Raw genomic sequence first — 897,264 nt, forward strand, 5'->3', positions numbered from 1 at the left:
GCTATGTGTCGGGTAATCATGGCATCTCCTTCGCCCGACCGCGAAGGCAGCGGGCTTCATCTGGGTTGACGCGTATTGGATGCGGGATGGGAAGAAACGTTCCCGAGGCATCAGCGAAGAACGAAGATCAGCTTTGCAGGCCGAGCCGCTTCATCACCGCTTCGGTCAATCGGTCGCAACGCCGGCCCGCGAAGGGAAATGCATCGAGCAGCACCGGGCCGATTTCGTCATCCAGCGCCTTGCGCACGAGCGCTCGCGCCCGGTGCAATCTGGTCTTGACGGTCTCGGGCCGCACACCAAGCAGATCAGCCGTTTCCTCGATGTTCAGGCCTTCGATAACGCGGGCGATGAAGACTGTCCGATAGACGTCTGGAAGGTTGTCGGTCGCTCGCTCGACCAGCCTGAGGATCTGCCGCTGCGCCATCGTCCGCTCCGGATCGTCACTTGGGTTCAAGGGGAACTGGATGATTTGTGCTTCTGGGTTCGCAGGCATCGCCACGGTGCGCCGCCTCTTGCGCAAGCGGCCGAGGGCTTCGTTGATGACGATGCGCGACAGCCAGGTCGCCAGGGAAGCATCGCCACGAAACGTCGCCAGAGCGGCAAAGGCCCGGACATAGGCCTCCTGGACGATGTCCTCGGCCTCGCTGTCGTTGCGCACGACGCCGCGCGCGATGCGGTAGAGCCGCTGGTTGTGCGTCTTGATGATGGCGCGGAAGGCATCCGCCTCGTGCGCCATTGCGCGGTGGACAAGCAGCATGTCGCCGGACGCGGAAACCGCGGCAGTTTGCATTGCTGACTTCCTGATCACGACCGCACTCCCTGGACAGACGCTTGCTCGGGACATTGGACGCGGCCGCGGGCAAAAGGTTCCCGACGTTTCTCCACCTGGAGCGGTCTATCCTACAGCTTCTGGCCGCGCCTTGTCTGCCGACTGTATCCGCGCGGCGGCAGCTAGAAGATCGGTCTGCGTGATCAGGCCGAGGATGCGCCGCTCGCTGTCGACAATGACCACGGCATGGCTGCGCCCGTCGGTGAGTATGGGTAACAGGCTCATTGCCGGCGTGTCGGGGGAGGCGGTGCCGGCGTTCGACATCACGCCTTTCACCGTATCGGTGGCTTTCGTCAATTCGCGCAGGCCGACGGCGCCGACCAGCCTTGTCTCCGCGTCGACCACCGGCAAGGTGCGGATGTTGTGGTCGAGGAGTTGCTGTCGCGCCTGATCGGGCAAGGCGTGTTCAGGCACCGACACCACGTCGCGGGACATTATGTCCGCGCACAGCAACGTCCGGTGCGATCGGACCATGGCCTGCAATTCGACCTGGCGTAGCAGCAATTCGAGATCGCTGCGGTCGATGTCGAAGGTCTCGTCCAATGCACCGAGTGCGGCATCTATATCCTCGGGCCGGAAGCCGACGCGCTGCACCGCCGGCGGGTCGGCCGTTCCGTGGCTGTTGGCGGCAGGGGCGGGCCGGTGCGGGTAGCTGCGTCGCGACAGCCTGTGGAAAGCGTAGCCGAGTGCGACCAGAATGATGGAGTTCAGCGCCACCGGCACGAAGGGAAACAGAAAGCCGGCGCTGGTCACCGCCGGTCCGCCGAGCACGGCGGTCAGCGCGGCGGCGCCGCCCGGCGGATGCAGGCAGCGCGTGAACGACATGGCGGCGATCGCCAGCGCCACGGCCATGCCCGTGGCGAGAGCCGGCTCATGCACGAAATGCGCAACGATCACGCCGATCAGCGCGGATATGGTGTTGCCGCCGATGATTGACCATGGCTGCGCCAGCGGGCTCGCAGGCACCGCAAACAGCAGCACCGCCGACGCGCCCATCGGCGCCACCAGCAGGGGCACATGCGGGCCGTTGCCGAGCGCCAGCGCGCCGATCGCCCCGGTCAGCGCAATGCCGATCATCGCGCCGATACAGGCGATGAGGCGCTCACGCAGCGTCGCGCCGGCGAGAATGGGGACAAAGAGGCGAAAGGCCATGGCAAGCTCAGTCTGGCTGGAATCTGCGGCTCGAAGCGCCTGCAATGACGCCGGACCGCCGACTTTGAAAGTCAAACCAATCCGGAAAAGTGCGCGTTGGGGAAAATAACATTGCGCGCGATCGGGCAATGAGCGGCTTTGCGACGCCGATCATCCTGCGAAAGCCGCCTGGCAAGTCCTTTCAACACGTTGGGCGGGTTTGCGGAATCAGCATCGCAGGTCTGCTTGTGTCACACCGCAGCGGCTGCAGCGGCCAGTCCGCGCAGAATATCGGCTTTGAGGTCCTCGACGTCCTCGAGTCCGATCTGCAGGCGCAGCAGCGGGCCGTCATAGGGGCCCTTGGCGACGGTGCGATCACCGAGGAAGACCGGCACGGCAAGGCTCTCATAGCCACCCCAGGAGTAGCCGAGGCCGAAGATCTTCAGCGCATCGAGGAAGGCGTGCTGCTGTTTCTGGCCGCCGCCCTTGAGCACAATGGAAAAGATGCCGCTCGAGCCGCAAAAATCGCGCTTCCACAGCGCGTGGTCGGGGTGGCTGGGAAGCGCGGGATGCAGCACGCGCGCCACGCCAGGCTGGCTCTCCAGCCAGCTGGCAATGGCAAGCGCGCTCTTTTGATGATGATCGAGCCGCACGCCCATGGTGCGCAAGCCGCGCAGCACCTGGTAGACGACATCGGGGCCGGCGCAGCAGCCCATTGTGTAGAACGTCTCGCAAAGCTGTTTCCAGCACTCGGCATTGGCCGACACCGTGCCCAAAAGCACGTCGGAATGGCCGGCGGGATATTTCGTCGCCGCATGGATCGAGATGTCGACGCCGTGGTCGAGCGGGCGGAAATAGAGCGGCGTCGCCCAGGTGTTGTCCATCATGACGATGGCGCCGGCCGCGTGCGCCGCCTTGGCGATGGCCGGGACATCCTGCACCTCGAAGGTGTTGGAGGCCGGCGATTCCGTGAACACGACCTTGGTGTTGGGCCTGATCAGCTTGGCGATGCCGGCGCCGGCATGCGGATCGTAATATTCGACCTCGACACCCAGCCGCTTCAGCATTGTATCGGCGAAATTGCGGGTCGGATGATAGACGGAATCGACGATCAAAATGTGATCGCCTGCCGAGAGAAACGCCAGCAGCGGGATCGTTACCGCCGCCAGGCCCGAGGGCACAATTATCGTGCCTGCCGAGCCTTCCAGCGCGTCGATCGCATGCGCCAGCGCGTCGGTGGTCGGCGTGCCGCGCGTGCCGTAGGTGTATTTCTGGCTGCGCGCCGCCATCGTCGCCGCATTGGGATAGAGCACGGTCGAGGCATGCACGATCGGCGGATTGACGAAGCCGAAATAGTCGTGCGGATCGTTGCCCGAATGGGCAAGCCGCGTGTTGATGCCCAGTTCGGTGCCGTCTGTAGCCATGGTTCGCCGCCTGTCAAAGGATGTCAGGAGATCAGCCATAAAGCGGCGGCAAAGCCCGCGCAACAGCCGTGGATCCGCCAAGCGGTAGGGTTTACATGGGCCAATCCATCGGTTCGGGACTTCCAGCAAAGCATAGCTGTAGTGACGGCGGAGTCTGCCGGGAGCTATGGACTTGTGCGGCTGCTTCTTTGACTGATTTGTTTGCACGGGTTGCCGATTTCCTGGTGCTCTTGTGCGCATTTCAGGCATTCGCGGCAATTGGTTTTCAAAGCTGTCGTGAATCGGTCATTTCCCTTGACCTCACAGGAATAATCGCCTTCGATGCAGTTCGTGAATGGGAGGGGCCGGGCGTCGGTTACGACGCGGGGTTCCGGAATGCACCGGATGGGAGCCGGGTTCACGCGGAAAAAAGATCAGGATTTGCCTGAGGATCAGGGTTTACCTGAAAACAGAAAAGGGTCTGTGGGTTATGAAACACATTGCAATTGGCATTCTCGGCGCCGCTGCGCTTGGATGGATGGCTTCGTCTGCGTCGGCGACCACGCTCGATGACGTCAAGGCGAAGGGCTTCATCCAGTGCGGTGTCTCGACTGGTCTGGCCGGGTTCTCGGCGCCTGACGACAAGGGCGACTGGAAAGGCATCGATGCTGATTTCTGCCGCGCTGTCGCGGCTGCCGTCTTCGGTGACGGCACCAAGGTCAAGTTCACCCCGCTTAGCGCCAAGGAGCGCTTCACTGCGCTGCAGTCGGGCGAAATCGATATCCTGTCGCGCAACACCACCTGGACCATCAATCGCGATACCGCGCTCGGCCTGAACTTCATCGGCGTCACCTACTATGACGGCCAGGGCTTCATGATCAACGCCAAGAAGCTGCCGGGCGTCAATTCGGCGCTGCAGCTTTCGGGTGCGGCGGTCTGCGTGCAGAGCGGCACCACGACCGAGCTCAACCTCGCCGACTACTTCAAGGCGAACAAGATGGAGTACAATCCGGTCGTCTTCGAAAAACTGGAAGAGGTCAACGCCGCCTATGACGCTGGCCGTTGCGACGTCTACACCACCGACCAGTCGGGTCTCTATGGCATCCGTCTGACGCTCAGCGCGCCGGCCGATCATGTCGTGCTGCCCGAAATCATCTCTAAGGAGCCGCTCGGCCCGGCCGTGCGCCAGGGTGACGACCAGTGGTACCACATCGTCAAGTGGACCTACTTCGCACTGCTGCAGGCCGAGGAACTGGGCATCACCCAGGCCAATGTCGACGAGATGAAGGCCTCTGACAGCCCTGAGATCAAGCGTGTGCTCGGTCAGGAAGCCGAAACCAAGATCGGCACCGATCTCGGCGTGAGCAATGACTGGGTCGTCAACATCGTCAAGGCCGTCGGCAATTATGGCGAAATGTTTGAACGCAACGTCGGTTCGGGCAGCCCGCTGAAGATCGCGCGCGGCATCAACGCGCTGTGGACGAAGGGCGGTCTGCAATACGCACCACCGATCCGCTGATCGAAATGTGATCCGGAAGGCAGATCGTCTGCCTTCCGGTTTCTCTTTCCAGGGGATAGCGCAATGGCGTCGCAGGAAGTTCTTCGCGAGGAACCGAGCCGGGGTTCTCTCATCAATGATCCAAAAGTCCGCGGGATTGTTTTCCAGGCGGTGGTGGTAATCCTGCTGGTTGGATCCGTTTGGTGGATCGTCCACAACGTTGTTGTAAATCTGCACCGTCTCCACATCACTTCCGGGTTCCAGTTTCTGAACGCCAGGGCCGGCTTCGATATCTCCGATACGCCGATTGCCTACACGTCGGACTCGACCTACGGACGCGCCCTCCTGGTTGGACTGCTCAACACAATCATCGTTGCCGTGGCCGGGGTGATCACAGCAACCATCATCGGCTTTGTCATCGGCATCGGCCGGCTATCGCAGAACTGGCTGATCCAGAAGATCTGCACGGTCTATGTCGAGATTTTCCGCAACATCCCGCCGCTGCTGGTTATCTTCTTCTGGTATTCAGGTGTGCTGGCCGTGCTGCCGGCGCCACGTGACAGCTACAACCTGCCGTTCGGCTCCTTCCTGAACCAGCGCGGCTTCTATTTTCCGCGCGCCGTATGGGCCGATGGCTCCTGGCTGATCTTCGTCGCTTTTCTCGTCGGCATCGCCATGGCATGGTTCGTCGCGCGCACGGCACGCCAGCGGCAGATGGCGACCGGTCAGCAATTCCCGGTGTTCTGGACCTCGATCGCGCTGATCGTCGGCTTGCCGCTACTGGCCTATGCGCTGAGCGGCTTTCCCCTGAGCTTTGATTTTCCAAAGCAGTCGACCTTCAATCTGACCGGCGGCTTTCAGGTCAAACCGGAGTTTCTGTCGCTCTATCTGGCATTGTCCTTCTACACCGCGGCCTTCATTGCCGAGATCGTGCGTGCCGGGATCAGGGGCGTGAACAGGGGCCAGACCGAGGCATCTGCCGCGCTTGGCTTGCGGCCGGGCTCGATTTTGCGACTGGTTGTCGTGCCTCAGGCCATGCGCATCGTCATCCCGCCGCTGACCAGCCAGTATCTGAATTTGACCAAGAATTCGTCGCTGGCCATCGCCATCGGCTATCCCGACCTGACGGCGACCGCCGGAACAGTGCTCAACCAGACTGGCCAGGCTGTGGAGGGCGTGCTGATCATGATGATCGCCTATCTTATACTGAGCCTCGTGACCTCTGCGGTCATGAACGTGGTCAACGCCAGAATGGCTCTGGTGGAAAGGTAAGACCATGCAGGAACACGACATGTCCTGGGTCCGCACCGAAATGGCGCTGGCGCAACCTGCGCCATCGAGCGTGCGCGGCCCGATGGCCTGGGTGCGCAAGAATCTGATCGGGTCGGTCGGCGACGCCATCTTGACCATCATCGGTCTGGCACTGGTGATCATGATCCTGCCGCAAGTCATCAACTGGGCGTTCATCAACGCTGTATGGACTGGGCCGGACCGTTCGGTCTGCGCGACGGTCGCGCAGGGCGGTATCCAGCCGGACGGCTGGACTGGCGCGTGCTGGGCCTTCGTCAATGCCAAGTTCGGCCAGTTCATGTTCGGCACCTATCCGATCGAGGAGCGCTGGCGGCCGATCCTGGTCGCCATCCTGTTCGTCGTGCTGCTTGTCCCGATGCTGATGCCGCGCGTGCCGCGCAAGGGGTTGAACGCCATCCTGCTGTTTCTGGCGCTTCCGGTTGTCGCCTTCTTCCTGTTGCTGGGCGGCGTGTTCGGCCTGCCGCATGTCGAGACCGCGCGCTGGGGTGGACTGCTGGTGACGCTCAGCCTCGCTTTCGTCGGCATCGCCGTGTCACTGCCCTTGGGTACGGTGCTGGCGCTCGGCCGGCGCTCGAAGATGCCGATCGTCAAAATGCTCTGCGTGATCTTCATCGAGGCGGTGCGTGGCATTCCTTTGATCACGGTGCTGTTCTTCGTCAGCGTCATGTTGCCGCTGTTCCTGCCGGCCGGCGTCACCTTCGACAAGTACCTGCGGGCGCTGATCGGCTTCTCGTTGTTTGCCGCCGCCTATATGGCGGAAGTGGTGCGCGGCGGTCTGCAGGCAATCCCGAAGGGCCAGTATGAGGGTGCCGATTCGCTTGGTCTCGGCTACTGGCAGAAGATGAATCTCATCGTGCTGCCGCAGGCGCTGAAGCTGGTCATTCCCGGCATCGTCAATACGTTCATCGGCATGTTGAAGGACACCAGCCTGGTCATCATCATCTCGATGTTTGACCTGCTTGGCGTCGTCAAACAGAACTTCTCGGATGCCACCTGGGCGACGCCACAGACCGCGCGCTCCGGGCTCATCTTCGCAGCTTTCATCTTCTGGATGCTCTGCTTCGGCATGTCGCGCTATTCGATGTACACGGAACGCCGGCTCGACACCGGCCACAAACGCTAAGAACAAAAAGGGGAACCTGCCATGGTCATAGAAAACGCCGTCAGCGCCGAAGAGATCAAGGTCGATGCCAAGAAGATGCACATCTCGACCACCGATGTCGCCATCGACATCATCGGCATGCACAAATGGTATGGCGAGTTCCACGTGCTGAAGGACATCAACCTCAAGGTGATGCGCGGCGAGCGGATCGTCATTTGCGGTCCTTCGGGCTCCGGCAAATCAACGATGATCCGCTGCATCAACCGGCTGGAAGAACACCAGAAGGGCAAGATCATCGTCGACGGCAAGGAACTGACCAACGATCTGAAAAAGATCGACGAGGTGCGCCGCGAGGTCGGCATGGTGTTCCAGCACTTCAACCTGTTCCCGCATCTGACTATCCTGGAGAACTGCACGCTGGCGCCGATCTGGGTGCGCAAGACACCGAAGAAACAGGCCGAGGAAATCGCCATGCATTTCCTCAAGCGCGTGAAAATCCCGGAACAGGCCAACAAATATCCGGGCCAGCTGTCGGGCGGTCAGCAGCAGCGCGTGGCGATCGCCCGCTCGCTGTGCATGAACCCTCGCATCATGCTGTTCGACGAGCCGACCTCGGCGCTCGATCCCGAAATGATCAAGGAAGTGCTGGAGACCATGGTGGGTCTGGCCGAGGAAGGCATGACCATGCTGTGCGTCACCCACGAAATGGGCTTTGCCCGCAAGGTCGCCAACCGGGTGATCTTCATGGATCAGGGCCAGATCGTGGAACAGAACACGCCGGCCGAGTTCTTCGACCATCCGCGCCACGAGCGCACCAAGCTCTTCCTGTCTCAGATCCTGCACTGAAGCATTTTCATGCAAACCGGAAGAGCCCGGCCGCAATGCGGCCAGGCTCTTTTGTGTTTCCGCCGCCAGTGCGTACCCGCCGCCAGTTCACGACTCGAAAACTGCAAGGCGGTGCCGTAGACGGACCAACCGATGCGCATATTGCTCGCTGAAGACAATCGCGAATTGTCGACGTGGCTTGCTCGCCTGCTGCGGCGCGACAACTATGTGATCGATTGCGTCTTTCGCGGCGATGATGCCGATGCGGCACTTGCCAGCCAGGACTACGCCTTGGTGATCCTCGATCTGGCTTTGCCGCATCTTGACGGCATCGAAGTGCTGCGGCGGCTGCGTGGCCGCGGCAGCACGACTCCGGTCATCATTCTCACCGCCAATGACGCTGTATCGAGCCGGGTTCGAGGCCTCGATAGTGGCGCCGACGACTACCTGGTCAAACCGTTCAACGTCGATGAATTCGAAGCGCGCGTCCGTGCGCAGCTCAGGCGTGGGCGGGTGAATTTCGATCCAATGGTGCGCTTCGGCAGGCTCGCCTTCGACACACAAGGGCGAACCTTCGTGCTCGGTGAAACACCACTTCATCTGACGGCCAGGGAACACGCCGTACTTGAAACGCTGATTATGCGCGCCGGACGGCCGGTGCAGAAGACCGTGTTGGCCGAGAACACCTTCGGCTTCGACGACGAGACGAACCCGAACGCCTTGGAAATTTGCATCCACCGCGTCAGGAAGAAGCTCGAGGGCAGCGGCATGGCCATCACCACGCTTCGCGGTCTCGGCTACGCCCTCAGAATCGACGATGGCCAATAGACGATGGCCAACAGAAGCCTCCAGCGTGAACTGCTCGGCTGGCTGGTAGTGCCGCTGACGGCGGTCGTCTCGTTCAACGTGTGGACGACTTACAAAAACGCGGAGGAGACTGCCAATCTGATCACCGATCGAACTCTTCTGGCATCGGCTCGGGTGATCGCGGAAAACATTCGCGAAAACGACGGTGTGCTGGAAGCGCCGATCCCCCCCGCGGCGCTGGAAATGTTCGCCTCCGATCAGCCCGACCGCGTCGTCTATCGCGTGACGACACCACGTGGCCAGGTCATTGCCGGCTATCCCGATGTCATCGCACCGCCTGGTCAACCCGTCGATCTCAATCCGGTCTATTTCGAAACGACGTTTCGCGAGCAGCCTGTCCACGCGGTTGCGATTGCTCAGCCCATCGTCAGCAAGCAGAACCCGGGCAATGCAATGGTGGCGGTCGGTCAAACGCTGAGGGGGCACGACAAGCTGATGACCAGCCTATGGCTCAAGGCGCTGCGTGACCAGGTGCTGCTCGTCGCGGCTGCTGGCCTGCTCGGCGTTTTCGGGCTGCGCCGTGGCCTGGCGCCGATCCTGCGGCTTCGCAACGATGTGATGGAGCGCGATCCGACGGAGCTGAAACCTTTCGCCGCCGCCGCCGTCCAGAGCGAATTACGGCCGCTTGTCGAGGCGCTGAACGAGGCCTTCGACCGCATCCAGCGCCAGATAGCCACGCAGAGGCGGTTCGTCGCCAACGCCGCGCACCAGTTACGGACGCCGCTGGCGCTGTTGAAGACGCAGGTCAGCGTCGGCCTGCGCGAACACGATATCGCCACCAAGGATGAAGTTCTGGCCGCGGTCGACATGTCGGTCGATGGCATGGCGAGGCTGTCCAACCAACTGCTGTCGCTCGCCCGCGCCGAACAGGGCAGTGTTTCGCTGATGAAATCCGACGTCGATTTCGGCGCCGTGGCCAGGGATGCCCTCGAGGGGCTGGCGCAGGCGGCACTGTCGCGCAACATCGATCTCGGCTTCGAGTCCGAGGAAGATGGCCTCGTCGTGTGGGGGCATCCGACTTTGCTTCGCGAACTGGTCGTCAACCTGGTCGACAACGCCCTGCGCTACACACCGCAAGGCGGTTCGGTCACAGCAAGGATTGGCCACGAGGCGGGCTGGATCGTGCTGCAGGTGGAAGACACTGGACCGGGCATTCCTGACGGGGACCGGGAAAAGGTCTTCGAGCGCTTTTTCCGTGGCTCCGAGGCCGGTAGCGAAGGCACCGGTCTCGGTCTTGCCATCGTGCGCGAGATCGTCTCCTCGCACGACGGCCAGATCGAACTCGCCAATCGCCGGCCGCCGCCTGGATTGAGCGCGCAAGTCAGGCTGCCGGCCCACCCGCCAGCCCGGACTTGATTCAGCCCTGAACTCGACGCAGCCTTACTGCGTCTCGTGCAGGGGCTGCGGTCGCCACTTCGCCAGCCGGTCCTCGACCAGCGTCATCAGATATTCAGCGCCGAGCGCCACCACCATGACGATGACGATGGCCGCATACATGCCGGCGGCGTCGAAGGACCCTTTGGCGATGTTGATCAGCAGGCCGATGCCGTAGCGCGAGCCGACGAACTCGCCGACGATGGCGCCGATGATGGCAAAGCCGAAGCTGACATGCAGGCTGGCGAAGATCCAGCTCATCGCCGACGGTACGATCACCGAGCGGGTCAATTGCCAATTGGAAGCACCGAGGATGCGGGCATTGGCGATCATCGCCCGGTCGGCTTCGCGCACACCCTGGAAGGCGTTGTGGAAGACGACGAAGAAGACCATGACGAAGGCCAGCGCCACTTTCGAAGCCAGGCCAAGACCAAGGATCATGATGAAGATCGGCGCCAGCACCACACGAGGAATGGAATTGATCACCTTGATATAGATGGAAAAGATGTCGGCGGCCATGCGGTTACGGCCAAGCGCGACGCCTATGATGATGCCAGCGACCGACCCGGTCACGAAGCCGATAGTGGCTTCCTCCATGGTCACGTAGAGATGGTACCAGAGCGGTCCTTCGGACGTGCCCTCGGTTGTCCATTCGTAGAGCCTTTCGGCGATCGTGCTCGGCATCGCGTAGAAGAACGGATCAATCCAGGCGAGGCGGGCGGCGATCTCCCACAAGGCGAGGAAGACGACGAGGATGGCGATCCGCCAGAAGATCACCGTGCGGCGCCGCTGCTTCGCAGCCTTGGCGGCGGCGGCCTCGATTTCAGCGTCTGAGGTTCCCGGCCTGAAGCTTCCGGTGCTGATGTCGATGGCAGCATCAGTCATGATGTTCTCCTCAGGCCGCGGCGCGTGCATAGCTGGTCTCGACCTCTTCCTTGAGGTCGGCCCAGATCGTGCGCGAATAATCGACGAAGCTCTGCTCGTAGCGGATATCGGCGACGACGCGCGGCCGCGGCAGATCGATGGTGTAGACCGACTTTACCGTCGCCGGACCGGCGGTCAGCACGTAGACCTTGTCGGCCAACGCGATCGCCTCCTCCAGATCGTGGGTGACGAAGACAACGGAGGCCTTGGCCTCGGACCAGAGGCGCAGCAGCTCTTCATGCATGAGCACGCGCGTCTGCACGTCGAGCGCGGAGAACGGCTCGTCCATGAGAAGAATCTCGGGGCCGTTGATGAAGGTCTGGGCGAGCGCCACGCGCTTGCGCATGCCGCCCGAAAGCTGGTGCGGATAGTGCTGCTCGAACCGCGACAGGCCGACGCGCGAAAGCCAGTCGTGCGCCGCGGCCATGGCTGCCGACTTCGCCTTGCCGCGAAACAGCGGACCCGCCATGACGTTCTCGATCACCGTGCGCCAGGGAAACAGCGCGTCGCTCTGGAACACGAATCCAATGCGCGGGTCTATTCCCTTGACGGGGGCGCCCATGACGCGAACCTCGCCGGCGCTTGGGCTTGCCAGCCCGGTGATCAGGTTGAGAGTCGTGGACTTTCCGCAACCTGTTGGGCCGACGACAGCGACGAACTCGCCACGCTCGACCGTCATGGTGAAGTCACGCAGCGCCGTCAGCGATTTGCCGGTCGGGGAGAGGAAGCGGCGGCTAACATTGGTCAGCTCAATCGCCGGGACAGTTTTTTCGACAGCCATGGCCAAACACACTCCAAGGTCGAGCGACCGCCTGCATCCAGGCGTCGCCAGACGTGAAAAACGGACGGTGCCGGCGCGATCCAGTCGCGCCGGCATGGGTCGGCTACTTGGCGTTTTTGACGAATTCCGAGGTGTAGGTCTTGGAGAGGTCGATCTGCTTGCCCTGCAGTTCCTTCTTGAAGGCTGAAAGAACCGCCAGCACCGTCTCCGGGCCGCCTTCGGGCATTATCCCGTCGGCAGTGAACATTGCCTTGCCTGCGTCCAGCGCCTTCACATAGCCGTCCTTGTCGCCGACATAGTAGTCCTTCGGCATCTTGTCGGCGATTTCAGCACCGCTATGGGTGTTGATGAACTTCAGTGTCTTGACGAAGGCATTCGCCAGTTTCTGCACGGTCTCCTTGTGAGCGTCGACCCAGTCCGTCTGCATATAGAGGGAGGCCGCTGGGTAGGTGCCGCCAAGCGCGGCCTTGGTGCCTTCAATGGTGCGCATATCGACAAGAACGGCAGCTTCGCCGGTCTTCAGAAGCCGAGTGATTGTCGGTTCGGTGGTCATGCCTGCCTGGATCTTGTCCTGCTGCATGGCGGCGATGAAGGTATTGCCGGCGCCGACCGGAACCGAGGTGAACTCGCCGAGCTTCAGCCCGTTCTTGACGGCAAGATATTCCGTCAGGAAGTTTGTCGAGGAGCCCAGACCGGTTACGCCCAGGCTCATGCCCTTGAAGTCGGCAGGTGACTTGATCTCTGGATGCTTGGTCGAGACAAGCTCGACTTCGCCGGGCGCCTGGCTGAACTGGACGACGGATTCGACGAATTTACCTTTCGCCTGCAAATCGATGCTGTGGTCATAGAAACCGACTACCCCTTGCACGGCCCCGGCAAGCATCTCATTCTCCGCATCGACGCCCGCCGGCTCGTTCAGCAGCTCGACATCGAGACCTTCGTCCTTGAAGTAGCCGAGAGCTTCCGCCAGCTTGGCGGGCAGGTAGATTTGCTTTTCGTAGCCGCCCACCATGATCGAGATCTTTTCATCGGCGTGAGCCGACGGCGCTGACAGGGCCATGGTGGCGACGAGTGCGATTGTAGCGGCTGATTCAAGCAGTGTGCGCGTAAGCGACATGGCCTCTTCCCTTCGTTCGTTTCCCTCGTCCTCTCTTCTCTCGCTGCTTTGCAGTGATGCGGGGACGCCTGCCAATGTCTATGGCAGCAACCTTTCACCAACCTTTCAAGCGGCATCGACGCGATCAGGTGGACGATACGACCGATATCCGCCGTCCGACACGTGCTATGAGGGCATTCGATTGGTGGCGATTAGGTTCATGAAAAAGTTTGGGCGCGTTCTCAGTATCATCGTGCTGGCGGCGATGCTTGCAGTAGCACTGGGCACGTTGGTGCCGCGGCCACTGTGGCGGGTGGCCAAAGCAAGTACCGTCACCACGCGCCATATTCTGGTGCTGAAGAACCCGATCCACACCGACATCGCCATTCCGGTCGACGATGCCGTGCGCCAGCGCTTTCATTTCCTGGTCGATGCCGGCATCCCTGCCGACGCTCCCGAGGTGCGCTACATCGTCTTCGGCTGGGGCGGCCGTGCTTTCTATCTGGAGACGCCGACCTGGTCCGAGCTGAAAGCGGTGCCGGTGCTCAAGGCGCTGACGCTGGACGCCTCGGTCATGCATGTCGATATCGCCGGGAACATCGCCGAGCCGGATCCCGCCGTCACCGGCTTCGACATCGATGAGCAGCGTTTTGCAGCACTGCTCGATTACATCGATGCGAGTTTCCAGCAGGGGCCGAACGGTCCGGTTGTCATCGAGAATGCCGCCTATTCCCGCTTCGACCGCTTCTTCGAGGCGAACGGCCATTTCAACGCGCTGGTCGGCTGCAACACCTGGACGGCTTCAGGCCTGCGCACCGCCGGTCTGCGCACCGGCTGGTGGAACCCGCTACCGGCCTCGCTCGGCCTGTCGATGCGGCTGTATAACTAGCTGAAAACGGCATCCCGGCGCCGTTCAGCGCCGGATAACTTTCTGCGCCTCCCATCCGTAAAGCCAGTCGAGATCGGCGGCGAGCTTTTCGGGTGGGCGCATGGACAGGAACAGGTTGCGGGCGACAGCCACCGGGCCGGCAGCGTGCCAGGCAAGGCGGTTGACGGCGCCGCGGCGTGCGGCCTTGGCGACACGCGGCCGCCGCAGGTTTTCCCAGATTTGAAGACTTCCGGCCTGATCGGCTGGGAAATCGGCGATGACGCCAGCCAGGGTCACGGCGTCCTCGATTGCCATGGCTGCACCTTGCGCCGCAAACGGCGTCATCGCGTGCGCGGCGTCGCCGATCAGGGCGATGCCTTGCGGGCTCGTCCACCGCTGTTGCACAACCGTATGGATCGGAAAGGCTGTCCACTGGCCGGCCAGCGCCACAAGCTTCGCCAGGCCGGGCGCAGTGCTGCGGGTGGCGCCGACGAGGATGGTTGGGTCGGCATGGCCCGACCAGCCTTCGGCAATACGCTCGCCCTTGGTGAAGGCGGCGAGATTGAAGTCGCGGCCCTTGCTGACGGGATAGGCGACCATGTGGAAGCCGGGATGCAGGAACGTGGTGACGCAGTCGACGGCGCCGATAGCGGCAAAGGCTTCGCCGGCGGCGCTCTCGGCTGCGATCGTTGCCCGCCAGGCGAGTTCGCCCGAGAAGCGGCTTTTGCCGAAGCCTGCGAGCTGCGCCCGAACCGACGACCAGACGCCGTCCGCGCCGACCAGGAGCTGGCCGCTTGCCTCCATCGCGCGGCCATCCGCTTCGGCGGTCACGGCAACATCTTGCGGGTTGATGGCGATGCCGGACACGCGTGCGCCGGTGATGAGCTCAATCCCCGGCCGTTCGGCCATTTGCGCCAGCAGGGCCGCCTGCAGGTCGGCGCGGTGGGCGACGAGATAGGGCGCCTGCCAGCGCGCTTCGGCGGCTTGCCTCAGCGGCACCCGGGCCAGTTCGCGCAGCGTCGCCGCATCCTTCAGCACCACCGCTTCCGGCCGCAAGGCCGCCGGCAGCAGCCGGTCGAGCACGCCGAGTTTTCGAAGGATGCGCGTTGCGTTGGGCGAAAGCTGGATGCCGGCGCCGGCCGCTTCGAGGCGCGACGCTTGTTCCAACAGCTTTACGGGATAGCCGCGTTCGGCGAAGGCAAGCGCCGCGGTCAGCCCGGCGATGCCAGCCCCGGCGATAATGACCTGCCGGGCCTGTGCGTCCTGCATCGGGCTTGTCGCGAAAGGCTCAGGCGGCCTGGTCGATATAGAGGCAGCCGGGCGGCTGCGTTTCCGTCGCCTTCAGCTTCGCCGAATAGCGGTAGAGCGTCGAGCAATAGGGGCAGACCTTTTCATTGTCGTCGCCCATGTCGAGGAAGACGTGCGGATGATCGAAGGGCGGGTTGGCGCCGGTGCACATGAATTCCCTGACACCGATGTCGATCGCCGGATGGCCGGCATCGTTCTGGAAATGGGGAATGGAACCGCCTGCCATCGTCGTCTCCTTAACGCAGTCTCATCTGCATCTGGATCATAACAGCTCTCTTTGCAAGATCGATGAAATGAAACTGTCGCAAAAGGCTGGCAGAGGATAAGTTGAGCCGGTTAAGCGCATGACCCCGGAAGCCGAGCGATTCCGCGACGGATCGTGCGTCACAAAGACATGCTAGAGCGTCCATGGCCATCTCGGCATATGGGCGCTCCAAAAGGAACGGTTGCGGGCAGGAAACCATGAATGAACTGAAGCCGGTGCAGAGCGAATTCATCAATGTCGAGGTGGCAAGCCCCGAAGGCGGCAATCCTGACCGTTTCGTCAACCGCGAATTCTCCTGGCTGCAGTTCAACCGGCGCGTGCTCGAGGAATCGCAGAACGCGCACCACCCGCTGCTCGAACGGGTTCGTTTCCTGTCGATCTCCGCCGCCAATCTCGATGAGTTCTTCATGGTCCGCGTTGCCGGCCTTGCCGGCCAGGTGCGCGAAGGCATTGCGCTCAAGAGCCCGGACGGGCGCACGCCCGAGCAGCAGCTCGAACAGCTTTTGCGTGAGGTCGAGCGGCTGCAGGAGGACCAGCAGAACAGCCTGTCGGCACTGATGTTGCTGCTCAACAAGGAAGGCATTGAGAGCATCACACGCGATGCACTGACCAAGGATGAGAAGGTCTGGCTCGAAGACCATTTCCAGGACCAGGTGTTCCCGGTGCTGACCCCGCTGTCGATCGATCCGGCGCATCCATTCCCGTTCATTCCCAATCTCGGCTTCTCGATGGCGCTGCAATTGCGCCATCGCAAAAATGGCGAGGAGATGAGCGCGCTTCTGCGCCTGCCGGTGGCGCTGAAGCGCTTCATCCGTTTGCCCGACCGCAAGCAGCATGTTCGCTTCATTCCGCTCGAGGAGGCGGTCGGCCTCTATATCGGCAAGCTTTTCCCCGGCTACGAGGTCAAGGGATCCGGCACCTTCCGCATCATCCGGGACAGCGATATCGAGGTCGAGGAGGAGTCGGAAGACCTCGTGCGCCTGTTCGAGACGGCGCTGAAGCGCCGCCGCCGCGGCTCGGTCATCCGCATCGAATTCGACAAGCTGATGCCTGGCGAATTGCGCGAGTTCGTTGCCGGCGAACTTGGCGTCTCGGCGAGCCGCATCAGCGTTCTGACCGGCCCGCTGGCGCTCAGCCAGATTTCCGAGATCGTTGCCGTGCCGCGCGATGACCTCAAGTTCACCCCTTACAATCCGCGCTTTCCCGAGCGCATCCGCGAGCATGGCGGCGATTGCTTCGCGGCCATCCGCGAGAAGGACATCGTCGTCCATCACCCCTATGAATCCTTCGACGTCGTGGTCCAGTTCCTGCGCCAGGCGATGGCCGACCCGGAAGTGGTGGCGATCAAGCAGACGCTCTATCGCACCTCCAATGACAGCCCGATCGTGCGCGCGCTGGTCGACGCCGCCGAGGCCGGCAAGTCGGTGACGGCGCTTGTCGAGCTCAAGGCGCGCTTCGACGAGGAAGCCAACATTCGCTGGGCGCGCGACCTGGAGCGCGCCGGCGTTCAGGTCGTGTTCGGCTTCCTCGAACTGAAGACCCACGCGAAAATGTCGCTGGTGGTGCGGCGCGAGGACGGCAAGCTGCGCAACTACGTGCATCTGGGCACCGGCAATTACCATCCGGTCACCGCGCGCATCTACACCGACCTGTCCTTCTTCACCACCGATCCGACGATCGCGCGCGATGTCGCGCAGCTGTTCAACTTCATCACCGGCTATGCCGAGCCGACCGATGAGATGCGGATCGCCATCTCGCCGTTTACGCTGCGCAGCCGCATTCTGAAGCATATTGCCGACGAGATCGCCCATGCGCTGGCGGGCCGGCCGGCGCGCATCTGGATGAAGATGAACGCGCTCGTCGACCCGAACATCATCGACGCGCTCTATGATGCCAGCCGCGCCGGCGTCGAAATCGACCTTGTCGTACGCGGCATTTGCTGCCTGCGGCCGCAGGTGCCGGGCCTGTCGGAAAACATCAGGGTCAAATCGATTGTCGGCCGCTTCCTCGAACACAGCCGCATCTATTGCTTCGGCAACGGTTACGGCCTGCCGTCCGACGAGGCGATCGTCTACATCTCCTCGGCCGACCTGATGCCGCGCAACCTCGACCGCCGCGTCGAGACCATGGTGCCGATCACCAATCCAACTGTGCATGAACAGATACTGGGGCAGATCATGCTGGGCAACATCATGGACAACCAGCAAAGTTTCGACGTATTGGCTGACGGGACCTCCCGGCGCGTGGCGCTGGAGGAGGGTGAAGAGCCGTTCAACGCGCAGGAATATTTCATGACCAATCCGAGCCTGTCCGGACGGGGTGACGCGCTGAAGTCGCATGCGCCCAAGCGCATCGCACAGTTCAAGCGTCGCAAGAAGCTGAACGCCGGCGTATGATTTCATCATCCCAGGGCCGGCTGCAGGATCGCCGACCGCTGTCCATCATCGACATCGGCTCGAACTCGATCCGCCTTGTCATCTATGAAGGGCTGGCGCGCTCGCCGACCGTGCTGTTCAACGAAAAGATGCTGGCCGGCCTTGGCCGCGGCATCGTTTCGACCGGCAAGCTCGATCCCGAGGCGGTGACACGCTCGATGGAAGAGTTCCGCCGCTTCCGCGCGTTGTCCAACCAGGCCGGCGCGGAGCACATGTATGTGCTGGCAACGGCCGCGGCCCGCGAGGCGATCAACGGCCCCGATTTCATCCATCGCGCCGAGGATGTGCTCAAGACCGAGATCCGCGTTCTCTCCGGGCGTCAGGAGGCGCATTATTCGGCGCTCGGCGTCATCTCCGGCTTCCACCCGGCCAACGGCATTGCCGGCGACCTTGGCGGCGGCAGCCTGGAACTCATCGACATCAATGGCGAGGCGATCGGCGACGGCATCACGCTGCCGCTGGGCGGCCTGCGGCTGCAGGACATGGCGAAGAATTCGCTCGCCCAGGCGGCCAAGATCGCCCGCGAGCAACTGGCGCGGGCAAAGCTGTTGAAGGGTGGACAGGGCAGGCCCTTCTATTCCGTCGGCGGCACCTGGCGAAACCTCGCCCGGTTGCACATGGAAATGACCAACTACCCGCTTGGCGTGATGCACCACTACGAGATCGGTGTCGAAAGCGCCGCCAACTTCCTCCGTCAGGTTGCGAAAGGCGAGATCGAGAAGGTCAAGGGTATCGAAGGCGTCTCCAAGAACCGCCGCTCATTGCTGCCCTATGGCGCGGTCGTGCTGCAGGAGATCATGGCGGCGATGCAACCGTCGAAGATCATCGTTTCCGCGCTGGGCGTGCGCGAAGGTTTCCTCTATTCGCTGCTCGACCAGGCCGAGCAGAAGGCCGATCCGCTGGTCTCCGCTTCAGAGGAACTTGCCCGGCTGCGCTCGCGTTCGGTCACCCATGCGCATGAGCTTGTCGAATGGACGGGCAAGACCTTTGCCGCCTTCGGCATCGACGAGACCGAGGATGAGGCGCGCTATCGTCATGCCGCCTGTCTGCTCGCCGATATAGGCTGGCGCGCGCACCCGGAATATCGGGGCAAGCAGTCGCTCAACATCATCGCTCACGCCTCCTTCATCGGCGTCGATCATCCCGGCCGCGCTTTTCTGGCGCTGGTCGGCCTGTTTCGCCATGAAGGTGTACTCAACGATGCCGCGCCGGAAATCCGCGGCCTGGCGACGCCGCGCTATCTCGAGCGCGCCCGCATCCTGGCGGCGGTGCTGCGCGTCGTCTATCTGCTGACGGCGGCTATGCCCGACGTCATGCCAAGGCTGAAATGGGAAAATCGCGGCAATGGCACGCTGGCGCTGGTGCTGCCGGCGGCACTTTCCGACCTTTATGGCGAGCGCCCGGCCGGACGCTTGGCGCAACTGGCGCGGATTACCAACCGCCGGCTGGTGCTGGCGGTCGAAGGCGGGCAGAGCGTCTCTGTGAAGTAGGACTCTTCGTCAGGTAGACGCCTCGGTGAAACAATCTGGAACTTCGTGACGGTGGGCAAACGCGGAGCGGAAAATCTATGACCAGCGCAGAACCATCGTCTTCGTCAGTATCCACGGCCGAAGCGCTCGGTTTCGATCCGGCGATCAAGCGCAAATTGCTTGCCGGCATCGAGTCCGGCCTGCTGCGCGACCTGCATGTCGTTCTCGCCGCCCGTTCCGGGAGCGCTTTCCTCGAGCACTATATGCAGGGCAACGACGAGGAATGGGGTCGCCCGCTTGGGCAGGTAGCCTTCGACGCTGGCGCATTGCACGATCTGCGCTCGGTGACCAAGAGCATCGTCAGCCTGATTTATGGCATCGCGCTCGATAGGGGACTGGTGCCGCCACTCGAAGCAACGCTGTTGGCGCAGTTTCCGGAGTATGCCGATCTCGCCGTGGATCCGGCTCGCGCCAGGATCACCATCGGTCACGCGTTGACGATGACGCTCGGTATGGAGTGGGATGAAAACCGCCCTTACAGCGATCCGCTGAACAGCGAGATCGCCATGGAACTCGCCCCCGACCGCTATCGCTTCGTCCTCGATCGCCCGATCATTGCCGAGCCCGGAAGCCGCTGGATCTATTCCGGCGGCAGCGTTGCGCTCATCGGCGCGATTATCGCGAGAGGCACGGGTCAGACGCTGCCGGACTTTGCACGCGACGCGTTGTTTACGCCGCTCGGCATCGAGCACTTCCATTGGCCAGGCGGCAATGACGGCGTCGCTTCGGCGGCATCCGGGCTCCGATTGACCGCGCCGGATCTTCTGAAGATCGGCCAGCTGCTTCTTCGCAAAGGCATTTGGAACGGACAAAGGATCGTGTCCGAGGGCTGGATAGCGGCGTCGTTCACGCCCGCAATCTCGACGCCGGACGGCCTGGGCTATGGCCGGCTGTGGTTCATCGGCGATGCGCCGGCGCCTGCATTCGAGGCTCCAAAACCCTGGTATGCCGGCTTCGGCAATGGTGGCCAGCGGCTTTGGCTGATGCCGGAGGCCGACATCGCCGCCGTGATCTATGCCGGAAAATACAATGCCTGGGATGCCTGGGTGACTCCGACCCGTGTCTGGCGCGAGATCATTCTGGCAAACCTCCAGCGCGCCTGACGCAGTCAGGCTGCGGCGCGGCGCCCGTCGATCGACCATGCGCCGGCGCCAGCCATGGCCAGTGCCAGGAAGCCTCCGGCGATGGCAATGTCCTTCATCAGCATCTGCTGGTGCAGGAAGGCGAGCATTGGGTCGTCGCCGCCCTGGCCATAATGGCCGATGGCGCCTGCGGCGATGCAGAAGGCGGCAAGCAGCAACGCGACCACCGGCGTCTGAAAGCCGACCAGGATCAACAGCCCGGCGATCAGCTCGAACAGCCCTGTGCCCCAGGCGGCAAGCGTCGGCAGCGGCAGGCCGAGATCGGCGAAATAGCCAGTCGTGCCGGCAATGTCGGCAAGCGCATGATAGCCGGACGGGATGAACAGGGCGGCGAGCAGCAGCCGGGAAAGCAGAAGCAGTGCGTCGCGGGGCATGGTCATCTCCGTTGTCTGTCCGCCCGCTGTTCTGAGCCGATCCTAGCAGGGATGGGACGCGGACGCTCTTAGACGGACAACGAAAAAGCGGCGCGGAAAATTCCGCGCCGCTTTTTTCAGGCTTGGGAGGAAATTCAGCCGCGCCTGGCGTCGATCGAGTAGGCGCCGGGGCCCGAGGAAGCCAGCACAAGGAAACCGCCGGTGATGGCGACGTTCTTCAGGAAGTGGATCATCTGGTTCTGGTCGGCCCAGCCGGTATGGGCCACAAGAGCCGTTGCGATGGTGAAGATAGCGAGCACCCAGGCGGTGATGCGGGTCTGGAAACCAACGAGGATGGCAATGCCGCCGACCAACTCGATCAGGCCGACGACAATGGCCGTTACGGTCGGCACCGGCAGGCCCATGGCGCCAAAGTAGCCGGCGGTGCCGGCAATGGCCGTGAGCTTGCCGAAGCCGGAAAGCAGGAAGATGGCGGCGAGCAGGATGCGGCCGAGCAGGATGGTGGTGGAACTGTTGGACGCTGTGCCGGCGCCGGCGGTGGAAGTGTTGATGGACATGGTGGCTCTCCGAAAAGGGTTGATGCCCTGTCAGATAGACCAAGCCGACTGTTCACCAAAGCCGTCAGTTCGGCGACGCATTGTTCACAGAGTGTACATTTCCGTGATCGGTCGAAAGGCGCAAAATTCCTGTCGGATCAGCCTTCAACGGCAGTACATTTTCCCACCGCCAAATTCCTGACGGCTGGTCGACGCAATTCCCCAGGGAATCGCGACGCGCCGGACCTGCTTATCCCGGATGCGTCATGTCCTCGGGCCGCACCAGCCGGTCATAATCGGCCGCGCTGACCAGCCCGGTCGCCAAGGCTTCCTCGCGCAAGGTCGTGCCTTTCTTGTGCGCGGTCTTGGCGATCTTGGCGGCATTGTCGTAGCCGATGGTCGGGGCGAGGGCGGTCACCAGCATCAGCGAACGGTCGAGCGCTGCCTTGATGTTGTCCTCGCGCGCCTCAATGCCGACGACGCAATTGTCGGTGAAGGAGATCGAGGCGTCGGCGAGCAGCTGCACCGACTGCAGGAAATTATAGGCCATCAGCGGGTTGTAGACGTTGAGCTCGAAATGGCCCTGGCTGCCGGCGAAGGTCAGCGAGGCATTGTTGCCGAACACCTGCACACAGACCTGCGTCATCGCCTCGCACTGTGTCGGGTTGACCTTGCCCGGCATGATCGAGGAGCCCGGCTCGTTTTCCGGCAGCGACAGTTCGCCAAGGCCCGAGCGCGGGCCTGAGCCGAGGAAGCGGATGTCGTTGGCGATCTTGAACAGCGCCGCGGCGGCCGCGTTGATAGCGCCGTGCGAGAACACCATGGAATCATGCGCGGCAAGCGCCTCGAATTTGTTTGGCGCGGTGACGAAGGCGATGCCGGTGATGTCAGCAATACGCGCCGCCACCTTTTCGGCAAAGCCGACCGGCGCGTTGAGGCCGGTGCCGACGGCGGTGCCGCCCTGCGCCAGCTCCTGCAGGCCGGGCAGCGTCATCTCGATGCGCTTGATCGAGGACGCCACCTGCGCGGCATAGCCCGAAAATTCCTGGCCGAGGGTGAGGGGGGTGGCATCCTGCGTGTGGGTGCGGCCGATCTTGATGATGTGGGCGAAGGCCTTGGTCTTGGCTTCGAGCGCGGCATGCAGATGCTTCAGCGCCGGCAACAGGTCATGAACGATACGCTCGGCGCAGGCGATGTGCATGGCCGTCGGATAGGTGTCGTTCGACGACTGGCTCATATTGACGTGGTCGTTGGGGTGCACCGGCTTCTTCGAGCCCATGACGCCGCCCAACAATTCGATCGCCCGGTTGGAGATCACCTCGTTGGCGTTCATGTTGGACTGCGTGCCCGAGCCGGTCTGCCAGACCACCAGCGGGAAATGGTCGTTGAGCTTGCCGTCGATGACCTCTTGCGCCGCCTCGACGACCACCTTGCCGATGGCCGGATCGAGCCGCTTCAACTCCATATTGGCTTCGGCCGCCGCCCGCTTGACGATGCCGAGCGCCCGCACGATCGAGGCCGGCTGCTTTTCCCAGCCGATCTTGAAATTGCCAAGGGAACGCTGCGCTTGCGCGCCCCAATAACGGTCGGCGGCGACCTCGATGGGGCCGAACGTGTCGGTTTCGGTTCTGGTCTTGGCAGCGGTCACTTGTCTCTCCGACGATCGAATTCGGCAACGGCGTATCGCGTTGCACAATGGCCTTCAAGCAGAGATTGCAGTGGTCAAGGATACAAATCGGTTGAAGCGCTCTGAACGCCGCGCTGGCGGCTGTCAGCTCGGAATCTTTTTCCGCCAACGGCGCAGCTTGGTTCGCAGATAGGACATATGGCCGAATGGAAGTGTCCGCCGTCCGGACGGCTGATACGACCGCTCCTCCAGCCGTCTGTGCACGAGACCCATCAGTCTGCAACGGGCCGGAGTTTCGAGCATTCGCATGCGTTTGACGAGGCTGTCGGGCAATGGCTTTGAGCGCCAGGCGAAGTAGGCCTCGTACTCTTGCGGCGTTTCGATCAGGTGCTGGAGATAGGCTGCGAGTTCCCTGGCGCTGGCAAAAGCACTGGCGTCGATATAGGAATTCGCCGGCACGAACTCGCCCACATTCGGAGCGCCGAGGTAGACCGGCACCGTGCCGGCCAGGAACGCGTCATAAATTTTTTCGGTGACATAGTCGGCTTCGATCGCGTTCTCCATGGCGAAGCAGAATTTGTGCCGCGCAATGGTCTCGATCTTGGTTTGCGGCCCGAGATCGGGGCCTGCGACAGATCGATTGTTGAGATAGCGGCCATAGGAATCGATCTTGATGTGGCGTGCCAGTGCGGTCGCCAGATCGACCCGTCTGCTGGAATTCGTGCCGGCCGATTGGAACAGTGCTACAGGTGCTTCTTCCATTTTGGGCATGATTGGTTTCGTCAGCACGCCCTTCCACCACGGAGCGGGCGGAAGATAGGGCGTCCAGACATCGGACCGCGATTCATGCGTCATCGTGATGTCGAAGTGCTGCAAGAACTTCGGATCGGTGACGCGTTTATAGTTCTGACCGCATTCCATCGACCAGGCCACCCAGTATTGGCCGGGATATTTGCAGGCATCGCCGATTTCGCGATAGTCCGGAAGATGGAAGACAACCGCCGCTGCCTCGGATGCCAGGCGTTTGTCCAGCGTCCACCTCCCGGGCATTTCGCACTGTATCGACGCTATGTCGACGGGTTTGCCGAAGACCGTCGTGTAGAAAAGAATGAGGGGATCGTTTGACGGCATGGCGCCATGAGTGTCTGAAATATTGCTCGATGCCTAGACAGACGCGGGATTGAGAGGCTGGTCAAGCGCTGCTTGGTTGAGAAGCTATTAGGGTCAACCCGCCGTATACCCGCCATCGATTGCAAAAATGCCACCGCTTGTCCACGCCGCCTCATCGCTGGCGAGATACACCGCGATGCCGGCAAGATCCCTTGTCTGGCCGATGCGGCCGAGCGGGTAGCTGCGTTCGACATAGGCCTTGAGGTCCGCTTGCGCAGCCGCCGGCAGGTTTTCGATCGACTTGCGCCGCATGGCGGTGTCGACCGTGCCGGGCGCGATCGCATTGACCCTGATGCCGCGCGGGCCGAGCTCGAAGGCCAGCGACTTGGTCAGCGAGTTCAGCGCGCCCTTGGACAGGGAATAGAGGCTCGACGGCCGCTTCGGGATCATCTTGTTGGCGAAGTAGGACGAGATGTTGATGACCGAGGGTTTGTTCCCGAAATGCGGCAGCAGCCGCTGGGTCAGGAAGAACGCCGCCGTCACATTGAGCGCGAAGGATTGCTGGAACTGGTCTTCGGTGACGGTCTCGAACGGCACCAGATAGGCCACTCCGGCATTGTTGACGAGGATGTCGAGCGCGCCGGTTGCTTTCACGCGGGAAACCACCGCATCGATGCCGGCCTCGGTGGCGAGATCGGCCGACAGTGTCTCGATTGCAGCGCCATCCTTCGCCTCCCTGGCCAGCATGTCGCGTGCCGCCTCCAGCTTGTTGCCGTCGCGGCCGACGATAAGCACGTCGGCGCCTTCGCGCGAAAACGCCTCCGCTATCGCCAGGCCGATCCCGTCCGACCCGCCCGTCACCAGCGCCCGTTTGCCATGAAGTCTCATGGTATGCTCCCGTGATTTTGGTGCAACGAGTGCAGCGCTGACGGGCAAGCGCGGTCAAGCCGAAGGCGTATCGCACAGTATGAACTTCGGCTGGCTCGGGCAGGCTGCGCCTAAGCGCCGGCTAGTACAGGCTCACGCATGGCCAGTCGCCCCCCGACATAGTTCTTCACCTGGCGGATCGCCTGTTCGCGCGACACACTTCCCGGCTGCAGGCCGAGCCTCAGCCACAGCCCGTCGATCAGCGCCGTGACGCCGAGCGCGATCTCGTCGGCCTCTTGCGGCGACGCAAGGCCGTGCAGGCCGGACAAAAGATTCGAGCGCATGCGGGCGTGGATTACCCTTTGGATACGCGCCAGCTTTTCGTCATGTGGCACCTCGGCGCACAGCGAAAGCCAGGCGTGGCAAAGGGCCGGCCGGAACTGATCCGGTTCGAAATTGCCCTCGATCACGGCGTCCAGCCGTTCGAGCGGTGTCCGCGCCCGCTTCAGTCTTGCGATCACGGCGTCGCGCAGGACGGCGTTGCCCTCGCGCATCGCATGCTCGAACAGTTCCCGCTTGTTGCGGAAATAGTGCAGCACGATGCCCTTGGAGGCGCCGGCTTGGGCCGCGACCTTTTCCAACGTGGCTCCGGCAATGCCTTCGCGCTCAAGCAATGTGAGAGCAGCTTGCCGCAACTCCTTCCGGCGTATGTCGCTGAGACGCGTGAGCTTCAATGGATCGATCCCTGGTAGCGAATCCATGTTGACATCTTCGCCCGCTCAGATCAATGATTGACCAATGGGACAATAATATGACCAATGGGTCAATTTAAGAGGAGAACCTGGATGTTGCGCGTGCTTGCAAATGGCGTTTGCCTCGCCACCCTCATACTGGCCCCACCGGTGGCCTGGGCCGCCGAGGCTGAACAGTGCAGGGCGGTGCGGATGGCGGAGCCAGGCTGGAACGACCTGGCGTTTACGACGGGGATAGCTGGCGTGTTGCTGGAATCCCTCGGCTACGAGACGAAAAGCGATGTGCTCGGCATCAACGTCATTTACGAGGGCATGAAGAACAAGGATTTGGACGCGTTTCTGGGCTACTGGGATCCCGCCGGGGTCACCTATTTCGAACCCTACAAGAAAGACGGTTTAATCGAGAACGTGCGCCTTAATCTTACCGGCGCCAAGTTCACTTTCGCGGTGCCCACCTATGTCTGGGAAGCCGGCGTCAAGGACTTCTCCGACCTGCACAAGTTCGCCGACAAGTTCGGTAAGAAGATGTACGGCATCGAGCCGGGATCCAACAAACTGATGATGGACGCCATCGCCGACCCGTCGCTCGGCCTCGACGGCTGGCAGGTGGTCGAGTCCAGCGAGGCAGGCATGCTCTCGGAGGTCGGTTACGAGATCAAGGAAAAACACTTCATCGTCTTCCTCGGCTGGGCGCCCCATCCGATGAACACGATGTACGACATCAAGTACCTGACCGGCGGCGATAAGTTCTATGGCCCCAATTTCGGCGCCGCGACGGTGACGACCCAGGTGCGCAAGGGCTACCTGCAGGAATGCCCGAACGTCGGCCAGTTCCTGAAGAACCTCACCTTCGACGTGGATCTCGAAAATGTCGGCATAGGCTACCTCATCAATGACGGCATGCCGCCGAAAGAGGCTGCGCTGAAGGCGATCACGCTGAACAAGGGACGCCTGGACGCATGGCTCGCCGACGTCACCACGTTCGATGGCAAGCCAGGTCTCGCCGCTGTCAAGGAGAAGCTCGGACTATGAGGCCTGCGGTTCCGGGAGCCTCGCCCGAGAACGAGGCGCTCGCGGCTGAGCAGGACGCCTGGGCCGGCCGCAAGAAGGTCATCGATGTCGGTGGGCTCGACCTTGCATATGTCGAGATTGCCGGCGTGGAGCCGCCGCTGCTCTTGCTGCACGGTTTCACCGACACCAGCCGCAGCTTTTCGCTGCTGGCGCCGCATCTTTCCGGCCGCCGGCTGATCATGCCGGACCTGCGCGGCCACGGCGCCTCGCAGGCAGGCAGGGGGTGCAGCGTCGCAGATTTCGCCGAAGACATTGCCGGGCTGATCCGGCGCCTGCGGCTCGAGCGGCCAGTCGTCGTCGGCCATTCGCTTGGTGCTATGGTGGCCATCGCATTGGCCGCGCGGCATGGTGAGCTTGTCGATGGGCTGGTTGTCGTGGCCAGTACGTTGAAGCCCGAACAACCGCCTGATCATCCCCTGGTTGTCGGCGTGGCGGCGCTCCACGACCCGATTTCGCCCTCCGATCCATTTTTCGACTGGTGGCATGCCTGCGGGCCAGGAGTGCCTCAGGCTTTTCTCTCCAGCATGGCCAGGGACGCCTCGGCGATGCCTGCTGCGCGTTGGCGGGCGATCCTCGAGGACGTCCGCCGCACCGATCTGGCCGCCACCGCGCGGACCATCCACGCTCGGACGCTGATCATAGCCGGCGCTTGCGATCCGCTTTTTGGCGCGGCGCACCAACAGGCTCTGGCCGAGGCGCTGGCCGGGTCACGTCTTATCTGGGCACCGGGCTGTGGCCACAATCCGCACTGGGAGGACCCGGCGCTCGTCGCCGCAGCCATTGCCGGCAAATTCAGGGCAGGGGCCTGATACGAGGGGCTACCTCAGCAGCGATTGCGAGGTCGCCGACAGGCGCAACGTTTCGCTTGGTTTGGCGATGGCCGACTGCGCCGCCTGCAGGAACGCCTGCCACTGCGGCGCGTTCGCCGGGGCTGCCTCGTGGCGACCATGCGCTTCGACACTGTCGAAACCCGTCACGGCGATGAAGACGTTTTCGCCCAGGCGCACGGGCAGGCGGGGAAAGCTGTTTTCGGCGTGTTCGGTGATGAAGGCCCCGAGCAATCTCTCGCCGGCGGCCGCAAGGATCGGACCTGCATCCGTTTCAAAGCGGCCGGCGAAATCGGCCCCGGCGCCAGGCCGCAGATGATGAATCCGGATGACAACAACACCGGTCAAGCGATTGTCTGTGCTCGGCTTTCCTTCCTTTGGCAAAGCACCTCGCTGCGCGCCAGACAGGTCGAAATCGGCGCCTTGCCATGCCGGCTTCAAGAGCAGCACATCGTCGGAATCGATCATCGTCGCATTGGCGGCGTCGCGGTGCGTCGTCCACACCGGCCCGTCATAGAAGGCGGTGAGCGCCTCCTTGCGCGCTTCCATGTCGTCAAAACCGCGCAGCCAGACGAACATGTCGGGCCGGTCGAGGTCGCGAAACTGGCCGATGATGGTCATCCCGGCGTCTTCCTGGCCTTCGATGAACCGACCGTCGAAGATGTCGATCAGCGTCTCGCGCTGGCCGGGCTTCAGCGTGTATTGCCGCAACTCGACGACCCGCGAAGCGAGCAGACTGGTCGTTGCAGGCACATTCAGGGGCACGGTCATTGGTGTCGTCTCCAAAACAGGATGATCATCCGGTTTATAAAACAGACCGGTTGTCCTGTTTTGTCAATCTGCTATCGTTTGCAAATGTCAGCAGAGATTGCTCAGGTCCCAAACGGGCCGCCGCGAAAACGCACCAACGATCCCGAAGGCCTGCGCAACAAGGTGCTCGATGTCGCCGAAGCGTCGTTCCAGGCGCGCGGCTACAATGCCTCCAGCTTCGCTGACCTGATGGCGGCAGCCGGCGTCACCGGCGGCGCGCTGCATCATCATTTCCCGACCAAGAAGGCGCTCGCTTTGGCGGTGATCGAGGAGCGGGTGGCTGCCGCCCTCGACGAGACCTGGATCAGCCCGGTAAGGGCGGCTGATACGGCGCGCGAGGGCGTGCGCGTGGTCTTCGAAGCGGTGGCGTCAGAGCTCGAGCAGCAGGGTTTCGTGCGCGGCTGTCCGCTCAACAATCTGGCGCATGAATTGTCGCTCGCCGACCCGGATTTCCGCGCCGCTTTGGCCGGCATCTTTGCCGGATGGCGCCAGGCGGTCGCCGACAAGATCAGGGCCGATCAGCAGGCGGGGAGGGAGCAGGGCACCAACCCCGAACGCTTTGCGGCACTCGCCATCGCTGCCTATTCCGGCGCCATGTCGATGGCCAAGACGACGCAGGACGCCAGCGTGTTGCGCGATTGCCTGGCCGAGCTTGAGCCAAGCCCAACGCCGCCATTCCCGAGCCTGGCGAAGCGACGTCGCAGGATCCTGTTGCTGCCGGGAAAACCTTGAGGCCAGTACAGCGCTGTCCTAATTGGAAAGCGGTTTGATCGTCTCGTAACCGTTCACCGATTCCGAGCTAGTGCCTTCGTCGTAGCGCCGGGCGAGAGCCGCTTGCAGATCGGGCGCATAGAGCGCGGTGAATGTGTCCAGCGTTTCGCCGGCGCCGTTCTTGAAGGTCTCCTGGACAGCCAGCACATTGTATTTGCAGCCGCCGACGCTGAACGTCTCCTTGCCTTTGACGACCAGGCTCAGTGTCTTGGTGCTCTTCGGCTGCTTGTTCGGCGACAGCTCGACGAATTCCATCGTGCTTTTTGCCCCGGTCTTCAGCGGAAACAGTTTTCGCAGATCCGAAAACGGGATCGACGCCACCCGACCGGTATCGCTGTCGCGAAGCACTTCGACCAGGCCGCGGAACAGGTATTGCGTCTGCGGGGATTGCGATTCGTAGGCGTTGGTGACGGAGACCATGTCGCCGGCCACCGGCCGAAATTCGCTGCGGACGCCGGGCATTTCCAGCACGAATCCGGCTTTGGCGGATTTTGCGTCGACGCAATCGGCGGCATGCACCGCGCTCGCCGACAGCAACACAACCAAAATCGTACCGATCGATGCGGTTTTCATGCTTCCCCTCTGCTCAGTCTGCCAGCGGCTAATATTAGCAAGAAATGCCGGAACTATGGTGCACTATTGATTGCCAATCGTGGCAACTGGACGGCGGGGCACCGGCTGTGCTGAAACTCAGACCATGAACCGCATCTCGACCCGGCGCAATTTCCTCGCACAGGCAGCTGGCCTCGCCATGGCTGGCCTGCTGCCGCGCGCCGCCTTTTGCCAGACCGGAAAGCGCATCCAGCCTATCGACGCCACCTTCCTGTTCATCGCCGATGTCCACGCCTGTCGCATGGCGAGCGGCTTGAGCCCCAATTGCCTGCAGGAAGGCAAGACGGACGCCGCCCTGTTGCGCAATGTCGCGGCCCTCAATGGTTTGGCCGACCGGCAATGGCCGGCCGAGATCGGCGGCGTTGCCACCGGTCTGCGTTCGGCCGGCGGCCGCATCGGCGCGCCGCTCGGCCTCGTCGTCGGCGGCGACATCACCGACGATGGCGGCGGCCAGATCACCGAACCCAGCGAAGGCACGCAGCTTTTGCAGTTCAGCCAGCGCTATCAACAGGGCGTCGGCCAGGACCGTGTGCACATGCCGGTCTATGTCGGGCTCGGCAATCACGATCTCGACCAGAACGGCTCGCCGCCGCACGTCGACTGGTACCGGCGTGAATTGCGCGACTATGTCGAGGTCAACCACCGCCCCGGCGTGTTCTTCAAGCCGCCGGTGCCAGCAACCGAATATGATGTCGACACCGACTGCTACTCCTGGGACTGGGGCGGCCTGCATCTCGTCCAGACGCATCGATTTGCCGGCGACACCGGCCACGGCGCGGTGAGCAGCCTGCCATGGCTGAAGCAGGATCTGGCGACCTACGCCGCGGACGGCCGACCCGTCATCCTGTTCCAGCACTATGGCTGGGATACTTTTTCGGTCGAGCGCTGGGATCCTGCCAAGCGCACCTATGACGACGAGGGCTCAGGCGCGCCGCATTGGTGGAGCGAGGCCGACCGGCAGGCGCTGCTGGCGGCGCTGAAGGGCTACAATGTCATCGCCATCTTCCATGGCCACCAGCATGAAGTGCCGATGATCTACAACGGCGATGGCCTCGACCTGTTCAAACCCAAGGCCGCCTTTATGGGTGGCTTCGCGCTGGCCAGGGTAACCGGCGATGCAATGGATGTAGTGCTGGGCGAGGCGACCGATGATCATGGCGAGGTCAAGTTCACCAACGCCTTCAGCAAGAAACTGACCTTCTGACGAAAAAGGCGGCCTTAAGCCGCCTTCTTCATTGCCTGCAAAGATCGGATCAGAACGCCTTCTTGACCTTTTCCTTCACGTCGCCATAGGCCTTCTGCACCTTGCCGGCGATCTTGTCGGCCGTGCCTTCGGCCTCGGTCTGCCTGTTGCCAGTCGCCTTGCCGGCAGCCTGCTTGACGGAGCCTTTGACCTGTTTGACCACGCCGGCAACCTGATCCTTGTTCACCATCTTTGCATCTCCTGGGATTTCATCTGCAGGAGGCAAACGGATAGGCGTGGCTTAGGTTCCGTGTGCAGCCGTTCATCGTCGCATTGGTCGCTTATCTGGTCGCCGAAGCGCTTTGCCGCCGTCTCCTCGAGTGGCTAGTGTGACGAAAATTTTGGGGAGACCGTCTTGGCCGAATTCACGCTCATCATCGCCAACAAATGTTTTTCGTCCTGGTCGCTGAGGCCATGGGTGGCGATGAAGCATCTGGAGATACCGTTCGAGGAAGGTTTTGTACGCCTGCGCACGCCCGAAACCTTTGCCAATCTGGCGAAAGTGTCGCCGACCGGCCTCGTGCCGGTGCTGAATCACAATGGCAGGATCGTCTGGGAAACCCTTGCCATCCTTGAATATCTGGCCGACCTGTTTCCCGAGAAAAAACTCTGGCCCGATGATGTTGGCGCTCGTGCCTTGGCGCGCTCGGTGGCGACCGAGATGCATTCCGGCTTTCGCGAGGTGCGCTATGGCTGGCCGATGAATTTGCGCCGGCCAAAGGGGCACAAGCCGCTCGACGCCGAAGGCGAACTGCAGCGCGCGCGGATCGAAACGATCTGGCGCCAGTGCCGGGAACAACACGGCAAGGGCGGCCCGTTCCTGTTCGGCCATTTCACCGCGGCAGATGCCATGTACGCACCGGTCGTCACCCGCTTCGACACCTATGGCGGCGAACTGGCGCCGGATACACGCGCCTATGTCGACGCGGTGCTGGCAACGCCGGCGATGCGGCACTGGTATGCGGAGGCGGCTAAGGAGACGTGGCCGGAGCCCGGCCCGGACGAATAGGGCTGCACTTCGGGAGCAACCGATGGCCAGCAAGGCAGAGACCAAGGTGCCCAAAATCTTCCATTGCCGGCTGATCCCGCCCCGGCCGGACTTCGCCTTCACCATGACGGGGGAGGAGAGGGAGCTGATGGGCAGGCATGCCGACTATCTCAGAGGCAAGCTGCGCGAAGGCACCATGATTTTGGCCGGCCCGGTCGCTGACCCGGCTGGCCCCTGGGGGCTGCTGATCCTGCGTGTCGGCAGCGAAGCCGAGGCGAGGGCGGTGACCGACGGCGATCCAGTGTCGAGTTCGGGCCGCGGTTTCCACTACGAGATCCTGCCGCTGATCAGCGCGATCCTGTAGGCTGCTCCGGCCACAATATGTCCAGCATCTGCGGCAACAGGTCGTCTAGCAGATGCTGGGACTTCGCCTCCGGTGTGAGCTTCGAAAACTTGCCGCTCAGCGCCAGATGGGCAAAGCCGTGCACGGTTGACCAGGCTGCCAGCATCGTGGCGCTCGTTGGTGCGTCAAGCTCGGCATCCTCGGGCAGCCCGCGCAAGGCAAGAATCGTGCGGGCGATCGGTACCTTGGCCAGTTCGGACGCCGCCGCCAGCCGTGCGTCGTCCGGCAGCAGAAGATCATATCGGAACATCAGCTGGAAGCGGCCGGGATAGGCCAGCGCAAAACGCACATAGCCGGCCGCCTGCTGTTTCAGCCGCGCGGTCGCGCTCTCGGCCGACCCCTCAACCTCGATATGGCGGGCGAGTTCCTCAAAACCGAGAATGGCAACTTCGGTCAGCAGCCCGGCGGAACTGCCGAAATGGTGCGCGGGGGCTGCAGGCGATACATGGGCGCGCCGCGCCGCCTCGCGCAGCGTAAAACCTTCGAGGCCGCGCTCGGCGAGTATGGCGTCCGTCGCCTTGATCAAGGCATCCCTGAGGTCGCCATGGTGATAGGCGTCACGCGCTGTTTCGACGGCCATTTCATTTCTCCCGCAGCCCCAATCTTTACAATGTACAGATTCTACGCTATTTGTCACTTAACACTGTTAAGATGGCCGCACATCAACCCCAGGAGACATCCCCCAATGTCTACCCAGTTCGTATCCACTTACAGCTTAGCTACCCAGCCCTCGTCTGCAGCCTTGTCGGCAATCCCGCATGCCGCCGTCAATGATCCTCCTGCACCAAGTCGCTGGACAGCCGCCGATATTCCCGACCAGTCCGGGCGCACGGTCATCGTCACCGGCGCCAACAGCGGTCTCGGCTTCCAGACGGCGCTCGAACTTGCGCGCCACGGCGCCCATGTCGTGATGACCGCGCGTGACGAGGAAAAAGGCCGAGCCGCAAAAGCCCGTATCGAAGCCGAGCGTGTCCCCGGCTCACTCGAATTGCGCAAGCTTGATCTTGCCGATCTTGACGATGTGAAGCGCTTTGCCGCCGGCATCATCGCAGACGGATTGGCCATCGATGTGCTGGTCAACAATGCCGGCGTCATGATGCCGCCGCGCAGTCTGACCCGCCAGGGGTATGAGCTGCAGTTCGGCGTCAATCATCTCGCCCATTTCGTGCTGACGGCGCTTCTCATCGATCGTCTGGCGCAAAGTAGCGACGGGCGGGTTGTCACCGTCAGCTCCGACCTGCACAAGCGCGGAAATATCCATTTCGACGACCTTGTCGGCGCTCGGAACTACGGCCGCATGTCGTTTTATGCCCAGTCGAAATTCGCCAATGTGCTGTTTGCCCTGGAGCTCGACCGTCGCCTGAAGGCCGTGGGCTTGCCGGTGCGCAGCCTGCTCGCCCATCCCGGCTATTCCGCCACCAATCTGCAGCTGAGCGGCCCGACCGGCATCCTCAAACTGTTCATGCGCTTCGGCAACCGCTTCTTCGCGCAGGACGTCACGATGGGCGCACTCAACCAGCTTTACGCGGCAACCGCACCGACCGCATCAAGCGGGCAGTTTATCGGGCCGGACGGCAGGCGCGAAATGAGCGGCTATCCCTCGGTTGTCCAGCCGATCGACGCGGCCCGCGACCCTGATCTCGCCAAAAGACTGTGGCAGCTGTCCGAGGATTTGACCGGGGTCCGCTTCAACCTCGCAAACCTGGGGTCCACCCATGCCGTCTGACATCCTTCGCTTCTTCCGCGCCTGGATGTTCGATCCGCTGCGTGTTGCTTCGATCACGCCGTCAAGTGCTGCGCTGGCAAGGCTGATGGTTTCCGAGATCGGTGCCGCGACCGGATCGGTGATCGAACTCGGGCCGGGGACGGGCGTCTTCACTCAGGCTCTGATCCGGCGAGGCGTCAGTGAGGACAGACTGATCCTGGTCGAAAAGGGCGCCGAGTTCGCTGCGATGCTCGGCCAGCGTTTTCCGCGAGCGCGCCTGCTGCGCATAGACGCGGCCGACATCGGCGACGCGATCGGGACGCAGTCCGCGCAGGCCGGCGCGGTGGTCAGCGGCTTGCCGCTATTGTCCATGCCGGCCAGGACGGTGGCGGCCATTGTGGCCGGATCGTTCGCGCATCTGCGCGATGACGGCTCTCTCTACCAGTTCACCTACGGTCCGCGCTGCCCGGTCCCCGGCGAGCTGCTGGAAGGGCTCGGCCTCGAAGCGACACGGATGGGACGCACGCTGAGGAACATTCCGCCGGCGACGGTCTACCGCATCGCGCGCCGCCCGGTTGCGCTGCAAGCGAACCCCGCCCGGCCGCCGGGCATCACAATGAAGCGGGAAAGAGCTTAGGGCACATACAAGAACGCCTCTCGCACCATTTAATGTGCGGGAGGCGTCCTTTTGCCAGCATTCTGAGATTGCTCTCTGTACTGCTGACACCATAAAAATGCGCCGGCTTAGGATTGGTTCCGGCCTTGGGCATTTTTTTTAGCCTGCCTTATCCTGCGCCGGCTCGCCAGTTGAGGCGTCATCCCTTGACATCTCCAGGTTGAATTCTGGTCGCAGGAAAACCAGAAATTGACTCGGCGCCAAAAGAAGTCTACAAGACATATGTCGATATTTGTTTGACCGACTTTTGTTATCCGCGCACACCAAGCGCGCCTTTGACGAACTTCCCCATCAAAAATCGAGACAAACGCTGTTGTGCAGTCGCGCAATGGTGAACGAATATTTGCCAGGGAAAGGGTTCTTCATGGCCACCGGCACAGTGAAATGGTTCAACGCCACCAAAGGTTTTGGTTTTATTCAGCCTGACGACGGCTCCGCCGACGTTTTCGTCCACATCTCGGCCGTAGAGCGCGCCGGCATGCGTGACATCGTCGAGGGTCAGAAGCTCGGCTACGAGATGACCCGCGACAACAAGTCGGGCAAGATGTCCGCCGACCAGCTGAAGGCGGCCTGATCAAGAAATTCAGCCTTCCGGTGACCACGGATGTACTGGCACCGATGAAAGGCTGAAAGGAGTGCCTTGCGCATCCAACTGGATGCGCGGCGCTTCCATGGAAGGTCAGGCGGTGCCTGGCCTTTTTCATTTTGCGTGTCATGCCGCTAAAAGTGCGCTGCACGCAGGCCGGAACGTGCTAAGGGACGCTCCAGCAATCTGAACCGCCCATATTGCCCCGATGCCGTATTGCCTTTGGTCGTGAGCAACGACCGGTCTCGTTCTATCGGCACCAGGCTCCCGACAGGAGAAAGTTTTTGACCACTCAATCGAAGACCGCCGACCAGGCCGGCTCGCTGTTCAGCAAGACGCAGACCCAGTCGATGTCACTCAACCGCATCCTGTCCGAGCGTGATGCCGTCAGCGAGGCACGGGAAGCCAAGACCGCGCGCTTGCGCGAATTGCGCAAAGAAAAGGAAGCCGACGAGATGGCGGCGGCCGCAGCACTTGTGGCGTTGCCGAAGCGGGCAGGCAAACGTTGATGGCCACCAAGCGCGTACCGCCTAAACTGATCGACGCCGATTCGACCATCGCGTCCATGGTCGAAGGCCTGGACAAGCCGGTCGAATATGTCCGCCGCGTGCTGGAAAAGCTCGAGCGCTGCAAGCGCGCGCATGGCGATGCCCAGGTGCGCGTCGGCGTGCGCGGCCGCGCCGAAGCTCCGAACTACCTGATTGAATATATTCGCGAGGACAAAAAGACCCAGGAGCGGGTGACCTACCAGGACGCCGCCTATAGCGGCAGCACCCATCGCGAGCTGGCAGCGCACCACATTGCGGAAGCCAGGAACTGGTCGCCCGAGGAAATGAACATCACGGCGGTCTCGGCGCTGATCGGCCGCTTGCGCAATCCGCGCGCACCATCATCGCGTTTTTCCGACGAGGACTGACATGGCCATAAAGTTTTCCGCCAAGGACCAGCCGGCAGTGCCGGCTGCCGCTGCAAAGCCGGCCAAGCCCGCTGCCGCGCCGAAGGCCGCTGAACCGTCCGCGACCGATCTGTTCGAGGCGCCAGCCGCCACGCCATCGCGCAAGGCAGGCAAGAAGAAATAGCGCCTTGCCGCCCCAGGCCGATCGCAATCTCGCTGGGCTGGCCGCTTTGGCCGCCAGGGACGTTTTGTCACTGGAACAGAGCGCTGAGCCGGTTTTCGACTGCCAGAGCTGCGGCGCCTGCTGTTCCTATTCGGCCGAATGGCCACGCTTCTCGATGGAAGACGATGCGCAACTCGACCGGATTCCGGAAAAGTTCGTGGCGGCCGACCTGTCCGGCATGCGGTGCGAGGGCGTTCGCTGCACGGCGCTGACCGGCGAGGTCGGCAAGCACACAGCCTGCGGCATTTACGAGATCCGCCCCGACGTCTGCCGCGCCTGCATGCCCGGCGGCGACGATTGCCTGATGGCGCGCAAGGCGCACGGGATGGTGCTCACTATTCTCCCCCCTTGAGGGGGAGATGTCGCCGAAGGCGACAGAGGGGGTCGTTGCGCGTGGAGCGCCGACGCCTTCGTAACGAAAGAGGGCGTTGGCGCTCCAAGCGAGACGACCCCCTCTGGCCTGCCGGCCATCTCCCCCTCCAGGGGGGAGATCAAGCTCACGGGCGCTTGCCTCATCCCACATCCCCCGATAGCTTCCGCCACGGGCAGGGCGTTGGAGGATCCATGAGCATCGAATTCCTGTTGACGTCGCTGATCGTCGTGGCTTCGCCTGGCACCGGCGTCCTCTATACGCTGAGCGCTGGGCTTTCGCGCGGGGTGCGCGCCTCGATCATTGCCGCTTTCGGCTGCACGCTCGGCATCATCCCGCATATGGCGGCCGCCATCACCGGCCTGGCGGCGCTGCTGCACACCAGCGCTGTCGCCTTCGAGACGCTAAAATATCTCGGCGTCGCCTATCTGCTGTACATGGCCTGGAACACGCTGAAGGAGAAGGGCGGCTTGAGCGTCGACGAAAACGCAGCACCCCGTTCCGCTGCCAAGGTCATCACCTCCGGCATTCTGATCAACATCCTCAACCCGAAACTGTCGATCTTCTTCTTTGCCTTCCTGCCGCAATTTGTCAGCACCACCGAAACCAACGCCTTCGCCAAGATGCTCGAACTCTCGAGCGTCTTCATGCTGCTGACCTTCGTCGTCTTCGTCGCGTACGGCATCTTTGCCGCCTCGATCCGCAGCCACGTCGTGTCGCGGCCGATGGTGCTGACCTGGATGCGCCGCACCTTCGCCGGCGCCTTCGTCATGCTCGGCGCCAAGCTGGCGCTGGCCGACCGGTAGAATTGCCAGCCCTCGGCCTAAAGCACCTCGTCGCTGCCGGACCCCGTCCGGATGCCGAGGCGCCAGGCCGAGGGTGGAACACCGATCATTTTCTTGAAGGCGCGGCTGAACGCCGCCTCGGACTCGTAGCCGATTTCGGCCGCGATACTGGCCATGTTGCTGTTGCCGGCGCTGAGCAGTTCCGAGGCAATCTGCATGCGCCATTTGGCGAGATAGTGCATCGGCGGCATACCGACGAGCCTGGTGAAGCGTTCGGCAAGCACCGTGCGCGACAAGGCGCAGTCCTTCGCCAGCGCCTCCACCGTCCAGTTGTACGCCGGGCGGTCGTGGATCAGCGCCAGCGCCTTTGCCAGATGCGGATCGCGCAGGCCCGCCAGCCAGCCCGTGTGCTGCGGCGGCAGCGATTCCACGTATCGGCGCAGCACGTCGACGAACATCAGTTCGCTGAGCTTGGTCAGCATCGTTTCACTGCCGGCGCGTTTTTCCGCCACTTCCGTGACAGCCAGCTTGATGAACTGGCCGAGCCAGCTGCCATCGCCTTTCGCGTCTCCGGCCTTGATCACCGGCGGCAATGCCTCAAGCAGGGGATTGAACGGCTGGGCGTCGCAGGCGAGGTAGCCGCAGACCAGCCTGGCCGACATTGCCCCGTCGCCGGCGCAGTTGATGTAAAACGGCATCCGGCCGGCGGTCGCGATGTCGAGCACGTCGGCTGTCGGCGGATCGGCACGCAGCGCCGGATTGCTCGACATGATGTGCGGGTCGCTCCGGGTGAAAACCACGACCTCGCCGGCCTCCAGCGCGATCGCTTCCTGGCCGACGATGCGCGCGAAGCAGCGGCCGGCCGTCACCACATGGTAGGAAATCAGATGATCCGCGCCGGGCAGAATCTTCGGCAAGATCGATGATGGCGCTGGCGAGCAGACGGCCCACGGCTCGTGGCCCTCAATGTCGAAAAACGTCGCGCCGGTAAGACGTACCGTCTTCAACAGGTCAGACAGAGCATCCCCGGCCATTCCGTTTGTCCCGCACCCAACCGGCAAGCCGGTCGGACATCCCTTTCCAGTTCCGGACGCGCTGTCAAGCAAGGCGGACGCCGCATCATTCAGTTTGCGGCCGCAACGCTTAAACCCCCACCAGTGCCCAGCGCTGCCGAAAGCAGGCGCTGGGGCGCAGTCGAAACCAACCAAGGACAAAAGTCATGACGGTACATAGAGGCGGGTGTTTTTGCGGCGCCGTGGAGATCGAAGTGCAAGGAACGGCTGAGGCAATGGGCTATTGCCACTGCAGCTCCTGCCGATCCTGGTCGGCATCTCCGGTGAATGCCTTCACGCTGTGGAAGCCGGAGAACGTCAAGCTCACAAAGGGCGTGGAGTTCCTGTCCGGCTTCGAGAAAACCGAAATGAGCGATCGCCAGTTCTGCACGAAATGCGGTGGTCATCTGATGACCGCCCATCCGCCGCTCGGCCTCGTCGACGTTTATGCGGCGACGATTCCCGGCGTGAAATTTACACCTGGGCTTCACGTCAACTATGCCGAAACGGTGCTGCCGATGAAGGACGGTTTGCCCAAGCTGCGAGATTTCCCGGCGGAACTCGGCGGCTCCGGCATCGCCGTGCCGGAGTAAGGCCACCGCGGTTCGCCATTTTGACAACGACTATTCAAGACAGGAGATAATCCATGGAAATCGCAACATTTCGCGCCACGCAGGAGCCGATCAAGGATCTCTACCGCAGGGATGCGCAGGCCGCGTTTCTCACGTTGAAGGCCAAAGGAGTCGCCGACGCATCGACCGTGACCTGCAAGGTCGAGACCGGACGCGGGCTGGCGCTTGCCGGCATTCATCCGATGGCTGGTGGCAGCGGCCGGGAACTCTGCTCCGGCGACATGCTGCTGGAGGCGCTGATCGCATGCGCCGGCGTCTCGATGCGGGCGGCCGCAGCCGTGCTCGACATTCCGATCAGGTCGGTTGAGGTCTCCGCGGAAGGCGACGTCGATTTTCGCGGCACGCTGGGTGTCACCGAAGGCGTGCCGGTCGGCTTCAAGGAAATCCGCCTGCGGTTCGATATCGACACCGAGGCTTCGCAGCACCAGCTTGACCAGTTGCTTGAACTTACCGACCGCTACTGCGTGATCTTCCAGACCATCCAGAACAGCCCCAAGACCACGGTGAAGCTGCAAAAGGTCGTGCAATAACGAAACAGCAGCCTGGAATCTCTACCCTGCCGGGCGAGATTCCGGGTTGATCCCGCATCGTGCCAAGGCCTATCCCTTCACGTAGCCCATCGCCTCGACGATCCGCCCGTCCGCGACGCGCATCAGATTGACGCCGCGGATGGAGTTGCCGTCGGGCATGAAATAGCGCCAGCGGATGGTTGCCCTTTCACCGGCAACGAAGGTCTCCTCGAGGTCGAAGCGCGTGCCGGGCTGGATGGCGATTGCCGACCATAGGGCAACGCATGCTTCTTTGCCGGCATGGCGGGCGCCGTCCGGTGCATGCACCGTGTTTTCGATGACGCAGTCCTCGGCGACCAGTTCGCCGAGCGCCGTTGGATCGTGCAACTGGAACACATCGTTGAAGCGCTGCATGATTTCGGCCGTCTGCCCGGAGCGTTCATCCGGATGAATGTTCGTGATGCTGTTCTGGTCCATCTCATATCTCCTGGTTTTCATTGTTTCGTGGCAGTGGTGGCGACGAGCTCGGCCTTAAGCGCGATGTTCGCAACGCCGGCCAAAGCGCGAGAGACGAGGCAGGTCGTCTTCGCCGTCTCCGCCATGCGCTGGAATTCGGCAGGCTCTAGGCCCGGGATGTCGGCTTGCGTTTCGAGATCGATGCGCGTGATCGTCGGTCCCGCGGCGGTCGCACCGAGATGGACCTTGGCGGTGGTGTGGATGGTGCTGGCAAAGTGGCCGTCCTGGCCGAGGATGAAGGTCAGCGCCATCGAGAAGCAGCCGGCATGGGCCGCGGCTATCAGTTCTTCCGGATTCGTGCCTGGGCCGTTTTCAAAGCGCGACGGAAAGGAATAGGCGCCTTCAAAGACGCCGCTGCCCAGCCGCAGCCGGCCGGCACCTTCCTTCAGCGTCCCTTGCCACTCTGCCTGGGCTTCACGGATTGTCATGGTCGTTCTCCTGGGATCGAGGTTGAAAATGATGAGCGGGCAAACGGGTCAGGCGCCGTCGATGACGACCTTCCCGAAGATGTCGCCCTGCTGGAAATAGCGATAGGCATCGGCGGCTTCGGCGAAGGGGAAGACCTTGTCGATGACGGGCTTCAGGCGATGCTGCGAGACGGCGCGCAGCATCGTCTCGAGGTTCGTCCGGCTGCCGACGAACAAGCGGCTGATGGTGACGAGGCTGCGCTGGTAAAGTGCTGCCGGCATCTCGATCGATCTGCCTTTGGCATCCTGCAGCGTCAGCAGCACGATGTGCCCGTAAAGCGTGCTGGCGATCAGCGACTGTGCGAAGGTGGCCGGGCCGCCGGTTTCAACGACGAGGTCGATGCCGCCGGTCTGTTCGCGCACCCAGCCGCCCCATTCCGGCGTGTCGGTGCTGGAGACAACCAGGTCGGCGCCCAGCGCTCGCAGCCTGTCGGCCTTCTCGGCGCGCGACGTGACAGCCACGACGCGGCAGCCTGCGAGTTTGGCGAACTGCAGCGCAAACAGCGCTACGCCACCCGAACCGATGACCAGAACCCATTGACCTGGTTTGAGAATTCCAGGTCCCGTCACCGCATTCCAGGCCGTCACGCCGGCGCAGGTCAGCGTCGCCGCCTCGTGCCAGCTCAGATGATCGGGCAGGCGCGCCGCCCATTGCTCGTCGAGCACGGCATATTCGGCCAGCATGCCGTCCAGCGTGCAACCGAGCTGGTCGATCAGCCCGGCATTGATGCGGCCGTCGATCCAGCGGGCGAAGTAGCTGCCGGTGACGCGGTCGCCGACGGCAAAGCGGCTGACCTGATCGCCAATCGCGACGACCTCACCGGCGCCGTCGCTCAACGGAATGACACCCTGGCGCGGCGGCAGCGGATAGGTACCGCCAAGGATCATGGTGTCGCGGCGATTGAGCGAGGTGGCGCGAACGCGGATCACAATCTCATGCGGTTTTGGTTCTGGCCGCGCCGCGTCTCGCATCGCCAGGGATTCGGCCCCGCCGGATCCTTCGAGACGGTAGCTGCGCATATCGTTTCTCCCCAAAGTATGTAGACTGATCTACATATTATGTAGACCGGTTGTCATATTTTCTGCAAGGCCTATAATGGCCGCTGCTGACAGAGGCTGACATGGCAAACGACACCCGCACCCGCATACTCGAGACGACGGCGCTGCTGCTGCGGCAGCGCGGCTATCACGGCACTTCGCTCAACGATATCTTGAGCGCCAGTGCTGCACCGCGGGGCTCGCTCTACTTCCATTTTCCCGGCGGCAAGGACCAGCTGGTCATCGAGGTGACGCGCGACAGCGTCGCCGACGTGACGAAAAGGCTTGGCGAGGCGCTCGCCGCCGAGAGCGACCCGGCGGTGGCCGTCCATCACATCTATCAGTCGGTCGGGCGCATGCTGGAGGACAACCAGTTTTCGCTGGGCTGCCCGATCGCGCCGGTGGTGCTGGATTCGCCGACCGACCTGCCGGAACTGGCGGAACTCTGCCGATCGGCTTTCGAGCAATGGATCGGTCTTCTGCGGGAGGCCTTCGTCAGGGCAGGGGTGCCCGAGCGTCGCGCGCATGCCTTGGCGCTACTGGTCGAATCCTCGCTGGAAGGGCTGATGGTGATCGCGCGGGCCACCCGCGACCGCGCCCCGCTGCAGGCAGTGGCCGACGAAGTGGCGGCGCTGATCGAGGCCGCCGTGCCGGCTGGAGGAGAAACGCAGCGACGTGCGGATGCCGCCGTGTGAGTCCTCGGCAGCAAAAACAAAAAGGGCGCCTTTCGGCGCCCTTTCGTATGCACAAGCCAGATGGCTTGGATTAGAAATCCATGCCGCCCATGCCGCCCATGCCGCCGCCGCCCATGCCGCCAGGCATGCCGCCGCCAGCCGACTCCTTCTTCGGAGCCTCCGCGATCATGGCTTCGGTGGTGACGAGCAGGCCGGCGACCGAGGCCGCGTCCTGGAGAGCCGTGCGAACGACCTTGACCGGGTCGACGATGCCCATGGCGATCATGTCGCCATACTCGCCGGTCTGGGCGTTGTAGCCGTAGGTCGCGCCCTTGTTGTCGAGGATCTTGCCGGCAACGATCGAAGCTTCAGCACCGGCGTTCGAGGCGATCTGGCGGGCCGGAGCCTGCAGCGCACGACGCACGATGTTGATGCCAGCGGCCTGGTCGGCATTGGCGCCGGCAGCCTTGATGTTGGCCGAAGCGCGCAGCAGGGCGACGCCGCCGCCTGCAACGATGCCTTCTTCCACGGCCGCGCGGGTCGCGTTGAGGGCGTCATCGACGCGGTCCTTCTTTTCCTTGACTTCGACTTCCGTCGCGCCGCCGACGCGGATCACCGCAACGCCGCCCGCGAGCTTGGCCAGACGCTCCTGCAGCTTCTCCTTGTCGTAGTCCGACGTGGTCTCTTCGATCTGCTGCTTGATCTGGGCAACGCGGCCCTGGATCTCGGCCTTCTTGCCGGCGCCGTCGACGATGGTGGTGTTCTCCTTGGAGATCGACACCTTCTTGGCGCGGCCGAGCATGTTGAGGCCGACGTTCTCGAGCTTGATGCCGAGGTCTTCCGAGATGACCTGGCCACCGGTGAGGATGGCGATGTCTTCCAGCATGGCCTTGCGGCGATCACCGAAGCCCGGCGCCTTGACGGCGGCGATCTTCAGGCCACCACGCAGCTTGTTGACGACCAGCGTGGCCAGAGCCTCGCCTTCGACGTCTTCCGAGATGATGAGCAGCGGCTTGGAGGTCTGCACGACGGCTTCGAGAACCGGCAGCATCGCCTGGAGGTTGGAGAGCTTCTTCTCGTGCAGGAGGATGTAGACGTCCTCGAGCTCGGCAACCATCTTGTCGGCGTTGGTGACGAAGTACGGCGAGAGGTAGCCGCGGTCGAACTGCATGCCTTCGACGACTTCCAGCTCGGTCTCGGCGGTCTTGGCTTCTTCAACCGTGATGACGCCTTCGTTGCCGACCTTCTGCATCGCTTCCGCGATCATGGCGCCGACCGACTCGTCGCCATTGGCCGAGATCGTGCCGACCTGGGCAACTTCCTCGGAGGTCTTGATCTTCTTGGCAGCCTTGCCGAGAGCCGCGACGACTTCGGTCACGGCCAGATCGATGCCACGCTTCAGGTCCATCGGGTTCATGCCGGCGGCAACCGCCTTGTGGCCTTCCTGGACGATCGACTGCGCCAGAACGGTCGCGGTCGTGGTGCCGTCGCCGGCGATGTCGTTGGTCTTCGAAGCAACTTCGCGGACCATCTGCGCGCCCATGTTCTCGAACTTGTCCTCAAGCTCGATTTCCTTGGCGACGGTGACGCCGTCCTTGGTGATGCGCGGTGCGCCGAACGACTTGTCGATGACGACGTTGCGGCCCTTGGGGCCGAGGGTCACCTTCACCGCGTCGGCGAGGATGTTGACGCCGCGCAGCATGCGCTCACGGGCGTCGCGGGAGAATTTTACGTCTTTAGCAGCCATTTTCAGCTCCTGGCAGGGGCTTGCGATCAAGCCCGGAATTCAGTTGACGGTGAGGCCGATGATCAGCCGATGATGCCCATGATGTCGGATTCCTTCATGATCAGAAGGTCTTCGCCATTGAGCTTGACTTCGGTGCCCGACCACTTGCCGAACAGGATGCGGTCGCCAGCCTTGACGTCCAGCGGGACCAGCTTGCCAGCTTCGTCACGAGCGCCGGAGCCGACGGCGATGATCTCGCCTTCCTGCGGCTTTTCCTTTGCCGTATCCGGGATGATGATCCCGCCGGCGGTCTTGGATTCGGATTCGACCCGGCGTACGACCACGCGGTCATGAAGCGGGCGGAACTTCGACTTTGCCATTTTTTCTTCCTCGAATGAGAACGGTGAGAACAGTTCCTCCATCCGGCGATGCCGGACATCAGTTAGCACTCACCAAGGGAGAGTGCTAACGTGGCGGTGAGATAGGCCTGTGGCTTGCGAGAGTCAAGGCGCGCGGGAAGGGGCAATCGCGCGAAATTTTTCCAATGCTGCCACGCTATAGTGGAAAATCCGGGTCGCCGCCCAAATCGAGCAGCAGGCTGTCCACTTCGATACGCTGGGGTGCTCGCCCACCAGGTGTCATCCGACCAAAGCAGTCCTGCAAACCCTACCGGCGTCGCGGCGATTCAAGCACCAGCAGAGGGCATCGTTCCGCCAGCCCATAGGTCCCTGTCGGGGCGAGGCGGACATTGTCAAAAAACCGGCTCGCCTCTTCGAGCAGCGTTGCCGCCGGGGCGAAGCTGTAGACCGTCTGCGAATTCGCGTAGACGTCGATGGTGCCGATGACCGGCATATCCCATCCGGTCGTGGCGGCAAGGACGTCCCGGTCGGCAAACATCGCATCGAAGGCGTCAAGGATCACCCGCACCGGAATGGCCCGGTCGGGATCGCTGCCGGCACATGCCATGGCAATGCGCCATTTGAGTTCGTGGAAGGTCGCGACGCCACCGGAAAGCGCCAGCGCCCGGACCTCTTGCGGATCGTCCGGCGCCTGCGGGCTTGCATAGGTCCGCAATGCCGCCCGAGCGCCGGGCCGCAGCACACGCGCGATCTCGGCAAGCAGGGCTTGGCGTGCGACCGCGGACCCCAGCGCCGACAGGCAGCCGTCGCCGATCACCGCGCCGGCACTGTCGTCGCCCAGCGGCAGCTCCAGCCAGTTGCCGATCACCGCCTTGCGCGAGGCGGTATCGCCCGGCCAGATGCCCGCTATCATGGCAGGGGACTCGTCGACCGCGAGCATGGTCCGGCCGAGACCGGCAAGTTCCGGCGTGACCCCGAGCAACACCACATCGACCGATTGCAGGCCGAGTTCGCGCTCATAGGCGGCGACGGCTTCCGGCGGCGGACACAGCGGCGACCCGAGAAGCCGCCAGTGACGGCGAATTGCGTCCCAATGGCCAGTCATGCGGAACGGCTTGGGGAATGGCTGGACATATTTCCTTCCAAGCTGTTGGTTGCCTTGCGAATTACCTTTTGCATGGAGAGGTCGTGGCCCGCATTGCCGTCATAACGCATGAATATGACCCCTTCCAGAGCCGGCATGGCCTGCTGTTGCGCCAGGACAGCCCCTACATGCTGTTCGACATCCTTGCGGAGCTTAAACGGCGCGGTCACTCCGTGCGGATCCAGCGTGGACCTTCGGCAAAGCATGACGCCGATATTGCCGTCCTGCATGTCGACGCGACCGTGACGCCATCGGACTATGTCGAGTACGCGCGCGGATTTCCCTTTTGTCTCAACCTCGGTGCAACCGACATTTCCAAGCGCTGCATCAGCGGTGCGATCCTCGAGCAGGGAGCCGGCTGGGGCGGCGAGGTCATCGTCAAGAGCAACCTCAATCATTGGGGGATGCCTGAGGAGCAGATCAATCGAAAGTCCGTTCGCGCCGGCAAGGCCGCACCTTTTCCGAGCGCGCAGACTTTCGATCGCTATCAGGTCCATGCCTCGCTGGCCGATGTGGCGCCGGAGATTTTCGGGCGTACCGACCTCATTGTGGAAAAGTTCATTCCCGAAATCGAGCCCGACGGTTTTGCGGCGCGGTTCTGGATATTCTGCGGCGATCGGGAGCGCTGCACCCGCTACGTCTCGCCGCAGCGTCTGGTCAAGGGCGACGATACCATTCGCCGCGAGCCGGTTCCGGTTCCCGACGAGCTGCGCGCCCTGCGTCGGAAGCTCGGCTTCGACTACGGCAAGTTCGACTTTGTCGTGCATGAGGGCAGGGCGGTGCTGCTCGATGCCAACAAGACCCCCGGCCGCGCCAGGAACCTGTCGAAGATCGTCGCCGCCGGCACCGCCAACCTGGCCAACGGCTTCGAAAACCTTATCCGCCGGGCCGTACAGCGCTCAATCGGGCGCTAGACGAACAGCCGCAACTGCGTGTGGATGATCGAGCGATAGTCCTCGATGGTGTGGCGGCTTTCGGTTTCGTCCTGGGTCAGCGCCATGCGCACGACGCCGCCGGCAAGCTGGAAGATCAGAAACACCATGCGCCCGAACTCTTGGCGCCGCTCCGGCGCCAGAAACGGCCCGACATGGTCACAGAACATCGCCGCCTGGCGCCGGGTTTCGGCGATGTCGAGATTTTGCAGCGCCTTGTCGGCCTGGATGGCGTTCTGCAGGTCCTGGATGGCCGGGTCGCCGGCAACGCGTTCATAGTAATCGTCGAGCAGCCGGTCGGCGGCGGCAATGACGTCGCCCAGCCCGCCAATATCGGCAACGATAACGGCAAGGCGGGCGCGGCTCACTTCGGAGAAGCGTTCGTAGAGCATCGCCAGGATCGCCGACTTGTTGGGGAAGTAGTGATAGACGGTGGCGATCGGCCCGCCGGCCAGTGCGCCGACTTCCTTCATGGTGACGGCGTCGATGCCCTTTTCGCCGATCAGCCGCATGGTCGTCGCCAGAATGGCGTCGATGCGCTCGCGGCTGCGCTCCTGCTTCGGCCTGCGCCTCGGTTCGGTCGCCGTTCTCACTGCTTCGCTCATGCCGCCACCCTCTCGATCGTCAAGACCATTCGATCCCCAGCCTTGCTGATGCCGAGTCCCACTAATGATTGACAAACGAATATGATCGAGTATCAGTTTCTAAATACTGACAGATTGTCAGTTTTTTTGTCGTCAGGCAAGGACGTTGGGAGGCGCCCGTGACTTCTGTTCGCAACGTCAATGCCGGAAACGGCGACTGGCTGGTCGGCAACCCGACCGCGTCGCAGCTGGCCTCGGCGCTATGGGTCGGTTCGGTCGGCCTGCTCATTCTCGGGCTGCAGCCAGTGCTGCTTGGCGCGCTCTACACCGAAGGACATGTCAGCGGCGATGAACTCGCGCTGGTGGCCACGGCCGAAATGATCGCCATCGGCATCGGCTCGGCGGTCATCGCGATGCTGCTGTCCGCTCACAATATGCGCTGGAAAAGTGCAATCCTTCTGGTCCTGCTGGCGTTGGCGAACTGGGCAACCGCTTATGCGGTCAGCTCGAACGCGCTGATTGGCGCCCGCGCCGTGGCCGGTGTTGCCGAAGGCGGCCTTGTAGCGGTCGCCACCGAGCTGATTGCCCGCTCGCGCCGGGCCGAGCGCATCGGCGGCTTCTTCGTCACTTTACAAACCCTGGCGCAATGCGCGCTTGCGCTGCTGCTGGCGCTTTACGTGATTCCGGCCGCCGGATCGGCTGGAGGCTTCATCGTCCTTGCCGTCGTCTGCATCGCTTCGGTGGCGGTTGCCTTCCTGGTCCCTGATAACTATGCCGACCTGCCCAAGGAGGAACAGTTCAGCAATGTGCTGACCGTTCCTTCGCTCACCGCTTTGCTGTGCGTCTTCTGCTACTTCATGTTCTTCGGCTCGGTCTGGGCTTTTCTCGAGCCGCTCGGCGCTCAATACGGCATCGATGGCCGCACCGTCGGCCTGATCGTATCGGCCAGCCTCGCGGTCCAGGTCCTGGGAGCGATGACGGCAACTGTTTTCGAGGCGCGCATCGACTACCGCATCGCCATCGTGGCGATCGGCGTGGTCGCCGTGGCTGGTTCCGCGGTGCTCGCCGGCAACCCCGGCTTGGCGATTTTCTGGGCCGCCGCCCTGGTCATGGGCTTCATCCTTCTGTTCATCGTGCCCTATCAGATCCGCTTGGCGATCACCGCCGACGAGACGCGCACGGCCGTGCTTCTGGTGCCGGCTGCCCAGCTCTTCGGCCTGGCGATCGGGCCGATCGCGGCATCGCTGCTGATCGACGGCAAGGATTTTAGGCCGGTGCCGGAGTTCGCCGCCGTGAGTGCCGCGGCCAGCGTCGTACTGCTCGGCCTGTTCATCCTGGTCGCGCGCCGCCGCGCCATCGCCTGACCGAACCACTCTTCCCGAAGACGCGATGGCGTGAGCGTCCAGCCGGTCGTTGCAAGGATACTTGACTAAGTCAAATAAATGATTGATCGTTCTCGGGCAGGAGGCTGGCCCATGACGATCCATCATCAACCCGGCAAGGAGCGCATCGACGCGGTGCGAGCCTTCAACCGCTTCTACACCCGCCAGATCGGCCTGCTCGACGAAGGCCTGCTGAAAAGCGCCTTCTCGCTGACCGAGGCGCGGGTGCTTTACGAACTGGCGCATCGCGATGGCCTGACCGCCACCGATCTCATTCGCGATCTCGGCCTCGACGCCGGCTATGTCAGCCGGCTCCTGAAGAAGTTCGAGCACTTGCAGCTGATTTCGCGAACGGCGCTGGCATCCGATGCGCGGCAATCGTCGATCACGCTGACGCCGGCGGGGCGAGAGGCCTTCGCGCCGCTGAACCGCGGTTCGCACGACCAGGTCGCGGCCTTGCTGGAGCGGCTTCCCGCTGCCGAACAGGACCGGCTGGTCAAGGCCATGCAGACGGTGCAGCAGCTCCTGGGCGAAAGCCCGGAGCCCAGAGTCCCCTACATGCTGCGGCCGTTGCAGGTCGGCGACATCGGCTGGATCGTGCGTCGCCAGGGACAGATCTACGCACAGGACTATGGCTGGGACGAAACCTATGAGGCGCTGGTCGCCGAAATCCTCGGCGCGTTCGTCAAATCCTTCGATGCAAAATGGGAGCGCAGCTGGATCGCCGAGCGGCAAGGCGAGGTGGTCGGCTCGGTCTTCGTCGTGCGCAAGTCGGACGAGGTAGCAAAACTGCGCCTGCTCTATGTCGAGCCTTCGGCGCGTGGCCTCGGTATCGGCAAGCGGCTGGTCGAAGAGTGCATCGGCTTTGCCCGCGCCAAGGGCTACAAGACGTTGACCCTATGGACCAACGACATCCTGACCGCCGCCCGTCACATCTATGAAAATGCCGGCTTCAAGCTGGCCGACGAAGAGCGCCACCATGCCTTCGGCAAGGATCTGGTGGGCCAGAACTGGAACCTGGAGCTGTAGCGCTTCAAACTTTGATCGGTATCCAGATCTCCAGCCCGCCATTGCCACTGCGTGGATCGAACTCCGGGCCGTAGCGCTCGAATTCCGGGCCGTCGGCTATCTCATGGCCGGAGGCCGGCAGCCATTTGTTCCAGATCGTGTTGACGGTCCGGCGGATGGTCGAGATGTGCTCGGAATGGTTGAAGACGGCGTATTTCTGCGCCGGCACCCGCACGCGGGAAAGCTCCTTCGGCAGGTCGGAGAAATCCAGCACTTCGACGCCGGCGATGTAATCGAAATTGCCGGCATCGTCGCCGTTGACGCAGACGCCATAGGCGACGTCGCCGGTCTCGCCCGGGATGTTGCCGATATAGGGACCGAAGCGTTGCCACTGCATCGGAATGGCGGCGCTGGATTCGCAACTGTAGCGCTCGCCGAGGCCGGCGATGAGGAACGGCCGGCCGGCCTCGAAGCGCGGCGGCGGCAGTGAGGCGAGGAAGGACTGGTCCATCAGGATCGGCTCCACGAGGTCGAGGTTTTTGAGGCTGCCCTGCGCACGCACCAGTTCCGGCGTGGTGCCGAACTGGTCGCGGAAGGCGCGGGTGAAGGCCTCATGCGAAGCGTAGCCGGCATCGAGCGCGACCGCGAGAATGTCGGGCGCGCCGGCGGCCAGCTTGCGCGCCGCTTCGGTCAGCCGGCGCGCGCGCATATAGCCCATCACCGAACGGCCGGTGGCGGCGCCAAACGCCCGCGTCACATGAAAGCGCGACACGCCGCTGCTGTGCGCGACATCGTCGAGCGAGATCGCTTCCGGCAGATGGCTTTCGACAAACCACAGCGCTTTCTCGGTCGGGTTCATGGCTCTCCTTCTCGCATCGGCGGGCTGACACTATCCATCGCGCCGCCCGACAGTTTGATCGAAATTGCGCACTGGGCAACAATGCAGCATGCCGTGTCGATGTGGGAATCGAAACGGCACGATCCGGGGAGGGGTGTCCCGATGACAGCGACGGCTGCCGATGGCCTGAACCGATCCGGCTTTGCGTGGTGCGGCGCCTTGACAGGGCGACGGGATACCCTTTAGTTGTTATGATATTACATAACTTACCAATGCAAAGTGGAGCAACCGTCACAGAAATTCATTGCGGCGCGACCGATGGAAAACTACGCTGCGCCTCGTGATGGTCCCCGCGCCGAAAGGTCAGGGGTGAAAAGGGAACACGGTGAAATCCGCAAGGGTCGAAGCCGTGGCTGCCCCCGCAACTGTAAGCGGCGAGCAAAATCCGACAAGCCACTGGCCGGCAAGGCTGGGAAGGCAGGATGGCGCAACGACCCGCGAGCCAGGAGACCTGCCATCTCAATGAGTTGACCGGACGGGGTGTGCCGGGAGGAGACGTGGACGTCGGTCTTGTCGGCCGGCTGCCCGAACTGCCTTCCGTCGCCTATCGAGAAAGTGACGGAACGTTGGACGCCGACATCCACCGCATCATCGTGTGCACGCTCTGCCGCGATCTCGTGACCGGGATCAGGTCGGGCGAGGGCCTCTGCGCTGATCTGCGCGCCGGGCTCGCGGCTCACCATGAACCGGCTGTTGCCCAGGGCTTTTCGGTCGAGGGCGTGGCCTGCATGGCGGGTTGCTCGCGGCCGCTGACGGTCGGCTTCCAGGCACCCCGCAAGGCCGCCTACCTCTTCGGCTCCATCGATGCGCGGGCCGACGCCGGCGACCTCGTGCGATTTGCGAAACTCTACGCCTCACTTGCCGATGGCTGGTGCAATTCCGGGCAGCGTCCGGCCGGGCTGGCGGGCAAGACACTCGCCCGCATTCCGGGTTGTCCGACAACAGGTGAGCGATGAACGCGCCGCTTCTCGAAGCCAGCAAGCTGACCGCGACCGCCAACGACCGGTTGCTGGTGGATGGCGTCAGCCTGTCGATGGCCGATGGCGATCGCCTCGCCATCATCGGCCCCAATGGCGCCGGCAAGACGACGCTGTTGCGCATGCTCAGCGGCACGCTGCGGCCAAGCACGGGCGATGTGACATTTCTCGGCCGCCGGCTGGACCGGATCTCGACCGCCGAGCGCGCTCTCCACATGGCCGTCGTCGGCCAGACCGACCAGCCGGATCCCCGGCTCGGCGTGATCGATTATGTCGAACTCGGCCGGGTTCCGCATGCCGGCTTGAGGCGCCGGCACGAAGACCGCGACATCGTTGTCGACGCACTGGGCCGGACCGGGCTCTTGCCGCTCGCCGGCCGTACCATCGGCTCGCTGTCAGGCGGCGAACGCCAGCGCGCGCAATTGGCGCGCGCCATGGCCCAGCAGCCGCGCATCCTGTTCTTGGACGAACCGACCAATCACCTCGATCCGCGCGCCCGCGGCGAACTGCTCGACCTGGTCGCAGGCTTCGGCATGACTGTGGTTGCCGTGCTGCACGATCTGTCTCTGGTCGCGCCCTTCGCCACCCGGGTCGCGGTGATGAATGAGGCGCGCCTGCACGCCCTGGCCGGACCGCGCGAGGCGCTGACCCAGCACCTCATCCGCGACATCTTCGGTATCGACGTCCTGCGGCTGCGCCATCCGACCGAAGACCGCGAGCTCACCGTCTTCGAAGTTCCCAACCGTGTCTCGTCGCCATTCTGATCCAACCCATTCCAAACTCATCCAAGGAGCACCGCCCCGTGAAACGCCTCGTTCTGTCGCTTGCCGCCTCGCTGTTTGCCTCCGCCGCCTTTGCCTTCCCGGTGACCGTGGACAGTTGCGGCAAGCCGCTGACCTTCGATGCGCCGCCCAAGCGCGCCGTCATTCACGATCTCAACATGGCCGAGATGGCGTTTGCGCTGAAACTGCAGCCCTCGATCGTCGGCCTGACCGGCATTACCGGTTGGTACAAAGTCGGCCCGGAATTCAAGGCCGAGCAGGGGTCGATCCCGGAACTGGCGCCGAAATATCCGACGATGGAAAACCTCGTCGCGGTCCAGCCCGATTTCTTTTTCGCCGGCTGGTATTACGGCATGGACCCGGGCGGCGCGGTGACGCCCGACACGCTGGCGCCGCACGGTATCAAGACGCTGGTGCTGACCGAAAGCTGCGTCCACCTCGACAAGAACCGCCCCGCCGCCTCGATGGACCTGCTCTATGGCGACATCGAAAAGCTCGGCAAGATTTTTGGCAAGGAGGCTGACGCCGAGAAACTGGTCACCGACTGGAAGGCACAGCTCGCCGCCATCACCGCCAAGGTCGGCGACCGCAAGGGCACGCGCGTGTTTCTCTATGACTCGGGCGAAGACAAGCCGTTCACCGCCGGCAAGTTCGCCATCCCCAGCGCCATGATATCGGCCGCCGGCGGCGAAAACATCATGGCCGACATGAACACCAGCTGGGGCAACACCGATTGGGAAACAGTGGCGTCGCGCAACCCTGAATTTCTCATCCTGCTCGATTACCAGGATGGCGGCGGCTACAAGAAGCTGCTCGATTTCCTGAAAGCGCACCCGGCGATGAAGGAAACCGATGCGGTCAAGAACGAGCGCTTCGTGGCGCTGCGTTATGCCGAGCTGACGCCCGGGCCGGCCAACATCGAGGCCATCGAAAAGATCGCCAAGGCAATGCATCCGGAAGCGTTCTGAGCATGTCGCCCAAAAGTGCGCAGCGGTTTTGGGGCAACGACATGCTTCAACCGGGAATCTGAGCTTGCCGCACAAGGCATTTTTCCCGGTGATGATGGTGGGAGCGGTGGCAATCGCCGCTTTCGCATTGTTGTCGATCGCCTATGGCTCGACGCTGATCCCGCCGAGCGATGTCGTTGCAGCGCTTGGCCGTGCTATCGGGCTCGGCGGTCACGACGTGTCCGGCCCGGTCGGCAAGATCGTCGTCGATCTCCGTCTGCCGCGCACCATCCTGGCGATCTGCGTCGGCGCCGGTCTCGGCATCGTCGGCGCGCTGCTGCAGACGGTGACCCGCAACGACCTGGCGGATCCGTTCCTGTTCGGCCTGTCGTCGGGAGCCGCCGCCGGTGCGGTTTCCGTCATCACCGTCTTCGGCGACAGTTTTGGCATCTGGACCTTGCCGGTCGCGGCCTTCACCGGCGGCATCCTCGCCACCGGCGTCGTGCTGGTGTTGGTGGCGCGGGTCAAGGGGCAGGGGCCCGAACGGCTGATCCTTGCCGGCCTCGCCGTCTCCTTCCTGTTCACCGCGCTTACCAACTATCTGGTCTTTGCCGGCGACCAGCGCGCAGCCCATTCCGTGCTGTTCTGGACGATGGGCGGCCTTGGCCTGGCGCGCTGGGACAACATCTGGCTCGGCGCGCTGGGCGCAGGCACCATCCTTGCCTATGCGCTGTGGAACCACCGCCGGCTCGATGCATTCCTGGCCGGCGAAAATGCCGCGGAAAGCCTTGGCGTGCCGGTGGCGCGGATGCGCAGGACCACCTTTCTCGTCGCGGCGTTCTCGACGGCAATTCTTGTCTCGGTCGCCGGCGTCATCGGTTTCGTCGGCCTGATGATCCCGCATCTGTCGCGGCCTTTTGCCGGTCCCCTGCATTTGCGCCTGGTCGCCAGCTGCGCTGTGCTTGGCGCCGTGCTGCTTCTGGCAAGCGACCTGCTGGCGCGCACCTTGCTGCCGCCGCAGGAACTGCCGATCGGCATCATCACAAGTTCGGTCGGCGCCTTCTTCGTGGTCGCGATGGTCATTCGCAATCGTCATTGATGCCCGTCGGCATCACTGACAGCGATCGTATTTTCTGGCTGCCATCCCTGTTTGCCGGCTCTGGCGCAATGCGGCATCTTGAATAGTAAGCACGCTTATAATATGTATCACTAATGGTTTCCGACGGAATAGATAGACTGGGCTTTTTGATCCACGACGTGCAGCGGCTGCTGCGCAAGCGCTTCGAGACGCGCGCCAGCGGGCTTGGCCTGTCCTCGGCGCAGTGGCGGCTGATGGTGCGCGTCGCCAAGGAAGAGGGCATCAGCCAGGCGCGGCTTGCCGAACTGCTCGAAATCGAGCCAATCAGCGTTTCGCGCCTGGTCGACCGCATGGAGGAGGGCGGCTGGATCGAACGCCGCTCCGATGCCGCCGATCGCCGCGTGCGCATGATCTTCCCGACCGCCAAGGCGAGCGCCGCCTATGCCGAGGTCAAGAGCCTGGCCGGCGAAGTCTATGAGGAATCGCTGGTTGGCGTTTCGCCGGAAGATCGCCGCGTGCTGATCCGGGCGCTGGACACCATCGTGCAGAACCTTGCGGATGGCGAGACGTCGTCGCTGAAGAGTACGGAAGGGGCAGCGGCATGAATGCGGCAGCCAAGATAGACGAGAATGTGACCAAGCTCGAAGCGCAGGCCCAGCCGGTTGCCGAAGCGCCGGCACAGCCGGCCGCCGCTCCTGTCGCGGTGGCTCCGCCGGTGCAGCCCGCGCCGGTTCCGAAAAAGCCGCGCCGCCTCGGCCGCTTGCTGTTGATGGTCGTCCTGCCGGCGGCATTGGCCATTGGCGGCGGCTACGTCTGGGTGACCGGGGGCCGCTATCAGGAGACCGAAAACGCCAATTTGCAGCAGGCCAAGGTGTCGATTGCCTCGGATACGGCCGGCCGCATCGTTCAAGTCGACATTGCAGACAACCAGCTGGTCAAGCAGGGTGATGTGCTGTTTGCCATCGACCCCGAGCCCTACCGGATCGCGCTGGCGCAGGCCGACGCGGCCGTTGCGGTCGCACGCGTCGGCATCGAACAGTTGCGCGCGGCCTACAGCCAGGCGCTGGCGCAGCAAAAGTCCGACGCCAGCCAAGTCGACTACGCGCAATCGCAATATGACCGCGCCGCCGACCTTGCCCAGAAGGGCATCAACGCCAAATCCTCGCTGGACCAGGCCAAGAACGATCTCGACAAGGCAAAGCAGCAGCTGACCGTTGCCGAGCAAGGCATCATCAGCGCCAAGGCCGCTCTCGCCGGCAATCCCGATATCGAGACCGACAAGCATCCGACGGTGATGGCCGCGCTCGCCGCGCGCGACAAGGCCGCCTACGATCTGGCGCAGACCACGGTCGAGGCGCCGGCCGATGGCGTCGTCAGCCAGGCCTCGTCCTTCAAGGTTGGTCAGTATGTCGGTTCCGGCACGCCGTTGTTTGCGCTGGTCGAAACCGGCGACACCTGGATCGACGCCAATTTCAAGGAAACCCAGCTCACCCACATGAAAACAGGCCAGAAGGCCGAGATTGTGGTCGACACCTATCCGGGCCGCACGTTCGAAGCCACCGTCAAGGCGATCGGCGCCGGCACCGGCGCGGAATTCTCGCTGCTGCCGGCCCAGAACGCCACCGGCAACTGGGTGAAAGTCACGCAGCGCATTCCCGTTCGCCTGGAGCTCACCGATGCCGACGCCAAAATGGCGCTGCGCACCGGCATGAGCGCCTCGGTCACGGTGGACACCGGCGTTGCCCGCGGGTTGCCGGCCATCTTCGGTCACGCCGCCGCGGGCGAGGCACAATAGACTGTGAATGGACCGTGATCCTGAAAAGCGGGATCACGGCCGGGATGCTCGCTCAGGCGAGATGTGATGACAGGATTGGTCCGATGGCAGGTTGCGCGACGGGTAGGGTTGGACCGGGCCGCATGCCGGCCTGACCACAGCCTGGCCATCGCGACGCCGATCCTTGGGTCCTTGGATTTCCGGGCGGCAAGCGCCTGATGTGTTGAGACCTTCGGTCGATGTAACCCCCACATCGATAGATCGCGTCCCACCGCGATGAGGGTCTCTTCACCAGAGAAGGCCTCGCCGCCCGGAAGCCTAGTGTACACGTTTTTGTTACCTGTCGGAAGTTCCGCATCATGAGCACGCCAGAACCTTTCAAGGAAGTGCCGCATCGCGGCCTGATCACCGTGGCGTTGATGCTGGCGACGATCATGCAGGCGCTCGACACCACCATCGCCAATGTCGCGCTGCCGACCATGACCGGCGATCTTGGCGCCTCGCCCGACAACATCAACTGGGTGCTGACCTCCTACATCGTTGCCGCCGCCATCATGACGCCGGTGACCGGCTGGCTGGCCGACCGCTTCGGCCGCAAGGAACTGTTCCTGGCGGCGGTGGTCGGCTTCACCGTGTTCTCGATGCTGTGCGGCATCGCCTGGAGCCTGGAGTCAATTGTGTTCTTCCGGCTGATGCAGGGCGTGTTCGGCGCTGCCATCGTGCCGCTGTCGCAGACCTTCCTGCTCGACATCAACCCAAGGGAACGCCACGGCCAGGCGATGGCCATCTGGGGTGCCGGCATCATGCTGGGGCCGATCCTAGGCCCGACGCTCGGCGGCTGGCTGACCGAGAATTTCAACTGGCGTTGGGTTTTCTTCATTAACTTGCCGGTCGGCATCATCGCCTTTCTCGGCATGGCCGCCTATCTGCCGGTCGTTGCCCGGCGCGTGCGCAGCTTCGATTTCTTCGGCTTCGCCATGATCTCGCTCGGTGTCGGCGCGCTGCAACTGCTGCTCGACCGCGGCGGTGAGGTCGACTGGTTTTCCTCGGTCGAAATCTGGATCGAGCTTGCTCTTTCGATCACCGGCTTCTGGGTGTTCATCATCCACACGGTGACGGCGGAACGTCCTTTCATCGACCCCAAGATTTTCCTCGACCAAAATTTCGTCACCGGGCTGGCGTTCATCTTCGTAATGGGCGTGCTGATCCTGGCTTCGATGTCGCTGTTGCCGCCGATGCTGTCGACCATCTTCGGCTATCCGACCATCACCATCGGTATCGTCTTGGGGCCGCGCGGTGTCGGCACGATGATTTCGATGCTTGTCGTCGGGCGGCTCATGAGCAAAATCGACGCCAGGATTCTCGTCGTCATCGGCTTTCTGCTCACGGCACAGTCGCTCTACACCATGGCCGGGTTCACGCCGCAGATGGACAATTGGCTGATCCTCAGCTCCGGCGTCATCCAGGGGCTGGGCATGGGCATGGTGTTCGTGCCGCTCTCGACGGTGGCCTTCGCCACGCTCGACGTGCGTTTCCGCACCGATGCTACGGCGCTGTTCAGCCTGGTGCGCAATCTCGGATCCTCGATCGGCGTGTCGGTGGTGACGGTTCTCCTGGTGCGCAACACGCAGGTCAATCACACCGAGCTGTCGGCTTTCATCAACCCGTTCAACCCAAATCTGTGGGCGGCCTCGCCAGCCGCGGCAAGCGGCGATCCCATGGCGCTTTCGCAGATGGATCGCATGGTCAACATCCAGGCGATGATGATCTCCTACGTCAACGACTTCAAAATACTGATGATGATGACGCTGATTGCCATCCCGTTTGTGTTTCTGCTGCGCAAGCCGAAGACGGCCTCGGCCGCAGGCGCGCCGGCGGCGCATATGGATTGAGACGCGCGTCGATAGTCGCTGGTATCAGATGACGTAGTCGCGGACGTGTCGCGAAATATGTAAGGTCGGGCGGTCGTCGAGATGATCGCAAAATTCTCCATATATCAAATAATGTCGATTCTATTGCGCCAATAGCGATTTGAAAACGGCGGTTGGTTTCAGGTAACCCGGAACCTTCGCCTCTGATTTTGGTTCAGCTTATCTGCTATTAGTACATAAGTAACACTATCAACCGACTGTCGCGTGGCACAAAAGTGTTTTTTGCGTTGTTTCAGACCCAGCCGGGAGAAGGTCTGTTTGGCTACGAAATCATCCGGGAAATCCGTGGAAACGACTCAGTCTGTCAGTTTGGCCGCATTGGCAAAACTGGCCGACGTTTCCTATGGGTCGCTGGAGCACGAGCTGCGGGCGACGATCACCGCACTTGAGCAGCAGGCGCTGCGCTTCGAGACGGTGATCGAAAACGTTTCGCAAGGCATCTGCTTTTTCGACCGCGATGAGCGGCTGATCCTGAGCAATCGCCGTTATGCGGAAATCTACCGCCTCGCACCCGAGCAGTTGCGGCCTGGCCTGACGCTGAGCAAAATCGTCGAGCGCCGCGCCGCTGCCGGCACGGCGGCGCTGGCCACCGACGCCTATCTGGCGATGGCGAGATCGGTCAATTCAGGCAAGGCGCCAAGGACCTGGACCGCCAAACTCCCCGACGGCCGGACCATCCAGATTTACAACCAGTCAATGCCCGACGGCGGCTGGGTAGCCACGCATGAGGACATTACCGATCTCATCGCCAATCGACAGATCGTCGACGAGCGCATCTCGTTGCAGGCACTGATCGACTGGGTGCCCAACTATCTCTGGGTCAAGGATACGCAAAGCCGCTTCATCGTCGTCAACAGCGCCCTTGCGACGGACAGTGGCCACGACAAGACCGCCGATATGATCGGCTTGACCGATTTCGATATCCATCCCCCGGAGGTTGCGCAGAAATTTCGGCGGATCGAACAGTCGGTGCTCGAAAGCGGACAACCCTTGGTCGACGAGGAAGAGTTCGTCGTCAACGCGTCGGGCGCCGGAAAATGGCTCTCCTCGACCAAGGTGCCGTTGCGCAATGTTCAAAACGAAATATTCGGCCTGGTTGGCATCGCCCGCGACATCACGGCCCGCAAGCAGGCGGATGTGCTGCGCAGCGGACAGGCAAACATCCTGGAGATGATTGCGACGAGCGCTCCGCTCGAGAATGTGCTCGACAGCCTCATGCGCCTGGTCGAGTCACAACTGAAGGGGATATTCGGTTCCGTCCTGCTGCTCGACAAGGACGGCATGCATTTGCGGCACGGTGCTGCGCCGAGCCTGGCCAAAGCCTATATGAGCGCCATCGATGGGGCTGCCATCGGCCCCAAGACAGGGTCGTGCGGCACCGCCGCCTATCGGCGCGAACCGGTCATCGTCGCCGACATACTGCAGGATCCGCTCTGGGAGGACTACCGCGAACTCGCGGCGCCCTATGGCTACCGTTCGTGCTGGTCGACCCCGATCCTGTCGCATCAGGGCGTCGTGCTGGGCGTCTTTGCCATGTATTCGATGAGCGTGCGCGAGCCGACCGACGTCGAGACCCGCCTGATCGAATTCACCACCCACATTGCCGGTATCGCGATCGAGCGCAAACGGGCTGAAGACCAGATCCACTTCATGGCCAACCATGACGCGCTGACCGGCCTGCCCAATCGCGCTTTGCTGGAAGATCGGCTTTCCCAGGCGGTCCTCTACGCCCAGCGATACAATCGCTGGGTGACGGTGGTGGTCATCGATCTCGACAATTTCAAACTGGTGAACGATACGTTCGGCCACAATGACGGCGACGAGCTCCTCAAGACTGTCGCGAGCCGCTTGGTTGGATGTGTGAAGGCGACCGACACCGTCGTGCGGCTTGGCGGCGATGAATTCGTCATCGTCCTGTTCGACCAACCCACCAATGTCGATGTCATCTCGGAAATCCTGCAGACGATCACGGATGCGATTGCAAAGCCGGTTCCTGTCGCGGAGCATCGCCTGCGCATAACGGCCAGCATCGGCATCGCAAGTTACCCGAAGGACGGGGCGGACCCGGATACGCTGCTGGCCAATGCCGATGCCGCCATGTATCGCGCGAAGGAATTCGGCCGCGACAATTTCCAGTTCTATGCTCCCGAGTTCAACTCCAGGGCGCATGAAAAATTCCTGCTTCAGGAGGAATTGCGAAACGCGCTCACCCGTTCGGAATTCGCTCTGCACTATCAGCCGCAGGTGGATGTGCGATCGGGACAGATCTTTGCGGTCGAAGCATTGATACGCTGGAACCATCCGACGCGTGGCCTGGTTTCGCCGCTGACGTTCATCCCTTCCGCCGAGGAGACCGGGCTGATCGTGCCGATCGGCGACTGGATCCTGCATGAAGCCTGCCGGCAAAACAAAGCCTGGCAGCGCGCCGGTCTGCCGCCCGTCACCGTCTGCGTCAACGTGTCGGCGCGGCAATTCAGGGAGAAGAACCTGATCGACCGCGTCGTCGACGCATTGAAGGAAAGCGGCCTGGAGGCCAGGTATCTTGAAATGGAAGTGACCGAAAGCCTGATCATGCAGGATTTCGAGCTGGCGGTCGCGACGATGAACGGACTGCAAGAGCTCGGCGTGCAGATCTCGATCGACGATTTCGGGACCGGCTATTCCAGCCTTAGCGCGCTCAAGACCTTTCCGGTGCAGCGGCTGAAGATCGACAAGTCCTTTGTCGACGACCTTGCGACCGACGAGAACGATCAGGCGGTTACCAGCGCCGTCATCTCATTGGGTCAAAAGCTGAACCTGAGGGTCCTTGCCGAAGGCGTCGAGACAGAAGACCAGGTCGCCTTCCTGCGCCAGAACAATTGCAACGAAATGCAGGGCAATTATTTCAGCAAACCGCTGTCGGCCGAGGATATCGGCGAGCTCATCGCGCGCAAACGTTGAGCGCCCGCTGGCTCCTATTTCTGGCCCCTATTTTCCGAGCACCAGGCTCCAGTAACGGATAGCGCTGTCGCGTCCGTCGCGCACATAGGCAAGACCGAAGCGGCTGAAATCCGGGTCGAGCATGTTGCGGCGGTGGCCGGCCGAATGCATCCAGATGTCGAACAGTTTCTGCTGGTCGAACCGGCCCTCGGCGATGTTCTCGGCGGCGGCGCCCCGCACGCCATTGTCCTTCATCCGCGACGCGAAATCCTTGCCCCAGCCTGTCGTGTGGCTCATGCGTTCGCGCGAGGCCATATAGCCGGCCTGCTGGAGAGCGGCCTGCTCGAGCTGTTCGTCCGGCACCAGCACCGGCAGCCCGGCCGAGGCGCGGATGCCGGCCAGCGTTGCGGTGGCGGAGGATGAGACACCGGCGCCTTCGCCGGTCGGCACCGAGACCGTGCTGCAAGCGGCGAGCCCGGCCATGGCTGCAAGGCCGATCAGCAGCAGGCGCCGGTTTAGGTTCGGAATCTGGTGGTTTTCGATTTTTTCAATGGTCATACCCGCCTGAGATAATGGCGATCATGGCTTTTGCCGGGCAGGGCGATGAAAATTTCGCTCGCGGTTCAAAGCGCATAGGCGTTCGGGGTCACCTTCGCGTTTCCTCCTTCAGTAGGTGACTGTGACCACCACCGTGTCGGTATAGACACCGGCCGATGGCGTAACCTGCGGCGGCACGCGACCGTACACGGTGAGGGTCTGTGTCGCACCGTTTCCCGTTCCGGCCACCGTGCTGCCAGGCGTCGACGCATCGCCCCAAGGTTGGGTTCGATCGGTGTCCTTGTAGAGGCCGTAAGTCACGGTTTCCGCACCCTTCGACATTTTGCGCGACGTCGGCGGCGCGCCGGTGGTGCCGCCGTTCAGCGAGACGGTATATGCCAATGCCGGCGTGCAGGTGACCGAAACCTGCCCAGTGGCATCGACATTTGCACCCAGAATTCCTTTTGATCCGAAATCGATATTCTGCGTCGACACGAGACAATTGGCGGCGACTGTCGCATTGATGGTGAAGGTTGGATCTGCAGCGGTGGTTCCAGAAGCGGTACTGCAGCTGCTGCTGGAGGTGTAGCGATAACGAAACTCGACCTGCGCGCCAGAAAACGTTGAGAGATAGGTCCCAGGCGGAACCGTGCCTTGGCTACCAAATGCTCCGCCATAGATGGTCGCACTGCCCGTGGCGTTCCCCGAAGCATTCGGCGTCAACGCAAGGGCCGGCGGTCGGGAGGCATAGGCCCAGGCATAAGAGCCCCAAACCACGCTGCGCGCCGAATCCGAATAGAGCTGGTAGTTAAGGCTGTTGGCTCCGCTCAGCATCTGTCGCGCAGTCGCCGAAGATGCACCTCCAGTGCCGGCCGCAAGATGCGCACATATCAGGATGCGCTGGCCGGCAATGCCGCTGCAATTCATGTTGATCGTAGCGGTCGAGTTGGTTTGGCTGCTGGACAGTGTGTCGACCGAGCCAAAGTTCATGTTGGAAACGCCAAAGCTGCAGCTTTGCGCCCAGGCGAATGATGGAAACAAAGCGACGGTTAAGAGGATTGCAGCACGGAGCATTCTTTCTCCCAAATTCATCGGCATGCCACGTCCTTGATCGCCACTTGCTGGCCGGGCTCGGGTTTGTAGGGAAATTCGGCTCGGCAGGAGCTTCCATCCGAGCGGTCGATCACAACCGCGTTCTCAGAGGCAAGACCGCGAATGTAGGCCTGACCGTCGTAGCCGATGACGAACACATCCGAGCTACCGTCGATGCGCCCCTTTAGACCAGCCTCCAGCGGAGTGCCGCTGGTGTCGACCAAGGTGACGAGCGCTGCCTTCGGAGCCTCCGATACTCCAAACTTCACCACAACACCGCTGCGGTCGGCTGGCACAACGACCTCCTTGGTTGCCGGGACATCCGCATCGACCGCTAGGTTCTTGGGGTCGATTGAAACCGTGTTCGGCTCATAGGAGTTGAGGCCCGGGACGAGAATACGTCCCTTACGATCGGTCTTGCCGACTGGTCGGTTCTGGAATTGGACATCCACATCTGGCGCACCAACATCGACGACAGCGAAAGCGTCATCAATGCGATTGGTGGCAAAGACCCCGCCGCCGGCCACGGCAATCGCGCCATCCATTTGCGCGGTCGCCCTAAAATCATTGTCGTATTGTTGGACACCGGCCTCGAAGCGAGCGAACGGCGCCCGATAGCTAACAGCGGCCGACCGACTGGGCGTTTCTCCTTCGGAGGTCCGTGCCCGCCAGCCCACGCTGCCGTCCTGCAGCCGCTCCGACTTGGCGACGTCAGCTACGACATTCAGGCCATCCGGACCACTCTCCACGCCGGTCGAGGCAGTGATATCGTCGCCGAACGGGAGGGAGATTCCAGCGAAAACACCAAAACTGTCGCGGTCCTCAAGGTCGACAAAGGCGGTGGCGTAAAGGCTGCTTCGCCTGAAGATCTGCTGGCTGTAGGAGAGGCCGACAATCTGGCTCTTCTGGCCCTCGGCACTTTCGAGATGCGTGTAGGAGAGATTGAGGCTGGAAAAATCGAGCGGCGTTGGAATGCTCAAGGTTACCTGGCCGATCGCGCGGGGAACGCCTGCGCTGAAGATCGGAAAGTCGCCCGGATCGGAAAACGACGGTTCGGCGGTTATTGAGGCGATGTCTTCGTAGTCGCCGAAGGCGCGTTGGATTCGACCGTAAATCGACCAGCCTTCGTGGCTCATCTCCAGCGAGGCGTTCACAAGCGAGCCGGTTCGCCCGTCATGGTGGCTGCCCGCAACAGCGACCGATAGGGCGCCATAAGGTCCGAGCGGAAATGCGGCGCCCACTCCGCCATTAATCAAATCCTCGCCACCCTCGGCATGACTTTCCAGCGTCAGCCAGTTGGTGAGACCGTAACGTGCCGTTGCAAAGCCAAACATGCGTTGGTCGTAGTCGTCGGATTGGGTGCCGAAATTGCGCCGTGGAAATCCGACCTCAGTCGAGAAGTCGAGCAATCCCTGACCCAGCATGTCGCTGGAGGTATAGAAGGGGAGTCTGGTCGTCGTCTCACGACCGAGGCTATCTCTCAGGATGACCTGCGCTTCGCCGGCTCCTGCAAACACCGGCAGGTTGGTGATCTGAAAAGGCCCAGCGGGAATGTTGCCGGTATAGGTGCGAACGTTCTGGGTGTAGACTTCGAGCGTCGAAGGGACGGCGGCAGTTCCTCCGAACGATGGCAGCGGCAGAGTAACCAGATCAGATCGTAGCGCGAAATTGCGCTGCGCCTGGATGCCGCCGAGATAAACTGGCCGGGTCCAGGAGAGCCCGCCGGAGATAAAGTCGCCGCCCGGTAGGTCATCAGGCGCTTGGGGTCTGAGTAACTCCAGGTCGTGTTGAGCCGAGTAAACCCGCCGAATTCACCATCGGAGTAGCCGGCGATAAAACCTTGACTGAGGGTGCCGAAGGGACTGAACACGCGCGCGTCGAAGCCGCCGGAGATGCCCTGAAACAGGTCGACGTCCTTTTCGAACAATCGGTTGGAGCTAGCGAAAAGCGAATAGTTGAGTACTCCGCCGTAGCCGGCCTGCGGTTCTATACGATCCTCATTCCTGCTCCCGGCAACATCGACGACGCGGGCCGCGCGGCCGTCGTTCGTGGTCGTGACATAGAGGCGCTGACTTGGTCCATCGATACGAAAGGCAACGTTCGGCAATCGGTCAAGTCGGACCAAGCCATCACCGCCCACCGCATCATCCACCGGCTTCAGGCCGACCTGCTTCAGCTCATCCGCTGTTGCCGCCAAGCCACCGTCCGGGAATTGCGTGAAGGTGCCGACCAGTTGCGTCGAGACGTCGTTGATGAACACCTCGAGATAAAGATCGCGGCGTTCGGTTTGGGCGGGAGCGGGTTCCGCAATTTGAGATTGCGAATCCTGCGCGTTCGACGGCAGGAGAGGAAAAAAGAAACCTGCAACGACGATCGCGAATCTACTGCCCTTTGATCGCAACTGGGGCATCGAATGGTCCAAAGTCGCTCTGTGCCTTCAGTGTGACAGAGCTTCCGGCCAGCGATTTGCTGCTGCCGATCGGCCATTGCATGGTGGCGCCACCCAGAACGTAGCCGACCAGTCCGCTACGGCTTCCGAGCTTCTTGCCGCCTTGCGTCAGATTGAGATTGGATAGTCTCAGGCGGCTTTCACCATTGTTGCGCGCCGTGAGAAGAAGGCTGCGGCCCTTCCGCGACAGGCTGAACGAGACGTCCGGTGCCTTAGCGTCGGGATTGCGAAAGAAGACAGGCACGGAATATCGAAGCACCAGGGTGACGGTGCCTGCCTTCCTGCGCGAGGGATCGGGCAACTCGTCCACCAGCAGGCGGTAGCCCTCCTCGGTGCCCACCGGCGTCTTGCTTACGCGCAGCACGCGAACGGAATAATCGGCATTTGGCCCGACCTCAGTCGAGGGCGGGCTGGCGACAACGTCCGTGGTCGGCTCCAGTTGCTCCACCCCGTCGACCTGTCGCCATCGGAATACGCGAATCTGGACGTTAATCGGCCGCTTGGCGTCATTGTGCAGATTTAGAACTGCCGCGCTGTCGGGAGCAATCAGTTCCAGGCTGGTTGGGGCTACTCTAAGGGAAGCGGCTGCTGAATGGCTCACACACAGCAAAAGGAGCGCTGCCGCCCCTATGCATGACTGCATGGGTCGCATGTCGTGTCCTCCGGTTTGGGAAAGATCAATACGTCACTGTAATCGCAACAGTGTCCGTATAGGCGCCTGCGGCTGGTGTCGTCTGTGGTGGAACCCGCCCATAGACGGTCAGGTTCTGGACGCTACCGTTGCCGGTTCCTGCAACAGTGTCGGTGCCGATCGTCACTCCCCAAAGTTGGGTGCGCCCGGTGTCACGGTAAAGCGTATAGTTGACGGTGGCGGCACCCGGGCCGGTCATCTTGCGAACCGCAACGGTCGCGCCACTGCCAGCCCCGGCGCTCAGGCCAACATTGTAGGTCTGACCAGAGGTGCATTGAACGCCGATGGTGCTGGTTTGATCAACATTGGCATCGATGACGCCCTTTGATCCAAAATCAAGATCGCTGGCGGTCTGCACTTTGCATTCGGCCGTAATCGTGATGCGAACATTCATGTTGCCGGTTGCGACGGCGGCAAGGGCCGAATTCGTCAGTAATGAGGCTGCAGAAAGGATCGCCAGAAAGGCGGAGGACAAAGCTCGCATGCGGTGCTCCCGTATGGTTCGGTTCGTCGCACATGGCGAAAAACCGTCGAAAAGCTCCCAAGCCCCAATACATCTGACATATTTTCCGTTTAGATACAACTAATGTCGAGAATTCTCCCCATCGAAGCCCATTCGACATATTTTAGGTTGCTGGTAGGTTCTGTTCTATGTTGCAATAAGTACTTGAAGCAGTATGATTGGAAGCAGCTGTAGTATGCAACAAGTCCGAATTGATTCAGTTTGATATCTCGTCAAAGCCATAAAGCAACACTTTCCGTTCCCCAAATTGAAGCTAGATCTGTCCTTTTGCGTTCAATTGTGCGTGCAAGCATTAGATGTAACGCATGTGCCATAGGTTGCAAAATTCGACAGCGGCCAACAAAAGCTGGCCGGCGAACCGCAACCTACCGAAACAAGATATGGGTTGCCTGAAGGGTTGGCGAAGTGCTTCTCCTACGGGTGCCTCAGACGGCTCTGATGCAGCTAGTAGTAGACAGAACGGTGCAAGGCACGTACCAGTTTAGGAGGACTCGACCCTGAGCGCCTTCGCCCAATTCCGCAATATTCGAAAACCCTATTTCGATCAGAATTTTGCTCGGCCCTGATCCAGGTTTCCGTCAGTCTTATCCGACTGGCCTCCTCTGCCCGTACTTGGCCACGCCACCTGGCATCTCTGTCGCAAGGTGGTTGCGCCGGAACGGGCACAGCAGATCAGGCGGCCGATGTAGCTGCGTCCGCAGGCGGCTCAGCGTTGCGCGTCGGTCGCCATTTTCAGCGCCAGCGCGGCGAGCACCGTGCCCATCATCCAGCGCTGGATGACCATCCATAGCGGTCGTCCGGCGAGGAAGGTGGCGATTGAACCGGCCGTCACCGCGATGATGGCATTGACGGTCAGGCTGATGGAAATCTGCGTGGCGCCGAGCACCAGAAGCTGCGACAGCACATGACCTTTGCCGAGCGAGATGAACTGCGGCAGCAGCGACAGATAGAGAACCGCCACCTTGGGGTTGAGCAGATTGGTCATCAGGCCCATGGCGAACAGCTTGCGCGGCCTGTCCTTCGGCAGTTCGCGCACCTGGAACGGCGAGCGCCCGCCGGGCCGCACCGCTTGCCAGGCGAGCCACAGCAGATAGAGCGCGCCGGCAATGCGCAGCGCGTCATAGGCGAATGGCACGGCAAGCAGCAGCGCGGTGATGCCGAGCGCGGCCGATACGACATAGAACAGAAAGCCGACTGCCACGCCGCCGAGCGAGATCAGCCCGGCCTTCGGTCCTTGCGACAGCGAACGCGAGATCAGGTAGATCATGTTCGGCCCGGGCGTCAGCACCATGCCGAGGCAGACCAGCGCGAAGGCGAGGTGGTTGGCGGTTTCGGGCACGGGCAATCTCCGGGAAGCGGTGACGTTACTCACCATGCGCTTTGACTCGCCGCAAGAGCATGATGGCGGGAGCCTTTGCGCCAGCGTCGAAAATTGCAGAGGGCGGCGACGCTGTTGATCTCCCTCCTTGAGGGGGAGATGGCCGGCAGGCCAGAGGGGGTCGTCTCGCGTGGAGAACCAGCCTCGTCTGTCGACGAAGGGGTGTTGCGTCCCGTCGAACCGACCCCCTCTGTCGCCTTTGGCGACATCTCCCCCTCGAGGGGGGAGATGAGCAGCTTCTGCCTCAGCTCACCACGCGCAGGTTCGACAGCTCGTTGGCGATTTCCTTGAAATTGTCCGACAGCGTGGCGCCCGTGGCATTCCAGAACAGTTTCGCAGGCTTGCTCGGGTCGATCGGATCCTTGCGGAAGCGCGAGTCGGACGAACACGTCTTCAGCGCGTCCATCGCGCTCTTGTCGCCGGCGTCGGTCGTCGACATGTCGAGCGCCACCGTCATCACCATGATGTTGGCCGCCTTGGCGTTGTTGCACAACGTCGCCATCTGCTCGTTGAGCGCGGCGGTGTAGTTGCTCGACGAATAGTTGAGCTGGCCGATGGCGCTCGACGTGCCGCCGAACAGGCGGGTGACCGCGGTGCCGTTGTAGCCGACGCCGGTATAGCCATAGCCGGCATAGGTCGACTTGTTGCCGGCGGGGTCGGAGCTCACCGTCGAATAGGTGTTCTCGCCGTCGGTCAGCACGATGACCACCTTGTCGTTGCCGCGTTCGGTCTCCGGGCGTCCCTCGGTGAAGGGCTCGGTGCTGGAGACGGTGCGCCAGCCCCACGCCATGCCTTCCGGCACATTGGTGTTGCCGTTGGGTGCCATCAGGTCGATCGCAGCCTTGATCTTGGCCAGCCCGTCGGCGTTGGTGACATCGGTCAGCGGCGTGATCGGCGTCGTGGTGCAGCTGTAATTAGGCCCGGCGCCTTTCGACAGCACCGGCGCATTGATCGGCCGCGGCTGGAAATACTTGGCCATGTTGGACTGTCTGGTCTTGCCGGTGGTGCTCGACGGATCGTCGTTCCACCAGCTGTTGACCGCGCCATAGGTCACCGGCTTCGGCTCATCCGGATCCTGCGTGATATACCAGTGGTTGCCCGGCTCGTCGGGCGCAAACATCGGCACGAACATGGTCGCGGGGTCGCCGACGCCAGTGCCGGTGTTGTTCGGTCCGCCGGAGGCCGGCGCATCGTTGACATTATAGGGATAGGGACGGACTTCGACGCAGCCCTGCCAGCTGGCGAACGGTCCGTATGTGTCGGTGTAGTCGTATTCGTCGTGGCTGTCCGAGCATGTATGATTGGCACGGTATTTGTCGCAGACCACGCGTTTGCTGCCGACGATGCGCTCGTGGCTGGTGACCACCTTCATGTCGCGGTAAAGCGAGAAGCGGGTCAGCATCTGCCCCTCCTGCTCACCCCAGCCGGTGCCTTTCTTGTACCAGATGCCACCGATCTTCTGGGCATATTTGTCAGCGGCGTTCAGCGTCGACCAGTCGAAGTTCTCATTATGGATGGGCGACAGACCATACGCGTCGATCCATGACGCATTGTCGTTGCTGGCGCCGACATTGACCGAGGCGGCGAACGGCACCAGGCTGAACTGCACCGGCTTGTCGATCTGCTTGATCATTGCGGCCTGCGAGGCAAGCGTGTCGACCAGCTGCTTGGCGGCCTGCTTGAGAAGGTCGATGCGCTTTTGTCCGGAGCCGGTGCCGGGCGTCGACATCGAGCCCGAATTGTCGAGCACCATGGCCACTTCCAGCGTGTTCTTCAACCGCACCTGCGAGCACACGGAGTAGTCGATGTCGCCTGACGTCTTGCCGATCAACATCGAAGCTGCCGGCAGGAAATAGGGCTTGTAGACCAGGCTTGCGCAAAGCTTGACGATGCCGCCGCCGGCTGTGCTGCTGGGCAGCGTAACGTCGAGCGTCGTGTTGGCCGGATCGACGTCGTTGAGGTTTGCCTTGAAGAAGTCGAGTGCATAGGCCCGCAACTGGTCGTCGGTGGCGCCTTCCACCAGCCGGCGCGCGGTGGCGAAGTTGGCGGCGTCGAGCGCGTTGACCACCTTCTGCTTCTCGCTGACCATGCCGCTGAAGTCGACGGCCAACGCCACGCCGCCCATCAGCGGCACCATGGCCAGAACAGTCATGAGAGCATAATTGCCGCGCCGGTCGCGCCAGAAGTCACGCCAGAATGTGCGCATGTGATGTAAGCGGCCCCGCCTGCGGATTCTTCAATGCCGCCACACTTTCACAAAACGCTGAAGGACGGGTTTGGGAAACCGCTCGATTGCGCGCTGAGCGCTTCACCAAGCGCTAACCAAAGGTGGCGGCCGGTGGATGACCGCTGCTCGAAGAAACGCCCCGCCGGGGAGACGGGGCGCCTCGTTCCAAAGGATTTCGTTGGCTCAACCGACGATGCGCAGGTTTGACAGCTCGTTGGCGATTTCCTTGAAATTGTCGGACAGCGTGGCGCCGGTGGCGTTCCAGTAGAGCTTCGCGGCCTTGGTCGGATCTTTGGGGTCCTTGCGGAAGCGCGAATCCGAGGAACATTCCTTCAGCGCGTCCATTGCCTTCTTTTCATCCGTCTTGGTGTCGACGAGGTCGAGCGAGACGGTCATGACCAGGACGTTGTTGGCCTTGGCATTTGCGCAAAGCGTTTTCATCTGCTGGTCGAGCGCGGCGGTGTAGTTGGTGGAGGTATAGGTGGTGCTGGGGACGTCCGTATTCATGAACAGGCGGGTCACGCTTCCCGATCCCGGATAGGTCAGGCCGGTATAGCCATAGGCGGCATAGGTCGATCTGTTGTTGGAACTGCTGCCGTCACTGACGGCGCTATAGGTGTTGGCGCCGTCGGTCAGCACGATGACCACCTTGTCGTTACCTTTTTCGCTGTTCGGCCGGCCGTCGGTGAAGGGCTCATTGCTCGACACCGTACGCCAGCCCCAGGCCATGCCTTCCGGAACGTTGGTGTTGCCGGTCGGCGCCATGTCGTCGATGGCATCGTCCAGTTCTTGTTTCTCGGCCTCGTTGGTCACGTCCTTCAGCGGCGTGATCGGATTGGTCGTGCAGCCAGCGTTCGGACCGTCGCCTGCAGCGGCCGAACTCGAGTTGTAGGGTTTGATCATGAAGTACTTGCGCATGTCCGACTGACGCTCCTTGGCGGTCGTAGAGCTCGGCCAGTCGGCCCACCAATTGTTGTCGGACTTCGGGATGTTAGCCCAAATATTGACATCGTCGATGCCGTCGCGATTGAAGTCGCGCCAGAGGGTGCCAGACTCGTCCGGTGCAAACATAGGCACGAACAGCGTAGCCGGGTTGGCGGTATCGGGCGTCGTGTCGTCGTCATTATAGGGATAGGGCCTCGCCTCCACGCAGCCTTGCCAACTCGCATAGCGGCTCGTGGTGTAGACATATGTCGGCGGTGGGTAGAACCAATGGCCCTTGTCACAAGTGCCATTCTTCTTGAAAACGTCACAGACATATTGCCTCGGGGTGGTAACCGTTTCGCGGCCGGATTCGACGGTCATGTCGGAATAGAGGCTGAAGCGGGTCAGCTTCTCACCCTCGGTATCCCCCCAGCCGCTGCCTTTCTTGTACCAAACGTCGCCCACCTTCAGGGCATACTTGTTGGGGTCGTTGGCCGCGGTCATCTTCGTCCAGTCGAAATTCTCGTGGTGGATCGGCGAGATGCCTTGCAGGTCCATCCAAGAGTCCTGGTCGTGGCCGGGGCCGACGTTGACCGACGCCGAAAACGGAACCAGGGAAAACTGCACCGGTTTGGAGATCTGCTTCATCTGCTGCGCCTGAAGCGCCAGCGTGTCGACCAACTGCTTGGCTGCCTCCTTGAGAAGATCGATGCGCTTCTCACCAGTACCGGAGCCGAGGTAGGCCATCGACCCCGAATTGTCGAGCACCAGCGCAACCTCGAGCGTGTTCTTGAGGCGAACTTCGGAGGTTGCGGTCATCTGGACATCGGTGCTGCCTGACGATTTGCCAAGCATCCAGGCCGCGACCGGCAGAAAGTATGGCTTGAACGTCAGCGTCGCCTGAAGTTTCAGCGTGCCGCCGCCGGTATTGTTGTTTGGCAATGTCACGGTCAGCAACGTATTGGCGGGCTGGACGTGGCCGAGATTGGCCTCGAAGAAGTTCTTGGCATAGGCCTTGATCGCATCGTCGGTCGCGCCGGAAACGATCTGCCGGGCAGTGGCGATGCCTGCGGCATCGAGCGCATTCAGCGTTTGTTGGCGCTGGCGGACCAGCTCGGTGTAGTCGATGGCGAGCGCCAGCGCGCCCATCAACGGCACCAAGGTTATCACTGTCATCAAGGCATAGTTGCCGCGTCTGTCGCCTAGAAATCTGCGGATCATGCCTACAGCACCCCTGCCAGGACCCAAATGTCGACTATCGGCGTGAACATGCCCACAAATCGTTAAATTTCAGGTTGCTGAAATACGTCCAAGGTCGGCCCATCTTTTCAAGGCTCGTTAACCATTGGGCCTGGTGATCGGCGATGCGACATTTCCTGATCGGCCGAAGCTTGGGGAAAGGCGCCTTCTGCGAGATGCAACCGCCATCAGCCCATGGCTCGACGGCGTCGAAACGCCGAAAGCTGGTGACAGGATGAAACGCTTCGGTTAATGCGGGACCGGTTGCGGCGGACCGTCGGCCGCAGCTCCAGCAACGATCGTCACATCAGGAAAACGGCATGGCGGATTCGCCTGACATCATCGGCTCGCTCGCGGATTTGTCGGGTGCCTACTCGGCCATCCTGTGCGATGTCTGGGGCGTGATCCACAATGGCGAATGGCATTTCCCGGCTGCGACGCTGGCGCTGGAAACCGCGCGCGCGGCCAAGCTTCCGGTTGTCCTGATCACCAATTCACCGCGCCGCAGTGCCGATGTGGTGGCGCAGATGAATGCGATCGGCGTTCCCGCCGCTGCCTACGACCGTGTCGTCACGTCGGGCGACGTGACCCGCGACCTCATCGCCGAAGGCCCGCGAAAGATCTTCCATATCGGCGCCGATCGCGACTTCACCCTCTATGACGGTCTCGACGTCGATCTCGTCGAGGAGTTCGAGGCTTCCGGCGTCGTCTGCACCGGGCTGTTCGACGACGAGGTGGAAACACCTGAGGATTACGCCGAACTGCTGCGCCGGCTGCGCGCCAGGAACCTGCCTTTCATCTGCGCCAATCCCGACATCGTCGTCGAGCGCGGCGAGCGCATGATCTGGTGCGCCGGGGCCTTGGCCCGCGACTATGCCCAGCTCGGCGGCCGCACGCTGATTGCCGGAAAACCCTATGCGCCGGTGTATGACGCAGCAATGCGGGAAGTCGCCTCGCTTGTCGGCCGTGACGTCGGGCGCTCCGAGGTGCTGGCCATCGGCGATGGCATGATGACCGACGTCAAGGGCGCCGCCGACAATGGCATCGACGTGCTCTACGTGTCGGGCGGCATTCACGCGCGCGACTATGGCGATCCCATGCAGCCGGACCCCGCCAGGCTTGCAGCCTTTCTGCAAAAGCACGGCTACCGGCCGGTCGCCGTCATTCCGAGACTGCGGTAGGGTCGTTTCCATGAGCGCAGCCTTCGATCATATTTCCGCGACCGCGCCGCTGCCAGCGCACTTGCGTGGCGGCGTCGTGGCGATCGGCAATTTCGACGGCGTTCACCGCGGCCACCAGGCCGTGCTCGAACGCGCGCTGGCCGAGGCCGGGCGGCGCGGCGTGCCGGCACTGGTGCTGACCTTCGAGCCGCATCCGCGCAAGGTGTTCAGGCCCGATATGCCGCTGTTCGTGCTGACGCCGCCTCCGATGAAGGCGCGGCTGTTGTCGCATCTGGGCTTTGCGGCACTCGTCGAACAGCCATTCACGCGCGCCTTTGCCGGCCTGTCGGCCGAGGCATTCGTGACCGATGTGCTGGAAAGCAATCTCGGCATCACCCATGCCGTCACCGGCTTCGATTTCCACTTCGGCAAGGACCGGCAAGGCGGCCCGGCCTTTCTGATGGCGGCAGGCGAGCGCCACGGTTTCGGCGTCACTTTGGTCGACGCTTTTCGCGACGAAGGCGCCGAGGTGGTGTCGTCGAGCCGCATCCGCGCATTGTTGTGCGAAGGCGAAGTCGCCGAGGCCGCCGGTCTGCTCGGCTACCGCTTCACCGTCGAAAGCGAAGTCATCGGTGGCCAGCAGCTCGGCCGCACACTCGGCTTCCCGACAGCCAACATGAGTCTTTCGCCGGAAGCGACTCTGAAGGAAGGGATTTATGCCGTCCGCTTCCGCCGCGCCGACGGCACGCTTTATGACGGTGTCGCCAGCTTTGGCCGCCGCCCGACCGTCGACGACAATGGCGCGCCGCTGCTCGAAACCTATGTTTTCGACTTTTCCGGCGATCTCTATGGCGAGATCTGCGAGGTCTCGTTCTTCGGCTTCCTGCGCCCCGAGGTGAAGTTCGATGGGCTCGACGCCCTGGTGGCGCAGATCAAGCGCGACGAGACGGAGGCGCGCGCGCTGCTGGCCGGGGTCAGGCCGCTATCGCAGCTGGACAGCGCGATCGCTTTTTGAGCTTCCGGCCGCTTACCGCTTCAAGGCAAGTCCGAGAGCAATGAAGCTCCAGCCCTGGAAGATCAGGTCGATGGCGAGGAACAGGCCGAGCACCCACAGGCTGTTGACGGGCCAGCCCATGGCGATGGTCAGGCCGGCCAGCACACTGATCAGGCCGGCCGCAACGACCCAGCCCCAACCGCTTTCCGGCCGGTGGCTGTAGCCGACCCAGGCCCTGAGCGCGCCCGAGGCGACAAGCGCCACCGCAAGCAGCAAGGTCAGCACCGTTGACGCCAGCAGCGGATTGTCGAAGGCAAAGAAGCCGGCAACAGCATAGAGCAGGCCGCTGAGCAGCCAATAGAAGAAGCGGCTCCAGCTTTTCACGCCAAAGGCATGAATTATCTCGATGATGCCGGCCATCAGCATCAGCCAGCCGACGACGTAGACAGAGGCGACGGTCGCGATGAACAGATTGCCGAAGGCAATGCCGCCGAAGATGAGCAGCAGCACGCCGAGCGCGACGAACCACCCCCATTTGTCTCGTGTCCGGCCGATCGCGTCTTTCAGGGTGTCGCCGTGCAGGGTCATAGCCGCATCTCCTCAAAGTCACTGTGCATCAAAGATTGCCTGGCTTGTCGCCGTCCCTGAAGTTAGTCCCGGCGTCGGCACCCGTCCAGCGATGGCGGCAGCTGCAAACCGCGATCTCTGTCTCGGATTTAAATCAAATTTTACCAAACGGTCGTCAAAGCTGTGGCCGGGGTGCGGCTGTGTTGTGTTAGTGGAGTGACCATGAGTCCGGTCAGGAAAATGTCTGCGGTTGTGGCGGCGATCATGCTGGGTGCGCCGGCGATGGCAAACGCGGGCGAGGGGACCTTCGGCTGGTTCCACGGCGACTGGTATCTGATGCTTGGCGCCACCGGCATGGTCGCGCCGAAATTCGAGGGCTCCAACAGCCTTCTGCTCAGCGCCACGCCGATCATCTCGCTGGGCAAGGTCGGACCATCTGCCCGCTTCACCTCGCGCAATGACAACATCTCGCTGGCATTGGTCGACGATGGCGGCGTCCGCGCCGGCCTGACCGGAAAGTTCCTGTTTTCGCGCAGCAGCAAGGATGAGCTGAAAGGGCTCGACCCGGTGCGCTGGGGCGGCGAGGTTGGCGGTTTCTTCGAATTCTACCCGACGGACTGGCTGCGCGCCCGCGCCGAATTGCGCCACGGCATCCGTGCCCATGACGGCTTTGTCGCCGACATCGCCGCCGATGCGTTCTACGATGTGACGCCGACGGTCAGGATTTCGGGCGGCCCGCGCGTGTCGTTCGCCTCGTCGGCCTATTTCGACTCCTACTACGGCGTCAACGCCAAGGAGGCCGCAGCCTCGGGCCTCAGCGAATACCACCCCGGCGGCGGCCTGAAATCCACCGGCCTCGGCGGCGCCATCACCTGGAAGGTCACCGAGCCGATGACCGCCAGCCTGTTCGGCGAATATGCCCGCCTGATGGGCCCGGCCGCCGATTCCAGCCTGGTCAAGGAGCGCGGCCAGCGCGACCAGTTCACGGTTGGCGTCTCGACCACCTACCGTTTCAACTTTTCAATGTAGGCGATTTCGGCGCTTTATTCCTGCCGTGGCTTCGGCTAAAAGCCCTGCCATGACCAGCTTTTCGCGCCTTTTCGCGATTGCGATACGAATTACGAGCCCGGTGTTCCAGGCAGCTTGAAGGCTGCCGGAGCCGCCGGGAATCTTGGCGTGCGCTCTCGCACTTTTTCCAGATATTGATAATTCAACGCCCGAGCCTCTACGCCCGCCGGGCAATGCACATGGCAGACCAATGACCGACACTGTTGAAACGATCGACTATTCCAAGACGCTTTATCTGCCGCGGACGGATTTCCCGATGCGCGCCGGCTTGCCGGAGAAGGAGCCGCTGCTGGTCAAGCGCTGGCAGGACATGGATCTTTATCGCAAGCTGCGCGAGAAGGCTGCCGGCCGCGAGAAATACGTGCTGCATGACGGCCCGCCCTACGCCAACGGCAACATCCACATCGGCCATGCGCTGAACAAGATCCTCAAGGATGTCATCACCCGCTCGTTCCAAATGCGCGGCTATGACTCCAACTATGTGCCGGGCTGGGACTGCCACGGCCTGCCGATCGAATGGAAGATCGAGGAACAGTATCGCGCCAAGGGCAAGAACAAGGACGAGGTGCCGGTCAACGAGTTCCGCAAGGAATGCCGCGACTTCGCCGCGCACTGGATCTCGGTGCAGGGCGGCGAGTTCCAGCGCCTCGGCGTCGTCGGTGACTTCGAGAACCCCTATACGACGATGGCTTTCCACGCGGAGTCGCGCATCGCCGGCGAGCTGTTGAAGTTCGCCATGTCGGGCCAGCTCTATCGCGGCTCCAAGCCGGTGATGTGGAGCGTGGTCGAGCGCACCGCTCTGGCCGAGGCCGAGGTCGAATACCAGGATTATGAGAGCGACACGATCTGGGTGAAGTTCCCGGTCGTGCCCAAGTCGCCGATCGTCGGGAAGGATGGGCTTGGACGCACCGAAGCAGAATGGGAGTTGCGGGATGCTCATGTCGTCATCTGGACGACCACACCCTGGACTATCCCCGGCAACCGTGCAGTCAGCTATTCTCCGCGCGTCGCTTATGGCCTCTACGAGGTCACGGCGGCCGAGAACGCGTTCGGCCCGCAGCCGGGTGAAAAGCTGATCTTTGCCGACGCACTTGCCGAAGATTCGGCGACCAAGGCGAAGGTCACCTTGAATCGGCTCCGCAGCGTTTCCGCCGAAGAGCTTGGAAGCCTTACGCTTTCGCACCCTTTCAAGGGCCTCGGTGGTGGCTACGAATACCCCGTGCCGATGATTGCCGGCGACCACGTTACCGACGATGCCGGCACCGGGTTCGTCCACACCGCACCGAGCCACGGCCGCGAAGACTTTGATGCCTGGATGGACGCGGTGTCCGATCTGCAGGCGCGTGGCATCGACACGGCGATCCCGTTCCCGGTCGACGATGCCGGCTTCTTCACCAGGGACGCGCCTGGCCTCGGGCCGGACCGCGAAGGTGGCGCCGCGCGCGTCATCGACGACAATGGCAAGAAAGGCAACGCCAACCAGGCGGTCATCGACGAACTGATCAAGCGCAACGCGCTGTTCGCGCGGGGCCGGCTGAAGCACAGCTATCCGCACTCCTGGCGCTCGAAGAAGCCGATCATCTTCCGCAACACGCCGCAATGGTTCGTCTATATGGACAAGGATCTCGGCGACGGCACGACGCTGCGCAGCCGCGCGCTGAAGGCCATCGACGACACGCGTTTCGTGCCGGCGGCCGGCCAGAACCGCATCCGCGCCATGATCGAGGAGCGCCCCGACTGGGTGCTGTCGCGCCAGCGCGCCTGGGGCGTGCCGATCGCCGTGTTTGCCGACGAGGACGGCAATGTGCTGAAGGACGAAGCGGTCAACCAGCGCATCATGGATGCTTTCGAACAGGAAGGCGCAGACGCCTGGTTCGCAACCGGCGCCAAGGAGCGTTTCCTCGGCAATCACGACGCTTCGAAGTGGAAGCAGGTGATGGACATCCTCGACGTCTGGTTCGATTCGGGTTCGACGCATGTCTTCACGCTGGAGGACCGTCCCGATCTGAAATGGCCGGCCGATGTCTATATGGAAGGTTCCGACCAGCATCGCGGCTGGTTCCATTCCTCGCTGCTCGAAAGCTGCGGCACCCGGGGCAGGGCGCCCTACGACACCGTCGTCACCCATGGCTTCACCATGGATGAGGAGGGGCGCAAGATGTCGAAGTCGCTCGGCAACACCGTCGTGCCGCAGGACGTCATCAAGCAGTCCGGCGCCGATATCCTGCGGCTATGGGTGGTGACGACAGACTATTGGGAAGACCAGCGGCTCGGCAAGAACGTGCTGCAGACCAACATCGACGCCTACCGCAAGCTGCGCAACACCATCCGCTGGATGCTGGGTACACTCGCCCATGACGATGGCGAGGAGGTGCCGCTGGACAAGATGCCGGAGCTGGAACGGCTGATGCTGCATCGGCTTTCCGAGCTCGATGAGGTCGTGCGCTCGGGCTATGACGCGTTCGAGTTCAAGCGCATCACCCGCACCTTGCTCGACTTCATGGTGGTCGAGCTGTCGGCCTTCTATTTCGATATCAGGAAGGACGCACTCTATTGCGATGGGCCTGCCAGCGTGAAGCGCAAGGCATCCGTGCAGGTGGTGCGCCATCTCTTCGACTGCCTGGTGAAATGGCTGGCGCCGATGCTGCCCTTCACCACGGAAGAAGCCTGGCTCGACCGTCATCCCGATGCGGTCTCGCTGCATCTCGACCAGTTCCCTGAAATCCCGGCCGACTGGAAAAACGAGGCGCTGGCCGAGAAATGGCGCAAGGTGCGGCAGGTCCGCCGCGTCGTTACCGGCGCCCTTGAGATCGCACGGGCGCAGAAGGTCATCGGCTCATCGCTGGAAGCCGTGCCGGTCGTGACGCTCGACGATGCCGCACTTGAAGCCGCGATCGCCGACGTCGACATGGCCGAAATGGCGATCACCAGCGATCTTGTCATCGCCCATGGCAAGGCGCCGGAAGGCGCCTTTGCGCTCGACGATGTCAAAGGTGTCGCCGTCGTGGTCGAAAAGGCCGAGGACCGCGGCCTGGTCAAATGCGCCCGCTCGTGGCGCTATACGGCCGATGTCGGGCAGGACGCTGAATTCCCAGACGTATCGGCCCGCGATGCCGCGGTCCTGCATGAGCTGCAGGCTCTGGGACGTTTGTAAGGCCATAAGCCGGTGCACAAAAGCCACGCCGCGTGGGCGAAAACCGCCCGCGCGTTGCCCTTAACGAGTGGTTGAGGTAAACACGCGAAACTCCGGAAGACAAATTGTCGCCGGATTTCCGTCGCAAGAGCGTGGACGATGGGGACCGGACCTTTGGCCGGTGACGATCGAGAGGCTGTCTACAGTGGGACTTTTTTGCATGACCGACAGAACTTCCGTGCGCGTTGCGCTGCTGGCGCCGCTTGTCGCGTCCGGCCTCGCTCTGTCCGGCTGCATGGGTTCGCCCACCTACGGCACCGACAAGACGGCTGGCGAGCAGCTTGCCGGCGACCTGTCCGGCGCCTTTTCAATTTCGCCGAAGCGTAAGCAACAGATCGACTACAAGCCGCGTCCGGAGCTGGTGAAGCCCGCGCCAGGGCAAAAGGAAGCGCTGCCGGCGCCGCAGGAAAGCATCGAGACGGCGAGCACCGATTGGCCCGAATCGCCCGAGCAGCGACGCGCCCGTCTGCGTGCCGACGCCACCGCTCACCAGGACGATCCGTCCTACCAGTCGCAGATCGTCGACGACGTGCAGACCGATCCCGCTTCGGTGAAGAAGGCGCTGGCGGATTCGGCATCGAGCCACCCGCCGCGCTGGTCGCCGGCGGATTCGGACAAGGGCCGCGCCGCCGAGATCCAGCGCCGCACGGCTGAGGGCAAGCAGGGCGATCCCACTACCCGCAAATATCTGAGCGAGCCGCCTCTGGCCTATCGCGCCGCCGCAGACACCGCGCCGCAGGGCGAACTCGGCGAGGACGAATACAAGAAGGAACGCCGCCTCAAGAAGGAGGCGGCCGCCAAGTCCAAGAGCGGCGGTCTCTTCGACTGGCTGCCTTCCTGGTAGGAAGCGTCGCCTTCCCAGCTGAAGGCTCTACGGCTCGCGTCTTTCCCGAAAAAACTCCTTGAGCAGCAAGGCCGCATCGGCTTCGGCCATGCCCGGATAGATATCGGGCGTATGGTGGCAGGTCGGTGAGGCGAAGAAGCGCACGCCATTGATCACCGCGCCGCCTTTCTCGTCGGCCGCCCCGAAATAGAGCCGGCGCAGCCTGGCGAAGGAAATGGCGCCGGCGCACATGGCGCAGGGCTCCAGCGTCACATAGAGGTCGTGCCCGGTCAGCCGCTCGCTTGAGAGCTTCTGGCAGGCCGCGCGGATCGCCAGCATTTCGGCATGCGCCGTTGGATCGGCAAGCTCGCGGGTGCGGTTGCCGGCGGATGCCACCACGGTATCGCCGCTGGCGATGACGGCGCCGACGGGAACTTCGCCACGCAAGGCGGCGGCTTGCGCCTCTTTCAGCGCCAGCGCCATGAAATCCGGCCGCTTCACGCGGTTTCCATTCCGATTATCTCCTCGCCACTTGGCGGTGATCCTGTTATGGAGCGCGTCAACCCGAACATCGGAACAGATTTTCGGAAATGATCATGCGCCAAATCAAAGTGCTATAGCGTTCGTTGCGCGCCGTCTCTAGATCGAGAGATAGAGCATGACGCCGAAAACCGCTTTTCGGCATCATGCTTAGGGATGCGCCACGCTGTAGCAGCGCAAACGGACAAAGGCCACATGGACGACAACGACAAGAAATCTCCGCGCCACAAAGGCCCGGGCAAAAGCGGCCCGAGAGCCGCAGGGCCGCGCCGTGATGGCGCCGCCGGCAAAGGCGGCAAGCCTTCCTTCGGGGCCAAGAAACCCTATGCGCCGCGTGGCGCCAGGCCGGAAGCGGCTGACGGCGAGCGGCCGAAGCGCGACTTCAAGAGCGGCGATCGGCCGTTCAGCAAGGGGCCGCGTTCCGAAGGCAAGCCTTTCGAAAAGCGCGAAGGTCCGCGCAAGCCCTATGCGCCGCGCGGCGACCGGCCGATTGCCGCCGATGGCGAGCGACCGAAGCGCGATTTCAAAAGCGGCGACCGGCCGTTCAGCAGAGAAGGCAAGCCTTTCGAGAAGCGCGAAGGGCCGCGCAAGCCCTACGCACCGCGCGGCGACCGGCCTATGGCGGCCGATGGCGAGCGGCCGAAGCGGGATTTCAAGAGCGGCGACCGACCGTTCAGCAAGGGGCCACGCCCCGAGGGCAAGCCCTATGAGAAGCGCGAAGGTCCGCGCAAGCCCTATACACCGCGCGGTGACCGGCCTGCGGCCGCCGAAGGTGAAAAGCGTTTCGACCGGCCAAAGCGCGATTTCGGCGATCGCCCGCAGCGCGACGCCGGCGATCGTCCGAAACGCGACTTCAGCGATCGCCCCAAGCGCGATTTCGGTGGCGACCGGCCGCAAGGCGCTTCTGGCAGCGGTTTCAAGCCGCGCGCGCGTCCGACCGACGGAGCGGAAGAAGCCGGCGAGCGTATCGCCAAGCGGCTGGCCCGCGCCGGCCTGGCTTCGCGCAGAGACGCCGAGGACCTGATCGCGGCGGGCCGCGTCAAGGTCAACAACCGGGCTTTGACCTCGCCGGCCTTCAACGTCATGCCTGGCGACATCATTCATCTCGACGGCATGGAGATCCCGCCGATCGAGCGCACAAGGCTGTTCCTGTTCCACAAACCGGCTGGGGTCGTTACCACCAACCGCGACCCCGAGGGACGCAAGACCGTGTTCGACGTGCTGCCGGGCGAATTGCCGCGGCTGATGACGATCGGCCGCCTCGACATCAACACCGAAGGCCTGCTGCTGCTCACCAATGATGGCGGGCTGTCGCGCGTGCTCGAACTGCCTGCCACTGGCTGGCTGCGCCGTTACCGCGTGCGCGTTCATGGCAAGGTCGAGGAAAGCATGCTCGCAGGCCTGCGCGAAGGCATTGCCGTCGACGGCGTCTTCTACGGCGCCATCGAGGCGACGCTCGACCGTGAGCAAGGCACCAACGCCTGGCTGACGATCGGCCTGCGCGAAGGCAAGAACCGCGAAGTGAAGAACATCCTTGGTTCGCTCGGCCTCGACGTGACGCGGCTGATCCGCATCTCCTACGGTCCGTTCCAGCTCGACGACCTTGCCGAAGGCCATGTGCTGGAGATCAAGGGCCGCGTTTTGCGCGACCAGCTCGGCGAACGCCTGATCGAGGAGTCCGGCGCCAATTTCGACGCCGAGATCACCAAGCCGTTCTCCAACCATCCGGTGCGGCGTGAGCGCGAAGTGGAGCCTGAACGGCCGAAATTCACCCGCGAGGGCGACCGCCGGCCGATCGGCGAGGGCGGTCTGATCAAGAACCGCAAGCGCCGCGAAGGCAGTCGCGACGAAGCGCTGGGCAAGCTGTCGACCAGTCCCGAAAGAGGCGCTGCGCCGGCAAAGAGCTTTGGCGAACGTGGCGCGCGGCCCGAGCGCAGCGAGTTTCGCGACAAGCCGCGCGGCGATTTCGGCGACAAACCCCGCGGTGGTTTTGGCGATAAACCCCGTGGCGCCTTTGGTGACAAACCGCGTGGCGGCAAGAAACCCGAACGCGAGCAGCGGCCGATCGAGCCGCCGGGCCAGCGCAAGGCCAATGTCTGGATGGCGCCAGGCGCGCGTCCGATCGGCAAGGGCAGGGCGGAAGCCGATGCCGCCAAGGCGGCCGACGCCAAGGCGCGCAAGGCCTCGTTCAAGCCGGTCTATGGCAAGCCGGCCTATGGCAAGCCTGGCGGCGCCAAGCCGTTCGGCAAGCCGCGCGGCGAACGTCCGGATGGCGGTCGCGGCGGTGAGCGGCCGCGCAATGGTCCCAAGGGTCCCCGGACCAGATGAGAGCTGTTTAGATGAGAATCGTCGGCGGCCAATTTCGCGGGCGTCCGCTGGCGACGCCGCGCGACCACGCCATCCGCCCGACCACAGATCGCGCCCGCGAGGCCGTCTTCAACGTGCTGGCGCACCGCTTCGCCGACAAGCTCGAGGGCGCGCGCGTGCTCGACCTGTTCGCCGGCACCGGCGCGCTCGGCCTCGAAGCGCTGTCGCGCGGCGCTTCCTATGGCGTCTTCATCGAAGAATCGGCGGAAGGGCGCGGCCTGATCCGCACCAATGTCGAAGCCTTTGGCCTCACCGGCCGCACCAAGATCTTTCGCCGCGACGCGACGGCCTTGGGCGAGGCCGGCACGCTTGCGGCCTTTGGCCTGATCTTCGCCGATCCGCCCTATGGCAAGGGCCTCGGCGAGCGCGCGCTGCGTTCGGCCAAGGCAGGCGGCTGGCTGCTGTCCGGCGCGCTTTGCGTGGTCGAGGAAGCCGCCTCGGCCGCCTTCGAGGTTGGGCCTGAATTCTCGGTGGTCGATGAGCGCAACTACGGTGAGACGGTGATCCGGTTCATCGAGGCTGCGTGAGGGCGGCGCGGTTTGCGCCTTCAAAATGACGCACAATTCACTTTGCCTCGGTGGCTAACCTTGCCTATCGTCGCGCGATAACAACCGGAGCCATTAATGACACTTCATACTGAATGGCTGCGGAGAGCGTTGCTCGCCACCGCGCTGACCGTGGCCGGCCCGGCTCTTGCCGCGGACGACGGCAAGGTGGCAAATTTCCTGCTGGACAACGGTATGGAGGTGGTGGTCATCCCCGATCATCGTGCCCCCATCGTCACCCATATGGTGTGGTACAAGATCGGCAGCGCCGACGAGCCGCCAGGCAAATCCGGCATCGCGCATTTCTTCGAACACCTGATGTTCAAGGCCACGACCAACCACGCCGCGGGCGAGTTCGACCGCGCCATTTCGGACATAGGCGGCTCCAACAACGCCTTCACGTCCTATGACTACACCGCCTTTCACGAGACGGTGACGCCCTCGGCGCTCGAACAGATGATGAGCTTCGAGGCCGACCGCATGCGCAATCTCATCTTGACCGACGAGGTCATCAAGACCGAGCGCGACGTGATCCTGGAAGAACGGCGCTCGCGCATCGACAGCAACCCCGAGGCCGTGCTCGACGAAGAGGTCGATGCGACGCTCTGGCAGAACCAGCCCTACCGCATTCCGGTGATCGGCTGGATGCAGGAGATGGAGCAGCTGAACCGCACCGATGCGGTTGCCTTCTATGACAAGTACTACCGCCCCAACAATGCCGTGCTGATCGTTGCCGGCGATGTCGAGCCGGATGCGGTGAAGGCGTTGGCGCAAAAGACCTATGGCAAGGTCGCACGCGGCCCGGATCTGCCGCCGCGCATCCGCCCGGTCGAGCCGGAGCAGAACACCAAGCGCACGGTGACGCTCACTGACGCGCGCGTTTCGGTGCCGAGCTTTTCGACGCAATGGGTGGTTCCGTCCTACCACACCGCAAAACCCGGCGAGGCCGAGGCGCTCGACCTGTTGGGAGAGATCCTTGGCGGCGGCAGCCGCAGCCGCCTCTACCAGCAGCTGGTGGTCAAGCAAGGCATCGCATCGGGGACCGGCGCCTTCTTCCAGGGTACCATGCTCGACGCCACCAATTTCACCGTCTATGGCGCGCCGCGCGGCGACGCCAAGCTGAGCGACGTCGAGGCGGCCGTCGACGCCGAGATCGCCCGCATCATCAAGGACGGTGTCACCGCCGACGAGCTGGAGAAGGCCAAGGCCCGCTATATCAGGGCCATGATCTTCGCCCGCGACAAGCAGGACGAGATGGCCAATCTCTACGGCGCCGAACTCGCCACCGGCGGCAATGTCAGGGATATCGAGGAGTGGCCGGACCGCATTCGCAAGGTCACCGCCGATGATATCAAGGCGGTCGCCGCACGCTATTTGCTGCTCGACCGTTCGACCACCGGCTATCTCTTGCCGCAGCAACAGGCGGGGAATTGATTTGATGAGCCCGGTTTCCATGGACGTGTCGCTTTCTTCTCCCCGCCAGGCTCCCCCTTCTCCCCTTGTGGGAGAAGGTGGCCGAGCGAAGCTCGGTCGGATGAGGGGTGCTCCAGCTTGGCAAAGACGGCGATCCTTCCAACACCCCTCAACCGTCTCGGCGCTGCGCGCCGATCCACCTTCTCCCACAAGGGGAGAAGGGAAGATCGTCCGCGCCTTCACCACGCTGTTCCTTTCCATCTTCTTCCTCGTCCTGCCGGCGCTTTCGGCGCGCGCGATGGACATCCAGCAGGTGACCTCGTCAAAGGGCATCAATGCCTGGCTGGTCGAGGACCACTCGATTCCGATCATCGCCATTCGCTTCGTCTTCGACGGCGGCTCGACGCAGGATCCCGCCGGCAAGGAAGGGCTGGTCAATCTGATGACCGGCCTGTTCGATGAGGGCGCCGGCGATCTCGACAGCGACGCCTTCCAGACCAGGCTCGACGATGCCGGCGCCGAAATGGGCTTCGACGCGGCGCGCGACGGCACCTATGGCGCCATGCGCATGCTGGCCGAGCAGAAAGATGCCGCCTTCGACCTGCTCCGGCTGGCGGTCACCAGCCCGCGCTTCGACCAGGCGCCGATCGACCGCATCCGCTCCCAGATCCTGTCCGGCATCCTCGCCAGTGAGCGCGACCCCAACACCGTCGCCCAGACCAAATGGCTGCGCGCCATCTATGGCGACCATCCCTATTCCAGGCCCGACCAGGGCACCAAGGACAGTATCGCCACCATCACCGCGGCGGATTTGGCGGCCTTCCACAAGGCCAATTTCGCCCGCAACGGCCTGCATGTCGCGGTGGTCGGCGACATCGACGCCGCGACGCTGAAACAGAAGCTCGACCAGGTGTTCGGCGATCTGCCGGAGAAGCAAATTCTGCAGCCCGTGGCCGACACCGAGCTGAAGCTCGACCAGCAGCTGGAGGTCGATTACGACCTGCCGCAGACCTCGCTGCAGTTCGCCTATCCCGGCGTGAAGCGCGATGCGCCGGATTTCTTCGCCGCGGTGCTGATGAACCAGATTCTCGGTGGCGGCACCTTCACCTCGCGCCTCTATGACGAGGTGCGCGAAAAGCGCGGCCTGGCCTATAGTGTCGATTCCAACCTGGTCGATCACCAGCATTCCAACGCGCTGATCATCACCACGGCGACGCGTTCGGACCGTGCCGCCGAGACGCTCGCCATCGTCAAGGACGTGGTCAAGAAAATGGCCGAGGAAGGCCCGACCGAAGCCGAACTGGACGCGACCAAGAAATACATGGTCGGCTCCTATGCCATCAGCAATCTGGATTCTTCCAGCGGTATCGCCGCCACGCTGGTGGAGTTGCAGCTCGACAATCTCGGCATCGACTACGTGCAGCGCCGTGCGGCGCTCATCAACGGCGTGACGCTCGATCAGGTCAAGGCGGCGGCGAAGAAGCTGCTGACGCCGGCCCCCGCGATCATGAGCATCGGCCCGAGGCTGGAGGCCAAATGACAGGGCCCACGTTCGGCATCGCCTTTGGCGGCGGCGGCGCACGCGGTCTGGCACACATCCATATCGTCGAGGCGCTGGATGAGCTCGGCATCAAGCCGGTGGCCATCGCCGGCTCCTCGATCGGCGCCATCATGGGCGCCGGCATGGCCTCCGGCATGAGCGGCAAGGACATCGAGGACTATGCCCGTTCGATCCTGGGCCGTCGCGCCGAGGTCGCCGCGCGCATGTGGCGCTCGCGGCCCGGCACCATCGCCGAGGCCATGCAGGGTGGCATCCGCGTCAGCCAGTTCAACATCGAGCGCATCCTCAAGGCCTTCCTGCCCGACGCCATCCCCGAAACCTTCGCAGAGCTGAAGATCCCGCTCAAGGTCACGGCAACCGACTATTTCGGTCACAAGCTGGCCGTCTTCGACGATGGCGACCTGCATTCGGCCTTGGCTGCCTCGGCCGCCATTCCCGCCGTGTTCCGCCCGGTGACGCGCGACGACCGCGTGCTGATCGACGGCGGCATCTACAATCCGGTGCCGTTCGACCTCATCGAAAACGCCGCCGACATCATCATCGCCATCGACGTCGTCGGCGCGCCGAGCGAAGCCGAGCGCAAGCATCCGACCACCGTCGACCTGATGTACGGCGCCACGCAATTGATGATGCAGTCGATCATCGCCCACAAATTGAAGCAGCAACCGCCCGACATCCTGATCCGCCCCAACGTCTCGAAATACCGCGTGCTCGATTTCATGAAGATCGACACGCTGATGGCCGAGACGGAAGCGATCAAGGACGAGTTGAAGCGCGAGATCGAGAAGGCGGTGGAATCGCGCGCCGGCAAGAGCAAACGCGGCAAGGGAGCTGCCGGGTGAGGCGAAGCTGACCGCTGTTGCCATTGGGCGCCGGCCGGTCCCACTGGCGCCTACAGCGACGAGCCTCGGCCACCGTCGACGAACGCCAGAGCGACCACACGCGGAGCAACGCAGTAGACAACTCTCGCCCGGCGGCCTGTCTTCGTCATCGCGGCGCCGGTGGTCAGGTCGACGACGATATCCTCATAGCCCAGCACTTCGCGATCGAGCGGATACACCGCCTTGTAGACGGCTTCCTTGGCTGAAAAGAGAATGCGACCGGCGAGGTGTCGATTGACCGGGTCTGCCCGGTCCGCTCCAGTTGCAACAAGCGCGAAGATGTCGTCGGGCAAGGGCAGGGCGGGCTCGACATCGATGCCGAGCGCGACGATGTCGGAGACCGGCGCGACTGCCGCCACGGCCATTTCGTCGTCATGAGCCAGCGAACCAATTATCCCCGGCGGCCATACCGGCGCGCCGGATGATGCACGCAAGACAGCCACGCCGTTCAAGCCCATATCCGCCAGCAGCCCGCGTGCGATCCATCGCGCCGCGCCGCTCGCCCGGCGCATCAGCGGCTGGCGTGAAGGGATGGAGCGTGCTTCCTGCGGCAGCAAATGGTTCTCATCGCCTTCGCGTATCGTGCGGCAGCCGACCCGAACGCCGGGCGGCGCCATGGCGGCCATCGCCGCAAGCAGGATTGCCTGCGGCGACAGGCTCGCGCCAGCGTCTGGCGGCGGTGTCATGGCTGGTCGATCCGTCTAGGCAAAGCGAGGTCGGCGATCATTTCCCCGTCCTCGTCCAGCCCTTCCTCGACGAAGCCGGCGGCGCGATAGAGCTGCCGTGCCGCTTCATTTTCCGGTTCGTAGCAGATCGAAACGTGCCTGATGTGGCCGAGCCCCTGGATTTCGCCAAGCACTTCACGCAAAGCGGCCTTGCCGTAGCCTCTGCCTTGCCAGGCGCGGTCGATCATGAAGCGGTAGATCCGAGCCTCGTCTTCGTCGCGTGGCGCCTCATACATCAGGAACCCGATGACGCGATCCCCGGCCATGATTGCGCGCGGGCGCGCGTCCCTGTCGGATCTGGCCTCGCGCAGCGAGGCCTCGTTGCTGGCGACGAAGTCCATCTGCTCAGGCACCAGCTGCAGTGCCGTGACCAGGGCGCGATTGGCCGGGGTTACCGGGGCGATCCGGATGTCGAGTTTGCTTCCGGATCGCTCTGTCACGTTGCCTCCGACCGTAATCGGGATCGAGCGTCAAACTCTGGAGCCGTCATCCGAAATCGGCTCGACGAACCGATGAAGCTTGGCCGGGTTGCCGCGCCAGATCGAATTGGGCTCGAGCTCCTCGCCCTTCATCACGAAGGAATCGGCATCGACCATCGATCCCTTGCCCATCACGACGCCGTAATGGATAAACGCCGACGGCCCAAGCGTGCAGCCATCGCCGATCCGGATGTAATCGGACTTGAAGGCGCCTTCTTCCAGCGAATGGGCCTGGATGACCGACCCCTCGTTCAGCGTGACGTCGTCGCCGATCTCCACCAGCGAACGCTCGGTCAGGTTGGCGCCACCGTCATAGACCCTGCTGCCGACCTTGACGCCCAGCAGGCGCAGGATCATCGGCCGGAACGGCGTGCCGGCGAACAGGCGCACGATCGGTGAATCCGCCAGCTTCCAGTGGCGTTCGTGGCGCCAGAAGTCGACGTCGTAGATCGTTGTTATCCGTGGCTTCAGTCTCCTGAAACCAAGGCTTGCCCGCTCGACGAAGATGTAGAACGGAATGGTGATGATGGAGGTCAGGATCACCGCCACGAAGAGCGCGACCTCGGCCCATTCGGTATAGTAGTTCAACGCACGGTCCCAGATCGCCAGCGTGACGAACAGCATGACCCATTGCGTGGCCATGAACAGAAGGATGGTCACCAGATTGTGCCGGTTCTTGAACGGGATGCGCTTGCGCCGGTCCGCCTCGTCGACGCCGGCGATCAGCTCCTTGTCGCGGTTCACCATGCGCGGAATTTCAAAGGATGGCGAACCGAGTAGCCCGACATTCTCGCGCACCGGCCCATCGATGGGGACCATCACCTTGGTGCCGAGCAGGACGTTGTCGCCTGTCCGGCCATCCGGCGGATAGTAGATGTTGTTGCCGAGATAGTTGCGCTCGCCGATGCGCGTCGGCTCGAGCCGGAAGGCCGAGGCGGACTTTTGCATGTTGATCATGAACAACCCGTCCGACACCATGGTCTCGGTGCCGATCTCGCACAGAAGCGGGTTTTCGTGCTGCTGGTTGGAGCCGAAATTGGAACCGGTCTGCACCACCTTGTTGAGGTTCCAGCCGATGGCGCGCATGTAGTGCACGATCGCCGAGCTGTCGCCGAACAACAGCCCCAGCACGCGAGAGTTGCTGGAGAACTCGGACACGGTCTGCAGCCAGTAGCGGAAGCCATAGAGCGTATAGGTGCGGCCAGGCTTCAGCATCAGGCTCAAAACGCGCGGCACGACGGTGGCGGCGAAAAAGGCCACCGCGATATAGCCGAAAAGCGTCACCGTGGTGCCGATCGCGACAAGACCGATCGTCTCCTGATAGTCGTCGCCGACATATTCCCAGTAGCTGTGGAACAGGAGCGGCAGCGGGGTGACAAGGCCAAACAGGCCGACCAGCTGCAGGGCTTCATAGAGGAAGCGCCGGACCTGGTAGGGATTGACATTGCGCACCTTGCAATAGTCCGCGCTGGTCGGCACGGCGGGCGATCCATGCCAGTGCTCACCGTCCGGAATGCTCTGCCCGCGCTGCAGCGAGGATGAATGGCCGAGCTGGCCGCCGTCGCCGATCGAGGTGTCGATGTCGAGCGTGGAGCCGACGCCGACGAAAGCATCGCGGCCGATGGTCAGCGGCCCGGTGTGGATGTAGCCGGCCTGCGCGCGATAGCCGAGGATCATCGATTCCTTGCGCAGGATGGTGTTGGCGCCGACCGAGATGAGATCCGTGCAGACGGGCACGGATTTCGATTCGATGACGGCGTTGTGCCCGAGCTTGGTGCCGAGCAGCCTGAGATACATGCTGTAGAGCGGGCTGCCGCGGAACAGCACGACAGGTGCGGTGCGGACCAGCGTCTTGACGACCCAGAAGCGATAGTAGCGCCATCCCCAGATCGGAAACGCCTCGGCCTTCCAGCGGCCGATGAGCACCCATTTGGCCAAGACGGCAAAGCCCGACATGCCGAAGAACACGGCGGCCGAAAGCGCCACGCACCTGACATAGAGCTGCAGCGGCTCGTCGAGCGCGTCATAGACCCAGTTGAGGCCGGTGTTGATCGCCCACAGCGCGACATAGCTGTAGCCGAGGTAGAACGAAAGCTGGGCCATGCCGCAGGTCCAGTAGACAAGGTTCGAGGCCCGGCGGGTCAGCACTGGCTCGAAGGTGGCCGTCGTCATCTCTTCCGCTACGCCCAGATGCCGCGCCAGGCGCGCCACTGTGGGATAGAGATAGATGTCGCGCATGGACGTCGTCGCCCATTCCTTGCGGGTGCGAACGCGGGCGCAGAAATGCGCCATCAGCAGCGAGTTGGCGCCGAGGTCGTCGAAGAAATTGTCCTCGACCGACACCTCTTCGACTTTCAGCACCGCGGCCAGGGCGTCGGCCAGGAAACGCTCGTCGTCATTGCCGGGCGCCACCATGGCACGGTCTGCCGAAAGCCTGGTGCTTGTCGGCTTCGGCAGCTGGCGCAGGTCCACCTTGTTGGAGACCGTCATCGGGATCGCCGGCAGTTCCTCCAGATAGGCGGGCACCATGTAGTCAGGCAGCCGCCGCTTCATCGTCTGGGCGAGATCGGCGCGGGAAATCGCCGCTACGCCGGTCTTAAGCGCGTAGTAGGCAACGAGTTCGACGCGGCCGGGCTCGATCTCCCAGGTGGTGACGGCCGCCTGCGCGATCTCGGGCTGGTCGAGCAGCACCGCCTCGATCTCGCCGAGCTCGATGCGATATCCGCGGATCTTCACCTGAGTGTCGATGCGCCCGGCATACTCGATCTCGCCCTTGGCGCTGATCCGGCCAAGGTCGCCGGTGCGGTAGATGCGCCGCGACGGGTTGTTCGGCAGGCCGACGAAATCGGCAATGAATTTCTGGTCGGTCAGGTCGGGACGGTTGAGATAGCCGACGGCGAGCCCGATGCCGGCGATACCGATCTCGCCCAGTTCACCTGGCTCGGCAAGCTGCGGCAGCGAGGCGTCGAGAATGACGATCGAGTAGGTCGGCAACGGCGCACCGATGGTCACCGGACTGTCCGGCGTCAGCGCCCCCATCGTCGCGGTAACGGTCGCTTCGGTGGGGCCATAGGTGTTGAGGATCTGCCGTCCCGGCTTCGACCAGCGCACCACCAGATTGTGCGGGCAGGCCTCGCCGCCGACCAGCAGCGTGCGCAGGCTAGGCACGTCCGATGTCATCGACGACAGCAAGGTCGGGCTGCAGGCCATGCAGGTGATGTCGTGGTGGCGCAGGAAATCAGCCAGCTCTTCGCCCACCAGCGGCATCTGGCCAGGTGCGGGCACGACCGTCGCACCGGCGACGAACGGCACCCAGATCTCTTCGGAGGAGAAGTCGAAGGCAATGGTCATGCCCTGATAGACCCGGTCGCCCGGCCGGTATCCGTAGGAGGCGGCGGCGACCCGGATGAAGTTGACAAAACTCTGGTGCGTGATGACCACGCCCTTGGGCTTGCCGGTGGTGCCCGAGGTGTAGAGGATGTAGCAGGTGTCGTCGGCGGTCTTCGCATGCGGCTTCAGCGGCGCGGGCGACTGTGCGGAAATCTCGGCGGCGGCGCTGTCGATCAACACATGCGGAACGGCCAGTTGACCGGCGCGCGACGCATAGGCGGCGATGGTGACGATCATGCTCACGCCGGCGTCTTCGATGATGAGCGCCATCCGCTCCTGCGGAAACGCGGTGGCCAACGGCACGAAGGCAGCTCCCGCCTTCATCACCGCCAGCAACGCGACATAAGTCTCCGCCGACCGGTCGAGAATGAGCCCGACCCGGTGGCCCGGCCGCACGCCGTGCTTGATCAGCATGCGGGCAAACTGGTTGGCACGGCCGTTCAGCTCCTGATACGTCCAGACACGCCCGTCGGAGATCACCGCCGGCAACGTGGCGAACGCTTCTGCGAGTTGCTCGAACACCGTATCGAGCCGCTCACCGGGCAGGCCATGCCGGTCAAAGTCGGCGCCCGTCAGGATCTGGCCATGGGCGGCCGTTGCCGGGCCGTGAGCGATCCTTGCCAGCGCATCGATGCTTGCCAGTTGGCTGATCGGCGTTGCCGCGTCGCTGTCCAGTTCGGCGATATCGAGACCGTGGTCCATTTCCATACCTTCTCGTCCTGGCCGGGCATCGCCCGGCTGTTCATGCCGCCGCTGGAGCAGGCATTTTGCCGCCGCTGCGATTTGTTGATGGAGGACCGACACTTCCAAAAAGGAAGAACCCGGAATCCCGACCGGGAAGCTTATGCCACCCGATCTTTTCGCCGGTTTTTCCGAACTGTTGAATTTTGTTTCTGGAGTGTGTCTGGGCGGGGCTGTTGCGTGGCCGCTTGTTGGTACTTGGGGAATGCTGCAGCGCGCCTTACTGGCTCTCAAGCAGGAGAACGGCTTTGCGCCTCATGTTTGTCATTGCGGACTGTTATGCAGGTTCCCAAAAGCAGACGTCACAATTCCCTCGAACTGTCCGAGAGTGTGAAATGGGACTTTCACACTGAATCCAGGGAGATCGATCCGATCCAAGGACATCGCGTCGTCGCGCCAGGTCCACGCATTCATCCATGTACTTGTGTGTGCGGTGCTGGGCAGCCCCGTCGTACTTCTCGGAAAATGCAGGGCAATTTGACAGCCAGGTGTAGATCGTATCCTCGCAGGGCATCTCCTCCATCATGCCGATCTTGCGCATTGAGGCGCCCTTGATGATCTCCAGGCAGATGGATTCGGCTGGTGAGTAGACTATGGTCGCCCACGCGGCAGCGGTTCAGGCGTAGCTAATGCCGCGTTTTTCACGTTAGGGGATTTTGGCTTTGCCACCTTGGATTATAGGGGCAGCCCGATTCCACTGGCAAGGATTAAGCTTCGAGCTTATTCCTGAACACCCAGTCCTGCGAGTTCAAGCTAGGCGTATTGACAACCGGCCAGGCCTCCCCTGTCTTCGCGTGCGAGATCTTCCATTTCGTCCCGTTTTTCTGCTGAACGATCGCTTCGTCGCCCGACGCCTCAAGCACGTCCAGACCGTCGCGCCTGCCGTTGGCATACTCGACCGGGATCGTATCGCCGACCTTCAGCGGCGTTGCCGGTTCACCCTCTATGGTCGGTGACTCGACCACGTGCATTGGCACCCGTTCGCGGATTTCGTTGGTAGAAAGGGAACCAAACCAACCCATATTCTTGTCTCCTGCAGAAGGCCGGCGAGATAACCGCCATTAAGCTCAGAAATCATCAGGTGGGGGAGGCGCGATAAGCTGCGGCTTGCCTTTTCTGGGTATGTGATAGGCCTGTATGCTTTGGACGATCGCGTGTCCAAAGCGTTTACGCAGCACCTCGATGAACTGGGGCTCCACGCTGTTGGCGAAGCCGAGCATGCCTTTTAGGTAGGCAAACTCGTCAGCATTAAGTTTCCCCTTGGAGGCGCGATAAACAGCAGTATGGAGCGCGCGCTTCCGCTTATTGCCCAGGGAAACCTTGCCGTCATTCGTCAGCGTCAGTCCAGTGACCTTTCGGCCGAACTTTCGGGTGACGCGAGTGGTTTTGTCGTAATTGACTGTCAGCCGGGGATATTCGAGCGCCCGTAGTGTGCGGCGGACAATCTTCTCCACGTTGATCAGGTGACCCGCTCTCGGTCCCGAAAAGGTGAGGTCGTCGGCGTACCTGGTATAGGTAACTTTGTCCTCCGCCACTGCCTCTGTGATCGTCTGGTCGAAATCATAAAGCAAGGCGTTGGACACAAACGGTGATGAAGGCGCTCCGATAGCGAGACGGAGAACGGTGCTACCCTTAGGCCGTTGAAACAGCAGTAGGCTCGTCAGCCGAATGTCTGTGTCGTCATTTAGCACGCCCTTTTGTTTGCAGTAGGCAACCCAATCATGCGGCTTTATGGAGGGGAAGAAATCCTTGAAATCCATCTTCAGGATAGGGCCGTCGCCAACATGGCGCTCGGCATTGTCCTTTATAGACATCCCGACCCGATAGGCTGTTGCAGCCTCATGCACCTGGAGATGCCGAAGTAGGATCTCGATCAAACCCCGTTGGAGCACTTTCACTTCCACGGCGGGTTGCGATATCTCACGCGTGCCCGTCGTTCGTTTCGGGATGCGATACGTTTTGTACCTGATTGGTGCGGTTCGCATAATTCGCTCGACCAGGCCAGTGTCCATGCCCGTTTCCACAGCCAAGGCCTCCACGATCACGCCCATTATAGTGCCCTCGACACTGCGGCTTGGATGCTGCTGAACCTGTTAGGTTCCTTGACCCGCCAGTGCTCTATAACGCGGGCTCGCCACCGGTCCTTATCCCTCTCTTCGACAGGAACGTCTTTTCGAAGCCTGTATTCGACGGCCTGGGCCATATTTGGCAGCGCGCAGTAGTATTCCTCGACTCCGCGCTTATCTTTCACGATCCAGTTGGCATTGATGGCGCACAGCAGGTAGTCGGGAAGCTTTTCAGGCCGCACCTTCAACTCCATGGCGTACAGCAGCACCTCAATCTCGGTCTCTGTTAAAGCGCCATAGTGCTGGATGAGCCCGACAATCAGCTTGATGAGATGGCCAGGCCGGTCAGGAATGAACGTGGAATGCTCTCTGGCGTCGTTTTTCCGCTTGGCAATCGCCGCGACGAGCGTGGCCGCGAAGTTGTCCAGGTCCACATCCGCCACCTTGGTGATGTCGGGAATTTTTATATCCTTGCGGTTAAGGACACAGACGGCCGATTTCCCGTATTTTCCCTCTAGCTTGCGGACCGGGCCGAGTTTCACAAACGAAGAGTCGCCATAGTTTTTGTCATCCATGACCACGAGCAGTCGCCGGGCTATTTCCTCGACCATCGCGAAAGCGCCGAGTTCTGCGACGCTCCCGTAGCTTTCCGAGAACAAGACGATAATGTCTACAATCTGCGCAAATTCGCTCTCGAAGCTTAGCCAGTCCTGATAGTTGCCGAACGGAGCAAATATCTGGAAGTCTTCTGGTGTTACGGTCGTATAGTCTTTGAGGGCTTCGCGGCCGTACACCAGAGTGTAGGCCTCGCGCAGAGATTCAGGCTTTGGTGTCGTAACATCGATCTTCCCGCCGCAAAGCAGGATTATTGGACTTGGCGCGCGAACGTGAAGAGACTTCGCATCAAAGCGGTCGACCAAGTCAGTTATGTCACCCCCGGCTATCACTTACCCTTGGAGGTGTGGGATAAGGTGGGGTTTTACCGAGCAGCGCGTCCACTTGTGGCGGTAGAACCACGCGTTATTCCACACCGGATAAAACCTATCAATCGACTGAGGTCTGACGAAACGCCGGACCAAGCACACAAGGTGCTTTTCGCGTAAGCTGGGCACTGTTTCTCACCCCCCTCAGATTCTGTCAAGAACAGTGCCCGCAGTTGTTGTGGAGAGCAAGAGCCCGAAGTCCAATGTTCACCATTGCAACTATCAGCGGCCAAATATCAGGCCTCCGGTGATGAAGTCGATATAGGTGAGCAGTGCGGCGATGGCGAACAGGCCGATACCGACGAGGAAGCCTTGTCCAAGCCTAGGCTCGTGTTGCGTCGTCATTTCACACCTCGACGTACCTTCGCGCGTCGTTCTCCCGGCCGCTTAACCGTCCAGTAGTGCATCCGAAAGCAGCTTTGACCGGAGCGGTTGGGTACCAGTAAGTGCCCCGCGAATTATCGGCCCGGTAGAGGTAGCCTTGGCACCGGAGCCGGGTAAACATCTTGTGCGCGTCGGTGGTACCCGTGTGCAACACGGTGCGGGCGTCAATGGTTCCGTACTTCACTAGATGGCCATAATCCCCCCTTGCCATCCCCAAATTCTCATCCTAGTCTCCCTCTGAGAAAACCTTTTCCCAAACCCGCAGCGCCCGTCGATCCCCCAATTCGACACGCCACAGGCCAGCAAGAGAAAACCTTTTCCCAAACCGAGGACCGACACCCGCAAAATGGCATCCGATACGTCGCCACCGCCCGCCAAACAACCCGTCACCCTGCGTCAGGTGGCGGCGATGGCTGGCGTCAGTGTGGCCACGGCGTCAAAAGCGCTGAACGGGCAGGGGCGGATGACGGCCGAGACGCGGCAGCGTATTCGCGAGACGGCGCAGCGGCTTGGCTTTCGCCCCAACAGCCTGGCGCAGAGCCTGCTGCGGCGGCGCTCCTTTACCGTCGGCCTGTTGACCAACGACACCTATGGCCGCTTTTCGCTGCCGGTCATGTCGGGCATTTCGGATGCGCTGGTCGATGCCGGCGTCTCGGTGTTCATGTGCAATGTCGAGGACGATCCGCGGCTGGCGCAGCTGCATGTCGAGGCGATGCTGGACAAGCGCATCGATGGCATCATCGCGAGCGGCAAGCGCATCGACCGCCATCTGCCGGTCGACCTCGCCAATCTCGGCGTGCCGGTGATCTACGCCTTCAGCCAGCCCGATCCCGGCGCCATCGCTTTTGTCTCGGACGACGCCGGCGGCGCGCGGCTGGCGGTCGAGCATTTTTGCCGGCTCGGGCGCCGCCGCATCGCCCATGTCAGCGGTCCCGCGAGCTTCGCCGTCGTGCATGAGCGGGCGCGGGCCTATCGCGAGGTGCTGACCGAGCATGGCCTGCCGGTTGCCGAGCCGCTGCTCGGCGCCTGGTCGGAAGCCTGGGGGCATGAGGCGGTCGGCAAACTTTTCGACGGCAGAGCGGGCAGGGCGGAGAAACCCGACGCCATCTTTTGCGGCAACGACCAGATCGCGCGCGGCGTCATCGATGCGCTGCGCGAGCGCGGCATCAGCGTGCCCGGCGATGTCGGTGTCATCGGCTTCGACAATTGGGAGATCGTGGCCGAGGCGACGCGGCCGCCGCTGACCTCGGTCGACATGAACCTGTCAACCCTTGGCCGCGAGGCCGGGCTGGCGCTGCTTTCGCTCGTCGGCGGCCAACCAGCCGCGCCGGGCATCCGAAAACTGCCGTGCCGGCTGGTGGTGCGTCAGTCATGCGGCCGTCCACCTGGCGGCTAGGAGAATGCACGGCGCGATCTGCGCCGCAATAGGGAGGAGAACAGAACCATGAGGAGGAGAACCATGAAGACCATGATTGCCGGGCTCGCGCTCGCCGCGAGCATCTTTGCTCTGCCCGCCTTTGCCGCCGACACGGCCAATATCTGGGTCCGCGCCGACGGCTCGAATTTCATGCCGCGCATCGTCGATGCCTTTAACAAGGCGCATGAGAACCAGATCAAGCTCGACATCATCCCCAATGCCGAGATCATTCCGAAATATGGCGCCGCGGCCGCCGGCGGCACCGCCCCCGACGCGCTATCGCTCGACCTGATCTACACGCCGGCCTTTTCCGCCGCCGGCCAGTTGGAAGACATCACCGACTGGGCGAAGTCGCTGCCCTATTTCGCCAGCCTGTCGCCGGCGCACGTCAAGACCGGCACCTACAAGGGCCGCATCTACGGCCTGCCGTTCTCGGCCGATAGCTCGGTGCTGATCTGGAACAAGAAGCTGTTCAAGCAGGCCGGGCTCGACCCTGAAAAGGGCCCGACCAACTGGGCCGAAATCGAAGCCGACGCCGAGAAGGTCAACGCGCTCGGAGGCGACATCAAGGGTTTCTACTTCTCCGGCAATTGCGGCGGCTGCAACATCTTCACCTTCACGCCGCTGGTCTGGGCCTCGGGCGGCGACATCCTCTCCGAGGACGGCTCCAAGGCGACGCTGGACAGCCCGCAACTGCGCGGCGCCATCGACCTGTACCGGTCGATGGTCAAGAAGGATCTGGTGCCGGCCGGCGCGCAAACCGATACCGGTTCCAACTTCTTTGCTGCCTTTGCCGCCGGCAATATCGGCATTTCGCCGTCCGGCGCCTTCGCCATCGGCGCCCTCAACACGCAGTATCCCAATGTCGATTACGGCGTCACCTTTCTGCCGGGCAAGGATGCCGGCTGGTCATCCTTCGCCGGCGGCGACAATTTCGTCGTCACCAAGGGCACCAAGAAGCTCGCCGTGGTGAAGGAGTTTCTCGACTTCGCGTATTCGCTGGAGGGCCAGACCATCCTGGCGAAATACGGCAGCCTGCCGGTGCGCGGCGACATCGCCAAGGAGGCGCTGAAGAATCTCGACCCGCGCTACCAGATCGCCGCCGAGGCGATGGCCAAGGGCCGCACGCCCTATTCGGTGGTGTTCAACGATTTGATCAACTCCGCCAACGGCCCGTGGACGCAAATGGTCAACGAGGTCTTTTTCGGCGACGATGTCGACGGTGCGATCGCGAACGCCCAGGAGACCATGCAGTCGATCATCGACCAGGCGCCGCAGAAATAAGGGCTGACGAGACGGCAGCGGTGGTGCAACGCCCTGCCGTCCGAGGTCCTGATCCGGCCGCCCGTCCGTCTCCCTGGACGGGCGGCCGGACATCGCATCTGTCCAGCTTGGGTTCCTCGCCCCCACGAAGTGGGGGAGAGGTGGCTCGGCGAAGCCGAGACGGAGAGGGGGCTGCGCCCTACGATCGCCCCCTCTCCGGCCGCTTCGCGGCCACCTCTCCCCCGCCTCTGGCGGGGGCGAGGAACCCAAGCTGAAATTCCCTCCCCACAAGGGGAGAGCAAAGCAAGAGCATCGCCTATGACCGCCATCGCAACCATCACCCCGCCACGTGCCAGAAAACTGGTCGGCGCCGGGCGCCGGCAGTGGATCGGCCTGCTCTATGTCGCGCCGGCCGTGGCGCTGGTGGTTGTCTTTTTCATCATCCCGCTCGGCATGACGGCGTGGATGTCGTTGCACAACTGGCCGCTGATGGGTGAGCACAGCTACATCGGCCTCGATAATTATTGGGCGATCCTGCGCGACACCAGGTTCTGGAACGCGCTGCGCTTCACCGGCCTCTACACGGTGGTGGTGACGATCGCGATCTTCGCCGTCGCCTTTCCGCTGGCGCTGTTCATCGAGCGTCCCCGGCGGCTCACCGGCTTCTACCGCACGTCCTTCTTCATGCCGGCTGTCATCGGCTTTGCTTCGGCCAGCCTGCTCTGGTCGTGGCTGCTCAATGTCGATTCCGGCCTGTTCAGCCCGGCCGCCTTCGACCTCGGCCTGACCGGGAAGAAATTCAACCTTCTGGCCACCTTCCAGCCGGCCTTCTGGTCGATCATTGCCATGGTCGTGTGGAAGGTGGCGGGCTTCACCATGATCATCCTGATGACCGGCCTGCAGTCGATCCCGACCGATCTGCAGGAGGCGGCGATGATCGATGGGGCAGGGCCGTTCGCGCGCTTTCGCGCCATCACGCTGCCGCTGATGCGCCGCACCCTGGCGCTGGCGCTGATCCTGTCGGTGGCGGGCTCCATCCTCGCCTTCGACCAGTTCTACATCATCCTGCGCGGCGGCCCGCGCAATCAGACGCTGACCGCCGTCTACTGGATCTTCAACCAGTCCTTCGTGTCGTTCAAGCTGGGCTATGGCGCCGCATTGTCGATGATCCTGCTCGCCATCCTGGTCGCGCTCAGCACGTTCCAGCTCTGGCTGCTGCGCAAGCCCGAGGGGGTCGACTGATGGCGCAGGCAAGAAGCCGCAACAGCCGCTTGCGCCTCGGCATCGCCGAGCACGCGACCGGCATGATCGCCTCGGTGCTGTTCCTGGCGCCAATCGTCTGGACGGTGCTGTCGGCCTTCAAGCCGTCGCAGGAGGCGCGCCTGCCGCCGCTGCCGCCCTGGCCGACCACCGGCTTCTCGGTCGAGAACTACGGCACGCTCAACACTTTCGGCGACGGGCTGTGGCTGCCGGCGCAAAACAGCATCTATGTCTCGGTCATGACGGTGGTGTTTTCCGTGATCGTCAGCGTGCTTGCCGGCTACGGCTTCTCGCGCTTCCGCTTTCCGTTCAAGGACCTGCTCTTTGTCGTCATCCTGTCGACGATCATGATCCCGTTCCAGTCGATCCTGACGCCGATCTTCCTGGTGCTGACCAAGGTCGGCCTGCACAACACGCTGACCGGGCTGGTCTTCGTCTATGTCACGCTGCAGCTGCCGTTCTCGATCTTCATGATGCGCAACGCCTTCGACGCGGTGCCGCGCGAGATCGAGGAGGCCGCCCGCATGGACGGCGCCAACAATCTCACCATGCTGCTGAAGGTGATGCTGCCTTTGGTCTGGCCCGGCATCGTCACCATCGCGCTGTTCGCCTTCCTCGGCGCCTGGAACGAGTTCCTGGCCGCCCTGGTGCTGATGACCGACCAGTCCAAGTTCACGCTGCCGATCATGATGACCGCACTTCAGTCCGGCCGCTTCGGCGCCATCGACTGGGGCGCCGTGCAGGCCGGCGTCACCGTGATGATGGTGCCTTGCCTCATCCTCTTCCTGTTGCTGCAGCGCTTCTACATACGCGGCCTGATGGCCGGCGCCGTGAAATGACCCGCAGTGAAATGACAATGACGAAATCGAACGGAGCCAGCCGATGACCGCACACAAATCCGCCGCCCGGAAGACCGGCAAACTGAGCCTCGCCTTCCGCCCGCTGCCGGTGCCGCAGGTCGACGTGCGCGGCTTCTGGGGCGACCGCGTCGATGCGGTGGCGTCGCGCACCGCCGACATCCTCTACGAGCGCTGCGTCGAAGCCCGCATGCTGGAGCAGATCGATCCGGACCGGCCGTCGCCCGGGCTCGTCATCCCCTTCCATTCGCCGTCGCCCGACGAGGCGGCCACGCCTGGCTTCACCGGCTCGACGGTGACGACGCAGATGTTCTGGGATTCCGACTGGGGCAAGACCATCGAGACCGCCGCCTATTCGCTCTACCGCCGCCGCAACGAGCGGCTGGAGAAAAACATCGACGCCGTCATCGACATGTACGAAAAGCTGCAGCAGCCCGACGGCTATCTGTCCTCCTGGTACCAGCGCATCCAGCCCGGCCTGCGCTGGACCAATCTGCGCGACTGCCACGAGCTCTACTGCGCCGGTCACCTGATCGAGGGCGCGGTCGCCTATTTCCAGGCCACCGGCAAGCGCAAGCTGCTCGACATCCTATGCCGCTATGCCGACCATATTGCCGACAGGTTCGGGCCGGAGCCCGGCAAGCAGAAGGGCTATTGCGGCCATGAGGAGATCGAGCTGGCGCTGGTCAAGCTGGCGCGGGCGACTGGCGAGCAGAAATATATGGACCTGGCGAAATACTTCATCGACCAGCGCGGCCAGCAGCCGCACTACTTCGACGAGGAGGCGCGCGCCCGCGGCGCCGACCCGAAGGCCTATCATTTCAAGACCTACGAATACAATCAGTCGCACAGGCCGGTGCGCGAGCAGGACAAGGTCGTCGGTCATGCGGTCAGGGCGATGTACCTCTATTCCGGCATGGCCGACATCGCCACGGAATATGGTGACGATACGCTACGGGTAGCACTCGACCGGCTCTGGGACGATCTCACCACCAAAAGCCTCTACGTCACCGGCGGCCTCGGCCCCTCGGCCCACAATGAAGGTTTTACCAGCGACTATGACCTGCCCAACGAGACCGCCTATGCCGAAACCTGCGCCTCGGTAGGGCTGGTGTTCTGGGCCAGCCGCATGCTCGGCATGGGTCCCAACGCCCGCTACGCCGACATGATGGAGCGCGCGCTTTACAACGGCTCGATCTCCGGCCTGTCGCTCGACGGCTCGCTGTTCTTCTACGAAAACCCGCTGGAAAGCCGGGGCAAGCACAATCGCTGGAAATGGCACCGCTGCCCCTGCTGCCCGCCCAATATCGGCCGCATGGTGGCGTCGATCGGCAGCTATTTCTACAGCCTGGCCGACGATGCGCTGGCTGTCCACCTCTATGGCGACTCGACGGCGCGTTTCGACATCGCGGGCACGCCGGTCAGCCTCGTCCAGACCAGCAATTATCCCTGGGATGGCGCGGTCTCGATCCGGGTCGAGCCGGATGCCCCCGTGGAGTTCACGCTGCATCTGCGCGTGCCGTCCTGGTGCCGTAAGGCGACGCTGAAGGTCAACAGTGCGCCTGTCGACCTCGATGCCGCGTCGAACGATGGCTACGCAGCGATCCGGCGCGAGTGGCAAAACGGCGACCGCGTCGAACTCGACCTCGACATGTCGATCTCGCGCCTGTTCGCCAATCCGCAGGTGCGCCAGGATATCGGCCGTGTCGCGCTGTCGCGCGGCCCGCTGATCTATTGCGTTGAGGAAACAGACAATCCTGGCCAACTGCACCGCATCAGCTTGCCGCGCACGGCCAGGATAGAAGCACACCCGGAACCGAACCTGCTCGGCGGCGTCGTCACGCTTTCGGCCACGGTCGACCGCGAGGCGGCGGAAGGTTGGGAGAACGGTCTCTATAGAAGCGAGCCGCCGGCCCAGGAGGAGATCAGGCTCACGGCGGTTCCCTACTATGCCTGGGACAATCGTGACCCCGGCGAGATGGTGGTATGGCTGCGGGACGGGTGAGTTACAAACTCACAAACGCCGTCAGCGGCAGGTGATCGGACGCAACCCGCGACAGCGGTGTGTCGTGGGCTTCCACGGACGACACCATGCCGTGCCGGTTGGCCATGATGCGGTCGAGCGCCAGCACCGGCAGGCCTGAGGGAAAAGTCGGTACGGCCGGCGGCGTGGCAAAGGTTGTGTGCAGCGTCTTCAGCGCCGAGCGGTTGCCCAGTCGCCATTCGTTGAGGTCGCCGAGCAGCAGGGTCGGCCGTTCATCCTGGCTGCTCATAATGTCGAGCACGACGCGGGCCTGCTCGGAGCGCGAGCGGCGCAACAGGCCGAGATGCGCGGCAATGACCCGCAGCGTGCGGGTTTCGTCGAGGTCGATCTCGGCCACCAGCGCGCCGCGTGGCTCCAGGCCCGGCAGCTTGATCTGGTGGACGTCGCGCACCGTGCCGCGCTTGAACAAAAGCACATTGCCGCGCCAGCCATGGCCCTTGCCGTTTCCCGAAACCGGCACCGGCACCAGCCCGGTTTCGTGTTCGATCCGGGCAAGGTCGAGCAGCCCGGCGCGGTCGCCGAAGCGGTTGTCGGCTTCCTGCAAAGCAATGACGTCGGGGCCGATCTCGCGAATGACGCGCGCTGTCCGCTCGGGGTCGAACCTGCGGTCGGTGCCGATGCATTTGTGGACATTGTAGGAAGCGACCACCATCTGGGCGCCGTCGACGCGCTTGCGCGGCGTCGCGTTCGCCTTGCGCGCTTTCCTGCCGCGGATCGACAGGAGCACGGTCTCAGGAAGGCTGCGTCCGTTTATGTCCATGGGCCTGCGTTCAATCTGTCCTGATTCCTTGTTTAATGCATATCGTTCTCTCAAAACCGGGACCACTTTTGAGCGATATGCATTAGAGATAGGGCGATCCCAGCCATAGCAACCGGTCAAAGACACGGATGACAAATGGCCGCGCTTTCAGCGTTGCGAGTGTGACGGGTTTGGCCGATGCGATTGCCGCTCCGATGCGCGCTTCGATCTCGGCGGCAAAACCTGCATCCAGCACCTCCAGGTCGATCTCGAAATTCAACCTGAGCGACCGGGCGTCGAGGTTGGAGGAGCCGACATAGGCCCAGACGCCATCGACTGACAGCAGCTTCGAATGGTCGAATGACCCTTCGTGGCGCCACACCCGGCAATAATGCTTCAACACCTGGTCGTATTGTGCCGTCATGGCGCGGCCGACCAGGAAGAGATTGTTGACCGCCGGCACGACGATGTCGATTTCGACGCCGCGCCGCGCCGCCGTGGTCAGCGCGCTGATGAATTCCCGGTCCGGCAGGAAATAGGGCGACATGATGCGGATCGATTTGCGGGCGACCGAAAATGCCCCCATCAGCAATTTGTGGTTGGTTTCGATGCTGGAATCCGGCCCCGACGCCACGGCTCGCACCAGGATTGGCTGACCGGGAGGCGGCAAGGGTTTTTCGACCTGCCAGACCGCGTCCTTCAGGGCTTCGTTGCCGGCAAAGCGCCAGTCTTCGGCGGCAACCGCAAACAGGTCGGCCACGACCGGTCCGGTGACCTGAAAATGCGTATCCGCCGAGGTGTCGGCGCCAGCGAATTCGGCCGAGAATCCCTTGCGGATGTTCATGCCCCCCGTGAATGCCACCGCGCCGTCGACGATCAGGATTTTTCTGTGGGTTCTCAAATTCGCATAAGGAAGTCTCAGGCCCATGACGATGTTGCCGTTGAAGAGATCGACGGTGACGCCGGCTTCCCGCAGAATCGCGAGGATGCTGGGCACTGAATAGCGCACGCCGACGGCATCGATCAGCACGCGTACGGTGACGCCGCGCCGGACCGCGCCGGCCAGCGATTCGACGAAACGCTGCCCGATTTCGTCATTGTCGAAGATGTAGGTCTCGAGCAGGACGCTGCGCTGTGCGCCGTCGATCGCCTTGCGCATGGCCGCGTAGGCGTCGTCGCCCGTCCTCAGCATGGCGATTGCGTTGCCCGAAAGCAGGCCACGCCGCGCCACCCTGTCGCCCAAGGTCTTCAGGCCGGCAAAGCGCTGACCGAATTCGGCTGAGATGAGCGCTTCGAGCGCAATGTCGCGATCATGTTTGGCTGTCTCGGCTTCACCGGCGACGGGCCGCATGGCGCTGATCGTGGCGCGGCGGATGCGGTTGATGCCGGCAATGGCATAGATGATGGCGCCAAGGAACGGCGACAAGATCATCACGCCCACCCAGCCGGTGGCGGCGCGGACGTCTTCCTTGGTCATGATGGCGTGGACGATGCCGATAGCGGCCATCAGCATCGGAATGATCACGAGGATCAGAGGCCAGTAGGTCACAAAAGTCTGCCACATCGGCAGGACTATCGAGCCAGCGGCGGCAGAAGGCAATGCAAGGGACTAACTAGGACTGACGCGCTCGCCTCAGTCCTTCGCCCGCTCCACATAGGAGCCGTCGGCCGTCATCACCACCACGCGGGTGCCGGGGGCGATGTGCGGGGGAACTGCGGTGCGCACACCATTGGACAGCACCGCCGGCTTGTAGGACGACGATGCCGTCTGGCCCTTGGTCGTCGGCTCGGTCTCGACCACTTCGAAGGTGGCGCGCTGCGGCAGCACCAGGGCAATCGCGATGCCGTTGAACTGCGATATCTGCACCGCCATGCCTTCGAGCAGGTAGGGCGCCATGTCACCGACCACGCTTTCCGATACCGCGACCTGGTCGTAGCTCTCCGGATTCATGAAGTGATAGCCTTCGCCATCGGCGTAGAGGAAGGTGTGCTCGCGGTCCTCGACATAGGCGCGCTCGACCTGTTCGGTGGTGCGGTAACGCTCCGAAACCTTCACCCCGTCGGAGATGCGGCGCATGTCGAGCTGGGTGACCGGCGTGCCCTTGCCAGGGTGGATGTTTTCGGCAAAGAGGATCACGTAAAGCTTGCCGTCCTTGTCGACGACGTTGCCTTTACGCAGGGAACTGGCGATGACCTTCACCACGGTTTTCAATCCTAGACTTCGTTGGCCTGAAACGATTGTTCGGCGCAAATCGGCTGCGAGAGCCGTCGCCGTAGCGCATCTTGGCGCGAACCGCCAGCCCTGTCAGCAATTCCGTTGCCCGGCAAAGCCATGACCGAGGCCTCACCCTGGTGGACGCCGGACGTTCACGCCGACCGCCGGCCGCGGCTGGTCGCGCGCAACGGTATTGCGGCTGCCATGCGCAACTGGTTCGGCGAGCGCGATTTCATCGAGGTCGAGACGGCGGCTCTACAGATCTCGCCCGGCAATGAGGCGCATCTTTCAGCCTTCGCCACCGAGGCGATCGGTTCTGATGGCGAGCGCCGGCGGCTTTATCTACACACCTCGCCGGAATTCGCTTGCAAGAAGCTGCTCGCCGCCGGCGAAAGGCGCATCTTCAGCCTGGGAGCGGTCTGGCGCAATCGCGAGCGCGGTCCCTTGCACCATCCCGAATTCACCATGCTCGAATGGTACCGGGTCGGCGAAACCTATGAGAGCCTGATGGAGGATTGCGGTGCACTGCTGGCGCTGGCGGCCGAGCGGGCGGGAAACAAGCGCTTCAGCTTTCGCGGCCGCGAGGCCGATCCGTTTGCTGAGCCCGAGCGGCTGAGCGTGGCGGACGCCTTCCAACGCCATGCCGGCATCGACCTGCTCGCCACGGTGGCCGCCGATGGTACCACCGACCGCGAGGCGCTCCATGAGGCGCTGGTGAGGGCTGGCCTGCGCACCGCCGAGGATGACAACTGGGCCGATTTGTTCAGCCGCGTGATGGTCGAAAAGGTCGAACCGGTATTGGGGCAGGGGCGCGCCACCATTCTCTATGGTTATCCGATCTCGGAGGCAGCACTTGCCCGGCCGAGCGCCGATGACCCGCGCGTCGCCGAACGCTTTGAGCTCTATTGCTGCGGCGTCGAGCTCGCCAACGCTTTCGGTGAACTCACCGACGCGGCCGAGCAGCGCCGGCGCTTCGCCGCCGAGATGGACGAGAAAGAGCGCGTCTATGGCGAGCGCTATCCGCTCGACGAGGATTTTCTCGCCGCGCTTGCACTCATGCCGCAAGCCAGCGGCTCGGCGCTCGGCTTCGACCGGCTGGTAATGCTGGCGACGGGCGCGGCCCGGATCGACGACGTGATCTGGACGCCGGTGGCCTGAGGGCGGGCGAGGGCCGGCTATCCGCCCTTGCGCGGCTGCTTCTGGCTGCGCCGCGCGCCAGTAGATTGGCGGTGGAAAGCGGGACTATCGGAACCCCACAGTTCGTTGTGAAATGATGCCGATCATGCCCGGTAGGATTCCATGCGCCATAAATTAAATCAACTTGATTTTCTAAAGTGGTATTCTATGATTATGGAGCCCGGTAACAAGACATATGACATCCAGAAAAGCCATCTCCGGCACCAATCTCGAACAGGCCAAGTCGCACAACAGGCGCGTGGTGATCGAGGCGATCCGAACCAACGGCGCCCTGTCGCGGGCGTCGATCGCGCGGTTGACGGCGCTGTCGTCGCAGACCATTTCCAACATCGTCGAGGAGCTTGAGCGGACCGAATTGCTGCGCCCGGAGGCGACGCTGAAGGGCGCGCGCGGCCAGCCGGCGGTGCCCTATTCGATCAATCCCGATGGCGGCTATTCGATCGGCCTGCAGCTTGACCATCAGCTTGCCGTCGGCGTCGTCACCGATCTCTCCGGCACGACGCGCGCGCGCGTCGAAAGACCGGTCGACCGGCCGACGCCTGCCGAGGCCATGCCATTGCTGGCGGCCATCGCCGCCGAACTGATCGCCACCTCGCGACTGGACCGGACACGGCTGCTCGGCATCGGCATGAGCATGCCCGGTCCGTTCGGCGTCGAGGGCCTGACCTCTGTCGGCCCGACGGCGCTGCCGGGCTGGCACGATTTTCCGGTGGCCGAAGAATTGCAGCGGCTGACCGGCATTCCGGTGATGGTCGAAAACGACGCCACTGCCGCGGCCATCGGCGAACGCCTCTACGGCGTTGCCAAGAACCTCGACAGTTTCGTCTATCTGTTCATCGGTACCGGTCTCGGCGCCGGGCTGTTCCTCAACGGCCATCTCTACAAGGGCAGCCGGCACAATGCCGGCGAGATCGGCCACATCATCGTGCGGCCGGGCGGCCTTGCCTGTGGTTGCGGCAAGCGCGGCTGCCTGGAGCGCTATATATCGCTGCGTGCCGCCTACGAGGCGCTCGATTTGCCCGACCCCGATCATGCTTCGCCCGAACTGCTCGAGGAATTGCTGGCCAAGGGCGACAGCCGCCTCGACGCCTGGATCACGGACGCCGTCGAGCCGCTGCGCCAGGCGATCGATGTGCTGGAACTGGCGCTCGACCCCGAAACCGTGGTGCTCGGCGGCTTCATGCCGCTGCCGGTGATCGAGGCGCTGGCCAGCCGGCTGGAGCCGCTTCACCTCTCCGTCAGCGCGACCAGCGCCCGCGCCACGCCGCGCGTGCTCGTGGGTGCGGCCGGCAAGGACACGTCTGTCCTCGGTGCCGCCGCCTTGCCGATTTTTTCGGAAACCAACCCGCAATTCGACGTGCTGCAGAAACCGTTCGGCTAAGGTCTTATGGCGGTTCGATCGATCATAAGATTTCCCAATCCGCTCCTGCGTGCTGTCGCGGAGCCAATACGGGTGTTCGACGGTGAATTGTCGAGCCTGGCGGACGACCTCATCGACACCATGCACGCGGCGCCCGGTATCGGCATCACCGGCCCGCATATCGGCATTTTGAAACGCCTGGTCGTGATCCAGCTGCCTGATGCGCCAAAGCCGGGAATCTATGTCAATCCGTCTGTCATCCAGGCCTCGCCAGAAATGATCCGTCATACCGAAGGCAGTGTTTCGATGCCCGGCGTCACCGAAGAGATCGAGCGACACGCAAGCGTGCGTATTCGCTATCAGGATCTCGACGGCAATGAGCGTTTCGAGGATGCCGATGGACTGTTGGCGGTCTGCCACCAGCACGAGATCGATCAGCTCGACGGCATCTTCTGGACGCAAAAGCTGTCGCGCCTGAAGCGCGACCGCCTGATCAAGCGCTACGACAAGCGGATGAGAGCTTCCTGAGCTGACGTCCGGCGCTAGGACAACCCGTAAAGAACCGGCATCAGCCCGGCGAGCGCACTGAACCGCTCCCATGATTTTCGCTCCGGCGTGGTCCAGCCGGTTTCGGCAAGGGCTGAAAGACGGGGGAAGACCAGCCGGTCGAAGACGGCACGGTCGGTCATCGGCTCCGACCAGATGCAGCACTGCACGCCGAGGAAATGCATCTTCTGTGCTTCGCTCCAGCCTCCGACGGGATTGAAGCCGTAAAGCTTTTCGGGCGACGACCAGCCGGCCCAAGCGGCACCCGGTTCCGACCATTCCTGGCTGTTGGCCATGTCGAGGTAGTACACCTGTCCCGGATTGACGACGATGTCGTAGCCTTCGCCAGCCAGTGCCGCGCAAACCTCAACGTTGCGCCAGCCATTGAGGTAGCACTTCGTCTTGTCGATGACATTGCCATGCGCAGCTTCCTCCCAACCGCCGGTGATGCAGCCTCGCGATGCCAGGAAGGTCTGGATGCGCTTGAGGAACTGGGCTTGCAGCACCGCTGCGCCCGAGCCATCGATCTCGTCGGCGCCATGCGTGTTGGTCACCACGCCGAGCCGCTTGGCGTGCGACTGCGCCAGCGCCTCGCCGCCGAGTTCGCCAAGTCGTTTCAACGCCTGCGGCGAGCCCGACCACGCACCGATCGGCACTTCGTCGGCGCCGACATGGATCGCCTTGAACGGGAACAGCTCGATCATCTCGTCGAAGATCGTTTCGAGCACTTGATATGTTTCCTCGCGCGCCGGGTTGAGGCAGTTGTTGGGAAACCCTTGCACGGAAAAATACTCGCCGTGTTCGCCGGGGTCGCGCAGCTCCGGCAAAGCCTTGAGCATGGCGTAGCAATGGCCGGGCACATCGATCTCAGGCACCACTTCTATGCCGAACCGGCCGGCCAGCGTGACGATCTCGCGGATCACCGCCTTGGTGTAGTAGCCGCCGGTCTTGCCGGGGCCCGATCCCAGCAGCGAAGGGATCGGCAGACCATGGCCGCGCCAGGCACCGATGCTGGTGAGTTGCGGATAGGCCGATATTTCGACCCGCCAGGCCTCGTCGTCGGACAGATGCCAATGGAAGCGGTTGAGCTTGTTCCAGGCGAAAATGGCAAGGAATTGCTCGATCTCGGCCGAGGCGTAGAATTGACGTGCCGTATCGAGATGGCAGCCGCGCCAACCCATCGACGGCTCGTCGCGGATTTCTCCCTGCGCGGGGAAGACAAAGGTTGCTGGATGCTGCCTGGCGCCACGCAAGATCTGGCCGAGCGTGATCAGCGCGTAGAGGAAGCCCGTGCGTGTCGACGCGGAAACCGTCGCCGCATCGGCCGTGAAATCAATTGCGTAGGCTTCGGGCCCAAAGCCCTCCTTGCGGGAGAGAAGGACAGGAAAGCCGCCTTCCGCCGCCGGGCGCACAAGACCTTCGACCGGAAACAGCCTGGCGCTCAGCTCGGCGAAAGCGGCTGTCGCGGCCTTGGCTTCTTCGCCATCATGCCTCGGGTCGACGCCGGCCGGCACGGGCAGGGCGCCGGACACCTCAACCTGGCGCGGCCAGGGGATTACTGAGATCGGAACGGGCGCCACTGCCGGCACCGGATAGGGCTCGGCGCCGCGCTTCAGCGGGGCGTTGTCGCCTTTGGCCTTGGTCGGCTCGACGGAAAGGCGCTGGACGCTGCCGTCGGCCAGCACGACGTACGCGCCGGTCGCGCCGTCCGTCCAGTGGCGCAACGGGTAGCTCAGGCCCCGCGCGGTCAATGTCCAGGCCGCACCTGGTTCGAGCACGAAGCCGGCGGGCGGCGCGAATTCGGCGTGGTTCGATAGCCGCTCGACCAGCGTTGCGCCTTCGACGGCCGCTGCAGGGTCGATCCGTGCCGGGCCGCTGATGCAGAGCCGGAAATTCTTGAGCGCCTGCTTCGAGGCGTTCGTGAGTTTCAGCGAATAGGCCAGCGCCTGGTTGTCGGATGCGGGCGTCCAAAAACTCTCCAGCCGCAGGGCAAGTCTCTCGGTCATGGCAATCTCATGTGTAAGCGTGAAAGGTCAGTCGGCCGACTTCAAGAGGCCGGCATAAATGCCGGGCTCCGAATTGGGGATTTGCGTCGCGCCGACGGTGCGTTCGTAGAATTCGGACGGACCGACATCGCCGATAATGGCGTAGGCGTAGCCCATGGTTTTGAGATCGAGCAGAGAGGCCAGCAGCAGCGCATGGCCGATGCCCTGGCCGCGCACCGCCTCGTCGACGCCGGTGGGGCCAAAAAAACCGCGGGCGATCGATTCATGGCAGGCAAAGCCGACCAGCTTTTGGTCGTGGGTCGCCAGAAAACAGGTCGGCGGCTGGCGCATCATCGAAACAGCCGTCTCGCCGGCCCAGCCGGAACTGAACTTGCGTCGGACCCAGTCGGTGACCAACTCGTATTCCGGGGCGAGCGCGCGTCGGATGATGACGCCGCCCTTGGCCACGCGCGCGTCGAGGGGGGGGTCAGGTCCAAGCAAGGAGAGGTTGACCAGATAGTCCATCTTGAAATCCGTCTACGAAGCCGCGCCGAGCGCGCGCACGAAATGGTCGGGGCCGACCTGGTCCACGACTGTGGATGCCGGTCGCGAGCGCTGCCGCACCTCTTCGGCATGGCCAAGGAAACGCGCGCTGTCGCCGGGCACGAAGGGACGGTCGGGGTCAGGCACGGCCGACAGCAGAAGCTGCGTATAGGGATGGCGCGGATCGCCGATGACGGCATTCGTTGCGCCCCATTCGACCATCTGTCCGGCGAACATCACGATGACGTCCTCCGCGACATGGGCGGCGGTGGCGATATCATGCGTGATGTAGAGCATTGCCAGGCTCTTTTCGCGTTTGATGCGGGCAAGCAGGTCGAGAACGCCGAGCCGGATCGAGACGTCGAGCATCGAGGTCGGCTCGTCGGCGACCAGCACTTCCGGCTGCACGGCGAGCGCCCTGGCGATGTTGACGCGCTGGCGTTGTCCGCCCGACAGCTCGTGCGGGAATTTGTGTGCCGTCAACTCGGGATCGAGGCCGACGCCGGCGAGCAGCTCCGATACGCCTTTTACCAGTGCCGCCTTGCCCTTGGCATGGCCATGCAGCGCCAACGGCCGTGATAGGTGGTGATAGACGGTGAACACCGGGTTGAGTGAAGCGAACGGGTCCTGAAACACCATCTGTACGGCGCGGCGATAGGCGCGCTCTTCCTCGGCGGTGCCGGCTTTGGTCGCGTCGCGGCCGCGAAAGGAGAGCGTGCCCGCGGTCGGATGGTCCATGCGAGCGATGATGCGGGCGCAAGTGGTCTTGCCGCAGCCGGATTCGCCAACCAGCGCCAGCGCCCGGCCAGGCCGCAGCGACAGCGTGATTCCGCGCAGCGCTTGCACAAGGCCGAAGCTGCGTTTGATCCCGTCGAGGGTAATCAGGGGTTCGGCGTTGACCACTGCCGAGAGCGAGGAGGGGAGTGCGTTCATACGGCTACTCGCGCCCGCGCCGGCAGTTGCGGGATCGCGCTCCACAGCTTGCGCGTATACTCATGTTTGGGTGCGTGGCTGACCTGTTGCACGTCGCCGACTTCCACCAGTTCGCCTTTCAACATCACTCCGATACGGTTGCACAGTTGCGACATCAGATGCAGGTCGTGGGTGATGAACAGCACGGAAAAGCCGAGGCTGCGCTGCAGGTCGATCACCTGTTCGAGGATTTCGCGCTGCACCACCACGTCGAGCGCCGTCGTCGGCTCGTCCATGATGATCAGTTCCGGTTCCAACGCCAGGCAAATGGCAATGACGATGCGCTGGCGCATGCCGCCGCTGAACTGGTGCGGATAGTCGCGCAGCCGGTTGGCGGCAATGCCGACCAGCTTGAACATCGCCTCGGCGCGTGCCCGCGACTGCGCGCGGCTGAAGCTGTTGTGCCGGCGCAGCACGTCATGAAACTGGTCCTCGACTCGCATCAGCGGATTGAGTGAATTCATCGCACTCTGGAACACCATGCCGATGCGGCTCCAGCGCACCTTCTGAAGTGCTGCTTCGGTCAGTTTCAAAAGGTCCTGGCCGTCGAGCAGGATCTCGCCGCCCGCCACCCAGGCCGGCGATTTGGCCAGCCTCGTAATGGCGTAGGCGATGGTGCTCTTGCCGCAGCCGGATTCGCCGGCGAGCCCAAACAGCTCGCCGCGGCCGATGTCGAACGACACGTTCTTCACCGCGCGGAAGGCGCCCTTTTCGAGCAGATAGTCGACGCTGAGGTCGCGGACTTGCAGCAGGGGCCCGCTCACCGTGCCGCCTCCAGTTCGCGCTTGCGCAGGCGCGTCAGGCGCAGCCAGCGCGACAGCGCCGGGCCTGAACGCAGCTGCGGGTTGGCGATCTCGTCGAAGGTGAAATTGAGCAGCGCTAGCCCTAGCCCGACGAGCGCGATGCCGAGGGCCGGCGCGCCGATGTCCCACCAGGCGCCGACGATGATCGCCGACGAATTCTGCGCGTTGTAGAGCATGGTGCCCCAGGTGACATTGAGCGGATCGCCGAAGCCGAGATATTCGAGCGTGGTCTGCGCAACGATGGCGTAGATGATCGAGCCGACGATGTTGATGCCGATCAGCGGCACAAGATTGGGCAGGATCTCGACGAAGATGATGCGCCATGAAGGCTCGCCGACCATGCGTGCGGCGGTGACGAATTCACGGTTGCGCAGCCCCATCATCTGCGCTCGCGTCATGCGCGCGCCCCATGGCCAGGAGGTCAGCGTGATGATCGTCATGATGGTGATCGGCCCGACTGTCCCGGCAAAGGACGCCAGCAGAATAAGCAACGGGATGTTGGGAATGACCAGCACCGCATTGGTGGCAAGGTCGAGCGTTGCGTCGATACGACCGCCGAAATAGCCGGCGATGAGGCCGATCACCGTGCCAAGGGCTGTAATGGCCAGGCCTGTGGCGAAGCCGACAGCGAGCGAGGAGCGGGCGCCCCAGACGAACTGGCTGTAGACATCGCGGCCCATCTTGGTGGTGCCGAAATAATGCTCGACCGTCGGCGGCTGATGCGAGCGGCCGACGCGCGCGCCGGGATCGTTCGGCGCCAGGATGGGTGCTGCCAGCGCCATCAGGCAAAGTGCTGCGACGATGATGAAGCCGGCGACCGCCTTCTTTTGCCGGAGCAGGAGTTGCAGCCCGAACCTCATGCCCGCTCCTCGCTGACGCGCGGGTCGACCACGCCATAGATGATGTCGACCAGGAGATTGGCCCCGAGCGTCGCCAACGTCATCAACAGAAGCTGGCCCTGGATGACCGGATAGTCGCGCGCCACGCTCGCTGTGAACAACGTCAGGCCGAGGCCGGGATAGTTGAAGACGATCTCGGTGACGATCGAGCCGCCGAACACCGCGCCCAGCATCAGCGCCAGATTGGTCAGAACCGGGAGCATGGCGTTGCGCGCGGCGTAGGAGAACATCACCGCCGTCTCCGACAGGCCTTTGGCGCGGCCCATGGTGACATAGTCCTCGCCGAGCACCGAGATCATCGAGGAGCGCATCGTCGTCTGGAACTCGCCGATCATCAGAGGCGACAGAGTCAGCACCGGCAGGACGGCGTGCCAGAACACGCTGCCGAAGAAGGTGAAGTTGAGCCCCGGATCGAGATCAGGATTATAGGCATAGCCGACCGGAAACCAACGCAACGCCACGCCGAAGGTGAACAGCGCCGCAAGCGCGAAGATGACGGGCGGAATGGCTTTCAAAACGACAGAGAACGGCGAGACGAACGCATCGAAACGTCCGCCCCGCCGCCAGGCTGCCACTGCACCGAGGGAGACGCCGACGCAGAGGGAAAAAATGATGGCACAGGTGATCAGCAGCGCCGTCCAGCCGGCGGACCTCGCCAGCACCTGGGTGACCGTCTGCGGATAGTATTTCACCGAGACGCCGAGATCGAAGGTGGCCAGCCCTTTGATGTAGTCGACGAACTGCAGCCAGACGGGCTGCTGCACGGCGCCGAACCGGGCCTTGATCGCCTCGATGGCCGCGGGCGTGGCGCGCGGCCCAAGCTGCGCGATCATCGAGTCCACCGGGCTGCCAGGCATCAGCCTGGGAAGCGTGAAGTTTACGACGACGGCAAACAGGAAGGCGGCGAAATAAACGCCCAGCCGCCGAAGAGGTATCCGCATCGTCATTCCCCGTTGGTCTCCGTTTCGACCGGTGTGACAAGCAGTGCGAACAGGAGAGTATCCTGATCCGCTTCGCCTGCCCGTGCAAATCGCGCCACCTTCCCCTCACAATCGAGAGGGGAAGGGCGGCTTTGCTGTTTATTGCAACGGCTTCAGCCGCAGGAGATGCATCAACCGCATGCGGTTGTTGTCGTGGTTCTCGGGGTTCATCACCGGCTCGTCTTTGGTCACCCAGCCGGTGAAGCGCTTGGTCGAATACTGGTACCATGTCGGGCCGTTGAACACCGGCACCACAGGGAAGTCGTCGGCCATGATCAACTGCACCTGGTCGAACAGCTTCTTGCGCTCCTCATCCGTGGTTGCCTTGCGGTAGGCGTCGAACACCTTGTCGAGTTCGGGATTGGAGTAGCGCGAGTCGGCGTGGACGATGCGTCCGGCGAACGCCGTCGACAGCGTCTGGTAGTAGCCGCGGAACGGTGTCGGGCCGTCGGGACGGGAGTTCATGACGGCGTCGAAAGACCCGTCCAGGAGTTGCTTCTGCCACTGCTCGTATTCCGGCGTGGCGACAGATGCATTGATGCCGATCTTGCGCAGGCCCTCGGTCGCGATTTGCACGGCGTCGATCCAGTCGGTCCAGCCATTCGGAACGATGATGACGAAGGCGATCGGCTGGCCCTTCGGCGTGGTGCGCATGCCGTCGGCGCCCTTCTTGTAGCCGGCGTCGTCAAGCACCTTGTTGGCCTTGTCGACATCATAGGCCATCCACACATCCTTGTCGCCTTCGGCCGCCTTGTTGCGCCAGGCGTCGAAGCGCGGCGGCAGGCCACTGGCGTGCAGGTTGACGACGGGATAGCCAAAGCCCGCAATGTCGACCATCGCCGTGCGATCCATCGCCAGGCTGAAGGCATGGCGGAAATTGATGTCGCCGAAGGCTTCGGCCAGGCCCGGATTGGCGGTCTTGAAGTTCATCTCGAAGGCGATGGTTTCCGCCGGCGGCTGCCAGTAGCCATTGTGGTCCTTGTCGAGCGCGACGTAGGTCTTGTCGATCTCGGGCAGGAAGGAGCCGATCCAGTCCATCGTGCCTTCCGGCAACAGCGCCAGCATCTGGTCGTTGCCGGCAATCTGCGGCAGCTTCAGGCAGTCCACATGCAGCGAGGCTGCGTCCCAATAATTCGGGTTGCGGCATTGCTCATAGACCTGCGGCGTGAAGCGGCGGATCTCGGTCATCGGGCCGGAGCCGACCGGCTTCTCGTTCTTGAAGGTGAGCGGGTCGGCGATATCTTTCCAGATGTGCTCCGGCACGATGGAGAAATCGGCCATCGATTCGGGGAAATGCGTGTCGACGTCCTTCAGCGTGATCTTCACTTCCGTCGGCGAGGGCGCCTCAACCGAAGCCACGCTTTCGCTGACGCCGACGATATCGACGGCCTTGTTCTTGAGCATCAGGTCGAGCGTGTATTTCATGTCGGCCGAGGTCAGCGGCTGGCCGTCGGACCATTTGACGCCGTCGCGCAGCGTGTAGGTGATCGACTTCAGGTCATCGGAGAATTTGTAGCCCGTCGCCAGCCGGAAGATCGGCTTGCCGCCATCATAGTCGTTGAAGATGACCAGCGGCTCGTAGACGAAATCCATCGTGCTTTGGCGGCGGCCGCCAAGATCGAACGGATTGAAGTTCTGAACCCAGCTCGTCTGCTCCTCAATATGCATGGCGAGCACGGATTCGGCCGCTGCCGGCTTCATGCCCGAGGCGAGGGCGATCGAGGCAAGAGCCGCGCCGCCCAAAGCCAAAAGTCGGCGCCGGCTGAACCGCTTACGCCCTGATATCAAGTGGTTGAACGATTGCACACGACCGAGCATCTTTTCTCCTCCCTGAGCAGACTGGTGTATGATGTAAATCAAATTGATTTAATGGTAGGCGAAAGCGGGCGTCAACCCTGCGTCCTGTGGAAAGGGCTGCGGTTTCGAGAAAGTTGGCAGCCTTGCCTGCGCGCATCACCATCGCCTTGGCCCGGGCTGCGAGCGCGGCGATGAAGATGGGTTTTGCGTTCTGCTCGGGCGCTATGCCGCAGCGGCGCAATTACCCGTGCGCCATTGCACAAGCCGCAGCGGGACAATAGATGGTGCAGCAGCCGCCACCGCCCGGCGCGGCTTGAAGCCAGGACCATGCGCATGACCGATACATCAGAGGCAGCGAAATTGACCGACCGCGTCTCGGCACTGGTCGAGGCTGCAAAACGGGCCGGCGCCGATGCCGCCGACGCGGTTGCCGTGCGCGGCCGTTCGACTGGCGTGTCGGTGCGGCTGGGCAAGGTCGAGAACACCGAATCCTCCGAAGGCGACGATGTCTCGCTGCGCGTCTTCGTCGGCAACCGGGTGGCGAGCGTCTCGGCGACGGCGGCGTCGGACCCCAAGGCACTGGCCGAGCGTGCCGTGGCGATGGCGAAAGTCTCGCCCGAGGATCCCTATCAGGGTCTTGCCGATCCGGCTTTGCTGGTCGGCAAGGTGCGCGACCTCGATCTGTTCGACGCCACCGAAATTTCGGCCGACCAGCTGAAGGAAGCGGCCCTGGCCGCCGAAGAGGCAGCGCTTGCCGTTAAGGGAGTCACCAATTCGGCAGGCAGCGGCGCCAGCGCCGGGTTGGGTGGGCTGGTGCTCGCGACGTCGAACGGCTTCGTCGGTCACTATGTCGCCTCGCGCTTTTCGCGCTCGGCCAGCGTGATTGCCGGCGAGGGCACCGGCATGGAGCGCGACTACGAATATTCGTCGCACCAGCATTTTTCCGATCTCGACGCGCCGGAACTGATCGGCCGCAAGGCCGGCGAGCGCGCCGTGCGCCGCCTCGGCGCCCGCAAGGCGGCGACCGGCCCGGTCAATGTGGTGTTCGATCCGCGCGTCGCACGTGGCATTGCCGGCCATCTCGCAGGCGCTATCAATGGTGCTTCCGTGGCGCGCAAGACCAGTTTTCTGCGCGAGATGATGGGTAAGCAGGTTGCATCGGCTGCCATCACCGTGACCGACGAGCCGCTTCGGCGTCGCGGCCAGGCCTCGCGGCCCTTCGATGGCGAAGGCGTTGAGGGCGAAAAGCTGCTGATGGTCGAAAACGGGGTGCTGAAGCACTGGTTCCTGTCGACCTCGGCTGCCCGTGAATTGGGGCTGACCACCAACGGACGCGGTGCGCGCGGCGGCTCCTCGGTGTCGCCGTCATCGACCAATCTCGCCATCGAGCCGGGCGAAAGGACGCCGGAAGATCTGATCAAGTCGCTGAAATCAGGCTTTTATGTCACCGAAGTGTTCGGCCAGGGCGTCGACATGGTTACAGGCGAATACAGCCGCGGCGCATCCGGCTTCTGGATCGACAATGGCGAGCTTGCCTATCCGGTGGCAGAGGTGACCATCGCCTCCAATCTGAAGACGATGTTCCTCAACATGGTGCCGGCGAACGACCTCGACCGCAATTTCGGCACCGCCTCACCGACGCTGCTGATCGAAGGCATGACCCTTGCCGGCGCCTGACCCGGTCATATCGGCTGCGGAAGACCTCGAGCTTTTGCGCAATGCCGCCCGCGAAGCCGGCGCCATCGCCATGCGCTATTTCGGTAAAAACCCGCAAGTCTGGATGAAGGGCGGCACCTCGCCGGTCAGCGAGGCCGACCACGCGGCGGACGCCTATCTGCGGCAGACCTTGCTTGCGGCGCGGCCGGATTATGGCTGGCTGTCGGAGGAAACGACCGACAACCCGGCGCGGCTCTCGGCACGCCGCACCTTTGTCGTCGATCCTATCGACGGCACCCGCGGCTTCCTTGAAGGCCTGCGCTCCTGGTGCGTCAGCGTCGCCGTGGTCGAAAATGGCCGCACACTCACCGGCGTGCTCGAATGCCCGGCCAAGGACGAAACCTATTGGGCGCTGCCCGGCCATGGCGCATTCCGCAACGGCCAGCCGATTGCCGTACGCCGTCCGGCCGAGACGGTCGAGATCGGCGGGCTGAAGCAGCTGATCGACCTGATGCCGGCGGAATGGCAGGGCCGGGTGCAGCGCGCGGCTCATATTCCCTCGCTCGCCTACCGGCTGGCGATGGTCGCCAACGGCACGCTCGATGCCACCTTCGTCAAGCCCAACGCGCATGACTGGGATATTGCCGCCGCCGATCTTATCTTGCGCGAAGCCGGCGGCGCCGTGCTCGACGGGCATGGCCGTGCGCCGCTTTATGCCGGCGAGGTGATCCGTCACGGAGCCCTGGTCGCCGGCAGCGGCGAGCTGCTCACCGTGCTTGCCGGCGTCATTGCCGGTACGGAAGCGTGATCGAAGGTTCCAAAGTCGACAGCTTTGGTCTAGACCTGTCACAAACTCACAATATGTGAAGGACCGAAATGGCCGCGGAAGACGGAAAGAAACAGCTTTTGCACCTGGTGTTCGGCGGCGAGCTGAAAAAGCTGGGCGGCACCGAGTTCCGCGATCTCGACGCGCTCGACATTGTCGGCGTCTATCCGGACTACCAGACCGCGCACAGCGCGTGGAAAGCCAAGGCGCAAGCCAGCGTGGACAATGCCCATATGCGCTATTTCGTCGTTCATCTGCACCGGCTGCTCGACCCTGAAAATAAGGCGGTCGGTTGACTTCGATGGATCATGATCTGGCGAAAGGGCCAGCGAATGAAGCCGCGCCCACGGCTAGGGGCCGCAGTCGTACGACCAAGGCGTTCTGGCGCAAGATACGCGAACCGCTTGCACAGTCGCGATTCGTCAAAAACGCCATTGCCAGTCTGCTCGCCCAGTACGTGCGGCTGGTTCGCATGACCAGCCCGCTGGTCACCGGATCGGCACGCTTTTCGGCCGGTGGCTATTCGGAGTTCGAACCCGGTATCATCGCGCTTTGGCACGGCCAGCACCTGCTGACGCCGGCCTATTATCCCAAGCGCAAGCCGCTGGTCGCCATGGTGTCGCGCAGCGCTGATGCAGAGCTCAATGCGCTGATGCTGGAGAAGTTCGGCATCGAGGCCGTGCGCGGTTCCGGTGGGCGTGAAAGCACGAAGCATCTCGACAAGGGCGGCGCCAAGGCGCTCATCGCCCTTAAAAAGTCGCTCGTCGCCGGCAAGAACGTCGCCATGATCGCAGACATTCCCCATGGTACGCCGCGCGACGCAGGGCTTGGGATCGTTCTTCTGGCGCGCCTCTCGGGCCGGCCGCTCCTGCCGGTCGCTATCGCCACCAGCCGCCGCAAGGTGCTGGAAAAGAGCTGGGACAAAACCACCATCAACCTGCCATTCGGCCGTTCCGCGGTGACCATCGGCACGCCGATCTTCGTGGCGGCGGATGCCGATGAGTCTGAAATGGAGCGCAAGCGCCAGGAAGTCACGACCGCCCTCAATGCCGCAACCGCCGAGGCCTATCGCCTCGTGGACGGCATCCATGAGTGAGCGCTGGGCGCGTGCCTTCCTGACGGCGTATCGCTTCGCTGGCGCGGCCGCCTATCCGCTGATCGGGCCTTACGTTGCCTGGCGCACGTCGCAGGGCAAGGAAGACCGCAGCCGCAGCCGCGAGCGCTATGGCGTTGCCGGGCGGCCGCGTCCCGAAGGCCCGGTGATCTGGATCCATGCCGCGAGCGTCGGCGAAACCCTCGCCGTGGTGCCGCTGGTGCAAAGCATCCTCGACTACGGCGTCAACATCGTGCTGACGACTGGCACGGTGACGTCCGCGCAGGTCGCCGACGAGCGGCTCGGCGACCGCATCATCCACCAATATGTGCCGCTCGACCTCAAACCGGCGGTCAGCCGCTTCCTCGATCACTGGCGACCGGACCTGGCGATCATCGCCGAATCCGAGATCTGGCCGATGACCATCCTGGAACTAGGCGCCCGTCGCGTGCCGCAGGTCCTGGTCAACGGCCGGCTGTCCGACCGTTCGTTCAAATCCTGGAAGAAGCGCGCCAACATCGCCGAGGCGTTGTTCGAGAACCTGGCCCATGTCGTTGCCCAGTCGGATGTCGACGGCGAACGGTTTCGCGCGCTCGGCGCCCGGCCGGTCACCGTGTCCGGCAACCTCAAGGTCGACACCTTGCCGCCGCCGGTTGACGAAAGGGCGCTGGCGACGCTGAAGCGCCAGATCGCCGGCCGCCCGACCTGGGCAGCTATCTCGACGCATGACGGCGAGGAAGTGGTCGCGGCGGAAGTTCACGCCATGCTCTACAAGCGCCACCATGGCCTGCTGACGATCATCGTCCCGCGTCATCCCGACCGCGCCGAAGCGCTGGCCGCGCAGATTTCCGGCATGGGGCTGAAGCTGGCGCGGCGCAGCAAGGGCGACCGGATCACCGCCGACACCGATATCCTGCTTGGCGATACGATCGGCGAGATGGGGCTTTATCTCCGGCTGACGGAAATCGCCTTTGTCGGCCGCTCGCTGACGTCGGAAGGCGGCCAGAACCCGCTGGAGCCGGCGATGCTCGACACAGCGGTGCTTGCCGGCCGCAACGTCCAGAATTTCCGCGAAGCCTATCAGCGCCTGCTCGACAGCGGTGGCGCCAAGCTGGTGCGCGACCGCGACATGCTGGCCGGCGCCGTCAATTTCCTGTTGAGCAATGAAGTCGCCCGCCATGAGATGATGGCGGCCGGTGCCGCCACCGTCGACCAGATGCGCGGTGCGTTGGCGCACACGCTGAAGTCGCTCGAGCCTTACATCCAGCCATTGATCGTCAAGTCGCGCCTGAAGGGCGCCGACGGGCGCTAGGGTGGCGTCCGAAGCACCACCTTTCTGGTGGGAAGCGCCGGACTGGCGGGTCTTCGCGCTGTCGCCGCTGTCAGCAGTCTATGGCATGGTCGCCGGCCGCCGCATGCGCCGGGCGGTCCGCGAAAAGATCGACGCGCCAGTGCTTTGCGTCGGCAATTTCACCGTCGGCGGCAGCGGCAAGACACCGGTTGCCATCGCTTTGGCAAAACAGGCCAGGCGCATGCAGCTCAATCCCGGCTTTCTGTCGCGCGGCCATGGCGGCTCGTTCGCGCAGCCGCATGTCGTTGATGCCGGTCACGACGCCGCCAAGCATGTCGGCGACGAGCCGCTGCTGTTGGCCGAACACGCGCCGGTTGCGGTCAGCCCCAACCGCGCCGCCGGCGCCAAGCTGCTCATGGAAGCCCATGGCTGCGATTTCCTGATCATGGATGACGGTTTTCAGAGCGCGCGCATCCATATCGATTATGCGCTGGTCGTCGTCGACGCCCGCTACGGCATCGGCAATGGCCGTGTCATTCCGGGCGGACCGCTCAGAGCCAACGTTGTCGACCAGCTGGTCTTCACCGACGGGCTGTTGAAGATGGGCGAGGGCACCGCCGCCGACCAGGTCGTGCGCCAGGCCGCGCGCGCCGGCCGGCCGATCTTCGAGGCGCATGCCGAGCCCGCCGGCAAGGATCGGTTCGCCGGTCGGCGTTTCCTCGCCTTTGCCGGCATAGGTCATCCCGAAAAATTCTTCGACACGCTGCGCGACACAGGTGCTGAGGTGGCGCTGAGCCGGTCGTTCCCGGACCATCACTTCTATGCCCCTGATGAGCTCACTGAACTGGCGGCAACCGCGCGCCGCGAGGGACTGGGCCTCGTCACCACCGCCAAGGACGCGGCCCGACTGCGCCATGACGCAGCCTCAGCCGAATTCCTTGGCCAACTCGACGTGCTGGAGATCGACGCCACGTTCGACCTCGACAATGTTCCCGAACGCATCATCGACGAGACGCTGGACGCCTGGCGCCAGCGCAAGCTGCGGGGCTGATTGAGCAGCCGCTTCCAGTGCAGGACTATTCTCGCCGCTTTTCTCGATTACAACCTCGGTCGGGTTTTCATGCGGAGGGTGGAATGATCGGCTTGCGGGCGCTGCTTGTCTCTTGTGCCGTTGTGGCGATGGCAAATCCATCGTTGGCGCAAACGTCCACTCCGAGCGACAGCGACTTTCTGGTCTCGGTCACCGATGCCGACGGTGTTGCCCACGTCGAGGCCTCCAACGTGGTTCCGCTTATTCCTGATCGCGCCTGCTATGAATGGCGTGTCAGACTGGGGCAGGGCGACAAGCTGGTATCGGTTACGGAGGTGTTCACGCTTCCCGCGGAGCCGAAACAGTGGGGCGGCATCGACGGAAACGAATACAGCTTGAGCAAGCTATCGGGCGACCGGAAAGTCTCCGAGACCACCATGTTCTACAAGCCGCTGGATGGATGGATCTCGCATGGCTGGTGCGTGGCCGACGGTGACCCGACCGGGCCGTATTCCATCAAGGTGCTCGTCGAGGATCGACTGATCCACGAATTCGAGTTCAAGGTCGTGCCTGAATCCTCAACTCCATAGCCGGTCTAGCGCCGGCTGCGCATCTCCGGATGCGTTTCGATCTCGCGGCGCAGCGAGGCGGCGGCGCTGATATAGGGCTCCTGCCTGGCGACGCTCCAGTATTTCAGCTCGTCCAGCGGAATGCTCTCGCCGGTCACCGCGCAGCGCACGAATGCGCCGGGGCTGGTGACCTGGAAGTCGCCGTCGAGATAGCGGATCCGGGCTTCCTTGCCGCCAGGGCCTTCGAAGCGGTTCATCATGGGGTGGTGCCTGACTTCATGCTGATTTCATCGCCATAAATTGCCGCCAAGGTCAAGCTTGACGCAATGCTGAGGCCCTATTGTCGGCTGAAACCATCCTATGGGACCGGCATGGACATCTCATCCGCCCGCCTGACCGCGCTGCTGCGCGAAGCCATGATATTGGCGACGGCCCCGTCGGCGAAGGCCGATCCGGCGAAAGCAGCACTGATCAAGGCGCTGGCGCAGCCGCCGGCGCCGTCCGGCACGCCTTTGCCGCCGGCAGCGGCGCCGGCGCTGCAGGCACTGTTGTCCGGCACATCTGCCAAGGCGCAGCAGACAGGATCCGCTGAAATCCTGCAGGCCTATCTGGCAATTGCCGAGCCGGGCGCCGAGGTTCCAGATGGTGCCCCGACAAAGGCCGCCGCACCTGCACCGGCGAACGACGACGCACAGCGCGGTCTGCCCGTGCCGCCGGCAAGGGTCGACGATGGCAGCGCCACAAAACCCGCAGGCCTGCCATGGCTTGCCTTTCTCGTCCCTGACGCTTCGCCGCAACGCCGCGCCTCCGGCATCGACACGGCAACAAAACGAGGGCAGGCGACGTCTCGGCCGCATGACGCGGTTCAGCCCGAAGACAGGCAGCAGATGCGTGTCGGCCTGATGGCGATGGCGGCCGGGTTTTTGGCCGTAGCGATTTTCGGACTCACCCTGCTGGTGCTTCGCTGAGCACAGAACCGTAGATTTTAGCTTTCGGCTTCGAGGAACTTTTCCATCTTGTCCATCGCCAGCCCCGCCTCGACCGCGATGCGGCGCGAAAGTTCGGCGGCAGCGGTGCGTGGCCGGCCCAGCGGCCGGTCGAGCCAGTAGGATACCGGGTTGAGCGCGGTGCGCTCATCGACGGCGACGATGCGGCCCGCCTCCAGCTGTTGCCCGGTTAATGGCGGCCGCGCCAGCGCAATGCCCAACCCATAGGCGGCGGCGTCCAGCACCAGATTGTAGTCCTCGAAGCGGCGGTCCTGCGGGCGCGGGCGGTAGTCCATACCTTGCGCGGCAAACCAGGCGCGCCAGCCCGAAGCGTCGGAATCGTTGATCAGCGGAAATTTGAGCAGCCGGGCAGGGTCGCCGCGGCCGATCTCGCGGGCAAGGCCAGGTGCGGCGACGGGAAACACATACTCCTCGAACAGTTTCACCGAGATCCGGCCCGGAATGCCGCCGCGGCCGCAGCGGATCGACAGATCGATGCCTTCGTCGGCAAGGTCGGCCTGGCGGATGTCGACGTCGAGCACGATGCGCAGCTTGCTGGGATTGTTCTCCAGCGCAGCCATGCGCGGCATCAGCCACAGCCCGCTGACCGAGGGGATCGAGGTCAGCCGCACCACGGCGGTGCCGCGCGGTTCGACCCAGCGGTCGGAATGGGTGGAAATCAGCGCAAAGGCTTCCGCCGTGCGCAGATGCAGGCGGTTGCCCTCGATGGTCAGCGAGACGCCGCGCGCGCCGCGGTCGAACACTTTCAGGCCCAGCCAGTCCTCCAGCTTGGCGATCTGCCGGCTGACTGCGCCATGGGTGATGTTGAGCTTCTCGGCCGCAGCCGAAAAGCTCCCGGTGCGTGCCGCCGCATCGAAGGCGCGCAGTGTCTCGAGCGGTACCATTGTGTCTGAGCTGTGATCCATAGTCACAGGTGATCCTCGATTTGATCGTTTGTCAACGGCACCGAAAAGGCGCTTTCTGCCTTTCAACACCCAGGAGCCCGAGGAACAGCAAGATGAGCGTAACGACCAGCACGTCGAATCCGACACAGCGGATGGACACCACGGCAGCCATCGCGGTGGCGCTGACGGTGGTCGGCTGGGCCTCGGCCTTTCCCGCGATCCGCGCCGGCCTCGCCGCCTTCGGGCCGCTGGAACTCGGTGCGCTGCGCTTTGCCATCGCCGCGGTGCCGGCGGCGATCTTTCTTGCCGTCAAGCGCCCGGCGCTGCCGAGGCTCGACGAATTGTGGCGCCTCGCCTTTGGCGGCGCCATCTTCGTCGCGCTCTACACTGTCATGCTCAACTATGGCGAACTGACAGTGTCGGCGGGTGCCGCCGGTTTCATCATCAATGTCAGCCCGATCTTCACCGCCATCATGGCAATGGCATTGCTCGGCGAACGCTTCTCAGGCTGGGCCTGGTTTGGCACGGGCATTTCCTTTGCCGGCATCGGCATCATCGCCGTGGCCGACGGGAATGGCCTGCATTTCGACACCGGCGCGCTGTTGGTTCTTGGCTCCGCGCTATGCTCGGCGGTCAACACCATCGTCCAGAAGCCGCTCTTTGCCCGCCACCATCCGCTGACCATCTCGGCCTCGAACATGATCCTTGGCGCACTTTGCCTGGCACCCTTTCTGCCGAGCGGCTTTGCGCAGGCAGCGGTCGCCAACACAGCCGGGATCGGCGCCGTCATCTTTCTCGGCATCGTGCCCAGCCTGATCGCCTATGCCGCCTGGGCAACCGCTCTGTCGCGTCTGCCTGCGGCGCGCGCTTCAAACTTCCTCTATCTGGTCTCGCCGATGTCGGCCCTGATCGGCTTCTTCTGGCTGGGCGAAGTGCCGACGCTGCTTGGTATCCTCGGCGGTGCGCTGGCGCTCGGCGGTGTCATCGTGGTCAATTTGAAACGCTAGATCAGCGGGTTGGACGCCTTTCCCGAATCAAACTGAGAGCCGTACCGGAATTCTCTCCGATCGCCCCATTTGGCTGCCGCCGCGGTGCAGACATGACCCCACCGGGTGGCTATGGTGCGTTGAAAATCACCGGGGGGTGGGATGGTCAGGCAGTTCGTATCAGCGGTTTTCTGCTTGTTGCTGCTCAGCAGCCAGGCCACTGCGGGTTGGTATCACGTGGAAAACTACGAAGGCTCCATCGGTCCCGATCCCGTCCATCTCTCCTTGCAAACCTATACGTTCGGCAGCGGCATCACTGTCCAGGGCAGCTACTTCTATGACGCGAAGCAAAGTCCGATCGCGCTCTATGGCAAAGCCAACGGCACCAGCCTTGCGCTTTGCGCGATTGCCGATGACGAGGAGTTCGAGCGCGTCATCGTCATGGGCAAGAAAACGGGCCTCGACACCTCCGGATGCCCGTTTTCCCTGGAGCTTGGCGACGGTGTCTTGACGGGAAGCTGGAGCAAGGGCGCGGACAAATTTGCGGTCAGTCTCAGGAAGGTCGCCGGCCTGGACGACACTGGGGAGGGCAAGGTCGAAGGTACCGTCGAGATCCCCTTCTGGGCGCAGACGGCCACCGACCGGTTTGCCGGGATTTACACCAAAACGGACAACGGAATCTGCATGACGAGGATGCAGATCATCAACAAGAAGCGGAAGAAGGCCGTACAGACCATCAAATTCGGCGGCGACCTCTGCAATGCGGGTATGCTGATGACACCCATCTATTGGAACGTGCAGAAGAGTGTCGAGCGAGGCAAGGACATCATATCCGTAAATTTCTACGATGGCCGCGCCGGCTATGAGGAGGAGTATGTCTTTGACCGCAAAGCCAAGAAGTATCGCCTGAGGAAGTGAAACGACGCCTGCCCACGCAGTCGCCCACGGGCGTCGTTCTCGTCAGCGAAAGCGTATCGCAATAGACGCAGAAATCGGATCGCCAGCCGTCAGATTGCATTTGCGCCGGACGGCATCCTTCAGGGGCAGAAGGTAGCTCCCGTCCTTGGGAAACAGCGATGTGCCGAAGATGAAGCCGCCAATCGTCGCCTCGACAGGTATCACCCCCCAGCCATAGGTCGCGAACTTCGCGATCCTTTTGATCTCTTCGCCATGCTGCTCGGGGATTGGCGCGAAGAAGTATGGCGAAGGGCCCCGCCAGTGGATCACTTCGGCTTCGAATTGGAACCGGACCGTCGTCTCGTCGCTCAAAGGCTTATCGCCACTGGGAAACCGCTCACCCGGGAACTCCGAAGTAAGCACGATAATGCTCCAGGTGAGCTATCGGGGAGAATTCCTCGAAGTCGCCGGCAGCTTCGCACTCTTTCAGATTGGCAAGCGCCTTTGCTGCAGCCTCGCTAGGCTGCTTCTTCAGGAAATCCTTGCTGTTTTGCAGGCCATTGCCGCAAAGAAATTGGACGTCCAGAGAACTGAACAGATCGAACCCGGATGACTTGGCGTCCCAAATTCGCAGCACGTCTTCATCCATTGCTCTGCTGAAGAGCTGAACACAGCAGAGCAATGCCAGGTCATCTTGCCGTCCATCGCCTTTGCGCTCGCAATCGGCTTCATGCGCCAAGAGATCACGGATGCGAGGCAGATCCTCGTCTTTCGGTACGAGGCCAAACTGCTGCAGGGAGTCCCCGGCGTTCATCACCGCCGCCCGAACAGCCGCTCGATATCGGCGAGCTTCAGCTCGATATAGGTCGGGCGGCCATGGTTGCAGGTGCCGGATCCGGGCGTCGCTTCCATCTGGCGCAGCAATGCGTTCATCTCCTCGGGCTTGAGCAGGCGGCCGGAACGCACCGAGCCGTGGCATGCCATGGTCGCGGCGATCTTGTCCAGCCGCTCCTTCAGCGTCTCGACCGTGTCGTTGTCGGCGATCTCGTCGGCGAGGTCACGCACCAGTTGCTGGACATTGGTTTCGCCCAGCATGGACGGCGTCTCGCGCACCGCCACCGCACCGGGGCCGAAGCGCTCGATGCCGAGACCGAAGCGGGCCAGCGTCTCGGAATGCATGGCCAGCCGCTCGGCATCCTCTTCCGGCAGGTCGACGATCTCCGGCAAGAGCAGCATCTGCGAGGGCACGGTGCGCGAATGCAGCGCATTCTTCAGCGCTTCGTAGACCAGCCGCTCATGCGCCGCGTGTTGGTCAACGATAACAAGTGAATCCCTGGTTTGCGCTACGATATAATTCTCGTGCACTTGCGCGCGGGCAGCGCCCAGTGCCGTGCCAAGCAGCGTCTCGGCCGGTTCGGCTGTACCGGCACGCGCGTCGGCGCTGGCGAGCGGCCCGGCATCGAATGCCGCCTGGTCGTTGTCGGCAAAGCCGTTTCGCTGCGCCCTTGCTTCGCTGTAACCCATATCCAGCGGTCGTTGTGACGAGCGCGATGGGTCGAAGCCGCCGGAGCCAGACGGCCGGTAGGCCGCGTCATAGCTGCGGTGGCCATTGGCAGGGCCGGCATGGGCATAAGGAGAAGCACCCGGCCGGAACGCCGCCATCATGCCGGCGGCACCGCTGGTGGCGGCGCGGATGCCGGCATTGGCCAGCGCCTCGCGAATGGCGCCGACGATCAGGCCGCGCACCAGGCCGGGGTCGCGGAAGCGCACATCGGCCTTGGCCGGGTGGACGTTGACGTCGACGGTCGCCGGGTCGAGCGTCAGGAACAGCACCGTGACAGCATGGCGGTCGCGCGGCAGCACATCGGCGAAGGCGCCGCGGATGGCGCCGGCAATCAGCTTGTCGCGCACCGGCCGGCCGTTGACATAGGCATATTGCTGCAGCGCGTTGGCGCGCGTGAAGGACGGGATCGAGACATGGCCGGTCAGATGCACGCCGTCACGGCTGGCATCGATGGCAATGGAATTGTCGGGGAATTCGGCCCCCATCACTTGCGCAACGCGGCGCAGGCTGCCTTCCGCGCTGTCGTCGGTGGCTGGCAATTCCAGCGTCGAACGGTCGGAGCCGGCGAGCGTGAAGCGCACCGCGGGGAAGGCGATGGCGATGCGCTTGACGACATCGCTGGTCGCCGAGCTTTCCGCCCGCTCGCCCTTCATGAATTTGAGCCGCGCCGGCGTCGCGAAGAACAGGTCGCGCACCTCGACCGTGGTGCCGCGATTGGCTGCCGCCGGTTTGACGGCGGAAACGCGGCCGCCCTCGATGCCGATCTCGGCCGCGCTGTCGCCGGCAGCCGTGCGCGAGCGGATCGACAGTCGCGACACCGAACCGATCGACGGCAGCGCCTCGCCACGGAAGCCGAGCGAGCGGATGTCGTGGATGTTGTCGGCAAGCTTGGACGTGCAGTGGCGCGCAATCGCCAGCGAAAGTTCCGGTTCGGGGATGCCGGAGCCGTCATCGGTGACGCGGATCAGGTTCAGTCCGCCACCGGCGGTGACAACCTCGACACGGGAAGCCCCGGCATCGAGTGCGTTCTCGACCAACTCCTTCACCACGCTCGCCGGACGCTCGATGACTTCGCCGGCGGCGATCTGATTGATCATCGTTTCGGAAAGCTGGCGAATGGGCATGCGGGTACTATAGGCGGATTCGACGTCGATGCGGATAGGCCATTTTGCATCAGACCATCTGCTATCATCCGAATCAGCCAGGTTTAATCACTTGGCGCAGATCCACGCCATCCGGCAGTCGAACTTGCCGTGTCAGCTTTGGGATATCCTTCCAGCCTGTCTTGCTTAGAATCTGAACCTTCTGGGTGAGAAGTTGTGTTTTGCAATGCGTACAACCGAGAAGGTCCGACCCGACCAAAACCGTATCCAAAGCGGGTTTGCGGATTTTCGGATTAGCTCTCATCAAATCCGCAAAAGGCTTACTGCCGACAGGGTGCTGAAAAAGGCTGTCGTAATGTTTGGCGAACAGATCGTGGTCTGAAAACATCTGACCTGTTTTGCTTATTTTCCGCAGGTATCGACTGCATTTCCAGCAGCTCGGATAAGTCTGCAGCATGAAAAAGACGAACAACCCACCAAGGACGAAACCGATGAAATCTATCACCGCCAACCAGTAGCCAAAATCGCCAACCTCGCCTGTGTCGATATGGCCGCCATGCCCAGCGCTAAGATGCATCGATCGCAGATAGATATCGAGGTAGTCCCAAAAGCCGATGGCGTCAGAAGCCATTGTGCCATCATCGAGGACCAGCGAGCGGTATTCCCCATAGTAGATGACTAATTGTGCCGCTGCGGTCACTATGAGAATTTGGACAAGAAGAAACCAGGTGGGCCGAGTGTGTAAAAATAGGCTGGCAAAATAGTATCCCGACGCTGCGGCCACACCCGTGAGCAACGCCCCTGCCGGAACGAAAACCCAAAAGCTGAACGAAAAAACGTTGAAGCCGGTTAGACGGTTGACGGCGATCACAGCCAGGGCAACCAGTACGAAAGAGATCAAGCCGAATACGGCAACGCCCAGATGGCCGCCAAGTTTGGCAATCATTGTCCCCCCAAATAAAGTAGTTAGCCACGAAATCGCAACTGCTACTTATGGTAGAAGATATCTCTGATTGCAACCGACTTCAAGCCTGCGCCGCTAGCCAATCCCTCACTTTCCGCGCATTCTCGCTCAGCTCGCGGTTCTTCGGCCACACGACGTAGAACGCCTTGCCGGTCTTCAGCACATGGTCTGTCACCGGCACCAGCAGCCCCGTTGCCAGCAGCCGTTCGGCGAGATGCCGCCAGCCGAGCGCGATGCCTTGGCCTTCCATGACGCCCTGGATCACCAGGCCGTAATCGTTGATGCGCAGTCCGCGTGCGGTGTCGCCGAGGCTGCCGCCCGCCGACTGGAACCATTCGTCCCAGCTCGCCGCCTCACGGTAGGGCTCCTCAAGATGGATCAGCCGGTGTGTGGCCAGGTCCTCGACGCTTTTCGGCATGCCGAACTTTGCGAGATAGCTGGCGCCAACGACGGGGAAAATCTCCTCATCGGCGAGCGGCAGCGAATGATAGTCGGCCCAGTCGCGCGGTTCGCCGCCGCGCACGGCGAGCGGAATGCCTTCGGCGATGATGTCGAGGTCGCGGTCGGCGGTCTGGATTCTGAGATCGATACCCGGCAGTTCGTCGCGGAACTGCTGCAGGCGCGGCATCATCCAGAACGAGCCGAATGCGGTTGACGCCGCAAGCGTCACATGGCCGCCGGTCGCTTGCAGGCGAAGATCCTCGGCTGACTTGCGGATGTGCGACAGTCCGAGCGAGACATCGGCGTGGAAGCGCTCGCCGGCCTCGGTCAAAATCACCTGGCGGTGGCGGCGCTGGAACAGCTGGGCGCCAAGCTGTTCCTCCAGCCCGCGCACCGCATAGGAGACGGCCGCCTGCGTCATGCCGAGCTCGCGTCCGGCGGCGGTGAAGCTCGACAGCCGGCCCGCCGCCTCGAAGACGATCAGGCTACCGGCCGAGGGCAGGAGATGGCGCAGGCTTCGCATAAGCTCAGCTTATACAAGAGATCAGGATTTTCCAGCGTCACATCCATATTTCGTCTCGCTAACTTGGCTGGAGAAGACACGAAGGGAGGCACCATGAACGCACCGGCCGTCGAAGTGACCGAACCTGCCAGCCGTCGAGCGGGTGGCCGCCTGGGGCGCAAGGTGCTGCGGGGAATTCCCATGGCGTCGTTTCCGACCCTGGTCCGCAAGATCCCCGTGTATCACATGGTCCCGGATGAGGCGGTGGAACTGATCCACCAGGAGTCGATGTCGATCCTCGAAGAGGTGGGATGCGAGTTCCGCGACGACGAGGCCATTGCACTGTGGAAGGCTGCGGGAGCCGATGTGTCGGAAACTCGTGTCCGGATAGATCGTGCGCTCCTGATGGAGCTCATAGCGAAGGTCCCGTCGGAGTTTACACTCAATGCGAGAAATCCGCAGCGTACGGTGCGCGTTGGCGGCGACAACTCCATCTTCGTACCGATGTACGGCGCGCCTTACGTGCGCGACCTCGACAACAACAGGCGCTATGGCACGCTCGCCGACCTGCAGAATTTCCACAAGCTCGCCTACATGGCGCCGGCGCTGCACTCGTCGAGCTCGGTCATCTGCGAGCCGATGGAAATCGCGGTGCCCAAGCGCCACCTCCACATCATCCATTCGGCGCTGAAGCACTCCGACAAGCCGTTCATGGGCATCGTGACGTCCAAGGAACGAGCCGAGGACACGATGGCGATGGCAGGCATCGTCTTCGGCGAGGACTATGTCCGCGACAATCCGGTGCTGGTGTCGATCACCAATTGCAATTCGCCGCTGGTGTGGGACGCCACAATGCTGGACGCCATGAAGGTCTATGCGCGCAGCAACCAGCCGCTGATCCTGGCGCCCTTCGCACTGTGCGGCGCCTCGACTTCAGCCTCAGCCGTCGGCGCGGTCGCGCAGGTCAATGCCGAAGCGCTGGCGGGCGTCGCGTTTACCCAGTTGCTGCGTCCGGGTTCGCCGCAGCTCTACGGACAGTTCATGGTTACGGTGGACATGAAGACCGGCGCTCCGATGGGCGGCACGCCGGAGGCCGCCCAGATGATGTATCTGATGGGGGCACTGGCGCGCAAATACCGCCTGCCGTGGCGCACGTCGGGCTTCCATGTCGGGTCGAAGCTGAACGATGCCCAAGCGGGCTACGAGGCGAACATGCTGATGCATGCCGCAATCCTCTCCGGTGCCAACTACATCTGGCATTCCGCCGGATGGCTCGAGGCCGGCTTGAGCTGTGGCTATTCGAAATTCGCCACCGACTGCGAACAGCTCGTTGGCTGGTACAAGTATGCGGGCGGGCTGCCATTCGACGATTTCAAGGAAGCGATGGCGGCGATCCGCGAGGTCGGGCCTCAGGGCCATTTCCTCGGAACACAGCATACGCTCGAACATTTCGAGTCGGCCTTCTTCATACCCTCGATCATGGACTTCAATTCATACGAACAGTGGAAGGCCGAAGGGGCCAAGGATCACGACACGCGCGGCCGCGAGAAAGCTCGCAACATGCTCGCGGATTACCAGGAGCCGAAGCTCGACGAGGGTGTCGCTGAGGGGCTGGCGGATTTCATCGCGCGGCGCGAGGAGGCGCTGCCAAACAGCGTCAGTTGACGCGACGGACGAACAACTAGCGGGAACAAAAAAAGGGAGAAAAAAATGACATTCTTCAGAAGCAATGGCGACCGCGTGCCTGATACCATCGAGGCAATGGCGAAAGAGACGCGTGCAGGCCATATGGACCGCCGCGAATTCCTCGCGCTAGCCAGCGCATTCGGCGCATCGACGGCTTTCGCCTACAGCATGATCGGCCTTGCCGCGCCGACTAAAGCCCTGGCCGATGAACCGAAAAAGGGCGGAACGCTGCGTGTTGCAATGTCGGTCAAGGCGCAGAAGGATCCGCGCACCTATGACTGGACCGAGATGGCAAACGTCACCCGTTGCTGGCTGGAGCCGCTCGTCCGCTACACGCACGAGTTCACTTTCGAGCCCGTCCTGCTCGAAAGCTGGGACGTCAATGACGACGCCACCGAATACACACTGCATCTGCGCAAAGGCATCACCTGGAACAATGGCGATGCTTTCAACGCCGATGACGTGGTCGCCAATCTGAACCGCTGGTGTGAGAAGGGTGCTTCAGGCAATTCCATGGCGGCACGCGTCGGCGCGCTGATCGACACCAAGACCGGCAAGGCCAAGGATGGCGCCATCACCAAGGTCGATGACCTCACGGTCAAGCTGAAGCTGTCCGAACCCGACGTCGCGATCATACCGGGCTTCACCGACTATCCGGCGCTGGTCGTGCATCGCGACTTCGACAAGGATGGCGCCGACCCGATCAAGAAGCCGATCGGCACCGGACCTTTCGAACTGGTGTCCTATGCGGTGGGTACGAAGGCGGTCGTCAAGCGTCGCGAGAGCGGCAAGTGGTGGGGTGGCGAAACGCCGCTCGACGGTGTCGAGTTCATCGACTACGGCACCGACTTCAACGCCACGCTGAATGCCTTCGAGTCCGGCGAGATCGACCTCGATTTCGAAACGCCGGCCGACTTCATCGATGCCCTCGACAAGATGGATCTGGTGAAATCGGAGGTGGCAACGGCGACCACGCTCGTTGCCCGCACCAACATCACCCACAAGCCCTACGACGACCAGCGGGTGCGCAATGCGCTGCAGATGGCCGTCGACAACAACGCCGTCATGCAACTCGGCTACGCCGGGCTCGGCACCGTCGGCGAGAACCACCACGTCGCCCCGATCCATCCCGAATACTATCCGCTGCCCAAGAAGACGCGCGATGCCGCCGCCGCCAAAAAGCTGATGGCGGATGCCGGGCAGGCCGACTTCGAGCACGAACTGATCACCGTCGAGGACGAATGGCAGAAGAACACCGGCGATGCGATCGCTGGCCAATTGCGAGATGCCGGCATCAAGGTGAAGCGCACGGTGCTGCCGGGCTCGACCTTCTGGAACGACTGGACGAAATATCCATACTCGATGACCATCTGGTACATGCGGCCGCTCGGCGTCCAGGTGCTGGCGCTCGGCTATCGCTCGGGCGAGGCCTGGAATGAGACGGCCTATGCCAACCCGGATTTCGACGCCAAGCTGAAGCAGGCGCTTTCGCTGGCCGATCCTGCCAAGCGCAAGGAGGTGATGAAGGACGTCGAGCAGATCCTGCAGGATTCCGGCGTCATCATCCAGCCGTTCTGGCAGAAGCTCTACTGCCACATGAGCAAGAAGGTAAAGAACTACGGAATGCACCAGACCTACGAAATGGACTTCCAGAACGTCTGGCTGGACGGCTAGCTCACGACGCTGGCCGCAAGCTGCGCCGGCGCCATCTGCGGTGCCGGCGGGTCTTTCTGAAAAACGGTGCAACAGACAGCACCCGGGTCTGTTCGAAGTCTAGCTTGGCATGGAATGAAAAGTATCGACACACCCGCCAAAATTGCAGGGAGTACGCGAATGTCTGGGCGGGTCTTCAAGCGACTGTTCGAGCCCGCAACATTGCGCGGCAAGACATTGCGCAACCGCATCGTTTTTGGCGCCCATACGGCTAACATGGCCGAGGATGGCCTGCCGACTGCCCGCCATGTCGGCTACTACGCCGAACGCGCGATCGGCGGAGCGGGCATGATCGTGATCGAGCCGATGCCGGTGCATCAGGCCGCGGTGCTTACGCGCGGCAATTTCCGCCCCTCGGACGACAGCGTCATCCCCCATTTCCGCAAGGTGACGGATGCCATCCGCGGCAACGATGCCATCGCCATCCAACAACTCTACCACGTTGGCCAGCATGCCGATGCGGACAACTCGTTCCACTCCGGTTGGTCGCCGTCCGGCCTGCCGAGCTATCATGATTCAGACGGATCGCACCGTATGTCCGAGCGCCAGATCGAAGAGACGATCGACGGCTTCGTCCAGGCGGCGCGCCGCTGCCGCGAGGCAGGTTTCGACGGCGTCGAGGTCTGGGCCGCCTATCATTCCATGCTCGATCAGTTCTGGACGCCCTGGTCGAACCGTCGCGACGACCAATGGGGCGGCAGCCTGCAAAACCGCACCCGCATGAGCCGTGAGGTGATGAGCCGCATCCGCAAGGTTTGTGGTGATGACTTCATCGTCGGTCTCGCGATCAATGATGAACCGGAAGTCGAGGTAGCGCTCAAGCGCGAGGCGTTGGCCGAGATTATCGAATTGCACGACCGTGACAATCTGATGGACTACGTCACCTGCGGAACGGGGTCGTATTTCGATTTCTACAAGATCATGCCGACCTTCCTTTATCCGGAAAAGCTTGGGGCGGACCTTGCCGCCGTGTTGAAATCGACGGTGAGGCACGCGCTGATCACGGCGGAAAGCCACATCCGCACTCCGGAAAACGCCGAGAGCGTGTTGAGCGAAGGCCGCGCCGATCTTGTCTCGATCGTACGCGGGCAGATCGCCGATCCGCATCTGGCTGCAAAGGCTGCGGCTGGCCGGCATGAGGACATTCGCGGCTGTCTGTCCTGCAATCAGATGTGTTGGGGCCGGCGCGGTCGCGACTACTGGATCAGCTGCGTGATCAATCCATCGGCGGGGCGGGAATGGGAATGGGGAGGCGATCGCTTCACCCCGGCCACCCAGCCGAAACATGTGTTTGTCGTTGGGGGTGGGCCAGCCGGTCTCGAAGCCGCGCGCGTGGCGGCCGAGCGCGGCCATCGCGTGACGCTCGCCGAGGCGTCGGACCGTCTCGGCGGGCAATTCCGGCTCGCCGGCCTGCAGCCGCGCCGGGCGCAGATTCTCGACCTCATCGACTGGTATCAGCGCCAGCTTGGCCGGCTTCAGGTCGATGTGCGCTATGGCCAGTATGTCGAGGCCGAGGACATCGAGCGCGAGGGCGCCGATCACGTCATCGTCGCGACCGGCGCCATGCCCCAGGACGGCGCTTTCCAAAGGGCGCTGCCGCAATGGGAAACCGTTCCGGGCGGCGGCGCGGTCTTCTCGGCCGAAGCCGTGATGTCCAGGGAGGCGAGGCCGGGCAAGCGCGTGCTGGTCCTCGACGATGGTGGCAACTGGAAAGGATGCGGCACCGCCTGGAAACTCGCCGAGGACGGTCATGAAGTGACGATCGTCACGCCTGACGCCCTCGTTGGCAAGGAACTTCAGCGGATGGCCGTGGATGCGCCGCTGCGCCGAGCACTGGCTGCGCTGAAGGTCAGGTTTGTGACCGAAAGCGCCGTGGTGCATTGGGACGGCACGAAGGCCAAAATAGCATCGTTGCTCGATGGCGCCGAGCAGGAAGTCGAGGCGGACGCATTGGTCTTTGCCAGCACCAGCATGGCCCTGGACAGCCTGTCGGTCGAACTCGACAGGATCGGCATCGCCCACACCTCGATTGGCGATTGCACGGCTTCGAGGCAGGCAGCCTTTGCCATTCATGATGGACGCAAGGTGGCGCTTGGCCTTTGATCCCTAGCCGACTGAGCGCACCGCGCGATGCGATCTTCGGGCAACGAGCCTTGGAGGCTTCATGAGCCGCAAAAAAGCCGATATGCAGGATGTGTGGTATTGCCACCTTGCCGCCGAACAGCCGGAGATTCCTGCATGAGACCGATAGTGCTGGCCGCTGCCCTTTCGATTGCCTTGCCCGCCGCGGCACTTGCCGGGCCGGCTTCGAACGCCGTGAAGTTTTTTTATGTGCCTGAGGTCAAATTCGAAGGGGACGCCAAATACCGCGACCGCTTCACCGAGCCGGTGACGAAACTCTTCGATCTCAACGACCAGGCGCAGAAGAACAAGCCCGACGAGGTCGCCTGCCTCGACTTCGATCCCGGCCTCGACGCCCAGGATTTCGACCAGAAGACGATTGCCAAGACATTGAAGCTGGCCGAGACCGTCAACGGCGATACGGCCGATGTGACGGCCACGTTCAGCCTGTTTGCGGAAGGCGAGGAGTCCAAGCGTGAGATGCTGTGGTCGCTGAAGAAGATCGACGGCAAATGGAAGGTCGCTGACATCACCTCCAAGACCAGCAACTGGACGCTGAGCGCGCTCGAATGCATGCCGGATAAAGCGCCGGAGTGATGCCGTCGCGCCGTTCCGGCGTTATGGGTCGCCAGTCTACTGCAGGCGACCTGCAGGGGCTTTTGCAATCGGATATAGCGGCCCGCCGCCGGGTCCAGGCGAGCGCGTAGCCGGTCCCATGACAGCCGGAATTGCCGCGGCCTGCCGAATCGTGCAACGCCCGCGCGGTAGCGATATTGTTCCCTGGATTGCCCTAACGCGGTCTCTCAGCGCGACAGCCATAAAATTGTTAAGGAAATATCGTAACGTCCATTCGGACGGTCGCTATATTTTACGGCGATGCAGCAATTATTTCGCTGGCGCAGCAAAGCCGACTTTAAAACGGTTGCATCGCCAAAGTCTCTCACATCAGTAGTTGCTTTTTTAGGCGTAGCGGGGTACGTTTCCTTGCTTGGTTGTAAGTATTAACTTGTTCAAATTTAGAGGGTGGGCATATGAAATCGATCACATATCTATTGTCTTCAGTTCTAGTTGCGTTTGTCATGGCTTGTCTTGCCACGCCGGCGTCCGCGCAGGCAACCCGGACATGGGTTTCCGGTGTTGGCGACGACGCCAATCCCTGCAGCCGCACCGCGCCTTGCAAGACCTTCGCCGGTGCTATCTCGAAAACCGCAGCCGGCGGCGAAATCAACTGCATCGATCCAGGCGGCTTCGGCGGAGTGACGATCACCAAATCGATGACGATCGCCTGCGAGGACGTTGAGGCGGGCGTGTTGAATGCGTCGACGAACGGCGTGATCATCAACGCGCTGGCGACGGACATCATCGTTCTTCGCGGTCTCGATATCGACAGCGCGACGGCTGGACCCGGTCTCAATGGTATCCGGTTTCTTGCCGGCGCCGCTCTGCATGTCGAAGATTGTGTTATTCGCGACAACACGGCTGCCGCGCCGAACGGCAACGGCATCTTGTTCGCACCGTCGGGCACAGCCGAACTTTATGTCAGTGCCTCGTTCATCACCGGCAACAATGACGGCATTCATATCCAGCCGACCGGAGCTGGTGTTGCCAAGGTGATCATCGATGGTTCGACCATCGAAAACAACAATTTGGCCGGTGTGAAGGCTGACGGCACGAGCAACACGGGCGGCTCCAACACGACGATCGTAAATAGCAACGTGTCGGGCAATACCAACGCCGGCATCAGCATATTCAATCCAGTCGGCGGGCCGGTGATCAGCATGATGGTTGATGGCGTTGCTGTTGCCAACAACGGCGCGGTCGGCGGCCTGCGTGCCGACGGCGCCAATGCGACCATCCGCGTCGGCCGCTCGACGATCTCTGGCAACGGCACCGGCACGGTCATCCTCAATGGCGGTGTGATCTCGTCCTACGGTACCAACCAGCTCAACGGCAACACCGCTGACGGTCCCAATCCGCCGACCATTGCCGAGAAATAGCTGCTGAAACAGCTCCCGATAGCAACGCTTGGCGCGGTCAAACCGCGCCAAGCGCGTTTGTAGCGGCTGCACGCCCAGCCGGCTTGAATGCATCACCGGCCGGGTCCCGGAGTGGATGCTATCCGCGTGGATGCTATCCGCTGTCGTTGCAGGGTTGCCGATCGCCAGCCTGTTGACCGCGATCCGCGAGGCAGGGGCACGCCAGGTCTCCCCGGCATGGCGTGAATGACCGCCTGACAAAACCGACCAAAAGCGATGTCTTGCCGAGCGCCGGAATTGTCGGCTCGCTCCGCCGTGCTGCCGCTATGGCCATTGCAATCCGCCTCGTGGATCGCGTTGCCGCTCGAGAAACATTTCATGTAAAACATCTTGGTCTAGTTGCCTTTTTGCGGGCAGAAAGATAAAGGCCAATTGCCTATTCGCAAAATAATTACTTGTTTCTAAATGGGGGTACGAAGATGAAAATTCTTGGATACATAATCTATTCTGTTTTACTCAGCATAGTAGTGACTTGTCTCGTCACGCCTGCTTTCGCGCAAGCGGACCGCACATGGGTTTCCGGCGTTGGCAATGACGCCAATCCGTGCAGCCGAACGGCACCTTGCAAGACCTTCGCCGGTGCGATCTCGAAAACTGACGCCGGCGGCGAAATCAACTGCATCGATCCAGGTAACTTCGGCACGGTGCAAATCAAGAAATCACTCACGATCGCTTGCGAGGACTTCGAGGCAGGCACCTTGGAGAGTGCTACGACGACTGGGCTGATCGTCAATGCAGCGGCGACCGACATCATCGTTCTTCGCGGCCTGCATTTCGACAGCACGCCGGCTGCACCCACTCTTCATGGAATTCAGTTTCTTGCGGGCGCTGCGTTGCATATCGAGGATTGTGTCGTTCGTGACAGCACCAGCGCGGGGAAGGGCAACGGCATTTTGTTCGCACCGTCGGGAACGTCCGAACTTTATGTCAGCAACTCCGTCATCACCGGCAACAATGACGGCATTCACGTCCAGCCGACCGGAACCGGGATTGCCAAGGTTGTCATCGAGCACTCTTCGATCGAGAACAACAACCTTGCCGGGGTGAAGGCAGACGGAACCAACAACACCGGTGGCAGCAACATAACCATTGTGAACAGCAATGTTTCGGGCAACACCAACGCCGGCATCAGCATTCTTGATCCGGTCGGGGGGCCGGCCATCAACATCATGGTTGACGGCGTTGCGGTGGCCAACAATGGAGCAAGCGGCGGCCTGCGGGTCGACGGCGCCAATGCGACCATCCGCGTCGGCCGCTCGACGATCTCGGGCAATGGCACCGGCACGGTCATCGTCAACGGCGGTGTCATTTCGTCCTATGGCACCAACCAGCTCAACGGCAACACTGCTGACGGTCCCAATCTGCCGACCATTGCGCAGAAATAGGTGCAGAGACAGCTCCGGATAACAACGCTTGGCGCGGTAAAACCGCGCCAAGCGCGTTTGTAGTGGCTGGACGCCCAGCCAGCATGATTGCATGCTGGTCCGGTCCCGCAGCGATGCTGCGGCCCCGCGGTCATTGTCGATTGCCTGCCCTGATGACCGCGATCTCGAGCCAAGCAGGGCGTGGTAGACGGCCAGACTATAAGTGGCTGACAGCCAGATTATAAAACAACCAAAAGCGATGTCTTGCCAAGAGCGCACGATTGTCGGCTCGCGCCGCCGTGCCGCCGGTATGGCCATCGCGATCCCCCCATGGATCGCCCTGTCGCCCGAGGAACAGAAATGACTTCGGGCAAAAATACCATGGTCTAGTTGCGTTTTAAGCGTGGCATGCTAGATTTGTACTGTTTCATTGCAAATAATCATCTGTTCACCATTGAGGGGTAAGAAGATGAGTAAAATTGTATACATGATATCTTCGATTTTAGTCGCCTTAGTAATGACTTGTCTCGCCACGCCTGCCTCCGCGCAAGCGACCCGAACATGGGTTTCCGGCGTTGGCGATGACGTCAATCCCTGCAGCCGAACGGCGCCTTGCAAGACCTTTGCCGGCGCGATCTCGAAAACTGCCGCCGGCGGTGAAATCAACTGCCTCGATCCAGGTGGGTTCGGCGCTGTGACAATCACCAAATCAATGACCATCGGTTGTGAGGATGTCGAGGGAGGCATAACGAATGGGACGACGAATGGCGTGGTCGTCAACGCGGCGGCGACCGACGTCGTCGTTCTTCGCGGTCTTGATATCGACAGCGGGATACCTTCGCCTGGTCCCGGTCTCAACGGCATTCGGTTTATTGCGGGCGCTGCGTTGATTGTCGAGGAGTGTGTCATTCGTGACAACACCCTCGCCGCGCCGAACGGCAACGGCATCTTGTTCGCACCGTCTGGAACGTCCGAGCTTTATGTCAGCAACTCGTCCATCACCGGCAACAATGACGGCATTCACATCCAGCCGACCGGATCCGGCGTTGCCAAGGTCGTCATCGACAATTCTTCGATCGAGAACAACAACCTTGCGGGGCTGAAGGCGGACGGAACGAGCAACACCGGTGGCAGCAACATAACCGTTGTGAACAGCAATGTTTCTGGTAACACCAATGCCGGCATCAGCATATTTAATCCGGCTGCCGGACCGGCCATCAACATCATGGTCGACGGCACTGCCGTGGCCAACAACGGAGCGGCGGGCGGCCTGCGCGCCGACGGCGCCAACGCCACCATCCGGGTCGGCAGATCGACGATCTCCGGCAATACGACGGGTACGGCCATCGTCAATGGTGGTGTCATTTCGTCCTATGGCACCAATCAGCTCAACGGCAACACGGCCGACGGTCCGAACCCGCCAACCATCGCGCAGAAATAGGTTCGCACATTGCAGCGCTTCGCGCGGGACCACCCGCGCGAAGCAAGCAATCGAGGGCTTGTTAGCGTCTTCAAATTCTGCATCTTTGCCACCAGGCGCCGATGACAATGGCTGGACGTTTCAGCCAAAGCATGCCCGTCGGGGCCTGGAGTGATGCGATGGCCCGAAGCCGTCTTCCAACTTTGCTGACCGTGTGCCTGCTGGCAGGATTGAACACAGCCGCCGCTCAAGGGCTGCTGGGTCCGCCGCCCGCAAACGCCCCGGCAGAGACAGCGCCGGGCGGCCCACCGCCCGCAAATCCACCCGGTAATGCGGTGGAGCCGGCGAAGCCACCCCTGGCATGGCCACCATCCGAGCCGGCCGCGCCCGTGTTGCCGGGCTCGCCCACGGCTGTGGTGAAGCCGTTCTATGAACATCTCGGGCTGGAGCTCGATCCGACCCAGCGCAAGAACTTCGTCGATCCGGCCAAGACCGTGCTCGACAAGAGCGATGCGCTGCGGGCGTCGGGGCAGGGCGAATGCCTCGACCCCAACATGGCGCTCGACAATGCCGATTACGACAAGCTGGCAATTGACAAGAGCCTGAAGAGCATCGAGGCCGTCAACGGCGACCAGGCCAAGGTGGTGGTGGCCTTCGTCGTCGAAGGCAATCAGCACCGGCTGGAGTGGAAACTGAAGAAGGTGGACGGCGCCTGGAAGATATCCGACCTGCTCTCGGTGACGGGCGAATGGGCGCTCAGCCAGTATCAGTGCGAATGAGCCGCCGATCGCGTCCGGGTGAGCGGCAATGAAGCTTCGCGTTTTGCTCGCGATCGTGCTGGTCGGGCTCGCCGCTGCCGGTGGCGCCTTCTACTGGCACATCGGCACCATGCTGATCGCGCGCGAGCCCCGGCAAGCTCTGGCGCCGCCGGGTGACCTGCCGGTCGAGCGCGTCGTGCTCAACCAGGCCGGCGCGCCCCAGCTTGTCGGCTGGGTGGCAGATCGAATAGGCGGTTGCGGCGCGATCGTCCTGCTGCACGGGCGCGGCGCCAACAGGCTCGCTTTGGTGCAAAGAGCGAAACTCTTGTTCGATGCCGGCTACTCCATCGTCCTGTTCGATCTGTCCGGGCATGGTGAGAGCGGCGGCAGTGTCCAAGGCTTCGGCTACAGCGAAAGCCAGGATGCAGTGCGCATCATGGCCTTTGCGCGGCAACGTTTCCCTGGCGAGAGGCTTGGCGCTGTCGGCTCGTCGCTGGGCGCCGCTGCCTTCGTCTTTGCAGCACAGCAAGCGCCTGCCGATGCCTATGTGCTGGAGCAGCTTTACGCCAGTTTGCGCGAGACAACGGCATGGCGCATGCCTTTCCATTTCTGGCGCGGGGTCCAGGCCGATGTGCTTTTGACACAGATGCCGCTTCGTCTCGGGGTGAGCGCCGACGACGTCAGGCCGGTTGATCGCCTCGGCAAGATCGGCGCGCCGCTGATGCTGCTGGCGGGCAGCATCGATCCCTTCATCGATCGCGGCCAGGTGCTGGCGCTACACAACGCTGCCGCCGGCTCGCAACTGGTCTGGTTCGAAGGGGCAGGCCATGTCGACCTTTTGCGCTACGATCAGCCGCGCTACCGGGATGCAGTGCTTCCCTTCCTGGCGGCAAAGCTCTGTCGGACCGGTGCCGCCAATGGCTGACGCCCGTTCAGCCGCGGCCGCGATAGGGGGCAACGCCGGTGTCGGGCAGCCAGGCGCCTTCCGGCGGCGCGCCGGTTTGCCAGAACACATCGATCGGAATGCCGCCGCGCGGATACCAATAGCCGCCTATGCGCAACCATAGCGGCTTGGTCGCGGCCACAATGCGCCGGCCGATCATCACGGTACAGTCTTCATGGAAAGCGCCATGGTTGCGAAACGAGGTCATGAACAGCTTGAGCGACTTCGATTCCACAAGCGCGGCATCGGGGGCGTAATCGATGACGATATGGGCGAAATCCGGCTGGCCGGTGACCGGGCAGAGCGAGGTGAATTCCGGGCAGGTGAAGCGCACGATGGCAGGCGGCCCGTCGCCGCGCTGGAACGGCACGGTCTCCAGGACCGCAGTTTCGGGGCTCTGTGGCGCCTCGACGTGAGCGCCGAGCTGGGTGAGGGTTTTGGTATCGATCATAAGCGGTTGTCCTTGGATTTTCCGCGCTCATTAGCATCGGACCGAAAAGTGTGCAGCGGTTTTCGGACAAATCCGATGCTTAATATAAGAACTGGAGCAGCGCATGCTGCCCCAACACAAAATGAAAAAGCAGGAAGACGATGACCTCCAACGATCCGCTTCTCCAGCCCTATCAGCTCAAGCACTTGACGCTGAAGAACCGGGTGATGTCGACCAGCCATGAGCCGGCCTATTCCGAGGACGGCATGCCGAAACAGCGCTATCGGCTCTACCATGCCGAAAAGGCGAGGGGCGGCATGGCGCTGACCATGACCGCCGGCTCGGCGATCGTCTCGCGCGACAGTCCGGCCGCGTTCGGCAATCTTCATGTCTATGACGACCGCATCGTGCCGTGGTTGGCCGAGCTTGCCGACGCCTGCCACGAGCATGACTGCAAGGTGATGATCCAGATCACCCACCTTGGCCGCCGCACCGGCTGGAACAAGGCCGACTGGCTGCCGGTTTTGTCGGCCTCGCCGGTGCGTGAGCCGGCGCATCGCGCTTTCCCAAAAGCCATTGAGGATTGGGACATCGAGCGCATCGTCGCCGACTATGCGTCGGCTGCGCAGCGCTGCCAGGCGGCCGGCCTCGACGGCATCGAGTTCGAATCCTACGGCCATTTGATGGACGGCTTCTGGTCTCCGGCGACAAACCAGCGCGATGACGAGTTCGGCGGTTCGCTCGACAACCGGCTGCGCTTCACCGACATGGTGCTGGATGCGGTACGGGCGGCGGTCGGCGAAAAATTCGTCGTCGGCATCCGTATGGTCGCCGACGAGGATTTTGAAAAGGGCCTGTCGAAAGCGGAGGGCGTCGAGATCGCCAAGCGGCTGGCGGCCTCCGGCAAGGTCGACTTCCTCAACATCATCCGAGGCTCGATCGAGACGGACGCGGCACTGACCAAGGTCATCCCGGTGACCGGCATGCGCTCTTCGCCGCATCTCGATTTCGCCGGCGAGGTGAGGGCGGCGACGAAGTTCCCGACCTTCCATGCGGCGCGCATTTCCGACGTCGCCACCGCGCGCCATGCCATCGCCACCGGCAAGCTCGACATGGTCGGCATGACCCGCGCCCACATCGCCGATCCGCATATCATCAAGAAGATTATGGAAGGCCGCGAGCACGAGATCCGCCCCTGCGTCGGCGCCACCTATTGCCTCGACCGCATCTATGAAGGCGGCGAAGCGTTGTGCGTCCACAATGCGGCGACCGGTCGCGAGGCCGAAATTCCGCACATCATCGCCAGGACCGAAGGGCCGAAGCGGAAAGTCGTCGTCGTTGGCGCCGGCGCCGGTGGGCTGGAGGCAGCCCGTGTCATGGCCGAACGCGGCCATGACGTCACGGTGCTCGAGGCCTCTGGTCAGGCCGGCGGACAGGTTCGGCTGGCAACGCAGAACCCGCGCCGCAAGGAGCTGATCGGCATCATCGACTGGCGGCTGGCCGAACTCGACCGGCTCGGCGTCGAGATCCGCTACGACACCTGGGCCGAGCAGGACGATGTGCTGGCGCTGGCGCCTGATGTGGTGGTGATCGCCACCGGTGGCCTGCCGCAGAACCCGCCGCTGACATCGGGCGACAATCTCGTGACTTCGAGCTGGGACATCATGGCCGGCAGCGTCAAGCCGGCGGAGAACGTGCTGCTCTTCGACGACAATGGCGGCCACCAGGGCATGGGCGCAGCCGAGCTGATCGCCAATGCCGGGTCAAAACTGGAGCTGGTTTCGCCGGAACGCTTCTTCGCCCCGGAAATGGGCGGCATGAACCACGTGCCCTATATGCGCGCCTTCCAGGAAAAGGGCGTCACCATCACCATCAACACCAGGCTGCGTTCGGTGCGGCGCGAGGGCAATCAGCTGGTCGCCGAATTGGCCTCCGACTTCGCCGATGGCTGGCGCGGCGAAAGGCGGGTCGACCAGGTGGTGGTCGAGCATGGCACGGCGCCGCTCGACGACCTCTATCTCGCGCTGAAGCCGCTGTCGAAAAACCGTGGCGCGGTCGACTATGAGCGGCTGGTCGGCGGCGGCGATATTTTTCCTCTACGCAACCCCGAAGGCGGATTCGTGCTGTTGCGCATCGGCGACGCCGTCGCCTCGCGCAACATCCACGCCGCCATCTATGACGGCATCAGGTTCGGCTTGCGGGTTTAGGCCTTACAAGCCGTCCTACGGCTTGTTCCAAAGGTCGATCTCACCCTTCCGGCGGTTCTTCAACCCTGCCAGAACCTTGCCCTTGGACTTGACCCATTTCATGAATTCGGCGGGCACCTGATCGAACTTGTTCTCATTGATGCGGTTCAATAGACCGGTCCCTGCCAGCCTGCCGGTGTTGAACTTGAATGAAACCAGGGCGTCGAACTGGTGCTGCGTCAATGGCACCTTGACCGCCGCGTTCACCGCGTCCACGGCCGGACCGAGATCGTTTGCCAGAATGCTTGTGGCCTTGGCTTCGGTGATCTTCAGGCCCAGCACCATCTTGATCGGGTCCGCGGCCGCCTTGGTGTGTCCATAGCCGATGGTAAGCGTACCTTTGACCGGCCCGCCGTTCCATTCCTTGGTCGGCTTTACCAGGTCGTCATAGATGAAGGCGACAAAAGCCTCCCACTTCTTGATGAAGTCCACGCCCACAGTGCTGATTTTCTTTGCCATGATATCCCCCTTTGATTCTGGTGCCATGCAAGCACCGTCGCCCGTTTACTGCACATTGCTGAGAAGGGTTCTGCTCTTCCAGGCCAAATCAGGGATTTTCGACCGCGAACCAAGTAGGCCGTTGCATTGCAGATCAATTGCCTGAAAAGACCAATTGAAAATCTACACCGAAATTGTCGGCCGTAAAGTATTAGGCTGAGATTGAGTGTGATTTTCTACCAGCACTCTTCGGCTACCTCGGGTGGGTGCGAGTTCGATGGCAGTCGGCGCCCGATGGGTGGCGCGCAGCCAAACCTCTGTGCGGAGAGCCACCTTGCACATCCGTCCGAGCTGCGCGCCGCGTACGCCGCCGGCTCGAGCCAAGCGACGTACGATGCAGGATGCTTCAACCGGGAGATAACGCGGCAGAGCTCAAATCATCCTGGCGGTCGCCATGCAAAGTACGGTGAGCACCAGGAGCCAGGCGGAAATGCGTTCACCGCCGGCCATTTTGGCGCGCAAAGCCCTCTCTGTGGCGGCGTCCGCGCCCGCGAGCTGCCGGCTGGTCTTGCGAACCACGACGCTGAGAACGCCGGCAGCTGCGAAGGCGGCCAGGATGCCCAGCGCCAGCACCATTTCCATCGAGCCGAAATAGGCGCCATGGAAGAAATACCAGAGCAGCGCGCCGGTCACGAACACCACGCCGGCCGAGCCCATTTGCGGCTGGATGAAGCGCTCCGCCTTGATCTCGGGATCGCGGGCAAGCGTTATTGTGGTGCCGGCCCAGAACACGCCGGCCATGACATGAAGGCCGATAACGACGATGTAGACATATTGCATGGTTCCTCCTTGCCCCGCCCCGCATGTCATTCGATGCTGTGCATTCAGTTAGATATCGAATGATTTGATGTCAATGCGTAATGCCTCGTTCCCTCGCTCGGTGCCTTGTTCTACTGTCGACTCATGACTCCCTTTGACCGCCCGCCCGTCGGCATGAATCTCGCGCGTACATCCAAGCTGGTGGCGCAGGCCTTCGAGGCCGCAATGGTCGAGGCCGGCGGCACACTGCCGGTGTGGCTGACCCTGCTTTCGGTCAAGTCAAGCGAACTCGCCAATCAGCGCGAGCTTGCCGGCATGATCGGCATCCAGGGCGCGACGCTGACCCATCATCTCAACGCCATGGAGGCGCAAGGCCTGCTGACGCGCCGCCGCGATCCCGACAACCGCCGGGTTCACGTCGTCGAGCTGACTGAGGCTGGCGAAGCAATGTTCCTGAAACTGCGCGCGGCGGCCCTTGTCTTCGACAAGCGGCTGCGCGCCGGGCTGCCGGACGACAGGCTGGCGGAGTTCGCCGAGGTGCTGGCGGCGCTGCGGGCCAATGTCAAGGCGTAAGGCCGGTCAGGTACTATGCGGCGCAGATCGCGACCGCGATCTGGCTGCTCCCAATCGGCCACTCGAATCGGCAGCCGGGTTTCGCATGCCGATCAATTTGCGGGAATGTTGCGGTTTGCCATGCAATCTCGCAGCCGAGCGTCGCCTCCCCATTGGGCATAAGCACTCGCGGCGTCGGCGATGACCTTGTTCGCATCAAAAGGCCTGGAAATCTGTCCTTTCCCGAAGAAAATCCACAAGGCGCTTCTACCGTCGATGATGCCGGTAAACCGCTCTGCGCGCGTTATTGGGTCCTTGATCGCCAGGCCTGCAGCCAGCCGCGCCAGTGCCGGTGTCCCTTCGCCGATCCTCGGTCCATTGTCGCCGACGACGAAAGGAACCGCCGGCGCACCGGCTCTTCGTGTGTCAACCAAAACACCGAAGCTGCCGAGTTTCACCCCCATACGCTCCAGATTGGTGCCGCCTGGAATTACCCCAGCCGGAATCTGCAAGGCATTAATGTAACGACGCTGGTCGTTCGCGGAAAAGGCGGGATCCTCAAGACTTGTCGGCGACACAAAGAAACCTGAGCCGTCTGACTGTTCTACCGGCACGACACCCTTTACGCGATGTCCGCCGACGGTCACCGAACCCGTACCCAGAATGCCAAACCATCTTACCGCGCCAACAGATGGATCATTCCAGCCGGCTGCCTTGATCCTGCGGACATCGTCCATAAAGGCGCCCGTGCAGGTGGCGTTATCCTTGGAGCCCGAGTACGAACTGCCATCAGGAAGATAGACTGAGCCCGCGTTGCAGAGATGGATCAGCGCGCCTGCACTTGCGTTGCCCAGGTGATACGCCTTTCCGTAGCCATCGATATTGATGTTGAGCTTCGATTTGATCGCGACGGCGCCGTCGGTGAGGTGAAGGACCCTCTGCGAATTGACCCTTTCGATTTCGCCGCTACATTCTGCGAATGCAGATGCTCCGGATAGAAACCAGATCGTCACGAACAAACTTAGGGCGTATCGCATTTCAGAGCCTCCGGATGTTATCGACGTTGGGTGCTGGAAAGTGCACAGAGCAGCCGCTGAACCAGAGCAGAGAGTTCACCGGCACCGAATAGCGTGAGCAACGGTTGCGCCAGCTTGATGCCGTTCTTGAGGTTCGACTTGGTTTCGGCAAGCACAGATGATGCTGTCATCGAGACGACAAGCGTCATCAATATCAGAAATGAATTATACAAATCACCCCCACAAGACTTCTTGCAGCCCTATCCCCAATTCCCGACGCTACTCCCGTCTGCAAATGGAATCGAGTCATCTTGTTCGGAAGGTGAAAAAAATATTGGTCGTGCTATCCAAGTGCTGGTTGAGCGGCCGCCATTCCAGCGTGGCTGCATCCTGGTGTGGCTTGTCACGGTTGGCTGAAAGCCGCGCCTTCGGAACGACCCTTCAACATCTGAAATGCAAATGTGGTTCTACGCCAGATTGCCCTGCAGCACCTTGAGCTTGGCTTTCTTCGGGCTGCGCGCCAGGAGCCATTCGCGCGCCTTGTCCTGCGGCATCGGGAAGGCGATGGAATAGCCCTGCACCTGGTCGCAGCCGATCGCCATCAGCGAATCGAGTTCGGCTTCGGTTTCCGCACCCTCGGCGACGATCGAGATGCCGAGGCCACGCGCCAGCTCGGTGATGGCGCGCACGATCTTGCTGTTGTCGCCATTCTCGTTGATGTTCTGGACGAAGCGGCGGTCGATCTTCAGGCGGTCGATCTCGTTCGGATTGACGTGGCTGAGCGACGCATAGCCGGTGCCGAAATCGTCGAGCTCGAGATGCACGCCGGCAGCGCGGATGTGGCGCAGCTTGGCCGCGATGCCGGTCTTCTCGTCGTCGAGAATGACGGATTCGACGATTTCCAGCGACAGTTTCTCCGGCTTCAGGCCAGCCTTTTCCAGCGTGGCGAACAGGAAGCGGTCGAAGTCCGGCTCGCGCAACTCGGTGCCGGATACGTTGACGGCAAGCCGCCCGAAGGCAATGCCGGCGCGATCCCATTCGGCTGCCTGCTCGATCGCCTTGGCAAAGACGATGCGGCCGATCTCGGGCATGAAGCCGCATTTTTCGGCGACGGGAATGAACTCGCCCGGCGAGATCATGCCGCGTTCGGCGTGCTTCCAGCGCACCAGCGCCTCGATGCCGCTGATGGCGCCATTGGTCAGCGACACCTGTGGCTGGAAATAGACCTGGAAGGCTTTCTCCGAAATGGCGACCTTGATGTCGTGCTCGAGCTGCTTGCGGTAATCGAGCTCGCGCCTGAGCTCCTCGGAGAAGAACGAGAAGCTGCCGCCGCCGAGCTTCTTGGCGGAATAGAGCGCGAGGTCGGCGTGGACGAGCAGATCCGCCGCATTGTCGGCGTCGATCGGATAGACGGCAATGCCGGCGCTGGCGCCAGGAAGAATGGTCGTGCCCTGGAACATGATCGGTTCGTTGATCTGCTCGAGGATACGCCTGGCCAGCATGTTGATGTCCTCGGTGCCACCAGCGCCGTTGAGGATCATGACGAATTCGTCGCCGCCAAGGCGTGCGCACAGATCCGACGCGCGGCAGGAATCGCGCATGCGTTGCGCGGTGACGACCAGCACATAGTCGCCGGCGGCGTGGCCGAGCGTGTCGTTGATCTGCTTGAACCGGTCGAGATCGAGCTGGATCACCGCCAGCCTTTCACGCCGGCGATGCGCGCCCTTGATCAGCGTTTCGAAGTGATCGGTGAGGAAGGTGCGGTTGTGCAGGCCGGTCAGCCCGTCATGCACGGCGATGAAGGCCATTGAATTGCGGGCGTCGATAAGCTCATGCGTTTTGCGCAGGATCGCCTTCGACATCGGCCGGAAGATGAAAAGCGCGACCAGCACGATGACGCCGATGGTGGCGTAAAACAAGGTGCGGTGGAGATCGAGCAGCTTTTCCGACCGCTCGTCGGCGAAGGCGCTGATGCGCTGGCCAAGGGCGGCATAGCCCGACAGCGTCGCGTTGGCGACCGAGGCGTCAAGATTGACGCGCTCGCCGCCACCCTTGTAGGCGGCATTGCCGGCGAGCTGAGATTCAAAGGAAGAGATCAGCCTTTGGCCGTTGGCGATAAGCCCGACCGAGAAATAGTCGAGGTGGAACGGCTTGGCGAACAGCACGTTTTCGATCGATTTTGGATCGGACCGTGCCGGCGACTTGGGATCGGCCCCGGTCTGCTCGAGCAGCAGATCGTAATTCGTCTCGAACTCGGTGGTCGCTTGCTTCAGCGCAGAAACCAGGGCCGGCTGCTTGTCGCGCGAGGCGGAGCCGGTTGCACTTGCCAGGAAGACGATGCGCTGCGACAGCGCCTTCTGGGTGCTGACGATATCGAGCAGAGTGTGGTTGTGCTGTTGCGCCGCCATCATCTGCTGCAGCAGGATGAAGGAGGCCATCACCATGGCCGCGATGATGAACAGCGCCAGCCAGTAGCCGGTCTTGATCAGCAGGATGAGTTTGCCCGAGACGGTTTGCGCCGGCTGCTGCGACATATTCTAGGTGACCCCTCGGTCGAACGGACTTCCGCCACGGATTTATGGCGAGAAGACCATTGGCTTGAAAGGGTTAACAGGTCTCGAAACCGGCGGAATTGTTGCTTCAGCAGTAAACGAAAGCTGCCGAAATGGTTATCATGTTCTTTCACGGCATGGCCATATTCGTGCCCCTGCTACTCCAGCATGCTGGCCATGCGATCGGATCGCGCCAGGGTTGAGGCTGCGGCGCCACCGAAGCGGTCGCTTTTGCGGTGGATTTTTCACTCGGGGGGCGCGACAGTCGCCGCCAACCTCAATAGGACCTGATCATGAGCGCGGCATTCCTCTCCCACATCGACAACGAACTGCAAGGACTGAAATCCGCCGGGCTCTACAAATCCGAGCGGGTGATCACCTCGACGCAGTCGGCCGAGATCGAGGTCGGTGGCGACAAGGTGCTGAACTTCTGCGCCAACAACTATCTTGGCCTCGCCGACAGCGCCGAATTGCGCACCGCCGCCAAAGGCGCGCTCGACCGCTATGGCTACGGCATGGCTTCGGTGCGCTTCATCTGCGGCACGCAGGAAGAGCACAAGCAGCTTGAGGCCACGATTTCTTCCTTCCTCGACCTGGATGACACCATTCTTTATGGCTCCTGCTTCGACGCCAATGGCGGCCTGTTCGAAACGCTGCTCGGCGAGGAGGATGCGGTCATCTCCGATGCGCTGAACCACGCCTCGATCATCGACGGCGTGCGGCTGTCGAAGGCAAAGCGCTTCCGCTACGCCAACAACGACATGGCCGACCTCGAAGCAAGGCTGAAGGAAGCCAAGGATTGCCGCTTCCGGCTGATCGCCACCGATGGCGTGTTTTCCATGGACGGCATCATCGCCAATCTCAGGGGCGTCTGCGATCTCGCGGAAAAGTACGACGCCATGGTGATGGTCGACGACAGCCACGCCGTCGGCTTCGTCGGCAAAAACGGCCGCGGCTCGGCCGAGCATTGCGGCGTCGAGGGCAGGGTGGACATCATCACCGGTACGCTTGGCAAGGCGCTGGGCGGCGCGTCCGGCGGCTACACCTCGGGCAAAAGCCAGGTGGTCGACTGGCTGCGCCAGCGCTCGCGCCCCTACCTCTTTTCCAACACGCTGATGCCGGCGATCGCCGGCGCTTCGATCAAGGTGTTCGAGCTGATCCGCAATGGCGATGCCTTGCGCGAGCGCCTATATGCCAATGCGGCGCGATTCAGGTCCGAAATGGGCAAGCTCGGCTTCACGCTTGCCGGAGCCGATCATCCGATCATCCCGGTGATGCTGGGCGACGCCAGCCTGGCGCAGGAGATGGCGGCGCGGATGCTGAAGCGCGGCATCTATGTCATCGGCTTTTCCTTCCCGGTGGTGCCGAAAGGCCAGGCGCGCATCCGCACGCAAATGTCGGCGGCGCACTCCAGCGCCGACATCGACCGCGCCGTGGCGGCATTCGCGACGGTTGGCAAGGAACTGGGCGTCATTTCCTGAGCCGCCAAAAAGCGATTCCGGATCAAAGGATTCAAGGGACAAAAGCATGTCGAACATGATGAAGGCGCTCGTCAAAGCCAAGGCCGAACCGGGCATCTGGATGGAAGAGGTGCCGGTGCCGGAGATCGGCCCCAACGATGTGCTGATCAAGGTCAAGAAAACCGCGATCTGCGGTACCGACGTGCACATCTACAATTGGGATCAGTGGGCGCAGAAGACCGTGCCGGTGCCGATGGTGACCGGCCATGAATTCGTCGGCACGGTTGCCGATTTCGGCGCCGCGGTCACCGAATACAAGGTCGGCCAGCGCGTTTCGGGCGAGGGCCACATCGTCTGCGGCCATTGCCGCAACTGCCGCGCCGGGCGAGGGCATCTCTGCCGCAATACGCTCGGCGTCGGCGTCAACCGTCCCGGCGCCTTCGGCGAATATCTGGCGATCCCGCAGCACAATGTCGTGCCGATCCCCGACGATGTGCCCGACGAGATCGCCGCGATCTTCGATCCCCTGGGCAATGCCGTTCACACCGCTTTGTCCTTCGATCTGGTCGGCGAGGACGTGCTGGTCACCGGCGCCGGGCCGATCGGCATCATGGGCGCGCTGGTGGCGCAATGTGTCGGCGCGCGCAAGGTCGTCATCACCGACATCAATCCGGTGCGGCTGGCGCTGGCCAAGAAACTCGGCGTCCAGCATGTCGTCGATGCCTCGAAGGAAAAGCTTAGGGATGTCATGCCGGCGCTCGGCATGACCGAGGGTTTTGACGTCGGCCTCGAAATGTCGGGCGCCGCGCCCGCCTTCCGCGACATGATCGACACCATGAACAATGGCGGCAAGATCGCCATTCTCGGCATCGCGCCGACCGGCTTCGAGATCGACTGGAACAAGGTCATCTTCAAGATGCTGCATCTCAAGGGCATCTACGGCCGCGAGATGTTCGAGACCTGGTACAAGATGATCGCCCTGGTGCAGGGCCCGCTGGATGTGTCGGGCCTGATCACGCATCGCATTGGGATCGACGATTTCCAGACGGGGTTTGATGCGATGAGGAGCGGCAGTTCGGGCAAGGTTGTGATGGACTGGTAGGCGGGCCGAGTCGCGCCTCCTATTGGAGACGAGGGAGGGGACAGCACCCCCCTCTGGCCGGCAGGACAGGTGCGAAGGATCGCTACGGAACGGACAACGCCACTTCCAGTGCCGTCACACCGCTGACAATCGCCGCCCGCTCTTCCGCGCTCAGCCTCGCGAGCAATTCCCTCTCAAACGCCTTCGCCAGCGGCACCATCTCCCGATAGGCGGCGAGCCCCGCCTTCGTCAGCGCCAAGTGCTCCACACGCCGGTCGTTCTCATCAGGCGTGCGCGTCAGCCAGCGCCTTCGCTCGAGCTCGGCCACCGCCCGCGAAACCTTAGTCTTGTGCATAGCCGATTGTTCGCCGAGCGCCGTCGCCGTCATCGTGCCGCGCTGGCCCAGTCCTGAAAGCGTGCGCCATTCCGGCCGCGTCAGGCCGTGACGGTCGCGGTAGATTTTTGAAAATTCTCGGCTGACGGCGTCGGCAAACCGGTAGAGGCGGTAGGGCAAGAAGCTTTCGAGTTCGAGAACTTCAGGTTCCATCTGCGCACCTTGGATGCGTTCGCCGTTGATAGTTACATTTTCAATGGTTACAAATGAAACCAGTTTGGTCAATATCGCCGGCAGCCGCTCTTTCAAGGGGGCCGGGATCAGGGAGGATCGGATGACCTTTTCCTACATGCCGGGCTTCGGCAACGATTTTGAAACCGAAACCTTGCCCGGCTCGCTGCCGCAAGGGCGCAACTCGCCGCAACGGCCGGCCTACGGGCTCTATGCCGAGCAGCTTTCCGGCTCGCCCTTCACGGCCCCGCGCGGCACCAATGAGCGCTCCTGGCTCTACCGCATCCGGCCGAGCGTCAAGCACACCGGGCGGTTCAAGGCGGTGAACTATCCCTTATGGAAGACCGCCCCCAATGTCGGTGACCACGAGCTGGCGCTCGGCCAATACCGCTGGAACCCTGTGCCGATGCCGAAGGAGCCGACCGACTTCATCGCCGGCATGCGCACGATCACCACTGCCGGCGACGTGCTGGGCCAAAGCGGCATGGCGGCGCATGTCTATGTCGCCAACCGTTCAATGGTCGACGACCATTTCTTCAACGCTGATGGCGAGTTGCTTGTTGTGCCGCAGGTCGGCGCCTTGCGCTTCGTCACGGAGATGGGCGTCATTGAGCTTCGCCCTGGCGAGATCGCCGTCCTGCCGCGCGGTCTGGTCTTCAAGGTCGAACTCGTCGATGCCGAAGTGCGCGGCTATGTTTGCGAGAACTATGGCGCCAAGCTCACCATGCCCGACCGTGGCCCGATCGGCGCCAATTGCCTGGCAAATCCGCGCGACTTCAAGACACCGTGCGCCTGGTTCGAGGAGAAGGAGACGCCGTGCCGGCTGACGGTGAAATGGTGCGGGAATTTTCATGTCACCGAGATCGGCCATTCGCCGCTCGATGTCGTCGCCTGGCACGGCAACTATGCGCCCTATAAATATGATCTGGCGACGTTTTCGCCGGTCGGCGCCATCCTGTTCGACCACCCGGATCCGTCGATCTTCACCGTGCTGACGGCGCCGAGCGGCGAGGAAGGCACTGCCAACATCGACTTCGTCATCTTTCCGCCGCGCTGGCTGGTGGCGGAGGACACGTTCCGGCCGCCCTGGTACCACCGCAACATCATGAGCGAGTTCATGGGCCTGATCCATGGCCAGTACGACGCCAAGGAGGAAGGTTTTGTGCCCGGCGGCATCAGCCTGCACAATCTGATGCTGGCCCACGGCCCCGACGCACCCGGCTTCGAAAAGGCCTCGCGTGTCGAACTGAAACCGGTCAAGCTCGACAACACCATGGCCTTCATGTTCGAGACCCGATTCCCGCAAATGCTGACCCGCTACGGCGCCGAGCTTGAAACAAGGCAGGACAATTACATCGACTGCTGGGCCGATCTGAAGAAGCGTTTCAACGGCACGCCGGAGGGCGACTGGTCTTGAGGCTCGCCCTATGAGCGACCGGCTGGTGTGTCTCGGCTCCAAGGGCGGCCCGGCGCTGCGGCCGGGCGGACCGTGGCCGAGTTCGTCGCTGCTGGAGCTAGGCGGCCGAACCATTGTCGTCGATTGCGGGCTGGGCGTCACGCGCGGCCTGGTCGATGCCGGCATCAGCCTGAAGGCGCTCGACCTGATCTTCATCACCCATCTGCATTCCGACCATGTGCTGGAACTGGGGCCGCTGCTGCACACCGCCTGGACGGCCGGTCTCGCTAGTCCGGTGACGCTGTTCGGCCCGCCCGGCACCGGCCATTACTGGCGACGCTTCTGCCAGGCGATGGAGTTCGACATGGAAATCCGCATCGTCGACGAAGGCAGGCCGGATATCCGTGAACTGGTTTCGATCGTCGAATTCGGCGAAGGCGAGATTCTTGTACAAAGCGGCCTGAAAGTTTCGGCGCTGCGCGTCGACCATCCGCCGGTGACCGATTGTTTCGCGCTGCGCTTCGAGCATGGCGCAAAGAGCATCGTGTTCTCCGCCGACACCGCCTTCTTCCCGCCGCTCGCCGGTTTCGCCAGAGATGCCGACATTCTCGTTCATGAGGCCATGCTGGAAGAAGGCATCGAGCGTCTCGTCACCAGGACCGGCAATGGCGCGCGGCTGAAAGAGCATCTGCTCGCCAGCCACAGCTTTGCCGAGGAAGCCGGGCGTATTGCCAGCCATGCCGGGGTGAAGAGGCTGGTGCTCAACCACCTTATTCCGGCTGACGATGCCGAGATCGGTGAGGCCGATTGGGAGGCTGCCGTCAGGAAATCGTGGGCCGGTGACTTGACGATTGCCCGCGACGGCCTTGTTGTGGGGTTTCGGGAGTAGCGATGGCCGACGACGAGCTTTGGGAAGAGGTGCGCAAATCCGGGGAGGCATCCTGGGCGCAGCTCTCTCTGTTTCTCGAACCAGTGGAGGACTTGCCGTCCTTTGTCCGCTTCATCGATGCGCTGCGAAAGGACCGCGAGGACGCCGACCGCAAGGAGGACGCGAGGCCCGGACCATCCGACCCGGGCTGGAATGGCTGGTACAACGGGTCGGTAGCTGCTTTTCTTGAAGCGGCGGTCGCCTGCGTCCAAGACAATGGGCCGGAATTTCTAGCTGACGAAAACCCCTGGAAAGCCGCAGCCAGAATTCTCTATGCCGGCAAATGTTACGAATAACCGCAAAACTACGAATAATCATTGGGAGGACGCATGAAGCTTGCCACATTGAAGGACGGGACGCGCGACGGAAAACTCGTCGTTGTCTCGCGTGACCTGACGCGCTTCACCGACGCCTCGTTCCTGGCGCGAACGCTACAGGCCGCGCTTGACGACTGGCAGCGGATTTCGCCGCATCTGGCGACCATCGCTGAATCGCTGGAGAACAATGCTGTGCCTTCGGCGCGTTTCCATGAGCATGACGCCCATTCGCCGTTGCCGCGCGCCTATCAATGGGCCGACGGTTCGGCCTATGTGAACCATGTCGAACTGGTGCGCAAAGCCCGCGGCGCCGATATGCCGGCCAGTTTCTGGACCGATCCGCTGATCTATCAGGGCGGCTCGGATTCCTTCATCGCGCCGCGTGAGCCGATCCGCATGGCCGACGAAGCCTATGGCATCGACATGGAGGCGGAGGTCGCCGTCATCGTCGACGATGTGCCGATGGGCGCCAGTATCGACCAGGCGCGCGCCGCGATCCGCCTGGTCATGCTGGTCAATGACGTGACGCTGCGTGCGCTGACCGGTCCCGAACTTGCCAAGGGGTTCGGCTTCTTCCAGTCAAAGCCGTCTTCGGCATTCTCGCCGGTGGCGGTAACGCCGGACGAACTCGGCGACGCCTGGGATGGCGGCAAGGTCAGCCTGCCGCTGCTCGCCGACCTCAACGGCAAGCCGTTCGGCCGCGCCAATGCCGGCGTCGACATGACCTTCGATTTCCCGGCTCTGATTGCCCATGCCGCCAGGACAAGGCCGCTGATCGCCGGCACCATCATCGGCTCCGGCACCGTCTCCAACAAGCTGGATGGCGGGCCGGGCAAGCCGGTGTCGGCGGGCGGCGCCGGCTATTCCTGCATCGCCGAACTGCGCATGATCGAGACCATCGAATCGGGCGAACCCAAGACGCCATTCCTGCGCTTTGGCGATACGGTGCGTATCGAGATGAAGAATAAGAGTGGAAACTCGATCTTCGGCGCCATCGAGCAGAAGGTCGAGAAGTACCAGCCATAACAGGGGAACCATGCAATGACGGGCGAGGCGTTCTATCTGTTGGCCGGCGTCTGGGCGCTTGGCATTCTGGTGGTGTTCATCCAGGCTATCCGGCTGAGCTACCGCATCGAGGCGCGCTCGCCCGATCTGACCAACCGCAGCGGCTACCCGCGCAAGGCGATGATGTTCCACACCATCACCAACACCAATGTGGCGCGGGATGAGGAGACGCAGGCCATGCGCCGGCGCATGAACCGGCTTTTGCTGATCGTTGTCGCCGGTTTCGCGATCATGGCGGCAGGCATTGGCCTGGTCAGGCGAATGAACTCGTGACCCTGCTCGAGCATCTGCGCCGCATGGCCGGCAACAATCTCTGGTCGAACGATCGGCTCTACCGCGCCGTGCTGCAGCTCAAGCCCGGCGAATTCGAGGCCGAGCGCACCAGCTTCTTCCCGTCGATCAAGGCGACGCTCAACCACATCCTTGCGGTCGACCATCTCTATCTCGATTTCCTGGAAGAGGGCGGCGTTGGCGCTGCCGCCCATGACGACTACGTGCCGTTCGATGAGCCGCAGGCGCTGTTTGCCGCCCAGATCGCGGCCGACCGGCGTCTGATCGCCTTTTGCGAGAAGCTGTCGGAGGATGATCTCGACCGCCGCGTCATCACCGACCGGCGTGAGGACGGCATGATCCCCGAAAGGATCGGCGACATCCTTGCCCACGTCTTCCTGCACGACATCCATCATCGCGGCCAGGTGCACGCCATGCTCTCCAGCACCTCGGTCGCACCACCGCAGTTGGACGAGTTTCTGCTCGACTATGATTTGAAGGTGAGGAAGGAAGAGGTCATGCGGCTGGGATTGTGATCGACATTCCGATATTCGCGCCGCCCCTCATTGCCCGGCAGGCAGGTGAGGGGCAGCTCGGCGTTGGCAATTTTTGGCGTTACGCCGCCTTGCCGTCCACCTTGATCACGCCGCGCTTGATCTGGTCCTGTTCGATCGATTCGAACAGAGCGCGGAAGTTGCCTTCGCCAAAACCTTCGTCGCCCTTGCGCTGGATGAATTCGAAGAAGATCGGGCCGATCACGGTTTTGGAGAAGATCTGCAGCAGGATCTTGGTCATGCCGCCGTCGACCACGCCTTCGCCGTCGATCAGGATGCCGTGCTTCTTCATCCGCTCGATCGGCTCGTCATGGCCGTTCACCCTGTTGTACGACATGTCGTAATAGGTCTCCGGCGGACCGGGCATGAATTTCAGCCCGTTGTCGGCAAGCTTGTCGGTGGCTGCGTAGATCTCGTCGGTGCCGACGGCGATGTGCTGGATGCCTTCGCCATTGTACTTCTTCAGATACTCGGCGATCTGGCTGGTCTCGTCCTTGGATTCGTTCAGCGGAATGCGGATCTTGCCGCAGGGCGAGGTGATGGCGCGGCTGACCAGGCCGGTGATCTTGCCGTCAATGTCGAAGAAATGGATCTGCTTGAAGCCGAACAGCTCGCGATAAAAGTCCCACCATTTGTCCATCTGGCCGCGATAGACATTGTGGGTGAGGTGGTCGAGGAAATAGAAGCCGACGCCTTGCGGCCGCGGGTCGCGTTCGCCCAGCCATTCGAACTCGGCATCATAGGCCGAGCCCTTCTTGCCATAGGCGTCGATGAAATAGAGCAGCGAGCCGCCAATGCCGACGATCGCCGGCACATCGAGCGCCTTGTCATTGCCTTCGTAAGGCGTGGCGCCTTTCGACACCGCATGGTCGAAGGCATGTTTTGCGTCGACAACACGCCAGGCCATCGAGGCCGCACAGGGGCCATGCTTGTCGACGAACTTCATCGCATGCGAGCCCGGCTCGGCATTGACGACATAGTTGATGTCGCCCTGGCGCCAGACGGTGATGTCCTTTGTGCGGTGCTTGGCCACCGCGACATAGCCCATGCGGGTGAACAGTTCGGCAAGCTTCTGCGGCTCCGGATGCGCGAACTCGACGAACTCGAAACCGTCGGTGCCGGCCGGGTTTTCCTTGCTGATTTTTGCGGGCGGGGCGTCGTGCGGGAAGGGACCCATGGCATTCCTCCAAACGGATGGTGGCCGCATCGGACCACGAGATGACAGATGATAGCGCGAAGTGGCCGCACGGTGCTTGCATTCAAACGCTTGAAATGATCATCTCATGCGTAATTTATGCATGATTGGAGACAAATCCATGGATGACGCGCGCATCGACCAATTCGACCGCAAGATAATGGCTCTTTTGCAGGGCGACGCGCGGCTCACTAACAACGACCTCTCGGAACGAGTGAACCTGTCGGCATCGCAATGCTCGCGCCGCCGCCAGCGCCTGGAGGAAGACGGCTACATCAAGGGCTATCGCGCCGTGCTCGACCGCGACAAGCTCGGCTTCTCGCTGGTCAACGTCATCTCGGTGACATTGGCCACCCACAACCGCGACAATGCCAGGCGCTTCGGCGAACTCTTGGCGCGGTTGCCCGAAGTGCAGGAGGCGCATGCGCTGACCGGCGAGATGGATTATATATTGAAAGTGGTGACGCCCGATCTCAAATCCCTCTCGGAGTTCGTCAACGGTGTACTCCTGCCGCACGAATCCGTGCAGCATGTGAAGACGGCAATCGTGCTGGAGACATTGAAGGAAACCGGCGCGCTGCCGATTTGAGTTTCTTAGATTCCATTGGATGCGCTGGCGGGACAGCACCCCCCTCTGGCCTGCCGGCCATCTCCCCCGCAAGGAGGGAGATCAGCAGCGTTGCCGACGACACTCATTCTACAAAGTCGGCGATTGGCGAAAGCGAAGGCGACATCCAATCTCCCCCCTTGCGGGGGAGATGTCCGGCAGGACAGAGGGGGGTGTGGCGGATCGCCAGCCCCGGTAATCCTTCAGCTCTTCGACTGCTGGATCAGCCCATAAAGATTGGTGCACCGCGCTCCAGATCGGCAATAAGCAAACACCGGGCCTTCGAGCGCGTCGAGCGCCTCGGCCTGGTCCTCGACATTCTCGGCCGTGATCTGGCCGCTGATCACCGGGATGTAGCGGAAGGCAAGGCCGGCGGCTTCGACTGCGGCCTTGACGCTGTCGGCTGAGGGTTGGCCGGGCTGCTCGTCGTCCGGCCGGTTGCAGATCACGCTCTTGAAGCCGGCCTCCTTGATGGCGGCGGCATCTTCGGGCTGGATCTGGCCCGATACCGAATAATCCTCGCTGATTTCGCGATATTCCATGGCTCTAATCCTCGCAATCTGATTTGGCGCAGAGTCTTGCCACTCTCGAGCGAGGTCGGCAATCCGCGCCGGAAAGAAATCCCTCGACGCAGATAGACATTTGCGGCCCAAGATCCAACCCAGGCTCAAGAGGTTTCGCGCTGTTGGCCTTGCCCGCAGCCGGCGCCAACTCTAAACAGGCGCCACCGACAACAGGAAGGAACCTCCCATGAGCATTCGTCGCATCGATGTTGGCCCGCGCATGAGCCAGATCGTCATCCACGGCAACACCGTCTACCTGGCCGGCCAGGTCGGGACGCCCGGCGCCAGCGTTGGCGAACAGACCAAGTCGATCCTGGCCACCATCGACGAACTGCTGGCCAAGGCCGGCACGGACAAGACCAAGATCCTGCAGGCGATCATCTGGCTGGCCGACATGGGCACTTTCGCCGAGATGAACAAGGAATGGGACAAGTGGGTGCCGCAGGGCAACACGCCGGCCCGCGCTACGGGTGAGGCCAAGCTCGCCGGCCCGGAATATGTGGTCGAGATCATTATTACGGCTGCGATTTAAGGCGCTGCGCCGACCTTTCCTTCTCCCCTTGTGGGAGAAGGTGGCCGAGCGAAGCTCGGTCGGATGAGGGGTGTTGGAAGGATCGCTGCTTCAGGTACCTAAGCGCTTAACATCGTTCGATTTTTTAAACCCCTCATTCCTTCGCGCACCCCTCATCCGTCTCGGCGCTATCGCGCCGATCCACCTTCTCCCACAAGGGGAGAAGGGGGCATTGCGCTAGCCCTGCGAAGGCCTGAACCTTGCCACCAGCGTGTGGCTCTCCGCGGCATAGGTGAAGCGCACCTGCGTCACCGGGTGTTCCGCGCTCCAGGTCCTGCGTTCGACCACTAAGCACGGTGCGCCGATTGCAATATCGAGCGCTTCGGCAATGTGCCGGTCAGCCGCCACCGCGCGAATGCGGTGCTCGGCTTCGCTCCACGGCACGCGGCCGATCAGCCAGGGGCCGGGGGCGATATCTAGAAACTCCTCCTCGCCGGCTTCCGCGACAGCGGCGAGATTGATCAGCCGCTGTTCGTGGGCGAACGGGCGCTTGCCGGCGAAATGCCGGCATTCCAGCGCCAGCACCTGTCCGGCGGCGCCGAGTTCCAGCAAGCCACGATCCTCGGCACTGCTGCGCCTTTTCTGCCGCGCCACGCGCTCGTAGCGATAAGGTAGCCCGAGCGCCTCGACCTCGATTCTGATGTCGTGGATTTCCAACACCGCGGCTTGCGACTGCGGCTGGCGGACAAAACTGCCGGAACGGCGGCGGCGCTCGATCAGCCCGGCCTTGGCCAGTTGCGAAAGCGCCTTGTTCACCGTCATGCGCGAGCAGTTGTATTCGGCCGTCAGTTCGTGCTCGAACGGGATGCGAAAGCCCGGCGCCCAGACACCGGACAGGATTTTTTCACTGATGTCGGACAGGATGCGCTGGTGCAGCGAGCCGCCACCTTCCACCGCCGCTGTCTCCGTCATGTTCATGCCGAAAGCGCCGTCATCACCTGGCAAAAACGCTCGGCGATTACCTCGCGCCTGGCATGCCGCCCACCGCTGACCTGCTTTTTGCCATGCACCCAGACGCAGTCGACCTTGCCGCCATTGGCAAAGATCCAGGCGTCGAGGATCGCGTCACCTTTCTTGCCAGTCAGCGAGGGATGGTTCTGGTCGAGCGAGACGAAATCAGCTGGGCCACCGGCGGCGATCCGCGACGGACCGGCGCCAAGTGCCGTGCTGCCGCCGTCAAGCGCGGCGTCGAACAGAGCGCGCCCGGTCGAGCCGCCGGCCACCGCCAGCACATTGCGGGCGCGGTGGGCCAGGCGCTGCGAATATTCGAGCTGGCGCAATTCGTCCGGCAGGCCGATCAGCACATTGGAATCCGAGCCGACGCCGAAGCGTCCGCCATGGTCGATGAACAGCGGCGCGGCAAAGGTGCCGTCGCCGAGATTGGCCTCGGTGATTGGGCATAGGCCGGCAATGGCGCCGCTTTTGGCCATGCCGATGGTCTCAGTCTCGGTCATGTGGGTGGCATGGATCAGGCACCAGCTTTTGTCGATCCCGGCATTGGCGAGCAGCCATTCGACCGGCCGCGCCCCGGACCAGGCCAGACAGTCCTCGACTTCCTTCACCTGCTCGGCGACATGGATGTGGATCGGGCCGTCCGGCACCATCGCCGCAACTGCACCGAGTTCATCCGGAGTTGCGGCGCGCAGACTGTGCGGGGCGACGCCGACGACAGCCTGATTCAACGCGCGAACGGATTCGCGGCTTTTCTCAAGCAAGCGTCCGAAGCGATTCACATCATTGATGAATCGCCGCTGGCCTTCATTGGGCGCAGCGCCGCCAAAAGAAGAATGTGCGTAAAACACCGGCAGCAGCGTCAGGCCGATACCTGTTTCGCCGGCGGCGGCGGCAATGCGCTCGGCCATCTCGGCAAGGTTGGCATAGGGTTTGCCGTCGCGGTCATGGTGGAGATAGTGGAACTCGCCGACACGCGAAAACCCGGCTTCCAGCATCTCGACATAGAGCTGTGCGGCGACCGCCTCGACCTGGTCCGGCGTCATCGACAGCGCGAAGCGATACATCACCTCGCGCCAGCTCCAGAAGCTGTCGGCCGAAGGGCCACGCAATTCGGCAAGGCCGGCCATGCCGCGCTGGAAGGCGTGGCTGTGCAGGTTCGGCATGCCGGGGACAACAATGGCGTGCCGCTCGTCGTAGGCTTGCGGCGAGGAGCCCGGCTCGACGGCCGCGATGCGACCGTCGGTCAACGAAATCCGCACCTTGTCATGCCAGCCATCGGCCAGCAGCGCCTGTTCCGCAAAGATCGACGTCACGTTTTTCTCCGAGTTTCCTGAACATAGCACTTGCAGTGCATTTCAATATGTATATACATAATCGCCATCCAATCAAACGGAAAAAGATGATGGCGGCACAAGACAAAAGCCGGGCAGGGGGCCTTCACCTTTGGCGCAATGCGCGCCTGGCGACGATGGCTGAAGGCGAAGCCGGACTGGGCATCGTCGAGAAGGGCGCGATCGTCGCTCGCGACGGTGTCATCGTCTATGCCGGGCCGGAAGCGGACATGCCGTCAGCCCTTGCTCAGGGCGCCGGGACCACCAATTGCGAAGGCCGCTGGATCACGCCCGGCCTCATCGACTGCCACACCCATCTCGTCCATGCCGGCAACCGCGCCAACGAGTTCGAGATGCGGCTGGCCGGCGCCACCTATGAAGAGGTCGCCCGCGCCGGCGGCGGCATCGTGTCCTCCGTCAAATCCTTGCGTGCCGCCAGCGAAGACGAGCTTGTTGCGCAGACGCTGCCGCGCCTCGATGCGCTGATGGCCGAGGGCGTCACCACAGTAGAGGTAAAGTCGGGTTACGGGCTCGATCTCGAAAATGAACAAAAGTCGCTGCGCGCTGCCCGCCGTCTTGACAAGCAGCGTCCGGTGACGGTCCGCACCACCTTCCTCGGCGCGCATGCGCTGCCGCCGGAAGCCAAGGGCGACAAGGACGCGTTTGTCGATCTGGTCGCCAACACCATCCTGCCGGCTATCGCTGATGAAGGTCTCGCGGACGCCGTCGACGGTTTCTGCGAAGGCATCGCCTTTTCGCCGGAGCAGATTGCGCGCGTCTTCGACAAGGCCGCTGCACTTGGCCTTCCGGTAAAACTCCATGCCGACCAGTTGTCCAATTTGCATGGCGCCGAACTCGCCGCCCGCTATGGCGCGCTGTCGGCCGACCATCTCGAATACACCGACGAGGCCGGCGCCGTGGCGATGGCCAAGGCCGGCACCGTGGCGACCATTCTGCCTGGCGCTTATTACTTCATCCGCGAAACCAAGAAGCCGCCGATCGGCCTGTTTCGCCAGCACGGCGTGAAGATGGCGGTCGCCACCGACAACAATCCCGGCACTTCGCCGCTGACCTCGCTGCTTCTGACCATGAACATGGCCGCGACGTTGTTCGGTCTGACCGTCGAGGAATGCCTGGCCGGCACGACCCGCGAGGCCGCCCGCGCGCTTGGCCTGCTTGGTCAGGCCGGCACACTGGAAGCTGGCAAATCCGCCGACCTGGCGATCTGGGACATCGAGCGCCCGGCCGAACTCGTCTACCGCATGGGCTTCAACCCGCTTCATGCCCGCATCTGGAGAGGACAATGACCGAACTCAACCTGAAGCCCGGCAATGCAACGCTGGCCGACTGGCGTGCAATCTACCGTGGCGCCGTGCCGAAGCTCGACGCCGCTTGCCGTCCCAAGATCAAGGCCAGTGCCGAGGCCGTCGCCCGCATCGTCGCCAAGGGTGAGCCGGTCTATGGCATCAACACCGGCTTCGGCAAACTGGCCAGCGTCCGCATCCCGGCCGCCGATCTGGAAACCCTGCAGCGCAACATCGTTTTGTCGCACGCTGCCGGTGTCGGCGAGCCGATGCCGGTCGCCGTTGTTCGGCTGATGATGGCGCTAAAACTCGCCAGCCTGGCGCAGGGCGCCTCGGGCGTGCGGCCGCAAACCATCGAACTGCTGGAAGCCATGCTCGCCAATGACGTCATTCCCGTGGTGCCTGCGCAAGGCTCGGTCGGCGCTTCCGGCGATCTCGCGCCGCTGTCGCATATGACGGCGGTTATGATCGGCGTCGGCGAATGCTTTACCCCGCATGGCCGTTTCCCGGCCAAGGTCGCCTTCGTTTCGCACGGGCTGGAGCCGGTGACGCTCGGCGCCAAGGAAGGGCTGGCGCTGCTCAACGGCACGCAGTTCTCCACCGCCTATGCGCTGGCCGCTCTGTTCGAGGCCGAAGTGCTTTACCAGTCGGCGCTGGTCGTCGGCGCGCTGTCGACGGATGCCGCCAAGGGTTCCGACGCCCCGTTCGATCCGCGCATTCATCTCCTGAGAAAGCACCCCGGCCAGATCGAGACGGCGGCAGCTTTGCGCAATCTGATGGCCGGCAGCGCCATCCGTGAATCGCACCGCGTCGGCGACGAACGTGTGCAGGACCCGTACTGCCTGCGCTGCCAGCCGCAGGTGATGGGCGCGGCCCTCAGCGTGTTGCGCCAGGCTGCCGATACGCTCGGCACCGAGGCCAATGGCGTCACCGACAATCCGCTGATCTTCGCCGAGGACGATACCGCGCTCTCCGGCGGCAATTTCCACGCCGAGCCGGTGGCGTTCGCCGCCGACATGATCGCGCTCGCGGTCTGCGAGATCGGCTCGCTGTCGGAACGCCGCATCGCCATGCTGGTCGATCCGGCACTGTCCGGCATGCCGGCGTTTTTGACGCCGAAGCCTGGCCTGAACTCCGGCTTCATGATCCCGCAGGTGACCGCGGCAGCACTCGTTTCCGAAAACAAGCAGAAGGCCTATCCGGCATCAGTCGATTCCATCCCGACCTCGGCCAACCAGGAAGACCATGTTTCGATGGCCGCACATGGCGCGCGCCGGCTGATCGGCATGGTGGAGAATGCGACGGCCGTCATCGGCATCGAACTGTTGGCTGCCGCACAGGGCTGCGATTTCCATGCCCCGCTGGCGTCGAGCGCAGCACTTGAAGCGGTGCGCAAACTGGTCCGCGCCGAGGTGCCGCATCTCGACACCGACCGCCATTTCCACCCGGACATGGAAAAGGCAATCGCCATGGTGCGCAGCGGCGCCACCATCAAGGCAGCCGGCGCGGTAACACTGCCTTCGATCTCGGGAGCCTGACATGACCGACTGGCTGACAGTGACGGAAGGCACCGCACCCCTTTTGGTGTCGATCCCGCACACCGGCATCGATCTGGCCGGCCTCGACAACCGGCTGGTGTCGCCCTGGCTTGGCCGCCGCGATTGCGACTGGTGGATCGACAATCTCTATGATTTCGCCACCGGCCTCGGCGCGACGGTCGTGCACACATCGATCTCGCGCACCGTCATTGACGTCAACCGCGATCCGTCCGGTGCTTCGCTCTATCCCGGCCAGACGACGACGACGCTATGCCCGACCGAGACCTTCGACGGCGATCCGCTCTATCTGCCCGGCGCGGAACCGATGCCGTCGGAGATCGACCAGCGCCGCATCGCCTATTTCGTGCCCTACCATGAAATGCTGGCGGCTCAGGCCGTCAGGCTGCGTGGCCTGCATGAAAAGGTCGTCATCTACGATTGCCACTCGATCCGTTCGGTGCTGCCGCGTCTGTTCTATGGCACGCTGCCGGTGTTCAATCTCGGCACCAATGACGGCCAGACCGCCGATCCGACACTGCAGGCGCTGGTCGGCCAGATCATGGCCGAAAGCGGTGAGAGCAATGTCATCAACGGCCGTTTCAAGGGCGGCTGGATCACGCGCTACTTCGGCAATCCGCAAGGCGGCTACCATGCGCTGCAGATGGAACTTGCCGATCGCGGCTATTTGCGCGAGCCCGAGGGCAAGGGCGAACCGGACAATTGGCCGGTGCCTTACGATGCCGCGTTTGCCGCGCCGATGCGCGCCACACTGACCAAAATCCTCCAATCCGCCATTGACTGGGCCGGGCGCTGAGACGCCGCCTTACTCGAAAGGGACAATGATGAACAATCCTCGCCACAACATCCGCGAAGTGCGTGCGCCGCGCGGCGACAAGCTCAACGCGAAATACTGGACCACAGAAGCGCCGCTGCGCATGCTGATGAACAACCTCGATCCCGATGTCGCCGAAAACCCCAACGAACTGGTCGTCTATGGCGGCATCGGCCGTGCCGCGCGCACCTGGAACGATTTCGACAGCATCGTCGCCTCGCTGAAGACCCTCAATGAGGACGAGACGCTGCTGGTGCAATCCGGCAAGCCGGTCGGCGTCTTCCGCACCCATGCCGATGCGCCGCGCGTGCTCATCGCCAACTCCAACATCGTGCCGCACTGGGCGACCTGGGACAAATTCAACGAGCTCGATAAGAAGGGCCTGATGATGTACGGCCAGATGACGGCCGGCTCGTGGATCTATATCGGCACCCAAGGCATTGTGCAGGGCACTTACGAGACCTTCGTCGAAGCCGGCCGCCAGCACTACAATGGCAATCTCAAGGGCAAGTGGATACTGACCGCCGGTCTCGGTGGCATGGGCGGCGCCCAGCCTCTGGCCGCCGTCATGGCCGGCGCCTGCTGCCTGGCCATCGAATGCAATCCGGACTCCATCGATTTCCGCCTGCGCACCCGCTATGTCGACGAGAAGGCGGAGACGCTCGACGAAGCCATGGAAATGATCGAGCGCTGGACCAAGGCCGGCGAGGCGAAGTCGGTCGGCCTGCTCGGCAATGCGGCCGAGATCGTGCCGGAAATTTTCCGCCGCGGCATTCGCCCCGACATGGTCACCGACCAGACCTCGGCACATGACCCGATCAACGGCTATCTGCCCAAGGGCTGGACGATGGCCGAATGGCGCGAGAAGCGCGTCAGCGACCCCAAGGCGGTCGAAAAGGCGGCGCGCGCTTCGATGCGCGAGCATGTCGAGGCGATGGTCGCCTTCTGGAACGCCGGCGTGCCGACGCTCGACTATGGCAACAACATCCGCCAGGTCGCCAAGGACGAAGGGTTCGAGAACGCTTTCGCCTTCCCGGGCTTCGTGCCGGCCTATATCAGACCGCTGTTCTGCCGGGGCATCGGTCCGTTCCGCTGGGCAGCCCTTTCGGGCGATCCCGAGGATATCTACAAGACCGACGCCAAGGTGCGCGAACTCACCCCCGGCAACACCCATCTGCACAATTGGCTGGACATGGCGCGCGAGCGCATCGCCTTCCAGGGTCTGCCGGCGCGCATCTGCTGGGTCGGCCTCGGCGACCGCCACAGGTTGGGCCTCGCCTTCAACGAGATGGTGGCCAAGGGCGAACTCAAGGCGCCGGTCGTGATCGGCCGCGACCACCTCGATTCCGGCTCGGTCGCTTCGCCGAACCGCGAGACGGAAGCGATGAAGGACGGCTCCGACGCCGTCTCCGACTGGCCGCTGCTCAACGCGCTGCTCAACACCGCGTCGGGCGCCACCTGGGTGTCGCTGCATCATGGCGGCGGCGTCGGCATGGGCTTTTCGCAGCATTCCGGCATGGTCATCGTTGCCGACGGCACGCCGGACGCCGCAAGGCGCCTGGAGCGCGTGTTGTGGAACGATCCGGCGACCGGCGTCATGCGCCACGCCGACGCCGGCTACGACATCGCCATTGAATGCGCCAAGGAGCACCAGCTCAATCTGCCCGGCATTCTCGGCTGATTGGCGATGCGCATCCTTCGTGCCGCCGACTACCGCACCATGCCGTGGAAGAATGGCGGCGGCACGACAACCGAGATCGCCGTTTCACCTGACGGCGCCGGGCTCGACGATTTCGACTGGCGCGTCTCGATGGCGCGCGTCGAAGGCGGCGGCCCGTTCTCCGGCTTTGCCGGCGTCGACCGCACGCTGGCCGTGCTGGAAGGCGAGGGGATCGTGCTCGACATAGCTGGTCGGGAGCCGGCGCGGCTGACAGGAGCCTCAGCGCCGCCTTCCTTCCCGGCCGATGTGGCGACCACAGCCGCACTGATCGCCGGCCCGATCACCGACCTCAACGTCATGACCCGCCGCGGGCGGGCCACGCACACGGTCGAGCGCCTCATGGTTTCAGCCCCGACCGATATCCGTCCGACCACCGCAACGACCCTTATCCTGCCGCTCGACGGCGAGGTCGGCGTGAGCGGCCTGACACCTTCCCGGCTTGGACCCCGCGATACGCTCCTGATCGGCACGGACGTCGCGAAATTGCGCCTGGAGCCAGCACGGCCGACGACCGTGTTCGTGATCCGGATCGCCAGCCTGGCCTAGCCGCGCCGCCAGCAACGATTAACGCCTGTTGCCAAACATGATCGCACGCCGGAGAAATCTGGCGTAAGCTGTTGCCTGGATCACGAAAAAGCCTGAATCCTTCCGTCGTTCCAAGGCGGACGGGAGGGTAGGGGTGCTCGTCCTTGTTTGTCGAAAACCCCTCCTTGAAATGTCGAAGGGATAACGCCCCTGGCGTGGTGCGAAGCAAAACTTTCGGCCAGTGTAATCATGCAACCAATTGCATTTGAAACGGTTTTAGGGACATTGCCGTGGCGGTGACGCCGCATCGCGTCCCCCATGCGGAATTTTCAATGAATATCCAGACAAATCCTGCCCATATCGAAAAGACCAGCGCCAGCTTCCCGGTGATCACCGAAGAGCCGATACGCTCCAATTTCCTGCCCGAAGAGCGGCTGCGCGCGCTGGGCGAAGGCCTTGCCAAGGGCGACATCAAGGACCTGTTCGGCCTGACGCCGTTCGAGTTCCAGGCCCGCATCCGCGACAGCGCCAAGAAAATCCTCGAGGTCTACCGTTCGACCAATGCCGCCCAGGCCAGGGGCGAAACCATCACGCCAGCCGCGCAATGGCTGCTCGACAACAATTATCTGGTCGAGGAGACCATCTTCCAGGTCAAGCGCGACCTGCCGCGCCGCTTCTACCGGCAGTTGCCGACCCTGAAACTGTCCGATGGCGCCACCGTTCCGCGCGCGCTGGCCCTCGCCTGGAGCTACGTCGCCCATTCCGACAGCTCCGTTTCAGCGACCATGTTCAAATCCATCGTCGAGGGTTTTCAGTCGGTCGAGCCGCTGAAGATCGGTGAACTCTGGGCGCTGCCGTCGCTGCTGCGCTTCGTGCTGATCGAAAACCTGCGCCGCATCGCCGTGCGCGTCGACCGCACCAGGCAGATGCGCCATATCGCCAACGAGGTCGCCGACCGCGTGCTGGCGACCGACGACAATGCCGACCGCCAGAAGATCCTGTCGAGCTACGGCGCGCATGCCCAGGACACCACCTTTGCCACCCAGTTGCTCTACCGCCTGCGCGACGGCTCGCAAAATGCCGGCAGGGCGCTCGAATGGCTGGAGGTCGAGCTTGAGAAGACCGGCTCCGACGCCGAGGAAATCATCATTTCCGAACATCGCACGCTGTCCAGCGGCAATGTCACCACCGGCAACATCATCCGCGGCCTGCGCCTCATCAACGACGTCGACTGGACGGTGTGGTTCGAAGGCGTCAGCCGCATCGACACGCTGCTGCGCGAGCGCACCGATTTCGCCGCGCTCGATTTCTTTTCGCGCGACCAGTACCGCACGTCGATCGAGCAACTGGCGCGCCGCTCCGACCTTTCCGAATTCCGCGTCGCCGAAAAGGCGATCGAGTTGGCCAGCCATGTCCCCGGCGTCACCGATGCCTCAGGCGTGCCGGATGCAGCAGCCGATCCGGCCATGCATACCGATGTCGGCTTCTTCCTCGTCGGGCCGCGCCGGCCGGAGCTGGAAAAGGCGATCGGCTACCGGCCGCCTTTCTATGTCACCTTCAAGCGCGCCTTCACCGCCACCGGCTGGCTCGGCATCGTCGTGCCGGTCTTCCTGTTGACGGTGCTGCTGCTCGTTCTCTCCGGCAACGCACTGGCCCATCTCGGCCTGTCTGTGGCATCGATCACGCTGATGCTGGCGCTGTTTGCGGTGCCGGCCAGCGAAGGCGCGCTCGCCTTCTTCAACACCGTCGTTTCGCTGTTCCTGAAGCCGACCAGGCTTGTCGGCTATGATTACAAGCACGGCATCCCGGCCGCCTCACGCACGCTGGTCGTGGTTCCCTCGCTGATCGGTTCGCGCGACGATGTCGAGGAAAACATCCGCAACATCGAGGTCCATCATCTCGCCAATACGGCCGAAGAGATCCATTTCGCGCTGCTCTCAGACTGGCCGGATTCCAAGACCGAGATCGACGCCGCCGACATCGAAATCCTGCAATACGCCCGCGACGAGATCGCCAGGCTCAATGCGCGCTACCCCTCGGAAGGCGCGCCGCGCTTTTATATCCTGCACCGCCGCCGGCTCTACAACCAGGCGCAGGGCGCCTGGATGGGTTGGGAACGCAAGCGCGGCAAGCTGCATGAGCTGAACCTTTTGCTGCGTGGCGACAGCGACACCACCTTCCTGCCGCTCGACGTGCCGCTGCCGGAAAAGGTCGTCTATGTCATGACGCTCGACGCCGACACGCGCACCACGCGCGACGCGGTGTCGTCGCTGGTCGGCAAGCTCGCCCATCCGCTCAACCGTCCGCATTTCGACACGGCCAAGCGTGTCGTCACCGCCGGCTACACTATCCTGCAGCCGCGCATCACAGCCTCGCTCACCAGCGGCGACGACGCCTCTTTCTTCCAGCGCGTCTTCTCGTCCAACAGCGGTCTCGACCCTTACGTCTTTGCGGTGTCCGATCTCTACCAGGACGTCTTCAGCGACGGCTCCTTCACCGGCAAGGGCCTCTATCACGTCGACGCTTTCGAGGCGGCGCTGAAGGGCCGCATCGAGGAAAACACCATCCTCAGCCACGATCTGCTCGAAGGCGCGCTGGCGCGTGCCGCACTCGTCACCGACGTTGAACTGGTCGAGGATTATCCGACCCGCTATTCCGTCGATGCCTCGCGCCACCACCGCTGGGCGCGTGGTGACTGGCAGCTGCTCAGCTTCATCTTCTCACCGCGTTCGGGCGTGCCGGCGCTGTCGCGCTGGAAGATGGTCGACAATCTGCGCCGCTCGCTGACCCCGATCTTCTGGGTGATGGCGGCGATCGCCGGCTGGACGCTGCTGCCGTTCACGCAGGCTGCGCAATGGCAGGCACTGCTGATCCTCTCGCTGTTCATGGCGCCGACTTTCGATGTCATCAACGCCATCTTGCCCAAGAGCGGCGACCAGACGCCGCGCGGCCATTTCTCCGCTCTGGCGCGCGACACGGTCTTTGGCACAGCACTTGTGGCGCTGAAAGTGCTGCTGATGGCGCACAACGCCTGGATGATGGGCGATGCTATTGTGCGCACGCTCTACCGCCTGTTCGTCAGCCGCCAGAACCTTCTGGAATGGCGCACGGCGTCGCAGGCGCACAAGGGCGGCGACAACGACCTCGGCTCCTATTACAGCATGATGTATGGCGCCGTGATCATCGGCGTCGTCGGTCTCGCCATTCCCGTGCTGGCCGATTCCACCGGCGCCTTCGTTGCCTTCTTCTTCGCCTTGTTCTGGATCGGCTCGCCGGCGGTCGCCTGCTGGATCAGCCGCTCGGCTGAGACCGAGGATCGCCTGCGCATATCGCAGGCCGATATCCATGCGCTGCGCACCGTGGCGCGCCGCACCTGGCATTATTTCGAAACCTTCGTTACGGCCGAGCATCACAACCTGCCGCCCGACAATTTCCAGGAAAGCCCGGCGCCGGTGGTGGCGCCGCGCACATCGCCGACCAATATCGGCGTCTACCTCCTGTCGGTGGTTTCGGCGCGCGACTTCGGCTGGATAGCGCTCTCCGACGCCATCACCCGCATCGACGCGACGATGACCACCATCGAGAGCATGCCGCGCAATCGTGGCCATCTCTTCAACTGGTACGACACCACGACGCTGAAGCCGCTCTATCCACTCTATATCTCGGCGGTCGACAGCGGTAACCTTGCCGGGCATCTTGTGGCCGTCGCGGCTGCCTGCGCCGAATGGGCGGAAGCGCCGTCCGTCCATCTGCAGGGCGATTTCGAAGGCGTCCTCGACACGGTGACTATCCTCGACGAGAGCCTCGAGGAATTGCCCGACGACCGCCGGCAACTGCGGCCACTGCGCCAGCGGCTCGCCGACCGTCTCGACGGCATGCGGCGGGCTGTCATGACCATCAAAGCGCAGCCGGAGATGGCCTCGATCCGCACCATCAATCTGGCCGTGCTGGCCGGCGAGATCCGCAAGCTCGCCACCGCCATCCACACCGAGGCGGCATCGCAGCGCAGTGATGTCATAGCCGATTGGGCGGCGCGCCTGGAAGCGACCTGCGAGGCGCATGTGCACGACTCGCACAGCGACGAGAATGCTATCGAAGCCTTGCGCGCCAAGCTGCTCGCGCTGCGCGAGCGCTGCCGCCGCTATGCCTTCGAAATGGATTTCTCCTTCCTGATGCGCCAGGAGCGCAAGCTGCTGTCGATCGGCTACCGGGTCGAGGAACACCAACTCGACGAGAGCTGCTACGATCTGCTCGCCTCCGAAGCACGGTTGACCAGCCTGTTTGCCATCGCCAAGGGCGACCTGCCGACCGAGCACTGGTTCCGGCTCGGACGACCCATTGTCGAGATCGGCTTCCAGGGCGCGCTGATGTCCTGGTCGGGCTCGATGTTCGAGTATCTGATGCCGCCGCTGGTGATGAAGGAGCCGCAGGGCTCGATTCTCAACCAGACCAGCAAGCTGATCATCAAGCGCCAGATCCAGTATGCCCGCTCGAAGAACGTGCCGTGGGGTATTTCGGAAGCGGCCTACAACGCCCGCGACCGCGAACTCACCTACCAGTACACCAATTTCGGCGTGCCCGGACTTGGCCTGAAGCGCGGCCTTGGCCAGAACACGGTGATCGCGCCTTACGCCACGATCCTCGCCGCGCAGTTCACGCCGCGCGAATCCGTGCAGAATCTGGTCAGGCTGCGTTCGATCGGCGCGCTGGGAAGGCACGGCTTTTATGACGCTGTCGATTTCACGCCGCAGCGCGTGCCGGAAGGCACCGACCATGCCGTGGTGCTGAACTACATGGCCCACCACTCCGGCATGTCGATCGCCGCCGTTGCCGACGCCATCTTCGAAGGCCGGCTGCGCGACCGTTTCCACAGCGATCCGGTGATCGAGTCTGCCGAACTCCTGCTGCAGGAGAGGGCGCCGCGAGACATCCCGACCGCCACCGTCAGGACCGAAGCCGACGAGCGCTCGAAGGACGAGACCGAGGTCGAAAGCCCGGACTCGCGCATCATCCTCGATCCGCTTAAAGCGCTGCGCGCCACCAGCGTCATGTCCAACGGCCGCTACTCCGTCATGGTCTCGGCGACCGGCTCCGGCTACAGCCGCTGGGGCGAACTCGCCGTCACCCGCTGGCAGCCGGATCCGACCGAGGACCGGCTCGGCTCCTACATCTTCCTCAGGGATGCCGGCAGCGGCGACTGGTGGTCGGCGACCGCCGAGCCGAGGCAGGCGATCGGCGAGCGCGTGCAGACGCTGTTTTCCGACGACAAGGCGAGCTTCGTCAAAACGGTGGGCTCGCTGCGTTCCGAGGTCGAGTGTATCGTCATCTCGGAAGGCAATGGCGAGGGACGGCGCGTCACGCTCTACAATGACGGCGCCACTGATCGGCACATCGAGGTGACCTCATTCGCCGAGCTGGTGCTGGGCAACGAGGCCTCGGACAATGCCCATCCGGCGTTCTCGAAAATGTTCATCGAGACCGAGATATCAGCCAACAACGGCGCCATCTTCGCCACAAGGCGCAAGCGCGACAAGAACGAGCCGGACCTCACCATGGTGCATTTCGTCACCGATCCCTCGGGATCGGCGCGCGATGCCGAGGCCGAAACCGACCGCCGCGTCTTCATCGGCCGCGGCCGCACCATCGCCGAGGCCGCAGCTTTCGACCCCGGCGCCAAGCTTGGCGGCCATCACGGCTTCACGCTCGATCCGGTCGCGGCACTTCGCCGCCAGGTGCGGGTGCCGGCCAACAAGAAGATCTCATTGACCTTCTGGACCGCCGTCGGCGCCAACCGCGCCGAGCTGGACGAGGCCATCGCCAGGCTCGACCATCCCGAAAGCTTTGCTCGCCAGGCGATGCTCGCCTGGACCCGCAGCCAGGTGCAGACCCGCCATCTTGGTCTGAGCCTGACCGACGCCGCCAATGTACAGAAGCTGGCGCGCTATCTGATCTATCCCGATCCGTTCCTGCGCCTGCCGGCCGAATCTATCGCTTCGGGGCTGGGCAAGCAGTCCAGCCTGTGGCCGACCAGCATTTCGGGCGACTTCCCGATCTTCCTGGTCCGCATAGGCGACGTCGCCGACCTCGAGATCGTCGCCCAGGCGCTGCGCTTCCAGGAGTATATGCGCGCCCGCGGCATGATGATCGACTTCGTCGTCGTCAACGAGCAGGCCTCGTCCTATGTGCAGGACCTGCAACGCGCGGTCGAGACGCTGTGCGAAAACAGCCGCCTGCGCGGCAAGGAACTCGGGCCGCGCCAGCACATTTTTGCCGTGCGCCGCGACCTGATGGACGAGGCGACCTACAAAACGCTGCTGGCAGTTGCCCGTGTGGTTCTGCACACCCGCAACGGCACCATCTTCGACCAGATCGAGCGCGCCGAGGCGGCAGCCCTGCAGGCCCGCGATGCCTTGCAGCCGGCGGGTGCCGTGACCCTTCGCGAAACGGCTCTGCCAGTGCCGGTGGCGCCTGCTTACCATGCTGCGTCAGACACCAGTGCCGACGGCAGCGGGCTTAGCCAATGGAACGGCTTCGGCGGTTTCGAAGGCGATGGCCGCCACTACGTGACCCGTCTCGCCGGCCGGCGCACGACGCCGCAGCCCTGGATCAACGTCGTTTCCAACGCCTCGTTCGGCTTCCATGTTTCGGCCGAAGGCGCCGCCTTCACCTGGAGCCGCAACAGCCGCGACTACCAGCTGACGCCATGGTCCAACGATCCGGTCACCAACCGGCCAGGTGAGGGCGTCTATATCTACGACCACGCCAGCGGCAAGGCGTTTTCGCCGCTCGCTGCCGTGGTGCGCGATCCCGCCATGACTTACGAGACATGGCACGGCCAGGGCTTCTCGACTTTCCGGTCGAAGCGCGGTCCGCTGTCGATGGATCTGACCCATGTCGTCGATCCCGCCGATCCGGTGAAGATCACGCGCCTGCGTATCCAGAATTCGGGCTCGGCACCGGCGCGGCTGCGTGTCTATGCCTATGCCGAATGGGTTCTCGGCAGCCATCGCTCAAGCACGGCGGCGACCATCATTCCGTCGAGGGATTCAGTGACCGGCGCGCTTCTGGCGCAAAATCCGTACGGGCTCGATTTCGGCGACCGGGTGGCCTTCCTGGCCGCCACCGGTCCGGTGCACTCGGTGACCGCCGATCGTGGCGAATTCATCGGCAGGCAAGGCACCAGCACCTTCCCGCACGCCGTCGTCAGCGGCGCCGGCCTGTCGGGCCGCGTCGAAGCCGGCGACGATCCATGCGCCGCTGTCGCCAGCGACATCGACATCCCCGCCGGCGGCGACGTCACGCTCGTCTGGCTGCTCGGCGACGCAGCCACGCCCGCCGAGGCGAGCGCGCTGGTGCAGACCCATTCGGGCAAGGATTTCGACCAGCGGCTGGCCGATAATGAACGCGTCTGGCGCGGCTTCCTGGACACCATTCAGGTCGAGACGCCGGACAAGGCGCTCGACGCCATGGTCAACCACTGGCTACCCTATCAGAGCCTGGCATGCCGCATCCGCGCCCGCTCGGCCTTCTATCAGGCCAGCGGCGCCTTCGGCTTCCGCGACCAGTTGCAGGATACGCTGGCCTTGCTGGCGCACGATCCGAAACTGGCGCGCGACCAGATCCTCAACGCGGCGCGCCGGCAGTTTCCCGAAGGCGACGTGCAGCATTGGTGGCTGCCGCGCACCGACGCCGGCGTCCGTACCTTGATCTCGGACGACGTGGTTTGGCTGGCGCACGCCACGAACCGCTACATCGAGGTCACCGGCGACAACTCTATCCTCAAGGAGCAACTGCCTTTCATCGACGGGCAGGTGCTGGGCGAGGGCGAGCACGACGCCTTCTTCACGCCGGAAATCTCCAAGACGCATGCCTCGCTCTATGACCATTGCGCGCGGGCGCTCGACCTCGCCGTCAAGCGCAGCAGCCCGGCCGGGCTGCCGCTGATCCTCGGCGGCGACTGGAACGACGGCATGAACCGCGTCGGCGAAGCCGGCAAGGGCGAGAGCGTATGGCTCGGCTGGTTCCTGCTAAAGACGCTGGGCGACTTTGCCGCTGTCGCCAAGGGGCAAAGCGACACCAAGCGGGCGCAGGCCTGGCTGAAGCACGCCGACGTGCTGAAGCGGGCGCTGGAAAGCACCGCCTGGGACGGCCAGTGGTACCGGCGCGGCAGCTATGATGACGGCACGCCGCTCGGCTCGCACAATTCGGACGAGTGCAAGATCGACTCCATCGCCCAGTCGTGGAGCGTGCTCTCCGGCGAGGGCGACCCGGCGCGCTCGACCACGGCGATGCAGCAGGCGACGAACCTGCTCGTCGACGACAAGCTCAAGATCGTCAAGCTTTTCACCCCGGCCTTCCAGAACACGGAAAAGGACCCCGGATACATAAAGAGCTACCCGCCGGGTGTGCGCGAGAACGGTGGCCAGTACACCCACGCGGCGACCTGGTTCGTCATCGCGCTCGCCGAAATGGGCCGCACCGACGATGCCTATCGCTGCTTCTCGATGCTGAACCCCGTCAACCATGCGCTCGACGATGCATCGGCCGAACACTATCGGGTCGAGCCTTACGTCGTCGCCGCCGACATCTATTCGGGTGAAGGCAAGGGCGGCAGGGGAGGCTGGACCTGGTATACGGGCTCGGCAGGATGGCTTTACCGTGCTGCGGTCGAGGGCATTCTGGGCATCGAGCGGCGCGGCAAGCAGATCACGTTCCGGCCCAAACTGCCCACCCACTGGGACGGTTACTCGGCAACGCTCAAGATGCTGGGGGCCGAGGTCAAGGTTCGCGTCATCCGCGACAAAAAGGCCAAGACCATCTCGCTCGAAGTCAATGGAACCAAGACAAAGTCTTCCGGCTTTGAGCCGAAAGCCGGCGACAAGACCGAGGTGGTCGTCAAGATCCCTGCATAAAATCAATGACTTGAAGCTATTCGCGCGCGCCTTTCGGGGCGCGCGTTTCTATTTGGTCATGCGTATGGCGCAAAGCAGCCCTGCTTCTTATGTATTGGCGCTGTCGGCTGTGGGTGATTAAAAATGTGGCAGCCTTGGGCACATGCCATGATTTTGCCGCAAGACTGACATTTCACCTTTTATCTCAAACCGTTAGGTGATCACGACAGATTTCGCAACGTCGTCATCTTTTGTTCGCAGAATGGGAACGGAAGAGCTAGACGGGCATTGTTTTGCGACCCGTTAACCGGTACGTGTCAAGAAATGGTGCAGTGCACAATGAATGTTTGGGCGGAGTAGCTGAAGTGTCACTTCTGCAAATCTACTGGAGAGCGCTGGGTTATCTCGCAGCCGACAGGAAACGCGTTGCGTTGATCTGCGGTGCGAACGTTGCGCTCGCCATCATCGCCATCCTCGAACCGATCATGTTCGGCCGGGTGATCGACGCCATCTCCGATAAGGGTTCGGTGTTTACGACGCTGGCGTTGTGGGCCGGCCTCGGCGCCTTCAACATCATTGCCTTTGTGCTGGTGGCGCGTGGCGCCGACCGTTTTGCCCACAAGCGCCGCAGCGAAGTGCTATGCCAGTCATTCGAGCGCGTGATCACCATGCCGCTCGCCTGGCACCATCAGCGCGGCACCTCCAACGCGCTGCACACGCTGCTGCGCGCTGTCGAGACGCTGTTCAGCCTGTGGCTTGAATTCATGCGCCAGCATCTGTCGACGGCCGTGGCGCTGGCTCTGCTCATTCCGACCGCGATCAGCATGGATCTGCGCATGTCGCTGGTGCTGATGGGGCTTGGCGTTCTCTATATCGGCATCGGCCGCCTGGTGATGAAGCGCACCAAGGCAGGCCAGGCCGCCGTCGAGCGCCACTATCACAAGGTGTTCGCGCATGTGACCGACTCGGTCAGCAACGTCGCCGTGCTGCAGAGCTACAACCGTCTCGGCCACGAGGCCGATACGCTGCGCCGCTATGTCAAGAACCTGCTCGATGCGCAGAACCCGGTGCTCGACTGGTGGGCAATGGCCAATGCGCTGCACCGCCTTTCGTCGACCATTTCGATGATGGTCGTGCTGCTGATCGGCGCCTATCTCGTCACCCATGGCCAGCTCAAGATCGGCGACGTCATCGCCTTCACCGGCTTTGCCACGCTGCTGATCGCCCGCCTCGACCAGATGTCGGCTTTCGCCAACCAGATTTCGGAAGCCCGCGCCAAGCTGGAGGACTTCTATCATCTCGAGGATTCGGCCGCCGACGCCGCCGAGCCGGACGGCTTGCGCGATCTCACCAACGTCACCGGCCATGTCCGCTTCGAGAATGTCGGCTTCGAGTTCGGCAATTCGGGGCAGGGCATCGACGACGTGTCGTTCGAAGTCCAGGCCGGCCAGACCGTTGCCATCGTCGGCCCGACCGGCGCCGGCAAGACGACGCTGATCAACCTGTTGCAGCGCGTCTTCTCGCCGTCCCATGGTCGTATCCTGATCGACGGCATCGACACCCGCTCGGTGACCCGCAAGTCGCTGCGCCACTCGATCGCCACCGTGTTCCAGGATGCCGGCCTGCTCAACCGTTCGATCGAGGACAACATCCGCGTTGGCCGTGCCGAGGCGACCTATGACGAAGTGCATGCCGCAGCCGACGCTGCCGCGGCGCAGGACTTCATCCTGGCCAAGAGCGAAGGCTACGACACCGTCGTCGGCGAACGCGGCGGCCAGCTTTCGGGCGGCGAGCGCCAGCGTATCGCGATTGCCCGCGCCGTGCTCAAGGACGCGCCGATCCTGGTGCTCGACGAAGCGACCAGCGCGCTCGACGTCGAGACCGAGGACCGCGTCAAGGAAGCCATCGACGAATTGCGGCGCAACCGCACCACGTTCATCATCGCCCACCGCCTGACCACCGTTCGCGACGCCGACCTGGTCGTGTTCATGGACAAGGGCAAGGTGATCGAGATGGGCGGCTTCGCCGAACTGTCGCTGCGCAACGGCCGTTTCGCCAGCCTGCTGCGCGCCGGCGGCCTGCTCAACGACGAGGAAGTCCGCCGCCTCAGCCGCACGGTGAATGTCGAAGCGGCTTGAGCGCGACTCTTTCCCTTCTCCCCCTGTGGGAGAAGGTGGCCTCGCGAAGCGAGGTCGGATGAGGGGTGTTCCAGGGAACGCCGACCTCTCACTCCGCTGGAACACCCCTCAACCGTCTCGGCGCTATCGCGCCGATCCACCTTCTCCCACAAGGGAGAAGGGAAGACCTCCGCCTGCGACAACCGCTCGATTGCCCTAGGCGCGCCGCCGGTCTATCTAGGTCCGCATGAGCGACACCTCCTCACGCCTCACCGGCTGGACCGACCTTGCCAACCCGACGCGCTTTGTCGGACTGGCGGACAGGCTGGTGCCGTGGCTGGCGTCGATTGCCGCGATCCTGCTCGCCGTCGGCCTCTATATGAGCTTTGCCGCGCCCGAGGATTATCAGCAGGGCAGCACCGTGCGCATCATGTACATCCACGTGCCTTTCGCCTGGCTCGCCATGATGTGCTACACGGTGATGGCGGTCGCAGCACTCGGCACGCTGGTCTGGCGCCATCCGCTGGCCGACGTCGCGCTGAAATCGGCAGCCCCCATCGGCGCCACCTTCACAGCCCTCGCGCTCGTCACCGGCTCGATCTGGGGCAAGCCGACCTGGGGCACGTTTTGGGCCTGGGATGCCCGGATGACCTCGGTTCTCATCCTGTTTCTGATGTATCTCGGCATCATCGCGCTGACCCGGGCGCTGGATGACGCCAGCCGCGCCGCCTGGGCTGCCGCCATCATCACGCTGGTCGGCTTCATCAACATCCCGATCATCAAGTTTTCGGTCGACTGGTGGAACACGCTGCACCAGCCGGCTTCGGTGTTCCGCATGAGCGGCTCGACCATCGATCCCAGCCTGCTGTGGCCGCTGCTGGTGATGGCGCTCGGCTTCACCGTGCTGTTCTTCGCCCTGCATCTGACAGCGATGCGCACGGAAATCTATCGTCGCCGGGTGATTGCCATGCGCAGGGTAGCGGCGCGGCAGGCTAACTGACGCGCTTCATCCCATCCGCCCCCGCGCCACGACCGGCAGCGTCTCCAGCACCTTGTCGCCGTCGATCAGATGCACCTGATCGAACAGGTTCGTCACCACGCAGCAATGGTCAGGCACGACGCGCACGCGTTCGCCGATGCGAAGGCTGGCGCCATTTCCAAGCGTTACCGTGCCGTGCTCTTCGCTAAGGCCCGTGACGCGGGCGCCGGGCATGCCGAGCAGCTCGCCAAACTCGGGCAATCCGAGCGTGTCGCTCGACAGCGCCTTGCTGCCGCTGTCGAGGATGGCGCGGGCCGGCGTCGGGTGGCTCACCACCGTGGCGAGCACCGTCAGCGCGCAATCGTCGAGCGTGCCGACGCCTTTGGCGACCTGGTAGCGGTCAAGATAGATATAGGTGCCGGGCCGGTATTCGGTGACCACGCTGTCCTCGCCCGAACGCCACATGTCGGGCGTGCCGCCGCTGGAGATGCGCAGGCATTCGAGACCCGACCCCGCGAGTGCCTGTTTGGCGTCTCTCAGCCATGCTTCGGCCGCGGCGGCGCGGCCGGCCGCCGGATAGGTCATCAGTCCGCCAAAGGTGAGCCCCTTGGCCTGATCGATCACTTTCGCCAGCGCCAGTGCCTCGGCGGCGCTCTGCACGCCGCAACGGCCCATGCCGGTGTCGCATTCGACCAGAACGGGCAAGGGGTGCCCGGCATCGGTGAAGGTGGCGGCAAGCCCTTCCAGCGTCTCATGGCTGTCGGCCGTCACTGACAGCGTCACACGGCCATGCAGCGCCTTGAGCCGTTCCAGCTTGGCGCGGCCTAGAATATTGTAGGGCAGGAAAATGTTGGAGAGCCCGGCATCGGCCATCACTTCGGCCTCGCCGATCTTCTGGCAGGTGATGCCGACCGCGCCCGCCGCTATCTGCTTCTTGGCCCAATAAGGCAGCTTGTGCGTCTTGATGTGCGGCCGGAGCTTCAGCCCGTGGCGGTCGGCATGCGCCTGCGCTCGTGCGATGTTGGCTTCGGCGCGGGCCGCATCGATCAGGATCGCCGGCGTGTCGAGGTCGTCTATGCCTTGCATGAATGTCACCTTGGGAAATTGGACTGGACTTATGGCCCCGATCGGCCCGGATGTCATGGGGCCAGCGTGCAGTTTGCGTCGACACCGCGGCGCTGTTCGGCTATGCGCTTTGGGCAGGAATGCGACGCCAAGGGATCACGACCATGAAACGCTCCACCGTCAACGACATCATCCGCGATGCCGACGCCTTCATCCGCTCGTTCGGCTACATCATGCCGCCCTTCGCCTACTGGTCGCCGGAGGAGATGAAGGCGCGCAAGGCTGACTCCGCAGCCATTTTCACCTCACGGCTCGGCTGGGACATCACCGACTACGGCCAGGAGAAATTCGACGAACTCGGCCTGTTCCTGTTTACCGTGCGCAACGGCGTCTATGCCGACATGAAGAAGGGCATGGGCATGCTCTATGCCGAAAAAATCATGATCTCGCGCAAGGATCAGCTGTCGCCGATGCACCGCCACAACATCAAGGCCGAGGACATCATCAACCGCGGCGGCGGCAAGCTGGTGCTGGAACTGTTCATGCACGATCGCGACGGCGGCATCGATCCGAAGGCCGAAGTGTCGGTGCCGGTCGACGGCACCATCCACAGGTTGCCGGCGGGCGGGCTCTTGAAGCTCGACCCGGGCCAGAGCGTGACGCTGATGCCCGGCGTGTGGCACGCCTTCTGGGCCGAGGGCAAGGACGTGCTGATCGGCGAAGTTTCGACCGTCAATGACGATTTGACCGACAACGTCTTCCGCGAACCGATCGGCCGCTTCTCCAACATCGACGAGGACGTCGCGCCGGTGCACCTGCTGGTGTCCGACTATGAGAAGTGGGTGGGGTAGGCGAGGGCTACTCCATATCATCGGCTGGTGCTGCCCCTCATTGCCCTGCCGGGCATTTCTCCCCGTATGGTGACGGGGAGAAAGATGCTGTCGCGGATGGTTTCGCCAATTCCAAGCTTTGCAGAACAAGCGCGGCGTTGCGGCCAGCCTTCTTCTCCCCGTCTCTATACGGGGAGAAGGTGCCGGCAGGCGGATGAGGGGCGGCGCTGGCGTTCCATGATTGCTACCACGCGCTTATATGATCCCCATCATTTCTACCGCTGATACTTGTCCGCCTTGCGGGTGCCCAGCAGAAGCTTGCGTTCGAGCTGTGCCCGCAGCTCGCCGTAATAAGCAGTGAGGAAGGCCCTGGAATCGACCGGCTCGATGGTCATGCCGATCTTGCGCCCGATCGTCTCGGCCACCGCTTTCAGCGCGAAATAGTCGTCGCGGCGCAGCACCTCTTCCAGCTTGTGCAGTTCGGCGATGCCATAGGCATCGAGCTGGGCCTGGGTGAAGCGGAAGGCGCGGGCGGTGGTGTTCTGGCGTTGCGACAGGTCCTCGACCAGCGCCAGTTTCGGCGCTTCGACCACCCAGGTTCCGGCCAATAGGTCGCCGATGCGCATGCGGTCGCGGTTGAACAGCGGGAAGAGCGCAAACAGCAGCGCCCAGACCAGGCCGAAGATCGTCGACAGCGTGTCGGCGAGCCCCATCTCGCTGCGGCCGAGGATGATCGACAGCGGCAGGAAGATCTCGATCTCGCGCATCAGATTGCGGGCGATGACCTGATCGACCGACAGGCCGGCGCCGCTGCGCGACGCCACCCGGATGCCGAGCATCCGCTTGCCGGGCGTGGCGGCACGGCGGCCGGCCTCGAAGACGATGAAATAGGCGTTGCGCAGGAAGAAGATCAGGATGATCCAGACGATGAACAGCGGCTGCGCCCCTTCGCCCTGGAGGCCGGCCAGCCCGAACAGCGCGACGACCGTGATCACGATGGCGGTGACGATGATGATGACGAAGTCGAGCAGGAAGGCGGCGGCGCGAGTGCCGGCATCGGCGAGCTTGATCCGGAGATCGACGCCTTCCGGCGTGATCAGCGGCCGTATCGTCGAAACGGCAGCGCGCCTAGCGGTCGCCACGGCGAACCACCCTGAACAAATAGAAATAGCAAAGCCACAGCGTCAGCATGCCGCCGCCGATGGCGTAGCGCGTTCCGTCGCTGGTGATGACCTGCCTGCCGATGCCTTCGAGCAGGCCGGCACACAAAAGCATGATCGTCACCCCGACCATCGTGGTGGCCGCTACGCGCCCGGCATCGGCCGCGGCCGTCATCCGGGTCAATTCGCCGGGGAAGGCGATGCGTGTGCCGATGCGCATGCCGGCAGCACCCGCGAGCGCGATCGCAAACATCTCGGTGGTGCCATGGATGGACAGCCATCCGCCGAGCTCCAGCCCGAGCCCCTTGGCGACGTAGATCTGGAACATCGCGCCGAGCAGGCAGCCATTCATCAGGATCAGGAGCACGCTCGGCACCGCAAAGGCGAAGCCGAGCGCGAAGGCCAGGATCGCAACCTGGACATTGTGCGTGAACAGAAAGGCGGCGAAGCCCGACAGGAAATTGCTGTCGGCGCCGTCATAAAGCACCTGTCGCAGCACTTCGGCCGATGCGTCCGGGTTGCGCCCGCCGGCCAGGCTCGGCGGGATGATGGCGTCGTACCAGCCCTTGTCTTTCGCCACCAGCCAGTAGCCGGCGCCGACGCCGACAAAGGTCAGGACGACCGACAGCACCGTCTCGCGCCACAGATTGCGGATGGCGTGCGGCCAGTCATGCAGGAAGAAATCGCCGATGCGTTGGCGCAAGCTGCGGCGTGCGCCATAGAGATAGAAATAGCCGCGCAGGCAGAGCGCTTCGAGATAGCCGACCAGCGCATTGTCGAGCGAGGTCGCCCGCGCCACCGAGAGCGACGACAGCGCCGAACGGTAAAGCAGGGGCAGCGACAGCAACTCGTCTTCCGAGAGCGTGCGCGGCGCGCGTTTCTCGACCCGGGCGAGCAGCGCCTCGAACGCCTTCCAGTCGGCCTCGCGCTCCGAACGGAAGCTCGCCAGCGACTGGCGCACGGCGTCCTTGCCGACCAGCGCGTTCACAACAGATCCTCCCGCTTGAGCTCGAGATAGCGCTCGACCAGCGCCGGCCCCAGCCTCTGGTGGTCGGCCTCGATGACATGGGCGCCGAGCAGCCGCAGCCGCCCGATGACGACCTGCCTTTCGCGCAGCAGCCCGCCGGCGACGACCGAGCGCGCCACATCCTCCGGCGTGTCCGGCGGCATGTCGGCCAGTGTCTCCAGCTCGACATCCTTCATCATCATGAACAGCACCAGATGCCGTTCGGTGAGCCGGCCGACCGTGCGCAGCATCAGTTCGGCGCTGATCGGATCGACGAAGTCGGTGAAGATGATCACCAGCGAGCGCCGGTCGAGCCGCGCCGCAAGCGTCGTCAGCGCCAGGGTGAAATTGGTCTCTTCGGTCGAATAGTCGATCTCGGCCGCCCGCTTCTGGATCATGGCGAAGCTGGCCGAGCCGCGCACGGCGCCGCTGGAAACGCGCGGCCGCGCATCGAAGCCGAACAGGCTGACCATGTCGCCGCCCTTCAGCGCAATGAAGGCCGACAGCAAGGCGGCGGTGACGGCGCGGTCGACCTTCGGCACGCCGTCGACGGGCTCGCACATCAGCCGGCCGCTATCAATGGCCAGCACGATGTTGTTGTTCTCCTCGATGCGGAACTCGCGCGCCAGAAGCCTGCCATGGCGGGCGCTGCGCTTCCAGTCGATCATGCGCCGGCCCATGCCGGGCTGGTAGTCCTTCAGCGCCTCGAATTCGCGGCCCTGGCCGGCGCGGCGCTGTGCATGGCCATCGGGCAGCGACTGGCGCTGCAGAAGCGTGATCGCCTCGTCGCGGGCGCTGCTGACGTTGGGCAGCACCGCGACCTTGCTGTCCATCGGCAGCACGACCTGGTTCCAGACCAGCCCGAACGGCCCGCGCCAGCGCACCCACAAGCGGTCGAATCTGGCCATACCGCGCCGCAGCGCCTGAAATTTGAGGTCGAGCGATGCGCTGCCGGCCTCGGCAGCCAATGCACCGCCGGTGCCGCCCAGTGGCGCCAGCCGCTCATCATGGCCGAGACGTGCCTGCACGGCGCGGGGGCGTCCGCCGAGCCTGGCGGTGACATTGACGGCAAACTGGCCGCCGACGCTGACCTGCGGCGGGGCATGGATGGTGGCCTGCAGCGACGAGCGCCCGCGTCCGGCGGCGGCGTCCACCGCCAGGAAGGCAAGCAGCACGCAGATCCAGAGCAGTCCGAGGTACCACAGCGACGGCAGCGCGAGCGCGATCAGGAAGGCCGGTATTGCCCCTGCCGCACCTGCCCAGACTGCCCGGCCGCTCGGATAGATCAACGTGGCGCTTCCGTCTGGTCGACAAGGTCGGTGACGATCTGCTCGACCAGGCGGCCGTCGATCTGCGCCGCCGGCGACAGGATCACGCGATGGCGCAGCGCCGGCACGGCAAGCGCCTTGACGTCGTCGGGGATGACATAGGCACGCCCGTCGAGCGCTGCCCGGGCGCGTGCGGCTCTCGCCAGCATGGCGCCGGCGCGCGGGCTGGCGCCAACCTCCAGGTCGGGGCTGGCGCGCGTGGCCCGCACCAGCCTTGCGATATAGTCGACGACGTCGTCGACAAGCGTGACCTCGCCAACGGTCGCCAGCGCCTTTTCCAGCGTCGTGCGGTCGGCCTGGGCGGTAATGCCGTATTGCTTGATATCGTGCGAAGCGGTGCCGCCGCCGTGGTGGATGATGATTGCCTTTTCCTCTTGCGCGTCGGGGTAGCTCACCCGGTGCTTGAACAGGAAGCGGTCGAGCTGGGCCTCGGGCAGGGGATAGACGCCCTGGTGTTCGATCGGGTTCTGCGTCGCCACCACCATGAAGTTTTGGCCAAGCGAATGGGTGGTGCCGTCGAAGGTGACGGCATGCTCCTGCATCGCCTCGAGAAGGGCGGCCTGGGTCTTTGGCGGTGTGCGGTTGATTTCGTCGGCGAGCAGCAGATCGCAGAAGATCGGGCCATGCGTGAGCGTGAATTGCCCGGTCTGGAAATTGTAGATGTTGGAGCCGACGATGTCGCCGGGCATCAGGTCGGGCGTGAACTGGATGCGGCCATAGGCGACGCCCAGCGCCTGGGCGAAGCAGCGCGCCGTCATCGTCTTGGCCGTGCCCGGTGGTCCCTCGAGCAATATATGCCCGCCGGCGAACAATGCCGTCAGCATCAGATCGACCGTATCGTGTTGCCCGGTGATGGCCTTGGCCACCTCTTCCCTGATCTGTGTCGCCAGGGCCTTCACATCATCGACGTTCACCGAGCCTCCTTGCCGTCCAGTCGTGCAGCTTTTCAGCTGCCTCATGCATTTGTGTCAGGGTCTTTGCCGCGTCGGCGGCCTGCAGGCGGGTCGTGAATCCGCCGGGTTCGTCCTTATCGCGGGAATCGAGCCAGCGGTCGAGCGCTTCGCCCTGCAAACCATGCGGCGCGCCGAGCAGTGCGCCGGCGCGCACCCGCGCCAGCGCGCCATAGCGATCGCCCAGTTCCTCCAGCCGGCCGGCGCGGCGCAACAGCATCGCCGTGGTGTCGACCAGCGCCCGCTTGCCGAAGGCGATGGCGCGCTGATCGGCGCGCGGCGGGCCGAACCGGCCAAGGCCGTGCAGGAACGCCAGCGCCGCCGCCGCCAGGATGGTCAGCGTCAGCGCCAGGAATGGCGGCTCGACCAGAAGCTTGGCGAGATCGTATTTTCGTCCCACGCCATGCAGCGTCAGGTCGAACATGACGGGATCGTCTCCCGGTTGCAGGAAAGCGATCAGCTTGTGCGCCGCCGCCGCCATGTCAGGGTCCTTTAACCCGGCATTGTTGATCAGGTCAGGGTCGGTCAGGATATAGAACGGCTCGTTTTCAACCTGCGTCAGCACCGCCTTGCCGTCGCCGGCGGCAATGAGCGGATGCTTGTCGGCCACCCATTGCAGCTGGTCGGGAGCGTTGACGACGAGGCCATAGACGTCGATCTGCGTTGCCGTGGCGCTGCCTTCGCCGAGCGTCGCCTTGGCGATGCGGCCGAGCCAGTCGTTGACCACCACATTGGGCAGGCGCTGGATCTTCATCTCCCAGCCCTCGTGCTGGAACAGCGGCAGCGTCGCCCATTTGGGCAGCACGAACAGCGTGTCCAGGCCCTTGCGAAGCTGGATGATGTTGGCGAGCGCATCCGGGTCGCTGTCGGGCGAAATGGTGACGATCAGCAGCGTCGTGTCGGTCTCGAGATCGCTGTCGGACCGCGCCATATCGGGGGTTTCGCCGGTCAGCTCCAGCCATTCCGCCAGGCCCGCATAGCCAATGCCGCTCTTCGACAGCGGCGTCGCGCCGCCGACATGCGGCTGGCGAAAGTCGGGGGCATAAGTGGACAGTAGGAAGAAGCCCGCCGCCGCGAGCAGGCTGGCAAAAATGCCCCAGAACAGCGTCCTTCGGCTGAACGGTTCCTGTTGGGCGACGTCGGCGGTCGAAGCGCTCACACCCAGGCATCCCTGAAGACGAATCGCTCATAGGCGCCGCGCGCCTCCTGCCAGCCCTCGGGGCCGACCGGCCGGCGCGCGAACAGCGCCGCCTCGACGATGCGCGCGATCTGGGTGAAGGCGCTGCGCGCCCGGGTCGGGATCGACGCCGCGCCGGCGATGTCGCGCGCCGTCAGCGACGGACGCAGGAAGTCGGGCAGGCGACCGGCAATGTCCGCGACGCTGCGGCGAAGCAGGAGATGCACCGCCTCGTCATACTCGCCGCGGGCAGCCAGTGCGTCGGCCTCCGACAAAAGGATCTGCGCCGCGCCGACGTCGGGACGCCATGTCGCTTCCGCCTCGGCCACGCTCTTCTTGCGCCGCCAGGGCAGGCGCCAGGCAATGCCTTGCACCTCAAGGAAAATCAGCAGCAGGATGATCGCGGCGCCTGTGATCACCGCGCCCCAGAACAGGTAGATCATGTAGGGGCCAAGCCAGTTCAGGAACTCGCCGAAAGGCTTCAGCCACTCCGGCGGTTCGGGTTGCTTGAAGGCCGGCAGGTCGAACTGGATCGAATCGTCCGACACCAACTGCTTGTGCAGTTTGGCCAGCCATTCGGCTTGCGCAGCGTCCGGCTGTGCAGCAGTCACCTTTTCGCCCCCATGCAACCTGCAGTTCGCGGGCCGACACTGACAATGCAGCGCAACATTTGCAAGTGGGGTAGACGCCGCTCGCCAATCTTGGCAAATTTACTACTGCGGTCGCCGGACAATATTCGGCGGTGAAACAGGGGGCGCATCATGACTTCGGCAACATTTGCACGGCCTGAGAAATTTCAGATCGGCAGGGTCTTCAACAACAGCTTCGCCGTCATCGGCCGAAATATCGTCCTGACGGTGGGAATGGCCGTGCTGTTTTCAGGACTGCCTACAATCATCATCCAGCTCTGGACCAACTCGCGGATGGAGGCGCTTCTTCAAGCCGATCCGGGCGCCGCGGCCGATCCCACATTCGCCCTGCGCAATTCCTGGGTTACGTTTGTCGCCATTTTCATAAGCGCCATTTTCGGACTGCTGCTTCAGTCAGCGCTTGTTCGCGCCACCATCGAGGATCTTAACGGCAAGCGCCCGAACATTGGCGACTGTCTGCAGATCGCGATTCGCTTTCTGCTGCCGACCTTGGGTTTGGGTTTCCTCGTCTCGCTCGCGTCGGGCTTGGCGATGATTGCCCTTGTCGTGCCTGGCATCATCTTATGGCTTGGCTGGTCGGTATCGGTACCAGTTCTGATCCAGGAGCGGCTTGGCGTGTTCGGCTCGATGTCGCGCAGCCGCGCCCTGACCAAGGGCAGCCGCTGGTCACTGTTCGGCCTGTTCCTTGTCCTGATCATCATCGCCATGGTCATTCAGGGCGCGGCCGGCGTGCTCGTCTATCTCTTCCACGGTATCGCCGCCGTTATCGTGGCTGGCCTGGTGCAGAGTGTTATGGCGATGCTGCTGTCGGTCGCCGCCGCGGTCAGCTATGTCGAGCTGCGGCAGGTCAAGGAAGGCACCAGCGTCGACGAGCTGGCGGAGATCTTCTCGTAAGCCGGAAGGTTTGAACCGCCTTGGCCCGGCCGGGCCAAGGCATGTGCCAGGGCAGGGAGGCACCGTGACGTCACTGGCGCAGCAACGACCGGAAAAATTCCGCATCGGCAGGGTCTTCAGCAACAGCTTTGCGGTCATCGGCCGCAATCTGGGTTTCCTTGCTGTGGTTGTCGGACTTTTTTCGACCCTGCCCGCACTGCTGTACAACCTCTGGAACCTGTCCCGGGTCGCGACGATGGTGGGCGCAGGTGGCGCCGGCAACGCCGCCGCTTTCGAAACGTCAGCCATGGAGGACTACTCGGCCCTATCGATAGTCGCTTCTTTGATCATCTTCGGGCTGGCTTTGCTGGTGCAGGCTGCACTGGTGAGGGCGGCGATCGAGGATCTGAACGGAAAGCGGCCCGTCATCGGCGACTGCATCCAGATTGCATTGCGCAGCTTCTTCCCCACGCTCGGCATAGGCATCCTGGTCATCCTCGTCCTGGTGGTGGGGGTTTTTGTGATGGTTTTCATGGCCTGGGCCATTCCCCTTCTCGGGTGGCTGATCGGGCTCGCCCTGGCGTTGATCCCCGCTTTCATCTGGCTGATTTCCGTATCGGTTTCCGTGCCCATTGCGGTTCAAGAGAGGCTTGGCGTATTCGGCTCGATATCGCGCAGCCGAGCCCTGACCAAGGGCAGCCGATGGTCGATATTCTGGCTGCTGCTGATCATCGGCGTGGCGGCGATGCTCATCCAGGCGGTGTTCTCTTTGTTTTTTGGACTGGCTGTTGCCACCACCGGCGGCATCACCGGTGTCGGGGTGCTGGTCGGAGCGATTGGCAGCAGTCTGGTATCGACGATCTTTTCAACGATGCTGTCGGTGACGATTGCCGTCGCCTATGTCGAACTGCGCCAGGTCAAGGAAGGCACCAGCGTCGACGAACTGGCGGAGATATTCTCGTAAATTCGCGACATTGCATCTTCGAACGGATCGCGACGGTTCGCGATTTCGGCGCGGCAGGCTGCTCCCTCGCTCTGCGGGGCATCGGCCACAAGCGGATAAGGACCTAAAGCTTCGATGGTGCTTGCAGACAAATTCCGCCTCGGCAGTGTTCTCGGCGACACGTTCGCCGTCATCCGGCGCAATCCGATGCTTTGCATTGGGCTGGCATTGATCATCTATGCATTGCCGAGATTCGGGCTGTCGCTCTGGTACTGGAAAACCATGACCGCGGTCGCGTCTGGCACCCCGGAATTTTCGGCACAACGGATCGCGATCACTGTCATCGAACTGTTTGGCAATATTGTACTCGGCGCCATCCTTCAGGCGGCATTGACGCGGGCAACCATCGAGGATCTGAGCGGCAAACGGCCTTCGTTCCGGGATTGCATCAAGACGGCTTTCCCGGTCCTGTTGCCGACAATAGTCATTTCGTTGCTGGTCGCACTGGGCGTCTGGATAGGTCTTTTGCTCCTCATCGTTCCGGGACTGTTCTTGCTGGCCCGCTGGTCTGTCGCAATACCGGTCGTGGTCCAGGAGAGACTGGGTGTATTCGCCGCCATGAGGCGCAGCCGCGACCTTGCCAAAGGCAGCCTCTGGCCGCTGATGGCGTTCTGGCTGGTCATACTTGTCGCTTCAATCGCAATGGGCCTCGGGCTGGACCAATTCGCATCCTTGTCCGACGCAACGCCGGGCTTCTTCCTCAATGCGCTGGCCGACACGGCTTCGGGCGTGGTGACGTCGATCGCACCTGTGGCCATGTACATCGAATTGCGGCGGGTCAGGGAAGGCACCAGCATCGAGGACCTTGCGGAGATATTCTCTTGAGCGCGCGGCGGTCGATTTCATGGCGGTGGTAACCCAGGGGCAGTCGGAGAAGTTGCGGCTGGGGAAGGTGATCAACAGCACCGTCTCTTTCATCGGGCGGAATTTGATCTTCTCGCTCGTTGTGGGCGCTCTGTTCTTCGTTCTGCCCGCCTTGTTGGCCAGTCTGGGGGTCTTTTCGTATTTGTCCAGACTGCCTTCTATTGCCTGTGGCGGCCAATGGGCGCCAGAGGCCTTCATGCTGGCTTCCGGACTGTTGGCCGCGGCGCTGAATTTCGTAGGATATGCGGTCCTGTCGAGGGCGACGATAGACGGGATCAAGGGCGATCGCCCGTCGGTTGGCGGCTCTATTCAGGCAGCCCTGCGGTACTCTCTCCCGATCGTGGGGATAGGTTTTGCAATCTATCTCGCCGTCTTTTTCGCGAGCTACGCGATGCTTCGCACCGGAGTGCTCACTCCCTCTGAAGCCCTCGCTGCGCTCGCTGTTTTGATCGCGCCCTTTATTCCTTGGGGGCTGCGAACCTCTGTCGCCGTTCCCGTGGCGATACTGGAGAGGCTCGGGGTGAGAGCTTCAATGTTGCGCAGCCGCGCTCTGACCAAGGGGCATCGCTGGCCGATATTCGGGCTGTTTTTGATCGTCATTACGCTTTTTGTCATCAGGCAAGTGGGCTTGGCTTTGGCAGTTGTATTTGTCTTGACGGCGCTTACTCCCGTCTCTGCCTTCATCGTCGGGTCGCTCCTGGACGCACTCGTCTGGGCGATGATCTGGATGCTGGCCTCAATCGCCATCACCGTCACCTACGTGGAACTGCGACGGATCAAGGAAGGCGCCAGCGTCGGTGAACTGGCGGAGATTTTCTCTTGAGCGAACGGCGGCAGATTTAATGGCGTGGGAAACGCAGGGGCAGTCGGAGAAGTTGCGACTGGGAAAGGTGATCAGCAACACCGTCGCTTTCATCGGGCGGAATCTGATCCTCTCGCTGGCGGTTGGCGTAGCGTTCTTCGTCCTCCCCTTGGTCCTGGTTGATCTGTGGACCTTTTGGTATTGGCCGAAGCTGGCATATCTGGCCGATGCATATGGCAACAGCCCATGGGCGATCGTGCTCAATATGGGCTCGGCCCTGGTTTCCGGCTTCCTGGGCGTCGCGCTGAATCTCCTGGGTCTCGCGATGCTGTCGAAGGCGACCATTGACAACATTAACGGCAATCGTGCGTCGATCGGCGGCTGTATTCGGACAGCTCTGCGCCATTTTCTGCCGATCGTGGGCATAGGCCTGGTGATCTATCTTGTCTATTTTGTCGCGCGTTTCGCGATGCTTGCTGCCAGTTTGATCATCCCTTACGGGGGGCCAATCGCGTTCGTTATCTTGATCGCGCCCTGTGTCATGTGGGGGCTGGGAATTTCGATTGCTGTTCCCGCCGCGGTACAGGAGAGCCTTGGGATAGACGCTTCGATGTCGCGCAGCCGCGCCCTGACCAGGGGATACCGCTGGCCGATATTTGGGCTGGTTTCGATCGTTTTTGGGCTGGTTGTCGCCCTGCGGTTGGGATTGTTCTTCGGGACTGGATTTGCGCCAGTTGCGATTGCTTCATCGTCTGATGCGATCACTGGCGCAATCCCACGCGCCGTCGTCTCGGCAATCGTTTGGCTGGTCGCATCGGTTGGTGTCGCAGTCACTTACGTCGAGTTGCGCCGGGTCAAGGAAGGTACCAGCGTTGAAGATCTGGCAGAAATTTTCTCCTGAAGACGAAACTGCTCGTTTGGTCGGGCGGCCCGGATTCAGTGACAGCAGTTATGGTCCGCTTGCACGCTCGTCCGGCAGAGACACGACGAGGTGATCGCTACATCCGCCTTGGCCAGTGCTGCTGTGAGTTTCGCCTGCAAACCCGGCAGTTCCACGCTCTCGCCGCGCCGCTTCAGGCATTCGACCAGCCCGTGCAGCGCCCAGACATTGTCGGGATGCTGGGCGCAGCGTTGCACCTTGCCGCTGAGGCCGAGATCGTCGCGATAGACCTGCTCGGCCTCCTCAGCGTGGCCCTGGTCGAGTAGCAGGGCGGCCAGTGCGTGGCGGGGTGGGTGCATCCAGGCCCATGGCTCGGTGTAGGACAGATTGTCGTCGAGCTCGACCGCTTGGCGCAGGTGCGCATAGGCCTCGTCATGCCGGCCTTGGTGATAGGCTAGCTCGCCGTCGAGAAGAGCCGCGCCGACGGCCAGCGAAGCCCGCGTCGGATTGCTAAGGAAGCGCCGCTCCGGCGGAATGCTCGCGACATGCCTGCGGAAGTTTTCGCGCTCACGCTCGGCCGCCGGAAACTGCCGGAGCGTCGCATGCGCGACGCCCTTGGCGTAGTGCTGCATGGCTGATGTCAGCACATAGAGTTCCGGCTCCGCCACGATCGGCTCATCGATGATCTCCTGCCAGCGGCCGAAGCGCACCTGCACATGCGATTTCATCGCGTGATAGCCTTCGACCGTCTGGGTGAGCTTCGGCCGGTCCTGGATGGCGACCACGTCGCGCGTCACCAGGTCGCGCACCTTGTCGGCCGCCCAAATTGCCGGCTGGTACTGGCCAAGGAACATGCAGGTGAACATCATCAGATGCAGGTCGTGGCAGCAGCCGAGCAGGTAGTAGGTCGGCTCGGCTGCATAGGCGAGGTAGAGGTCGTTGGCGCGCACCGCCTTTTCGCTGGCGAGCTTCGCCTTTTCGTAGTCGCCGCACAGCACATGGATATGCCCCGGCATGTGGTTCATGTGGCCGGCATCGGGGCACATGGTGCCGAGCAAATCCGCCGAACGAACACCACGCTCCGGCTGCGTCGACATTTCGAGCAGATGGATATGCAGATGCAGGATCGCCGGATGCGGTGCTGTGCCGGCTTCGTCCGACAGCCGGACCGAGCGCTCGCAAACGTCCAGCGCCTCCAGCACATCCGAGTTCGGCGCCGGTCTGCCGGTCTTCAAATCCCACAGCCGCCGCACGGTGCGCATCATCAGCGCCTCGACGGTCAGCGCCATCACATCATGGTCGTCGGGGAAGTCGCGAAAAACCTGCCGCATCGCGGCGGCATAGGCATTGTCCCATTGTTCGAATTCCGCAGGCTCGACGCCGTGCGGCTTCTGGAAGCGGACAGCCAACGCCTCGATCAGCCGCTGTTCGACGGGGCTGGCGTTGGCCGCATGGGTGCGTGCCAACTGTACATGCTCGAAGCAGCGCTTGGCTGCACGGTTCGCCTCATCCTTGCCGTGCTCCTTCCAGGTGAGGTTATAAAAAGGCCCGGCGGCATAGGCGATGCCCCAATGCACAAAGGCGCAATCAGGGTCGGTCTCCAGCGCCTTCTCGAAGCACTTTATGCCTTCCTCATGGTTGAAGCCGTAGCACCAGTTTAGCCCGATATCGAACCAGCGCTGCGTCTCGGCCGAGGCGGTGGAGATGGGGCGGCGATAGGTGCCGAGGTCGAAATGGTCCATGCTTGATTCGCTCTGAGCCGAAAGTCGGTCAGGCGCAATCTGTGCCAAAAATCATGCGCATGGCAAACGGCATTCGGCCGGCGCGGCTCATTCGAACCGCGCCGGCCCAACAGTCCCGGGAGGGATCAGCTTTCCAGCCACACCGTCTCAAAATGCTGCTCCAGTGACTGGTGCTGTTCGCAGCCTTGCACGCCCTTGCGGTAGGTGCGGTAGACCGAGCGCCAGTAGGGCTGGATGATGATGCCGGCATCGCGCAAATTCTGCTCGATCTTGGCCATGATCTCCTTGCGCTGGGCGGCATCCGGCGTTGCCAGCGCCTTGTCGAGAAGTTCGTCGAACTCCTTGTTGGCATAGGCGCTTTCGTTCCAGGCAGCGCCCGATTTATAGGCAAGCGCCAGCACCTGGACGCCGAGCGGCCGGCCCAGCCATTCGGTGGTGGAGAAGGGATATTTGCTCCAGTCGTTCCAGAAGGTCGCGGCCGGCAGCACGGTGCGCTTGATCTTCAGGCCGGCCTCGCGCATCTGCGCGGCGATCGCGTCGCCGGTGCTTTTTTGCCATTCGACGTCGACCGAGATCAGATCGAATTCGTGGTCGGCCTTGCCGGCCTCGGCGAGCAGTTTCTTCGCCTGGTCCATGTCGCGCTTGGCGGGGCCGATATCGGCGAATTCCGGGTGCATCGGGCCGACATGGTGGTTGTCCGCGGGCTTGCCGCGACCGCCGAGACCAAGCGTCAGCACGGCCGAATTGTCGACGGCAAGCTGCGCGGCGCGGCGCACCTTGACGTCGTCATAGGGCGCATTGCCGACATTGAAGCGGGCAACGATGGTCGAGCCGGTGGCGATCTCGGAATTTAGCAAGCCCATCTGCTCTGTCTGCGAGACGGCGTCGGAGGCGGTTTCGTGGTCGGTGTCGATTTCGCCGGATTCGAACGCCGACAGCATGGCGTTGGGATCAGAGCCATAATCGACCCATTTGATGCCATCGAGATAGAAGTCGCCTTTCCACCAGGGCTTGTCCTTGCGCTTTACCTCGGCACTTGTCTCGGCATTCCAGCTGACCAGTTCGCAGGGGCCGGTGGTGATCGCCAGCGCCTTCATCGGGTCGTCGCCGCCCTCATAGGAGCGATGCATGATCAGCGCCGGATAATCGGCCATCCCGGCGATCAGCGAAATGTCGGGCTTCGGCAGATTGAGTTTGACGGTGAAGTCGTCGACCTTTTCGATGCCGCCATCGACCGGCTTCTTGGTGTCTGCATTGACCAGCGCGCCCATGCGCGCGGCGACCGAATTGCCGGCCACACCTGCATCGCACCAGCGGTTGAGATTGTGGATCACGTCGTCGGCATTGAAGGCATCGCCGTTCGACCAGGCGATGCCTTTGCGTACATGCAGCGTGATAGTTTTGGCGTCATCACTGGTTTCCCAGCTTTCGAGCAGCCACGGTTCGAAGGTGAAGTCGCGGTTCCAGCGCACCAGATATTCGTTGCAGTGGCGCGCGACATTGGACATTTCCACGCCGTCGAAAGTGCGCGGATCCTTGAACCCCTTGACGTTCATGGCGACGCGCAAGGTGCCGCCGCGCTTCGGCTCCTCGGCCCGGGCGGGCGAAGGGGCAAGACCGCCCAGCGCCAGCGCGCCGGCAGCACTCACGCCGAAGCCGGCCATGATGGCGAGATATTCGCGGCGGTTTATCCCGCCTTTCCTGAAGTCGTCGGCAACGGGTTTCGCCTTCGGATGCAATCTTCTGTCGGTCAGCATGAATTTCATCGTCGTTCCCTCTCGTTGGGCGCCCCGACAAACCGCTTCTGTTTGGGAAGGAGATGCGATCGCCGGGGCGCCGTTGCCTGAGCAGACAATGATAGGGCGGGCTGACGCAGGGAAATGTTCGAATTTCCGCAGTTCTTGTGCGTTGCTCCGCAGAGCGGCAGCGAGATCAGCCAAAGAAATACGGATGAAGCAGGCTCAATATGGCCAGTCGTTCTTGCCGAGCACGGCGACGGCGGCGATGGCGGCGAGCGTGCACAAAAACGCCTCGCCGGCGCGCGGAACGCTTTTGCGGGCACGCAAAAAACTGTGCACCAGGCGCGGCTCCTCATACCACCAGGCGCGGCCGCCGGCGGCAACGATGCGGTCGCGATAGGTCTCGCCGTCCGATGACAGCGGATCGCACTGGGCAGTGACGATGACCGTCGGCGGCAGGCCGGAGAAATCGCTGTCTCGCAGCGGCGAGAATGTCGGGTCGTCGGGCGACTGCTCCGGGCCGCAGCGGATGGTGCCATAGGTTTCGATGTCGCGCAGGGTCAGCAGCGGCGCCTGCGCGTGCTCGACATAGGAGCCGGCGTTTTCATCGCCGCCGAGGCCGGGATAGATCAGCACCTGGCCGACCGCATGGCGCGGGTGGCGGCGCGACGCATGCGCGACCGCGGCCGCAAGGTTGCCGCCGGCGCTTTCGCCGACGAGCACGATTGGAAGGGCCGTTGTCACCGCCGCCCATTTGAAGACAATCAGCGCGTCGTCGAAGGCGGCCGGGTGCCGATGTTCCGGCGCCAGCCGGTAGTCGGCCGAAACGACGTCGAAGCCGGTGCCGGCGCAGATCTCGGCGCAGATGTCGTCATGACTGTCGAGCCCGCCAAGCACAAAGCCGCCGCCATGATAGTAGACGACGATTGCGCGCACCGGCTTGCCCGCCATGCGGTAGTAGCGGATGGGGATGGCATGCCCTTCATCGGCGGCAATGATGCCGTCGCTGGCCGAGACCCCGGCGGGATAACCCTGATGGAAAGCGCGGCACATCGCGTCATAGACCGACCTCTGCTCGGCGATCGGCAGTTCGGCGATTTCGGGCGGGAACCAGTCGTTGACGCGGTCGATGTAGTCCCACAGCGCCGGGTCGAGCAGGGTGGCGTATTTTCCCCGCCTGGCTGTCTTGAGCTTGTGGACCGTGCCCATTGTCTCTTGCCCGCTCAGAGTTCGCCGTAGAGCCGGCCGGCGTTTTCAAAGGTGAAACGCAGCGGCACCGAGCCCTCGACCTGCCATGCATCAACCGTGTCGCCCGCCATCAGCCGGCAGGCGTCGATGGTGTTGGTGACGGCGCCGCCATAGAGCCGGTTGGCGAGGTTGAGGATGGCGGTCTGGTGCATCGCGGCACTACCGCTGCCGCAGGCATCCTTGACCAGCAGAACGCGAAAGCCGGATGCGACCGCGTCCTTCACGGTGGCGTCGACGCAGGCCTCGGTCCACACGCCGGCGACGATCAGCCATTCGATGCCGCCGGATTTGAGGTCGCGCGCCGCCGGCCCCGAACGGAAGGCGCTGGCCTCCGCCTTGATCAGCAATGCCTCGCCATTGGCCGGCGCCACCTCATGACAAATCTCTGTCAGCGGATCGCTCTTGTCGGAAAAGGCCGACTTGCCGTCGGCGTCGAGCGGATGGAACGGCCGCGCCTTGGCCGTGTCGACGATATAGGCCCAGTGGTAGAGCGGCACGAAGTTGCGCCGCGCCGCCGCCTGCAGGCGCTGGACGTTGGCCAGCACCTCGCCATAGCCTTCGACCAGGTAGCGCTTGTCCTGCCGATGCTCCTCCTGCAGGTCGATGAACACCGCAGCCACCGTGCCGCGTTTGATCGAGATGGGGCTTTTCATGTGGCTGCGCCTTTGGCTGCCGACGCCGCTCTGTTCAGCAAATTGGCGCAAGCCTTGGAGATTGGCTCAGAAGCCCTCGCGACTTCGTCATCCACGGGCGAGGCAGGAGCGCAGCTCCGTCGCGGAGACCCGAGGATCCATGCCGTGACGTTGGCCGAGAAACACAGCGGAGCAGAACTCTGCACCGTTGCGGTGCTCGGGAGTCCCGGCATGGATCCTAGGGTCTGCGCCGCGTCGCTGCGCTCCTTGCTTCGCCCTAGGATGACGAAGGCATGGGTGCCGCGGCTATTCCCGAAGGTTTGCGATATCGCATAGAGGTCGATGGGGGACGTTGGCGTCAAACCTGTTTCTCCAGAAACTCATCCTCATAGGGGAAACGCGACAGCAATTCGGTGCCGGTGTCGGTGATCAGGATCTCGTCCTCCAGTTTGACGCCCTCGCGGCCGCCTTTCTCGCCGATATAGCTTTCCACGCTGACCACCATGCCGGGCACGATGACGCCGTCGCGGCCATAAGTCTCGTAGTCCATGGCATGGGCAATGAACGGCGTTTCGCCATGCATGCCGACGCCGTGCATGACTGAGGTATAGCGCTGATCGACGAAACGGTCGGGGATTTTCCACGCTCTTTCGGCGATCTCGCGAAACGCCATGCCCGGCTTGACGATCGAAATATTGTGCTGAACCTGGTCGTGCGCCATGCGGTAGAGCGATTTCTGGTAGTCGGTCGGCTTGCCCGGACCGCAGCGGAAGGTGCGCGAAAAATCGGAATAGTAGCCGTAGCAGCCGATCGTGTCGGTATCGAGCGCCAGGAGTTCGCCTGGCCTGATCTTGCGGCCGCTGGCCTCGTTGAACCACGGATTGGTGCGCTGGCCCGAGGTGAGCAACCGCGTCTCGATGAACTCGCCGCCCTGGCGGATGACCTCGCCATACATGATGGCGAACAGGTCGTTTTCGGAAACGCCGGGCTTGATCGCTTCGCGCACGGCATAGACGGCGGCTTCCGCGCCGGCCATGGACACCTGCAGGCATTTGACTTCCTCAGGCGTCTTCACGGCGCGCACCGCCAGTATCTCGCCCTGGCAATCCCTAACCTCGCAGCCGCGCTTTTCCAATGCCAGCGCCTGCAGATGGCTGCACCGGTCGAGCCCGAGCTTCATCGAGCCGCCGCCATGCTTCTTCAAAAGCTCGGTGATCTCGTCGGCGAACGGGCCGGCGGTCTCGTCGTCGCGGCCCGACACCGAGGACCATACCAGCTTGGACGGGCGCGCCTCGTCGATCGTGTCGAGCACCATCGAGACATGGTAGCTCTGCGGATATTCGAACAGCACGATCGGCCCTTCGGAAGGGATAAAGAAATAGCGCGTCGAGTTGCGCAGGAAATAGCCGAACATGTTGCGCGAGCCGGTGGCGTAGCGCTGGTTGTAAGGGTCGAACAGCACGACGCCGCCATAACCCGCCTCGCGCATCCAGGCCCGCAGTTTCGCAAGCCGGCCTTTTCGCAAAGCGTCGGCATCGATGAAGGACGGCTCGGTGTCCGACAGCCACATGCCGCCGGCGGAGTCGGCCGCGACCGGGTGGCGCATGCGATCCCTAAAGTCCACATCCTCGGTGCTGTCGGGATCGAATACAACGATGCTCATGGGTAAGGCCTTGGCTGGGTTGCGACGTTTGAACATTGCGTATTAGGGGCGAAACGGTTGTGCGGAAAACCGCGAATGTTGTGCGAGATACCGCCGAAATCTAGGTCAAGACCCATCAACACGAACGACCAAGTTTCGACCAAAAGCGGAAGTCTAGCAGGCGACGAGGGTGTATTGGCCGACGGACACGCGACGTGCCGCAAGTCTTGTTGCAAACGAATTCAAAACATTGAAAAAGTGGTGAAGCAGACGGAGATTGGCGGATGGACCGGCGAAGCGAAGAACAGATGAGAGAACTGAGAAAAGAATGGGTCGGCGGCGGTCGCATCGCGATGAGAGACGACAAGTATAGGGAAGATCATATAGAGATCAGTAGATGGATATTACGATTGCTTGACAAGAAAGTTAGATCTGACGAAGAAGAATATATCGTTTCATGCGTCGATCATAGCTTGAATTTTGATATCCCATTTCAAGCAACAAAGGAAGTGAGGGACAATCTATTGCATATGGTTAGGATGAAGATGAAGGATCCGAACTGGACCCGTTTCCCGCGCTGATGGATTGGGCATCGAACTAAAACAGATAGGGAAGTCGCGTCAGGGAAACTTACGTCCGCCCTCCACCCGTTTCAGCCGTTGGCTGCAATCAGCCAATTCTGGTCCTAATGCCGCCGCATCGCCTTCGGCGCGTGCCCATGCTCTTCGCGAAACGCCCTCGCAAAGCTCGACATCGACGCAAAGCCGCAGGCCAGCGCCACATCTCGCACCATCAGCGTCGAATGCGCGAGCAGGTCGGCGGCGCGCCGCAGCCTGAGGCGCCGGTAGTAGCCGTTGGGGGAAATGCTGAGCTCGGTGCGGAAATTGCGCTCGAGCTTGTCGGAGGAGACGCCGAGCCTTGCCGCCAGCTCGGTCATGCCCAGCCGCTCCTCGACCGCATCCTCCATGATGGCGATGGCCGACAGCACTAGCTCGTTCTGGACACCGGTGCGCAGCCTGAGTGGCATCAGCTTGCGATCGACACTCGAGCGCAAGGGGCTGTGCACGAACCATTCGGCGACACCGGCTGCGAGCTCGCCGCCATAATCGTTGGTGATGATCTCCAGCATCATGTCGAGGCTGCCGACACCGCCGGCCGAGGTGAAGCGCTTGCGGTCGATGACATAGAGGTCGCGCCGAAGCTCGATGTCGGGGAATGCCTCGGTGAAGGCCGCTTGGCTGGTCCAGTGCAAGGTGCAGGCATGGCCGTCAAGCAAGCCGGCCCTGGCGAGGAAGAACGCCGCATCGGCCACCGCGCCGATATGGGCGCCGCCCCGCAGGCTCTTGCGCATCCAGGCAACCGCATCATCGGCGACAAGCAAGTCGGCATTGCCGCCCGAGCAGACGACGATGCGGTCGACCTTCGGCGCGCCGGAGGCTGAGAATCCCGGTTGTATGACAACCCCATTGGATGCCTCGACCGTGCCCTGGTCGGCGCCGACGATCACCCAGCGATAACAATCCCGTTTGGCCAGAACATTGGCGGCGCGCAGCGGCTCGATCACCGAACTGAACGCCATCATCGGAAAGCCGGGAAAGACCAGCACGGCGAAGGTGAGGGGGCTTTCGCTGGCTGCCGGCTGCACCCGATCCTGTCTTCTGCTGGCATGGACGGTATTCACAATTGTGTATTTCCCGGGCGCGTCATTGGTGGCAGACAGGGATATAGCGGGCATCCTGGCTCGCCGGCAACGGAGACGAACCATGTTTGCGGCCCAGACCATCGACAGCACCGACAAGCCAGCCTTCTACCGCGAACTGGCAGCCCAGTTGAAGGCGCTGCTCGAGGGCGAGAGCGATTCGGTCGCCAATGCCGCCAACACATCGGCGCTGATCTTCCAGATTGTGCCCGACCTCAACTGGGCCGGTTTCTACTTCCTGGCCTCCGACGAGGAGCTGGTGCTCGGACCGTTCCAGGGCAAGCCGGCCTGCGTGCGCATTGCGGTCGGCAAGGGTGTGTGCGGCACCGCCGTCGATCTCGAAATGTCGATGCTGGTCAAGGACGTGCACGAGTTTGCCGGCCATATCGCCTGCGACGCCGCCTCGCGCTCGGAGCTGGTCGTGCTGCTCAGGGACAATGACGGCGTCTTCGGCCTGATCGACCTCGACAGCCCGACGCCCGGCCGCTTCGACAAGGACGACCAGGCCGGCATCGAGGCGTTGGCCGCGATCTATGTCGCGGCAAGCTCGTTCGAGGACTGAGCTAGCCCACCTTCGCCTGGATCGGGACCACGGTCATCCGTGCTTCCCCCTGCACAAGATGGCGGCGCGGTTTCGCGACCATGACGACCGCGAGCAATTCCTTGCCGGCATCGACCTCATCCTGGCCGGCGCTGAGACTTCCGGAAGGAATTAGGCGAACTTCACCAGCATCAGGCTGAAGCAGCCGATGAACAGAAAGGCCGAGAAGGCGAGGGCCAGCGGCCGAAGGCCGCGCGAGCGCAGCTGCGAAATGTTGGCCTGCAGGCCCATGGCGGCGAGCCCCATGGTCAGCATCATTGTGGTGCCGAGCGCCATGGCCGACTTCACTTCGGCCGGCACGGTGACCAAGCTGTTCAGTGCCACGACAGCGACGAAAGCGGCGACGAACCACGGCATGGGCGGCCGGGCCGCCGATTGGTCGCTTGACCGGTCGCTGCTCGTCTTGCGGCGCCCCATCAGGCCGAGCGCAATGACCATCGGCGCCAGCATCGCGACGCGGGTGAGTTTGGCGACGGTGGCGATCTCGCCGGACTGGGCGCCGTTCTGGAAGCCTGCGCCAATGACCTGCGCCACCTCATGGATCGAGGCCCCGGCCCACAGGCCGAACGCATGCTGGTCGAGGCCGAGCACCGGTGCCAGCAGCGGGAAGCCGAGCATGGCGACAGTGCCGAACAGCGTGATCGAGGCGACGGCGTAGGTGACGTCCTCGTCGCGCGCATCGGTGACGATGTTGGTGGCAACGATCGCCGAGGCGCCGCAGATCGAGGTGCCGGCGGCAATCAATTGCGCCAGCTTGCGGTCGACGCCGAGCAACCGGCCGAGCGTGATGGTGAAGACGAAGGTCGCGCCAAGGGTAGCCGCAACAATGCCGACGCCACTGACCCCGATGGAGACGACCTGGCCGAGCGTCAGCTGGAAGCCGAGCAGCACGATGGCAAAGCGCAGCAGGCGCTTTTGCGAGAAGGCGATGCCGGCCTTGGCGTGAGTGGGTGTACCGAGCACATTGGAATAGATCATGCCGGCGACGACGGCGAGGATCATCGGGCTGAACAAAGCGAAGCCGGAGACATTGTGGGCCGAGAAGGCCACGGCAGTAATCATCGCCACCAGCACGATGCCGGGGATAACGCCGTTCCACGCCGAATCGAGCCGCTTGCGGCCCGCCGCCAGATCGGCCGGTATCAGTGTTTTCGGAATATCGTTCGCGATGTGGGTGGCGGAAGACAATGCAATGCTCCAAGCGACTAGGCCGGAGGAATGCCATTCCTGAACCAATCTTTCCAACGAATTGTTTTGGTTAGAATGATCTGTTTTTACGAACGATCGGTTCTGACCTGACGATGGAGCATCCCTGAATTCGACAGGCTGGGCCAATCTCAAAATCTTGACGGGCTGCGCTTCCTGTTCCAGCGTGGCGCCATGTCCGTTTTCTCGCTCGCCATCACCAAGCGACGTCGCCTCTGCACAGTGGGGAGCGGCAAGGCGCGACGACAAAGACCGGCCCAATAATTCCGGTTCGTTCGTTTCCAACCCCGCCGCAACATCTGCCGGCGGGGTTTTCATGTCTGGAGTCTTGCTATGACCAATTCTTCCATCGAATTTCGGCCGGCCGAAGTCGCCGACGCCGCCACCATCAAGGACATCGTGCGCGCCGCCTATGCCAAATGGGTGCCGATGATTGGCCGCGAGCCGATGCCGATGCGCGCCGACTATGACAAGGCGGTTGCCGAACATCCCTTCGATCTCGCTGTCGAGGACGGCCGCATCGTCGGTATGCTCGAAACCATGCTGGAGGACGATCACCTCTGGCTCGAGAATGTCTGCGTCGCACCGCAGGCACAGGGCAGGGGGATCGGACGGCTGTTGCTGGAGCGGGCCGAAGAGAAGGCACGCGCCGCTGGGCGCCGCGAATTGCGCCTGCTGACAAACGGCGCGTTCGAAGCCAATGTGTCGCTCTACAGGAAGCACGGCTACACGATCGACCGCGAAGAGCCATTCATGAACGGCACGACGGTCTATATGAGCAAGAGGCTGGCGTGATGGCCAACAAACGGGGAGGATCGGATGGCAGTCAGGGTCCGGTTGAAGCCGCTCTCGGGGCGGTACGCAGTTTCGCGCCTCGAAGCAAAAGACAGCATTCCCGGCTGGGCCGATGGACCCGGCTTCGTCAGCATCACCCGGACCGAGGACGAGCTTTCGGTCGTCTGCCTGCAGGATCGGGTCCCGGATGGCGTGAAGCACGACAGGGACTGGGTCGCCCTGAAGCTCCAGGGTCCCTTTGCCTTCGACGAAACAGGCATCGTGCTGTCGGTGATAAAGCCGTTGTCGGAAAACGAACTCGGCATTTTTCTCGTGTCCACCTTCGATGGCGACCATCTGCTCGTCAAAGCCAAGGATGAAGCCGCGGCAAGGGGGCTTCTGGTCGCGGCGGGGCACACGCTTCTGTAGCCGGCTGGCTCAATCGCCAGCCCTTGCGTTTGACATCGCTCTTGCCGCATCGTTATCTCTGACGCGATACGACGATCGGACGATCGCTCCCCAAATCACACACCAGATATCCCGCCCGAGGAGAAACCGATGTCTCACAATCTGCAGTTCTATATCGATGGCGCCTGGGTCGATCCTGTTGTGCCCAACGCACTCGACGTCATCGACCCGTCCAACGAAGACGCCTTCGCGCAGATTTCGCTCGGCTCCAAGGCCGATGTCGACAAGGCGGTGGCCGCGGCAAAACGTGCCTTCGACACATTCGGCTTCACCTCGGTCGAGGAACGCCTCGACATCCTCAACCGCATCATCGAGGTCTACAAGAAACGCAGCGCCGATCTGGCGCTGGCCGTGTCGCGCGAGATGGGCGCGCCGCGCCGGATGGCGCTCGACAGCCAGGTCGGCATCGGCCTGGCGCATCTGCAGAAGATCGCGCAAGTGCTGAAGTCGTTCGAGTTCCGCCATGTCAAGGGCTCGTCCCTGATCGTCAAGGAACCGATCGGCGTCGTCGGCCTGATCACGCCGTGGAACTGGCCGCTGAACCAGATCACCTGCAAGGTCGGTCCCGCGCTCGCCGCCGGCTGCACCATGGTGCTGAAGCCGTCCGAGATCGCGCCGCTCGACGCCATCATCTTTGCCGAGATCATCGACGAGGCCGGCGTGCCGAAGGGGGTCTTCAACCTCGTCAACGGCGATGGCCCCGGCGTCGGCCAGGCACTTTCCAGCCATCCCGATATCGACATGATGTCGTTCACCGGGTCGACCCGCGCCGGCATCCTGGTCGCCAAGGCGGCCGCCGACACGGTCAAGCGCGTGCATCAGGAGCTCGGCGGCAAGTCGGCCAACATCCTGTTTCCCGATGTCGACCTGGAAAAGGCCGTCAGCAAGGGCGTCGCCGGCTGCTTCAGCAACTCAGGCCAGTCCTGCAATGCGCCGACCCGCATGTTCGTGCCGCGCGACCGCCACGACGAGGCCACCGGCTATGCCAGGACGGCGGCTGAAAAGTTCACCGTCGGTCCGGCCGATGCGGCCGGCACCAAGCTTGGGCCCGTGGTCAGCCAGCTCCAGTTCGACAAGATCCAGGACCTGATCCAGGCCGGCATTGACGAAGGGGCGACGCTGGTTGCCGGTGGACCGGGGCGTCCGGCCGAGCTCAACCGCGGCTACTATGTCCGCCCGACCGTGTTCGCCGACGTCACTCCCGACATGCGCATCGCCAAGGAAGAGATCTTCGGGCCAGTGCTGGCGATCTTGCCGTACGACACGATCGAGCAGGCGGTCGAGCAGGCCAACGACACCGTCTTCGGTCTGGCCTCCTACATCCAGGCCAAGGACATCCAGAAGGCCCGCGACGTCGCCGCCCGCATGCGCACCGGCAATGTCTACATCAATTACCCCACCTGGGACGCCAGCCTGCCGTTCGGCGGCTACAAGCAATCCGGCAACGGCCGTGAATATGCCGAGTATGGGCTCGAGGATTTCCTCGAGATCAAGGGCATCGCCGGCTACGAGGCGGCGGAGTAGGGCAGGGAGACAAGGCCCTCGCTAGCTCCAATCCAATCGAAGGGGCGCGGTCTCGGCCGCACCCTCGCTGGTCTCGTCAACCGGGTCACCGCCCGGAGACGGACCGCCGCTTGTCATAGCCGCGGTTTGTCTCGATGATCCCAACCATGGCGCGGGTGAATTCGACCATGCTGTTTGCCGTGATAGCTGCATCGTCGGGACTCTGGCCGACATGCTCGGCGGCTCCGCAACATGACCGGCGGATGCTGTCGTAGTGCGTAACTCTCTCATCATCAGGCAACGCCGCCAGATTGAGGGCGCGACCGTGGATCATGCGCAATAGCTGCGCCAGCGCGGTTTCGACACTCATGCGTTTTGCTCCGCATCGGTCGAGCGTCGCGGCACACCAATAGTGCCGGATCGTCGATCGGGAAATGGTCCCGATACGCAAAGGTCGATCATACTTATTAATATATCATTGAATGCTAATATGTATGGCCGTACCCGATTGAGCGCGGAGACGTTGCGAGCAGATCGGCACCGCCAACGACACCCTCTATGGCCTCGCCTCCTACATCCAAGGCCAAGGACATCCAGAAGGCCCGCGAAGTCGCCGCCCGCATGCGCACCGGCAATGTCTACATCAACTATCCCCAGTGGGACGCCGGCCTGCCCTTCGGCGGCTACAAGCAATCCGGCAACGGCCGCGAATATGCCGAATACGGGCTCGAGGATTTTCTCGAGATCAAGGGCATCGCGGGCTATGAGGCGGCGGAGTAGGGCATCTCCCATCGGGACCGGCTACCAGCCGGTCCCGATGCTTCAACTCTCAAAGGTACGACTTCATTCTTCCCGGAAAGCTTTCTGGATCTGATCCGAGAGCGGCTTCACCAGATAGGACAGCATCGTCCGATCGCCGGTCGGGAAGAACACTTCAGCCGGCATGCCCGGCGCCAGCGCCAGCCCGTGCAGCTTGGCGACCTCGGTTTTCGGCAGCGTCACCCGCGCAACATAGAAGGCTGCTCCGGTGCGCTCCTCGGTGGTGAGATCCGCCGAGATCCGCGACAGGGTCCCGGTCAGTTCCGGCGTGGTTTGCCGATTGAAGGCCGACAGGCGCAAAATCGCATTCTGGCCCATCGTCACCTGGTCGATATCCTGCGGCGCAATATGCGCTTCAACGGTCAGGTCGTCCGTCACCGGTACGATCTGCATCACCTGTTCGCCGGGCGTGATGACCCCGCCGATCGTATGCACGGCCAACTGCAGCACCACGCCATCCTGCGGGCTGCGCAGATCGATGCGCTTCAACTGGTCTTCGGCCGCTACCTTGCGTTCGACGAACTCGGAGATCTTTCCTTGCGTTTCGCGTAAATCGGTCGCGACCTCGCTGCGAAGATCCTGGTCGATCTGGATGATCTGCAGTTCGATCTCGGACGCCTTGCCTTTCACCTGGGCTATTCCCGCGGTCAACTGCCCGTGCTCGCCTTCGAGCCGCACCGCGTCCCGTTCGAGCGACGTCATACGCTCGATTCCTATCAGCTTGCGATGCCAGAGCGACCGCACGCCTTCCAGCTCGATCTGGATCAGCTCGATCTCGCGGCGTTTGGCCTGCAGCTGCTCGGTCAGGCCGGCAGTCTCCTGCGTCAACTGTGCGATTCGTTCGCGCAATTGCGATCGCTGGCCAGATCGCGCCTGGCGCCGGAAATCGAACAGCGATTGTTCTCCGGCCATCGATGCGGCGACACCGGCCTCGTCGCGCCGCGATATCAAAACCTCGGGGAAGCTGATCGTGTCCTTGCCGTCACGCTCCGCCTCCAGGCGCGCCAACCGCGCATAAAACTCATCCAGACCTTTTGAGACGATCGCCAAATTGGCGCGCGTTGTCGTCTCATCCAGGCGCACCAGAATATCGCCCGCCTTGACACGGTCGCCTTCACGCACCCTGATCTCGCCGACCACGCCGCCGGTCGGATGCTGAACCTTCTTTACGTTGGAATCGACCACCAGCCGGCCAGCCGCGATCACCGCACCCGACATTTTGGTCACTGCCGCCAGGCCGCCGACACCGCCGACAAGCAGCAGACAGGTAGCAACCCCGGCCACGAGATAGCGGTGGACCTGTTTGTGATGCAAAGCGCTCCTGTCCTCGTTCATGCCGGAACGCCTCTCTCCGTGGCGGCGACGACCTTGAGCGGTGCTGCCGTTCGGAAAACCTTGTTCAGCACCTCATCCTTCGGACCGAAGGCCTGCACATGCCCATTGGCCATCACCAGCACGGTATCGACATTGGCGAGCACAGTGGAGCGGTGTGCGACGACGATAACGATGCCGCCGCGGTCCCTAATGCCCTGGATCGCGGCGGACAAGGCCACTTCACCGTCTGCATCGAGATTGGAGTTCGGCTCGTCCAGGATGACCATGAACGGATCGCCATAGAGAGAGCGCGCAAGGGCAATGCGCTGCCGTTGTCCCGCCGACAGCGACGCGCCGGCTTCGCCAACCCTGGTGTCGTAGCCGTCGGCCAGATGCACGACAAGATCATGCACGCCGGCGGACTTGGCCGCCGCAAGCACCATGTCGGATGACGCATCCGGGTCGAAGCGGGCGATGTTCTGCGCAATGGTTCCGTCGAACAACTGCACATCCTGCGGCAGATAGCCGATATGCTTGCCCAGCTCGTCGGTCGGCCATTGGTCAAGCGTCGCGCCGTCCAGCCGCACGGCGCCCCGCGCCGGCAGCCAGACACCCGCAAGCGCACGCACCAGCGACGATTTACCGGAAGCGCTCGGGCCGATGACCCCCAGGCCCGATCCCCTGGCTAGTGAGAAAGTTGCATCCCACACCACGGGCGTGCGCTCGCCCGGCGGCGCGACGCTGATATTCTCAACCGCCAACGCGCTGACAGGCGCAGGCAGGGTTACGCCGGTTGCGCCTTCCGGCAGATCGGACAACAGCTGCTTCAGGCGCGCCCAGCTCTGCCGCGCCGCAATGAAACCCTTCCAATGCGCTATCGCCAGTTCGATTGGAGCCAGCGCCCTGCCCATCATGATCGAGCTTGCGATCATGATGCCGCCTGTCGCCTCTTGCTGGATGACCAGATAAGCGCCGATCGCCAGCATGGCCGATTGCAGCATCAACCGCAGGATCTTGGAAATCGTGCCAAGCGTTCCCGCCACATCGCTGGCGGCCGCATGGGCATTCAGGTACTCGGCATTGACGGCATGCCATCGCTCGGCGATACGCCCGCCAAAACCCATGGCCTGCATGGCTTCGGCATTGCGCCTTGTCGCCTCGGCCAACGTGCTGCGGACGGCTGCGTGCTGTCCGGCGGTCCTTGTCGGGCCGCGGGTCCTGAATTCGGCCAGAAGCGTCAGCGCAAACAGCACGACGGCGCCGGCAAGCGCGGTAACGCCGATCCAGAAATGAAAGATGAAACAGATGCCGATATAGAGCGGCATCCATGGCAGGTCGAACAGCGCGGTCGGTCCGGCACTGCCGATAAAGGCGCGAACCTGATCCAGGTCCCGCAACGGCTGCAGTCCGTCACCCGAAGCCTTGGCGCGCAGCGGCAGGCGCATCAGCGCCGAATAGACCGACGGGCTCAGCTTTGCGTCCAACCCCTGTCCCAGACGCACCATGAGGCGGGAGCGGATCAGCTCCAGCACCCCCTGGAACACGAACAGCGTTGCCGCCAGCACCGCCAGGCCGACCAGCGTCGGCACGCTGCGACCCGGAACGACCCGGTCATAGACCTGCAACATGAAGAATGAGCCGGTCAGGGTCAGCACGTTGACGACCCCGCTCATCAAGACAATGCCCGAGAAAGCCCGTCGAAAGGACGACAGAATTCCGACCAGCGTAAGCGGCGGCGACGGAGTCAGCTGCATGCAGGCTCGCAATCAGGATGTGGCATCTCGCCCCTTAATATGTAACGGCCTTGAGTGTGATATGGACGGGCAAGCCCGCCTCGAACTGGGCGCTGCCTCGCGCCACCAGCCAGCCGTCCGCACGCTCCAGGCGTGCAACGATCTGCAGCGTCGGTGAAGCAGTCGAGCTTGCGGGCAGGGGCAAGGAAAATTCTATCGTCTTTGCGCCGCCCTCGCTTTTGAGGCTGGTTTTGGCGGCGCGACGGCGCGCACTGTCCTGAATGGCGGGGTCCTCGAGATAGATCTCGAGATGACCTTCCGGGATAGCCTTGCCGCCGACGAAGGTGACTGCGCCGTGAATATCAGTCGATTGCGCAGCCGCTGCCCCGGTGGCGGCGGCGACAGCCGCAACTCCGGCAGCCATCAACACTGTACGGCGGTCGGTCATCGCCTGCTCTCCCTTTTTCGCTGCGGCACCCTGCCGGATCTGAGGCAGGAGGGGAGCCTGAAAGCCCCCCTCCCGGTAGCGCGTTAGATGACAATGAAGTCTGCAGCCGAAAGATCCAGATTTGTGTTCAGGTGCGCAAATTGAATGGCTGCGCCCTGACCGGAACCATCGGCGTCGTAAGACAATATTCCATTGTCAGTATCGTATATGATGCGGTCGTCGGCATCATGAGCAGCACCGGCTGCGCTCTTGTAGAATGAGCCCAGGGCAAGAGCGCCGTCGCCGCCAACGCTGGCAAAGATGAGGTTGTCCAGCAGGATCGTATCGTCGGCGACCTTGAAGTCCTTGATCCAGTCGATATTGCCGTTCCCGAGTTCTGTCGAGAAGCGGAAATAGTCCTGGCCGGCGCCGCCGGTCAGCGTGTCGGCAGCGAGCCCGCCATCCAAAAGGTCGTTGCCGCCGCCGCCGTTGAGCGTATCGGCGCCCGCGACGCCGGGCTGAGCGGGTGCTGGCGGAAATTCGACCGATACGTTCAGCTTGTATGTCGAGCCCTCCGGCACGGATTCCACCCAGCCATCGCCGGGAGCCGAGGCCGACCATTCGCCTTCCAGAATATAGTAGGTTCCGGTTTCCTGAACGATGAAGCTCGTGCTCGAATCCCGACCGTTTGTGGAGCCGGGGTCGTCGCCGCCATCGTCGTTCTGGGCGACGATATTGCCATCGCTGTCCAGCAGCCTGACGATGCTGTCATGGACATTGGGGTCGGCAATGCCATCGATGTCGATGGTGATGATCGTGCCGGCAGCCAGGTTGACGCTGTAATATCCGCCGAGGCCGTTTCCGGTGGCGTTGACGGTGGTGTGAAGGGTGGTCGTCGAATCGAAGATGTCGGGGTCGGCGGCCAGCGAGAAGTTGTTCGAGATGTCGAAGGCGGTCGAGATCGAATTGTTCGTCGCATCGGGTCCGAGCGTGGCGTAGCCGGTGCCCATGCCCGGGCGCGGCGGAGCATCGCCCTGATAGGCGAAATCGCCGAGCAAGGTGTCATCGCCGCCGCCGCCGTCGATCTTGTCGGCGCCGCCCTGGCCGGTCAGCACATTGGCCGAGCCGTCGCCCGTGAGGTGATCGTTGAAGCCCGAACCGGCCAGATTTTCGATCGAGATATAGGTGTCGCCGCCGGATTTGCCGCCACCCAGTTTGAGGCTGAGCCCGCTGGTCGCGTCGGCATAGTCGGCCGTATCGCTCCCGGCACCGCCATTCAATATGTCGGCGCCGCCGCCGCCGGTCAGCGTGTCGTTACCGGCGCCGCCGGAAAGTTTGTTGGCCTGGGCATTGCCGATGAGATGGTCATCAAAGAAGGAGCCGACGGCGTTTTCGAAACCGACGAGGATGTCGTGCCGGATAACGGTGCCGCGCCCGACGATCTGCACCGGGCCATCGCCGTCGCCGCCATTGGCCGTGCCATTGGCGAGGTCGATCGTTACACCGGCGGAGCTGCCGTCGTAGACGACCGTATCGATACCGGCGCCGCCATCCAGATAGTCCTGGCCGGCGCCGCCGATGATGGTGTCGTTGCCGGCTTCACCGTAAAGGATGTCGCCGTCATTGCCGCCATCCAGTATGTCGTTGCCGCCGCCGCCGTTGAAATAGTCGCCGCCGCCGCGGCCCCAGAAATGATTGGCCGCCGACGTACCGATGAAGCGGTCGATGCGGTCATCGGACCCGATCAGGTTCTCGATGCTGTAGAAAGTGTCGCCCGTGGCGGTGCCGCCATTGGCAACGTTCGTCTCCAGGTTGACGAGCAGCTGGAAGGGGCTTTCCTTGCTGTAGTCGACCGTGTCGATGCCCGCGCCGCCCCTGAATATATCGATGCCATCCTGGCCGCTCAGCGTATCGTCGCCGGCGCCGCCGTCGAGAATATCGTTGCCCTGGCCGCCGAGGATCGTGTCGTTGCCGCCGCCGCCATAGAGCGTGTCATTGCCGTCGTCGCTCTCGGTCTGGTCTGGAAGATCGGCGACATCGATGGTGTTGTTGATGTCGCGGCTGGCGAGCGAGTCGCGGCCGCCGATGATGAGGTCATCGCCGCCCTGACCGAAGATCGTGTCGTTGCCGGCGCCGCCGTCGAGCGTATTGTTCCCATTGTCGCCGAAGATGATGCTGCTCATCGTGTTGTCGCCGATGATCGGTGGTGGGGTTTCGGTACCACCGCCTCCAGGCTGGAGTGTCGATTCGTCGGCGTAGATGATGTGTTCGACGTTGGCGATATTCCGGATATGTAGGTTCCGGTTCAGCAGAACGACCGTGTCATTGCCGCCATTGGCTTCTTCGCGGACGATGTCGTCGAGGGAGTCGACGAAATAGATGTCGTCGCCGCCATTGCCAGCCATGCGGTCGCCGCCGCCGCGGCCATCCAGCACGTTGTTTCCGTCATTGCCGATCAGGATGTCGTTGTAGCTGCTGCCGATGCCGTTCTCGATGTAATAATCGGTCCCATCTGCGTTGTGCCCGGCGAAGATCGCAACGTTGTTGCTATGGCCGTTGACGCTGGAGAATTGTCCGGCGCGCAGGTCGAGGATCGTGCCCGCTGTCGAGCCGGAGAAGTCGATCGTGTCGGTTCCGCCAGTGTCATGGATCACAAAACCGATGTCGTGCTGCATGCCCGAGGCGCTGAGCCGGTAGCCATCCACAGTACTGCCGAAGCCGTAGACATTGTCGCCCGTGTTGAGGTCGATATGCTGATAGGTGCGATCACCATTCGCGTCGACGGTCGAGAAAAAGCGGCGGATGACCGCTTCGATGTCGGCCATCATCGGCGTTGATGCCGACCAGCGGGTGGGTTCACCGACATCGATCCCGTCGAAATAGGACATGACGCTGTATTGCTGACGGTCGTACGTCCAGGTCGCGTTGTTCAGATAGTTGATCTGGACGCCGCCGGGACCGCTGTAATTGTACAGGCCAGGATGGTTCAGGCCGAACTCGTGGCCGAATTCATGGATGAAGGAATCGAAGACATAACCGCCAATGGCCGTCTTGTTGTGCTCGGTGTCGTGGAAGCGCTGACCTATGCTGACATAGCGGTCGTTGGAGTAGGCGCTGCCGTCGTCCTGCTCGCCCAGTTCTGGGCTGACAACCTGCATCCAGTCCGTTGCGCTGTTGTAGGGTGCATTGTCGACGATTTCGAACTTCAAAGGCGTGACAAGAGCCCACATCTGCAAGGCGCCGATCGCGGCGGCCTTGTACTCGGGATGGTCGTTGAGTTCGGAGACATTGATCCTTAGCGTTCCCGCCGCGATCGCCGGCGTCAGCGAGCGGTCCAGCGCCCCAAGGTAGTCGAGGTAGGACTCGTAATCTTCGCTTTTGCCGTAAGGGTTATCCGGCGTCTGGTCGTTGACCCACCATTGATCGCTGGTCTGGTTCGGGTTCGGCATCCTTGGGACTCCTTGTCTCGCAACCGCGGCAATTGCGGCTGTACGGTTTAGCTGTTGCCAACCACCGACAAGCATCGTTAGCGCTTGTCGGTCGAGCCCCGTCCCAACGCCAACAATGCAATTGGAATCTTCGCTTGTCTACCCGCTATTCGCGCTCGTTACATGAGAGATGCTTGCGCGCGCTTGTCCGCCGGTTTTTGAGATACTCGTTTGGTGTTGATTAAGCTAACGCTAATCTATGGTCGTACCTCGCCGACCTCAGCCAGCTTGCAAGCCCAAGGTGCTGGGACACCAGATGCCCGGCTGATACCGGAGGCTGGAATCAAATGCGCAGGCGTGCTTCAGGAACTCGTCCGGCGCGCGAAATGTTCATAGGTCACCCGCCAGGGGTCGCTTGCGGCCGCTCGCTCCTCGCCGATCCAGTGAAAGCTGTCGGCGGTGATCTCGGTGAACCGCCACCGGGCCTGCAGGCCGCGCGAGTCGGCGCCGATCTGGACAATGTCCTTGCCCTCGGCCCGGCCGATCTGGCGCGAATAGTCCTGGTTGAGCGGATCGCTCCAGATGATGTGCCAGCCACCGATCCCGGGATCGAAGACGCGCAAGGTCGTGCCATACATGGTAGACGGGGCAGGGCGCCTGGGCCTGATCCAGATGTCCTGAATGGCGCGGCCTTCGAGCACCCAGCCGAAGTGACACTCACCATCCCACTTCTGACTTGTGCCGTCGTCGCGGTGGTGGACCGTCTCCATGTCCCAACTGCCAATCAACCATCTATAGAGGTCCATGTCTTTCGCCCGGTCGGCCGGGGGACCTTCAGATCCGAGAGCGGTGAGAAAAGTCGTCATCATGGTCTCCAGGGGCAGGCCGCGCAAACGCTCGAACATTGGCCCACAACCCATGGCAGCGTTGCGGATCCCCGGTCTTGGGAAAAATTGCTGTAGTGCCGCGGCTGCCTGCCTTCCGCGTTCGCGCCATTTCAGATCCATGCGCTGGTGCTAATGTAGCGTCGGCGGGTACCCCAATGCCCGCCTGGCCGGCGCCTACTCGGGCAATCTCTTGATGAGCGGCGCCGGCCGCCCGACTTGGGCCGGTGACCAAATTCCTGCGGCAGGGAAATCAGGCTAGGCGGTTATTGCTGGGCGGTTTTGACAGGCATGCCGATGTCGGTCTGTATCCCCAGAACATCCGCTGCCCAATCACGCAGTTCCGGTGAAGCATCGCCCGATTTCATGATCGACACAGCCAAAGCCGCCATGTCCGCGGGCGGTTTTTTGCTGGCAGTCGCAAAGGCGAAATAGCCGGCCACGATGGCGCATCCCACCGAAATGACCGGCGGGACGATATGCAGTGTCGTCAAAGCTATTGCGCGCCAGCGGCCGGATCGGCTGGGCGCCGGAGGCTCATCCTCATCCACAAGGTCGGTCATTCCACTCTGCCCATCAGTCGGGAGAACACCGCCTGTGAGCATTGCCTACATTAGTTAAAATGCGGATAAATCTTTATTGACTGTCATCGCCTTGGTCTGTCCGTCGGGAGGGCGCTTCATCTTGCCACCCGGCCAGCTCCGGCAGGTCGTCAAGCCAGCTCTTCTCTGTCAACGTGGCTTCGCCGGCCACAGGAACTGCCTCGGTGGCGTTTTGAATGAGCCAGTCCATCCACTTGCGGTAGGCAGCCGGGGCCAACTCGGGCGGCAGCACCTTGGCCTTGGCCAGCATGCGTTTGCGAAAACTGAGCTGCCGGCGCAGTTTGGTCGTTGTGAACTTGATGGCCTTGCCCTGGTATTCAACCGTCCAGCGCCCATCGCCGTGGCTGGTGAGCCTGTCGATGGAAAAACCGGCATCGACCGGCCTGTCGCGCCAGGGAAGCTCGATTGCGTTCCTCCGGAGATCAAGCGCCCATCGCCTGTAGTCCGCCCCGGCACGCTGCGGCGGCAGCACACCGGCCTGTTCGAGAATTTTCCTGCGGAAGGTCGGCTGCTTCTTGATCTGGCCGGTCGTCAGCTCGATGCGATGTCCACGCAATTCGACATGCCACCGTATCCTGCCATTGCCGACATACTTCACCAGCCGGTCGATGACGAACTCGTCCTCGGAAAGCGTCACGCAGCCTTGGCGGATGCTTTCGAGAATGAACTGGCTATCGGTGGGCATGACGCGGCATTGTTCAGGAACCTTTGACGAAGCTTAGCCAGTAGCACAAACCAGCCGTCATCAATCTTTTTCGCTCCGGGAATCTCGCACGAGCGGCCGGTTTGTGGCTGCTCGTTCTGTGACACACCTCATTGACGCAGCATTTCGCCCGGTGCTGTAGTATCGGGCAGGAACAGCCTTGATGGCGACCATGAACGACGCCAGCGCGAACAGCAAAGAGGTCGACGCCACCGCGACGCGGGTCTTCGGCATCGAAAAATATCTGTTCAAGAAGATCCCCTGGGCGCTGGGGTTCATGGCTCTTGCCATCCTGGTCCTGTTTCTTGCGCGCGGCGGCGACAGCAGCGACGACAACCAGGCGAGGGTGATCGCCTCGTTCGTGATGTTTGCCAGCCTCGTCTACATCGGTTTTGCCTTTCATCGTCGCAACAGCCCGCGAAAGCCTATGCTCGAGCTGTCTCCCGCCGGCATCCTCTTGCGTATCGCGAAGAACAAGGAACTCCGCATTCCGTGGAGCGAGATCCACGGTCTCGAACTGATCGACATCAGGGGGGCGAAGGGTCATGTCTTCCGTGACGTGACGGCCGCGCTTGTGTCGCGGGAATTTTTCGACGCCAACAATCCGGTCAAATCGTGGTGGGGGCGGGGTCCCGGATGGGACGTCCACTTCGTTCCCAGGGGCGAGATGGTGCAAGTCGCCTTCCACCACGACCTGCTGTCCGTAGCCGCCGACGAGTTGTGGCGGGAAATAGAAACGCGCTGGCGCGTGTTCAGCCACAACCCGTCCGCGCCGCTGCTGGCGACACCGCGTGTGGTCGGCGAGCGCGGCTGGATTTTCGGCTGGAAGCCGACACGGTCGCAGCAGCGCGCCGGTGCCGCCGCGCTGACCGTCGCAGCCGTGACCATGGTCTATTTCTGGCAATATCTGCACGCCTGGATCACCTTTCCCGATTTCAACGGGGATACCGGCAGTTATTATCTGAGCCAGGCGTTCGACCAGACGGGCGTCTATGCACGCCTCCCCGGCAAGGGCGTGGTTATCCTGCGCCGTGGCGATTTTTCCGGGATCGGCGTGACGCGCTGCCGCAGCGATGTCGAGCGCGATGCGGCCCGCAGCGGGCTGACGCCGGCCTACACCGCGTTCGCCATCTGCTCGACGGACATGCCGCACGTGTCAGGCGTAGCGGTTCGAGCCATCTTCAAGCTCGCCGGACGGACGTTCACGTCGAAGGACTGGCAGGACAAGCCGGTCGAATACAGGGCGATCTGGCCGGTGGAAATGAGCGTCGAGGAGGCCGACGCCAGGCTTTGCGATCTCGGCGTATGCGCGGACGCATAATAGCCACCAAACGCGCTGGCGTCAGGGTTTTGAGAGTCGCACCTGCAAGTAGCCCAGGTCACGGCTCAGTGTCCCAGGAGCCGAACGCTGGTATCGCGACGCAGTTCGGAATCGGCGCGGTCGACGCCCTCAACCGTGATCGCGATTGTCCCGTTCTCAATTCTTGCGATCCACCCCTTCGCCTTCATGTACCAGAGATGGAATTCGAGATGCTCTCGCGGACAGCCTAACAAGCGTTCGATTTCGACGTCGCCAATGCCGGGGTTGCTGACATCCTGGCGGCGCTTCACATAGAGCAGAGCGAGCAGTTTCGCCTGGACCACAGCGTCCTTCTGAACGCCTTTGGCGTCACTTGCTTCCGCGACCAATTGAAGGTGCGCACCGGCATGCTCTCGATAGGAGATGTCGTATTGCGCGCGCTTGACCGGATCTTTCAGGACGTTGTGTGCTTCGACGACTTCACTGAAGCGGGCTTCATTTCCGGTTTGCTGATTGTCGGGATGATAGCGCATCGCAAAATAGCGAAATATTCGCTCCAGCGTCTCCGAGTTGGCGTTTGGGCTGATCTCCAAGAGTTCGTAGTAATCGACGAACAATGCGCTGCTCCCTCAAACATCGCCCCCGAAAAACCGAGAGCCTGGGCCGCCCTTATCTGTTGCGATCCAGGCCCTCAACCGTCGGATTTCCACCAATGTTGCCAATGTTGCGCTTGCTTGAGCCCAGTCACAAGCCGGACTTTGGTCCGCCCTGCCGAATACCGGAAAGCAACAAACGCTGCGGGCATCCGATGTGCTGCAAGTCGACAAACCTCGACACTCAGGCGCTGATCGACCGGCTCGGGCCTAACCACGGGTTCGATGCATCAGAATCGGGTCGGGCTGTTCGGCTGCTCGGATTGCAAGACTGAGGGCAGGGATCGCCGGCGGTGGTTTTCGCGGTGGTTCCTGATTACGAGGGCATCGAGGCCAAGAGCAATCGCGAGTGGACGCCGACCTTCGAGAGAGGGTTTAGGGGACTTCAGTCTTAGTTGAGCTATCGCTAATACGCCTGTAGCTTGGGCGTTGCGGGAAACCCGAATACCAAATGTCCACGGTAGCATCGGGGCTGTTCGCCGCATCGTTGGAAGGCTATCCTAAGTGCTCTCAACTGTATTGCGGGAAAAGCTGGTTTGCGAATGCGGTCGCACCGGATATCTGAAACTACGAGAAGACAATCAGCCCCTCAGCGGCACCTGGGAATCCTACAGCTTGGAGGGTTTCGAGGGCGTCAGCCTGACGATCACCAGTTCGGGAAATATTCCGGGCGACAAGTTGGCCTATCTCCATCCTTTGTGTCCCCAATGCAGTCAGTGGGGCAAGGTGAAGTATGCCAGCCGAGCCTGAGCCGGCGCGAACCATCTACATGGTCAGCGTCTTCGACAAACCGCATTGGCGCACGATCCTGACGACCAAAGAAGACAAGGCCTAAGCCGACGCGCTGGAACAGGCGGTGGTCCAGGATGGCTATTCGCAGCCTCCGACTCGTTACCACGCCTTACATATCAAAGGCTTATGTTGCTACGCATTTCGGGGGCCAACAACATGGTTGGAGCGGATTTGGTATCTAAGTGATTGATTGCGTTTGGCTGGGGAACCTGGATTCGAACCAGGACTAACGGAGTCAGAGTCCGTGGGTCTACCGTTAACCTATTCCCCAGCAGGCGCTGTCGCGCTGGTGGGCCGCCGAAGCAGCCGCGCGTGCCTTGTAGCCGCCGCCGGAAAATAGTCAAGCCTGCGTTGCGTTTCAATCGTGGCCTTTGTTTTGTTCCGTCGATGCACGCGGGCAGGACTCTATGTCTCGCCGCGGCTGTATTGCGAATGCTCGAAAAACAGCACCACGCCCAGCGCGATCAGCAGCGGGATGATCAGGTAGAACAGGCGAAACACCAGAAGTGCCGCCAGCACGCCGACCGGGTCCATTTGCGACAGGCCGGCGAGGAACACCACCTCGAACACGCCGAGCCCGCCCGGCGCATGCGAAATCTGCGCCACCGAGAACGACACCAGGAACACGCCCAGGATGACGAAGTAGCCGGGATTGCCGGCCACGGGCAGGGCAAAGAAGATGATCGCCGCCGCCGCCAGAAGTTCGATCGGGCCGATCAGCAATTGCCGCGCCACGATCGGCAGCGCCGGATAGTGCAGCTGAAAGCCGGCGATTTTCAGCGGTTTCAGATGCAGCCAGCTGCCGAAGATGTAGGCGCCGACCAGAATGAGCAAAGCGAGGCCGGCGGCGATCGCCAGACCGTGGTGGGGTGCGCCGGAGAAGCGGTCGATGATTTCTGGTTCGAACACCAGCACCAGGCCGCCGACCAGAATGCTGGAGAGCACGAAGGTGATCCAGCAGATCGCCACCAGGATGCCGACATCCTGGCCGGTGAGCCCCCTGGTGCCATAGGCGCGGTAGCGGATGACGGCACCCGAAAACACCGAACCGCCGATGTTGTGCGACAGCGCGTAGGTGGTGAAGGAGCAGAAGGTGACGAACAGCCACGACACTTTTTTGCCGATATGCAGCAGCGCGATGTGGTCGTAGCCGGCGAGCGAAGCGTAGGCGACGACCGAACTCAGCGCCGCCAGCACCCAGCCGCGGGTGGGGATGGCGACGATGCCGTCCCAGACATCGTCGAGCGAGATGCCGCGCAGCTCATGCCACAGCAACAGCAGCGAAACGATGACCGCCGCAATGCCGATGACCGGCCACAGATAGCGCCTCCAGTTCATGGAGTTCTCGTCATGCGTTGCTGCCCATCGCCCAGGCCGGTGCGAAAAAATCCGCGATTCACCAACATTATTTCAGAAATGCCTCATTGAAGCCGGCTATTCAACCGGACATACCCCGCTATTCCAACCGACAAGCATTGCCGCTGCATGATGGCGGCAAAATTTGCCGCTCTGCTCTTGGTGATCCGGTCCCGCACTGCTACTCTGGTGGCAACTTAAAACATTTAGGTGCCTGCTGCGTCCGGTTTCCGGTTCGCGCGGCGCCGGAAGGACCCGAAGTGGAAGACCACGACACCGGCGCAGGCGCGCCGGAAGTGGGCGTGTCCAGGGCTTCGCCGCCATCAGGCGGGCCAAGCCCATCCGCCGGGCGGCCCCGCCAGGCGGGGCCTCAGTCCGGTGACGGACAGGCCGGCGACGCCCAGCATCAGCGCGGCAAAGCGAGAAAGCGGCGCAAGCGCCGACGCGGACGCAAGGTTTTTGCACGCGATGAGCTGGCGGTATCAGCCCATCTCGTTGCAGCCGGCCCGCCGCCCATCAACACCGCTGCCCCGAGCCCCGTAGTCGCCCCTCCGGTTCCGCAGCCAAGGCTGGAACAGCCAATGCATCGGCCGCCGCCGATGCAGGAACTGCCGGTGTTTGCCGCGCTCGATCTCGGCACCAACAACTGCCGTCTCCTGGTCGCGGTGCCGCAGCGCCATGGCCAGTTCCGCGTCATCGACGCCTTCTCGCGCATCGTCAGGCTGGGCGAGGGGCTGACCGCCAATGGCCGCCTGAGCCAGGCGGCGATGGACCGCGCCGTCGAGGCGCTGAAAATCTGTGGCGACAAATTGCGCAACCGCAAGATCAGGAAGGCCCGACTGATCGCCACAGAGGCCTGCCGCACCGCCGACAATGGCGTCGAATTCCTTGAGCGTGTCGAGCGCGAGGCGGGACTGAAACTCGAGATCATCGACCGCCAGACCGAGGCCCGCCTTGCGGTGTCGGGCTGCGGCTCGCTGGTCGAGCGTGACACCCAAGGCGTGGTGCTGTTCGACATTGGCGGCGGCTCGTCCGAAATCGCGCTGATCGACCTCACCGGCCAGCGCTCGCCGCGGCTGGCCAACCACATCGTGTCGTGGACCTCGCTGCCGGTTGGCGTCGTCTCGCTCGCCGAGCGTTTTGGCGGCCGCACGGTGACGCGCGAAATCTTTGCCGCCATGGTCGAGGACGTCGCGGTGCGGCTGAGGTCCTTCGACGGCCGCGACCGGCTGAGCCATGTGCTCGCCAGCCCAAAATTCCACCTGCTCGGAACCTCCGGAACGGTGACGACGCTGGCCGGCGTCCATCTCGACCTCGAACGATACGACCGCCGCCGTGTCGACGGTTTGTGGATGGACCGCGACAGCGTCGACCGCATGGTCGAAAGGCTGGTCGGCTGGGATTTCCAGCAGCGCTGCGCCAACCCGTGCATCGGCGCGGACCGCGCCGACCTGGTGCTGGCAGGCTGTGCTATCCTCGAAGCCATCCGCGCGGTATGGCCGTCGGAGCGGCTGCGCGTCGCCGACCGCGGCCTGCGCGAAGGTATTTTGAGCGAGCTGATGGCCGATGACGGCGTCTGGCGCAACAGCGGGCGAGGCCGACAGTGACTAAGAAACCGGAAAAGCCGGGCTCGGCAAGCATCCGCGTGCTGAAGACGCGGATCAAGAAAAAGAGCGGCCTGAAGGAATCGTCGCGCCGCTGGCTGCAGCGCCACATCAACGACCCCTACGTCCAGCGCTCCAAGGCCGACGGCTACCGCTCGCGCGCGGCCTACAAGCTGATCGAGATCGACGACAAGCATCATCTTCTGAAGCCCGGCATGAAGGTCATCGACCTCGGCGCGGCTCCCGGCGGCTGGTGCCAGGTTGCGGCGGCCCGGACCAAGTCCACCGCGGAAAACCCGCATGTCATCGGCATCGACTATCTCGAAATGGATGCGGTGCCTGGGGCGCCGGTGCTGCTGATGGATTTCCTCGATCCCGAGGCGCCGCAAAAGCTCGCCGAAGCGTTGGGTGGCGACCCCGATGTCGTGCTGTCCGACATGGCCGCGCCAACCACCGGCCACAAGCGAACCGACCATATCCGCACCATGCATCTGTGCGAAGTGGCCGCCGATTTCGCGCTGTCGGTCCTGAAGCCGGGCGGGCACTTCTTGGCCAAGACCTTTCAAGGCGGCGCGGAAAACGAGCTGCTCTCCATGCTCAAGAAGAATTTCCGCTCGGTGCATCACGTCAAACCGCCGGCGTCGCGGGATGAGTCGGTGGAGCTGTATCTGCTGGCGAAGGATTTTAAAGGCAGAGAGACGGGCGGCGAGTAGCGCCTTTCCTTCTCCCCTTGTGGGAGAAGGTGGCCTCGCGAAGCGAGGTCGGATGAGGGGTGTTCCAGCTTGGCGATACGTTTGAATCGCCACCGCCTCATTTCTTCCAGCACCCCTCATCCGTCTCGGCGCTGCGCGCCGATCCACCTTCTCCCACAAGGGGAGAAGGGAAGGCCGCCCCTACTTCCCAGCTGTACTCACCGGCTCCAGCGTCTTCGGCGTCGTCAGCCGGCCATGTCCCGACACCGCGTTGCCGGCATCCGGCGCCAGCCGCATGAACGATATTGACGCCGCTGCGGAGACCGCCGCGACGATGAAAAACGCGATGTGGAAATCGCCGAGCACCAGCGGGCCGCCATGGATCGAGGTCGAGACTTCCAGGATGCCGCCGGCCAGCGCCACGCCGAGCGCGATCGACAGCTGCTGGAATACCGCCGTGATCGGCGTTGCCTTGCTGGTGTCTTCAGCCGACACCTCGGCATAGGACAGCGCGTTGACGCCGGTGAAGAACATTGAGCGGATGAAGCCGCCGACCAGCAATATGGCCAACATCAGCGCATAGGGCGTCTCCGGCGTGAACAGGCCGTAGATGGCGATCGATGCGGCGGCGATCAGCGAGCCCCAGATCAGCACCCGGCGGAAGCCGGCGAGGCGGAAGATCAGCGCGGTCACGAACTTCATGCCGATGGCGCCGATGGCCGAGACGAAGGTGATCATGCCCGACTGGAACGGCGTCAGCCCGAAGCCGATCTGGAACATCAGCGGCAACAGGAACGGCACCGCGCCGATGCCGATGCGAAACAGCGAACCACCGAGCACCGAGGAGCGGAACACCTGGTTGCGGAACAGTTCCAGCGCCAGCAGCGGATTTTTGGCGCGCCGCGCATGCAGGAGGTAGAGCACGCCTGAGAGCAGGCCGACCGCCACGGTGATGAAGCCGATCGCCGGCGGCAGATAGGGCAGCGAGACCACCGACAGGCCGAAGACGACGCCGGAGGCCGCCAGCCCGCTTAGCACGAAGCCGACGAAATCGAGTGGCGGTGTTTCCATCGAGTCCGTCTGCGGCAGGAAGCGCGTCGCCAGCCAGATCCCGATCAGGCCGATCGGCACGTTGATCAGGAAAATCCAGTGCCAGGTGAAATAGGTGGTGATGAAACCGCCGATCGGTGGCCCCACAAGCGGCCCGACCAGCGCCGGCACCGTCAGCCAGGACATGGCGGCGACGAGCTCGCTCTTCGGCGTCGCGCGCACCAGCACCAGCCGGCCGACCGGCGTCATCATGGCGCCGCCTATGCCTTGCAGGAAGCGCGAGACGACAAAGGCCGGCAGCGAATTGGAGATGGCGCAGGCGACCGAGCCCAGGATGAAGACGCCGATCGCGGCGCGAAACACGTTCTTGGCGCCGAACCGGTCGGCCATCCAGCCGCTGATCGGGATGAAGATCGCCAGCGACACCAGATAGGCGGTCAGCGCCAGCTTTAGCGCGATCGGGCTGGTGTGGATGTCGACGGCGATCGCCGGCAGCGATGTCGCAATGACGGTCGAATCCATGTTTTCCATGAACAAAGCGACCGCCAGGATGAGCGGAATGATGCGGTTCAACGAACGCGTCCGAACTGGTCAAAAATCGTGCGTCGCCCGGGGGGCAAGCGATACGAAAGGGCGGTTATCACGCCTTCGGCCGGATGTCGCATTAATTTGCTGTCACTTTTGTGCGACCGCAACCCTTGGTGGCGGCTGTCGGGGCAACCCCAACACTTTGCGGTGACATGCAATCATCGTCTTTTCAACGTCACCGTGACGTGTTACCAGCCAGCGCCAATCCTGAAAGGGAAGAAACGAGTCGGCGCTGTCCATTGCGGTCCAGCGCTTTTTTGTATTCTCCCAGCGCTTTTTCGTATTCGAAGGACTGGCCATGGCAAAAATCATCGAAACGTCCACCGGCGCGCTGGCGCTGACCTTTGACGACGTGCTGTTGCAGCCCGGTCATTCCGAGGTCATGCCCGGCGAGACCGACATCCGAACTCGCATCGCCACCGACATCGACCTCAACGTGCCGATCCTCTCGGCCGCCATGGACACCGTCACGGAGGCACGGCTTGCCATCGCCATGGCGCAGGCCGGCGGCATCGGCGTCATCCACCGCAATTTCTCGCCGGCAGAACAGGCCGAGCAGGTGCGCCAGGTCAAGAAATTCGAATCCGGCATGGTCATCAACCCGGTCACCATCGGTCCCGACGCCACGCTGGCCGACGCACTGGCGCTGATGCGCACCTATTCCATTTCGGGCATTCCGGTGGTCGAGAATGGCGGCACCGGCGGCCAGAAGATCGGCCGCCTGGTCGGCATCCTGACCAACCGCGACGTCCGCTTCGCCTCGGATCCTTCGCAGAAGGTTTATGAGTTGATGACCCGTGAGAACCTGATCACGGTCAAGGAGAATGTCGATCAGGACGAGGCCAAGCGGCTGCTGCACCAGCACCGCATCGAAAAGCTCGTCGTCGTCGACAAGAAGGGCAATTGCGTCGGCCTGATCACCGTCAAGGACATCGAGAAGTCGCAGCTCAACCCGCACGCCACCAAGGATGCGCAGGGCCGGCTGCGCGCCGCCGCCGCCACCAGCGTCGGCGATGACGGCTTCGAGCGCGCCGAGCGGCTGATCGACGCCGGCGTCGATCTCCTGGTCATCGACACCGCGCATGGCCATTCACAGCGTGTGCTCGATGCCGTGACCCGGGCCAAGAAGCTTTCCAACTCCGTGCGCATCCTGGCCGGCAACGTCGCCACCGCCGAAGGCACGCAGGCGCTGATCGATGCCGGCGCCGACGCCGTGAAGGTCGGCATCGGCCCGGGTTCGATCTGCACCACCCGCATTGTCGCCGGCGTCGGCGTGCCGCAGCTTTCGGCGATCATGTCGGCGGTCGAGACGGCGCACAAATCCGGTGTGTCGGTCATCGCCGATGGCGGCATCAAATATTCGGGCGACCTGGCCAAGGCGCTCGCCGCCGGCGCCAGTGCGGCCATGATCGGCTCGCTGCTCGCCGGCACCGACGAAAGCCCGGGCGAGGTCTATTTGCACCAGGGCCGCTCCTTCAAGGCCTATCGCGGCATGGGTTCGGTCGGCGCCATGGCGCGCGGTTCGGCCGATCGCTACTTCCAGGCCGAAGTGCGCGACACGCTGAAACTGGTCCCGGAAGGCATTGAAGGGCAGGTGCCCTACAAAGGACCTGTGTCTGGCGTGTTGCACCAGCTTGCAGGCGGGCTAAAAGCCGCTATGGGTTATGTCGGTGGCCGCGATCTTGCCGATTTCCGCGAGCGCGCCACCTTTGTGCGCATATCCAACGCCGGACTTCGTGAAAGCCACGCCCATGACGTCACGATTACCCGCGAAAGCCCGAACTATCCCGGCGGAGCCTGACCAGCAGCCGGAGCGGCACATGCTCTGGCGCAACCAGGCGGCGATCGTGCTGCGGCTGTCGCGTCATGCCGGCGCGCTATGCGTTGCATCGGTGGCGGTTTTCATCGCCATGACGTTGCTGGAGTTTTTCTATTTCCGCCAGTTGAGCGGCGGCCTGCCGTCGCTCGATGTGCGCTTAGGCGGTTTCACGCCGGATGAGGGCATGGCCTGGCTGACAGCACTCGGCCGACGCGGCAGCGAGATCATCCTGGTCTGGCACTATTTGACCTTCGACCTTCTGTTCCCGGCGCTGCTGTCAGTGACCATGGTCAGCCTGATCCTCGCCACAGGGCGGCGGCTAAAACCCTTTCGCGCCCTGCCGGTGCAGGTTCAGTCGCTGTTGGCGCTGGTTGTCGTGCTGCCCTACACCTGCGCCGACTATGCCCAGAACATTGCCGTGGCGCGGCTTTTGTCCGATGCGCTGTCGGCCAATCCGGATTCGCTGTCTTTCGCCTCGTCGCTGATCGTCACCAAATTCGCGCTTCTGGCGCTACCTGTGGCCGTCATCGTTGCTTTCGTCGTCGCCAGCCAGCGGCGTCCACAGGCATGAACAACAAGGCAGGGGCAACGCCATGAGCCAGACAGCAATCTTCTGGCCGATGCTGGCGCAGGTGCTGCTGGTCTATGTCGTCTATGTGGTGATGGGCCGGCGCCGCTACGGTGCGGTCAAATCGGGCGAGGCCAAGGTCGGTCAATACAAGATACGCACGACCGAGCCTGCGTCCAGCGTCACAGTCGCCAACAATCTCATCAACCAGTTCGAACTGCCGGTGCTTTTCTACGTGCTGTGCCTGGCGTTGCACGCGACCAATGGCGTCAATTACCTGACCCTGGCCTTGACGTGGGTTTTCGTGATTTCCCGCTATGCCCATGCCTGGGTTCACCTGACCAGCAACAATCTGCGGTTTCGCAGCCGCGCCTTCTACGTGGGCGCGATCATTCTCTTGCTGGCATGGATCTGGTTCGCGCTGCACCTGCTCGGAGCCGTATAGGGCTCAAAGAAGGTTACAGATCGAACACCGCGATCTTGCGCTTGTCGAATTTGATGCCGATTTCGCCGCGCACCAGCTTCAACGCGGCCTCGCCGAACACGGCACGCCGCCACCCCTGCAGCGCCGGCACGTCGGCGGCTTCGCCTTCGGCGGCGATGCGGTCGATGTCGTCACTGGACGCCAGCACTTTCGAGGCAACGCCCTCCTTCTCGGCGACGATCCGCAACAGCACTTTCAGCAGCTCTGCAGCCGCGCTCGAACCCTCGGGGGGCTGAAAGCTCTTGGGCAGCTTCGGCATCTCTTCCCGCGGCAAGGCGAGCGCCGTGTTGACCGCGCCGAGCAACGCGGTTGCCGTCGATGAACGTTCCCAGCCCTTCGGCGTGGTGCGCAGCTTGGCCAACGCGGCCGCATCGCGCGGCGCCTGCTGGGCGACCTCGTATATGGCGTCATCCTTGAGCACCCGGCCGCGCGGCACGTCGCGCTCACGCGCCTCGCGCTCGCGCCATGCCGCCACCGTCTGCACGATCGCCAGCTCCTGCGGCTTGCGCAACCGCATCTTCAGCCGCTTCCAGGCATCTTCGGGGTGCGGATCATAGGTCTCGCGCGAAGTAAGCACCTCCATTTCCTCGTTCAGCCAATGGGCGCGGTTTTCCCGCGCCAGCTCGGCGCTGAGGTGCTTGTAGACATCGATCAGATGGGTGACGTCGGCCAGCGCGTAGTCGAGCTGCTTGTCGGACAGCGGCCGGTGGCGCCAGTCGGTGAAACGCGAGGATTTGTCGAGCCGGGCGCCGGTGATGCGCTGCACCAGCTGATCGTAGGAGACGCTGTCGCCGAAGCCGCAGACCATGGCCGCAACCTGGGTGTCGAAGACGGGATGCGGCACCAGATCGCCGAGATGGACAATGATTTCGATGTCCTGGCGCGCGGCGTGGAAGACCTTGACCACAGCCTCATTGGCCATCAGCCGGAAGAACGGGGCGAGGTTGATGTCGGGCGCCAGCGGATCGATCAGCGCGGTGACGCCGGGCGCCGCCATCTGGATCAGGCACAGGATCGGCCAGAACGTCGTTTCGCGGATGAATTCGGTGTCGACGGTGACGAAATCCGACTTTTCAAAAGCGGCGAGAACGGACTCGAGCTCATTTTGGGTGGTGATGACGTGCATCAAATCGCTTTTTAGTAACGGGTAAGGTTCTCTTTCAATTTCAGCCGTGGGCGCTTTCGTCAAGCCGCCCTTCAGTCAAGTATCCGTCGATCCGTCGGAATCGCCGTTCCTGCGCGCCAGCCGCGCGAAGATAGTCGATGTGCGCAGCAGCGCCGTGAAGCGGCTGCGCTTGCCCGCCGGCACGCTGCCGCGCACCTGCATGCGGTAGAGAATGACGGCGATGAGGATGGCGTAGACCATAGCACTGAAGACAAACAGGGCGCCCGGTCCGAAATACTGCATCACCGTCGACGCCGCGAAGGGGCCGCCAATGGCGCCGAAGGAATAGAACAGCATCAAAGCGGCGTTGATCAGCACGAACTCGCCCTTGTCGGCGCGGTCGTTGGAATGCGCCGCCGACAGCGAATAGAGCGGCATGGCGAAGCTGCCGAAGATGAAGACGATGATCAGATTGAGGGTCGGATTGGAGCCGGCAATAAACGCCAGTGCCAGCGCCGCCAGCAGGGCGCCGCATGTCGTTGCCAACAGCACCGCGCGTCGGTCCCAGCGGTCGGAGAGATAGCCCACCGGATACTGGATGAGGGCGCCGCCGAAGATGCCGACGCTGACGAAGGTGACGACATCGGCCACCGACATGCCGATCTGTTCGGCATAGACCGGCGACAGCGTGCGGAAGGCGCTGTTGGTGACGCCGACGCAGATGCAGCCGAAGCAGCCGAGAGGCGAGATTCGCCAGACGCGGGCGAGATCCAGCTTGACGTCCTCCGGTGGCGTCGGGTTGGAGCGGTCGCCGAGCGACACCGGCACCAGCGACAGCGTGATCATCATCGACATGATGGCGAAGATGGCAAAGCCGCCGGGGCCGAAGATCGGGATCAGGAACTGTGCGCCGGTCACCGAGCCGATATCGACCATGCGGTAGATGGCCAGCACCCGCGCGCGATCCTTGTTCTCGACGCCGGAGTTCAACCAGGCTTCCATGACGGTGAACAGGCCGGCAAAGCAGAAGCCGCCGGCAAAGCGCACCGCGCACCACATCACCGGATCGATAACCAGCACCAGCAACAGCGTGCCGGCCGAGGCGGTGGCGGCCAGCGCCGAAAAGGTCCTGACATGGCCGACCGCCTTGAGGATGCGGGTGACGGCGAGGCAGCCGAGCAGAAAACCGGCGAAATAGAACGTGCCCATCAGGCCGATGTCGGAGGCGGAAAATCCCTCCTGCGCGCCGCGCAGCGCAATCAGCGTACCCTGCAGCCCGTTGCCGCCAAGCAGAATGCCGGCGGCGATGAGGAGCGGGATCAGCGGGCGGATGGAGGACATGCGGAACCGATGTTTAGAGCATGATCCCGAAAAGTGGGAACCGGTTTTCGGAAAAGATCATGCTTCGACAAAGAGCTAGATGAGTATGACGATTCAACGAAACGTCATAATCATCTAGATGGCTCTGCAGTTCTGAACCATTGGTGCGGCCATTGCCAGCTTCATATCCGACCGCCAACAGTGTGTAGGCGTCAGGTCGCGGCTGTTGTCCAGCCGCCCGCCTCAGGAGGCCGGTCGACAGCCGCTCAGGCTTCGTGGGCTCTCGCCAACGCTTCGCCCGCCGATGCGGCAGGGCTGCTTGGGGCGGCCCTTCGGCCAAGCGAGCCGGCGGTCAGCAGGCTGAGGATGATAAACGGGATGCCGATGCCGAAAGCCGAGCGGATGCCCCAGTGGTCGGAGACGAAGCCGAGCAGCGGCGGGCCGAGCAGGAAGGCGACGAACGAGATTTGCGACAGCGCCGCGACGTTGATTGCCGCGGAGCGGTCCGTCCGCTGGGCCGCCGCCGAAATCGCCAGTGGAAAGATCGCACTGCTGCCGATTCCGAGCAGGGCAAAGCCCAGCATCGATACGAGCGGGGCAGGCGAGAAGAAGACGAGCAGCACGCCCATCGCCATCGTCGCCAGCAGCACCCGCGCCACGCCGCTCGGCGAATGGCGCTCGACAAAGCTGTCGGCGAAAAAGCGCGTGCTCGCTTGCGAGAAGGCAAACAGCGCCACCGTGAAGCCGGCGACGAACGGGCCTGCGTCGAACACGGTGCGCATGTAGATCGCCGACCAGTCGATGCTGGCGCCTTCCATCAGCATCGCCGAAAGCGTCACCGCAACCAGCAGGAGGATCGGCAGCGTCGGCCGCGCCAGCCTGGGCGCTGTCTCGTCATTGTCGGCAAAGCGGCTCGGCGCCGGTTCGTAACCGCCGAGAAACAGCGCCATTCCTACCGCCACCATCGGCACGACGATGGCCAGGTGCAGTTGCGGCGATATGCCGAGATGCGCAAGTGCGGCTCCAAACAGGCCGGCGCCGAAAAAGCCAATGCTCCAGAACGAATGCGCCCGGTTCATGATCCGGCGCTTGAGCAGGAATTCGGTCCTGTCGGCCTCGACATTGAGGATGATCTCGACGCTGCCGATCATCAGGCCGACTGGAATGAGCATCAGGAACAGCGCAAGCGGCCCAGGCGCATGCACGGCAAGGGCATAGGCTACCGACAAAAGCGGAACCAGCCCGAGCAAGGCGCGGCGGAAGCCGACGCGCTCCAGGATCGGCGCCGCGAGCGTCAGCGCGGTCAAGGTGCCGATCGGCGTCCCGATCAGGCTGAGCCCGAGCGTGCCATCCTCGATGCCCATGGCATGCTTGATGTCGGGAAGCCGCGGAAAGATGTTGCCCATGCCGAACGAGTAGATTGCAAACCCGGCATAGACCCGGTGTTGCGGAGCGAGGCTGAGGCCAAAGGTCATGACGATGCTTTCAAGGAAGAGAGGCTTTCAAGAGAGAAGAGCAGGGTTGCCGCCGACTGATATGTCCAACATCTTGCACAAACGTGCAAATCATGCAAGAACGTGCACAACGAAAACAGGATCATGCAATGCTGACCGATGAGCGGCATCAAATCATCCGCGACCGCCTTGCCGTCGAGGGAAGGGTGCTGGCCGGCGAGCTGGCGAGCCGCTTCGGCGTTTCGGAAGACACGGTTCGTCGCGACCTCAGGGAGCTGGCGAAGGCCGGCCAATGCCGCCGCGTCTATGGCGGAGCGGTCGCGGTCGCGGCCGCACCGTTCGCCGCCACGCCGGTCGTCCTGCGCGCCGGCCATGCTGTCGAAGAAAAGACGCGGCTGGCCCGCGCCGCCGTGGCGTTGCTCGGCCGCGGACAGACCCTGTTCATCGACAGCGGCTCGACCAATGCCGCGATCGCCAGGGCCATCCCGCGCGACCTCGATCTGACCGTCGCCACCAATTCGCTCGAAGTCGCCACGGCGCTGTCAGAGCATACCCTGATCGAGTTGATTGTGCTGGGGGGCCGGTTCGACCGCCACCTCGGCGCCTGCGTTGGCGCCGACACGCTTGCCGCCGTCGCCCAGCTTGGCGCGGACCTGTTTATTCTCGGCTCCTGCGGTCTCGATGCCTCGCGCGGCGTGACGGCCTTCGATTCGGCGGAGGCCGAGGTGAAGCGGGCCATGGCCAAGAACAGCGCCGGCATCGTCATCGCCGTCACCAATGACAAGCTGGCCACCGCCGCGCCGTACCGGGTCGCCAGGCCCGAGGCGATCCGCCACCTTGTGGTCGAAAAGACCGCGCCGGCTGCGATCCTCGCCGACTTCGAACGCCAGGGCGCCGAAATCCACTTTGCTTGAACAACAGGCCTGCGCCCGATCGCCCGGCTTGCCTTGACAAATCCGGCCTCCCATGCGCTTTTCGCGCAAATTTTGGACCGGGCTTTGATGCTCGGCCCGCAACCCAGCACCCCGGACTTTTGATATGACCATGCATCGTTACCGCAGCCACACCTGTGCCCAGTTGAGAAAGAGCGATGTCGGCTCTTCCGTTCGCCTGTCGGGCTGGGTGCATCGCGTGCGCGACCATGGCGGCCTGCTGTTCATCGATTTGCGCGACCATTACGGCCTGACCCAGATCGTCGCCGATCCGGATTCGCCCGCCTTCAAGGTCGCCGAGACGGTGCGTGGCGAATGGGTGATCCGCGTCGACGGCGAGGTCAAGGCGCGCTTGCCTGACACCACCAACGCCAATCTGCCGACCGGTGAGATCGAAATCTTTGCCCGCGAAATCGAGGTGCTGTCGGCGGCCAAGGAATTGCCGCTGCCGGTGTTCGGCGAGCCGGACTATCCCGAGGATATCCGCCTGAAATACCGCTTCCTCGACCTGCGTCGCGAGACGCTGCACAAGAACATCGTGGCGCGCACGAAAATCATCGCCGAGATGCGCAAGCGTATGGGCGAGGTCGGGTTCACCGAATTCTCGACGCCGATCCTGACGGCCTCTTCGCCGGAGGGCGCGCGCGACTTCCTGGTGCCGTCGCGCATTCATCCCGGCACTTTCTACGCGCTGCCGCAGGCGCCGCAGCAGTACAAGCAGCTGATCATGGTCTCCGGCTTCGACCGCTATTTCCAGATCGCGCCATGCTTCCGCGACGAGGATCCGCGCGCTGACCGTCTGCCCGGCGAATTCTACCAGCTCGACCTCGAAATGAGCTTCGTCGAGCAGGACGACGTGCTGTCGACCATGGAACCGGTTATGCGCGGGGTCTTCGAGACTTTTGCGAACGGCAAGCCGGTGACGCAGAAGTTCCAGCGCATTCCCTATGACGTCGCGATGCGCAAATACGGCTCCGACAAGCCGGACCTGCGCAACCCGATCGAGATGCAGGCCGTCTCCGAGCATTTCCGCGAGTCCGGCTTCAAGGTCTTCGCCAACATCCTGGCCAATGATCCGAAGGCCGAAGTGTGGGGCATTCCTGCCAAGACCGGCGGCAGCCGCGCGTTCTGCGATCGGATGAATTCCTGGGCGCAGGGCGAGGGCCAGCCGGGGCTGGGGTACATCTTCTGGCGCAAGGAAGGCGACAAGCTCGAAGGCGCCGGTCCGCTGGCCAAGAACATCGGCGAGGAGCGCACCGAGGCGATCCGTCAGCAGCTCGGCCTGGCTGATGGCGACGCCGCCTTCTTCGTCGCCGGCGACCCCAAGAAATTCGTCACCTTCGCGGGCGCTGCACGCACGCGGGCCGGCGAGGAGCTGAACCTTGTCGACCGCGAGCGCTTCGAGTTGTGCTGGATCGTCGACTTCCCGTTCTTCGAATGGAACGAGGAGGAGAAGAAGATCGATTTCGCCCACAATCCGTTCTCGATGCCGCAGGGCGGTATCGAGGCGCTGGGTGGCGACGACCTGCTCGGCATCAAGGCCTTCCAGTACGATATGGTCTGCAACGGCTTCGAGATCGCTTCAGGCGGTATCCGCAACCATCTGCCGGAGACGATGGTCAAGGCGTTCGAGACGGTCGGGCTGGATCGCGCCACGGTCGAGGAGCGCTTTGGCGGCCTCTACCGCGCCTTCCAGTATGGCGCGCCGCCGCATGGCGGCATGGCGGCCGGCGTCGACCGTGTCGTCATGCTGCTGGTCGGCGCCAAGAACCTGCGCGAGATCACCATGTTCCCGATGAACCAGCAGGCCTACGACCTGTTGATGAACGCGCCTTCAGAAGCCACGCCGCAGCAACTGCGCGAGCTGTCGCTGCGTGTAGCTGCGGTGAAGAAGGACGCCTGATCGCAACTTCGGGCGATACTTCAAGGAATCGTCCGAACCAATTCTTTCGATTCGACAATCCAACAAAAAAGCCCGGCATCGCTGCCGGGCTTTTGCTTTTCGAGCTTTTCGCCCGATCAGTCTTCGTTAGCCTTGACGTGGACGCCGAGCGTCTTCGGCAGGTCGAGCGGGTTGGACATCGCGCCCGCCATGATCAGCGCGAACGGCACCGCTGCCGGCGGCTCAGCCGAAATCTCGAGGCTCTTCGGATCGTCGAGGTATTTGCCCACAGCTGCCGTCACTTCGGCCGTCAGTTCGGGATTGTTGAGCTGCGCCATGCCGAACGGCACGATCGCCTTGGCCTGGTTGGCGATGTCCTTGGCCGACATGCCCTGCTGCTTGCCGACATATTCCAGCACCTTGCCGGTCAGCGAATCGTCGTCGAAGCGGATCGAGGCGCTGTTGAAGGAAAGCTGCTGCAACAGGCCGAGCATGGCCATGCCTTGCGCCGAATTGTCGGCGCCTTCGGGCTGCGCCGCCAGCTTCTTCTGCATCTCCTGCATCGACTTGACGAAGTCGACCGTGTAGCCGCCGAGGCCGAAGGTCATGCCGAGCGTGCCGGCATTCTCGACCGAGATGTCGTATTTCGACAGGTCCATCTTGCCGTCGCTCGGCTGCCAGGTGCCGCCGATGTCGATATTGCCCGATATGTTCTGGTAGCCGAGGGCGTTGATGGCTTCCTTGGACTTCGGATCGTCGACCAGGGTCAGATCGGCGTTGAACTTTTCCGTGGTGGCGGAAAATTCCATCGCCTTGCCGTCGGCCGGCGGCGTGATCTGGACGGCAACGCCGTCCACCGAGAAGGCGGTCTTGTCGGCAACCTTGACCGTCAGGTTTTCGAGTTCGGCCGACTTGTACATCATCATCGAGCCGAGCAGGCCCGTGGCGCCTTCGGCCGGGATGTTGGCGTCATGGATGACGAAGGGCGTGAGGTTGAGCGTGACGCCGTCCTTGCTGTGCTCGAATGCCGACGTCGAGATGGTTGCGATATCGAAGCCGCCATTGGCTTCGGTCACGCCTTCAAGCTTGACGTCGCCGATCGGCAGCGCTTCCTTTTCGGCCGCCGGCTTAACCGACACGCCCTGCAGCACCATGCTGGAATTGTCGCCGGTAACCCCGGTCCAGGAGATATCGACGCCCTGGGCGCCAAGTGCGGCCTTCAGCCGGTCGGCAACCGCAGCGTCCTGCGCAAAGGCGGCATTCAGCGGCAGGGTCAGCAAAAAGGTCGAAAAAGCGAGTGTCTTGAGTGTCGAGCGTTGGATTGTCATCGCGAGTTCCCTGAGAGAGTCCTGAAAAGTGTTTTCTGAATTCTACGCCGTCACCATTCCGTGACGAACTGGACGGGAAAAAGGCACTTTCCCCCAGATTTGTCGAAAATCACGGCGAAAGGCAAATCGGAGCGGGAGCCTTCGCTCGATGCGGTGAATATGTCATGAAGGTCGGGCTCCCCTGCGTACCATCTCCTGCCTTAGAGAGGGCGTGTAACAGATTGATGTTGGTTGGCAACAGCACTGCTACCGGTGCTGTTGCACAGGGACGGCACGTTGGACATGAAATCCATCACACCGCGCGATGGACTGGTCACCTTTTACAGCCAAGACCGAGCAAATTGCGGATACTGACACCGGCGCCTTGCCGCGAATCACCCGCTCGGCTAGTCCAGCCGCATGGGAAAAAGGCTTTTGCCGCCTGAAGATGGCGGCGGTGACCACATCGAACCGGTCGATCTGAAGAAGGCGCTGGAAGAGCGCTATCTCGCCTATGCGCTGTCGACCATCATGCACCGGGCTTTGCCGGATGTGCGCGACGGGCTGAAGCCTGTGCATCGCCGCATCATGCATGCCATGCGGCTGCTCAGGCTCAACCCCGACCAGGGCTTTGCCAAATGCGCCCGCATCGTCGGCGACGTGATGGGCAAGTTCCATCCGCACGGCGACCAGTCGATCTACGACGCGCTGGTGCGCCTGGCGCAGGATTTCTCCATGCGCTATCCCCTCGTCGACGGGCAGGGCAATTTCGGCAATATCGACGGCGATAACGCAGCCGCCATGCGCTATACCGAAGCGCGCATGACCGAGGTGGCGAGCGATTTGCTTGCCGGCATCACCGAGAATGCCGTCGATTTCCGGCCGACCTATAATGAGGAGGACGAGGAGCCCGTGGTGCTCCCCGGCGCCTTCCCGAATCTGCTCGCCAACGGCTCTTCCGGCATTGCGGTCGGCATGGCGACGTCCATCCCGCCGCATAACGCCGCCGAGCTTTGCAACGCAGCGCTTCATCTGATCGAGCAACCCGACGCACCGGTGGCCAAGTTGATGGAGTTCGTCCAGGGACCGGATTTCCCGACCGGCGGCATCATCGTCGACAGCCGTGCTTCCATCCTGGAGGCCTATGAGACCGGCCGCGGCGGTTTTCGCGTGCGCGCCAAATGGGGCCAGGAGGATCAGGGCAGGGGCACCTGGAGCATCGTCGTCACTGAAATTCCTTACGGTATCCAGAAGGCCAGGCTGATCGAAAAGATCGCCGAGCTTTTGATCGCGCGCAAATTGCCGCTGCTCGAGGATGTCAGAGACGAAAGTGCGGAGGACGTCCGCATCGTGCTGGTGCCGAAGAGCCGTACTGTGGATCCCGGCATTCTGATGGAATCGCTGTTCAAGCTGACCGAGCTCGAAAGCCGATTTCCCCTCAACATGAACGTGCTGTCGCGCGGCAAGGTGCCCAACGTCCTGTCGCTCAAGGGCGTACTGAAGGAGTGGCTCGACCATCGGCGCGATGTGCTGATCCGCCGCTCGAAGCATCGGCTTGGCGAAATCGAGAAGCGGCTGGAAATCCTTGCCGGCTACCTGATCGCCTATCTCAACATCGACGAGGTCATCAGGATCATCCGCGAGGAGGATGAGCCCAAGCAAGTGATGATGGCCCGCTGGTCGCTCACCGACACCCAGGCCGAAGCGATCCTCAACATGCGGCTGCGCGCCTTGCGCAAGCTGGAAGAGTTCGAGATCCGCAAGGAATTCGACGGTCTCACCACCGAAAAGAAGCAGATCGAGGCATTGCTCGCATCCGATGCCAAGCAATGGTCGACGATCAAATGGGAAGTCACCCAGGTTCGCGATAAGTTCGGCCCGGACACCGAGCTCGGCAAGCGCCGCACCCAGTTCGCCGACGCGCCGGAACATGATCTGACCGACATTGCGCACGCCATGATCGAGCGCGAGCCGGTCACCGTGGTGGTCTCGGAGAAGGGGTGGCTCAGGGCCATGAAAGGCCATCTGGCCGACCATTCCACGCTCACCTTCAAGGAAGGCGACAGCCTCAAGCTTGCCTTCCATGCCCAGACCACCGACAAGATCTTGGTCTTCACCACCGGCGGCAAATTCTACACCATCGGCGCCGACCGGCTGCCGGGCGGCCGTGGCCATGGCGAGCCGATCCGCATCATTGTCGACATGGACAACGACCAGGACATCGTCACCGCTTTCGTCCACGACCCGAAGCGCAAGCTGCTCTTGGTTTCCTACGACGCCAACGGCTTCATCGTGCCGGAGGAGGAGGTCGTCGCCAACACCCGCAAGGGCAAGCAGGTGATGAACGTCAAGGCGCCCGACGAGGCCAAGGCCTGCGTCCCGGTTTCCGGCGATCACCTCGCCATCGTCGGCGAGAACCGCAAGATGCTGGTGTTTGCGCTCTCCGAAATCCCCGAAATGGGCCGCGGCAAGGGCGTTCGCCTGCAGAAATACAAGGATGGCGGTCTGCTCGACCTCAAGCCTTTCACGCTGGCGAGCGGTCTGTCATGGCAGGATTCGGCCGACCGTACGTTTATCAGGTCGCGCGAGGAGCTGGCGGAGTGGATCGGCGCCAGAGCATCGGCGGGCCGGATGGTACCGAAGGGATTTCCGCGGACGGGGAAGTTTGGGTAGCGGCGCTTCTTCCTTCTCCCCTTGTGGGAGAAGGTGTCGCCGAAGGCGACGGATGAGGGGTGTTCCAGGGAACGCTAACGCCTCACTCCGCTGGAACACCCCTCATCCGTCTCGGCGCTGCGCGCCGATCCACCTTCTCCCACAAGGGGAGAAGGGAAGGCGCTTCACCAACCATTTGGACTATCGTCACGATTGCGGCACTATAACAGTGCATAAACGCTTGATTGGCCGGGGAGAGATGGGCGTTTGAAGGAAGCCAAGATCCAGAAGCCGGAGCGTCAGCAGCGGCTGTTCGGCCTGTCGACGCCGTTGAGGGCCGCCGTCATCCCCCCGATATCGGCCGCACGCTGGCTGCTGGTGCTGATCGTCGCCGCCGGTGTCTATTTCTTCCACGGCTTCCTGTTTCCGGTGCTGGCAGCGCTCGTCATTGCCTTCGCCAGCTGGCCGCTCTACCGCCGGCTGCTTGCCGGCGTCGGCGGCAACCGCACGATTGCCGCGACCCTTGCCATCCTGTTCATCCTGACCTTCCTGGTGGTGCCGATCGCGCTTGCCGGCACCTATGCCATCAACGAAGTCCGTGAATGGGTCGGCTGGGCGATCGAGACCAACCGGCACGGCGCGGTCACCCCGCACTGGATCGCCACGCTGCCGGTGATCGGCGAGTGGCTGAACGAGCAGTGGGTCGACAATTTCGGCCATCCCGGCGGCATCGGCGAACTGATCCAGCTGGTCAGCGGCGCCAATATAGGCAGCATCTATCGCGGTGTGCTGGCCGCCGGCGGCAGCGCCTTCGGCCTGTTGCTGACGCTGCTGTTCATGATGATCGCGCTGTTCTTCGCCTATCGCGACGGCGAGCATTTCGCCGGTCAGATCGACCGGCTCGGCGAACGCATCTTGCCGACGCGGTGGGAGCGGATTTCGCGCGTCGTGCCGGCAACCATTTCCTCGACCGTCACCGGCATGACCGTGATCGCCATCGGCGAGGGGCTGGTGCTCGGCGTCGCCTACTGGCTGGCCGGCGTGCCGTCGCCGGTGACGCTGGGCGCGCTCACCGGCGTGATGGCGCTGATCCCCGGCGGCGCGCCGCTGTCCTTTACGCTGGTGTCGATCTACCTCGCCGCAAGCGGCTCGCCGATGGCAGGACTGGCGCTGTTCATCTGGGGTGCGGTGGAACTCTTCATCGTCGACAAGACCTTGCGCCCGAAACTGGTTGGCGGGCCGATCAAATTGCCCTTCCTGCCGACCTTTTTCGGCCTGATCGGCGGCGTCAAGACGATGGGCTTTCTCGGCTTGTTCATCGGCCCCGTTCTGATGGCGCTCTTGGTCGCGATCTGGCGCGAATGGCTGCGCGAGGTGGAACTGGCCGAGGAAATCCAGCCCGGTTCGCCGGTCGAAATCGAAGCCGACCCACAGGTCGAGGTTCTGCCAGCACCCGGCGTAGCGAAGAAAGCCAGCGCCTGATCCGCAGTCCCGGTCGCGTTAAGGTTCCTCGAGGTCAGATCACTCCCAGCCAAGAAAGTACCAGCCGAGCGTCCACGCAGCCGAGGCACATAGTGTGATCGAAATCGGCAGCACGAGGAAAACGATCCAAAAGAATCCGTCCAACGTATTTCGCATTTGAAAGCGAGTATATTGCAATACCAGCGCCGATGTCGCGCCGATCGCGGCAGCGGCCGAAGTCAGCGCCAGGACGACAAACCACGCTACGGAAAGTCCGTCCATGGGGCGGGAGAAGATCGCTGGGCCAGTAAAGCAAAGCGCTAGACCAACAACTACGAAAATTATTGCCGCGATGCGCTTCATTGAATGCAGGCCCAATTAAATTTGGACCTATCTTGAAGGATAGCTGTTACTTGCGGACTAACGCGACGATAGGATTACGAAGATCGAGATTGTCGAAGAACCCGATCCGGGGAAATAGCGGGCTCGCGCCTTACGTAGACTCAGTCGAGCGTCTCGCCATCCAGCACACGCTTGTAAAGCTCGATATAGCCGAGCGTGGCCTTTCTCATGGGGAAGCGCGTTGCCGCAGACTCGCGGCATTGCTCAGGCGTAAGGGACGCAACGGCATCCAGAGCCTTGCCGAATTCTTCGTCGGTCTCGAACAGCCGGCCGCTATCGGCGTCAACCGTCTCCGGTAGAGCGCCCCTCGGAGTGCTGAGGACCGGCGTGCCGCAAAGCATGGCCTCGACAGGTGCGTTGCCGAACGGCTCTTCCCAGGCGATGGGATTGAGGAAGGCTCTCGCTTCGCCCAGCAGGCGCAGCTTTACCTCGCCATCGACGATACCGTGAAAGCGATAACGACTGCCGAGGGTTTTGAAGAACACGCCATCGCGGCGTGTTTGGCTGCGTCCGAGCAGCTTCCATCGTGCCCCGCCGGCGATGTCGAGTTGGAAATCGAATTTCCTGGCAAGATCGACCGCCCGGTTGAGCCCCTTGCTGGAGCGCGCAATGCCGGCGAGGAAAAGCACGTTGCGGCCCTTTGACGGCGACAGCCGGTATTCGTCCACCGGGAAGCCGTTGTAGACGAAGGTTTTGTAGCCGTAGAAGCGGGCATGATTGGCGCTGATGAAACTCCAGTTGGGCATAGCGGGCAAGCCCGGCAGGATCTCGCGCATGGTGTTCACGGTCGGAATACCGAGATCGAACGGCCAGCTATGTGTGTGGAGGATCTGGGTGTCGGCGGGGATGGCTTTTCTGACCTCGTCTTCGGTCGATGCGTGCCGGACCTCGCAAAGTGGATGGCTTGAACCCGGCGCCGCAATGACCACGACGCGGTGGCCCAGCTTGGCAAGGTCGGTCGCCAGCCAGTTGACCTGACGCTGGATACCGCCATAGCCGACGCAGGGAATGGCTCCCTTCAAGACAAGCGTGATATGCATTCCGCCCCCGGATTGCCCATTAGAAAAAACTAAATAGGGGCAATGATGGGGATCGGCAACCGCGACGTTCGAATAAGTCTAGGCCGGGTAGGCAACCGCGAGCGCCGCGCGGCGCTTGCGTCCCTCATGCAATTGCCACAGCGAATGCGCGACCAGCGTGACGATCAAGATCGCGCCGCCAATCAGGCTGTTGCGTGACGGCGTCTCGGCAAAGATCATCCAGATCCAGACCGGCGCCAGCACCGTTTCCAGCAGATAGAACATCGCCACTTCGGGGCCCGAAATGTATTTTGGTCCGTTGGCCAGGCAGAAGAACGAGATCGGCATGATGACGGCGCCGTTGAAGATGATCCACCAGGGCGCTTCGACCTGAAAGCCGGTCCTGGAGACCATGAACACCGCCAGCACCAAGGGCAAGATGACGCCGATCAGCGCGGTAAAACCCATATCCTTGCCGCTGGCGCGCGAGATGGTGATGGCGCAGGCGACGCAGAGCGACGAGCACAAGGCCATGATGTCGCCGAACAGATAGCCATTGCCGATGGAGTCGCCGACGATGATGGCGATCCCGATGATCATCAATGCCAGCGCCGCCAGCGTCAGCGGCTGTGGCCTTTCCCTAAGGAACACCCAGGACAGCAGCGCCGAGAACATGGTGGTGAAGGCAAGGATGAAGACGAGGTCGGCGGTAGAGGTGTTGTAGACGGCGGTGATGAAAGCGATCGAGCCGAGCCCGTAGAGCGTTGCCACCGCCAGCCCCAGCCGTCCCGGAACGAGCTGTGGCGCCTTGTTGCTCAACGAGCGCCACACCGCCCAGATGAGAAGCCCGGCGATGAGGGTGCACCCGGCGCGCAGCAGCAGGATCGTCCATGGCTCGCCATGAGCGAGCCGGATCAGCGGAATATCGACGGTCAGCGTCATACCGCCAAGCGCGGTGAGCAGAAGTCCTTTGGTGTGAGCATCGTGGGATGACATGAAGCGACTTTCGCAATGAATTCGATGGCCGGCCCGGCGCGATCGCACACTCTCCGCCAACAGGCGGAAAGACCAGCATCATCTCAGTTGAAAATGTTTAGGCCCAGACTTGGGGAAAGAGCAGTTAGCGCGTGACCGCTTCGTGGTCGTAGCGTTCCCAGCCCTTCGGGCCGAGATGCTCCTGCGGCATGAAACGCATCTTATAGTTCATCTTGCGCGAGCCGTTGACCCAGTAGCCGAGATAGACATGGGGCAAGCCCATGGCCCTGGCGCGGGCGATATGGTCGAGGATCATGAAGGTGCCGAGCGAGCGGTCCTCGAACTCGGGATTGAAGTAGGAATAGACCATCGACAGGCCGTCGGCCATCTTGTCGGTCAGCGCCACGGCGATCAGCTCGCCCTGGCCCTTGCCGGTGATGAAAGTGTCGGGGCCGCGGCGCCGGTATTCGATGACCTTGGTGTCGACATGGGTGTCCTCGACCATCATGGCGTAGTCGAGCACCGTCATGTCGGACATGCCGCCGCGGCGGTGGCGGGCGTCGAGATAGCCGCGGAACAGCGAATACTGCTCGGTTGACGGCTGCGCGTCGTGCATTGCGCCGATGAGATCGGAATTGCGCTGGATCACCCGCTTCATGTTGCGGCTGGCGGTGAATTCCTGCGCCAGGATGCGCACGGAGACGCAGGCGCGGCAGGTCTCGCAGGCCGGCCGGTAGGCGATGTTCTGCGAGCGCCGGAAGCCGCCTTGCGTCAGCAGGTCGTTCATCTCCGGAGCCTTGTCGCCGACAAGATGCGTAAACACCTTGCGTTCGAACTGGCCCTCAAGATACGGGCACGGCGATGGCGCGGTCAGAAAGAACTGCGGCGACTGGGTCGGATGCTGCGTCATCGAACCTTGGGAACACTCCTTCGAATCGCTCTACCTTTGGCTCGGCTGGCGAAAAATTCAACAGGATTGTGAAGGCTCAGGTGAACGGACGCCTTCACATTTGCGCACAAATGCCTTTTGGGACCGGTTGAGCGCCGGTTCAACGGTCGCTGCGGCTGACAACCGTGCCAAGCAGCAGGTCGTGCAGCGTGCGCTTGCGATCGGAAAACAGCGTCACCAGGAGAACGAGCGGCGTCAGGATGACGGTGCTCGCCCAGAACAGCACCGAATGGACGACGGCGGTGAGCCCGTCGATACGGCTGCCGTCGAGGCGATCGAGCCGAATGCCCATCATCTTCATGCCTGAAGTGGCCTGGTTGCGACCGCCCAGCGTGTTCCAGATGTAGAGAATGGCGACCGCCGGTACGAGGATGGAGTATAGCGCCCAGCCGAGACCGAATGTCAAAAGCCCGAGCACGGCCACCAGGATCGCGAACGGAATGGTGAGCAGCGCCACGATGCAATAGTCGATGATGAAGGCGAGGATGCGCCGCGTGCGCACACCGTCATAGGCCCTGACGTCGTCGAGCCTGGTGGTGATGATTTCGCCGTCAAGTACGCGCGCGTTCATGTCATGTCCCCGCCATGGCATCCCGATGGGAATGCCCGTCGCCCTTTCAAATGGTGAGGGCGACGGCGAATTCAAGAAACGGACACTTCGGCGTCCGGCGCAACTTCCCTAGAAGATGCCGCGGAAAAGACGGTAGCGGACCCTGTCCATATACTCCCGGTATTCCTCCGTCCTTGCCAGGATAGCTTCCTCCCGCAGGATGCGATGGATCTGGAAGAGCGTGATGATGGCATAGACGGTGAAGTTGTAGATCGAGAAGCTCGACAGCAGGAACAGAATGTGCCCGATCAAATAGCCGGCGTAGATTGGATGCCGCACGAACCGGTAGGCGCCGCCGGTTACCACGCCGCGATTGGCGGGCAGGATGGCGAAGGAGCGGCCAAGCGAAATCTTGCCCCAGATGACGATCCAAAGCCCAATGAACTGGATCGGCGCCGCGATATAGAGCGGGATGATTGGAACGCCGGCCTCCATCGAGATGAAACCGGCGCCGAAGCCGGCCGCCAGTGCGATGAAGACGGTGAAGGGGTTCCAGTCGCGCACCAAGGGTCGCCGCGCCGTCAGCAACCAGATGAAAGTCAATGAGTCCGAAATCATCAGCAGCAACACGTTGAGACGCGCTGGATCGACAACCAGATGGCTCACCCCGCGATAGACAAAGAGCGCGGCGACAGCCAGGGCTATGAATCGGAACAGTCCCTCGCGCAGATCGGCGAGGATTTCGCGGTTGCGCGGACTGGACCAGAAACGCGCCTCTGCGCCAGGCAGCGTCTCACTCTTGAAAATGCTCAAATCAGTCACCCCGATGATCCCCTCGAGGGTGACCATTGCACGCAAGCCGTTGCCGTGGGGTTAAGCTTTCTTGAGCACTTGTCACATTACGCCGGGAGAATCATCACAGTTGCGCCGAACCGCACGAGTTTGCGGTCTGGGCAGTTGAACATGACACTCTTCCCAGTTTAGCTTGCTGCGGCGCAGCAAGACGCTGAGGGGACGGGGTTACATGGATTACGACATGCTGGTCATCGGCAGCGGCCCTTCCGGCCGCCGCGCCGCGGTGCAATCGGCCAAGCTCGGCAAATCGGTGCTGGTGGTCGACAGGGGCCGGCGCCTCGGCGGCGTCTCGGTGCACACCGGCACCATCCCTTCGAAGACGCTGCGCGAGACGGTGCTCAACCTCTCCGGCTGGCGCGAGCGCGGCTTTTACGGCCGCGGTTACCGGGTCAAGCAGGACATTTCGATCGCCGACCTGGTTGACCGCCTGCACAAGACGCTCGACCACGAGGTCGAGGTGCTGCAGCACCAGTTCATGCGCAATGCGGTCAAAAGCGCACGCGCCACGGCGAAATTCCTCGGCCCCAACAAGATCAGCCTGACGGCGGACAATGGCGACTACTCGGAAGTCGGTTTTGCCAATGCGCTGATTGCGGTCGGCACCAGGCCGCATCGGCCGCGCGACGTGCCCTTCGACAAGGTCCGCGTCTTCGACAGCGACGAGATGCTGGAACTCGACCGCCTGCCGCGCACGCTGACGGTGATCGGCGCCGGCGTCATCGGCGTCGAATATGCCACCATCTTTTCGGCCCTCGACGTGCCGGTGACGCTGGTCGAGCCGCGCAACACCATTCTCGATTTCGTCGACCGCGAGATCGTCGACGACTTCATCCACCAGATGCGCGACCGCGGCATGACCATTCGTCTCGGCAGCACGGTCAAGGAAATCGTCTCAAAACCCGACTATGCCGAAGTGACACTCGCCGACGGCCGCACCATCCGCTCCGAGGTTGTGCTCTATGCCGCCGGCCGCAGCGGCAATCTCGGCAGCCTCGGCCTCGACGTGGTGGGCATCGAGGCCGACTCCAGAGGCCGCATCAAGGTCGATCCGCAGACGTTCCAGACCGCCGTGCCCAACATCTATGCCACCGGCGACGTCATCGGCTTTCCCAGCCTCGCCTCGACCTCGATGGAGCAGGGCAGGGTGGCCGCTTGTCATGCCTTCGGCGTGCAACTGCCGCCGCCGCCGGAAACCTTTCCCTATGGCATTTACGCCGTGCCGGAAATCTCCACAGTCGGCCAGTCGGAGGAACAGGTGCGCGAGAGTGGCGCTGCCTATGAGGTCGGCGTGGCCCGCTTCCGCGAAACCTCGCGCGGCCACATCATGGGCGTCAACACCGGCTTCCTGAAGCTGCTGTTCTCGGTCGAGACCCGCCGCCTGCTCGGCGCCCACATCGTCGGCGAGGGCGCCACCGAACTGATCCATATCGGCCAGGCGGTGATCAACCTCGGCGGCACGGTCGACTTCTTCGTCAACAACACCTTCAACTACCCGACGCTGGCCGAAGCCTACAAGATCGCCGGCCTCGATGCCTGGAACCGGATGGGGCAGGGGTAGGCAGGTTTTTGGCTCAGCCTTCCATCTGGGCGAGCAGTGCCAGCATGACATCGGCCGAGGGCATCGGCAGAACCGCCTCGATTTCCGCCGGCCGCACGCCGGCAATCGCGTCGGCGCCGGCGGCGCCGGTGCCCAGAGGTCCGCGGAAACCGTGTTTGGACCAGGCACGCTCCTGCAGCTTCGGACTGGTCAGCCCTCGACTCGCCAGACGCCGCTGCGATGGCCCGCATCCACATCTTTCAGCCGGCTTACTGTTTTCAGTGGCTCGCTGGGGCGTTATGTGAGTTGATGGGGTGGACGGGCGCGACGGGAGATCGAGATGCTGGGCTGGTTCCGCAAGCTGCTGCCGCGCGAAGATCGCTTCTTCGACCTGTTTGAGCGGCATTCCCGCACCGTGGTCGGCGGTGCCGAGGCGCTGGAACAGCTTTTGCAGGGCAAAGACATCGATCGATGGTGTCAGAAGATCATCGATCTCGAGGATGAGGCCGATCACATCACCGCCGAAGTCCTGCTGGCGGTGCGACGCTCCTTCATCACGCCTTTCGATCGCGGCGATATCAAGGATTTGATCCAGTCGATGGATGATGCCATCGACATGATGCACAAGACCGTCAAGACGGTGAAGCTTTTCGAGAGGAAGGAATTCGACCCGCTGATGCAGGAAATGGGTGGCGTCATCGTTGCCGCCGCCAAGCTGGTTGCCGAAGCGATCCCGCTGCTCAGCAAAGTCGGCACGCACACGGTGCGCCTCAACGCCATCGCGGAAGAAGTCATGCGCGTCGAAAGCCGCGCCGACGATTTGCATGAGCAAGGATTGAAGGACCTATTCCAGCGGCATGGCCGCAGCGATCCGATGGCCTACCTGATCGGCAGCGAGATTTATGGCCAACTGGAGAAAGTGGTCGACCGCTTCGAGGACGTCGCCAACGAGATCAGCGGCATCGTCATCGAGAACGTTTAGGCAATGGAAGCCACCATCGCTTTTCCCGTGCTGGCCGGCCTTGTCGCCGTCGCGCTGTTCTTCGATTTTCTCAATGGCCTGCATGACGCCGCCAACTCCATTGCCACCATCGTCTCCACCCGCGTGCTGAGGCCCCAATATGCGGTGCTATGGGCGGCCTTCTTCAATTTCATCGCCTTCATGTTCTTCGGTCTCCATGTCGCCGAGACCGTGGGAAAAGGCATAGTCGACGTCGCCATTGTCACGCCGGCGGTGATCTTTTCGGCACTAGTCGGCGCCATTGTCTGGAACATCGTCACCTGGATTGCCGGTATCCCATCGAGCAGCTCGCATGCCCTGATCGGTGGGTTGGTTGGCGCGGGTATTGCGAAGGCCGGCGTCGGCGCCATCGTCTGGACGGGGCTTGGCAAGACAGTCGCCGCGATTGTCCTGTCACCGGCGACCGGCTTTGTCCTCGCGCTGGTCCTGGTTCTTCTTGTCTCGTGGCTGTTCGTGCGCCAGACGCCGTTCGCCGTCGACAGCACCTTCCGAGTCCTGCAGTTCTTCTCCGCCTCGCTCTATTCGCTAGGCCACGGCGGCAATGACGCGCAGAAGACCATGGGCATCATCGCGGTGTTGCTTTACTCGCAAGGCATGCTCGGCGAAAAATTCTACGTGCCGCTTTGGGTCGTCCTCACCTGCCAGTCGGCGCTGGCGCTGGGCACCTTGTTCGGCGGGTGGCGGATCGTTCACACAATGGGCTCGAAAATCACACGGCTGAACCCGATGCAGGGCTTCTGCGCCGAGACCGGTGGCGCCATCACCCTGTTCGCGGCTACCTGGCTTGGCATTCCCGTTTCGACCACCCACACCATCACCGGAGCCATCATCGGCGTCGGCGCTGCCCGCCGCGTCTCGGCCGTGCGCTGGGGCATTGCCGGTAACATCGTCATCGCCTGGATTGTCACCTTGCCGGCCACGGCGGCAATTTCGGCGCTCACCTATTTTGTCACGCGCCTGGGCGGCTGACCAAAATCTGAGTATGGGCGATAAAGCGTCCATGCAGATCTGACCGCGATGAAGTGTCACCCGCGCTTTTGCGGTCTTATGTAAGGTGGTCGGGGGCTACCTGGCCTTGTCCTTGCGGACTATGGAAAGCTTCGGCCCGTGAGCTTCCCGGATGATCGTGAGAGCCTCGTCTCTGGTGATGCCGACCTTGCGGGCATAGTAGGCGGCTTCCGCTTCAAGCCTGCCGTCTATTGGTTCTGCAATCGCCTGCTTGGCCTTCTGCTTCGCCTTCTTCCCCATGTGTCGAATCATAGCACATTGCGCGACTTGGCTGAATGTCCTTGTCTGAAGTGGTTAAAATTTCAAACTGACCTACTACCGAAGCTAGGAGCGGCGCGGTGATCGCGCGGGCGGCGCTGCTCGCTGTCTTAGTCGGCGTCGTTGCCTATCTGATGGTATCTGGCCTTATCGGAGAAGAGGATATGCCGGGTTTCGGTCGGAGGGGGATTTCCCGCATTCTCTTCGTCAAATTCTAGATTGCGGCTATCGATAGCGTATCTATGGCAAAATCGAGTGAAACGACGCTCGTCGAAGCCGTCAAAGTAATAGACCGCCCCCCAAACGGAGACGTATCCTGGCCACTTTCGGACAGATGGCCACGATTGCCTGCTCGATGCGGCAAGTGATGATTTGCTATGCAGCAGCTGGCGCCGCCATCCACTGCCGGACGATGGCGACATCAGGGCCGCCAATGTCATGACCCGAAGCGACGATGCGGGCATCGACCTCGGCGCCGCGTCCATGAAGCAGCGTCACCAGCGCCGGCGCAAACGGCCCGTAGGTCTCGTCGGCGGCGCCGGCGATGATCAGCACGCGCGTTCCCTCGAGGTCGGTTGACGGCATATCGTCGATTACCGGCATCGCTCTCAGCAGCGCCGCTTTTCGGACGAGGTGCGGGTGGAGCAGCATCAGGCTCGAGACCAGATTGGCGCCATTGGAATAGCCAAGGAAAGTCGCACGGGCGAGATCGAGCCGGTGCCGACTTGCCGCCTCGCTGGCAAAAGCGGCAAAGGCTGATGTCTCAGCGCGGATGCTTGCCTGCCCGAAGCGGGTCGGGGTGATCCGCTCGAACCAGCGGAAGCCGTCCTCCTGGGGAATGCGGCCGCGCACCGCGACCAGCGTGGCGTCGGGTGCGATCTGCGTCGCAATCGGCAGCATCGTCGTTTCGTCGACGCCCGATCCATGCAGCAGAAACAGGCATTCGCGGCTTGCATTTTCCGGCTTGAGCAGGCGGTACGGGAAGGCCAGGTCCTGGTGCAGAACGCCATGCTTTTCGGTATATTCGGGCACGCTCATATCTCTTTGATTTCGTATATATATTGGTCATTTGCCGGCTTCAAAACGGAATATTTTCATGCTCCGCGAAATGTGATTGAACCAGGCCCATTTCAGACCGTTTCTGCGCCGATATGCTTCCTGCGGGAGGAATCGAAGCGGTGTGCGCCGATGGTCGCATCCCGGCATGAACAACACGAGCATCCTTGCTCTCGCTTTGAGGCCTTTTGTCGATGACTACGCAACTCCCGCCGGATCGCGCCGAACGCGATACCCGTATCGATGTGTTCCGCGCGCTCGCTCTCCTGACCATCTATGTCGACCACGTGCCGGGCACCGTCTTCGAAACGCTGACCTACAAGAATTTCGGATTCTCGGACGCGGCGGAAGCGTTCGTGCTGATCTCGGGCATGTCCGTGGCGCTCGCCTATGGCAACAAGTTCCAGACCGGTGGCCGGCTGTTGGCGACGTTGAAGATGTGGCGCCGCGCCGGCGTCCTCTACACCGCCCACATCGTCACCACCATGGCGGTGATGGCGATGTTTTGCGCGGCCGCGGTCTTCGCCCACCGGCCTGAGCTGCTGAAGCTGATCAACATCGAACCGCTGATGAAGAACACGCCAGAGGTGATGGTCGGCATCGTCACGCTCGGCCACCAGCTCGGCTACAACAACATCCTGCCGGTCTATGCGGCGCTGCTGTTGATGGCGCCGCTCTTCCTGCTCTTCGTCAGCTACCGGCCGCTGCCGGCACTGGTCTTTTCCGGTGCCCTGTGGCTCGTCGCCGGCATCTGGCAGATCGCGCCGCCGAACTATCCGGAGCCCGGCTTCTGGTTCCTCAACCCGCTGTCCTGGCAGTTCCTGTTCAACATCGGCCTGGCCGGAATGCTGCATGTCCGGCGCGGCGGCACGATTCCCGTCAATCGCTGGCTGGTGGGCGCCGCGGCGGCCTATGTCGCGGTAGCGCTGGTCTGGGTGCACAGCCCGCTCTGGGGCCAGATCACCTGGTTCGATCTGCCTGTGGTGATCGGCGGCTTCGACAAGACCTTCCTGTCGCTGCCGCGCCTGCTGCACATTCTGGCGGTGAGCTATCTGATCGTCGCCTTGCCGGCCGTGTCGAATCTGTTCCGTCTCAGCCGCGACCATCCGCTCGCTTTGCTCGGCAAGCGATCGCTGCCGGTCTTCCTTGCCGGCACGGTGATCGCCATGGTGGCGCAGGTGATGAGGCTGATCAATCCTGGCGGCTTTGCCTATGACGCCTTGCTGATATCGGCCGGCATCGCCATGCAGTTCGCGCTCGCCTTCTATCTCGAATGGCTGTCTGGGGTCGGTTGGTCGGGCAAGAAAACGGTCCGCACCGAAGCGCCGGCCGCTCGCCAGCCTTTCGGCATGTCGCCCGTGGTGGCAAGGCTGAGGCGGTGATCCCGGCTCGGCTGCTCTAGCTGGGGGAGGGACCGGACGACGCCCGCACCACAAGATCGACCGGCAGCAACAACCGTTGGTGCGAGCCGTCATTGTCCAGGATCGCCTTGACGGCAAGGCGGCCCATCTCGACGATCGGTTGCGCGATTGTGGTCAGCGGTGGCTTGGAAACAGCGCCTTCCGGTACGCCGTCGAAGCCGACGATGGAAACGTCGCCCGGCACGGCTATGTCGTGTTCGCGCAGCCAGTCGAGCGCGTGCAGCGCCATCCTGTCCGACATCGCCAGGATCGCCGTCGGCCGCTGTGGCAGCGCGAAAATATGCTCGAGGCCGGCGCGCACGCTCTCTTCGTCGTTCAGGGTCTCGTAGATAGGCACTTGCGAGACGTCGATGCCGAAGCGGGAGAGTTCGCCCAAGTAGCCACGCAGACGGTCGCGCGTGCCGGAATAGAGGGCGGACGTCTCGACCTGCTCTTGCGTGACCGGACCAAAGCCGGCGTCGGCAGATTCCAGGGCCAGAACGGCAAAGCGACGATGGCCAAGCTCGGCCAGATGGCGCGCGGCAAGGCTGGCGCCGGCGACGTTGTCGATGCCGATCGCCGCGATCGACTCATTCTCCGAATCGAGGTCGAGCGCCACGAAAGGCAGTTTGCGTTCGCGCGCCAGTTCGACCAGCCGCGAACTGCCTTCGATGCAGAACACGATGAAACCGTCGACCAGCGCGCTCTGGATGTTCCAGGCGAGCTGTTCGTTGTTGGCGGCAGAGACCAGCGAAATCCCGGCGCCAGTCGCATCGCAGGCTTGCGAGATACTGGCCATCATGACGCGGGCGAAGGGATCGTCGAAGAAATAGGAGAGGGGCTCGTCGGTCGCCACACCGATGGCGTTGACCTTGCCGGCGCGCAGCAGCCGGCCCTTGGGATCCGGCCCGGCATAGCCCATTGCCTCCGCTGCCGCCTTGACCCGCTCGCGCACCTCTTCGCGCACGATCTCGGGCCGGGCGAAGACGTTGGACGCGGTGCCGTGCGAGACGCCGGCTGCCTTGGCAATGTCGGCCAGCCGCACTGGTCTCGTCTTCCCGGAGGTCAATCCCGTCATCTTCGTCTCCTGCGCCAACCTCCATCTAGCACTTTCGTTGGATCGGTTCAAATTTTCCCTTGATCAAAGGCCGGTGAAGGCTTATGTTTGAATCGATCCAAGGAGATTTGGCCATCTGTCCATTGGATCGGTTCAAGAGGAGGGTGCCATGCATCCCATGAATTACCTGTTCGAAGATATCTACGGCAATGACTGGGGCATCGCCTCGAATGCCGCCACCCGCAAGCGCCGTGGCCGGACTGGCCCGTGGCAGCGCGACCCGCATTTCCTCGTGGAACGCAAGCGGAACTGATCGGCCCGCATTTTCGTGTCGGTCGATTGGATCGATTCAAATTCTTTAAGAGGAGACCGAACATGCATCCCGTGAAGCATCTGTTCGAAGACATCTATCGCAATTACTGGGGCATCTCGCCGGCTGCGGAACGCCCGGAACGGCAGCGGCTGAAGCCTGCAAAGCGCAAGCGGGAACTGCTGCCGGAACGCCAGCAGGACTGAGCCTCGTATGAAAACACCAGGCGGGGCAGGGTTCTTGCCCTGCCTGTTCAACGCTGACGCACCAGCGCCGAGGCCGCGATCGCCAGCCAGCCTGCAATCAGCAAGCTGCCGCCGATCGGCGCCGACATCGGGAACAGCCGCGACCCGACGAAATCCCTGGCCAGCAGATCGCCGCAGAACAGCACAAGCCCGACGAGCAGCACCAGGCTGCCGATCCGCAGGATTCGGTTTGCGCCGGCGAGGCCGACGGCCAGAAACACCGGCGCATGCATGAGCAGGAAGGATGCGGCGGTGCCGACGAAAGCGCCGCCCAGATGCGCGGCCGCCGCAGACAGTGCCACGCCGGCTGCGCCACACAGGCCGCCGGCGAGGACCAGAATGCGGGCGCTGCCTTCTGCCGGATGGTCGGCGATGCTCATGTCTTAGGCTCCTGTGATTGGCGATAGGCGGCGCAACCTGTCAGGATTTTCCGGATACCGCCAGCATGTCGCGCGTGCGGCGTGACTGGACCAGCCAGTTGTAGACAGCGCCGCCAGCCATCAGCACGGATGTGCCGAGAAACACCGCCCGCATGCCGAAATGGCCGCCAACGAAGCCGCCGAGCAACGGGCCCGCGACCTGGCCGACATATTGCGCCGAGATCGCCAGGCCCAGCACATTGCCGCCGACGCCGTCGGGAACATTGTGCCGGATGACGCTGGTGATGCAGGGCAACAGCCCGCCCAGCACCAGACCCATCAGGAACCGCAGGCCGACCAGCTGCCAGCTTTCGGTGACGAAGGCTTGCGGTATCAGCAGCAGTGCCGAGACGGCAAGCGACGCCACGATGACGTTCCAGTGGCCGATGCGGTCGGCGAGCTTGCCCAGCCGTGACGCCGAGAGGATGGCGCCGAGCGCGGCCGCCGACATGACGACGCCCGAGATCAGCGTCACCCGGCTGGCGTCCACGACCAGTTGCTGGACATAGACGGTGATGATCGGCTCGATCGACATATTGGCGAAGGTGAACAGCATGCCGGTCGCCAGCATGGCGGCGACAGGCCGCTTGTCGGGGATCTGCGCCCAGCCGCCCTTCGGCTTCTCCTTGGGTTTGGCCAGTGCTGGCGGGCGAGGCATCTCCTTGATCAGGAATGTCGTCGCCAGTGCCGCCAGGAAAATGACGCCGCCGGCGATCAGGAAGGTGGCGCGGATGCCGATCAGCGGCGGCAGCGCGCCGCCGAGCAGCGGGCCGACCAGCGAGCCTGCGGTGATACCGGCCGACAGCACGCCGAGCGCCCAGCCCGAGCGCTCCTTCGGCGTCTGCATGGCGACCAGTATGGTCGAGCCCGAGGAATAGCCGCCGGCAAAACCGATCAGCAGGCGCAAAAGCACCAATTGCCAGACCGTCTGCACCATGCCGGTCAGCGACATGCAGATCGCCATGCCGAAACTGGCGCGCACCAGCATCACCTTGCGGCCGTAGCGGTCGCCCAGTCGGCCCCACAGCGGCGCGACGAGGGCGGCGGCAAAGAAGGTGGCGCCGAAAGCAACGCCCGACCATTGCACGATCGCCGCGTGGCCGACGGCGCCCAACTGCTCGACATAGAGCGGCAGGAACGGCAGGAGCAGCGTCATAGCCACCAGCGTGCTGAACGATCCGGCAAAACACACGAACAGATTGCGCCGCCAGTGCACATTGTAGGCAGAAGGCGCCTCGATCGCCTGTTTTTCGCTGTCTTGCGGCATGTCATGTCCTGTCCGCTTGCTGCGGATACCGTTTTGGGATACCAAGCTGGTATCCTCATGGACGCAAAGCCCGGTTGCTGTCAATCCGGCGCTCTCAAACGTGATAGGCCAGACCTCAATGCGAGGCCGATCGCCAGCAAGGGAAGCAAAGATGTCACAGATGCAGACCGTCGAAAAAGCGCTTCGCGAAATGATCCTCGGCCTTGAGGTCGGTCCCGGCGAGCGACTGACGGAACGCTGGATCGAGAGCCGCTTCGGGGCCTCGCGCACGCCGGTCAGGGCAGCGCTGCTGCGACTTGAGACGGAAGGGTTGATCTGCCGCGACGGACGCGGCTGGACGGTATCGCCGATCAACCTTGCCGAACTGGAACAGATCGCAGTCTATCGCGAGGCGGTCGAGGTTGCGGCCGTCAGGCTGACTTCGGCGCTGGGCGACAGGAGCGCGGTCGATGTCATAGAGGCGATGCTGGACTCCTGCGACACCGCCACGCCGCGCGAGGAATGGCACCGCGTTGGCATGGATTTCCACATTGAACTGGCACGGCTCTCCGGCAACGAGTTCCTGTTCAGGGCGGTGCGCGATGCCATGACGCGGCTGTCGCGGGCGCGCTGGCTGGAGGTGCGTGACGAGGCTGCACTCGGCCGCGCCTGGAGCGAGCATCACGCCATCCTGGCGGCGGTGCGGGCGGGTGAAGCCGACGCGGCGGCAGCGCGGCTTTCCGCCCATATTGTCGGCAGCCGCGACCGCCTGGTGACGTCGCTGCACAATGACCGGCGCGGTCTGCGCGCCAGGGGATTTGCCGTCGTCGCCGCTTGATATCGGTCACGAAAGCGACACAACGCCCGGCGCCATCTGCTTTCGGCCTCGCTTCATGGGCGCCGATGGCGTAAGGAGCGGCCATGGAAAACAACCGATTTGAAACACCCGTGACCGTCAGGGCAGCTGCGGGGGGAGAAAACCAGCTCCTGCGCACGGCCCGCGAGGCCTCCGACTACCTGCTCAACAGCTGGCCGGGCAAGCGCAGCCCCAAGCACCGCGAAGCGCTGCAGGCCTGCCATGATGCGCTGGCCGGCGACAAGCCGGCGATGATTGCAAGGCGCGCCTTCATTGCCGCGGCGCGCGAAGTCAACGTCTTCGTCAGCGACAAGGCGGCCTGATCGCAGCCACACCGGCCCGTAGCGGGCCGGTTGTCTGCCATTCTTCCTGGCTATTCTTCAGTCTCTGTATGGGTTTCGGAATCGGCCTCGTTCTCAGGCTTGGAACGCTCCTTGGCTGCAACCTTGGCGGCCAGCTTCTCCGCCTTCTTGGCAGCCTTCTGCCGGTCGCGGTCCTTGCGTTCCTGGCCGTAGTTCGGTGGTCGCGCCATATTGTTTCCTTTCGCTGTACCTGATCCTGCCTAGAAGCATTGGCCGGCAAACACAACAGCGCCGGGAGGGCAGACGCCAGCGGTTCGGGACTTGCGTGACGGCTAACACAATGGTTTAGAAAAGGCTGCGGGACAGTTGCTGGAGCCGCCGCCGACCGATTTCGAATCAAAACGACCGATGGCCACGCTTCAAAGAAACGCACAGAAGCTGATCTATTATGCGCGCAACGCCATGCGCGACATCGCGCCGCCGGTCCTGTTCCGGCGCCGGCTCGGCCGTCTGCTCGATCAGGCCAGGCTTTCCGACGCATCGGTCCGCGAGCGGCTCAACTACTACAACACGCTGCGGGAGCCCTTTACACCCAGCCCCGAGGCCGTGCCGATCAATCGGCTGCCATCGGACCGCAGCATGTACTATTACGACCTGAAGGAGTTCACCCGCTATTTCGATCCGGGCCTGCGCATCGACCTGGAATTCGGCGACGTCATCGAAGTGCCGAAGATGCCGTCGATCGTCAAGGACCGGCCGATCGTCGGCGACAATGGCAACGGCGTCCTGTTCAAGCTGAACAAGTTTCGTCATTTCCACATGCCGGCCGACGATGTCGCCTTCGCCGACAAGCATCCGCTCGTCGTCTGGCGCGGCGAACTCAACAATCCGATCCGCACCTTGCTGCTCGAGGCCGCCCGCGACCTGCCGATCTGCGATGTCGGCACGCCAAGGGCAACGGCACCGGCGGAATACCGAAAACCCTACCTCACCATCGATCAGCAGCGACGCTATCGCTATATCATCTCGCTCGAAGGCAACGATGTCGCGACCAATCTGAAATGGATCATGAGCTCGAATTCGCTCTGCCTGATGCCGCCGCCAACCTATGAGACATGGTTCGCGGAGGGGCAGCTCGAGCCCGACGTCCACTATGTGCCGCTGGCGCCCGATTTCAGCGATCTGGCCGAGCGGGTGCATCATCTCGAGCGGCATCCGGCCGAGGCCCAGCGTATCGTTGCTGCGGCCAACGCCTATTGCCGCAAATTCGCCGACGAGCGGGCCGAGCAGGCGATCAGCCTGCTCGTGCTCTACAAATATTTCGTGCTCAGCGGCCAGATCGAACCCGATCCGGAGGTCTGGCGGTTTATCGCGGGCTAGCTGTTTGCCTCAGATATCGCTGCGGTCGAGAACCAGATCAGCCGGACCGAAACGGTCCTTCGCCGTGAACTGCTGGTGCCAGTAGGGGTAGAGCACAGGCGGGCGGCTGACGGCATCGAGGCGGTCGCGTTCCTCGGCGGTGAGGGCGAGGGCTGCGGCGGCAAGATTGTCCTTCAACTGGGTCTCGTTGCGCGCGCCGATCACCAGCGAACTGACCGCCGGCCGGCCGAGCAGCCAGGCAAGCGCGACCTGCGCTGCCGAGACGCCGCGTGCCGCACCGATGTCAACCAGCACATCGACGATCCGCCACAGCCGGTCTTCATCGCGGATCGGCGGTTCCGACCAGCCGGCAAGCTGGCGCGCGGTCGGGCTGTCGCGGCGGTATTTGCCCGACAAGAGGCCGCCGGCGAGCGGGCTCCACACCAGCACGCCGAGGCCCTGGTCGACCGAGATCGGCAAGAGTTCGTATTCAGCTTCGCGCGCTTCCAGCGTGTAATGGATCTGCTGGGTGACGAAGCGCGGCTGGTGCTGGCTGCCGCTGATGCCGAGCGCCTTCATCACGTGCCAGCCGGAATAGTTGGAGCAGCCGACATAGCGGATCTTGCCCTGGGCAACCAGCGTGTCGAGCGCCGCCATGGTCTCCTCGAGCGGCGTCGTGCCATCCCATTCGTGCAGGAAATAGATGTCGATGACATCGGTCCTGAGGCGCTTCAGGCTCTTCTCGCATTCACGGATCAGATGATGGCGCGACAGGCCTTCGTCATTGGGACCTTTGCCGATCCGCATGCGTGCCTTGGAGGCGATCAGCACATCGTTCTTGCGCTTGCCGCCGAGCGCCTCGCCGATGATCTCTTCCGACAGGCCGTTCGAATAGACATTGGCGGTGTCGATGAGATTGATGCCGGCATCGATGCAGGTATCGATGATGCGTGATGCCTCAGCGAGGTCGGAATTGCCGACGGCGGCGAACGGTCCGCTGCCGCCGAAGGTCATGGTGCCCAGCGTCAGCGTCGAAACTTTCAAGCCGGAACGGCCAAGCGTGCGGTATTCCATGTCAGATCCTCGCAATTTTGGTGGGGTCGGGCGGTTTTAGTCGACAAGGGCGGGGGCAGCCCGAAAGGGTCAGCCATTTGTAGGACAATTTAAGCGGTTTGTCGCCATGCCACGGCAATCGATCGACCATGCCTCGCCGATTTGGAGTGATGATCGGCGGGCCGGCGGCTTGCAATAAAACCGTCATTGCCGGCCTATATCAAGTCGGCTCAGGGTTTCATGACAGCCGGCAAGCGGAGCAGCAGAAATGACCGAGTTAAAGCAGAATTCTCCGGCCAGGGATTGGCTTGAGGCCGAACTCGCCGACACGCTCGACGAAGACTATGAGCTTGAAATGTCGGAGCCGGCGCTGTCGCTGGAGATCGCCAAGATCTACAAGAACGCGCATCCGCCATCGATCGACCGGATGCAGTATTTTCGCGATCTGATCAGCTTGCAGTCGGAACTGATCAAGCTGCAGTCCTGGGTTGCCTACCACAAGAAAAAGCTGGTGGTGATTTTCGAGGGCCGTGACTCCGCCGGCAAGGGCGGCGTCATCAAGCGCATCACCCAGCGCCTCAACCCGCGCATTGCTCGTGTCGTGGCGCTGCCTGCGCCGACCGAACGCGAAAAGTCGCAATGGTATTTCCAGCGCTACGTGCCGCATCTGCCGGCCGGTGGCGAGATCGTGCTGTTCGACCGCTCCTGGTACAACCGCTCCGGCGTCGAGCGCGTGATGGGCTTTGCCGACCAGGATCAGGTCGAGCAATTCTTCCACGACGTGCCGGAGTTCGAGCGCATGCTGGTTCGCTCCGGCGTCACCCTGGTCAAATACTGGTTCTCGATCACCGACGAGGAACAGCAGATGCGCTTCCTGATGCGCATTCACGATCCGATGAAGCAGTGGAAACTGTCGCCGATGGATCTGCAGTCGCGCGTGCGCTGGGAGCAGTACACAAAGGCCAAGGAAGAGACGTTTGCCCGTACCAACATTCCCGAGGCACCGTGGTACATCGTCGAAGGCAACGACAAGAAGCGGGCGCGGCTGAACTGCATCGACCACCTGCTTAAGCAGATGCCTTACGAGGAAGTGCCGCACGAAGAGATCACGCTGCCCGAGCGGGTGTTCAATCCTGAATATGAGCGCCAGGTCCTGCCGCGTGAGCTTTACGTGCCGGAGAAGTATTGAAATGATCCTTCCCTTCTCCCCTTGTGGGAGAAGGTGGATCGGCGCGCAGCGCCGAGACGGATGAGGGGTGCTGGAAGAAATGAGGCGGTGGCGATTTCAAACATATTGCCAAGCTGGAACACCCCTCATCCGACCTCGCTTCGCGAGGCCACCTTCTCCCACAGGGGGAGAAGGGGGAGCTTAGCTTACCCGCTTGATCGTCACATGCGTGGCAAGCGCCGTCGCCACCTGCTCGGTGCACTGATAGCCGAGCTTCAGCATATCCAGGCCGGCAAACAGGTTCTCACCCTTGCCCAGCAGCACCGGCGACACCGCCAGATGCAACTCGTCGATAAGCTTCTCCTGGAGATATTGCCGGATGGTGGAGACGCCGCCGCCGACGCGGACATCCTTGCCGCCGGCCGCGGCTTTCGCCTGGTCGAGCGCATCATGGATGCCGCCTGTGACGAAATGGAAAATGGTGCCGCCTTCCATTTCGGTCGGATCGCGCTTGTAGTGCGTCAGCACGAAGACCGGCACGTGGTAGGGCGGATTGGCTCCCCACCAGCCCTTCCAGTTGTCATCCGGCCACTCGCCGCGGATGGGTCCGAACATGTTGCGGCCGAGGATCCAGGCGCCGACATTGTCGAAGCTGCGGACGGTGAACCGGTCGTCCACATCGGTGGTGCCGCCATCCTTGCCGACCATCTTGTGGAAGCTGCGGGTGCTGGTCATCCATTTGTGCAGATCTTCGCCACCGACCCCGAGCGGGTTTTGCAGGGTCTGGTCAGGACCGGCGCCGAAACCGTCGAGCGACAGGGTGAATGCATTGACACGAAGCTTGGACATGAAGGCCTCCGAGATGACCGGTTGTGATTTGCAAGTGGTTGCTTTGTAGCAAACCGATTGCGGATTGCAAGTGGTTTTTTAAAATCACGAAGATTTAGCGCTTGCTAATACTTGACGGAAAAAGCCGCTGCGTTACCCTTCGGAAGGCCCGGAGTCGGGGAGGCGGAAGAGATGAAGGTATTTCGCGTCGAGAGGATGGACGGCGACGTCGTCCAGGAAAGCAAGGAAACGCACGCCAGTACGCCGTTTGGGGCAGCCGAAAAGGTGATCGGCCGAAAGGTCACCTTGCGCGGCGACGCCTGTAAATGGATCCGCGTGGTGGACCTGACGGCCAAGGCCCCGACGCGGCGTCGCCCCGGCACCTACGAGTATAGAGCGCTGGCGGGATAGGTCGGCAATTTGCGGCGCCTATGACGGCTGGCCTCAGGCCGCCGCGCGCTTGGGCACAACCGCAAACGGGCTGAGGCCGAGCCATGCCTGCATCTTGCCGGCGACATCGAGATCGCCGGTCAGGCTGATCTTGTCGCGTTCCTTGTGCACCGTCGTCAGCCCCATCCAGATCGACGTCATGGTGCAGAGGTCCGTCGAGACGTAGAGATCGACGTCGAAGCCCGGATCGTACCAGCACAGATCGACATCACCCTGCTTCTCGACGATCAGCCACCACGAGCGTTTTGACGCCGGCAGGTCATGGTACAGGAATTGTATCACGGTGCGCCCGTCCGGCAGCGGAGAGGGGTTCAGATTGCGCCGCATGTCCCACATCAGCAGCGACGGATCGAGATTCCTGAGGGAAAGCCTTGCCTCCACCCATTTCTGCCCCCAGAAGCCCATCGCCTCGACCACCGGGCGCAAATCCCGGCCCGCCTCGGTCAGCCGGTATTCGAACACGCCCTTCTCGGATTCGATCTCGATGCGTTCGACAATGCCGCCCGCTTCGAGATCCCTAAGCCGTTGCGACAGAAGGGTTGGCGACATTTTCGGCACGCCGCGGCGCAGGTCGTTGAAGCGGGTTGAGCCCGCCACCAGTTCGCGCAGCAGCACCATGGTCCAGCGTGTGCACAACAGCTCCGCCGCCATCGAGAGCGGGCAGAACTGCTTGTATCCGGCTTGTGTCATGTGGTGACCTCCAAAAGATGTTGCCGAACCTTATTCAGAAAACCTGAGATCAGCCAGTACAGAAGCTGTACTGCCCCCCTGGTACAGTTTGGTGACTGGAACGGTCCGGCGGCATCATGCGAGGCAGCGGTCACGTCGCCGGGCAGTCCGGCGCCGATCCATGAGGAGTTAGACAATGACCGCTTACGTGATCGCAGACATCAAGGTGAAGGACGACAAATGGGTGCCGGCTTACGCCGCTTCGGTGCACGACCTCGTGCACAAGCATGGCGGCAAGTATCTCGCCCGCAGCGGCAATGTGAAGACGCTCGAGGGCAAGCCGCTCGACACCAGCCTGATCGCCATCATGGCGTTTCCGTCGGCAAAAGCAGCCGAAGCCTTCACCAACGATCCGCAATACGCCCCGTTTGTGGCGGAGCGCCAGAAGGGCAGCGACAGCCGCTTCCAGCTGATCGACGATACCGATCTGGCGGGAACGATCCCTTATTTGCCGAAGGCGTGAGGAAAAGCCGGAACCCGGAAGTCCGGGTTCCGGCTAGCCCTTCAGAGTCTCTACCCCTGTCGAGCAAAAACTATTCCATCGACAGGATGAGGTTGCGCACGACCGGATAGATCTCGCGCTCCCAGCGCTTGCCGTTGAAGACGCCGTAATGGCCGACATTGGCTTGCAAATGATGGCGCTTCAGATGCGGACGCAGCGAGCGGCACAATTCATGGGCGGCCGAGGTCTGGCCGAGGGCGCAGATGTCGTCGCGCCCGCCCTCGACGGTGAGCAACGCCGTGTTGCGGATCGCGCCCGGATCGACCGGGCTGCCGCGGAACGTGAACGTACCGGTGGCGAGCTCCGCCTTCTGGAACACGCGGTCGATCGTTTCGAGATAGAATTCTTCGGTGAGGTCGAGCACAGCCAGATACTCGTCGTAAAAGGTTTTTATCTTCTCGGCCTCGGCGGTCTCGCCGGTCGCCAGATGGTCATGCAGTTTTTGGTGGGCCTTGTTATGGCGGTCCATGTTCATGCCCTGAACGCGGCAAGCTGCAGAAAGCCCGGATAGACGCGGCGTCCGCCGCCCGCATGGCGCCACGGCACGCGCGAAATGACGGAACTCTGGAACCACGCCAGCGACTTGCTGACGGCGAACTCGTTGACCTTGGTCGGACTCTCGCGCGGATCGATCGGCCCCGCCATCAGCGTCATCGAGCGCGGTGTCGCAGGATGCTTGTCCTCGGACATCACGGCGACTGCGGCAAGCGCCTGGACGCAGGGCTGGCAGACCGCCAGCAAGTGCGCGCCCGGGCCAATCGCTTCGAGAAAGCGGATGATGTAGTCGACATGGTCATCCACGCCGAAGCGGCCGGCGACGAGCGGTACGTCACGGGCATTGGCCCAGTCGGTAATGTAGACCTCGTGGTCTGCCAGCAGCGTCTCCACCGTACCGCGCAGCAGCGTCGAGAAATGACCCGACAAAGGGGCGATCACCATCACCTTGGGCTGGCGCGTATCCATGTCCTTGGTGAAGCGCAGCAACGTCCCGAACGGCAGCTCGAGTGCTGTCTCGACGGTGACCGGTACGTCGCGATTGCCGACCCTGACGGATCTGATGTCGAAATCCGGTCGCGTATGGGTGAGCTTGAAGCGGCCGATCATCTCCAGCCCGGCGGCAAGGCGCTGCTTTACGCTGTCGCCTGAAACCATGCTGCTCATCGCCGAGCGCAAGAGATCGGCGAAAAAACGCGACGGGGCGATGAGGTCGTCCTGAAGCTGGTAGGCCTGGTACAGCATCGAGATGCATCCCGTTCCGAAGCCGCCATGTGGCAGTGCAAAAAATCTAGTGCAAAATTTTGTGCATTGCGAGAGGATTGTTGCCGGCAAAGGGCTCGGAGGGCCGACGGCATGACCAAGGCGACGTTGACGATCTCGTCGAAGAACTATTCCTCCTGGTCCTTGCGTGGCTGGCTACTCTGCCGCATGGCCCAGCTGGAGTTCGAGGAGAAGCGCATCGACATCGATGACCCCGAACAACGGCAGGAATTGCTGCTCCTGTCGCCATCGATGCTGGTGCCGCGGCTGACCCATGACGGGGTGACGGTGTGGGACACGCTGGCGATCGCCGAATATCTGGCCGAGACCATGCCGGATGCCGGTCTGCTACCTGCCGACCGCGTGGCGCGCGCGCATTGCCGTGCGGTATCAGGCGAGATGCATTCAGGCTTTCACAATTTGCGCTCGGCGCTGCCGATGAGCCTGAAAGCCCGGCACAAGAGCTTCAAGATCTTTTCCGGCGCGCGCCCGGACGTGGAGCGGATCAAGACGATCTGGTCCGAATGCCTGGCAGCCTATGGCGGGCCGTTTATGTTCGGTTCCTCGCCGACCGTGGCCGATGCGATGTATGCGCCGGTCTGCACCCGTTTCCGCACCTATGCGGTTGAGCTCGAAGCGCCACACGCGGGCTATTGCGAGCTGATCCTCGACTGGTCGCTGATGCAGGAGTGGACGCAGGACGCGCTTGCCGAGCCCGAGGACATTATCGAACTCGACGTGGAATTTTAGACTAGGAAGGTGAGCAGGATGGCCGCGGCGCGGCTAGCCCTTCAGCATCTGCGCCACCTCGGGCGCGAAGCAGGTGGACGGGTATTCTCACGCGATCTAGTCTTGAGCTAGAAGTCGGTAAACTGAGCAGGCGCGCACGTGACCATTATTTCACTCATTGCAAAACTGTTTGCCAACCGGAACCGTCCGCAGCCTAGGCCAGCTCAAGTCCCAGAGCGGGTTTTCCGCAAAGAGGCGAAATTCAAGAAACATGGAAAATTCTTCCAGATCGGACCGACATATCGCGGCGGGTCCCATTGTCTTCAGCTGGAAAACGCCCAAGTTTTGGTGCCGCCACCCCGCATACTGCTTGGGCCGACGGAGTTTGGGGGATACGGCTTCCCTGAGTACCCGGAGACGCCCAGGCTGCGGCCTGAAGCGACGGACTATTGCAGGCCACCAAAAGACTTGGAAGATTTTCATTGTTACTGGCTTGTATCCGAGCGCCTGAAGGACGTTCTGCAGTCAGTCGACCCCGATGGGGTCGTATTTAACGACTGCGACGTATTCTATTTGAGCGGAAAGCCGATCGAACCTAAGCACTACCTTTGCGACATCGTTCGCAAGATTGATGCCGTGGATCTCGAATCGTCGAAGTTTAGGCTTTTGATCGGCGAGAATGGAGGCGTGTACTACGACAGTGCCGGAGGCGCCTGCTTCTATTTCAAGGAGGAGATTGTTGGCGATGCACACATCTTCAAACAGAAGAATATGGGCATCGTCATTTGCACCGCCAAATTGAGAGAAGCCTGTGTCGAAGCGGGCATCAAGAATCCCGACTTGTTCGAAGATATGTCGGTTTACGGGAGCGGTCGGCTGGATTTCGAAACAAGACATGTCGAAGAGAGTTTTGTGCTGGAGTGAAATTTATCCCTTCAGCATCTGCGCCACTTCGGGCGCGAAATAGGTGAGGATGCCGTCGCAGCCGGCGCGCTTGAAGGCGAGCAGGCTTTCCAGCATCGCCTTTTCACCATCGATCCAGCCATTGGCGGCGGCCGCCTTGATCATCGAATATTCGCCCGATACCTGGTAGGCGAAGGTCGGCATCTGGAACTCGTCCTTCAGCCGCCGGATGATGTCGAGATAGGGCAGGCCGGGTTTGACCATCAGCATGTCGGCGCCCTCGGCGATGTCCTGCTCTGCCTCGCGCACCGCTTCGTCGGAATTGGCGTGGTCGAGATAGTAGGTCTTCTTGTCGCCCTTGAGCAGGCCGGCGGTGCCGACTGCCTCGCGATAGGGGCCGTAGAAGGCGGATGCGAATTTCGTCGCGTAGGACATGATCGCCACGTCGGAAAACCCGTTGGCATCGAGCGCGTCGCGGATGGCCCCGATGCGGCCGTCCATCATGTCCGACGGCGCGATGATGTCGGCGCCCACCGCCGCCTGGATCACGGCTGCCGCCGCCACCTGTTCCACCGTCTCGTCGTTGACGATGATGCCGTCGCGCAAAATGCCGTCATGACCATGGCTGGTGAAAGGGTCGAGCGCGGCATCGGTGATGATGCCGATCTCCGGCACCGCGTCCTTGATGGCACGGGTGGCGCGGTTGATGATGTTTTCGGGGTCGAGGATGTGTGATCCCGTCTGGTCGCGCAGTGCAAGCTCGACATTGGGGAAGGTGGCGATCGCCGGAATGCCGAGCTTGGCAGCGCGCTCGGCCTCCTTGACGGCGAGGTCGAGCGACAGGCGAAAGACGCCGGGCATGGCGGCGATCGGCTCGCGCGTGTTCTTGCCGTCGATGATGAAGATCGGCCAGATCAGATCGTCGACCGATAGCCGGTTCTCCTGCACCAGGCGGCGCGACCAGTCTGCCTTGCGCATGCGCCGCAGGCGCCGGCTGCCGGTAATCTCATCGACGCTGCGTGCGCCGGCTGGTTTTGCCGGCGCGAACTTGTTCGTCGCGGGGGTGAATTTGTTCATCGCCAAAACTCGCTGCTCGTGCGGCTTTGCCCGGCCGCTATGTCGAGGCGGCTTTTACCACGGGCCTCTGTCGCTGACCAATGCGACACGATTGTGCCAGCCGTCATCACTTCGGCGGCCAGGCCAGTTCGGGGCCGGTTTTGAAGAACGACACATTGTTGGTGAAGATGCTCTCCGGCACGAGCCGGATCAGGCGGCCGTTCGGATGGTCGATGTCGGCCACGGTGTCGATGAACCAGCGGTTCCAGTTTACCTCGGGACCCAGATATTTGTGCAGCAGTCGTTTGAAGCGTTCCGGGTCCATCGGCTCGACGGTGGCGGCGCCACGCAGGCCGAGATGCAGCAGGATGCCGGCCTCATTGTCGAAATGCACGATCTCCACCGCGCAGCGCGGGTCGCGTTCGAGGTGCTTGACAGCACTTGCCTCGGTTGAGCCGAGCAGCCAGAGCGCATCATCCTCCCAGATGAACCACATCGGCGCGTTGCGCGGCGCGCCATCCGCGGTCACGGTCGCCAGATTGGCCATCAGCGGGCGGTTGAGCACATCGTCCGGGTCGAACTTTTTCGGCATTTCCCAGCCCGGCGCTGCGGTTTCAAGCGTCATGCGTTTGTCCTTGGATCACAAGACAGGCTCAGGTGGTGTTTCGCCGGCAGTTTTGCCCGCATTTTGCTCGACGATAAAGCACGGTCGCATTCCGCAGCGAAGATCGAAACCACCTCCGCCGGTTGACGCACCCATGCGCCACCTTTAGCACTTCAGTCCCGCAGGCGCGGGGAGGGAATCTCTGACGATGGATTTTGGCGGCGGCGACGAGATCCGCTTCGAACGGTTGGGCAAGGCAGGCGTCGTCACGTTGACGCGGCCGCAGGCGCTCAATGCGCTGACGCACCGCATGATCAAGGCGCTGGACAAGGCGCTCGACGCTTTTGAGCACGATGCCGGCGTGGATGTCGTGGTCGTCAAGGCCGAGGGCAGGGCGTTTTCAGCCGGCGGCGACATCATGCACGTCTATGAGGCTCGGGCCGGAAAGCCGCCGGTCGACTTCTTCGCCGACGAATACCGGCTCAACGCCCGCATCAACAGTTACAAAAAGCCCTATGTCGCGCTGATCGACGGTATCGTCATGGGCGGCGGCATCGGCATCTCGTTCCATGGCTCGCAGCGCGTGCTGACAGAAAATGCCCAGTTCGCAATGCCCGAAGTCGGTATCGGCTTTTTCCCCGATGTCGGCGGCAGCCATCTGCTGCCGGATCTCGGCGGCAGTTTCGGTATGTATCTGGCGCTGACCGGCAACCGCATCCGCTACGGCGACGCGCTGTGGTCGGGCCTGGCCACCCACACCATCAAGGCTGCCGACCAATCCGCCTTCCTCGACCGGCTCTGCGCCAATGGCGACCCGGAATCGGTGTTGCGCAGCTTTTTCGTGTCAGCCAGGCGCGAGACCGCCCAGCCGGTGCTGGAAGCGATCGCCCACCATTTTGCCCAACCTTCGCTCGCCGAAATCCTCGCCAGCCTGGAACGGGCGGCCGATGCCGACGAATTCGCCGCCAAGACGCTGGCCACGATCCGCTCTCGCTCGCCGACCAGCCTCAATGTCGCGTGGCGCCAGATCAGCGCCGGGCTGACTTTGTCGATGGAGGCCTGCATGAAGATGGAGTTCCGGATCCTCAACCGCATGCTCACCGGCCATGACTTCTACGAAGGCATCCGCGCCGTCATCGTCGACAAGGGCTCGACGCCGCAATGGCGGCCGGCAAACCTGGCCGAGGTCGATGCAGCTTCCATAGACGCCTATTTCGCGCCGCTCGAACGGGAGCTCGAGCTGTGAGCGAAGTCACGTCGCGGCGCATCGTGCTGCAGCCCTCGGGCGTCGAAATCATCTTCGCCTGGTTCCAGCGCGTCATCGCCGGCTACTGCCTTCTGTTCGGCATCCTGTACTGGATCCGGCTGATCGGCTTTTATCCTGGCCCGCTGTGGCGCTTCGACCTGATGCCGGTGCACTGGCAGGTCGCGGCGGTGATGCTGGCCGTGTTCTTTCCCTTCGCCGCGGCCGGCCTGTGGATGCTGGCGTCCTGGGGCCCGGTGATCTGGTTCATCTGCGCCGTCACCGAGATCATCATGTATGCCGGCTTTCCCGATCTGTTCGGCCACCGGCCGTTGATCTTGTTTTCGCACTTCGCGGTCGCGCTGCTCTACATCGTCTTTCGCGTCGTGATCTGGATGCAGAAACGCCCCGCGCGCGCCTGAAGAAGCCGCCCTGCGGCCATTGGCTAAATCTTTAGGTTAATTATCCTTGCTCGGGTGACCGTTCGTTAAGCGTCTTCCGAAACCTATTACCGGTAAGCTCTTGTTAGCCCTAGCGTTTAAGTCGAATTTTATGAGTATTCGATAGTGTCGCGATCAAGGTGAAAAACAAAAAATCACCAGGCGACAAACGAGAGGCAAAGACAATGATCAATTCGCGTCCGGCGGCGAAGACCGCCAACGTATCCGACGATCGCCGCGAGGCTATCCGTACGCTTTACATGGAATCGCTGCAGCTGGTGGAGCGTCTGCATCGCCGTCTGCTTGACGTGATCAAGGACGAGTTCGACCGCAACGGCCGTTCCGACATCAATGCCATCCAGGCGCTGCTTCTGTTCAACATCGGCAATTCCGAGCTGACCGCCGGCGAGCTGCGCTCGCGTGGCTACTATCTCGGCTCGAACGTCTCCTACAATCTGAAGAAGCTGGTCGACCTCGGCTTCATCAACCACCAGCGCTCGCGCATCGACCGCCGTTCGGTCCGCGTCTCGCTGACGCCGAAGGGCAATGAAGTGGCCGACGTCGTTGCCGGTCTCTATGAGCGCCACGTCGGCTCAATCGAACAGGTCGGCGGCATCAACAGCGAAGAGTTCAAGCAGATGAACCGCGCGCTGCAGCGCCTCGACCGCTTCTGGAACGACACCATCGCCTACCGGATGTAATCCGCCGGCATCTAATCGCAAGCCGCGCCAAAAGAAGCGCGGCCGGGGGAAAAGCAAATGAAGGACCGACGCCGGGGGGCGCCGGTCCTTTTTTGCGACCAAGGCTATGATCGCCAACTGGCGATGCTGCCGCACTGGCTGCGGTTTGCTTTCGCTTCCGCAATGCCTAATGTCGACGGCCTGGGGGAACGACATGCTCTTGGGCGGCAATCTCAAAATCTATCCGGTCGCAATGATGCTCCTGGCTGTGCCGCAAATGGCGTTTGCGCAGGAGTGGTGGCAAGGCGCCTTCGCCAGTGAAGGCTCGAGCCCCTGCGACAACAATGACTCGATCGTCACGTTCACAAACAAATCGGCCGACATGTGGGAAGTCGCTTGCAGCGTCCAAAAAGTCCAGAAACTGAAGGGCCTGGACGCCATCATTCTCGATATGACCTGCTCGGACGATGAGCAGAGCGTCGACAAAAGACGAACGCTCTTGCTCAAGCTCGATGACAACAAGCTGCTGCGCTATCCGGAGAACCAGGTGTTGCAACGCTGTTCGGAGCTGGAAGGCAACCCCAGGAACTGAGCCGGACCAGCGAGACTTGGGGCTTTGAGGGAACAGTCAGGGAACGGTGCCGAAAAGCACCGGTCATTCCATTTCACATCGCCGGTGGGTCCAAATTCAACGCGAAGCCACGTTGCCGCCATATTCGCGGTGGAAGCGAGGGTGCGGGTGATGCGTGGCGAAAGCCATCAGCGCGCCCCGCAATCTCGCATCGCGGTCCGCTTTTCACGGCCAAGTGATGCAGGTCATGGTTGGCTAATTGTTAACAGTGCCAACTTTAGAGTGCGGGCGATATCGCCCAAATGATCGTGCAAGTAGCCGAAACGCTACAAGCCAAAACGCTACAAGAATGTCTGGAACGTCCATGAGAACCAGCCGCCGCTTTTTCCTTTCCGGAGCCTCCGCGCTCGCCGTCGCCATGGTCACTAGCGCCGCCAGCGCGCAGGACGTCATCGACGATATCCTGAAATCCTCGGGCCGCGGCAATTGGGACGACCAGTTCGACGCCCGCGCCTCGGAAGGCGGCAAGGTTGCCTCGACGCTGCCTATCTTCAGCCTGCAGACGGTCGCTTTCACCGAACAGGCGGTGGCACAGTACCAGAACATTGTCGCCCAGGGCGGTTGGCAAGACGTTCCTGCGACAAAGAAACTGGAGCTCGGCGTCGACGATCCGGATGTGGTGCCGCTGCGCAAGCGGCTGATGATTTCGGGTGACCTGGCGCAGAGCGCCGGCATTTCGACGTCGTTCGATTCCTATGTCGACGCGGCGGTCAAACGCTTCCAGACCCGCCACGGCCTGCCGGCAGACGGCTCCATGGGCAAATACACCTATGCGGCGATGAACGTTTCGGCGCAGATCCGCCTCGGCCAGCTTGAGACCAATCTGCAGCGTCTGCGCGAAAAGGCCGGCACGCTGGGCAGCCGTTATGTGCTGGTCGACATTCCGGCGGCACAGATCGAGGCTGTCGAGAACGACCGCGTCGTGCTGCGCCACACTGCAATCGTCGGCAAGATCGACCGCCAGACGCCGGTGGTCAATTCCAAGATCAACGAGATCATCGTCAATCCCTACTGGAATGCGCCGGTCTCGATCGTGCGCAAGGACATCATTCCGCTGATGCGGAAGAACCCCGACTATCTCAAGGACAGCCATATCCGCCTGTTCGCGCCGGATGGCAGCGAAGTCGATCCGATGAATGTCGACTGGTCGACCGACGATGCAGAAAAGTACCGCTTCCGCCAGGATCCGGGCTCCGGCAACGCCATGGCCTCGGTCAAGATCAACTTCCCGAGCCCGGACGGCGTCTACATGCACGACACGCCGCAGCAGAGCCTGTTCGGCAAGATGATGCGCTTCGATTCCTCGGGCTGCGTGCGCGTCCAGAACGTCCGCGACCTCGTCACCTGGATCCTGCGCGACACCCCCGGTTGGGACCGCCAGCATTTCGAGGCGACCATCAAGACCGGTGAAAACACGCCTGTGCAGGTCGTCAACCCGGTGCCGGTCCACTTCCTCTATCTGTCGGCATGGTCGACGGGTCCGGGCGTCGTGCAGTTCCGCGACGATGTCTACGCACTCGATGGCGCCAGCGAACTGCAGATCACATCTTCGCTGTAAGTGTTTGATGTTTTTAACAAAAGGCCGCCTTCGAGGCGGCCTTTTCTTTTGCGGAAGAGCTTTTAGATCAGTCGCTGATTCACCAGCCTCGCCACTGCCTGCGCGCGGTTGACGGCACCCAGCTTGCGCCGCGCATTGTCGACATGGAAGCGCACCGTCGCCTGGGCAATGCCGAGGATCACCGAGATTTCCCAGTCGGTCTTGCCCTCGGCGACGAGCGCCAGGCTGTCGCGTTCGCGCTCCGTCAGCCGGATCGCCGATGTCGGCGGCGGCGTGGTCAGCTCCATCAGCCTTTCGGTCAGAACAAGGCCCGCCATCTGGATGGCGAAGCGTTCGTCCTGTGAAAAATCCCGCTCGTGGAAGCCGAGATGCAGCGAGGCGATGACGCCGTCGGCGCCGTAGGAAGTGGCGCAGAGCGCATCATGGATGTCGGCCTCGCTGAGCGCATCCCAATAGGCGCCGAATTCCTTGTCGTCGCGCGGCGCGAAATCGCTGAAGCTGTAGCGCGTCCGGCTTTCGCGGATCGCCGTCAGCAGCGGGTTGCACTCCAGGCAGACATAGTCGAAGGCCGGGCTTCCCGGCCAATTCTCCGGCGCCAGCCGCGCGATGAAGCCGCCGGCCGCCCAATGGCTGGCCGAGGTCAGCGTCGCGGTCGGGCGCCGGTAGAGCCGCGTCTGCAGATAAGAGGCGCCGAGATCCTTCATCACCGTGAAGAATCTGACGCTGGCATCTTCAGCCGTCTGCGCCGCAAAGGCCGCTTCGGCATGCGCCATGATCTGTGACAGCATCGATCGAACCCCCGTCCGCTAGCCGCCCTGCAAGGTGACATGGCAGAGCAGCGCCGACAAGGCGGCTTGCGGTGCAGAGAGCCTGTCAACCCCACGTTTTCGAGAGGTTACCACGGCCGCCTGCTCGCTTATCAGAAAGGGCACGGCACAGCCTTACCCCTGCGGCAGGGAGGCTGAGGCCGGCATGATGTTTCTGCCCTTGCCACGCCGGTTCCTGAGCCTCGGCGTGGGGCCGGCCACTCGGTGCCCCAAAGTCAGCCTTGCGCTGACGCCGGGTGCCGGCCGTTTTCATTCTGTTTGGCTGGCGTTCATGGGGTCGCGAGCCGCCGCCGGATGCGCCCCGATTTGGGGCTGACCGACGCCACCACTGCGGCCAAGGAACCAGCCCGGGTGTGGGGGCCCTCGGGGCGCATTTCCGGCTTTCTTGACGCCGAACGACTGCACAGCTGATCGCACTCCATTGTTCGGCGGCAGGAGGCACGCTCGCCTGATCCCTGGCCCGGCTGGACGGATCGGCGGCAATTGCGCATGGTCCGAAAAACAGCCGGAATCGCGCCATGCAGGTCGCCGTCTTCATCCTGACCGTGCTCCTCTTCGTCGCCTTTTCCGGCGCGCTGGTGCGGCTGGTTCGGGTGCCGTTGCCGGTGCTTCAGATCGCCATCGGCGCGGCTCTCGCCTGGCCGGTGAAGGGCATCCATGTCGAGATCGATCCCGAACTGTTCCTGCTGGTGTTTATCCCACCGCTTTTGTTCGGCGACGCCTATGGCGCGCCCAAGCGTGAGCTGATCGCGCTACGCGGGCCGATCCTCGATCTGGCCATCGGGCTGGTCTTCTTCACCATTGTCGGCTTCGGCTATGCCTTGCACTGGATGGTGCCGAGCATCCCGCTGGTCGTCGCTTTCGCGCTCGCTGCCGTGCTGTCGCCGACCGACGCGGTGGCCGTGTCCTCGATCGTCGACCGGAGCCTGGTGCCGGCGCGGCTGATGCATATCCTGGAAGGCGAGGCGCTGCTCAACGATGCATCTGGCCTGGTCATGTTCCGCTTCGCCGTTGCGGCCGCCCTGACCGGCAGCTTTTCCTTCGTTGGCGCGTCGCTGTCTTTCCTCTATGCCGTCGCCATCGGCATCCTGGCCGGGGTGGCGGCCTTGTTCATCGCCGCCCGGCTGCTGCAGCTGTTGAACCGCATCGGCGGCGTACCGGCCGAGGTGCAGGTTCTGGTCATGATCCTGCTGCCCTTCATCGCCTATCTCATCGCCGAGCATCTGCATGCCTCGGGTATCCTTGCGGCGGTCACCGCCGGCCTGCTGACCGGCGGCTCCGGCGTGTTCCGCTTCCTTGGCGTTTCGGCCCGTATACAGACGATATCGCTGTGGGCCACTTTGTCCTTCACCTACAACGGCGCGCTGTTCATTGTGCTCGGCTTGCAGCTTCCCGACATCATTCGCCGCGTACCACCCGAGCTTACCGGCCAGTACCCGATCCTCCAGCCGATCATGACGGTGATTGCGCTGACGCTGTGCCTGATCGCGCTGCGCTTTCTCTGGATATGGGTCGGCGATATTGCGGCCGGCCTCAAGGCGCGCCTGCGCAAGCGCAAGGCCGAGCCGTTCGGCATGCGCGTGCGGCTTGCCGGCTCCGTGGCCGGCGTGCGCGGCGCCATCACGCTGGCCGGCATACTGTCGCTGCCGCTTGCCATGCCGGACGGCTCACCCTTTCCGGCGCGCGACCTGGTGATCTTCCTCGCCGCCGGCGTCATCATCTGCTCGCTCGCCATCGCCAGCGTGGCGTTGCCCAAGATAGGGCGCGGGCTGGTCGAACCGGGCGAGGATGAGGGCGCCATCGAGGAGCGTCTGGCCCGTGTCGGCGCCGCCAAGGCGGCGATCGCCCGCATCGAGAGCATGGCGGGCGCCAGCGACGACGACCAGGGCGAGGTGCCCGGCGCCCGGCTTGCCGCCGCGGAAAACATCGTTGCCGGCTATCGGCGCCGCATCGCCACCTCGGACGAGGCCGACGACGCCCGGGCCGAGGCGCGCGAGGCCGGGCGGCTGGAACTCGAAATGCGGCTTGCCGGCATCGAAGCCGAGCGCACCGCCGTGCGCGACATGTTCCGCAGCGGCGCGATCAACGACCATACGGCACGATCGCTGTTTACCGAGATCACGCTCACTGAAGCCTTGCTGCAGGGGCGGCAGGAGCGCAAATAACGGGTTCAGGGCCGCTCTGCCGCAAACCGGCCAGCAAATTTCGCGCCGCAAACGTGGCGAGGCCAAAACAACTGTGTTAATGGCGCGGCAATGCATGTCGCCTGGGGCTGCGCAGCGGTTTTGGGTGAAAGATATGCATAGGTAAATTGCCCCGAACCGGAGGATTTCAGGCCATGGCAACTGCAGCGGCAGCGTCGAACAAATTCGAATCCTTCTTCGAGACCACGCTTGCTGATGCCGATCCGGAGATTTTCGGCGCCATCCGCAACGAACTCGGCCGCCAGCGCCATGAGATCGAGCTGATCGCCTCGGAAAACATCGTTTCGCGGGCCGTGCTCGAGGCGCAAGGCTCGATCATGACCAACAAATACGCCGAGGGCTATCCGGGCAAGCGCTACTATGGCGGCTGCCAGTTCGTCGACGTCGCGGAAGAACTCGCCATCGAGCGCGCCAAAAAGCTGTTCGGCTGCAATTTTGCCAACGTCCAGCCGAACTCCGGCAGCCAGATGAACCAGGCCGTGTTCCTGGCGCTCTTGCAGCCCGGCGACACCTTCATGGGCCTCGACCTGAATTCCGGCGGCCATTTGACCCACGGCTCGCCCGTCAACATGAGCGGTAAATGGTTCAAGGTCGTCTCCTACGGCGTGCGCAAGGAAGACCATCTGCTCGACATGGATGCCATCGAGAAGACCGCGCATGAGACCAAGCCGAAGCTGATCCTGGCCGGCGGCACCGCCTATTCGCGTATTTGGGACTGGAAGCGCTTTCGCGAGATCGCCGATGCGGTCGGCGCCTATCTGATGGTCGACATGGCCCACATCGCAGGCCTCGTCGCTGGTGGCGTGCATCCCTCGCCATTGCCGCATGCCCATGTCGTCACGACAACCACGCACAAGTCACTGCGCGGCCCGCGCGGCGGCATGATCCTGTGCAATGACGAGGACATCGCCAAGAAGATGAACTCCGCGGTCTTCCCCGGCCTGCAGGGCGGCCCGCTGATGCATGTCATCGCCGCCAAGGCAGTGGCCTTCGGCGAGGCGCTGAAGCCGAGCTTCAAGCTCTATGCCGAGAGCGTTGCGGCCAATGCCAAGGCGCTGGCGTCGAGCCTCCAGGAAACCGGCCTCGACATCGTTTCCGGCGGCACCGACAACCACTTGATGCTGGTCGATCTCAGGCCCAAGAACGCCACCGGCAAGCGCGCCGAGGCAGCGCTCGGCCGCGCCAACATCACCTGCAACAAGAACGGCATCCCGTTCGACCCGGAAAAGCCCTTCGTCACCTCCGGCGTTCGTCTTGGCACGCCGGCCGGCACGACGCGCGGCTTCGGCCAGGCCGAATTCCGCGAGATCGGCAAGCTGATCGCCGAAGTGCTAGATGGGCTGAAGGTCGCCAATTCCGACGAGGGCAATGCCGCGGTCGAGGCGGCGGTGAAGGCCAAGGTCGTGGCGCTCACCGATCGGTTCCCGCTCTATCCCTATCTCGGTTGACCGCACGCCCCGCGTCGTCTTTTATCCCGCGCTCTGCGCCGCTCCTGTTCGGGCGGTGCGGTCTACTGGAGATTTGATGATGCGTATGTACCGTCCTGCCATTCTGGCGCTCTTCGGCTCGCTTGCGGCCTTCACTGTGTCGGGCGCCGTTGCCCAGGAGCAGACGCAGCCAAGCACGGATATTCCGGCCACCACCACCTTTGGCAGGTGGACCACCATCATCGATGCGCTCGACACCGGCCAGGATTCGCACAAGACCTGTGCGGCCTCGACGGCCTTCCTCGATGGCAGCGGCAATGCGGGCACGCTGACGCTTTCGATCTCGACCGGCGATGCTCTGCCGCCCGATGCCTATCCAGCCATCATGTTCTCGGTCGCCAACAAGGACCTGCCGACCGGCAAGAAGATCGCGGCCACCTTCGGCGACCCTGGCGTCAAGGTTTCGGCGACGGTCTATTCCAACGATGCCGTCGGCGGCCACCCGAGCTGGACGGTCGACAACCAGGCCAAGAGCAGCCTCGCTCTGCTGCGCGCCATGCGCCAGGTCATCTCGCTTGACGTGGCGTTCGGGAAGCAAGCTGTCGCCAGCATTCCGATGGATGGCTTCACCAAAGCCTACCGCAACCTCGGAACGTCCTGCGGCTTCTCGACCAAGGACGTCGCGCCCTGATGTATCTGGCGGCGCTGGCAATTTTCCTCGCGCCTCGCTATCTCTGAGGCACGAGCGGTCGTTGCCGAGCCTTTGCCCGCCCCGGCAAAAACCTCTAAGCCTCTCGTTCCGCCAGATTCGCCAACCCGAAGGCTCTCCATGCGCTGTCCCTATTGCCAATCCGAAGATACGCAGGTGAAGGATTCGCGCCCGGCCGAGGATGGCGCCGCGATCCGCCGGCGGCGCGTCTGCCCCGATTGCGGTGGCCGCTTCACCACCTTCGAGCGCGTCCAGTTGCGCGACCTCGTGGTGGTGAAGAAGTCCGGCCGCAAAGTGCCGTTCGACCGCGACAAACTGCTGCGTTCGGTCGAGATCGCGGTCCGCAAGCGCAATGTCGATCCCGAGCGCATCGACCGCGCCGTCACCGGCATCGTTCGCCAGCTCGAAAGCTCCGGCGAGACGGAAATCGCCTCGGGCGAAGTCGGCCGTCTGGTCATGGAGGCGCTGAAGTCGCTCGACGACGTCGCCTATGTCCGCTTCGCCTCGGTCTATCGCAATTTCCGCGAGGCCAAGGATTTCCATGACGTGCTGGGAGAGCTCAAAGGTGACGAGCTCAAGGGCGACGAGCTGAAGAGCGAAGAGGACGCCGGCTGAGCATGGCAGCGCCTGGCAAAGCCGAGCAGGAAGCTCTCGATCGCCGTTTCATGGCGGCAGCACTTCGGCTGTCGCGCCGCAATGCCGGCCGCACCTCGACCAACCCTTCGGTCGGCACCATCATCGTTCGCGATGACGGCGCTGGGCCGATGATCGTCGGCACCGGCGTCACCGCCGTCGGCGGCCGCCCGCATGCCGAGACCGAGGCGCTGGCCGAAGCCGGAGAGCTCGCGCGCGGCGCCACCGCTTATGTCACGCTGGAGCCCTGCGCCCACCATGGCCGCACCCCGCCTTGCGCCAATGCGCTGGTCAATGCCGGTGTGGCTCGCGTCGTGGGCGCCGCCAGCGATCCCGATCCGCGCGTTTCCGGCAAGGGCTACGCCATCCTGCGCGCTGCCGGTATCGAGGTGGTCGAAAGGGTGTTGGCCGCCGAAGCCGCCGATCAGATGGCCGGCTACCTGATTCGATCCCTGAAGAAGCGCCCGGAAGTGATTCTGAAGCTTGCGCTTTCCAGCGACGGCAAGATCGGCAGGCATGGCGCCGGCCAGGTCGCAATCACTGGCGAGGTCGCCCGGCGCGAAGTCTATCTGATGCGGGCCGAAGCCGACGGCATACTGGTCGGCATCGGCACGGCGCTGGAGGACGATCCGGCGCTCACCGTGCGGCTGCCGGGGTTGGAGAACCGCTCGCCGGCGCGCATCGTGCTCGACCGCCAGATCAGGCTGCCGGAAGCCTCGAAGCTGGTCTCCGGCATCGACCGGGTGCCGCTTTACGTCGCCGCTTGCCTGGAGGCCGACCCGCTGCGCCGCTCGGTGCTGGAGCGCGCCGGCGTGCGCTTCATCGGCACCGAAACCCATGAGGGCGGCGTCGCCCTGCCAGAACTGCTTGAGGATCTCGGCGCGCTCGGCATGGCCAGCGTTCTGGTCGAAGGCGGCGCCAAGGTGGCCAGCGCCTTCCTTGCCGAGGCGCTGGTCGACCGCATCGTGCTGTTCCAGGGGCCGGAAGCGATCGGCGAGGACGGCATTGCATCGCCCATCGACGCCAACCATATCCCGGCAGGCTTCCGCAAATTGCGCGACATGCGCTTCGGCGAAGACGGATACGCCGAATGGATAAGGGATTTCTGATGTTTACGGGAATTGTTACGGATGTCGGTACTGTCGCGGCCGTCAAGCCGTTGAGCGAAGGCGTCGGCCTGCGCATCGATACCGCCTATGACCCCGCGACCATCGCCATCGGCGCCTCGATCTCCTGCGGCGGTGTCTGCCTGACGGTCACGGCGCTACCGGATGGCGGCTCCAACGCCCGCTGGTTCGAGGTCGAGGCCTGGGAAGAGGCCTTGCGCCTGACGACGGCGTCAGGCTGGAAGTCAGGGACCAAGGTCAATCTGGAGCGGGCGCTGAAGATCGGCGACGAGCTCGGCGGGCACATCGTGTCCGGCCATGTCGATGGCATGGCCGAAATCGTAGAACGCAAGGACGAAGGCGATGCCGTGCGCTTCACTTTGGAGGCGCCGCGTCATCTGGCCAAGTTCATCGCGCCAAAAGGCTCCGTCGCGCTCGACGGCACCTCGCTGACCGTCAACAAGGTTGAGGGCATCCGCTTCGACGTGCTGCTGATCCACCATTCGCTGACCGTCACCACCTGGGGCGAACGCAAGGTTGGCGACAAGGTCAACCTCGAGATCGACACCATGGCCCGTTACGCGGCACGATTGGCGGAGGCGGCGAAAGAGGGGCTTTGAGCCACCCGGGGAAATTAGACCGGGCCTGAGCGTCGGACAAAGCTTGCGAATGCGGCCGCTTCGGCCTAAGTCACCGGCGACCCCCGGAGACATTTATGGCTGGCACATCCCAACACGGCAAAGCGTTCATCCGCCCGAAGAAGAAGGCCCACCTTCTGATCATCGAGGCACGTTTCCATGACGATCTTGCCGACGCGCTGCTCGACGGCGCGACGAACGCACTCGACGAAGCCGGCGCGACCTATGACGTCGTCACCGTTCCCGGTTCGCTGGAAATTCCGGCCGTGATCACTTTTGCGCTCGACGGCATGGGCGAAGGCGGCAAGGACTATGACGGTTTTGTCGCGCTCGGCGCCATCATCCGTGGCGACACCTATCACTTCGATATCGTCGCCAATGAATCGAGCCGTGCGCTGATGGATCTGTCGGTGCAGGAAGCGATCGCGGTCGGCAACGGCATCCTGACGACCGAGAATGATGCGCAGGCCTGGACGCGCGCCAAGCGCACGGAAGGCGACAAGGGCGGCTTTGCCGCGCGCGCGGCACTCACCATGATCGCGCTCAAAGAGCAACTGGGAGCGCAATCGTGAGCGAACCCGCTTCGCCCGGTCCGCGCCACGCCAACAAGCGTGGTGCTGCCCGTCTGGCCGCCGTGCAGGCGCTATACCAGATGGATGTGGCCGGCAGCGGCGTCTTCGAAATCACGGCGGAATACGAGGCGTTCCGGCTCGGCAAGGAAGTCGACGGCGCACTTTATCGCGAGGCCGACGCGCAGTGGTTTCGCGCCATCCTGACCGGCGTCGTCGAGAACCAGAAGACCATCGATCCGGTCATCCGCCAGGCGTTGACCGAGGACTGGCCGCTGTCCAGGCTGGATTCGACACTGCGCGCCATCCTGCGCGCCGGCGTCTATGAACTGATGAAGCGCGACGATGTGCCGGTGGCCGTTATCGTTTCGGAATATGTCGACATCGCCAAGGCTTTTTACGAGGACGAGGAGCCGAAGCTGACCAACGCCGTGCTTGATCGCGTGTCGCGCCGCGTGCGCGGCGAGGGGCGCGGCAAGGACGCATCGTGACCGATACCGGCGCGGCAGGGGACGCGCGCCGCACGGCGATCATCCTGGCGGCCTCGCAGGCGATCATCGGCTCTGCCGCGCCGATCGCCATATCCATGGGCGGGTTGGCCGGGCAATATCTGCTCGGCCCCGACAAATCATTGGCCACCGCACCCATCACCGGCTTCAACATCGGCGTGGCGCTCGGCGCGCTGCCGGCTGCCGCCATCATCCGCTGGCTCGGCCAGCGCGGCGGCTTCATGACCGGCACCATTGTCACCGCGCTTGGCGGCGTCATCTCGACGCTGGCGCTGTATCAGGCAAGCTTCTGGCTGTTCGCTTTCGCTCTGCTGGTGATCGGCGTCGGTGGCGCTTTCGTCCAGCAGTTCCGCTTCGCCGCTGCCGACAATGCGCCGCCCGAATTCAAGGCGCGCGCCATTTCCTTCGTGCTGGCCGGCGGCATCATCACCGCCATACTCGGGCCGCAGATCGTCATCTTCACCCGCGAATTGCTGGCGCCGGTGATGTTTGCCGGGTCGTTCGCGGCCATTCCCGTCCTGGCTGCCGTCGGGGCGGCCATTCTCTGGATGCTGCGCATCCCGGCCAAGGCTGCCGGCCACGCGGAAGTGGCGTCCAGCGACGCCCGGCCGCTCGCCGATATCGTCACCCGGCCGCGTTTCGTCGCGGCGCTGTTTTGTGCCGTCGGCAGCTATGCGCTGATGAGCTTCGTCATGACCGGTGCGCCTCTGGCCATGGTCGGCTGCGGCCTGTCGACGGACGACGCCACGCTTGGCATTTCCTGGCATGTGATGGCGATGTTTGCGCCGAGCTTCTTCACCGGATCGCTGATCCACCGCTTCGGCGCCGAGCGTATCGTCGCCGTTGGCCTGGTGCTGCTTGTCGGCTGCGCCGCGGTGGCGCTGTCGGGCCTGCATCTCTGGCAGTTCTGGACGTCGCTGATCCTGCTTGGCCTCGGCTGGAATTTCGCCTTCATCGGCGCCACCGCAATGGTCGCCGACAGCTACCTTCCGTCCGAAAAGAGCAAGGTGCAGGGCTTCCACGATTTCGTCCTGTTCGGCTCCGTCGCCTTCGCCTCGCTGATGTCGGGCGCCATCTACAATGCCTGGGGCTGGGAGATGCTGAACTGGCTGGTCTTCCCGGTCGTCGCCCTCTGCTTCGTCGCGCTGGGCGCGCTCAAGATGACGGGTATGCGCAAAGCCCGCGCCTGATCCTTGGACACCGCCTGTCAACATGGCGCCGGCCGAAATCGTGGCGACGGCACAAAATTATTGCGTCTGTGCCACTTGTTATGAAACCGTGTGCCCCGACGGGGCGTTGAAGCCATGCTCATATGCGGCCGCCGCATTCCGGTTCAAAGCAAGAGGTTTTCATAATGTTTTCAGTCAAGGTTCTGGCCAGCGCGGCATTGGCGCTCGGCATCACCGCGGCTACCGCCAATGCCCAGGTCGTCGTCTCCTCGAAGATCGACACCGAGGGCGGCGTGCTCGGCAACATCATCCAGCTTGTGCTGAACGCCAACAACATCAAGACCACCGACCGCATCCAACTGGGCGGCACGCCGGTGGTGCGCAAGGCGATCACCGCCGGCGAGATCGACATCTATCCCGAATACACCGGCAATGCCGCCTTCTTCTTCGAGAAGGCCGACGATCCGGTCTGGAAGGATGCCGCCAAAGCCTATGAGACCGCCAAGAAGCTCGACTACGACGCCAACAAGATCGTCTGGCTGTCGCCGTCGCCGGCCAACAACACCTGGGCGATCGCGCTGCGCAAGGAAGTTGCCGAAACCAACAAGCTGGCGACGCTCTCCGACTTCGGCAAATACGTTGCCGGCGGCGGCACGGTGGTTTTGGCCGCCTCCGCCGAGTTCGTCAATTCGGCGGCCGCCCTGCCGGCCTTCCAGACCACCTACGGCTTCGCGCTGAAGCCTGACCAGTTGATCACGCTCTCGGGCGGCGACACCGCGGCGACCATCGGCGCGGCCGCCAACCAGACCAACGGCGCCAACGCCGCCATGGTCTACGGCACCGATGGCGGCATTGCGCCGTCCGGCCTGGTCGTGCTTAACGACGACAAAGGCGTGCAGCCGGTCTACCAGCCGGCGCCGATTATCCGTGAAGCCGTGCTCAAGGAGCATCCCGAGATCGAGACGCTGCTGAAGCCGGTCTTCGCCAAGCTCGACCTCGTCACGCTGCAGGACCTCAACGGCCGCGTCCAGGTCGGCGGCGAGCCGGTCAAGGGTGTGGCTGAGGACTTTCTGAAGAAGAACGGGTTTTTGAAGTAGTCAGCGCACCGAAAGGTGACGTTGGTGCCAAGCACCCCCCTCTGTCCTGCCGGACATCTCCCCCTCAAGGGGGGAGATTGGCAGTTGCTGCGTCCCACTTCTTTCTGCACCGCTGGAGATTGGCGAAAGCCGACGCGAAATCTGATCTCCCCCCTTGAGGGGGAGATGGCCGGCAGGCCAGAGGGGGGTGCCTCGCGCGGAGCTTTCCATCCTGCATCCCGCTCAGAGCACACCGCTCCGCACGAGTGGGCCTCATGACCCTCCGGTTCGACAAGCTCGGCGTCGTCATCGCGGCGATCGTTGCCTATGCCGCGTTCTTCGCTTCCTTCGCCACTTTCCGCGCCAACCGCATCGTGCCCGGCGAGGCGCGTTCGATCCTGGAGGCATTGCCCCCCACGATAGGGCCGCTGCTGCTGGCGATTGTCGTCGTGGCCGCAATTGTTGCGTTGCTGAAAACGCCGCTTGTCCTGCGCCTGGCGGCAAGCGTCGTGGCACTTGCCGCCCTTGCCATTTTGATCGGCGTTGCCGGCACCTTCCTGACGCCGGCGGGCAACACCTTTGCCCGAATCTCGCCGGCCTCCGGCTTCTGGCTGTTGATCTTCGCTTTCACGCTGCTTTTGGCCGATGTGCTGACCAGGCTGAACCTGTCGCCTCTGGCTCGCGTCGGCGTGCTTGTCGCTGCGGCCATCGCGATCGGCCTGCTGTTGGTCTCCGGGCAATGGGACAGCCTGTCGATCCTCAAGGAATATGCCAACCGCGCCGACAGTTTCTGGGCCGAAGGCTCCAAGCACATCACGCTGGCGCTGGGTTCGCTGGCGGCCGCCGTGATCGTCGGCCTGCCGCTCGGCATACTGTGCCATCGCGTCGAGCGATTGCGCGCCGGCGTGCTCAATGTGCTCAACATCGTCCAGACCATTCCCTCGATCGCGCTGTTCGGCCTGCTGATCGCGCCGCTCGGCTGGGTCGCAGCCCACGTGCCGGGCGCTGCAGCGCTCGGTATCAGAGGCATCGGCACCGCACCCGCCTTCGTCGCGCTGTTCCTCTATTCGCTGCTGCCGGTGGTGGCCAACACCGTGGTCGGGCTTGCCGGTGTACCGCGGGCGGCCAATGATGCCGCGCGCGGCATGGGCATGACCGATCGCCAGCGCCTGTTCGGTGTCGAGTTTCCGTTGGCCTTTCCGGTCGTCCTGACCGGCATCCGCATCGTGCTGGTCCAGAACATCGGCCTCGCCACCATCGCAGCACTCATCGGCGGCGGCGGCTTTGGTGTGTTCGTGTTCCAGGGCGTCGGCCAGACCGCGATGGACCTGGTGTTGCTCGGCGCCGTGCCGACAGTGGCGCTGGCCTTCGCCGCGGCCATCATCCTCGACGCCATCATCGAAATGACCGCCACCAAGCGCAGGGTTGAAACGGCATGATCGAGATCGAAGGCATTACCAAGCGCTATGACGCAACGACCGTGGTGGACGACGTGTCGATGGTCATCGAGCCGCGCACGGTCTGCGTCATCGTCGGCACCTCCGGGTCGGGCAAAACGACACTGCTCAGAATGATCAACCGGCTGGTCGAGCCGACCGCCGGCGTGATCAAGCTCGACGGCAACGACAACCGCTCGCTTCCCGGCTACGAGCTGCGCCGCAGCATCGGCTACGCCATCCAGGGCCACGGCCTGTTCCCGCACCGCACGGTGGCGCAGAACATCGCCACCGTGCCGGTGCTGCTCGGCTGGGACAGCGCGCGCATCAAGTCCCGTGTCGCCGAGCTGATGACGCTCTACCAGCTTGACCCCGAGGCGTACGGACCGCGCTACCCCCACGAATTGTCCGGCGGCCAGCAGCAGCGAGTCGGCGTCGCCCGCGCGCTCGCCGCCGAGCCCAACGTGCTTCTGATGGACGAGCCGTTCGGCGCGCTCGACCCGATCATCCGCACCAAGGCCCAGGAGGATTTGCTGGCGATCCAGAAGCGCTTCGGCACCACTATCATCCTTGTCACCCACGACATGGAAGAGGCGGTGCACATGGGCGACAAGATCGCGGTCATGGATGCCGGAAAGCTGGTGCAATATGCCAAGCCGGAAGAGATCCTGGCGCGGCCTGCCAACGCTTTCGTCGAAACCCTGGTCGGCGCCAGCGAAAAGCCGTTCCGGCTTCTGTCACTCGGCCGCGTGCGCGACGCCGTGGAGAAGGGCACCGCCGAAGGCGAGGCGATCCCCGGCGAGGCCAGCCAGCGCGATGCGCTGGCGGAGCTCTTGTGGTCGGGCCGGCCGGCACTGCCGGTCAAGGGCGAAGACGGCAAGCCGCTCGGTCGCGTTACCGTCGACGGGCTGGTCAAGCGCGCGGCGAGGCCGGCATGAAAGCCTGGTTGCCTTCGCTGCTCAGGCTGGCCCTGGTGGTGCTGCTCATTGCCTTCGTCAGCAATCCCGGCTGGTTCGAGCCGCTGTTGAAGCCGCTGACCGAAAACAATGCGCCGGCGATCTACAATCAGGGCAGCCTGCTGACGCTGACGCTGCTGCATCTCAGAACTGTGCTGATCGCCACTGTGGCCGCCACCATCGTCGCCGTTGCGCTTGCCATCCTCGTCACCCGGCCGGCCGGCGCCGAATTCCTGCCGCTGTCACGCAGTCTGGTCAACATCGGCCAGACCTTTCCGCCGGTTGCGGTGCTGGCGCTGGCTGTGCCCGCCGTCGGCTTCGGCGAGAAGCCGACGCTGATCGCACTGTTCCTCTACGGCCTGCTGCCGATCTTCGAGAACGCGCTGACCGGGCTGACGACGCTGCCGGGCAATGTCATGGAGGCTGCGCGCGGCGCCGGCATGACCGGCTGGCAAAGACTGATCAAGGTCGAACTGCCGCTCAGCGCTCCGATCATTCTGGGTGGTATCAGGCTGTCGGTGGTGATCAGCCTGGCCACCGCGACGATCGGCTCGACGGTTGCCGCCAAGACGCTGGGCGAGGTGATCATCGCCGGCCTGTTGTCCAACAACCTCGCCTTCGTCCTGCAAGGCGGCCTGATCGTCGCGGCGCTGGCGGTGCTGATCTATGATGGCCTATCGGCGGTCGAACGCTACACCGCGGGCCGCATGGGGCAGGGGACCGGCGACTGACCTTCCGCCGGATTGCACGTCATGACTGACTGACGCAACGTCATTTCAATCGATCTAATAGCAGGGCGGCGGCGACCGGACTGTTCTGGTCTAACCCTTTTGGCTGAAAGCCGGGCAAAAACCGAACAATATCTTGACGTTCCGAGCCCTGTTTCGCATACACCGCTGCGAAGGACGGATTCCGCCTAGGCTTTATCCGCTCCCCGCACCAACGGCCCAGGGAGGGGTTCTTTTGGGCCACCAATCGAGGAAAATTCGGCAATGACCATCCTATACGCCGTCATCGCCTGCGGCTTGCTTTCAATCCTTTACGCCATTTGGGCGACACGATCGGTTCTTGCGGCCGATCAGGGCAATGCACGCATGCAGGAAATCTCCGCCGCCATCCGCGAGGGTGCGCAGGCCTATCTGGCGCGCCAGTACACCACCATCGCCATGGTCGGCGTGGTCGTGCTCATTCTCGCCTGGTGGCTGCTTTCCATCACCGCAGCGGTCGGCTTCCTGATCGGCGCCGTGCTGTCGGGCGCCGCCGGCTTTATCGGCATGCACGTCTCGGTTCGCGCCAATGTGCGCACCGCGCAGGCTGCGTCCAACAGCCTTGCCGCCGGCCTCGACATCGCCTTCAAGTCGGGCGCCATCACCGGCATGTTGGTGGCGGGCCTGGCGCTGCTCGGCGTCTCGATCTACTACCTGATCCTGACCGGCCCGATGGGCCTGCAGCCCAATGACCGCATCGTCATCGACTCGCTGGTCTCGCTCGGCTTCGGCGCTTCGCTGATCTCGATCTTCGCCCGTCTCGGCGGCGGCATCTTCACCAAGGGCGCCGACGTCGGCGGCGATCTCGTCGGCAAGGTCGAAGCCGGTATTCCCGAAGACGATCCGCGCAACCCGGCCACCATCGCCGACAATGTCGGCGACAATGTCGGTGACTGCGCCGGCATGGCCGCCGACCTGTTCGAAACCTACGCGGTGACCGTTGTCGCCACCATGGTTCTCGGCGCCATCTTCTTCGGCGGCACCGCCGTCCTGGGCGCTGCGATGCTCTATCCCCTGGCCATCTGCGGCGCCTGCATCCTGACCTCGATCGTCGGCACCTTCTTCGTCAAGCTCGGTTCCAACGGCTCGATCATGGGCGCGCTCTACAAGGGCCTGATCGTCACCGGCCTGCTGTCGATCGCCGGCCTCGCCGTCGCCACTTCGGTATGCCTCGGCTGGGGTGAAATCGGCACCGTCGCCGGCATGGCCATTACCGGCAAGAATCTGTTCATCTGCGGCCTGATCGGCCTCTTGGTGACCGGCCTCATCGTGGTGATCACCGAATACTACACCGGTACCAACAAGCGCCCGGTGAACTCGATTGCCCAGGCTTCGGTGACCGGCCACGGCACCAACGTCATCCAGGGTCTCGCGGTCTCGCTGGAATCGACCGCGCTGCCGGCCATCGTCATCGTCGGCGGCATCATCTCGACCTACCAGCTTGCCGGCCTCTACGGCACGGCGATCGCGGTCACCACCATGCTCGGCCTTGCCGGCATGATTGTCGCGCTCGACGCTTTCGGCCCGGTCACCGACAATGCCGGCGGCATTGCCGAAATGGCCGGCCTGCCCAAGGAAGTACGCCACTCCACCGACGCGCTCGACGCGGTCGGCAACACCACCAAGGCGGTGACCAAGGGATATGCCATCGGCTCGGCCGGCCTCGGCGCGCTGGTGCTGTTTGCCGCCTATTCGAACGATTTGAAGTTCTTTGCCGCCAATGGCGACAAATATCCCTACTTCCAGGGCATGGGCGACATCTCCTTCGATCTCTCCAACCCTTACGTCGTCGCCGGCCTGATCTTCGGCGGCCTCATCCCGTACCTGTTCGGCGGCATCGCCATGACGGCCGTCGGCCGCGCGGCGGGCGCCATCGTCGAGGAAGTGCGCAAGCAGTTCCGCGAGGACCCGGGCATCATGGCCGGCACCTCCAAGCCGAACTATGCGCGCGCCGTCGACCTTCTGACCAAGGCGGCGATCCGGGAAATGATCATTCCCTCGCTGCTGCCGGTGCTGGCGCCGCTCGTCGTCTATTTCGGCGTGCTGCTCATCTCTGGCTCGAAGGCGTCCGCCTTTGCAGCGCTTGGCGCCTCGCTGCTTGGCGTCATCGTCAACGGCCTGTTCGTCGCCATCTCGATGACCTCGGGCGGCGGCGCCTGGGACAACGCGAAAAAATCGTTCGAGGACGGTTTTGTCGACAAGGACGGCGTCAAGCACCTCAAGGGTTCCGAAGCGCACAAGGCTTCGGTCACCGGCGACACCGTCGGCGATCCCTACAAGGATACCGCCGGTCCGGCGGTCAACCCGGCGATCAAGATCACCAACATCGTAGCGCTTCTGCTGCTGGCCGTGCTCGCGCACGGCTGAGGCAAAACAACTGCTCCAGGAAAACCCGCGGGAGCGATCCCGCGGTTTTTTTGTTTGAGAGTGCTGGACGGAGGCGGGAAAGCCTTCCTAGTTCTCATCCGGCTCGGCGCCGGCATCGCCGCGCTTGCGGTAGCGATCGAGCAATTCGCTTACGCCAGGCTCGCGCTCAGGCATCGGCGCCAGGCCACGCAGGTGCCGCAGCTGGGCAACGAAGGCGCCTTGCTTGTGCTTGCGGCGGAAGGCGCGGGCGCGGGGATGGATGCCAAGAGCCGCCATCAGCCTGCGCCTGAAATAGCTCGACGCCGCCAGCTGAATGGGTTCTCGCGCGTGGCCAAGGATGTTCACGCGCAAGGCGTCCGGCGCCTGCATGGCGTCCAGAAGGTCCTTCTGTTCCTGCGCATTGTCGTCGAGATAGGAACCTTGGCGGATGCCGGAATGCAGCTTGATTACGGTGAGGTGCGGCATCGTCGCGATCACCGCGCCCTTTCGCCATGCCTGAAACAGCCAGTCCTGCGAACTTTCGCAAAAGCACTGGCTGGCCGGTCGCCAAGGCCCTGTGATGCCTAGCGAGGTCCGGCGCACCATCTGTGCCGAGCCAAATGCTTCCGTCGTGACGGGATCGTAAAAGCCGTCTTTGCCGAATCCGAAGATCGAATTGACGGGATCGCCGGCCGCCGATGCCGGCCGAATGACGGCGCCGCGCGCCAGCACCACGTCGGCGCCCGTCGCGTCGATCCAGCCGGTCATCGCCGCCAGATGGTCGGGAAACCACAGATCGTCGTGGTTGAGCAAAGCGACGAAGCGGCCACGCGCCCTGGCAAAGCCGATATTGTTGGGTCCCGACTGTTCGCCGAAATTGACGGGGAGGTCGATATAGACGATGCGGGCATCGCGAAATTCTGCGGCGACGGCCGCCGTATCCGGCTTGCAGCCATCGCCGATGACCAGGGCCTCCCAGTCCTGCAGCGTCTGGCGCATGACGCTGGTCAGCGCCTGCCGCAGTGCTGCCGGCCGGTTGTGCGTCGCGATGAGGACCGAGACCATCGGCGTGCCGCCAGCCCCATCAGGTTGCCCGGATGCCCCCACGCTACACCAGTTTGTAGGGAATATGGTCGGTGTCCGGCGGCAGGCGCCAGTGATCAGGCTGATCGTAGGCATAAGCCTTGTCGACGAGATTGAGCAGCACCGCCGTTTCCGCTCCAATCGAAGCAACGCCGTGCCATATGCCGGGCGGAATGATGACCACCGCAGGGCGCAACGGGCCGAGGATCTTGTGCCAGACGGCGCCAAAGGTCGGCGAGGCCTTGCGCCCATCGAAAAGCGAAATGCGAACGCTGCCGACGCAGCAGAACAGCCGGTCGATGGTCTCTGCATGGGCATGCCAGCCTGTCACCGCGCCGGGATACAAGGTGCGCTGGAATACCTGGCCGACCGGTTCGGAATCGAGCTCCCACTCCTCGCGGAAAATCTCGGTCAGATAGCCGGTGGAGGTTGCGACCGGCCTGATCTCCTTGACCCTTACGCCATCGATCGCCACCGGCTCGATGGGCATCCAGTCCGGCGTCACCACTTGGCCATCGGCCGTCCCGGTCGCCATCCAGCCGGTTGGTTTTGTCCGGTTTTTGTCTTGCACGGGTGCTCCCCCAATTCAGCGTGATACTGCCATTGGCCAGCACGGTCTGATACGAATTTGCCCCGTCGCTGGCAAGTATGCGTCCAGGTTTGCAGATGGGTTTCGACCTCGCTGCATTTGACGTTTCTGACAGAGTCGAAGGGCCGCATTGCCCAAAACATCGTTCCGTCCAGCCCAAGCAACCATGCTTTTCGCCGGCAATTTGGCACGACACCGTCCGAAGCGCGGCGGGGCGCGACGGACGAGCAGGCCTCATGACATCAAAACAAAAGCCCGCAGGATTGCTCCTACGGGCTTTTGGTCGCCTGAGATGGTGTTGCCTCCGGGGAAGCAAGGAAAGAATGTCGAGTGAGTTCCTAGGCGCCGCCGCCAGGAACGGGGGGCGTGAACTTGCTGGCGCCGTTGATGATCTGGCTGAGGAAGTTCTGGTCTTTGCCGCCGGTTGGCGTGGTGCGCGAGATGAAGTCGAACATCTTGCCGTCCTTCAGGCCGTAATTGGCGATCTGGGTGACGCGCCCGTCCTCGCCGAAATAGACCGCCAGCACTTTCTGGTCGACCAGGCGCGGCTTGTCGAAGGCGACATAGCGCTTGCGCGTCTGCGAGATGTAATAGAAGGCCTCATTGTCGAAGGTCGCCGTCGTCGACGGCGTGCCGAGCGCCAGAAGCACCTGTTCGCGGCTGGAGCCCACCGGCACCGAGTCGACCGCCTGCTGGTCGATGACATAGCCCTGCGTCAGCGTCTCGCTCGGGCTAAGGTCGCCGAACATCTTGGACGAATTGCAGCCTGACAGCGCGGAAGCCACCAACACCAGCGAAACCGCCGCGGTAGCCCCGGGCAGAAAAGTCGACTTGAATTTCAGCGCGCGCAACAACAACTCCATTAGCTGGCCGCAACTTGCGCTGGGCGGCAAAACCGGTAAACCAGCTTGCTTGCCGATGCAACAAGGCCCATTCAAACTATCGGTCCCCAGGAGACCACCCTCAATGTTCCAGCGCCTTTTTGGCCGCGAACGCAACGCCAACCGCGCTATCACCGAGGCGCTTTACGCACAAATCGTGGCAGCGGCGCGGCAGACTGTGTTTTATTCCCACTGGAATGTACCGGACACGCCACTCGGCCGTTTCGAGATGCTGTCGCTGCACATGTTCCTGTTTCAGCACCGGCTGCGCGGCCAAGAGGGCGTCGCGCAAGAGGTCGCGCAGGTGCTGATCGACGAGTTCTTTCTCGATGTCGAGCATTCGTTGCGGGAACTGGGTGTTGGCGATGTCGGCGTGCCGAAACGCATGAAGAAGCTGGCGAAAATGTTCTACGGCCGTACCGCTGCCTATGATGACGCGCTTGAACGCGGTGACGGCGATGCGCTGGCTACCGCCCTGGCGCGCAATGTCAGGCCCGACGCCGGCGCCTGGCCGCAAGCCCTGCCGCTAGCATCCTATGTGATCGATGCAGCAAAGCAGCTTGAGGCACAGACGTCCGAATCGATCCTCTCCGGCACGGTGGCGTTTCCCGTCGCCAAGGTACAATGAAGGCGGGCGCAATGATGAGGGAAGGCAGGGAGGCTGAGATGAAACATGCAGACACGCCGAGCCCAGTGTCATTCAAGGCCAATGTCGGTCGCCTGCCGCACAAAGGCCTGCCTGTGGTGATCGACGCCAACGCCGAGCAGCGCGCCGCCCTTGCCGCCGAGCACGAGCTGCTCTCGGTCGAAAACTACCGCGCCGAGCTGCTGGTGGCGCCGTGGAAGCGCAACGGCGTCAAGGTCAGCGGCCGTGTCGAGGCTGATATCACCCAGGCCTGCATCGTCACTCTCGAGCCGATCGCGGCCCATATCGACGAGGAGGTCGAGGCGCTGTTCCTGCCGGAGCAATCCAAGCTCGGACGGGAAGGCTTCGAAGGCGGCGGCGAAATTCTGCTCGACGCCGACGGGCCGGACGGCCCGGAAACCTTTTCCGGCGACACGATCGATGTCGGCGCGCTCGCCGAACAGTTCTTCGGGCTGGCGATCGATCCCTATCCGCGCAAGTCCGGCGCCTCGCTCGAGGCCGCCGGCCCGGATGAGCCCGTCGAGAACGAATTCCAGCAAAAGCTGCGATCCTTGCTTAGAAAATCCTAAAACACGATGCGATCGGAGAAAAGTCGGTTGTGCGGCAGCCCAAAACCGCTATTTTCGCCGAACCTTCGCGAGCCCCCTTATTTCGCGAGTTTCGTATTTCGCGGGCCGTGTGCCCTGGCCCAAGCTAGTGAGATAAAGACCGCGTGATCAGGATTTCCATCGATGCCATGGGTGGCGATCACGGGCCAAACGTGGTCATCCCGGCACTCATGACGGTCGCTGTCAGGCGTCCCGACATCCGCTTCATCATCTATGGCCGCGAAGAGGTGGTGCGCCCCGAGCTCGCCAAATTCCCCAAACTGGCCGAGGTCAGCGAGTTCCACCATTGCGAGATCGCGGTCAGGATGGACGACAAGCCGAGCCAGGCACTGCGCCATGGCCGCTGGAAGTCGTCGATGTGGAAGGCGGTCGAAGCGGTCAAATCAGGCAGCGCGCAAGCGTGCATTTCGGCCGGCAATACCGGCGCGCTGATGGCGATGTCGAAATTTTGCCTGCGCACCATGGCCACCATCGACCGCCCGGCGATTGCGGCGATCTGGCCGACGCTGCGCGGCGAGAGCGTGGTGCTGGACGTCGGCGCCACGATCGGCGCCGATGCGCACCAGCTGATCGATTTCGCCATTCTCGGCACCGGCATGGCGCGTTCGGTGTTCGGCATCGACCGGCCGAAAGTCGGCCTGCTCAATGTCGGCGTCGAGGAGATCAAGGGCCAGGAAGAGGTCAAGGAAGCCGGGCGCATGCTGCGCGAGGCCAATATGGCTTCGATGAATTATCACGGCTTCGTCGAGGGTGACGACATCGGCAAAGGCACGGTCGATGTGGTGGTCACCGAAGGATTTGCCGGCAACATCGCGCTGAAGACGGCGGAAGGCACGGTGCGCCAGATCTCAGGCTATCTGCGCGCCGCCATGAGCCGCACGCTGATGGCCAGGATCGGCTATGTCTTCGCCAAGGGCGCCTTTGACCGCTTGCGCGAAAAGCTCGATCCGGGCCGCTCCAATGGCGGTGTCTTCCTGGGTCTGAACGGCATCGTGGTGAAAAGCCATGGCGGCGCCGATTCGGATGGTTTTGCGGCAGCGATCGAGCTTGGCTACGATATGGTGCGCAACAATCTGATCGACCGCATCGAGGCCGATCTCGATCTGTTTCATGCGCGCAATCCGCATGCCCAGGCAAACAGGAAAGCCGACGCCGCCGTCGACGCAAAGGAATAGGAAAGACACTTTGATCAGATCAGTCGTGCGCGGCACCGGTGCCRTATCGCCGCCGATGACGAGACGACGGCATCGCTCGGCGAGGCGGCCGCGCGCGCTGCGCTCGACAGCGCCGGCCTGACGCCCGCTGACATCGACCTGATCGTGCTGGCGACGTCGACGCCCAACAACACCTTTCCGGCGACCGCCGTCGAGATCCAGAACCGGCTCGGCATGCATCACGGCTTTGCCTTCGACATGCAGGCGGTGTGCTCGGGCTTCGTCTATGCGGTGACCACCGCCGACCTCTACATCAGAGGCGGCCTCGCCAAGCGCGTGCTGGTGATCGGCGCGGAGACGTTTTCGCGCATCCTCGACTGGAGTGACCGCTCGACCTGCGTTCTGTTCGGTGACGGCGCCGGTGCGCTGGTGCTGGAAGCGGATGAAGGCACCGGCGGCATTGCCGACCGTGGCGTGCTGGCGATGAGCCTGCGCTCCGACGGCGTCCACAAGGACAAGCTGTTCGTCGATGGCGGCCCGTCGACCACCGGCACGGTCGGGCATCTCAGGATGGAAGGCCGCGAAGTGTTCAAGCACGCTGTCGGCATGATCACCGACGTCATCGAGGCAACGTTTTCGCAGGCCGGTATCACCGCCGCCGACCTCGACTGGTTCGTGCCGCACCAGGCCAATAAACGCATTATTGACGCTTCGGCCAAGAAGCTCGGGATTGCCGAACAAAAGGTGGTGGTCACCGTCGATTTGCACGGTAACACGTCGGCTGCTTCCGTGCCGCTGGCTCTCTCAGTGGCGGTCGCCGACGGCCGCATCAAGAAGGGTGATCTGGTGCTGCTCGAGGCGATGGGCGGAGGTTTCACCTGGGGCGCGGTTCTGGTCCGCTGGTAAGTGCCGAACTGGCTGGTTCGGTCCTTGACCTTGCCGGATCAATTACTTAGGCTCTGCCTTTGCTTGTATCGATTTATGTTTTTGAGCTGATGGGACGGTCGCATGGGGGGAAAGACACTTACGCGCGCCGACCTTGCCGAAGCTGTTTACCGCAAGGTCGGTTTGTCGCGCACGGAATCGGCTGAGCTTGTCGAAGCGGTTCTGGATGAGATTTGCGAAGCGATCGTTCGCGGCGAGACGGTGAAGTTATCGTCCTTTGCGACGTTCCACGTCCGCTCGAAGAATGAGCGCATCGGGCGCAACCCGAAGACCGGCGAGGAAGTGCCGATCCTGCCGCGCCGGGTGATGACCTTCAAGTCGTCGAACGTGCTGAAGAGCCGCATCTTACGCTCACACCAGAACAGCAAGGCCAAGGGCAGCAAATAGGCTCCGGAGCAATTCCAGGAAAAGTGTGAAGCGGTTTTCCGTCCGGGATTGCGTGAAGGATGCACGAAGCTGGTTGAAAACGGTGGTCCTCTTTGACGCCGGGCTTGAATGTTGTCTCATAAACCGCTGAAATAAAGCTCGATTCGGCACAATGAGCCGGATCGCCGTCCAGCGTGAGGATTTCGCCCATGGACAAGAGCCCCGACGCTTTCCGCACCATCAGCGAGGTTGCGGAGGATCTCGATCTGCCGCAGCACGTGCTGCGCTTCTGGGAAACCCGTTTCAACCAGATCAAGCCGATGAAGCGCGGCGGCGGCCGTCGCTATTACCGGCCACAGGATGTCGAACTGATCAAGGGCATCCGCCACATGCTCTACGACCAGGGCTACACGATCAAGGGCGTGCAAAAACTGCTGCGCGAGAACGGCAACCATTTCCTCGTCGCCATCGGCAATGGCGACATGGCTGCCGTCGAGGCGATCTCGCAGCGCAAGCAGGCCGATCAGGTGCCGCTGACGCCGGCAGCGCAGCCGCGCGGCATGGATGACGAGATGCTGGTCGGCCAGCCCAAGGTAAAACCCAGCCGCCGTTTTTTCGGCCTGGGCAAGACCGAGGAGGAAGGTCCGGTCCAGCCCGGCGCATCCAAACTGTCACGCGACAACCGCGCCTTGCTGCAGGAGGCGCTGTTCGACCTCCTGGAGTGCAAGCGCCTGCTCGACCAGGTGCGCTAGACCTCTAGGCGATTGACAGGCCCAAGCAAAATCGGAACCGGTTCTGCGGCCATGCGTTTGGCCTTCTCTGAAAAGAAGGAAAACAATCATGGTTTCGTTTTCGACCCTCTCCGATCTTGATCTCGAAAAGCAGGTCGCGACCCTTTCCAAGGAGCTTGCCGCCTTGCGCAAAGTCGTGGCCAAACGCGGCGGCGCTTACTACGAGGACGGGCGCGATGCCGCGTCGGACTATTATGGGCAGCTTGCCGACCGCATCAGCGACGCGCTGCCGGCAATCAGGAAGCAGAGCAGGGCGGTCGAAAAGACGGCGCGCGATCATCCGGCGACGGCGGCTGCTGTCGGGTTGGTGGTGGTAGGTCTGGTCGCCAGCCTGTTGCTCAGCCGGCGCTAAAACAATTCCACGAAAATAACAGATAATGGCGGCCGTCACGTGGACGGCCGCCATTTCCTTGATCTGCGCCCGACTACTTGGCGAGCTTGATCTTGCCCTGCGGCGAAACCTGCGCGGTCTGGCTGCACTTGCCATAGACCGTGCCATTCTTGTCGGTGGCGTCGGTATAGGTGCCCTTGCACTCGATCGAGAGCACCAGGCAATGGCCGGCGCCCTTGCAAACCGCGCCGCCGTCGCCCGTGGGATGCGTGCCGCCGGCAAAAGCCGAGGTCGAAACCGAAGCCGAGCCGAAGGCCGAGACGACGAAAGCCGCGGCGAGCGTGATGCGCTTGAAGTTGGTCATTTGAGCATTTCCTTCTCTGGATCGAGGATCGCCATCATGGCGTCCTTCTGGGTTGGGGATCGCCTTCTTGGCGCCCATGCCGGGTTAGTGCGGCGCCCAGAACAAAGGTTCATGCGTGGTTCGAATTTTCTTCGCGTTTTTTCGCAGCGTCGATTTTTAGCCTTCGCCAACAGCCGGCGCCTAACGCATGTCGCTCAAAAGTGGCCCCGGTTTTGAGAGAACGACATGCATAAAAACAAAGATCTAAAGCGCATCGCCTGAATCCGTTCAAACGCGACGCGCTTTAGCGCGAACGGCCGGCATCGGACCTGCATTTGGCGTGAAGCGCGCTGGCATAGATGTGCGCCAGGCCGCTGTGCCGCCGCTGCAGATAATGCGACCGGTCGAGCCGCCACAGCCGCTCGATTTCGCCGGCGAACGCCGGGTTGGTCGTGGTGCCATAGCCGGCGCCGGGATAGACGACGATCTCGCCGGCATAGAGCCGATGATCGGTCACCAGAAAGTCGATGCGGATGTAGTCGAGGTCGCCGGCGATGACAGGGGCGATCGATACCGCCTGACGGACATAGTCGAGAAGCTGCGCATTGACCGGCACCGCCTGATCCTCGCGCGGATAATCCGGATCGCGCCCGGGTACCGGATTGGAGTGCCGATCGAGAAGCAGTGAGCGCTTCGCGACCTTGTCCTCGACCCAGGCATGCGTCACCGCGCCGCCGCAGACATGCACCTTGATGTCGGTCGCGATCCTGGCGCCGGCGAGCGCCAGCCGCTCTTCCACGAACACGGTGCGAACGACAGGCCAATAGGCCCACTCGCCATCGCGACGGCCATAGTGCTTTCTCAGCCAGTGCCTCGCCTTGGCGACGATGAAGCCGCGACCGGGGTCGCCACCGGCAACGAATATGTTCATCGCGCAGCCGTGGTTGGTCTTGACGACAATATCGCCGGCCAGCAGGTCGAGAGGAATGTCTATGGCGTCGCGCCCGGACCAGAGCGTCCGTGGCAAGGCCAGTTCGGGGCAAGCGCTGCTTATATGAGCCTTGGCGGCGAGCTTGTCGGTCAGGGTCACGAACAGCGGATTGCGGTCGAAGATTTTTCGCCAGAGCACCCGCTCGTGATAGCTCTCAGGCGCGGCCGGATTGGGCACATAGCCCAGTTTCATGACGAATCGAACGACCAGGGCCGGGTGGCGAAGCGTGATGAGCAGGCGCGCAACAGCCAAAACGAGACGGTGTCTGGCCGCAATGTTGGCCTTCATAAGGGATACCTCTCGGGAAAATCCCTGTCAGGCCGGCAAGCGGGCCGATCGACCCGCGCTTATCCCCATAGCATAAATTATCCAGGCGGTATCATGCCCCCGTAGATCCCAGGTTCCACGGCCTGCCGCCGAATAGACGGCGACCTCACTGGAGGTTTTGCACCTCGGTCATGGGCAATCTCATTGTTAAATTTGCCAGAATCCTTGGAAAATGGCCGGCCAAGACCGAGTCCGGCTCTTGTCAGGTGGCGGCAGCAGTCATTGTCGCCGCCTTGGCACCGCACTTACTGCCCCATCCGGCTGCGGCTATAACGCCAATCCAAAGATATCGGCGCAGGAGGCGGGGCGTGATCGCAAACTACATCGACGAGTTCATCATGTTCTGCGTTGGGCTATGGATGACAGGCGTTGGCTTTGGACTGCTCCAAAGTCCTTTTCAGGCTCAGCCGGGTCAGCAGCCGTGGTGGCTGCAAGTGGCGAAGCATTTCAAATGGATGGGACCGCTGTTGATTTTGATCGCGATCGTGCTCGCGTTCGCGGCGCCATCCTAGCGGGTTCCGGCGACACTGAGACACCCGCGGCGTCCTCTAGGTTGCAACCGCTGTGCTGCCTCGGCTGTGCCCCTGGTCAATTCGTTGGGCTGCGCTGTGTTTCAAGCCTGCTGGTGCATGGAAGCCATCGAATCCTGCCTCCACCTTGCCACGTCCCGCATGGGAGAAGCCAATGGGAAGGCGGCCTTGGCGAGGACTCCAAGACCAGCCTTCCCATCGCGCAAGTCAGCCGGCTCAGGCCTTCTTGGCTTCCACCTTCTTGTGGTGATGGTGGTGGTGGTGATGATGGCGGTGATGCCTCTTGTGATGCTTGTAGTGATGATGATGGTGGTGGTGATGCTTCTTCGCCATCGGAGCTGCGTCCGCGCTGCTGGCGCCGATAATCGGCAGCGAGACAGCCAGGGCGAAAGCGAGCCCGAGAGCCGACAGGAGGGACTTCTTCATGACTTCGTTTCCTTTTCTGCGCGGGCTGAATTTGACCGCCACCGGGCAAGATCGGTGACGTGAACCCCGCAGCCATGACTATCGCCTCCGAATTTTTCGACAGTTTTTCCCGACTGTAGAATTTTGTTTCTGGATTGTGTCTGGCGCCTTCGCAGGCGCAGCAACCGCTCACATCGGCGGAACGACACCGTTGTTGCCAACCACGACCCGGCCGGAAGTCAGCGTGCCGTCGCTGCCACGCTCGGCGTTGACGAACACCACGGCGCCGGGCTGAAGGTCGGCCGGTGTGGCCGGAGCGAAGGTCACCACCGGTGTCGTCTGCGGGATCGCAATCTGCTTTTTCTGACCATTGTCGTAGGTCAGCGTCACCGAGCGGCCCGCAATCTCGGTGACATCGGCAACCGTGCCGTTGGTCATCCGGCTGTTGGGCTCGAGATCCCACGGACGGTCGCCTTCGCCGGTGCCTTTGAGCGCAGCCGGGAAGATTACCACCTCCAGCGCGCCGCTGCCGCCATCGGCCTTTGAAACCGAGGCGATTCCGAGGAAATCGCCTTGCTTGATATCCCCGGCGTCCGCCTGGGCGACACCGAAGATCTTCCAACCGTCAGCCAGCGCGATGGCGTCGGTGGCGCCTTCTCGGGTCTTCACCGTCAGCGTCGATCCGGCAAAGGCGGTAACGGTGCCACGAATGCGCACGGCGTCGGCGGCTTGCGCCTCGACCAGACTGGCGCCGGCGAGGCCTGAGATCGTGGCGAGCACAATGGCTGATGTCTTCAATGTCATGGGTATGATCCTTTTGGGGAAAGCTGGCCCGATGCGGTTGCCAGCGACATCAGGCTAACGCGCGAGCAGCCTGAAACCGCTGAACACTTCGGCGTGCAACCCTTCAAAAGAACTTGATTAGGAGGATCGGGGCGGAGATCCCATATGCCTGGCGCCAGCGATTTTGACGCCGGTTCACGATGCCGTGACGGTCGGTTTGGGTCTTGGCAAATCGCCCTTGAGCGGGCATTGTCCCGGCTCTCAGGCAACACCCTATGATTTGATCCAAAACTCTTTAGCCCCATGGAGTTGCCAATGCCCCAAAATGCGAAACACGAACCCTTCTCCAGGCTGGCGGCCGATGTTGCGCTTGAGCACCCCGGCCTTAAAGCCATCCGGGAAACAAAGGGATACAGTATTGAAGAGCTTTCCCTGACCTGCGGTCTGTCGACCAGCGAGATTGCCGACATAGAGAGCGGCAAGGACATCGATCCGTCGAAACTTCGCCGGATCGCCGCAGCATTGCAATTGCCGGAAACGGCCCTGATCGATGCCCCGGCGCCAACAGCGCCTGTGGAAAATCGGTCCGTTTCGTAAACAGCGACGCCAAGGCGTCTCTCAACAAGCTCGCCATGGTTTGCCCTGGCGAGCTTTTTCATGTTCGAGTGGCCCAGAGCAATTCCAGGAAAAGTATGAGCGGTTTTCCCCGGAAAAGCGCGTAGCTCTTCCCTTGGGAATTGCGAAAAACAAGTGTCTGTTGCCCGCCGGATCGAATGGAGGAGAAGAATGAGCCTTGAGACCGTGCGTGCCTTTCTGGCTGCCCATGCCCCCGATGTCGAAGTCCTGGTGACCGAAGCGAGTTCTGCGACAGTAGCGCTGGCAGCGGCGGCGCATGGCGTGGAGCCGGCGCAGATCGCCAAGACCATCTGCCTGCGCGTCGGCGAGCAGACCATGCTGATCGTGGCCGGCGGCCTATCGAGGCTCGACAATCGCAAATTCAAGGACCGCTTCGGCGGCAAGCCGCGCATGCTTGACGCCGATGAGGTTGTCGCCACCACAAGCCATCCTGTCGGCGGCGTCTGTCCGTTCGGCCTGCCGGCGCCGCTGCCGGTCTATTGCGACGTCTCGCTGCGTGCCTTCGATGAAGTCGTCCCCGCCGCCGGCGCCACCAACGCCGCCGTACGACTCAGCCCGCAGCGCATGGCCGAGATCGTCAACGCAGAGTGGGTGGATGTGTGCCAGTAGCGAGCTGAGCGGCTGGCAGAAGATTGGGCGACGCACTATACGTGTTGAAATGAACGACGTTTTTGGTTACATCGCCTATGGTGAGAACGAGCTTTACCATCGCGGCGCCCTACTCAGCGCCCTCAAGCTTTTGCACCATTGCCCGACCGCCAGAATAGTCGTCGCAACGGACAGGACTGAACTCCTTCACGCTTATCCTGTTGAGACAATGCTCATAACGGCCGAACAGAAAGACCAGTGGTCTTTCGGCGGAAGCTACCATTTCGGCATCAAGGCCGGGGCTATGCGTGAGCTTTTGCAGAGAGCAGATCGGCTCCTTTTCATGGACACCGACATGTACCCGGTGGGTGACCCGTCGAAGGTCTTCCGCTCGATCTCTGCGACCCATTCCTTTATGCGCCTGTGCGAAGGGCCGCACCGTATCTATCAGAGCGCGCTGCCGGGCAAGGACATCAGCATCGGCGGCCAGGTCCTGACCGGCCAGGAACCGATGTGGAACAGCGGAATCGTAGGAATCCACCGGGATAACCTCAGTGCCATGGTGGACGCCTTCGCAGCTATCAAGGCCGTTTATGAGGTGACCGACACGTGGGCGCCAGAACAGTTCTGCCTCGGGGTAGCCCTTTCTCAAAACGGCAGAACTATCAGCCCTCATGGCCTGCCGATCCGACACTACAACACCCGAGGTAAAAAGCAGTTTGCTGAGCCGCGTGTTCATGCGTTCTTTAACGCTTATGGCAAGGTGCCAGTCGTCCAGCAGGTTGCAAAGGCCAGTCGATATCGTCTGTGGCGAACTCCCGCGGATCTCTTGCGCCAGAAGCTCAGGAGATCACCGTGACGGGGTGGCTCCGCATGAAAAATCCGTTTCGATCCAAGCTGCCCTCAAGCGTGACCCTCGGACGTCACACCTATGGCGTGAGCCGGAAGAAGGTGCTTGGAGCGTCTGCCACCACTCCGCTGACCATCGGGGCGTTCTGTTCAGTCGCCGGCAACGTCAGCTTTGAATGTTCCGGGGGAAGTCACGTGCCTTGGGCTGCAACCACATTTCCGATCCATAGCCGCATGATGGACTCCGTTGACCCCACTGAGCGCGGTGGCAAACCCGTCGGCATTACCATCGCCAACGATGTCTGGATCGGCCGTCATGCGATGATCATGCCAGGCGTCCACATTGCCGATGGCGCCATCGTTGCGGCCGGCGCCGTTGTCACCAAGGATGTGCCGCCATATGCAATCGTCGGCGGGGTTCCGGCCAGGCTTATCCGCTATCGGTTTTCGGAGGACGTCATTGCGAAATTGCTGGCGATCCGGTGGTGGGCATGGAGCGACGAGAAGATCAAGCAGGAGGCTGCTTTTCTCACAGGGCCCATCGAGCCTTTCCTGGAGCGACACGCCGGCGTGACGCCGTAGGAAACGCATTTTGCTAGTGGCTGTAATGCGGCTGAGAAATCACGTGGCCACTTTGGGGGAAGCAGCTAACAGCCTGTGTTGTTTGGTCGGAGTGGCCGGATTCGAACCGACGACCCCTTGACCCCCAGTCAAGTGCGCTACCGGGCTGCGCTACACTCCGGACCGCGCAAAGCCATATATTTTCAAGGGTTATGGTGCAAGCGCTAAAACGGCGCATGTGAACGAACTGGGCGAATATTGCGTGACCAGGCAACGAGGTCCGTCCGAGCTCACCGGCCGATTTCTGGATAGCCGTGAGATAAACGCCAGAATCCCTTGGACAGATGCGAGGTCCGAGAGCCATCCGGTCTTGTCGGCGCAACACCAAGACGATATGGCTCGCCAACCTCGATCAGGGAAGGCCGAGTTTGTCAGGTTCCTGCTTTTTTCTCGCTGCGGATGGCGGCTATTTCCCGTATGCCTGCCTTACAGCGCGGAGAATAATGGATGTTTCCGCCGGGGCCACCCCCGGCTTCATTCTTCACGTCGGCGTAAACGACGATGATATGCAGGCGGGCCGGCGTCTCCTCAAGGACCAGGTCGAACTGGTCGACGTTTCCTCATTCATGGAAGAAGTAAGGTCCGGGTTTCGTAACAGCAGCATCGCGGCGTTTGTTCGACTCTTCGCCGATCAGATGCCTGACTTCGAGGCTTACGACCGCATCGCCTATACCGACTGCGACGTGCTGTTCAATCGAGACATCCGGGATCTGACAAGCCAGCAGCTTCAAGCCCCGCTGCTGGCAGCGCACGACGACTATATGTACTTCCTGCCGACCTATAGACAAAAGCTCTCCATGCAGCCGGGAGCACCGTACTTCAATTCAGGCGTGCTGCTGTTTGATATGACGGCTGTGCGCGCTCAGGGCCTTTTGGAACGCACCCGCCAAGTCGCCATCGAAAAAAAGCTGAACGACCAGAACGCGCTGAACATCGCTTTCGAGGGCAAGTGGCAGACGATGCACCCAAACTGGAATTTGATGTCCAACTACACCAAGGACTACCGATTCTCTCAGGCATATGCTCGGCACTTTTCCGGCAGCAAACCATGGGGAGGCCAGGTTGGCGTAGAACTCGACGCCCTGGCGGTCTACCGCGACCTCGCGAAGGACACGCCATGGCTTCCACGCTTTCAGCAACACATTCCGTTCGAGCGGGGCGTGCTGAAAAGGCTTGGCCGCCGCATCGACGCTGCTCGAGGTCTTCTGCTGAACGACGAGCGGAAAAAACGGCGTGCTTACTACGATGGCGGCAAGACACATAGGCTGTATGTGGAGCATGCCAACGCCTGTGCTATGGCCGCGCAGTTTCCAGAAGCGCTGGGCGGTTTCGGCTGAGAGGCCCGACGGACCCTTAAGCCCCGGAGGATTCAGGCAGATGGAGAGTTGGGCTATGTCGCATAGGGCGTGTTTCTTTTTCGCTACCGACCAAAACTTTTTCCCGTATGCCTGTTTGGCGGCCCGCCGCGTGCTGGATGTCTCCGCCCCCGTCGACGGCTTTATTCTGCACACCGGTATTATCCCCGCCGAAGACCGGTCTGCCGGCGAACGTTTGCTCGGTGGGAGGATCGGCATCATCGACGTAACGAAGTTCATGGAGGCGACGAACTTCAATCGTGGAACGCATCCCACCCTTGCGACCTACATCAGGCTGTTCGCGGATAAATTGCCTGAATTCGAGCCATATGACCGCATCGCCTATTCCGACGCCGACGTGCTCTTCAACCGATCGATAGCCGATCTCTGCAACACACCGCTCAACGCGCCGCTGCTGGCCGCTCACGATGAGCAGACCTACTTCGACGCGAAGTACAGGCAACATCTGCCGATGCAGCCCGGTGCGCCGAAATTCAATGCTGGCGTTCTTCTCTTCAACATGCCGCTACTCAGGGCTGAGGGGCTCCTGGAGCGTACGCGGCAACTGGCGTCGGAACATGTCTACGGAATGGATCAAGGCGCGTTGAACGTGGCCTTCGAAGGCCGGTGGCAGACGATGCATCCGTTCTGGAACGTGATGACCAACTACAGCAGCCAGATCCCGTTCAGCAGGTCCTACGCCCGTCACTTCGCCTGGGGCAAACCTTGGGAGCCTCGCCCGGTCGGTGTCGAGATCGACGCCATGGCGATCTACCGCGATCTGGCGAAAGGCACGCCCTGGGCCGGCCGCTTCAGCCGCAGCTGGCCGGTCAAGAGAGGCCTGTTGAAGAACCTCGGACGCAAGTTCGACGCCATCAGCGGCATTTTGCTGAACGACGAGAAGCGCAAACGCAGGGCGAGGTTCGACGCGGAAAAGGTCAGTGCAATCTTTGCCAGCCATGCCGACAATTCGATGCTGGCCGTGCAATACCCCGAACGGGTCGCCGGCATCGCGCGATAGATGAAATATCTCTGCAATCAGTCGGCAGGGCGGAGTCATCCGAACTCGGCGGCTTTCCCACCGATTCGGATTGCCACCGCCCGCAATCCCCGCTGATGCCTGTATTCCAGCGCAATCGCGCCCCAGATCAGGCCGAGCAGCAGGTAGAGATGGCGCCAGTGGTCGATGTCGATGAAGGTGCCGAGCCCGATATTGCCGATGAAAGCGACGTAGGCGCACAAGAGATAAGGCTGCCATGGCCGATCGCGCAAAAGGATACGGAAGCCGGCAGCGATCGTCCACAGCGTCAGCGACAGGAACGAGACGAAGCCGAGCCAGCCATAGTCCATCAGCGTCTTCAGCCAAATGTCGTGCGTGTCTTCGCCAAAAATGGTGCCGAACACCAGCGGACCGATGCCAAGCGGATGCTCGAGCGCCATCTGGAAGCCGATCGTGTAGCGGGCGAAACGGCCAAGGCGCGCCGTGTCGTAGCTCTGTTCCAGCTGGGCGCGGCTGGAGAACATCTCGCTGACGCCCGGCAGCTGCAGGATGACGATCATGGCGACCACCAGCAGCGCGACAGCCGCGATGGTCATGATGACGACGCGCAGCCGGAACTTGCCACTGTTGCTCTGCAGGAACAGCGCGCCGGTGAGAAGGATCGCCGAGACGGCGAACATGCCCCAGGCGCCGCGCGAGAAGGAAAAGAAGATGCCGGCGGTGATGATCAAAAGCGGCACCGCCAGAAGCGGCATGCGCGCGATCGATCCGGTCAGCATGAGGTAGAGCAGGTAGATGCCGGGCAGAACCAGGAACGGCCCGAACACATTCGGGTCCTGGAAGGCGCCCTGGGCACGGTCGTATCTGGTGAAGATCTCGGCGCCGGGGAAGACGTGGAAATAGCCGGCAATGCCGAGCAGCGCCGTGGCCACCGCGGAGAAGACATAGGCGATGAAGATCAGCCGGTAGAGGCCGGGCTGCACCGCCGTCACCGACGAGAAAAACACCGCGGTGAAGGCGAGGAATAGCGACACAGCGAGATAGAGCGGCGTGTTGGCGAGATCGGCCATCTGCGTCATGGCAATCATGCCGCCGATGTTCATCGTGATCAGCAGCACCAGCAGCGGCACGGCCGCGCGCGATATGCGCAGGCCAAACAGCGCCCACACGCCGATCAGCCCGACCATGAAGAGATCGTAAGGCGCCGGTTCGTCGATGACGAAGCCCGAGAGGAAGACGCCAAGAAACACTGCGCCTGAAGATATCAGTGCGATCAGCTTGGTGTTGACCGCCGAAGGCGGCAACGTGCTGACCGCGGCCCGCGGCACCTCATGGGAAATCGCGCTCAATAGGCGTTTTCCGTATTGAGCAGCCGCAGCGGCGTCAGGATCAGGATGCGCAAATCGAACAGCATCGACCAGTTCTCGATGTAGTAGAGGTCGTACTCCGTGCGCATGCGGATCTTTTCATTGGTGTCCATCTCGCCGCGCCAGCCGTTGATCTGCGCCCAGCCGGTGACGCCGGGCTTGACCTTGTGGCGGGCGAAATAGCCGTCGACCACCTCGTTGTAGAGAAGGTTGTGCGACTGCGCGGCAATCGCATGCGGGCGCGGACCGACCAGCGACAGCGAGCCGAACAGCGAGTTGAAGAACTGCGGCAGTTCGTCGATCGAGCTCTTGCGGATGAAGCGGCCGACGCGGGTGACGCGCGGATCGTTCTTGGTCACCGTCTGCTTGGCGCTCGGGTCCGAGCGGTCGGTGTACATGGAGCGGAATTTATAGACTTCGACGATCTCGTTGTTGAAGCCGTGCCGCTTCTGCTTGAACAGCACCGGCCCCTTGCTGTCGAGCTTGATGGCAATCGCGGTCACCAGCATCACCGGTGAAAACAGGATGATGCCGATCAGCGAGAAGACGATGTCGAAAGCGCGCTTGGCGACCGAATCCCAGTCGTTGATCGGCCTGTCGAAGATGTCGAGCATCGGCACCGAGCCGATGTAGGAATAGGCGCGCGGGCGAAACTGCAGCGCGTTCGAATGCGCCGACAGCCGGATGTCGACCGGCAGCACCCAGAGCTTCTTCAGCAACTGCAGCACGCGCGTTTCGGCAGTCAGCGGCAACGACACGATCAGCATGTCGATGCGCGCGATGCGGGCGAATTCCATCAGTTCCGAAATGGTGCCGAGCTTGGGATAGCCGGCCACGATCGGCGGTGAGCGCTTGTCGCCGCGGTCATCGAAGATGCCGCAGATGCGGATGTCGTTGTAGGGCTGTTTTTCAACCGAGCGGATCAGCATCTCGGCCGCCTTGCCGCCGCCGACGATGACGGCGCGGCGTTCCATGCGGCCGTCGCGCGCCCAGCGCCGGATCAGCTTCGACATAACCAGCCTGAGGCCGAACAGCAGAAGCAGGCCGACAACGAACCATGTGCCGAACAGCAGGCGTGAATAATCCTCCGACATCTTCATGATGAAGGCCGTCAGCGCCATCAGCGCGAACGTGCCGGCCCAGACCATCAGCACGCGGCCGAGGTTGGAGATCGGCCGCATCAAGGCGGAGATCTGGTAGCAGTCGGAGACGTCGAGCAGCACCACGGCCACGAACGAGGCGGCGGCGATGGTCAGCGGATATTGCCAGGCGAGGTAAGTGAAGAAGCCGACAAAATCAAAGTAGAGCACGAGCCCCGACAGGAACAGCAAGGCGAATTCAACGATGCGCAGCACGCCGCTGACCATGACCGGCGACATCGTATCGCGCCTGTACTGCGAGGCGACCTGGCGGGCGACACTGTTCATGCCGCCGGGCGAAGGGGGCTCGGCAGGACCGTCGAATTTGCGCACCGCATCGGCTGAGAAGCGGCGCGTGGGGTCGGTCTCGTTCATCGGGTTTCCCACAAGCTTCCGCCATGACCATAGCAGAAAGAGAGCTAAAAAAACCTTGAGACAACCTGTGGTTTCGGGAAGTAGCTATTTGCTAAGCGCGGCGAAATAGGCCTTTTCGATGGCAGCGGCCATCACATCGACGCCGAAGCGCGCCTTGAGGCTGGCGGTATCGGGCATGACGCGTCGATAGGCGTCGAAGTCGCCCAGCGCCTCACGCATCTTGTCGCCGAGTTGGCGCGGATCAGGACGGATCAGGGCAGGGGAGTCTTCACCAAAAATTTCGGGGATACCGCCGACAGCGGTCGCAATCATCGGCCTACCGGCTGCCAGCGTCTCCAGCACGATGTAGGGCATGGCTTCCGCACGCGACGGCACGACGACCAGCTCGGCCATCGCAAAGGCTTCCCGGGCCGGCATTGGTGGCAGGAAGCGGACCTGTTTTTCCAGCCCCAGTCGCTTCACCTGCGCGTGGTAGCGCGGCAGGTCGTCGCCATCGCCGACCATGACCGCGGTCAGGCGACGCTCAAGCTGGGGGCCTGCCAGCGCCAGTGCCTCGATGAAAATGTCGGGTCCTTTGAGGTCGCGCATCATGCCGATGTAGAGCAGGTCGGCAGCGTCAGGCGCGGTCACCACCGGCTCGAATTCGGCGGCGCGCAGGCCGTTGTAGACCAGCGTGTTCGGGATCGGCGGCTCACCGACCTTCCTGCGATAGGTGCGCCGCTCATAGTCGGAGACGAACAACAGGCAGTCGGTGAAGCGCGCCATGAAGCGCTCCAGCGCGAAGAACAGCTTTCCGGTCGTCGTCGTTTCGTCATAGTGGAGGGAGCCACCATGCGGCGAATAAAGGCGGGCTACGCGAGACCTTGATACCCGCAACAATGAGCCGAACAGACGGGCATAGGCGCCACCCTTGGCGCCGTGTCCGTGCAACACGTCCGGCCGCAATTCCTTGATGATTCTGTAGGTGCGCCAGGCCGAGGCGAGGTCGCCCGGCCCGACATGGCGCTGCATCGGTGTGCGATGGATGCCCAGCGCCAGGCTGTCCTTCATCTGGTCGAACAGGCGTTCCTCGTATTCGCCGCCTGTGGTCGAATCGCAGACGATACCGACAATATGTCCGGCGGCGAGCTGCGCTTCCGTCAGGTCGCGCACATGCCGGAAGATCCCGCCGACGGGTGAGCGAAAGCAGTGGACGATCCTGAGTTGGTCCGCCACGTTGATGTCAGAACAGGCGTTCGCGAACGTAAACGGTATCGCCAGGCAGCAAGGGGTCGGAGGTGACCACCCTGCCGGTCATCACCTTGCCGTTGATGTCGCGGGTGATGTCGACGCTTTCCTGGTTGGCGCGCGGCGAGAAACCGCCGGCAATCGCAATCGCCTTCTGCACGGTCAGGCCCGGAACATAGGAATACTGGCCGGCCGCGCCCACTTCGCCCATGACGAAGATCGGCCGGTAGCGGTCGATCTCGACCGACACGTCGGGGTCGCGCAGATAGCCCTGGCGCAGTTTGTCGGCGATCTCTTTTTCCAGCTGCTGGGCCGTGTGGCCACGTGCCGGCACGGCGCCGACCAGCGGGAAGGACATGTAGCCGGACTGGTCGACGCTGTAGGTGTTGGTCAGCCCGTCCTGCTCGAACACGGTGACGCGGACACGGTCGCCGGCGCCGAGCCGGTAGGGCTGGTCGAGCACTTCGTGGAAGGCCGCCGGCGTCGGCCGGTAGCTGGAGCAGCCGGCGAGCATCGACACGGCCAGCAGAGCGCGAAACAGACCAGCAGCGCTTTTCATAATCGGACACATACCTTCGTCGCTGTGGCCGCCATGACGCGGCGGCAAACCTTAAGGATCTGAGTTCGTTATCATCCTGTTAGGGTTAATGGCCGGTAAAGGGACGCGGCCGATTTGGCGGCAATCGACAAAAAGCCGAGTAGTTTCACGGCCTTTGTTTACTCGCTGGCAGCAAACCCTAACGGCTGCTTACCGCCATCTTAACGCCTGAGTTACCATAGTTGTTTACGGTACTTCCTAGACTCATGTTCCGGAGCAGGAATGCATGTCCGTTCAGTCCGCGGCCGCAGATGTCGATGTCGACCTGAGACAGCTCTTCGCCAGCCTGGCGAGGAACTGGCTGCGCATCCTCGTGGTCACGCTCATCGTCACCGGTCTTGCCTTCGCCTTCGCCTGGCTTGCCACGCCGCACTACAAGGCGACGACGCAGCTGAAAATCCAGTTGAGCGAATCGGCCTATACGCGGCCTGCCGGCACCAATGACGACGACAAACCCGTGCTCGATGCCGAAGGTGTAGCCACCGAGGTCCAGGTCATTTCCTCGTCCGACATTCTCAACAAGGTGGCTGGCGAACTGAATCTGGGCGACAAGCCCGAATTCAACGATGCGCTCGACATGTCGCCGGTGAGCTGGCTTCTGGTCACTGCTGGCCTGAAAAGCGATCCGCAAGAGATTCCGCTCGACGAGCGCGTGCTGATGAAGATGCGCGACAAGCTCAATATTTATGGCGTGGAAAAGACGCGTGCCATCGCCGTCGAATTTTCCTCGGAAGATCCCAAGCTTGCCGCCGACGTTCCGAATGCCATTGCAGCCGCATACCTGGCCTACCAGGCGGATGCCAAGACCAAGTCGAACGCCGCCGCGACCGCCTTCCTGGGGCCGGAGATCGACGATCTGCAGAAGCAGGTGAGGGACGCAGAGGCCAAGGTCGCGGCCTTCCGTTCCGCGCAGTCGGACCTGTTGATGGGTGGCAACAATTCGGTGCTGGCGACACAGCAATTGTCCGAACTGTCGAGTGAACTGTCGCGTGTGCGCGCCAACCGCGCCTCGACCGAGGCAACGGCCGAAAGGGTGCGGCAGGCGTTGCAGAATGGCGGCTCGCTGGACGCTGTACCCGAAGTGCTTTCTTCTGATCTGATCCAGCGGCTGCGTGAGCGTCAGATCGAGCTCAGGACCAACATCGCCGATCTCTCCACCACCTTGCTCGACAACCATCCGCGCTTGCGGGCGCTGAGGTCGCAGCTTGCCGATCTCGACGGCCAGATCCGCAACGAGGCGCAAAAAATCATGCGCGGGTTGCTGACGCAGGCGCAGACCGCCCAGGCGCGTGAAAACCAGCTGATATCGGACGTCAACAAGCTGAAGGCGGCGTCGTCGCGCGCCGGCGAGGAGCAGGTCCAACTGGATGCACTGCAGCGTGAGGCGAACGTTCGGCGCCAGCAGCTTGAATCCTATATGACAAGTTTCCGCGAAGTGTCCTCGCGCAAGAACTATCTGCCGGTCGATGCCAGCGTGTTTTCCGCGGCCCGCGTGCCTTCGGAGCCCTATTTCCCCAAACTGGTCCCGATCGTCGGCGCCGCTTTCGTCGGCTCGCTGCTGCTGATGTCGATCATCACGCTTCTGCAGGAGCTGTTTTCGGGCCGCGCCATGCGTCCGGCCCCCGGCGCCCGATACGAGCGCATCGAACAGGTCGCAATGCCTGTCGCATCGGCGCCGGTCGTCGAGCCGGAACCGGTGGCGGCTGTGACCGAGGAGGCGGAAGACCGGCCGGCGGACATGGAGCATGAACTGGAGCCGAAGCCGGTTCCCGAGCCGGCCCCAACAGCGCTGGAAGAACCAGCGGTCGCAGACCCCGAACCCGAACCGGTACGCTCCAGCCTTGGCGAGATCGATGTCGAGAAGGCCGCGGAAAAGCTGATCGCCAGTGGTGCTGCGCGCGCTATCTTCGTCTCGCCAGAGGGCGATGAGGCTGCGGCCTCGGCCGTGCTGGTGGCTCGCGAAGTCTCCGACGCCGGCCTGCGCGTGCTGCTGCTCGACCTGACTGCATCGGGCGCTGCTTCGCGACCGATGCTGGACAGCGGGCTGTTCCCCGGCATCACCAATCTGCTGGCATCGGAAGCGCAGTTCAGCGACGTCATCCACGCCGACCTCTATTCCGACTGCCATGTCGTTCCCGTCGGCACCGCCGATCCGGTCCGCGCCATGCGCGCCGCCGACCGGCTGCCGATCATCATGCAGTCGCTGACCACCGCTTATGATCTGGTCATTGTCGAATGCGGACCGGCCGACGCGCACGGCATCAGCCGACTGGTCGGCGACAGCACCGAGGTCTTTCTCTCCATGCTGCAAGCCGACGATGAGGTGGCGCAGGCTGCCGTCAAGCTGATCGAAAGCGGCTATCCCGATCTCACTCTGGTGACGCCGATTGGCCATGAGACGCCGGGAAACCCCGTGCCGGGACGACGTAGCGCCGCCTGAGTCATCCGACACTTCCACTTAGGCGGCGCCTGCCAGTTTCTTGCCCCACCGATTTCTTGCAAAGCCGGTCGTCCGTTGCTCGCCGGTTTCCAAAAACCAAAGCTCTCAGCTGCGCGGTATGAAGAAGCGCACGCGCCTGGCCAGGCCTGTCAGGCTGCGTGGGGATCTAGCCTAACTCCAGGGTCGTCACGCCAAATATTCGGCGCGAGGCCACCTTCGGAGGCGGGCCTTTGTACATGCGGGTGGTAGAAAAGGTCGGCGTGAAACCGATCGCTGTAAGCGCCGCAGTGAAATCGCTATTGCCGGCTGGAACGTCGATATGCAGGTCGCCGCCTTGGCATGCGCCAGCCAGACTGCCCAACAGTTGCATCGCCGTCTCGGTGTCGTCGGCAAACAGCGGGCCGATCTTGTAACCCGAACGGCAGGGACGAGCCACGGCGTAACCGATGGTGCCGAGTGAACTGATCGCGGCGAACCCGACATGCGGTGGTTGCGACCAACGGTGCAGGAAGGCTCGCCGAGGTGCGGGGAAGCATTTGGCGTCATAGGCGATGATGTCAGGCACGAGTTGCGTGCTTATCACCCGCACCCCTTCGCTTCGGACCGAGGGGATTGCGGTACGGCCGCTGAAGCGGATGGTCTCGTAAGCCGGCCTGAATCCCTTGCGCCGGTAGTTGGCCAACTGTGCTGCGACGCCGTCGAGGCCAACTGTTCGGCCGGCCAGCCTGGCCATCCCGGCGCTCCAGACCGCTTTGCCATGGCCTTGGCCGCGCATATCTGGTCGGCAGATGTAAAGACCGATGAAACCGAAACTGCTGCCATAGGCGACAGACGAGATGGCGGCGACCAACTCGTTGCCGACGAAGGCGCCGATGAAGCCTTCAGGGTCGGTTGGCTGAAACGCGGCGGCATCGTCAAGGCCGGGGTTCCAGCCTTCGGCGGCAGCCCAATCGATAAGAACAGCCAGTTCTTGCAGCGACAGTGCACGGATGGTCGGCTTCATGGCTCACTCCGCGGCGATCGTTCCGGGCGAGAAGGATTTCAGCACGCCGCGATAGGGCTTGGCCAGCGGGCTGGCATAGGCGCCGCGCTTCGAGGTTGAGAGCCCCAGTGCGATCAGCGCCTCGGCCTGCTTGACCGCCGCGCCGACGCCGTCGATGACCGGCAGGTCGAACTCTTCCTGCAACTGATGGGCCAGGTCGGCCATACCGGCGCAGCCGAGCACGATGGCTTCGGCGCGGTCTTCCTCGATTGCGCGGGCGATCTCGGCGCGCAGTTTCTCGACGGCGCCCGACGCCGGATCTTCGAGGGAGAGCACCGGAATGTCGGCGGCGCGCACGCGGGCACGCCCGGCCATGCCGTAGCGCTGTACCAGCCCCTCGACAGGGACACGCGAGCGTTCGGTGGTCGTCACCACGGTGAAGCGCTGGGCGATGAATGACGCGACACTGAGTGCGGCTTCGCAAATGCCGACAACGGGGATGGCAGCCATGGCGCGCGCAGCATCCAGTCCCGTATCGTCGAAACAGGCAATGATGGCCGCCTGCGCGCCTGCACGCTCACCGGCAGCGATTTCCATCAGCAGGCCGGGCACGGCGAGCGCCTCATCGTAGTAGCCCTCGATCGACGCCGGACCCATGGAGGAGGTGACGGCCACCACCTCTGTCCAGGCGCCAGCGACGCCGCGCGCGGCCGCCGCGATCGTCTCGGTCATGCTCGCCGTCGTGTTGGGGTTCACCACCAGTATCTGCACAATCAAACCCTAGCCCGCCTGCGGCCGACATAGAGGATGGCGCCCAGCGTCGCCAGGATCACCAGGAAGGAGAACACGGTGGTCACTGTGCCGAGCGCGTAGAGCACCGGCGTCGTGACATTGGTGGTCATGCCGTAGATCTCGAGCGGCAGCGTGTTGAAGGTGCCTGACGTCATCAGCGTGCGGGCGAACTCGTCATAGGACAGCGTGAAACCGAACAGGCCGACGCCGATCAGGCTCGGCGCAATCATCGGCAGCACGACATGGGCAAAGGTCTGCCAGGACGAGGCGCCCAGGTCGCGCGCGGCTTCCTCATAGGCTGGCGAGAAGCGGTTGAAGACGGCGAACATGATGAGCACGCCGAACGGCAAGGTCCAGGTCAGGTGCGCGCCGAAGGCCGATGTGTACCACGCCGGGCGGAGGCCGATCTGCTGGAAGACGACGCCAATGCCCAGCGAAATGATGATCGAGGGTACGACGAGGCTGGCGACCGCCAGATAGAACAATGCGGTGGCGCCGCGAAATTTCTGCCGGAAAGCAAGCCCCGCCAGCAGCGACACCACGACGGTGACGACCATCACCATCAGGCCGAGCACCAGTGAGCGCTTGAAGCTGCCGCCGAAATCACCGACCGCCTGGCGCTCGAACAGATTGGCGAACCAGTGCAGCGACACGCCATTGAGCGGGAAGGTGAGGCCGCCGGTCTCGCCCTGGAAGGAGAGGATCAGGATCGCCGACAGCGGGCCGTAGAGGAACAGCACGAACAGCGCGAAGAAGGCCGCCAGCACGTAGAATTCGAGGGTGCGTTTTTCGTAGCTCACCTCAAAGCTCCCGGCGGATATCGACGATGCGCAGAATGCCGGCGACCATCAGCAGCACCAACACCAGCAGCACCACGGCGTTGGCGGCGGCGGCCGGATATTGCAGCAGCGACATCTGGTTTTTCATCATCAGCGCCACCGATGCGCTCTGGCCGCCTGACATCACCTGCACGGTGGAGAAATCGGCCATCACCAAAGTGACGACGAAGATGGTGCCGATCGCCATGCCGGGCTTGGCCAGCGGGATGACGACGTTCCACAGCACCTGCCAGCCGGACGCGCCGGCATCGCGCGCGGCCTCGAACAGCGAACGGTCGATACGCATCAGCGTGTTGAAGATCGGCGTCACCATGAACAGCGTGTAGAGATGCACCATGGCGAGCACGACCGCGAATTCGGAATAGAGCAGCCATTCGATGGGTTTCGGCACCAGCCCGAGCTGTACCAGCGTCGAGTTGATCAAGCCGTTGCGGCCGAGCACCGGGATCCACGAGATCATGCGGATGATGTTGGAGGTCAGGAACGGCACGGTACAGACCAGAAACAGCACCATCTGCATGGCCGTGGTGCGGATGTGGAAGGCAAGGAAATAGGCCACCCAGAAGCCGATGACCAAGGTCAGCGCCCAGACGATGGCAGCGAATTTGATGGTGTTGAGATAGGTCTTCCACGTCACCCAGGAGCCAAGCACGTCGGAATAGTTCGTCGTCAGGAAATCCGGATACATGGCGGCGAAGTCGTAATCCCAGAAGGACACGACGGCGATCATGATGATGGGCAGAAGCAGGAACGCGCCGAGGATGAGTGCCAGCGGTGCCGATTGGAGATAGGGCGCGACGGCACTGAGTGACAAGCGGCGCCGCTTGCCGGGTGTGGTGGCCGCGATTGCAGGGCGTTCGAGCGCGACGGTCATCAATGCTCTCGTTGCAGGTTTGCGGAGCGGCCTTTCCTTCTCCCCTTGTGGGAGAAGGTGGCCGAGCGAAGCTCGGTCGGATGAGGGGTGTTCCAGCTTGGCAATGACGGTACTCCGTCACGCACCCCTCATCCGTCTCGGCGCTACGCGCCGATCCACCTTCTCCCACAAGGGGAGAAGGCGAAGAGGAGGGAGCGGCTTGTTCCCTTACGCCGCGATGAACTCGTTCCAGCGCTTCACCATGTAGCGGTCCTCGTCCATGACCGAGTTCCAGCAGGCGACCTTGCCCATGCGTTCCTCGAAGGAGCCGCCGTCGCGCACGGCGCCGGCCTTTTCCATGACGGTGCCGTCGGGCGCCTTGATCTCGCCCTTGGCCGGCTTGCCCTCGATCCAGTAGCCCCACTCGTCCTCGGACATGAACTTCTTGGCCGAGACCATGTTGGCGGAATAGTAGCCTTGGCGGTTGAGATAGCCGCCGACCCAGCCTGATGTGTACCAGTTGATGTATTCGTAGGCCGCGTCGAGCTCGGCGCCTTTGAGATGGGCGGCGAGGCCAAGGCCACCGCCCCAGGAGCGGTAGCCTTCCTTGAGCGGCTGGAAGCGGCAGGCGATGCCCTTGGAGCGCACCGCGGCGACGGCCGGTGACCACATGGACTGGATGACCACTTCGCCCGATGCCATCAGGTTGACGCTCTCGTCGAACGACTTCCAGAAGGCGCGGAACTGGCCGGCCTGCTTGGCCTTGATCAGGAAGTCGATCGTCTTGTCGATCTCTTCCTTGGTCATGTTGCCCTTGTCGGCATATTTGATGTTGCCCGTGGCCTCCATGATCATGGCCGCATCCATGATGCCGATGGACGGGATGTTGAGAATCGCGGTCTTGCCTTTGAAGGCCGGGTCCATGATGTCGGCCCAGGTGGTGATGTCGCGGCCGACGAGGTCGGGGCGGATGCCCAGCGTGTCGGCGTTGTAGATCGTCGGCACCATGGTGAACCAGTTGGTGGGCGCCTTGGCGAAGGTCTTTGAGTCCTGCGCCTCGACATAGCCGACCGTGTGCGGCGCGGTGCCCTGGGCAATGACGCTGTCGGGGGTCAGTTTGCCGGTTTTGAACAGCGGCACCAGCTCGTCGTAGTATTTCAGCTTGCTGACATCCATCGGCTGCAGCACGCCGCTCGGGAATACCTTTTTGCAGATCCAGTATTCGATGTCGGCGATGTCGTAGCTGTCCGGTTGGGTCACGGCGCGCTGGGCGGCCGCGTCCGAATCGGTCGCCGTCATCTCAAGCGTGATGCCGAGGTCGGCCTTGCACTTGTCGGCGATGGCGTTGAGGTTCGAGACGCCGGTGCCGAACTGGCGCAGCGTGATGTTGGACTGCGCCCAGATGGTCGGGAAACCGGTGATGACGCCGGAGCCGGCGGCGAGGCCGACGGCGGCGGCGCCAGTCTTGAGCAGCGAGCGGCGCGAAATGCCAGTCTTGGTTTGCGGTGTGTTTGTCATGCTTATTCCCCTGTTTTGTTTTGCTTCGTTGAATTCATGAATGAAGGCGCCCGAGGACAATCGCATCCTCGGAATCCCAGGCGAGCGGTACGGCGTCGCCAATGGCGACGGGTTTGGCGAAGAAGTCGGAATCGTCGAGAATGACCGTGAAATCGTCGATGCCGGCGCCGGTCACCGACAGCTTCACCGTGGCGCCGCGATATTCGATGTTGGAGACGATGCCGGTGAAGCCGAGGCCGGGCGAGGGCGCTTCACCCATGCGCACATGGTCGGTGCGGATGGCGATATCGATTGGCGTCCCCACGTCCTGACCCTGACCGCAGGCGGCGAGCGAGGCGCCGCCATTGACGTCGAAAACGACCATGCCGTCGCGCGCGCCGCTGACCCGGCCGGAGATGACATTGTGGTCACCCATGAAGCGCGCGACAAAGGCCGTGGCCGGCCTTTCGAACACATCGCGTGGGGGTGCCGCCTGTTCGATGCGGCCGTCATTCATCACCACGATCAGATCCGCCAGAGCCATGGCCTCCTCCTGGCTGTGGGTGACGTGGACGAAAGTGATGCCGAGCGAAGTCTGCAGCTTCTTCAACTCGGCGCGCATACGGATTTTCAGGAACGGGTCGAGCGCCGACAGCGGCTCGTCGAGCAACAGCGCCTCCGGGTCGGTGATCAACGCGCGGGCGAGTGCGACGCGCTGCTGCTGGCCGCCGGAAAGCTGCGCGGGGCGGCGCGTCGCATAGGCTTCCATCTGCATCAGCTTGAGCATGTCGAGCGCCTTGGCGCGGCGCTTTTCCTTGTCGACGCCCTTCATCTTCAAGCTGAACGCGACATTGTCGATGAGGTCGAGATGCGGGAACAGTGCATAGGACTGGAACATCATCGCCGTGCCGCGCTTGGCGGGCGGCAGGTCGGTGACGACAGTGTTGCCAAGCCGGACATCGCCCGACGAAATGCTTTCATGGCCGGCGATCATGCGCAGCGTCGAGGTCTTGCCGCAGCCGGAGGGACCCAGCAGGCAGCAATAGGTGCCTGCCGGTATTTTCAGGCTGATGGCCTCGACGGCAGTCGTCGTTCCGTACACTTTCGAAACGGACACGATGTCGATCTCGGCGGCTTTGGACATTCAGGCTTTCCCGTTTGGTCGCATTAACCAAAGCATCATGCGTGCCAATTTGCGGGTCAGCGGCCAAGCGGTTGAATTGTCTGAAAAATCAGGCTTCGGCAGCGCTGCCTATCTGGCGAGCTGCCTTGTGCGTTGCACAAATTATGGGCGATTGTTCGCGATTTGCACAAGAATCGTATGCAATCTTTTTTAGCTTCGTGTCCACTTTGCCACTCGTGCGCAGCCGACGAGTCGCGCTAGAAGGGGGCGGGAACCATCATCGCCATGAATATCGCCGATCAGATCTATTCCGCAGCCGACAGCGCCAATCAGGATCGCGCCCAGGCGATCCGCGACAATCTGCGGGACGCCATCGTCGACCGTCGGCTGGCGCCAGGCACCAAGCTGTCGGAAGGCGAGGTCGGCACGCTGTTCGACGTCTCGCGCACCGTCGCGCGCGCGGCGCTGCAGATGCTGTCCTTCGAGGGGCTGGTGCGCACCGAGCGCAACCGCGGCGCCTTCGTCGCCAATCCGTCACCCGAGGAAGCGCGCCAGGTGTTCGCCTCCCGCCGGCTGATCGAGCCGGGCATCGCCATCGCTGCTTGCGGGCGCGTAACCGCGGCCAACCTTGCTGCGTTCAGGGCGCAGCTCGACGAGGAAGGCCGCTTCATCGCCGAACGCGGCCCAACCGCTCGGCGCTCCGAAATCAAGGCGTCGGGTGATTTCCACCTGCTGCTTGCCTCCGTCGCCGGCAATGCCATCCTGCAGCGCTTCATGGAGGAGCTGGTGGCCCGTTCGTCGCTGGTCATCGCCCTTTACGGACGGTCTGGCGTATCGGCCTGCGGGCACAGTGAGCACACGGAAATGGTCGGTGCGCTGGAAAGCGGTGATTGCGGGTTGGTGAGCCGGCTGATGCTGCACCATATCGACCACATCGAGGCAGATCTCGACCTGCGGGTCAGGGCCGGACCAGCGCTCCGCGAAGCTCTCAATTTTTGAGGAAATGCAGGCTACTCGGGCGACGATTGGAATAACAGCGTCGAACTCAGCGCAGTTTATATTTAAGTATGGCTAATCCTGTTCAGTGGGTTGTGAGTCTGCCGGCGTATAAACAGTCTTTCCAAAGAGTTTTGATGATATCGCGCCTAGATAAGAGCCGAACATAGTCTCGACTCCACCCAGGCTAACCTTCATGTTGTCTGGACCGAAGCCGGGAATTTGAACATAGACAAAATAAAAGATGGCGAAGACCGCGCTCAGCAAGCAAATTGGGAACAGTAAAACTACGAACGTGAACCCTGCGCTAACTTTGTAGGCGCGAGCCACCCCTTTTTCGTTCTCAAGAACATAATTTAGCGCTGCGAAAGCAGTCGCACCAAGAACCGGAAGAGTCATAACGATGATCTGGATAACGTCCGTTCCGGCTAGAGGTCCAAAGATCCCTAGCATGAGTCCGGCTAAGAAAACGGCCAAATGACCTAGTAGGATGACTAGTGCCACCAACGTCCTAATCTGATTTTGATACACCACTATAACCCCGTAGACATAACTATCTAGTTCCAGCAGTGCAACTTGTTCTCAACTATTTTTTCAATGCTCTGGTTCTCGATTTCATCAGGAAACCCCTCCCTCGCGAACACACAATTTCCGTCGCCAAGTCCGTAAGCAATCGAAGTGGCAGCAATGGCCTCGAAATAATATTCCGTATCCCTAGTGAAGTACGATCGGTCCGGTGGGCTATCGTTCCCTCGACCGCGGTTAATGGATTTCATTCTCTCGACCCAAGTCACCACAGAATATGCTCCCGCAGCTTCGGTATTGTTATCGAATGGCTCAAAAAAAACCTGAAACTGATCCCATTGACCTACGTCATTTCGTGAAACTTCAGAAGCTATTCTTACTTCGTAGCTTGCATCTATCTGATATGGCGGGACATTTACCTTTGTTATTTTTGGTTTAGAAATATCATACTTATACTTGCCGCCATCAGAGAAGAATGAGCTCATTTTAATCGACAAAAAAGAAAGAAATTTAGATTCAGAAAATTTGTCTCCATCAAATAGATTGCTTTTCTTTGTGGTAAAATAACTTCGATCAGCACCTCCGCAGCCACCAATGTCAAAATCTACCGTAAATAGTCCCGTTTTACGGAGCTTAACTGCATAGTAGGTTTCTGTTCCAATTGGAACCAACATGTACCGACTTTTGTCTGGCATTTTCTTGGTCAAGAAAGTCAACAAAGATACGCTAGGAAAAAGTTGCGGATAGATTGTCTTTAGCTCCTGCTGAGACACCTCGTGACCAATCTTCGCAATTAGATCAAATTGATCGACGCCGTCTTGCTGATATTGGACTGTTGAATCAGATAATTCTTTGTCTTTCGATATAGATGCTAAGATCGTCTTTTCATTTGCGGTATCTAGAAATGTGACATCAAGGGCACCATATGCGTCACCGCAGTCTCGGATCGACAGCGTTTTTGCGGCGTCGGAAGGCTCCCCATTTAAAGGGCGAGATAGTGAAATCTCACCTGATTCGTTTCTCCAAGTAATTTGTTCTCCTTCAACACTTTTCTTGAAACGTTCTGTAAAACCACCAAAGCCTATTGCCTTATTAGCTTCGAATTTGAGGTTGAGAGTACCGGAGGTAGCATTGTCACCGGCGACCTTGATTGGAGGGGTGCTATCGCCGCGCAACGGCACCATTGCCCCTGTGACGTCCGTGCCATTGAAGGCTAGGGTTAACACCGCTTGAGGATAGGGAGAATAGCCGCTGCCAAAGATGATGTAAGTCCTGGAGTCACCTGCTCCGGCGGCAACGCTCAGGCATATAAATTCGACGCAGCATATGGTCAAAGCGACGATGAGTTTCATTCATCCCCCCAAGCATCTGGAGGATAAGGCTATGCGGTATTCGTAGATGAATCAACCATCGATAGAACTGAAACGTCCTCTCATACACTGGCGTATGGGCGTCAAGGTTGATTTCCAGGTCTGATATTTCTATTGAATGTAGGATTTTTTCGTTGAATAAGATGAAACCTGTTGGACCGCCTGCCAAACTGAGACGCCCAGCATTGCCGAGGCGATCTGCGCTTGGCTGGCGCCCGGCACCAAGCCGCCAGAAAGCAAGGCGGATACGCTTTTCGACATCTCGCGCACCGTGACGTTTCAGCCTGCGGGCATAGCGAGCACACGGGGATTGTCGGCGCGCTGGAGAGCGGCGATTGCGGGTTGGTGAGCCGGCTGATGCTGCACCATATCGACCACATCGAGGCAGATCTCGACCTGCGGGTCAGGGCCGGTCCAGCGCTCCGCGAAGCGCTCAATTTCTGATGGCTAGTTTTCGTCTTCCGTGGCGGCTGGCGCCGCCTGTCCGGCCGCCTTGCGGCGCAGCATCTTGGTCAGCTTCCAGATCGTCGGGCTGTTCTTGATGAAGGCTTTCGCCCGCACGCCTTGTCGCAGCGCCGATGCGAGGGCTCGTCCCTTCAGCGTCAAGGGCACCAGCACCTCGAAATGCCGGGTCTCGATATCGCACCAGAGCCGCTTGTAGGGCTCGTCGCCGACCGAGAAATCATAGACTTCAAAACCTGTCTCGCAGGCTTCCTGGATGTTGTCGAAGAACAGGAAATCGCCGGGGCTGGTGTGGCCGAGATCGTCCTCGGCAATGGCTCCGAATTCGCAGATCAGCCGTTTGCCCGAGCGGCTCGAGCCGGTGATCGCGCGCAGCTTGCCGGCGACCTCAAGCCCATGCAGCACGAAGGCCGGTTTCTCCTCGGTGAGCGCGCCGGCAAACAGTGTGCGGAAGAAAGCGCGCACCTCCGGCTCGCCGAACACATTGGCGATGCCCATCTTGGCGAAGCGGAACTCCTTCATCTCGAAGAAAGCATCGAGCAGCCTGTTCACCTCATCCGGTGTCCGCGCTTCGATGCGGCGATGACTGCCGACCGCCTCGAACTTGCGCGTCTGCGACCGGTGCTTCTTGCGTTTGCGCTTGCCGCTCGCGCGGGAGAGCAAGGCATCGAAACCACCATCGAGGTCGACGGCAAGCGACAGGTTTGGGCTTGGAAAATTGGAGAACGTCGCGAGCGGATTGGCAACGCCTTCGAGATCGGGCAGCAGCCTTTCCAGCGCTATCAGGTCGACATCGGGACGCGCCTTGCCGATCGCCGTCACCAGCCTGCGGATCGCCCCAGCATCGGTCTTTGCCAGCCAGGTCGGATCGGCGGCGGCGAAATTGCCGTTGGCATGACGTCCGCCCATGAAGCGGGCGACGCAAAATGGACCAGTTCGCGTGATTTCCAGTGCCAGCGAGAACACCGGCCTGTCCTCGATTTTCAGCGTGGCGACGATGGCATCGGGATTGGCCTGCGCTGTCCAGGCACAGGCCCAGGCCGCGCTCTGCGCCGGCGCAAACAAGGCCGAACGGCAGAATTCCCCGTAAGAGGCGAGTGCGGCAGCGTCGGCGATCGACGCCGACAGGCTGGTCTGGTCGGCAGCGGTTGCGCGCGCAGACGCCTTGCTTGCGGCGAGCCGATTGCCGTCAAATGACGCGGTGGCGTCAACCATACCTCAATCCTTAAGGCGTATTCGTCGCGATCAGGGAGTTCGCGTCGGCGCGTTCCGTGCTTGGATTGAGCCTAGGCGCAAAAGGTGAATGAATGATCGACGGCGGGGAGGCAGTTCGGAAACTGGCGCTTAACATCGCCCGCTTTACCGGCCTCGCACCGCTGGCCAAGCCCTTCGTCGGCGGCATCGGCGCCATCCTGATGTTGCACCGGGTCACCGCCACGCCGGAAAAGCCCGACGGCGTCAACCGCCACCTCAACATCGCCCCACGTTTCCTCGACGCTCTCGTCGCCGATATGAAGGCGAGGGGTTATGCCTTCGTCACGCTTGACGAGGCGATCGAGCGCATCAAGGCCGGCGGCAAGGACGGCCAGTTCGCCACCATCACCGCTGACGACGCCTATCGCGACAACATGACCGAGGCGCTGCCGGTGCTGGAAAAGCACGACGCGCCGATCACCATCTATGTCGCGCCGGGCCTGATCGACGGCAGTGCCGATTTGTGGTGGGACGTCGTCGAGGACATCGTCAACGCACGCGACCGGTTGACGCTGGCGACACCGAAGGGGCCGGTGACGATCGATTGCTCGACCCACGGCAAGAAACTCCAGGCCAATGCGCGCCTGCACGCCTATCTGACGCTCGAGGTGCGCGAGGAAGATCAGCGCGCCGTGCTGCGCGAACTCGCTCGCTCGAACGGCATCGAACTCGATGGCTTGCGCTCAAGTACGCTGATGACCTGGGACGATATACGCGCCATGGCCGGGCACAGGCTGGTGACGATCGGCGCGCATACGGTCAACCATCGCAATCTGAAGCGGCTCGACGAAGCCGATGCGCGCCACGAGATCGGCGACGTCAGGCGCCAGTTGCAGGCGCAACTCGGCGAAGAACCGCGCCATCTCGCTTATCCCTATGGCTATGCCAGCGCCGTCGGCTGCCGTGAAGTCGGCTTTGCCCGCGATGCCGGCTACGCCTCGGCGGTGACGACCCGCCATGGCGTGCTGCATGCCGAGCACGCCGGCTTCCTGCATGCGCTGCCGCGCATCTCGGTCAATGGCCGCTACCAGAGCGTCGCCCATATCCGCACCATGCTGTCGGGCGTGACGACACCGCTGGCCAATGCCGGCAAGATGGTGGTGACGATTTAGGGTGTGGACTCATATGCGCATAGCCAAATGCGGATCGAAGCCAGTTTAGACGTATCAGAGACTGGCCAAACCGACCTGAATGGACCCAGAGCGGCAAATCAGGCCAATAGACTCCTCCTGGGGATGCAAATACAATTTGCTGCACCGAGAGCACCCCTGCGATGTCCGAGGAACGCGTTCAACGCCGCCTTGCTGCCATTCTGGCCATCGACGTGGTTGGCTATAGCCGCCTCACGGAGCGCGACGAGGTAGGTACCTTGGCTACGCTCAAATCTCGGCGTCGAGAGATCCTTCAGCCAATGATCTCCAAACATCACGGTCGCATCATCAAACTGATCGGGGATGGCGCGCTGATAGAGTTCGGAAGCGCAGTCAACGCCGTAGACTGCGCTGTCGAATTGCAGAAAGCTATGGATATCGCGAATGCAGATTTGGCTGGGGATCGACGCATCGTATTGCGTGCTGGAATTAATCTCGGCGATGTGATGGTGGAGGGCAACGATCTCTACGGCGACGGAGTCAACGTCGCGGCTCGACTCGAGAGTCTGTCGGAGCCCGGGGGATTGTGCATCTCGGGAAGTGTCTTCGAGCAGATTAACGGCAAGCTGCCACATTCATTCGTTTCGTTGGGCCCGCAGACTCTCAAAAACATCGATCGACCGATCCAAACCTATCGGCTCGCGGGCAAGGATGGAGCCGCGGCGGTCACCTCGACCGTTGAACTTTCTCTTCCCGTCAAGCCGTCAATAGTCGTCCTCCCCTTTGTGAATATAAGTGCTGACGCCGAGCAGGCGTATTTCGTCGATGGATTGACGGAGGATCTGATTACCGACCTCTCCAAAGTGCCCGAGCTCTTCGTTATCGCCCGGAACTCATCCTTTGCCTATAAGGGCAAATCGGTAGACACCCGCCAGATCGCTCGCGAACTTGGCGTGAAATATGTACTGGAGGGTAGCGCCCGACGGGTGGCGGATCGTGTTCGGATCAATGCCCAGCTCATCGATGCACCCGCCGGTGGGCACATCTGGGCGGATCGCTTCGACAGGGACCTTGCCGATATCTTCGCGGCACAAGACGAAGTCGTCGGCAAGATTGTGGAGGGGCTCGCCGGCAAGTTGGCCGCGGCAAACCTGAAGGAGCGATATCGGCCAACGAACCTGGGGGCCTATGATCTCTATCTACGGGGGCGGGCTGAATGGGCACACTCCACGGAGGCGGGCGTTGCGGCCATTCCCTTATTCGAGCGGGCCATCGCGCTCGATCCTAACTACGCGGATGCCTATCGCTGGTTGGCGATCAGTCAGTGCGAGGCCTGGGTCTTCAGGAACCATCCGATGAATCCCTTTCGTCGACAGTCTATGGCGTCGGCAAGAAAGGCGATTGAACTCGATCCCGAAAATTCTGGCACGCATTGGGTACTCGCGTTCATACTCCTCCTCGAGCGCCAGTGGGACGAGTCAGCCAAAGAGTACGAGATTTCGCTGCGGCTCAACCCGAACGATGCCGATGCTTGGGCAAACTTCGGGGATCTGAAGACCTATGAAGGTCGCGGAGTAGAGGCCATAGCCTGCATCGAGAAGGCATTGCGCCTGAATCCGCGCCCGCCGAGCTGGTATTTCTGGTTACTCGGAGGTGCCCAATCCGCTGCCGGCAAGTATGAGGAAGCAGTGAAGACGCTGAGGAATGATGCAACATATCGAACCGAATCCAGGGTTAATTTGGCGTCGATCCTAGCGCGGCTCGGCAGGTTCGAGGAAGCGCGTGAAGAGGCTACGCTATATCTGGCAACAAACCCCCATTTCAAGATTAGCCATTGGGTCGAATCCCAGCCCTATCGCGACCTGGCGTTGCGAGACATGTACGTCGAAGGCCTTCATAAGGCCGGCTTTCCGGAATGACTAACTTTTTAGTCGCCGGAGCCACCCTGCTGGAGTCGGCTTGGCCCTTCGGCCACAAGGCAATGGCAACCGATAATGGCCGCTTTCGTCTCAAAACCAGACATTCGCCCATGATCTAACCATGCGCGCTTATGAGTTTACGCGCTAGGCCGAGCTCCTCAGCCCTTCGGCCGCGGCTCCAGGATCAGCCATTTGATGATGCCCATCGCCGGCAGTATCCAGAACAGGCCGCTGAACAGGAAGAACAGGAAATGCACCAGCGGGCCGGATTCCGACAGCTGCGCCACGGCTATGATCGACGCGACCAGCGCGTAGATGATGACCAATGCCACCAGCAGGAAGGTTCCGATCAGCTTTTTTAGGCGGATGGGCATGAGGCGTTCTCGTTGATCGCCTTCGCTTAGGCCCAACCGGGCGCCTGTGCAACCCGGCAGTTGCGGCGCGACGGCGTGCCGCGCCGCCCGGTCTTGTCAGCCGGGTTGCGATGGTTCACCAATCCGCCAGTTGCAACTGCCGGGACAAATCCATGGCCGCCATCTCAGCTGCCGCGCCTTACACGACCCGCGACCGCGACCTCAACAACCGGGCGCTGGTGCGCGGCTGGCTCTATGTCGTGCTTCTGGTGCTGTTTGCGCTGGTGTTGGTCGGTGGCGCCACCAGGCTCACCAATTCGGGCCTGTCGATCACCGAGTGGAAGCCGATCCACGGCGTGATACCGCCGCTCAACGATGCCGAGTGGCAGGAGGAATTCCAGCTCTACCAAAAGATCCCGCAATATGCCGAGCTCAACAAGGGCATGAGCCTCGACGCCTTCAAGTCGATCTTCTGGTGGGAATGGGCGCACCGCATCCTGGCGCGCAGTGTCGGCCTGGTCTTCGGCCTGCCGCTGCTGGTCTTATGGGCGACGCGGCGCATCGAGCGCGGCCTTGGGCCAAAACTGCTCGGCATTCTTCTGCTCGGCGGCCTGCAAGGTGCCATTGGCTGGTGGATGGTGGCCTCCGGCCTGGTAGACCGTGTCTCCGTCAGCCAGTACCGGCTGGCGACGCATCTGACGCTTGCCGCGCTGATCTTCACCGCGACCATGGTGGTCGCGCGTGGGCTGGCGCCGCACTCAGAACCTGCCGCCGACCGGTCGACGCAGAGACTGGCCGGTTTCATCGTGTTTCTGGCGCTCGTCCAGATCTATCTCGGCGGGCTGGTCGCCGGGCTCGACGCTGGCCTGAGCTACAACACCTGGCCGCTGATGGACGGCAAGATCATCCCCAGCGACCTGCTGCTGCTCGAACCGGCCTGGCGCAATTTCTTCGAGAACCCGAAGACGGTGCAGTTCGTTCACCGGCTGGGCGCCTATACGGTCTTCGTCGTGGCGCTCTGGCACATGATCGCAACACGCCGGCGTCAGCCGGGAACGACACATGCGCGGCGCGCGACGCTGCTGTTCCTGCTCGTTGTGGTGCAGGCCTCGATCGGCATCGGCACGCTATTGATGCAGGTGCCGCTGCACATGGCGCTGACGCATCAGGCCTTCGCCCTTATCCTGCTGGGTTTTGCTGCCGCACACTGGCGCGGCACCAAGGGCGCCTATCCGCTGCCGCACCAGATATCAGTCAGAAGCTGAGCCGCACCTTTCGGATCGCTTCGGCGACCGATAGTTCGCGGTTCTCGTCGACCGCATTCTTGTCCTCATAATGCCAGGCGGCTGACAGGCAGCCCCAGGCGATGGCATGGTCGAGAATGGCGGCCGGCGTCTGGCCGAGTGTTTTGCCAAAGATGTCAGCCATATGCGTGATCCGTTCCGGATCGAGGCAAAGGTCGTCGCACTCGAGCGGGTTGTAGAACATGTTGGCGGCGTCGAAGCCGGGATCGCCGAGCACACCCTTGGGGTCGATCGCCAGCCAGCCGCGCGCGCCCTGCAGGATGTTGTCATGGTGCAGGTCGCCATGCAGCGGCTTGACCGCGTGCCGGGTATCGAGCAGCCGGTGCGCGATTTCAGCGGCCTCGACATAGAGGCTCGGCTTCCCGGCGTCGCGATCGGCTTTGGCTTTTTTGAACAGGCTGGCAAACCGCGTTCGCAGCAGCTGCAGGTCTGGCGGGGCAGGGTGTTTTGATGGCGAAAACAGCCTCGCCATCACCGCCGCCGCGATAGCCGTGGCGGCGTTGTCGCCGTCTTTGTCCAGAACCTCGGAAAGCAGGGTGTCGCCGGCATATTCGAGCAGCATGCGGTGGCCGTCGCGGCCCAGCAGCCGCACCGCGCCTTCGCCGCGCCGCCAGGCGAGATAATGCTCGCCGCGCAACTCGTCCTCGACATCGTCGAAAGGTTTGAGCGCCTTGACGATGGCCGGCGAGCCGTCTTCGCGGACAACCTTCCAGATGCGGCTGGAGAAGGTCTCGGCAATAAGTTCGTGAGCGCTGACCTTCCAGCGCTTTGGAAATGCCGGCATGTCTGTTCCTACAGACCGAGCATCAGGTCCATGTTCTGCACGGCCGCACCCGAGGCGCCCTTGCCGAGATTGTCATAGACGGCGATCAGCAGCGCCTGTGCCCTGTCGTCATTGGCGAAGACATAGACCTTCATGCGGTTGGTGCCGTTGTAGACCTCCGGATTGATCTCCGGCATGCGCTCCATATGCGCATAGGGCGCAACCTCGACCACGCCGCCTTGGATGGCGGCAAAATGATCAGCGATCGCAGCGTGCAGTTCGGCGCCGGTCGGCACATGGTCGAGGCCGCCGAGTTGCAGCGGCACCACCGTGATCATGCCTTGGGCGAAATTGCCGACCGCCGGCTGCATGATCGGGTCATGCGACAGCTTCGCATAGGTCCTGAGCTCCGGCACGTGCTTGTGCTGCAGGGTCAGCCCGTAGGGCAGGAACTCCGAGGCATCCTCGCCCTGGGCGACATACTCCTCGATCATCGGCCGGCCGCCGCCCGAATAGCCCGAAATGCCGTTGACCGTGACCGGGAAATCCGGCGGCAGCAGGCCCGCCGCCACCAGCGGCCGCAGCGTTGCGATCGGTCCTTGCGGCCAGCAGCCGGGATTGGCGACGCGCCTGGCGTTGGCGATGGTCTTCGCCTGTCCCTTGTCCAGTTCGGCAAAGCCATATTCCCAGCCCTCGGCGACGCGATGCGCCGTCGAGGCGTCGATCACCTTGGTGGTGTCGTTGGCAATCAGCGACACGCTTTCCTTGGCGGCGGCATCCGGCAGGCACAGGATGGCGACATCGGCGGCATTGAGGAACTCTGCACGCGCCGCCGTTTCCTTGCGGCGCTCGATCGGGATCGAGATGATCTCAAGGTCGCCGCGCTCGGCCAGCAGCGCCCGGATCTGCAGGCCGGTGGTGCCGTGTTCGCCATCGATGAAGATTTTCGGTTTCATATCCCTGCCAAATTCCCTGCTAGTTCAAACCTATATGCCTTGGCCGTGGTTCGCGGCGCCATGATTGCCGTTGTTCAACTCTTCGGCCCGCGCCCTGCGTTCCGCCACCAGTCCGAGATAGTGCATCGCCACCATCGAACCGGCGATCGCCGTTATATCGGCGTGATCATAGGCCGGCGCAACCTCGACGACGTCGGCGCCGACAATATCGACCTGGCCGAGTTGGCGCAGCGTCGACAGAATCTTTGCCGAGGACGGTCCGCCGGCGACCGGCGTGCCGGTGCCGGGCGCGAAGGCCGGGTCGAGGCAGTCGATGTCGAAGGTGAGATAGGTCTTCCTGCCGCCGGTGCGGTCGACAATGGCATAGGCTATGTCGGACGCTCGCATCTCCTCGATCTCGTGGCCGTAGAGGATCTTGATGCCGAACGTGTCGGGCGCATGGGTGCGGATGCCGATCTGGATCGAGCGGTCGGGATCGATGATGCCTTCATTGACGGCGCGGCCGACGAAGGAGCCGTGGTCGATGCGCTTGCCGTCATCCGGCCAGGTGTCCTGATGGGCGTCGAACTGCACCAGCGCCAGCGGCCCATGGATGGCGGCATGCGCCTTGAGCAACGGCCAGGTGACGAAATGGTCGCCGCCGAGCGACAGCAGGAAGGCGCCTGATTTCAGGATTTTCGCCGCCTCGCGCTCGATCGTGCCGGGTGTCTTCTGGTGGTTGCCCGAATCGAGCAGGCAATCGCCATAGTCGACGACCGAGAGATGCTCGAACAGGTCGCGCGAGAACGGGTATTGCGGGTCGTTGTCGAGGATCGCCGAGGCGCGGCGGATCGCCTGCGGCCCAAAGCGCGCGCCCGGCCGGTTGGTGACGGCGGCGTCGAAGGGAATGCCCCATACGACCGCGTCCGCGCCCTTTACGTCCTTGGTGTATTTGCGCCGCATGAACGACAGCGCGCCGGCATAGGTCGGCTCGAAGGATGCCCCCGTTTTGGAGCGGGCGGTGAAGGCGTTGTCGATGGTCTGGTTCGCCATTACGGGTCCTCTTTGTTCATCGGGCTGCCACAACTACAGAACCGGCACGCAAGATGCCAGTCACAGCTTGGCGAAACGCCGTAGCGTTCTACAGGCTGCCTTTCTCAATCCTGCTCCGGCGCTCTGCTGGCATGGTTTCAGCACGACTTTGTTGCAGCGGCGCGACAATCCACTAGCCGGCTTCGTTCACCGGCCTGTCACTGACGTCGCTTATCCCCGGTCCGATCCGGCAAGGAGCGATTCTCGATGCGGACCATCTGCCTTCTGCTTTGCGCAGCACTTGGCGCTTTCACCGGCCAGGCCTCGGCAGGGGAAACCCGCGCCAGGCAGATTCTCGACCGCTTCGAACATGCCAACCAGTGGCGCGACCATGTCATGGTCGCCGCGCACCGCGCCGGCAGCATGCAAGCCGGCAAGACGCTCTATGCCGAAAACTCGCTCGCCGCCGTCGAGGGCGCGATCGCGATGGGCGCCGAAATCGTCGAGGTCGACATCAGGCGCTCGAAGGATGGCGAATTCGTCGTCATGCACGACAGCTGGCTCGACCGCACCACGAATTGCAACGGCGAGGTGGTCAACTACACGCTGGCCGAACTCAAGCACTGCAGGCTGGTGGTCGAAGGCACCGGTGCCGTCACCAATGAGGCGGTTTCCACGCTGCGCGAAATGCTGCTGGCGACCAGGGATCGCATCCTCATCAACCTCGACAACAAGCTCGATGTTCAGGCTCTGCCCGGCATGATCGCCATTGCCCGCGAGCTCGGCATGGCCGAACAGGTGATCGTCAAGGAGAACCTGTGGAACCAGCAGCGGATCGCCACGGTCAAGACGGCGCTCGATGCTGCCGGCGGCGGCTTCCAGTTCATGCCAATCATCGCCGACGACGCGGTGCATGATGCTGCCTTTGCCGAGCAGGTCGGCAAGGCTTTTGCGCCCGGCGCCATCGAGCTGATCAACTGGCGGGCAGGGGCGCAAACGCTGACTGAGACCGGCGGGCCGCTGTTCAGCACCCGCATGCGGGCGGTGTCGGTGCGGGGCGGCTGGCACATCTGGGCCAACACCTACGCCATCGTCAACAAGCCGGGCGGCTTCCTCTCCGGCGGCCGCGGCGACGAACTGGCGGTGGCGGCCAGCCTGCCGGCCGAGACCTACGGCTTCTGGGCCGACCGCGGCGCCACCATCATCCAGACCGACGAACCGAAAGCCGCGATTGACTGGCTGGCGGCGAATGGGTTTCGGGTGCCTTATGCGGATGAGGCAAAGCCGGCCGAGCCGGCGAGCACGGCGAGTATCAACTAGAAATTCAAAGCCGGCGCTTCTCCCCACCCGGCGCTGCGCGCCGACCTCCCCATCGAGGGGAGGTAGGGCGTTGGCGCTTATGTCCTGACCATTGCAACGATCGCAGGGCAGGGAAGCTGCCGCAGCCTCCTACCTCCCCTCGATGGGGAGGTAGCGCCGAAGGCGCGGGTGGGGTGATAGCGCAACCCGCGAAGGTCTCACGCTGCCTTCGCCACCCCATCCAGTTCGGCCAGCACATCAACCGACAGCTCCAGCTCCGCCGCCGCCAAATTCTCCCTGAGATGCCCGACCGACGATGTCCCCGGGATGAGCAGGATGTTCGGCGAGCGCTTGAGCAGCCAGGCCAGCGCGACCTGCATCGGCGTGGCGCGGAGGCGCGCGGCGACATTTGACAAAGTCGACGATTGCAGCAGGCTGAAACCGCCCAGCGGGAAGAACGGCGTGTAGGCGATACCGGCGCGCGCCAACTCGTCGATCAATCCGTCGTCGTACCTGTGCGCCAGATTGTACATGTTCTGCACGCAGACGATCTCGGCAATCCCCCGGCCTTCCGCGACCTGCGCAGGAGTGACGTTGCTCAGGCCGATATGGCGCACCAGACCCTTGCGCTGCAGTTCGGCAAGCGCTGTCAGCTGCCCTTCGATCGAGCCTTCGGACGGCCCCATCGTCCCGAACATGATGCGCAGATTGACGACGTCCAGAACCTCAAGTCCGAGGTTCCTCAGATTGTCGTGCACAGCTTGCTCAAGCTCCTTGGGCGAATTGGCAGGCAGCCAGGAGGCATCGCTGCCGCGCCGCGCGCCGATTTTGGTGACGATGACGAGGTCTTCAGGATAGGGCGTCAGCGCCTCACGGATCAGCTGATTGGTGACATACGGGCCGTAGTAGTCGCTTGTGTCGATGTGGTTGACCCCGGACGCCACCGCTTCACGCAACACGGCAATGGCCGCGTCATGATCCTTCGGCGGGCCGAACACGTGGGGGCCGGCAAGCTGCATGGCGCCATAACCGAGTCGCTTTACGGTGCGGCTGCCGAGGGTGAATGTGCCGGACTTTTGGACAGTGGACATGATGGATCTCCTTTGAGGAGGCGAAGATAGGCGCTGCTCAACCTCGGGATAATCAGGTACAATCCGTACAGCTTGTGCGGATTGGCGAACAATGATGGACCTTGGCGATCTGAACGCCTTCGTGGCGGTGGCGCGTGCCGGCGGTTTTCGCGAAGGGGCTCGCGCCAGCGGCGGCAGCGCGTCTGGCTTGAGCGAGGCGGTGCGCCGCCTGGAGACGCAGCTCGGCGTCAGGCTGTTCAACCGCACGACGCGCAGCGTTGTGCCGACCGAGGCCGGCCTCAGCCTCTTGGGAAGGCTCGGTCCGGCGCTGTCTGAGGTGGAGGCGGCGCTCGACGTGGTCAATGGCTTTCGCGATCGGCCGGCGGGCTCGTTGCGTCTCAATGTGCCGGTCAGCGCCGCGCGGCTGATCTTGCCCGACATCATTCCGGGCTTCCTCGCCGCTTATCCCGGCATCCGGCTCGAGGTGATCGCCGATGAGAACTTTGTCGACGTTCTGGCGGCCGGCTGCGATGCCGGCATCCGCTACGACGAGCGGCTGGAACAGGACATGATCGCGGTGCCGATCGGACCGCGCGTGCAGCATTTCGCCACGGCTGCCAGCCCTGCCTATCTGGATCTTCATGGACGACCGCAACATCCGAGCGACCTGCTTGGCCATTCTTGCCTGCGCGGCCGCTTTGCCAGCGGTGCGATGCTGCCGTGGGAATTTGAGCGCGACGGCGAAGTGGTGCGGGTCGACACGACGGGGCCGTTGATCGTGCGGATCGGCGGCGCGAGCGACCTTGCCGTCCATGCGGCGATCGCCGGCAGCGGCATAGTCGCTCTCTTTGAAGGCTGGCTTCGCCCACACTTCGACAGCGGCGCCCTCGAGCCCGTCCTCGAACCGTGGTGGCAGAGCTTTTCCGGGCCGTTTCTCTACTATCCCGGGCGGCGCCTGGTGCCGGCGCCGCTGCGGGCGTTCATCGATTTCGTCAAAGCCGGCAAATACTGAGACCTGCTGCCGGGTGAACGACAGTCGGCGCCATCACCCCACCCGGCGCTTCGCGCCGACCTCCCCATCGCGGGGAGGTAGGGCGTCGCGCCTTACATCTGAGACTGTCGTCCTGACGCCTCGCCGCACGGGCGAAACTGCCGTGACCCCCTACCTCCCCTTGATGGGGAGGTCGCGCCGAAGGCGCGGGGTGACTGCCGAGACCCAAAACAAAAAGGCCGCCCGAAGGCGGCCTTTCCGATTGTCTGTACTGAGCAGCGCTTAGCGCTTCGAGAACTGGAAGGAACGACGGGCCTTCGCCTTGCCGTACTTCTTGCGCTCGACGACGCGGCTGTCGCGGGTCAGGAAGCCGCCCTTCTTGAGCACGGCGCGCAGTGCCGGCTCGTAGTAGGTCAGCGCCTTGGAGATGCCGTGACGAACAGCACCCGCCTGGCCGGACAGGCCGCCGCCGATGACGGTGGCGACGATGTCGTACTGGCCGGCGCGGTTGGAGGCGATGATCGGCTGGTTGAGGATCATCTGCAGGACCGGACGCGCGAAATAGGTCGCGAATTCCTTGTCGTTGACGACGATCTTGCCGGAACCCGGCTTCACCCAGACGCGCGCAATGGCGTTCTTGCGCTTGCCGGTGGCATAGGCGCGGCCCGACTTGTCGAGCTTCTGGACATGGACGGGTGCTGCCGGCTGGGTATTGGTGTTGCCGGTGGCAGCGCCCAATTCTGCGAGCGAGGAAAGCTCAGCCATCTTATGCAACCTTCTTGTTCTTGGCGTTCAGCTTGGCCACGTCGAGGGTGACGGGCTGCTGGGCGACATGCGGATGTTCCGTGCCTGCATAGACGCGGAGGTTCTTCATCTGGCGACGGCCGAGCGGGCCGCGCGGGATCATGCGTTCGACGGCCTTCTCGACGACACGCTCGGGGAAACGACCCTCGAGCAGCTGGCGCGCGGTGCGCTCCTTGATGCCGCCGGGGTGACCGGTGTGCCAGTAGTAGACCTTGTCGGTGAACTTCTTGCCGGTGAACACCACCTTGTCGGCATTGATGACGATGACGTTGTCACCATCGTCGACATGCGGGGTGAAGGTGGGCTTATGCTTGCCGCGAAGATGATTGGCGATGACAGTGGCGAGACGACCAACGACGAGACCCTCGGCGTCGATCAGCACCCACTTCTTCACCACATCCGCAGGCTTCTGCGAAAAGGTTGCCATGGATTTCTGCTTTCGGTTAGGACCTACCCCAATGATGGAGAAGGCGTTTCTTGTTGCTTGGATTGGTGACAAGGCACTTGCCCGCCGCCAATAACAAAACGGCGGCCTTTGCGGGCCGCTGCTTCGGGAGGGCTTATAGGCGAGGTGCGTGTGTGCGTCAAGGCATAGGAAAAGCACGTGAGCGCACAAAGGTCAATAAAAACAAAGGCTTGATAAAAAGGTATTATTTTACCACATCAATTCGCGCGCTTGCGCTCGGCTAATTGCGGCACTGATACAAGATAGCCCCCTTCGGCGAGAGACTTGCGTATGTCAGGAAGTACGACGAGCGTTTCGTAGCTGGACGGTTGGGGAGCCGACATGTCCTCCGCCCAAAACTGCAATGCTTCGATTGCATTTGGCATAACGCCTTCCGCGTCGTCCGCAGCTGAAAAGCAGCCGGGGATATCGGGAAAGCGGATGCCGAACGAGCTGTCCGGGTCTTTGTCGACCAAAGCGAAATAGGTTTTCATTGCGAGTTCCAGGGTTGCCTGTCCACTATAGCACCCGCGTCGGCGGGATCGAATAGGTGCCCGTGGCATGCGCCACCGTGTGTCCCTCCGGTCCGGCGACGATGTCGATGTCGAACACCATCAAACTCTTGCCCAGCTTCAGGATGCGGCAATGGCCGTCGATCGGCCCGGCCTCGGCCTTGCGCATGAAATTGATGTTGAGATTGATGGTGACCGAGAGTGCGTCCGGCCCGGCGTGGCTGAGCACGCAGACGTAGCCGCCAATGTCGGCCAGTGTGAACAGCGAGGGACCGGACACCGTGCCGCCGGGGCGCAAATGCCGTTCGTCGGCATTGAGCCGCACCGTGCAGCCGCCAGGGAAAACATCTAGCGCCTCGTATGAAGCGAATTCGTCGTTGAGCTGCGGGTAGACGCTGGCCATCAGCGCATTGACTTCAGCCGCATTCAGCACCGGCTTGAGATTGTCCTGGGCGGGCATGTCGGTCTCTCGTTCTATGCTGGGCCTGTATGAACGCAATGGCGCGTTTCTGGCAACACCTTCAGCCCACTGGCGCAAGCGATGGGTGTTGATGAAACCCAATCCGATATTAGATAGTCTGGCGGCGCCCAGCGGAATCGCGGAGACCTTATCGTGGCCGAAATCCTTGCCATCAAACCTGCTGCCATAGATGGGCCGGTCACTGCCAGGCTGGACAAGGGCGTGCTGCGCCTGACCCTCGCCAATCCGCCCGCCAACGCTTTGTCGCTTGCCGTCGTGGCGGCGCTGAGCGCCGAGCTCGATCAGGCCAAGGCCAACAAATCCGTCCGGGTCATCGTCCTGGCGGCGGCCGGAAAGGTCTTTTGCGCCGGCCACGACCTCAAGGAGATGACCGCGCGCCGCGCCGACGCTGACAAAGGCAAGGCGTTCTTCGAGCAGACATTTTCGGCTTGCGCGGCGTTGATGCAGGCAATTGTTCGCCATCCCCTGCCGATAATCGCTGAAGTTGACGGGCTCGCCACCGCGGCAGGGCTGCAACTGGTTGCCAGCTGCGATCTCGCCATTGCCTCGCATGAGGCCACCTTCTGCACGCCGGGCGTCAATATAGGCCTGTTCTGTTCGACGCCGATGGTGGCGCTGTCGCGCAACGTCTCGCGCAAGCAGGCGATGGAAATGCTGCTGACCGGCGAGACCATCGATGCCGCGACGGCCAAGGAATTCGGCCTCATCAACCGCGTCGTGCCGCGCGAATACCTGAATCAGATCGTCACCAAATACGCACAAACCATTGCTTCCAAATCATCTTTGGTGATCAAGACAGGCAAGGAGGCCTTTTACGCGCAGGCCGAAATGGGGCTGGCCGACGCGTACGCCTATACCGGCCGCGTCATGGTCGAGAACATGCTGGCGCGTGATGCGGAAGAAGGCATTGGTGCGTTCATCGGCAAACGCAAACCGGAATGGACGGACGAATAGGTTTTTCGACCCATGGAACCGCGCATCTCCATCATAACCGTAGCCACCGACGATCTCGACCGCGCCGTGCGCTTTTATGAGGGCATGGGCCTCAAGCGCCATGCCGGCATCACCGACGGCGTCGCCTTCTTCCAGATGGGTGGCGCCATTCTCGGCCTGTTTCCGCGGCCAAGCGCCGAGGAGGATTCCGGCATCAGCTTCGCCAAGGCGCCGTCGGCGGTCTATCTCGCCTACAACACCCGCTCCGACGCCGAGGTCGACGAGGTGCTCGCCATGGCAGAGAAGGCCGGCGGCAGGATCGTCAAGCCGGCCGGCCGCGCCTTCTGGGGCGGTTGGTATGGCTATTTCGCTGATGCCGACGGTCATGTCTGGGAAGTCGCCCACAATCCGGCCTTCCCGATCGCGGAAGACGGTACTATCTCGCTGCCCGACTGATCCCGCATGGCGTACCGCAAGCAACTGACGCGGCTAAAGGCGCCCTATCTCAAACGCATCCTGATTGATCCGGCGCGGGTCGAGGATTGGGAACAATATCCCCGGAACCTGCCGCTGTTTCGCGGCCGCGAATTCGAACTTGAATTCACCACGCCGATCACCATCATTGTCGGCGAGAACGGCACCAGCAAATCCACCCTGCTCGAAGCCATCGGCGCTTTGGCCGGCTACGACGAAGCCGGCGGCGGCAAGGGCTACAGGCCGGTCGACCATTCCATTGCCATCGACAAGAGCGGTGCCGCACTGGCCAACACCTTTCGCGGCCACTGGCTGCCAAAAGTCACCGCGGGCTGGTTCTTTCGTGCCGAGTCTTTTTACTCCGTTGCCCGCTATCTCGACAAAGCGGCGTTGGAAGACCCGTTCAAGCCACCGCCGCCGGATTTCCTGTCCTGGTCGCATGGCGAGGGCTTTATCCGCTTCTTCGAGGAGCGCTGCCGCCGGCAAGGCATCTACATCCTCGACGAGCCCGAAAGCGCGCTATCGCCGTCGCGGCAGATCGAACTCTTGAAGATGCTGCGGCGCATGGACCAGTCGGGGACAGCGCAAGTGATCATGGCCACGCATTCGCCGCTGTTGATGGCCTGTCCGGGGGCTAGGCTGTTCCGCATCAGCCGTTTCGGCCTCGACCCGACCGATTTCAGCGATACCGACCATTTTCGCATGATGCGCGACTTCTGCACCGACCCGCAGGCGTTTATGGAAGAGGCGCTGCGGGAAGACGACGAGTGACGGTGCGGGCATGAGCGACGATCTCAACTGGCAGAGCGAACAGGCTTGCCGCGAAGCCTGGCCGGCAGCGGTGGAGACGGTTTTCGACGGCTGGCTTCTCAGGCGCTCCGGCGGCCGGATCCGGCGCAGCAATTCGGTAAATCCCTTGCGGGGCAAGCGCGGCACGCCTGAGAGCGTGCTCGATGTTGGCGAGGCATTCTATCTCGATCATGGCCAGACGCCGCTGTTCCGGGTTCCCGACATCGCCGCCGAAATGGACACGCTGCTCGGCCGCCGCGGCTACGATTTCGAAGGCGGAACCATCCACCTCTATGGCGGGATTGATGAGTTGGTGGATATCAGCGACGAGCACGTCACCGTGTCGCCGACGCCCAGCGAGGACTGGTTCGCGGCGCGGTTCCGCATGGGTGCTTATGACGAGGCTGATCGCCGCGTCTTTCGCGAAATGCCCGGTCTGATCATCGGCGACAAGGCGTTCGTATCCTGCGAGCGTGACAGCGAAATTGCCGCTTTGGCCTATGGCGTCATCCGTGATGGCCTGCTTGTGGTGGAGTCGGTCGAGACCGACAGCCGGTTCAGGCAGCAAGGCCTCGGCCGCAAGACGGTCGGCAGCCTGATCGGCTGGGCCCGGCGGGCAGGGGCCTCGGCGGCCTGCCTGCAGGTCGTCGCCGACAATGCGCCGGGCCGCGCGCTCTATGCTTCGCTTGGGTTCACCAAAGAACTCTACCGCTATCACTACCGCAGGAAGGCAATTGCCGGATGAACCACGACGCGTACGACAATGTCTATATCGGCGGCATCCTCAATTCGGTGAAGACCATCGCCATGGTCGGCGCGTCGGCCAATGACGTCAGGCCGAGCTTTTTCGTGCTGAAATACCTGCTGGCCAAGGGTTTTTTGGTCTTCCCGATCAATCCCGGACAGGCCGGCAAGGAAATCCTTGGCCGCACAGTCTATGCTAGCCTGGCCGATCTGCCGGGTCCGGTCGATATGGTCGACATTTTTCGGGCCTCCGCTGCAGTGCCCGGCATTCTCGATCAGGTGCTGAAGCTCAATCCCTTGCCGAAGGTGATCTGGATGCAGCTTGGCGTGCGCAATGACGAGGCGGCGGCGCGCGCCGAAGCGGCCGGCATCAAGGTGGTGATGAACCGCTGCCCCAAGATCGAATATGGCAAGCTGTCGGGCGAGATCGGCTGGACCGGTGTCAACTCGGGTGTGCTGTCATCGAAGAAGCCGCTGATGCGGCCGGGATTCCAGAGTTTTGGCGTGCGCCAGAAATAGACCGCGACCCCGAAAGGTATGCTCGGTTCCCAGGCGAGCAAAATTATTCCGGGAAGCGATGAAGTTCCCCGCGCGTTCATCGTAGATCGCTTGCCGAAAGGTATTTTCTTCTTTGCATTCGTGGCTGCGGTTCGCCAAGAATGCCCACGATTTTCAGAAGGTTCAGGAGAGGGAGGTTTCGATGACCCGTACGCCCGGTTTCAACACGCTCGCCGTCCATGCCGGCGCCAAGCCCGACCCGGCGACCGGCGCACGCGCCACGCCGATCTACCAGACGACCTCCTTCGTCTTTGACGATGCCGACCACGCCGCCTCGCTGTTCGGGCTGAAGGCGTTCGGCAACATCTACACCCGCATCATGAACCCGACCCAGGCGGTGCTGGAAGAGCGGATCGCAGCACTTGAAGGCGGCACGGCAGCACTTGCCGTCGCCTCCGGCCATGCCGCTCAGGTGCTGGTGTTCCACAATCTCCTGACGCCCGGCGACAATTTCGTCGCTGCGACAAGGCTTTACGGCGGCTCGATCAACCAGTTCGGCCACGCCTTCAAGAACTACGGCTGGGAGGTGCGCTGGGCCGACACCAATGACATCTCGACCTTCGAGAGCCAGATCGACGACAAGACCAAGGCGATCTTCATCGAGAGCCTGGCCAATCCGGGCGGCACTTTCGTCGATATCGAAAAGATCGGCGACATCGCCCGCAAGCACGGCCTGCCGCTGATCGTCGACAACACGCTGGCCTCACCCTATCTGGTGCGGCCGATCGAGCATGGCGCCGACATCGTCGTCCATTCGCTGACGAAATTCATCGGTGGCCACGGCAATTCGATCGGCGGCGCCATTGTCGACGGCGGCACTTTCGACTGGTCGAAATCGGGCAAGTACCCGATGCTGTCGGAGCCGCGGCCCGAATATGGCGGCCTCGTTCTGCACGAAACCTTCGGCAATTTCGCTTTCGCCATTGCCGCCCGCGTGCTTGGCCTGCGCGACCTTGGCCCGGCGATCTCGCCCTTCAACGCCTTCCTGATCCTGACTGGGCTGGAGACCTTGCCGCTCAGGATGCAGCGCCATTGCGACAATGCGGTCACCGTCGCCGGCTGGCTGTCCAACCACCCCAAGGTCGCCTGGGTGAACTATCCCGGCCTGCCCGGCGACAAGAACAACGCGCTGCAGAAGAAATACTCGCCGCTCGGCGCCGGCGCAGTCTTCACCTTCGGCCTGAAGGGTGGGTACGAGGCCGGCGTCAAATTCGTCGAGGCGCTCGAACTGTTTTCGCATCTGGCCAATGTCGGCGACACCAAGTCGCTGGTCATCCACCCGGCCTCGACCACGCACCGCCAGTTGTCCGACGAGCAGAAGGTCAAGGCCGGTGCGGGTCCGGACACGGTCCGGCTTTCCGTCGGCATCGAGGATGTCAACGACATCGTCGCCGATCTCGAACAGGCCCTGGCCAAGGTTTGATCATGGCCGATCCAAAATTCCTGTCCGTTGGTGTCGACAGTGTCGACGCCGAGCATGGCGCGCCGGCGCCGGATCGCCTGATTGCGGGCGATCCAAAATTCCGCACCTGGAATGTCGAGGAGCGCGATGGCGGCCTCTATGCCGGGATATGGGAAGCCACACCCGGCAAATGGCGCATCGTCTATGATGAGTGGGAGTTCTGCCACATCCTGTCAGGTGTCTCGGTGGTGACCGAGGACGGTGGCGACGCCCGCACCGTGCGTGCCGGCGATAGTTTTGTGCTGAGGCCCGGCTTCAAGGGCAGCTGGGAAGTGCTTGAAACGACTCGCAAGGAGTATGTGATCAAGCTCTAGCCAGCGGTCGAATTCACAGAAGGCGATCGATCTCGGCGCCTGAAAATCCGTGCTCGCTCATCATCTCGCGGTGCCAGGAACTGCCCAGCACATCGTCGAGGCAGGAATCGATACGCCGGCGCAACGCCGCATTGCCCTTTGCCAGCGCAAAGGCACCAGCAGCCGGCTGTTTTTCCGCCGCGGGAACGTCGATGACGGTGAGCGGCGCATCGGGGTGCCTGCCGACATAGCCGCGATGCGCCATGGCGACGCTGGCATAGGCATGCACCGCACCGGCAGCGACTGCGGCAGCCGCTTCACCCTGCGTGGCGAAGACCTTGATGCGCTCGGGCGGAACACCGTTTTGCAGGGCTGTCTGGTGTTGGATCTGGCCTGATATTATGCCGATCAAGGCTGTCTGATCCTCGGCAACGGACCGGTAGCCGTCGAAGGCACGCGGGTTGCCCTTGGCGACCAGAAGCCCGTCAGCCAGCATCCAGATCGGCCGGGTGAAGTCGACAAGCATCCTGCGCTCTTCCGACACGAACAGGCCCGTCGTCATGTCCCATCGACCATCGACCAGCCCGGGGAGCAATTCGGCAAACTCAGTCTCGGCCGGTGAAAATGCCTCCGCCAGCAGTGCGCAGACTTTCTCCGCCAGCTTGGCGTCGCAACCGTTAAGTGCCTCGGAGGGATCGGTAAAGCAGAAGGGAGGTTCTTGCAGGAACGCGAATCTCATCGGCTCGACCCTATCATTCCGGCGCTTGTAGCTGGCGGTCGACTATTTCGCCGGAAATTGGCTGAGACATGCGTCGGAGGCCTTGTCGTGCTCGGCCAAAAGGTCGGCGTTTCCGGCATCGACATCACTATCGGATATCTCATCGCGATAATATTGCGTCAGCAGGTCCAGCCCTTCCTGCTTCACGCCTTGTGTCGGCATTTCGCGGGCAAGGCAGCCACAGAGGCCAAGCGCCCGGTCGGGCGTCCCGACCTTGCGGTTGCCCAGGATGAAATCCTGCGTAGGGCAGGCACTGATGAACTCATTGAATTCGAGTTTCTCTTGCGTCTGGTCGCCATGGTTGAAGTAAGCCGGCTGCCACTGGCTCTTGCCGCCGATGATATCGCAGCCGGTTGCGGTGTCGCTTGCGCTGGTGGCGATGGCCTGCCAGGCCTTCTCCTTGTCGCCCGTCGGATAGTCGAACTTCTCGCCCAGAGAGGCGGCATACTGATCGAGGTCGGCCTGTGCGAAACCGATCGCCTGAAAGCGATTGAACTGGCACTGACATTCGCCGGCGACCCTTTCGGCCTCGCCCTCTTCGGGCTGCTCGTTTGACCTGCTTTTCTGGCAGGCAGCGATGAAGCCGGCACCGTCGAGCGAGGTGGCAGGGAAGGTCGAGACATCAGCATAGCGATCGCCCGTCCAGCCAAACTGCTTCCGGTTGAGCTGCAGGTCGATGAAGCCGTTGCGCTTGAAAGCGCCGAGCCCGACCCTGTCCGGGGGCGTCAGCCTGGCACCCGGAATGTCGCCGAGAACCTCACGATAGCTGTCGCCTTCCAGCACGAACAGGAACAGTCCGCACTTCACCCCGTCGTAGGCGGGATCCGAGACATAGACATAGAGTTCGGAGAACCCGTCGAGATTGAAATCGACCTCATAGGCCCAGAACTTGTCCGCGGGCACTGCAGCACCCGTCTGGCGTTGAAGCAGGGGCCCTGCCAGGGCACGGGCGATGGCGTCGCTGTTTTCCTGCGGAATGTTTTGTTGTTGCGCCCATGCGCTGGCGATGCTGGCGCACAGCAGCGCGAGGGCGAACGCCACCGCCCGTGTCGAAAACAAGTTCATACCGCCACCCCGGCCTCGCGTCAGAACCCGACGGCGAGCCTTTCCAGCCCATGGAAGTGGTAAGTGTCGCGGAAGCGCGGCTCCTCCGCAAGATGGAGGTGCGGCTGCCGTTCGAACAGGGTTTTTAGCGACACCTGCAATTCCAGCCGCGCCAGCGGCGCGCCGATGCAGAAATGAATGCCTGCCCCGAACGACACATTTTTTTGATCCGCCCGGCCGGGCCGGAAGGCGCCAGGTTCGGCAAAGGCAAGCGGGTCATGGTTGGCCATGCCGAGCAGCAGGCCGATCGTCTCGCCCGGTTGTACGACAACCCCTGATGTCACCTCGATCTCCTGGTAGGCGTAGCGGGTGAACATATGCAGCGGCGCGTCGAAGCGCAGGCATTCCTCGACCGTGGCCGCAGTCGCCTCCGGCGAGGTGAAGAAGCGGCTGGGGTCGCCGCCTTGCGCTAAGAGCGTGTGCACGGCGTTGCCTGTCTGGTGGACCGTCGCCTCATGCCCGGCATTGAGCAAAAGAATGGCGGACGAGACCAGTTCGTCCTCCGACAGTTTCTGGCCATCCTCCTGCGCCGCGATCAGCAGCGACAACAGATCGTCGCCCGGCTTTTTGCGCCGCTCGGCGACATAGCCGCGCAAGAAGTCGGAAAAATCGCGCGCCGCGCGATTGGCCGTTTCCTCGATCTCGCGCGTGCGGCTGTGCATGTACATGGCCACCATCTGGTGCGACCAGTCGAGCAACTGCGGCCCCATCTCGACCGGCACGCCGAGCATTTCGGCGATGATGGTGATCGGCAATGGCGAGGCGAAGGCAGGCAGCAGATCGATCTTGTCCGGTTCGAAGCGGTCGATAAGCTCATTGGCGAGCGCTTCGACGCGGGGTCTCAACCGTTCGACCTGCCGCGAGACGAAGGCGCGGTTGACCAGCGTCCGCAGCCTGGTGTGCACGGGTGGTTCCAACTCCAGCATCGAATTGGTCTCGATGCCATCGAAGGCGGCAAGATGCGAGCGATCCATGCCGACGCCGCGTCTGTCGGGAACACCGGTCGGGCTCTGCCGGCCGAAGCGGCGGTCGCGCAACAGCCGGTTGACGTCGTCGAAGCCGCCAAAACACCAGAAGCCGAATTCTTCCCAGAAGAAGGCGTTCGATCGGCCATGCAGGAAGGCGTAGGCGTCGTAAGGGTTCTGGAAAAACGCCGGCTCGTGCGGATCGAGCCGAAGGCGGCGCGCGGCTGGATCAAAGGAGAGGTAGGGCGGCATGGATTTGGTCATGCCAGACCATTAGCGCGGCTTGCCAGCCTGGTGCCAGACCGTATGTTGCCCACCCGAAGCCAATGGATTGAGCCAGCCGAACGGGCTGCGGAAAGACGGTGCGATGAATGTGATCGTGGTCGGTGCAGGCATTGCCGGGCTTTCGACGGCATGGTCGCTCGTCAAGGCAGGCCATAGCGTTTCCATCGTCGAACAAGGGCCGATTCCCAATCCGCTCGCCGCCTCGGGCGACCATCACCGCATCATCCGCCGCGCCTACCTGCCCGGGGCAGGCTATGGCAGGCTGATCACCGAGGCGTATGCGGCCTGGGACGAGATGTGGGCCGATCTCGGCGAAAGCCATCTCGATGTCAGGGGCTTCCTCTGCGTTTCGCGCGAGCCGGGCGACAAGGCCGAGCAATACCGCGAACAGGCGAATTTCGCGTTCGACCTGCTTGAACCCGAGGCAGCCGTCGAACGCTGGCCGTTCCTCGAACCGGGTTCGATCCGCTACGCCTATGTCTCGCCCGAAGGCGGCGCGCTGCATTGCCGCAAGATCGCGTCCGGCCTGGCCGAATGGCTGCGGACAAACGGCGCCAATGTCTATGAAAACGCCAGGGTTGTGAAAGTCGACGCCGAGGCGGGTCACATCGTGCTTGCCACAGGCGAAACCATGCAGGCCGACCGTATCGTCGTCACCGCCGGCGCCTGGGTGCTGAAACTGTTTCCGGAACTCGGCGGCGACTTGAAAACCTTTCGCAACGCGCTTGCCTATGTCGAACCGCCGGCGGACCTCAAGGCGGCGTGGGAAGCGGCCCCAATCTTCTTCGATGTCGGTGGCGGCACCAACGGCTACATGATCCCGCTGTCGCGCGGCGCTGGCATGAAATTCGGCTCAGCCCTGCACAAGGTGCCGACCAGCGACGCCGACTGGAACCGCGAGCCGGTGCCGGGCGAGGGGGAGGCGATCCGCAACCTGTTTTCGCCGCCACTTGCCCGCATCGGAGAGTACAGGGTGACCGACGTCGTCACTTGCGCCTACACCTTCACGGCGGACGAGAAGTTTTTTGCACACGAGAAAGGCAGGTGCCTGGTCGTCTCCGCCTGTTCCGGCCATGGCTACAAATTCGGCGCTGCGGTCGGTAGGCGCGTCGCCGCCGCGCTTGGAGATGGCGATATTGTCGGTCTTAAGAAATGGCTGCGGGCAGAAGTGGCCTAAGCTAATCCTGGCAGTGCCTCGCAATATGCACGCGACGCCAACTGGTTGAGCCTTCCTGCACCACCACACGGCGCGCCACCCTTTGGTACGACGGCGCAATCTCGGTGACGTCCCGCCGCTCGGGCCGCACCAGCACTTCGTGCGCAACGCTCTCATATTCGGCCGGCAGCACGACCCGGCGCGTACGCGCGGGTTCAACCACCACCGTTTCGGCAACACGTGCGTAGCGGGCCTTGCGCCAGACCTTGCACAGCACCCGGCGGCCGTGGATGACGCGCCATTCCCAGGCATAGCCGCCATCGTCTACCTGGACCGTCCGGTAAACGGTGCGGGTTCTGGCCGGCACGACCTCATAGGTGACGCGAGGCGGTGCGATCTGCTCGACGCGCTCGTACGTGCCATAGATCGGCGGGTCGTAGTCGACCAGCTGCCCGCCGGGGCTGACCATGACATCTTCATAGACCGTGTCATAGAGCGCCGGCCTGTGCACCGGCTCGTAGCACTCGACGGCCCGGCCGCCGGCGACCGCTTCGGACACCATGCCGAGACCGGCAAGGCCGGCGATGGCCAAGGAAGCTGTTTTCCTGATCATGACACTCCCCCTGTTTGAACGCGAAAACGTGAGGTTCAACGTTGAATTGTAGGGTATGGTTCTCCTGGGGAAAGCGGTTTCACCGCATTTCGTTAAGCAATGCGGTTAAGGAATTGCTACACCCGAAAACACGGCCGGCCGCGTTCGGGCTCCCTTGCGCGGAAACCTTGATTCGACTTAACCAGATGGCTAGGAGAAGGCGGCCTTGCGCTAGGGTGAGCCGGCATCCTATTTACATCCTAACCGTCCAGAACCGATTCTGCCCGATTGCTCATATTCCCGGCGCCGGAATCCCCATCTCCAAAAAGGGATAGTCATGAAGAACCCCGTCGAAACCTACATGAACCTCGTTCCGATGGTGGTCGAGCAGACCAATCGCGGCGAGCGGGCCTACGACATTTTCTCGCGCCTGCTGAAAGAGCGCATCATTTTCATCACCGGCCCGGTCGAAGACGGCATGGCGACGCTGGTTTGTGCGCAGCTTTTGTTCCTCGAGGCCGAAAATCCGAAGAAAGAGATCAACCTCTACATCAACTCGCCGGGCGGCGTGGTGACCTCGGGCATGGCGATCTACGACACCATGCAGTTCATCAAGCCGGCGGTGTCGACGCTGTGCATCGGCCAGGCGGCGTCGATGGGTTCGCTGCTTCTGACCGCCGGCCACAAGGACATGCGTTTTGCCACGCCGAACGCCCGCATCATGGTGCACCAGCCTTCCGGCGGCTTCCAGGGGCAGGCTTCCGACATCGAGCGCCACGCCCAGGACATCATCAAGCTGAAGCGCCGCCTCAACGAGGTTTACGTCAAGCACACCGGCAAGAGCTACGAAGAGATCGAAAAGACGCTCGACCGCGACCATTTCATGACCGCCGACGAAGCCAGGGATTTCGGCCTCATCGACAAGGTCATTTCGTCGCGCGAGCCGGTCGAAGGCGCTGCCGCATAAGGCTGCATGGCAGTTGGATGGCGGTATAACGCGCTTTTGCTGGGATTTGCGGCATTTCGGCCACAATTGGCTGTTCCCTCGGCGGATGGGATTGCCTACGTTAATGCTATGTTGATTTTCGACGGCTTAGCTTTGTGCGGGGTTGGCGCGAATCATTGCTACGTTTTCTGATTTGTGTTTCGTACGGATTGCGTTGCGGGAGCCGGGACACTGGCGGCGGCGAATTCCCGCGATAGATAGAATATGCGCCGTTCCGGCCAGACGATCGGCGGGCGGCGATGAAAGGACAGGAAAATGAGCAAGGTCGGCAACAACAGCGGTGATTCCAAGAACACGCTTTATTGCTCGTTTTGCGGCAAAAGCCAGCACGAGGTGCGCAAGCTGATCGCCGGCCCGACGGTGTTCATCTGCGACGAGTGCGTCGAGCTCTGCATGGACATCATCCGCGAGGAAAACAAAACCTCGATGGTGAAGTCGCGCGAGGGCGTGCCCACCCCGCAGGAGATCCTGAAGGTTCTCGACGACTATGTCATCGGCCAGCCCTACGCCAAGCGCGTGCTGTCGGTGGCCGTGCACAACCACTACAAGCGCCTGGCGCATGCCGGCAAGAACAACGACGTCGAACTGGCGAAGTCCAACATCCTGCTGATCGGCCCGACCGGCTGCGGCAAGACGCTGCTGGCCCAGACGCTGGCCCGCATCATCGACGTTCCCTTCACCATGGCCGACGCCACGACCCTGACCGAAGCCGGTTATGTCGGTGAGGACGTCGAAAACATCATTCTGAAGCTCTTGCAGTCGGCCGACTACAATGTCGAGCGCGCCCAGCGCGGCATCGTCTACATCGACGAAATCGACAAGATTTCGCGCAAGTCCGACAATCCCTCGATCACCCGCGATGTGTCGGGCGAGGGCGTGCAGCAGGCGCTGCTGAAGATCATGGAAGGCACCGTCGCCTCCGTGCCACCGCAGGGCGGCAGGAAGCATCCGCAGCAGGAATTCCTGCAGGTCGACACCGCCAACATCCTGTTCATCTGCGGCGGCGCCTTCGCCGGGCTGGACAAGATCATCTCGGATCGCGGCAGGAAGACTTCCATCGGCTTCGGCGCCATCGTCGCTTCGCCCGAGGACCGTCGCACCGGCGACGTGTTCCGCCTGGTCGAGCCCGAGGATCTCCTGAAGTTCGGCCTGATCCCTGAGTTTGTCGGCCGTCTGCCGGTTCTGGCGACGCTGGAAGACCTCGACGAGCCGGCGCTGATCCAGATCCTGACCGAGCCGAAGAACGCGTTGGTCAAGCAGTACCAGCGGCTGTTCGAGATGGAGAGTGTCGACCTGACCTTCCACGAGAATGCGCTGTCGGCGATCGCCAAGCGCGCCATCGAGCGCAAGACCGGCGCCCGCGGCCTGCGCTCGATCATGGAAGCGATCCTGCTCGACACCATGTTCGAACTGCCCGCGCTGGAAGGCGTGCGCGAAGTGGTGATTTCGGAAGAGGTGGTGACCGGCAGCGCCCGGCCGCTCTACATCTATTCCGAGCAGAAGGAAAAGAAGGGCAACGTCAGCGCGTAAGCTGTTTGAGGCCTGAAGCCTTTGATTTTGAACGGCGCCTGCGGGCGCCGTTTGCTTTTGGCGGATTGAAAGGGCTGGCGCCTGCAACGTTGGGTCGCATTTGAATTAGCAAATTTGTGAGATGTTATTCCGACGCCACTAAGCTCTCGGCGGGCAGTGGGGTAGCGGATGGCAATCCTTGACGTTGATTTCCGACCGGTTGCGGACGACGACACATCGTCTGAAGTAACGCGGCTAAGGACAGAGGCTGAAGCGCGGGCTGGCTCGCTGGACGATATGGCTTTGCGCGCCGCATCCTACTACGAGCTGTACACCGGCAGCGGCCGCAGCTTCCCCTTTACCATCATCGCCGCACATGGCGCCTTGTGGGCGCGCTGGTATCTCAAGCTGGCCGATGCCGCGGCGAGGGTGCTTGCGGTGATCGATGTCACCTCGACCTTGCCCCGTGCGGAACGGATCGCCTCCTACGACAGGTTCGTCGACAAGTTTCGCGACATCAACCGCGTGGTGTTCATGGAAACCTGGGTGACGCTGCATTTGCTGCGGCTCGACCCTGACCATCCGCATCTGGCCGATCGCATGCCAAAGCCGCTCAGGCATGCGATAGCCGACGCCCAGAAGCAGGCTCTGGCGGGCCGCGAACCTGATAACGACGACAAGCGTCGTGTCTACCAGGACTATTTCAGGTGGGAGCAGGTGGTGGTCGTCGGGCCGCTGGTCCAGGCTGCAATCGACGAATTTCATTGGGAATTGGCATGCTGGTTCTGCCGCCGTCCCTGGGTATGGTTCTCCTACTTCCGCGTCGGCAAGGCGCTGGTGTTCCGGGATTTCACCGATGCCGAGGAGCGCACTGAAAAGGGTTTGGCGGCGTTCGATTGGGCGGCACGGAAGGGCTGGGACAAGATCGAGGCCAACCTGCTCAGCAATCCGCTCTTTCCAAAGCCCCGTGTTTGACCGGCAAATCAGCCCTTCCAGGGCGGATTTTTACCGTGTTGCCGCAACGCTGCCTTGATGTTGCGCCCCTTTGCTGTTTTGGACGGGGCGCGTTGCAGGCAAACGAGCCGCAATACAGAGGAAGCGCCGGTGTTAACCCTTGATCTTTGCCCCTTGTGCATCCAACTAACACTGGAAGGCCGTGGTGCCGAATTCTGTGCTGTAAAACTCCCGTCACAAACGGTGGTAGGCGGAACGACCCACGGTCGTTAATATGAGATTCGCGGTTGGCTCAATTAGCGGCCGCGACATGAAAGGTTGGACAATGGCCAAAATATCCAAGGCTCCCAGCGACGGCGTCTTCGCAGTCCTCCCACTGCGCGACATCGTGGTGTTCCCGCACATGATCGTTCCGCTATTTGTCGGGCGTGAAAAGTCGATCAAGGCGCTGGAAGAGGTTATGGGTCAGGAAAAGCAGATCCTGCTTGCCACCCAGATGAATGCCGCCGATGACGATCCCGAGCCCGATGCGATCTTCGACATCGGCACGCTCGCCAATGTGCTGCAATTGCTGAAGCTGCCCGACGGCACCGTCAAGGTGCTGGTCGAAGGCGCTTCGCGCGCCAAAATCGTCTCGTTCACCGACCGTCCGGACTTCCACGAAGCCCGCGCTGCCGCGCTGGTCGAGCCGGAAGAGGAAGAGGTTGAGGTCGAGGCGCTCGCCCGTTCGGTCGTCACCGACTTCGAGAACTACGTCAAGCTGAACAAGAAGATCTCGCCCGAAGTGGTGGGCGCTGCCAGCCAGATCGACGACTATTCCAAGCTCGCCGACACGGTTGCTTCGCACCTCGCCATCAAGATCCCCGAGAAGCAGGAGATGCTGGCCACGCTTTCCGTCAAGGAGCGGCTGGAAAAGGCGATGGGCTTCATGGAAGCCGAAATCTCCGTCCTGCAGGTGGAGAAGCGCATCCGCTCGCGCGTCAAGCGCCAGATGGAGAAGACGCAGCGCGAATACTACCTCAACGAGCAGATGAAGGCGATCCAGAAGGAGCTCGGCGAAGGCGAGGACGGCCGCGACGAGGCCGCCGAGATCGAGGCGCGCATCAAGAAGACCAAGCTCTCCAAGGAGGCCCGCGAAAAAGCGGAAGCCGAATTGAAGAAGCTCAGGACGATGTCCCCGATGTCAGCTGAATCGACCGTCGTGCGCAACTATCTCGACTGGATCCTGTCGATCCCGTGGGGCAGGAACTCCAAGGTCAAGCAGGACCTGGCGTTTGCGCAGAACGTGCTCGACACCGATCATTTCGGCCTCGACAAGGTCAAGGACCGCATCGTCGAGTATCTCGCCGTGCAAAGCCGCCAAAAGAAGCTGAAGGGGCCGATCCTGTGCCTCGTCGGCCCTCCCGGCGTCGGCAAGACCTCGCTCGGCAAGTCGATCGCCAAGGCGACCGGCCGCGAATTCATCCGCATGGCGCTGGGCGGCGTGCGTGACGAGGCCGAGATCCGTGGTCACCGCCGCACCTATATCGGTTCGATGCCCGGCAAGGTCATCCAGTCGATGAAGAAGGCCAAGAAGTCCAATCCGCTCTTCCTGCTCGACGAGATCGACAAGATGGGCCAGGACTTCCGCGGCGATCCGTCATCGGCCTTGCTCGAGGTGCTCGATCCCGAGCAGAACTCGACGTTCATGGACCATTATCTCGAGGTCGAATACGACCTGTCGAGCGTGATGTTCGTGACGACGGCGAACACGCTGAATATCCCTGCGCCTTTGATGGACCGCATGGAGATCATCCGTATCGCCGGCTACACCGAGGACGAGAAGATCGAGATCGCCAAGCGTCACCTGATGCCCAAGGTGGTTCGCGATCACGCCCTGCAGCCGAAGGAGTTTTCGGTCAGCGAGGACGCGATCCGCGGCATCATCCAGACCTACACCCGTGAAGCGGGCGTCAGAAGCCTGGAGCGCGAGCTGATGAAGCTCGGGCGCAAGGCGGTGACCGAGATCCTGAAGACGAAGAAGAAGACGGTGAGCATCACGGCGGCGAACCTCGCCGACTACCTCGGTGTTCAGCGCTTCCGCTTCGGTCAGGTCGAGGCTGACGATCAGGTCGGTGTCGTCACTGGTCTTGCCTGGACGGAAGTCGGCGGCGAGCTGCTGACGGTCGAAGGCGTCATGATGCCCGGCAAGGGCCGCATGACGGTGACCGGCAATCTGCGCGACGTGATGAAGGAATCGATCTCGGCGGCGGCCTCCTATGTCCGCTCGAGAGCCGTCGATTTCGGCATCGAGCCGCCGCTGTTCGACAAGCGCGACATCCACGTCCACTTGCCGGAGGGCGCCACGCCGAAGGACGGACCGTCCGCAGGCGCCGCTATGGCGACAGCCATTGTGTCGATACTGACGGGTATTCCGGTCAGAGCCGATGTGGCAATGACTGGTGAGATAACGCTTCGCGGCCGCATCTTGCCGATCGGCGGCCTCAAGGAGAAGCTGCTCGCCGCACTGCGCGGCGGCATCAAGAAGGTGCTGATCCCGGAAGACAACGCCAAGGATCTGGCGGAGATTCCGGACAATGTGAAGAACGGCATGGAGATCATTCCGGTCTCACGCGTCGGCGAGGTTCTGAGGCATGCGCTGGTGCGTATGCCGGAGCCGATCGAGTGGGTCGAGCCGGTCAATCCGCCGGCCACGACCGACAGCGCCGACGATGCTGGAAAGCCGCTTGCACATTAGAATTCTCTAAAGTTGCAGCGCACAAAGAGAGAGCCGGGCCTTGAGCCCGGCTTTTTCATGTGAAAAACCCACCTTTTCCGGGCTTTTTCCAACTTTTTCCGCGCTTTTCGACTTGGTTGCGGGAACGCTTCTTTCTAAAGTCCGTTTCCTGCCGGATGAGTCGAAGAGTTCCGGTTTTTCTCATGGAAGGGAATTTTTATGAACAAGAACGAACTGGTTTCCGCTGTCGCTGAATCCGCGAGCATTTCGAAGGGTGACGCACAGTCGGCGGTCGATGCGGTGTTCTCCGTCATCACTGGCGAACTGAAGAAGGGCGGCGATGTACGGCTCGTCGGCTTCGGAAATTTCACCGTCTCCAAGCGCGCGGCGTCGACTGGCCGCAACCCGCAGACTGGCGCGGAAGTGAAGATTCCGGCGCGTACCGTGCCAAAGTTCTCGGCCGGCAAGGGCCTCAAGGACGCGGTCAACTAAGACCATTTTTTCTTTTCAGAGAATGTTGAAAAGCCGGGTTCGCCCGGCTTTTCTTTTGGCTCAATGGCAACGCGACACGGCCGGCCGTCAGCCCGCTGGGGCGAGCCTTCAGCCCACCGGCGCGTCGGCGCGCATCAGACCTTCCTGCTTGAGATCGGCCCACAGCGCTGCCGGCAGCCTGGCGTCGAGCAGCGCGCGGTTGCTCTCGACCTCGGCCGGCCGCTGGCCGCCGGGAATGACCGACACCACGGACGGGTGCAGCAGCGGGAATTGCAGCGCCGCCTCGATCAGCTTGACGCCATAGCGCTTGCAGACCGCTTCGATGCGCCCGACGCGATCCATGATGTCCTGTGGCGCCTCGGAGTAATTGTAGTAGGCGCCTGGCTTCGGCCCGGTCGCCAGTATGCCGGAATTGTAGGGGCCGCCGAGCACGATGCCGATGCCGCGTTTTTCACAGAGCGGGAGGAACGATTGCAGCGCCTCCTGTTCCAGCAGCGTGTAGCGCCCGGCCAGCAGGAACAGATCGAAATCGCCGCGCTCGGCAAGCGTCTGGCAGACCTCCCATTCGTTGATGCCGCCGCCGAACGCCTTGATCACACCCTGGTCGCGCAGCGCCAGCAGGCCGGAATAGCCCGAGGCCATGAACTCCTCGATGCGCCGGTCGGATGCTTCCTTGCTGCTATGGGTGAAGATGTCGAGGTCATGGACGAAAAGGATGTCGATGCGGTCGACGCCGAGCCGTTCCAGGGAGGCCTCGAACGAGCGCATGACGCCGTCATAGCTGTAGTCGTAGACCTCGCGGCGCGTCGGCGTGTCGAAGAATTTGCCGATGCCGGTACGCTCCTCCGGCGGGCAGGCGCGCAGCAGGCGGCCGACCTTGCTAGACAGCACATAGTCGTCTCGGCTTTTGCCGCGCAGAAAGGCATTGAGCCGCGTTTCGGCGAGGCCTAAGCCATAGAGCGGCGCGGTGTCGTAGTAGCGGCAGCCGGTCGCCCATGCGGCCTCCAGAGTGGCATTGGCTTCCTCGTCGGGCACGGCGCGATAAAGGTTGCCGAGCGGCGCGCTTCCGAAGCCAAGTTCGGTGAAGTCGATGCCGCCATTGCCGATGCGGTCGAAATGCCGTGTCTTCATGTCGCGTAAGATGTCCTGGATTGATTTGTCTGACATGACACTATCACGCCGCTGGCACAGCAAAAGCCGCGGCGACTGTTGGACACGCATTTTCGCGGTGATAGCATGAACAAAAACAAGCCTTTCCCCGCAAAAGCGCAACCGGAAATCCTGGCCACAACCCTGGCGGAACGCTGATGACGAATGCCGGCCCGGATATGTTTGCGACCGCCCTGCAAGAGCTGGGCGCCGTGCTGGCACGGGTCGACGAAGCCGGCATCGACACCGCTTGCCAAACGCTCGCCCGCGCACAAAAGATCGTCGTCTATGGCTGCGGCCGCGAAGCCTTGCAGCTCAAGGGCTTCGCCATGCGGCTCTATCACCTCGGGCTCGAGGTCTCGGTGGTCGGCGACATGAACACGCCGCCTGTTGGCCCGGGCGATGTCTTCCTGGTCAGTTCCGGCCCTGGCGAGACCACGACGGTGCTGACCCTTATGCAGGTCGCCCGTGACGCCGGCGCCACCGTGCTGCTGCTCACCGCCGAGGCTGGGGGCAGTGCGACCGCACTCGCCGACTTCACCTTGCTCATCCCGGCGCAGACCATGGCGCGCGACCAGGGTCCGCAAAAGACATCGCTGCTGCCGATGGGCTCTGTCTTCGAAGGCGCGCTGTTCCTGCTGTTCGAGGTGATGGTGCTGAAGCTCAAGGGGCTGACCGGCCAGTCGTCCGAGGCCATGCGCGCCCGCCACACCAACATGGAGTAGGCGCGATGCGCTATGAATTGATGCTGCCGCACCAGATTCGCAAGGCGATTGCCGAGAACTGGCCGGTGGTGCTGCCGCTCGGCGTGCTCGAATATCACGGCGAGCACATGGCTGTCGGCATGGACACGCTGGCCGTCATCAAGACGCTGGAACTCTACGAGAAGGAGAGCGACATCGTCATTCTGCCGCCTTTCTACTACGGCGCGGCGAGCTATGCGGTGGCGGCGCCCGAAGGCAGCGGCTCGGTGCAGGTCGGCGGCAATCAGCTGGCGCCGTTTGGCGAAGAGCTGTTCTACAGCCTGCTGCGCATCGGCTTCCGCAACATCCACGCCATCATCCACCACCAGACCGAGAATTTCGTCGCCGGAATGCCGACCGACCTCGCCTTCAAGACCGCCGGCCGCCAGGCGATCTTCCGCTTCCTGGAGAAGCAGCGCGGCGAGGGCTGGTGGGGCTCAAACGAGATGGCCGACTATTATGCCGGACACGCCGCCGGCGAGAATTTCTTCAACTGGGTGCAGGTGCATCCGCTGATGTCGGCCGAAATGAACGGCAAGTACCCGTTCGATCATGCCGGCATCGGCGAGACGTCGCTGATGCTGGCGCTATGTCCTGAGGCTGTCGATGCCGGTCGCTTTGGCGAGAATACCGGGTGGTACACGGCGAATGCCAAGGAGGCCTCGGCGGAACTGGGGCAGAAGGGCGTTGCCATGATCATGGATCATCTCAAGGCGATACTGGGGCACTAGAGCGAAAGGTGCTCTAATTCAATATCGGCGAACTACGAGACCGATGGTTGAAGCCGTCGTCATTATGAAAATGAAAACAAAAAAAATTATGAAAAACCAATATCTTACAGGTTCTGTTGACCTGCCATAGGTCCTTCCTCTAGCCGGGAAAACTCCGGCCAATACGGCCGGATAGACGACCTTGGCAAGGAAGCCAAGCAGCCAGAAATCCGCCCATATCAATGCGGCGATTGCCAGAATTTCATGTATCTTCAAAAAAAATCCGTGCAAAACCGAAGCAGTTTACAGGGCTCTATTACTTCACCGCGCCCGCCGTCATGCCCATGATGAGATAGCGTTCAAGCGCAATCCCGATCACTGCCAGCGGGGCGATTGCGGCGGTGGCAAGGGCCGCCATCGACCACCAGTTGATGCCTTGCGAGCCGGTCTGGCTCGCCACCATGACCGGAATGGTCTTGGCATCGGTCGAGGTCAGCAGCGCGGCGAAAAAATACTCGTTCCAGCACAGCACCATCGCCAGGATGAAGGCGGCGACCATGCCGGGGAGCGCGATCGGCATGACTATGCGGAAAAAGGCGCCCCAGATCGACAGGCCGTCGACAAGGGCTGCCTCCTCAAGCTCGACAGGGATCGAATTGAACTGGTCGCGCATGATCCAGATGACGATCGGCAGCACCATCAGCGTGTAGAGCAGGATCAGCCCAATGCGGGTGTCGAGCAGGCCGACCTCGCGGTAGAGCACTAGGAACGGCAGGGCCAGCACCACCGGCGGCAGGATCAACTGCGACAGGAAGAAGAAGGAGATGTCCTCGTTCTTGAACCAGGCGAAGTGATAGCGGTAGCGGGTCAGCCCATAGGCGGCGAGGCTGCCGATGATGATGGCAAGGCTCGACGCGCCGACCGAGGTGATGACCGAATTCATGAAGCGCTTGAGGAACTCGTCGCGCACCGTCGAGGTCCGGAAGATCGAGTCCGGCGACAGGCCGAGCGAGCGCCAACCCTTCCAGTCCGGCTGGAAGTCGACGAAGGGAATGAGGTGCCCCTGGGTGACGTCGACCGCGGTCTTGAACGAAGTGGTGATCGTCCAGTAGATCGGGAGCAGGCAGATGAAGGCCCAGAAGGCCAGCGCGCCATAGATGAAGACGCGATTGGCCAAAAAGCCCACCGGCGAGCGGATTTCCGAAGCGACATAGTCGGTGGTCTGGACGCTCATTGTCCCCCGTCAGTTCACGTTGCGCACGAAGCGGTTGGCGAATTTCAACAGCCAGGTCACGAACACCACGATGATGACGAGATAGGCCATCGCCAGCATGGTGCCGTAGCCGACATTCGAACGGTCGCGATATTCGCGGTAGATGAAGCTCGACACCGAATCCGTGGCGCCGCCGGGGCCGCCGGAGGTGACGGTGATGATGATGTCGGCGAGCTTCAGCTTGAAGATGATGCGCAGGATCACCGCCGTCACCGACACCGGCAGCATCAGCGGGAAAGTGACCTGCCAGAAGGTCTGCCAGGTGGTGGCGCCATCGACGCGCGCCGCTTCCAGAACGTCGCGCGACATCGCCTGCAGGCCGGCAAGCAGCATGATCATCATGAACGGGATGAAGGTCCAGGCATCGAGCACCATGATCGAGATGCGGGCGGTGATCGGGTCGGAGAAGAAGGCGGGGTTTTCCCAGCCGAGATGGCGCGCCAGCGTCGCCGCCGGCCCGAAGCGGTATTCCATCAGCGATTTGCCGATCATCCATGACACCGCGACCGGCGACAGCATCAAGGGCATCAGGAAGACGACGCGGAAGAATTTGCGCGCCCGGATCTGCGCGTTGAGCAGCAGCGCCAGGCCGAAGGCGATAGCATATTCGACCAGCACGGCGAGCACATAGAGCACCATGTTGAACAGCGCGTTGCGGTAGTACGGGTCGGCCAGCATCTGCCAGAAATTGTCGAGCCCGTTGAATTTCCGGCCGGTGACGGAACTGAGGTTCCAGTCGGTCAACGCTATGTAGAAGCCGAACAGTGTCGGAAAGATCACCATGGCAATGGTGAACAAGAGCGCCGGCAGCAGGAACAGCGCGCGCTGGCCATCTTCGCCGCGCGTCAGCACCTGGCCGGCGCCGAGCGCCACACCCCACAGCACATAGGCGTAGACGATGGGGCGCCAGGTCTCGAAACCGAGCGTAGTGATTTCACTCTTGTAGAGGATTTCCAGCGCGATCACCGCCAGCAGGCTAAGCGTGGCGGCGGCCATCAGGGCAAAACCCGCCCGCTTGCGGCTTGGCGAGATCAGATCGGCTGGCCCGGCGTTTGCCGGCCATGCATTGGTGGTCTGGTCAGCCACGCGTCCCGTCCGTTCAAAACTATGCCTGTGACCGGCCCGAGCCGGCCAGATCCGGCGGTTTGCACCGCCGGACCTGTTGTCACGATAGGATAGCCTACACGCCAAGCGACGCCTTGTAGAGCTTGATCTGGTTCTCGCGGCCGAGCTGATCGGTCAGCTTCTCCCAGGCGGCGGCGATGGCGTCGGCGCCTTCCTGCGCCTTCATCTTGCCGGCGAATGTGTTGGCCAAAATGTCCTCGGCAGCGCTGTAATACTGGAAGATGCCGGGGATGCGCGGCTCAATCGCCGCGTTCGGATGGTTGTAGCTGTCAGCCTCCGACTTGAGATACGAGGTGATGAACGCCTCGTCATAGCCGGCAGCCACCCATTCCGGAATGTTGAAATGGCTGTTGCGGTAGGGCTGGAAGCCCGACGGATACGCCGCGCACCAGAGGGACAGGTCCTTGCCGCCGAGATGGGCAGCCGCCGACCAGGCGGCCTTCTTCTTCTTTTCGTCGCTATCGACGCGGGCCATGACATAGACGCCCCAGCCGAGATAGGCGCAGTTCGGCGAAAAGTTCGGGCCGCTCGCAAGCGTGTCCCACTTGCCGGTCTTGGAATTATAGACATCGTCCGAGCCAGGCAGGATCGAGAAGCCGGTGACGTCGCCGACGACCGAGGAGTCGCTGGTCTTTGCATTCGAGCCAGCGTCTCCCCACCAGGCCAGCATCGAACCAGTGCCGCCCAGGAATTGCGAGAAGCAGGTCTGGTTCGGGTCGGCGTTGATCTGATCCGGGGGCTCGGACGGTAGCGCATCGATCACGTCCTGGATCGCCCGCACCCAGGCCGGATTGTTGATGCGCGGCTTCATCGTGTCGGCGTCGAACAGCCAGGCCTTGTCGTCCGGATGCTTGGCATAGGCGGTAGCGCGGCTGCCGAGGAAGTAGAAGCCGAAGCCACCCCAAGCCTTGGGCGCGTCGAGATAACCGTAGACGTCCTGGCCGTTGAACTTCTTGCCCTTGAGGAACTTGGTCACGGCCTGCACCTGCTGCCAGGTGGTCGGCACGCCCCAGGGTGTTGTATTGCCGGCGGCCTTCCACTCATCGGCGAGGCCCTTGTCGGCGAAGACATCGGTGCGATAGTTGAAATTGTGCGCGTCGCCGTCGACGGTCACGCGATATTGTTTGCCATCCCAGGTGCCCACAGGCGGCTGCAGATAGGCCACGACATCCTTCATGTCGATCTGTTCTTTGACCCAGTCGGGCATGACCGAAGCCAGCCCCTTGCCGCAGACGTCGCCTTCGAAGGGCGCACCCATCTCGATGACGTCGAAGTCGACGGTTCCGGTGGCGATCGACTGTTGCAGACGAGCGCCGTAATCGGCCTGTGCCAGGTCGATCCAGGTGAACTTGGCCCCGGTATAGTCTTCCCACGCCTTCAAGAAGCCGCGGTACAGCACATTGTGCAGGTTCTGGTTGTTGAGGCCCATGAAGGTGAGTTCGACACCGGCGAACTCGCCTTGCTTGACACTGGCCTTGGTGGCGCCAAGGCACATCTCGCCGACCTTCTGGAAGTCGGCGTCGGTTGGTTGACCCTTGCCGACGCCAGGGACCTGCAGGATCTGCGCGCGCAGATCATCAGCAGCGAAAGCTGGACGCGTCAATGCGCCCAGACCCGCGCCGGACGCAGCAGAGAGCGCGGCCATGCCGGCCGCCCCCTTAAGGATATCACGCCGGGTCGCACCCGCGCGGACGAGTTTTTCGTACAGACCGACTCTCATCTACCATTCCTCCCAGAACAACAGTCGTGAATTGACCAATCTTGAATTTGATATGCCAATCTCTCTGACGCCGAAACGTCGGCAGTTCTCCTTTAGCATACGGGGACGTGGGACCCCACCCTGCGTCGCCTGGAGCTCCGATTTTCGGGAAAAAATCCGACTGTCGGATTGGCACTCGCCACTATTCGCGTAATCGATTACCTTGTCAACACGAATGACTTTTTATCTATAAGATACTGACTTGCCCTTGCCGTTGGCAATGGCTAGCTTCACCGCGAGGAAAGGGGGGACGATGGCTCAAGTCGCGATCACCAATGTGGCCAAGGCGTTCGGAACCGTCAAGGTCCTGCACGACGTCAGCGTCGAAATCGCCGATGGCCAGTTCGTGGTGCTGGTCGGCCCGTCGGGCTGCGGCAAGTCCACGCTGCTCAGAATGGTGGCCGGGCTGGAAACCGTCTCCGGCGGCACGATCGCCATCGGCGAGCGGATCGTCAACAATCTGCCGCCGGCCAAGCGCGACATCGCCATGGTGTTCCAGAACTATGCGCTCTATCCGCACAAGACGGTGGAGCAGAACATGGCCTTCGCTTTGAAGCTGCGCGGCACCGACCCGGCCGTGGTCGCCGAACGGGTCAAGCGCGCCGCCGACATCCTCGACCTCAACCCCTACCTGAAGCGCTATCCGCGCCAGCTCTCCGGCGGCCAGCGCCAGCGCGTCGCCATGGGCCGCGCCATTGTGCGCAACCCGCAAGTGTTCCTGTTCGACGAGCCGCTCTCCAATCTCGACGCGAAGCTGCGCGTACAGATGCGCACCGAGATCAAGGAGCTTCACCAGCGGCTGAAGACCACCACCATCTACGTCACCCACGACCAGATCGAGGCCATGACCATGGCCGACAAGATCGTCGTCATGCGCGATGGCCGCATCGAGCAGGTCGGCGCGCCGCTGGAATTGTTCGACCGGCCGGCCAATCTGTTTGTCGCCGGCTTCATCGGCTCGCCATCGATGAACCTGCTCAAGGGCGTGGTGCGCAAGGGCGACAAGGTCGAGATAGCGGGCACGCTGTTCCCGATCGCTGCCGGCAGCGCCGCCAAGGAGGGCCAGGCGGTGGTCTACGGCGTGCGGCCGGAGCATCTCGAAATCCACCCCGACGGCGTGCCGGCGAAGATCTCGGTGGTCGAACCGACCGGCTCCGAAACGCTGGTCTTCGTGCGCTTCGGCGACGGCGAGATGGTGGCGCTGTTTCGCGAGCGGCACGACTTCAAGCCCGGCGACACGCTCAATCTCAAGCCGCGCCTCGACCAGGTCCATCTCTTCGACGCCGAGACCGGCAACCGGCTCTGATTTTCCAATCGACTTTGACCAAACCTGTTTGACGAGGACTGCCATGCTCAAAGGGATCAACCCATTGCTGAACGCCGATGTGCTTCAGGCGCTGCGGGCAATGGGGCACGGTGACGACCTGATCATCGCCGACACCAATTTCCCCGCCGATTCGGTGGCGCGCCAGACCGTGCTCGGCAGACTGCTGCGCATCGATGCGCCGGCGGCCGATGTGGTCAAGGCGGTGCTGTCGCTCTATCCGCTGGACACCTTTGTCGACGACGCTGCCGCCCGCATGGAGATCGTTGGCAAGCCGGCCGAAATTCCGCCGGTGCAAAAAGAGGTGCAGAAACAGATCGACAAGGCCGAGGGCAAGGCCTGGCCGATGATTTCGGTCGAGCGCTACGCTTTCTACGAACGCGCCAAGAAAGCCTATTGCGTCATCCAGACCGGCGAGCGCCGCTTCTACGGCTGCTTCGCCTTCCGCAAAGGCGTCGTGCCGCCGGATGCGGAGTAAACCATGGCATCCGGCAAACCTGTCGTCATACTGGGCGTCTTCGTCGCCGACACTGCCTATCGTGCCGATCGCCAGCCGCGCATGGGCGAGACCATTCTTGGCAATTCCTTCAAGCTGGGGCCGGGCGGCAAGGGCTCGAACCAGACGGTGGCGGCCGGCAAACTCGGCGCCGACGTCACCTTCCTGACCCGGCTTGGCGTCGATGCTTTCGCCGACATGGCCAAGGCGACTTGGAAACATGCCGGCGTGAAGAGCGCCGTCATCGACACGCCGCAAAGCTATACGGGTGCCGCCTATATCTTCATCGAGGAGACAACCGGCAACAACGCCATCATCGTCAGTCCGGGCGCTGCCATGCTGATTACGCCTGATGACATCGAGGCCAATGCCGGCTTGATCGGTTCGGCCGGCGTCTTCGTCACCCAACTCGAACAGCCGATCGACGCAGCACTGCGCGCACTCGAGATCGCGCGCGGGGCAGGGGTGACCACCATCCTCAACCCGGCGCCGGCGGCAAAACTGCCGGACCGCATCTACACGCTTTGCGACTATGTCACCCCCAACGAGACCGAGGCCGAGGAACTGACCGGCATCAAGGTCGCCTCCATCGACGATGCCCGCCGCGCCGCCGACAGCCTGCTCCAAAAGGGCGTCGGCTCGGTCATCATCACGCTTGGCGAAAAGGGCGCGCTGCTGCACACCGCGAACCGTTCCGACCATGTCCCCGTGGTCAGCGCCGGCCCGGTGGTCGAAACCACCGGTGCGGGCGATGCCTTCAATGGCGGCCTGGCCGCAGCCCTCGCCAAAGGCGTGGAGCCGCTGCAAGCGGTGCGCTTCGCCTGCGCCGTCGCCGGCATTTCCGTGACGCGGCCAGGGACGGCGCCGTCCATGCCAACGCTGCAGGAGGTCGAGGCGCTGCTGGCCAATGGGTGACTGCGGACTGCGCGCAAGGGGGTCTTCGATGCTCTGGGTTGCACTGGTCATCGGCGCCTTGCTCGCGGGCAAGTGCCTGTCATTCGTCGCGACGCTTGCCGACACGGCGGCGAAAATGGCCGGCTCCGCGCCCGAGCCCAATTCCTATGTAGTCACGCCGCCTTGTGCAGCACAGTGAAGTTGGTGAACACTTCCATCTTGGCAATGGCATATTTCGTGTAGCCGCCGGCAGCCGTCGGTGCTTGGATGTGGTCCATCAGTTGCTTGACCAATCCGACCATTCCATGGGCGTGCGATGGGAAGATCATCGGCATGCCAGGGACGCCGATGACGGGAGGCGAATAGGGTGCGGCATCGTATTCCCCGTTTTTGCCGAATGCAGTGCAGATGTCTTCGATGATGTAGACACCGCCGGGTTTAACCGCCTTCGGAAACAGATGCGCGAACGACATGCCTGTGCGGAACCCGACGTGCGAGGCGTCGTCAATGATGATGTCGAACTGTTCGCCAGCAAATTCTAAGGCGGCGTCAAGTAGTGCTGGATCTGCTTGCTCGCCATGCGCGAAGTGGAAGCGCTCGCTTGTCGGAAAGGCTTCGGGCTTCATGGCGCCGTCCAGCCCGGCAATACGAGCATTGGGATGAGGAAAATATTCGTCCCACATCTGCATTGAGGCGCCCTTGTGGACGCCAAGTTCCAGCAGACGGACAGGCAAGTCGCGCATCGGCGAAAACAGCCGCTCATACTCTCGCAGGTAAATGGCTGGCTTTTTGTACGGGTCGGCACCGTAAAGATTGTCGGCAAGTTGCTGCAAAGTCGGCTGATCAGCCATTTTGTTCTTTCCTCCCCGATTTAGCACTCTGCCACCAGCGGCCAAGAAACAACATCCTCATCTTCAAAAATGTATTCTAACCACTGCTCGCGAGGGCGGAAAGGAACTACTACGGACCGCAACTTCGCGAGAGCCCTTCAGCTCGTGCTGGTGAACGAGGGCGGTTGGTCGGACAATCCGGATGACCCCGGTGGTGCAACCATGACGGGGGTGACGCTGGCCAACTTCCGCCGCTACGTGAAACGCTGCTGGCGAAGGTTTGATCTCGACCACGTCTCTTGCCGCCTTACCAGTCAGGATTGTCGTCGAGCCAATAGGCATCAAGGCAACCGAATTGGCGCGGCATGCCAAGACGCCGTTTGGCGTCAAAAGCCATCTCCGAACGAGTCCACTGTGAATTGCTCTCTGTCACATCGGGCACGATCGTGTACCCATCCGCGATCAACGCAGCCTCATTTCCTCGAAGTGCCTTTTGAAACCATTCTCGATGCGGCTTTGCGGGTAGCGGCGTCCCTGCATGCATTTCCTGGCTCAGGATGCCGGAATACATCTGGGCGCTGATCGTTCTCAGTGCGTCTTCGGAGATTTGCCTGGAGGTGTCGTTGGACCAGCATCGGCCTGCCGACGCCACTAGCGTCGCTGCCAACAAGCCTGCCAGAAACCGCGCCACCTTGGTCCCTTCCGGTCAGGGTGGCATATTAGCAACAGATAATGTTAATCGGCAATCCGGTCTTGCGCCGTTGGCATAGGTGTCCCGTAATGGGGCGACGGTTTGGCACCGCATTTGCACTGTCAGCAATGCCGGGAGCATCCATCGCTCCAGGCAGCCGGGGGGCGATTGGGGCCCGCCGCTTCTGAAAATGAAGCTGCGGGCTCTTTATCTGCCAATTTGAAAGCAGCCTGAATCGCCGAAACATTGGGTGCTGGGCCATTATGTATTTTCCGCAATTTCTGGTGGGCATGTTCGCAACGTCGTTCGTCGTTGCGATCTGGGCCGACATGGCAACTGGATCCGTCTGGAAGGCGCTCGGCTGGGCTGTCCTTGCAATGGTCATTCTTCAGCTTGGATACGTCGGCCTCGTCGTCCGCCTGATCTACAGGCGGGAATCGGAAGGCATCGAGGGAAATGCTGCGAGCGGGGCTCGAGCCCGCGACCTCCGGCGTGACAGGCCGGCACTCTGAGCCACACCGCGCGCAGCTATTGATCGCTGCAAGGCGATCAATCTGAATTAATGCATCCAAGGAGACATTTTTGACATCAACGTCGACATTTCTCCGGCACCAAGGATCGTGACCCTTGAAGAGAAATGGCGCGAGTGACGGGGCTCGAACCCGCGACCTCCGGCGTGACAGGCCGGCACTCTAACCAACTGAGCTACACCCGCGCATTTGACGAGCACGTGTCAGCCGTGTTCGTCGTTGGGGCGGTGGATAAGGGGTTCGCCACCGGGTGTCAAGCGCAGCTGGGCAGCATAAACGCAAACAGGAGAAGGTTTTTTGACAGGCGGCGTTTTGCCCGGGAAAACCGCTATGCGGCTAAGCTCACGCCTGCTCATTTGGCCTTGCGAAGCCCGTTGCGACCGCTTAAAGGTCCGGCCCGGAGCGGGCGATTAGCTCAGTTGGTAGAGCGCTTCGTTTACACCGAAGATGTCGGCGGTTCGAGCCCGTCATCGCCCACCATTGTCCCGGACACCAGTCCAGTCGTCGGCTTCAATCGCCTTTCACGCCCGCAAGTCAGCCGCGTATGATCGGTGGCGCGGGCGCGGCCACAACCAGCCACGCCCGCCTTTCTGCTGCTGACAGACTACTGCTTGACGTAGCAGGCCTTCTTCACGCGGCGGATGGGGTCCTCGCCAAAGGTGTCGAGGTTGCACATAACGCCATTCCTGAAAACGCCTTGGACGTATTGGCCGCGCGCGCCGTAGCGGACCAGTTTGCGGCCACGGAAATCACAGTACTGATTCTCCCTGGCGCAGGCCACCCAACGGCCACGGCCCTGGCCGTAGTCGTCGTCGCCGTAATTGTCGTCGTCATTGTCGCTATAATCGTCACCGCCGCGGCGCGTCACGATATAGCAAGCCTTGTCGCGGCCGGGCGCGGGATCGCCAAAGACGCGGTTTGAACAGGGCACGGCGCGACGGTCGAAAAAGCGGGAGGTGGTCTGGCCGCGCGCGCCATAGACCACTTCGGCTGGATAGGGCAGGCGGCAGATGCCACCCTCGTCAGCGCATCGCTGCATCCGCTGGGCCGACGCTGTAGCCGGGAAAAGAACAGAAGCGGCCGAGGCCAACCCGACCAGGCAAATGAATGTGAACACCATCCGGATCAGGGTGCTGGAGGTTTTTGACACGACTTGTCTCCCTTATTGATTCACGCGCCATCTTACAGCAGCCTAGCCAAACGCAAGATGAACGAAAGCCATTGCCAACAATCGGGATGAGCTGAATTCCTGTTTTCGGGCCAGGGAGGTGCCGCCGTCGACCCAGATTTGATAAGGGGTCTTGGGCATCGATTGGCTCTCCGGAGAAGCAGGACAATGATCGACCATCCCAAGCGCCTGCTGTTTCGGCTGATGTTCGTCTTCGCAATCTGTGGCATCGGGCGCCTCGCATATGCAGCGAATGCGGGCGATGGCGTGGACCAGCCGGCCGCCAAAGCGGCCTTGCTCAAGGCCTATCCCGGACTTTTCACCATCTCGGGCAATGTCCTGACCTGGACCGACGGCACCACCATGGTGTGGGACGACGGCAAGGCGCGCGACGCCGAGGCGCTGCTGGAGAGCCCCGACATCGAAGACATGTTTCGCTACGTCTATCCGACGGCAGCGGAGGGCGCGCTGGTCCCGGCGGAGGATTTCGACCCCGGTCGTATCCGCAACGAAGCTTTCTTCGAGAAGCTTTATGGGGCAAGTGCCGCGGAAGTGGGCAAGCACATCGCCAACGTCAAATGGCTGCCGAAACTCGGCAAGAAGACCGTGCAGGTGACCAAAATTTTCGCCATCAACGACCGGCTGGGCAAGATCTCCGATGCGATGGAGGCCATGCCGGCGGAGCTGAGCCGTTACGGGCTCAAGCCCGGCGGCGGCTTTGTCTGGCGGCCCATCGCCGGAACCAACCGTCTGAGCGTCCACTCCTTCGGCGCGGCCTTCGACATCAATGTCGGTTTCTCCGACTATTGGTATAACAACAGAAACAAGACTGACCCCAAGGCACACATCCCGTTCAAGAACCGGATTCCGCTGGAAATCGTGGAATTGTTTGAGAAAAACGGCTTCATCTGGGGCGGGCGCTGGTATCATTACGACACCATGCATTTCGAGTACCGGCCTGAGCTGCTGCTTTACAAGAAACCCGGCTGATCGCTGGCAGTCAGCCGTAAGGCACATGCGCAGGGGCGAACCCCGCCGATATTGCCTTTATGCGCGTCAATATCGAAGCCCCAGATTCTTGGCGACTTGCCGCCCGTTGGCGGTCGCGGCACTACAAAGCCGGCGAAGATCGGCACGGATGTTTTCGGAGTTCAGCAGCTCGGTTGCTTCCGGAAAGCCCTCGGCCAGCAACGTGGCAACAATCTCGGCCGGCGACTGATGGAAACCGTCTTCTGCCAAAGCATGCGCCCGCTGGAAGATGTAGCTGGCTCTGATTTTGTCTGGCATTCACAAGTACCTCCCTTGATCGGCACTTGATGAACAACTTTCGAGAAGTATTCGGGTTCCATGCAACTTATAGGGGAAGTCGGATCGCCGACGCAGCAAGCGCTGTATCTTTCGCTGGAATGACCTCTCGTCGCCAGGGAGCGCAGCCCGTTCCGTTGCCGATTAATGCAAAGATCAAGGCGGCAGCAGCCTAAAATCCTTGCCTTCCGGCAGCAATTGGCCGCCGTCGACGACAATGGTCGTACCCGTGATGTAGCTGGCGTCGTCGGAGGCGAGGAACAGGAAAGCGTTGGCGACATCGCGCGGGCTGCCGAGGCGTCCCAACGGGATGGAATCCTCCATGTTCCTGATATAGGCGGCGCCGCGGTGCAGCTCGATCGCTTCGGTCAGGATGTTGCCCGGCTCGACGCCGTTGACGGTGATTCCGTAGCCGGAAAATTCCAGCGCCGCCGAACGAATGAAGCCGTTGATGCCGGCCTTACTGGCGCCGTAGTGGCCGTGGCCGGGGCTGGTGACGTGCGGGCCGGTGATCGACGAGGTGTAGAGCATGCGCCCGTAACGCTGCGCCTTCATCGGCGGCAGGGCCGCCAGCGTGGCGTTGAACGTGCCGCGCAGATTGACCGCCATCACCCGGTCCCAGTCGTCCGGACTGGTGTTTTCGATCAGCTGCCAAGGGTAGATGCCGGCATTTTGCACGACAATGTCGAGACGGCCGTGGCGGCTCAACGCCAGCGCCACCGCAGCCTCGGCGTCGGTCATTTGCGAGATGTCGGTGCGAACGAAGGCAGCGCCGAGCTCGTCTGCTGTCGCCTGACCTGCCTCGGCCTCGCTGTCGGCCAGCACCAGCCTTGCGCCTTCTTCGGCAAAGCGCTGCGCGATGCCCTTGCCGATGCCGCGCGCGCTGCCGATGATCAGCGCGACCTTGTCTTGCAGCCGTCCGGTCATGCGAGCCGTCCTCTTACGCGAGTCGTTGGCGAATGGTTTGCTTGAAGGCGTCGAGCAGCACGGCGGCGAGCACCAGCAGGCCGTGGATCACCTGGGTGAAATTGGCCGGCAAGCCCATCAGGTTGATCGCCGTGTTGATGGATGAGAGCAGCAGCACGCCGGCATAGACACCGGGCAGAGTGCCGACGCCGCCCTTCAGGCTGACGCCGCCGATGACGACGGCGGCAAAGGCGTTGAACAGCAGTCCGGTGCCGAGATTGGCGGTGGCACCGGAGGTGCGGATGGCGAGCAGCCAGCCGGCAAGGCCGGCAATGGCGCCTGCAAGCACGAAGGCAATGATCAGATTGCGGTTGACGCGGATGCCGGCGCGGAAGGTTGCGGTCTCATTGCCGCCGATCATGATCAGGTGGCGGCCGAACGGCGTCTTGGCCATGATCAGCGAGAAAAGAACGAAACAGGCGACCGCGATCCAGGCGGTCAGCGGCAGGCCGATCAGGCGCTGGATGCCGAACCAGCGGATGGCCGGCGCCAGGTCCTGCGCCGAGCGGCCACCGGAGATGACCAGCACCAGGCCGCGCACCCAGATGTAGGACGCCAGCGTGATGATGAAGGCGCTCATCTTCACCTTGACCACGAGGTAACCGTTGAAGGCGCCGATGATGCCGCCGACGATCAGCGCAATCAGCAGCGAGACCGGAACCATCAGCCATTGCGGGCTGAGCTGTATGCCCATGCCGATGCCCGACGAGCAGAACAGAATGCCGACCGTCATGGCGCTGAGTGCGGCCACCGATTCCACCGACAGGTCCATATGGCCGGCAATGATGACCAGCGACAGACCGATCGACATCACGCCGAGCACGCTCGATGCCTCGATGATGTTTGCGAAGATGCCGAGCTGGAAATAGTTGGGAACGAAGATGGAAAAGACGATCAACACAAAGACCAGCATGAACCAGACGAGATTGTCGAGGACGAGCTCGAGCGTTTGGCGGGTGTGAGGGTTCATGGGCTGATCCGGTTGACGCGCTGGTTTCAGGGTGTTGTTCCGTCGCGCGATGCGTGTACGCGGCGCTTTTGAGGGCGCTCCGGGCCCGGTGTGGCCCGGAGCGGTCCTCGCGATCTTATTCGATTGGCTTCACGGTTTCCGTCGGAGGCTTCTGGTTGCCCCAGAAGGCCGGGTTGTCGACGTTCTCCTTGGTGATCGCGGCACCCGGGATCTTGATGTTCGGCCCCCAGGCTTCCTTGGTCACTGTCGATTTCAGGCCAAGCACGTCATACTCGCCGGGCTTGATCTCTTCCTTCTTGACGATCTTGTCCATGAACATGGCGATGGCTGCCGCCTGGGCATAGAGCGGCTGCTCGACCTCGACATTGAGCCAGCCCTTGCGGATCAGGTCGAGGCCGACCGGAGCGCCGTTCGAGCTCATCATCATGACGTCGCCAGGCTTCTTGCCGGCGGCCTCGAGCGAGGCGACGCCAGCGACCGAGAGATGCGCGGCATGGCTGAAGATCAGGTCGATGTCAGGATTGGCGAGCATCTGGTCGGCGACGATGGTGCCGGCGTTGCTCGCTTCCCACTGCATGGCGGGCAGCGAGATGATCTTGACGTCCGGGAACGCCTTCATCTTCTCCTCGAAGCCCCTCTGGATGTCCAGCGTGTAGGGATCGCCGGGATCGCCGAGCACCTGCAGGATCTTGCCCTTAACCGCGCCGTTCTTGGCTTTCAGCAGCTTCTCGGCCTGGTCGGCCGCGACGTAGCCGATCTCGATTGTGCCGGCCACCGAGGTGAAGTCGGACGGAGTGGACGTGATCTGGCGGTCGAACTCGACCACCGGAATGCCGGCGGCGCGAGCCGCCTCTACCGACGGCTTCAGCGCGTTAAAATCGACCGCCGCAAGGACGATCGCCGCGGGCTTCAGCGCAATGACGTCGTTCATCTGCGATTGCTGGGCGTCGGTCTTGTTGTCGGCGTTCAGCGTCTTGAAGTCATAGCCGACCTGCTTGAGGAACAGTTCCAGCGCGGTCACCGAGCCGGTCTGGAACTCATCGAGCAGTGTCGGCACCAGATAGTAGACGGTGCCCTTGGTCTGGGACATTGCCGGCGTGAGCGAGGCAAGAGCCAGTGCCAGGATACCGAAGACAAGAACTAATATTCGCTTCATGTCGTTCGCTCCTCTTTTATTACCGGACCCCTCTTTTGTCCCTCAACTCGCCGGTCCGGCACCGGCAAGCGTCTCACCGGTGATCATGTTGATCACCGCATCGGGACTTGTTTTGTTGCGTGCGACATCGCCGGCCACGACGCCTTGCCGGATCACCACGATTCGGTCGGCGACCTGGAAGGCCTGTTGCATGATGTGGGTGATGATGACGACGCCGATGCCCTGGTTGGCGACCTGGCGGATCATCTCGAGGCCACGCCTGGTCTGTTCGACGCCAAGGGCTGCGAACGGCTCGTCCAGCAGCACAAGCTTGCCGCCCCAATGCACGAAGCGGTTGAGCTCGATCGCCTGGCGCTGGCCGCCGGAGAGGTGCTCGACATTGGTGCGCAGCGATGGGATGCGGGTGCCCGCACTTGCCAGCGCCTTGCCGACGACGGCCTCCATGGCGCGCTCGTCAAGAATCGGGATGCCGAGCACTTTCCTGGTGATCTCGCGGCCCATGAAGAAATTGGCGACGACGTCGACATTGGTGCACAGCGACAGGTCCTGGTAGACGGTTTCGATCCCCGCCGCCTTGGCCTCCGCCGGCGATTTCGCCAGAAACTCCTTGCCCTCGAACAACATGCGGCCCGAGCTCGGCTCGAGGCCGCCGGCGATGATCTTGACCAGCGTCGACTTGCCGGCGCCATTGTCGCCAAGCAGCGCCACGACCTCGCCCTTGCCGATCGAGAAGCTGATGCCTCTCAGCGCCTGGATGGCGCCGTAATTCTTGGTGACGTTTTCGAGTACCAGCAGCGGTTCGGTCATGCCGCCACTCCCTTGCTGTGCATGAGGTCTGACCGGCGCTCGCGCTCGGCAATGAACATCTGGCCGAAGCGCGGCGAGAGCACGCCGGACACGGCCAAAGCGGCGGCGCCGCGCAGCACCGAATGCTGGCCGCCGGTGGCGACCATCACGCGCGGGGTCTTGCGGTCGCGCCGCGCCGAGATCGAATTGGGAAGCTGCGCCGCCGCGCCGACCAGTCTCTCCAGGAGGTCGGTGGGGGCGAGCCCGCCGAGGATGACGGTTTCGGGGTCGAATAGGTTCTCGATGGTGACGATAGCGTTGCGGAAGACCGGGGCGACTTCGGCCACCCAAGCGGCTTCGCCGATGTTGCGGCGGCGCAGCGCTTCCAGCGAGAGGTAGCGTTCGAGGCAGCCGTGATTGCCGCACGGACAGAGTTCGCCGCCGGGAACGGCGGGGATGTGTCCGATCTCGCCGGCATTGCCCCAGGCGCCGCGCATCACCGCGCCGTCATGGACGATGGCGCCGCCGAGGCCGACGCCGAAATAGAGATAGTAATATTCGGAATAGCCGGCACCGAGGCCATAGAGACGCTCGCCCATGGCGGCCGCCGCCATGTCGGTTTCGAAGAAGGCCGGCAGCCCCGTCGAGGCCGTCAGCCGTTCCGGCAGCGCGACATCCTTCCAGCCGGCCATGGTCGTTGGGCCGACAAAGCTCATCGATTCCACGCCGAACGGGCCCGGCAGCGCCATGCCAATGCCGAGTACGCGGCCGCCGGGCCGCAGCGCGGTCAATTCCGGCACTATGGCGCCGATCAGCTCGAAGGCATGGTCGGGCGTTGCGTGCGGCGCCTCGCGATGCGTGCTTTCGATGACATCGCCGCTGAGATTGATCAGTGCAGCGTCGATGCCGAGCGGGGTGAGGTGGATCCCAACGGCATAGCCGCCTTCAGGGTTGATCCGGAGCGTCGCCGGTGGCAGGCCGCGCCCGCGCGGCTCTTCGCGCAGCGACAGTACATAGCCGTGCTCTTCCAACTCGCGAACGATGGTCGAGACGGTCTGGACGGTGAGGCCGACGCGGCTGGCAATGTCGCCGCGGGCGATGGGGCCATGAAGACGAATGGACTCCAGCACGATGCGCCGGTTGTAAGGCCGTCCGAACTCCTGGTTGGTTCCCCGTAGTGCCATTTTCCCTCTCCCGTGGGAGAGGCAAGACTTGCACACGCAATTTATTCAGTCAAATGGAATTCAAAAATAATTTGTGACAGATCTGGCACAAGATGCAGGACCTGTCCCATGCGCCGCGCTGGCCGATTGCAGCGGCGTCAAAACCACCGCATTGGTGCATGACGTCAGGCGGGCGCGGGGCTCGCCTGGCCGATGATCCAGCAGGGAAAACCGATGATCGAATTGCCTTTTGCGCGCGGCGAGTACCAGCAGCGGCTCACGAAAATCCGCGCCGAGATGGCAAAGCGGGGGCTCGAGCTTCTTGTCGTCAACGATGTCGCCAACCAGCATTACATCACCGGCTATGACGGCTGGTCGTTCTACACGCCGCAGGTGGTGCTGGTTCCGATCGAAGAGGATGCCGAGCCGGTCTGGATCGGCCGCGCCATGGATGCGGCCGGCGGCCTGCTGACGGCCTGGATGAAGCCTGAAAATGTGGTCGGTTTTCCCGAAGACCATGTCCAGCGCGCCGACCGTCATCCGATGGACTGGATCGCGGCCTGGATCGTTGCCAAGGGCTGGGGCAACCGTCCTATCGGTATCGAGCTCGAAGCCTACTATTTCTCGCCCAAGGCCCATGCCCGGCTCGTCGCCGGTCTGCCCAATGCAAAATGGCACGACGCCGACCTCGTGGTGAACTGGATCCGCGCAGTCAAATCCGCACCCGAAATCGCCTATCTGCGCAAGGCATCGAAGCTGGCAGAGGCGGCGGTTACGCGCGCCTACGAGGTCATCGCGCCCGGCGTGCGCGAATGCGATGCCATTGCCGCGATCCAGGCGGCGCAGATCGCCGGCAGCCCGGACTTTGCCGGCGACATCACCGCGCTGCCGCCGACGATCCTCGGCGGCGAAAATGCGTCCGCGCCGCACATCATGTGGAGTGACCGACGGTTCGGCAAAGACGAGACGATTGCGCTCGAACTGGCCGGCGTCTGCCGCCGCTATGCCGCCGGGTTGGCCCGGACAATGCAGTTGGGCAAAACGCCGACGCGTGTCGCCGACACGGCAAAGGCTGTGATCGAAGGCATGGATGCGGTGCTCGACGCGGTCAGGCCGGGCACATCGGCCGAAGCGGTCGAAGCCGCCTGGCGCAAGGTCATCCAGCGCTACGGGCTGAAGAAGGAATCGCGCATCGGCTACTCCATCGGCGTCGCCTATCCGCCGGATTGGGGCGAGCACACGATCAGCCTGAGACCCGGCGACAAGACGGTGCTGCAGCCCGGCAATGTCGTGCACTCCATTCTCGGCATGTGGATGGATGGCTGGGGCATCGAAATCAGCGAGACCATTCTGGTGACCGAGACCGGCAACGAGACGCTGACCAAATTCCCGCGAGACATCCATGTCAAATCCTGACTGGCCTGGCGCAGCGGGCGGTGCCGCGCCCGACATCGACGCCGGAATTCTCGACCGGATGATCGAGATCCGCCGCCATTTGCACCGCCATCCCGAGCTGTCGAACCGCGAGGCTGGCACGCAAGCCTATCTCCGGCAGATGCTGGCCGGGCAGGGGATATCAGACATCCGCGATGTTGCCGGCTTTGGCCTGGCCGTCGATATTGTCGGCACCGGCAAGCCATCAAATCGCAAGGTGGCGATAAGGGTAGACATCGATGCCTTGCCGATCGAGGAAGAGTCCGGCGTCGACTTCGCCTCGGAAAACCCCGGCGTGATGCATGCCTGCGGCCACGATGCTCACACCGCAATGGGCTTTGCCGTGGCGACCCACCTGCATCGCACGCGCGACACTTTTGGCGGCACCGTTCGCCTCATCTTTCAGCCGGCCGAGGAAGCCGAGCCGTCAGGCGGCAAGCGGGTGGTGGAGGAGGGGCTGCTCGACGATGTCGATGCGGCAATCTGTGTCCACGTCGATCCATACACCGCATCCGGCAAGGTCGCGGTCGGCGCCGGTCCCTACACGCTTGCCTGCGATACGTTCGACGTGCTGGTCACCGGCTCGGCGGCGCATGCGGCAAAACCCTATGAGGGCGTCGACGCGCTGACTGTCGCCTGTGCGATGGTGGGCGAATTGCAGAAGATCGTTGCGCGCGAGACTGACCCTTACGACCCGCTGGTCATTTCGGTAACCGCCATCAATGGCGGCAACGCCTATAATGTCACCGCAGGCAAGGTCACGCTGAAAGGCACCGTCCGCAGCGGCAGCGACGCCACCCGCGAGCGCGCCCGGCGCCGGCTTCGAGAAATCGTGGAGGGGATCGCGGCAAGCCATGGCGCCACCGTGCAGGTCGACATCCACCAGGGCGAGCCCGGCGTCGTCAACGATGCCGAGATGACCGAACTGATCCTTGCTGGCGCCAAGGCGGCCATCGGCGCCGACAATGTCCTTAACCTGCCGGGATGGAGCATTGCCGACGACTTTGCCTACTACAGCGAAAAACGTCCGTCAGTGTATTTCCGGCTCGGCATCCGCAATGACGAGGTCGGATCGGTCTACCCGCTCCACCACGCCAGGTTTCGCGTCGACGAGGCCGCCTTGAAAGCCGGCGTCGCCACCATGATTTCAGCGGCGGCGATGTTTTTGTCGACACCGCCGGACGATGCCGCCTGACGGCGCTCAGTATTTGATCGCCCGGCGTTCGATCAGCACCACGGCGCAGAAAAGAACGATCGACAGGCCCGATGACAGCACGATCGCCGCATAGAGGCGGTCCGACTGGTAGTTAAAGGACGCCTGGATGATCAGTGCGCCGAGCCCTTTGTCGGAGCCGATCCATTCGCCGACAATGGCGCCGATCACGGCGGTCGCAGAGGCAATCCTGAGTGATGAGAACAGCATCGGCAGCGCGCGCGGCAGGCGCAGGCTCCAGAACACTTCCCAGCGCGTCGCCGACAGCACGCGAAACAGCTCGTGCTCGTTGCTGCCGGCCGAATCCAGCCCGCGGATCATGTTGACCAGCGTCGGGAAGAAACAGATCACCGCCGCGATGACGATCTTCGGCGTCATGCCCAGCCCGAAGATCAGCATGATGATCGGCGACAGCGCCAGGATCGGGATGGTGTTGAAGAACAGCACGATCGGGAAATAGGCGGCCTGCAGCACACGGTTGTGCACGAACAGCACAGCCAGCAGCACGCCGGCGAGATTGCCGATGGCAAAGCCGGCGAGCGCCTCGATCAGCGTCGGCCAGAGATTGTTAACGAGCAGGGAAAAGCTCTTATGGAACACACCCAGTATGGCGGTCGGCGTCGGCACGATATAGGCCGGTACGCCGAGCCAGGGCAGCAGGAACTGCCAGGTCAGCAGGATGGAAACGGCGCCCAGGACGGGCAGGGCGATCGCCAGCGTCGGCGGCAAGGGCTCCTGTCTCATGGGGCCAGTTCCAGGGCTTTGCGTAATTCAGCCATGGCAGCGACGATTGCCGGGTCTTCGCGCGTGCAGCGGTTGCCGTCCTGCTTGAACGGCCGCATGTCGAGATCCTTCACCAGCCGCCCCGGATTGGCGGCGAGCACGATGACGCGCTCGCCGAGATAGGCCGCTTCGGCAATCGAATGGGTGACGAACAGGATGGTCGTGCCGGTGCGCCGCCACAGCGCCAGCAACTCGTCATTGAGGCGGTCGCGGGTGATTTCGTCCAGTGCGCCGAACGGCTCGTCCATCAACAGCAGCTTTGGCTGTCCGAGCAGGGCGCGGGCGATCGCGACGCGTTGCCGCTGGCCGCCGGAAAGCTGGTGCGGCAGCCGCTCGCCAAAGCCGCCAAGCCCCATCAGCTCCAAAAGTTCCTCTGAGCGGTCTTCGATCTGGCGGGTCAGGCTGCCTTGCCCGACACCGAGCGGCAGACGCACATTGTCGCGCACGCTACGCCACGGCAGCAGCGTCGAATCCTGGAAGACAAAGCCGACATCCCGGCGCGAACGCACCGCATGCGGTGTGTCGCCAAGCACGCTGATCGTGCCACCGAGCGGGTCGAGCAAATCGGCAACGACCCTGAGCAAGGTCGACTTGCCGCAGCCCGATGGTCCCAGGATCGACAGGAACGAGCCGGCCGCGACGGTCAGGTCGAGGCCGGAGAGCACTTTGACGGCCGCATGCCGGCCGCCATAGCCGACATCCAGCCTGTTCGCCTCGATAGCACTCACCATCAGGCAGCAGGCGCGTCGAGCTTGGGCCGCTCAGTGGCCGACAATTCGAGGATCTTGGTCGTGTAGACATCGGCCGCGGCCGGGCGTCCGTTCGGGTATTGCCCGACCTTGTCGAGCAGTGCCAGCTGCTCCTCGAGCGAGGCCGGGTCGAAAGTTCCCCAGCCATCCTTGGCTGTCGCGCCGTCGAAGGACAGTTTCAGCACCAGATTGACGGTCTTTTCCTCCCAGCCGAGATCCATTTCCGGATAGGCGGCGACCATTTTCTTCACCGCTTCCTGCGGATTGGCGTGCACCCAGCCCCAGCCTTTGCCGACGGCGCCGATGAACTTCGCCAACGTCTCCGGATCCTTCTCGATCGCCGCGTCGGTGGCGAAATAGACATCGGCGTAGGAACTCAGGCCGAGGTCGCGCACCAGAAGGTCGATGCGGTCGTCGCCGACGACGCTCAGCGCCTGGGTGTTGGTGATCCAGCCGCCAATGGCGTCGACGTCGCCGCGCACCAGCGGCGCCTTGTCGAAGCCGACATTGACGACGGTGACGTCAGCCGGGTCGATGCCGTTCTTGGCCAGAATCTCGTCGATGACAAAGCGCGCCGTCGGCTGGATGCCGATCTTCTTGCCCTTGAGGTCGGCGACGCCGCGGATCGGCTTGGCCGGCTTCGAGGTGAAGGCATAGGGGCCGGTGCGGAAGCCGCAGGCGATTATTTTCACCGGCACGCCGCTGGCGCGCGCAGCAAACAGCTGCGGCGTCTCCGAGAACTGGCCGAGCTGGGCCGAACCCGAGACCACCGGCGGCACGGTCGCGGAATTCGGTCCGCCAGGGCTGAACTCCACGTCGAGGCCGGCGTCTTTAAAATAGCCATTGGCGACAGCGGCGATGTCGCCGATCTGTCCGTTCGACACCAGCCAGTCGTACTGGATGACGACTTTGCCCGCGGCCCTGGCGCCGGGCGTCAGCACCAGCTGCATGCCGGCCGATGCGGCCGCCACGGCGGCGATGCCGGATGTCACGAAGCTGCGGCGGTTCATTTCGAAATGCTTGTTCCCACTCATTTTTCGCTCCTGTTGCAAGCGTTGCTCTGTTCATTGCGCACCGCTCCCACGGCGCGCTGTCGTCTACGGCTGTTCGTCGTGGTAGTCGCCGGGGCCGCCGTCGAGCCAGGCGTATAGTTCCCAGAGCGTGTCGTCCGGGTCGGTGAAATAGGCGCAGCGCGCATTCCAGACATAGTCTTCCGGCGGGCCGTAAAAGGGCACGCCCTTGGCGCTGAGCTCGCCATGCAGCCGGTCGATGTCGGCGGGCTTGTCGAGCTTGACCGCCACGCAGACCTTGTGCGCGTGGCGCGGCGACCGGAGCTTCGATACGCCGGTATGCTGGCTGATGTGGTCGATCTCCCACGCCGCCAGCGTCACGCCCTCGCCGTGGAAATCGGCAAAGCCTTCGGCGCGTCGGCGCAGCCGGAAGCCGAGTTTGTCGACATAGAAGTCCACGGTGCGCCCGATGTCCTCGACCAGCAGGCAGACATCCGAAATCGCGTAATCACCCCCGAGCGGCATGGCTAAATCCCCCTGCTGGTCGTCAGGCGCCGCGCGGCCGGCAGCGTGACGCCAACGCGCTCGGCCGCGCCGATGATGTGGGCGCGCATGGCCGCTTCCGCGGCTGCGGGATCGCCAGCAACCAGCGCCTCGTAGATGCGCACATGCTCGCCGACATTGACCTCGACCAGATCGTGCAGCGGGTTGGTCTGCCGCGCGTAATAGATCGAGCGGCGGATCTGCTCGCAGACAAAGGAGATGAAGGTGTGGATGTAGCTGTTGCCGGTGGCGCGCGCGATCTCGCGATGGAACAGAAGGTCGGCGTCGATGCTGCCTTCCTCCCAGCGCTCCTCGCCACTCATGCGGTCGAGTGCGGCCTTAATGGCGTCGAGATGGTCCTGGCCGCGCCGCTCGGCGGCAAGGGCCGCGGACTCAGCTTCCAGGATGCAGCGCAGCTCGAACAGCCGCTCCATGTTCTGCCCCTCTTTGAGCGCCTCGCCGTCGATGCGGATCGAGGCCCGCTGCTCCGGCGCCAGCACGAAGGCGCCGATGCCTTGCCGCGCCTCGATCATGCCGTCGGCCCTGAGCTGGGCGATTGCCTCGCGCACGACATTGCGGCTGACGCCGAATTTTTCCGACAGCTCCTGTTCCGTCGGCAGCCTTGTGCCCGGGCTGAGGTCACCGGATTCGATCTCGCGGCCGAGAAAAGTCGCGACGCGGTGCGGCAGCGTCTCGACGGTACCGATGGCGGCCAGTCTTTGCTTCATAGAGCGGTCTCCGTTGCCGGCAGAAGGCAGCCGGGATTCATCAGCCCTTGCGGGTCGAGCGCGTCTTTCAGCGTGCCGATGAGGCGGCGATGGACAGGCGACAGGCCAGCCACGAAAGTGCGGTGGCGGGTGCGGCCGATGCCGTGCTCGGCACTGATCGAGCCGCCGAGTTCATGGACGATCTGGTAAAGCCCCGCGGTGATCTCTGTGCCTCGGGTGCGGACCTCGCTTTCGGCAAGGCCTTCCGGCGGCAGCACGTTGAAATGGATGTTGCCGTCACCGGCATGGCCGTAGGCCAGCGCCACCCAGCCGGGATGGTCCTCAGCAACGAAGCGCCGCGCCTGATCGATGAGGGCAGGGATATCCGAGATCCGCACCGAAAGATCGGTGCGCACGTGGTAGCCGCGCTTGGCCTGGCCCTCGACCAGCCCTTCGCGGATAGCCCAGAACGATTTTGCCTGGGCGCTGCTTTCGGCGAGCACGGCATCGATGACTTGGCCACTCTCCATCGCCTCGGCGAGGAAATCGACCAGCAGCGCGCGCAGGTCGATGGCCGCACTGGCCGACAGTTCGATCAGCACATGGACAGGCGCCTCGACGGGCGACACGATGTTGGCGTCGATCAGGCGGGCCAAAGCCATACATTCCGAACCGATGATCTCGAAGGCCGACATCAGATCGGCCGAGGCCCGGCGCGCTTGCCGGAACAGCGCGATCGCCGCTTCGAACGAAGCAAGACCGAGATAGGCGGTCTCGGTCCGGACCGGCTTTGGAAACAGTTTTAGTTCGACGCCGGTGATGATGCCGAGCGTCCCTTCCGAGCCGATGAACAGCTGTTTCAGATCATAGCCCGTGTTGTTCTTGCGCAGACCGGAAAAGCCATTCCATATCTCACCGTCCGGCAGCACCACTTCGAGGCCGAGGATGAGGTCGCGCGCCATGCCGTAGCGCAGCACATTGATGCCGCCGGCATTGCTCGCCGCATTGCCGCCGATCTGGCAGCTGCCCTGGGCGCCGAGCGCCAGCGGAAACAGGCAATCCTGCGCGTCGGCAGCATCCTTCACCGTCTGCAGGATGCAGCCGGCATCGGCCTGCAGCACGAAATTATCGGCGTCGACGCGGCGGATGGTGTTCAGCCGTTCCAGGCTGACGACCACCGAGCCGGCGGTCTCGATATCGATCGCGCCCGCCACCAGGCCGGTGTTGCCGCCTTGCGGAATGATGCCGAACCCGAGCGAGGCGCAGAGCCTCACCACCGCCTGGGCTTCGGCCACCGAAGCCGGCCGCAGCACGGCCAGTGCTGCGCCATGATGATCGCCCGACCAGTCGCCGAGATATTTCGCCATGCCGGCGGCATCGACGGTCACGCCGTTAGGCCCGACAGCGTCCCGCAGGGCACCGAGAGCGTCTGGCGAAAGAGCATGCATGGTCATCAGCGGCCGTGAGATGATGTTGGGCTATAGGGTGATGCATATCATCCTACAACTGGCGTCGAGTCAACGAGGCTCTGCCACGAACGGTGGACAAGTCACGACGGCCCGGGTGCTTGGTCTGCAGTCGGATGCATTCACGCCGGAGAATCGTGGCGGACTGTCATGGCGCCAGGATAGCGCGACGTCCGAACGCGAAAGTCAGTGAGCAGGGCGCCGAACGAGGAGCTGGTTACCAACCGGGTCGCTTGACCCTCAGAGGTACTGCTCGACCTTCTTGCCGACGGTCAGGAAGCGCAGCGGATCGATGGCCTCGCCATTGTGGCGGACTTCGTAGTGCAGATGCGGGCCGGTCGAGCGGCCGCTGCTGCCGGTCTTGCCGACGATGTCGCCGGCCGCCAGCTTCTGCCCGACGGCCACGTCGATTTCGCTCAAATGGCCATAGCGGGTAGCAAAGCCATTACCGTGGTCGACCTCGACCATGCGGCCATAGCCGCCGTTCCAGCCGGCCTTGGTGACGACGCCGGCCGCCGTGACCTTGGCCGCCATGCCGATCGGTGCGCGGAAATCCATGCCCGAATGCAGGGCCGCGGTGCCGAGAATGGGATCGGTGCGCACGCCGAACGGGCTGGTGACGGAGTGGCCGGGGGCGGGATTGGCAAGCGGCAGCCGCCGCGCCTCTTTCTTCAGTTGGTCGAGCGTATCCAGCGCCTCGTCGAGTTCCTTGACCTTGCTATCGAACATCATCGAGGAGTCCAGCGGGATCAGCGGCCCGCCGACATCGCTTTCGTTTTTGCCGAAATCGCTGTCGACCGGCAGGCCGGCCGCCTCGAGCGCCTGGGTGATGGCATCCGCATTCTTGTAGGCATTGTCGGCAAGCGTGGCGATACGGGTGAGCTGCTGGCTTTCGATGGCCTTCAGCGAATCGTTGATCGAGACGAACAGTTTGTCGGCACGGTCCGCCGCCGTTTCGCTGGGCAAAGGATCGGAGCGGGTCGACCACAGCGAGAACGGCCTGGTGTCGGCCGAACCGAGGCTGGCGACCGAATAGGCCAGCGGCTCGCTCCCGGTCAGTTCGGCATGCTCGTCGGGCTTTGCCGCCACATCCGCGGCGGGCGGCGTTCCGACTTCATTTTCAGCTCGTTCGAGGATCGGGCCGAGGCGGCCATGGCGCTGGCTGAGCTGGCTCTGCCGCTCGAGCAGTTCGCTGACCTTGGTTTCCATCAGTTTCTGGTCGAGAAGCTGGCGGCTGGTGATGCGGTCGACCTGCGCGCGCAATGCCGAGATGCGATCCTCATAGGCCTGCTGCAAGCGCGCCTGCCTGGCCGTGGTGGCGCCAATGAGATCGTCGCGCAGCACGAGATAGGAGGTCGCCAGCAGATAGCCGATGGCTATTGCCGCAAGTGCCGAGCCGAGAAAGGCGACGAGCCATGGCCGAATGGTGAAATGTCGGATTTCATTGCCCCGCGCAATGATGACCGTATGGGGCTCCTTGCGCCTGCCGAAGACCGTTGACTGACCGGTTGGGTTCACGGGACCAAGCTTTCGTTACGACACCAACGAAGCCTGATTACACATCATTAAGGTTAACGGTCGGTGACTTTACTCAGCCGCCTGCAACGCGACGGTTGCAGCCTTGTCGGGACGAGACATGGGCTGAAGGCGAGGCAGGGTTTCGCCGTGCCTCGTGCGGATCAGTCCGTCAAACTGCGCGCAGCGAGATTAGAGCGCGCGCACCGCCTCCAGCACCTCTTCGGCATGGCCCTTGACCCGGACCTTGCGCCAGATGCCGGCGATCCGGCCGTCCTTGCCGATCAGGAACGTCGCCCGTTCGACGCCCATATAGTTGCGGCCATACATCGTCTTTTCGACCCACAGATTGTAGGCCTCGATCACTTTGCGCTCTTCGTCGGCAACCAGATCGACGCTGAGATCGTATTTGGTTTTGAACTTGTCGTGCTTCTTGACGCTGTCAGGCGACAGGCCGATCACGACGGCGCCGGCCTTCTCGAACTCCGGCTTCAGCTGCGAAAAGCTGATCGCCTCGTTGGTGCAACTTGTGGTGTCGTCCTGCGGATAGAAGTAAAGTACGACGGGTTTTCCGCGCAACGCGGCAAGGCTGAGCGAGCCGCCGCCATCGCGCGGCAGGTCGAATTGCGGAGCAGCGTCGCCAATGTCGAGATCAGCCATATCGATGCCCTTGTTTGAGGTTACGCGCCAGGCTGCATCGTTATAGTGTCGAGCGGGGATTCGTCCACGATCGAATTAGTCCAACGGAAAATTGCGTGGATCAGGAAGAACCGCAGCACGAGAAAATCCGGTTCAGGCGTGACGAGATCACCGACCTGGGGACTTTCCCGTCTGCCTGCAGCGTGCCGCCGCTCGGCAAGGCGCGGATCGGCCGCGGCTTTCGCATCCTTGCCCGAATGTTTGCCGGCGTCGTCGCCCTGGTGCTTTTGGCCGCCGTTGCCGTCTATGTCGTCGGCGCCACCGGCATCGGCAGCGAGCGGCTGCGGGCGGAAGCCGAGACGGCGATCGAAAAACTCGCCGGTTTCGACGTCAATGTCGCCGTCGGTCCGGCCCGCCTGACACTGGACGGCTCGAGCTTCATTGCGCTGCAGGTCAGCGATGTCAGCGTCAAGACTGCCGACGGCAAGCCGATGGCCGATGCCGGGCGCGTCCGTTTCGGCATTAGGCTGATCCCGCTGCTGTCGGGTGAGGTGCGGCTGACCAGCGCCAGGATTTCCGACGCCCACATCGTCACTGCTTCCATGCCGTCGGGCGGCGACTGGACAGCCGAGCTGCGCAATCAAGATGGCCTCATCGATCCGGAAAAACTGGCCGCCGCAGTCTTCGGCCACGTCAACCATGCGCTCGATGCCGTGCGCGAGGAGTCGATGCGCCGGATCGATCTCAAGAATGTTGCGTTCGAACTGCCCGAGGCGGGCTCGGTCAAACTGGTCACGATCGCCAACGCCACTGTGCTGCAGTCTGGCCCCGGCAGCATGGAGTTTTCGTCCGACGCGGATATCGATGGCCGGGCGCTCACTGTCACTGCAACCGCTACCCGCGATACGACCTCCCAGCGGGTCACTGCATTGAATGCGGCCATCGACATGGCGGCCATTCCAGAGACAACGCCAGAGGCCGGTGGGAAAACCGGCGCGATCGCTTTGAAGCTGACGGGGGCTGAAGGTTCTGGCGAGAGCGATTCCCGGCTGACGGCCTCGCTGTCGCTGACCGGCTCGGTGCTCGATCTCGGCACGCGCGGGCTTTTGCCGGCCGATGTCGACGTCGACGCCACGCTTGTCTCCGGCTCCAACAAGATCGATGTCGGCAGGCTGGTTTTGAAGACCGGCCGTTCGACATTCAATTTCGCCGGCTCGATCGGGCCCAAGCCGGCGACCGGTGTCGCCGGCGAGGAGCCTTCCTACCGCTACGACCTGACCAGCGACGGCTCGACGCTGGCGCCTGCGGAATCACCTGAACCAGCGCTGAATTTCATTGCCCGCATTGCCGGCGTCTACCAGACCAGGAGCCAAAAGCTCGTCGCCGAGCAGATCGGCGTCAGGTCGGCATCGGGCAGCGAGGTGCTGGGCACAGCCGCACTTGCCTTCATCGACAACGGGCCGCCAGGCATTTCGCTGTCGCTCAACGTCCACGACATGCCGGTCTCGCACGTCAAGCAATTGTGGCCCTGGTTTTCCGCCAAGAATGCACGGCTGTGGGTGCTGCAGAACCTGTTTGGCGGCCGTGTGGTCGACGCCAGCCTGCAGTTCCAGGTCGTGCCGGGGCGCCTCGGCAACGGCGTGCCTCTTTCGGCGGATGAAGTGTTCGGGCGGTTCCAGATCGAGGGCTCGCGCTTCGACACGGCCGGCCGCATCCCGCCAATACGCGACGCCGTCGGCGAGGTTTCCTTCCACGGCAACGACGTCGACATAGCGCTGTCCTCGGGAAGCGTTTATATGCCGAGCGGCCGCACCGTGGCGGCAAGCAATGGCACGCTGGCGGTGAAGGCGGCGAACCACCCGCCGGTGATCGGTGCGCTCGACATCGAAGTCGCCGGCGAGGCGCCGGCCATCGCCGAGCTCGCCTCCTACGAACCGATCAACGCCATGCGCCATGTCGGTATTGCGCCGGACGACCTGTCCGGCACGGTGACCGGCCACGTCAAGGCCGACATTCCGCTGCAGTCCGGTGTCGATACTTCGAAGCTCGATTGGCTGGTGTCGCTCGACTACAAGGACCTGTCGCTCGCCAAGCCGTTCGAAGACCAGACGGTGACCGATGCCGACGGTTCGATCGAAATCGGACCTGACAAGGCGGTGATCTCGGCCGATGCAAAGCTGAACGGCATTCCGGCCGAGCTCGATCTGGTCGAGCCGCTCAGGGATGACGGACCGCCGCGCAGCCGCAAAGTGGCCCTTGTGCTCGACGACAAGATGCGTGCCATCGCCATGCCCGGCCTGTCGCCGCTGATTTCCGGCACCATCAAGGTAGCGATCGACAAGAGTGGTGAAGGCGGCAGCCAGAACGTCGCGGTCGACCTGACCAGCGCCAGGCTGGATATTCCCTGGGCCGGCTGGAGCAAGGGGCCGGGCATTCCTGCCAATGCCACTTTCATTATGGAGAAGTCGGGCGATACCACAACGCTGTCCGACTTCGACCTCGACGGAAAGAGCTTTTCGGTCGAAGGCGATGTTGTGCTGGTCAAGGGCGCGCTGTCGTCGGCGCGCCTTAGCAAGGTCGCCCTGAACAGGGGCGACGACGTAGCCGTGACGGTGAAGCGGTCGGGCAAGGGCTTTGCGGTCGACGTCAGCGGCAATGCGCTCGACGCCCGCTCGCTGATCAAGCAGTTCACCTCCGACGTCGACACCGCCACCAAGACCACTGGCACGGATGCGGTTTCGGTCAGCGCCGATGTCAATTCGCTGACCGGGTTCCACGACGAGGTCCTGTCAAATCTGAAGCTCGACTACAGCGCCGCCGGCTCCAAGGTAAACGGGCTCAAGGTCAGCGCCACGGCAAGTTCGGGGGCCGCCATCACCATCAGCAACACCACAGGAAACGGCGCGCGCACGCTCAACATGAAATCCGCCGACGCCGGCGCCATATTGCGCTTCCTCAACATCTACGAACACATGGAAGGCGGATCGATCACGCTGGCGCTCAGCGGTGCGGCCGATGGGCCGATGCGGGGCCAGGTCGACTCGAGCAACTTTTTCATCGTCGACGAACCGAAGCTCGCCTCGATCGTATCGACCACGCCGGTGGGCGACAACCGTAGCCTGAACGAAGCGGTCAAAGGCAAGATCGACACCTCGCGGGTAAAGTTTGAGCGCGGCTATTCCGAGATCGACAAGGGAAGCGGTTACCTGAAGCTGGCCAATGGCGTGCTGCGCGGCCCGCGCATCGGCACCACTTTCCAGGGCACGCTCTACGACCAGAACAACAATATGGACATGACCGGCACGTTCATGCCGGCCTATGGCCTCAACCGAATCTTCGGCGAATTGCCGCTGGTCGGCGCGCTGCTCGGCAATGGCCGCGACCGCGGCCTGATCGGCGTCACCTACCGGCTCAAGGGCAATGCCAACAAGCCGGTGCTGGACATCAATCCGCTATCGGTGATCGCGCCGGGAATCTTCCGGTCGATCTTCGAATATCGCTAGAACGAACAGCCCGCCGAAAGACCGAATTCGATTCCAAGCGGGTGCGCGTTCGCCCAGACCGCTTTCGCCCTGAAGGCTCGGGGCGGATTTTCACGCAGTCATCCGTCTGTCTATCGGGCGACGTTCGAGAACCACCAGCCGTCGCATCGGTCGCCGCTTGAAGAAGGAGATGACGCGCGCCATGCTGCCCATCAGATGGTTGCGTCTTATCTTCGCCGGTGCCGCCCGTACCTCGATTTGCTCAAAGCCCCATCGTGAATAGGCGCCGGCATTGGCCGCGGCCGTGATCAGCCAGATAGGCTTCCGATCGTCGGCAAGCAGCGTATCAATCAGCCGCGAAGCGAGTCCGTGGCCTCGCGCTTCCTTGGCCACGACGAGCGATCCGACTTCGCGCGAGCCATCGGTATGTTTGCGCATCTGCACTGCGCCGATTATCCGGCCTTCTGCTATCGCGACCAGGAAGTTCGGCCAGTTGATGCCGGTTGGGTTCAGGCGCTCGGAACGCACCAAGGCGCGAATTGCCTGGTGGTCTCGCTCCGTCGCGCGACGAATGACAACAGCCGACTGATCCATGGATGCCTCCTGCACGATCCGGTAGCGCTTCGGCAGCAGGAAGTAGCAAGAGGTGTGTTTCAGCCAAATGTCGTTACGGCCGAGATTATGTTTCCGCCTGATGTGTCCGGTCAGACCGGCCGCACCAGAACGTGCTTTTTCTTGCCCAATGAGAGCTTTGCGACGTTTTCTGGACTGAGATCCTGAGGCGTCATCATGCGCCGATCGTCCGCCACCGGCTGGTCGTTGAGGCGCACGGCGCCACCCTGGATGTGACGCCGTGCCTCGCCGTTGGACCCGGCGAGCCCGGCAGTGACCAGCAGTGACAGGATGCCGATGCCGGCCTCCAGCGCCGCGCCATCGACCTCGACGGTCGGCAGGGAATCGGCGGTCACGCCTTCCTCGAACGTCTTGCGCGCAGTTTCCTCGGCCGCGAGCGCCGCCTCGCGGCCGTGCACGATGGCCGTGGTTTCCGTCGCCAGCACCTTCTTGGCCTCGTTGATCTCGGAACCGCCAAGGGCGGCCAGCCGCGCGATCTCCGACAGCGGCAGGCGGGTGAAGATCTTCAGGAAGCGCTCGACGTCGGCGTCCTCGGTGTTGCGCCAGTACTGCCAGAAATCATAGGGCGAGAAGAGGTCGCCGTTCAGCCAGACCGCGCCCTTGGCGGACTTGCCCATCTTGGCGCCCGACGATGTCGTCAGAAGCGGTGTGGTCAGCGCGTAAAGCTGCGGCGTGCCCATGCGGTGGCCGAGATCGACGCCGTTGATGATGTTGCCCCACTGGTCCGAACCACCCATCTGCAGCCGGCAGTCGTGGCGGCGGCTGAGCTCGACGAAATCATAGCCCTGCAGGATCATGTAGTTGAATTCGAGGAACGACAGCGACTGTTCGCGATCGAGCCTGAGCTTCACGCTGTCGAAGGTCAGCATCCGGTTGACCGAGAAGTGGCGGCCGACATCGCGCAGGAACTCGACATAGTTGAGCTTCATCAGCCAGTCGGCATTGTTGACCATGATGGCGTCGTTGCCGGTGTCACCGAAGCGCAGGATGCGGCCAAAAATGCGCTTGATGCCTTCGATGTTGGTGGCGATCGCCTCGGGCGTCAAAAGGCTGCGCTGGTCGTCGCGGAAGGACGGATCGCCGATCATCGAGGTGCCGCCGCCCATCAGCGCGATCGGCCGGTGGCCGGTCTCCTGCATCCAGTAGAGCATGGTCGCCGAAATCAGATTGCCGATATGCAGGCTGGTCGCAGTGGCGTCGTAGCCGACATAGGCGGTTACCGTTTCCTTCGCGAAAAGTTGATCCAGCCCGGTCTCATCCGAGATCTGGTGGATGAAACCGCGCTCGCTCATGACGCGCAGGAAATCGGATTTGAAGGCGGACATTGTTTCTTCCTGAAAGCGCCGGGCCCCAACCGCCCGGCGTGATTTGAACGCGGGCGTTTAGCATCCAAGCGGCCGAAGCAAAAGTGGTTTCCGGTTTTGCGTCCGCAGAGACGGCATAGGCTGCGCCGCCGCGCGCGCTTGCTTCATCGTGCCGGCTGGCGTAATGAGGCGCCGCGCCAACGGGGTTAGATCCGCTGGAACGGCACCGCACGGCATCCGCCAAAATGCCATATCCTGTGACAGAGCCCGACGCGACATATGCCGGACGCATTGATATCCATCGTCATTCCTTGCCGCAACGAGGCGGCGAACCTGCCGCTTCTGATCGACGAGATCGAGGCCGCGATGACCGGACGCGACTTCGAAATCATCGTCGTCAATGACGGTTCGACCGACGATACGGCTTCCGTGCTTGCCGCCGAGGCGGCCAAACGCCCGTTTCCGCTTCGTCAGCTGCGCCACGAAAAATCCGCCGGCCAGTCGCTTTCGGTGCGCTCGGGCGCCTGGGCGGCGCGCGGCGCCATCGTCGCCACCATCGATGGCGACGGCCAGAACGATCCCCAATATATCCCCGTCCTGGTTGACGCGCTGGGCCAGGCCGGGCCTGATGTCGGCGCCGCGCAAGGGCAGCGGCTGAGGCGTCGCGACAGCAAGATCAAGCAGCTGGCGTCGCGCTTCGCCAACTGGCTGCGTGGCGCGATCCTGCATGACGACACCCGCGACACCGGCTGCGGCCTGAAGGCGATCCATACCGATATCCTACGCAAACTGCCGTTCTTCGACGGCACGCATCGGTTTGTTCCGGCGCTGGTCATCCAGGAAGGCTACCGTGTCGTGCACTGCGACGTCGTCGACCGCTCCCGCCGTCACGGCAAGTCGAATTACGGCATCTTCGACCGCGGCCTGCAAGGCGCGCTCGATCTCGCCGGCGTCTGGTGGCTTCGGCGCCGGCGCCGCAGGATGCCAAAGGTAGAGGAAATCACGCATGGCTAACGTGTTTCAGGAGCTGGCAACCTGGCTGCATCAGGTTTTCATCAAGCAGTTCGACGCCTGGATCCTGCTCGGCTTCGTCGCCCAGTTCTTCTTCACCATGCGTTTCGTCGTGCAGTGGCTCGCTTCGGAAAAGGCCAAGCGCAGCGTCGTTCCGGTCGCTTTCTGGTTCTTTTCCCTGTTCGGCGGCGGCCTGCTGCTGATCTATGCCATCGTGCGCCAGGACCCGGTGTTCATCGCCGGCCAGGCCATGGGCATGCTGATTTATGTCAGAAATCTCTGGCTCATCGCCAATGAGCGCAAAGCGGCGGCGATGACCAAGGTCGATTGAAGAAAGTCTGGGGTCGACTGAAGAAGTCTGGTCAAGGCAGGATCCGGTGGTTGCAATGAACAGGAACTACGTCCTGCTTTTCCTGTTCAGCCTGCTGCTGACGGCCAGTGGGCTGGCTTCGCTGCCGCCGATCGACCGCGATGAATCGCGTTTCGTCCAGGCCACCAAGCAGATGGTCGAAACCGGCGATTATGTCGACATTCGCTTCCAGGACATGTCGCGGTATCAGAAGCCGGTCGGCATCTACTGGCTGCAATCGGCGTCCGTGGCGCTGAGCGGCGAGGGGGCCGGGGCGCCGATCTGGGTCTATCGCCTGGTCTCGGCGCTGGGCATCGCCATTGCTGTCGTGGCGATCGCCTGGACAGGCGCCAGTCTTTTCGGCGCCAATGCCGGCCTCGCGGCCGGGCTTATCATGGCCGCGATCTTCGCCACCGCTTTCGAAGGCCGCGACGCCAAGACCGATGCCATGCTTCTGGCCTGCTGCGTCGCGGCGCAAGGCGCCCTGGCGCGGATCTACACCGCCTCGCGGCGCAACGAACCGGTGGCCGGCCATCTCTGGTGGATATTCTGGGTGGCGCAGGGCATTGCGATCCTGATCAAGGGACCGATCGCGCCTCTGTTGTCGGCGCTGACAATTGCCGCGCTGTTTGCTTTCGAGCGCGATGGGCGCTGGTTGAAGAACCTGAAAGTCGGCCGCGGCCTTTTGATCGTGCTGTTGATCGCGCTGCCCTGGCTCGCGCTGATCACCTGGAAGAGCCATGGCGCCTTCCTGCAGCAAGCGGTCGGCAAGGACATGCTGGGCAAGGTCGCCTCAGGCGAGGAATCACACGGCATTCCGCCCGGTTTCTACGTGCTGACCTATTCGCTGTTCATGTGGCCGTTCGGGCTGATCGCCGTCGGCGCCGGTCTGCAGGCGCTCAACCGCTTGCGCGACGATCCGCGCCTGCGCTTTTGCCTTGCCTGGTACATCCCGTTCTGGCTGGTGTTCGAGCTGATCCCGACGAAACTGCCGCATTATGTTCTGCCGGCCTATCCCGGCATGGCGCTGCTGGTCGGCTGGCTCCTGACCCTGCAGCCGGAGGACGCCAATGCGCCGCTCAAGCGCTGGCAGTCATGGCTTTGGTGGTCCACCGCCTTCGGTCTCGGCCTGGTCAGTATCGGTCTCGCGGTTGTCTGTATTGGCGCGCCGATCTATCTCGCCAAGGCATTCTCGTGGTGGAGCATTCCGGCCGCGCTTGCAGCGCTCGTCACCGGATATCTCGCCTTTCCCCGCCGTTTGCAGGTGCCGCTCGCGCGCATCGGCGCGATCGCGGCCGGCGCCGGCATCACCCTTGGCTTGCTGTTCGGCATGATTGCGCCGTCGCTGAAGCCGATCTGGCTGAGCCCGGCGATCAAGGCCGCGGTCGACGCGAACCGTCCCTGCGACACGAGCGTGCTTGCCTCGGCGCCCTATCACGAACCGAGCCTTGTCTTCCTGGTCGGAACCAGGACAATCCTGACCGATGTCGACGGCGTCGCCGCACACCTGCTCGGCGATCCGACCTGCGCGCTTGGGCTGGCGCCTGTCGCCGACGAGAAGAAGCTGAACGACATGCTGGCGGTGCAAGGCAAGACGGCGAACCGTCTGGCCGAGATCGACGGCCTCAACTATTCCTCGGGCGACAAACTATCGCTTGGCCTCTACCGGGTGACCAGGTGAAAACCCCCGTGACGCCGTCCGTGGTGTTTCGTCGGTCGCGCGACAATCTCCTCGACACGATGCGCATCGTCGGCAGGCGCTTTGCCGCGCGCAAAGCCCACTATCCCAGCATCGCCTGGCCGGTCTGGCTCGTGGCCTGGATGCTGCTTGCCGCTGCCGCCTTCGTTCACCTCGACCGGGCGGCAGGCGTCCTCTGGGGGGAATGGCCGCCTCGGCTTGCAAGGTTTACTGAGTTTTTCACCGTTTTTGGCCTCGGCGGCTGGTATCTGATCCCGGCAGCCGCCTTGCTCGTCGCCGCCAATCTGACGGATTGGCGAAGCCTTTCCAGGCGATCGCGGATGCTGGTTTACAACTGGACCTGCTTTGCCTTCCTGGTGCTTGGCGGAGTTGGCCTGTCGGGCCTTGCGGTCAATGTGCTGAAATACGGCATCGGCCGGGCCCGGCCGCTCTATTTCGACAATTTCGGCGTGCTGTCGCTGCATCCGTTCGCAATGAATGCCCGCTTTGCCGCATTTCCATCCGGCCACGCCACCACCATGGGCGCCGTGTTCGGCATCGCTCTGCTGCTGTTTCCAAAGCGCTGGTACGTCGCCCTGGCGATCACCGCCTGCATCGCCTCCACCCGGGTGTTCGTCGGCGCGCATTACCCAAGCGACACTGTCGCCGGTTTCGGCCTCGGCTTCGCCGTCGCGATCCTGTGCGGGGGTATCCTTGCGCGGCTCGGCTTCATCTTCCGCCGGACACCCGCCGGCCTGCCTGTCCGCAAGACGACCTTTCGGTTGGCAGGCTATGGCGGTCCGCTGAACGGCCGACGGGTTCAAAGTCGCGTCGCTGCGGACCCGCCAAAAAGCTACTGAGGGTCAAGCCCGCCATAGGATCGAACAAGCCCGGCCATGTCCGGCGCGCTTGCACTCGGCGCTTCGCTTTCCAGCCCTTCGGCGACACCGACGCGATCGGCGACGGGGCGGTTCTGGCTGACTTTCCATTTGCCGCTGATCTCGGCGATCTCGATCTCCAGCCCGATGATGCCCTTGATCTGCGACTGGATGAAGGTCGGCGGTGCGTCGGTCACCGCCCAGGGCTCATTGCGGTTGCCTTCCTGCGATAGCGTCAGCTCGGTGATCTGCTGTGCGATCCATTCCGCATCCTCGATCACCTTGACCGTTCCGCGCACCTGGACGATGGCATAGTTCCAGGTCGGAACGACCTTGCCGGTCTCCCGCTTGGTCTCGTACCAGGACGGCGTTACATAGGCGTCGGCGCCCTGGAAGACGACCAGCACGGGCGATGTAGGATTGTCGGCCAACTGGCGCCATTGCGGGTTGGCCCTGGCCAGATGGGCGCGCAGCCTGCCGTTCGGCCCTGCCTCGGCATCGAGCAGGAACGGAATGGCGTTGGCGATGGGGCCGTCAGTGCCGTTGGAGATCAGCAATCCCAACGGGTGCGAGCGGATCAGCCCGTGCAGGACGTCTTGGCGCGTCTCTACGAAATGAGGAGGTTGGTACATGATCAGTCACGCCTTCTTCGGCTTCCAGAACCCGGCATTCTGCACCGTTCAGGCAGGCTGCGCCACATGTCAGGCGTGCCAGATCATATGGATCAGCGCAAACGGCATTCGCGCCCGTCGCGGGCACGAATGCGCACCATGCCGGGTCTGGGGGGCCTTAGCGCAGCCGCTTCGGCCGCGGATCGGACAATTCGCCGGCCAGCCGCCGGTCGAGATAGTCGGCGCATTCCTCGAGCAGCAGGTCGGCGTCGTTGGCGAAGAAATGGTTGGCGCCGGGCAAGGTCTTCTGCGTGATGGTGATGCCCTTTTGCGTGTGCAGCTTGTCGACCAGGCCTTGCACATCCTTCGGTGGCGCAACCTTGTCGGCGTCGCCATGGATGATCAGGCCCGATGATGGGCAGGGCGCCAGGAACGAGAAATCATAGGTGTTGGGCTGCGGCGCGATCGAGATGAAGCCCTCGATCTCAGGGCGGCGCATGAGAAGCTGCATGCCGATCCACGAGCCGAAGGAGTAGCCGGCGACCCAGCAGCTCTTGGAATCCGGATGCAGCGACTGCACCCAGTCCAGCGCCGCGGCCGCGTCCGACAATTCACCGGTGCCGTGGTCGAATTCGCCCTGGCTGCGGCCAATGCCGCGGAAATTGAAGCGCAGCGTGGTGAAGTCGCGCTTCTGGAACATGTAGAACAGGTCATAGACGATCTTGTTGTTCATCGTGCCGCCGAACTGCGGGTGCGGATGCAACACAATGGCAATCGGCGCGCTCTTTTCCTTGGAAGGCTGGTAGCGGCCCTCCAGGCGGCCGGCCGGACCGGTGAAAATGACCTCAGGCATAAAATACTCCACGTGGCATAAGAATGCGCGGCGCCCGGAACAACTCTTTCCTCTGGCCTTGACGCAGGGCGAGCGTCTTCTTAGAAGCTAGTTTAGAATTGTTCAAAACTGGATGGCCAGCCGTGACGGCCCGACCATCCCCGCCGCAAGCCGCGTAAATAGGACGTCTTGCCTTGCAATTTCAAGGAAATAACGCGCTATCCCTGCGGAATGGGTTTTGACGGGATCGATTGAGCGAAAATGGCCGCAACACGCGCCTATCTCGACTACAATGCCAGCGCGCCGCTCATCCCTGAGGCGCGTGAAGCGATGGTTGCCGCGCTCGATCTCGCCGCCAATCCGTCGTCGGTGCATGGCGAGGGCCGCGCGGCGCGCCAGCTGATCGAGAACGCTCGGCGCGACGTGGCGCTGCTGGTCAACGCGAAACCCGAACATGTCGTGTTCACCTCCGGCGCGACCGAAGCGGCGTCGACGCTTTTGACGCCGGATTGGCAGATGGGCCGCGGCACTGTGCGCATGAGCCGGCTCTATGTGTCCGAGGCCGATCACCCGTGCCTGCTCAATGGCGGCCGTTTTCCCACTGCGCAGGTGACGCGGATCGGCGTCGATGCCAATGGCATTGCCGATCTCGCTCAACTGACGGCAGCGCTCGGCGCTCATGACAAGGCCGATGGCCTGCCGCTGGTTGCCATCCATGCCGCCAACAACGAGACCGGCGTCATCCAGCCGGTCGAGGCCCTCGCTGCAATCGTCAAGGCAGCGGGCGGCATTCTGGTGGTCGACGCGGTGCAAGCAGCGGGTCGCATTTCCATCGATATGTCAGCGCCTTACGCCGACTATTCGATTCTGTCCTCGCACAAGATCGGCGGCCCCAAGGGCGTTGGCGCGATTGTCGCCGCGGCCGATCTGATGATGCCGAAGCCGCTGATCAATGGTGGCGGTCAGGAAAAGGGCCATCGCGGCGGCACGGAAAACCTGGCGGCGATTGCCGGTTTCGGCACGGCGGCGCGCCAGGCTCTGGTTGGATTGCAGGCCATGGACGCGGTGCGGCTTCGTCGCGACGAAGTCGAAACCATCATCAAAATCCTGGTGCCGGACGCGGAAATCTTCGGAACTGGCGCGCCAAGGCTTGCCAATACGACATTCTTCGCTATTCCCGGCGTCAAGGCAGAGACGGCGCAGATCGCGTTCGATCTGGCTGGCGTGGCGCTGTCTGCAGGATCGGCCTGTTCGTCGGGCAAGGTCGGGCCGAGCCACGTGCTGAAAGCCATGGGTTATGGCGACAGCCTCGGCGCTTTGCGCGTGTCCATCGGTCACGCGACGAGCGTTGGGGATATCGAACTGTTTCGTGCTGCGCTGGCGGGGATTGCCCAGCGCCGGGCGGGCAGGGAACAAGCCGCCTGAGGCGGCGAAAAGAAATTCAGGCCTCGCGGCCTGGTAGAGCCGTGCGTTGAGAAGTGGCCGGGTGAATTCCCGGTCGAGACGCACTATATGGAACTTACGCCGCCTTCGGCGCCTCTAGGGGCAGCCGTTGGCGATGCCATAGTTTGAAAACTGTCGGGCCTTGACCCCGGCGTGGATGGAGAACGCTTATGCCTGCTGTGCAGGACACGATCGATCGGGTCCGAAAGATCGACGTCGACCAGTACAAATACGGATTCCAGACAGAGATCGCGATGGACAAGGCCCCCAAGGGCCTGAGCGAAGACATTATTCGCTTCATCTCGGCCAAGAAGGATGAACCGTCCTGGATGCTGGAATGGCGTCTTGAAGCCTATCGGCGCTGGCTGACGCTGGAAGAGCCGACCTGGGCGCGCGTCCACTACCCGAAGATCGACTTCCAAGATCTTTATTACTACGCGGCGCCCAAGAGCACACCTGGCCCGACGTCGCTCAGCGACGTCGATCCCGAGCTCTTGAAGGTTTACGAGAAGCTCGGCATTCCGCTCAGGGAACAGGAAATCCTGGCCGGCGTGCAGAAGACCGACGTGTCCGATCTCGAGGAGCCCAGCGACAACGTCTACAAGTCGGGACGTGTCGCCGTCGACGCCGTGTTCGATTCCGTCTCCGTCGTTACCACCTTCAAGAAAGAGCTGGCGCAGGCAGGTGTCATCTTCTGCTCGATCTCGGAAGCCATTCGCGAGCATCCGGAGCTGGTGCAAAAATATCTCGGCTCGGTCGTGCCGACCTCCGACAATTTCTACGCCACGCTGAATTCCGCCGTGTTCACCGACGGCTCGTTCGTCTTCGTGCCCAAGGGCGTGCGCTGCCCGATGGAACTGTCGACCTATTTCCGCATGAACGAGAAGAACACCGGCCAGTTCGAGCGCACGCTGATCATCGCCGAGGAGGGGGCTTATGTCTCCTACCTCGAAGGCTGTACGGCACCGCAGCGCGACGAGAACCAGCTGCATGCCGCCGTCGTCGAACTGGTGGCGCTCGACGATGCCGAGATCAAATATTCGACGGTGCAGAACTGGTACCCGGGCGACGCCGAGGGCAAGGGCGGCATCTACAATTTCGTCACCAAGCGCGGCGACTGCCGCGGTGACCGTTCGAAGATCTCGTGGACGCAGGTCGAGACCGGCTCGGCCATCACCTGGAAGTACCCGAGCTGCATACTGCGCGGCGACGATTCCTCCGGCGAATTTTATTCGATCGCCGTGTCGAACGGTTATCAGCAGGTCGACTCAGGCACCAAGATGATCCATCTCGGCAAGAACACGTCGAGCCGCATCATCTCCAAGGGCATCGCCGCCGGCTTCTCGCAGAACACCTATCGCGGCCAGGTGTCGGCGCACCGCAAGGCGACCAACGCCCGCAACTTCACCAATTGCGATAGTCTCCTGATCGGCGACCAGTGCGGCGCGCACACCGTGCCTTACATGGAAGCCAAGAACTCGACGGCGCAGTTCGAGCATGAGGCGACGACGTCGAAGATTTCCGAAGACCAGAAGTTCTACGTCATGCAGCGCGGCATTCCTGAGGAAGAGGCGATCGCACTGATCGTCAACGGCTTCGTCAAGGACGTCATCCAGCAACTGCCGATGGAGTTCGCGGTCGAAGCGCAGAAGCTGATCGGCATCAGCCTCGAGGGCTCGGTCGGCTGACCGGACAAGATATTCAGGAAAGAAAAGAATGCTTGAAATCAGAAACCTGCATGCCCGCATCGTCGATGACGGCACCGAGATCATCCGTGGCCTCAACCTGACGGTGAAAGCCGGCGAAGTCGCCGCCATCATGGGCCCGAACGGCTCGGGCAAGTCGACGCTGTCCTACATCCTCGCCGGCCGCGAGGACTATGAGGTCACCGAAGGCGACATCCTCTACAACGGCCAGTCGATCCTCGAAATGGACCCGGCCGAGCGCGCCACCGCGGGCATCTTCCTCGCCTTCCAGTATCCGATGGAGATACCGGGCGTCGCGACCATGGAATTCCTGAAAGTGGCGATGAACGAGCAGCGCAAGGCGCGCGGCGAGGAACCGCTGAAGATCCCGGAATTTTTGAAGCGGGTCAAAGAGGCGGCAGCCTCGCTCAACATGGACATGGCAATGCTCAAGCGGCCGCTCAATGTCGGCTTTTCTGGCGGCGAGAAGAAGCGCGCCGAAATCCTGCAGATGAAGCTGCTGGAGCCGAAACTCTGCGTGCTCGACGAGACCGATTCCGGCCTCGACATCGATGCGCTGAAGATCGTCTCGGACGGCGTCAACGCACTGCGTTCGCCCGACCGCGCCATCATCGTCATCACCCACTACCAGCGCCTGCTCGAGCACATCGTGCCGGATAGCGTGCACGTGCTTTACAAGGGACAGGTGATCAAGTCCGGCGACAAGTCGCTGGCGCTCGATCTGGAAGCCAATGGCTATGCCGGAGTGATCGGCGAAGCCGCGTGAGATGCCAGAGGCAAGACTGATGAACATGCACTCGACACCCCAGCGCACGCAGGCCGAAACAGCGCTGATCGACGCCTTCGGCGAGCGGCTGTCTGAGCTGCCCGGCGACGGCGCGGTAATGCTGAAGCGCGACGACGCCATCGAGGCGATCAAGCATGGTCTGCCGACGCGGCGCCTCGAATCCTGGCACTATACGGATCTGCGCCGCCTGCTGACGACGGTGCCGGCTTTCGATCCCACGGCCGCCGCCAAAACGCTGGCGCCGATTGTCGAAGGCTCCGCAATCCTGGCCGTGCTGAACGGCGTCTCGAATGCGAAATTCCCTGCGATCGAGGGTGTGACCGTCCAGCGCCTGTCGGAAAAGCTGACCGACGGCTCGATCGCGCCAGGCCTCGACCCCTACGGCAGCGATGACGCCATCGGTGCGCTGAACACGGCCTTCGTCGCCGACGGCTATTTCGTCGACATCGCCGATGGCGCAGCACTGGAAAAGCCGATCGAATTACAGAACCTGCAGGCCGGCGGCCAGGCCCATGTGCGCTTCCCCGTGCGTGTCGGCGCGGGCGCCAAGGCAGCTATCCTCGAGCGTCAGGCCGGCGAGGGCGCTGCATTGGCCAGCTCGGTCAGCCAGCTGGTGCTGGGCGAAGGCGCAGAGGTGACGTGGCTCATCGTGCAGGAGCAGCCGGAAACGGCCACGCATCTTGCGCAGTTCAAGGCGCATCTCGGCAAGAATTCGAAGCTGACGGTGTTCTTCATGAATGCCGGCGGCAAGCTGGTGCGTCAGGAAATCGTGGTCAGGACGACCGGCGAAGGCGCCGATTTCAAATTGCGCGGGATCAACCTTTTGGCCGGCGACACCCATACCGACGTGACCATGGTGCTCGACCATGCCGTGCCGCACACGACGTCGACGGAAGTGATCCGCAATGTCGTAACCGGCAAGGCGCGCGGCGTCTTCCAGGGCCGCATCAACGTCCATCAATACGCGCAGAAGACCAACGCCAAGATGGCCTGCAACACGCTGCTCCTGTCGGATGATGGCGAGTTCTCGACCAAGCCGGAGCTGGAAATCTTCGCCGACGACGTCGTCTGCGGCCATGGCGCGACCGTCACCGAGATCGACCACAACCATCTGTTCTATCTGATGGCGCGCGGCATCGATGAGAAGAGTGCGCGTGGTCTGCTAGTCAAGGCGTTCGTAGCCGAAGTGATCGAGGAACTGGATGACGAGACCATCGTCGAAGCCCTGGAGACACGGCTCGATGATTGGTTCGTGGCACACGGGTAAGCGCCTCTTCCCCTTCTCCCCTTGTGGGAGAAGGTGGATCGGCGCGCAGCGCCGGGACGGATGAGGGGTGCGTGACGAAGTGAGGCGGTGCCTCAAGAGAGCTTGTAATGGACCAGAAACTCGAAACCACCCCCTATGACGTCGAGGCGATCCGCCGCGACTTCCCGATCCTGTCGCGCGAAGTCTACGGCAAACCGCTGGTCTATCTCGACAATGGCGCCTCGGCGCAGAAGCCGCAGGTGGTGCTCGACACGATCCAGCACGCCTACAGCCAGGAATACGCCAACGTCCATCGCGGCCTGCATTTCCTCTCCAACGCCGCGACCGACGCCTACGAGAAGGCGCGCGAGACGGTGCGTCGCTTCCTCAACGCGCCAAGCACCGACAACATTGTCTTCACCTCGAACACGACCGCAGCGATCAACACCGTCGCTTACGGCTATGGCATGCCCAACATCGGCGAGGGCGACGAGATCGTGCTGTCGATCATGGAGCACCACTCCAACATCGTGCCGTGGCATTTCATCCGCGAACGGCAGGGCGCCAAGCTGGTCTGGGTGCCGGTCGACGATCTCGGCGCCTTCCACATCGAGGAATTCGAAAAGCGCCTGACCGACAAGACCAAGCTCGTCGCCATCACTCAGATGTCGAATGCGCTGGGCACGGTGACGCCGATCAAGGAGATCGTGCGCATCGCCCATGCCCGCGGCATTCCGGTGCTCGTCGACGGCAGCCAGAGCGCCGTGCATATGCCGATCGACGTCCAGGATCTCGACTGCGATTTCTTCGTCTTCACCGGCCACAAGGTTTACGGGCCCTCGGGCATCGGCGTGCTCTACGGCAAGAAGGACATTCTCTCGGGCATGCGTCCCTTCATGGGCGGCGGCGAGATGATCGAGGAGGTGACGGAAGACGTCGTCACCTACAACGATCCGCCGCACCGTTTCGAAGCCGGCACGCCGCCGATCGTGCAGGCGATCGGCCTCGGCGCGGCACTGGAATACATGGAAAAGATCGGCCGCGAGCGCATTGCCGCCCACGAGGCCGACCTCAAGACCTACGCGCATGAGCGGCTGCGCGCGATCAATTCGCTGCGCATCTTCGGCGACGCGCCGGGCAAAGGCGCCATCATTTCCTTCGAATTGCAGGGTATTCATGCCCATGACGTGTCGATGGTGATAGACAGGCAGGGCGTGGCGGTCCGCGCCGGCACCCATTGCGCCCAGCCGCTGTTGAAACGCTTTGGCGTAACCTCCACATGCAGGGCATCGTTCGGCATGTATAATACCAGGGCCGAAGTCGACGCTTTGGCCGAAGCGCTTGAGAAAGCGCGCAAATTCTTCGGGTGACAAGTTCTTTGGATGACGACCATGGATGATGCGAGCCACACCACAGAGACCGCGCCGGAAGCAGCCATCAATCCGCTGGTCTCAGCTTCGACCATTCCAGCCGATGAACTGGCGCGGCTGACCGACGATATCGTCTCGGCGCTGAAGACGGTCTACGACCCGGAAATTCCCGCCGACATCTACGAGCTCGGCCTGATCTACAGGATCGACATCGAGGACGACCGCTCGGTCAAGATCGACATGACCCTGACCGCGCCCGGCTGTCCGGTGGCCGGCGAAATGCCGGGCTGGGTGGAAAACGCCGTCGGCGCCGTCGAAGGCGTGTCAGGCGTCGAGGTCAACATGACCTTCGACCCACCCTGGTCCCCCGACCGCATGTCGGAAGAGGCGCAGGTCGCGGTGGGCTGGTACTAGGCTGGCGCACTTGCACCAGTGGTAAAACTTCACCATTTTAGGTGAGGAATCATTCGGCAGGCCTTGAACCTGCATGGAATGGAAGAGGAAAGAGAATGGGACGCTTCGCCGTCATCACGATGACCGAAAAGGCCGCCGACCGGGTGCGCGAGATCGTTGCCACGCGCGACAATGCGCATGGCATTCGCCTCGGCATCAAAAAAGGCGGCTGCGCCGGCATGGAATACACGGTCGACCTGGTGACCGAGCCCAACACCAAGGACGACCACATCGAGCGCGACGGCGCGCACGTTTATGTCGCGCCTGAAGCCGCGCTTTTCCTGTTCGGCACCGAGATGGATTTCGAGCAGACCACGCTGCGCACCGGCTTCACCTTCCACAACCCGAACCAGAGTTCGGCCTGCGGCTGCGGCGAATCCGTCGAACTCAAGCCAGCCGATCTCAAAGCGCTGGCAGAGGCGCGCGCGGCAACCGCTGCTTGACGTCGGGCGATGAGCGCCGAGGCATATCGCTGGCGGTGTGTCTGTTGCGGCGAAGAATTTACCGGTCTTCCAACGGATATTGCATTCGACGCGCCGGTCAGTCGAGACGGAACCGGAGAAGGCGGTCAATCCACCTTCCGAAAGAATGACGATTTCTGTGAAGTCCGCCACGCGTCAGGCAGGACGGATCGGTTCATTCGCTGCCTCCTGCCGCTGCCCGTGCCGCAGCTCACCGGCGAGTTCTGTTTCGGGGTTTGGATGTCGGTTTCGGAAAGAAGCTGGAACATCTATCGAGACGGATATGACGATGGTCAATACGAAGACGATGGCTGCTTCGGGTATTTGATGCACGACATTCCCGAGTATCCAAGCTCGATGCATCTCCATGCCAATGTCGTGTTCCAGCCTGGAAAAATGCGTCCCCGGGTGTTTTTGCAGGACACAGATCATCCCTTGTTCGCGGCCCAGCGCGATGGAGTGGACGTGGCCCAGATTGAGCGCTGGGTAGCCCTCACGCATCGCCCCTAAGGCTACTTCACCCACATCTTTGTCCGCTTGTGCCAGTCGGCGATCGATTCCTCGGGATAGGCGTCGAACACCTTGTCCTTTTTTCCGATCACCGGCTCGACCCAGCTCGCCTTGTACTTCAGCATCAGATGGACCTTTTCCGGCGGCTTCGGCAGCTCGCTGTCGATCGCCGAGGCGAAGGGGTGGACCAGATCCGGCCAGGTCGGATCGTAGAGCCACAGGGCCGAACCGCATTTCCTGCAGAAATTGCGCTCGCCGGTCGAAATCTCGCACGTGGGGTGCTCGTCATCCTGGATCTCGGCGCGAAACACGCCGAGGTCGCGCTTGCCCTTGATCTTCAGCGTCTTGTAATCGGCGCCGAGATTGATGGCGAAGCCGCCGCCGCCCTGCTGCTTGCGGCAGATCGAGCAGTAGCACAGCATGAACGGCACCGGCGTGTGGCTCTCCACCTCGAAATGGACGGCATCGCAGCGGCAGGATCCTTTGAGCAGAAGCGGCATTTTGAAACTCCGACGAATTGGCTTCAACTTGTCAGCATGGTTTTGGTTGCGGCAATGACAAGCCCGGATCGCGATGACATGATCGCGGCATGGACAACGAACGCATCGCCGAACTGTTCGAGGGCCTCGGCCCGGTCTCGATCCGCAGGCTGTTCGGCGGCAAGGGCATCTATTTCGACGGCGTCATCGTCGCCATCGTGCTGCGCGGCGAATTGTTGCTCAAGGCCGACGAACAGAGCGCGCCCGATTTCGAAGCTGCCGGCTGCAAGCAATGGACCTATACGGGAACCCGCCACGGCAAGCTGGTCGCGATGCCGTACTGGAGCATTCCCGACGACGCGTTTGATGATCCCGACGAGATGCGGGTGTGGGCGCAGCGGGCTTATGAGGCTGGACGGCGGTCGGGGAAGTAGACGATCTTCGGGACGCTGGCGGGACAGCACCCCCTCTGGCCTGCCGGCCATCTCCCCCTCAAGGGGGGAGATTAGCAGCTTCATCGGCGCCGAGATTCTTTCAACGTCTATCGTTGGCGAAGGCCGGTGTGACATCCGATCTCCCCCCTTGAGGGGGAGATGTCCGGCAGGACAGAGGGGGGTGACGGAACGCGGCGGTCGCGCTTGGCATGCATTGCCGAACGCCAATCCCTACAGCGCCTTGGCAATCTTCGCCGCCAGCCGCGCATTGTTCTCGACCAGCGCAATATTCGTCTTCAAACTCCGGCCGTCGGTCAGTTCAAGGATTTTTCCCAGCAGGAACGGCGTCACCGCCTTGCCGGTCACATTCTGCGCTTCCGCCGCCTTCTGCGCGGCCTCGATGTAGCCGGCCATCTCGTCGGCCGGGATTTCGTCATCCTGCGGCACCGGGTTGGCGATCAGCATGCCGCCGCCGAGGCCCAGCGCCGCCCTGGTCTTGTAGAAATGCGCGATCTCTTCGGGCTTGTGCAAGGTCAACGGGGCGCGAAAGCGCGACTGGCGCGACCAGAAGGCCGGCATCGTCTCGCAGCCATGGCCGATCACCGGCACGCCGCGCGTTTCCAGCACCTCCAGCGTCTTTTCGATGTCGAGGATCGCCTTGGCGCCGGCCGAGACGACGATGACCGGCGTGCGCGCCAGCTCGTCGAGATCGGCCGAGATGTCGAAGCTCTTTTCCGCGCCCTTGTGCACGCCGCCAATGCCGCCGGTGGCGAACACCTTGATCCCGACCATGTCGGCCGCGATCATGGTGGCGGCGACGGTGGTGCCGCCGGTGCGTCCCTCAGCAACCGCAAAGCCAAGATCGGCGCGCGACAGCTTCATGGCGTCGCCGGTCATCGCCAGCGACTCGCGCTCGCCGTCCGACAGCCCGATCTTGATGCGGCCGGCAACCACGGCGATCGTCGCCGGCACCGCGCCATTGTCCAAAATGATCTTCTCGACATTGGCGGCCATGGCGCCATTGTCGGGGTAGGGCATGCCATGGGTGATGATGGTGCTCTCCAGCGCCACCACCGGGCGGCCGGCAGCAAGTGCTTCGGCCACCGGCGGGTGGATGTCGATGAGGGGGCGGGCGCTTTGCGGGGTCATGACGGTCTCCGGTCCGGAGCAAGAAAGCTCCGGCAATGGCAATTGGCCGCCCTCATGCCATTTCCTGCGCCCCCGGCACAAGAGCCAGCGCTTCGGCAAAGGTCGCGGCGGTGAAGGTCGGCACCGCGTCCGCACTTTCGATGGCGAGCGTTGCCGCGGCCACGCCTTCGCGCAGGGCCTGCCGCAATGCCAGGCCGCGCAGCAGGGCAGCGATGGTAGCGCCGGCCAGCGCGTCGCCGGCGCCGGTGACGTCGGCGACCTTTCTCGGCGCCGGCGGCAGGATGGAAAAGGCGCCGGCTTCGTCGAAACCCAGCACCGGGCCATCGCCCGCCGTCACCACGCCACTCCTGAGGCCGCTGCAGCGCAAACCGTCGACGGTCTCTCGCTCGGTGGCATTGGCGCCGACGCCGGCCAGCACCATGGCCTCACGCCGGTTCATGAAGACCTGCGCGAGCTCCTTCAGCACCGGGATCAGCCGCACCACCTTGGCTGGCGAAATGGCGATGGCATAGACCGGCTTGCCGGCGGCGAGCCCGACCAGCCGCTCCAGTGCCGTTGCCGGTAGATTGGCGTCGCACAGCACGGCCTCGGCCTCGGCGACCGCCTCGCGCACCTTGGAGCGGCGGAGCTGCTTGGGAAACGCCAGGTCATAGAGCGCCATGTCGGCAAAGCCGGTGATCAGCTCGCCGTCGCGGTCGATCAGGGCGGTGTAGCTCGGCGTCGTGCGGTGGAGGAACACCGCCGACAGGTCGGCAATGCCGGCCTCAGCGATGGCGCGCGACACCGTTTCGCCCGCCGCATCGCCGCCGCGCATCGACATGAGCGAGGCCGAAACACCAAGCCGCGCGAGGCTGCGCAGCGCATTGAAGACGCCACCGCCGACGTCTTCGCGCATCGTGCCGGGGTTGGACGCGGCGGGCACATAGGCACCGGACACCTGGCCGCGCCGGTCGATATGGGCGCCGCCCACCGCCAGGATTTTTGCTGATTTCACCATGCCGGCGATATGACCTTTGTTATTTGAGCCGCACAAGCGCTACGCTGTGCGGCGGAGCTTCGCAGGCAAGCCAGCGATTCGGGCGGAGCCAAACCGCCGGACCGTCTGGCCCAATGCGGAAAGCGTCCGAAAACCAACGGATGTATCCCCTTGAAACATGTAAAAGGGAGTGCTATATAATCATGCATGAGCACGAAACTCCCTACCCTTCGCCAGTTCCAAGAGCGCTTCACGACTGAGGACGCCTGCCTTGAGCACCTCATGGTGACACGGTACGGCGAACGTCACGAATGCGCCAAGTGCCACCGCGTCGCCAAGTTCCATCGCGTTAAGGCTCGCCGCTGCTATGAGTGCGACTTCTGTGGTGCGCAGGTCTATCCGACCGCTGGCACACCGTTCGAAGCCACGCGCACCTCATTGCGCGACTGGTTTACCGTCATGTTCATGTTCTGCGCTTCCCGTAACGGCGTGTCCGCGAAGGAAGTCCAGCGCACCATTGGCGTGACCTACAAGACCGCTTGGCGCATGTGCAACCTCATTCGCCAGTACATGGGCTATGTCGATGGCGACAACCCCCTTGGCGGTAAGGACGGCGGCATCGTTGAAGCCGACGAGATGTATTTTGGCGGCGTCGACAAGCGCGGCGAAGACGACAAGGCCATTATCTTCGGTGCTATCGAACGTGGCGGCGATGTGGTTACTCAGGTCATCCCAAGCCGCAAGGCTCGCCACATCATGCCCGCCATTTTCAGGTGGGTTAAGCAGGGTTCGCGTGTCGCAACCGACGAGTTGCTTTCATATGGCGAATTGACGGAAAACGGCTACATGCACGGCACCGTCAACCACAGCGCTGGCGAGTACGTGCGCGGTCAGGTCCACACCAACAATATCGAAGCTTTCTGGTCGCACGTCAGGCGTTCGATGGCGGGGACTTACGTTTCGGTTTCGAAGAAGTGGTTGCAGACTTACCTTTGGGAGTTCGAGTACCGCCAGAACCTTCGTCGGGAACCCCACTTGATGATTGACCTCTTGCTGAGATCGTTCCCGCGCCCGGAACGGTGAGCGCGGGCTTGGTAGCCATTGCCTTTAGCAAATGGTCGAAGCGCGCTTCGGTTGACTTGGTCATGCCGGGAGCCTCTCGTTGTCCTTGGGGCGAATTAACAATCCGAATATGTAAGCCACTCGGGCGAACGCAAAAAAAGCCCAGATCGATATAGAGCACCAACCACAAAATATTAGAAACGTAAGCGATGACGTATGCATCTTGAACCCAGCAACGATAAGTGGGATCGATATAAACGTAACAAGGAAGCCAAGAAACATTGCCGCTTTAGTGTACCCTAAAAATAGCTTCATGGCTTGGGTGTCTTGGATCTTCGATATAAACGAAGTCGATTTTCCACCAACGAACCCGAATATTCCAAAAATAAACCCCGTCTGTATCGACGACCAGTCGAATACGGACGAGTATAAGTTTGCAAAATCAACCTCGGCAGTCGAAGAGGCGTTCATGAGGTTCCCTTTGAAATACCAAAGGGATAACCCCGTAACCGCCGCTGATGCTATCGGCCCGTACTTTTCGACATAATAGTTCATCCGACTAACTTCTTCATCTCATCGACAAGATATTTCTTCTTCACCGAATAGATTTTCTCGGGGTCGCGGTCGTCAATGTTAAGGCTGTCCTTCGCCACAACGCGCTCCTCAATCAAATCGATGGGCTCCGATTCATCGTTGACGACTGTTGTCGCCTGCAATTTGTCCAACCTGAAACCAGGAACGTTCATCTCTGCAAGCTGTTTTGCAAGCCCGTTCACGGCGGCAGACAGGAAGCCGCCATGATGCCCCATTGATATCTCTACGTATATAGATGGGGCGCCGTACGCTTCACCCATAGCCTTGATGCCAGCGCTGGCTGATTTGTTGGCCGCGCCCTCTAACTCCGCCATGTTCTCAGGGTTTGCTATCCGTATCGCCAGTTTGCGGGTTTGGCCGGCGTTGAAGCGATCCCAGTTTCTTTTTGTCGATTATCGGCGCAATCGAGTAGATGGCGTTGGCATTGAAAGAGGCGACGTACTCCAGCAAACGTCCCGGCGTCAGAATTCGCTGGTCATATTGGATGCCCAAGAAGCCTTTTTTGTGATTCAGCCGAAATACAATCCCGTGACCGAGTGATTTGGCCGTCAGAGCCTTTCGCTTATCGCCATCAATCTCAGATGGAAGATTTGTTCCTTGGCACCGCGTCAACTCCCCGACGATGGCGTCAGCGCTGTCGTCCTCAAGCGTTTCAAGGCGAACGACAAAATCTTGCGCCAACTGCTTCTCGCGACCCTTAGCACTCGGGATCAGTGAGATTTTTCGGATAACATCAAGCAAATCCGGCGTTGCTTTTGAATTCTTGCTCAGTTCGTAAAACCGGAAAGTAAAATTCTTTTCCATATTCCCCCTCCAAACACCGGTGCATGAAAGCACGGTTCGGGGAAAGTGGCGACTCAGAGTAGGGTACTGCGGTTAAATTACCGGAGGATATCTATGACCATTCAAATGAAGGAAACCGGGCCGAAAGGGGTCACTAGACCGTTCGTGCCAACTATTGAACTCGGGTTCAAACTTTCCATGGAAGAGCGACAGGTCGAAGCGCTTGAGCACATTGCCGTATCGCTATCCGCAATCGACCATAATATCGAATTGCTGGCGACGAAGATGGAAGGCCTTCTGATCTCTCTTGCAAAGATCGCTGCCAAGCCATAGTCGCCTCCGAGGCTGTACAATCGGCAGGAGGTAAACCTCCCGCCGCAGAAGCCGTGCGGGTAGCAGGAGCTTCAATACGGTCGGTCATCGGGAAGTCCTTCCGATAACGAATCAGTGCCGCTGCAAGACGGCAGGCGGCAAAAGCCACCGCTTTGATTCTATTGTAGAATTTTATTTACATGCTCGAAGGGGATACATCCGAAAACCAAACCACGAGACAAAAAAAGAACAAATCAGGATAAAGATTGTTTTTCAGATATTTGACCCCTCTTGCCAAACGAGAACAAAAAAGGTACAAACTGGGCAGGGATTACGGATTGTCCGGCCTTCATTGACGACCAAGGGGTGATGTATCATGGCTCAGAATTCTTTGCGGCTTGTAGAGGACAAAGCGGTGGACAAATCAAAGGCTCTGGACGCGGCGCTGTCGCAAATCGAGCGCGCCTTCGGCAAGGGCTCGATCATGCGGCTGGGTGCCAATGAGCAGGTCGTCGAGATCGAAACCGTGCCGACCGGATCGCTTGGCCTCGACATCGCGCTTGGCGTCGGCGGCCTGCCGCGCGGCCGCATCGTCGAGATCTATGGGCCGGAAAGCTCGGGCAAGACGACGCTGGCGCTGCACACGGTTGCCGAAGCCCAGAAGAAGGGCGGCATCTGCGCCTTCGTCGATGCCGAGCACGCGCTCGACCCGGTCTATGCCCGCAAGCTCGGCGTCGATCTCGAAAATCTGCTGATCTCGCAGCCCGACACCGGCGAGCAGGCGCTGGAGATCTGCGACACGCTGGTGCGTTCTGGCGCCATCGACGTGCTGGTGGTCGATTCGGTTGCGGCACTGACGCCGCGCGCTGAAATCGAGGGCGAAATGGGCGATTCGCTCCCCGGCCTGCAGGCGCGTCTGATGAGCCAGGCGCTGCGCAAGCTGACCGCCTCGATCTCGCGCTCCAACACCATGGTCATCTTCATCAACCAGATCCGCATGAAGATCGGCGTCATGTTCGGTTCGCCAGAAACCACCACCGGCGGCAACGCGCTGAAATTCTACGCTTCGGTGCGTCTCGACATCCGCCGCATCGGCTCGGTCAAGGACCGCGACGAGGTCGTCGGCAACCAGACCCGCGTCAAGGTGGTCAAGAACAAGCTGGCGCCGCCCTTCAAGGTGGTCGAGTTCGACATCATGTATGGCGAAGGCGTGTCCAAGACTGGCGAATTGGTCGACCTCGGCGTCAAGGCCGGCGTGGTCGAGAAGTCAGGCGCCTGGTTCTCCTATAATTCGCAGCGCCTCGGCCAGGGCCGCGAGAACGCCAAACTGTTTCTGCGCGACAATCCCGACACGGCGCGCGAGATCGAACTGGCGCTCAGGCAGAATGCCGGGCTGATTGCAGAAAAGTTCCTCGAGAATGGCGGCCCCGAGCGCGGCGAAGACGACGGCTTCGAGGAAGAATCCGGCGCCATGTAAGGCAGCTGCCAGAGTTCGGCCATAAATCCGGTCCATTATCTGATGCTTAAGTAACAGAGTTCCTTAGTATCGCGTTCCAAACCGCCGGCCTTCGCGCCGGCGGTTTTCGTTTTTGGGCAGGCGTGGAGCCGGCCTGGCAGCTGCAGGATTGGCCCAATTCCGTGTTTCTGGACAGGGTGAAGCCTGCCCGCTAAAAGGCCAAGTCGATCTTCTAAAAGCAGAGACCAGTTTCCGCCGGCCGTGCCGGCGGTTTTCGCGAAAAGGCAGCAGTCATGAGTGGCGTGAACGACATCCGGTCGACATTTCTCGACTATTTCCGCAAGGAAGGCCACGAGGTCGTCGCCTCAAGCCCGCTGGTGCCGCGTAACGACCCGACATTGATGTTCACCAATGCCGGCATGGTGCAGTTCAAGAACGTCTTCACCGGCCTGGAGAAGCGGCCCTATTCGCGCGCCACGACCGCGCAGAAGAGCGTGCGCGCCGGCGGCAAGCACAACGACCTCGACAATGTCGGCTACACCGCCCGCCATCTGACCTTCTTCGAAATGCTCGGCAACTTCTCCTTTGGCGACTATTTCAAGGAGCGCGCCATCGAGCTTGCCTGGAACCTGATCACCAAGGAGTTCGGGCTGAACAAGGACAAGCTCTTGGTCACCGTCTATCACACCGATGACGAGGCGGCCGGCTTTTGGAAGAAGATCGCCGGCTTCTCGGATGACCGCATCATCCGCATCCCGACGTCCGACAATTTCTGGGCGATGGGCGACACCGGGCCATGCGGTCCTTGCTCGGAGATTTTCATCGACCGCGGCGAGCACATCTGGGGCGGCCCTCCCGGCAGCCCGGAAGAGGATGGTGATCGCTTCCTCGAATTCTGGAACCTGGTGTTCATGCAGTATGAGCAGGTCACCAAGGAAGAACGCATCGACCTGCCGCGGCCGTCGATCGACACCGGCATGGGCCTGGAGCGCATGGCCTCCATTCTGCAAGGCGTGGAAAGCGTCTTTGAAACAGATCTGTTCCGGCATCTGATCGATGCCGCGTCATCCGCGCTCGGGCAGGGGCCAGACAAGGAGACGGTAGCGTCCTTCCGCGTCATTGCCGACCACCTGCGCTCGTCCTCCTTCCTGGTCGCCGACGGCGTGCTCCCGTCGAATGAAGGCCGCGGCTATGTGCTGCGCCGCATCATGCGCCGCGCCATGCGCCATGCGCAGCTGCTCGGCGCCAAGGAACCGTTGATGTGGAAGCTGGTGCCGGCGCTGGTGCGCGAGATGGGCCAGGCCTATCCCGAACTGCTGCGCGGCGAACAGCTGATCACCGAGACGCTGAAGCTCGAGGAGACCCGCTTCCGCAAGACGCTGGTGCGCGGCCTCGGCCTGCTCTCGGAAGCGACCGAAACGCTGCATGCCGGTGACATGCTGGATGGCGAGACCGCCTTCAAGCTCTACGACACCTACGGCTTCCCGCTCGATTTGACGCAGGATGCGCTGCGCCAGCGCAGCATCTCGGTCGACCTTGCCGGCTTCACCCATGCGATGGAGCAGCAGAAGGCGGAGGCGCGCAAGCACTGGGCTGGTTCCGGCGATGCGGCCACCGAGACCATCTGGTTTTCGGTGCGCGAGCAGGCGGGCGCCACCGAATTCCTCGGCTACGAGACTGAAGCTGCGGAAGGCCTCGTCCAGGCGCTGGTCAAGGACGGCAAGACCGTCGACAGCGCCGGAAAGGGCGATGCGGTGGCGGTGGTCGTCAACCAGACGCCGTTCTATGGCGAGTCCGGCGGCCAGATGGGCGACACCGGCATCATCTCCGGCGAAGGTTTTTCGATCGAGATCACCGACACGCAGAAGAAGGCCGACGGGCTGTTCGTGCATCTGGGCAAGGTGGTGAGCGGCACGGTCAAGACGGGTGCCGCGGTCGAGCTCAAGGTCGACCATGCGCGCCGCACCCGGTTGCGCGCCAACCACTCCGCGACGCATCTGATCCACGAGGCGCTGCGCGAGGTGCTGGGCACCCATGTCGCGCAGAAGGGCTCGCTGGTAGCGCCCGAGCGGCTGCGCTTCGATATCTCGCACAACAAGCCGATCTCGGCGGAAGACCTCGAAGAGGTCGAGCGCATGGCCAACGAAATCGTCGTCCAGAACAGCCCGGTGACGACGCGCCTGATGTCGGTCGACGACGCCATCGCCGAGGGCGCCATGGCGCTGTTCGGCGAGAAATATGGTGACGAGGTGCGCGTCGTGTCGATGGGCACCGGCCTGCATGGCGCCAAGGCCAACCGGCCCTATTCGGTCGAACTCTGCGGCGGCACCCATGTCCGGGCGACCGGCGATATCGGTCTGGTCCGTGTCGTCTCCGACAGCGCGGTCGCCGCCGGCGTGCGCCGCATCGAGGCGCTGACCGGGGAAGCCGCGCGCAAACATCTCGACGAGCAGGACAGGCGTCTGAAAGCGACGGCAGCCGTGCTGAAGATTTCGCCGGCCGATGTGCCGGCGCGTGTCGAGACGCTGCTCGAGGAGCGCAAGAAGCTCGAAAAGGAACTGAGCGAGGCGCGCAAGAAACTGGCGCTGGGCGGCGGTTCGCCTGCTGATGCCCCGGCTGCCAACGAAATCGTCGCTGGCGTAGGCTTTCTAGGCAAAGCCGTTTCCGGCGTGTCGCCGAAGGATTTGAAGCCACTGGCCGATGCGGGGAAAACCTCGCTCGGCTCGGGCGTCGTCGTCTTTGTCGGCGCCGGCGAGGACAACAAGGCAAGCGTCGTGGTCGCCGTCACCGACGACCTCGTCGGCCGCTTCAGCGCCGTTGATCTGGTGCGCGTCGCTTCGGCCGCCTTGGGCGGGCAGGGCGGCGGCGGGCGGCCTGATATGGCTCAGGCCGGCGGTCCGGATGCCTCGAAGGCCAATGATGCGATCGCCGCGGTCAGGGCGGCGCTGGAGGCAGCCTGATAGCCATCTCATGCCCGATCGTCCTGCCAAGAAGGTGCTCGTCCTCGGCGGCTATGGACTGATCGGCGAAGCCGTCGTCGAGCGCCTGCTTGGCGACGGGCATCAGGTCACCGGCCTGGGTCGCGATATCAGGGACGCCGAACGGCGCTGGCCGGCGGTGCGCTGGATCGCGGCCGACATGGCGCGGCTGCTTGCCGCTGAAGACTGGCTGCCGCTGGTCGCCGGCATGGATGCGGTCATCAATGCCGCAGGCGCCTTGCAGGACGGCCCGCGCGACCGCCTTGACGCCATCCACCGCGGCGCGGTCGTGGCGCTGGTTGCCGCCTGCGAACAGGCCGGTGTCAGCCGTTTCGTGCAGATCTCCGCCATCGGTGCCGATCCCGCCTCGCCGGATGCTTTCTTCAGCACCAAGGGTGAAGGCGACAAGGCTGTCGCGAACTCCTCGCTCGAATGGACCATACTGCGTCCGGGCCTGGTGATCGCGCCCGTCGCCTATGGCGGCACGGCGCTGCTGCGTGCGCTTGCGGCCTTTCCCGGTTTCATTCCTGCTGTCATGGCGCGCCAGCCAATCCAGACCGTGGCGGTGACCGAGGTTGCCGAAGCCGTATCGCGTGCAGTCACCGGATCCCTGCCGCCGCGCCTTTCCGTCGACCTCGTCGAAGCCGAGCCCCGCTCGCTCGCCGATGTTCTAATTGCCTTCCGCGCATGGCTTGGCCTGCCGCCGGCCCGCATTGTGCCGATGCCGGCCTTTCTCGGTGGGATCGCGGCTGTTGTTGCCGATGGCCTCGGCCTGCTTGGCTGGCGATCGCCTCTGCGCAGCGCCGCCCTTGCCGCCTTGGCGCGCGGCGTGACGGGCAATGCCAAATCCTGGAACGAGATTTCGGATCAAAAACTGCAGCCGCTGGAGGCGACGCTGGCCGCTATGCCGGCTCACGTCCAAGAGCGCTGGTTCGCGCGCCTCTGGCTGCTGAAACCGGCCGTATTCGGTGTCCTCTCGCTGTTCTGGCTGGTCTCCGGCATTGTTGGCTTTATCAGGCAGGATGCGGCTGCCGGCATTCTGGTCTCGCATGGTCTGTCGCCCACGCTCGCACTCGGAATGGTGCTGGCTGGAAGCGTCGCCGACATCGCTGTCGGCGCCGCAGTTCTCGTTCGGTCCTTGGCGCGCCTTGCGCTGCTGGGGATGATTGCCATCACCTTGGCCTATCTTGGCGCAGCAACCGCACTTGCGCCCGATCTGTGGCTCGATCCGCTGGGGGCGATGGTCAAGGCTGTTCCCGCACTGTGCCTTGCCCTGGTGGCCCTCGCGATATTGGACGAGCGATGAGCCCCTGGGTCGACCTCCTGCGCTGGCTGCACATCATCGGCGCCACGGTGTTGTTCGGCACAGGCGCCGGCATCGCCTTCTTCATGCTGATGGCGCAGCGCACCGGCCGCGCCGAACTCGTCGCCCATGTCGCCGGCACGGTGGTTATCGCCGACACGATTTTCACGGCGACCGCCGTCATCGTCCAGCCCATCACCGGCGTGCTTTTGGCGCAAGCAATCGGCTGGCCGCTGTCCGAAGGTTGGATCGTGCTGTCCCTGCTGCTTTATGTCGTGACCGGCCTGTTCTGGCTGCCGGTGGTCTGGATTCAGATCCGGATCCGCAACCTGGCGCGAAAGGCGGCCAGCGAAAACGCGCCGCTGCCGCCAGAGGAAAAGCGCCTGTTTCGCATCTGGTTTGCGCTCGGCTTCCCGGCTTTCGCTGCCGTGCTAGCCATTCTCTGGCTGATGGTCACAAGGCCGGCAATCGCCCTTTAAACCTTAGCTCTGCTTCGCGGCCTTCAGCGCGCGCGTCATTCTGCTGGAATCACCCCAGGTGGACAGCCAGATCAGCACGTCGGTGGCGACCGAAATCAGCGAGCGCAAAACGTTCAGCGCCGGGCCGGGCGATTTCAGCTGCTCTTCGGCGTGATGGAGATGGGCAAGTTCTTCCTCGCGGATAGCCAGGATGATGCCGTGCAGGTCGCGGTCGCGGTTGGCCAGAAAGAAAAGCTGGTCGTCGAGGTGGCGATGCACCGCCGCTTCGACAGCTGCCGTGCAAGCCCAGATGCCTCGCGGGCCGAGCAGGGCAGTGACAAAACCCAGGAGCCAACCGCCCCAGCTCCAGAACTGCATCACCCGGCACGGTCGCGACTGCCGCACCGGCATGGCTGCGCGGAAGGCGGCGCAATGAATGCGCTCGTGCCCAAGCATCTCCGACAGGGAGGGCACGCAATCCGGCCAAAACCGCCTGGCGACCAGAATCTGGGCCGAATAGATCCGGATCGCGCCGAATTCACCGGCGTGATTGACCCTGACTATTCTGGCGATGGTGAGCGCGTTCTGGCGAGAAAGGTCAGCCATGGGCGCCCCCAACCTCATGTCAGCCCGCCGCCAGGCTCGGACGTTTCGCGATGCCGTCCCACCAGGCCTGGATAGCGGCGAAGTCAGCAAGCAGCTTTTGCCCCTCGGGGACCTTGAGGAAATAAGCGATGATGGATGCCGCATGCAGGTCGGCCAGCGTCAGCTGATCGCCGAGCAGCCACGGCCCGGGCGCTTTGAGGGCGGTCAGTACCCTGAGCACCGTTTCGGCCTGGTGCAGTCCGTTGGCGATCAGCGCCTCGTCGGGTGCTTCCTTCTCAAGCCGCTCGACGGCGACATCCCAGACCATCGACCTGTAGCCATAGGCGTCGAGCATGCCGATGATCTGGTTCATCGTTGCTCGGCCGCGCGGGTCTGTCGGCTGCAGCGCCGGACCGTCGAACGCCTCATCGACATAGCGGGCGATTGCGCTGGTCTCGAACAGGCGAAAGCCGTCATGCTCGAAGGCCGGAATGCGGCCGAACGGGTGACGCTCCAGATACCAGGTCGGAATGCCCTCGGCCGCGAAGATGTCGAGAGGCACCAACTCATAGCCGACGCCTTTTTCGGCGAGCGTCAGCCGCGCGATGCGGACGTAGACGCTGTAATCAGCGCCGTAGAGGATCGGCTTGGTCATCGATCAGCCTTCGCTGCTGCTCGCATTCTCGCCCAAAAAACGAAGGCTCCTCTCGGAGCCTTCGTTGTCGCTTATGCCATCGCCTTCTGGAGGTTCTCGTCGATCTTGTCGAGGAAACCGGTGGTCGACAGCCAGGGCTGGTCGGGGCCGATCAACAGCGACAGATCCTTGGTCATGAAGCCGCTTTCGACCGTCTGGATGCAGACCTTTTCCAGCGTGTCGGCAAAGCGCTTCAATTCGGCATTGTCGTCGAGCTTGGCGCGGTGCGCGAGCCCGCGCGTCCAGGCGAAGATCGACGCGATCGAATTGGTCGAGGTTTCCTCGCCCTTCTGGTGCTGGCGGTAGTGGCGCGTCACGGTGCCGTGCGCGGCTTCGGCTTCCACCGTCTTGCCGTCCGGCGTCATCAGCACCGAGGTCATCAGGCCGAGCGAGCCAAAGCCTTGCGCCACCGTGTCCGATTGCACGTCGCCATCATAGTTCTTACAGGCCCAGACATAGCCGCCGGACCATTTCAGGGCGGAGGCCACCATGTCGTCGATCAGGCGGTGCTCGTACCACAGCTTCTTGGCCTTGAACTCGGCTTCGAATTCCTGCTCGTAGACTTCCTGGAAAATGTCCTTGAAGCGGCCGTCATAGGCTTTGAGGATGGTGTTCTTGGTCGAGAGGTAGACCGGATAATTACGCAGCAGGCCGTAATTCAGCGAGGCGCGCGCGAATTCGCGGATCGAATCGTCGAGATTGTACATGGCCATGGCAACACCGGCGCCGGGCGCGTCGTACACGTCATGCTCGATCACCTTGCCGTCCTCGCCGACGAACTTGATCGTCAGCTTGCCCTTGCCGGGGAAGCGGAAATCGGTGGCGCGGTACTGGTCGCCGAAGGCATGACGGCCGACGATGATCGGCTTGGTCCAGCCCGGAACCAGCCGCGGCACGTTCTTCATGATGATCGGCTCGCGGAAGATGGTGCCGCCGAGGATGTTGCGGATGGTGCCGTTCGGCGACTTCCACATCTTCTTCAGCTTGAATTCCTCGACGCGCTGCTCGTCGGGGGTGATCGTCGCGCATTTGACGCCGACGCCCCATTTCTTGATGGCGTTGGCCGAATCGATGGTCACCTGGTCGTTGGTGGCGTCGCGGTGTTCGACGCCGAGGTCGTAATATTCAAGCTTCAGGTCGAGATAAGGGTGGATCAGCTTGTCCTTGATGAACTGCCAGATGATGCGGGTCATCTCGTCGCCGTCGAGTTCGACGACCGGGTTCGCCACCTTGATCTTCGCCATGGAAAGAATGCCTCGCTTTTGGGGAACGGAACGGCCTTGCCCGCATGGCTTTCGGCCGGGGATGCGGAGCGTATATCAAAGCCTATTTGGCCGCGCAAACGCCGATCCACGTCGAAAGCCGAGGTCGCTTGGCGACCCGCCATTTTGTGGAAGCTTCATTTTGACGGCCGAATGTGGCAGGGAACGCTGAAAATGCCGCAAACAGCAGTTCATTGAGATCATGTCCGCCGCGCAACCTCCTGAAAATACGTCCGCCGCCGGCCCGGCGATCATTCTGGTCGAGCCGCAACTCGGCGAGAATATCGGCATGGTTGCGCGCGCCATGGCCAATTTCGGCCTGTCCGAACTCAGGCTCGTCAATCCGCGCGACGGCTGGCCGAGCGAGAAGGCGCGCGCCGCCGCCAGCCGCGCCGACCATGTCATCGATGCCGTCACCGTGTTTGGCGACCTGGCTTCGGCGATGGCCGACCTCAATTTCGTCTTCGCCACCACGGCGCGAGAACGTGACGGCTTCAAAGCCGTGCGCGGGCCGGTCGAGGCGGGCAGGGCGCTGCGGGCGCGTCAGGCAACAGGCCAGCGCACCGGCATCCTGTTCGGCCGCGAGCGCTTTGGGCTCTATAATGACGAGGTCGGGCTGGCCGACGAAATCGTTACCTTTCCGGTCGATCCCGGCTTTTCGTCGCTCAACATCGCCCAGGCCGTGCTGTTGATGTCCTATGAATGGATGAAGTCGGGCCTCGAGGATGAGACGGCGACCAATTTCTCCAGTCCCGAAATGAAGCCGGCGAGCAAGGAAGAGCTGCACGGCCTGTTCGCCTACCTCGAAGGCGCGCTCGAAGCGCGTGGCTATTTCCGCCCGGCGCCGAAGAAACCCAAGATGGTCGACAATCTGCGCGCCGTCCTGACGCGCGCCGGTTTTGCCGAGCCGGAGCTCAAGGTGCTGCGCGGCATCATCTCGTCGCTCGACCGATTTTCGCCGGCCATGCCACGCGGAGACGGCTCGCCCGGAGACGATCCGAGGCGGCTTCCGGCCGCCGCGCGAAACCGGAAGACAGATCAAGAAAGTTAAGATCAGTAAGCTTCGAACGGCTGAAGTAACCGAATTTTATGTGCTTCTAATCCATTGTTGTCAGAACGATGGGGTGGCAAATGTTCACGTCCAATATCGGCCGCATGCGCTTCTTCTTCTACTCCCTCGGGGTGGCTTTCCTCGAGGCGATGGCTGCATTGGTGTGTATTGTAGGCACGATGGGCTTTGAGGGCTTCGTCAACTCCGCGCCTGGTCCGTCGCGGCAAGGGATGGCCGGAGCAGTGCTCGTCGTTTCGCTGCTGGCCGTGGTCATGCGCGGCAACATCGCCTGGCGGCGCAGCCGCGACGCCAACGGCAAGGGCTGGATCCTGTGGTCCTACATCGTGTTCTGCGCCATCTATGCGTTCCTGCAGGCAGGCACGCTGCTGGTCATAGATTTCAACAATCCGGAAAGCACGTCGGGCGGTCTCAACCTGCTTGCGCTGTCGATCTTTGGCCTTTGGTGCACGATCCTGGTGGCAAAGCCGGTGGCGGGCAGCAATATCGATGAGCTGACATCGGTTTTCGATTTCGAGGGCGCTGTTCCCTCGGCCAGCGGCCGCATGGCCACTAGCGCTGCGCCATCCCCTGCGCGCGCCGCCGCGCCGGCCACACGCCCGATGCCATCTGTCCAGCCGATGGGCCGGCCAAAGCCCGCCGGCTTCGGCAAGCGCGGGCTGTAGAGCGATCGCGAGAAGCGATCTTCGCTGGCACTGCGCAAAACTTGGGTGAATTCGCCACTTCAAGACCATGATCGTTGCGGATAGAACGGCATCGGCCACATCACCGGCCAGCCCTTCTGATCTCCAGCCTCTTTCCATGGTCCGACATCAATGAGCGATCGATCAAGCCACCGCCCGATCCTGATGTTCGATTCCGGCGTTGGCGGATTGACGGTGCTGCGCGAAGCGCGCGTGCTGATGCCCGACCGGCGCTTCATCTACGTCGCCGACGATGCGGCTTTCCCCTACGGCGCCTGGGAAGAGCCGGCGCTGCAGGCCCATATACTCGATCTCTTCGCAACGCTTCTCGACCGCTTTCAGCCGGCGATTTCGGTCATCGCCTGCAACACCGCCTCGACGCTGGTGATCGATGCGCTGCGTGACAGATTTCCCGGCCATCCTTTTGTCGGCACGGTGCCGGCGATCAAGCCGGCGGCCGAGCGCACCCGCTCCGGGCTGGTCTCGGTGCTGGCGACGCCGGGCACGGTAAAGCGCCAGTACACGCGCGACCTGATCGGCAAATGGGCGCAGAAATGCCACGTCCGCCTGGTCGGCAGCAACAATCTGGCCGGACTGGCCGAGGCCTACATGCGCGAGGGCTTTGTCGACGAGGAGGCCGTGCGCGCCGAGATCGCACCATGCTTCGTCCAGCATGACGATTTGCGCACCGACATCGTCGTGCTCGCCTGCACGCACTATCCGTTCCTGGCCAACCGCATGCGCAAGACCGCGCCCTGGCCGGTCGACTGGATCGACCCGGCCGAGGCGATTGCGCGGCGCGCTCTGTCGCTGCTGCCGGCTGTCGACGGGCCGTTGCAGCAAGGCGATCCCGACATTGCTGTCTTCACCTCGGGAAAGCCCGATTTCGCCATCAGCCGGCTGATGCAGGGATTTGGGTTGAGCGCACGCTAGGGCATTCTATGGCTTGCGGACGTTCGTCGCTCAGACAGGCTAGGCAGGTTGGAAGACGACGCTGCGCTGATCCGGATCGGCCGAAACCAGCCTTAGCGTCAGCCCGTCACCTTGGCCGAACCCGGAGGCCTTCACATTGGCAACGACAGGCATGTCCGAGAGCTGGACGCGCATGCGCTGGTCGACGACGTCGGTGACGACGGCCTTGAACGTTTCACCCTCGCGTCCCCTAAGCATCACCGCCTCGGCAAGATCGATGGCCGCGTGGTTGATCTGCGAGGCGCGGGCATCCGCGCGCCCCATCACCCTGGGCAATCTGGCGAACGCATCGGTAACGGCCTGGGGCACCGGCTGGCCGTTGGCGATTGCCAGCGCGCAGCGCACGACGTAACGATCGGCCAGCCGCCTCAGCGGCGCGGTGGCGTGGGCATAGGTCGCAGCCATCGCCTCGTGCCACGGCACTACGCCGTCCTCATAGGGTTGGTAGGATGCGCCGGAACCGGCACGGCGAATTTCCAGCATCAGCGCTGCCTGTTGCCTGTTGCCGGAGTCGAGAGTTCGCTGATAGTCGCGCAGACTGGTCGAAGCCGGCCAGGACAGGCCGAGAGCCTGTGCGGCGTTGCGCAGCCTTTGCACCTTGTCAGCATCCGGTGGCGCCATCACCCGGAACAGCCCGGTCCGGTGCGCCAGCATGGCGTCGGCAATCGCCATGTTGGCGGCCAGCGAAAGGGCGGCGTTGTCTTGCTCAGATTGCAGAAGTGGTCTGAACGCAAGCTGGAATGTGCCATCGGCGAGCTGTTCCACCTCTTGTTCGGGCGGGTCGACGCGGGAAGCGCCGCGACGCTCTTCGGCTGCCGCCATGCGTCGCGCAATTTCCGAGAAGCCCGCCGGAACGTCGGAGGTTTGTACGCTGTCATAGGCGAGCTTGGCGCGGCTTTTAATGATTGCGCGTTCGGCGCCATCCAGCTTTACCGCGCCGTCCGCAGCGATCCGAACCGTGAAGATAACAGCGGCGCGCGGTCCGCTGGGCAACAGGCTGGCGGCCCCCTCGGCAAGCACCGGGGGATAGAGCCCGGCCTTGCCGTCCGGCAAATACAGGGTCTCGCCGCGCGCCCAGGCTTCAAGGTCCACCGCGTCGCCGTCCTCGACGAACCAGGCCACGTCGGCAATGGCATAGTGCAACAGAAGGTCGCTGCCGCTCGCCTCGATCGAAAACGCCTGATCAAGATCGGTGGAGGTCGCCGGGTCGAGTGTCACGAAAGGCATCGCCGTTCGGTCGGCATGCTGGCTGGGCACCCGCTTGGCCGCCGTCTGCGCCAGGGCCGTGACGTTGGGCGGAAACCCGTCCGGCACATGGAACTCGGTACGGATTTTTGCGAGGCCGTCAGCGAGTGCCTGCGGGGGATCGGTCAACGTTTTCATGGCGCCGTCCTACACTGGCGTTCCGGACACGGGAAGGCCGATTTGCCTGCAGCCTGGCCGGCCATAGGCAGACACGGATGCTGGCCGGGATGTCACCGCCGGAGCTGGAACCGTCACCGAAGCGCAACGTTTCTACTTCTGGCAGCAAAGGAGGAACCGACATGCCTGCAAAATCACAAGCGCAGCAAAAGGCCGCCGGCGCCGCGCTTTCGGCCAAACGCGGCGAAACCAAGAAAGGCGAACTCATAGGCGCTGCACGCGAAATGTATGAATCGATGAGCGAAAAGCAGCTTGAGGAATTCGCCGAGACCAAGCGCAAGGGCCTGCCTCAGAAGAAATCGGCTGACTGAGCCCCGAACCAATCCAAACAAAAAGCCCGCGGCCGAGACCGCGGGCTCTTCAGTTCAGGCCGAAGCCGAAACTACCAGCGCCACCAGCAGCGCTTCACCTTGTAGCGGATGACCTTCTTGTGGCCGTGCCGCCAGACAACCTTCTTCTTCACCACGATGCGGCAGACCTGGTGATGTTTGTGACCGTGCCAATGCCTGGCCATCGCCGGCTCGGGGACGGCAATCGACATCGATCCTGCCAGGACGGCTGCACTTACCAACGAAAGGAAGAATTTTTTCATACGACTTTTGGCTCCTCTGGCTCCAGTCCCTTCCTAATGCCGTCGGTAACGACCCCGCCACATCCGGCACCGCACTTAACGTCGGAAATGCTATCTGGTTGCCGCAGCCGCCGCCAGCAGCGAGCTTGACACCGGTTAAATCTCCGTTTAACGAGCCCACCAACACCGGGCCGCAATGCCCGGTGGTTTCTTTTGCATGGCAAGAACCCAGGGAAAACAGGTTTATCGTTTCCTTGGTCTTGTTAAACTGACGTGTCCCGTGGGTTTTCCATCGCATTGCGTGGAAAACCCTGTCAGGTCTCGAAAACGGAGGCCAGAGGAGGGCGCGTTTCCTTCACCCGGACCATGAGGTTCCGGGTGGTTTGTTTTGAAAGGGAATGCGATGAGCAAGCGCGAATCCGCGAAGTACAAGATCGACCGCCGTCTCGGCGAAAACATCTGGGGCCGCCCGAAGTCCCCGGTCAACAAGCGTGAATACGGCCCCGGCCAGCACGGCCAGCGCCGCAAGGGCAAGCTTTCCGATTTCGGCCTGCAGCTGCGCGCCAAGCAGAAGCTGAAGGGTCACTACGGTGACGTCTCCGAAAAGCAGTTCCGCAAGGTCTATGAAGAGGCCGACCGCCGCAAGGGCGACACCTCGGAGAACCTGATCGGCCTGCTCGAGTCGCGCCTGGATGCGGTCGTCTACCGCGCCAAGTTCGTGCCGACCATCTTCGCCGCCCGCCAGTTCGTCAACCACGGCCACGTCAACGTCAACGGCAAGCGCGTCAACATCGGCTCGTACCGCTGCAAGCCGGGCGACGTCGTCGAAGTGCGCGAAAAGTCGAAGCAGCTGGTCATCGTTCTGGAATCGGTCGGCCTCGCCGAACGCGACGTGCCGGACTACATCGAAGCCGATCACAACAAGATGGTCGCGACCTTCTCGCGCATCCCCGGCCTGGCTGACGTTCCGTTCGCCGTGCAGATGGAACCGAACCTGGTCGTCGAATTCTATTCGCGCTGATCGGCTTCTTTCCTTCAGACATCAAAGGCCGCCCATCGAGGCGGCCTTTTCTTTGGGCATCGCGCTTTGCGATTTTGCGGCCAATGCGCTAATGCGGGCGCAACAGGATTTGGGCCGACGCGCCATGAACATGCTGCCAAACGCCGATCTGCTTGAACCGGCTGCCGACGCCGAAGGCGGCTTCCATCCGCTATTTGCCGACGTGCCGTCCTCGGTCGAATTCAACAAGCTGCGCAAGCGGCTGTTGCGGCTGACCCGCCAGGCGATCGAGGATTTCGCCATGGTCAGGCCCGGCGATCGCTGGCTGGTGGCGCTATCCGGCGGCAAGGATTCCTACGGCCTGCTCGCCGTGTTGCTTGATCTCAAATGGCGCGGGCTGCTGCCGGTCGACCTTCTGGCCTGCAATCTCGACCAGGGCCAGCCGAATTTCCCGAAGCACATTTTGCCCGATTACCTCAATGCGCATGGCATTGCCCATCGCATCGAGTACCAGGACACCTATTCGGTGGTCACCGACAAATTGCCTCAGGGCAGCACCTATTGTTCGCTGTGCTCGCGGCTGCGGCGCGGCCACCTCTACCGCATCGCGCGCGAAGAGGGCTGTTCGGCGCTGGTGCTCGGCCACCATCGCGAGGATATCCTCGAAACCTTCTTCATGAACCTGTTCCATGGCGGCCGTCTCGCCGCCATGCCGCCAAAACTGCTGAATGACGACGGCGACGTCATGGTGCTGAGGCCGCTGAGCTACTGCGCCGAGGCGGACCTGGAAAAATTCGCCGCCGCGATGAAATTTCCGATCATTCCCTGCGATCTCTGTGGCAGCCAGGAAGGCCTGCAGCGCAACGCCACGAAGGCGATGCTGGACGACATGGAAAAGCGCATGCCGGGCCGAAAGGACACGATGCTGCGCGCGCTGTCCAACACCAGACCGTCGCATCTGCTTGACCGCAAACTGTTCGATTTCGCTGCCCTCAACGGCAGCCTCAGCGCAGGACAAGACATTTCCGATGACATTTGACGACCGTGCGATCGACTGGCTGGCCGAGCTTCTCGCTGATGCAGCCAGGGCCGAAATCATGCCGCGCTTTCGCCGGCTGGGCGAGGGCGATGTCCGCCAGAAGACCTCGGCGGCCGATCTGGTGACCGAGGCCGACCTCAATGCCGAGCGGCTGATTACGGCAAGACTGCTCGAGCGCTACCCCCAGGCGATGATCGTCGGTGAGGAGGCCTGCTCCGACAATCCGGCGCTGCTCCAGGGGCTCGGCGATGCCGATCTCGCCTTCGTCGTCGACCCCGTCGACGGCACCTTCAACTTCGCCTCCGGCGTGCCGCTGTTCGGCGTCATGCTAAGCGTCGTGATCAAGGGCGAGACAGTGGCCGGCATCATCCATGATCCTGTCGGCAAGGACTGGCTGATCGGCGCCAAGGGCGCCGGCAGCCACATCCGCCACGCGCATGGCGCGCTGGAGAAGGTACATGTCGCAAATGCCGTGCCGATCTCGCAAATGACGGGTTCGGTGTCCTGGCAATATCTGGCGGAACCGCAGCGCTCGCTTCTGGCCCGCAACCAGACCAAGACGCTGTCGCAGTTCGGCTATCGGTGCGCGGCGCATGAATACCGGCTGCTGGCGAGCGGCCATGCGCATTTCGTCGTCTACAACAAGCTGATGCCGTGGGACCATCTGGTCGGCGTGCTGATCCATGCCGAGGCCGGTGGCTACACCGCTCGCATCGACGGCAGCGCCTATTTGCCGTCGCACGTCGATGGCGGCATTCTTGTCGCGCCCGACCGCGAAAGCTGGCAGGAGTTGCGCAGGGAACTCTGGGCGCAATAATCGGCAATACCGGGACCGGTCTTCTCCCTTGACCAGGATTTTTTCCGAGCCGAAGATCAACCAAGCAAAAACTGGTTCCGATATTGGGAACTGGCGGTTGGCTTCATCGCATTTGCTTTGTCGATTGTGCGAAATCGGAGATTCGGGATGAACAGTCGGTCCGCGCTTGTTGCAACTGCGCTTGCACTTGCCTTGGCCGCCGCCGGCGCCACCGAGGCAAGATCGCAGGAACGCGCGTGCGGTAGTCGCGATCCCGTCGATAGCATAGACGAGATGTTTTCCGCGATCTTTGCCTGTTGGCAGCCGCCGCCTGGAAGTGCTGGCATGACCCTGACGCTGAGTTTCTCAATTCGCAAAAACGGCACGCTGATGGGCAAACCGCGCGCCACTTTCTCCCATATGGGGGATGATGCCTCGCTCAACCGGGTCTTTGTGTCATCCGTGCTCGAAGCTCTCGACAAGGCTCTGCCGATGCCTCTTTCGGACAGCATGGGTGGCGCCATCGCAGGGCGCCCGCTGTTCCCTCGTTTCACGGCCGTGATTGGAGGCGCATCCTGAAGCGCGTCGCTTAAAGGTGGCTGCGGTTTTGAGACAAACAAAACTCGAAGCGTAGAACAGCCGCTCAATGCAGGTCGGTGACGTGCCCTGAAATGGGTGGGTTGTGCGGCTGGAACATCCTGCCGCGCTCGGCGATCAGGATCATCAGCAGCGCTGCGACCGAGACGCTGCAGAAGCCGGCGGCCAGCGGCGTCACCGTGCCGTTGAAGGCCTGGCCGATCAGCGTGCCGAGAATGCCGCCGAGAAACGTCTGCATGAAGCCCAGGATCGACGACGCCGTGCCGGCCAGTTGGCCGAGCGGCTCCATGGCGAGCGCGTTGAAATTGGCGCCGAGCGCGCCGAACGGGATCATCGCGCTGGCGAAGAAGGTGATGAACAGCCAGAGCGGCATCTTCATTTCAAGCGAAACGGTGAGCCAGGCAAGGCTGATCACCAGGAACAGCAGCAGTGCGCTCTGTGACAGGCGGCGCATGCCGATGCGGCCGACCAGGCGCGAGTTGAGGTAATTCGAAAAAGCAAGAACGCCGGCGACACCTGCGAAGATGACCGGAAACATCTCGCCGACATGGAAAATGTCGACATAGATCTGCTGTGCCGAGGCAATGAAGCCGAACATGGCGGCGAAAATGAAGGTGCTGGCAAAGGCGTAGCAAAGCGCGATGCGGTTGGTGAGCACGATGCGGAAACCGCCGACGACGGAGGAAACGGTCAACGGCCGGCGATATTCCGGATGCAGCGTTTCCGGCAGCCGCAGCAGCGACCAGGCCGACACGATCAGCGCTCCGACCGCCATGGTGACGAAGATCCAGTGCCAGCTTGCGAACAGCATGATGAACTGGCCGATCCCCGGCGCGATCACCGGGATGGCCATGAACACCATGAAGATCAGCGACATCACCTCGGCCATGCGCCGGCCGTCGAACGTGTCGCGCACGATCGAGACGGCGATGACGCGCGTGGCCGCCGCACCGATGCCTTGCACCAGCCGGCACATGAGCAGGATAGCGAATGACGGGGCGATGGCGGCAGCCGCCGCCGCCACGACGTAAATCGCCAGCCCGACGACCAGCGGCGCGCGGCGCCCGAACCGGTCCGAGATCGGGCCGAAGAAAAGCTGTCCGCCGCCGAAGCCCAGGATATAGGCGGTGATGACATACTGCCGGTGGTTTTCATTCTCGACGCCGAGCGTGGCGCCGATCTGCTGCAGCGCCGGCAGCATGATATCGATGGCCAGCGAGTTCAGCGCCATCAGCGCCGCGCACAGCGCGATGAATTCCCAGCGCGGAATAGGCAATTTGCTTGCCTGTTGCGGCGCTTGTGACTGCTGGTCCACGGCGGGTCCGATCTTCAAAACGAATATGCGCCGGCATGCCGGCGCATCGGTTCGTCCTCACCCCGATAGGGAGGTAACATTTGCCGGGGCGGAGCTGCCCGAGCTAAGCCAGAATCAGGCGGTGGCTTTGACGCTGACGCCCTTTTCGACGAGGAACGTCTGTAGTTCGCCCGCCTGGAACATTTCGCGGATGATGTCGCAGCCGCCGACGAATTCGCCCTTGACGTAGAGCTGCGGGATCGTCGGCCAGTTCGAGTATTCCTTGATGCCCTGGCGCAGTTCGGCCGAGGTCAGCACGTCGACGCCCTTGTAGTCGGCGCCGAGGTAATCGAGAATCTGCACCACCTGGCCGGAAAAGCCACACTGCGGAAAACCGGGCGTGCCCTTCATGAAAAGGACAACGTCGTTGCCCTTCACTTCGCTGTCGATGTAGTCGTTGATGCCGCTCATGGAATATCCTTTCACGCCTGTGGGAGTCAGGCTCGAAGCATAGCCATCAAATAAACCCATAGATGGGCCGAAACAAGATGTTTGCGCCGCTGCCGCGGAAATGGCGCAAAGGATCGCCTGTCTTGGGCCAAGCATCCGAGCCGATTGCAGCCTCCGGGACATGATGAAAAGACGATATGGCGCCGCCCTTCTGATCGCCATCCTGGTGGCGGCGACTGCCACTGTCTTGTGGCCGAGACGCCCCGCGCCGCCACCTTTGGTGATCGGCGGAGAAGTGCCGGCCCCTTGCCGGAATGTCGCCTTCGAGGCGCTGACCTATGTCGTGTGCACGGTCGACCTGCGAACTTATGACCTTGCTGTCTCTCACGCCGGCGCCGACGGCAAGGCCTTCGGCTCGCTGGAGGCCTTCGACAAAGCAATGGCCGGCGAGGGCAGGCCGGTGCTGCTCGCCATGAATGGCGGCATGTATCACGAGGACTTGTCGCCGGTCGGACTGCTGATGGAGGATGGCGGCGAAAAGTCCCCGCTCAACAATGCCGACGGCGAAGGCAATTTCTTCCTGAAGCCCAAGGGCGTCTTCCTGGTCGGCAAGGACGGCAGGGCCGCGGTCATGGAAAGCAGCGCCTATGCCGCGACGAAGCCCGATGTCGCCTTCGCCACGCAATCAGGCCCGATGCTGGTTATCGACGGCCAGATTCACCCAAGGTTCGAGCCGAATGGCACCTCCCGCTACATCCGCAATGGCGTCGGCGTGCGCGACGAAAACACGGTTGTCCTGGCGATCTCGCGCTCGGAGGTCAGTTTCGGCAGCTTCGCGCGGCTGTTCCGTGACGCGCTTGGCTGCCGCAACGCGCTGTTCCTCGACGGCGCGGTGTCGGCGCTATCGGACGGCGAGAGGATGATCGTCGGCGGAAAATACCCGGCAGGGCCGATCATCTCAGTGTCGGCGAAGCCGATCACGCCAGTGTCGGCGAAGCCGATCACGTCGGTGTCAGCGAAGCCGATCGCACCAGTGTCGGCGAAACAGTGAACCTTCAGTCCGGCACGCTGGTCTGCAGCGCCAGCGCATGCAGCACGCCGCCCATATTGCCCTTCAGCGCGTCATAGACCATCTGGTGCTGCTGGACGCGGCTTTTTCCCCGAAAACTCTCGGCCACCACTTCGGCCGCATAGTGGTCGCCATCGCCGGCGAGGTCGCGGATCGTCACCTTGGCGTCCGGAATGCCGTCCTTGATCAGTTTTTCGATGTCGTGGGCATCCATTGCCATGGCAAGATCCTGTTCTGGGCGGCTAGGCAGCTTCTACGAGGTGACTCGGGGGCAAGCCTAAAGCCTTTCTGGTTCGGGTTGAAGCCGTTCTGTCGGTGACGCAGTGTCTAGAGCGTTTCACCGTTTCATGGAAACGGCGAACCGCTCTATCTCTTTGTTTTGACGCAATTCCGGACGGAAAACCGCTCACACTTTTCCTGCAATTGCTCTAAGGCCCATCCTGCCGCGGGTGGACCACACCATCCTCGGTAATGTCATCGCGGGTCGAGAACCCCCGGCCAAGGCTGAAGACCAGCACATAGAGCGGAATGTTGATCACCAGGTTGACGATGGGGAGATAGCTGGTCATCTGCCAGAGCGGGGAGAAAAACGCCTGGCCGTAGCCGTCGCAAACCAGCGACGAGCCATATTCCCACAGCGCCCCTATGATCGCGGCAGCAACAAAAAGCTTGATGCAGGTGATGACATGCCTTGCTCGCGCCGGCTCCGGCAAAAGCCGGATCCAAAGCACCAGGCAGATGATCGGAACCGCATACAGGAGGTTCTGCAGAACCAGCATCGCCAGCGTGCCGTTGGCTGCCTCAAGGAACTGCTCACGCCTTTCCAGCAGCGGACAGAGCTCGCTCGAGGTCGTCGACAGCAGGAAAAAGACAAACGGGCCGAGAAACCAGAAGAAGAACAGCGACGGCCAGAAGACGACAGCGATCAGCGTCCGGGCAGCCAGCTTCGTCAAATGGCTTGATCCATGAAGCGTGGGAACCAGCCTTCATGGGCTCTCTTCAGATCTTCGATCAGAATCTCGCCTGCCTCACCCAGCTCAAGGATGGCGCCGGTCTGCGTCATGCCAAACCATATCGAGGAAACACCAGCCGTCGCGCTCTCTTCCAGCAGCCTATTGACCTTGTCCGCCGGCATAGTAACCAGATAGCGTCCCTGGTCTTCGCCGAAGAACACGGCGATTGGAGACTCGCCCTTCGGCTGGTTCACCCTTGCGGCGATGCCGGATGCCATCGCCATCTCGGCGAGAGCCACGGCAAGGCCGCCATCCGACACATCGTGGCAGGCGGTGACTCTTCCCGCATTGATCAGGCCCCGCACGAAGTCGCCAACCTTCTTTTCGTGATCGAGATCGACCGGCGGCGGCGGGCCGTCCGTGCGGCCGTGGATGTCGCGCATGTAGGCGGACTGGCCGAGGTGGGTTCCCCAGCCTTCAGGCGCGCCGATCAGGACGATTGCCTGATCTGGAGCGCCAAAGCCGATCCGCGCCATCTTCGACCAGTCGGCAATCAGCCCGACGCCGCCAATGGTCGGAGTCGGCAGGATGCCCTGGCCGTTGGTCTCGTTGTAGAGCGAGACATTGCCCGAAACGATGGGGAAGCCGAGCGCCCTGCAGGCATCGCCAATGCCTTTCACCGCGCCGACCAGCTGGCCCATGATCTCGGGTCGCTCGGGGTTGCCGAAATTGAGGTTGTCGGTCGCCGCCAGCGGCAGCGCGCCGGTGGCGGTGAGGTTGCGCCAGCATTCGGCCACCGCCTGCTTGCCGCCTTCGTACGGGTCGGCCTCGCAATAGCGCGGCGTCACGTCGGAGGAGAAGGCGAGCGCCTTGGTCGGATGACCCTCGACGCGAACCACGCCGGCGTCGCCGCCCGGCAGCTGCAGCGAATTGCCCTGGATCAGCGTGTCGTACTGTTCCCACACCCAGCGGCGCGAGGACAGGTCCGGCCCGCCGAGCAGTTTCAGCAGCGCGTCGGCGACATCGGCCTTCGGCGCATCGTCAGCCGCCAAAGCCGCCGGCTTCTTCGGCTCGATCCACGGGCGGTCATATTCCGGCGCCTTGTCGCCAAGGTCCTTGATCGGCAGATTGGCGACCTCGTCGCCCTGGTGGATGACGCGGAAGCGCAGATCGTCGGTGGTCTTGCCGACAATGGCGAAGTCGAGCCCCCATTTGTGGAAGATCGCCTCGGCTTCTTTTTCCTTCTCGGGGCGCAGCACCATCAGCATGCGCTCCTGGCTTTCCGACAGCATCATCTCATAAGCGCTCATGCGCTCCTCGCGCACCGGCACCTGGTCGAGGTCAAGCTCGATGCCGAGGTCGCCCTTGGCGCCCATCTCGACCGCCGAGCAGGTGAGGCCGGCAGCGCCCATGTCCTGGATGGCGATGACCGCACCGGACGCCATAAGCTCGAGGCAGGCCTCCAACAGGCATTTTTCGGTGAAGGGATCGCCGACCTGCACAGTCGGGCGCTTCTCGTCGATCTTGTCGTCGAACTCGGCCGAAGCCATGGTGGCGCCGCCGACGCCGTCGCGGCCGGTCTTGGCGCCGAGATAGACCACCGGCAGGCCGACGCCCTTGGCTTCCGACAGGAAGATCGCATCGGTTTTGGCAAGGCCGGCGGCAAAGGCGTTGACCAGGATGTTGCCGTTGTAGCGGGCATCGAAATTGACCTCGCCGCCGACCGTCGGCACGCCGAAGGCGTTGCCGTAGCCGCCCACGCCGGACACCACGCCGCTGACCAGATGCCGCGTCTTGGGATGGTCGGGCGCACCGAAGCGCAACGCATTCATCGCCGCGATCGGCCGCGCGCCCATGGTGAAGACGTCGCGCAATATGCCGCCGACGCCGGTCGCGGCCCCCTGATAGGGTTCGATGTAGGAGGGGTGGTTATGGCTCTCCATCTTGAAGACCACGCAATCGCCGTCGCCGATGTCGACCACGCCGGCATTCTCGCCCGGGCCCTGGATGACCTGCGGCCCGGTGGTGGGCAGCGTGCGCAGCCATTTCTTCGAGGATTTGTAGGAGCAGTGCTCGTTCCACATCGCCGAGAAGATGCCGAGTTCGGTAAAACTCGGCTCGCGCCCGACCAGATCGAGGATGCGCTGGTATTCGTCGGGCTTCAGCCCGTGCGCGGCAATGAGTTCCGGAGTGATCGGCACGGAATTGGAAATGGTCATGGGCAGCGATTGGTATCCATGGGAGAGGGGGATTTCTGAGTCCCCTCTTATCGCAAGCTTTGGCGCGATACACCCCATCCACCGACGAAAAACGCCGGAAAGCCACAAGGTGACGATGGCGGTCGCGAACCGTCGAGGAACGCTATGGCATCCCGGCCGTTAGGTCTCCAATCAATCAGGAGATTTCAACATGGCCACCAAGCAAGGCAAGAAAGACAATCGCCTCTCGGACAAGGAAGCTATGCATCTTGCCGAGATCACCGACGTTTCGCCGCAGCAGGCCAAGGACCTCGCCGAGAAGCACGGCAAGGACAAGGGCGCGAAGGAAGCCAAAAACTTCAAGGCAGAAGGCTGATCCGAGATCGGGGCCGCGAACACCAGGTCAAGCGTCAGGAAGACCTGTCGTAGCCGGCGCGGCCTTCCTCCAGCAGTCGGCGGATCACCGCGACGCCGCCGGCTATGTCGTCCCGCCGCCTTGGCTGCGAGACGCCGAAACGCACACCGTGGAAAACCTGCTCGGAGCGCCCGGCCTTGAACTCGTCCTCGTCGTCGAGGAGCACGCCATTTTCGAGGCAGGCGCTCCTGAAGGTGCCGGAGAGCCAGGGATCGGGCAGGGTCAGCCAGACGAAGGGCACGCGGTCGTGTGACTTGAAGGCAAAGCCAGCCAATGTCTCGCGCACAATGGCGATGCGGGCGGCGATTTCGGCGGTGCAGCGCCTGCGGATATCGCCGGCCTGCCCGGACAGAACCAGCCGCGCATTCACCTCCGCCAGCAGGAACGGCATGCCGCCGGTCATCATCTTGTGGGCGACGCGGATGCGATGGCGATAGGCGGGCGGGCAAGAGAGCCAGCCGCCACGAACGCCTGCCGCGACCGATTTCGACAGGCCGCCGGCGACAATGGTGCGCTCGGGCGCATATTCGGCGATGAGCGGCGTCGGGTCGTCGGTCAAGCCACCATAGAGATCGTCCTCGATGAGGATGACATTGTACTCGCGCGCGACGCGTGCAATCGCCTCGCGGCGCGAAACCGACAGGATCGCCAGCGTCGGGTTCTGCACCGTCGGCATCAGGAAGATCATTTTCGGGTGCTTTTGCGCGCAGACGCGTTCGAAATCCTCGGGATCGAGGCCTTCCTGGTCCGATGCCACCAGTGCAATGCGCCGCCCGATCAGCCCGGCGCTGCGGGCGATCTGCGAATAGGTGAGGTGCTCGAAGGCGACATAGTCGCCCGGCGTGGTCAGCGCCGCGATCGCCGCCATGACGGCGGCATGGGTACCAAGCGTGGGGACAATGGTCTCGGCCGCCGGGCGGAACGAATTGCGTGACAGCCAGCGCGCGCCGGCCTCGAACCAGCGCTCCGGAAAATCCCTGGTGTAGCTGGAAATCTCGTGCGGATAATCCTGCACCGTGCGCTGAAGCGTTTCGGCGACAACGGTGCCCTGGCCGATGTCGGGGGCGGCCGTGCTGTCGAAGCGCAGTTTGCCGGGCGGCGCATCGACATAGCGCGTGCCTTGCACGGCGGGCTCCGCGAATTCGGGTGACGCGGCTTCCGATTGCTGGGCCAGGACATAGGTTCCGCGTCCGACCTCGCCGCTGACCAGACCGCGCTCGCGCAGCAACTGGTAGGCCCGACCGATCGTGCCGACCGTCGTGCCGATGTCATAGGCGAGATCGCGCTGTGGCGGCAGTTTTGCCCCGGCGTCGATGACGCCCTTGTCGATGTCGGCCTCGATGCTGTCGGCAAGACGCTGATAAAGCGGGCCGGAGCCGGTGGTGAGGTCAGGAAGCCAATTTGTCATGGTGACAATTTTGTATATTGCACCGAATTAGGAGTCAATACATATCAGCGCCGTACCGAAATGGGTACAATTTGCAACCTTGGCAGAAAGACAATGAGCACAATCGAGACAATCCGCCATACGAGCATTGAACTGGTCGGACCGTCGAGCCGGCGAGGCTTTGCCAGCCGCATCGTGCAGGTGGTCAGGTCGCTGGCGCAGCAGATCGGCGCGCTGATCGAGCGCCGTCGCGGTCGCCTGGCCCTGCTGGAAATGACCGACGAGCAGCTTAAGGATATCGGTGTTTCGCGTTCCGACGCCTACCGCGAAGGGATCCGGCGCTTCTGGGACTGACCCGGAACCGTTCCGGTCAGCGACCGACGCCCGGTGCCCTGATGCGCGAGACGCCCTTGTCGGCAAGCACGGCGAGGATGCACAGCACCAGAAAGACCCCGGTGACGGCCAGCGCCGAAAGCGCGACGCTGACCGCGCCGTTCTTGGCGACGTCGAGGAACGGGTAGGGCACTTCGCCCGCGATCGGGGCGCGGGCCAGCGCATAGGCGAGATAGGCGATCGGATAGGCCATCCACCAGGAGATGTCGCTCCAGCGTGTCCTGCCGTCGGCGCCCGCCACCAGCCACCACAGCACGAACAGCACCGGCGTCACATAGTGCAGCAGCACGTCGCAGAGCAGAAACAGGCCTTGCGGCTGCCAGAGTTGCGCCAGAACCGTGGCATAGACGATGAAGACCAGCGCGATGGAAACCGCAACGCCCGCGCGCATCCGCGGTCCGGCGAAAGCAGGCAGCCAGGCATAGCCCGAAGGCGACAGCAGCGAGGTGTGGACCAGCACCGCACCGATGTTGGTCAGGATGGTGAAGAAGCTGAACAGGAAGACGATGGAGCCGAGAAAGCTGCGGCCCGCTTCCATCGACGCGGGGATGGTGATGCAGGCTTGCAGGACCAGCCCGGCCAGGCCGATGATCAATCCCGCAATCTCCAGGAAGCGGCCCATGGCGTCAGGCGGCCGCGTTACAGGACGGATTGCCCGTCTGCCAGCGCGCAATGTCGGAGCCGATACGCGCGCCGAGCGGATCGTCCATCAGCGGGCCGAACACGTCGATGCGGCTGGAATTGCCTTGCGCCTGGACAACCAGCAGCGGCTTGCCGCCATAATGCTTAGCCGGCACCAGCAGGAAGCGCGGCGTGCCGCTGAACGAATTCAGCTCATTGGCCATCTGATAGGACTTGAAGGCGGGATCCTTACTGGCGATCCAGCATTTGTGGGCTGATATCGCCACCTGCTCCATGGCGAGCAGCGAAGCGCTCTTGCCTGCAGGCGCCGGCGTGCTCTTCGGACTGGACTGGCAGGACGCCAGCGCAAAGCCGGCGGCGGTCAGGAGAGCGATCCGAGCAATCGTCAGTCTCATGGTCAGCCGCCCCCGCGCTTTGAAAGGAATTTCGAAAAGGATATCAGGCGGCGATGCCCAGCGCGCCTTCGAAGAGCGCCCTGCCGTCGCTGCCGCCATGCGCGGCCTCGATCAGGTTCTCCGGATGCGGCATCAGGCCGAGCACATTGCCCTTTTCGCTGATGATGCCGGCAATGTCGTTGATCGAGCCATTGGGATTGGTGCCCTCGGCATAGCGAAACACCACCTGTCCCTCGCCTTCGAGGCGGGCAAGCGTGTCGGCATCGGCGAAGTAATTGCCGTCATGATGCGCAACGGGCGTGCGGATGATCTGACCCGGTTGATAACGGCGGGTGAACATGGTGTTGGCGTTGGCGATCTCGAGCTTCACCTGCCGGCAGACGAATTTCAGCGATGCATTGCGCATCAGCGCGCCGGGCAGCAGGCCGGCCTCGACCAGGATCTGGAACCCGTTGCACACGCCGATGACCATGACGCCCTTGGCCGCCTTTTCCGCAACCGCCCGCATCACCGGCATGCGCGCGGCAATCGCGCCGCAGCGCAGATAGTCACCGAAGGAGAAACCGCCGGGAATGGCGATCAGGTCGACATCGGGAATTTCGGTGTCGGTCTGCCAGACGGTCGCCGGCGCCTGTCCGGAAATCTTGGTCAGCGCCGCGATCATGTCGCGGTCACGGTTGAGGCCAGGCAGGAGAACAACGGCTGATTTCATGGCAATTCCTGTTCGCTGATCTCAAGCAGATACCGGGACGCAACGCGGTTGGTCAACCAGACGCCGTTGTCGGAGAGAAAGAATATCTCACCGTCCCCAGCCATAGCTGCCGAGTCGACCCGAAGAATAACATCTTTTCCGTTGCGCCGCCGCGCCACGACACGGGCCGTTTCGACATCTTTCGACAAATGCACATGCTTGCGCGACTGGCTGGTCAGGCCTTCGCGCAAAATGCTGGGCAGGAACTCGTTCTTGGTACCGTGATAGAGGATTGCCGGCGGCACGCTCGGCGGCAGGCCGAGATCGATGTCGACGCTGTGGCCCTGCACGGCGCGGATGCGATTGCCGTCGATGGCAAAGCGCTTTTTCGAGTTTTCCTCGACGATGCGCTGAATATCACTGGCCGAAGCGCCGAACTTTGCCTCGATGACTGCACAGAGCGCGCCGAGATCAGCCCAGCCGTTTTCGTCGAGCGACAATCCCGCTTCTTGCGGTGCGTGCCGGAGCACAAGGCTCATGAATTTGGAGATTTGCGTGTCGTTGGTGCATCTTAATGCTGTCTTCGGATGTCGGCGGCTGTGGCGCCGGCACGTGTCTAACGAGGTCGCGAACGTCGGTCAAACAGGTCCTGGGCCGACAAATTCGTCGCATCGGTGAACCAATGCGCTCGTTTAGCAAATGGTTAGGTATACAGCTGTCCTTGGCTTGTACAGGGGGGCGGATATCTCAGCAAAATGCCACGTTGTTAACGACATTGCTGCATAAGCGAAAAAGTCTGGCGGCAATTCGGGGCCCTCGTGGATTACAACAAGAATAGAGAACGCGAATACAAGCAGCGAATGATGTGGACGGCGACGACCATTGTGGCGGCGCTTGCCGCGTTCGCCGTCATGGTATTCTGGAATGCTTCCGCATCCATGCGATCGTCGTTTTCCGCTTGGCTTTCCCTTGACGTGGATTTGGCTGGTTGCGCCGTTTCTTTCGCACAGCTGCTGATGGCCGGAACGGCTCTTTCGATCGGCCTTGGTATCATTTCCGCAGGCTTGGTGGCGTCAAACGCCATGGATATCTTCAGCTACAAGAGAAACCTCAGGGTCTACCGAAAGCAGCTGTTCGTCGGGATATTTCTTGCCGTGCTTTTGTTGTTCCCGCTCATGGCGGGAGACGGGGTGTGGCACACCGGTGGGCGTCGCGGCATATCGCGGGTGGATCTCGTCACCGCCTGCGCGGCGAGTTTTCATACGACCTTCTACCGATTGCACTTGCACCTTCTGATTGCGCTGTTGCTGGGTTGGGCAAACATCCTGGCAATGCTGACTTTGCGATGGATGATTGCCGAGAACCGTGATCCGAACCAGCTTTCTGATGACCCGCGGATGAGGGCTATTCAATTGGCCGCGACGCAGCGGACCAAAAGCGCCCTGGGATCCGCCCGTGTGGTCATGAAACTCGCTGTGACCGGGTTTGCGGCATTGTTCTTCGTTCTCGGCGCTTCGTCGATGCGCCCCGCAGTCGCCCGTTTCATCCATACCTTCACGTGGGAGCGGCAAACGGCAAATGTGGTCGAGACCGGCATGCAGTGCGCACTGGAGGTGAAAGTCAGGCGGCGCTGGGAGGAACGGTCGCGTGTCGATTGCTCTTCCGACGCCGCCGCAATTCCTCCGACGCCGGCACCTGGCGCCGCAGCCTTGCGCATCACAAAAATTCCGACAGCGAAGCTCACCTATCATCCACCAAGCGGTGGCGAATACACGTTCGATGTGGCTGGCGACTTTTATGTGAAGATGCCGACATCGGTCGGCACGGAGATCGAAGTACTTCGAAATCCGACGAGTCCCGGTTCGATCGACAAGATTTTCGACGGCGGTGACATTGAGCGAATGATCTACAAGCTGCTTGCAATCATAGCAGGCGCCGTCGCCATCTACTATTTATGGCTTCGCAAGCCGCAGAACCCGCGCCCAGTCTAATCAGGCGAGGGTTACGCTGTAATTCTCAATCACCGTATTCGCTAGCAGCTTGTCGCACATGGCTTTCAGATCTGCCTCGGCCTTGGCCTTGTCGGTTTCTGAAAGCTCGAGATCGAACACCTTGCCTTGCCGCACCTGGCCGACACCGCCGAAGCCCAGGCCGGACAGAGCATGCTCTATGGCTTTGCCCTGGGGGTCGAGCACGCCGTTCTTGAGGGTGACGGTGATGCGGGCCTTGATCATGCTGGACAGGTTCCTATTCGAATAGTTTGCTTGGCGCGGCTTTAGTGCGGCTTGCCTTTGATGCCTTCGGTCGAGGCGACGAGCACCGGCCCGGTCGGGCGCGGCGGCTCGTTCTCGTTCATGATGCCGAGGCGGCGGGCAACTTCCTGATAGGCTTCGACGAGGCCGCCCATGTCGCGACGGAAACGGTCTTTGTCGAGCTTGTCCTGCGTCGCCACGTCCCACAGCCGGCACGAATCCGGCGAGATCTCGTCGGCGACGACGATGCGCATCATGTCGCCCTCGAACAGGCGGCCGCATTCGATCTTGAAGTCGACGAGCTGGATGCCGACGCCCATGAACAGGCCGGAGAGGAAGTCGTTGACGCGGATGGCGAGCGCCATGACGTCGTCGATCTCCTGCGGGCTTGCCCAGCCGAAGGCCGTAATGTGCTCTTCCGACACCATCGGATCGTCGAGTGCGTCGGCCTTGTAATAGAATTCGATGATCGAGCGCGGCAGAACCGTGCCTTCTTCGATGCCGAGGCGCTTGGACAGCGAGCCGGCGGCGACGTTGCGCACCACCACTTCGAGCGGAATGATCTCGACTTCCTTGATCAGCTGCTCGCGCATGTTGAGCCGGCGGATGAAGTGGGTCGGAATGCCCATGCGGTTCAAATGATTGAAGATGTACTCGGAAATGCGGTTGTTGAGCACGCCCTTGCCGTCGATGACCTCGTGCTTCTTCTTGTTGAACGCGGTCGCATCATCCTTGAAGAACTGGATCAGCGTGCCCGGTTCTGGTCCCTCATAGAGGATCTTGGCCTTGCCTTCATAAATGCGGCGGCGATTTTTCATCTGATTTTTTCTCTGGATTTGCGGGCAGGCGGCAAGCGACCAGTTCCTGTCCGTCTGCCTAAATTAGTGCGGCGACGGGTGGGGTTCAATGCCGGGTCTATCCCAATCACAGCGTTTGCTCAATCGGCAAATCCTTCTCGTTGGCCGCTTTCAGGAATGAAATGCCGCAGCGCAGCAAGTGATGTAGCATATTGACCGACCCGCGCCCTTTTGGTTTGTGCTGCGGCAACACACATATCCACCGCCAACGCGAATCGATTTCACCGGAGGGAAGCCATGAGCAGCATGAAAGACCGCGAAGAGGGTTTTGAGCGCAAATTCGCCTTCGACGAAGAACTTCGCTTCAAGGCCGCGGCCCGCCGCAACAAGGCGCTCGGCCTGTGGGCCGCCGAAAAGCTGGGCAAGTCCGGCGCTGATGCCGACGCATACGCCAAGGAAGTGGTTGTCTCCGACATCGAGGAAGCCGGCGATCACGACGTGTTCCGCAAGATCCGCAAGGATTTCGATGCCGCCGGCGTCGACCAGTCCGACCATCAGATTCGCCGCACCATGGACGAACTGATGGCGCAGGCGATCGAGCAGATCAAGAACACCTGACGCATGATCACGAAAGTGGCGGCCGGTTTTCGGGATCATCCTCCAAAACACACAGCCACTTCTGGACCAATCGACCGCCCGGCCAAGCCGGGCGGTTTTTCTTTGCCTTCGCCACTGTTTCCAGCTGAAACTGCGGATCGTTAACAAGGAAAGTTTCGATGTCCCTGAAATCCCGCCTCGCTGCCGATGAAACGCTGTTCACCGCCTGGTCCGGTGTGCCGGACGCCCTGACCGTCGAAATTATCGCCAAGCAGGGTTTTGATGCCGTCACGCTCGACATGCAGCATGGCGGACACCACGAAGACTCGGTCCTGCGCGGTCTGGTGCCGGTGCTCGCCGCCAACAAGCCGGCGCTGGTGCGCATTCCGGTCGGCCGCTTCGACATGGCCAGCCGCGCTCTCGATTTCGGCGCCGAGGCGGTGATTGCGCCGATGGTGAATTCGGTGGCCGATGCAAAACTGTTTGCCGCGGCGATGAAATATCCGCCGCTCGGCGAGCGCTCCTGGGGACCGACCTATGCCTTTCCGCGCCACGGCAAGGGCGACTATGCCGAGTGGCTGCGCGACACCAATCAGCGCACCATGGCCTTTGCCATGGTCGAGACGCGCGCCGCGCTCGATGCGCTGGACGGCATTCTCGACACGCCGGGTATCGACGGCATCTTCCTCGGCCCATCGGACTTCTCGATCGCCTGGTCGAACGGCGCCACCGTCAATTCGACGCTGGAAAGCATGATGGAAACCGTCGCCTCCATCGCCGAGCGCACGCGCAAGGCGGGCAAGCATGCGGCAATCTACGTCATCGAGCCGGCCATTGCCGGCCGCGTGGTGGCGATGGGTTACCGGCTGCTGGCGATGGGCTCGGACCACGCGCTGATTTCGCTCGGCGCAAAGACCCTGATCAAGAGCATGAACGATTCGATCAAGGGCTGAGGACGACGCGGCTCGGGTCAGGCCTTGAGGTCGGTCAGGAACTTGGCGAAGGTCATCGATCCCTCAGGCCACGGGCCGAAGCCGGCGTCCTCATTGAGGTGGCCGGTTTCGCCGGCATCGATGAACAGCGAACCCCAGGCGCCGGCAATGTCCTCGGCAACCTCGAAGGCGCAAAACGGATCGTTGCGGCTGGCGATCACGATGGACGGGAAGGGCAGCGGCTCGCGCAAATAGGGGCCGAAAGTCATCAGGTGCCTCGGCCTTATCTCCGGGTTGGCGACATCGGGCGGCGCGACAAAAAACGCGCCTGCGACCGGCTTCCTGAATTGCGGAATGGCCTGCACCGCCGCCGCCACGCCGAGCGAATGGGCAACGATCACCACAGGGCGCTCGGCTTCGTTGACCGCGTTCGCCACGCTCGCCGTCCAGTCCTCGCGCACCGGCTTCGACCATTCGGCCTGCTCGACCCGGCGCGCCGTCGACAGCTTGGACTGCCAGCGTGTCTGCCAGTGTTCCGGGCCGGAATTGGTGTAGCCGGGCACGATCAAGATATCTGCGTCTTTGACTTTCATGCCGCTGAGATAGCGAGCGGCTCTGTCTCGTGCAACCATGCTGACGCACGCAATGCATCGCAATTGTGAACAACGTGTTCGATTCTTTCCGTCTTGTGTGAACGATCGCGATAGACGATCTGAGATGTCACATTGGGACCATCGATAGAATTGCTGGGGCGCCTTGGATAGCGCGCCGAAATGGAGAGTTTCATGAGCGAACTGCCTTTTGCCGCCACGACCCCAGTCAGCGTTTCCCGCGTCGGGTTGAAGGCGCGCGATGCCGAAAGCCTCGCAGCCTATTACCGTGCCGTTGTCGGCTTGCAGGAGTTGAGCCGCGCCGATGGCGCGATCACGCTGGGCGCCGCCGAGCGCCCGCTGCTCGTCATCGAGGCGGATGCGGCGGCCAAGCCCGACGATCCGCGTAGCGCCGGCCTGTTCCACACCGCGTTCCTTTTGCCCAGCCGCGCCGATCTCGGCCGCTGGATCAACCATGCCGCCGCCAACAAGATCCGCGTCGAGGGCGCCTCCGACCATCTGGTCAGCGAAGCGCTGTATCTGACCGACCCCGAGGGCAACGGCATCGAAATCTATTCAGATCGCTTGCCGAAGGACTGGACGTGGAACGGCGACAAGATCGCCATGGCCACCGAGCGGCTTAACCTGGCGGCCGTGGCCGCCAGCGTGCCGGCAGGTGACGCCGGTTGGCAAGGCGCGCCGGAAAACAGCATTGTCGGCCATGTCCATCTGCGCGTCGGCCGGCCGGAAGACGCCGAGGCCTGGTGGCACCAGGAGTTCGGCTTCGACACCGTGGCCAAATATGGCGGCCAGGCCGTGTTCCTGTCGTCCGGCGGCTATCACCATCACATCGGTGGCAATTCGTGGCACAGCGCCGGCGCCGGCCGCCGCGATCCGTCTCGCTCGGGTCTGGCCTGGGTGGAGATGCGCTCGGACAAGGCTACGGCTGAAACCACTCGGGAAGACCCGTGGGGTACGGTGATCAGGGCTGTGCCGGGCAAGGCGTGATTTGAAGGGGTGCGCCAAGCTGGAGCACCCCTCATCCGTCTCGGCGCTGCGCGCCGATCCACCGCCCTGGGGCGAGCCGCGGGGCTCGCCCCGTCCTTCGGACCCCACATGGGGAGAAGGTAAAGCCTGCCGTTGCGGCTCTGCAAATCTCAATCGTTGGCGATTGGCGGCGAGGTTGCCGCCGTCTTCCTTCTCCCCTTGTGGGAGAAGGTGGCCTCGCGGAGCGAGGTCGGATGAGGGGGGGCCAGCTTGGCGCTGGCGTCAGGCTTCCCCAAAAACCCGCTTGAAGATCGTGTCGACATGCTTGGTGTGATAGCCGAGGTCGAATTTCTCGCGGATTTCGGCTTCGGGAAGGGCCGCCGTCACTTCCTTGTCGGCCAACAGTTCTTCAAGGAAATCAGCGCCGTGTTCCCACACCTTCATGGCGTTGCGCTGCACCAGGCGGTAGGCGTCCTCGCGTGAGACGCCGGCCTGCGTCAGCGCCAAAAGCACACGCTGCGAATGCACCAGGCCGCGGAACTTGTTCATGTTCTTCAGCATGTTGTCGGGATAGACCAGCAGTTTGTCGACGACGCCGGTCAGCCGCGACAGCGCGAAATCCAGCGTCACCGTGGCGTCCGGCCCGATCATGCGCTCGACCGAGGAGTGCGAAATGTCGCGCTCGTGCCAGAGCGCCACATTCTCCATCGCCGGCAAGGCCATGGACCGCACCATGCGAGCAAGGCCGGTGAGGTTTTCGGTCAGCACAGGGTTGCGCTTGTGCGGCATCGCCGATGAGCCTTTTTGGCCCGGCGAAAAATACTCTTCCGCTTCCAGCACCTCGGTGCGCTGCAAATGGCGGATTTCGGTCGCCAGCCGCTCGACCGATGAGGCGATGACGCCGAGCGTGGCGAAAAACATGGCGTGGCGGTCGCGCGGGATGACCTGCGTCGACACCGGCTCCGGCTTCAGCCCAAGCTTTGCCGCCACATGCTCTTCGACATAGGGGTCGATGTTGGCGAAGGTGCCGACCGCGCCGGAGATCGCGCAAGTCGCAATATCTTCCCGGGCATGCACCAGCCGCTCGCGGCAGCGCGAAAATTCGGCATAGGCCTGCGCCAGCTTGACGCCGAAGGTGGTCGGCTCGGCATGGATGCCGTGGCTGCGGCCGATGGTGACGGTGTCCTTGTGCTCGAAGGCGCGGCGCTTGAGCGCAGCAAGCAGCTTTTCGAGATCGGCGAGCAGTAGATCGCTGGCGCGGCTGAGTTGCACGGCAAGGCAGGTGTCGAGTACGTCGGACGAGGTCATGCCCTGGTGGATGAAACGCGCATCCGGCCCGACGAATTCGGCGAGATGGGTCAGGAAAGCGATGACGTCATGCTTGGTGACAGCCTCGATCTCGTCGATCTTGCCGACATCGAATTTGGCGGCGCCACCTCTTTCCCAGATGGTTTTGGCCGCTTCCTTGGGAATGACGCCCAATTCGGCCAGCGCATCGCAGGCATGGGCCTCGATTTCGAACCAGATGCGGAAGCGGGTTTCCGGCGACCAGATGGCGACCATTTCCGGCCGGGAATAGCGAGGGATCATCCGTCAGTCCTGATATGTCGGTGAATAAGTCCGCCTCCTATCAGAGGCAGACCAAATGCTCAACGCTGCTGGCGCGCAAACCACACGCTGGCGATGGCGAGCGCGATGAAACCGAGCGGAAAGTAGAGCCTGATACCCAGCACCACGAACTGGTAGAGCGCCGTCAGCGAGGTGAACACCAGTTCGAAGGCCCAGCGGACGGTGAAGGCCTCGGCATGCCACTCGGCGTAGTAGGAGCGGTATTGCAGGGCAAGCAGCCCGCCGGTGAAGGCGAGAGTCGCGCCAAGCAGGCAGACAAAGGCGGCGGCAAACGCCACTTCCGCCTGCCGGTCGAGCGAGATCAGCCGCGCGGCGAACAGGCCGATGGGGAAGGCGATTGCCGCACCCATGGCAAAGAGCAGGACGACGAAGCGGATCTTTTCCGGCGTCTCCCAATTGTCGAGCCAGAGGCCGGTGAGAGCGCTGGCGCCCATGGCTACGGCCCACAGCAAGGCGCCGAGAAGAGCTGCGACCGTCGATGGCACGGCGCGGCGGACACGGTTGCCGGCGCGCTGGCGCCAGCTGGATTGATCAAGCGCTGTCACAGGCGGCCGGTCACGGCGATCCAGCGAAAATCCGGCCCTTCGAAGCCGTATTCGCGCACCGCGATCAGAACCGCATAGGCGCTGATACTGTCCATCGAAAACGTCTGCACCGCGCCGATCCGGTAGCCGTTCGGGCAGCCGCGGCTTTGCGGGATCGATTTGTCCTCATGCAAAAGATGGGTCTGGCCTCCATCGCTGGCCTCGATGCGCAGCAAACGAAAGCCGTTGATCTCGCCATGGCTTTGGCAGCGTTCGGTGTCGTTCATGCCGATCTCGTCGAGCCGGAATTCGAGTGGCGGATCAACCGGCGAAAAGATCGGCCGCGGGTTGACCACCATGCGGAACGGGTCGGCCGACAATTCGGTCACCGGGTTGAAGCCGGCGGTGATGCCGCGATTCGCGGCAAGTTCTGCCTGGGCAATGATTGCTTCGCCCTTCTGCCGGGCCTGGAGACGGGCCGTGTCGAGCGAAGCGGTCTCGTCCTCCAGCCGGACCCGGATCGGCGTGCCCTTCAGGAACGTGTCGTCGGCGGTGTCGATGTAATAGCGGTTGGCATAGGGAAAGCCGGACCCGTCCGTGACGCCATATTCCTCGAAGGCGAAGACGCCACCATCTTTGGTGAAACCTAGAATTTCGAGCTCGGCGACATCGCCCGCTTGGGCGGCGATGCCAGATGCCAGCTGCATCAGCAGGCAAACGCCAATCAGAATGAGATTTCGCATCGGGTTCCCGCTCCGGCTGCCATGGGTCGATCGTTCCCTATCATGAGACAGTCAAAACATCGTGCTTTTCAAAAGGCGATGCATCCAATTGCGCCTCTGTTTGTTATCGTCGATCGCTTTCAAAAGGAGAACACCTCATGACCGAGGCCAGCAAGATTCGCGAACATATGGAAGTGGTCGGCGCCGACGGCGTGCACATCGGCACGGTCGACAAGGTCGAGGGCGACCGGATCAAGCTGACCAAGGCCGACAGCGGCATGGGTGGGCACAAAGGCCATCACCACTACATTCCGCTCAGCCTGCTGGCCGAGGTCGATGGCAAAAAAGTCTGGCTGTCGGCGAATTCGGATGTGGCGGTCAGCTTCGAGGAAGAAAAGTCCGACCCGACCTGATCACCCGCACCGGATCTTCCTTCAGCGCGACGACCACACCGGAAACAGATCACCTTCATCAGGCGTTGCCGCATGGATGCCGCGGCTGATGGCGCGCGCCATGGTGGCGCCGGCGGCGGCGAAGAAGTCGACGGCATCGTCGGCACTGAGCTCTATGCCGCTCTTGCCCGTCGCCAGCGCGAACACCAGGTCGCCGTCGGCCGGCGTGTGCACCGGCCAGATGGCGCGCACGAAGCCGTCATGCGCCGATATGGCCAGCCGCTTGGCAGCAGCCTTGGTCAGCACTGCGTCGGTGCCAATGACGGCGATGGTGGTGTTGCCGCCGGGCCCTTCGTTTCCACCCACACGCTTGTCGCGGTATTTCAGAAGAATCCGCCTGGCGTCGTCCGGCATCGGCGAGGGATAGCCGAGCCCGCCGAATTCATCGCCGATCTCGAACGGTGCTGCCCAGAAATACCGGGTCCGTGCAATCGTCACCGAGCCGGTCGGGTTGGCGGCGGCGAGCGCGCCGATGGTGACGCCGCTGTCGAGCACGGTCGAGGCCGAACCGAGGCCGCCCTTCAGCCCTGAACTTAGCGCGCCGGTGCCGGCGCCGATCGTGCCGAGCGGAAAATCTGTCGCAGCGGCTTGCGCGGCTTCGTAGCCCAGATCGCGGTAGGGCGGATAACGGCCCCAATCCTTGTCGCCGCCATTGCGCAGGTCGAACAGGATCGCCGCCGGCACGATCGGCACGCGAAAGCCGCCGACATCGACGCCGATACCTTTTTCACGCAACGCCGCCTGCACGCCCGAGGCGGCATCGAGGCCGAAGGCCGAGCCGCCCGAAAGCACCACGGCATGCACCGCCTCGATGGAATTATGCGGCTCGAGCAGGTCGGTCTCGCGCGTGCCCGGCGCGCCGCCCAGGATCTGCACGCCGCCCACCGCCGGTTCATCGCACAGCACCGCCGTCACTCCGGACTTCAGCCTGGCATCGCTGGCGTTGCCGACACGCAGGCCGGCGACATCGGTGATCAGATTGCGCGGCCCGGTGCGGAACATCAATTCGTCTCCGCCGGCACGAAACGCGTCCCGTCGAAGCGGAAGGCGCGATAGAGGTTTTGGCTGAGATCGCCCTTGCCATCGAAGCGCAGCGGGCCGATCGCGGTGGTGAAATCACGCGTGGTGAGCACGTCGGCCAGCCCCTTGCCGGAACTCTCCGATTCAGCAGTGGCCGCTTTGGCGATCTCCACCGCCGCATAGGCCGGCAATGCGTAGCCATCCGGCGCGATGTTTTTGGCCGTAAATGCCGCCAGCACCTTGGGATCGGCGACATCGGCCCACTCCGGCGGCGCGATCATCAGCGTGCCGACGGCGTAAGGCACGTCGCCGGGTGGGGTGCGCAAATTTTCGCCGCCGGCAAAGGTGATGCCGGCCTCGAGCTGACCGGCGTCGCGGCCCATAATGGCGATGTCATCGCCGTCGCCGCCTGCAAAGACATGCGTCGCGCCAGCTTTCTTCAGCCGGCCGATCAGCCCGATCTGGTTGTCGAGCTGCGGCCGGAACGTGTCTGTGAACACCGGCTTCAGCGCTGCCTGTTCTGCCGCTGCCCGCAGCGTCTCGGCGATTTCGCGGCCATAGATGGTGCCGTCGTCGACAATGGCGAACAGTTCGCTCTGCCACAGCCGGGTGAAGATGGCGGCCACCGCATTGCGCTCGTCGTCGCCGCGCGGCCCCAGCCGATAGACCGGCCAGCCGGTCTTGGCGCGGCGGTCGGTCAGGCTTTCGGTGCGCACGCCGACAGTGATCACAGGAATGTTGGCGTCCTTCAGGATCGGCAGTGCCGCCTGGATTGCCTCGGTGCAGAGGAAGCCGACGACGATATTGACCTTGGCAGCAGTGAATTCCCTGGCGGCGGCAGCCCCGCCATCGGCGGTGCAGGCATCGTCGACCGTCTTGATCTCCAAGCCATTGGCTTCCGCGGCGAGGCCAGCACCCGTCTCGATCTGCTTGCCAAGGATCGCCGACGGACCGGACAGGGGCGCTGCGACGCCAACAAGCAGCGTCTGCGCGCCCGCGCTTGCCGGCAACAGCCAGAGCAGTGCCGCTATTACAGCCGTTAGGGGTCGCATTCCTACGAGAATTCCTCCGTGCCGGTCGCATGCTTCCAGCGTCTCTTGCGCCAAGACCTAAAGGCTGCCTGCGCCCTGCGCAACACGCGAATTTGCGGATTGGCGTCAAGCACTTCGCTTGTGTGGCTTATCATATGCCGCCATATATAACGCTCAGGCTCCTGCTTATGGAAAATCATCGGTGCTGAAGTTGAACGACATAGGGCCGCAGGCCTATCGCGACGCGATGGCGCATTTTGCCGGTCACGTCCACGTGGTGACCACCGACGGTCCCGCCGGCAAACGCGGCACGACGGTGATCGCCGCCTGTTCGGTGTCGGACACGCCGCCGACGGTTCTCGTCTGTCTCAACCGCGAAAATGCCAAGAACGAACTTTTTGTGCAAAACGGCCGGTTTGCGCTGAACACGCTGGCTTCGCACCAGCAGCCCCTATCGGTGGCGTTCTCAGGCCTGACCGGCCTGTCGTCCGATGCGCGTTTCGCGCTCGGCGAGTGGGATGTCATATCGACAGGCGCCCCGACCTTGCAGGGCGCTCTCGCCGTGTTCGACTGCGAATTGATCGACACCAAGGATCTGCACACCCATCGTGTGCTTTTTGGCAAGGTGACAGGCCTGCGCATGGGCGATAATTTGCGGCCGCTGATCTACCACGCCCGCGACTACCACGTGCTGGAAAGCGGAGCAGAGGCGTCAACGGAGAAAGAATGACCGAGCTGAAACCGCGCCTCGCGCCGCGGACGATCGACGAAACGCTCGATCTCCTGACCGGCGCGGACTATGTCGCGGACCGGTCGCTGGCAACCGTTCTGTTCCTGTCCCTGCGCATGCAGCGGCCGCTGTTCCTCGAAGGCGAGGCCGGCGTCGGCAAGACCGAGATCGCAAAGGTGCTGGCGCAGGCGCTCGGCCGCCGGCTGATCCGTCTGCAATGCTATGAAGGCCTCGACGTCTCCTCCGCCGTCTACGAGTGGAACTACGCCGCGCAGATGATCGAGATCCGCATGGAGGAGGCGGCCGGCAAGGTCGACCGCTCCGACATGGAGCGCAATGTCTTTTCCGAAAAATACCTCATCCGCCGCCCGGTGCTCGACGCGCTGACCGGCAAGGCGGGTGCCGCCCCGGTGTTCCTGATCGACGAACTCGACCGCACCGACGAAGCCTTCGAAGCATTCCTGCTCGAAATCCTCTCCGACTTCCAGGTGACGGTGCCGGAACTCGGCACGATCAAGGCGGAAGAGCCGCCGATCGTCATCATCACCACCAACCGCACCCGCGAGATCCACGACGCGCTGAAGCGACGCTGCCTCTATCACTGGGTCGACTATCCCAATGCCGAGCGCGAGCTGGAGATCGTGCGCCGCAAGGTGCCGCAGGCCAATCAAAGGCTGTCGGCCGAAGTGGTGTCGTTCATCCAGAAGCTGCGCCGGGTGGAGCTGTTCAAGGCGCCGGGCGTTGCCGAGACCATCGACTGGGCCGGCGCGCTGACCGAACTCGACAAGGTGGCGCTCGACCCGGAAACCGTCTCCGACACGATCGGCGTGCTGTTGAAATACCAGGACGACATTGCCCGCATCGGCGCGGGCGAGGGCCGGCGCATCCTCGACGAGGTCAAGGCCGAATTGGCGGCGGCGGAGTAGGGCCGTGAAGACGCCGGGTGCCTACCCCAAAGGGGCCGACCCCAAACAGGCCGACCGGATAGAGGCGACGGAAGACGGCCGCATCGCCGACAACATCGTCTATTTCGCCCGCACCTTGCGCAAGGCCGGCATGCGGGTCGGGCCAGCCTCGGTCAAGGATGCGATCGAAGCGGTGCTGGCCGCCGGCATCGGTTCGCGTGACGATTTCTACTGGACGCTGCATGCGGTGCTGGTCTCCCGGCACGAGGACCATCCGACCTTCGACGAAGCCTTCCGGCTGTTCTGGAAATCGCGCGAACTGATCGAGAAACTGCTGGCGATGTTCTCGCCGGTGGCGCCCGACACCAGGGAAAAGCAGAAACCCCGCGCGGCCGAGAACCGCGTCAGCCAGGCGATGTTCGAGGGCCACCAGAACAGCGCGCCACGCCAGGAAATTCCGGAGATCGAGGTCGACGCCCGCTTCACCTTTTCCGGCAATGAGGTGCTGCGCGGTAAGGATTTCGCCCAGATGAACGCCGCCGAGATGGCCGACGCCAAGAAGGCGATTGCCGAGCTGCGGCTGCCTTTCGACATGGTCAAGACGCGGCGGTTCCGGGCCGATCCGCATGGCCGCCGCATCGATCCGCGCGCCATGATGCGCTCGGCCGCGCGCTCCGGCGGCGAGTTGATCCTGCCGAAATTCCGGTCGGCCCGTGAGGTCCATCCGCCGCTGGTCGTGCTCGCCGATATCTCAGGCTCGATGAGCCAGTACACGCGCATCTTCCTGCATTTCCTGCATGCGCTGACCGAGAAGCGGCGGCGCGTGCACACCTTCGTCTTCGGCACGCGGCTTACCAACCTGACCCGGCAGATGCGCCATCGCGACCCCGACGCGGCATTGGCCGAGAGTTCAGCGGCGGTCAAGGACTGGTCAGGCGGCACCCGCATCGGCGACACGTTGGCCGAGTTCAACAAGCAGTGGTCCCGCCGTGTGCTGGGGCAGGGCGCCGTGGTGCTTTTGATCACCGACGGGCTGGAGCGCGACGATGTCACTGGCCTGTCGGAAGAAATGGAGCGCCTGCACAAATCCTGCCGGCGGCTGATCTGGCTCAACCCTTTGCTGCGCTTCGACGGTTTCGAGGCGCGCGCCCGTGGCGTCAAGGCGATGCTGCCGCATGTCGACGAGTTCCGTTCGGTGCACAATCTCGATGCGCTGGCCGATCTCTGCGCCTCGCTGGACAAGAAATCGGCTGCGTCGGTCGATCCGCGTCGCTGGCTGGACGCTGGCATCAGGCGCGCAGCATGACCATATGTTATCCCGGAAAAACAGACTCTAGGACAAGCGATCATGGACAACAGCATCTATCTCGATGAGGCTCGCGATCCGCTGATCATCGCGGAAGGCTGGATGAAGGACGGCAAGGATGTCGCCATTGCCACAGTGGTCGAGACCTGGGGTTCGGCGCCGCGGCCGGTCGGCAGCCATCTGGTCATCGATGCCGAAGGCAATTTCCACGGCTCGGTCTCGGGCGGCTGCGTCGAGGGCGCGGTGGTGAGCGAGGCGATCGACGTCATCGACTCAGGGAAAGCCAAGATGCTGGAATTCGGCGTCGCCGACGAAACCGCCTGGCAGGTCGGCCTGTCCTGTGGCGGCCGCATCAAGGTCTATGTGGAGCGGCTCGGTTAGGCATGGATCCCTACGCCCTCAAAACCCTCAATGCCGAGCGCCGCGCCCGTCGGGCAGCGATCCTGGTCACAGACCTCGGCGACGGCCGCGACCGCATCGTGCGCGAGGGCGATTATGTCGCCGGCGAACTCGGGCAAGCAATCGCCAAGGCGTTTCGGTCAGGCAATTCGGGTTCGGTCGAGGCCGAGGGGCGGACCTTCTTCCTCAACGCGCACCTGCCGCAACCGCGCCTGATCGTGATCGGCGCCGTCCACATCAGCCAGGCGCTGGCGCCTATGGCCAAGATTGCAGGCTATCCCCTGGAGATCATCGATCCGCGCACAGCTTTCGCCACGCCGGATCGTTTTCCCGATGTCGCGCTGCATGCCGAATGGCCCGAAGATGTGCTGAAGCGCCAGCCGCTCGACAGCTACACCGCGCTCGCCGCGGTCACCCATGACCCGAAGATCGACGATTTCGCGCTGAAGGCGGCACTCGACGCCAATTGTTTCTATGTCGGCGCGCTCGGCAGCCGCAAAACCCACGCCAAGCGCGTCGAGCGTCTGCTGGCCTTGGGCGCTAGCGCCGACCAGATCGCGCGCATCCACGCGCCGATCGGGCTCGACATCGGCGCCGCCAGCCCGGCTGAAATTGCCGTCGCCGTCTTAGCACAGACGATCCACGCCTTTCGCTCGCGCGGACTCGAAGCCAAAGGCGCCGTAGCGTGAGATTTGGTCCGGTTCCGATCGATCAGGCCGAGGGCGCGGTGCTGGCGCATGCCACCACGGCCGGCGAGCGGCGTTTCCGCAAAGCGCATCGGCTGAGTGCCGACGATGTGGCGATGCTGAAGGCGGCGGGTATTGCCGAGATTGTCGTGGCGGTCCTTGCCGCCGACGATCTCAGCGAGGATGCGGCGGCTGAAAAGATCGCAGCAAGCATGATCCATCGCAATATCGAGGCGAAGCCGGCAGCGACCGGCCGCGTCAATCTCCATGCCAAGGCGGCCGGTGTTTTCACTGTCGACCCGGCCATGATCGACGCCATCAATGCGGTCGACCCGACCATCACCATCGCCACGCTGGCGCAGCATGCGCCGGTCGAGAAGGGCCAGATGGTGGCGACGGTCAAGATCATCCCGTTCGCCGTTGCCTCGGCCCTGGTCGATGCGGTGGTAAAAATCTGCGCCGGCGGCGAGATCTTCGCCGTCAATGCCTACCAGCCGGTGCGCATCGGCGTCATCCAGACGGTGTTGCCGGGCATCAAGGCCAGTGTGCTCGACAAGACGCTGCGCGTCACCGAGGCACGGCTGGCGCGTTCCGGCGCCCGGCTGACCGCCGAGCGCCGCACGCCGCACGAAATTGCGCCCGTCGCCGAGGCCGCGGCCGCGCTGGCGCGCGACAACGACATGGTGGTGATCTTCGGCGCCTCGGCGATGAGCGATTTCAACGACGTCGTTCCGACGGCGATCGAGAAGGCCGGCGGCACGGTCGTCCGTGCGGGCATGCCGGTCGATCCCGGCAATCTGCTGGTGCTGGGCACGCTTGACGGCAAGCGAGTCATCGGCGCCCCGGGCTGCGCCCGCAGCCCCAAGGAAAACGGTTTTGACTGGGTGCTCGACCGGCTGATCGCCGGCCTCGACGTCACGGCCGGGGATATTGCCGGCATGGGCGTCGGCGGGCTGTTGATGGAAATCCCGACCCGGCCGCAGCCGCGCGAGCCTTTGCCAGCGAGAGCCGGATTGAAGGTCGACATCGTGCTTCTCGCCGCCGGCCGTTCCAGCCGCATGGGCGGGCCAAACAAGTTGCTGGCCCTGTTCGACGGCAAGCCGCTGGTGCGCCGCACCGCTGAACGTGCGCTCGGCTCAAGGGCATCCAGCACCGTCGTTGTCACCGGTCACCAGCGCGAGCGGGTGCATAAGGCCTTGGGCGGCCTCGACGTGATCTTCGCCGACAATCCGGATTTCGCCGACGGCCTTTCCTCGTCACTCAAAGCCGGCATTGCCAGGGTTGGGGCTGAGGCTGCCGGCGCGATGATCGTGCTCGGCGACATGCCGGGCGTCTCCTCGGCCGATCTCGACAGGCTGATCGAGGCCTTCCGCAAGGACGGCGGCCATTCGGTGGTGCGCGCTGCGCACGACGGCCGCCGCGGCAATCCGGTGCTTTTGCCGCGTGCGCTGTTTCCAGGCATCGCCCACCTCGAAGGCGACACCGGCGCCCGTCATCTGGTCGAGGCCGAAGGGCTGGACATCATCGACGTCGAGATCGGCGACGGTGCATCGATCGATGTCGACACCCGCGAGGCAATGGAAGACGCCGGCGGCGTGCTGCAGGATTGACAAACCGAAGCCGAAAAACGCATGGCTGAGGCATGGCTCTTCGCTTCCAACTCTCCCGCGCGCTGCTGACCGCAATCGCGCTTTCGCTGTCCGCGGTCGATGCCGACGCGCTCGAGCTAAAACCCTATAAGGACGACCTCTTCGCCTATCCGGCCACGCTCTCGTCGACGGACCAAGGCGCCTACACCGTCATCGACTACCGCGAGATGCGCGATATCAACGCCCGCGACGAGGTGCCGGAAAAGCGCGTGCATGCGCAATACACCGACACCGGCGTGCGCAAGGTGCAGCGGGATTTGATGCTGAAGACCGATGCCGGCGATATCAGGCATGTCGCGGTCGGCAAGACCGAGGGCGCCGGCATCATCGTGCTTTACCTGCATGGGCAGGGCGGCAGCCGGAAGCAGGGCGTCGATGACTTCACCTTCGGCGGCAATTTCAACCGCATCAAGAACCTGATGGCCGGCAATGGCGGTCTCTATCTCTCACCCGACTTCACCGATTTCGGCGACAAGGGCGCGGCCCAGGTCGCCGCGCTGATCGGCCACTATGCCGAGGCCTCGCCGGACGCCAAGATTTTCGTCGCCTGCGGTTCGATGGGCGGCTTGTTGTGCTGGAAGCTTGCCGGGCGCAACGATACGGGACGGCGCATAAACGGGCTGCTGCTGCTCGGCTCGCTGTGGGATGAAAGTTTCCTGTCGAGCCCAGCCTACAGGCGCCATGTGCCGGTGTTCTTCGGCCAGGGCAGCAAGGACCCGGTCTTTCCCGTGGAAAAGCAGGAGGCCTTCTTCCGCTCCATCATTGCGAACTCGAAAGCCTATCCCTATCCCACCCGCTTCGTCCGTTTTGAAACGGGCACACACGGCACGCCGATCCGCATGGTCGACTGGCGCCAAACGCTGAACTGGATGCTGTCGAAGGCGCCATAAGGCGCCGTGCTAAAACGCCTCAAGGCGCCGTGTTGTAGTCGACGACGGTCTGCGGATTCTCCTCGCCATCATAAGAGGCGTCCACGTCGTACTGGACGAGCGAGAAATTGCCGTCGCGGAACAAATATGTGCCGGTATCGGAGGCATCGCCGATGCCGCGCCATTTGTCGAACGTGGTGAGCGTCCTGGTTTCTTCGTTGTATTCGGAATTGGTCGCCCAGCCGGTCGTGTGAAAGCCGGTGACGGTCACACCAAGCAATTTGCCGTCGCTGTCATTGTTCTCGTAACGTATATCCAGTTCAGGCTCGGCAAACTGCAACTGCAGCACGCCGTCAAGCCCGTCGGTCATGTAGTAGACCGAGCTGGCATTGTAGGCTGCGGCCGTACAATAGAATTCGAAAAGCCGTGTCTCCTTGTCGGGGTCGCCGGCAGCCGCATTCTTGTCCTTGTATTTGATCGAAAAAGCGTTCGGCTCCTCGGCCAGGAATTGCTCGTCGCACTGCTTGCCATAAGTCGCCAGGAAAGCCTTCTTGGCCTGCTCCAGTATGGCGTCCTTCTTCGGTGGCGGCGGTCCGTCGCCGCAGCTTGCCGGCAGTGCCTCCTCGAAATCGGCCTTTGACGGCTTCAGCGCGCCCTTGTCGATAAAGATCGGGCGGAACGGCGGGGCCTGATTCTGGGCGCTCACCTGGCGCAGCGTGTAGCAGCCGGCAAAGACTGCATCGTTGCCGTCCTTGTCGGTGGCGCGGATGGCGACCGGGACGCTGTAATAGATGCTGCCGGCCGCACCTTCGTCGGAAATGGCCCCGGTTTCGACATCGACCTTGTCGGTGCCGTCATAGCCCTTGACGAAGGTGTCGAAATCCTTTGCCGGCTTTGTATCGCCGTAATAACCCCATGCGCGGGCGAATTCGTGCCGGTTGATGGCGCTGTAAAGCGAACGGATGACGGCGGCGGCATCCGACCGGTCATCGACATAAGGTGCCTGTTGGTCTGCCGGTTCGTCGTCGGCGAACACAGCTTGGCCGGATACGGCAAGGGAGAACAAGGCGGCCGCCGCCAGAAAGACGCGTCTCATCGGGAATCTCCACCACAAAAGGATTCTATCACATCGATTGCGGCGACGTGGTGACGCTTGAAAAATCGCCGGGGAAGGCGCTACCTCCCGCCGTCGGCGCTTGGGCCGTTAATGGAGATTCAAAGTGACACTATCGATGTATGAGGCCTCCGTGCCGGTGTTTTCGGCCAGGCTAAAGGCGCTGTCCGCTGTCCTGTCGGCTGCCGAACAGAATGCCGCCGACCGCAAGATCGATCCGCAGGTATTTTTGACGGCGCGGCTGGCGCCGGACATGTTTGCGCTGGTCAGGCAGGTCCAGATCGCCACCGACCACGCCAAGGGCGCGCCGTCGCGGCTGGCCGGCCGCGAAGTGCCGAAATACGAGGACAATGAGGTGAGCTTCGCCGACGTTCAGGCGCGGATAGCCAAGACCGTTGACCATCTCGCGACCTTTTCGGCGGCCGATCTGCATGGCTCGGACGAGCGGGTGATCGAACTGAGGCTGGCGGGCAAGGAAGTTTCGCTGTCCGGCCTGCACTATCTGCTGCACGCCGCCATGCCCAATTTCTATTTCCACGTGACGACGGCGTACGACATCCTGCGCCACAACGGCGTGCCTCTGGGCAAGGCAACCTTCCTCGGAAGGTCTTGAAAGCAATGAGGTTTCCCGGTTGCTGCCGGGAAACCTCGTCTTGCGCTGGTTCAGCGCACGGACATTTCGCGCGCGATGCGCGGGAAATCGGCAGGCTTAATGCCGATGTCGGCGCGGTCTGCATTGCTCATCGAATGCAGCAGTGCCAGTGCCGAGCGGTAACGCTGATGCTCCTGCGGACGCGGACGGGCAAACATTTCAGTGAAGAACCCCATGATTCGGCCCCTAGTTGATCCTCCACGGCATCGAATATAGGAAAAATGTGAAGATTGTGCAGTGCAGCATTTGCATGGCAGCCATGCCATGCAAATTTTTTTCGGCACAATTGGCTCATCTGTTGAAACTCTTGGCGCGTCCCGACCGTACGCATAGACGCTGGCACATGGCCGGCTTTTCCTCGCCACTCCTGGCGAATTTCCGGACTGCATGAAAATGCAGTCCGGCTTTTTGTTGGGCTTCCCTCAATATCAACCGATCTGCGCAAGCCTGGCGAACGCCTAAACTGGTTAAGATCGGTGGCATTCATTTTTAACGAGCCGGTTCTATGGTGCGACCGGCTCTGTTCGCATGCGCAAAACGAGGGGGAGGCTGACATCGGCGCCAAGCGGGATTTCGCTTCCTTGCTCGACGATCTCTTCGTGGCCTCGGAAAAAGACGAGGCGGGCGGCGAGACAGGCGCGCGGCCGTCGATCCCGTTCGACTATCTCTCCGTGGCCGACGAGCTTCATTCCGGTCGCATAAAAGTCTCCGGCGAAACCTTCACCGCCGAATATCGCGAGTCGGGGTCCGATCTCGCCGCCGAATTCGCCGCGTTGCTCGATCAAGCCAAGCTGGCACTGGCCGGTGAGGAGGCAAAGCCCGAGGAAAGATTGCCGCCGATCGATCCCGAGGCGATCGCCGTCGAGCTCGGCCTCGATCATCCCGTCAAGACTGCCGATTTCGGCCGCATGCGCCGCAGCTTTGCTTTCGCCAACCATCCCGACCGCGTCGCGCCGCATCTGCGCCAGCGCGCCATGATCCGCATGCAGGTCGCCAACATGCTGATCGACGAAGCCAAGCGGCGCGCTTTGGCCGGCGCCCGGCGCTGATTTTTTCTCCTTCACGCAAAAGTCGGGTTCCCTGAGGCTTGGAGAGCGGCGCCCCTTTCCCTATAGATGCGGCTTCATTTCCCGCGCAGCCGCGCAAAAATTCCCGCCGGAGAAATTCCATGCACAAACGCCGTCTCGGTCGGACCGATCTTCTTGTTACCCAGATATGCTTGGGGTCGATGACCTGGGGCCAGCAGAACACCGAGGCCGAAGGCCACGCGCAGATGGATCTGGCTTTTGAGCGCGGCGTGAATTTCATCGACACCGCCGAGCTCTACCCGATCCCACCCAAGGAGGAGACGCAAGGGCGGACGGAGAAGTTCATCGGCAGCTGGATGAAGGCCAGGGGCAATCGCGACAAGGTCATCCTCGCCTCGAAAGTGGTCGGCCGCACCGCCAACCGCTGGTTTCGTGGCGACCGCCCGTCGAAACTGGTACGCGCCGACATTTTCGATGCCATCGACAAATCGCTGGCCAAGCTTGGCACCGACTATCTCGATCTCTACCAGATCCACTGGCCGGAGCGCGACATCCCCTGGGGCGCCAACCCGACCCGTGTCGGTGCCACGGCGCGTCGTGCCGACGCCGTTGGCGCGCCGGCCGGCGAGACGCCGATCGCCGAGACGCTGGCCGTCTTCGACGAACTGGTGAAGGCTGGAAAAATCCGCCATCTCGGCCTGTCGAACGAAAGCTCCTGGGGCGTCATGCGGTTCATCGCCGAGGCCGACAAGGGCGTCGGTCCGCGTATCGTCTCGCTGCAGAACGCCTACAATCTCGTCAACCGCACCTTTGAGGTGAACCTCGCCGAAGTCTGCGACCGCGAAGAGGTTGGCTTTCTCGCCTATTCGCCGCTGGCGCAAGGCTATCTCACCGGCAAATACGACCATGGTGCGCGCCCGCAAGGTTCGCGCTCGCAGCTGTTCAACCGTGGTCAGCGCTACGAGACGCCGAATGCCGCGGAGGCGCAGCTTGAATACAATGAGCTGGCGCGCGCTTTTTGCCTGGAGCCGGCGCTGTTCGCCAATGCCTATGTCGCCAGCCGACCCTTCGTCACGTCGAGCATCATCGGCGCGACGACGATCGCCCAGCTCGAGATGGCGCTGTCGTCAGCCGACGTGACCTGGACCGAGGAGATGCAGAAGGGTGTCGACGCGATCCACCAGCGCGTCGGCAATCCTTGCCCGTAAGTCGGACGGAATTACCAAGCAAAGACAAGGGGAAGGGGACAGCCATGGATTTTCCGATCGAGACCGTCAGGGGGAAATTTCCGGCGCTGGATCTGACCGACAAGGGCCGCCGGCGCATCTATCTCGACAATCCCGCCGGCACGCAGGTGCCGCAAGCGGTTGCCGATGCGGTGGCGCGCTGCCTCTTGATGACCAACGCCAATCTCGGCGGCTATTTCGAAACCACGCTTGCCGCGCAAAAGGTGGTCGACGACGCCCATGCGGCGATGGCCGATTTCCTGGGTGCTGCGAGCGCTGAGGAAATCATCATCGGCGCCAACATGACGACGCTGACCTATCACATGTCACGCACGCTCGGCCGCGACTTCAAGCCGGGCGACGAGATCATCGTCACTCGCATGGACCATGAGGGCAATGTCTCGCCTTGGTTGCAACTGGCCGACGACCTTGGTCTCGTTGTGCGCTTTCTGCCGTTCGACGAGAACAGCTGGCAGGTCGAGGAGGCGGCGCTGGTTGCCCTGTTGTCCGACAAGACGCGGCTGGTTGCGCTCAACTATGCCTCGAACCTCACCGGCTCGATCAACCGGGTCAAGGCGCTGACGGCAATCGCCAAACAGGCCGGCGCCCTGGTCTATGTCGACGCCGTTCAGTTCGCGCCGCATGGACTGGTCGACGTGCAGGATCTCGGCTGCGATTTCCTGGTCTGCTCTGCCTACAAATTCTTCGGCCCGCATATGGGCATCCTTTGGGGACGGCGCGAAATCATCGATGCGCTGAAGCCCTACAAATGCCGCTGCTCGTCCAACGGCCTGCCGGAGCGCTTCGAACTCGGCACGCCGCAGATCGAGTTGATGGCTGGGCTCACCGCAGCGGTCGACTATTTCGCCGAATTGGGTGCTGCGGCCGGCGACGGTGGTTCGCGCAGGCGTAAGATTGCCAAGGCATTCGAAGTCTCGATCGCTTACGAAAACCCTCTGGCCCTACGGCTTATAGACGGCCTGTCGGACATAGAGGGCCTGACAATCCGCGGCATCACCGATCCCAAACGGGTGGGCGAGCGCGTGCCGACGATTTCCTTCACGGTCGACGGCATCGTGCCGGAAACGATCGTGCGACAGATGAACGCCGAAAACATTTTTCTATGGTCGGGCCACAACTACGCCTGGGAGATCGTCCACCAGCTCGGCATTCCGGCCGAGCAAGGCGTCGTGCGTATCGGCATCGCGCATTACAACACGGCAGCCGAGATCGACGAAACGCTGGAAAGCGTGCATCGCGTCATCGCCATGCTGAGGCAGCAGCGTAGCTGAATCAGCGCTGCTTGCCGCCGAAACCCGTGAGGAAGGCGGTGAGATTGTCGCCAAGCGCATCGCAGAGATAGCCGCCTTCCTGGACGATAACCGTCGGCAGGCCGAGTTTTGCTATTGCCTCGCCGATGCGCGAGAAGCCGGGCGTGGTCACGGAAAGCCCACCGAACGGATCGCCCTCGAACGCGTCGAGACCTAGTGCTACGACCAGCGCATCCGGCGAGAAGGCGCGGATGCGCTGGAACGACACCCCGAGTGCCTCCAGAAAGGCCGCGTCGGCGGATTTTCTTGGCAAAGGCAGGTTGAAATTATAGCCGAGCCCCGGCCCTTCGCCGCGCTCGTCGGCATGGCCCCAGAAGAATGGATAGAAGCGCACCGGGTCGGCATGCAGCGACACGGTCAGCACATCGGGCCGCGCATAAAAAATGCCTTGCGTGCCGTTGCCGTGATGCAGGTCGACATCGAGGATCGCCACCCGCGCGGCCTGCTTGCGCAACACTTGCGCCGCGACCGCCGAATTGTTGATGAAGCAGAAGCCGCCGGCGACATCGGCAAAGGCATGATGGCCGGGTGGCCGGCAGAGCGCGTAAGCGGCGGGCGCGCCAGCCATGACGGTTTCGGCTGCCTCGACCGCACTCCAGGCGCTCCACAGCGCGCTCTGCCAGGTCTCGGCCGAGATTGGGCAAGCGGTGTCGGCCATGTGGTAACCGGCCTGGCCGACCGCCGAGGCGGGATAGGACCCTGTGCGGGCAATCGGGTGGATGTTGGGGATCACTTCCGCCGAAGCGCCTTCAATGCGCTGCCAGCGCGCAAAAATGTGTTCGAGGAAGGCTAGATACTCTGGCGTATGCACTGCCGCCACCGGGCCGAGGCCATGATCCCTGGGCTTTTCAACCGTCAATCCGGCAGATCTTGCGCCGGCTAACAAACGCTCTGCGCGCGCGGGCTGTTCGGGGTTTGGCTGCGGTGCGCCGCTGGACAGAAAGGCCTTCGGGTCGTGGCGTTTCTGCTCCTCGGCAAAGAAGGCTTTCATTCCGTTTCCCCGTTCTGCACGGCATCGGCAAAGGCAAAAAACGCCTCGCCGACGATTTTTTGCGTCTGCTCATAATGCGCCCAGCCGATGCCGAGCTTTTCATAAAAGGCCTTGGCGCCGTCATTGTCGGTGTCGACCGACAGCCTGAGGTAGACGCCGCCATCCCTGCGGCAGTCGCGCGCGACCCGGCGCAGCAGCTTTTCGCCGATCTTGCGGCCGCGAAAGCGATCCTCGACATAGAGGTCCTGGATATAGACGCCGGGCCGACCCATCCAGGTCGAGAAGATCGGAAAATGCAGGCACAGCCCGGCAAACTCGCCGCCGACTTCGGCGATCAGGGTGGAGAAGGTGGGTTTGTCGCCAAAGCCATAGCGGCGGAAATCCTCGGCGGTGGAGGTGATCTGCTGATGCCTGCCGGTATGGGCGCCGAAGCGAAGAAGCGCGGCGTGGATGGTGTCGACGTCGTCGATTGTGCCGGGGCGGAGGATGGTATCGCTGGTCTGGATCTTCTCTGTCATGGATCAGGCCGCGGTTCCGGCTGCGCCGTTCAGGAGATCGTCAAGGTCGCCGATATTGTCTTCCGAAAAGACGCGAATGCCGTTCGCTTCCAGGAGTGCTGTGGTCGTGCCGTGGCCGGCCACGCGTTTGCCCGAAAAACTGCCGTCATAGACGAAGCTTGAGCCGCAGGACGGGCTGCCGTCGGTGAGAACCGCGTAGCGACATCCTGTTTCCCGGGCGAGGTCGAGCGCAATCTGCCCGGCTTCGAGATAGAGGGCGGTCACATCGTTTCCCGTCTGTTCGACTACCTGGCCTTGGCCGTGTAGCACAGCACCGGCTGCGCCGCGAATTTCCGCCGGGGGACGCGGCGTGGAGAAACCTGCGGCAACCTCCGGGCAAATCTGCACGACCCGACCCTCCGCCTGCCACCGCGTCAATACGGGATGGTTGTCGAGACGGTAGGAGCCGTTGTAGCGGACGTGGCTGCCAAGCAGGCAGGCGGAGACCAGAATCTTTTCCATGTCAGCCTCCTTTTACCACGCGGTCCTGTGCAAGCTCTAGAAGGCGACCCGGTCGCCGCCCTTCAGCGCCAGCATTTCCCTTGCCTCCGCCGGCGTGGCGACGTCCAGCGACAGCCCGTCGAGAATGCCGCGAATACGACGCACCTGGTCGGCGTTGGATTTCGCCAGCTGGCGGCCGTCGTAAAGACTGTCCTCCAGCCCGACGCGGACATTCCCGCCCATCGCCGCCGCGATCGAGATCAGCGGCATCTGGTTGCGGCCGGCGGCGAGCACCGAGAACTGGTAGCTGTCGCCGAACAGTTTGTCGGCGATGCGCTTCATGTGGACGAGATTATCCGGGTCGGCGCCGATGCCGCCCAGAATGCCAAGCACGAACTGGATGAAGAGCGGTCCGGACACCAGCCCGCGGTCGCGGAAATGCGCCAGCGAATAAAGATGGCCGACATCGTAGCATTCGAACTCGAAGCGCGTACCGCAGCCCTTGCCGAGCTTTTCGAGCACGCCTTCCATATCGGCAAAAGTGTTCTTGAAGATCGTGTCGCGCGTGGCCTCGAGCAGCTTCGGTTCCCACTCGTGCTGCCATTCGCGTGGCTTGTCGAGCATCGGGAACAGCGCGAAATTCATCGAGCCCATGTTGAGCGAGCACATTTCCGGCTCGGCCCGCAGCGGTGCCGCCAGCCGCTGGTCCAGCGTCATCAGCGACGAGCCGCCGGTGGTGATGTTGATCACCGCATCGGTCGCCTGCTTGATGCGCGGCAGGAACTGCATGAACACCTCAGGATCGGCCGTCGGGCGACCGTCCTTGGGATCGCGGGCGTGCAGATGCAGGATCGAGGCGCCGGCTTCCGCCGCGGCGATGGCGTCCGTGGCGATCTGGTCCGGCGTCAGCGGCAGATAGGGCGACATGGACGGCGTGTGCACCGAACCGGTGACCGCGCAGGTGATGATGACTTTCCTCGGCGCCATCTTCTGTCCCTCAGCCTTCGACGGGCAGGTCGAGTTCGGCGGCCAGCACTTCCAGCGAGTCACCGATGATGGAAATGATCTCGCCGACCTGCTCGGCCGTGACGATCATCGGCGGCGCAACCATGAAATTGTCGCCGTCGACGCCGCCCTTGACCCTGCGGCCATAGATGATCAGTCCGCGTTCATAGGCGAGGTCGAGCAGGCGCTGGGTGGCTTTCTTGCCCTGCTCGATCGGCCGTAGTGTCTCGGGATCAGCAACCATCTCGGCGCCGGTGAGCAGGCCCTTGCCACGCACGTCGGCGATGAACGGAAAGCGTTTCGCCAGCCCTTTCAGCCCATCCATCAACACGTCGCCCATGGCGGCAGCGTTGGCGATCAGGTCGAGCCGGTCCATTTCGCCAAGCACGGCAAGCCCGGCGGCGCAGGCGAGCGGATTGCCGGCATAGGTATGGCCATGCTGGAAACCGCCCGATGCCAGCAGCGGCTCGACCAGCCGCATTGGAGCGGCAAGCGCGCCGAGCGGCGCGTAGCCGGAGCCCAGCCCCTTCGACAGCGCGACGAGATCGGGCTTGCAATTCCAGTGGTCACCGCCGAGGAATTTCCCGGTGCGTCCGGCGCCGCTCATCACTTCATCATGGATGAGAAGGATGCCGTAGCGGTCGCAGATCTCGCGGATGCGCGCATAGTAGCTGTCCGGCGCAACGAGGGCGGATGTCGCCGCACCCCCGATAGGCTCCATGATGAAGGCGAGCACGCTGTCAGGCCCCTCAGCCTGGATTTTCTCCTCCAGCATGTCGGCATAGCGGATGCCGCGCTGTTCCATCGAAAGGTTGTCGCGGTCGCGCCAGGCGGTTGGGGCCGGCACGGTCGGCATCACCCGCATCATCGGCGTGAAGGTTTCGGCTAGCGCGTCGTCGCCGGTGATCGACAGCGAACCCAGTGTGCCGCCATGATAGGAGGGAAAGCGGGTGATCACCTTCCAGCGCTTGGGCTGACCGGTCGCGACCGCCCATTGCCGCGCCAGCTTGATGCAGGATTCCGTCGCCTCCGAACCGCCCGAGACGAAGAAGATGCGGTCCATGCCTTCCGGCAGTTTGCCCGCGAGTTCGCGCGCCAGTTCCTCCGCCGGCTCGTTCTCGAAATGCAGCCGGTAAGCGAAGGTGGCGCGGTCCATCTGCCGCTTCATGGCGTCCAGCACGTTGCGGTTGGAATGGCCGATATTGGCGACCATCGGGCCGCTCGACCCGTCGATGAAGCGGCGGCCGTCCTGCGTCCACATATAGATGCCTTCGGCGCGGTCGATCAGCGGCCGGCGCAGGCTGGAGAGGTAGAACAGATGCGAGGGGGCGCGCGCTTCTGAACCGGTGGATGAGGGCTTCTGCATGTCAGGACTTTCCGAGATAGCGGTCGATTACATTCTTGGTCACGCGTTCGACCATCGGGTCCTGCCTGAGCAGGCCGGCGACCCATTCGCAGCTTCCGGCATGAAAGACCTCGCCCTTGCCGCACGGGAAATTGACGATCATGCCGTTGCCGCGTTTGACTTTTTCCAGATTGGCGTCGGTGGCTTCGCCAAATAGCGTCTCGGCGGTGAAGCGGCCATCCTCGTCCGTCAGGAACTGGTCTTCGATCGGGATGTCGGCGCTTTCCTCGACCTGGCTCGCCATGCCGACCGCCAGCACCTGCAGGCCATCGGGCGCGCCGCTGTCCGATGTCGGGTAGGGCAGGCCGCCGCGGATCTCGAAATCGAGCCCGTCGACTTCATAGCCATAGACATGGCTGTCGGCGCCGAGCAGGTCACCATAGTAGATGCCGGTGCCGGCAAAGGCCCAATGCTCCGGACGGTAGACGGGGAAGCCGCGCACGCCGCGCGGCGCGCAGCCGCCCCAGCCGGCATAGACGCCGCGTGTGGCGTTGAGGCCGAAGGTCAGTGCACCGGGACGGCCGATCTCCGGCGCTTCCCAGGAATTGGTGGCGCGGGTAACGTCACCACCGCGATAGGCAGGGTCCTCGGCGCGTGCGCGATATTTGTAGCAGACCTGCCGGCGGCCTTCGTCCTCCAGCCTGGTCTGCCACATGAAATTGCCGGCAAAGCGCGCGGCGTGGCCGCCGCGTGTCACATAGGCATCGACCGCGTCGCGCATTTCCCAGGTCCAGTATTCGTCATGGCCGACGAAAACGACGCAGTCATAGCCGTCGAGAATTTCGGGCGAGAAATGCAAATCGTGCTGGCTGGCGAGATCGACGCCGTAGCCGGCGCGCTCGGCAAAGCGGAAGAAGTGGCTGTCATAGCTTGCCCAGCCGGATGACGTGTATTTCTTCGAATGGCCGGTGGCATAAGCCCATTCCATATGCGGATAGCGCGGCACGGTCTTGGGCGGCACCGCGACCTCCAGCGGCACCCGCGGCGCATCCTTGGGCAATACGACGAAGCCACGGCACCACGGCCGCTGCGTCGACACCATCGTTGCATATTGATTGCGGTTCGGCCCGGTGATGCCCTGATAGTGGTTGGAGCCGCCCCAGGTATTGTAGGAAAGCCAGGTTCCGGTCGCCGCCACCTGCAGCACCCGGCCGGGTTTTCTGCCGGGTAAGGGAGCGACGATGATGAGATGGTGGCATTGGATCGGCTTGCCGTCACGACCGTCCGCCGTCAGCATGAGGCGATAGGCGCCGGACGGCCAGTCCTCGCCAATGCGAAATTCGAACGATGCTTCCCAGCCACAGCCTTCGACCGAGCACTGGTCGGGGCTGTCCTGCCAGCGCGCCGACAGGCTGGTCTGTTCGAAGACTTTTGTCTCGGTGCCGCCATCTCGAATGACGACAATGCTGAAGCTCGGCGCCTTCGAACTGACATGCAGCGTCACGGTCTCACTGGGCCGGTAGGAAAATCGGTCCGAATAGCACCAGATCTCGCCGCGCGCGCCATCCATCCCCGGCCATTCATAATAATGGCCGCGCACCGCCTCGCGGCGCTGCTCGGGCGTCAGTCCGAAATCGGGAAACTCGGTCGGCAGATGGGTCATGGAAACCGGAAACGTGACAGGCCGCCATTTCGGCTATCTCCCGGCCAAGCGTCAAATGGAAACGATCGGGCCAGCAATTGCTTAGCCGCTCTTGGCCGCACCCGGCAAAGCGACTATCTCAGGCAAGGCGGTATTGTCCGCCTCGGGAGCCCGTATGCTTAGAGTGCAGAAGGTCAAGGTCGACGACATCTACGTGCCGACGGCGCGCAAAAAGACGCTGCATCCCGAAACGGTCCGCCATCTCGCCGAGGACATACTGGAAAACGGCATGAAGACGCCGATCCAGGTTCGCCACGACGGCAAGCGCCATATCCTGGTCGAGGGACTGCACCGGCTGGAAGCCGCCAAATGGCTCGGCGAGACAGAAATCGACGCCTATCTGGTGCAGGCCAAGCGCCACTGAGGCGCACCCTTCGACCGATCAACAACAGCCGGCCGATCATCGCTCCGCAGATTTTTTCGCGGAGCGTGTCGGTATGCGGCGTGCTCGCCCGTCCTTGGGGCACGAACCCAAATCCAGCCCATGAAAACGAGGAGATCCCATGACCACCAAGCTCGACATCGCCCCCGCCAACGACCGCGAACTGGTGCTTGCCCGCGTCATCGATGCGCCGCGCCAGAACGTCTACCGCTGCTGGACCGAGCCGAAGCTGGTGACGCAATGGTTTGCGCCCAAGCCGTGGACGGCGCCGCGCGCCGAAATGGATGTTCGCAGCGGCGGCTCCAGCCTGGTTGTCATGGCCGGTCCCGACGGCAACGAGTTTCCCAATCCCGGCGTCTTCCTCGACGTCGTCCCCGGCGAAAAGGTCGTCTTCACCGATGCCTACACCAGCGCCTGGGAGCCGTCCGAAAAGCCGTTCATGACTGTGGTGCTGACCTTCGAGGACGAAGGCAACGGCAAGACCCGCTACATCGCACGGGTCAGGCACTGGAACGCTGCCGACCGCGAGCAGCACGAGAAGATGGGTTTTCACGAGGGCTGGGGCCAGTGCACCGAGCAGCTCGAAGAACTTGCCAAGAGCCTTTGATTCCGCCCCCCCTTTTTTGACCGGACACCGGAGGAGACTGACATGTCCAGATCGACCCTTTTCGCCATTCTTGCCTCGGTCGCTGCCTTGCTTGCAGCGCCCGGCCCAGCCAATGCAGAGGAGACCAAGCCAGCCATGACCACCGAAGCAACAGCCATGCCAAAACCGGAAAAGTCCGGCCTGCTGCCGATCGACGGCCTGAACTACTACTATGCCGTCTACGGCAAGGGCGAACCGCTGCTTCTGCTGCATGGCGGCCTCGGCACGTCCGACATGTTCGCGCCGCTGCTGCCGAAGCTGGCGGAAAACCGCACCATCATCGCCGTCGACCTGCAGGGCCATGGCCGCACCGCACTCGGCGAACGTCCGTTCAGCCTGGAGGGGATGGGCGACGACATGGCGGCAATCGTCAAGGCGCTCGGCTACGACAAGGTCGACGTGCTCGGCTATTCGCTGGGCGGCGGCGTTGCCTTCCGCATGGCCGTCCAGCATCCCGAAGCTGTGCGCCGGCTGGTTCTGGTTTCGACCGGCTTTTCTCCCAATGGCTTCTATGACGAGATGCGTCCGCAGCAGGCGCAGGTGAGCGCGGCGGCGGCCGATTTCATGAAGGACACGCCGATGTACAAATCCTACGTCGCCGTGGCGCCGCGGCCGCAGGATTTCCCGAAGCTGCTCGACACGCTCGGCAATTTCATGCGCAAGGACTACGACTATTCGGCCGATGTCGCGAAACTGAAGATGCCGGTCATGCTCGCCTATGGTGACAGCGACATGTACAAGCCCGAGCACGAGATCAAGTTCTACCAGATGCTCGGCGGCGGCTTGAAGGATGCCGGCTGGATGCGTGAGAACCTGTCGCAGAACCGGCTGGCCATCATTCCAAACCGCACCCACTACGACGTCTTCTTCGCACCGGAATTGACGGCTGCGGCGCTGCCCTTCCTCAATGGCGAGACCAAGGTGAAGACCTGGGACGAGGTCGTCAGCGAAACGAAATAGTTCTGTCGAATGTTGAAGCCGGCCGTCTCCAGCGAGACGGCCGGTTTTGTGCCTACGAAGCCTTGGCGCGGCGCGGCTCACGCAAATGCTTGATGCCGCTCATCTCGACGAAATTCGTCGCCTGTTCCCAGAGATAATCGCCATAAAGGAACGGCTCGAACGGGGCAGCACCCGCCAGCGGCAGCGGCGCGATCTCGGCATCGACACGCGGTTCGTAGAAGAACGGGATCGAATAGCGCGCCGTCTTCGGTGCAATCACCCTGTGCCGCGTCGCCCGCACCCTCCCGCCGGTCCAGCGTTCGAGCAACTGACCGAAATTGACCGCCAGCGTGCCGTCGGCGGGCGGCACGTCGATCCATTCGCCGGCAAGGTTTTTTGCCTGCAGGCCCTCGACGCCGTCCTGCGCCAGCAGCGTGACAAAGCCGGAATCGGCATGTTCGCGGCCGATGATGGTGCGCGTCTCGCCCTTGTGGACGACGGAAAACTCCGGCCCGCTCAGATCGATGCCGCTGCTGGCATCGCGCAACGGATAGCGGATCAGCCGCAGCGTCGAGATGCCGCCGTCGAAATCCGCGTCGAAGATTGTCTCCGGCAGGCCGAGGCCGCGCGCGATCGAGCGCATGAGCGCATTGCCGAGCGCTTCCATGGCCAGATAGTACTGTGCGGCCGCCGCGCGCCAACCAGGCAGCACGGCTTCGGTTGGCAATGGCGTCGGCTCGCGCAGAGGATCGTCCGCGTCGCCGGCGCCGGCGGTTTGCGCATGCGCAATGTCCGGCCCCATGTCGATGCCTTCCTTGTAGGAAACGGCGCTCGGCTGCAGCGGGAACCAGCCGCGATAGACGTTCTTTTTCGTGCGGTCGAAATTCCATCGCAGCAGCTTTGCCTTTTCGGCCTCGGGCAAGGCAAAGATGTTGAGCAGATTCGCCCGCTTGTCGCGCGTCAGCCAGTCGTCGCCTGGAAAATCGCGGATCGCCATGAAGCCGATGCCGGAGGCTGCAGCCAGGATCCGCGCATCGGTGCGCTCGCGGTCGGGCGAGGGCGGCCCGAACAGATCCGCGACGGCAATGATTTCGATGTCCTGCGCCACAATTTCCTCCCGGTCGGTCCCGCGCCAAGCAGGCGCGGCGGCCGGCCGGGTGTCAATCCTTCGCCAGCATCTGAGGTTGGGCCAGTGGCGGTCCATCGGTCGTATCAAGGCAATCGATCGCGCCATCAGGGCTTTTCAATTGACCGAAATGTGCCTGTCGTTACCTTCCAGGGATCTTCGGCGTAACGGGGTTCAGATGATGGCGAAATATCAGGGTGGGTGCCATTGCGGGGCAGTGCGCTACGGCACCGAGGCGGCGCCGGTCAACCAGCGCGTCTGCCATTGCCGGCGCTGCCAGAAGGTGATCGGCGCGGCCTTCAACGCGCGTCTGCTGTTTCGCATCGACGACGTCACCGTCGAGGGGCAGGTGGCGACGATCAACACCTCGCCGGACCTCAAGCGCGGCTTTTGCGCTGCTTGTGGCACGACGCTGTTTTCCAGGCGCGACTCCGCCGGCATGGTCGGCATCACCACCGGCTCGCTCGACGATCCCTCGCTGTTCAAGCCCGAGATGCATATGTGGACCGCCTCCAAGCAGCCCTGGCTGCGGCTCGATGACGGCCTGCCGCAACATGAAGGCGCGCCGCCTCCGAACTGACGCCGGCCTTACAAAAAATTAAGCTCGAAAACACGACATAGCCGGCAAAGCGTCATTGGCGGGCCATGATTGGCTGCCTATTTATCGGCTGCGGGTCTGGTATTCGAGGAGACGACCGATGAGCGACAGAATCAACACGCTGGACGAGCTTTTGAGCGATCCGATGGTCCTGCTGGTGATGGAGCGCGACCGCGTACGCCCCGAACAGGTTCGCCTGCTGCTCGAACGAGCGCGTCGCCCTGCTGTTGACGCCGTGCCCCCCGCGCATGTGGTGGCCAAAAGCTGCATGCAGCAATGGCTGGGCAGGTAGGGGCTTCCCCTTCTCCCCTTGTGGGAGAAGGTGGCCGAGCGAAGCTCGGTCGGATGAGGGGTGCTCCAGGGAACGCCAACGCCTCACTCCGCTGGAACACCCCTCAACCGTCTCGGCGCTATCGCGCCGATCCACCTTCTCCCACAAGGGGAGAAGGGAAAACGGTCAAAATTATACCTAACAACTTGATTCAAACTTTATTGGTAATTTATCGTTAGTAATCGAAGCCGGTTTGTCCGGCGGCGTCCTTCTGCCTTCGGTCTGTTGTGTTTTGCGTACAGGTCCAGATGCGGATTTCAGGCGTCGTCGGTTTTATGGTGGCATCGCTGTGCCTTGCCGGCTGCTCGTCCACAGCGGGCGTCGATGCCTTGCAACCGTCGAACGAGACGACCAGTTCGGTCGTGCGGCCAAGAGCGCCGGTCGCGGCGGCTCCGGTGGAGACCGCCGACCTCGCGCCGATGCGGTCCGACATGGTGACCGACAACACTATGGCCGACAATGCGCCGCCCTTCTCCATGGTCGAGGAAGAGGAGGCCATTGTCGCGGACACGCCTTCGGCCGATGGGAACACCAGGCCGCAGCTTGAGCCGGTAGCGCTGACGTCGCCGCCAAAGCGGCTGACGCGTGCGGCGCCGGCAATGCTGGCCTCGCCGGTAACCCGTTACGGGTTTCGTGATGCCAAGCCGATCAATTTCGGCAAGGCGTCGCCGCGCTATCTTGCCGTGCACGGCGTCGACGTCTCGCGCTGGCAGGGCAACGTCAACTGGAGCAAACTGCGCGCCCAGGGCGCCAATTTCGCCTACATCAAGGCGACCGATGGCGGCGACCATCTCGACCCGATGTTCATGAAGAACTGGCGCAATGCCGACGCCGCCGGGCTGAAGCGCGGCGCCTATCATTTCTTCTACTGGTGCCGCACCGCCGGCGAGCAGGCCGACTGGTTCATCCGCAATGTCCCGAAGATGGACGGTGCGCTGCCGCCGGTGATCGATGTCGAATGGAACGGCGAATCCTCCTGCAAGCGGCGGCCTTCGCGCGCCACGGTGCTGGAGAAGATGCAGGTGTTCATGGACAAGCTCGAGCGCCATTACGGCCAGCGGCCCATCATCTACACCAGCCCCGATTTCTACCGCGACAATCTCAAGGGCGCCTTTCTCGATTACTCATTCTGGCTGCGCGCTGTGGCGCGGCATCCCTCAAAAGTCTATCCCGGCCGCAAATGGCTGTTCTGGCAGTATTCCGGTTCCGGCTTGTCGCACGGTGTGACCGGTCGCATCGACCTCAACGTCTTCCATGGCGACGAGCGTGCCTGGCGGGCATGGGCAGGCGGGCAGACGACCGTCGCTGACGCCAACTGAGGGCTTCCCGCAGGGCTGGCGACGATGCCGCCGGCACACCTGCGCCGACGGCCGTTGCGGCGCCTTGGCTTGAATTTTCATCGTCTCGCTAACGATCCGCTCACTCTGTCCTTTAGCGGTATCGCAACAGCCTTCCGGTAACGTGCCCGTGATCGGGTTTCGGAGGGGTCCATGCGCAATCCAGTTGTGGCCATCGCCGTTGTCGCCGCTGTCGGCTACGGGTTTTTCAACTCGCTTTGGCATATGCCGGGTAGCGGCGACACGCTGGCGGAGTCGAAGCAAAACGTCGTGTCTTATTCCACCGAGGACAAGGCGATGCAGGCTGCCAAGGACAGCGGCCGCTCTACTCTCAAGCGCTTCCACGAATTGATGGACGCCGGCACGCCCGGCACCTACACGGTGAAATTCCCGCTGACCCAGAATGGCGCCACCGAGCATATCTGGCTGCAGCTGGTCGGCTACTCCGACGGCTCCTATATCGGCCTGCTCGCCGACGTGCCGGTCAACGGCGACAAGTACAAGATGGGCGACAGGATGACGGTGACTGAGGCCGACGTCGAGGACTGGATGATCAAGAACGGCAAGGTGATCTACGGCGGCTACACCACCCGCCAGGCGCTTGCGGACATGCCGAAGGAACAGGTCGCCAAATACGGGTTCACCTTCAAGGACTGAGGACCTTCTTCCTTCTCCCCTTGTGGGAGAAGGTGGCCGAGCGAAGCTCGGTCGGATGAGGGGTGTTCCAGCTTGGCAAGGACGGCGATCCTTCCAACACCCCTCATCCGTCTCGGCGCTGCGCGCCGATCCACCTTCTCCCACAAGGGGAGAAGGCAAAGCCTATCGCAGCTCGTGCTCGCGTATCTCTGCGGTTTGCGCCAGCACCCAGTCACGAAATACCTTGATCTTGGGGGTGTTGCGGCGGCTCTCCAGGTGCACCAGCCAATAGCCGTCGCCGTCCGATCCAAGCACGTCGAATGGCTGTATCAACTGGACCTTCGCCAAAAGGGCGCTATAGAGATTTTTGGTGAGGATCGCGGCGCCCTTGTCGGTCAGCGCCGCCATCGCATCATAAGCCTGCGTACCCAGCTTCGGGCCCGCGATGATGCGATCGGGCTCGTAAGGCACGCCAGCCGCTTCGAACCAGATTTTCCACCACGGATCGTCGGCACAACACAGCGGCACCTTGTAGAGATCCTCGGGACGATGGATGCCGCCGACGCTCTCGGCGAGCTTTGGACTGAGCATCGGCGTGTAGTCGGCCTTGAACAGATAGTGGGCCGTCAGGCCGGTCCATTTTCCGCTGCCGGTGCGAATGCCGACATCCATGTCGCCACGCGTGAAATCGACCAGGCCATGCGATGTATTCACCTTCACGGCCAGGTCGGGATGCATCAGCTGGAATGTTCCAAGCCACACGGCAAGCCAGTTCGTTGCGAAAGTCTCCATGGTTGTCACCGACAGCACGCCGGTCGCTCCACCCTTGGTGGCGACCCATGCATCGGCCAGCGCCGAGAACGCGCCGGAGGCGTGCGGCGCCAGCTGCTGTCCAGCCTCGGTCAAGGCGATCTGCCTTGTTTTTCTTATAAAAAGCGGCGTTCCGGCGCGTTCTTCCAGCACCTTGATCTGATAGGAGGCGGCTGACTGGGTCATGCCGAGTTCCTCGGCAGCCTTGGTGAAACTGCCAAGCCGCGCGGCGGCTTCAAACACCCGGATGGCTCCTAATGGCGGTAGTTCCCAGCTCATGATGCATCAATCCTCCTGATGCATACTACGCGACGTTCGATTGGAAACCAAGCCCGGAAAACGGCATGTTGTGTCCATCAGATCAAACCCTGGAGGACACGGAAATGACCACCACAATCGCTCTCTACAACACGCTTCGCCGCCCGGTGCTCGACCTCTTCACCGCGCCGTTCAGGCCCCGCAAGCGCAGCCTGCTCGACCACCGCTCACTGTCGGATCATTTCCTTAGGGATATCGGTATGCTTGACGGACGCGTGCCTCCCGGCACCATTCGCTAATCAAGCTGTTTTGACCTGAAAGATGCATGGGAGGGAACGATGACTGTGCTGTCCGAGGATCTGGCCAAGAGCCGCAAAACCATCAACGCCTATGAAGACTGTGCCGAACGCTACGACGCACTGGTCAGGCACGTTCCCAACCAGAGGGAACAGAAATGGCTGCAGCGGCTTGTCGCGATCACCGGCAAAGGTGGCCGGATTCTTGAGGTCGGATCGGGACCCGGATACGATGCGGACTTCGTCGAGGGGCTCGGTGCCCAGGTTCGGCGCACCGACGCGACAAAGCGGTTTCTCGAGCTGCAGGCGGCACGCGGCAAGCACGGTGAGTTTCTCGATCTCATCACCGATGATCTCGGCGGCCCCTATGACGCGGTGCTCGCCTTGTGCGTCCTGATCCATGTTCCGCGCGAGCAGACCGACCAGGTGCTCGCGAAGATAGTAGGGTCGCTGCGGCCGGGCGGCACCTTCCTGGTCTCGATGCGCATTGGCGATGGCGAGAAGAGCGGCGAATATCATACTGTCTATTGGCGCCGGGACGATTTCGCGGCCCGCCTCGAAAGCGCCGGGCTGGTCCTTGTCGGAGACGAATTCAACGTCGGCCGCGATCGCGAGGAGTGGACCACCTTCCTGGCTGTGAGGCCATCATGACGCGCCGCGGAACGCCAGGCAATCGCCGTCAGAAGTAAGGCCTCAAATTCTCGCGAATACGGTCCAGCACCGTCTTTCCCGAAGTATCGGCGACGAAGGTTTTGCCGGTGATGGTTTCATAGGCCTGGGTATAGACCCGCGACGTCTGCTCGATTAGCTCGGCCGGGATTTTCGGAATACGATCCTTGTAGGGATCGCAGCGCGCCGTGACCCAGGCGCGTATAAAATCCTTGTCGAAACTCTGTGGCCGCTCGCCAGCCTCGAAACGCTGCTTGTAGCTTTCCGCAAGCCAGTAGCGGCTTGAGTCGGGCGTATGGATTTCATCGGCAAGGATGATGCTGCCATCCTTGTTCGTGCCGAATTCGTATTTGGTGTCGACCAGGATCAGGCCGCGTTTGGCGGCCAGCGCCTTGCCGCGCGCAAACAGCGCCAGCGCATAGCGCGAGACGGTGTCCCACTGCTCTTCCGACAACAGGCCGCGCGTCAGGATATCGTCGCGCGTCAAAGGCTCGTCATGCCCGCCATCGAGCGCCTTGCTGGTCGGCGTGATGATGGTCTGAGGCAGCTTCTCATTGTCGCGCAACCCGTCCGGCAGGCGGATGCCGTACATGTCGCGCTCACCGTTCTTGTATTTCGTCAGCACCGAAGTGCTGGTGGTGCCGGCGAGGTAGTCGCGAACGACGATTTCCACCGGCAATATGTCGAGCCTCGTGCCGACAACGACATTGGGGTCGGGATAGTCGAGCACGTGGTTCGGGCAGATGTCGGCGGTTTCCTCGAACCAGTAGCGCGCCGTCTGGGTCAGCAGCTCACCCTTCAGCGGGATCGCGGTCAGGATCACATCGAAGGCGCTCAGCCGGTCGGTGGCGATGATGATCCGGCGGCCATCCGGCAGATCGTAATTCTCGCGGACCTTGCCTTTGTAGTGGTTCGGCAATTCCGGGATGAAGGCATCGGAGAGAACGCGCAGTGCTGTCATTCGGTGTCGTGGCTCCCAACGACGTGAGTTTTCGGGGGCGACTATTAACAAAGTCGGTGGCGCTTCGATACCGAACAGGCGGCAATCGCCTGTAGAAAAGCCCGCCAGCCCCTACGCCATCAATCGATCGGCCTGGCATGCCGCCATCCCGAACGTGCCGGATTTTGCGAATAAACAAGACATTGCCGTCGCTGTGCTGTCTATTTGAAGCTTCCTGCAATTCTGGGGGAGCGGGGACGCGGTGGAACTGCAATTTCTGATCGTCGGGTTTGTCTGCGTGGTCGCGGCCGCGCTGTCGCTCATCACTCTCGTCAAATGGCGCGAGGTGCAGGCGATGAGCCACTGGCTGCCGACGCCGGGTAAGATCATCTCGTCGCGCGTCGAGGCGCGCAAGGTGAAGGTGTCGGGCGTCGGCGCCGACAGCGAGAAGGTCAGCGAAGTCAGGAATTTTCCCGCCATCACCTTCGAATACAAAGTGGCTGGCAAGAAATATCGCGGCTCGCGCTACAGCGTGAAGGAAAATCTCGGCAATTTCGAAGTCGATGAAACCCTGGCGCAGTTTCCGACAGGCGCCGAGGTGACGGTGTTTTATAACCCGGCCGACCCCAGCAAGGCGGTGATCGAGCGCACCTTGCCGGACGGCGCCTTCAAATTCATGGTCAAGCTGTCTGCGGGGCTGGTGATCGGTTCCGCGGTGCTGGTGTTTTCCACCGGTGGTGTTCTGAAGGCGATCAGGCCGTTCCTGCCCAAGCCGGAAAGCCTCGGCATCGCGATGGTTCTGTTTTTCATGGGCCTGTTCATCCTGCTCATGGGAATAGCCCAGAAGGTGCTTGCAAGGCGGGCGACAAAATGGCCGGTTGCCGCCGGCCGCATCGATGCTTCGGGACTTGAGACGGTCCGGATCGATGCCGGCTACCAACGCTGGCGCCGCGCCTTCCGGTCCCGCATCATCTACAGCTATGAGGTTGCCGGTCGGCGTTACAGCTCCAGCCACGTCACCTTCGGCGCTGCGGTCGCCGCCTCGCTGGCCGGCCTGGTTCGAGGCCAGTCGCAACGCTATGCCGAGGGCAGCAAGGTCGACGTGCACTATGACCCCGCCAATCCCGCCTCGGCCGTGCTCGAATGCAGGGTGCGCGGATTGTGGGTGCTTTGGGTCTGTTCGATCGGCTTTATTGGTGCTGCGGCCTGGCTGGTCGGGCTGGTGCCTTCACTTTGACAGGATGCAGCGATGAATAGCGCCATGAGGTCGATTGTCTGGGGCTGCGCCCTGTTTGCCTCCGCAGTGATATCAGCCGTGGCACACGCGGACGAGCCGGCGCCGTCGCGTCCGCCGATCGACAAATGCGTCTGGGAAAAACTGGCCGACAAGACCGTCGGCCTTGCCGCCTGGGCGCAGCGCTGCGACTTCGGCTTCCGCCAGATCCATTTCGAATTCGTCGGCAACGCGCTCGCCATCAAATACAGCGATGGCGGCGCGCCCGATCCTCTGGTCGAGCTGTTCGACATCAAATCAGGCGAAACCGCCGAGGCTGCAGTGCTACGCCTGTTGCTGGAAAGAACCGACAGGTCCGTCAGCGCCCGCTGCGTGCTGGCGCCCTACACCGAGGGTGCCGTGCCCGCCGGCGTCAAACGCTACACATTCAGCCCCGACGCAGCCTACGCCAAGGAATTGAAGGCACTCGCCAATGATGAGGTTCCGCAGCCGCCCTGCGGCGAGTGGGGCGAAATGCCCGACGGCATCCAGTATTTCGAGGTGCCGGCGGGTGAGGGGCGCAGGGCGTTGTTCGTCCGGGTGGGGCAGGACGAGCCGTTGTTTGACGAGCAGACGCTGCGGGTGTTGCCGAAGGGGTAGCGCCGGGGCCTCACGGACAGCTCTCTCTGAGGCTGGAGGTCAGAGAACTGTCTTCAAGGGTTCGGGAATGTAGCGGAAGCCTTCGCCGTGCTTCACGACATGGCCAAGGCCAGGCCAGGGAAAATGGTATCCCATCATCCGCGTACGGTCAGATGTCAGCATGTCGAGCATTCGAATGCGCGTTGCGGCTGCCTGCTTGGCGTCCGTATCAAAGACGAATGTCCCGCGAGGATCTTCTAGCAGCAGAACAGAGTGATGCGCGAGATCGGCGGCGTAGCAGAAGGTTTCGGAGCCGGAGGTAATCATGAACATGGAATGTCCTACAGTGTGCCCCGGCGCCGCAAGTGCCTGGACGCCAGGCAGGAATTCCTGGCCATCCTTGTAAAAGACGATCCGGTCGCGCAAAGGCAATAGGTTTCGGCGGGCAGTTTCGATAAGCGGCTTGAGTTGAGAGCCGAGCTTCACTTCGTCGGTCCAGAAGTCCAGGTCGGCTGAGCTGATATAAATTTGGGCGTTCGAAAACACCGCCTGCCCATTGATGTCGACGAGACCACCGCAATGGTCGGGGTGAGCGTGGCTGATCACCACGGCATCGATATCGCTGGGCGCGATGCCAGCCTTCACCAACGTTGAGCCTAACTTGCCGGGAAGCGGCCCAAAGCTTTTAGAAGTTCCGACCCCGGTATCAAAGACGATGAGTTTGTCTCCTGTGTTGAGAACGAGGACGTTCTGCTCGAGGACGATGTCATCGGTCGGCAAGAAATTACTCTGCAGGAGCTTGGTGATCTCTCCCGGTGGAAACCCGTTGAAGCTGGCTGCGGGTTTACCCATCGGTAGAGGTCCATCTGAGACGACCGTCGCCTCAATCGCGCCAATCATGAAACGATGGAAGGCCGGTGCTTGGGTGCCGAGAAGAGGCGCCCGTGCAGCAGCGCGGTTCGTGAGCAATGCACTGCCAATTCCCGCCGCACCCAGCCTCAAAAGTGATCGTCTATCCAATGTCGACATCTCAGGTCTCCGATTTCGTTGTTCTGTTTGAGTGTGACCGGCCTGATATCGGTTGGAACGTTTTGTCAGGCGCGGATCCGCCTGAATATTGATCCGATAGTGTTTTGGAGATAAATAGCACAATACGCCACTTACTCGTAACGAATGGTTTGCAATGGATCGCTTGTCCAGCATGGCTGTTTTCGTAAAGGCCGTCGAAGCCGGCTCGTTCGCCGCGGCAGCTGACGCACTCGACCTATCTGCCCCTATGGTCGGAAAACATGTCAAAATGCTCGAGGACCATCTGGGCGTCCGTCTTATTAACCGTACGACGCGCCGTCAGAGTCTCACCGAAACCGGGCAGTGCTTCTACGAGCGTTGCAAGACAGTGTTGATGGAGGTCGAAGCCGCAGAGGCATGCGCGGCAGAAAGCCGTGCGATGCCGCGCGGCCGGCTGCGTGTGAATGCACCCGTGACTTTCGGCGCTCATTGTCTCGCGCCAATCCTGCCTGAGTATCTGCGCGCCTATCCCGAGGTGTCGGTCGATCTCAGCTTGAACGATCGCATCGTGGACCTTGTCGAGGAGGGCTACGATGCGGTCATCAGGGTCGGGGTCTTGTCCGACTCGACTTTGATCGCGCGTCCTCTGGCGCCTTATCGCTTGGTCGCTTGCGCCGCGCCGAGCTATCTGACTGAACGCGGCACGCCATCGTCACCCATGGATCTTAGTGATCACGAATGCCTTGGATTCGTTCATTGGGCGCCGCGCGGTTCTTGGGAATTCAAAGATGCAAATGGTGCCACGAAAACGGCAGCGATTGCTGCCCGATTGACCACAAACAGCGGTCAAGCCCTCCGCGCGGCGGCACTTGCGGGCTTTGGGATCATCCTCCAGCCGTTCGCGCTTGTGGCGAGAGATCTCGAAGCCGGACGGCTGGTCCAACTGCTATGCGACTACGAACCGCCGTCGCGGCCCATGCACATTCTATTTGCGCCCAACGATCGGCCTGGCCCGAAGCTCCGCAGCTTTGTCGACTTTATGGTGCAGCGCTTCGGATGAAATGACGATGGCATCAACGAGCCGCTCCAGGCCGCGCAGTGTCTGGGTGGAGCGTCTTTTGCGTCAGGCCCTGAATACGCGTTGCCAGATGGGAGAAGCGCAAGGTCCCGCCTTCGAGCGCGAGTCAGCGCCCGCTGCGTGCTGACGCATTACATGGAGGGCACCATTCCCGCCGGCGTCAAACGCTTCACATTCAGCCCCGACGCCGCCTACGCCAAAGAGTTGAAGGCGCTCGCCAATGACGAGGTTCCCGAACCACCCTGCGGCGACTGGGGCGAAATGCTGGACGGCATTCAGTATTTCGAGGTGCCGGCGGGTGAGGGGCGGAAGCTGCTATTCGTCCGCATCGGTCAGGACGAGCCGTTGTTCGATGAGCAGACGCTGCGGGTGTTGGCGGCTGGATAGGCTATTGCAAAAGGCCGTTCCGGCGCCAACCGAGACGCCGTCAGATGACCACTAGTCGGGGCTAACTAAACAGGTGATTGACCCCAGCTGCCGCCAATATGGTATCCAGATACCGGGCCTTGTCTTCCCTGCTCTCCAGATTAAAGGAATCGGAAGCGTCCTTTCTTGCTATTTCCAAGGCCGGAGATACCGCCGATTCAACCAGTGAAGGCGCAGCATAGACAAGATAGCATTTCGTGCTGCCCAATCCTAAAACTTCTCGAGCGTGCTGGAATGTGACGTTGGCAAGCGCAGCATTCTTCAATTCCGCGGGACCTGCGTCTTCTGAATGGCGAAAATCAATTGTCTCCGTTGCGTGGTAAATGCCGTTTTTTATCAGGAAGTCAACATGAAGCTTTCCTGATGGGCCAACCGGCATATTTGCAACAACTTTATGGTGATGTAGGTCTTCTATTTTAGAGCTGAATATCTTGTATTCTTTAAAGGTTTTTCTCAAGTCTTTTGACAGGGTCGTCTTGTCGCGCCGAACTTTTGCTTTTTTTGGCTTGTCGACATACTCCGCCAGTATTTCTACTATCCTTGGATCGTACTGACTGTCATCGTCAGTTCCAAACCATCCGATGTCCGATATTTGAACGCCAGCAAATCGCGCTACTTCAGTCGCACGCTCTTCGACAGAGAGGCTGCTGTTATCGCCGCGAACTAGGTTCTCGGCCAGCCAATCTAGCGTCGATGCCTGAATCCCAAAATAGCCAAGCAAGGATGTGGAGGCGCTGAGCCTGACATCAAGCCTGTCTGGACCGAAAACAACGACGCCCACGTTCAACGCTTCACCGCGATGGGCGAAGGGAACCAAGCGAAGAATGGCGAACTTATAAATACTTGCCATTAGAAAGTCCTTCGCCGATCAGACTGAGGCGATTTTCGAACTGCACGCTCCCGATCCAATTGGCAAAAGACTCTCTTTGTTCCTTCGAAAGCCATTCGCCCGGCATCCCAAAAAACGCACGATCCAAAAGGAACTTGCGACCATCCTTAAACCGAGACAACAGCGTGCTGGCGGCAGAGTCAGCAAATCCATGCGCCTTTCGAATTTGCCTTCCCACACGAACCGTATTCGACATTTGAGGCAGCGGCAATGCTGCTCTCGCGGGTTGCAGGAAATCGGCGCTTCCGAAATCGATCAGGTGGATATGTCCCACCTGCGGAGAGGGGCCGGTCGGACCATTCACCGAGATTATGAAGTTGTCCTGGTGGCGATCCAGATTCCCGATTACGAGATCAAGAGCGTAGGTCGACGAAAGCAGATTGGCAAGTTCAGGAACAAAAATGGAATTCCCTGCCTGGCCAAAGAGAATCCTCGCAGCCTCGATTTCCGGGAGTTTGGGACCGATTTCCTGTGTCCCATATATGAGCGTCCCTTCGGGAGTCTGCAGGACTTTTGGGCTGGGAACCGGGAGATTTAACGAGTCAGCGATCGAATTGCAGACCCACTCAGTGGCGCAAACCAACTCGACCTCGAGACCGGATTTGACGAAGTAATATTTTCCGTCCTCTCCCATTGCTCGACCAATAGCATGGGCTGTCCGCCGCGCCGTGATGGGCAGATATTGCACAGCTCTAAGTGGTATGACTTCCAACTGAGTCATCAACTCTTATCCCGTATCAGCCACCGCAAGATCCCCTCTCACAATTCCCGTTTTTTGTTTGCCGCTGACCCGCCCTGTCAGCTGCACCCGCTCGTCGCACCACACGTATCGCACTTCTCGCAGGTCCCGTTCCGCACCATGGTAAAGTTCTGGCACTCGGAGCAGGAATTGCCGGTGTAGCCCTGGAGCAGTGACTTGGCGCGGCGGTCGGCGGCGAGTTTCTTCGCCTCGGCCGCCTCGTTGGCCGCGGCATCGGTGAACAGCGCCGCGGTGGCATCGGCCGCGTCCACAACCTCCTCGAAGGCGATGTCCTCGGCCAATTCCTTGGCCCGCTCCTCATAGTCGCGCTTGTAGGCGACCGCCTCGTCGCTGGCTGGCTTCAGCGCCAGCACGTTGGAGCCGGAGAAGGCGGTGGGTGCGGAGCGGGCAGGGGTGCCGGTGCCGGCAAAGCCTTTCGGCTCGCTGCCGGTCACCCGCGACACCAGCTTCACCGGCGAGGCGCCGCGGGTCAGGCCCTTGGAGACCGCATCCGTCTTGCCTTCGCTGATGCCGCGTCCCAGTGCCGTGTTGGAAAAGTCCGACTGGTCGACATGGGCGAGGTCGTTGCGGCCGAGATAGGAGATGGCGAGCTCGCGGAACACGTAGTCGAGGATCGACGTCGCGCTCTTGATGGCGTCGTTGCCCTGCACCATGCCGGCCGGCTCGAACTTGGTGAAGGTGAAGGCGTGCACATATTCGTCGAGCGGCACGCCGTACTGCAGGCCGAGCGAGATGGCGATGGCGAAGTTGTTGAGCAGGCCGCGCAGGGTTGCGCCTTCCTTGTTCATGTCGATGAAGATCTCGCCGAGGCGGCCATCGTCATATTCGCCGGTGCGAAGGAAGATGGTGTTGCCACCGATCTTGGCCTTCTGGGTGTAGCCCTTGCGGCGTCCCGGCAGCTTCTCCTGCTCGCGCGACACGCGCTCGATGATGCGCTCGACGATCCGCTCGGTGATCTGCGCCGCGCGCGCTGCCGCCGGGGCCTGGATCAGCTGCTCGACCATGTCGTCCTCGTCCTCGTCGCCATCGGCGAGCAGCGAGGAATTGAGCGGCTGCGACAGTTTCGAGCCGTCGCGGTAAAGCGCGTTGGCCTTCAGCGCCAGCTTCCACGACAGCATGTAGGCGTCCTTGGCGTCTTCCACCGTCGCGTCGTTGGGCATGTTGATGGTCTTGGAGATGGCGCCGGAGATGAAGGGCTGTGCCGCCGCCATCATCTGGATGTGGCTGTTGATAGACAGCGAGCGCTTGCCGATCTTGCCGCAGGGGCTGGCGCAGTCGAACACCGCGAGGTGTTCGGCCTTGAGGAACGGCGCGCCTTCGAGCGTCATCGCACCGCAGACATGGATGTTGGCGGCCTCGATATCTTTCTTCGAGAAGCCCAGCGCCGGCAGCATCTCGAACGAGAAATCGTTGAGCTGCTCGTCGGTGAAGCCAAACGTCTCCTTCACCCAGTCGGCGCCGAGCGTCCACTGGTTGAAGACGAACTTGATGTCGAACGCCGACTTCAGCGCCGCATTGAGCGCGGCGATCTTGTCATCGGTGAAGCCCTTCGCCTTGAGCGAGCCGGGGTTGACCGCCGGCGCCTGGTTCATGTTGCCGTGGCCGACCGCATAGGCCTCGATCTCGGCGATCTGGCTTTCGGAGTAACCCAGCGTGCGCAGCGCTTCCGGCACGGCGCGGTTGATGATCTTGAAGTAGCCGCCGCCGGCGAGCTTCTTGAACTTCACCAGCGCGAAGTCGGGCTCGATGCCGGTGGTGTCGCAATCCATGACCAGGCCGATCGTGCCGGTCGGCGCAATCACGGTTGCCTGCGCATTGCGGTAGCCATGCTCTTCGCCGAGTTCGATGGCGCGGTCCCAGGCAGCTTTGGCATGCGTGGCCAGGTCCTGCTGCTTCAGGTCGGAAGCGACCAGCGGCACCGGGTTGACGGCGAGCTTCTCGTAGCCGCCCTTTTCGCCATAGGCAGCGCGGCGATGGTTGCGCATCACGCGCAGCATGTTCTGCGCATTGCGGTCGTAATCGGCGAAGGCGCCGAGTTCGGACGCCATTTCGGCCGAAGTGGCATAGGCGACGCCGGTCATGATGGCGGTGAGTGCGGCGCAGATGGCGCGGCCCTCGTCGGAGTCATAGGGAATGCCCGACGTCATCAGCAGGCCGCCAATGTTGGCGTAGCCGAGCCCGAGCGTGCGGTATTCGTAGGACTGCTTGGCGATCTCCTTCGACGGGAACTGCGCCATCATGACGGAGATTTCGAGAACGACCGTCCACAGCCGCACGGTGTGCTCATAGGCAGCGATGTCGATCGTGCCGTCGGCGTTGCGGTAGGGAAGCAGGTTGATCGAGGCGAGGTTGCAGGCCGTGTCGTCGAGGAACATGTATTCCGAGCACGGGTTGGAGGCCCGGATCGCACCGGCGGAAGCGCAGGTGTGCCAGTCGTTCATCGTCGTGTTGAAATGCAGGCCCGGATCGGCGGAAGCCCAGGCGGCGTAGCCGATCTTTTCCCACAGGTCGCGCGCCTTCAGCGTCTTCAGCACCTTGCCGTCCTTGCGGGCGGTCAGGTGCCAGTCGGCATCGTCCTCGACGGCGCGCAGGAAATTGTCCTTCAGCGACACCGAATTGTTGGAGTTCTGGCCGGACACGGTGAGGTAGGCGTCGGAATCCCAGTCGGTGTCGTAGGTCTTGAACGACATCGAGGTGTAGCCCTGCTTGGCGAACTGGATGACGCGGTAGATGTAGTTCTCCGGCACCGCAGACTTCTTGGCCGCCTTGATCTCGCGCTTCAGCGCGGTGTTGAGCGCCGGGTCGAAGCAATCGTCGGCATTGCCTTCGCAGTTGATGCAGGCCTTCATGATCGCTTCGAGATGCTTCTTGACGATCTTGGAACCGGTGACCAGCGAGGCGACCTTCTGCTCTTCATTGACCTTCCAGTCGATGAATTCCTCGATATCGGGGTGGTCGGCGTCGACAATGACCATTTTCGCCGCGCGGCGCGTCGTGCCGCCCGACTTGATGGCGCCCGCCGCGCGGTCGCCGATCTTGAGGAAGCTCATCAGGCCGGACGAACGACCACCGCCCGACAGCTTTTCGCCTTCGCCGCGCAGCAGCGAGAAGTTCGAGCCGGTGCCGGAGCCGTATTTGAACAGGCGCGCTTCACGCACCCACAGGTCCATGATGCCGCCTTCGTTGACGAGATCGTCCTGCACGCCCTGGATGAAGCAGGCATGCGGCTGCGGATGCTCGTAGGACGACTTCGACTTGGTCAGCTTGCCGGTGAACGGGTCGACATAATAGTGGCCCTGGCTCGGGCCATCGATGCCGTAGGCCCAGTGCAGGCCGGTGTTGAACCATTGCGGCGAGTTCGGTGCCACGCGCTGCGTCGCCAGCATGTAGGCGAGCTCGTCGCAGAAGGTGAGCGCATCGTCTTCCGATTTGAAGTAGCCGCCCTTGTAGCCCCAGTAGGTCCAGGTGCCGGCGAGCCGGTCGAAGACCTGGCGGGCGTCGATCTCGGAACCGTAGCGCTCGGCTTCCGGCAGCTTTGCCAGTTCGGCCTCGTCGGCAACGGAGCGCCACAGGAAGGAGGGGACGTCGTTCTCCTCGACCTTCTTCAGGCGCGCGGGAACGCCGGCCTTGCGGAAATACTTCTGCGCCAGGATGTCGGCGGCAACCTGGGAGAACTGCGCCGGTACATCGATGTTATCGAGACGGAACACCACCGAGCCATCCGGATTCTTGATCTCCGAAAGCGCCTTGCGGAATTCGATCTCCGCGTAGGCTGATTGTCCTGGCTTGGTGAAGCGACGCTCGATGCGCATTGGTCCGGTCCCTTTTGTCTATATATAGCGCTTTTCCCCAGGGATTTCTGCCCCATAAGCTGAAAAACGCAGTCCGCCGTTTGCCGGCATTGCGAGCAACGCCGGCACTCTCCTTTTCGCTAGTGCCGGCATGCAGACGGCAATACGCCTTCCCCAGCGTTTGCCCGGGCTGCAGACCGACCCTTGCGGGTCCCTCAACTGAAACTTTGATCGATTCCCTCGTTCGAGGGAGGTTCACACTATCTAGCGTCGAGACTGCCTGCAAACACTAAATATAGTGTTAACAGATGATTTTTTCCAGTCCGACAATTCTCCCTTTCGTCACCCCAAGCCCCACGATCCCAACGCTTCCGCCAGCCTCGTAAACAGGCGGAAATCTGGGCAAAAACGCACAAAATCCGGGAAAAAAGACCGGGCTCGAAACTCTCCGGTCGCGCCCTCAACAAGAGCACATGGCACATAAAAGGCGACTCGGTTTGCGTCGTCAAGGATTCGTTTACGTAGCTTTTGTGACCCCAACATCTTGTGTGTCACATATGTGGATAACGGGGACAGAAAACCGTCTGTGCCGAATTCGCTGGACCCCGATCCGAAGCCGGCTTTCGCCCGGCTTGCGGCGTCCCCGGCGTACCGAACGACCATCCCATGAGCGCAGCAGATGAGTCGGCGTATCGGCGCAACCCGATTCCGGATCTTTTTGAAAAAAACTTGACGCCGCGGCAGACGGATGCACTTACTAGTCCGTAACTAAGATATAAGTTCCATAAATATGGAATATACGAAGGGAACCCATATGAAGCGCTTTCTGCATATTGCTGCTTCGCTCGCCGCGCTTGTGCTCGCGGCGACGGGCATCGCCTCGGCCGAGCCCGCCAAGGGCGGTGTCATCGATGTGGCGACCATCGGCGAACCGCCGACGCTCGACCCGATGGCCTCGACCGCCGACCTCGTCGGCATCGTCACCCAGCATATCTACGAGACGCTCTACACCTTCGATAGGGACTGGGGCATCACGCCGCTTCTGGCCGCCGACATGCCTGAGATTTCGCCCGATGGCCTCGTCTACACCATCAAGCTTCGGACCGGCGTGAAGTTCCATGACGGCAGCGATATGAACTCGGCCGACGTGGTTGCCTCGCTGCAGCGCTGGATGAAGATCGCCACCCGCGGCAAGCAGGCCGCCGAAGTCATCGCTTCGGTCGATGCGGTCGACGACTCGACGGTCAAGATCACGCTGAAAAAGCCGTTCGCGCCGCTGCTGGCACTGCTGTCGCTCAACAACGCCGCCGCCATCATCATTCCGTCGGAAAATGCCGGGCAGGACCCCCTGACCTCCTTTGTCGGCACCGGCCCCTATATGTTGAAGGAGCGCAAGCCCGACCAGTTCATCCAGCTTGCCCGCTTCGACGGCTACAAATCGCGCGACGGCGAACCCAACGGTTATGGCGGCGCGCGCAAGCAGTATCTCGACGAAATCCGCTTCGTGCCGGTTCCTGACCCTAACACCCGCGTCGAGGGCGCGGTCGCCGGCCAGTTCGCCTATGTCGATTCTATTCCCGTCGAATCCTTCGACAAGATTTCCGGCGGCAAGACCGCGCCCGTCATCCTGAAACCGTTCGGCTGGCCGGTGTTCGTGCTCAACACCAAGCAGGGGCTGAACAGCGACATCCGCATCCGCAAGGCGATCCAGGCAGCGCTCGCCCCCAACGACATGCTGCTCGCCGCCTTCGGCTCCAAGGATTTCTTTGCCGCCAACGCCGCCCTCTATCCTGAAGGCTATGCCTGGCACACCGACGCCGGCATCGAACCTTACAAGCCGGATGGCGACACCGAGGCCGCAGCCGCCTTGTTGAAAGAGGCCGGCTATGACGGCAAGCCGCTGCGCATCCTCACCAGCCGCCAGTACGAGTTCCACTACAAGATGGCGCAGGTTGCCGCTGAATATCTGAAGGCCGCCGGCTTCCAGGTCCAGCTCGATGTCGTCGAATGGGCGACGCTGACCAAGAACCGCACCGATCCGGCGCTCTGGGATGTCTACATCACCCACAGCCCGTTCCTGCCCGAACCGTCGCTGACCGGCATCATGTCGGATTCTTCGCCGGGCTGGTGGGTTTCCGACCGCAAACACCAGGTGCTGGGTGCCTTCAATGCCGAAGCCGATCCGGCCAAGCGCGTCGCGTTGTTTGCCGATGTGCAGAAGGCGGTGTTCGACGAAGTGCCGGCGGTCAAGATCGGCGACTTCAACGCGCTTGCCGCGCAGGCGCCGACGCTGAAAGGTGTGACGCCGGCGCCGTGGCCATACTTCTGGAACGCCTACCTCGAGGGCAAATGAGAATCCTCCCGCCTGTCCCGCCGCGTAGGGACAGGCATTTTTGGGCGCCGGCCGGTGTGGCCGGCGCCCGGTATCCAATGGATTGCTGAAGAATGCTGCGCTCGATCCTCAACAGGCTTCTCGGCATGATCGTCGTCATGACGCTGGTGGTCACCATCGTCTTCGTCATCGTGCGGGTGACGCCGGGCGATCCAGCCGCCGTCATGCTCGGTCCGGACGCGTCCGCCGCCGACATCGCCGCGCTGCGCTCTCGGCTCGGCCTCGACGGCTCGATCCCTGAGCAGTTCGCGCATTATGTGCTCGGCGTCGTCCAGGGCGATTTCGGCCAGTCGATCTTCCTCAACCAGCCGGTGACGACAGCACTTGCACAGCGGGCCGAGCCGACCTTCTTCCTCACCATCTTCTCGCTGTTAATCGCGACGCTTATCGCGCTGCCGGTCGGCATACTGGCCGCCTACAAGCGCGGCTCGATCTTCGACCAGGCGACCACTACCGTCGCCATGTTCGCCGCCAGCGTGCCGAGCTTCTGGCTGGGTCTGCTGTTCATCCAGTTCTTCGCTGTCAAACTCGGATGGTTCGACACGTCGGGCTATGGCGGGCCGGGCGCGTCCTTTGCCGACCGGCTGAGCCATCTCGTGCTGCCGGCGCTGGCGCTCGGCCTCGTCAGCTCGGCGCTGATCACCCGCTTCACCCGCGCCTCGATGCTCGACGTGCTCAATGACGACTATGTCCGCACCGCACGCTCCAAGGGCATGAGCGAATGGCGCGTGGTGCTGAAGCACGCCTTCAAGAATGCGCTGATCCCGATCCTCACCGTCATCGGACTGACTGCCGCCTTGCTGATCTCCGGCGCGGTGGTCACCGAAACCGTGTTCGGTCTGCCCGGCGTCGGCAGCCTCGTCGTCTCGGCGGTGCTGCGGCGCGACTATCCCGTCATCCAGGGCGCGCTGCTGGTCATTGCCGGGCTCTACGTGCTGGTCAATTTCGCCATCGACATGCTGTATCTCGCCGTCGATCCGAGGGTTCGCTACTGATGGCTGCGATCTCCGCCCCGATCCACTCCGAACCCAACATTTTTTCGCGGCTGCTCGGACGGCCGACTTCTGCCGCCGGCATCGCCGTGCTGGTCATCATCGTGCTGGCAGCCATCCTGGCGCCTTTCATCGCACCCTATGCGCCGTCAAAATTGTCCATCGCCAGCCGGCTGCACGGGCCGAGCCTCGAGCATCTGTTCGGCACTGACGATCTCGGCCGCGATGTCTTCACCCGCATGCTCTATGCCGCGCGCACTTCGCTCAGCGTCGGCTTCGCCGTGGTGATTTTCTCCTCCATCATCGGCACCATTCTCGGCCTGACATCGGGCTATTTCAAACGGCTCGACGCACCGGTGTCGCGGCTGATCGATGCGATGATGGCATTCCCCGATATCCTGCTCGCCATCGCCCTGGTCGCAGCCCTTGGCGCAACGGCAATCAATGTCGTGATCGCGCTCGGCATCGTCTATGCGCCCAGGCTCGCCCGCGTCGTGCGCGCCTCGACGCTGGTCATCCGCGAACTGCCCTATGTCGAGGCGGCGCGGGCGCTCGGTGTGCCGACGCCGGTCATCCTGATCCGCCACGTTTTGCGCAATGTGACCTCGCCGCTTCTGGTGCAAGGGACCTTCATCTTCGCCAATGCCATCCTCGCGGAAGCGGGCCTGTCCTTCCTCGGCGTCGGCATTTCGCCCGACATTCCGACCTGGGGAACGATGATCGCCACCGGCCGCCAATACATGGATCAGGCGCCCTGGGTGATGATGTTTCCGGGTGCCGCCATCGTTATCACCGTGCTGTCGCTGCAACTGGTCGGCGACGGCCTGCGCGACCTTCTCGACCCTCGACTGGCAAAGGATATCTGATGTTCGGCAATCGCTTTCAAAAGGCCGACCGGCCGCTGCTGATCAAGGGAGCGAGACCTGTCGGGTTCGGCGCCGGCTTCGACCAGCCGCTCGATATTCTGGTCGACGAGCAGGGCCGCATCGCCGAAATCGCGTCAACGATTGCCGCCGGCGAGGGCGTCAACACGGTCGATGCCAAGGGCGCGTTCCTGTCGCCGGGGTGGACCGATCTTCATGTCCATGTCTGGTATGGCGGCACCGACATTTCGCTGCGCCCCGAACAATGTGGCGCGGCGCGCGGCGTCACCACCATGGTCGATGCCGGCTCGGCCGGCGAGGCCAATTTCCATGGCTTTCGCGAATTTATCGTCGAACCGGCGCGGGAAAATGTCTACGCCTTCCTCAACATCGGTTCGATCGGGCTTGTCGCCTGCAACCGCGTCAGCGAACTGATCGACATGCGCTCGATCGACTTCGACCGCACCATCGCCACCGTCGAGGCCAACCGCGATGTCATTGTCGGGCTGAAAGTCCGCGCCAGTCACGTCATCACAGGCGGCTGGGATCTGACGCCGGTGCGGTTGGCGAAAAAACTCAGCCGTATCCTCAAACTGCCGATTATGGTGCATGTCGGCGAGCCGCCGCCGCTCTATGACGATGTGCTCGGCCTGCTGACCGAAGGCGACATCGTCACCCATTGCTTCAACGGCAAGGCCGGCGGCTCGATTATCGAGGACGAAGACCTCTACCAGCTGGCCGAACAGGCAGCGGCGCGCGGCATCGTGCTCGACGTCGGCCATGGCGGCGCGTCCTTCTCCTTCGACGTCGCCAAGGCAGCGCTCGAGCGCGGCCTGGCGCCGGCGACGATCTCGACCGATCTGCACAACCGCTCGATCGACACATCCGTCTGGGACATGGCCACCACCATGTCCAAGCTCTTGTCGCTCGGCATGAAATTCGAGGATGTGGTGGCGGCCTCGACGACCGCACCGCGCCACGCCATCCGCCTGCCGACGGAAAAGCTGCTGGAAAAGGGCAAGCCGGCGGAGTTCACCATCTTCGATGTCGTCGACGCCGATCTGACGGTGCGCGACTCCCAAGGCGCGCTGAGCACATTGCACCGGCTGTTCGAACCACGCCACGCCATCCTGGGTGCTGAGGCCATTGCCGCGCATCGCCATGTTCCTATCCCCAGGGAAGGCGAGGGCGGTGTCCATGCTTGTCCGCATTGTGGGTGGAAGTTTTGACCGAAGCGCTCGCCAGCGACGTCATCCTGTCGGTCCGCGATTTGCGGACCTGGTTCGTGACGCGCCGCGTTACGGCCAAGGCGGTCGATGGCGTGACCTTCGATCTGACGCGCGGCAAGACGCTCGCCGTGGTCGGCGAATCCGGTTCGGGAAAATCCGTCACCAGCCTGTCGATCATGGGGCTGCTGACCCGGCCCGGCGCCATTGCCGGCGGCAGCATCCTGTTTCGCGACCGGCAGGAGCGCGTCCACGACCTTGCCGGCTTTAGCCAGAAACAGTTCCGCAAAATCCGCGGCTCCGAGATCGCGATGATTTTTCAGGAGCCGATGACCAGCCTCAATCCGCTCTTCACCGTCGGCGACCAGATCGGCGAGATGATTGCGCTGCATGAACCGGTCGACCGCCGCGAGGCGCGCAGCAGAGCGCTCGCCATGCTGAAACATGTCGAAATTCCCGACGCCGAATCTCGTCTGGACGACTATCCGCACCAGATGTCGGGCGGCATGCGCCAGCGCGTGATGATCGCCATGGCGCTGTCGTGCAGCCCTTCGCTGCTGATTGCCGACGAGCCGACCACCGCGCTCGACGTCACCATCCAGGCGCAGATCCTCGATCTGCTGCGCCGGTTGCAGGCCGAGATGGGCATGTCGATCCTGTTCATCACCCACAATCTCGGCGTCGTCGCCGAAATCGCCCATGATGTCGTCGTCATGTATGGCGGCCGCGTCGTCGAACAGGCGCCGGTCAACGACCTTTTCGCGCATCAGCGCCACCCCTACACAAGAGGCCTGCTCGCCTGCACGCCGAACGCCGCGCGCGACATCGATGCCACCGGCGAGCGCCATGCGCTGTATTCGATCCGGGGCAGCGTGCCGCCGATCACCAATTTGCCGCCCGGCTGCGCCTTCGAGCCGCGCTGCGACTTCGCCATTACGCCGTGCCGGGCCGCACCGCCGGCATTGGTGCCGGCCGGCCCGCACGGTGCGTCGCGTTGCATCAGGAGTGCCGAGCTATGAATGCGCCGCTGCTCAGCGTGCAGGGCCTGACCAAGCATTTTCCGGCACGCAACGGCCGCATCGTCCATGCGGTCGAAAATGTCAGCTTCGATGTCCGGCGCGGCGCGACCGTCGGCCTTGTCGGCGAGTCCGGTTCCGGCAAGACCACTGCCGGCCGCGCTCTGCTGCGGCTGGTCGAACCCACCGGCGGCAAGGCGCTGTTCGATGGCGTCGACCTGTTTTCGCTGTCGCCGCGCGACATGCGCGCCTACCGGCAGAAGCTGCAGATCGTCTTTCAGGATCCGTTCTCCAGCCTCAATCCGCGCATGCGGGTCGCCGCCGTGATCGGCGAGGCACTCGACGCGCGCGGCTTTCAGCGCGGCAGAAAGCGGGCTGAACGTGTTGCCGAGCTGCTGACCCTGGTCGGCCTGTCGCCGGACCACGCCAGCCGCTACCCCCACGAATTCTCCGGCGGCCAGCGCCAGCGCATCGGCATTGCCCGCGCACTCGCAGTCGAGCCGCAATTCATCGTTGCCGACGAGCCGGTGTCGGCCCTCGACGTTTCGGTGCAGGCGCAGGTGCTCAATCTGTTCAGCGATCTGCAGAACAGGCTCGGGTTGACGCTGCTGTTCATCGCCCACGACCTCTCGGTGGTCGAATATCTCTGCGACGAGGTGGTGGTCATGTATCTCGGCCGCGTCATGGAGCGCGGCCCGAGCCGGCTGGTCTATGCCGCGCCGCGCCATCCTTACACCAGGGCGCTACTGGCAACGGCTCCAGTGCCGGATCCGGCGCGCCGCCGCACGCACATCCCCTTGCAGGGCGACATCCCAAGCCCGATCGCGCCGCCGTCCGGTTGCGTCTTCCGCACCCGCTGTCCGGAAGCGATTGCCGCCTGCGCCGAAATCGTCCCGCCGGTAGATCCGATCGGCGGCGGGCATCACGTGGCCTGCATCCGCCACAATGAAATTAAATCAGGTTGACCGCCGCCATGCTGCTGCCCTTTACATCATCGCGATCAACCTCTTGAGGTCTCATGACAGCCGACGCACCTGATCAAGAGCTGAACCGCGAAAAAGTCGCCCCCGAACCGCGGAGGTCGCGCACCAGCGGCATCGACCGCGCGCTGCAGATACTGGACTCGCTGCAGCGCCAGGGCCGGCCGGCGACCGCCTACGAGATCGCGCGCGACATCGGCGCGCCGCTGTCGACCGTCTACGTCATTGTCGACGATATGGTCGAGAAGGACCTTCTCGACCGCAAGGACAGCGGCCAGCTCTGGCTTGGGCCGCGGCTCTACCAATATGGCCTGACCTATGCCCGCACGCTCGACCTGCTCAATGTGGCGACGCAGGAAATGCACGAACTGGCGCAGGGGTCGAAGGAAACCGTCCAGGTCTGCGGCCGTGACGGCGATCATATGGTCGTGCTGGCCATGGAAGAGGGCAAGGATCATTTCCAGGTGACCTCGCGCGTCGGCACGCGCACGCCGCTCAACTGGACGGCGTCGGGGCGGCTGCTCGTCGGGCATCTGCCGGAAGCCGACCGTCTCGCCATCTTTGCCCGCTCGGCCACCGCTTCGCCGACGGGACGGGCCGAGACCGACAGGAATGTGCTGGCCAAGGCATCGGAGGCAGCACTGGCGCAGGGGCTGGCGATCCAGGCCGGCGAATCGGACTTTTCGGTCGCCTGCATCGCCGCACCGATCCGTGACAGCCAGGGCGCCTGCCGGGCGACGATCTCGATCGTCGTTCCCGACCTGAAACTCAGGCAGAAGGACCCCGATCTGACCGCCCTGGTCAGGCAAAGCGCCAGCCGCATCGAGACGCGGCTGGGCTGGCGCCGCGGCGGGGGGTAAGCGCCGCGCTGCTGCGCGCCGCCGGCCCTTTGTTTGCGGCCTTTTCATTTTAGCTGGCGTGCATTATGTCTTGCGCGTCGCGCGGGGGCGCGTCTTGTCAATTCTGAGAGCATCCGTTACGCCCCGCCCATGACAGTTACCGTCCGTTTTGCCCCCTCACCAACCGGCCGCATTCATATCGGCAATGCCCGCACCGCCTTGTTCAACTGGCTGTTTGCCATGAACAACAAGGGCCGTTTCATCCAGCGCTTCGACGACACCGACATCGCCCGCTCGAAGCAGGAATTTTCCGACGCCATCCTCTATGACCTGCACTGGCTGGGAATTTTCCCTGACGCCACCGAATACCAGTCGCGGCGCTTCGAGGCTTACGACGAGGTGGTGGAACGGCTGCAGAGTGCCGGCGTGCTCTATCCCTGCTACGAAACCCCCGAAGAACTTGATCTGCGCCGCAAGGTGCGCCGCACGCGCGGCCTGCCGCCGGTCTACGGTCGCGAAGCGCTGACGCTGTCGCAGCAACAGATCGCCGAGTACCGGTCGGACGGCCGCCGGCCGCACTGGCGCTTCCTGCTGCCCAACTTCACCAGCGATCCGCTGCAGCCGGAGCGCACCGAAGTGCACTGGAACGATCTGGTGCGCGGCGAGGAAACCGTCGATTTGGCCTCCCTGTCTGATCCGGTGCTGCGGCGCGAGGACGGCACCTATCTCTACACTTTGCCTTCGGTGGTGGACGACATCGAGATGGGCGTCAGCCACGTCATCCGCGGCGACGACCACGTCACCAACACCGGCGTGCAGATCGCGCTGTTCAAGGCGCTGGGCGCCGAACCGCCTGTGTTCGGCCACCACAATCTCTTGACCACGGCCTCGGGTGAGGGCCTGTCGAAGCGCAGCGGTGCGCTGTCGATAGAAAGCTTGCGCGAGGACGGTATCGAACCGATGGCGGTGGCTTCGCTGGCGGTGCTTGTCGGCACGTCCGAAAATGTCGCGGCCATGCACGACATGCCGGCACTGGCCGAGCGCTTCGATCCCGCCGCAACGTCGAAATCGGCCGCAAAATTCGATCCGGACGAGCTGTTCGTGCTTAATCGCGCGCTCATGCACCACATGCCGTTTTCCGAGGCGCAGGACCGGCTGATTGTGCTCGGTATCTCCGGCGACAAGGCCGAGCCCTTCTGGCTGGCGGTGCGCGGCAATATCGACCTGCTGAGCGACGCGGTCGGCTGGTGGCGTATCCTTGCCGACGGACCGCAGCCCGCGCCGGAATTTTCCGACGAGGATCGCGATTTCCTGCAGCAGGCCTTCGACCTGCTGCCGGAAGAACCATGGACCGGCACGGTCTGGAAAGACTGGACCGCCAAAATCAGGGAAGCCAGCGGCCGCAAGGGCAAGGCGCTGTTCATGCCGTTGAGGCTGGCGCTTACCGGACTTGCTTCCGGGCCGGAGCTTGCAGATCTATTGCCGCTGCTGGGTCGGGAAGGAACGCTGGCCCGACGACCCTGACCTTGCGCTGGTCCGGCGGGATCAGCGACACCGGCGACACCGCAGGCTTGACGGCAAGGCGCTTGATGGCGGCGCGGTCGAGCCCGCCTTGCATGTTGGCCAGCGTCTCCGGATCCGCGCCCGGATCGGGCTTTGCCGCCGGCACCGGAATGAACGGCGTCGTCTCAACATCAGGCTGCGATGGCTCGGGCGGCGGCGGGTTGCCGCCGATGATCTCGAAATTCCCGGCCTGCGCATTGCAGCCGCAGGTCGGCGGCCGTGACATGTTGGGCTGTTTGTAGAGATAGGCGGTCGGCAGTTCGCTGTAGGGCTGGCCGGTCACCGACGAGGTCATGTTGGCCGAGTCGTCGTCCATGCCGCGCGAATAGAACACCTGCATCTCGGTGCCGGGGCAGCTCGATTCGCAGTTCTTCTGGTCGCGCTCGAAATCGCCGAACGAGGCCGAATTCGACATCGGGAAGAAGTAGCCGTCGCAGGTGCGCACACAGCTCGTATGGAACTCGCCGCCGACCGTCGGGAAATCCGGCACGCCGGGCTGGTTGAGCACGCGGCGCACATTGCGCTCCTCGCCGGGATCATCGTCGGCCTCGTCGAGCGTGTCGACCGGCTGGTTGCCGCCGAAAAGCTGGTCGAACAGATTGCCGTCGTCCGGTTCGCGGCTGGCTTCCTGCACCGGCTCCTGCCGGCGCGGCGCGGGCTCGTCGCGGCAGCCATTGGCGTCGAGCGCGGCCAGGATGCGGCCGCGGTCGCGCCGCGAGCCGCCACCGCCGGCAAGTTGAGCGCGCTTGGCCTGCAGCGCGTCGAGATTGGCATTCATGCGATCGATGCTGCTGTTCAGCGCAGCACATTGGCTGACGTTGCGCGAAAACAGCGAAAACCCGCAATTCGCATCGCTCGCACGACCGCGCACCTTTGATAACTGTTCGATCTGGCGGGCGATGGCGTTGTCATATTTCCGCACCATGCCGGACTTGCCGCCGCCATTCGATGAAGAAGCAAGCTCGGCTTCCAGCTGCCGGCAGACGCGCGAAGCGGCTTGTGGCTCGGTGGTGGTGACGGCCGAAAGCACAAGCGCGCCAAGCAGCGCAGCCAGGTGCGTCAGCTTCCACCTTCCGCCCATCATTGCCAGAGACCCCGCTTGCCTGCCTGTCGCGATGCTACCGGATTCGCAGTTAACCGTTCCCTCAATCTACAACCAAAGATGGTCTTAGCCCATAGACGAGGTGCACGAGGCGTTCGGATAAGGCGGCAACTGAGCGACGTCATCGCTGCATGAAAAAGGCGCAATCGTTCGGGAAATATCCCCTCGATCCAGCAATGCCCGGGGGACCTGCATGACCGCGATTAGCCGTCGAACCGCCCTGCAGTTCGGTCTGTTGTGCCTGGCGGCGCCCGCCCTGGCGCAGGAGGCATCAGCCGCGCCGGACTGGCGCAGCAAATTGGTCGAAGCCGCGCGTGAGCAGATCGGCGTCACCACCTTCTACGACCCGACCTATGTCCGCCTCGACTATCCGGGTGGCGATGTCGCGCCGGATCGCGGCGTGTGCACGGACGTCGTCGTGCGCGCCTATCGCCGCGCCTTCGGGCTCGACCTGCAGAAGCTGGTGCATGAGGATATGGCAGCCAATTTCGCCGCCTATCCGAAGACCTGGGGCCTGAAAGCGACCGACCGCAACATCGACCACCGCCGGGTCGGCAACCTTGCGACCTTTTTCGCGCGCAAGGGCGATTCCTTACCCGTCAGCGAGAATCTCGCCGACTTTCAGCCGGGCGACCTCGTCACCCAGACGCTGCCCGGCAACCTGCCGCACATCGTCATCGTCTCGTCCGACCGTTCTGCGGACGTGCCGGAAAGGCCGCTGGTCATCCACAATATCGGCGCGGGCGCCCGGCAAGAGGACACGCTGTTCGCTTTCAGGCAGACCGGGCGATACCGCTTCGCGCCTGCCTGAGAAACTCAACCGAAATCGACCACCGCCTGCGCCTTGTGCGCCGCCTCGACCACCGCCAGTGCCGTCATGTTGACGACGCCGCGCGAGGTCACCGACGGCGTCAGAATATGCGCCGGCTTGTCGGTGCCGAGCAGGATCGGCCCGACATGCAGTGCGTCCATCATCGTCCGCAGCGCGGACAGCGTGATGTTGGCCGAGTCCAGATTCGGAAACACCAGCAGATTGGCTTCGCCCTTCAGCCGTGAATGCGGATAGACGCGCTGGCGCAGATGCTCCGACAAGGCGGTGTCGGCATGCATCTCGCCGTCGCATTGCAGCTCGGGCGCCACCCGCGCCAGGATCGCCGCCGCCTGCCGCATCTTCAGGGCGCTGGGTGAATCGCGCGAGCCGAAGTCCGAATGCGACAGCAATGCTGCCTTCGGTTCGATGCCGAAGCGCTGGATTTCCTCGGCGGCCAGAATGGTCATTTCGGCGATTTCTTCCGCTGTCGGATCGACCGAGACGTGGGTGTCGGTGAGGAAGATGATGCCGCGCTGCGAGATCAGCATCGACAGCGTCGACAGATCGCGGTCCTTGACGCCGGGGCGAGCGCCGATGACCAGCGTCACATTGCGCAGATGCCGCTCGAACCGGCCTTCGAGGCCGCAGATCATGGCGTCGGCGTCGCCGCGCTTCAGCGCCAGTGCCGCAATCACCGTATTGTCGGTGCGCACCATGGTGCGCGCGGCCTCCGTCGTCACGCCGCGGCGGCCGGCGAGCTCGATCAACAGGTCGACATAGTGGCGGTAGCGCGGATCGTCCTCAGGGTTGATCAGGCCGAAATCGACGCCTGGCTTGATGCGCAGGCCATAGCGCTTCAGCCTGACCTCGATGACGTGCGGGCGGCCGATCAGGATCGGTTCGGCAATGCCTTCCTCCAGCACCACCTGGGCGGCGCGCAGCACGCGCTCGTCCTCGCCATCGGCGTAGATGACGCGCTTGGCGCTCGACGCCTTGGCCGACGAGAATACCGGCTTCATCACCAGGCCGGAGCGGAAGACGAAGCGGTTGAGCTGGTCGATATAGGCGGCGAAATCGGTGATCGGCCGGGTCGCGACGCCGGTGTCGCAGGCAGCCTTTGCCACCGCCGGCGCAATGCGCAGGATCAGCCGCGGGTCGAAGGGCGAGGGGATCAGGAAGTCGGGTCCGAAGATCGGCGTCTCGCCGGAATAGGCCCGCGCCGCGACATCCGACGGCTCTTCGCGGGCAAGGGCGGCGATCGCCCTGACCGCGGCCATCTTCATCTCCTCGTTGATGGCGCTGGCGCCGCAGTCCAGCGCGCCGCGGAAGATGTAAGGAAAGCACAGCACGTTGTTGACTTGATTGGGGAAATCGGAACGGCCGGTGCAGATCATGGCGTCCGGCCGGGCAGCGCGCGCCGCCTCCGGCATGATCTCGGGATTGGGGTTGGCCAGCGCCAGGATCAGCGGTTTCGGCGCCATGTGTTGCAACAGTTCCGGCTTCAGCACGTCGGCGGCCGACAGGCCGAGGAAGACGTCGGCGCCCGGGATCACATCGGCCAGCGTGCGCGCCTCGGTGTCCTTCACATAGGGATCTTTCCAGCGATCCATCTCGTCGGTGCGGCCCTTGTAGGCGACGCCGAAGCGGTCGGTGACCCAGATGTTTTCGACCTTGGCGCCGAGTGAGACCAGAAGGTTGAGGCAGGCAAGTGCTGCCGCACCGGCGCCCGAGGTGACGATCTTGATGTTAGAAATGGTCTTGCCGGCGAATTCCAGCCCGTTGAGCACGGCAGCGGCGACGATGATGGCAGTGCCGTGCTGGTCGTCATGGAACACCGGAATGCCCATGCGGGCTTTCAGCTGTGCTTCGACCTCAAAGCATTCCGGCGCCTTGATGTCCTCGAGATTGATGCCGCCGAAAGTCGGCTCCAGCGCCGAAATCGTCTCGACCATGCGCTCGATGCCGGGCGCGTCGATCTCGATGTCGAAGACGTCGATCCCGGCGAATTTCTTGAACAGCACCGCCTTGCCTTCCATCACCGGCTTGGAGGCAAGCGGCCCGATATTGCCGAGGCCGAGCACGGCCGAGCCGTTGGAGACGACGCCGACCAGATTGGCGCGCGCCGTATAGTCGGCGGCAGTCGCCGGATTGTCGCGGATTTCAAGGCAAGGGGCGGCGACACCCGGCGAATAGGCCAGCGCCAGGTCGCGCTGGTTGCCGAGCGGCTTTGTCGCCTGGATTTCGAGCTTTCCCGGTCTTGGATGCTTGTGGAAGTAGAGGGCGGCTTCGTCGAGGTCCGAACGTGCCGTTTTCTTGTTCTCGCCTTCCATGCGGCCGCTCCCTCAAACCTGCTGTGTTCGAGTCCTTTTAGCATGCGGCCAACGGTTTTCGCGACGCTAAATGACGCGCCGGCAGCTTTACACCGCGCCGCGTCGAAAGTCGTATCGTATCAAACGCTTACATGGATTTTATCGCGACTCCTGCCGCTTTGGTATAACGTCGATCAAAAGGCGCTGACGTAAAGGCCGCCATCGACCGGGATGTTCTGGCCCGTGAGATAGCCGGCATGAACCGAGCACAGGAAGGCGCAGATCTGGCCAAACTCTTCCGGCGTGCCCAACCGCTTGGCTGGAACATCAGCACTGATGCGCGTCTTGCGGGCTGCGGCCGCGGCCGGGTCTTCCGTCGTGCCGGCCTCGTGCGGGCCGCGTAGCCTGTCGGTGTCGAGCTTGCCTGGCAGCAGGCTGTTGATGGTGACGTTGCGGTCGATGACCGTGCGCGCCACGCCGGCCAGGAATGAGGTCAGCCCGGCGCGCGCGCCGGACGACAGGTCGAGGCCGGGGATCGGCACATAGACCGACAGCGAGGTGATGTTGACGATGCGGCCGAAGCCGCGCTTGGCCATGCCGTCGATGACCGCCTGCACCAGTTCGATCGGCGTCACCATGTTCTGCGTCACGCCTTCGAGGATTTTTGCGCGGTCGAGCTCGCGGAAATCGCGCAGCGGCGGGCCGCCATTGTTGTTGACCAGGATGTCCGGGTCGGGGCAGGCTGCCAGCAGCGCCTTTTGCACCTCGGGTTTCGAGACGTCGCCGACGATCTCGATCACCTTGACGCCATAGCGTTCGCGCAGTTCAGCGGCGGTTTTGGCCACCAGCTCGGCGTTGCGGCCGTTGACGACGAGATCGCAGCCGGCTTCGGCCAGCGCGATGGCGCAGCCGCGGCCGAGCCCCTTGCTCGAAGCGCAGACAATGGCCTTCTTGCCCCTGATACCGAGATCCATGACGATTTTCTCCTGTGATTGGCGCGGCACGCTAGCTCTTTGGCTGGCCCAATCGCAACCGTCATACGGTTGTTGCATGAATCGGGGCATAGCCTGCGCGAAAGCAACGGTGACGATCTGATGTCCAGCACAGAAACCCGCACTTTCCGCAGCATGTTCATATCCGACCTGCATCTCGGATCGAAGGCGGCCAAGGCCGAGTTCCTGATCGATTTCCTGCGGTATCACGACGCCGATATCATCTATCTCGTCGGCGATATCGTCGACGGCTGGCGCCTGCGGCGCAGCTGGCATTGGCCGCAGAGCCACAATGACGTCGTGCAGAAATTGCTGCGCAAGGCGCGCAAGGGCACCTCGATCACTTACATCGCGGGCAATCACGACGAGTTCGCGCGCCAGTTTCAGGGTGTGCATTTCGGCGGCATCGTCGTTGCCGACCGCGCCATCCACGAAACCGCCGACGGCCGGCGTCTGCTGGTCATCCATGGCGACCAGTTCGACACCGTCGTCCACAACCAGCGTTGGCTCGCCTATCTCGGCGACTATGCCTATGACGCGGCGATGATGGTGAACCGCGTGGTGACGAAGCTGCGCCATCTGCTCGGCCTTCCCTACTGGTCGTTCTCGTCCTGGGCCAAGGTCAAGGTCAAGAAGGCGGTCAATTTCATCGGCTCGTTCCAGACCGTGCTCTCCGAGGAGGCGCGCCGCTCGCATGTCGACGGCGTCATCTGCGGCCACATCCACCATGCCGCGATCGAGAATTACGACGATGTGCAGTACATCAACACCGGCGACTGGGTGGAGAGCTGCACGGCGGTGGTCGAGCATTTCGACGGCCGGATGGAGATCATCCACTGGGCAAAAATCCTTCCCGAAGCACCCGACGAACCCTTCATCCCGATGCTGATCGAAGATCGGGTCGTTGAAGCGGCGTGAACCCTGTTAATCGGTTAGTCCAGGTAGTTTCGGCTCGCTTTCCTGCATGTTAAGGGATCGAGGCGCGTTGCAGCCCTTTGTGCAGCGTAATTGGATCGATTCATGTCGCTGCCGCCGCTCTCGCCCGAACAACTCGTCAAGCCACGCCATTTCGAACTGCGCATGAGCCTGATCTTCGCGACACTGTTCGTGTCGCTGGGAACGCATCTGCCCTATTTTCCGCTTTGGCTCGAGGCCAAGGGGTTTCACGCCGAGCAGATCGCCATCATCCTCGCGGCGCCTATGTTCTTGCGTGTGGTGACGACGCCGCTGCTCACCGCGCTCGCTGACCGGGCCAAGGACAGGGCCGATGTCTATATCGCGCTGGTGGCCGCGACCATGGTGCTTTCCGCCGGCTATTTCCTCACGCCGACCTACGCCATGGTGCTTGCCGTATCCTTGGCGCTGACGGTGGTGTGGACGCCGCATTCGCCGATCGCCGATTCGCTGGCTCTGTCGGGCGTGCGCCGCTTCGGTTCCAACTACACCGCGATGCGCAAATGGGGCTCGATCTCCTATCTCTGCGCCAATGCCGCGGGCGGCTTCATTCTCTACTGGACAAGTGTGCAAGCTGTGCCGGTGATCATTTTCGTGTCGCTTGCCGTCGCCCTCGTCGCCGGATTGTTGGCGCCGCGGATGGGACGGCCGCGCAAGGCCTCGCCGCTTTCGGCGACTGAGATCCAGCACCAGGCGCCGAGCCTGTTCAATGCCTATTTTCTCTACTTCACCCTCGGCGTTGGCATCATCACCGCCAGCCATGCCTTTCTCTACGGCTTCGTCTCCATCTACTGGAAGTCGATCGGCATCAGTGGCTCCGTCATCGGGCTGCTGTGGGCCTGGGGGGTCGTAGCCGAAGTCTGCATGTTTTTGTTTTTCAACCGTCTTTTCGCCTCCGTCTCGGTCGTTAAGGTGATGCTGATCGCCGGCATCGGCTCCATCGTGCGCTGGATCGCCTTTCCGCTGATCTGGCCGCTCGGGCTTGGCGTTGCCGGCTTCTTCGGCGTCCAGACCTTGCATTCAGTGTCGGTTGCGATGGTGCTGATCGGCCTGCAGAAGATGATCGGCGAAACCGTTTCGGAAGAGCGCACCGGTGCCGCGCAAGGCATTGCCTATTTCTTCAACGGCTTCTTCATGGCGGCGGTGACGCTTGCTTCCGGCCCGCTTTACGAGCGTTACGGCGTCGACGGCTTCCTGGCGATGATCCCGATCGCCATCATCGGCCTGGCGCTGATCGGGCTCGCCGCGCGCTCAGCCCCACAGCATCCTGTCAGGCGGTGAGACCAGCGACCCCTGGTAGACGAGGCCGGGCTGGCGGTCGCGGGCCAAAAGCAGCGGACCGTCGAGATCGACGAATTCGGCGCCTTGCGCCAACAGTACCGCCGGCGCCATCGCCAGCGACGTGCCGACCATGCAGCCGACCATCACCTCAAACCCCAGTTCGCGAGCGCGGTCGCGAAGGGTCAGTGCAGCCGTCAGGCCGCCGGATTTGTCGAGCTTGATGTTGACGGCGTCATAGAGGCCGACGAGCGCTTCAAGGTCCTTCGCTTCGTGCACGCTCTCGTCTGCGCAGATCGGCACGGGATGCGCGATGTGGCGCAGGATGGCATCATGGCCGGCGGGGAGCGGCTGTTCGATCAGGGCGATGCCCTGCTCGGCGGCGAAAGCGAGGTTCTCGACGATGTTGGCACCGGTCCAGCCTTCATTGGCGTCGAGAATGATGCGGCTCTCGGGCGCCGCTTCGGTCACCGCGCGGATGCGGGCCATGTCGTTGTCGCCGCCGATCTTGACCTTGAGCAGTGGCCGCCCGGCATTGGCACGCGCCTGCGCCGCCATCGCCTCCGGCTCGCCCAAAGACAGCGTGTAGGCCGTCTCCAGCGCCGACAAGGACACAGCGTGGATGGCGTCCGCCACCGCTATGCCGCTCATCTTCGCCTCCAGGTCCCATAAGGCGCAATCGACGGCGTTGCGGGCAGCACCCGCCGGCATCGCATCGAGCAGGTCTTCCCGGCTGATGCCGCCTTCTATCTGGCTGCGCATCGCCTCAATGGCGTCGCGCACGCCGTCCATGGTCTCGCCATAGCGCTTGTAGGGGACGCATTCGCCCCAGCCGCGATTGTCGCCATCGCTGATCGTACAGGTGATGACTTCGGCTTCGGTCTTCGATCCGCGCGAGATGGTGAAGGTGCCGGCGATGGGAAAACGCTCGGCCTCAACCGAAATGACACGCGCCATATTTTTCTGCTCCGGCTATGCAACATCAGCCTGTCGGCAAATCGACAGGTTCGACCCGTCAGGCTAAACAGGACGCCATGTTGACCATCGGCAAACGCGACGCAAGCGGCAACGCCGCCAAGGAGGCCGACCACCAGCCCCGCGTCGCGGTCGGCGAGGAGGGTGGGGTCCTCGGCTGTGCTTTCTCCGGAATCTGGACGACAACGACCGTGGCGCATATCGACGCCGAGATGCGCAAGATCGAGCATCGCAAGGGCTTTCAGACGCTGGCCTTGGACCTTTCTCACATCGAGAAGATCGATACGGCCGGCGCCTGGCTGATCGACCGCCTGGTCAGTGTCTTCGAAAAGAAGGGCGTCGAGATCAAGATGCAGGGGCAAAGCGATGTTGCCTCCATCCTGCTTGGCGCCGTCGGCGAAGCGGTTCGGCGCGAGCCCGATTCGCGTGGTGTCCGGCGCCCCAACATCATCCTTCGCGGGCTGGAGGCAGTCGGCCGCCGCGTCTATGAGATGCGCGACGATTTCCTCGCCTCGATGAACATTCTTGGCGCCACCATCGGCGGCGCGCAGATGAAGCTCGGGCGGGGCCATGCCATCAACCCGGCGGCGATTTTCAACCAGATCGACCGCATGGGTGTCGGCGCCATACCGGTGGTGGTGTTGATGTCGGCCATCGTCGGGGCCATTGTCGCCCAGCAGGGCGCCTACCAGCTCAACTATTTCGGCGCCAACATCTTCGTTGTCGACCTGGTCGGCGTGCTGATCCTGCGCGAACTCGGCGTGCTGATGACCGCGATCATGATCGCCGGCCGCTCCGGCAGCGCCATCACCGCCGAAATCGGCTCGATGAAGATGCGCGAGGAGGTCGACGCGCTGAAGGTCATCGGGCTAAATCCGATCGGCGTGCTGGTGTTTCCGCGCCTGGTGGCGTTGGTGATCGCGCTGCCCTGTCTCACCATCATCGCCAATTTTGCAGCCCTTGGCGGCGGCATCATCGCCGCCTGGCTCTATTCCGGCATTGCGCCGTCCGCGTTCATCGACCGCCTGCGCGGCGCCATCGATATCAGCACCATCTTCGCCGGGCTGATCAAGGCGCCGTTCATGGCCATGATCATCGGCACCATTGCTTCCGTCGAAGGCATGAAGGTCGGCGGCAGCGCCGAATCGCTGGGCCTGCACGTCACCGCCTCGGTGGTGAAGTCGATCTTCGTCGTTATCATCCTCGATGGCCTTTTCGCCATCTTCTACGCCTCGATCGAGTTCTGACATGATGGGTAAGAACTCAAAGGCGATCAAGGCTGTGCAAGGAACGGACGAGAGCGATATCGTCCTCTCCGTTCGTGACATCACGGTTTCCCTCGACGACAAGCTGATCCTCGACAAACTGGCACTGGACATCAAGCGCGGCGAAATCCTCGGTTTCGTCGGCGCCTCGGGCGCCGGCAAGTCGGTGCTGCTGCGCACCATTCTCGGCCTGCTGCACAAGCAGGCTGGCACGATCAAGCTGTTTGGTCTCGACCTCGACAAGGCCAGCGACATCGAGCGGTTGCGCATCGACATGCGGCTTGGCGTTCTCTTCCAGCACGGGGCGCTGTTTTCGGCGCTGACGGTGCAGGAAAACGTGCAGGTGCCGATGCGCGAATATCTCGATTTGCCCAGGAAGCTCATGGACGAGCTGGCCTTGCTCAAGATCGAACTGGTCGGCCTGCCGCCCGACGCCGCGCAGAAATTCCCCTCTGAACTGTCAGGCGGCATGATCAAGCGCGCCGCCCTGGCACGCGCACTGGCGCTCGACCCCGATATTGTCTTCCTCGACGAGCCGACTTCCGGGCTTGACCCGATCAGTGCGTCCGAGTTCGACGAATTGGTGGTGAAGCTGCGCGATACGATGGATCTGACTGTCTATATGGTCACCCACGATCTCGACACGCTGTTTACCGCTTGCGACCGGGTGGCGGTGCTCGGCAACAAGAAAATCCTGGTCGAGGGCACGATCGACGACATGCTGAAGAGCGAGGAGCCGTGGGTGAAATCCTATTTCCGCGGAAAACGCGCCCGGCAACTTGATCTTGCAGCGCGCGCATAGCCATAAGTGGGGCAATGGAAACCAGAGCCAACTACGTAATTGTCGGCATTTTCACCCTGGTCGCGATCCTGGCGGCCTTCGGGTTCGTATATTGGACCGCCGCGATCGGCGATCGGGGCGAGACGACTTTGTTGCTCGTGCGCATTCAGGGTTCGGCCTCAGGCCTCGGCCCCGGCAGTCTGGTGCTGTTCAACGGCGTCAAGGTTGGTGTGGTCAAGCGCGTTGCTTTCGACCGCAACGATCTGAATGCTGCCATTGCCACGACCGAGATCGACAAGACAACGCCGCTTACCAAATCGACGCAGGCCGATATCGGCATCGCCAGCCTTGCCGGCCAGGTCAACATCGAACTGAAGGGCGCCGATCCCAAGGAGCCGAGGTTGCTTGAAGAGGCGGAAAAGGAAGGCAAGACCGCCGAGATCATCGCCAACCCGTCGGCGGTCAACAATCTGCTGCAAACGGCGCAGAACATCTTCACCCGTGCCGACAAGGTGCTTTCCGAACTCGAAGGTTTCACCAGGGATGTGCGCGGGCCGCTGACGCAGACCGTCAAGAACGCCCAGACATTTTCCGATGCGCTGGCCAAGAATGCCGACGGCATCGACAAGTTCCTGACCGCCGTCAGCGCGCTGTCTGACGAGTTGAAGGGTGTTTCCGGCAAGCTCGACGGCACGCTGAAGGCTGCCGAAGGCCTGCTCAATGCCGTCGACAAGGACAAGATCAAGAGCATCGTCGCCAATGTCGACACGGTGACGGGGAACCTCAAGGAAACCTCGAAGCAGCTCGACGGCGTGATCAAGAATGTCGATACGGCGGTCGGCTCGGTCAATGATTTCGCCACGCGCACGCAAGGCACGCTGGCCAAGGTCGACAATGTGCTCGACGGCATCGATCCGGCGCAGGTGCGCACCGCGCTCGCCAACATCCAGAAGGCCAGCGAAAACGCCAACAAAGCCGCCGCCGACATCGCCATGGTGACTGACAAGTTCGCCGACCGGGCCGACGATATCGACCAGACGATCAAGGACGCCCGACAGCTGGCGCAGCGCCTCAACGATGCCTCGGTGCGCGTCGACGGCATCCTGAAAAGGGTCGACACGCTGCTTGGTTCAGGCCAGGCCGACGGCGTCATGGCCGATGCCCGGGACACGCTGAAGGCGTTCAAGCAGGTCGCCGACACGCTGAACGCGCGGCTTGGCACCATCACCGACAATCTGGCGCGCTTCTCCGGCCAGGGCCTGTCGAATGTCGAGGCGCTGGTCCAGGACAGCCGGCGTTCGATCAGCCGTATCGAAGAGGCGGTGACCGATCTCAGCCGCAACCCGCAGCGCATCCTGTCGGGTGGTGACGGCGAGGTTCGGCAGTTCGATGGCAGGGCGCGGCGTTGACTTCCGTTCCCGCCCGCCGCAAGAAGTTGAACCGCGAATGCGGGTTGGTCTTACGATCCGGGGACAACGGGGATCGCGCGTGACGTTCGGTTTGGGTGGGTATAAATCTGCTGTCGTGTTGCTTGGCTTGACCCTTGCCGGTTGCGCGGCATTGGGAGGCAAGCCGGCGCCGCTCGATACGTTCGAGTTGTCAGCCCCGTCGATCGACGCGCATGGCCACAGTCGCCGCCAGATCCTGATCGCCCAGCCGTCCGCGCTCAAGGCGCTGGACAGCCAGAACATCGTCATCAAGCCGTCCGACCGCTCGATCCAGTACCTCAAGGGCGCGCAATGGGCCGACCGGCTGCCGCTGATCGTGCAGGCAAGGCTCGCCGAAACCTTCCAGCGCTCCGGCAGCTTTGCCGGCGTCGGCAAGCCGGGTGAGGGGCTGGCGATCGACTATCAGGTGATCGTCGAGATCCGTTCCTTCGAAGTCCGCGTCAATGGCGGCGAGCACGCCGAGGTCAACCTCTTCGTGCGCATCCTGAACGACCGCAACGGCGAGGTCCGGGCGTCGAAAAGCTTCACTGCATCCGCCCCCGTCTCGGGCAGCGGCAATCCGGCCTATGTCAGCGCGCTCGACAGCGCCTTTGGCGAGGCGGCGAAGGATATCGTGCGCTGGACGGATTCGGTTATCTGAGAACCGGTACCCGATAGATCAGAAATAGAAAAAGGCGGGAAATTTCCCGCCTTTTCTTTTTGAGCGTTCCTGTCGCCGTCAGTGCAACCGGCCGCTAGCGTGGGCCAGCATGGTGTAGACCTTGCCGGTGTCCGACGTCAGGTAGGTCTGCGCCATGATGTTGTCGCGGTCGTTGCGCGAGACGTCCTTGAGCAGCTTTTCGAAATCGTCGCAATAGCGGTCGACGGCTGCGCGGAACTCCGCCTCTCCCTGATACTTGCGGCGGATTTCATCGAAGGTCTGCTGGCCCTTGAGCGTGTAGAGACGGCGCGTGAACACGTCACGCTCCCCGCGCCGGTAGCGGTTCCACAGCTCGATCGAGGCATCATGGTCGATCGCCCGCGCAATATCGACCGACAGCGAGTTGAGCGACTCCATGACATGCAGCGGCGAGCGCTGGGCGGGAGCCGCGCGCGGTGCTTCCGCGGGCGCTGCCGGCTTGGCAGCGACTTCCTCCTCGCGCGATGCGCCGGTCAGCAGGTCGCGCACCCAACCACCTTGCGGCGTGCGGGCGTTGGCGTCGCGCTGGCGCGGTGCTTCGGCAGGGCGTTCGATATCAAGCGTGCCACGCAGGCCGCCGAGCGGCGCCTGCGGAGCGGGACGCTCGGCCTGCGGTGCCGGCGGCGGCCGGCGTACAGGCTCGGCCGGGCGCTGGACTGGCGCCTGGGGCGCCGGCCGCAGGTTGCGCGGCTCGGAATTGTCGCCACCGCCGCGGCCCGATTTCGCAACGATATCCGAAAGTTCCTTGAGCGCGTTGATCTGCTCGGAAACGGCACGGCGGATTGCCGAGGTCGATTCCTTGGCCTCTTCCGGCATCTCGATGACGCCCTTCTTGAGCTCGGCGCGGGTAAGGTCGAGCTCGCTCTTGATCGAGCTTGCGGTGCGCCGCATCTCCTCGGTCGCATCGGCGAACCGGTTGGTTGCCGAATCGACCACTTCCGCAATGGCAACACGGATCTTGTCGGCCGATGCCAGCGTCCTGCCTTCGGCATTCTGCATCGTCTGGCCGACAAGGCTCTCGAAGGAACGCATCACCTTTTCGAGGTCTTCCGACTTCTTGACCAGGCCGACGGCGAGGTCTTCCAGCGACGACTGCCGCTCCAGCGTGTGTTCCAGATTGCTCTGCGCCGAGCTCAGCAGGTCGGAAGCCGACGACAGCAAGCGGCTGTGCTCGTCGAACTTGGTGGCGATCGAGGCGACTTCGCGCAGCGTCGAAGACGACAGTTCGGTAAGCCGCGTCGTGTTCGAATCGACCAGGCGGGCCGAGCTGGCGAAAGTCTGCGCGGCCTTTTCGGTGGTCGCCGCGAAGCTCTGCGTGCTGCCGCTGAGACGTTCGTCGACCTGGCCGAGATTGACCGCCGCCTGCTCGATCAGCTCACCGAGCTGCGAAGAGGAGACGCTCATGCGGCCGATGAGATCGGCGACACTGTCGGCGAGCGACGAGCGCGCGCCTTCGACGGCCGACAGCGTTTCGGCCGTGCGGCTGGCGAGCGCGTTGACGAGGGCGGCGTTTTCGCTGCGCAGCTTCTCGGTGGCGCGTTCGGTGACGTCTTCCATGCTCTTTTGCAGTTCCGAGCCGCCCTGGGCGAAGCGCTCGACCAACGGCCGCGCGGTTTCGTCGAGGATCTTCGCCATCTCGGCCGAACGTGCCGCCAGCATCGTGTTGAGCTCGCGGGTGTTGGTGCCGATGGTCTTGGCCGCGTCGTTGGTGCTCTGGCCGATATGCTGGCCAACCGCGGTGAAAGTCTCCGCAATCGTGTTGGCGCGCGAGATCAATTGAGCCTCGGCGCTGGACACCTGCTCGTTGAGCTTCTGGCCCATCGTCTCGGTGGTGTAGACGAGGCGGTTTTCGACACTGGCGACCTGTTCCTCGACGCGGGTGGTTGCTGCCGCGACACTCGCCGCCAGCCGCTCGTCGGCGCCGGCCAGAGCCTGCTCCATTTCGCGGGCGTGGACGGCAAGTTCCTGGCCGGTCTGGCGTGCGCGTTCGGCAACCCGCTGTTCGGTGCTGGCGAAGGCGCCGACGATGTTGTCGGCATGCTCGCCGATCGTCGAGGTAGAGTCGGCGATGCGCGACACCAGGCGGTGGTCGGCCTCGTCGAAGATGCGGCTGATCTCGGTGGCGCGGGCCGACAGCGCGTCGGAACCCTCGGCAATGCGCGAGATCAGCTGCTGGTCGGCGGCATCGAAGATGCGGCCGAGGTCGGATGCGCGGGCGGCCAGCGCTTCGGCCGATTCGCCGATGCGCATGCTCAGCCGCTGGTCAGCACCCTCGAAGTTGCGCAGGATGTCGCCGGCGCGGTCGGCGAGCGACTGCGCCGTCTCGACCGCCCGGGCGACCAGCTTCTGGTCGGCGGCGTCGAAGGTGCCGGCGATTTCGCCGGCGCGGGCAGCCAGCCGTCCGGCGGTTTCTTCGGCGCGGGCGAGCAGCGAGCTAGACGTCTCGTCATGCCGGGCAAGAAGCGCGCTCGATGTATCTTCGGCGCGAGCAAGCAAGGCGTTCGTCGTGTCCTCGGTGCGAGCAAGCAGCGCGCTCGTCGTGTCCTCGGCGCGTGCGTGCAGGCGGCGATCCGCATCCTCGAAGGTGCGGGCGATGTCCTCGGCCCGGGCCAGCAGTGCGGCCGAGGTCTGTTCGGCGCGCTCGGCAATTTTGCGGTCTGCATCGCTGAAGGCGGCACCTGCCTGTTCGTGCAGGGCGCTGGTGACTTCCATCACCTTCTCGCGCAGGGCGCCGGCAACGAAGACGGCGCTCTTTTCGAGCACGTTGCGGACATTGTCGACACCCACCGACAACGCGCGCTCCATGGTTCCGGCGCGCTCTTCGATGATGCCGGTCTGCTTGCTGAAGGCCTGCTCGATCTTCTCGACATCGGCTGCGATAGCGGCCGAGATATCGGTGCTCCTGGCGGCGATCTGGTCGATATGGCCCGATAGCGAGCGGTCGACATCCTTGCGTGTGTCGGCGAGCTTTGCCAGATCGCCTTCCAGCGCCTGGGTCAGCAGGTTGCGGCCTTCGGCCAGCTTGCCGACATGGCCGGCGATGATGTCGTCGACCTCGCCGCGGCTTGCCGACAGCTTCTGGAGGTCGGCTTCGAGCGCGCGCTTGAGGATGTCGCGGCCTTCGGCCAGCTTCTCGACCTGGCCGGCGACCAGTCCGTCGATGCTCGACCGGCTCTCGGCCAGCTTGGCGAGGTCGTCCTCGAGAGCCTTCGACAGCGTCGCACGATCCTGGACGAGCTTGTCGCTGTGACCCTGGAGCAGGCTGTTGACATTTTCCAGATCGGCTTCCAGCACCCGTGCGAACTCTCCACGGTTTTCGCTCAGCTTCTGTGACTGGTCGACAATGGCGCTCCTGATCGTGTTGAGATCGGCTTCGAGCGCCCGCTTGAGGATGTCGCGGCCCTCGGCGAGCTTCTCGACCTGTCCGGCGACCAGCCCATCGATGCTGGAGCGGCTTTCCGCCAGCTTGGCGATGTCGTCTTCCAGTGCCTTTGAGAGGGCCGAACGGTCCTGGACGAGCCTGTTTTGATGGTCGCCCATGATGCCGCTCACATTGCGCAGATCATCTTGCAGCGCCTGGGAGAGCGTCGAACGATCCTGGACAAGCCGGCTGGTGTGGTCGGCGATCAGGCTGTTCACATTCTGCAGATCGGCTTCGAGTGCCTTCGAAAGCTGGCTGCGCTCTTCCGCCACCCGGTCGGAATGACCCACGATGGCACCCTTGATGGTATTGATGTCGGCTTCGAGCGCGCGCTTGAGGATGTCGCGGCCCTCGGCCAGCTTCTCGACCTGACCGGCGACCAGCCCGTCGATGCTCGATCGGCTTTCCGCCAGCTTGGCGAGGTCGGCCTCAAGTGTTTGGGACAACAGGCCACGATCGTCGGCGAGCCGGTTCGAATGGTCGGAGAGCAGGCCCCTGATGCCGGACAGGTCGTTCTCCAGCGCCTTGCTGAGTTCGGTCCGGTCTTCGGCCAGTTTCGCCGAGTGGTTCTCGATCACGCCCTTGATGCCGATAATGTCGTTTTCCAAGGCCTTGGTGAGGACGGCACGGCCTTCGGCGATCTTTTCGACCTGGCCGGCGACCAGACCGTCAATCGAGGCGCGGCTGTCGGCCAGCTTGCCGAGGTCGGCCTCGAGGGCGCGCGACAGAATGTTGCGGCCTTCAGCCAATTTCCCGACATGTCCGGCGACCATTTCATCAATGATCGTACGGGCTTGCACGAGTTTTCCGGAGTCTTCATGCAAGGCCTGGTTGAGCCGGTTTCGGCCCTCTTCGAGGCGCTCAAGGTGGCTGCCGACCGACGCGTCGATGGCGGCGCGCGACTCATTGACCTTGCGCAGATCCTCTTCCAGAGCGCGCGAAATCAGGTTGCGGCCTTCGGCCAGCTTCTGCACCTGATTGGTCACGGCGGCGTCGATGCCGGCGCGGCCCTCGGCGAATTTCGCCAGGTCGGCCTCCATGGCCGCTGCCATGCGCTCGCGGCTTTCGGACAGCTTGCGGCTGTGGTTTTCGACCGCGTCCTCGATGCCGACGCGAGCGTCGGCGAGGCGCTGGATGTCGGTGTCGAAGGAGCGCGACACAACATGGCGGGCGGCTTCCATGCGGCCGGCGAAATCGCTGGCGCGGGCTTCGAGCATCGACGAGGTCGACGAGACGATGTCGGCCATGTCGGCGCCGATCTGGGTCTTGCCCTGGTCGATCATCGCCGACAAATGGTCCTTGCTCTCGGCAAAGGTGTGGGCAATCTCGCGGGCGCGCTCGACCAGCGTTTCATTGATCTGGCGGGCCCGCGCCTCGAGCGCGGCGTTGAGCTTCTGCGTGCCGGTGTCCAGCGCTTCGGCGCGGGTCTGGAATTCGCTGATCAGCGCCTGGCCGCGTTCGGCCAGCGTGCGCTCGATGCCGTTGAGGCTGGACTCGAATTCCGAGCTGAGCGTGCGCGCAGCACCGCCGAGCAGCGACACCATGCCGGTGGTGCGGTCGTCGAGCAGGTCGGTCAGCGAGCGGGTCAGGCCGTCGGTGGTGTCCGTCAGCTTGGCGATGCGGGTGTCGAGCAGCGAAGCGAAGGCTTCGCCTGAGGTCGACAGCCTATCGGTGATCGTGTCGAGCCGGCCTTCCACCTGATCGAAGATCGACATCGAGCTTTCGTTGATGCGGTCGATCAGCGTGTCGCCGGAATTCGTGATCGTCATCGACAGCTTGGTCGACGCGTTGAGGATGGAGTCGCGAATGATGTCGCTGGCAGCGCCGATTTCGTCCTTCAGCGTCTCATGCGCGCCGGTGATCGAAGCGCGCACGCGCTCGGCATGGGTGACGACGGCTTCGCGTTCGCTGCCCAGCCCGTCGACAAGCGAGCGGATACGGGATTCATTCTCCGAATAGGAGCGTTCGATCTGGTTGACCTCGCTGTGAACCAGCGTTTCCAGTTCGACGGCGCGCGCCAGCGTGCGCTCGATGCCTTCGCCCATCGCCGCCACTTCGCGGCGAACGGCCTGGCCGATCATCATGACGCGGTCCTGGGCGAGGTTTTCCGGCTCCGCTAGGCGGAAAGCCACTTCCGTCATCGACTGGGCGGCGATGCGCATTTCCTGCGCGCGGCGGATCATTGCCGCGAAAGCCCAAAACAGGACAACCGGTATGATTGCCGCGATTGCGAGGCCGATCAGTTCGGGGCGGGCCAGGAGTTGGTCGAATGTACGAATTTTCCAGATGCTGGGGCCAAACAGCAGATTGGCAAGACCTCCGGCGCCGGCAATCCAGGCCAGCGACACGAACGCCACGACCCAATAGATTGTGCTCGACGCACGCCGGTTGAGGCTGTGCAGCAGCGTCTTGTAATCTTTCTGGCGGTCATCGTTTGCCGGCTTGAAGCCGGCTGGCTGCGCGCTGTTGCGCGATTCAACCGGGCGCAACTCGGGGGGCTTGGCAGCCGGCGTCGCGCTTTGATTCTGTTGGATGGGTGCGCTTTGAATGGGGGCGGGTTTCTGGGTGCGGCCTTCGCGCGCCAGTTCGTCCGCGGCCTGCGAAATCTGCGCTTCCAGGTCTTCCATCGACGCCGCAATATCGAGATCGCCGCTGCCGTCTCCGCTAAGGTCTAGGTCTAGTGCCTTTTCGAGTTCCCTGGCTACGTCGCTGTCGAGAGTTCTGGTCGTCGTTGGTTTCTTCGCCATGCCTTCGCTACCCTGTACTAGCTGCCGAGGGACATTATGATTTTGGCCTGATTCTGGCTTGTCTTATCCCACGCAGGAGGCTGAAAATGGACCCTCGTATCGTAATGACACACAGGGGTAAAGAAAACATGCATTCCGCGAGATACGTAAAACTTTAAATATAAGGTTAACGAGAACGTGATTTCGCCGCCTCTAGGCAACAATTTTCCAGCCCATTCATTAACGCGTTGGCGACGGAAATCGCCTAGGTCTTTTTTGGCGATCGGGACAAGGGAGTTTCAAATTGGTACGCGGTGAAAGCGGCATTGCCTTCTCAATGCCGGGCGGCGATGCGTCGGGTCCGGCCCGTTCGCGGCCGGTGGATCTGGCCCATCTGGCCCGTCAGACAATGGGCGATCGCGCCCTCGAACAAGAGGTATTGGCACTGTTCGTACAGCAGGCGCTTTCCGTCCGCGACAGAATAGTCGACGCCGATGTCAGGGAGAGGCTGCTTCTGGCACATGGGCTGAAGGGTTCGGCGCGCGGCGTCGGCGCTTTTGCCATCGCCGACTGCGCCACATTGATCGAACAGCAGCCGGAAGACACGCGCAGCCTCAAGCGCCTCGGCGCCCTGATCGAGGAAGTGCGCGATTTCATCGCCGCCATCAGTCGGTAATGGCGGCCGCTCGTCGTTGGCCACCGGCATGAATCGGCCGGGCCAGGGCGCGCTTTAGCCAGCTTTCCGAAAAAACGTCACAAAGCGGCGCTTTCGCGCCGCAGTTGACTTGTCCGGCGGAGTGATTATCTCGGCTGAGACTCCCTTCAGGTGACAAATGACCAAGCTGACCTTCATCGCCCATGACGGCACTCCTTTCGATGTCGAGGCCGAAAACGGCTCGACCGTCATGGAGAATGCGATCCGCAACGCGGTGCCGGGCATCGAGGCCGAATGCGGCGGCGCCTGCGCTTGCGCAACTTGCCATGTCTATGTCGACGAAGCCTGGACGGCGGAGGTCGGCGAGCCTGAGGCGATGGAAGAGGACATGCTGGACTTCGCCTATGACGTCCAGCCGAACTCGCGCCTGTCCTGCCAGATCAAGGTGCGAGACGCCCTTGACGGTCTTGTCGTGCGCGTGCCCGCCCGCCAGGGCTGATTTCCCGGTCCAACCGATTTTTGCCGCCGCCGCTTGGCAGCGGGCCAATGCTCATGCAGTCTCGCCCGCAGTTTGGCCCAATTCTGTCAACGAGGCTCACCTGGCATGACCGATGTAATCAAGACGGATGCACTCATTGTCGGGGCAGGGCCGGTCGGCCTGTTCGCCGTGTTCGAGCTCGGCCTCCTCGACATGAAGTGCCATTTGATCGACATCCTCGACCGGCCCGGTGGCCAATGCGCCGAGCTTTATCCGGAAAAGCCGATCTACGACATTCCGGGCTGGCCCTTGATCTCGGCGCAAGGCCTGGTCGACAAGCTGATCGAGCAGATCCATCCGTTCAAGCCTGACTTTACCTACAACCGCATGGTCTCCAGCCTGGAAAAGCTGGAGGATGGCTCCTTTCGCCTCACCACCGACGAGAATGAGGTGTTCGAGGCCAAGGTGGTGGTGATCGCCGCCGGCGGCGGCTCGTTCCAGCCCAAGCGGCCGCCCATTCCCGGCATCGAGGCCTATGAGGGCAAGAGCGTCTTCTATTCGGTGCGCCGCATGGAGGATTTCCGTGGCCACGATCTCGTCATCGTCGGCGGTGGCGATTCCGCGCTCGACTGGACGCTGAACCTGCAGCCGGTGGCAAAAAGCGTGACGCTGGTCCACCGCCGGCCGGAATTCAGGGCGGCACCCGACAGCGTCAACAAGATGTACGCCATGCAGGAGATGAAGCAGCTGGAGTTCCGCGTCGGGCAGGTGAGCGGCCTGACCGGCGCCGACGGCCAGCTGGCGTCAGCGACCATCAAGGGCGGGCCTGACGGCGACATCGAGGTGCCGTGCACGCGTATGCTGCCGTTCTTCGGCCTGACCATGAAGCTCGGCCCGATCGCCGAATGGGGGCTCAACCTGCACGAGAACCTGATTCCGGTCGACACGGAGAAATTCCAGACCTCGGTGCCCGGCATCTTCGCCGTCGGCGACATCAACTGGTACCCCGGCAAGCTGAAGCTGATCCTGTCGGGTTTTCACGAAGTGGCGCTGATGTCGCAGGCGGCCAAGCGCATCATCAGCCCCGGCGAGCGCATCGTCTTCCAGTACACCACGTCGTCGACCAGCCTGCAGAAGAAGCTCGGCGTCGTGGGGTAGATATGCCGATATTCAGGTGATGCCGGCCTGCGAACGACGGCTTCCTGCGCTTCCGGTGCTCACGTACCCAAAAGTACGCTCCGCTCCGGTTCTCGCAAGCCACCGTTCTCGACTCGGCCTGACCTGAATCTCAGCATATCTACAGAGCCGAGGATCACTCCACCAGGACGACTGGCGCCTCGGCCTCGTCGCGGCCGCGCAGTGACTTCTCCGGCATCAGCGCCAGCGTGATCAGCGCCAGGACGAGCGTGATGGCCGCGGCAAGGAAGATCATCATGAAAGGGGTCGCCGAGACGATCTGTCCGGCAGCCGGCACGCCTTCGCCGGCAAGCGGCAGGCCGTAGCCGAGCGCGACTGCGCCGAGCATCGCGACGCCGAGCGCGCTGCCCAGCGAACGCAGGAAGGTCAGCACGCCGGTGGCGACGCCGAGATGCGCACGGTCGACGGCGTTCTGCACAGACACGGTGGCGACCGGGAAGGTGGTGCCGCTTCCAAGCCCGATGCAGATGGTCAAGAGCTCGACCACCAGCAGCGAGGCGCGGCCGGCGACCATGCTGAGCACACCAAGGCAGATGATGGCGAAGAGAACGCCGACCATGGCGATGCGCTTGTAATGGAAGAAGCGCGGTATCGTGCGGCCGCTGAACGTCGCGCCGGCAACCGTGCCGAGCAGCAGGCCGAGCATGGCAAGGCCCGACTGGCTGACCGACAGGCCGATGATCGACTGCAGATAGACCGGCAGGTACACGGACAGGCCGATATTGGCGGCCTGCAGCAGGAACATCGACGCCGTGCCGGCAAGCACGATCGGATTGCTCAGCACTTCAAGCGAGATCAGCGGCTCGGCCGCACGCATCAGCCGCAGTGCAAACGCGCTCCAGAAGACGGCCGAACACGCGAGCAGGCCGAGGATCTCGCGCGAAGCCCAAGGATAGGCGCTGCCGCCCCAGTTGAGCGCCAGAAGCAGCAATGCCGTCGCTACCACCAGAAGCAGTGCTCCCAACGCGTCGATGCGGTGCCGCTTTGCCGCAACCGGCAGTTTTCGCAGCGGCTTGTTGATGATCGCCATGGCCACCAGCCCAAGCGGGATGTTGATCCAGAAGATCAGCGACCAGTGCAGATGTTCGGCAAAACCGCCGCCGAGCAGCGGTCCGGCGATGCTGGCGACGGCCCATGTGCCCGAAATCCAGGCGGCATAACGCGCCCGTTCGCGTGGCGGCACCAGATCGCCGATGACGATCTGCGCCAAAGCGAACAGGCCGCCACCGCCCGCACCCTGGATTGCCCGGCCGATGACCAGCACGAACATGTTGGGGGCCATGGCGCTGACCAGCGATCCCGCAAGGAAGATCAGGATCGCCGCATAAACGGTCGGCCGGCGGCCATAGACGTCCGAGATCTTGCCGTAGAGCGGCGCCATGGCCGTCGCCGTCAGGAGATAGCCGGTCACGATCCACGGCAGATAGTCGGCATGGCCGAGCGATCGGCCGATGGTCGGCATGGCCGGCGCGACGATGGTCTGGTCGAGCGCCGCCAGCAGCATCGACAGCAGGATGCCGGCGATGATGACGTTCTTCTCGCTCTCCGTCAGCGGCGCGGCAGGCGCCGCCATCGCCGGCTTGTCGACAGCCTGGTCCATATCAGTTCATCCACAATGCCTGGCGAGCGGCTGCAGCGCCAAACGGCCGCTCCGCTGTCCGCCGCCTCAATTGGTCTTGATCTCGTGTCTCGAAGCTCGCGTCGTGCGAGCCTGACATATGTCGTTCCCTATAGGCCGATTTCGACCCTTGCCCGAAAACTTTTCGTGACTGGCCTCATGCTTCGGCGATTTTGGCTTGTGATCAGCCGGGCGGAAGCTGGCCGTTTTCGACGCGCTGCATGCGGTAGCGCAGCAGCCGCAGGATGCGGCTTTCGAAGTTGACGCCTTCGACGCGGTCGAAGCGCAGCTGGTCCTGGTCGTGCCTGGCGAGTTCGGCCGCGGTGATCTCAGCCGCCTTCGCCTTTGCGTCGGCGCAGGTCTTTTGCGGGTAGCTGGCGTTCAGCGCGTCCTCGAGCAGACGGCCGTGATTCTTGGCGATCTCGACATGGCGCTCCTCGTGGCGCTTGATGTCCGCCGACAGCGTATCCCAGAACAGCCTGACATCGGCGTCGGCCTTGCGCGGTCGGCGCCACTGCGGAAGGATGACCTTGACCTTGACGGTGACGGCGGCCTTGGCGATGCGGCAGGAATCGGCGGTTTGCGCGTAGCTTATGCGGGTGGTGAATGCCATCTGGGTGGCGCCCGGATGCCGCATCCCGGTGCTTTTCACCTCGGGTCCATGTGTCGACAATTGTGTCTCGATGGCATCGAGCGTGCTGCCGCCGATGCCAAAATAGCTGTAGGTCTTCACCAGATTGGCCGCGCTCGCCGGCAAAACGGTCAAAGCCAGCATCAGGGCGCAGAGCAGGGGTCGTTTCATCATGTTGCCTCTTCACTCACCTTGCTTTACGGCCGTTGCCGGCGCAACGGAATTGATCTTCCACCGATCACGCATCGTTGATGGATTGCAAGTGCTCGATGAGCCACATGGTTGAAGGATAATGACGACAAGGCGATGGCAACTGGCGCATGGGCGTCATCTCGACCTTGGCGAGAAGGCCATAGTGGTCGGCATTCTCAACGTCACACCGGACAGTTTTTCCGATGGCGGGCAGTTCGTCACGCCGGACCAGGCGGTCGCGCAGGCGCGCCGCATGGTGGAAGAGGGCGCTGCCGTCATCGACATCGGCGGAGAATCGACGCGCCCCGGCGCCTCTCCCGTAACCGCTGAAGAAGAGCAGGCCCGCATCCTGCCGGTGATCGCCGCGCTCGCGGCGTCTGGTGAAGCCCTGATTTCGGTCGACACCTATCGCGAGGAGACCGCGCGCCTGGCCGTTGCCGCCGGCGCGCATATCGTCAACGATGTCTGGGGCTTGCAGCGTGAACCCGGCATTGCCCGCGTCGCCGCCGAGACCGGCGCCGGTCTGGTCATCATGCATACCGGGCGCGAGCGGCAAAAACTGTCCGATGTCATAGACGACCAGTTTTTCTTCCTCAAGGCATCACTGGAAATCGCCAAGCGCAATGGCGTCCAGGATGACCATATCGTGCTCGATGCCGGCTTCGGCTTTGCCAAGGAAACGGCGGAGGAGAACCTCGACCTGATGGCGCGGTTTTCCGAACTGATGGCGCTGGGTTTCCCCCTGATGGCCGGTACGTCCAGAAAACGCTTCATCGGCACCGTCACCGGCCGCGAAGCGCCTGAGCGCGGCGCCGGGACGGCAGCCACCAGCGTCATCCTCAGGCTCAAGGGCGCCGATCTGTTTCGCGTCCACGATGTCGCAATCAACGTGGACGCACTGGCCATGGCGGATGCTATGCTGGCGCGTGAAAAGCCGGGACACTGAGCCCAGGAAGCCAAGAAATGTACGTCATCCGCATGAAGAACTGCGCCTTCTTTGCCCGGCACGGCGTGCTGGACGAGGAGGAGGCGCTTGGCCAGCGTTTCTATGTCGATGCCGAGTTGACGGTCGAGCCCAGCCGTCCGCTCGAGGATGATTCCATCGAGGACACCGTCAATTACGGCATCGCCTTCACGGTGATTGAAAAGATCGTCACCGGACATCGCCGGTTCCTGATCGAGGCGCTGGCGCTCGAAGTGGCGAAGGCGCTGACGGCGCGGTTCCCGCAGATCAGGAGGGCCGAGATCACCGTGCGCAAACCGAACGCGCCGGTGCCCGGCGTGCTCGATTATGTCGAGGTGACCGTTGTCTGGCCCGAATAATACGGTCTATCTCAGCCTTGGCGGCAATCTCGGCGATCCGGCCGCCTCGATGGCCACGGCGCTGCGCCTGCTCGACGCCGACGACAACACGCGCGTCATCGCCGTCTCCTCGCTTTACCGCACACCGCCCTGGGGCAAGCTCGACCAGCCGGATTTCTTGAATGCAGCTGCCGAAATCTCAACCGCGCTGGCGCCAAGGGCGCTGCTCGAACTCTGCCTCGAGGCCGAGCGCAAGCTGAAGCGGGTGCGCGAGGAGCGCTGGGGGCCACGCCTGATCGATATCGACATATTGGTGTTCGGCGACCGCATCATCCACGAGACCGGGCTGGAAGTGCCGCATCCCAGGATGCTCGAGCGCGCTTTCGTGCTGGCGCCCCTGGCCGAGATCGCGCCCGAACTGGCGGTTGGCGGCCGCAGCGTGAGCGAGCGGCTCAGCGCCGTCGATACGTCAGGCATAGAGCGGCTGGCTTCCGGCCGCGACTGGTGGCTGGGTTAGCCGGAAAACCCGCCGCCATCGAGAAATGCCTGTTCGTCCGCCGTCGTCTCGCGGCCAAGCATCTTGTTCCGATGCGGGAAGCGGCCGAAACGCTTGATGATGTCGCGGTGCTCGACCGCGTATTTGATGTACTCCGGCGCGCTGGCGGTTGTGAGCTCGACCGATCTGTCCTGATCGGCTGGCGATTCCGAATGTTCGTAGGGCAAATACAGGAAGACGCGCAGGTCCTCTTCCAGCGCCATGTCGTGGCCGGCGGCGATCGCCCTGGCAGCAAAATGCCTTGCCAGCGGATCGGTGGCGTACATATGGCCGCTGCCGCGAAAGCAGTTGCGCGGAAACTGGTCGAGCAGGATCATCAGCGCCAGCGAGCCCTCGGCATGCTCCGACCAGGCATCGCATTCGCGCCGCGCGGCCGCATAATGCAGGTCGAGAAACCGGGCGCGAAAATCCGCATCGAAAGCGTCATTCTTTTCGAACCAGGCGTCTTCGCCGGCTTCGCGCCAGAATTTTGTGACGGCGAGTGCGCGCTCGTCCAATGCGGTCATCTGCCTTCCTCTGGCTGGGCGGGTTCGGATTTGTTCAACACACCGGCTGTTTCTTCATTCAGCGCCTGGCCGGGGCGGCGTGGCGGGGCGAGTGGCGTCGGTATAGGCGTGCCGATATTGCCCCTGAGGAAGCGCCGGCCAGCCCGTATGCCTTCCGCCAGCTGCGTCTCGAAGCGGTCGTTGTCGCGGCGCCGAACATCCTCGATGACGTCGGCGACGTCTTCCGGTTCGACGCCAAGCGCTTCAAGCGCCGAGCCGCCGAAGACGAGGGCCGATTCGAAGGTTTCGCGCAGCTGGAAATCCACGCCGACGCGGATGAGCGACAGCGCGGTGCCGCGATCGTAGGCGCGCGCCAGAACCGTCAGCAGCGGGAACTCCGCCTTGATCAGTTCGGCAATGTGAACGGCAGCGTCCGCCTTGTCGACGCAGATCAGCACCGCGCGTGCCCTCCCGGCGCCGGCGGCGCGCAAAATGTCGAGCCGTGTGCCGTCGCCATAATAGACCTTGAAGCCGAAATCGGCGGCCGCCTGGATCATTTCGACATCATTGTCGATGATCGACACGTCGATACCGCGCAACAAAAGCGGCTGGCTGGCAATCTGGCCGAAGCGACCGAAGCCGATGACCAGAACGCTGCCGGTCAGCCCTTCGGCGATGTCGACGCCTTCGAGCGACTGCTCGTCGCGCGGCGTCAGATATTTGAGCGCAATGATAGCCAGCGGGGTCAGCACCATGGAGATGATGATGATCGCGGTCAGCGTGGCGTTGGCCCGGCTATCGATGATGCCGACCACCGCCGCGGCGGAATAAAGCACGAAGGCGAATTCGCCGCCTTGCGCCATGAACACGGCACGCTCCAGCGCTTCGCGGTGGCCGCTCTTCAGCACGCGGGCAACGAGATAGATGCCGAGCGCCTTCATCACCATGTAGGCGACGACATAGATGGCAACGAGCCGCCAGTTGTCGACCACCACATGCAGGTCGAGCGACATGCCGACGGCGAGGAAGAACAGGCCGAGCAGGATGCCGCGGAACGGTTCGATGTCGGCTTCCAGCTGGTGGCGGAAGGTCGATTCGGACAAAAGCACGCCGGCCAGGAAGGCGCCCATCGCCATCGACAGGCCGGACAGCTGCATGACCAGCGCCGACCCCAGCACGACCAGAAGTGCGGCCGCCGTCATCACTTCGCGCGCCTTGGCGTCGGCCAGGATGCGGAAGAACGGATTGAGCAGATAGCGGCCGGCCACCACCAGCCCGACAATGGCGCCAAGGCCGATGCCGACCTCGGTCAGCCTTTGCTGCAGGGTCATCTCGGCACCGCCCGGCGCCAGGAAGGCGACCAGCGCCAGCAGCGGCACGATCGCCAGATCCTCGAGCAGCAGGACGGACACGATGCGCTGTCCCTTGGGGCTGGCCATCTCGCCGCGCTCTTCCAGCAGTTGCATGACGATCGCCGTCGAGGTCAGCACGAAGCCGGCGCCGGCAACGAAGGACTGCGCGATCGGAAATCCGCCCGCTAGTCCAACGAGAGTCAGAAGCACCGCGCAGACGCCGACCTGTAGCGCGCCGAGGCCGAAAATCTCGCGGCGCAGGCCCCACAGTCGTGACGGCTGCATCTCCAGCCCGATGATGAACAGGAACATGACGACGCCGAGTTCGGCGACATGCAGGATGGCTTCCGATTCGGAAAAGATGCGGATGCCGAACGGCCCGATGACCACGCCGGCGGCGAGATAGCCGAGGATCGAGCCCAGGCCCATGCGTTTGAAGATCGGAACGGCGACGACGCCTGCGGCAAGCAGCGCCACCACCTGAATGAGATCGCTGCCCGATGCTTCCGCTGCCATGCCTCTTGTCCCCGTGTTCAGCAGCACTCCTTGCATGCAGTTGGAGCTAGAGGCAAGGGTGGGAAGCCTGCCATGACGGGTAGGTGCCGTTGCAGCGATTCCTCCGGTGGAACAACGGTCTCCGCTTGCCTGTCGGACGCTCGGCATCTATATTTGCCAAATGCTTGACCATTCGTCCCATCCGTCTTCGCCGCCGCATATCCCGATGGATGCGCTCAGCGAAGTTCTGCAGGACTTTCGCTTGAGTGGCGTCAACTACGGCCGCTGCGAGCTCCGGCATCCGTGGAGCATAGACTTTCCACAACAACAGCTGCTGCGGTTTCATTTTGTGGGCCAGGGTCCATGCTGGATTCATACCGAAGCGCAAGGATGGCAGGAGTTGCGCGATGGCGATCTGGTGCTGCTGCCGCAAGGCATCGCCCATCGGCTGGCGAGCGCGCCGGACGTTGAGGGCGGTTCGCTCGAAGGTTGCCAGGTGATCAAGCTGGGCGGCAATGTCTGCGAAGTGGTGCGGCAGGGAACGGGCGCGACGAGCACCCTTTTCTGCGGCTCGATGGCCTTGGGCTCCTGCGCGCTCAACCCGTTGATCACGTTGATGCCGCCTCTCATCAAGGGTTGCGACGTGGCCGGCAATGACCCGATCGTCGGCCCTTTGCTGGCGGCCATGACGGTGGAGGCCGCGCAACCGCAGATGGGCAGCGCCACCATCCTGTCGCGTATGGCGGACTTGCTGACGGCTCGGCTCATCCGCTGCTGGGTCAACTGCAATGGCGCTTCGACCACCGGTTGGCTCGCAGCCATCCGCGACCCGCATATCGGCCGCGCTCTGGCAGCCATGCACCGCGACCCCGGCCACAACTGGACGCTGGGAAGCCTCGCCGGCGTGGCAGGCCAATCGCGTTCGATTTTCGCCGAGCGCTTCAGCGCTGTTTTGGGCGAGGGAGCCGCACACTATCTCGCCCGCATGCGCATGCAGCTTGCCCGCGAGCTGCTGGGGCAAAACGGCTTGTCGGTTGCCGAAGTGGCTACCCGTTTGGGCTACGATTCCGAGGCATCCTTCGCGCGCGCGTTCAAGCGCATCACCAATGTTTCGCCAGGCGTTGTGCGTCGCACAATTCCCGGACGAATAGATATGAATTTCGGATTTTAAGGTACATATCATCCGAGCGGACTCGCCTATCTAAGATCTCCAAACTTTGGAGATCCTTCCGTGACTGACACAGCATTACAGCTTGAAGACGCCGCGATCGGCCTTGACGCCGATGCGCCAACCGCGTGGAGCGCAGCCACCTGGTTCGCGGTCATTTCACTGGCGGCCACCAGCTTTGCCCTGGTGTCCGCCGAATTCCTGCCGGCGGGTCTGTTGACGCCAATGGCGCGCGATCTCGGCATCAGCGAGGGAACGGCCGGGCAGGTCGTCACCGCCACCGCTTCGGTCGGCGCCGTGACGGCCATGCTGAGCAATGTTCTCATCGGCCGATTGAACCGCAAGACCGTGCTGGTTGGCCTCATGGCCTTGGCGGTCGCTTCCAATATTCTTGCAGCGCTGGCGCCGAATTTCTGGCTGCTGCTGGTAGGCCGGGCCGGGCTCGGCATCGCTCTCAGCGCTTTCTGGGCGCTTTCGGTTGCCGTCGTCGCGAGGTTGGTTGGCGCCAATGCGACAGGTCGAGGCATGGCCATCGTCACCCTCGGCGTCTCGCTCGCCACCATTGCAGCGCCGTCGATGGGCGCATTGATCAGCGATTGGCTTGGATGGCGCAGCGCCATGGCCATGACAGCGGGGCTGGCCCTGGTTGCCATGCTGCTGCAGTTTCTCAGCCTGCCGACCTTGCCTGCAAGCGCAAGCAATAGTCTTGCCGACGTGTTTCGGCTAACGCGACGGCGCGGCATTCAACTCGGCATGCTTGCCATTGTCTTGCTGATGACCGGGCATTTCGCCGGTTCGGTCTATGTGCGCCCCTTCCTCGAACACGTGACGCTGCTTGCAACCGGGCCAATTGCGCTCGCGCTGCTCGGATTTGGCATCGCCGCTGTGGTCGGCAATATTGCCGGCGGCCGCCTGGCCGACGCCAATATCCGAATGGCTCTCGTGGTGACTGCCGCGTTGATGGCGTTTGCGGCGCTCGCTTTGGTGCTTTGGGGTGTGCACATCGGCGCTGCCTTCGGCTTCGTTACGCTTTGGGGCCTCGCCTTCGGCATGGGGCCGGTGGTGCTGCCGACCAATCTGTCCCGTGCGGCACCTGATGCGCTGGAAGCGGCGGGCAGCCTGATGGTCGTATCTTTCCAGGTCGCCATCACCATCGGCGCGGTTGTCGGCGGTTTTGTCGTGGACAACTACGGTGCCACGGCGCCCTTGACTCTCACCGCCATCCTTGCCGCATCGACAGCTTTGCTGGCGCTGCTGCAGCCTCGCAGCTGAACCCTGCTTCAACTTATGCGGCGGCCTAACTTCGGGCCGCCGCGATGTTGCAGCCGCGTTACACAAGTTTATGCGGTGAGCGCGTTGCGTTTTGCCGCAATCGGCGGCTAAGGGACGCTCGGCTTCGGCCGTTGGAAGGCAGCGACGATCAAGTTCTGCCTTTGTGAGGAGATGACTGACATGAAGAAGTTTTTGCTCGTTGGCGTGGGTGTCGCCATGCTTGCCGCATCGGCCTGCTCGAAGGCGCCTGAGTGCACGTCCGAAATGCTGACCAAGAAGGCTCAGGATGTGACGACCGCCCTGCAGGAGGCGATCACCAAGGATCCGTCCAAGGCGGCCGATCTCACCGCCAAGGTCCAGGCGGTCACCACCAAATATTCCGGCGCCACCACGGCTGCCGAGGCCTGCAAGGCTTATGACGACGTGCTTGCCGCCATCAAGGGCTGATTTCGTTTCGGGGAATTGAGAAAGGCGGTGGCTCGGATAGCCGCCGCCTTTTTTGCTGGTGTTCTAAGGGATAGCCATCGTCCGTTTGTGATCGTCGATCTCGGCGAGCAGCCAGTCCTGGAACAGGCCTGTGCCCGGCTTGTTGCCGATGCTGCGACGCTGATGCAGATAGATGCCGGCCGGATAGGTGTGGCGGGCTCGGAACGGGGCGATCAGTTTTCCCTGCTGCAGAAGATCCTGCGCCATCATCGTGTCGGCCAGCGCTATACCCGCGCCGTTTATCGCCTCGCGCATGATCAAGGTGCAGTCATCGAGGGTCGTGCTCGATTTCGGTGTGGTGTCCAACACGCCTTCCTGCTCCAGCCATCGCTTCCATCGCATAGTCTCGCATTCATGGATCAGGTGGTGATTGACCAGATCGGCGGGCGACCGCAGCGGCACCGGCCCCTCCAGCAGCGCGGGCGCGCAAACCGGGGTCAGCAACAGCGGGATCAACAGCGTTAGCGCCGGGCCGGCCTTGTAGACGAACTCGTCGACAATGGCCAAATCGAAGTTGGCCCGCTTGCCGGACGTGGAAATCTCCAGATCCACGGATGGATGCAGCCGGCGAAAGTTTGGCAACCGGTCCGCCAGCCAAAGGTTCAGAACCGCCGGTACGCACAAGACCCTGACACGTTGGGCCTTGCCGTGGCTTGGGCCGTCGGAGACGCTGACATCGTCGGTGGCGCGCCAGATCGCCTCGAATGCTTCGGAGAGGCCGCGCGCATAGTAGGACCCCCTGATGGTCGGCGTTATCTGGCGAAAGCCACGCTCGAACAGATCCTGGCCGAGATTTCGTTCAAGCGCACGGATGTGGCGGCTTACGGCCGACGGTGTCAGGTGCAATTCCTCCGCTGCATCCTTGATGCTGCCGAGGCGTGCGGCAGCCTCGAAAGCGCGCATGCCGTTGAGTGAGGGTAGCGCCATCGCCCGATCATGAATTGTCAGTTGAGTTTTTGTCAATCGACTTGGGCAAAATTGGCGTTTGATCACCTGGTCGGTTCGGGGATACGCAAGAGACAAGAGCGACCAAGTCGCCATCAGTAAACGATTATTTGGGGCCTCCGGCACCATTCCACCAACGGCAGAGACCGGCCTGATCGGTTTCCACCGCTGGCGGGCGAAGCTTTGCGCAAAGCTGCGCTAAGGCCGGGGAAAAATGGGAGAATGACTGCTTATGCCTCAATCGCCAGTGCCGGTGTTTGAAGCGGCCGACGAGATTTCCGCGGAAACCTCTGTCGTCGTGATCCTGCAAACTGCCCAGACAGGCTTTGGTCCCCGGGCAGCGGCACTGGATGTTGAGCTGAGCGGGATTTTGTCCCGTGCCTGCTCCGATACGGTCGCTCTGGCCGAATCCGGCACCTGCATCGATGTGATCGCTCCCCAGGCCGTATCGACCCGGCGCGTCATCGTTCTCGCCCTAGGCAAGGCTGAGGCCATTACGACACTCTCACTGGCACGCGCCGGCGGTCTGCTTGCCGCGCATCTCGAGGGCAAGAGCGAGTGCGTCGCCACCCTGGTCCTGGACCCGATCGCCGGCGTCGATATGCCCGGCGCGGAAATCCTGGCGCGCGTGGCGCTCGGCATGCGGCTTCGGCGCTATCGTTTCGACATGCGCAACCAACGCCAGGGAGCAGGCGCGGATCGAACCTTGCGGGTACAACTGGTCGGCGCAAGCGGCGCGGAGCTCGCCCCGGCGCTGGCGCGGACCAATGCCATCGCCGACGGCGTCGAATATGCGCGCACCCTGGTCAACCTGCCGCCGAACCATCTCCATCCCGACAATTTCCACGATCACCTCGAGCCGCTGCGCGAAGCCGGCATCGACGTCGAGATCCTCGACACGGCGAAGCTCAGGGAACTCGGAATGAATGCCATCCTGGCCGTCGGGTCAGGTTCAGTGCGGCCGCCGCGCGTTGCGGTCCTGCGCTATCGCGGCAAGGGTGCTCCCGCACAGCCGATGGCTTTCGTAGGCAAGGGTGTCTGCTTTGACTCCGGCGGCCTCTGCATCAAGCGCGGCGAGCAGATGTTCGACATGAAGGCCGACATGGGTGGCGCGGCGGCAGTGGTTGGTCTGCTGATCGCGCTTGCCCGGCAAGGCAGTCCGGTGCATGCCGTCGGCGTTCTGGGCATCGCCGAGAACATGCCGTCCGGCACCGCGCTCAAGCCGCGCGACATCATCACCACGGCCTCCGGACAGACCGTGGAAGTGTTCGACACCGACGCGGAAGGACGGCTGATCCTGGCCGACTGCCTTTACTATGCAGCTACGCGCTTCAACCCCTCCGTGATCGTCGATCTGGCGACGCTGACCTATTCGGTGATGCGTGGCCTCGGATCGATATTCGCCGGCCTGTTCAGCACCGACAACGCCATCGCGACGCAGATGATCGCGGCAGGAGAAACGGTCGGTGAGCGGTTCTGGCAGTTGCCGCTCGACCGCGCCTACGATGAGGGCTTGCAATCGCCATTCGCCGATATCCGGCACCACGCCAAGGACATGGAAGATGGCGACGCGCCCTATGCGGCGGCGTTCCTGCGCCACTTCACCGAGGATCGGCCCTGGGTGCATCTCGACATAGCCGGCAAGGAAATGGCCGACAAGGATCAGCCGCTCGGCCGGGAAGGCGCCACGGCGTTCGGCGTGCAGATGCTGGAAGAATGGGTGCAAACCAGCCGCAAGGTGAACTAGGCCCAACAACAAGATGCCTTCAAACATGCAAGGAGCCGGGATGTCGTCTGAGATCAGTGGTAGGCAGAGGCGGGCCGCCTTCGGCAACTACGAAACCTGGTATCGTATCTCCGGCGACCTCGACGCCGACAAAGCCCCGGTGGTGATCCTGCATGGTGGCCCGGGCGCCGCCCACAATTATGTCGATGCCTACAAGCTTCTTGCCCGCCGCGGCCGCGCCGTCATCCACTACGACCAGTTGGGCTGCGGCAACTCCACCTTGCTGCCGCAGAAGGGCGCCGATTTCTGGACGCCCAAGCTCTTCATCGACGAGCTTGAAAACCTTGTCGACCATCTCGGCATCCGGTCCGGCTTCCATGTCCTCGGTCAGAGCTGGGGCGGCATGCTAGGCGCCGAATATGGGGTAACGCGACCGAAAGGCCTGAAGTCGTTGACCATCGCCAACTCGCCGGCTTCCATGAAGCTGTGGGTCGAAGAAGCCAACCGGCTGCGCGCCGACCTGCCCGTGGATGTCCAGGAGACGCTGACCCGCCACGAGCAGGCCGGCACGACGGACGATCCGGCCTACCAGGAAGCGACGATGCGGTTCTACGAACGGCATGTCTGCCGCGTGCCTTTTCCGCCCGAAGTGACGGAGACCTTCGCCCAGATCGCACGCAATCCGACCGTCTATCATGTCATGAACGGGCCAAACGAGTTTCACGTCATCGGAACGCTGAAGAACTGGAGCATCGTCGATCGACTGCCGGCCATCGATGTTCCGACGTTGATCATATCAGGTCGCTATGACGAGGCCACGCCAGCGACCGTGCAGCCCTTCAAGGACGGCATAAAAGGATCGCACTGGGAGATATTCGAGCATTCCAGCCACATGCCGCATGTCGAGGAGCAAGAGGCGTGCATGCGGGTGGTGGGAGACTTTCTGGACGACAACGACAACTGAGAAAAAAGGGGAATAAAACATGAAGAAACTGCTTTTTGCGGCGTCAGCCGCTTCATTGCTGGCCGCCACATGGCTGGCCCCGGCGCAGGCCGAATATCTCAAGGAGCATAGAGGCGGCACCATCCGCCTTCTCGCCCGCTCGGCGGCGGGAACGCTCGATCCGCACATCAACTACACCGACCAGGGTTGGCAGATGTACCAGCCGATCTATGACGGCCTGGTGGCCTTCCGCAAAGCCGAAGGCATGGACGGCTTCACCATCGTCCCCGATCTGGCCGAGGCGCTGCCTGTGGTTACGAATGACGGCAAGACCTTCACCTTCAAGCTGCGCAAGGGCATCAAGTTCTCCAGCGGCCAGGATCTTGGCGTCAAGGACGTCGTTGCCTCCCTCCAGCGCATCTTCAAGATTTCCGGACCGACCTCAGGCACCTTCTATGCCGGCATCGTCGGCGCCGACAAATGCCTGGCCGACACCAAGAGCTGCACGCTGGAAGGCGGCGTTGTCGGTGACGAAGCCGCCGGTACCATCACCATCAACATCACCAAGCCGGATGCCGAGCTGCTCTACAAGCTCGCTTTGCCTCACGCAGTGGTTCTGCCGGCCGACACGCCCGCCGAAGACATGGGCTCCAAGCCCATCCCCAGCACCGGTGCGTATATGATCTCCGCCTTCGACCCCAACAAGGGCATGACGGTGTCGCGCAATCCCAATTTCAAGCAGTGGAGCGAGGAAGTCCAGCCCGACGGTTATCCGGATGTCGTACAATATGATTTCGGCCTGTCCGAGGAAGCAGCGGTCTCGGCGATCCAAAACGGCGAGGCGGACTGGATGTTCGACGCGCTGCCGAGCGATCGCCTGGGCGAACTTGGCAGCAAGTCCATGGACCAGTTGCACATCTCGCCGCTGTCAGCATGGTGGTATGCGCCGTTGAACAACCGACTGGCACCCTTCGACAACGAAAAAGCGCGCCAGGCTGTTGCCTACGCAGTCGACCGCAACACGCTGGTCAAGCTGTTCGGCGGCAAGGTGCTGGCCTCGCCGGTCTGCCAGGTCCTGCCGCCGGATTTCCCCGGCCATGAGGATTATTGCCCCTTCACCAAGAACCCCGGCGCCAAATGGTCGGCGCCCGATCTCGACAAGGCAAAGCAGCTCGTCGAGGAATCCGGCACCAAGGGCCAGAAGGTGACCATCATCGCCGAGGACACCGCCATCTCACGCTCCATCGGTGTCTATCTGCAGAGCGTGCTGACCAGCATCGGCTATGTCGCCGACGTCAAACCGATCTCGTCCAACATCCAGTTCACCTACATCCAGAACACCAACAACAAGGTGCAGATGTCCATCACCCAGTGGTACAAGGACTATCCCGCGGCTTCCGACTTCCTGAACATCTTGTTCTCCTGCGCTTCCTTCCGTGAAGGGTCGGACGCTTCAATCAACATCGCCGGCTTCTGCGACAAGGATATCGACGCCAAGATGCAGAAGGCGCTCGATCTCGGTGTGACCGATCAGAAGGCTGCCGACAAATTGTGGGCCGAAATCGACCGGGAGGTCACCGATAAGGCGCCGGCCGTTGGCCTCTTCACGCCGAAGCGACTTGACTTCGTCAGCAAACGGGTTGGCAATTTCAAGTTCAACCGGCAGTTCAACTGGATGATCACCCAGTCCTGGGTACAGTAATGGCCTGGGTGCAGTAACGAACTGCGGAGAGGCACGGCCGTGTCGAACCAAGCCATCGCCATGCCGCGCAAGACGCGAGGGCCCTGGGCCGTCGCGTTTGCAAAGCTGGCAACGGACAGGGCTGCGATGGCATCCCTGGCCGTATTCCTCCTCATCGTCCTTGCCTGCCTCAGCGCGCCTCTCTACGCGAAATGGGCGGGCACGGACCCCTTCGCTTCGACGCTCGACGCCGTCATCCAGATCGACGGCGTCGACGTCCCCGTGATGGAGCAGTCGACGGAGGGGCTTGGTCTTGGCTACACGCCGATCGGTCCGACCTGGCGGCTCGGCAACTATTTCCTTGGCGCCGACAGCCAGGGCCGCGATGTCATGGCCCGTATGCTCTATGGCGGGCTGAGTTCGCTGCTGATCTCCGGCGCAGCCACCATCTTCACGCTGATCATCGGCACGCTGGCAGGGCTGATCGCCGGCTATTTCGGCGGCATCACCGATACCGTGCTGTCGCGCTTTCTGGATGTGCTTTGGGCATTTCCGATCTATCTGCTGGCGATATCGCTTTCCATCGTCACCATCGCGCAGGGCATCTCGATCGGGCCGATCGAGATCGAGTCCGGCAGTCTGTGGCTGCCGGTCATCATCATCGGCATTGTCTACGTGCCCTATGTGGCGCGCCCCATACGCGGCCAGGTTCTGTCGCTTCGACACAGCGAATTCGTGTTCGCCGCGATCAATCTGGGTGTGCCGGGATGGCGCATCCTGTGGCGCGACATCCTGCCCAACATCACCACCACGCTGATCGTCTTCGTGCCATTGATGATGGCGCTGAACATGCTGACGGAATCGGCGCTCTCCTTCCTGTCGATCGGTGTCCAGCCGCCGGCCGCAAGCTGGGGCACCATCATCCAGGACGGACAGGCGCTGCTTTACACGCGCCCGCTGGTGGCGCTGGTGCCGGGCCTGGCAATCGCGGTGTCCGTCATGGTGCTGAACGTCTTCGGCGACGGCCTGCGCGACGCGCTCGACCCGCGCTCCAAGGTACGGCTGGGGCGCGATTGATGATCTACGCCATCCTGCGCCGCTTCGGTCAGATGCTGTTCGTGATGTTCGGCATCTCGGTCATCGTCTTCCTGATTTTCTTTGCCACGCCGGGCGCCGACCCGGCGGCGCGCATTGCCGGCCGTAATGCATCGCCCGAGGTGCTGGAAGCGGTGCGGCACAGCTTCGGCTTCGACCAGCCGCTCTACGTCCAATACGTGAAGATGATGGAGAAGATCTTCGTCACCGGCGACCTGACCTCCTTCGTCAACCGCGGCTGGAAGGTGGTGCCGGCAGTCATGGATTCTATTCCCGTCACGCTCTCGCTGGTGTTTGGGGCGGCGATCCTGTGGGTGGTTGTCTCCATCATCATCGGAATCGTTGCCGCCGCCACCCGCGGCAGCTGGCTGGACAAGCTTCTGATGGCGCTGGGACTTCTCGGCATTTCCATGCCAGTCTACTGGCTGGGCGAGGTGATGAACCTGATCACCCAGAGCCGCTACCACGACAGCTGGGCGTTCTCCTGGGTGCCGCCGCTCGGCTACAAGAATTTCTCCGACGATCCGAAGGGCTGGTTCCTGACCCTGGTCATTCCCTGGATCACGTTGGCCATCCTCTACATCGGCATTTACGGGCGCGTCCTGCGCGCGGCCATCATCGAATCCATGCAGGAAGACTATATCCGCACCGCCCGTGCCAAGGGCCTGTCGGAAACGCGCATCCTGCTGCGCCATGCCTTGCGCACCTCGCTGATTGCCTTCGTCACCCTGTTCGGCCTGGATTTCGGCGCGCTGGTGGGCGGTTCCGCGTTGCTGACGGAGGTGGTGTTCGGACTGCATGGCATCGGCAAGCTCACCTATGACGCGCTGCAGAACCTTGATCTACCGATGATCATGGCAACGGTGATGTATGCCTCCATGTTCGTTGTCATCGCCAACGCGGTCGTCGATTTCGTCTACATCCTTCTCGATCCGCGCCTGAGGACATCATGATACTGTCGGTGCGCGACCTCAGAGTATCCTTCCGCACCAATGACGGCCTGGTGCGCGCCATCGATGGCGTTTCCTTCGACCTCGAAGAGAGCGAGATCCTCGGCGTCGTCGGCGAATCCGGTTCGGGCAAGACGGTGTCGCTGCTGGCGGTGATGGGCCTCATCACCGACCCCAACGCCATCATCGAGGGGTCTATCCGCTACAAGGGCCGCGAACTGGTGGGACTACCGGCGCGCGAACTCAGGCGCCTGCGCGGCAACGAGATCGCGATGATCTTCCAGGACCCGATGACAGCGCTGACGCCGGTCTACACGGTCGGCTGGCAGATCGCCGAGCAGATCCGGGCGCATCAAAATATCAGCAAATCCAAGGCGATGGCGCGCGTCGAGGAACTGCTGGCCGAGGTGAATTTTCCCAACCCGCACGAGGCCATGTCGCGCTATCCGCACCAGCTTTCCGGCGGCATGCGCCAGCGGGCGGTGATCGCCATGGCCCTGTCCTGCAACCCGGCGCTGCTGGTCGCGGACGAGCCGACCACGGCCCTCGACGTGACGGTACAGGCCGGCATTCTTGACCTCGTGCGCAAGCTGCGCGCGACGCACAAATCGGCGGTTGTCTTCATCACCCATGACATGGGCGTGGTCTCCGAACTCGCCGACCGGGTGATGGTCATGTATGCCGGCCGGGTGGTGGAGCGCGGCAGCCGCATGGAGCTATTCTCCGACCCGCGACACCCCTATACGCGCGCGCTGCTCGGTTCGATCCCGCCGCTGACCGGCGAGAAACCACGCCGCCTGCCGGCCATTCCGGGCTCGCCGCCATCGCTGCTGCGCTTGCCGCAAGGCTGCGCTTTCGGCCCGCGTTGCCCGGTTCAGTATGAGCCCTGTGTGTCCGGCAAGCCCGACCTTGGCGCCAGCACCCATGCCGCGGCGTGCTTCCGGGTGGCGCAGGCATGAGCGGACCGATGACCAGCAAAGACCTTCCGATCCTCGAGACGCGTTCGCTCGGCAAGCGTTTTGCGATCGGCACTCGTTTTTCCGCGGAGGGCAAGCGAACCGTCCATGCCGTCGACAATGTTTCGCTGACGGTGTGGCGCGGCGAGACAGTCGGGTTGGTCGGCGAATCCGGATGTGGCAAGTCCACGCTGGCGCGCTGCCTGGTGAGACTCTACGACATATCGGACGGCAAGCTTTTCTTCGAAGGCGACGACATCACCACAAAGTCGCTGTCCGAACTCAGGCCGCTGCGGCGCCGTCTGCAAATGGTTTTCCAGGACCCGTCGGCCTCGCTCAATCCGCGCCGGCGCGTTGGCGATCTGGTGGCCGAGCCGCTGCGCATCCATGGCAAGCTTTCGTCCCGCGAGATTTCCGCGCGGGTCGCGGAACTGTTCGACCTCGTCGGACTGCTGCCGGATCATGTCATGCGCTTTCCCCACGAATTCTCCGGTGGACAGCGCCAGCGTGTTGGCATTGCGCGCGCCATTGCCCTCAATCCCGATCTGGTCGTGCTGGACGAACCCGTCTCGGCGCTCGACGTGTCGGTGCAGGCGCAGATCGTCAACCTGCTTGCCGACCTCCAGGAGAAGCTGAAGCTCACCTACATCTTCATCGCTCACGACCTGTCAGTGGTGCGTCAGGTCTCGACCCGCATCGCGGTCATGTATCTTGGTTCGATCGTCGAGGAAGGACCGGCGGAAGAATTGTTTGCGACACCATCCCACCCTTACAGCCAGGCGCTGATCTCGGCGGTCCCCGTCGTTGAGACGACGCCGAGCGGGACGAGCAAGCGCGTTATCCTGACTGGCGATGTGCCGAGCCCGCTCAACCCGCCACCCGGATGCCGCTTCCATCCTAGATGTCCGATAGCGGTGGAAAGGTGCCGCACCGAACGACCCGTGCTCGAGGAGCGTAAACCCGGCCGCAAGGTGGCCTGTCACTTCCCGACATTGATCTGAGCGTGACTCGCAAAGCTATCGCGGCGCGTAAAACTGTCCGTTGCTTTCCGGGGGAACGGCTTGAAGGTCAGTTCTTGGCGATGGAGCCGACTTCGACGGCATCGACGCGCTTGAGGCTCATGCCGATCACCGGCACCAGTTGCTGGTCGACGCGCACGGCGATGGTCACCGTCATCGAATTGTCGTCGGGAATGCGGGCCTGCATGACGCCGCGCAGCTGGTTGCGGTTGATGGTGAAGACCACCTTGCGGGGATCGACGACATTGCCGCCGATGATGTCGAGGCCGGTGCCTGCCGCGCCACCCATGAAATTGCCCTTGTAGTCGCGGCCCTTGCGCTCGACCGTGGCCGACATTTTTTGGGTGAAAACACCGACCCGGCAGTCGCCGTCCAGCGTCATGCCGGTCTTGTCGTCAGGCGTCGAGCCGTCGAAGCTGCAGGTGAATTTCGTACCCTTGTACTTGCCGGCAACGATCTCGCCCGGGCCGACCCATTTGCCTTCGACAGTGCGGAAGAACTGCTTGTCGGGTTCGGCGGCAGAGGCTTTCCCGGCCAGGCCCAAAGGTGCTGCGAGCGCGACCATGGGCAGGACGCAGGACAAGATTACGCTTTTCATAGACGACACCCGGCAACAAGGAGGCTGTTGTTGGACGACCATGAACAAGATTGGTTAATGCTTGGTGACCGCGAGTAGGCGTTTCACTTGTCGGCAGCGGGTGTTTCACCTTCTTTTTTGCTCGCGAACGAGGTCAGCGCCGACAGGAAATCGCCCATGCCCGGCCGCCTGGCGGCAATGAAGGGCAGGGGCCGCGCCGTCTCCATCGCAGCAATGCCGATGCGCGCCGTCATCATGCCGTTGACGACGCCTTCGCCGAGTTTCGCCGAAAGCCGCGCGGCAAGGCCATGGCCGACGATCTGCTGGACAAAGCTGTCGCCGACGGCGATCGACCCGGTCACCGCCAGATGGGCGAGAACGCTGCGCGCCAGCCGGAAAAAGCCCAGCGTGCCCGGGCGGCCGCCATAAAGCTCGGACAGGCGGCGAATGAGCCGCCCCGCCTCGAACACGACATAGGCGACGTCGACGAGCGCCCGAGGGCTGACGGCGGTGACCAGCGACACGCGTTTGGCGGCTTCCAGGATCATCACCTTTGCCCTGGCGTCGAGCGGCCCGAGAATCTCGGTTTCGGCCAGCCGCACCAGATTGCCGCCGTCGATGATCTCGCCCCGCAGTTCGGCCAGCGAGCGCCTGCCGGCCGCCGTTTCCGGTTTTGCCGCGACAAAAGCCGAGAGTTCGTCGACGACGGCCCTTGCGGCCTTCGGATCGTCGCGCGCCACGGCATCGAGCGCTCGTTTCTGCAGCTTTTCGACCTCGGCCAGCCGGGCAATGGCCAGGAATTCGCGCACCAGCACCACCACCAGCGCCAGCACGGCGATTGCGGCCATGGCAGCCGCCAGCCAGCCCAGCCACTCTGCGCGCTCGAACAGATCGCGAATGAGCTGGTCGGTCCACAGGCCGACGGCCAGCGAAACCAGCACGCCGACCGCGCCGAAAAACAAGCTGGCAAATAGCGAGCGCTTGCGCGGCGCGGTTGCCGGCGGCGGCTCGGCGGCGACGATGTCGGGTTCGTCGAAGACATCGATCTCGGCCGGCACGACGACGGCGCGCGGCTTGCGCGTTGGCAGCGGCTCGGCATGAGCGCGGCGCGTTTCCTGCTTCGGTTCGGCCTCCGGCTCGATACGAAAAGCTGCCGGTCTGCGGGGCGCGGTCATGCCAGATGGTCTCCGATCAGGAACTGCAAGGCGCGGTCGAGCCGGATATGCGGCAACGACAGCGTGACGCCTTCGGCGGTGCGTTCGAGCTTTGGCGGCCGAAAGCGCACGAAACGGATCGCCGGATCGTCGCTGCTTTGCCGGTGGTCGGCTTCGGAAACATCGAAAACCGCGTCAATCTTCTCCGGCAAGTCCCCGGGAAATATAGCGGTTTCGGTTTTGCCGCCGAAGGTTTCGCCGTTGATCTTCTCGCCCTTCAGCGGCGTGCCGATGATCACCGGCAGCGTTTCGCGGCCCTGCTTGATCGTGCCTTCGCGTGTCGCGCGCACCGCCGCCATGGCGACCACGTCGACATCGGCGCCGGTAAAATTCGCTCGCGCCACGGCGCGGTCGGCAAGCCTGCGCACGATCGCCTGCAGCCGGTCATGGCTTTCGTGATGCAGATGGTCGGCCTTGGTCGCGGCCACCAGAATGCGGTCGATGCGGCGCGAAAACAGGTCGGTGAGGAAATTGCCCCGGCCGGGACGGAAACAGGACAGGATCTCGGTCACCGCGCGTTCGAGATCGGCCATGGCGCCGGGGCCGGCGTTCAGCGCCTGCATGGCGTCGATCAGCACGATCTGGCGGTCGAGGCGGGTGATGTGTTCGCGGAAGAACGGCTTTACCACATGCGTCTTGTAAGCCTCGTAGCGCCGCTCCATCATCGCCTGCAACGAGCCGGAGCGCGGCCGCCGCTCGCCCTTGAGCAGCAAGGGCGCGAAGGTCAATGCCGGCGAACCCTCTAGGTCGCCCGGCATCAGGAAACGGCCGGGCGGCAAGGTCGACAGCGCCCGTTCGTCGAGCTTGCAGGCCTTGAGATAGGCCGCAAAGCTCTCGGCGAGGCGTCGCGCCGTCATCTCGTCTGCGTCGGCATTGGGGTCGATCGTCGCCGCCAGCGCCCGCCAGTCCTGAGAGAGGTCGTGGCGCACCGGCAGCATCGCCATATCGAAGGCTTCGTGCGAGAAATCGGCAAAGGATTTGCCGAGCAGCGGCAGGTCGAGCAGCCATTCGCCGGGGTAGTCGACGATGTCGACCGACAGTCTGCCGCTGGAAAACATGCGGTTCCAGCCGGAGGCAGATTCGTATTCGATGGTGAGCCTGAGTTCGGAAATGGCGCGTGTCGAATCCGGCCAGATGCGGTCGTTGACCAAAGCGGCGATGTGATCCTCGTACTGAAAACGCGGCACAGCGTCATCCGGCTGTTCCTCAAGGAAGGCGCGCGCGATGCGTCCGGACTTCTGCGCCTCGAACAGCGGCAGCCGCCCGCCATGGATCAGATTGTGGACGAGAGCCGAGATGAACACCGTCTTGCCGGCACGGGACAGGCCGGTGACGCCGAGCCGCAGCGATGGCGAAAACAGCCCGCTTGCCCGCCCCGACAGCGTATCCAGGGCAATTCTCGCTTCGTCTGTGAATGTCGTCAGCGATGATGCCAAAATCTGTTCTCTCGGGCCTCGGTCCGCCCCGATATAGGCTTTGCATCCGCAGTTTGAAATGGCGTCCGGCCTTGGCCGGCTCCGCTCAGAGATCGGCGGGCGTCAGGAAGGCTTCGAGATAGCCGGCACCTTGCGCGGCTTGGTTGAGGGTGCTCTCGAAGCGCACGACCGCCAGGCCCGAAGTCGGAAAACCGTGGTTCATGATGGCCCGCGCCGCCTCGTCGCCGTCGCCCGAAACCGCCATGGCAAGGTCTTCCGTCATCGGATTGTGGCCGATGACCAGCAGCGAGCCCGGCCCGCCATTGCCACGGATGATGGCGAGATAGCCGGCGGCATCCTCGCTGTAGAGGGTGTCGAAGAACAGCACCCGGCCGGTATCGGTGTGGCCGGCAATGCCCTCCAGCGTCTGGCGCGCGCGCTTGGCGTTGGAGCAGAGCGTGATATCAGGAATGTAGTTGCGGGCACGCATCGCCGTCCCCATCGTTTCGGCATCGGCAATGCCGGATGCATCGAGCGGGCGGTCGAAGTCGCGTACGCCGGGCAGGGCCCAACCAGCCTTGGCATGCCTCAACAGATACAGTGTGCTCACCGGACCCCCATGGTGTGCTGCCCATCAAATGACACAATCGGATTAGCCACGAGAACGGCCCACCGCACAATGGGCGCAGGCACCCAAGCGCAACGAATCATGTGCGAATTCGCCCGCGCCCTTGCTGTGGAAGGCTTTGCCGGGGGTTGCTGCATACGGCATTAACAATTGCGTGAAACGCGCGCCGATTACGCTTGTGCAGCCTTGTCTGCGCGAATATATAGGCCCCAAATTTGGGGTTGTTGGGTGAGTCGAATGAACGATATCTCTACCGCCGATTACGTACCCTCCGAAGACGAGCCGTTCATGAACGAACGGCAGAAATCATACTTCCGCCTGAAGCTCGTCACTTGGAAGAACGACATACTGCGCGAAGCGCGCGAAACTCTCGAAATCCTGCAGCAGGAAAACGCCAACCACCCCGATCTTGCCGATCGGGCTTCTTCGGAAACCGACCGCGCTATTGAGCTCCGCGCCCGCGACCGCCAGCGCAAGCTCATTTCAAAGATCGATTCGGCGCTGCAGCGCATCGATGAAGGCACTTACGGCTACTGCGAGGAAACCGGCGAACCGATCGCGCTCAAGCGTCTCGACGCACGCCCGATCGCGACCCTGTCGATCGAAGCGCAGGAGCGCCACGAGCGCCGCGAGAAGGTCTATCGCGACGATTGAGCCGCAGCCGCACGGCAGAACTGCATCATTAGATTAGAAATGGCCGGGTTTCCCGGCCATTTCTGTTTTGGACTTGCGGCAATGGGCGGAAGCCCCTTTTCAGCAAAAACGCTCATCCGTGAGTGTCAAATTCGAATCTGTATTGGAGGCTGATCCAGCAAATAGGAGCGAAATCATCTCGCCAGTGCGGGCAGTTCGCCGTTTTCAGTGGAACGGTGAAACGCTCTAGGCCGTCGACGATCTCGATTGCCGCTAGCGCTTCTGGCTGGCCAGCTCGCCGAGCAGCTTGGTCATCTCGTCGTCGAGCGAAGCCGGCGCTTTTGCCGCCGGCTTGCTGGCGTGCGAATCATCGAGCGAGACCTCGAGCTCCCGCATCAGCGTGTCGTCGATGGACTCGCGCTTCGGTGGCGGCGGCGCCTGCCGGGCGGTATTGGCGGCAGCGCCATAGGCCGGCAGCGGTGTCACATTGCTGGCCTGGTAGATCTGAGCTGGTTTCGGCGCCGGCGCGGCCTGGCGTGGCGGAACGGCGGCAGGGGCCGCCCTTACCGGTTGCGGCGGCGGCGCCTGCCTTGCGGGTGCGGCGGGTTGTGCTGCGCGCGGACGCGGCGCCTGTTGCTGTTGGCCACCACCGCCATCGCCGGTCAATGCCGGACGGCGCGGCGCTGCCAGCCTGATGTCGCGCTCGACGACGACGTCGGTAGGGCCGCCGATCAAAATCAGGTGTTCGATATCGTCACGACGGATCAGCACCAGCCGGCGGTGGCTGTCGACCGCGGTGGCGTCCATGACCGCCAGCCGCGTCTTGCGGTTCCTGCCGCCGGCAACGAAGGTGCCGAAAGTCAGGTTGCGGACCAGCCTGATGATGACAAGTACGATGACCAGCAGGACAAGGGCGGCAAACGTCCACAGCAGCGCTGCGGCATAACCAGGACCCGCCACGCTATCCAGCCACTGCATCGGTGCCCCCAAATCGGTTTTGAAGTGGAGGCGACACTAGACCGTTGCGACCGGCCACCGCAAGTTGCCTTCACGCTTCATGAACAGCTTGAAACACCGGCACGTCATTTTTATCCGACATTTGCCGCCAAGGCCTTTTCCGGACTAGGAGAATGTGATTCAACCGGCCGGGGGCGATGTCGGACAAACTCACGAGCAGGGGGCATATGGCCAGGGAAACGCGCGGCGATTTCTATCCGGTACCGATCGTCGACCAGAACACGCGGCCAGGCGCGGTTACCCGGCTCATCGTCTTCATCATTGTCCTGACCGGGGCCGCGGTCGTTTTCGGCCTTTTCCGCGAGCGTCTTGGCGATCCCTTCCTGCTCGGCATGCTGGGCGTGCTTGCCATGATCGGCGTCGGCTTCCTGTTCGCCACGGCCATCGGCTTCGTGCAGATCGCGCCGCGTTCGACCGGCGATGAGCTGTCGAAGGCCTTCGTCGATTCGATGTCGCAGGGCCTGATCGTCACCGATACCAAGGGCCGCGTCGTCTACGCCAATCGGGCCTATGCCGAGATGACCGGTGCCGCGTCGGCCGCCGATCTGAAGACGGTCGAAGGCCTGCTTTCCGATGTTCCCGAAGCCTCGGTGACCATATACCGGCTGGCCTCGGGTCTGCGCGACGGCCAGGCCGGCGACGGCGAATTCCGGCTGGCGCAGTCGATCCGGCCGGGCGCCGAACCCGGCGCACGCTGGTACCGGGCGCGGGCCCGCACCTTCAGTGTTCCCGGCCAGCGTCTGCCCATGCTCGCCTGGCAGCTTGCCGATATCTCGCAGGAACGGGCCGAGCAGGAGCGTTTCTTCCTCGACCTGCAAAAGGCCATCGACCATCTCGACCACGCGCCGGCCGGCTTCTTCTCTGCTGACCAGGAGGGCCGCGTCACCTACATCAACGCCACGCTCGCCGAATGGCTGGGCATCGATCTGGCAAGCTTCACCCCTGGCGCGGTCACGCTGCCGGAAATCGTCGCCGGCGACGGCATGGCGCTGGTGCGCTCGGTCAAGGCCGATCCCGGCACCACCCGCAACGCTGTCATCGATCTCGATCTGACGACGACGACGGGCGAGGCGCTGCCTGTGCGCTTCATGCACCGTGTCTCGGCCAGCCGCGAGGGGACCAACGGTCCGACCCGAACCATCGTGCTCAACCGCACGCAAGGCGAGGACGCGTCCGCCGACCTGCGCGCCTCGGAAGTGCGCTTCACCCGCTTCTTCAACTCGACGCCGATGGCGATTGCCGGCGTCGACGCCAGCGGCCGCATCCTGCGCACCAACGCGCCGTTCCTGTCGCTGTTTGCCTCCGTCGTCGACCGCGATGCCGTCGACCGCCGCGTGCGGCTTGATACGGTCATCCATGAGCGCGACCGCCCGGCCTTTGCCGCCGCCTTCGAAAAGGCGCGGCTCAGGCAGGCCGACATCGATCCGATCGACACGCTGCTGCCCGGCAATGAGGAGCGCCACATACGCTTCTACGTCAACGCGGTTGCCGACGGCACCGGCGGCGAGGGGGCCGAGGAATCGGCCATCGTCTATGCCGTCGACACCACCGAGCAGAAGGCGCTCGAAGGCCAGATGGCGCAGAGCCAGAAGATGCAGGCAGTGGGACAGCTCGCCGGCGGCATCGCCCACGACTTCAACAATGTGCTGACCGCCATCATCATGGCGTCGGACCTTTTGTTGACCAATCACCGGCCGTCGGACCCGTCCTTCCCCGACATCATGAACATCAAGCAGAACGCCAACCGGGCGGCCTCGCTGGTGCGCCAGCTGCTCGCCTTCTCGCGCAAGCAGACGCTGCGGCCGGAGGTGCTGAACCTGACCGACGTGCTTGCCGATCTCAGGATGCTGCTTGCCCGCCTGGTCGGCAACGACATCAAGCTGAAGGTCGACCACGGCCGCGACCTGTGGCCGGTCAAGGTCGATATCGGCCAGTTCGAGCAGGTGGTGGTCAATCTCGCGGTCAATGCGCGCGACGCCATGCCGGCCGGCGGCGATCTCACCGTGCGCACCCGAAATGTCACGGCCGACGAGTGCAAGAGCTTTGCCTACCGCGAACTCACCCCGGCCGACTATGTCTTGGTCGAGGTCGAGGATACCGGCTCAGGCATCGCACCCGACGTGCTGAAGAAGATCTTCGAGCCGTTCTTCACCACCAAGGAGGTCGGCAAGGGCACCGGCCTAGGCCTGTCGATGGTCTATGGTATCATCAAGCAGACCGGCGGTTTCATCTACTGCGATTCCGAAGTCGGCAAGGGTTCGACCTTCCGCATCTTCCTGCCGCGCCATATCGTGGAGGCGAAAAAACCCGGCGACGTCAGCGAGGCGCCGGCAGCACCGGTGAAAGCCGCCGACACCGGCAAGGACCTCTCGGGCTCGGCCACTGTTCTGCTGGTCGAGGATGAGGACGCCGTGCGCATGGGTGGCTCGCGGGCGCTGACCTCGCGCGGCTACACGGTGCACGAGGCGTCCTCGGGCGTTGAGGCGCTGGAAGTCTTCGAGGCGCTCGGCGGCAAGGTCGATATCGTCGTGTCCGACGTGGTGATGCCGGAAATGGACGGCCCGACGCTGCTTGGCGAATTGCGCAAGCGCCAGCCCGACATCAAGTTTGTCTTCGTGTCCGGCTACGCCGAAGATGCCTTCGCCCGGAACCTGCCGCCCGACGCGCAGTTCGGCTTCCTGCCGAAGCCGTTCTCGCTCAAGCAACTGGCCACTGTCGTCAAGGACGTGCTTGAATCCTGATGCATGTTGCTCAAAAGTGGCCCCGGTTTTGAGAAAACGACATGCATAAAACAAAGGCCTAAAGTGCGTCGCTGGCGACGCGCTTTAGGCCACCCTAATTCACCGCTTGCGCAATGACGTGACGCTGCCATGATTACAGGCGAAACGGGCGGCGGGTTTTGGGGAGCATGTCGTGACGCCGCACAACGAGGCAGCCAAGGGTGACTATGCCGCAACGGTGCTGTTGCCGGGCGACCCGCAGCGCGCCGAGTGGATGGCGAAAACCTTTCTGGAGGCGCCGCGCTGCGTCAACCGCCGAAGGGGCGCGCTGGGCTTCACCGGCCTCTACCGCGGTCGTCCCGTCAGCATCCAGGCCACCGGCATCGGTGTCCCGTCCTTCCTAGTCTATGTGCATGAGCTCCTGGATTTCCACGGCGTCAAGACGCTGATCCGCACCGGCACCTGCGGCGGCCTGACCACCGATGTGCCGCTGCGTTCCGTAGTGATCTCGCAATCGGTGCGCGCCGAAAGCGAGCGAAGCGGCCAGGTCTTCGGCCTATACGATGCCGCCGCCGGGCCAGATCCCGGCCTGTTCGCCCACGCGTTGGCCTGCGCCGCCCAACTCGGCATCGACCATCAGGCAGGGCTGACCATCTGCAGCGATGTGTTCTATCACCCGGAAGGGCGCGCTCGATTCGCTGAAGCACAGGCGCTTGGCGCGCTCGCCGTCGACATGGAAACCAGCGCGCTCTACCGCCTCGCGGCGCATTTCGGCGCCCGCGCACTGTCGCTGCTGACCGTCGTCGACAATATCGTGACCGACGAGCTAACTGCCTATTCCGAACGTCAGGCGCTGTTCACCGACATGGTCCGGCTCGGGCTCGACGTCGCGGCCGAGGCATAGGCTTCAGGCGGCTTGGCGCTTCGGCGTCAGCTCATCCACGTCAGGCCGGTGACCGCGCAGATAGAGCGCGCAGGTGGTGCGCAGCATCGAGGCGAAGTTGGGAATGGCGCCGTTGATCTCGATCGCCTCGTCATAGAGTTTTGAGATGAATTTCGGCGTCGTCAGGCCCTGGCTGTCGGCGATCTCGTCGAGCAGCGCCCAGAAGGTCGCTTCAAGCTGGATGCTGGTCGAATGCCCGTCGATGCGGATCGACCGGTTGATCTGTCGGTAGCCTTCCGGATCCTGGCCGGCAAAAACCCTGCACATCCTTACCTCCCGATATTGTTGGTTTTGGGCGCCTCGATCGCGCCTTCACGTTTGTGCTTGTCCCTGCATTTTCGGCCTTATGGGCCGAATCGGCAATCGGACTTTCGTCGTTGAGCCGCAGATTACGCAAATTGTGAATTCAGGCGTGGTAACGGGCTGCCACCACCTTTTATACGCACCGCTCATAATCGTCTCCAACATGCAGCCACGGAGACTGATTTGGCGAAGGCGATCCATTCCATGATCCGGGTTCTCGAGGAGGCCCGGTCCGTCGATTTCTACAGAAACGCTTTCGGGCTCGATGTCGCCGACAGGCTGGATTTCGAGACCTTCACGCTGATTTACCTCGCCAACGCCGAAACCGGGTTCGAACTCGAACTCACCGTGAACAAGGGCCGCACCGAGCCTTATGGGCTTGGCGACGGTTACGGCCACCTGGCGGTCTCGGTCGCCGATCTCGACAGCGAGCACGACCGCATCGGCGCGCTCGGCCTCAACCCGAAGAAGATCGTCGAGTTCAACCGCGATGGGTCGCTGATCGCCCGCTTTTTCTTCATCGAGGACCCCGACGGCTACAAGATCGAGGTTCTGCAGCGTGGAGGGCGCTTCCAATAGGGGATTATCCGGCCGCGTCAGCTGCGCGGCCGCCAGCAACGGCGCTCTTAAAGGGCGCAAATAGCAAGCAGGGAGGAACAAATGGTCACGATCTATGACGCGAAGCCTGGGCTCTCACGTCGTGAGCTTCTCAAACGCGGCGGCATCGGCGCGCTGCTCGTCATCTCCGGCAGTGCGGTCATCAGCCCCGAAAATGCCTGGGGGCTCGAGACATCCGCACTCAAGCCCGAGACCATGGCGACGCTGATCCAGATGGCGCGCGACATCTATCCGCACGATCAGGTCCCCGACAAATACTACGCCATCGCCGTGAAGGGCCATGACGAGCAGGCCGGCAACGACGCCGCCTACAAGACGATGATCGAAGACGGCATTGCCGACCTCGACAAGAAGTCGGGCGAGGGCGGCTATCGCGGTCTCGGCTGGGAGGAGCAGCGCGTCGCCGTGCTGCAGCAGATCGAAGCGACACCGTTCTTCCAGTCCATCCGCGGCGGCCTCGTCGTCAGCCTCTACAACCAGCAGGAGGTGTGGCCGATCTTCGGCTACGAGGGCGAATCCTTTTCCAAAGGCGGCTACATCGCGCGCGGTTTCGATGACATCGAGTGGCTCTGAGCCCTCCGTCGTTCTGAAACCCGCAACAGGAATTCATGGGAGGAAACCATGGCAGCTTCATTTGATCTCAACAACGACGGCGTGGTCGTCATCATCGGCTCCGGCGCTGGCGGCGGCACGCTTGGCAACGAACTCGCCCAGAAAGGCGTCGATGTCGTCATCCTGGAGGCGGGCGCCCGCCACGAATATGAGGATTTCATCAACGACGAGTGGGCCTCCTTCAGCCAGCTCGCCTGGACCGACAAGCGCACGACATCCGGGGACTGGCGGGTGTCGAAGGATTTTCCCAATTTGCCAGCCTGGATCGTCAAATCGGTCGGCGGCTCGACCACTCACTGGGCCGGCGCTTCGCTACGCTTTCAGGAGCATGAGTTCAAGGCACTCACGAACTACGGCAAAGTGGAGGGCGCGACCCTTCTGGACTGGCCGGTCACGCTGGCCGAGATGGAGCCCTACTACGCCAAGGCCGAAGCCAAGATGGGCGTCACCGGCACCAATGACTGGCCGCGGCTGCCGGGCAACAACAACTTCAAGGTGCTCAAGGCCGGCGCCGACAAGCTCGGCTACAAGGAATGCCATACCGGCAACATGGCCATCAATTCGGTCCAGCGCGACGACCGCAACTCCTGCCAGCAGACCGGCTTCTGCTTCCAGGGCTGCAAATGGGGCGCCAAATGGTCGACGCTCTATACGGAAATTCCAAAGGGCGAAGCCACCGGCCATCTCGAAGTCCGGCCGAACGCCATGGCGATCAAGATCAACCACGACGCCTCGGGCAAGGTGACCGGCGTCGTCTATGCCGACAAGGACGGCAAGCTGCAGGAGCAGAAGGCCCGCATCGTCGCCGTCGCCGGCAATTCGATCGAGAGCCCGCGCCTGCTGCTGAACTCCGAGTCGGCGAAGTTCCCGCACGGTCTCGCCAATTCGTCAGGGCAGGTCGGCAAGAACTACATGCGTCACACCACCGGCTCGGTCTACGCCATCTTCGACAAACCGGTGCATATGTATCGCGGCACCACCATGGCCGGCATCATCCGCGACGAGGCGCGCCATGACCCATCACGCGGCTTTGTCGGCGGCTATGAGTTCGAGACGCTGTCGCTCGGCCTGCCCTTCATGGCCGCCTTCCTCAATCCCGGCGGCTGGGGCCGTTCCTTCACCACCGCGCTCGACCACTATGACCACATGGCCGGCCTGTGGATCGTTGGTGAGGACATGCCGCGCGCGGAAAACCGCATCACGCTGCACAAGGATGAGAAGGATGCGCACGGCATGCCGATCGCCGACGTGCATTTCGACGATCACCCCAACGACACGGCGATGCGCAACCATGCCTACAAGCAGGCGACAGCGCTCTATGATGCAGTCGGTGCCACGCGCTCGTTCCCGACACCGCCCTATCCCTCGACCCACAATCTCGGCACCAACCGGATGAGCGAGAAGGCGGAAGACGGTGTCGTCAACAAGCATGGCCAGGCGCACGACATCAAGAACCTGTTCGTGTCGGACGGCAGCCAGTTCACGACCGGTGCGGCGGAAAACCCGACGCTGACCATCGTGTCGCTGGCCATCCGCCAGGCCGAATACATCGCCTCGCAAATGTCGGCCAAGACGATCTGAGCCCTATGCATCGCCCCGGTACCGGGGCGATGTCAGACCAAACCGTCCTCCCGGACCTCAAGGCGGAACGCGCAAGCGTTCCGCCTTTTTCTCAGGATCAAGCGCCGACCGGTTGTCCGTCCTTGCGGCGGATGGCGACGACAGACGGCCGCGGCAACTGGCCATCCTTAAAGTCGGGCCACAGCGTCTGCACCTTGTCGAGCGTCTCGGCGTCCTCGGCGGGGTGCTGCACCGATAGGAACAGCGTGGTGCCGTCCGGCGTGAAGCACGGGCCGGTTGCTTCCGCGCCATGCGGGCAGGTGAACAGCAGTTTCGGCAGGCCGCGCGCAGCACCCTCCGTATCGACGCCGTAGACGCCGTCCGGCAGGTCGAAATCGTTGGCGCCGTCGGTCGCGACCCACAACCGGCCGGCCGGATCGAAGGTGATGTTATCGGGGCAGACGAACCAGCCATTGTCCGACGTGTCCGGATGGAAGGTGGCGCCGACCTTGGCATCCTTGGGATTGCCACAGAGCACGAACAGGTCCCAGGCATACTTTTCCGCCGTATGATCGGCATCCGCGCCGAGGCCCCCAGGCGGGATCAGCTCGACAATGTGGCCCCAGAGGTTTTCCGGCCTTGTATTGGCCGGATTGACCTTGGACTGGTCGCGCTTCTTGTTCTTGGTCATCACCGCATAGACGCGGCCGGTCACCGGATTGGTCTCGATGTCCTCGGGCCGGTCCATCGGCGTAGCGCCCAGCGCATCGGCCGCAAAACGCGTCTTCAACAGCACTTCGGCCTGGTCGGCAAAACCGTTCTCGGCAGTGAGCTTCCCCTGGCCATGCACCAACGGCAGCCATGTCATCGAGCCGTCGGCATCGAAGCGGGCGACCGACAGCACGCCCTCGTCGAGCAAATCGGCGCCTGAGGCCGGGTTGGCCTTGTCGTAGGCTTTTGCCGAGACGAAGCGGTACATGTATTCGAAATAGTCGTCGTCACCCATATAGACGACGACGCGGCCGTCCTTGTTGAGGACCACGGTCGACGCCTCATGCGACATGCGTCCGAGTGCGGTGCGCTTTACCGGCTTGGACTGCGGGTCGTAAGGGTCGATCTCGACCACCCAGTCGAAGCGATTGGCCTCGTTGGGTTCCTTGTCGAGATTGAAGCGGTCATGGAAGCGGCCGCGGCCATAGATGTCGGAGCCGTCAAAGCCGTAACGGGCGAGCAGGTCGGCGGTCGGTGCCTTCTTCGGGTCGCCGCCGAAAATGTCGGACACGCCTTCCTCGCAGGTCAGCACCGTGCCCCACGGGGTAAAACCGCCGCTGCAATTGTAGCTGGTGCCGAGCACTTTCGTGCCGGTGGCGTCGGCCGAGGTCTTCATCAGCGCATGGCCGGCGACGGGGCCGGAAACGGTCATTTCGGTGTTGGCGGTGATGCGGCGGTTGAGCGGGCTGTCGGCGACGGTTTCCCACTTGCCGTCCTTCAGCTGCACTTCGACGATCGAATGGCCCATCGCGGCCATGCCGAGATCGACCTGTCCCTTGGTCATCGTCTTGCCGGCGTCGTCCTCGGTCGTGCCCGGAAACATCACATTGGGCGAGATGTATTCGTTGTTGACGCAGAGCAGGCCATGGTCGGAATTGACCGTGCCCTTGGGCAGCGGCATGAAGGCGATATAGTCGCAATTGTAACCAAAACGCTTTTCCTGCTCGTCCGCGGCGACCTTGTTGCCGTCGAATTCGGCGAGGCCGGCTGCAAGCGGATCGCCCCAGCGCGCCACGATGGTCGTCTCATAGCCTTCGGCGGCGGCATGGGTCTTGTCGTAGACGCGCTTCAGTTCGGGAAAGCCGAGCGTCGACTGCGCTGCCGCGGCATGCGTTTCGCCGGCAAACAAGGAGCCGACGAAGCTGCCGCCGGCAAGCAGCGCGCCGGAGGCAAGGCTGCCTTTCAAGAGAGACCGGCGCGAGACGCGCTCGGCGATGATGTCGCGGATGACGGGCGAGGATGAAGACGGTGCGTTGGCCATGGTGTCTGCCTCTCAGGGTGGATGTTACGGCGCACCGCTGCCCTAGTCTGCTTCGGCAACATCCGCATGACACGAGGGAGAACAGTTTTGAGACCGCAGAAATGGCGACCTACGGCGGGCAGCCTCTTTCAACTGCAATCACCGCGGCGCGGCCGCCAAAGGTACGATGTTCTGGTTGAGGCGGAACCGATTGGTTGGATCAAGACGGGATTTCAAGCGCCTCAGTCGATCATATTTGACGGCCCCATAAGCGCCCGACGCGATGGCGGTATCGGCCTGTTCGTTGATATAGTTGGCCTGTATCGACGGATCGGCCATTTGCTCGGCGGCAGCCCTTCCCCATGCAATACAGCGCTCATCGTCTGCCGGATTGTCCCATACGGGCTCCGCAATCCAATAATACCCAGCCTGCCTACCGGAGTACGCCGTGGCGTCTTCCGGCACATCCGAAACAGCGCCTCCAAGTTGCGTCACATAGAGTTCAGAATCCGGTGTCGGCGCGGTGGTGATCTGCTGGACCATGGCGTCCACCGCCTCTCCGCTAATATCCCGCCAAAATCCACCCTTTGCGTAATACCGGCGCGACCAGGCGAAATGAACATCGTTGCGGCTTTGCAGCTCAATGAACGGCATGGCGCCCATCGTTCCTTCTCCCGCGCCTGCAAGCTCGCCGAAAGGTGAGAGCATCCGCTCCGCATGCCTGCTGTCGCCGATCCAGACGGCCGTCACGCCCAGACTCAGTGAGGCCAGTGTGAAGGCAACAGAGAACTCTCGCGGGCGTTGTTGAGCCAATTCGCCCAGGACGGCAATCGCTCGCCGCGCGCTGGCGACTGGGTAGCTCCACTGGCCAACCGACACCAGGCCAAGCTGATGCAGTTTGAACTTGAAGCGAGTAACGACACCGAAATTCCCGCCACCACCTCGGATGCCCCAGAAAAGTTCAGGATCCGAGTCCGCATCTATCCAGGTGACACTGCCGATGGCGGTCACTATCTCGGCCCCAATCAGGCTGTCGATTGTCAGTCCGTAGGCGCGGCTGATACGACCCATGCCGCCCCCAAGGGTGAGGCCTGCGACCCCGGTGTGAGAAATGACGCCCGCCGGAACCACATACCCCTTTGAAACTGTCGCTCCATCGAGATCTCGCAGCATGGCTCCGCCGCCGGCCTCGACTGTTCCGGCGCCTGTGTTCAGGCGGGTGGAATTGAGTTGCGACAGATCGAGCAGAAGCCCAGCGTCACAAGTCGATAGACCCGGGAAACTGTGTCCGCCTGCCCGGACCGCAAGGACCGCATCGCAACTGGCCGCGATGTCGATCGCCTTTCGAACGTCATCGACATTTTCTGCGTATAGTACAGCCGCCGGCTTCCGATCGACGACACCGTTCCACACCCTTCGGGCACGATCATAGTCCCGATCGCCAGGCATGATCAGGTGCCCGCGACATTTGGCCAAGGCGAGCTTTTTTCGCAGCACGTCGGACATTCGAGCCCCCACTCCAAGCGACCCGCAAACGGTATCACGCGTTTGCCGGACGAGGAATGGTCAGTGCAAGCGACGTCATCAGTACTGCTTCCGAGGGCGGCCGATCAGCTTACTGGGCCTTGGTGCAGGTCGAGGCGGTGAAGGCGCCGTCGGGCTGCTTCAGGATGATGTCGAACGACGGGGTGGTCTCGCCGTCCAGCGTCGCTTGCGTCATCGAGACAGAATTGCCGCCGCTGGTGTAGCCGCCCAGCGGGCCCAGCCAGGTGATCTCGCCATTGGCGTTCATCTGATAGTTGTAGCCTTGCAGCGCGGTGCCGAACGTCACCGGTCCGCTATAGACATTGCCCTTGATGGTGATGTCGCCAAGATTGAGGAAGGCGCCGAGCAGATAGACTTCGCAGTGATAGGTGCCGTCCGGCAGCTTGCCGTCGCTGAAATCGGCGCGCGCGGCGCCGCTCGTTGCCATCAGCAGCAGGATGCCGGAAATGCAGGAGATGCGGGATGTCATCGGGTCACTCGTTTGCGGAATGAGCTTGCCCCATTTTTGCGCCGTGCCGCAATATTGTTCATCCGCATGCCGCTGCTGGAGTTCAAAATCTAGGCACTTGTCATACTTGGGCGAAAATTAGGCAAATGCCTTGTGCGCTGCGCAAATTTCCCTCAATCAATCTTTAATCGGCTGCCTTTGTTTTCTTTAGGCTAATATAGTAACAGGCTGATAACGTTAGCTTATTCAATCCTTCGGAGCGGTGCCTTTGCATTTGGCACGGCTGTTGCATTGCAGTGTTGCGGTGCAATCAACCAGCTCGGGGAGTCTTCGGTATGAGGGGTAATTTCTCTACAATAACAAAAATGTTTTCGGCCGGCGTGGTCGCTGCCGGCCTGTCGATGTCGTCTCCGGCCAAGGCCGCCGAAGACACGATCAAGGTCGGCATTCTGCATTCGTTGTCGGGGACCATGGCGATTTCGGAGACGACGTTGAAAGACGCCATGCTGATGCTCATCGAAGAGCAAAACGCCAAGGGCGGATTGCTCGGCAAGAAGCTGGAAGCGGTCGTTGTCGATCCGGCGTCCAACTGGCCGCTCTTTGCCGAAAAGGCGCGCGAGCTGATCTCCAAGGACAAGGTTGCGGCCGTGTTCGGCTGCTGGACATCGGTGTCGCGCAAATCGGTGCTGCCGGTGTTCTCGGAGCTCGACAACATCCTGTTCTATCCCGTCCAGTATGAGGGCGAGGAAAGCGAGCGCAACGTGTTCTACACCGGCGCCGCTCCCAACCAGCAGGCTATTCCGGCCGTCGATTATCTTATGAGCGAGGATGGCGGCTCGGTGAAGCGCTGGGTGCTGGAAGGCACCGACTATGTCTATCCCCGAACCACCAACAAGATCCTCGAAGCATATCTGAAGGCCAAGGGCGTCGCCGCTGAAGACATCATGGTCAACTACACGCCGTTCGGCTTCTCCGACTGGCAGACCGAAGTCTCGGCGATCAAGAAGTTCGGCTCGGCCGGCAAGAAGACCGCCGTCGTCTCGACCGTCAATGGCGATGCCAACGTCCCGTTCTACAAGGAGCTCGGCAACCAAGGCATCAAGGCCGAGGACATTCCGGTCATGGCCTTCTCGGTCGGCGAGGAGGAACTCGCCGGTCTCGACACCGCACCGCTGGTCGGCCATCTTGCCGCCTGGAACTACTTTGAGAGCGTCGATACGCCCGAGAACAAGAAGTTCATCGCCGACTGGCACAAGTTCATCAAGAACGACAAGCGCACCACCAACGACCCGATGGAAGCCCACTATATCGGCTTCAACATGTGGGTGAAGGCGGTCGAGAAGGCCGGCACCACCGATCCGGACAAGGTTATCGACGCCATGGTCGGCGTGTCCGTGCCGAACCTCACCGGCGGCTATTCGACGATGATGCCGAACCACCACATCACCAAGCCGGTGCTGATCGGCGAGATCCAGGCCGACGGCCAGTTCGAGACTGTGTCGCAGACGCCCGGCCTGGTGATGGGCGACGAATGGTCCGACTATCTGCCCGACTCCAAGGACCTGATCTCCGATTGGCGCGCGCCTCTGTCCTGCGGCAACTTCAACGTTGCCACCGGCAGGTGCGGCGGCAAGGGCACCAACTGATCCCTCCCGGGACTGGCCGGTTTCTCGGCCAGAGACCGCAAGGCGTCCGGGCGCTTCAGCCCGCCCGGACGCCATCCACCTCCCGGAAAGTATCTGAACGGATGATCCTGTTGCGCGCTTTCGGCCTCATGCTGGTGTTCCTTATGGCAAGTCTGTTGCCGTCGAACGCGGCCGAATCCGATCTGCGCGCCATCATCACCAAATTTGCCGCGGGCACCGGGTTTGCCGCGACAGAAGCAGTGGTGCGCGAGCTTGCCGCCACCGGCGATCCGCTGGTCGAACGGCCGCTAGCCGCACTTGCCGAGGGTAATCTTTACATCCGCAAGGCCGATTCAGGCGTCTTCGTCGGCAATGAGGCCGGCGACAGCGTCACGCTGCTCGACCCGCTGAGCGGCGAAAAGACCGGCGAGGCCGCCAAGGCCGACATCACCAAGATCAAGGTCAACAACACGCTGCGCCGCGTTATCCGCGATGCGTTGGGCACGCTGACGTTGCGTGCCAAGGATCCTTCTGTCCGCATTGCCGCCGCCGATACCATGTTCAAGACGCCCGATGCCGCCAACATCGAGCCGCTCGACGCCGCAATCGCCGCCGAGACCGACGCCAAGGTGAAGGCGCTCTTCGAACAGGCGCGCGCGGCATCGGTTCTGGTCTCCGACAAGCCCGAGGCCGACAAGCTCGCGGCCATAGCGCTCATCGGCGCGCGCGGCGATCGCGACGCGCTGTCGCTGCTCACGTCGGTCGAGGCCAATGCGCAAGGCGCGGTCAAGGACGAGGCGACCGCGGCAATCGCCAGCATCAATTCGAGCCTGGCTCTGTGGGATGCCGGCCAGAACATCTGGTACGGCATATCGCTCGGCTCGGTGCTGCTGCTCGCGGCCATCGGCCTTGCCATCACCTTCGGCGTCATGGGCGTCATCAACATGGCGCATGGCGAGATGGTCATGCTCGGCGCCTACACCACCTTCGTCGTCCAGCAGGTGATCCGCACCTCATTCCCCGGTCTGTTCGACTGGTCGCTGGTGATCGCGCTGCCGCTCGCCTTCCTGGTTGCCGCTTCCGTCGGCCTGATCATCGAGCGCGGCGTCATCCGCTTTCTCTACGGCCGGCCGCTGGAAACGCTGCTCGCGACCTGGGGCGTCTCGCTGGTCCTGCAGCAGGCGGTGCGCTCGATCTTCGGGCCGACCAACCAGGAGGTCGGCAACCCCTCCTGGATGTCGGGCTCGTTCGATGTCGGCCAACTCGCCATCACCTGGAACCGCTTGTGGATTCTGGTCTTCGCGCTCACCGTCTTCGGGGTGTTGCTCTATGTCATGAAGCGCACGCCCTGGGGCCTGCAGATGCGCGCCGTCACCGCCAACCGCCGCATGGCCGCCTCCATGGGCATCCGCACGCCCTGGGTCGACGCGCTGACCTTTGCGCTGGGCTCCGGCATTGCAGGCATTGCGGGCGTCGCGCTCAGCCAGATCGACAATGTCTCGCCCAATCTCGGCCGCGGCTACATCATCGACAGTTTCATGGTCGTCGTCTTCGGCGGCGTCGGCAATCTCTGGGGCACGCTGGTCGGCGCCTTCTCGCTCGGCATCGTCAACAAGGTGCTTGAGCCGTATGCCGGCGCGGTGCTCGGCAAGATCGTCGTTCTCGTCCTGATCATCCTGTTCATCCAAAAACGCCCGCGCGGGCTGTTCGCGCTCAAGGGCAGGGCGGTGGAAGCATGATCACGGGACGCTTCTTCGCCGCCGGTGCGGACCGCCGCATCGCCGTCACCATTTTCATCCTGTTGGCCGCCGCCATCCTCGTGCCGCTGCTCAACCTCGCTGTGTCGCCGACCAGCGCGTTCTATATTCCGCCTTACATCGTCGCGCTCACCGGCAAATATCTCTGCTACGCGCTGCTCGCCTTGGCGCTCGATCTGGTCTGGGGCTATTGCGGCATCCTCTCGCTCGGCCACGGCGCTTTCTTCGCGCTCGGCGGCTATGCGATGGGCATGTATCTTATGCGCCAGATCGGCTCGCGCGGCGTCTACGGCAACCCGATCCTGCCGGATTTCATGGTGTTCCTGAACTACAAGGAATTGCCATGGTTCTGGACCGGCTTCGACCATTTCTGGTTCGCCGCACTCATGGTGCTCGCGGTGCCCGGCCTGCTCGCCTTCGTCTTCGGCTGGTTCGCTTTCCGCAGCCGCGTCACCGGCGTCTATCTCTCCATCATCACCCAGGCCATGACCTATGCGCTGCTGCTCGCCTTCTTCCGCAACGATATGGGTTTCGGTGGCAACAACGGCCTGACCGATTTCAAGGACATTTTGGGCTTCAACGTTCAGGCCGACGCGACGCGCTCGGCCTTGTTTGCCGCCAGCGCGGTGACGCTCGCGCTCGCCGTCTTCGTCACGTGGGCGATCGTCGGCTCCAAATACGGCAAGCTGCTGATGGCGGTGCGCGACGCCGAGAGCCGCACACGCTTCCTTGGCTGGCGAGCGGAGAACGTGAAGCTGTTCGCCTTCACCGTCTCGGCTGTCATGGCCGGCATTGCCGGCGCGCTCTACGTGCCGCAGGTCGGCATCATCAATCCCGGCGAGTTCGAGCCGTCCAACTCGATCGAAGTCGTGATCTGGGCGGCTGTCGGCGGCCGCGGCACCATCGTTGGCCCGATCGTCGGCGCGCTTCTCGTCAACGCCGGCAAATCCTGGTTCACCGGCGTGCTGCCGGAATTCTGGCTGTTTGCGCTGGGCGGCCTGTTTGTCGCCGTCACTTTGTTCCTGCCCAAGGGCATCATCGGCATGTGGGATTCCTGGCGCGGCAACGCCAAGGCGATGCGCGCTGCCGCGATCGTCGAGGAAGCCGGCAGCGATGCCGATGCTCCGCCGCCAAAGATCGTCCGCAGCGCCGCGACAACGCCCGGTGCCTGGCCCGCGTCCGGCCCCGAACCGCAGCCGGCGGAGTAGAGCGATGTCGAAGTCCAACACCATCCTTTATCTCGACGGCGTTTCTGTCTCCTTCGATGGTTTTCGCGCCATCAACAATCTCTCGCTTGTGCTCGACAAGGGTGAGATGCGCGCCATCATCGGCCCCAACGGCGCCGGCAAGACGACGATGATGGACATCGTTACCGGCAAGACACGGCCCGACGAGGGCGAGGTGTTCTTCGACGGCCAGGTCGATCTCACCCGGCACGACGAGGCCGAAATCGCCATGATGGGCATCGGCCGCAAATTCCAGAAGCCGACCGTTTTCGAAAGCCACAGCGTCGAAGACAATCTGATGCTGGCGCTGAAGGGTCCGCGCTCCATCTTCCCGGCGCTGTTCCATCGCCGCTCAGTCGCCGAAGCGCGGCAGATCGACGACATCCTCGGTGTCATCCGGCTCGGCGACAAGCGTCACGATCTGGCGGCCAACCTCAGCCACGGCCAAAAACAATGGCTGGAGATCGGCATGCTGCTCGCGCAGGACCCGAAGCTGCTTTTGGTCGACGAGCCGGTTGCCGGCATGACCGATGCCGAGACCGAGGAAACCGCGCGCCTGCTCAAGGATATAGCGCGCGACCATTCGGTGATCGTCGTCGAGCACGACATGCATTTCGTGCGCGAGCTAGGCGTCAAGGTCACCTGCCTGCATGAGGGCTCGGTGCTGTCGGAAGGGACGCTCGATTTCGTCTCGGCCGACGAGCGGGTCGTCGAAGTCTATCTCGGGAGATGAGCATGGTGTGGCGGGTGCAGTTCCATCGCTTCGATCTGTCTTTCCTTCGCTTCTGGAAGAGGCGCTGACATGCTCGAAGTTTCCAACGCCACGCTCCACTACGGCGCCGCCCAAGCGCTGCGCGGCGTATCGTTGAAGGCGGGAGCCGGCAAGATCACTTGCGTGCTCGGCCGCAACGGCGTCGGCAAGACCAGTTTGATGAGATCGATCGTCGGCCACCACCGGCTGACGAGCGGAAGCGTTGCCTTCGAGGGGAAGGCGCTCGACCGGAGCGCGGCGTATGATCGCGCCCGGTCGGGCATCGCATTCGTGCCGCAGGGCAGGGAGATCTTTCCCCTGCTGACGGTACGCGAGAACCTGGAATCGGGCTTCGCGCCCTTGAAGCGCGCCGACCGCAATGTGCCGGCGCATGTCTTCGAATTGTTCCCGGTGCTGAAGCAGATGCTGGGCCGCCGCGGCGGCGATCTCTCCGGCGGCCAGCAGCAGCAGCTCGCGATCGGCCGGGCGCTGGTGATGCGGCCGAAACTGCTGGTGTTGGATGAGCCGACCGAAGGCATCCAACCCTCCATCATCAAGGACATCGGCCGCGCCATCCGCTATTTGCGCGACCAGGCCGGCATCGCCGTGCTTCTGGTCGAGCAATATCTCGATTTCTGCCGCGAACTCGCCGACGAGGTCAACATCATGGACCGCGGCCAGATCGTCCACACCGGCCCGGCCGAAGATCTGGACAGGGCGGATGTCAGAAAGTTTCTGACGGTGTAAGTCGGGGGAATGACACTTCCTCTCGGTGGGGAATCGCAACTTTGGTGATTAGCCGGAGCCGTCCATCCATTCGTCATCCTATGGCGAAGCAAGGAGCGAAGCGACGCGGCGCAGACCATAGGATCCATGCCGTGATACCCGCCGAAGAGTGCAGCGGCGCAGAACACAATACGATCGCCGGTGTGCCAGTTATCCCAAGTTCCTCGCCGTTAGTAACCCTTCTTTGTCACGGCATGGATCCTTGGGTCTTCGCTCCGCTTCGCGTTCGCTACGCCCAAGGATGACGAAGTGATGGGCCCCTCTGGCACCCGCAATACTGCATGCTACTCTTTGTCAGGCCTCGGTGAGTCGGCCGCTTCCGTATCAGTCTGTAGCAGATCGGGGGAATGCGCTGGCTCAGCCTGCAAGTTCCACGCAAGCAAGCCATCCTAGCTTTCCCTCGCAGTTCTGATTGTCGGTCAATGCGTCCAGATAATCTTGCCAGGAGAATAGGCTATGGAACGGTTCGTCGAGGACCACCAGAAACGACGGCTGACAGAGCGCGTCGACATCATCACGGCCATCAACATTCTGCGCTCGCAGGGCTACCAGCCGGATGAGCTGATCGGCGAAATCACCAAGGTTTTCTACGTCGATCTCGATACCTACAACGAGATCGTCCTGGCGGCCTGACCGTTCAGCCTACCCGGCGCGCCGGAAGGCGAGCACACGATTGCGGCCGCCGCGCTTGGCGCCGTAGAGCGCCTTGTCGGCGGCGCTGAGCACCTTGTCGAATTTGCTGCCGCCCTCGCTGCCGAAGGCGTAGCCGGCGCTGACCGTGCAGGCGAGCAGCCGGGTCTCGGTGTCGATGCGGCGTGAGGCAAAACTGGCCCGGATGCGCTCTGCAATGAATTCCACCTTCTCAGGCAGAATGCGATCGAGGACCAGCGCAAATTCCTCTCCGCCCATGCGTGCGGCGACGTCGCCCGGCTGGAGATTGGCGGTCAAATCCTTGGCGAACAGTTTCAGCACCTCGTCGCCGGTGGCATGGCCGAACTCGTCGTTGATGGCCTTGAAGCCATCGAGATCGAACACGATCACGGCGGTGAAGACGCCGACCGGCGTCTTGCTATGCAGGTCGAACAAAGCGCGTCGGTTGAGCAGGCCGGTCAGCGGATCGGTCAGCGCTTCGCGGCGGTGATGCTGCGCCAGGCGCCCCTGGTTGAGCGCCAGCGAAAGCGCGCCGATACCGGTCATGCAGGCGATGACGACGATGAGGCTGAGATCCTCGGCCCAATTGCTCGGCGCATGTCCAAGCACCAGCCTGCCATCCCAGACCAGCACCCCGGAGCACAACACGAAGGATATGGCAGTGGCCGTATAAAGCCCGGCAATGCCGATGATCGGGGCAGGGAATTCGGTGCGCCCCTTCCAGTACTCATAGGCCGTCGCAAACAAGAGCAGCGCGGCAAAGGCATTTTCCAGCATGAAGCCCAGCCCGTCATAGCCAAGCGCCATTGGCGGCAAGGCGATCGCCAGCGAGGCGCCGGCGCCGATGACGATGCGCGGCAGCGGCGAGCGGCCGGTGGTGAATTGGTGGGCGGCGCCCAGCATGGTCGCGAAGCCGAGCAGCAGGAAGGTGAAGCTGGCGAGGCCGAGCAGGCGTCCGGGCGTGTCGATATAGGCCTGGTAGGCGAAGACGTCGGCGACGATCAGAAGCACGCTGACCGCCCATGTCAGCAGAAATTTTTCCGAACGCGCGGTAAGCCAGATTCCGAACAAGGTCATGCAGAGGCAAGCGGCGGAAAAACCGACAGCCAAAAGAAGGGAGTTGTAGTCGAGCGACATGCCCTCGTCCTTGCCCGCGGCGACCTAGCTCTTGCAACCGGGCCGGACCGGATTCATGCAGCAAGGAGGTATCGATAAGGTTACGACGGCGGGGAAGATACCACGTTTCGCTCGATTTGGAGCAATTCTGGGTTGAAACGCATTCCCGGGAAAACCGTTTCACACTTTTCCTGGAATTGCTCTGAACCGATCAGCTCACCCGCTTCATCAGCGCCATGGCGCCGAACGGCGCGCGCACCTTGCCCTCGGTGATGAAGTAGGCGAACACGTCGCGCGGTTTCACCGGCGCGTCGAAAGCCGGGTCGGCGCGCCGCAGATCGGCCGGCTGCTTGCCTTCCGCCCAGGTTTTTACCCGCGCCGCCCATTCGTCCAGACCCTTCGGCGTGTAGCAGTCCGGATTGTCGTCCGAGCCGGTCTGCAGCCGCGCATAGATGAAATCGCCGGTGATGTCGGCAATGTCGGGGTATTTGGCATGGTCGGCGTAGACGATCGCCGCCTTGTATTTGCGCGCAAGGCTCACAAATTCCGGAACGATGAAACTGTCGTTGCGCACTTCGAGCGCGTGGCGCAGCGCCACCCCGTCCTGCTTTTCCGGCAGCAGTTTCAGGAAGGCCTCGAAATCGTCGGCATCGAACTTTTTCGTCGGCGCGAACTGCCACAGGATCGGGCCCAGCTTGTCGCCCAGTGCTGCAACGCCGGAGCTGAGGAAGCGCGTCATGGACTCGCCGGCTTCGCCGAGCACGCGGCGGTTGGTGACAAAGCGGTTGCCTTTCAGCGAATAGACGAAACCGTCCGGCGCCTCGCTTGCCCATTTGATGAAGGTCGGTTCCTTGAAGCTTGAATAGTAGGTGCCGTTCACCTCGATGCTCGACACCTGGCGGCTGGCATAGTGCAGTTGCTTGGCCTTCGACAGTTTGTCCGGATAGAAGGACGTATCCCAGGGTTCGAACGTCCAGCCGCCCATGCCTGAGCGAATTGTTCCTTGGCTGGTCATCGTCTTCCTCCCAGTTCTTAAAAATGCGGCCCGGCTATTTCGAGACCGGTTTGGCCATGTCGACCACAATCCATCCCGGTCTGTAGGACTTTTCCCTGCGACCGGTTTCGCGAAAACCATAGGCGGTGTAGAGCGCTATGTTCCGTTCCATGCGCGCATTGGTGTAGAGCCGTATCTCCGGCACGCCCCATTTCAGCGCCTGTTCGCCGGCGAAATCGAGCAGCGCGATGCCGAGTTTTTTGCCCTGGAAGGCAGGCGCGACGGCGACGCTGAAGATCATCGCATGATCGGGACGCTTTTCGAGAACGATCAGCCCGGCGAGCTCCGCCTCCCTCTCCAGCAGCCAGACCTCGCCGCGTTCGATGCGCGGCGCATAGTCCTCGTTGACCGGGATCGGTGGCGCACCGAGCAGAGCGGTGTAGTGCTCATAGGCGGCCTGCGTCAGCGAGACGACTGCGTCGAGATCACCGGCAAGCGCCTTTCGGAATGACATTCAAAGCTCTCCAGGCGCTCGACCGGTCTGTCAGCTATTCCGCCGCTTCGCGCTTTCCCCCGGGGCGCCGCTCCAGCAATTCCTTGAGGAACTGACCGGTGTAGCTGCGCTTTTCGCGCACGATGGCTTCCGGCGTACCCTGTGCGACCAGTTCGCCGCCGCCGTCGCCGCCTTCAGGGCCGAGGTCGAGCACCCAGTCGGCGGTCTTGATCACTTCGAGATTGTGCTCGATGACCACCACCGTGTTGCCCTGGTCGACCAGTTCGTGCAGCACTTCCAGAAGCTTGGCGACGTCGTGGAAATGCAGGCCGGTGGTCGGCTCGTCGAGGATGTAGAGCGTCTTGCCGGTCGCCTTGCGCGACAGTTCCTTGGCCAGCTTGATGCGCTGCGCCTCGCCGCCGGACAGCGTCGTCGCCTGCTGGCCGATATGGATGTAGCCGAGGCCGACCTGCTTCAGCGTGTCGAGCTTGTCGCGCACGCCGGGCACCGCGGCAAAGAAATCGACGCCTTCCTCGACGGTCATGTCGAGCACGTCGGCGATCGACTTGCCCTTGAACACGACATCGAGCGTCTCGCGGTTGTAGCGCTTGCCATGGCAGACATCGCAGGTGACGTAGACGTCGGGCAAAAAGTGCATCTCGATCTTGATGACGCCGTCGCCCTGACAGGCCTCGCAGCGGCCGCCCTTGACGTTGAACGAGAAGCGTCCCGGCTGATAGCCGCGCGCCTTGGCTTCCGGCAGACCGGCAAACCAGTCGCGGATCGGCGTGAAGGCGCCGGTATAGGTGGCGGGGTTCGAACGCGGGGTGCGGCCGATGGGCGACTGGTCGATGTCGATGACCTTGTCGAGGAATTCGAGGCCCTCGATGCGGTCGTGGTCGGCCGGATGCTCGCGCGAGCCCATGATGCGCCGCGACGCCGCCTTGAACAAAGTCTCGATCAGGAAGGTCGACTTGCCGCCGCCCGACACGCCGGTGACGGCGGTAAAAGTTCCGAGCGGGATTTCGGCGGTGACGTTCTTCAGATTGTTGCCGCGCGCACCGACGATCTTCAGCCGGCGGTTCTTCTTCGCCTCGCGCCTGACACCTGGCGTGGCCACTTCAAGCGCGCCCGACAGGTATTTGCCGGTGATCGAATTCGGGTTGGCCATCACCTGCTGCGGCGTGCCCTGGGCGATGATCTCGCCGCCATGGATGCCCGCGGCCGGACCCATGTCGACGACATAGTCGGCATGTAGGATGGCGTCCTCGTCATGCTCGACGACGATCACCGTATTGCCGATGTCCCGCAAATGCTTCAGCGTGTCGAGCAGGCGGGCATTGTCGCGCTGGTGCAGGCCGATCGACGGCTCGTCGAGCACATAGAGCACGCCGGTGAGGCCCGAGCCGATCTGCGACGCCAGGCGGATGCGCTGGCTCTCGCCGCCCGACAGCGTGCCGGAATTGCGCGACAGCGTCAGATAGTCGAGGCCGACGTCGTTGAGGAAGCGCAGCCGGTCGCGGATCTCCTTGAGCACCCTGACCGCAATCTCGTTCTGCTTGTCGTTGAGCTGCGCCGGCAGGTCGGTGAACCATTTGTCGGCGTTGCGGATCGACTGTTCGGTGACCTCGCCGATGTGCTTTCCGGCGATTTTCACCGCCAGTGCTTCCGGCTTCAGCCGGTAGCCCTTGCAGACCGGGCAGGGCGTTGCCGACATGAAGCGCTCGATCTCCTCGCGCATCCAGGCGGATTCGGTTTCCTTCCAGCGCCGCTCCAGATTGGGAATGACGCCTTCGAACGTCTTGGTCGTCTTGTAAGAGCGAAGGCCGTCATCATATTGGAAGGTGACCTCGCGCTCGCCGGTGCCGCGCAGGACGGCTTCCTTGGCCTCTTCGGTCAGGTCCTTGAATTTGTCGCCGAGTTTGAAGCCGTATGCCTTGCCCAGCGCTTCCAGCGTCTGCGCGTAATAGGGCGAGGTCGATTTCGCCCACGGGCTGACGGCGCCGTCGCGCAGCGAGACGTTTTCGTCCGGCACGATCAGGCTGGCGTCGATGGCGCGCTGGCTGCCGAGACCGTCGCAGGTCGGGCAGGCGCCGAACGGGTTGTTGAACGAGAACAGCCTGGGCTCGATCTCCGGAATGGTGAAGCCGGACACCGGGCAGGCAAACTTTTCGGAGAACAGGATGCGCTCATGCGTCTCGTTCTTCGACTTGTTGACCGAGTCCTCGCCGGTCTGGCTGGCGTCGAGCGGCTTGTCGGCGAATTCCGCCACGGCCAGCCCCTCGGCAAGCTTCAGTGCCGTTTCGATGGAATCGGCGAGACGCGTGGCAAGATCGCCGCGCACCACGATGCGGTCGACGACGACGTCGATGTCGTGCTTGTACTTCTTGTCCAGCGCCGGCACATCGGCGATCTCGTAGAAAACGCCGTCGACCTTGACGCGCTGAAAGCCCTTCTTCTGCAGCTCCAGGAGTTCCTTGCGGTACTCGCCCTTGCGGCCGCGCACGATCGGCGCCAGCAGGAACAGGCGGGTACCTTCCTCGACCGCCAGCACCCGGTCGACCATCTGGCTGACCGTCTGGCTTTCGATCGGTAGGCCGGTGGCCGGCGAATAGGGAATGCCGACGCGCGCGAACAGCAAGCGCATATAGTCGTAGATCTCGGTGACGGTGCCGACCGTGGAGCGCGGGTTTTTTGAGGTGGTCTTCTGCTCGATGGAGATGGCAGGCGACAGGCCGTCGATCTGGTCGACGTCAGGCTTCTGCATCATTTCGAGGAATTGCCTGGCATAGGCCGACAGGCTCTCGACATAGCGACGCTGGCCCTCGGCATAGATGGTGTCGAAGGCGAGTGATGATTTGCCGGAGCCCGACAGGCCGGTCATGACGATCAAGCTGTCACGCGGCAGGTCGAGATCGACATTCTTGAGATTGTGTTCGCGCGCCCCGCGAATGGAAAGGTATTTATGGTCGGCCATCGCCGGTCGCCGCCTCAGTCTGGATTTCATGGGATCGGCGGGTTTTCCCGGCCAATCCCCTATGTAGGTATTTTTGCAGCCACGTCGAGAGACGCCACACTTCTCGACCAAAACCGTTTAACCGTCTTTCGCGCGACGGGGCAAGCGGAAAGAACAAAGGCCGAACACGCTCCTGACAAAGCTGTGCAGAAACCTGACAAGGGTGTTTCAAAAGCTGACCCTGACGTAAGCTCCCGGCGATCACATTTTTCGGTAACCGGCTATTCAACGGTTGACGTCGCCGACTCAGGGGCGCAGTCTCTGGAAGTCAACCGAGCCGGCCGTCTTTCGATGGCCTCGCCGCCCATAGGTGGCCTGCGAGACGCCGCAGGTTTTGCGATTTGCGCTTCGGACGACAACAGTCGCAACGGACATAGGAGCGGAGCATGACGCCACCGGATAGTCCTTTGAGGCTCCACATCTCGTTGGAGCCGCGGCGGGCATAAGTGCCAGGGTAGTTTCAAGCCATAAGAGTGTATGCGTCCAAAAGAACGCATTGCTTCAATGCAAAAACCACCCGACAAACCGTGACCTGCCGAATCCCACAAAAATCAGAGACGGATAGTCGGATCGTCGGCTGAATGCCGCGAAGCATCCGAGATAAAAGTCGGTATAACACTACCGGCAAGTTGGATCTGGAATCCAAAAAAAGCCCCGACCGTTTGCGGAAGCAACGGCGGGGCTGCTCTTTTGGGGCTGGCTTTAGCGTGAGGGTATCGCCTGCCGATTTTACCGGAAGCCACCAACTTCGGCGTCGGCTGCGTTGGCCCGGAAGGTTCGAACCCTACCGGCGCGACGGCTTGATCCCACCCGTGCCGACATCGACAGTGATGGTGCCGGAAATCCTGACATCAGTGTTGCCGATCTTGAAGGTGCCGTTCTCGCCGGCAGGCAGCGCGTCGTCGGGCTCGGGCTGCGGCGCCGGCTTGGCGATGCGATAGTCGCTGGTTACGCCGGGCAGGGCGCCTGTCTGCGTCTGCGATGTGCTGTTCCCGGCAAGAGCCGCGCTGGCGGTCACGGCGGTGATCGCAATGGCTGTCATCAGTCTGTTCAGGAGGTAGGGCATCACAAGACTATAGTGTCGCGCTCACCGCGAGGCCAGACCGGCGGCATCGAAATTGACACGACCCCGCCCGCTCGTTCAGTCCGCGATCAGGCCGCGGCTTGCTTGCGGGTATCAAAGACATGGTCGACGAGGCCCCAGTCCTTGGCTTCCTTCGCGGTCATGAAGAAATCGCGGTCGAGCGTGCGTTCGACCTCTTCATAGGTGCGTCCGCAATGCTGCGCATAGAGCTCCGTCATGTGCCGCTTGGTGCGCAAAATGCCTTCGGCATGGCGCTGGATGTCGGAGGCCTGGCCCTGGAAGCCGCCCAGGGGCTGATGCAGCACGATGCTGGCGTTGGGCAGCGCAATGCGACGTCCCGGCGTTCCGGCCATTAGCAGGAACGAGGCCATCGAGGCGGCAAAGCCCATGCACACCGTCGACACCGGGCAGCTGACATATTGCATCGTGTCGTAGATGGCGAAGCCGCTGCTCACCACGCCGCCCGGCGAGTTGATGTAGAGCGAAATTTCCTTGTCGGGATGGTCTGATTCCAGCGACAGCAGCTGGGCGCAGACCAGCGCCGACATGCCATCATTGATCTCGCCATTGACGAAGATGATGCGCTCGCGCAGCAGCCGCGAGAAAATGTCGAAGGCGCGTTCGCCGCGGCTCGATTGCTCGATGACCATCGGCACCAGATTGGCAAAGCCGCTCATCTCATTGTCTCCATTTGATTTTTTCGGTTCAGGCCGCGCACATCAGTAGATATGGCGCGTTGGCGGCGATCGGCGGTTTGGGCTTGTATGCGTTGAGCGAAAGCCGACAGCCGGCGCCCGCCATCGCAACGGGCATTGCCGCCTGCACAAACCCGTCATGGACAATGCGCAGATGCGTGCCGCCTGAAACGGTGCGGGCGAGCGTGAAGGTGACGATGCTATCCAGCCTGTCGGCATCGCCGGTGTCGGACCGTTCGCGCCAGGAATAGCGCAGCAGGCGTCCAGGTTCGGCATCGAGCACTTCGCACTCGATCGGCGCGTCCGGTCCGGCAAAGGCAAAGCGGCTGCCGGTTTCCGGCTTGATGTCGTTTGGCATCATCCACGCCGCCAAAAGCTCCGGCACGGTCAGCGCCCGCCACACCTTTTCCGGTGCGTCCGGCAGATCGCATTCGAAGGCGAGGGTATCCTTGGCGGTATGCGCCCGCTTTTCATCGTTCATTGATCCATGTCCTTCAAAACGGCCTTCAGCCTCTCGATGCGCTCAGGCCAGAATGCGCGGTAGCGTTCGATCCAGCCGAGCAGCGGCTCGAGCCCTTGCGGATCGGCGCGGTAATAGGCGTTACGACCGGCCCGCCTTTCGCTGACGAGGCCGGCGCCGCGCAGCACGGCCAGATGCTGCGACACCGCCGGCTGCGACACACTCATGCCGCTGCGCAATTCCGACACGCTCATCTCGCCGCCGGCGAGCCGCTCGTAGACGGCGCGGCGCGTCGGATCGGCCAGGGCGCGGAAAATCTCTGCTTCGATCATGACAAAAGCATAAGTCGATACTTATTGATTTGGCAAGCGGTGTTTTTCATCCCATATCAGTTGCCTGCCGCATCCCCTCGATTGGTGCCATTCCTTGACAAATGAGGGTGATGCGATATAGAACGAAAAGAGAACAAAAACCTTGTGGGTAAAGGCAGCCACAGCAGGCGGACATTGGCCGCAGCCTGTAAGGTGAGCGACTTAAAATTTATTTCGGATGAGCGCGGAGAAGTGTCATGGCGGGTAGCGTCAACAAGGTCATTCTGGTCGGAAACCTCGGCGCGGACCCTGAGATCCGCCGCCTGAATTCCGGTGACCCGGTCGTAAACATCCGCATCGCCACGTCGGAAAGCTGGCGCGACAAGAATTCCGGCGAGCGTAAGGAAAAGACCGAGTGGCACAACGTCGTCATTTTCAATGATCAGATCGCCAAGGTCGCCGAGCAATATCTGAAGAAGGGCATGAAGGTTTACGTCGAAGGCCAGCTGCAGACACGCAAATGGCAGGACCAGACCGGCGCCGACAAATACACGACGGAAGTCGTGCTGCAGAAATTCCGCGGCGAGCTGCAGATGCTCGATTCACGCAGCGAGGGCGGCGGCCAGGTCGGCAACTATGCCGGTGGCGGCGGCGCGAGCCGTGGCTCGGATTTCGGCCAGTCGAGCCCCAATGAAAGCTTCAACCGCGGCGGTGGCAACGGTGGTGGCGCACGGGGCGGCGGCGGTGGCGGCTCGTCGCGTGAACTGGACGACGAAATCCCGTTCTAAGCAGTGAGCGATAGCATCTAGGGAGAGGGCGCGATGTCGCTCGGACCGCTTCTATCGGCGCCCCCTCCCATTCCATGGCACGCTTTCGCGGCCCTTGCCGCGCTGGTCATCGGCGGCGCCCAACTGGCGCTGCCGAAAGGCACGACGCGCCACCGCGTGATGGGCAATGCCTGGGCGGCGCTGATGCTGGTCATCGCCATCTCCAGTTTCTGGATCCAGCAGATCCGCCTCATCGGCCCGTTCAGCCCGATCCATATCTTGTCGATCATCGTGTTGATCACCCTGCCGCTGGCGGTCTGGCACGCACATGTGCATCGCGTCGCCAAACATCGCAGGGTCATGATTTCGCTCTATGTCTTTGCGCTGATCGGCGCCGGTGTGTTCACGCTGCTGCCGGGGCGCATCATGCATGCGGTCGTGTTCGGCCAGTGACGCGTTTCTGAAAGGAAGATTGCCGTGAAAGCACGGATCAAGTGGGTAGAAGAGCGCACTTTCGTCGGCGAGTCCGGCAGCGGCCACAAGCTGGTGCTGGGAACCGCCTCCGGTCCTGAAGGCAAGACGCCGGGTCCGAGCCCGATGGAGCTGGTGCTGATCGGCACCGGCGGTTGCTCGGCCTATGATGTCGTCCACATCCTCGAAAAAGGTCGCGAGGCGATCGAGGATTGCACCGTCGAACTCGACGCCGACCGGGCCGAGACCGACCCAAAAGTCTTTACCCGCATCCACATGCATTTCATCGTCAAGGGCCGCGCGCTGTCGCACGACAAGGTCCAGCGCGCGATCAACCTGTCGATCGAAAAATACTGCTCGGCCAGTGCCATGTTGGCCAAGGCCGCTGTCATCACCCATGATTTCGAGGTCGTCGATACGGCGGCGAAATAGGCAGTAGGCGATAGGCGGTAGCGCCTGCCTTTCAGCCCGCCATCAGCGCCTTGATGCCATCGGCCACGAACTGCACCGCGAGTGCTGCCAGGATGACGCCGAGCAGGCGGGTCAGGATCGAGCGGCCGGTCTGGCCGAGGATGCGGTCGATGCGTTCCGACAGCACGAACACCAGATAGGTGATGGCAAGGCAGACGAAGATGATGCCGACCAGCGCCGCCTGTGCGGTAAAACCCTGGAACGAGCCGGACAGAAGCACAGTCGCCGAAATCGCGCCGGGACCGGCGATCAGCGGGATCGCCAGCGGGAAGGCGGCGATGTTGTGGATCATGTCCTTGGTGATGGCGACGTCACCGATCTTCTCTTTGCGGTCCTGCCGGCGCTCGAACACCATTTCGAAGGCGATGAAGAACAACAGGAAGCCGCCGGCGACGCGGAAGGCCGGCAGCGTGATGCCGAACACCGACAGGATCGAGGCGCCAGCCACCGCAAACAGCGCCATCACCAGGAAGCCGATGATCGAGGCGCGTACCGAAACCTGCTGGCGCTCCTCGCGGTTCATGCCGCGTGTCACCGCTAGGAAGAGAGGCGCGAGACCAGGCGGGTCGATGGTCACCAGAATGGTGACGAAGGCGTTGAACAGGCTGTCGAAACTCGGCATCGCTGACCCCTCCCGCCGGGCCGGCCCCCTGCGCCACCATAGTGGTAGAGCAAAGCCCGGTCGGTGGGAACTGCCAGGATGATAGTTCTGGAAGCCGGCAGGTTAGCCGGCAGCGCTGCAGTAGGCCTCCAGGCGATAGCCATCGGGATCGATGACGAAGGCGGCGTAGTAGTTCTCGCCATAGTCGGCGCGCAGGCCCGGCGCGCCATTGTCGCTGCCGCCTCCGCGCAAGGCCCCGGCGTGAAAGGCGTCGACGCTGGCCCTTGTCGGCGCGGCAAAGCAGAAATGCAGGCCGGATTTCTTGTCCGATGGCACCGACTGCTCAGCCTGGTTCACCCAGAGCGCGGCGGTTTGCGCGCCATAGCCCAGCGAGCCCGGCGACTGGCTGAGGCAGGAATAGCCGAGCGGCTTCAGCGCGGCATCGTAGAAGGGCTTCGAAACGTTGGTGTCGCGGACACCGATCGAGACATGGTCGAGCATGTTTTTTCACCTTTTTTACAATATGTTGCGCTGTCAGCCCTGGGCGACGCGGCGCGCCAGGAACTCGACTTCGAGCCGCCATGTCGCCCCGTCGTCGTGCGAACGCTCGCCGAGCCAGCGGAAACTGTCTTTTGTGATGCGTGAAAAGCTCCAGCGGACCGAGGAACCGGTACCGTCGGCGCCGACCTGCACAATCGTGTCGCCTTCGGCACGACCGAGCTGGCGGCTGTAATATTGGTTGCGCGGGTCGCTCCAGAAGATGTGCCAGGCATCCGTGCCGGGATCATAGGCCCGCAGCGTTGTGCCATAGAAAGTCCATTTGCCGAGCGAGGGCGAGGGGCCGGCATCGCGTGCGGGCAGGATCCACACATCCTGGATCGCCTTGCCTTCCAGCACCCAGCCGAAATGCACCTCGCCGCGCCCGGTCAGTTTGCCGCCGTCCTCAAGGATGCGCGTCGCGTCGAAGGTCCAGGCGCCGACAAAACGGCCGTAGAGATCCAGCTTTTCAGCCAGGTCGGCGACGGGGCCGTCACTGTGGAGGGCTTTTGAGAATGAGGATTGATAGGTCATGCTGCTGCCTTCGTGGTGTCAGGAGGCTGCAAGCGATAGGCCAGAGCCGGGTGTTGCGCTTGGGAAAAATTGCTATCTTTCAAGCCATGACGACGAGCGAGCAAAAACTGGCTTCGGGGCCGGACTGGTATGTGTCCGACGTGCTGTGCACGGCCGGCGCCGGCGACCGTCCGTTTGAGGAAGAGCACCGCAGCGTCTGCATTGCCGCCGTCACCAGCGGCAGCTTCCGCTACCGCACCAGCCAGGGCGCCGCCATGCTGGCGCCGGGGTCCGTCCTGCTCGGCAATGTCGGCGCCTGCTATGAATGCGGGCACGAGCATGGCGCCGGCGACCGCTGTCTGTCCTTCCACTTCGCTCCGGCCCATCTCGACCGCATTGCCAGCGACGTGGCCGGCGCCAAGAAGCTGACGTTCGGGGTTCCGCATCTGCCGCCCTTGCCGGCGCTGGCGTCACTGCTGGCCGAGGCCGAAGCGGCACGCGAGACGGCGGATATCGATGCCTTCGAGGAGCTTGGCCTGCGCATTGCCGCCGCGGCTCTTGCCGTCGGCGGCGCAGCACTTGCTGTCGCCAGTGAGGCCGCGCCTGCCGCTCGCCCACCAAGCCGGCGCGACCAGAAGCGGGTCGCCGAGGCGGTGCGGCAGATCGAGCTCAATGCCGACCGGCCGGTCTCGCTTTCCGAGCTTGCCGGCTCGACGGCGACCAGCCCCTATCACTTCCTGCGCACCTTCCGGCAAGTCGCCGGCATGACGCCCTATCAGTTCCTGCTCAGGACCCGGCTGCACCGCGCGGCGGTGCGGCTGCGCATGTCGGATGAGCCCATCTCGGCAATTGCCTTCGAGGCCGGCTTTAACGACCTGTCGACCTTCAATCGCCGTTTCCGGCGCGTCATGGGCGAGACGCCGGGCGACTATCGCGCCCGCCGGTCAGGCGGCGCTTTGCCGTCACCGTCAGCGTTCGCAGCCTTCTGACCTCAGTCGAAGGTCGGCCCGCACCAGCCCGGCAGATAGTCCGCGTCCTTGCCCTTGGCGAGCGCCAGCGCATCCTTCATTGCCTTGTCGAAGTTTTTTGCCACGGCGTTCCGGTCGATGCGCCGGCGCAAAAAGTCGGCCCACAAAAATTCGCTGAACGGCGTCGTGTCCTTGGCGAAGCCGCCTTGCCGGCGCAATTCGCCGGCCACGCTGCGGTAAGGATCGTCGACCAGTTCGCCGATTGTCTTGGGAATTGCCGAGTAGTCGCGGCGCCGGCCGTTCTCGTCGAACGGGTGCATCCAGCCGCGATTGTCGAGCACGAAAAGAAACGCGTCCTTGTCGAGGGCGGACAGGTCGCTGATCACGGTCACAAGCACGTCCTTGACGCCTTCCTTGAGCAGGGCGCGGGCGAGGTGATGGTGATCGGTGACGTAGTTACGATTTTTGGGACCCAAAACCACCGGCACCATGTGTTTGCCGAGAAAAGCGCCGGTCTTCTTCTTGGCGTCCTGTGCCCTGATCATCTGGCGCTTCAGCGCAACTTCCCTCATGCCTACTGTTATCTGCGTTGGCCTCAGTTCCTCGACAGGGACCGGCGTGACAATGGGTTCTCGGGGGTCAATCATGGCACTCCATCCTGCTGTTGCTGCTGCTGTTTGCCCGGATCAAGTGATTTGATGGCGGCGTCGACGCTGTGAAAAATCCTGTGCGGGCCGACGAGGTCGGCAATGCCGAACCGCGCCAGCGCTGCCTGGGCGCGCAGCGATTCCAGCCGTGCAATGGCAAAGATCGCACCCGCCTTGCGGCAGTGGGCGATGGTGTCGATCAATGCCTGTGCCGCAGTGTAGTCGATCTCGGCGATGTTGCTGGCCTCCAGCACCACCAGCTTGATGTTTTCGGCCCTCGCATCGATCAGATCGCAGACACCGCGCTTGAAGCGGTCGGCATTGACGAAGGAGAGCGGCGCCTGGAATGCCGCGACCAGCACGCCGGGCAGCTGCTCGCCCGCCGTCGGCGTGCCGGGCGGCCACCACACCGAAGTGCCCGGAACCTTCTCCAACTCGATCGCCTGCGTGCGTGTCGCGCTCCACAGCCCATGCAGCAGCGAGAGGCCGATGCCGACCGCCACCCCGGTTTCGATCGGCAGCACGACGATCGCCGTCATGGTGACCAGGATCAGCAGGAATTCGACCGGCGCCTGCCTGTAGACACTGGCAAACACCTTCCAGCGCAAAATGTGCTGGGCAACGAACAACAGTACACCAGCAAGGGCTGCCTGCGGGACATCGGCAAGCAGGCCGCCGCCGAAAGCGCCAAGCGCCAAGACGATCGCCGCGGCGATCAGACCTGAAAACTGCGAACGGCCGCCCGATTGGGCGGCGATTGCAGTGCGCGGCGGGCTGGCATTGACCGCGAAGGCGCCGAACAGCCCGGACAGGATGCTGCCGGCGCCGACGCCGACAAAGTCGCGGTCGATGTCGGGCGCCTCGCCGGCAAAGGAGCGGCTGGTGGCCGCCGTCTGCACCATGACGACGATAGCAATCAACAGGGCCAGCGGCAGCAGCGCCTGCGCATCGCTCAGGCTCACTGTCGGCAGGCCAGCCTGCGGCAGGCCGTTGGTTAGGGCGCCGAGCACCTCGACGCCGCGCGCCTTCAGGTCGAACACGGCAACCGCAAGCGTGGCGAGCACCATGCCGATCAGGGCGCCGGGGATGCGGGCGCTGATGCGTTCGGCACCGAACACGATGGCAAAGACGCCAAGGCCGAGCGTCAGGCTCCACGGGTTGGTCAGATGCAGGCTGGCGGCGATTTCACCGACCCGGCGCAGGGTTTCGCCGCTTTCGGGCGGCAGGCCGAGCAATCCGGGCAGTTGCGAGACGATGATATGGACCGAAATGCCGGCCAGAAATCCCGTCGTCACCGGCACCGAGAGCAGGTCGGCGATCCAGCCGAGCCGGAAGATGCCGCTCAAACCCACCAGCAGCCCGACCATCAGCGCCAGCATCGCCGCCAGCGCCAGATAATGCGCCGAGCCGGCAACGGCGATGAGGGCGAGGCCGCCGGCAAACAGCGGCGTGATGGTCGAATCCGCCCCGGACGACAGATGGCGATTGGCGCCGAACAGGGCAAAGGCCAGCGATCCCGCGACAAAGGCGAAGAAGCCGATCTCGGGCGCAAAGCCGCCAAGCCGCGCCGTCGCCATCTGTTCGGGAATGGCGATTGCCGCCAGCGTCAGCCCGGCGGCCAGATCGCCATTGAGATCCCCGGGCCGCCAACCGCTCGGCGCTCGCAAAGGCAGCCACCGGGTCCAGTTCATCGTGCTTGAGGCTCCCGGCTGGGGAAAAACGGTCCATCGCAGGCTTTTGCTCTGGCGGCGGCGAAATATGCTTTTGCCAAATCGTCGCAATCAGCGGTATCCATTTGAAATTACCACTGAAATTGTCTTTGGAAAAGTGCCGGGAACATTGGAGTTTCGAGCGGGCTTCCTATATAAGCGGTCAGTGATTCCTGATTAGATTGTGATCCAATTTGACCGACCAAAAGACACCGCGCGGCGCCGACGGCGGCCCCACCGGCATCGAGCCGATCTCCATCATCGAGGAGATGCAGAGCTCCTACCTTTCCTACGCCATGAGCGTGATCGTCAGCCGTGCGCTGCCGGATGTGCGCGACGGCCTGAAGCCGGTGCATCGTCGCATTCTCTATGCCGCGCATGAGAGCGGCTACCACTGGAACCGCAAATATGTGAAGTCGGCCCGCCCGGTCGCCGACGTGATGGGTAAATACCATCCGCATGGCGACGCCTCGATCTATGACGCCTTGGTGCGCATGGCGCAGGACTGGTCGCTGCGCGTGCCGCTGATCGACGGGCAGGGCAATTTCGGCTCCATCGACGGCGATCCGCCGGCGGCGATGCGCTACACCGAGTCCAGGCTGACCAAGGTCGCGCATGAACTCTTGGAGGACATCGACAAGGAAACCGTCGATTTCCAGGAGACATATGACGCCTCCGACACCGAGCCGAAGGTGCTGCCGGCTCGCTTCCCCAATCTTCTGGTCAACGGTTCCGGTGGCATTGCGGTCGGCATGGCCACCAACATTCCGCCGCACAATCTGGCCGAAGTCTGCAACGGCGCCATCGCCATCATCGACAATCCGGCGATCGACCTGCCGGCGCTGATGGAGATCATTCCGGGTCCCGATTTCCCGACCGGCGGCATCGTGCTCGGCCGTTCCGGCATCTACAGCGCCTATGCGACCGGCCGCGGCTCCATCGTCATGCGCGGCAAGGTCAATGTCGAGCAGCGCGGCAACGACCGTGAATCGATCATCATCACCGAAGTCCCGTACCAGGTGAACAAGGCCTCGATGATCGAGAAAATGGCCGAACTGGTGCGCGACAAGCGCATCGAAGGCATTTCCGACATCCGCGACGAAAGCGACCGCCAGGGCTACCGCGTCGTCATCGAGCTGAAGCGCGACGCTGTCGCCGACGTCATCTTGAACCAGCTTTACCGCTTCACGCCGCTGCAGACCTCCTTCGGCGCCAATATGGTGGCGCTGAATGGCGGCAAGCCGGAAGTGATGACGCTGACCGACATGCTGAAGGCATTTGTCGGCTTCCGCGAAGAGGTGATTAGCCGGCGCACGAAGTTCCTGCTGCGCAAGGCGCGCGACCGCGCCCACGTCCTGGTCGGTCTCGCCATTGCCGTCGCCAACATCGACGAAGTGATCAAGCTGATCCGCACCGCGCCCGATCCGCAGACGGCGCGCGAGCAGTTGATGGAGCGCCGCTGGCCCTCCGGCGATGTCGAGTCGCTGATCCTTCTGATCGACGATCCGCGCCATCGCATCAACGAGGACGGCACCTACAATCTGTCCGAGGAACAGGCGCGCGCCATTCTCGAACTGCGCCTGCAGCGCCTGACCGCGCTCGGCCGCGACGAAATCGCCGACGAGTTGAACACGATCGGCGCCGAAATCGTTGATTATCTTGACATTTTGTCGTCCCGCGCGCGCATCCAGCAGATCGTCAAGGACGAGCTCGCCGCCGTACGCGACGAGTTCGGTACGCCGCGCCGCACCGAGCTCACCGACGGTGGCGCCGACATGGAAGACGAGGACCTGATCCAGCGCGAGGACATGGTCGTCACCGTCAGCCATTCCGGCTACATCAAGCGCGTGCCGCTGTCGCTCTATCGGGCGCAGCGCCGCGGCGGCAAGGGCCGCTCCGGCATGTCGACCAAGGAAGAGGATTTCGTCACCCGGCTGTTCGTGGCCAACACGCATACGCCGGTGCTGTTCTTCTCCTCGCGCGGCATCGTCTACAAGGAAAAGGTCTGGCGGCTGCCGATCGGCAATCCGCAATCGCGCGGCAAGGCGCTGATCAACATGCTGCCGCTTGAGCAGGGCGAGCGCATCACGACCATCATGCCGCTGCCCGAGGATGAGACCAGCTGGGGCGAACTCGACGTGATGTTCGCCACCACGCGCGGCACCGTGCGCCGCAACAAGCTGTCCGACTTCGTCCAGGTCAACCGCAACGGCAAGATCGCCATGAAGCTGGAGGAGGAAGGCGACGAGATTCTCGGCGTCGAGACCTGCACCGACAATGACGATGTGCTTCTCACGGCCAATTCGGGCCAGTGCATCCGCTTCTCCGTCGGCGACGTGCGCGTCTTCCAGAGCCGCAATTCGGTCGGCGTGCGCGGCATAAGCATGGCCGAGACCGACCGCATCATCTCCATGTCGGTGATCGAGCATGTCGATGCTTCACCGGCGGAGCGCGCCGCTTACCTCAAGCGGGCCGCGGCGGAGCGGCGGCTGGAGACGGCCGGCGAAGAAGAAGAGATCGCACTGACCAATGAGGAGATCGGCGAGGAGGCGGAGCTTTCCGACGACCGCTACGAGTTCCTCAAGGCGCATGAGCAGTATGTGCTGACGGTGACCGAGTATGGCTACGGCAAGCGCTCGTCGTCCTACGACTTCCGCCTGACCGGGCGCGGCGGCAAGGGCATTCGCGCCACTGACGTGTCGAAAACGGCCGAGATCGGCCAGCTGGTGGCGACCTTCCCGGTCGGCAATGACGACCAGATCATGCTGGTTTCGGACGGCGGCACGGTCATCCGGGTGCCGGTCAACGGTATCCGTTTCGCCAGCCGCGCCACCAAGGGCGTCACCATCTTCAACACTGCCGAAGGCGAGAAGGTGGTCTCGGTCGAGCGGATCTCGGAACCGCAATCGGACGAGGATGTCGAAGAAAGCGGCGAGGGAACGGCCGAGGCCGGTCCGGACGCCGGGGATGCGGCACCCGGTAGTGCCGAATAAAGGGCCGGATAGGCTCAGACACAGCAACGCCGGCCCGGTGGGCCGGCGCGATCAAGACTTAGCCGGTAAGATTAGTGGTGACGGTGGGGCCAGCGAGCGCCGAAGCCTTCGAAGCGCTTTGTCCTGACACGGACACGCTCTGCTTCCTGATGCAGCCCGAATGCGGTGGCAATCAGCATGGCGACGGTCATTGCGGTGGCGAGCATGTAGATCAGCATTTGCGTGTTCTCCTGCGCCTTACAACGGTTAGATGGGGTTTTGGTTTCATCTTCTGAAGTGCAAACTAGTGAACGGTGCGTGAAGTCTTCGTGATCAAGGCATTCATCTGTCGTTCATGTCTGCGAAAAGGTTCACGCAGATGTTCCCAATCGCATTTGCCTTCCGTTCAATGCCCCGCTAGAAGCCTGCCATGACCGAACGCACCGCCCTTTATGCCGGCTCCTTCGACCCGCTGACCAACGGACACCTCGATGTCTTGAAGGCATCATTGGCTGTCGCAGACACGGTTTATGCGGCGATCGGCACCCATCCCGGCAAGACGCCGCTGTTTTCCTTCGAAGAACGGGTGAAGCTGATCGAGGCCGCGACCAAGGCCGAATTCGGCCGCGACGGCGGCCGTATTAAGGTTGTCGCTTTCGACGGGCTGGTCATCGACGCGGCCCGCAAGCATGGCGCCTCGATCATGATCCGCGGCCTGCGCGACGGCACCGACCTCGACTACGAGATGCAGATGGCCGGTATGAACGAGACAATGGCGCCTGAATTGCAGACGGTTTTTCTGCCCGCCAGCCCGTCAGTCAGAACCATTACCGCCACACTTGTGCGCCAGATAGCTTCGATGGGCGGCGACATTCGCCCCTTCGTGCCGGCCGCCGTTGCCGGCGCGCTCACCGCCAAATTCGCGAAATAAGTTCCGGAGAAAGACTCAAATGCAGCTGAAGAAGCTCGCCTCGTTCCTCGTCGTGCTTGCCGGTCTCGTGACCGCATCCGTTTCGGCCTTCGCCGCCGATGCGGAAAACACCATGATCGTCACCTTGAAGGATGGCGACGTCACCATCGCGCTGCGGCCCGACCTGGCGCCCAAGCATGTCGCGCAGATCAAGAAGCTGGTGCGCGAAGGCGCTTACGACAATGTCGCCTTCCACCGCGTCATCGACGGCTTCATGGCGCAGACGGGCGACGTCAAGTTCGGCAACATGAAGAAGGGGTTTAGCCCCGAGGCCGTCGGCACCGGCGGTTCCGACCTGCCTGACCTGCCTGCCGAATTCTCGCAGAGCGAACATTACAAGCGCGGCACGCTCGGCATGGCCCGCTCGCAGGATCCGAACTCCGCCAATTCGCAGTTCTTCATCATGTTCGCGCCGGCGCCGAACCTCGACGGCCAGTACACCATCGTCGGCAATGTCGTCAGCGGCATGGAATTGGTCGATCACATCAAGAAGGGCGACGAGGCAGACAATGGCACCGTCAGCAACCCCGACCGCATGATCAAAGTGCGCATCGCCGCCGACAAGTAGTCTATCCAACCAATCTGTTTTTCTGAGATAAAGGATATCCGACATGGCTGAGATCAAGGATCGCGAAAACGCGCTCATCATGGAAACGACCAAGGGCAAGGTCGTCATCGAATTGTTTCCCGACCTGGCCCCCGGCCATGTCGCCCGCATCAAGGAACTGGCCCGTGAAGGCGCCTATGACGGCGTGGTCTTCCACCGCGTCATCGAAGGTTTCATGGCGCAGACCGGCGACGTGAAGTTCGGCAACTCGTCGAAGCCGACTTTTGCCCCCTCTCGCGCCGGCATGGGCGGCTCGGAAAAGCCCGACCTGAAGGCCGAGTTTTCCAACGCCAACCACGGCCGCGGCACGTGCTCGATGGCGCGTTCGCAGAACCCGAACTCGGCCAATTCGCAGTTCTTCATCTGCTTCGACGATGCCGCCTTCCTCAATCGCCAGTATACGGTCTGGGGCCAGGTCATCGAAGGCATGGACAATGTCGACAAGATCAAGCGCGGCGAGCCGGTGGTCGATCCCGACAAGATCGTGTCGCTGAAGGTCGCGGCCGACGTCAAGTAAGGACTGATATCGATGATGGGCGTGGTCTGGTCGCTGCTCGGCATCCTGTCCGGCGCCTTCATCGCCATTCAGGCGCCGATCAACTCGCAGCTGGCGCGCGGCCTGGGACTCCCGGTCGCGGCGGCGGCGTTTTCCTTCCTGTCCGGCGCGATCGTGCTCGGCATCATCTCCTTCGCCGTGGTGAAATTGAACGATGTCTCGCTCGACTGGAAGGCGCCGGCGCCCTGGCTGTTCGTCGCCGGCGGCATGCTCGGCGGCTTCTATGTCACGCTGTCGACCATTTTGACGCCGCGCATCGGCGCGGCGGCGTTGATGGCGTTCCTGGTTGCCGGCCAGTTGCTAGCCGGCATGCTGATCGACCGCATCGGCTTCCTCGGCGTCGCGGTGCGCGAGATTTCGCTCGGCCGCGTCGCCGGTGCGGTGCTGCTCTTGGCCGGAGCGCTGCTCGTCCGGCTTTACTGATGCGCGTCGATCTCTTCGACTTCGACCTGCCTGAGGAGCGCATCGCGCTTCGCCCGGCGGAGCCGCGCGACAGCGCCAAGATGCTGGTGGTCAGGCCAGGCGAGGGCCTTTCGGACCGAACGGTGCGAGACCTGCCGTCCCTGCTCAGGCAAGGCGACGTGCTGGTCTTCAACGATACCAAGGTCATCCCGGCGCAACTGAAAGGCATCAGGCGGCGCGGCGAAGCGCAGGCGCAGGTCGAGGCCACGCTGCATATGCGCATGGCGCCGGACCGCTGGCTCGCCTTCATGCGGCCGGGCAAGCGCATTGCTGCCGGCGACCGCATCCATTTCGGCCATGACGGCAATTCCTGCTTCCTCGGCCAGCTCGACGCCACGGTGATCGAGAAGGGCGAGGCCGGCGAAGCGTTGCTCGGCTTCGATCTGTCCGGCCCGTTTCTCGACGAGGCGCTGCGCGCCGTCGGCCACATTCCGCTGCCGCCCTATATCGCTTCCAAGCGTGATGACGACGCGCGCGACCTGACGGACTATCAGACCATCTATGCCAGGGAAGAGGGCGCGGTCGCAGCACCCACTGCCGGCCTGCATTTCACGCCCGAGCTGTTTGACGCGCTCGACGCAAAGGGCATCGAACGCCACTTCGTCACCTTGCATGTCGGCGCCGGCACTTTTCTGCCGGTCAAGGCGGATGACACCGCCGACCATAAGATGCATGCCGAGACCGGCTCGGTCAGCGAAGCAACGGCTGAGGCGCTCAATGCCGCCAAGGCGAAAGGCGGACGCATCATCGCTGTCGGAACGACCTCGCTGCGCCTGCTGGAGAGTGCGGCGGCCCCGGATGGCTCGCTCGCTGCATGGTCCGGCCCGACCGACATTTTCATCACGCCGGGCTACCGCTTCCGCACCGCCGACCTGCTGATGACAAACTTCCATCTGCCGCGCTCGACGCTGTTCATGCTGGTTTCGGCCTTCAGCGGCCTCGACACGATGCGCGCGGCCTATGCGCATGCCATCGGGAACAGCTACAGATTCTACTCCTACGGAGATGCAAGCCTGCTTTATCGAGCGGAGATGAGCGATGGATGATGACCTGCAAGCCCTTGATCGCGAAAGCCTGATTGCCGAAGTGAAAAGACTACGGGCCGGCATTCGTGCGCACCGTGACACGACCGGCCATGATCTCTGCTGGCACCACCCTGATCTCTGGGACCTGCTGCCGGAAAGGACCGAGCCGTCGATCGCCGTGCCGCCCTGGCCAAAATTCATGCGCGGCTGCATCCAGTACCGCCAGTCGCTCGACAGGCAGGCGCCCGACGCACCTGTCCATGACAAGGAATTCAATGGCTAAGCCGTTCACTTTCAAGGTCCTCGCCACCGACGGCAAGGCACGGCGCGGTGTCATCGACATGCCGCGCGGCGAAATCCGCACGCCGGCTTTCATGCCGGTCGGCACCGGCGGCACGGTCAAGGCCATGTATATGGACCAGGTCCGCGGCGTCGGCGCCGACATCATCCTGGGCAACACCTACCACCTGATGCTGCGGCCGGGCGCCGAGCGCGTGGCGCGGCTTGGCGGCCTGCACGAGTTCGCCCGCTGGCCGCAGCCGATCCTGACCGACAGCGGCGGTTTTCAGGTGATGTCGCTGTCAAAACTCAGGAAACTCACGGAAAAGGGCGTCACCTTCCGCTCGCATATTGACGGCGCGCCTTACGAGATGTCGCCGGAGCGTTCGATCGAGATCCAGGGGCTGCTCGATTCCGACATCCAGATGCAGCTCGACGAATGCACCGCGCTGCCGGCCGATCTGAAGGAGATCGAGCGCGCCATGGAACTGTCACTGCGCTGGGCCGAGCGCTGCAAGACGGCGTTCGGCGACCAGCCGGGCAAGGCGATGTTCGGCATTGTGCAAGGTGGCGACAACGCGGCGCTCAGGGTGCGTTCGGCGCAGGCGCTGAGCGCGATGGAGCTGAAGGGCTATGCGGTCGGCGGCCTTGCCGTCGGCGAACCGCAGGCGGTGATGCTGGAGATGCTCGACATCACCTGTCCGGAACTGCCTGAGAACAAGCCTAGATATCTCATGGGCGTCGGCACGCCCGACGACATAGTCAAATCGGTTGCGCGGGGCATCGACATGTTCGATTGCGTCATGCCGACCCGCGCCGGCCGCCACGGCCTGGCCTATACAAGGCGCGGCAAGGTCAATCTCAGGAACGCCCGCCACGCCGACGACCCGCGCCCGCTGGACGAGGAAAGCGACTGCCCGGCGGCGCGGGATTATTCACGCGCCTATCTGCATCATCTCGTGCGCTCACAAGAGGCGCTGGGGGCGATGCTTTTGACCTGGAACAACCTGTCCTACTATCAGAAGCTGATGCAGGACATTCGCGCCGCGATCGAAGCGCAGGCCTTCGACGCACGCACAGCCGAGATTTCAGAGGGCTGGGCGAGGGGCGATATTTCTGCCCTTTGAACAAACCAGCGCTACCTGCCGATGATTGACTGATCCATTGTCCGGGCGCAGAATCCGGTTGGGGTCAAGCCATGACTGTCACATACGAACTTGGCGGCAAGACCGCGATCGTGACTGGCGGCGCACGAGGCATCGGCAAGGCCATTGCGGCGCAGTTGTTGAACTCCGGTGTTGATGTCTGGATATGGGATGCCGATCCGACACCTGTCGACGGCGCCCATTGCCAGACGGTCGATGTAACAAAGGCTCACCAGATCAAAGACGCCTTGGCCGAGGTCGTCGCAGACAACAGCCGGATCGACATTCTTGTCAACAACGCAGGCTATCTAGGCGACTATCGTGGGTTCGAGGCATTCGATCCGATCGAGTGGCAACGCGTCATTGGTGTCAACCTGATCGGCGTTTTCGAGGTTACCCACCAGGTTCTGCCGATCATGCGCAGGGCCGGCGGCGGCCGGATCATCAATATGGGGTCACTGGCAGGCAAGGAAGGGTTGCCGAATCTGGCCGCCTATTCAGCTGCGAGTGCGGGCGTCATTGCCTTTACGAAAGCCTTGTCGCGGGAGACCTGCGATACCGACATTCGGGTGAATTGCGTCGCACCGGGGCCGATCGATACCGAGTTGATCAGGCGCCTTGGAAACGATGTGGTAAATGACATGATCAATGCCAGCCCGCTCAAGCGCCTTGGCTCCGTCGATGAAGTAGCCGCACTGGTGCTTTGGCTTTGCTCCGACGCCAGCGCGTTCAACACCGGAGCCGTGTTCGACATGTCGGGCGGCAGGGCACGCTACTGAGACTTTTGTGCTCAGGTGCTCAGCGAATTCGAAGCGCGCAGGCTGCAGCCGGTGATCTGAAAACTGCCGTCGGGCTGTTGCTGCAGCGTATAGACCGCCTCGTAGTCCTTGCCGTCGGGACCGACGATCAGCACCTGTTGGATGATCGAACCCGGGCCGGTCTGCTCGACCTTTCCGAAGGAATAGCTTCTTGGCTGGCGCACGGGCGCGTAGCCATTGGTCACCATGTTCATGAAGGCGTCGACGGTCGGGAAAATCTGCTTCACGTTTGGAGCGGCGAAACTGTAGGCCTTGGCGCCATCATTGGCGATGAGCGCCTTCAGCTGACCATCGATGACGGCCTGGCCGGCCTTGATTTCGGCATCGCCGGCAAGGGCTGCCGACGCAAACAGGGCTGACGCGAACAGCAATGAAACGACTGCGAATGCGGTGCGGCGCATGGCCTCTCTCCGTTGTCCTCCAACAAATCGCGGTCTGAGGACGCATCATACCATACGCTTGGCGCTGCCTCACGGTTTCAGCAACCGCGAATATTCGCCACGCAAGTGCCACAAGATCATGCTTAAGCATCCTTTAAGGCGGGGCGCGCATCGTAGGGGACGGGTGGGGACCCGTTCGCGCAACCAGGGGACGAGCATGTCCAAGCAGCCGATCGACCGGCGCCTTTTGCTGAAGGGCGCGGCAAGCCTTGCACTTCTGGCCCCCTTGCCCGCTTGGGCAGCCACCGGGCCGACCGTCACCGACATCGCCTTCGATCCGGTCATTCCAGCGCTCGGCGATCCCGATGGCGACGTCACCATCGCTGAGTTCGTCGACTATCAGTGCCCGATCTGCAAGCTCGTCTTCGTCGAACTGAAGAAACTGATGGCGGAGGACACCGGCATCCGGTTGGTGATGAAGGACTGGCCGATCTTCGGCGACGTCTCGCGTGACGCGGCGCGTGTAGCGCTTTTGACCGGCGAGCATTATGCCGCGGCGGTGGATGCGCTGATGACCAATCAGCGCGGCCTCTCGGAACGCCGCACCAACGATATCCTGGCTTCGGTCGGTGTCGATGTGGCGATGGTGCGTGCCGATCTCGCCATTCGTGAACCCGACATTGACGCCGCCCTTTTGCGCACCGATACGCAGGCAACCGCCTTTAAACTGCGTGGCACCCCCGCTTTGGTCATCGGCGGCAGCCTCTACCGGCGCGGCATGCCGGTGTCCGAACTGAGACAGGCCGTCGCCAAGGCGCGCTCCGCCTGATGCTTGAAAGCCGGGCGGCAGTCTGCCACAAGGGCCGCTTGTGTGCTGAAGCTTGATCGGGACCGGCAATGAAGACGTTTTTCGTGCAGATAAAGTGCGACCTGGGCAAGTCGTATGAAGTCGCCAGCGCGCTCGCCGACGCCGAGATCGCCTCGGAAATCTACTCGACCGCCGGCCATTACGACCTGCTCGCCAAATTCTATATCGACGACGAGGACGATGTCGGCCACTTCGTCAACGAGAAGGTGCAGATTATTCCCGGAATCAAGGACACCTTCACGGTCGTCACTTTCCGCGCTTTCTAAAGCCACATCAGGCACTTGCCCGGCGACGAGGCAAAGCCTGATTACGCCCCTGTTTCGATTGCCCTAATTTTGGGCAGTCGTAACATACTGATCGTCGATATCCCCCAAATCACCGATTGCGCTTGATTTTCTCCCGCGACGCCAGTGAAATGGCTGCACAGGGGAGTATGCGATTGGCAGCGTTCGATGAAATGCTTCCGGAAGTTTCCGGACTGAGAAAACCATATACGGCTTACGACCGCTGGCTGAAGGAGCAGGACCCGGCCAGGCTTACCGAAAAAATGCAGGACGCCGAGCGCGTCTTCCGTAAGACCGGCATCACCTTCGCCGTCTATGGCGAACAGGAAGCCTCCGAGCGACTGATCCCCTTCGACATCGTTCCGCGCATCATCTCGGGCAATGAATGGCGGCGCCTCACGCAAGGCATCGAGCAGCGCGTGCAGGCGCTGAACGCCTTCCTCGACGACATCTACCATCGCCAGGAAATTTTGCGCGCCGGGCGTGTTCCCAGAGAGCTCATCGCCAGGAACGAGGCCTTCCTGCCGGAGATGATCGGGGTCAGGCCGCCGGCCGGCGTCTACACCCACATTATCGGCGTCGACATTGTCCGCATCTCGGAGAACGAGTTCTACGTGCTGGAGGACAATGCCCGCACGCCGTCGGGCGTCTCCTACATGCTGGAGAACCGCGAGACGATGATGCAGCTCTTCCCCGAGCTGTTCCAGCAGATCAAGGTGCGGCCGGTGGAGAACTACCCGCAACTCCTGCGCCAGTCGCTGGCCGCGGTCCGCCCGCAAAGCACCAAGGGCGCGCCGACCATCGCCGTGCTTACGCCGGGCAGCTTCAACTCCGCCTATTTCGAGCACGCCTTCCTAGCCGACCAGATGGGCGTGCAACTGGTAGAAGGCCAGGATCTGCGTGTCGTCGACGGCCATGTCGCCATGCGCACGACCGAAGGCTACAAGCAGATCGACGTGCTTTACCGGCGTGTCGACGATTCCTTCCTCGATCCGCTGACCTTCCGGCCGGACTCGGCGCTCGGCGTGCCCGGCATCATGGATGTCTACCGCGCCGGCAACATCACCATCGCCAACGCGCCGGGAACCGGCATCGCCGACGACAAGGCGATCTATTCCTACATGCCCGAGATCGTCGAGTTCTACACCGGCCGCAAGGCCATCCTCGGCAACATCCCGACCTGGCGTTGCTCTGAAGCCGACAGCCTGAAATACGTGCTCGAACACATCCATGAGCTGGTCATCAAGGAAGTGCACGGCTCCGGCGGCTACGGCATGCTGGTCGGACCGGCGGCGACCAAGAAGGAATGCCAGGACTTCGCCAAGAAGCTGCAGGCGAAACCTTCCAACTATATCGCCCAGCCGACACTGGCGCTGTCGACCTGTCCGATCCTGACCGAAAAAGGCCTGTCGCCGCGCCACGTCGACTTGCGCCCCTACGTGCTGGTTTCCGACCGCATCCAGATCGTGCCCGGCGGATTGACGCGGGTGGCGCTGAAGGAGGGTTCGCTGGTGGTGAATTCTTCGCAGGGCGGTGGCACCAAAGACACCTGGGTGCTCGATGACTGATTTTCACCTGAAGGATTTTTGATGCTTTTAGGCCGCACCGCCAACGGGCTCTACTGGATGAACCGCTATATCGAGCGGGCGGAAAACATGGCGCGCCTGGTTGATGCCGGCCTGCGCATGGCTCTGACCCGCACCCAAAGCGCGTCGGAGGAGTGGAATTCGGTGCTGCTCAGCGCTGGCTCCGACGTCACCTTCACGCAGAAATACCAGGACTATACGGCCGCCAATGTCGCCGACTTCCTGTTGCGCGACACGTCGAACCCGTCGAGCACGATGTCGGCGATCGAGACAGCCCGCAACAATGCCCGCATGGTGCGCACCGCGCTGACGCGCGAGACCTGGGAAAGCATCAACGAAGCCTGGATGGCGCTCAAGCGCATGCTGGCCAAACCCATCGACGAACGCGATCTGCCCAGCGTGCTTGATGCCATCAAGCGCGAGACGGCGCTGATCCGCGGTTCGTTCTACGGCACCATGCTGCGCAACGAGATCTTCGATTTCTCGCAGCTCGGCACCTATGTCGAGCGCGCCGACAACACGGCGCGCATCCTCGACGTGAAATATTATGTGCTGCTGCCGTCGATCTCCTGGGTCGGCTCGAGCCTCGACAATTACCAGTGGGAATCGATCCTGCGCTCGGTGTCGGCGCATCGCTCCTATCGCTGGGTCTACGAGGCCGACTACAAGCCGACCAACATTGCCGACTATCTGATCCTCAATGTCCGCATGCCGCGCTCGCTGACCTTCTGCTATCGCTTTCTCGCCGAACATCTGAAGTTCCTCGGCGACGATTATGGCGAACGCCATGCCTGCCATGCCACGGTCGACAGGACCCAGGCGATGCTGCGGGCAGGGTCGATCAAGGACATATTCGACGCTGGCCTGCACGAATTCCTGGCCAGGTTCATCCAGGACAACACCAAGCTTGGCGACGAGATCGCACAAGATTACCGGTTCAACTGATATGCGGCTCAAGATCACCCACCGGACCGAATACCGCTACGACGCGCCGGTACACTATCTGCTGCAGCGGCTGCGGCTGTTGCCGGTCAGCGGCCCAACGCAGACCGTGTTGTCGTGGGCGCTGAAGATCGAGGGCGCGCGCGAGGAAGTGCGCTTCAGCGACCATTTCGGCAACGACAACAGGCTGTTGAGCGTCGAGGGTGAGCGCGACTTCATCACCGTTGAGGCCTCCGGCGAGGTTGTCACGCGTGACACGGCCGGTGTCTCCGGCCCGCATCACGGCTTTGCGCCGCTCTGGCTGTTCAGCCAGGAGACCGCTTTGACCATCCCCGGCGAGGGCATCCGCGAGCTAGCCGCGGCCGTCGGCAAAGGCACCGACATCGAAAGGCTGCATCGGCTGATGGCGCTGATCGTCGAGCGCGTCGCCTACACGCCGGGCACCACCAGCGTGACGACGCCGGCGGAAGAGGCGTTGGCGCTGAAGACCGGGGTCTGCCAGGATCACAGCCATATCTTTGTCGCCACGGCCCGTGCCATGGGCTTCCCGGCCCGTTATGTCAGCGGCTATCTGATGATGGATGCGGCCATCGAACAGGCGGCGAGCCATGCCTGGGCCGAAGCCCATGTCCAGGGTCTCGGTTGGGTCGCCTTCGACGCCGCCAATGGCATTTCCCCTGACGAACGCTATGTCAGGGTGGCCACCGGCCGCGATTATCGCGACGCCTCGCCGGTGTCGGGAATTCGACTGGGACAGGCGGAGGAACAGCTTGCGGTCACCGTCACGGTAGAGCAGTAGTTCTCGGCAAGATTGCTGCCTGAAGAGATTCCATGACTTATTGCGTCGGCCTCAAGATCGATCGAGGGCTCGTGTTCATGTCGGACACGCGCACCAACGCCGGCATGGATTCGATCTCGACCTTCAAGAAGATGCACGTCTGGGAACAGCCGGGCGAGCGCGTCATCGTGCTGATGTCGGCCGGCAATCTGGCGACGACGCAGGCCGTGGTCAGCCTGCTCGACGAACGCAACAAGGCGATCGGCGAACGCCATGCGACGCTGCTCGAAACCCCGTCCATGTACCAGACCGTGCGATTGGTCGGCGACACCGTCAAGGAGGTCATCGCCCAGGCGTCACCGGCCGGCGAGAAGGCGGACTCCTATTTCAATGCCTCCTTCATTCTTGGCGGCCAGATCAAGGGCAGCCCGCCGCGCCTGTTCATGATCTATCCCGAAGGCAATTTCATCGAATCCACCGACGACACGCCGTTCTTCCAGATCGGCGAGACCAAATACGGCAAGCCGATCATCATCCGCGCCTATGAAAAGACGATGAGCCTGGCCGAAACGGTCAAGCTGCTGCTCGTGTCGTTCGATTCGACGCTGAAATCGAACCTCTCCGTCGGCCTGCCGCTCGACCTGCTCTTCCTGGAGAAGGATACGTTCAAGGTCGGACTGAAAAAGCGGATCGGCCAGGACGATCAGTACTACCGCACCATTTCCGAGGGATGGTCGAATGCGTTGAAAACGGCCTTTGCCAGCCTGCCGGATTTTCCGGGGTAGGGCAGGCGTCTTGCGTCGCAGTTGCCTCCCTTTATTTAACATGTTAATCAATAATCGAAACGACCGGCCTGATCGGCGCGCGGGGAGGACACATGGATAACGAGCAATTCCGCGACTGGTCGAAGCGCGCCGCCGATTGGGGTGCAGACTATCGCGCCGGTCTGCGCGATCGGCCTGTGCGGCCGGCCGTCGCGCCGGGCGAAATCTTCAGAAGCATCGAAGCGTCTCCGCCGGAGGCCGCGGAGCCGATGGAGACGATCTTCGCCGATTTCGAAGCCAAGATCGTGCCGGGCATGACGCATTGGCAGCATCCGCGCTTCTTTGCCTATTTCCCGGCCAATGCAGCACCTGTCTCGGTGGTGGCAGAATATCTGGTCTCGGCGATGGCCGCTCAATGCATGCTGTGGCAGACCTCGCCGGCGGCGACAGAGCTTGAGACGCGCATTGTCGACTGGATGCGCCAGGCGCTCGGGCTGCCCGACGGCTTTTCAGGCGTCATCCAGGATTCGGCCTCGTCGGCAACGCTGGCCGCCGTGCTCACCATGCGCGAGCGCGCGCTGGACTGGCAGGGCAACACGAAGGGCCTTTCCGGGCAGGGCAGGCTGCGCGTCTATTCCTCCGACCAGGTTCACACCTCGATCGACCGCGCCATCTGGGTGGCGGGCATAGGCGAGGAAAACCTCGTCCGCATTCCCGTCGCCGGCACCTACCGCGCCATGGATACTGCAGCCTTGGAAGCGGCGATCATTGCCGACCGCGCGGCTGGCCTTTTGCCGGCCGGCATCATCGCTTGCGTCGGCGGCACCAGCACTGGCGGCACCGACGACATCGCCGACGTCGCCGCAGTGGCCAAACGCCATGGGCTTTATCTGCATGTCGACGCCGCCTGGGCCGGGTCGGCGATGATCTGCCCGGAGTACCGGCATTTCTGGACCGGCGTCGAAGGTGCTGATTCCATCGTCTTCAACCCGCACAAATGGCTGGGGGCACAGTTCGATTGCTCGATCCAGTTCGTCCGCCAGCCGGAGGATCTGGTGCGCACGCTGGCGATCAAGCCGGACTATCTGAAGACCCGTGGCCATGACGGCATCATCAACTATTCCGAATGGTCGGTGCCGCTCGGCCGTCGCTTCAGAGCGCTTAAACTCTGGTTCCTGTTGCGCGCTCACGGCCTCGAAGCTTTGCGTACCATGATCCGCAACCACGTTGCCTGGAGCGAAGGCATTGCAGCCAGACTGGCCAGGGAGCCGGATTTCGAGCTCGCCAGCCAGCCGATGCTGTCGCTGTTCTCGTTCCGGCATCGCGCCGCATCCGGCGCCGACTCCGATGAGCACAATTTGCGTCTGGTCGACGCCATCAACAATGATGGCCGCATTTATCTCACGCAGACGCGTGTCGATGGCCGGGTCGCCATCCGCTTCCAGGCAGGCCAATTCGAGACGACCGCGGCCGATGTCGATACCGCCTTCACTGTCATCTGCGAGTGTGCAAGATCCCCGAAGGACTGACAGGGATTGTCCGGGCGGTTGCCGCCGCCGAGGCAAGCCAGCAAGGACTTGCGAGCAAGCATATGGCCGGAAGGGGCGAACGGGTTAGCCAGAATCTGACGGGCGTCTGGAGCGGGCGCTATTTCTATCCGCGCGAACTGCCGCCGGTTTCCTTCGTTGCAACGCTGATCGAGACGGCAGCCAGCTTGACGGGGATGACCCACGAACCGGCGGCGACCGGCACCGCAAGATGCGCAAGCCTGGAGGGGCAGCGCGAGGGCAACGCCGTCTCCTTCATCAAGACATACGACAAGGCCGAATTGCAGGCGTACCCGATTCACTACAGCGGCATCCTGAACGGTGATGCCACCGAGATCAAAGGCACCTGGCGGATCTCGGGACACTGGTCCGGCACATTCCTGATGGTCCGCTCGCCGGGCAAAGTCGCTGCCGTCACCCGTAAGGTGGCGGAGCGGGTCTGAGCCGTATCTGCTCGGTTCGCCTTTGCAATCATCGATATTTCATTAGCCGGCTTCTCCCTTTTCATTGCTTTCGTTTTGAGCTACAAACAAGAAAAACGAAAACGGGAGGTTCTCAGTGTATCTGTCGCCGCGCCATGCCGAAATCATCCAGATGGCGAAAGACCATGGCCGCGTGCTGGTCGACGATCTCGCCACGCACTTCAACGTGACGCCGCAGACCATCCGCAAGGACCTCAACGATCTCTGCGACCAGCGGCTGCTCACCCGCATCCATGGCGGCGCCTTGTTCCCGTCCGGCATCGAGAACATGGAGTATGAGGCGCGCCGCAAGATCGCGGCCGACGAGAAGGAAGCGATCGGCCGCGCTGCGGCCAGATTGATCCCCGACAACGCCTCGCTGTTCATCAATATCGGCACCACGACCGAGTCGGTCAGCAAGGCGCTGCTCGATCACACGGGGCTCATGGTCATCACCAATAACATCAATGTTGCCAATAGGATGCGCATTTATCCTTCGATCGAAGTGGTGATAGCCGGCGGTGTCGTGCGCGGCTCCGACGGTGGCGTGGTCGGCGAGGCGGCGGTGGATTTCATCAGACAGTTCAAGGTCGACTATGCGGTCATCGGCGCCTCGGCGATCGACCATGACGGCGCGCTGCTCGATTTCGACTTTCGCGAAGTGAAGGTGGCGCAAGCCATCATCGCCAATGCCAGGCATGTCATCCTGGTTTCCGACCAGACCAAATTCGAGCGCACCGCGCCGGTTCGCATCGGCCATCTGTCGCAGGTCAACACCTTCATCACCGACCGTTGCGACATCCCTTCGGTGCGCAAGATCTGCGAGGAAGCGGAGGTTCAATTGATCGAAACATCGCTCGGCTAGCGGCTTTCGGGGCCCCCATGACAGGCTTCTCACGTGGCCGTGATATTTCGTTTGACATTCGTTATCATTTCGAAATAATTCCGCCACGGTTTCGCAAAACACCAAAAATGCTGCAATGCGAAATCGGTGGAGGAATTCTTGGACGCATCTCCGATCCATGACATCTTTGTCATTGGCGGCGGTATCAACGGCTGCGGCATTGCCCGCGATGCGGTTGGCCGCGGCTTCTCGGTGTTTCTCGCCGAGATGAACGACCTGGCCAGCGGCACCTCGTCGGGCTCGACCAAGCTGATCCATGGCGGCCTGCGCTACCTCGAATTCTACGAATTCCGGCTGGTGCGCGAGGCGCTGATGGAGCGCGAGGTTCTGTGGAAGAACGCGCCGCACATCATCTGGCCGATGCGCTTCGTGCTGCCCTATGCCAAGGGCCTGCGCCCGGCCTGGCTGATCCGGCTCGGCCTTTTCCTCTACGATCATATTGGCGGCCGCAAATTGCTGCCGGCGACCCGCACGCTCGACATGGCCAAGGATCCGGCCGGCAAGCCGCTGAAGCCGCTGTTTCACAAGGCTTTCGAATATTCGGACGGCTGGGTCAACGATGCCCGCCTGGTGGCGCTGAACGCACGTGATGCCGCCGACCGCGGCGCCACCATCCGCACCCGCACGAAGGTGGTCTCGGCGCGGCGCGAAGGCGACATGTGGGCAATCCGCCTGGAAGATCTGGCGAGCGGAGCGACCGAGGAGGTCAAGGCCCGGCTGCTGGTCAATGCCGCCGGCCCGTGGGTCGACCACGTGCTGTCGACGGCTGTTGGCCAGAACGACGTCCACAATGTCCGCCTGGTGCAGGGCAGCCATATCGTCATCAAGAAGAAGTTCGACGATCCGCGTGCGTACTTCTTCCAGAACAAGGACGGGCGCATCATCTTCGCCATTCCCTACGAGGAAGAGTTCACGCTGATCGGCACCACCGATCGCGACTATCCCGGCGATCCGCATGACGTGAAGATCAGCGACACCGAGATCGACTATCTCTGCGCGGCGGCGAGCGAATATTTTGCCAAACCCGTGACGCGCTCCGACATCGTCTGGACCTATTCGGCAGTGCGCCCGCTCTACGATGACGGCGCCTCGAAGGCGCAGGAAGCAACCCGCGACTACGTGCTGAAGGCCGATGGCGGCGAGGGCAAGGCGCCGATCGTCAACGCCTTCGGCGGCAAGATCACCACCTATCGCCGGCTGTCGGAATCGATGCTGGAAAAGATCGAAGGGTTTCTGGGCAAGCGTGGCAAGCCATGGACGGCGAACGCGTCCTTGCCCGGCGGCGATTTCCCGGCCACCGGTTTCGACGCGCAGGTGGCGAAGCTGAAGAGCGCCTATCCGTTCCTCGATCAGCGCCTGGCGCGCCGGCTGACCAGGCTTTACGGCACGCGCGCGCAAGTGCTGCTCGGCCTTGCCAAGTCGAATGCCGATCTCGGCCGCAATTTCGGCGCCGATCTCTATGAGGCCGAGGTGCGCTACCTCTGCGAAAACGAATGGGCACTGACCGCCGAAGATGTATTGTGGCGTCGCACCAAGCGCGGCCTGCATTTCAGCCGCGAGCAAGTCTCGGCCCTCGACGAATTCATGCGCGGCATCAGCCGGCGCCATGTCGTTGCAGCGGAATAGGGAAGGCGATTGATGCGAAAAGCCTGGGAGGAGGCATCATGCTGGAACTGAGAAACGTGACGAAGACGGTCGGTGCCGCGGAGCACATCCGCGACGTCTCGCTGACGCTTCAGCACGGCTCGCTCAATGTCCTGCTCGGGCCGACGCTGTCCGGCAAGACCAGCCTGATGCGGCTGATGGCCGGGCTCGACGTGCCGACCTCCGGTTCGGTCTGGTTCGACGGCCAGAATGTCACCGGCATGCCGGTGCAGCAGCGCAAGATCGCCATGGTCTACCAGCAGTTCATCAACTACCCCGCGATGACGGTCTATGAAAACATCGCCTCGCCTCTGCGTGTCGCCGGCACCGATCAGGCCAAGATCGACAAGGAAGTCCGCAACGCGGCAGCGCTCCTGAAGCTGACGCCCTATCTCGACCGCACACCGCTCAGCCTGTCGGGCGGCCAGCAGCAGCGCACCGCGCTCGCCCGCGCCATCGTCAAGAACGCCAGCCTGGTGCTGCTCGACGAGCCGCTCGCCAATCTCGACTACAAATTGCGCGAGGAACTGCGCGCCGAACTGCCGAAGATCTTCGCCGCCGCCGGCACCATTTTCGTCTACGCCACGACCGAGCCGCACGAGGCGCTGCTGCTCGGCGGCAACACGGCGACGCTTTCGGAAGGGCGCATCACCCAGTTCGGCCCGACCATCGACGTCTTCCGCAAGCCGATCGACCTGGTGACGGCAAGGACCTTTGCCGATCCGCCGCTCAACACCATCGTGCTGGCCAAGAAGGGCCCGGATTTCCTGCTCGAAGGCGGCGTCAAACTGCCGGTGCCGGCCGAACTCGCCGGCATTGCCGACGCCAACTACACGATCGGCTTCCAGCCGCATCATCTGTCGCTGGAGCGACCCAACGCCGCCGCGGTGCCGGTGCGCGCCAAGGTGACGATCACCGAGATCACCGGCTCGGAAAGCTTCATCCATCTCGATTTCGCCGACGCGCGCTGGGTCATGCTGACCCACGGCATCCGCGATTTCGAGCCCGACGCCGAGATCGAGGTGTTCATCGATCCGCGCCACATCATGGTCTTCGACGGCAACGGCCGCGCCGTGGCCGCATCGAAGCTGGCGGCTTGAGGGGGAAGAGATGGCGCGCATCGACGTCAACCATGTCCGGCACTCCTACCTGCCCAACCCGCAGAAGGATGCCGATTTCGCGCTCAGGGAGGTGCACCACACCTTCGAGGACGGCGGCGCCTATGCGCTGCTCGGGCCGTCTGGCTGCGGCAAGACCACGCTGCTCAATATCATTTCGGGGCTTTTGCATCCTTCGCACGGAGAGCTGCTGTTCAACGGCAAGGACGTCACCAACCTGTCGACGCAGGAGCGCAACATCGCGCAGGTGTTCCAGTTCCCGGTCATCTACGACACCATGACGGTCTACGACAATCTGGCCTTCCCGCTGCGCAACCGCGGCGTGCCGGAGGCCGACGTCGACCGCAAGGTGCGCGAGACGCTGGAGATGATCGACCTGGCGTCATGGGCGAAGAAGAAGGCGAGGGGCCTGACCGCCGACCAGAAGCAGAAGATCTCGCTCGGCCGCGGCCTGGTGCGTTCCGACGTCAACGCCATCCTGTTCGACGAACCGCTGACCGTCATCGATCCGCATATGAAGTGGGTGCTGCGCTCGCAATTGAAGCAGCTGCACCGCCGCTTCGGCTACACCATGGTCTATGTCACCCACGACCAGACCGAAGCGCTGACCTTCGCCGACCAGGTCGTCGTCATGTATGACGGCGGCATCGTCCAGATTGGCACGCCGGCCGAACTGTTCGAGCGCCCGCGCCACACTTTCGTTGGCTACTTCATCGGCTCGCCCGGCATGAACGTCATGCCGGTGGCGATCGACGGCAAGACCGCGACCATCGGCAGCCAGCGCATCGAGCTGCCCGGCGCGCCAAAGACCGCCGCTGGGAACACTGGCGCCATCGAACTCGGCATCCGCCCCGAACATGTCAGGCTCGGCCGCGACGGCATGGCGGTGAAGATCAGCAAGGTCGAGGATCTCGGCCGCCACAAGGTTGTGCGCGCCAGCCTCGAAGGCCGCGAGATCGCGGCCGTCATCGGCGAGGATGAGAGCGTTCCCGCCGAACCGAAAGTGCGCTTCGATCCGGCCGGCATCAACATCTATGCCGATTCCTGGCGCGTCGAGATGGGGGCATAGATGGAAAAGACCTGGAACAACAAGGCCTGGTTCCTGGTGCTGCCGGTGCTGGTGCTGGTGGCGTTCTCGGCCGTCATCCCGCTGATGACCGTCGTCAATTATTCGGTGCAGGACACGTTCGGCAACAATCAGTTCTTCTGGGCCGGCACCGAATGGTTCGAGGAGCTGCTGTCGTCCGACCGCTTCTGGGAAGCGATGGTGCGCAACCTGATCTTCTCCTTCATCATCCTCGCCATCGAAGTGCCGCTCGGCATCTTCATTGCGCTCAACATGCCGAAGAAGGGCTGGGGCGTGCCGGTTTGCCTGGTGCTGATGGCGCTGCCGCTCTTGATTCCGTGGAACGTTGTCGGCACCATCTGGCAGGTGTTCGGCCGCAACGACATCGGCCTGCTCGGCTACTACGTCAACGCGCTGGGCATCGATTACAATTATGTCCAGGACCCGTACGACGCCTGGGTCACCATCATCATCATGGACGTCTGGCACTGGACCAGCCTCGTCGTGCTGCTTTGCTATGCCGGCCTGGTCTCGATTCCCGACGCCTTCTACCAGGCGGCCAAGATCGACGGCGCTTCGCGCTGGGCGGTGTTCCGCTACATCCAGCTGCCGAAGATGCAGCGCGTGCTGCTCATCGCCGTGCTGTTGCGCTTCATGGATAGCTTCATGATCTACACCGAGCCGTTCGTCGTCACCGGCGGCGGCCCCGGCAACTCGACGACCTTCCTGTCGATCGACCTCGTCAAGACCGCGCTCGGCCAGTTCGACCTCGGCCCGGCGGCGGCGATGTCGCTGGTCTACTTCCTGATCATCCTGTTGTTGTCGTGGGTGTTTTACACCGTGATGACCAACTACGACGCGGAGCGCTGAGATGAGCGGCGCCAACGAGAGAGCTGACCGAGTGAGCGAGACGACAGCCGAGGGCAAACTGGGGAGCACGCTCTCGCAGGAGCAGGTCGCCCGGCTGATGCGCAAGCGCGGTGAGGAATCGCGCTGGTGGTGGATCGTGCCGACGGTCTACATCATCGTGCTTTTGCTGCCGATCTACTGGCTCATCAATATGAGCTTCAAGACCAATGCCGAGATCGTGTCGTCGCTGACGCTCTACCCGCATCAGCCGACGATCGCCAACTACGTCACCATCTTCACCGATGCCTCCTGGTATTCGGGCTACATCAACTCGATCACCTATGTGGTGATGAACATGGTGATTTCGGTGGCGGCTGCCCTGCCGGCGGCTTACGCCTTTTCGCGCTACCGCTTCCTCGGCGACAAGCATCTGTTCTTCTGGCTGTTGACCAACCGCATGGCGCCGCCGGCGGTGTTCGCGCTGCCGTTCTTCCAGCTCTATTCGGCCTTCGGTCTGATCGACACCCATATCGCCGTCGCTCTGGCGCACTGCCTGTTTAACGTGCCGCTGGCGGTGTGGATCCTCGAAGGATTCATGTCGGGCGTGCCGAAGGAAATCGACGAGACTGCCTACATTGACGGCTACTCGTTCCCGCGTTTCTTCGTGAAGATCTTCATGCCGCTGATCGCCAGCGGCATCGGCGTCGCCTGCTTCTTCTGCTTCATGTTCTCATGGGTGGAACTGCTGATCGCGCGTACGCTGACCACCACCGACGCCAAGCCGATTGCCGCCACCATGACCCGCACTGTTTCGGCCGCCGGCATGGACTGGGGCCTGCTTGCCGCCGCCGGTGTGCTGACTCTGATCCCCGGCGCGCTCGTCATCTGGTTTGTCCGCAACTACATCGCCAAGGGCTTTGCCCTGGGGAGGGTGTGACCATGAACCTCGACCTCACCTGGATGGCGTGGACGTGGCCGACGGCGGCGTTCTTCGGTACCATTCTTCTGCTGTTGTGCGGCATGGCGTTTTGGGAATTTGCCTCGCCGGGCGGCAATCCGCGCGTCGGCGTCCTGCGCTTCGAGACGACGCGCGGCGACCGCCTTTTCCTGTCGCTGCTTGGCAGCGCCTTTATCCATCTCGCTTGGCTGGGTCTTGTCGGATCCAACCTGTGGTGGGCTCTCGCTCTCTCCGTGGTCTACGCCGTCGGCGTGTTCCGCTACGTATAGAGGGGGAAACTGTTGGAGCGACCGCGTGCCGGCGGCCGCTCCAGATCGCACTTGAAACCTAAATGTGGAGGAAACCTATGCGACGGCAATTTTTAACATCTACGACCGCGCTTGTCCTGTTGCTCGGGGCAGGCAACGCCTATGCCGGAATGGACGAGGCAAAAGCGTTCCTGGACAAGGAAATCGGCCCGCTGTCGACGCTCTCGCGCGCCGACCAGGAAGCCGAAATGCAGTGGTTCATCGATGCCGCGAAGCCTTTCGCCGGCATGGACATCAAGGTCGTCTCCGAAACCATCGCCACCCATTCCTATGAATCGCAGGTGCTGGCGCCGGCCTTTTCGGCGATCACCGGCATCAAGGTGACGCATGACACCATCCAGGAAGGCGACGTCGTCGAGAAGATTCAGACCCAGATGCAGACAGGTCAGAACCTCTATGACGGCTGGGTCAACGATTCCGACCTGATCGGCACTCACTGGCGCTACCAGCAGGTCCGCAACCTGACCGACTGGATGGCGGGCGACGGCAAGGACGTCACCAATCCGAACCTCGACCTGAAGGATTTTATCGGCACCTCCTTCACCACGGCGCCGGATAAGAAGCTCTACCAGCTGCCCGACCAGCAGTTCGCCAACCTCTACTGGTTCCGTTACGACTGGTTCAATGACGAGAAGAACAAGGCCGACTTCAAGGCCAAGTACGGCTACGACCTCGGCGTGCCGGTCAACTGGTCGGCCTATGAGGATATTGCCGAGTTCTTCACCGGTCGCGAGATCGACGGCAAGAAGGTCTATGGTCACATGGACTACGGCAAGAAGGATCCGTCGCTCGGCTGGCGGTTCACCGACGCCTGGCTGTCCATGGCCGGTAACGGCGACAAGGGCATCCCGAACGGTCTGCCGGTCGACGAATGGGGCATCAAAGTCGATGAGAATTCGCGTCCTGTCGGCTCCTGCACGGCGCGCGGCGGCGATACCAACGGCCCGGCAGCGGTCTACTCGATCCAGAAGTACCTCGACTGGCTGAAGGCCTACGCTCCGGCCGAGGCACAGGGCATGACCTTCTCCGAATCCGGCCCGGTTCCGGCGCAGGGTGCGGTTGCCCAGCAGATCTTCTGGTACACCGCGTTCACCGCGTCGATGGTCGACGCCGGCGCCAAGGCGGTGATGAACGACGACGGTACGCCGAAGTGGCGCATGGCCCCGTCGCCGCATGGCGTCTACTGGAAGGACGGCATGAAGCTCGGCTATCAGGACGTGGGCTCCTGGACGCTGATGAAGTCGACGCCGACTGACCGTGCCAAGGCCGCCTGGCTCTATGCGCAGTTCGTGACGTCGAAGACCGTCGACGTGAAGAAGAGCCATGTCGGCCTGACCTTCATCCGTGAGAGCACGATCCACGACAAAAGCTTCACCGAGCGCGCTCCGAAGCTCGGCGGCCTGATCGAGTTCTACCGCTCGCCGGCCCGCGTCCAGTGGTCGCCGACCGGCACCAACGTGCCTGACTATCCGAAGCTGGCACAGCTTTGGTGGCAGGCGATCGGCGATGCGTCCTCGGGCGCCAAGACGGCGCAGGAGGCGATGGACTCACTCTGCGGCGAACAGGAAAAGGTCATGAGCCGCATCGAGAAGTCGGGCGTCCAGGGCGATATCGGCCCGAAGATGGCCGAAGAGCATGACCTCGCCTACTGGAACGCCGACGCGGTCAAGAAGGGCAATCTCGCGCCTCAGCTGAAGATCGAGAACGAGAAGGAAAAGCCGGTCACCATCAACTACGACGAACTGGTGAAGAGCTGGCAGAAGTAAGCTTGGCGTACGCGCCAGGATCATAGTGAACGGGGAGGCGGCATCTTGCCGTCTCCCCTGTTTGTATAAGCGAGCTACCGGGAGGACGAATGACCGGACACATCCTTGCGATCGACCAGGGCACCACATCGACCAGGGCGATCCTGTTCGACGGAGAGATGAAAGTTGCCGGCAGCAAGCAGCAGGAATTCACCCAGCACTACCCGGCCTCCGGCTGGGTCGAGCACGATCCCGAAGAAATCTGGGGAACCGTCGTCGCCACGGTCAAAGGCGCACTGAAGGCCGCCGGCCGCGAGGCGTCAGATGTCGCGGCGATCGGCATCACCAATCAGCGCGAAACCGTCGTGATCTGGGACAAGGCGACCGGCAAGCCGATCCACAATGCCGTCGTCTGGCAGGACCGCCGCACCGCGGCGCTCTGCCAGAAGCTGAAGAAGCAGGGGCTGGAGAAAAAATTCAGCAAAAAGACCGGCCTGCTGCTCGATCCCTATTTCTCCGGCACCAAGATCGCCTGGATGCTGGACAAGGTGAAGGGTGCGAGAAAACGCGCCGAAAAGGGCGAGCTTCTCGCCGGCACCATCGACAGTTTTTTGATCTGGCGGCTGACCGGCGGCAAGGTGCACGCCACCGACGCCACCAATGCCTCGCGCACGCTGGTCTACAACATCGAGAAAAATGTCTGGGACGACGAACTGCTGTCGATCCTGCGCATCCCGGCGGCAATGCTGCCTGAGGTCAAGGATTGCGCCGACGATTACGGCGTGACGGAGAAAGGCCTCTTTGGCGCCGAGATAAAGATCCTCGGCGTGGCCGGCGACCAGCACGCGGCGACCATCGGCCAGGCCTGTTTCGAGCCGGGCATGATGAAATCGACCTACGGCACAGGCTGCTTCGCGCTGCTCAACACGGGCGCCGATTTGGTGCGCTCGAAGAACCGGCTGCTGACCACCATCGCCTACCGTCTGAACGGCAAGACCACCTATGCGCTGGAAGGCTCGATCTTCATCGCGGGCGCTGCCGTGCAATGGCTGCGCGACGGCATCAAGGTAATCGGCAAGGCAGAGCATAGCGGCGTGCTGGCGGCGACCGCCGACCCGACGCAAAACGTCTATCTGGTGCCGGCTTTCGTCGGCCTCGGCGCGCCACACTGGGACGCCGAAGCGCGTGGCGCGATCTTCGGTCTGACCCGCAATTCAGGCCCGGCGGAGTTTGCCCGCGCCGCGCTCGAATCCGTCGCCTACCAGACGCGCGATTTGCTCGATGCGATGCGCAAGGACTGGAAGGGAGCCTCAGTCAAAACCGTGCTTCGCGTCGATGGCGGCATGGTGGCCTCCGACTGGACGATGCAGCGACTGGCCGACATCCTCGATGCGCCGGTCGACCGTCCGACCATTCTTGAAACGACGGCGCTGGGCGCCGCATGGCTTGCCGGCTCGAAGGCGGGCGTGTGGCCGAAGGCGAAGGATTTTGCCAGAAGCTGGGCACTTGAGCGCCGGTTCAAACCGGACATGGATGCCGCTGTGCGCTCGGCAAAACTGGCGGGCTGGCGCGATGCGGTGCGCAGGACGTTGAGCACGTCCTGAATGCGCTAAAATACGAAACCTGCGCCGTTGCCGACGCAGGTTCCATCACTCTAGCTTCGCCCCGAACTCATCAATAGGGAGAATTGCACTGCTGCCGAGGACCGTAGTTCGGCTGGAAGGTGTTGTCCGACGCACGATACGACCGGTAGCGGTCATAGCACCACTGCACATGCGAATCGCCGCCCCGGTAGACGCGGTTCTGGTTGTTGTTGACGATCGCGCCGGTAATCAGCGCGCCGGCAATGAATGCACCAGCCGGGAACCAGAAATCGCCGTGACGGCGATAGCCGTGGCGGTAATGGCGCGAGCCTTGATGGCCGTTCCAGTAGGCGCCGTCATTGTTACTGCGCGAGAAATTGCGGTTGCCGTTGAAGTTGCGGTTTTTCATCCACGGCTTGTAGTCGACCGCCTGCACATCGGACGACGCCGATGGGGCCTGCGGCGCAATCATTTGCTTGGCGCCGGCCGGCACGGCCGCGGAAACTGCGAAAGAGGCTGACAATGTGGCCGCCAGCATACCCGATACGATCTTGTTCACGATCTACTCCTTTGAAGGGGGTGGTTGACGTCCCTTGTGCGGAGACAACGGCTCGTTGGTGCGAAGGTTCCCGCCAGAACATTAAGTTGCTGATTTGCAATGTTTCTCCAGTCAACCGGAGAAAAAGAGACCCATCTCGCCCCTGCAGATTTTGAAGTGATTACCTCGGCACAGGAGCGGCTCACCGGCCTCCTGCCAGTGGCAATTTGCAGGGCGTCAGGCGATGGCAGGAACCCAGGCAAACGAGCCATCTTTTTCCGGTTGACCGCTCGCGGCACTCTCCCTATGTTCCGCGCAATTTCGAGGGCGGCCTTTTAGAGCCCGCGGGAGCGCGTAGCTCAGCCGGTAGAGCAACTGACTTTTAATCAGTAGGTCATGGGTTCGAATCCCATCGCGCTCACCAACAAAGCCAATATCTTTAGCTTATGTGCGTCGAGTGGAATCAGCGTCTCGGCCAATTGACGGCCGAACAGGCTTCGATCACCAGCAGTTCGACATCGGGCGCATGGGAAGCCAGACGGGCTAGCAACGCTGAGCTGCAGCACCTTCCATTGCCTCAGTGCGATACCGCCTCAGCCATAGGGTCCCTATAAAGCAGGGATGGCCGGTGCGGGGGGTTGCTTGGGCAAGCAGGCGCACCGGCCAATTGCGGGTTTGGAATTCGGGGGTCCCCCGCACTGCCTAAGCTATAGGCATATTAGAATTTACTCAATTACGACTGAAGTCCCTGGGACTTGGCCCGCTCTAAAAGCGTTTGCGCAACGCGTTTTCCTCAAAAATGGCTGAGAGGTCTATTTCATCATGAAACGGAGCGTGGGGGTCGAAAGCCAGCCAAGACGCATGAGATCGAAGCTCTCTGAGGCGCGCATTCTTTGCGAGCAGCGTTTGGTGTTGTTCCTCCTCAAACGGAGAAATAGGCTTGTCGCGAGGGTCCATGCGCACTCCCGATTGGCGCCATACCCTATTTGAACGATTGAGCTTTGATTTAGTTTCCTGTGGCCCGCAAGAGCGCCCTGCCGTGCCTCACGAGCCAGCTGGCAATGCTCGGGCAATGGCGTCCCTTCCAGCTCACGTATTTTAGCGCAAGCTTGTATTTCTCTTGAGGCGAGGGCATGCTTACAGACGTGCGCGGAGGAGGCCACCAGGTTAAGGGTGGAAAGGGTACGTCATGGAAACTGTTTGCTCCGTTCCCGGCGGGATCTGTCTCCTGTCGGTCTTCGTCAGTGTCACGATGGCGTTTATCGCTATGGCGCCGTTCGCAGCTACGCGCCTGCTCGTGTTAAGGATGCGCGAGCGTTCGGTTGGACACCTTCAACCCGCCTGAACGTGTCGGCCGCGTCCTTCTCGTCTGCCGCTTGAACCTTGCTTCAGCTCCCGGTCTCGGCATCGGCCAACGGCTTGCGAATGGTAGCTTTGCCGCTCGCCGCGTCGAAGTCGTGGTGCTTGCATTTGTTTTAGCGTTGAGGTCCCGATCCCGTCGCGCTCACCAGCAGCACTTGCAAAATGACAAGACGAACGTAGTGCCCCGATCGGCTCAGAGCGCAGCTTCCAACCTTGTCGCCACACCCGCCGCTGGCTAAACTCGGGCCTTCCCAGGGGAGGGTTCGATATGACACTTCAGCTTTCGGCGGATGCTGTAGCCCCTAAGGCGGCGAAACCTCAAAAGTACCTCTTCGGCCCGGTCGCCGACTTCTTGATGCTGGGTGGCAGCGCGTTTCTCATCCTGCCGGTGCTGTTTCTGGTGCCGCTCGCGTATGAGGGGCCGGTGGCCGCAACGATGGTCTTCGTGGCCTACCTCGTGAACTATCCCCACTTCGCCCACTCCTACCAGCTTTTCTATCGCAATTTCGGACGCAAGGTGTCCGGCAACGGCTACGACCGCAGCCTGCAGCTCCGCTACATCTTCGCGGGCATTGTCGTGCCGCTGGTCATGACCGGGTTCTTTGCCTATGGCGCGGCGGCGGCGAACACGCGCCTGCTTGGCTATGCAACCAACGCCATGTTCTTTTTTGTCGGCTGGCACTACGTCAAGCAGGGCTACGGCATGCTGATGGTGGATGCGGTGCTGAAGCGCAAATTCTTCGACGACCGCGACAAGAAGGTGCTGCTGGTCAATTCTTATGCCGTGTGGATCCTGGCATGGCTGCAGACCAACACGGCGGTGACCCAGGGCAAATATTACGGCCTCGACTATTATACCTTCGCGGCCCCCTCCTGGATCACCGACATTGCCATGCTGGCCGCTGTTGCATCGACGGCGGCCACGCTCTTGATGCTGGTCAATCGCTGGCAAAAGAACGGCGGCGGTCTGCCCTATAACGGCCTCGTGGCTTACGTGGCATCGCTCTATCTGTGGATCCTGATTGCCAGGATAAACCCGCTCTGGCTGCTGATCGTGCCCGCGCTCCACTCGCTGCAGTACCTCGCCGTGGTCTGGCGCTATCAGACCAATGTCGAGCGTGACAGTTCCGATGCCGAAAGCGATCCGCAGCCGAAGATCCTGTCCTTTCTCGGCCCTCTCTACAGGTTTCGGCTCCTCGGCTTCATCGTCGGCGGCACCGCCCTTGGCTATCTCGGTTTCTGGCTGATCCCATCCGCGCTGACGGCTTTGATCCCCTATGACAAGCAAGTGCTCGGATCATCGCTGTTCTTCTTCATCGTGCTGATCTTCATCAACGTGCACCATTATTTTCTCGACAATGTCATGTGGCGGCGCGGCAATCCGGAGGTATCGAAGTATCTGTTCCGCTAGCCGACACGCAGGCTGTCGAGCGCGGTTTTCATCAACTGTCGAATATGCCATTGCGAGCGTGATCGTCAGTGCAACGGAGAGTCCTGGAATGGCGGAGTTCTTTTCCGAGAGCCGCCTGGAAAATACCGCGCGCTGGCATCTGTACCGGCGTTGGCGACGCCGGCGTGACCCTCGTCGCATAGCGGAACGGATGCTCTACGATGTCGCGTCGCGGGTACCCAGGGGCGGTACTTTCCTCGACCTTGGCGCCAATGTCGGCCAGATCACCGGCGCCGCCCTCAAGCTTGGCTTCAAAGTGGTGGCGTTCGAACCGGATCCGCATGCGCTGGCTGCGCTCACAGCCCGGTTCGGAAGTCACCCTGATGTCGAAATCGTTCCGAAAGCCGTCGGCGCCGGGGCAAGGTCAGCGACATTCCACCGTCATCCCCGTGCCGACAAAGGCAATACTCAGGCGTCCTCGATGTTCGCAACGTCATATCATCTCGGCGGAACGCAAATCAGCGTCGAGGTGGTCGATCTCGTGGATTTCCTGAAAAGCCAACCGACCATGCCATCCATAGTGAAAATGGATATCGAAGGCAGTGAAGCCGAATGCCTGGAAGCCATCCTCAACGCCGGGCTGCAGAACTCCATCGGCGCACTTCTGGTCGAGACGCATGACCGGGTGTCGCCAGACATAGCACATCGGCTGGATCGCATTCGTCAACGCATCGCCGAGGGAAACATCCGCAACATCAATCTGGAATGGATCTGACAAGCGCGCCGTTGATCGGCAACCGACGGGCCAGGTTTTTGACCGTCCGACTACCCCGAAGCTTGTTTCGCACGCGCCATTTGACCGAGAATGCGCGCGACTCAACTGTCAGGCTCGTCTGCGCGCTCGAAGCAGAATCTTCCTGATGAACAGAGGGACCATGCCGTTGTACAGTCGCTTTATCTCGTTCACAAAATTCGAAAGGTTCGAAAGCTGCTCTTCGACACGGTTCAAAACAACCTGATTGCCCTCCGGCGCGCCGACGCGCGAGGCGGACTCGTTCAGGACAGCCTGCTGGCTTCTGGCAATTTCCGGCCCGATCGCACGGATCTCCTGGCCAAGGTTTTCCAGAGTTCTTGAGTTCGCCTGCAACTGCGCGAGGAGCGTTGCCGGTTCGGGCGAATCCGGCCAGCCGTGCAATTCCTTCACGATGTGGAACCATCTTCGGCGCGGGAGCGAGACGCCGATCTCCTCGATCCAGGCTGCGGTCGCCAGGGCGCGTTCATCGGGATCCAGCCCTTTGTCCGATCGCATCGTCTGATCATAGATGCGCAGGTGTTCCTCGACGAAATACGCGTCATCCGCCACCTTGCGAAAATAGGTGGACACCACCGCGGCATCGTTCGCATCGAAACCGGTTATCGCGTCGAGAAGATTTTCGACCGTGGTCGGCCTGGTCAAAAGCCCCACGCCCAGGTTGAAGCGACGCCAGGCCTCCATGTTTGCGCTGCTGAGCAATCCCGCGAAGCCGCGCGCGTCGCAAACGACGACAGCACAGCCGACCGCAGCCGCCTCGATCGCCATTCGGGCGGTTGCGAAGACGATATCGTAATCGAGCAGGTCTTGCTCCAGTTGATACGAAAACCGGCCAGTGGCTGGGCCTAGCTCGTCCAACTGGATGCCGCTCCGGCCACAGGCTTCACGAACCGCTGCCTGATGCTCGAAATTCTTGGTGAGCAGCAGGCCTCGCGCGGGCCTGGCGGGGAGCGGTGGGCGCTGCTTGAAGCGATTGAGATCGACCGCGTTGTAGACAAGGCTCATTTGATCGGCCGGTATGCCACGCGACAGGCATTTGGCCCGGCACGCTTCGTCGACCGCAATCCAATGGCGTATCTGAGGATGCAGCATCGGCGCTTCGACTTCAAAGAACGCGCTGTGGCAGGAAAATACCGCCGGCACGTCGGGAAACCTGGCGAGCGCAGTCAGGCAGGGCGTCAGATGCTGGGCGTGAATGACATCGGGCTTTTCGACGATCTCGGCAATCCGGTCGACGACATGATGCCCGCGCCGGCGCATTCTATCAGCCATGTCGCCCAGAGTGGGAGCCAGCAGCATGGTCTGATGGCCGGCGCCGCGAAGTCCGTCGGCAAGCAGTTCGACGACCGCCTCCGATCCGCTGTTGTGCGACAGGAAGAGATTGGTAATAAGAATTCGCAATGGGCGATTCCTTGCTTGCGCACTATGTCTGCAGTGAGAAATGAAGACGCACGAGTTTCTAGCAGCGTCTTAGTTTGAAGCCGGTGGCCAAACAAGCTTCGTCGGCGTCGCCGCAACCAACGTTTAGGCCGGGATCGTTCCCAGCCCATCCGGCTCGATTGAACAAAAACCGGGATTGGAGCCATTGTTGCCTGAAAAACCAGAAGAAAAACTGGAAAACGTGCTGATTCTCGCCCATCCCGGGCACGAACTCAGAATCCATCATTGGCTCGAGATCGCCAAACCAAGGGTCTATCTTCTGACCGACGGATCGGGCGGCAAGGAAACGTCGCGAACCGGCTATTCACGCGATGTGGTCGATGCGACGGGCGCGACATGCGGCGCGGTGTTTGGAGATATTCCTGATGGCGCCTGGTACGAGGCGCTGCTGGCCGGTGACCACGATTTCCTGGCCGGTGTGTTCTCGAGAATGCGCGCCGATCTGGCGACTGCTGGGAATGTCCAGATCGTATCGGACGCGGTCGACGGCTATAATCCCATACATGACTTGGCCTATGCCTTTGGGCAGGCGCTGTGCCGAGGACTGGGAAAGACGGCAAAAGTCGGCAAGCAGCTTTGCTCCGCTGCGGTTCCAAACGTTGCGGGACGTGTCGAATTGGAAATTCAGCTCCCGCCTGCTGCGCGGACGAGGAAGATGGCGGCTGTTGAAAACTACAGTCCGCTCGCCGATGAAGCGCGCCGAATACTCGAGCGGGATCCGCACTGCTTCGACCGGGAAAGTCTGATTTCCCAGGATTTTGACTGGAATTCCTCCTGGACACCGGAATGGGAGCGCATCGGCAAACAGCGCGTTGCCGATGGCCGCTATCGCAAATGCATTACCTACAGGGATAATGTGCAGTCCGCCGCGCTGCGCCTCATATCTGAAAGTGCTGCGGTATTTGCGGCCGCAGACTAAGTCCAAGGCTTCACGAAACCAGCGAGACATTGCCGCCGGCATGGCGCTCGATACGGCCGGCAAGGTCGAGTTCCAGCAGCACCATGGACACTTGCGCGGCGTTGAGGCCGGTATGGCGGATGATCTCGTCCACCGCCACCGGAGTTGGCCCCAGCACTTCGAGCACGCCGCTGCGTTCGTCCTCGCCGGGCGGCGGCGTTGCCGAAAAGTCGGGTGCCTTTTGCGCCGTCGCGGCCCTTGGCGTTCGCGTCCCGGCCAAGGGCGCGATCGCGCCGGAAACATCGGATGCCTCGGTGACCAGGGTGGCGCCGTCCTTGAGCAGGCCGTTGGAGCCGGCGCAGCGCGGATCGAGCGGTGAACCCGGCACGGCAAAGACCAGCCGGCCCATTTCGCCGGCCAGGCGCGCGCTTATCAGCGAGCCGGAGCGTTGCGCCGCTTCGATCACCACCAGTCCGAGGGCCGCACCCGCGACAAGCCGGTTGCGGCGCGGAAAATCCTGTGCCCGCGGCTGCCAGCCGAACGGCATTTCCGTAATAACGGCGCCGCCGCGCTCGGCGATGTCGTCGCACAGGCCGGCATTCTCAGGCGGGTAGGGGACATCCAGCCCGCCGGCCAGCACCCCAACCGTGCCTGTCGAGAGACTGCCCTGATGTGCCGCCGTGTCGATCCCGCGCGCCAGGCCGGAGACGATGGCGTAGCCGTCGCGGCCAAGATCCGCCGCCAGCATGCGTGCCATCTTGATGCCGGCCAGCGATGCGTTGCGGGCGCCGACAATGGCGACCGCCGGCAGGCGGAACACCGCCGCTTCGCCCCTCATGGCAATCAGCGGCGGCGGGTTGTCCATGTTTTTCAGCATCGGCGGGTAGTCGGCCTCGCCGATGCCGACAAAACGGGCGCCGTTCTGCCCGGCCGCTTGCAGTTCCGCTTCGGCCTCCTCGACAGAGGGAATGCGCACGATCCTTTTGGCGCCCCCCGAAATCATCAGCTCGGGCAACATCTCAAGCGCTGCCTCGGCCGAACCGAAGCGGTTGATCAACTCACGAAACGAGGCCGGGCCGACATTTTGCGTGCGGATCAGCCGCAGCCAGCTCAGCCGCTGCCGGTCGCTGAGGCGCGGCCCGGCGGCAGGCTTGCTCAACCCTTGGCTCCGATCTTGCCTTCAGTGCCGGCAAGAAGGCGCGAAATGTTGGCGCGGTGTTTGAAGATGACGATCAAGCTCATCACCAGGAACAGTCCGGCAGTCTCGGGTGTGCTCCAGAAATAAAGCGCTATCGGCACGATGACCGCCGCCGTCAGTGCTGCCAGCGAGGAGTAGCGAAACAGGAAGGCCATCGCCAGCCACACGACGATGAAGATCAGCGCCACATGCCAGCCAAGTGCGATCAGCACGCCGAGATAGGTCGCCACGCCCTTGCCGCCCTTGAAACCAAGCCAGACCGGAAACAGATGGCCAAGGAAGGCGCCAAGGCCTGCCCAGAGTCCGAGGCCGGCCCACAGTCCGTAGTCGTGTCCAAAATGGCGCGCGATCATCACCGCCGCCGTACCCTTCAGCGCGTCGAGCAGCAGCGTCGCGGCGGCCAGGCCCTTGTTGCCGGTGCGCAGCACATTGGTGGCGCCGATATTGCCGGAGCCGATCTTGCGCACATCGCCGAGGCCAGCGGCGCGGGTGATCAGCAGGCCGAAGGGAATCGAGCCGAGGAGATAGCCGAACAGCAATGCCAGGATGACGTTGTAACTCATTGTTTCCCCCCGCATTTCCCCTGACGCAGATCTGCGTTCGGTGTGCCGCGATCAGCCTATGCCGAAAACACTGTGCGGCCCGCCACCAGCGTTTGCAAGACCATGCCTTGCAGGCGTGCACCTTCGAAACAGGTGTTTTTCGAACGTGATCGGATGCCGCTTTCGCTGACGATCCAGGGCTCTTCCAGGTCTACGACCGCGAGATCGGCAGGCGCGCCCGGCTTCAACGAGCCGCCGGGCAGCCCGAACAGTTTGGCCGGCGCGGTGGACAGCGTCTCGATCAGCCTGGGCAGCGGCACGTCGCCATTGTGGTAAAGGCGCAGCGCTGCGCCGAGCAGCGTCTCCAGCCCGATCGCTCCGGCGGCGGCGTCAGCGAAGGGCAGGCGCTTGGTGTCGACATCCTGCGGGTCGTGCGAGGAGACGATGATGTCGATCGTGCCGTCCTTGACCGCCTCGATCATCGCCAGCCGGTCCTCCTCGGCGCGCAGCGGCGGCGTCAGCCGGAAGAAGGTGCGGTATTCCCCGACATCGTTCTCGTTGAGCGACAGGTTGTGGATCGCCACACCCGCCGTGACATTGGCCTGGTCGGCTTTCGCTCGCGTCACCGCTTGTGCCGCCATTTCTGTCGAGATCTTGGCCGCGTGATAGGCGCCGCGCGTCAGGCGCGCCAGCGCCAGGTCGCGCTCCAGCGGGATGGATTCGGCCTCGCGCGGAATGCCGGCTAGGCCGAGCCAGCTGGCATAAAGGCCTTCATTCATGACGCCGGCCGAGGCGAGGTCGCCATCCTGCGTCTCATGCGCAATGACGCCGCCGAAATCGCGGGCATAAGTCAGTGCCCGACGCATCACCAGCGCGCTGGATATTGTGTGGCGGCCATCGGTAAAGGCAACCGCGCCGGCTTCGCGCAGCAGGCCGAACTCGGTCATCTCGCGACCGGCAAGGCCCTTGGTGATCGCGGCGGCCGGAAAGATGTTGACGATTGCGGTGTCCCGCGCGGTGCGCAGCACGAATTCGACCAGCGCGACATTGTCGATCACCGGGTCGGTGTCGGGCATCATGATGACGGAAGTGACGCCGCCGGCCGCCGCCGCGACACTTGCCGAAGCAATGGTCTCGCGGTGTTCGCCGCCGGGCTCGCCGATGAAGACGCGCGCGTCGATCAGGCCGGGAATGATCGCCTTGCCGGCGCAGTCGACAATGGTGGCGCCCGCCGGCGCGCCCTGATTCAGGGCGGCCTTGCCGGCGGCAACGATCTTCTTGCCCTCGACGATAACCGTGCCGATCTCGTCGATGCCTCGCGATGGGTCGACGATGCGGGCGCGTTCAAAGACCGTCGTGCTCATGCGCCGCGACCCTCGTTGCGGCGCGGGTCGAGCAGCGCTTCCATCACCGCCATGCGCACGGCGACACCCATTTCGACCTGTTCCTGGATGACGCTCTGCGGGCCATCGGCGATTTCGGAAGCAATCTCGACGCCGCGGTTCATCGGTCCGGGATGCATGACCAGCGCGCCATCCTTGGCTGCCTTCAGCTTCTCGGCGTCGAGACCGAAATAGCGGAAATATTCGCGGATAGAAGGCACGAAGGCGCCTTCCATGCGCTCACGCTGCAGGCGCAGCATCATCACCACGTCGGCGCCCTTGAGGCCCTCAGCCATCGAACGTGTGACAATGACGCCCATTTTCTCGATGCCGGACGGCAAGAGTGTGGACGGCGCCACGACCCGCACCTGCGCGCCGAGCGCGTTCAACAGCATGATGTTGGAGCGCGCGACGCGCGAATGCAGGATGTCGCCGCAGATCGCCACGATCAGCTTCGACAGCGGCCCTTTGGCGCGGCGGATGGTCAGCGCGTCGAGCAGCGCCTGCGTCGGGTGCTCATGCGCACCGTCGCCGGCATTGACCACCGAGCAGCCGACCTTTTGCGCCAAAAGGGCGGCAGCACCCGCCGACTGGTGGCGGATAATGAGGATATCGGGGCGCATGGCGTTGAGCGTCATGGCCGTATCGATCAGCGTTTCGCCCTTCTTCACCGAAGAGCTTGCGACCGACATGTTCATGACGTCGGCGCCGAGCCGCTTTCCGGCCAACTCGAACGACGATTGCGTGCGCGTCGATGCCTCGTAGAAGAGGTTGATCTGGGTGCGACCGCGCAACGTCGAGGTCTTTTTCTCGGACTGTCGCGAAATCGCGACGGCGCGATCGGCCCGGTCGAGCAAAAGCTCGATATCGGCGGGGGAAAGATCGCGGATGCCCAGAAGATGGCGATGAGGATAAAGCGGCAGGGACGAAGCGTCGGTCATCTCAAGGCGCTGCTATAGGGGGGAGAATTCCTTGCCGCAAGCGCCAGCTTGGGATTGCGGCCTTTCTCCCCGGTATTTTCGTCGCGCGCGCCGGCAACCTTGGGCTATATCTAGCCAATGGCCTCGGATTCGAAGCCTTCGTAATATAGGGACAGTGCGTGACCGACGACGTGACCAACCAGCCGCCGCCGCTGACGGGCGGCAACGCCTGGCGGGGCGATCCGTTGCTGATCCAGCTCGCCGAGCGCTTTTCCGATCCGGTGCGCAAGGATCTCGACGGGCTTGGTCGATTCGTCCTGACGCAGGAAGCGCAGGAGCTGGCGCGTCTGGCCAATGTCGAGACGCCGAAGCTCAGGACGCACGACCGCCAAGGCCGGCGCATTGATCAGGTTGAATTCCATCCGGCCTATCATGCGCTGATGCGCCGCTCGGTCGCCGGCGGCCTGCATTCCTCGATCTGGGAAAACGGCGACAGCGAGATCGGCCGCCGCCATCAGGTCCGCGCCGCGCGTTTCTATCTGACAGCCGAGCTCGAAACCGGGCACCTGTGCCCCATCACCATGACCAGCGCTTCGCTCGCCGCCCTGATGGCCAGCCCAAAGCTGTTTCGTGAATGGGCGCCGCGGGTTACGACGCGCAAATACGACCAGAGCCAGAAGCCGCCGGTCGAGAAGACCGGGCTGACGCTCGGCATGGGCATGACCGAGAAGCAGGGCGGCACCGATGTGCGCGCCAACACCACAAGGGCCGAGCGCGCCGGCAGCGGTTTTTACCGCCTGACCGGCCACAAATGGTTCATGTCGGCGCCGATGTCGGACGCATTCCTCGTGCTCGGACAGGCGCCGGAAGGGCTTTCCTGCTTTCTCGTGCCGCGCATCCTTGGTGATGGATCCGGCAACGGTTTCCGCTTCCAGCGGCTGAAGGACAAGCTCGGCAACCGCTCCAACGCGTCCTCGGAAGTCGAGTTCGTCAATGCCATCGGCGAGATGGTCGGCGAGCCCGGCGCCGGCGTGAAGACGATCATGGATATGGTCACCCTGACCCGGCTCGACTGTGCCGTCGCCTCGTCGGCGATCATGCGCGCCGGCCTTGCCGAGGCCGTCCATCACACCCGTCACCGCCAGGTGTTCGGCTCGACGCTGATCGAACAGCCGCTGATGCAGCGTGTGCTGGCCGACATGGCGCTTGACGTCGCCGCCGCCACAGCACTCTCGTTCCGGCTTGCACGCTCCTTCGACGAAGCCGCCAGCGACCGCGGCGAGGCGGCCTTCGCCCGCGCCATGACCCCGGTGGTCAAATACTGGGTCTGCAAGATCGCGCCGCCGCTGCTCTATGAGGCGATGGAGTGCCTTGGCGGCAATGGCTATGTCGAGGAAGCGCCGCTCGCCCGCTACTATCGCGAAGCCCCGGTGAATGCGATCTGGGAAGGCTCGGGCAACGTCATGGCGCTCGACGTGCTGCGCGTGCTTGGCCGCGCGCCGGGCCTGTTCGAGGAGGTGCTGGCCGGCATCGATCGCGATCTCGGCGCCGGCGGACGCGGCACCATCGGGGTGCTCAAGGCTGCCATGCAGGTCGCCGGTACCGATGAGGGGTCGGCGCGCCTACTCACCGAGCAACTGGCACTGTCGGCGGCAGCCGCCGAATTGCGCCGGCTGGGGGCAGGGCGGATTGCCGATGCCTTCGTCGAGACGCGGCTCGCCGGCCAGTGGCGCAACACCTATGGCATGCTCGATTCGCGCCACGATGCGCGCATGATCGTCGACACGCTTTATCCGCCGGTGAACTAAGGCCAACTGGACAGCTTTTCGCCCAAGAGTTTACTGCCGCCTGTGGATGGACGTTAACCTTAACAAATGGTTTCCGTTGCAGCGGCGGGCCGCAAAGCCCACTGTCTTTGTCACCAAAGCAGGAATGCCATGCGGCCCATTTTGACCTCTTTTCTGGCCTTGCACTGGGCAGCGGTTTTCGCCCTGCTGGCGTTCATCTGCGTCGATGGAAACCGCGGCGTTGCGGGCGCTCTCGGCGCGCTTGGAGTGGCCGTGGAAAACACCCGTCTGGCCGATCTTGACAACGCTGCCGTCGTGGCGCCGCTCGCCGTCGCCTTGCTGGTCGTCGCGGTGCTGTTTTGCTGGGTCTTCGTCGAGAGTTTGGTTAATGCCGCAGCGAACCCGGAGGGAGCCGACAGCGTGGCGCGGACCGCCTTTATTTCCGCATCCGCAGTGATGTCGCTGATCCTGATCGGCGGAGCGGCGCAAGGCATCAACGGCCTGTTTTTGGTTGTCGCCGTGCAGTTGGCGGCACTTCTGGCCTCCTACGTCGCCATGCATGCCGAGCAGAGGTCGGTTTTCGCCGTCGCGGCTTCGCGGGAGGCCGAGAGCCGCGCCACCGCGCATGCCATGGCCAAGGGCGCCGCGCATGGGTCCTTGCTGTCACGCATTTCCGGCCGGCCCGACATTGGTCACAGCGGTCACAGAGACGGCTCCAGCCGCAGGGACGGTCACTGATGCGTACGCTGTTCGCATTGTGGGCCGCCCCACTCGCTCTCTTCTGGGGCTGGTTCTTCCTGTCGCTCAACGACATCAATTTCGGCTACGTCATGCTCAGCCGGCAGCTGCATGACGTCGTGTTCCAGCTCTACGGCCAGATGCTTGGCATCGATCCGGCGATCATTCCGGGCATGGTGGCAAGAGCCTGCGTCTTTGACGGCTTCCTGCTGATGGCGCTGTGGGCGTTCCGTCGCCGACGCATCATCGCCGCCTGGATCAGGCGGAAGGTGGGGAATCCGGTCCCCTCCGATCGGATGAGCCAAGCGACTGGAGTCGATCTAAAGCTCCCTGCAGAATAAAGGCCGCCGCCGCCGAATCGATCTTGCCGGCACGCTTGGCGCGCGAAAAATCCATTTCGATCAACGTCCGCTCGGCCGCGACCGTCGACAGCCGCTCGTCCCACAGCACGAAGGGCAGGTCCGTTATGCCTGCCATGTTGCGCACGAAGGCGCGCGATTTCTGGGCGCGGGGACCTTCCGACCCGTCCATGTTGATGGGCAGGCCGAGCACGAATGCGCCGATATTGTCCTTCTGCAACTGGGCAAGCAGCGCTGCCGCATCCAGCGAAAATTTCTTGCGCAAGATCACCGGGCGCGGATGGGCGAAGGACAGGCCGCGGTCGGAAACGGCGACGCCGATCGTCTTGTCGCCGAGGTCGAGCCCGGCCAGCGTCCTGCCGCCCTCCAGGCGTGCCGGCAGATCCTCGATCGCTATGATGCCCAACGGCTTTCTCCAGACCAATTCTGACCCGCAACGGGCGTGACACGTTCTTTTGACCCAAGTGCACACTATGTCACTTTAATTTTGCAGCCGGCGTTCTATCTTCCGCCGCAACCAAAATCGAGGAACATGATCGATGAAATTGACTTGGTACGGACACTCCGCCTTTCGCATCGAGACATCGGGAGCGACCATCCTGATCGACCCCTATCTCATCGGCAATCCGTCCTGGACGGGCGGCTGGGAAGGGCCGGCGGAAGGCGTCACCCATGTGCTTTTGACCCATGGCCACAATGACCATGTCAGCGGCGCGGTGGAGGTGCTGAAGAAGAGCGGCGCCCAGCTGGTCGCCAACTACGAGATCTGCATGTATCTGGTCGGCCAGGGCGTCAACGGCAACAAGATCAACCCCGGCAATCTCGGTGGCACCGTCGATTGCGGCGCCTTCACCACCACCTTCGTCCAGGCGCTGCATTCCTCGTCCTTTGGCCTCGATGGCGGCCAGAACGTCTATCTCGGCAATCCCGGCGGGCTGGTCCTGCATTTTTCGGATGACAAGACGCTCTATCACATGGGCGACACCGACATCTTCTCCGACATGGCGCTGATCAACGAATTGCATGAGCCGAAGATCGGCATCGTGCCGGTCGGCGACCGCTTCACAATGGGCGGCGCGGTGGCGGCCCTTGCCTGCCGGCGCTTCTTCCACTTCGACACGGTCGTGCCCTGCCACTTCGGCACCTTCCCGATCATCGACCCGACAGCGGAAAAGTTCGTCGCCGGGCTGGAAGGGTCCGATGTCAAGGTGGCCTTGCCAGCAATCGGCCAAACGATCACACTATAGAGCGATCGCTGGGACGATCCCTTGCGCAAAAGGGAATGAAACCATGGGCTTGAGAAGGACTCTTTGCGTTTCGATGCTGGTTGCGGCGTCACCCGCATCGGCCGCCGAGGACTTCATCAAGGGCGTTTATCTCCAAACCCAGGAGCTTTGTGCGCAAGCCAAAAAGGACACGCTGCAGACGCTGGTCGACGCCGGCAATGTCATCTTGTCGGCGGACGGCCTGCAAAGCGTCGAGTACAATTGCGAGTTCGTGCAGATCACCAAGGCGACGCGCTCGCCGAGCTGGGCAGTCACCGCCATCTGCCAGGAGCCGGGCTTTCTCTTTCCCGACGTGCTTTCGATCACGCAGATGAACGCGACGCAAATCGACATCGTCTCGGTGCGCCCGACCGCGGACGAAGGCGAGCAGGCCGGCAACGGCGGCAGCTATTACCTCTGTGACGGCGTGTCCCTGCCTTAGAGCAATTCCAGGAAAAGTGGGAAGCGGTTTTCCCGGGAAAAGCGCGTAGCGCTTTCCCTTGGGAATTGCGTAGAACAAAGGACTGAAAATTGCCCGGCGAGATGATGCACCGCACACATCCACATGCTAGCGTGACCCCATGGGGATGCTGAAAAGGGTGGGATCGCTATTGCGCGGAGAGCGGCCGGTGTTCCGGAAGCTCGAACTGCATGTCGCGCATGGCTGCAACCTGGCCTGCGAAAGCTGCTCGCACTATTCCAACCATGCCCATTCCGGCGCTGTATCGCTCGAGGATGCCGACCGCTGGATGGGTCTGTGGAGCCAGCGTGTCTCGGTCACCCGGTTCTCCCTGCTTGGCGGCGAACCCACCATCCATCCGCAATTGCCGCAATTTGTCGATCTGGTGCGGCGGCATTGGCCGCATACCCAGATCGAGATCGTCTCAAACGGCTTCTTCCTGCACCGCCACCCGTCCTTGCCCACCATCCTTGCGGCGGACCCGGATGCCCGCCTTGTCATCTCCGTGCATCATGATTCCGAAGAGTACCGCGACCGGTTGAAACCGGTCTTCGACTTGCTGGAACAATGGCGGCAGGAACACGGCTTCGTCGCCAAGGTACGCCCGGCGCACAAGAACTGGACGCGGCGTTATGAGGGCTTTGGCGACGCGATGCTGCCCTACGAGGACGGCGATCCGCGGGCCAGCTGGGAGGCCTGTCCGGCCCGCCACTGCAAGCAGCTGCTCGATGGGCGCGTCTGGAAATGCGCACCCTTGGCCTATCTGCCGATGCAGAAGGCAAAATACCGCCTTGCCGACAAATGGGATCGCTATCTCGCCTACCAACCGCTCGACCCGGATTGCTCGCGCGCCGAACTCGACGCTTTCGCCGCCCTCGAGGACGAAGCAGCCTGCGGCATGTGCCCGGCCAAGGAGCGCCTGTTCGAATTGCCGCTTCCGCTGCGCCTGCCGAAGGCCCGGGTCGGCACCGCCGCGCAGCCTTGAGCACGATCGATGTTGCGCGGCACGCGCCGCGCCGCTATAGCGCCATCTGGTTTTCCCAAAGGCTAAAGACATGTCGGTTGATCTGCAGACAGTGAAGCGCGTTGCGCGTCTCGCCCGCATTGCGGTGAGTGAGGAGGACGCCGAGCGCATGACCGGCGAGCTGAACGCCATTCTGGGCTTTGTCGAGCAATTGAACGAGGTCGATGTCTCCGGCGTCGAGCCGATGACCTCGGTGACGCCGATGGAGATGAAGAAGCGCCAGGACATCGTCACTGATGGCAGCAAGGCCGCCGACATCGTCGCCAACGCGCCGGCCACTGAAGAGAATTTCTTCCTCGTGCCGAAGGTCGTGGAGTAGGCGGCCGATGGCAATCGAGATCGCCATCGAGACACCGCTGCAGGACGATGTCCGCGCCTTGGTCGAGGAGCTCAACGCGACGCTGCTCGAACTGACGCCGCCGGAGCACTGTTATCACCTGACGGTCGAGCAGATGGCAGGGGACGACACCACGGTCTTCATCGCCCGCGACGACGGGCAGGCCATCGGCTGCGGCGCGCTGAAGCGCCATGATGCGACCGTCGGCGAGGTCAAGCGCATGTATACGCGGCCCTCGCATCGCGGAAAAAAGATCGGCGCGAAAATCGTCGAGCGGGTCGAAACGCTGGCGCGCAGCGAAGGGCTGAAGCGGTTGGTGCTGGAAACCGGCGATCGTCATCCCGCCGCCTGGACCGTCTACGAACGCGCCGGCTTCTCGCGCTGCGGCCCGGTGCTGGATTATCCCGATTCCGAGTGGTCGGTGTTTTACGAAAAGAGCCTTTGATGAGCGAACTGACCCATCTGACGATTTCGCAGGCCCGCGCCAAGCTGCGCGGCAAAGAGATTTCCGCCGCCGAGATCACCGAGGCCTATCTCTCGGCCATAGAGCGCGCCAATCCGGTGCTCAACGCCTATATCGTCGTCACCGGCGACAAGGCGCGCGACATGGCCAAGGCCTCCGACGCGAAGCTCGCCAAGGGCGAGGGCGGTGCGCTGGAAGGCATCCCGCTCGGCATCAAGGATCTGTTCGGCACCGAAGGTGTCCACACCCAGGCCTGCAGCCATGTGCTCGACGGCTTCAAGCCGCGCTACGAATCGACCGTCACCGCCAATCTGTGGGCCGACGGCGCCGTCATGCTGGGCAAGCTCAACATGGACGAGTTCGCCATGGGCTCGTCCAACGAGACCTCCCATTACGGCCCGGTCGTCAATCCGTGGCGGCGTTCGCGCCTCGACACGGTGGTGATGCCGACCACGCATCAGGGCGATGGCGGTTTTGTCTCGGCTGGCGGCACCAAGACCGCGCGTACGCTGGACAATGCGCAGCTGGTGCCCGGTGGTTCGTCGGGCGGCTCGGCCTCCGCCGTCTCGGCTTTCCTGTGCGCCGGCGCCACCGCCACCGACACCGGCGGCTCGATCCGCCAGCCTGCAGCCTTCACCGGTACGGTCGGCATCAAGCCGACCTATGGCCGCTGCTCGCGCTGGGGCATCGTCGCCTTTGCTTCCTCGCTCGACCAGGCCGGTCCGATCGCCCGCGACGTGCGCGACGCCGCCATCATGCTGAAGTCGATGGCCTCGGTCGATGCCAAGGACACCACCTCGGTCGACCGCCCCGTGCCGGACTACGAGGCGGCGATCGGCAAGCCGATCAAAGGCATGAAGGTCGGCATTCCCAGGGAATACCGCGTCGACGGCATGCCGGAAGAAATCGAGGCGCTGTGGCAGAAGGGCATTGCCTGGCTGAAGGATGCCGGCGCCGAGATCGTCGACATTTCGCTGCCGCACACCAAATATGCTTTGCCGGCTTACTATATCGTCGCGCCCGCCGAAGCGTCGTCGAATCTCGCCCGCTATGACGGCGTCCGCTACGGCCTGCGCGTGCCGGGCAAGGACATTGTCGACATGTACGAAAAGACCCGCGCCGCCGGTTTCGGCCGCGAGGTCAAGCGCCGCATCATGATCGGCACCTATGTGCTGTCGGCCGGTTACTATGATGCCTACTATCTGCAGGCGCAGAAGGTGCGCAATCTGATCAAGCGCGACTTCGAGACCGTCTTTGCCGCGGGCGTCGACGTCATCCTGACGCCGGCGACGCCGTCCGCCGCCTTCGGCATCGCCGACGAAGACATGGCCGCCGACCCGGTAAAAATGTACCTCAACGACATTTTCACGGTGACCGTGAACATGGCCGGCCTGCCGGGCATCGCGGTTCCAGCCGGCATCGACGCCAAGGGCCTGCCGCTCGGCCTGCAGCTGATCGGCCGTCCCTTCGACGAGGAAACCCTGTTCCAGACCGCTGCCGTTATCGAGCAGGCGGCAGGAACCTTCCAGCCGGAGAAGTGGTGGTAGCATGCCGCCCCCGTCTCGCATTTCCATCGTCGAGACGGGAAACGAACTGCTGATCACAAACCCGCCACGCACCTCGGATTTCAGGACAGGCTTTGTCCTGATTGGGGCCGCGATCGTTGCCTATACCGGCTACATGGGACTGAGAGACACGTCGCCCGCGACGGTCAGCAGCGGCACTCTCGGCCTGCTGTCGTTCGTGGCGATCATCGCCCTGTTCACCTATTTCCTCGGCAAGGATTTCATCTGGCTGGTGTTCGGCAAGGAAACCCTGCGGCTGACCGCAGCCGCCGCAGCACGCGACATCAGGGGGTCTCTAGGAAGTCGTTCTTTATTGCCTTTGAAAGGGCACCTTAACGTCGAAATCCTCGATCATAGCTATCCGACGGACGAAGTCGGGCTGTTGGAAGTCATCCGTTTGACCAACGCGAACGGCACCCTTGTTTTCGGCAGGGAGTTGAGCCGTGAGGAGGCGGAGGTTGTGGCGAATGCGATCCAGGATTTCATCGGCCGTCAAAAATTCATGCTGGCGATAGGCAGATAATGTTCTTCTATCTTTCCAAGATCTTCTGGTTTTTCGTCCAGCCGCTCAACCTAGCGATCTTCCTGCTGCTGGCTGGTTTGCTTGCGGCGCTGATCGGCCGGCGGCGGCTGGCGGCGACAGGCAGTGTGCTCGCCTTCCTGATTCTCGCACTGTCGGCCTGGACGTCGCTCGGCGCCATGATGCTCAATCCGCTCGAAGAGCGCTTTCCCAAGCCACCGCTGCCGCAGAAGGTGGATGGCATCGTCGTGCTCGGTGGCGGTTTTGAGGGCGCCATCAATCTGGTGCGTGGCGGCTACGAGTTGAATTCCAGCGGCGACCGCATGGTTGAGACGGCGATCCTGGCCCGGCGCTTTCCCGAGGCGAAGGTGGTTGTGTCAGGCGGCACCGGCGAATTGTTGCTGGAGGGCGAGGGCGATGCGACCACCGCACCGCGCCTGCTTGGCGCGCTTGGCGTGAGTGCGGATCGGCTGGTGCTCGAGAACAAATCCCGCAACACCTATGAGAATGCCGTCTTCAGCAAGGCACTGGTGACGCCGAAGCCGGGCGAAACCTGGCTGCTGGTGACCTCCGCCTTCCACATGCCGCGCTCCAAGGCGCTGTTCGACAAGGCCGGCTTTCCGACGATCCCGTGGCCTGTCGACTATCGCACCTCGGGAAAGGAAGGCTTTGGCCTGTTCCGCGACAATGCACCCGATTCGCTACAGACCACGACCACGGCGATCCGCGAATGGATCGGGCTTGCCGCCTATTGGCTGTCGGGCCGGATCGACCAGCTTTTCCCAGGCCCCGGCGGCTGACCGATCACCGCTTGGCGCGCCGCCGAGAAGAACTGGCGCCGCACCAGCACCGCCAGAAGCAGCAGCGTCGACATAACGAACACAATCGGATCGACGAACCAGCCGAGATAGCCGATCGAGAAGAACACGGCGCGCAGGCCCGAGTTGAAATGCTTGCCCGCCAGCATGTTCATCCGCGCCGCGCGCCACACCGCCGTCTCGCTGACCGGATTGCGCGAGGCCTCGCCATGCGGGATCGGCACCGCGCCGATCAGGATCGTGCAATAATTGAAGAGACGGTAGGCCCAGCCGAACTTGAAGAAGGCGAAGGCCAGGATCAGCACCAGGCCGAAGACCTTCATCTGGAAGGCCGAGCGCGACGAGGTCGCGTTCAACGGCAGATCGTTCAGCACGTCAAGCACCCGGTCGGAGGCGCCGAGCAGCGCGAAGCAGCCACCGAGCGCAATCAGCGACGAGGAAGCGAAAAAGGCGGTGCCTTGCTGCAGGCCGCTCATGATGGCGGTATCGACAATCCGGATCTCGCGCTCGGCCATGGTGCGCATCCAGGCCTCGCGCTGCACATTCATCGCCATCGTCAGCGACACCCGGCTGACCAGCTTGCCGTCGGACGCCAGCGTGTGCAGCACCCATGCAAGGAGGAAGAAGGCCAGCGCAGCCAGATCAGCCGTCGACAGATGAAAGGAATCGCCCATGCAGCCCTTTTACCACAGGCCGGGCGACTGTTTCGACGGCTGGCTCAGGCCGGCAAAGGCGCGGCAGCTTCCATGCGCAACGCCTCGACGACGCTGTCAGTCCTGGTGATCCATCCGAAGGCGTGTTCGAAATTCCACAGCGTCGACTGGCGATTGAAATCGGGGCCCGAATGGTTCATCGCGTCCTCGACCAGGATCGGCCAGAATTCCAGCATGTAGGCGTCGCGCGCGGTGGCATCGACGCAGATGTTGGTGGCGACGCCGGTGAACAGCAGATTCCGGATCTTGCGGGCGCGCAGATACGGTTCCAGGCTAGTGTTGCCAAAACCGCTGTAGCGCGATTTGCGAATGATCTGGTCGCCTGGCTCGGGTTTCAGCGCGTCGACGATCTGCCAGTCCCAGCTGTTGTCGATCAACAGTCTGCCGGCGAGCTCCGGACGCTCGCGCATCATGACCATCCCCAGTTCCTTGTGATGGTTCGGGGACGAGGGATCTCCCGCATCGCTGAGATCGGGCTTGTACGACATCTGCAGGTAAATGACGCTGACGCCGGCCTCGCGTGCCGCCTTGAGCAGGCGCTGGTTGGCGTCGATTGCCGGTGCGGCGCCGGATATGTCGAAGCCGGCGAGGTCGAACATGCCGCCTTTCGAGGCAAAGGCGTTCTGCATGTCCACCACGACGACGGCGGTCTCGGCAGGCGCGATGCGCACCGGCTGCGGCCTGGCATTCAAGGTAAGCACGGCGTCCTCCCTTGCAAATGAGAAGCGAGGCCAAACGCGGCAGGCCTGCGATAGGCAGAATAGTCGCGCCGTCATGGTCGAGCAATCAATGTCGCTGCCTGAGCAAACAAAGTCGGCGGGTGCGGCGCCGTATTTCTCAAAACAGCACAAACATCATGGAAAGTCCTATATGTAGGTCTTGATCCCATTCCCGGAGACGGCGCAGCGTGTTCCTTTCGGTTTTCGACCTGTTCAAGATCGGCATCGGGCCGTCGAGCTCGCACACGATGGGGCCGATGACGGCGGCGCGGCGGTTTCTCGACGAGATCGCCGGCGATGACTGGCCTCGCCCGGCCGGCGTCAAGGTCGATCGGATTGGCGCCAGCCTTCACGGTTCGCTCGCCTATACCGGCATCGGCCATGGCTCGGACCGCGCCGTTGTTCTCGGCCTCGCCGGCCTGACGCCGCAGACGGTCGATCCCGATCAGGCCGAGGGCATTGCCACACGCATCGCCGCCGAGAAGCGGATTTCGCCTCCCGGTCATCCCTCGTATCGCTTCGATCCGGCGACGGATCTGGTGCTCGACAGGAAAACGCCGCTCACCGGCCACGCCAACGGCATGGCGTTCTACGCCTACGATGCCGGCGACCGGCTGCTGCTCAAGCGCATCTATTATTCGATCGGCGGCGGCTTCGTCGTCTCCGAGGAAGAGCTGCAGCGCATGAAGGTGAAGGGTTCGGTGACCACCGAAGGCAAGAAAGTGCCTTACCCCTTCAAGAACGCCGTCGAGATGCTGAAGATGGCCGGCAAAAGCGGGCTGTCGATTGCCGATATGAAGCGCGTCAACGAAGAGGCGCATATGTCGCGCGAGGAGCTCGACAGCGGCCTCGACGCCATCTGGGGCGCCATGAAGGGCTGCATCGACCGCGGCCTGTCGCAGGACGGCATCATGCCCGGCGGCTTGAAAGTGCGCCGCCGCGCCCGCATGCTGCACGATAAGCTGCAGGAACAGTGGCAGCAGAACAAGCCGAACCCCTTGCTCGCCAATGACTGGCTGTCGATCTACGCCATGGCGGTGAACGAGGAAAACGCCGCCGGCGGCCGCGTTGTCACCGCACCGACCAATGGCGCGGCCGGCACGTTGCCGGCGGTGCTGCGCTACTGGCTGCATTTCCATCCCGAGGCCGACCAGCCGAGCATCCGCGACTTCCTGCTGACGGCCGCCGCCGTCGGCGGAATCATCAAGACCAACGCCTCGATCTCCGGCGCCGAGGTCGGCTGCCAGGGCGAGGTCGGTTCGGCCTCGGCGATGGCCGCGGCTGGCCTCTGCGCCGTCATGGGCGGCACGCCCGAGCAGGTCGAGAACGCCGCCGAGATCGCGCTCGAGCATCATCTCGGCATGACCTGCGATCCGGTCGGCGGCCTGGTCCAGGTGCCCTGCATCGAGCGCAACGCACTCGGCGCCGTCAAGGCGGTGACAGCCGCCTCGCTCGCCATCAAGGGCGACGGCGTCCACTTCGTGCCGCTCGACGCGGCGATCGAAACCATGCGCCAGACCGGCCTCGATATGAACGAGAAGTACAAGGAAACCAGCCTTGGCGGGTTGGCTGTCAATGTCGTGGAATGTTGAACGCTCAACGCCGCTGGCACTGTGGAGAAGTCGGGCAGGGCCGTTGACGCAACCGCATGCCGGACTAAACCTTAAGCGATGGCACTCAATCTCCTAAAACTGTGCGTCGGTTGCGACAGCGTCGAGGATCTCGAAGAGTGGATCGCCTTTCGGGTCGACGAGCGACGCCGTGCCGGCGAGCCGGCCGAGCACTGGCACACCACCCGCATGGTGCCGACGCGCGGCGGCGAGGTCACCGATGGCGGTTCGCTCTATTGGGTGATCAAGGGCAGCGTCCAGTGCCGCCAGCTGATCACCGATATCCGTCCCTTCACCGATGACGAAGGCATCGGCCGTTGCCGCCTGATGCTCGATCTCGAAGTCGTTCGTACCGACTGGCAGCCGCGCCGCGCCTTCCAGGGCTGGCGCTACCTGAAACCGTCGGATGCGCCGGCCGATATCGGCAAGGGCAAGGCCGGACTGGTCGAGATGCCGCCAAAGCTGAAGCGTGAGCTCGCCGATCTGGGCTTGTTGTAAGGCCAGGGGCACGGCCGCTTCTCCCCCAGCGCTGATCGCTGGCCCTTCATCTTGTCCAAGGCTGGACTTGCAAGCGGGCCGGCAACGCCACATCTTGAATTTCATGAGCGACAAAAAGCAGCCCGTGCCCGCGAGGGCCAATCCTGCGCCGGTCAAGCCTCAATCCAATGCCGGCGAGATCGACGCCTTTATCCGCCAGGCGCGGTCGCTTGCTGCGTCCGCGACCGGCTCCGGGCGGCTGATCCTGGCGCTCGACGCGACGATGAGCCGCCAGCCGACCTGGGATCTCGCCACCAAGCTGCAAGGCGAAATGTTCGATGCCGTCGGCAAGGCCGGAACCCTCAGCGTCCAACTGGCTTATTTTCGCGGGCTGGGCGAATGCCGGTCATCGGCCTTCGTTGCCAACACCAATGCCCTGAAGCAATTGATGACCCGGATCGACTGCCGCGCCGGCCACACCCAGATCGGCAAGGTGCTGGCGCATGCGCTGAAGGAAACGGCGACGGCCAAGGTCAATGCGCTGGTCTATATCGGCGACGCCATGGAAGAGGACATCGACGACCTGGCGCAGAAGGCCGGCAGCCTCGGCCTGCACGGCGTTCCCGTCTTCGTCTTCCAGGAAGGTCATGATTCCGGCGCAGAAAAAGCGTTCAAGGAGATCGCGCGGCTGTCCAAAGGGGCTTGGTTCCGGTTCGACCGGCGGGCTGCCGCGACCCTGGCCGGACTGCTTTCAGCCGTCGCCGTCTATGCGACCGGTGGATTGAAGGCGCTCGAGGCAAGGGACCGGCCGGGAGACCGGCTGTTGATCGAGCATCTCAAGGGCGGCGGGAATTGATGGGCGCAATCATTGCAATTGTTGCACTGTTTCTGGTGCTGCTAGGCGCGGCGACGATTTTCGTGCGCGCCGACCCGCAAAAACTGGCAAGCGGCATGCGCACGCTCGGCCCGGTGCTTCTGGCGCTGTTTGGCCTCGCGGTGCTGGTGGTCGGCCGCGAAGGCATTGCCGGTCTCATCCTGGCCGCGGCCCTTGCCTGGTATGGTTCGGTGCGGATGAAGCGGCCCACGGTCGGGCTGGCGCCTGGCAAGCGCTCGACGGTGCGCACCGCCGCACTGGAGATGGAGCTGGATCACGATACGGGCGGGCTTGAAGGCCTGGTTCTGGCCGGCCGCCATGAAGGCAAGATGCTGGGCGCGATGGGCATGGCGGAGCTGCAGCAGCTTTACCGCGAGCTCCCCGGCGATCCGGAGAGCCGCCAACTCCTAGAGACGTATCTTGACGGCCGTTTTCCCGTCTGGCGCAAAGACGCTGAGGCGAACGGTGGCGAAGGGCTGGGTGTTGCGCCAGGTGCGGGCGCCATGACTAAGGAGGAGGCCTACAAGGTCCTTGGTCTTGAAGCGGGGGCCGCCGCGGCGGATGTCCGCAAGGCGCACCGCCGCCTGATGCAGCGCCTGCACCCCGACATCGGCGGCACGTCTTTCCTGGCGGCGCGGATCAACGAAGCCAAGGACGTCTTGCTCTCCAATCACAACTAGTCTCCTTCGACGCAGTAAATTTCCGGGAGATGGTCCTCGACGCCGTCCTACTGTTGGACGGCGTAGCAGGTAATTTTCTTCTTCTTCAAAGCGTTGCAGGCATTCCAGGCGGCATCCTTGGAACCGAAACCGCCGAACCGGGCGCGGTAGTAGGTCTCGCCATCCTTGTCGAAAGCGACCGTAAAACCGGAGGCGGATGCAAGGATCTTCGGCGCCTGCTTGGCGGTCTTATCGAGGAAAGCCTGGGCTTCGGACTGCTTGGGCGACGACGCCACCTGCACCGCCCAACCCGACGGCACCGAGGCCGTGTTGACCGGATCGACCGCCGGAGGGGATGCTGGCGTAGGCTCGGCGTAGGCCGCAACCATTTGTGCCGTTTCGACCTTGGGCGCCGTCACGATGACGGTCTTGACCTTCCTGGTCTTGACGACGGGTGCGGGCTCTTCAGCTGCGGCTACTGTCTGTTCGTCAGGCTGCTCGTCAGCAGATGTCGGATCGTCGTTGGACGCCACGGCATCGTCTTCAACCATCGGCTTGTCGTCCGGCGTCGGTGCGTCGTGCTTGGGCAGGAAAACCTTGGCCAGCGCCTTGATCGGATTGTCGCCGCCAGCCTTGGCGACCAGGGCACCGCCGCCGCGGGTCGATGCGCGCGGCATGTAGGCGTTGATCAGCCCGGCCATCTGGTTGTCGCGGCTGCGGCCCGACGTGCCACCCATGACGACGGCGACGAGGCGGCGGTTGCCGTCGGAAACCGACGAAACCAGGTTGAAGCCAGAGGCGCGGGTGTAACCGGTCTTGATGCCGTCGACGCCCTTGATGCGGCCGAGCAGCCGGTTGTGGCCGTTGATGCGCTGGCGCCCATAGAGAAAGGAGCGTTGCGAGAAATAGCCGTAATATTGCGGATAATGCTCCCTGAGCGCGATGCCGAGCATCGCCATATCGTGGGCGGTGGTGAACTGGCCGGGATCGGGCAGGCCGTTGGCATTGCGAAACACGGTGCCGTCCATGCCGAGCTGCCGCGCCTTGGCCGTCATCATGCGGGCGAAATTGCTCTCGCTGCCGCCGAGCAGTTCGCCGAGCGCGGTCGCCGAATCATTGGCCGACTTGGTCACCATCGACAAGATGGCGGTCTCGACTGAAACCGCTCCGCCGGCCTTGACGCCGAGCTTGGTCGGGGGCTCGGCCGCTGCTTTTGCCGAAAACGGCACCGGCGTGTTCTTGCTGATCCTGCCCTTCGCCAGAGCCTCGAAGGTCAGATAGAGCGTCATCATCTTGGTCAGCGACGCGGGGTAGCGCCGGCCATTGGCATCGGACGAATAAAGCACCTTGCCGGTCTTGGCATCGACGACGATCGCCGACGATCTGGCGGCCATCGACGATGCGACATCCGCAACGACGAATGTCATCGCCAAAGCGAGGATCATGATCGTTTTGAGGGAAGATGCGGATTTTGAACCGAAGACCGACAACGCCTGACGCACTGATAGTTCCTTTGAAACTCATTGCCCTGGAGGCGGCAAAGGGATCCGACCTCACTTGCCGTCAAACTATCGCGGCCTGCGTTACCAATCCGTTTATGGTAACCGGCGCGTTCACCATTTTCCTCGGGCTTGAGCCTTTCTTTATTCGAATTTTAGCGTTTGCCGGCGCAGCGCGGCCCGATGCCGCGGAAATCTTGACTTTTGTGCAGCGCACAATATATTCTCCTGCATTGCACAACTGCGCTCAGGCAAGGGGCGCTTTAAAACCGCCAAGGGAGACGTGAAATGACCCAGACCTATGAGGACTTCTCGAAATACGGCAAAGAGTTTGCCGACACCGGATTGAAGAGCTTCGCTTCGCTCTCCAAGGGCGCGCAGGCGATCGCCGCCGAAGCTGGCGAATACACCAAGAAGAGCTTCGAAGCCGGCAGCGCCGCGGTCGAAAAGCTGATCTCCGCCAAGTCGCTGGAAAAGGCGATCGAGATCCAGTCCGACTTCGCCAAGCAGAGCTATGAGAGCTTCGTCGCCGAGGCGACCAAGTTCGGCGATCTCTATGCCGAGCTCGCCAAGGAGGCCTACAAGCCCTTCGAATCGATTGTCGCCAAGGCGAAGTAATTTCGCCTCAAAATACCAGGCACGGCCTTTCGGGCTTGCAAAACAGACCCGGTCGCGGATGCGCGGCCGGGTTTTTTCATGCCGTTTTCAATTCCGGCGCTTTAGTGGTTCACGATTTTGAAAATCGCCCCGGTTTGCCCACCTAGCCATATTGTCAGCTAACAAGAAGGGCTTAAAATCGTCCATCGAACACCTACATGTCGAACTCGCATGGGGATTCGAAAGAGGCAGGATTACGTGACTTCAGGTTTGACTGCCACGACAAGCGTGGTGCGGATGCAAAATGACGGCGACGGCAATGAGGCCGGTCGCGGCACGGCTGTCATTACGCGCACGAAAACCAAGACCAAGAAGCCTAGCCTTTATCGGGTCCTTATCCTCAACGACGACTACACGCCCATGGAGTTCGTGGTTCACGTCCTGGAGCGTTTTTTTCAAAAGGACCGCGAAGCCGCCACACGCATCATGCTTCATGTTCATAATCATGGAGTGGGCGAGTGCGGGGTCTATACATTCGAGGTGGCCGAGACCAAAGTGTCCCAGGTCATGGATTTCGCCCGACAGAATCAGCATCCGCTGCAATGCGTGATGGAGAAGAAGTGAGGTAACATGCCGGCTTTCTCCCAAGGCCTGGAAAAGGCGCTTCACCAGGCGCTGACGCTCGCCAATGAGCGGCACCATGAATATGCAACCCTTGAACATCTGCTGCTCGCGCTCATCGACGACACCGAGGCAGCCGCCGTCATGCGCGCCTGCAACGTCGATCTCGACGAGCTGAAGCACACCGTTCTGACCTATATCGACACCGAGCTCGACAACCTCGTCACCGGTTACGATGAGGATTCCAAGCCGACCGCCGGCTTCCAGCGCGTCATCCAGCGCGCCGTGATCCATGTGCAGTCATCCGGCCGCGAGGAAGTGTCCGGCGCCAACGTGCTCGTCGCCATCTTTGCCGAGCGCGAGAGCCATGCCGCCTATTTCCTGCAGGAACAGCAGATGACCCGTTACGACGCGGTCAACTACATCTCACACGGCATCGCCAAGCGCCCCGGCGCATCGGAAACGCGCTCGCCGCGCGGCGCCGATGACGAGCAGGGCGGCCAGAACGGCGCCGAGCCGCAAGAGGAAGGTGGCAAGAAGAAGCAGCAGCAGGATGCGCTGACGGCTTATTGCGTCAACCTCAACAACAAGGCCAAGGCCGGCAAGATCGATCCGCTGATCGGCCGCGAGAGCGAGATCAACCGCACCATCCAGGTGCTGTGCCGCCGCTCCAAGAACAACCCGCTCTATGTCGGCGATCCCGGCGTCGGCAAGACGGCGATTGCCGAAGGCCTGGCCAAGCGGATCGTCGAAGGCGACGTGCCGGAAGTGCTGCAGGACGCCACCATCTTCGCGCTCGACATGGGCACGCTGCTCGCCGGCACCCGCTATCGCGGCGATTTCGAAGAGCGGCTGAAGCAGGTCGTCAAGGAGCTCGAGGACTATCCGGGCGCCGTGCTGTTCATCGATGAGATCCACACCGTCATCGGTGCCGGCGCCACCTCGGGCGGCGCCATGGATGCGTCGAACCTGTTGAAGCCGGCTTTGTCTTCGGGCGCCATCCGCTGCATCGGCTCGACCACCTACAAGGAGTTCCGCCAGTTCTTCGAGAAGGACCGCGCACTGGTGCGGCGCTTCCAGAAGATTGACGTCAACGAGCCGACCATCGAGGACGCCATCGAGATCATGAAGGGCCTCAAGCCCTATTATGAGGAGTTCCACAAGGTGAAGTTCACCAACGAGGCGATCAAGGCCTCGGTGGAGCTGTCGGCGCGCTACATCAACGACCGCAAGCTGCCGGACAAGGCGATCGACGTGATCGACGAGACCGGTGCCTCGCAGATGCTGGTGCCGGAAGCCAAGCGCAAGAAGACGATCGGCATCAAGGAAATCGAAGCCACGATCGCCACCATGGCGCGCATCCCGCCGAAGACGGTTTCGGCCGACGACGAGAAGGTGCTGCAGGGTCTCGATGTCGAGCTGAAGCGCGTCGTCTATGGCCAGGACACCGCGATCACCGCGCTGACCTCGGCGATCAAGCTGGCACGCGCCGGCCTGCGCGAACCGGAAAAGCCGATCGGCTCCTACCTGTTCTCGGGTCCGACCGGCGTCGGCAAGACCGAAGTCGCCAAACAGTTGGCGGCGTCGCTCGGCGTCGAGCTGATCCGCTTCGACATGTCGGAATATATGGAACGCCACACCGTTTCGCGGCTGATCGGCGCGCCTCCCGGCTATGTCGGCTTCGACCAGGGCGGCCTGTTGACCGACGGCGTCGACCAGCATCCGCACTGCGTGCTTTTGCTGGACGAAGTCGAGAAGGCGCATCCCGACCTGTTCAACATCCTGTTGCAGGTTATGGATCACGGCAAGCTGACCGACCACAACGGCAAGCAGATCGACTTCCGCAATGTCATCCTGATCATGACCACCAATGCGGGCGCATCGGATGCGCAGCGCGCGGCGATCGGTTTCGGGTCGACCAAGCGCGAAGGCGACGATGTCGAGGCGATCAACCGGCTGTTCACGCCGGAGTTCCGCAACCGTCTCGATGCGATCATCCCGTTCGGCTCGCTGCCGGTGCCGGTCATCCATCAGGTGGTGCAGAAGTTCGTGATGCAGCTCGAGGCCCAGCTCTCCGAGCGCGGCGTCACCTTCGACCTGTCGCCGGACGCGATCGCCTGGCTGGCCGACAAGGGCTATGACGAGCGCATGGGTGCGCGGCCGCTCGGCCGGGTCATCCAGGAGCACATCAAGAAGCCGTTGGCCGACGAGGTGCTGTTCGGCAAGCTCAAGAAGGGCGGCACGGTGCGCGTCACCGTCGAGAAGAGGGAAACCGGCGAAACCGGCCTGAAGCTCGAATCGCTGGCCGACGAAGCGCCGGTGCAGCCCAAGCAGGAGCCGGAAGAGGCGCCGAAAGCCGCCCGCAAGGCGGCGGCAAAGAAGGCCGTCGCCAAGAAGGCGGTGGCGCAAAAGCCAGAGCCCAAAGGCAAGGATGGCGGCAAGCGCAGCCTGGTGCCGCAATTGCCACGCAAGGGCTAACAAGTTCGCCAATGAAAAGGCCCCGGTGACGGGGCCTTTTTTCATGGCTGGCCGGTTTGCCGAAGCAGGGCCGCTGCTTTCAGGTCGGCTGCTTCAGGTCAGGCGGCGACGCCGTCGGGTGCAAAGCGGGCCAGGAAATGACCGCACGCCTTCCAGATGGCGATCGAGATCAGCACGCTCGCATAGCCATCCACGGCGTAGTGCCAGCCAAGGATGACCGAACCGACCATGATGATTGCGGCGAATGCCCACATCAACAAGCCGACCAACCGCGAGCGGCCCGTTGCATAAAGCGCGAAAAGCACCGCCATCGCCACATGCATGGACGGGAAGGCGGATATGCCGATACTGCCTTTGGTCGCCCCGATATAGCCGCTCCACAACATGTCCTGCGTGCTCAGCGCCCAGATCGGATAGATGCGATCGGCAGCAGCCAGCGCTTGCATCAGGGGATGGTAGTCGCTGCCCAGCCCCAGTCGCTCGTAAAAGCACGGCCCTGCCGAAGACAGGCCCATCGCCAGGAAGAAACCCGCCAGTATCCATACGAGCATGAAGCTCATCAGGAACTGGTGGCGCAGCTTCGTGTCCTTGCGCGTGATACAGGCGATGAAGACCGAGGCGATAAGGACGACGAACCAGGAATTGTAAGCCAGGTTGAACGCTCTTACGGCGAGCGGCGACTGGACGATAAACCATAGCCATTCATGGGGCGCTCGACCGAAATGCAGCGCCCGGTCGGCCTGAGCCAATGCGTGGTCCCATGCGAATGGCGAAAGGATCGCGATCGCGCCTTTCAACACACCGAAAGCGGATATGAGCGCAATGCTGGCGGCCAGACCATTCAGGCTGTTGGCGTTGCGCTCGGCGTTGCCGAAGACGCCACCCATCGATCTCAGAAAAGTGCCGAGCGGTTCGCGATCCCGCTTGACGAGTGCAAGGTGAAAAAAACTGCCGAGTGCGAAGGCGCAGCCGCCGATCCAGAAAGCGAAGAGAAGGTATAGGGCGTAGTCTTCCAGCACGCTGAAATCCGGCATGTTTCCGGTACGCAGGCCGACCGTGGCCGCCAAGAGCAAGGCAACGATGGCCATCACGTGCAGCAGGCGGTGTCGCCGGTATGCGTCAGCCAAGATGCTCAGAAAGACCCGCCCGGCAGCTGCTTTTGCCAACGGCCCTGATGTCGCGACCGAATTTTCCACGATTTTGAACACCCAAACGCACCTCGGTACGGCACGCTACCACGGGGTGGTTTGATATTTCCTAACCGACGTAGGGGGATTCTGCCTGAGCGCCTCGCCTCGGGGCACGCCCCGCCTTCAATCGTTCAGCGCGGCCCGGATCTTGCCCGCGTTTTCAGCCAGCACTTCGGGCTTCTCCATCTGTCCCGTATGTGGCTTCAAGGCGACGCCGTCGAAGCGCGGGATGACATGGACATGCAGGTGATAGACAGTCTGGCCGGAGGCCGGTTCGTTGAACTGCAGGATGGTGACGCCATCGGCGCCGAAAGCTTTTTCGACCGCCAGCGCGACCTTCTGGACCGTCGTGAACAGCGGACCGAGCGTCGCCGGATCGGCATCGAGCAGGTTGCGCGACGGCGCCTTCGGCACCACCAGCGTGTGCCCGGGCCCTTGCGGCATCACATCCATGAAGGCGACCACCCCGTCATCCTCGTAGACGCGGTGCGAGGGGATTTCGCCACGCAGGATCTTTGCGAAGATATTGCTGGGGTCGTAGGTCATGGCGGCGCTCCGGGAGTATGCTCCCGGTGTAGCGAAGCTGCCCCGGACCGGCAAGACGGTCAGGTGAGATCGACCATTCCCCCATCAACCAGAGCCCGGTGGAAACGCCTTTTGCGCAGCGACTCGTTGGCGAAATAGGGACCGACACACTCCGTCAGCAGCGCCGTCCGGGTCGCGAATACAGGATCGAGCGGCAGGCGCGCAGCCGCGACCGTCAATGTCGACAGGAAAGCCGCGTCGAGGATGGCAGGGGCAGAGAGATCGTCAGGCAACACGCTGTTGACGGCTTCGATGGCGTAAAATGTCTTGTGCAAGGCAGGGTCGGAAGGCGGCAGGCCGGTGAGCGCAGCCGTGAATGACGGTTGGTGATCGCCATAACGCACGATGATGGCCGGCTGGCCATTCAACGTGGTTTCGAGCTGTTTGCGAAACGCCGCATAGGCCCTGACGCTCTCGGCCAATCGCACGGCGTATTCGCCATAATTCTCATTGCCCGATGTGGTGACGGCTTTGCGCCGGATTTCGGCATGGAGTTCGGCGGGAAAGATGCGATGGCGATGATCGCCATGGTTCATCAGCGTTGTGATCGACAGAAAACCCGGCTTGCCGCTCGCCATGCGCTGTGAAATTCGTCCAAGCGCGTGGTCGTAGAGCTGTTCGTCATGGCGTTCGCGCCGCCAGCGTTTGACGTCGAAGGGGGGCGGCAGGATTGCTGCGTAGCTGACCTCGTCAAATCCGATCGATTTGTAGAAGCGATCGCAATTGACGAATTTGGGCCAGTCGCAGCTCACATGCGATACGTGATAGCCGAGGCCCGAAAGCACGGACGGCAGGGCGTGGTGGACGCGCCCATCCAGCACATGGAAGACGAAACGGCTGTCGCTGCCGAAGGAAAGTGAGGACAGGCCGGTCAGCACCGAAAATTCGGTCTGCAGGGTGCTGCCGCCAAAAACGTCGACATGCAAGGCTCCCGACAGACCGTGCGGCGGCGAAAAGAACTGTTCGAACGCCTGATCGATCGGCACGCCATGCTGTCTCGGATCGAATGTCGATTCATGCAGGACCATGACGATGTGCGGCCGGATCTCGTGCGGCGCCTGCCTTGCAGCCACCGGCGGCAGCAGCGGCAACGGATCAGGAGCAATATCGACAAAGCGTGGCCGTCGCGACGGTCCGGCGCCGAGCCACGATGCCACGAAAGCGGAAAGATGAGCACGGTCTCGGGTGAGCAGGTCGAAACGGAATCGTGCAGCGCCTCCGCTTTTGCGGAACACAGCCACATAGATAAGGGCAGCTACGGCGACCACGGCAAGGCGTTGCGGCAGCGCGGTAGCGGCCTCCGTGAATTCGATGTCGGCGACGATTGCGGCCGTCGCGACCGCGGTCGCGCCCAAGAGGGCAGGGACCGCCATTCGGGCGTGATCGACAAAAACGCTGCGCAGGCTGCTCGTGGCAAGGTGATAGAAATCGCCGGCCAGGAGATTGAATCCAAGATGGTGATATTTGAGCTTGGAGGCGGTGCCGATGATCGCCGTCAGCACCAGCGTCATCCACAGCGCGACGATCGTCCCTGAAAACATCAGGTGCAGGAGGCCGAAGAGCAGGAAGAATGTGGAGAAGCCGATTGGCCAGGTACCCGGCTTGCCTTCGAGCCAGACGACCAGAAGCACGGCGGTCGCCACTCCCGCCGCGCCGAGCCACTGCCCGGCATCCCAAGACGCCAAACCCTGCATGCCAGCCCCGAGGGTGCCTATGCACCCATCCCCAAGGCCTGTTTAACGGATTCTGCTACTGCGGTAAATCGAGGTGGAACAAGCAGGGTGCGGCAGACCGCTACTCCTCGAGATCCTTGCGGAACGGCGTGTGCTCTTCCAGGATTTCGCCCATCCGCTCGACCTCGCGCCGCTCACGCCGGAGATAATCGGCCACCGCGTTGCGCAGGCCGGGATGCGCAATGTAATGCGCCGAATGCATGGTCACGGGACGGTAGCCGCGGGCCAGCTTGTGCTCACCCTGCGCACCCGCCTCGACCACCTTCAGCTTGCGCTCAATGGCGAAGTCGATGGCCTGGTGGTAGCAGACCTCGAAATGCAGGAAGGGGTGGTCCTCGATGCAGCCCCAATTGCGTCCGTAGAGCGCATCGGAGCCGATGAAGTTGATGGCGCCGGCGATGTAGCGGCCGTTGCGTTTGGCCATCACCAGCAGGATGTCGTCGGCCATGCGCTCGCCGATCAGCGAGAAGAACTTGCGGTTGAGATAGGGCCGGCCCCATTTGCGGCTGCCGGTATCCATGTAGAAGGCAAAGAAATCGTCCCAGGCCTTTTCGGTCAGGTCCTTGCCGGTCAGCCGGTCGATCGAGATGTCGTTGGCGAGCGCCTCGCGGCGCTCCTTCTTCATCGCCTTGCGCTTGCGCGATGCCAGCGTGGCAAGGAAGTCGTCATAGGTCGAAAAGCCCTCGTTGAAGAAATGGAACTGCTGGTCGGTGCGGTGCAGGAAACCGGATGCTTCGAGGGTGGCGACGTCGCTTTCCTGCGCGAAGGTGACGTGCGCTGAGGACACACCGAGCTTTTCCGTCACCGCCTTCAGGCCTGCCGCGAGACCAGCTTTAACAGTCGCGCTATCCTCGCCCCTGCTGACCAGCAGGCGAGGGCCGGTGACAGGGGAGAACGGCACGGCGCACTGCAATTTTGGATAGTAGCGGCCCCCGGCGCGCTCGAACGCATCCGACCAGCCGTGGTCGAAGACATATTCGCCCTGGCTGTGCGATTTGAGATAGCAAGGCACCGCGCCCAGCAATCTGCCTTGCGCATTCTCCAGTCGGAGGTGATGACCCTGCCAGCCGGTGCGCCGCACGGCGCAGCCGGAATCCTCGAGTGCGCTCAGAAAAGCGTATGAAACGAGAGGGTTATATCCGTTTTCTATACCACCGCGCGTGGTGCCGGCAAAGGCGTTCCACTCATCGCAGGTGAAGGCATTGATACCGGCGGCGATGCGGATGGAAAACTCCGCATTCGCCGTTTGTCCATCGCCTTCGTCACCCTGATCCATGAGACTTATTTAAGCTCTGCCCGGGCCGCTACAAGTCACGTTTCAGGCACTCCTGTCAGGCGACCTTGACCAGATCGGGTTCGAACCCTTCGAAGGTCATCTGGTCGGCGTATTTGAAGGTGAGATCGACTGCCGGCTGGTCATGCACCGTCCAGGTGATGACAGGCATTTTCAGCTTTTCGCGCACGAAGCTGACGAACGGGTTCGGCAAATCGCCGGCGGCATAGGAGGTGAAGGCAAGGTCGTGCGCCAGCATGGCGAAATGCGCCTCGATCAGCCCGATATCCTTGCCATAGGCTGTCAGTCCGCCCGGAATGCCCGGCGCGTCTTTCGGGAAATCGCGGACCAGCCAGTGGTCGAACGACATGATCGCCGCCTTGCCCTTGTAGCGCTTGAGCATCTTGCCGACGCTGGCCACCAGCCCCTCGTCATAGCCGGGCACGCCCTTCAGTTCGACAACCATCGGCACGCGGCCGTCGACAAGGTCGAGCGCTTCCTGCAGCGTCGGCACATGGTCCTTGGTGCCGCCGATCCTGAGGGCCGCCAGTTCCGCCGCCGTGCGCTGCCAGATGAAGCCGTCCTGGCCGGTCAGCCGCTTGAGGTCGCCATCATGCATGATGACGGGAACGCGGTCGGAGGACAAATGCACGTCGCATTCGATCGCATAGCCGCGCTCGGCGGCAGCGGCAAAGGCCGACAGCGTGTTCTCCCAGCGCGTCTTGTTCATGTCGTGAAGGCCGCGATGCGCCACGGGGCGGGCGGTCAGCCAGGAGAGGTCGGTCATAGCTCAGTCCCTGCTCATGCGACTTCGAAGATAGCTTCGATTTCCACTGCGGCATTAAGCGGCAGCGAGGCGGTGCCGACAGCGGAGCGGGCATGTTTGCCGCGTTCACCAAGGGCCGCAACCAGGAAGTCGGAGGCGCCGTTGGCGACCAGGTGCTGCTCGACGAAATCCGGTGCGGAGGCGACGAAGACGGTGATCTTGACCAGGCGCTGGATCTTTTCGAGATCGCCAAGCGCTGCCTTGGCCTGTGCCAAAATGTTGATTGCGCAGTACTTTGCGCCTTCCTTTCCGGCTGCCGTGTCGACGTCGCGGCCGAGCAGGCCGCTTGTCTGCAGCTTGCCGTCCTTGAGCGGCAACTGCCCGGCGGTGAACAAGAGATTGCCGGACCTGCAATAGGGCACATAGTTCGCAGCGGGTGCTGCGGCGGCCGGTAGCGACACGCCGAGATCGCTTAGCCGCTTTTCGATTGTTTCACTCATGGTATTTCCCTATTGCTTGGAGACGCCGCGCTGGGCGGGGCCGAAATTGCTATTTTTGCCTCGCTTCCGCCACGACTTTTTTTAAGCTGGACCATCTTTCCCTGCGGCCTGCCATCAGCCGCGACGATCGGAGCCCCCTATGCGCGCAACGCGCTTTGCCTTCCACGCCGTTCTTGTCCCAGCGCTGTTCTCGATGGCTCCCGCCTTTGCGGTGCCTGCGCTGCAGGCCCATCGCGCCGTCTACGATCTCACTCTCAGCAAGGCGTCGGACCGCTCGGGGATCACTGGCATTTCCGGCCGCATGGTCTATGAGTTCAATGGCTCGCCCTGCGAGGGCTATACGGTCAAATTCCGTTTCGTCACACAGATCGTCACCGGCGACAACACCAGGCTGACCGACCAGCAGACGACCACATTCGAGGATGCGGAAGGCAAGACCTTCTCGTTCGTGACCAAATCCTTCGTCGACCAGAATCTCGACAAGGAGGTCAAGGGCACCGCCACGAAAGAGACCAAGGGCCTCAAGGTCGACATCGACAAGCCCGAGAAGAATAGCCTCGAACTTGCCGCCACCCAGTTCCCGACCCAGCATCTGGTCGAACTGATCGGCAAGGCCGAGAAGGGCGAGAATTTCTACGAAACCAGCCTGTTCGACGGCTCGGAAGACGCCAACAAGGTGATGACCACCACCGTCATCGTCGGCAAGAAGACCGACGGTGACAAGGCTGATCCCGAAGCGCCGGCGCTGGCCAAGCTCGCCGGCGACAAATACTGGCCGGTCGACATCGCCTATTTCGACGCCACCGACAAATCGGGCGAAGAGGTGCCGGAATACCGCATCAGCTTCAAGCTGCACGAGAACGGCATCACCCGCGACCTCACCATGGACTATGGCGAGTTCTCGATGACCGGCAAGCTGGTCAACCTGTCGCTGTTCGACCAGACCAAGCCTTGCCCGGTCTCGAAATAGCAACAGTGCGGAGCTGGCCACGGCAGGTTGATGGCGGTTTATGTCGATGCAGCGATCTGGAAGTGGGCCGGCCATCGCTGGTGCCATTTGATGGCCGACGACACCGACGAACTGCATCGTTTCGCCGCCGAGCTTGGCGTCAAGCGTTCATCCTACCAGGGCCCGCCCAAGACATCGGCGCCGCATTATGACATAACCGGCTTCGAGCGCGACCGCGCGGTGCGGCTCGGCGCCATCGAATGCAGCCGCGAGGAGATCGTCGCGATCTTCCGGCGCGTGCGGGTGCCCAACGGAAAGGGTCGGTCATGACGCTGACGGCATTTTTGGCTTATTGCGCCGCGGTCTCGCTTGCCGCTGCGACGCCGGGGCCGGCAATGTTCACCGTCATCACCAATGGTGTGTCGCGCGGCTTTCTGCGTGCCTTCGTCGCCGGAATTGGCATTGCCGCCGGCGATGCCGTGCTGGTCACCCTGGCGCTGCTCGGGCTGGTGGCGCTGGCCCAGACGTTCGAATGGGTGTTTCTCCTGCTGAAATATGCCGGTGCGGCTTACCTGATCTTTCTCGGCATCAAGATGTGGCGGGCCGCGGCCGCTCAATCGGCTGTGCAGGGGATGCCTCAAACCAGATTGTCGCGGTCGTTCCTGCTCGGCGCGTCCGTGGCGCTCGGAAACCCGAAGGCAATTCTGTTCCATGCCTCGATCATGCCGCTGATCCTCAACCTCGACACCATGAATTTTGCCGATGGCCTGCTGGTGGTGGCCGTCGTCGTCAGCGTCAACATCCTCACCATGGGCACCTACGCCGCGCTGGCGGGCAGGGCATCCGGCTGGTTCAGGACGCCCAAACGCATGCGGCTGATGAACCGGTTTGCCGGCAGCGCCATGATCGGCACCGGAGCGCTCATTGCCGCACGCTGAGCGGTGAAGCGCCATACGACTTGCGTTTATCGCCCTTCCCCTCTATATGCGCGCTCATTCCACACACGGACTTTGGTGTCTGCCCGGGAGAAATCCGGCTGAAACCTCCGGTGGCGTTCGAGGACAAAGTCCAAAAATGCCTGTGTCCGTGGAGGCTAACCGGAAAGGAACTTTGAATGGCACTGCCTGATTTCAGCATGCGTCAGCTTTTGGAAGCTGGCATTCACTTCGGCCACCAGACCCATCGCTGGAACCCGAAGATGGCGCCCTACATCTACGGCGCCCGCAACAACATCCACATCATCGACCTCTCGCAGACGGTGCCTTTGCTGCACCAGGCGCTGAAGCAGGTTTCCGACACCGTCGCCAAGGGCGGCCGCGTGCTGTTCGTCGGCACCAAGCGCCAGGCGTCGGACATCGTCGCTGACGCGGCGCAGCGTTCGGCCCAGTACTACGTCAACTCGCGTTGGCTCGGCGGCATGCTGACCAACTGGAAGACGATCTCGAATTCGATCCAGCGCCTGCGCAAGCTCGACGAGATGCTGGCCGGCGAAGCCCAGGGCCTGACCAAGAAGGAACGCCTGAACCTCGACCGCGAGCGCGAGAAGCTCGACAAGGCGCTCGGCGGCATCAAGGACATGGGCTCGACGCCCGACCTGATGTTCGTCATCGACACCAACAAGGAAGCGATCGCCATCCTCGAGGCCAAGCGCCTCGGCATCCCGGTCGTCGCCATCATCGATTCGAACTGCGATCCGGATAAGATCGACTTCCCGATCCCCGGCAATGACGACGCGGCCCGCGCCATCCAGCTCTATTGCGACCTGATCGCCAAGGCTGCCATCGACGGTATCGCTCGCCAGCAGGGCGCGCTCGGCGTCGACATCGGCGCCTCGGTCGAAGCTCCGGTCGAACCGGCGCTGGATCCGACCCCGGCGGCCGAGACCCCGGAAGCCTGATAGTCGAAGGCCGGTCCCGGCCTTCATCTTTCTAATATTTTGGCACGCTAAACGGACGCATCACCGAGTACCGGTGGTGCGTCGGTGCATTTAAAACAAAGAGGCGACAATGAGCATTTCGGCTGCACAGGTCAAAGAACTCCGCGACTTGACGGGCGCGGGCATGATGGACTGCAAGGCGGCGTTGACCGAGACCAACGGCAACATGGAAGAGGCCGTCGACTGGCTGCGCAAGAAGGGCATCTCCAAGGCCGACAAGAAGGCCGGCCGTACTGCCGCCGAAGGCCTGATCGGCGTTGATTCCGGCGTCCGCGAGGCCGCAATCGTCGAGGTCAATTCCGAGACCGACTTCGTTGCCCGCAACGAGCAGTTCCAGGAACTCGTCCGCAACATCGCCAAGGTCGCGCTTGCATACGGCGCGACGGAGGCTGTCGCCGCCGCAAAGTATCCGGGCTCTGACAAGTCGGTCACCGAGACGATCAAGGACGCTGTCGGCACCATTGGCGAGAACCTGAGCTTCCGCCGCTCAGCCAAGCTCACTGTTCCGCACGGTGCGGTTGCGACCTATGTCCACAACGCGGTCGCCGACGGTCTCGGCAAGCTCGGCGTGCTGGTTGCGATCGAAACCACCGGCAACGAGCATGCGGCCAACGCTTTTGGCCGCCAGGTCGCCATGCATGTCGCCGCCACCAACCCGATGGCGCTGACCGTCGAACAGATCGATCCGGCTGCTGTCGAGCGCGAAAAGGCGATCTTCGCCGACCAGGCACGCCAGTCCGGTAAGCCGGAAGCGATCATCGAAAAGATGGTCGAGGGCCGCCTGCGCAAGTTCTACGAGGAAGTCGTGCTGTTGAAGCAGGCCTTCGTGCTCAATCCCGACATCACTGTCGAGAAGGCGCTCAAGGATGCCGAGAAGGAAATCGGCGCTCCGGCCAAGATCTCCGCCTATCTGCGCTTTGCGCTGGGCGAAGGCATCGAAAAGGAAGAGACCGATTTCGCGGCGGAAGTCGCGGCTGCGGTAAAGAAATAATCCTTAAGAAATAGCCCCTGAAAAGGGGCTTCTCAGCTCAGGCAACTCGGTCGGGTGTCCGCAAGGATGCCCGGCCGATTTCTTGTGCGGTGTCGATGAAGGCCCTGAGCTTCGGCGCCATTGACGCCCGGCGCGGGAAGTAAAGGAAGAGGCCGGGCTCTTCGATCGCCGTCTGTGGCAGAATCTGCACCAACCGGCCTGCGGCAAGATCCGCGCGCACCAGCGGCTCGAACACATAGGTCAGCCCGACGCCGGCAAGCGCAAGGTCGATCGCGGCGAGCGAATCCGTTACGATGACCGTGCCCTTCGCCTCTACCACGACATCCTTGCCGTCCTCGGTCAGATCCCAGCGATAGAGCGCGCCGGAGCGGACAAGCCGGTAGCCGATGCAGTTGTGATTGGCGAGATCGGCCACGCCGCGCGGGCGGCCATGCCGGCCGACATAGGCGGGAGAGGCAACGATGACGGCCTTGAACGGTGGCGTCAGCCGGACCGTGACCATGTCCTGCGCTATCATCTCGCCCAGCCGGATGCCGGCGTCGAAACCTTCACCGACAATGTCGATGAGCCCCTGGTCGGTGAGCAATTCAACTGTCACATCCGGATAGCGCTCCGCCATCGCCGCAACCACAGGCGTGACCGCAAGTGGGACGGCGATGTTGGGAACGTTGAGCCTGAGCAGACCCGAGGGCCGGCCTTTGATGGCGCGGATGCGATCCATCCGCTCTGCAATGTCCTGAAGGGCAGGGGCCGCCGTCTCCACCAGCGCCTTGCCGGCTTCCGTCAATGAGACGCTGCGCGTCGTGCGCGCAAACAACGGCTGGCCGATGCGCTCCTCGACGAGGCGCACGGCGTGGCTGACGGCGGACGGGCTCATGCCGAGTTCGGCCGCGGCAAGCGCAAAGCCGCCGCGCCGGGCAATGGCAATGATGACAGGCAGATGGCTGAGCAGATCTCGATCCATTCATGCACGATATCGCATAGTCCATGCAAACAATGCAATCTTACCGATGCCGGCGTAGCGGACCATATTGTCGCCAACACATCGGTGGCGGGCAGATGCACCAGGGAGAAAAAACATGAACGCCTTGAAACACCTAACCTTCGCCGCAGGCTTGGCCCTGGCGCCGACCGATGTCGGCGGCGCCGAGCCGTCCGGCTGGCGTGCGCTGGCTGACGAACGCGCCGTCATCCGCATCGCCGATGCCATCGACCGCGCCGTCGATGCGCAGGACTGGAAGCTTGCGCGCTCCTATTTCGCCGACCGCGTCACCGTCGACTTCAGCAGCCTGTCGGGACAGCCCCCAGCCACCATTGCCTCCGACGATCTGATCGGCACCTGGGCCGGCAATCTCAGGGGCAGCAAGACCAGCCTGCATCTGCGCACCAACCACCAGGTGGTTCTTGAGGCGGATGCGGCCACTGTCTCCTCTAATGGCTATGCCTGGAACCGGATGGAAGGCCATGGCGACCCGCTGTGGGAAGTCTGGGGCACCTACGAGCACCATCTGGTCCGCTCCGGCGCCGGCTGGAAAGTCGACGGCTTCATTTTCCGCGCCACGCATGAGCGCGGCAATTCCTGGGTCAAGACGACACCCGGCCAGTGAGCCGGCATCATTCAGATCAGCATCGGAAGAAACACCATGACCATGACCTATTACACGCTCGGCAACAGCGGCCTCAGAGTGAGCCGGCTTGCGCTGGGCACCATGACCTTCGGCACCGAATGGGGCTGGGGCGCGGACAGGGAAACCGCCCGCGCCATGGTCGACGCCTATGTCGAGGCCGGCGGCAATTTCTTCGACACCGCTGACCTTTATACCGGTGGCACCGCCGAAACCTGGCTCGGCGAATTCATCGCAGAGCGCGGCTTGCGCGATAGAGCGGTGATCGCCACCAAATTCACCTTCAACGCGGAACCCGGCAACCCGAATGGCGGCGGCAACGGCCGCAAGAACATCCTGCGGGCCGTCGATGCCTCGCTGAAGCGATTGGGGACCGACTATATCGACCTCTACCTCCTGCACGTCTGGGACCGGCTGACGCCGCCCGAGGAGGTTATGCGCACGATGGATGATCTTGTGCGTGCCGGTAAAATTCGCCATGTCGGCTTGTCCGACGTGCCGGCCTGGTATGCGGCCCGCGCGCAAACGATCGCCGAATGGCGCGGCTACGAGCCGGTGTCGGCCCTGCAGCTGGAATATTCGCTGGCCGAGCGCTCGATCGAAAATGAGTTCGTGCCCTTCGGTACCGGCCATGGCGCCGGCATCATGGTGTGGAGCCCGCTGGCCAGCGGGCTGCTCAGCGGCAAGTACCGGCCGACGCAGGATGGCAACGCCGGCCGGCTCGACGGCTTTCGCAACACCACCCATCCAGGGTTCCAGAAATTTACCGAGCGCAACTGGGCGATCGTGGCGGAACTCGAAAAGGTCGCCGCCGAACTCGGGCGCAGCATGGCTCAGGTCGCGCTCAACTGGGTGGCAACGCAACCGGGAATCGCCACCGTGATCCTTGGCGCCACCAAGCTGGCGCAGTTGCAGGACAATCTGGCGGCGCTGGATTTCACAATTCCCGCCGAGCTTCGCGCGCGGCTGGATAGGGTCAGCAAGACGCCGCCACCGTTCCCGTATTCCTATTTCGGCTCCGAAATCCAGGCCCGGGTTACCGGCGGCGCCGTGACCGGCGACAAGCCGCCTTCCTATGCGCCGCCGTTGCTGGTCGAAGGCGACGCCGTCAGCATCACCAGCAACTGAAAGGCCGCGACGGGGGACGCGAATTGGGCAAGGGGCGCCGCGTGACATCGCGGCGCCCTTCGTGTATCGGAACTCGGCATCGCGCCAGCGGCGGCGCCCGCGCGAGGGTGGCCGGCTTGAGGCACGCCACACGCAATAAATGACGAGGTCCAGATGACGGCAAAGCCCCTCTATCGACGTGTCTTGCTGAAAGCGTCGGGCGAAGCGTTGATGGGCGAGCAGCATTTCGGCATCGATGTCTCGGTCGTTGACCGCATCGCCGCCGACATCGCCGAAGCGCGCGCGCTCGGCATCGAGGTCGGCGTCGTCATTGGCGGCGGCAACATCTTCCGCGGCGTGGCGGTGGCGTCCAAGGGCGGCGACCGCGTCACCGGCGACCACATGGGCATGCTGGCCACCGTCATCAACTCGCTGGCGCTGCGCACCTCGCTGAACAAGATCGGCGTCGACGCCGTTGTGCTGTCGGCCATCGCCATGCCCGAGCTGTGCGAGAGCTTTTCGCAGCGCCAGGCCACCGCCTATATGAACCAGGGCAAGGTGGTGATTTTCGCCGGCGGCACCGGCAATCCGTTCTTCACCACCGATTCGGCCGCAGCTTTGCGCGCCGCCGAGATCGGCGCCGATGCCCTGTTCAAGGGCACCCAGGTCGACGGCGTCTATTCGGCCGATCCCAAGAAAGATCCGAATGCGACCCGCTTTGAGCGCATCAGCCATGCTGAAGTCATCAACAAGGGCCTTTCGATCATGGATACCGCCGCAATTGCACTTGCGCGCGAAAACAACATCCCGATAATCGTCTATTCGATCCACGAAAAAGGTGGTTTCGGCGATATTCTGAGGGGCGGCGGCCGGTGCACGATCGTCGCCGACGAATGATCCGGAGTATATTCTCCGGAAAGGGGATCGGTTTTTCGAATGCGGGCTATTCGGGCCCTAAGCAGTGAACCCGGGTCAAACGGGTCGAGGAGACTAAGATGAGTGGTGAGTTCGACGACCTCAAGCGGCGCATGGATGGCGCAATCGCAGCCTTCAAGCACGATCTGGCTTCGCTGCGCACCGGCCGCGCCTCCAGCAATCTGCTCGACGCGATCCAGGTCCAGGCCTATGGCACCACCATGCCGATCAACCAGGTGGCGAACGTGTCGGTGCCGGAGCCGCGCATGATTTCGGTTTCGGTCTGGGACAAGTCGATGGTCGGCGCCGTCGACCGTGCCATCAGAGAATCCAATCTCGGCTTCAATCCGATCGTCGACGGCACCAATCTCAGGATACCGCTGCCCGAGCTCAACGAGCAGCGCCGCAAGGAACTGGTCAAGATTTCGCACGGCTATGCCGAGAACGCCCGCGTTGCGGTGCGCCATGTCCGCCGCGACGGTATGGACTTCTTGAAGAAAGCGGAAAAGGACGGCGACATCAGCGAGGACGATCAGCGCAAGCGCTCCGATCAGGTCCAGAAGTTGACCGACGAGACTATCAGCACCATCGATCACCTGCTTTCCGACAAGGAAGCTGAAATCATGCAGGTTTAGGGTCGGCCCACACCGGCCCGAAAGCGAGACCATGGCAACGCCCGCGCATGTCGCGATCATCATGGATGGAAACGGACGCTGGGCCAAGGCGCGCGGCATGCCGCGGCTTGCCGGCCATCGCGCCGGCGTCGAGGCGCTGCGCAAGACGGTGCGCGCCGCGCCCGGTCTCGGCATTTCCTTCCTGACGGTCTATGCCTTTTCGTCGGAGAACTGGTCGCGTCCGAAATCCGAAGTCAGCGACCTGATGGGGCTGTTGAAGCTGTTCATCCGCCGCGATCTGGCCGAATTGCACCAGAGCGGCGTGCGCGTCAGGATCATCGGCGACAGGGCAGGGCTGCAGCCCGACATCAGGGGTCTGCTGGAAGAGGCCGAATCGCTGACCGCCCGCAATCAGGCGCTGACGCTGATCATCGCCTTCAACTATGGCGGGCGCGACGAGATCGTGCGCACCGCGCGCAAGCTCGCAGCCGCCGTGGCGCGCGGTGAGATCGACGCAGAGGCGATCACCGCCGACAGCTTCGCCAACTCGCTCGACACCGCGGGCATTCCCGACCCGGAACTGGTCATCCGCACCAGCGGCGAGCTTCGGCTGTCGAATTTCCTTTTGTGGCAGGCAGCCTATAGCGAACTGGTCTTCCTGCCTTGCTACTGGCCCGATTTCAGCCGCGAGCACCTGGCCGACGCATTGCGCGACTATGCTGGCCGCGAGCGCCGCTTCGGCGGGCTGGCCGCCCAAGACGTCGCCGCCTCGTGACCGGCGGCGGGATGAACAATCTTCAGCTTCGCATCGTTTCGGCGCTGGTGCTGGCCGCGATTGCGCTTGGCCTGACCTGGTTGGGTGGACTGTGGTTCCGCCTGCTCTGCGCCGGCATGGCGGCGGTCATCTTCTATGAATGGGCGCGCATGTCGCGCCCCGCGGCCGGTGCAGCCCTGGGATTCGTTCCGGAAGCGTTGCTGCTGGTTTTCGTCGGCGCCTTGATCGCCGGCGTGCCGGCGTCGTGGCTGCTGTCTCTTGTCCTGGCGATGGTCGTCGTCGCGGCGGTGGGCGCGCGCATGCGCGGAACCGCGCAATGGGATGCCGCCGGCCTTGCCTACGCGGCGCTGTCCGGCCTGTCGCTGGCGCTGCTGCGCGACGGCGACCGGTCCGGCCTGGTTGCGATCTTGTTTCTGTTCGCCGTGGTCTGGGCGACCGACATCTTTGCCTATTTCGTCGGCCGCGCCGTCGGCGGTCCCAAGCTCGCACCATCGATATCACCCGGCAAGACGCAGAGCGGGGCGCTTGGCGGCGCTGTCGGCGGCGTCGTCGCCGGCGTGCTTCTGGCTGCGGCCGCCGGGGCCGGCAACCTTGGCGTGCTTGCTTTGGTCGCGTTGGCGTTGTCGATCGTCGCCCAGGCTGGAGACCTTTTCGAATCCTGGGTCAAGCGCCGCCATGGCCGTAAGGATTCCAGCGCATTGATACCAGGGCACGGCGGCGTCATGGACAGGGTGGACGGGCTTGTCGCGGCGGCTTTCGCCCTATACGTCATCGGCTGGATTTCGGCGGGCGCCGATCATCCGGCGCAGGGGCTGTTTCCGGTTTGAGTGGTATTTAACGGCGAAGAAATGGCGCGTGCCACGGATTCGCCTGGATTGATGTCACAGTCGCGGCGTCACCTTTTGCCATGGGTGGATTTGAGGGCATGACTTGAACGAGATTCTTCACGCGTTTTTCAGCACCGAAGGCTTTGTCCTCGGCACGCTGGTGCCGTTTCTGTTCGTGCTGACCGTGGTCGTCTTCGTTCACGAAATGGGACATTACCTTGTCGGCCGCTGGTGCGGCATTGGCGTGAAGGCCTTTTCGATCGGCTTCGGCCCCGAGCTTCTCGGCTTCAACGACAGCCACGGCACGCGCTGGAAGCTCTGCGCAATACCGCTCGGCGGCTATGTCAAATTCGTCGGTGACATGAGCGCCACGTCGAGCCAGCCCGGCACGGAAGAGCTGGATAAGCTGACCGAAGCGGAACGCAAGGTCGCCTTCCACACCCAGCCGATCTGGAAACGCGCGGCCACGGTGGTCGCCGGACCGCTGTTCAACTTCCTGCTGACCATCGCCGTCTTTGCCGTGCTGTTTTCGGTCCTTGGCCGCCCGGTGTTGGAGCCGACGGTGGCGGCAGTCACCGCCGGCAGCCCGGCTGAGAAGGCCGGCATCTTGCCCGGCGACCGATTCGTCGCCGTTGACGGCAGCAAGGTCGAGACCTTTGCCGACGTTCAGCGTCTGGTTTCAGGCCGCGGCGGCGATGCCATCGTCTTCACCATGCTGCGTGACGGCAAGGAGGTTACCGTCACCGCGACGCCGGAGCCGATGGAACAGCTGGACGCACTTGGCAACAAGGCCAAGGTGGCGGTGATCGGCGTCGTCAACAACACGGAGGTCGGTCAGCCCAGGCTGATCACCTACACCCCTATCGGGGCGATAGGCGCGGCGGTCGAGGAGACCGGGCACGTCATTCAGCGCACCGGCCAGTTCCTGCAGCGATTCGTCATCGGCCGCGAAGACAAATGCCAGCTGGGCGGCCCCATCAAGATCGCCAAGATGTCGGGGCAGGCGGCAAAGCTGGGCTTCCTATGGCTGGTGCAACTCGTTGCCGGACTGTCGGTCGGGATCGGAATTTTGAACCTTTTGCCGATTCCCCCTCTCGACGGCGGCCATCTCCTGTTCTACGCAATCGAGGCCGTCTTCCGGCGTCCGGTGTCGGAACGGATGATGGAAATGGGGTACCGGGCCGGCCTCTTTCTGGTGCTGGGATTTATGGGCTTCGTTTTCTGGAACGATCTGTTTGGGTGCTGAAATCATGAAGAAATTCGGCTTCGGCACCGGCAATGTTGAGACGCCGTTTACCATGCACTGGGGTATGAGTGACGCGAAAGCCACGCACCAAGGTTAAGTAATTACAAATTAACCAGAAGCCTTGCGTGTAGGGAAAATCCGGTTAATACGGTAGGGGAAATTACCGCACGTCCGGTTTTCTCGCCGTGGGGACTTCGAGAAAAGGTACAAAAGCCCGATGAAGGCAGCATCCAAGTTTTTGAGCGCCGCGTCCGCGGTGGCTATGTCCGCCGCTCTGGTTGTACCAGGCGCGCTCGCCGTGCAGTTCGTTGCCACATCCGCGGCACAAGCGGCCGTTGTTTCGAGAGTCGAGGTCAGCGGCAACCAGCGTGTCGACGCCGACACCATCCGCAATTACATCACGATCAAGCCCGGCAAGGCGTTTTCCAGCGCCGATGTCGACGACGCGGTCAAGGCGCTGTTCGGCACCGGTTTGTTCTCGGACGTCCAGATCAACCAGGTCGGCTCGACGCTGGTGGTCAAGGTCGCTGAATATCAGGTGGTGAACCAGGTTCTGTTCCAGGGCAACAAGAAGCTCAAGGACAATGCGCTGGCAATGGCGGTGCAGTTGAAGCCGCGCGGCACCTTCTCGCAGGCAACGCTGGATTCCGATGTCGAGGCGGTGAAGGCTGCCTACAGGCGCATCGGCCGTGACGACGCCGCTGTCACCACGCAGATCATGGATCTCGGCGACAACCGCGTGAACGTGGTCTTCAACATCAACGAAGGCGGCCGCACCAAGATCGCCGCGGTTAATTTCGTCGGCAATAGCGCCTATTCGAGCCGTCGTCTGTCCGACGTCATTGCCACCAAGCGCTCGAGCTTCCTGTCCTTCGTGCTGCGCGACGACGTCTATGACGAGGACAAGCTGCGCGCCGACCAGGAGACGCTGCGTCGCTTCTACTACAATCACGGCTATGCTGACTTCCAGGTGGTTTCCGCTGTCGGTGAGCTCGACGACACGACCAACCAGTACACGGTTACCATCACCGTGCAGGAAGGCGATCGCTATACGTTCGGCGATGTCAGCGTCGAGAGCACCATTCCGGAAGTCGACTCGAAGTCGCTGGAATCGGTGGTCCAGACCCACAAGGGCGACGTCTACAACGCCAAGGATGTCGAGGACACCATCATCGCGCTGACCGAGAAGGTCGCGGGTTCGGGCTATGCCTTCGCCCAGGTGACGCCGCGCGGCGACCGCAACTTCGAAAATCACACCATTTCGGTCGTCTATACGATCGACCAGGGCACCAAGGCCTATATCGAGCGCATCGAAATCCGCGGCAACGATCGCACGCGCGACTATGTCATTCGCCGTGAGTTCGACGTCAGCGAAGGCGACGCCTTCAACCAGGTCCTCATCCAGCGCGCGAAGAAGCGGCTGGAAGCGCTGGATTATTTTGAGAAAGTCGACATCTCGACTGTTCCCGGCTCCGAGCCTGATCAGGTCGTGCTCGTGGTTGACGTGGTCGAGAAGTCGACCGGCGAGTTCTCGGTCGGCGCAGGCTACTCGACCGGCGGTGACACCGCTGGTCCGTCCGTCGAAGCATCGGTCGCGGAGCGCAACTTCCTCGGTCGCGGCCAGTTCATCAAGGTCGGCGCCGGCGGTGGCAAGAACTCGCGCGACTACAGCCTCTCCTTCACCGAGCCCTATTTCCTCGGACGCCGTATCGCCGCTGGCTTCGATATCTTCCAGCAGACCCGCAACTACTCGCACTACGACAGCGAGACGCTGGGCGCGACCGTTCGCTTCGGCTTGCCGATAACCGATAATATCTCGACGCAGCTGGCGTACAATATCGCGCAGGAAAAGTATAAATACGATGATGGCTGCTTGACCAACGGCGCCTATGATCAATCGAAATGCGACATTTCTGCTGCAATTCGCGAAGGTATTGACGAAAGCCCATGGATTAAGTCGTCGGTGAGCCTTGGGCTGGTTTACAACACCATCGACGACATGAAGAGCCCGCATGAGGGCATCTACGCAACCACGACCGTGGAAGTGGCCGGTCTTGGTGGCGACGCCAAGTTCGTCAAGGTTAGCGGTCGTGGCACTGTCTACCAAACCTTGTCCGAACAGCTGGATCTGGTCGGCCTCGTCTCAGGCGGCGCTGGCCATATTGCGGGCTATGGCGATAACGGCTTGCGTATCTTCGATCAGTTCAAGAGCAGCGATCGCATGATCCGCGGCTTCGAGTATGGCGGTATTGGCCCTGTAGATACTTTGACGGGCGACCATCTCGGCGGCACCACCTATTTCAATGCGTCGGCGGAAGCCCAGTTCCCGGTGCCAGTCATTCCGGAAAGCTTCGGTTTGCGCGGCGCTGTGTTTGCAGATGCCGCCACACTGTACGGCAGCAAGATTGACACCGCTGGTGTCACTCAAGCTTCAACAGACATGAAGCTGCGCGCCTCGGTTGGTGTCGGCTTGTTGTGGTCGTCGCCTTTCGGCCCGATCCGCATCGACTACGCGATCCCGGTCAAGAAAGAGTCGACCGACGACGTGCAGGAATTCAACTTCGGCATGTCGAGCCGCTTCTAATGCGCGGGTAACGATGCTTCCGGGCCGTTGTGGTCCGGAAGAGAACTGATCCGACCTAGCTGGATATTGCTTCTGGAATGACCGATCCGGTGTTCTTCGCGCCCTCACGCCGGTATACGGCTGGCGAAGTCGCGAATCTGACCGGCGCGTCGCTTGTCGATTCCGACCTTGCCCACATATCGATCGATGCGTTGGCGCCCGCCAATGAAGGCGGCGAGGGTGCGCTCGTCTTCGTCGACGGCAAGCGCAATTTCGCGCTGATGCAGTCGCTGAAGGCGGCGGCCGTGCTTTGTCCCACCGAATTCGCCGCTAAGGCGCCGGCCGGCATTGCGGTTCTGGTCCATCCTCGGCCGCAACAGGCTTTCGCCATGGTCGGCCGGCTGCTGTTCCCGACGGCTGCCACGCCGGGACCGATGACCAGCGAAACCGGGGTCTCGCCGCAGGCTCATGTCGATGCCTCGGCGCATGTCGAGGCCGGCGCGATCATCGAGGCTGGAGCGGTCATCGGCCCACGCGCTTCCATCGGCAGCGGAACCGTCATTGCGCCCCACGCCGTTATCGGCCCCTCCTGCCAGATCGGCCGCGACGGCTATATTGGGCCAGGCGTGAGCGTCCAGTATGCGCTGATCGGCAACCGCGTCATCATCCATGGTGGCGCCCGCATCGGCCAGGACGGGTTCGGCTTCGTCGGCGGTGCCAAGGGGCCCGAGCGCGTGCCGCAGATCGGCCGCGTCATCATCCAGGACGATGTTGAAATCGGCTCGAACACGACAGTCGATCGCGGCGCCATGTCGGACACGGTCATCGGCCAGGGCACCAAGATCGACAATCTGGTGCAGATCGCCCATAACGTTCGCATCGGCCGCAATTGCATTATAGCCGGGCTTTCGGGTATCTCCGGCTCCGTCGTCGTCGGCGACGGTGTCACCATGGGCGGCGGCGTTGGCCTTGCCGATCATTTGACCATAGGATCGGGGGCCAAGCTTGCGGCGAGAAGCGGGTTCATGAGCAACGTGCCGGCAGGCGAGATCTGGGGAGGCTATCCGGCGCAGCCGATGGCGGAAGCTATGCGAGAGATCGCCATGCTGCGCAAGCTCGCCAGGACGCGCAAGCAAGGCGAGGGGGGAAGTAACTGAGATGGTGCCGGCGACGCTCGAAGCGGTCGATATACTGGGGTTGATGAAGCTTTTGCCGCATCGCTATCCCTTCCTGATGATCGATCGCATCGTCGAGATCGATGGCAACGACTCGGCCATCGGCATCAAGAACGTGACCATCAATGAGCCGCATTTCCAAGGTCATTTCCCGGACCAGCCGGTGATGCCGGGCGTGCTGATCGTCGAGGCCATGGCACAGACGGCCGGCGCGATCTGCATCCGCAACCTGAACACGGAAAAGCCGTCGCTGGTCTATTTCCTGACCATCGACAATGCGAAATTCCGCAAACCGGTCATCCCGGGCGATCAGTTGAAGATCCACGTCAAGAAAATCAAGATGCGCGGCAACCTGCTCAAATTCGCCTGCGAGGCCATGGTGGACGGCGCAAAGGCCGCCGAAGCCGAGATCTCGGCAATGATGGTTACCGGCTGACGGTTCGACATGCTCATGAAAATACAGACTTCAATCCATCCCTCGGCCGTTATCGAGTCCGGTGCCCAAATCGGTGAAGGCGCCTCTATCGGACCGTTCTGCTATGTCGGCGCTGATGCTGTGATCGGCGACCGGGTCGAACTGGTCAGCCATGTCTCGGTGCTGGGTGCGACCACAATCGGCGCCGGGACCAAGGTCTATCCGATGGCGATACTGGGCGGGCCACCACAAAACACCAAGCACAAGGGCGGCCGCACCACATTGGTTATCGGCCAGAACTGCACGATCCGCGAAGGCGTGACCATGCACCTCGGCACCGATTCCAGCCGTGGCGAGACGACCGTCGGCGACAATGGCAACTTCCTTGCCTATGCCCATATCGCTCACGACTGCGTCGTCGGCAAAAACGCGACCTTCGCCAATGGCGCAACGCTCGGCGGACACTGCGAGATCGGTGACAACGTCTATATTGGCGGTCTCAGTGCCGTTCATCAGTTCGTGCGTGTTGGCGACAACGCCTTTCTCGGCGGTTGCTCGGCTTTTGTCGGCGATGTCATCCCTTACGCCATTGCCGTTGGCAACCGCGCCAGCCTGCGAGGCCTCAACATCATCGGCCTGAAGCGCTCCGGCCTGCCGCGCGCCGAAATCCAGGTGCTGCGCAAGGCTTACAAGACGATCTTCGACCGCTCCCGCACCGTCGGCGAAAACATCGAATTCGCCAAGGCCGAGTTCGCCTCGTCGCCGACCGCCATGAAAATCATCGATTTCATCGCCAGTCGCGGCAAGCGGCATTTTGCCGTCCCGTCGCTTAAAGGTGGCGCCGGCGACGATGCCGATGACGAAGACTGAGGCCGGCTCAACGGGCCTCGATCTCGCGCCGGACGCCAGGGTCGGCATCATTGCCGGCGGCGGCAGCCTGCCGGTCGAAGTTGCCGCCGGCCTGGCAGAGGCCGGCCATCCGCCCGTCATCATCCTGGTCGAAGGGCAGGCCGACCGTCAGACCGAGCTCACCGTCTACGAGCATGAAAGCCTCGGCCTGGAAGATATCGGCTCGCTGGTTGCGTTGCTGAGGCGGCTGCGGATCACCCATCTTGTGCTTGCCGGCGAGATCAGGCGCAGACCGCGGCTGGTCGACATGCGCCCGAGCCTTGGCCTGCTGGCGCTGATACCCTCGGTCGCCATGGCGCTTGCGCGTGGCGACGACGGCCTGCTGAAGATACTGACCCGCGGCCTGGAAGCCCGCGGTGTCAAAGTTGTCGGCGCGCATGAGGTCGTGCCCCGGCTTGTCGCGGCAGAAGGGTCACTGACCAAGGCAATGCCGCGAAAATCGGACTGGCGCGATATCGAGGCGGCACATGCGGCGGCAAAAGCCATCGGCGCGCTCGACATCGGTCAGGCGGCCATCGCCATCGGTGGCCGCGCTATCGCCCTGGAAGGCGTCGAAGGCACCCACGGACTGCTCGAGCGGACGCAGCAGCTGCGCGGCCATGGCAGGCTCGCCGGCAAGACGCGCGGTGTCCTGGTCAAATGCGCCAAGCCCGGCCAGGAACTGCGCGCCGATCTGCCGTCCATCGGTCCGCAGACGGTCGAGGCCGCACACGCCGCCGGGCTTGTCGGCATTGCCGTCGAGGCCGGCCGTTCGCTGATCCTCGAAGGTCCCGTCGTTCTCGCGCGCGCCAATGCGCTTGGCCTGTTCGTATATGGCCTGCCGGCCGTGGAGCCTGGCCATGGCAGCTGAGAAGCCGCTGAAGATCGCCATCGTCGCCGGCGAAGAGTCCGGCGATTTGTTGGGCGCCGACATCGTGCAGTCGCTGAAGCGCATGACCGGGCGCGATATCAGGCTGGTCGGCATTGGCGGGCGGCATCTGCAGACGCTCGGGCTGGTGCCGCTGTTCGACGGGGCCGAGATCGCGCTGATGGGGCTCAGCGCCATCCTGCGCGACCTGCCGCGTCTGATGCGGCGCATCAGCCAGACCGCTGGTGCAGTCGCCGCTGAGAGACCCGACTGTCTCGTCACCATCGACAGCCCTGACTTTTCGTTGCGCGTCGCCAAAAAGGTGCGCGCCGCCGATCCTTCCATCCCGATCGTCCACTATGTCTGCCCGAGTGTCTGGGCATGGCGGCCGGGCAGGGCATTGGCGATGAAGCCCTATGTCGATCACATACTGTGCATCCTGCCTTTCGAGGTGAAGGAGCTCAGCCGCCTCGGCGGTCCGCCCGGAACCTATGTCGGACACCGCCTCACGCATGATCCGGGTGTGCTTGGCGCGGCAAGGGCGCAAGGCCAGCCGCGCGATCTCTCGGCGGACCGCGTCAAGACACTGCTTGTCCTGCCCGGATCGCGGCGCGGCGAGGTAAGCCGGCTTATCGATCCCTTCGGCCAGACGATCTCGGCGCTGCGCGCGCGCGGACACCGCTTGCGCCTGCTGTTGCCCACGGTGCCGCATGTCGCCGACCTGGTCAAAACATCGGTCGCGCGCTGGGATGAAAAGCCTGAGATCATTCTCGATGCCGAGCGCAAATGGCAGGCCTTCGGCAAGGCCGATGCCGCGCTGATCGCTTCGGGAACGGTATCGCTCGAACTGGCGCTGTCCGGGGTGCCGATGATCTCCTGCTACCGGCTCGATCCAGTGATGCGCATGGTTCAGGGGCTGGTCACGGTGTGGAGCGCCGCCTTGCCCAATCTGATCGCGGACCAGGCGATCGTGCCTGAGCACTACAACCAGTATGTGCGGCCACGCTATCTGGCGCGGCAGCTCGAGGCCTTGTTTTCAGACACTGCCTACCGAACCTGGCAAAAGGACGGCTTTGCCGAGGTTGCCAGGCGCATGGCGACTGACAAGCCCTCCGGCGACATCGCCGCGGATGTCGTTCTTCGGCACATCGGGAGAGCGAATAGGGCTTAGGCGGCAGTAGGCAGTAGGGCTTTGTATCTATTGCCTACTGCCTACTCACTATTCCCTATCTTTTCGCGATCGGCACGTAGTCGCGTTCCGGGGCGCCCGTATAGAGCTGGCGCGGGCGGCCGATCTTCTGGTGTGGATCCTCGATCATTTCCTTCCACTGCGCGATCCAGCCGACGGTGCGGGCGACCGCGAACAGCACGGTGAACATGGTGGTGGGGAAGCCCAGCGCCTTCAGCGTGATGCCGGAATAGAAGTCGACGTTCGGATAGAGCTTCTTCTCGATGAAGTAGGAATCGGTCAGCGCGATCTTTTCCAGCTCCATGGCGATGTCGAGCAGCGGATCGTCCTTGATGCCAAGTTCGCCCAGCACCTCATGCGCCGTCTTCTGCATGATTTTCGCACGAGGATCGTAGTTCTTGTAGACGCGGTGGCCAAAGCCCATCAGCCGGAACGGATCGTTCTTGTCCTTGGCGCGGGCGATGAATTCCGGGATGTGATCGACATGGCCGATCTCGCCCAGCATGTTGAGCGCGGCCTCGTTGGCGCCGCCATGCGCCGGACCCCACAGGCAGGCGATGCCGGCGGCGATGCAAGCGAACGGGTTGGCGCCCGACGAGCCTGCGAGACGCACCGTCGAGGTCGAGGCGTTCTGCTCGTGGTCGGCATGGAGGATGAAGATGCGCTCCATGGCGCGCGCCAGCACCGGATTGATCTTGTATTCCTCGCACGGAACCGCGAAGCACATATGCAGGAAGTTGGCGGCGAAGTTCAGCTCGTTCTTCGGGTAAATGAAGGGCTGGCCGATATGGTATTTGTAGGCCATCGCCGCAATCGTCGGCATCTTGGCAATCAGCCGCATCGAGGCGACCATGCGCTGATACGGGTCCGAAATATCGGTTGAGTCGTGATAGAAGGCCGACAGCGCGCCGACCACGCCGCACATCACGGCCATCGGATGCGCGTCGCGGCGGAAGCCGGTGAAGAAGCGCGACATCTGCTCATGCACCATGGTGTGGCGCGTTACCCGGTAGTCGAAATCGTCCTTCTGCGCCTTGGTCGGCAGTTCGCCGTAGAGCAAGAGGTAGCAGACTTCGAGGAAATCGCCATGCTCGGCCAGCTGGTCGATCGGGTAGCCGCGGTGCAGCAGGATGCCGGCATCGCCGTCGATGAAGGTGATCGCCGACTCGCAGCTCGCCGTCGAGGTGAAGCCGGGGTCGTAGGTAAAGGCGCCGGTGGTGCTGTAAAGCGCACCGATGTCGATGACGTCAGGCCCGACCGAGCCGCTTCGCACCTTGAATTCGTGCGTCTTGCCGGCCAGTTCGAGCGTGGCAGTCGACGGGTGCGTCGTCTTGCTGCCGGGTTCCAGTTTTGTCGCAGCTTCGCTCATTCTCAAACTCCTTCATGTTCCTCATGCCGGCAAGGCAATTCCTGCAAACGACACGTCGAAATCACCGGAATGCGCGAACTCGCCACCGCATTTTGGGAGGGTGCGTGCCAGATTGGGCCAAGGCCTAATGTTGCACTGCGAAACGCGCCTTTCAATGCCAATCTTCTTGGGCCAGTTCGCTCCTAATCGATTTGATCCGCAATCCGCGCCAGGCTTTCCTCACGGCCGAGCACGGCAAGCACGTCGAATACGCCGGGCGAGGTGCTGCGGCCGGTAAGGGCTGCTCTCAGCGGTTGGGCCACCGCGCCAAGCTTGTGGCCGCCGGCCGTCGCGAACGCGCGCACCGCGGCTTCCGCCGCAGCGGCCGTCCACTCGCCCGAAACCGTCTGCAAAGCCGCATGCGCGCCGCGCAGGATCGCGCGCGCATCGGCATTGAGCAGGCCTGCCGCCTTCTCGTCGACTGGCAGCGGCCGCTCGACGAACAGGAAGCCGGCGCCATCGGCCAGCTCCACCAGTGTCTTGGCGCGTTCCTTCAGGCCAGGCAGCGCGGCCAGCAGCTGCGCCTTCCTGGTGTCGTCAAGGCGGGCAGCCAGCGCCGGGCCGCCTTCGAGATAGGGAAGCGTGGCGACGAAGATGTCGAGCAACTGGACGTCGTCCATCTTGCGCATATGCACGCCGTTCAGCGCATCGAGCTTGGCAAAGTCGAAGCGCGCCGCGCCCTTGTTGACGTCGCCAATGTCGAACCATGCGATCATGTCCTTGATCGACATCACCTCGTCGTCGCCATGGCTCCAGCCAAGGCGTGCCAGATAGTTGAGCAGCGCCTCGGGCAGATAACCCATGGCGCGATAGGCCTCGACGCCGAGGGCGCCATGCCGCTTCGACAATTTGGCGCCGTCGGCGCCATGGATCAGCGGGATGTGCGACATGGACGGCACCTCCCAGCCCATGGCGTTGTAGATCACCGTCTGGCGCGCGGCATTGGTCAGATGGTCGTCACCGCGAATGATGTGGGTGACGCCCATGTCGTGGTCGTCGACGACGACGGCATGCATGTAGGTCGGCACACCATCCGAACGCAGGATGATGAAATCGTCGAGATCCTTGTTGGGAAAGCGCACCTCGCCCTGCACGCGGTCATGCACCACGGTCTCACCCTCGGTCGGCGCCTTGATGCGGATGGCGCCCCTGACGCCGGCGGGCGCCTCGGAGGCGTCGCGGTTGCGCCACGCGCCGTTGTAGCGCGGCGGCAGGCTCTTGGCGCGCGCTGCCTCGCGCATCGCCTCGAGCTCGGCAGGCGTCTCGTAGGCGTAATAGGCTTTACCCAGGCGCACCAATTCCTCGGCCACCTCGCGGTGGCGCGGCGCACGCTCGAACTGCGACACGGCACCGCCATCCCAGGACAGGCCGAGCCAGGTCAGCCCATCGATAATGGCCTGGGTTGCCGCTTCGGTGGAACGCTCGCGATCGGTGTCCTCGATGCGCAGAAGCATCGTGCCGTCGGTGTGCTTGGCGTACAGCCAGTTGAACAGCGCGGTGCGCGCGCCACCAATATGCAGGTAGCCGGTGGGCGAGGGGGCAAAACGGGTGACCACCCTGTTGGACATGGCAATTTTGTTGGACATGGCAATTCTCGGGCAAGGCTAGAAAGCGGGGGCGTGATCGCGCGGACTTTCGCGCTTTGCGCGTTCATGTAGCATAGGGGGTCTGGGGCGCAAGGGGCAGACCCGATGGCTGAACGGGGCCGGGGCGGGAAGGAGGGCGAGGGCGCAGAGGCAAGCGTCAGCGAACGATCGTTGTTTGCAGATGTTCCCTATGCCGAGCCGATGCCGGTTGCGCTGCCCGAACTGCAGCCCGGCATCGTGCCTTTGCCGCCGGATGGCGCCGCGCCGGTCCCGGTCACCGCGCCCGCACCTACAGTCCGTTTGCGCCGGCTGCTGCGCCGTTCGTCATGGCCCGCAATCCGCCGCAGCGTTGCCGTGGCGGCCGGCACCGAACTCGACCGCGGCGTTGCCTTCCTGCTGGTGCCGGTTTTCCTGGCGGCCGGCGTCATTGTCTATTTCTCGCTGCCCGACGAGCCCGGCTTTGCCCAGCCGATCTCCATCGTGCTGCTCTTGGCATGTTGTGCTGCCGTCACCCGGTCGCGGCCGAGGACGCATCTGTGTCTTATGGCTGCCATGCTGTGCGCGCTTGGCGTCGTCGCCGCCAAGGTCGAGACCTGGCGCGCCGGCACGCAGATGCTCGGCGCCGAGATTCAAACAAGGTTGACCGGCCGCGTCGTCAGTCTCGAAGAGATGGAAAACGGGCGCGTCAGGCTGACGCTCGACGTGATTTCCACCGCTTACCCCAAGCTGCGCTACGCGCCGGAACGGGTCAGGCTCTCGGCGCGTGGGATTCCGGCCGATATGACCGCCGGCTCCCTGATCACCGGCTATGCCAGGCTACTGCCGCCAACCGGTCCGGTGCGGCCGGAGAGCTACGATTTCTCCTTCGACAGCTATTTCACCGGCATCGGCGGCAGCGGCTTCTTTCTCGGCAATCCCAAAACCATCGCCGCGCAGGGACCGCCGCCGCTGACCGCACGGCTCTCTTCGGCCATTGAGAATGCCCGCGAAAACATAGCCGACCACATCCGGAGCAAGATCGGTGGCGCCGAAGGCGAGATTGCCGCAGCGCTGATCGTCGGCGTGCGCGCCGGCATTCCGGACGAGGTCAACGAGGCGATGCGGCGCACCGGCATCTACCACATCATTTCCATTTCCGGCCTGCACATGGCGCTGGTTGCCGGCACCATCATGGGCTTGCTGCGCGGCGCCTTCGCGCTGTTTCCCGATTTCTCCTCGCGCCGGCCGGTCAAGAAATATGCAGCCGCCGCAGCGCTTGTCTCCATCGCCGCCTATCTCGTCATTTCAGGCATTGTGGTTGCCGCCGAGCGCAGCTTCATCATGCTGGCGGTGATGCTGATCGCCGTGCTGTTCGACCGGGCGGCGCTCACCATGCGCAACCTGGCGATCTCGGCGATCGCCGTCATCCTGGTGTCGCCGCATGAGGTCGTCGGCCCGAGTTTCCAGATGTCGTTTGCCGCCACCGCCGCCCTGGTCGGCGCCTATGCCGGCTGGGCCGACTACCGCGCCGACAGGGTGAGAACGCCGCCTGCGAGGCGCTCTTTCGTCAGCTTCCTGTCGCGAAAATTCCTGCTGGCCATGGGCGGCCTCGCCATGACCTCGATTATCGCTGGAAGTGCCACGGCGCTGTTTGCCATCTGGCATTTCCAGCGCGTGTCACCGCTCAGCCTGCTCGCCAATCTGGCCGTGATGCCGATTGTATCGTTAATCGTCATGCCCTTTGCCGTGCTCAGCGCGCTGGCGATGCCATTCGGCGCCGATGGGCCGTTCCTCTATGTGATGGGCAAGGGTCTGGCGGCCATGATCGCCATCTCCGCCTGGATTTCCGAACGTTCGCCGGTCGATGCCGTCGGGCTGATCCCTATCCGCTCGGTGCTGCTGGTGGCGGTCGCCCTCGTCATCGCCACCATGGCCACCACATGGCTTCGGCTGGCGGCCGTGCCTTTCGCGCTGGCTGGCCTGTTGACGGTGCCGCAGGTACGCACGCCCGATGTGCTCATCTCCGAGGATGCGCATCTGGTGGCCGTGCCGATCGGAGGCGGCGAGCTAGCCCTCAATCGCGAACGCTCCAACGAATTCACCACAGACAACTGGAAACGCGCGCTAAGGGCGGAAACCATTATCCCGCCTGAGATTTTCGAGGCAACGGATACGCGGTTCGATCTCGATCCGCTCGACCTGCCGCCCGGCTCGCCCTTCTACTGCACAGGTGATCTCTGCATTGCCCGGCACCCGGCCGGAGCCATCATCGCGCTGGCAAAAGACCGCAAGACAGCCCGACCGGCCTGCGCTTTCGCGAGCCTGATCGTCATCGACGATGCCACCGCCTACAATCCGTGTCGCGACCCGCTGGTGCTGGTCGTGACCAAGAAGCAGCTTGCCCGCGACGGCAGTGCCGCCGTCTTCTTCGATCCGCAATCGGCCGCGACAACGCCAACCATACGTTTCGCCGTCGACAAGCCCTATCGTCCCTGGCACGAGCAACGCCGCTTCTCACGCGAAGCACGCGGCCTGCCGCCCTACAAGGAGCGCGAAAAGTACAAAACTAAGCCGGCTCAGTAGCGCCGGATCAGCCCGACAAGCTTGCCCTGCACCTTGACCCTGTCTGGCCCGAAGATGCGGGTTTCATAGGCCGGGTTTGCGGCTTCCAGCGCGATCGAGGCGCCCTTGCGGCGAAAGCGTTTCAGCGTCGCTTCCTCTTCGTCGACCAGCGCCACGATGATCTCGCCGGGGCTGGCGGTGTCGGCATTGCGGATGATGACCGTGTCGCCGTCGAAAATGCCGGCCTCGATCATCGAGTCGCCCTTGACCTCGAGCGCGTAATGTTCGCCGCCCATGATCATGTCCGGCGGCACCGAGATCGAATGGGTTTGGTGCTGGATGGCGTCGATCGGCACACCGGCGGCGATGCGGCCCATCACCGGGATCGACACCGCCGAAACTGCGTCGTCATTGCCGGCCGACATCGAACGCGACGATGAGGCCGGCTTGATCTGACGGCCGAGACCGCTTTGCCCCACACCGCCCTGGCCAGAACCGCCTTGTCCGAGACTGCCCTGGATGACGCTTGGCGAGAACTTCTTCGCCGCATTGAGGCCGGGTGCGATCGAGTCGGGCAGCCGCAGCACTTCCAGCGCGCGCGCCCGGTTCGGCAGCCGGCGAATGAAACCGCGCTCCTCCAGCGCCGTGATCAGGCGGTGAATGCCGGACTTGGACGCAAGGTCGAGCGCCTCCTTCATCTCGTCGAAAGACGGCGGGATTCCGCTCTCCTTCAGGCGTTCATGGATGAACATCAGGAGTTCATGTTGTTTGCGCGTCAGCATCGCGGCCCCCACGGGTTCTGAAACCAGAATCAGAAAAAACAAACCCAGAACAAACACTATCTGTTCCAGTTGTGTTCCGCAACCTTTTAAAGTTTAATGAATGCGTTGACGTTTTGTTCAGCGTAACGTTCCGCGCCGCGATCGGCGCCCGCGCTCGTTTGCCGGCAACGGAGTGAAAACGCCGGTGGCCTGCGCCATCGGGTCAATTCATGCCTTGCCAGATCGCTGCCGCTTTTTCGGGCGGGGCTGCGCTGCATCCGTCGGCGCGCCCGGTTCACTCTGGGCATAGACCTGCAGCGTGTAGCCGATGTGAACGCTCATCAGCGTTTTTGCGCCCTCAGTGTCGCGGTCAAGGGCTGCTTCCATCAGTTCGGTGTGGTGTTCGATCGCCACGGCGTCGCGCAGCGCCTCCATGGCCTTCTGGTGTCCGTCCTCGCGGCCGGCGGCCGCGCGCAGCGTCGGCGCGAGGCCCAGAAAGCGGTGGTGGCGATGCAGTTGATCGGAGATCGTCGCGTTGAAACGCAGCAGCCAGCTGGATCTCGCGGCACTGAGCAGCGCCGCGTGGAAGGCATCATGTTTTTCGTACCACGCATCGACGGCCTCATCCGAGGGATCATCGAGAACGGACCCGCAGCGTGAGAGGCGGTAGTGGGCGGCAACGACCGTGTCTTCCCATTGATGGTCGCCCTTTTCGATCGATTCCACCAGCAAGGGCAGTTCGACCACCAGTCGCGCACGCGCCAGGTCTTCGAGCTCGGCTCGGGACACGGGAGCGACCGCAAACCCACGGTTGCTGATGGCGGTCACAAGCCGTTCGGCTTCCAGTCGTGACAGTGCCTCGCGCAGCGGCGTCCAGCCGATGCCATAGGTGCCGCGCAGCGTGCTCAGCTTCAACGGCGCGGCAGGCGCCAGCCGGGTCGCAAGAATATCGCGCCTGAGCAGCCGATAGGCCGTTTCCGTCTTCGAGGACTGCTCGTCGTCCAACATCGTAACCCATCAGTCAGATTGCTCGGCTGCTGATTATATATCAAAGCCTTTCATCACGCAAATTATATATAATGTTTGACAGGTCCAGGAGGACCCCTCAAGATCGCCGGCATGTTTAGGGCGGACAGGCTCCGCCGAATGCTGTTGTTCAGGGAGGAGCGCCGGATCATGAGCATGACACCCGATCTCGCTGCAATCGAAGCGATGGATGCCGCCGATCCGCTGCGTTCCATGCGTGAACGCTTTGTCTTGCCGCAGGGCGTGATCTATCTCGACGGCAATTCGCTGGGTGCCGCGTCGCCGGCCGTCTTCAGCGAATTGCAGCAGGCCGCCATGCAGGAATGGGCGCAGGATCTCATTCGCGCCTGGAACACTGCCGGCTGGTTCAACATGCCGGTGGAGCTCGGCGATCAGCTCGGACGACTGATCGGCGCGGCTGAGGGGCAGACGGTGGTCTGCGACACGACCTCGATCAACATCTACAAGCTGCTGCACGCGGCACTCGGCATGCGGCCGGACCGCTCGGTCATCGTTGCCGAGGGCGACAGTTTCCCGACCGACCTCTATATGGCCGAAGGCGTCGCTTCGACCCGGCCGGGAACGCGGCTGCGGCTGGAGGGCGTCGACGCGCCTGCAATCGAGGATCTGATCGACGACAGCGTCGCCGTCATCCTGGTCAACCACGTCAACTACAAATCCGGCCAGTTGCGCGACATGGCGGCGCTGACGCGCAAGGCGCATGACGCCGGCGCGCTGATCATCTGGGATCTCTGCCACACCGCCGGCGCCTTGCCGGTCGAACTTGACAGTGTCAATGCCGATTTCGCCGTCGGCTGCACCTACAAATACCTCAATGGCGGCCCGGGCTCGCCGGCCTTCATCTACGCGGCCGAACGCCACCATGGCGATGTCCATCAGCCGCTCAGCGGCTGGTGGGGCCATGCGCGGCCCTTTGCCTTCGAACAGGGCTTTGCCGTCGGCAGCGGCATCCGCCGCTTCCTGTGCGGAACGCAGCCGGTGCTGTCGATGCGGGCGCTCAAGGGGGCGCTCGATATCTGGAACGATGTCGACATGGCGGCGGTGCGCAGAAAGAGCATCGCGCTGACCGACCTGTTCATCCAGCTCGTCGAAGCCAGATGCGGCGCCTACGGGCTTGAACTGGAAAGTCCTCGTGACGGCAGCCAGCGCGGCAGCCAGGTGTCGTTCCTTCATCCGCATGGCTATCAGGTGATGCGCGCCCTGATCGAGCGCGGTGTGATCGGCGATTTCCGCGCGCCGTCTACCATCCGCTTCGGCTTCACGCCGCTCTATGTCGGTTATGGCGATGTTTGGCAGGCGGTCGACGTGCTGGAGGATATTCTGCGCACCGGCACCTGGCAGGACGCACGCTTCGCGGTGAAGACCGCGGTTACCTAAAGTCGGCGCGATTCCAGGAAAAGTGTGACGCGGTTTTTCCGGGAAACGCGCGTAGCGCTTTCCCTTGGGAATTGCGTCAGAACGATATGCTCAAAGCCGGGTGCGAACCGTCCACAGTTCCGGAAACAGCACGACCTCCAGCATCTTCTTCAGATAGGAGGCGCCTGAGGTGCCGCCGGTGCCGCGCTTCAAACCGATGATGCGCTCGACCGTGGTGACGTGGTTGAAGCGCCAGCGGCGGAAGTAGTCCTCGAAGTCGACCAGTTTTTCCGCCAGTTCGTAGAGCATCCAGTAGCGCTGCGGGTCGCGGTAGACGGTTTGCCAGGCAACCAGCACCTCTTCGTTCTCGACGCGTGTCTCGCGCCAGTCCGTGCGCGTGGCGTCGGCGCCGATGTCGAAGCCGTTGCGCGCCAAAAGCAGCAGCGCCTCGTCATAGAGCGATGGGGTAGCCAGGATCGCCTCCAGCCTGTCCGTGAGATCGGGCCGGTGCTTGTGCGGGCCAAGCATGGCGAGGTTGCGGTTGCCAGCCATGAATTCGATGGCGCGGTATTGCCAGGACTGGAAGCCCGAGGACTGGCCGAGCGCGTCGCGAAATTCGGTGTATTCGCTGGGCGTCATCGTGCGCAGAACGTCCCAGGCATTGTTGAGCTGCTCGAAGATGCGCGCGACGCGCGACAGCATCTTGAAGCTCGGTTCGAGGCGGTCGGCGCGGATCGAGCGGATCGCGGCGCCGATCTCGTGCAAGGCGAGCTTCATCCACAATTCCGATGTCTGATGCTGGATGATGAACAGCATCTCGTCATGGGCCGAAGACAACGGCGCCTGCGCGTCGAGCACCTTCTCCAGGTGCAGATAATCGCTGTAGGACATCCGCTCCTTGAACGACATCTGCGCGCCATCGGAGGCCGGATCGTAGGGCTGGCTCAATTGCTCTTCTCCGCCCGCAACCGGAAGCGCTGGATCTTGCCGGTCTGGGTTTTGGGCAAGGCGTCGATGAATTTCACCGAACGCGGATATTTGTACGGCGCGATCGTTGCCTTGACGTGGTCCTGCAGGCGTTTGACGGTCAATGCGTCCGGCGAAACACCTTGCACCAGAACAATATGCGCCTCTACGATCTGGCCGCGCTCGCTGTCCTCGGCGCCGGTCACCGCGCATTCGGCGACGTCGGGATGCGAAAGCAACGCTGCTTCGACCTCGGGACCGGCAATGTTGTAGCCGGCGCTGACGATCATGTCGTCGGAGCGCGCGGCGAAGTGGAAGAAACCGTCTTCGTCCTGGGTGAAGGTGTCACCGGTGAGGTTCCAGCCGTCACGGACGTACTCCTTCTGCCTGGCGTCGGCCATGTAGCGGCAGCCGGTCGGGCCGCGCACCGCCAGCCGGCCTGTCGAGCCGCGCGGCAGCTCCCGCATCTCGTCATCGACGATGCGTGCCTCGTAACCGCCGACGGCTTTGCCGGTGGAGGCGGGCTTCATGTCGCCGAAGCGGTTGGAGATGAAGATATGCAGCATCTCGGTGGCGCCGATTCCATCGAGAATCGGCTTGCCGGTCTTCTGCGTCCACTCCTCGAAGACAGGCGCCGGCAGCGTCTCGCCGGCCGAAACCGCGACGCGGAGCGAGGACAGGTCGGCACCTTCATCCATGGCCTTGAGCATGGCCCGATAGGCTGTGGGAGCGGTGAAGGAAATGGTCGCCCGGTAGGTCTCGATGATGTGGATCATGTTGGGCGGCGTCGCCTGTTCCAGCAGCGTCGCCGCGGCGCCAAAGCGCAGCGGGAAGATGGCGAGCCCGCCGAGACCGAAGGTAAAGGCGAGGGGCGGCGAGCCGACGAAAATATCGTCCGGCGTCACCTCCAGGATTTCGCGGGCGTAGGCGTCGGCGATGATCAGCAGGTCGCGGTGGAAATGCATCGTCGCCTTCGGCACTCCGGTGGTGCCGGACGTGAAGCCGAGCAGGGCGACGTCGTCGCGGCCGGTGTTGACGGCGGTGAAGGTGACCGGCTTGTCGAGGGCGGCGCGGTCGAGTTCGGCGTCATGGTTGGCGGTGCCGTCGAAGCCGATGACCTGCTTGAGATAGGCACTACCCTTGGCGCAGGCGGTCATCTCGTCCATCAGCCTTGTATCGCAAAGCGCGATTGTGATTTCCGCCTTGTCGACAATCTTGGCGAGTTCGCCGGCGCGCAGCATCGGCATGGTGTTGACGACCACCGCGCCCACCTTGGTGGCGGCCAGCCAGCAGGCGACCATGGCCGGGTTGTTGGCAGAGCGGATCAGCACCCGGTTGCCCGGCTTGACGCCATAATTCTCGACCAGCGCATGGGCGAGCCTGTTGGTCCAGTCGGACAGTTCCTTGTAGGTGCGGCGGCGGCCATTGCCGATCAGCGCGGTGTGGTCGCCAAAGCCCTTTTCGACCAGCCTGTCGGTCAATTCGACGCCGGCATTTATGTGGTCGGGATAGTGGAAGCCGTCGAGCAAAAACTCCGGCCACTGATCCGGCGGCGGCAGGTTGTCGCGCGTGAATGTGTCGATATGCGCTGATGGCCCAAGCATTTTTCGGCTGCCCCTGTCTGCCTCACGCCCATGGCTGAACGGTCACAGGATCGCACCAGTCGAAATTTGTTTCAAGCCTAAAATGTTTTTAGGGTGGAGCATTGACGCCGCCTTTGCCGGCGGCCATTCCTGTCGACTGAACTGAAGCCATCTGGGAGGGTGCAGATGCTCGAACATCGTGTTGCCGATTGGGACAATGCCTACGCAAATGGCGACAACATCGCCGGCAGCAATCGCTGGCCGGCTGCGTGGGACACACCGGCACAAGCTTTTCGCGACACCCTGTCGGCGGCCGGGCGGGCCAAGCTCGACATCGCCTATGGCGACAGCGCGCGCAACCGGCTCGACCTGTTCCTTCCCGATGCCATGCCCAAGGGGCTCGTCGTCTTCATCCATGGCGGCTACTGGAAGGCGTTCGACAAGAACCCCTGGTCGCATCTGGCCAATGGCGCGGTCGCCAGCGGCTTTGCCGTGGCAATGCCGACTTACACGCTTTGTCCCGACATACGCATTTCTGGCATCGTCAGGGAAATCGCGGCGGCGATCGGCAAGGCGGCGACGATGGTCGGCGGCCCGGTAATGCTGACCGGGCATTCCGCCGGCGGCCATCTCGCCTCGAGGATGGTGACGACGACGAGCCCTCTGGCCGCCGACGTGGCCGGCCGCGTGCGCAATGTCGTTTCGATCTCCGGCGTTCATGACCTGCGGCCGATCATGCGCACCGGCATGAACGCGACACTGGCCATCGATGAAGCCGAAGCACTGGCCGAAAGCCCGGCGCTGCTGCGCCCGATGGAGGGCGCACGCATCACCTGCTGGGTCGGCGGCGGCGAGCGGGCGGAGTTCCTGCGCCAGAATGCGTTGCTCGCCAACATCTGGACCGGTCTCGGCGCCATGACCAGCACGGTGGTCGAGCCGGACCGGCATCATTTCAGCATCGTCGATGGGCTTGCCGATCCGACACATCCGCTGACGCGGACATTGCTTGCGGTATAGGCCAGTTTCATTTGTAAAATTAGCAGCTTGGACGCTTGGTCTTCAGCGTAACATCAGTACGCTGCAGGCGGCGCCCGCTGCAGCCGCCGGCGCGAAGGGCTCGCGTACGATCAAGCCGTTGGCGTCCGCCAGCATCCTCAGCATCGAGGAATCCTGGATGCCGAAAGGTGTTGCCACCAATGCGCCGGCTTCTTCCCGGACCACAGCGCGCACGTAGTCCTGCCTGAGATCATTTGCCGGCATCGCGGCGCCAAGTTGCGCAGGGCGGATGTCCTGCCGGTGGGTGCTGCCGCCGAGCTGCGCCAACAGCGGCTTCAAGAACAGCTGCGAACAGACCAGGCTCGCCACCGGATTGCCGGGCAGGCCGATGCACCTGATATCGCCGAGACGCCCGAACATCAGCGGCTTACCGGGACGCATGGCGAGCTTCCAGAAATCGAGCTTCATGCCTTCGCCGGTCAGCACGTCATGCACGAGGTCGTGGTCGCCGACCGACGCGCCGCCGAGCGTGACGATGACGTCGGCCTTTGCCGCGACTGCCTTCTTCACCAGCGCCGCTATGTCGGCCTTGCGATCTGCCGCGATGCCGAGATCAAGCGCTTTGGCGCCGACAGACTGCGCGACGGCCGCGACGCCGTATGCGTTGGAGGAGATGATCTGATCCGGACCGGGGTCACGCCCCGGCGGCAGCAACTCGTCGCCGGTGGCGATGATGGCGACCAGCGGCCGGCGCACGACGTTGAGCAGTGGATGATTGGCCGACGCCGCAAGCGACAATGCGGCCGGATCGAGCACGCGACCTTGTTGCAGAAGGAGGTCGCCTTGCGAGAAATCCAATCCACGACGGCGGATATTACGGTCTTTCGCGGTCGGCTCGGTGACTTCGATATGGCCATTGCCAAGGTCGCGGACATTCTCCTGGATGACGATCGTGTCGGCGCCTTCTGGCAGCGGCGCGCCGGTGAAAATGCGGACAGCCTCCGCCCTGCCGACCGAGCCGGCAAAGCCGCGGCCGGCCGGCGCCATGCCGATTACAGTAAGCCGCGTCGGGGCGGATGCGACATCCCGCGCCCGCGCGGCATAGCCGTCCATGGCGGAGGCGTTGAAGGGCGGCTGGGTGCGCAGCGCCACGACAGGCTCCGCCAGCACCCGGCCGGCCGCATCTGCCAGCGCGACGCTTTCACCGGGCAGCGCCGCGGCGCCGTCGAGCAGGCGTTGAAGCGCCTCGGCGACCGGAACCAGCGCCATTTACGAACCCGCCTTGTAGTCGCCGGATTTGCCGCCGGTCTTTTCCACCAGCTTTATGCCGGAAATCACCATGGCGCGGTCGGCCGCCTTGGCCATATCGTAAATGGTCAGGCAAGCCACCGATGCAGCGGTCAGTGCTTCCATTTCGACCCCGGTCTTGCCGGTGACGCGGGCGAGCGCGGTTACCCTGAGGCCGGGCAGCGCCGCATCCGGCTCGATGTCGACCGACACCTTGGTCAGCAGCAGCGGATGGCAGAGCGGGATCAGCTCATGCGTCTTCTTGGCCGCCATGATGCCGGCGATGCGCGCTGTGCCCAGCACATCGCCCTTCTTGGCGTCGCCGTCGAGGATCATTTTCAGGGTTTCAGGCCGCATCGAGACAAAGCCCTCGGCGATGGCCGTGCGTGTCGTCTCTTCTTTGTCGCCGACATCGACCATATTGGCCTCGCCCTTGGCGCCGAGATGGGTGAGGGCGGCTGCCATCGTCAGATGGCCTCTGCCGTCGCCTTGCCTGTCAAAAGCAGGCGCGTTGCCGCTGCGACATCCTCTTGCCGCATCAGGCTTTCGCCGACCAGGAAGGTTTCGATGCCGGTCTTTTGCATCCTGAGGCAGTCGTCGTGGCTGAAAATGCCGCTCTCGCTGACCAGCAAACGACCGCCAGGCACCATCGACGCCAGACGCTCCGAAGTTTCGAGACTGGTCTCGAATGTCCTGAGGTTGCGGTTGTTGATGCCGATCAGCTGCGATGACAGTTTTACCGCGCGCTGCGTCTCGGCCTCGTCATGCACCTCGATCAGCGCATCCATGCCGAGTTCGAATGCGGTCGCTTCCAGTTCGCTTGCCAGCGCATCATCGACGCTGGCCATGATGATCAGGATGGCGTCGGCGCCCCAGGCGCGTGCCTCGTAGACCTGGTAGGGATCGAACAGGAAATCCTTGCGCAGCGCCGGCAACGACACCGCCTTGCGCGCGTTGGTGAGAAATTCCGGCGCGCCCTGGAAGGACGGCGCATCGGTCAGCACCGAAAGACAGGCAGCGCCGCCTTTCTGATAGGCTTGCGCCAGCGCCGGCGGGTCGAAATCGGCGCGGATCAACCCTTTGGAAGGGCTCGCCTTCTTGATTTCGGCGATCAGGGCAAAGTTGCCCGATCTGCGCTTCGCCTCGAGAGCCCTGAGAAAGCCGCGCGGAGCGTCGGCATCCTTGGCCCGCGCCTTGATCTCGGCCAGCGGGATCCGCGCTTTCGCAGACGCGATCTCGTCACGCTTGTAGGCCTCGATCTTGCGCAGAATGTCAGCCACGGCTCTATCCGTTCGAAATCTCGACCAGCCTGTCGAGCACGCCTAGCGCCCGGCCGCTGTCGATGGCTTGTGCCGCCGCCGCCATGCCGTCGGCAAGCGTTGTCGCCTTGCCCGCCACCACCATGCCGGCGCCGGCATTCATCAGCACCGTGTCGCGATAGGCGCCGGCAGCGCCGCCCAGCATGTCGCGCAACGCCTTGGCGTTGTAGGCGGCGTCGCCGCCGCGCAACTCGTCCTTGGTGTGGCGCTGCAAACCGACCGCTTCGGGGGTGAGCGTAAAATGGCGAATCTCGCCGCCGGCCAGTTCCGCAACTTGCGTCTCGCCAGTGGTGGTGATCTCGTCATAGCCGTCGCCATGGACGACCCAGGCGTGGTCTGTGCCCAGCGCTTTCAACGTCTCGGCCACCGGCACGATCCATTCCGGCAGGAACACGCCGACCATCTGGCGGCTGACGCCGGCCGGATTGGACAGCGGGCCAAGCAGGTTGAAGATGGTGCGGGTGCCGAGCTCGACGCGGGTCGGGCCGACATGCTTCATCGCCGGATGATGCGCCGGTGCGAACATGAAGCCGACGCCCGCCTCGTGGATGCAGCGACCGATCGTCTCCGGCGGGATATCGATCTTGACGCCGAGCGCGACCAGCACGTCGGCAGCCCCCGTCAGCGACGACAGGCCGCGATTGCCATGCTTGGCCACCGGCACGCCGCAGCCGGCGATGACGAAGGCGGAAGCCGTCGAGATGTTGACCGAGTGCGAGTTGTCGCCGCCGGTGCCGACAATGTCGATGGCGCCTTCAGGGGCTTCGACGCGCAGCATCTTGGCGCGCATGGTGGCGACGGCGCCGGAGATCTCGCTCACCGTCTCGCCGCGTACGCGCAGCGCCATCAGGAAGCCGCCGATCTGGCCGGGCGTCGCATCGCCCGACATGATGATGTCGAAGGCTTCGCGCGCTTCCTCGAAGGTAAGCGCGCTGCCGGTGGCGACCTTGGCGATATGGATCTTCAGCGCGCTCATTGGGTTAAGACATTCATTGAGCCAGGGCCTGGGCAACGGCGGCCTGGTCGATGCTGACGGCGTATTGCGTCTGCAACTGCGCCACCAACTGGTCGAGCAGATCGTCGGACATGCCTTGCGTGAAGGATTTCTGCGCGTCGTCGGGCACCGAACTGGCGTCGGCTCCGGCCGGCTCGAACACTTCGGCCACCTTGAACAGGATCTGGCCTTCGCCGGTGGGCGAGGGGATCAGTCCGGTGCCGCCTTCGCCGACGCCGAACATCGCTGCAGCGCCGTCCTTGCCGAAATCGACGTCGTCGGCCTCGCGTTTGACGCCGCGCTTGGTCTGCTTTTCGAGCTTCAGTTCGGCGGCGATGACGTCGAGTGTGGTACCGGCCTTGAGGCGTTTGTCGACCTCGTCTGCCTTGGCGGTCAGCCGCTTGGTCGTTTCCTCGGCCGTCCAGTCGGCCACCACCCGCTGGCGGACCTCGTCCAGCTTGCGGTCACGAGCCGGTGTGATCGATGTCAGCTCATAGAACACGAAGCCATTGTTGGTCGTGGTCAGGGCTTCATTCTCGGTATTGGGCTCGGCCTCGAACACCGCCTTGATCAGGTCCGGCGATGCCGGCAGGTCCTTGATGATGGTCCCGTCCGGCTTGAGGCCGGTGCGGTCGATGGCGTCGACGGTGACGTCCTTGAGCTTCAGTTTGGCGGCGGCTTCGGCCAGCGTGCTGCCGGCGGCGCGGGTGTCTTCGTAATTGTCGTGCACGTCGAGCAGGATGCGGCTTGCTTCACCCAGCGCCAGATCCTTGCGGATCTGGTCGGACACTTCGGCCAGCGACTTCACCACTTCCGGCTTGATCTCGGTGACGCGCAAAAGCACCGGGCCGAACGTGCCCTGGACAACCGGGCTAACTTCGTTGGGGGCAAGCGCGAATGCAGCATCGGCCACCGCCTTGTCGGTGATCTTGTCCTTGGAGAGCGTGCCAAGCAGCGTGTCGGCCTGGGTCTTGCCCTGCGCGATGACGATCTTGTCGAAGGTGGCGCCCGTCTTCAGCGAATCGGATGCAGCCTTGGCGGCGTCCACCGTCGGAAACACCAGCTGTTCGATGGTGCGCATTTCCGGCGTGGTGTAGCGCCCCTTGTTCTTGTTGTAGTCGTCGCTGACCTGCTGGTCGGTCACCGCGCCGATATCCATGATGTCTTCGGGCTCGAGCCGGACATAGGAGAACTTGCGGTATTCCGGCGCCGCATACGTCTTCTTGTTGGTCTCGAAATAGGCCTGGAGCACGCTGTCGGATGGCGCCCCGATCGGCTCGACCAGCGACTTCGGCAAAGTCAGATAGTCGATGGTGCGGTCTTCGCCGCGATAGAGCGCGACCGCCTTGAAGAAGGTGTCCGGCGCCTTGAGACCGTCCGAAACCGCCTCGACGATCTGCTGGCGCACTGCCACCTGGGCACGGTTCTTCAGATAATCCTCCGGCCGCATGCCGAGGTCGCGCAGCCGGGACTCGAACAGCCGGCGGTCGAACTGGCCGTTCGGGCCCTGGAACGCAGGTTCCTGGCGCGTCAGTTCGGCCAGCCTGTCCTTGGAGAAGCCAAGTCCGAGCTTGCGCGCCTGTTCGTCCAGCACAGCGCCCGACACCAGCTGCGCCAGCACCTGGTTGTCGATGCCATAGGCCCTGGCCTGCTCGCGGCTGATGCGCTGGCCGATCTGCTGCTGCAGCATGTTGATCTGGCGATCGTAGGCCAGGCGGTATTCGGTGATCGACACGGTGGTGCTGCCGGCGGTGATGACCGCGTGATGGCCGGCCAGGAAGCCGCCCGCCATCCGGGTGGTGACACCCCAGGCAAGGAAACTCAACACCAGCAGGGACAGCAGCGCTTTCGCGACCCAGGTCCCCGCCGCGCTTCTCAATATACCAAGCATTGTTACTTCCGATTTTTGCGCAGTTTTGCCTGCGCCCGAGTCTGAAACAAGCGCAATAGCGCCCTTCCGGCTCACTGTCGATTGCTTTGTGGCCTGATTTTGGTAGGGAGGGCGAGACCCCAATGTCGCCCGGAGAACCAGATCCCATGACGCCAGGAATTCGACCGCTCGTTGCCGGCAACTGGAAAATGAACGGCACCAGCGCCTCGCTGAACGAGCTCAGGATGATCGGCAACGGTTTTATGAGCGGGCTCGACGCCGAGACGGAAGCCTTGGTCTGTGTGCCGGCGACCTTGCTGTCGCGCGCCGCCGAAATCCTGTCGCGCACGCCGGTGCGGGCCGGTGGCGAGGATTGTCATATCAAGGAAAGCGGCGCCTTCACCGGCTGTGTCTCGGCCGAGATGCTGAAGGATGCCGGCGCCAGCCACGTCATTGTCGGCCATTCCGAATGCCGCGAACAGCGTGGCGAGGACGATGCGACTGTCCAGGCGAAGGCGTCTGCCGCATGGCGCGCCGGGCTTGTGGCCATCATCTGCATCGGCGAGACCAAAGCCGAGCGCGAAGCGGGCGCCGCGCTCGAAGTCTTGTCGCGCCAGGTCGCCGGCTCGGTGCCGCCTAGCGCGACGCCAGCCAACACCGTCATCGCCTACGAACCGGTTTGGGCGATCGGCACCGGCCTGACGCCGACCGCCGCCGACGTGGCCGAGGCGCATGCGCATATCCGCGAAAAACTGTCGGAGGGCCTGGGCGCCTCGGTGGCCGGCAAGATCCGCATCCTCTATGGCGGCTCGGTCAAGCCGTCCAATGCTGTCGAATTGCTCGGCGTCAAAAACGTCGACGGCGCGCTGGTTGGCGGCGCGAGCTTGAAAGCGGCGGATTTTCTCGCCATCGCCGAAGCCTACCAGAATATCGCGTAGGCTCCGAAATCTCGTTGCCGGCCAGTTCCGTCGCCGACTTATGAAACGGAGCGGCGCGGCCGAAATCGTTGCAAAGGGCGCATTGCTTCCCATATTCCGGCCACGGGCTTGGAAATGCCGTTAAAGCATTGTATGGAGCCGCCTCCAAATCACCGGCCCTGATCGCCAGGGAGCGGCAGGGCTTGCCAGGATAAAATATGGAAACCGTACTGATCGTCATCCACCTCATGGTCGTGCTCGCCCTTGTCGGCGTGGTGCTGCTGCAGCGCTCCGAAGGCGGTGGTCTCGGCATTGGCGGCGGTTCCGGCTTCATGACCGCGCGCGGTGCCGCCAATGCGCTGACGCGGGCGACGGCGATCCTGGCGGCGGCTTTCTTCGTGACGTCGCTGACGCTGTCGATCGTTGCGCGCTATGGCGAAAAGCCGCTCGACATTCTCGACCGCGTGCCGGCCGACAGCGGTAACGGCGTGCTCAACCAGTTGCCAGGCACGACGCCGCCGGCGCCGCCTGCCGGCACCACGACGCCGCCTGCTGGCAATGGTGCCGCCACGACGCCGCCGGCTACCGCTCCTGCCACAGCCCCGGCGACGGCGCCCGCCACCGCTCCGGCGACGCCGCCTGCGACCGATTCGGCCACGCCGCCGGCTGCCAATGGCGTTACCTTGCCGGTCACGCCGCAGGTTCCGAACCAGTAGTCGGACACGGCCAAACGCCGCGATCTGTTGTTGTTTCAACACAGTCGCGGCAAATGGCGCACGATCACGAAGATTCGACCATGCGTTCCGCTTGAGGCCCCTCCGGCACTTCGATTATAGATTGCGCGCGGCACTTTCTGCGCCCTTGGGGGGCGCCGGGCGACGCCGTGGGCAACAAGCATTGAACGATCGGATCTTCGCTATGCAGCTTCGCAGCTTCATTCTCATGGGGTTTTGTGCCGTATTCGGCATGAGCTCCGCGGCCTTCGCCGGCACTCCGGCAATGACCTCACCACAGGCGGTCGGCAACACCGCTGTCATCAACGTCGCCGCCAAGAGCGATGCGGCGCAGCTGAAGCTTCTCAAGAAGAAGAAAAATCCGAGCTCGGATGATCTGGCTCAGATCAGCAAGCTCGAGGACAAGATCGCGGCCGACAAGGCGGCAGCCGGCGCCAAGGCGCTCGAGGCCCGCAAGCTGGCCATGCGCGAGGCGGCGAAAGCCAAGGCCGATGCAGAGCGCCAGGCATTCCTGGCCAGCAAGGGCAAGTCGGTCGTGGTCGCCGACGCCAAGCCGTCCAAGAAGACGACCAAGATCATCTCGCCAGTTGACCCGCTTACGCCGATCGCGCCGATCGAGTCGACCGAACCACTCCCGGTCGAAGCGATGAACGTCGCGCTGACCGGCAATAATGGCGAATTGCGCAGCGAGGCCCCGGGCCAGAAGCCGAGGAGCGGCGGGCTCTTCGCCGGCCTGTTCGGCGGCACATCGTCTGCTTCCTCGATTGCCTATCTTCCCGAGACGCGCGCTCTCGACCAGGCGCTCGCCAAGCGCGAAGCCAAGAAGCAGTTCAAGGTGAAGCCTGAATTCGTGCCGCAGGACGTCGAATTCAGCGGCTATGAGCCGGGTACGATCGTCATCGATACCAGCGCACGCCGCCTCTACCTCGTCGAATCGGCTTTCACCGCCCGCCGCTATGCCATCGCGGTCGGCCGCGAAGGCCTGCAGTTCAAGGGCACGGTTGCGGTCGGCGACAAGCAGGAATGGCCGCGCTGGATCCCGACGCTCGACATGCAGAAGCGCGAGCCCAAGCACTATGGCCAGTATAAGGAGGGCATGCCCGGCGGCGGTCAGAACCCGCTCGGCGCCCGCGCCATCTATCTCTATGACGGCAAGAAGGACACGCATCTGCGCATCCACGGCACCATCGCGCCGCAGTCGATCGGAACCAGCGCCTCCAATGGCTGCTTCCGCATGATCAACGAGCACGTTATGGACCTCTACAGCCGCGTCAGGGTCGGCACCAAGGTCGTCATCATCTGACGTTCTCATAATCCTGCCGAAAGGGCCGGCTTCTGCCGGCCCTTTTGTTTTGACTGAAAAACTACAGTCTCGACCTTCGGGACTATCGCGCCTTCTCTGGAAAAAACCTCAGCGGCGGTTTTTTCTCTGGCGGAATCAATTCGGCCGCGTTAAGCGATGACTCCCATGGCGCGATATGTATTCATCACAGGCGGCGTGGTTTCCTCACTTGGAAAAGGCATCGCTGCAGCGGCCCTTGGGGCTCTCTTGCAGGCGCGAGGCTATCGCGCACGCATCAAAAAACTCGATCCCTACCTGAATGTCGATCCCGGCACGATGTCGCCTTACCAGCATGGCGAGGTCTTCGTCACCGATGACGGTGCCGAGACCGATCTCGATCTTGGCCATTACGAGCGCTTCACCGGCCGCTCAGCCAACCAGCAAGACAACATCACCACCGGCCGCATCTACAAGAACATCATCGAGCGCGAGCGGCGCGGCGACTATCTCGGCGCGACTGTCCAGGTCATTCCGCACGTCACCGACGAGATCAAGCATTTCGTCCTCGACGGCAATGACGACTACGATTTCGTTCTGTGCGAGATCGGCGGCACCGTCGGCGATATAGAGGCGATGCCGTTCCTGGAAGCGATCCGCCAGCTCGGCAACGACCTGCCGCGCAACAACGCCGTCTATGTCCACCTGACCTTGATGCCTTACATCCCGACGGCCGGCGAGCTGAAGACCAAGCCGACCCAGCATTCGGTCAAGGAACTGCGCGGCATCGGCATCGCGCCCGACATCCTTTTGGTGCGCGCCGATCGCGCCATTCCCAAGGAAGAGCGCAGAAAACTCTCGCTGTTCTGCAATGTCAGGGAAAGCGCGGTCATCCAGGCGCTCGACGTGCCGCACATCTATGACGTGCCGATGGCCTATCACAAGGAAGGGCTCGATTCGGAAGTGCTGGCCGCCTTCGGCATCGACCCGGCGCCGAAGCCGCGCATGGAACCCTGGCAGGCAGTGTCCAACCGCATTCACAATCCGGAAGGCGAGGTCACCATTGCCGTCGTCGGTAAATACACCGGCCTCAAGGACGCCTACAAATCGCTGATCGAGGCGCTGTCGCATGGCGGCATGGCCAACCGCGTCAAGGTCAAGCTCGACTGGATCGAAAGCGAGATCTTCGAGAAGGAAGACCCGACGCCGTGGCTGGAAAAGGTGCATGGCATCCTGGTGCCCGGCGGCTTCGGCGAGCGCGGTTCGGAAGGCAAGATCCTGGCGGCCAAATTCGCGCGTGAGCGAAAAGTGCCGTATTTCGGCATCTGCTTCGGCATGCAGATGGCCTGCATCGAGGCGGCGCGGTCGCTGGCCGGTGTTGAGCATGCGTCGTCGACTGAATTCGGCCCAACCGACGAGCCGGTGGTCGGCCTGATGACCGAATGGCTGAAAGGCAACATGCTGGAGAAGCGCCGCGAGACCGGCGATCTCGGCGGCACGATGCGTCTTGGCGCCTATCAGGCCGAGCTCGCCAAGGGCTCGAAGATCGCCGACATCTATGGCGACACCCAGATTTCCGAGCGCCATCGCCACCGCTATGAGGTCAATATCGACTACAAGGCGCAGCTTGAGGAGTGCGGTCTGGTGTTTGCCGGCATGTCGCCCGACGGCGTGCTGCCGGAGACGGTCGAATACCCCGACCATCCCTGGTTCATCGGTGTTCAGTATCATCCGGAACTGAAGAGCCGGCCGCTCGAGCCGCATCCGCTGTTCGCCAGCTTCATCTCGGCCGCGGTGGACCAGTCACGGCTGGTATAAGCAGGCCGCGTTGCCATGCAGACCTATGTCGCGCTGCTCTACAGCATCATCCTCGGTGAGGGTCATCGGGTCATCATGGCCGACCTCAAGGCGATGGCCGAAGGCCTCGGGCTAAAGAATCCTCGCACCTTGGTGGCGACTGGCAATCTGGTCTTCGAGGCGCGGGCGACGGATATCGCCAGGCTGGAACAGCGGCTGGAAACGGCCTTCGAAAAAACCTTCGGCCGCCATGTCGTCATCATCGTGCGCACTGCCGAGGACTGGCTGAAGCTCGCCGCCGGAAACCCGTTCCCGGCCGAGTCGGCTGAAACTGGCGATCAGGTGGCGGTGCGGGTGATGCGCAAGCCTGCGCCCGCCGAAGCCGTCGCGGCGCTCCAGGCCTATGCCGCTGAGGACGAGAAGGTGGATTCGGTCGGCGGCGACATCTGGGTCGTCTTTTCGCGCGAGCGGCCAAGCTCGCGGCTGCTTGCGGCGATGAACCACAAGCGCATGGGCATCGGCACCGCGCGCAACTGGAACACGGTGCGGAGGTTGGTTGAGATGGTAGGCAGTAGGCAGTAGGCAGTAGGCAGTAGGCAGTAGGCAGTAGGCAGTAGGTTCCTACTCCCTAGGCCCTACTGCCTATTCCCTTCATTTCACGCCTTCGCCATCTTGGCGCCAGCACCCAGCGCCGCTGTGCGCAGCACGTAGTAGATCGCGCCGGCAATGGCCACGCCGAAGAACCAGCCATAAACGCCCCACCAGGCCGGCAGCCAGCTGGTGAAGTTGGGCAGGATCGACGAGAAGATGGCGCCGATGCCGGCGGCGATGAAGGCATTGACGTGCCAGCCGCCCTGGAAGCGGAACTCGCCTTCCTCGCGGTAGAGCGCCTCGACGTCGACCTCGCCTTTGCGGATCAGATAATAGTCGACCATCATGACGCCGAAGATCGGCCCCATCGTCGCGCCGATGATGCCGACAAAATGCGCGGCACTGCCTTCCCACGGTGCGAAGGGATAGAGCACCAGCGCGATCACCGCCGCGATGTAGCCGCCCTTCTTGAAGTCGATCTGGCGCGGAAAGACGTTGGAGAAGTCGAAGGCGGGCGAGACGAAATTGGCCACCACGTTGATGCCGAGCGTCGCCACAGCGAAGGTGAGTGCTGCAAGTGCTGCCAGGAACCAGCTGTCGAACTTGGCCGAGATCTGGTCGGGATGCAGCAGCACCTCGTGGTAGACGTCATAGGCAGCGATGGTGGTGACGCCGGCGACCAGCGAGAACAGGATCAGGTTCACCGGCAGGCCCCAGATGTTGCCCTTGCGCAGCGCGGCCTTGTCCGGCGCGTAGCGGGCGAAGTCGCAGAAGTTGAGATAGAGCGCCGAGAAATAGGTCACCCAGATCGCGGCGACCCCAAACAGTGCAGTCCACGACCCGGGATCGCCCGGAATGCCGGCATCGGCGGTCTTTTCGCGCAACACGTCCATCGGAATGTCGCTGGTGAAAGCGAAGGTTCCTGATTTGATGCAGAGATAGATCGCCAGGAGCAGCATCATCACCCACACCGCAGGTCCCGCCCAATCCTGGAAGCGGCGCACTGTCTCCATGCCCTTCTGGATGATCAGGAGCTGCAGCGCCCAGATGACGACGAAGCAGATCACCTCCAGGGTGGAATGGCCAAGAAGATGCGAGGTCTGGTTGAACTCGTTGAACCACGGCAGCCGCGTCAGAAGCGCCACGATGGCGCCGGAGGCCGCGGCAGTCTGCGCGCCGTACCAGAAGCACGCGACGATGGCGCGCACCAGGGCCGGAATGTTGGCGCCCCAGATGCCGAAGGAGGCACGCGCCAGCACGGGGTAGGGCACGCCGGTCTTCACGCCGGCATAGCCGACCATGTTCATCAGCACATAGATGATCAGCGAGCCGATGCCGATGGCGATGATGAAATTGACGAAGCCGCCGCAAAACAGGAACAGGCTGGCAGCGAGATAATAGCCCCACAGGCTGTGAACGTCCGACGTCCACACGTTGAAGATCGAGAATGGCCCCCAGTTCCTTACCTTCGCCGGCGCGAGGTCCTCATTGTACAGGCCAGGCGATGCGCCTTGTATTGTCACGGTGTAATCCTCCCCTTTTGCCAAACGCACCACCATGCGTTGGCCGCGCAGGTTAGGCCTGACGCAGGGGAACCGGCAAGCAATCCATTTGCCGGCTTTGGCCTTAAAGATATTCAATGAGAATCGCGCTTATCGATCGGCCTTTGTCGGAAGTCGGCGCAACAGCGGCTCTGAGTCGATCCGTTGACGGCCGTGATCAGGAGGCTTTGCGGTGAGGTGCCGCTGACGCTTCGAAATTAGCGGCAAGCCAAGCTATGGCGCGGGTGACATCGTCGAGCCTGTATTGAGCTGCGGTGGGACCGCGCGGCCTGACCCGGATCGAGATGCCGCCGGCTTCGTTGATCGCCTCGAAACCGTTTTCATCGGCGGTGTCGTCGCCGAGGAAGACCGGCCGCCGCCCGGCAAAGGGCGGGATCGCCATGAAACGCCGCACGGCAGCGCCCTTGGCCGCTTCGAGCGGCATCAGCTCAACGCCGGCGTTTCCCGGAATGACGCGGTAGCCCTTGGGAAGCTCGGCCAATGCCTGCTCGACAAGCTGGGTGGCCCTGGCCAGCAGATGCGGCGCCGCGCGCGTATGGATGGCGAGGACAGGGCCCTTGCGCTCGATATGGACCTGATCGTCATCCAGCTCGGCTTCAATGGCGTCGGCAAGGGCAGCCATATCGGCGGGAGTATCCGCGGCAACGATAGGACCGTCAGGCGTCAGCCGGTGTTCCAGCCCATAGAGACCGGCAACGCGCAGCCTCAGGGGATGAAACAATCTGTCGGCGACTTCAACCGAGCGGCCGGTAATGAAGGCGACGGCGCCGTCCAGCCGTTCGTCGATAGCGCCGAGCAGAGTGCGCAATTCGTCGCTGACGGACACCGCGTCCGGGTGCGCAGCGTGCTCCAGCAAGGTGCCGTCAATGTCGAGGAAAAGCGCCCATTGTCCGGCAGGCAGTTTGGGTGCGGTTGGCAGGCTCGTCATGACGCCACCTTGTGCATGCGCTCGACGAGCGAGACGATGTTGGTGTCGGTGCTTGCTGGCCACTCAGCCACACCTGTCGCCCGATCGAGGTCGCCGCGTTTGCGCAGCCGCGCCGCGTCCAGCAGCATGCTGCCGGCCCAGCGATAGACATTGTTGTCGCGCACGTTCTCGCGCATGCGGCGCATGCGCTGGCGCTGCTCTTCCGGTGGCATGGTCAGCGCCTGCTGCAGGGCCGCGCTCATCATCGCCGCGTCGTAAGGATTGACGATCAGCGCCTCCAGCAGTTCGCGCGACGCCCCGGCAAAGGTGCTGAGCAAAAGAGTGCCCTGCTCGTCGTCGCGTGCGGCAACGAATTCCTTGGCGACGAGGTTCATGCCGTCATGCAGGCTGGTGACCATGCAGATGTCGGCGGCGCGGTAAATCTCGTAGACCTGCTCCTGCGAGTGATGTTCGGTCACCATGATGACCAGCTTGTAGCCGTCGCTGCTGCCATAGCGCTGGTTGAGCTCATCGGCATAGCGCATGCATTCGTCATACAGTTGCTGATAGGCCGGCAGCGTGCCGCGGCTGGGCGCGGCGATCTGCAGGAAGACCAGTTTGCCGATCCATTCGGGATGGCGCGTGAACAGCTCGTCCAAAGCCTGAAAGCGGTCGAGAATGCCCTTGGTGTAATCCAGCCGTTCGACGCCGATGCAGAGCTTGACGTCCGGCCGCAGGCCGAACCTGTCGCGCAGGCGGCTGCGGCATTCCTCGACTGTCGGCAGTTTTGCCAGCAACTCGGCCGGCCATTCGATGGAGATCGGATAGGCATGCACCAGCGTCGTCTGCCCGCCATAGGAGATCGCCGCATCGGCTCGTTCGATACGGCTTTCCAGGAAGCGATCGACGCTTTCGGTAAAATTGTTGGCGTGGAACTGGGTGTGGAAGCCGATGATCGAGCTTCCGAGCAGCCCCTCGAGGATGCGCTCGCGCCACGGGCAGATGCTGAAGACTTCGGAGTTCGGCCACGGGATATGCCAGAAGGTGATGATGATCGCCTCCGGCAGGCGCTCGCGGATCATGCGCGGCAAAAGCGCGAAATGGTAATCCTGGACCAGCACGATCGGCCGCTCGTTGCGCGCCTCTGCCACCACCGTATCGGCGAATTTGCGGTTGACGGCCTCATAGGCCTCCCAGTCCGAGGAGCGGAAGATCGGCCGGGTGAAGGCGATATGGCAGAGCGGCCACAGGCCTTCATTGGCAAAGCCGAGATAGTAGCCTTGATATTCCTCCTCGCTCAGCCAGACGCGGCGCAGCGTGTAGGACGGTTTGTTCGGTGGCACCGGAACCCGGTCGTTCCCGTCGACGGTGAGACGATCCGCGCTACCGCCGCCATAGGCGATCCAGGTGCCGCCGCAGGCGCGTGTGATAGGCTCCAGCGCCGACACCAGTCCGCTGGCAGGCACCACAAGCTCGACGCCATTGTCCTTGACGTTGTGGATGTAAGGTTCGCGGTTGGAGACGACGATGACCTGCGCATCCGGCAGGTCGTCGGCGAGGATCTTGCGCAAGGTTTCGGGTGACCATGTCACAAGGGCTGCATCGACGGACTGGCCGTTCTTTTCAAACTCGCGCATGACCTTGCGCGCCGCCTCCGCCGCCACATCCTCGCCCGCCGCTCGAGCGGCTGGTGGGTGGCTGCCGCGCTGCCGGGATATCGAAAACAGGACGGCGAGGGCGGATAGGCCTAGGCTTGCCAGGATCACGATCCAGAGCATGTCGACGCCATAATTTGTCATTGAGTGCCAATCTCCGCCTTCGGCGGTCATTCTTCTTCGTTGAATTTGAACACGCTCGCCCGCGGCCGGCCGCCGGGGGCTGTCATTTTGCAACGCACAAAACTGCGATCGGTTCCCGCGAAAAGACCCAACTCAGCTTCGCACGATCAGCGGAACCAGCCCTTCATGGCGGTCGGCGAGAAAGGCGACGACGCGGTCACCGACGCGCTGGAAAGTGAGATCGACCTTGTTTTCGCCGACACCCAGATGCCTGAGGGTCAGCGTGTCGATGCCGATCGGCAGGCGCGGCCGGGTGACATGGATTTCGCCGTTCCAACCGTCGATTTCCAGGCCGAGGCAAGCCTGCATCAGCATGAAGGCCGAGCCCGCCGACCAGGCCTGCGGCAAGCAGGCAACGGGATAGGCGATCGGCGCTTCGCCGACCGAGCGGGTAAAACCGCAGAACAGTTCCGGCAGCCGCATGTTGAAATGCACGGCGGATTCGAACGTGCCGCTCATCAGCCGCACCACATTGTCGCGCTCGCCAAACCGCGCCAGGCCGGCGCCGCAAATCGCCGTGTCGTGCGGCCAGATCGAACCGTTGTGGTACGACATCGGGTTGAACAGCACCGCATCGTCGGCAAGCGTTCTCACCCCCCAGCCGGACTGGAAGGATGCCGAAAGCAGCTGGTCGGCGACCATTTGCGCCCGCGCCGGCTCGGGCAGCCCGACATAGAGCAAATGCCCGGCATTGGACGTGCGCACCTTGCAGGGTTCGCCGGCGCCATCGATGGCGAGCGCATAGAAGCCGAGATCGTCAAGCCAGAAATCGCGCTCGACGGCGATCCGCATCTCTTCGGCGCGGTTTTCCCAGTGATCGGCTTGCGCGAACTCGCCCCGGCGGCGGGCGAGCGCCGCCAGGCCCCTGAAGGCGGCAAAGACATAGCCTTGCACTTCCACCAGCGCGATCGGACCCTTGGGAATGCGCCCGTCGGCGTGGAAGACAGAATCGAAACTGTCCTTCCAGCCCTGATTGGCGAGGCCGGATTCGGCGGCCCGCTGATAGGTAACGAAGCCGGTCGCCCGGCTTGCCTCTTCCGTCCACTCGGCGGCGGCGCAAAGCGACGGCCACAGGCTGGCGATGAAGTCCATGTCGCCGGTGCGCTCTGCATAGGCGCAGGCAAGGTGGATGTAGAGCGGCGTGGTGTCGACGCCGCCATAGTAGCGGCCGAAGGGCAGCTCTTGCAGCGCCACCATCTCGCCCTTGCGCGTCTCGTGCATGATCTTGCCGGGCTGCGAGTCGCTGAACGGTGATGTCTCGGTCGCCTGGTGCTGGGCCAGGAAGGTGAGCACGCCGCGCGCCAGGCCGGGATTGAGCCACAGCATCTGCAGCGCCGAGATGACGCCGTCGCGGCCGAAGGCGGTGGAAAACCAGGGAATGCCGGCATAGGGGTAGGGGCCGGTCGACAGCTCGGTGGTCAGCAAGGCCACATCGGCGCGGGCACGTTCCACCCAGTCGTTGAAGACGCGGCCCGAACTGTGCACCGTGGCGCCATGGCGGCGCTTGGCCCGCATGCCGAAGCGGGCGCGCGCCGCAGCCGCCCGGAACCGGTCGCGGTCGGGCGGCTCGGCCAGTTCCGGACCAACCTCGACATAGAATACCTTGCTGCTGCGCTTGGTCACCGCGATGAGGAAATCCGCGCGCTCGGCACTCAATTGGTCCGGCGGCTGCGAAAACGAGATTGCGGACTGCCGTGCCAGACCGTCCAGTCCGTCGTAACGCAAGAGCACGGAAGTCGCATCTATCTCGGCCGCATGCGCCGTGCCGCGTTTTGGCCTGGTCGAGCCGCGCACCTCGAACATGTCGCGGAAATCGGCGGCGAAGTGCAGCGAGATGCGGATCGCCGAATGCTCCTGGCTGTAGTTGGAAAGGGTGATGCGCTCGAACAGCCGATCCTGCCACAGCAGCCTGACGCGTTCGATGTGGATTGCGCCCTGGGGGATGTCGCGGCCGCCGACACTTTGCATCGGCAGGTTGGTCAAATTGCTGGTGAACAGCACATTGTCCTGGCTGAGCGAGGCGCCGAGCAGCGATGTCTGCCGGCCGCCAACGGTGAGCCGGAACTCTGACAAAACGCGAGTGTCGTCACGGAAGAACCCGTCGCCCGCACCCCTGATATCGCCATAGGCATCGGCCACCGCAAAACAATCGCCTTGTTTCAGGGCGAACAGCCGGTGAGGCTCGCGCGGCGCTGTTTCGTCGAGGGAGGCAAGGGCCACGGCAGGGTCGAGCTTGCGCTCGTCAAGTTGGGTCATCAGTCACAAATCTCTGTTTTGGCTTTGGAGCATCCGGCGTCGCTCAAGACGCTTTCGCTTCAGCTGGAATGCCGATCAGGCGCGCATAGGCAGAGAGATAGTCGCGGGCCATCCTGCTGGCGGAGAACCGCTTTTCGAAGACGGCTCGCACCTTTCGACGGTCGAGCTGCAGCAAGGCTGGCACCGCGGCGACGGCGGCGTCACGCGAATCGACGATAAAGCCGGTAACGCCATGGTCGATGACTTCCGGCAGCGCGCCGCAGTTCCAGCCGATGGTTGGCGTGCCGCAGGCCATCGCCTCGACCGCGGCAAGGCCGAACGGCTCCGGCCAATCGATCGGAAACAGGAGCCCGGCGGCATTGCCGAGGAATTCAGCCTTCTCGTCCTCGGCGATCTCGCCGACATAGTCGATGCGGTCGCCGTCGATCAGCGGTTCGATCGTCTCGTGGAAATAGGCGCGGTCGTCATCGCCGATCTTGGCCGCCAGCTTGAGCTTCATTCCGGAGCGCAAGGCGATATCGATGGCGCGGTCCGGCCGCTTGTCGCGCGACAGCCGGCCGAGAAAGGCAAGATATGGTTCGTCCACCCCCGACTGGAAGGTCGGCTGGTAGAGGCCAATCGGCAGCCCGTGATGGATGGTGGCTAGCCAATTGGCCTTGGCGAGCCCGGTTCTCTGGCTGCGCGAGATCGAGATCAGGGGAAAGCGTGGAAAGCGCTCATAGGCCGGCGCCAGATCGACATAGTCCAGCCGGCCATGCGGCGTCGTCACCGTCTTGTCCGGCATCTGCTCGAAGAACGAAAAATGCAGAAAATGGCTGAGGTGAAAATGAATGATATCAAACTCATCGGCACGATTCCTCACATCGGCAAGCATCGCAAGATGCGCTGCTGTCTCTGACTTCAGCGGGCGTGGATCGAGGCGCAGCGCGCGTTCGCGTCCGGGTATCAGTCTGGCCGAGGTGTGGCTGTCGCCGCTGGCAAACAGCGTCACCTCATGGCCGAGATCGACCAGACCTTCGGTGAGGTAGGAAACGATCCGCTCGGTGCCGCCGTAGAGCCTGGGCGGCACGGATTCGTGCAAGGGGGCGACGTGGGCTATGCGCATGATTGGACTGTCCCTCAAAAGGCGAACACGGGAGCGAAATGCGTCAGCGGGCGTAACGTTCCGGATAAAAGCAGCCGCCGACAATCCCAAGCCAACCCGCGCGAATTTTTTTGCAAGAAGCGGGAACCAACTCGCTGTTCGCGAATTCTATAGGGTTGGTTCGCACTGCGGCCGACCAGGGAGAGAACAAAATGGACCGCTTGCATTTTTTTACGCCGGTGCGCATTGCGCGCGGGCAAGGACACCCCGTCGAGGAAGTCGATAGCGTTGCCGAAGCGATGGTCTTTCTGCAGAAATGGCCGTCGGGACGGCGTGGACCGGTCTACCAATGCGCCGTGAATTGCTGCTCCGCAGCCCTGTCGGGCCGGATGTCGGCCGAGGAGGCAAGGAAGGCGTTTACGGGGTTTGCCCGCATCACCCGCCTGCTCGACGATGATATGGCGATGCCGATGGGCGGCGAAAGTATGGCCGAAGTCTACGAGTTGAGGCGCTAGGGGCCTGGCCCAGCCATTTTGTGATTGAACGCCTGTGCCGTTGTGGCCCGGGCCGTCCTTTTTTACACCAGCGTATTCCCGGCCGGCCCTTCACTTCACGGGCTACACTGTGCTTTCATGCCGTGCGTGACCGGTGGTTGATCGCCAATCCACGGACGGTCCGCACGTGGAGGGCAGACATTGCCGAGACTGATCCTGGGAACACTCGGCGCTATCGTCATCGCCCTCATCTGGGCGGTCCTCGCCAGTTTGATGGGCGCGCCTTCGATCGTGATCACGGTCGGTGCGGTCGCCATAGGGGCCGGTGTCTACACCTACGTCGACAGACGCTCGAACAATTGAGCCGTCTATCGGACGGCTATCCGCAGACGCTTCACAAGGGCTTTTTTCGCACCGGGCCAACAGTGGCGCGTTCGACCAGGCGCACGCCGATGTTGACGCGCACAATGTTTGCGCCCGGATCCGCGATGCGTTTCATCAGCATCTGTATGCCGGCGCGGCCCAGTTCGAGACGGTCGATGCGGATAGTCGTCAGGGGCGGGCGGCTATGAAGGGCAACGGCGATGTCGTCGAGACCGATGACGGAAAAATCATCGGGAACCGTGAAGCCACTGCTTTGCAGCGCCTGCATGACGCCCAGCGCCACGATGTCGGTACTGCAGAAAAAGGCAGTTGCATCGGCCAAGGTGCCGTCCTGCAGCGCCTGGCGGACGACCTGCTGCGTTTGTGATTCCTGGACGCCGAATTTAGACAAGTCCAGGACATGGCGTTGCGGATCGAACCGGATGCCGGCTTCCTCGAGCGCAACCCTGAAACCCTCAAGCCGTCGGCGCAAGGACAGGCGATGCGGCAGTGCGACATGAACGATTTCGCGGTGCCCGGCGCTCAACAGGCGCTGCGTGGCGAGCCAACCCGCCGACCAGTTGTCGGGCAGGACACTGTTCAGGCGCATCGTCCGGTCCATGCCGTTGACGAGAACGGCCGGCAGCTTGCTGGCGATGATCCGTTCCAGCGCCTCCGGCTGGTCAAGGCCGATCGCGACGACCGCTCCGGTCTTGCCGGCTTGCAGCAGCTCCTCCACCTCGGCCACCACCGAATCGAGCGAAATCAGGCGCACGTCGATTTTGAGCGAATGGGCGGCCGCCTCGTCCAGGGCGCCGCGGATGACGTCCTCGTAGAACTGCGAACGTGAATAGAATTCCGCCGGCATCAGCATTGCGACGCTGTCGACACCTGCCTTGTGCAGCGACCGTGCCGTCTTGCCCTGGTATCCGTAACGCTCGGCGATATCGAGGATCTTGCGCCGGCTCTCCTCGCCAACGCCGCTCCTGTTGTTGAGAACCTTTGAAACGGAAGCCACCGAAACGCCAGCCGCATCGGCAATGTCGCGAAGGGTCGGGGCGTTGGCTTCGTCGTCCATCAGGAATGATGCTTCCGGTGCTGCGTTTGCTGAGTTCCTGATCGTCGTGCCGGCAGGTTACTGCGCATTGGCGTTGATTCTCTAACAAAAGAACTGGGATTCTCTACCAAAAGAACTGGGTATGCCCAAGAGAACGCATCAAGGCTTCCATGAAATAGTAGTCGCCGTAGGGAAGCATATTGTCCGAAAAGCCGGCAGTGACATGCGCAGCACCATGCGCGAGCAGGCCCTGCGCTTCCGGATCTTCGGTGAGATCACAACTGTCGAGCAGTCCGGCAAGCAAGCGCGCGCCGAACACACGCCAGCGCGCGGCCTCTTCGGGCTCGCATTGGTGGGCAAGCATATAGACGCCGGCAGCCATGATCGCGCCGGCGGAGCTGTCGCGCGGCGCGTTGACGGCATCGGGCACCGAATAGTCCCAGGCCGGGACGCCGTCGGTTTCCATCAACGCCTCGGCCTTGGCGGCAAGGCGGCGGGCTGCATCCAGACAGAGCGGGTTGCCGGTGGTGGCGGCGCACTGCGCAAAGCCATGGATCAGCCAGGCCTGACCGCGCGACCAGCAGGAATCGTCGGCATAGCCCTGATGGGTCTCGCCACGCAGCGGCTTGCCGCTGGCCGGATCGAAAACGAAAGTGTGGAAGCTGGTGTCATCGGCGCGCACCACATGTTTCAACGTGGTTGCGGCATGTCCCTCGGCGACTTCGTAAAAGTCCATGCGCCCGGTCTCGCCATGCGCCCAGTGGAGCAGGGCGAGGTTTTGCATCGTGTCGGCAATGATACGGCCATTGGCGAACTCGGCCCGCGTCCCGCCATGAATGGAACGCGCGTTCCAGGCCTGGATGTAACGACCTTCCGGTCGATACCTGCCCAGCAAGGCCGTCGCGGCCTCAAGCGCCATCCGATGCGCTTCCCGATCGCCGGTCATCAGCCAATCGGAGACGCAACCCAGCGAGAACTGAAAGCCCAGATCGTGATCCTGCGCGTTGTGGTTGGCCAGAATGCCCCGGGACACAGGGCGGCGGGCACGGGCTGCGTTCAGGAAAATCGGATCGCCCGTCAGCTGCAGCGCCAGCCACAATTGTCCTGCCTGGAAACTGATCACCCAATCATAAGGGCCGCAGTAGCTCCATGTGTTGTCGGCAAGGCCGATCTTGGGATTGCGCAGGCCGATGACGGGCATCGTGGCGCGCAGCCGATCGATGCAGCGGGCCAACGCCTGCTGGCGACGGTCGCGCTGGGAATCCGGATCGGTCACCTCGACGGCCTGGAAATAGCTGCTTCGTTCGATGCCCATTGTGCTGACCCTGTTCGATTGCAGGTCATTTCGCACGTTGACGAAAATTCCGTAAAGAGAAAAACTTTCTTTCGAAGGAAAAGTTTCGAATCCTAGTTTGCCCAGCATCGGAGGTGTCCGGCTTGGAAAATCGCCGTTCATGAGCCGCAGGGAGAGGGATGGCATGTCGGCAGTCGCCGCATTCGAAGGGAAGGTGCCTCGCGACCGCTCTGGTCTGCGAGAGCAGCTGGCCGCCTATGGTTTCCTCGCGCCCTGGCTCATTGGCTTCTTCGCCTTGACCCTCGGACCTGCGCTGGCCTTGGGGTGACTCCGAGCCTGACGCAAACCTTCCGGTACGATCTAGTCGGTCGGCTCACGAACGGGTCGGCACCTATGGCGACGACAGCTATACCTATTATGCCGCCGGCAACCGGCTGACGCGTTCGCTGATCAACGGGGGGGCGACCTCGACCACCTACAACTACACGAGCACCAACACCCAGCTCGCCCAGCGTTGCGGGTAGGAAAATGCCGCGAAATCGCTTATGTGAGCGGCAATTCGAACCGTTGGCAGCGGCAAAGTCACCAGGAATGCAAGATAACAACTATAAAAGCGTCCGGATTTCGGTCGCCCCCATGATGGACTGGACGGATCGGCATTGCCGGTTCTTCCATCGCCAGCTGACGCGCCGCGCGCTGCTCTATACCGAAATGGTGGTGGCGGATGCCGTCATCCATGGCGCGCGCGAGCGGCTGCTTGGCTTCGACGCCACCGAACATCCGGTAGCACTGCAGCTCGGCGGCTCCGATCCGCAAAAGCTGGCCGAGGCGGCGCGCATCGGCGAGGCCTTCGGCTACGACCAGATCAATCTCAATGTCGGCTGCCCGTCGGATCGCGTCCAGTCGGGCACGTTCGGCGCTTGCCTGATGAAGGTGCCTGACCTCGTCGCCGGTACCGTGGCGGCGATGAAGGCGGCGGTGAAGATCCCGGTGACGGTCAAATGCCGTATCGGCGTCGACGAGCAGGATCCCGAGCCCGCCCTCGACGCGCTGGCCAACGGTGTGTTCGCGGCTGGCGCCGACGCGCTCTGGGTGCATGCGCGCAAGGCCTGGCTGGAGGGGCTGAGTCCGAAGGAAAATCGCGATATCCCGCCGCTCGACTATGACAGGGTCTATCGCCTCAAGGTCGGAAAACAGAACAAATTCATCGGCATCAATGGCGGCATTCAATCGCTCGAAGAGGCTGCTCTCCACCTCGACCATGTCGATGGCGCCATGCTTGGCCGCGCCGCCTACCACACGCCGGGCATTCTGGCCGGCGTCGATGCAGCGTTTTATGGGGCTGAACCCGGCCCATTCGATTTCGCCGCGCTGATCGACACGATGGCCGACTATGCGGCCCGCCACATAGAGCAGGGCGGCCGGCTCGGCCACGTCACCCGCCACATGGTTGGGCTGTTCCACGGTCTGCCCGGCGCGCGCCGCTTCCGGCAGATTCTCTCGACGGATGCGACGAAACCCGGTGCTGGACCGGACGTGTTGAAGGCTGCTTTCGCGGCTGTCGACTTCGGCCGCACCGAACAGGCCGCTTAAGCGGTTCAGTCGCGCAAAATCATCCGGTCGCCGCGCACGTCGAAGCCCGACAGCGAGCCGATGAAATTCATGCCCAGCAGGCTCTGGCTGAGCGCGCCCGGTGCGGCGACCATGACCTGCATGTTCTTGCGCACGATACCGCCGATGGCCAGTTCGTCGGTTCTCACCGAAGCGGCGCGCGCCATGCCGTTGGCGGTCGAGACCGGGACGGTGAAGCTCAGTGCTGCCGGATTGAAGCCGGCGGCTTGCGCGTCTTCGGCCGTCAGCACCGTGCTGGTCGCGCCGGTATCGACCACGGTGCGGATCGACGCGCCATTGACGGTGATGCGGGCTTCGAAATGGCCGCTGTCGGCATTGTCCAGGGTCACGGTGGCATGGCCGTCCTCGACGCCGAGCGCCAGCGGGCTGCCGGGAACGAGGCCCGCCGTCACCCGGCTGGCGAAATCCTGCAACTCGTAGCGGTACTGGTAGCCGGCGACGAGCGCCAGCACGATCACGGCCCAGGTGCCGAGATTGCGGGCCATGGCGCTGAGCGGCCTGCCGGATCGGATCAGGCCGGCGCCGACCAGCACGCCGATCGCGCCCAGCCAGACCAGCCGGCTGAAATCATAATTCTCGATGCCGAACGTCCTGCCGGCGTCGTTGTTGATTATCAGCAGCACTACCGTGATGCCGATTGCCGCCATCACGATCCAGAACAGTCGGTTCATTGGACCTGCCGTTTCACGAGAGGACGTCGCGCTCGCGCGCCATGCGGGTGCGGCGGGTTTCCCGGCGCGGCCGGCGCTCGACCGTTTCCAGCCGGGCAGGCAATTTTGCCATGACGTCGCGTCGGGTTTCCGGCGTCATGTCCATCCAGGCGCCGATTTCATCGCGCGTGCGGCCGCACCCGAAGCAGAAGCCGGTTTTCATGTCGATCGAACAGACCAGGATGCACGGAGATTCGATGGCCGTCATGATGTTCTCTTGGAGATTCCTTTGCGGAATCCCTTGTCTCGCTTCCACATGGTGCAACGGCAAAGCCAATGCAAGCCCTTCGGATTTCGCCGCCGGCAGCCGTTTTTGCGGCACGGCCCGATGGTTGTGGCTTGATGGTTGTGCCGGCCGGGCAAGGCGGCTATGCCGCTTTCAACCCAAGAGACGAGCACCGAGGCCATGACCAGCGCACTGCCTTTCGACGATTTCCGCGATCTGCTGGCGAACCTGCCGCCGGCTGACGAGACGGCCGAGGCGCGCGTGCGCACGCTGTTTGCCAGGGCCGACAAGCCGGCGGGTTCGCTCGGCCGCATCGAGGACATCGCGGCCTGGCTTGCCGCCTGGAGCGGACGCGCGCCACCGGCGGTGAACCGGCCCCTGGTGGCGATTTTCGCCGGCAATCATGGCGTCACCCGTCACGGCATTTCGCCGCGCACCGTGGCGGCGACCGCCAATGCCGTCGAGCTGTGCGCCGCCGGCGGTGCCGCCATCAACCAGGTTTGCATCGCCAACGATCTTGGCCTCAAGGTGTTCGACCTGGCGCTGCACATCGCGACCGCCGACATCACCGAGGACGCAGCCCTCGACGAACGCGGCTGCGCCGCCACCATGGCCTTTGGCATGGAAGCGATTGCCGGCGGCGCCGATCTGATCTGCCTTGGCGATCTCGGCATCGGCAATTCCACTGTCGCGGCCGCCATGTGCGCGGCCCTGTTCGGCGGCAGCGGCGGCGACTGGGTCGGCCCCGGCTCGGGCGCCGATGCGGCGATGCAGGCGCGCAAAGCCAAGGTGGTCGATACCGCGCTCGCCTTCCACGGTGCAGCTCTGAAAGACCCACTGGAGGCGCTGCGCCGGGTCGGTGGCCGCGAGTTCGCTGCCATCGCGGGCGCCATCCTCGCCGCCCGGATGCAAAAAATCCCGGTGCTGCTCGACGGCTTTACCGCGACCGCCGCGGCGGCCGTGCTGCACGTCGCCAATCCCGCCGCGCTCGATCACTGCCTGCTGGCCAGCCTGTCGCCGGAGCCCGGCCAAAGGCGTGCCGCCGGGCGGCTCGGCCTCATTCCGCTGTTCGATCTCGGAGTCAGCCACGGCGAGGGGGTAGGGGCCGCCCTTGCCGCCGGCCTGGTCAAGGCCGCCGCGCTCACCAGTTCGGGCATGGCCCTCGCGGTCAAAGCCTAGAACAGGCCCTCAACGCCGGCGGGCAACCACCGCCTTGGTTGGCAGCGCCGGCAACTCCTCCATCACTCGGGCGAGCGGGAAGATGGCGATCGCTTCGGTGCCGACGCGCAGTTGGGAATGAAGCTCGAATTCGCCGCCATGCATGGCGAGCAGGCCCTGCACGATCGGCAGCCCGAGCCCGGTGCCCTGTTCCGCACTCTTGATGGCGATCGAACCCTGGCCAAAGGCGGACAGCACGATCGGAATTTCGTCGTCCGGTATGCCCGGCCCATTGTCCTTGACCGAAATGTATTGGCCGCCGCCCGCCGTCCAGCCAACGCGCACACGAACTTCGCCGCCGGTGGCGGTGAATTTTATGGCGTTGGACAAAAGGTTGAGCGTGATCTGCCGCACCGCGCGCTCGTCGGCAAACAGGCGCGGCAAGGCGCTTTCGAAATCCTGGACGATGCGGATGTCCTTGTTGCGCGCCTTCAACTCCATCATGTGGCAGCAATCTTCGGCAATGTTGAGCAGCATCACCGGCTCCTCGTTGAGCTGGTAGCGGCCGGCCTCGATGCGCGACAGGTCGAGGATCTCGTTGATCAGGTCGAGCAGGTGCTGGCCGGAATCGTGCACGTCGCGGGCGTAGTCGCGATAGGTGGGGTTGCTCATCGGCCCCAGCACCTCATTGGCCATCACCTCGGAAAAACCGAGAATGGCGTTGAGCGGCGTTCTCAGCTCATGGCTCATCGAGGCGAGAAAGCGCGACTTCGCCAGATTGGCCTCTTCGGCCCGCCGGCGGGCTTCGTCCGACATCGATTTCGCCGTTTCGACCTCGGCGATCAGCGCATCCTTTTCGGAGCGGAACGACAACAGCATCAGCGACGACTGGTTGAGATGGCGCGCGACGTAGGCGAAGAACGGCAGCGCCGCGACCAGCAGTGCGACCATCATCGTCTCGACCGACATCCACAGTTTGGATTCGGCATAGGCATAGACCGCCACCGGAATGACGAAGGTGGCGAGCAGCGAGCCGCGCAGGGACGACGCCGTAATGGCGGTCGCCGCCATCGCCAGCAGCAGCACCATCGCCTTGATCACCGGAAAATAATCGATCTGGCAGGTGGCGCAGCCGAGCCAGGCGAACCAGGCCCAGCCGAGGCCGCACAGCGAATGGCCGATCAGAAAATCCCGCCGGGTCCGAACAGGGTCGAGTTCGGCCGCATCGGTGCGTTCGACGCGCCGCGCCATGAAGGCGACGATCGAGTAGCAGGTCAGCGTGAACAGCGCCCAGATGCTGATCTGCTTGTCCATGCCCGCCAGAAGCCCGGTCGCCGCGATCGCCAGCACCAGCAGTGGAATTACGGTCGCACCTCCCACCATGGCTCGCGCATGCAGCTTCAGAAACTCGCGGTCGAAGTCGAGATTGCCGACCTGTTGCGAAAGACGGTCGCGCGTTCTGCGCACCGCGCGCGCCACATCGCTGTTGCGGTGCGGTTTCCTGCGGTCCACAATGAATTTATCCGCTGTGTTCGAGCGTAGCAGAGGCATGGAAACTTCGATTTATGCGCGCAGCGATCTCAATTCGTTAAGCTACGTTCGAATGATTAAGAGACTGTTTGCCATATGAGCCGTTCGTGGTCGCCAAGGCCGCGCCGGCGATACTATCCGCCGCCACCGCGAAGCCTGTGGCGCAAGCTGCTGGATTACGCGCTGACGATCATCCTGCTCGGCCTGCTCATCCTGCTCGCCGCGCGCCTCGACCGTTTCGAGACGCGCAAGGCGGAGGGGGCTGCGATCGTCAACGATGGCGATTCACTCACCCTTGGCGCCGAGCGCATCCGCATGCGCGGCATCGATGCTCCGGAATACCAGCAGATCTGCCGCAAGGACGGCGCCGACTATGCCTGCGGCAGGCTGGCGCGGCAGGCGCTGGTGCGGCTGATATCGGGCAATCCGGTGACCTGCACTGGCTGGCAGCGCGACCGTTACGGTCGCCTGCTCGGCGACTGCAAGGCCGGCGGCAAGGATTTGAACCGCGCCCAGGTCGAGGCCGGCTGGGCCATCGCCTATGGCGATTTCGAGACCGAGCAGGCCATTGCCCGCGCCGGCAAGGCCGGCATCTGGGCCGGCACGTTCGACCAGCCACAGGACTGGCGCGAAAACCACCATGAAGGCCCGGTCGAAAGACGGCACGGCACGCTGGCTTCGCTCGGTGACGCCTTGCGCGAAATCTTTCGCTTCCGGTGAGAGGCAGGCCGTGTCCTATAGTTGCAAGCCCTGTGGTTGCGGGCAGAGATCGGGAGGATTGAGATGAAACTGTTCGACGGTGGCCGCGCCCCCAATCCGCGGCGTGTCCGGGTCTTCCTCGCCGAGAAAGGCATCGAGGTGCCGCTGGTGCCGGTCGACATGGGTGCCATGGGGCACAAACAGGAGCCGGTCAGCTCACGCAACCCGCTGCAGCGGCTGCCGGTGCTCGAACTCGACGACGGCACCATCCTTACCGAATCCGTCGCCATCTGCCGCTATTTTGAGGAGTTGCACCCCGAGCCGGCAATGTTCGGGCAAGGTGCTCTCGGCAAGGCGCAGGTCGAGATGTGGCAACGGCGCATGGAGCTCAACCTGCTCAGCTGCGTCGCACAGGCCTTTCGTCACATCCATCCGGCGATGAAGGAGTGGGAAATTCCGCAGATCCCCGAATGGGGCGAGGCCAACAAGGCGAAAGCGGTCGAATTCCTGCATCTGCTCGACGCTGAGCTGGCGAAGCGGGAATTCGCCGCCGGCGATGCCTATTCGATCGCCGACATCACCGGGATGATCGCCATCGATTTCATGAAACCGGCGCGCATCAAGGTACCGGACGAGTGCACCAACGTGCTGCGCTGGTACAGCGCCGTCACCAGCCGGCCGAGCGCCTCCGCCTGAGATGGAGGCGGACCTCGAACGACTGACGGCAACGGTCCGCGCCTGCCGCATCTGCGTCGACAATCCTGTGGGACGGCCGCTGCCGCATGAACCGCGCCCGGTGCTGCTGCCGTCATCCAGCGCCCGCATCCTGCTTGCCGGCCAGGCGCCGGGCACCAAGGTGCATCTGTCCGGCATGCCGTTCACTGACGCCTCCGGCGACCGCTTGCGAAGCTGGTTGGCGGTCAGCGCTGAGGAATTCTACGACACAGAAAAATTCGCCATCGTGCCGATGGGTTTTTGCTTTCCCGGCCAGGATGCCAAGGGCGGCGACCTGCCGCCGCGCCGCGAATGCGCGCCGGCCTGGCGCGCGCAACTGATGGCGCTGATGCCGCAGATCGATCTCGTTCTGACGATCGGCTCCTACGCGCAATCCTGGCATATGGGTGAAGCGCGGCGGTCATCGTTGACCGAAACCGTGAGGGACTGGCGGACGATCTGGGATAAGCCGGCCAGCCAAAAAGTGCTGCCGCTGCCGCATCCGTCATGGCGCAATTCAGGATGGTTGAAACAGAATCCATGGTTTGAAATGGATTTGCTGCCCTTCCTGAGATCGGAAATCCGCTATCGGATTGCTTAAGCTTTAAGCAAGATATCACTCGCTTTTGTGCCATTCGGCAGAATTTCTTTCTTGTGAAAGGCCGAAATAAGAGGGAATATAGCCAATCTATTCCCAAAGCGCGCCGCGCCCGAGGGAACGCGGCCTGCACCAGGGAGCATCTCAATGGATCGCCTCGACAGAAAAATTCTCCGCCTCCTGCAGGAGGACGCGACACTCGCGGTTGCCGATGTCGCCAAGAAAGTCGGCCTGTCGACGACACCGTGCTGGCGCCGAATCCAGAAGCTCGAGGAAGAGGGCGTCATCAAGCGGCGCGTCGCCATCCTCGACCACGAGAAGGTCAATGTGCGCGTCACCGTCTTCGTGTCGATCCGCACCAATTCGCATAGCCATGAATGGCTGCGGCGCTTCTCGGAAGTCATCCAGGAATTTCCCGAAGTGGTCGAATTCTACCGCATGAGCGGCGACGTCGATTATCTGCTGCGCGTCGTGGTGCCCGACATTGCCGCCTATGACGCTTTCTACAAGCGGCTGATTGCCAAGATCGAGATCCGCGACGTGTCGTCGTCCTTCGCCATGGAGCAGATCAAATACACGACCGAAATGCCGCTGGATTACATGGTGCTGGACAAGGAATCCGGGGCCAATGCGGCCTGAGGGGATGTGGCCATCACGACGGAGACTTTCTAAACAACTCCAACGCGACGCCGAGAGGGATCATGATCACCAGGTATCCTATCGCCGCGTAAATAAGATGTAGGTTTTCGTGATGTTTAGGGAAAACGAATACGTTTAACAGGCCGGTGTAAAATATTGCGGCCGCCCACAAGAAGTGGCCGTTGGTTATGGTCTTGATCTCCTTGCTCAGCAGTTTTGACAGCAGAGTGAGGTACCATTCCTTCACGGTCGTCATGTTCATTTGTCGGAATGTCTCCAAACGCGTGTGAAACCTACGCCTTATGTTCGGAATTGCAACGAACTTAAGCAGCGGCCTAGGAGCTTGCGTTGGAACGCCATATACTTTGGCGCCTAGTTCTTCTTTTTGTTGAGGAAAGTCCAGGGCGAGTTGACCGGCAGCGTGACCGCGTCCGGCACAGAGTCGACAGCCGCCACTTCGGCCTTGCGCACGGTGTAGCCGGACTGGATGACGCTGACGCCGTCGAGAATGAACAACTGGCTCTTCTCCATGCCGGGCTGCAAGGCGCCGGTGACGGCAACCGCCTCATAGGCTTCCGACATCTTGTAGGGATGGGCCGGTGTGACCAGCACGATCTGGTTCGGCGGCGGCGTCGGCATGTGGCTGCAGGCGCCGGTCCACGGCACCAGCAGGAACTGGTAGACGAGGTCGCCGTCGCGGTCGACCGGCAATGCATAGCCGGCTAATTGTACTGTCTTGTCCTGCAGATTGAGCGACAGCGTCTCGCCGTGATCGGGGAGTTTTGCCGCGATCATCGGCAGGTTGGCATCTTCGGCCACCGCCTGCGTCGCCGGGCGCAGATCCTTCCAGAAGATGTGCGCGGTTTGTGCCGAAGCGTAGAAGGTAGTGGACGCCAGCAAAGCGGCTGCAAGCGCCAGGGTCGGTTTGAAATGTCTGCTCATCGGCCGCTTCCTTTGCGCTGGGAGTAAAGACGCCGTGGCCAGCGGCGTCAACGCTCGAGCCGCATCACATGTCTGCGAGAGCCGGCCATGCCGATTTCGTGGAAGCCGCGGGCCGCGAACATGTCGCGAAACCCCATAAAGGTATAGCTCGGCGAGGCCTGATCGACGGGGTAGGCCTCGATCGTGCGCGCACCCTTGGCAAAGGCATGGTCGACAGCAGCGTCGAGCAGCGCTGCCGCCAGCCCGCTGCCGCGCAGCGCTCTCGGCACATAGAAGCAGACGATCGACCAGATGCCGGTCTCGCCATCGTCCTGTTGCGGCGACAGCTTGCGGTAGGTCTGGCGCGGCGCGACCGAGCACCAGCCGACGGTCTTGCCGTCGTGCTCGGCAAGAATGCCGACCGGCGTGCCGGCCTCGACGAGCGCCATCATGACCTGTTTCAGTTCAGCGTGCTGGACATGCTCGCGGCGGCCGGGCAGGGGCCGCCAGGCCATGCACCAGCAATATTTCGGACCGCCCTGCGCTTCGAAGAGGCCCTCGAAATCGGCGCGCGTCTTTCGCGTCACCGCGGTGAACCGGATGTTGGCCAGGTCAACCTTTTCTGGCGGCGATCCGCTCAAGCGTCTTGGCATTGCTCAGTTCCCGCACTGCGTCCTTGCCGATCCAGCGCGCTGTCTTGTCTGGGGACATAGCGAGTTTCTGCGCCGTGGCAAGGGCAGCGCCGTGCATCTCCATCGAGCGCTTGCCGATCGAACGAAGCGCCCAGTTTACCGCCTTCTTCACGAAATTGCGGCTGTCGGTGGCATGCGCTTCAATGATCGGCAGGAAGCCGAGGAAGGTCGCGACCGGCTCTTGCTTCCGGTGTACGACGGACCAGGCCATCATGGCAAAAGCCGTGCGTCGAACGAACTCCCGCTCGTCGGCCGCGAATTCCTCGATCAACTCCTTCCAGGCGTCGGTGTCGACGAAGAGATCGGAGACGCCGTCGACGATATCCCAGGAATCGAAGGATGCCGCCCATTGCCTTGCATCCGCTGCGGAAAAGCGCTTCGGGTCGGCCGTGACGGATGCGATGAACTGCGCCTCCATGATGCCGGTCTGCCAAAGCTCGAAGGCTCGTTCATGGTTGTGCTTGATCTTTTTGGCGATCTGCCGCTGCATGCCATGCGAAATGCCGAGCGCGCGCTCGATCTTAATGCCATAGCGCAGCATGCCGCGGCGATTGTCCTCCGAGCCGATCGAGCGCAAATGGGCGACGATGTCGTCGGCGCTCGATTGGGGCGAAAGCTCGGCCATCCCAGCCTATTTCTCCAGGCGCGCCAGCAGGGACGACGTATCCCAGCGCTTGCCGCCCATCGCCTGCACATCCTTGTAGAACTGGTCGACGAGGGCGGTCACCGGCAGTTTGGCGCCATTGCGGTCGGCTTCATCGAGGCAGATGCCGAGGTCCTTGCGCATCCAGTCGACGGCGAAGCCGAAATCATATTTGCCGGCATTCATCGTCTTGTGGCGGTTCTCCATCTGCCAGGAGCCGGCAGCGCCCTTGGAGATCACCTCGATCACCTTCTCGATGTCGAGCCCGGCCTTCTTGCCGAAATGGATGCCTTCGGACAGGCCCTGCACCAGTCCGGCAATGCAGATCTGGTTGATCATCTTGGTGAGCTGGCCGGCGCCCGACGACCCCATCAGCCCGACCATGCGGGCAAAGGCGTCGATTACCGGTTTGGCCTTGTCGAAGGCAGCCTGGTCGCCGCCGACCATCACCGTCAGTACGCCGTTTTCGGCACCGGCCTGGCCGCCGGAGACCGGCGCGTCGAGAAAGGAAAAGCCGGCCTTTTCAGCAGCTTCGGCCAGTTCGCGCGCGACTTCGGCCGAAGCGGTGGTGTTGTCGATGAACACCGAACCTTTCTTCATCGCGGCGAAGGCGCCCTTGGCTCCGGTCGTCACCGAGCGCAGATCGTCGTCATTGCCGACGCAGGAGAAAACGAAATCCTGGCCCTCGGCCGCCTCAGCCGGCGTCAAGGCAAGCTTGCCGCCATGCTGAGCCACCCACTGCTCGGCCTTCGCCGCTGTGCGGTTGTAGACGGTGACGTCGTGGCCGCCTTTGTTCCTGAGGTGCCCGGCCATGGGATAGCCCATCACGCCAAGACCGAGAAATGCCACAGATGCCATAGATTTGCCCTTCAGATGGAAGCGAAATTGTCCGCGCAAAGCTCTAGGCCCTGCGCGCAATTCGTCAAGACGCGCATGAGCCGATCGACTGGTGCAGCCGGCCGGTCAACGCTTCAAATGTATTGTGATCCGGCGTTCGATCCATTCAACGCCATGGCGCAAGATCTCGACCATCACCAGATAGACGAGAGCGACCCAGATATAGGCCTGGATGTCGAACGAGTTGGCAAAGGCAAGCTTGGCCTGACCCATCAAGTCGTAGACGGTGATGATGGCGACGATTGCCGAAGCCTTGACCATCAGGATCAACTCGTTGCCATAGGGACGCAAGGCGACGATCAACGCCTGCGGCAGGATGATCTTGCGCAGCGTCTGCAGCTTGTGCAGGCCGAGCGAAGCAGCACCCTCCCACTGGCCTTTCGGCACGCTCTCGATGGCGCCGCGCAGGATCTCGGCCTGATAGGCGGCGGTGTTGAGTGCGAAGGCAAAGACACCGCAATTGAAGGCGTCCTTGAAGAAATCCCAGAGACCGACCGTTTGAAGCTCAGCCCTGAACGATCCCAGCCCGTAGTAGACCAGATAGGTCTGGACCAGCAGCGGCGTACCGCGGAAGAAATAGACATAGCAATAGGCGAGGCCGGACAGGATCCGGTTGCTGGACATGCGCCCATAAGCGACCGGCACCGACAGGATCGCTCCGAGCACCATCGATATGCAGACCAGCAGCAGCGTGGTTTGAAGGCCCTTTAGATAGGCCGGAGCATATTTGGCGAAGAAGTCGGCGTTCCAGGCAAAGATCAGATAGCTGACGATGCCGAGGCCGAACAGAATCCAGAAACCGACCATCGCATAGCCGATGACACGGCTGCGCGGCCAGCCGCGTGCCCGTGGCGGCGGCCGTTCGACCAAGGCGGCGGTGACGCTCATCGTTGCGCCTCCCGCCGGCCGAGCGAGCGCAGGATCGCGCTGGTGGCAAACGATGAAACGACGGCCAGACCAAGGAAGACCATGGCCGCAACGCCATAAAACAAGAACGCGTGCTTGGTAACGCGGGCAGCAGTGTAGGCATTGCGCAGCGTCTCGGCGAGGCCAACGACCGACACCAGCGACGTATCCTTGAGCAGGCTCAGCCAGCAGTTCTCAAGTCCCGGAAACGCGATGCGAAGGAGTTGCGGCAAGATCACCTTGCGCATGGTCAGCCAATTCGACAGGCCGATGGCATAGCCGCCCTCATACTGACCTTTTGGAATGGCGCGAAAGGCTGAAAGAAACACCTCGCTGGCATAGGATGAAAAGATCAGCGACAGCACGATCATGCCGGCGACGAAGCTGTTGACGTCGATGGTCGCGTCGGGTCGGAAATATCGCACGAGATGCTGCAGCAGGATCGGCACGCCGAAGAAAAACAGGAACAGCGTCACCAGTTCCGGCAGGCCGCGGAAGACGGTGGTGTAGATGTTGGCTGCCAGCCGCAGCGACGGTTCATCGGATTGTTTGGCCCAGGCGACGAAAAAGCCGATCGTCAGGCCGATGGGCAGCGTCGCCAGCGCAAGCGCAATGGTAACCAGTGCGCCATAGGCAATATCGTCAATCCAGCCATCGGGTCCCCAACTCAGAAGTATCCATATGTTCTGGCTTGGCATTGACGGGTCTTGTCTCCACTTCTGTCAGGCCAAGGCGGCAGGAGAAATTTCCCCCGCCGCCTTGTTTCAGGTGATCAGGACTCGGCGCCGAAGACGTCGAACTTGAAGTACTTGTCGTTGATTTCCTTGTACTTTCCGTTGGCGCGGATGGCGTCGATGGCGCTGTTGAGCTTTTTGACCAGATCCGTCTCGCCCTTGCGCACGGCGATGCCGGCACCCGGTCCAAAGATCTCGACCGGCTGCGGCGAGGGCTGACCGAGAATCTTGCAGCAGGCGCCTTCAGGCGAATCCAGGAACTGTTGCAAGACGACGATATCGTCCTCGATCGCATCGAGACGCCCATTGGCGAGATCGGCCTGCTCCTCGGGGCTGCTCGGATAGCCCTTGACCGTGCTGTCGGTGTAGGTTTTCGAGGCATAGTTGAAATGCGTGGTCGTGGTGGCGACGCCGATGGTCTTGCCGGCCAGATCTTCCTTGGTCACGCCCTTGAGGGTCGAGTCCTTCGGCACGGCGATCGCCGAGGGGGTGTTGTAGTATTTGTTGGAGAAGTCGACCTTTTCCTTACGCTCCGCAGTGATCGACATCGAGGCGACGATGGCGTCGAACTTGCCGGCCTGCAGCGCCGGGATGATGCCGTCCCAATCCTGGGCGACGAAGGTGCATTTGACCTTCATTTCGTCGCAGAGCGCCTTGGCGATGTCGATGTCGAAGCCGACGAGCTGGCCATCGGCGGTCAGATTGTTGAAGGGGGGGTAGGCGCCTTCGGTGCCGATCCTCAGGGTTTCCTGAGCCTGGGCGACGCCGAGCGTCAGCAGCGCAGCCGATGCGGCGAGCGCGATACGCAGTGCAATACGCATGATAGTCCTCTCTTTATGGCTCCCGGCCGTCGTTCCGAAACGGCTCTTGTGGGGCGGTGCTTTTGACCGCCCGCTGGCGCGATACTCCCACTGTTTTCGGGAGAAAAGCAACTGTAAAACCGTTGCTTGCGGGATTTGCGGCTCCAGCCAATGCTGACGCCGGGTTAGACAAATGAAACCGCTGGAGAGACCGGCTGAGCCGGGCTCGGGCAGGGGCCTCAGGGTTTGAGGCCGGTGGCGCGCTCGATGAAGTCGGCTATCCCTCCCGCGTCGTTGAGATCGAACACCGGCAGGCTTTCGCCGATGATTTCGAAGTCCGCGGCGATCGCCACGATATGCCCGTCGTTTGCCGAGAGCGGCGAGCGGTCCTTGGCCTCCAGGCGCCGGGTCTCGATCTTTTTGTGCGCCTCGCGCTTATAGCCTTCGACCAGCACGATGTCGCACGGTGCCAGCCGCGACAGGATCGTCTCCAGCGTCGGCTCGTCCTCTGCGCGCAATTCATGCATCAGCGCCCAGCGCACGCCCGACACCACCGCGACTTCCGTGGCCCCCGCCTGGCGATGGCGGAAGGAGTCGGCGCCCGGCTTGTCGATGTCGAACTCATGATGGGCATGTTTGACCGTCGATACCGTCCAGCCGCGCCGGACGAGCTCGCTGACCAGCTTCTCGGTCAGTGTGGTCTTGCCGGAATTCTTCCAGCCGGTGATGCCGAAGACGCGTCTGCTCATGGCCCGATGCTCTGCAACAGACGTTCGGCCACCGCAAGATCGTCGGCAACATTGATGTTGAAGAATGGGTCGATCTCATCGCCGCCGGCGGCCAGCAACGGAAACTCCACCTCGACAAAATCATGGCGCTCGATGAAGGCGGAGACCCGCCTGTTGTCCTCGTCGACCAGGAAATGGCGCAAGGCCTGACGCAGCCCGAGCGGCCACAGCGCGAAGGTCGGATGCCGCCTGCCGCCGGAACTGGCGACCGCGATCGAGCTCTGCCGCCTGGCTACAGCTTCGGCCAGCCTTGCGACCAGATCTGCCGGCAGGAACGGCGTGTCGCCGGCGGCCGTCACCAAGGATTTGCAGGCGGTATTTGCCGCTGCCCATTCGAGACCGGTGAGGATCCCGGCCAGCGGTCCAGCATAGCCTTCCACCGTATCGGCGAGAATTGGAAGTCCGACGGCCTCAAAGCGCGCCGGATCGCCATTGGCGCTCAGCACCAGCGATCCGACCTGCGGCGCCAGGCGCCTAACGACATGGTCGAGAAGCGGACGCCCGCGAAGGGCGAGCAAGGTCTTGTCGCCGCCGCCCATGCGCCGTGACAGGCCACCGGCCAGGATGATCCCTGCAATGTCTCGGCTCATGGCCCTATATGCCGTCCGGCGCCATGTTGGGTCCAGCGCTTTCGGCGGCTGGCTTTTGGCGACCGACGACCCGCTCGCGATAGAGGGCGTAGAGGCCGGAGCCGATGATGATGGCCGAGCCGACGATCATCGGCAGGTCAGGGATATCGCCGAAGATGCCGAGGCCGAGCAGGATCGACCACAGCAAGGCGGTGTAACGGAACGGTGCGATGAAGGAGATGTCGCCCGAACGCATCGCCATGATGATGAACTGGTAGCCGATCAGCACCAGCACAGCCGCCAGCGCCAGCAGCGCCGTGCCTTTGCCCGACATCGGCGTCCAGCCGCCCATCGGCGATAGCAGCACGGCGCCGACAATGGTCATGGCGATTGCGGTTGCCGTCGACACCAGCAAGGTCGGGATCGCCTGCGGGATGCGCTTGGTGGCGAGGTCGCGCACCGCACAACAGGCGACGCTGACGAGTGCGTATATCGAATAGACGCTGAATCCTTCGAAACCCGGCCGCACGATGATCAGCACGCCGCCGAAACCGACGGCGATCGCCAGCCAGCGCCGCCAGCCGACGCCTTCGCCGAACACAAGGGCCGCGCCCATCGTCACCGCCAGCGGCAGCGCCTGCAGCACCGCCGAGACATTGGCTATCGGCAAATGTGCCAGCGCAACGAGGAAGGCCACGGTGGCGCCGGCCTCGCTGACGACGCGTAGCGCCACCAGCGGCTGCAGCATCGAGCCCGGGCGAGCCAGCGCGCCTTGCTGCCAGGCAAGCAGGCCGACAAGCACTGACGCAAAGGCGCCGCGCACCAGCATGACCTGCGCCATGTTCATCGATTCCGACGAGAACTTGGTGATGGCGTCGTTGAGGGTGAAGCCGATCATGGCCACCATCATGAACAGCGCACCGCGAAGATTTGGGGAAAGAGGCAAGGGCGTTACCGGTTTTGCAAAAGCAATTCCAGGAAAAGTGTGAAACGGTTGTCCGTCCGGAATTGCGTGAAAACAAAGAATAGAGCGGTTCGACGTTTCGGTGAAACGGTGACCCGCTCAAGCCTGTAGCAGCAGGCGGCAAGACAGCAACGTCAAAGAAATAGGCCACGGATTTTCACCCGTGGCCTGCAAACCCCCGAGAGGGCCGGTCAGATGACCAGGTGCCTCATTTCGGCGTCAGCACCTCGGTGCCGCTGCCGTTCTTGCCGGCGATCGTCCACAGGCCGTGCAGCGAGCCGTCATCCTCTACCTTGTAGACGACGAGGCCGATCTCCTTGCCCATGACATAGCCGGCGGAGAAGGCATTGTCGTTGCGCATGCAGATGCCGTCCGAGGACGACCCGCCCGTCTCCCAGTGGATGGTGCAAGTGGTCTCGCTGGTCAGCGTGATGGTGGCTTCGCCGCCATATTTCGAGCCGTCGAAATTGGTGCCGGCGACGGTGTAGGTGCCGCCGATTGACTGTGCTGCCGCAGGCGCGGCGGCAAACGCAAGCATTGCAAGCGAAAGTAAGAGTTTGCGCATGTCGTATCCCCAGTGAACAAAGAACCGCTACAGGCCGGAAGCTAGGCCCGATCACGCTTGCGGTAAATCCGCTGGCTGTTTGCGCAGAAGACTTTTTCTGGGATGTGTCCGAAAATGCTCAACGTGCCTTCAGGCTGCCGGCAATGGCGCCGACCAGCGGATCGTATTTCGCTTTCACGGCCGGTGGATAGTCGATCCACACGGTGCGGATGACCCCGTCCTTGCCGAACAGGCGCCGCTCGTAAAAGATCTTGCCATCCTTCAACCCCGACAGCACCGCCCAGTTCTTGCCGGTCTTGCTGTAGCTGATCTCGTAGCCCGCCTCGTTGCTTGCCTTCTCTTCGGCGACAAAACTTTTCGGCGTGTCGTCGCTGATGTTGAGGATGCCGGAGCAGATCAGGCTGGCGCCGTCGGCGCTCAGCCACTGCTGCCCGTCGCCATTGTCCGGTTCGGGCTGGCGGTCGGTGAAGATATCGTCGGGAAAGGTGCAGACGGTGCCGAAGCGCGCATTGGTGTAGGTGAACGGCGCAGCATTGGCGCTGCCTGCCGCGATCAGTGCAACTGCCAAACCAATGGAAAGACGATTCATTCGATGTCTCCAGCCAACCAGAGCAATTCCAGGAAAAGTGGGAAGCGGTTTTCCGTCCGGAATTGCGTCAAAACAAAGAGATAGAGCGGTTCGCCGTTTCCTTGAAACGGTGAAACGCTCTAGGGGAGAGACACTCCTTGCACTGAATCGCGGAAAAAATCAGCCGCCGGTGACGCTCATATGCCTGGATACCGAGGGGCGGCTGGTGCGGCGGTCGATGATGAAATCATGCCCTTTCGGCTTGCGGCCGATAGCTTCGTCGATCGCGTCGGCGACCAGTTCGTTGCCTTCCGACGCACGCAACGGCGCGCGCAGGTCGGCGGCATCTTCCTGGCCCAGGCACATATAGAGCGTACCGGTGCAGGTCAGCCGCACGCGGTTGCAGCTTTCGCAGAAATTATGCGTCATCGGCGTGATGAAACCGAGACGGCCGCCGGTCTCGGCGACATGGACATAGCGGGCCGGGCCGCCGGTCTTGTAGGGGATGTCGCTCAGCGTGAACTGACGCTCCAATGAAGCGCGCAACAAGGACAGCGGCAGATACTGGTCGGTGCGGTCGGCGTCGATCTCGCCCATCGGCATGGTTTCGATGACAGTGAGGTCCATGCCGCGGCCATGCGCCCAGCGCATCATCTCCGGCAGTTCGGCGTCGTTGAAGTCCTTCAGCGCCACTGCATTGAGCTTCACTTTCAGCCCCGCCGCCTGCGCGGCGTCGATGCCTTGCATGACCTTGTCGAGATGGCCCCAGCGGGTGATGGCGTGGAATTTGTCGGCGTCCAGAGTGTCCAGCGAAACATTGATGCGCTCGACGCCGCTATCGGCGAGCTCGGCGGCAAAGCGCGAAAGCTGCGAGCCGTTGGTGGTCAGCGTCAGCTCTTCCAGCGCGCCACTCTTCAGATGCCGCGACAGCTGGCGCACCAGGTGCATGATGTTTTTGCGCACCAGCGGCTCCCCGCCGGTGAGGCGCAATTTGCGCACGCCCTTTTCGATGAAGACGGTGCAGAGCCGGTCGAGTTCCTCGAGCGACAGCAGGTCTTTCTTGGGCAGGAACGCCATGTCCTCGGCCATGCAATAGGTGCAGCGGAAATCGCAGCGGTCGGTGACCGACACGCGCAAATAGCTGATCGTGCGACCGAAAGGATCGATCATGTTCATGCGTCAAGCGTTTCCAATGGCTGCGAGTGGCGCCGTTATATACGGCTATGTGATACGAACTATCTAGCCATTCAAGATAGCCGCTCTTGATCTTTGGTAACATTCCCCGGCCGACATCTGATGTCGGCGGGGTTCAAATGGCCTTTTCCGGTCGCGCGAAGCAGCGTAGGGAAGGGCGGGATCGATGCGGGATTGACGAAAAATGACGGCGCCGAAAGAACTCAGAGTCTCGAAGGACAGAAAACTGCTGTCCGTCACCTTTCCCGATCATCGACCGTTCGAGCTGCCGGCCGAACTTTTGCGCGTCGCCTCGCCCTCGGCTGAAGTGCAGGGCCATTCGCCGGACCAGCGTGTGACCGTGCCCGGCAAGCGCAACGTCGCCATCCTCAAGATCGAGCCGGTCGGCAACTATGCTGTGCGCATCACCTTCGACGATTTCCACGACACCGGCATTTTCACCTGGAACTATCTGCACACGCTCGGCCACGAAAAGGAGGAGCGCTGGAACGCCTATCTCGCGGAACTCCAGGAGAAGGGATTGAGCCGCGACCGCTAGTTTTGACCTCCCGCTGTCGTCAAAACGTCATTGACCTGGAGTAGCGCCGGCAAAGGTTCGGAGACGGAAAAAATGTCTGAGATCACATCGGTCGAACAGCTCGAAGCGCTCTATGGCCTGCCCGGCGAAGCGTCGACGGTCAAGGAACTCGACCATGTCATTCCCGAATATGCCGCCTTCATCGAAGCCTCGCCCTTTGTCGCTTTGGCGACGAGCGGACCGGAAGGGCTGGATTGTTCGCCACGTGGCGATCTCGCCGGCTTCGTGCGCATCCATGATCCGAAGACGTTGATGATGCCGGACCGGCGCGGCAACAACCGCGCCGATTCGCTGAAAAACATCATCCGGGATCCTCGTGTCGGGCTGCTGTTCCTGGTGCCGGGCTCGGGCACGACGCTGCGCGTCAACGGCCGCGCCCGCGTCACTACAGATGCCGCGCTGTGCGCCTCTTTCACCGTCGAAGGCAAGCCGGCGCGCTCGGTCACCGTGGTCGATGTCGATTCGGTCTATTTCCAGTGCGCCCGCGCCATCGTCCGCTCGGAACTTTGGAACCCGGCCAACCACGTCGATCCGAAATCGCTGCCGACGCCCGGAACAATCCTGGAAGTCACCAGCCGCAAGAACATCGATGCCGAGACCTACGACAAGGAATGGCCGGAGCGGGCGAAGAAGACGATGTGGTGAGCGGGGCTCCCGGAAGCCAGGCTATGCCGCAGCGCTATTGCCCCAACTTCACGAACAGCACCGTCCCCAGTTTGTCGCCCAATTGCGCAATGACCATGGTGTCGTTCGAGGCCCAGGTGAATGGCTGCTGGCCGCAACATACCGTGGGGAAAAATCCTCCGCCGATGAGCAGCCGGGCCGGCTTGCCAGGCGCCTCGGCGAGAAACAGGCCGCCGGGCATATCGGCGTTGGTTCTGTCGTAGGTGATATAGGCCAGCGCCGACCCGTTCGGCGACCATGCCACCCCGACGAGGTTCTGGACACGATCGACCGGCATGATCTCGCCGCTGGCAAGATCGACAACCTTTGCATCGATGCCGCTGGCTGTTCGCCCGAGCAGCAGGAGGAATTTCCCGTCAGCCGAAAAAGCGAGCCCAGCCGGCTGACCGGTGTCACGCATGGCCGCGACGCGCTTTGGCGTCGCTTCGCCGAGCGTCAGCAGATAGATGCCGGCTTTGTCCGCATTGTCCTTGTCCGCCACGCTATAAGCGACTTGCTTGCCATCCGCAGACGTCGTCATCGCCCAAACCCGGAATTTGCTCCTGGAGGCAATTTCGAAAGCAAGCTGAGGATCTCCGCCGGCAGCCTCGATCGTCATCAGGCTCGTCGAAGTACCTTGCTTGTAGCCTCCGTCGGGGATCGCGTAGCGGACGAAGGCGATGGTGTCGCCGTCGATCCAATGAGCGAGGACGTCCAGGTTCGCCGGTCCTTTGCCGTCGAGAAAGCTATCGTCGAAATTGTCCTCGGTCAGGGTCTTGACGCTGAATGTCGCCGGATCGAAAAGCCGGATGTCGGTATCCCGGAAAGCCTGTAATCCATAGGTGTATGTCGGCATCAGCAACTGGCTGCCCCCCGGCGACCAGAACATGTCGGCCGCTTCGCCCGGGCGGTTTTCGGGCGTGGATTGGGCGCAGGCGATTTTTGCCCAGGGTCCGATCTGAGCCGGAGCCAGCAGACAGAACTCGCGGCCGTTGAGATGAAGCACCCGGCTGCCGTCCGGCGACAGCAGCACCGCCTTCTGGCCGGAACTGGTCCACATGTCCTTGATCACCTTGGTGTCAAGGACGCGGTATTTCGCGTAATCCTGTGCAGCCGCCGGGCCGCAGAGAGCCGCAACGATGCCAAGCACAGCCACGGAAAAATTGCGCAGGGTAAGACGCATATCGATTGCCCTCACACGACACGCGAGAGCATGATCTTCCTCGGGATCATGCCCTGACTGCTCAGGTGTCCTTCAGCACATCGTAGATCTTGCGCATCTGCTCGCCGATCATGTCGCACTGTTCCGGCGTCGACTGGCTCATCGCCTTTTCGATCAGCGCCATATGCACCTTCAGCGCCTTCATAAGCAGCTCCGTGCCGCCTTCGGTCAGCGTCAGCCGCAGCACGCGCTTATCCTTCTCGTCGCCTTCACGAACGAGCAGGCCGCGCGCCTCGAGTTGCGGCAACAGCATGGTGATGTTGGAGCGGCCGACCAGCAGTTTGCGGGCAAGATCGTGCTGTGACATGCCGGGATGGCGATAGAGGTTCATCAGCACGTCGAGCTGTGCCGGCTTCAGGTCCAGCGGCGCCAGCTTCGCCGCCAGCGCGCGCTCCAGCACATGGCAGGCGCGCGCCACCGCGACCCAGTTGCGAAAACGCGGGTTGTCCCAGGGCAGCTCTTGTTTAATGTTCATGTTTGAACTATTATGTTCATGCTTGAACGGAATGGATGGATCGCCACTATGGCATCATTTGGACTGAAGGTCATCCGGGGCGTGTTCGGCGCCGCTGAGCATGTGGCGCCTCGTCTGAGCGGCCGCGCCGCCTTCGAACTGTTCTGCCGCACGCCGAGCGTCAAGACGCTGAGCGACGGCGAGCGCCGCGCGGTCGACCGCGCGGCCGGCTTCATGGCCGAGGCGCGCCATCACCGGCTGAAGACCAAGGCCAGCTGCGTCATGGTGCATGAATTCCGGCCGGAGCCGGGTAGGGCGTCCGCCGGCACGGTGCTGGTCATCCATGGCTGGCGCTCGCGCACCGAATATATGCGCGCGCTGATCGAAGGCTTTCGCAATGCCGGCTACAGGGTCGCCTCGCTCGATCTGCCGGGCCACGGCCAGTCGCTGGGCCGTCGTCTCAACATGGTCAATGCGGTCGAGGCAACCAGGGTGGCCGCTGACTGGTTCGGGCCGTTCAAGGCGATCGTCGGCCATTCCTTTGGCGGCGCCGTCGCCGCCAACGCCATTGCCGGGTCCATCAAAGGCGTCCAGCCGGTGGCGGCCGAGCGGCTGGTGCTGGTCGCAGCACCCAGTTCCTTGCCGGCGATCTTCGCCGACTTCAGCCGCATGCTGAATGTCGGCCCGCGTTCGCAGATCTCGATGGCCGATCAGGTGAAGCGGCTGTCAGGCCGGGCGCTCAACGAATTCACCGGCGACCGCCAACTGGCCGAGGCGCCGGTGCCGACGCTGGTCATCCACGCGCCGGACGATCGCGAGGTTCCGGCTGACCATGCCAGGCGCTATGCCGGCGCCGGCAGCCATGTGCGGCTGCATTGGGCCGACGGGCTCGGCCACCGCCGCATTCTTGCCGACAAGGGTGTCGTCGAACGCGCAGTCGGCTTTGTGACCGGTCACCAAGACACAGTATCGCTGCACTGACCTGACTGATTATTTCTTCTTACCACCCGGTTCGACCGGCAGTCCCGCCGCTTTCCAGGCGGTGTAGCCGCCGAGAATGTGCTTGACGGGAGACAGCCCCATATCCTGGGCCGTCTTGGTGGCCAGCGCCGAGCGCCAGCCGCCGGCGCAGAAGAAGACGAAGCTCTTGCCCGAAGCGAAGAACGGCTTGTGGTATGGGCTTTCGGGATCGATCCAGAATTCCAGCATGCCGCGCGTGACATGCTTGGCGCCGGGGATCTGGCCGTCGCGCTCCACTTCGCGAGGGTCGCGCAGGTCGACGAAGATGGTCTCCTCGTCGTCGAGCAGCCCGGCTGCTTCCTCAGGCGACAGCACCTCGATCTCGGCATTGGCCTCATCGAGTAACTCGCGATACCCTTTTTTCACGAACAATCCCTCCCGGCCGCATGTTGTCGCCGCTGACCGGATTTCCAGCACAACGCCAGCGCTTTGTCACGCCGTTCCGGCAAGCCCTTGCCACGCTGCCATCGCCCCGGCGACCGTCGCCATCAGCGCGTCGCACGAGGCGCCGTCGCGGGCCTGGATCGACATGCCGTGTTGGACCGTCGCATAGAAGGTCGCCGCCGCGTCGCTGTCGAAATTTTCCGGCAATTCGCCTTCCGCCACACCGCGCTCCAGCCGTCGCAGCAAGAGGGTGTGGTTTTCGGCGCGGCGGCGGCGCAGATCATCGCAGATCGCGCCGCTGCTTGAGTCCTTGTGCAATGCGCCGAGTGCGATCAGGCAGCCTTGCGGGCGGTCGCTCTGCGAATAGGCCCGGGCTGTCTGGCGCAGGAAATTCTCGATTGCCTGACATGCTGTCGGCGCCTCGTCCAGCGCCGACCAGATCTCGGTGCCTTCGTTCCTTGTGTAATAGTCGGTCGCCTCGAGGAACAACGCCTCCTTGCTGCCGAAGGCGGCATAGAGGCTGGGCGAGCTGATTGCCATCGCCGCGGTCAGGTCGGCGATCGAAGTGCCCTCATAGCCTTTGGCCCAAAACAGCTCCATCGCCTGCCGCAAGGCGGCGGTTCGATCGAAGGTTCGGGGACGGCCTCTTTCCGGCATGGCGCTCTTTTCTGTGTTGATCGATACATAATTAACTTGACGTCGTCGGGCAAGGTTGCCAGTTATTTATGTATCGACCGTTACAGAAAAGGAGAATGACATGTCAGCGAACGGATTGAACGGCAAGGCAGCCTTGGTGACAGGCGGCAGCCGCGGCATAGGTGCTGCGATTGCAAAGCGGCTTGCGGCCGATGGCGCCGATGTCGCCATCACCTATGTCAACAGCGAGGCGCCGGCGCAGGCGGTCGTTGCCGAGATCGTGGCGGCTGGCGGGCGCGCCATCGCCATCCAGGCCGACAATCGCGACGCCGCGGCAATCGAAGGTTCGGTCACCGAGGCCGTCAATGCCTTTGGCCGGCTCGATATCCTGGTCAACAGCGCCGGCATCTGGCGCGCTGCTCCCATCGAACAAATGTCGCTGGCTGACTTCGATGAAACCATGGAGGTCAATCTGAGAGCCCCGTTCGTTGCCTCGAAAGCGGCAGCCGCTCACATGGGCGAGGGCGGCCGCATCATCTCGATCGGCAGCAATCTGGCGGAGCGCGTCACCGACACCAGCCTCAGCGCCTATTCGACCAGCAAGGCGGCGCTGGTCGGCCTGACCAAAGCACTGGCGCGCGACCTCGGTTCGCGCGGCATCACCGCCAATGTCGTTCACCCTGGTTCGACCGACACCGACATGAACCCGGCCGAAGGACCGCATGCCGAACACCAGCGGCAGAAGATGGCGACGCCGCGCTTCGGCAATGCCGACGAGATCGCCGGCATGGTGGCGTGGCTGGCCGGTCCGGAGGGGCGCTTCGTCACCGGCGCCGCGCTGACCATCGACGGCGGCGCCAACGCCTGAGGCAACAGCCTGCTTTGACGACGAGGGGCGGCGACGCCGCCGCCGCTCCTGGCGTCACGATGTTGTGAAACCGTTCTGCAACAGGCCCGCCGAAATTTATGGAAGATTAACGAAATCAGTATGAATCAGTATAGTAGCGCCTTACATCCGCCATGCGGTTGGCAAAATCGTCTAGCGGCGCGGAACGGGAGCCGGCTTGCAGCCGGAGCGGGTGATTCATGAAATTCCTCGGAAATAAAGCCACCGTGATGCCGCTTGCAGTGGCGGCAACACTGGCCTTCTGCATGCCGCAGGCAAGCGCACAGGGCCTGTTTGACATGCTGTTCGGCGGTGGCGTCAGGCACAATCCGCAAGGCGAGTTCCCGCCGCCGCCAAAGCGCAAGCCGAAGCCGGCAGTGTCGGGTGGTGGCACCAAAATCAGCAGCCCGTCCTACTACACCTACAAGGCCGACAAGTTGGTCCGCATCGACTTCACTTCATTGGTGGCAGCACCCCCTCAGGTGGCAACTGCCGAGGACGCCGCCTTTGTGCCGTCGGCGACAAGCACGGCCTTCCGCGAAGCCGTTGCCGGCCTCAGCGACTACGAACTCTATGCCGAGCCCGATATCGCCAAGGCGCTGATTGCCTATTACTCGGCCAATCCGGACTTCATCTGGGTGAACGACGGCAACCCGAATGCCCGCGCCCAGGATGCGGTGCGGGTGCTTGGCGAGGCCGCGAGCTACGGCCTCACGCCGGCCGACTACACGGTCGAGGTGCCGGCAGCCAATACATCGGCGGTCGATGCCGACGCGCATCTGAAGGAGCTCGTGCGCTTCGAGATGGCGCTATCGGCGCGCGTGCTGCGCTATGCCCATGATGCCCAGAGCGGCCGCGTCGATCCTAACCGCATCACCGGCTACTATGAATTTCCGCCGAAGCCGGTCGACATGGAAGGTGTGCTGAAGACGCTCGCCCACACCCAGGAAGTGCGCACCTATCTCGAATCGCGCCACCCGCAAAACTCCGAATACCAGGCGCTGCGCGTCGAACTGGAATCACTGCAGGCCAGCGCCGAAAACGAAATCGTCGTCGATCCGACACTGTTGCTGAAGCCCGGCGAGACCAGTACCGAACTGCCGAAGTTGCTGACGCTGATCGCGCGCAATCTCGACGACGAGATGGGCGGCGCCTATGGCGAGATCCTGTCCCGGCTCGGCACCAGCGACGTCTACCTTCCCGAACTGGTGCCGGTCATCAAGGCCGTGCAGATGAAGGCCGGCATGAAGGGCGACGGCGTCATCGGCCCGCGCACTGTCGCGACGTTGGCTGGCGCGTCCAAGGCCGACAGGTTGCAGAAAGTGCAGGTGGCGCTGGAAGAGCTGCGCTGGATGCCGTCCGATCTCGGCAGCCCGCGCGTCTTCATCAATCAGCCCGCCTTCACCGCCAGCTATATCGACAATGGCGAGGAGAAGCTGAAGACCCGCGTCGTCATCGGCCGGACCACCAACCAGACCGCCTTCTTCTTCAAGGAGATCAAGCAGGTCGATTTCCATCCCTATTGGGGTGTGCCGCAGTCGATCATCGTCAACGAGATGCTGCCCAGGCTGCGCAACGATCCGGGTTATCTCGACCGTGCCGGCTACGAGGTGACCGATTCGCGCGGCAAGCGGGTTCCCTCATCGGCGGTCAATTGGGGCGCCTACGGCGCCAACATCCCCTACAGCGTGCGCCAGCAGCCGAGCGAAGCCAATGCGCTCGGTGAGTTGAAGATCCTGTTCCCCAACAAGCACGCCATCTACATGCACGACACGCCGCAAAAATCATTCTTCCAGCGCGACATGCGCGCATTGAGCCACGGCTGTATTCGCCTGCAGGACCCGCGCGGCATGGCGGCGGCGGTGCTCGGCGTCTCGGTTGACGACGTCGCCGAGAAGCTGAAGCACGGCCACGCGACCGAAGACGTGACGCGCAAGATTCCCGTCTATGTCGCGTACTTTACCGCCTGGCCGAACCTGTCCGGCAACGTCGAATATTTCAACGACGTCTACGACCGCGATACGCGGCTGATGCAGGCCCTGGACGCAACCGAGGCAGTGCGCTCGCCGACGAGCTGATCCCACAATGGTTCCTCGTTCATCGAAACGAGGAACCATTCCTATCTCTTTGGTTTCTTTAGACGATAGACGGTCGCGCGTTCCGTGCGATCAGCGCTGGATGAGCGGGCGCCGGAAGCCGGCGTCGCGGCCGGCGATCAGCCAATAGACCAGACCCGCGACCAGACCGGCGGCGGCGATGATGCCAATGTCGGCCCAGCGTTCCGCATTTTCCTCAGCACCCGGCCAGATCAGGAAGAAGCCGCCGGCGGCGGCGGCAGCGCCAAACAGCATGTGCATGAGGAAATTGCGCAGCGCGAAGAATTCGGCGATCAGCGCGAAGATCAGCGTCTGCAGACCGGTCAGTATGATCGTCAGGAAATAGACGAACATGCCCAGCGGTGGCACCACTAGCGCCGCGAGCGGAGTGACGATGGCAAAACCGAAATACTCAGGCGCGTTGGGCAGGGCACTCAACGTGACATAGATTGCCACTACGGCGACCAGGCCGACCAGCACGGCCACTAGATAGCCGGCTAACATCATCAGGATGCGCTTCAAAACGTGCTTTACCATCGCCATGCACCCCCGTGCCCTGCAACTGTCGCGCGCACTGAGCCATCAAAGGCCTATCGGCGCAAGAGTGCACCCAGCAATGCTTGCGGCAAATCTTCAGGCGCCGCCGCACATATGCTGCGAATCCGGCAGCGCCCAGGTGCCCTTGAGAGTCAGGTCCACGCCGTAATAAACCCGGCCGCGGTCGTCGTCCTGTGGGCAATCGCGGGGTATCGATATCAGGCACATCACCACGGGGTCGCCGACCCTAGAGCTTGCCAGGCCCGGCTCGCGGTCATAGGAGACCGCCACGCCGTCATTGGTAAACCCAGCACGGCTTCCAGCTTCAGGGCCTGCCGTCTCCAGCGGGTCATCGCCAAGGCGCGTTGCCAGCTCGCTTATATGGGTGAAGGCGCATTGGCCGATCGACGAAGGCAGGGGCTGGTCGGGGCTTTTGGGATGGCGCTCAGCGGTGTCGAGCGCCTTCTTGCCGATCAGTGCGATGTTGTAGTCCTGCACCCAGGACGGCGCATTGCCATAGGTCTGCAGGGCGTCGTTCTGGGCGCTGACGATACAGGCGGCATCCTGCCCGCAGGCATTCCTGTCGGCAATCAGCGAACGCGCAATCTTGCGCTTGTCGCCGCCAAAGGCCGGCTCGAAACCGACAAAAGCCTTGGCGACCAGCGCATCGATTGCCGACAGCTGCGGGTCGGCACAGATCGCCTTTTCCACCGGCAGGCTGGCCTTTCGGCAATCGAAAGAAGGCCCCTCGGCACATGCTGGACCAAGGCAGACCGCCCCGCCAGCCAGTGCGATGACAAGCGCAAGCCAGTTGGCAATTCGATTGGAGAAAAGCATGGTCGCCCCGTTGTCCGACAACTGCCGCCATTCTAGAGCAATTCCAGGAAAAGTGTGTAACGGTATTCAAGGGAAAGCGCGAAGCGCTTTCCCTTGGGAATTGCGTAAAAACAAATACTTAGAGCGGGCAGCGATTCCGTGACACGCTGAGCCGCTCTAGGCAAAAAGCGCGGCGGACGGAATTGCCGAAGCGGTGCGGCAGCAGCGCTATTTCGGTTCGGCAGTTACCGGATCGAAGGTGATTTCGACTTTCGCCTTGTCGGCCGTGTAATAGGTGACGGTGTAGCCGTCCTTGTCCCAGTCGACCTCCTTCACATAGCGGAAGCCGTCGCGCTGCTCGACCTTGGCGATGATTGCCGACAGCTTCTGGGCATTCTGCGGCGGCAATGGCCTGTCATCATCCGCGGCAAAGGCTGTTGAGCCGGCGAGAAGAAGTGCAGCGCCGGTCGCCATTACAAGATTTCGCATGATTGCCCTCATTTCATGTTTGCATGGATCGCACTGGAAACTCGCTCGCAGGCCAGTTTGTTCCGCCAGGGCTGACATCGCGCGGCTTTCGCGAAGCTCAGGAAACGCAACCCGGAGGTGCGAATACCCACGCATTTGCGGTAACCGGCGGCTAACCATGGCCGCTGCCGTGACCTGCGCCGGACAACCCGATGGTGGTAGAGCTTTCGTCTAGACCCTGCTAGACTTCTGGTCCTGGCAGGGTGGCATGGCGCGCCAGACCTGCCGGGATCTTCTTCTCTCAGTGCACGGCGAAGCGTTTCAGGAACGGGTCGTCGCCTGTGCTGGACCAGAACCAGAAGGGACCGGGGCTTCAACATGGCTGTACGGAACTACACCCGTCAGCTGGCGACAATCATTTCTATCGATGCCGTCGGGTTTTCACGGCTGATGGGCATCGACGATGAGTCTGCTGTCGCGGCGTTCGAGGAGCGGCGCGACATCATCACCGACAGCTGCGGCACGTTTGGCGGCCGCACGTTCGGTGACGCCGGCGACAGCATCATGGCCGAATTCGGCAATCCGATCGAGGCCTTGCGCGCGGCCTTCGATTTCCAGGGCCGGATCGTCGCGCTCAACGCCTCAGTCGCCGACGACATGCGCATGCCGTTTCGTGCCGGCATCAACACCGGCGACGTCATCGTCCGTGGCGGCCAACTGTATGGCGACGACGTCAACATCGCCGCCCGCATCCAGGAGTTCGCGCCGGGCAATGGTCTCGCCGTTTCGGAGACGACCTGGCACCATGTGAAGGACAAGACGGCGGCCGAATTCACCGATCTCGGCGAATTCATGCTGAAGAACATTGCGCTGCCGGTGCGCGTCCTGATCGCCGGGCGCGGCGGCAACGGATCCTCGCCGGCGGCCTCGTTCGCAGCGATCCCTCAGGTCAACGCCCCGCAGAAACTGTCGTCCAAGGGGCCGCCGGCGATCGCCGTCCTGCCCTTCCATGCCGATGGTGGCGAGCACGACATCGGCTATATGGCCGACGGCATCGCCGAGGACATCATCTACGGTCTTTCCAACACCAAATGGCTCTCTGTCATCGCCAAGGGCTCCAGCTTCCAGTTTCGCGACGATACGCTGGGCACGCGGGTGATTGGCAACGCGCTCGGTGCGCGCTACATCGTCAGCGGCACGCTGATGCGCAATGGTGGCCAGATCCGCCTCAACACCTCGCTGGCGGACGCGTCCAACGGGCGGCTGGTCTGGTCGCAGCGCTTCGATCGTGACCTGGTCGACATCTTCAGCCTGCGTGACCAGATCGGCGCCGAGATCGTTTCGATCCTCGACAAGGAGGTCGACCGGGCAGAGCAGGCGCGCACCTTCCAGGTGCCCTGGGAGAGCCTGGAGACCTGGCAGCTGGTGCGGCGCGGCCGCTGGCATATGAACCGCCGCACCCGCGGCGACACCGAAACCGCGCTGGAATTCTTCCAGAAGGCCTACCGCGAGGATCCCAATTCGAGCGCCGTGCTCAACGAACTGGCCTGGTGGTACTTCTGGCGGGCATGGCTTCGTTTCGGCGACAGTGACGATCTGAACAAGGTCGAGCAGTTCGCCCGCAAGGCCTTGCTGATGGACAGCCTGGATGCGCGTCCGCACGCCCATCTCGGCGCTGTCGACATCATGCGGGGCGAACCGCGATCGGCGGTCGATCATCTCGAGGAAGCGATCCACATCAATCCGAGCTTTGCCTTCGCGCGTTCGGCCATGGGCAGCGCCCAGCTGCTGCTCGGCAATGCCGCGTCGGCGATACCGTTCTTCCTCGACACCGAGCGACTGAGCCCGTTCGACCTCTACCGCTTCCACAATCTTGGGGAACTGACGGCGGCCTACAGTTTCGTCGAGAACTGGCCGGCGGCGATCGCCTCCGCCGACCGTTCGCTCAACCTGTCTCCGAGCTATTTCTATGCCAGGTTCCTGAAAATCGGCGCCCTGATGCGCAGCGGCCGGCCGGAACAGGCACGGCGCGAGAAGGCCATTTTCGCCACCCGGCACCCCGATTTTTCCGAACAGCGTGTGCGCTGGATACCGTTCACCGACAAGGCAGCGAACGAGTTCCTCGTCGCCAATTTCCAGCTGGCCAAATGAGCATGGTCTTCAATGCTGGCCGAACACGGATTAACTGTGAAAAAATTCACATACGTACAACCGATGCAAACCTAGGCGTTGAAGGGCCGGCATCGCAATAACGTGGACAGCCGGGGGGCTTGAACGCGCATGACCAAACTGAAGTATTTCGACGGCATTCGTGAAGCCCAGAAAAACCAGCGACCGCTGTCGGAAATGCCGCCCTTCGATCTCGGCAGGATCCGCAAGACAGGGCTGATTGCGCGCATCGCCGAATTTGTCGTCGAAGATCATCCGCGCGTGTGGTTGGCGTTCCTGCGGCGCTTCCGCCCGACCGGCATGCTGTTCGGGGTTCTGCTCGTCACCAAGAACGCCGATGTCCGCGACATACTGGAGCGCGGCGACGAATTCCAGACCCCGTACGGTCCGGAAATGACCGAGTTCGCGCGAGGCTCCAATTTCATCCTCGGCATGCAGGACGGCGCCGACTATCGCCGCATGAAATCGTCGGTGCTGAGCGCCTTTCCGCCGGCCGAAGTCGAAGCCGTCGTCAGGCCGATCGCCGCGCGCCATTCGCAAGACATCATGATGCGCGCCAGCCCTGGCTTCGATGCGATCTCCGGTTTGATGAAGATCGTCCCGGTGCACATCTGCCGCGATTATTTCGGGATCGAGATCGACGATGAATCCGAATTCGCCGACTGGGCGATCGCGTTGAGTGCACTGTTCTTTTCGGACCCGGGGGCGAGCCCCGTGATGCGCGAGCTTGCAGTGGTGGCGGGTGATCGTCTTCTCAAGGTCATCGACCGCTCCATCCAGTCGGTCAGGGACCGCGGCTTGAAGACCGAGCGGCCGCTGGCGAGGCTGGTTGCCCAGATGGACCAGGGCCGCTTGTCGCGGGACGACCTGAACTCGATCATGCTGGGCATGATCGCCGGCTTCGTCCCGACCAATGTCCTGGCCAGCGGCAATTGCCTCGACGTGATCCTGTCGCGGCCGGATGCCCGGCAAGCCATCGACGCCGCACTTGCCGAAGACGACACCGGGAAGCTGGACAAGGCCGTGCTCGAAGCCATGCGCTTCAAGCCGATCTGGATCGGCCCGTGGCGCTACACCGCGCGCGATGCGACCATCGGCAAGGGCACGCGCCGCGAGCGCCTGGTGAAGGCCGGCACCGTGGTGATGCCGGCCACGCTGTCGGCGATGTTCGACGCTGACGCCGTGCAAAACCCGAATGAGTTCGACACGTCTCGCCCGCACCGCGACTACATGGTCTTTGGCCATGGCATCCATCAGTGCATCGGCGCCGAGATCGCCAGGATCCAGATCGGCGAAAGCCTGCGCGCCTTGTTCCAGAAGCAGAACCTGCGCCGCATGTCGGGCAAGGCCGGACGGATGACGCGCATCGGCGCTTATCCCGAAACCCTCAAGGTCGATTTCGAACCGGCACCACTCTGCCGCACGGTCAGCCAGTCGATGGTGACGGTGGTCTGCCCGGTCACCCGGTCCGGATCACTGGACGCTGTGCGCGACAAGGTCGCCAGCCTCGGCAATCCGGCCAGCGAAGAGATCCGCACCGCGCTCGACATTGTCGGCACCATCCATTTCACCAGCCTGGCCGTTGTCGGGACGGGCGAGATGGACGCTGGCACCGGTCAGGAAAAAGGAGCTCTGGTTCTCGAGATTTCCGGCGACGGCAGCATCGACGACGTCATCGATGCCGTGACGCACGCCATCGGGCACCGGCTGCGGCCGATCTTCAAGGACGTCTGCGACCTGCGCGATGGCGGCGCCTTGAACGATTTCCTGCGCAAGCACAATGTCGACATCTCGCCGTCCTTCGGCAGCAACGCCGGACTGGTGTTTTCGGGCACGCCCGGTCACTCGGTCCAGCGCATCATGGCCGAGGCCGAGCTTTTCGAAGCTGTGCGCGGCATCGTGGAGCGGCCGCGCCAAGGCACCGGCAACGCTCCCGCCGTGCTCGCGGAAGCTCGCCAGCATCTTCAGTCATTGGGGACGTTTGCCTGGGCGTTCGAGCCGGCCGAAAGCCTGCTGGAGAAGCCGCCGGGCCATTGGGGCCGTGCCCTGATGACGACCTTGCTGGTACCGCCGGTCTTCGTCACTGTGGCGATCATCTGGGCTGCTTGCTGGTACATGACCTATAGTGTGGTGTTCGGCAGATCCATCGACATCAGTTCCCACGAAATCTCCTTCGCCGCCATAGCCGTAGCAATCACTTCACTTTTGCTGTCGGGACTTGGAGTGTTGGTGGCAGCGGCGCTGCTGGTGTTTGCGTGCTTGCTGGCGCTGCGACGCCGCGAGGACAGAGATCAGCCGGAAAGCACATCGATCGGCATATCTGAATTGAACGCGATACTCGTCAAGGAGGACCACGCGGCGCAGAACCATCTGACCGCGATTTCGACGATGAAGGCTGGCATCTTGCGGCGGCTGGCGCTCAGATTTTCCTTCTACCTGATCTCGATAGCTGCCCAGAAGGTGTTCAAGCCAGGCTTCCTTAACACCATCAACACCATCCATTTTGCCCGCTGGATACTCCTGCCGGGCTCCAACAGATTGATGTTCTTCTCCAACTACGGTGGCAGCTGGGAAAGTTATCTTGAGGACTTCATTGCCAAGGCATCCGCCGGCCTGACCGGCGTGTGGAGCAACACCGTGGGCTATCCACGCACACAATGGCTCTTTCTCGACGGCGCGCGCGACGGCGATCGCTTCAAGCGCTGGGCGCGGCGCCAGCAGACGCCAACACTGTTCTGGTACTCCGCCTATCCCCAAATCAACACAACGCGCATCCGGATCAATTCCCGGATCAGGCGCGGCATCGCTTCCGCCGTCGGCAACGAGGCGCGCGACTGGCTGAGCTTGTTTGGTTCGCTACGGCGCCCGGCGAGCGAAACAACCACCGTTCAAAAGACCACCTCGCTGCTGGCCGATATCAGCTCTGCCTTTCCGGCACCGCTTGAGCAGCAGCTGGAAACCGGCGAGATCCAGTCCATCTTCTTCGGCCCGCTCGGCCCGCTCGGTTATTCGCATATGCTAGCGATCCGCGTGCCGGACAAGTTGCCGGCGCCCAAGCGCAGAGCCTGGCTTGATTTCCTTGTTGAGCAGACGAGTTTCGGCGAAGGCAGGCCCGCCGGGCGCGCTATGATAGTAGCCTTTGGTCCCGGTGGCCTGCGGCAGTTTGGGCTCGGCGAGGGTGTGGAGGGCGATCCACTGGAAACATTTCCGATCGCCTTTCGCCATGGCATGGGCAATCCCGAGCGTAGGCGCATACTGGACGACCGAGGCCGCGACGGTCCGGACGAATGGGAGTGGGGGTCGCTGAAGAACCCTGTGGACGTGGTCATCGTCTGCTATGCTGAAGAACCGGGAAGGTTGAAGACCGAGATTGCCACCGTCAAACGAAAGACGACCGGTGCAGGCATGAAGGTCGTCGCCGAACTGCCGCTCGCGGTAAATCGAGGTCCGGCCGACACGAATGCGAAATCGTCCGACCGGGCAAAGCGTGACGGTAGGTCGGAACGCGGGCCAGCCTACGAGCATTTCGGTTTCGCCGACGGGATTTCGCAGCCGATTGTCCGCGGCACGACCCGCGCCAGCAGGGGCGCCGCGCCCATGCATCTGGTCGCGCCCGGCGAGTTCCTGTTCGGTTATCGTGACGAGCATGGGTTCTATCCAGCCTCGCCCTCGGTAAGCGCATCACGCGATCGGACCGGAATCCTTTCGCAGGTGCGCCGTAGCCGGCTTATTCCGGGCCTGCCGCCACCGCCGCGCGATTTCGGCCGCAACGGCTCATTCCTCGTTATTCGCCAGTTCGAGCAGCATGTCGACGTCTTCAACGACTACTGCAAAAAGGCTGCAGCCTTGGTCGCGAGCCAACTCGGCAACCAAGCCATCACGCAAGATTGGATTGCCGCCAAGATGCTCGGCCGCTGGCAGAACGGCAGCTCACTGGTGCGCAACCCCGATCATCCGGGACGCGTTATCGACAACAACTTCGCCACTGGCGCCGAGGACCCGCAAGGCCATCGCTGCCCGCTTGGTGCGCACATACGCCGTTCCAACCCACGCGATTCGCTGGGTGAGGACCGCGATACGCAGATCAATATCGGCAAGCGCCATCGTATCCTGCGGGTCGGCCGCACCTATGAGAAGCAGGACGGCAAGAATGGCAAGGTCGAAAAGGGACTGCTCTTCATGTGCCTTAACGCCGACATCGAGCGCCAGTATGAATTCATCCAGCAAACTTGGGTTTCGTCGGCCACATTCCAGGGCCTCGTCGCTGAAAAGGACCCGACGATTGGTGCGCGTGACGGTGATGGCAGGTTCACCATTCCGTCATGGGAAAAGGTCACGACGCTCCGCGACATGCCGCAATTCGTCACCACAAAGGGTGGCGGCTACTTCTTCATGCCCAGCCGCTCGGCGTTGCGCTACCTGATTTCGCGGCTCTGATTCGGCGTCAGTCGTCGTCCTGCGAGTCGGCGATATGGCGCAGCGCGCCGGCGTCGGTGATGCGCAGGCCGCCGCGCTTGATGGCGATGAACGAGCGGGCGCGCCAGTCGTTGAGCGTCTTGTTGACGGACTCGCGCGTGGCCCCGAGGAACTCTCCGAGCTCCGATTGCGAGATCGGTATCCAGCCGGCGGCGTCGGCCATCACCTCGGCCAGGAAGACTAGGCGCTTGGCCAGCCTCGCCTCGATGCCGAAGAAGGCCTGGTCGCCGAGCTCGCCGCTGATCCAGCGCAGCCGGGCGCACAGAAGTTCGATCATCGCGCGCGCCAGGGGCGGATTTCTTTCAATGCGATCAAAGAGTTGTGTCCTGCTGAGCGAGACCAGCTCGCATGCGGTAAGACAGATGGCGGTGGCGGTGCGGGGCCGTCCATCAAGCGCGCCGATCTCGCCGACCAGGCTGCGCGACAGCTCGATATTGGCCACCAGTTTCTGGCCGCCAGGCGAATAGATCGAGATTTCCACCGTGCCGCTCATTACCCCATAGATGCGATCGGCGGGATCTTCCTGGACGAACAGATGCTGGCCCGCGGCGCAGCGCTCAACCTTGCAGCCGCTGAACAGAAGATCGAACAGCTTCGGGTCGATGCGTGCCAGGCGCGGCAGATCGTTTCTGTCGTTCGCGCCGCCAAAAGCCATGTTGAACTTCCCAATTGCCGCAGTTGCCAAGTTTCACGGCCAAAGTTTAAGGCAAGAGTGCACCGCATCAAAGCCCGGCGTTCATCCCTTTGCCATTACGCCTTCTAAAGGCGCGGCGCAGTGGTCGCGCCCAGTGCCGGCTTGCGCCAGGCGGAAAGCCGTCTGCACGAGCAGCCGGAGCCGGCCGCGTGCAGACGGCAACCGATGAAAAGGGTTAGGTGCTCAAAATTCCCGCAAACCGAGCGGACACGCAATGCCCATATCCGCCCGCTGCAATAGGTCGGCGCAAACGGCATCCCCGTCTGTGATCGAGATCACATACGGCGGCGCTAAGATAATGCGACCGTCATACATCGCGCGAGCGACCGCGGGCGAAGAGACATGCCAACGTCACGCCCTAGTCATATTCGATGCGTGTTGATTTGTTTCCTTGCGTGACAGACAGAATTGCGCCAGTCTAAAATGGGGCAATACAGTTCTTTACTTTGGCAGAACCTTTGGGGGAGGGGCGACCATGCCGATCAGCAGAGCGCAGCGAAACCGTCAGTATCTCGATCTCGTCGCGGGAGACGAGGGGACGGACTGGGTGCTTGCCAATGTGGGGGCAATGACCGGTAGCGTCCTTGAATCCATGGACCCAGGGGATGGCGGCAAGACCGAGGCGGCGTTGGAATCGGCGCGCTCTGGCATTGAGAGCCTGGCGCGGGGTGCCGATGTGGCACCCGAGCAGCTTTCCGATCTGGAAGCCATTATCATCCCGGAGTTGCGGCCGGTCTACGACATCAAGGACGGCACCTTCACCACGCTGACCTTCGACGGTCGACCCACGCCCGGTCACTCGCTGTGGACGAAGCTGACCAGCGAGGCCGCATTGAAGCAGCGCATCGAAGCCGCCCTGCCGGCGATCGGGCGCATCGAACTGTTGTGGAACACCAACATCCCCTATGGCGGCACCGGCTTTGTCGTCGGCCGCAACCTCTTGATGACCAACCGCCATGTCGCGCAGATCTTTGCTGACGGTCTCGGTGACCGCAATCTGCAGTTCATCAACGGCCGCGCCGCCGGCATCGACTTCAAGCGCGACACGGACAAGGGGCACGTCTTCAACATCGCCAGGATCCGGATGATTCATCCCTATTGGGACATGGCGATCCTCGAAGTCGAGGGCCTGCCCGACAACATCAGGCCGCTGTCGCTCGCCGTCGCCGACGCGCGCGACATGCTGCGTCAGGAAGTTGTCGCCATCGGCTATCCGGCGTTCGACAACCGCAACGCGGTCGATGTCCAGAACGACCTCATGCGCAACCGCTTCCAGGTCAAGCGCCTGCAGCCGGGCATGCTGCAGGGCGGCTTCGGCACCGAGAGTTTCGGCAAGATCGTCAACGCCGCCACACATGATTGTTCGACGACGGGCGGCAACTCCGGTACCGCCATGATCAACCTCGCCACCGGCGAGGTCGTGGCGCTGCATTTCGCCGGCCGCTATCTCGAGCGCAATTACGCCGTGCCCACCGGCGCGCTGGCGAAAGACCAGCGCGTCGTCGACCTCGGCCTCAACTTCGCCGGCGCCGCCAGCGGCGGCCCCAACGATTGGGGCGCCTGGTGGAACAAGGCGGACAGCGCCTCGCCTGCCGAAGGCGTAAACCTGGTAGAGGTCGGCGGCGTAAAGCAGATTCCGGGCGTCGTCACCCAGGCGCCGCCACCCGCCGGCGGAGGCGTCGTCGTTTCGCCCGGCGGCAGCGTCACCTTCGAAGTTCCGTTGCGCATCACCGTCTCGCTCGGCGCAGCGCCTGCCCATGAGGCGGTCACGGAATCGGTCGAGCTTGAAGCGGCCAAACCGACGCCCCCCGGCGGCGCGTTCGTTCCCAAATCGGTCGCCGACTATGACGGCTATGAAGGCTACGACGAAAAATTCCTCTCTGGCGGCACCAAGCTCGCGCCGGTCGTGGTGCCGATGCCGGAGGCCACCGCCCCGTCCGTTCTGGCGCCGCTCAAGGCCGGCGGCACGCGGCTCGACTACCAGAACTTCTCACTCAAGATGCACGCCAAGCGGCGGCTGGCCCTGTTCACCGCCTCCAACGTCACTGAGGAGAGCAATCTGCGCGAGCCGGAAAAGGGCCGCAACTATTCGCGCGGCGGTCTGTTCAGCGAGCGCTGGTTCCCGGATCTGCGGCTCGACGACGAATACCAGATCCCCGACGTCTTCTATGTCAAGGATCAGGGCGCTTTCGACAAGGGACATATCGTCAGGCGCGATGACGTTGCCTGGGGCAGCACCTTCGAACGTCTGCTGCGGGGCAATGTCTGCTCCTTCCATGTCACCAACTGCTCGCCACAGGTCGAAGGCTACAACCGTTCCGACAGCGGCGAGAAGAACTGGGGCGATCTCGAGAACCATGTCTTGTCCGAGGCGGCGAGCGAACGGCTTTGCGTCTTCGCCGGTCCGGTCCTGGCCGAAGACGACCGCACATTCGCCGGCAAGGGTCCCAAGGGCACCAGTCTTCGCGCGCTCGTGCCGCGCCGCTTCTGGAAAGTGGTCGTGGCTCGCGTGAGTGACGGCCTCGCCAGTTATGGTTTCGTGCTCGAACAGGATCTTTCCGACACGGAACTGGAGTTCACGGTCGCCGAAGAATTCATCGGCGCGATGTACCCGCTGACCGAAATCTCCGAAATGACCGGCGTGAGCTTCGACCAATCGCTGATCGACGCCGATCAATACGACACTGTCCGCGGCACGGAGATCGCCATGCGGGCGGGGTCACGGAAGCGAAAGAAGAAGAGCTAGGGGGCGTCCAATGACCGAGTGGACGCAGGCCGAGCTGACCAGCCTCAACCGGATTCTCGCCAATCTCTACCCGATGATCGGCGACGGCGTGCGTGTCGCCAAAGGGGTTGGGCTGGCCACGTCGCAAATCGCCTTTGACAACAAGGCGATCAACAACTGGTTTGCGATTGTCCAGCGCGCAAAGCAGGAAACCAAGGCCGATGACCTCGTCGCCTTTGCGCTGGACGAGAACCCCGGCGACGAGGCATTGCAGCAGGCAAAGCAGCATGCGCCGCCACCACCGCTCGAAGGACCCGCCACTGCCAAGTGGAGCGGTGCGCCGGGTCAGCTCGAAAAGATCCTCGGTGACAAAAGCACGCTTGTGCCGATCAGCTATCTTGAACTCGGCGTTATCAGGGCAAAATCGGTGGTGCGCATCAAGCGCGCCGACGGCAGTTCCGGCACCGGCTTCATGACCACCGGCGGCATCCTGATCACCAACAACCACGTCTTGCCCGACGACGCTTCATTGGTCGGCACGGTGGTCCAGTTCAACTACCAGCGCACAGTTGCCGGGCTTGATGCGCCGCTCGACGAATTCAGCATCGACACTGCCGTGCCTCTTCGTACCTCCAAGGACAATGACTGGTCAGCCGTCCGCATCAAGGGCGATGCTTCCAAATGGGGCGAGCTGGACATGAGGCCCATGGCCGTCAAGGTCGGCGACCATGTCAACATCATCCAGCATCCCGGCGGCGCGCAAAAGCAGATTTCATTCGTCGCCAATGTCGTGGCCTTCGTCGGCGGTGGCCGCGTCCAGTATCTCACCGACACGCTGCCGGGATCCTCCGGCTCGCCCGTCTTCGACACCGACTGGAACCTGATTGCGCTGCATCACAGCGGCGGCTGGCTGACCGAGCCCAACGCGGTAACCAAAAGCACATACTATCGCAACGAGGGCATCGCGATCGACACCATCATCCAGGACCTCGCGGCCAAGCCTGTGTAAAGCAATGGTGCGTACAGAGGTAGCGCACCTTGTCGAAATGCGCGGCGATTTGAGACTATGGCGTGTGAATTCTTTCGGATGTGACGGATTATAAGGCCACACCGGGTGCCAAGGGAGTTTCAGCGATCAGCGCCTATCTCGACCTCAGGCTTCAACTGGCTGATCTCTACCCATTGCCTCCCGATTGGTTGAGGGTGACCAAGGACGCCGGTATCGTGGCAGGCGCCATCAACCTTCAGGGCGCGGCGCTTACAGTCTGGTTCAACATCCTCGACTATGCGTTGACCAACAAATTGTCACAGCAGCTTATGGACAAGGTGGTGGCGAGCAATCCGCAATGCGCGGCCCTCTGCAACGCTTATCTGGGTGAAATCGCCGCAGGCGACAAACCGACATCTGAACTGCCCGGCCTGACGACCGACGATCGCGTCAATACCGCGGTCGCCGGCTTCGATGCGATCAACTTGCAGCCGAAGGATATCCAGGCCGCACTTGCAACCAGGGACGGGCTCACCGCCGTCACCAGCCAGATCGACGTTCTTGCAGCGTATAAGGGCCTGCACGACGGGCTGCAAAGCTTTCAATATGGCATCGGCAGTTTTCAAAGCCTCATGATCGCCGGGCGCGACATGGGCGCCGACCTCAATCAGGCCCGCGTCATGCGCAAGTTCCTCAACCAGTTGCGGTTTTTGTGCGCATCGGCCGGCGATAAGATCACCATATTGCCAGAAGGCCCGGCACTTCGCGATATAGAGCAGGCGTGGCTTGACGACCTCGGCGAGGCCGCGACGAAATTGCAGGGCGCAATTCCTGACACATCCGCGGACGCCTATGACGCCTTGCTCGATGTTCGCGACGTGCTGCGCGTCGCGCCTTCGCGGCTCAACCAGCAGATTTTCCTCACAGCAAGGAACCTTCCTTTCGGCCTTCTGGCGGCTGGCCTCGAGACGATAGCCGGCAAATTAACTGCGGGCGAACCGGCGCTGCCCTCCATAAATGCCGCGCATGACGCCATCAAAGTGCTGTCCTCTACGATCTATGCTCGCGTGGTGGAGCACAAACTGTGGCAGGACATCGACAACAAGCTCATGAGCCTCACCGATTTGCTCGAGCCGATCGACGGCGCGGTCTCGGCGGATAAGTCGCTGCCATTCCAATTTTCGCCCGTATGGCGAAAATTGGAAGAGAAGGTGCGGGTTCTTGTCGATCTCGACCCCAATGGGCTGTGGCGCAAGACGCTTGCCGATTACTCCACCGACGTCAACGACCAGCTGTCGCGCGAAACCGTCGATACCGCCTTCATCCTTGCGTTCGAAGCCTATCGCGACGAGGCCCAGCAACGCTTCGTTCAGGTCGATCTGGCGCTGAAAACCGAATGCGCTTCGATCGTCCGCATCAGTACGCCTTTGCACAACATCATCAGGGATTTAGGGCCATGAGCGATGAAGCAGCGACAACCGCCGAAACCCCGGCCGAGTTTATCTCGCTGAGCGACATCCGCATCGCGCATCTCGAGCTGATGCGCATCGCCAGCGCCAACGAAGCGGGCGACCCCTCGATGAAGCGCAGCGACAAGGCCGGGGCCGAGACGACGGAAGCCAGCATCGACAACACGGTTCCCGATGCCCGGACCATCCGCGACTTCCTGGCCAGGGCGCGGCGCGCGGGCAGCACCATCGAACGGGAATCCGACCGCCGCGCGGCGCAGCGCATCCTCGACTATTGGTCTGCCGAACTGGTCACGCGCCCCGGCATCACCTCGGCCGATGTCAGCCCGGCGCGTCTAGCGGCTTTCGCAGGCGGCCTCGAAACAGCAGAGCCAATCGCCGTCGACTCCGAACCCGTATCGCGCGACATCACCGATCTCGGAGCGGTCGCCACCGCTGTCCCGGAATCGGTGGCGGTCGCGACCAAAGACAGTGCCGTGTCCGACGACGGCTTCGCGTCCGACGACGAACTGAGTTCAGACGAGCTGACCGAGCGCTTTCGCATCCGCGTGGCCGCCCAGGCGCGGCAATGGAAGAACACCGGCTATCCCGGCTATCTCCTGCGTGGCGAAGCGCTGAAGGAGGCGTCGGAGCTTCCACAAGGTCCCGACATTGCCGAGTTCGTCGAGGAGAGCGCCAAGGCGGAGACGGACAGCCAGAAACAGCGCGATCGCAGCAAGAACATATTGATCGCGCTGTTCGCCATAGCGGCGGCGATCCTCGCGGCAACGACCTATTTCGCTTTGAACCAGAGGAATGACGCCTTCCTTGCGCGCACCATTGCCGAGAAGGCGCAGTCCGAAGCCAAAAAGGCGCAGACTGACGCCGAAGACAGGGCGAACAAGGCTGAAAAGGTCAACGCAGAACTAAAAGCCGCTGTCGACGAGGCAGCAAAAGCCGGCGACCAGGCCAAGGCAGCGCATGATGTTGCCCTGAAAAACGCGGAAGACGCGGCCAGGAGGCTCGCCGACCTGCAGGCTACGCAGGCTATCTTGCGATCAGCAATCGTGCTTGTCGTCGAACAGCTCAAGCTCGGTCACATGTCCCTCGATGAGTTGACCCCCGAGTTGAGGCAGGCGGTGCTTGTCGAACTCGCTGGTCGGGTGAAGAGCAACGAAATCGCTCTCGGCCAGTTGCCGGCGCCGCTGCAGAGTGCGCTTGAACCGCTTCTCGGCAAAGACATCGACAAACAGCCCAACAGTCGCACGGGATATAAGGTCGATTTTATCCAGGCCATAGTCGGTTTGCCGAGGTTGACCGGCGATCTCGCCAGCGACGCCTCTGCGACGCCGCTGGACTACATCAACTACTCCCTGGTCATGAGCCGAAGTCACCGCATGGCGATCTATTCTGCGGTCAACCTGGATCGGTCGCAACGGATGATCCTACAGGTCACCGGAGGCGGACTGCGGTATGATGGCCGCCTGCCACGCGACGCTCAACCGGATCGCAGTTGGTACAACCAAGCCGTGTCGCCGGCGCGGTTGGCGAACGCCAGCGACATCGCCTGGGGCCCTGAATTCGCCGGCGATCCGGCAACGGCCGCGCTCAAACTGGCCCGATATGCCTATGTCCTGCCTAACACGATGCCGCAGCCACGCCAGCTCTATGGCGATATCTGGCTGCCGCTCGAAGACTGGGTGCGCACCCAGCACAATCCGCTGGCCAACCATGTGACCATCTTCAGCGGCCCCGTCTTCCGACCGGCCGACCAGCCGGTCGGCGACGTTCCGGTACCCTATGCCTATTGGAAGCTCGCCGTCTCCTCCGTGCCGTCTGCCGCGAAGAGCGAGACGAGCGGGCAGACAGGATTCGTCGTCGATGCGTTCTTCATTCCAGCCGACGCAACAGGCGAATTCGATCCCGAGCGAGACCGGCTCCCGGTTGCCGAGCTTGAAAAACGCACGAGCTTGATTTTCGGCACGCTCATCGAATGGACGGATTCGGTGAAGCATCCCGGCCCGAACGGAACCGCGGCCGACGCGTTGGCGGGGCGCGTCAAGCTGCTCGACAGCGCTGACGGCGCAAGTGATGCGCTGCGCAGCGAACTGATCGCCGTCCTCGCCAACCCGGACCTGCCGGTGCCCGAACGGCAAAAAATCGTGGTGGCTCTTGTCAAGATGGCCGGTCTCCAAAGCATGACCGGACTGACGCCTGCCGGGCGCAGCAACGTGCTTGAGACCTTGCTCAGCGTTCCGCCCGATCTGTGGAGCCGCCCGGACTGGCTGCCTGTGTTCGCCGCCGCGCGCCGCGCTGTCGCGGATCTCGATACACCCTCAGCCGACGGGCAGGCGACTGTCGGCGACCAGGACCGCGACGCGCTCAACACGTTGAAGGATCGGCTGCATATCCAGCAGAACCCGCAGACGGTTTACGTCCAGTTCGCCGGCATGACACGCGAAGCCGCCCAGGCCCTTTCCGCCAAAATGCGCGCCTTGGGCTGGGGCATCCCGACGCCTGGAGAGGAACGAGTGGCCGCCGCCGCTGGCAAGAACGAGGTGCGCTATAATCCAGACGTCGATGCCGACCGCCGCGCCGCCGAACTGCTGGCCGCCGACCTCACTGCGGCCGGCCAGCCGGTAACTGCAAGGGCGGTACCAATTATCGGCGCCAACACTTTAGAGATCTGGATCAGCATCTAGGCGGCCACGAACCGTGGCTGCCGGGAAAAGGCCGTTCGTCAAAAAGCCGTGATGCACCGCTTCAAAACAGCGGCGATACTACGGACTGGTTTTCTCTGGGGGTTACCATGCGCACGCGTCACGCCGTCATGCTTGCACTTTCCGTGCTTTCCATTCCCGCCGTCTCCATCCCGCTTGAGAAGGCGCGCGCACTGGAGCCTGAAAAATACACGGTCTATTGCGCCGACGACCGCATCGAGGTCTCGTTCTGGGATCTCGAACAAATGAAAGTGCGCCGCGGCTCCAACGTCTGCCAGTTCCAGAGCTATACGAGCTACTCGAGCGCGTTGAATTTTGCGCAGAAGAATTTTGGCGGGGAGGGGGCGAGTTGCAGTTGTTGAGGCAGTCCTGACCCAAGCCCACGCCGCAGTGATAGATACCGCTTGCGCGGGTTTTCTCCGATGCTGGAGCGATGAGCCGAGTCACTCAACGCGCGCAGACGCCAGATCAAGTAAATGACGACCTGATATTAAATTTCGAACATCGCTGGTCTTGTACGTCATAGTTAATGGACATGGACTTATTTAAGTGCTCAAACAGCTTTGTCATCAGCCATGGTACGGGCGCTGGTGCTTGAGAGAGCATAACATTCTCCCGCCCCAGCGGGAGCTGTGCAGTGACAAACAGCCAGCCTAACATGTTTTCGGGGATCCCGATCGCGCGCAGGGACGGCACGATCTCAGTCCTTGCTACGCTGCCTCAAATGGCCGACGCCTTGGCGAACGACTGGCCTTCCGATGGCCCACTGTTTCTGGCCGCGCTTGCTGCCTTGGTAGGGGAACGGACGGGGTGCTGCAGCACAAGGGACGTTCACCGAGCCTTCATAGCAGCGGCACTTGAAGCCGAATGTCTTCCCGACAGCTACATGAAGAATTGAGCGCCAAATGCCTCTCACCCTCCGGACGACACTTTGCGAAACGAGAGATGCGCTGCACGTGCTGCGAAGGGCCTTGTTTGTCTGCGGCCATACTGCGGCGATGGAAGAGATCGATTCCCTCATCGGCGTCGCCCAAGATAAGGCGGTCCAGGCAATCGGCGCCATTGATCGGGCAGCGGTTCGAAGACCTATCCTCGTGGTGGTGGCAAATCCGGCGGACCCGGCAGCTATTGTTCTGTCGATCGCTCAGCCCGCAAAGCTTGGCGAGCTTCGCGATCAAGGCATGGGCCTCAGCGTATATTGCGGCAATCCCCGATGCGGTCATCTACGCTCGCTCGATCTCGATGGTCTAATCGAGACCTACGGGACGCACTACGATTTCATCACCGAAAAGCGGCTGGCATCGAAGCTTGTCTGCAAGCGCTGCCAGAATGTTGGAGGGAGGCTGGTCGTGGTGTCCGACAAAAGGCCACGGTATTGAGTATCAGGTTCCGAAGGGCCGAAGCCGGCAAACTCGCCGCCGAGCGAATATGATGGGAATTCCACGGAAAAATGGTGGGCGATGCAGGGATTGAACCTGCGACCCCACCCGTGTGAAGGGTGTGCTCTCCCGCTGAGCTAATCGCCCGCTCGTTGCCCGAAGGCCAAGCGAGCCGCGATATAAGGGAGGCAGGCTGGTGAAGTCAAGGCGATGCGTCTGCCTTCTGTGCCTGAAATAGGCGAGGGCGGAGGCAGCCGCGCAATCACCGTTCCTCAGCGGCCCGCCGCCGCAATCGCCCCTCCGATCAGCCGGCCGCCGCAACAATCAGCCGTTCCGCCAGCTCCAGCGTCAGCGCGTCGAAATGCGAAATCACCGCCGACGGTTCGAATTCTCTGACATGGCGGTCGGTATAGCCGAAATCGACGGCGACCACCGGAATGCCGGCGGCCTTGGCGGTATCGATGTCGGTCTGCGAATCGCCGACCATCAGCGCGCGGTCCGGGTCGCCGCCGGCGAGCCGGATGGTTTCGGTCAGATGCCGGGGGTCGGGCTTGCGGAAGGCGAACGTGTCCTGGCCGGCGATCGCGGCGAAATGTTTTGTCAGGCCGAGCGCCTGGATCAGAGCTTTCGAATGGCCCTCATATTTGTTGGTGCAGATGGCAAGCAGATAACCCGCCTTCTCGAAGCGGGCGATCGCCTCGACCACACCGGGGTAGGGGCGCGACTTGCCGGGGATGTTGAGCGTGTAGTGGTCGAGAAACAGTTTTAGCAGCCGGTCATGCTCCTCGACGCCAAGCGATTTCTGCTGCGCGATATGCGCGCGCTCGATCATCACTCGCCCGCCCTGGCCGACAAACCGCCGGACGCCGGCTTCGTCGACAGCCACAAGGTCGCTCGCTGCGAGGCTGTGGTTGAGGCTGTCGAGCAGGTCCGGCGCCGTGTCGATCAGCGTCCCGTCGAGGTCGAACACGATGATCGGTCTGGTCATGGCCTGTCCTGTGGCGGTTGCATGCCGGCAGGCGATAGCGTCTGCGCTTCATTCAGGCAAGCAGGCGGACAGCCAAAGTCTTTGACCCAGCGGGCAAAAGTGCTAGGAGCGCGCAACCAACCGAAATCTCGACAAAGCCAAAATCTGGGGCACATATGGATGCGAGGCAGTTGAAGGTCGAGGCCGCGCGGGCAGCACTTGCCCATGTCAGCGACGGCATGCGGCTCGGCATCGGCACCGGCACCACGGCGGAAGAATTCGTGCGGCTGCTGGCCGAGAAGGTCGCCACGGGCATGACCATCATCGGCGTGCCGACATCGGAGCGCACCGCAGCCCTTTGCCGCGAGCTCGGCGTGCCGCTGTCGACGCTGGAGGAAACGCCCGAGCTCGATCTCACCGTCGACGGCGCCGACGAGGTCGACCCGGCGCTGACCCTGATCAAGGGCGGTGGCGGCGCGCTGCTGCGCGAGAAGATCGTCGCGGCGGCCTCCGGGCGCATGGTCGTCATTGCCGACAAGTCGAAAATGGTCGAGACGCTGGGCCGGTTTCCGCTGCCCATCGAGGTCAATCAATTCGGCCTGCGCGCCACCGAAATCGCGGTCGCGGCAGCGGCCAAAAGTCTCGGCCTTTCCGGCCCTGTTACATTGAGGATGACGGGGGGCCAGCCTTTTGTTACAGACGGCGGCCATTTTATCCTCGATGCATCTTTTGGCCGCATTCCGGATACAAGAGCGCTTTCGAATGCTCTTCATGCCATCCCCGGCGTGGTCGAGCATGGTCTTTTCATCGGGCTGGCGTCAGCGGCCATCATCGCCGGCGGCGACGGCATCCAAACCGTCCATGCCGCCCGAAAACCAGGGAGTTCTACCGATCATGATGTTGCATAAACGGGTTCGCCAATTCTCCGCCATCCTGGCGGCTTCGGCTGTCCTGGCGTTCACCGCGCCGGCGTTTGCGCAGGATGTCACCGAATCGCATCTGAAGGCAGCGCGCGCAGCGGTTGCCGCGATCCACGCGACCGACCCGTTCGACAACATCCTGCCGCAGGCCGCAGCCGGACTTGAGGACCAGCTGATCCAGAAGAACCCGGATATGCAGGAGCTGATCACCAAGACCGTCGCCGAGAAGGCTCTGGCGCTGGCGGCGCGTCGCGCCGATCTGGAGAAGGAGGCCGCACTGGCCTATGCCAAGGTGTTCTCCGAAAAGGACCTCACCGACATCGCCGCTTTCTACAATTCTGACGCCGGCAAGAAGCTGCTCGACAGCGGGCCGACGGTGACGCGCGATCTGGTCAAGGCTGCCGACATCTGGCAGAACGGTGTAGCGCGCGATCTCGCCCAGCAGGTTGGCGAGACGCTGGCTGCCGCCGCGAAGGCCGCTGCTCCGGCCACGCCCGCACCGGATAACGCAACGGCCCCCGCCGATGGCGCGGCACCTGCCGACGGCGCCGCACCCGCTGACGGTGACCAGCCGGAAGCACCGAAGAACTAACACGTCTTTTTTCGCCACGGCCCATGTGCCGCTGGACCAAGAAAGCCCGGTGCAAACCGGGCTTTTCTTTTGGCCTCATGCAGCCTACCTGTCTCAAACATTTTGCAGGCAAGGAGCAGCGGCATGGCCGGTTATGACTACGATCTCTTCGTCATCGGCGGCGGCTCCGGCGGGGTGAGGGCGGCGCGCGTGGCGGCAGCGCTGGGAAAACGCGTCGGCATCGCCGAGGAATACCGCTATGGCGGCACCTGCGTCATCCGCGGCTGCGTGCCGAAGAAGCTGTACGTCTATGCCTCGCAATTTCCCGAGCATTTCGCTGATGCCGCCGGCTATGGCTGGACGGTGCCGGAGGCGAGCTTCGACTGGCCGACGCTGGTCGCCAACAAGGACCGCGAGATCGCCCGGCTGGAGGCTATTTACGAGAAGAACGTGAAAGGCGCCGGCGGCGAGACGTTCCACTCGCGCGCCATGTTGGTCGACCCGCATGTCGTGCATCTCCTGGGCGACGACCGCACCGTCACCGCCGACCAGATCCTGATTGCCACCGGCGGCCGGCCGGCGCCGCATCCCGCTCTCGTCGGCCACGAGCATTGCATCTTTTCCAACGAAGCCTTCGATCTCAAGCAATTGCCGAAGGCGATCATGATCGAGGGCGGCGGCTACATCGCCGTCGAATTCGCCAACATCTTCCATGGCTTGGGCGTCGACACCACACTGGTCTATCGCGGCAAGGAGATCCTGTCGCGCTTCGACATGGATCTGCGGCGCATGCTGCACGAGACCATGGAAAAGAAGGGCATCAAGATCCTCTGCCACGCCGTGTCGGAATGGGTGCGCAAGCGGCCGGACGGGCGACTGGACGCGCTGATCACCGGCGGCAAGGTGCTGACGGTCGACCAGGTCATGCTCGCCATCGGCCGCATCCCCAACACCGAGAATATGGGGCTGGAAGGCGTCGGCATCGAGCTCGGCAAGACCGGCGCCATCGTTGTCGACCAGTATTCCCGCACCAACATCGACAACATCTGGGCGATCGGCGACGTCACCAACCGCGTGCAGTTGACGCCGGTGGCGATCCACGAAGCCATGTGCTTCATCGAGACCGCCTTCAAGGGAAACCCGACCGCGCCCGACCACGACACCGTCCCGACCGCCGTGTTTTCACAGCCGGAGATCGGCACTGTCGGCCTGTCCGAGGACGATGCGGTGAAACGCTACTCCGACATCGAGATCTACCGCGCCACGTTCCGGCCGATGCGGCACACGCTGTCCGGCCGCGAAGAAAAGATGCTGACGAAGCTGGTGGTCGACGGCGCCACGCGAAAAGTGCTCGGCGCCCACATTCTTGGACCCGATGCCGGCGAAATGGCCCAGCTTCTCGGCATTCCGCTGAAGGCCGGCGTCACCAAGGACGATTTCGACCGCACCATGGCCGTGCACCCGACGGCGGCGGAGGAACTAGTCACCATGTACAAGCCGACCTACCGCGTGAAGGATGGCGTGCGGGTCGATTGAGCCAGCGCGTTCCCATCGCGGTGGCGACTGTCGCCACCGCGATGGGGTGCCAGAGACCGCTACAACAATGTGCCGCGCAGGATGACCAGCGCCACCGAGAAATAGATCACCAGGCCGGTGACATCGACCAGCGTGGCGACGAAGGGTGCTGAGGCGCTCGCCGGATCGAAGCCGATCCGTTTCAGCGCGAAGGGCAGCATGGACCCCGACAGCGAACCGAAGGTGACGATGCCGACCAGTGCAGCGCCGACTGTTGCCGCGATCAGTGGCCAGTGCGGCCCGTAGTCGTAGAAACCCATATATTGCCACAGCGCGATGCGGCAGATGCCGACCACGCCAAGCATGGCGCCGAGCACGAGGCCGGTGGGCAGTTCGCGCAACGCCACCCGCCACCAGTCGCGAAGACCGATCTCGCGCAGTGCCAGCGCGCGAATGACGAGCGAGGTCGCCTGCGAGCCGGAATTGCCACCGGAACTCATGATCAGTGGGATGAACAAGGTCAGCACGATCGCCTTTTCCAGTTCGCCCTCATAGCTTTGCATGGCGTTGGCGGTCAGCATCTCCGAGATGAACAGCGCGCACAGCCAGCCGCCGCGCTTCTTGATCATGGCGAGAAAACTCATCTTCATGTAGGGCTCGTCGAGCGCCTCCATGCCGCCGAAACGGTGCACGTCCTCGGTCGTCTCCTCGATCATCGTGTCGATGATGTCGTCGATGGTGACGATGCCGAGGATCTTGCCGTGGTCGACGACAGGAACCGCGAGCAGATCGTATTTGGAGATCGTCTGCGCCAGGGTCTCGCGATCGGTGAGCGGCGTCACCGTCACCGGCGCGCGGTCCGGCGCCACCGACAGGATCGGATCGTCCGGCTCGCCGGTGATCAGCCGGCGCAGGCCGGTCGAGCGCACCAGCACATGCGTATCGGGATCGACGATGTAGATGGCGTAGACGGTCTCGCGCGTCCGCTCGACCTTGCGAATGTAGTCTAGCGTGCGGCCGACGGTCCAGTCCGAAGGCACGCTGACGAACTCGGTCGTCATGATCGAGGCGGCACTGCCTTCGGGGTAACCCAGAATGGAAAGCAGCGTTGCCTTGAGCGGCGGCGCCAGCCCGCCGAGCAGCTCGGAACGCGCCGGCTCGTCCAGCTCGCGCAGGATGTCAGCGGCGCGGTCGACCGACATGGCGGTGATGAGCTTGCAGGCCTTGGCGCGCGGCAGCGCCTCGGCCAGTTCGGACGCGCCGTCGAGTTCAGGCTGGTCGAAGATCTCGACCAGCCGCTCGAACGGCACTTCGCACAGCAGTTCTATCGCGGTCTCGCGCGGTTCCCGGTTCAGGGCCTCGACGACATCGGCGACGTGATCATTGGCAAGGATACGGGCGATCGCGACGGCATCGTCGCCCGCTACGACGGGGGAAAATTCGTTCATGACTCACTCCTTGCCGTCCGGCAGGACGTGAGCCATCAGGTCACGTCTAGGCGGACGGCGGTTGCGTTCGACTACTGTCGCCAGGCATGGCGCGGTGACCTTTCTGCTTGCGGGTCAGCGCATGACCCCGAAAATCGGTTTCGATTTTCGGAAAGGATCATGCGCAATTCAAAATTCTACAGCGTCCTTTGCGCGTCTGAAGCGACGAGAGGCGCTGTAGGTTGGAATGCTGCAAGCCGGGCGCAACATAGGAGCGCATTTTGGCGAGTCAATCGCGGGAATGGCTGAAAACAGCCGGGAACAGGCCCAATCGCGAGACTGTGATCGACCGTGGTCGTTGCCGCACCGTTGCGGCCCGGCAAGAGTTTGGTGGGATTGCTATTTCTGCTTCAGCCGGCGCGAGAAGCGCAGCCATTTGTCCTCGACCGGTCGCGCCTGCTGCACCAGGATGGTGGTGAGTTCGCGCGGCAGGTTCGGAATGAGCGGCTTCTTGGTGGCGACACCGTCGGCGATCGCGACCACGCTGTGGTAGAATTCCTCGCCCGAGAGCGAACGTGGCGCCACCGCCTCATGCATGATGCTGATCACCGTGACATCGGGACAGTTGTCCTTGATCGCCTGGTGGAAAGCGATCTTGCCATCCGGATCGAGCGCGCCGGTGGCTTCATCGAGGAACAGCAGCCCGGGCTGCTGCAGCAGAATGCGGGCCACCACCAGCTTCTGCTTCTGGCCGCCGGAAAGCATCTGATCCCAGATCTTTCCCTCGCGGCTTTCATCGGCCATGTGTTCGATGAAGTCGCCAAGGCCGGCCTTGTGCAGGGCGGACGCCACCTGCGTATCGCCATAGTCCTGCTCGGAGCCGGGCAGGCAGACCAGCTGCTTCAGTGGCACCTGCTGCAGCTTGACCTCCTGGGCGGCATAAAAACTCTTCACGCCGTCGGGGAAGACGATGGTGCCGCGGCCATAGGGCCACAGGCCGTTGATCGCCTTGACCAGTGAAGTCTTGCCGCTGCCGGATTCGCCCTTGAGGAACGTCCACTCGCCGCGCCGGAAGCGCAGATTGGCAGCACTCAGGAATGGCGTGGCATCTTCGCCCTGATGCGCCAGTTCGAGCTTCTGGATGGTCAGGCCGAAGACCGGGTTCTGGCTGGCATAGTGGAAGTCGGAGCGGCCGGTCTGGCTGTAGAATTCCTGCGGCTGCTGGACGTTCTCGATGGCGTTCGCCAATTCGGTCACACGCTGGCTGTTGGCGCGCAAAGTGGCAAGACTCGGCATGACATGGATGAACCACGAACACTTGCTGATCAGCGCGTTGACCTGCTCGGAACCGGTTATGTAGCCCTTGAGGTCGACACCGTTGTGGATGAACGGCACCAGACCAGGTCCGTAGGCGACCACTTTGGCCCCGACGAAGTTGTAGACCGATTCGAATCCCGCATAGACGGTGTTGACGATGTTGAACTTCGACCAGGTGCTGTCGATGTCGAGATAGAGCCGGCCATGTATCGTCTTCTGCACGTCTTCGCCTTGCGACGCCGCCACATGGAAACTGCGGCGCAATAAAGTGATCAATTCGCTGCGATAGGTGCCTTCGGCCTTCTGCATCCGGATGTTGAGCCACTCCAGCATTCCGCCGAGCTTGATCGCGATCCAAGTGTTGACGGGCACGTAGATGGCGACCGCTACGAGAGCAAGGGCGGCGCTGCCATAGCTGCCGAGGAACTCCAGTCCAGCCACTTCCACGGAATTCGCCAGCAAAGCTCCGCCGACAAAGTAAAGCGAGGTGAAGACGCCGAACACGCCTTGGGCAAGACCTAGAGCGCCCCCTGCCATATCTTTGATCGATTCTTGCACGCGCTGGTCGATGTTGTCAGGCGCTGGCGCGCCTGATGCGCCATTCTGAGCGTGGTAGTGCGTATGGTTGGTATCGAGCAGCGCCGCATTGAAGCGCGCGTTCAGCCAGGCGCGCCATTTGCGATGCAATGTCGCCGATACAAATTTGCAGGCGCCTATAATTCCCATGTCCTTGAACACGACCAACAGCACAAGCAAGCCGGCATTGGTAAGCACCGTTTCAAGAGGCGCGGTATTCGCGGCATCGTGGAAAAAAGCGATTGAGGCTGCCAGTTCGCCCGCCGACACGGTAAACCAGACGTCGGCCTTGCTCGACAGGGCAATCAGAAGTGCGAGGACGACGGTCAGCGTCCAGGCTTCCCTCCACCGGTCCGAGAACCAGTAGGCCCGCATCAGTCCCCAGAAGGTCCGCATCGACGATACTGGCGTCAGGGGCGACGGGCCAGCGGCGGCGTCGCGGTTCCAAAGTGCCGATATTGAACGTCGCGGTCTGTCGACCCGAATCACAATCCCGCCCAAACCTTTTTTAGTTTTGTTACGGATAGTAACACCAATTGATCATTTTCTATTAATTTTATCGCGGCGAATGTGAGGCAGCCCACGTGCCGTTGCCATGAGGCAACAGGTGGTGCGTGGAGACAGCGGTCTCCAGGGCAAATATCCCGTTTGGTTTCAATGTTTTGTGAGAACGTCGAGATGTATGAAAAGCTTCCCCCAGGGAAGCAAGATTCACGGCTTTGTGAACCACCAGGCCTTGCCGATCGGCCGGTTTTCTTTACCGCCCAGCCAAAAAATTTCCGGTCGTGATCGCTTTGGGTTCACCCGAATCGTCCGTTCCCGAGACCGAGAAGTGCCCGGAAATGGTCTTGGCGGCGCTGTCGATCAACACGTCCACAGGGCGTGCCTTTTAGCTGCCGTTCAACAGGATTTGACAATTCATGTGCCGCCGGTTGAACCTTGCGCAGCACTGTCGGCACCCATTGCATATCCGGTTCTCCAACAAGGAAGCTCCCTATGCTTGCACGCGCAGCCGCCCCAGCAATCCTGTCGCTCTTTGCCTTTCTGCCTCTGGCGCATGCCGGCAACCAGACCATTCCGGCGAGCGCCGACGGCCAAATCGAGTTCAACACGCCGTCCGGCAACATCGGCTGCATCTACACACCGAAGGGTGGCACCAGCACCTACCAGCCGCAGGATGGCGGTCCGGAACTGAGCTGCTCGCGCGTCGAGCCGAGCTACATCACTGTGATCCTCGGGCCGAACGGGCCGGCGACCCAGATCAAGAATCCAGGCGAGCAGGGCTGCTGCAGCGATGTCGCCAAGCTGTCCTATGGCAACAGCTGGAGCAAAGGGCCGTTTACCTGCCAGTCGTCAACCAAGGGACTGACATGCACGGGCAGCAGCGGACACGGCTTCTTCGTCAGCAAGGCCAAGGTGACGGTGAAATAGTCAGCTGGCTTTTTCCAGCTCGCCCTTGGCCTTTGCGGCGGCGACCTGGCGGATGGCGTCGGCCAGCGTGTCGGCGTCCTGCGCGCCCATGACGGCATATTTGCCTTCGAGCAGGAAGCACGGCACGCCGGTGATGCCCATGCGCGATGCCGTGGCGATTTCTGTACGCACCGCCTCGACGTCGGCGTCGGTCGGCAGCAGCGTTTCGACCACGGCGGCGTCCATGCCGGCCTCGCGGGCGGCTTCGATCAGCACCGCCGGATCGCCGATATTGGCGCCTTCCTCGAAATACAATTGGAACAGCCGGCGCACCAATCCGTTCTGCACGGCTTCGCCGACAGCGCCCGCCCAGCGGATGACGCGATGCGCGTCCAGCGTGTTGGCGGCGACCTTGATGGCGTCGAAGGCGAAGTTGATGCCTTCGGCTTCGCCAAGCGGCTCGATACGGGCATGCATCTGGCGGATACGCTCCTCGCTGCCGAACTTGGCCAGCATGTACGCGCGCCGGTCCTTGCCCTCCGGTGGGACGGTAGGGTCCAGCTGGAATGGCCGCCAGCGCACATGCACCTCGACGTCGCCGACAGCGGCGATCGCCTTGTCGAGCCGCTTCTGGCCGATGAAGCACCAGGGGCAAACGGCGTCGGAAACCACATCAACGGTGATGGAATTGTCTTCGCTCATCTTGATCTCCTGCGGCCGAACGCTCAGTTCGGCTTGCGCCACCAGGTTGGCCATTGATAGCCGTATATGGGCGTGTTTTTCGGATGGTCCAGATAATTCCAGTAAGCGAGCCATTGCTGCGTGTTGTACTGCATCGGCACCATGTAATTGCCGGAGATGAGCAACCGGTCGAGGACGCGCACCGCGGCGACATAGTCTTCCTTGGTCCGCGCCCTCAGCATAGCATCCATTGCCGCGTCTATTGCGGGATCGGCAACGCCGGCGAGGTTGAAGGAGCCTTCCCTGTTGGCTTCCGAAGAGCCCCAGCGAAAGGTCTGCTCGATGCCGGGGGACAGCGAGCCGACGGACCCGCTCGCGCCGATCAGCACCTCGAAATCGAAACGCTGCTTGCGTGATTGAATCTGGTCGGCTTCGAGACTGCGAATGGTCACCGCGATACCGATCTTTTCCAAAGTACGCTGATAGATGGTGGCAAAACGCTCGTCATCTTGCGAGGACGCCAGGATTTCGAAGCCGAAGGGGTTTCCTTTGGAATCTTGTAGAACACCGTCCTTGACGGCATAGCCCTGGCTTTTCAGCAGGTCGAACGCCGCCTTCAGCACCTTGCGATCCTGGCCGGTGCCGTCAGTCACAGGTGGTCGCCAGGTGCCATCCATGACGTCGGCCGGCACGCGGCCGGGGTAGGGCGCCAGCAGCGCCTTCTCCCTGTCGTCGGCGGGATGGCCGAGCGCGGACAGTTCGGAGTTCTGCCAGTAGCTCATGGTGCGCGAGTACTTGCCGCCGAAGAGGTTCTTGTTAGCCCATTCGAAGTCGTAGAGCATGCCGAGTGCGCGCCGCACCACCGGATTGGAGAACTTCTCCAGCCTCGTGTTGAACAGGAACCCTGTCACCACCGGCGGTATGCCGACGTCAAAGGTTTCGGCGATTACTTCACCCCGGTGGAAGGCGGGAAAATCGATATCGCGCTCGCGCTTGATTGGATCGCCCGCATCATAAATGGCGCAGATGCCTTTCTTGAACGCTTCCGTCTTGGCATTGGCGTTGAGGAAATACTCGATGGTGATCTGGTCGTAATTGTCGAAGCCGCGCTTGGAGGGGAGGTCCTTGCCCCAGTAATTCGGATTGCGCTTGAAGACGATGCGCTGTCCCGGCTGCACCTTGTCGACGATGTAGGGACCGCTGCCGATCACCGGTTTCAAAGTCGTCTTGTCGAAAGTGTCCTTGTTGAAGGCGTGCTTGGGGATGATCGGCGTCAGCGCGATGATCAAGGGCGTCTCACGGTTGGCCTTGTCGTTGAAGGTAAAGCGCACGCTGTGCTCGCCGGTCTTTTCCAGCTTGGCGATCAGGCTCATGCGATCGCTGTAGGGCGGGCGGCCCTTGTCGGTGAAGACATCGTAGGTGAACAGCACGTCCTCCGGCGTCACCGGCTCGCCGTCCGACCACTTTGCATTTGGGTTGAGGTGGAATTCGATCCACTTGCGCTCGGGGTCCATGTCGGCACTGTCGGCAATGAGACCATACAGGCTGAAAGGCTCGTTGTAATTGCGCTGCATCAACGGCTCGAAAACCAGGTTGCCGTAGTTCTGATCCAGCATGCCGCGCGCCGTGGTGCGCAGGCTCTTGACGATGAACGGGTTCAGATTGTCGAAACTGCCGACGACGCAATAGGTGATGTTGCCGCCCTTGGGCGCATCGGGATTGACGTAGTCGAAATGGCTGTAGTCGGCCGGCAGCGCCGGATCGCCCTGCATGGCGATGGCATGTTTCGGCTCCGACATCGCGGGCTGAAGCGAAAATGCGAGAAACGAGATCGCGGCGATCAGCCAAACAAGAACGCGGCCCATGACCGTCTCCTTACTGGGCGGCTTGATGATTCGGAGTGCACCCTAGCATGGCGCCGCTGCGCTCCGGCCAGATACGTCAGCCGAAATCGCACCACCAATGGCACGGCCAAGAATCGCAGGTGCCGGGCTGGATTCGACTGCCCATGCAGTGTAACACGCGCTCCGAAGTCATTCTGTTGCCTCAATTCGGCAACAGGTAGCTGGACCACACGGCGCGAAGAAGCCGGTCCCGGGATCATTTGAGAGGAAGTGCACGACATGACGAGCCTGAACAGCAACGCGTACCGCCTTTCGGTCATGGCCGCAGGCGTGGTCGGCTTTCTGGTCGCCGGGCTTCCCGCTGCTTCCGCACAGCAGCAACAGCAGATTCCGCAGGGCTGGTTCAAGGCCTGCACGAAGCAGGAAGACGTCGACATCTGCAATGTCCAGAACATCGTCACCGCCGGCAACGGCCAACTCGTCACCGGCGTCAGCCTGATCGAGCTGAAGGGCAAGGTGAACCGCAAGGTGTTCCAGGTCACGGTCCCGACCGGACGTCTGGTGCCTCCCGGCATCGGCCTGCAAATCGACGCCGGCAAGGCGCAGAAGCTCGATTACGTCATCTGCTTCCCCGACCGTTGCGTGGCCGAAGTGCCGCTGACCGACACGCTCGTCGCTTCCTTCAAGAAGGGCCAGGCAATCACGCTGACCTCAATCAATTTCCAGAACCAGGCGAACCCGATCAAGGTTGCCTTGACCGGCTTCAGCGGCGCCTATGACGGCCCGCCGCTGCAGCAGTCCGACATCGAGGACCGGCAGAAGAAGCTTCAGGACTTCGTTGCCAAGAACAACCAGGATTTCGCCAAGAAGCTCAAGGACGAGCAGGACAAGGCCAAGGCCGCCAACTGATCTCGAGCGAATTCAAAATAAAAAAAGCGGGGCAGTGCCCCGCTTTTTTTGTTGCCGTTCAGGATGCGGTCAATGTCTCGACTGGCGCTTCGGCTCGTAGCGTCCGTCCGGCCGCTTGTCGAACATCTCGCCGATCTGCGGATGGCGGACCGGCTCGCCCGACTGGTCCTCGAGCAGGTTCTGCTCTGAGACGTAAGCGATGTATTCGGTTTCCGAATTCTCGGCCAGCAGATGATAGAACGGCTGGTCCTTGCGCGGCCGCACGTCGGCCGGGATCGCCTCGTACCATTCGTCGGTGTTGGCGAATTGCGGATCGACATCGAAAATGATGCCACGAAATGGAAACAGCCGGTGGCGCACCACCTGTCCGATCGAGAATTTAGCCGTTTTCATCATACTCACCACTAAGCCCGGAAGCGCCCGGCGTCCCTTGGAATGCACGGCACGCGCTCTAAGGCTTTGAATTTACACACGCCACGACTAAAAATCGAGCCCGACTTTAGGGCTGGTATCCCACCCTATCTGGCGCAGACGGTGGTCCAATTCAATGCCGAAGCGTTTGACGCCTTGTGAAGCTACGGGCTAGCCCGGGTCAACGGTTTCGGGCCGGGGCAAAAATGTCTGACCGGGCTGCTCTACATGATCGGCCACGGCATACTACCGCCGGATCTGTTTCCCTAGGCCGGTGAGCGCGGCAAAGCCGCTGCCCGGCCGCAACCCCTCGCGCATGAAGAAGGCGCGCAATGGCGCGAAACTGCCGAGCACGTTGAGCCCGGCGCTGCGCGCCATCTGCGCCGGCAGCATGTCGGACAACAGCGACATGTTGAGCAGGTTGACCGCGCCGCTGCGCGCCAGAATGTCGGGACGGCGCCTCGAATCATAAGCGGCGAGCGCCCTTGCAGCACCTGGATCGCCGCGATTTTCCCCAGCGATTCCAATCAGATCGTCGATGTCCCTGATACCGAGATTGAGACCTTGTGCGCCGATCGGCGGAAACACATGCGCGGCCTCACCAACCAGCGCCACCCGGTTCTGCGCGAAGCGCCCTGGCGAAGCCGCCGAAAGCGGGTAGATCTGCCGGCCGGGTTCGACCGATACCCGGCCCAGCATCGACTGCATCTGCTGTTCGACACGCTCGGAAAGTGTCACGTCGTCGAGCGCGGCAAGGTCCTTGGCCGTTTCCGGTTTCACCACCCAGACAAGGCTGGAGCGGTTGCCGGGCAGTGGCACCTGGGTGAACGGACCGGTTTCGGTGTGGAATTCGGTCGAGGTGAAGCCGTGTTCGCTGCGATGGCCGAAATTCAGCACAAGTGCTGCTTGCGGATAGGACCGCACCGAGGCCGCTATGCCCGCCGCCTCACGCGCCGGCGACAGGCGCCCATCGGCGGCAACCGCCAGCGAGGCAGACACTTCGCGGCCATCGGTCAGAACGGCATGGGCCTGGTCGGCGTCCAGACGCCAGCTTTCGACCATCGACTTCAGCCATTCGATGCCGGAATGCACGGTGACGGCCCTGGCCAGCGCCGGATTGAGCGCGCTGTTCGGCAAATTGAGCCCGAACTGTTCCTCGCCGATCTCCGTGGCGCGAAAGGTGACCACCGGGCTGCGGATCAGCCGCCTTGTGGCATCGACGATGCGCATGACCTTCAGGGGTGCTGCCTTTGGCCTGATCTCGGCCAGCACGCCCAGCCGATCGAGAATCTTGAGGGCAGGGTTCATCAGCGCCGTGGTCCGGCCATCGGGGCCGGCCGCCTCGGGTCCGACGAGCGTCACGGGAAATCCCGCCCCGGCAAAACCGAGCGCCGCGATCAGCCCGGCAGGGCCGCTGCCGGCAACCAGTATCCGTGCTGTCTCACGATGATCCAAATTGGACTTCCGGTTTGCGATGCAGGTCCATCCTGTCTATCCATGGATATAGGTCAGACCATGCGGCTTGATCAACGCGGCGATTAGGCTCATTCGATTGCCATGACCGGCCAACAGGACGATTTCAGCCATCTCGACCGGGCCGGCCGCGCCACGGCAAGCCTTGCCCGCAATCCGCGCCTGACGGTCAACATCGCCATCGGCGGCAGCATTCTGCTTGCCTGGTTCATTCTCGGCGCCATGGCGATCCGCGGCGCTGAAAGCCGGCTTCCCGGCGCCGGCGCACCGGGTGATGTGGTCCTGCGCTATCTGCCGCAACTGCCGCTGCCGGATTTTCTCGACCGCTTCTTCGGCCTGTGCCTGACACCCGCACCGCTCGACGGCGGCAGCGGCGCACAGTTTCTGGCGCTGATCGCGATGTGGTTCATGATGGCCGTGGCGACGATGTTGCCGTCCGCAGCGCCGATGATCCGCACCTATTGCGAAATCGCCGACACCGCCCGCATCAAGGGCGAACCGGTGGCCCATCCGCTCATCCTGGTTTCGGGCTACCTCTGCACATGGCTCGTCGCCTCGGTCGGTTTCGCAATGCTGACCCTGGCAGTCCACGCGTTTGCGTCATCCGGGCGATTGCTCGATCCGGTGGCCGGCTTTGCCGCAGCTCTCGCGCTGCTCGTTGCTGGCCTCTACCAGTTCAGCAGCCTCAAGCAGGCCTGCCTGACAAAATGCCGGAATCCCTTCGCTACCCTGTTTTCCAACTGGAGCGCCAAGCCCAGCCGTATCTTCCGGCTCGGGCTGGAGCAGGGGCTGTGGTGCCTCGGCTGCTGCTGGGCGCTGATGCTGGTGATGTTTGCGGTCGGCACCATGAACGTGTTCTGGATGGCTCTGATCGGCCTGTTCACCCTGATCGAAAAACAGACCACCGGCAGGCTTCCAACCCGAGTGGCCGGTGCGATACTGCTTGTCTGGGCAGTCGCCCTGCTAGTAGTCTCGGCATGAGGGGGGAAAATTCCATGGCAGAGCAAGGCTGGGCAATGAAAGGAGAGCTCGTACTCTCCTGCAATTGCACGGTTTTTTGCCCTTGCGTGCTGTCGCTTGGCAGCCATCCGCCAACCGAAGGCTATTGCCAGACATGGGCGGGTTTTCGCATCGATGCCGGCCATTTCGGCGAGGTCGACCTGTCCGGCCTCAATCTCGGACTGGTCATGGAAATCCCCGGCTATATGAGCCGCGGTAACTGGACCGCCGGCCTGTTCATCGACAAGCGCGCCTCGGTCTATGCGGTGAAGGCGCTGACGAAGATCTTCTCCGGCAAGGCTGGCGGAACAACCGCGCTGCTGTCCATCCTTGTCGGCAAGTTCCTCGGCGTCGAGCAGGTGCCGATCACCTACGAGACGCGTGACAAGACGCGTGTTTTCCAGATACCGAAGATCATCGACGGGGCGGTGACACCGATTCCCGGCAAGGATCGCGAGAAGGATACCGTGATCAGCAACTCGGAATACTGGATCGCGCCGGAGATCATCGTGGCCAGGTCTGACAAGAGCAAGATGCGGGCTTTCGGTCGCAACTGGAACTTTGCCGGCCGCTCGGCCGAAATCTGCAAGCTGGATTGGCGGGGCCCGTGAGCAAGAACACAAGGGCCAGGCAAATCGCCGAGAAAATCACCGACCGGATTCCGCGCCCGAAGAAGAAAGTGACATGGCCGCAGGCGCGCGCCTTCTCGGTCCATCTCCTGACCGCGTCGGGCTCGTTCCTGGCCTTCCTGTCGCTGGTGGCGGCGAGCGAAGAGCGCTGGACGGCGATGTTCTGGTGGCTGGGTCTGGCGCTGTTCGTCGACGGCATCGACGGGCCGATCGCGCGCAAGCTCGAGGTCAAGGAGATCCTGCCGACCTGGTCGGGCGAACTCCTCGACAACATCATCGACTATGTCACCTATGTGCTGATCCCTGCCTTCGCGCTTTACCAGCGCGGCTTCATGGGGGAGCGGCTGTCGTTCCTGTCGGCGGCCATCATCGTCGTCTCCAGCGCCATCTACTATGCCGACACCGGCATGAAGACGAAGGAGAACTTCTTCAAGGGTTTTCCGGTGGTCTGGAACATGGTGGTGTTCACACTGTTCGTCATCGAGCCCGGACAGTGGGTGTCCTTCGGCGTCGTCGTTGCGGCCGGCATTCTCACCTTCGTGCCGATCAACTTCATCCACCCGGTGCGGGTGGTGCGGCTGCGGCCAATCAACCTCGGCATGACGCTGCTGTGGTGCGCTTTCGGCGCGCTGGCGCTGGCGCAGGCGGCGCTTGCCGCTTTCTACGACCAGATCGGCGTACTCGGCGAACAGGTCAGCGTCTTCACCAAGGTCGGCATCACCGTCACCGGGCTTTACCTCGCCTGCATCGGCGGTATCATGCAGTTCTTCCCCAAGCTCGGCGCCAAGCCGCCGACCAAAGCGACCGACAGCAAGAAAGCCTGACCGCAGGAAAGCCCAAAAATGTCCAAAGCGATCCGTATCCACGCCCATGGCGGTCCGGAAGTCCTGACCTATGAGGATGCCGATCCGGGGCAGCCCGGCGCAGGGCAGATCCTGGTCAGGCACACTGCGATCGGCCTCAATTTCATCGATGTCTATCATCGCACCGGCCTTTATCCGCCACCCGGCGGCTTCCCGCTGATCCCGGGCGGCGAAGCGGCCGGCGTCGTGCTGGCGGTTGGTACTGGCGTCGACTGGCTGAAGCCCGGCGATCGCATCGCCTATGCCGTCAATGTCGGCGCCTATGCCGAAGAGCGCGTCGTCGCCGCCGACCGCGTGGTCAAGGTGCCGGACGGCATTAGCGACGAGCAGGCCGCCGGCATGATGCTGAAAGGCATGACGGCGGAGTATCTGCTGCGCCGCACGTTCAAGGTGAAAGCGGGCGACACCATCCTGTTCCACGCCGCCGCCGGCGGTGTCGGCCTGATCCTGGGGCAATGGGCAAAACATCTCGGCGCGACCGTCATCGGCACGGCAAGCTCGACTGACAAGATCGAACTCGCCAAGGCGCATGGCTTCGACCATGTCATCAACTACAAGGAGCAGGATTTCGTCGCCGGCGTCGCCGCAATCACCGGCGGCAAAAAATGCGACGTCGTCTACGATTCGGTCGGCAACGACACATTCCCCGCCTCGCTCGATTGCTTGAGGCCGCTCGGCATGTTCGTCGCTTTCGGGCAGTCCTCGGGGCCTATCCCGCCATTTTCGATGTCGCTGCTGGCGCAGAAGGGCTCGCTGTTCGTCACCAGGCCGACGCTGTTCGTCTACAACGCCAAGCGCGAGGACCTCGAAATCTCCGCCGCAGCACTGTTCGACGTGGTGCTGAGCGGCGCGGTCAAGATCCAGATCAACCAGCGCTATGCCCTGAAGGATGCCGGCAAGGCGCAGGCCGATCTCGAAGCGCGCAAGACGACGGGCACAACCATTCTGGTCCCCTGAGGGGAATCTGCCCAGTTTTTCAGCGCTTTGCCGCGGCGCCGGGCGCTGTTTGCACGAGGAACCGGCCGGATACTTTCTTGCGTGAAACAGGCTTATCTTTACCCCTTGAGTTTCCGCTGAAATTCTTGAAGCTCTTTCAAGGTGGGTGCTGCTTTCGCACGAGAGCAGCCAGCGCATACCATGCTGGCGGGAACACAGAACATATCCGGAAACCGGATGGGAGGCACTGTGAGTGCAGATCATGATGGAGCGAACCTGCTTGAGGTTCGTGGCCTGACCAAGATATTCGGCACGCTGACTGCGTGCGATCATATCGACCTCAACATCGCCAAAGGCGAGATCCACGCGTTGCTCGGCGAAAATGGCGCCGGCAAGTCGACGCTGGTCAAGATGCTGTTCGGTTCGCTGGAGCCCAATTCCGGCGAGATATTCTGGAACGGCGAGGCGGTGCGGATCACCAGCCCAGGCATGGCGAAGAAGCTCGGCATCGGCATGGTGTTCCAGCACTTTTCGCTGTTCGAGGCGCTGACCGCGGCCGAGAACATTGCACTGTCGCTGGATGATGGCTCGCCGATCAGCTCGATCGCCGCCAAGGCGAGGGCGCTTTCCTTCAGCTACGGCCTGCCGCTCGATCCGGACTCGCTGGTCGGCGATCTCTCGGTCGGCGAACGCCAGCGCATCGAGATCATCCGCTGCCTTTTGCAGACGCCGCAGCTCATCATCCTCGACGAGCCGACCTCGGTGCTGACACCGCAGGAAGCCGACAAGCTGTTCGAGACGCTGGAGCGCCTGCGCTCGGAGGGGAAATCCATCCTCTACATTTCGCACCGGCTGGAAGAGGTCAAACGCATCTGCGACCGCGCCACGGTGTTGCGTCACGGCAAGGTCGTCGGCCATTGCAACCCACGCGAGGAGACAGCTTCGTCGCTGGCTCGGATGATGGTCGGCAACGAGGTGAAAGCCGTGGTGCGCGCGCCGGCCGAAGGCATCGAGACCGCCGTGCCGCTCCTCGAGATCCGCGCGCTTAGCCGCAAGCCGGCAACGCCGTTCTCGATCCCGCTGAAGAACATCAACCTCAATGTACGCGCCGGCGAGGTGATCGGCATCGCCGGTGTCGCCGGCAATGGCCAGGGCGAGTTCTTCGAATCCGTCTCCGGCGAGGTGTTGCAGCAGGACGCCGCTTCGGTTCGCATTCGTGGCAAGGATGCCGGAGCGCTCTCGATCACCGGCCGGCGGCTGATGGGCGCTGCCTTCGTGCCGGAAGAACGCCTCGGCCATGGCGCGGCGCCGCGCATGAAACTTTCGGAAAATCTGCTCCTGTCGCGCCATGCCACTGATGGCAAGGTCTTTGTCGGCACCGGCGGCGCAGTCAAAAGCGGTGCAGTCTATGCCGCCGCCCAACGCATCATCGTGGCGATGGACGTGCGCAAGAGTGCGCCCGATCCGGAAGCCGCAGCCCTTTCCGGCGGCAATCTGCAGAAATTCATCGTCGGCCGCGAACTCGACCGCAGCCCTGCTGTCATGGTGGTCAACCAGCCGACCTGGGGCGTTGACGCCGGTGCTGCCGCCCATATCCGCCAGGCTCTGATCGAACTGGCGCGCAGCGGTTCGGCGGTGCTGGTCATCAGCCAGGACCTCGACGAGCTGTTCGAAATCTCGGACGCGATCGCCGTCATGCACAATGGCGAATTGTCGAAACCGCTGCCGATCGCCGACGCCACGTTCGAAAAGATCGGCCTGTTGATGGGCGGCGCCGAGCCCGGCCACGCCGAACATGTTCTGGAGACCGCATGATGCGCCTCGAACTCGTCAAACGCCCGCAGCGCTCGATGCTGTTTTCAGCGCTGTCGCCCTTCATCGCCTTCGGCCTGACGATGATTGCCGGCGCGATTCTGTTCGCGCTGCTCGGCGTCAACCCATTGAATGCATTCGAAATCTACTTCATCGAACCGATCAGCCAGGTCTGGCAGCTGCATGAGCTGGCGATCAAGGCCGCGCCGCTGATCCTGATCGCCGTCGGCCTGTCGGTCTGCTACAAGGCCAACATCTGGAACATCGGCGCCGAAGGCCAGTTCATCCTCGGCGGCATTTTCGGCTCGGCCATCCCGGTGCTGTTCCCCGGCTTCGAAGGCCCGCTTGTGCTGCCGCTGATGCTGTTGTTCGGCATGGTCGGCGGCGCCGCCTACGCGGCAATCCCGGCTCTCTTAAAGACGCGCTTCGGCACCAACGAGATCCTGACCAGCCTGATGCTGGTCTATGTCGCCCAGCTCTTTCTCGACTGGCTGGTGCGTGGCCCCTGGCGCGATCCGCAGGGCCATGGCTTCCCGCAGACGATCCAGTTCAACGACTCGGCTGTCCTGCCGGAGTTGATGCCGGATGCCGGCCGCGCCAACTGGGGTTTTGTCTTCTCGCTTGTCGCCGCCGTACTGATCTGGGTGCTGATGAGCCGCCTGCTCAAGGGTTTTGAGGTTCGCGTGCTCGGCTCCAGCCCGCGGGCAGGGCGCTTTGCCGGCTTCGGCCTCAACCGCATGGTCTTCTTTGCCTTCCTGCTGTCGGGGGCGCTGGCCGGACTTGCAGGCATTTCGGAAGTCTCGGGCGCCATCGGCCAGCTCCAGCCGGTCATTTCGCCCGGCTACGGCTTCACCGCCATCATCGTGGCATTCCTTGGCCGGCTCAATCCGCTCGGCATCGTCGCCGCCGGCCTAGTGCTGGCGCTGACCTATCTCGGCGGCGAGGCGGTGCAAAGCGCGCTGGGCATCTCCGACAAGGTGGCGCGTGTGTTCCAGGGCATGCTTTTGTTCTTCGTGCTCGGTTGCGACACCCTCATTCACTACCGCATTCGCCTCGTCAGCATGGCGCTGGCGAAGGGCGCTGCAAAACTCGATGCTGCGCCGAAGTTGAAGGAAGCCCGCTGATGGACATCACCGTCAACATCCTTTTGACCATTGCGACTGCGGCGACGCCGCTTTTGATCGCGGCCATCGGCGAACTGGTGGTCGAGCGCTCCGGCGTGCTCAACCTCGGCGTCGAAGGCATGATGATCATGGGCGCCGTCGGCGGCTTTGGCGCCGGCTACCTCACGGGATCGCCCTGGATCGGCCTGCTCGCGGCAATCGCCATGGGCGCGGTGTTCTCGCTGCTGTTTGCGGTGATGACGCTGTCGCTCGCCACCAATCAGGTGGCGACCGGCCTGTCGCTGACGCTGCTTGGCCTCGGCCTCTCCGGCATGATGGGGACCAGCTTTGTCGGCCAGCCCGGCGAAAGACTGCCAAATCTGTACATTCCGGTGCTGACCGACATTCCGGTGGTTGGCAGGCTGCTGTTCGGCCAGGATCCGATCTTCTACATCTCGATCGCGCTCACCGCCGCCGTCATGTGGTTCCTGTTCAAGACCCGCACCGGGCTGACCCTCCGCTCGATCGGCGACAGCCACACGTCGGCGCACGCGCTCGGCATCAAGGTCATCCGCTACCGCTATCTCTCGGTCATTTTCGGCGGCGCCTGCGCCGGTCTTGCCGGCGGCCACCTGTCGCTGGTCTATACCCCGCAATGGGTGGAGAACATGACCGCCGGCCGCGGCTGGATCGCGCTGGCGCTGGTCGTCTTCGCCTCCTGGCGGCCGTGGCGGGTGCTGGCCGGCGCCTACATCTTCGGCGCGGTCTGGATCGGCCAGCTTCATGCACAGGCTTTTGGCATTCCAGTGCCTTCGCAGCTGCTTTCTTCTCTGCCCTATCTGGCAACCGTCGTGGTTCTCGTTCTAATCTCGCGCAACAAGCGTCTGACGATGATGAACACGCCGGCTTCCTTGGGGCAGCCATTCGTTCCGGATCGTTGACAACAAAAAAACGGGAAGCTCCAAGGCTAAACTCAGAGAGGTAACACAATGAAAAAACTACTTATTGCGTTGATGACCACAACCGCCGCCATGTCATTGGCTGCGTCGGCGCAGGCCGCCGACAAGCTGAAGGCGTGCTGGGTCTACACCGGCCCGATCGGCGATTTCGGCTATTCCTACCAGCACGACCAGGGCCGCCTCGAGGTGGAGAAGGCGCTCGGCGACAAGGTCGAAACCGCCTATCTCGAAAATGTCTCGGAAGGCCCCGACGCCGACCGCGCTTTCGAGCGTCTGGCGCGTGAAGGCTGTAAGATCATCTTCGGCACCTCCTTCGGCTTCATGGATCCGGAAGTGAAGGTCGCCAAGAAATTCCCGAAGGTGATGTTCGAACACGCCACCGGCTACAAGACCGGTGACAACCTCGGCATCTACAATGCGCGCTTCTATGAGGGCCGCTATGTGCTTGGCCAGATCGCCGCCAAGGAATCGAAGGCTGGCGTCGCCGGCTACATTGTTTCCTTCCCGATCCCCGAAGTGGTGATGGGCATCAACTCCTTCATGCTCGGCGCGCAGTCGGTCAACCCGAACTTCAAGGCCAAGATCGTGTGGGTGAACTCCTGGTTCGATCCGGGCAAGGAAGCCGACGCCGCCAAGGCGCTGTTCGACCAGGGCGCCGACATCATCGTCCAGCACACCGATTCCACCGCTGCCTTGCAGGTTGCCGAGGAGCGCAAGTTGCACGGCTTCGGCCAGTCCTCCGACATGATCAAGTTCGCCCCGAACGCGCAGCTGACTTCGCTGACCGACGAATGGGGTCCGTACTACATCAGCCGCGTGCAGGCGGCTCTGGACGGCACCTGGAAGCCTGACAATGTCTGGCTGGGCATCAAGGATGGCGCCGTGAAGCTCGCGCCCTTCACCAACATGCCGGACGATGTGAAGGCCATGGCCGAGGCCACCGCCAAGAAGATCGCCGAGGGATGGAACCCCTTCACCGGTCCGGTCGCCAAGCAGGACGGCACGCCGTGGCTCAAAGACGGCGAAGTCGCCGACGACGGCACGCTGCTCGGCATGAACTTCTATGTGAAGGGCGTCGACGACAAGCTGCCGCAGTAAGCAGCGGAAACCACAAAACAAAAGGGCGCCGTATGGCGCCCTTTTTCATTCAGCGAGCTGCGCACGCGTGCCGCGAAACCGCGCCAGCGCGGCATCGAGCGTGCGGCTGAGCCAGCTCTTGATCCTACGCTGGGCTGGCCGTTCGAAATACTTCCAGATCGCCCAGGAAATCAGAACCATGAGCGCGACGCAGCCTAAGGCTGCAGCCCATTTGCCGATCCAAGGTGCGGCGGCATTGATCGCGATGTAGCCGACTTTCTGGTGCAGGAGATAAAGCGGATAGGTCAGCCCGCCCAGCGCCAGCGTAAGCGCCGACGGCACGACATAGCTGCGCAGCAGGATCGCGCCGATCAGCAGCGAATGCATGACGACGTTGGCGATCACCAGATGCGGCTGCGAAACGGCGATGCCGTATTCATTCAGCATCCACTGCTGCGTCACCGACAACGTGCTGCAGGACAGAAGGAAGGCAGCGCCAAGCAGCAGCAGGGCTGCCAGCGAGCGGCCATGCGCATGGATGTGGTGGACGAGCACGCCGGCAGCGAAGAAGGGACCGAACTCGGTGATGAACAGCAGCCTGATCGCGCGGCTTTCGATGAAGAACTCGTTCGACGCCGCAATCGCCAGCCAGACGAAGATCAGCCCGAGCTTCCATTTCTGGAAAACGCCGCCGAGCAGACCGAGCGTCACCCACCCGTAGAACACCAGTTCGAGCAGGATCGACCAGTAGACGCCGTCCATGAAGGGCTGGCCGAGCGCCGGCGCGAACATCGACAGATTGGCAGTGTATTGACCGAGCGAGGTTGAAAACAGCGGCGCGCCGAAAGCCATGACGATGACGAAGGTGATGGTCATGCACAGGAGGTAGCCGGGGTAGAGGCGCACGAAGCGTGCGATGGCAAACTCTTGCCAGGCGCGGCCTTCCGCCGACCAGGCAATGACGAAACCGCTGATCAGGAAGAACAGGTTGACGCCGAGATAGCCGTAGAGCGCGAACGGCGCCACAGCCGGATAACCCTCGGCGAGAGCGCCCTCGGCAGCTGCGCCGCGAAAGAAATAATGGAAGAACACCACAGCCAGCGCCGCCGCCAACCTCAACAGGTCCAGCGTCGCGATATGATCCTGCCGGGCAGGTCTGGCATCCATGTGAAGTCTCGGCGTTTACGGTCGGGAAACCATAACGCAGATCGCGACGAAACAGGGTAAACAGCGGCAAATATCGCGAAATTTGGTAAATGGCGGCAGAAGCATCCGACCGGACTCAATTGTCTGCAACACGGTTCCGTGACCCCCTTCACAGACGAGGTCGATTTTTACTTTCATGCTTATCTTGCGGCCTGACGAAATCGGCCGACGTTACTAATTTGAGCAGGAGAATGTCTTATGCAATTGAACAAAAAACTCTTAGCCATCATCGGCAAACGTATTCCAGCCATTTACGACGTCTTCCCGCACGGACCACAATGGCGACTTGCGCAAGTCGCACTCAATCCTCAACCGCTCCCGCCTCACGAACTGGGCGCAGCGATCGCGGACGAATTCGTCCGCTCCGCCTGGTCCGCCGAGCGAGGCGGGCTCGATGCGAAGGCGTTGATGAGCGACCTCGATGATTGGTGCCCGACGCGACCGAAGCACCCGAAGCTTCCGCCGTGGTGGCCGCCGATTCCGGAGCCCGAGCCGCATCCCGAATGGTTCGTGGATTATCATCTGGGATTTGCTGCACGGCTGTCCGTAGTCGCGGCTGGCTCGGCTGGCACGCGGCTGGACAAGACCCTCAATCAGGCGATCGACCGGTCCTTGTCCGCAATGGAGTCCGTGAAGCTCTGACGAAATGCTGCCAAAAACGAGGGCGCCGTAACGGCGCCCTTTTGGCGGCTTTCTAGACCGCTGAACCATAGAGATCGTAAGCGTCGGCGCGGTCGATCTTGACGGTGACGATGTCGCCTTGGCGCAGCGGACGGCGCGACTGGATGTGCACCGAACCGTCGATTTCGGGCGCGTCGTATTTGGTGCGACCCTTGGCCGACGTGCCATGCGCCTCGTCGATCAGCACCGGCAGGCGCTTGCCGACCTTCTTGGCCAACTGCGTCGCCGAAATCTTCTGCTGGCGCTGCATGAAGCGATGCCAGCGCGCTTCCTTGATCTCTTGCGGCACCTGTTCCAGGCCGAGATCGTTGGAGCGGGCGCCCCGGACCGGCTCGTATTTGAAGCAGCCGGCGCGGTCGATCCTGGCCTCGTCCAGCCAGTCGAGCAGCATCTGGAAATCCTCCTCCGTCTCGCCGGGGAAGCCGACGATGAAGGTCGAGCGTATGGCGAGGTCCGGGCACACCTCGCGCCAGCCGCGAATGCGCTCCAGCGTCTTTTCGCCATGGGCGGGCCGACGCATGTTCTTCAGCACCTGCGGCGAGGCGTGCTGGAAGGGGATGTCGAGATAGGGAAGGATTTTTCCGTCCGCCATCAGCGGAATGACATCGGCGACATGCGGGTAGGGGTAGACATAGTGCATGCGCACCCAGATGCCGAGCTTGCCGAGTTCTTCCGACAAATCGAGGAATTTCGCCCGCACCTCGCGGTCGCCGAACATCGACGTCTGGTACTTGATGTCGATGCCGTAGGCGCTGGTATCCTGCGAGATGACGAGCAATTCCTTGACGCCGGCCTTGGCCAGTTTCTCGGCCTCGCGCAGCACATCGGCGGCCGGCCGTGAGACCAGGTCGCCGCGCAGCGCAGGAATGATGCAGAAGGTGCAGCGGTTGTTGCACCCTTCCGAAATCTTGAGATAGGCGTAGTGGCGCGGCGTCAGCTTCACGCCTTGCGGCGGCAAAAGGTCGATATAGGGATCGTGGCTCGGCGGGGCCGCCTCATGCACGGCCGCCATCACGCTCTCATAGGCCTGCGGTCCGGTGATGGCGAGCACGTTGGGGTGCTTTTCACGGATGACGTCGGGCTCGGCGCCGAGGCAGCCGGTGACGATCACCCTACCGTTTTCCGAAAGCGCCGAACCGATGGCGTTGAGTGACTCATCGCGCGCCGAATCGAGGAACCCGCAGGTGTTGACGACGACAAGGTCGGCGCCGTCATGCTTGCGCGCGATCTCATAGCCTTCGGCGCGCAGGCGCGTGATGATGCGCTCGGAATCCACAAGGGCCTTCGGGCATCCAAGGCTGACGAAACTGACGCGAGGGGCAGACATAAAGCAACTTCCGGGTTTTTCGGGATCGGCGGCCCAGTACCACACTTATTGTGGCATTGGTATGGGCAGCGGTTGCGGCGAACGCGACCGCAGCTTCAGGCAGGCGCCCGGGCTGCTACAGAACCTATCTGACCGGCGGCGTCAGCTCACCACGGGACTGACATGCGGCCAGACCTCGACCACGCCGCGATAGACCATGTCGAGCGCGACATAGAGGATGATCAGCAGGCCGACATAGGCGATCCAGCGGTAGCGATGCAGCAGCCTTGCAATAAAGCTCGCGGCGAGGCCCATCAGGGCGATCGACAGCACGAGGCCGATGACCAGCACGGGAAAATGATCGCGCGCCGCACCGGCGACCGCCAGCACATTGTCGAGCGACATCGAGACGTCGGCGACGACGATCTGCAGCGCTGCCTGGCCGAGCGTCTTGCGCGCCTTGCCGGTCGCCACCGTCTTGTCGCCGTCGAGATCGGCATTGGCCAGCGCCTCGGTCGCCTCCTGCTCGTCGGCATGGGACGTGCGCAGCTCGCGCCACATCTTCCAGCACACCCACAACAAAAGGATGCCGCCGGCCAGCAGCAGGCCGACGATTGCCAGCAGCTTGACGGTGACGGCGGCAAACAGGATGCGCAGCACCGTTGCCGCCAGCACGCCGATGAGGATGGCCTTCTTGCGCTGCTCGACCGGCAGGCCCGCTGCGGCAAGGCCAATGACGATGGCGTTGTCGCCGGCAAGCACCAGATCGATGGCGATGACCTGGAGGAGGGCTGTCATGCTTGCGGCGCTGAAAATGTCCATCGACCGGAGGCCCCTTTTTGTTCGCCGCGTGTTCGTCGTCGGATATGTCGACGCCCTAACGTGTATGGTTCCCGCGCGTCAAGAGAACGCTACGGGCAAGGCCAAAAAACCACAGGAATAGCGAAAGCTCGTTCTGCCAGAGAGAACTTTGGTTTTGGAAAATTCAGTCGTAGAGATTGTACTTCGCCCAGTCGGCTTCCGGGATCTCGTCGCCGATGCGGTAACGGAACTGCAGGACCTCCATATGGTCCGGCGCCGTCTCGCATTTGAACTTCAGCCGGTACCATTGCCCCTTGCTGCGGAAGGCCGCGCCCGGGCTGCGAATGGCATCGGCTTTCATTTCCGGCGTGGCGAAGGCGTAGGCGACGACGCGGTCGGCCTTGTACTTGTGGTCGTCATGGCTGATGCGGTCGAGAACCTCGGCGTCGCATCGCTGTTCCAGCCGGGTCTGCGGATCGAGTTTCAGCAGGCCGGCGCGCAAGGCGGCGTCCATCGCGTGGGCCGGCCAGGCCAGCGTCACCGACGCCAGGGCCGCAAGGAATAGTTTTTTCATGGGCGGGAGAACCAGCATATTTCGGGTGAAAAATCAACCGGAGTGCCGATCCGGCCGCGCCCGGCCAGGCTGGCAATTGAAACCAGAAACGGCGCGCAACAGTGCGACGTTGAAGACGTAATCTTCCGGATGGAGCTGTGAGAACCAAGACAAAACGACGTCGCGTTACGGCCCTCGCGCAGACAGCCAGACAGACAGCAGTCCGGTGAGAGAGCCGATGATCCCGATGATCACGCCAGCCCACGTAATGGCGGATTCACGCCGGTCTCTGCGCTCCAGCCGGATCGCTTTTCGAACTTCGGAATAACCGATCGTCGTCAGGTGCCAGGTGTGCAGCTGGGGCGACCGTTCCCAAATGGAGCTGGCCTCGCTCGGATATTCATAAGGAACGTCAAGGCTATTCGCTTTGCGCAGGAGCCTCCGCGTTTTGATCGCCTCGATCGCGTCAACGTGTAACGACGTTTCCCGGTGACGACTGTTTTCAGCATTCTCGCGGTCGTTGGCCGTTTTGGCCTTTGCCAATTCGACATCGTAAGCGCGGTCGATGCGCCTGATAGCGCGCCGGCTTCTGGCAATGTCCACTGCCTCTTTGATCCGGAGTGGCATCCACATGGTTTGCCTCCTTGGAAGTTGCCTACAGGAACTTCCCGGCAAGCGCCGCTCGAAGCTCTCGCGGCAAGGTAATTGGCGGAGGGAGTGGGATTCGAACCCACGGTGGGCTTGCACCCACGCCGGTTTTCAAGACCGGTGCCTTAAACCGCTCGGCCATCCCTCCGTCGTGATTTTTCAATCACTTAGGGTCATCGCTGTCGGTCGGTTCTGAGCGGCGGCGCCGGATTGGCACCGAGGGCGTTCCCGACCGGTTCGCGCTTCATTCCTGTAAAGCGGCATTGAGGGCTGCGTCAACCACCGCGGCGGCGCCTTCCTGCTGTCTAGGGCAACAAGTGCGCATAAATGTTCAGCGTGACAGACGGGTTCGCATGCCGGCGCGGGCAGAGCTCGACCACCAGACGCGCGGGCAGGGCGAGAGGGCGAGCCGCTAGACGAAGGTGACGACGAGCGACCCGACCACTACTGATCCTAAAAGGTTGTAAGGCCCGCTGCCTCATGGTGGCGGGCTTCAAATTGAAGCGCACCTGCATATAGGGGTTTTCATTTAGGCGCTGAAAGTTTCAAACTTGGCACTTTTTCCGCTGCGGTGGCATGCCCATTCAGCCTGCTGAACAGCATGGCAGCGACGATTTCAAACGTCTCCGTCACAATGACCGACTTCTTTGTCCCGGCATCTGGCGCGACCGCGAAGTGGAGCGTCGCCCCGGCGCCGGACGTGCGAGGCTCAATCCTGTAGATCTGATCACTGTTGACCAGGACTCGCCTGCCATTGGTCCTCGTGAGATTCAACCACATCGCAACACCCTTCACACCCTTCCCGATAGTCGCAGGAAAGGGTTGGCACCGCAATTGGCACCGGACACGCCAAGGGAAGGGCAGGGACGGGGCAGGACAGAGCGCGTGTGAGGGCAAAGAAAAAGCCCGGAAAACCGAGCTATTCGGGACCGTCAAAGATCAGTCGGGATGGCGTTCGCCACGTTTCAAGACCGGCGCCTTAAACCGCTCGGCCATCCCTCCAACGAATTGAAATCATTGTTCTTTTTTTGAATTTCCAAACGCTCTTGGAAGGACGGTTGCCAGGCACTTGCCTGTTCGATCGCTGCGTATGGCGGCTTGAAGCGCAATGTCACCCCTTGCTCCGCTGCATCGGCCTGATGCCTGGCATTATAGCCTGGCATTAGGCTTCGCAGCACATGACGCTGGCGGGGAGCATGAGGCTCGGTCGCAACAATTTGTGCCCAAGCCGCCGGACTGCGTCGAATAGGAATGGAGTTTTTTATCATTCGTTTATCTATTCATGATCTCTAATAATCCATGGCATTCAATGCTTTCAGCCAGATCAGGCTTGCCTCGGGGCGCCTAAGGCGCGCCATGGGCGGTAACGTTGCCGTCACCTTTGCCGTCACCTTGCCGGTCGTGGTCGGCGGCGCCGGCCTCGGTGTCGAGACATCCTTCTGGTATTACAGCAGCCTCAAGTTGCAGGCTGTCGCCGATGCCGCAGCCTATGCTGGTGCGCTCGAGAAAGTCGCAGGTTCCGACAATCCGACCATCATCGCTGCCGCCACGCAGTCGGCGACGTCGAACAATTTTGCCACGCCGGGCACGATCGAGGTCAACACGCCGCCATTGTCCGGCCCGAACACCGCGAAGAAGGCGGTGGAGGTCATCGTCAAGCAGAACCTCGATCGCTACTTCACGGCGATCTTCAACAACACGCCGGTTCCCGAACAGGCGAGGGCCGTGGCGCTCATCACCGACGCCTCGAAAGCCTGCGTGCTGGCGCTCAGCCCGTCGGCCGCCCAGGCCGCGCTCTTTTCCGGCAACACCACCGTCAACCTCACGGGCTGCTCGGTCATGTCGGACTCGATTGCCTCGGACGCCATAAAGACGCAAGGGTCGGCGACGATAAAGGCCGACTGTCTGATCACGGTCGGCGGCATGGTGCTGAACGTTCCACCAACCACGGTCTGCAAGTCCAACATCACCCAGGCGTTGCCGGCAGCCGATCCCTACGCCGATCTGCCGACGCCCACCGGCGGCAACCCGTGCAAGAATGTCAACGGCAACAAAAACTCGCAAACACTCCAGCCTGGCACGTACTGCAGCGGCATGAGCCTTAGCGGCAATGTCACCCTGCAGCCCGGCGTCTATGTCGTGCAGGGCGCTATGAAGGTCAACGCCAACGCGGTCGTCGCGGGCAGCGGAGTAACCATCTTCATGGCCGGCAGCAACACCGTCAGCATGAACGGCAACGCCACGGTGACGCTGAGCGCGCCGACCTCCGGAGCCTATTCCGGCGTGCTGTTCTATGGCGACAGGACGGGGACTGCGGCGCAGAGCACCTTCAATGGCACCGCGAACTCGCTGTTGACCGGCGCCATCTATTTCCCCCGGCAGCAGGTCAACTACCTCGGCAACTTCTCCGGGAGCGGCGGCTGCACCCAGGTCGTCGCCGACACCATCCAGTGGTCCGGCAGTACGACCATCAAGCAGGACTGCACCGACCTCGGAATTGACGACATTCCGGCGACGCAGTCCGTTCAGCTCGTCGAGTAGCGGGGATGGGCGGGCGGACCTTGCGCATTGTCGGGGACAGATCCGGGGTAGCTGCCGTGGAATTTGCCATGGTGCTGCCCGTCCTGTGCCTCGTCTGCTTCGGCATCGCCGACGGCTGGTCCTATGTGACGAGTTACCTGCAGATGCGCGCCGGCGTCAAAACCGCGGCCAATCTCGTGATGGCCGGCGCGTCCAATGACACAGGAACGCAGGCGGTCGCGCTTTCGAGCTGGAACAACAAGCCCGATGACGCCGCGGTCGTGCTGGTCCGCTCCTATATGTGCGGCACCACGGTTGTGGATGCGACCACCATCTGCGGCGGAGCGAAGCTGCCGACCATCTTCGTCCAGATAAGCGCGACGGGCACCTGGGTGCCCCCATTCAACTTCGGTGTCTTCCCGGACCCGCGAGCGATCAGTCATCAGCAGGTGATCCGTGTCCGCTGAAAGGATCGGGTCCAGATGGTGCCGTGGCTGCTCCGGCGCAGCGGGGCTGGAATTCGCCCTGATCGCGCCTTTCCTGGTGATGCTCCTGTTCGGAATCTTCGCCTTCGGCTGGGCCATGAATGCCGTGTCGACCGTCCGCTATACGCTGGAAACATCGTCCCGTGCCTTGCAGCTGAACAACACGTTGACGCAGAGCGACATCCAGGCCATCGCTACGCAGAAATTGGTGAACATGGGTCTGAAAAACGTCGTTGTGACGATCGCGACCGACCCTGCCAGCGGCGGCTTCAAGATGGCGCATCTGACCGCCAGCTATGCCTTCGTCATCGCCTTCCCGTATTTCGACCAATACCCCATCAATTACTCGACAACCGTCACCGTGCCGCTGGTTGCCAACTAAGGATAACCGCCGGTGCGCGCCGCAAAGACCGTCAACAGCGCAGGGTTATCGGCTGCCGATATCTGCCGAAACATGGCAGCGGACCCGCTCATTCTGCCGCCAACATTGACAATGCGGCGAAGCACCGGCCAATCTGCGTTTGCTAACATAAGAGCAAAGGGGGAGACGATGAAAAAGACCTACGAGAAGCCGACCCTGACAAAGCGCCAGCGGCTGTCGCAGGTGACAGCGCAGGAAATCGGGTCCATCGAGCCGAAATGACGGATACGCCGGCACCGGTGTGATGGCACTGCCGCCACAATCCTGCCCGGTTCCGGACACAATCGATTAATACGCTGATAAGCAATTCCTGCGCACAAGGGGATGGGGATTGGCGCGTCGCAGGCATTGCTGCTTTGGCTCCGCCGAGATTCTAAAAGCGGTGCCTGTGTCGACACGGTAGGGGACATCAGAAAACATGCAGACCACGACGCATCGGCGTCTTCGTCGCGCTCCTGCTTTGGTCTTGTGCGCTCTTTCGGCTGCGTTGCTGGCGGCCTGCGCGTCGCCGCAGCCCAAGGCCATGGTCGACACCCGCAAGCCTCGTTCCAAGGAATATTTTGCCGAGACCGAGTATGGCGTGAAGGCCAGCCCGCGCGTCCAATACATGCGGCGCGGCGGCGGCCGCGACCAGCTGGGTAAGCCCTATCAGGTGCGCGGCAAATGGTATTATCCCAAGGAAGAGAAACGCTACGCCAAGGTCGGTCTGGCCTCCTGGTATGGCGACGCCTTCCACGGTCGTCTCACCGCCAATGGTGAAGTCTATGACATGACGCATCTGACGGCGGCGCATCCGACCATGCCGCTGCCGAGCTATGCCCGCGTCACCAACCTCGAAACCGGCAGTTCGGTTATCGTGCGCGTCAACGACCGCGGCCCGTACCATGAAGGCCGCATCATCGACGTCTCCGAGCGTGCCGCGCAGATGCTCGACTACGCCAAGGTCGGCACCGCCAAGGTCAAGGTCGAATATGTCGGCCGCGCGCCGCTCGACGGCGACGACGACCAGTATCTGATGGCGTCCTACCATCCAGGCAACCGCATACCGGACCCGTCGGACGGTTTGCCGACCGGCGTGATGGTTGCCATGAACGGACCGTCGCCAAGCCTGCCGGTCGGCGCCGCCGCCGTGCCGTTCCCCGGCCAGTTGACCAATTCCGGCACCGAGGCGCAGCCCGTAATGTCGGTGCAGGCGCCGGCTTTCGGCGACATCACGCTGCCCGAATTCGGGCCGATCGTGCCTCAGCGGCCCGAGTCACCTTTTACCGTGGCCTCGCTGTCCTATGCGGATGAACGCGTGCAGCGCGCCGACGTCTTTGCCGCACTGGACGACCAGGGCATGTCGCCGGCCGACATCCTGCAATCGTGGAAAAAATCCAATCCACAGGCCGCACCGGCAACGTCCGATTATGTCGCCGCCGGCTCCTTCGACGATGCCGGCGAGGCAAAGCGGGTGGCCGATGCTCTCAAACCCTTCGGCAGAACCGAAATCCAGAGCACCGAACTCGACGGCAATGACTGGTACGCGGTCAATCTCTATCCGGACGGCCACGGCAATGTCGACGACCTCCTGCGCGCGGCGTGGTCGCATGGCGCGCCGGACGCACTGGCCGTGCGCGACTGATCAACAACGGCGTGCCGGTTTTCCCATTGCGCGGTTGATCCGCCGGGAAGAAGCCTGATAGCCTTGCGGCACGTTTCCTGCAGGCCAACGGGTCGAGCACCTCATGCGATTTCGCCTTGTCCACCCTTTTGCCGGGCTTTTGGGTCTTGGCCTTTTGTTGGCCGCACTGGTTCCGGCCAACGCGCAGCTTTTTGAGACCAAGGCCACGCAGGCTTTCATGATCGATGCCGAAACCGGCACGGTGCTGTTTTCCAAGGATGCCGACCAACCGATCCCGCCAGCCTCGATGGCCAAGCTGATGACCATGGAGATGGTTTTCAACGCCCTCAAGTCGAAGCGCATGACCCTCGACGACACCTTCGTGGTCTCGGAGAACGCCTGGCGCAAGGGTGGCGCCCCGTCGGGAACGTCGACCATGTTCGCCAAGCTCAAATCGGCGGTCCGGGTCGAGGACCTGATCCAGGGCGTCACCATACAAGCCGCCAATGACGGCTGCATGGTGCTGGCCGAGGGCATGGCGGGCTCGGAAGAGAATTTCGCCGCGCAGATGAATGATCGCGCCCGCCAGATCGGGCTGGTGAAATCGACATTCGTCAATTCGACCGGCCTGCCGGCCGACGGTCAGCAGACGACGGTGCGCGAATTGGCGCAGCTCGGCCTGCATATGTGGCGCGAATATCCCGATCTCTACCTCTACTACGGCCGGGCCGATTTCACCTGGAACAAGATTTCGCAAAGGAACCGCAACCCGTTGCTGGCCATGGGCATCGGCGCCGACGGGCTGGCGGTCGGTTCAAGTGAGGCGGGCGGGTTCGGCATCGTCGGCTCGGTCAGCCATGACGGCACGCGGGTGATCGCTGCGATGAGCGGATTGGCGAACGATCGCGAGCGCGCCGAGGAAGCGCGAAAACTGCTCGAATGGGGTGTCCGGTCCTTCGAGAAGACCGAGATTTTCGCCAGCAATGAAGTGGTCGGCGAGGCGCAGGTGTTCGGCGGCGCCAAATCCGGCGTGGCGCTGAAGGCAAAGGCGCCCATCAACGTGCTGCTGCCGATCGCCAACCGCGACAAGCTGACCGCCAAGATCGTCTATCAGGGGCCGGTATCGGCGCCGGTGGAGGAGGGCCAGCCCGTCGGTGTGCTGCGCGTCTGGATCGGCGACACGCTGAGCCAGGAGACGCCGCTGTTCGCCGCCGAACCGGTCGGCGTCGGTACGCTGCCGCAACGCGCCTTCGACGCCGCCAGGGAACTGGCCGTCGGCTGGTTGCGTTAGAGCAGCGTTAGAATCGTGGACCTTTGACAAGGTCCGGACTATGACGTCAGCGCAAAGCAGGACAGAAGGCCTTTCGGTTGGCGCGCGGATTTTTCATCACCTTCGAAGGCGGCGAGGGCGCCGGCAAGTCGACGCAGATCGAGCGGCTGGCCAGGAAGATGCGCGCCAAGAAGTACGATGTGCTCCTTACTCGCGAACCCGGGGGGTCACCCGGCGCCGAGGCGGTCAGGCATGTGCTCCTGTCCGGCGCCGCCGAGCCATTCGGGCCGAAAATGGAGGCGCTGCTTTTCGCCGCCGCGCGTTCCGACCATGTCGAGCAGGTCATTAGGCCGGCGGTGGAGCGCGGCTCCATCGTGCTGTGCGACCGTTTCCTGGATTCGTCCCGTGTCTATCAGGGCGTCACCGGCGGCCTCGATCCCGAATTCATGGAAGCGCTGGAAGAGGTCGCCATCAACGGCATGATGCCAGACATGACGCTGATCCTCGACATAGATCCCGCCGAAGGCTTGCGGCGCGCCACCGCGCGGCGTGGCGCCGGCGACGGTCCGGACCGCTTCGAAAAGGAGACGCTGGACATCCATCAGCGCCGCCGCGACGCTTTTCTGGCGATCGCCGCCGCCGAGCCGGATCGCTGCATCGTCATCGATGCCTCAGCCGATCCCGCCACGGTGGAGGACGTCGTCACCGCGGCGGTCTTCGCCGCACTCGAGGCGAGGGCGCCCGCGCGCAACAGACAGGCGGCGCCCGCATGATCTTCGAACGCATTGCCCCCGAACAGCACGACACGCTGGACGGCGTGCCGGAGCCGTCCGAAACGCTGCGCCTGGTCGGCCATGAGCAGGCGGCCGCGATGCTCGCCGCCGCCTACCGCTCGGGAAAGCTGCCACATGCGCTGATCTTTGCCGGACCGGTCGGCATCGGCAAGGCAACGCTGGCCTTTCACCTGGCGCATCATCTGTTGAAGCATCCGGCCTTCGAAACAGCGCCGGACGTGTTTGCCGTTCCCGATCCTGCGTCGCCACTGTTTCGCCAGATCGCCACCGGAGCGCATCCCGGCGTGCTGCATCTGACCCGGCCGCTGAACGACAAGACTAAGAGCTTCAAGACGGTTGTCACCGTCGATGAGATCCGCAAGGTCAACCGCTTCCTGTCGCTCACCTCGCATGACGGCAGCTACCGGGTGGTGATCGTCGATCCGGCCGACGACATGAACACCAACGCCGCCAATGCCTTGCTGAAAAATCTCGAGGAGCCGCCGGCCCGCACGCTGTTCATCCTCATCGTCCATGCGCCGGGCAGCCTGTTGCCGACGATCCGTTCGCGCTGCCAGATGGTGCGGCTGACGCCGCTCGACGCAGGCAGCCTGATGCGCGTTCTGGAAACCGTCGAGCCGCCGCCACCGGCCGATCCGGCGGCGCGCGCGGCGCTGGCCGAACGGGCAGGGGGCAGCGCCCGCAATGCGATCCTTCTGACCCAATATGGCGGGCTGGAGATCGCCGGCACGCTCGACGCCCTGGTGACGGCAGGCAAGAGCGACGTCGCCGGCGCCTATCGCCTTGCCGAGGCGGTCGCCGGCCGCGACCAGGCGATCCAGTTCGACATCTTCAACCGCCGCGCGCTCGATCTGCTCTCGGCGGGCGCCAGCGACGCGGCACTGGCCGGCGACCTCAAGCGGGCGAAAACGCTCTCCGACACTTGGCACGAGGCGCTGAACGCTATATCTGAGACGGACACCTACAATCTCGACAAGAAGCAGCACGCCTTGACCATGATCGACCGCCTGAATTCCGCAATGCGAATGTGACCGGATCCGGCCTCGGGTCGGGATGGCAATCGCCGTCTCGATGCGATATCCACCGCCTCACATTCAATTCGGACATTCATGACGGTTCATTCATGTCACGCGACACATTCTACATCACGACGCCGATTTTCTATCCGAACGGCAAGCCTCATATCGGCCACGCCTATACGGTCATTGCCACCGACGCACTGGCCCGCTTCCAGCGTCTCGACGGCAAGGACGTGTTCTTCCTGACCGGCACCGACGAACACGGCCTCAAGATGCAGCAGACAGCCGAGAAGGAAGGCATAACGCCTCTCGCGCTTGCCGACCGCAACTCGGCGATCTTCCGTTCCATGACAGAGGTCCTGGGCGGCTCGAATGATGACTACATCCGCACGACGGAACCGCGCCACTACGCGTCCTGCCAGGCGATCTGGAAGGCGATGGCCGCCAATGGCGACATCTATCTCGACCGCTACAGCGGCTGGTATTCGGTCCGCCAGGAAGCCTATTTCGAAGAGAGCGAAACCACGCTCGGCGACGACGGCGTGCGGCGCGAACCGCTTGGCTCGCCGGTCGAATGGAATGAGGAAGAAAGCTACTTCTTCCGGCTTTCCGCCTATCAGGACAAATTGCTTGCGCTGTACGAAAACCAGCCCGATTTCGTCGGTCCGGCCGAGCGCCGAAATGAGGTGATGAGCTTCGTCAAATCCGGCCTCAAGGATATCTCGGTCTCGCGCACGACGTTTAATTGGGGCGTGCCGGTGCCGGGCGATGACAAGCATGTGATGTATGTCTGGGTCGACGCCTTGACCAACTACATCACCGCCGCCGGCTATCCCGACACCAAGGCCGAGCAATGGCGCTACTGGCCGGCCACGCACATCATCGGCAAGGACATCGTCCGCTTTCATGCAGTCTATTGGCCGGCTTTCCTGATGTCGGCGGGCATCGAACTGCCAAAGCGCGTGTTCGCGCACGGCTTCCTGTTCAACCGCGGCGAGAAAATGTCGAAGTCGGTCGGCAATGTCGTCGACCCCTTCACCATGGTCGAGCATTACGGCCTCGACCAGGTGCGCTATTTCTTCCTGCGCGAGGTGCCGTTCGGCCAGGACGGCAGCTACAGCCATGAAGCCATCGTCAACCGCACCAATGCCGACCTTGCCAACGGCCTCGGCAATCTGGCGCAGCGCTCGCTGTCGATGATCGCCAAGAACTGCGGCGGCGTGGTGCCGCAACGCGGCGAGTTGACCGAAGCCGACAGCGCCATCCTCGACCAGGCGGTAGAAGCGCTTGGCGCGGCGCGCAAGGCGATGGCGGAGCAGGGCATCCACCTGGCGCTGGCGGCGATCTTCGGCGTGGTGGCGGAGGCCGATCGTTACTTCGCCTCGCAGGCACCCTGGGCGCTGAAGAAGACCGATCCGGCGCGGATGGAAACAGTGCTGTGGACGACCGCCGAGCTAGTACGGCGCTTGGCGTTGCTGTGCCAGCCCTACATTCCGGGGTCGGCGGCAAAGCTGCTCGACCTGCTGGCGGTGCCGGCGGACAATCGTGAGTTCGCGCATGTCCACGCCGACTATGCACTGGTGCCCGGCACAGCGTTGCCCGTGCCGGAGGGGGTGTTTCCGCGTTACGTCGAAAAGCCGGAGGCGAGCGCCTGATGCTCGTCGACAGCCATTGCCATCTCGACTTTCCGGACTTCGCCGAGGAGCGGGCGGCCATCGTCGCCCGCGCCAAGGCCGCCGGAATTGGCCGCATGGTGACCATCTCGACACGCGTGAAGCGGTTTCAGCAAGTGCTTGAGATTGCTGAGAGTTTCGACGAGGTCTATTGCTCGGTCGGCACCCATCCGCACAATGCTAGCGAAGAGCTTGATGTGACGGCTGACGAGCTTGTGCGCCTGTCCGCGCATCCCAAAGTGGTGGCGATCGGCGAAGCCGGCCTTGACTACTATTACGACAAGGCGCCGCGCGACGCGCAGGCGCAGGGCTTTCGCACCCATATCGCGGCCGCGCGCGAGACCGGCCTGCCGCTGGTCATCCATTCGCGCGACGCCGACGACGACATGGCAGCGATCCTCGAAGACGAAACAGGGAAGGGCGCCTTCCCTTTCATCCTGCATTGTTTTTCCTCGGGGCGCCGGCTGGCCGAAGTGGGCGTGGCGCTCGGCGGCTATGTGTCCTTCTCAGGCATACTGACCTTCAAGAACTCTGCCGATTTACGCACCATTGCCGCCGACGTGCCGCATGACCGGCTGCTGGTCGAGACCGACGCGCCCTATCTGGCGCCGGTGCCGTTTCGCGGCAAGCGCAACGAACCGGCCTATGTCGCGCACACGGCCAACGTGCTGGCCGAAACCATCGGCGTTGGCGAGGCCGAGATCGCGACGCTGACGACGGCGAATTTCTTCCGGCTGTTCGGCAAGATGCCGCGGCCCGCCGGGCTCTGACGCATGAGCGACCGGCTGCGCCTTACCATTCTCGGCTGCGGCTCGTCGCCCGGCACGCCGCGCATCACCGGCGATTGGGGCAATTGCGATCCGGCCAACCCCAAGAACCGTCGCACCAGGTGCTCAGCACTGGTCGAGCGCATTGCGGCGAATGGCGGCAAAACCACGGTGGTCATCGACACCGGGCCGGATTTTCGCGAGCAGATGCTGATGGCGGCGGTTCGGCGCATCGACGCCGTCGTCTATACGCATCCGCATGCCGACCACATCCACGGCATCGACGATCTGCGCGGTTACGTACTCGAACAGCGCCATCTGATCGATGTCCATGCCGACCAGCCGACGATGCTTAGGCTGCGCCAGGCCTTCGGCTACTGTTTCGAGACGCCGCTGGGCAGTTCCTATCCACCGATCGTCAGGCCGCACATCATCGATCACGCAAGGCCGGTGACGATCGAAGGCGAGGGCGGTGCCCTCACCCTTGAGCCGCTGCCGCAGATCCATGGCGACATCATTTCGCTCGGCTTTCGCATCGGCGAGCTCGCCTATTGTCCTGATATCAGCGACTTCCCCGATGCCACGGCAGAGCGGCTGCGCGGCCTGGAAATGCTGGTCATCGATGCCTTGCAGCACAACACCCATCCCAGCCATTTGTCGCTCGGCCAGGCGCTTGGCTGGATCGAAAAACTGACGCCGAAACAGGCTGTGCTGACGCATATGCATGTGCCACTCGACTATGCCACGGTGATGGCCGAGACGCCTGACACCGTGGTGCCGGCCTATGATGGCATGGTGATCGAAATTCCTTATGAATCAGCGTGATACGAATAGCCGTTCATAAGGGCATTCAGCCCTTCGGCGCGAAGATCAGCAGCGTTCCAATCCGCTCATAGCCCATGTGGGGATAAAGCAGCGCTCCAGCATGCGTGGCCAACAGCAATGAGCACCGCGAGCCACGCGCCCGGTCATCCCGCAGCATTTTGGACATCAGCGCCTGACCGATGCCGCGGCGCCGGTGCGAAGGCTCGACATACATGGCCGAACACCATGTAGCGCCGACGGCGTCTATGCTGCGCACACGCCCGACGATGGCGTCGCCATCGAACGCCACATATTGGCGGAACGGCGCGCCGTCGCCAAGCAGATCGGCCGCGATCGGCCGCCTGCGCACGATCTTTGCCAGCTGCGCCGCCCGTTCGACGGTCTGCACACGCTCGATCGAGACAGCGGCTGGCGGATCCGGGATCTGGCGCAACGGCTGGACGAAAAAAGCTTCCGTCCGCAGCAGCCGGTAGCCGAGAGCCTTGTAGGCGGTTCGCACCGGCTGATCCGGTTCGTCACTGGCGATCACGACGGAAACAGCAAAGCTTGACCGCGCATGCTGCCGCACGATCGTATCGGCTTCCTCGGCGGTGACGTCATGGACGACCCATTCTTCGCTGCGATAGTGGCGAGGATTCTTGCGCTCAGCATCGCGCATCAGCCACAAGGGTCCGACGCGGCCGGCCTGATAAGGAAAGCTGCGGCTCTTGTCGGTGCTGAAGCCATGCACAAACACTTCGATCGCCGCTTCGATCTCTCGCTTTGCTGTCATCATCCAGGCAGCGTAGCGTTGGCTGTTCGCCTAAGGCAACACGCATCGATCGTGCCAAGCCTATGAAAATCAGCAGCAATTCCCGGCAACAGCCTAATGCAATAGTTCCATAATCTATCTTATGCGACTTTTGTGGGTGGCTGTTACATCAGGACATGGTTGGGTAAAACATTTCTGACTATGCCACCGACAACTGTCTGAACTGTCGGTCCCTTCCATCAAGCCAGAACCTGGGGGCTAGCCTAACTGCGCCCGACGGCCTGCGCGACCCACCCTACAGGCGCTGGCGCGGATTAGCTTCGGAATGATCGTCGCATCGGGCTGGCCTCAAGCTCAATGGGATGTTGCGAAGGATCGAAAGCAGTCAACTTCACCACCTTCACGAACCGGGATCTCTCCCCTAATCAAGCACCACCACCGCCTCCACCTCGAACAGCATCGGGTCGATTGCAAGCTTGGGAACGGGTACCAGCGTCTGTGCCGGCAGTGTGTCGCCGAACATTTCCTTGACGCTCTCGGTCAACACCCCAAGCTTGGACATGTCGTGGTCGACCACAAAGACCGTGAGCTTGGCGACCTGATTGGGTTTCGCACCGATACCTTCGAGCGCCGCCCGCAGGTTCGCATAGGCCTGCTTCACCTGGACGGCGAAGTCGGGCGACAAGCCTCCCGTTGCGTCCTGGCCACCCTGCCCGGAAATATACGCCACGCGGGCTCCGGGCGACGTGATTACCGCCGTGCTGTAACCGTTTGGCGACGGGTCGTAGAGGGTCTGCGGATTGACGATGGTCAGCTTGTTCTCAGTCGCCGTCGCTACTGTGGGAATTGGTACGTTCATGATGACTAGCCCTCCGATAAGCAGGCGCTTGATTGCGTGTGACATGATTTTCTCTCGGCCCCGCAGGCTGCGAGCCACCCTCGCAACCCGCATGATTGAACTTTGGCCATATCAGTCATAGGGTGACTCATACGATGTACGAGTCATTATATGGTACAGCGTACTAGTCAAGCGGTCGGCATCGCTATTCCTGACGATGACTGCCAAAGTCGAGGTCGGCAAACGAGGAAAATGATGGCAACCAAGCGCAGCGGCACTCAGGGCAAAGGGGCAAGGAAGCCGCGCCAGCCCGTGCAGGAGGCGCCCGGCGAACCGCCTCTCTCCCGGGACCGTATTGTCGCGACCGCGGTGGAATTGCTGGACGCTCAGGGGCTGGACGGATTGACGATGCGCCGGCTGGCCGATCGCCTCGGCGCCGGCGTGATGAGCCTGTATTGGCACGTCGACAACAAGGAGGATGTCCTGGATCTGGCGCTCGACTCGGTGCTCGATTATCGCGCGCTACCGCAGGAGGACGAGCCTCAGGACTGGCGCACGGACGTCGTTCATATGCTTCAGGACTGGCGTGCCAGCATGCTCCGCCATCCCTGGTCGACATCGTTGTTGCCGCGCCGGGCGCTCGGCCAAAACATCCTCAGTCGCCTGGAACGCATGAGCAAGACCTTGTCCAGGGCCGGCGTGGCGGACGCGGATCTGAACGCAGCGATATGGTCGCTGTGGAATTATGTGATGGGCGCCACCATCACCTGGGCGAGCTTCGATGTCTCTGACGAAGACAGGGCCGCGGCGCAGCAGCGCCTTGAGCATCTTAGCGGCCTCTACCCGACGATCGGACGCTCTCGCCTGCTGCTGGACGATGATTGGGACGGCACCTTCCGCAAAGGCCTCGGCTTCCTGCTCGACGGGCTCGCGCCGAGATAAGCGGTCCATCGCGAAGTTGGCGATTTCATCCCGAAAAACTCGCCAGAGCCCCGCTGAAGGCGGCTATGATTGCGACGCCATGGACGACGCCAAGGGCCAGCCACCTGAAGCGCCCGCCCCGAGCAACAAATGCCCCATAGGCAGGAAATTGCAGCGCAGCCAATCCGATGGAAAGGCCGGTGATGGTTGTGTTGGTCAAAAGGGTTGCCAGCATGGGAACCGGGTAGAGAAGTCGCGCCAACACATAGTCTCCATGCCCTGAGCCGGCCGAATAGAGTGCCAGGAAGAAGGCGATGGGCGTGATGGCGAGGCCGACAAGGAGCCCTGCCCGCGAAGAGAATTCTGGCGGCGTCATCGGGCCATCGCCATTGCGGCCGACGGGTCGCGGTCGTCAGGTGGCAAGGGAACAAAAGCGTAGCCGGCATAGCTGACGCTCATGCTTGCCTGTCCTTTCGAGTGCGACCGGAGTGCGTCCTCCAGCTTGAACATGGTCGCGAGCGGCACTGTCGCATGGACGACAACGGCCTCGCCGCGGGTTTCCTGGCTCTGAATCAGGCCGCGGCGGCTGTGCAGTTCGCCAACGATGATCGTGACATAGTCTTCCGGCGTCACCACCTCGACCTGCATGATCGGCTCTAGCAGTCGCACGCCAAGGCGCGGAGCGGCTTCGCGAAAGCAGGCACGGCTGGCGACCTCGAAAGCCAGGGCCGAAGAATCGGTATCGTGATAAGCGCCGTCGATCAGCGTCGCCCTGATGCCCAGCATCGGAAAGCCGGCGAACGGACCCGAGGACAGAATGCTGCGCAGCCCCTTTTCGACGCCCCCAACATAGTCGTCGGGGACAGCGCCATCGACGACCCTGGACCCGAACAGGAAGTCCCAGCTGTCTGTGTTTGGCCCAAACGCAATCTTGACGCGGGCGAACTGACGGATACCGCCCGACTGCTTCTGGTGCGTGTAGTCCTGCTCGTGCGCGTGGGTGATTGTCTCGCGATAGGCCACTTGCGGCGCGCCGACATTCACCTCGATGTTGAGTTCGCGGCGCAAGTGATCAATGACGGTCTCGAAATGACGCTCATCCCTGCCGGCGACGATCGTCTGGCCCGATTCCGCATCGTGTTTGACGTCGAACCAGGGATCCTCGTCAGCCAGCGTCGACAAGGCGACAGTCAGCCTCTCCTGATCGGCCCTCCGCTTCGGCTCGATCGCGACTTGCAGCAATGGCCATGGCGCGACAGACTTTTCCATCTATTTGCTGTCAGGCGCCATAACTGACCCGAACCGAAGCGTCGAAAACGCACTGCCGCGCAGTTGATCGAGAAAGGCCGCGACGGCAGACACATCGCTGCCGGGTGGAAACAGGATGAGGAGTTCCGGCCCTTCCGGCGCGTCCACTATTTGCCTGCAGGGAAAGCCGCTCTTGCTCGTAAATGCCTGCAATCGATCGAGATCGGCCTGTGCCCCCCAAGCCGCAATGCCGATCAACTGCTTGTCTGGAGAGGTCAAGCTGGGAGGCGAAACCTCACCCGCAACAGCAGGCATTGAGCATGCACCGATAACAGACGCCGCGGCCAGAACGGGCAAAAGAAAACGTCCGACGCTGCGCATGATCATGGCCCCGGCTGCCCGTTGCCCGACAGAATCTGCAGCGTCCCGCGGACAGCGTTGCGGAACGCGTCATCGAAGCTGACGCCGCGCACCTGCCAGCGATACTCCTTGCCCTTGAAGCCAAGCCGCCAGTCGCCAACCCAACCCAGCGCTTCCTGGCGCCAGGCCAAAGTGCCGGCAAGCACGGCATCGGCACCCAGGGTTTGCGTCACGTCGGCAAGCACGACGTCCTGCGCTCTGGGAAGTTCCAGCGGCAAGCCGGTCCGGTATGCGGCGGCGGCCAGCGCACCGCGCATATCCTGTGCAAGCTCGCCGCCGCCATCGCGCACCAACGTGAAGCCGTCGCCTTTCATCGGCTTTATGTCGAGCAATGCGACGATTGCAGGCCGCGGCAGCGGCCACGGTTTATGCCCGAGCGACGCCAGCAAGGCATCGATCTTGTCGGGAGCGAAGTCGGCGGTGATGTATTGCGGCCGGTCGTGCGTGCCCTGCTCGTCATGCGGGGGCCGATTGTTGAGCAGATCGCGATAGCCGATCTCGGTGGCGTAGTCGGCTGCATGCCGGCTCATCTCCGCAACGCGCGGATCGCCGATCAGTCGCGGGTCGCCGGAGACCTTGATCAGCACTTCTTCAAGGCACGGCGCCAGACCCCAGGCCCGGTTCTCTTCGCCAGTGCCGTTGGTCACCGATTGCGCGCGATAGAGGCTGGCCCGATCGATATCGGCGGCTGCGACCGGAAAGGCAATCAGCGTAGCCAGCACAGCTGCCACAACTCTGAATTTCAAGCATCCAGGCATCAGCCGCTCCTCCCGAACGCTCCAGAATATCCGTGGATGCATATTCCGGATCATTTCGAGGAAATTCAAGCACCTGAAGGCGCAGCGTCAGTTCAGGTGGATGTCAGCTTTATCTGATAGCTCAGTACACGCTTTTCACCGGGCGCGATAAGCATCACGCCCGGCTTGTCCGCGAACTCACCATCGAAATCGACGGGGCTCGCCAAGCCACGCCACGGTTCGAGGCACAAGAAAGGCGCGCCGCCGGGTTTCGACCAGACGCCCAATTCGTTGAAGCCCTGCCACGACACCTCAATCGCCGGACCGCGCGCCGCGGCATAGCGCACGCTGCTGCTGGCCGGCCGGTCGAGGATGACGGCGTCTGCGTCGAACAGCCCTTCGGAGAGCGCCAGCGTTTTGCCTTCGATGGGCGTGGGTTGCGGTGCCGCCAGCACCAGGCCGTCCTTCAACCGGCGGATCGGCGCCGGCTCGTCGGCGGCAAAGGTCAGGCGGTAATCGGTCTTGGCAAGGCCCGCCTGCAGTGGCCAGTTGAAGGCAGGGTGCGCCCCGACCGAGGCCGGCAGCGTCTCGTCGCCGGTGTTGGTGATGTCGAAGGAAATATCAAGCTGCTGGGGTTGCAGCGTGTAGGTGACCGCCAGGCGAAACGCGAAGGGATAGCGCGCGCGCGTCTCGGCATCGTCGGTCAGCACCAGCGTGCAGGACCGAGGGCTCGTCTCGGCCCACGTGAACGGCTTGTCGCGGGCAAAGCCGTGCTGGGTCAGCGGATAGACCTGGCCGCGATGGCGCAGCTGGTCGCCCTTCAGCCGGCCGACGATCGGAAACAGCACCGGCGAATGCCGCCGCCATTCCGGCCCTGCCTGCCACAAAAACTCCAGGCCTTCAGCGTTGCGCAAGGAAACCAGTTCGGCCCCCTGCCCGACAATGGTCGCCGAGATGCCGTCGCCGTGAAGCGTCACTTGGTCCATGCGTCCTCGCGGAGAGCTGCGTGCGGGCGGCAGGTTAGCAAAAGCCCGCGTGGACTCAAGGCGGCAAGACACCGCTCACAGAGCCGCGAGAAATGACCCCATGGCAAAACAACAGTGGCCGGAGGTTTCCCCGGCCACTGCGAGATCGAGATTGTTGCCTGCTACGGTTCGACTATTCGCGTTCGCCAGTAAAGTTCAGCAGCAGCTGGAAGATGTTGACGAAGTTCAAATAGAGCGACAGCGCACCGAAGACGGCGAGCTTCTGCTGCGATTCCGCGTCGAAATTCTCGGCATACTGTTCCTTGATCGTCTGCGTGTCCCAGGCGGTCAGGCCGACAAACACGGCAATGCCGATCACCGAGATGGCGAACTGCAGCGCGGTCGAGCCGAGGAAGAGATTGACGACGCTGGCGATCACCACGCCGATCAGGCCCATGATCAGGAACGACGAGAACTGGGTCAGGTCGCGCTTGGTCGTGTAGCCGTAGAGGCTGGTGGCGCCGAACATGGTGGCGGTGATGAAAAAGGTGCGCGCGATGCTGGTGCCGGTGAAGACCAGGAACACCGAAGCCAGCGACAGGCCCATCACCGCACAGAAGGCCCAGAACATCGTCTGGGCGCTCGCCGCCGACATCGCCTGCATCTTGAACGAGAACAGCAGCACGAAGGCCAGCGGCGCCAGCATCACCACCCATTTCAGCGGGCTGGAAAAGATCGGCACGTAGAGAGCCGGCGTCGAGGCCACCACCATGGCGACGATGCCGGTGACGACCAGGCCGATGCCCATATAGTTGTAGACGCGCAGCATGTGGCTGCGCAGGCCCTCGTCATAGACGGCGCCGGCGCGGGCGCCAGCGCCCATGCGGTAGCCAAGGTCAGGGGTGTTCATGCGGGTTCTCCTTGTATGAGGTCTTTAGTAAAGCGTTTTGGCGAGCGTTTCGGCGGCACGGTCGAGGTCATGGACATCGCTGCGCGCGACGACCGCGTAGGCGACCTCGCCGATCTGGAAATAGGCCGAGGAAATGTCGCCCGAGGGTGCTATTGCCGGCTTGACCACGTCGAAGGTTCCGGGACGGATCGCAAACAGCGAGACCAACCCCATATCCTTCGTCTCCAGCGCCACCTCGACGCTCGGCCCGAAGCGCGAGGGATAGATCTGCACGTCGCGGACCGTCCAGTCCTTGGGCAGCGACGGCATGACGATGGCGGTCGCCGCGCGGATTTCGTCGGCATTGTAGTTGGGCGCCTCGAGCTGCGAGGGCATCGCCTCGCGCATGAGCGTCGTCCTGTGGGCCCGGATGGCCTCTTCGACATAGGCCGGCGGTGTCGGCGAGGCCACGACCTTGGTCACCAGCAGCGGCCCGAACAGGCCGTTTGCCAGCCAGCCGGCGGCGACGAAGACGGCGACCGCGGCCGCGCGCTGCAGCACGGCGAAGACGCGGCGGCTGGCCAGCCCCCTGCCCAACCGGCGCGCGACTTCCGTCGTCGCCGGCCGTGCCATCCCGGTGGACGCGGCCAGCGCCAGGCGCAGCTCGTCGCGTGTCCGCAAATCGGACATCACCCGGGCCGCCGCTTCCGGACGAGCCGACAGAAACGCTTCGACCTCGATGCGGCGCGCAACATCCAGCTGGTCGTCGACATAGGCGTCGAGGTCGGTATCGGTCACCGGGTCCCGCAACAGATCGGTCATGACGGGTGTCCCACGATCCTCAGATGGTTCTTGGCCGGCGCAGGGGCAGCGCTTTCCATCTCGCGCAGCGCGGCGCGCGCCCTGCCGATGCGTGACATCAGCGTGCCCAGCGGCACCCCGCTGGCGTCGGCGGCCTCCTGGTAGGAAAGGCCCTCGATGGCGACCAGATGCAGCGCCGAGCGCTGTTCTTCCGGCAGGCTGAAAAAGGCCTCGCGCAGCTGCGCCAGCCGCACGGAATGCTCCTGCGGCGCCGGCGTGCTGGCGTCAGTGAGGTAACCGGCCTGCTCGACGCGCGCCGCTTCCGAGCGGCGCGAGCGCATCTTGTCGATGAAGGCGTTGTGGACGATCGACAGCAGCCATGCCCGCAGATTGCCGCCGGAGCGGAATGTGCCGCGCCGTTCATAGGCGCGCACCAGCGCGTCATGCACCAGGTCCTCGGCATCAGCACTGTCGCGCGTCAGCGACCGTGCATAGCGCCTGAGCGAACCCAGCTGTCCAACTATATCGAAGCGTGGCATCGATCGTTTCATGCCCTGTGTACGGAGCATGTGGGGATTTTAATCCCGCGCCCGCCAAAAACATTTTGCGCCGCCACAATAGGTATCATGCAGTCAGAAGTCTGCTCGCAACGCCTATCTCCCGCGCGGCAGATGTTTGCCTTATGCTGTTGGCTTACCCTTCCTGTCTTTCCAGAGGAACAAAAGATGGTCGGTGGGGGACGTGTGACGGGTGCGGCGGCCCTGCCGATCGTCGGCAGGGTGTTCATCATCCTTGGCATCGTCGCGTTCGTCGTTTCCGGCGTGTTGACGATCATGGAAACGTACGGCCCCCGCACTGCTTCGGCGGCGGGCAAGATCGTCGCCGCAGAATATTATCCGCTCATCGAATTCTCGACCGGTGACGGCACCGTCATACGCTTCACCAATTCCGTCCACAGCTCGTCATGGGGCGATGGCGACAGCGTCGCTGTCGCCTACGATCCAACCAATCCGCAAAATGCCTCCGTCGACAGCTTTGCCGGACGCTGGTTTCTCTCGGGCCTGGCCGGCCTGTTCGGCGGCATCTTCCTGCTGATCGGCATCGTGCTCATCGTTCTCGGACGGGTCCTCACGCGGCGGATCATCACGAATTCGAAGCCATAGCCGTCTCACTATCGGCTGGCGCACTGCTTGGCGCCGTCAGGGTCGCTCGCCGCGCCGCAGCCTGCCCTCGATGACGGCAACCACCGGCAGCAGATCGGCAACCCCGTTGACGACATAGTGCGCACCGGCGGCGCTGAGCCTGGCCGAGGCCTCGGCGCGCTTTCTGCGAAACACTTCCGGCGCCATTGCCTGCGTTTCGGCCAGTGAGTGGCCGAAGACATTGCCGGTGACCGACACGCCGACCGTCCAGGCGCCGGCATTGATGCCTTCGGCAATGCCGACCTCGGTGTCGTCGACCTTGACGCTGAGCCATGGCGGATAGACGCCGAGTTCGGTCAGCGCCTTCCACAGCATGAATGGCGTCGGCCTGCCGTCCGGCGTATCGCCGGTGCAGACCAGGCAATCCGGGGCAAAACCGTGCGCTGCCGCCCCCGGCAGGATTTCGGCCATGATGTCGCGCGTGTAGCCGGTGGTCGAGCCGATCTTGAGGCCGTGCGCGCGCAGCGTGGCGACCACATCGGCGACACCTGGAATGACATCGGAAAAGCGCGCAGCCACCGCCCGGTTCTTCGGCACGAAGACGTTGTAGACGGCGTCGATGTCGGCCTCGGTCGGCGCATGCCCGTGCTGCTTGGCCCAGGCCGCCGAGATCCTCGGCAGCGCCATCAGCGCGGCAATGTGCGGGCGCTTGGCCATGCCCATCGGTCCGCGCGCCTCCTCGATGCTGATGGCGACGCCGAATTCCTGGAACGCTTCGACGAAGACCCCCATCGGCGCCAGCGAGCCATGATCGACGACGGTGCCGGCCCAGTCGAAAACGACGGCGCGAAGCAGGTGCTGGGGGGTCATCAGGCGATCTTTCTGGCGTCTGCCGTGGTTGAACCGAAGAGGTCGCCGATCACCTCTTCGGCGATGGCGAACGACGTCGAGGCGCCGGTGCCGCTGGTAATCATCACCATGCGCACATTCTCCTGCGGCGTGCCGTCGGCGCTCTGCACGACGATCAGGTGCACGCCATTGTCCAGCGCGTGCTGTTGATCGCTCTCGAGCTGCCGCCGCAAGGCTGTGGCCTCGGGCAGGGCCGCGAAGCCGGAATAGCGCGCCAGCCCGAGATCGGACATCACCGGAGACGGAAGCCTGAACCTGGATCGGCAAGCCGCATCATCTGCAATTTGCAGCGCCGGACTCCGTAGAGCGCAATGCGCTCGGGATAGAGCGTCGCCAGATCGTCGCCGGGGCAGACAACTACCTTGTCGGCGTGGATTTTGCCGCGGCTGGTCTCAATAACTGGAGGCTCGATTCCCCGCACCGCCGTTTCACGCCGGAACTCGACGCCGTGCCGTTCGGCAAGGAAGGCAGCAAGCTGCGGGATCGCCTGGCGTGACTCGACGCGCACCTCGTGCGGGCTCCACAGCGCGCCGGCAAAGCTCTGCCCGGCAAGCTGTGGGTATTGGCGGCGCAAATCGTCCGGCTCGAGCAGCGAACAGCCCTCGCCCATCTCGGTCTGCAGGAACGCTTCGACGACGCCGCGTGCTTTGGGGCGACGCGCGACGACAACCGTGCCACGCTGGATGATGTCGATGCCGGCGGGCCCGGCCACTTCCTGCCAGATGTCGCGCGAGCGCATGGCGCGCCGCCACACCTGGCCCCGTTCCTGGCCGCTCACCGTGACAAAGCCGAAATTGCGCACCGAGGCGCCGTTGGCCTGTGCATCACGGTCGATGACGACGACGGAAAGGCCGCGGCGGACTGCAGCCAGCGCATGCGCAAGACCGACAATGCCGGCGCCGACAATGGCGAGATCGAATTTGCCTTGCTGGCTCATCATTGTCCTTTCGCCGCAACGCTTTGTCCGTCCCGGCTAAGCTATTCAAACTACGCCCATGTGACAGGAACGTGTAGGCGCGATTTCGGCGGCAACGATGGGCCTGGCGAGGCTTTCCGTCTGGTGCACATGAAAGCGCTGGCGAAGCCCGGCCGATTTGCGTATCAATCCGCCGCCACCGGAACCGCTCTCCATGTTCGAAACACTGCAGCCTGCTCCCGCCGACAAGATCATCGCCCTGATCGGCCTCTATCGCGCCGATCCGCGGCCCGACAAGATCGACCTCGGCGTCGGGGTCTACAAGGACCGCGACGGCAAGACACCGGTCATGCGCGCCTTGCGCGAGGCCGAGAAGCGGCTGCTGCAGGGCCAGGACACCAAGACCTATCTCGGCCTTCCCGGCGACACCGGCTTCAACACGGCTATGGTCAAGCTGGCCTTCGGCCCCGCCGCCGACATGACGCGCATCCGCGCCGCGCAAGCGCCGGGCGGCTCCGGGGCGCTGCGGCTGGTGGCGGAGCTGCTGAAGCGGACCCGCCCTGACGCAACCGTCTGGCTGTCGGACCCGACCTGGCCGAACCACCCGCCGGTGATGCGTGGAGCCGGGCTCAAGGTGCGCGACTATCCCTATTTCGATGCGGCGTCCGGCGCGGTGCGCTTCGACGACATGCTGGCGGCGCTGGGTACAGCCGAGGCCGGCGACATCGTGCTGCTGCATGGCTGCTGTCACAACCCGACCGGCGCCAATCTCGATGCCGCCCAGTGGGCCAAGGTCACCGACCTTGTGGTCGAGCGGGGGCTGTTGCCCTTTGTCGACATTGCCTATCAGGGCTTTGGCGAAGGCCTGGATGCCGACGCCGCCGGTCTGCGCCTGCTGGCCTCCAAGGTGCCCGAAATGGTCGTTGCCTCGAGCTGTTCGAAGAACTTTGCCGTCTACCGTGATCGTGTCGGTGCGGCGATGATCCTGGCCAAGAACAGCGCCGAGGCCGATGTGGCGATGAGCCAGATGCTGGCGGCGGCGCGCGCCATGTATTCCATGCCGCCGGACCATGGCGCGGCCGCCGTGCGCATGGTGCTGGAAGACGATGGCCTTCGCGCCGACTGGGAGGCGGAACTCGAGGAGATGCGCCTGCGCATGCTGAGACTGCGCGTCCAGTTTGCCGATGCGCTGCGCCGGCAGTCCAATTCCGACCGTTTCGATTTCGTCGCCAGCCACCGCGGCATGTTTTCAAGGCTTGGCCTCACCGAGGCGCAGGTCGAACGGCTGCGGGCCGAATACGGCGTCTACATGGTTGGCGACAGCCGCATCAACGTCGCCGGCCTGCCCGAGGACGGCATGGACGCTCTCGCCAAGGCGGTTGTCTCGGTGCTCGACTGAGAAGCTCGCTGTGGACAATCCTCGCTCGCCGGCTGACAGCGTTGGCCGCGCGACAGGCGGCGGGATAGCATTCGCCGCATGACGCCATCCAAGGACATTTCCCGGCTGATCGAAATCATGGCAGCACTCAGAGCGCCGAAGACCGGTTGTCCCTGGGACATCGAGCAGGATTTCTCGACCATCGCGCCCTATACGATCGAGGAAGCTTACGAAGTGGCCGACGCTATCGCGCGCGGCGACCTCGACGATCTGCGCGATGAACTCGGCGACCTCCTGCTGCAGGTCGTCTACCACGCGCAGATGGCGCAGGAGACCGGCGACTTTGCCTTCGGCGATGTGGTTGAGGCCATCACCACCAAGATGATCCGCCGCCATCCGCATGTCTTCGGTGACGAAGAGGCGCGCAGTGCGGGCATGGCCAAGGGCATGTGGGAAAAGATCAAGGCTGAGGAGAAGGCTGAAAAGCGAAGCGCGCGGCTGGCCCGCGGTCTCGACCCCGAAGACAATGGCAAGGGGTTCCTGGACAGCGTGCCGGTCGCCCTGCCCGCATTGACGCGGGCGCTGAAGCTGCAGGAAAAGGCGGCCCGGGTCGGCTTCGACTGGAGCGAGGCAGCCCCCATCCTCGACAAGATCGAGGAGGAGATCGGCGAGTTGCGCGAGGCGCTGGCCAAGGGCGAAACAGCCGAGATCAAGGACGAATTCGGCGACATGCTATTTGCCGTCGTCAATCTGGGGCGTCACCTCAAACTCGATTCGGAAGCAGCACTCAGCGGCACCAACGAAAAATTCCGCTCGCGCTTCCACTATGTCGAGCGCGCAATCGATGCGTCGGGCAGCACGCTGGAAAAGGCCACGCTGGACGAAATGGAAGCGCTCTGGCAGCAGGCCAAAGGCAAGAAATAAGCAGGCTTATGCCTTGTTTTTACGGTGCAATCGGCTTTCGATCTCTTGCCGGGCGGTCTGCGTCGCCTTGAGCGCTATGGTCGTGCTGCCATCTTCGTTATCGGCGCGCGAAACGATGTCGCCATTGCGGTAGAGCCAGTCGACGAGGCCGAACTGCGCCGGCTCGATCGTCACCGTCAGCTCTTCCAGCTCGCCCGACATCCTGGTCTCGATCAGCGCCTTCAGGGCATCGATGCCTTCGCCGGTGATGGCTGAGATGGCGATCGGCGGCGCCTTGTTGGCATCGGTGCCGTCGGCAAGCAGCCGCTCCCGGTTGCCGTCGTAGAGCAGGTCGACCTTGTTCCACACCTCGATGACCCGCTTGGCATCGCCGGCGTCGACGCCGAGATCGGCCAGAATGCGTTCGACGTCCTCGGCCTGCGCGGCGGTGTCGGGATCGGAGATATCGCGCAGATGGATGACCAGATCCGCCTCTACCACCTCTTCCAGCGTGGCGCGGAAGGCGGCGACCAGATGCGTCGGCAGGTCCGAAATGAAGCCGACCGTGTCCGACAGGATGATCGGCGTGCCGTGCGGCAGGCGTACGCGGCGCAGCGTCGGATCGAGCGTAGCAAACAGCATGTCTTCGGCCAGCACGTCTGCCCCGGTCAGCCGGTTGAACAGCGTTGATTTGCCGGCATTGGTGTAGCCGACGATCGCCACCACCGGGAATGGCACCTTCTTGCGCTTGGCGCGGTGCAGGTCGCGGGTGCGGCGCACCGTTTCCAGCTCGTGTTTGAGCTTGATGATCTTTTCCTGCAACTGCCGCCGGTCCGACTCGATCTGGGTTTCGCCGGGACCACCGAGGAAGCCGGCGCCGCCGCGCTGGCGTTCAAGGTGGGTCCAGCTGCGCACCAGGCGGCCTTTCTGGTAGTTGAGATGGGCCAGTTCGACCTGCAGCGTGCCTTCCTTGGTCCGTGCGCGTTCGCCAAAGATTTCCAGGATCAGCCCGGTGCGGTCCAGCACCTTGGCGTTGAATTCCTTCTCGAGATTGCGCTGCTGCACCGGCGTCAGCGGATGGTCAACGATGACCACCTCGGCGTGACCCTCTTTGACGATCTCGGCAAACTCCGCGACCTTGCCGCTGCCGAGAAGGGTTGCCGGGCGTGGATCGTTGACGGTCACGACCGCCGTGTGGATCAGATCAAGGTTGATGGCGCGGGCAAGGCCGACCGCTTCGTCATGCCGCGCGTCGGCCGAACGCGTCAGCCGCGGACGATTTGTTTCGTCATCGTTGCGCTGATGCCGGGTAAGCACCGGCACAATGACAACTGCCCGGGTCGGACCTTTGGCTTCCGTCCCGGGGTGATGTGCTGGTTTCCCGCGGACGCTGCGGTCCGCGTCTTTCTCACGTGCCAATCAGGCGCCCTGGCTTTCCTCGCCATCGAACATCTGAACCGGCTGGCTCGGCATGATCGTGGAAATGGCATGCTTGTAGACGAGCTGGGAGTGGCCGTCACGGCGCAGCAGGACACAGAAATTGTCGAAGGAAGTGACCACGCCGGTCAGCTTGACGCCGTTGATGAGAAAGATGGTGAGTGGGTTTTTGCTCTTGCGAACAGAGTTCAGGAACAGGTCCTGAAGGTTTTGCGATCGTTCCGCCATTGTTCTTGTCTTTCGCCGATCCCCTTCGGTTTACAGGCCAATGCGCCAAATTAACGGGCACATGTCAAGCTTGCAAACACCCCCTTGCCGTCAGTAACGACAACCAGAACGAGATATATTGATGTGCAGTCCGTCTGTGCGGTTATCAGGCTGGACTTTTTTCCGCAACGTCAAAAAAGGCTTGCCGCAATGAAAGTGTTATTGAGCCGGGATGGCCATTGGCGACCGCGGCGCCGTCGATTGCCACCACCGGCATGGCGATTGTCGTTGCCGAGCTGATGAAAGCTTCGCGCGCCGCCTTGGCCTCGGCGACCGAAAAACCCCGCTCCTCGATCTTCAGACCGAGCTTGGCCGCCACCTCGAACATGGTGGTGCGGGTGATGCCGCGCAGGATGCCGTGCTCGGCCGGCCGGGTCACCAGAACGCCGTCCCGGGTCACGATCCAGGCATTCGACGAGCCGCCTTCCTTGACGTTGCCGTCGGTGTCGACGAACCATGCTTCCTGCGCGCCGGCTTCCTTGGCTTTCTGCTTGGCCAGCACATTGGGCAGCAGGCCGGTGCTTTTGATGTCGACCCGGTCCCAGCGGTTTTCCGGTACGGTGATCACCTTGATGCCGGTCTCGGCCCGCTTTGCGGCCGCCGCCGGGTCGGCTCTTCTGGCGGTAATGACCAGCGACGACAGTGTGTCGGCCGGGAAAACGAACTCGCGGCTGGCGACGCCGCGCGTCACCTGGACATAGACCAGGCCGTTGACGACCTGATTGCGCCGCACGACCTCGCGCAGCAGAAGCGGCAGCACGCCCTTGGTAACCGGCCAGTCGATCGACAGTTCGCTGAGCGAGCGGTTCAGCCGTGCAAGATGGCGCGGCATGTCGACGATAAAGCCTTGAGCCACCTCGCAGACCTCGTAGACGCCGTCGGCGAATTGGTAGCCGCGATCCTCGATATGCACGGCAGCGTCGGCATGGGCGACATAGCGCCCGTTCACATAGGCAATGCGCGGCATTCAGTGATCCCTCAGAAAAGTCTTTGTTTTTCTATGCGATTCCGCCGCCGCCGTAACCGGCAATTATATGGGCCACGATGTGTTGAGATTCAGGTCAGGCCTAGCCGAGAATGGTGGCTTCCGAGAACCGGAGCGGAGCGTACTTAAAGGTACGTGAGCACCGGAAGCGCAGGAAGCCGCCTTTCGCAGGCAGGCCTCACCTGAACATCAGCGCATCGTCAGACCCCAAGCGACTTCAGCTTGCGATGCAGCGCGGAGCGCTCCATGCCGATGAACTCCGCCGTCTTCGAGATGTTGCCGCCGAACCGGTTGATCTGGGCGATCAGATAGTCCTTCTCGAACTGTTCGCGGGCTTCGCGCAGCGGCAGCGCCATAATGTGCTGGTCGGACTGGTTCGGCGTACGCGGCATGACATCGCCGATTTCGGACGGCAACAGGTCGGCGGTGATCGGTGAATCGACATCGTCGCCGCGCGCCAGGATCATCAGCCGTTCGACATTGTTGCGCAGCTGGCGGACATTGCCCGGCCAGTTGTGCGCCTGCAGCACGGCAAGCGCGTCGTCGCCGATGCGGCGCGGCTTGATGCCGGCCTGACGCGCAATCTGCTTCATGAAATTGTCGACGAGATAGGGGATGTCCTCGCGCCGCTCGGCCAGGCCCGGCACCATGACGGGAACCACCGCCAGGCGGTGATAGAGGTCTTCGCGGAAGCGACCGTCGGCGATCATCGCTTCGAGGTTCTGCGAGGTCGAGGAGATGATGCGGACGTCGACCTTGACCCGCTTGGTGCCGCCGACCCGCTCGAACTGCTGCTCGACCAGCACGCGCAAAATCTTGTTTTGCGTCTCGCGCGGCATGTCGGCGACTTCGTCGATGTACAGGATGCCGCGATGCGCCTCTTCCAACGCGCCGACCTTGCGCTCGGTGCCGTTGGATTCGGTGCCGAAGAGCTCGATCTCCATACGTTCGGGCGTGATGTTGGCCGCACTCAGCGTCACGAACGGCGCGCCCTTGCGCGCCGACAGCGTGTGGATGGCGCGCGCGGCGAGCTCTTTGCCCGAACCGGACGGACCGATGATCATGACGCGGCTGTTGGTCGGCGCGACGCGTTCGATGGTCTGGCGCAGCTGGCTCATCGCCGACGACATGCCGATCAGGTCGAAGGTTTCGCCGCTGCGCTGCTTGAGGTCGGAGACCTCGCGCCGCAATTTCGACGTCTCCAGCGCCCGCTCGGCAATCAGGATCAGCCGGTCGGCCTTGAACGGCTTCTCGATAAAATCATAGGCACCGCGGCGGATGGCGGACACCGCCGTCTCGATATTGCCGTGGCCGGAGATCATCACCACCGGCAGGCTCGGATGCATCGTCTTGATCTCGTCGAGCAGCGCCAGACCGTCCAGGCGCGAGCCCTGCAGCCAGATGTCGAGGAAAATCAGCCGCGGCGCACGGTCGGCGATTGCAGCCAGTGCGCTGTCGGCATCGAATGCCGTGCGGGTTTCATGCCCTTCGTCGCTCAATATGCCCGCGACGAGTTCACGGATGTCTTCCTCGTCATCGACGATGAGAATATCAGACGCCATTACCGACCTTTTCAGTTTCTCTTTCGAGTTCAGTTTCGCCTTGACCGCGTGGCGGCGCGGTTGCGGCAGCGGGTGGCAGGATGATCGAGATCATCGCGCCGCGTCCACCGTGGAAGTCCGCAGGCGCATCGTGCAGTTCAAGCCGCCCGCCATGGTCCTCCACGATCTTCTTGACGATGGCGAGACCAAGCCCGGTGCCCTTCTCGCGCGTCGTCATATAGGGCTCGAGCAGCCTTTGGCGATTCTCGCGCGGCAGCCCTTTGCCATTGTCGATGACGTCGATTCGTATGGCGCCATCCTGGCGCCTGGCTTGAATCCGGATTGTGCCGTCCGAACGGTCCTTCGCTTCAAGTCCGTCAATGGCCTCGGCGGCGTTCTTGATGACATTGCCGAAGGCTTGCGCCATCAGCCGGCTGTCGAAGGTGCCCTTCAGCGGCTCGTTCCCGAAGACGCGTTCGAAAGCGATGTCGGCACGGCTCACCTCGACCAGGAACGAGGCCTCGCGCAATGATTCGCGCAGATCGATGGCCTTCATCTCCGGCTTGGGCATACGGGCGAAAGCGGAGAATTCGTCGACCATGCGGCCGATATCCTCGACCTGGCGGATAATGGTGTCGGTACACTGGTCGAACACCTCGCGGTCCTCGGTGATCACCTTGCCGTAGCGGCGCTTGATACGCTCGGCCGACAGCTGGATCGGCGTCAGCGGGTTCTTGATTTCATGCGCGATGCGCCGCGCCACATCCGCCCAGGCCGAGGAGCGCTGCGCCTGGACCAGATCGGTGATGTCGTCGATCGTCACCACATAGGATTTTTCGTCCTCGCCGTCGTCGCCGGCCTCGATGGTGATCTGCACGTTGAAGGTGCGCTCGGCGCCGGTGCGGTAGAAGGTGACCTGCTCGCGATAGACCGGCTTGCCGGATTTGCGGCCGATCTCGAAGACGCGGCCGACATGGGGCAGCACGGCCGACAGGTTCTGCCCGAGCGCTGCCGTCGCCGATATGGCCAGCATCGTTTCGGCCGACTTGTTGACGATGGTGACGATGCCGTAGGGGTCGACGCCGATGACGCCGGCGGTGACGCCGGCCAGCACCGCCTCCGAGAAACGCCGCCGTTCGTCGATCAGATCCTTGGCCGACAGGATCTCGTTGCGCTGCGATTTCAGCTCGAGCAGCATCTTGTTGAACGTATCGCCGAGCGAGGCGACATCACCGTCGGAAGGCCGCACCGGCACGGCGACATCGAGATTGCCGGTGGCAACCTCGTCAGCCGCGCCGATAAGCTGGCGAATGGGCCGCACCAGACGGTCGGCCACCGCTATACCGGTCCAGATGGCCGACAGGATGATGATCAGCGTCAGCGACAGATAGGGTAGAGCGAACGCCACCTGCGACGTCCGCCTGTTGTCTTCCAGGCCGCGATATTCCGCGGTGTTGGACTGGACGATCTGCCGCGCCTTGATCACCTCGGGATCGACGAGGCGGATGGTGTAGAGGTAGAGGCCTTCGATCTCCCGCAATTTGACGATGGCGCCCATGATGTTGCGCGTCTTCGGCTCGATCAGCACCGGTTTGCCGCCGGCCGCCTCCGCCACGGCCCCTTCCGGCGGCTCCGGCATGGCAAAATTCGTATCGGTCTTGGCGCTCATGACGAAGGAGCCATCCGGCTTGATCAGCGCCGCATGCGCCAGGGTCCTGCCCACGGCTTCCTTGTTCATCAGGTCAAGAAAACCGGTTCGATCGAGGCCGTAAAGCGTGCGTGACGCGTCGAGATCGTAGGCCATCGACAGTGTCGTGCCCTGAAGATTGCGAGCATTTTCTTGCACATAGGCATCGGCGATCGACAGCGACGAGTTGACGATCGTCTTGGTGCGGATTTCGAACCAGCGGTCGAGGCCGATATCGAGCGTGATCGAGGCGATGATGGCCACCATGATGGCGGGGATGGCGGCGACCAGCGCAAACATCGCCACGATGCGCACATGCAGCCGCGATGCCGCCTTGCCGTGCCGTCGCGCCATGACGATGCGATGCACCTCGCGGCCGACCAGGGCGATCAGCGCCAGCACGAACCCGGCGTTGACCGCAATCAACGTCAGCGTCGTGTTTGCGTCCGGCGTGATCGGCGTCGCGCCGACGAGGATCGCAAATGAGATTGCCGCCGTAACCAGCGCACCGGCAATTGCGACGACGCCGGGCAACGCAAGCAGCCGGCGTCCGTCCCTTCCGCCGGGTGTGCTGAAAAGCGGTTCGTTTGATGTAAGAGCCTGCGAAGCCATGTCGCCGTCTAAGAGCCAGTGATTGCGTTGGATGTATGCAACGCATTGTGGCGATTATGCAACAAGTGTGGCCGTGACGGAAATCTTTCGGCCGCCGATCCCCTGAAAAGGGGATGACCTCGCGTCACTTCAAGCGGTGCGCGCTCACGACCGCGACGATTTGTAGACGTTGACCCCGAGTTCGCGAATCTTCTTGCGCAGGGTGTTGCGGTTCAGGCCCAGTAATTCGGCCGCCTTGATCTGGTTGCCGCGTGTTGCCGTCATGGAAGCGAGGACCAGCGGATATTCGACCTCGGACAGGATGCGCTGATAGAGGCCGGCCGGCGGCAATTCGCCGGCGAAAGAGGCGAAGTAACGCTGCAGGAAGTGCTCCACCGCCTGGCCGATGGACAGATCGTCCGGGATCAAATTGCCGCCCCCGGGAACGACCGGCCTTTCGCCTGTCTTCAGCTCGGCTTCGATGATCTCGGCGGATATTTCGTCCTGCGAGTAGAGCGCGGCAAGCCGGCGCACCAGGTTTTCCAGTTCGCGCACATTGCCCGGCCAGGGATAGCGCTTCATCAATTCGATGCCGCCAGTCGAAATGCGCTTGGTCTGCAGGCCTTCGCTGGCGCCGATCTTGAAGAAATGCCGCACCAGATCGGGAATGTCTTCCGACCTCTCACGCAAGCCCGGCAGCCGCAGCGGCACGACGTTCAGCCGATAGAACAGATCCTCGCGGAAAAGCCCCTGATTGATCAGCGTGCGCAGGTCCTTGTTGGTGGCGGCGACGATACGCACATCGGTCTTGATCGGCGTGCGCCCGCCGACCGTGGTGTATTCGCCCTGCTGCAGCACGCGCAGCAGCCGTGTCTGCGCCTCCATCGGCATGTCGCCGATCTCGTCGAGGAACAGCGTGCCGCCCTCCGCCTGCTCGAAGCGGCCGGTGGAGCGGTTCTGCGCCCCGGTGAAGGCGCCCTTCTCGTGGCCGAACAGTTCCGATTCGATGAGGTCACGCGGGATCGCCGCCATGTTGATGGCGACGAACGGACCGCCGCGGCGGCGGCCATATTCGTGCAACGCGCGCGCCACCAGTTCCTTGCCGGTGCCGGATTCGCCCGAGATCATCACCGTCAGGTCGGTCTGCATCATGCGCGCCAGCATGCGATAGATGTCCTGCATGGCCGCAGAGCGGCCGACCAGCGGCATCGCGTCGGGCTGTTCGTCGGGCCGCGTATCGATCTTCGGACGCCGCGGCTCTGACAGCGCCCGGTTGACGATGCTGAGCAGCTCGGTCAGGTCGAACGGCTTCGGAAGATACTCATAAGCACCTGTTTCGGAAGCACGAATCGCCGTCATGAAGGTGTTTTGCGCGCTCATCACGATGACCGGCAGTTCGGGCCGCGCCTTCTTGATGCGCGGCAGCATGTCGAAGGCGTTTTCATCAGGCATAACCACGTCGGTGATGACCAGATCGCCCTCGCCGGCCGCTACCCAGCGCCACAGCGTCGAGGCGTTGGAGGTCACGCGCACCTCATGGCCGACGCGCGACAGCGCTTGGTTGAGCACGGTGCGGATGGCCGCATCGTCGTCGGCGACGAGAATATTGCCGCGAACCGTCATTTGCGGTCTCCTTCGCCTTCATCATCGGCAGTGTCGATCGGTGTCTCTTTCCAGGCCGGCATCAGGATGCGGAAGGTGGTGCCGCGCGGCGTCGAATCGCATTCGATAATGCCGCCATGCTCGCCGACGATTTTCGCCACCAGCGCCAGGCCTAACCCCGAGCCGTTCGGCTTGGTGGTGATGAACGGGTCGAACAGGATCGGCAGGATGTCTTCCGAAACGCCCGACCCATTGTCGCGCACGCAGAATTCCAGCGGCAGTGACACACGGTCCTGCGTTCCCGGCACGGAAACGCGAATGCCCGGCCTGAACGCCGTCGACAGCACGATCTCGCCTTGCGGGTCGCCGCCGATCGCTTCCGCGGCGTTCTTGACCAGGTTGAGAAACACCTGGATCAACTGATCGCGGTTGGCAAAAACCGGAGGCAATGATGGATCATAATCCTCCAATATCCTGATTCTTTTGGCAAAACCGTTCTTGGCGATCGCCTTTACGTGATCCAGCACGACGTGAATGTTGACGGGATAGCGGTCGATCGGCCGCTCATCGGAAAACACCTCCATGCGGTCGACCAGCGACACGATGCGGTCGGTCTCGTCGGTGATCAGCCGGGTCAGCGCCCGATCCTCGTCGGAAGCCGAGAGTTCGAGCAACTGGGCCGCGCCGCGTATGCCCGACAGCGGGTTCTTGATCTCATGCGCCAGCATGGCGGCAAGGCCGGTGACCGAACGCGCCGCACCGCGATGTGTCATCTGCCGGTCGATCTTGTCGGCCATCGACCGTTCCTGGAACATCACCACGACCGAACCCGGGAATTCCGGCACCGGCGCGACGTAGAGATCGACGACCTTCTCGATGCCGAGACGGGGCGACGACACGTCGACACGGTACTCATTGACCGGCGCGCGGCGCTCGCGCACCTGGTCGACCAGCTGTAGCAGCGGGCTGCCGAACGGGATCAGCTTCGAGAGCGTGTTGCGGGCAAGCATATTGGCGCTGGAGCGGAAGAAGTCTTCCGCATCGGCATTGGCGTAGGTGATGAAGCCGTCCGGATCGACCATGATCACCGGGCGGCGGATGGTATTGAGCACGATACTGGCGGCATCCGCCATCTCGGCGCCGGGTGCGACGGAGGCGTTCATGCAGCGCTCCGCAAGGGTGCGGCGTCGCCTTCGCCGGTAAACACCTCGCGCAGCAGGGCAATGACGCGGGCAGGCTCGAACGAGGTGAGGATGGCTTTGCGCCGGTCGTCAGTGACGCCGGCGGCGTGGCGGTCGAGATACCAGCCGAGATGCTTGCGCGCCTGGCGCAGGCCGCTTTCGACGCCGTAGAGCGTCAGCATGTCCTCGTAATGAGTGGCAATGTAGTCGGCCATGGCTTCCGGCCTGTCCGGCACACCGGAGAGTGCCTCGCCCGCTGCCGTCGAGGCGATACGGCCTGCTATCCACGGCGCGCCGTAATGCGCGCGGCCGATCATCACCGCATCGGCGCCCGACTGTTCGAGGATCTCGGCAGCCTCCGCCGGCGAACCGACATCGCCATTGGCGACGACCGGGATCGAGACAGCGTCCTTGATCCGGGCAATCGCGCCCCAGTCGGCCTTCCCTTGATAAAACTGGCAGCGCGTGCGGCCATGCACGGTCACCATTTTGACGCCGGCTTCTTCGGCGCGGTGCGCCAGAGCCGGCGCGTTCAGCGCATTCTCGTCCCAACCGAGCCGCATCTTGACCGTGACCGGCACCTGGACCGCGCCGACCACCGCCTCGATCAGTGACAGTGCGTGGTCGAGATTGCGCATCAGCGCCGAGCCGGCATAGCCGCCGGTCACCTTCTTGGCCGGGCAGCCCATATTGATGTCGATGATGTCGGCGCCCTCGCCGGCGGCGATGCGCGCGCCCTCGGCCATGTGCACAGCCTCGCGGCCGGCAAGCTGAACCATATGGACAGGCAGCCCGGAATGACGAATGCGCAAGTCGCAGCCGGCCCTGCCTTTGGCGAGCTCGCCGCTCGCCACCATTTCCGACACGACCAGGCCTGCGCCATGCGCGTAGGCGCGCTGCCGGAACGGCTCGTCCGTTATTCCCGACATCGGCGCGAGGAAGACGCGATTGCGTATCGTCACGCCGCCGACATCGAGCGGCAAAGCCAATTTGGTCACTTCAGGCATGCACAAAAACCAAGCATATCGGATTGCTGCACATTCTCTAGCCATAAGAAAGGCATTGTGCAACGCGCAATGACGTCACATTGCGGCGCATTTGGGAAAATGCTGGCCTTCGGCTTTTACCCCGACTACCACCAATCGCAATGACAGACACAAGTGAAAATCGGGCTATGGGCGACGAAGGCAAGGTCGGCTTGGTCATCGTCGCCGCCGGCCGCGGCGCGCGTGCCGGGCAAGCCGACGGGCCGAAGCAATATCAGCGCATCGGCGGCCGCGCCGTCATTGCGCGCACGCTGGAGACGTTCCTGGCGCACCCTGAGATTGGCCCAGTCGTCGTCGCCATCCATGCGGACGACCGCGCGCTTTTCGACAAGGCGGCCGGCGTGCACGCTGAGCGGCTTACCACTGTCGTCGGCGGTGAATCGCGCCAAGCCTCGGTCCGGCTCGGGTTGCTGGCGCTGAGAGACCAAGCGCCGTCCCGCGTCCTGGTGCACGATGCGGTGCGGCCGTTTGTCGACGCAGCCCTGATCGACCGCACCATCGCGGCCATTGGCGAGCGCCAGGGTGGGCTGCCGGCGCTGCCCGTCGCCGACACGCTGAAGCGCGAATCAGCCACCGGCATGATCGAGGAGACGGTGCCGCGTGCCGGCCTTCATGCTGCACAGACGCCGCAAGGCTTTCCGTTCTGGCCACTGCTCGCGGCACACGAAAAGGCCCATCATCTCGGCAAGTCGGATTTCACCGACGATGCCGCGATCGCCGAATGGGCACATATTCCGGTGAAAATCGTCCAGGGGTCGCCGGACAATGTCAAACTCACCTGGGCAAGGGATATTGCGATGGCGGACCAGCGGCTTACCGGCGAACGTTTCCCCGACATCCGCACCGGCAATGGCTACGACGTGCACGCCTTCGAACCTGGCGACCACGTCACCTTGTGCGGCGTCGCCATTCCGCACGGCAAAAAGCTGTCGGGACATTCGGATGCCGATGTCGGCCTGCATGCGCTGACCGACGCGCTGCTTGCCACCTGCGGCGCCGGCGACATCGGCACACATTTCCCGCCTTCCGATCCGCAATGGAAGGGCGCGGCTTCAAAAATCTTCGTCGAACATGCGGCAAAGCTGGTGCGCGAACGCGGCGGGCGCATCGCCAATGCCGACATCACGCTGATCTGCGAAGCGCCCCGCGTCGGCCCGCATCGCGAGGCCATGACCAAGGCGTTGTCGGCGATGCTTGGCATTTCCGGCGACCGCATTTCGATCAAGGCGACGACCAACGAAAAGCTCGGCTTTGTCGGCCGCGAGGAAGGCATTGCGGCCATCGCCACGGCAAGCGTCGTCTTCCCTGGGGACGTCCCGGCATGACCAACAGCGACCTCGCAAGCGCCCTGCTCCAGGCCTGCCAGCAGCGCGGCATCATGCTGGCGACCGCCGAAAGCTGCACCGGCGGCATGATCATTGCCGCCCTCACCGACATTGCCGGCTCGTCCGCCGTCGTCGATCGCGGCCTCATCACCTATTCCAACGAAGCCAAGATGGAGATGCTCGGCGTCTCTGCAGCTACGCTTCAAGCGCATGGCGCCGTCTCGCGCGAAACGGTTCTGGAGATGGCGGCGGGCGCGCTCACGCACTCGCGCGCCGGGCTGGCGCTTGCCGTCACCGGTATAGCCGGCCCGGGCGGCGGCTCGCCGGAAAAACCGGTCGGCCTGGTCTGGTTCGGGGTAGCGCTCAAGGGCGGGCCGGTGGCTGCAGAGCTCAATATGTTTGCCGACAATGGCCGCGATTTCATCCGCCGCGAGACGGTCAGGCACGCGCTGGAGATCGGCCTGCGTGCGCTTGGCGACACTCAGGAAACAGGCGTCGTTCCGTAGATGATGTCGGCGCGTTTCTCGAACGCTTCGGAAAACATGCGGAAGGCGCGGTCGAACATGGTGCCCATCAACGCGCCGAGAATGCGGCTCTTGAACTCGTAGTCGATGAAGAAGCGGACGCTGCAGCCGCCGTCGGCCGGCTCGAAGCGCCAGATATTGCTCAGATATTTGAATGGCCCATCGATGTATTTGACGTCGATGGTGTTCTCGTCCGGCTTCAACAGAACCTGCGTCGTAAAAGTCTCGCGGATCGCCTTGTAGCCGATGCTCATATCGGCGACGAGAATGGTGCGGCCGTCACGCTCCTTGCGCGAGCGCACCGTCAGCGCTTCGCAAAGCGGCAGAAATTCAGGATAGGTCTCGATATCGGCGACCAGCGCGAACATCTGCTCCGGCGTGTGGGCAACGCGGCGAGTGGCTTCGAATTTGGGCATTAATGCATGTCGCTCAAAAGTGGCCCCGGTTTTGAGAAAACGACATGCATCACTTAGAGCAGGATTAGCTGGCTTTTTTGAGCTGCGCCTCGCGCGCCGCCCGCAGCCTGGCGAAATCGTCGCCGGCATGATGCGAGGAGCGCGTCAGCGGGCTCGACGCCACCAGCAGGAACCCCTTGGTCTTGCCGATCGTCGCGAAGGAGTTGAACTCCTCCGGCGTCACGAAGCGGATCACCGGGTGGTGCTTCTTCGACGGCTGCAGATACTGGCCGATGGTCATGAAGTCGACATTGGCCGACCGCAGATCGTCCATCAGCTGCAGGATCTCGTTCCGCTCCTCGCCGAGGCCGACCATGATGCCTGACTTGGTGAAGATCGACGGATCAAGCTCCTTGACCCGCTGCAACAGCCGGATCGAGTGGAAATAGCGCGCACCGGGCCGCACCGTCAGATAGTTCGACGGCACGGTTTCGAGATTGTGGTTGAAGACGTCTGGCTTGGCCGCCACGACGATCTCCAGTGCGCCTTCCTTGCGCAGGAAATCGGGCGTCAGGATTTCGATCGTGGTCAAGGGCGTTGCCGCCCGGATGGCGCGGATGACCTCGGCGAAGTGTTGCGCACCGCCATCGGCGAGATCGTCGCGGTCGACCGAGGTGATGACGACATGGGTCAGCCCCATCTGCTTGACGGCGTGCGCGACGCGCGCCGGCTCATCGGCATCGAGCGCGGTCGGGATGCCGGTGGCGACATTGCAAAACGCGCAGGCGCGCGTGCAGATCTCGCCCATGATCATGAAGGTGGCGTGCTTCTTTTCCCAGCATTCGCCGATATTGGGGCAACCGGCCTCTTCGCACACCGTCACCAGCTTGTGCGACTTTACGATCTCGCGCGTCTCGGCATAGCCCTTGGACACCGGCGCCTTGACGCGGATCCAGTCGGGCTTGCGCAGCACGTCCTGGTCGGGCTTGTGGGCCTTCTCGGGGTGCCGCAGGCGCGGCGCGTTGGCGATCGTGTCGAGAACAGTGACCATCTCAAACCTGACTTGTTGGCGTCCGCCCGTCGGCGTTCGCCTTTAGAACGTCACTTAAGACTTTTCGGGGCAAAGAAAAAGGCCGCGGCAGCGCATGCCGCCACAGCCTTTTTCGCATAGCGGTTTTCCAGAGCAATTCCAGGAAAAGTGTGACACGGTTTTCCGTCCGGAATTGCGTCTGAAGAAGCAGATAAAACGGCGAGCCGTTTTATCGGCGTATGACCCGCCCTGCGAAGATCAGCAGACAGGCGCCGATGAAGCCGGTGATCAGATAGGCGAGCCAGCCGACGCCGAAGGGCTCGATGTTGAGGGCTCTGAGAATGGCGTTCAGCACCACCGCGCCGACAATACCCATAATGATGTTCATCAAGATGCCGGTGTTGCTCTTCATCACCATCTCGGCCAGCCACCCGGCCAAGCCGCCGATGATGATGGCTGCAATCCAGCCCACGCCATTCACGTCCATATGCCAACTCCTCCAGTGTCAGGTGAAAATGCATCCGGAAACGAACTGTCTTGCCGCAAGGTTCCTCCGGCGCATGCGTCTGAGTCTCGCGGCAGCAATTTATCATGCGTTGAGCGCACGCCCATAGGCATCAAGCACGCTTTCCTTCATCATCTCCGACAGCGTCGGATGCGGGAAGATGGTGTGCATCAGCTCTTCCTCGGTGGTTTCGAGGTTCATCGCCACGACAAAGCCCTGGATCAGCTCCGTCACCTCGGCACCGACCATATGCGCGCCAAGCAACTGACCGGTCTTCTTGTCGAAGATGGTCTTGATGAAACCCTGGTCCTCGCCGAGCGCGATCGCCTTGCCGTTGGCGCCGAACTGGAAGCGACCGACCCGGATGTCCTTGCCTTCGGCTTTCGCCTTGGCTTCGGTCAGGCCGACGGAAGCGACCTGCGGGTTGCAGTAGGTGCAGCCCGGGATCTTCAGCTTGTCGGTGGCATGCACGCCGGGGAAATTGGCGATCTTCTCGATGCACACCACGCCCTCATGCTCGGCCTTGTGGGCGAGCATCGGCGGTCCGGCGACATCGCCGATGGCGTAGATGCCGGGAACATTGGTCTTGCCGTAGCCATCGACGACGACGCAGCCGCGATCCGTCTTCACGCCGAGCGTCTCGAGGCCGAGATTCTCGATGTTGCCCTGCACGCCGACGGCCGAAATCATGCGGTCGGCGGTGATCTTCTCGACCTTGCCGTCCTTCATCTCGACATGCGCGGTGACGGAATTCGCGCCCTTCTCGACCTTGGTCACCTTGGCTTCGAGGATGATTTTCATCCCCTGCTTCTCGAACTGCTTTTGCGCGAATTTCGAGACCTCGGCGTCTTCGACCGGCATCACCGCCGGCAACAGCTCGACCACGGTCACTTCCGCGCCCATGGTGCGGTAGAAGGAGGCGAATTCGATGCCGATGGCTCCCGAGCCCATCACCAGCAGCGACTTCGGCATTTCCTTCGGCACCATGGCCTCGAAATAGGTCCAGATCAGTTTGCCGTCCGGCTCGATGCCGGGCAGCGCGCGCGGCCGGGCGCCGGTGGCGAGGATGATGTGCTTGGCGGTGTAGGTGCCCTCGCCCTTGACGCCTTTCGGCACCGGCGGCTGCGGCTCCATCGGCTTCTTGGCCGTCTTGGAGACGACGATCTCGCCCGGCTTGGACAGCTTGGCCTGACCCCAGATGACATCGACCTTGTTCTTCTTCATCAGGAAGGCGACGCCGCCATTCAGCCTCAACGACACTTTGCGCGAGCGGTCGACCACGGCGGCCGTATCGGCGCTGACCTTGCCGCCTTCGAGCTTCAGCCCGTAGTCCTTGAGATGGTCGGAATAATGCATGATCTCGGCCGAGCGCAGCAGCGCCTTGGTCGGGATACAGCCCCAGTTGAGGCAGATGCCGCCGAGATGCTCGCGCTCGACGATCGCCGTCTTGAAGCCAAGCTGGGCGGAACGCACCGCCGTGACATAGCCGCCGGGGCCGGAGCCGATGATGATGACGTCGTAGGATTCTGCCACGGGGTTTCTCCCTGATTGTCTTTGTCTACAGTTCCAGCATCACGCGCACCAATGGCGCCAATGCCTCACCTATATTGCGCGTGTTTTCCGCATCGAGGTGAACGCCGTCGAGCGGTGTGGTCGTGGCCACGGTTCCGGCATCGAAAAAGCCGCAGCCGGCCTCGTCGGCGAGGATCGAATATTGCGGCGCCAGCCGCTTCGAGGCCTCGTCGCCGCCGGCAAACATTTCCTTGAATTCGGCATTGTCCGTGCGGCTGACCGCCGGCGGCGCCACGAGCAGGATCTGCGGCGCATCCCAGTCGAACGGATAGTCATGGCCACGCACGATATCGATCAAGCGCTGCATGCCTTGCTTGGCCGCAACCGGATTGCCGTGGATCCAAGGCTTCATGTCATTGGCGCCGAGCATGATGACGATCAGGTCGATCGGCGCATGGCTGGTCAGGATCGTCGGCAAAAGCCTGGCGCCGTTGCGGTCTGCTCCGGCCAGGTGGTCATCGAACGCCGTGGTGCGGCCGTTCAGACCTTCGGCGATGACCTCGATATCGTCGTCGTCCAGCGCCGCCTTGAGCACGCTCGGCCAGCGGTCTTCCAGGGCATGGCGACCTAGGCTCGCCGCATCATAGCCCCAGGTCAGGGAATCGCCGTAGCAGAGGATCGTCTTCATGCACTTGCCTCCGCCTTAAGCCCGCGCCGCACGCGCCATCTCACGAACAACCACTGCACCAGCACGGTAGCGATGCCAGGCAAAACCAGGCCGGCGCCAAAGCGAAAATCGCCTGACCACTGGGCTTTTCCCGGCGGCTGCGAGAAGGTCCAGGCAATCAGGCCAATCCCGATGACCACGAAGAGGGCCACCGCAACAAGCGCCGTAAGATTTACCGCCCTTTGCGGATCCGACATGAACTGGGCGATGAAGAACACGACCGTGAGGACGATGGCGACCAGCGCCGACAGCATGAAGACAAGGATGTATTCCGAGTCCGCATTGGTGGCGATTGCGAGCCACATCGCCACCAGCCCGCCGGCCAGGCCGGAAAGGATCAGGGCAAAAAGGCTGGTGAAGAATTTCCGCACCGCCCTTTTCCCTTCCTAGACCAGCATGCCCATCGGGTTTTCGATCATGCGCTTGAACGCGACCAGAAGTTCGGCGCCGAGCGCACCGTCGACGGCGCGGTGATCGGTCGACAGCGTCACCGACATGACGTTGGCGATCTTGATCTCGCCGTTCTTGACCACCGGGCGCTGCTCGCCGGCACCCACCGCCAGGATTGTCGCATGCGGCGGGTTGATGACCGCGGCAAAGTCCTTGATGCCGAACATGCCGAGATTGGACACCGCCGTCGTGCCGCCCTGATATTCCTCGGGCTTCAGCTTGCGGCTGCGGGCGCGGCTCGCCAGATCCTTCATCTCGTTGGAGATGGTGGACAGCGTCTTTTCGTCGGCATGCCTGATGATCGGCGTGATCAGGCCGCCGGGGATCGACACGGCGACGCCGACATCGGCATGCTTGTGCTTGACCATGGCGGTATCGGTCCACGATGCGTTCGCATCCGGCACCGCCATCAGCGCCATCGCCATCGCCTTGATCACCATGTCGTTGACCGAGAGCTTGTAGACAGGCGCCTCGCCCTTGTCGGTCTTCTTCGTCGGAGCAGCGGCATTCAACTGCGTGCGCAGCGCCAGCAGCGCATCGAGCTCGCAGTCGAGCGTCAGGTAGAAATGCGGAATGGTCGACTTGGCCTCGACCAGCCGCCGCGCAATGGTCTTGCGCATATTGTCGTGCGGGACGAGCTCGTAGGAGCCTTCTGCGAACAGTTTCAGCACCTGCTCGTCCGACATTGCCTTGGGTGCCGCAGCCGGAGCAGTTGGCGCAGGGGCGCCGGCGGGTGCCTTCGCAGCCGGTGCCGCCTTGGCGCCGCCACCGGCAATCGCTGCCTCGACATCGGCCTTGACGACACGGCCATGCGGGCCGGTGCCGGTCACGGCGGACACGTCGACGCCGGCGTCCTTGGCGATGCGCCGGGCCAGCGGCGAGGCGAAGGTACGTTCGCCATCGGCGTGACCATTGGCAACCGGAGCGGCTTCCGCCTTGGCAGGCGCCGCGGCAGCGGCTGCCGGCTTTGGCGCTTCGGCCTTTGGCGCTTCGGCTTTCGGAGCTTCAGCCTTGGGAGCGGCAGCGCCGCCGCCCTTTGCCGCGGCACCGGCATCCTCGCCTTCTCCAGCCAGAATGGCGATCAGCGCATTGACCTTAACGCCTTCGGTACCGGCGGGAACGACCAGCTTGGCGACCGTGCCCTCATCGACAGCTTCGACTTCCATCGTCGCCTTGTCGGTCTCGATCTCGGCGATCACGTCACCCGGCGAAACCTTGTCGCCTTCCTTGACCAACCACTTGGAAAGATTGCCCTCTTCCATCGTGGGCGAGAGCGCCGGCATGGTGATGTTGATTGGCATGATGTCCTCCCGACCGGCTCAGCGATACGTGACGGCTTTGACCGCCTCGATGACCTCGCCGACATTGGGCAAAGCCAGCTTTTCGAGGTTCGCCGCATAGGGCATCGGCACGTCCTTGCCGGCGATGGTGATGACCGGCGCGTCGAGGAAATCGAAGGCGCGCTGCGACACCTGGTTGGCGATGTGGTCGCCGACCGAACTCTGCGGGAAACCCTCTTCCACCACGATCAGGCGGTTGGTCTTCTTCACCGAGGCAATGACGGTGTCGAGGTCGAGTGGACGGATGGACCTGAGATCGATGATCTCGGCGTCGATGCCCATGCCGCGCAGCTCTGCTTCGGCCTTGATCGCGTAGGTCATGCCGATGCCGAACGAGACGATGGTGACGTCCTTGCCCTGCTTGTGAATGCGCGCCTTGCCGATCGGCAGCACGAAATCGTCGAGCTTCGGCACGTCGAAGGACTGGCCGTAGAGGATTTCGTTCTCGAGGAAGATGACCGGGTTCGGGTCGCGGATCGCCGCCTTGAGCAGGCCCTTGGCGTCGGCCGCCGTATACGGCATCACCACTTTCAGGCCGGGGATGTGGCTGTACCAGGCGGCGTAGCACTGCGAGTGCTGGGCGCCGACGCGGGCGGCAGCACCGTTCGGTCCGCGGAAGACGATCGGCGCGCCCATCTGACCGCCCGACATATAGAGCGTCTTGGCGGCGGAGTTGATGATCTGGTCGATCGCCTGCATGGCGAAGTTGAAGGTCATGAACTCGACGATCGGCTTGAGGCCTGCCATTGCCGCACCGACGCCGACACCGGCAAAGCCGTGTTCGGTGATCGGTGTGTCGACAACACGGCGCGGCCCGAATTCCTGCAGCAGGCCTTGCGTGATCTTGTAGGCGCCCTGGTACTCGGCAACCTCCTCGCCCATGACGAAGACATCGCCGTCGCGGCGCATTTCCTCGGCCATGGCATCGCGCAGGGCTTCGCGCACCGTGGTCGAAACCATCTCGGTGCCCGCGGGAATATCCGGATCGGCGGCAACTTCCGTCTTCGGCGCCGCCGCGACAGGTGCCGCGGCCTCGCTCTTGGCCGCGACGGGCGCCGGCGCGGGTGTGGCTGCTTCAGCCTTGGCGGGCTCCTCGCCGATGCCTTCGCCGGCTTTGTCGACATCTTCGCCGTCGACCGCCAGCACGGCGATCACCGCGTTGACCTTGACGCCTTCGGTGCCGGCCGGAACCACGATCTTGGCAATCGTGCCTTCATCGACCGCCTCGACTTCCATCGTCGCCTTGTCGGTTTCGATCTCGGCGATGACGTCGCCGGCGACAACCTTGTCGCCTTCGTTCTTCAACCACTTGGAAAGATTGCCCTCTTCCATCGTCGGCGAGAGAGCGGGCATGAGAATTTCGATCGGCATGTCCTTGCCCTCCCGTTACAATACGATGTCGGTCCAGAGCTCGGACGGATCCGGCTCTGCGTCGTGCTGGGCAAATTCGGCGGCGTCGGCGACGATGTCGCGGACCTCCTTGTCGATGGTCTTGAGTTCGTCCTCGCTTGCCCACTTCTTGGCTGTCAGCCGCGCCTTGACCTGTTCGATCGGGTCATGGTCGGAGCGCATCTTCTGCACTTCTTCCTTCGAGCGATATTTCGCCGGGTCCGACATCGAGTGGCCGCGGTAGCGATAGGTCTGCATTTCGAGGATGATCGGCCCGTTGCCGGCGCGGCACCATTCGGTCGCCTGATCGCCGGCGGATTTGACCGCACGAACATCCATACCGTCGACCTGGATGCCGGGAATCTTGAACGAGGCGCCGCGATGCGAGAAATTGGTTTCGGCCGATGAGCGCGACACCGAAGTGCCCATGGCGTAGCGGTTGTTCTCGATGATGTAGATCACCGGCAGCTTCCACAGCGAGGCCATGTTGAAGCTTTCATAGACCTGGCCCTGATTGGCAGCACCATCGCCGAAATAGGTCAGCGAGACATTGTTGTTGTCGCGGTAGCGGTTGGCGAAGGCGAGACCGGTGCCGAGCGACACCTGCGCGCCGACAATGCCGTGGCCGCCGTAAAAATGCTTCTCCTTGGAGAACATGTGCATTGAGCCGCCCTTGCCCCTGGACAGGCCGCCGCGGCGTCCTGTCAGTTCGGCCATGACGCCGCGCGGGGAAAGCTCCATCGCCAGCATGTGGCCGTGGTCGCGATAGGCGGTGATCATCTGGTCACCGTCGATCAACGCCATCTTCATGCCGGTGACGACCGCTTCCTGGCCGATATAGAGGTGGCAGAAGCCGCCGATGAAGCCCATGCCGTAGAGCTGGCCGGCCTTCTCCTCGAAGCGGCGGATGAGCAGCATGTGCCGGTAGGCGGCAAGCTCCTCGTCCTTGGTGAATTCAGCTGGCTTTGGGGCGGAAAGTCCCGTGGATTTGGCGGATGTCGATTTGACGGATTTGGCAGGCGCTTTTTTGGCGGCGGTGGCCATGCATCACTCCCTGTTGGCGTCTCTTTGCGGACACTAAAGCAGATCAAGTCTGCTCTGGGGAGGATCAGTTCCTCCCCACCGATTAAAGCGAGGCTAACATGCGAGAACGCGTTTCGCCATGCAGAAAAATGCATGGCTGGCATGCGTCTAAACGGTTAGAATCATTTGATATAACAGCGATTAACTGGAATTCAGTTATTTCGAATTCGCCGGCAGCATGATGGTGATTTCATCCGCCTGGGACAGATTGAGCGCCCGGCGCGCCTGCTCGTCAAGCATATCCTTCTCCAGCGTGCCCTCATGCATCAGCTGGACACGCCGCTCCAGATCGACCCGGCGCGCCTTGATGGCATCGTACTTGGCCTGCAATTCGACGGTCTGCGCTTCGAGCTGGTATTTGGAATAGATGCCGAACTCGCCGTGATAGGCATGGAAGCCGAAATAGGCCAGGAACGCCACGCACAGCGACGGGATGATCAGCCGGCCGGTGTTTCTCTGCTTGTGCTGACGTGTCCACATGGTCGCAATCCAACTTTTGTTGGAGCATGACCTTTTCCGAAAACCGGTTCCCACTTTTCGGGATCATGCTCTGACCGTCTTATCTCGCCCGATTGTGCTTAATGGACGGTTACGGACGGTTGAATTTGGCGAGCGGGCAATGACCCAGCCCGGCAAGATACGCGAAAAGCGGTTGACGTCCCCTCGAAACAATATGTATGCATGCGCTATGCATTTGTTAGACGCCAACAAAGTCGGGGCGCTCGGCGCCATGATTCGCGACAGGACGGAAGCGTCCTTGAGAGACCTTTCACCGAGCGCGGCAGCGGTGCTGTCGATGCTGCACTTCAAACCGGGGTTGACGACGACGGAAGTGGCCGAGGTTGTCGGCGTCAGTCAACCGACTGCCGTGCGTTTGATCGACGGATTGGAACGGCAGGCGCTGATAATTCGTGGCAAACCGCAGGGTCGCGTGACTCCGCTGACGCTGACGGAGACTGGCCACGCACAGGTAAAGGAGATGCAGGCTCTACGGCTCTCCGCGCTCGACGGATTGCTGTCTGTGCTGCAGCCCGATGAGCGGCGGCGCTTTATTTCCATGCTGGACGAGATTCTTGCCGGGGCGACCACTTCCCGTGCTTTCGCCAGAACAACGTGTCGCCTCTGCGAGCACGATCTTTGCGGACCTGAGGTTTGCCCGATCGGCTGCCGCGCGGCTGAAATCGACAGAAAGGGAAGCGAGCGATGATCATTTCTTATGCGGGGCATTCGCCTGCGATCGATACCGATGCTTGGGTCGCCTCGGATGCCACAATATGCGGCAATGTCGTCATTGGCGCTGGCAGCCGGATCATGCATGGCGCCCGCCTTGTGGCGGAGGCTGGTGGAACGATCCGCATTGGCCGCAACTGTATCGTGTTGGAAAATGCAGTCATCCGGGCCACGGCAAGTCATCCTTGTACTATCGGGAATTATTGCCTTGTTGGCCCCAACAGCCACGTGGTGGGCGCAGAAGTCGGCGATGAAGTTTTTATCGCTACTGGCGCGGCGGTTTTCCATGGTGCGCACATAGGGCGCGGATCGGAAGTCCGCATCAATGGCATCGTTCACCTGCGTACCCGCCTCGAAGCTGGTACGGTCGTACCGATCGGCTGGATTGCCGTTGGCGATCCGGCTCAGATCCTGCCTCCGGACCAGCATGAGGCGATCTGGTCTCACCAGAAACCGCTCGATTTCCCAGGCTTCGTCTACGCTGTCGACCGAAACTCGGCGCATGCAATGCAGGAAATCACTGCAAATCTCTCAGTGGCCCTAGGCGTCCATCGCACGGAAAGCGCTTAAGCGGTTTCCGCCGCAGCAGGCGCGGGCGAAATAACCGCCCCACCCTCTCTTGCAAATTGCCCGGATCAGCTTTTCACCACCGACTTGCCGGCATAGCGTGCCTGCTTGCCCAGCTCTTCCTCGATGCGGATCAGCTGGTTGTACTTGGCCATGCGGTCGGAGCGCGACAGCGAACCGGTCTTGATCTGCCCGCAATTGGTGGCGACCGCGAGATCGGCGATGGTCGAATCCTCGGTTTCACCCGAACGGTGCGACATGACGGCGGTGTAGCCGGCCTTGTGCGCGGTCTCGACGGCGTCGAGCGTCTCGGTCAGCGAGCCGATCTGGTTGACCTTGACCAGGATCGAATTGGCGACGCCCATGCGAATGCCGTCGCGCAGACGCGCCGTGTTGGTGACGAAGAGGTCGTCGCCGACCAGTTGCGTCTTCTTGCCGATCAAATCAGTCAGGTATTTCCAGCCTTCCCAGTCGTCCTCGGCCAGGCCGTCCTCGATCGAGATGATCGGATAGTCGGCGGCAAGCTTGGCCAGGTATTTGGCCTGCGCCTTGGGATCGCGGGTCTTCTTCTCGCCTTCATAGACGTAGTTGCCGTCCTTGAAGAATTCGGTCGCCGCACAATCGAGGCCGAGCGCGATCTCCTCGCCCGGCTTGAAGCCGGCTTTCTCGATCGATTCCATGATGAAATCGAGCGCCACCGGCGCGCTCTTCAGGTTCGGGGCAAAACCGCCCTCGTCACCGACATTGGTGTTGTGGCCGGCATCCTTGAGCTTCTTGCGCAGCGTGTGGAAGATTTCCGAACCCCAGCGCACGCCTTCGCGCAGCGTCGGCGCGCCTACCGGCAGGATCATGAATTCCTGGAAATCGATCGGGTTGTCGGCATGCGCGCCGCCATTGATGATGTTCATCATCGGCACTGGCAGCAGATGGGCCTTGGTGCCGCCGACATAGCGGTAGAGCGGCAGGCCGGCGGCTTCCGCGGCCGCCTTGGCCACTGCCAGAGACACGCCAAGAATGGCGTTGGCGCCGAGCCGGCTCTTGTTGGGGGTGCCGTCAAGCTCGATCATGGTCTGGTCGATGTGGATCTGGTTTTCGGCTTCCATGCCGCCGATCGCCTCGAACAGCTCGCCATTGACGGCCTCGACTGCCTTCAGCACGCCCTTGCCGAGATAGCGGGCGCCGCCGTCGCGCAGCTCAACGGCCTCATGCGCGCCGGTCGAGGCGCCCGATGGCACCGCTGCACGGCCCATCGAGCCGTCTTCGAGAACGACGTCGACCTCGACGGTCGGATTTCCACGGCTATCCAGGATTTCACGCCCGATAATGTCGATGATGGCGGTCATTGCGATGTCCCCGATTGATCGATGAAGCGTCGCGCCCCTCTTAGCCAAAGTGCCGCAAAAGGCAATCAGGAATGGCATGAAATAATAGTGACAGCCGCCACCGACCGGGCTCACCTCGCCGTGACTTGAGCTTCAGAAAGACGCGCTGGTCGACGCCTCACACAGCAATGCGGCTATACCCCAAATAATGGCGCCGGATCTGCTGCATCAGTATTTGACGACAGAAATAAAAATCAATATCTTGACCTCCCTGGGAGGCGGCAATGGCGACGATATCAGGTAATGGCTGGGAATTGCTTATCACCCGGCAAGTCGAACACGTGCGAGGCACCAGGTACAGGACGGTTGGAACCTACCAGGTCTTTCACAACGGGGCGCCGGCAAAAGGCTTGCCGGGCCTGGCGGGGTTCGTCTGTGAGTCGCGAGGCCCGGGCGACAATTCCCACCCCAACAGGCGCCTCGAAGCCGGCACCTACCCGCTGGCGACGTCTGCGGGAGAGCACCATGCAACGTACGGCTACACAAGCGGCAAGGCGTCGCCCAAACCAGGACTTGAAGTGCTTAACGCCAATGAGCGGAGCGAAATCTTCATCCAGCCGGGCGACGACTTCCTCTCCGGTGTCGGCTGCATCAATCCGACCAAGAAGCTGGATGGTCCGCTTTCCGACATGGATTTCGTCGAGAGCCGGGCGCGTGCGATCACCCTCATCAATGATCTGAAGGCCTTCGCCGGCGACGCTTTTCCGGCAACCAACGGCAAGAAAATTCCCAATGCTTTTGTTGTTGTCGACGGCGAACCAATGTTGTCGGCCGACAGCGTCGACGCGACAATGGAGGCAGTCCCGGCTGACCCCAGGAAAGGCCTGCCTGCGGCGGTCTTCCAGAAATTCGCGGGGCGGCCTGCAAGCGGCTCCAGGCAAACGGTCTATGATGGCTACATCGGCGCCTTCACCTCCGACAAAGGGCTGAAGACGCTTGGCGACTATGGCGTGTCGGCTAACTACGACAGGCTGATGCATTTCTTCGCGCAAGCGGCAATGGAAACGGGCGGCTTCACGCTCATCCGCGAATCCCTGACCTACACGACCGTGGCCGCGATCCGGAAGGCGTGGAAATCGCGAGCTGCCGGCAGGACCGATCAATGGATCGAGGACAACCTGCTGCGCAAACCTCAAGCTCTGGGCGACTGGGCCTATGGCGGCCGCATGGGCAATGTGAAAGGGACGTTGGACGGGTTCAATTTTCGCGGCGGTGGCACGTTCCAGACCACCGGACGAAACGCCTACACAGCCAAGGGCAAACTCGCCAAGGTCGACCTGGCCGGTCATCCTGAGCTGATCGAGGATCCGCAGATTTCCTTGCTCGCCGCCTGCGCCGAATGGAAGGAGTCAGGCTGCAATGCCTTTGCCGATGCCGGCCAGATTCGCAAGATTTCGCGCGCCATCAATGTCGGCAACGCCAATTCCACCACTCCAGCCAATGGCGAGGCGGACCGGATTGCCTGGCATGACAAGATCTTCAAGGCGGTAAAGAATGCCGGACTGCTCGGCTGAGCATGCCGGGCTGCTCGCTTGAGCATGCCGGGCTGCTCGCTTGAGCATGCCGGGCTGCTCGCTTGAGCATGCCGGGCTGCTCGCTTGAGCATGCCCCGATCACGTTCGACAACATGGCGTCACGATAATTCACGAGCAACAATCGAGGCGTCGATTAGGATGCTGCCGCGCGGGGCGAAACAGGAGGAGTTTCGCCATGTCCGAGTTGAGCGGTATCGTGAGTTTGTTCCTGATCGCGGCGGCGTTCCTGACGTCATGCGACACCCAGCAGCCGCCGAAGGCGGCAACGCAACTGTCGACGCTTTACGCCGCAGAATAGGAACCGTCCTGTTGCACTGAAAAGGCCCCGATCTCGGGGCCTTTTCACGTCAGCCATCAGTGCTGCTGATCAATGCCAGTAGGGCCTGACCTTGTAATAGTCATACGAAGCGTCACGCGCGGTCTCGCCATCGGCGCCGGCCAGTTCATTGATCGAATAGGACGGAGCCGCCTTCAGCTGGTCCTTGGAAAACGGCACGACGTAGCCGCCCTTATCCTCGTCATAGTCGAGGCTTGCCCACGGAATGGCATGATACTTCTCGCCAATGCCGAGGAAGCCACCAAACCCGATCACCGCGAACATGATCCCGTTCGACGTCTTGTCGAGCATGATGTCCTCGATGCTGCCGATGCTCTTGCCTTCGGTGTTATAGACCGACGTGCCGATGACGCGCGAAGCGGCGATGGCTTCGGTGTGGCCTGTTTGAGTGGTCATGTCAGATGCTCCTCATTGTCGTTGATGGTACTTTGACAATGAGGCGCGCGGGCGAAAGTTCCCGATTTTTTGAAAACGTTAGACGGTCATTCCGCGAGGATGAACGTCACCTTCATGTTGACGCGATAGGCCGCGATCTTGCCGTCCTCGACGACGATCTTCTGGTCCTGGATCCAGGCGCCTTCGACGTTCTTCAGGGTCTTTGAGGCGCGCGCAATTCCCTTCTCGATGGCGTCCTGAAAGCTCTTCTTTGACGACGACGTGATTTCGGTGACGCGGGCAACAGACATGGCTTCCTCCTGCCAAGACGCTCATTTGCGAGGAGGAGCCTACAGCCGGCTTATGCCTTCCACAAGCGTCGGCGCCCAAGGGGCATTGTCACGCTGCCGCCCGGCATGTCATTGAAACAACGTCCCGTTGTTTGGTGAGGCGGCAATGGCCCGAAGGCGCAGTCAGCAGCCAGCAGCGGCGCAGCCGCCTGTGGTCGACGCCAATGCCGCGAATGCGTCCAGCGGCTACTTCTTCGCCGGCGCCATGCTGCTGATCGCCGTCCTGATCCCGTGGTATTTCGAACTGCCGCTCAATTTCAATGTCACCGACCGCGAATTCAATCCTCTTGTCTTCGTCCCGGTCGTGTTTGCGGCCATCGGGCTCTACGCATTGCTGAAGGCGATCCGCGACACGCTGCGCGTGCGCAAGTTTGGCGCGACGACTCTAGAGGCGGGCCCGGCAAAATCCGGCGGACGCTTCCAAGGCCTGCTGCGGTCGAGCCGCGATCTGGCTCCATCCGGCGACTACATCGTCAAATTGCGATGCATCCGCACCTACCGCGTCGGCGGACCGGCAGTGAATACGATCGCCGGGGACAAATCGACCTACAAGGAAGAGCTCAAATTCGAGGAAAAGCTCGTCGTTCCGCGCGGTTCGGTGCAGTCGAGCGTGGGCATCCCGTTCGCCTTCGCAATTCCGGCCGATGCGCTGCCATCGAACGGACCGCCGGTTTACGAGCGCCAGCACGGCAATGTGCGCTGGATACTGACCGTCACGGCGCCGATGCCGGGCGTCGACTACTACGCGGTCTTCGCGATCGACATGAGGCGATAAGGCCAGAACAACTGATGTCCCGGCGCCGACGCATCGCACCCGCCAGGATGCTTTAGTGGCCCTTGGCGATGCGGTCGAAGGCCATCAGTCTTTCGAGCAGAGCCGGCATGTCCTTCAGCGGCAGCATGTTCGGACCGTCGGAGGAGGTCGAATTGTCCGGATCCTGATGGGTCTCGATGAAGACGCCGGCGACGCCGACGGCCACGGCAGCACGGGCCAGCGTTTCGACAAAGCGGCGCTCGCCGCCGGAAGAACCGCCCTGCCCGCCCGGCTGCTGCACCGAATGAGTGGCATCGAAAATCACCGGCGCGCCGATCTCGGCCATCACCGGCAAAGCCCGCATGTCCGACACCAGTGTGTTGTAGCCGAAGGAAGCGCCGCGCTCGGTGGTGAGCACATTGGCGTTGCCGGAGCCGGTGATCTTGGCGACGACGTTCTTCATGTCCCAGGGGGCGAGGAACTGGCCCTTCTTGACGTTGATCACCTTGCCGGTCCTGGCGGCGGCGACCAGCATGTCGGTCTGCCGCGACAGGAAGGCAGGGATCTGCAGCACATCGACATGGGGTGCCACGATCGCACACTGCTCCTCGGTGTGGACGTCGGTCAGAATGGGAAGCGCAAATTCCTTGCGCAGTTCGTCGAAGACCGGAAGTGCTGCATCCATCCCGGCGCCGCGCGTCGCCGACAGCGAGGTGCGGTTGGCCTTGTCGTAGCTGGTCTTGTAGACGAGGCCGATGCCGAGCTTGCCGGTCAATTCCTTTAGCGCGCCGGCCATGTCGAAGGCATGCTGGCGCGATTCGAACTGGCATGGGCCGGCGATCAGCGCTAGGGCTGCATGGTTGTCGAAGACGACGTTGCCGACGGTTACCGACGAATTCGGTGACAGGGGCTTGTTCATTTGATCTCCCGGAAGATAAAAGCCGCGCCCTGCCCGGATGCCGGCTGCACGACAATTTCGTTGCCCGCTATATCGTGCTGGATGGCGTTGGCTGCAAGCAGCGTCGCCGTGGCATCGGCACTGCGGACCGAAAAGACGATTGCCGCGAAACGAAGGTCTGTCGGCGCGCCGGCCGCAATGCCGAGGCGCGCGGTGAAAGCCCCAGGATCGAGAACGGTCAGACACGCATTCGGCAGGTCGAAGACCGCGCCGCTCTCCTGCTTCATGCCTGCCACAGTCGAGATCAGGCTGATTTGCGTGGAAGGCGCATCGCTGACCGCCACGATTTCGGCAATGCCGGACACGCCATTGGCATGGGCCTGCAGGGCCGAGCGGTCGATCTTTGGCGCATTGATCCGCTCGCAGGCAAACAGAAAAGCGTCCGTTGAGCCGGCGCTGGAAGCGAAAGCCAGCTTGAACGACGCCACATCGCTCTTTCCGGCCGTATCCGAGAAGGCTCGCGAAAAGCTCAAGCTATTTCCCGCCGACAGGCCGGCCGAGACATAGCGCGCATGATCGTCATCGGCATTGCCGGTGCCTACCACCACAGCGGAAAAGCCCTCATCACCCAGACTGGTGCGATAGAGCTGGTCGCGCGCGACAAAGACATTGCCATCGGCAATCGCCCTTGCCGCTGCTTGCTCGTCGCCGACCGCGAGCGGTTCGAGATAGGTGCCGTCGGCGAAAAACACGCAGCAATTTTCGGTGCCGAAAGGGTGAATGCCGGTCGGCGCGACGATGAAGCCAAGCGATGCCAGCCGCGCCCGCGCCACAGCGAGGCTCGCCGTCGGCAGCACCAGATGGTCAAGCGGATGGGGTTTGCTGATCATGCCGGCGCGGTGTGCATCATTCCGGAAATTGGTTCAAGCGTTTCTGCCGCTGGCGTTCGGATCGCGGCCGCGTCCGCCCATGATGAAGCATGCGATTCCTGGACGGTTTCCTGGAATTTTACGCAAACCGGAAGCCAAGCTGGCGCGACGGCATCCCCCGCGCGGGAGATGTCGGCAGTCTCGCTTTGGGTGAAAAGGCGCTGAAGTGCGATTCGGTTTTCGAATGGCAACCGTTGCCCCCGTTTGAATTTCTGGCCCGTTTGGACTTGTGGATTGAGCGATAGATGACGGGCAGCACGTTCAGGATCTTGCGGATCACGCCGCATTTCTATCGCCCCGGCACATGGCCGGCGGCTTTCGACCCGGTCGGCGGGCTGCAGAACCAGACCTGGACCATCGCGCAAGGCATGGACCGGGCGGGCGTCTCCCAGACCGTTCTCACCACCTACATTCCGGGCAGCCCGAGGCAAGTGCAGCTGTCGCCAAGGATGCGCGTCACATGCGCCGGCTGCTGGCTGCCTGAGATGATGGCCGGCCCCTTGCTCTGCTTCACCTGGTTTCTGGCGGCGCTGCCGGAGCTTTTTCGCGCCCGTACCCGCTATGACGTCGTCCACATCCACTTCAACCATTCCATCTGGTGCAGAGCGATCGCTCTCCTCGTCAGCTGGTTGAACATCCCGCTTGTCGTGTCGATGAACACGCCGCTGTGGTCGGGTCTTCAGGAAGCGCTGCGGCTTAAGGGCAAGCCTTATGACGTGACACGCTGGGTGGAGCAAAAGGCCTTGCACGCCGCCGACCGGGTTATTGCCTTGACCGAACGATATGGCCGGGAGATCGCAGCCGAGATGGGGCTCGATCGCAGGAAGGTGCCGGTCATTGCCGACGCGGTCGACGCTGCAGCCTTTCAAAGCCCGATCGCTCACGAGGCGCTACAGGCGTTGCGCACCGAACATGCTATTCCTGCTGACCGGCCGGTCGTCAGCTTCATCGGCCGCATCAGTGCCGAAAAAGGCTGGCAGGATTTGCCAGCCTTTGTCGAGCGACTGTCCGAACAAGGCTTGTTCGTGCTGATCTGCGGCGACGGTCCCGACCGGCGCAAGCTTGAAACGGCGCTTACGGCGATCGCCCGGCCCGACGCCTGGGCCATCACCGGTTTCCTGGAGCCGGCCGAGGTAAAGAAGGCGCTCAGGATTTCCGACGTCATGATCCTGCCGTCGCGACGCGAGGTGCTGGGCAGCGTCCTGCTCGAGGCGATGGCCGCCGGTGTCCCTGCCGTCGCTTATGCCGTGGGCGGCGTCGCCGATGTCGCCGGCTCGCCGCCGGCTTTGGCACTGGTGCCGGAAGGCCAGTGCGCGGAGCTTGTCGACCGAACGCTGGAACTCGTCGCCGACAAGGCAGCGCGGCAGATTTTAGTCGAACGCGGCCTCCGGCGGGTCGGAGATTTCTCGATCGGTTCGGCGGTTGCACTCAACCTCGACCTGTACGCCTCGATATTCAGTGACGCCCCCCATGGATCGCACTGTCTGGCAACGAGGCTGGCTTTGCAGGAGGACGGCGGTTCGCCGGATGCGACTTGATCAACATCGTCACCACGCGCAGTCATGCCTATACCGTTCGGCATCTGGTGCGCCAGCTGGGCAATGCGCGCCGCTGGAGCTACGAGCGCCTGTTCCGGCAGAAGGAACTGTGCTCCGGCACCTGGATATTCACCGACCACGAACGTCTCTCCAACTTCGAGATCGCGCTGGCCGCGAAGCTTGCCAACAAGCTCGAACAAGGCGGCGCCCAAGTGCTCAATCATCCGGCTCGCGTGCACAGCCGCTATGAGTTGCTGACGACCCTCAACAGGGCCGGGATCAACGGCTTTTCGGCCTGGCGCTGCGAAAGCCTGCCGCGACCGAATTCGTTCCCCGTGTTTATCCGCAACGAGTTCGATCACCTCTCGGGCGATCTCGAACTGATCGCCGATCAGGAGGCGCTCGATGCAACCCTCGACCGGATGAAACTGAACGGGATTCCGCTGACCGGCAAGTTGGTCATAGAGTACGCCGGCCAGGAGGTCAGCCCCGGAGTCTGGCAGCGTTTTGCCACCTATCGGGTCGGATACCGTATGATTGCCCATCACAATGTCGTCGACTTCAGCTGGGTGGCCAAAGATGTGGAGGACGAGCAGCGTGTGCTCGACCATCCGATGTTCGACAACTTCGTCGAGAATGAGCGCCGTTTCGTTGCCGACAACCTGTACGACGATGTCTTGCGGCAGGCTTTCGATCTCGCCGGCATCGACTATGGCCGCGCCGATTTCTCGCTGGTGGACGGGCGCCCGCAGATTTTCGAAATCAACACCAATCCCTACCATGCCTCGCATCGCACGCTCTATCGCGAGACGTATCCGGCCAGGATAGAGACGCAGCGGCTTGCCGAGGACAGGTTGTACGGGGCGCTGCGCGCCATCAACATGCCGAGCTACGACCGCATTGTGCTCGACGACCCTGCCCTTCAGCGGCAGCAGATGTTCAAGCGGCTTTTCACGGGGCTGAAGCGTGCTTGATCTTGCACGGGCGCACCGGTCTGACAGCCTGCCGGTCACTCAAATTCGAGGTCACCGACCATTTCGATTTCGGTTCGGTGGAATACCACCGGCTGTTCAGCCAGGCGCGAATGTCAGCCTTCCAGCACCCGGACTGGCTTGCCGCCTTCTACCGTCACCTGGCGCCAGCGCATGGCGCAAAACCGCTCGTGGTGACAGGCCGCGATGCCCAAGGCGACCTTCGCCTTGTCGTGCCGCTGGTCCGGCTCGCTGATCTGGATGGGTTGAGCCGCATCGAATACGCTTTTCTCGGCGTGACCGACTATGCCTGCCCGGTTATGGCCGACGGCACTTTGCCGGGGCCGGAAACGGTGCAGTGCTTTCGCGATGTCCTTGGCCCACATCACAGGCTGACGATCGGGCCCGTGCATCGCGACCATGTGCATCAATGGCGGTTGCTCCTGGGAACCGAACCCTTGACGCTCGACTTCGGTGCGCACGCTGTGGATTACAGCTTTCCCTACGCAGAATGGCGGCGCTCCAATCTCGGCACGCTTCATGCTGCGACTCTCGACCGCAAGGCGCGCCGGCTGGCAGATAGAGGCGGGCTTCGGCTGGAGCTTGTGCAAGCGCAGGATGTTCGCTCGGCCATGGTTGCGGCACGCGACTTCCGCGCAGGGCGCTTTCGCGGTGACCCGTTGCAGACGACACACGGCCTGGAATTCTACATCGACGTCGCCACCAGGGGAGCATGCTCAGGACTGGCGCGAACCTACCGCCTCGCCACTGAAGACGGTTGCATCGCGCTTGTCTTCGGGTTGGTCGACGGCGGATGCTTTCGCTACATTCTGCTCGCCTGCAACTACCCCCTCTACAGCCGACGTTCTCCCGGCCGCGTCGCACTCGACCGTGTCATGGCGGCGTGGGCGGTGGATGGCGGCACATCTTTCGATTTCACCATCGGCGACGAGCCGTTCAAGGCAGGCTTCGGCTGTTCGCGCAGCCCGATGTATGAATTCCGCTTGTGAAAAACGGGCGAGGTTTCCTGCCTGCCCGATCAGGCCACCGCCACGACATCGGCCGAATAGCGCAATTCGCGCAACGGTTTGACCCGGCTGGTCGTCTCGGCATAGAGCGGGTGCGCCTTGTAGGCGGCCAACGCCGCATCGTCCTCGAACTCTGCATAGACGACCACATCGATCGCGTCCGACAGCGGGTCGACCTTGGTGTTGAGCGTCACCTCGAACAGGTTTGAATGCGGGATCTTGCCCAGGTTGAGCAAGCCCGTGCGCACTGCCTCGACATCGTCCTTGCGCCGCGCGCTGAAGAAAACGATATGCCGGATCACGCCTGCCTCCACATCAGATTTGCCGGCATGTTTTGTGTGAGCGGGACGGCTGCGTCAACCGCCACGATGTCGCGCCCGGCGGTGCCGGAAGGCAACTTTGCAGAGGCGCAAAAAGCTAGCCCCCGCCGGTGACGTAGCGAACGATGCGCGACATCTCTCTGACCGAAGTGTCGAGATAGCGGCCACTGTTGTAGAGGCCGTCCCAGATCAGGAAAAAGGCGATGGCCATGATGACGACGACGTAACGCATGGCTGAAACTAACGTATGTGGCGGTTCGTAACCATAGTGATTTCGCCGAGGGTCGCGCTCTCCCGCGAATTCTGGCCTCGAGCCGGCTGTTTTTGGCCCAGCCGCGCCCACAGCTTGCCTCTTGAAGTTCTGGTGGATGCGGTGGAAGATTGTGGCGAAAATTCACGCAGGGTGCGGGGTTCGCGCCCGGCGAATGAAATGTGGAGGATGTGGAGGCCGGCAGATGTTGCGCCGTCACCGCGAAAGTGCAGGGGGATGTGAGATGGCTGTCAAGGAATACAAAGGCATAGGCGACGCCATCAGGCTGGACGAACTCAACTTCGCCGAGATCGTCAAGGGCTTGCCGGCCAAGGCGCGCATGGTGCTGTCGGCGGCGATGAAACTGCCGCGCGGTTCGCTGAAGGTGAGGATGCCGGATGGCCGCGCCGTTCTTGTCGGCGGCAATGCGCCCGGTCCCGACGCCGAACTGGTGCTGAAGAATTGGCGCCTGCCCGGCCGTGCCTTTTCCGGCGGCACCATCGGCGTTGCCGAATCCTACATGGACGGCGACTGGGAAAGCCCTGATGTAACCAGCTTCCTCGAACTGTTTGTCGTCAACTCGGCCGTTGGCGAACGCATCGCCGGCGGCGCCAGCTGGCTCATCAATACCGTCCAGCGCATCCGCCACTGGTTCAACGAAAACACCCGCACCGGCTCTAAGCGCAACATTTCGGCGCATTACGACCTCGGCAACGCCTTCTACAAGCAATGGCTCGATCCGAGCATGACCTATTCGTCGGCGCTCTATGCGACCGGCGCCAACGACCTTGAAAGCGCGCAGGCCGCCAAATACCGCGCCTTGGCCAAGGACACCGGCATCGGCAAGAAGGACCATGTGCTGGAGATCGGCTGCGGCTGGGGTGGTTTTGCCGAATTTGCGGCGCGCGAGATCGGCTGCCGCGTCACCGGCTTGACCATCAGCCGCGAACAGCACGACTTCGCCAAGGAGCGCATCCAGAAGGCGGGGCTGGCCGACAAGGTCGACATCAAGCTGCAGGATTATCGCGACGAAACAGGCACTTATGATCGCATCGCCTCAATCGAGATGTTCGAGGCGGTCGGCGAAAAATACTGGCCTGTGTTCTTCGGCAAGATGAAGGCCTGCCTGAGGCCCGGCGGCACCGCCGGCCTGCAGATCATCACCATCAACGAGGCCGCCTACGACACCTATCGGGCGCGGCCGGACTTCATCCAGCGCTATGTCTTTCCGGGCGGCATGCTGCCGACGCCGTCGATCCTGAAATCTCTGGGCAGTGACCACGGCCTTGCCCATCTGCGCGAGCGCGTCTTCCCGGACGACTATGCCCGCACGCTGGCCGAATGGCGTAACCGCTTCTGGCAATCGTGGGAAAAGATCGTCCCACTCGGCTTCGACGACCGCTTCAAGAAGCTCTGGGAGTTTTACCTCCACTATTGCGAAGCCGGCTTCAGAGCCAGCTACATCGACGTGCGCCAGGTGGTCTACAAGGCATAGAGCGTTTCACCGTTTCACGGAAACGGCGAAACACTCAATCGCTTTGTTTTGACGCAATTCCGAAGGGAAAACCGCTCACACTTTTCCTGGAATTGCTCCAGTGTGAGCGGGCATCTGCCCGCCCGCCCCTCAAAGCAGGATGCGGTACTTCGCGAACCCCGCTTCGCCCTCGCCCACCGGCTCGATCTTCAGCGATTTCACCGAGGCGATATAATCCTTTGCCTTGGGGCCGGTCTCGAACACCACGCTGGTTCCAGGCAGCGGCGTGAACGACCAATTGTCGTCCGCCGAGGGATTGATCGTGCCCTCGCTGACGACGTAGCGCACGATCACGTCGCGGTTGGTGTCCGGCGCCTCGTAGATGATCTTCGAAGCGTTGATGTCAGGGAAATTGCCACCGCCGCCGGCGCGGTAATTGTTGGTGGCGACGACGAATTTCGCTGCAGGATCAATGGGCTTGCCACCGAAGCTGAGGTCGACGATGCGGCTGGAGCTGGCATTGGCGACGCCACCCTTGGCATCGTATTTCGGCGGCTGCGACAGGTCTATCTTGTAGCTGACGCCGTCGATCACATCGAAATTGTAGGACGGGAATTCAGTGTCGATCAGCGCCTGGTCGGCTTTCCCAGCCTCGATCTTCCTGAAAATGCCGGCCGACATTTCCAGCCATTCCTTGACCTGCGCTCCGGTGATCTCAACCGCCCGTACCGTGTTCGGATAGAGATAGAGATCGGCAACGTTCTTGATGGCGATGTCGCCCACCGGCACATCGGTGTAGTAGTCGGCACCGTTGCGCCCGCCGGCCTTGAAGGGTGCGGCCGCCGAAAGCAGCGGCACATCCTTCCACTGCGTGCTCTTCAAGATATTCTTGAGGTACCAGCTCTGCGCCTGGTTGACGATCTGCACTGAGGGATCGTCGGCCACCAGCGCGAAATAGGAATAGAGCGGCGCCGACGTCTTGCCCACCGGGCGGCGAACATAGGCAAGCGTCGCCTCGTGGTCCGCCTTAAGCGCATCGACGATGCGCTGGTCGTCCGCCACCGTCGGCTTGTTCGCCTTGTCGACGCGCTCGTAGATCGGCCGTGCCTCCGAAGTCGCCGAGACCACGCGCCATTTCGATACATCGCGTTCCAGCAAAAGGTCGATCAGGCCCATATGCGAACCCCAAAAGCCGCCCATCACCGCCGGCTTGCCTTGCAGCGTGCCCTTTTCGGTGTCGACGCCGTCAAGCGCCTGAAAGTCCTTCTTGCCCGGGAAAACCAGATGCTGATGGCCGGTGAACACCGCATCGATGCCCTCGACGCCGGCGACGAAGAACGAGGCGTTTTCCATGCCATCGCCCTGTTTGATATCGATGCCGGAATGCGAGAGCGCAATGACGATGTCGGCGCCCGCCTCCTTGATCTCAGGCACCCAGGCCTTGGCCGCCTCGACGATGCCGCGCGTCCGGACATTGCCTTCGAGGTTCTTCAGGTCCCAGACCATGATCTGCGGCGGCACGAAGCCGATAATACCGATCTTGATCGGCTGCTCGGCGCCCGACCCGTCCTTGATCTTCTTGTCTAGGATGACGTAGGGCTTGAGATAGAGCTTGTCGTCGCGCGGGTTGGCGGCAAGCTCGGTGCCGCGGATCAGATTGGCGCAGACGAACGGAAAATTGGCCCCGGCCAGCACCTTGTCGAGAAACGACAGGCCGTAATTGAACTCGTGATTGCCGAGCGTCGAGCATTCATAGCCGAGCAGGTTCATGCCCTTCATGATCGGATGCAGATCGCCATCCTTCAGGCCCTTTTCGTAGGCGATGTAATCGCCCATCGGATTGCCCTGCAGGAGATCGCCATTGTCGATCAGCATCGCATTGGTGGCTTCCTTGCGCACCGCCGCGATCAGCGACGCCGTACGAGATAGGCCCATCGTGTCGTTCGCTTTGTCGGCGTAGTAATCGTAAGGCAGCACATTCACGTGGATGTCGGTGGTCTCCATGATCCTGAGATGCGCCTGGTTGGCCTGCGCGCGGGCGGAGAACGGATGCAGCATGATCAGCGCGCCTGTAGCGGCCGCACCGGCAAGAAAACCGCGGCGGGAGACGGGGTGGAGCAAAGGCGACATTGGTTTTCCTTCCCAGCGACGTGAACAGCCCAGCCCCGGCCGAAACCTTCGCGCCGAAAACTGGCCATGTCCATCGGGAAGTCAATCGATCAGCAAAAGGTGACGGCTGGATGAATATCCGTGGCCGACAGGAAGACCTCAGCCCTTGTCGTCATCGCCCTGGGTGATCAACCGAGCGCTGCGTTGGCCGGTAAAATAGATCCATAGCCAGCTAAGCGATACCGACAGCCGATTGCGGAAGCCGATCAGGAAGTAGATGTGGGCCACGCCCCACAGCCACCAGGCGACCCAGCCGGTGAGCTTGATCCAGCCGAAATCGATCGCGGCCGCCCACTTGCCGATCGTCGCGAGGTCGCCGGCATGCCGGTAGCGAAACGGACGCGGCGCGCTATCGCCGGTCAGCCGCGCCTTGATCGTCGCGGCAACATGCTTGCCCTCCTGCTTGGCGGAGGGCGCCACGCCTGGCACCGGCTTGCCATCCGGCCGCAACACATGCGCTGTGTCGCCGATGACGAAGATCTCCGGGTTGTTGGGCACGGTCAGATCGGGCTCGACCATCACCCTGCCCGCCCGGTCGACCGGCGCGCCCAGCCACTCTCCGGCAGGCGAGGCGGCAACGCCGGCGGCCCACAGGATCGTCCGCGCGGGAAGATGGGTATCGCCAAAGACGACGCCTTCGGCATCCAGGCGCGTGACGGCGCGGCCAAGCTCGACGGTGACGCCCAGCCGTTCCAGCGCCTTGCGGGCATAGTCGGACAGTTGCGGCGCGAAATTGGCCAGGATTCGGTCGCCCGCCTCGACCAGCACCACGCGCGCCTCACGCGTGTCGATGTTGCGGAATTCGCCGCGCAGCGTCTCATGCGCGAGCTCGACGATGGTGCCGGCAAGCTCGACGCCGGTCGGGCCGCCGCCGACAATGACCAGCGTTAGCAGCGCCTGGCGCTTGGCCGGATCGGTCTCGCGCTCGGCCTGCTCGAAGGCAAGCAGGATGCGGCGGCGGATCGTGGTGGCGTCCTCAAGCGTCTTCAGCCCGGGCGCAAACGGCTCCCATTCGTCATGGCCAAAATAAGCGTGGCGGGCGCCGGTGGCGAGCACCAGCGTGTCGTAGGGAACCGAACTGCCGTCCTCGAGCAGCACGCGGTTGGCTTGGCGATCGACGCCGGTGACGTTGCCCAAAAGCGTCGTCACATCCTTGCGCTTGCGCAACAGATGGCGGATCGGCCAGGCAACCTCCGACGTCGCCAGCGACGTCGTCGCCACCTGGTAGAGCAGCGGCTGGAAAAGGTGGTGGTTGCGCTTGTCGATCATGGTGATGCGCACCGGTGCACCGGAGAGCGCCCGGGTCAGTTCGAGACCGCCGAATCCCGCCCCCACGACAACGACATGATGGCTTGTTTCATTCATCGCACTCACCTCGTTTTCACCATCCTTATCTAGTGATTTTTGTGCACCGCAACAATCTCGTAGAGCGCAAGACTGCCATGCATCAAGGCTGCCCAAGACTCGCCTTCCAATGTCGCGAATGCCTATGTCGGCAGGCTCGGACGGGTATAGCCTCACACGCCAGGATCACGGGAGTGAGGCATGGCCAACGATCATGACGACGCCAAAGATGGCGAAGGCCCGGCGCAATATTTCTCGCCGCCTTGCTTCATGCATGAGCTCGATCCGGAATTCCGCTCGCCTTTGTCCGACTGGACCGATGTGCGCCGTTGGCGCAAGGCCGAGCGCGAACGGCTGATCGCGGCGCGTCTTGCTGTTTCAGCCGATGCGCGCGCAGCCATGTCGCAGCGTATTGCCGACGGTCTCGACGCGGTGATCGGCGACATTGCCGGCCGCATGGTCAGCCTCTGTTGGCCGTTTCGCGGCGAGCCGGACCTGCGGCCCTGGATGGCGTCGGTCAACGAACGCGGCGGCCGCACGGCGCTGCCCGTCGTTATCGAGAAGGGACAGCCACTGATCTTCCGCGCTTACGTCCCGGGCGACCGGCTGGAAAAAGGCGTCTGGAACATCCCGATCCCGGCCGAAGGCGACCCGGTGCTGCCCGATATCGTCATTTCACCGATCGTCGGCATCGATCCGCAAAACTACCGCCTGGGCTATGGCGGCGGCTTCTTCGATCGAACGCTGGCGGCAATGCCGTTCAAGCCCCTGGTCATCGGCGTCGGCTATGAACTGCAGCGCATCCCCACCATCTACCCGCAACCGCACGACATCCCGATGGACCGGCTGGTGACCGAGGCCTAAGCGCCCGTTCAACAAATGAAACCGGCTGGATTTCGCTAATGCCAAAAATCCGACTTGGTCGACGAATAGCATGATCTTCAAGGTGGCCACGCTGCGGAGCATCATTTCGACAGGCGCTCCGGGCGGATCCAACCATGTCCAGCCGCTCTGAACTGATTGCTTCGCAACGGGTGACACGGATGATCGGACGAACCATAGCAACCGCCCTTGCAATCGCGTTTTCCTTTTCGCCTGCGCATGCGCAACCACGGCATCGTTTGCCGAGCGGCTATAAATGGGGCCGCTGCCTGCTTGTTGCTGACGGTCAGACCCGCATAACCGGACGGTGCTCCTATCAAATCGAGCAAGGCGGCGATTTCAACATCCAGGGGCCCCGGCAAGTTTTTGCAGGGATCGACTATCCCGACACGCATAGTGGCGCCGGTGAAATGTCCGAAGATTACTGGGCGGATGTCTACAAGGACGGCTATGTCTGGGCGGGCTATGGCAACTCCGACATTCGCGCAACGCACGGCGATGAACGCTGGGAAGACCTTCGCCGCGAAGGCGCGTGCTATATCGGGAAGGACGTCCGGATCTGCCTTTGGCGTTAAGCCAGTTCCGGCTTCATGCCCATGGCGGTCCGATCGACGATCTCGCGCAAGGCAAATGACGAATTGATCTTGGTCACATGCGGCATCGCCGACAGCCACTCCTTGTGGATGCGCTCATAGTCGACCAGGTCCTTGGCGGCGATGCGCAGGATGTAGTCGTATTCGCCCGACATCAGGTGGCAGGACAGCACATTCGGGCAGCGCTTGATCGCCGCCTCGAAATCAGACAGCGTCTTTTCGAATTGCCCCGACAGCGAGATGTGCACGATCGCCGTCATCTGGTGGCCGAGCGCGGCATTCGAAAGCCGGGCGTGATAGCCGCGAATGGTGCCGGATTTCTCCAGATTGTCGAGGCGACGCGAGCAGGCAGACTGCGACAGGCCAACTCTTTCGGCCAGCGCCGCATTGGGTATGCGCCCATCCTTCTGCAAAGTCTCGAGAATGGCGATATCGATCCTATCGAGCGGCATTTCTAGTGATTCCTGCGAAAAACATGCTATTTGGCGCAACGATTATCGAAACGCATGATCCCGCGCAAGCGCATTCGCAAACACCTGCGCAACGATTCGTGGTTCACTGGGTTCATACAGGGAACGAGCCCAAAAGGGCCGGATGAGGAGAAGACAATGCGCGTCGGCTGCCCCAAGGAAATCAAGAACCATGAATACCGCGTCGGTCTGACGCCGGGCTCGGTCCGCGAATATGTCGCGCACGGCCATGAAGTGCTGGTCGAAACAGGCGCCGGCGCCGGCATCGGCGCCGATGACAACGCCTACCGCGCCGCCGGCGCCACCATCGCCAAGACCGCCGCCGACGTGTTTGCCAAGTCGGACATGATCGTCAAGGTCAAAGAGCCGCAGCCCAATGAATGGGCGCAGCTGCGCGACGGCCAGATCCTCTACACCTATCTGCACCTGGCTCCGGATCCGGAGCAGACCAAGGGCTTGCTCGCCTCCGGCGTCACAGCGATTGCCTATGAGACCGTGACCGACGACCGTGGCGGCCTGCCGCTGTTGGCGCCGATGTCGGAAGTCGCCGGCCGCCTGTCGATCCAGGCCGGCGCCACGGCGCTGCAGAAGGCCAATGGCGGCCGCGGCGTGCTGCTCGGCGGCGTGCCCGGCGTGCTGCCCGGCAAGGTCACAGTGCTCGGCGGCGGCGTCGTCGGCCTGCATGCGGCCAGGATGGCGGCCGGCCTCGGCGCCGACGTCACCATCATCGACCGCTCGATCCCGCGCCTGCGCCAGCTCGACGACCTCTTTGCCGGCCGCGTCCACACCCGCTACTCCACCGTCGAGGCGCTGGAAGAAGAATGCTTCTCGGCCGACATCGTCGTCGGCGCCGTGCTCATCCCGGGTGCTGCTGCCCCCAAGCTGGTGACCCGCGAAATGCTGTCGGGCATGAAGAAGGGCTCGGTGCTGGTCGACGTCGCCATCGACCAGGGCGGCTGCTTCGAGACCTCGCATGCCACCACCCATGCCGAGCCGACCTATGAAGTCGACGGCGTCATCCATTACTGCGTTGCCAACATGCCTGGCGCCGTGCCGGTCACCTCTGCGCACGCACTCAACAACGCGACGCTGCACTATGGCCTGCAACTGGCCGACAAGGGTCTGAAGGCGCTGGTCGACGACCATCATTTGCGCAACGGTCTCAATGTCCACAGAGGCAAGATCACCAATCGCGCCGTCGCCGAAGCGCTCGGCTACGAGTTGGTCGAACCGAAGGCGGTTTTGGCCGCCTGACCTGATCTAAAACAGCTTCTGCCTCCCTCACCCGCCGGTTGTACCGGCGGGTTTTTCTTTGTCCAAGATCCTAACATCGGAATTGAACAGGCTGGCAGACAACAAAAAAGCGGAGCCAAAGCCCCGCTTCCTCAGTCGTCGAGATTCCCGCCGGTTCATCCGCGGTCGGCAAATCCATCGACCTCTCCCTATTACCGTATGAATACGACGGGAGTGCGACAGCTCTCAACCGGTGCCGCCATGTTCGCGCCGATCGCTGGCGCTGTGTGAAGTGCTTCACATCAGACATTCGAAAAACCTGCGCAGACAGATGCTGCCAACTTGGCGGCCCCAGCTACCTCCCGAACGCCTGATGTCTCCTATGCAGGCCTCTTCGGCGGCAGCTTCCGTCACACGGTTCCCAACTGCCCGCCAGACCACCGGCGGGCATTTTTTTGCATTGCCGTCACGCGCGCTCGATGCGGCACTGATAGCAATTGTTGCGCGCCGAGCGGACATGGACATAAGCGATGTCGTCGCGCTCGAACAATGTCTCGGCTCGCGCCGCTATATCATGCGTCGGAATGACTCCGCCGCTGCCATAGACGATGCGGTCATTCGCTCCATAGCCGCGCACGATATAGTCGCTGCTCTCGAGCATGTCCGGAAGCGCTTCGGTTTCGGCTGCACGTTCGCATTCCTGCGCATGCAGGAAGATCGGTCCGGTCTCGGCGTAAGGCTGCAACGCCGGGAACGGCCGGTAGGCCAGGATCAGATAGCCATCGCCTTCGGCGACGTTTCTCAGGCAATGCCGGCAAGGCACGCCGTCGCCGTCGGAAATCCTGCGTTCGGGCGTCTGCCCATAGGCGTCCGGACCGCCGCGCTGCAGCGCTCTGACGTCTTCTGTCGGCAAGGCTTTGAACTGAACGGTCATGGCTGACTCTCCGGTGTCTTTGACCTGAGAATATGCCGCCACGCCGGTGCCTCCCACCCGATTCCGGCCAAGGCTGTGAGACGGCCAGCGGCCCGGCCATTTCAGGCCGGACTGCTGAAACGTTGCTTCAGAATTCCGTCCTGGTCAGCGGATGAAATCGTCGAAGCGGCGCAGCGTCACCCGGCGGTTGCGCCAGTTCTCTTCCTGGGTCTGCACCAGCAGGAATTCCTCGCCATAACCGACAGTTTCCAGCGCATAGCCCGGCACGCCAAACTCGCGCACCAGCGTGCGCTTCAGCGAGGCGGCGCGCTGCTCCGACAGGATCTGGTTCGACTGGAAGGAACCGACCGCATCGGTGTGGCCCTCGATCAGCACGCGGGCGCCGGGATCGCGGCGCAGAATGCGCTCCAGCGCGTCGGCGATGTTTTCGATCTTGCCGTATTGCGAGCTGGAAATGGCGGCCGAGCCGAAGGCGAAATTGATCGACTGGATGTCGATCGAGCGCGCCTGACGCCGCAGATCCGGCCGCCGTTTGAATTCGCGGATGGTGACGCGCTGGTTGGGGCGCAGTTTCACCCGGGGCGCGGCGTCGAGCTGTCGCTCGATCGTTGCCGCCGACGGCGTGGTCGCCTGTGCGGCGGCCAATGTCGGCCCAAGGGTCGGCAGCGCAAGTGAAGCAATCAGCGCTGCAGCAAATGTTCGTCGGCTCAGCATATCCTTCTCCTCGGCAATGGTCGCGTCAGTGTTGACGCCACCATGGCAGAGGCAGTCTGAAGCGCCGATGAATGGCAGGTTCAGCCTTCAGGAAGTCAAGGCCGCATGACGCTGGCCGAGCGCTCGGCGAAAGGCAGCGGATGCACGGTCTCCTTCTTTTGCGCCACCGGCGCAAAGCCGAGCTTCTGGTAGAGCGGCAAGGCGGCCGGATGGTCGAGTGTGCAGGTCTGCACCGTCACCCGTTTCGGCCCGTATGACCAGGCGGCGGCGATCGCGGCGCCCAGGAACCAGCGGCCGATGCCTTGCCCGGTCGCGTGCTCCATCATGCCGAAATAGGCGAGCTCGACTTCCTCAGGCAGATGCGGCTTGAGGTCGAAGAACCCCGCCGGCGCACCGTCGAGATAAAGCACGCGGATGTCGCGGTCCTCGCGGTGGATGCCGGCTGAGAGCTCGTCATCGTCCAGCCGCAGCACATTGACCCAATGCCATTTGCGCCCCACCCGATCCATTAGATAGCGGTAGAAATGCAGCGGAATGTCCTTGGTCTTCAACAGCGCGATCTGTTTGTTGTAGGGCACGGGCGGCGAATAGGCCGGCGGCACATGCATTTCCAGAAACGTCACCGTAACCTCGATGTCGTCCAGCACGCCGTTTTCCATCGCCATCATTCCTTGCCCGTTGCAACGGGCGTATCGGCCAGCCCGCCCCATTCCGTCCATGAGCCGTCATAGAGCCTGTTGTCGGTGTGGCCGAGCGACTCCAGCGCCAGCGTGATGACAGCCGCGGTGATACCGGAGCCGCAAGAGGTGACGACAGGCTTCGACAGATCGATACCGGCATCTTCAACGGCCTTGCGCAGCTGGTCCTTCGACAATAGCTCGCCGTCCCGCGACAGCGCCGAATAAGGCAAATTGCGCGCGCCGGGCATGTGACCGGAGCGGACACCGGCACGAGGCTCCGGCTCGGCTCCGGTGAAGCGGCCGGCGCCACGGGCATCCGCAATCTGGCTCTCCTTCGTTTCGACGATGCGGCGCATTTCGGAGAGGCTGGCGACCCGGAAGGCATCGAAATCGGCATGAAAAACATTTGGCGCGATCTTGGTCGGCTCCGCCGTCACCGGCCTGCCTGCCGCTTTCCAGCGGTCGAAGCCGCCGTCCAGCACGTAGACCTGGAACACGCCCATGACGCGAAACATCCACCACGCCCGCGGCGCCGAAAAAAAACCCGGACCGTCATAGACGATGATGGTGTCATCGGCCGAAATGCCCATGGCGCCGACATATTGCGCGAAATGCTGTGGCGAGGGCAGCGTGTGCGGCAGCTTGGCATCCGGGTCAGATGCCGCATCGTGATCGAAGAAGCGCGCACCGGGAATATGCGCGGCCTCATACTCGGCGCGTGCATCGCGCTTTTGCGCCGGCAGATACCAGGACGCATCGACAATCGTCAGGCCGGGCTCGCCAAGGCGGCTCTGCAACCAGTCCGCATCGACGGTGAAAGGGCTGTCATCGGCCATTCTTTTTCTCCTGCCCCGCGCACGCGAAGCATCTTGGTTTCAAGCCGCAGGCATCGGTCCGAAGCGGATGCGAAAACGCCGGTTCTCGCGGCCCTTCTTTTCGATCTTGCCGATGTGGATCTCACCGATCTCGCCGGTGCTTTTGACATGCGTGCCGCCACAGGGCTGGCTGTCGACCGAAGCGTTGTCGCCGATGCAGACCAGGCGGATCTTGCCGGTGCCGACCGGCGGCCGGACATTCTTGGATTTCACCAGGCCCGGATTGGCCGCCAGTTCCTCGTCGGTGATCAGCCTGATGAAGATCGGATGGTCGGCACGCACCAGCGCCATCAGCCCGGCGGTGACATCTTCCTTGGTGAAGCCGGCATCCGGAGCGTCGAAGTCGACACGGCTGTCATCTTCGGAGACCGCAGCACCGGTGATCGGAAACGGACAGACGACGGTGAGCAAATGACAGGCGGCGTGCATGCGCATCAGGAGATGCCGCCGCTCCCAGTCGATGGCGAGTTTTATCCGCTCGCCAATTTCGGGCACCGGCTGCTCCGGCGCCGGCACATGGATAATCTCGTCCTTGGTCTCGCCGGTGATGGTGGCGGCAATGGCGATGCGGCTGCCGTCGGCGCGCTCCAGCATGCCGGTGTCGCCGGGCTGGCCACCCGATGTGGCGTAGAAGATCGTCCGGTCCAAAATGATGCCGCCACGCTCGTTGATCGCGACCACGGTGGCTTCGGCCGTCTTCAAATAGGCGTCGTCGCGAAACAGCGCTTCGGTCTTGTGCGCCATCAGGCGACCTTCTCGTACGGCACTGAAATTGTGCTGCGCTCGTCCATCCAGCCCGGCACCGGCAGGTTCTTTTCGCGCAAAAATTCCGGGTTGAACAGCTTCGACTGATAACGCGTGCCGTAGTCGGCAAGGATGGTCACAATGGTGTGGCCCGGGCCGAGCTCGCGCGCCAGCCTGATCGCACCGGCAATGTTGATGCCGGTCGAACCGCCGACGCAAAGCCCCTCTTCCTGGATCAGGTCGAAGACGATCGGCAGCGCTTCCTCATCTGGCACCTGGAACGAGAAGTCGGGTGTGAACCCTTCGAGATTTGCCGTGATGCGCCCCTGCCCTATGCCTTCGGTGATCGAACTGCCGTCGGACTTCAATTCGCCGCTGGTGTAGAAGGAATAGAGCGCCGCGCCCAAGGGATCGGCGAGCGCGATCTTGACGTTCTTGCTTTTGGCCTTCAGCCCGAAGGCAACGCCGGCCAGCGTACCGCCCGAACCCACCGCCGAGACGAAGCCGTCGACCTTGCCGCCGGTCTGCGCCCAGATTTCTTCCGCCGTGGTGCGGATATGGCCGTCGCGGTTGGCGACGTTGTCGAACTGGTTGGCCCAGATCGCGCCGTTCGGCTCGGAACGCGCCATCTGCTCAGCCAGCCGCCCCGACAGTTTCACATAGTTGTTGGGGTTCTTGTAAGGCACCGCCGGCACTTCGATCAGCTCGGCGCCGAGCAGCTTGATCGTGTCTTTCTTTTCCTGGCTCTGTGTGTCGGGAATGACGATCACGGTGCGATAGCCCAGCGCTTTGGCGACCAGGGTCAGGCCAATGCCGGTATTGCCGGCCGTGCCTTCGACGATAACGCCGCCTGGCTTCAACAGCCCGCGCTGTTCGGCGTCGCGGATGATGAACAGGCCGGCGCGATCCTTGACCGACTGCCCCGGATTCATGAACTCGGCCTTGCCCAGGATCTCACAGCCGGTTGCTTCCGAGGCCTTGTTGAGGCGGATCAGGGGCGTGTTGCCGATCGCTTCGATCACAGAACGGGGCATCCGGGATTCCTTATGTAGCTGCGCGAGACCCTAGAAACCCGAAGCTTGCGTTTCAAGGCAAGAATTCGCCTGGTCCAGTCGCATTTCGGGTACTGCAATCTCCTGTCGCCGGATGACTCGCGATGACGATCATTTCATCCTTGTGCGGAAAAGCGCTCTTTTCATTCGATTTTTTCACCGCTAGAGCACTAATGACAGATCGGCAGGGCGCAGAATGACACTTTACCGGGCCAACCCGAAGCACGGCGTCGCCTGGATTACCGGCGGCAGCAGCGGCATCGGCCGTGCTTTGGCCAAGGACCTAGCGGCAAAGGGTTTTGTCGTCGCCGTAAGCGCGCTTGACGAGCATCCGATCGACACGCTCATCGTCGAGACGGCACAGATGCCGGGACGCGTGGTTGCCTACCCGTGCGACGTCACCGACGAGCCGCGCATGGCAAGCACTGTGGCGGCGGTCGAAAAGGATCTCGGGCCCATCGTGCTCGCCGTCTTCAACGCCGGCAACTATATCGCCACGCCCGGCGAAGACCTCAAGGTCCGCGACTTTCGCCAGTCCTTCGAGGTCAACTATTTCGGCATCATCAATGGCCTCGTCCCGCTCATGGAGCGCATGCGCATCCGCGCGCGCGGCCATATCGTGCTTGTCGGCTCGGTGACCGCCTATTTCGGCTGGCCGACCACGGCCGCCTATGGCGGCTCGAAGGCGGCGATCAACATCCTGGCCGAGTCGTTGAAATACGATTTCGACAAGATGAATGTCCGCGTCCAGGTGATGAATCCGGGGTTCATCGACACACCGCTGACCGAAAAGAACATGCTGCCGATGCCGGGCCTTATGCCGGTCAACCGTGCCTCGCGCCGCATGCTGCGCGGCATCGAAAAGGGCGGCTTCGAGGTCACCTTCCCGCGCCGGCTGAGCTGGGGGCTGAAGCTGCTGGCGCTGCTGCCGAGGCCCTTCTGCCGCTGGTTCATCAGCACGGCGACCCGCTGGACGGGGCGGCCATTGAATTTCGATCGCAAGCCGCCGAACGAATAACTGTACAAGGCCGGCAGTTGCTTGGGCACAGCCGTCGCCATAGGTTGAGATTTGTTGCGTGGAGTCTGCGATGGGGCGACGGATCGTGTTTGCGGTGCTGGGCGTCGTCGTCATCCTTGTTCTGGCCTTCCTGCTCGGTCCGCGCGTTCCCGTCGACACTACCATCCGCTTCGATCCCAAAGTGATCGGCGACGATCCGCAGGCCTATCTGGCGCGTGAGGAAGCAGCCGTCCCCAACATCCGTGACGGGCTCGAGAAAGAAATCATCTGGGCCGATCCGATGGTCCACGCCAGGACGCCGCTGGCGATCGTCTATATCCACGGCTTTTCGGCATCGAAGGGCGAGGTTCGCCCGCTGGCCGACGAGGTCGCTGACCAGCTCGACGCCAACCTTTTCTACACCCGCCTCACCGGCCATGGGCAGGATGGCGCGGCCATGACGCAAGGCAGCGTCAATGCCTGGATCAACGACTATGAGGAGGCGCTCGCCATCGGCCGGGCCATCGGCGACAAGGTGATCGTCATCGGCACCTCGACCGGCGGCTCGCTGGCGGCATGGGCGGCGACAGAGCCTGGCGCGTCGGACGGCGTCACCGCAATCGCATTCATCTCGCCGAATTTCGGCGTCAGGGCTTCAGGCGCCGAGCTGCTGACCATGCCCTGGGGCAAGCAGATCGCCGAACTCGTCGGCGGCAAGGAGCGCAGCTTTCCGACCCGCAACGCGCTGCACGAGAAACTCTGGACGCACACCTATCCGATGGCGGCCGTACTGCCGATGGCAGCACTGACCGAGCTCGCCTACGCGGCACCGGTGGAGAAAGCGACGATACCGGCTCTGTTCATCTTCTCGGATTCGGACAGTGTGGTCCGCGAAGACCGCACCCGCGAAATCGCCGGCCGCTGGGGCGCACCGCACGAACTGGTGCCGGTCGACGACAATGGCGATCCCGACAACCACGTCATTGCCGGCGACGCGCTGTCGCCCTCGACCACGGCCTTCCTGGCGCAGCGGATTGTGGTCTGGGTGAAGGCAATTACCGAGTAGCCGCAAAACGAAAAGGACGGCCGGAGCATTGCTCGGGCCGTCCTCGTTTCTAACAGTCAGCAATCAAGCCAGGCGCAACGCGCCTCGCCGATTGTCCGATCAGGCAGCCCGCGCCGCGGGGCGCTTGCCGCCGAAGCGGCGCTTGTTGTTGCCCTTGAAGGACTTGGCGCCTTCCGGCTTGCGCTCGCCTGCACCAGCAAAGGCCGGCTTGTCACCAAAACGCTTCTTGCCGAAGCCGTTGTTCTGGCCGCCGGGCCGTCTGCCGTCGCGACGGCCATTGCGGTCGTTGCGATCGTTGGCTGGCTCGAAGCGCTCGTTCTTTTCGGCCGGATTGCGCACCGGATCGGGGCTGCCGAGATGGTCGGCAACGATCGGCAGTTTGCTGCGGATGATGCGCTCGACCTGGCGCAGCTTGCTGTTTTCGGACGGATCGCAAAGCGTGATCGCAATGCCGTCCATGCCGTTGCGGCCGGTACGGCCGATGCGGTGGACATAGCTTTCGGCTTCGTCAGGCAGGTCGAAATTCACCACATGGCTGATGCCGGGCACGTCGATGCCGCGCGCCGCGATGTCGGTCGCCACGAGAATGCGAACCGAACCTTCGCGGAAATCGTTGAGCGCCTTCTGGCGGGCGTTCTGCGACTTGTTGCCGTGGATGACGGCAGCCTTGAAGCCGTCGCGCTCGAGGTCCTTGGTCACCCGGTCGGCGCCATGCTTGGTGCGCGAAAAGATGATGACGGACTTCATCGCTTCGTCGGCGAGCATCGTCGACAGAACCTGGCGCTTCTGCTTGGTGCGGGCAAAGACGACGCCTTGCACGATCTCGGCGGCAGCGGTGCTCTGCGGCGCGACTTCGACCCGGATCGGGTTCTTCAACAGGCCCTTCGCCAGTTCGGCGATTTCGTTGGGCATGGTGGCCGAGAACAGCACCGTCTGACGGTCGGGCGCGGTCGCCTTGGCGATGCGCTTGACATCGTTGATGAAGCCCATGTCGAGCATGCGGTCGCCCTCGTCCAGCACCAGCCACTTGGTGTCGGATAAGATGAGGTCGCCCTCGCGCACCAGGTCGGTCAGACGGCCAGGCGTGGCGATCAGGATGTCAACGCCGGGCGCAACCTTCTTCACCTGGCTGAAGCGCGAGACGCCGCCAAGCACCAGAGCGGTCGAGACATGCGCGCCCTTGGCGAGGATCTTGATGGTGTCCTCGATCTGCACGGCGAGCTCGCGCGTCGGCGCCAGGATCAGCGCACGGGTGGTCTTGGCCCGGCGCTTGGTGCCGAGCGCGATAATCTTGGACAGGATCGGCAGTGCGAAGGCCGCAGTCTTGCCGGAGCCGGTCTGGGCGATGCCGAAGATATCACGGCCTTCCATCTGCGGCGGGATCGCCTGCATCTGGATCGGCTTCGGCTCAGTGAAGCCGGCGCCATGGGTCGCCTTGAGCAGCGCGCCCGTAATTCCAAGTGCTGCGAAACCGGTGAGTTCCGCAGTGTTGCCGGTCACAGTGTTGCTACCGGTTGATGTGTTTTCGTTGGTCAAAATAGTCTTCTTTCACGCGGCCTTAGCCGCAAACATCGAAGGCGGCAGGGCGCAACCTGCCGTCGAAAAATCTGATATGAAACGACAAGGCGGGCGGACAGAAACGTCCACTCGGCTGCGCTGTCGTGCCCGCAGGCATCATGCCACGGGGCTCTTTCGCCACCTTGCCGATCAACCGGAAAGAGGGAAAACAGACGCAACCAGTCTCATTTGTCGAGAAGGCCGGAATCTCCCGGCCCAAGCGCCTATGGGCTGCATATGGCTGAGTTCGGCCCGGAATGCAAGGGGCGTCATGTTGCAGCGCAACAAAAGCTGGCTAGAAAGCGGTTGGAAATGTCCGCTTAAACCTCATCGGGCCATTTCCTGGCGCCGTGTTGGACAAACAGGATTTCTATCTGAGTGTCCTTTAAGGCGTGCCCGGAATCACCAACTCACGTGTGCCTTTGATCTCGCCAACTCGGCCGATAAACGGATTGGCGGACAACAGCCGGGCGGTCTTTGAATGAATCTCATTGACCACCCGGGCAGCAGCCCGCGGATTATGTTGGGCGATGTAGTCGCCGATTGATGCAAGCTCGATCAGATAGTGTCGGGTCCAGACAATTCGCACCGAGGCTCATGCCTGACTGTACTTGTTGAGAACCGTCGCGATCTCTTCTTCTGTGGCGAAATCGCCGCGGTCGGCGGCCTCTATTCCGGCCTGAACGCCGGCAACCCACTTTTCCTGCCACGCCAGCGAACGCCCATGGGACAGGGCATCCTCAATGATCTGATCGCGTGTCAGTGTCGAGCGCGAGGTCAGCATTTCAATCCGGCGGTTCAGATCCTCGGATATTTCTACGTTGTTCTTCATAGGCTTATTCTGCCATATCTGGAGAATGCCTGCCAAGAAGTATCGCGTATGGGGGACCCAGCGATGAAGGACGTGCTGAAGGAACTCGAGCGCCGCCGCGACATCGCCCGCATGGGCGGCGGCCGGGCCCGCATCGACGCCCAGCACAAGAAGGGCAAGCTCACCGCCCGCGAACGCATCGAGGTGTTTCTCGACGAAGGCTCGTTCGAGGAGTTCGACATGTATGTCGAGCACCGCTCGACCGATTTCGGCATGGAGAAGACCAAGATCGCCGGCGACGGCGTCGTCACCGGCTGGGGCACGGTCAACGGCCGCCCGGTCTATCTCTTCGCCAAGGACTTTACCGTGTTCGGCGGCTCGCTGTCGGAAGCGCATGCCGAGAAGGTCATCAAGGTGCAGGAGATGGCGCTGCGCAACCGCGCGCCGATCATCGGCCTCTACGATGCCGGCGGCGCCCGCATCCAGGAAGGCGTGGCCGCCCTTGGCGGATATGCCGAAATCTTCCAGCGCAACGTGCTGGCCTCCGGTGTCATTCCGCAGATCTCCGTGATCATGGGCCCGTGCGCCGGCGGAGATGTCTATTCGCCGGCCATGACCGACTTCATCTTCATGGTGCGCGACACCTCCTACATGTTCGTCACCGGGCCGGATGTGGTGAAGACCGTGACCAACGAAACGGTGACCGCCGAGAGCCTCGGTGGCGCCTCCGTGCATACGACGAAATCCTCGATCGCCGACGGCGCTTACGACAACGACGTCGAGGCGCTGTTGCAGATGCGGCGGCTGGTTGATCTGCTGCCGGCATCCAACACGTCGGAGCTTCCGGAGATCGAATGCTACCAGTCGGTCACCGACCATGATCTGTCGCTCGATCGGCTGATCCCCGACAACGCCAACAAACCCTATGATATCAAGGAGCTGATCCTGAAGGTCGCCGACGAAGGCGATTTTTTCGAGATCCAGCAGAACTTTGCCAAGAACATCGTCACCGGTTTCGGCCGCGTCGAAGGCCGCACGGTCGGCTTCGTCGCCAACCAGCCGATGGTGCTGGCCGGCGTGCTCGATTCCGACGCCAGCCGCAAGGCGGCGCGCTTCGTCCGCTTCTGCGACTGTTTCTCGATCCCGATCGTCACGTTCGTCGACGTTCCGGGTTTCCTGCCGGGTACCGCGCAGGAATATGGCGGCCTGATCAAGCACGGCGCCAAACTCCTCTTCGCCTATGCCGAGGCGACCGTGCCGAAGATCACCGTCATCACCCGAAAAGCCTATGGCGGCGCCTATGACGTGATGGCGTCAAAACACCTGCGCGGCGACATGAACTATGCTTGGCCGACGGCGCAGATCGCGGTGATGGGCGCTCGTGGCGCGGTCGAGATCATCTATCGCAAGGATATCGGCGACGCGGAGAAGATCGCAGCCCATACAAAGGCATACGAGGATCGCTTCCTGTCGCCCTTCGTCGCCGCCGAGCGCGGCTATGTCGACGAGGTGATCATGCCGCATTCGACCCGCCGCCGCATCGCCCGCGCACTCAGAATGCTGCGCAACAAGGACATGCAAAACCCCTGGAAGAAGCACGACAACATCCCGTTGTAGCCTCCAATGTCGCGACTGATCATCAGCGCCGGGCGGCGGTTCGGCAGGTTCGCGGTGCTGTTCTTCGTCGTTCCCGCCCTCATCATCTTCTGCGTCTGGATGTCCCTGCTCGACAACCATCCGATCTGGTTCATCGCCAGCGGTTTTGTCGCCATGCCGATCGCGACCACCGCATTGGCGTTCCTGTTCGGCACATTGTTTGCCGGCTTTCGGCGCAGCAAGGTCAAGGGCATCAGCGAAGCGGAAGCGCCAGGCCTGTGGGCGCTGTGGCGGAGCGTCGCCGGGCCGCGCCGGGCGGCTCGCACGGTTGTCGTACTAGAGGACGAGCTGAATGCCAGCGTGCACGAAGAGCGCACGCTTTTCGGCCTTCTCGGCAACCGGCTGTTCCTGACCGTCGGCATTCCCATGCTGGCCGTAACCGATGAGACAGCCTTTGCCGCGATCCTCGCCCATGAGGACGCGCATGTGCGCAACAAGGACACCAATGGCAGCCTCAATCTGGCCGAGTTCGAAAACGGTTTCGGATTTGTCTTCGAGTACGCCCCGCCGGGCGAAACGATTACCGGCAGTCTGCTCCATTCCGCCATCGGCTGGCTGTCGCAATCGCTGGAACGGGAAAATATCCGGCTGTCGCGCGATGCTGAAATCAAGGCGGACCGGCACGCGGCATCCTCCGGCGATGCGGCTGAAGCTGCCCGAGCTCTGTTGCTCATCGGCGCCGCGGACATGCATTTCCAGGAAAAGGTCTATGAACCCCTGGACCATGAGTTGCGGGGCGCGCTGCGTGCGCCACGACCGCCGCTCGATCGGCTCCTGAGCACCGCCGGAGCGTTGCGGGAGCCCGCTTGCCTGAATGCCTTTGCCCGCAAGGCGTGGGAAAGCCCGCAGCCCGAAAAATCCACCCATCCATCATGGGCGCAGAGGCTGGCCGCACTTGGCTATGCCCAGCCGCCCGATCTGGAACCGATAGCGGCAACTGCTCTGTCGACGCTGGTAGCTTCGAGTGCCGCCGAACGGCATATCGCGGAATTCAACGCCAAATGGACTGCGCGGATGGAAGACTATCTTCAGCGCTGAACCGTCGGCCTACTCTTCCTCCGCCGCGCCGAAGCCAGCATCCCTGGTGGCGGCAGTGGCGCTCGCCCAGGGCGTCGCGTGGTTGTCGATGCGCATCTGGAAGATGAAATAGGTCGGCGAGCAGTAGCCGATGCCTTTCACCTTGGCCGCGCCCGGCGTGTCCGGCGGCAGCGACTGGCACATGTAATCCTCGCGGCAGAAATGATCGGCCGAGCAGGCGGGACGGTTGCCGCGATTGACCGCGCCGCCGAGGCACTGGTCGAAATTGTTGGTCGCCACGCAGGTGTCGAACTTCTTGCCGCCGACCATCCCGCAGATTTCATCGGGCATCGGCTTGCCCTTCTTGAAGGCGGCGAAGGTGCGGTCCTTGTCGTCGCAGGCGCGGTAGGCGATCCCCGCCGGCACGCCGATCTTCGGCGGCCGGCAGGTGTAGGCGGTCCGCGAAAAGGTCGGTGCGAAAGCGGCGAACTGGCCGGTGATCTTGTAGCGGTCGTTGAAAGGCTGCGACGGGTTGCTGGCGATCGACCCGGTCAGGCAGGGATGGCCGGAAAACATCTTTGGGCTGTCCTTGGGCAGCAGACATTGCGCCAGCGTGGTGCGAACGCCTGACGCGGTCGCCAGCGGCGTGCAGACGGTGCCGCCGCCGCATTGCCAGGTCGCGCCGAAGCGTTTTTCGTCGTCCGGCATCAGGCACGGCATCGCCATTTCGGCCGGCGCATAGTCGACATCGCCGGCATCCGTCCACGTCGCCGGCGGCGCAAAGGACAGCGGCCGGTACCGGTTCGGCTCCTTGCCCTCTGCCGCAGCGCGCAGCCAGGCCTGGCGTCGCAGGATCTCGGCATGGAGATGCGGCGAGATGCCGACCTCGATGCGGTTGAGCGGCGACGTCGTCTTGTCGTCGAGGCCGATGAAATGGAAACCGGCGGTCGAGCCCGCCTGGTGACAGCCCTGGCAGGCGCCATTGTCCAGCCGCTCGACCAGCGCCTCCGGCGTGCGCACCAGTTTCAGCGCTTCATAGTCGAGGCCGGCGAAATCCGCGGGCACAAACAGCGGCGTGAACGGATGGTTGGCTTGCCTCGCGCTGCCGAAAGTCGACCACGAGATCACCTTCTTCGCCAGAAACTCGTCGGGGATTTCATAGACGCCGAGATCGACCGCCGCGACATTGGCGCTGACATAGTCGGCGAGCCTTTTCTTCAGCGCCGCATCGCCCGAAAGCCGCGCAGTGTCAGGCGTGTTTTCCAACGGCTTCTCGCTGACCGCAGCGCCATCGACGCCAAAAATCCGCATGAGGTAGGCCGCCTGCCCGCCGAACTCGGTCTCCTGTCCCGAGGGAAAACGCACCACTTGCGCGTTAAGCTCGAGCTGCTTGAACGTCAGTTCCTCCGGTGCCAGCGGCCCGCCGGCGAGCCAGCCGGCATCGACATTTTCGTCGAGCTGCGGTGTCCAGCGTCTGGCAACGCCGACGCAACCGCCATCGGCATCGGGCGCCACGCTGTAGACGGCGTTGAAGTTGAATGGAAGCCGCGACGCCAGCACCTTGCCGTTCTTGCGAAAGCCGTAGGCCAGGCGATAGATGAAGCGCACCTCGCCGCAGCTCTTGTCGCCTTGCAGGGTGGTGAAGTCGCGCCGGTCCAGCCGGTTGACGACGCCGACGAGGCGAAAGCGTGCGGCTTCGGTCTTCAGCCAGCGCATGTCCATGATGCGGCCGACATTGCCGTCGGTCACCTCATAGAGCGTGCGCCCGCCGGCCTTCATCTCGGCCCGCAGTGCAGCGATATCGGCCGCCACCATGTCGACGACAGCATGATAGGCCGGCGCCTCGCTGTAGAGTGTCTTCAGATCGTCTTCGCCATCAACGGCGAAAAGACCGGCGAAGCCAAACCCCTTGGCGTCGAGAGCAGCGAGCACCGCCGGATCGTCGACGATGGTCACCGGCTGCTCGGCGGCATTCGTCGACTGTGTCGCGAGTGCGGCCATGACCAGCGTGATGAAAAGGACAGCAAGACGTTTCATCGAAGGTCCGGTTGGCTTTCGATCAATTCTCGCAAAACTGGCACCAGAGCCAGCGGCAGATCCTCGGCGATCAGCCCCGGCCCAAAACGCCTGCCGGCTTCGGCGTGAATCCAGACAGCCGCACAGGCCGCTTGGTAGGGCGCCATGCCCTGTGCCAGCAATCCGGCGACGATGCCTGCAAGGACATCGCCCGACCCGGCCGTAGCGAGCCACGGCGCACCATTGGCGTTGATTGCCGCCCTGCCGTCGGGCGCCGCGATCACCGTGTCGGCGCCCTTGTAGATGACAACTGCGTTCGCAAGCTTGGCAGCCGCTCGCGCCTTGGTCAGTTTGGAGCTTTTCTTGTCGCCGACGATGTCCGGGAACAATCGGCCAAACTCGCCTTCGTGCGGTGTGATGATCAATGGCGGTGCTCCGACACGGCCTGCCGCCTCGAACAATGCCGCAGGATCGTCGCGAAACGCCGTGATGCCATCGGCGTCCAGCACGATACCACCCAAATCGATTCTACGTTGCATGTCATAGACAGGTTCTTGGGCAAGCAACCGCAAGGTAAAATCGCGGGCCTTGTCGCCAAAGCCAAATCCGGGGCCGAGCAAATATGCCGATGGCTGGCGTTCGCTCACAAACTCGTCGATGTCTGCAATTGTATCGGCCTTGCGCAACATGATCGATGTCAGATGCCCGGCGTTCACCTGCATGGAATTCCCGGGCGAAAGGACCGTTACTGCCCCCGCCCCGATTCGAGCTGCAGCAAGGGCCGACAACCTCGCAGCCCCGGTCGAGATTGGCCCACCGGAGAAGACGGCGACATGGCCACGCTTGTATTTATGGGCATCGACAGCCGTTCTCGGGAAGTACCACCGCAGCCAAAGCTCCGGCGTGTTCTCGAATGCCTCGATCTTGAGTTGGTCGACGATCGCATCCGGAACGCCGATATCGGCGACGATGATCTCGCCACACACCCTGCGTCCCGGCATTAGAAGATGACCGGGCTTTTTTCGCACGAAAGTCACTGTCACAGCGGCGTCGAAATACCCCCTCATCTGCCCAGTTTCGCCCGACACGCCTGACGGCAAATCGATTGAGACGACGGGCACTTTCTCCGCTGCGCTGATCCCTGAAGCCGCGTCAGCGTAAGGAGAAAGGTACTTCGATAGTCCGGCGCCATACAGAGCGTCGACGACAACCTCGCCTTCTGTGGTATCGAAATCATTCAGATGGTTGACCGGCAGATTGCAGGCCTCCGACGCCCGCGCCGCATCGCTCCCCGCTTTCTGCTTGCCTTCAGCCCAGACGGCGACGTTCATGCCGGCCTCCGCCAGCAGCCGCGCCACGACGTAGCCGTCGCCGCCATTGTTGCCGGGGCCGCACAAAACATGCACGCGGCTTGCGGCGGGATAGCGCGCCAGCACCACGGCAGCGACCGCTTCGCCTGCACGCTGCATCAGGCCGTAGCCGTCGAGCGGGCCGGCTGCGATTGCCAGCCGGTCGGCCTCGCCCATCTCGGCCGGCGACAAGACTTCATTGCTCATGGATTGCCGATCCGCATTCGCCTCTTTGTTCCGGGTCAAGCATTGTCCAGTTTCGGGTTCGAAGCAAACGGCCAGCCGCCGAGATGGCGTGCGGCCAATCCTTTCGCAGACTGGCGCCGCGGGTCCACGCGTGCACGCAAAATGCGCGATCTGCCTAATTATCGTGCAGACGTCAGGAGCGGCAATGTGTAGGCTCCGAACACCCGCGCCGCTTCCGAAGCAGTGGATGACGCGAATGTGCATCCCGGCCCGGCGCGGCATTGGAATTGCGCGAAACCGCTTCTCGTGGGCTGAAATTGGCACAGTTCGTGCTTGATGGAGGCGCAAGCGGGGCGCACAACCCGTCTTTTTGGCAGTGGAGGCCACTTTTTACATGAAAAAGATCGAAGCGATCATCAAGCCGTTCAAGCTAGACGAAGTGAAGGAAGCGCTTCAGGAGGCCGGGCTGCAAGGCATCACCGTTACCGAAGCCAAGGGTTTCGGCCGCCAGAAAGGCCACACCGAACTCTATCGCGGCGCCGAATATGTCGTCGACTTCCTGCCCAAGGTGAAGATCGAAGTCGTGCTTGGCGACGACGCGGTTGAAGGCGCCATCGAGGCCATCCGCAAGGCGGCGCAGACCGGCCGCATCGGCGACGGCAAGATCTTCGTCTCCAACATCGAGGAAGTGGTTCGCATCCGTACCGGTGAAACGGGGATGGACGCCGTCTGAGGTTTCTGATTTCAGATATCTTGGTATCTGATTTCCGACAACTCCTCGAAACGTCATCAGACAGGGAAGAAATGACATGACGACAGCCAAAGACATCATGAAGCAGATCAAGGATAACGACGTGAAATTCGTCGACCTGCGCTTCACCGATCCGAAGGGCAAGCTGCAGCACGTGACGATGGATGTCATCGAGGTCGAGGAAGACATGTTCGCCGACGGCGTCATGTTCGACGGCTCTTCGATCGCCGGCTGGAAGGCGATCAACGAGTCCGACATGGTGCTGATGCCCGATCCCGACACCGTCCACATGGACCCGTTCTTCGCCCAGTCGACCATGGTCATCCTGTGCGACATCCTCGATCCGGTTTCCGGCGAATCCTACAACCGCGACCCGCGCGGCACCGCCAAGAAGGCCGAGGCCTACATGAAGGCCGAAGGCATCGGCGACACCATCTATGTCGGTCCGGAAGCCGAGTTCTTTGTGTTCGACGACGTCAAGTACAAGGCCGATCCCTACAACACCGGCTTCAAGCTCGACTCCACCGAATTGCCGTCGAACGACGACACCGATTACGAGACCGGCAACCTTGGCCACCGTCCGCGCATCAAGGGCGGCTATTTCCCGGTGCCGCCGATCGACAGCGCCCAGGACATGCGCTCCGAAATGCTGACCGTGCTCGCCGAAATGGGCGTGCGCGTCGAAAAGCATCACCACGAAGTGGCGGCTGCCCAGCACGAGCTCGGCATCAAGTTCGACACGCTGGTGCGCAACGCCGACAAGATGCTGATCTACAAATACGTCGTCCACCAGGTTGCCAATGCCTATGGCAAGACGGCCACCTTCATGCCGAAGCCGATCTTCGGCGACAACGGCTCGGGCATGCACGTCCACCAGTCGATCTGGAAGAATGGCAAGCCGACCTTCGCCGGCAACGAGTATGCCGGCCTGTCGGAGAGCTGCCTGTTCTACATCGGCGGTATCATCAAGCACGCCAAGGCGATCAACGCCTTCACCAACCCGCTGACCAACTCCTACAAGCGCCTGGTGCCTGGCTATGAAGCGCCGGTGCTGCTCGCCTACTCCGCGCGCAATCGCTCGGCGTCCTGTCGTATTCCGTTCGGCTCGTCGCCGAAGGCCAAGCGCGTCGAGGTCCGCTTCCCCGATCCGGGCGCGAACCCCTACCTCGCCTTCGCCGCCATGCTGATGGCCGGCCTCGACGGCATCAAGAACAAGATCCATCCGGGCCAGCCGATGGACAAGGACCTTTACGACCTGCCGCCGAAGGAATTGAAGAAGATCCCGACCGTCTGCGGCTCGCTGCGCGAAGCGCTGCAGAGCCTCGACAAAGACCGCGGCTTCCTGAAAGCCGGCGGCGTCTTCGACGACGACCAGATCGACAGCTATATCGAGCTCAAGATGGCCGAAGTGATGCGCTTCGAAATGACCCCGCATCCGGTCGAATACGACATGTACTATTCGGTCTGATCGGCCGTCTCCGCGACAAAGAAAAACCCCGGCGCCAACGCCGGGGTTTTTGTTTCAGGAGGCTATGACGCGCCCGGCCTTTCGTCGTGCGTGGTCCGCGCCGACAAGGTCGCGGCGGTTTCTTGCGATGACGTCCTCGGCAACCGGAACAGGTTCGAGACCGGCAAACTTGCGATAGAGGACAGCACCCACAACCGTCGGCAAAGTGGCGAGAAGCACCAGCGGCCCCGCGGCGCCGAATGTAACGAGAGCCATTACCGGAGCCGCCAGCAATCCGCCAACACCATACGCCAGATATCCGGTCTTGCTCATCGATCGCAGCGCAAAATGCGCGATGGCAATGAGGATCAGAACCGGCATCCCGGTGAACAGCGCAATGGCGCCCCTTGCCACCAGGTCACTCACCAGCACATCAATCAGATTTCCGGGGTGTATTGATTTACCGAGGCGCTCCAGATCATGCATGTAAGACCTGAGATCCAGGATCCCCTGAAGTATGGTGCTTAGCACGCCACCCAGGATGGATGCGCCAACCAGAGACAGCAGCGAGGTCCGCACACGCAAAGGCCCGGCAAAGTACTCCGTTCCCTCGTGCACGAATGCGCCGTCGGCGGTAGCCGGCGTCTTTGCAGTCGCAGCTTGTGCACGACCAGGCCGACCATGCGATCCGGTCTCTGTTTCGCCGGCCCCAGTGGTGGCGAGGCGGCGATAGGCGGCATTCATTCCGTCGAGGTCTTCGGCCACACCATCTACTCCGGCCGACTTGCGGTATGCCAGGCCGATAGCCGCACCGATGCAGGCGGGCATGAACAAACCCGTCGACAGGTTTCCCGTCGCCGCCAGTTGTTCGAACGTGCCGGACGCAAGATGCAATACGAACAGCGGCAAGGCGCAAACGGTGCCGAGCGCGGCATAGGCCCAAGGCTTGATTATGCCGAGATGGCGCAACGCCAGATGTCCCGCCGTGAATATCACGGCGAACACGATACCGCCCTTGAGTATCGTCAGAAGAACGGCATCGTTGCTGAAATCGCGGAGCGGTTCCGTGCCCCAGCCGCGTATGCTCGCCGCGACCAGATAGAAACCAAACGTCAGCCCCGCCACAAATAGTTTCGGATAATGCGTACCAATACGGTTCATGCACAGGCCCCCTTGGTAGCGACCCCTATAGGAGGCTCCTTAAAATTGCACAAAGCAGCCAAGTAAAATGCTGATTGTTCCAGGAATTGTACATGACCAAGCTCAATAGAGTCGGCAGGTAGCTGTTGATTGCATTGAACAAAAAGAACCCCGGCTTTCGCCGGGGTTCTCGCATGGACAGACAGGCCGGAGGGCTGGCGTCTATCCAGCAAGCTCGTCGGGACCGTGCAGCGTCCAGTCGGCTCGCCGCGCCAGCACCAGCACGTAGTAGATTGCGGCCACCGCCATGATCAGCACCGTGGCAATCAGGCTCGGCCGCCCGAAAGCGGCGTCGAGCAGGTTCTGGTAGGCGACATAGATCAGCGCCACGAAGGCAAGGATCGCCGGCACCGGAAACAGCGGCATGCGATAGTGCCCGCCTGAGGTCGTGCCGTTCCGGCGGCCGGCAAACACCGCCACGCAAAGCAGCGCGTAGATCACCACCAGCGAGGTGCCGCTGACCACCAGCAACAGATTGATGTCGATGAAGCAGGCAATCGCCGCCAGCACCGACACCACAATGGTGGCGACCCAGGGCGAAGCGTAGCTGCCATGCACCGAGGCGACGGCAGCGTTGAGCGGACCGAACCAGGTTTTGTCGCGGCCCGAGCTGTACAGCAGCCGCGCCGCCTGCAGGATGATGGCGATGACCGCGTTGAAGATGGCGACCGCTATCGCCAGGCTGATCAGCACCGTCAGCGCATGGCCGCCGCGCGCCTCGAGAAAGTACTCGATCTTCTGCGGGGCTGCGAGCAACCCGGCAAGGTCGGGCGAACCGAGCAGCACCGCCGTGAGCGGAATGAGTTCGGCCGCCACCGTGATCAGCAGCGCCCAGACGACGATCTTGCCAATGTTGCGCTTGGCGTCGTGCGTCTCCTCGCCGAAATAGGCGGCGGCACCATAGCCATTGTAGGCAAAGAGCGAGACTGCGGTGGCCGCCAGGATGAGGCCGGCCGATGCCGGCACCAGCGTGTTGGTCGTGGCGTCGAGCAATTGCGGCGCCGTAAACAGGCTGGAAAGCGGCCGCTCGACATGGGCGAAGCCAAGCCCGGTCAGGACCAGCAGCGCCAGCATCTCGATGCCGAGGAAGATGCCGGTGACGAAGGCGTTGAGCTTGATGCGCATGGCCGCAACCGTGCCGGCCAGCGCAATCGTCAACACGCCCACCCATTGCGGGCTGAGATTGGGGATGAGGACACCGAGATAGGTGCCGACGCCGAGCGCGATGACGGCGACGATCAGCACGATCGATACGAACACCAGCACCAGCGTGACAAACCCCCAGAAGCGGCCGAGCGTGCGGCCGATCATGGTGTATTCGCCGCCCGCCATCGGATAGGCCGATGACAGTTCGGCATAAACGAAGGCCATGAACAGGCCGATGATTGCGGCGATGACGAAACTCAGGAATGAGCCGGTGCCGGCCAGCGCAATGACACCCGGCACGATAATGAAGACCGAGGATGCCGGCGTCACCGCCGACAGCACGATCATCAGCGTGCCCAGCGCGTTGAGCGCCCGGTCAAGCCCCTTGGCGCTTGGTGCAGCCTTGTCGACGGCCGCGTTTGTGGCTTCGTGTGTGGACATTATCCTCCCCTTTTTTTAATTGGATAAAAATTATTATCCGCAGCGGAACCTATCCACGTCGGTACAAATCGTCAACAAATATGCGATATGCCGGCTTGCAAAAATCCAAAGGCCAGTTTTAATTGAATTGAATTCAGGAAAAGAACCATGGGCAGACCCAAGACACAGACCGATCGCCGCCTGACGCTGGTCGCAGCAGCCGAATCGATGATCGCCAGGCGCGGCCTCGCCGGCGTCACCTTGCGCGATGTCGCCAACGAAGCAGGCATGAGCTCGAGCGCCCTGCTCTACTACTATCCCGGCCTCAAGGAGCTGCTGGACGACGTGCAGAAAAAGGCGGTCGAGCGCTTCTGCACCCAGCGCGCCGCGTCGGTCGCCACGATTGCCGATCCGCGCCTGCGGCTGAGGACAATGATCGAAAGCGGGCTGCCGACCGACCAGGACGACCAGCTCTGCCGGCTGCTGCTCGAACTCGGCGCCTATTCGCGCTCGGACGCCAGCTATGCCGCCCGCCATATCACTTTGTTCGAGCGCCAGGTGGCGATCTATATCGGCATTCTTGAAGCGGGTGCGGCCACAGGCGCCTTCAAGCTGAAGGGCGTCAGCGAGATCATCGCCCGCAGCCTGGTCGTGCTGGAAGACGGCCTCGGTCTCCACCTCGTCAATGTCGTGCCGGCCGTCGACCAGGCTTCGGCGCTGGCGATCCTCACCAGTTACGCCGAACTCGCGACCGGCTGCAGCCTTCGCTGAGCCGGCTATCAACGGAGCATCTCTTCAGCATGGACCAGCGGATCGCCTCGACCGTCACGCCTTCCGGCAAGCAACGCGCCCGTGGCCTGGGCATCCCGCTGCCGGGCCAGCCGGGCGCGGCAAACGCCATCACCGATGTCGATGGCGTGCTGGTCGGCTATTCCACGATCATCAAGGGCGAAGGCAAGCTCAGCCTTGGGCATGGACCGGTCCGCACCGGCGTCACCGCGATTCTGCCGCTGGGCCGCGACGGCGTTGGAACCGCCTGTGCTGCCGCCTACCATTCCTTCAACGGCAATGGCGAAATGACCGGCGCGTCATGGCTCGAGGAAGCCGGCAGCCTCAACATGCCGATCCTGATCACCAACACGCACGCTGTCGGCCCCTGCCATCGTGCCGTCATCGACTGGGTGGCGCGCAACAAGCCTGACGTCGCCAGCCAATGGCTGCTGCCGGTGGTGGCGGAAACCTGGGACGGCTATCTCAACGACATCAACGGCTCGCATGTCAGCGCCGACCACGCCATCGCGGCGATCGACAGCGCGGCCGGCGGCGCCATCGAGGAAGGCTCGGTCGGCGGCGGCACCGGCATGAACTGCTATGCCTTCAAGGGCGGCTCCGGCAGCGCGTCGCGGATCGTCGATTACGGCCACCGCTCCTACACGGTCGGCGTCTTCCTGCAGGCCAATTTCGGTTCGCGCCATGAACTCAGCATCGCCGGCGCGCCGCTGGGCGCCGCACTGGCCGACGACAATCCGATGGAAGCCTATTTCAGCGGTGGGCCGACCGGCGCCGGCTCCTGCATCGGCATCGTCGCCACCGACGCGCCGCTGTTGCCCGGCCAATGCAAGGCATTGGCCCGCCGCGTGCCGCTCGGGCTGGCGCGTACCGGCACCGCCGGCTCGCATTTCTCCGGCGATATCTTCCTCGCCCTCTCGACCGCCAATCCGGATGCGCTCAACGGCCGCTTCCCGAAGGGCGCGCCGACCCGTGAGAGCTACAGCCATATGGACTTCATTCCCTGGGGCCGGATGGACGATTTCTACACGGCCGTGGTGCAAGCGACTGAAGAGGCCGTGCTCAACGCGCTGATCGCCAACACCGAAATGACCGGCCGCGACGGCAATCGCACCCCTGCTCTGCCGCACGACAAAGTGGTGGCGGCGCTGAAAGCGCGCGGCGTCATCGCCGGCTGACGGGCACTCGCACAAACCGCCATACGAAAAGAGCCCCGGCATTTTCTGCCGGGGCTCTTTCTCGTCATGCGCTTTGGAGCGGTCCTTTTCGGACCGCCACAGAATCAGGCAGCGGCTGAAACCTGGCCGGCGGTCGAAACCTCCGCGATGGTCTTCAGGATCTGCGAAGCGATCTGGTAGGGGTCGCCCTGCGAGTTCGGGCGGCGGTCTTCCAGATAGCCCTTATAGTCATTGTTGACGAAGGAATGCGGCACGCGGATCGAGGCGCCGCGGTCGGCGATGCCGTAGCTGAACCGGTTCCACGGCGCAGTCTCGTGCTTGCCGGTCAGGCGCTTGTCATTGTCCGGGCCGTAGACGGCGATGTGGTCCATCAGGTTCTTGTCGAATTGAGCCATCAGCGCTTCGAAATAGGCCTTGCCGCCGACTTCGCGCATATAGGCGGTCGAGAAGTTGGCGTGCATGCCCGAACCGTTCCAGTCGGTGTCGCCGAGCGGCTTGCAGTGATACTCGATGTCGATCTCGTACTTTTCGGTGAGCCGCTGCAGGAGATAGCGGGCCATCCACATCTGGTCGGCGGCTTTTTTCGAGCCCTTGCCGAAGATCTGGAATTCCCACTGGCCCTTGGCCACTTCGGCGTTGATGCCTTCGTGGTTGATGCCGGCGGCGAGGCAGAGGTCGAGATGCTCCTCGACGATCTGGCGCGCGATCGGGCCGACATTCGAATAGCCGACGCCGGTGTAGTACGGGCCCTGCGGCGCCGGATAGCCGCTCTCGGGGAAGCCGAGCGGACGGCCGTCCTTGTAGAAGAAATACTCCTGCTCGAAGCCGAACCAGGCACCCTCGTCGTCGAGGATGGTGGCGCGCTTGTTGGACACATGCGGCGTCACACCATCGGGCATCATCACTTCGCACATCACCAGCACGCCGTTGGTGCGGGCCGGATCCGGGAACACAGCAACCGGCTTCAGAACGCAGTCGGAGCTGTGGCCTTCGGCCTGCTGGGTCGAGGAGCCGTCGAAGCCCCACAGCGGCAGCTGCTCGAGCGTCGGGAACTCGGCGAACTCCTTGATCTGGGTCTTGCCGCGCAGATTGGGGACCGGGGTGTATCCATCGAGCCAGATGTACTCGAGCTTGTATTTCGTCATTCTAGAGCCTCTCGTTGCTTGTTCACCGAAGCTGGATGACACCGGCGCATGCCGAGCCATCCGGCAGACCGGCTGCCGGTCGATAAAATGCAAGTCATGTGCCATTTCCGCTGCGCGGGGTGCGTCAAAAATGCCCATTCATCCCGGCGATCCGGCCAAGCCGCCTAAGCAATGCGCCGGGATCGATCAAAGACCAAATCTGCTTAAATAACAGGCAAATGCTGATCTTTCTTTAGGCATCTTGCCTAAACGAATTGCAGCCCCTACTTTGATGGAAAGATGAATCGACAAGCCTCTCCAGAAGAAAGGAGACCGACCATGGAAATCACGTCAGCCCGTCCGTCGGCAAAAATCCTGATGTTCCCGCTGGCAGCACGCGCGAATGCCTCAAATTTAGGCGTCAAGGCCAAGTTTGCGGCAGAGCTCGCCTCGCTGCGCGATCACCCGCTGGACTATGGCGAGGCCTGGTACCATGAGGCCGCCATCGCGGAAGCCGAGCAGCCTCGCAAGAGCTAGCCGTTTACCGGGCCAGCAGTTGAAAGCAGGCCTGACCAAAAGAAAAACCCGGCACGATCGCTCGCGCCGGGTTTTTTGTTGAACGCAGGAACAGCGCCTACTGCTTGGTGTGCAGGTCGGTTCCCAGCGTATCCCTGACGAAGATCATGCCGATGATCAGCGACATCGCCGCGATCACCACCGGATACCAGAGGCCGTAATAGATATCGCCCTTGGAAGCGCTGAGCGCGAACACGATCGCCGGCAGCAGGCCGCCGAACCAGCCATTGCCAATGTGATATGGCAGCGACATACCGGTGTAGCGGATGCGGGTCGGGAACATCTCGACCAGGATCGCCGCGATCGGCCCGTAGACCATGGTCACGTAGACGACCAGGATGAACAGGATGCCGATGACCTTTGCCCAGTTGACGGCTGCCGGGTCGGCAAACATCGAGAACGCACCGGCCGCCGGAACACTGTAGACCGTCACGTCGGTGGCGCCGGCGGCGTCATCCGCCGTCAGCAGCTTGTCCTTGACCGCCTGGGCGAGCGGGACAGTGGCTTTTTCACCGGCGCGAATGGCTGCCGCGTCGAGTTTCAGTTCGGGATTGGCCGCGACAAAGGCGTCGAGCTTTTGGTCGGCAACCTTGGCGGCAGCACGTTTCAGCGGATAGCCGCTGTCCTGAAGCGCGAGGTTGACCGCCTTCTTGAAGGCAGTGTCGTTTGAAGCCGCCTTGTCCGCGGCTGCCACGGCATCATAGGACGCCACCGTTTCGGTGCCAATCTTCACACTGGCCGCGGTTCCCGGTGCCGCCGTCGTAACGATGTCGTAGGGTACGGAGCTCTTGGCAAGGAAGTCCGTCGCAATATCGCACGAAGTGAGAGGCTTGCGTGTTCCGGTCGGATTGAACTGGAACTTGCAGTCTCCCGGTGCAGCGGTCACCGTGGCACGCGTGTTCTGCTGCGCGGTGGCGAGCGCCGGGTTGGCGGCCCAGGTCAGCGCCTTGAACAGCGGGAAGGTGGTGACGATCGCCAGGGCCAGACCGGCCATGATGATCGGCTTGCGGCCGACCTTGTCGGAGAGCCAGCCGAACACGACGAAGAAGATCGAGCCGAGCGCCAGCGCAATCGCGATCATGATGTTGACCGACTGCGGATCGACCTTGAGCACATTGGCCAGGAAGAACAGCGCGTAGAACTGGCCATTGTACCAGACCACGGCTTGGCCGGCGGTCAAGCCGAACAACGCCAGCAAGGCGATCTTGGCATTCTTCCACTGGCCGAAGGCTTCCGTGAGCGGCGCCTTGGAGCCCTTGCCCTCGTCCTTCATGCGCTGGAAGGTCGGCGATTCGGCAAGCGAAAGGCGAATCCAGACCGATATGGCGAGCAGGATGGCCGAGACCAGGAATGGAATACGCCAGCCCCAAGCCGTGAAATCCTCTTTGCTCAGCGAATTCTGTACGATCAGGATGATGATCAGCGACAGGAAAAGGCCAAGCGTCGCCGTCGTCTGGATCCACGACGTATAGAACCCGCGACGGTCGTCGGGAGCGTGTTCGGCGACATAGGTCGCCGCACCACCGTACTCACCGCCAAGCGCCAGGCCCTGCAGCATGCGCAACCCAACCAGGATGATGGGCGCCGCAATGCCCCAGCTCGCCGAACCGGGAAGCAGGCCGACCAGGAAGGTCGACAGGCCCATGATCGTGATGGTGACAAGAAATGTGTATTTGCGGCCGACGAGATCGCCGATGCGGCCGAACACCAGCGCGCCGAACGGACGCACCAGGAAGCCGGCGGCGAAAACCAGCAATGTGAAGATGTTGCGCGTCGCCTCAGGATAAGTGGCGAAGAATGTGCTGCCGATCGCGGCCGCCAATGCGCCATAGAGATAGAAATCATACCATTCGAAAATCGTGCCGAGCGAGGAAGCGAAGATAACTTTCTTCTCCTCCCGTGTCATGCCGCGGCTGCTTCCGCCGGCGGTCGATGCCATTGCCATGGAAAATGTCCTCCCGTGAGATCCCGTCTGTCTTCGATGCCGGGCGTCACGGTCGGCGTTCCCTCTGAACGCGACTCAGCCCAGCCATCGGCGTAAAAAATGACAGAAAGCGGCAGGCGGAGGCAGAGAGACCTTGGGTTTATGACTTTCGTATTAGGTGCAGTGCGGCAAAGACCGGATCAGGCCTTGAGCGCGTCCAGCAGGCTGACGGCGGCCATCATGTCGCGTTTGCGGGCAGCGCGACGCGACACCGCTTCGGCATCCTGGCCCCAATGCTCGACCTGCCAGTCTTCGTCGACATGGCCGGCCGCCCAGGCCGCTTCGCCGTCAAGCGCGCCGTAGTCGACCGCAAGCGCAAGCAGCGCCGAACCGGTCAGCGAGGTCATGACATGGATGGCGGCCAGCCGCAGCGGCTCGGCGCGCTGGGCAAGATGGGTGCCGAGCACGGCGATGCTTTCGCGCGGCTGCTCGACATGGATGATGCCCTCGGCAAGGTTGAAGCGAGCGCCGAGCACGCTGCGCGCCCAGTCGATGACCGGGTCCCAATGCTGGTTCTGGCGCTCGATCAGGCCTTGTGGCGCGTCGGCGCGGTAGCAGGTGAGATCGGACGAGGCGAACCGCAACACGTCCTCAAGCACCGCTTGCGGGTCGCTGGCGACACCATCGATGGCGGTGTTGACCAGGCGCAGCACCGGCATCGTGACAGGATCGATGGTCTCGCCTTGCGCGTCGAATTCCCTGGCTACCAACTGTGCCGCCTGCTCGGTAGGCAGCGCAAGCAACGCCTTGCCCGGCGTGCGCACCGGTTTGCCGTCGAGATGCACGGCAAAGCCGTCGTCCACCGGCACGACGGAAACGTCCGTGTAGAAGCGCTTCGGTAGATGCGTCTTCATCTGGATCTGCGCGCGGCGCACTGGATCCGGATCGGAGAGCTGCTGCTTGCCTGCTTCGAGGTCGTTGAGGATATCGCGCATGTTGAACTCCTTAGCCCAAAACCTGCTTGCGCGCCGGCCGGTTGACGATGATCAGGCCGACTGCGATCAGCCCGAGCGCCACAAAAATCCTGACCGTCGGCGCCTCGCCCAGAATAACAGCGCCGCACAGCACACCGAACACCGGCGACAGGAAGGCGAAGCTCGACAGGCCCGATGCCGGATAGCGCCGAAGCAGCCAGAACCACAACACATAGGTGAAGGCAACGACATAGATGGACTGGAACAGCAGCGCCCATGTCGACAGGGCAGTGACGTCACGGATCGGCGGGCCAGCAAACGGCATCACCAGGAAGCCGACGACGGCGGCGCCCGCCAGCTGGTAGAGCAGCAGTTTTTCGGCGCTGGTCTCGACCAGTTTCGAGCGCTTGATGACGATGCTGGTCGCCGCCCACAGGATGCCGGATCCGAGGCTGAGCAGATCGCCCATCAGAGTCACTTTGTTGCCGCCGACAATCCCGTCGGAGAACACCGCCACCAGGCCACAGAAGGCAAGAACAAGCCCACCAAGCTTGCGCGCATTGATGCGCTCGCCGAGCAGGAAATGGCCACCGATCAGGACCCAGAACGGCATGGTGTTGACCAGCAGCGTGTTGCGGGCGACGGTCGTGTATTCCAGCCCGATATAGAGGCACAGGAACTCGACGCCGAACAGCACGCCGACAATGATGCCTGAGACCAGCGACCCGTCGGCCTCGAACAGCCTGATGCCGCGCAGCCAGCACCAGCCGAGGACGCAAAGCCCGCCAACGATCGAGCGTGCGATCGAAACGAAAACAGGATCATAGCCGGCATAGGAGATCTTGGCGGCGACATAGTTCAGCCCCCAGGAAAAGGTCAGCCCGACCATGATCGAAGCTGCCGCCAGATCGACCGCGTCGCGGCGATCCAATGCCGAGGCGACGGCCAATGTCAGTCCTCCGCGCTGGCGTCGTCGAAGCCGATCAGGTTCCAGCTCTGGCGCATATGCGGCGGCATCGGCGCGGTGACGTCGATGACGCCCTTGTCCGGGTGCGGAATGACGATGCGGCGCGCATGCAGATGCAGGCGGTTTTGAATGCCGCCCGGGAAGTCCCAGTTGGTATCGGCCTCGAAATATTTGGGATCGCCGATGATCGGGCAGCCAATGTACGCGGCATGAACGCGAAGCTGGTGGGTGCGGCCGGTATAGGGCTCCATTTCGAGCCAGGTCATCGTCTGCGCCGCCTGCTCGATGATGCGGTAGTAGGACACGGCATGGTCGGCGCCCTTTTCGCCGTGGGCTGCCACGCGCACGCGGTCGCCATCCTCGGTCGGCTCCTTGATCAGCCAGGTCGAGATCTTGTCCTCACGCTTGGGCGGCACGCCCTTGACCAGCGCCCAATAGGTTTTCTTGGTTTCGCGCGCACGAAAGGACTCGGAGAGCTTCATCGCCGCAAGCCTGGTGCGTGCAACCACCAGCACGCCCGACGTGTCGCGGTCGAGCCTATGCACCAGGCGCGGCTTCTCGCCCTTCTGGCTGCGCCAGGCCTCCAGCATGTCGTCGACATTGCGGGTGACGCCAGAGCCGCCTTGCACGGCCAGGCCCGCCGGCTTGTTGAAGACGAAGACCTTCGGGTCTTCGTGGATCAGCATCTTGGCCAGCACATCAGCGTCGCCCTGGTTGCGGATCGAATGACCCGTAAGTGCACTCTCGCCCTTCTTGTCGACCTCGAGCGGCGGCACGCGCACCACCTGGCCCGGCTCGACACGGCTGTCGGCCTTGACCCGGCCGCCATCGACGCGGATCTGGCCGGAGCGCAGCAGCTTCTGCAGATGGCCGAAACCGAGGCCGGGGAAATGGGTTTTGAACCAGCGATCGAGCCGCATGCCCGCCTCGCCGGCCTCTACTGTGATCTGTTCAACGCCTGCCATAATTCCAATCGCCGTTCCGCGGCATGCAACGGCATTCACCGACACCCGCAACCTCATACTGGGTCATTCGTTGTCGGTTCCATATTGCAGAACCTGAACTTTCTCCAGCGTGATCAGACCGCTTGTCATGATTGTCTCAAGTATTGGCAGGAAAGCGGCTATCTTTTCCTCGCCATCGACGATCTCGATCACAAGGGGCAGATCCTCCGACAAACGGAGGATCTTCGTGGTATGAAGCCGGCTGGAATGGCCGAACCCCATCGCTCCGCGCAGGACGGTCGCGCCGGCAATCTGCATTTCGCGAGCCTTCAGCACGATTGCCTCATACAGCGGACGGCCGTCTGCCCTGTCGTTCTCGCCGATGAATATGCGCAGCAATTGCGCCTGTGTCGGTATTTTCATTGCCCGGACCCTCTCAGTCGGTTGAGGCGCATTGCAAAGATGTGGCCAAGCCAGACGGCGGCAAGCCACGCCACCACGGAGATCGCGATATTGAGCCCCGCCGCCACAAGCTCCCCGCCTTGCGCGAGGATGAGCGTTTCAAGGCTGAACGCGGAAAAGGTCGTCAGGCCTCCACAGAAGCCGGCCATGAAGAACTGGCGCTGCAACGGGCTGGCGAAGACGCGGCCTTCCGGCCCCGTCAATGTAGCATAGAAGCCGATGAGGAATGAGCCGACAATGTTCACGAGGAGTGTGCCGAAGGGGAATCCACTGCCCCACAAGGCATCGCTCGCCAATGAGACAAGCGCCCGCAGCACGCCGCCGATCATGCTGCCGGCTGCCACGGTAGCATAGATCCGAACCGTTTCACTCGTTTTACGCCAGCCAATGAGGCGCGCCGCGTGCCCTGCCGCGGCAGCGTCCGTTCCGCCGGAGCGAAGCTTCCGCGGACTGCTCATGGCGCCCCGTTGCCGATCAGGAGACTTCCCGCGGCAAAGCCCAGCGTCACGCTGCCGAGGCTCAGAACAACCGAAAGCAGCACATTGCCGCCGGCGCGCAACCATTCACCCTCGCGCGCCAGCGCCAGCGTCTGCAGGCTGAAGGAAGACACCGTGGTATAGCAGCCGAGGCAGCCGGTAACTGCAAAGGCCCAGATGCCGGGCATTCCGTCGCGCGCCACCGCATGCGCGATGACACCGATCGCAAACGCCCCCGAGACGTTGACGACCATCGTACCCCAGGGAAAGGTCTCGCCGACCCGGCGGGCGATGAAGCCGGACAGGAAGAAGCGGGCAATCGCGCCGATCGCGCCGCCAAGACAGACAAGCAACAGGTGATACATCGCGCTCCCTCTCGCCGGTCAAGACTACGCGTCAGGTTGTCTCGACCTTCTTTGCCTTGCTCGAACCGAGCATCTTCCAGTTCTTGTAGAACATGGCATTGATGCGCTCGACGCTGACCGAGACGATGGCGAGAAGGCCGGCGATGAGGCCGGGGAATGGCGACGGGCGGATGATGTCCATGAACACGCAGTAGCGGCGCCCGTCATACTCGTTGACCGAGCGATGCAGCAGCGTGTCATCGAATATATAGAGCGGATTGTCGTACCAGTAGTTCCTGGCGCCGTTGCACTCGACGAAAATCTCGGCCTTCACCGGCAAGAGATTGTAGAGGATGCGCAGGCTGAGCCGCAGCGGTCCGAAATGCCAGGAGGTCGATTCCTTGCTTCTGAATACAGAGACGGCGATGGTCTTGATGTATTTGAAATCCTTGTTGAATTCGGCGACGTTGTCGATCTTGTGCTTGCCGTACCACTGATAGACATACATGCCGCGCCTGGCGGTGCCGAAATTGGCGTCGATATCGGCGATAATCTCGTCCTTGCGCGCCTTGAAGACGTCGAGAACCTCATTGACCTCGCGCTGATAGTCCAGCGGAAACTGCTCCAGCTTCCACACGCCCGGGTTCCGGTAGCTAAGCAGATCGACCAGCAGGTTGAAGGGCGACAGCAGCCAGGTGAAAATGCCGTTGCCGAGGAAATAGCCGCGCAACAGCGATAGGTCCTTGTTGGCATTGCGCAGCACATCGATCAGGCCGCAGACGATCCAGATCGTCGTCAGGATCGGGATGAAATAGAAGCCGAGGGCGAGCAGCGGAACTGCAATCACAGCCTGGCGAAGCGATTTACGAAGGGATTTTTTCATTTTTTTCTCGCGCCATCGGGCGCGATTCCTGTTGCGAACGACAATCGCCAAGCATCTTGGCGACGGCCACCCCCGAGGCCGTGCGCCTTGATAGGGTCTTTTGTCCCCACGCACAATGCCATCGAACGGCGCCCGGGTGGCTCTCGGTGGCTGGTGAGCAAAATATTTGGAGGTTTGTACTCCACTTTAGTTGGGTTTCGTCCTGGGGCGACCAAACCACGCTGGGCGCAAGCCTATTTTTCCCGCTCGCTGCGCAGCTTCGCCCAATAGTCCAGTCGTTTGCGGATATCACGCTCGAAGCCGCGTTCGGGCGGATCGTAAAATGTCTGCCGGCCCATCTTTTCGGGAAAATAGTCCTGGCCGGAAAATGCATCGGGCTGGTCATGATCGTAGCGATAGCCGGCGCCGTAATCCTCCTCTTTCATCAGCTTGGTCGGCGCGTTGAGGATGTGCTTGGGCGGCAGCAGCGAACCGAACTCCTTCGCCGCCCGCGTGGCAGCCTTGAAGGCGGTATAGACGGCGTTGGATTTGGGCGCGGTGGCGAGATAGACAGTCGCCTCGGCGAAGGCGAGTTCGCCTTCGGGCGAGCCCAGATAGTCATAGGCGTCCTTGGCGGCGTTGGCGACGACCAGCGCCTGCGGGTCGGCCAGCCCGATGTCCTCCATCGCCATGCGCACCAGCCGGCGGCCGAGATAGAGCGGATCTTCGCCGGCGTCGAACATGCGGGCGAGATAGTAGAGGGCCGCGTCGGGATCGGACCCGCGCACCGATTTGTGCAGCGCCGAGATCAGATTGTAATGGCCGTCCTGGCCCTTGTCGTAGATCGGCGCACGGCGCTGGACGATGCGCTGCAGCCCTTCGGGATCGAAAACCTCGCCAGGTTTAGCGGCACGCCAGACTTCCTCGGCGAGCGTCAGCGAGGCACGACCGTCACCATCGCTCATGCGCATCAGCATCGCCCGCGCCTCGGCGTCGAGCGGCAACGCCCTGCCCTCCGTCTCCTCAGCCCGCGTCATCAGTTTGGCGATGCTGTCCTCGCCAAGCGAATGAAAAACCAGCACCCGCGCACGGGACAACAAAGCGGCGTTGAGTTCGAAGGACGGGTTCTCGGTTGTGGCGCCAACCAGCACGACGGTCCCGTCCTCCATGACCGGAAGGAACGAATCCTGCTGGGCGCGATTGAAGCGATGGATCTCGTCGACGAACAACAACGTCTGGCGGCCATTGGCCCGCCGCAGCTTCGCTGCCTCGAACACTTTCTTCAGATCGGCGACACCGGAAAACACCGCCGATATCTGCTCGAAGGCAAGGCTGGTCTCGCCGGCCAGCAGCCGCGCCACGGTGGTTTTTCCGGTACCCGGCGGGCCCCAAAAAATCATCGAGCCGAGCGAACCGGAATTGATCAGCCGCGTCAGCGCGCCGTCGGGTCCGGTCAGATGCTCCTGGCCGACGACCTCGCCGAGGTTTTTCGGACGCAGCCGGTCGGCGAGCGGCCGGCCGGGCGGCGCTCTTTCCGGTTCATCGACGCTGAACAGATCGGCCATGCAAGTCTTTTGGTTGGAGCACGATCCAGCTCTTTTTGGAGCATGATCTTATCCGAAAACCGGGTCCCACTTTTCGGGATCATGCTCTAAAAATGGGAAGATCGCCTCAGTAGCGCAACACTTGGCGCAGTATCTGCCCGCCGCGCTCGACGGTAAAGCGCCACCAGCGCGTATCCTGCTGCGAGAGCTGCGCCAGTGTCGCAGCCGTATCGACGGTGGTGCCGTTCACTTCGCGCACGATGTCGCCTGGCTGGAAGCCGAAATCGGCGGCCGGAGAATCGCGGTTGATGTCGACCACGGTGACGCCTTTGAGGTCAGTGCGCAGGCCAAGCCGCTGGGCGAGCCTGGGCGACAGTTCCGCCACCTTGGCGCCGGAGAACGGACTGCGGCCATGCAGCGTCAGTTCCGAGGCCTTGGCGCCTTCCGGCGCACGCTCCAGCGGAATCTCCATCGTCGCCTGCTGGCCCTTGCTCAGGATGGCGAAGGTTGCCTTGGTGCCGATCGACAGTGTCGCCATACGATAATCCAGCGCCTCGATGCCTTCGACCGTCGTGCCGTTGAGCTGCAGCACGACGTCACCAGGCTTCAGCCCTGCCTTGGCTGCCGGTCCCGCGTCCTCGACCGAAGACACCAGCGCGCCGGTCGGCTTTTCCATGCCAAGCGATTCGGCAATCTGCGGTGTGACCGCTTCGAACTCCGCGCCGATATAGGGCCGCTCGAAGAAATCGAGCCCGGCCTTGGCCGCGTCGGCGAAGGCGCGCACCATGTTGGCCGGGATGGCAAAGCCGATGCCGATCGAGCCGCCGCTGCGGCTGTAGATGGCGGTGTTGATGCCGACCAGCTGGCCGCCCATGTTGATCAGCGCACCGCCGGAATTGCCGGGATTGATGGCAGCGTCGGTCTGGATGAAATAGCCCGAATCCGAAACGCCGATATGGCTGCGGGCAAGGGCCGAAACGATACCGCTGGTGGTGGTCTGGCCGACGCCGAACGGATTGCCGATCGCCAACACCAGGTCGCCAACCTCGAGCGCGTCGGAATCGCCGATGGCGATCACCGGGAACGGCTTGTCGGAGGTGATCTTGAGTACGGCCAGGTCGAGCGTCTCGTCCTTGAGCATGACCTTCGAGGTGAATTCGCGCCCATCGGCGGTCGCCACCTTGACCTCGTCGGCATCCTTGATGACGTGGAAATTGGTGACGACCACGCCGCTCGGATCGACCAGCACGCCGGAGCCGAGCGAGGATTGCGCGCGCGGCTGCGCCCGACCGAAGAATTCCTCGAAGAACGGATCGCCGTCGAAGGGCGATGTTACCTTGGCCGTCTGCGAGGCATAGACATTGACCACCGCCGGCGCGGTCTGCTTGACCAGCGGCGCAAAGGAAAGCTGCACCTCCTCGCGGCCGAACGGCACACGCTTGTCGGGGCCGGACGTGCCGTTCTCGCCCTCGACGCCATGCAACAGATCGGTCAGCACATCGGAGAGGCCGGGATCCGCGGGCTTGGCAGCATCCTCGGCCAGCGCCTGCCTCGCGGCCGGTGCCGCGGCAAAGGCGGCCAGCGCGCAAAGGGCGACAAGAAACAGCCGTTTGAAGTGCATTCCGAATCCTCCAGATCGGGCGTCATTGTCCCGACGATTGTGCAGAATGAAAGGCTAAGGCGATGAAATCGAATTATTTTCAGCCCAGTAATCGGCTAGAGCTCTGTCTGCAACCGGTACCGTTGTCGATCGCATGAAAAAACAGCTCGCCTCATTTCGTGATTTTCTGGCCACCGGCTGCACAGTTGGGCCGGCTCGAACATGATCTTCGTGCGCGTCGCCGATCAGGCGCTGATCTGGGGAGCCGGCTTCATGCCGCCGCGCCTGGTTTCGAACGCCACCGTTGTGAGGATGGCGAGGGCAGCCACCAGCATGGCGGCGAACAATGGTTGCAAACCCATGGCGCGTGCGGCCTGGAGCGCCGGGACGTGGGTCGCGTAGAGAGGATAGGAGATCGCACCGGCCCAGATTGCCCAGCCCATGCGAGGCAGCCCAAGCGAAGCGCGCACGATGAAGGGGCATGCGACCAGGGCGCCCATTTCGAAAGCCGGGGTGAACGAGGCAAGCGCGAGCGAAATCGCAAAGGCAGTGACGGCCAGCAGAGGGTATCGGCCAAGAGGAACATCGCCATAGGTGCGGAAAATCCAGACGCCGACTAGGTAGCAGGTGAGCTCCCGCGGGATAAGCCAGAGGACCGATGCAAAGGCAGGGCTCCACAGAGATAAGCCCGTCGCGAAGCTAGCGATGAAGACCAACGCTGCCGCCACGGCCAAGATCAGCACTTGCAGGTTGGAAATTTTCGAGATGATCGCCCCGTGCAGGACATTGCAGACGATCTCGACGAAGAGCGACCAAGCTGGGCCGTTGAGCGGGAATGCTGGCCGCCCGACTACGGGAAGAAAAAGCAGGATCAGGCCATAAGCCACAAAGAGCGGGGCGGAAATGCCTTGGAATGCGATCATCAACACCAAGCCGATGGTCGAGCCGATCGCCAGTGGCCGAAACAGCCGGCGGTATCGCAAGTCGATGAAGGCGACGGTGGTCAGCCCGTTTCGCAGCCGCTCCTCATAGGTTCTGGTCAAGACGAAACCGGACAAGACGAAGAACAGATCGACCGCTGCCGAGGGGTTGAGCGGCGGCAAGGGAAGATGATTGACGCGCGCAAAATGATGCATGGCAACGGCGATCGCAGCGACCCCGCGCAGAGCGTCCAGTCCGTAAAGTCGTCCCCCCATGTTGACGCCAATATTGCTGAAGTCGAGTGAAATGCAAGCAGAGACCGGTCAAAGGTCAAAACCGCATGATGTTGCAATCAACACCACCTGCCCCGCGCTGCCCGGACCCTAGTCGGCAGCTGGGACTTTTCGACCAATGTCACTCAGATGGACTATCTGAATCTGCTTCGATAGCCGGTCGGAAAGGCAAACGAAAAAGGGGCCTGCAGGCCTAAGGCGATGAAATCGAATTATTTTCAGCCCAGTAATCGGCTAGAGCTCTGTCTGCAACCGGTACCGTTGTCGATCGCATGAAAAAACACCTCGCCTCATTTCGTGATTTTCTGGCCACCGGCAAGTTAGGACCGGTGTCGCCCGGCATGAAACTGATTGAGGTCGCCGAGACACTCGGTTCACCAGACGGGTGGAACATCGATGATGGCGACCTTGTTCCGCTTTATTGGTTTTTCGGCCCGCTGGAGATTTCTTTCGACAGCATCGCTCCATACCAGATGAACTGGTTTCAGATCGAAGGCGCTGCGCAACTCAGGGGCAAATCTGAATCTCTGACAGAGCAGCTGAAGTTGTCTTTGGATGGATTTAGCGGTGCGACGAAACCCTCGGAATTCCTTGCTGCAGGTCTGTGGGATACCACACAAACAACCGTCTACTATGGAGCTGTAAGCGACGATATCCTGCTGAACATCTGCGCTGGCTCCATCCAGATTCACTTCCAGGTCGCCACTGCGTTCATTGGCGATCAAGAAGCGATTGAATATCTCAACGAATCGACACTGTCCCAGCTGGTTCGAGCAATCGATGCTCGAACCAAGGTCAACAGCATTTATTCATACCCGCAGACTGCCAGGGAAGAGATGCCTGGGGCATTCAACTGGCACTCGTTGACCGGTCAGGACTATCTGAATCTGCTTCGATAGCTGGTCGCGGAGCCAAACGAAAAAGGGGCCCGAAGGCCCCTTGAAGTCATTGCTGGAAAACCGAGCCTTATGCGGCCGCGGTTTCCTCGTTGGCAACTTCGGCCTCAAGGCGAGCACGGTCGCCGGCGCCCTTGGCGTCGGTGTCGCGGTCGACGAACTCGATGACCGCCATGGCGGCATTGTCGCCGTGGCGGAAGCCCGCCTTCATGATGCGCAGGTAGCCGCCGTTGCGGTTGGCGTAGCGCGGCGCGATCGTGTCGAACAGGCGCTTGACGACGCCTTCATTGCCGATCTGGGCAATAACCTGGCGGCGCGCGTGCAGGTCGCCACGCTTGCCGAGCGTAACCAGCTTCTCGACGATCGGACGCAGGTCCTTTGCCTTCGGCAAGGTGGTGACGATCTGCTCGTGTTCGAGCAACGACACGGCGAGGTTGGCGAACATTGACTTGCGGTGGCTAATGCTTCGGGCGAAGCGGCGGCCTTTGAAACCGTGGCGCATGGCTCTTTTCCTTCTTCAGTTGTTCAAGAGGCCACGGCCTCTGATGGTTTTCCGCATGACCGTCGGATCGAGCGGCCCAAGCCGCCGATCCTTGGAATTCATGCTCAATATTGGTCTTCGTAACGCTTGGCGAGGTCTTCAATGTTTTCCGGCGGCCAGTCCGGCACTTCCATGCCGAGGTGCAGGCCCATCGCCGCCAAGACTTCCTTGATCTCGTTCAGCGACTTGCGGCCGAAGTTCGGGGTGCGCAGCATCTCGGCTTCGGTTTTCTGGATGAGATCGCCGATGTAGACGATGTTGTCGTTCTTCAGGCAGTTGGCCGAACGCACCGAAAGCTCGAGTTCGTCGACCTTCTTGAGCAGCGCCGGGTTGAAGGCGAGCTCGGTGACGGCTTCGGTGGCGACTTCCTTCTGCGGCTCGTCGAAGTTGACGAACAGGCCAAGCTGGTCCTGCAGGATGCGGGCGGCGAAAGCCACCGCGTCCTCACCCGAGATCGAACCGTCGGTCTCGATGGTCATGGTCAGCTTGTCATAGTCGAGAACCTGGCCCTCGCGGGTGTTTTCGACCTTGTAGGAGACCTTCTTGACCGGCGAATACAGGCTGTCGACCGGGATCAGGCCGATCGGCGCGTCTTCGGCGCGGTTGCGCTCTGCCGGGACATAGCCCTTGCCGGTGTCGACGGTGAATTCCATGCGGATTTCAGCGCCTTCGTCCAGCGTGCAGATGACGTGGTCGGGGTTGAGGATCTCGACGTCGCCAACCGTCTGGATGTCGCCAGCCAGAACCGCACCCGGACCCTGCTTGCGAACGACCATGCGCTTGGGACCATCGCCTTCCATCCGGATGGCGATTTCCTTGATGTTGAGCACGATGTCGGTCACGTCTTCACGCACACCGGCGATCGACGAGAATTCATGCAGAACGCCGTCGATCTGCACGGCGGTCACAGCCGCACCGCGCAGCGAAGACAGAAGCACGCGGCGCAGCGCGTTGCCGAGCGTCAGGCCAAAGCCGCGCTCGAGCGGCTCGGCGACCAGCGTGGTCAGCGTCTTCTTCTTCGACGAGAACTCGATCTTGTTCGGCTTGATCAGTTCCTGCCAATTTTTCTGGATCATGATGCTTTCCTTCCGTTGACCCGCCACCATCCAATCGTGGCGGGCGACCTGGAGTGCCGTGGAGGAGCGCCAGAGGCGCTCGCGCGGCGTTCGGTAATGTCTTAGACGCGGCGCTTCTTGCGCGGGCGGCAGCCATTGTGCGGGATCGGCGTCACATCACGGATCGAGGTGATGGTGAAGCCGGCCGCCTGCAGGGCGCGAAGCGCCGATTCACGACCGGAGCCGGGTCCGCAGACCTCGACTTCGAGCATGCGCATGCCGTGTTCCTGGGCCTTCTTGGCGACGTCTTCGGCAGCCATCTGGGCTGCGAACGGGGTCGACTTGCGCGAACCCTTGAAGCCCTGGGCACCGGCCGACGACCAGGCAATCGAATTGCCCTGCGCGTCGGTAATGGTGATCATCGTGTTGTTGAAGGTCGAATTGACGTGGGCAACGCCCGACGAGATGTTCTTGCGTTCGCGACGGCGAACACGAGCGGCTTCCTTGGCCATGATAGTCCTTTCAGTTGATCTCTACACCGCCGTAATGCCAGCGGCTCCACCTTACAAAGGGAGTAGGGGAATAGGGCAGTAAGGGAGTAGGGAAAAATGCGCCCCGATCGACGGGCATTCCCTACTGCCTTACTCCCCTACTCCCTTATTCCCCTAAATTACTTCTTCTTGCCGGCGATCGACTTGGCCGGGCCCTTGCGGGTGCGTGCATTGGTGTGCGTGCGCTGGCCGCGAACCGGCAGCGAGCGGCGGTGACGCAGGCCACGGTAGCAGCCGAGGTCCATCAGACGCTTGATATTCATCGAGACTTCGCGGCGCAGGTCGCCTTCGACCTGGTAGTCGCGGTCGATGGTCTCGCGGATCTGCAGCACTTCCGCGTCGGTCAACTGGTTGACGCGGCGCTCGGCCGGGATGCCGACCTTGTCGACGATCTCCTGGGCGAACTTCTTGCCAATGCCGTGAATGTACTGAAGCGCAATGACGACGCGCTTGTTGGTCGGAATGTTGACGCCGGCTATACGAGCCATATTCTTCTCTTCTCCATGTGGGCTGGACGAACCAGCGCTATCCAAAATTCCCCGCGTCCGGTGGAGGCCGGCCCATGCGGGAGTTTCCTAGTTTCAATGCGGCTGCCTTGCCCTTGCGGACAAGCAAGCCTCATGCCTGATAGGAAGACGGGCCGCCATAACCCAGCGAACCGTTCCAGTCAAGCGCAATCTTTACTTTGCCGTAACGGTCTCCCGCGGTACTGCGGCGAGCAGAGCTTCGATCTCCGCCGTCACAGTGTCGATACCGGCCATGCCGTCGACGCTCTTCAGCGTGCGTTTGGCGTAGTAATAGCCGATCAGCGGAGCGGTCTTCTTGTAATATTCCCGCAGGCGCTCTTCGAACACCACCGGGTTGTCGTCCTTGCGCACCGGCTGGCCGGCGGCCTTGGCGTCTTCGGCGCGCTTGACGATGCGGCCGACCAGCGCCTTGTCGTCGACGACGAACTCGATCACGGCGTCGAGGCCGATGCCGCGCTCGGCGAGCATCGATTCAACCGCATCGGCTTGCACCAACGTGCGCGGATAGCCGTCGAGGATGAAACCGTTGCCGCAATCGGGCTGATCGATGCGCTCGGCCACGATGGCGTTGACGATGGCGTCGGATACCAACTCGCCGGCATCCATCACCGCCTTGGCGCGCTTGCCGACTTCGGTGCCGGCCTGCACGGCAGCCCGCAGCATGTCGCCCGTCGACAGCTGGGGTATGCCGTATTTGTCTACCAGTCTTTGTGCTTGCGTCCCCTTGCCCGCTCCTGGCGGCCCAAGCAATATCAATCTCATCTGGCCTTCTTCCCCCCGCGCAACTTCGACTTCTTGATCAGGCCCTCATACTGGTGCGCGATCAGGTGACCCTGAATCTGCGCCACCGTATCGAGGGTTACACTGACCACGATCAGAAGCGATGTGCCACCGAGGTAGAATGGTACGCCAGTCGCCGAAATCAGGAATTCGGGCAGCAGGCACACCAGCACCAGATAGATGGCGCCGACGACGGTGATGCGCGTCAGGACATAGTCGATGTAATCGGCGGTGCGCTCACCCGGACGGTAGCCGGGAATGAAGCCGGAATGCTTCTTGAGCTGGTCGGCGGTGTCCTTGGGATTGAACACGATGGCCGTGTAGAAGAAGGCGAAGAACACGATCATGCCCGCATAGAACAGCATATAGAGCGGCTGGCCGTGGCCGAGCGAGGCGAGCACGGTGCTGGCCCAGGCCGGCAGGTTCGTCGTCTGCGAGAAGCCGGCGACCGTTGCCGGCAAAAGCAGCAGCGACGAGGCGAAGATCGGCGGAATGACGCCCGACGTGTTGAGCTTCAGCGGCAGATGCGAGGTGTCGCCCTGGAACATGCGGTTGCCGACCTGGCGCTTCGGATACTGGATCAGCAGGCGGCGCTGGGCGCGCTCGAAGAAGACGATCAGCGCAATGACGATGATGGCCAGCACGATGATTGCGAGAATGAGGCCAGTCGATAGCGCACCGGTGCGGCCGAGTTCCAGCGTGCCGGAGATGGCGCGTGGCAGGCCGGCCACAATGCCGGAGAAGATGATCAGCGAAATGCCGTTGCCGATGCCGCGCGCGGTGATCTGCTCGCCCAACCACATCAGGAACATGGTGCCGCCGACCAGCGTGACGACGGTCGAGATGCGGAAGAACATACCGGGATCGTTGACGATGCCGTTGCCGCCTTCGAGGCCCACCGAAATGCCATACGCCTGCACCAGCGCCAAAAGCACCGTGCCGTAGCGCGTGTACTGGTTGATGACCTTGCGGCCCTGCTCGCCTTCCTTCTTCAGCGCTTCCAGCGACGGAATGACCGAGGTCATCAGCTGCATGATGATGGAGGCCGAGATGTAAGGCATGATGCCGAGCGCGAAGATCGCCATGCGTTGCACGGCGCCGCCGGCAAACATGTTGAACATGCCGAGCACGCCCTTGGCCTGCGAAGAGAAGGCCTGAGCGAAGGCATCGGGGTTGATGCCGGGCAGCGGAATATAGGTGCCGAGGCGATAGACGAGCAGCGCGCCTACGGTGAACCAGATTCGCTTCTTCAGGTCCTCCGCCTTGGCGAAGGCCGCAAAATTCAGATTCGAGGCTAGTTGTTCTGCAGCCGAAGCCATGCCTGATTCTCCGCTAGAGCATGATGCCGAAAAGTGTGAAGCGGTTTTCGGATAACATCATGCGCTACTTCTTGATTTCTATGTCACGCTCGATGCCCGCAGCTCAGGCGGCGCGTGTCACCGAAGCTCACGAGATAAGCTCCGGGCTCTCAACATGCAAGCGGCCGCGTTGACGCGGCCGCTCAATTGATCGGATCAAAGCGCAATCGTGAGCAAAAACGAATACCGTTCCTGCCTGGTGCGCTTCAAATTGCCGTTACTCGGCAGCGGCCGCTTCCGGCAGCTTGACCGAACCGCCGGCCTTTTCGATCTTCTCGATCGCAGCCTTGGAGGCGCCGGCGACGTCGAAGGCAAGCTTTGCCTTGAGCTCGCCATCCGAGAGGATGCGCACGCCGTCCTTGACGCGGCGGATGACGCCTGCGGCAACCAGTGCCTCGGCCGTCACGGTCGCCTTGGCGTCGAGCTTCTTGGCATCGAGCGCGGTCTGGATACGGGCCAGCGACACGACGACAAAGCTCTTGGCGAAGATGTTGTTGAAGCCACGCTTCGGCAGGCGCCGGTAGAGCGGCATCTGGCCACCCTCGAAGCCGTTGATGGCGACGCCGGAGCGTGCCTTCTGGCCCTTGACGCCGCGACCGCCGGTCTTGCCCGAGCCGGAGCCGATGCCACGGCCGAGACGCTTCTTGGAGTGCGTCGCGCCGTCCTTGTCACGCAGATCGTTGAGTTTCATCTGGGTTCTCCTGCGCTTTTGCTCAGCCCTCGTCCACGACGCGGACGAGATGCTGGACGGCAGCGATCATGCCGCGCACCGAGGGAGTGTCCTCCAGCGTGCGCTGCTTGTGCATCTTGTTGAGGCCGAGGCCGACCAGCGTCGCGCGCTGTTCCTTCGGACGGCGGATCGGCGAACCGATCTGCTCAACGGTGATGGTCTTGGTTGCTTTCTTGGCCATGGTCAAAATCCCTGGTCAGATCGACTATTCTTCAGCCGCAACGGCGGTGCCGCGGCGGGCCTGAAGGGTCGAATACTTGATGCCGCGCGCAGCAGCCACATCCTTGGGATGCATCTGGCTCTTCAGCGCGTCGAACGTGGCGCGAACCATGTTGTAGGGGTTCGAGGAACCCATCGACTTGGCAACCACGTCATGCATGCCGAGCGTCTCGAAGACAGCGCGCATCGGGCCGCCGGCGATGATGCCGGTACCCTGCTTGGCAGCGCGCAGCAGCACGCGTCCCGCACCCCAGCGTCCCTCGACGTCGTGGTGCAGCGTGCGGCCCGAGCGCAGCGGCACGAAGATCATGTCGCGCTTGGCCGATTCGGTTGCCTTGCGGATCGCTTCCGGCACTTCGCGCGCCTTGCCGTGACCGAAGCCGACGCGGCCCTTCTGGTCGCCGACGACGACGAGTGCTGCAAAACCGAAGCGACGGCCGCCCTTGACGACCTTGGCGACGCGGTTGATGTGGACGAGCTTGTCCACCATGCCGTCATCGCGCTCTTCACGATCGCGGCCGCGGCCGCCATCCCTACGTTCCTGTGCCATATCCTGTTCCTTGTTTTTTTCCGGAAGCACGGTTGCTGATAAGATCCGGCGCCTCGCCCCGAATAAATCGGGAAACGGTCGCCGGGGGCGAAATTAGAAGCTCAGACCACCTTCACGGGCGGCCTCGGCCAGCGCCTTGACGCGGCCGTGATAGATGTACGCGCCGCGGTCGAAGACGACTTCCTTGACGCCAGCCTTGGTGGCGCGCTCCGCGATCAGCTTGCCGATCGCGGCCGCAGCCGCGGTGTCGGCGCCGGTCTTGAGCGAACCCTTGAGGTCCTTCTCGAGCGTCGAAGCGGCGACGATGGTGTGGCCCTTGGCGTCGTCGATGACCTGCACGTAGATGTTCTTCGACGTGCGGTGAACCGACAGACGCGGACGCTCGCCGGCGACCTTCTTGATCTGGCGACGAACGCGCTGCGCGCGGCGCTGGATGGATTCCTTGTTAGCCATGGTGGTCTTCCTTGCCTTCAAAAAACGGGGGCCGCCCTATGCGGTAGGCGAAAGCGCCTCCCGCGACCGCTCCCCGCGGCGTTGCATTTCTTTGGCTTGGCCTTTTCCGAAAAGTCTGCAACTTTTCGTGGCCAGACCTACTACTTCTTCTTGCCTTCCTTGCGGACGATCTTCTCGCCGGCATAGCGGACACCCTTGCCCTTGTAAGGCTCGGGACCGCGATACTCGCGGATCTCGGCGGCGACCTGGCCGACCTGCTGCTTGTCGATGCCGGTCACGGTGATTTCCGTCGGCTTCGGCACAGTGATCGTGATGCCAGCCGGCGTCTCGTAGACGACGTCATGGCTGAAGCCAAGAGCCAGCTGCAGGTTCTTGCCCTGAAGGGCGGCGCGATAGCCGACGCCGGTGATCTCGAGCTTCTTCTCAAAACCGTCCTTGACGCCCTGCAGAATGTTGACGATCTGCGTGCGCGACATGCCCCACTTGGAGCGGGCGGTCTTGGTCTGGTCACGCGGCTGGACAGCGATCTCGCTGCCTTCCATCTTGACCAGCACTTCGTCGTTCACCACGAACTTCAGCTCGCCCTTGGGGCCCTTCGCCGTCACGGTCTGGCCGTTGACGGTCGCGGTCACGCCCTGCGGCAGCGAAACGGGTTTCTTTCCAATACGAGACATTTGTTTGTCCTCGTCACTTCTCTTGTTTCAGGTCTGCCGAATTAGAAAATCTGGCAGAGGATTTCGCCGCCGACATTCTGTTCGCGTGCTTCGTGGTCGGCCATCACGCCCTTCGGCGTCGAAAGGATGGCGATGCCGAGGCCGTTGGCGACGTGCGGGATCGACTTGGCCGAGACGTAAACGCGGCGGCCCGGCTTCGAGACGCGGGCGATTTCGCGCACGACCGGAGCACCGTCGAAATACTTCAGCTCGATTTCGATCTCGGACTTGCCGTTGTCGAAGTCGGTCTGGCTGTAGTCGCGGATATAGCCTTCAGCCTTCAGCACGTCGAGGACGCGGGTACGCAGGCGCGAGGCCGGCGTCGAGACGCTCGACTTCTTGCGGCCATACGCGTTGCGGATGCGGGTCAGCATATCGCCGAGAGGATCGCTCAATGACATGTTATGTCCTCCTTACCAGCTCGACTTGACCAGGCCCGGGATCTGGCCGTTATTGCCGAGATCACGAAGCGCGATGCGCGATACTTTGAGCTTGCGATAGTAGGCGCGCGGGCGCCCCGTCACTTCGCAGCGGTTGCGGATGCGGATCTTGGCCGAGTTGCGCGGCAGGGCAGCCAGCTTCAGCTGAGCGCGGAAGCGCTCTTCCATCGGCTTGGACTGGTCCATGATGATCGCCTTCAGCGCAGCGCGCTTGGGACCGTACTGGTCGGCAAGCTTGCGGCGCCTGTTGTTCTTCTCGACTGAGCTGGTCTTTGCCATTTCAGATTTTTCCTTTTCTCGCTGCCGTTACTGGCGGAAGGGGAAGTTGAAGGCCTTGAGCAATGCCCTGGCTTCGTCGTCCGTCTTCGCAGTCGTACAAACGATGACGTCCATGCCCCAGATCTGATCAACCTTGTCGTAGTTGATCTCCGGGAACACGATGTGTTCCTTGATGCCCATGGCGTAGTTGCCACGGCCATCGAAGCTCTTCGGATTCAGTCCGCGGAAGTCGCGGACGCGCGGCAGTGCGATGTTCACGAGGCGGTCGAGGAACTCGTACATGCGTTCCTTGCGCAACGTGACCTTGGCGCCGATCGGCATCTTCTCGCGGACCTTGAAGCCGGCGATGGAGTTGCGGGCGCGGGTGACGACGGCCTTCTGGCCGGCGATCATCGCCAGGTCTTCGGCCGCAATCGAAGGCTTCTTCGAATCCGCGGTCGCTTCGCCGACGCCCATGTTCAGTACGATCTTGTCGATGCGCGGAACCTGCATCTCGTTGTCGTAGCCGAACTGCTCCTGCAACGCCTTGCGGATGGTCTCGTTGTAGACCTGCTTGAGGCGCGGCGTGTTATTGGCCTTGGACTGTTTGCTTTCAGCCTTGGGCTTCGTGGTTTGAGCCTTAGCCATTGATGACTTCTCCCGAGCGCTTGGCGACGCGCACCTTCTTGCCGTCCTTCTGGAAGATGAAACCGACGCGGGTCGGCTTGCCATCCTTGGGGTCGGCCAGCGCGATGTTCGACAGCTGGATCGGCGCTTCCTTGGTGATGATCCCGCCCTCTTGGGACTGGGACTGCTTCTGGTGACGGCGGATCATGTTGACGCCACGCACCAGCGCGGTGTCTTCCTTCGGCTGAACCGAGAGGACTTCGCCCGAACGGCCCTTGTCCTTGCCGGCCAGCACGACGACCTTGTCGCCTTTTCTAATCTTTTGCATTGGTCCGGCTCCTTACAGCACTTCAGGCGCGAGCGAGATGATCTTCATGTGGTTCTTGGCGCGGAGTTCGCGCGGAACCGGTCCGAAGATACGCGTGCCGATCGGCTCTTTCTTGTTGTCGACGAGAACGGCCGCGTTCTTGTCGAAACGGATCACGCTGCCGTCCGGGCGGCGGATGTCCTTGGCCGTGCGAACCACGACCGCCTTCATCACATCGCCCTTCTTAACGCGGCCGCGCGGAATGGCTTCCTTGATGGACACCACGATGATGTCGCCCACGGAAGCGTATTTCCGCTTCGAGCCGCCCAGCACCTTGATGCACATGACACGACGCGCGCCGGAATTATCCGCGACGTCGAGGTTTGTTTGCATCTGAATCATGACTGGCCGCCTTCTTCTTTTCTAACGGGACGGGCTCAAAGCCCCTCCCCGGTCTGTCCAAAATTCGTTGTTTACGCCTGGTCCGAAGACACGACGATCCAGCGCTTATCCTTGGAAATCGGCTTCGATTCCTGGATGAACACCTCGTCGCCGACCTTGTGGGCGTTGTTCTCGTCGTGCGCCTTGTACTTCTTGGTCATGCGCACGGTCTTCTTCATCACGGGATGCGTGAAGCGCCGTTCGACCTTGACGACTACCGTCTTCTCGTTTTTGTCGCTGACGACGGTGCCCTGCAGAATGCGCTTTGGCATGGTTTTCGTCCTTAAGCCTTCTTGGCCGCGGACTTTTCCGCAGCGATGGTCTTGATACGCGCAATGTCCTTGCGGACCTGCCTCACGCGCGCGGTCTTCTCGAGCTGGCCGGTGGCCTTCTGGAAGCGCAGGTTGAACTGCTCCTTCTTCAGGCTGGCCAAATCGTCGGTCAGCTGGTCCTGGGTCTTGGTCCGGATGTCTTCGGCTTTCATGATCAGCCCGTCCTTATTCTGCGATGCGCTGTACGAAGCGCGTCCTGACCGAGAGCTTGGCCGCGCCGAGACGCAGCGCCTCACGGGCGGTTTCTTCGTTGACGCCGTCGATCTCGAACATGATGCGGCCCGGCTTGACGCGCGCCGCCCAGTAATCGACCGCGCCCTTACCCTTACCCATGCGCACTTCGGTCGGCTTCGACGTTACCGGCACATCGGGGAAAATACGGATCCACACGCGGCCGGCGCGCTTCATCTCACGAGTGATCGCGCGGCGGGCCGCCTCGATCTCACGCGCGGTGACGCGGTTCGGCTCAAGCGCCTTCAGCCCGAAACCACCGAAATCCAGGTTGGTGCCGCCCTTTGCGGTACCATGGATACGGCCCTTGAACTGCTTGCGGAACTTTGTGCGCTTTGGCTGCAGCATCGTTCTAACTCCAAATTCCTAAATAATCAGGCGTTTTCGCGACGACGACCGCGTTCGCGATCACCACCACCGCCATGCGCAGCATCACCCTCGGTCGCGCGACGCTCCGAAGCCATCGGATCGTGTTCGAGGATTTCGCCCTTGAACACCCAGACCTTGACGCCGCAGATGCCGTAAGCCGTGTTCGCTTCGGCCGTGCCGTAGTCGACATCGGCGCGCAGCGTATGCAGCGGCACGCGGCCTTCGCGGTACCATTCCATGCGCGCGATCTCGGCGCCGCCGAGACGGCCGGCGCAGTTGATGCGGATGCCTTCGGCACCGAGGCGCATCGCCGACTGAACGGCGCGCTTCATGGCGCGGCGGAACGCGATACGACGCTCGAGCTGCTGGGCGATCGACTGGGCGACCAGGGTCGCGTCGATTTCCGGCTTGCGCACTTCAACGATGTTGAGGTGCGTCTCGGACTTCGTCATCTCCATCAGCTTCTTGCGAAGCTTCTCGATGTCGGCGCCCTTCTTGCCGATGATCAGACCCGGACGCGCCGCATGGATGGTGACGCGGCACTTCTTGTGCGGACGCTCGATCACGACCTTGGAGATCGCAGCTTGCTTGAGTTCCTTCTCAAGATACTTGCGGATCTTGATGTCCTCATGCAGCAGCTTGCCGTACTCGCCGGTGTTCGCGAACCAGCGCGAATCCCAGGTGCGGTTGATGCCGAGGCGAAGACCGATCGGATTGACTTTCTGGCCCATTATGCGGCCTCCCCTTTTTCTTCGACTTCACGAACGACGATCGTGAGGTGCGAGAACGGCTTCTCGATACGGCTGGCGCGACCGCGACCACGAGCATGGAAGCGCTTCATGACGATCGACTTGCCGACATAGGCTTCCGCCACGATCAGCGCATCGACGTCGAGGTCGTGGTTGTTTTCCGCGTTGGCGATCGCCGATTCCAGCGTCTTCTTGACCGTGCCGGAAATCCGCTTGGCCGAGAATTCGAGGTCGGAAAGCGCTGTCGCGACCTTCTTGCCGCGGATCAGCGCGGCAACCAGGTTCAGCTTCTGCGGGCTGATACGGATCGTGCGCAGAACGGCGCGCGCTTCGTTGTCAGCAAGCCTGCGCGGAGCTTTGGCCTTGCCCATGATTATTTCCTCTTCGCCTTCTTATCCGCGCCGTGACCGTAATAGGTCCGGGTCGGAGCGAATTCACCGAACTTGTGACCGACCATGTCCTCGTTCACCGAGACGGGAACATGCTTCTGGCCGTTGTAGACACCGAAGGTGAAGCCGACGAACTGCGGCAGGATGGTGGAGCGACGGCTCCACATCTTGATCACCTCATTGCGACCACCTTCACGAACCTTGTCCACCTTCTTGAGAAGGTAGCCGTCGATGAAGGGGCCTTTCCAAATAGAACGAGTCACTTGGCGTTACCTCTTCTTAGCTCTTGCGCTGATGGCGCGAGCGCAGGATGAACTTGTCGGTCGCCTTGTTGGACCGCGTCTTCTTGCCCTTGGTCGGCTTGCCCCACGGGCTGACCGGATGACGGCCACCGGAGGTGCGGCCTTCACCACCGCCATGCGGATGGTCGACCGGGTTCATGGTCACGCCGCGATTGTGCGGGCGCTTGCCGCGCCAGACCGTGCGGCCGGCCTTGCCGTCGTTGATGTTGCCGTGGTCGGGGTTCGACACGGCGCCGACGGTGGCCATGCAGGAGCCGTGAACGACACGCTGCTCGCCCGAGTTGAGGCGCAGGATCGCCATGCCCTGATCGCGACCGACCAACTGGCCGTAGCCACCGGCCGAACGGGCAACCTGAGCGCCCTTGCCCGGCTTCAGCTCGATGTTGTGGACGATCGTGCCGACCGGCATCGAGGCCAGCGGCATCGCATTGCCCGGCTTCACGTCGACCGATTCACCGGCCACGATCTTGTCGCCGGCGGCAAGGCGCTGCGGAGCGATGATGTAGGACAGCTCGCCATCGTCGTACTTGATCAGCGCGATGAAGGCGGTGCGGTTCGGATCGTATTCAATACGCTCGACCGTGCCGACAACGTCGAACTTGCGGCGCTTGAAGTCGATGATGCGGTACGAACGCTTGTGACCGCCGCCGATGAAGCGGGCCGTGATGCGGCCGTGATTGTTGCGGCCGCCCGACTTGGTCAGGCCTTCGGTCAGGCCCTTGACGGGCTTGCCCTTGTAGAGGCCCGAGCGGTCGACGATGACCAGCTGACGGGTGCTCGGCGTTACCGGGTTGAATTTTTTAAGTGCCATTGTCCTGTCCTCGCGGCCTAGCTCAGAGACCCGTCGCGACGTCGATCGACTGGCCATCGGCCAGCGTCACAATCGCCTTCTTGACGTCGCTCTGGCGGCCGATCGTGCCGCGGAAGCGCTTGATCTTGCCCTTGCGGACAAGCGTGTTCACGGCCGTAACCTTGACGCCAAACAGCGCTTCGACAGCGGCCTTGATTTCCGGCTTCGACGCCTTCTTGGCGACGTTGAAGACGACCTGGTTGTTCTCGGAAGCCATGGTCGACTTTTCGGTGATCGCCGGCGAGACGATCACGTCGTAATGACGAAGGTCGGTCATTTAAAGCGCTCCTCGAGAGCCTCGACGGCGGCCTTCGAAAGGACCAGCGTGCCGCGGCGAAGAATGTCGTAGACGTTGATGCCCTGGATGGGCAGCACGTCGATGTTCGGGATGTTGGTCGCCGCCAGCTTGAAGTTCTGGTCAAGCTCGGCACCGCCGATCACCAAAGCGTTGGTCAGGCCCAGCGTCGCGAAATTCGCGATCAGCGCCTTCGTCTTGGCCTCGGTCAGCTTCAGCTCGTCGATGATGATGATCGACGCGCTCTTGGCCTTGGCCGAGAGAGCATGCCGCAAGCCCAGAGCGCGCACCTTCTTCGGCAGATCGTGCTCGTGGCTGCGAACGACCGGGCCGTGAGCCTTGCCGCCGCCGCGGAACTGCGGAGCGCGTGCCGAATGGTGACGAGCGCGGCCCGTACCCTTCTGCTTGTACATCTTGGCGCCGGTACGCGCGATTTCCGCGCGACCCTTGGCCTTGTGCGTGCCCTGCTGGCGCTTGGCCAGCTGCCAGCGCACGACGCGCTGCAGGATGTCCTCGCGCGGATCAAGGCCGAAAATCTCCTCGGAGAGTTTCACCTTGCCGGCGTCCTTGCCGCCAAGCGTTGTGATCTTGAGATCCATTATTCTGCTCCCTCTGCGGCCGGAGCCTCGTTCTTCGCAACGGCGCGGATCGCGGCAGGCTTCGGCGCATTGGCCGGCAGTGCCACCTTGGCCGCATCGCGGACCAGGATCCAGGCGCCCTTCGATCCGGGAACCGCACCGCGGATCAGGATCAGGCCGCGATCGGCGTCGGTCGAAACGATCTCGACATTCTGTGTGGTGACGCGGGTGTCGCCCATGTGGCCAGCCATATGCTTGCCCTTGAACACCTTGCCCGGGTCCTGACGCTGGCCGGTCGAACCGTGCGTACGGTGCGAAACCGAGTTACCGTGCGTCGCGCGGCCACCACCCATGTGGTGGCGCTTGATGACGCCCTGGAAACCCTTGCCGATCGTCGTGCCCGTCACATCGACCTTCTGGCCGGCGACGAAGTGCTCGACAGTGATCTCGGCGCCGACATCGATCATGTTGTCGGCGGAGACGCGAAACTCGGCGACCTTCGCCTTCGGCTCGACGGAAGCGGTCGCGAAATGGCCGCGCATCGCCTTCGACGTGTTCTTCACCTTGGCAAGGCCAACGCCGAGCTGAACGGCCGTGTAGCCGTTCTTCTCCTGCGTGCGCTGAGCCACGACCTGGCAGTTCTCCATCTGGAGAACGGTGACGGGAACATGTTCCCCGGCATCATTATAGATGCGGGTCATTCCCACCTTCTTTGCAATCACACCTGAACGCATCGGTTCAATTCCTTTAGAGTTCCGGGCCAGGGGCACCGCCCCTTACCGCGCTCTCATTCCCTTAGAGCTTGATCTCGACGTCGACACCGGCGGCCAGATCGAGCTTCATCAAAGCATCGACGGTCTGCGGGGTCGGATCGACGATGTCGAGCAGACGCTTGTGCGTGCGCATCTCGAACTGCTCGCGGCTCTTCTTGTCGACGTGAGGCGACCGGTTGACCGTGAACTTTTCGATCCGCGTCGGCAGCGGAATGGGGCCGCGAACGTTTGCTCCGGTGCGCTTGGCCGTCGACACGATTTCTTTCGTCGAGGCGTCGAGCACGCGGTGATCAAACGCCTTCAGGCGGATGCGGATATTCTGTCCGTTCATGCGTCACTTCCTTGTTCTGGCGCGGCGCGGGCAACTCCGCGCCCGCGACAGATCGGTTTAAGTCTAATTATTCTTTGATGGTGACGACGATGCCGGCACCGACGGTGCGGCCGCCTTCACGGATGGCGAAGCGCAGCTTCTCTTCCATGGCGATCGGCACGATCAGCTCGACATCGACCGTGATGTTGTCGCCGGGCATCACCATCTCGGTGCCTTCCGGCAGCGACACGATACCGGTCACGTCCGTCGTGCGGAAATAGAACTGCGGACGGTAGTTGGTGAAGAACGGCGTGTGACGGCCACCTTCGTCCTTGGTCAGGATGTAGGCTTCAGCCACGAACTTCTTGTGCGGCTTCACCGTACCGGGCTTGGCCAGAACCTGGCCGCGCTCGACACCTTCACGATCAACGCCGCGCAGCAGCGCGCCGATGTTGTCGCCGGCCTGGCCCTGATCGAGCAGCTTGCGGAACATTTCGACGCCCGTGCAGGTCGTCTTGGTCGTCGGACGGATGCCGATGATCTCGAGTTCCTCGCCGACCTTGACAATGCCGCGCTCGACGCGGCCGGTGACGACCGTGCCACGGCCCGAGATCGAGAACACGTCTTCGATCGGCATCAGGAACGGCTTGTCCAGCGGACGAACCGGGGTCGGGATGTAGGCGTCGACCGCAGCCATCAGCTCGCGGATCGCGTCTTCGCCGATCGTCTTGTTGGAATCTTCAAGAGCCGCCAGCGCCGAACCCTTGACGATCGGAATGTCGTCGCCGGGGAATTCGTTCTTCGACAGAAGCTCGCGCACCTCGAGCTCGACCAGTTCGAGGAGTTCCGCGTCGTCGACCTGGTCGACCTTGTTCAAAAACACCACGATCGACGGCACGCCGACCTGACGGGCAAGCAGGATGTGCTCGCGGGTCTGCGGCATCGGGCCATCGGCAGCCGACACGACCAGGATCGCGCCGTCCATCTGCGCGGCACCGGTGATCATGTTCTTCACGTAGTCGGCGTGGCCGGGGCAGTCGACGTGAGCATAGTGGCGGTTGGCCGTCTCGTATTCGACGTGCGCCGTCGAGATGGTGATGCCACGGGCCTTCTCTTCGGGCGCCGCATCGATCTGGTCATAGCGCTTGTATTCGCCAAAATACTTCGTGATCGCCGCCGTCAGCGACGTCTTGCCATGGTCGACGTGACCAATCGTGCCGATGTTCACATGAGGCTTAGTGCGCTCGAATTTACCTTTTGCCATGTGATGTCTCCAATCTGCTGCCCGTACGGGCCTTGAATTAAGTTACCGATGCAACCCGTCCGGGTTACGCGTATTTCTTCTGAACTTCCTGGGCGACCGCGGTCGGCACAGGCTCGTAGTGATCGAACTGCATCGTGTAGGCCGCACGGCCCTGGCTCATCGAGCGCAGGTTGTCGACGTACTTGAACATGTTGGCCAGCGGCACCATCGCGTTGATCACGACAGCAACGCCACGCGCTTCCTGGCCCTGGATCTGGCCGCGACGGCCGTTCAGGTCGCCGATGACGCTGCCGACATAGTCTTCCGGCGTCACGACTTCGACCTTCATGATCGGCTCGAGCAGCTGCACGCCAAGCTTGGGCGCGGCTTCACGGAAGCAGGCGCGGCCGGCGATTTCGAACGCCAGGACGCTGGAGTCCACATCGTGGTAAGCGCCGTCGATGAGCGTCGCCTTGACGCCGATCATCGGGAAGCCGGCGAACGGGCCGGACGTCATGACGCTGTTGATGCCCTTTTCGACACCCGGGATGTATTCCTTCGGAACCGCACCGCCGACGATCTTCGATTCGAACTCGAACTCCGAGCTTTCCGGGTTCGGCTCGAACTGGATCTTGACGCGAGCGAACTGACCGGTACCGCCGGTCTGCTTCTTGTGCGTGTAGTCCTGCTCGTGCCTGCGGGTGATGGTCTCGCGGTAAGCCACCTGCGGTGCACCGACATTGGCTTCGACCTTGAACTCGCGACGCATGCGGTCGACGATGATGTCGAGGTGAAGCTCGCCCATGCCCGAGATGATGGTCTGGCCCGATTCCTCGTCGGTCTTGACGCGGAAGGACGGATCCTCGGCGGCCAGACGGTGAAGGGCGAGGCCCATCTTTTCCTGGTCGTTCTTGGTCTTCGGCTCGATCGCAATCTGGATGACCGGATCGGGGAATTCCATGCGCTCGAGGATGACCGGGTGCAGCGGATCGCTGAGCGTATCGCCAGTGGTCGTGTCCTTGAGGCCAGCCAGAGCAACGATGTCGCCGGCAAAGGCCTCTTCGACGTCGGCGCGCGAATTCGCATGCATCTGCAGCATGCGGCCGATGCGCTCTTTCTTACCCTTGACGGTGTTGTCGAGCGAGATGCCCTTGGTCAGCTTGCCCGAATAGATGCGGGCAAAGGTCAGCGAACCGACGAACGGGTCGTTCATGATCTTGAAGGCCAGCATCGACAGCGGCTCGTTGTCGTCGGCGTGACGCTCGATCTCGGCGTCGGTCTTGGCATCGACGCCCTTGATCGCGGGAACATCGGCCGGCGACGGCAGGTATTCGACGACGGCGTCGAGCAGCGGCTGCACGCCCTTGTTCTTGAACGCCGAGCCACAGAACATCGGGTAGAACTTGACCGCGATCGTGCCCTTGCGGATCAGCGAGCGGATCTCGTCATTCGACGGCATCTTGCCTTCGAGGTAATTCTCAAGCGCCGTCTCGTCCATTTCGACGGCGGCTTCGATCATCTTCTCGCGGTATTCCTCGGCGCGAGCCTTGAGGTCGGCCGGGATCTCGACGACGTCCCAGGCAGCGCCCAGCGTCTCGTCGCGCCATACCAGCGCGTTCATCTCGACGAGGTCGACGACACCCTTGAACTCGGTCTCGGCGCCGATCGGCAGCTGCATGACGACAGCCTGCGCACCGAGGCGCGAGCCGATCATCTCGACCGAGCGGTAGAAGTCGGCGCCGATCTTGTCCATCTTGTTGCAGAAAATCATGCGCGGAACGCGATACTTGTCGGCCTGGCGCCAGACAGTCTCGGTCTGCGGCTCGACACCGGCATTGGCGTCGAGCAGCGCAATGGCGCCGTCGAGCACGCGCAGCGAACGCTCGACTTCGATGGTGAAGTCGACGTGTCCGGGAGTGTCGATGATGTTGAAGCGGTACATCTTGCCGTCACGGCCCTTCCAGAAGGTCGTGGTGGCGGCGGACGTGATGGTGATGCCGCGTTCCTGCTCCTGCTCCATCCAATCCATGGTGGCAGCGCCGTCGTGCACTTCGCCGATCTTGTGCGACTTGCCCGTGTAATAGAGGACGCGCTCGGTGGTCGTCGTCTTGCCGGCGTCAATATGCGCCATGATACCGAAATTGCGGTAGTCTTCGATTTTATATTCGCGGGCCATCTTGGATGCCTTCTCAGTCTCGTTCGCGCTTTACCAGCGGTAGTGTGCGAAAGCGCGGTTGGCTTCAGCCATCTTGTGGGTGTCTTCACGCTTCTTGACGGCCGTGCCGCGGTTGTTGGCCGCGTCCATCAGCTCGCCGGAGAGGCGGTCAACCATCGTGGTCTCGTTGCGGTTGCGAGCCGCTGCAATCAGCCAGCGGATCGCCAGGGCCTGACGGCGCTCGGGGCGCACATCGACCGGAACCTGGTAGGTGGCGCCGCCGACGCGACGCGACCGGACTTCCACATGCGGCGCGACATTGTCGAGCGCCTGATGGAAGACGGTGACCGGCTCCTGCTTGGTCTTCGACTGAACCTGGTCGAGCGCACCGTAGACGATGGTCTCGGCAACCGACTTCTTGCCGTCATACATGACGGCGTTCATGAACTTGGTAACGATCAGATCGCCGAACTTCGGGTCCGGATTGATCTCACGCTTTTCTGCACTGTGACGACGCGACATGGCTTTTGTCTCTCAATCTCGTAGCCTTGCGCAGCAAAAGCGCGAAGGCCGGAAAATCTTACTTCGGACGCTTGGCGCCGTACTTCGAACGGCGCTGCTTGCGGTTCTTCACGCCCTGCGTGTCGAGCACGCCGCGGATGATGTGGTAGCGCACGCCCGGAAGATCCTTGACGCGACCGCCGCGGATCATGACCACGGAGTGTTCCTGAAGGTTGTGACCTTCGCCGGGGATGTAGCCGATCACTTCAAAGCCGTTGGTCAGGCGGATCTTGGCCACCTTGCGCAGTGCCGAGTTCGGCTTCTTCGGCGTCGTTGTATAAACGCGCGTGCAGACGCCCCGCTTCTGCGGGTTCTGCTGCATGGCCGGGACCTTGTTGCGCTTCACCGGCGCAATGCGCGGCTTGCGGATCAGCTGGTTGACGGTAGGCATTAAACCCTCTTGTCTCTCAATTCCGTGTCTCGCCCGGTCAGGGCCGCTCAAAGCGTCAATTCCATACGCAAATTCGGGCCATAAACCGCGCCTCGCGGTCCTGCCCGAACAAAATGCAGAGGAAGCGGAAACCGCTTCATGCGCGCCGGAAATGTCTTTTCGCTCGTAAAACGAACCCTGTTTGAGGCAAACTCCAAAGCGTGTCGCTTCGGAAGGGAGAGCCTCACATCGGTTCTGACTGGGCGGCTTCTACTCGCAAGACCGTGAACCGTCAACCCCGGCGCGCCAAATATTGCGCGCCAGACAGGGCGTGGCAGCCATGCGAAAATCGCATGTAATTTTCTTTCGCCTTTTTGCAAGAGCGAGGAAGAAAGTAACCGCGCAGGCAAGAAAGTGACCGGCTTTTGGCTGTCCTGCGCCGGGGCTTCATGGCAAAAGGCGCCATGGACAGCGCAAATCCCCTCGCCCGCCCCCGATCCAAGAGGAATCAGCCCGTGAACGACAATGAGGAACGCCCGGTCACCATCATCACCGGCCGTGTCTGGAAAAGGAAAGGCGGCAAGCCCGAAGGCGTGCATGTGATGCTGGTCGCGCCCGACGACGATTCGGCCGTGCGCCGTGCTCTCGAATCGCTCGCCGCCGAAGGCTATGCAGAGGCCGAGCTCGACCAGATCGGCGACATGGAGGGCGAGCCCGACGATGAGCCGCATCTGTCGGCCTTCCAGGGTGCACTCGAAGGCGAAGTGTCGATCGTGACGTTCGAGGTTCCGCTCTAAACAACGGAATCGGCAACAAGGGGAATCGGGGGATGGCCATCTCAGCAGCGGCAAAACCTGCATCGCGTGCCTGGGCCGACCGGGCGGTTGCCGCCATCGAAGCCGACCAGCACCGCTCGGCCGATACCCATCTGTGGAAGCTCGACCTGCCGGCGCTTGCCGGCATCGACTTCTACCTCAAGGACGAATCGACACATCCGACCGGCAGCCTGAAGCACCGGCTGGCGCGCTCGCTTTTCCTCTATGCGCTGTGCAACGGCCTTGTCCGCGAAGGATCGCCGGTGGTCGAGGCCTCCTCAGGCTCGACCGCGGTGTCGGAAGCCTATTTCGCCCGAATGATCGGCGTGCCGTTCTACGCGGTGATGCCGCGTTCGACCTCGCCGGAGAAGATCGCCGCCATCGAGCATTATGGCGGCAAATGCCATTTCATCGACGATGGCCGCCGCATCTATGCCGAATCGGCCGAACTGGCGACGAGGCTCAACGGCTATTTCATGGATCAGTTCACCCATGCCGAGCGCGCCACCGACTGGCGCGGCAACAACAACATCGCCGAATCCATCTTCGGGCAGATGCGCGAGGAGCGGCACCCGATTCCCGCCTGGATCGTGATGAGCGCCGGCACCGGCGGCACCACCGCAACGATCGGCCGCTACCTGCGCTACAAACAGCACGCAACGCGGCTGTCGGTCGCCGACGTCGAACGCTCGGCCTTCTTCGATGGCTTCTCCACCCACGATGCCAACTGCCGTTGCGAGCAGCCGTCACGCATCGAAGGCATCGGCCGGCCGCGCGTCGAACCGTCTTTTGTACCCGGCGTCATCGACCACATGCTGCGGGTCCCCGACGCGGTGTCGCTTGCCTCAATGCGGGTCCTGTCGCGTCACCTCGGCCGGCGCGTCGGCGGTTCGACCGGCACCAACTTCATCGCCATGTGCTTTCATGCCGCGCGCCTGATCGCGGCCGGCGAGACCGGATCGTTGGTAACGCTGATCTGCGATTCCGGCGAGCGCTACGCCAACACCTATTATTCCGACGAATGGCTGCAGGCGAACGGCCTCGACCCTTCTCCCTTCGAACCGGCGATCGAAGCGTTTCTGGCTGGCGGAGCGTTGACGCTCAACTTCCAGGAAAGCTGGGGCTGAGACGTCTGCCTGCCGCTTGCCCATGATCGGCGTTCTGCTAAGAACCGGGCGGCTTTACCAACCCTTGGAGTTCCCATGTCTGTGAATCCCATCAAGCTCGGCATCGTCGGCGTCGGCAAGATCGTGCGCGACCAGCATCTGCCGGCGGTGGCCAAGGATGGGGATTACCGCCTGGTCGCCGCCGCCAGCCGGCACGGCAAGGTCGACCACATCCCGAATTTTCCGACCATAGAGGCGATGCTCGAGGCGGTGCCTGAACTCGAGGCCGTGTCGCTGTGCATGCCGCCGCAGTATCGCTACGACGCGGCGCGCACCGCGCTGATCGCGAAAAAGCATGTCTTCCTGGAGAAGCCGCCGGGCGCCACGGTCAGCGAGGTCGAGGAGTTGAAGCGATTGGCGGACGCCAACGGTGTCACGCTGTTCGCCAGCTGGCATTCGCGTTACGCGCCGGCAGTTGAGGCCGCACGCACCTTCCTGGCTTCGGCCAAGGTCACCTCGGCGGCAATCGTCTGGAAGGAAGATGTCCGCCGCTGGCACCCGAACCAGGACTGGATCTGGGCCCCGGGCGGTTTCGGTGTCTTCGATCCCGGCATCAACGCGCTGTCGATCGTGACCCACATCCTGCCGGCGATGTTCATCACCTCGGCCGTGCTCGACTTTCCCGAAAACCGCGCCTCGCCGGCCGCCGCCCACGTCAATTTCCGCACTTCGGATGGGTTGCCGGTCACGATGGAACTCGACTGGCTGCAGACCGGCCCGCAGAGCTGGGACATTCTGGCCGACACCGACAAGGGCAAGATGGTGCTGTCGGGCGGCGGCACCAGGCTCGCCGTCGACGGCAAGTTGGTTCATGACGAGCCGGAGGCCGAATATCCCCAGCTCTACCGGCGTTTCGCCGAAATCGTGCGCGCCGGCATCTCCGATGTCGACCTGGCGCCGCTCCAGCACGTCGCCGACGCCTTCATGCTCGGCAAGCGCAATGTGGTGGAAGCGTTCTTCGACTGACCTAAGCGACAGGTCCCGCTACTCGACGATGGCAATCGCAAACCCGTCATAGCCCTTGGCGCCGACGGTCTGGATGGCGGTGCCGTCCAGACGCTTGTCGGCGCCTATGAAGGAGAACGCGGCGCGTGCGCCTTCGATATAGGCATCACGGCCATCGTCGTTGAGCACGGTACCGTCTCGGACGACGTTGTCGCAGATGATAACCGTTCCCGGCTGTGACAGCCGCATCGCCCATGACAGATAATTCGGGTTGTTCGGCTTGTCGGCGTCGATGAAGATCAGGTCGAACGGACCGGCATTTTCGGCAGCAAGCGTCTCAAGCGACTGCAGCGCCGGACCAGTCCGCAGCTCGACCTTGTCCGACACCCCTGCCCGCTCCAAGTTCGAGCGCGCGACTTTGGCGTGGTGCGGGTCGAGTTCGAGCGTCACGACCTTGCCGTCGGCCGGCAATCCCCTGGCCATCCAGATAGTCGAGTAGCCGCCGAGCGTGCCGACCTCCAGCACCCGCTTCGCGCCACGAATGCGCACCAGCAGTGACAACAGCTTGCCCTGCGCGGCCGAGACGTCGATGGCCGGCAGGCCCTGGTCACGATTGGTCGCGAGCACCGCGTCAAGCACGGGATCCGTCTCGAACAGGGAGGAGAGGATGTAGTCGTCGACAGCCGTCCAGGTCTTGTTGCTCATGGTTCTTCCTCTTTCGTAAGGCCAAAACGCGAAAAGGGGCCACTTGGGCCCCTTTTCTTTTTCTCGTCCTGCCGCGCTTACTGCGCGGCGTTGACCATGTCGGTCAGCATCGGCTCGGCGATCTCGACACCCGAGGCCTTGCGGCGCTCGTCGATGATCAGTTCGTCGCGCGAGGTGGCGATACGCCGGATCTGGCTCATCGTGCCGCCGGTACCGGCCGGGATCAGGCGGCCGACAATGACGTTTTCCTTCAGGCCCTGCAGCATGTCGGTCTTGCCGGCAACCGCAGCTTCCGTCAGCACCCTGGTCGTCTCCTGGAAGGAGGCGGCCGAGATGAAGGACGGCGTCTGCAGCGAGGCCTTGGTGATGCCGAGCAGCACCGGCTGACCTTCGGCCGGCTTCTTGCCGTCCTCGATCAGGCGCTCATTGACCTCTTCCAGTTCGATCACGTCGACGTGGTCGCCCGGAATGTAGGTCGAGTCGCCCTGCGTGGTGATCTCGACCTTCTGCAGCATCTGGCGAACGATCACCTCGATGTGCTTGTCGTTGATCGACACGCCCTGCAGGCGGTAGACTTCCTGGATTTCGTTCACAAGGTAGGAAGCGAGTGCTTCCACGCCCTTGATCGCCAGAATGTCGTGCGGCGCCGGATTGCCGTCGAGGATGTAGTCGCCCTTCTCGATGACGTCGCCGTCCTGGAGATGGAACGGCTTGCCCTTCGGGATCAGGTATTCGACCGGCTCAAGCGTCGAGTCATGCGGCTCGATGATGATGCGGCGCTTGTTCTTGTAGTCGCGGCCGAAGCGGATCGTGCCATCGATCTCGGCGATGATGGCGTGATCCTTCGGACGGCGTGCCTCGAACAGTTCGGCAACACGCGGCAGACCGCCGGTGATGTCCTTGGTCTTGGCGCTTTCCATCGGGATACGCGCCAGCACGTCGCCGGGGCGAACCTGCGAACCCGGCTCGACCGAGAGAATCGCCTCGACCGAGAGCAGGAAGCGGGCGTCGCCGCCCTTCGACAGCTTGCCGACCTTGCCCTTGCCGTCCAGGATGGCGATCGCCGGCTTCAAGTCGTTGCCGCGCGGCGTCGAACGCCAGTCGATGACCTCACGCTTGGTGATGCCGGTCGACTCGTCGGCCGTTTCCTGAACGGAAATGCCGTCGACCAGATCCTCATACGCCACCTTGCCCTCGATTTCGGTGAGGACCGGGCGGGTATAGGGATCCCACTCGGCGATACGCTGGCCGCGCTTCACCTTGTCGCCATCGTCCACGAAGATGCGCGAACCATAGGTGACACGGTGCGTGGCGCGTTCCTTGCCGGCCTCGTCGAGGATCAGCACCGCCATGTTGCGGCCCATGACCATCTGCTGGCCATCCGAGTTGCGCACCACGTTGCGGTTGCGGATCTCGACCTTGCCCTCATACGAGGCTTCAAGGAACGAGCTATCCACCACCTGCGCCGTACCGCCCATGTGGAAGGTACGCATGGTGAGCTGGGTGCCCGGCTCGCCGATCGACTGCGCCGCGATGACGCCGACGGCTTCGCCCTGGTTGACCGGGGTGCCGCGGGCCAGATCGCGTCCGTAGCAGACCGCGCAGACGCCGACCCTGACTTCGCAGGTCAGTGCCGAACGGATGCGAACCGACTGCACGCCGGCCTTTTCGATCTGCTCCACGTCACGCTCGTCCATCAACGTTCCGGCCTTGACCAGCACGTCGCCGGTCACCGGATGGTTGATGTCGTCGAGCGCGGTACGGCCCAGCACGCGCTGGCCGACCGAAGCAACGACCTGACCGGCATCGACGATTGGCTGCATGGTGAGGCCCTTGTCAGTGCCGCAATCCACGGAGTTGACGATGCAGTCCTGCGCCACGTCGACCAGACGACGGGTGAGGTAACCCGAGTTCGCCGTCTTCAAGGCGGTGTCGGCCAGACCCTTGCGGGCGCCGTGGGTCGAGTTGAAGTACTCGAGCACGGTCAGGCCTTCCTTGAAGTTCGAGATGATCGGCGTCTCGATGATTTCACCCGACGGCTTGGCCATCAGGCCGCGCATGCCGGCGAGCTGGCGCATCTGGGTGGGCGAACCGCGCGCACCCGAATGCGACATCATGTAGATCGAGTTCATCGGCTTCTGACGGCCATTGTCCTCGAACTCCACGGCCTTGATGCGGGCCATCATTTCGTCGGCGACCTTTTCCGAGCACTTGGCCCAGGCGTCGACGACCTTGTTGTACTTCTCGCCCTGCGTGATCAGACCGTCATTGTACTGCTGCTCGTATTCCTTGGCCAAAGCCTCGGTGTCGGAGACCAGCTTGATCTTGGCGTCCGGGATCAGCATGTCGTCCTTGCCGAACGAAATGCCGGCGCGGCAGGCATGACCGAAGCCGAGAGCCATGATGCGATCGCAGAAAATGACCGTCTCCTTCTGACCGCAATGGCGGTAGACGGTGTCGATCATCTTGGAGATGTTCTTCTTGGTCATCTCCTGGTTGGCGGTCTCGTAAGGCACGTTGACGTTCTTCGGCAGAAGTTCGCCGATGATCATGCGGCCAGGCGTGGTGTCGTAGATCTTCGACACGACCTTGCCTTCGGCGTCGACCGAGCGGAAACGACCCTTGATCTTGGCGTGCAGGGTGACGGCCTTGGTCTCGAGCGCATGCTGGAGTTCGCCCATGTCGGCAAACACCATGCCTTCGCCCGGCTCGTTCTGATTGACGATCGAGAGATAGTAGAGACCCAGAACCATGTCCTGCGACGGCACGATGATCGGCGCGCCGGAAGCCGGGTGCAGGATGTTGTTGGTCGACATCATCAGCACGCGGGCTTCAAGCTGAGCCTCGAGCGACAGCGGCACGTGAACGGCCATCTGATCGCCGTCGAAGTCGGCGTTGAAGGCCGTGCAGACCAGCGGATGCAGCTGGATCGCCTTGCCTTCGATCAGGATCGGCTCGAACGCCTGGATGCCCAGGCGGTGCAGCGTCGGCGCACGGTTCAACAGCACCGGATGCTCGCGGATGACCTCGTCCAGGATATCCCAGACTTCCGGACGCTCCTTCTCGACCAGCTTCTTGGCCTGCTTGACGGTCGAGGAGAACCCCTTGGCGTCGAGGCGGGCGTAGATGAACGGCTTGAACAGTTCGAGCGCCATCTTCTTCGGCAGGCCGCACTGGTGCAGCTTGAGCTCCGGACCGGTGACGATGACCGAACGGCCCGAATAGTCGACGCGCTTGCCGAGCAGGTTCTGGCGGAACCGGCCCTGCTTGCCCTTCAACATATCGGACAGCGACTTCAGCGGACGCTTGTTGGCGCCGGTGATGACGCGGCCGCGGCGGCCGTTGTCGAACAGTGCGTCGACGGCTTCCTGCAGCATGCGCTTTTCATTGCGCACGATGATGCCGGGGGCGCGCAGCTCGATCAGCCGCTTCAGGCGGTTGTTGCGGTTGATGACGCGGCGATAGAGGTCGTTCAGGTCGGACGTCGCGAAACGTCCACCATCCAGCGGGACAAGCGGGCGCAGGTCCGGCGGGATCACCGGAACCACCTTCATGATCATCCATTCCGGACGGTTGCCGGATTCCATGAAGTTCTCGACGACCTTGAGCCGCTTCAGATACTTCTTCTGCTTCAGCTCGGACGTGGTCGAAGCCAGTTCCGAACGCAGGTCGCCGGCGATCTTCTCCAGGTCCATGCCGGCCAGAAGGTCATGAATGGCCTCGGCGCCGATCATGGCGGTGAAGGAATCCTCGCCATATTCGTCGACGGCGATCATGTACTCTTCCTCGCTGAGCAGCTGGTGCTCCTTCAGCGCGGTGAGGCCAGGCTCGGTGACGATGTAGTTCTCGAAGTAGAGGACGCGCTCGATGTCCTTCAGCGTCATGTCGAGCAGCGTGCCGATGCGCGAGGGCAGCGACTTCAGGAACCAGATGTGAGCGACGGGTGCTGCGAGCTCGATATGGCCCATGCGCTCGCGGCGAACGCGCGACAGCGTGACTTCGACGCCGCACTTTTCGCAGATGACGCCCTTGTACTTCATGCGCTTGTACTTCCCGCACAGGCATTCATAGTCCTTGATCGGGCCAAAAATGCGCGCGCAGAACAGACCGTCACGCTCCGGCTTGAAGGTGCGGTAGTTGATGGTCTCCGGCTTCTTGATCTCGCCGAACGACCAGGACAGAATCTTCTCAGGGCTGGCGAGCGATATCCGGATGGAATCGAACACCTGCGCCGGCGCCTGCGGATTGAAGAGATTCATGACCTCTTGGTTCATGCCGTTCTCCTTTTCGGGGTCCTCGAAAACCCCTTGCATCTAACGCGGACCAAATGCCCGCTGAGTGGTCGGCCCACCGGCCGTAGAATTTGGTGCATCCGGTCGCGGGCTCCCGCGACCGGATGTCTTGTTTTTACTCGGCTGCGTCGGGCAACCGGACAGGGTTGTCGTCGAGCTTGGTGTTCTCCAGCTCGACATTGAGGCCGAGAGACCGCATTTCCTTGACGAGCACGTTGAAGCTCTCCGGGATGCCGGCTTCGAACGTGTCGTCGCCGCGCACGATCGCCTCGTAGACCTTGGTGCGGCCGGCGACGTCGTCCGACTTCACCGTCAGCATTTCCTGCAGCGTGTAGGCGGCGCCGTAGGCTTCCAGCGCCCAGACCTCCATTTCGCCGAAGCGCTGGCCACCGAACTGCGCCTTGCCACCCAGCGGCTGCTGGGTAACGAGCGAGTACGGACCGATCGAACGCGCGTGGATCTTGTCGTCCACCAGGTGGTGAAGCTTGAGCATGTAGATATAGCCCATCGTCACCTTGCGATCGAACGGCTCGCCGGTGCGTCCGTCATAGAGCTGCGACTGACCGCTGGTGTGCAGGCCCGCCTGCTCCAGCATGATGTTGATGTCGACTTCATGCGCGCCGTCGAACACCGGTGTCGCGATGGAGACGCCGCGGCGCATCTGTTCGCTGAGGCGAACGATGCTCTCGTCGTCATACTCGCGGACCGGCTCGTTGCGGTCGTTGGCAGGGATGAAGCTCTCGAGCGTCTTGCGCAGCGGCTTGATGTCTCCAGCCGTCTTGTACGCGTCGATCAGCTCGCCGATCTTCTTGCCCATGCCAGCACATGCCCAGCCCAGATGCGTTTCCAGGATCTGGCCGACATTCATGCGGCTCGGCACACCCAGCGGGTTGAGCACGATATCGGCATGCGTGCCGTCTTCGAGGAAAGGCATGTCCTCAACCGGAACGATGCGCGACACGACACCCTTGTTGCCGTGACGGCCGGCCATCTTGTCGCCCGGCTGCATCTTGCGCTTCACGGCCACGAAGACCTTGACCATCTTCATGACGCCCGGAGGCATTTCGTCGCCGCGCTGCACCTTCTCGACCTTGTCCATGAAGCGCTGCTCGAGCGCCTTCTTGGAGTCGTCGTACTGGCCACGCAGGGCTTCCAGTTCGCTCTGGAGCTTTTCGTTCTCCACCGCAAACTGCCACCACTGCGAACGCGGATACTCGTCCAGCGTGTCCTTCGACAGCTTCGAGCCCTTCTTGAAGCCCTTCGGCCCGGCAATCGCTTCCTTGCCGACGAGGACGTCGGAAAGGCGTGAATAGACGTTGCGGTCGAGGATTGCCTGCTCGTCGTCGCGGTCCTTGGCGAGGCGTTCGATCTCCTCGCGTTCGATCGCCATGGCGCGCTCGTCCTTCTCGACGCCGTGACGGTTGAACACGCGCACCTCGACAACGGTGCCGAAGGTGCCCGGAGGCATGCGCATCGAGGTGTCGCGAACGTCGGACGCCTTTTCACCGAAGATGGCGCGCAGGAGCTTTTCTTCCGGCGTCATCGGGCTTTCGCCCTTCGGCGTGATCTTGCCGACCAGGATGTCGCCCGGCTGCACTTCCGCACCGATATAGACGATGCCGGCCTCGTCGAGGTTCTTCAGCGCTTCTTCCGAAACGTTCGGAATGTCGCGCGTGATTTCCTCCGGTCCGAGCTTGGTGTCGCGGGCCATGACTTCGAACTCCTCGATGTGGATCGAGGTGAAGACGTCGTCGGCCACGATGCGCTCGGAGAGCAGGATCGAGTCCTCGTAGTTGTAGCCGTTCCACGGCATGAACGCGACCAGCACGTTGCGGCCGAGCGCCAGATCGCCAAGCTCGGTCGACGGACCGTCAGCGATGATGTCGCCCTTGTTGACGCGGTCGCCCATGCGCACCAGCGGACGCTGGTTGATGCAGGTGTTCTGGTTCGAACGCTGGAACTTCATCAGCCGGTAGATGTCGACGCCCGACTTGCCGGGATCGAGATCTTCCGTTGCGCGGATGACGATACGCGTCGCGTCCACCTGGTCGACGATGCCGCCGCGGCGGGCGCCGATGGCGGCGCCCGAGTCACGGGCAACGATCGGCTCCATGCCGGTGCCGACAAACGGCGCTTCGGCGCGCACCAGCGGCACGGCCTGACGCTGCATGTTGGAGCCCATCAGCGCGCGGTTGGCGTCGTCGTTCTCGAGGAACGGGATCAGCGCCGCGGCCACAGACACCATCTGCTTCGGCGACACGTCCATCAGATCGACGTTTTCGCGCGGCGCCATCATCACTTCGCCGGCGCTGCGGCAAATGACGAATTCGTCGACGAAACCACCATTCTTGTCGAGCTCGGCATTGGCCTGCGCAACGTGGTGCTTGGACTCCTCCATAGCGGAGAGATAGACGACCTCATTGGTCAGCTTGCCGTTGACGATCTTGCGGTACGGGCTCTCGATGAAGCCGTACTTGTTGACGCGCGCAAACGTCGCCAGCGAGTTGATCAGACCGATATTCGGGCCTTCCGGCGTCTCGATCGGGCAGATGCGGCCGTAATGCGTCGGGTGCACGTCGCGCACTTCGAAGCCGGCGCGCTCGCGGGTCAGACCGCCCGGTCCAAGCGCCGACAGGCGGCGCTTGTGGGTGATCTCCGACAGCGGGTTGGTCTGGTCCATGAACTGCGACAGCTGCGAGGAACCGAAGAACTCGCGCACGGCGGCAGCCGCCGGCTTGGCGTTGATCAGGTCCTGCGGCATCACCGTGTCGATCTCGATCGAGGACATACGTTCCTTGATCGCGCGCTCCATGCGCAGCAGGCCGACGCGGTACTGGTTCTCCATCAGCTCGCCGACAGAACGCACGCGGCGGTTGCCGAGATTGTCGATGTCGTCGATCTCGCCCTTGCCGTCGCGCAGTTCGACCAGCGTCTTGACCACGGCCAGGATGTCGTCCTTGCGCAGCACGCGCACGGTGTCCTCGGCCTTGAGTTCAAGGCGCATGTTCATCTTGACGCGGCCGACGGCCGACAGATCGTAGCGTTCGCTGTCGAAGAACAGCGAGTTGAACATCGCTTCGGCGGTTTCCAGCGTCGGCGGCTCGCCCGGGCGCATGACACGATAAATGTCGAACAGCGCGTCCTGGCGGCTCTCGTTCTTGTCGACGTTGAGGGTGTTGCGGATGTAGGCGCCGACATTGACGTGGTCGATGTCGAGAACCTTGATCTCCTGCTCGCCGGTGCCGAGCAGCACCTTCAGCGTCTTCTCGTCGATCTCGTCGCCGGCTTCCAGGAAGATCTCGCCGGTGCCGTAATTGACGATGTCTTCGGCCAGGTAGTTGCCGAGCAGATCCTCGTCGGTCGCCTTGATCGCCTTCAGACCCTTTTCGCCAAGCGCCCTTGCCTGGCGTGCGGTGATCTTCTTGCCCTGCTCAACGACGATCTCGCCGGTGTCGGCATCGACCAGGTCGCCGACAGCCTTGAGGCCGCGGAAACGCTCCACGTTGAACGGAATGCGCCAGTGATCGCCGGCGCGCTTGTAGGTGATCTTGTTGTAGAAGGTCGACAGGATCTCTTCGCCGTCCATGCCAAGCGCCATCAGCAGCGACGTCACCGGAATCTTGCGGCGGCGGTCGATGCGGGCGTGCACGACGTCCTTGGAATCGAACTCGATGTCGAGCCACGAACCGCGATACGGGATGACGCGCGCGGCAAACAGAAGCTTGCCCGACGAGTGCGACTTGCCCTTGTCATGGTCGAAGAAGACGCCCGGCGAACGGTGCATCTGCGAGACGATGACGCGCTCGGTGCCGTTGACTATGAAGGTGCCGTTCAGGGTCATGAGCGGCATGTCGCCCATGTAGACGTCCTGCTCCTTGATGTCCTTGATAGACTTGGCGCCGGTATCCTCGTCGATATCGAACACGATGAGGCGCAGCGTCACCTTCAGCGGCGCAGCATAGGTCAGGTCGCGCTGACGGCATTCGTCAACGTCGAATTTCGGTCCTTCGAACTCGTACTTCACGAACTCCAGCATCGAGGAGCCGGAAAAATCGGAGATCGGGAAGACCGACTTGAAAACGGCCTGCAGCCCTTCGTCCGGACGGCCGCCCTTGGGCTCGTCCACCATCAGGAACTGGTCATAGGATGCCTTTTGAACCTCGATCAGGTTCGGCATCTCCGCAACTTCCGGGATCTTTCCGAAGAACTTGCGTACGCGTCTGCGGCCATTGAAAGTCTGGGTCTGGGCCATCGTCGCTCCTTAGCTATAAACTCGGGACGAGCCTCGCCGCGGCTCACCTTGCATGCGCGGCCACCTCGGTGGCGGCCCCTGATCTGTTTTCCCGCCGCCTGGCGGCGACGGCTAAAACGGGAGAAAACCCGTTTCCTGAAGGCCGGTTTCGGCCCTCAGGAAAGAGGTTCCCTTACATCTCGCGCTACGCATCCTCCCTTCCATGAAGGGAGTGGCGGACGGCGCGAGGCCGCCCGCCGCTTTACGCTTACTTCAGGTCGACCTTGGCGCCGGCTGCTTCCAGCTGGGCCTTGAACTTCTCAGCGTCAGCCTTGGAAACGCCTTCCTTGACCGGCTTCGGAGCTGCTTCGACCAGATCCTTGGCTTCCTTGAGGCCCAGGCCGGTGATGGCGCGGACTTCCTTGATGACGTTGATCTTCTGAGCGCCTGCCTCGGTGAGGACGACGTCGAATTCCGTCTTTTCCTCGGCCGGAGCAGCAGCAGCGGCAGCGCCGCCTGCAGCGGCAACCGCCACCGGAGCAGCAGCCGAAACGCCCCACTTTTCTTCAAGAAGCTTCGACAGCTCGGCCGCCTCGAGGACGGTCAGCTTCGAAAGGTCGTCTACGATCTTTGCCAGATCAGCCATTGTTATATTCCTTCATCAGGTTCGAACGTGTGTTTGTGATAGCGAGGAACGGCCTCATGCCGCCTCGTCCTTCCGGGCGTAAGCGCCGATGACGCGCGCGACCGAAGCCGCTGGCGCATTGACGATCTGGGCGATCCGGGTTGCCGGCGTGGCGATCATGCCAACCAGCCTGGCGCGCAGCTCATCGAGCGACGGAAGTGTGGCGAGTGCCTTCACACCGTCGGCGTTGAGCGAGGTCGTGCCCATTGCGCCGCCGAGAATGACCAACTTGTCATTTCCCTTGGCGAAATCGGACGCGACCTTCGGCGCCGCAATCGGATCCTCCGAATAAGCGATCAGCGTCTGTCCCTTGAACAGGTCGATGATCGATGCGGAGTCCGTGCCCTGAAGAGCGATTTTGGCGAGACGGTTCTTCGCGACTTTGACGGTGCCACCGGCAGCGCGCATTTTCGACCGAAGGTCGTTCATTTGCGCGACGGTGATACCGGCGTAGTGGGCCACGACGACTGAACCAGCGCCTGCAAAAGCACCATTCAGGCCCGTGACGAGTTCGCGTTTTTCCGCTCTGTCCACTGCCTATCTCCAGTTGACCCCTGCCCCAATAAGAGGACAGGCGTCGGGTTGCCTTTTTGCCGGCCGGGCCATCCAGTAACGGATCTCCCGAACGACGCTCGAGGATCCTGCCCCCTTTCGCCACATCGACGGACAAGCCGGCGATGCGCAGACAAAAGGCAAACACGGTTCGAACCTTTCATTGGAGCTTGTCGCTCCGTTGTCCGGTTTTCACCCGTCTCATGCAGGCCCAATTGAATTAAGGCTTATGGGCCGCCTGCAATCTCGGACAGGATGTCCGGAAACCTCTCGGCTTCCGGTACCGGGCCGCCGACAAGTCGGAGGCCCGGAATTCACTTGTGGATCAGCGCTTTAGCGGCCGATCCAGATGTTTCGTATCAGGACGCTGCGAGCGTCGAGACGTCGAGCTTGAGGCCCGGGCCCATCGTCGAGGTGACAGACACCTTCTTGACGTAGTTGCCCTTGGCGCCAGCCGGCTTCGCCTTGGTCACCGCATCGGCGAAGGCGCGGATGTTTTCTTCCAGCGCCTTGACGTCGAACGAGACCTTGCCGACGCCGGCCTGGACGATACCGGCCTTCTCGACGCGGAACTCGACAGCGCCGCCCTTCGATGCCTTGACGGCCGCGGCAACGTCGGTGGTGACGGTGCCGACCTTCGGGTTCGGCATCATGCCGCGCGGGCCGAGCACCTTGCCCAGACGGCCGACCAGCGGCATCATGTCCGGCGTGGCGATGCAGCGATCGAAGTCGATCGTGCCCTTCTGGACGATCTCGACCAGATCCTCGGCACCGACGATGTCGGCGCCGGCGGCCTTGGCTTCCTCGGCCTTGTCGCCACGTGCGAACACGGCGACGCGGACCGAGCGGCCGGTGCCGTTCGGCAGGTTGACCACGCCGCGGACCATCTGGTCGGCGTGACGCGGATCGACGCCGAGGTTCATCGCCACTTCGATGGTCTCGTCGAACTTCACCGTCGAACGGTCCTTGAGCAGCTTCAGCGCTTCACCCAGGGCATAAGCCTTGTTGGGATCGATGCCTTCGCGGGTCTTCGATACACGCTTTGCAATCTTTGCCATGATCTTTAGCCCACCACTTCCAGACCCATCGAGCGGGCAGAGCCCTCGACCATGCGCATGGCCGCTTCGACGTCGTTTGCGTTCAGATCCTTCATCTTCTGCTCGGCGATGGCGCGCACCTTGTCGCGGCCGATCGTGCCGACCTTGACCTTGCCCGGCTCCTTGGAGCCCGACTTCAGGTTCGCAGCCTTCTTCAGGAAGTAGCTCACCGGCGGCGTCTTCATGACGAAGGTGAACGACTTGTCCTGGTAGTAGGTGATGACGACTGGAATCGGCGATCCCTTTTCCATTTCCTGGGTCTGCGCGTTGAACGCCTTGCAGAATTCCATGATGTTGATGCCGCGCTGACCAAGCGCCGGGCCGATCGGGGGCGACGGCGTAGCCGAGCCCGCGGCAACCTGGAGCTTGAGCTGGCCTGCAATTTTCTTAGCCATCTCTTTCCTGCCTTTGTCTCATGCCGGGGAATGCCGGCGGTTGCAGTCTGGTGGTGCGGTTCGTGCGGCCGGCTAAAGCCACATTCGCCTCCCACCCGTTCATGGCCGCGCGCTTTTGCGCACCGCCTCCCCTTGCCGGCGAACCGGCGCGGGTTTTTCGGATCAGCCCTTTTCGACCTGTCCGAATTCCAGATCGACCGGCACGGCGCGCCCGAAGATCGAAACTTCCACCTTGAGCCGCGCCCGCTCCTCGTCCACTTCCTGGACGAAACCGTTGAACGACGCGAACGGACCATCCGAAACGCGGATCGCCTCGCCGATCTCGAAGGTGACCGAGGGCTTGGGCCGCTCGACGCCTTCCTGGACCTGGTTCAGGATGCGCTGCGCTTCCGCCTCGGTGATCGGCACCGGCTTGGAGTCACCGAGAAAACCGGTGACCTTCGGCGTGTTCTTGACCAGCGAGAACACCGCATCGGTCAGATTGGCCTTGAGCAGCACATAGCCCGGAAAGAACTTGCGCTCGGCATCGACCTTGCGGCCGCGGCGGATCTCAACGACCTTCTCGGTCGGCACCACGATCTGCTCGATATCGGCGGACAGGCCCTTCTGCTTGGCCTTGTTCTCAATGTCCTCGGCGACCTTTTTTTCAAAGTTCGAATAGGCGTGGACGATGTACCACCGCGCGGTCATTTCAAGACTTCTCCGTATTCGCCGAACTTAATGGCCGAGGCTCAGTAGCCGCTCGATCGCGTAGCCCATGGCCACGTCGGCGGTGAAGAAAAAGATCATCGCGATGACCGCAAACACGAGCACCATCACCGTCGAGATCATCGTCTCCCGGCGCGACGGCCAAGTCACCTTGGCGGTCTCCGCGCGGACCTGCTGGAGAAAGACGAAAGGATTTGTGGTTTTCGAAGCCATATGCCGCTCTGTCTTCAAGACCCGTTGGCCGGGTCTCCTGGATGATCCCGCTGGCCGGGACGTGCCGCCTGGGTTTCAAGTCAGCGCCGAATCAGCGCCAGTTCGCCCATGCAAATCGGACGCGTAAAGCCGGCTTCCCAGCTCCACGCGTCGCGTGTCTGTTGTGTCTACATAAAACCGATTCTTGATCCACGCAAGTGGCAAGTGTCCGCTTTATGACCAAACGCCGCCTCGGAACCATCCAGTCGTCCCGTCCCGGCTATGGAGGCCTTATGCCTCAGTTTCCCTAATATGGCAAGCCACCTGCCATTTTTCAATGCGGGGGACGGGACCGAGTTCGTTCGTTAAATCGCCATTTGAGAAAATGGCACGGGCAGCAGGGCTCGAACCTACGACCTGCGGTTTTGGAGACCGCCGCTCTACCAACTGAGCTATGCCCGTACGCGCGTTTCGGCGCAGGCGCTTCCTAAAAGCTTCCGGGCGCGCTGTAAAGAGTGGTCTGACACGCTTTCATATCCTTCGCCAGAAATCCGGATAGGTGACGACCAGCCCCTGCCCGTCAACCTCGATTTCACGGCGAAAACCGCTGACCAGCGACTCGTAGAGATAGCGCCCGCCCTCCTCGAGACACGTGTAGCGCTGCCGGCTCCGGACGATGCTGAGCTCCGGAAGCTCTATGAAGGCTGCGGCAATCTCGGCGCTTTCGCCGCGTTTGAGCTGCAGACGCTGGATCGGCAGCGTGTTGGTGAACGGCGTGACGGTGAGGTCGGGATAGAGCGCGCCCTCCAATTCAGCGACCGGAACGCCATCCTTCAACCAGTTGCCCAAGCCGTCCGTGGTGAGCCTAACACTTGTGCCGCCGACAAGATCGACCTCGACCTCCCTTGCGAGCCAGTCAGGACCGCAGGCTATGCGGTAGCGGACAGCGAAGGGTTCGGCATCGGAGGAAACCGCCACGGAGATAGCCAAAATTCCGTCCGCACTCTGCCGCAGAACCAGATGTTCTATGCCGGGGCTTTGCCACTGCCGCCAGCGGACGATGCTGGTCGTCTCTCCGGCCTGTTTCGGCACGGCTCAGGATTTCCCTTCCGGCGGCGTGTAGGGTCCGCCCGGCACGCCTCATCCCCAGGCCGGCATCGGTTCGGTCTCCGGGTCGCAGGTCTCGCCGAGGGTGGAGTTCATCTTGGCCAGCCGCGATCCCCACTCGACATAGCCCATGAAGGCGGAGCGGAATTCGGGATCGTCCGGCAGCCCGACCGCATCAGCGGCATCGGCGAGGAGGCTGATCCAGCGGCGGCGCTGTTCTTCGCTCAAATGCTTGCCGAGATGGTGCATGACCATCTCGCGGTGGCCGCCATGCTTTTCGCTATAGGTTTTCGGTCCACCGAAAACCTCGCCGATGAAGGCCGCGACATGGGCGGGATGATCCGGCGACATGTGCTTGAACACCGGCCCGATCACCGGATCGCGGGACACCTTGTCGTAAAAGGTTTCCGTCAGCCGGTTGAGCGCCTCGATGCCGCCGGCCCATTCGTAAAGTGTCGGGATATCCCGGCTCATGTTCGATCCTCCCCCGGGCGACGCCTGCCACAACGATAGCGGAGAAATCGGGCATGGCTCAACCTGCCTCGATGGCCAGTTTCTGCGATGCCTACAGTTTGGCGGGCGACTCGGCCTTGGCGGTCGGCGGAAGCAAACAGTTGTCGGGCTTGGGTGAGGTTTTGCAAATAGCGGGGCCGGTTAGCGCCTCCACCGACTCCGGCCCGGTTGTCAGCCCGACTTTGAGCATCATGTCGGGCTCGAGCTGACGCTCGACCGAGCCTATCGCGGCGAACAGAGCTGGGTCCATCTCCATCTCCTCCAGGTAGGCTTTAACCAACTGCGTCTGTCCCCTCGAGGACATGCTGAGCCTCGCCTTGGGATCGACCAGCCTTTTGGCGCCGGCGGCAAGCATGAGCGCGCAGGCCGAATCGCACTCCACTCCAAAATCGCTAATCAGCCCGACATAGGCACCGTTATCGGCCAAGCAGCCTGCCTCGGGCGGGTCGCAGCCGACGATAGTGGTGCGGGCGACGGCGACGTCGAGCTTCCGTTCATGGATAAGCCTTCCCGCGGCCAGAGCGCTGAACAGGCTGCCCCCCTGTGAGCTGATCACCACCGGCAGCCGTCGGTTGCCAAGGGTGTCGAGCAACTGGCGCAACTTTTGCGGGGTCTGAGGCGTCATCGCGCCTTCCGCCGAGATCCATTCCGGGCAATCGGGATTGCAGAGCGAGTCTCTGCCGCGAACGACAACGAAGCGCATATCTGGCGTCGAATTCCCTGGCGCTGCCTGCAACGGCTTGGGAGCTGGAGCCTTGGCCGGCTGAGAAAGTGGGGGGCCGGTCTTTGCCTTGATCGCAGCCACCACGGCCGGCTTGGCCGCGGGCGTTTGTCCGCCGGCTGGCTTGTTTCCCGGTATTTCCCTGCAGTTGGGAGCCGGCGGGTCGAACATGCACAGAGCTGCTTTGGTAAACAGCTCCTGAGTGTCCGTGCTGGTGGCCAGTTTCATCGTCAGCATATCGTGGAGGCTGATCTGCCTGATGTCGCTGGCTGGCGTCGCCTTCATCAGGTCGAGCACGCCCTGTCCGACCCCCATCTCCTTGAGATAGGCCGAGATCTTGCGCGCAAACCCCTTGCTCATTTTATAGGTTTTGTAGCTTTCGCCTTGCGTGACGGTTTCCGTGGTGACCCGATATTTTTTGCCCCGCTTGACGCGATAGGTGGTCCGATAGTGCGTTGTGGAGGGGAACCAGGTGGTGGTGATCTGGTGAACACCCAGGTAGTTCCAGCCGCCGGCCACGCGACGCACGCCTCCGGCAAACATCAGCGGACAGGCGGAGTTGCAGCTGGCGCCATCAGACGCCTGGCCGAGATAAGCGGAGCCCTTGCCGTAGCTGAATCCACAGCCATCCGTCCCGGGCCAACAATCGGAAAACTCGGTCTTGCCTATGGCGATGTCGAGCTTGTTCTTGCGGATTATCCGGCCGAGCTGGAGCGCGGCATCGACATTGCCGCCCGGGGAATTGACGATGATCGGCAGTTTGCGGCCGCCGAGCTTCTTCAAGGTTTGCTTGAGCAGGGCTGGCGTGCCGGCTGCAATTGGGCCTTCAGCCGATATCCACTCCGGGCAGTTGGGCTCGCAGCCGGGGGCACTGCTGCGCGCGACGACAAACCGCATCTCCTCGGCCGTCGGATCGTCCCAAGTGACCAGATATTGCGCAGAGGCATCCTCGACGACGGCAAACGCCGCCAACGCAAGCGCCAGCGCCAGCCGAACCGGCCCGCGCGTCCACTTCGCCAGACTATCTGAACGGCGTCCCCAAACCATGCTTGGCCCAAGCCCCCTTGAGCCTCCCATGATAGTTACGGCAATGGTACTTGCAATAGCTTGGCAACAAACCGTGCAATACTTGTTCAGCGCAGCGTTGGAAACGAAAGACGTCGGCGGGCGGCTCTCCTTGCCGTCTCCGGCGAAGTGTCAGCGCCGATTATTCTTGATGGTTACGGCGCCAACAGAGCGTCCGCCTTCGCCGATGGCGAAGCTTGGCTTCCCGTAGCGACCGGTGCAATCAGCCGCTGGACGACGCTACCACGCGGCAATTCTCAGGTTTCGGCGCCGACTTGCAGATGCTGGAACCCGTCAGCGCATCCACCGACTGGCGCCCGGTCGTCAGGCCGACCTTGAGCATCATGTCAGGTCCAAGCTGACGCTCTACCGAACTGCCCTTAAGCGCTGTGAACAGAGCCGGGCTTATCGCCATCTCCTCGAGATAGGCTTTGACCGTCTGTTTCTGTCCCATCAGATAGAGGCTGAGCCGCGCCTGCGGACCGACGAGCCGCCTGGCGCCGCCGGCCAGCATGAGCGCGCAGGCCGAATCGCAGTCGCCGTCGCCATCGACGCTCAGTCCGGCATAGGCGCCGTCCCTGGCCAGGCAATTCCACTCAGCCGGGTCGCAGCCGACGAAATCGGTGCGGGCAACGGCAGCGTCGAGCTTCTTTTCATGGATGATCCGTCCCGCCGCCAGGGCGCTGGAGAGGTCGCCGCCTCGCGAGCTGATCACCACGGGCAGCCGCCGGTTGCCAAGTGTGGCGAGCAATTGGCTGAGCTTCTGCGGCGTCTGAGGCGTAATCGCGCCTTGCGCCGCGATCCACTCCGGGCAGTCGGGATTGCAGAGCGGGTTGCTGCCGCGAACCACGACAAAGCGCATGCCGTCATCGTGCTGAGCGGTTTCCGGCTTCACCAGCAGCGGCGCTGCCTTGGCCACGGCCGGCAGGCCGCCGGCTGGCTTGTTCGCCGGTATTTCCCGGCAATTCAGGGCCGGAAGGTCCAGCGTGCACAGGCTTGCGCTGGTCAGCAAATCTGCAGCGTCCGCGCTGGTGACCAGCTTCATCGTCAGCATGTCGCTGAGGTCGATCTGCTGGATGTCGCTGGCCGGCGTGCTCTTCATCGTTTCGAGTATGCTGAGGTCGACACCCATCTCCTTGAAATAGGTGGCCAGCTTGCTCTCCACCCTCTTGCTCATTTCGTAGGTCTTGTAGCTGCCGGCGTTCTTGCGGCTGACGACCTTCTTGCTGATGACCCGCTTCTTGCCTTTCACGACGCGATAGCGGACTTCATATTGCACGTTCATTTGCACGACCGTGGTCGTGATCTGGTGGACGCCGAGATAGGCCAGCGGCCCGACCAGGCGCCTGGTGCCGCCGGCCAGCATCATCGGGCAAGCCGACGCGCAATAGCTGCCGAGCACATAGGGGTTGCCGATATAGTGCGAACCTCTGGCGTCGTTCTCCTTGCAGTTCTTCTCCCCCGGCTCGCAGCCGACAAACCAGGTCCGGCCGACCGCGATGTCGAGCTTGTTCTTGCGGATCATGCGGCCCATGGCGATGGCCGCATCGACATCGCCGCCGGGCGAGTTGACGACAATCGGCAATTTGCGGCGACCGAGCGTTTTCAGCGCAGCCTTGAGCAGCGCCGGCGACTTGGCCGTTATCGCCCCCTCGGCCGATATCCATTCCGGACAGGCCGGCTCGCAGCCCGGCGCATTGCTGCGCACGACGACGAACTGCATCGGCGCATCCGGGTCCGGCTCGGGATTTTTTGTCTGGCCCGCCAAAGCGACACTGCCCATGGCGAGCAGCGACACAAGGCAGATCTGCCCTAGTGCCCGGCATGCCCAAACCTGAAAACGGTGCCGTGGAACCATCCGACCAAGCCCCTCAATTGCAATCTATACTAGTATAGGCTGGGAGACTTGCAACAGAGATTGGG

General features: G+C 62.6%; 889 protein-coding genes, 8 tRNA genes, 9 pseudogenes and 1 riboswitch (1 of these 907 only partly in view). Of the genes and pseudogenes, 457 read left to right on the forward strand and 449 right to left on the reverse strand.

Annotation, left to right across the window (positions count from 1 at the left end):
- The 4 genes from AC1DYC_RS02580 to AC1DYC_RS02595 form a co-directional block, all read right to left on the reverse strand.
- Positions 1-20 carry the start of a DUF4142 domain-containing protein gene (locus AC1DYC_RS02580; RefSeq protein WP_477309217.1) on the reverse strand. The gene continues 505 nt to the left of window position 1, outside the view, so 20 of the gene's 525 nt are visible here — the first part of the coding sequence; the start codon lies at positions 18-20; the stop codon falls past the left edge of the window.
- A gap of 107 nt (positions 21-127) precedes the next feature.
- Positions 128-790: an RNA polymerase sigma factor gene (locus tag AC1DYC_RS02585; RefSeq protein WP_477403713.1), complete on the reverse strand. Its 663-nt coding sequence runs from the start codon at positions 788-790 to the stop codon at positions 128-130.
- Positions 791-895: 105 nt separating this feature from the next.
- On the reverse strand, positions 896-1,981 hold the full coding sequence (locus tag AC1DYC_RS02590) for an HPP family protein (RefSeq protein ID WP_477403715.1): 1,086 nt from the start codon (positions 1,979-1,981) through the stop codon (positions 896-898).
- Positions 1,982-2,211: 230 nt separating this feature from the next.
- The gene (locus AC1DYC_RS02595) at positions 2,212-3,384 is read right to left on the reverse strand and encodes a cystathionine beta-lyase (protein WP_477403717.1); all 1,173 of its coding nucleotides are present in this window, start codon (positions 3,382-3,384) and stop codon (positions 2,212-2,214) included.
- 469 nt (positions 3,385-3,853) lie between these two features.
- Between AC1DYC_RS02595 and AC1DYC_RS02600 the strand changes: the two genes are divergently transcribed.
- From AC1DYC_RS02600 to AC1DYC_RS02625, 6 genes are all read left to right on the forward strand, one after another.
- On the forward strand, positions 3,854-4,882 hold the full coding sequence (locus AC1DYC_RS02600; protein ID WP_477403719.1) for an amino acid ABC transporter substrate-binding protein: 1,029 nt from the start codon (positions 3,854-3,856) through the stop codon (positions 4,880-4,882).
- 63 nt (positions 4,883-4,945) lie between these two features.
- Complete coding sequence (locus tag AC1DYC_RS02605) at positions 4,946-6,133, forward strand: amino acid ABC transporter permease (protein ID WP_477403721.1); 1,188 nt, start codon at positions 4,946-4,948, stop codon at positions 6,131-6,133.
- 4 nt (positions 6,134-6,137) lie between these two features.
- Positions 6,138-7,295 carry an amino acid ABC transporter permease gene (locus AC1DYC_RS02610; RefSeq protein ID WP_477403723.1) on the forward strand — a complete coding sequence of 386 codons (1,158 nt, stop codon included), beginning with the start codon at positions 6,138-6,140 and terminating at the stop codon, positions 7,293-7,295.
- 21 nt (positions 7,296-7,316) lie between these two features.
- On the forward strand, positions 7,317-8,120 hold the full coding sequence (locus AC1DYC_RS02615) for an amino acid ABC transporter ATP-binding protein (RefSeq protein ID WP_023671483.1): 804 nt from the start codon (positions 7,317-7,319) through the stop codon (positions 8,118-8,120).
- Between the two features lie 132 nt (positions 8,121-8,252).
- The gene (locus AC1DYC_RS02620; protein ID WP_477403725.1) at positions 8,253-8,927 is read left to right on the forward strand and encodes a response regulator; all 675 of its coding nucleotides are present in this window, start codon (positions 8,253-8,255) and stop codon (positions 8,925-8,927) included.
- 3 nt (positions 8,928-8,930) lie between these two features.
- Positions 8,931-10,322, forward strand: coding sequence for a sensor histidine kinase (locus AC1DYC_RS02625; RefSeq protein WP_477403727.1), 1,392 nt, complete (start codon positions 8,931-8,933; stop codon positions 10,320-10,322).
- A 24-nt stretch (positions 10,323-10,346) separates the two neighbouring features.
- Here the strand turns inward: AC1DYC_RS02625 and AC1DYC_RS02630 are convergent, their stop codons facing one another.
- From AC1DYC_RS02630 to AC1DYC_RS02640, 3 genes are all read right to left on the reverse strand, one after another.
- Positions 10,347-11,225: an ABC transporter permease gene (locus AC1DYC_RS02630; protein ID WP_477403729.1), complete on the reverse strand. Its 879-nt coding sequence runs from the start codon at positions 11,223-11,225 to the stop codon at positions 10,347-10,349.
- Between the two features lie 10 nt (positions 11,226-11,235).
- Positions 11,236-12,045 carry an ABC transporter ATP-binding protein gene (locus tag AC1DYC_RS02635; protein ID WP_477403731.1) on the reverse strand — a complete coding sequence of 270 codons (810 nt, stop codon included), beginning with the start codon at positions 12,043-12,045 and terminating at the stop codon, positions 11,236-11,238.
- Positions 12,046-12,148: 103 nt separating this feature from the next.
- On the reverse strand, positions 12,149-13,105 hold the full coding sequence (locus AC1DYC_RS02640; RefSeq protein WP_477408135.1) for an ABC transporter substrate-binding protein: 957 nt from the start codon (positions 13,103-13,105) through the stop codon (positions 12,149-12,151).
- A gap of 256 nt (positions 13,106-13,361) precedes the next feature.
- On the opposite strand from AC1DYC_RS02640, the gene AC1DYC_RS02645 reads away from it, so the two are divergent.
- Positions 13,362-14,030, forward strand: coding sequence for a TIGR02117 family protein (locus tag AC1DYC_RS02645; protein WP_477403733.1), 669 nt, complete (start codon positions 13,362-13,364; stop codon positions 14,028-14,030).
- Positions 14,031-14,054: 24 nt separating this feature from the next.
- Here AC1DYC_RS02645 and AC1DYC_RS02650 read toward each other — a convergent pair whose 3' ends face one another.
- Positions 14,055-15,278, reverse strand: a complete 1,224-nt coding sequence (locus tag AC1DYC_RS02650) for an FAD-dependent monooxygenase (protein ID WP_477403735.1) — start codon at positions 15,276-15,278, stop codon at positions 14,055-14,057.
- A gap of 19 nt (positions 15,279-15,297) precedes the next feature.
- Complete coding sequence (locus AC1DYC_RS02655; protein WP_436259442.1) at positions 15,298-15,543, reverse strand: zinc-finger domain-containing protein; 246 nt, start codon at positions 15,541-15,543, stop codon at positions 15,298-15,300.
- Between the two features lie 236 nt (positions 15,544-15,779).
- Here AC1DYC_RS02655 and AC1DYC_RS02660 point away from each other — a divergent pair, with 236 nt between their 5' ends.
- The 3 genes from AC1DYC_RS02660 to AC1DYC_RS02670 all read left to right on the forward strand — a co-directional run bounded on the left by AC1DYC_RS02660 (position 15,780) and on the right by AC1DYC_RS02670 (position 20,649).
- Positions 15,780-17,978, forward strand: a complete 2,199-nt coding sequence (locus AC1DYC_RS02660) for an RNA degradosome polyphosphate kinase (protein ID WP_477403737.1) — start codon at positions 15,780-15,782, stop codon at positions 17,976-17,978.
- The gene (gene ppx, locus AC1DYC_RS02665) at positions 17,975-19,507 is read left to right on the forward strand and encodes an exopolyphosphatase (RefSeq protein ID WP_477403739.1); all 1,533 of its coding nucleotides are present in this window, start codon (positions 17,975-17,977) and stop codon (positions 19,505-19,507) included. The genes AC1DYC_RS02660 and ppx overlap by 4 nt, the downstream gene beginning before the upstream one ends.
- Before the next feature lie 77 nt (positions 19,508-19,584).
- On the forward strand, positions 19,585-20,649 hold the full coding sequence (locus AC1DYC_RS02670; RefSeq protein WP_477403741.1) for a serine hydrolase domain-containing protein: 1,065 nt from the start codon (positions 19,585-19,587) through the stop codon (positions 20,647-20,649).
- Between the two features lie 5 nt (positions 20,650-20,654).
- Here the strand turns inward: AC1DYC_RS02670 and AC1DYC_RS02675 are convergent, their stop codons facing one another.
- The 6 genes from AC1DYC_RS02675 to betI form a co-directional block, all read right to left on the reverse strand.
- Positions 20,655-21,062, reverse strand: coding sequence for a DoxX family protein (locus AC1DYC_RS02675; RefSeq protein ID WP_477403743.1), 408 nt, complete (start codon positions 21,060-21,062; stop codon positions 20,655-20,657).
- Between the two features lie 134 nt (positions 21,063-21,196).
- Complete coding sequence (locus AC1DYC_RS02680) at positions 21,197-21,619, reverse strand: DoxX family protein (protein WP_477309204.1); 423 nt, start codon at positions 21,617-21,619, stop codon at positions 21,197-21,199.
- Between the two features lie 229 nt (positions 21,620-21,848).
- The gene (gene fumC, locus AC1DYC_RS02685; RefSeq protein ID WP_477403745.1) at positions 21,849-23,246 is read right to left on the reverse strand and encodes a class II fumarate hydratase; all 1,398 of its coding nucleotides are present in this window, start codon (positions 23,244-23,246) and stop codon (positions 21,849-21,851) included.
- Between the two features lie 123 nt (positions 23,247-23,369).
- Positions 23,370-24,356, reverse strand: a complete 987-nt coding sequence (locus tag AC1DYC_RS02690; protein ID WP_477403747.1) for a glycosyltransferase family 10 domain-containing protein — start codon at positions 24,354-24,356, stop codon at positions 23,370-23,372.
- Positions 24,357-24,449: 93 nt separating this feature from the next.
- Entirely contained in the window at positions 24,450-25,223 is a 774-nt protein-coding gene (locus AC1DYC_RS02695) for an SDR family NAD(P)-dependent oxidoreductase (protein WP_477403749.1), read from the reverse strand.
- Between the two features lie 110 nt (positions 25,224-25,333).
- Positions 25,334-25,936, reverse strand: coding sequence for a choline-binding transcriptional repressor BetI (gene betI, locus AC1DYC_RS02700; RefSeq protein ID WP_477408137.1), 603 nt, complete (start codon positions 25,934-25,936; stop codon positions 25,334-25,336).
- A 111-nt stretch (positions 25,937-26,047) separates the two neighbouring features.
- Here betI and choX point away from each other — a divergent pair, with 111 nt between their 5' ends.
- Both choX and AC1DYC_RS02710 read left to right on the forward strand, forming a co-directional pair.
- Positions 26,048-26,986, forward strand: coding sequence for a choline ABC transporter substrate-binding protein (choX, locus tag AC1DYC_RS02705; protein ID WP_477403751.1), 939 nt, complete (start codon positions 26,048-26,050; stop codon positions 26,984-26,986).
- Positions 26,983-27,834 carry an alpha/beta fold hydrolase gene (locus tag AC1DYC_RS02710; RefSeq protein WP_477403753.1) on the forward strand — a complete coding sequence of 284 codons (852 nt, stop codon included), beginning with the start codon at positions 26,983-26,985 and terminating at the stop codon, positions 27,832-27,834. Before choX ends, AC1DYC_RS02710 begins: the two co-directional genes overlap by 4 nt.
- Positions 27,835-27,843: 9 nt before the next feature.
- Here the strand turns inward: AC1DYC_RS02710 and AC1DYC_RS02715 are convergent, their stop codons facing one another.
- On the reverse strand, positions 27,844-28,623 hold the full coding sequence (locus AC1DYC_RS02715; protein ID WP_477403755.1) for an NIPSNAP family protein: 780 nt from the start codon (positions 28,621-28,623) through the stop codon (positions 27,844-27,846).
- Between the two features lie 84 nt (positions 28,624-28,707).
- On the opposite strand from AC1DYC_RS02715, the gene AC1DYC_RS02720 reads away from it, so the two are divergent.
- Positions 28,708-29,394: a TetR/AcrR family transcriptional regulator gene (locus tag AC1DYC_RS02720; RefSeq protein WP_477403757.1), complete on the forward strand. Its 687-nt coding sequence runs from the start codon at positions 28,708-28,710 to the stop codon at positions 29,392-29,394.
- A gap of 18 nt (positions 29,395-29,412) precedes the next feature.
- Here the strand turns inward: AC1DYC_RS02720 and AC1DYC_RS02725 are convergent, their stop codons facing one another.
- Positions 29,413-30,006, reverse strand: a complete 594-nt coding sequence (locus tag AC1DYC_RS02725; RefSeq protein WP_477403759.1) for a hypothetical protein — start codon at positions 30,004-30,006, stop codon at positions 29,413-29,415.
- Positions 30,007-30,130: 124 nt separating this feature from the next.
- Here AC1DYC_RS02725 and AC1DYC_RS02730 point away from each other — a divergent pair, with 124 nt between their 5' ends.
- The gene (locus tag AC1DYC_RS02730; protein WP_477403761.1) at positions 30,131-31,249 is read left to right on the forward strand and encodes a metallophosphoesterase; all 1,119 of its coding nucleotides are present in this window, start codon (positions 30,131-30,133) and stop codon (positions 31,247-31,249) included.
- Positions 31,250-31,298: 49 nt separating this feature from the next.
- On the opposite strand, the gene AC1DYC_RS02735 is transcribed toward AC1DYC_RS02730, so the two are convergent.
- Positions 31,299-31,478 (reverse strand): CsbD family protein, encoded by a 180-nt coding sequence (locus AC1DYC_RS02735; protein ID WP_352590276.1) that lies wholly within the window; start codon positions 31,476-31,478, stop codon positions 31,299-31,301.
- A 165-nt stretch (positions 31,479-31,643) separates the two neighbouring features.
- On the opposite strand from AC1DYC_RS02735, the gene AC1DYC_RS02740 reads away from it, so the two are divergent.
- Both AC1DYC_RS02740 and AC1DYC_RS02745 read left to right on the forward strand, forming a co-directional pair.
- Complete coding sequence (locus AC1DYC_RS02740) at positions 31,644-32,297, forward strand: glutathione S-transferase family protein (RefSeq protein ID WP_477403763.1); 654 nt, start codon at positions 31,644-31,646, stop codon at positions 32,295-32,297.
- Between the two features lie 22 nt (positions 32,298-32,319).
- A complete protein-coding gene (locus AC1DYC_RS02745; protein WP_477403765.1) occupies positions 32,320-32,640 on the forward strand; it encodes a YciI family protein in 321 nt (106 codons plus the stop codon).
- On the opposite strand, the gene AC1DYC_RS02750 is transcribed toward AC1DYC_RS02745, so the two are convergent.
- On the reverse strand, positions 32,624-33,259 hold the full coding sequence (locus AC1DYC_RS02750) for a TetR/AcrR family transcriptional regulator (RefSeq protein ID WP_477403767.1): 636 nt from the start codon (positions 33,257-33,259) through the stop codon (positions 32,624-32,626). The two genes, AC1DYC_RS02745 and AC1DYC_RS02750, sit on opposite strands and share 17 nt — an antisense overlap.
- Positions 33,260-33,364: 105 nt before the next feature.
- Between AC1DYC_RS02750 and AC1DYC_RS02755 the strand changes: the two genes are divergently transcribed.
- The 8 genes from AC1DYC_RS02755 to AC1DYC_RS02790 all read left to right on the forward strand — a co-directional run bounded on the left by AC1DYC_RS02755 (position 33,365) and on the right by AC1DYC_RS02790 (position 37,940).
- Positions 33,365-34,405, forward strand: coding sequence for an oxidoreductase (locus AC1DYC_RS02755; protein ID WP_477403768.1), 1,041 nt, complete (start codon positions 33,365-33,367; stop codon positions 34,403-34,405).
- On the forward strand, positions 34,395-35,021 hold the full coding sequence (locus AC1DYC_RS02760) for a class I SAM-dependent methyltransferase (protein ID WP_477403770.1): 627 nt from the start codon (positions 34,395-34,397) through the stop codon (positions 35,019-35,021). Before AC1DYC_RS02755 ends, AC1DYC_RS02760 begins: the two co-directional genes overlap by 11 nt.
- A gap of 403 nt (positions 35,022-35,424) precedes the next feature.
- A complete protein-coding gene (locus tag AC1DYC_RS02765; RefSeq protein ID WP_023671502.1) occupies positions 35,425-35,634 on the forward strand; it encodes a cold-shock protein in 210 nt (69 codons plus the stop codon).
- A 296-nt stretch (positions 35,635-35,930) separates the two neighbouring features.
- Positions 35,931-36,155 carry a hypothetical protein gene (locus tag AC1DYC_RS02770; protein WP_477403772.1) on the forward strand — a complete coding sequence of 75 codons (225 nt, stop codon included), beginning with the start codon at positions 35,931-35,933 and terminating at the stop codon, positions 36,153-36,155.
- Complete coding sequence (locus tag AC1DYC_RS02775) at positions 36,155-36,562, forward strand: hypothetical protein (RefSeq protein ID WP_477403774.1); 408 nt, start codon at positions 36,155-36,157, stop codon at positions 36,560-36,562. The genes AC1DYC_RS02770 and AC1DYC_RS02775 overlap by 1 nt, the downstream gene beginning before the upstream one ends.
- Position 36,563: 1 nt before the next feature.
- Positions 36,564-36,725 (forward strand): hypothetical protein, encoded by a 162-nt coding sequence (locus AC1DYC_RS02780; protein ID WP_477309568.1) that lies wholly within the window; start codon positions 36,564-36,566, stop codon positions 36,723-36,725.
- A gap of 4 nt (positions 36,726-36,729) precedes the next feature.
- A complete protein-coding gene (locus AC1DYC_RS02785) occupies positions 36,730-37,116 on the forward strand; it encodes a YkgJ family cysteine cluster protein (RefSeq protein ID WP_477403776.1) in 387 nt (128 codons plus the stop codon).
- 212 nt (positions 37,117-37,328) lie between these two features.
- Positions 37,329-37,940, forward strand: a complete 612-nt coding sequence (locus tag AC1DYC_RS02790; RefSeq protein WP_477403778.1) for a LysE family translocator — start codon at positions 37,329-37,331, stop codon at positions 37,938-37,940.
- A 17-nt stretch (positions 37,941-37,957) separates the two neighbouring features.
- Here AC1DYC_RS02790 and AC1DYC_RS02795 read toward each other — a convergent pair whose 3' ends face one another.
- Entirely contained in the window at positions 37,958-39,127 is a 1,170-nt protein-coding gene (locus AC1DYC_RS02795; protein WP_477403780.1) for an AraC family transcriptional regulator, read from the reverse strand.
- Positions 39,128-39,138: 11 nt separating this feature from the next.
- Between AC1DYC_RS02795 and AC1DYC_RS02800 the strand changes: the two genes are divergently transcribed.
- Positions 39,139-39,564 carry a GFA family protein gene (locus tag AC1DYC_RS02800; RefSeq protein ID WP_477403782.1) on the forward strand — a complete coding sequence of 142 codons (426 nt, stop codon included), beginning with the start codon at positions 39,139-39,141 and terminating at the stop codon, positions 39,562-39,564.
- Between the two features lie 53 nt (positions 39,565-39,617).
- Positions 39,618-40,133: an OsmC family protein gene (locus tag AC1DYC_RS02805; RefSeq protein WP_477403784.1), complete on the forward strand. Its 516-nt coding sequence runs from the start codon at positions 39,618-39,620 to the stop codon at positions 40,131-40,133.
- A 69-nt stretch (positions 40,134-40,202) separates the two neighbouring features.
- Here the strand turns inward: AC1DYC_RS02805 and AC1DYC_RS02810 are convergent, their stop codons facing one another.
- The 3 genes from AC1DYC_RS02810 to AC1DYC_RS02820 are packed head-to-tail and all read right to left on the reverse strand — an operon-like array spanning position 40,203 to position 42,115.
- On the reverse strand, positions 40,203-40,589 hold the full coding sequence (locus tag AC1DYC_RS02810; protein WP_477403786.1) for a nuclear transport factor 2 family protein: 387 nt from the start codon (positions 40,587-40,589) through the stop codon (positions 40,203-40,205).
- Between the two features lie 17 nt (positions 40,590-40,606).
- Positions 40,607-41,056, reverse strand: a complete 450-nt coding sequence (locus AC1DYC_RS02815) for an OsmC family protein (protein WP_477403788.1) — start codon at positions 41,054-41,056, stop codon at positions 40,607-40,609.
- A gap of 48 nt (positions 41,057-41,104) precedes the next feature.
- A complete protein-coding gene (locus AC1DYC_RS02820) occupies positions 41,105-42,115 on the reverse strand; it encodes a zinc-dependent alcohol dehydrogenase family protein (protein WP_477403790.1) in 1,011 nt (336 codons plus the stop codon).
- 101 nt (positions 42,116-42,216) lie between these two features.
- Between AC1DYC_RS02820 and AC1DYC_RS02825 the strand changes: the two genes are divergently transcribed.
- Positions 42,217-42,828, forward strand: coding sequence for a TetR/AcrR family transcriptional regulator (locus tag AC1DYC_RS02825; protein WP_477403792.1), 612 nt, complete (start codon positions 42,217-42,219; stop codon positions 42,826-42,828).
- 70 nt (positions 42,829-42,898) lie between these two features.
- Here the strand turns inward: AC1DYC_RS02825 and groL are convergent, their stop codons facing one another.
- The 3 genes from groL to AC1DYC_RS02840 form a co-directional block, all read right to left on the reverse strand.
- The gene (gene groL, locus AC1DYC_RS02830) at positions 42,899-44,554 is read right to left on the reverse strand and encodes a chaperonin GroEL (RefSeq protein ID WP_112564873.1); all 1,656 of its coding nucleotides are present in this window, start codon (positions 44,552-44,554) and stop codon (positions 42,899-42,901) included.
- A 62-nt stretch (positions 44,555-44,616) separates the two neighbouring features.
- Entirely contained in the window at positions 44,617-44,913 is a 297-nt protein-coding gene (gene groES, locus AC1DYC_RS02835) for a co-chaperone GroES (RefSeq protein WP_006203049.1), read from the reverse strand.
- Positions 44,914-45,199: 286 nt separating this feature from the next.
- Positions 45,200-45,997 carry a class I SAM-dependent methyltransferase gene (locus tag AC1DYC_RS02840; RefSeq protein WP_477403794.1) on the reverse strand — a complete coding sequence of 266 codons (798 nt, stop codon included), beginning with the start codon at positions 45,995-45,997 and terminating at the stop codon, positions 45,200-45,202.
- Positions 45,998-46,080: 83 nt separating this feature from the next.
- Here AC1DYC_RS02840 and AC1DYC_RS02845 point away from each other — a divergent pair, with 83 nt between their 5' ends.
- Positions 46,081-46,950, forward strand: coding sequence for an ATP-grasp domain-containing protein (locus AC1DYC_RS02845; protein ID WP_477403796.1), 870 nt, complete (start codon positions 46,081-46,083; stop codon positions 46,948-46,950).
- Here AC1DYC_RS02845 and AC1DYC_RS02850 read toward each other — a convergent pair.
- Positions 46,947-47,573: a TetR/AcrR family transcriptional regulator gene (locus AC1DYC_RS02850; RefSeq protein WP_477403798.1), complete on the reverse strand. Its 627-nt coding sequence runs from the start codon at positions 47,571-47,573 to the stop codon at positions 46,947-46,949. The genes AC1DYC_RS02845 and AC1DYC_RS02850 overlap by 4 nt on opposite strands.
- Before the next feature lie 158 nt (positions 47,574-47,731).
- Between AC1DYC_RS02850 and AC1DYC_RS02855 the strand changes: the two genes are divergently transcribed.
- A complete protein-coding gene (locus AC1DYC_RS02855; protein ID WP_477403800.1) occupies positions 47,732-48,916 on the forward strand; it encodes an MFS transporter in 1,185 nt (394 codons plus the stop codon).
- Positions 48,917-49,027: 111 nt separating this feature from the next.
- On the forward strand, positions 49,028-49,963 hold the full coding sequence (locus AC1DYC_RS02860) for a bifunctional helix-turn-helix transcriptional regulator/GNAT family N-acetyltransferase (RefSeq protein ID WP_477403802.1): 936 nt from the start codon (positions 49,028-49,030) through the stop codon (positions 49,961-49,963).
- A gap of 4 nt (positions 49,964-49,967) precedes the next feature.
- Here the strand turns inward: AC1DYC_RS02860 and AC1DYC_RS02865 are convergent, their stop codons facing one another.
- Positions 49,968-50,801 (reverse strand): GyrI-like domain-containing protein, encoded by an 834-nt coding sequence (locus AC1DYC_RS02865; RefSeq protein WP_477403804.1) that lies wholly within the window; start codon positions 50,799-50,801, stop codon positions 49,968-49,970.
- 306 nt (positions 50,802-51,107) lie between these two features.
- A riboswitch (cobalamin riboswitch) is annotated at positions 51,108-51,313 on the forward strand.
- Positions 51,314-51,337: 24 nt separating this feature from the next.
- Here AC1DYC_RS02865 and AC1DYC_RS02870 point away from each other — a divergent pair.
- From AC1DYC_RS02870 to AC1DYC_RS02905, 8 genes are all read left to right on the forward strand, one after another.
- Positions 51,338-51,796: a DUF1636 family protein gene (locus AC1DYC_RS02870; RefSeq protein ID WP_477403806.1), complete on the forward strand. Its 459-nt coding sequence runs from the start codon at positions 51,338-51,340 to the stop codon at positions 51,794-51,796.
- On the forward strand, positions 51,793-52,581 hold the full coding sequence (locus AC1DYC_RS02875; protein WP_477403808.1) for an ABC transporter ATP-binding protein: 789 nt from the start codon (positions 51,793-51,795) through the stop codon (positions 52,579-52,581). The genes AC1DYC_RS02870 and AC1DYC_RS02875 overlap by 4 nt, the downstream gene beginning before the upstream one ends.
- A 38-nt stretch (positions 52,582-52,619) precedes the next feature.
- Positions 52,620-53,567, forward strand: coding sequence for an ABC transporter substrate-binding protein (locus AC1DYC_RS02880; RefSeq protein WP_477403810.1), 948 nt, complete (start codon positions 52,620-52,622; stop codon positions 53,565-53,567).
- 91 nt (positions 53,568-53,658) lie between these two features.
- Complete coding sequence (locus tag AC1DYC_RS02885; protein WP_477408139.1) at positions 53,659-54,645, forward strand: FecCD family ABC transporter permease; 987 nt, start codon at positions 53,659-53,661, stop codon at positions 54,643-54,645.
- Positions 54,646-54,758: 113 nt separating this feature from the next.
- The gene (locus AC1DYC_RS02890) at positions 54,759-55,229 is read left to right on the forward strand and encodes a MarR family winged helix-turn-helix transcriptional regulator (protein ID WP_477282310.1); all 471 of its coding nucleotides are present in this window, start codon (positions 54,759-54,761) and stop codon (positions 55,227-55,229) included.
- The gene (locus tag AC1DYC_RS02895; RefSeq protein ID WP_477403812.1) at positions 55,226-56,419 is read left to right on the forward strand and encodes an HlyD family secretion protein; all 1,194 of its coding nucleotides are present in this window, start codon (positions 55,226-55,228) and stop codon (positions 56,417-56,419) included. Before AC1DYC_RS02890 ends, AC1DYC_RS02895 begins: the two co-directional genes overlap by 4 nt.
- A 338-nt stretch (positions 56,420-56,757) precedes the next feature.
- Positions 56,758-58,290 carry a DHA2 family efflux MFS transporter permease subunit gene (locus AC1DYC_RS02900; protein WP_477403814.1) on the forward strand — a complete coding sequence of 511 codons (1,533 nt, stop codon included), beginning with the start codon at positions 56,758-56,760 and terminating at the stop codon, positions 58,288-58,290.
- Between the two features lie 324 nt (positions 58,291-58,614).
- On the forward strand, positions 58,615-61,269 hold the full coding sequence (locus AC1DYC_RS02905; RefSeq protein ID WP_477403816.1) for an EAL domain-containing protein: 2,655 nt from the start codon (positions 58,615-58,617) through the stop codon (positions 61,267-61,269).
- 27 nt (positions 61,270-61,296) lie between these two features.
- On the opposite strand, the gene AC1DYC_RS02910 is transcribed toward AC1DYC_RS02905, so the two are convergent.
- The 8 genes and pseudogenes from AC1DYC_RS02910 to AC1DYC_RS02945 all read right to left on the reverse strand — a co-directional run bounded on the left by AC1DYC_RS02910 (position 61,297) and on the right by AC1DYC_RS02945 (position 72,290).
- On the reverse strand, positions 61,297-61,806 hold the full coding sequence (locus tag AC1DYC_RS02910; protein WP_477403817.1) for a CAP domain-containing protein: 510 nt from the start codon (positions 61,804-61,806) through the stop codon (positions 61,297-61,299).
- A 108-nt stretch (positions 61,807-61,914) separates the two neighbouring features.
- Entirely contained in the window at positions 61,915-62,859 is a 945-nt protein-coding gene (locus AC1DYC_RS02915) for a Csu type fimbrial protein (protein ID WP_477408141.1), read from the reverse strand.
- 14 nt (positions 62,860-62,873) lie between these two features.
- Positions 62,874-65,287, reverse strand: a pseudogene (locus AC1DYC_RS02920) (fimbria/pilus outer membrane usher protein).
- Positions 65,259-65,978 (reverse strand): fimbrial biogenesis chaperone, encoded by a 720-nt coding sequence (locus AC1DYC_RS02925; RefSeq protein ID WP_477403819.1) that lies wholly within the window; start codon positions 65,976-65,978, stop codon positions 65,259-65,261. Before AC1DYC_RS02925 ends, AC1DYC_RS02920 begins: the two are co-directional and overlap by 29 nt.
- Positions 65,979-66,003: 25 nt before the next feature.
- Positions 66,004-66,501 carry a Csu type fimbrial protein gene (locus AC1DYC_RS02930; protein WP_477403821.1) on the reverse strand — a complete coding sequence of 166 codons (498 nt, stop codon included), beginning with the start codon at positions 66,499-66,501 and terminating at the stop codon, positions 66,004-66,006.
- A gap of 745 nt (positions 66,502-67,246) precedes the next feature.
- A complete protein-coding gene (locus tag AC1DYC_RS02935) occupies positions 67,247-67,879 on the reverse strand; it encodes a LysE family translocator (protein WP_023742986.1) in 633 nt (210 codons plus the stop codon).
- A gap of 283 nt (positions 67,880-68,162) precedes the next feature.
- On the reverse strand, positions 68,163-70,124 hold the full coding sequence (locus AC1DYC_RS02940) for a TadE/TadG family type IV pilus assembly protein (RefSeq protein ID WP_477403823.1): 1,962 nt from the start codon (positions 70,122-70,124) through the stop codon (positions 68,163-68,165).
- A gap of 204 nt (positions 70,125-70,328) precedes the next feature.
- Entirely contained in the window at positions 70,329-72,290 is a 1,962-nt protein-coding gene (locus AC1DYC_RS02945) for a pilus assembly protein TadG-related protein (protein WP_477403825.1), read from the reverse strand.
- Between the two features lie 338 nt (positions 72,291-72,628).
- Here AC1DYC_RS02945 and AC1DYC_RS02950 point away from each other — a divergent pair, with 338 nt between their 5' ends.
- Positions 72,629-73,489 carry a TIGR01459 family HAD-type hydrolase gene (locus AC1DYC_RS02950; RefSeq protein WP_477403827.1) on the forward strand — a complete coding sequence of 287 codons (861 nt, stop codon included), beginning with the start codon at positions 72,629-72,631 and terminating at the stop codon, positions 73,487-73,489.
- A 10-nt stretch (positions 73,490-73,499) separates the two neighbouring features.
- Positions 73,500-74,483 (forward strand): bifunctional riboflavin kinase/FAD synthetase, encoded by a 984-nt coding sequence (locus tag AC1DYC_RS02955; protein WP_477403829.1) that lies wholly within the window; start codon positions 73,500-73,502, stop codon positions 74,481-74,483.
- Positions 74,484-74,495: 12 nt separating this feature from the next.
- Here the strand turns inward: AC1DYC_RS02955 and AC1DYC_RS02960 are convergent, their stop codons facing one another.
- The gene (locus AC1DYC_RS02960; protein ID WP_477403831.1) at positions 74,496-75,050 is read right to left on the reverse strand and encodes an HdeD family acid-resistance protein; all 555 of its coding nucleotides are present in this window, start codon (positions 75,048-75,050) and stop codon (positions 74,496-74,498) included.
- Between the two features lie 219 nt (positions 75,051-75,269).
- Between AC1DYC_RS02960 and AC1DYC_RS02965 the strand changes: the two genes are divergently transcribed.
- The 3 genes from AC1DYC_RS02965 to AC1DYC_RS02975 all read left to right on the forward strand — a co-directional run bounded on the left by AC1DYC_RS02965 (position 75,270) and on the right by AC1DYC_RS02975 (position 80,134).
- Complete coding sequence (locus tag AC1DYC_RS02965) at positions 75,270-76,058, forward strand: MipA/OmpV family protein (protein WP_477403833.1); 789 nt, start codon at positions 75,270-75,272, stop codon at positions 76,056-76,058.
- A 229-nt stretch (positions 76,059-76,287) separates the two neighbouring features.
- Positions 76,288-79,251: an isoleucine--tRNA ligase gene (gene ileS / locus AC1DYC_RS02970; protein WP_477403835.1), complete on the forward strand. Its 2,964-nt coding sequence runs from the start codon at positions 76,288-76,290 to the stop codon at positions 79,249-79,251.
- A gap of 199 nt (positions 79,252-79,450) precedes the next feature.
- A complete protein-coding gene (locus AC1DYC_RS02975) occupies positions 79,451-80,134 on the forward strand; it encodes a hypothetical protein (protein WP_477403837.1) in 684 nt (227 codons plus the stop codon).
- A 27-nt stretch (positions 80,135-80,161) separates the two neighbouring features.
- On the opposite strand, the gene AC1DYC_RS02980 is transcribed toward AC1DYC_RS02975, so the two are convergent.
- The gene (locus AC1DYC_RS02980; RefSeq protein WP_477403839.1) at positions 80,162-80,614 is read right to left on the reverse strand and encodes a nucleoside deaminase; all 453 of its coding nucleotides are present in this window, start codon (positions 80,612-80,614) and stop codon (positions 80,162-80,164) included.
- A gap of 234 nt (positions 80,615-80,848) precedes the next feature.
- Here AC1DYC_RS02980 and AC1DYC_RS02985 point away from each other — a divergent pair, with 234 nt between their 5' ends.
- The 5 genes from AC1DYC_RS02985 (at position 80,849) to AC1DYC_RS03005 (ending at position 87,381) form a co-directional block, all read left to right on the forward strand.
- Positions 80,849-82,981, forward strand: coding sequence for a pseudouridine synthase (locus AC1DYC_RS02985; RefSeq protein WP_477403841.1), 2,133 nt, complete (start codon positions 80,849-80,851; stop codon positions 82,979-82,981).
- Between the two features lie 11 nt (positions 82,982-82,992).
- Positions 82,993-83,547 (forward strand): 16S rRNA (guanine(966)-N(2))-methyltransferase RsmD, encoded by a 555-nt coding sequence (gene rsmD, locus AC1DYC_RS02990; RefSeq protein WP_477403843.1) that lies wholly within the window; start codon positions 82,993-82,995, stop codon positions 83,545-83,547.
- Between the two features lie 96 nt (positions 83,548-83,643).
- On the forward strand, positions 83,644-84,999 hold the full coding sequence (locus AC1DYC_RS02995; RefSeq protein WP_477403845.1) for a M16 family metallopeptidase: 1,356 nt from the start codon (positions 83,644-83,646) through the stop codon (positions 84,997-84,999).
- A 100-nt stretch (positions 85,000-85,099) separates the two neighbouring features.
- Entirely contained in the window at positions 85,100-86,518 is a 1,419-nt protein-coding gene (locus AC1DYC_RS03000) for a M16 family metallopeptidase (RefSeq protein WP_477403847.1), read from the forward strand.
- A complete protein-coding gene (locus tag AC1DYC_RS03005; RefSeq protein WP_477403849.1) occupies positions 86,515-87,381 on the forward strand; it encodes a patatin-like phospholipase family protein in 867 nt (288 codons plus the stop codon). The genes AC1DYC_RS03000 and AC1DYC_RS03005 overlap by 4 nt, the downstream gene beginning before the upstream one ends.
- A 50-nt stretch (positions 87,382-87,431) precedes the next feature.
- Here AC1DYC_RS03005 and AC1DYC_RS03010 read toward each other — a convergent pair whose 3' ends face one another.
- The 8 genes from AC1DYC_RS03010 to AC1DYC_RS03045 form a co-directional block, all read right to left on the reverse strand.
- Positions 87,432-88,106 carry a 4'-phosphopantetheinyl transferase family protein gene (locus AC1DYC_RS03010; RefSeq protein WP_477403851.1) on the reverse strand — a complete coding sequence of 225 codons (675 nt, stop codon included), beginning with the start codon at positions 88,104-88,106 and terminating at the stop codon, positions 87,432-87,434.
- Positions 88,103-88,585, reverse strand: a complete 483-nt coding sequence (locus tag AC1DYC_RS03015) for a GNAT family N-acetyltransferase (protein WP_477403853.1) — start codon at positions 88,583-88,585, stop codon at positions 88,103-88,105. The genes AC1DYC_RS03010 and AC1DYC_RS03015 overlap by 4 nt, the downstream gene beginning before the upstream one ends.
- Before the next feature lie 30 nt (positions 88,586-88,615).
- Positions 88,616-92,722 carry a Pls/PosA family non-ribosomal peptide synthetase gene (locus tag AC1DYC_RS03020; RefSeq protein WP_477403855.1) on the reverse strand — a complete coding sequence of 1,369 codons (4,107 nt, stop codon included), beginning with the start codon at positions 92,720-92,722 and terminating at the stop codon, positions 88,616-88,618.
- Between the two features lie 310 nt (positions 92,723-93,032).
- On the reverse strand, positions 93,033-93,350 hold the full coding sequence (locus tag AC1DYC_RS03025) for a terminase small subunit-like protein (protein ID WP_477408143.1): 318 nt from the start codon (positions 93,348-93,350) through the stop codon (positions 93,033-93,035).
- Positions 93,351-93,462: 112 nt separating this feature from the next.
- Complete coding sequence (locus tag AC1DYC_RS03030; RefSeq protein ID WP_477403857.1) at positions 93,463-93,777, reverse strand: hypothetical protein; 315 nt, start codon at positions 93,775-93,777, stop codon at positions 93,463-93,465.
- A 45-nt stretch (positions 93,778-93,822) separates the two neighbouring features.
- Entirely contained in the window at positions 93,823-94,806 is a 984-nt protein-coding gene (locus AC1DYC_RS03035) for a retron St85 family RNA-directed DNA polymerase (RefSeq protein ID WP_477403859.1), read from the reverse strand.
- On the reverse strand, positions 94,806-95,741 hold the full coding sequence (locus tag AC1DYC_RS03040; RefSeq protein ID WP_477403861.1) for a retron St85 family effector protein: 936 nt from the start codon (positions 95,739-95,741) through the stop codon (positions 94,806-94,808). The genes AC1DYC_RS03035 and AC1DYC_RS03040 overlap by 1 nt, the downstream gene beginning before the upstream one ends.
- Before the next feature lie 285 nt (positions 95,742-96,026).
- Complete coding sequence (locus tag AC1DYC_RS03045) at positions 96,027-96,149, reverse strand: hypothetical protein (RefSeq protein ID WP_477403863.1); 123 nt, start codon at positions 96,147-96,149, stop codon at positions 96,027-96,029.
- A 385-nt stretch (positions 96,150-96,534) separates the two neighbouring features.
- On the opposite strand from AC1DYC_RS03045, the gene AC1DYC_RS03050 reads away from it, so the two are divergent.
- The 5 genes from AC1DYC_RS03050 to AC1DYC_RS03070 all read left to right on the forward strand — a co-directional run bounded on the left by AC1DYC_RS03050 (position 96,535) and on the right by AC1DYC_RS03070 (position 102,990).
- Entirely contained in the window at positions 96,535-97,584 is a 1,050-nt protein-coding gene (locus AC1DYC_RS03050) for a LacI family DNA-binding transcriptional regulator (RefSeq protein ID WP_477403865.1), read from the forward strand.
- 63 nt (positions 97,585-97,647) lie between these two features.
- Positions 97,648-98,889, forward strand: a complete 1,242-nt coding sequence (locus tag AC1DYC_RS03055) for an ABC transporter substrate-binding protein (RefSeq protein ID WP_477403867.1) — start codon at positions 97,648-97,650, stop codon at positions 98,887-98,889.
- Between the two features lie 297 nt (positions 98,890-99,186).
- Positions 99,187-100,110, forward strand: coding sequence for a carbohydrate ABC transporter permease (locus tag AC1DYC_RS03060; RefSeq protein ID WP_477403869.1), 924 nt, complete (start codon positions 99,187-99,189; stop codon positions 100,108-100,110).
- Entirely contained in the window at positions 100,110-100,967 is an 858-nt protein-coding gene (locus AC1DYC_RS03065) for a carbohydrate ABC transporter permease (protein WP_477304557.1), read from the forward strand. Before AC1DYC_RS03060 ends, AC1DYC_RS03065 begins: the two co-directional genes overlap by 1 nt.
- Before the next feature lie 43 nt (positions 100,968-101,010).
- The gene (locus tag AC1DYC_RS03070) at positions 101,011-102,990 is read left to right on the forward strand and encodes a glycoside hydrolase family 127 protein (RefSeq protein ID WP_477403871.1); all 1,980 of its coding nucleotides are present in this window, start codon (positions 101,011-101,013) and stop codon (positions 102,988-102,990) included.
- A 1-nt stretch (position 102,991) separates the two neighbouring features.
- Here the strand turns inward: AC1DYC_RS03070 and AC1DYC_RS03075 are convergent, their stop codons facing one another.
- The 3 genes from AC1DYC_RS03075 to efp all read right to left on the reverse strand — a co-directional run bounded on the left by AC1DYC_RS03075 (position 102,992) and on the right by efp (position 105,971).
- Entirely contained in the window at positions 102,992-103,789 is a 798-nt protein-coding gene (locus AC1DYC_RS03075; protein WP_477304553.1) for an endonuclease/exonuclease/phosphatase family protein, read from the reverse strand.
- A gap of 82 nt (positions 103,790-103,871) precedes the next feature.
- Complete coding sequence (locus AC1DYC_RS03080; RefSeq protein ID WP_477403873.1) at positions 103,872-105,332, reverse strand: phospholipase D-like domain-containing protein; 1,461 nt, start codon at positions 105,330-105,332, stop codon at positions 103,872-103,874.
- 69 nt (positions 105,333-105,401) lie between these two features.
- A complete protein-coding gene (gene efp, locus AC1DYC_RS03085) occupies positions 105,402-105,971 on the reverse strand; it encodes an elongation factor P (RefSeq protein WP_142866998.1) in 570 nt (189 codons plus the stop codon).
- A gap of 129 nt (positions 105,972-106,100) precedes the next feature.
- On the opposite strand from efp, the gene epmA reads away from it, so the two are divergent.
- The 3 genes from epmA (at position 106,101) to AC1DYC_RS03100 (ending at position 109,068) form a co-directional block, all read left to right on the forward strand.
- Complete coding sequence (gene epmA / locus AC1DYC_RS03090) at positions 106,101-107,141, forward strand: EF-P lysine aminoacylase EpmA (protein ID WP_477403875.1); 1,041 nt, start codon at positions 106,101-106,103, stop codon at positions 107,139-107,141.
- Positions 107,142-107,355: 214 nt separating this feature from the next.
- A complete protein-coding gene (locus tag AC1DYC_RS03095) occupies positions 107,356-108,561 on the forward strand; it encodes an ROK family transcriptional regulator (protein WP_477403877.1) in 1,206 nt (401 codons plus the stop codon).
- 6 nt (positions 108,562-108,567) lie between these two features.
- Positions 108,568-109,068 carry a peptide deformylase gene (locus tag AC1DYC_RS03100; protein WP_477403879.1) on the forward strand — a complete coding sequence of 167 codons (501 nt, stop codon included), beginning with the start codon at positions 108,568-108,570 and terminating at the stop codon, positions 109,066-109,068.
- A gap of 14 nt (positions 109,069-109,082) precedes the next feature.
- On the opposite strand, the gene AC1DYC_RS03105 is transcribed toward AC1DYC_RS03100, so the two are convergent.
- From AC1DYC_RS03105 to AC1DYC_RS03135, 7 genes are all read right to left on the reverse strand, one after another.
- Positions 109,083-111,092, reverse strand: a complete 2,010-nt coding sequence (locus tag AC1DYC_RS03105) for a beta-N-acetylhexosaminidase (RefSeq protein ID WP_477403881.1) — start codon at positions 111,090-111,092, stop codon at positions 109,083-109,085.
- A 27-nt stretch (positions 111,093-111,119) separates the two neighbouring features.
- A complete protein-coding gene (locus AC1DYC_RS03110) occupies positions 111,120-111,596 on the reverse strand; it encodes a GNAT family N-acetyltransferase (protein WP_477403883.1) in 477 nt (158 codons plus the stop codon).
- Positions 111,597-111,608: 12 nt separating this feature from the next.
- A complete protein-coding gene (locus tag AC1DYC_RS03115) occupies positions 111,609-112,547 on the reverse strand; it encodes an ABC transporter ATP-binding protein (protein WP_477403885.1) in 939 nt (312 codons plus the stop codon).
- Entirely contained in the window at positions 112,544-113,350 is an 807-nt protein-coding gene (locus AC1DYC_RS03120) for an ABC transporter ATP-binding protein (protein ID WP_477403887.1), read from the reverse strand. Before AC1DYC_RS03120 ends, AC1DYC_RS03115 begins: the two co-directional genes overlap by 4 nt.
- Positions 113,347-114,249: an ABC transporter permease gene (locus AC1DYC_RS03125; protein WP_477403889.1), complete on the reverse strand. Its 903-nt coding sequence runs from the start codon at positions 114,247-114,249 to the stop codon at positions 113,347-113,349. The genes AC1DYC_RS03120 and AC1DYC_RS03125 overlap by 4 nt, the downstream gene beginning before the upstream one ends.
- Entirely contained in the window at positions 114,246-115,229 is a 984-nt protein-coding gene (locus AC1DYC_RS03130) for an ABC transporter permease (protein ID WP_477236473.1), read from the reverse strand. Before AC1DYC_RS03130 ends, AC1DYC_RS03125 begins: the two co-directional genes overlap by 4 nt.
- Positions 115,230-115,367: 138 nt before the next feature.
- Positions 115,368-116,969, reverse strand: coding sequence for an ABC transporter substrate-binding protein (locus AC1DYC_RS03135; protein ID WP_477408145.1), 1,602 nt, complete (start codon positions 116,967-116,969; stop codon positions 115,368-115,370).
- Between the two features lie 429 nt (positions 116,970-117,398).
- Between AC1DYC_RS03135 and AC1DYC_RS03140 the strand changes: the two genes are divergently transcribed.
- The 7 genes from AC1DYC_RS03140 (at position 117,399) to AC1DYC_RS03170 (ending at position 123,551) form a co-directional block, all read left to right on the forward strand.
- Positions 117,399-118,742 carry a TldD/PmbA family protein gene (locus tag AC1DYC_RS03140; protein ID WP_477403891.1) on the forward strand — a complete coding sequence of 448 codons (1,344 nt, stop codon included), beginning with the start codon at positions 117,399-117,401 and terminating at the stop codon, positions 118,740-118,742.
- The gene (locus AC1DYC_RS03145; RefSeq protein WP_477403893.1) at positions 118,729-119,529 is read left to right on the forward strand and encodes a 3'(2'),5'-bisphosphate nucleotidase CysQ; all 801 of its coding nucleotides are present in this window, start codon (positions 118,729-118,731) and stop codon (positions 119,527-119,529) included. The genes AC1DYC_RS03140 and AC1DYC_RS03145 overlap by 14 nt, the downstream gene beginning before the upstream one ends.
- A gap of 68 nt (positions 119,530-119,597) precedes the next feature.
- Entirely contained in the window at positions 119,598-119,843 is a 246-nt protein-coding gene (locus AC1DYC_RS03150; protein ID WP_477403895.1) for a DUF4170 domain-containing protein, read from the forward strand.
- Positions 119,844-119,848: 5 nt separating this feature from the next.
- Entirely contained in the window at positions 119,849-120,643 is a 795-nt protein-coding gene (locus AC1DYC_RS03155) for a lysophospholipid acyltransferase family protein (protein WP_477403897.1), read from the forward strand.
- The gene (gene waaA, locus AC1DYC_RS03160; RefSeq protein ID WP_477403899.1) at positions 120,636-121,952 is read left to right on the forward strand and encodes a lipid IV(A) 3-deoxy-D-manno-octulosonic acid transferase; all 1,317 of its coding nucleotides are present in this window, start codon (positions 120,636-120,638) and stop codon (positions 121,950-121,952) included. Before AC1DYC_RS03155 ends, waaA begins: the two co-directional genes overlap by 8 nt.
- Position 121,953: 1 nt before the next feature.
- The gene (gene lpxK, locus AC1DYC_RS03165; protein ID WP_477403901.1) at positions 121,954-122,982 is read left to right on the forward strand and encodes a tetraacyldisaccharide 4'-kinase; all 1,029 of its coding nucleotides are present in this window, start codon (positions 121,954-121,956) and stop codon (positions 122,980-122,982) included.
- An 83-nt stretch (positions 122,983-123,065) separates the two neighbouring features.
- Positions 123,066-123,551 (forward strand): hypothetical protein, encoded by a 486-nt coding sequence (locus tag AC1DYC_RS03170; protein WP_477403903.1) that lies wholly within the window; start codon positions 123,066-123,068, stop codon positions 123,549-123,551.
- Positions 123,552-123,556: 5 nt separating this feature from the next.
- Here AC1DYC_RS03170 and AC1DYC_RS03175 read toward each other — a convergent pair whose 3' ends face one another.
- Positions 123,557-123,790, reverse strand: a complete 234-nt coding sequence (locus tag AC1DYC_RS03175; RefSeq protein ID WP_477403905.1) for a DUF2093 domain-containing protein — start codon at positions 123,788-123,790, stop codon at positions 123,557-123,559.
- Positions 123,791-123,901: 111 nt separating this feature from the next.
- On the opposite strand from AC1DYC_RS03175, the gene AC1DYC_RS03180 reads away from it, so the two are divergent.
- Complete coding sequence (locus tag AC1DYC_RS03180) at positions 123,902-124,498, forward strand: hypothetical protein (protein ID WP_477403907.1); 597 nt, start codon at positions 123,902-123,904, stop codon at positions 124,496-124,498.
- A gap of 17 nt (positions 124,499-124,515) precedes the next feature.
- Here AC1DYC_RS03180 and AC1DYC_RS03185 read toward each other — a convergent pair whose 3' ends face one another.
- Entirely contained in the window at positions 124,516-125,442 is a 927-nt protein-coding gene (locus tag AC1DYC_RS03185) for a LysR substrate-binding domain-containing protein (protein ID WP_477403909.1), read from the reverse strand.
- A 92-nt stretch (positions 125,443-125,534) separates the two neighbouring features.
- Between AC1DYC_RS03185 and AC1DYC_RS03190 the strand changes: the two genes are divergently transcribed.
- Both AC1DYC_RS03190 and AC1DYC_RS03195 read left to right on the forward strand, forming a co-directional pair.
- Positions 125,535-126,428 (forward strand): DMT family transporter, encoded by an 894-nt coding sequence (locus AC1DYC_RS03190; protein ID WP_477403911.1) that lies wholly within the window; start codon positions 125,535-125,537, stop codon positions 126,426-126,428.
- Between the two features lie 141 nt (positions 126,429-126,569).
- Entirely contained in the window at positions 126,570-127,325 is a 756-nt protein-coding gene (locus AC1DYC_RS03195; protein ID WP_477403913.1) for a hypothetical protein, read from the forward strand.
- 42 nt (positions 127,326-127,367) lie between these two features.
- Here the strand turns inward: AC1DYC_RS03195 and AC1DYC_RS03200 are convergent, their stop codons facing one another.
- From AC1DYC_RS03200 to AC1DYC_RS03220, 5 genes are all read right to left on the reverse strand, one after another.
- Positions 127,368-127,676 carry a DUF1905 domain-containing protein gene (locus AC1DYC_RS03200; RefSeq protein WP_477403915.1) on the reverse strand — a complete coding sequence of 103 codons (309 nt, stop codon included), beginning with the start codon at positions 127,674-127,676 and terminating at the stop codon, positions 127,368-127,370.
- 25 nt (positions 127,677-127,701) lie between these two features.
- Positions 127,702-128,118 (reverse strand): hypothetical protein, encoded by a 417-nt coding sequence (locus tag AC1DYC_RS03205; protein WP_477403917.1) that lies wholly within the window; start codon positions 128,116-128,118, stop codon positions 127,702-127,704.
- The gene (gene mutL / locus AC1DYC_RS03210; RefSeq protein ID WP_477403919.1) at positions 128,118-129,992 is read right to left on the reverse strand and encodes a DNA mismatch repair endonuclease MutL; all 1,875 of its coding nucleotides are present in this window, start codon (positions 129,990-129,992) and stop codon (positions 128,118-128,120) included. The genes AC1DYC_RS03205 and mutL overlap by 1 nt, the downstream gene beginning before the upstream one ends.
- Before the next feature lie 73 nt (positions 129,993-130,065).
- Positions 130,066-130,917 (reverse strand): hypothetical protein, encoded by an 852-nt coding sequence (locus AC1DYC_RS03215; protein ID WP_477403921.1) that lies wholly within the window; start codon positions 130,915-130,917, stop codon positions 130,066-130,068.
- A 79-nt stretch (positions 130,918-130,996) separates the two neighbouring features.
- Complete coding sequence (locus AC1DYC_RS03220; protein ID WP_477403923.1) at positions 130,997-131,899, reverse strand: LysR substrate-binding domain-containing protein; 903 nt, start codon at positions 131,897-131,899, stop codon at positions 130,997-130,999.
- Between the two features lie 93 nt (positions 131,900-131,992).
- On the opposite strand from AC1DYC_RS03220, the gene AC1DYC_RS03225 reads away from it, so the two are divergent.
- The 9 genes from AC1DYC_RS03225 to AC1DYC_RS03265 all read left to right on the forward strand — a co-directional run bounded on the left by AC1DYC_RS03225 (position 131,993) and on the right by AC1DYC_RS03265 (position 143,901).
- A complete protein-coding gene (locus AC1DYC_RS03225) occupies positions 131,993-133,543 on the forward strand; it encodes a trimethylamine methyltransferase family protein (RefSeq protein WP_477408147.1) in 1,551 nt (516 codons plus the stop codon).
- 45 nt (positions 133,544-133,588) lie between these two features.
- Entirely contained in the window at positions 133,589-135,238 is a 1,650-nt protein-coding gene (locus AC1DYC_RS03230; RefSeq protein WP_477403925.1) for an ABC transporter substrate-binding protein, read from the forward strand.
- 159 nt (positions 135,239-135,397) lie between these two features.
- Positions 135,398-137,380 carry an oxidoreductase gene (locus AC1DYC_RS03235; RefSeq protein WP_477403927.1) on the forward strand — a complete coding sequence of 661 codons (1,983 nt, stop codon included), beginning with the start codon at positions 135,398-135,400 and terminating at the stop codon, positions 137,378-137,380.
- 135 nt (positions 137,381-137,515) lie between these two features.
- Entirely contained in the window at positions 137,516-137,995 is a 480-nt protein-coding gene (locus tag AC1DYC_RS03240; RefSeq protein ID WP_477403929.1) for a DUF3828 domain-containing protein, read from the forward strand.
- A 482-nt stretch (positions 137,996-138,477) separates the two neighbouring features.
- A complete protein-coding gene (locus AC1DYC_RS03245; RefSeq protein ID WP_477403931.1) occupies positions 138,478-139,395 on the forward strand; it encodes a right-handed parallel beta-helix repeat-containing protein in 918 nt (305 codons plus the stop codon).
- 683 nt (positions 139,396-140,078) lie between these two features.
- On the forward strand, positions 140,079-140,819 hold the full coding sequence (locus tag AC1DYC_RS03250; protein WP_477403933.1) for a right-handed parallel beta-helix repeat-containing protein: 741 nt from the start codon (positions 140,079-140,081) through the stop codon (positions 140,817-140,819).
- Between the two features lie 466 nt (positions 140,820-141,285).
- Complete coding sequence (locus tag AC1DYC_RS03255) at positions 141,286-142,239, forward strand: right-handed parallel beta-helix repeat-containing protein (RefSeq protein WP_477403935.1); 954 nt, start codon at positions 141,286-141,288, stop codon at positions 142,237-142,239.
- Between the two features lie 158 nt (positions 142,240-142,397).
- A complete protein-coding gene (locus tag AC1DYC_RS03260) occupies positions 142,398-142,997 on the forward strand; it encodes a YqhG/Tai3 family protein (protein ID WP_477408149.1) in 600 nt (199 codons plus the stop codon).
- Positions 142,998-143,025: 28 nt separating this feature from the next.
- Positions 143,026-143,901 (forward strand): alpha/beta hydrolase, encoded by an 876-nt coding sequence (locus AC1DYC_RS03265; RefSeq protein ID WP_477403937.1) that lies wholly within the window; start codon positions 143,026-143,028, stop codon positions 143,899-143,901.
- A 7-nt stretch (positions 143,902-143,908) separates the two neighbouring features.
- On the opposite strand, the gene queF is transcribed toward AC1DYC_RS03265, so the two are convergent.
- The gene (gene queF / locus AC1DYC_RS03270; protein WP_477304490.1) at positions 143,909-144,370 is read right to left on the reverse strand and encodes a preQ(1) synthase; all 462 of its coding nucleotides are present in this window, start codon (positions 144,368-144,370) and stop codon (positions 143,909-143,911) included.
- A 140-nt stretch (positions 144,371-144,510) separates the two neighbouring features.
- Between queF and AC1DYC_RS03275 the strand changes: the two genes are divergently transcribed.
- Positions 144,511-146,556, forward strand: coding sequence for an oxidoreductase (locus AC1DYC_RS03275; protein ID WP_477403939.1), 2,046 nt, complete (start codon positions 144,511-144,513; stop codon positions 146,554-146,556).
- Between the two features lie 15 nt (positions 146,557-146,571).
- Here the strand turns inward: AC1DYC_RS03275 and AC1DYC_RS03280 are convergent, their stop codons facing one another.
- Both AC1DYC_RS03280 and AC1DYC_RS03285 read right to left on the reverse strand, forming a co-directional pair.
- Entirely contained in the window at positions 146,572-147,054 is a 483-nt protein-coding gene (locus AC1DYC_RS03280; RefSeq protein WP_477403941.1) for a lysozyme, read from the reverse strand.
- A gap of 411 nt (positions 147,055-147,465) precedes the next feature.
- Entirely contained in the window at positions 147,466-147,873 is a 408-nt protein-coding gene (locus AC1DYC_RS03285) for a hypothetical protein (RefSeq protein ID WP_477403943.1), read from the reverse strand.
- 153 nt (positions 147,874-148,026) lie between these two features.
- Between AC1DYC_RS03285 and AC1DYC_RS03290 the strand changes: the two genes are divergently transcribed.
- A complete protein-coding gene (locus AC1DYC_RS03290; protein WP_477403945.1) occupies positions 148,027-148,425 on the forward strand; it encodes a MarR family winged helix-turn-helix transcriptional regulator in 399 nt (132 codons plus the stop codon).
- Between the two features lie 92 nt (positions 148,426-148,517).
- Here the strand turns inward: AC1DYC_RS03290 and AC1DYC_RS03295 are convergent, their stop codons facing one another.
- From AC1DYC_RS03295 to AC1DYC_RS03305, 3 genes are all read right to left on the reverse strand, one after another.
- Positions 148,518-149,441, reverse strand: a complete 924-nt coding sequence (locus AC1DYC_RS03295) for a hypothetical protein (RefSeq protein WP_477403947.1) — start codon at positions 149,439-149,441, stop codon at positions 148,518-148,520.
- A 17-nt stretch (positions 149,442-149,458) separates the two neighbouring features.
- The gene (locus AC1DYC_RS03300; protein WP_477403949.1) at positions 149,459-149,629 is read right to left on the reverse strand and encodes a hypothetical protein; all 171 of its coding nucleotides are present in this window, start codon (positions 149,627-149,629) and stop codon (positions 149,459-149,461) included.
- A gap of 258 nt (positions 149,630-149,887) precedes the next feature.
- The gene (locus AC1DYC_RS03305) at positions 149,888-151,954 is read right to left on the reverse strand and encodes a putative bifunctional diguanylate cyclase/phosphodiesterase (RefSeq protein WP_477403951.1); all 2,067 of its coding nucleotides are present in this window, start codon (positions 151,952-151,954) and stop codon (positions 149,888-149,890) included.
- 311 nt (positions 151,955-152,265) lie between these two features.
- Between AC1DYC_RS03305 and AC1DYC_RS03310 the strand changes: the two genes are divergently transcribed.
- The gene (locus AC1DYC_RS03310; RefSeq protein ID WP_477403953.1) at positions 152,266-153,453 is read left to right on the forward strand and encodes a glycine C-acetyltransferase; all 1,188 of its coding nucleotides are present in this window, start codon (positions 152,266-152,268) and stop codon (positions 153,451-153,453) included.
- A gap of 46 nt (positions 153,454-153,499) precedes the next feature.
- Positions 153,500-154,534: an L-threonine 3-dehydrogenase gene (gene tdh, locus AC1DYC_RS03315; RefSeq protein WP_023672918.1), complete on the forward strand. Its 1,035-nt coding sequence runs from the start codon at positions 153,500-153,502 to the stop codon at positions 154,532-154,534.
- An 82-nt stretch (positions 154,535-154,616) separates the two neighbouring features.
- Here tdh and AC1DYC_RS03320 read toward each other — a convergent pair whose 3' ends face one another.
- A complete protein-coding gene (locus tag AC1DYC_RS03320; protein ID WP_477408151.1) occupies positions 154,617-155,060 on the reverse strand; it encodes a MarR family winged helix-turn-helix transcriptional regulator in 444 nt (147 codons plus the stop codon).
- Between the two features lie 121 nt (positions 155,061-155,181).
- Between AC1DYC_RS03320 and hmgA the strand changes: the two genes are divergently transcribed.
- The 6 genes from hmgA to AC1DYC_RS03350 are packed head-to-tail and all read left to right on the forward strand — an operon-like array spanning position 155,182 to position 159,590.
- Positions 155,182-156,495 carry a homogentisate 1,2-dioxygenase gene (gene hmgA / locus AC1DYC_RS03325; RefSeq protein ID WP_477403955.1) on the forward strand — a complete coding sequence of 438 codons (1,314 nt, stop codon included), beginning with the start codon at positions 155,182-155,184 and terminating at the stop codon, positions 156,493-156,495.
- Positions 156,496-156,505: 10 nt separating this feature from the next.
- Positions 156,506-157,363: an MBL fold metallo-hydrolase gene (locus tag AC1DYC_RS03330; protein ID WP_477403957.1), complete on the forward strand. Its 858-nt coding sequence runs from the start codon at positions 156,506-156,508 to the stop codon at positions 157,361-157,363.
- A gap of 2 nt (positions 157,364-157,365) precedes the next feature.
- Entirely contained in the window at positions 157,366-157,698 is a 333-nt protein-coding gene (locus AC1DYC_RS03335) for a hypothetical protein (protein ID WP_477403959.1), read from the forward strand.
- Positions 157,699-157,731: 33 nt separating this feature from the next.
- Positions 157,732-158,745, forward strand: a complete 1,014-nt coding sequence (locus tag AC1DYC_RS03340; protein ID WP_477403961.1) for a fumarylacetoacetate hydrolase family protein — start codon at positions 157,732-157,734, stop codon at positions 158,743-158,745.
- A gap of 15 nt (positions 158,746-158,760) precedes the next feature.
- On the forward strand, positions 158,761-159,057 hold the full coding sequence (locus AC1DYC_RS03345; RefSeq protein WP_477403963.1) for a hypothetical protein: 297 nt from the start codon (positions 158,761-158,763) through the stop codon (positions 159,055-159,057).
- A complete protein-coding gene (locus AC1DYC_RS03350) occupies positions 159,054-159,590 on the forward strand; it encodes a DinB family protein (RefSeq protein WP_477403965.1) in 537 nt (178 codons plus the stop codon). The genes AC1DYC_RS03345 and AC1DYC_RS03350 overlap by 4 nt, the downstream gene beginning before the upstream one ends.
- A 79-nt stretch (positions 159,591-159,669) precedes the next feature.
- Here the strand turns inward: AC1DYC_RS03350 and hppD are convergent, their stop codons facing one another.
- Positions 159,670-160,785 (reverse strand): 4-hydroxyphenylpyruvate dioxygenase, encoded by a 1,116-nt coding sequence (hppD, locus tag AC1DYC_RS03355; RefSeq protein ID WP_477304466.1) that lies wholly within the window; start codon positions 160,783-160,785, stop codon positions 159,670-159,672.
- Between the two features lie 139 nt (positions 160,786-160,924).
- On the opposite strand from hppD, the gene AC1DYC_RS03360 reads away from it, so the two are divergent.
- Positions 160,925-161,392 carry an Lrp/AsnC family transcriptional regulator gene (locus AC1DYC_RS03360; RefSeq protein ID WP_181061738.1) on the forward strand — a complete coding sequence of 156 codons (468 nt, stop codon included), beginning with the start codon at positions 160,925-160,927 and terminating at the stop codon, positions 161,390-161,392.
- Positions 161,393-161,613: 221 nt separating this feature from the next.
- Here AC1DYC_RS03360 and AC1DYC_RS03365 read toward each other — a convergent pair whose 3' ends face one another.
- Positions 161,614-161,952 (reverse strand): protein tyrosine phosphatase family protein, encoded by a 339-nt coding sequence (locus AC1DYC_RS03365; RefSeq protein WP_477403966.1) that lies wholly within the window; start codon positions 161,950-161,952, stop codon positions 161,614-161,616.
- Positions 161,953-162,160: 208 nt separating this feature from the next.
- On the opposite strand from AC1DYC_RS03365, the gene AC1DYC_RS03370 reads away from it, so the two are divergent.
- Positions 162,161-162,505 (forward strand): RidA family protein, encoded by a 345-nt coding sequence (locus tag AC1DYC_RS03370; RefSeq protein ID WP_142869644.1) that lies wholly within the window; start codon positions 162,161-162,163, stop codon positions 162,503-162,505.
- A 216-nt stretch (positions 162,506-162,721) separates the two neighbouring features.
- Here AC1DYC_RS03370 and hutC read toward each other — a convergent pair whose 3' ends face one another.
- Both hutC and AC1DYC_RS03380 read right to left on the reverse strand, forming a co-directional pair.
- Entirely contained in the window at positions 162,722-163,462 is a 741-nt protein-coding gene (gene hutC, locus AC1DYC_RS03375; protein WP_477403968.1) for a histidine utilization repressor, read from the reverse strand.
- On the reverse strand, positions 163,459-164,811 hold the full coding sequence (locus AC1DYC_RS03380) for a formimidoylglutamate deiminase (RefSeq protein ID WP_477403970.1): 1,353 nt from the start codon (positions 164,809-164,811) through the stop codon (positions 163,459-163,461). Before AC1DYC_RS03380 ends, hutC begins: the two co-directional genes overlap by 4 nt.
- An 89-nt stretch (positions 164,812-164,900) precedes the next feature.
- Between AC1DYC_RS03380 and hutI the strand changes: the two genes are divergently transcribed.
- The 8 genes from hutI (at position 164,901) to AC1DYC_RS03420 (ending at position 182,756) form a co-directional block, all read left to right on the forward strand.
- On the forward strand, positions 164,901-166,136 hold the full coding sequence (gene hutI, locus AC1DYC_RS03385) for an imidazolonepropionase (RefSeq protein WP_477403972.1): 1,236 nt from the start codon (positions 164,901-164,903) through the stop codon (positions 166,134-166,136).
- Positions 166,133-167,671: a histidine ammonia-lyase gene (hutH, locus tag AC1DYC_RS03390; RefSeq protein WP_477403974.1), complete on the forward strand. Its 1,539-nt coding sequence runs from the start codon at positions 166,133-166,135 to the stop codon at positions 167,669-167,671. Before hutI ends, hutH begins: the two co-directional genes overlap by 4 nt.
- Before the next feature lies 1 nt (position 167,672).
- Positions 167,673-168,485: an N-formylglutamate deformylase gene (hutG, locus tag AC1DYC_RS03395; protein ID WP_477403976.1), complete on the forward strand. Its 813-nt coding sequence runs from the start codon at positions 167,673-167,675 to the stop codon at positions 168,483-168,485.
- Positions 168,486-168,513: 28 nt separating this feature from the next.
- Positions 168,514-170,184: a urocanate hydratase gene (gene hutU, locus AC1DYC_RS03400; protein WP_477408153.1), complete on the forward strand. Its 1,671-nt coding sequence runs from the start codon at positions 168,514-168,516 to the stop codon at positions 170,182-170,184.
- Between the two features lie 6 nt (positions 170,185-170,190).
- Positions 170,191-170,769 (forward strand): HutD/Ves family protein, encoded by a 579-nt coding sequence (locus AC1DYC_RS03405; protein ID WP_477403978.1) that lies wholly within the window; start codon positions 170,191-170,193, stop codon positions 170,767-170,769.
- Between the two features lie 311 nt (positions 170,770-171,080).
- Positions 171,081-179,660, forward strand: coding sequence for a glycoside hydrolase family 94 protein (locus tag AC1DYC_RS03410; RefSeq protein WP_477403980.1), 8,580 nt, complete (start codon positions 171,081-171,083; stop codon positions 179,658-179,660).
- Between the two features lie 344 nt (positions 179,661-180,004).
- Positions 180,005-181,777: a glucan ABC transporter ATP-binding protein/ permease gene (locus AC1DYC_RS03415; protein ID WP_477403982.1), complete on the forward strand. Its 1,773-nt coding sequence runs from the start codon at positions 180,005-180,007 to the stop codon at positions 181,775-181,777.
- Positions 181,778-182,003: 226 nt separating this feature from the next.
- Positions 182,004-182,756, forward strand: coding sequence for a heme ABC transporter permease (locus AC1DYC_RS03420; protein WP_477403984.1), 753 nt, complete (start codon positions 182,004-182,006; stop codon positions 182,754-182,756).
- A gap of 6 nt (positions 182,757-182,762) precedes the next feature.
- Here the strand turns inward: AC1DYC_RS03420 and AC1DYC_RS03425 are convergent, their stop codons facing one another.
- Positions 182,763-183,821: a D-TA family PLP-dependent enzyme gene (locus tag AC1DYC_RS03425; RefSeq protein ID WP_477403986.1), complete on the reverse strand. Its 1,059-nt coding sequence runs from the start codon at positions 183,819-183,821 to the stop codon at positions 182,763-182,765.
- A 143-nt stretch (positions 183,822-183,964) separates the two neighbouring features.
- On the opposite strand from AC1DYC_RS03425, the gene AC1DYC_RS03430 reads away from it, so the two are divergent.
- Positions 183,965-184,651, forward strand: coding sequence for a D-lyxose/D-mannose family sugar isomerase (locus tag AC1DYC_RS03430; RefSeq protein WP_352764602.1), 687 nt, complete (start codon positions 183,965-183,967; stop codon positions 184,649-184,651).
- Between the two features lie 254 nt (positions 184,652-184,905).
- Here the strand turns inward: AC1DYC_RS03430 and AC1DYC_RS03435 are convergent, their stop codons facing one another.
- Genes AC1DYC_RS03435 through AC1DYC_RS03460 form a run of 6 tightly spaced genes read right to left on the reverse strand, consistent with a single transcriptional unit; the run spans position 184,906 to position 190,862 of the window.
- Positions 184,906-185,772, reverse strand: a complete 867-nt coding sequence (locus tag AC1DYC_RS03435; protein WP_477403988.1) for an RDD family protein — start codon at positions 185,770-185,772, stop codon at positions 184,906-184,908.
- Positions 185,759-186,778 (reverse strand): stage II sporulation protein M, encoded by a 1,020-nt coding sequence (locus AC1DYC_RS03440; RefSeq protein ID WP_477403990.1) that lies wholly within the window; start codon positions 186,776-186,778, stop codon positions 185,759-185,761. The genes AC1DYC_RS03435 and AC1DYC_RS03440 overlap by 14 nt, the downstream gene beginning before the upstream one ends.
- On the reverse strand, positions 186,775-188,085 hold the full coding sequence (locus AC1DYC_RS03445) for a DUF58 domain-containing protein (RefSeq protein ID WP_477403992.1): 1,311 nt from the start codon (positions 188,083-188,085) through the stop codon (positions 186,775-186,777). The genes AC1DYC_RS03440 and AC1DYC_RS03445 overlap by 4 nt, the downstream gene beginning before the upstream one ends.
- Positions 188,082-189,038, reverse strand: coding sequence for an AAA family ATPase (locus tag AC1DYC_RS03450; protein WP_477403994.1), 957 nt, complete (start codon positions 189,036-189,038; stop codon positions 188,082-188,084). The genes AC1DYC_RS03445 and AC1DYC_RS03450 overlap by 4 nt, the downstream gene beginning before the upstream one ends.
- Complete coding sequence (locus AC1DYC_RS03455) at positions 189,025-190,233, reverse strand: DUF4350 domain-containing protein (RefSeq protein WP_477403996.1); 1,209 nt, start codon at positions 190,231-190,233, stop codon at positions 189,025-189,027. The genes AC1DYC_RS03450 and AC1DYC_RS03455 overlap by 14 nt, the downstream gene beginning before the upstream one ends.
- The gene (locus AC1DYC_RS03460; protein ID WP_477403998.1) at positions 190,230-190,862 is read right to left on the reverse strand and encodes a DUF4129 domain-containing protein; all 633 of its coding nucleotides are present in this window, start codon (positions 190,860-190,862) and stop codon (positions 190,230-190,232) included. Before AC1DYC_RS03460 ends, AC1DYC_RS03455 begins: the two co-directional genes overlap by 4 nt.
- Before the next feature lie 252 nt (positions 190,863-191,114).
- Here AC1DYC_RS03460 and AC1DYC_RS03465 point away from each other — a divergent pair, with 252 nt between their 5' ends.
- The 5 genes from AC1DYC_RS03465 to AC1DYC_RS03485 all read left to right on the forward strand — a co-directional run bounded on the left by AC1DYC_RS03465 (position 191,115) and on the right by AC1DYC_RS03485 (position 195,344).
- A complete protein-coding gene (locus tag AC1DYC_RS03465; protein ID WP_477404000.1) occupies positions 191,115-191,795 on the forward strand; it encodes a hypothetical protein in 681 nt (226 codons plus the stop codon).
- 64 nt (positions 191,796-191,859) lie between these two features.
- The gene (locus tag AC1DYC_RS03470) at positions 191,860-192,738 is read left to right on the forward strand and encodes a hypothetical protein (RefSeq protein WP_477404001.1); all 879 of its coding nucleotides are present in this window, start codon (positions 191,860-191,862) and stop codon (positions 192,736-192,738) included.
- 114 nt (positions 192,739-192,852) lie between these two features.
- On the forward strand, positions 192,853-193,602 hold the full coding sequence (locus AC1DYC_RS03475) for a YciC family protein (RefSeq protein ID WP_477404003.1): 750 nt from the start codon (positions 192,853-192,855) through the stop codon (positions 193,600-193,602).
- A gap of 19 nt (positions 193,603-193,621) precedes the next feature.
- Entirely contained in the window at positions 193,622-194,464 is an 843-nt protein-coding gene (locus AC1DYC_RS03480; protein WP_477404005.1) for a hypothetical protein, read from the forward strand.
- Positions 194,439-195,344 (forward strand): hypothetical protein, encoded by a 906-nt coding sequence (locus AC1DYC_RS03485; protein WP_477404007.1) that lies wholly within the window; start codon positions 194,439-194,441, stop codon positions 195,342-195,344. The genes AC1DYC_RS03480 and AC1DYC_RS03485 overlap by 26 nt, the downstream gene beginning before the upstream one ends.
- A gap of 35 nt (positions 195,345-195,379) precedes the next feature.
- On the opposite strand, the gene AC1DYC_RS03490 is transcribed toward AC1DYC_RS03485, so the two are convergent.
- The 5 genes from AC1DYC_RS03490 to AC1DYC_RS03510 form a co-directional block, all read right to left on the reverse strand.
- A complete protein-coding gene (locus AC1DYC_RS03490) occupies positions 195,380-197,065 on the reverse strand; it encodes a hypothetical protein (protein WP_477404009.1) in 1,686 nt (561 codons plus the stop codon).
- A gap of 125 nt (positions 197,066-197,190) precedes the next feature.
- Positions 197,191-198,831: an ABC transporter substrate-binding protein gene (locus tag AC1DYC_RS03495; RefSeq protein ID WP_477404011.1), complete on the reverse strand. Its 1,641-nt coding sequence runs from the start codon at positions 198,829-198,831 to the stop codon at positions 197,191-197,193.
- Between the two features lie 195 nt (positions 198,832-199,026).
- Positions 199,027-200,013 carry an alpha/beta hydrolase gene (locus AC1DYC_RS03500; RefSeq protein ID WP_477404012.1) on the reverse strand — a complete coding sequence of 329 codons (987 nt, stop codon included), beginning with the start codon at positions 200,011-200,013 and terminating at the stop codon, positions 199,027-199,029.
- Between the two features lie 14 nt (positions 200,014-200,027).
- Positions 200,028-200,705, reverse strand: coding sequence for an isochorismatase family protein (locus AC1DYC_RS03505; RefSeq protein WP_477404014.1), 678 nt, complete (start codon positions 200,703-200,705; stop codon positions 200,028-200,030).
- 337 nt (positions 200,706-201,042) lie between these two features.
- Complete coding sequence (locus AC1DYC_RS03510; protein WP_477404016.1) at positions 201,043-202,347, reverse strand: M24 family metallopeptidase; 1,305 nt, start codon at positions 202,345-202,347, stop codon at positions 201,043-201,045.
- Between the two features lie 263 nt (positions 202,348-202,610).
- Between AC1DYC_RS03510 and AC1DYC_RS03515 the strand changes: the two genes are divergently transcribed.
- Positions 202,611-202,907: a hypothetical protein gene (locus AC1DYC_RS03515; RefSeq protein ID WP_477404018.1), complete on the forward strand. Its 297-nt coding sequence runs from the start codon at positions 202,611-202,613 to the stop codon at positions 202,905-202,907.
- Positions 202,908-203,011: 104 nt separating this feature from the next.
- Here the strand turns inward: AC1DYC_RS03515 and AC1DYC_RS03520 are convergent, their stop codons facing one another.
- Positions 203,012-203,908 (reverse strand): GlxA family transcriptional regulator, encoded by an 897-nt coding sequence (locus AC1DYC_RS03520; protein ID WP_477408155.1) that lies wholly within the window; start codon positions 203,906-203,908, stop codon positions 203,012-203,014.
- Positions 203,909-204,089: 181 nt separating this feature from the next.
- Between AC1DYC_RS03520 and AC1DYC_RS03525 the strand changes: the two genes are divergently transcribed.
- Positions 204,090-204,587, forward strand: a complete 498-nt coding sequence (locus AC1DYC_RS03525; protein WP_477404020.1) for a GAF domain-containing protein — start codon at positions 204,090-204,092, stop codon at positions 204,585-204,587.
- 150 nt (positions 204,588-204,737) lie between these two features.
- On the opposite strand, the gene AC1DYC_RS03530 is transcribed toward AC1DYC_RS03525, so the two are convergent.
- A complete protein-coding gene (locus tag AC1DYC_RS03530) occupies positions 204,738-205,814 on the reverse strand; it encodes a YeiH family protein (RefSeq protein WP_477404022.1) in 1,077 nt (358 codons plus the stop codon).
- Between the two features lie 351 nt (positions 205,815-206,165).
- Here AC1DYC_RS03530 and AC1DYC_RS03535 point away from each other — a divergent pair, with 351 nt between their 5' ends.
- The 3 genes from AC1DYC_RS03535 (at position 206,166) to AC1DYC_RS03545 (ending at position 208,598) form a co-directional block, all read left to right on the forward strand.
- Positions 206,166-206,627 (forward strand): N-acetyltransferase family protein, encoded by a 462-nt coding sequence (locus AC1DYC_RS03535; protein WP_477404024.1) that lies wholly within the window; start codon positions 206,166-206,168, stop codon positions 206,625-206,627.
- 24 nt (positions 206,628-206,651) lie between these two features.
- Complete coding sequence (locus AC1DYC_RS03540) at positions 206,652-207,035, forward strand: ACT domain-containing protein (protein ID WP_477404026.1); 384 nt, start codon at positions 206,652-206,654, stop codon at positions 207,033-207,035.
- Positions 207,036-207,164: 129 nt separating this feature from the next.
- Entirely contained in the window at positions 207,165-208,598 is a 1,434-nt protein-coding gene (locus AC1DYC_RS03545; protein WP_477404028.1) for an aldehyde dehydrogenase family protein, read from the forward strand.
- 85 nt (positions 208,599-208,683) lie between these two features.
- On the opposite strand, the gene AC1DYC_RS03550 is transcribed toward AC1DYC_RS03545, so the two are convergent.
- The gene (locus AC1DYC_RS03550; protein WP_192253083.1) at positions 208,684-208,947 is read right to left on the reverse strand and encodes a hypothetical protein; all 264 of its coding nucleotides are present in this window, start codon (positions 208,945-208,947) and stop codon (positions 208,684-208,686) included.
- Between the two features lie 157 nt (positions 208,948-209,104).
- Here AC1DYC_RS03550 and AC1DYC_RS03555 point away from each other — a divergent pair.
- Positions 209,105-209,357 (forward strand): annotated as a pseudogene (locus AC1DYC_RS03555) (aldehyde dehydrogenase family protein); the annotation flags it as partial.
- 63 nt (positions 209,358-209,420) lie between these two features.
- Here AC1DYC_RS03555 and AC1DYC_RS03560 read toward each other — a convergent pair.
- From AC1DYC_RS03560 to AC1DYC_RS03590, 7 genes are all read right to left on the reverse strand, one after another.
- Positions 209,421-210,731: an HlyD family type I secretion periplasmic adaptor subunit gene (locus AC1DYC_RS03560; protein WP_477404030.1), complete on the reverse strand. Its 1,311-nt coding sequence runs from the start codon at positions 210,729-210,731 to the stop codon at positions 209,421-209,423.
- Positions 210,728-212,464 carry a type I secretion system permease/ATPase gene (locus AC1DYC_RS03565; RefSeq protein WP_477404032.1) on the reverse strand — a complete coding sequence of 579 codons (1,737 nt, stop codon included), beginning with the start codon at positions 212,462-212,464 and terminating at the stop codon, positions 210,728-210,730. The genes AC1DYC_RS03560 and AC1DYC_RS03565 overlap by 4 nt, the downstream gene beginning before the upstream one ends.
- 34 nt (positions 212,465-212,498) lie before the next feature.
- A complete protein-coding gene (locus AC1DYC_RS03570; protein ID WP_477404034.1) occupies positions 212,499-212,891 on the reverse strand; it encodes a hypothetical protein in 393 nt (130 codons plus the stop codon).
- Between the two features lie 83 nt (positions 212,892-212,974).
- Positions 212,975-216,319 (reverse strand): M10 family metallopeptidase C-terminal domain-containing protein, encoded by a 3,345-nt coding sequence (locus AC1DYC_RS03575; RefSeq protein WP_477404036.1) that lies wholly within the window; start codon positions 216,317-216,319, stop codon positions 212,975-212,977.
- Between the two features lie 341 nt (positions 216,320-216,660).
- Complete coding sequence (locus tag AC1DYC_RS03580) at positions 216,661-217,203, reverse strand: hypothetical protein (protein ID WP_477404038.1); 543 nt, start codon at positions 217,201-217,203, stop codon at positions 216,661-216,663.
- A gap of 245 nt (positions 217,204-217,448) precedes the next feature.
- On the reverse strand, positions 217,449-217,745 hold the full coding sequence (locus AC1DYC_RS03585) for a hypothetical protein (RefSeq protein ID WP_477404040.1): 297 nt from the start codon (positions 217,743-217,745) through the stop codon (positions 217,449-217,451).
- Between the two features lie 73 nt (positions 217,746-217,818).
- Positions 217,819-218,469 carry a hypothetical protein gene (locus tag AC1DYC_RS03590; protein ID WP_477404042.1) on the reverse strand — a complete coding sequence of 217 codons (651 nt, stop codon included), beginning with the start codon at positions 218,467-218,469 and terminating at the stop codon, positions 217,819-217,821.
- Between the two features lie 181 nt (positions 218,470-218,650).
- Between AC1DYC_RS03590 and AC1DYC_RS03595 the strand changes: the two genes are divergently transcribed.
- Complete coding sequence (locus tag AC1DYC_RS03595) at positions 218,651-219,808, forward strand: hypothetical protein (RefSeq protein ID WP_477404043.1); 1,158 nt, start codon at positions 218,651-218,653, stop codon at positions 219,806-219,808.
- 65 nt (positions 219,809-219,873) lie between these two features.
- Here the strand turns inward: AC1DYC_RS03595 and AC1DYC_RS03600 are convergent, their stop codons facing one another.
- From AC1DYC_RS03600 to AC1DYC_RS03610, 3 genes are all read right to left on the reverse strand, one after another.
- Positions 219,874-220,404, reverse strand: coding sequence for a DnaJ domain-containing protein (locus AC1DYC_RS03600; RefSeq protein ID WP_477404045.1), 531 nt, complete (start codon positions 220,402-220,404; stop codon positions 219,874-219,876).
- Between the two features lie 1,025 nt (positions 220,405-221,429).
- Positions 221,430-221,503, reverse strand: a tRNA-Gln gene (locus tag AC1DYC_RS03605).
- Positions 221,504-221,637: 134 nt separating this feature from the next.
- On the reverse strand, positions 221,638-222,570 hold the full coding sequence (locus tag AC1DYC_RS03610; RefSeq protein WP_477304364.1) for a lysylphosphatidylglycerol synthase domain-containing protein: 933 nt from the start codon (positions 222,568-222,570) through the stop codon (positions 221,638-221,640).
- A 278-nt stretch (positions 222,571-222,848) separates the two neighbouring features.
- On the opposite strand from AC1DYC_RS03610, the gene AC1DYC_RS03615 reads away from it, so the two are divergent.
- Positions 222,849-224,195 carry a Ppx/GppA phosphatase family protein gene (locus AC1DYC_RS03615; RefSeq protein WP_477404047.1) on the forward strand — a complete coding sequence of 449 codons (1,347 nt, stop codon included), beginning with the start codon at positions 222,849-222,851 and terminating at the stop codon, positions 224,193-224,195.
- Positions 224,192-224,905 carry an RlmE family RNA methyltransferase gene (locus tag AC1DYC_RS03620; protein WP_477404049.1) on the forward strand — a complete coding sequence of 238 codons (714 nt, stop codon included), beginning with the start codon at positions 224,192-224,194 and terminating at the stop codon, positions 224,903-224,905. Before AC1DYC_RS03615 ends, AC1DYC_RS03620 begins: the two co-directional genes overlap by 4 nt.
- A gap of 180 nt (positions 224,906-225,085) precedes the next feature.
- Here AC1DYC_RS03620 and AC1DYC_RS03625 read toward each other — a convergent pair whose 3' ends face one another.
- Together AC1DYC_RS03625 and AC1DYC_RS03630 are read right to left on the reverse strand one after the other, a co-directional pair.
- The gene (locus AC1DYC_RS03625) at positions 225,086-226,507 is read right to left on the reverse strand and encodes an MFS transporter (protein WP_477404051.1); all 1,422 of its coding nucleotides are present in this window, start codon (positions 226,505-226,507) and stop codon (positions 225,086-225,088) included.
- Between the two features lie 102 nt (positions 226,508-226,609).
- Positions 226,610-226,834: a hypothetical protein gene (locus AC1DYC_RS03630; RefSeq protein WP_436259577.1), complete on the reverse strand. Its 225-nt coding sequence runs from the start codon at positions 226,832-226,834 to the stop codon at positions 226,610-226,612.
- Here AC1DYC_RS03630 and guaB point away from each other — a divergent pair.
- From guaB to AC1DYC_RS03645, 3 genes are read left to right on the forward strand one after another with little or no spacing between them, the layout of a single operon-like run.
- Positions 226,821-228,323, forward strand: a complete 1,503-nt coding sequence (guaB, locus tag AC1DYC_RS03635) for an IMP dehydrogenase (protein ID WP_477307595.1) — start codon at positions 226,821-226,823, stop codon at positions 228,321-228,323. The genes AC1DYC_RS03630 and guaB overlap by 14 nt on opposite strands.
- Before the next feature lie 19 nt (positions 228,324-228,342).
- Positions 228,343-228,912, forward strand: a complete 570-nt coding sequence (locus AC1DYC_RS03640) for a hypothetical protein (protein WP_477404053.1) — start codon at positions 228,343-228,345, stop codon at positions 228,910-228,912.
- Between the two features lie 22 nt (positions 228,913-228,934).
- The gene (locus tag AC1DYC_RS03645; protein ID WP_477404055.1) at positions 228,935-229,354 is read left to right on the forward strand and encodes an MAPEG family protein; all 420 of its coding nucleotides are present in this window, start codon (positions 228,935-228,937) and stop codon (positions 229,352-229,354) included.
- A gap of 13 nt (positions 229,355-229,367) precedes the next feature.
- Here AC1DYC_RS03645 and rnd read toward each other — a convergent pair whose 3' ends face one another.
- The 3 genes from rnd to AC1DYC_RS03660 form a co-directional block, all read right to left on the reverse strand.
- Positions 229,368-230,519 carry a ribonuclease D gene (rnd, locus tag AC1DYC_RS03650; protein WP_477404057.1) on the reverse strand — a complete coding sequence of 384 codons (1,152 nt, stop codon included), beginning with the start codon at positions 230,517-230,519 and terminating at the stop codon, positions 229,368-229,370.
- Between the two features lie 75 nt (positions 230,520-230,594).
- Positions 230,595-231,839, reverse strand: coding sequence for an MFS transporter (locus tag AC1DYC_RS03655; protein ID WP_477404059.1), 1,245 nt, complete (start codon positions 231,837-231,839; stop codon positions 230,595-230,597).
- Between the two features lie 245 nt (positions 231,840-232,084).
- Positions 232,085-233,293: an MFS transporter gene (locus AC1DYC_RS03660; protein WP_477404061.1), complete on the reverse strand. Its 1,209-nt coding sequence runs from the start codon at positions 233,291-233,293 to the stop codon at positions 232,085-232,087.
- Positions 233,294-233,421: 128 nt separating this feature from the next.
- On the opposite strand from AC1DYC_RS03660, the gene AC1DYC_RS03665 reads away from it, so the two are divergent.
- A complete protein-coding gene (locus AC1DYC_RS03665) occupies positions 233,422-234,186 on the forward strand; it encodes a DeoR/GlpR family DNA-binding transcription regulator (protein WP_477404063.1) in 765 nt (254 codons plus the stop codon).
- Positions 234,187-234,316: 130 nt separating this feature from the next.
- Positions 234,317-236,107: an aspartate--tRNA ligase gene (gene aspS / locus AC1DYC_RS03670; protein WP_477408157.1), complete on the forward strand. Its 1,791-nt coding sequence runs from the start codon at positions 234,317-234,319 to the stop codon at positions 236,105-236,107.
- Positions 236,108-236,223: 116 nt separating this feature from the next.
- On the opposite strand, the gene AC1DYC_RS03675 is transcribed toward aspS, so the two are convergent.
- Positions 236,224-237,414, reverse strand: a complete 1,191-nt coding sequence (locus tag AC1DYC_RS03675) for a hypothetical protein (RefSeq protein WP_477404065.1) — start codon at positions 237,412-237,414, stop codon at positions 236,224-236,226.
- Positions 237,415-237,813: 399 nt separating this feature from the next.
- On the opposite strand from AC1DYC_RS03675, the gene parC reads away from it, so the two are divergent.
- Together parC and AC1DYC_RS03685 are read left to right on the forward strand one after the other, a co-directional pair.
- Positions 237,814-240,066 (forward strand): DNA topoisomerase IV subunit A, encoded by a 2,253-nt coding sequence (gene parC, locus AC1DYC_RS03680; protein WP_477404067.1) that lies wholly within the window; start codon positions 237,814-237,816, stop codon positions 240,064-240,066.
- Between the two features lie 246 nt (positions 240,067-240,312).
- Entirely contained in the window at positions 240,313-241,527 is a 1,215-nt protein-coding gene (locus tag AC1DYC_RS03685; RefSeq protein WP_477404069.1) for an AI-2E family transporter, read from the forward strand.
- Positions 241,528-241,566: 39 nt separating this feature from the next.
- On the opposite strand, the gene AC1DYC_RS03690 is transcribed toward AC1DYC_RS03685, so the two are convergent.
- From AC1DYC_RS03690 to AC1DYC_RS03715, 6 genes are all read right to left on the reverse strand, one after another.
- The gene (locus tag AC1DYC_RS03690; RefSeq protein WP_477404071.1) at positions 241,567-241,869 is read right to left on the reverse strand and encodes a hypothetical protein; all 303 of its coding nucleotides are present in this window, start codon (positions 241,867-241,869) and stop codon (positions 241,567-241,569) included.
- 140 nt (positions 241,870-242,009) lie between these two features.
- The gene (locus AC1DYC_RS03695; RefSeq protein ID WP_477404073.1) at positions 242,010-242,930 is read right to left on the reverse strand and encodes a glycosyltransferase; all 921 of its coding nucleotides are present in this window, start codon (positions 242,928-242,930) and stop codon (positions 242,010-242,012) included.
- Between the two features lie 96 nt (positions 242,931-243,026).
- The gene (locus tag AC1DYC_RS03700; RefSeq protein ID WP_477404075.1) at positions 243,027-243,923 is read right to left on the reverse strand and encodes a DMT family transporter; all 897 of its coding nucleotides are present in this window, start codon (positions 243,921-243,923) and stop codon (positions 243,027-243,029) included.
- Positions 243,924-244,047: 124 nt separating this feature from the next.
- Entirely contained in the window at positions 244,048-244,812 is a 765-nt protein-coding gene (locus AC1DYC_RS03705; protein ID WP_192253163.1) for an arginyltransferase, read from the reverse strand.
- Positions 244,813-244,951: 139 nt separating this feature from the next.
- Positions 244,952-245,422, reverse strand: coding sequence for an RDD family protein (locus AC1DYC_RS03710; RefSeq protein ID WP_477404077.1), 471 nt, complete (start codon positions 245,420-245,422; stop codon positions 244,952-244,954).
- A gap of 108 nt (positions 245,423-245,530) precedes the next feature.
- Entirely contained in the window at positions 245,531-246,223 is a 693-nt protein-coding gene (locus AC1DYC_RS03715; RefSeq protein ID WP_477307569.1) for a methyltransferase family protein, read from the reverse strand.
- Positions 246,224-246,425: 202 nt separating this feature from the next.
- Here AC1DYC_RS03715 and sthA point away from each other — a divergent pair, with 202 nt between their 5' ends.
- From sthA to AC1DYC_RS03730, 3 genes are all read left to right on the forward strand, one after another.
- Positions 246,426-247,814, forward strand: coding sequence for a Si-specific NAD(P)(+) transhydrogenase (gene sthA, locus AC1DYC_RS03720; protein ID WP_477307568.1), 1,389 nt, complete (start codon positions 246,426-246,428; stop codon positions 247,812-247,814).
- Positions 247,815-248,133: 319 nt separating this feature from the next.
- A complete protein-coding gene (locus tag AC1DYC_RS03725; protein ID WP_477404079.1) occupies positions 248,134-248,775 on the forward strand; it encodes a DUF47 family protein in 642 nt (213 codons plus the stop codon).
- 3 nt (positions 248,776-248,778) lie between these two features.
- Positions 248,779-249,783: an inorganic phosphate transporter gene (locus tag AC1DYC_RS03730; RefSeq protein ID WP_477404081.1), complete on the forward strand. Its 1,005-nt coding sequence runs from the start codon at positions 248,779-248,781 to the stop codon at positions 249,781-249,783.
- 96 nt (positions 249,784-249,879) lie between these two features.
- On the opposite strand, the gene AC1DYC_RS03735 is transcribed toward AC1DYC_RS03730, so the two are convergent.
- Entirely contained in the window at positions 249,880-250,062 is a 183-nt protein-coding gene (locus AC1DYC_RS03735; RefSeq protein ID WP_477404083.1) for a hypothetical protein, read from the reverse strand.
- Between the two features lie 393 nt (positions 250,063-250,455).
- Entirely contained in the window at positions 250,456-251,112 is a 657-nt protein-coding gene (locus AC1DYC_RS03740; protein WP_477404085.1) for an alpha/beta hydrolase, read from the reverse strand.
- A 218-nt stretch (positions 251,113-251,330) separates the two neighbouring features.
- Here AC1DYC_RS03740 and AC1DYC_RS03745 point away from each other — a divergent pair, with 218 nt between their 5' ends.
- Positions 251,331-252,518 carry an OpgC family protein gene (locus AC1DYC_RS03745; RefSeq protein WP_477404087.1) on the forward strand — a complete coding sequence of 396 codons (1,188 nt, stop codon included), beginning with the start codon at positions 251,331-251,333 and terminating at the stop codon, positions 252,516-252,518.
- A 16-nt stretch (positions 252,519-252,534) separates the two neighbouring features.
- On the opposite strand, the gene AC1DYC_RS03750 is transcribed toward AC1DYC_RS03745, so the two are convergent.
- Positions 252,535-253,614 (reverse strand): LacI family DNA-binding transcriptional regulator, encoded by a 1,080-nt coding sequence (locus AC1DYC_RS03750; RefSeq protein WP_477404089.1) that lies wholly within the window; start codon positions 253,612-253,614, stop codon positions 252,535-252,537.
- Positions 253,615-253,762: 148 nt separating this feature from the next.
- Here AC1DYC_RS03750 and AC1DYC_RS03755 point away from each other — a divergent pair, with 148 nt between their 5' ends.
- On the forward strand, positions 253,763-253,906 hold the full coding sequence (locus tag AC1DYC_RS03755) for a hypothetical protein (protein WP_477404091.1): 144 nt from the start codon (positions 253,763-253,765) through the stop codon (positions 253,904-253,906).
- Positions 253,907-253,968: 62 nt separating this feature from the next.
- Complete coding sequence (locus tag AC1DYC_RS03760; protein WP_477288911.1) at positions 253,969-254,109, forward strand: hypothetical protein; 141 nt, start codon at positions 253,969-253,971, stop codon at positions 254,107-254,109.
- A 47-nt stretch (positions 254,110-254,156) separates the two neighbouring features.
- Here the strand turns inward: AC1DYC_RS03760 and AC1DYC_RS03765 are convergent, their stop codons facing one another.
- Positions 254,157-254,528, reverse strand: a complete 372-nt coding sequence (locus AC1DYC_RS03765; RefSeq protein ID WP_477404093.1) for a DUF423 domain-containing protein — start codon at positions 254,526-254,528, stop codon at positions 254,157-254,159.
- A 40-nt stretch (positions 254,529-254,568) separates the two neighbouring features.
- On the reverse strand, positions 254,569-255,834 hold the full coding sequence (locus AC1DYC_RS03770) for a multidrug efflux MFS transporter (protein ID WP_477404095.1): 1,266 nt from the start codon (positions 255,832-255,834) through the stop codon (positions 254,569-254,571).
- A gap of 151 nt (positions 255,835-255,985) precedes the next feature.
- Here AC1DYC_RS03770 and AC1DYC_RS03775 point away from each other — a divergent pair, with 151 nt between their 5' ends.
- The gene (locus AC1DYC_RS03775; RefSeq protein ID WP_477404097.1) at positions 255,986-256,651 is read left to right on the forward strand and encodes a GntR family transcriptional regulator; all 666 of its coding nucleotides are present in this window, start codon (positions 255,986-255,988) and stop codon (positions 256,649-256,651) included.
- An 83-nt stretch (positions 256,652-256,734) separates the two neighbouring features.
- Positions 256,735-256,992, forward strand: coding sequence for a DUF982 domain-containing protein (locus tag AC1DYC_RS03780; protein ID WP_477307548.1), 258 nt, complete (start codon positions 256,735-256,737; stop codon positions 256,990-256,992).
- A 50-nt stretch (positions 256,993-257,042) separates the two neighbouring features.
- On the opposite strand, the gene AC1DYC_RS03785 is transcribed toward AC1DYC_RS03780, so the two are convergent.
- Complete coding sequence (locus AC1DYC_RS03785; protein WP_477404099.1) at positions 257,043-257,201, reverse strand: hypothetical protein; 159 nt, start codon at positions 257,199-257,201, stop codon at positions 257,043-257,045.
- Positions 257,202-257,379: 178 nt separating this feature from the next.
- Here AC1DYC_RS03785 and AC1DYC_RS03790 point away from each other — a divergent pair, with 178 nt between their 5' ends.
- Positions 257,380-258,351 (forward strand): glycosyl transferase family 90, encoded by a 972-nt coding sequence (locus AC1DYC_RS03790; RefSeq protein ID WP_477404101.1) that lies wholly within the window; start codon positions 257,380-257,382, stop codon positions 258,349-258,351.
- A 9-nt stretch (positions 258,352-258,360) separates the two neighbouring features.
- Here the strand turns inward: AC1DYC_RS03790 and AC1DYC_RS03795 are convergent, their stop codons facing one another.
- A complete protein-coding gene (locus tag AC1DYC_RS03795; RefSeq protein WP_477404103.1) occupies positions 258,361-259,404 on the reverse strand; it encodes an aldo/keto reductase in 1,044 nt (347 codons plus the stop codon).
- 247 nt (positions 259,405-259,651) lie between these two features.
- On the opposite strand from AC1DYC_RS03795, the gene ppk2 reads away from it, so the two are divergent.
- Positions 259,652-260,572: a polyphosphate kinase 2 gene (ppk2, locus tag AC1DYC_RS03800; protein WP_352589377.1), complete on the forward strand. Its 921-nt coding sequence runs from the start codon at positions 259,652-259,654 to the stop codon at positions 260,570-260,572.
- A 180-nt stretch (positions 260,573-260,752) separates the two neighbouring features.
- On the opposite strand, the gene AC1DYC_RS03805 is transcribed toward ppk2, so the two are convergent.
- Positions 260,753-261,400: a dihydrofolate reductase family protein gene (locus AC1DYC_RS03805; RefSeq protein ID WP_477404105.1), complete on the reverse strand. Its 648-nt coding sequence runs from the start codon at positions 261,398-261,400 to the stop codon at positions 260,753-260,755.
- 171 nt (positions 261,401-261,571) lie between these two features.
- On the opposite strand from AC1DYC_RS03805, the gene AC1DYC_RS03810 reads away from it, so the two are divergent.
- Positions 261,572-261,790 (forward strand): hypothetical protein, encoded by a 219-nt coding sequence (locus AC1DYC_RS03810; protein WP_477307538.1) that lies wholly within the window; start codon positions 261,572-261,574, stop codon positions 261,788-261,790.
- Between the two features lie 33 nt (positions 261,791-261,823).
- On the opposite strand, the gene AC1DYC_RS03815 is transcribed toward AC1DYC_RS03810, so the two are convergent.
- Positions 261,824-262,519, reverse strand: coding sequence for a winged helix-turn-helix transcriptional regulator (locus AC1DYC_RS03815; RefSeq protein WP_477404107.1), 696 nt, complete (start codon positions 262,517-262,519; stop codon positions 261,824-261,826).
- 175 nt (positions 262,520-262,694) lie between these two features.
- On the opposite strand from AC1DYC_RS03815, the gene AC1DYC_RS03820 reads away from it, so the two are divergent.
- Complete coding sequence (locus AC1DYC_RS03820; protein WP_023693250.1) at positions 262,695-263,021, forward strand: DUF1330 domain-containing protein; 327 nt, start codon at positions 262,695-262,697, stop codon at positions 263,019-263,021.
- A 70-nt stretch (positions 263,022-263,091) separates the two neighbouring features.
- Here the strand turns inward: AC1DYC_RS03820 and AC1DYC_RS03825 are convergent.
- Positions 263,092-264,299: pseudogene (locus AC1DYC_RS03825) on the reverse strand (polyhydroxyalkanoate depolymerase).
- Positions 264,300-264,410: 111 nt separating this feature from the next.
- Here AC1DYC_RS03825 and AC1DYC_RS03830 point away from each other — a divergent pair.
- Both AC1DYC_RS03830 and AC1DYC_RS03835 read left to right on the forward strand, forming a co-directional pair.
- Positions 264,411-265,067 carry a glutathione S-transferase family protein gene (locus AC1DYC_RS03830; protein WP_477404109.1) on the forward strand — a complete coding sequence of 219 codons (657 nt, stop codon included), beginning with the start codon at positions 264,411-264,413 and terminating at the stop codon, positions 265,065-265,067.
- A 138-nt stretch (positions 265,068-265,205) separates the two neighbouring features.
- Complete coding sequence (locus AC1DYC_RS03835; protein ID WP_477404111.1) at positions 265,206-265,970, forward strand: imm11 family protein; 765 nt, start codon at positions 265,206-265,208, stop codon at positions 265,968-265,970.
- A 3-nt stretch (positions 265,971-265,973) separates the two neighbouring features.
- Here the strand turns inward: AC1DYC_RS03835 and hemB are convergent, their stop codons facing one another.
- A complete protein-coding gene (gene hemB, locus AC1DYC_RS03840) occupies positions 265,974-267,026 on the reverse strand; it encodes a porphobilinogen synthase (protein ID WP_477404113.1) in 1,053 nt (350 codons plus the stop codon).
- A gap of 106 nt (positions 267,027-267,132) precedes the next feature.
- Complete coding sequence (locus AC1DYC_RS03845; protein WP_477404115.1) at positions 267,133-267,630, reverse strand: pyridoxamine 5'-phosphate oxidase family protein; 498 nt, start codon at positions 267,628-267,630, stop codon at positions 267,133-267,135.
- Positions 267,631-267,817: 187 nt separating this feature from the next.
- On the opposite strand from AC1DYC_RS03845, the gene AC1DYC_RS03850 reads away from it, so the two are divergent.
- The 5 genes from AC1DYC_RS03850 (at position 267,818) to AC1DYC_RS03870 (ending at position 272,161) form a co-directional block, all read left to right on the forward strand.
- Positions 267,818-268,855 (forward strand): enoyl-CoA hydratase/isomerase family protein, encoded by a 1,038-nt coding sequence (locus tag AC1DYC_RS03850; RefSeq protein WP_477404117.1) that lies wholly within the window; start codon positions 267,818-267,820, stop codon positions 268,853-268,855.
- Positions 268,852-269,274 carry a DUF6163 family protein gene (locus tag AC1DYC_RS03855; protein WP_192253233.1) on the forward strand — a complete coding sequence of 141 codons (423 nt, stop codon included), beginning with the start codon at positions 268,852-268,854 and terminating at the stop codon, positions 269,272-269,274. Before AC1DYC_RS03850 ends, AC1DYC_RS03855 begins: the two co-directional genes overlap by 4 nt.
- A 203-nt stretch (positions 269,275-269,477) precedes the next feature.
- Positions 269,478-269,993, forward strand: coding sequence for a transcriptional regulator LdtR (gene ldtR / locus AC1DYC_RS03860; RefSeq protein WP_112562982.1), 516 nt, complete (start codon positions 269,478-269,480; stop codon positions 269,991-269,993).
- Positions 269,994-270,186: 193 nt separating this feature from the next.
- Complete coding sequence (locus AC1DYC_RS03865) at positions 270,187-270,564, forward strand: hypothetical protein (RefSeq protein ID WP_477404119.1); 378 nt, start codon at positions 270,187-270,189, stop codon at positions 270,562-270,564.
- A 343-nt stretch (positions 270,565-270,907) separates the two neighbouring features.
- Positions 270,908-272,161, forward strand: a complete 1,254-nt coding sequence (locus AC1DYC_RS03870) for a L,D-transpeptidase family protein (RefSeq protein ID WP_477404121.1) — start codon at positions 270,908-270,910, stop codon at positions 272,159-272,161.
- A gap of 62 nt (positions 272,162-272,223) precedes the next feature.
- Here the strand turns inward: AC1DYC_RS03870 and AC1DYC_RS03875 are convergent, their stop codons facing one another.
- Positions 272,224-272,949: a helix-turn-helix transcriptional regulator gene (locus AC1DYC_RS03875; protein WP_477404123.1), complete on the reverse strand. Its 726-nt coding sequence runs from the start codon at positions 272,947-272,949 to the stop codon at positions 272,224-272,226.
- A gap of 557 nt (positions 272,950-273,506) precedes the next feature.
- Between AC1DYC_RS03875 and AC1DYC_RS03880 the strand changes: the two genes are divergently transcribed.
- From AC1DYC_RS03880 to AC1DYC_RS03945, 14 genes are all read left to right on the forward strand, one after another.
- Positions 273,507-275,153, forward strand: a complete 1,647-nt coding sequence (locus AC1DYC_RS03880) for a Na+/H+ antiporter (RefSeq protein WP_477404125.1) — start codon at positions 273,507-273,509, stop codon at positions 275,151-275,153.
- Positions 275,154-275,326: 173 nt separating this feature from the next.
- A complete protein-coding gene (gene glyA / locus AC1DYC_RS03885) occupies positions 275,327-276,640 on the forward strand; it encodes a serine hydroxymethyltransferase (RefSeq protein ID WP_477307512.1) in 1,314 nt (437 codons plus the stop codon).
- Between the two features lie 79 nt (positions 276,641-276,719).
- On the forward strand, positions 276,720-277,310 hold the full coding sequence (locus AC1DYC_RS03890) for a hypothetical protein (protein WP_477408159.1): 591 nt from the start codon (positions 276,720-276,722) through the stop codon (positions 277,308-277,310).
- 138 nt (positions 277,311-277,448) lie between these two features.
- Positions 277,449-277,943, forward strand: coding sequence for a transcriptional regulator NrdR (gene nrdR, locus AC1DYC_RS03895; RefSeq protein ID WP_023669351.1), 495 nt, complete (start codon positions 277,449-277,451; stop codon positions 277,941-277,943).
- 2 nt (positions 277,944-277,945) lie between these two features.
- Complete coding sequence (ribD, locus tag AC1DYC_RS03900; RefSeq protein ID WP_477404127.1) at positions 277,946-279,070, forward strand: bifunctional diaminohydroxyphosphoribosylaminopyrimidine deaminase/5-amino-6-(5-phosphoribosylamino)uracil reductase RibD; 1,125 nt, start codon at positions 277,946-277,948, stop codon at positions 279,068-279,070.
- Positions 279,070-279,687, forward strand: coding sequence for a riboflavin synthase (locus AC1DYC_RS03905; protein ID WP_477408161.1), 618 nt, complete (start codon positions 279,070-279,072; stop codon positions 279,685-279,687). Before ribD ends, AC1DYC_RS03905 begins: the two co-directional genes overlap by 1 nt.
- A gap of 95 nt (positions 279,688-279,782) precedes the next feature.
- Complete coding sequence (gene ribH, locus AC1DYC_RS03910) at positions 279,783-280,277, forward strand: 6,7-dimethyl-8-ribityllumazine synthase (protein WP_477404129.1); 495 nt, start codon at positions 279,783-279,785, stop codon at positions 280,275-280,277.
- On the forward strand, positions 280,274-280,765 hold the full coding sequence (gene nusB, locus AC1DYC_RS03915; RefSeq protein ID WP_477307501.1) for a transcription antitermination factor NusB: 492 nt from the start codon (positions 280,274-280,276) through the stop codon (positions 280,763-280,765). The genes ribH and nusB overlap by 4 nt, the downstream gene beginning before the upstream one ends.
- Positions 280,762-281,973: an MFS transporter gene (locus AC1DYC_RS03920; RefSeq protein WP_477404131.1), complete on the forward strand. Its 1,212-nt coding sequence runs from the start codon at positions 280,762-280,764 to the stop codon at positions 281,971-281,973. The genes nusB and AC1DYC_RS03920 overlap by 4 nt, the downstream gene beginning before the upstream one ends.
- A 164-nt stretch (positions 281,974-282,137) precedes the next feature.
- The gene (gene osmF, locus AC1DYC_RS03925) at positions 282,138-283,049 is read left to right on the forward strand and encodes a glycine betaine ABC transporter substrate-binding protein OsmF (protein ID WP_477404133.1); all 912 of its coding nucleotides are present in this window, start codon (positions 282,138-282,140) and stop codon (positions 283,047-283,049) included.
- A 254-nt stretch (positions 283,050-283,303) separates the two neighbouring features.
- Positions 283,304-284,467: an ABC transporter permease gene (locus tag AC1DYC_RS03930; protein ID WP_477404135.1), complete on the forward strand. Its 1,164-nt coding sequence runs from the start codon at positions 283,304-283,306 to the stop codon at positions 284,465-284,467.
- Positions 284,464-285,402 carry an ABC transporter ATP-binding protein gene (locus AC1DYC_RS03935; RefSeq protein ID WP_477404137.1) on the forward strand — a complete coding sequence of 313 codons (939 nt, stop codon included), beginning with the start codon at positions 284,464-284,466 and terminating at the stop codon, positions 285,400-285,402. Before AC1DYC_RS03930 ends, AC1DYC_RS03935 begins: the two co-directional genes overlap by 4 nt.
- Entirely contained in the window at positions 285,399-286,151 is a 753-nt protein-coding gene (locus AC1DYC_RS03940) for an ABC transporter permease (protein WP_477404139.1), read from the forward strand. Before AC1DYC_RS03935 ends, AC1DYC_RS03940 begins: the two co-directional genes overlap by 4 nt.
- Before the next feature lie 261 nt (positions 286,152-286,412).
- Positions 286,413-288,554 (forward strand): sodium-translocating pyrophosphatase, encoded by a 2,142-nt coding sequence (locus tag AC1DYC_RS03945; RefSeq protein ID WP_477301659.1) that lies wholly within the window; start codon positions 286,413-286,415, stop codon positions 288,552-288,554.
- A gap of 87 nt (positions 288,555-288,641) precedes the next feature.
- Here the strand turns inward: AC1DYC_RS03945 and AC1DYC_RS03950 are convergent, their stop codons facing one another.
- The 3 genes from AC1DYC_RS03950 to AC1DYC_RS03960 all read right to left on the reverse strand — a co-directional run bounded on the left by AC1DYC_RS03950 (position 288,642) and on the right by AC1DYC_RS03960 (position 291,056).
- Entirely contained in the window at positions 288,642-289,598 is a 957-nt protein-coding gene (locus AC1DYC_RS03950; RefSeq protein ID WP_477404141.1) for a glycosyltransferase family 2 protein, read from the reverse strand.
- 43 nt (positions 289,599-289,641) lie between these two features.
- Positions 289,642-290,187 carry a dTDP-4-dehydrorhamnose 3,5-epimerase family protein gene (locus tag AC1DYC_RS03955; protein WP_477288967.1) on the reverse strand — a complete coding sequence of 182 codons (546 nt, stop codon included), beginning with the start codon at positions 290,185-290,187 and terminating at the stop codon, positions 289,642-289,644.
- 356 nt (positions 290,188-290,543) lie between these two features.
- Complete coding sequence (locus AC1DYC_RS03960; RefSeq protein ID WP_477404143.1) at positions 290,544-291,056, reverse strand: outer membrane protein assembly factor BamE; 513 nt, start codon at positions 291,054-291,056, stop codon at positions 290,544-290,546.
- A 115-nt stretch (positions 291,057-291,171) separates the two neighbouring features.
- Between AC1DYC_RS03960 and AC1DYC_RS03965 the strand changes: the two genes are divergently transcribed.
- The 7 genes and pseudogenes from AC1DYC_RS03965 (at position 291,172) to AC1DYC_RS03995 (ending at position 295,948) form a co-directional block, all read left to right on the forward strand.
- A complete protein-coding gene (locus tag AC1DYC_RS03965) occupies positions 291,172-291,714 on the forward strand; it encodes a ubiquinol-cytochrome C chaperone family protein (protein WP_477404145.1) in 543 nt (180 codons plus the stop codon).
- Positions 291,715-291,752: 38 nt separating this feature from the next.
- Positions 291,753-292,301: a YceD family protein gene (locus AC1DYC_RS03970; protein ID WP_477404147.1), complete on the forward strand. Its 549-nt coding sequence runs from the start codon at positions 291,753-291,755 to the stop codon at positions 292,299-292,301.
- A 143-nt stretch (positions 292,302-292,444) separates the two neighbouring features.
- Entirely contained in the window at positions 292,445-293,515 is a 1,071-nt protein-coding gene (gene plsX, locus AC1DYC_RS03975; protein ID WP_477404149.1) for a phosphate acyltransferase PlsX, read from the forward strand.
- 24 nt (positions 293,516-293,539) lie between these two features.
- Positions 293,540-294,400, forward strand: a pseudogene (locus AC1DYC_RS03980) (beta-ketoacyl-ACP synthase III); the annotation flags it as partial.
- A gap of 102 nt (positions 294,401-294,502) precedes the next feature.
- Complete coding sequence (locus AC1DYC_RS03985) at positions 294,503-294,826, forward strand: integration host factor subunit alpha (RefSeq protein WP_477242842.1); 324 nt, start codon at positions 294,503-294,505, stop codon at positions 294,824-294,826.
- A gap of 188 nt (positions 294,827-295,014) precedes the next feature.
- Positions 295,015-295,557, forward strand: coding sequence for a MerR family transcriptional regulator (locus AC1DYC_RS03990; RefSeq protein WP_142868005.1), 543 nt, complete (start codon positions 295,015-295,017; stop codon positions 295,555-295,557).
- An 88-nt stretch (positions 295,558-295,645) separates the two neighbouring features.
- Positions 295,646-295,948 (forward strand): hypothetical protein, encoded by a 303-nt coding sequence (locus AC1DYC_RS03995; protein ID WP_477404151.1) that lies wholly within the window; start codon positions 295,646-295,648, stop codon positions 295,946-295,948.
- Positions 295,949-296,021: 73 nt separating this feature from the next.
- On the opposite strand, the gene AC1DYC_RS04000 is transcribed toward AC1DYC_RS03995, so the two are convergent.
- Both AC1DYC_RS04000 and AC1DYC_RS04005 read right to left on the reverse strand, forming a co-directional pair.
- Positions 296,022-296,291, reverse strand: a complete 270-nt coding sequence (locus AC1DYC_RS04000; RefSeq protein ID WP_112561333.1) for a hypothetical protein — start codon at positions 296,289-296,291, stop codon at positions 296,022-296,024.
- Between the two features lie 283 nt (positions 296,292-296,574).
- A complete protein-coding gene (locus AC1DYC_RS04005) occupies positions 296,575-297,549 on the reverse strand; it encodes an ATP-grasp fold amidoligase family protein (protein WP_477404153.1) in 975 nt (324 codons plus the stop codon).
- A gap of 347 nt (positions 297,550-297,896) precedes the next feature.
- On the opposite strand from AC1DYC_RS04005, the gene AC1DYC_RS04010 reads away from it, so the two are divergent.
- Entirely contained in the window at positions 297,897-298,100 is a 204-nt protein-coding gene (locus AC1DYC_RS04010; RefSeq protein WP_477288985.1) for a hypothetical protein, read from the forward strand.
- 234 nt (positions 298,101-298,334) lie between these two features.
- Here the strand turns inward: AC1DYC_RS04010 and AC1DYC_RS04015 are convergent, their stop codons facing one another.
- Positions 298,335-298,544 carry a hypothetical protein gene (locus AC1DYC_RS04015; protein WP_477404155.1) on the reverse strand — a complete coding sequence of 70 codons (210 nt, stop codon included), beginning with the start codon at positions 298,542-298,544 and terminating at the stop codon, positions 298,335-298,337.
- Between the two features lie 168 nt (positions 298,545-298,712).
- A complete protein-coding gene (locus AC1DYC_RS04020) occupies positions 298,713-299,327 on the reverse strand; it encodes a hypothetical protein (protein WP_477404157.1) in 615 nt (204 codons plus the stop codon).
- A gap of 294 nt (positions 299,328-299,621) precedes the next feature.
- Between AC1DYC_RS04020 and AC1DYC_RS04025 the strand changes: the two genes are divergently transcribed.
- From AC1DYC_RS04025 to AC1DYC_RS04040, 4 genes are all read left to right on the forward strand, one after another.
- Positions 299,622-299,903: a helix-turn-helix domain-containing protein gene (locus AC1DYC_RS04025; RefSeq protein WP_477404159.1), complete on the forward strand. Its 282-nt coding sequence runs from the start codon at positions 299,622-299,624 to the stop codon at positions 299,901-299,903.
- 189 nt (positions 299,904-300,092) lie between these two features.
- Positions 300,093-300,551 (forward strand): YbaK/EbsC family protein, encoded by a 459-nt coding sequence (locus tag AC1DYC_RS04030; protein WP_477404161.1) that lies wholly within the window; start codon positions 300,093-300,095, stop codon positions 300,549-300,551.
- Positions 300,552-300,600: 49 nt separating this feature from the next.
- Positions 300,601-301,389: a hypothetical protein gene (locus AC1DYC_RS04035; RefSeq protein ID WP_477404163.1), complete on the forward strand. Its 789-nt coding sequence runs from the start codon at positions 300,601-300,603 to the stop codon at positions 301,387-301,389.
- A 14-nt stretch (positions 301,390-301,403) separates the two neighbouring features.
- Positions 301,404-301,961, forward strand: coding sequence for a CatB-related O-acetyltransferase (locus AC1DYC_RS04040; RefSeq protein ID WP_477404165.1), 558 nt, complete (start codon positions 301,404-301,406; stop codon positions 301,959-301,961).
- An 83-nt stretch (positions 301,962-302,044) separates the two neighbouring features.
- Here the strand turns inward: AC1DYC_RS04040 and AC1DYC_RS04045 are convergent.
- Positions 302,045-302,121: transfer RNA gene (locus AC1DYC_RS04045), tRNA-Pro, on the reverse strand.
- 163 nt (positions 302,122-302,284) lie between these two features.
- On the opposite strand from AC1DYC_RS04045, the gene AC1DYC_RS04050 reads away from it, so the two are divergent.
- On the forward strand, positions 302,285-303,337 hold the full coding sequence (locus AC1DYC_RS04050; protein WP_477404167.1) for a glycosyltransferase family 8 protein: 1,053 nt from the start codon (positions 302,285-302,287) through the stop codon (positions 303,335-303,337).
- Between the two features lie 55 nt (positions 303,338-303,392).
- Positions 303,393-304,376: a glycosyltransferase family 8 protein gene (locus AC1DYC_RS04055; protein ID WP_477404169.1), complete on the forward strand. Its 984-nt coding sequence runs from the start codon at positions 303,393-303,395 to the stop codon at positions 304,374-304,376.
- Between the two features lie 35 nt (positions 304,377-304,411).
- On the opposite strand, the gene AC1DYC_RS04060 is transcribed toward AC1DYC_RS04055, so the two are convergent.
- The 4 genes from AC1DYC_RS04060 to AC1DYC_RS04075 all read right to left on the reverse strand — a co-directional run bounded on the left by AC1DYC_RS04060 (position 304,412) and on the right by AC1DYC_RS04075 (position 309,022).
- Positions 304,412-305,704, reverse strand: coding sequence for an O-antigen ligase family protein (locus tag AC1DYC_RS04060; RefSeq protein ID WP_477404171.1), 1,293 nt, complete (start codon positions 305,702-305,704; stop codon positions 304,412-304,414).
- A complete protein-coding gene (locus tag AC1DYC_RS04065) occupies positions 305,701-307,236 on the reverse strand; it encodes an undecaprenyl-phosphate glucose phosphotransferase (protein ID WP_477404173.1) in 1,536 nt (511 codons plus the stop codon). The genes AC1DYC_RS04060 and AC1DYC_RS04065 overlap by 4 nt, the downstream gene beginning before the upstream one ends.
- Before the next feature lie 84 nt (positions 307,237-307,320).
- Entirely contained in the window at positions 307,321-308,451 is a 1,131-nt protein-coding gene (locus tag AC1DYC_RS04070; RefSeq protein ID WP_477404175.1) for a glycosyltransferase, read from the reverse strand.
- A 7-nt stretch (positions 308,452-308,458) separates the two neighbouring features.
- Positions 308,459-309,022, reverse strand: coding sequence for a polysaccharide biosynthesis/export family protein (locus AC1DYC_RS04075; protein WP_112561792.1), 564 nt, complete (start codon positions 309,020-309,022; stop codon positions 308,459-308,461).
- 265 nt (positions 309,023-309,287) lie between these two features.
- On the opposite strand from AC1DYC_RS04075, the gene AC1DYC_RS04080 reads away from it, so the two are divergent.
- The gene (locus tag AC1DYC_RS04080) at positions 309,288-311,501 is read left to right on the forward strand and encodes a GumC family protein (RefSeq protein ID WP_477404176.1); all 2,214 of its coding nucleotides are present in this window, start codon (positions 309,288-309,290) and stop codon (positions 311,499-311,501) included.
- Between the two features lie 166 nt (positions 311,502-311,667).
- On the opposite strand, the gene AC1DYC_RS04085 is transcribed toward AC1DYC_RS04080, so the two are convergent.
- The 6 genes from AC1DYC_RS04085 to AC1DYC_RS04110 all read right to left on the reverse strand — a co-directional run bounded on the left by AC1DYC_RS04085 (position 311,668) and on the right by AC1DYC_RS04110 (position 317,608).
- Positions 311,668-312,504, reverse strand: coding sequence for a GNAT family N-acetyltransferase (locus AC1DYC_RS04085; RefSeq protein ID WP_477404178.1), 837 nt, complete (start codon positions 312,502-312,504; stop codon positions 311,668-311,670).
- Between the two features lie 3 nt (positions 312,505-312,507).
- The gene (locus tag AC1DYC_RS04090; protein WP_477404180.1) at positions 312,508-313,254 is read right to left on the reverse strand and encodes an aspartate/glutamate racemase family protein; all 747 of its coding nucleotides are present in this window, start codon (positions 313,252-313,254) and stop codon (positions 312,508-312,510) included.
- 2 nt (positions 313,255-313,256) lie between these two features.
- Positions 313,257-314,075, reverse strand: coding sequence for an ABC transporter permease (locus AC1DYC_RS04095; RefSeq protein WP_477404182.1), 819 nt, complete (start codon positions 314,073-314,075; stop codon positions 313,257-313,259).
- A 1-nt stretch (position 314,076) separates the two neighbouring features.
- Positions 314,077-314,988 carry an ABC transporter permease gene (locus AC1DYC_RS04100; protein ID WP_477404184.1) on the reverse strand — a complete coding sequence of 304 codons (912 nt, stop codon included), beginning with the start codon at positions 314,986-314,988 and terminating at the stop codon, positions 314,077-314,079.
- A 207-nt stretch (positions 314,989-315,195) separates the two neighbouring features.
- Positions 315,196-316,485: an ABC transporter substrate-binding protein gene (locus AC1DYC_RS04105; protein ID WP_112561348.1), complete on the reverse strand. Its 1,290-nt coding sequence runs from the start codon at positions 316,483-316,485 to the stop codon at positions 315,196-315,198.
- Between the two features lie 34 nt (positions 316,486-316,519).
- Positions 316,520-317,608, reverse strand: coding sequence for an ABC transporter ATP-binding protein (locus AC1DYC_RS04110; protein WP_477404186.1), 1,089 nt, complete (start codon positions 317,606-317,608; stop codon positions 316,520-316,522).
- Positions 317,609-317,872: 264 nt separating this feature from the next.
- Between AC1DYC_RS04110 and AC1DYC_RS04115 the strand changes: the two genes are divergently transcribed.
- A complete protein-coding gene (locus AC1DYC_RS04115; protein ID WP_477404188.1) occupies positions 317,873-318,586 on the forward strand; it encodes a GntR family transcriptional regulator in 714 nt (237 codons plus the stop codon).
- A 72-nt stretch (positions 318,587-318,658) separates the two neighbouring features.
- Here the strand turns inward: AC1DYC_RS04115 and AC1DYC_RS04120 are convergent, their stop codons facing one another.
- Positions 318,659-319,087, reverse strand: coding sequence for a hypothetical protein (locus AC1DYC_RS04120; RefSeq protein WP_477404190.1), 429 nt, complete (start codon positions 319,085-319,087; stop codon positions 318,659-318,661).
- A 53-nt stretch (positions 319,088-319,140) separates the two neighbouring features.
- Positions 319,141-320,460, reverse strand: a complete 1,320-nt coding sequence (locus tag AC1DYC_RS04125; protein WP_477404192.1) for a hypothetical protein — start codon at positions 320,458-320,460, stop codon at positions 319,141-319,143.
- Between the two features lie 294 nt (positions 320,461-320,754).
- Between AC1DYC_RS04125 and AC1DYC_RS04130 the strand changes: the two are divergent.
- A pseudogene (locus tag AC1DYC_RS04130) lies at positions 320,755-320,922 on the forward strand (GntR family transcriptional regulator); the annotation flags it as partial.
- 3 nt (positions 320,923-320,925) lie between these two features.
- On the opposite strand, the gene AC1DYC_RS04135 reads toward AC1DYC_RS04130, so the two are convergent.
- Positions 320,926-322,155 carry a GNAT family N-acetyltransferase gene (locus AC1DYC_RS04135; protein ID WP_477404194.1) on the reverse strand — a complete coding sequence of 410 codons (1,230 nt, stop codon included), beginning with the start codon at positions 322,153-322,155 and terminating at the stop codon, positions 320,926-320,928.
- A 92-nt stretch (positions 322,156-322,247) separates the two neighbouring features.
- Between AC1DYC_RS04135 and AC1DYC_RS04140 the strand changes: the two genes are divergently transcribed.
- Positions 322,248-323,306, forward strand: coding sequence for a polysaccharide deacetylase family protein (locus tag AC1DYC_RS04140; RefSeq protein WP_477404196.1), 1,059 nt, complete (start codon positions 322,248-322,250; stop codon positions 323,304-323,306).
- 161 nt (positions 323,307-323,467) lie between these two features.
- Positions 323,468-325,204: an adenylate/guanylate cyclase domain-containing protein gene (locus AC1DYC_RS04145; RefSeq protein ID WP_477404198.1), complete on the forward strand. Its 1,737-nt coding sequence runs from the start codon at positions 323,468-323,470 to the stop codon at positions 325,202-325,204.
- 158 nt (positions 325,205-325,362) lie between these two features.
- Here the strand turns inward: AC1DYC_RS04145 and AC1DYC_RS04150 are convergent, their stop codons facing one another.
- Complete coding sequence (locus AC1DYC_RS04150) at positions 325,363-325,578, reverse strand: DUF2842 domain-containing protein (RefSeq protein ID WP_477232828.1); 216 nt, start codon at positions 325,576-325,578, stop codon at positions 325,363-325,365.
- Positions 325,579-325,730: 152 nt separating this feature from the next.
- Between AC1DYC_RS04150 and AC1DYC_RS04155 the strand changes: the two genes are divergently transcribed.
- Positions 325,731-326,822: a COX15/CtaA family protein gene (locus tag AC1DYC_RS04155; protein ID WP_477404200.1), complete on the forward strand. Its 1,092-nt coding sequence runs from the start codon at positions 325,731-325,733 to the stop codon at positions 326,820-326,822.
- On the opposite strand, the gene AC1DYC_RS04160 is transcribed toward AC1DYC_RS04155, so the two are convergent.
- From AC1DYC_RS04160 to speB, 3 genes are read right to left on the reverse strand one after another with little or no spacing between them, the layout of a single operon-like run.
- Positions 326,812-327,645 carry an aminoglycoside phosphotransferase family protein gene (locus tag AC1DYC_RS04160; protein WP_477404202.1) on the reverse strand — a complete coding sequence of 278 codons (834 nt, stop codon included), beginning with the start codon at positions 327,643-327,645 and terminating at the stop codon, positions 326,812-326,814. The genes AC1DYC_RS04155 and AC1DYC_RS04160 overlap by 11 nt on opposite strands.
- Positions 327,646-327,653: 8 nt before the next feature.
- Positions 327,654-328,580, reverse strand: coding sequence for an N-acetyl-gamma-glutamyl-phosphate reductase (gene argC, locus AC1DYC_RS04165; RefSeq protein WP_477404204.1), 927 nt, complete (start codon positions 328,578-328,580; stop codon positions 327,654-327,656).
- A gap of 30 nt (positions 328,581-328,610) precedes the next feature.
- Entirely contained in the window at positions 328,611-329,612 is a 1,002-nt protein-coding gene (gene speB / locus AC1DYC_RS04170; RefSeq protein WP_477404206.1) for an agmatinase, read from the reverse strand.
- A gap of 246 nt (positions 329,613-329,858) precedes the next feature.
- Here speB and AC1DYC_RS04175 point away from each other — a divergent pair, with 246 nt between their 5' ends.
- A complete protein-coding gene (locus AC1DYC_RS04175; protein ID WP_477404208.1) occupies positions 329,859-330,911 on the forward strand; it encodes a glycerophosphodiester phosphodiesterase family protein in 1,053 nt (350 codons plus the stop codon).
- Between the two features lie 197 nt (positions 330,912-331,108).
- On the opposite strand, the gene AC1DYC_RS04180 is transcribed toward AC1DYC_RS04175, so the two are convergent.
- Positions 331,109-331,981, reverse strand: coding sequence for an aldo/keto reductase family oxidoreductase (locus AC1DYC_RS04180; protein WP_477404210.1), 873 nt, complete (start codon positions 331,979-331,981; stop codon positions 331,109-331,111).
- A gap of 91 nt (positions 331,982-332,072) precedes the next feature.
- Here AC1DYC_RS04180 and AC1DYC_RS04185 point away from each other — a divergent pair, with 91 nt between their 5' ends.
- Positions 332,073-332,972: a LysR family transcriptional regulator gene (locus tag AC1DYC_RS04185; protein WP_477404212.1), complete on the forward strand. Its 900-nt coding sequence runs from the start codon at positions 332,073-332,075 to the stop codon at positions 332,970-332,972.
- Between the two features lie 261 nt (positions 332,973-333,233).
- Here the strand turns inward: AC1DYC_RS04185 and rpsI are convergent, their stop codons facing one another.
- The 4 genes from rpsI to AC1DYC_RS04205 form a co-directional block, all read right to left on the reverse strand.
- Positions 333,234-333,716: a 30S ribosomal protein S9 gene (gene rpsI / locus AC1DYC_RS04190; protein ID WP_023669408.1), complete on the reverse strand. Its 483-nt coding sequence runs from the start codon at positions 333,714-333,716 to the stop codon at positions 333,234-333,236.
- 1 nt (position 333,717) lies between these two features.
- Positions 333,718-334,182 (reverse strand): 50S ribosomal protein L13, encoded by a 465-nt coding sequence (gene rplM / locus AC1DYC_RS04195; protein ID WP_192253381.1) that lies wholly within the window; start codon positions 334,180-334,182, stop codon positions 333,718-333,720.
- 236 nt (positions 334,183-334,418) lie between these two features.
- Positions 334,419-334,694 (reverse strand): type II toxin-antitoxin system HicB family antitoxin, encoded by a 276-nt coding sequence (locus tag AC1DYC_RS04200; RefSeq protein ID WP_477404214.1) that lies wholly within the window; start codon positions 334,692-334,694, stop codon positions 334,419-334,421.
- A gap of 25 nt (positions 334,695-334,719) precedes the next feature.
- Entirely contained in the window at positions 334,720-335,172 is a 453-nt protein-coding gene (locus AC1DYC_RS04205) for a PaaI family thioesterase (RefSeq protein ID WP_477404216.1), read from the reverse strand.
- Positions 335,173-335,325: 153 nt separating this feature from the next.
- On the opposite strand from AC1DYC_RS04205, the gene AC1DYC_RS04210 reads away from it, so the two are divergent.
- The 7 genes from AC1DYC_RS04210 (at position 335,326) to AC1DYC_RS04240 (ending at position 340,467) form a co-directional block, all read left to right on the forward strand.
- The gene (locus AC1DYC_RS04210; RefSeq protein ID WP_477404218.1) at positions 335,326-336,147 is read left to right on the forward strand and encodes an enoyl-CoA hydratase; all 822 of its coding nucleotides are present in this window, start codon (positions 335,326-335,328) and stop codon (positions 336,145-336,147) included.
- Positions 336,148-336,159: 12 nt separating this feature from the next.
- Positions 336,160-336,582: a VOC family protein gene (locus AC1DYC_RS04215; protein WP_477404220.1), complete on the forward strand. Its 423-nt coding sequence runs from the start codon at positions 336,160-336,162 to the stop codon at positions 336,580-336,582.
- A gap of 6 nt (positions 336,583-336,588) precedes the next feature.
- Positions 336,589-337,371, forward strand: coding sequence for an AAA family ATPase (locus AC1DYC_RS04220; protein WP_477404222.1), 783 nt, complete (start codon positions 336,589-336,591; stop codon positions 337,369-337,371).
- Positions 337,372-337,381: 10 nt separating this feature from the next.
- Entirely contained in the window at positions 337,382-338,134 is a 753-nt protein-coding gene (locus AC1DYC_RS04225) for a GNAT family N-acetyltransferase (RefSeq protein ID WP_477404224.1), read from the forward strand.
- Positions 338,131-338,652 carry a CoA-binding protein gene (locus AC1DYC_RS04230; RefSeq protein ID WP_477404226.1) on the forward strand — a complete coding sequence of 174 codons (522 nt, stop codon included), beginning with the start codon at positions 338,131-338,133 and terminating at the stop codon, positions 338,650-338,652. Before AC1DYC_RS04225 ends, AC1DYC_RS04230 begins: the two co-directional genes overlap by 4 nt.
- 181 nt (positions 338,653-338,833) lie before the next feature.
- Positions 338,834-340,114, forward strand: coding sequence for an O-acetylhomoserine aminocarboxypropyltransferase (locus AC1DYC_RS04235; RefSeq protein WP_477404228.1), 1,281 nt, complete (start codon positions 338,834-338,836; stop codon positions 340,112-340,114).
- A 2-nt stretch (positions 340,115-340,116) separates the two neighbouring features.
- Entirely contained in the window at positions 340,117-340,467 is a 351-nt protein-coding gene (locus AC1DYC_RS04240) for a cupin domain-containing protein (protein WP_477404230.1), read from the forward strand.
- A gap of 13 nt (positions 340,468-340,480) precedes the next feature.
- On the opposite strand, the gene AC1DYC_RS04245 is transcribed toward AC1DYC_RS04240, so the two are convergent.
- The 3 genes from AC1DYC_RS04245 to AC1DYC_RS04255 are packed head-to-tail and all read right to left on the reverse strand — an operon-like array spanning position 340,481 to position 343,557.
- Positions 340,481-341,185, reverse strand: coding sequence for a transporter substrate-binding domain-containing protein (locus AC1DYC_RS04245; protein ID WP_477404232.1), 705 nt, complete (start codon positions 341,183-341,185; stop codon positions 340,481-340,483).
- 42 nt (positions 341,186-341,227) lie between these two features.
- The gene (locus AC1DYC_RS04250) at positions 341,228-342,289 is read right to left on the reverse strand and encodes a hypothetical protein (RefSeq protein ID WP_477404234.1); all 1,062 of its coding nucleotides are present in this window, start codon (positions 342,287-342,289) and stop codon (positions 341,228-341,230) included.
- Between the two features lie 20 nt (positions 342,290-342,309).
- On the reverse strand, positions 342,310-343,557 hold the full coding sequence (locus AC1DYC_RS04255; protein ID WP_477404236.1) for a cytochrome P450: 1,248 nt from the start codon (positions 343,555-343,557) through the stop codon (positions 342,310-342,312).
- Between the two features lie 103 nt (positions 343,558-343,660).
- Here AC1DYC_RS04255 and AC1DYC_RS04260 point away from each other — a divergent pair, with 103 nt between their 5' ends.
- Positions 343,661-344,755, forward strand: a complete 1,095-nt coding sequence (locus AC1DYC_RS04260; protein WP_477404238.1) for an NAD(P)/FAD-dependent oxidoreductase — start codon at positions 343,661-343,663, stop codon at positions 344,753-344,755.
- A gap of 1 nt (position 344,756) precedes the next feature.
- Here the strand turns inward: AC1DYC_RS04260 and AC1DYC_RS04265 are convergent, their stop codons facing one another.
- On the reverse strand, positions 344,757-345,347 hold the full coding sequence (locus AC1DYC_RS04265; RefSeq protein WP_477404240.1) for a hypothetical protein: 591 nt from the start codon (positions 345,345-345,347) through the stop codon (positions 344,757-344,759).
- 316 nt (positions 345,348-345,663) lie between these two features.
- Between AC1DYC_RS04265 and clpP the strand changes: the two genes are divergently transcribed.
- From clpP to AC1DYC_RS04290, 5 genes are all read left to right on the forward strand, one after another.
- On the forward strand, positions 345,664-346,293 hold the full coding sequence (clpP, locus tag AC1DYC_RS04270; RefSeq protein ID WP_436259655.1) for an ATP-dependent Clp endopeptidase proteolytic subunit ClpP: 630 nt from the start codon (positions 345,664-345,666) through the stop codon (positions 346,291-346,293).
- A gap of 294 nt (positions 346,294-346,587) precedes the next feature.
- A complete protein-coding gene (clpX, locus tag AC1DYC_RS04275; RefSeq protein WP_023682305.1) occupies positions 346,588-347,862 on the forward strand; it encodes an ATP-dependent Clp protease ATP-binding subunit ClpX in 1,275 nt (424 codons plus the stop codon).
- A gap of 168 nt (positions 347,863-348,030) precedes the next feature.
- Positions 348,031-348,816: a hypothetical protein gene (locus AC1DYC_RS04280; protein ID WP_477404242.1), complete on the forward strand. Its 786-nt coding sequence runs from the start codon at positions 348,031-348,033 to the stop codon at positions 348,814-348,816.
- A gap of 304 nt (positions 348,817-349,120) precedes the next feature.
- Positions 349,121-351,532 (forward strand): endopeptidase La, encoded by a 2,412-nt coding sequence (gene lon / locus AC1DYC_RS04285; RefSeq protein WP_477404244.1) that lies wholly within the window; start codon positions 349,121-349,123, stop codon positions 351,530-351,532.
- A 198-nt stretch (positions 351,533-351,730) separates the two neighbouring features.
- A complete protein-coding gene (locus AC1DYC_RS04290) occupies positions 351,731-352,003 on the forward strand; it encodes an HU family DNA-binding protein (protein WP_112392385.1) in 273 nt (90 codons plus the stop codon).
- Between the two features lie 108 nt (positions 352,004-352,111).
- Here AC1DYC_RS04290 and AC1DYC_RS04295 read toward each other — a convergent pair whose 3' ends face one another.
- Positions 352,112-353,134: an aldo/keto reductase gene (locus tag AC1DYC_RS04295; RefSeq protein WP_477408163.1), complete on the reverse strand. Its 1,023-nt coding sequence runs from the start codon at positions 353,132-353,134 to the stop codon at positions 352,112-352,114.
- A 176-nt stretch (positions 353,135-353,310) separates the two neighbouring features.
- Here AC1DYC_RS04295 and AC1DYC_RS04300 point away from each other — a divergent pair, with 176 nt between their 5' ends.
- A complete protein-coding gene (locus tag AC1DYC_RS04300; RefSeq protein WP_477404246.1) occupies positions 353,311-353,877 on the forward strand; it encodes an SIS domain-containing protein in 567 nt (188 codons plus the stop codon).
- A 5-nt stretch (positions 353,878-353,882) separates the two neighbouring features.
- Complete coding sequence (locus AC1DYC_RS04305; protein WP_477404248.1) at positions 353,883-354,626, forward strand: creatininase family protein; 744 nt, start codon at positions 353,883-353,885, stop codon at positions 354,624-354,626.
- Between the two features lie 295 nt (positions 354,627-354,921).
- On the opposite strand, the gene AC1DYC_RS04310 is transcribed toward AC1DYC_RS04305, so the two are convergent.
- From AC1DYC_RS04310 to AC1DYC_RS04320, 3 genes are all read right to left on the reverse strand, one after another.
- A complete protein-coding gene (locus tag AC1DYC_RS04310) occupies positions 354,922-355,839 on the reverse strand; it encodes a carbohydrate ABC transporter permease (RefSeq protein WP_477404250.1) in 918 nt (305 codons plus the stop codon).
- 9 nt (positions 355,840-355,848) lie between these two features.
- A complete protein-coding gene (locus AC1DYC_RS04315) occupies positions 355,849-356,964 on the reverse strand; it encodes a carbohydrate ABC transporter permease (RefSeq protein ID WP_477404252.1) in 1,116 nt (371 codons plus the stop codon).
- Positions 356,965-357,058: 94 nt separating this feature from the next.
- Positions 357,059-358,723, reverse strand: a complete 1,665-nt coding sequence (locus tag AC1DYC_RS04320) for an ABC transporter substrate-binding protein (protein ID WP_477404254.1) — start codon at positions 358,721-358,723, stop codon at positions 357,059-357,061.
- A gap of 292 nt (positions 358,724-359,015) precedes the next feature.
- Here AC1DYC_RS04320 and AC1DYC_RS04325 point away from each other — a divergent pair, with 292 nt between their 5' ends.
- The 4 genes from AC1DYC_RS04325 to AC1DYC_RS04340 are packed head-to-tail and all read left to right on the forward strand — an operon-like array spanning position 359,016 to position 361,675.
- Positions 359,016-360,068: an ABC transporter ATP-binding protein gene (locus AC1DYC_RS04325; protein WP_477404256.1), complete on the forward strand. Its 1,053-nt coding sequence runs from the start codon at positions 359,016-359,018 to the stop codon at positions 360,066-360,068.
- A gap of 43 nt (positions 360,069-360,111) precedes the next feature.
- Complete coding sequence (locus tag AC1DYC_RS04330) at positions 360,112-360,564, forward strand: RbsD/FucU family protein (protein ID WP_477301541.1); 453 nt, start codon at positions 360,112-360,114, stop codon at positions 360,562-360,564.
- Positions 360,565-360,567: 3 nt separating this feature from the next.
- Positions 360,568-361,497, forward strand: coding sequence for a ribokinase (gene rbsK / locus AC1DYC_RS04335; protein ID WP_477404258.1), 930 nt, complete (start codon positions 360,568-360,570; stop codon positions 361,495-361,497).
- A 28-nt stretch (positions 361,498-361,525) separates the two neighbouring features.
- Positions 361,526-361,675, forward strand: coding sequence for a hypothetical protein (locus tag AC1DYC_RS04340; protein ID WP_477404260.1), 150 nt, complete (start codon positions 361,526-361,528; stop codon positions 361,673-361,675).
- Here AC1DYC_RS04340 and AC1DYC_RS04345 read toward each other — a convergent pair.
- Complete coding sequence (locus AC1DYC_RS04345; protein ID WP_477404262.1) at positions 361,650-362,327, reverse strand: class I SAM-dependent methyltransferase; 678 nt, start codon at positions 362,325-362,327, stop codon at positions 361,650-361,652. The genes AC1DYC_RS04340 and AC1DYC_RS04345 overlap by 26 nt on opposite strands.
- A 69-nt stretch (positions 362,328-362,396) precedes the next feature.
- Between AC1DYC_RS04345 and AC1DYC_RS04350 the strand changes: the two are divergent.
- Positions 362,397-362,564, forward strand: a pseudogene (locus AC1DYC_RS04350) (glycosyl hydrolase 108 family protein); the annotation flags it as partial.
- 49 nt (positions 362,565-362,613) lie between these two features.
- Here the strand turns inward: AC1DYC_RS04350 and AC1DYC_RS04355 are convergent.
- Together AC1DYC_RS04355 and AC1DYC_RS04360 are read right to left on the reverse strand one after the other, a co-directional pair.
- A complete protein-coding gene (locus AC1DYC_RS04355) occupies positions 362,614-362,997 on the reverse strand; it encodes a hypothetical protein (RefSeq protein ID WP_477408336.1) in 384 nt (127 codons plus the stop codon).
- 638 nt (positions 362,998-363,635) lie between these two features.
- Positions 363,636-363,712 (reverse strand) — tRNA-Asp (locus AC1DYC_RS04360).
- Between the two features lie 219 nt (positions 363,713-363,931).
- Here AC1DYC_RS04360 and AC1DYC_RS04365 point away from each other — a divergent pair.
- Positions 363,932-364,007: transfer RNA gene (locus AC1DYC_RS04365), tRNA-Val, on the forward strand.
- Between the two features lie 124 nt (positions 364,008-364,131).
- Here the strand turns inward: AC1DYC_RS04365 and AC1DYC_RS04370 are convergent.
- Positions 364,132-364,677: a hypothetical protein gene (locus AC1DYC_RS04370; protein ID WP_477404264.1), complete on the reverse strand. Its 546-nt coding sequence runs from the start codon at positions 364,675-364,677 to the stop codon at positions 364,132-364,134.
- Between the two features lie 186 nt (positions 364,678-364,863).
- Between AC1DYC_RS04370 and AC1DYC_RS04375 the strand changes: the two genes are divergently transcribed.
- Positions 364,864-365,685 (forward strand): M15 family metallopeptidase, encoded by an 822-nt coding sequence (locus AC1DYC_RS04375; RefSeq protein WP_477404266.1) that lies wholly within the window; start codon positions 364,864-364,866, stop codon positions 365,683-365,685.
- A gap of 66 nt (positions 365,686-365,751) precedes the next feature.
- Here AC1DYC_RS04375 and AC1DYC_RS04380 read toward each other — a convergent pair whose 3' ends face one another.
- The 6 genes from AC1DYC_RS04380 to AC1DYC_RS04405 form a co-directional block, all read right to left on the reverse strand.
- Positions 365,752-365,982: a hypothetical protein gene (locus AC1DYC_RS04380; protein WP_477404268.1), complete on the reverse strand. Its 231-nt coding sequence runs from the start codon at positions 365,980-365,982 to the stop codon at positions 365,752-365,754.
- 174 nt (positions 365,983-366,156) lie between these two features.
- Positions 366,157-366,927 carry an SDR family NAD(P)-dependent oxidoreductase gene (locus AC1DYC_RS04385; RefSeq protein WP_477404270.1) on the reverse strand — a complete coding sequence of 257 codons (771 nt, stop codon included), beginning with the start codon at positions 366,925-366,927 and terminating at the stop codon, positions 366,157-366,159.
- Positions 366,928-366,940: 13 nt separating this feature from the next.
- Entirely contained in the window at positions 366,941-367,936 is a 996-nt protein-coding gene (locus tag AC1DYC_RS04390) for an ABC transporter permease (protein ID WP_477404272.1), read from the reverse strand.
- Positions 367,937-368,051: 115 nt separating this feature from the next.
- Entirely contained in the window at positions 368,052-369,092 is a 1,041-nt protein-coding gene (locus AC1DYC_RS04395) for a sugar ABC transporter substrate-binding protein (RefSeq protein ID WP_477404274.1), read from the reverse strand.
- Between the two features lie 42 nt (positions 369,093-369,134).
- On the reverse strand, positions 369,135-369,899 hold the full coding sequence (locus AC1DYC_RS04400; RefSeq protein WP_477266389.1) for an ATP-binding cassette domain-containing protein: 765 nt from the start codon (positions 369,897-369,899) through the stop codon (positions 369,135-369,137).
- Entirely contained in the window at positions 369,896-371,062 is a 1,167-nt protein-coding gene (locus AC1DYC_RS04405; RefSeq protein ID WP_477404276.1) for an ROK family transcriptional regulator, read from the reverse strand. Before AC1DYC_RS04405 ends, AC1DYC_RS04400 begins: the two co-directional genes overlap by 4 nt.
- A gap of 213 nt (positions 371,063-371,275) precedes the next feature.
- On the opposite strand from AC1DYC_RS04405, the gene AC1DYC_RS04410 reads away from it, so the two are divergent.
- Together AC1DYC_RS04410 and AC1DYC_RS04415 are read left to right on the forward strand one after the other, a co-directional pair.
- Positions 371,276-372,457 (forward strand): M24 family metallopeptidase, encoded by a 1,182-nt coding sequence (locus tag AC1DYC_RS04410; RefSeq protein ID WP_477404278.1) that lies wholly within the window; start codon positions 371,276-371,278, stop codon positions 372,455-372,457.
- Positions 372,444-373,670: a M20 metallopeptidase family protein gene (locus AC1DYC_RS04415; RefSeq protein ID WP_477404280.1), complete on the forward strand. Its 1,227-nt coding sequence runs from the start codon at positions 372,444-372,446 to the stop codon at positions 373,668-373,670. Before AC1DYC_RS04410 ends, AC1DYC_RS04415 begins: the two co-directional genes overlap by 14 nt.
- 6 nt (positions 373,671-373,676) lie before the next feature.
- Here AC1DYC_RS04415 and AC1DYC_RS04420 read toward each other — a convergent pair whose 3' ends face one another.
- The 8 genes from AC1DYC_RS04420 to AC1DYC_RS04455 all read right to left on the reverse strand — a co-directional run bounded on the left by AC1DYC_RS04420 (position 373,677) and on the right by AC1DYC_RS04455 (position 381,121).
- Positions 373,677-374,432, reverse strand: coding sequence for an ABC transporter permease (locus AC1DYC_RS04420; protein WP_477404282.1), 756 nt, complete (start codon positions 374,430-374,432; stop codon positions 373,677-373,679).
- The gene (locus AC1DYC_RS04425) at positions 374,429-375,202 is read right to left on the reverse strand and encodes an ABC transporter ATP-binding protein (protein WP_477404284.1); all 774 of its coding nucleotides are present in this window, start codon (positions 375,200-375,202) and stop codon (positions 374,429-374,431) included. The genes AC1DYC_RS04420 and AC1DYC_RS04425 overlap by 4 nt, the downstream gene beginning before the upstream one ends.
- The gene (locus tag AC1DYC_RS04430) at positions 375,202-376,230 is read right to left on the reverse strand and encodes an ABC transporter substrate-binding protein (protein ID WP_477408165.1); all 1,029 of its coding nucleotides are present in this window, start codon (positions 376,228-376,230) and stop codon (positions 375,202-375,204) included. The genes AC1DYC_RS04425 and AC1DYC_RS04430 overlap by 1 nt, the downstream gene beginning before the upstream one ends.
- An 87-nt stretch (positions 376,231-376,317) precedes the next feature.
- Positions 376,318-376,755: a VOC family protein gene (locus tag AC1DYC_RS04435; protein WP_477301508.1), complete on the reverse strand. Its 438-nt coding sequence runs from the start codon at positions 376,753-376,755 to the stop codon at positions 376,318-376,320.
- Positions 376,756-376,757: 2 nt separating this feature from the next.
- The gene (locus AC1DYC_RS04440) at positions 376,758-377,501 is read right to left on the reverse strand and encodes a FadR/GntR family transcriptional regulator (RefSeq protein WP_477404286.1); all 744 of its coding nucleotides are present in this window, start codon (positions 377,499-377,501) and stop codon (positions 376,758-376,760) included.
- Positions 377,498-378,868: an FAD-binding oxidoreductase gene (locus tag AC1DYC_RS04445; protein WP_477404288.1), complete on the reverse strand. Its 1,371-nt coding sequence runs from the start codon at positions 378,866-378,868 to the stop codon at positions 377,498-377,500. Before AC1DYC_RS04445 ends, AC1DYC_RS04440 begins: the two co-directional genes overlap by 4 nt.
- Positions 378,869-379,186: 318 nt before the next feature.
- A complete protein-coding gene (locus tag AC1DYC_RS04450) occupies positions 379,187-380,464 on the reverse strand; it encodes a M23 family metallopeptidase (RefSeq protein ID WP_477404290.1) in 1,278 nt (425 codons plus the stop codon).
- Between the two features lie 189 nt (positions 380,465-380,653).
- On the reverse strand, positions 380,654-381,121 hold the full coding sequence (locus AC1DYC_RS04455; protein ID WP_477404292.1) for a peroxiredoxin: 468 nt from the start codon (positions 381,119-381,121) through the stop codon (positions 380,654-380,656).
- A 95-nt stretch (positions 381,122-381,216) separates the two neighbouring features.
- Between AC1DYC_RS04455 and AC1DYC_RS04460 the strand changes: the two genes are divergently transcribed.
- Positions 381,217-384,603: a hypothetical protein gene (locus AC1DYC_RS04460; protein WP_477404294.1), complete on the forward strand. Its 3,387-nt coding sequence runs from the start codon at positions 381,217-381,219 to the stop codon at positions 384,601-384,603.
- A 90-nt stretch (positions 384,604-384,693) separates the two neighbouring features.
- Here the strand turns inward: AC1DYC_RS04460 and AC1DYC_RS04465 are convergent, their stop codons facing one another.
- The gene (locus tag AC1DYC_RS04465; RefSeq protein WP_477404296.1) at positions 384,694-385,176 is read right to left on the reverse strand and encodes a GNAT family N-acetyltransferase; all 483 of its coding nucleotides are present in this window, start codon (positions 385,174-385,176) and stop codon (positions 384,694-384,696) included.
- Between the two features lie 110 nt (positions 385,177-385,286).
- Complete coding sequence (gene tyrS, locus AC1DYC_RS04470; protein WP_477404298.1) at positions 385,287-386,540, reverse strand: tyrosine--tRNA ligase; 1,254 nt, start codon at positions 386,538-386,540, stop codon at positions 385,287-385,289.
- A gap of 258 nt (positions 386,541-386,798) precedes the next feature.
- Here tyrS and AC1DYC_RS04475 point away from each other — a divergent pair, with 258 nt between their 5' ends.
- From AC1DYC_RS04475 to AC1DYC_RS04490, 4 genes are read left to right on the forward strand one after another with little or no spacing between them, the layout of a single operon-like run.
- Positions 386,799-387,533, forward strand: coding sequence for a glycosyltransferase family 2 protein (locus AC1DYC_RS04475; RefSeq protein WP_477404300.1), 735 nt, complete (start codon positions 386,799-386,801; stop codon positions 387,531-387,533).
- Positions 387,526-387,861 (forward strand): lipid-A-disaccharide synthase N-terminal domain-containing protein, encoded by a 336-nt coding sequence (locus tag AC1DYC_RS04480; RefSeq protein WP_142868074.1) that lies wholly within the window; start codon positions 387,526-387,528, stop codon positions 387,859-387,861. Before AC1DYC_RS04475 ends, AC1DYC_RS04480 begins: the two co-directional genes overlap by 8 nt.
- A 55-nt stretch (positions 387,862-387,916) precedes the next feature.
- Positions 387,917-389,560 carry an ArnT family glycosyltransferase gene (locus tag AC1DYC_RS04485; RefSeq protein ID WP_477404302.1) on the forward strand — a complete coding sequence of 548 codons (1,644 nt, stop codon included), beginning with the start codon at positions 387,917-387,919 and terminating at the stop codon, positions 389,558-389,560.
- Complete coding sequence (locus tag AC1DYC_RS04490; RefSeq protein ID WP_477404304.1) at positions 389,557-390,417, forward strand: phosphatase PAP2 family protein; 861 nt, start codon at positions 389,557-389,559, stop codon at positions 390,415-390,417. Before AC1DYC_RS04485 ends, AC1DYC_RS04490 begins: the two co-directional genes overlap by 4 nt.
- Here AC1DYC_RS04490 and AC1DYC_RS04495 read toward each other — a convergent pair.
- Positions 390,411-391,067: an FMN-binding negative transcriptional regulator gene (locus AC1DYC_RS04495; protein WP_477404306.1), complete on the reverse strand. Its 657-nt coding sequence runs from the start codon at positions 391,065-391,067 to the stop codon at positions 390,411-390,413. The two genes, AC1DYC_RS04490 and AC1DYC_RS04495, sit on opposite strands and share 7 nt — an antisense overlap.
- 157 nt (positions 391,068-391,224) lie before the next feature.
- On the reverse strand, positions 391,225-391,899 hold the full coding sequence (locus tag AC1DYC_RS04500; RefSeq protein WP_023669128.1) for an alpha/beta hydrolase: 675 nt from the start codon (positions 391,897-391,899) through the stop codon (positions 391,225-391,227).
- A gap of 240 nt (positions 391,900-392,139) precedes the next feature.
- Here AC1DYC_RS04500 and AC1DYC_RS04505 point away from each other — a divergent pair, with 240 nt between their 5' ends.
- The 8 genes from AC1DYC_RS04505 (at position 392,140) to AC1DYC_RS04540 (ending at position 399,854) form a co-directional block, all read left to right on the forward strand.
- On the forward strand, positions 392,140-393,303 hold the full coding sequence (locus tag AC1DYC_RS04505) for a cysteine desulfurase family protein (RefSeq protein WP_477404308.1): 1,164 nt from the start codon (positions 392,140-392,142) through the stop codon (positions 393,301-393,303).
- A gap of 188 nt (positions 393,304-393,491) precedes the next feature.
- The gene (sufB, locus tag AC1DYC_RS04510; RefSeq protein WP_023684859.1) at positions 393,492-395,009 is read left to right on the forward strand and encodes a Fe-S cluster assembly protein SufB; all 1,518 of its coding nucleotides are present in this window, start codon (positions 393,492-393,494) and stop codon (positions 395,007-395,009) included.
- 28 nt (positions 395,010-395,037) lie between these two features.
- A complete protein-coding gene (gene sufC, locus AC1DYC_RS04515; protein ID WP_477309260.1) occupies positions 395,038-395,793 on the forward strand; it encodes a Fe-S cluster assembly ATPase SufC in 756 nt (251 codons plus the stop codon).
- Positions 395,794-395,812: 19 nt separating this feature from the next.
- Entirely contained in the window at positions 395,813-397,081 is a 1,269-nt protein-coding gene (gene sufD / locus AC1DYC_RS04520) for a Fe-S cluster assembly protein SufD (RefSeq protein WP_477404310.1), read from the forward strand.
- A 107-nt stretch (positions 397,082-397,188) separates the two neighbouring features.
- Positions 397,189-398,430 carry a cysteine desulfurase gene (locus AC1DYC_RS04525; RefSeq protein WP_477404312.1) on the forward strand — a complete coding sequence of 414 codons (1,242 nt, stop codon included), beginning with the start codon at positions 397,189-397,191 and terminating at the stop codon, positions 398,428-398,430.
- A 21-nt stretch (positions 398,431-398,451) separates the two neighbouring features.
- Positions 398,452-398,844 (forward strand): SUF system Fe-S cluster assembly protein, encoded by a 393-nt coding sequence (locus AC1DYC_RS04530; protein ID WP_192253517.1) that lies wholly within the window; start codon positions 398,452-398,454, stop codon positions 398,842-398,844.
- A 95-nt stretch (positions 398,845-398,939) separates the two neighbouring features.
- Complete coding sequence (gene sufA, locus AC1DYC_RS04535) at positions 398,940-399,326, forward strand: Fe-S cluster assembly scaffold SufA (RefSeq protein ID WP_023759793.1); 387 nt, start codon at positions 398,940-398,942, stop codon at positions 399,324-399,326.
- 9 nt (positions 399,327-399,335) lie between these two features.
- Positions 399,336-399,854: a DUF2199 domain-containing protein gene (locus tag AC1DYC_RS04540; RefSeq protein WP_477404314.1), complete on the forward strand. Its 519-nt coding sequence runs from the start codon at positions 399,336-399,338 to the stop codon at positions 399,852-399,854.
- Positions 399,855-399,856: 2 nt separating this feature from the next.
- Here AC1DYC_RS04540 and AC1DYC_RS04545 read toward each other — a convergent pair whose 3' ends face one another.
- Positions 399,857-400,354 (reverse strand): GFA family protein, encoded by a 498-nt coding sequence (locus AC1DYC_RS04545; protein ID WP_477404316.1) that lies wholly within the window; start codon positions 400,352-400,354, stop codon positions 399,857-399,859.
- A gap of 89 nt (positions 400,355-400,443) precedes the next feature.
- Here AC1DYC_RS04545 and AC1DYC_RS04550 point away from each other — a divergent pair, with 89 nt between their 5' ends.
- Positions 400,444-400,767: a TfoX/Sxy family protein gene (locus AC1DYC_RS04550; RefSeq protein WP_477404318.1), complete on the forward strand. Its 324-nt coding sequence runs from the start codon at positions 400,444-400,446 to the stop codon at positions 400,765-400,767.
- Between the two features lie 231 nt (positions 400,768-400,998).
- Here AC1DYC_RS04550 and AC1DYC_RS04555 read toward each other — a convergent pair whose 3' ends face one another.
- Both AC1DYC_RS04555 and AC1DYC_RS04560 read right to left on the reverse strand, forming a co-directional pair.
- Complete coding sequence (locus AC1DYC_RS04555) at positions 400,999-401,916, reverse strand: pseudouridine-5'-phosphate glycosidase (protein ID WP_477404320.1); 918 nt, start codon at positions 401,914-401,916, stop codon at positions 400,999-401,001.
- Between the two features lie 52 nt (positions 401,917-401,968).
- Positions 401,969-402,913 (reverse strand): carbohydrate kinase family protein, encoded by a 945-nt coding sequence (locus AC1DYC_RS04560; RefSeq protein WP_477404322.1) that lies wholly within the window; start codon positions 402,911-402,913, stop codon positions 401,969-401,971.
- Positions 402,914-403,099: 186 nt separating this feature from the next.
- Between AC1DYC_RS04560 and AC1DYC_RS04565 the strand changes: the two genes are divergently transcribed.
- The gene (locus tag AC1DYC_RS04565; protein ID WP_477404324.1) at positions 403,100-403,975 is read left to right on the forward strand and encodes an IS1595 family transposase; all 876 of its coding nucleotides are present in this window, start codon (positions 403,100-403,102) and stop codon (positions 403,973-403,975) included.
- Between the two features lie 530 nt (positions 403,976-404,505).
- Here AC1DYC_RS04565 and AC1DYC_RS04570 read toward each other — a convergent pair.
- Together AC1DYC_RS04570 and AC1DYC_RS04575 are read right to left on the reverse strand one after the other, a co-directional pair.
- The gene (locus AC1DYC_RS04570; protein WP_477404326.1) at positions 404,506-404,862 is read right to left on the reverse strand and encodes a hypothetical protein; all 357 of its coding nucleotides are present in this window, start codon (positions 404,860-404,862) and stop codon (positions 404,506-404,508) included.
- Between the two features lie 4 nt (positions 404,863-404,866).
- Entirely contained in the window at positions 404,867-405,352 is a 486-nt protein-coding gene (locus tag AC1DYC_RS04575; protein WP_477404328.1) for a hypothetical protein, read from the reverse strand.
- A gap of 93 nt (positions 405,353-405,445) precedes the next feature.
- Between AC1DYC_RS04575 and AC1DYC_RS04580 the strand changes: the two genes are divergently transcribed.
- The 5 genes from AC1DYC_RS04580 (at position 405,446) to AC1DYC_RS04600 (ending at position 411,859) form a co-directional block, all read left to right on the forward strand.
- Positions 405,446-405,664, forward strand: a complete 219-nt coding sequence (locus tag AC1DYC_RS04580; protein WP_477404330.1) for a hypothetical protein — start codon at positions 405,446-405,448, stop codon at positions 405,662-405,664.
- 355 nt (positions 405,665-406,019) lie between these two features.
- Positions 406,020-407,120: a recombinase RecA gene (recA, locus tag AC1DYC_RS04585; RefSeq protein ID WP_112561417.1), complete on the forward strand. Its 1,101-nt coding sequence runs from the start codon at positions 406,020-406,022 to the stop codon at positions 407,118-407,120.
- 272 nt (positions 407,121-407,392) lie between these two features.
- Complete coding sequence (gene alaS, locus AC1DYC_RS04590; protein WP_477404332.1) at positions 407,393-410,059, forward strand: alanine--tRNA ligase; 2,667 nt, start codon at positions 407,393-407,395, stop codon at positions 410,057-410,059.
- A gap of 10 nt (positions 410,060-410,069) precedes the next feature.
- Entirely contained in the window at positions 410,070-411,383 is a 1,314-nt protein-coding gene (locus AC1DYC_RS04595) for an SDR family oxidoreductase (protein ID WP_477404334.1), read from the forward strand.
- Positions 411,380-411,859, forward strand: a complete 480-nt coding sequence (locus tag AC1DYC_RS04600; RefSeq protein WP_477404336.1) for a DUF2269 family protein — start codon at positions 411,380-411,382, stop codon at positions 411,857-411,859. Before AC1DYC_RS04595 ends, AC1DYC_RS04600 begins: the two co-directional genes overlap by 4 nt.
- A gap of 3 nt (positions 411,860-411,862) precedes the next feature.
- Here AC1DYC_RS04600 and AC1DYC_RS04605 read toward each other — a convergent pair whose 3' ends face one another.
- The 3 genes from AC1DYC_RS04605 to AC1DYC_RS04615 form a co-directional block, all read right to left on the reverse strand.
- Positions 411,863-412,444, reverse strand: coding sequence for a demethoxyubiquinone hydroxylase family protein (locus AC1DYC_RS04605; RefSeq protein WP_477404338.1), 582 nt, complete (start codon positions 412,442-412,444; stop codon positions 411,863-411,865).
- A gap of 19 nt (positions 412,445-412,463) precedes the next feature.
- Positions 412,464-413,078 carry a glutathione S-transferase family protein gene (locus AC1DYC_RS04610; protein ID WP_477404340.1) on the reverse strand — a complete coding sequence of 205 codons (615 nt, stop codon included), beginning with the start codon at positions 413,076-413,078 and terminating at the stop codon, positions 412,464-412,466.
- Between the two features lie 71 nt (positions 413,079-413,149).
- A complete protein-coding gene (locus AC1DYC_RS04615; protein ID WP_477404342.1) occupies positions 413,150-414,361 on the reverse strand; it encodes an NADP-dependent isocitrate dehydrogenase in 1,212 nt (403 codons plus the stop codon).
- Positions 414,362-414,581: 220 nt separating this feature from the next.
- On the opposite strand from AC1DYC_RS04615, the gene AC1DYC_RS04620 reads away from it, so the two are divergent.
- The 3 genes from AC1DYC_RS04620 to murI all read left to right on the forward strand — a co-directional run bounded on the left by AC1DYC_RS04620 (position 414,582) and on the right by murI (position 417,064).
- A complete protein-coding gene (locus AC1DYC_RS04620) occupies positions 414,582-415,430 on the forward strand; it encodes an RNA methyltransferase (protein WP_477404344.1) in 849 nt (282 codons plus the stop codon).
- Positions 415,431-415,510: 80 nt separating this feature from the next.
- On the forward strand, positions 415,511-416,113 hold the full coding sequence (locus AC1DYC_RS04625) for a DUF805 domain-containing protein (protein ID WP_477404346.1): 603 nt from the start codon (positions 415,511-415,513) through the stop codon (positions 416,111-416,113).
- Positions 416,114-416,263: 150 nt separating this feature from the next.
- Entirely contained in the window at positions 416,264-417,064 is an 801-nt protein-coding gene (gene murI / locus AC1DYC_RS04630; RefSeq protein WP_477404348.1) for a glutamate racemase, read from the forward strand.
- A 39-nt stretch (positions 417,065-417,103) separates the two neighbouring features.
- Here the strand turns inward: murI and AC1DYC_RS04635 are convergent, their stop codons facing one another.
- Entirely contained in the window at positions 417,104-418,486 is a 1,383-nt protein-coding gene (locus AC1DYC_RS04635; RefSeq protein ID WP_477404350.1) for an RNB domain-containing ribonuclease, read from the reverse strand.
- Positions 418,487-418,647: 161 nt separating this feature from the next.
- Here AC1DYC_RS04635 and AC1DYC_RS04640 point away from each other — a divergent pair, with 161 nt between their 5' ends.
- Entirely contained in the window at positions 418,648-418,836 is a 189-nt protein-coding gene (locus AC1DYC_RS04640; RefSeq protein WP_477284638.1) for a DUF3008 family protein, read from the forward strand.
- Between the two features lie 71 nt (positions 418,837-418,907).
- Here AC1DYC_RS04640 and AC1DYC_RS04645 read toward each other — a convergent pair whose 3' ends face one another.
- A complete protein-coding gene (locus AC1DYC_RS04645) occupies positions 418,908-419,066 on the reverse strand; it encodes a hypothetical protein (RefSeq protein WP_477284636.1) in 159 nt (52 codons plus the stop codon).
- 433 nt (positions 419,067-419,499) lie between these two features.
- Here AC1DYC_RS04645 and rpsD point away from each other — a divergent pair, with 433 nt between their 5' ends.
- From rpsD to AC1DYC_RS04665, 4 genes are all read left to right on the forward strand, one after another.
- The gene (gene rpsD / locus AC1DYC_RS04650) at positions 419,500-420,117 is read left to right on the forward strand and encodes a 30S ribosomal protein S4 (protein WP_013895883.1); all 618 of its coding nucleotides are present in this window, start codon (positions 419,500-419,502) and stop codon (positions 420,115-420,117) included.
- Between the two features lie 124 nt (positions 420,118-420,241).
- A complete protein-coding gene (gene ttcA / locus AC1DYC_RS04655) occupies positions 420,242-421,135 on the forward strand; it encodes a tRNA 2-thiocytidine(32) synthetase TtcA (RefSeq protein WP_477404352.1) in 894 nt (297 codons plus the stop codon).
- Positions 421,125-421,952 carry an inositol monophosphatase family protein gene (locus tag AC1DYC_RS04660; protein WP_477404354.1) on the forward strand — a complete coding sequence of 276 codons (828 nt, stop codon included), beginning with the start codon at positions 421,125-421,127 and terminating at the stop codon, positions 421,950-421,952. Before ttcA ends, AC1DYC_RS04660 begins: the two co-directional genes overlap by 11 nt.
- 147 nt (positions 421,953-422,099) lie before the next feature.
- Positions 422,100-422,510, forward strand: coding sequence for a hypothetical protein (locus tag AC1DYC_RS04665; RefSeq protein WP_477404356.1), 411 nt, complete (start codon positions 422,100-422,102; stop codon positions 422,508-422,510).
- A 64-nt stretch (positions 422,511-422,574) separates the two neighbouring features.
- Here the strand turns inward: AC1DYC_RS04665 and AC1DYC_RS04670 are convergent, their stop codons facing one another.
- Together AC1DYC_RS04670 and grxD are read right to left on the reverse strand one after the other, a co-directional pair.
- Positions 422,575-423,843, reverse strand: a complete 1,269-nt coding sequence (locus AC1DYC_RS04670; RefSeq protein ID WP_477404358.1) for a multidrug effflux MFS transporter — start codon at positions 423,841-423,843, stop codon at positions 422,575-422,577.
- Between the two features lie 114 nt (positions 423,844-423,957).
- Entirely contained in the window at positions 423,958-424,293 is a 336-nt protein-coding gene (grxD, locus tag AC1DYC_RS04675; protein WP_477284628.1) for a Grx4 family monothiol glutaredoxin, read from the reverse strand.
- A 160-nt stretch (positions 424,294-424,453) separates the two neighbouring features.
- Between grxD and AC1DYC_RS04680 the strand changes: the two genes are divergently transcribed.
- A complete protein-coding gene (locus AC1DYC_RS04680) occupies positions 424,454-425,323 on the forward strand; it encodes a phosphodiester glycosidase family protein (protein WP_477404360.1) in 870 nt (289 codons plus the stop codon).
- A 4-nt stretch (positions 425,324-425,327) separates the two neighbouring features.
- Here AC1DYC_RS04680 and AC1DYC_RS04685 read toward each other — a convergent pair whose 3' ends face one another.
- The 3 genes from AC1DYC_RS04685 to purL form a co-directional block, all read right to left on the reverse strand.
- Positions 425,328-425,561, reverse strand: a complete 234-nt coding sequence (locus tag AC1DYC_RS04685) for a BolA/IbaG family iron-sulfur metabolism protein (protein WP_010909092.1) — start codon at positions 425,559-425,561, stop codon at positions 425,328-425,330.
- Between the two features lie 208 nt (positions 425,562-425,769).
- A complete protein-coding gene (locus AC1DYC_RS04690; protein ID WP_477404362.1) occupies positions 425,770-426,294 on the reverse strand; it encodes a hypothetical protein in 525 nt (174 codons plus the stop codon).
- The gene (gene purL / locus AC1DYC_RS04695) at positions 426,291-428,513 is read right to left on the reverse strand and encodes a phosphoribosylformylglycinamidine synthase subunit PurL (protein ID WP_477404364.1); all 2,223 of its coding nucleotides are present in this window, start codon (positions 428,511-428,513) and stop codon (positions 426,291-426,293) included. Before purL ends, AC1DYC_RS04690 begins: the two co-directional genes overlap by 4 nt.
- A 190-nt stretch (positions 428,514-428,703) precedes the next feature.
- On the opposite strand from purL, the gene AC1DYC_RS04700 reads away from it, so the two are divergent.
- Positions 428,704-428,868, forward strand: a complete 165-nt coding sequence (locus AC1DYC_RS04700) for a hypothetical protein (RefSeq protein WP_477303922.1) — start codon at positions 428,704-428,706, stop codon at positions 428,866-428,868.
- Positions 428,869-428,902: 34 nt separating this feature from the next.
- Here the strand turns inward: AC1DYC_RS04700 and AC1DYC_RS04705 are convergent, their stop codons facing one another.
- Positions 428,903-430,315 carry an aminotransferase-like domain-containing protein gene (locus AC1DYC_RS04705; RefSeq protein WP_477404366.1) on the reverse strand — a complete coding sequence of 471 codons (1,413 nt, stop codon included), beginning with the start codon at positions 430,313-430,315 and terminating at the stop codon, positions 428,903-428,905.
- A gap of 93 nt (positions 430,316-430,408) precedes the next feature.
- On the opposite strand from AC1DYC_RS04705, the gene AC1DYC_RS04710 reads away from it, so the two are divergent.
- A complete protein-coding gene (locus AC1DYC_RS04710; protein WP_477404368.1) occupies positions 430,409-430,648 on the forward strand; it encodes a DUF1127 domain-containing protein in 240 nt (79 codons plus the stop codon).
- Positions 430,649-430,664: 16 nt separating this feature from the next.
- On the opposite strand, the gene AC1DYC_RS04715 is transcribed toward AC1DYC_RS04710, so the two are convergent.
- From AC1DYC_RS04715 to AC1DYC_RS04730, 4 genes are read right to left on the reverse strand one after another with little or no spacing between them, the layout of a single operon-like run.
- On the reverse strand, positions 430,665-431,309 hold the full coding sequence (locus AC1DYC_RS04715) for a Pr6Pr family membrane protein (protein ID WP_477404370.1): 645 nt from the start codon (positions 431,307-431,309) through the stop codon (positions 430,665-430,667).
- A 4-nt stretch (positions 431,310-431,313) separates the two neighbouring features.
- A complete protein-coding gene (locus AC1DYC_RS04720) occupies positions 431,314-431,724 on the reverse strand; it encodes a hypothetical protein (protein WP_477404372.1) in 411 nt (136 codons plus the stop codon).
- Positions 431,725-431,767: 43 nt separating this feature from the next.
- The gene (purQ, locus tag AC1DYC_RS04725; protein WP_112561440.1) at positions 431,768-432,436 is read right to left on the reverse strand and encodes a phosphoribosylformylglycinamidine synthase subunit PurQ; all 669 of its coding nucleotides are present in this window, start codon (positions 432,434-432,436) and stop codon (positions 431,768-431,770) included.
- Positions 432,433-432,966, reverse strand: a complete 534-nt coding sequence (locus tag AC1DYC_RS04730; RefSeq protein WP_477408167.1) for an RNA 2'-phosphotransferase — start codon at positions 432,964-432,966, stop codon at positions 432,433-432,435. Before AC1DYC_RS04730 ends, purQ begins: the two co-directional genes overlap by 4 nt.
- A gap of 267 nt (positions 432,967-433,233) precedes the next feature.
- Between AC1DYC_RS04730 and AC1DYC_RS04735 the strand changes: the two genes are divergently transcribed.
- A complete protein-coding gene (locus AC1DYC_RS04735; RefSeq protein WP_477404374.1) occupies positions 433,234-434,406 on the forward strand; it encodes a hypothetical protein in 1,173 nt (390 codons plus the stop codon).
- Here the strand turns inward: AC1DYC_RS04735 and purS are convergent, their stop codons facing one another.
- The 3 genes from purS to AC1DYC_RS04750 form a co-directional block, all read right to left on the reverse strand.
- The gene (gene purS / locus AC1DYC_RS04740) at positions 434,407-434,649 is read right to left on the reverse strand and encodes a phosphoribosylformylglycinamidine synthase subunit PurS (protein ID WP_142868115.1); all 243 of its coding nucleotides are present in this window, start codon (positions 434,647-434,649) and stop codon (positions 434,407-434,409) included. It abuts the gene before it with no gap.
- A gap of 41 nt (positions 434,650-434,690) precedes the next feature.
- On the reverse strand, positions 434,691-435,485 hold the full coding sequence (purC, locus tag AC1DYC_RS04745; RefSeq protein ID WP_056594372.1) for a phosphoribosylaminoimidazolesuccinocarboxamide synthase: 795 nt from the start codon (positions 435,483-435,485) through the stop codon (positions 434,691-434,693).
- A gap of 106 nt (positions 435,486-435,591) precedes the next feature.
- Positions 435,592-435,714, reverse strand: a complete 123-nt coding sequence (locus AC1DYC_RS04750) for a hypothetical protein (RefSeq protein ID WP_281401896.1) — start codon at positions 435,712-435,714, stop codon at positions 435,592-435,594.
- Between the two features lie 47 nt (positions 435,715-435,761).
- Between AC1DYC_RS04750 and AC1DYC_RS04755 the strand changes: the two genes are divergently transcribed.
- Positions 435,762-436,082, forward strand: a complete 321-nt coding sequence (locus AC1DYC_RS04755; RefSeq protein ID WP_027028128.1) for a DUF1476 domain-containing protein — start codon at positions 435,762-435,764, stop codon at positions 436,080-436,082.
- 158 nt (positions 436,083-436,240) lie between these two features.
- Positions 436,241-437,014: an HpcH/HpaI aldolase family protein gene (locus AC1DYC_RS04760; protein WP_477284602.1), complete on the forward strand. Its 774-nt coding sequence runs from the start codon at positions 436,241-436,243 to the stop codon at positions 437,012-437,014.
- A gap of 17 nt (positions 437,015-437,031) precedes the next feature.
- Here the strand turns inward: AC1DYC_RS04760 and AC1DYC_RS04765 are convergent, their stop codons facing one another.
- Positions 437,032-437,586 carry an RBBP9/YdeN family alpha/beta hydrolase gene (locus AC1DYC_RS04765; protein ID WP_477404376.1) on the reverse strand — a complete coding sequence of 185 codons (555 nt, stop codon included), beginning with the start codon at positions 437,584-437,586 and terminating at the stop codon, positions 437,032-437,034.
- A 192-nt stretch (positions 437,587-437,778) separates the two neighbouring features.
- Here AC1DYC_RS04765 and AC1DYC_RS04770 point away from each other — a divergent pair, with 192 nt between their 5' ends.
- Positions 437,779-438,591 (forward strand): VOC family protein, encoded by an 813-nt coding sequence (locus AC1DYC_RS04770; RefSeq protein WP_477404378.1) that lies wholly within the window; start codon positions 437,779-437,781, stop codon positions 438,589-438,591.
- A gap of 261 nt (positions 438,592-438,852) precedes the next feature.
- Here the strand turns inward: AC1DYC_RS04770 and purB are convergent, their stop codons facing one another.
- The 3 genes from purB to AC1DYC_RS04785 are packed head-to-tail and all read right to left on the reverse strand — an operon-like array spanning position 438,853 to position 441,466.
- Complete coding sequence (gene purB, locus AC1DYC_RS04775; RefSeq protein ID WP_477404380.1) at positions 438,853-440,160, reverse strand: adenylosuccinate lyase; 1,308 nt, start codon at positions 440,158-440,160, stop codon at positions 438,853-438,855.
- Positions 440,161-440,219: 59 nt separating this feature from the next.
- Positions 440,220-440,684: a hypothetical protein gene (locus AC1DYC_RS04780; protein ID WP_477408169.1), complete on the reverse strand. Its 465-nt coding sequence runs from the start codon at positions 440,682-440,684 to the stop codon at positions 440,220-440,222.
- A 56-nt stretch (positions 440,685-440,740) separates the two neighbouring features.
- Positions 440,741-441,466 carry a DUF2259 domain-containing protein gene (locus AC1DYC_RS04785; protein WP_477404382.1) on the reverse strand — a complete coding sequence of 242 codons (726 nt, stop codon included), beginning with the start codon at positions 441,464-441,466 and terminating at the stop codon, positions 440,741-440,743.
- A gap of 137 nt (positions 441,467-441,603) precedes the next feature.
- On the opposite strand from AC1DYC_RS04785, the gene AC1DYC_RS04790 reads away from it, so the two are divergent.
- Positions 441,604-441,858 (forward strand): DUF2171 domain-containing protein, encoded by a 255-nt coding sequence (locus tag AC1DYC_RS04790; RefSeq protein WP_477284592.1) that lies wholly within the window; start codon positions 441,604-441,606, stop codon positions 441,856-441,858.
- Positions 441,859-441,879: 21 nt separating this feature from the next.
- On the opposite strand, the gene AC1DYC_RS04795 is transcribed toward AC1DYC_RS04790, so the two are convergent.
- Positions 441,880-442,899: a P1 family peptidase gene (locus AC1DYC_RS04795; RefSeq protein ID WP_477404384.1), complete on the reverse strand. Its 1,020-nt coding sequence runs from the start codon at positions 442,897-442,899 to the stop codon at positions 441,880-441,882.
- On the reverse strand, positions 442,899-443,969 hold the full coding sequence (locus AC1DYC_RS04800; protein WP_477404386.1) for a branched-chain amino acid ABC transporter substrate-binding protein: 1,071 nt from the start codon (positions 443,967-443,969) through the stop codon (positions 442,899-442,901). Before AC1DYC_RS04800 ends, AC1DYC_RS04795 begins: the two co-directional genes overlap by 1 nt.
- Before the next feature lie 181 nt (positions 443,970-444,150).
- Between AC1DYC_RS04800 and AC1DYC_RS04805 the strand changes: the two genes are divergently transcribed.
- Genes AC1DYC_RS04805 through AC1DYC_RS04835 form a run of 7 tightly spaced genes read left to right on the forward strand, consistent with a single transcriptional unit; the run spans position 444,151 to position 450,513 of the window.
- Entirely contained in the window at positions 444,151-444,678 is a 528-nt protein-coding gene (locus tag AC1DYC_RS04805; protein ID WP_477303949.1) for a flavin reductase, read from the forward strand.
- Positions 444,675-445,604, forward strand: a complete 930-nt coding sequence (locus AC1DYC_RS04810; protein ID WP_477404388.1) for an AAA family ATPase — start codon at positions 444,675-444,677, stop codon at positions 445,602-445,604. The genes AC1DYC_RS04805 and AC1DYC_RS04810 overlap by 4 nt, the downstream gene beginning before the upstream one ends.
- 4 nt (positions 445,605-445,608) lie before the next feature.
- Positions 445,609-446,889 (forward strand): vWA domain-containing protein, encoded by a 1,281-nt coding sequence (locus tag AC1DYC_RS04815; RefSeq protein ID WP_477404390.1) that lies wholly within the window; start codon positions 445,609-445,611, stop codon positions 446,887-446,889.
- Positions 446,890-446,931: 42 nt separating this feature from the next.
- On the forward strand, positions 446,932-447,270 hold the full coding sequence (locus AC1DYC_RS04820) for an XdhC family protein (protein ID WP_023734542.1): 339 nt from the start codon (positions 446,932-446,934) through the stop codon (positions 447,268-447,270).
- A 2-nt stretch (positions 447,271-447,272) separates the two neighbouring features.
- A complete protein-coding gene (locus tag AC1DYC_RS04825; RefSeq protein WP_477404392.1) occupies positions 447,273-447,977 on the forward strand; it encodes an XdhC family protein in 705 nt (234 codons plus the stop codon).
- A complete protein-coding gene (locus tag AC1DYC_RS04830) occupies positions 447,974-449,584 on the forward strand; it encodes an NTP transferase domain-containing protein (protein WP_477404394.1) in 1,611 nt (536 codons plus the stop codon). Before AC1DYC_RS04825 ends, AC1DYC_RS04830 begins: the two co-directional genes overlap by 4 nt.
- A 32-nt stretch (positions 449,585-449,616) precedes the next feature.
- Positions 449,617-450,513: an alpha/beta hydrolase gene (locus AC1DYC_RS04835; protein ID WP_477404396.1), complete on the forward strand. Its 897-nt coding sequence runs from the start codon at positions 449,617-449,619 to the stop codon at positions 450,511-450,513.
- A 19-nt stretch (positions 450,514-450,532) separates the two neighbouring features.
- On the opposite strand, the gene AC1DYC_RS04840 is transcribed toward AC1DYC_RS04835, so the two are convergent.
- Positions 450,533-451,588: a DUF1176 domain-containing protein gene (locus AC1DYC_RS04840; protein ID WP_477404398.1), complete on the reverse strand. Its 1,056-nt coding sequence runs from the start codon at positions 451,586-451,588 to the stop codon at positions 450,533-450,535.
- 124 nt (positions 451,589-451,712) lie between these two features.
- On the opposite strand from AC1DYC_RS04840, the gene AC1DYC_RS04845 reads away from it, so the two are divergent.
- Positions 451,713-452,219, forward strand: coding sequence for a DUF1993 domain-containing protein (locus tag AC1DYC_RS04845; protein WP_477404399.1), 507 nt, complete (start codon positions 451,713-451,715; stop codon positions 452,217-452,219).
- Between the two features lie 50 nt (positions 452,220-452,269).
- Here AC1DYC_RS04845 and AC1DYC_RS04850 read toward each other — a convergent pair whose 3' ends face one another.
- On the reverse strand, positions 452,270-452,434 hold the full coding sequence (locus AC1DYC_RS04850) for a hypothetical protein (protein WP_112395048.1): 165 nt from the start codon (positions 452,432-452,434) through the stop codon (positions 452,270-452,272).
- A 405-nt stretch (positions 452,435-452,839) separates the two neighbouring features.
- Here AC1DYC_RS04850 and AC1DYC_RS04855 point away from each other — a divergent pair, with 405 nt between their 5' ends.
- The 3 genes from AC1DYC_RS04855 to AC1DYC_RS04865 all read left to right on the forward strand — a co-directional run bounded on the left by AC1DYC_RS04855 (position 452,840) and on the right by AC1DYC_RS04865 (position 455,804).
- Complete coding sequence (locus AC1DYC_RS04855) at positions 452,840-453,307, forward strand: hypothetical protein (protein WP_477408171.1); 468 nt, start codon at positions 452,840-452,842, stop codon at positions 453,305-453,307.
- A gap of 119 nt (positions 453,308-453,426) precedes the next feature.
- The gene (locus AC1DYC_RS04860) at positions 453,427-454,494 is read left to right on the forward strand and encodes an aldo/keto reductase (protein ID WP_477404401.1); all 1,068 of its coding nucleotides are present in this window, start codon (positions 453,427-453,429) and stop codon (positions 454,492-454,494) included.
- A gap of 44 nt (positions 454,495-454,538) precedes the next feature.
- Positions 454,539-455,804 (forward strand): cysteine desulfurase-like protein, encoded by a 1,266-nt coding sequence (locus AC1DYC_RS04865; RefSeq protein WP_477404403.1) that lies wholly within the window; start codon positions 454,539-454,541, stop codon positions 455,802-455,804.
- 1 nt (position 455,805) lies between these two features.
- Here AC1DYC_RS04865 and AC1DYC_RS04870 read toward each other — a convergent pair whose 3' ends face one another.
- The 6 genes from AC1DYC_RS04870 to AC1DYC_RS04895 are packed head-to-tail and all read right to left on the reverse strand — an operon-like array spanning position 455,806 to position 461,845.
- Positions 455,806-456,834: a histone deacetylase family protein gene (locus AC1DYC_RS04870; RefSeq protein WP_477404405.1), complete on the reverse strand. Its 1,029-nt coding sequence runs from the start codon at positions 456,832-456,834 to the stop codon at positions 455,806-455,808.
- Entirely contained in the window at positions 456,831-457,352 is a 522-nt protein-coding gene (locus tag AC1DYC_RS04875) for an N-acetyltransferase family protein (protein WP_477404407.1), read from the reverse strand. The genes AC1DYC_RS04870 and AC1DYC_RS04875 overlap by 4 nt, the downstream gene beginning before the upstream one ends.
- A 3-nt stretch (positions 457,353-457,355) precedes the next feature.
- Positions 457,356-457,853, reverse strand: a complete 498-nt coding sequence (locus AC1DYC_RS04880) for a 2-thiouracil desulfurase family protein (RefSeq protein ID WP_477404409.1) — start codon at positions 457,851-457,853, stop codon at positions 457,356-457,358.
- Positions 457,854-457,889: 36 nt separating this feature from the next.
- Positions 457,890-458,819 (reverse strand): 3,5-dioxohexanoate:acetyl-CoA acetone transferase, encoded by a 930-nt coding sequence (kce, locus tag AC1DYC_RS04885; protein ID WP_477404411.1) that lies wholly within the window; start codon positions 458,817-458,819, stop codon positions 457,890-457,892.
- Between the two features lie 10 nt (positions 458,820-458,829).
- Entirely contained in the window at positions 458,830-460,203 is a 1,374-nt protein-coding gene (locus AC1DYC_RS04890; RefSeq protein WP_477404413.1) for an aminotransferase family protein, read from the reverse strand.
- A gap of 1 nt (position 460,204) precedes the next feature.
- Positions 460,205-461,845: a N,N-dimethylformamidase beta subunit family domain-containing protein gene (locus AC1DYC_RS04895; protein WP_477404415.1), complete on the reverse strand. Its 1,641-nt coding sequence runs from the start codon at positions 461,843-461,845 to the stop codon at positions 460,205-460,207.
- A gap of 154 nt (positions 461,846-461,999) precedes the next feature.
- Between AC1DYC_RS04895 and AC1DYC_RS04900 the strand changes: the two genes are divergently transcribed.
- From AC1DYC_RS04900 to AC1DYC_RS04910, 3 genes are all read left to right on the forward strand, one after another.
- Positions 462,000-462,248 carry a ParB N-terminal domain-containing protein gene (locus AC1DYC_RS04900; protein ID WP_008875526.1) on the forward strand — a complete coding sequence of 83 codons (249 nt, stop codon included), beginning with the start codon at positions 462,000-462,002 and terminating at the stop codon, positions 462,246-462,248.
- Between the two features lie 139 nt (positions 462,249-462,387).
- Entirely contained in the window at positions 462,388-462,873 is a 486-nt protein-coding gene (locus AC1DYC_RS04905) for an SRPBCC family protein (RefSeq protein WP_477404417.1), read from the forward strand.
- Positions 462,874-462,915: 42 nt separating this feature from the next.
- Entirely contained in the window at positions 462,916-463,872 is a 957-nt protein-coding gene (locus AC1DYC_RS04910; RefSeq protein WP_477404419.1) for an alpha/beta fold hydrolase, read from the forward strand.
- Positions 463,873-463,924: 52 nt separating this feature from the next.
- On the opposite strand, the gene AC1DYC_RS04915 is transcribed toward AC1DYC_RS04910, so the two are convergent.
- Positions 463,925-464,959 carry an isopenicillin N synthase family dioxygenase gene (locus tag AC1DYC_RS04915; RefSeq protein ID WP_477404420.1) on the reverse strand — a complete coding sequence of 345 codons (1,035 nt, stop codon included), beginning with the start codon at positions 464,957-464,959 and terminating at the stop codon, positions 463,925-463,927.
- A gap of 199 nt (positions 464,960-465,158) precedes the next feature.
- Between AC1DYC_RS04915 and AC1DYC_RS04920 the strand changes: the two genes are divergently transcribed.
- From AC1DYC_RS04920 to AC1DYC_RS04935, 4 genes are all read left to right on the forward strand, one after another.
- On the forward strand, positions 465,159-465,557 hold the full coding sequence (locus AC1DYC_RS04920) for a GFA family protein (protein WP_477408173.1): 399 nt from the start codon (positions 465,159-465,161) through the stop codon (positions 465,555-465,557).
- A gap of 118 nt (positions 465,558-465,675) precedes the next feature.
- The gene (locus tag AC1DYC_RS04925) at positions 465,676-465,867 is read left to right on the forward strand and encodes a hypothetical protein (protein ID WP_112561471.1); all 192 of its coding nucleotides are present in this window, start codon (positions 465,676-465,678) and stop codon (positions 465,865-465,867) included.
- A gap of 287 nt (positions 465,868-466,154) precedes the next feature.
- Positions 466,155-467,225, forward strand: coding sequence for a glycoside hydrolase family 25 protein (locus tag AC1DYC_RS04930; RefSeq protein WP_477404422.1), 1,071 nt, complete (start codon positions 466,155-466,157; stop codon positions 467,223-467,225).
- Positions 467,226-467,396: 171 nt separating this feature from the next.
- Complete coding sequence (locus tag AC1DYC_RS04935; RefSeq protein WP_477404424.1) at positions 467,397-467,900, forward strand: DUF2314 domain-containing protein; 504 nt, start codon at positions 467,397-467,399, stop codon at positions 467,898-467,900.
- Between the two features lie 162 nt (positions 467,901-468,062).
- Here the strand turns inward: AC1DYC_RS04935 and AC1DYC_RS04940 are convergent, their stop codons facing one another.
- Positions 468,063-468,968 (reverse strand): LysR family transcriptional regulator, encoded by a 906-nt coding sequence (locus tag AC1DYC_RS04940; RefSeq protein WP_477404426.1) that lies wholly within the window; start codon positions 468,966-468,968, stop codon positions 468,063-468,065.
- Positions 468,969-469,072: 104 nt separating this feature from the next.
- Between AC1DYC_RS04940 and AC1DYC_RS04945 the strand changes: the two genes are divergently transcribed.
- Together AC1DYC_RS04945 and AC1DYC_RS04950 are read left to right on the forward strand one after the other, a co-directional pair.
- Complete coding sequence (locus AC1DYC_RS04945) at positions 469,073-469,246, forward strand: hypothetical protein (protein ID WP_477404428.1); 174 nt, start codon at positions 469,073-469,075, stop codon at positions 469,244-469,246.
- 39 nt (positions 469,247-469,285) lie between these two features.
- A complete protein-coding gene (locus AC1DYC_RS04950; protein WP_477404430.1) occupies positions 469,286-469,894 on the forward strand; it encodes a class I SAM-dependent DNA methyltransferase in 609 nt (202 codons plus the stop codon).
- A 28-nt stretch (positions 469,895-469,922) separates the two neighbouring features.
- Here the strand turns inward: AC1DYC_RS04950 and AC1DYC_RS04955 are convergent, their stop codons facing one another.
- Positions 469,923-470,864: a phosphoribosylaminoimidazolesuccinocarboxamide synthase gene (locus AC1DYC_RS04955; RefSeq protein WP_477408175.1), complete on the reverse strand. Its 942-nt coding sequence runs from the start codon at positions 470,862-470,864 to the stop codon at positions 469,923-469,925.
- 250 nt (positions 470,865-471,114) lie between these two features.
- Between AC1DYC_RS04955 and AC1DYC_RS04960 the strand changes: the two genes are divergently transcribed.
- Complete coding sequence (locus AC1DYC_RS04960) at positions 471,115-472,089, forward strand: DUF3592 domain-containing protein (protein ID WP_477404432.1); 975 nt, start codon at positions 471,115-471,117, stop codon at positions 472,087-472,089.
- Positions 472,090-472,113: 24 nt separating this feature from the next.
- Complete coding sequence (locus tag AC1DYC_RS04965) at positions 472,114-472,725, forward strand: hypothetical protein (protein WP_477404434.1); 612 nt, start codon at positions 472,114-472,116, stop codon at positions 472,723-472,725.
- A gap of 39 nt (positions 472,726-472,764) precedes the next feature.
- Here the strand turns inward: AC1DYC_RS04965 and AC1DYC_RS04970 are convergent, their stop codons facing one another.
- Positions 472,765-473,733: an MBL fold metallo-hydrolase gene (locus AC1DYC_RS04970; RefSeq protein WP_477340285.1), complete on the reverse strand. Its 969-nt coding sequence runs from the start codon at positions 473,731-473,733 to the stop codon at positions 472,765-472,767.
- Positions 473,734-473,905: 172 nt separating this feature from the next.
- Here AC1DYC_RS04970 and AC1DYC_RS04975 point away from each other — a divergent pair, with 172 nt between their 5' ends.
- Together AC1DYC_RS04975 and AC1DYC_RS04980 are read left to right on the forward strand one after the other, a co-directional pair.
- Positions 473,906-474,772: a LysR family transcriptional regulator gene (locus tag AC1DYC_RS04975; RefSeq protein ID WP_477404436.1), complete on the forward strand. Its 867-nt coding sequence runs from the start codon at positions 473,906-473,908 to the stop codon at positions 474,770-474,772.
- A gap of 153 nt (positions 474,773-474,925) precedes the next feature.
- Positions 474,926-475,177 (forward strand): hypothetical protein, encoded by a 252-nt coding sequence (locus AC1DYC_RS04980; RefSeq protein ID WP_477404438.1) that lies wholly within the window; start codon positions 474,926-474,928, stop codon positions 475,175-475,177.
- A 61-nt stretch (positions 475,178-475,238) separates the two neighbouring features.
- Here the strand turns inward: AC1DYC_RS04980 and AC1DYC_RS04985 are convergent, their stop codons facing one another.
- The 3 genes from AC1DYC_RS04985 to AC1DYC_RS04995 all read right to left on the reverse strand — a co-directional run bounded on the left by AC1DYC_RS04985 (position 475,239) and on the right by AC1DYC_RS04995 (position 480,677).
- Positions 475,239-476,066 (reverse strand): DUF3037 domain-containing protein, encoded by an 828-nt coding sequence (locus AC1DYC_RS04985; protein WP_477404440.1) that lies wholly within the window; start codon positions 476,064-476,066, stop codon positions 475,239-475,241.
- On the reverse strand, positions 476,050-476,826 hold the full coding sequence (locus tag AC1DYC_RS04990) for a HipA family kinase (RefSeq protein WP_477404442.1): 777 nt from the start codon (positions 476,824-476,826) through the stop codon (positions 476,050-476,052). Before AC1DYC_RS04990 ends, AC1DYC_RS04985 begins: the two co-directional genes overlap by 17 nt.
- A 77-nt stretch (positions 476,827-476,903) precedes the next feature.
- Positions 476,904-480,677, reverse strand: a complete 3,774-nt coding sequence (locus tag AC1DYC_RS04995; RefSeq protein WP_477404444.1) for a vitamin B12-dependent ribonucleotide reductase — start codon at positions 480,675-480,677, stop codon at positions 476,904-476,906.
- Between the two features lie 793 nt (positions 480,678-481,470).
- Here AC1DYC_RS04995 and AC1DYC_RS05000 point away from each other — a divergent pair.
- The 8 genes from AC1DYC_RS05000 to gltX (AC1DYC_RS05035) all read left to right on the forward strand — a co-directional run bounded on the left by AC1DYC_RS05000 (position 481,471) and on the right by gltX (AC1DYC_RS05035) (position 490,488).
- Positions 481,471-483,009: an ABC transporter substrate-binding protein gene (locus tag AC1DYC_RS05000; RefSeq protein WP_477404446.1), complete on the forward strand. Its 1,539-nt coding sequence runs from the start codon at positions 481,471-481,473 to the stop codon at positions 483,007-483,009.
- Between the two features lie 92 nt (positions 483,010-483,101).
- Positions 483,102-484,043 (forward strand): ABC transporter permease, encoded by a 942-nt coding sequence (locus tag AC1DYC_RS05005; RefSeq protein ID WP_477404448.1) that lies wholly within the window; start codon positions 483,102-483,104, stop codon positions 484,041-484,043.
- Positions 484,043-484,906 carry an ABC transporter permease gene (locus AC1DYC_RS05010; RefSeq protein ID WP_477404449.1) on the forward strand — a complete coding sequence of 288 codons (864 nt, stop codon included), beginning with the start codon at positions 484,043-484,045 and terminating at the stop codon, positions 484,904-484,906. Before AC1DYC_RS05005 ends, AC1DYC_RS05010 begins: the two co-directional genes overlap by 1 nt.
- Positions 484,906-486,132 carry an amidohydrolase/deacetylase family metallohydrolase gene (locus tag AC1DYC_RS05015; protein WP_477404451.1) on the forward strand — a complete coding sequence of 409 codons (1,227 nt, stop codon included), beginning with the start codon at positions 484,906-484,908 and terminating at the stop codon, positions 486,130-486,132. Before AC1DYC_RS05010 ends, AC1DYC_RS05015 begins: the two co-directional genes overlap by 1 nt.
- Positions 486,129-487,148, forward strand: coding sequence for an ABC transporter ATP-binding protein (locus AC1DYC_RS05020; RefSeq protein WP_477404453.1), 1,020 nt, complete (start codon positions 486,129-486,131; stop codon positions 487,146-487,148). Before AC1DYC_RS05015 ends, AC1DYC_RS05020 begins: the two co-directional genes overlap by 4 nt.
- On the forward strand, positions 487,145-488,110 hold the full coding sequence (locus AC1DYC_RS05025) for an ABC transporter ATP-binding protein (RefSeq protein ID WP_477404455.1): 966 nt from the start codon (positions 487,145-487,147) through the stop codon (positions 488,108-488,110). Before AC1DYC_RS05020 ends, AC1DYC_RS05025 begins: the two co-directional genes overlap by 4 nt.
- Positions 488,111-488,163: 53 nt before the next feature.
- Positions 488,164-488,985: an IclR family transcriptional regulator gene (locus tag AC1DYC_RS05030; RefSeq protein WP_477404457.1), complete on the forward strand. Its 822-nt coding sequence runs from the start codon at positions 488,164-488,166 to the stop codon at positions 488,983-488,985.
- A gap of 129 nt (positions 488,986-489,114) precedes the next feature.
- A complete protein-coding gene (gene gltX / locus AC1DYC_RS05035) occupies positions 489,115-490,488 on the forward strand; it encodes a glutamate--tRNA ligase (RefSeq protein WP_477404459.1) in 1,374 nt (457 codons plus the stop codon).
- Here the strand turns inward: gltX (AC1DYC_RS05035) and AC1DYC_RS05040 are convergent.
- The gene (locus AC1DYC_RS05040) at positions 490,406-491,611 is read right to left on the reverse strand and encodes a DUF2865 domain-containing protein (RefSeq protein ID WP_477404461.1); all 1,206 of its coding nucleotides are present in this window, start codon (positions 491,609-491,611) and stop codon (positions 490,406-490,408) included. The genes gltX (AC1DYC_RS05035) and AC1DYC_RS05040 overlap by 83 nt on opposite strands.
- 211 nt (positions 491,612-491,822) lie before the next feature.
- Between AC1DYC_RS05040 and AC1DYC_RS05045 the strand changes: the two genes are divergently transcribed.
- On the forward strand, positions 491,823-492,440 hold the full coding sequence (locus tag AC1DYC_RS05045) for a DUF1287 domain-containing protein (protein WP_477404463.1): 618 nt from the start codon (positions 491,823-491,825) through the stop codon (positions 492,438-492,440).
- Between the two features lie 5 nt (positions 492,441-492,445).
- Here the strand turns inward: AC1DYC_RS05045 and AC1DYC_RS05050 are convergent, their stop codons facing one another.
- Complete coding sequence (locus tag AC1DYC_RS05050; RefSeq protein ID WP_477404465.1) at positions 492,446-494,770, reverse strand: NADP-dependent malic enzyme; 2,325 nt, start codon at positions 494,768-494,770, stop codon at positions 492,446-492,448.
- A 173-nt stretch (positions 494,771-494,943) separates the two neighbouring features.
- Complete coding sequence (locus AC1DYC_RS05055) at positions 494,944-495,723, reverse strand: SDR family oxidoreductase (RefSeq protein ID WP_477404467.1); 780 nt, start codon at positions 495,721-495,723, stop codon at positions 494,944-494,946.
- A gap of 120 nt (positions 495,724-495,843) precedes the next feature.
- On the opposite strand from AC1DYC_RS05055, the gene AC1DYC_RS05060 reads away from it, so the two are divergent.
- Together AC1DYC_RS05060 and AC1DYC_RS05065 are read left to right on the forward strand one after the other, a co-directional pair.
- Positions 495,844-496,659, forward strand: coding sequence for a UDP-2,3-diacylglucosamine diphosphatase (locus tag AC1DYC_RS05060; protein WP_477404468.1), 816 nt, complete (start codon positions 495,844-495,846; stop codon positions 496,657-496,659).
- 102 nt (positions 496,660-496,761) lie between these two features.
- On the forward strand, positions 496,762-497,976 hold the full coding sequence (locus AC1DYC_RS05065) for an MFS transporter (RefSeq protein ID WP_477404470.1): 1,215 nt from the start codon (positions 496,762-496,764) through the stop codon (positions 497,974-497,976).
- On the opposite strand, the gene dgcA is transcribed toward AC1DYC_RS05065, so the two are convergent.
- On the reverse strand, positions 497,947-498,930 hold the full coding sequence (gene dgcA, locus AC1DYC_RS05070; protein ID WP_477404472.1) for an N-acetyl-D-Glu racemase DgcA: 984 nt from the start codon (positions 498,928-498,930) through the stop codon (positions 497,947-497,949). The two genes, AC1DYC_RS05065 and dgcA, sit on opposite strands and share 30 nt — an antisense overlap.
- A 77-nt stretch (positions 498,931-499,007) precedes the next feature.
- Here dgcA and AC1DYC_RS05075 point away from each other — a divergent pair, with 77 nt between their 5' ends.
- The 4 genes from AC1DYC_RS05075 to AC1DYC_RS05090 are packed head-to-tail and all read left to right on the forward strand — an operon-like array spanning position 499,008 to position 503,082.
- Positions 499,008-500,195, forward strand: coding sequence for an MlaE family ABC transporter permease (locus AC1DYC_RS05075; protein WP_477404474.1), 1,188 nt, complete (start codon positions 499,008-499,010; stop codon positions 500,193-500,195).
- 4 nt (positions 500,196-500,199) lie between these two features.
- The gene (locus tag AC1DYC_RS05080) at positions 500,200-501,015 is read left to right on the forward strand and encodes an ABC transporter ATP-binding protein (RefSeq protein WP_477408177.1); all 816 of its coding nucleotides are present in this window, start codon (positions 500,200-500,202) and stop codon (positions 501,013-501,015) included.
- 14 nt (positions 501,016-501,029) lie between these two features.
- Positions 501,030-502,403: an MlaD family protein gene (locus AC1DYC_RS05085; RefSeq protein ID WP_477404476.1), complete on the forward strand. Its 1,374-nt coding sequence runs from the start codon at positions 501,030-501,032 to the stop codon at positions 502,401-502,403.
- 37 nt (positions 502,404-502,440) lie between these two features.
- Positions 502,441-503,082 (forward strand): ABC-type transport auxiliary lipoprotein family protein, encoded by a 642-nt coding sequence (locus AC1DYC_RS05090; protein ID WP_477404478.1) that lies wholly within the window; start codon positions 502,441-502,443, stop codon positions 503,080-503,082.
- Between the two features lie 78 nt (positions 503,083-503,160).
- Here the strand turns inward: AC1DYC_RS05090 and AC1DYC_RS05095 are convergent, their stop codons facing one another.
- Positions 503,161-509,289 (reverse strand): kinesin, encoded by a 6,129-nt coding sequence (locus AC1DYC_RS05095; protein ID WP_477404480.1) that lies wholly within the window; start codon positions 509,287-509,289, stop codon positions 503,161-503,163.
- A gap of 316 nt (positions 509,290-509,605) precedes the next feature.
- Between AC1DYC_RS05095 and AC1DYC_RS05100 the strand changes: the two genes are divergently transcribed.
- The 3 genes from AC1DYC_RS05100 to AC1DYC_RS05110 all read left to right on the forward strand — a co-directional run bounded on the left by AC1DYC_RS05100 (position 509,606) and on the right by AC1DYC_RS05110 (position 511,559).
- Complete coding sequence (locus tag AC1DYC_RS05100; RefSeq protein ID WP_477408179.1) at positions 509,606-509,944, forward strand: Hpt domain-containing protein; 339 nt, start codon at positions 509,606-509,608, stop codon at positions 509,942-509,944.
- Positions 509,945-510,101: 157 nt separating this feature from the next.
- A complete protein-coding gene (locus AC1DYC_RS05105) occupies positions 510,102-510,422 on the forward strand; it encodes a 2Fe-2S iron-sulfur cluster-binding protein (protein ID WP_023707481.1) in 321 nt (106 codons plus the stop codon).
- Between the two features lie 105 nt (positions 510,423-510,527).
- Entirely contained in the window at positions 510,528-511,559 is a 1,032-nt protein-coding gene (locus tag AC1DYC_RS05110; protein ID WP_477404482.1) for an NAD(P)/FAD-dependent oxidoreductase, read from the forward strand.
- 154 nt (positions 511,560-511,713) lie between these two features.
- On the opposite strand, the gene AC1DYC_RS05115 is transcribed toward AC1DYC_RS05110, so the two are convergent.
- Together AC1DYC_RS05115 and AC1DYC_RS05120 are read right to left on the reverse strand one after the other, a co-directional pair.
- Complete coding sequence (locus tag AC1DYC_RS05115) at positions 511,714-513,198, reverse strand: MDR family MFS transporter (protein ID WP_477404484.1); 1,485 nt, start codon at positions 513,196-513,198, stop codon at positions 511,714-511,716.
- A 202-nt stretch (positions 513,199-513,400) separates the two neighbouring features.
- Positions 513,401-514,021, reverse strand: coding sequence for a DUF922 domain-containing Zn-dependent protease (locus AC1DYC_RS05120; RefSeq protein ID WP_477404486.1), 621 nt, complete (start codon positions 514,019-514,021; stop codon positions 513,401-513,403).
- A gap of 118 nt (positions 514,022-514,139) precedes the next feature.
- Between AC1DYC_RS05120 and folP the strand changes: the two genes are divergently transcribed.
- Genes folP through folK form a run of 3 tightly spaced genes read left to right on the forward strand, consistent with a single transcriptional unit; the run spans position 514,140 to position 515,858 of the window.
- Complete coding sequence (gene folP, locus AC1DYC_RS05125; protein ID WP_477404488.1) at positions 514,140-514,985, forward strand: dihydropteroate synthase; 846 nt, start codon at positions 514,140-514,142, stop codon at positions 514,983-514,985.
- A gap of 17 nt (positions 514,986-515,002) precedes the next feature.
- Positions 515,003-515,362: a dihydroneopterin aldolase gene (gene folB, locus AC1DYC_RS05130; protein ID WP_352586785.1), complete on the forward strand. Its 360-nt coding sequence runs from the start codon at positions 515,003-515,005 to the stop codon at positions 515,360-515,362.
- The gene (gene folK, locus AC1DYC_RS05135; protein ID WP_477404490.1) at positions 515,346-515,858 is read left to right on the forward strand and encodes a 2-amino-4-hydroxy-6-hydroxymethyldihydropteridine diphosphokinase; all 513 of its coding nucleotides are present in this window, start codon (positions 515,346-515,348) and stop codon (positions 515,856-515,858) included. Before folB ends, folK begins: the two co-directional genes overlap by 17 nt.
- Here folK and AC1DYC_RS05140 read toward each other — a convergent pair.
- Both AC1DYC_RS05140 and AC1DYC_RS05145 read right to left on the reverse strand, forming a co-directional pair.
- A complete protein-coding gene (locus AC1DYC_RS05140) occupies positions 515,855-516,403 on the reverse strand; it encodes a DUF924 family protein (protein ID WP_477404491.1) in 549 nt (182 codons plus the stop codon). The two genes, folK and AC1DYC_RS05140, sit on opposite strands and share 4 nt — an antisense overlap.
- Positions 516,400-518,250, reverse strand: coding sequence for a monovalent cation:proton antiporter-2 (CPA2) family protein (locus AC1DYC_RS05145; protein ID WP_477404493.1), 1,851 nt, complete (start codon positions 518,248-518,250; stop codon positions 516,400-516,402). The genes AC1DYC_RS05140 and AC1DYC_RS05145 overlap by 4 nt, the downstream gene beginning before the upstream one ends.
- A gap of 160 nt (positions 518,251-518,410) precedes the next feature.
- On the opposite strand from AC1DYC_RS05145, the gene AC1DYC_RS05150 reads away from it, so the two are divergent.
- From AC1DYC_RS05150 to AC1DYC_RS05160, 3 genes are all read left to right on the forward strand, one after another.
- Positions 518,411-519,400 carry an AraC family transcriptional regulator gene (locus tag AC1DYC_RS05150; RefSeq protein WP_477404495.1) on the forward strand — a complete coding sequence of 330 codons (990 nt, stop codon included), beginning with the start codon at positions 518,411-518,413 and terminating at the stop codon, positions 519,398-519,400.
- A gap of 60 nt (positions 519,401-519,460) precedes the next feature.
- Positions 519,461-520,669, forward strand: a complete 1,209-nt coding sequence (locus AC1DYC_RS05155) for an MFS transporter (protein WP_477404497.1) — start codon at positions 519,461-519,463, stop codon at positions 520,667-520,669.
- A 180-nt stretch (positions 520,670-520,849) separates the two neighbouring features.
- Positions 520,850-521,116 carry a hypothetical protein gene (locus AC1DYC_RS05160; RefSeq protein ID WP_477284470.1) on the forward strand — a complete coding sequence of 89 codons (267 nt, stop codon included), beginning with the start codon at positions 520,850-520,852 and terminating at the stop codon, positions 521,114-521,116.
- 63 nt (positions 521,117-521,179) lie between these two features.
- Here the strand turns inward: AC1DYC_RS05160 and AC1DYC_RS05165 are convergent, their stop codons facing one another.
- Positions 521,180-522,229 carry a LysR family transcriptional regulator gene (locus AC1DYC_RS05165; protein WP_477404499.1) on the reverse strand — a complete coding sequence of 350 codons (1,050 nt, stop codon included), beginning with the start codon at positions 522,227-522,229 and terminating at the stop codon, positions 521,180-521,182.
- Positions 522,230-522,332: 103 nt separating this feature from the next.
- On the opposite strand from AC1DYC_RS05165, the gene AC1DYC_RS05170 reads away from it, so the two are divergent.
- From AC1DYC_RS05170 to AC1DYC_RS05200, 7 genes are read left to right on the forward strand one after another with little or no spacing between them, the layout of a single operon-like run.
- On the forward strand, positions 522,333-523,847 hold the full coding sequence (locus tag AC1DYC_RS05170; RefSeq protein WP_477404501.1) for a leucyl aminopeptidase: 1,515 nt from the start codon (positions 522,333-522,335) through the stop codon (positions 523,845-523,847).
- A 40-nt stretch (positions 523,848-523,887) separates the two neighbouring features.
- Positions 523,888-524,790, forward strand: coding sequence for a proline iminopeptidase-family hydrolase (locus AC1DYC_RS05175; protein ID WP_352586798.1), 903 nt, complete (start codon positions 523,888-523,890; stop codon positions 524,788-524,790).
- A 19-nt stretch (positions 524,791-524,809) separates the two neighbouring features.
- Positions 524,810-526,471: an ABC transporter substrate-binding protein gene (locus AC1DYC_RS05180; protein WP_477404503.1), complete on the forward strand. Its 1,662-nt coding sequence runs from the start codon at positions 524,810-524,812 to the stop codon at positions 526,469-526,471.
- 39 nt (positions 526,472-526,510) lie between these two features.
- Positions 526,511-527,527, forward strand: coding sequence for an ABC transporter permease (locus tag AC1DYC_RS05185; protein WP_477401249.1), 1,017 nt, complete (start codon positions 526,511-526,513; stop codon positions 527,525-527,527).
- Positions 527,527-528,498 (forward strand): ABC transporter permease, encoded by a 972-nt coding sequence (locus AC1DYC_RS05190; protein ID WP_477401251.1) that lies wholly within the window; start codon positions 527,527-527,529, stop codon positions 528,496-528,498. The genes AC1DYC_RS05185 and AC1DYC_RS05190 overlap by 1 nt, the downstream gene beginning before the upstream one ends.
- Positions 528,495-529,454 carry an ABC transporter ATP-binding protein gene (locus AC1DYC_RS05195; protein ID WP_477404505.1) on the forward strand — a complete coding sequence of 320 codons (960 nt, stop codon included), beginning with the start codon at positions 528,495-528,497 and terminating at the stop codon, positions 529,452-529,454. The genes AC1DYC_RS05190 and AC1DYC_RS05195 overlap by 4 nt, the downstream gene beginning before the upstream one ends.
- Positions 529,455-529,462: 8 nt before the next feature.
- The gene (locus tag AC1DYC_RS05200) at positions 529,463-530,452 is read left to right on the forward strand and encodes an ABC transporter ATP-binding protein (RefSeq protein ID WP_477404507.1); all 990 of its coding nucleotides are present in this window, start codon (positions 529,463-529,465) and stop codon (positions 530,450-530,452) included.
- A gap of 67 nt (positions 530,453-530,519) precedes the next feature.
- Here the strand turns inward: AC1DYC_RS05200 and AC1DYC_RS05205 are convergent, their stop codons facing one another.
- The 4 genes from AC1DYC_RS05205 to AC1DYC_RS05220 form a co-directional block, all read right to left on the reverse strand.
- A complete protein-coding gene (locus tag AC1DYC_RS05205; RefSeq protein ID WP_477304080.1) occupies positions 530,520-531,068 on the reverse strand; it encodes a hypothetical protein in 549 nt (182 codons plus the stop codon).
- An 83-nt stretch (positions 531,069-531,151) separates the two neighbouring features.
- A complete protein-coding gene (locus AC1DYC_RS05210) occupies positions 531,152-532,222 on the reverse strand; it encodes a YcjF family protein (protein ID WP_477404509.1) in 1,071 nt (356 codons plus the stop codon).
- Positions 532,219-533,697, reverse strand: coding sequence for a YcjX family GTP-binding protein (locus AC1DYC_RS05215; RefSeq protein ID WP_477404511.1), 1,479 nt, complete (start codon positions 533,695-533,697; stop codon positions 532,219-532,221). Before AC1DYC_RS05215 ends, AC1DYC_RS05210 begins: the two co-directional genes overlap by 4 nt.
- Before the next feature lie 85 nt (positions 533,698-533,782).
- Entirely contained in the window at positions 533,783-534,286 is a 504-nt protein-coding gene (locus AC1DYC_RS05220) for a SixA phosphatase family protein (protein ID WP_477404513.1), read from the reverse strand.
- Between the two features lie 255 nt (positions 534,287-534,541).
- On the opposite strand from AC1DYC_RS05220, the gene dksA reads away from it, so the two are divergent.
- Entirely contained in the window at positions 534,542-534,958 is a 417-nt protein-coding gene (dksA, locus tag AC1DYC_RS05225; RefSeq protein ID WP_112395407.1) for an RNA polymerase-binding protein DksA, read from the forward strand.
- A gap of 252 nt (positions 534,959-535,210) precedes the next feature.
- Here the strand turns inward: dksA and AC1DYC_RS05230 are convergent, their stop codons facing one another.
- Positions 535,211-535,915, reverse strand: a complete 705-nt coding sequence (locus AC1DYC_RS05230) for a hypothetical protein (protein WP_477304089.1) — start codon at positions 535,913-535,915, stop codon at positions 535,211-535,213.
- A 206-nt stretch (positions 535,916-536,121) separates the two neighbouring features.
- Between AC1DYC_RS05230 and cckA the strand changes: the two genes are divergently transcribed.
- Together cckA and AC1DYC_RS05240 are read left to right on the forward strand one after the other, a co-directional pair.
- Complete coding sequence (cckA, locus tag AC1DYC_RS05235) at positions 536,122-538,695, forward strand: cell cycle histidine kinase CckA (protein WP_477404515.1); 2,574 nt, start codon at positions 536,122-536,124, stop codon at positions 538,693-538,695.
- A gap of 172 nt (positions 538,696-538,867) precedes the next feature.
- Positions 538,868-539,578: a purine-nucleoside phosphorylase gene (locus AC1DYC_RS05240; protein WP_477401255.1), complete on the forward strand. Its 711-nt coding sequence runs from the start codon at positions 538,868-538,870 to the stop codon at positions 539,576-539,578.
- Between the two features lie 3 nt (positions 539,579-539,581).
- Here the strand turns inward: AC1DYC_RS05240 and AC1DYC_RS05245 are convergent, their stop codons facing one another.
- The gene (locus AC1DYC_RS05245) at positions 539,582-539,884 is read right to left on the reverse strand and encodes a ribbon-helix-helix domain-containing protein (protein ID WP_477404517.1); all 303 of its coding nucleotides are present in this window, start codon (positions 539,882-539,884) and stop codon (positions 539,582-539,584) included.
- A 219-nt stretch (positions 539,885-540,103) separates the two neighbouring features.
- Between AC1DYC_RS05245 and AC1DYC_RS05250 the strand changes: the two genes are divergently transcribed.
- The 3 genes from AC1DYC_RS05250 to AC1DYC_RS05260 all read left to right on the forward strand — a co-directional run bounded on the left by AC1DYC_RS05250 (position 540,104) and on the right by AC1DYC_RS05260 (position 542,731).
- Complete coding sequence (locus AC1DYC_RS05250) at positions 540,104-540,499, forward strand: VOC family protein (protein WP_477404519.1); 396 nt, start codon at positions 540,104-540,106, stop codon at positions 540,497-540,499.
- Positions 540,500-540,580: 81 nt separating this feature from the next.
- Complete coding sequence (locus AC1DYC_RS05255) at positions 540,581-541,111, forward strand: gluconate 2-dehydrogenase subunit 3 family protein (protein WP_477404521.1); 531 nt, start codon at positions 540,581-540,583, stop codon at positions 541,109-541,111.
- A 48-nt stretch (positions 541,112-541,159) separates the two neighbouring features.
- Positions 541,160-542,731 carry a GMC family oxidoreductase gene (locus AC1DYC_RS05260; RefSeq protein ID WP_477404523.1) on the forward strand — a complete coding sequence of 524 codons (1,572 nt, stop codon included), beginning with the start codon at positions 541,160-541,162 and terminating at the stop codon, positions 542,729-542,731.
- A 97-nt stretch (positions 542,732-542,828) separates the two neighbouring features.
- Here the strand turns inward: AC1DYC_RS05260 and AC1DYC_RS05265 are convergent, their stop codons facing one another.
- From AC1DYC_RS05265 to AC1DYC_RS05275, 3 genes are all read right to left on the reverse strand, one after another.
- Positions 542,829-544,742: a PhoX family protein gene (locus AC1DYC_RS05265; RefSeq protein ID WP_477404525.1), complete on the reverse strand. Its 1,914-nt coding sequence runs from the start codon at positions 544,740-544,742 to the stop codon at positions 542,829-542,831.
- Between the two features lie 138 nt (positions 544,743-544,880).
- Complete coding sequence (locus tag AC1DYC_RS05270; protein WP_477404527.1) at positions 544,881-546,227, reverse strand: FAD-binding oxidoreductase; 1,347 nt, start codon at positions 546,225-546,227, stop codon at positions 544,881-544,883.
- 109 nt (positions 546,228-546,336) lie between these two features.
- Entirely contained in the window at positions 546,337-546,735 is a 399-nt protein-coding gene (locus AC1DYC_RS05275) for a hypothetical protein (protein WP_477404529.1), read from the reverse strand.
- 314 nt (positions 546,736-547,049) lie between these two features.
- Between AC1DYC_RS05275 and urtA the strand changes: the two genes are divergently transcribed.
- The 6 genes from urtA to AC1DYC_RS05305 all read left to right on the forward strand — a co-directional run bounded on the left by urtA (position 547,050) and on the right by AC1DYC_RS05305 (position 553,492).
- Complete coding sequence (gene urtA, locus AC1DYC_RS05280; RefSeq protein WP_477304105.1) at positions 547,050-548,360, forward strand: urea ABC transporter substrate-binding protein; 1,311 nt, start codon at positions 547,050-547,052, stop codon at positions 548,358-548,360.
- 101 nt (positions 548,361-548,461) lie between these two features.
- Positions 548,462-550,078, forward strand: coding sequence for an urea ABC transporter permease subunit UrtB (gene urtB, locus AC1DYC_RS05285; RefSeq protein WP_477404530.1), 1,617 nt, complete (start codon positions 548,462-548,464; stop codon positions 550,076-550,078).
- A complete protein-coding gene (gene urtC / locus AC1DYC_RS05290; RefSeq protein ID WP_477404532.1) occupies positions 550,075-551,304 on the forward strand; it encodes an urea ABC transporter permease subunit UrtC in 1,230 nt (409 codons plus the stop codon). Before urtB ends, urtC begins: the two co-directional genes overlap by 4 nt.
- Before the next feature lie 4 nt (positions 551,305-551,308).
- The gene (gene urtD, locus AC1DYC_RS05295; protein ID WP_477304111.1) at positions 551,309-552,055 is read left to right on the forward strand and encodes an urea ABC transporter ATP-binding protein UrtD; all 747 of its coding nucleotides are present in this window, start codon (positions 551,309-551,311) and stop codon (positions 552,053-552,055) included.
- 69 nt (positions 552,056-552,124) lie between these two features.
- Complete coding sequence (urtE, locus tag AC1DYC_RS05300; protein ID WP_013895283.1) at positions 552,125-552,820, forward strand: urea ABC transporter ATP-binding subunit UrtE; 696 nt, start codon at positions 552,125-552,127, stop codon at positions 552,818-552,820.
- Positions 552,821-553,315: 495 nt separating this feature from the next.
- Entirely contained in the window at positions 553,316-553,492 is a 177-nt protein-coding gene (locus AC1DYC_RS05305; protein ID WP_477266637.1) for a hypothetical protein, read from the forward strand.
- Between the two features lie 9 nt (positions 553,493-553,501).
- Here the strand turns inward: AC1DYC_RS05305 and AC1DYC_RS05310 are convergent, their stop codons facing one another.
- The 8 genes from AC1DYC_RS05310 to AC1DYC_RS05345 all read right to left on the reverse strand — a co-directional run bounded on the left by AC1DYC_RS05310 (position 553,502) and on the right by AC1DYC_RS05345 (position 561,700).
- Positions 553,502-554,647, reverse strand: a complete 1,146-nt coding sequence (locus AC1DYC_RS05310) for a GGDEF domain-containing protein (protein WP_477404534.1) — start codon at positions 554,645-554,647, stop codon at positions 553,502-553,504.
- Between the two features lie 190 nt (positions 554,648-554,837).
- The gene (locus AC1DYC_RS05315; protein ID WP_477404536.1) at positions 554,838-555,641 is read right to left on the reverse strand and encodes a DUF72 domain-containing protein; all 804 of its coding nucleotides are present in this window, start codon (positions 555,639-555,641) and stop codon (positions 554,838-554,840) included.
- A 34-nt stretch (positions 555,642-555,675) separates the two neighbouring features.
- Positions 555,676-556,134: a GNAT family N-acetyltransferase gene (locus tag AC1DYC_RS05320; RefSeq protein ID WP_477404538.1), complete on the reverse strand. Its 459-nt coding sequence runs from the start codon at positions 556,132-556,134 to the stop codon at positions 555,676-555,678.
- A 34-nt stretch (positions 556,135-556,168) separates the two neighbouring features.
- Positions 556,169-559,090 carry an excinuclease ABC subunit UvrA gene (gene uvrA / locus AC1DYC_RS05325; protein ID WP_477404540.1) on the reverse strand — a complete coding sequence of 974 codons (2,922 nt, stop codon included), beginning with the start codon at positions 559,088-559,090 and terminating at the stop codon, positions 556,169-556,171.
- Positions 559,091-559,913: 823 nt separating this feature from the next.
- Positions 559,914-560,171 carry a hypothetical protein gene (locus tag AC1DYC_RS05330; protein ID WP_477404542.1) on the reverse strand — a complete coding sequence of 86 codons (258 nt, stop codon included), beginning with the start codon at positions 560,169-560,171 and terminating at the stop codon, positions 559,914-559,916.
- Between the two features lie 110 nt (positions 560,172-560,281).
- A complete protein-coding gene (locus AC1DYC_RS05335) occupies positions 560,282-560,890 on the reverse strand; it encodes an ATP-dependent Clp protease proteolytic subunit (protein ID WP_477304124.1) in 609 nt (202 codons plus the stop codon).
- A gap of 28 nt (positions 560,891-560,918) precedes the next feature.
- On the reverse strand, positions 560,919-561,389 hold the full coding sequence (locus AC1DYC_RS05340) for an SRPBCC family protein (RefSeq protein ID WP_477404544.1): 471 nt from the start codon (positions 561,387-561,389) through the stop codon (positions 560,919-560,921).
- Positions 561,386-561,700 carry an ArsR/SmtB family transcription factor gene (locus tag AC1DYC_RS05345; protein WP_477404546.1) on the reverse strand — a complete coding sequence of 105 codons (315 nt, stop codon included), beginning with the start codon at positions 561,698-561,700 and terminating at the stop codon, positions 561,386-561,388. The genes AC1DYC_RS05340 and AC1DYC_RS05345 overlap by 4 nt, the downstream gene beginning before the upstream one ends.
- Positions 561,701-561,936: 236 nt before the next feature.
- Between AC1DYC_RS05345 and ssb the strand changes: the two genes are divergently transcribed.
- The 3 genes from ssb to AC1DYC_RS05360 are packed head-to-tail and all read left to right on the forward strand — an operon-like array spanning position 561,937 to position 563,349.
- Positions 561,937-562,467, forward strand: coding sequence for a single-stranded DNA-binding protein (gene ssb / locus AC1DYC_RS05350; protein ID WP_477304130.1), 531 nt, complete (start codon positions 561,937-561,939; stop codon positions 562,465-562,467).
- A gap of 33 nt (positions 562,468-562,500) precedes the next feature.
- Positions 562,501-562,899, forward strand: a complete 399-nt coding sequence (locus AC1DYC_RS05355; protein ID WP_477404548.1) for a DUF2306 domain-containing protein — start codon at positions 562,501-562,503, stop codon at positions 562,897-562,899.
- A gap of 24 nt (positions 562,900-562,923) precedes the next feature.
- On the forward strand, positions 562,924-563,349 hold the full coding sequence (locus AC1DYC_RS05360) for an OsmC family protein (RefSeq protein ID WP_477404550.1): 426 nt from the start codon (positions 562,924-562,926) through the stop codon (positions 563,347-563,349).
- Between the two features lie 31 nt (positions 563,350-563,380).
- Here AC1DYC_RS05360 and AC1DYC_RS05365 read toward each other — a convergent pair whose 3' ends face one another.
- From AC1DYC_RS05365 to AC1DYC_RS05375, 3 genes are all read right to left on the reverse strand, one after another.
- The gene (locus AC1DYC_RS05365) at positions 563,381-564,010 is read right to left on the reverse strand and encodes a MarC family protein (RefSeq protein WP_023822237.1); all 630 of its coding nucleotides are present in this window, start codon (positions 564,008-564,010) and stop codon (positions 563,381-563,383) included.
- Between the two features lie 102 nt (positions 564,011-564,112).
- The gene (locus AC1DYC_RS05370; RefSeq protein ID WP_477404552.1) at positions 564,113-564,490 is read right to left on the reverse strand and encodes a VOC family protein; all 378 of its coding nucleotides are present in this window, start codon (positions 564,488-564,490) and stop codon (positions 564,113-564,115) included.
- Positions 564,491-564,523: 33 nt separating this feature from the next.
- Entirely contained in the window at positions 564,524-565,060 is a 537-nt protein-coding gene (locus AC1DYC_RS05375) for a hypothetical protein (RefSeq protein ID WP_477404554.1), read from the reverse strand.
- Positions 565,061-565,146: 86 nt separating this feature from the next.
- Here AC1DYC_RS05375 and AC1DYC_RS05380 point away from each other — a divergent pair, with 86 nt between their 5' ends.
- Entirely contained in the window at positions 565,147-566,028 is an 882-nt protein-coding gene (locus tag AC1DYC_RS05380; protein WP_477404556.1) for a helix-turn-helix transcriptional regulator, read from the forward strand.
- A gap of 2 nt (positions 566,029-566,030) precedes the next feature.
- On the opposite strand, the gene AC1DYC_RS05385 is transcribed toward AC1DYC_RS05380, so the two are convergent.
- Together AC1DYC_RS05385 and AC1DYC_RS05390 are read right to left on the reverse strand one after the other, a co-directional pair.
- Positions 566,031-566,654 carry a ParB-like protein gene (locus AC1DYC_RS05385; RefSeq protein WP_477404558.1) on the reverse strand — a complete coding sequence of 208 codons (624 nt, stop codon included), beginning with the start codon at positions 566,652-566,654 and terminating at the stop codon, positions 566,031-566,033.
- Positions 566,651-568,345, reverse strand: coding sequence for a SulP family inorganic anion transporter (locus AC1DYC_RS05390; protein ID WP_477404560.1), 1,695 nt, complete (start codon positions 568,343-568,345; stop codon positions 566,651-566,653). Before AC1DYC_RS05390 ends, AC1DYC_RS05385 begins: the two co-directional genes overlap by 4 nt.
- Positions 568,346-568,557: 212 nt before the next feature.
- Here AC1DYC_RS05390 and gyrA point away from each other — a divergent pair, with 212 nt between their 5' ends.
- Positions 568,558-571,356: a DNA gyrase subunit A gene (gene gyrA / locus AC1DYC_RS05395; RefSeq protein ID WP_477404562.1), complete on the forward strand. Its 2,799-nt coding sequence runs from the start codon at positions 568,558-568,560 to the stop codon at positions 571,354-571,356.
- A gap of 71 nt (positions 571,357-571,427) precedes the next feature.
- Here the strand turns inward: gyrA and AC1DYC_RS05400 are convergent, their stop codons facing one another.
- The gene (locus AC1DYC_RS05400) at positions 571,428-571,574 is read right to left on the reverse strand and encodes a hypothetical protein (RefSeq protein ID WP_192253752.1); all 147 of its coding nucleotides are present in this window, start codon (positions 571,572-571,574) and stop codon (positions 571,428-571,430) included.
- Between the two features lie 191 nt (positions 571,575-571,765).
- Between AC1DYC_RS05400 and coaD the strand changes: the two genes are divergently transcribed.
- The 8 genes from coaD (at position 571,766) to AC1DYC_RS05440 (ending at position 577,158) form a co-directional block, all read left to right on the forward strand.
- Positions 571,766-572,266: a pantetheine-phosphate adenylyltransferase gene (gene coaD, locus AC1DYC_RS05405; RefSeq protein WP_352586863.1), complete on the forward strand. Its 501-nt coding sequence runs from the start codon at positions 571,766-571,768 to the stop codon at positions 572,264-572,266.
- Positions 572,267-572,378: 112 nt separating this feature from the next.
- A complete protein-coding gene (locus AC1DYC_RS05410; RefSeq protein ID WP_477304352.1) occupies positions 572,379-572,873 on the forward strand; it encodes a peptidylprolyl isomerase in 495 nt (164 codons plus the stop codon).
- A gap of 43 nt (positions 572,874-572,916) precedes the next feature.
- On the forward strand, positions 572,917-573,429 hold the full coding sequence (locus AC1DYC_RS05415) for a peptidylprolyl isomerase (protein ID WP_477232662.1): 513 nt from the start codon (positions 572,917-572,919) through the stop codon (positions 573,427-573,429).
- Positions 573,430-573,441: 12 nt separating this feature from the next.
- Positions 573,442-573,891, forward strand: a complete 450-nt coding sequence (locus AC1DYC_RS05420; protein ID WP_477404564.1) for a DMT family transporter — start codon at positions 573,442-573,444, stop codon at positions 573,889-573,891.
- The gene (queA, locus tag AC1DYC_RS05425) at positions 573,891-574,976 is read left to right on the forward strand and encodes a tRNA preQ1(34) S-adenosylmethionine ribosyltransferase-isomerase QueA (RefSeq protein ID WP_477404566.1); all 1,086 of its coding nucleotides are present in this window, start codon (positions 573,891-573,893) and stop codon (positions 574,974-574,976) included. Before AC1DYC_RS05420 ends, queA begins: the two co-directional genes overlap by 1 nt.
- Entirely contained in the window at positions 574,969-575,238 is a 270-nt protein-coding gene (locus AC1DYC_RS05430; protein WP_477404568.1) for a hypothetical protein, read from the forward strand. Before queA ends, AC1DYC_RS05430 begins: the two co-directional genes overlap by 8 nt.
- On the forward strand, positions 575,231-576,361 hold the full coding sequence (gene tgt / locus AC1DYC_RS05435) for a tRNA guanosine(34) transglycosylase Tgt (protein ID WP_477404570.1): 1,131 nt from the start codon (positions 575,231-575,233) through the stop codon (positions 576,359-576,361). The genes AC1DYC_RS05430 and tgt overlap by 8 nt, the downstream gene beginning before the upstream one ends.
- A gap of 71 nt (positions 576,362-576,432) precedes the next feature.
- On the forward strand, positions 576,433-577,158 hold the full coding sequence (locus AC1DYC_RS05440) for an SDR family NAD(P)-dependent oxidoreductase (protein ID WP_477404572.1): 726 nt from the start codon (positions 576,433-576,435) through the stop codon (positions 577,156-577,158).
- Positions 577,159-577,169: 11 nt separating this feature from the next.
- Here the strand turns inward: AC1DYC_RS05440 and AC1DYC_RS05445 are convergent, their stop codons facing one another.
- Positions 577,170-577,598 carry a DUF4864 domain-containing protein gene (locus tag AC1DYC_RS05445; RefSeq protein ID WP_477404574.1) on the reverse strand — a complete coding sequence of 143 codons (429 nt, stop codon included), beginning with the start codon at positions 577,596-577,598 and terminating at the stop codon, positions 577,170-577,172.
- 196 nt (positions 577,599-577,794) lie between these two features.
- Between AC1DYC_RS05445 and AC1DYC_RS05450 the strand changes: the two genes are divergently transcribed.
- The 17 genes from AC1DYC_RS05450 (at position 577,795) to glpK (ending at position 595,003) form a co-directional block, all read left to right on the forward strand.
- Positions 577,795-578,406, forward strand: coding sequence for a DsbA family protein (locus AC1DYC_RS05450; protein WP_477404576.1), 612 nt, complete (start codon positions 577,795-577,797; stop codon positions 578,404-578,406).
- A 68-nt stretch (positions 578,407-578,474) separates the two neighbouring features.
- Complete coding sequence (locus AC1DYC_RS05455) at positions 578,475-578,711, forward strand: Lrp/AsnC ligand binding domain-containing protein (RefSeq protein WP_477284376.1); 237 nt, start codon at positions 578,475-578,477, stop codon at positions 578,709-578,711.
- Between the two features lie 173 nt (positions 578,712-578,884).
- Positions 578,885-580,297, forward strand: coding sequence for a circularly permuted type 2 ATP-grasp protein (locus AC1DYC_RS05460; RefSeq protein ID WP_181057110.1), 1,413 nt, complete (start codon positions 578,885-578,887; stop codon positions 580,295-580,297).
- 21 nt (positions 580,298-580,318) lie between these two features.
- The gene (locus AC1DYC_RS05465) at positions 580,319-581,260 is read left to right on the forward strand and encodes an alpha-E domain-containing protein (RefSeq protein WP_352586879.1); all 942 of its coding nucleotides are present in this window, start codon (positions 580,319-580,321) and stop codon (positions 581,258-581,260) included.
- 1 nt (position 581,261) lies between these two features.
- Complete coding sequence (locus tag AC1DYC_RS05470) at positions 581,262-582,056, forward strand: transglutaminase family protein (protein ID WP_477404578.1); 795 nt, start codon at positions 581,262-581,264, stop codon at positions 582,054-582,056.
- Positions 582,057-582,088: 32 nt separating this feature from the next.
- A complete protein-coding gene (locus AC1DYC_RS05475; protein ID WP_477404580.1) occupies positions 582,089-582,820 on the forward strand; it encodes a proteasome-type protease in 732 nt (243 codons plus the stop codon).
- 92 nt (positions 582,821-582,912) lie between these two features.
- Entirely contained in the window at positions 582,913-584,328 is a 1,416-nt protein-coding gene (locus AC1DYC_RS05480; RefSeq protein WP_477404582.1) for a pyridoxal phosphate-dependent decarboxylase family protein, read from the forward strand.
- A gap of 62 nt (positions 584,329-584,390) precedes the next feature.
- Complete coding sequence (locus tag AC1DYC_RS05485; protein WP_477404584.1) at positions 584,391-584,789, forward strand: hypothetical protein; 399 nt, start codon at positions 584,391-584,393, stop codon at positions 584,787-584,789.
- A gap of 115 nt (positions 584,790-584,904) precedes the next feature.
- On the forward strand, positions 584,905-585,672 hold the full coding sequence (locus AC1DYC_RS05490; RefSeq protein WP_023670971.1) for a DeoR/GlpR family DNA-binding transcription regulator: 768 nt from the start codon (positions 584,905-584,907) through the stop codon (positions 585,670-585,672).
- Positions 585,673-585,810: 138 nt separating this feature from the next.
- Positions 585,811-587,337 (forward strand): glycerol-3-phosphate dehydrogenase, encoded by a 1,527-nt coding sequence (glpD, locus tag AC1DYC_RS05495; RefSeq protein ID WP_477404586.1) that lies wholly within the window; start codon positions 585,811-585,813, stop codon positions 587,335-587,337.
- 38 nt (positions 587,338-587,375) lie between these two features.
- A complete protein-coding gene (locus AC1DYC_RS05500) occupies positions 587,376-588,455 on the forward strand; it encodes an ABC transporter ATP-binding protein (RefSeq protein ID WP_477404588.1) in 1,080 nt (359 codons plus the stop codon).
- A 10-nt stretch (positions 588,456-588,465) separates the two neighbouring features.
- Positions 588,466-589,542 carry an ABC transporter ATP-binding protein gene (locus AC1DYC_RS05505; RefSeq protein ID WP_477404590.1) on the forward strand — a complete coding sequence of 359 codons (1,077 nt, stop codon included), beginning with the start codon at positions 588,466-588,468 and terminating at the stop codon, positions 589,540-589,542.
- Complete coding sequence (locus tag AC1DYC_RS05510) at positions 589,543-590,409, forward strand: carbohydrate ABC transporter permease (protein WP_454574966.1); 867 nt, start codon at positions 589,543-589,545, stop codon at positions 590,407-590,409.
- 1 nt (position 590,410) lies between these two features.
- Positions 590,411-591,325, forward strand: a complete 915-nt coding sequence (locus tag AC1DYC_RS05515; protein WP_477404592.1) for a carbohydrate ABC transporter permease — start codon at positions 590,411-590,413, stop codon at positions 591,323-591,325.
- A gap of 2 nt (positions 591,326-591,327) precedes the next feature.
- Positions 591,328-591,615, forward strand: coding sequence for a DUF2160 domain-containing protein (locus AC1DYC_RS05520; protein WP_023693410.1), 288 nt, complete (start codon positions 591,328-591,330; stop codon positions 591,613-591,615).
- A 77-nt stretch (positions 591,616-591,692) separates the two neighbouring features.
- Positions 591,693-593,420, forward strand: a complete 1,728-nt coding sequence (locus AC1DYC_RS05525; RefSeq protein ID WP_477340164.1) for an ABC transporter substrate-binding protein — start codon at positions 591,693-591,695, stop codon at positions 593,418-593,420.
- A gap of 89 nt (positions 593,421-593,509) precedes the next feature.
- Entirely contained in the window at positions 593,510-595,003 is a 1,494-nt protein-coding gene (glpK, locus tag AC1DYC_RS05530; protein WP_477404594.1) for a glycerol kinase GlpK, read from the forward strand.
- Positions 595,004-595,073: 70 nt separating this feature from the next.
- Here glpK and AC1DYC_RS05535 read toward each other — a convergent pair whose 3' ends face one another.
- On the reverse strand, positions 595,074-595,541 hold the full coding sequence (locus AC1DYC_RS05535; RefSeq protein ID WP_477404596.1) for a BA14K family protein: 468 nt from the start codon (positions 595,539-595,541) through the stop codon (positions 595,074-595,076).
- 327 nt (positions 595,542-595,868) lie between these two features.
- On the opposite strand from AC1DYC_RS05535, the gene AC1DYC_RS05540 reads away from it, so the two are divergent.
- Positions 595,869-595,944: transfer RNA gene (locus AC1DYC_RS05540), tRNA-Lys, on the forward strand.
- A gap of 341 nt (positions 595,945-596,285) precedes the next feature.
- Here AC1DYC_RS05540 and AC1DYC_RS05545 read toward each other — a convergent pair.
- The gene (locus AC1DYC_RS05545) at positions 596,286-596,477 is read right to left on the reverse strand and encodes a hypothetical protein (RefSeq protein WP_477404598.1); all 192 of its coding nucleotides are present in this window, start codon (positions 596,475-596,477) and stop codon (positions 596,286-596,288) included.
- Between the two features lie 673 nt (positions 596,478-597,150).
- On the opposite strand from AC1DYC_RS05545, the gene AC1DYC_RS05550 reads away from it, so the two are divergent.
- Both AC1DYC_RS05550 and AC1DYC_RS05555 read left to right on the forward strand, forming a co-directional pair.
- A complete protein-coding gene (locus AC1DYC_RS05550) occupies positions 597,151-598,293 on the forward strand; it encodes a hypothetical protein (protein ID WP_477404600.1) in 1,143 nt (380 codons plus the stop codon).
- Between the two features lie 88 nt (positions 598,294-598,381).
- The gene (locus tag AC1DYC_RS05555) at positions 598,382-599,047 is read left to right on the forward strand and encodes an FkbM family methyltransferase (RefSeq protein ID WP_477404601.1); all 666 of its coding nucleotides are present in this window, start codon (positions 598,382-598,384) and stop codon (positions 599,045-599,047) included.
- A gap of 108 nt (positions 599,048-599,155) precedes the next feature.
- Here the strand turns inward: AC1DYC_RS05555 and AC1DYC_RS05560 are convergent, their stop codons facing one another.
- Positions 599,156-600,484 carry a glycosyltransferase family 4 protein gene (locus tag AC1DYC_RS05560; RefSeq protein WP_477404603.1) on the reverse strand — a complete coding sequence of 443 codons (1,329 nt, stop codon included), beginning with the start codon at positions 600,482-600,484 and terminating at the stop codon, positions 599,156-599,158.
- 187 nt (positions 600,485-600,671) lie between these two features.
- Here AC1DYC_RS05560 and AC1DYC_RS05565 point away from each other — a divergent pair, with 187 nt between their 5' ends.
- A complete protein-coding gene (locus AC1DYC_RS05565) occupies positions 600,672-601,442 on the forward strand; it encodes a hypothetical protein (RefSeq protein WP_477404605.1) in 771 nt (256 codons plus the stop codon).
- Positions 601,443-601,452: 10 nt separating this feature from the next.
- Here the strand turns inward: AC1DYC_RS05565 and dprA are convergent, their stop codons facing one another.
- The 4 genes from dprA to AC1DYC_RS05585 are packed head-to-tail and all read right to left on the reverse strand — an operon-like array spanning position 601,453 to position 605,484.
- On the reverse strand, positions 601,453-602,580 hold the full coding sequence (gene dprA, locus AC1DYC_RS05570) for a DNA-processing protein DprA (protein WP_477404607.1): 1,128 nt from the start codon (positions 602,578-602,580) through the stop codon (positions 601,453-601,455).
- Entirely contained in the window at positions 602,577-603,182 is a 606-nt protein-coding gene (plsY, locus tag AC1DYC_RS05575; protein WP_477404609.1) for a glycerol-3-phosphate 1-O-acyltransferase PlsY, read from the reverse strand. Before plsY ends, dprA begins: the two co-directional genes overlap by 4 nt.
- A 56-nt stretch (positions 603,183-603,238) precedes the next feature.
- A complete protein-coding gene (locus tag AC1DYC_RS05580) occupies positions 603,239-604,525 on the reverse strand; it encodes a dihydroorotase (protein WP_477404611.1) in 1,287 nt (428 codons plus the stop codon).
- Positions 604,522-605,484, reverse strand: coding sequence for an aspartate carbamoyltransferase catalytic subunit (locus AC1DYC_RS05585; protein ID WP_477304211.1), 963 nt, complete (start codon positions 605,482-605,484; stop codon positions 604,522-604,524). The genes AC1DYC_RS05580 and AC1DYC_RS05585 overlap by 4 nt, the downstream gene beginning before the upstream one ends.
- Before the next feature lie 158 nt (positions 605,485-605,642).
- Here AC1DYC_RS05585 and AC1DYC_RS05590 point away from each other — a divergent pair, with 158 nt between their 5' ends.
- The 3 genes from AC1DYC_RS05590 (at position 605,643) to AC1DYC_RS05600 (ending at position 608,329) form a co-directional block, all read left to right on the forward strand.
- A complete protein-coding gene (locus AC1DYC_RS05590; RefSeq protein ID WP_477404613.1) occupies positions 605,643-607,271 on the forward strand; it encodes a DNA alkylation response protein in 1,629 nt (542 codons plus the stop codon).
- A 129-nt stretch (positions 607,272-607,400) separates the two neighbouring features.
- The gene (locus tag AC1DYC_RS05595; RefSeq protein WP_477404615.1) at positions 607,401-607,988 is read left to right on the forward strand and encodes a hypothetical protein; all 588 of its coding nucleotides are present in this window, start codon (positions 607,401-607,403) and stop codon (positions 607,986-607,988) included.
- Positions 607,988-608,329, forward strand: coding sequence for a DUF6105 family protein (locus tag AC1DYC_RS05600; RefSeq protein WP_477304217.1), 342 nt, complete (start codon positions 607,988-607,990; stop codon positions 608,327-608,329). Before AC1DYC_RS05595 ends, AC1DYC_RS05600 begins: the two co-directional genes overlap by 1 nt.
- On the opposite strand, the gene ruvX is transcribed toward AC1DYC_RS05600, so the two are convergent.
- Positions 608,247-608,753 (reverse strand): Holliday junction resolvase RuvX, encoded by a 507-nt coding sequence (ruvX, locus tag AC1DYC_RS05605; protein ID WP_477404617.1) that lies wholly within the window; start codon positions 608,751-608,753, stop codon positions 608,247-608,249. The two genes, AC1DYC_RS05600 and ruvX, sit on opposite strands and share 83 nt — an antisense overlap.
- 133 nt (positions 608,754-608,886) lie before the next feature.
- On the opposite strand from ruvX, the gene AC1DYC_RS05610 reads away from it, so the two are divergent.
- The 8 genes from AC1DYC_RS05610 to AC1DYC_RS05645 all read left to right on the forward strand — a co-directional run bounded on the left by AC1DYC_RS05610 (position 608,887) and on the right by AC1DYC_RS05645 (position 614,781).
- Positions 608,887-609,594 carry a metal-dependent hydrolase gene (locus tag AC1DYC_RS05610; protein WP_477404619.1) on the forward strand — a complete coding sequence of 236 codons (708 nt, stop codon included), beginning with the start codon at positions 608,887-608,889 and terminating at the stop codon, positions 609,592-609,594.
- Positions 609,595-609,637: 43 nt separating this feature from the next.
- The gene (locus AC1DYC_RS05615) at positions 609,638-610,054 is read left to right on the forward strand and encodes a hypothetical protein (protein ID WP_477404621.1); all 417 of its coding nucleotides are present in this window, start codon (positions 609,638-609,640) and stop codon (positions 610,052-610,054) included.
- A 187-nt stretch (positions 610,055-610,241) separates the two neighbouring features.
- Positions 610,242-611,057 carry a radical SAM protein gene (locus AC1DYC_RS05620; protein WP_477404623.1) on the forward strand — a complete coding sequence of 272 codons (816 nt, stop codon included), beginning with the start codon at positions 610,242-610,244 and terminating at the stop codon, positions 611,055-611,057.
- 70 nt (positions 611,058-611,127) lie between these two features.
- Positions 611,128-611,415, forward strand: coding sequence for an Asp-tRNA(Asn)/Glu-tRNA(Gln) amidotransferase subunit GatC (gatC, locus tag AC1DYC_RS05625; protein WP_477315061.1), 288 nt, complete (start codon positions 611,128-611,130; stop codon positions 611,413-611,415).
- A 7-nt stretch (positions 611,416-611,422) separates the two neighbouring features.
- Entirely contained in the window at positions 611,423-611,878 is a 456-nt protein-coding gene (locus tag AC1DYC_RS05630) for a GNAT family N-acetyltransferase (RefSeq protein ID WP_477404624.1), read from the forward strand.
- Entirely contained in the window at positions 611,878-613,443 is a 1,566-nt protein-coding gene (locus AC1DYC_RS05635) for an amidase (RefSeq protein WP_477404626.1), read from the forward strand. The genes AC1DYC_RS05630 and AC1DYC_RS05635 overlap by 1 nt, the downstream gene beginning before the upstream one ends.
- Position 613,444: 1 nt before the next feature.
- Positions 613,445-613,984 carry a hypothetical protein gene (locus AC1DYC_RS05640; RefSeq protein WP_477404628.1) on the forward strand — a complete coding sequence of 180 codons (540 nt, stop codon included), beginning with the start codon at positions 613,445-613,447 and terminating at the stop codon, positions 613,982-613,984.
- Positions 613,984-614,781 carry a YdcF family protein gene (locus AC1DYC_RS05645; RefSeq protein WP_477404630.1) on the forward strand — a complete coding sequence of 266 codons (798 nt, stop codon included), beginning with the start codon at positions 613,984-613,986 and terminating at the stop codon, positions 614,779-614,781. Before AC1DYC_RS05640 ends, AC1DYC_RS05645 begins: the two co-directional genes overlap by 1 nt.
- Here AC1DYC_RS05645 and AC1DYC_RS05650 read toward each other — a convergent pair.
- Both AC1DYC_RS05650 and AC1DYC_RS05655 read right to left on the reverse strand, forming a co-directional pair.
- The gene (locus AC1DYC_RS05650; protein WP_477404632.1) at positions 614,730-615,473 is read right to left on the reverse strand and encodes a DUF599 domain-containing protein; all 744 of its coding nucleotides are present in this window, start codon (positions 615,471-615,473) and stop codon (positions 614,730-614,732) included. The genes AC1DYC_RS05645 and AC1DYC_RS05650 overlap by 52 nt on opposite strands.
- Before the next feature lie 44 nt (positions 615,474-615,517).
- On the reverse strand, positions 615,518-616,213 hold the full coding sequence (locus AC1DYC_RS05655; RefSeq protein ID WP_477404634.1) for a cysteine hydrolase family protein: 696 nt from the start codon (positions 616,211-616,213) through the stop codon (positions 615,518-615,520).
- A gap of 206 nt (positions 616,214-616,419) precedes the next feature.
- Between AC1DYC_RS05655 and AC1DYC_RS05660 the strand changes: the two genes are divergently transcribed.
- The 4 genes from AC1DYC_RS05660 to AC1DYC_RS05675 all read left to right on the forward strand — a co-directional run bounded on the left by AC1DYC_RS05660 (position 616,420) and on the right by AC1DYC_RS05675 (position 619,872).
- Positions 616,420-617,823, forward strand: coding sequence for an L-serine ammonia-lyase (locus AC1DYC_RS05660; protein ID WP_477404636.1), 1,404 nt, complete (start codon positions 616,420-616,422; stop codon positions 617,821-617,823).
- A gap of 78 nt (positions 617,824-617,901) precedes the next feature.
- Positions 617,902-618,339, forward strand: coding sequence for a DUF1489 family protein (locus AC1DYC_RS05665; RefSeq protein ID WP_477404637.1), 438 nt, complete (start codon positions 617,902-617,904; stop codon positions 618,337-618,339).
- Positions 618,340-618,442: 103 nt separating this feature from the next.
- On the forward strand, positions 618,443-619,174 hold the full coding sequence (locus tag AC1DYC_RS05670) for a VWA domain-containing protein (protein WP_477404639.1): 732 nt from the start codon (positions 618,443-618,445) through the stop codon (positions 619,172-619,174).
- Positions 619,174-619,872, forward strand: a complete 699-nt coding sequence (locus AC1DYC_RS05675) for a DnaJ domain-containing protein (RefSeq protein WP_477408181.1) — start codon at positions 619,174-619,176, stop codon at positions 619,870-619,872. The genes AC1DYC_RS05670 and AC1DYC_RS05675 overlap by 1 nt, the downstream gene beginning before the upstream one ends.
- 47 nt (positions 619,873-619,919) lie before the next feature.
- Here the strand turns inward: AC1DYC_RS05675 and AC1DYC_RS05680 are convergent, their stop codons facing one another.
- Positions 619,920-621,296 carry an SPOR domain-containing protein gene (locus tag AC1DYC_RS05680; protein WP_477404641.1) on the reverse strand — a complete coding sequence of 459 codons (1,377 nt, stop codon included), beginning with the start codon at positions 621,294-621,296 and terminating at the stop codon, positions 619,920-619,922.
- Between the two features lie 68 nt (positions 621,297-621,364).
- On the opposite strand from AC1DYC_RS05680, the gene AC1DYC_RS05685 reads away from it, so the two are divergent.
- The 4 genes from AC1DYC_RS05685 to clpA all read left to right on the forward strand — a co-directional run bounded on the left by AC1DYC_RS05685 (position 621,365) and on the right by clpA (position 625,046).
- Positions 621,365-621,637 carry a hypothetical protein gene (locus tag AC1DYC_RS05685; protein WP_477304253.1) on the forward strand — a complete coding sequence of 91 codons (273 nt, stop codon included), beginning with the start codon at positions 621,365-621,367 and terminating at the stop codon, positions 621,635-621,637.
- Position 621,638: 1 nt separating this feature from the next.
- On the forward strand, positions 621,639-621,968 hold the full coding sequence (locus tag AC1DYC_RS05690) for a phasin family protein (RefSeq protein WP_477404643.1): 330 nt from the start codon (positions 621,639-621,641) through the stop codon (positions 621,966-621,968).
- A gap of 276 nt (positions 621,969-622,244) precedes the next feature.
- The gene (gene clpS / locus AC1DYC_RS05695) at positions 622,245-622,571 is read left to right on the forward strand and encodes an ATP-dependent Clp protease adapter ClpS (protein WP_477408183.1); all 327 of its coding nucleotides are present in this window, start codon (positions 622,245-622,247) and stop codon (positions 622,569-622,571) included.
- 6 nt (positions 622,572-622,577) lie between these two features.
- Positions 622,578-625,046 carry an ATP-dependent Clp protease ATP-binding subunit ClpA gene (gene clpA / locus AC1DYC_RS05700; protein WP_477404645.1) on the forward strand — a complete coding sequence of 823 codons (2,469 nt, stop codon included), beginning with the start codon at positions 622,578-622,580 and terminating at the stop codon, positions 625,044-625,046.
- A 98-nt stretch (positions 625,047-625,144) separates the two neighbouring features.
- Here clpA and AC1DYC_RS05705 read toward each other — a convergent pair whose 3' ends face one another.
- The 6 genes from AC1DYC_RS05705 to AC1DYC_RS05730 all read right to left on the reverse strand — a co-directional run bounded on the left by AC1DYC_RS05705 (position 625,145) and on the right by AC1DYC_RS05730 (position 631,093).
- Entirely contained in the window at positions 625,145-626,254 is a 1,110-nt protein-coding gene (locus AC1DYC_RS05705; RefSeq protein ID WP_477404647.1) for a phosphatase PAP2 family protein, read from the reverse strand.
- A gap of 105 nt (positions 626,255-626,359) precedes the next feature.
- Positions 626,360-626,782, reverse strand: coding sequence for an HIT family protein (locus tag AC1DYC_RS05710; protein ID WP_477404649.1), 423 nt, complete (start codon positions 626,780-626,782; stop codon positions 626,360-626,362).
- Positions 626,783-626,841: 59 nt separating this feature from the next.
- Positions 626,842-628,515 carry a sulfatase-like hydrolase/transferase gene (locus tag AC1DYC_RS05715; protein WP_477404651.1) on the reverse strand — a complete coding sequence of 558 codons (1,674 nt, stop codon included), beginning with the start codon at positions 628,513-628,515 and terminating at the stop codon, positions 626,842-626,844.
- A gap of 100 nt (positions 628,516-628,615) precedes the next feature.
- A complete protein-coding gene (locus AC1DYC_RS05720) occupies positions 628,616-629,830 on the reverse strand; it encodes a GNAT family N-acetyltransferase (protein WP_477404653.1) in 1,215 nt (404 codons plus the stop codon).
- 55 nt (positions 629,831-629,885) lie between these two features.
- Positions 629,886-630,614: a glycerophosphodiester phosphodiesterase gene (locus AC1DYC_RS05725; RefSeq protein ID WP_477404655.1), complete on the reverse strand. Its 729-nt coding sequence runs from the start codon at positions 630,612-630,614 to the stop codon at positions 629,886-629,888.
- Between the two features lie 14 nt (positions 630,615-630,628).
- Entirely contained in the window at positions 630,629-631,093 is a 465-nt protein-coding gene (locus tag AC1DYC_RS05730) for a RidA family protein (RefSeq protein WP_477404657.1), read from the reverse strand.
- A 139-nt stretch (positions 631,094-631,232) separates the two neighbouring features.
- Here AC1DYC_RS05730 and AC1DYC_RS05735 point away from each other — a divergent pair, with 139 nt between their 5' ends.
- The 5 genes from AC1DYC_RS05735 to tsf all read left to right on the forward strand — a co-directional run bounded on the left by AC1DYC_RS05735 (position 631,233) and on the right by tsf (position 634,969).
- A complete protein-coding gene (locus AC1DYC_RS05735) occupies positions 631,233-632,063 on the forward strand; it encodes a cell envelope integrity EipB family protein (protein ID WP_477404659.1) in 831 nt (276 codons plus the stop codon).
- Positions 632,064-632,093: 30 nt separating this feature from the next.
- On the forward strand, positions 632,094-632,372 hold the full coding sequence (locus AC1DYC_RS05740) for a DUF4031 domain-containing protein (RefSeq protein ID WP_454575006.1): 279 nt from the start codon (positions 632,094-632,096) through the stop codon (positions 632,370-632,372).
- Positions 632,369-632,980, forward strand: a complete 612-nt coding sequence (locus tag AC1DYC_RS05745) for a LysE family translocator (RefSeq protein WP_477404661.1) — start codon at positions 632,369-632,371, stop codon at positions 632,978-632,980. The genes AC1DYC_RS05740 and AC1DYC_RS05745 overlap by 4 nt, the downstream gene beginning before the upstream one ends.
- Positions 632,981-633,156: 176 nt before the next feature.
- Positions 633,157-633,939, forward strand: a complete 783-nt coding sequence (gene rpsB / locus AC1DYC_RS05750) for a 30S ribosomal protein S2 (RefSeq protein ID WP_142865747.1) — start codon at positions 633,157-633,159, stop codon at positions 633,937-633,939.
- Positions 633,940-634,048: 109 nt separating this feature from the next.
- Positions 634,049-634,969 carry a translation elongation factor Ts gene (tsf, locus tag AC1DYC_RS05755; RefSeq protein ID WP_477404663.1) on the forward strand — a complete coding sequence of 307 codons (921 nt, stop codon included), beginning with the start codon at positions 634,049-634,051 and terminating at the stop codon, positions 634,967-634,969.
- A gap of 37 nt (positions 634,970-635,006) precedes the next feature.
- On the opposite strand, the gene AC1DYC_RS05760 is transcribed toward tsf, so the two are convergent.
- Complete coding sequence (locus AC1DYC_RS05760) at positions 635,007-635,933, reverse strand: LysR family transcriptional regulator (protein WP_477404665.1); 927 nt, start codon at positions 635,931-635,933, stop codon at positions 635,007-635,009.
- A 115-nt stretch (positions 635,934-636,048) separates the two neighbouring features.
- On the opposite strand from AC1DYC_RS05760, the gene AC1DYC_RS05765 reads away from it, so the two are divergent.
- The 13 genes from AC1DYC_RS05765 (at position 636,049) to lpxB (ending at position 649,158) form a co-directional block, all read left to right on the forward strand.
- Positions 636,049-636,576 (forward strand): nuclear transport factor 2 family protein, encoded by a 528-nt coding sequence (locus AC1DYC_RS05765; RefSeq protein WP_477404667.1) that lies wholly within the window; start codon positions 636,049-636,051, stop codon positions 636,574-636,576.
- 36 nt (positions 636,577-636,612) lie between these two features.
- A complete protein-coding gene (locus tag AC1DYC_RS05770) occupies positions 636,613-637,722 on the forward strand; it encodes an aldo/keto reductase (protein WP_477404669.1) in 1,110 nt (369 codons plus the stop codon).
- A 153-nt stretch (positions 637,723-637,875) separates the two neighbouring features.
- On the forward strand, positions 637,876-638,598 hold the full coding sequence (gene pyrH / locus AC1DYC_RS05775; RefSeq protein WP_023671026.1) for a UMP kinase: 723 nt from the start codon (positions 637,876-637,878) through the stop codon (positions 638,596-638,598).
- Between the two features lie 98 nt (positions 638,599-638,696).
- On the forward strand, positions 638,697-639,251 hold the full coding sequence (gene frr / locus AC1DYC_RS05780; RefSeq protein WP_023671027.1) for a ribosome recycling factor: 555 nt from the start codon (positions 638,697-638,699) through the stop codon (positions 639,249-639,251).
- Positions 639,252-639,282: 31 nt separating this feature from the next.
- Positions 639,283-640,005 carry an isoprenyl transferase gene (locus AC1DYC_RS05785; protein WP_477404671.1) on the forward strand — a complete coding sequence of 241 codons (723 nt, stop codon included), beginning with the start codon at positions 639,283-639,285 and terminating at the stop codon, positions 640,003-640,005.
- An 11-nt stretch (positions 640,006-640,016) separates the two neighbouring features.
- Positions 640,017-640,832: a phosphatidate cytidylyltransferase gene (locus tag AC1DYC_RS05790; protein WP_477404673.1), complete on the forward strand. Its 816-nt coding sequence runs from the start codon at positions 640,017-640,019 to the stop codon at positions 640,830-640,832.
- Positions 640,833-640,935: 103 nt separating this feature from the next.
- On the forward strand, positions 640,936-642,078 hold the full coding sequence (rseP, locus tag AC1DYC_RS05795) for an RIP metalloprotease RseP (protein ID WP_477304285.1): 1,143 nt from the start codon (positions 640,936-640,938) through the stop codon (positions 642,076-642,078).
- Positions 642,079-642,295: 217 nt separating this feature from the next.
- Entirely contained in the window at positions 642,296-644,662 is a 2,367-nt protein-coding gene (gene bamA, locus AC1DYC_RS05800) for an outer membrane protein assembly factor BamA (protein WP_477404674.1), read from the forward strand.
- 77 nt (positions 644,663-644,739) lie between these two features.
- Positions 644,740-645,798, forward strand: a complete 1,059-nt coding sequence (lpxD, locus tag AC1DYC_RS05805; RefSeq protein ID WP_477404676.1) for a UDP-3-O-(3-hydroxymyristoyl)glucosamine N-acyltransferase — start codon at positions 644,740-644,742, stop codon at positions 645,796-645,798.
- 1 nt (position 645,799) lies between these two features.
- Positions 645,800-646,252 carry a 3-hydroxyacyl-ACP dehydratase FabZ gene (fabZ, locus tag AC1DYC_RS05810; RefSeq protein ID WP_477404678.1) on the forward strand — a complete coding sequence of 151 codons (453 nt, stop codon included), beginning with the start codon at positions 645,800-645,802 and terminating at the stop codon, positions 646,250-646,252.
- A gap of 15 nt (positions 646,253-646,267) precedes the next feature.
- Positions 646,268-647,101 carry an acyl-ACP--UDP-N-acetylglucosamine O-acyltransferase gene (gene lpxA / locus AC1DYC_RS05815; protein WP_477304295.1) on the forward strand — a complete coding sequence of 278 codons (834 nt, stop codon included), beginning with the start codon at positions 646,268-646,270 and terminating at the stop codon, positions 647,099-647,101.
- Entirely contained in the window at positions 647,088-647,990 is a 903-nt protein-coding gene (locus AC1DYC_RS05820; RefSeq protein WP_477404680.1) for an LpxI family protein, read from the forward strand. Before lpxA ends, AC1DYC_RS05820 begins: the two co-directional genes overlap by 14 nt.
- Positions 647,980-649,158: a lipid-A-disaccharide synthase gene (gene lpxB, locus AC1DYC_RS05825; RefSeq protein ID WP_477404682.1), complete on the forward strand. Its 1,179-nt coding sequence runs from the start codon at positions 647,980-647,982 to the stop codon at positions 649,156-649,158. Before AC1DYC_RS05820 ends, lpxB begins: the two co-directional genes overlap by 11 nt.
- Before the next feature lie 55 nt (positions 649,159-649,213).
- Here lpxB and gltA read toward each other — a convergent pair whose 3' ends face one another.
- Together gltA and gltX (AC1DYC_RS05835) are read right to left on the reverse strand one after the other, a co-directional pair.
- The gene (gene gltA / locus AC1DYC_RS05830; RefSeq protein WP_477333835.1) at positions 649,214-650,545 is read right to left on the reverse strand and encodes a citrate synthase; all 1,332 of its coding nucleotides are present in this window, start codon (positions 650,543-650,545) and stop codon (positions 649,214-649,216) included.
- 182 nt (positions 650,546-650,727) lie between these two features.
- Complete coding sequence (gene gltX, locus AC1DYC_RS05835) at positions 650,728-652,152, reverse strand: glutamate--tRNA ligase (protein ID WP_477408185.1); 1,425 nt, start codon at positions 652,150-652,152, stop codon at positions 650,728-650,730.
- A gap of 123 nt (positions 652,153-652,275) precedes the next feature.
- On the opposite strand from gltX (AC1DYC_RS05835), the gene AC1DYC_RS05840 reads away from it, so the two are divergent.
- Positions 652,276-654,732: a ComEC/Rec2 family competence protein gene (locus AC1DYC_RS05840; RefSeq protein WP_477404684.1), complete on the forward strand. Its 2,457-nt coding sequence runs from the start codon at positions 652,276-652,278 to the stop codon at positions 654,730-654,732.
- On the opposite strand, the gene lexA is transcribed toward AC1DYC_RS05840, so the two are convergent.
- Together lexA and AC1DYC_RS05850 are read right to left on the reverse strand one after the other, a co-directional pair.
- Positions 654,726-655,493 (reverse strand): transcriptional repressor LexA, encoded by a 768-nt coding sequence (gene lexA / locus AC1DYC_RS05845; protein WP_477304305.1) that lies wholly within the window; start codon positions 655,491-655,493, stop codon positions 654,726-654,728. The two genes, AC1DYC_RS05840 and lexA, sit on opposite strands and share 7 nt — an antisense overlap.
- Before the next feature lie 207 nt (positions 655,494-655,700).
- The gene (locus AC1DYC_RS05850) at positions 655,701-656,480 is read right to left on the reverse strand and encodes a GntR family transcriptional regulator (RefSeq protein ID WP_477404686.1); all 780 of its coding nucleotides are present in this window, start codon (positions 656,478-656,480) and stop codon (positions 655,701-655,703) included.
- Positions 656,481-656,648: 168 nt separating this feature from the next.
- On the opposite strand from AC1DYC_RS05850, the gene kynU reads away from it, so the two are divergent.
- Positions 656,649-657,896, forward strand: a complete 1,248-nt coding sequence (gene kynU, locus AC1DYC_RS05855) for a kynureninase (protein WP_477404688.1) — start codon at positions 656,649-656,651, stop codon at positions 657,894-657,896.
- 90 nt (positions 657,897-657,986) lie between these two features.
- Here the strand turns inward: kynU and kynA are convergent, their stop codons facing one another.
- Together kynA and AC1DYC_RS05865 are read right to left on the reverse strand one after the other, a co-directional pair.
- On the reverse strand, positions 657,987-658,823 hold the full coding sequence (gene kynA / locus AC1DYC_RS05860) for a tryptophan 2,3-dioxygenase (protein WP_477404690.1): 837 nt from the start codon (positions 658,821-658,823) through the stop codon (positions 657,987-657,989).
- Positions 658,820-660,445 carry an AMP-binding protein gene (locus AC1DYC_RS05865; RefSeq protein ID WP_477404692.1) on the reverse strand — a complete coding sequence of 542 codons (1,626 nt, stop codon included), beginning with the start codon at positions 660,443-660,445 and terminating at the stop codon, positions 658,820-658,822. The genes kynA and AC1DYC_RS05865 overlap by 4 nt, the downstream gene beginning before the upstream one ends.
- 165 nt (positions 660,446-660,610) lie before the next feature.
- On the opposite strand from AC1DYC_RS05865, the gene AC1DYC_RS05870 reads away from it, so the two are divergent.
- The gene (locus AC1DYC_RS05870) at positions 660,611-661,441 is read left to right on the forward strand and encodes an alpha/beta hydrolase (RefSeq protein WP_477404694.1); all 831 of its coding nucleotides are present in this window, start codon (positions 660,611-660,613) and stop codon (positions 661,439-661,441) included.
- A gap of 42 nt (positions 661,442-661,483) precedes the next feature.
- Here AC1DYC_RS05870 and AC1DYC_RS05875 read toward each other — a convergent pair whose 3' ends face one another.
- Genes AC1DYC_RS05875 through AC1DYC_RS05895 form a run of 5 tightly spaced genes read right to left on the reverse strand, consistent with a single transcriptional unit; the run spans position 661,484 to position 666,911 of the window.
- A complete protein-coding gene (locus tag AC1DYC_RS05875; protein WP_477404695.1) occupies positions 661,484-662,689 on the reverse strand; it encodes a molybdopterin molybdotransferase MoeA in 1,206 nt (401 codons plus the stop codon).
- Positions 662,690-663,172 (reverse strand): cyclic pyranopterin monophosphate synthase MoaC, encoded by a 483-nt coding sequence (gene moaC / locus AC1DYC_RS05880; RefSeq protein WP_477404697.1) that lies wholly within the window; start codon positions 663,170-663,172, stop codon positions 662,690-662,692.
- Between the two features lie 2 nt (positions 663,173-663,174).
- Positions 663,175-663,987, reverse strand: coding sequence for an indole-3-glycerol phosphate synthase TrpC (trpC, locus tag AC1DYC_RS05885; RefSeq protein ID WP_477404699.1), 813 nt, complete (start codon positions 663,985-663,987; stop codon positions 663,175-663,177).
- Positions 663,988-663,991: 4 nt separating this feature from the next.
- Positions 663,992-665,002 carry an anthranilate phosphoribosyltransferase gene (gene trpD, locus AC1DYC_RS05890; RefSeq protein ID WP_477404701.1) on the reverse strand — a complete coding sequence of 337 codons (1,011 nt, stop codon included), beginning with the start codon at positions 665,000-665,002 and terminating at the stop codon, positions 663,992-663,994.
- 13 nt (positions 665,003-665,015) lie between these two features.
- Positions 665,016-666,911: a peptidyl-prolyl cis-trans isomerase gene (locus AC1DYC_RS05895; RefSeq protein ID WP_477404703.1), complete on the reverse strand. Its 1,896-nt coding sequence runs from the start codon at positions 666,909-666,911 to the stop codon at positions 665,016-665,018.
- Between the two features lie 146 nt (positions 666,912-667,057).
- On the opposite strand from AC1DYC_RS05895, the gene tpiA reads away from it, so the two are divergent.
- From tpiA to AC1DYC_RS05920, 5 genes are all read left to right on the forward strand, one after another.
- Positions 667,058-667,828 (forward strand): triose-phosphate isomerase, encoded by a 771-nt coding sequence (tpiA, locus tag AC1DYC_RS05900; protein ID WP_477404705.1) that lies wholly within the window; start codon positions 667,058-667,060, stop codon positions 667,826-667,828.
- A 197-nt stretch (positions 667,829-668,025) separates the two neighbouring features.
- Positions 668,026-668,523, forward strand: a complete 498-nt coding sequence (gene secG / locus AC1DYC_RS05905) for a preprotein translocase subunit SecG (RefSeq protein ID WP_477404707.1) — start codon at positions 668,026-668,028, stop codon at positions 668,521-668,523.
- A gap of 202 nt (positions 668,524-668,725) precedes the next feature.
- Positions 668,726-669,844: a L,D-transpeptidase gene (locus tag AC1DYC_RS05910; RefSeq protein WP_477404709.1), complete on the forward strand. Its 1,119-nt coding sequence runs from the start codon at positions 668,726-668,728 to the stop codon at positions 669,842-669,844.
- Positions 669,845-670,000: 156 nt separating this feature from the next.
- On the forward strand, positions 670,001-671,638 hold the full coding sequence (locus tag AC1DYC_RS05915) for a CTP synthase (protein WP_477304330.1): 1,638 nt from the start codon (positions 670,001-670,003) through the stop codon (positions 671,636-671,638).
- Between the two features lie 15 nt (positions 671,639-671,653).
- The gene (locus AC1DYC_RS05920) at positions 671,654-672,199 is read left to right on the forward strand and encodes a DUF1697 domain-containing protein (protein WP_477404711.1); all 546 of its coding nucleotides are present in this window, start codon (positions 671,654-671,656) and stop codon (positions 672,197-672,199) included.
- A 74-nt stretch (positions 672,200-672,273) separates the two neighbouring features.
- Here the strand turns inward: AC1DYC_RS05920 and AC1DYC_RS05925 are convergent, their stop codons facing one another.
- The 5 genes from AC1DYC_RS05925 to AC1DYC_RS05945 form a co-directional block, all read right to left on the reverse strand.
- Positions 672,274-673,731 carry an NCS1 family nucleobase:cation symporter-1 gene (locus AC1DYC_RS05925; protein ID WP_477404713.1) on the reverse strand — a complete coding sequence of 486 codons (1,458 nt, stop codon included), beginning with the start codon at positions 673,729-673,731 and terminating at the stop codon, positions 672,274-672,276.
- Between the two features lie 196 nt (positions 673,732-673,927).
- Positions 673,928-674,698 carry a trehalose-phosphatase gene (otsB, locus tag AC1DYC_RS05930; protein WP_477404715.1) on the reverse strand — a complete coding sequence of 257 codons (771 nt, stop codon included), beginning with the start codon at positions 674,696-674,698 and terminating at the stop codon, positions 673,928-673,930.
- Complete coding sequence (locus AC1DYC_RS05935) at positions 674,695-676,476, reverse strand: alpha,alpha-trehalose-phosphate synthase (UDP-forming) (protein WP_477404717.1); 1,782 nt, start codon at positions 676,474-676,476, stop codon at positions 674,695-674,697. The genes otsB and AC1DYC_RS05935 overlap by 4 nt, the downstream gene beginning before the upstream one ends.
- A 132-nt stretch (positions 676,477-676,608) precedes the next feature.
- Complete coding sequence (locus AC1DYC_RS05940) at positions 676,609-678,771, reverse strand: amylo-alpha-1,6-glucosidase (RefSeq protein ID WP_477404719.1); 2,163 nt, start codon at positions 678,769-678,771, stop codon at positions 676,609-676,611.
- 43 nt (positions 678,772-678,814) lie between these two features.
- Positions 678,815-679,876 (reverse strand): glycosyltransferase family 4 protein, encoded by a 1,062-nt coding sequence (locus AC1DYC_RS05945; protein WP_477404721.1) that lies wholly within the window; start codon positions 679,874-679,876, stop codon positions 678,815-678,817.
- 191 nt (positions 679,877-680,067) lie between these two features.
- On the opposite strand from AC1DYC_RS05945, the gene AC1DYC_RS05950 reads away from it, so the two are divergent.
- Positions 680,068-680,370 (forward strand): DUF982 domain-containing protein, encoded by a 303-nt coding sequence (locus AC1DYC_RS05950; protein ID WP_477404723.1) that lies wholly within the window; start codon positions 680,068-680,070, stop codon positions 680,368-680,370.
- Positions 680,371-680,550: 180 nt separating this feature from the next.
- On the forward strand, positions 680,551-680,712 hold the full coding sequence (locus AC1DYC_RS05955; protein ID WP_477307048.1) for a hypothetical protein: 162 nt from the start codon (positions 680,551-680,553) through the stop codon (positions 680,710-680,712).
- A 31-nt stretch (positions 680,713-680,743) separates the two neighbouring features.
- Here the strand turns inward: AC1DYC_RS05955 and AC1DYC_RS05960 are convergent, their stop codons facing one another.
- The 3 genes and pseudogenes from AC1DYC_RS05960 to AC1DYC_RS05970 all read right to left on the reverse strand — a co-directional run bounded on the left by AC1DYC_RS05960 (position 680,744) and on the right by AC1DYC_RS05970 (position 683,084).
- Complete coding sequence (locus tag AC1DYC_RS05960; protein WP_477408187.1) at positions 680,744-681,586, reverse strand: LacI family DNA-binding transcriptional regulator; 843 nt, start codon at positions 681,584-681,586, stop codon at positions 680,744-680,746.
- Positions 681,587-681,646: 60 nt separating this feature from the next.
- Positions 681,647-681,790 (reverse strand): annotated as a pseudogene (locus AC1DYC_RS05965) (LacI family DNA-binding transcriptional regulator); the annotation flags it as partial.
- A 103-nt stretch (positions 681,791-681,893) separates the two neighbouring features.
- Positions 681,894-683,084 (reverse strand): hypothetical protein, encoded by a 1,191-nt coding sequence (locus AC1DYC_RS05970; RefSeq protein ID WP_477404725.1) that lies wholly within the window; start codon positions 683,082-683,084, stop codon positions 681,894-681,896.
- Positions 683,085-683,247: 163 nt separating this feature from the next.
- Between AC1DYC_RS05970 and AC1DYC_RS05975 the strand changes: the two genes are divergently transcribed.
- Both AC1DYC_RS05975 and dusA read left to right on the forward strand, forming a co-directional pair.
- Positions 683,248-683,391, forward strand: coding sequence for a hypothetical protein (locus AC1DYC_RS05975; protein ID WP_477404727.1), 144 nt, complete (start codon positions 683,248-683,250; stop codon positions 683,389-683,391).
- 263 nt (positions 683,392-683,654) lie between these two features.
- Positions 683,655-684,656, forward strand: coding sequence for a tRNA dihydrouridine(20/20a) synthase DusA (dusA, locus tag AC1DYC_RS05980; RefSeq protein WP_477404729.1), 1,002 nt, complete (start codon positions 683,655-683,657; stop codon positions 684,654-684,656).
- Between the two features lie 5 nt (positions 684,657-684,661).
- On the opposite strand, the gene AC1DYC_RS05985 is transcribed toward dusA, so the two are convergent.
- Positions 684,662-685,366, reverse strand: a complete 705-nt coding sequence (locus tag AC1DYC_RS05985; protein WP_477404731.1) for a TIGR02281 family clan AA aspartic protease — start codon at positions 685,364-685,366, stop codon at positions 684,662-684,664.
- Positions 685,367-685,379: 13 nt separating this feature from the next.
- The gene (locus AC1DYC_RS05990; protein WP_477408189.1) at positions 685,380-685,613 is read right to left on the reverse strand and encodes a DUF1289 domain-containing protein; all 234 of its coding nucleotides are present in this window, start codon (positions 685,611-685,613) and stop codon (positions 685,380-685,382) included.
- A gap of 198 nt (positions 685,614-685,811) precedes the next feature.
- Between AC1DYC_RS05990 and AC1DYC_RS05995 the strand changes: the two genes are divergently transcribed.
- On the forward strand, positions 685,812-686,810 hold the full coding sequence (locus tag AC1DYC_RS05995) for a nicotinate-nucleotide--dimethylbenzimidazole phosphoribosyltransferase (RefSeq protein WP_477404732.1): 999 nt from the start codon (positions 685,812-685,814) through the stop codon (positions 686,808-686,810).
- A 9-nt stretch (positions 686,811-686,819) separates the two neighbouring features.
- Here the strand turns inward: AC1DYC_RS05995 and AC1DYC_RS06000 are convergent, their stop codons facing one another.
- Positions 686,820-688,340, reverse strand: a complete 1,521-nt coding sequence (locus AC1DYC_RS06000; RefSeq protein ID WP_477309768.1) for a sensor histidine kinase — start codon at positions 688,338-688,340, stop codon at positions 686,820-686,822.
- A 75-nt stretch (positions 688,341-688,415) separates the two neighbouring features.
- Here AC1DYC_RS06000 and AC1DYC_RS06005 point away from each other — a divergent pair, with 75 nt between their 5' ends.
- From AC1DYC_RS06005 to AC1DYC_RS06020, 4 genes are all read left to right on the forward strand, one after another.
- Entirely contained in the window at positions 688,416-689,039 is a 624-nt protein-coding gene (locus AC1DYC_RS06005; RefSeq protein ID WP_477404734.1) for a thermonuclease family protein, read from the forward strand.
- Between the two features lie 63 nt (positions 689,040-689,102).
- Positions 689,103-689,714: a glutathione S-transferase gene (locus AC1DYC_RS06010; protein ID WP_477404736.1), complete on the forward strand. Its 612-nt coding sequence runs from the start codon at positions 689,103-689,105 to the stop codon at positions 689,712-689,714.
- 1 nt (position 689,715) lies between these two features.
- Entirely contained in the window at positions 689,716-690,333 is a 618-nt protein-coding gene (locus tag AC1DYC_RS06015; protein ID WP_477404738.1) for a uracil-DNA glycosylase family protein, read from the forward strand.
- A gap of 144 nt (positions 690,334-690,477) precedes the next feature.
- A complete protein-coding gene (locus AC1DYC_RS06020) occupies positions 690,478-690,969 on the forward strand; it encodes an Lrp/AsnC family transcriptional regulator (RefSeq protein WP_006333679.1) in 492 nt (163 codons plus the stop codon).
- Positions 690,970-690,982: 13 nt separating this feature from the next.
- On the opposite strand, the gene AC1DYC_RS06025 is transcribed toward AC1DYC_RS06020, so the two are convergent.
- The 14 genes from AC1DYC_RS06025 to moaA all read right to left on the reverse strand — a co-directional run bounded on the left by AC1DYC_RS06025 (position 690,983) and on the right by moaA (position 701,192).
- Positions 690,983-691,231 carry a hypothetical protein gene (locus tag AC1DYC_RS06025; protein WP_477404740.1) on the reverse strand — a complete coding sequence of 83 codons (249 nt, stop codon included), beginning with the start codon at positions 691,229-691,231 and terminating at the stop codon, positions 690,983-690,985.
- Positions 691,232-691,341: 110 nt separating this feature from the next.
- Entirely contained in the window at positions 691,342-691,911 is a 570-nt protein-coding gene (locus tag AC1DYC_RS06030; protein WP_477404742.1) for a DUF3299 domain-containing protein, read from the reverse strand.
- Positions 691,912-691,958: 47 nt separating this feature from the next.
- Positions 691,959-692,543, reverse strand: a complete 585-nt coding sequence (locus tag AC1DYC_RS06035; RefSeq protein WP_477404744.1) for a GNAT family N-acetyltransferase — start codon at positions 692,541-692,543, stop codon at positions 691,959-691,961.
- Entirely contained in the window at positions 692,503-693,207 is a 705-nt protein-coding gene (locus tag AC1DYC_RS06040) for a DNA alkylation repair protein (protein ID WP_477404746.1), read from the reverse strand. Before AC1DYC_RS06040 ends, AC1DYC_RS06035 begins: the two co-directional genes overlap by 41 nt.
- A 6-nt stretch (positions 693,208-693,213) precedes the next feature.
- Positions 693,214-694,083: an NAD(P)-dependent oxidoreductase gene (locus AC1DYC_RS06045; RefSeq protein ID WP_477404748.1), complete on the reverse strand. Its 870-nt coding sequence runs from the start codon at positions 694,081-694,083 to the stop codon at positions 693,214-693,216.
- A gap of 105 nt (positions 694,084-694,188) precedes the next feature.
- Entirely contained in the window at positions 694,189-695,010 is an 822-nt protein-coding gene (locus tag AC1DYC_RS06050) for an ABC transporter permease (protein ID WP_477404750.1), read from the reverse strand.
- Positions 695,007-695,726 carry an ABC transporter permease gene (locus AC1DYC_RS06055; protein ID WP_192254027.1) on the reverse strand — a complete coding sequence of 240 codons (720 nt, stop codon included), beginning with the start codon at positions 695,724-695,726 and terminating at the stop codon, positions 695,007-695,009. The genes AC1DYC_RS06050 and AC1DYC_RS06055 overlap by 4 nt, the downstream gene beginning before the upstream one ends.
- Before the next feature lie 74 nt (positions 695,727-695,800).
- Positions 695,801-696,583, reverse strand: coding sequence for an ABC transporter substrate-binding protein (locus tag AC1DYC_RS06060; protein WP_477309758.1), 783 nt, complete (start codon positions 696,581-696,583; stop codon positions 695,801-695,803).
- A 218-nt stretch (positions 696,584-696,801) separates the two neighbouring features.
- The gene (gene mobB, locus AC1DYC_RS06065) at positions 696,802-697,311 is read right to left on the reverse strand and encodes a molybdopterin-guanine dinucleotide biosynthesis protein B (protein WP_477404752.1); all 510 of its coding nucleotides are present in this window, start codon (positions 697,309-697,311) and stop codon (positions 696,802-696,804) included.
- Entirely contained in the window at positions 697,308-697,940 is a 633-nt protein-coding gene (gene mobA, locus AC1DYC_RS06070) for a molybdenum cofactor guanylyltransferase MobA (RefSeq protein WP_477404754.1), read from the reverse strand. Before mobA ends, mobB begins: the two co-directional genes overlap by 4 nt.
- A gap of 4 nt (positions 697,941-697,944) precedes the next feature.
- Complete coding sequence (locus AC1DYC_RS06075) at positions 697,945-698,865, reverse strand: DMT family transporter (protein WP_477404756.1); 921 nt, start codon at positions 698,863-698,865, stop codon at positions 697,945-697,947.
- A gap of 226 nt (positions 698,866-699,091) precedes the next feature.
- Positions 699,092-699,448, reverse strand: coding sequence for a hypothetical protein (locus tag AC1DYC_RS06080; protein WP_477309754.1), 357 nt, complete (start codon positions 699,446-699,448; stop codon positions 699,092-699,094).
- Positions 699,449-699,566: 118 nt separating this feature from the next.
- Entirely contained in the window at positions 699,567-700,037 is a 471-nt protein-coding gene (locus tag AC1DYC_RS06085) for a hypothetical protein (protein ID WP_477404758.1), read from the reverse strand.
- Between the two features lie 159 nt (positions 700,038-700,196).
- Entirely contained in the window at positions 700,197-701,192 is a 996-nt protein-coding gene (gene moaA / locus AC1DYC_RS06090; protein ID WP_477401336.1) for a GTP 3',8-cyclase MoaA, read from the reverse strand.
- Positions 701,193-701,394: 202 nt separating this feature from the next.
- Here moaA and AC1DYC_RS06095 point away from each other — a divergent pair, with 202 nt between their 5' ends.
- Both AC1DYC_RS06095 and AC1DYC_RS06100 read left to right on the forward strand, forming a co-directional pair.
- Positions 701,395-701,748 (forward strand): gamma-butyrobetaine hydroxylase family protein, encoded by a 354-nt coding sequence (locus AC1DYC_RS06095; protein ID WP_477404760.1) that lies wholly within the window; start codon positions 701,395-701,397, stop codon positions 701,746-701,748.
- A 72-nt stretch (positions 701,749-701,820) separates the two neighbouring features.
- Positions 701,821-702,432, forward strand: a complete 612-nt coding sequence (locus AC1DYC_RS06100; RefSeq protein WP_477404762.1) for a pyridoxamine 5'-phosphate oxidase family protein — start codon at positions 701,821-701,823, stop codon at positions 702,430-702,432.
- A 34-nt stretch (positions 702,433-702,466) separates the two neighbouring features.
- Here the strand turns inward: AC1DYC_RS06100 and AC1DYC_RS06105 are convergent, their stop codons facing one another.
- Positions 702,467-703,600, reverse strand: coding sequence for a TolB family protein (locus AC1DYC_RS06105; protein ID WP_477404764.1), 1,134 nt, complete (start codon positions 703,598-703,600; stop codon positions 702,467-702,469).
- Positions 703,601-703,694: 94 nt separating this feature from the next.
- Positions 703,695-704,147 carry a MarR family winged helix-turn-helix transcriptional regulator gene (locus AC1DYC_RS06110; RefSeq protein ID WP_477404766.1) on the reverse strand — a complete coding sequence of 151 codons (453 nt, stop codon included), beginning with the start codon at positions 704,145-704,147 and terminating at the stop codon, positions 703,695-703,697.
- A 48-nt stretch (positions 704,148-704,195) separates the two neighbouring features.
- Between AC1DYC_RS06110 and AC1DYC_RS06115 the strand changes: the two genes are divergently transcribed.
- The gene (locus AC1DYC_RS06115; RefSeq protein WP_477404768.1) at positions 704,196-705,107 is read left to right on the forward strand and encodes an alpha/beta hydrolase; all 912 of its coding nucleotides are present in this window, start codon (positions 704,196-704,198) and stop codon (positions 705,105-705,107) included.
- Positions 705,108-705,116: 9 nt separating this feature from the next.
- Here AC1DYC_RS06115 and AC1DYC_RS06120 read toward each other — a convergent pair whose 3' ends face one another.
- Both AC1DYC_RS06120 and AC1DYC_RS06125 read right to left on the reverse strand, forming a co-directional pair.
- On the reverse strand, positions 705,117-705,512 hold the full coding sequence (locus AC1DYC_RS06120; RefSeq protein WP_477404770.1) for a rhodanese-like domain-containing protein: 396 nt from the start codon (positions 705,510-705,512) through the stop codon (positions 705,117-705,119).
- Between the two features lie 66 nt (positions 705,513-705,578).
- Complete coding sequence (locus tag AC1DYC_RS06125; RefSeq protein WP_477404771.1) at positions 705,579-706,187, reverse strand: TetR/AcrR family transcriptional regulator; 609 nt, start codon at positions 706,185-706,187, stop codon at positions 705,579-705,581.
- A gap of 100 nt (positions 706,188-706,287) precedes the next feature.
- On the opposite strand from AC1DYC_RS06125, the gene AC1DYC_RS06130 reads away from it, so the two are divergent.
- Together AC1DYC_RS06130 and AC1DYC_RS06135 are read left to right on the forward strand one after the other, a co-directional pair.
- The gene (locus tag AC1DYC_RS06130; RefSeq protein ID WP_477404773.1) at positions 706,288-707,034 is read left to right on the forward strand and encodes a 3-oxoacyl-ACP reductase family protein; all 747 of its coding nucleotides are present in this window, start codon (positions 706,288-706,290) and stop codon (positions 707,032-707,034) included.
- Between the two features lie 218 nt (positions 707,035-707,252).
- Positions 707,253-709,130: a L,D-transpeptidase family protein gene (locus AC1DYC_RS06135; protein ID WP_477404775.1), complete on the forward strand. Its 1,878-nt coding sequence runs from the start codon at positions 707,253-707,255 to the stop codon at positions 709,128-709,130.
- Positions 709,131-709,220: 90 nt separating this feature from the next.
- Here AC1DYC_RS06135 and AC1DYC_RS06140 read toward each other — a convergent pair whose 3' ends face one another.
- The 3 genes from AC1DYC_RS06140 to AC1DYC_RS06150 all read right to left on the reverse strand — a co-directional run bounded on the left by AC1DYC_RS06140 (position 709,221) and on the right by AC1DYC_RS06150 (position 710,990).
- The gene (locus AC1DYC_RS06140) at positions 709,221-709,691 is read right to left on the reverse strand and encodes a hypothetical protein (protein ID WP_477404777.1); all 471 of its coding nucleotides are present in this window, start codon (positions 709,689-709,691) and stop codon (positions 709,221-709,223) included.
- A gap of 90 nt (positions 709,692-709,781) precedes the next feature.
- Complete coding sequence (locus AC1DYC_RS06145; RefSeq protein ID WP_477404779.1) at positions 709,782-710,396, reverse strand: lysozyme inhibitor LprI family protein; 615 nt, start codon at positions 710,394-710,396, stop codon at positions 709,782-709,784.
- A 333-nt stretch (positions 710,397-710,729) separates the two neighbouring features.
- Entirely contained in the window at positions 710,730-710,990 is a 261-nt protein-coding gene (locus tag AC1DYC_RS06150; protein WP_477309738.1) for a PepSY domain-containing protein, read from the reverse strand.
- A 357-nt stretch (positions 710,991-711,347) separates the two neighbouring features.
- Here AC1DYC_RS06150 and AC1DYC_RS06155 point away from each other — a divergent pair, with 357 nt between their 5' ends.
- Positions 711,348-713,120: an adenylate/guanylate cyclase domain-containing protein gene (locus tag AC1DYC_RS06155; protein ID WP_477404781.1), complete on the forward strand. Its 1,773-nt coding sequence runs from the start codon at positions 711,348-711,350 to the stop codon at positions 713,118-713,120.
- A gap of 129 nt (positions 713,121-713,249) precedes the next feature.
- Positions 713,250-717,575 carry a cytochrome P450 gene (locus tag AC1DYC_RS06160; RefSeq protein WP_477404783.1) on the forward strand — a complete coding sequence of 1,442 codons (4,326 nt, stop codon included), beginning with the start codon at positions 713,250-713,252 and terminating at the stop codon, positions 717,573-717,575.
- A gap of 7 nt (positions 717,576-717,582) precedes the next feature.
- Here the strand turns inward: AC1DYC_RS06160 and AC1DYC_RS06165 are convergent, their stop codons facing one another.
- Complete coding sequence (locus AC1DYC_RS06165) at positions 717,583-718,269, reverse strand: Crp/Fnr family transcriptional regulator (protein ID WP_477309645.1); 687 nt, start codon at positions 718,267-718,269, stop codon at positions 717,583-717,585.
- 514 nt (positions 718,270-718,783) lie between these two features.
- On the opposite strand from AC1DYC_RS06165, the gene AC1DYC_RS06170 reads away from it, so the two are divergent.
- The 6 genes from AC1DYC_RS06170 (at position 718,784) to AC1DYC_RS06195 (ending at position 727,568) form a co-directional block, all read left to right on the forward strand.
- Positions 718,784-721,054 carry a DNA/RNA non-specific endonuclease gene (locus AC1DYC_RS06170; RefSeq protein ID WP_477404785.1) on the forward strand — a complete coding sequence of 757 codons (2,271 nt, stop codon included), beginning with the start codon at positions 718,784-718,786 and terminating at the stop codon, positions 721,052-721,054.
- Positions 721,055-721,064: 10 nt separating this feature from the next.
- Positions 721,065-722,042 carry a trypsin-like peptidase domain-containing protein gene (locus AC1DYC_RS06175; RefSeq protein WP_477404787.1) on the forward strand — a complete coding sequence of 326 codons (978 nt, stop codon included), beginning with the start codon at positions 721,065-721,067 and terminating at the stop codon, positions 722,040-722,042.
- Between the two features lie 80 nt (positions 722,043-722,122).
- Complete coding sequence (locus tag AC1DYC_RS06180; RefSeq protein ID WP_477404789.1) at positions 722,123-723,481, forward strand: hypothetical protein; 1,359 nt, start codon at positions 722,123-722,125, stop codon at positions 723,479-723,481.
- A gap of 1,088 nt (positions 723,482-724,569) precedes the next feature.
- Entirely contained in the window at positions 724,570-726,171 is a 1,602-nt protein-coding gene (locus AC1DYC_RS06185) for a DNA/RNA non-specific endonuclease (protein WP_477408191.1), read from the forward strand.
- Positions 726,172-726,278: 107 nt separating this feature from the next.
- Positions 726,279-726,551 carry a hypothetical protein gene (locus AC1DYC_RS06190; protein ID WP_477404791.1) on the forward strand — a complete coding sequence of 91 codons (273 nt, stop codon included), beginning with the start codon at positions 726,279-726,281 and terminating at the stop codon, positions 726,549-726,551.
- A gap of 543 nt (positions 726,552-727,094) precedes the next feature.
- The gene (locus AC1DYC_RS06195; protein WP_477404793.1) at positions 727,095-727,568 is read left to right on the forward strand and encodes a hypothetical protein; all 474 of its coding nucleotides are present in this window, start codon (positions 727,095-727,097) and stop codon (positions 727,566-727,568) included.
- A gap of 72 nt (positions 727,569-727,640) precedes the next feature.
- Here AC1DYC_RS06195 and AC1DYC_RS06200 read toward each other — a convergent pair.
- Both AC1DYC_RS06200 and AC1DYC_RS06205 read right to left on the reverse strand, forming a co-directional pair.
- Positions 727,641-727,715: transfer RNA gene (locus tag AC1DYC_RS06200), tRNA-Val, on the reverse strand.
- Between the two features lie 157 nt (positions 727,716-727,872).
- Positions 727,873-728,556 carry a phosphoglycolate phosphatase gene (locus AC1DYC_RS06205; protein ID WP_477404795.1) on the reverse strand — a complete coding sequence of 228 codons (684 nt, stop codon included), beginning with the start codon at positions 728,554-728,556 and terminating at the stop codon, positions 727,873-727,875.
- Between the two features lie 155 nt (positions 728,557-728,711).
- Here AC1DYC_RS06205 and rpiA point away from each other — a divergent pair, with 155 nt between their 5' ends.
- The 3 genes from rpiA (at position 728,712) to gor (ending at position 731,562) form a co-directional block, all read left to right on the forward strand.
- A complete protein-coding gene (gene rpiA, locus AC1DYC_RS06210; RefSeq protein WP_477404797.1) occupies positions 728,712-729,443 on the forward strand; it encodes a ribose-5-phosphate isomerase RpiA in 732 nt (243 codons plus the stop codon).
- Positions 729,430-730,047 (forward strand): DUF2059 domain-containing protein, encoded by a 618-nt coding sequence (locus AC1DYC_RS06215; protein ID WP_477404799.1) that lies wholly within the window; start codon positions 729,430-729,432, stop codon positions 730,045-730,047. Before rpiA ends, AC1DYC_RS06215 begins: the two co-directional genes overlap by 14 nt.
- Positions 730,048-730,170: 123 nt before the next feature.
- On the forward strand, positions 730,171-731,562 hold the full coding sequence (gene gor / locus AC1DYC_RS06220) for a glutathione-disulfide reductase (protein WP_477404801.1): 1,392 nt from the start codon (positions 730,171-730,173) through the stop codon (positions 731,560-731,562).
- Positions 731,563-731,621: 59 nt separating this feature from the next.
- On the opposite strand, the gene mgtE is transcribed toward gor, so the two are convergent.
- Together mgtE and AC1DYC_RS06230 are read right to left on the reverse strand one after the other, a co-directional pair.
- On the reverse strand, positions 731,622-732,989 hold the full coding sequence (gene mgtE, locus AC1DYC_RS06225; RefSeq protein WP_477404802.1) for a magnesium transporter: 1,368 nt from the start codon (positions 732,987-732,989) through the stop codon (positions 731,622-731,624).
- 378 nt (positions 732,990-733,367) lie between these two features.
- Complete coding sequence (locus AC1DYC_RS06230; protein ID WP_477404804.1) at positions 733,368-735,257, reverse strand: ABC transporter ATP-binding protein/permease; 1,890 nt, start codon at positions 735,255-735,257, stop codon at positions 733,368-733,370.
- Between the two features lie 600 nt (positions 735,258-735,857).
- On the opposite strand from AC1DYC_RS06230, the gene AC1DYC_RS06235 reads away from it, so the two are divergent.
- Entirely contained in the window at positions 735,858-736,292 is a 435-nt protein-coding gene (locus AC1DYC_RS06235) for a hypothetical protein (RefSeq protein ID WP_477404806.1), read from the forward strand.
- Here AC1DYC_RS06235 and AC1DYC_RS06240 read toward each other — a convergent pair whose 3' ends face one another.
- Both AC1DYC_RS06240 and AC1DYC_RS06245 read right to left on the reverse strand, forming a co-directional pair.
- Complete coding sequence (locus AC1DYC_RS06240; protein ID WP_477404808.1) at positions 736,293-736,973, reverse strand: DsbA family oxidoreductase; 681 nt, start codon at positions 736,971-736,973, stop codon at positions 736,293-736,295.
- A gap of 23 nt (positions 736,974-736,996) precedes the next feature.
- Entirely contained in the window at positions 736,997-738,817 is a 1,821-nt protein-coding gene (locus AC1DYC_RS06245; protein ID WP_477404810.1) for an extracellular solute-binding protein, read from the reverse strand.
- Positions 738,818-739,075: 258 nt separating this feature from the next.
- On the opposite strand from AC1DYC_RS06245, the gene AC1DYC_RS06250 reads away from it, so the two are divergent.
- Entirely contained in the window at positions 739,076-739,705 is a 630-nt protein-coding gene (locus AC1DYC_RS06250; protein WP_477309630.1) for an invasion associated locus B family protein, read from the forward strand.
- Between the two features lie 69 nt (positions 739,706-739,774).
- On the opposite strand, the gene hspQ is transcribed toward AC1DYC_RS06250, so the two are convergent.
- Together hspQ and AC1DYC_RS06260 are read right to left on the reverse strand one after the other, a co-directional pair.
- Positions 739,775-740,098, reverse strand: coding sequence for a heat shock protein HspQ (gene hspQ / locus AC1DYC_RS06255; protein WP_023668971.1), 324 nt, complete (start codon positions 740,096-740,098; stop codon positions 739,775-739,777).
- Positions 740,099-740,362: 264 nt separating this feature from the next.
- Positions 740,363-741,571, reverse strand: a complete 1,209-nt coding sequence (locus AC1DYC_RS06260; protein ID WP_477404812.1) for a UbiH/UbiF family hydroxylase — start codon at positions 741,569-741,571, stop codon at positions 740,363-740,365.
- A gap of 102 nt (positions 741,572-741,673) precedes the next feature.
- Here AC1DYC_RS06260 and AC1DYC_RS06265 point away from each other — a divergent pair, with 102 nt between their 5' ends.
- The 8 genes from AC1DYC_RS06265 (at position 741,674) to AC1DYC_RS06300 (ending at position 749,988) form a co-directional block, all read left to right on the forward strand.
- Positions 741,674-742,570, forward strand: coding sequence for a DUF2182 domain-containing protein (locus AC1DYC_RS06265; protein ID WP_477404814.1), 897 nt, complete (start codon positions 741,674-741,676; stop codon positions 742,568-742,570).
- A gap of 14 nt (positions 742,571-742,584) precedes the next feature.
- Positions 742,585-743,199, forward strand: a complete 615-nt coding sequence (locus AC1DYC_RS06270; RefSeq protein ID WP_477404815.1) for a DUF1326 domain-containing protein — start codon at positions 742,585-742,587, stop codon at positions 743,197-743,199.
- Positions 743,196-744,041, forward strand: coding sequence for a phosphatidylcholine synthase (gene pcsA / locus AC1DYC_RS06275; protein ID WP_477404817.1), 846 nt, complete (start codon positions 743,196-743,198; stop codon positions 744,039-744,041). The genes AC1DYC_RS06270 and pcsA overlap by 4 nt, the downstream gene beginning before the upstream one ends.
- A gap of 18 nt (positions 744,042-744,059) precedes the next feature.
- Positions 744,060-745,037: a quinone oxidoreductase family protein gene (locus AC1DYC_RS06280; protein ID WP_477404819.1), complete on the forward strand. Its 978-nt coding sequence runs from the start codon at positions 744,060-744,062 to the stop codon at positions 745,035-745,037.
- A gap of 216 nt (positions 745,038-745,253) precedes the next feature.
- Positions 745,254-746,831 (forward strand): ABC transporter ATP-binding protein, encoded by a 1,578-nt coding sequence (locus AC1DYC_RS06285; protein WP_477404820.1) that lies wholly within the window; start codon positions 745,254-745,256, stop codon positions 746,829-746,831.
- Entirely contained in the window at positions 746,828-747,952 is a 1,125-nt protein-coding gene (locus AC1DYC_RS06290; protein ID WP_477404822.1) for an ABC transporter permease, read from the forward strand. Before AC1DYC_RS06285 ends, AC1DYC_RS06290 begins: the two co-directional genes overlap by 4 nt.
- Positions 747,952-748,872, forward strand: a complete 921-nt coding sequence (locus tag AC1DYC_RS06295; RefSeq protein ID WP_477309416.1) for an ABC transporter permease — start codon at positions 747,952-747,954, stop codon at positions 748,870-748,872. Before AC1DYC_RS06290 ends, AC1DYC_RS06295 begins: the two co-directional genes overlap by 1 nt.
- A 48-nt stretch (positions 748,873-748,920) precedes the next feature.
- Positions 748,921-749,988: a BMP family ABC transporter substrate-binding protein gene (locus AC1DYC_RS06300; protein ID WP_477404824.1), complete on the forward strand. Its 1,068-nt coding sequence runs from the start codon at positions 748,921-748,923 to the stop codon at positions 749,986-749,988.
- Positions 749,989-750,033: 45 nt separating this feature from the next.
- On the opposite strand, the gene AC1DYC_RS06305 is transcribed toward AC1DYC_RS06300, so the two are convergent.
- Positions 750,034-751,134 (reverse strand): acyltransferase family protein, encoded by a 1,101-nt coding sequence (locus tag AC1DYC_RS06305; protein ID WP_477404826.1) that lies wholly within the window; start codon positions 751,132-751,134, stop codon positions 750,034-750,036.
- Between the two features lie 237 nt (positions 751,135-751,371).
- On the opposite strand from AC1DYC_RS06305, the gene AC1DYC_RS06310 reads away from it, so the two are divergent.
- The gene (locus AC1DYC_RS06310; RefSeq protein ID WP_477404828.1) at positions 751,372-751,815 is read left to right on the forward strand and encodes a hypothetical protein; all 444 of its coding nucleotides are present in this window, start codon (positions 751,372-751,374) and stop codon (positions 751,813-751,815) included.
- Positions 751,816-751,867: 52 nt separating this feature from the next.
- Here AC1DYC_RS06310 and rimO read toward each other — a convergent pair whose 3' ends face one another.
- The gene (gene rimO / locus AC1DYC_RS06315; protein WP_477404830.1) at positions 751,868-753,181 is read right to left on the reverse strand and encodes a 30S ribosomal protein S12 methylthiotransferase RimO; all 1,314 of its coding nucleotides are present in this window, start codon (positions 753,179-753,181) and stop codon (positions 751,868-751,870) included.
- A gap of 141 nt (positions 753,182-753,322) precedes the next feature.
- Positions 753,323-753,982 (reverse strand): TerC family protein, encoded by a 660-nt coding sequence (locus tag AC1DYC_RS06320; protein ID WP_181056948.1) that lies wholly within the window; start codon positions 753,980-753,982, stop codon positions 753,323-753,325.
- Between AC1DYC_RS06320 and AC1DYC_RS06325 the strand changes: the two genes are divergently transcribed.
- Positions 753,957-754,103 carry a hypothetical protein gene (locus AC1DYC_RS06325; RefSeq protein WP_477408338.1) on the forward strand — a complete coding sequence of 49 codons (147 nt, stop codon included), beginning with the start codon at positions 753,957-753,959 and terminating at the stop codon, positions 754,101-754,103. The two genes, AC1DYC_RS06320 and AC1DYC_RS06325, sit on opposite strands and share 26 nt — an antisense overlap.
- A 42-nt stretch (positions 754,104-754,145) precedes the next feature.
- Here the strand turns inward: AC1DYC_RS06325 and AC1DYC_RS06330 are convergent, their stop codons facing one another.
- The 4 genes from AC1DYC_RS06330 to AC1DYC_RS06345 form a co-directional block, all read right to left on the reverse strand.
- The gene (locus tag AC1DYC_RS06330; protein WP_181056947.1) at positions 754,146-754,553 is read right to left on the reverse strand and encodes a DUF930 domain-containing protein; all 408 of its coding nucleotides are present in this window, start codon (positions 754,551-754,553) and stop codon (positions 754,146-754,148) included.
- A gap of 147 nt (positions 754,554-754,700) precedes the next feature.
- Positions 754,701-755,147, reverse strand: a complete 447-nt coding sequence (locus AC1DYC_RS06335; RefSeq protein WP_477404832.1) for a hypothetical protein — start codon at positions 755,145-755,147, stop codon at positions 754,701-754,703.
- A 73-nt stretch (positions 755,148-755,220) separates the two neighbouring features.
- A tRNA-Ser gene (locus AC1DYC_RS06340) sits at positions 755,221-755,310 on the reverse strand.
- A gap of 377 nt (positions 755,311-755,687) precedes the next feature.
- Complete coding sequence (locus AC1DYC_RS06345; RefSeq protein WP_477404834.1) at positions 755,688-755,942, reverse strand: hypothetical protein; 255 nt, start codon at positions 755,940-755,942, stop codon at positions 755,688-755,690.
- Between the two features lie 519 nt (positions 755,943-756,461).
- On the opposite strand from AC1DYC_RS06345, the gene AC1DYC_RS06350 reads away from it, so the two are divergent.
- The 11 genes from AC1DYC_RS06350 to AC1DYC_RS06400 all read left to right on the forward strand — a co-directional run bounded on the left by AC1DYC_RS06350 (position 756,462) and on the right by AC1DYC_RS06400 (position 766,539).
- On the forward strand, positions 756,462-757,703 hold the full coding sequence (locus tag AC1DYC_RS06350; protein ID WP_477404836.1) for a pilus assembly protein TadG-related protein: 1,242 nt from the start codon (positions 756,462-756,464) through the stop codon (positions 757,701-757,703).
- Between the two features lie 5 nt (positions 757,704-757,708).
- A complete protein-coding gene (locus AC1DYC_RS06355; RefSeq protein ID WP_477404838.1) occupies positions 757,709-758,149 on the forward strand; it encodes a TadE/TadG family type IV pilus assembly protein in 441 nt (146 codons plus the stop codon).
- Positions 758,139-758,549, forward strand: coding sequence for a TadE/TadG family type IV pilus assembly protein (locus tag AC1DYC_RS06360; RefSeq protein WP_477404840.1), 411 nt, complete (start codon positions 758,139-758,141; stop codon positions 758,547-758,549). Before AC1DYC_RS06355 ends, AC1DYC_RS06360 begins: the two co-directional genes overlap by 11 nt.
- 168 nt (positions 758,550-758,717) lie before the next feature.
- A complete protein-coding gene (locus tag AC1DYC_RS06365) occupies positions 758,718-758,810 on the forward strand; it encodes a putative RiPP precursor (RefSeq protein ID WP_477404842.1) in 93 nt (30 codons plus the stop codon).
- A 196-nt stretch (positions 758,811-759,006) separates the two neighbouring features.
- Positions 759,007-760,212, forward strand: coding sequence for a septal ring lytic transglycosylase RlpA family protein (locus tag AC1DYC_RS06370; protein ID WP_477404844.1), 1,206 nt, complete (start codon positions 759,007-759,009; stop codon positions 760,210-760,212).
- A 103-nt stretch (positions 760,213-760,315) separates the two neighbouring features.
- A complete protein-coding gene (locus tag AC1DYC_RS06375; RefSeq protein ID WP_477404845.1) occupies positions 760,316-761,482 on the forward strand; it encodes a D-alanyl-D-alanine carboxypeptidase family protein in 1,167 nt (388 codons plus the stop codon).
- Between the two features lie 77 nt (positions 761,483-761,559).
- Complete coding sequence (gene tmk / locus AC1DYC_RS06380; RefSeq protein ID WP_477305394.1) at positions 761,560-762,234, forward strand: dTMP kinase; 675 nt, start codon at positions 761,560-761,562, stop codon at positions 762,232-762,234.
- Positions 762,231-763,286 (forward strand): DNA polymerase III subunit delta', encoded by a 1,056-nt coding sequence (locus tag AC1DYC_RS06385; RefSeq protein WP_477404847.1) that lies wholly within the window; start codon positions 762,231-762,233, stop codon positions 763,284-763,286. The genes tmk and AC1DYC_RS06385 overlap by 4 nt, the downstream gene beginning before the upstream one ends.
- 92 nt (positions 763,287-763,378) lie before the next feature.
- Positions 763,379-764,929 carry a methionine--tRNA ligase gene (metG, locus tag AC1DYC_RS06390; RefSeq protein WP_477404849.1) on the forward strand — a complete coding sequence of 517 codons (1,551 nt, stop codon included), beginning with the start codon at positions 763,379-763,381 and terminating at the stop codon, positions 764,927-764,929.
- Positions 764,929-765,717 (forward strand): TatD family hydrolase, encoded by a 789-nt coding sequence (locus AC1DYC_RS06395; protein ID WP_477305400.1) that lies wholly within the window; start codon positions 764,929-764,931, stop codon positions 765,715-765,717. Before metG ends, AC1DYC_RS06395 begins: the two co-directional genes overlap by 1 nt.
- A gap of 3 nt (positions 765,718-765,720) precedes the next feature.
- Complete coding sequence (locus tag AC1DYC_RS06400) at positions 765,721-766,539, forward strand: MBL fold metallo-hydrolase (protein WP_477404851.1); 819 nt, start codon at positions 765,721-765,723, stop codon at positions 766,537-766,539.
- 25 nt (positions 766,540-766,564) lie between these two features.
- Here the strand turns inward: AC1DYC_RS06400 and AC1DYC_RS06405 are convergent, their stop codons facing one another.
- A complete protein-coding gene (locus AC1DYC_RS06405; protein ID WP_477404853.1) occupies positions 766,565-767,314 on the reverse strand; it encodes a GNAT family N-acetyltransferase in 750 nt (249 codons plus the stop codon).
- A 397-nt stretch (positions 767,315-767,711) separates the two neighbouring features.
- Positions 767,712-768,194 carry a RidA family protein gene (locus tag AC1DYC_RS06410; RefSeq protein WP_477404855.1) on the reverse strand — a complete coding sequence of 161 codons (483 nt, stop codon included), beginning with the start codon at positions 768,192-768,194 and terminating at the stop codon, positions 767,712-767,714.
- Between the two features lie 189 nt (positions 768,195-768,383).
- Between AC1DYC_RS06410 and AC1DYC_RS06415 the strand changes: the two genes are divergently transcribed.
- Positions 768,384-769,070: a TetR/AcrR family transcriptional regulator gene (locus AC1DYC_RS06415; protein ID WP_477408193.1), complete on the forward strand. Its 687-nt coding sequence runs from the start codon at positions 768,384-768,386 to the stop codon at positions 769,068-769,070.
- Between the two features lie 25 nt (positions 769,071-769,095).
- Here AC1DYC_RS06415 and AC1DYC_RS06420 read toward each other — a convergent pair whose 3' ends face one another.
- From AC1DYC_RS06420 to AC1DYC_RS06455, 8 genes and pseudogenes are all read right to left on the reverse strand, one after another.
- Positions 769,096-769,425: a hypothetical protein gene (locus AC1DYC_RS06420; RefSeq protein WP_477404857.1), complete on the reverse strand. Its 330-nt coding sequence runs from the start codon at positions 769,423-769,425 to the stop codon at positions 769,096-769,098.
- Positions 769,422-770,318 (reverse strand): annotated as a pseudogene (locus AC1DYC_RS06425) (translation factor GTPase family protein); the annotation flags it as partial. The gene AC1DYC_RS06420 and the pseudogene AC1DYC_RS06425, both read right to left, overlap by 4 nt.
- Complete coding sequence (locus AC1DYC_RS06430; protein ID WP_477404859.1) at positions 770,319-770,684, reverse strand: hypothetical protein; 366 nt, start codon at positions 770,682-770,684, stop codon at positions 770,319-770,321.
- On the reverse strand, positions 770,681-771,475 hold the full coding sequence (locus AC1DYC_RS06435) for a DUF2066 domain-containing protein (protein ID WP_477404861.1): 795 nt from the start codon (positions 771,473-771,475) through the stop codon (positions 770,681-770,683). Before AC1DYC_RS06435 ends, AC1DYC_RS06430 begins: the two co-directional genes overlap by 4 nt.
- 92 nt (positions 771,476-771,567) lie before the next feature.
- Entirely contained in the window at positions 771,568-772,440 is an 873-nt protein-coding gene (locus AC1DYC_RS06440; protein WP_477404862.1) for an aldose 1-epimerase family protein, read from the reverse strand.
- A gap of 172 nt (positions 772,441-772,612) precedes the next feature.
- Complete coding sequence (locus tag AC1DYC_RS06445; protein ID WP_477404864.1) at positions 772,613-773,329, reverse strand: Bax inhibitor-1/YccA family protein; 717 nt, start codon at positions 773,327-773,329, stop codon at positions 772,613-772,615.
- 24 nt (positions 773,330-773,353) lie between these two features.
- Positions 773,354-774,130, reverse strand: coding sequence for an anti-sigma factor family protein (locus AC1DYC_RS06450; RefSeq protein ID WP_477404866.1), 777 nt, complete (start codon positions 774,128-774,130; stop codon positions 773,354-773,356).
- Positions 774,127-774,660: a sigma-70 family RNA polymerase sigma factor gene (locus tag AC1DYC_RS06455; protein WP_477408195.1), complete on the reverse strand. Its 534-nt coding sequence runs from the start codon at positions 774,658-774,660 to the stop codon at positions 774,127-774,129. The genes AC1DYC_RS06450 and AC1DYC_RS06455 overlap by 4 nt, the downstream gene beginning before the upstream one ends.
- Before the next feature lie 174 nt (positions 774,661-774,834).
- Here AC1DYC_RS06455 and AC1DYC_RS06460 point away from each other — a divergent pair, with 174 nt between their 5' ends.
- Positions 774,835-775,272, forward strand: coding sequence for a DUF3592 domain-containing protein (locus tag AC1DYC_RS06460; protein ID WP_477404868.1), 438 nt, complete (start codon positions 774,835-774,837; stop codon positions 775,270-775,272).
- A 36-nt stretch (positions 775,273-775,308) separates the two neighbouring features.
- On the opposite strand, the gene phnX is transcribed toward AC1DYC_RS06460, so the two are convergent.
- Together phnX and AC1DYC_RS06470 are read right to left on the reverse strand one after the other, a co-directional pair.
- Complete coding sequence (gene phnX / locus AC1DYC_RS06465; RefSeq protein WP_477404870.1) at positions 775,309-776,121, reverse strand: phosphonoacetaldehyde hydrolase; 813 nt, start codon at positions 776,119-776,121, stop codon at positions 775,309-775,311.
- Positions 776,121-777,100, reverse strand: a pseudogene (locus AC1DYC_RS06470) (TIGR03364 family FAD-dependent oxidoreductase). Before AC1DYC_RS06470 ends, phnX begins: the two are co-directional and overlap by 1 nt.
- 190 nt (positions 777,101-777,290) lie before the next feature.
- Between AC1DYC_RS06470 and AC1DYC_RS06475 the strand changes: the two are divergent.
- Both AC1DYC_RS06475 and mazG read left to right on the forward strand, forming a co-directional pair.
- On the forward strand, positions 777,291-778,475 hold the full coding sequence (locus AC1DYC_RS06475; RefSeq protein ID WP_477404872.1) for an amino acid aminotransferase: 1,185 nt from the start codon (positions 777,291-777,293) through the stop codon (positions 778,473-778,475).
- Positions 778,476-778,553: 78 nt separating this feature from the next.
- The gene (mazG, locus tag AC1DYC_RS06480) at positions 778,554-779,378 is read left to right on the forward strand and encodes a nucleoside triphosphate pyrophosphohydrolase (RefSeq protein WP_477404874.1); all 825 of its coding nucleotides are present in this window, start codon (positions 778,554-778,556) and stop codon (positions 779,376-779,378) included.
- 6 nt (positions 779,379-779,384) lie between these two features.
- Here mazG and hflX read toward each other — a convergent pair whose 3' ends face one another.
- From hflX to dusB, 8 genes are all read right to left on the reverse strand, one after another.
- On the reverse strand, positions 779,385-780,776 hold the full coding sequence (hflX, locus tag AC1DYC_RS06485; protein WP_477404875.1) for a GTPase HflX: 1,392 nt from the start codon (positions 780,774-780,776) through the stop codon (positions 779,385-779,387).
- Positions 780,777-781,022: an RNA chaperone Hfq gene (gene hfq, locus AC1DYC_RS06490; protein WP_006202172.1), complete on the reverse strand. Its 246-nt coding sequence runs from the start codon at positions 781,020-781,022 to the stop codon at positions 780,777-780,779.
- A gap of 145 nt (positions 781,023-781,167) precedes the next feature.
- On the reverse strand, positions 781,168-782,028 hold the full coding sequence (locus AC1DYC_RS06495) for a D-amino-acid transaminase (RefSeq protein ID WP_477404877.1): 861 nt from the start codon (positions 782,026-782,028) through the stop codon (positions 781,168-781,170).
- 218 nt (positions 782,029-782,246) lie between these two features.
- On the reverse strand, positions 782,247-783,608 hold the full coding sequence (gene ntrX, locus AC1DYC_RS06500; RefSeq protein WP_112561767.1) for a nitrogen assimilation response regulator NtrX: 1,362 nt from the start codon (positions 783,606-783,608) through the stop codon (positions 782,247-782,249).
- Positions 783,598-785,886: a sensor histidine kinase NtrY-like gene (locus AC1DYC_RS06505; protein ID WP_477404879.1), complete on the reverse strand. Its 2,289-nt coding sequence runs from the start codon at positions 785,884-785,886 to the stop codon at positions 783,598-783,600. Before AC1DYC_RS06505 ends, ntrX begins: the two co-directional genes overlap by 11 nt.
- Before the next feature lie 144 nt (positions 785,887-786,030).
- Positions 786,031-787,488, reverse strand: a complete 1,458-nt coding sequence (gene ntrC / locus AC1DYC_RS06510; RefSeq protein WP_112561769.1) for a nitrogen regulation protein NR(I) — start codon at positions 787,486-787,488, stop codon at positions 786,031-786,033.
- Positions 787,485-788,630, reverse strand: coding sequence for a two-component system sensor histidine kinase NtrB (locus AC1DYC_RS06515; RefSeq protein ID WP_477404881.1), 1,146 nt, complete (start codon positions 788,628-788,630; stop codon positions 787,485-787,487). The genes ntrC and AC1DYC_RS06515 overlap by 4 nt, the downstream gene beginning before the upstream one ends.
- Positions 788,627-789,655 (reverse strand): tRNA dihydrouridine synthase DusB, encoded by a 1,029-nt coding sequence (gene dusB / locus AC1DYC_RS06520; protein WP_477404883.1) that lies wholly within the window; start codon positions 789,653-789,655, stop codon positions 788,627-788,629. Before dusB ends, AC1DYC_RS06515 begins: the two co-directional genes overlap by 4 nt.
- Positions 789,656-789,795: 140 nt before the next feature.
- Between dusB and AC1DYC_RS06525 the strand changes: the two genes are divergently transcribed.
- Positions 789,796-791,019 (forward strand): bifunctional 2-C-methyl-D-erythritol 4-phosphate cytidylyltransferase/2-C-methyl-D-erythritol 2,4-cyclodiphosphate synthase, encoded by a 1,224-nt coding sequence (locus AC1DYC_RS06525; RefSeq protein WP_477404885.1) that lies wholly within the window; start codon positions 789,796-789,798, stop codon positions 791,017-791,019.
- Positions 791,016-791,525, forward strand: coding sequence for a CinA family protein (locus AC1DYC_RS06530; protein WP_477404887.1), 510 nt, complete (start codon positions 791,016-791,018; stop codon positions 791,523-791,525). Before AC1DYC_RS06525 ends, AC1DYC_RS06530 begins: the two co-directional genes overlap by 4 nt.
- On the opposite strand, the gene AC1DYC_RS06535 is transcribed toward AC1DYC_RS06530, so the two are convergent.
- From AC1DYC_RS06535 to AC1DYC_RS06580, 10 genes are all read right to left on the reverse strand, one after another.
- Positions 791,501-791,959 (reverse strand): type II toxin-antitoxin system RatA family toxin, encoded by a 459-nt coding sequence (locus AC1DYC_RS06535; protein WP_477404889.1) that lies wholly within the window; start codon positions 791,957-791,959, stop codon positions 791,501-791,503. The two genes, AC1DYC_RS06530 and AC1DYC_RS06535, sit on opposite strands and share 25 nt — an antisense overlap.
- 64 nt (positions 791,960-792,023) lie before the next feature.
- Positions 792,024-792,989 carry a lipoyl synthase gene (gene lipA / locus AC1DYC_RS06540; protein WP_203278217.1) on the reverse strand — a complete coding sequence of 322 codons (966 nt, stop codon included), beginning with the start codon at positions 792,987-792,989 and terminating at the stop codon, positions 792,024-792,026.
- A gap of 208 nt (positions 792,990-793,197) precedes the next feature.
- Entirely contained in the window at positions 793,198-793,455 is a 258-nt protein-coding gene (locus tag AC1DYC_RS06545; RefSeq protein ID WP_477305455.1) for a GlsB/YeaQ/YmgE family stress response membrane protein, read from the reverse strand.
- 102 nt (positions 793,456-793,557) lie between these two features.
- Positions 793,558-795,006, reverse strand: coding sequence for a dihydrolipoyl dehydrogenase (gene lpdA / locus AC1DYC_RS06550; protein ID WP_477404891.1), 1,449 nt, complete (start codon positions 795,004-795,006; stop codon positions 793,558-793,560).
- Between the two features lie 25 nt (positions 795,007-795,031).
- Positions 795,032-795,673, reverse strand: a complete 642-nt coding sequence (locus AC1DYC_RS06555) for an SGNH/GDSL hydrolase family protein (RefSeq protein WP_477404892.1) — start codon at positions 795,671-795,673, stop codon at positions 795,032-795,034.
- Positions 795,670-796,083 carry a hypothetical protein gene (locus tag AC1DYC_RS06560; protein ID WP_477404894.1) on the reverse strand — a complete coding sequence of 138 codons (414 nt, stop codon included), beginning with the start codon at positions 796,081-796,083 and terminating at the stop codon, positions 795,670-795,672. Before AC1DYC_RS06560 ends, AC1DYC_RS06555 begins: the two co-directional genes overlap by 4 nt.
- A gap of 15 nt (positions 796,084-796,098) precedes the next feature.
- Positions 796,099-797,463, reverse strand: coding sequence for a pyruvate dehydrogenase complex dihydrolipoamide acetyltransferase (locus AC1DYC_RS06565; protein WP_477404896.1), 1,365 nt, complete (start codon positions 797,461-797,463; stop codon positions 796,099-796,101).
- Between the two features lie 18 nt (positions 797,464-797,481).
- Positions 797,482-798,873 (reverse strand): pyruvate dehydrogenase complex E1 component subunit beta, encoded by a 1,392-nt coding sequence (locus tag AC1DYC_RS06570; RefSeq protein ID WP_477404898.1) that lies wholly within the window; start codon positions 798,871-798,873, stop codon positions 797,482-797,484.
- 15 nt (positions 798,874-798,888) lie between these two features.
- Positions 798,889-799,935, reverse strand: a complete 1,047-nt coding sequence (pdhA, locus tag AC1DYC_RS06575; RefSeq protein ID WP_477404900.1) for a pyruvate dehydrogenase (acetyl-transferring) E1 component subunit alpha — start codon at positions 799,933-799,935, stop codon at positions 798,889-798,891.
- A 195-nt stretch (positions 799,936-800,130) separates the two neighbouring features.
- Positions 800,131-800,454, reverse strand: coding sequence for an FtsB family cell division protein (locus AC1DYC_RS06580; RefSeq protein ID WP_352558862.1), 324 nt, complete (start codon positions 800,452-800,454; stop codon positions 800,131-800,133).
- A 139-nt stretch (positions 800,455-800,593) separates the two neighbouring features.
- On the opposite strand from AC1DYC_RS06580, the gene AC1DYC_RS06585 reads away from it, so the two are divergent.
- A complete protein-coding gene (locus AC1DYC_RS06585) occupies positions 800,594-801,181 on the forward strand; it encodes a MarR family winged helix-turn-helix transcriptional regulator (protein WP_477404902.1) in 588 nt (195 codons plus the stop codon).
- Positions 801,178-801,774 carry a gamma carbonic anhydrase family protein gene (locus AC1DYC_RS06590; RefSeq protein ID WP_477404904.1) on the forward strand — a complete coding sequence of 199 codons (597 nt, stop codon included), beginning with the start codon at positions 801,178-801,180 and terminating at the stop codon, positions 801,772-801,774. Before AC1DYC_RS06585 ends, AC1DYC_RS06590 begins: the two co-directional genes overlap by 4 nt.
- A gap of 65 nt (positions 801,775-801,839) precedes the next feature.
- Here AC1DYC_RS06590 and eno read toward each other — a convergent pair whose 3' ends face one another.
- Complete coding sequence (gene eno, locus AC1DYC_RS06595) at positions 801,840-803,114, reverse strand: phosphopyruvate hydratase (protein WP_352586017.1); 1,275 nt, start codon at positions 803,112-803,114, stop codon at positions 801,840-801,842.
- 263 nt (positions 803,115-803,377) lie between these two features.
- On the opposite strand from eno, the gene AC1DYC_RS06600 reads away from it, so the two are divergent.
- Positions 803,378-804,667: a glycoside hydrolase family 19 protein gene (locus AC1DYC_RS06600; protein WP_477404906.1), complete on the forward strand. Its 1,290-nt coding sequence runs from the start codon at positions 803,378-803,380 to the stop codon at positions 804,665-804,667.
- A gap of 196 nt (positions 804,668-804,863) precedes the next feature.
- Positions 804,864-804,986, forward strand: a complete 123-nt coding sequence (locus AC1DYC_RS06605; RefSeq protein ID WP_023688444.1) for a hypothetical protein — start codon at positions 804,864-804,866, stop codon at positions 804,984-804,986.
- Positions 804,987-805,055: 69 nt separating this feature from the next.
- Here AC1DYC_RS06605 and AC1DYC_RS06610 read toward each other — a convergent pair whose 3' ends face one another.
- Both AC1DYC_RS06610 and AC1DYC_RS06615 read right to left on the reverse strand, forming a co-directional pair.
- Entirely contained in the window at positions 805,056-805,421 is a 366-nt protein-coding gene (locus AC1DYC_RS06610; RefSeq protein WP_477404908.1) for a PRC-barrel domain-containing protein, read from the reverse strand.
- A gap of 86 nt (positions 805,422-805,507) precedes the next feature.
- Positions 805,508-805,711, reverse strand: a complete 204-nt coding sequence (locus AC1DYC_RS06615; RefSeq protein ID WP_027045027.1) for a dodecin family protein — start codon at positions 805,709-805,711, stop codon at positions 805,508-805,510.
- Positions 805,712-805,856: 145 nt separating this feature from the next.
- Here AC1DYC_RS06615 and AC1DYC_RS06620 point away from each other — a divergent pair, with 145 nt between their 5' ends.
- A complete protein-coding gene (locus tag AC1DYC_RS06620) occupies positions 805,857-806,525 on the forward strand; it encodes a hypothetical protein (RefSeq protein ID WP_477404910.1) in 669 nt (222 codons plus the stop codon).
- Positions 806,526-806,577: 52 nt separating this feature from the next.
- Here the strand turns inward: AC1DYC_RS06620 and kdsA are convergent, their stop codons facing one another.
- Both kdsA and AC1DYC_RS06630 read right to left on the reverse strand, forming a co-directional pair.
- The gene (gene kdsA / locus AC1DYC_RS06625; protein WP_477404911.1) at positions 806,578-807,423 is read right to left on the reverse strand and encodes a 3-deoxy-8-phosphooctulonate synthase; all 846 of its coding nucleotides are present in this window, start codon (positions 807,421-807,423) and stop codon (positions 806,578-806,580) included.
- Entirely contained in the window at positions 807,420-808,292 is an 873-nt protein-coding gene (locus tag AC1DYC_RS06630) for a VOC family protein (protein ID WP_477404913.1), read from the reverse strand. Before AC1DYC_RS06630 ends, kdsA begins: the two co-directional genes overlap by 4 nt.
- A gap of 284 nt (positions 808,293-808,576) precedes the next feature.
- On the opposite strand from AC1DYC_RS06630, the gene AC1DYC_RS06635 reads away from it, so the two are divergent.
- Genes AC1DYC_RS06635 through AC1DYC_RS06645 form a run of 3 tightly spaced genes read left to right on the forward strand, consistent with a single transcriptional unit; the run spans position 808,577 to position 811,850 of the window.
- Complete coding sequence (locus tag AC1DYC_RS06635; RefSeq protein ID WP_477404915.1) at positions 808,577-809,869, forward strand: glycosyltransferase family 4 protein; 1,293 nt, start codon at positions 808,577-808,579, stop codon at positions 809,867-809,869.
- The gene (locus AC1DYC_RS06640) at positions 809,866-810,843 is read left to right on the forward strand and encodes a hypothetical protein (RefSeq protein WP_477404917.1); all 978 of its coding nucleotides are present in this window, start codon (positions 809,866-809,868) and stop codon (positions 810,841-810,843) included. The genes AC1DYC_RS06635 and AC1DYC_RS06640 overlap by 4 nt, the downstream gene beginning before the upstream one ends.
- Complete coding sequence (locus AC1DYC_RS06645) at positions 810,840-811,850, forward strand: GNAT family N-acetyltransferase (protein WP_477404919.1); 1,011 nt, start codon at positions 810,840-810,842, stop codon at positions 811,848-811,850. Before AC1DYC_RS06640 ends, AC1DYC_RS06645 begins: the two co-directional genes overlap by 4 nt.
- A 29-nt stretch (positions 811,851-811,879) precedes the next feature.
- Here the strand turns inward: AC1DYC_RS06645 and AC1DYC_RS06650 are convergent, their stop codons facing one another.
- The gene (locus AC1DYC_RS06650; protein WP_477404921.1) at positions 811,880-812,170 is read right to left on the reverse strand and encodes a Dabb family protein; all 291 of its coding nucleotides are present in this window, start codon (positions 812,168-812,170) and stop codon (positions 811,880-811,882) included.
- 115 nt (positions 812,171-812,285) lie between these two features.
- The gene (locus AC1DYC_RS06655) at positions 812,286-812,420 is read right to left on the reverse strand and encodes a hypothetical protein (RefSeq protein ID WP_268926460.1); all 135 of its coding nucleotides are present in this window, start codon (positions 812,418-812,420) and stop codon (positions 812,286-812,288) included.
- Positions 812,421-812,682: 262 nt separating this feature from the next.
- On the opposite strand from AC1DYC_RS06655, the gene AC1DYC_RS06660 reads away from it, so the two are divergent.
- On the forward strand, positions 812,683-813,933 hold the full coding sequence (locus tag AC1DYC_RS06660) for a class I SAM-dependent methyltransferase (RefSeq protein ID WP_477404923.1): 1,251 nt from the start codon (positions 812,683-812,685) through the stop codon (positions 813,931-813,933).
- A 129-nt stretch (positions 813,934-814,062) separates the two neighbouring features.
- Here AC1DYC_RS06660 and AC1DYC_RS06665 read toward each other — a convergent pair whose 3' ends face one another.
- The gene (locus AC1DYC_RS06665; protein ID WP_477404925.1) at positions 814,063-816,042 is read right to left on the reverse strand and encodes a bifunctional 2',3'-cyclic-nucleotide 2'-phosphodiesterase/3'-nucleotidase; all 1,980 of its coding nucleotides are present in this window, start codon (positions 816,040-816,042) and stop codon (positions 814,063-814,065) included.
- A gap of 138 nt (positions 816,043-816,180) precedes the next feature.
- Complete coding sequence (locus AC1DYC_RS06670) at positions 816,181-817,446, reverse strand: NAD(P)/FAD-dependent oxidoreductase (protein ID WP_477404927.1); 1,266 nt, start codon at positions 817,444-817,446, stop codon at positions 816,181-816,183.
- A gap of 180 nt (positions 817,447-817,626) precedes the next feature.
- On the opposite strand from AC1DYC_RS06670, the gene AC1DYC_RS06675 reads away from it, so the two are divergent.
- Positions 817,627-818,289 (forward strand): 5-formyltetrahydrofolate cyclo-ligase, encoded by a 663-nt coding sequence (locus AC1DYC_RS06675; RefSeq protein WP_477404928.1) that lies wholly within the window; start codon positions 817,627-817,629, stop codon positions 818,287-818,289.
- A 134-nt stretch (positions 818,290-818,423) separates the two neighbouring features.
- Positions 818,424-818,882 carry a hypothetical protein gene (locus tag AC1DYC_RS06680; RefSeq protein ID WP_477404930.1) on the forward strand — a complete coding sequence of 153 codons (459 nt, stop codon included), beginning with the start codon at positions 818,424-818,426 and terminating at the stop codon, positions 818,880-818,882.
- On the opposite strand, the gene AC1DYC_RS06685 is transcribed toward AC1DYC_RS06680, so the two are convergent.
- Complete coding sequence (locus AC1DYC_RS06685; protein WP_112395099.1) at positions 818,879-819,352, reverse strand: Lrp/AsnC family transcriptional regulator; 474 nt, start codon at positions 819,350-819,352, stop codon at positions 818,879-818,881. The two genes, AC1DYC_RS06680 and AC1DYC_RS06685, sit on opposite strands and share 4 nt — an antisense overlap.
- A gap of 156 nt (positions 819,353-819,508) precedes the next feature.
- Between AC1DYC_RS06685 and ald the strand changes: the two genes are divergently transcribed.
- Positions 819,509-820,624 carry an alanine dehydrogenase gene (ald, locus tag AC1DYC_RS06690; RefSeq protein ID WP_477404932.1) on the forward strand — a complete coding sequence of 372 codons (1,116 nt, stop codon included), beginning with the start codon at positions 819,509-819,511 and terminating at the stop codon, positions 820,622-820,624.
- A 445-nt stretch (positions 820,625-821,069) separates the two neighbouring features.
- On the opposite strand, the gene AC1DYC_RS06695 is transcribed toward ald, so the two are convergent.
- The 6 genes from AC1DYC_RS06695 to AC1DYC_RS06720 form a co-directional block, all read right to left on the reverse strand.
- Positions 821,070-821,537, reverse strand: coding sequence for a DUF1203 domain-containing protein (locus tag AC1DYC_RS06695; RefSeq protein ID WP_477404933.1), 468 nt, complete (start codon positions 821,535-821,537; stop codon positions 821,070-821,072).
- Positions 821,538-821,681: 144 nt separating this feature from the next.
- Positions 821,682-822,251, reverse strand: a complete 570-nt coding sequence (locus AC1DYC_RS06700) for an OmpA family protein (RefSeq protein WP_477404935.1) — start codon at positions 822,249-822,251, stop codon at positions 821,682-821,684.
- Between the two features lie 95 nt (positions 822,252-822,346).
- Entirely contained in the window at positions 822,347-822,910 is a 564-nt protein-coding gene (locus AC1DYC_RS06705) for a GNAT family N-acetyltransferase (RefSeq protein ID WP_477404937.1), read from the reverse strand.
- A 5-nt stretch (positions 822,911-822,915) separates the two neighbouring features.
- A complete protein-coding gene (gene sseA / locus AC1DYC_RS06710) occupies positions 822,916-823,767 on the reverse strand; it encodes a 3-mercaptopyruvate sulfurtransferase (protein WP_477404939.1) in 852 nt (283 codons plus the stop codon).
- A 39-nt stretch (positions 823,768-823,806) separates the two neighbouring features.
- Positions 823,807-824,550: an alanyl-tRNA editing protein gene (locus AC1DYC_RS06715; RefSeq protein ID WP_477404941.1), complete on the reverse strand. Its 744-nt coding sequence runs from the start codon at positions 824,548-824,550 to the stop codon at positions 823,807-823,809.
- A complete protein-coding gene (locus AC1DYC_RS06720; protein ID WP_477404943.1) occupies positions 824,550-825,584 on the reverse strand; it encodes a cysteine synthase A in 1,035 nt (344 codons plus the stop codon). The genes AC1DYC_RS06715 and AC1DYC_RS06720 overlap by 1 nt, the downstream gene beginning before the upstream one ends.
- Before the next feature lie 214 nt (positions 825,585-825,798).
- Between AC1DYC_RS06720 and AC1DYC_RS06725 the strand changes: the two genes are divergently transcribed.
- Positions 825,799-826,620: an SDR family oxidoreductase gene (locus AC1DYC_RS06725; protein WP_477404945.1), complete on the forward strand. Its 822-nt coding sequence runs from the start codon at positions 825,799-825,801 to the stop codon at positions 826,618-826,620.
- 70 nt (positions 826,621-826,690) lie between these two features.
- Positions 826,691-827,665, forward strand: a complete 975-nt coding sequence (locus AC1DYC_RS06730; protein ID WP_477404946.1) for an alpha/beta hydrolase — start codon at positions 826,691-826,693, stop codon at positions 827,663-827,665.
- Positions 827,666-827,764: 99 nt separating this feature from the next.
- Here the strand turns inward: AC1DYC_RS06730 and AC1DYC_RS06735 are convergent, their stop codons facing one another.
- The 3 genes from AC1DYC_RS06735 to AC1DYC_RS06745 form a co-directional block, all read right to left on the reverse strand.
- Entirely contained in the window at positions 827,765-829,201 is a 1,437-nt protein-coding gene (locus tag AC1DYC_RS06735; protein WP_477404948.1) for a DEAD/DEAH box helicase, read from the reverse strand.
- Positions 829,202-829,607: 406 nt separating this feature from the next.
- The gene (locus tag AC1DYC_RS06740) at positions 829,608-829,811 is read right to left on the reverse strand and encodes a type II toxin-antitoxin system RelE/ParE family toxin (RefSeq protein WP_477404950.1); all 204 of its coding nucleotides are present in this window, start codon (positions 829,809-829,811) and stop codon (positions 829,608-829,610) included.
- A 6-nt stretch (positions 829,812-829,817) separates the two neighbouring features.
- On the reverse strand, positions 829,818-830,054 hold the full coding sequence (locus tag AC1DYC_RS06745) for a transcriptional regulator (RefSeq protein ID WP_477404952.1): 237 nt from the start codon (positions 830,052-830,054) through the stop codon (positions 829,818-829,820).
- Between the two features lie 63 nt (positions 830,055-830,117).
- Here AC1DYC_RS06745 and AC1DYC_RS06750 point away from each other — a divergent pair, with 63 nt between their 5' ends.
- Complete coding sequence (locus tag AC1DYC_RS06750; protein WP_477408197.1) at positions 830,118-831,650, forward strand: acyl-CoA carboxylase subunit beta; 1,533 nt, start codon at positions 830,118-830,120, stop codon at positions 831,648-831,650.
- 6 nt (positions 831,651-831,656) lie between these two features.
- Positions 831,657-832,727, forward strand: coding sequence for a M48 family metallopeptidase (locus AC1DYC_RS06755; protein ID WP_477404954.1), 1,071 nt, complete (start codon positions 831,657-831,659; stop codon positions 832,725-832,727).
- Positions 832,728-832,736: 9 nt separating this feature from the next.
- Here AC1DYC_RS06755 and AC1DYC_RS06760 read toward each other — a convergent pair whose 3' ends face one another.
- Both AC1DYC_RS06760 and AC1DYC_RS06765 read right to left on the reverse strand, forming a co-directional pair.
- Positions 832,737-834,743 (reverse strand): hypothetical protein, encoded by a 2,007-nt coding sequence (locus tag AC1DYC_RS06760; RefSeq protein ID WP_477404956.1) that lies wholly within the window; start codon positions 834,741-834,743, stop codon positions 832,737-832,739.
- On the reverse strand, positions 834,740-836,278 hold the full coding sequence (locus AC1DYC_RS06765) for an NAD(P)H-hydrate dehydratase (RefSeq protein WP_477404958.1): 1,539 nt from the start codon (positions 836,276-836,278) through the stop codon (positions 834,740-834,742). The genes AC1DYC_RS06760 and AC1DYC_RS06765 overlap by 4 nt, the downstream gene beginning before the upstream one ends.
- Positions 836,279-836,651: 373 nt before the next feature.
- On the opposite strand from AC1DYC_RS06765, the gene AC1DYC_RS06770 reads away from it, so the two are divergent.
- Together AC1DYC_RS06770 and glnA are read left to right on the forward strand one after the other, a co-directional pair.
- Entirely contained in the window at positions 836,652-836,990 is a 339-nt protein-coding gene (locus AC1DYC_RS06770; RefSeq protein WP_006205430.1) for a P-II family nitrogen regulator, read from the forward strand.
- A gap of 76 nt (positions 836,991-837,066) precedes the next feature.
- A complete protein-coding gene (gene glnA, locus AC1DYC_RS06775) occupies positions 837,067-838,476 on the forward strand; it encodes a type I glutamate--ammonia ligase (RefSeq protein WP_258601625.1) in 1,410 nt (469 codons plus the stop codon).
- 54 nt (positions 838,477-838,530) lie between these two features.
- On the opposite strand, the gene AC1DYC_RS06780 is transcribed toward glnA, so the two are convergent.
- Together AC1DYC_RS06780 and AC1DYC_RS06785 are read right to left on the reverse strand one after the other, a co-directional pair.
- Positions 838,531-839,616 (reverse strand): hypothetical protein, encoded by a 1,086-nt coding sequence (locus tag AC1DYC_RS06780; protein ID WP_477404960.1) that lies wholly within the window; start codon positions 839,614-839,616, stop codon positions 838,531-838,533.
- Between the two features lie 201 nt (positions 839,617-839,817).
- A complete protein-coding gene (locus tag AC1DYC_RS06785) occupies positions 839,818-841,242 on the reverse strand; it encodes an APC family permease (protein ID WP_477404962.1) in 1,425 nt (474 codons plus the stop codon).
- Between the two features lie 147 nt (positions 841,243-841,389).
- On the opposite strand from AC1DYC_RS06785, the gene AC1DYC_RS06790 reads away from it, so the two are divergent.
- Complete coding sequence (locus AC1DYC_RS06790) at positions 841,390-841,992, forward strand: TetR/AcrR family transcriptional regulator (RefSeq protein ID WP_477404964.1); 603 nt, start codon at positions 841,390-841,392, stop codon at positions 841,990-841,992.
- Positions 841,993-842,021: 29 nt separating this feature from the next.
- Positions 842,022-843,188 carry a DmpA family aminopeptidase gene (locus AC1DYC_RS06795; RefSeq protein WP_477404966.1) on the forward strand — a complete coding sequence of 389 codons (1,167 nt, stop codon included), beginning with the start codon at positions 842,022-842,024 and terminating at the stop codon, positions 843,186-843,188.
- Between the two features lie 104 nt (positions 843,189-843,292).
- On the opposite strand, the gene AC1DYC_RS06800 is transcribed toward AC1DYC_RS06795, so the two are convergent.
- A complete protein-coding gene (locus AC1DYC_RS06800) occupies positions 843,293-844,333 on the reverse strand; it encodes a glutamine synthetase beta-grasp domain-containing protein (RefSeq protein ID WP_477404968.1) in 1,041 nt (346 codons plus the stop codon).
- A 318-nt stretch (positions 844,334-844,651) separates the two neighbouring features.
- Between AC1DYC_RS06800 and AC1DYC_RS06805 the strand changes: the two genes are divergently transcribed.
- Entirely contained in the window at positions 844,652-844,849 is a 198-nt protein-coding gene (locus AC1DYC_RS06805) for a DUF2735 domain-containing protein (RefSeq protein ID WP_477281496.1), read from the forward strand.
- A gap of 97 nt (positions 844,850-844,946) precedes the next feature.
- Here AC1DYC_RS06805 and AC1DYC_RS06810 read toward each other — a convergent pair whose 3' ends face one another.
- The 11 genes from AC1DYC_RS06810 to AC1DYC_RS06860 all read right to left on the reverse strand — a co-directional run bounded on the left by AC1DYC_RS06810 (position 844,947) and on the right by AC1DYC_RS06860 (position 856,181).
- Positions 844,947-846,833 carry an MFS transporter gene (locus tag AC1DYC_RS06810; protein WP_477404970.1) on the reverse strand — a complete coding sequence of 629 codons (1,887 nt, stop codon included), beginning with the start codon at positions 846,831-846,833 and terminating at the stop codon, positions 844,947-844,949.
- 179 nt (positions 846,834-847,012) lie between these two features.
- On the reverse strand, positions 847,013-847,807 hold the full coding sequence (locus tag AC1DYC_RS06815) for an ATP12 family chaperone protein (RefSeq protein WP_477404972.1): 795 nt from the start codon (positions 847,805-847,807) through the stop codon (positions 847,013-847,015).
- A gap of 10 nt (positions 847,808-847,817) precedes the next feature.
- The gene (locus AC1DYC_RS06820; RefSeq protein WP_477408199.1) at positions 847,818-848,675 is read right to left on the reverse strand and encodes a DMT family transporter; all 858 of its coding nucleotides are present in this window, start codon (positions 848,673-848,675) and stop codon (positions 847,818-847,820) included.
- A 62-nt stretch (positions 848,676-848,737) separates the two neighbouring features.
- A complete protein-coding gene (locus AC1DYC_RS06825) occupies positions 848,738-849,718 on the reverse strand; it encodes an RluA family pseudouridine synthase (RefSeq protein WP_142865539.1) in 981 nt (326 codons plus the stop codon).
- Positions 849,719-849,781: 63 nt separating this feature from the next.
- Entirely contained in the window at positions 849,782-850,120 is a 339-nt protein-coding gene (locus AC1DYC_RS06830; protein WP_192254264.1) for a DUF190 domain-containing protein, read from the reverse strand.
- Positions 850,117-850,488, reverse strand: a complete 372-nt coding sequence (locus AC1DYC_RS06835; protein WP_477408201.1) for a CrcB family protein — start codon at positions 850,486-850,488, stop codon at positions 850,117-850,119. Before AC1DYC_RS06835 ends, AC1DYC_RS06830 begins: the two co-directional genes overlap by 4 nt.
- 125 nt (positions 850,489-850,613) lie before the next feature.
- Positions 850,614-851,000: a fluoride efflux transporter CrcB gene (crcB, locus tag AC1DYC_RS06840; RefSeq protein ID WP_477404974.1), complete on the reverse strand. Its 387-nt coding sequence runs from the start codon at positions 850,998-851,000 to the stop codon at positions 850,614-850,616.
- Between the two features lie 31 nt (positions 851,001-851,031).
- Positions 851,032-851,862 (reverse strand): aspartyl/asparaginyl beta-hydroxylase domain-containing protein, encoded by an 831-nt coding sequence (locus AC1DYC_RS06845; protein ID WP_477404976.1) that lies wholly within the window; start codon positions 851,860-851,862, stop codon positions 851,032-851,034.
- 233 nt (positions 851,863-852,095) lie between these two features.
- A complete protein-coding gene (locus tag AC1DYC_RS06850; RefSeq protein ID WP_477404978.1) occupies positions 852,096-853,406 on the reverse strand; it encodes a replication-associated recombination protein A in 1,311 nt (436 codons plus the stop codon).
- Between the two features lie 106 nt (positions 853,407-853,512).
- Complete coding sequence (locus AC1DYC_RS06855; protein ID WP_477404980.1) at positions 853,513-855,006, reverse strand: DegQ family serine endoprotease; 1,494 nt, start codon at positions 855,004-855,006, stop codon at positions 853,513-853,515.
- 224 nt (positions 855,007-855,230) lie between these two features.
- Positions 855,231-856,181 carry an acyltransferase family protein gene (locus AC1DYC_RS06860; RefSeq protein ID WP_477404982.1) on the reverse strand — a complete coding sequence of 317 codons (951 nt, stop codon included), beginning with the start codon at positions 856,179-856,181 and terminating at the stop codon, positions 855,231-855,233.
- A 290-nt stretch (positions 856,182-856,471) separates the two neighbouring features.
- Between AC1DYC_RS06860 and AC1DYC_RS06865 the strand changes: the two genes are divergently transcribed.
- Positions 856,472-857,098, forward strand: a complete 627-nt coding sequence (locus AC1DYC_RS06865) for a hypothetical protein (protein ID WP_477404984.1) — start codon at positions 856,472-856,474, stop codon at positions 857,096-857,098.
- A 67-nt stretch (positions 857,099-857,165) separates the two neighbouring features.
- Here AC1DYC_RS06865 and rplQ read toward each other — a convergent pair whose 3' ends face one another.
- The 31 genes from rplQ to rpsL all read right to left on the reverse strand — a co-directional run bounded on the left by rplQ (position 857,166) and on the right by rpsL (position 876,173).
- Entirely contained in the window at positions 857,166-857,597 is a 432-nt protein-coding gene (gene rplQ, locus AC1DYC_RS06870; protein ID WP_477404986.1) for a 50S ribosomal protein L17, read from the reverse strand.
- Positions 857,598-857,701: 104 nt separating this feature from the next.
- Positions 857,702-858,712, reverse strand: coding sequence for a DNA-directed RNA polymerase subunit alpha (locus tag AC1DYC_RS06875; RefSeq protein WP_032933403.1), 1,011 nt, complete (start codon positions 858,710-858,712; stop codon positions 857,702-857,704).
- A gap of 101 nt (positions 858,713-858,813) precedes the next feature.
- A complete protein-coding gene (rpsK, locus tag AC1DYC_RS06880) occupies positions 858,814-859,203 on the reverse strand; it encodes a 30S ribosomal protein S11 (protein ID WP_006205444.1) in 390 nt (129 codons plus the stop codon).
- A gap of 158 nt (positions 859,204-859,361) precedes the next feature.
- A complete protein-coding gene (rpsM, locus tag AC1DYC_RS06885; RefSeq protein WP_006205445.1) occupies positions 859,362-859,730 on the reverse strand; it encodes a 30S ribosomal protein S13 in 369 nt (122 codons plus the stop codon).
- Between the two features lie 192 nt (positions 859,731-859,922).
- Positions 859,923-860,531: an adenylate kinase gene (locus AC1DYC_RS06890; RefSeq protein ID WP_477404988.1), complete on the reverse strand. Its 609-nt coding sequence runs from the start codon at positions 860,529-860,531 to the stop codon at positions 859,923-859,925.
- Positions 860,528-861,868, reverse strand: coding sequence for a preprotein translocase subunit SecY (gene secY, locus AC1DYC_RS06895; protein WP_192254278.1), 1,341 nt, complete (start codon positions 861,866-861,868; stop codon positions 860,528-860,530). The genes AC1DYC_RS06890 and secY overlap by 4 nt, the downstream gene beginning before the upstream one ends.
- Positions 861,869-862,124: 256 nt before the next feature.
- Complete coding sequence (gene rplO / locus AC1DYC_RS06900) at positions 862,125-862,598, reverse strand: 50S ribosomal protein L15 (RefSeq protein WP_142865528.1); 474 nt, start codon at positions 862,596-862,598, stop codon at positions 862,125-862,127.
- Between the two features lie 22 nt (positions 862,599-862,620).
- Entirely contained in the window at positions 862,621-862,818 is a 198-nt protein-coding gene (rpmD, locus tag AC1DYC_RS06905) for a 50S ribosomal protein L30 (RefSeq protein ID WP_006205449.1), read from the reverse strand.
- Between the two features lie 24 nt (positions 862,819-862,842).
- Positions 862,843-863,406 carry a 30S ribosomal protein S5 gene (gene rpsE / locus AC1DYC_RS06910; protein ID WP_006333394.1) on the reverse strand — a complete coding sequence of 188 codons (564 nt, stop codon included), beginning with the start codon at positions 863,404-863,406 and terminating at the stop codon, positions 862,843-862,845.
- A 93-nt stretch (positions 863,407-863,499) separates the two neighbouring features.
- Positions 863,500-863,859 (reverse strand): 50S ribosomal protein L18, encoded by a 360-nt coding sequence (rplR, locus tag AC1DYC_RS06915; protein ID WP_477305564.1) that lies wholly within the window; start codon positions 863,857-863,859, stop codon positions 863,500-863,502.
- A gap of 140 nt (positions 863,860-863,999) precedes the next feature.
- Positions 864,000-864,533, reverse strand: a complete 534-nt coding sequence (gene rplF, locus AC1DYC_RS06920; RefSeq protein ID WP_023682603.1) for a 50S ribosomal protein L6 — start codon at positions 864,531-864,533, stop codon at positions 864,000-864,002.
- Between the two features lie 41 nt (positions 864,534-864,574).
- On the reverse strand, positions 864,575-864,973 hold the full coding sequence (gene rpsH, locus AC1DYC_RS06925; protein ID WP_006205453.1) for a 30S ribosomal protein S8: 399 nt from the start codon (positions 864,971-864,973) through the stop codon (positions 864,575-864,577).
- A gap of 12 nt (positions 864,974-864,985) precedes the next feature.
- Complete coding sequence (gene rpsN, locus AC1DYC_RS06930) at positions 864,986-865,291, reverse strand: 30S ribosomal protein S14 (RefSeq protein ID WP_010909282.1); 306 nt, start codon at positions 865,289-865,291, stop codon at positions 864,986-864,988.
- A 27-nt stretch (positions 865,292-865,318) separates the two neighbouring features.
- Positions 865,319-865,918, reverse strand: a complete 600-nt coding sequence (gene rplE / locus AC1DYC_RS06935; RefSeq protein WP_477281467.1) for a 50S ribosomal protein L5 — start codon at positions 865,916-865,918, stop codon at positions 865,319-865,321.
- Positions 865,911-866,225 carry a 50S ribosomal protein L24 gene (gene rplX, locus AC1DYC_RS06940; RefSeq protein ID WP_013531428.1) on the reverse strand — a complete coding sequence of 105 codons (315 nt, stop codon included), beginning with the start codon at positions 866,223-866,225 and terminating at the stop codon, positions 865,911-865,913. The genes rplE and rplX overlap by 8 nt, the downstream gene beginning before the upstream one ends.
- Positions 866,226-866,237: 12 nt before the next feature.
- Positions 866,238-866,606, reverse strand: a complete 369-nt coding sequence (gene rplN, locus AC1DYC_RS06945; RefSeq protein WP_006205457.1) for a 50S ribosomal protein L14 — start codon at positions 866,604-866,606, stop codon at positions 866,238-866,240.
- Between the two features lie 71 nt (positions 866,607-866,677).
- A complete protein-coding gene (gene rpsQ / locus AC1DYC_RS06950; protein WP_296747247.1) occupies positions 866,678-866,917 on the reverse strand; it encodes a 30S ribosomal protein S17 in 240 nt (79 codons plus the stop codon).
- A gap of 11 nt (positions 866,918-866,928) precedes the next feature.
- Positions 866,929-867,129, reverse strand: a complete 201-nt coding sequence (gene rpmC, locus AC1DYC_RS06955; RefSeq protein ID WP_006205459.1) for a 50S ribosomal protein L29 — start codon at positions 867,127-867,129, stop codon at positions 866,929-866,931.
- A gap of 13 nt (positions 867,130-867,142) precedes the next feature.
- A complete protein-coding gene (gene rplP, locus AC1DYC_RS06960; RefSeq protein WP_006205460.1) occupies positions 867,143-867,556 on the reverse strand; it encodes a 50S ribosomal protein L16 in 414 nt (137 codons plus the stop codon).
- 26 nt (positions 867,557-867,582) lie between these two features.
- The gene (gene rpsC, locus AC1DYC_RS06965) at positions 867,583-868,308 is read right to left on the reverse strand and encodes a 30S ribosomal protein S3 (RefSeq protein WP_013895697.1); all 726 of its coding nucleotides are present in this window, start codon (positions 868,306-868,308) and stop codon (positions 867,583-867,585) included.
- Entirely contained in the window at positions 868,308-868,697 is a 390-nt protein-coding gene (gene rplV, locus AC1DYC_RS06970) for a 50S ribosomal protein L22 (protein WP_006205462.1), read from the reverse strand. Before rplV ends, rpsC begins: the two co-directional genes overlap by 1 nt.
- Before the next feature lie 2 nt (positions 868,698-868,699).
- Positions 868,700-868,978 (reverse strand): 30S ribosomal protein S19, encoded by a 279-nt coding sequence (gene rpsS, locus AC1DYC_RS06975; protein ID WP_006205463.1) that lies wholly within the window; start codon positions 868,976-868,978, stop codon positions 868,700-868,702.
- A 16-nt stretch (positions 868,979-868,994) separates the two neighbouring features.
- The gene (rplB, locus tag AC1DYC_RS06980) at positions 868,995-869,828 is read right to left on the reverse strand and encodes a 50S ribosomal protein L2 (RefSeq protein ID WP_023706515.1); all 834 of its coding nucleotides are present in this window, start codon (positions 869,826-869,828) and stop codon (positions 868,995-868,997) included.
- A 22-nt stretch (positions 869,829-869,850) separates the two neighbouring features.
- A complete protein-coding gene (locus AC1DYC_RS06985) occupies positions 869,851-870,144 on the reverse strand; it encodes a 50S ribosomal protein L23 (protein WP_023672751.1) in 294 nt (97 codons plus the stop codon).
- Positions 870,141-870,761: a 50S ribosomal protein L4 gene (rplD, locus tag AC1DYC_RS06990; protein WP_023672750.1), complete on the reverse strand. Its 621-nt coding sequence runs from the start codon at positions 870,759-870,761 to the stop codon at positions 870,141-870,143. Before rplD ends, AC1DYC_RS06985 begins: the two co-directional genes overlap by 4 nt.
- A complete protein-coding gene (rplC, locus tag AC1DYC_RS06995; protein WP_112395064.1) occupies positions 870,761-871,474 on the reverse strand; it encodes a 50S ribosomal protein L3 in 714 nt (237 codons plus the stop codon). The genes rplD and rplC overlap by 1 nt, the downstream gene beginning before the upstream one ends.
- A 61-nt stretch (positions 871,475-871,535) precedes the next feature.
- A complete protein-coding gene (rpsJ, locus tag AC1DYC_RS07000) occupies positions 871,536-871,844 on the reverse strand; it encodes a 30S ribosomal protein S10 (protein ID WP_010909272.1) in 309 nt (102 codons plus the stop codon).
- A gap of 67 nt (positions 871,845-871,911) precedes the next feature.
- Positions 871,912-873,087, reverse strand: coding sequence for an elongation factor Tu (gene tuf, locus AC1DYC_RS07005; RefSeq protein ID WP_477404990.1), 1,176 nt, complete (start codon positions 873,085-873,087; stop codon positions 871,912-871,914).
- Between the two features lie 64 nt (positions 873,088-873,151).
- Positions 873,152-875,242 carry an elongation factor G gene (fusA, locus tag AC1DYC_RS07010; RefSeq protein WP_477289432.1) on the reverse strand — a complete coding sequence of 697 codons (2,091 nt, stop codon included), beginning with the start codon at positions 875,240-875,242 and terminating at the stop codon, positions 873,152-873,154.
- Between the two features lie 30 nt (positions 875,243-875,272).
- Positions 875,273-875,743: a 30S ribosomal protein S7 gene (gene rpsG / locus AC1DYC_RS07015; RefSeq protein WP_008875664.1), complete on the reverse strand. Its 471-nt coding sequence runs from the start codon at positions 875,741-875,743 to the stop codon at positions 875,273-875,275.
- A 58-nt stretch (positions 875,744-875,801) separates the two neighbouring features.
- A complete protein-coding gene (gene rpsL / locus AC1DYC_RS07020) occupies positions 875,802-876,173 on the reverse strand; it encodes a 30S ribosomal protein S12 (protein ID WP_006333356.1) in 372 nt (123 codons plus the stop codon).
- A gap of 494 nt (positions 876,174-876,667) precedes the next feature.
- On the opposite strand from rpsL, the gene AC1DYC_RS07025 reads away from it, so the two are divergent.
- The 3 genes from AC1DYC_RS07025 to AC1DYC_RS07035 all read left to right on the forward strand — a co-directional run bounded on the left by AC1DYC_RS07025 (position 876,668) and on the right by AC1DYC_RS07035 (position 879,099).
- Positions 876,668-876,949, forward strand: coding sequence for a transcriptional regulator (locus AC1DYC_RS07025; protein ID WP_181062225.1), 282 nt, complete (start codon positions 876,668-876,670; stop codon positions 876,947-876,949).
- 32 nt (positions 876,950-876,981) lie between these two features.
- Positions 876,982-878,094, forward strand: a complete 1,113-nt coding sequence (locus AC1DYC_RS07030; RefSeq protein WP_477404992.1) for a PLP-dependent cysteine synthase family protein — start codon at positions 876,982-876,984, stop codon at positions 878,092-878,094.
- Positions 878,095-878,169: 75 nt separating this feature from the next.
- On the forward strand, positions 878,170-879,099 hold the full coding sequence (locus AC1DYC_RS07035) for a Gfo/Idh/MocA family protein (protein WP_477404994.1): 930 nt from the start codon (positions 878,170-878,172) through the stop codon (positions 879,097-879,099).
- Between the two features lie 18 nt (positions 879,100-879,117).
- Here AC1DYC_RS07035 and AC1DYC_RS07040 read toward each other — a convergent pair whose 3' ends face one another.
- The 14 genes from AC1DYC_RS07040 to AC1DYC_RS07105 all read right to left on the reverse strand — a co-directional run bounded on the left by AC1DYC_RS07040 (position 879,118) and on the right by AC1DYC_RS07105 (position 897,199).
- Entirely contained in the window at positions 879,118-879,783 is a 666-nt protein-coding gene (locus AC1DYC_RS07040; RefSeq protein WP_477404996.1) for an O-methyltransferase, read from the reverse strand.
- A 77-nt stretch (positions 879,784-879,860) separates the two neighbouring features.
- Positions 879,861-884,057: a DNA-directed RNA polymerase subunit beta' gene (gene rpoC, locus AC1DYC_RS07045; RefSeq protein WP_477289414.1), complete on the reverse strand. Its 4,197-nt coding sequence runs from the start codon at positions 884,055-884,057 to the stop codon at positions 879,861-879,863.
- A 133-nt stretch (positions 884,058-884,190) separates the two neighbouring features.
- Positions 884,191-888,327 (reverse strand): DNA-directed RNA polymerase subunit beta, encoded by a 4,137-nt coding sequence (gene rpoB / locus AC1DYC_RS07050; protein WP_112566723.1) that lies wholly within the window; start codon positions 888,325-888,327, stop codon positions 884,191-884,193.
- Positions 888,328-888,574: 247 nt separating this feature from the next.
- A complete protein-coding gene (gene rplL / locus AC1DYC_RS07055) occupies positions 888,575-888,952 on the reverse strand; it encodes a 50S ribosomal protein L7/L12 (protein ID WP_142864855.1) in 378 nt (125 codons plus the stop codon).
- A 54-nt stretch (positions 888,953-889,006) separates the two neighbouring features.
- Complete coding sequence (rplJ, locus tag AC1DYC_RS07060) at positions 889,007-889,525, reverse strand: 50S ribosomal protein L10 (RefSeq protein ID WP_023667437.1); 519 nt, start codon at positions 889,523-889,525, stop codon at positions 889,007-889,009.
- Between the two features lie 377 nt (positions 889,526-889,902).
- Positions 889,903-890,601 carry a 50S ribosomal protein L1 gene (gene rplA / locus AC1DYC_RS07065; RefSeq protein WP_352585980.1) on the reverse strand — a complete coding sequence of 233 codons (699 nt, stop codon included), beginning with the start codon at positions 890,599-890,601 and terminating at the stop codon, positions 889,903-889,905.
- Positions 890,602-890,606: 5 nt separating this feature from the next.
- Entirely contained in the window at positions 890,607-891,035 is a 429-nt protein-coding gene (gene rplK / locus AC1DYC_RS07070) for a 50S ribosomal protein L11 (RefSeq protein WP_112566731.1), read from the reverse strand.
- Between the two features lie 162 nt (positions 891,036-891,197).
- The gene (gene nusG / locus AC1DYC_RS07075; RefSeq protein ID WP_006333333.1) at positions 891,198-891,725 is read right to left on the reverse strand and encodes a transcription termination/antitermination protein NusG; all 528 of its coding nucleotides are present in this window, start codon (positions 891,723-891,725) and stop codon (positions 891,198-891,200) included.
- Between the two features lie 27 nt (positions 891,726-891,752).
- A complete protein-coding gene (gene secE / locus AC1DYC_RS07080; protein WP_023667439.1) occupies positions 891,753-891,956 on the reverse strand; it encodes a preprotein translocase subunit SecE in 204 nt (67 codons plus the stop codon).
- Between the two features lie 365 nt (positions 891,957-892,321).
- Positions 892,322-892,397: transfer RNA gene (locus tag AC1DYC_RS07085), tRNA-Trp, on the reverse strand.
- Between the two features lie 69 nt (positions 892,398-892,466).
- Positions 892,467-893,027, reverse strand: a complete 561-nt coding sequence (locus AC1DYC_RS07090; protein WP_477404998.1) for a putative glycolipid-binding domain-containing protein — start codon at positions 893,025-893,027, stop codon at positions 892,467-892,469.
- A 48-nt stretch (positions 893,028-893,075) separates the two neighbouring features.
- Entirely contained in the window at positions 893,076-893,516 is a 441-nt protein-coding gene (locus AC1DYC_RS07095) for a group II truncated hemoglobin (RefSeq protein ID WP_477405000.1), read from the reverse strand.
- 91 nt (positions 893,517-893,607) lie between these two features.
- The gene (locus tag AC1DYC_RS07100; protein WP_477405002.1) at positions 893,608-895,323 is read right to left on the reverse strand and encodes a COG3904 family protein; all 1,716 of its coding nucleotides are present in this window, start codon (positions 895,321-895,323) and stop codon (positions 893,608-893,610) included.
- 241 nt (positions 895,324-895,564) lie between these two features.
- Positions 895,565-897,199, reverse strand: a complete 1,635-nt coding sequence (locus tag AC1DYC_RS07105; RefSeq protein ID WP_477405004.1) for a COG3904 family protein — start codon at positions 897,197-897,199, stop codon at positions 895,565-895,567.
- Positions 897,200-897,264: the final 65 nt, after the last annotated feature.

The sequence above is a fragment of the Mesorhizobium sp. P2_E7 genome (genome assembly GCF_056403855.1).

Coding starts and splice junctions, on each gene's coding strand:
- AC1DYC_RS02585 (WP_477403713.1), bottom strand. CDS start 790: ATGCAAACTGCCGCGGTTTCCGCGTCCGGCGACATGCTGCTTGTCCAC.
- AC1DYC_RS02590 (WP_477403715.1), bottom strand. CDS start 1,981: ATGGCCTTTCGCCTCTTTGTCCCCATTCTCGCCGGCGCGACGCTGCGT.
- AC1DYC_RS02595 (WP_477403717.1), bottom strand. CDS start 3,384: ATGGCTACAGACGGCACCGAACTGGGCATCAACACGCGGCTTGCCCAT.
- AC1DYC_RS02600 (WP_477403719.1), top strand. CDS start 3,854: ATGAAACACATTGCAATTGGCATTCTCGGCGCCGCTGCGCTTGGATGG.
- AC1DYC_RS02605 (WP_477403721.1), top strand. CDS start 4,946: ATGGCGTCGCAGGAAGTTCTTCGCGAGGAACCGAGCCGGGGTTCTCTC.
- AC1DYC_RS02610 (WP_477403723.1), top strand. CDS start 6,138: ATGCAGGAACACGACATGTCCTGGGTCCGCACCGAAATGGCGCTGGCG.
- AC1DYC_RS02615 (WP_023671483.1), top strand. CDS start 7,317: ATGGTCATAGAAAACGCCGTCAGCGCCGAAGAGATCAAGGTCGATGCC.
- AC1DYC_RS02620 (WP_477403725.1), top strand. CDS start 8,253: ATGCGCATATTGCTCGCTGAAGACAATCGCGAATTGTCGACGTGGCTT.
- AC1DYC_RS02625 (WP_477403727.1), top strand. CDS start 8,931: ATGGCCAACAGAAGCCTCCAGCGTGAACTGCTCGGCTGGCTGGTAGTG.
- AC1DYC_RS02630 (WP_477403729.1), bottom strand. CDS start 11,225: ATGACTGATGCTGCCATCGACATCAGCACCGGAAGCTTCAGGCCGGGA.
- AC1DYC_RS02635 (WP_477403731.1), bottom strand. CDS start 12,045: ATGGCTGTCGAAAAAACTGTCCCGGCGATTGAGCTGACCAATGTTAGC.
- AC1DYC_RS02640 (WP_477408135.1), bottom strand. CDS start 13,105: ATGGCCCTGTCAGCGCCGTCGGCTCACGCCGATGAAAAGATCTCGATC.
- AC1DYC_RS02645 (WP_477403733.1), top strand. CDS start 13,362: ATGAAAAAGTTTGGGCGCGTTCTCAGTATCATCGTGCTGGCGGCGATG.
- AC1DYC_RS02650 (WP_477403735.1), bottom strand. CDS start 15,278: ATGCAGGACGCACAGGCCCGGCAGGTCATTATCGCCGGGGCTGGCATC.
- AC1DYC_RS02655 (WP_436259442.1), bottom strand. CDS start 15,543: ATGGCAGGCGGTTCCATTCCCCATTTCCAGAACGATGCCGGCCATCCG.
- AC1DYC_RS02660 (WP_477403737.1), top strand. CDS start 15,780: ATGAATGAACTGAAGCCGGTGCAGAGCGAATTCATCAATGTCGAGGTG.
- ppx (WP_477403739.1), top strand. CDS start 17,975: ATGATTTCATCATCCCAGGGCCGGCTGCAGGATCGCCGACCGCTGTCC.
- AC1DYC_RS02670 (WP_477403741.1), top strand. CDS start 19,585: ATGACCAGCGCAGAACCATCGTCTTCGTCAGTATCCACGGCCGAAGCG.
- AC1DYC_RS02675 (WP_477403743.1), bottom strand. CDS start 21,062: ATGCCCCGCGACGCACTGCTTCTGCTTTCCCGGCTGCTGCTCGCCGCC.
- AC1DYC_RS02680 (WP_477309204.1), bottom strand. CDS start 21,619: ATGTCCATCAACACTTCCACCGCCGGCGCCGGCACAGCGTCCAACAGT.
- AC1DYC_RS02690 (WP_477403747.1), bottom strand. CDS start 24,356: ATGCCGTCAAACGATCCCCTCATTCTTTTCTACACGACGGTCTTCGGC.
- AC1DYC_RS02695 (WP_477403749.1), bottom strand. CDS start 25,223: ATGAGACTTCATGGCAAACGGGCGCTGGTGACGGGCGGGTCGGACGGG.
- choX (WP_477403751.1), top strand. CDS start 26,048: ATGTTGCGCGTGCTTGCAAATGGCGTTTGCCTCGCCACCCTCATACTG.
- AC1DYC_RS02710 (WP_477403753.1), top strand. CDS start 26,983: ATGAGGCCTGCGGTTCCGGGAGCCTCGCCCGAGAACGAGGCGCTCGCG.
- AC1DYC_RS02715 (WP_477403755.1), bottom strand. CDS start 28,623: ATGACCGTGCCCCTGAATGTGCCTGCAACGACCAGTCTGCTCGCTTCG.
- AC1DYC_RS02720 (WP_477403757.1), top strand. CDS start 28,708: ATGTCAGCAGAGATTGCTCAGGTCCCAAACGGGCCGCCGCGAAAACGC.
- AC1DYC_RS02725 (WP_477403759.1), bottom strand. CDS start 30,006: ATGAAAACCGCATCGATCGGTACGATTTTGGTTGTGTTGCTGTCGGCG.
- AC1DYC_RS02730 (WP_477403761.1), top strand. CDS start 30,131: ATGAACCGCATCTCGACCCGGCGCAATTTCCTCGCACAGGCAGCTGGC.
- AC1DYC_RS02735 (WP_352590276.1), bottom strand. CDS start 31,478: ATGGTGAACAAGGATCAGGTTGCCGGCGTGGTCAAACAGGTCAAAGGC.
- AC1DYC_RS02745 (WP_477403765.1), top strand. CDS start 32,320: ATGGCCAGCAAGGCAGAGACCAAGGTGCCCAAAATCTTCCATTGCCGG.
- AC1DYC_RS02750 (WP_477403767.1), bottom strand. CDS start 33,259: ATGGCCGTCGAAACAGCGCGTGACGCCTATCACCATGGCGACCTCAGG.
- AC1DYC_RS02755 (WP_477403768.1), top strand. CDS start 33,365: ATGTCTACCCAGTTCGTATCCACTTACAGCTTAGCTACCCAGCCCTCG.
- AC1DYC_RS02760 (WP_477403770.1), top strand. CDS start 34,395: ATGCCGTCTGACATCCTTCGCTTCTTCCGCGCCTGGATGTTCGATCCG.
- AC1DYC_RS02765 (WP_023671502.1), top strand. CDS start 35,425: ATGGCCACCGGCACAGTGAAATGGTTCAACGCCACCAAAGGTTTTGGT.
- AC1DYC_RS02775 (WP_477403774.1), top strand. CDS start 36,155: ATGGCCACCAAGCGCGTACCGCCTAAACTGATCGACGCCGATTCGACC.
- AC1DYC_RS02780 (WP_477309568.1), top strand. CDS start 36,564: ATGGCCATAAAGTTTTCCGCCAAGGACCAGCCGGCAGTGCCGGCTGCC.
- AC1DYC_RS02790 (WP_477403778.1), top strand. CDS start 37,329: ATGAGCATCGAATTCCTGTTGACGTCGCTGATCGTCGTGGCTTCGCCT.
- AC1DYC_RS02800 (WP_477403782.1), top strand. CDS start 39,139: ATGACGGTACATAGAGGCGGGTGTTTTTGCGGCGCCGTGGAGATCGAA.
- AC1DYC_RS02805 (WP_477403784.1), top strand. CDS start 39,618: ATGGAAATCGCAACATTTCGCGCCACGCAGGAGCCGATCAAGGATCTC.
- AC1DYC_RS02810 (WP_477403786.1), bottom strand. CDS start 40,589: ATGGACCAGAACAGCATCACGAACATTCATCCGGATGAACGCTCCGGG.
- AC1DYC_RS02815 (WP_477403788.1), bottom strand. CDS start 41,056: ATGACAATCCGTGAAGCCCAGGCAGAGTGGCAAGGGACGCTGAAGGAA.
- AC1DYC_RS02820 (WP_477403790.1), bottom strand. CDS start 42,115: ATGCGCAGCTACCGTCTCGAAGGATCCGGCGGGGCCGAATCCCTGGCG.
- AC1DYC_RS02825 (WP_477403792.1), top strand. CDS start 42,217: ATGGCAAACGACACCCGCACCCGCATACTCGAGACGACGGCGCTGCTG.
- groL (WP_112564873.1), bottom strand. CDS start 44,554: ATGGCTGCTAAAGACGTAAAATTCTCCCGCGACGCCCGTGAGCGCATG.
- groES (WP_006203049.1), bottom strand. CDS start 44,913: ATGGCAAAGTCGAAGTTCCGCCCGCTTCATGACCGCGTGGTCGTACGC.
- AC1DYC_RS02840 (WP_477403794.1), bottom strand. CDS start 45,997: ATGACTGGCCATTGGGACGCAATTCGCCGTCACTGGCGGCTTCTCGGG.
- AC1DYC_RS02850 (WP_477403798.1), bottom strand. CDS start 47,573: ATGAGCGAAGCAGTGAGAACGGCGACCGAACCGAGGCGCAGGCCGAAG.
- AC1DYC_RS02860 (WP_477403802.1), top strand. CDS start 49,028: ATGACGATCCATCATCAACCCGGCAAGGAGCGCATCGACGCGGTGCGA.
- AC1DYC_RS02865 (WP_477403804.1), bottom strand. CDS start 50,801: ATGAACCCGACCGAGAAAGCGCTGTGGTTTGTCGAAAGCCATCTGCCG.
- AC1DYC_RS02875 (WP_477403808.1), top strand. CDS start 51,793: ATGAACGCGCCGCTTCTCGAAGCCAGCAAGCTGACCGCGACCGCCAAC.
- AC1DYC_RS02885 (WP_477408139.1), top strand. CDS start 53,659: ATGATGGTGGGAGCGGTGGCAATCGCCGCTTTCGCATTGTTGTCGATC.
- AC1DYC_RS02890 (WP_477282310.1), top strand. CDS start 54,759: ATGGTTTCCGACGGAATAGATAGACTGGGCTTTTTGATCCACGACGTG.
- AC1DYC_RS02895 (WP_477403812.1), top strand. CDS start 55,226: ATGAATGCGGCAGCCAAGATAGACGAGAATGTGACCAAGCTCGAAGCG.
- AC1DYC_RS02900 (WP_477403814.1), top strand. CDS start 56,758: ATGAGCACGCCAGAACCTTTCAAGGAAGTGCCGCATCGCGGCCTGATC.
- AC1DYC_RS02910 (WP_477403817.1), bottom strand. CDS start 61,806: ATGACCATTGAAAAAATCGAAAACCACCAGATTCCGAACCTAAACCGG.
- AC1DYC_RS02915 (WP_477408141.1), bottom strand. CDS start 62,859: ATGCTCCGTGCTGCAATCCTCTTAACCGTCGCTTTGTTTCCATCATTC.
- AC1DYC_RS02925 (WP_477403819.1), bottom strand. CDS start 65,978: ATGCGACCCATGCAGTCATGCATAGGGGCGGCAGCGCTCCTTTTGCTG.
- AC1DYC_RS02930 (WP_477403821.1), bottom strand. CDS start 66,501: ATGCGAGCTTTGTCCTCCGCCTTTCTGGCGATCCTTTCTGCAGCCTCA.
- AC1DYC_RS02940 (WP_477403823.1), bottom strand. CDS start 70,124: ATGCGCACATTCTGGCGTGACTTCTGGCGCGACCGGCGCGGCAATTAT.
- AC1DYC_RS02945 (WP_477403825.1), bottom strand. CDS start 72,290: ATGATCCGCAGATTTCTAGGCGACAGACGCGGCAACTATGCCTTGATG.
- AC1DYC_RS02950 (WP_477403827.1), top strand. CDS start 72,629: ATGGCGGATTCGCCTGACATCATCGGCTCGCTCGCGGATTTGTCGGGT.
- AC1DYC_RS02955 (WP_477403829.1), top strand. CDS start 73,500: ATGAGCGCAGCCTTCGATCATATTTCCGCGACCGCGCCGCTGCCAGCG.
- AC1DYC_RS02960 (WP_477403831.1), bottom strand. CDS start 75,050: ATGACCCTGCACGGCGACACCCTGAAAGACGCGATCGGCCGGACACGA.
- AC1DYC_RS02965 (WP_477403833.1), top strand. CDS start 75,270: ATGTCTGCGGTTGTGGCGGCGATCATGCTGGGTGCGCCGGCGATGGCA.
- ileS (WP_477403835.1), top strand. CDS start 76,288: ATGACCGACACTGTTGAAACGATCGACTATTCCAAGACGCTTTATCTG.
- AC1DYC_RS02975 (WP_477403837.1), top strand. CDS start 79,451: ATGACCGACAGAACTTCCGTGCGCGTTGCGCTGCTGGCGCCGCTTGTC.
- AC1DYC_RS02985 (WP_477403841.1), top strand. CDS start 80,849: ATGGACGACAACGACAAGAAATCTCCGCGCCACAAAGGCCCGGGCAAA.
- rsmD (WP_477403843.1), top strand. CDS start 82,993: ATGAGAATCGTCGGCGGCCAATTTCGCGGGCGTCCGCTGGCGACGCCG.
- AC1DYC_RS02995 (WP_477403845.1), top strand. CDS start 83,644: ATGACACTTCATACTGAATGGCTGCGGAGAGCGTTGCTCGCCACCGCG.
- AC1DYC_RS03000 (WP_477403847.1), top strand. CDS start 85,100: ATGAGGGGTGCTCCAGCTTGGCAAAGACGGCGATCCTTCCAACACCCC.
- AC1DYC_RS03005 (WP_477403849.1), top strand. CDS start 86,515: ATGACAGGGCCCACGTTCGGCATCGCCTTTGGCGGCGGCGGCGCACGC.
- AC1DYC_RS03010 (WP_477403851.1), bottom strand. CDS start 88,106: ATGACACCGCCGCCAGACGCTGGCGCGAGCCTGTCGCCGCAGGCAATC.
- AC1DYC_RS03020 (WP_477403855.1), bottom strand. CDS start 92,722: ATGGAAATGGACCACGGTCTCGATATCGCCGAACTGGACAGCGACGCG.
- AC1DYC_RS03030 (WP_477403857.1), bottom strand. CDS start 93,777: ATGGGTTGGTTTGGTTCCCTTTCTACCAACGAAATCCGCGAACGGGTG.
- AC1DYC_RS03035 (WP_477403859.1), bottom strand. CDS start 94,806: ATGGGCGTGATCGTGGAGGCCTTGGCTGTGGAAACGGGCATGGACACT.
- AC1DYC_RS03045 (WP_477403863.1), bottom strand. CDS start 96,149: ATGACGACGCAACACGAGCCTAGGCTTGGACAAGGCTTCCTCGTCGGT.
- AC1DYC_RS03050 (WP_477403865.1), top strand. CDS start 96,535: ATGGCATCCGATACGTCGCCACCGCCCGCCAAACAACCCGTCACCCTG.
- AC1DYC_RS03055 (WP_477403867.1), top strand. CDS start 97,648: ATGAAGACCATGATTGCCGGGCTCGCGCTCGCCGCGAGCATCTTTGCT.
- AC1DYC_RS03060 (WP_477403869.1), top strand. CDS start 99,187: ATGACCGCCATCGCAACCATCACCCCGCCACGTGCCAGAAAACTGGTC.
- AC1DYC_RS03065 (WP_477304557.1), top strand. CDS start 100,110: ATGGCGCAGGCAAGAAGCCGCAACAGCCGCTTGCGCCTCGGCATCGCC.
- AC1DYC_RS03070 (WP_477403871.1), top strand. CDS start 101,011: ATGACCGCACACAAATCCGCCGCCCGGAAGACCGGCAAACTGAGCCTC.
- AC1DYC_RS03075 (WP_477304553.1), bottom strand. CDS start 103,789: ATGGACATAAACGGACGCAGCCTTCCTGAGACCGTGCTCCTGTCGATC.
- AC1DYC_RS03080 (WP_477403873.1), bottom strand. CDS start 105,332: ATGTGGCAGACTTTTGTGACCTACTGGCCTCTGATCCTCGTGATCATT.
- epmA (WP_477403875.1), top strand. CDS start 106,101: ATGACCGAGGCCTCACCCTGGTGGACGCCGGACGTTCACGCCGACCGC.
- AC1DYC_RS03095 (WP_477403877.1), top strand. CDS start 107,356: ATGACATCCAGAAAAGCCATCTCCGGCACCAATCTCGAACAGGCCAAG.
- AC1DYC_RS03100 (WP_477403879.1), top strand. CDS start 108,568: ATGGCGGTTCGATCGATCATAAGATTTCCCAATCCGCTCCTGCGTGCT.
- AC1DYC_RS03105 (WP_477403881.1), bottom strand. CDS start 111,092: ATGACCGAGAGACTTGCCCTGCGGCTGGAGAGTTTTTGGACGCCCGCA.
- AC1DYC_RS03110 (WP_477403883.1), bottom strand. CDS start 111,596: ATGGACTATCTGGTCAACCTCTCCTTGCTTGGACCTGACCCCCCCCTC.
- AC1DYC_RS03115 (WP_477403885.1), bottom strand. CDS start 112,547: ATGAACGCACTCCCCTCCTCGCTCTCGGCAGTGGTCAACGCCGAACCC.
- AC1DYC_RS03125 (WP_477403889.1), bottom strand. CDS start 114,249: ATGAGGTTCGGGCTGCAACTCCTGCTCCGGCAAAAGAAGGCGGTCGCC.
- AC1DYC_RS03130 (WP_477236473.1), bottom strand. CDS start 115,229: ATGCGGATACCTCTTCGGCGGCTGGGCGTTTATTTCGCCGCCTTCCTG.
- AC1DYC_RS03135 (WP_477408145.1), bottom strand. CDS start 116,969: ATGAAGCCGGCAGCGGCCGAATCCGTGCTCGCCATGCATATTGAGGAG.
- AC1DYC_RS03140 (WP_477403891.1), top strand. CDS start 117,399: ATGACCGATACATCAGAGGCAGCGAAATTGACCGACCGCGTCTCGGCA.
- AC1DYC_RS03150 (WP_477403895.1), top strand. CDS start 119,598: ATGGCCGCGGAAGACGGAAAGAAACAGCTTTTGCACCTGGTGTTCGGC.
- AC1DYC_RS03155 (WP_477403897.1), top strand. CDS start 119,849: ATGGATCATGATCTGGCGAAAGGGCCAGCGAATGAAGCCGCGCCCACG.
- waaA (WP_477403899.1), top strand. CDS start 120,636: ATGAGTGAGCGCTGGGCGCGTGCCTTCCTGACGGCGTATCGCTTCGCT.
- AC1DYC_RS03170 (WP_477403903.1), top strand. CDS start 123,066: ATGATCGGCTTGCGGGCGCTGCTTGTCTCTTGTGCCGTTGTGGCGATG.
- AC1DYC_RS03175 (WP_477403905.1), bottom strand. CDS start 123,790: ATGATGAACCGCTTCGAAGGCCCTGGCGGCAAGGAAGCCCGGATCCGC.
- AC1DYC_RS03180 (WP_477403907.1), top strand. CDS start 123,902: ATGGACATCTCATCCGCCCGCCTGACCGCGCTGCTGCGCGAAGCCATG.
- AC1DYC_RS03185 (WP_477403909.1), bottom strand. CDS start 125,442: ATGGATCACAGCTCAGACACAATGGTACCGCTCGAGACACTGCGCGCC.
- AC1DYC_RS03190 (WP_477403911.1), top strand. CDS start 125,535: ATGAGCGTAACGACCAGCACGTCGAATCCGACACAGCGGATGGACACC.
- AC1DYC_RS03195 (WP_477403913.1), top strand. CDS start 126,570: ATGGTCAGGCAGTTCGTATCAGCGGTTTTCTGCTTGTTGCTGCTCAGC.
- AC1DYC_RS03205 (WP_477403917.1), bottom strand. CDS start 128,118: ATGAACGCCGGGGACTCCCTGCAGCAGTTTGGCCTCGTACCGAAAGAC.
- mutL (WP_477403919.1), bottom strand. CDS start 129,992: ATGCCCATTCGCCAGCTTTCCGAAACGATGATCAATCAGATCGCCGCC.
- AC1DYC_RS03215 (WP_477403921.1), bottom strand. CDS start 130,917: ATGATTGCCAAACTTGGCGGCCATCTGGGCGTTGCCGTATTCGGCTTG.
- AC1DYC_RS03220 (WP_477403923.1), bottom strand. CDS start 131,899: ATGCGAAGCCTGCGCCATCTCCTGCCCTCGGCCGGTAGCCTGATCGTC.
- AC1DYC_RS03225 (WP_477408147.1), top strand. CDS start 131,993: ATGAACGCACCGGCCGTCGAAGTGACCGAACCTGCCAGCCGTCGAGCG.
- AC1DYC_RS03230 (WP_477403925.1), top strand. CDS start 133,589: ATGACATTCTTCAGAAGCAATGGCGACCGCGTGCCTGATACCATCGAG.
- AC1DYC_RS03235 (WP_477403927.1), top strand. CDS start 135,398: ATGTCTGGGCGGGTCTTCAAGCGACTGTTCGAGCCCGCAACATTGCGC.
- AC1DYC_RS03240 (WP_477403929.1), top strand. CDS start 137,516: ATGAGACCGATAGTGCTGGCCGCTGCCCTTTCGATTGCCTTGCCCGCC.
- AC1DYC_RS03245 (WP_477403931.1), top strand. CDS start 138,478: ATGGCTTGTCTTGCCACGCCGGCGTCCGCGCAGGCAACCCGGACATGG.
- AC1DYC_RS03255 (WP_477403935.1), top strand. CDS start 141,286: ATGATATCTTCGATTTTAGTCGCCTTAGTAATGACTTGTCTCGCCACG.
- AC1DYC_RS03260 (WP_477408149.1), top strand. CDS start 142,398: ATGGCCCGAAGCCGTCTTCCAACTTTGCTGACCGTGTGCCTGCTGGCA.
- AC1DYC_RS03265 (WP_477403937.1), top strand. CDS start 143,026: ATGAAGCTTCGCGTTTTGCTCGCGATCGTGCTGGTCGGGCTCGCCGCT.
- queF (WP_477304490.1), bottom strand. CDS start 144,370: ATGATCGATACCAAAACCCTCACCCAGCTCGGCGCTCACGTCGAGGCG.
- AC1DYC_RS03275 (WP_477403939.1), top strand. CDS start 144,511: ATGACCTCCAACGATCCGCTTCTCCAGCCCTATCAGCTCAAGCACTTG.
- AC1DYC_RS03280 (WP_477403941.1), bottom strand. CDS start 147,054: ATGGCAAAGAAAATCAGCACTGTGGGCGTGGACTTCATCAAGAAGTGG.
- AC1DYC_RS03285 (WP_477403943.1), bottom strand. CDS start 147,873: ATGCAATATGTCTACATCGTCGTTATCGGCCTTCATGTCATGGCCGGC.
- AC1DYC_RS03290 (WP_477403945.1), top strand. CDS start 148,027: ATGAATCTCGCGCGTACATCCAAGCTGGTGGCGCAGGCCTTCGAGGCC.
- AC1DYC_RS03295 (WP_477403947.1), bottom strand. CDS start 149,441: ATGCGATACGCCCTAAGTTTGTTCGTGACGATCTGGTTTCTATCCGGA.
- AC1DYC_RS03300 (WP_477403949.1), bottom strand. CDS start 149,629: ATGACGCTTGTCGTCTCGATGACAGCATCATCTGTGCTTGCCGAAACC.
- AC1DYC_RS03305 (WP_477403951.1), bottom strand. CDS start 151,954: ATGTCGCAGCAGCCGGCGCAAACCGTCTCGGGCAAACTCATCCTGCTG.
- AC1DYC_RS03310 (WP_477403953.1), top strand. CDS start 152,266: ATGAGCGCGGCATTCCTCTCCCACATCGACAACGAACTGCAAGGACTG.
- tdh (WP_023672918.1), top strand. CDS start 153,500: ATGTCGAACATGATGAAGGCGCTCGTCAAAGCCAAGGCCGAACCGGGC.
- AC1DYC_RS03320 (WP_477408151.1), bottom strand. CDS start 155,060: ATGGAACCTGAAGTTCTCGAACTCGAAAGCTTCTTGCCCTACCGCCTC.
- hmgA (WP_477403955.1), top strand. CDS start 155,182: ATGACCTTTTCCTACATGCCGGGCTTCGGCAACGATTTTGAAACCGAA.
- AC1DYC_RS03330 (WP_477403957.1), top strand. CDS start 156,506: ATGAGCGACCGGCTGGTGTGTCTCGGCTCCAAGGGCGGCCCGGCGCTG.
- AC1DYC_RS03335 (WP_477403959.1), top strand. CDS start 157,366: ATGGCCGACGACGAGCTTTGGGAAGAGGTGCGCAAATCCGGGGAGGCA.
- AC1DYC_RS03340 (WP_477403961.1), top strand. CDS start 157,732: ATGAAGCTTGCCACATTGAAGGACGGGACGCGCGACGGAAAACTCGTC.
- AC1DYC_RS03345 (WP_477403963.1), top strand. CDS start 158,761: ATGACGGGCGAGGCGTTCTATCTGTTGGCCGGCGTCTGGGCGCTTGGC.
- hppD (WP_477304466.1), bottom strand. CDS start 160,785: ATGGGTCCCTTCCCGCACGACGCCCCGCCCGCAAAAATCAGCAAGGAA.
- AC1DYC_RS03360 (WP_181061738.1), top strand. CDS start 160,925: ATGGATGACGCGCGCATCGACCAATTCGACCGCAAGATAATGGCTCTT.
- AC1DYC_RS03365 (WP_477403966.1), bottom strand. CDS start 161,952: ATGGAATATCGCGAAATCAGCGAGGATTATTCGGTATCGGGCCAGATC.
- AC1DYC_RS03370 (WP_142869644.1), top strand. CDS start 162,161: ATGAGCATTCGTCGCATCGATGTTGGCCCGCGCATGAGCCAGATCGTC.
- hutC (WP_477403968.1), bottom strand. CDS start 163,462: ATGAACATGACGGAGACAGCGGCGGTGGAAGGTGGCGGCTCGCTGCAC.
- hutI (WP_477403972.1), top strand. CDS start 164,901: ATGGCGGCACAAGACAAAAGCCGGGCAGGGGGCCTTCACCTTTGGCGC.
- hutH (WP_477403974.1), top strand. CDS start 166,133: ATGACCGAACTCAACCTGAAGCCCGGCAATGCAACGCTGGCCGACTGG.
- hutG (WP_477403976.1), top strand. CDS start 167,673: ATGACCGACTGGCTGACAGTGACGGAAGGCACCGCACCCCTTTTGGTG.
- hutU (WP_477408153.1), top strand. CDS start 168,514: ATGAACAATCCTCGCCACAACATCCGCGAAGTGCGTGCGCCGCGCGGC.
- AC1DYC_RS03405 (WP_477403978.1), top strand. CDS start 170,191: ATGCGCATCCTTCGTGCCGCCGACTACCGCACCATGCCGTGGAAGAAT.
- AC1DYC_RS03410 (WP_477403980.1), top strand. CDS start 171,081: ATGAATATCCAGACAAATCCTGCCCATATCGAAAAGACCAGCGCCAGC.
- AC1DYC_RS03420 (WP_477403984.1), top strand. CDS start 182,004: ATGAGCGACACCTCCTCACGCCTCACCGGCTGGACCGACCTTGCCAAC.
- AC1DYC_RS03425 (WP_477403986.1), bottom strand. CDS start 183,821: ATGCAAGGCATAGACGACCTCGACACGCCGGCGATCCTGATCGATGCG.
- AC1DYC_RS03430 (WP_352764602.1), top strand. CDS start 183,965: ATGAAACGCTCCACCGTCAACGACATCATCCGCGATGCCGACGCCTTC.
- AC1DYC_RS03465 (WP_477404000.1), top strand. CDS start 191,115: ATGGCCGTGCTGTTTTCAGGACTGCCTACAATCATCATCCAGCTCTGG.
- AC1DYC_RS03475 (WP_477404003.1), top strand. CDS start 192,853: ATGGTGCTTGCAGACAAATTCCGCCTCGGCAGTGTTCTCGGCGACACG.
- AC1DYC_RS03480 (WP_477404005.1), top strand. CDS start 193,622: ATGGCGGTGGTAACCCAGGGGCAGTCGGAGAAGTTGCGGCTGGGGAAG.
- AC1DYC_RS03490 (WP_477404009.1), bottom strand. CDS start 197,065: ATGGACCATTTCGACCTCGGCACCTATCGCCGCCCCATCTCCACCGCC.
- AC1DYC_RS03495 (WP_477404011.1), bottom strand. CDS start 198,831: ATGAAATTCATGCTGACCGACAGAAGATTGCATCCGAAGGCGAAACCC.
- AC1DYC_RS03500 (WP_477404012.1), bottom strand. CDS start 200,013: ATGGGCACGGTCCACAAGCTCAAGACAGCCAGGCGGGGAAAATACGCC.
- AC1DYC_RS03505 (WP_477404014.1), bottom strand. CDS start 200,705: ATGAAAAGCCCCATCTCGATCAAACGCGGCACGGTGGCTGCGGTGTTC.
- AC1DYC_RS03510 (WP_477404016.1), bottom strand. CDS start 202,347: ATGAGCATCGTTGTATTCGATCCCGACAGCACCGAGGATGTGGACTTT.
- AC1DYC_RS03515 (WP_477404018.1), top strand. CDS start 202,611: ATGGACCGGCGAAGCGAAGAACAGATGAGAGAACTGAGAAAAGAATGG.
- AC1DYC_RS03520 (WP_477408155.1), bottom strand. CDS start 203,908: ATGATGGCGTTCAGTTCGGTGATCGAGCCGCTGCGCGCCGCCAATGTT.
- AC1DYC_RS03525 (WP_477404020.1), top strand. CDS start 204,090: ATGTTTGCGGCCCAGACCATCGACAGCACCGACAAGCCAGCCTTCTAC.
- AC1DYC_RS03535 (WP_477404024.1), top strand. CDS start 206,166: ATGACCAATTCTTCCATCGAATTTCGGCCGGCCGAAGTCGCCGACGCC.
- AC1DYC_RS03540 (WP_477404026.1), top strand. CDS start 206,652: ATGGCAGTCAGGGTCCGGTTGAAGCCGCTCTCGGGGCGGTACGCAGTT.
- AC1DYC_RS03545 (WP_477404028.1), top strand. CDS start 207,165: ATGTCTCACAATCTGCAGTTCTATATCGATGGCGCCTGGGTCGATCCT.
- AC1DYC_RS03550 (WP_192253083.1), bottom strand. CDS start 208,947: ATGAGTGTCGAAACCGCGCTGGCGCAGCTATTGCGCATGATCCACGGT.
- AC1DYC_RS03560 (WP_477404030.1), bottom strand. CDS start 210,731: ATGAACGAGGACAGGAGCGCTTTGCATCACAAACAGGTCCACCGCTAT.
- AC1DYC_RS03565 (WP_477404032.1), bottom strand. CDS start 212,464: ATGCAGCTGACTCCGTCGCCGCCGCTTACGCTGGTCGGAATTCTGTCG.
- AC1DYC_RS03570 (WP_477404034.1), bottom strand. CDS start 212,891: ATGACCGACCGCCGTACAGTGTTGATGGCTGCCGGAGTTGCGGCTGTC.
- AC1DYC_RS03575 (WP_477404036.1), bottom strand. CDS start 216,319: ATGCCGAACCCGAACCAGACCAGCGATCAATGGTGGGTCAACGACCAG.
- AC1DYC_RS03580 (WP_477404038.1), bottom strand. CDS start 217,203: ATGTTCGAGCGTTTGCGCGGCCTGCCCCTGGAGACCATGATGACGACT.
- AC1DYC_RS03585 (WP_477404040.1), bottom strand. CDS start 217,745: ATGACCGACCTTGTGGATGAGGATGAGCCTCCGGCGCCCAGCCGATCC.
- AC1DYC_RS03590 (WP_477404042.1), bottom strand. CDS start 218,469: ATGCCCACCGATAGCCAGTTCATTCTCGAAAGCATCCGCCAAGGCTGC.
- AC1DYC_RS03595 (WP_477404043.1), top strand. CDS start 218,651: ATGGCGACCATGAACGACGCCAGCGCGAACAGCAAAGAGGTCGACGCC.
- AC1DYC_RS03610 (WP_477304364.1), bottom strand. CDS start 222,570: ATGAACTGGAGGCGCTATCTGTGGCCGGTCATCGGCATTGCGGCGGTC.
- guaB (WP_477307595.1), top strand. CDS start 226,821: ATGGCAAAAATCATCGAAACGTCCACCGGCGCGCTGGCGCTGACCTTT.
- AC1DYC_RS03630 (WP_436259577.1), bottom strand. CDS start 226,834: ATGATTTTTGCCATGGCCAGTCCTTCGAATACGAAAAAGCGCTGGGAG.
- AC1DYC_RS03640 (WP_477404053.1), top strand. CDS start 228,343: ATGCTCTGGCGCAACCAGGCGGCGATCGTGCTGCGGCTGTCGCGTCAT.
- AC1DYC_RS03645 (WP_477404055.1), top strand. CDS start 228,935: ATGAGCCAGACAGCAATCTTCTGGCCGATGCTGGCGCAGGTGCTGCTG.
- rnd (WP_477404057.1), bottom strand. CDS start 230,519: ATGCACGTCATCACCACCCAAAATGAGCTCGAGTCCGTTCTCGCCGCT.
- AC1DYC_RS03655 (WP_477404059.1), bottom strand. CDS start 231,839: ATGTCCTCCATCCGCCCGCTGATCCCGCTCCTCATCGCCGCCGGCATT.
- AC1DYC_RS03660 (WP_477404061.1), bottom strand. CDS start 233,293: ATGACCTTTGGCCTCAGCCTCGCTCCGCAACACCGGGTCTATGCCGGG.
- AC1DYC_RS03665 (WP_477404063.1), top strand. CDS start 233,422: ATGCTGACCGATGAGCGGCATCAAATCATCCGCGACCGCCTTGCCGTC.
- aspS (WP_477408157.1), top strand. CDS start 234,317: ATGCATCGTTACCGCAGCCACACCTGTGCCCAGTTGAGAAAGAGCGAT.
- AC1DYC_RS03675 (WP_477404065.1), bottom strand. CDS start 237,414: ATGACAATCCAACGCTCGACACTCAAGACACTCGCTTTTTCGACCTTT.
- parC (WP_477404067.1), top strand. CDS start 237,814: ATGGGAAAAAGGCTTTTGCCGCCTGAAGATGGCGGCGGTGACCACATC.
- AC1DYC_RS03690 (WP_477404071.1), bottom strand. CDS start 241,869: ATGAAGCGCATCGCGGCAATAATTTTCGTAGTTGTTGGTCTAGCGCTT.
- AC1DYC_RS03700 (WP_477404075.1), bottom strand. CDS start 243,923: ATGTCATCCCACGATGCTCACACCAAAGGACTTCTGCTCACCGCGCTT.
- AC1DYC_RS03705 (WP_192253163.1), bottom strand. CDS start 244,812: ATGACGCAGCATCCGACCCAGTCGCCGCAGTTCTTTCTGACCGCGCCA.
- AC1DYC_RS03710 (WP_477404077.1), bottom strand. CDS start 245,422: ATGAACGCGCGCGTACTTGACGGCGAAATCATCACCACCAGGCTCGAC.
- sthA (WP_477307568.1), top strand. CDS start 246,426: ATGGATTACGACATGCTGGTCATCGGCAGCGGCCCTTCCGGCCGCCGC.
- AC1DYC_RS03725 (WP_477404079.1), top strand. CDS start 248,134: ATGCTGGGCTGGTTCCGCAAGCTGCTGCCGCGCGAAGATCGCTTCTTC.
- AC1DYC_RS03730 (WP_477404081.1), top strand. CDS start 248,779: ATGGAAGCCACCATCGCTTTTCCCGTGCTGGCCGGCCTTGTCGCCGTC.
- AC1DYC_RS03735 (WP_477404083.1), bottom strand. CDS start 250,062: ATGGGGAAGAAGGCGAAGCAGAAGGCCAAGCAGGCGATTGCAGAACCA.
- AC1DYC_RS03745 (WP_477404087.1), top strand. CDS start 251,331: ATGACTACGCAACTCCCGCCGGATCGCGCCGAACGCGATACCCGTATC.
- AC1DYC_RS03750 (WP_477404089.1), bottom strand. CDS start 253,614: ATGACGGGATTGACCTCCGGGAAGACGAGACCAGTGCGGCTGGCCGAC.
- AC1DYC_RS03755 (WP_477404091.1), top strand. CDS start 253,763: ATGCATCCCATGAATTACCTGTTCGAAGATATCTACGGCAATGACTGG.
- AC1DYC_RS03760 (WP_477288911.1), top strand. CDS start 253,969: ATGCATCCCGTGAAGCATCTGTTCGAAGACATCTATCGCAATTACTGG.
- AC1DYC_RS03765 (WP_477404093.1), bottom strand. CDS start 254,528: ATGAGCATCGCCGACCATCCGGCAGAAGGCAGCGCCCGCATTCTGGTC.
- AC1DYC_RS03770 (WP_477404095.1), bottom strand. CDS start 255,834: ATGCCGCAAGACAGCGAAAAACAGGCGATCGAGGCGCCTTCTGCCTAC.
- AC1DYC_RS03775 (WP_477404097.1), top strand. CDS start 255,986: ATGTCACAGATGCAGACCGTCGAAAAAGCGCTTCGCGAAATGATCCTC.
- AC1DYC_RS03780 (WP_477307548.1), top strand. CDS start 256,735: ATGGAAAACAACCGATTTGAAACACCCGTGACCGTCAGGGCAGCTGCG.
- AC1DYC_RS03785 (WP_477404099.1), bottom strand. CDS start 257,201: ATGGCGCGACCACCGAACTACGGCCAGGAACGCAAGGACCGCGACCGG.
- AC1DYC_RS03790 (WP_477404101.1), top strand. CDS start 257,380: ATGGCCACGCTTCAAAGAAACGCACAGAAGCTGATCTATTATGCGCGC.
- AC1DYC_RS03795 (WP_477404103.1), bottom strand. CDS start 259,404: ATGGAATACCGCACGCTTGGCCGTTCCGGCTTGAAAGTTTCGACGCTG.
- ppk2 (WP_352589377.1), top strand. CDS start 259,652: ATGACCGAGTTAAAGCAGAATTCTCCGGCCAGGGATTGGCTTGAGGCC.
- AC1DYC_RS03805 (WP_477404105.1), bottom strand. CDS start 261,400: ATGTCCAAGCTTCGTGTCAATGCATTCACCCTGTCGCTCGACGGTTTC.
- AC1DYC_RS03810 (WP_477307538.1), top strand. CDS start 261,572: ATGAAGGTATTTCGCGTCGAGAGGATGGACGGCGACGTCGTCCAGGAA.
- AC1DYC_RS03815 (WP_477404107.1), bottom strand. CDS start 262,519: ATGACACAAGCCGGATACAAGCAGTTCTGCCCGCTCTCGATGGCGGCG.
- AC1DYC_RS03820 (WP_023693250.1), top strand. CDS start 262,695: ATGACCGCTTACGTGATCGCAGACATCAAGGTGAAGGACGACAAATGG.
- AC1DYC_RS03830 (WP_477404109.1), top strand. CDS start 264,411: ATGACCAAGGCGACGTTGACGATCTCGTCGAAGAACTATTCCTCCTGG.
- hemB (WP_477404113.1), bottom strand. CDS start 267,026: ATGAACAAATTCACCCCCGCGACGAACAAGTTCGCGCCGGCAAAACCA.
- AC1DYC_RS03845 (WP_477404115.1), bottom strand. CDS start 267,630: ATGACGCTTGAAACCGCAGCGCCGGGCTGGGAAATGCCGAAAAAGTTC.
- AC1DYC_RS03850 (WP_477404117.1), top strand. CDS start 267,818: ATGGATTTTGGCGGCGGCGACGAGATCCGCTTCGAACGGTTGGGCAAG.
- ldtR (WP_112562982.1), top strand. CDS start 269,478: ATGATCAATTCGCGTCCGGCGGCGAAGACCGCCAACGTATCCGACGAT.
- AC1DYC_RS03865 (WP_477404119.1), top strand. CDS start 270,187: ATGCTCTTGGGCGGCAATCTCAAAATCTATCCGGTCGCAATGATGCTC.
- AC1DYC_RS03870 (WP_477404121.1), top strand. CDS start 270,908: ATGAGAACCAGCCGCCGCTTTTTCCTTTCCGGAGCCTCCGCGCTCGCC.
- AC1DYC_RS03875 (WP_477404123.1), bottom strand. CDS start 272,949: ATGCTGTCACAGATCATGGCGCATGCCGAAGCGGCCTTTGCGGCGCAG.
- AC1DYC_RS03880 (WP_477404125.1), top strand. CDS start 273,507: ATGCAGGTCGCCGTCTTCATCCTGACCGTGCTCCTCTTCGTCGCCTTT.
- glyA (WP_477307512.1), top strand. CDS start 275,327: ATGGCAACTGCAGCGGCAGCGTCGAACAAATTCGAATCCTTCTTCGAG.
- AC1DYC_RS03890 (WP_477408159.1), top strand. CDS start 276,720: ATGCGTATGTACCGTCCTGCCATTCTGGCGCTCTTCGGCTCGCTTGCG.
- nrdR (WP_023669351.1), top strand. CDS start 277,449: ATGCGCTGTCCCTATTGCCAATCCGAAGATACGCAGGTGAAGGATTCG.
- ribD (WP_477404127.1), top strand. CDS start 277,946: ATGGCAGCGCCTGGCAAAGCCGAGCAGGAAGCTCTCGATCGCCGTTTC.
- AC1DYC_RS03905 (WP_477408161.1), top strand. CDS start 279,070: ATGTTTACGGGAATTGTTACGGATGTCGGTACTGTCGCGGCCGTCAAG.
- ribH (WP_477404129.1), top strand. CDS start 279,783: ATGGCTGGCACATCCCAACACGGCAAAGCGTTCATCCGCCCGAAGAAG.
- osmF (WP_477404133.1), top strand. CDS start 282,138: ATGTTTTCAGTCAAGGTTCTGGCCAGCGCGGCATTGGCGCTCGGCATC.
- AC1DYC_RS03930 (WP_477404135.1), top strand. CDS start 283,304: ATGACCCTCCGGTTCGACAAGCTCGGCGTCGTCATCGCGGCGATCGTT.
- AC1DYC_RS03935 (WP_477404137.1), top strand. CDS start 284,464: ATGATCGAGATCGAAGGCATTACCAAGCGCTATGACGCAACGACCGTG.
- AC1DYC_RS03940 (WP_477404139.1), top strand. CDS start 285,399: ATGAAAGCCTGGTTGCCTTCGCTGCTCAGGCTGGCCCTGGTGGTGCTG.
- AC1DYC_RS03945 (WP_477301659.1), top strand. CDS start 286,413: ATGACCATCCTATACGCCGTCATCGCCTGCGGCTTGCTTTCAATCCTT.
- AC1DYC_RS03950 (WP_477404141.1), bottom strand. CDS start 289,598: ATGGTCTCGGTCCTCATCGCGACGCACAACCGGCCGGCAGCACTGCGG.
- AC1DYC_RS03965 (WP_477404145.1), top strand. CDS start 291,172: ATGTTCCAGCGCCTTTTTGGCCGCGAACGCAACGCCAACCGCGCTATC.
- AC1DYC_RS03970 (WP_477404147.1), top strand. CDS start 291,753: ATGAAACATGCAGACACGCCGAGCCCAGTGTCATTCAAGGCCAATGTC.
- AC1DYC_RS03985 (WP_477242842.1), top strand. CDS start 294,503: ATGGGGGGAAAGACACTTACGCGCGCCGACCTTGCCGAAGCTGTTTAC.
- AC1DYC_RS03990 (WP_142868005.1), top strand. CDS start 295,015: ATGGACAAGAGCCCCGACGCTTTCCGCACCATCAGCGAGGTTGCGGAG.
- AC1DYC_RS03995 (WP_477404151.1), top strand. CDS start 295,646: ATGGTTTCGTTTTCGACCCTCTCCGATCTTGATCTCGAAAAGCAGGTC.
- AC1DYC_RS04000 (WP_112561333.1), bottom strand. CDS start 296,291: ATGACCAACTTCAAGCGCATCACGCTCGCCGCGGCTTTCGTCGTCTCG.
- AC1DYC_RS04005 (WP_477404153.1), bottom strand. CDS start 297,549: ATGAAGGCCAACATTGCGGCCAGACACCGTCTCGTTTTGGCTGTTGCG.
- AC1DYC_RS04015 (WP_477404155.1), bottom strand. CDS start 298,544: ATGAAGAAGTCCCTCCTGTCGGCTCTCGGGCTCGCTTTCGCCCTGGCT.
- AC1DYC_RS04020 (WP_477404157.1), bottom strand. CDS start 299,327: ATGACATTGAAGACATCAGCCATTGTGCTCGCCACGATCTCAGGCCTC.
- AC1DYC_RS04025 (WP_477404159.1), top strand. CDS start 299,622: ATGCCCCAAAATGCGAAACACGAACCCTTCTCCAGGCTGGCGGCCGAT.
- AC1DYC_RS04030 (WP_477404161.1), top strand. CDS start 300,093: ATGAGCCTTGAGACCGTGCGTGCCTTTCTGGCTGCCCATGCCCCCGAT.
- AC1DYC_RS04035 (WP_477404163.1), top strand. CDS start 300,601: ATGAACGACGTTTTTGGTTACATCGCCTATGGTGAGAACGAGCTTTAC.
- AC1DYC_RS04040 (WP_477404165.1), top strand. CDS start 301,404: ATGAAAAATCCGTTTCGATCCAAGCTGCCCTCAAGCGTGACCCTCGGA.
- AC1DYC_RS04050 (WP_477404167.1), top strand. CDS start 302,285: ATGCGAGGTCCGAGAGCCATCCGGTCTTGTCGGCGCAACACCAAGACG.
- AC1DYC_RS04055 (WP_477404169.1), top strand. CDS start 303,393: ATGTCGCATAGGGCGTGTTTCTTTTTCGCTACCGACCAAAACTTTTTC.
- AC1DYC_RS04065 (WP_477404173.1), bottom strand. CDS start 307,236: ATGAACGAGACCGACCCCACGCGCCGCTTCTCAGCCGATGCGGTGCGC.
- AC1DYC_RS04075 (WP_112561792.1), bottom strand. CDS start 309,022: ATGAAAAGCGCTGCTGGTCTGTTTCGCGCTCTGCTGGCCGTGTCGATG.
- AC1DYC_RS04080 (WP_477404176.1), top strand. CDS start 309,288: ATGTCCGTTCAGTCCGCGGCCGCAGATGTCGATGTCGACCTGAGACAG.
- AC1DYC_RS04085 (WP_477404178.1), bottom strand. CDS start 312,504: ATGAAGCCGACCATCCGTGCACTGTCGCTGCAAGAACTGGCTGTTCTT.
- AC1DYC_RS04100 (WP_477404184.1), bottom strand. CDS start 314,988: ATGACCGTCGCGCTCGAACGCCCTGCAATCGCGGCCACCACACCCGGC.
- AC1DYC_RS04105 (WP_112561348.1), bottom strand. CDS start 316,485: ATGACAAACACACCGCAAACCAAGACTGGCATTTCGCGCCGCTCGCTG.
- AC1DYC_RS04110 (WP_477404186.1), bottom strand. CDS start 317,608: ATGTCCAAAGCCGCCGAGATCGACATCGTGTCCGTTTCGAAAGTGTAC.
- AC1DYC_RS04115 (WP_477404188.1), top strand. CDS start 317,873: ATGAATATCGCCGATCAGATCTATTCCGCAGCCGACAGCGCCAATCAG.
- AC1DYC_RS04125 (WP_477404192.1), bottom strand. CDS start 320,460: ATGAAACTCATCGTCGCTTTGACCATATGCTGCGTCGAATTTATATGC.
- AC1DYC_RS04135 (WP_477404194.1), bottom strand. CDS start 322,155: ATGGTTGACGCCACCGCGTCATTTGACGGCAATCGGCTCGCCGCAAGC.
- AC1DYC_RS04140 (WP_477404196.1), top strand. CDS start 322,248: ATGATCGACGGCGGGGAGGCAGTTCGGAAACTGGCGCTTAACATCGCC.
- AC1DYC_RS04145 (WP_477404198.1), top strand. CDS start 323,468: ATGTCCGAGGAACGCGTTCAACGCCGCCTTGCTGCCATTCTGGCCATC.
- AC1DYC_RS04150 (WP_477232828.1), bottom strand. CDS start 325,578: ATGCCCATCCGCCTAAAAAAGCTGATCGGAACCTTCCTGCTGGTGGCA.
- AC1DYC_RS04155 (WP_477404200.1), top strand. CDS start 325,731: ATGGCCGCCATCTCAGCTGCCGCGCCTTACACGACCCGCGACCGCGAC.
- AC1DYC_RS04160 (WP_477404202.1), bottom strand. CDS start 327,645: ATGCCGGCATTTCCAAAGCGCTGGAAGGTCAGCGCTCACGAACTTATT.
- argC (WP_477404204.1), bottom strand. CDS start 328,580: ATGAAACCGAAAATCTTCATCGATGGCGAACACGGCACCACCGGCCTG.
- speB (WP_477404206.1), bottom strand. CDS start 329,612: ATGGCGAACCAGACCATCGACAACGCCTTCACCGCCCGCTCCAAAACG.
- AC1DYC_RS04175 (WP_477404208.1), top strand. CDS start 329,859: ATGCGGACCATCTGCCTTCTGCTTTGCGCAGCACTTGGCGCTTTCACC.
- AC1DYC_RS04180 (WP_477404210.1), bottom strand. CDS start 331,981: ATGTCCACTGTCCAAAAGTCCGGCACATTCACCCTCGGCAGCCGCACC.
- AC1DYC_RS04185 (WP_477404212.1), top strand. CDS start 332,073: ATGATGGACCTTGGCGATCTGAACGCCTTCGTGGCGGTGGCGCGTGCC.
- rpsI (WP_023669408.1), bottom strand. CDS start 333,716: ATGGCTGAGCTTTCCTCGCTCGCAGAATTGGGCGCTGCCACCGGCAAC.
- rplM (WP_192253381.1), bottom strand. CDS start 334,182: ATGGCAACCTTTTCGCAGAAGCCTGCGGATGTGGTGAAGAAGTGGGTG.
- AC1DYC_RS04200 (WP_477404214.1), bottom strand. CDS start 334,694: ATGAAAACCTATTTCGCTTTGGTCGACAAAGACCCGGACAGCTCGTTC.
- AC1DYC_RS04205 (WP_477404216.1), bottom strand. CDS start 335,172: ATGCCCGCCCAGGACAATCTCAAGCCGGTGCTGAATGCGGCTGAAGTC.
- AC1DYC_RS04215 (WP_477404220.1), top strand. CDS start 336,160: ATGGAACCGCGCATCTCCATCATAACCGTAGCCACCGACGATCTCGAC.
- AC1DYC_RS04220 (WP_477404222.1), top strand. CDS start 336,589: ATGGCGTACCGCAAGCAACTGACGCGGCTAAAGGCGCCCTATCTCAAA.
- AC1DYC_RS04225 (WP_477404224.1), top strand. CDS start 337,382: ATGAGCGACGATCTCAACTGGCAGAGCGAACAGGCTTGCCGCGAAGCC.
- AC1DYC_RS04230 (WP_477404226.1), top strand. CDS start 338,131: ATGAACCACGACGCGTACGACAATGTCTATATCGGCGGCATCCTCAAT.
- AC1DYC_RS04235 (WP_477404228.1), top strand. CDS start 338,834: ATGACCCGTACGCCCGGTTTCAACACGCTCGCCGTCCATGCCGGCGCC.
- AC1DYC_RS04240 (WP_477404230.1), top strand. CDS start 340,117: ATGGCCGATCCAAAATTCCTGTCCGTTGGTGTCGACAGTGTCGACGCC.
- AC1DYC_RS04245 (WP_477404232.1), bottom strand. CDS start 341,185: ATGAGATTCGCGTTCCTGCAAGAACCTCCCTTCTGCTTTACCGATCCC.
- AC1DYC_RS04250 (WP_477404234.1), bottom strand. CDS start 342,289: ATGAACTTGTTTTCGACACGGGCGGTGGCGTTCGCCCTCGCGCTGCTG.
- AC1DYC_RS04255 (WP_477404236.1), bottom strand. CDS start 343,557: ATGACCAAATCCATGCCGCCCTACCTCTCCTTTGATCCAGCCGCGCGC.
- AC1DYC_RS04260 (WP_477404238.1), top strand. CDS start 343,661: ATGAATGTGATCGTGGTCGGTGCAGGCATTGCCGGGCTTTCGACGGCA.
- AC1DYC_RS04265 (WP_477404240.1), bottom strand. CDS start 345,347: ATGATCAGGAAAACAGCTTCCTTGGCCATCGCCGGCCTTGCCGGTCTC.
- clpP (WP_436259655.1), top strand. CDS start 345,664: ATGAAGAACCCCGTCGAAACCTACATGAACCTCGTTCCGATGGTGGTC.
- clpX (WP_023682305.1), top strand. CDS start 346,588: ATGAGCAAGGTCGGCAACAACAGCGGTGATTCCAAGAACACGCTTTAT.
- AC1DYC_RS04280 (WP_477404242.1), top strand. CDS start 348,031: ATGGCAATCCTTGACGTTGATTTCCGACCGGTTGCGGACGACGACACA.
- lon (WP_477404244.1), top strand. CDS start 349,121: ATGGCCAAAATATCCAAGGCTCCCAGCGACGGCGTCTTCGCAGTCCTC.
- AC1DYC_RS04290 (WP_112392385.1), top strand. CDS start 351,731: ATGAACAAGAACGAACTGGTTTCCGCTGTCGCTGAATCCGCGAGCATT.
- AC1DYC_RS04295 (WP_477408163.1), bottom strand. CDS start 353,134: ATGAAGACACGGCATTTCGACCGCATCGGCAATGGCGGCATCGACTTC.
- AC1DYC_RS04300 (WP_477404246.1), top strand. CDS start 353,311: ATGACGAATGCCGGCCCGGATATGTTTGCGACCGCCCTGCAAGAGCTG.
- AC1DYC_RS04305 (WP_477404248.1), top strand. CDS start 353,883: ATGCGCTATGAATTGATGCTGCCGCACCAGATTCGCAAGGCGATTGCC.
- AC1DYC_RS04310 (WP_477404250.1), bottom strand. CDS start 355,839: ATGAGCGTCCAGACCACCGACTATGTCGCTTCGGAAATCCGCTCGCCG.
- AC1DYC_RS04320 (WP_477404254.1), bottom strand. CDS start 358,723: ATGAGAGTCGGTCTGTACGAAAAACTCGTCCGCGCGGGTGCGACCCGG.
- AC1DYC_RS04325 (WP_477404256.1), top strand. CDS start 359,016: ATGGCTCAAGTCGCGATCACCAATGTGGCCAAGGCGTTCGGAACCGTC.
- AC1DYC_RS04330 (WP_477301541.1), top strand. CDS start 360,112: ATGCTCAAAGGGATCAACCCATTGCTGAACGCCGATGTGCTTCAGGCG.
- rbsK (WP_477404258.1), top strand. CDS start 360,568: ATGGCATCCGGCAAACCTGTCGTCATACTGGGCGTCTTCGTCGCCGAC.
- AC1DYC_RS04340 (WP_477404260.1), top strand. CDS start 361,526: ATGCTCTGGGTTGCACTGGTCATCGGCGCCTTGCTCGCGGGCAAGTGC.
- AC1DYC_RS04345 (WP_477404262.1), bottom strand. CDS start 362,327: ATGGCTGATCAGCCGACTTTGCAGCAACTTGCCGACAATCTTTACGGT.
- AC1DYC_RS04375 (WP_477404266.1), top strand. CDS start 364,864: ATGATCGACCATCCCAAGCGCCTGCTGTTTCGGCTGATGTTCGTCTTC.
- AC1DYC_RS04380 (WP_477404268.1), bottom strand. CDS start 365,982: ATGCCAGACAAAATCAGAGCCAGCTACATCTTCCAGCGGGCGCATGCT.
- AC1DYC_RS04385 (WP_477404270.1), bottom strand. CDS start 366,927: ATGACCGGACGGCTGCAAGACAAGGTCGCGCTGATCATCGGCAGCGCG.
- AC1DYC_RS04390 (WP_477404272.1), bottom strand. CDS start 367,936: ATGAACCCTCACACCCGCCAAACGCTCGAGCTCGTCCTCGACAATCTC.
- AC1DYC_RS04395 (WP_477404274.1), bottom strand. CDS start 369,092: ATGAAGCGAATATTAGTTCTTGTCTTCGGTATCCTGGCACTGGCTCTT.
- AC1DYC_RS04400 (WP_477266389.1), bottom strand. CDS start 369,899: ATGACCGAACCGCTGCTGGTACTCGAAAACGTCACCAAGAATTACGGC.
- AC1DYC_RS04405 (WP_477404276.1), bottom strand. CDS start 371,062: ATGGCACTACGGGGAACCAACCAGGAGTTCGGACGGCCTTACAACCGG.
- AC1DYC_RS04410 (WP_477404278.1), top strand. CDS start 371,276: ATGATCGAATTGCCTTTTGCGCGCGGCGAGTACCAGCAGCGGCTCACG.
- AC1DYC_RS04415 (WP_477404280.1), top strand. CDS start 372,444: ATGTCAAATCCTGACTGGCCTGGCGCAGCGGGCGGTGCCGCGCCCGAC.
- AC1DYC_RS04420 (WP_477404282.1), bottom strand. CDS start 374,432: ATGAGACAGGAGCCCTTGCCGCCGACGCTGGCGATCGCCCTGCCCGTC.
- AC1DYC_RS04425 (WP_477404284.1), bottom strand. CDS start 375,202: ATGGTGAGTGCTATCGAGGCGAACAGGCTGGATGTCGGCTATGGCGGC.
- AC1DYC_RS04430 (WP_477408165.1), bottom strand. CDS start 376,230: ATGAACCGCCGCAGCTTCGTGACATCCGGCATCGCCGCCGTGGCGGCC.
- AC1DYC_RS04435 (WP_477301508.1), bottom strand. CDS start 376,755: ATGCCGCTCGGGGGTGATTACGCGATTTCGGATGTCTGCCTGCTGGTC.
- AC1DYC_RS04440 (WP_477404286.1), bottom strand. CDS start 377,501: ATGAAGCAAAGACTGGCCGCCATCGGTACCGTCGAGACGCTGCCGCAC.
- AC1DYC_RS04455 (WP_477404292.1), bottom strand. CDS start 381,121: ATGGCTGATCTCGACATTGGCGACGCTGCTCCGCAATTCGACCTGCCG.
- AC1DYC_RS04465 (WP_477404296.1), bottom strand. CDS start 385,176: ATGGATCAGTCGGCTGTTGTCATTCGTCGCGCGACGGAGCGAGACCAC.
- tyrS (WP_477404298.1), bottom strand. CDS start 386,540: ATGTCCGCCTTCAAATCCGATTTCCTGCGCGTCATGAGCGAGCGCGGT.
- AC1DYC_RS04475 (WP_477404300.1), top strand. CDS start 386,799: ATGCCGGACGCATTGATATCCATCGTCATTCCTTGCCGCAACGAGGCG.
- AC1DYC_RS04480 (WP_142868074.1), top strand. CDS start 387,526: ATGGCTAACGTGTTTCAGGAGCTGGCAACCTGGCTGCATCAGGTTTTC.
- AC1DYC_RS04485 (WP_477404302.1), top strand. CDS start 387,917: ATGAACAGGAACTACGTCCTGCTTTTCCTGTTCAGCCTGCTGCTGACG.
- AC1DYC_RS04495 (WP_477404306.1), bottom strand. CDS start 391,067: ATGTACCAACCTCCTCATTTCGTAGAGACGCGCCAAGACGTCCTGCAC.
- AC1DYC_RS04500 (WP_023669128.1), bottom strand. CDS start 391,899: ATGCCTGAGGTCATTTTCACCGGTCCGGCCGGCCGCCTGGAGGGCCGC.
- AC1DYC_RS04505 (WP_477404308.1), top strand. CDS start 392,140: ATGGCCGCAACACGCGCCTATCTCGACTACAATGCCAGCGCGCCGCTC.
- sufB (WP_023684859.1), top strand. CDS start 393,492: ATGCCTGCTGTGCAGGACACGATCGATCGGGTCCGAAAGATCGACGTC.
- sufC (WP_477309260.1), top strand. CDS start 395,038: ATGCTTGAAATCAGAAACCTGCATGCCCGCATCGTCGATGACGGCACC.
- sufD (WP_477404310.1), top strand. CDS start 395,813: ATGAACATGCACTCGACACCCCAGCGCACGCAGGCCGAAACAGCGCTG.
- AC1DYC_RS04525 (WP_477404312.1), top strand. CDS start 397,189: ATGGACCAGAAACTCGAAACCACCCCCTATGACGTCGAGGCGATCCGC.
- AC1DYC_RS04530 (WP_192253517.1), top strand. CDS start 398,452: ATGGATGATGCGAGCCACACCACAGAGACCGCGCCGGAAGCAGCCATC.
- sufA (WP_023759793.1), top strand. CDS start 398,940: ATGGGACGCTTCGCCGTCATCACGATGACCGAAAAGGCCGCCGACCGG.
- AC1DYC_RS04540 (WP_477404314.1), top strand. CDS start 399,336: ATGAGCGCCGAGGCATATCGCTGGCGGTGTGTCTGTTGCGGCGAAGAA.
- AC1DYC_RS04545 (WP_477404316.1), bottom strand. CDS start 400,354: ATGCCGCTTCTGCTCAAAGGATCCTGCCGCTGCGATGCCGTCCATTTC.
- AC1DYC_RS04550 (WP_477404318.1), top strand. CDS start 400,444: ATGGACAACGAACGCATCGCCGAACTGTTCGAGGGCCTCGGCCCGGTC.
- AC1DYC_RS04555 (WP_477404320.1), bottom strand. CDS start 401,916: ATGACCCCGCAAAGCGCCCGCCCCCTCATCGACATCCACCCGCCGGTG.
- AC1DYC_RS04560 (WP_477404322.1), bottom strand. CDS start 402,913: ATGGTGAAATCAGCAAAAATCCTGGCGGTGGGCGGCGCCCATATCGAC.
- AC1DYC_RS04565 (WP_477404324.1), top strand. CDS start 403,100: ATGAGCACGAAACTCCCTACCCTTCGCCAGTTCCAAGAGCGCTTCACG.
- AC1DYC_RS04570 (WP_477404326.1), bottom strand. CDS start 404,862: ATGGCGGAGTTAGAGGGCGCGGCCAACAAATCAGCCAGCGCTGGCATC.
- AC1DYC_RS04575 (WP_477404328.1), bottom strand. CDS start 405,352: ATGGAAAAGAATTTTACTTTCCGGTTTTACGAACTGAGCAAGAATTCA.
- AC1DYC_RS04580 (WP_477404330.1), top strand. CDS start 405,446: ATGACCATTCAAATGAAGGAAACCGGGCCGAAAGGGGTCACTAGACCG.
- recA (WP_112561417.1), top strand. CDS start 406,020: ATGGCTCAGAATTCTTTGCGGCTTGTAGAGGACAAAGCGGTGGACAAA.
- alaS (WP_477404332.1), top strand. CDS start 407,393: ATGAGTGGCGTGAACGACATCCGGTCGACATTTCTCGACTATTTCCGC.
- AC1DYC_RS04595 (WP_477404334.1), top strand. CDS start 410,070: ATGCCCGATCGTCCTGCCAAGAAGGTGCTCGTCCTCGGCGGCTATGGA.
- AC1DYC_RS04600 (WP_477404336.1), top strand. CDS start 411,380: ATGAGCCCCTGGGTCGACCTCCTGCGCTGGCTGCACATCATCGGCGCC.
- AC1DYC_RS04605 (WP_477404338.1), bottom strand. CDS start 412,444: ATGGCTGACCTTTCTCGCCAGAACGCGCTCACCATCGCCAGAATAGTC.
- AC1DYC_RS04610 (WP_477404340.1), bottom strand. CDS start 413,078: ATGACCAAGCCGATCCTCTACGGCGCTGATTACAGCGTCTACGTCCGC.
- AC1DYC_RS04615 (WP_477404342.1), bottom strand. CDS start 414,361: ATGGCGAAGATCAAGGTGGCGAACCCGGTCGTCGAACTCGACGGCGAC.
- AC1DYC_RS04620 (WP_477404344.1), top strand. CDS start 414,582: ATGTCCGCCGCGCAACCTCCTGAAAATACGTCCGCCGCCGGCCCGGCG.
- AC1DYC_RS04625 (WP_477404346.1), top strand. CDS start 415,511: ATGTTCACGTCCAATATCGGCCGCATGCGCTTCTTCTTCTACTCCCTC.
- murI (WP_477404348.1), top strand. CDS start 416,264: ATGAGCGATCGATCAAGCCACCGCCCGATCCTGATGTTCGATTCCGGC.
- AC1DYC_RS04635 (WP_477404350.1), bottom strand. CDS start 418,486: ATGAAAACGTTGACCGATCCCCCGCAGGCACTCGCTGACGGCCTCGCA.
- AC1DYC_RS04640 (WP_477284638.1), top strand. CDS start 418,648: ATGCCTGCAAAATCACAAGCGCAGCAAAAGGCCGCCGGCGCCGCGCTT.
- AC1DYC_RS04645 (WP_477284636.1), bottom strand. CDS start 419,066: ATGTCGATTGCCGTCCCCGAGCCGGCGATGGCCAGGCATTGGCACGGT.
- rpsD (WP_013895883.1), top strand. CDS start 419,500: ATGAGCAAGCGCGAATCCGCGAAGTACAAGATCGACCGCCGTCTCGGC.
- ttcA (WP_477404352.1), top strand. CDS start 420,242: ATGAACATGCTGCCAAACGCCGATCTGCTTGAACCGGCTGCCGACGCC.
- AC1DYC_RS04660 (WP_477404354.1), top strand. CDS start 421,125: ATGACATTTGACGACCGTGCGATCGACTGGCTGGCCGAGCTTCTCGCT.
- AC1DYC_RS04665 (WP_477404356.1), top strand. CDS start 422,100: ATGAACAGTCGGTCCGCGCTTGTTGCAACTGCGCTTGCACTTGCCTTG.
- grxD (WP_477284628.1), bottom strand. CDS start 424,293: ATGAGCGGCATCAACGACTACATCGACAGCGAAGTGAAGGGCAACGAC.
- AC1DYC_RS04680 (WP_477404360.1), top strand. CDS start 424,454: ATGATGAAAAGACGATATGGCGCCGCCCTTCTGATCGCCATCCTGGTG.
- AC1DYC_RS04685 (WP_010909092.1), bottom strand. CDS start 425,561: ATGGCAATGGATGCCCACGACATCGAAAAACTGATCAAGGACGGCATT.
- purL (WP_477404364.1), bottom strand. CDS start 428,513: ATGACCATTTCCAATTCCGTGCCGATCACTCCGGAACTCATTGCCGCG.
- AC1DYC_RS04700 (WP_477303922.1), top strand. CDS start 428,704: ATGGCCACCAAGCAAGGCAAGAAAGACAATCGCCTCTCGGACAAGGAA.
- AC1DYC_RS04705 (WP_477404366.1), bottom strand. CDS start 430,315: ATGACAAATTGGCTTCCTGACCTCACCACCGGCTCCGGCCCGCTTTAT.
- AC1DYC_RS04710 (WP_477404368.1), top strand. CDS start 430,409: ATGAGCACAATCGAGACAATCCGCCATACGAGCATTGAACTGGTCGGA.
- AC1DYC_RS04715 (WP_477404370.1), bottom strand. CDS start 431,309: ATGGGCCGCTTCCTGGAGATTGCGGGATTGATCATCGGCCTGGCCGGG.
- AC1DYC_RS04720 (WP_477404372.1), bottom strand. CDS start 431,724: ATGAGACTGACGATTGCTCGGATCGCTCTCCTGACCGCCGCCGGCTTT.
- purQ (WP_112561440.1), bottom strand. CDS start 432,436: ATGAAATCAGCCGTTGTTCTCCTGCCTGGCCTCAACCGTGACCGCGAC.
- purS (WP_142868115.1), bottom strand. CDS start 434,649: ATGATCAAGGCCCGCATCACCGTCACCCTCAAGAACGGCGTGCTCGAC.
- purC (WP_056594372.1), bottom strand. CDS start 435,485: ATGAAAAATCGCCGCCGCATTTATGAAGGCAAGGCCAAGATCCTCTAT.
- AC1DYC_RS04755 (WP_027028128.1), top strand. CDS start 435,762: ATGAGCAGCATGAAAGACCGCGAAGAGGGTTTTGAGCGCAAATTCGCC.
- AC1DYC_RS04760 (WP_477284602.1), top strand. CDS start 436,241: ATGTCCCTGAAATCCCGCCTCGCTGCCGATGAAACGCTGTTCACCGCC.
- AC1DYC_RS04765 (WP_477404376.1), bottom strand. CDS start 437,586: ATGAAAGTCAAAGACGCAGATATCTTGATCGTGCCCGGCTACACCAAT.
- AC1DYC_RS04770 (WP_477404378.1), top strand. CDS start 437,779: ATGAGCGAACTGCCTTTTGCCGCCACGACCCCAGTCAGCGTTTCCCGC.
- purB (WP_477404380.1), bottom strand. CDS start 440,160: ATGATCCCTCGCTATTCCCGGCCGGAAATGGTCGCCATCTGGTCGCCG.
- AC1DYC_RS04785 (WP_477404382.1), bottom strand. CDS start 441,466: ATGCGAAATCTCATTCTGATTGGCGTTTGCCTGCTGATGCAGCTGGCA.
- AC1DYC_RS04790 (WP_477284592.1), top strand. CDS start 441,604: ATGACCGAGGCCAGCAAGATTCGCGAACATATGGAAGTGGTCGGCGCC.
- AC1DYC_RS04795 (WP_477404384.1), bottom strand. CDS start 442,899: ATGTTCCGCACCGGGCCGCGCAATCTGATCACCGATGTCGCCGGCCTG.
- AC1DYC_RS04800 (WP_477404386.1), bottom strand. CDS start 443,969: ATGCGACCCCTAACGGCTGTAATAGCGGCACTGCTCTGGCTGTTGCCG.
- AC1DYC_RS04810 (WP_477404388.1), top strand. CDS start 444,675: ATGACCGAGCTGAAACCGCGCCTCGCGCCGCGGACGATCGACGAAACG.
- AC1DYC_RS04820 (WP_023734542.1), top strand. CDS start 446,932: ATGGACAACAGCATCTATCTCGATGAGGCTCGCGATCCGCTGATCATC.
- AC1DYC_RS04825 (WP_477404392.1), top strand. CDS start 447,273: ATGGATCCCTACGCCCTCAAAACCCTCAATGCCGAGCGCCGCGCCCGT.
- AC1DYC_RS04835 (WP_477404396.1), top strand. CDS start 449,617: ATGGCTCTTCGCTTCCAACTCTCCCGCGCGCTGCTGACCGCAATCGCG.
- AC1DYC_RS04840 (WP_477404398.1), bottom strand. CDS start 451,588: ATGAGACGCGTCTTTCTGGCGGCGGCCGCCTTGTTCTCCCTTGCCGTA.
- AC1DYC_RS04850 (WP_112395048.1), bottom strand. CDS start 452,434: ATGGGGTTCTTCACTGAAATGTTTGCCCGTCCGCGTCCGCAGGAGCAT.
- AC1DYC_RS04860 (WP_477404401.1), top strand. CDS start 453,427: ATGCACAAACGCCGTCTCGGTCGGACCGATCTTCTTGTTACCCAGATA.
- AC1DYC_RS04865 (WP_477404403.1), top strand. CDS start 454,539: ATGGATTTTCCGATCGAGACCGTCAGGGGGAAATTTCCGGCGCTGGAT.
- AC1DYC_RS04870 (WP_477404405.1), bottom strand. CDS start 456,834: ATGAAAGCCTTCTTTGCCGAGGAGCAGAAACGCCACGACCCGAAGGCC.
- AC1DYC_RS04875 (WP_477404407.1), bottom strand. CDS start 457,352: ATGACAGAGAAGATCCAGACCAGCGATACCATCCTCCGCCCCGGCACA.
- AC1DYC_RS04880 (WP_477404409.1), bottom strand. CDS start 457,853: ATGGAAAAGATTCTGGTCTCCGCCTGCCTGCTTGGCAGCCACGTCCGC.
- kce (WP_477404411.1), bottom strand. CDS start 458,819: ATGGCGCCGAGGAAAGTCATCATCACCTGCGCGGTCACCGGTTCGGTG.
- AC1DYC_RS04890 (WP_477404413.1), bottom strand. CDS start 460,203: ATGCAGAAGCCCTCATCCACCGGTTCAGAAGCGCGCGCCCCCTCGCAT.
- AC1DYC_RS04895 (WP_477404415.1), bottom strand. CDS start 461,845: ATGACCCATCTGCCGACCGAGTTTCCCGATTTCGGACTGACGCCCGAG.
- AC1DYC_RS04900 (WP_008875526.1), top strand. CDS start 462,000: ATGCTTAGAGTGCAGAAGGTCAAGGTCGACGACATCTACGTGCCGACG.
- AC1DYC_RS04905 (WP_477404417.1), top strand. CDS start 462,388: ATGACCACCAAGCTCGACATCGCCCCCGCCAACGACCGCGAACTGGTG.
- AC1DYC_RS04910 (WP_477404419.1), top strand. CDS start 462,916: ATGTCCAGATCGACCCTTTTCGCCATTCTTGCCTCGGTCGCTGCCTTG.
- AC1DYC_RS04920 (WP_477408173.1), top strand. CDS start 465,159: ATGGCGAAATATCAGGGTGGGTGCCATTGCGGGGCAGTGCGCTACGGC.
- AC1DYC_RS04925 (WP_112561471.1), top strand. CDS start 465,676: ATGAGCGACAGAATCAACACGCTGGACGAGCTTTTGAGCGATCCGATG.
- AC1DYC_RS04930 (WP_477404422.1), top strand. CDS start 466,155: ATGCGGATTTCAGGCGTCGTCGGTTTTATGGTGGCATCGCTGTGCCTT.
- AC1DYC_RS04935 (WP_477404424.1), top strand. CDS start 467,397: ATGCGCAATCCAGTTGTGGCCATCGCCGTTGTCGCCGCTGTCGGCTAC.
- AC1DYC_RS04940 (WP_477404426.1), bottom strand. CDS start 468,968: ATGAGCTGGGAACTACCGCCATTAGGAGCCATCCGGGTGTTTGAAGCC.
- AC1DYC_RS04945 (WP_477404428.1), top strand. CDS start 469,073: ATGACCACCACAATCGCTCTCTACAACACGCTTCGCCGCCCGGTGCTC.
- AC1DYC_RS04950 (WP_477404430.1), top strand. CDS start 469,286: ATGACTGTGCTGTCCGAGGATCTGGCCAAGAGCCGCAAAACCATCAAC.
- AC1DYC_RS04965 (WP_477404434.1), top strand. CDS start 472,114: ATGAGGTCGATTGTCTGGGGCTGCGCCCTGTTTGCCTCCGCAGTGATA.
- AC1DYC_RS04970 (WP_477340285.1), bottom strand. CDS start 473,733: ATGTCGACATTGGATAGACGATCACTTTTGAGGCTGGGTGCGGCGGGA.
- AC1DYC_RS04975 (WP_477404436.1), top strand. CDS start 473,906: ATGGCTGTTTTCGTAAAGGCCGTCGAAGCCGGCTCGTTCGCCGCGGCA.
- AC1DYC_RS04980 (WP_477404438.1), top strand. CDS start 474,926: ATGGAGGGCACCATTCCCGCCGGCGTCAAACGCTTCACATTCAGCCCC.
- AC1DYC_RS04985 (WP_477404440.1), bottom strand. CDS start 476,066: ATGGCAAGTATTTATAAGTTCGCCATTCTTCGCTTGGTTCCCTTCGCC.
- AC1DYC_RS04990 (WP_477404442.1), bottom strand. CDS start 476,826: ATGACTCAGTTGGAAGTCATACCACTTAGAGCTGTGCAATATCTGCCC.
- AC1DYC_RS04995 (WP_477404444.1), bottom strand. CDS start 480,677: ATGCGCATCGAGCGTCGCTTCACCAAGCCAGGACAATCAGCCTACGCG.
- AC1DYC_RS05000 (WP_477404446.1), top strand. CDS start 481,471: ATGAAGCGCTTTCTGCATATTGCTGCTTCGCTCGCCGCGCTTGTGCTC.
- AC1DYC_RS05005 (WP_477404448.1), top strand. CDS start 483,102: ATGCTGCGCTCGATCCTCAACAGGCTTCTCGGCATGATCGTCGTCATG.
- AC1DYC_RS05010 (WP_477404449.1), top strand. CDS start 484,043: ATGGCTGCGATCTCCGCCCCGATCCACTCCGAACCCAACATTTTTTCG.
- AC1DYC_RS05015 (WP_477404451.1), top strand. CDS start 484,906: ATGTTCGGCAATCGCTTTCAAAAGGCCGACCGGCCGCTGCTGATCAAG.
- AC1DYC_RS05025 (WP_477404455.1), top strand. CDS start 487,145: ATGAATGCGCCGCTGCTCAGCGTGCAGGGCCTGACCAAGCATTTTCCG.
- AC1DYC_RS05030 (WP_477404457.1), top strand. CDS start 488,164: ATGACAGCCGACGCACCTGATCAAGAGCTGAACCGCGAAAAAGTCGCC.
- gltX (WP_477404459.1), top strand. CDS start 489,115: ATGACAGTTACCGTCCGTTTTGCCCCCTCACCAACCGGCCGCATTCAT.
- AC1DYC_RS05040 (WP_477404461.1), bottom strand. CDS start 491,611: ATGATGGGCGGAAGGTGGAAGCTGACGCACCTGGCTGCGCTGCTTGGC.
- AC1DYC_RS05045 (WP_477404463.1), top strand. CDS start 491,823: ATGACCGCGATTAGCCGTCGAACCGCCCTGCAGTTCGGTCTGTTGTGC.
- AC1DYC_RS05050 (WP_477404465.1), bottom strand. CDS start 494,770: ATGGAAGGCGAGAACAAGAAAACGGCACGTTCGGACCTCGACGAAGCC.
- AC1DYC_RS05055 (WP_477404467.1), bottom strand. CDS start 495,723: ATGGATCTCGGTATCAGGGGCAAGAAGGCCATTGTCTGCGCTTCGAGC.
- AC1DYC_RS05060 (WP_477404468.1), top strand. CDS start 495,844: ATGTCCAGCACAGAAACCCGCACTTTCCGCAGCATGTTCATATCCGAC.
- AC1DYC_RS05065 (WP_477404470.1), top strand. CDS start 496,762: ATGTCGCTGCCGCCGCTCTCGCCCGAACAACTCGTCAAGCCACGCCAT.
- dgcA (WP_477404472.1), bottom strand. CDS start 498,930: ATGGCGCGTGTCATTTCGGTTGAGGCCGAGCGTTTTCCCATCGCCGGC.
- AC1DYC_RS05075 (WP_477404474.1), top strand. CDS start 499,008: ATGTTGACCATCGGCAAACGCGACGCAAGCGGCAACGCCGCCAAGGAG.
- AC1DYC_RS05080 (WP_477408177.1), top strand. CDS start 500,200: ATGGGTAAGAACTCAAAGGCGATCAAGGCTGTGCAAGGAACGGACGAG.
- AC1DYC_RS05085 (WP_477404476.1), top strand. CDS start 501,030: ATGGAAACCAGAGCCAACTACGTAATTGTCGGCATTTTCACCCTGGTC.
- AC1DYC_RS05090 (WP_477404478.1), top strand. CDS start 502,441: ATGCGGGTTGGTCTTACGATCCGGGGACAACGGGGATCGCGCGTGACG.
- AC1DYC_RS05095 (WP_477404480.1), bottom strand. CDS start 509,289: ATGGCGAAGAAACCAACGACGACCAGAACTCTCGACAGCGACGTAGCC.
- AC1DYC_RS05100 (WP_477408179.1), top strand. CDS start 509,606: ATGCCGGGCGGCGATGCGTCGGGTCCGGCCCGTTCGCGGCCGGTGGAT.
- AC1DYC_RS05105 (WP_023707481.1), top strand. CDS start 510,102: ATGACCAAGCTGACCTTCATCGCCCATGACGGCACTCCTTTCGATGTC.
- AC1DYC_RS05110 (WP_477404482.1), top strand. CDS start 510,528: ATGACCGATGTAATCAAGACGGATGCACTCATTGTCGGGGCAGGGCCG.
- AC1DYC_RS05115 (WP_477404484.1), bottom strand. CDS start 513,198: ATGGACCAGGCTGTCGACAAGCCGGCGATGGCGGCGCCTGCCGCGCCG.
- AC1DYC_RS05120 (WP_477404486.1), bottom strand. CDS start 514,021: ATGATGAAACGACCCCTGCTCTGCGCCCTGATGCTGGCTTTGACCGTT.
- folP (WP_477404488.1), top strand. CDS start 514,140: ATGACGACAAGGCGATGGCAACTGGCGCATGGGCGTCATCTCGACCTT.
- folB (WP_352586785.1), top strand. CDS start 515,003: ATGTACGTCATCCGCATGAAGAACTGCGCCTTCTTTGCCCGGCACGGC.
- AC1DYC_RS05140 (WP_477404491.1), bottom strand. CDS start 516,403: ATGACCGCATTGGACGAGCGCGCACTCGCCGTCACAAAATTCTGGCGC.
- AC1DYC_RS05145 (WP_477404493.1), bottom strand. CDS start 518,250: ATGGCAGCGGAAGCATCGGGCAGCGATCTCATTCAGGTGGTGGCGCTG.
- AC1DYC_RS05150 (WP_477404495.1), top strand. CDS start 518,411: ATGCTTGACCATTCGTCCCATCCGTCTTCGCCGCCGCATATCCCGATG.
- AC1DYC_RS05160 (WP_477284470.1), top strand. CDS start 520,850: ATGAAGAAGTTTTTGCTCGTTGGCGTGGGTGTCGCCATGCTTGCCGCA.
- AC1DYC_RS05165 (WP_477404499.1), bottom strand. CDS start 522,229: ATGGTGCCGGAGGCCCCAAATAATCGTTTACTGATGGCGACTTGGTCG.
- AC1DYC_RS05170 (WP_477404501.1), top strand. CDS start 522,333: ATGCCTCAATCGCCAGTGCCGGTGTTTGAAGCGGCCGACGAGATTTCC.
- AC1DYC_RS05175 (WP_352586798.1), top strand. CDS start 523,888: ATGTCGTCTGAGATCAGTGGTAGGCAGAGGCGGGCCGCCTTCGGCAAC.
- AC1DYC_RS05180 (WP_477404503.1), top strand. CDS start 524,810: ATGAAGAAACTGCTTTTTGCGGCGTCAGCCGCTTCATTGCTGGCCGCC.
- AC1DYC_RS05190 (WP_477401251.1), top strand. CDS start 527,527: ATGATCTACGCCATCCTGCGCCGCTTCGGTCAGATGCTGTTCGTGATG.
- AC1DYC_RS05195 (WP_477404505.1), top strand. CDS start 528,495: ATGATACTGTCGGTGCGCGACCTCAGAGTATCCTTCCGCACCAATGAC.
- AC1DYC_RS05200 (WP_477404507.1), top strand. CDS start 529,463: ATGACCAGCAAAGACCTTCCGATCCTCGAGACGCGTTCGCTCGGCAAG.
- AC1DYC_RS05205 (WP_477304080.1), bottom strand. CDS start 531,068: ATGAAAAGCGTAATCTTGTCCTGCGTCCTGCCCATGGTCGCGCTCGCA.
- AC1DYC_RS05210 (WP_477404509.1), bottom strand. CDS start 532,222: ATGACCGCGCCCCGCAGACCGGCAGCTTTTCGTATCGAGCCGGAGGCC.
- dksA (WP_112395407.1), top strand. CDS start 534,542: ATGAACGATATCTCTACCGCCGATTACGTACCCTCCGAAGACGAGCCG.
- AC1DYC_RS05230 (WP_477304089.1), bottom strand. CDS start 535,915: ATGCAGTGGCTGGATAGCGTGGCGGGTCCTGGTTATGCCGCAGCGCTG.
- cckA (WP_477404515.1), top strand. CDS start 536,122: ATGGCCAGGGAAACGCGCGGCGATTTCTATCCGGTACCGATCGTCGAC.
- AC1DYC_RS05245 (WP_477404517.1), bottom strand. CDS start 539,884: ATGTGCAGGGTTTTTGCCGGCCAGGATCCGGAAGGCTACCGACAGATC.
- AC1DYC_RS05255 (WP_477404521.1), top strand. CDS start 540,581: ATGGTCACGATCTATGACGCGAAGCCTGGGCTCTCACGTCGTGAGCTT.
- AC1DYC_RS05260 (WP_477404523.1), top strand. CDS start 541,160: ATGGCAGCTTCATTTGATCTCAACAACGACGGCGTGGTCGTCATCATC.
- AC1DYC_RS05265 (WP_477404525.1), bottom strand. CDS start 544,742: ATGGCCAACGCACCGTCTTCATCCTCGCCCGTCATCCGCGACATCATC.
- AC1DYC_RS05270 (WP_477404527.1), bottom strand. CDS start 546,227: ATGTCCGACGTGCTGCGAAAAAAGCTCGCCTTGGCCAAATGTCGCGGG.
- AC1DYC_RS05275 (WP_477404529.1), bottom strand. CDS start 546,735: ATGACATCCCGCATCTCCTGCATTTCCGGCATCCTGCTGCTGATGGCA.
- urtA (WP_477304105.1), top strand. CDS start 547,050: ATGAGGGGTAATTTCTCTACAATAACAAAAATGTTTTCGGCCGGCGTG.
- urtB (WP_477404530.1), top strand. CDS start 548,462: ATGATCCTGTTGCGCGCTTTCGGCCTCATGCTGGTGTTCCTTATGGCA.
- urtC (WP_477404532.1), top strand. CDS start 550,075: ATGATCACGGGACGCTTCTTCGCCGCCGGTGCGGACCGCCGCATCGCC.
- urtD (WP_477304111.1), top strand. CDS start 551,309: ATGTCGAAGTCCAACACCATCCTTTATCTCGACGGCGTTTCTGTCTCC.
- urtE (WP_013895283.1), top strand. CDS start 552,125: ATGCTCGAAGTTTCCAACGCCACGCTCCACTACGGCGCCGCCCAAGCG.
- AC1DYC_RS05305 (WP_477266637.1), top strand. CDS start 553,316: ATGGAACGGTTCGTCGAGGACCACCAGAAACGACGGCTGACAGAGCGC.
- AC1DYC_RS05310 (WP_477404534.1), bottom strand. CDS start 554,647: ATGTCGCTCGACTACAACTCCCTTCTTTTGGCTGTCGGTTTTTCCGCC.
- AC1DYC_RS05315 (WP_477404536.1), bottom strand. CDS start 555,641: ATGACCAGCCAAGGAACAATTCGCTCAGGCATGGGCGGCTGGACGTTC.
- AC1DYC_RS05320 (WP_477404538.1), bottom strand. CDS start 556,134: ATGTCATTCCGAAAGGCGCTTGCCGGTGATCTCGACGCAGTCGTCTCG.
- uvrA (WP_477404540.1), bottom strand. CDS start 559,090: ATGGCCGACCATAAATACCTTTCCATTCGCGGGGCGCGCGAACACAAT.
- AC1DYC_RS05330 (WP_477404542.1), bottom strand. CDS start 560,171: ATGACAGCCATTGCGATCACCGCCGTGACCGCCAGCGCGGCTCTTGCC.
- AC1DYC_RS05335 (WP_477304124.1), bottom strand. CDS start 560,890: ATGAGCGGCTTTGCCAATCTGGTGCCGATGGTCATCGAGCAATCGAGC.
- AC1DYC_RS05340 (WP_477404544.1), bottom strand. CDS start 561,389: ATGAACGATGAAAAGCGGGCGCATACCGCCAAGGATACCCTCGCCTTC.
- AC1DYC_RS05345 (WP_477404546.1), bottom strand. CDS start 561,700: ATGATCGAAGCAGAGATTTTCCGCGCCCTGGCCGATCCGACGCGCCGC.
- ssb (WP_477304130.1), top strand. CDS start 561,937: ATGGCGGGTAGCGTCAACAAGGTCATTCTGGTCGGAAACCTCGGCGCG.
- AC1DYC_RS05355 (WP_477404548.1), top strand. CDS start 562,501: ATGTCGCTCGGACCGCTTCTATCGGCGCCCCCTCCCATTCCATGGCAC.
- AC1DYC_RS05365 (WP_023822237.1), bottom strand. CDS start 564,010: ATGCCGAGTTTCGACAGCCTGTTCAACGCCTTCGTCACCATTCTGGTG.
- AC1DYC_RS05370 (WP_477404552.1), bottom strand. CDS start 564,490: ATGCTCGACCATGTCTCGATCGGTGTCCGCGACACCAACGTTTCGAAG.
- AC1DYC_RS05375 (WP_477404554.1), bottom strand. CDS start 565,060: ATGACCTATCAATCCTCATTCTCAAAAGCCCTCCACAGTGACGGCCCC.
- AC1DYC_RS05380 (WP_477404556.1), top strand. CDS start 565,147: ATGACGACGAGCGAGCAAAAACTGGCTTCGGGGCCGGACTGGTATGTG.
- AC1DYC_RS05385 (WP_477404558.1), bottom strand. CDS start 566,654: ATGATTGACCCCCGAGAACCCATTGTCACGCCGGTCCCTGTCGAGGAA.
- AC1DYC_RS05390 (WP_477404560.1), bottom strand. CDS start 568,345: ATGAACTGGACCCGGTGGCTGCCTTTGCGAGCGCCGAGCGGTTGGCGG.
- AC1DYC_RS05400 (WP_192253752.1), bottom strand. CDS start 571,574: ATGCTGATCTACATGCTCGCCACCGCAATGACCGTCGCCATGCTGATT.
- coaD (WP_352586863.1), top strand. CDS start 571,766: ATGACCGAACGCACCGCCCTTTATGCCGGCTCCTTCGACCCGCTGACC.
- AC1DYC_RS05410 (WP_477304352.1), top strand. CDS start 572,379: ATGATCGTCACCTTGAAGGATGGCGACGTCACCATCGCGCTGCGGCCC.
- AC1DYC_RS05415 (WP_477232662.1), top strand. CDS start 572,917: ATGGCTGAGATCAAGGATCGCGAAAACGCGCTCATCATGGAAACGACC.
- AC1DYC_RS05420 (WP_477404564.1), top strand. CDS start 573,442: ATGATGGGCGTGGTCTGGTCGCTGCTCGGCATCCTGTCCGGCGCCTTC.
- queA (WP_477404566.1), top strand. CDS start 573,891: ATGCGCGTCGATCTCTTCGACTTCGACCTGCCTGAGGAGCGCATCGCG.
- AC1DYC_RS05430 (WP_477404568.1), top strand. CDS start 574,969: ATGGATGATGACCTGCAAGCCCTTGATCGCGAAAGCCTGATTGCCGAA.
- tgt (WP_477404570.1), top strand. CDS start 575,231: ATGGCTAAGCCGTTCACTTTCAAGGTCCTCGCCACCGACGGCAAGGCA.
- AC1DYC_RS05440 (WP_477404572.1), top strand. CDS start 576,433: ATGACTGTCACATACGAACTTGGCGGCAAGACCGCGATCGTGACTGGC.
- AC1DYC_RS05445 (WP_477404574.1), bottom strand. CDS start 577,598: ATGCGCCGCACCGCATTCGCAGTCGTTTCATTGCTGTTCGCGTCAGCC.
- AC1DYC_RS05450 (WP_477404576.1), top strand. CDS start 577,795: ATGTCCAAGCAGCCGATCGACCGGCGCCTTTTGCTGAAGGGCGCGGCA.
- AC1DYC_RS05455 (WP_477284376.1), top strand. CDS start 578,475: ATGAAGACGTTTTTCGTGCAGATAAAGTGCGACCTGGGCAAGTCGTAT.
- AC1DYC_RS05465 (WP_352586879.1), top strand. CDS start 580,319: ATGCTTTTAGGCCGCACCGCCAACGGGCTCTACTGGATGAACCGCTAT.
- AC1DYC_RS05470 (WP_477404578.1), top strand. CDS start 581,262: ATGCGGCTCAAGATCACCCACCGGACCGAATACCGCTACGACGCGCCG.
- AC1DYC_RS05475 (WP_477404580.1), top strand. CDS start 582,089: ATGACTTATTGCGTCGGCCTCAAGATCGATCGAGGGCTCGTGTTCATG.
- AC1DYC_RS05480 (WP_477404582.1), top strand. CDS start 582,913: ATGGATAACGAGCAATTCCGCGACTGGTCGAAGCGCGCCGCCGATTGG.
- AC1DYC_RS05485 (WP_477404584.1), top strand. CDS start 584,391: ATGGCCGGAAGGGGCGAACGGGTTAGCCAGAATCTGACGGGCGTCTGG.
- AC1DYC_RS05500 (WP_477404588.1), top strand. CDS start 587,376: ATGCTGGAACTGAGAAACGTGACGAAGACGGTCGGTGCCGCGGAGCAC.
- AC1DYC_RS05505 (WP_477404590.1), top strand. CDS start 588,466: ATGGCGCGCATCGACGTCAACCATGTCCGGCACTCCTACCTGCCCAAC.
- AC1DYC_RS05510 (WP_454574966.1), top strand. CDS start 589,543: ATGGAAAAGACCTGGAACAACAAGGCCTGGTTCCTGGTGCTGCCGGTG.
- AC1DYC_RS05515 (WP_477404592.1), top strand. CDS start 590,411: ATGAGCGGCGCCAACGAGAGAGCTGACCGAGTGAGCGAGACGACAGCC.
- AC1DYC_RS05520 (WP_023693410.1), top strand. CDS start 591,328: ATGAACCTCGACCTCACCTGGATGGCGTGGACGTGGCCGACGGCGGCG.
- AC1DYC_RS05525 (WP_477340164.1), top strand. CDS start 591,693: ATGCGACGGCAATTTTTAACATCTACGACCGCGCTTGTCCTGTTGCTC.
- glpK (WP_477404594.1), top strand. CDS start 593,510: ATGACCGGACACATCCTTGCGATCGACCAGGGCACCACATCGACCAGG.
- AC1DYC_RS05545 (WP_477404598.1), bottom strand. CDS start 596,477: ATGGACCCTCGCGACAAGCCTATTTCTCCGTTTGAGGAGGAACAACAC.
- AC1DYC_RS05550 (WP_477404600.1), top strand. CDS start 597,151: ATGACACTTCAGCTTTCGGCGGATGCTGTAGCCCCTAAGGCGGCGAAA.
- AC1DYC_RS05555 (WP_477404601.1), top strand. CDS start 598,382: ATGGCGGAGTTCTTTTCCGAGAGCCGCCTGGAAAATACCGCGCGCTGG.
- plsY (WP_477404609.1), bottom strand. CDS start 603,182: ATGAGTTACAACGTCATCCTGGCATTGCTGTTCGGCTATCTCCTCGGC.
- AC1DYC_RS05580 (WP_477404611.1), bottom strand. CDS start 604,525: ATGAGCACGACGGTCTTTGAACGCGCCCGCATCGTCGACCCATCGCGA.
- AC1DYC_RS05585 (WP_477304211.1), bottom strand. CDS start 605,484: ATGACCGACGCTTCGTCCCTGCCGCTTTATCCTCATCGCCATCTTCTG.
- AC1DYC_RS05595 (WP_477404615.1), top strand. CDS start 607,401: ATGCGGCCCATTTTGACCTCTTTTCTGGCCTTGCACTGGGCAGCGGTT.
- AC1DYC_RS05600 (WP_477304217.1), top strand. CDS start 607,988: ATGCGTACGCTGTTCGCATTGTGGGCCGCCCCACTCGCTCTCTTCTGG.
- AC1DYC_RS05610 (WP_477404619.1), top strand. CDS start 608,887: ATGAAATTGACTTGGTACGGACACTCCGCCTTTCGCATCGAGACATCG.
- AC1DYC_RS05615 (WP_477404621.1), top strand. CDS start 609,638: ATGGGCTTGAGAAGGACTCTTTGCGTTTCGATGCTGGTTGCGGCGTCA.
- gatC (WP_477315061.1), top strand. CDS start 611,128: ATGTCGGTTGATCTGCAGACAGTGAAGCGCGTTGCGCGTCTCGCCCGC.
- AC1DYC_RS05630 (WP_477404624.1), top strand. CDS start 611,423: ATGGCAATCGAGATCGCCATCGAGACACCGCTGCAGGACGATGTCCGC.
- AC1DYC_RS05635 (WP_477404626.1), top strand. CDS start 611,878: ATGAGCGAACTGACCCATCTGACGATTTCGCAGGCCCGCGCCAAGCTG.
- AC1DYC_RS05640 (WP_477404628.1), top strand. CDS start 613,445: ATGCCGCCCCCGTCTCGCATTTCCATCGTCGAGACGGGAAACGAACTG.
- AC1DYC_RS05645 (WP_477404630.1), top strand. CDS start 613,984: ATGTTCTTCTATCTTTCCAAGATCTTCTGGTTTTTCGTCCAGCCGCTC.
- AC1DYC_RS05650 (WP_477404632.1), bottom strand. CDS start 615,473: ATGGGCGATTCCTTTCATCTGTCGACGGCTGATCTGGCTGCGCTGGCC.
- AC1DYC_RS05665 (WP_477404637.1), top strand. CDS start 617,902: ATGGCACTCAATCTCCTAAAACTGTGCGTCGGTTGCGACAGCGTCGAG.
- AC1DYC_RS05670 (WP_477404639.1), top strand. CDS start 618,443: ATGAGCGACAAAAAGCAGCCCGTGCCCGCGAGGGCCAATCCTGCGCCG.
- AC1DYC_RS05675 (WP_477408181.1), top strand. CDS start 619,174: ATGGGCGCAATCATTGCAATTGTTGCACTGTTTCTGGTGCTGCTAGGC.
- AC1DYC_RS05680 (WP_477404641.1), bottom strand. CDS start 621,296: ATGATCCTCGCTTTGGCGATGACATTCGTCGTTGCGGATGTCGCATCG.
- AC1DYC_RS05690 (WP_477404643.1), top strand. CDS start 621,639: ATGACCCAGACCTATGAGGACTTCTCGAAATACGGCAAAGAGTTTGCC.
- clpS (WP_477408183.1), top strand. CDS start 622,245: ATGCAAAATGACGGCGACGGCAATGAGGCCGGTCGCGGCACGGCTGTC.
- clpA (WP_477404645.1), top strand. CDS start 622,578: ATGCCGGCTTTCTCCCAAGGCCTGGAAAAGGCGCTTCACCAGGCGCTG.
- AC1DYC_RS05710 (WP_477404649.1), bottom strand. CDS start 626,782: ATGACCTACGACCCCAGCAATATCTTCGCAAAGATCCTGCGTGGCGAA.
- AC1DYC_RS05715 (WP_477404651.1), bottom strand. CDS start 628,515: ATGCAGGGTTTGGCGTCTTGGGATGCCGGGCAGTGGCTCGGCGCGGCG.
- AC1DYC_RS05720 (WP_477404653.1), bottom strand. CDS start 629,830: ATGGATCAGGGTGACGAAGGCGATGGACAAACGGCGAATGCGGAGTTT.
- AC1DYC_RS05725 (WP_477404655.1), bottom strand. CDS start 630,614: ATGACCGACCTCTCCTGGCTGACCGCCCGCCCCGTGGCGCATCGCGGC.
- AC1DYC_RS05730 (WP_477404657.1), bottom strand. CDS start 631,093: ATGAGTGAAACAATCGAAAAGCGGCTAAGCGATCTCGGCGTGTCGCTA.
- AC1DYC_RS05735 (WP_477404659.1), top strand. CDS start 631,233: ATGCGCGCAACGCGCTTTGCCTTCCACGCCGTTCTTGTCCCAGCGCTG.
- AC1DYC_RS05740 (WP_454575006.1), top strand. CDS start 632,094: ATGGCGGTTTATGTCGATGCAGCGATCTGGAAGTGGGCCGGCCATCGC.
- AC1DYC_RS05745 (WP_477404661.1), top strand. CDS start 632,369: ATGACGCTGACGGCATTTTTGGCTTATTGCGCCGCGGTCTCGCTTGCC.
- rpsB (WP_142865747.1), top strand. CDS start 633,157: ATGGCACTGCCTGATTTCAGCATGCGTCAGCTTTTGGAAGCTGGCATT.
- tsf (WP_477404663.1), top strand. CDS start 634,049: ATGAGCATTTCGGCTGCACAGGTCAAAGAACTCCGCGACTTGACGGGC.
- AC1DYC_RS05760 (WP_477404665.1), bottom strand. CDS start 635,933: ATGGATCGAGATCTGCTCAGCCATCTGCCTGTCATCATTGCCATTGCC.
- AC1DYC_RS05765 (WP_477404667.1), top strand. CDS start 636,049: ATGAACGCCTTGAAACACCTAACCTTCGCCGCAGGCTTGGCCCTGGCG.
- AC1DYC_RS05770 (WP_477404669.1), top strand. CDS start 636,613: ATGACCATGACCTATTACACGCTCGGCAACAGCGGCCTCAGAGTGAGC.
- pyrH (WP_023671026.1), top strand. CDS start 637,876: ATGACGGCAAAGCCCCTCTATCGACGTGTCTTGCTGAAAGCGTCGGGC.
- frr (WP_023671027.1), top strand. CDS start 638,697: ATGAGTGGTGAGTTCGACGACCTCAAGCGGCGCATGGATGGCGCAATC.
- AC1DYC_RS05785 (WP_477404671.1), top strand. CDS start 639,283: ATGGCAACGCCCGCGCATGTCGCGATCATCATGGATGGAAACGGACGC.
- AC1DYC_RS05790 (WP_477404673.1), top strand. CDS start 640,017: ATGAACAATCTTCAGCTTCGCATCGTTTCGGCGCTGGTGCTGGCCGCG.
- bamA (WP_477404674.1), top strand. CDS start 642,296: ATGAAGGCAGCATCCAAGTTTTTGAGCGCCGCGTCCGCGGTGGCTATG.
- lpxD (WP_477404676.1), top strand. CDS start 644,740: ATGACCGATCCGGTGTTCTTCGCGCCCTCACGCCGGTATACGGCTGGC.
- fabZ (WP_477404678.1), top strand. CDS start 645,800: ATGGTGCCGGCGACGCTCGAAGCGGTCGATATACTGGGGTTGATGAAG.
- lpxA (WP_477304295.1), top strand. CDS start 646,268: ATGAAAATACAGACTTCAATCCATCCCTCGGCCGTTATCGAGTCCGGT.
- AC1DYC_RS05820 (WP_477404680.1), top strand. CDS start 647,088: ATGACGAAGACTGAGGCCGGCTCAACGGGCCTCGATCTCGCGCCGGAC.
- lpxB (WP_477404682.1), top strand. CDS start 647,980: ATGGCAGCTGAGAAGCCGCTGAAGATCGCCATCGTCGCCGGCGAAGAG.
- gltA (WP_477333835.1), bottom strand. CDS start 650,545: ATGAGCGAAGCTGCGACAAAACTGGAACCCGGCAGCAAGACGACGCAC.
- gltX (WP_477408185.1), bottom strand. CDS start 652,152: ATGTCCAACAGGGTGGTCACCCGTTTTGCCCCCTCGCCCACCGGCTAC.
- AC1DYC_RS05840 (WP_477404684.1), top strand. CDS start 652,276: ATGGCTGAACGGGGCCGGGGCGGGAAGGAGGGCGAGGGCGCAGAGGCA.
- lexA (WP_477304305.1), bottom strand. CDS start 655,493: ATGCTGACGCGCAAACAACATGAACTCCTGATGTTCATCCATGAACGC.
- AC1DYC_RS05850 (WP_477404686.1), bottom strand. CDS start 656,480: ATGTTGGACGACGAGCAGTCCTCGAAGACGGAAACGGCCTATCGGCTG.
- kynU (WP_477404688.1), top strand. CDS start 656,649: ATGAGCATGACACCCGATCTCGCTGCAATCGAAGCGATGGATGCCGCC.
- AC1DYC_RS05865 (WP_477404692.1), bottom strand. CDS start 660,445: ATGCTTGGGCCATCAGCGCATATCGACACATTCACGCGCGACAACCTG.
- AC1DYC_RS05870 (WP_477404694.1), top strand. CDS start 660,611: ATGCTCGAACATCGTGTTGCCGATTGGGACAATGCCTACGCAAATGGC.
- AC1DYC_RS05875 (WP_477404695.1), bottom strand. CDS start 662,689: ATGGCGCTGGTTCCGGTCGCCGAGGCGCTTCAACGCCTGCTCGACGGC.
- moaC (WP_477404697.1), bottom strand. CDS start 663,172: ATGGCAGCCGCCCTCACCCATCTCGGCGCCAAGGGCGAGGCCAATATG.
- trpD (WP_477404701.1), bottom strand. CDS start 665,002: ATGAGCGCGCTGAAGATCCATATCGCCAAGGTCGCCACCGGCAGCGCG.
- AC1DYC_RS05895 (WP_477404703.1), bottom strand. CDS start 666,911: ATGCTTGGTATATTGAGAAGCGCGGCGGGGACCTGGGTCGCGAAAGCG.
- tpiA (WP_477404705.1), top strand. CDS start 667,058: ATGACGCCAGGAATTCGACCGCTCGTTGCCGGCAACTGGAAAATGAAC.
- secG (WP_477404707.1), top strand. CDS start 668,026: ATGGAAACCGTACTGATCGTCATCCACCTCATGGTCGTGCTCGCCCTT.
- AC1DYC_RS05910 (WP_477404709.1), top strand. CDS start 668,726: ATGCAGCTTCGCAGCTTCATTCTCATGGGGTTTTGTGCCGTATTCGGC.
- AC1DYC_RS05915 (WP_477304330.1), top strand. CDS start 670,001: ATGACTCCCATGGCGCGATATGTATTCATCACAGGCGGCGTGGTTTCC.
- AC1DYC_RS05920 (WP_477404711.1), top strand. CDS start 671,654: ATGCAGACCTATGTCGCGCTGCTCTACAGCATCATCCTCGGTGAGGGT.
- otsB (WP_477404715.1), bottom strand. CDS start 674,698: ATGACGAGCCTGCCAACCGCACCCAAACTGCCTGCCGGACAATGGGCG.
- AC1DYC_RS05935 (WP_477404717.1), bottom strand. CDS start 676,476: ATGACAAATTATGGCGTCGACATGCTCTGGATCGTGATCCTGGCAAGC.
- AC1DYC_RS05940 (WP_477404719.1), bottom strand. CDS start 678,771: ATGACCCAACTTGACGAGCGCAAGCTCGACCCTGCCGTGGCCCTTGCC.
- AC1DYC_RS05945 (WP_477404721.1), bottom strand. CDS start 679,876: ATGCGCATAGCCCACGTCGCCCCCTTGCACGAATCCGTGCCGCCCAGG.
- AC1DYC_RS05950 (WP_477404723.1), top strand. CDS start 680,068: ATGGACCGCTTGCATTTTTTTACGCCGGTGCGCATTGCGCGCGGGCAA.
- AC1DYC_RS05960 (WP_477408187.1), bottom strand. CDS start 681,586: ATGCTGATGCCGGCGGAATTCTATTCACGTTCGCAGTTCTACGAGGAC.
- AC1DYC_RS05970 (WP_477404725.1), bottom strand. CDS start 683,084: ATGGGCATCGAACGAAGCAGCTATTTCCAGGCCGTCGAGGTGACCGAT.
- AC1DYC_RS05975 (WP_477404727.1), top strand. CDS start 683,248: ATGTCGGCAGTCGCCGCATTCGAAGGGAAGGTGCCTCGCGACCGCTCT.
- dusA (WP_477404729.1), top strand. CDS start 683,655: ATGCAAGATAACAACTATAAAAGCGTCCGGATTTCGGTCGCCCCCATG.
- AC1DYC_RS05985 (WP_477404731.1), bottom strand. CDS start 685,366: ATGAACCGACTGTTCTGGATCGTGATGGCGGCAATCGGCATCACGGTA.
- AC1DYC_RS05990 (WP_477408189.1), bottom strand. CDS start 685,613: ATGACGGCCATCGAATCTCCGTGCATCCTGGTCTGTTCGATCGACATG.
- AC1DYC_RS05995 (WP_477404732.1), top strand. CDS start 685,812: ATGACCAGCGCACTGCCTTTCGACGATTTCCGCGATCTGCTGGCGAAC.
- AC1DYC_RS06000 (WP_477309768.1), bottom strand. CDS start 688,340: ATGCCTCTGCTACGCTCGAACACAGCGGATAAATTCATTGTGGACCGC.
- AC1DYC_RS06005 (WP_477404734.1), top strand. CDS start 688,416: ATGAGCCGTTCGTGGTCGCCAAGGCCGCGCCGGCGATACTATCCGCCG.
- AC1DYC_RS06010 (WP_477404736.1), top strand. CDS start 689,103: ATGAAACTGTTCGACGGTGGCCGCGCCCCCAATCCGCGGCGTGTCCGG.
- AC1DYC_RS06015 (WP_477404738.1), top strand. CDS start 689,716: ATGGAGGCGGACCTCGAACGACTGACGGCAACGGTCCGCGCCTGCCGC.
- AC1DYC_RS06020 (WP_006333679.1), top strand. CDS start 690,478: ATGGATCGCCTCGACAGAAAAATTCTCCGCCTCCTGCAGGAGGACGCG.
- AC1DYC_RS06025 (WP_477404740.1), bottom strand. CDS start 691,231: ATGAACATGACGACCGTGAAGGAATGGTACCTCACTCTGCTGTCAAAA.
- AC1DYC_RS06030 (WP_477404742.1), bottom strand. CDS start 691,911: ATGAGCAGACATTTCAAACCGACCCTGGCGCTTGCAGCCGCTTTGCTG.
- AC1DYC_RS06035 (WP_477404744.1), bottom strand. CDS start 692,543: ATGCCAAGACGCTTGAGCGGATCGCCGCCAGAAAAGGTTGACCTGGCC.
- AC1DYC_RS06040 (WP_477404746.1), bottom strand. CDS start 693,207: ATGGCCGAGCTTTCGCCCCAATCGAGCGCCGACGACATCGTCGCCCAT.
- AC1DYC_RS06045 (WP_477404748.1), bottom strand. CDS start 694,083: ATGGCATCTGTGGCATTTCTCGGTCTTGGCGTGATGGGCTATCCCATG.
- AC1DYC_RS06050 (WP_477404750.1), bottom strand. CDS start 695,010: ATGAGCGTCACCGCCGCCTTGGTCGAACGGCCGCCGCCACGGGCACGC.
- AC1DYC_RS06055 (WP_192254027.1), bottom strand. CDS start 695,726: ATGCCAAGCCAGAACATATGGATACTTCTGAGTTGGGGACCCGATGGC.
- AC1DYC_RS06060 (WP_477309758.1), bottom strand. CDS start 696,583: ATGCGTATTGCACTGCGTATCGCGCTCGCCGCATCGGCTGCGCTGCTG.
- mobB (WP_477404752.1), bottom strand. CDS start 697,311: ATGAGCAGACGCGTCTTCGGCATCACCGGCTGGAAGAATTCCGGCAAG.
- mobA (WP_477404754.1), bottom strand. CDS start 697,940: ATGAGCCGAGACATTGCAGGGATCATCCTGGCCGGTGGCCTGTCACGG.
- AC1DYC_RS06080 (WP_477309754.1), bottom strand. CDS start 699,448: ATGCGCAAACTCTTACTTTCGCTTGCAATGCTTGCGTTTGCCGCCGCG.
- AC1DYC_RS06085 (WP_477404758.1), bottom strand. CDS start 700,037: ATGAATCGTCTTTCCATTGGTTTGGCAGTTGCACTGATCGCGGCAGGC.
- moaA (WP_477401336.1), bottom strand. CDS start 701,192: ATGAACATGATCGATCCTTTCGGTCGCACGATCAGCTATTTGCGCGTG.
- AC1DYC_RS06095 (WP_477404760.1), top strand. CDS start 701,395: ATGACGGCGCCGAAAGAACTCAGAGTCTCGAAGGACAGAAAACTGCTG.
- AC1DYC_RS06100 (WP_477404762.1), top strand. CDS start 701,821: ATGTCTGAGATCACATCGGTCGAACAGCTCGAAGCGCTCTATGGCCTG.
- AC1DYC_RS06110 (WP_477404766.1), bottom strand. CDS start 704,147: ATGAACATTAAACAAGAGCTGCCCTGGGACAACCCGCGTTTTCGCAAC.
- AC1DYC_RS06115 (WP_477404768.1), top strand. CDS start 704,196: ATGGCATCATTTGGACTGAAGGTCATCCGGGGCGTGTTCGGCGCCGCT.
- AC1DYC_RS06125 (WP_477404771.1), bottom strand. CDS start 706,187: ATGCCGGAAAGAGGCCGTCCCCGAACCTTCGATCGAACCGCCGCCTTG.
- AC1DYC_RS06130 (WP_477404773.1), top strand. CDS start 706,288: ATGTCAGCGAACGGATTGAACGGCAAGGCAGCCTTGGTGACAGGCGGC.
- AC1DYC_RS06135 (WP_477404775.1), top strand. CDS start 707,253: ATGAAATTCCTCGGAAATAAAGCCACCGTGATGCCGCTTGCAGTGGCG.
- AC1DYC_RS06140 (WP_477404777.1), bottom strand. CDS start 709,691: ATGGCGATGGTAAAGCACGTTTTGAAGCGCATCCTGATGATGTTAGCC.
- AC1DYC_RS06150 (WP_477309738.1), bottom strand. CDS start 710,990: ATGCGAAATCTTGTAATGGCGACCGGCGCTGCACTTCTTCTCGCCGGC.
- AC1DYC_RS06155 (WP_477404781.1), top strand. CDS start 711,348: ATGGCTGTACGGAACTACACCCGTCAGCTGGCGACAATCATTTCTATC.
- AC1DYC_RS06160 (WP_477404783.1), top strand. CDS start 713,250: ATGACCAAACTGAAGTATTTCGACGGCATTCGTGAAGCCCAGAAAAAC.
- AC1DYC_RS06165 (WP_477309645.1), bottom strand. CDS start 718,269: ATGGCTTTTGGCGGCGCGAACGACAGAAACGATCTGCCGCGCCTGGCA.
- AC1DYC_RS06170 (WP_477404785.1), top strand. CDS start 718,784: ATGCCGATCAGCAGAGCGCAGCGAAACCGTCAGTATCTCGATCTCGTC.
- AC1DYC_RS06175 (WP_477404787.1), top strand. CDS start 721,065: ATGACCGAGTGGACGCAGGCCGAGCTGACCAGCCTCAACCGGATTCTC.
- AC1DYC_RS06185 (WP_477408191.1), top strand. CDS start 724,570: ATGTCCCTCGATGAGTTGACCCCCGAGTTGAGGCAGGCGGTGCTTGTC.
- AC1DYC_RS06190 (WP_477404791.1), top strand. CDS start 726,279: ATGCGCACGCGTCACGCCGTCATGCTTGCACTTTCCGTGCTTTCCATT.
- AC1DYC_RS06195 (WP_477404793.1), top strand. CDS start 727,095: ATGCCTCTCACCCTCCGGACGACACTTTGCGAAACGAGAGATGCGCTG.
- AC1DYC_RS06205 (WP_477404795.1), bottom strand. CDS start 728,556: ATGACCAGACCGATCATCGTGTTCGACCTCGACGGGACGCTGATCGAC.
- rpiA (WP_477404797.1), top strand. CDS start 728,712: ATGGATGCGAGGCAGTTGAAGGTCGAGGCCGCGCGGGCAGCACTTGCC.
- AC1DYC_RS06215 (WP_477404799.1), top strand. CDS start 729,430: ATGATGTTGCATAAACGGGTTCGCCAATTCTCCGCCATCCTGGCGGCT.
- gor (WP_477404801.1), top strand. CDS start 730,171: ATGGCCGGTTATGACTACGATCTCTTCGTCATCGGCGGCGGCTCCGGC.
- mgtE (WP_477404802.1), bottom strand. CDS start 732,989: ATGAACGAATTTTCCCCCGTCGTAGCGGGCGACGATGCCGTCGCGATC.
- AC1DYC_RS06230 (WP_477404804.1), bottom strand. CDS start 735,257: ATGCGGACCTTCTGGGGACTGATGCGGGCCTACTGGTTCTCGGACCGG.
- AC1DYC_RS06235 (WP_477404806.1), top strand. CDS start 735,858: ATGCTTGCACGCGCAGCCGCCCCAGCAATCCTGTCGCTCTTTGCCTTT.
- AC1DYC_RS06240 (WP_477404808.1), bottom strand. CDS start 736,973: ATGAGCGAAGACAATTCCATCACCGTTGATGTGGTTTCCGACGCCGTT.
- AC1DYC_RS06245 (WP_477404810.1), bottom strand. CDS start 738,817: ATGGGCCGCGTTCTTGTTTGGCTGATCGCCGCGATCTCGTTTCTCGCA.
- AC1DYC_RS06250 (WP_477309630.1), top strand. CDS start 739,076: ATGACGAGCCTGAACAGCAACGCGTACCGCCTTTCGGTCATGGCCGCA.
- hspQ (WP_023668971.1), bottom strand. CDS start 740,098: ATGAAAACGGCTAAATTCTCGATCGGACAGGTGGTGCGCCACCGGCTG.
- AC1DYC_RS06265 (WP_477404814.1), top strand. CDS start 741,674: ATGACCGGCCAACAGGACGATTTCAGCCATCTCGACCGGGCCGGCCGC.
- AC1DYC_RS06270 (WP_477404815.1), top strand. CDS start 742,585: ATGGCAGAGCAAGGCTGGGCAATGAAAGGAGAGCTCGTACTCTCCTGC.
- AC1DYC_RS06280 (WP_477404819.1), top strand. CDS start 744,060: ATGTCCAAAGCGATCCGTATCCACGCCCATGGCGGTCCGGAAGTCCTG.
- AC1DYC_RS06285 (WP_477404820.1), top strand. CDS start 745,254: ATGGGAGGCACTGTGAGTGCAGATCATGATGGAGCGAACCTGCTTGAG.
- AC1DYC_RS06290 (WP_477404822.1), top strand. CDS start 746,828: ATGATGCGCCTCGAACTCGTCAAACGCCCGCAGCGCTCGATGCTGTTT.
- AC1DYC_RS06295 (WP_477309416.1), top strand. CDS start 747,952: ATGGACATCACCGTCAACATCCTTTTGACCATTGCGACTGCGGCGACG.
- AC1DYC_RS06300 (WP_477404824.1), top strand. CDS start 748,921: ATGAAAAAACTACTTATTGCGTTGATGACCACAACCGCCGCCATGTCA.
- AC1DYC_RS06305 (WP_477404826.1), bottom strand. CDS start 751,134: ATGGATGCCAGACCTGCCCGGCAGGATCATATCGCGACGCTGGACCTG.
- AC1DYC_RS06310 (WP_477404828.1), top strand. CDS start 751,372: ATGCAATTGAACAAAAAACTCTTAGCCATCATCGGCAAACGTATTCCA.
- rimO (WP_477404830.1), bottom strand. CDS start 753,181: ATGTCTGCCCCTCGCGTCAGTTTCGTCAGCCTTGGATGCCCGAAGGCC.
- AC1DYC_RS06325 (WP_477408338.1), top strand. CDS start 753,957: ATGCTTGCGGCGCTGAAAATGTCCATCGACCGGAGGCCCCTTTTTGTT.
- AC1DYC_RS06320 (WP_181056948.1), bottom strand. CDS start 753,982: ATGGACATTTTCAGCGCCGCAAGCATGACAGCCCTCCTCCAGGTCATC.
- AC1DYC_RS06330 (WP_181056947.1), bottom strand. CDS start 754,553: ATGCTGGTTCTCCCGCCCATGAAAAAACTATTCCTTGCGGCCCTGGCG.
- AC1DYC_RS06335 (WP_477404832.1), bottom strand. CDS start 755,147: ATGTGGATGCCACTCCGGATCAAAGAGGCAGTGGACATTGCCAGAAGC.
- AC1DYC_RS06345 (WP_477404834.1), bottom strand. CDS start 755,942: ATGTGGTTGAATCTCACGAGGACCAATGGCAGGCGAGTCCTGGTCAAC.
- AC1DYC_RS06350 (WP_477404836.1), top strand. CDS start 756,462: ATGGCATTCAATGCTTTCAGCCAGATCAGGCTTGCCTCGGGGCGCCTA.
- AC1DYC_RS06355 (WP_477404838.1), top strand. CDS start 757,709: ATGGGCGGGCGGACCTTGCGCATTGTCGGGGACAGATCCGGGGTAGCT.
- AC1DYC_RS06365 (WP_477404842.1), top strand. CDS start 758,718: ATGAAAAAGACCTACGAGAAGCCGACCCTGACAAAGCGCCAGCGGCTG.
- AC1DYC_RS06370 (WP_477404844.1), top strand. CDS start 759,007: ATGCAGACCACGACGCATCGGCGTCTTCGTCGCGCTCCTGCTTTGGTC.
- AC1DYC_RS06375 (WP_477404845.1), top strand. CDS start 760,316: ATGCGATTTCGCCTTGTCCACCCTTTTGCCGGGCTTTTGGGTCTTGGC.
- AC1DYC_RS06385 (WP_477404847.1), top strand. CDS start 762,231: ATGATCTTCGAACGCATTGCCCCCGAACAGCACGACACGCTGGACGGC.
- metG (WP_477404849.1), top strand. CDS start 763,379: ATGTCACGCGACACATTCTACATCACGACGCCGATTTTCTATCCGAAC.
- AC1DYC_RS06395 (WP_477305400.1), top strand. CDS start 764,929: ATGCTCGTCGACAGCCATTGCCATCTCGACTTTCCGGACTTCGCCGAG.
- AC1DYC_RS06400 (WP_477404851.1), top strand. CDS start 765,721: ATGAGCGACCGGCTGCGCCTTACCATTCTCGGCTGCGGCTCGTCGCCC.
- AC1DYC_RS06405 (WP_477404853.1), bottom strand. CDS start 767,314: ATGATGACAGCAAAGCGAGAGATCGAAGCGGCGATCGAAGTGTTTGTG.
- AC1DYC_RS06410 (WP_477404855.1), bottom strand. CDS start 768,194: ATGTCACACGCAATCAAGCGCCTGCTTATCGGAGGGCTAGTCATCATG.
- AC1DYC_RS06415 (WP_477408193.1), top strand. CDS start 768,384: ATGGCAACCAAGCGCAGCGGCACTCAGGGCAAAGGGGCAAGGAAGCCG.
- AC1DYC_RS06420 (WP_477404857.1), bottom strand. CDS start 769,425: ATGACGCCGCCAGAATTCTCTTCGCGGGCAGGGCTCCTTGTCGGCCTC.
- AC1DYC_RS06430 (WP_477404859.1), bottom strand. CDS start 770,684: ATGATCATGCGCAGCGTCGGACGTTTTCTTTTGCCCGTTCTGGCCGCG.
- AC1DYC_RS06435 (WP_477404861.1), bottom strand. CDS start 771,475: ATGCCTGGATGCTTGAAATTCAGAGTTGTGGCAGCTGTGCTGGCTACG.
- AC1DYC_RS06440 (WP_477404862.1), bottom strand. CDS start 772,440: ATGGACCAAGTGACGCTTCACGGCGACGGCATCTCGGCGACCATTGTC.
- AC1DYC_RS06445 (WP_477404864.1), bottom strand. CDS start 773,329: ATGAACACCCCTGACCTTGGCTACCGCATGGGCGCTGGCGCCCGCGCC.
- AC1DYC_RS06450 (WP_477404866.1), bottom strand. CDS start 774,130: ATGACCGATCTGTTGCGGGACCCGGTGACCGATACCGACCTCGACGCC.
- AC1DYC_RS06455 (WP_477408195.1), bottom strand. CDS start 774,660: ATGAAACGATCGATGCCACGCTTCGATATAGTTGGACAGCTGGGTTCG.
- AC1DYC_RS06460 (WP_477404868.1), top strand. CDS start 774,835: ATGGTCGGTGGGGGACGTGTGACGGGTGCGGCGGCCCTGCCGATCGTC.
- phnX (WP_477404870.1), bottom strand. CDS start 776,121: ATGACCCCCCAGCACCTGCTTCGCGCCGTCGTTTTCGACTGGGCCGGC.
- AC1DYC_RS06475 (WP_477404872.1), top strand. CDS start 777,291: ATGTTCGAAACACTGCAGCCTGCTCCCGCCGACAAGATCATCGCCCTG.
- mazG (WP_477404874.1), top strand. CDS start 778,554: ATGACGCCATCCAAGGACATTTCCCGGCTGATCGAAATCATGGCAGCA.
- hfq (WP_006202172.1), bottom strand. CDS start 781,022: ATGGCGGAACGATCGCAAAACCTTCAGGACCTGTTCCTGAACTCTGTT.
- AC1DYC_RS06495 (WP_477404877.1), bottom strand. CDS start 782,028: ATGCCGCGCATTGCCTATGTGAACGGGCGCTATGTCGCCCATGCCGAC.
- ntrX (WP_112561767.1), bottom strand. CDS start 783,608: ATGGCGTCTGATATTCTCATCGTCGATGACGAGGAAGACATCCGTGAA.
- AC1DYC_RS06505 (WP_477404879.1), bottom strand. CDS start 785,886: ATGGCTTCGCAGGCTCTTACATCAAACGAACCGCTTTTCAGCACACCC.
- ntrC (WP_112561769.1), bottom strand. CDS start 787,488: ATGACGGTTCGCGGCAATATTCTCGTCGCCGACGACGATGCGGCCATC.
- AC1DYC_RS06515 (WP_477404881.1), bottom strand. CDS start 788,630: ATGAACGCCTCCGTCGCACCCGGCGCCGAGATGGCGGATGCCGCCAGT.
- dusB (WP_477404883.1), bottom strand. CDS start 789,655: ATGCCTGAAGTGACCAAATTGGCTTTGCCGCTCGATGTCGGCGGCGTG.
- AC1DYC_RS06525 (WP_477404885.1), top strand. CDS start 789,796: ATGACAGACACAAGTGAAAATCGGGCTATGGGCGACGAAGGCAAGGTC.
- AC1DYC_RS06530 (WP_477404887.1), top strand. CDS start 791,016: ATGACCAACAGCGACCTCGCAAGCGCCCTGCTCCAGGCCTGCCAGCAG.
- AC1DYC_RS06535 (WP_477404889.1), bottom strand. CDS start 791,959: ATGCCCAAATTCGAAGCCACTCGCCGCGTTGCCCACACGCCGGAGCAG.
- lipA (WP_203278217.1), bottom strand. CDS start 792,989: ATGGTCACTGTTCTCGACACGATCGCCAACGCGCCGCGCCTGCGGCAC.
- AC1DYC_RS06545 (WP_477305455.1), bottom strand. CDS start 793,455: ATGGACGTGAATGGCGTGGGCTGGATTGCAGCCATCATCATCGGCGGC.
- AC1DYC_RS06555 (WP_477404892.1), bottom strand. CDS start 795,673: ATGAAGACGATCCTCTGCTACGGCGATTCCCTGACCTGGGGCTATGAT.
- AC1DYC_RS06565 (WP_477404896.1), bottom strand. CDS start 797,463: ATGCCAATCAACATCACCATGCCGGCGCTCTCGCCCACGATGGAAGAG.
- AC1DYC_RS06570 (WP_477404898.1), bottom strand. CDS start 798,873: ATGCCGATCGAAATTCTCATGCCCGCTCTCTCGCCGACGATGGAAGAG.
- pdhA (WP_477404900.1), bottom strand. CDS start 799,935: ATGGCCACCGCCGCCAAAAAAGCGCCTGCCAAATCCGTCAAATCGACA.
- AC1DYC_RS06580 (WP_352558862.1), bottom strand. CDS start 800,454: ATGTGGACACGTCAGCACAAGCAGAGAAACACCGGCCGGCTGATCATC.
- AC1DYC_RS06585 (WP_477404902.1), top strand. CDS start 800,594: ATGACCCAGCCCGGCAAGATACGCGAAAAGCGGTTGACGTCCCCTCGA.
- AC1DYC_RS06590 (WP_477404904.1), top strand. CDS start 801,178: ATGATCATTTCTTATGCGGGGCATTCGCCTGCGATCGATACCGATGCT.
- eno (WP_352586017.1), bottom strand. CDS start 803,114: ATGACCGCCATCATCGACATTATCGGGCGTGAAATCCTGGATAGCCGT.
- AC1DYC_RS06600 (WP_477404906.1), top strand. CDS start 803,378: ATGGCGACGATATCAGGTAATGGCTGGGAATTGCTTATCACCCGGCAA.
- AC1DYC_RS06605 (WP_023688444.1), top strand. CDS start 804,864: ATGTCCGAGTTGAGCGGTATCGTGAGTTTGTTCCTGATCGCGGCGGCG.
- AC1DYC_RS06610 (WP_477404908.1), bottom strand. CDS start 805,421: ATGACCACTCAAACAGGCCACACCGAAGCCATCGCCGCTTCGCGCGTC.
- AC1DYC_RS06615 (WP_027045027.1), bottom strand. CDS start 805,711: ATGTCTGTTGCCCGCGTCACCGAAATCACGTCGTCGTCAAAGAAGAGC.
- AC1DYC_RS06620 (WP_477404910.1), top strand. CDS start 805,857: ATGGCCCGAAGGCGCAGTCAGCAGCCAGCAGCGGCGCAGCCGCCTGTG.
- kdsA (WP_477404911.1), bottom strand. CDS start 807,423: ATGAACAAGCCCCTGTCACCGAATTCGTCGGTAACCGTCGGCAACGTC.
- AC1DYC_RS06630 (WP_477404913.1), bottom strand. CDS start 808,292: ATGATCAGCAAACCCCATCCGCTTGACCATCTGGTGCTGCCGACGGCG.
- AC1DYC_RS06635 (WP_477404915.1), top strand. CDS start 808,577: ATGACGGGCAGCACGTTCAGGATCTTGCGGATCACGCCGCATTTCTAT.
- AC1DYC_RS06655 (WP_268926460.1), bottom strand. CDS start 812,420: ATGCGTTACGTCGTCGTCATCATGGCCATCGCCTTTTTCCTGATCTGG.
- AC1DYC_RS06660 (WP_477404923.1), top strand. CDS start 812,683: ATGGCTGTCAAGGAATACAAAGGCATAGGCGACGCCATCAGGCTGGAC.
- AC1DYC_RS06665 (WP_477404925.1), bottom strand. CDS start 816,042: ATGTCGCCTTTGCTCCACCCCGTCTCCCGCCGCGGTTTTCTTGCCGGT.
- AC1DYC_RS06670 (WP_477404927.1), bottom strand. CDS start 817,446: ATGAATGAAACAAGCCATCATGTCGTTGTCGTGGGGGCGGGATTCGGC.
- AC1DYC_RS06675 (WP_477404928.1), top strand. CDS start 817,627: ATGGCCAACGATCATGACGACGCCAAAGATGGCGAAGGCCCGGCGCAA.
- AC1DYC_RS06680 (WP_477404930.1), top strand. CDS start 818,424: ATGTCCAGCCGCTCTGAACTGATTGCTTCGCAACGGGTGACACGGATG.
- AC1DYC_RS06685 (WP_112395099.1), bottom strand. CDS start 819,352: ATGCCGCTCGATAGGATCGATATCGCCATTCTCGAGACTTTGCAGAAG.
- ald (WP_477404932.1), top strand. CDS start 819,509: ATGCGCGTCGGCTGCCCCAAGGAAATCAAGAACCATGAATACCGCGTC.
- AC1DYC_RS06695 (WP_477404933.1), bottom strand. CDS start 821,537: ATGACCGTTCAGTTCAAAGCCTTGCCGACAGAAGACGTCAGAGCGCTG.
- AC1DYC_RS06700 (WP_477404935.1), bottom strand. CDS start 822,251: ATGCTGAGCCGACGAACATTTGCTGCAGCGCTGATTGCTTCACTTGCG.
- AC1DYC_RS06705 (WP_477404937.1), bottom strand. CDS start 822,910: ATGGAAAACGGCGTGCTGGACGACATCGAGGTTACGGTGACGTTTCTG.
- sseA (WP_477404939.1), bottom strand. CDS start 823,767: ATGGCCGATGACAGCCCTTTCACCGTCGATGCGGACTGGTTGCAGAGC.
- AC1DYC_RS06715 (WP_477404941.1), bottom strand. CDS start 824,550: ATGGCGCACAAGACCGAAGCGCTGTTTCGCGACGACGCCTATTTGAAG.
- AC1DYC_RS06720 (WP_477404943.1), bottom strand. CDS start 825,584: ATGCCCCGTTCTGTGATCGAAGCGATCGGCAACACGCCCCTGATCCGC.
- AC1DYC_RS06725 (WP_477404945.1), top strand. CDS start 825,799: ATGACACTTTACCGGGCCAACCCGAAGCACGGCGTCGCCTGGATTACC.
- AC1DYC_RS06730 (WP_477404946.1), top strand. CDS start 826,691: ATGGGGCGACGGATCGTGTTTGCGGTGCTGGGCGTCGTCGTCATCCTT.
- AC1DYC_RS06745 (WP_477404952.1), bottom strand. CDS start 830,054: ATGAAGAACAACGTAGAAATATCCGAGGATCTGAACCGCCGGATTGAA.
- AC1DYC_RS06750 (WP_477408197.1), top strand. CDS start 830,118: ATGAAGGACGTGCTGAAGGAACTCGAGCGCCGCCGCGACATCGCCCGC.
- AC1DYC_RS06755 (WP_477404954.1), top strand. CDS start 831,657: ATGTCGCGACTGATCATCAGCGCCGGGCGGCGGTTCGGCAGGTTCGCG.
- AC1DYC_RS06760 (WP_477404956.1), bottom strand. CDS start 834,743: ATGAAACGTCTTGCTGTCCTTTTCATCACGCTGGTCATGGCCGCACTC.
- AC1DYC_RS06765 (WP_477404958.1), bottom strand. CDS start 836,278: ATGAGCAATGAAGTCTTGTCGCCGGCCGAGATGGGCGAGGCCGACCGG.
- AC1DYC_RS06770 (WP_006205430.1), top strand. CDS start 836,652: ATGAAAAAGATCGAAGCGATCATCAAGCCGTTCAAGCTAGACGAAGTG.
- glnA (WP_258601625.1), top strand. CDS start 837,067: ATGACGACAGCCAAAGACATCATGAAGCAGATCAAGGATAACGACGTG.
- AC1DYC_RS06780 (WP_477404960.1), bottom strand. CDS start 839,616: ATGAACCGTATTGGTACGCATTATCCGAAACTATTTGTGGCGGGGCTG.
- AC1DYC_RS06785 (WP_477404962.1), bottom strand. CDS start 841,242: ATGTCCACACACGAAGCCACAAACGCGGCCGTCGACAAGGCTGCACCA.
- AC1DYC_RS06790 (WP_477404964.1), top strand. CDS start 841,390: ATGGGCAGACCCAAGACACAGACCGATCGCCGCCTGACGCTGGTCGCA.
- AC1DYC_RS06795 (WP_477404966.1), top strand. CDS start 842,022: ATGGACCAGCGGATCGCCTCGACCGTCACGCCTTCCGGCAAGCAACGC.
- AC1DYC_RS06800 (WP_477404968.1), bottom strand. CDS start 844,333: ATGACGAAATACAAGCTCGAGTACATCTGGCTCGATGGATACACCCCG.
- AC1DYC_RS06805 (WP_477281496.1), top strand. CDS start 844,652: ATGGAAATCACGTCAGCCCGTCCGTCGGCAAAAATCCTGATGTTCCCG.
- AC1DYC_RS06810 (WP_477404970.1), bottom strand. CDS start 846,833: ATGGCAATGGCATCGACCGCCGGCGGAAGCAGCCGCGGCATGACACGG.
- AC1DYC_RS06815 (WP_477404972.1), bottom strand. CDS start 847,807: ATGCGCGATATCCTCAACGACCTCGAAGCAGGCAAGCAGCAGCTCTCC.
- AC1DYC_RS06820 (WP_477408199.1), bottom strand. CDS start 848,675: ATGGTCGGGCTGACCTTTTCCTGGGGGCTGAACTATGTCGCCGCCAAG.
- AC1DYC_RS06825 (WP_142865539.1), bottom strand. CDS start 849,718: ATGGCAGGCGTTGAACAGATCACAGTAGAGGCCGGCGAGGCGGGCATG.
- AC1DYC_RS06830 (WP_192254264.1), bottom strand. CDS start 850,120: ATGAAAATACCGACACAGGCGCAATTGCTGCGCATATTCATCGGCGAG.
- AC1DYC_RS06835 (WP_477408201.1), bottom strand. CDS start 850,488: ATGATCGGCGGCGTGCTGCGGGCGCTTGTCTCATTGGCGAGCGATGCC.
- crcB (WP_477404974.1), bottom strand. CDS start 851,000: ATGTATCACCTGTTGCTTGTCTGTCTTGGCGGCGCGATCGGCGCGATT.
- AC1DYC_RS06845 (WP_477404976.1), bottom strand. CDS start 851,862: ATGAAAAAATCCCTTCGTAAATCGCTTCGCCAGGCTGTGATTGCAGTT.
- AC1DYC_RS06850 (WP_477404978.1), bottom strand. CDS start 853,406: ATGGCCGATCTGTTCAGCGTCGATGAACCGGAAAGAGCGCCGCCCGGC.
- AC1DYC_RS06855 (WP_477404980.1), bottom strand. CDS start 855,006: ATGCACTTCAAACGGCTGTTTCTTGTCGCCCTTTGCGCGCTGGCCGCC.
- AC1DYC_RS06860 (WP_477404982.1), bottom strand. CDS start 856,181: ATGGGGGGACGACTTTACGGACTGGACGCTCTGCGCGGGGTCGCTGCG.
- AC1DYC_RS06865 (WP_477404984.1), top strand. CDS start 856,472: ATGAAAAAACACCTCGCCTCATTTCGTGATTTTCTGGCCACCGGCAAG.
- rplQ (WP_477404986.1), bottom strand. CDS start 857,597: ATGCGCCACGGTTTCAAAGGCCGCCGCTTCGCCCGAAGCATTAGCCAC.
- AC1DYC_RS06875 (WP_032933403.1), bottom strand. CDS start 858,712: ATGATCCAGAAAAATTGGCAGGAACTGATCAAGCCGAACAAGATCGAG.
- rpsK (WP_006205444.1), bottom strand. CDS start 859,203: ATGGCCAAGGAAGCCGCTCGTGTTCGCCGTCGCGAACGCAAGAACATC.
- rpsM (WP_006205445.1), bottom strand. CDS start 859,730: ATGGCTCGTATAGCCGGCGTCAACATTCCGACCAACAAGCGCGTCGTC.
- AC1DYC_RS06890 (WP_477404988.1), bottom strand. CDS start 860,531: ATGAGATTGATATTGCTTGGGCCGCCAGGAGCGGGCAAGGGGACGCAA.
- secY (WP_192254278.1), bottom strand. CDS start 861,868: ATGGCTTCGGCTGCAGAACAACTAGCCTCGAATCTGAATTTTGCGGCC.
- rplO (WP_142865528.1), bottom strand. CDS start 862,598: ATGAAACTCAACGATCTGCGTGACAAGGACGGCGCGACGCACTCCAAG.
- rpmD (WP_006205449.1), bottom strand. CDS start 862,818: ATGGCCAAGAAAGCAACCAAGACCATCACCGTTGAGCAGATCGGTTCG.
- rpsE (WP_006333394.1), bottom strand. CDS start 863,406: ATGGCACAGGAACGTAGGGATGGCGGCCGCGGCCGCGATCGTGAAGAG.
- rplR (WP_477305564.1), bottom strand. CDS start 863,859: ATGGCTAACAAGGAATCCATCCAGCGCCGCGCGCAGCGCGTTCGTCGC.
- rplF (WP_023682603.1), bottom strand. CDS start 864,533: ATGTCTCGTATTGGAAAGAAACCCGTTTCGCTGCCGCAGGGCGTGACC.
- rpsH (WP_006205453.1), bottom strand. CDS start 864,973: ATGTCATTGAGCGATCCTCTCGGCGATATGCTGACCCGCATCCGCAAC.
- rpsN (WP_010909282.1), bottom strand. CDS start 865,291: ATGGCAAAGACCAGCTCAGTCGAGAAGAACAACAGGCGCCGCAAGCTT.
- rplE (WP_477281467.1), bottom strand. CDS start 865,918: ATGGCTAAGGCTCAAACCACGAAGCCCAAGGCTGAAAGCAAACAGTCC.
- rplX (WP_013531428.1), bottom strand. CDS start 866,225: ATGCAAAAGATTAGAAAAGGCGACAAGGTCGTCGTGCTGGCCGGCAAG.
- rplN (WP_006205457.1), bottom strand. CDS start 866,606: ATGATTCAGATGCAAACAAACCTCGACGTCGCGGATAATTCCGGCGCG.
- rpsQ (WP_296747247.1), bottom strand. CDS start 866,917: ATGCCAAAGCGCATTCTGCAGGGCACCGTCGTCAGCGACAAAAACGAG.
- rpmC (WP_006205459.1), bottom strand. CDS start 867,129: ATGAAAGCCGAAGACATCCGGACCAAGACCCAGGACCAGCTGACCGAC.
- rplP (WP_006205460.1), bottom strand. CDS start 867,556: ATGCTGCAGCCAAAGCGCACAAAGTTCCGCAAGCAGTTCAAGGGCCGT.
- rpsC (WP_013895697.1), bottom strand. CDS start 868,308: ATGGGCCAGAAAGTCAATCCGATCGGTCTTCGCCTCGGCATCAACCGC.
- rplV (WP_006205462.1), bottom strand. CDS start 868,697: ATGGGCAAGGCCAAAGCTCCGCGCAGGCTTGCTGACAACGAAGCGCGC.
- rplB (WP_023706515.1), bottom strand. CDS start 869,828: ATGGCACTTAAAAAATTCAACCCGGTAACGCCGAGCACCCGTCAGCTG.
- AC1DYC_RS06985 (WP_023672751.1), bottom strand. CDS start 870,144: ATGACCGACCTTCGTCATTACGACGTGATCGTCTCGCCGGCGATCACC.
- rplD (WP_023672750.1), bottom strand. CDS start 870,761: ATGGATCTCAAGATCACAACGCTTGGCGGCAAGGACGCCGGCAAGGTG.
- rplC (WP_112395064.1), bottom strand. CDS start 871,474: ATGCGTTCAGGTGTGATTGCAAAGAAGGTGGGAATGACCCGCATCTAT.
- rpsJ (WP_010909272.1), bottom strand. CDS start 871,844: ATGAACGGACAGAATATCCGCATCCGCCTGAAGGCGTTTGATCACCGC.
- tuf (WP_477404990.1), bottom strand. CDS start 873,087: ATGGCAAAAGGTAAATTCGAGCGCACTAAGCCTCATGTGAACATCGGC.
- fusA (WP_477289432.1), bottom strand. CDS start 875,242: ATGGCCCGCGAATATAAAATCGAAGACTACCGCAATTTCGGTATCATG.
- rpsG (WP_008875664.1), bottom strand. CDS start 875,743: ATGTCGCGTCGTCACAGTGCAGAAAAGCGTGAGATCAATCCGGACCCG.
- rpsL (WP_006333356.1), bottom strand. CDS start 876,173: ATGCCTACCGTCAACCAGCTGATCCGCAAGCCGCGCATTGCGCCGGTG.
- AC1DYC_RS07030 (WP_477404992.1), top strand. CDS start 876,982: ATGGCCATCTCAGCAGCGGCAAAACCTGCATCGCGTGCCTGGGCCGAC.
- AC1DYC_RS07035 (WP_477404994.1), top strand. CDS start 878,170: ATGTCTGTGAATCCCATCAAGCTCGGCATCGTCGGCGTCGGCAAGATC.
- AC1DYC_RS07040 (WP_477404996.1), bottom strand. CDS start 879,783: ATGAGCAACAAGACCTGGACGGCTGTCGACGACTACATCCTCTCCTCC.
- rpoC (WP_477289414.1), bottom strand. CDS start 884,057: ATGAACCAAGAGGTCATGAATCTCTTCAATCCGCAGGCGCCGGCGCAG.
- rpoB (WP_112566723.1), bottom strand. CDS start 888,327: ATGGCCCAGACCCAGACTTTCAATGGCCGCAGACGCGTACGCAAGTTC.
- rplL (WP_142864855.1), bottom strand. CDS start 888,952: ATGGCTGATCTGGCAAAGATCGTAGACGACCTTTCGAAGCTGACCGTC.
- rplA (WP_352585980.1), bottom strand. CDS start 890,601: ATGGCAAAGATTGCAAAGCGTGTATCGAAGACCCGCGAAGGCATCGAT.
- rplK (WP_112566731.1), bottom strand. CDS start 891,035: ATGGCTAAGAAAATTGCAGGCCAGCTCAAGCTCCAGGTTGCCGCGGGC.
- nusG (WP_006333333.1), bottom strand. CDS start 891,725: ATGACCGCGCGGTGGTACATCGTCCACGCCTATTCGAACTTTGAAAAA.
- secE (WP_023667439.1), bottom strand. CDS start 891,956: ATGGCTTCGAAAACCACAAATCCTTTCGTCTTTCTCCAGCAGGTCCGC.
- AC1DYC_RS07095 (WP_477405000.1), bottom strand. CDS start 893,516: ATGAGCCGGGATATCCCGACACTTTACGAATGGGCCGGCGGCATCGAG.
- AC1DYC_RS07100 (WP_477405002.1), bottom strand. CDS start 895,323: ATGGTTTGGGGACGCCGTTCAGATAGTCTGGCGAAGTGGACGCGCGGG.
- AC1DYC_RS07105 (WP_477405004.1), bottom strand. CDS start 897,199: ATGGTTCCACGGCACCGTTTTCAGGTTTGGGCATGCCGGGCACTAGGG.